Origin of the sequence: Mesorhizobium sp. LjRoot246 (assembly GCF_964254115.1) — a bacterium.
Lineage (GTDB): Bacteria > Pseudomonadota > Alphaproteobacteria > Rhizobiales > Rhizobiaceae > Mesorhizobium.
The window spans coordinates 1825001-2728803 of sequence record NZ_CAXUSN020000001.1 but is presented as its reverse complement, the minus strand read 5'-3'; the positions used below and the strand labels follow the sequence as shown (position 1 = coordinate 2728803).

General features: G+C 62.8%; 856 protein-coding genes, 5 tRNA genes, 2 rRNA genes and 6 pseudogenes (2 of these 869 running past the window's edge). 437 read left to right on the top strand and 432 right to left on the bottom strand.

From position 1 onward, the window contains the following. The 9 genes from nirB to ACSQ3L_RS13050 form a co-directional block, all read right to left on the bottom strand. A protein-coding gene (nirB, locus tag ACSQ3L_RS13090; protein ID WP_436160326.1) for a nitrite reductase large subunit NirB crosses the window boundary here: on the bottom strand, window positions 1-2240 show its 5' portion. The gene continues 211 nt to the left of window position 1, outside the view; only the first 2240 of its 2451 coding nucleotides appear in the window; its start codon is at window positions 2238-2240; its stop codon lies beyond the left edge, outside the window. A 19-nt stretch (window positions 2241-2259) separates the two neighbouring features. Then, window positions 2260-3501, bottom strand: a complete 1242-nt coding sequence (locus ACSQ3L_RS13085; RefSeq protein ID WP_436163425.1) for an MFS transporter — start codon at window positions 3499-3501, stop codon at window positions 2260-2262. 113 nt (window positions 3502-3614) lie between these two features. Beyond that, complete coding sequence (locus ACSQ3L_RS13080; protein WP_436160325.1) at window positions 3615-3806, bottom strand: hypothetical protein; 192 nt, start codon at window positions 3804-3806, stop codon at window positions 3615-3617. Window positions 3807-4211: 405 nt separating this feature from the next. After that, entirely contained in the window at window positions 4212-5009 is a 798-nt protein-coding gene (locus ACSQ3L_RS13075) for an ABC transporter ATP-binding protein (RefSeq protein WP_127294759.1), read from the bottom strand. Between the two features lie 11 nt (window positions 5010-5020). Beyond that, window positions 5021-5917 (bottom strand): nitrate ABC transporter permease, encoded by an 897-nt coding sequence (ntrB, locus tag ACSQ3L_RS13070; RefSeq protein WP_436160324.1) that lies wholly within the window; start codon window positions 5915-5917, stop codon window positions 5021-5023. A 68-nt stretch (window positions 5918-5985) separates the two neighbouring features. Further along, a complete protein-coding gene (locus ACSQ3L_RS13065; protein ID WP_436160323.1) occupies window positions 5986-7302 on the bottom strand; it encodes a CmpA/NrtA family ABC transporter substrate-binding protein in 1317 nt (438 codons plus the stop codon). 356 nt (window positions 7303-7658) lie between these two features. Then, complete coding sequence (locus tag ACSQ3L_RS13060) at window positions 7659-8897, bottom strand: CmpA/NrtA family ABC transporter substrate-binding protein (RefSeq protein ID WP_436163424.1); 1239 nt, start codon at window positions 8895-8897, stop codon at window positions 7659-7661. A gap of 2 nt (window positions 8898-8899) precedes the next feature. Beyond that, window positions 8900-9502 (bottom strand): ANTAR domain-containing response regulator, encoded by a 603-nt coding sequence (locus ACSQ3L_RS13055; protein WP_352863495.1) that lies wholly within the window; start codon window positions 9500-9502, stop codon window positions 8900-8902. A gap of 83 nt (window positions 9503-9585) precedes the next feature. Then, window positions 9586-11655 (bottom strand): NAD(P)-binding protein, encoded by a 2070-nt coding sequence (locus ACSQ3L_RS13050; protein ID WP_436160322.1) that lies wholly within the window; start codon window positions 11653-11655, stop codon window positions 9586-9588. A gap of 275 nt (window positions 11656-11930) precedes the next feature. Here ACSQ3L_RS13050 and argE (ACSQ3L_RS13045) point away from each other — a divergent pair, with 275 nt between their 5' ends. Beyond that, window positions 11931-13097, top strand: coding sequence for an acetylornithine deacetylase (gene argE / locus ACSQ3L_RS13045; protein ID WP_436160321.1), 1167 nt, complete (start codon window positions 11931-11933; stop codon window positions 13095-13097). A 7-nt stretch (window positions 13098-13104) separates the two neighbouring features. On the opposite strand, the gene ACSQ3L_RS13040 is transcribed toward argE (ACSQ3L_RS13045), so the two are convergent. The 9 genes from ACSQ3L_RS13040 to ACSQ3L_RS13000 form a co-directional block, all read right to left on the bottom strand. Continuing rightward, entirely contained in the window at window positions 13105-14061 is a 957-nt protein-coding gene (locus tag ACSQ3L_RS13040; RefSeq protein ID WP_436160320.1) for a LysR family transcriptional regulator, read from the bottom strand. Window positions 14062-14110: 49 nt separating this feature from the next. Next, window positions 14111-15601, bottom strand: coding sequence for an aldehyde dehydrogenase (locus tag ACSQ3L_RS13035; RefSeq protein ID WP_436160319.1), 1491 nt, complete (start codon window positions 15599-15601; stop codon window positions 14111-14113). A 21-nt stretch (window positions 15602-15622) separates the two neighbouring features. After that, entirely contained in the window at window positions 15623-16297 is a 675-nt protein-coding gene (locus tag ACSQ3L_RS13030; protein ID WP_436160318.1) for a DUF1028 domain-containing protein, read from the bottom strand. A 5-nt stretch (window positions 16298-16302) separates the two neighbouring features. Continuing rightward, window positions 16303-16719 carry a RidA family protein gene (locus ACSQ3L_RS13025; protein ID WP_023809426.1) on the bottom strand — a complete coding sequence of 139 codons (417 nt, stop codon included), beginning with the start codon at window positions 16717-16719 and terminating at the stop codon, window positions 16303-16305. Between the two features lie 53 nt (window positions 16720-16772). After that, window positions 16773-18047: a flavin-containing monooxygenase gene (locus tag ACSQ3L_RS13020; protein WP_436160317.1), complete on the bottom strand. Its 1275-nt coding sequence runs from the start codon at window positions 18045-18047 to the stop codon at window positions 16773-16775. A 134-nt stretch (window positions 18048-18181) separates the two neighbouring features. Continuing rightward, on the bottom strand, window positions 18182-19786 hold the full coding sequence (locus ACSQ3L_RS13015; protein ID WP_436160316.1) for a GMC family oxidoreductase: 1605 nt from the start codon (window positions 19784-19786) through the stop codon (window positions 18182-18184). Window positions 19787-19830: 44 nt separating this feature from the next. Beyond that, window positions 19831-20634, bottom strand: coding sequence for an ABC transporter ATP-binding protein (locus tag ACSQ3L_RS13010; RefSeq protein ID WP_436160315.1), 804 nt, complete (start codon window positions 20632-20634; stop codon window positions 19831-19833). Between the two features lie 13 nt (window positions 20635-20647). Further along, window positions 20648-21472, bottom strand: coding sequence for an ABC transporter permease (locus ACSQ3L_RS13005; protein WP_436160314.1), 825 nt, complete (start codon window positions 21470-21472; stop codon window positions 20648-20650). Between the two features lie 175 nt (window positions 21473-21647). After that, the gene (locus ACSQ3L_RS13000) at window positions 21648-22574 is read right to left on the bottom strand and encodes an ABC transporter substrate-binding protein (RefSeq protein ID WP_436163423.1); all 927 of its coding nucleotides are present in this window, start codon (window positions 22572-22574) and stop codon (window positions 21648-21650) included. Between ACSQ3L_RS13000 and ACSQ3L_RS12995 the strand changes: the two genes are divergently transcribed. Then, window positions 22573-22791 (top strand): hypothetical protein, encoded by a 219-nt coding sequence (locus ACSQ3L_RS12995; protein ID WP_436163570.1) that lies wholly within the window; start codon window positions 22573-22575, stop codon window positions 22789-22791. The genes ACSQ3L_RS13000 and ACSQ3L_RS12995 overlap by 2 nt on opposite strands. A 223-nt stretch (window positions 22792-23014) precedes the next feature. Here the strand turns inward: ACSQ3L_RS12995 and ACSQ3L_RS12990 are convergent, their stop codons facing one another. The 6 genes from ACSQ3L_RS12990 to ACSQ3L_RS12965 all read right to left on the bottom strand — a co-directional run bounded on the left by ACSQ3L_RS12990 (window position 23015) and on the right by ACSQ3L_RS12965 (window position 32062). Continuing rightward, a complete protein-coding gene (locus ACSQ3L_RS12990) occupies window positions 23015-25363 on the bottom strand; it encodes a beta-glucosidase family protein (protein ID WP_436163422.1) in 2349 nt (782 codons plus the stop codon). Between the two features lie 81 nt (window positions 25364-25444). After that, window positions 25445-26515, bottom strand: a complete 1071-nt coding sequence (locus tag ACSQ3L_RS12985; RefSeq protein WP_436160313.1) for an ABC transporter ATP-binding protein — start codon at window positions 26513-26515, stop codon at window positions 25445-25447. Window positions 26516-26517: 2 nt separating this feature from the next. Beyond that, a complete protein-coding gene (locus ACSQ3L_RS12980; protein WP_436160312.1) occupies window positions 26518-27399 on the bottom strand; it encodes a carbohydrate ABC transporter permease in 882 nt (293 codons plus the stop codon). Further along, on the bottom strand, window positions 27399-28274 hold the full coding sequence (locus tag ACSQ3L_RS12975; protein WP_436160311.1) for a carbohydrate ABC transporter permease: 876 nt from the start codon (window positions 28272-28274) through the stop codon (window positions 27399-27401). Before ACSQ3L_RS12975 ends, ACSQ3L_RS12980 begins: the two co-directional genes overlap by 1 nt. A 98-nt stretch (window positions 28275-28372) precedes the next feature. After that, window positions 28373-29608 carry an ABC transporter substrate-binding protein gene (locus tag ACSQ3L_RS12970; RefSeq protein WP_436160310.1) on the bottom strand — a complete coding sequence of 412 codons (1236 nt, stop codon included), beginning with the start codon at window positions 29606-29608 and terminating at the stop codon, window positions 28373-28375. 87 nt (window positions 29609-29695) lie between these two features. After that, window positions 29696-32062, bottom strand: coding sequence for a beta-glucosidase family protein (locus ACSQ3L_RS12965; protein ID WP_436160309.1), 2367 nt, complete (start codon window positions 32060-32062; stop codon window positions 29696-29698). 94 nt (window positions 32063-32156) lie between these two features. Between ACSQ3L_RS12965 and ACSQ3L_RS12960 the strand changes: the two genes are divergently transcribed. Next, window positions 32157-33296, top strand: a complete 1140-nt coding sequence (locus ACSQ3L_RS12960; protein WP_436160308.1) for a helix-turn-helix domain-containing protein — start codon at window positions 32157-32159, stop codon at window positions 33294-33296. 268 nt (window positions 33297-33564) lie between these two features. On the opposite strand, the gene ACSQ3L_RS12955 is transcribed toward ACSQ3L_RS12960, so the two are convergent. Continuing rightward, window positions 33565-34464: a phosphatase PAP2 family protein gene (locus tag ACSQ3L_RS12955; protein ID WP_436160307.1), complete on the bottom strand. Its 900-nt coding sequence runs from the start codon at window positions 34462-34464 to the stop codon at window positions 33565-33567. Between the two features lie 730 nt (window positions 34465-35194). On the opposite strand from ACSQ3L_RS12955, the gene ACSQ3L_RS12950 reads away from it, so the two are divergent. From ACSQ3L_RS12950 to ACSQ3L_RS12910, 9 genes are read left to right on the top strand one after another with little or no spacing between them, the layout of a single operon-like run. Then, window positions 35195-36244, top strand: coding sequence for a PilN domain-containing protein (locus ACSQ3L_RS12950; RefSeq protein ID WP_436160306.1), 1050 nt, complete (start codon window positions 35195-35197; stop codon window positions 36242-36244). A 2-nt stretch (window positions 36245-36246) separates the two neighbouring features. Beyond that, complete coding sequence (gene gspM / locus ACSQ3L_RS12945) at window positions 36247-36846, top strand: type II secretion system protein GspM (protein ID WP_436160305.1); 600 nt, start codon at window positions 36247-36249, stop codon at window positions 36844-36846. Then, window positions 36843-37412: a hypothetical protein gene (locus ACSQ3L_RS12940; RefSeq protein WP_436160304.1), complete on the top strand. Its 570-nt coding sequence runs from the start codon at window positions 36843-36845 to the stop codon at window positions 37410-37412. Before gspM ends, ACSQ3L_RS12940 begins: the two co-directional genes overlap by 4 nt. Continuing rightward, window positions 37409-38329 (top strand): hypothetical protein, encoded by a 921-nt coding sequence (locus tag ACSQ3L_RS12935; protein ID WP_436160303.1) that lies wholly within the window; start codon window positions 37409-37411, stop codon window positions 38327-38329. The genes ACSQ3L_RS12940 and ACSQ3L_RS12935 overlap by 4 nt, the downstream gene beginning before the upstream one ends. Further along, window positions 38326-39969, top strand: coding sequence for a GspE/PulE family protein (locus tag ACSQ3L_RS12930; protein ID WP_436160302.1), 1644 nt, complete (start codon window positions 38326-38328; stop codon window positions 39967-39969). Before ACSQ3L_RS12935 ends, ACSQ3L_RS12930 begins: the two co-directional genes overlap by 4 nt. Beyond that, entirely contained in the window at window positions 39969-41186 is a 1218-nt protein-coding gene (locus tag ACSQ3L_RS12925; RefSeq protein WP_436160301.1) for a type II secretion system F family protein, read from the top strand. Before ACSQ3L_RS12930 ends, ACSQ3L_RS12925 begins: the two co-directional genes overlap by 1 nt. Beyond that, entirely contained in the window at window positions 41183-41653 is a 471-nt protein-coding gene (locus ACSQ3L_RS12920) for a prepilin-type N-terminal cleavage/methylation domain-containing protein (RefSeq protein WP_436160300.1), read from the top strand. Before ACSQ3L_RS12925 ends, ACSQ3L_RS12920 begins: the two co-directional genes overlap by 4 nt. An 8-nt stretch (window positions 41654-41661) precedes the next feature. Beyond that, window positions 41662-42009, top strand: a complete 348-nt coding sequence (locus ACSQ3L_RS12915; protein ID WP_436160299.1) for a PulJ/GspJ family protein — start codon at window positions 41662-41664, stop codon at window positions 42007-42009. After that, complete coding sequence (locus tag ACSQ3L_RS12910) at window positions 42006-42740, top strand: PulJ/GspJ family protein (protein WP_436160298.1); 735 nt, start codon at window positions 42006-42008, stop codon at window positions 42738-42740. The genes ACSQ3L_RS12915 and ACSQ3L_RS12910 overlap by 4 nt, the downstream gene beginning before the upstream one ends. Window positions 42741-42839: 99 nt before the next feature. Here the strand turns inward: ACSQ3L_RS12910 and gspG are convergent, their stop codons facing one another. The 9 genes from gspG to ACSQ3L_RS12865 all read right to left on the bottom strand — a co-directional run bounded on the left by gspG (window position 42840) and on the right by ACSQ3L_RS12865 (window position 52683). Continuing rightward, entirely contained in the window at window positions 42840-43292 is a 453-nt protein-coding gene (gene gspG, locus ACSQ3L_RS12905; protein ID WP_436160297.1) for a type II secretion system major pseudopilin GspG, read from the bottom strand. Continuing rightward, window positions 43292-43789, bottom strand: a complete 498-nt coding sequence (locus ACSQ3L_RS12900) for a prepilin peptidase (protein ID WP_436160296.1) — start codon at window positions 43787-43789, stop codon at window positions 43292-43294. The genes gspG and ACSQ3L_RS12900 overlap by 1 nt, the downstream gene beginning before the upstream one ends. After that, window positions 43789-45912, bottom strand: a complete 2124-nt coding sequence (gene gspD, locus ACSQ3L_RS12895; protein ID WP_436160295.1) for a type II secretion system secretin GspD — start codon at window positions 45910-45912, stop codon at window positions 43789-43791. The genes ACSQ3L_RS12900 and gspD overlap by 1 nt, the downstream gene beginning before the upstream one ends. Window positions 45913-46208: 296 nt before the next feature. Then, window positions 46209-46952 carry a ribonuclease activity regulator RraA gene (locus ACSQ3L_RS12890; RefSeq protein WP_292179664.1) on the bottom strand — a complete coding sequence of 248 codons (744 nt, stop codon included), beginning with the start codon at window positions 46950-46952 and terminating at the stop codon, window positions 46209-46211. A gap of 23 nt (window positions 46953-46975) precedes the next feature. Then, window positions 46976-48139: a mandelate racemase/muconate lactonizing enzyme family protein gene (locus ACSQ3L_RS12885; protein WP_436160294.1), complete on the bottom strand. Its 1164-nt coding sequence runs from the start codon at window positions 48137-48139 to the stop codon at window positions 46976-46978. 32 nt (window positions 48140-48171) lie between these two features. After that, complete coding sequence (locus tag ACSQ3L_RS12880; RefSeq protein WP_436160293.1) at window positions 48172-49269, bottom strand: ABC transporter ATP-binding protein; 1098 nt, start codon at window positions 49267-49269, stop codon at window positions 48172-48174. An 11-nt stretch (window positions 49270-49280) separates the two neighbouring features. Continuing rightward, complete coding sequence (locus ACSQ3L_RS12875; protein WP_436160292.1) at window positions 49281-50171, bottom strand: carbohydrate ABC transporter permease; 891 nt, start codon at window positions 50169-50171, stop codon at window positions 49281-49283. Then, window positions 50168-51127 (bottom strand): carbohydrate ABC transporter permease, encoded by a 960-nt coding sequence (locus ACSQ3L_RS12870; protein ID WP_436160291.1) that lies wholly within the window; start codon window positions 51125-51127, stop codon window positions 50168-50170. Before ACSQ3L_RS12870 ends, ACSQ3L_RS12875 begins: the two co-directional genes overlap by 4 nt. 77 nt (window positions 51128-51204) lie before the next feature. Beyond that, window positions 51205-52683, bottom strand: coding sequence for an ABC transporter substrate-binding protein (locus ACSQ3L_RS12865; protein ID WP_436160290.1), 1479 nt, complete (start codon window positions 52681-52683; stop codon window positions 51205-51207). A 215-nt stretch (window positions 52684-52898) separates the two neighbouring features. Here ACSQ3L_RS12865 and ACSQ3L_RS12860 point away from each other — a divergent pair, with 215 nt between their 5' ends. The 4 genes from ACSQ3L_RS12860 (at window position 52899) to ACSQ3L_RS12845 (ending at window position 57523) form a co-directional block, all read left to right on the top strand. After that, window positions 52899-53609 (top strand): GntR family transcriptional regulator, encoded by a 711-nt coding sequence (locus tag ACSQ3L_RS12860; protein ID WP_292642052.1) that lies wholly within the window; start codon window positions 52899-52901, stop codon window positions 53607-53609. Window positions 53610-53661: 52 nt separating this feature from the next. Beyond that, window positions 53662-54828, top strand: a complete 1167-nt coding sequence (locus ACSQ3L_RS12855; RefSeq protein ID WP_436160289.1) for a mandelate racemase/muconate lactonizing enzyme family protein — start codon at window positions 53662-53664, stop codon at window positions 54826-54828. Window positions 54829-54889: 61 nt separating this feature from the next. After that, on the top strand, window positions 54890-56248 hold the full coding sequence (locus ACSQ3L_RS12850; RefSeq protein WP_436160288.1) for a mandelate racemase/muconate lactonizing enzyme family protein: 1359 nt from the start codon (window positions 54890-54892) through the stop codon (window positions 56246-56248). Window positions 56249-56326: 78 nt separating this feature from the next. Beyond that, complete coding sequence (locus ACSQ3L_RS12845; RefSeq protein WP_436160287.1) at window positions 56327-57523, top strand: mandelate racemase/muconate lactonizing enzyme family protein; 1197 nt, start codon at window positions 56327-56329, stop codon at window positions 57521-57523. Between the two features lie 131 nt (window positions 57524-57654). On the opposite strand, the gene ACSQ3L_RS12840 is transcribed toward ACSQ3L_RS12845, so the two are convergent. The 4 genes from ACSQ3L_RS12840 to ACSQ3L_RS12825 form a co-directional block, all read right to left on the bottom strand. Beyond that, window positions 57655-59001, bottom strand: a complete 1347-nt coding sequence (locus ACSQ3L_RS12840; RefSeq protein WP_436160286.1) for an HlyD family type I secretion periplasmic adaptor subunit — start codon at window positions 58999-59001, stop codon at window positions 57655-57657. Then, window positions 58988-60757 carry a type I secretion system permease/ATPase gene (locus tag ACSQ3L_RS12835; protein WP_436160285.1) on the bottom strand — a complete coding sequence of 590 codons (1770 nt, stop codon included), beginning with the start codon at window positions 60755-60757 and terminating at the stop codon, window positions 58988-58990. Before ACSQ3L_RS12835 ends, ACSQ3L_RS12840 begins: the two co-directional genes overlap by 14 nt. A 1394-nt stretch (window positions 60758-62151) precedes the next feature. After that, entirely contained in the window at window positions 62152-62859 is a 708-nt protein-coding gene (locus ACSQ3L_RS12830; RefSeq protein WP_436160284.1) for a Crp/Fnr family transcriptional regulator, read from the bottom strand. Window positions 62860-63287: 428 nt separating this feature from the next. Further along, window positions 63288-63866, bottom strand: a complete 579-nt coding sequence (locus ACSQ3L_RS12825) for a hypothetical protein (protein ID WP_436160283.1) — start codon at window positions 63864-63866, stop codon at window positions 63288-63290. A 418-nt stretch (window positions 63867-64284) separates the two neighbouring features. Here ACSQ3L_RS12825 and ACSQ3L_RS12820 point away from each other — a divergent pair, with 418 nt between their 5' ends. The 9 genes from ACSQ3L_RS12820 to ACSQ3L_RS12780 all read left to right on the top strand — a co-directional run bounded on the left by ACSQ3L_RS12820 (window position 64285) and on the right by ACSQ3L_RS12780 (window position 78875). Beyond that, window positions 64285-66381, top strand: a complete 2097-nt coding sequence (locus ACSQ3L_RS12820; protein WP_436160282.1) for a GumC family protein — start codon at window positions 64285-64287, stop codon at window positions 66379-66381. A gap of 15 nt (window positions 66382-66396) precedes the next feature. After that, window positions 66397-66960, top strand: coding sequence for a transcription termination/antitermination protein NusG (gene nusG, locus ACSQ3L_RS12815; RefSeq protein WP_436160281.1), 564 nt, complete (start codon window positions 66397-66399; stop codon window positions 66958-66960). Between the two features lie 184 nt (window positions 66961-67144). After that, on the top strand, window positions 67145-68971 hold the full coding sequence (locus tag ACSQ3L_RS12810; RefSeq protein ID WP_436160280.1) for a hypothetical protein: 1827 nt from the start codon (window positions 67145-67147) through the stop codon (window positions 68969-68971). A 264-nt stretch (window positions 68972-69235) separates the two neighbouring features. Continuing rightward, window positions 69236-69679 (top strand): GFA family protein, encoded by a 444-nt coding sequence (locus tag ACSQ3L_RS12805; protein WP_436160279.1) that lies wholly within the window; start codon window positions 69236-69238, stop codon window positions 69677-69679. Between the two features lie 73 nt (window positions 69680-69752). Beyond that, window positions 69753-70973: a glycosyltransferase gene (locus ACSQ3L_RS12800; RefSeq protein WP_436160278.1), complete on the top strand. Its 1221-nt coding sequence runs from the start codon at window positions 69753-69755 to the stop codon at window positions 70971-70973. Between the two features lie 133 nt (window positions 70974-71106). Next, on the top strand, window positions 71107-72465 hold the full coding sequence (locus ACSQ3L_RS12795) for a polysaccharide biosynthesis/export family protein (RefSeq protein ID WP_436160277.1): 1359 nt from the start codon (window positions 71107-71109) through the stop codon (window positions 72463-72465). Window positions 72466-72710: 245 nt separating this feature from the next. Next, window positions 72711-73589, top strand: coding sequence for a sulfotransferase family protein (locus tag ACSQ3L_RS12790; protein WP_436160276.1), 879 nt, complete (start codon window positions 72711-72713; stop codon window positions 73587-73589). A gap of 183 nt (window positions 73590-73772) precedes the next feature. Next, complete coding sequence (locus ACSQ3L_RS12785; protein ID WP_436160275.1) at window positions 73773-75275, top strand: lipopolysaccharide biosynthesis protein; 1503 nt, start codon at window positions 73773-73775, stop codon at window positions 75273-75275. A 141-nt stretch (window positions 75276-75416) separates the two neighbouring features. Then, window positions 75417-78875, top strand: coding sequence for a hypothetical protein (locus ACSQ3L_RS12780; protein WP_436160274.1), 3459 nt, complete (start codon window positions 75417-75419; stop codon window positions 78873-78875). 235 nt (window positions 78876-79110) lie between these two features. Here ACSQ3L_RS12780 and ACSQ3L_RS12775 read toward each other — a convergent pair whose 3' ends face one another. The 6 genes from ACSQ3L_RS12775 to ACSQ3L_RS12750 all read right to left on the bottom strand — a co-directional run bounded on the left by ACSQ3L_RS12775 (window position 79111) and on the right by ACSQ3L_RS12750 (window position 84852). After that, complete coding sequence (locus tag ACSQ3L_RS12775; protein WP_436160273.1) at window positions 79111-79353, bottom strand: hypothetical protein; 243 nt, start codon at window positions 79351-79353, stop codon at window positions 79111-79113. An 82-nt stretch (window positions 79354-79435) separates the two neighbouring features. Beyond that, a complete protein-coding gene (locus tag ACSQ3L_RS12770; RefSeq protein ID WP_436160272.1) occupies window positions 79436-80431 on the bottom strand; it encodes a nucleotidyltransferase family protein in 996 nt (331 codons plus the stop codon). Beyond that, window positions 80428-81588 carry a PqqD family peptide modification chaperone gene (locus ACSQ3L_RS12765; protein WP_436160271.1) on the bottom strand — a complete coding sequence of 387 codons (1161 nt, stop codon included), beginning with the start codon at window positions 81586-81588 and terminating at the stop codon, window positions 80428-80430. Before ACSQ3L_RS12765 ends, ACSQ3L_RS12770 begins: the two co-directional genes overlap by 4 nt. A 96-nt stretch (window positions 81589-81684) precedes the next feature. Beyond that, window positions 81685-82689 (bottom strand): hypothetical protein, encoded by a 1005-nt coding sequence (locus ACSQ3L_RS12760; protein WP_436160270.1) that lies wholly within the window; start codon window positions 82687-82689, stop codon window positions 81685-81687. A gap of 8 nt (window positions 82690-82697) precedes the next feature. Beyond that, on the bottom strand, window positions 82698-83348 hold the full coding sequence (locus ACSQ3L_RS12755) for a hypothetical protein (RefSeq protein ID WP_436160269.1): 651 nt from the start codon (window positions 83346-83348) through the stop codon (window positions 82698-82700). Window positions 83349-83574: 226 nt separating this feature from the next. Beyond that, entirely contained in the window at window positions 83575-84852 is a 1278-nt protein-coding gene (locus tag ACSQ3L_RS12750) for an O-antigen ligase family protein (RefSeq protein WP_436160268.1), read from the bottom strand. A 411-nt stretch (window positions 84853-85263) separates the two neighbouring features. Between ACSQ3L_RS12750 and ACSQ3L_RS12745 the strand changes: the two genes are divergently transcribed. Further along, entirely contained in the window at window positions 85264-85512 is a 249-nt protein-coding gene (locus ACSQ3L_RS12745; protein ID WP_436160267.1) for a hypothetical protein, read from the top strand. A 68-nt stretch (window positions 85513-85580) separates the two neighbouring features. On the opposite strand, the gene ACSQ3L_RS12740 is transcribed toward ACSQ3L_RS12745, so the two are convergent. After that, the gene (locus tag ACSQ3L_RS12740; protein WP_436163421.1) at window positions 85581-86168 is read right to left on the bottom strand and encodes a sugar transferase; all 588 of its coding nucleotides are present in this window, start codon (window positions 86166-86168) and stop codon (window positions 85581-85583) included. Window positions 86169-86900: 732 nt separating this feature from the next. On the opposite strand from ACSQ3L_RS12740, the gene ACSQ3L_RS12735 reads away from it, so the two are divergent. Continuing rightward, a complete protein-coding gene (locus tag ACSQ3L_RS12735) occupies window positions 86901-87806 on the top strand; it encodes a hypothetical protein (RefSeq protein ID WP_436160266.1) in 906 nt (301 codons plus the stop codon). Window positions 87807-87939: 133 nt separating this feature from the next. Here ACSQ3L_RS12735 and ACSQ3L_RS12730 read toward each other — a convergent pair whose 3' ends face one another. Together ACSQ3L_RS12730 and ACSQ3L_RS12725 are read right to left on the bottom strand one after the other, a co-directional pair. Then, a complete protein-coding gene (locus ACSQ3L_RS12730) occupies window positions 87940-88569 on the bottom strand; it encodes a LuxR C-terminal-related transcriptional regulator (protein ID WP_436160265.1) in 630 nt (209 codons plus the stop codon). Window positions 88570-90432: 1863 nt separating this feature from the next. Next, a complete protein-coding gene (locus tag ACSQ3L_RS12725; RefSeq protein WP_436160264.1) occupies window positions 90433-91764 on the bottom strand; it encodes a hypothetical protein in 1332 nt (443 codons plus the stop codon). A gap of 552 nt (window positions 91765-92316) precedes the next feature. Between ACSQ3L_RS12725 and ACSQ3L_RS12720 the strand changes: the two genes are divergently transcribed. From ACSQ3L_RS12720 to ACSQ3L_RS12710, 3 genes are all read left to right on the top strand, one after another. Then, a complete protein-coding gene (locus ACSQ3L_RS12720) occupies window positions 92317-92469 on the top strand; it encodes a hypothetical protein (protein WP_436160263.1) in 153 nt (50 codons plus the stop codon). Between the two features lie 341 nt (window positions 92470-92810). Next, window positions 92811-93941 (top strand): efflux RND transporter periplasmic adaptor subunit, encoded by a 1131-nt coding sequence (locus tag ACSQ3L_RS12715; protein WP_436163420.1) that lies wholly within the window; start codon window positions 92811-92813, stop codon window positions 93939-93941. Continuing rightward, window positions 93938-97141, top strand: coding sequence for an efflux RND transporter permease subunit (locus ACSQ3L_RS12710; RefSeq protein WP_436160262.1), 3204 nt, complete (start codon window positions 93938-93940; stop codon window positions 97139-97141). Before ACSQ3L_RS12715 ends, ACSQ3L_RS12710 begins: the two co-directional genes overlap by 4 nt. 413 nt (window positions 97142-97554) lie before the next feature. Here ACSQ3L_RS12710 and ACSQ3L_RS12705 read toward each other — a convergent pair whose 3' ends face one another. Further along, a complete protein-coding gene (locus ACSQ3L_RS12705; protein ID WP_436160261.1) occupies window positions 97555-98454 on the bottom strand; it encodes a GNAT family N-acetyltransferase in 900 nt (299 codons plus the stop codon). 235 nt (window positions 98455-98689) lie between these two features. Between ACSQ3L_RS12705 and argE (ACSQ3L_RS12700) the strand changes: the two genes are divergently transcribed. From argE (ACSQ3L_RS12700) to ACSQ3L_RS12675, 6 genes are all read left to right on the top strand, one after another. Further along, window positions 98690-99814: an acetylornithine deacetylase gene (gene argE, locus ACSQ3L_RS12700; RefSeq protein WP_436160260.1), complete on the top strand. Its 1125-nt coding sequence runs from the start codon at window positions 98690-98692 to the stop codon at window positions 99812-99814. Between the two features lie 12 nt (window positions 99815-99826). After that, entirely contained in the window at window positions 99827-100750 is a 924-nt protein-coding gene (locus ACSQ3L_RS12695) for a 2-hydroxyacid dehydrogenase (protein ID WP_436160259.1), read from the top strand. A 22-nt stretch (window positions 100751-100772) separates the two neighbouring features. Further along, entirely contained in the window at window positions 100773-101126 is a 354-nt protein-coding gene (locus ACSQ3L_RS12690; protein ID WP_436160258.1) for a cupin domain-containing protein, read from the top strand. 150 nt (window positions 101127-101276) lie between these two features. Next, window positions 101277-102740, top strand: a complete 1464-nt coding sequence (locus ACSQ3L_RS12685; protein WP_436160257.1) for an aldehyde dehydrogenase family protein — start codon at window positions 101277-101279, stop codon at window positions 102738-102740. Between the two features lie 10 nt (window positions 102741-102750). Beyond that, complete coding sequence (locus ACSQ3L_RS12680) at window positions 102751-103794, top strand: tartrate dehydrogenase (RefSeq protein WP_436160256.1); 1044 nt, start codon at window positions 102751-102753, stop codon at window positions 103792-103794. A gap of 17 nt (window positions 103795-103811) precedes the next feature. Then, a complete protein-coding gene (locus ACSQ3L_RS12675) occupies window positions 103812-105269 on the top strand; it encodes an NAD-dependent succinate-semialdehyde dehydrogenase (protein ID WP_436160255.1) in 1458 nt (485 codons plus the stop codon). Window positions 105270-105308: 39 nt separating this feature from the next. On the opposite strand, the gene ACSQ3L_RS12670 is transcribed toward ACSQ3L_RS12675, so the two are convergent. Together ACSQ3L_RS12670 and ACSQ3L_RS12665 are read right to left on the bottom strand one after the other, a co-directional pair. Continuing rightward, the gene (locus tag ACSQ3L_RS12670) at window positions 105309-106583 is read right to left on the bottom strand and encodes an NAD(P)/FAD-dependent oxidoreductase (RefSeq protein WP_436160254.1); all 1275 of its coding nucleotides are present in this window, start codon (window positions 106581-106583) and stop codon (window positions 105309-105311) included. A gap of 16 nt (window positions 106584-106599) precedes the next feature. Then, window positions 106600-107268, bottom strand: coding sequence for a haloacid dehalogenase type II (locus tag ACSQ3L_RS12665; protein WP_436160253.1), 669 nt, complete (start codon window positions 107266-107268; stop codon window positions 106600-106602). A gap of 319 nt (window positions 107269-107587) precedes the next feature. Between ACSQ3L_RS12665 and ACSQ3L_RS12660 the strand changes: the two genes are divergently transcribed. The 7 genes from ACSQ3L_RS12660 (at window position 107588) to ACSQ3L_RS12630 (ending at window position 115984) form a co-directional block, all read left to right on the top strand. Further along, on the top strand, window positions 107588-108427 hold the full coding sequence (locus tag ACSQ3L_RS12660) for a GNAT family N-acetyltransferase (RefSeq protein ID WP_436160252.1): 840 nt from the start codon (window positions 107588-107590) through the stop codon (window positions 108425-108427). 10 nt (window positions 108428-108437) lie between these two features. Then, window positions 108438-109811 carry an aspartate aminotransferase family protein gene (locus tag ACSQ3L_RS12655; protein ID WP_436160251.1) on the top strand — a complete coding sequence of 458 codons (1374 nt, stop codon included), beginning with the start codon at window positions 108438-108440 and terminating at the stop codon, window positions 109809-109811. A gap of 237 nt (window positions 109812-110048) precedes the next feature. After that, complete coding sequence (locus tag ACSQ3L_RS12650; protein ID WP_436160250.1) at window positions 110049-110771, top strand: HAD-IA family hydrolase; 723 nt, start codon at window positions 110049-110051, stop codon at window positions 110769-110771. Between the two features lie 64 nt (window positions 110772-110835). Further along, window positions 110836-112446, top strand: coding sequence for an ABC transporter substrate-binding protein (locus ACSQ3L_RS12645; RefSeq protein ID WP_436160249.1), 1611 nt, complete (start codon window positions 110836-110838; stop codon window positions 112444-112446). A gap of 87 nt (window positions 112447-112533) precedes the next feature. Then, on the top strand, window positions 112534-113484 hold the full coding sequence (locus tag ACSQ3L_RS12640) for an ABC transporter permease (protein ID WP_436160248.1): 951 nt from the start codon (window positions 112534-112536) through the stop codon (window positions 113482-113484). A gap of 2 nt (window positions 113485-113486) precedes the next feature. Continuing rightward, entirely contained in the window at window positions 113487-114332 is an 846-nt protein-coding gene (locus ACSQ3L_RS12635; protein WP_436163419.1) for an ABC transporter permease, read from the top strand. Then, complete coding sequence (locus tag ACSQ3L_RS12630) at window positions 114329-115984, top strand: ABC transporter ATP-binding protein (RefSeq protein WP_436160247.1); 1656 nt, start codon at window positions 114329-114331, stop codon at window positions 115982-115984. The genes ACSQ3L_RS12635 and ACSQ3L_RS12630 overlap by 4 nt, the downstream gene beginning before the upstream one ends. Before the next feature lie 24 nt (window positions 115985-116008). On the opposite strand, the gene ACSQ3L_RS12625 is transcribed toward ACSQ3L_RS12630, so the two are convergent. Then, the gene (locus tag ACSQ3L_RS12625; protein ID WP_436160246.1) at window positions 116009-116485 is read right to left on the bottom strand and encodes an Lrp/AsnC family transcriptional regulator; all 477 of its coding nucleotides are present in this window, start codon (window positions 116483-116485) and stop codon (window positions 116009-116011) included. A 9-nt stretch (window positions 116486-116494) separates the two neighbouring features. Beyond that, entirely contained in the window at window positions 116495-118549 is a 2055-nt protein-coding gene (locus ACSQ3L_RS12620) for an FAD-dependent oxidoreductase (RefSeq protein ID WP_436160245.1), read from the bottom strand. 92 nt (window positions 118550-118641) lie between these two features. On the opposite strand from ACSQ3L_RS12620, the gene ACSQ3L_RS12615 reads away from it, so the two are divergent. Further along, on the top strand, window positions 118642-119583 hold the full coding sequence (locus ACSQ3L_RS12615) for a LysR substrate-binding domain-containing protein (RefSeq protein ID WP_436160244.1): 942 nt from the start codon (window positions 118642-118644) through the stop codon (window positions 119581-119583). 38 nt (window positions 119584-119621) lie between these two features. Here ACSQ3L_RS12615 and ACSQ3L_RS12610 read toward each other — a convergent pair whose 3' ends face one another. Further along, window positions 119622-120098, bottom strand: a complete 477-nt coding sequence (locus ACSQ3L_RS12610; protein ID WP_027167818.1) for an Lrp/AsnC family transcriptional regulator — start codon at window positions 120096-120098, stop codon at window positions 119622-119624. 223 nt (window positions 120099-120321) lie between these two features. Here ACSQ3L_RS12610 and ACSQ3L_RS12605 point away from each other — a divergent pair, with 223 nt between their 5' ends. Continuing rightward, a complete protein-coding gene (locus ACSQ3L_RS12605) occupies window positions 120322-121647 on the top strand; it encodes an NAD(P)/FAD-dependent oxidoreductase (protein WP_436160243.1) in 1326 nt (441 codons plus the stop codon). Between the two features lie 38 nt (window positions 121648-121685). Here the strand turns inward: ACSQ3L_RS12605 and ACSQ3L_RS12600 are convergent, their stop codons facing one another. From ACSQ3L_RS12600 to ACSQ3L_RS12580, 5 genes are all read right to left on the bottom strand, one after another. After that, the gene (locus ACSQ3L_RS12600) at window positions 121686-123053 is read right to left on the bottom strand and encodes an FAD-dependent oxidoreductase (RefSeq protein WP_436160242.1); all 1368 of its coding nucleotides are present in this window, start codon (window positions 123051-123053) and stop codon (window positions 121686-121688) included. Continuing rightward, window positions 123050-123352, bottom strand: coding sequence for a (2Fe-2S)-binding protein (locus tag ACSQ3L_RS12595; protein ID WP_436160241.1), 303 nt, complete (start codon window positions 123350-123352; stop codon window positions 123050-123052). Before ACSQ3L_RS12595 ends, ACSQ3L_RS12600 begins: the two co-directional genes overlap by 4 nt. After that, window positions 123349-125334: a hydantoinase B/oxoprolinase family protein gene (locus ACSQ3L_RS12590; protein ID WP_436160240.1), complete on the bottom strand. Its 1986-nt coding sequence runs from the start codon at window positions 125332-125334 to the stop codon at window positions 123349-123351. The genes ACSQ3L_RS12595 and ACSQ3L_RS12590 overlap by 4 nt, the downstream gene beginning before the upstream one ends. Window positions 125335-125338: 4 nt before the next feature. Then, window positions 125339-127417, bottom strand: coding sequence for a hydantoinase/oxoprolinase family protein (locus ACSQ3L_RS12585; RefSeq protein ID WP_436160239.1), 2079 nt, complete (start codon window positions 127415-127417; stop codon window positions 125339-125341). 89 nt (window positions 127418-127506) lie between these two features. Continuing rightward, window positions 127507-128412 carry a LysR family transcriptional regulator gene (locus ACSQ3L_RS12580; protein WP_436160238.1) on the bottom strand — a complete coding sequence of 302 codons (906 nt, stop codon included), beginning with the start codon at window positions 128410-128412 and terminating at the stop codon, window positions 127507-127509. A gap of 115 nt (window positions 128413-128527) precedes the next feature. Here ACSQ3L_RS12580 and ACSQ3L_RS12575 point away from each other — a divergent pair, with 115 nt between their 5' ends. Further along, window positions 128528-129646: an NAD(P)/FAD-dependent oxidoreductase gene (locus tag ACSQ3L_RS12575; protein WP_436160237.1), complete on the top strand. Its 1119-nt coding sequence runs from the start codon at window positions 128528-128530 to the stop codon at window positions 129644-129646. A 408-nt stretch (window positions 129647-130054) separates the two neighbouring features. Here ACSQ3L_RS12575 and ACSQ3L_RS12570 read toward each other — a convergent pair. Continuing rightward, a tRNA-Ile gene (locus ACSQ3L_RS12570) sits at window positions 130055-130130 on the bottom strand. 135 nt (window positions 130131-130265) lie between these two features. Here ACSQ3L_RS12570 and ACSQ3L_RS12565 point away from each other — a divergent pair. Next, window positions 130266-130979 carry an SIMPL domain-containing protein gene (locus tag ACSQ3L_RS12565; RefSeq protein ID WP_436160236.1) on the top strand — a complete coding sequence of 238 codons (714 nt, stop codon included), beginning with the start codon at window positions 130266-130268 and terminating at the stop codon, window positions 130977-130979. A gap of 289 nt (window positions 130980-131268) precedes the next feature. Here ACSQ3L_RS12565 and ACSQ3L_RS12560 read toward each other — a convergent pair whose 3' ends face one another. Both ACSQ3L_RS12560 and ACSQ3L_RS12555 read right to left on the bottom strand, forming a co-directional pair. Further along, window positions 131269-131625 (bottom strand): hypothetical protein, encoded by a 357-nt coding sequence (locus tag ACSQ3L_RS12560; protein WP_436160235.1) that lies wholly within the window; start codon window positions 131623-131625, stop codon window positions 131269-131271. A gap of 245 nt (window positions 131626-131870) precedes the next feature. Further along, entirely contained in the window at window positions 131871-132317 is a 447-nt protein-coding gene (locus ACSQ3L_RS12555; RefSeq protein ID WP_436160234.1) for a YcgN family cysteine cluster protein, read from the bottom strand. 197 nt (window positions 132318-132514) lie between these two features. Between ACSQ3L_RS12555 and ACSQ3L_RS12550 the strand changes: the two genes are divergently transcribed. The 3 genes from ACSQ3L_RS12550 to ACSQ3L_RS12540 all read left to right on the top strand — a co-directional run bounded on the left by ACSQ3L_RS12550 (window position 132515) and on the right by ACSQ3L_RS12540 (window position 135684). After that, complete coding sequence (locus tag ACSQ3L_RS12550; RefSeq protein ID WP_436160233.1) at window positions 132515-134707, top strand: OmpA family protein; 2193 nt, start codon at window positions 132515-132517, stop codon at window positions 134705-134707. Window positions 134708-135157: 450 nt separating this feature from the next. After that, window positions 135158-135394: a type II toxin-antitoxin system ParD family antitoxin gene (locus ACSQ3L_RS12545; RefSeq protein ID WP_436163418.1), complete on the top strand. Its 237-nt coding sequence runs from the start codon at window positions 135158-135160 to the stop codon at window positions 135392-135394. Continuing rightward, complete coding sequence (locus tag ACSQ3L_RS12540) at window positions 135391-135684, top strand: type II toxin-antitoxin system RelE/ParE family toxin (protein ID WP_436160232.1); 294 nt, start codon at window positions 135391-135393, stop codon at window positions 135682-135684. Before ACSQ3L_RS12545 ends, ACSQ3L_RS12540 begins: the two co-directional genes overlap by 4 nt. Here ACSQ3L_RS12540 and ACSQ3L_RS12535 read toward each other — a convergent pair. From ACSQ3L_RS12535 to ACSQ3L_RS12525, 3 genes are all read right to left on the bottom strand, one after another. Beyond that, on the bottom strand, window positions 135681-136547 hold the full coding sequence (locus ACSQ3L_RS12535; RefSeq protein ID WP_436160231.1) for an SDR family oxidoreductase: 867 nt from the start codon (window positions 136545-136547) through the stop codon (window positions 135681-135683). The two genes, ACSQ3L_RS12540 and ACSQ3L_RS12535, sit on opposite strands and share 4 nt — an antisense overlap. Window positions 136548-136658: 111 nt before the next feature. Continuing rightward, complete coding sequence (locus ACSQ3L_RS12530) at window positions 136659-137288, bottom strand: response regulator transcription factor (protein WP_436160230.1); 630 nt, start codon at window positions 137286-137288, stop codon at window positions 136659-136661. An 8-nt stretch (window positions 137289-137296) separates the two neighbouring features. Further along, window positions 137297-138169 carry a S1C family serine protease gene (locus tag ACSQ3L_RS12525; RefSeq protein ID WP_436160229.1) on the bottom strand — a complete coding sequence of 291 codons (873 nt, stop codon included), beginning with the start codon at window positions 138167-138169 and terminating at the stop codon, window positions 137297-137299. Between the two features lie 168 nt (window positions 138170-138337). Between ACSQ3L_RS12525 and ACSQ3L_RS12520 the strand changes: the two genes are divergently transcribed. The 3 genes from ACSQ3L_RS12520 to ACSQ3L_RS12510 all read left to right on the top strand — a co-directional run bounded on the left by ACSQ3L_RS12520 (window position 138338) and on the right by ACSQ3L_RS12510 (window position 142086). Next, on the top strand, window positions 138338-139288 hold the full coding sequence (locus ACSQ3L_RS12520; RefSeq protein ID WP_436160228.1) for a S1C family serine protease: 951 nt from the start codon (window positions 138338-138340) through the stop codon (window positions 139286-139288). Window positions 139289-139483: 195 nt separating this feature from the next. Continuing rightward, a complete protein-coding gene (locus tag ACSQ3L_RS12515; RefSeq protein ID WP_436160227.1) occupies window positions 139484-141001 on the top strand; it encodes a DUF1254 domain-containing protein in 1518 nt (505 codons plus the stop codon). A 59-nt stretch (window positions 141002-141060) separates the two neighbouring features. Beyond that, window positions 141061-142086 carry a DUF1254 domain-containing protein gene (locus ACSQ3L_RS12510; protein ID WP_436160226.1) on the top strand — a complete coding sequence of 342 codons (1026 nt, stop codon included), beginning with the start codon at window positions 141061-141063 and terminating at the stop codon, window positions 142084-142086. 46 nt (window positions 142087-142132) lie between these two features. Here the strand turns inward: ACSQ3L_RS12510 and ACSQ3L_RS12505 are convergent, their stop codons facing one another. Further along, on the bottom strand, window positions 142133-142579 hold the full coding sequence (locus tag ACSQ3L_RS12505) for a VOC family protein (RefSeq protein ID WP_436160225.1): 447 nt from the start codon (window positions 142577-142579) through the stop codon (window positions 142133-142135). 66 nt (window positions 142580-142645) lie between these two features. On the opposite strand from ACSQ3L_RS12505, the gene ACSQ3L_RS12500 reads away from it, so the two are divergent. Further along, the gene (locus ACSQ3L_RS12500; protein WP_436160224.1) at window positions 142646-143272 is read left to right on the top strand and encodes a TetR/AcrR family transcriptional regulator; all 627 of its coding nucleotides are present in this window, start codon (window positions 142646-142648) and stop codon (window positions 143270-143272) included. On the opposite strand, the gene ACSQ3L_RS12495 is transcribed toward ACSQ3L_RS12500, so the two are convergent. Next, window positions 143205-144161 carry a LysR family transcriptional regulator gene (locus ACSQ3L_RS12495; protein WP_436160223.1) on the bottom strand — a complete coding sequence of 319 codons (957 nt, stop codon included), beginning with the start codon at window positions 144159-144161 and terminating at the stop codon, window positions 143205-143207. The two genes, ACSQ3L_RS12500 and ACSQ3L_RS12495, sit on opposite strands and share 68 nt — an antisense overlap. 109 nt (window positions 144162-144270) lie before the next feature. On the opposite strand from ACSQ3L_RS12495, the gene ACSQ3L_RS12490 reads away from it, so the two are divergent. Then, window positions 144271-144906, top strand: coding sequence for an FMN-dependent NADH-azoreductase (locus ACSQ3L_RS12490; RefSeq protein ID WP_436160222.1), 636 nt, complete (start codon window positions 144271-144273; stop codon window positions 144904-144906). Window positions 144907-144960: 54 nt separating this feature from the next. Here ACSQ3L_RS12490 and ACSQ3L_RS12485 read toward each other — a convergent pair whose 3' ends face one another. Further along, window positions 144961-145260 carry an AzlD family protein gene (locus tag ACSQ3L_RS12485; protein ID WP_436160221.1) on the bottom strand — a complete coding sequence of 100 codons (300 nt, stop codon included), beginning with the start codon at window positions 145258-145260 and terminating at the stop codon, window positions 144961-144963. Next, a complete protein-coding gene (locus ACSQ3L_RS12480) occupies window positions 145257-145991 on the bottom strand; it encodes an AzlC family ABC transporter permease (RefSeq protein WP_436160220.1) in 735 nt (244 codons plus the stop codon). Before ACSQ3L_RS12480 ends, ACSQ3L_RS12485 begins: the two co-directional genes overlap by 4 nt. Window positions 145992-146163: 172 nt before the next feature. Here ACSQ3L_RS12480 and ACSQ3L_RS12475 point away from each other — a divergent pair, with 172 nt between their 5' ends. From ACSQ3L_RS12475 to ACSQ3L_RS12445, 7 genes are all read left to right on the top strand, one after another. Beyond that, window positions 146164-146622 carry an Lrp/AsnC family transcriptional regulator gene (locus ACSQ3L_RS12475; RefSeq protein WP_013530158.1) on the top strand — a complete coding sequence of 153 codons (459 nt, stop codon included), beginning with the start codon at window positions 146164-146166 and terminating at the stop codon, window positions 146620-146622. Between the two features lie 290 nt (window positions 146623-146912). Then, on the top strand, window positions 146913-147251 hold the full coding sequence (locus tag ACSQ3L_RS12470) for an ArsR/SmtB family transcription factor (protein ID WP_436160219.1): 339 nt from the start codon (window positions 146913-146915) through the stop codon (window positions 147249-147251). Further along, window positions 147244-147702 carry an SRPBCC domain-containing protein gene (locus tag ACSQ3L_RS12465; protein WP_436160218.1) on the top strand — a complete coding sequence of 153 codons (459 nt, stop codon included), beginning with the start codon at window positions 147244-147246 and terminating at the stop codon, window positions 147700-147702. Before ACSQ3L_RS12470 ends, ACSQ3L_RS12465 begins: the two co-directional genes overlap by 8 nt. 40 nt (window positions 147703-147742) lie before the next feature. Then, on the top strand, window positions 147743-148264 hold the full coding sequence (locus ACSQ3L_RS12460; protein WP_436160217.1) for a YkgB family protein: 522 nt from the start codon (window positions 147743-147745) through the stop codon (window positions 148262-148264). Between the two features lie 211 nt (window positions 148265-148475). After that, window positions 148476-149678, top strand: a complete 1203-nt coding sequence (locus ACSQ3L_RS12455; RefSeq protein WP_436160216.1) for an MFS transporter — start codon at window positions 148476-148478, stop codon at window positions 149676-149678. A gap of 134 nt (window positions 149679-149812) precedes the next feature. After that, a complete protein-coding gene (locus ACSQ3L_RS12450; RefSeq protein WP_436160215.1) occupies window positions 149813-150448 on the top strand; it encodes an outer-membrane lipoprotein carrier protein LolA in 636 nt (211 codons plus the stop codon). Window positions 150449-150544: 96 nt separating this feature from the next. Beyond that, window positions 150545-150754, top strand: coding sequence for a hypothetical protein (locus ACSQ3L_RS12445; RefSeq protein ID WP_436160214.1), 210 nt, complete (start codon window positions 150545-150547; stop codon window positions 150752-150754). A gap of 116 nt (window positions 150755-150870) precedes the next feature. Here ACSQ3L_RS12445 and ACSQ3L_RS12440 read toward each other — a convergent pair whose 3' ends face one another. From ACSQ3L_RS12440 to ACSQ3L_RS12405, 8 genes are all read right to left on the bottom strand, one after another. Next, window positions 150871-151167 (bottom strand): HlyU family transcriptional regulator, encoded by a 297-nt coding sequence (locus tag ACSQ3L_RS12440; RefSeq protein ID WP_436160213.1) that lies wholly within the window; start codon window positions 151165-151167, stop codon window positions 150871-150873. A gap of 115 nt (window positions 151168-151282) precedes the next feature. Next, the gene (locus ACSQ3L_RS12435) at window positions 151283-151963 is read right to left on the bottom strand and encodes a PadR family transcriptional regulator (RefSeq protein WP_436160212.1); all 681 of its coding nucleotides are present in this window, start codon (window positions 151961-151963) and stop codon (window positions 151283-151285) included. Window positions 151964-152102: 139 nt separating this feature from the next. Further along, window positions 152103-152471: a thiol-disulfide oxidoreductase DCC family protein gene (locus ACSQ3L_RS12430; RefSeq protein WP_436160211.1), complete on the bottom strand. Its 369-nt coding sequence runs from the start codon at window positions 152469-152471 to the stop codon at window positions 152103-152105. Then, on the bottom strand, window positions 152472-153536 hold the full coding sequence (locus ACSQ3L_RS12425) for a DMT family transporter (protein ID WP_436160210.1): 1065 nt from the start codon (window positions 153534-153536) through the stop codon (window positions 152472-152474). Window positions 153537-153633: 97 nt separating this feature from the next. Beyond that, complete coding sequence (locus ACSQ3L_RS12420; RefSeq protein ID WP_436160209.1) at window positions 153634-153927, bottom strand: GYD domain-containing protein; 294 nt, start codon at window positions 153925-153927, stop codon at window positions 153634-153636. Window positions 153928-154121: 194 nt separating this feature from the next. After that, complete coding sequence (rpoD, locus tag ACSQ3L_RS12415) at window positions 154122-156143, bottom strand: RNA polymerase sigma factor RpoD (protein ID WP_436160208.1); 2022 nt, start codon at window positions 156141-156143, stop codon at window positions 154122-154124. 409 nt (window positions 156144-156552) lie between these two features. Then, window positions 156553-158490, bottom strand: a complete 1938-nt coding sequence (gene dnaG, locus ACSQ3L_RS12410) for a DNA primase (RefSeq protein WP_436160207.1) — start codon at window positions 158488-158490, stop codon at window positions 156553-156555. Window positions 158491-158633: 143 nt separating this feature from the next. Continuing rightward, window positions 158634-159002, bottom strand: coding sequence for an RcnB family protein (locus ACSQ3L_RS12405; protein WP_436160206.1), 369 nt, complete (start codon window positions 159000-159002; stop codon window positions 158634-158636). 396 nt (window positions 159003-159398) lie between these two features. Here ACSQ3L_RS12405 and ACSQ3L_RS12400 point away from each other — a divergent pair, with 396 nt between their 5' ends. Both ACSQ3L_RS12400 and ACSQ3L_RS12395 read left to right on the top strand, forming a co-directional pair. Further along, window positions 159399-161063: a Na/Pi cotransporter family protein gene (locus tag ACSQ3L_RS12400; protein ID WP_436160205.1), complete on the top strand. Its 1665-nt coding sequence runs from the start codon at window positions 159399-159401 to the stop codon at window positions 161061-161063. Window positions 161064-161195: 132 nt separating this feature from the next. Then, a complete protein-coding gene (locus tag ACSQ3L_RS12395; protein ID WP_436160204.1) occupies window positions 161196-162152 on the top strand; it encodes an IS481 family transposase in 957 nt (318 codons plus the stop codon). On the opposite strand, the gene ACSQ3L_RS12390 is transcribed toward ACSQ3L_RS12395, so the two are convergent. Together ACSQ3L_RS12390 and ACSQ3L_RS12385 are read right to left on the bottom strand one after the other, a co-directional pair. After that, window positions 162149-163110, bottom strand: a protein-coding gene (locus tag ACSQ3L_RS12390) for an IS630 family transposase (RefSeq protein ID WP_436160203.1) whose coding sequence is annotated in 2 segments (ribosomal slippage) — window positions 162149-162769 and window positions 162772-163110 — 960 coding nt in all. Because the reading frame shifts where the segments join, the coding sequence is not laid out codon by codon here. The genes ACSQ3L_RS12395 and ACSQ3L_RS12390 overlap by 4 nt on opposite strands. Before the next feature lie 428 nt (window positions 163111-163538). Then, complete coding sequence (locus ACSQ3L_RS12385) at window positions 163539-164702, bottom strand: IS4 family transposase (protein WP_436158411.1); 1164 nt, start codon at window positions 164700-164702, stop codon at window positions 163539-163541. Window positions 164703-164943: 241 nt separating this feature from the next. Between ACSQ3L_RS12385 and ACSQ3L_RS12380 the strand changes: the two genes are divergently transcribed. After that, on the top strand, window positions 164944-166128 hold the full coding sequence (locus ACSQ3L_RS12380) for an MFS transporter (protein ID WP_436160202.1): 1185 nt from the start codon (window positions 164944-164946) through the stop codon (window positions 166126-166128). Between the two features lie 61 nt (window positions 166129-166189). Here the strand turns inward: ACSQ3L_RS12380 and ACSQ3L_RS12375 are convergent, their stop codons facing one another. Beyond that, window positions 166190-168340 carry a heavy metal translocating P-type ATPase gene (locus ACSQ3L_RS12375; RefSeq protein ID WP_436160201.1) on the bottom strand — a complete coding sequence of 717 codons (2151 nt, stop codon included), beginning with the start codon at window positions 168338-168340 and terminating at the stop codon, window positions 166190-166192. A gap of 107 nt (window positions 168341-168447) precedes the next feature. On the opposite strand from ACSQ3L_RS12375, the gene ACSQ3L_RS12370 reads away from it, so the two are divergent. Then, the gene (locus tag ACSQ3L_RS12370; protein ID WP_436160200.1) at window positions 168448-168864 is read left to right on the top strand and encodes a MerR family transcriptional regulator; all 417 of its coding nucleotides are present in this window, start codon (window positions 168448-168450) and stop codon (window positions 168862-168864) included. Between the two features lie 335 nt (window positions 168865-169199). Here the strand turns inward: ACSQ3L_RS12370 and ACSQ3L_RS12365 are convergent, their stop codons facing one another. Together ACSQ3L_RS12365 and katG are read right to left on the bottom strand one after the other, a co-directional pair. Continuing rightward, window positions 169200-169757: a GNAT family N-acetyltransferase gene (locus ACSQ3L_RS12365; protein WP_436160199.1), complete on the bottom strand. Its 558-nt coding sequence runs from the start codon at window positions 169755-169757 to the stop codon at window positions 169200-169202. Between the two features lie 147 nt (window positions 169758-169904). After that, window positions 169905-172100, bottom strand: coding sequence for a catalase/peroxidase HPI (katG, locus tag ACSQ3L_RS12360; protein WP_436160198.1), 2196 nt, complete (start codon window positions 172098-172100; stop codon window positions 169905-169907). 265 nt (window positions 172101-172365) lie between these two features. Here katG and ACSQ3L_RS12355 point away from each other — a divergent pair, with 265 nt between their 5' ends. Beyond that, window positions 172366-173319, top strand: a complete 954-nt coding sequence (locus ACSQ3L_RS12355) for a LysR substrate-binding domain-containing protein (RefSeq protein WP_436160197.1) — start codon at window positions 172366-172368, stop codon at window positions 173317-173319. A gap of 19 nt (window positions 173320-173338) precedes the next feature. On the opposite strand, the gene ACSQ3L_RS12350 is transcribed toward ACSQ3L_RS12355, so the two are convergent. Beyond that, on the bottom strand, window positions 173339-174052 hold the full coding sequence (locus tag ACSQ3L_RS12350; protein ID WP_436160196.1) for a DNA helicase: 714 nt from the start codon (window positions 174050-174052) through the stop codon (window positions 173339-173341). Between the two features lie 630 nt (window positions 174053-174682). Between ACSQ3L_RS12350 and ACSQ3L_RS12345 the strand changes: the two genes are divergently transcribed. From ACSQ3L_RS12345 to ACSQ3L_RS12330, 4 genes are all read left to right on the top strand, one after another. Beyond that, window positions 174683-175657: a hypothetical protein gene (locus ACSQ3L_RS12345; RefSeq protein WP_436160195.1), complete on the top strand. Its 975-nt coding sequence runs from the start codon at window positions 174683-174685 to the stop codon at window positions 175655-175657. 264 nt (window positions 175658-175921) lie between these two features. Continuing rightward, window positions 175922-176470 carry a DUF6496 domain-containing protein gene (locus ACSQ3L_RS12340; RefSeq protein ID WP_436160194.1) on the top strand — a complete coding sequence of 183 codons (549 nt, stop codon included), beginning with the start codon at window positions 175922-175924 and terminating at the stop codon, window positions 176468-176470. Between the two features lie 3 nt (window positions 176471-176473). Next, the gene (locus ACSQ3L_RS12335; protein ID WP_436160193.1) at window positions 176474-177379 is read left to right on the top strand and encodes a hypothetical protein; all 906 of its coding nucleotides are present in this window, start codon (window positions 176474-176476) and stop codon (window positions 177377-177379) included. 202 nt (window positions 177380-177581) lie between these two features. After that, complete coding sequence (locus ACSQ3L_RS12330; RefSeq protein ID WP_436160192.1) at window positions 177582-177941, top strand: SPW repeat protein; 360 nt, start codon at window positions 177582-177584, stop codon at window positions 177939-177941. A 461-nt stretch (window positions 177942-178402) separates the two neighbouring features. Here the strand turns inward: ACSQ3L_RS12330 and ACSQ3L_RS12325 are convergent, their stop codons facing one another. Further along, window positions 178403-179299: an alpha/beta fold hydrolase gene (locus tag ACSQ3L_RS12325; RefSeq protein WP_436160191.1), complete on the bottom strand. Its 897-nt coding sequence runs from the start codon at window positions 179297-179299 to the stop codon at window positions 178403-178405. 101 nt (window positions 179300-179400) lie between these two features. Between ACSQ3L_RS12325 and ACSQ3L_RS12320 the strand changes: the two genes are divergently transcribed. After that, the gene (locus tag ACSQ3L_RS12320; RefSeq protein ID WP_436160190.1) at window positions 179401-180339 is read left to right on the top strand and encodes a LysR family transcriptional regulator; all 939 of its coding nucleotides are present in this window, start codon (window positions 179401-179403) and stop codon (window positions 180337-180339) included. Window positions 180340-180515: 176 nt separating this feature from the next. Then, window positions 180516-180719: pseudogene (locus ACSQ3L_RS12315) on the top strand (AraC family transcriptional regulator); the annotation flags it as partial. A 275-nt stretch (window positions 180720-180994) separates the two neighbouring features. Here the strand turns inward: ACSQ3L_RS12315 and ACSQ3L_RS12310 are convergent. Beyond that, window positions 180995-181444, bottom strand: coding sequence for a GatB/YqeY domain-containing protein (locus ACSQ3L_RS12310; RefSeq protein ID WP_436160189.1), 450 nt, complete (start codon window positions 181442-181444; stop codon window positions 180995-180997). Between the two features lie 276 nt (window positions 181445-181720). Between ACSQ3L_RS12310 and carA the strand changes: the two genes are divergently transcribed. Next, window positions 181721-182938, top strand: a complete 1218-nt coding sequence (gene carA, locus ACSQ3L_RS12305) for a glutamine-hydrolyzing carbamoyl-phosphate synthase small subunit (protein ID WP_436160188.1) — start codon at window positions 181721-181723, stop codon at window positions 182936-182938. 22 nt (window positions 182939-182960) lie between these two features. On the opposite strand, the gene ACSQ3L_RS12300 is transcribed toward carA, so the two are convergent. Continuing rightward, window positions 182961-184232, bottom strand: a complete 1272-nt coding sequence (locus ACSQ3L_RS12300; RefSeq protein WP_436160187.1) for a TCR/Tet family MFS transporter — start codon at window positions 184230-184232, stop codon at window positions 182961-182963. Between the two features lie 155 nt (window positions 184233-184387). Beyond that, complete coding sequence (gene ypfJ, locus ACSQ3L_RS12295) at window positions 184388-185308, bottom strand: KPN_02809 family neutral zinc metallopeptidase (protein ID WP_436160186.1); 921 nt, start codon at window positions 185306-185308, stop codon at window positions 184388-184390. Between the two features lie 233 nt (window positions 185309-185541). Here ypfJ and ACSQ3L_RS12290 point away from each other — a divergent pair, with 233 nt between their 5' ends. Further along, window positions 185542-187638, top strand: a complete 2097-nt coding sequence (locus tag ACSQ3L_RS12290) for a hypothetical protein (protein WP_436160185.1) — start codon at window positions 185542-185544, stop codon at window positions 187636-187638. A gap of 83 nt (window positions 187639-187721) precedes the next feature. On the opposite strand, the gene ACSQ3L_RS12285 is transcribed toward ACSQ3L_RS12290, so the two are convergent. Both ACSQ3L_RS12285 and mntR read right to left on the bottom strand, forming a co-directional pair. Further along, complete coding sequence (locus ACSQ3L_RS12285) at window positions 187722-187910, bottom strand: hypothetical protein (protein WP_436160184.1); 189 nt, start codon at window positions 187908-187910, stop codon at window positions 187722-187724. 96 nt (window positions 187911-188006) lie between these two features. Further along, complete coding sequence (gene mntR / locus ACSQ3L_RS12280) at window positions 188007-188456, bottom strand: manganese-binding transcriptional regulator MntR (RefSeq protein ID WP_436160183.1); 450 nt, start codon at window positions 188454-188456, stop codon at window positions 188007-188009. 231 nt (window positions 188457-188687) lie between these two features. Here mntR and ACSQ3L_RS12275 point away from each other — a divergent pair, with 231 nt between their 5' ends. The 3 genes from ACSQ3L_RS12275 (at window position 188688) to ACSQ3L_RS12265 (ending at window position 191738) form a co-directional block, all read left to right on the top strand. Continuing rightward, window positions 188688-190052, top strand: coding sequence for an Nramp family divalent metal transporter (locus ACSQ3L_RS12275; RefSeq protein ID WP_436160182.1), 1365 nt, complete (start codon window positions 188688-188690; stop codon window positions 190050-190052). Between the two features lie 85 nt (window positions 190053-190137). Then, complete coding sequence (locus ACSQ3L_RS12270) at window positions 190138-190980, top strand: protein-L-isoaspartate O-methyltransferase family protein (protein WP_436160181.1); 843 nt, start codon at window positions 190138-190140, stop codon at window positions 190978-190980. A gap of 107 nt (window positions 190981-191087) precedes the next feature. After that, entirely contained in the window at window positions 191088-191738 is a 651-nt protein-coding gene (locus tag ACSQ3L_RS12265; RefSeq protein ID WP_436160180.1) for a dihydrofolate reductase family protein, read from the top strand. A 241-nt stretch (window positions 191739-191979) separates the two neighbouring features. Here the strand turns inward: ACSQ3L_RS12265 and ACSQ3L_RS12260 are convergent, their stop codons facing one another. Continuing rightward, window positions 191980-192849, bottom strand: coding sequence for a LysR family transcriptional regulator (locus ACSQ3L_RS12260; protein ID WP_436163417.1), 870 nt, complete (start codon window positions 192847-192849; stop codon window positions 191980-191982). Between the two features lie 94 nt (window positions 192850-192943). On the opposite strand from ACSQ3L_RS12260, the gene ACSQ3L_RS12255 reads away from it, so the two are divergent. Next, a complete protein-coding gene (locus tag ACSQ3L_RS12255) occupies window positions 192944-193543 on the top strand; it encodes a LysE family translocator (protein WP_436160179.1) in 600 nt (199 codons plus the stop codon). Between the two features lie 196 nt (window positions 193544-193739). Here ACSQ3L_RS12255 and ACSQ3L_RS12250 read toward each other — a convergent pair whose 3' ends face one another. Next, entirely contained in the window at window positions 193740-194534 is a 795-nt protein-coding gene (locus ACSQ3L_RS12250) for an SDR family NAD(P)-dependent oxidoreductase (protein WP_436160178.1), read from the bottom strand. 216 nt (window positions 194535-194750) lie between these two features. On the opposite strand from ACSQ3L_RS12250, the gene ACSQ3L_RS12245 reads away from it, so the two are divergent. Next, entirely contained in the window at window positions 194751-195206 is a 456-nt protein-coding gene (locus ACSQ3L_RS12245; protein ID WP_436160177.1) for a MarR family winged helix-turn-helix transcriptional regulator, read from the top strand. A 25-nt stretch (window positions 195207-195231) separates the two neighbouring features. On the opposite strand, the gene ACSQ3L_RS12240 is transcribed toward ACSQ3L_RS12245, so the two are convergent. Beyond that, on the bottom strand, window positions 195232-196410 hold the full coding sequence (locus tag ACSQ3L_RS12240; protein ID WP_436160176.1) for an MFS transporter: 1179 nt from the start codon (window positions 196408-196410) through the stop codon (window positions 195232-195234). Between the two features lie 207 nt (window positions 196411-196617). Between ACSQ3L_RS12240 and ACSQ3L_RS12235 the strand changes: the two genes are divergently transcribed. The 4 genes from ACSQ3L_RS12235 to carB all read left to right on the top strand — a co-directional run bounded on the left by ACSQ3L_RS12235 (window position 196618) and on the right by carB (window position 202916). Beyond that, complete coding sequence (locus tag ACSQ3L_RS12235; protein ID WP_436160175.1) at window positions 196618-196974, top strand: ArsR/SmtB family transcription factor; 357 nt, start codon at window positions 196618-196620, stop codon at window positions 196972-196974. A gap of 240 nt (window positions 196975-197214) precedes the next feature. Further along, a complete protein-coding gene (locus ACSQ3L_RS12230; protein WP_436160174.1) occupies window positions 197215-197979 on the top strand; it encodes a metallophosphoesterase family protein in 765 nt (254 codons plus the stop codon). Window positions 197980-198159: 180 nt separating this feature from the next. Further along, on the top strand, window positions 198160-199041 hold the full coding sequence (locus tag ACSQ3L_RS12225; protein ID WP_436160173.1) for an SH3 domain-containing protein: 882 nt from the start codon (window positions 198160-198162) through the stop codon (window positions 199039-199041). 371 nt (window positions 199042-199412) lie between these two features. Then, window positions 199413-202916: a carbamoyl-phosphate synthase large subunit gene (gene carB, locus ACSQ3L_RS12220; RefSeq protein ID WP_436160172.1), complete on the top strand. Its 3504-nt coding sequence runs from the start codon at window positions 199413-199415 to the stop codon at window positions 202914-202916. A gap of 23 nt (window positions 202917-202939) precedes the next feature. Here the strand turns inward: carB and ACSQ3L_RS12215 are convergent, their stop codons facing one another. From ACSQ3L_RS12215 to ACSQ3L_RS12150, 14 genes are all read right to left on the bottom strand, one after another. Further along, window positions 202940-203398, bottom strand: coding sequence for a hypothetical protein (locus ACSQ3L_RS12215; RefSeq protein WP_436160171.1), 459 nt, complete (start codon window positions 203396-203398; stop codon window positions 202940-202942). After that, the gene (locus tag ACSQ3L_RS12210) at window positions 203395-204240 is read right to left on the bottom strand and encodes a ParA family protein (protein WP_436160170.1); all 846 of its coding nucleotides are present in this window, start codon (window positions 204238-204240) and stop codon (window positions 203395-203397) included. The genes ACSQ3L_RS12215 and ACSQ3L_RS12210 overlap by 4 nt, the downstream gene beginning before the upstream one ends. An 83-nt stretch (window positions 204241-204323) precedes the next feature. Further along, entirely contained in the window at window positions 204324-205028 is a 705-nt protein-coding gene (locus ACSQ3L_RS12205) for a hypothetical protein (RefSeq protein ID WP_436160169.1), read from the bottom strand. A 399-nt stretch (window positions 205029-205427) separates the two neighbouring features. Further along, window positions 205428-205820, bottom strand: coding sequence for a RidA family protein (locus ACSQ3L_RS12200; RefSeq protein WP_436160168.1), 393 nt, complete (start codon window positions 205818-205820; stop codon window positions 205428-205430). Window positions 205821-206060: 240 nt separating this feature from the next. Beyond that, entirely contained in the window at window positions 206061-206453 is a 393-nt protein-coding gene (locus tag ACSQ3L_RS12195) for a RidA family protein (RefSeq protein ID WP_436160167.1), read from the bottom strand. Window positions 206454-206613: 160 nt separating this feature from the next. Next, window positions 206614-207141 (bottom strand): hypothetical protein, encoded by a 528-nt coding sequence (locus ACSQ3L_RS12190; protein WP_436160166.1) that lies wholly within the window; start codon window positions 207139-207141, stop codon window positions 206614-206616. An 86-nt stretch (window positions 207142-207227) separates the two neighbouring features. After that, window positions 207228-207722: a cupin domain-containing protein gene (locus ACSQ3L_RS12185; RefSeq protein ID WP_436160165.1), complete on the bottom strand. Its 495-nt coding sequence runs from the start codon at window positions 207720-207722 to the stop codon at window positions 207228-207230. Between the two features lie 352 nt (window positions 207723-208074). Continuing rightward, on the bottom strand, window positions 208075-208818 hold the full coding sequence (locus tag ACSQ3L_RS12180; protein ID WP_436160164.1) for a DUF899 family protein: 744 nt from the start codon (window positions 208816-208818) through the stop codon (window positions 208075-208077). A 132-nt stretch (window positions 208819-208950) separates the two neighbouring features. Continuing rightward, window positions 208951-209376, bottom strand: coding sequence for a lysozyme inhibitor LprI family protein (locus ACSQ3L_RS12175; RefSeq protein ID WP_436160163.1), 426 nt, complete (start codon window positions 209374-209376; stop codon window positions 208951-208953). 286 nt (window positions 209377-209662) lie between these two features. Next, window positions 209663-210487 (bottom strand): carbohydrate ABC transporter permease, encoded by an 825-nt coding sequence (locus ACSQ3L_RS12170; protein WP_436160162.1) that lies wholly within the window; start codon window positions 210485-210487, stop codon window positions 209663-209665. Window position 210488: 1 nt separating this feature from the next. Beyond that, on the bottom strand, window positions 210489-211451 hold the full coding sequence (locus ACSQ3L_RS12165) for a carbohydrate ABC transporter permease (RefSeq protein WP_436160161.1): 963 nt from the start codon (window positions 211449-211451) through the stop codon (window positions 210489-210491). 52 nt (window positions 211452-211503) lie between these two features. Further along, window positions 211504-212772, bottom strand: coding sequence for an ABC transporter substrate-binding protein (locus tag ACSQ3L_RS12160; RefSeq protein ID WP_436160160.1), 1269 nt, complete (start codon window positions 212770-212772; stop codon window positions 211504-211506). Between the two features lie 274 nt (window positions 212773-213046). After that, window positions 213047-213535 (bottom strand): GNAT family N-acetyltransferase, encoded by a 489-nt coding sequence (locus tag ACSQ3L_RS12155; RefSeq protein ID WP_436160159.1) that lies wholly within the window; start codon window positions 213533-213535, stop codon window positions 213047-213049. A gap of 5 nt (window positions 213536-213540) precedes the next feature. Then, the gene (locus ACSQ3L_RS12150; RefSeq protein ID WP_436160158.1) at window positions 213541-214446 is read right to left on the bottom strand and encodes a transglycosylase SLT domain-containing protein; all 906 of its coding nucleotides are present in this window, start codon (window positions 214444-214446) and stop codon (window positions 213541-213543) included. A 181-nt stretch (window positions 214447-214627) separates the two neighbouring features. On the opposite strand from ACSQ3L_RS12150, the gene ACSQ3L_RS12145 reads away from it, so the two are divergent. Continuing rightward, window positions 214628-215197 carry a methylated-DNA--[protein]-cysteine S-methyltransferase gene (locus ACSQ3L_RS12145; protein ID WP_436160157.1) on the top strand — a complete coding sequence of 190 codons (570 nt, stop codon included), beginning with the start codon at window positions 214628-214630 and terminating at the stop codon, window positions 215195-215197. A 53-nt stretch (window positions 215198-215250) separates the two neighbouring features. Here the strand turns inward: ACSQ3L_RS12145 and ACSQ3L_RS12140 are convergent, their stop codons facing one another. Together ACSQ3L_RS12140 and ACSQ3L_RS12135 are read right to left on the bottom strand one after the other, a co-directional pair. Then, on the bottom strand, window positions 215251-215640 hold the full coding sequence (locus ACSQ3L_RS12140) for a nuclear transport factor 2 family protein (RefSeq protein WP_436160156.1): 390 nt from the start codon (window positions 215638-215640) through the stop codon (window positions 215251-215253). 1 nt (window position 215641) lies between these two features. Next, window positions 215642-216544 (bottom strand): MBL fold metallo-hydrolase, encoded by a 903-nt coding sequence (locus ACSQ3L_RS12135; protein WP_436160155.1) that lies wholly within the window; start codon window positions 216542-216544, stop codon window positions 215642-215644. Between the two features lie 166 nt (window positions 216545-216710). On the opposite strand from ACSQ3L_RS12135, the gene ACSQ3L_RS12130 reads away from it, so the two are divergent. Further along, window positions 216711-217145, top strand: a complete 435-nt coding sequence (locus ACSQ3L_RS12130; RefSeq protein WP_436163416.1) for a LysR substrate-binding domain-containing protein — start codon at window positions 216711-216713, stop codon at window positions 217143-217145. A gap of 27 nt (window positions 217146-217172) precedes the next feature. On the opposite strand, the gene ACSQ3L_RS12125 is transcribed toward ACSQ3L_RS12130, so the two are convergent. After that, entirely contained in the window at window positions 217173-217502 is a 330-nt protein-coding gene (locus ACSQ3L_RS12125; RefSeq protein ID WP_436160154.1) for a hypothetical protein, read from the bottom strand. A 277-nt stretch (window positions 217503-217779) separates the two neighbouring features. Here ACSQ3L_RS12125 and ACSQ3L_RS12120 point away from each other — a divergent pair, with 277 nt between their 5' ends. Next, the gene (locus tag ACSQ3L_RS12120) at window positions 217780-217992 is read left to right on the top strand and encodes a cold-shock protein (RefSeq protein WP_010910991.1); all 213 of its coding nucleotides are present in this window, start codon (window positions 217780-217782) and stop codon (window positions 217990-217992) included. A gap of 245 nt (window positions 217993-218237) precedes the next feature. After that, window positions 218238-218453 carry a hypothetical protein gene (locus ACSQ3L_RS12115; RefSeq protein WP_436160153.1) on the top strand — a complete coding sequence of 72 codons (216 nt, stop codon included), beginning with the start codon at window positions 218238-218240 and terminating at the stop codon, window positions 218451-218453. A 37-nt stretch (window positions 218454-218490) separates the two neighbouring features. On the opposite strand, the gene ACSQ3L_RS12110 is transcribed toward ACSQ3L_RS12115, so the two are convergent. The 4 genes from ACSQ3L_RS12110 to ACSQ3L_RS12095 all read right to left on the bottom strand — a co-directional run bounded on the left by ACSQ3L_RS12110 (window position 218491) and on the right by ACSQ3L_RS12095 (window position 222410). After that, complete coding sequence (locus tag ACSQ3L_RS12110) at window positions 218491-219681, bottom strand: integrase core domain-containing protein (protein ID WP_436160152.1); 1191 nt, start codon at window positions 219679-219681, stop codon at window positions 218491-218493. Window positions 219682-219957: 276 nt separating this feature from the next. Further along, window positions 219958-220566: a glutathione S-transferase family protein gene (locus ACSQ3L_RS12105; RefSeq protein ID WP_436160151.1), complete on the bottom strand. Its 609-nt coding sequence runs from the start codon at window positions 220564-220566 to the stop codon at window positions 219958-219960. A gap of 84 nt (window positions 220567-220650) precedes the next feature. Beyond that, window positions 220651-221520: an EAL domain-containing protein gene (locus tag ACSQ3L_RS12100; RefSeq protein WP_436160150.1), complete on the bottom strand. Its 870-nt coding sequence runs from the start codon at window positions 221518-221520 to the stop codon at window positions 220651-220653. Further along, window positions 221517-222410, bottom strand: a complete 894-nt coding sequence (locus tag ACSQ3L_RS12095; RefSeq protein ID WP_436160149.1) for an EAL domain-containing protein — start codon at window positions 222408-222410, stop codon at window positions 221517-221519. Before ACSQ3L_RS12095 ends, ACSQ3L_RS12100 begins: the two co-directional genes overlap by 4 nt. Window positions 222411-222605: 195 nt before the next feature. Between ACSQ3L_RS12095 and ACSQ3L_RS12090 the strand changes: the two genes are divergently transcribed. Then, the gene (locus tag ACSQ3L_RS12090) at window positions 222606-223808 is read left to right on the top strand and encodes a pyridoxal phosphate-dependent aminotransferase (RefSeq protein WP_436160148.1); all 1203 of its coding nucleotides are present in this window, start codon (window positions 222606-222608) and stop codon (window positions 223806-223808) included. A gap of 56 nt (window positions 223809-223864) precedes the next feature. On the opposite strand, the gene ACSQ3L_RS12085 is transcribed toward ACSQ3L_RS12090, so the two are convergent. Both ACSQ3L_RS12085 and ACSQ3L_RS12080 read right to left on the bottom strand, forming a co-directional pair. Beyond that, window positions 223865-225388 (bottom strand): MFS transporter, encoded by a 1524-nt coding sequence (locus ACSQ3L_RS12085; protein WP_436160147.1) that lies wholly within the window; start codon window positions 225386-225388, stop codon window positions 223865-223867. A gap of 188 nt (window positions 225389-225576) precedes the next feature. Next, entirely contained in the window at window positions 225577-225972 is a 396-nt protein-coding gene (locus tag ACSQ3L_RS12080) for a (R)-mandelonitrile lyase (protein ID WP_436160146.1), read from the bottom strand. Window positions 225973-226280: 308 nt separating this feature from the next. On the opposite strand from ACSQ3L_RS12080, the gene ACSQ3L_RS12075 reads away from it, so the two are divergent. Further along, window positions 226281-228332, top strand: a complete 2052-nt coding sequence (locus ACSQ3L_RS12075; protein ID WP_436160145.1) for an elongation factor G — start codon at window positions 226281-226283, stop codon at window positions 228330-228332. Window positions 228333-229060: 728 nt separating this feature from the next. Next, window positions 229061-229558, top strand: a complete 498-nt coding sequence (locus ACSQ3L_RS12070) for a methyltransferase family protein (RefSeq protein ID WP_436160144.1) — start codon at window positions 229061-229063, stop codon at window positions 229556-229558. 66 nt (window positions 229559-229624) lie between these two features. Here the strand turns inward: ACSQ3L_RS12070 and ACSQ3L_RS12065 are convergent, their stop codons facing one another. Next, complete coding sequence (locus tag ACSQ3L_RS12065) at window positions 229625-230521, bottom strand: LysR family transcriptional regulator (RefSeq protein ID WP_023761285.1); 897 nt, start codon at window positions 230519-230521, stop codon at window positions 229625-229627. Between the two features lie 81 nt (window positions 230522-230602). Beyond that, on the bottom strand, window positions 230603-231577 hold the full coding sequence (gene trxB, locus ACSQ3L_RS12060) for a thioredoxin-disulfide reductase (RefSeq protein ID WP_436160143.1): 975 nt from the start codon (window positions 231575-231577) through the stop codon (window positions 230603-230605). Between the two features lie 248 nt (window positions 231578-231825). Between trxB and ACSQ3L_RS12055 the strand changes: the two genes are divergently transcribed. Together ACSQ3L_RS12055 and ACSQ3L_RS12050 are read left to right on the top strand one after the other, a co-directional pair. After that, entirely contained in the window at window positions 231826-232305 is a 480-nt protein-coding gene (locus ACSQ3L_RS12055; protein ID WP_292183769.1) for an Lrp/AsnC family transcriptional regulator, read from the top strand. A 266-nt stretch (window positions 232306-232571) separates the two neighbouring features. Then, window positions 232572-233366, top strand: coding sequence for a glycosyltransferase family 2 protein (locus ACSQ3L_RS12050; protein ID WP_436160142.1), 795 nt, complete (start codon window positions 232572-232574; stop codon window positions 233364-233366). A 4-nt stretch (window positions 233367-233370) separates the two neighbouring features. Here the strand turns inward: ACSQ3L_RS12050 and ACSQ3L_RS12045 are convergent, their stop codons facing one another. From ACSQ3L_RS12045 to ACSQ3L_RS12025, 5 genes are all read right to left on the bottom strand, one after another. Continuing rightward, window positions 233371-234036, bottom strand: coding sequence for a D-glycero-alpha-D-manno-heptose-1,7-bisphosphate 7-phosphatase (locus tag ACSQ3L_RS12045; RefSeq protein ID WP_436160141.1), 666 nt, complete (start codon window positions 234034-234036; stop codon window positions 233371-233373). Next, window positions 234029-234601, bottom strand: coding sequence for a D-sedoheptulose-7-phosphate isomerase (locus ACSQ3L_RS12040; protein ID WP_436160140.1), 573 nt, complete (start codon window positions 234599-234601; stop codon window positions 234029-234031). The genes ACSQ3L_RS12045 and ACSQ3L_RS12040 overlap by 8 nt, the downstream gene beginning before the upstream one ends. A gap of 7 nt (window positions 234602-234608) precedes the next feature. Next, a complete protein-coding gene (gene rfaE1, locus ACSQ3L_RS12035; protein WP_436160139.1) occupies window positions 234609-236102 on the bottom strand; it encodes a D-glycero-beta-D-manno-heptose-7-phosphate kinase in 1494 nt (497 codons plus the stop codon). 141 nt (window positions 236103-236243) lie between these two features. Beyond that, complete coding sequence (locus ACSQ3L_RS12030; RefSeq protein ID WP_436160138.1) at window positions 236244-236876, bottom strand: LysE family translocator; 633 nt, start codon at window positions 236874-236876, stop codon at window positions 236244-236246. Between the two features lie 182 nt (window positions 236877-237058). Continuing rightward, a complete protein-coding gene (locus ACSQ3L_RS12025; protein ID WP_436160137.1) occupies window positions 237059-237295 on the bottom strand; it encodes a type II toxin-antitoxin system Phd/YefM family antitoxin in 237 nt (78 codons plus the stop codon). A 146-nt stretch (window positions 237296-237441) separates the two neighbouring features. Between ACSQ3L_RS12025 and rfaD the strand changes: the two genes are divergently transcribed. Genes rfaD through waaC form a run of 3 tightly spaced genes read left to right on the top strand, consistent with a single transcriptional unit; the run spans window position 237442 to window position 240343 of the window. Continuing rightward, window positions 237442-238392, top strand: coding sequence for an ADP-glyceromanno-heptose 6-epimerase (rfaD, locus tag ACSQ3L_RS12020; protein WP_436160136.1), 951 nt, complete (start codon window positions 237442-237444; stop codon window positions 238390-238392). Further along, the gene (waaF, locus tag ACSQ3L_RS12015) at window positions 238365-239372 is read left to right on the top strand and encodes a lipopolysaccharide heptosyltransferase II (protein ID WP_436160135.1); all 1008 of its coding nucleotides are present in this window, start codon (window positions 238365-238367) and stop codon (window positions 239370-239372) included. The genes rfaD and waaF overlap by 28 nt, the downstream gene beginning before the upstream one ends. Continuing rightward, complete coding sequence (gene waaC, locus ACSQ3L_RS12010) at window positions 239369-240343, top strand: lipopolysaccharide heptosyltransferase I (protein WP_436160134.1); 975 nt, start codon at window positions 239369-239371, stop codon at window positions 240341-240343. The genes waaF and waaC overlap by 4 nt, the downstream gene beginning before the upstream one ends. 138 nt (window positions 240344-240481) lie before the next feature. Here waaC and greA read toward each other — a convergent pair whose 3' ends face one another. Together greA and ACSQ3L_RS12000 are read right to left on the bottom strand one after the other, a co-directional pair. Beyond that, window positions 240482-240955 carry a transcription elongation factor GreA gene (gene greA, locus ACSQ3L_RS12005; protein ID WP_292183751.1) on the bottom strand — a complete coding sequence of 158 codons (474 nt, stop codon included), beginning with the start codon at window positions 240953-240955 and terminating at the stop codon, window positions 240482-240484. Window positions 240956-241238: 283 nt separating this feature from the next. Beyond that, a complete protein-coding gene (locus tag ACSQ3L_RS12000) occupies window positions 241239-241775 on the bottom strand; it encodes a tetratricopeptide repeat protein (RefSeq protein WP_436160133.1) in 537 nt (178 codons plus the stop codon). Window positions 241776-241922: 147 nt separating this feature from the next. Here ACSQ3L_RS12000 and ACSQ3L_RS11995 point away from each other — a divergent pair, with 147 nt between their 5' ends. The 3 genes from ACSQ3L_RS11995 to ACSQ3L_RS11985 all read left to right on the top strand — a co-directional run bounded on the left by ACSQ3L_RS11995 (window position 241923) and on the right by ACSQ3L_RS11985 (window position 244613). Then, window positions 241923-242348 carry a DUF3775 domain-containing protein gene (locus ACSQ3L_RS11995; RefSeq protein WP_436160132.1) on the top strand — a complete coding sequence of 142 codons (426 nt, stop codon included), beginning with the start codon at window positions 241923-241925 and terminating at the stop codon, window positions 242346-242348. Window positions 242349-242676: 328 nt separating this feature from the next. Beyond that, window positions 242677-243606, top strand: coding sequence for an extensin family protein (locus tag ACSQ3L_RS11990; protein WP_436160131.1), 930 nt, complete (start codon window positions 242677-242679; stop codon window positions 243604-243606). Between the two features lie 200 nt (window positions 243607-243806). Beyond that, the gene (locus ACSQ3L_RS11985) at window positions 243807-244613 is read left to right on the top strand and encodes an extensin-like domain-containing protein (RefSeq protein ID WP_436160130.1); all 807 of its coding nucleotides are present in this window, start codon (window positions 243807-243809) and stop codon (window positions 244611-244613) included. Window positions 244614-244803: 190 nt separating this feature from the next. Here ACSQ3L_RS11985 and ACSQ3L_RS11980 read toward each other — a convergent pair whose 3' ends face one another. Next, complete coding sequence (locus tag ACSQ3L_RS11980) at window positions 244804-246018, bottom strand: TadE/TadG family type IV pilus assembly protein (protein ID WP_436160129.1); 1215 nt, start codon at window positions 246016-246018, stop codon at window positions 244804-244806. A gap of 66 nt (window positions 246019-246084) precedes the next feature. On the opposite strand from ACSQ3L_RS11980, the gene ACSQ3L_RS11975 reads away from it, so the two are divergent. Together ACSQ3L_RS11975 and ACSQ3L_RS11970 are read left to right on the top strand one after the other, a co-directional pair. Next, a complete protein-coding gene (locus ACSQ3L_RS11975) occupies window positions 246085-246786 on the top strand; it encodes an LssY C-terminal domain-containing protein (RefSeq protein ID WP_436160128.1) in 702 nt (233 codons plus the stop codon). A gap of 215 nt (window positions 246787-247001) precedes the next feature. Then, window positions 247002-248312: a hemolysin family protein gene (locus ACSQ3L_RS11970; protein WP_436160127.1), complete on the top strand. Its 1311-nt coding sequence runs from the start codon at window positions 247002-247004 to the stop codon at window positions 248310-248312. A gap of 26 nt (window positions 248313-248338) precedes the next feature. Here the strand turns inward: ACSQ3L_RS11970 and ACSQ3L_RS11965 are convergent, their stop codons facing one another. After that, window positions 248339-248593, bottom strand: a complete 255-nt coding sequence (locus ACSQ3L_RS11965) for a DUF1127 domain-containing protein (RefSeq protein WP_436160126.1) — start codon at window positions 248591-248593, stop codon at window positions 248339-248341. A gap of 130 nt (window positions 248594-248723) precedes the next feature. Between ACSQ3L_RS11965 and ACSQ3L_RS11960 the strand changes: the two genes are divergently transcribed. After that, window positions 248724-250232 (top strand): winged helix-turn-helix domain-containing tetratricopeptide repeat protein, encoded by a 1509-nt coding sequence (locus ACSQ3L_RS11960; RefSeq protein WP_436160125.1) that lies wholly within the window; start codon window positions 248724-248726, stop codon window positions 250230-250232. Window positions 250233-250275: 43 nt separating this feature from the next. Here the strand turns inward: ACSQ3L_RS11960 and ACSQ3L_RS11955 are convergent, their stop codons facing one another. Beyond that, window positions 250276-251202: a DMT family transporter gene (locus ACSQ3L_RS11955; protein ID WP_436160124.1), complete on the bottom strand. Its 927-nt coding sequence runs from the start codon at window positions 251200-251202 to the stop codon at window positions 250276-250278. Window positions 251203-251308: 106 nt separating this feature from the next. Then, window positions 251309-252289, bottom strand: coding sequence for a quinone oxidoreductase family protein (locus tag ACSQ3L_RS11950; RefSeq protein ID WP_436160123.1), 981 nt, complete (start codon window positions 252287-252289; stop codon window positions 251309-251311). Between ACSQ3L_RS11950 and ACSQ3L_RS11945 the strand changes: the two genes are divergently transcribed. Next, window positions 252288-252791 (top strand): winged helix-turn-helix transcriptional regulator, encoded by a 504-nt coding sequence (locus ACSQ3L_RS11945; RefSeq protein WP_436160122.1) that lies wholly within the window; start codon window positions 252288-252290, stop codon window positions 252789-252791. The two genes, ACSQ3L_RS11950 and ACSQ3L_RS11945, sit on opposite strands and share 2 nt — an antisense overlap. A gap of 73 nt (window positions 252792-252864) precedes the next feature. After that, on the top strand, window positions 252865-253674 hold the full coding sequence (locus tag ACSQ3L_RS11940; protein WP_436160121.1) for an MBL fold metallo-hydrolase: 810 nt from the start codon (window positions 252865-252867) through the stop codon (window positions 253672-253674). Between the two features lie 59 nt (window positions 253675-253733). Here ACSQ3L_RS11940 and ACSQ3L_RS11935 read toward each other — a convergent pair whose 3' ends face one another. Beyond that, complete coding sequence (locus tag ACSQ3L_RS11935; RefSeq protein ID WP_436160120.1) at window positions 253734-254339, bottom strand: NADPH-dependent FMN reductase; 606 nt, start codon at window positions 254337-254339, stop codon at window positions 253734-253736. Window positions 254340-254429: 90 nt separating this feature from the next. On the opposite strand from ACSQ3L_RS11935, the gene ACSQ3L_RS11930 reads away from it, so the two are divergent. Further along, window positions 254430-254798: a winged helix-turn-helix transcriptional regulator gene (locus tag ACSQ3L_RS11930; protein ID WP_436160119.1), complete on the top strand. Its 369-nt coding sequence runs from the start codon at window positions 254430-254432 to the stop codon at window positions 254796-254798. 149 nt (window positions 254799-254947) lie between these two features. Here the strand turns inward: ACSQ3L_RS11930 and ACSQ3L_RS11925 are convergent, their stop codons facing one another. The 3 genes from ACSQ3L_RS11925 to ACSQ3L_RS11915 all read right to left on the bottom strand — a co-directional run bounded on the left by ACSQ3L_RS11925 (window position 254948) and on the right by ACSQ3L_RS11915 (window position 256974). Next, window positions 254948-255142, bottom strand: coding sequence for a hypothetical protein (locus ACSQ3L_RS11925; protein WP_436160118.1), 195 nt, complete (start codon window positions 255140-255142; stop codon window positions 254948-254950). A gap of 116 nt (window positions 255143-255258) precedes the next feature. Further along, on the bottom strand, window positions 255259-255654 hold the full coding sequence (locus tag ACSQ3L_RS11920; protein ID WP_013530049.1) for an acyl-CoA thioesterase: 396 nt from the start codon (window positions 255652-255654) through the stop codon (window positions 255259-255261). Between the two features lie 378 nt (window positions 255655-256032). Next, window positions 256033-256974 carry a phosphoribosylaminoimidazolesuccinocarboxamide synthase gene (locus ACSQ3L_RS11915; protein WP_436160117.1) on the bottom strand — a complete coding sequence of 314 codons (942 nt, stop codon included), beginning with the start codon at window positions 256972-256974 and terminating at the stop codon, window positions 256033-256035. Between the two features lie 258 nt (window positions 256975-257232). Between ACSQ3L_RS11915 and ACSQ3L_RS11910 the strand changes: the two genes are divergently transcribed. From ACSQ3L_RS11910 to ACSQ3L_RS11900, 3 genes are all read left to right on the top strand, one after another. Then, on the top strand, window positions 257233-258849 hold the full coding sequence (locus tag ACSQ3L_RS11910) for a GMC family oxidoreductase (protein WP_436163415.1): 1617 nt from the start codon (window positions 257233-257235) through the stop codon (window positions 258847-258849). Next, window positions 258846-260060: a mandelate racemase/muconate lactonizing enzyme family protein gene (locus ACSQ3L_RS11905; protein ID WP_436160116.1), complete on the top strand. Its 1215-nt coding sequence runs from the start codon at window positions 258846-258848 to the stop codon at window positions 260058-260060. Before ACSQ3L_RS11910 ends, ACSQ3L_RS11905 begins: the two co-directional genes overlap by 4 nt. A gap of 208 nt (window positions 260061-260268) precedes the next feature. Beyond that, a complete protein-coding gene (locus tag ACSQ3L_RS11900; protein WP_436160115.1) occupies window positions 260269-261189 on the top strand; it encodes an NAD(P)-dependent oxidoreductase in 921 nt (306 codons plus the stop codon). A 79-nt stretch (window positions 261190-261268) separates the two neighbouring features. Here the strand turns inward: ACSQ3L_RS11900 and ACSQ3L_RS11895 are convergent, their stop codons facing one another. Next, window positions 261269-262207, bottom strand: a complete 939-nt coding sequence (locus ACSQ3L_RS11895) for a diacylglycerol/lipid kinase family protein (protein WP_436160114.1) — start codon at window positions 262205-262207, stop codon at window positions 261269-261271. A 724-nt stretch (window positions 262208-262931) separates the two neighbouring features. On the opposite strand from ACSQ3L_RS11895, the gene ACSQ3L_RS11890 reads away from it, so the two are divergent. From ACSQ3L_RS11890 to ACSQ3L_RS11880, 3 genes are all read left to right on the top strand, one after another. Next, entirely contained in the window at window positions 262932-263366 is a 435-nt protein-coding gene (locus ACSQ3L_RS11890; protein WP_436160113.1) for a DUF4383 domain-containing protein, read from the top strand. 6 nt (window positions 263367-263372) lie between these two features. Further along, window positions 263373-264503, top strand: coding sequence for a hypothetical protein (locus ACSQ3L_RS11885; protein WP_436160112.1), 1131 nt, complete (start codon window positions 263373-263375; stop codon window positions 264501-264503). Between the two features lie 132 nt (window positions 264504-264635). Then, window positions 264636-265157 carry a hypothetical protein gene (locus ACSQ3L_RS11880; RefSeq protein ID WP_436160111.1) on the top strand — a complete coding sequence of 174 codons (522 nt, stop codon included), beginning with the start codon at window positions 264636-264638 and terminating at the stop codon, window positions 265155-265157. A 7-nt stretch (window positions 265158-265164) separates the two neighbouring features. Here the strand turns inward: ACSQ3L_RS11880 and ACSQ3L_RS11875 are convergent, their stop codons facing one another. The 3 genes from ACSQ3L_RS11875 to ACSQ3L_RS11865 all read right to left on the bottom strand — a co-directional run bounded on the left by ACSQ3L_RS11875 (window position 265165) and on the right by ACSQ3L_RS11865 (window position 267862). Next, the gene (locus ACSQ3L_RS11875) at window positions 265165-265788 is read right to left on the bottom strand and encodes a hypothetical protein (RefSeq protein ID WP_436160110.1); all 624 of its coding nucleotides are present in this window, start codon (window positions 265786-265788) and stop codon (window positions 265165-265167) included. Window positions 265789-265803: 15 nt separating this feature from the next. Then, window positions 265804-267426, bottom strand: a complete 1623-nt coding sequence (locus ACSQ3L_RS11870; protein ID WP_436160109.1) for an FAD-binding protein — start codon at window positions 267424-267426, stop codon at window positions 265804-265806. A 193-nt stretch (window positions 267427-267619) separates the two neighbouring features. After that, complete coding sequence (locus ACSQ3L_RS11865) at window positions 267620-267862, bottom strand: DUF1344 domain-containing protein (protein WP_127260910.1); 243 nt, start codon at window positions 267860-267862, stop codon at window positions 267620-267622. Between the two features lie 441 nt (window positions 267863-268303). On the opposite strand from ACSQ3L_RS11865, the gene ACSQ3L_RS11860 reads away from it, so the two are divergent. After that, window positions 268304-268798, top strand: a complete 495-nt coding sequence (locus tag ACSQ3L_RS11860; RefSeq protein WP_436160108.1) for a YegJ family protein — start codon at window positions 268304-268306, stop codon at window positions 268796-268798. 13 nt (window positions 268799-268811) lie between these two features. Here the strand turns inward: ACSQ3L_RS11860 and ACSQ3L_RS11855 are convergent, their stop codons facing one another. Beyond that, on the bottom strand, window positions 268812-269762 hold the full coding sequence (locus ACSQ3L_RS11855; RefSeq protein WP_436160107.1) for a hypothetical protein: 951 nt from the start codon (window positions 269760-269762) through the stop codon (window positions 268812-268814). A gap of 83 nt (window positions 269763-269845) precedes the next feature. Beyond that, complete coding sequence (locus ACSQ3L_RS11850; RefSeq protein WP_436160106.1) at window positions 269846-270904, bottom strand: CapA family protein; 1059 nt, start codon at window positions 270902-270904, stop codon at window positions 269846-269848. Between the two features lie 105 nt (window positions 270905-271009). Here ACSQ3L_RS11850 and ACSQ3L_RS11845 point away from each other — a divergent pair, with 105 nt between their 5' ends. From ACSQ3L_RS11845 to ACSQ3L_RS11810, 8 genes are all read left to right on the top strand, one after another. Further along, window positions 271010-272275, top strand: coding sequence for a hypothetical protein (locus ACSQ3L_RS11845; protein WP_436160105.1), 1266 nt, complete (start codon window positions 271010-271012; stop codon window positions 272273-272275). A gap of 437 nt (window positions 272276-272712) precedes the next feature. Further along, window positions 272713-274326 (top strand): tlde1 domain-containing protein, encoded by a 1614-nt coding sequence (locus ACSQ3L_RS11840; protein WP_436160104.1) that lies wholly within the window; start codon window positions 272713-272715, stop codon window positions 274324-274326. A 125-nt stretch (window positions 274327-274451) separates the two neighbouring features. Then, window positions 274452-277628 carry an excinuclease ABC subunit UvrB gene (gene uvrB, locus ACSQ3L_RS11835; protein ID WP_436160103.1) on the top strand — a complete coding sequence of 1059 codons (3177 nt, stop codon included), beginning with the start codon at window positions 274452-274454 and terminating at the stop codon, window positions 277626-277628. Window positions 277629-277903: 275 nt separating this feature from the next. Further along, window positions 277904-278809 (top strand): DMT family transporter, encoded by a 906-nt coding sequence (locus ACSQ3L_RS11830; RefSeq protein ID WP_436160102.1) that lies wholly within the window; start codon window positions 277904-277906, stop codon window positions 278807-278809. 248 nt (window positions 278810-279057) lie between these two features. Further along, on the top strand, window positions 279058-280608 hold the full coding sequence (locus tag ACSQ3L_RS11825) for an ABC-F family ATP-binding cassette domain-containing protein (RefSeq protein ID WP_436160101.1): 1551 nt from the start codon (window positions 279058-279060) through the stop codon (window positions 280606-280608). Between the two features lie 80 nt (window positions 280609-280688). Then, window positions 280689-280967 (top strand): type II toxin-antitoxin system RelE/ParE family toxin, encoded by a 279-nt coding sequence (locus tag ACSQ3L_RS11820; RefSeq protein WP_436160100.1) that lies wholly within the window; start codon window positions 280689-280691, stop codon window positions 280965-280967. 27 nt (window positions 280968-280994) lie between these two features. Beyond that, window positions 280995-281303, top strand: a complete 309-nt coding sequence (locus ACSQ3L_RS11815; RefSeq protein ID WP_057143482.1) for a HigA family addiction module antitoxin — start codon at window positions 280995-280997, stop codon at window positions 281301-281303. 138 nt (window positions 281304-281441) lie between these two features. Next, window positions 281442-281615 (top strand): hypothetical protein, encoded by a 174-nt coding sequence (locus tag ACSQ3L_RS11810; protein WP_436160099.1) that lies wholly within the window; start codon window positions 281442-281444, stop codon window positions 281613-281615. A 56-nt stretch (window positions 281616-281671) separates the two neighbouring features. Here the strand turns inward: ACSQ3L_RS11810 and ACSQ3L_RS11805 are convergent, their stop codons facing one another. Further along, window positions 281672-282286: a glutathione S-transferase family protein gene (locus tag ACSQ3L_RS11805; RefSeq protein ID WP_436160098.1), complete on the bottom strand. Its 615-nt coding sequence runs from the start codon at window positions 282284-282286 to the stop codon at window positions 281672-281674. A 244-nt stretch (window positions 282287-282530) separates the two neighbouring features. Here ACSQ3L_RS11805 and ACSQ3L_RS11800 point away from each other — a divergent pair, with 244 nt between their 5' ends. Beyond that, window positions 282531-282959: a VOC family protein gene (locus tag ACSQ3L_RS11800; protein WP_436160097.1), complete on the top strand. Its 429-nt coding sequence runs from the start codon at window positions 282531-282533 to the stop codon at window positions 282957-282959. Between the two features lie 72 nt (window positions 282960-283031). After that, window positions 283032-283385 (top strand): DUF1428 domain-containing protein, encoded by a 354-nt coding sequence (locus ACSQ3L_RS11795; RefSeq protein WP_436160096.1) that lies wholly within the window; start codon window positions 283032-283034, stop codon window positions 283383-283385. 66 nt (window positions 283386-283451) lie between these two features. Here the strand turns inward: ACSQ3L_RS11795 and ACSQ3L_RS11790 are convergent, their stop codons facing one another. After that, a complete protein-coding gene (locus ACSQ3L_RS11790) occupies window positions 283452-285092 on the bottom strand; it encodes a tetratricopeptide repeat-containing sulfotransferase family protein (protein WP_436160095.1) in 1641 nt (546 codons plus the stop codon). 186 nt (window positions 285093-285278) lie between these two features. Beyond that, on the bottom strand, window positions 285279-285503 hold the full coding sequence (locus ACSQ3L_RS11785) for a hypothetical protein (RefSeq protein WP_436160094.1): 225 nt from the start codon (window positions 285501-285503) through the stop codon (window positions 285279-285281). A 326-nt stretch (window positions 285504-285829) separates the two neighbouring features. Here ACSQ3L_RS11785 and ACSQ3L_RS11780 point away from each other — a divergent pair, with 326 nt between their 5' ends. The 6 genes from ACSQ3L_RS11780 to ACSQ3L_RS11755 all read left to right on the top strand — a co-directional run bounded on the left by ACSQ3L_RS11780 (window position 285830) and on the right by ACSQ3L_RS11755 (window position 288925). Beyond that, window positions 285830-286036, top strand: a complete 207-nt coding sequence (locus ACSQ3L_RS11780) for a cold-shock protein (protein WP_379100846.1) — start codon at window positions 285830-285832, stop codon at window positions 286034-286036. 144 nt (window positions 286037-286180) lie between these two features. Beyond that, a complete protein-coding gene (locus ACSQ3L_RS11775) occupies window positions 286181-286450 on the top strand; it encodes a hypothetical protein (protein WP_109659820.1) in 270 nt (89 codons plus the stop codon). Continuing rightward, a complete protein-coding gene (locus tag ACSQ3L_RS11770) occupies window positions 286447-286731 on the top strand; it encodes a hypothetical protein (RefSeq protein ID WP_352664165.1) in 285 nt (94 codons plus the stop codon). The genes ACSQ3L_RS11775 and ACSQ3L_RS11770 overlap by 4 nt, the downstream gene beginning before the upstream one ends. A 39-nt stretch (window positions 286732-286770) precedes the next feature. Next, a complete protein-coding gene (locus ACSQ3L_RS11765) occupies window positions 286771-286908 on the top strand; it encodes a hypothetical protein (protein WP_436160093.1) in 138 nt (45 codons plus the stop codon). A gap of 100 nt (window positions 286909-287008) precedes the next feature. After that, entirely contained in the window at window positions 287009-287227 is a 219-nt protein-coding gene (locus ACSQ3L_RS11760; RefSeq protein ID WP_436160092.1) for a hypothetical protein, read from the top strand. Window positions 287228-287371: 144 nt separating this feature from the next. Beyond that, window positions 287372-288925 (top strand): EAL domain-containing protein, encoded by a 1554-nt coding sequence (locus ACSQ3L_RS11755; protein ID WP_436160091.1) that lies wholly within the window; start codon window positions 287372-287374, stop codon window positions 288923-288925. Window positions 288926-289010: 85 nt separating this feature from the next. Here ACSQ3L_RS11755 and ACSQ3L_RS11750 read toward each other — a convergent pair whose 3' ends face one another. Next, window positions 289011-289427, bottom strand: a complete 417-nt coding sequence (locus ACSQ3L_RS11750) for a Kazal-type serine protease inhibitor family protein (protein WP_436160090.1) — start codon at window positions 289425-289427, stop codon at window positions 289011-289013. A 492-nt stretch (window positions 289428-289919) separates the two neighbouring features. On the opposite strand from ACSQ3L_RS11750, the gene ACSQ3L_RS11745 reads away from it, so the two are divergent. From ACSQ3L_RS11745 to ACSQ3L_RS11735, 3 genes are all read left to right on the top strand, one after another. Continuing rightward, a complete protein-coding gene (locus tag ACSQ3L_RS11745) occupies window positions 289920-290132 on the top strand; it encodes a cold-shock protein (RefSeq protein ID WP_006202520.1) in 213 nt (70 codons plus the stop codon). 316 nt (window positions 290133-290448) lie between these two features. Further along, on the top strand, window positions 290449-290661 hold the full coding sequence (locus tag ACSQ3L_RS11740; protein ID WP_013530020.1) for a cold-shock protein: 213 nt from the start codon (window positions 290449-290451) through the stop codon (window positions 290659-290661). Between the two features lie 183 nt (window positions 290662-290844). After that, entirely contained in the window at window positions 290845-291273 is a 429-nt protein-coding gene (locus ACSQ3L_RS11735; protein ID WP_436160089.1) for a BA14K family protein, read from the top strand. A gap of 95 nt (window positions 291274-291368) precedes the next feature. On the opposite strand, the gene ACSQ3L_RS11730 is transcribed toward ACSQ3L_RS11735, so the two are convergent. The 3 genes from ACSQ3L_RS11730 to ACSQ3L_RS11720 form a co-directional block, all read right to left on the bottom strand. Next, complete coding sequence (locus ACSQ3L_RS11730; RefSeq protein WP_436160088.1) at window positions 291369-292007, bottom strand: MBL fold metallo-hydrolase; 639 nt, start codon at window positions 292005-292007, stop codon at window positions 291369-291371. A gap of 196 nt (window positions 292008-292203) precedes the next feature. After that, on the bottom strand, window positions 292204-292521 hold the full coding sequence (locus ACSQ3L_RS11725) for a hypothetical protein (RefSeq protein ID WP_436160087.1): 318 nt from the start codon (window positions 292519-292521) through the stop codon (window positions 292204-292206). 145 nt (window positions 292522-292666) lie between these two features. Continuing rightward, the gene (locus ACSQ3L_RS11720; RefSeq protein ID WP_436160086.1) at window positions 292667-293560 is read right to left on the bottom strand and encodes a branched-chain amino acid aminotransferase; all 894 of its coding nucleotides are present in this window, start codon (window positions 293558-293560) and stop codon (window positions 292667-292669) included. Window positions 293561-293805: 245 nt separating this feature from the next. Between ACSQ3L_RS11720 and ACSQ3L_RS11715 the strand changes: the two genes are divergently transcribed. The 4 genes from ACSQ3L_RS11715 (at window position 293806) to ACSQ3L_RS11700 (ending at window position 297742) form a co-directional block, all read left to right on the top strand. Beyond that, window positions 293806-294339: a MarR family winged helix-turn-helix transcriptional regulator gene (locus tag ACSQ3L_RS11715; protein WP_436160085.1), complete on the top strand. Its 534-nt coding sequence runs from the start codon at window positions 293806-293808 to the stop codon at window positions 294337-294339. Continuing rightward, window positions 294326-295045: a response regulator gene (locus ACSQ3L_RS11710; RefSeq protein ID WP_013530014.1), complete on the top strand. Its 720-nt coding sequence runs from the start codon at window positions 294326-294328 to the stop codon at window positions 295043-295045. The genes ACSQ3L_RS11715 and ACSQ3L_RS11710 overlap by 14 nt, the downstream gene beginning before the upstream one ends. 50 nt (window positions 295046-295095) lie before the next feature. Next, a complete protein-coding gene (locus ACSQ3L_RS11705; protein WP_436160084.1) occupies window positions 295096-296511 on the top strand; it encodes an ATP-binding protein in 1416 nt (471 codons plus the stop codon). 208 nt (window positions 296512-296719) lie between these two features. Next, window positions 296720-297742, top strand: coding sequence for a glycosyltransferase family 4 protein (locus ACSQ3L_RS11700; RefSeq protein ID WP_436160083.1), 1023 nt, complete (start codon window positions 296720-296722; stop codon window positions 297740-297742). Here ACSQ3L_RS11700 and ACSQ3L_RS11695 read toward each other — a convergent pair. The 3 genes from ACSQ3L_RS11695 to ACSQ3L_RS11685 all read right to left on the bottom strand — a co-directional run bounded on the left by ACSQ3L_RS11695 (window position 297739) and on the right by ACSQ3L_RS11685 (window position 299260). After that, a complete protein-coding gene (locus ACSQ3L_RS11695; protein WP_436160082.1) occupies window positions 297739-298098 on the bottom strand; it encodes a tRNA-binding protein in 360 nt (119 codons plus the stop codon). The genes ACSQ3L_RS11700 and ACSQ3L_RS11695 overlap by 4 nt on opposite strands. Before the next feature lie 13 nt (window positions 298099-298111). Continuing rightward, complete coding sequence (locus ACSQ3L_RS11690) at window positions 298112-298612, bottom strand: YbjN domain-containing protein (protein WP_013893499.1); 501 nt, start codon at window positions 298610-298612, stop codon at window positions 298112-298114. A 345-nt stretch (window positions 298613-298957) separates the two neighbouring features. Then, window positions 298958-299260 carry an accessory factor UbiK family protein gene (locus ACSQ3L_RS11685; protein ID WP_109659791.1) on the bottom strand — a complete coding sequence of 101 codons (303 nt, stop codon included), beginning with the start codon at window positions 299258-299260 and terminating at the stop codon, window positions 298958-298960. Window positions 299261-299421: 161 nt separating this feature from the next. Between ACSQ3L_RS11685 and ACSQ3L_RS11680 the strand changes: the two genes are divergently transcribed. The 8 genes from ACSQ3L_RS11680 (at window position 299422) to ACSQ3L_RS11645 (ending at window position 305818) form a co-directional block, all read left to right on the top strand. Then, window positions 299422-299682 (top strand): type II toxin-antitoxin system ParD family antitoxin, encoded by a 261-nt coding sequence (locus ACSQ3L_RS11680; protein WP_436160081.1) that lies wholly within the window; start codon window positions 299422-299424, stop codon window positions 299680-299682. Beyond that, window positions 299679-299981, top strand: coding sequence for a type II toxin-antitoxin system RelE/ParE family toxin (locus ACSQ3L_RS11675; RefSeq protein WP_436160080.1), 303 nt, complete (start codon window positions 299679-299681; stop codon window positions 299979-299981). The genes ACSQ3L_RS11680 and ACSQ3L_RS11675 overlap by 4 nt, the downstream gene beginning before the upstream one ends. An 80-nt stretch (window positions 299982-300061) precedes the next feature. After that, window positions 300062-300916, top strand: coding sequence for a prolipoprotein diacylglyceryl transferase (lgt, locus tag ACSQ3L_RS11670; RefSeq protein ID WP_436160079.1), 855 nt, complete (start codon window positions 300062-300064; stop codon window positions 300914-300916). Beyond that, entirely contained in the window at window positions 300913-302001 is a 1089-nt protein-coding gene (locus ACSQ3L_RS11665; RefSeq protein ID WP_436160078.1) for a class I SAM-dependent methyltransferase, read from the top strand. The genes lgt and ACSQ3L_RS11665 overlap by 4 nt, the downstream gene beginning before the upstream one ends. Before the next feature lie 107 nt (window positions 302002-302108). After that, window positions 302109-302903 (top strand): peptidoglycan editing factor PgeF, encoded by a 795-nt coding sequence (gene pgeF / locus ACSQ3L_RS11660; protein ID WP_436160077.1) that lies wholly within the window; start codon window positions 302109-302111, stop codon window positions 302901-302903. Then, window positions 302903-304054 (top strand): M24 family metallopeptidase, encoded by a 1152-nt coding sequence (locus tag ACSQ3L_RS11655; RefSeq protein ID WP_352627613.1) that lies wholly within the window; start codon window positions 302903-302905, stop codon window positions 304052-304054. The genes pgeF and ACSQ3L_RS11655 overlap by 1 nt, the downstream gene beginning before the upstream one ends. A gap of 43 nt (window positions 304055-304097) precedes the next feature. After that, on the top strand, window positions 304098-304727 hold the full coding sequence (locus ACSQ3L_RS11650; protein WP_436160076.1) for a hypothetical protein: 630 nt from the start codon (window positions 304098-304100) through the stop codon (window positions 304725-304727). 155 nt (window positions 304728-304882) lie between these two features. After that, the gene (locus ACSQ3L_RS11645) at window positions 304883-305818 is read left to right on the top strand and encodes a ribose-phosphate pyrophosphokinase (RefSeq protein WP_010911102.1); all 936 of its coding nucleotides are present in this window, start codon (window positions 304883-304885) and stop codon (window positions 305816-305818) included. Between the two features lie 14 nt (window positions 305819-305832). Here the strand turns inward: ACSQ3L_RS11645 and ACSQ3L_RS11640 are convergent, their stop codons facing one another. Continuing rightward, on the bottom strand, window positions 305833-306717 hold the full coding sequence (locus tag ACSQ3L_RS11640) for an AraC family transcriptional regulator (protein ID WP_436160075.1): 885 nt from the start codon (window positions 306715-306717) through the stop codon (window positions 305833-305835). Between the two features lie 151 nt (window positions 306718-306868). Between ACSQ3L_RS11640 and ACSQ3L_RS11635 the strand changes: the two genes are divergently transcribed. After that, window positions 306869-308119 (top strand): MFS transporter, encoded by a 1251-nt coding sequence (locus tag ACSQ3L_RS11635; RefSeq protein WP_436160074.1) that lies wholly within the window; start codon window positions 306869-306871, stop codon window positions 308117-308119. A 58-nt stretch (window positions 308120-308177) separates the two neighbouring features. On the opposite strand, the gene ACSQ3L_RS11630 is transcribed toward ACSQ3L_RS11635, so the two are convergent. Next, the gene (locus ACSQ3L_RS11630) at window positions 308178-309035 is read right to left on the bottom strand and encodes an alpha/beta fold hydrolase (RefSeq protein ID WP_436160073.1); all 858 of its coding nucleotides are present in this window, start codon (window positions 309033-309035) and stop codon (window positions 308178-308180) included. A gap of 151 nt (window positions 309036-309186) precedes the next feature. Between ACSQ3L_RS11630 and ACSQ3L_RS11625 the strand changes: the two genes are divergently transcribed. Then, complete coding sequence (locus ACSQ3L_RS11625; RefSeq protein WP_436160072.1) at window positions 309187-309615, top strand: MarR family winged helix-turn-helix transcriptional regulator; 429 nt, start codon at window positions 309187-309189, stop codon at window positions 309613-309615. Window positions 309616-309640: 25 nt separating this feature from the next. Here ACSQ3L_RS11625 and ACSQ3L_RS11620 read toward each other — a convergent pair whose 3' ends face one another. The 6 genes from ACSQ3L_RS11620 to ACSQ3L_RS11595 all read right to left on the bottom strand — a co-directional run bounded on the left by ACSQ3L_RS11620 (window position 309641) and on the right by ACSQ3L_RS11595 (window position 316215). Then, window positions 309641-309958 (bottom strand): MocE family 2Fe-2S type ferredoxin, encoded by a 318-nt coding sequence (locus ACSQ3L_RS11620; protein WP_436160071.1) that lies wholly within the window; start codon window positions 309956-309958, stop codon window positions 309641-309643. 71 nt (window positions 309959-310029) lie between these two features. After that, window positions 310030-310983, bottom strand: coding sequence for a sugar ABC transporter substrate-binding protein (locus tag ACSQ3L_RS11615; protein WP_436160070.1), 954 nt, complete (start codon window positions 310981-310983; stop codon window positions 310030-310032). Window positions 310984-311066: 83 nt separating this feature from the next. Further along, window positions 311067-312077: a sterol desaturase family protein gene (locus tag ACSQ3L_RS11610; protein WP_436160069.1), complete on the bottom strand. Its 1011-nt coding sequence runs from the start codon at window positions 312075-312077 to the stop codon at window positions 311067-311069. A gap of 7 nt (window positions 312078-312084) precedes the next feature. Continuing rightward, window positions 312085-312876 (bottom strand): 3-methyl-2-oxobutanoate hydroxymethyltransferase, encoded by a 792-nt coding sequence (locus ACSQ3L_RS11605; protein ID WP_436160068.1) that lies wholly within the window; start codon window positions 312874-312876, stop codon window positions 312085-312087. A gap of 75 nt (window positions 312877-312951) precedes the next feature. Then, window positions 312952-313959: a LacI family DNA-binding transcriptional regulator gene (locus tag ACSQ3L_RS11600; protein WP_436163414.1), complete on the bottom strand. Its 1008-nt coding sequence runs from the start codon at window positions 313957-313959 to the stop codon at window positions 312952-312954. A 249-nt stretch (window positions 313960-314208) separates the two neighbouring features. After that, window positions 314209-316215, bottom strand: a complete 2007-nt coding sequence (locus ACSQ3L_RS11595) for a putative bifunctional diguanylate cyclase/phosphodiesterase (RefSeq protein WP_436160067.1) — start codon at window positions 316213-316215, stop codon at window positions 314209-314211. Window positions 316216-316509: 294 nt separating this feature from the next. Here ACSQ3L_RS11595 and ACSQ3L_RS11590 point away from each other — a divergent pair, with 294 nt between their 5' ends. The 7 genes from ACSQ3L_RS11590 (at window position 316510) to ACSQ3L_RS11560 (ending at window position 322602) form a co-directional block, all read left to right on the top strand. Beyond that, entirely contained in the window at window positions 316510-317544 is a 1035-nt protein-coding gene (locus ACSQ3L_RS11590) for a class I SAM-dependent methyltransferase (RefSeq protein WP_436160066.1), read from the top strand. Between the two features lie 196 nt (window positions 317545-317740). Then, window positions 317741-318382, top strand: a complete 642-nt coding sequence (locus tag ACSQ3L_RS11585; RefSeq protein ID WP_436160065.1) for a 50S ribosomal protein L25/general stress protein Ctc — start codon at window positions 317741-317743, stop codon at window positions 318380-318382. Window positions 318383-318405: 23 nt separating this feature from the next. Continuing rightward, window positions 318406-319131 carry an aminoacyl-tRNA hydrolase gene (gene pth, locus ACSQ3L_RS11580; protein ID WP_436160064.1) on the top strand — a complete coding sequence of 242 codons (726 nt, stop codon included), beginning with the start codon at window positions 318406-318408 and terminating at the stop codon, window positions 319129-319131. Between the two features lie 91 nt (window positions 319132-319222). After that, window positions 319223-320326, top strand: coding sequence for a redox-regulated ATPase YchF (gene ychF / locus ACSQ3L_RS11575; RefSeq protein WP_436160063.1), 1104 nt, complete (start codon window positions 319223-319225; stop codon window positions 320324-320326). 230 nt (window positions 320327-320556) lie between these two features. Continuing rightward, window positions 320557-321531 carry a magnesium/cobalt transporter CorA gene (corA, locus tag ACSQ3L_RS11570; protein ID WP_436160062.1) on the top strand — a complete coding sequence of 325 codons (975 nt, stop codon included), beginning with the start codon at window positions 320557-320559 and terminating at the stop codon, window positions 321529-321531. A gap of 127 nt (window positions 321532-321658) precedes the next feature. Beyond that, window positions 321659-322135 (top strand): MaoC family dehydratase, encoded by a 477-nt coding sequence (locus ACSQ3L_RS11565; protein ID WP_436160061.1) that lies wholly within the window; start codon window positions 321659-321661, stop codon window positions 322133-322135. Next, window positions 322132-322602 carry a MaoC family dehydratase gene (locus ACSQ3L_RS11560; protein WP_436160060.1) on the top strand — a complete coding sequence of 157 codons (471 nt, stop codon included), beginning with the start codon at window positions 322132-322134 and terminating at the stop codon, window positions 322600-322602. The genes ACSQ3L_RS11565 and ACSQ3L_RS11560 overlap by 4 nt, the downstream gene beginning before the upstream one ends. Before the next feature lie 165 nt (window positions 322603-322767). Here the strand turns inward: ACSQ3L_RS11560 and ACSQ3L_RS11555 are convergent, their stop codons facing one another. The 6 genes from ACSQ3L_RS11555 to petA form a co-directional block, all read right to left on the bottom strand. Then, window positions 322768-323313 carry an adenine phosphoribosyltransferase gene (locus ACSQ3L_RS11555; protein ID WP_436160059.1) on the bottom strand — a complete coding sequence of 182 codons (546 nt, stop codon included), beginning with the start codon at window positions 323311-323313 and terminating at the stop codon, window positions 322768-322770. Window positions 323314-323322: 9 nt separating this feature from the next. Further along, window positions 323323-324468 carry an alpha-hydroxy acid oxidase gene (locus tag ACSQ3L_RS11550; RefSeq protein WP_436160058.1) on the bottom strand — a complete coding sequence of 382 codons (1146 nt, stop codon included), beginning with the start codon at window positions 324466-324468 and terminating at the stop codon, window positions 323323-323325. A 176-nt stretch (window positions 324469-324644) separates the two neighbouring features. Beyond that, complete coding sequence (locus ACSQ3L_RS11545) at window positions 324645-325340, bottom strand: acid phosphatase (protein ID WP_436160057.1); 696 nt, start codon at window positions 325338-325340, stop codon at window positions 324645-324647. A gap of 129 nt (window positions 325341-325469) precedes the next feature. Further along, window positions 325470-326342, bottom strand: a complete 873-nt coding sequence (locus ACSQ3L_RS11540) for a cytochrome c1 (protein ID WP_436160056.1) — start codon at window positions 326340-326342, stop codon at window positions 325470-325472. A 112-nt stretch (window positions 326343-326454) separates the two neighbouring features. Then, window positions 326455-327756, bottom strand: a complete 1302-nt coding sequence (locus ACSQ3L_RS11535) for a cytochrome b (RefSeq protein ID WP_436160055.1) — start codon at window positions 327754-327756, stop codon at window positions 326455-326457. A gap of 16 nt (window positions 327757-327772) precedes the next feature. After that, window positions 327773-328333: a ubiquinol-cytochrome c reductase iron-sulfur subunit gene (gene petA / locus ACSQ3L_RS11530; protein ID WP_436160054.1), complete on the bottom strand. Its 561-nt coding sequence runs from the start codon at window positions 328331-328333 to the stop codon at window positions 327773-327775. A 260-nt stretch (window positions 328334-328593) separates the two neighbouring features. Here petA and ACSQ3L_RS11525 point away from each other — a divergent pair, with 260 nt between their 5' ends. Genes ACSQ3L_RS11525 through ACSQ3L_RS11515 form a run of 3 tightly spaced genes read left to right on the top strand, consistent with a single transcriptional unit; the run spans window position 328594 to window position 329654 of the window. Then, complete coding sequence (locus ACSQ3L_RS11525; RefSeq protein ID WP_436160053.1) at window positions 328594-328884, top strand: type II toxin-antitoxin system Phd/YefM family antitoxin; 291 nt, start codon at window positions 328594-328596, stop codon at window positions 328882-328884. Beyond that, window positions 328884-329303: a type II toxin-antitoxin system VapC family toxin gene (locus tag ACSQ3L_RS11520; RefSeq protein WP_436160052.1), complete on the top strand. Its 420-nt coding sequence runs from the start codon at window positions 328884-328886 to the stop codon at window positions 329301-329303. The genes ACSQ3L_RS11525 and ACSQ3L_RS11520 overlap by 1 nt, the downstream gene beginning before the upstream one ends. A 6-nt stretch (window positions 329304-329309) precedes the next feature. After that, window positions 329310-329654, top strand: a complete 345-nt coding sequence (locus ACSQ3L_RS11515) for a cupin domain-containing protein (protein ID WP_436160051.1) — start codon at window positions 329310-329312, stop codon at window positions 329652-329654. Window positions 329655-329657: 3 nt separating this feature from the next. Here the strand turns inward: ACSQ3L_RS11515 and ACSQ3L_RS11510 are convergent, their stop codons facing one another. The 5 genes from ACSQ3L_RS11510 to ACSQ3L_RS11490 are packed head-to-tail and all read right to left on the bottom strand — an operon-like array spanning window position 329658 to window position 334660. Further along, window positions 329658-329969 carry a DUF6665 family protein gene (locus tag ACSQ3L_RS11510; protein WP_436160050.1) on the bottom strand — a complete coding sequence of 104 codons (312 nt, stop codon included), beginning with the start codon at window positions 329967-329969 and terminating at the stop codon, window positions 329658-329660. 1 nt (window position 329970) lies between these two features. Next, window positions 329971-330450 carry a GNAT family N-acetyltransferase gene (locus tag ACSQ3L_RS11505; protein ID WP_436160049.1) on the bottom strand — a complete coding sequence of 160 codons (480 nt, stop codon included), beginning with the start codon at window positions 330448-330450 and terminating at the stop codon, window positions 329971-329973. A 4-nt stretch (window positions 330451-330454) separates the two neighbouring features. Continuing rightward, a complete protein-coding gene (locus tag ACSQ3L_RS11500) occupies window positions 330455-332338 on the bottom strand; it encodes an ABC transporter ATP-binding protein (protein ID WP_436160048.1) in 1884 nt (627 codons plus the stop codon). A gap of 10 nt (window positions 332339-332348) precedes the next feature. Further along, window positions 332349-334235, bottom strand: coding sequence for an ABC transporter ATP-binding protein (locus ACSQ3L_RS11495; RefSeq protein WP_436160047.1), 1887 nt, complete (start codon window positions 334233-334235; stop codon window positions 332349-332351). A 29-nt stretch (window positions 334236-334264) separates the two neighbouring features. Continuing rightward, entirely contained in the window at window positions 334265-334660 is a 396-nt protein-coding gene (locus ACSQ3L_RS11490; protein WP_436160046.1) for a hypothetical protein, read from the bottom strand. 463 nt (window positions 334661-335123) lie between these two features. On the opposite strand from ACSQ3L_RS11490, the gene ACSQ3L_RS11485 reads away from it, so the two are divergent. Together ACSQ3L_RS11485 and soxR are read left to right on the top strand one after the other, a co-directional pair. Beyond that, entirely contained in the window at window positions 335124-335582 is a 459-nt protein-coding gene (locus ACSQ3L_RS11485) for a tRNA (cytidine(34)-2'-O)-methyltransferase (protein WP_436160045.1), read from the top strand. A 214-nt stretch (window positions 335583-335796) separates the two neighbouring features. Beyond that, window positions 335797-336240 carry a redox-sensitive transcriptional activator SoxR gene (soxR, locus tag ACSQ3L_RS11480; protein WP_436160044.1) on the top strand — a complete coding sequence of 148 codons (444 nt, stop codon included), beginning with the start codon at window positions 335797-335799 and terminating at the stop codon, window positions 336238-336240. A 27-nt stretch (window positions 336241-336267) separates the two neighbouring features. Here the strand turns inward: soxR and ACSQ3L_RS11475 are convergent, their stop codons facing one another. Next, complete coding sequence (locus ACSQ3L_RS11475; RefSeq protein ID WP_023770299.1) at window positions 336268-336525, bottom strand: hypothetical protein; 258 nt, start codon at window positions 336523-336525, stop codon at window positions 336268-336270. A 168-nt stretch (window positions 336526-336693) separates the two neighbouring features. Between ACSQ3L_RS11475 and hemF the strand changes: the two genes are divergently transcribed. The 3 genes from hemF (at window position 336694) to ACSQ3L_RS11460 (ending at window position 338538) form a co-directional block, all read left to right on the top strand. Next, window positions 336694-337608, top strand: coding sequence for an oxygen-dependent coproporphyrinogen oxidase (gene hemF, locus ACSQ3L_RS11470; protein WP_436160043.1), 915 nt, complete (start codon window positions 336694-336696; stop codon window positions 337606-337608). Between the two features lie 251 nt (window positions 337609-337859). Further along, a complete protein-coding gene (locus tag ACSQ3L_RS11465; protein WP_436160042.1) occupies window positions 337860-338120 on the top strand; it encodes a DUF1344 domain-containing protein in 261 nt (86 codons plus the stop codon). A gap of 232 nt (window positions 338121-338352) precedes the next feature. Further along, complete coding sequence (locus ACSQ3L_RS11460; protein ID WP_109659722.1) at window positions 338353-338538, top strand: DUF1059 domain-containing protein; 186 nt, start codon at window positions 338353-338355, stop codon at window positions 338536-338538. Window positions 338539-338593: 55 nt separating this feature from the next. Here the strand turns inward: ACSQ3L_RS11460 and ACSQ3L_RS11455 are convergent, their stop codons facing one another. The 3 genes from ACSQ3L_RS11455 to ACSQ3L_RS11445 are packed head-to-tail and all read right to left on the bottom strand — an operon-like array spanning window position 338594 to window position 341117. Further along, complete coding sequence (locus ACSQ3L_RS11455) at window positions 338594-339859, bottom strand: CCA tRNA nucleotidyltransferase (RefSeq protein ID WP_436160041.1); 1266 nt, start codon at window positions 339857-339859, stop codon at window positions 338594-338596. Continuing rightward, window positions 339856-340488: a CoA pyrophosphatase gene (locus tag ACSQ3L_RS11450; RefSeq protein WP_436160040.1), complete on the bottom strand. Its 633-nt coding sequence runs from the start codon at window positions 340486-340488 to the stop codon at window positions 339856-339858. Before ACSQ3L_RS11450 ends, ACSQ3L_RS11455 begins: the two co-directional genes overlap by 4 nt. After that, window positions 340488-341117, bottom strand: coding sequence for a DUF1285 domain-containing protein (locus ACSQ3L_RS11445; protein WP_436160039.1), 630 nt, complete (start codon window positions 341115-341117; stop codon window positions 340488-340490). Before ACSQ3L_RS11445 ends, ACSQ3L_RS11450 begins: the two co-directional genes overlap by 1 nt. A 142-nt stretch (window positions 341118-341259) precedes the next feature. Between ACSQ3L_RS11445 and ACSQ3L_RS11440 the strand changes: the two genes are divergently transcribed. The 4 genes from ACSQ3L_RS11440 to ACSQ3L_RS11425 all read left to right on the top strand — a co-directional run bounded on the left by ACSQ3L_RS11440 (window position 341260) and on the right by ACSQ3L_RS11425 (window position 348214). Beyond that, the gene (locus ACSQ3L_RS11440) at window positions 341260-342264 is read left to right on the top strand and encodes an AAA family ATPase (RefSeq protein ID WP_436160038.1); all 1005 of its coding nucleotides are present in this window, start codon (window positions 341260-341262) and stop codon (window positions 342262-342264) included. Beyond that, a complete protein-coding gene (locus ACSQ3L_RS11435) occupies window positions 342264-343253 on the top strand; it encodes a DUF58 domain-containing protein (protein ID WP_436160037.1) in 990 nt (329 codons plus the stop codon). The genes ACSQ3L_RS11440 and ACSQ3L_RS11435 overlap by 1 nt, the downstream gene beginning before the upstream one ends. Continuing rightward, window positions 343250-346072: a DUF4159 domain-containing protein gene (locus ACSQ3L_RS11430; protein WP_436160036.1), complete on the top strand. Its 2823-nt coding sequence runs from the start codon at window positions 343250-343252 to the stop codon at window positions 346070-346072. Before ACSQ3L_RS11435 ends, ACSQ3L_RS11430 begins: the two co-directional genes overlap by 4 nt. A 63-nt stretch (window positions 346073-346135) precedes the next feature. Beyond that, complete coding sequence (locus ACSQ3L_RS11425; RefSeq protein ID WP_436160035.1) at window positions 346136-348214, top strand: hypothetical protein; 2079 nt, start codon at window positions 346136-346138, stop codon at window positions 348212-348214. A 55-nt stretch (window positions 348215-348269) separates the two neighbouring features. Here ACSQ3L_RS11425 and clpS read toward each other — a convergent pair whose 3' ends face one another. The 4 genes from clpS to ACSQ3L_RS11405 all read right to left on the bottom strand — a co-directional run bounded on the left by clpS (window position 348270) and on the right by ACSQ3L_RS11405 (window position 349869). Then, window positions 348270-348575, bottom strand: a complete 306-nt coding sequence (gene clpS, locus ACSQ3L_RS11420) for an ATP-dependent Clp protease adapter ClpS (RefSeq protein ID WP_436160034.1) — start codon at window positions 348573-348575, stop codon at window positions 348270-348272. Window positions 348576-348713: 138 nt separating this feature from the next. Then, complete coding sequence (locus tag ACSQ3L_RS11415) at window positions 348714-349079, bottom strand: hypothetical protein (RefSeq protein ID WP_436160033.1); 366 nt, start codon at window positions 349077-349079, stop codon at window positions 348714-348716. 215 nt (window positions 349080-349294) lie between these two features. Then, on the bottom strand, window positions 349295-349528 hold the full coding sequence (locus tag ACSQ3L_RS11410) for a hypothetical protein (protein ID WP_013529962.1): 234 nt from the start codon (window positions 349526-349528) through the stop codon (window positions 349295-349297). Between the two features lie 38 nt (window positions 349529-349566). Next, window positions 349567-349869 (bottom strand): hypothetical protein, encoded by a 303-nt coding sequence (locus ACSQ3L_RS11405; protein WP_436160032.1) that lies wholly within the window; start codon window positions 349867-349869, stop codon window positions 349567-349569. Window positions 349870-350102: 233 nt separating this feature from the next. Between ACSQ3L_RS11405 and ACSQ3L_RS11400 the strand changes: the two genes are divergently transcribed. Both ACSQ3L_RS11400 and ACSQ3L_RS11395 read left to right on the top strand, forming a co-directional pair. Continuing rightward, window positions 350103-350819: a response regulator gene (locus ACSQ3L_RS11400; RefSeq protein ID WP_436160031.1), complete on the top strand. Its 717-nt coding sequence runs from the start codon at window positions 350103-350105 to the stop codon at window positions 350817-350819. After that, window positions 350816-352222 (top strand): ATP-binding protein, encoded by a 1407-nt coding sequence (locus ACSQ3L_RS11395; RefSeq protein WP_436160030.1) that lies wholly within the window; start codon window positions 350816-350818, stop codon window positions 352220-352222. Before ACSQ3L_RS11400 ends, ACSQ3L_RS11395 begins: the two co-directional genes overlap by 4 nt. On the opposite strand, the gene ACSQ3L_RS11390 is transcribed toward ACSQ3L_RS11395, so the two are convergent. Further along, the gene (locus ACSQ3L_RS11390; RefSeq protein ID WP_436160029.1) at window positions 352219-353262 is read right to left on the bottom strand and encodes a cupin domain-containing protein; all 1044 of its coding nucleotides are present in this window, start codon (window positions 353260-353262) and stop codon (window positions 352219-352221) included. The two genes, ACSQ3L_RS11395 and ACSQ3L_RS11390, sit on opposite strands and share 4 nt — an antisense overlap. Before the next feature lie 66 nt (window positions 353263-353328). Between ACSQ3L_RS11390 and ACSQ3L_RS11385 the strand changes: the two genes are divergently transcribed. The 3 genes from ACSQ3L_RS11385 to ACSQ3L_RS11375 are packed head-to-tail and all read left to right on the top strand — an operon-like array spanning window position 353329 to window position 356589. After that, window positions 353329-355524, top strand: coding sequence for a molybdopterin cofactor-binding domain-containing protein (locus ACSQ3L_RS11385; RefSeq protein ID WP_436160028.1), 2196 nt, complete (start codon window positions 353329-353331; stop codon window positions 355522-355524). Between the two features lie 10 nt (window positions 355525-355534). After that, window positions 355535-355987, top strand: a complete 453-nt coding sequence (locus ACSQ3L_RS11380) for a (2Fe-2S)-binding protein (protein WP_436160027.1) — start codon at window positions 355535-355537, stop codon at window positions 355985-355987. Beyond that, on the top strand, window positions 355984-356589 hold the full coding sequence (locus ACSQ3L_RS11375; RefSeq protein WP_436160026.1) for a hypothetical protein: 606 nt from the start codon (window positions 355984-355986) through the stop codon (window positions 356587-356589). Before ACSQ3L_RS11380 ends, ACSQ3L_RS11375 begins: the two co-directional genes overlap by 4 nt. Window positions 356590-356749: 160 nt before the next feature. Here ACSQ3L_RS11375 and choV read toward each other — a convergent pair whose 3' ends face one another. From choV to ACSQ3L_RS11360, 3 genes are all read right to left on the bottom strand, one after another. Beyond that, window positions 356750-357931 (bottom strand): choline ABC transporter ATP-binding protein, encoded by a 1182-nt coding sequence (gene choV, locus ACSQ3L_RS11370; RefSeq protein WP_436160025.1) that lies wholly within the window; start codon window positions 357929-357931, stop codon window positions 356750-356752. Further along, window positions 357928-358782: a choline ABC transporter permease subunit gene (gene choW / locus ACSQ3L_RS11365; protein WP_111543714.1), complete on the bottom strand. Its 855-nt coding sequence runs from the start codon at window positions 358780-358782 to the stop codon at window positions 357928-357930. The genes choV and choW overlap by 4 nt, the downstream gene beginning before the upstream one ends. Window positions 358783-358905: 123 nt before the next feature. Further along, window positions 358906-359841 carry a choline ABC transporter substrate-binding protein gene (locus ACSQ3L_RS11360; protein WP_436160024.1) on the bottom strand — a complete coding sequence of 312 codons (936 nt, stop codon included), beginning with the start codon at window positions 359839-359841 and terminating at the stop codon, window positions 358906-358908. Between the two features lie 237 nt (window positions 359842-360078). On the opposite strand from ACSQ3L_RS11360, the gene ACSQ3L_RS11355 reads away from it, so the two are divergent. From ACSQ3L_RS11355 to ACSQ3L_RS11320, 8 genes are all read left to right on the top strand, one after another. Continuing rightward, window positions 360079-360690, top strand: coding sequence for a thymidine kinase (locus ACSQ3L_RS11355; RefSeq protein ID WP_436160023.1), 612 nt, complete (start codon window positions 360079-360081; stop codon window positions 360688-360690). A 125-nt stretch (window positions 360691-360815) separates the two neighbouring features. Next, window positions 360816-361205, top strand: a complete 390-nt coding sequence (locus ACSQ3L_RS11350) for a c-type cytochrome (protein ID WP_436160022.1) — start codon at window positions 360816-360818, stop codon at window positions 361203-361205. Between the two features lie 309 nt (window positions 361206-361514). Further along, window positions 361515-362603 (top strand): hypothetical protein, encoded by a 1089-nt coding sequence (locus tag ACSQ3L_RS11345; RefSeq protein WP_436160021.1) that lies wholly within the window; start codon window positions 361515-361517, stop codon window positions 362601-362603. Window positions 362604-362634: 31 nt separating this feature from the next. Next, window positions 362635-363780 carry a hypothetical protein gene (locus ACSQ3L_RS11340; RefSeq protein ID WP_436160020.1) on the top strand — a complete coding sequence of 382 codons (1146 nt, stop codon included), beginning with the start codon at window positions 362635-362637 and terminating at the stop codon, window positions 363778-363780. Between the two features lie 24 nt (window positions 363781-363804). Next, complete coding sequence (locus ACSQ3L_RS11335) at window positions 363805-365715, top strand: AAA family ATPase (RefSeq protein WP_436160019.1); 1911 nt, start codon at window positions 363805-363807, stop codon at window positions 365713-365715. Window positions 365716-365910: 195 nt separating this feature from the next. Continuing rightward, window positions 365911-367221 carry a DUF6638 family protein gene (locus ACSQ3L_RS11330; RefSeq protein WP_436160018.1) on the top strand — a complete coding sequence of 437 codons (1311 nt, stop codon included), beginning with the start codon at window positions 365911-365913 and terminating at the stop codon, window positions 367219-367221. A gap of 105 nt (window positions 367222-367326) precedes the next feature. After that, complete coding sequence (locus ACSQ3L_RS11325) at window positions 367327-368451, top strand: DUF2333 family protein (protein WP_436160017.1); 1125 nt, start codon at window positions 367327-367329, stop codon at window positions 368449-368451. Window positions 368452-368829: 378 nt separating this feature from the next. Beyond that, window positions 368830-370509, top strand: a complete 1680-nt coding sequence (locus ACSQ3L_RS11320) for a formate--tetrahydrofolate ligase (RefSeq protein ID WP_436160016.1) — start codon at window positions 368830-368832, stop codon at window positions 370507-370509. Between the two features lie 67 nt (window positions 370510-370576). Here the strand turns inward: ACSQ3L_RS11320 and ACSQ3L_RS11315 are convergent. Further along, window positions 370577-371187: pseudogene (locus ACSQ3L_RS11315) on the bottom strand (isochorismatase family protein). 128 nt (window positions 371188-371315) lie between these two features. Here ACSQ3L_RS11315 and ACSQ3L_RS11310 point away from each other — a divergent pair. Then, entirely contained in the window at window positions 371316-372311 is a 996-nt protein-coding gene (locus ACSQ3L_RS11310) for a GlxA family transcriptional regulator (RefSeq protein ID WP_436160015.1), read from the top strand. A gap of 6 nt (window positions 372312-372317) precedes the next feature. Here ACSQ3L_RS11310 and ACSQ3L_RS11305 read toward each other — a convergent pair whose 3' ends face one another. Next, window positions 372318-372875, bottom strand: a complete 558-nt coding sequence (locus tag ACSQ3L_RS11305) for a sugar O-acetyltransferase (RefSeq protein ID WP_436160014.1) — start codon at window positions 372873-372875, stop codon at window positions 372318-372320. Between the two features lie 140 nt (window positions 372876-373015). On the opposite strand from ACSQ3L_RS11305, the pseudogene ACSQ3L_RS11300 reads away from it, so the two are divergent. From ACSQ3L_RS11300 to ACSQ3L_RS11285, 4 genes and pseudogenes are all read left to right on the top strand, one after another. Beyond that, window positions 373016-373477 (top strand): annotated as a pseudogene (locus tag ACSQ3L_RS11300) (DUF4126 domain-containing protein). Further along, window positions 373474-374850, top strand: a complete 1377-nt coding sequence (locus ACSQ3L_RS11295) for an FAD-containing oxidoreductase (protein WP_436160013.1) — start codon at window positions 373474-373476, stop codon at window positions 374848-374850. The pseudogene ACSQ3L_RS11300 and the gene ACSQ3L_RS11295 overlap by 4 nt, the downstream one beginning before the upstream one ends. Before the next feature lie 124 nt (window positions 374851-374974). Further along, window positions 374975-376153, top strand: a complete 1179-nt coding sequence (locus tag ACSQ3L_RS11290) for an MFS transporter (protein WP_436160012.1) — start codon at window positions 374975-374977, stop codon at window positions 376151-376153. Window positions 376154-376240: 87 nt separating this feature from the next. Further along, on the top strand, window positions 376241-377296 hold the full coding sequence (locus ACSQ3L_RS11285; RefSeq protein WP_436160011.1) for a peptidase M14: 1056 nt from the start codon (window positions 376241-376243) through the stop codon (window positions 377294-377296). Between the two features lie 7 nt (window positions 377297-377303). Here ACSQ3L_RS11285 and ACSQ3L_RS11280 read toward each other — a convergent pair whose 3' ends face one another. After that, window positions 377304-378074 carry an isocitrate lyase/PEP mutase family protein gene (locus ACSQ3L_RS11280; RefSeq protein WP_436160010.1) on the bottom strand — a complete coding sequence of 257 codons (771 nt, stop codon included), beginning with the start codon at window positions 378072-378074 and terminating at the stop codon, window positions 377304-377306. Window positions 378075-378393: 319 nt separating this feature from the next. Between ACSQ3L_RS11280 and ACSQ3L_RS11275 the strand changes: the two genes are divergently transcribed. Both ACSQ3L_RS11275 and ACSQ3L_RS11270 read left to right on the top strand, forming a co-directional pair. Further along, a complete protein-coding gene (locus ACSQ3L_RS11275) occupies window positions 378394-380583 on the top strand; it encodes an anthranilate synthase (RefSeq protein WP_436160009.1) in 2190 nt (729 codons plus the stop codon). 5 nt (window positions 380584-380588) lie between these two features. Further along, entirely contained in the window at window positions 380589-381536 is a 948-nt protein-coding gene (locus ACSQ3L_RS11270; RefSeq protein WP_436160008.1) for a cation diffusion facilitator family transporter, read from the top strand. A 152-nt stretch (window positions 381537-381688) separates the two neighbouring features. On the opposite strand, the gene ACSQ3L_RS11265 is transcribed toward ACSQ3L_RS11270, so the two are convergent. Together ACSQ3L_RS11265 and ACSQ3L_RS11260 are read right to left on the bottom strand one after the other, a co-directional pair. After that, window positions 381689-381895 carry an antitoxin gene (locus ACSQ3L_RS11265; protein ID WP_436160007.1) on the bottom strand — a complete coding sequence of 69 codons (207 nt, stop codon included), beginning with the start codon at window positions 381893-381895 and terminating at the stop codon, window positions 381689-381691. 25 nt (window positions 381896-381920) lie between these two features. Next, on the bottom strand, window positions 381921-383024 hold the full coding sequence (locus ACSQ3L_RS11260) for a hypothetical protein (protein WP_436160006.1): 1104 nt from the start codon (window positions 383022-383024) through the stop codon (window positions 381921-381923). A gap of 102 nt (window positions 383025-383126) precedes the next feature. On the opposite strand from ACSQ3L_RS11260, the gene ACSQ3L_RS11255 reads away from it, so the two are divergent. The 6 genes from ACSQ3L_RS11255 to ACSQ3L_RS11230 all read left to right on the top strand — a co-directional run bounded on the left by ACSQ3L_RS11255 (window position 383127) and on the right by ACSQ3L_RS11230 (window position 388550). Then, complete coding sequence (locus ACSQ3L_RS11255) at window positions 383127-383564, top strand: DsrE family protein (RefSeq protein WP_436160005.1); 438 nt, start codon at window positions 383127-383129, stop codon at window positions 383562-383564. A gap of 63 nt (window positions 383565-383627) precedes the next feature. Beyond that, on the top strand, window positions 383628-384407 hold the full coding sequence (locus ACSQ3L_RS11250; protein ID WP_436160004.1) for an SDR family NAD(P)-dependent oxidoreductase: 780 nt from the start codon (window positions 383628-383630) through the stop codon (window positions 384405-384407). A 63-nt stretch (window positions 384408-384470) separates the two neighbouring features. Next, complete coding sequence (locus tag ACSQ3L_RS11245; protein WP_256753163.1) at window positions 384471-384779, top strand: putative quinol monooxygenase; 309 nt, start codon at window positions 384471-384473, stop codon at window positions 384777-384779. Between the two features lie 45 nt (window positions 384780-384824). Further along, entirely contained in the window at window positions 384825-385097 is a 273-nt protein-coding gene (locus ACSQ3L_RS11240; RefSeq protein ID WP_436160003.1) for a type II toxin-antitoxin system Phd/YefM family antitoxin, read from the top strand. A gap of 61 nt (window positions 385098-385158) precedes the next feature. Next, the gene (locus ACSQ3L_RS11235) at window positions 385159-386262 is read left to right on the top strand and encodes an AbrB family transcriptional regulator (protein WP_436160002.1); all 1104 of its coding nucleotides are present in this window, start codon (window positions 385159-385161) and stop codon (window positions 386260-386262) included. Window positions 386263-386453: 191 nt separating this feature from the next. Beyond that, on the top strand, window positions 386454-388550 hold the full coding sequence (locus ACSQ3L_RS11230; protein ID WP_436160001.1) for a TonB-dependent siderophore receptor: 2097 nt from the start codon (window positions 386454-386456) through the stop codon (window positions 388548-388550). A 26-nt stretch (window positions 388551-388576) separates the two neighbouring features. On the opposite strand, the gene ACSQ3L_RS11225 is transcribed toward ACSQ3L_RS11230, so the two are convergent. Both ACSQ3L_RS11225 and ACSQ3L_RS11220 read right to left on the bottom strand, forming a co-directional pair. Further along, on the bottom strand, window positions 388577-389656 hold the full coding sequence (locus ACSQ3L_RS11225; protein ID WP_436160000.1) for a siderophore-interacting protein: 1080 nt from the start codon (window positions 389654-389656) through the stop codon (window positions 388577-388579). Window positions 389657-389795: 139 nt separating this feature from the next. Then, the gene (locus ACSQ3L_RS11220; RefSeq protein ID WP_436159999.1) at window positions 389796-390680 is read right to left on the bottom strand and encodes a LysR family transcriptional regulator; all 885 of its coding nucleotides are present in this window, start codon (window positions 390678-390680) and stop codon (window positions 389796-389798) included. 146 nt (window positions 390681-390826) lie between these two features. On the opposite strand from ACSQ3L_RS11220, the gene ACSQ3L_RS11215 reads away from it, so the two are divergent. Beyond that, window positions 390827-392353 (top strand): MFS transporter, encoded by a 1527-nt coding sequence (locus ACSQ3L_RS11215; protein WP_436159998.1) that lies wholly within the window; start codon window positions 390827-390829, stop codon window positions 392351-392353. A gap of 23 nt (window positions 392354-392376) precedes the next feature. Here ACSQ3L_RS11215 and ACSQ3L_RS11210 read toward each other — a convergent pair whose 3' ends face one another. Together ACSQ3L_RS11210 and ACSQ3L_RS11205 are read right to left on the bottom strand one after the other, a co-directional pair. Beyond that, a complete protein-coding gene (locus ACSQ3L_RS11210; protein WP_436159997.1) occupies window positions 392377-393153 on the bottom strand; it encodes an esterase family protein in 777 nt (258 codons plus the stop codon). Between the two features lie 4 nt (window positions 393154-393157). Then, window positions 393158-394324: an ATP-grasp domain-containing protein gene (locus ACSQ3L_RS11205; RefSeq protein WP_436159996.1), complete on the bottom strand. Its 1167-nt coding sequence runs from the start codon at window positions 394322-394324 to the stop codon at window positions 393158-393160. A 506-nt stretch (window positions 394325-394830) separates the two neighbouring features. Here ACSQ3L_RS11205 and leuA point away from each other — a divergent pair. From leuA to ACSQ3L_RS11185, 4 genes are all read left to right on the top strand, one after another. After that, entirely contained in the window at window positions 394831-396570 is a 1740-nt protein-coding gene (gene leuA / locus ACSQ3L_RS11200) for a 2-isopropylmalate synthase (RefSeq protein WP_436159995.1), read from the top strand. Window positions 396571-396754: 184 nt separating this feature from the next. Continuing rightward, window positions 396755-398533 (top strand): tetratricopeptide repeat protein, encoded by a 1779-nt coding sequence (locus ACSQ3L_RS11195; RefSeq protein WP_436159994.1) that lies wholly within the window; start codon window positions 396755-396757, stop codon window positions 398531-398533. A 219-nt stretch (window positions 398534-398752) separates the two neighbouring features. Next, window positions 398753-399556, top strand: a complete 804-nt coding sequence (locus ACSQ3L_RS11190) for an alpha/beta fold hydrolase (RefSeq protein ID WP_436159993.1) — start codon at window positions 398753-398755, stop codon at window positions 399554-399556. Window positions 399557-399670: 114 nt separating this feature from the next. Then, the gene (locus ACSQ3L_RS11185) at window positions 399671-400288 is read left to right on the top strand and encodes a hypothetical protein (protein WP_436159992.1); all 618 of its coding nucleotides are present in this window, start codon (window positions 399671-399673) and stop codon (window positions 400286-400288) included. On the opposite strand, the gene ACSQ3L_RS11180 is transcribed toward ACSQ3L_RS11185, so the two are convergent. Further along, window positions 400272-401201 (bottom strand): metallophosphoesterase family protein, encoded by a 930-nt coding sequence (locus ACSQ3L_RS11180; protein ID WP_436159991.1) that lies wholly within the window; start codon window positions 401199-401201, stop codon window positions 400272-400274. The genes ACSQ3L_RS11185 and ACSQ3L_RS11180 overlap by 17 nt on opposite strands. Before the next feature lie 53 nt (window positions 401202-401254). On the opposite strand from ACSQ3L_RS11180, the gene ACSQ3L_RS11175 reads away from it, so the two are divergent. Then, window positions 401255-401749 carry an NUDIX domain-containing protein gene (locus tag ACSQ3L_RS11175; protein WP_436159990.1) on the top strand — a complete coding sequence of 165 codons (495 nt, stop codon included), beginning with the start codon at window positions 401255-401257 and terminating at the stop codon, window positions 401747-401749. Window position 401750: 1 nt separating this feature from the next. Here the strand turns inward: ACSQ3L_RS11175 and ACSQ3L_RS11170 are convergent, their stop codons facing one another. Then, window positions 401751-402743 (bottom strand): glutathione S-transferase family protein, encoded by a 993-nt coding sequence (locus tag ACSQ3L_RS11170; RefSeq protein ID WP_436159989.1) that lies wholly within the window; start codon window positions 402741-402743, stop codon window positions 401751-401753. Between the two features lie 261 nt (window positions 402744-403004). On the opposite strand from ACSQ3L_RS11170, the gene ACSQ3L_RS11165 reads away from it, so the two are divergent. The 7 genes from ACSQ3L_RS11165 (at window position 403005) to ACSQ3L_RS11135 (ending at window position 408099) form a co-directional block, all read left to right on the top strand. Beyond that, entirely contained in the window at window positions 403005-403214 is a 210-nt protein-coding gene (locus tag ACSQ3L_RS11165; RefSeq protein ID WP_436159988.1) for a hypothetical protein, read from the top strand. A 56-nt stretch (window positions 403215-403270) separates the two neighbouring features. Continuing rightward, on the top strand, window positions 403271-403807 hold the full coding sequence (locus tag ACSQ3L_RS11160) for a GNAT family N-acetyltransferase (RefSeq protein ID WP_436159987.1): 537 nt from the start codon (window positions 403271-403273) through the stop codon (window positions 403805-403807). A 61-nt stretch (window positions 403808-403868) separates the two neighbouring features. After that, window positions 403869-404630 (top strand): 3-hydroxyacyl-CoA dehydrogenase, encoded by a 762-nt coding sequence (locus ACSQ3L_RS11155; protein ID WP_436159986.1) that lies wholly within the window; start codon window positions 403869-403871, stop codon window positions 404628-404630. A 6-nt stretch (window positions 404631-404636) separates the two neighbouring features. Then, a complete protein-coding gene (locus tag ACSQ3L_RS11150) occupies window positions 404637-405812 on the top strand; it encodes a CaiB/BaiF CoA transferase family protein (protein ID WP_436159985.1) in 1176 nt (391 codons plus the stop codon). 35 nt (window positions 405813-405847) lie between these two features. After that, entirely contained in the window at window positions 405848-406660 is an 813-nt protein-coding gene (locus ACSQ3L_RS11145; RefSeq protein WP_436159984.1) for a HugZ family protein, read from the top strand. Between the two features lie 121 nt (window positions 406661-406781). Next, on the top strand, window positions 406782-407126 hold the full coding sequence (locus tag ACSQ3L_RS11140; protein WP_292177811.1) for an ArsR/SmtB family transcription factor: 345 nt from the start codon (window positions 406782-406784) through the stop codon (window positions 407124-407126). 169 nt (window positions 407127-407295) lie between these two features. Further along, entirely contained in the window at window positions 407296-408099 is an 804-nt protein-coding gene (locus ACSQ3L_RS11135; RefSeq protein ID WP_436159983.1) for a TrmH family RNA methyltransferase, read from the top strand. A gap of 2 nt (window positions 408100-408101) precedes the next feature. Here ACSQ3L_RS11135 and ACSQ3L_RS11130 read toward each other — a convergent pair whose 3' ends face one another. Together ACSQ3L_RS11130 and ACSQ3L_RS11125 are read right to left on the bottom strand one after the other, a co-directional pair. After that, window positions 408102-409238: a hypothetical protein gene (locus tag ACSQ3L_RS11130; RefSeq protein ID WP_436159982.1), complete on the bottom strand. Its 1137-nt coding sequence runs from the start codon at window positions 409236-409238 to the stop codon at window positions 408102-408104. Window positions 409239-409481: 243 nt separating this feature from the next. Further along, window positions 409482-410018: a DUF1134 domain-containing protein gene (locus ACSQ3L_RS11125; RefSeq protein ID WP_292177813.1), complete on the bottom strand. Its 537-nt coding sequence runs from the start codon at window positions 410016-410018 to the stop codon at window positions 409482-409484. A 391-nt stretch (window positions 410019-410409) separates the two neighbouring features. Between ACSQ3L_RS11125 and chpT the strand changes: the two genes are divergently transcribed. Further along, the gene (gene chpT, locus ACSQ3L_RS11120; RefSeq protein WP_109659605.1) at window positions 410410-411039 is read left to right on the top strand and encodes a histidine phosphotransferase ChpT; all 630 of its coding nucleotides are present in this window, start codon (window positions 410410-410412) and stop codon (window positions 411037-411039) included. A gap of 237 nt (window positions 411040-411276) precedes the next feature. Beyond that, window positions 411277-411645: a response regulator gene (locus tag ACSQ3L_RS11115; RefSeq protein ID WP_436159981.1), complete on the top strand. Its 369-nt coding sequence runs from the start codon at window positions 411277-411279 to the stop codon at window positions 411643-411645. 131 nt (window positions 411646-411776) lie between these two features. On the opposite strand, the gene ctrA is transcribed toward ACSQ3L_RS11115, so the two are convergent. Continuing rightward, entirely contained in the window at window positions 411777-412472 is a 696-nt protein-coding gene (gene ctrA, locus ACSQ3L_RS11110; RefSeq protein WP_006203583.1) for a response regulator transcription factor CtrA, read from the bottom strand. A 451-nt stretch (window positions 412473-412923) separates the two neighbouring features. Between ctrA and ACSQ3L_RS11105 the strand changes: the two genes are divergently transcribed. Continuing rightward, the gene (locus tag ACSQ3L_RS11105) at window positions 412924-413301 is read left to right on the top strand and encodes a flagellar export protein FliJ (protein ID WP_013529907.1); all 378 of its coding nucleotides are present in this window, start codon (window positions 412924-412926) and stop codon (window positions 413299-413301) included. Window positions 413302-413414: 113 nt separating this feature from the next. Here ACSQ3L_RS11105 and ACSQ3L_RS11100 read toward each other — a convergent pair whose 3' ends face one another. Beyond that, on the bottom strand, window positions 413415-413813 hold the full coding sequence (locus ACSQ3L_RS11100; RefSeq protein WP_436159980.1) for a winged helix-turn-helix transcriptional regulator: 399 nt from the start codon (window positions 413811-413813) through the stop codon (window positions 413415-413417). A 90-nt stretch (window positions 413814-413903) separates the two neighbouring features. On the opposite strand from ACSQ3L_RS11100, the gene ACSQ3L_RS11095 reads away from it, so the two are divergent. Then, window positions 413904-414830 carry an NADP-dependent oxidoreductase gene (locus ACSQ3L_RS11095; protein ID WP_436159979.1) on the top strand — a complete coding sequence of 309 codons (927 nt, stop codon included), beginning with the start codon at window positions 413904-413906 and terminating at the stop codon, window positions 414828-414830. A gap of 72 nt (window positions 414831-414902) precedes the next feature. Here ACSQ3L_RS11095 and sciP read toward each other — a convergent pair whose 3' ends face one another. Then, window positions 414903-415178 (bottom strand): CtrA inhibitor SciP, encoded by a 276-nt coding sequence (sciP, locus tag ACSQ3L_RS11090; protein WP_006203587.1) that lies wholly within the window; start codon window positions 415176-415178, stop codon window positions 414903-414905. A 289-nt stretch (window positions 415179-415467) separates the two neighbouring features. Here sciP and mnmA point away from each other — a divergent pair, with 289 nt between their 5' ends. Next, window positions 415468-416658 (top strand): tRNA 2-thiouridine(34) synthase MnmA, encoded by a 1191-nt coding sequence (mnmA, locus tag ACSQ3L_RS11085; protein WP_436159978.1) that lies wholly within the window; start codon window positions 415468-415470, stop codon window positions 416656-416658. A gap of 182 nt (window positions 416659-416840) precedes the next feature. Here the strand turns inward: mnmA and ACSQ3L_RS11080 are convergent, their stop codons facing one another. Continuing rightward, complete coding sequence (locus ACSQ3L_RS11080; RefSeq protein WP_436159977.1) at window positions 416841-417800, bottom strand: Gfo/Idh/MocA family protein; 960 nt, start codon at window positions 417798-417800, stop codon at window positions 416841-416843. A gap of 240 nt (window positions 417801-418040) precedes the next feature. On the opposite strand from ACSQ3L_RS11080, the gene ACSQ3L_RS11075 reads away from it, so the two are divergent. Continuing rightward, window positions 418041-418117: transfer RNA gene (locus ACSQ3L_RS11075), tRNA-Met, on the top strand. Window positions 418118-418738: 621 nt separating this feature from the next. Here the strand turns inward: ACSQ3L_RS11075 and ACSQ3L_RS11070 are convergent. From ACSQ3L_RS11070 to ACSQ3L_RS11030, 9 genes are all read right to left on the bottom strand, one after another. Then, window positions 418739-420880 (bottom strand): beta-galactosidase, encoded by a 2142-nt coding sequence (locus ACSQ3L_RS11070; protein WP_436159976.1) that lies wholly within the window; start codon window positions 420878-420880, stop codon window positions 418739-418741. Between the two features lie 24 nt (window positions 420881-420904). Next, window positions 420905-421807: a carbohydrate ABC transporter permease gene (locus ACSQ3L_RS11065; RefSeq protein ID WP_436159975.1), complete on the bottom strand. Its 903-nt coding sequence runs from the start codon at window positions 421805-421807 to the stop codon at window positions 420905-420907. Next, window positions 421807-422727, bottom strand: coding sequence for a carbohydrate ABC transporter permease (locus ACSQ3L_RS11060; RefSeq protein ID WP_436159974.1), 921 nt, complete (start codon window positions 422725-422727; stop codon window positions 421807-421809). Before ACSQ3L_RS11060 ends, ACSQ3L_RS11065 begins: the two co-directional genes overlap by 1 nt. A 77-nt stretch (window positions 422728-422804) precedes the next feature. Next, complete coding sequence (locus tag ACSQ3L_RS11055; protein ID WP_436159973.1) at window positions 422805-424115, bottom strand: ABC transporter substrate-binding protein; 1311 nt, start codon at window positions 424113-424115, stop codon at window positions 422805-422807. A 110-nt stretch (window positions 424116-424225) separates the two neighbouring features. Continuing rightward, entirely contained in the window at window positions 424226-425407 is a 1182-nt protein-coding gene (locus tag ACSQ3L_RS11050; RefSeq protein WP_436159972.1) for an ROK family protein, read from the bottom strand. 776 nt (window positions 425408-426183) lie between these two features. Beyond that, on the bottom strand, window positions 426184-426891 hold the full coding sequence (locus tag ACSQ3L_RS11045) for an SDR family NAD(P)-dependent oxidoreductase (protein ID WP_436163413.1): 708 nt from the start codon (window positions 426889-426891) through the stop codon (window positions 426184-426186). A 141-nt stretch (window positions 426892-427032) separates the two neighbouring features. Continuing rightward, window positions 427033-427368 (bottom strand): hypothetical protein, encoded by a 336-nt coding sequence (locus ACSQ3L_RS11040; protein ID WP_436159971.1) that lies wholly within the window; start codon window positions 427366-427368, stop codon window positions 427033-427035. After that, window positions 427368-428234 carry a DUF6772 family protein gene (locus ACSQ3L_RS11035; RefSeq protein ID WP_436163412.1) on the bottom strand — a complete coding sequence of 289 codons (867 nt, stop codon included), beginning with the start codon at window positions 428232-428234 and terminating at the stop codon, window positions 427368-427370. Before ACSQ3L_RS11035 ends, ACSQ3L_RS11040 begins: the two co-directional genes overlap by 1 nt. Before the next feature lie 58 nt (window positions 428235-428292). Continuing rightward, entirely contained in the window at window positions 428293-429432 is a 1140-nt protein-coding gene (locus ACSQ3L_RS11030) for a mandelate racemase/muconate lactonizing enzyme family protein (protein WP_436159970.1), read from the bottom strand. Window positions 429433-429558: 126 nt separating this feature from the next. Here ACSQ3L_RS11030 and ACSQ3L_RS11025 point away from each other — a divergent pair, with 126 nt between their 5' ends. The 15 genes and pseudogenes from ACSQ3L_RS11025 to ACSQ3L_RS10955 all read left to right on the top strand — a co-directional run bounded on the left by ACSQ3L_RS11025 (window position 429559) and on the right by ACSQ3L_RS10955 (window position 444422). Beyond that, window positions 429559-430317, top strand: coding sequence for a FadR/GntR family transcriptional regulator (locus tag ACSQ3L_RS11025; RefSeq protein WP_436159969.1), 759 nt, complete (start codon window positions 429559-429561; stop codon window positions 430315-430317). Continuing rightward, complete coding sequence (locus ACSQ3L_RS11020; RefSeq protein ID WP_436159968.1) at window positions 430314-431102, top strand: SDR family NAD(P)-dependent oxidoreductase; 789 nt, start codon at window positions 430314-430316, stop codon at window positions 431100-431102. Before ACSQ3L_RS11025 ends, ACSQ3L_RS11020 begins: the two co-directional genes overlap by 4 nt. A 78-nt stretch (window positions 431103-431180) precedes the next feature. After that, window positions 431181-432425: an ABC transporter substrate-binding protein gene (locus ACSQ3L_RS11015; protein ID WP_436159967.1), complete on the top strand. Its 1245-nt coding sequence runs from the start codon at window positions 431181-431183 to the stop codon at window positions 432423-432425. A 41-nt stretch (window positions 432426-432466) separates the two neighbouring features. After that, entirely contained in the window at window positions 432467-433369 is a 903-nt protein-coding gene (locus ACSQ3L_RS11010) for a carbohydrate ABC transporter permease (protein WP_436163411.1), read from the top strand. Then, entirely contained in the window at window positions 433366-434208 is an 843-nt protein-coding gene (locus ACSQ3L_RS11005) for a carbohydrate ABC transporter permease (protein WP_292500948.1), read from the top strand. Before ACSQ3L_RS11010 ends, ACSQ3L_RS11005 begins: the two co-directional genes overlap by 4 nt. Window positions 434209-434220: 12 nt before the next feature. Further along, entirely contained in the window at window positions 434221-435246 is a 1026-nt protein-coding gene (locus tag ACSQ3L_RS11000) for an ABC transporter ATP-binding protein (protein WP_436159966.1), read from the top strand. A 231-nt stretch (window positions 435247-435477) separates the two neighbouring features. Continuing rightward, window positions 435478-435750: a helix-turn-helix domain-containing protein gene (locus ACSQ3L_RS10995; protein WP_436159965.1), complete on the top strand. Its 273-nt coding sequence runs from the start codon at window positions 435478-435480 to the stop codon at window positions 435748-435750. A 110-nt stretch (window positions 435751-435860) separates the two neighbouring features. After that, window positions 435861-436628, top strand: a pseudogene (locus tag ACSQ3L_RS10990) (YoaK family protein); the annotation flags it as partial. Window positions 436629-436944: 316 nt separating this feature from the next. Beyond that, on the top strand, window positions 436945-437259 hold the full coding sequence (locus ACSQ3L_RS10985) for a helix-turn-helix domain-containing protein (RefSeq protein WP_436159964.1): 315 nt from the start codon (window positions 436945-436947) through the stop codon (window positions 437257-437259). Beyond that, window positions 437256-439277 carry a hydrogenase 4 subunit B gene (gene hyfB, locus ACSQ3L_RS10980; protein ID WP_436159963.1) on the top strand — a complete coding sequence of 674 codons (2022 nt, stop codon included), beginning with the start codon at window positions 437256-437258 and terminating at the stop codon, window positions 439275-439277. Before ACSQ3L_RS10985 ends, hyfB begins: the two co-directional genes overlap by 4 nt. After that, window positions 439268-440224: a respiratory chain complex I subunit 1 family protein gene (locus ACSQ3L_RS10975; protein ID WP_436159962.1), complete on the top strand. Its 957-nt coding sequence runs from the start codon at window positions 439268-439270 to the stop codon at window positions 440222-440224. The genes hyfB and ACSQ3L_RS10975 overlap by 10 nt, the downstream gene beginning before the upstream one ends. Next, on the top strand, window positions 440224-440886 hold the full coding sequence (locus ACSQ3L_RS10970) for a hydrogenase-4 component E (protein WP_436159961.1): 663 nt from the start codon (window positions 440224-440226) through the stop codon (window positions 440884-440886). The genes ACSQ3L_RS10975 and ACSQ3L_RS10970 overlap by 1 nt, the downstream gene beginning before the upstream one ends. Beyond that, entirely contained in the window at window positions 440883-442334 is a 1452-nt protein-coding gene (locus ACSQ3L_RS10965) for a hydrogenase 4 subunit F (protein ID WP_436159960.1), read from the top strand. Before ACSQ3L_RS10970 ends, ACSQ3L_RS10965 begins: the two co-directional genes overlap by 4 nt. A gap of 18 nt (window positions 442335-442352) precedes the next feature. Continuing rightward, on the top strand, window positions 442353-443870 hold the full coding sequence (locus ACSQ3L_RS10960; protein ID WP_436159959.1) for an NADH-quinone oxidoreductase subunit C: 1518 nt from the start codon (window positions 442353-442355) through the stop codon (window positions 443868-443870). 12 nt (window positions 443871-443882) lie between these two features. Further along, window positions 443883-444422: an NADH-quinone oxidoreductase subunit B family protein gene (locus ACSQ3L_RS10955; RefSeq protein ID WP_436159958.1), complete on the top strand. Its 540-nt coding sequence runs from the start codon at window positions 443883-443885 to the stop codon at window positions 444420-444422. 173 nt (window positions 444423-444595) lie between these two features. On the opposite strand, the gene atzF is transcribed toward ACSQ3L_RS10955, so the two are convergent. From atzF to ACSQ3L_RS10915, 8 genes are read right to left on the bottom strand one after another with little or no spacing between them, the layout of a single operon-like run. Then, the gene (gene atzF / locus ACSQ3L_RS10950) at window positions 444596-446443 is read right to left on the bottom strand and encodes an allophanate hydrolase (protein ID WP_436159957.1); all 1848 of its coding nucleotides are present in this window, start codon (window positions 446441-446443) and stop codon (window positions 444596-444598) included. Beyond that, window positions 446440-446790 (bottom strand): cupin domain-containing protein, encoded by a 351-nt coding sequence (locus ACSQ3L_RS10945; protein ID WP_436159956.1) that lies wholly within the window; start codon window positions 446788-446790, stop codon window positions 446440-446442. Before ACSQ3L_RS10945 ends, atzF begins: the two co-directional genes overlap by 4 nt. Continuing rightward, window positions 446783-447451, bottom strand: coding sequence for a cysteine hydrolase family protein (locus ACSQ3L_RS10940; protein ID WP_436159955.1), 669 nt, complete (start codon window positions 447449-447451; stop codon window positions 446783-446785). Before ACSQ3L_RS10940 ends, ACSQ3L_RS10945 begins: the two co-directional genes overlap by 8 nt. Next, window positions 447451-448983, bottom strand: a complete 1533-nt coding sequence (locus ACSQ3L_RS10935) for an ABC transporter ATP-binding protein (RefSeq protein WP_436159954.1) — start codon at window positions 448981-448983, stop codon at window positions 447451-447453. The genes ACSQ3L_RS10940 and ACSQ3L_RS10935 overlap by 1 nt, the downstream gene beginning before the upstream one ends. A gap of 11 nt (window positions 448984-448994) precedes the next feature. Further along, on the bottom strand, window positions 448995-449690 hold the full coding sequence (gene biuH / locus ACSQ3L_RS10930) for a biuret amidohydrolase (protein ID WP_436159953.1): 696 nt from the start codon (window positions 449688-449690) through the stop codon (window positions 448995-448997). A 16-nt stretch (window positions 449691-449706) separates the two neighbouring features. Beyond that, window positions 449707-450633, bottom strand: coding sequence for an ABC transporter permease (locus ACSQ3L_RS10925; RefSeq protein WP_436159952.1), 927 nt, complete (start codon window positions 450631-450633; stop codon window positions 449707-449709). After that, entirely contained in the window at window positions 450633-451757 is a 1125-nt protein-coding gene (locus ACSQ3L_RS10920) for an ABC transporter permease (RefSeq protein ID WP_436159951.1), read from the bottom strand. The genes ACSQ3L_RS10925 and ACSQ3L_RS10920 overlap by 1 nt, the downstream gene beginning before the upstream one ends. A gap of 25 nt (window positions 451758-451782) precedes the next feature. Continuing rightward, a complete protein-coding gene (locus ACSQ3L_RS10915) occupies window positions 451783-452910 on the bottom strand; it encodes a BMP family ABC transporter substrate-binding protein (RefSeq protein ID WP_436159950.1) in 1128 nt (375 codons plus the stop codon). Between the two features lie 292 nt (window positions 452911-453202). Between ACSQ3L_RS10915 and ACSQ3L_RS10910 the strand changes: the two genes are divergently transcribed. Continuing rightward, complete coding sequence (locus ACSQ3L_RS10910; protein ID WP_436159949.1) at window positions 453203-453856, top strand: GntR family transcriptional regulator; 654 nt, start codon at window positions 453203-453205, stop codon at window positions 453854-453856. A 195-nt stretch (window positions 453857-454051) separates the two neighbouring features. Here ACSQ3L_RS10910 and ACSQ3L_RS10905 read toward each other — a convergent pair whose 3' ends face one another. Further along, a complete protein-coding gene (locus ACSQ3L_RS10905; RefSeq protein ID WP_436159948.1) occupies window positions 454052-454558 on the bottom strand; it encodes a ferritin-like domain-containing protein in 507 nt (168 codons plus the stop codon). A 239-nt stretch (window positions 454559-454797) separates the two neighbouring features. On the opposite strand from ACSQ3L_RS10905, the pseudogene ACSQ3L_RS10900 reads away from it, so the two are divergent. After that, window positions 454798-455778: pseudogene (locus ACSQ3L_RS10900) on the top strand (HAD-IIB family hydrolase); the annotation flags it as partial. A 201-nt stretch (window positions 455779-455979) separates the two neighbouring features. On the opposite strand, the gene fghA reads toward ACSQ3L_RS10900, so the two are convergent. The 8 genes from fghA to ACSQ3L_RS10860 all read right to left on the bottom strand — a co-directional run bounded on the left by fghA (window position 455980) and on the right by ACSQ3L_RS10860 (window position 464701). Next, window positions 455980-456825: an S-formylglutathione hydrolase gene (gene fghA, locus ACSQ3L_RS10895; RefSeq protein ID WP_436159947.1), complete on the bottom strand. Its 846-nt coding sequence runs from the start codon at window positions 456823-456825 to the stop codon at window positions 455980-455982. A gap of 330 nt (window positions 456826-457155) precedes the next feature. After that, entirely contained in the window at window positions 457156-457902 is a 747-nt protein-coding gene (gene pldH / locus ACSQ3L_RS10890; protein ID WP_436159946.1) for a pyridoxal 4-dehydrogenase, SDR-type, read from the bottom strand. A 33-nt stretch (window positions 457903-457935) separates the two neighbouring features. Further along, window positions 457936-459114 (bottom strand): pyridoxamine--pyruvate transaminase, encoded by a 1179-nt coding sequence (gene ppaT / locus ACSQ3L_RS10885; protein WP_436159945.1) that lies wholly within the window; start codon window positions 459112-459114, stop codon window positions 457936-457938. Window positions 459115-459139: 25 nt separating this feature from the next. Next, window positions 459140-459946, bottom strand: a complete 807-nt coding sequence (gene pldA / locus ACSQ3L_RS10880; RefSeq protein ID WP_436159944.1) for a 4-pyridoxolactonase — start codon at window positions 459944-459946, stop codon at window positions 459140-459142. Window positions 459947-459993: 47 nt separating this feature from the next. Beyond that, window positions 459994-460929 carry a putative B6 ABC transporter permease subunit 1 gene (locus ACSQ3L_RS10875; protein ID WP_436159943.1) on the bottom strand — a complete coding sequence of 312 codons (936 nt, stop codon included), beginning with the start codon at window positions 460927-460929 and terminating at the stop codon, window positions 459994-459996. 3 nt (window positions 460930-460932) lie between these two features. Continuing rightward, window positions 460933-462030: a putative B6 ABC transporter permease subunit 2 gene (locus ACSQ3L_RS10870; RefSeq protein ID WP_436159942.1), complete on the bottom strand. Its 1098-nt coding sequence runs from the start codon at window positions 462028-462030 to the stop codon at window positions 460933-460935. Continuing rightward, window positions 462027-463595 carry a putative B6 ABC transporter ATP-binding protein gene (locus ACSQ3L_RS10865; protein WP_436159941.1) on the bottom strand — a complete coding sequence of 523 codons (1569 nt, stop codon included), beginning with the start codon at window positions 463593-463595 and terminating at the stop codon, window positions 462027-462029. The genes ACSQ3L_RS10870 and ACSQ3L_RS10865 overlap by 4 nt, the downstream gene beginning before the upstream one ends. A 77-nt stretch (window positions 463596-463672) precedes the next feature. Beyond that, window positions 463673-464701 (bottom strand): putative B6 ABC transporter substrate-binding protein, encoded by a 1029-nt coding sequence (locus ACSQ3L_RS10860; protein WP_436159940.1) that lies wholly within the window; start codon window positions 464699-464701, stop codon window positions 463673-463675. A gap of 99 nt (window positions 464702-464800) precedes the next feature. On the opposite strand from ACSQ3L_RS10860, the gene ACSQ3L_RS10855 reads away from it, so the two are divergent. Continuing rightward, window positions 464801-465226 (top strand): hypothetical protein, encoded by a 426-nt coding sequence (locus ACSQ3L_RS10855; protein WP_436159939.1) that lies wholly within the window; start codon window positions 464801-464803, stop codon window positions 465224-465226. A 38-nt stretch (window positions 465227-465264) separates the two neighbouring features. On the opposite strand, the gene ACSQ3L_RS10850 is transcribed toward ACSQ3L_RS10855, so the two are convergent. The 9 genes from ACSQ3L_RS10850 to ACSQ3L_RS10810 form a co-directional block, all read right to left on the bottom strand. Beyond that, window positions 465265-466275, bottom strand: coding sequence for an ABC transporter substrate-binding protein (locus ACSQ3L_RS10850; RefSeq protein ID WP_436159938.1), 1011 nt, complete (start codon window positions 466273-466275; stop codon window positions 465265-465267). Window positions 466276-466315: 40 nt separating this feature from the next. Further along, window positions 466316-467131: an ABC transporter permease gene (locus ACSQ3L_RS10845; protein ID WP_436159937.1), complete on the bottom strand. Its 816-nt coding sequence runs from the start codon at window positions 467129-467131 to the stop codon at window positions 466316-466318. After that, window positions 467128-467958 (bottom strand): ABC transporter ATP-binding protein, encoded by an 831-nt coding sequence (locus ACSQ3L_RS10840; RefSeq protein WP_436159936.1) that lies wholly within the window; start codon window positions 467956-467958, stop codon window positions 467128-467130. The genes ACSQ3L_RS10845 and ACSQ3L_RS10840 overlap by 4 nt, the downstream gene beginning before the upstream one ends. A 130-nt stretch (window positions 467959-468088) precedes the next feature. Further along, window positions 468089-469018 carry a 5-formyl-3-hydroxy-2-methylpyridine 4-carboxylate 5-dehydrogenase gene (gene fhmpcd1 / locus ACSQ3L_RS10835; protein ID WP_436163410.1) on the bottom strand — a complete coding sequence of 310 codons (930 nt, stop codon included), beginning with the start codon at window positions 469016-469018 and terminating at the stop codon, window positions 468089-468091. After that, complete coding sequence (locus ACSQ3L_RS10830) at window positions 469018-469638, bottom strand: glutathione S-transferase family protein (protein WP_436159935.1); 621 nt, start codon at window positions 469636-469638, stop codon at window positions 469018-469020. The genes fhmpcd1 and ACSQ3L_RS10830 overlap by 1 nt, the downstream gene beginning before the upstream one ends. Window positions 469639-469664: 26 nt before the next feature. Continuing rightward, window positions 469665-470072, bottom strand: coding sequence for a RidA family protein (locus tag ACSQ3L_RS10825; protein ID WP_436159934.1), 408 nt, complete (start codon window positions 470070-470072; stop codon window positions 469665-469667). Between the two features lie 9 nt (window positions 470073-470081). After that, window positions 470082-471215, bottom strand: a complete 1134-nt coding sequence (locus ACSQ3L_RS10820) for an LVIVD repeat-containing protein (protein ID WP_436159933.1) — start codon at window positions 471213-471215, stop codon at window positions 470082-470084. 79 nt (window positions 471216-471294) lie between these two features. Beyond that, entirely contained in the window at window positions 471295-472446 is a 1152-nt protein-coding gene (locus tag ACSQ3L_RS10815) for a cupin domain-containing protein (protein ID WP_436159932.1), read from the bottom strand. Between the two features lie 290 nt (window positions 472447-472736). Continuing rightward, a complete protein-coding gene (locus ACSQ3L_RS10810) occupies window positions 472737-474365 on the bottom strand; it encodes a GMC family oxidoreductase (RefSeq protein ID WP_436159931.1) in 1629 nt (542 codons plus the stop codon). 203 nt (window positions 474366-474568) lie between these two features. Between ACSQ3L_RS10810 and ACSQ3L_RS10805 the strand changes: the two genes are divergently transcribed. Further along, window positions 474569-475246, top strand: a complete 678-nt coding sequence (locus tag ACSQ3L_RS10805; RefSeq protein WP_436159930.1) for a FadR/GntR family transcriptional regulator — start codon at window positions 474569-474571, stop codon at window positions 475244-475246. 43 nt (window positions 475247-475289) lie between these two features. Beyond that, on the top strand, window positions 475290-476870 hold the full coding sequence (locus tag ACSQ3L_RS10800) for a GMC family oxidoreductase (protein WP_436159929.1): 1581 nt from the start codon (window positions 475290-475292) through the stop codon (window positions 476868-476870). Window positions 476871-476897: 27 nt separating this feature from the next. Here the strand turns inward: ACSQ3L_RS10800 and ACSQ3L_RS10795 are convergent, their stop codons facing one another. From ACSQ3L_RS10795 to ACSQ3L_RS10770, 6 genes are all read right to left on the bottom strand, one after another. Next, complete coding sequence (locus ACSQ3L_RS10795) at window positions 476898-477650, bottom strand: GGDEF domain-containing protein (RefSeq protein WP_436159928.1); 753 nt, start codon at window positions 477648-477650, stop codon at window positions 476898-476900. Between the two features lie 191 nt (window positions 477651-477841). Then, complete coding sequence (locus ACSQ3L_RS10790; RefSeq protein WP_436159927.1) at window positions 477842-478522, bottom strand: thermonuclease family protein; 681 nt, start codon at window positions 478520-478522, stop codon at window positions 477842-477844. A 57-nt stretch (window positions 478523-478579) separates the two neighbouring features. Then, window positions 478580-479779, bottom strand: a complete 1200-nt coding sequence (locus tag ACSQ3L_RS10785) for an ABC transporter substrate-binding protein (protein ID WP_436159926.1) — start codon at window positions 479777-479779, stop codon at window positions 478580-478582. Window positions 479780-479871: 92 nt separating this feature from the next. Next, window positions 479872-480624 (bottom strand): lytic transglycosylase domain-containing protein, encoded by a 753-nt coding sequence (locus ACSQ3L_RS10780; RefSeq protein ID WP_436163409.1) that lies wholly within the window; start codon window positions 480622-480624, stop codon window positions 479872-479874. 32 nt (window positions 480625-480656) lie between these two features. Next, window positions 480657-481028, bottom strand: a complete 372-nt coding sequence (locus ACSQ3L_RS10775) for a hypothetical protein (RefSeq protein WP_436159925.1) — start codon at window positions 481026-481028, stop codon at window positions 480657-480659. Window positions 481029-481088: 60 nt separating this feature from the next. Beyond that, window positions 481089-490310, bottom strand: coding sequence for a DUF5801 repeats-in-toxin domain-containing protein (locus ACSQ3L_RS10770; protein ID WP_436159924.1), 9222 nt, complete (start codon window positions 490308-490310; stop codon window positions 481089-481091). Window positions 490311-490634: 324 nt separating this feature from the next. On the opposite strand from ACSQ3L_RS10770, the gene ACSQ3L_RS10765 reads away from it, so the two are divergent. Beyond that, window positions 490635-491573, top strand: coding sequence for a transglutaminase-like cysteine peptidase (locus tag ACSQ3L_RS10765; protein WP_436159923.1), 939 nt, complete (start codon window positions 490635-490637; stop codon window positions 491571-491573). Window positions 491574-491616: 43 nt separating this feature from the next. Here ACSQ3L_RS10765 and ACSQ3L_RS10760 read toward each other — a convergent pair whose 3' ends face one another. From ACSQ3L_RS10760 to ACSQ3L_RS10705, 12 genes are all read right to left on the bottom strand, one after another. Next, the gene (locus ACSQ3L_RS10760; RefSeq protein ID WP_436159922.1) at window positions 491617-492255 is read right to left on the bottom strand and encodes a ribbon-helix-helix domain-containing protein; all 639 of its coding nucleotides are present in this window, start codon (window positions 492253-492255) and stop codon (window positions 491617-491619) included. Further along, window positions 492245-493534, bottom strand: coding sequence for an HlyD family type I secretion periplasmic adaptor subunit (locus tag ACSQ3L_RS10755; RefSeq protein ID WP_436159921.1), 1290 nt, complete (start codon window positions 493532-493534; stop codon window positions 492245-492247). Before ACSQ3L_RS10755 ends, ACSQ3L_RS10760 begins: the two co-directional genes overlap by 11 nt. Before the next feature lie 41 nt (window positions 493535-493575). Further along, entirely contained in the window at window positions 493576-495708 is a 2133-nt protein-coding gene (locus tag ACSQ3L_RS10750; protein WP_436159920.1) for a type I secretion system permease/ATPase, read from the bottom strand. 40 nt (window positions 495709-495748) lie between these two features. Then, window positions 495749-497197 carry a TolC family protein gene (locus ACSQ3L_RS10745; protein ID WP_436159919.1) on the bottom strand — a complete coding sequence of 483 codons (1449 nt, stop codon included), beginning with the start codon at window positions 497195-497197 and terminating at the stop codon, window positions 495749-495751. Window positions 497198-497667: 470 nt separating this feature from the next. Beyond that, window positions 497668-498204, bottom strand: coding sequence for an invasion associated locus B family protein (locus tag ACSQ3L_RS10740; protein WP_436159918.1), 537 nt, complete (start codon window positions 498202-498204; stop codon window positions 497668-497670). After that, complete coding sequence (locus ACSQ3L_RS10735) at window positions 498201-498677, bottom strand: DUF4189 domain-containing protein (RefSeq protein ID WP_436159917.1); 477 nt, start codon at window positions 498675-498677, stop codon at window positions 498201-498203. Before ACSQ3L_RS10735 ends, ACSQ3L_RS10740 begins: the two co-directional genes overlap by 4 nt. A 43-nt stretch (window positions 498678-498720) precedes the next feature. Continuing rightward, on the bottom strand, window positions 498721-499386 hold the full coding sequence (locus ACSQ3L_RS10730) for a hypothetical protein (protein ID WP_436159916.1): 666 nt from the start codon (window positions 499384-499386) through the stop codon (window positions 498721-498723). 13 nt (window positions 499387-499399) lie between these two features. After that, window positions 499400-499957: an invasion associated locus B family protein gene (locus tag ACSQ3L_RS10725; RefSeq protein WP_436159915.1), complete on the bottom strand. Its 558-nt coding sequence runs from the start codon at window positions 499955-499957 to the stop codon at window positions 499400-499402. 7 nt (window positions 499958-499964) lie between these two features. Beyond that, window positions 499965-504953, bottom strand: coding sequence for a beta strand repeat-containing protein (locus ACSQ3L_RS10720; protein WP_436159914.1), 4989 nt, complete (start codon window positions 504951-504953; stop codon window positions 499965-499967). A 196-nt stretch (window positions 504954-505149) separates the two neighbouring features. Beyond that, window positions 505150-505665 carry a helix-turn-helix transcriptional regulator gene (locus tag ACSQ3L_RS10715; RefSeq protein WP_436159913.1) on the bottom strand — a complete coding sequence of 172 codons (516 nt, stop codon included), beginning with the start codon at window positions 505663-505665 and terminating at the stop codon, window positions 505150-505152. Window positions 505666-505677: 12 nt separating this feature from the next. After that, window positions 505678-506127, bottom strand: coding sequence for a hypothetical protein (locus ACSQ3L_RS10710; protein WP_436159912.1), 450 nt, complete (start codon window positions 506125-506127; stop codon window positions 505678-505680). A gap of 925 nt (window positions 506128-507052) precedes the next feature. Then, the gene (locus ACSQ3L_RS10705; protein WP_436159911.1) at window positions 507053-507253 is read right to left on the bottom strand and encodes a hypothetical protein; all 201 of its coding nucleotides are present in this window, start codon (window positions 507251-507253) and stop codon (window positions 507053-507055) included. A 288-nt stretch (window positions 507254-507541) separates the two neighbouring features. Here ACSQ3L_RS10705 and ACSQ3L_RS10700 point away from each other — a divergent pair, with 288 nt between their 5' ends. The 4 genes from ACSQ3L_RS10700 to ACSQ3L_RS10685 all read left to right on the top strand — a co-directional run bounded on the left by ACSQ3L_RS10700 (window position 507542) and on the right by ACSQ3L_RS10685 (window position 511332). Then, window positions 507542-509005: a phospholipase D-like domain-containing protein gene (locus tag ACSQ3L_RS10700; protein ID WP_436159910.1), complete on the top strand. Its 1464-nt coding sequence runs from the start codon at window positions 507542-507544 to the stop codon at window positions 509003-509005. A gap of 108 nt (window positions 509006-509113) precedes the next feature. Then, window positions 509114-509962, top strand: coding sequence for an endonuclease/exonuclease/phosphatase family protein (locus tag ACSQ3L_RS10695; protein ID WP_436159909.1), 849 nt, complete (start codon window positions 509114-509116; stop codon window positions 509960-509962). Window positions 509963-510024: 62 nt separating this feature from the next. Continuing rightward, window positions 510025-510363, top strand: coding sequence for a hypothetical protein (locus tag ACSQ3L_RS10690; protein ID WP_436159908.1), 339 nt, complete (start codon window positions 510025-510027; stop codon window positions 510361-510363). 60 nt (window positions 510364-510423) lie between these two features. Continuing rightward, window positions 510424-511332 (top strand): hypothetical protein, encoded by a 909-nt coding sequence (locus ACSQ3L_RS10685; RefSeq protein WP_436159907.1) that lies wholly within the window; start codon window positions 510424-510426, stop codon window positions 511330-511332. Window positions 511333-511394: 62 nt separating this feature from the next. On the opposite strand, the gene amaB is transcribed toward ACSQ3L_RS10685, so the two are convergent. From amaB to ACSQ3L_RS10645, 8 genes are all read right to left on the bottom strand, one after another. Next, complete coding sequence (amaB, locus tag ACSQ3L_RS10680; protein WP_436159906.1) at window positions 511395-512909, bottom strand: L-piperidine-6-carboxylate dehydrogenase; 1515 nt, start codon at window positions 512907-512909, stop codon at window positions 511395-511397. Between the two features lie 185 nt (window positions 512910-513094). Further along, a complete protein-coding gene (locus ACSQ3L_RS10675; protein ID WP_436159905.1) occupies window positions 513095-514369 on the bottom strand; it encodes an RNA polymerase sigma factor in 1275 nt (424 codons plus the stop codon). Beyond that, entirely contained in the window at window positions 514366-514740 is a 375-nt protein-coding gene (locus ACSQ3L_RS10670; protein ID WP_436159904.1) for a YciI family protein, read from the bottom strand. The genes ACSQ3L_RS10675 and ACSQ3L_RS10670 overlap by 4 nt, the downstream gene beginning before the upstream one ends. A gap of 108 nt (window positions 514741-514848) precedes the next feature. After that, on the bottom strand, window positions 514849-515940 hold the full coding sequence (locus ACSQ3L_RS10665) for a DNA topoisomerase IB (RefSeq protein WP_436159903.1): 1092 nt from the start codon (window positions 515938-515940) through the stop codon (window positions 514849-514851). A 97-nt stretch (window positions 515941-516037) separates the two neighbouring features. Then, window positions 516038-516922, bottom strand: coding sequence for a transglutaminase family protein (locus ACSQ3L_RS10660; RefSeq protein ID WP_436159902.1), 885 nt, complete (start codon window positions 516920-516922; stop codon window positions 516038-516040). Window positions 516923-516925: 3 nt separating this feature from the next. Continuing rightward, window positions 516926-519337 (bottom strand): circularly permuted type 2 ATP-grasp protein, encoded by a 2412-nt coding sequence (locus tag ACSQ3L_RS10655; protein ID WP_436159901.1) that lies wholly within the window; start codon window positions 519335-519337, stop codon window positions 516926-516928. Window positions 519338-519343: 6 nt separating this feature from the next. Continuing rightward, complete coding sequence (locus ACSQ3L_RS10650; RefSeq protein WP_436159900.1) at window positions 519344-522703, bottom strand: DUF2126 domain-containing protein; 3360 nt, start codon at window positions 522701-522703, stop codon at window positions 519344-519346. 352 nt (window positions 522704-523055) lie between these two features. Further along, window positions 523056-524252 carry an acyl-CoA dehydrogenase gene (locus ACSQ3L_RS10645; RefSeq protein ID WP_292180913.1) on the bottom strand — a complete coding sequence of 399 codons (1197 nt, stop codon included), beginning with the start codon at window positions 524250-524252 and terminating at the stop codon, window positions 523056-523058. 155 nt (window positions 524253-524407) lie between these two features. On the opposite strand from ACSQ3L_RS10645, the gene ACSQ3L_RS10640 reads away from it, so the two are divergent. The 3 genes from ACSQ3L_RS10640 to ACSQ3L_RS10630 all read left to right on the top strand — a co-directional run bounded on the left by ACSQ3L_RS10640 (window position 524408) and on the right by ACSQ3L_RS10630 (window position 525929). Then, the gene (locus ACSQ3L_RS10640; protein ID WP_436159899.1) at window positions 524408-525304 is read left to right on the top strand and encodes a LysR family transcriptional regulator; all 897 of its coding nucleotides are present in this window, start codon (window positions 524408-524410) and stop codon (window positions 525302-525304) included. A 55-nt stretch (window positions 525305-525359) separates the two neighbouring features. Next, window positions 525360-525614 (top strand): type II toxin-antitoxin system ParD family antitoxin, encoded by a 255-nt coding sequence (locus tag ACSQ3L_RS10635; RefSeq protein WP_436159898.1) that lies wholly within the window; start codon window positions 525360-525362, stop codon window positions 525612-525614. A gap of 204 nt (window positions 525615-525818) precedes the next feature. Next, a complete protein-coding gene (locus ACSQ3L_RS10630; protein ID WP_436159897.1) occupies window positions 525819-525929 on the top strand; it encodes a type II toxin-antitoxin system RelE/ParE family toxin in 111 nt (36 codons plus the stop codon). Window positions 525930-525987: 58 nt separating this feature from the next. Here ACSQ3L_RS10630 and ACSQ3L_RS10625 read toward each other — a convergent pair whose 3' ends face one another. From ACSQ3L_RS10625 to ACSQ3L_RS10590, 8 genes are all read right to left on the bottom strand, one after another. Next, window positions 525988-528312 (bottom strand): Tex family protein, encoded by a 2325-nt coding sequence (locus ACSQ3L_RS10625; RefSeq protein WP_436163408.1) that lies wholly within the window; start codon window positions 528310-528312, stop codon window positions 525988-525990. A gap of 128 nt (window positions 528313-528440) precedes the next feature. Next, entirely contained in the window at window positions 528441-529622 is a 1182-nt protein-coding gene (locus tag ACSQ3L_RS10620) for a serine hydrolase domain-containing protein (protein ID WP_436159896.1), read from the bottom strand. 36 nt (window positions 529623-529658) lie between these two features. Further along, on the bottom strand, window positions 529659-530855 hold the full coding sequence (locus tag ACSQ3L_RS10615; RefSeq protein ID WP_436159895.1) for a serine hydrolase domain-containing protein: 1197 nt from the start codon (window positions 530853-530855) through the stop codon (window positions 529659-529661). Window positions 530856-530925: 70 nt separating this feature from the next. Next, on the bottom strand, window positions 530926-531960 hold the full coding sequence (locus tag ACSQ3L_RS10610; protein ID WP_436159894.1) for an extracellular solute-binding protein: 1035 nt from the start codon (window positions 531958-531960) through the stop codon (window positions 530926-530928). Between the two features lie 22 nt (window positions 531961-531982). Then, complete coding sequence (locus ACSQ3L_RS10605; protein ID WP_292180927.1) at window positions 531983-532783, bottom strand: ABC transporter permease; 801 nt, start codon at window positions 532781-532783, stop codon at window positions 531983-531985. Next, window positions 532776-533696 carry an ABC transporter permease gene (locus ACSQ3L_RS10600; protein WP_436159893.1) on the bottom strand — a complete coding sequence of 307 codons (921 nt, stop codon included), beginning with the start codon at window positions 533694-533696 and terminating at the stop codon, window positions 532776-532778. Before ACSQ3L_RS10600 ends, ACSQ3L_RS10605 begins: the two co-directional genes overlap by 8 nt. Then, the gene (locus tag ACSQ3L_RS10595; RefSeq protein WP_436159892.1) at window positions 533696-534790 is read right to left on the bottom strand and encodes an ABC transporter ATP-binding protein; all 1095 of its coding nucleotides are present in this window, start codon (window positions 534788-534790) and stop codon (window positions 533696-533698) included. Before ACSQ3L_RS10595 ends, ACSQ3L_RS10600 begins: the two co-directional genes overlap by 1 nt. Before the next feature lie 141 nt (window positions 534791-534931). Continuing rightward, window positions 534932-536611 (bottom strand): amidohydrolase, encoded by a 1680-nt coding sequence (locus ACSQ3L_RS10590; protein ID WP_436159891.1) that lies wholly within the window; start codon window positions 536609-536611, stop codon window positions 534932-534934. A 260-nt stretch (window positions 536612-536871) separates the two neighbouring features. On the opposite strand from ACSQ3L_RS10590, the gene ACSQ3L_RS10585 reads away from it, so the two are divergent. Both ACSQ3L_RS10585 and ACSQ3L_RS10580 read left to right on the top strand, forming a co-directional pair. Continuing rightward, on the top strand, window positions 536872-537525 hold the full coding sequence (locus ACSQ3L_RS10585; protein WP_436159890.1) for a TetR/AcrR family transcriptional regulator: 654 nt from the start codon (window positions 536872-536874) through the stop codon (window positions 537523-537525). Window positions 537526-537548: 23 nt separating this feature from the next. Then, window positions 537549-538580: a histone deacetylase family protein gene (locus tag ACSQ3L_RS10580; RefSeq protein ID WP_436159889.1), complete on the top strand. Its 1032-nt coding sequence runs from the start codon at window positions 537549-537551 to the stop codon at window positions 538578-538580. Window positions 538581-538617: 37 nt separating this feature from the next. Here the strand turns inward: ACSQ3L_RS10580 and ACSQ3L_RS10575 are convergent, their stop codons facing one another. After that, window positions 538618-539811 carry a TMEM43 family protein gene (locus tag ACSQ3L_RS10575; protein WP_436159888.1) on the bottom strand — a complete coding sequence of 398 codons (1194 nt, stop codon included), beginning with the start codon at window positions 539809-539811 and terminating at the stop codon, window positions 538618-538620. 507 nt (window positions 539812-540318) lie between these two features. On the opposite strand from ACSQ3L_RS10575, the gene ACSQ3L_RS10570 reads away from it, so the two are divergent. Both ACSQ3L_RS10570 and ACSQ3L_RS10565 read left to right on the top strand, forming a co-directional pair. After that, window positions 540319-541029, top strand: coding sequence for a helix-turn-helix transcriptional regulator (locus tag ACSQ3L_RS10570; protein ID WP_292180948.1), 711 nt, complete (start codon window positions 540319-540321; stop codon window positions 541027-541029). After that, a complete protein-coding gene (locus ACSQ3L_RS10565; RefSeq protein ID WP_436159887.1) occupies window positions 541026-541796 on the top strand; it encodes a response regulator transcription factor in 771 nt (256 codons plus the stop codon). Before ACSQ3L_RS10570 ends, ACSQ3L_RS10565 begins: the two co-directional genes overlap by 4 nt. A gap of 34 nt (window positions 541797-541830) precedes the next feature. On the opposite strand, the gene ACSQ3L_RS10560 is transcribed toward ACSQ3L_RS10565, so the two are convergent. The 6 genes from ACSQ3L_RS10560 to motA are packed head-to-tail and all read right to left on the bottom strand — an operon-like array spanning window position 541831 to window position 546671. Further along, the gene (locus ACSQ3L_RS10560; RefSeq protein ID WP_292643028.1) at window positions 541831-542268 is read right to left on the bottom strand and encodes a hypothetical protein; all 438 of its coding nucleotides are present in this window, start codon (window positions 542266-542268) and stop codon (window positions 541831-541833) included. Next, on the bottom strand, window positions 542265-543347 hold the full coding sequence (gene flhB, locus ACSQ3L_RS10555; RefSeq protein ID WP_436159886.1) for a flagellar biosynthesis protein FlhB: 1083 nt from the start codon (window positions 543345-543347) through the stop codon (window positions 542265-542267). Before flhB ends, ACSQ3L_RS10560 begins: the two co-directional genes overlap by 4 nt. A gap of 9 nt (window positions 543348-543356) precedes the next feature. Then, on the bottom strand, window positions 543357-544367 hold the full coding sequence (locus tag ACSQ3L_RS10550) for a flagellar motor switch protein FliG (protein ID WP_436159885.1): 1011 nt from the start codon (window positions 544365-544367) through the stop codon (window positions 543357-543359). Window positions 544368-544410: 43 nt separating this feature from the next. After that, window positions 544411-544797 (bottom strand): flagellar motor switch protein FliN, encoded by a 387-nt coding sequence (gene fliN, locus ACSQ3L_RS10545; protein WP_436159884.1) that lies wholly within the window; start codon window positions 544795-544797, stop codon window positions 544411-544413. A gap of 18 nt (window positions 544798-544815) precedes the next feature. Next, window positions 544816-545763, bottom strand: a complete 948-nt coding sequence (locus tag ACSQ3L_RS10540; RefSeq protein ID WP_436159883.1) for a FliM/FliN family flagellar motor switch protein — start codon at window positions 545761-545763, stop codon at window positions 544816-544818. A gap of 32 nt (window positions 545764-545795) precedes the next feature. Then, complete coding sequence (motA, locus tag ACSQ3L_RS10535) at window positions 545796-546671, bottom strand: flagellar motor stator protein MotA (RefSeq protein ID WP_436159882.1); 876 nt, start codon at window positions 546669-546671, stop codon at window positions 545796-545798. Window positions 546672-546818: 147 nt separating this feature from the next. Between motA and ACSQ3L_RS10530 the strand changes: the two genes are divergently transcribed. From ACSQ3L_RS10530 to ACSQ3L_RS10380, 31 genes are all read left to right on the top strand, one after another. Then, a complete protein-coding gene (locus ACSQ3L_RS10530; protein WP_436159881.1) occupies window positions 546819-548630 on the top strand; it encodes a DUF1217 domain-containing protein in 1812 nt (603 codons plus the stop codon). A 7-nt stretch (window positions 548631-548637) separates the two neighbouring features. After that, complete coding sequence (flgF, locus tag ACSQ3L_RS10525) at window positions 548638-549360, top strand: flagellar basal-body rod protein FlgF (RefSeq protein WP_292180976.1); 723 nt, start codon at window positions 548638-548640, stop codon at window positions 549358-549360. A gap of 3 nt (window positions 549361-549363) precedes the next feature. Next, window positions 549364-550767, top strand: a complete 1404-nt coding sequence (gene fliI / locus ACSQ3L_RS10520) for a flagellar protein export ATPase FliI (protein ID WP_436159880.1) — start codon at window positions 549364-549366, stop codon at window positions 550765-550767. Next, window positions 550748-551431, top strand: coding sequence for a hypothetical protein (locus ACSQ3L_RS10515; RefSeq protein ID WP_436159879.1), 684 nt, complete (start codon window positions 550748-550750; stop codon window positions 551429-551431). The genes fliI and ACSQ3L_RS10515 overlap by 20 nt, the downstream gene beginning before the upstream one ends. 84 nt (window positions 551432-551515) lie before the next feature. Further along, window positions 551516-551896, top strand: coding sequence for a flagellar basal body rod protein FlgB (flgB, locus tag ACSQ3L_RS10510; protein WP_109659404.1), 381 nt, complete (start codon window positions 551516-551518; stop codon window positions 551894-551896). Between the two features lie 2 nt (window positions 551897-551898). After that, window positions 551899-552315 carry a flagellar basal body rod protein FlgC gene (gene flgC, locus ACSQ3L_RS10505; protein ID WP_111547815.1) on the top strand — a complete coding sequence of 139 codons (417 nt, stop codon included), beginning with the start codon at window positions 551899-551901 and terminating at the stop codon, window positions 552313-552315. After that, a complete protein-coding gene (locus tag ACSQ3L_RS10500) occupies window positions 552315-552641 on the top strand; it encodes a flagellar hook-basal body complex protein FliE (protein WP_436159878.1) in 327 nt (108 codons plus the stop codon). The genes flgC and ACSQ3L_RS10500 overlap by 1 nt, the downstream gene beginning before the upstream one ends. 11 nt (window positions 552642-552652) lie before the next feature. Beyond that, window positions 552653-553441 carry a flagellar basal-body rod protein FlgG gene (gene flgG, locus ACSQ3L_RS10495; protein WP_013529795.1) on the top strand — a complete coding sequence of 263 codons (789 nt, stop codon included), beginning with the start codon at window positions 552653-552655 and terminating at the stop codon, window positions 553439-553441. Window positions 553442-553444: 3 nt separating this feature from the next. Beyond that, window positions 553445-553996 (top strand): flagellar basal body P-ring formation chaperone FlgA, encoded by a 552-nt coding sequence (flgA, locus tag ACSQ3L_RS10490; RefSeq protein WP_436159877.1) that lies wholly within the window; start codon window positions 553445-553447, stop codon window positions 553994-553996. Window positions 553997-554145: 149 nt separating this feature from the next. Further along, window positions 554146-555234 (top strand): flagellar basal body P-ring protein FlgI, encoded by a 1089-nt coding sequence (locus ACSQ3L_RS10485; RefSeq protein WP_292181155.1) that lies wholly within the window; start codon window positions 554146-554148, stop codon window positions 555232-555234. Window positions 555235-555237: 3 nt separating this feature from the next. After that, window positions 555238-555825, top strand: a complete 588-nt coding sequence (locus ACSQ3L_RS10480) for a MotE family protein (protein WP_436159876.1) — start codon at window positions 555238-555240, stop codon at window positions 555823-555825. Continuing rightward, window positions 555822-556529, top strand: a complete 708-nt coding sequence (gene flgH / locus ACSQ3L_RS10475) for a flagellar basal body L-ring protein FlgH (protein WP_436159875.1) — start codon at window positions 555822-555824, stop codon at window positions 556527-556529. The genes ACSQ3L_RS10480 and flgH overlap by 4 nt, the downstream gene beginning before the upstream one ends. A 19-nt stretch (window positions 556530-556548) precedes the next feature. After that, complete coding sequence (locus tag ACSQ3L_RS10470) at window positions 556549-557043, top strand: flagellar basal body-associated FliL family protein (RefSeq protein WP_436159874.1); 495 nt, start codon at window positions 556549-556551, stop codon at window positions 557041-557043. Continuing rightward, window positions 557040-557771, top strand: a complete 732-nt coding sequence (fliP, locus tag ACSQ3L_RS10465; RefSeq protein WP_436159873.1) for a flagellar type III secretion system pore protein FliP — start codon at window positions 557040-557042, stop codon at window positions 557769-557771. The genes ACSQ3L_RS10470 and fliP overlap by 4 nt, the downstream gene beginning before the upstream one ends. Before the next feature lie 231 nt (window positions 557772-558002). Then, the gene (locus tag ACSQ3L_RS10460) at window positions 558003-558986 is read left to right on the top strand and encodes a flagellin (RefSeq protein WP_436159872.1); all 984 of its coding nucleotides are present in this window, start codon (window positions 558003-558005) and stop codon (window positions 558984-558986) included. 268 nt (window positions 558987-559254) lie between these two features. Continuing rightward, the gene (locus ACSQ3L_RS10455; protein ID WP_436159871.1) at window positions 559255-560322 is read left to right on the top strand and encodes a flagellin; all 1068 of its coding nucleotides are present in this window, start codon (window positions 559255-559257) and stop codon (window positions 560320-560322) included. 133 nt (window positions 560323-560455) lie between these two features. Further along, window positions 560456-562102 carry a flagellar basal-body MS-ring/collar protein FliF gene (fliF, locus tag ACSQ3L_RS10450; RefSeq protein ID WP_436159870.1) on the top strand — a complete coding sequence of 549 codons (1647 nt, stop codon included), beginning with the start codon at window positions 560456-560458 and terminating at the stop codon, window positions 562100-562102. Window positions 562103-562105: 3 nt separating this feature from the next. Continuing rightward, the gene (locus ACSQ3L_RS10445; protein ID WP_436159869.1) at window positions 562106-562732 is read left to right on the top strand and encodes a hypothetical protein; all 627 of its coding nucleotides are present in this window, start codon (window positions 562106-562108) and stop codon (window positions 562730-562732) included. Further along, window positions 562729-564078 (top strand): MotB family protein, encoded by a 1350-nt coding sequence (locus ACSQ3L_RS10440; RefSeq protein WP_436159868.1) that lies wholly within the window; start codon window positions 562729-562731, stop codon window positions 564076-564078. The genes ACSQ3L_RS10445 and ACSQ3L_RS10440 overlap by 4 nt, the downstream gene beginning before the upstream one ends. Then, window positions 564075-565454 (top strand): chemotaxis protein MotC, encoded by a 1380-nt coding sequence (locus tag ACSQ3L_RS10435; RefSeq protein ID WP_436159867.1) that lies wholly within the window; start codon window positions 564075-564077, stop codon window positions 565452-565454. Before ACSQ3L_RS10440 ends, ACSQ3L_RS10435 begins: the two co-directional genes overlap by 4 nt. Continuing rightward, complete coding sequence (gene fliK / locus ACSQ3L_RS10430; RefSeq protein WP_436159866.1) at window positions 565451-566848, top strand: flagellar hook-length control protein FliK; 1398 nt, start codon at window positions 565451-565453, stop codon at window positions 566846-566848. Before ACSQ3L_RS10435 ends, fliK begins: the two co-directional genes overlap by 4 nt. Then, on the top strand, window positions 566778-567365 hold the full coding sequence (locus tag ACSQ3L_RS10425; protein ID WP_436159865.1) for a transglycosylase SLT domain-containing protein: 588 nt from the start codon (window positions 566778-566780) through the stop codon (window positions 567363-567365). Before fliK ends, ACSQ3L_RS10425 begins: the two co-directional genes overlap by 71 nt. A gap of 223 nt (window positions 567366-567588) precedes the next feature. After that, window positions 567589-568257 carry a response regulator transcription factor gene (locus ACSQ3L_RS10420; RefSeq protein WP_013529780.1) on the top strand — a complete coding sequence of 223 codons (669 nt, stop codon included), beginning with the start codon at window positions 567589-567591 and terminating at the stop codon, window positions 568255-568257. 79 nt (window positions 568258-568336) lie between these two features. Continuing rightward, window positions 568337-569599 (top strand): flagellar hook protein FlgE, encoded by a 1263-nt coding sequence (locus tag ACSQ3L_RS10415; RefSeq protein ID WP_436159864.1) that lies wholly within the window; start codon window positions 568337-568339, stop codon window positions 569597-569599. A gap of 27 nt (window positions 569600-569626) precedes the next feature. Continuing rightward, window positions 569627-571078 (top strand): flagellar hook-associated protein FlgK, encoded by a 1452-nt coding sequence (gene flgK / locus ACSQ3L_RS10410; protein WP_436159863.1) that lies wholly within the window; start codon window positions 569627-569629, stop codon window positions 571076-571078. Window positions 571079-571081: 3 nt separating this feature from the next. Continuing rightward, window positions 571082-572125, top strand: a complete 1044-nt coding sequence (locus tag ACSQ3L_RS10405) for a flagellar hook-associated family protein (RefSeq protein WP_436159862.1) — start codon at window positions 571082-571084, stop codon at window positions 572123-572125. Window positions 572126-572156: 31 nt separating this feature from the next. Next, window positions 572157-572504: a flagellar biosynthesis regulator FlaF gene (gene flaF / locus ACSQ3L_RS10400; RefSeq protein WP_436159861.1), complete on the top strand. Its 348-nt coding sequence runs from the start codon at window positions 572157-572159 to the stop codon at window positions 572502-572504. Continuing rightward, entirely contained in the window at window positions 572501-572941 is a 441-nt protein-coding gene (gene flbT, locus ACSQ3L_RS10395) for a flagellar biosynthesis repressor FlbT (RefSeq protein WP_436159860.1), read from the top strand. The genes flaF and flbT overlap by 4 nt, the downstream gene beginning before the upstream one ends. Then, the gene (flgD, locus tag ACSQ3L_RS10390; protein WP_436159859.1) at window positions 572941-573348 is read left to right on the top strand and encodes a flagellar hook assembly protein FlgD; all 408 of its coding nucleotides are present in this window, start codon (window positions 572941-572943) and stop codon (window positions 573346-573348) included. The genes flbT and flgD overlap by 1 nt, the downstream gene beginning before the upstream one ends. Window positions 573349-573370: 22 nt before the next feature. After that, window positions 573371-573637, top strand: coding sequence for a flagellar biosynthesis protein FliQ (fliQ, locus tag ACSQ3L_RS10385; protein WP_095084529.1), 267 nt, complete (start codon window positions 573371-573373; stop codon window positions 573635-573637). A 242-nt stretch (window positions 573638-573879) separates the two neighbouring features. Beyond that, a complete protein-coding gene (locus tag ACSQ3L_RS10380) occupies window positions 573880-575523 on the top strand; it encodes an MFS transporter (protein WP_436159858.1) in 1644 nt (547 codons plus the stop codon). Window positions 575524-575533: 10 nt separating this feature from the next. Here the strand turns inward: ACSQ3L_RS10380 and ACSQ3L_RS10375 are convergent, their stop codons facing one another. Both ACSQ3L_RS10375 and ACSQ3L_RS10370 read right to left on the bottom strand, forming a co-directional pair. Continuing rightward, on the bottom strand, window positions 575534-577348 hold the full coding sequence (locus tag ACSQ3L_RS10375; RefSeq protein WP_436163407.1) for a chloride channel protein: 1815 nt from the start codon (window positions 577346-577348) through the stop codon (window positions 575534-575536). A 115-nt stretch (window positions 577349-577463) separates the two neighbouring features. Further along, the gene (locus ACSQ3L_RS10370) at window positions 577464-577763 is read right to left on the bottom strand and encodes a putative quinol monooxygenase (protein ID WP_436159857.1); all 300 of its coding nucleotides are present in this window, start codon (window positions 577761-577763) and stop codon (window positions 577464-577466) included. A 122-nt stretch (window positions 577764-577885) separates the two neighbouring features. On the opposite strand from ACSQ3L_RS10370, the gene flhA reads away from it, so the two are divergent. The 3 genes from flhA to ACSQ3L_RS10355 are packed head-to-tail and all read left to right on the top strand — an operon-like array spanning window position 577886 to window position 581108. Further along, window positions 577886-579973: a flagellar biosynthesis protein FlhA gene (gene flhA, locus ACSQ3L_RS10365; RefSeq protein ID WP_436159856.1), complete on the top strand. Its 2088-nt coding sequence runs from the start codon at window positions 577886-577888 to the stop codon at window positions 579971-579973. Further along, complete coding sequence (gene fliR / locus ACSQ3L_RS10360) at window positions 579970-580722, top strand: flagellar biosynthetic protein FliR (RefSeq protein ID WP_436159855.1); 753 nt, start codon at window positions 579970-579972, stop codon at window positions 580720-580722. The genes flhA and fliR overlap by 4 nt, the downstream gene beginning before the upstream one ends. A gap of 2 nt (window positions 580723-580724) precedes the next feature. Next, window positions 580725-581108, top strand: a complete 384-nt coding sequence (locus tag ACSQ3L_RS10355; protein WP_436159854.1) for a hypothetical protein — start codon at window positions 580725-580727, stop codon at window positions 581106-581108. Window positions 581109-581239: 131 nt separating this feature from the next. Here the strand turns inward: ACSQ3L_RS10355 and ACSQ3L_RS10350 are convergent, their stop codons facing one another. The 7 genes from ACSQ3L_RS10350 to dgoD form a co-directional block, all read right to left on the bottom strand. After that, window positions 581240-582082 carry an aldose 1-epimerase gene (locus ACSQ3L_RS10350; RefSeq protein ID WP_436159853.1) on the bottom strand — a complete coding sequence of 281 codons (843 nt, stop codon included), beginning with the start codon at window positions 582080-582082 and terminating at the stop codon, window positions 581240-581242. A gap of 16 nt (window positions 582083-582098) precedes the next feature. Beyond that, window positions 582099-582899: a FadR/GntR family transcriptional regulator gene (locus tag ACSQ3L_RS10345; RefSeq protein WP_436159852.1), complete on the bottom strand. Its 801-nt coding sequence runs from the start codon at window positions 582897-582899 to the stop codon at window positions 582099-582101. Window positions 582900-582901: 2 nt separating this feature from the next. Then, window positions 582902-583903, bottom strand: a complete 1002-nt coding sequence (locus ACSQ3L_RS10340; protein ID WP_378982846.1) for an ABC transporter permease — start codon at window positions 583901-583903, stop codon at window positions 582902-582904. After that, window positions 583900-585420 carry a sugar ABC transporter ATP-binding protein gene (locus tag ACSQ3L_RS10335; protein WP_436159851.1) on the bottom strand — a complete coding sequence of 507 codons (1521 nt, stop codon included), beginning with the start codon at window positions 585418-585420 and terminating at the stop codon, window positions 583900-583902. Before ACSQ3L_RS10335 ends, ACSQ3L_RS10340 begins: the two co-directional genes overlap by 4 nt. 77 nt (window positions 585421-585497) lie before the next feature. Further along, complete coding sequence (locus ACSQ3L_RS10330) at window positions 585498-586481, bottom strand: substrate-binding domain-containing protein (RefSeq protein ID WP_436159850.1); 984 nt, start codon at window positions 586479-586481, stop codon at window positions 585498-585500. A gap of 25 nt (window positions 586482-586506) precedes the next feature. Then, window positions 586507-587283 (bottom strand): SDR family oxidoreductase, encoded by a 777-nt coding sequence (locus ACSQ3L_RS10325; RefSeq protein ID WP_436159849.1) that lies wholly within the window; start codon window positions 587281-587283, stop codon window positions 586507-586509. 5 nt (window positions 587284-587288) lie between these two features. Next, the gene (dgoD, locus tag ACSQ3L_RS10320; RefSeq protein ID WP_378982856.1) at window positions 587289-588461 is read right to left on the bottom strand and encodes a galactonate dehydratase; all 1173 of its coding nucleotides are present in this window, start codon (window positions 588459-588461) and stop codon (window positions 587289-587291) included. A 141-nt stretch (window positions 588462-588602) separates the two neighbouring features. On the opposite strand from dgoD, the gene ACSQ3L_RS10315 reads away from it, so the two are divergent. The 4 genes from ACSQ3L_RS10315 (at window position 588603) to ACSQ3L_RS10300 (ending at window position 590719) form a co-directional block, all read left to right on the top strand. After that, window positions 588603-589214 carry a rod-binding protein gene (locus ACSQ3L_RS10315; RefSeq protein ID WP_436159848.1) on the top strand — a complete coding sequence of 204 codons (612 nt, stop codon included), beginning with the start codon at window positions 588603-588605 and terminating at the stop codon, window positions 589212-589214. A 13-nt stretch (window positions 589215-589227) separates the two neighbouring features. Continuing rightward, window positions 589228-589653 carry a hypothetical protein gene (locus ACSQ3L_RS10310; RefSeq protein ID WP_436159847.1) on the top strand — a complete coding sequence of 142 codons (426 nt, stop codon included), beginning with the start codon at window positions 589228-589230 and terminating at the stop codon, window positions 589651-589653. A gap of 70 nt (window positions 589654-589723) precedes the next feature. Continuing rightward, window positions 589724-590239 (top strand): hypothetical protein, encoded by a 516-nt coding sequence (locus ACSQ3L_RS10305; protein ID WP_436159846.1) that lies wholly within the window; start codon window positions 589724-589726, stop codon window positions 590237-590239. Between the two features lie 195 nt (window positions 590240-590434). Further along, complete coding sequence (locus tag ACSQ3L_RS10300; RefSeq protein WP_436159845.1) at window positions 590435-590719, top strand: SCP2 sterol-binding domain-containing protein; 285 nt, start codon at window positions 590435-590437, stop codon at window positions 590717-590719. A gap of 94 nt (window positions 590720-590813) precedes the next feature. Here ACSQ3L_RS10300 and ACSQ3L_RS10295 read toward each other — a convergent pair whose 3' ends face one another. Beyond that, window positions 590814-591383: a GNAT family N-acetyltransferase gene (locus tag ACSQ3L_RS10295; RefSeq protein WP_436159844.1), complete on the bottom strand. Its 570-nt coding sequence runs from the start codon at window positions 591381-591383 to the stop codon at window positions 590814-590816. A 98-nt stretch (window positions 591384-591481) separates the two neighbouring features. Further along, the gene (odc2, locus tag ACSQ3L_RS10290; protein WP_436159843.1) at window positions 591482-592615 is read right to left on the bottom strand and encodes an ornithine/lysine decarboxylase; all 1134 of its coding nucleotides are present in this window, start codon (window positions 592613-592615) and stop codon (window positions 591482-591484) included. Window positions 592616-593155: 540 nt separating this feature from the next. Between odc2 and ACSQ3L_RS10285 the strand changes: the two genes are divergently transcribed. The 5 genes from ACSQ3L_RS10285 (at window position 593156) to ACSQ3L_RS10265 (ending at window position 597683) form a co-directional block, all read left to right on the top strand. Beyond that, the gene (locus tag ACSQ3L_RS10285; protein ID WP_436159842.1) at window positions 593156-594352 is read left to right on the top strand and encodes an amidase; all 1197 of its coding nucleotides are present in this window, start codon (window positions 593156-593158) and stop codon (window positions 594350-594352) included. A 2-nt stretch (window positions 594353-594354) separates the two neighbouring features. Beyond that, window positions 594355-595254: a LysR family transcriptional regulator gene (locus tag ACSQ3L_RS10280; RefSeq protein ID WP_436159841.1), complete on the top strand. Its 900-nt coding sequence runs from the start codon at window positions 594355-594357 to the stop codon at window positions 595252-595254. 88 nt (window positions 595255-595342) lie between these two features. Continuing rightward, window positions 595343-596011, top strand: a complete 669-nt coding sequence (locus ACSQ3L_RS10275) for a DUF1007 family protein (RefSeq protein ID WP_436159840.1) — start codon at window positions 595343-595345, stop codon at window positions 596009-596011. Next, window positions 596008-597183 (top strand): nickel/cobalt transporter, encoded by a 1176-nt coding sequence (locus ACSQ3L_RS10270; protein WP_436159839.1) that lies wholly within the window; start codon window positions 596008-596010, stop codon window positions 597181-597183. The genes ACSQ3L_RS10275 and ACSQ3L_RS10270 overlap by 4 nt, the downstream gene beginning before the upstream one ends. A gap of 146 nt (window positions 597184-597329) precedes the next feature. Continuing rightward, entirely contained in the window at window positions 597330-597683 is a 354-nt protein-coding gene (locus tag ACSQ3L_RS10265) for a hypothetical protein (RefSeq protein WP_436159838.1), read from the top strand. A gap of 9 nt (window positions 597684-597692) precedes the next feature. Here ACSQ3L_RS10265 and denD read toward each other — a convergent pair whose 3' ends face one another. From denD to ACSQ3L_RS10245, 4 genes are all read right to left on the bottom strand, one after another. Next, a complete protein-coding gene (gene denD / locus ACSQ3L_RS10260) occupies window positions 597693-598664 on the bottom strand; it encodes a D-erythronate dehydrogenase (protein ID WP_436159837.1) in 972 nt (323 codons plus the stop codon). Between the two features lie 15 nt (window positions 598665-598679). Further along, on the bottom strand, window positions 598680-598892 hold the full coding sequence (locus tag ACSQ3L_RS10255) for a hypothetical protein (protein WP_436159836.1): 213 nt from the start codon (window positions 598890-598892) through the stop codon (window positions 598680-598682). An 89-nt stretch (window positions 598893-598981) separates the two neighbouring features. Next, entirely contained in the window at window positions 598982-599959 is a 978-nt protein-coding gene (locus ACSQ3L_RS10250; RefSeq protein WP_436159835.1) for a cation diffusion facilitator family transporter, read from the bottom strand. Between the two features lie 13 nt (window positions 599960-599972). Continuing rightward, entirely contained in the window at window positions 599973-600659 is a 687-nt protein-coding gene (locus ACSQ3L_RS10245; protein WP_436159834.1) for a GNAT family N-acetyltransferase, read from the bottom strand. An 83-nt stretch (window positions 600660-600742) separates the two neighbouring features. Here ACSQ3L_RS10245 and ACSQ3L_RS10240 point away from each other — a divergent pair, with 83 nt between their 5' ends. Continuing rightward, window positions 600743-601927, top strand: a complete 1185-nt coding sequence (locus ACSQ3L_RS10240) for a pyridoxal phosphate-dependent aminotransferase (RefSeq protein ID WP_436159833.1) — start codon at window positions 600743-600745, stop codon at window positions 601925-601927. A 3-nt stretch (window positions 601928-601930) separates the two neighbouring features. On the opposite strand, the gene ACSQ3L_RS10235 is transcribed toward ACSQ3L_RS10240, so the two are convergent. The 3 genes from ACSQ3L_RS10235 to ACSQ3L_RS10225 are packed head-to-tail and all read right to left on the bottom strand — an operon-like array spanning window position 601931 to window position 604201. Then, window positions 601931-602674: an MBL fold metallo-hydrolase gene (locus ACSQ3L_RS10235; RefSeq protein ID WP_436159832.1), complete on the bottom strand. Its 744-nt coding sequence runs from the start codon at window positions 602672-602674 to the stop codon at window positions 601931-601933. Continuing rightward, window positions 602674-603351: an amino acid ABC transporter permease gene (locus ACSQ3L_RS10230; protein WP_436159831.1), complete on the bottom strand. Its 678-nt coding sequence runs from the start codon at window positions 603349-603351 to the stop codon at window positions 602674-602676. Before ACSQ3L_RS10230 ends, ACSQ3L_RS10235 begins: the two co-directional genes overlap by 1 nt. A 10-nt stretch (window positions 603352-603361) precedes the next feature. Then, on the bottom strand, window positions 603362-604201 hold the full coding sequence (locus tag ACSQ3L_RS10225) for a transporter substrate-binding domain-containing protein (RefSeq protein WP_436159830.1): 840 nt from the start codon (window positions 604199-604201) through the stop codon (window positions 603362-603364). 130 nt (window positions 604202-604331) lie between these two features. Between ACSQ3L_RS10225 and ACSQ3L_RS10220 the strand changes: the two genes are divergently transcribed. Continuing rightward, entirely contained in the window at window positions 604332-605228 is an 897-nt protein-coding gene (locus ACSQ3L_RS10220) for a LysR substrate-binding domain-containing protein (protein ID WP_436159829.1), read from the top strand. 82 nt (window positions 605229-605310) lie between these two features. Further along, window positions 605311-605685 carry a YciI family protein gene (locus tag ACSQ3L_RS10215; RefSeq protein WP_436159828.1) on the top strand — a complete coding sequence of 125 codons (375 nt, stop codon included), beginning with the start codon at window positions 605311-605313 and terminating at the stop codon, window positions 605683-605685. Here the strand turns inward: ACSQ3L_RS10215 and ACSQ3L_RS10210 are convergent, their stop codons facing one another. From ACSQ3L_RS10210 to trhO, 3 genes are all read right to left on the bottom strand, one after another. Then, the gene (locus ACSQ3L_RS10210; RefSeq protein ID WP_436159827.1) at window positions 605686-606441 is read right to left on the bottom strand and encodes an SDR family oxidoreductase; all 756 of its coding nucleotides are present in this window, start codon (window positions 606439-606441) and stop codon (window positions 605686-605688) included. It abuts the gene before it with no gap. Between the two features lie 254 nt (window positions 606442-606695). Beyond that, complete coding sequence (locus ACSQ3L_RS10205; RefSeq protein WP_436159826.1) at window positions 606696-607433, bottom strand: tellurite resistance TerB family protein; 738 nt, start codon at window positions 607431-607433, stop codon at window positions 606696-606698. Window positions 607434-607549: 116 nt separating this feature from the next. Next, window positions 607550-608479: an oxygen-dependent tRNA uridine(34) hydroxylase TrhO gene (gene trhO, locus ACSQ3L_RS10200; RefSeq protein ID WP_436159825.1), complete on the bottom strand. Its 930-nt coding sequence runs from the start codon at window positions 608477-608479 to the stop codon at window positions 607550-607552. A 398-nt stretch (window positions 608480-608877) separates the two neighbouring features. Between trhO and ACSQ3L_RS10195 the strand changes: the two genes are divergently transcribed. Continuing rightward, window positions 608878-609516, top strand: a complete 639-nt coding sequence (locus tag ACSQ3L_RS10195) for a 2-dehydro-3-deoxy-phosphogluconate aldolase (RefSeq protein WP_436159824.1) — start codon at window positions 608878-608880, stop codon at window positions 609514-609516. A gap of 151 nt (window positions 609517-609667) precedes the next feature. On the opposite strand, the gene ACSQ3L_RS10190 is transcribed toward ACSQ3L_RS10195, so the two are convergent. Both ACSQ3L_RS10190 and ACSQ3L_RS10185 read right to left on the bottom strand, forming a co-directional pair. After that, window positions 609668-611491 carry a DUF882 domain-containing protein gene (locus ACSQ3L_RS10190; protein WP_436159823.1) on the bottom strand — a complete coding sequence of 608 codons (1824 nt, stop codon included), beginning with the start codon at window positions 611489-611491 and terminating at the stop codon, window positions 609668-609670. Window positions 611492-611993: 502 nt separating this feature from the next. Beyond that, the gene (locus tag ACSQ3L_RS10185) at window positions 611994-613523 is read right to left on the bottom strand and encodes a sigma-54-dependent transcriptional regulator (RefSeq protein WP_436159822.1); all 1530 of its coding nucleotides are present in this window, start codon (window positions 613521-613523) and stop codon (window positions 611994-611996) included. 190 nt (window positions 613524-613713) lie between these two features. Here ACSQ3L_RS10185 and ACSQ3L_RS10180 point away from each other — a divergent pair, with 190 nt between their 5' ends. From ACSQ3L_RS10180 to ACSQ3L_RS10125, 12 genes are all read left to right on the top strand, one after another. Next, window positions 613714-615546, top strand: a complete 1833-nt coding sequence (locus ACSQ3L_RS10180; RefSeq protein ID WP_436159821.1) for a M3 family oligoendopeptidase — start codon at window positions 613714-613716, stop codon at window positions 615544-615546. A gap of 352 nt (window positions 615547-615898) precedes the next feature. Beyond that, window positions 615899-616660, top strand: coding sequence for a proton-conducting membrane transporter (locus ACSQ3L_RS10175; RefSeq protein WP_436159820.1), 762 nt, complete (start codon window positions 615899-615901; stop codon window positions 616658-616660). Between the two features lie 196 nt (window positions 616661-616856). After that, window positions 616857-618005: an aminodeoxychorismate synthase component I gene (locus tag ACSQ3L_RS10170; RefSeq protein ID WP_436159819.1), complete on the top strand. Its 1149-nt coding sequence runs from the start codon at window positions 616857-616859 to the stop codon at window positions 618003-618005. Next, complete coding sequence (locus ACSQ3L_RS10165; protein ID WP_436159818.1) at window positions 617954-618616, top strand: aminotransferase class IV family protein; 663 nt, start codon at window positions 617954-617956, stop codon at window positions 618614-618616. Before ACSQ3L_RS10170 ends, ACSQ3L_RS10165 begins: the two co-directional genes overlap by 52 nt. A gap of 21 nt (window positions 618617-618637) precedes the next feature. Further along, entirely contained in the window at window positions 618638-618826 is a 189-nt protein-coding gene (locus ACSQ3L_RS10160) for a YciI family protein (RefSeq protein ID WP_436159817.1), read from the top strand. Further along, window positions 618823-619752 carry a heme-dependent oxidative N-demethylase family protein gene (locus tag ACSQ3L_RS10155; RefSeq protein WP_436159816.1) on the top strand — a complete coding sequence of 310 codons (930 nt, stop codon included), beginning with the start codon at window positions 618823-618825 and terminating at the stop codon, window positions 619750-619752. The genes ACSQ3L_RS10160 and ACSQ3L_RS10155 overlap by 4 nt, the downstream gene beginning before the upstream one ends. Window positions 619753-619880: 128 nt before the next feature. Then, entirely contained in the window at window positions 619881-621326 is a 1446-nt protein-coding gene (locus ACSQ3L_RS10150) for a homospermidine synthase (RefSeq protein ID WP_436159815.1), read from the top strand. A 184-nt stretch (window positions 621327-621510) separates the two neighbouring features. Continuing rightward, a complete protein-coding gene (locus tag ACSQ3L_RS10145) occupies window positions 621511-621888 on the top strand; it encodes a hypothetical protein (RefSeq protein WP_436159814.1) in 378 nt (125 codons plus the stop codon). Between the two features lie 187 nt (window positions 621889-622075). Continuing rightward, window positions 622076-624028 (top strand): 5'-nucleotidase C-terminal domain-containing protein, encoded by a 1953-nt coding sequence (locus ACSQ3L_RS10140; protein WP_436159813.1) that lies wholly within the window; start codon window positions 622076-622078, stop codon window positions 624026-624028. Between the two features lie 238 nt (window positions 624029-624266). Next, window positions 624267-625331: a ferrochelatase gene (gene hemH, locus ACSQ3L_RS10135; RefSeq protein ID WP_436159812.1), complete on the top strand. Its 1065-nt coding sequence runs from the start codon at window positions 624267-624269 to the stop codon at window positions 625329-625331. A gap of 123 nt (window positions 625332-625454) precedes the next feature. Continuing rightward, window positions 625455-626405, top strand: a complete 951-nt coding sequence (locus ACSQ3L_RS10130; RefSeq protein WP_436159811.1) for an SPFH domain-containing protein — start codon at window positions 625455-625457, stop codon at window positions 626403-626405. Window positions 626406-626414: 9 nt separating this feature from the next. Beyond that, a complete protein-coding gene (locus ACSQ3L_RS10125) occupies window positions 626415-626879 on the top strand; it encodes an NfeD family protein (protein WP_436159810.1) in 465 nt (154 codons plus the stop codon). Between the two features lie 76 nt (window positions 626880-626955). On the opposite strand, the gene ACSQ3L_RS10120 is transcribed toward ACSQ3L_RS10125, so the two are convergent. Next, entirely contained in the window at window positions 626956-627957 is a 1002-nt protein-coding gene (locus ACSQ3L_RS10120) for a KpsF/GutQ family sugar-phosphate isomerase (protein WP_436159809.1), read from the bottom strand. Between the two features lie 251 nt (window positions 627958-628208). Here ACSQ3L_RS10120 and ACSQ3L_RS10115 point away from each other — a divergent pair, with 251 nt between their 5' ends. Continuing rightward, entirely contained in the window at window positions 628209-629999 is a 1791-nt protein-coding gene (locus ACSQ3L_RS10115) for an outer membrane beta-barrel protein (protein ID WP_436159808.1), read from the top strand. A 58-nt stretch (window positions 630000-630057) separates the two neighbouring features. Here the strand turns inward: ACSQ3L_RS10115 and galU are convergent, their stop codons facing one another. Then, window positions 630058-630963, bottom strand: a complete 906-nt coding sequence (galU, locus tag ACSQ3L_RS10110; protein ID WP_436159807.1) for a UTP--glucose-1-phosphate uridylyltransferase GalU — start codon at window positions 630961-630963, stop codon at window positions 630058-630060. Window positions 630964-631174: 211 nt separating this feature from the next. On the opposite strand from galU, the gene ACSQ3L_RS10105 reads away from it, so the two are divergent. Next, entirely contained in the window at window positions 631175-632395 is a 1221-nt protein-coding gene (locus tag ACSQ3L_RS10105) for a lytic murein transglycosylase (RefSeq protein WP_436159806.1), read from the top strand. Between the two features lie 128 nt (window positions 632396-632523). Further along, the gene (locus ACSQ3L_RS10100) at window positions 632524-633738 is read left to right on the top strand and encodes an SGNH/GDSL hydrolase family protein (RefSeq protein ID WP_436159805.1); all 1215 of its coding nucleotides are present in this window, start codon (window positions 632524-632526) and stop codon (window positions 633736-633738) included. A 158-nt stretch (window positions 633739-633896) separates the two neighbouring features. On the opposite strand, the gene ACSQ3L_RS10095 is transcribed toward ACSQ3L_RS10100, so the two are convergent. Together ACSQ3L_RS10095 and gltB are read right to left on the bottom strand one after the other, a co-directional pair. After that, entirely contained in the window at window positions 633897-635351 is a 1455-nt protein-coding gene (locus ACSQ3L_RS10095; protein ID WP_436159804.1) for a glutamate synthase subunit beta, read from the bottom strand. Window positions 635352-635492: 141 nt separating this feature from the next. Next, entirely contained in the window at window positions 635493-640229 is a 4737-nt protein-coding gene (gene gltB / locus ACSQ3L_RS10090) for a glutamate synthase large subunit (protein WP_436159803.1), read from the bottom strand. Between the two features lie 505 nt (window positions 640230-640734). Between gltB and ACSQ3L_RS10085 the strand changes: the two genes are divergently transcribed. Continuing rightward, complete coding sequence (locus ACSQ3L_RS10085) at window positions 640735-641784, top strand: threonine aldolase family protein (protein ID WP_436159802.1); 1050 nt, start codon at window positions 640735-640737, stop codon at window positions 641782-641784. Window positions 641785-641853: 69 nt separating this feature from the next. On the opposite strand, the gene ACSQ3L_RS10080 is transcribed toward ACSQ3L_RS10085, so the two are convergent. Then, window positions 641854-642321: an Hsp20 family protein gene (locus ACSQ3L_RS10080; RefSeq protein ID WP_436159801.1), complete on the bottom strand. Its 468-nt coding sequence runs from the start codon at window positions 642319-642321 to the stop codon at window positions 641854-641856. 479 nt (window positions 642322-642800) lie between these two features. On the opposite strand from ACSQ3L_RS10080, the gene ACSQ3L_RS10075 reads away from it, so the two are divergent. Then, on the top strand, window positions 642801-643778 hold the full coding sequence (locus ACSQ3L_RS10075) for an alpha/beta fold hydrolase (RefSeq protein WP_436159800.1): 978 nt from the start codon (window positions 642801-642803) through the stop codon (window positions 643776-643778). An 18-nt stretch (window positions 643779-643796) separates the two neighbouring features. Here the strand turns inward: ACSQ3L_RS10075 and hisN are convergent, their stop codons facing one another. After that, a complete protein-coding gene (hisN, locus tag ACSQ3L_RS10070) occupies window positions 643797-644570 on the bottom strand; it encodes a histidinol-phosphatase (protein ID WP_436159799.1) in 774 nt (257 codons plus the stop codon). Window positions 644571-644898: 328 nt separating this feature from the next. Beyond that, window positions 644899-645840 (bottom strand): N-formylglutamate amidohydrolase, encoded by a 942-nt coding sequence (locus ACSQ3L_RS10065; protein WP_436159798.1) that lies wholly within the window; start codon window positions 645838-645840, stop codon window positions 644899-644901. A gap of 162 nt (window positions 645841-646002) precedes the next feature. On the opposite strand from ACSQ3L_RS10065, the gene cpdR reads away from it, so the two are divergent. Next, window positions 646003-646365 (top strand): cell cycle two-component system response regulator CpdR, encoded by a 363-nt coding sequence (gene cpdR, locus ACSQ3L_RS10060; RefSeq protein WP_006199474.1) that lies wholly within the window; start codon window positions 646003-646005, stop codon window positions 646363-646365. 195 nt (window positions 646366-646560) lie between these two features. Then, window positions 646561-646635: transfer RNA gene (locus tag ACSQ3L_RS10055), tRNA-Val, on the top strand. Between the two features lie 83 nt (window positions 646636-646718). On the opposite strand, the gene ACSQ3L_RS10050 is transcribed toward ACSQ3L_RS10055, so the two are convergent. Then, the gene (locus ACSQ3L_RS10050; RefSeq protein WP_436159797.1) at window positions 646719-647873 is read right to left on the bottom strand and encodes a dihydrodipicolinate synthase family protein; all 1155 of its coding nucleotides are present in this window, start codon (window positions 647871-647873) and stop codon (window positions 646719-646721) included. 242 nt (window positions 647874-648115) lie between these two features. Here ACSQ3L_RS10050 and ACSQ3L_RS10045 point away from each other — a divergent pair, with 242 nt between their 5' ends. The 14 genes from ACSQ3L_RS10045 to ACSQ3L_RS09980 all read left to right on the top strand — a co-directional run bounded on the left by ACSQ3L_RS10045 (window position 648116) and on the right by ACSQ3L_RS09980 (window position 662287). Further along, window positions 648116-649174 carry a LacI family DNA-binding transcriptional regulator gene (locus tag ACSQ3L_RS10045; protein ID WP_436159796.1) on the top strand — a complete coding sequence of 353 codons (1059 nt, stop codon included), beginning with the start codon at window positions 648116-648118 and terminating at the stop codon, window positions 649172-649174. After that, window positions 649171-649308 carry a hypothetical protein gene (locus ACSQ3L_RS10040; protein ID WP_436159795.1) on the top strand — a complete coding sequence of 46 codons (138 nt, stop codon included), beginning with the start codon at window positions 649171-649173 and terminating at the stop codon, window positions 649306-649308. The genes ACSQ3L_RS10045 and ACSQ3L_RS10040 overlap by 4 nt, the downstream gene beginning before the upstream one ends. A gap of 1 nt (window position 649309) precedes the next feature. Further along, the gene (locus tag ACSQ3L_RS10035; RefSeq protein ID WP_436159794.1) at window positions 649310-650911 is read left to right on the top strand and encodes an acyl CoA:acetate/3-ketoacid CoA transferase; all 1602 of its coding nucleotides are present in this window, start codon (window positions 649310-649312) and stop codon (window positions 650909-650911) included. Continuing rightward, window positions 650904-651680, top strand: a complete 777-nt coding sequence (locus ACSQ3L_RS10030) for an enoyl-CoA hydratase/isomerase family protein (protein ID WP_436159793.1) — start codon at window positions 650904-650906, stop codon at window positions 651678-651680. Before ACSQ3L_RS10035 ends, ACSQ3L_RS10030 begins: the two co-directional genes overlap by 8 nt. Before the next feature lie 8 nt (window positions 651681-651688). Then, the gene (locus ACSQ3L_RS10025) at window positions 651689-653200 is read left to right on the top strand and encodes an aldehyde dehydrogenase family protein (protein ID WP_436159792.1); all 1512 of its coding nucleotides are present in this window, start codon (window positions 651689-651691) and stop codon (window positions 653198-653200) included. Window positions 653201-653258: 58 nt separating this feature from the next. Continuing rightward, window positions 653259-654512 (top strand): ABC transporter substrate-binding protein, encoded by a 1254-nt coding sequence (locus ACSQ3L_RS10020; RefSeq protein WP_292181788.1) that lies wholly within the window; start codon window positions 653259-653261, stop codon window positions 654510-654512. Window positions 654513-654602: 90 nt separating this feature from the next. After that, entirely contained in the window at window positions 654603-655559 is a 957-nt protein-coding gene (locus tag ACSQ3L_RS10015; RefSeq protein WP_436159791.1) for a carbohydrate ABC transporter permease, read from the top strand. Then, window positions 655556-656500 carry a carbohydrate ABC transporter permease gene (locus ACSQ3L_RS10010; RefSeq protein ID WP_436159790.1) on the top strand — a complete coding sequence of 315 codons (945 nt, stop codon included), beginning with the start codon at window positions 655556-655558 and terminating at the stop codon, window positions 656498-656500. Before ACSQ3L_RS10015 ends, ACSQ3L_RS10010 begins: the two co-directional genes overlap by 4 nt. A gap of 4 nt (window positions 656501-656504) precedes the next feature. Then, window positions 656505-657620, top strand: coding sequence for an ABC transporter ATP-binding protein (locus tag ACSQ3L_RS10005; protein WP_436159789.1), 1116 nt, complete (start codon window positions 656505-656507; stop codon window positions 657618-657620). Between the two features lie 5 nt (window positions 657621-657625). Next, complete coding sequence (locus tag ACSQ3L_RS10000) at window positions 657626-659125, top strand: GMC oxidoreductase (RefSeq protein WP_436159788.1); 1500 nt, start codon at window positions 657626-657628, stop codon at window positions 659123-659125. Next, the gene (locus ACSQ3L_RS09995) at window positions 659122-659883 is read left to right on the top strand and encodes a 3-ketoacyl-ACP reductase (protein ID WP_436159787.1); all 762 of its coding nucleotides are present in this window, start codon (window positions 659122-659124) and stop codon (window positions 659881-659883) included. Before ACSQ3L_RS10000 ends, ACSQ3L_RS09995 begins: the two co-directional genes overlap by 4 nt. Before the next feature lie 12 nt (window positions 659884-659895). After that, complete coding sequence (locus ACSQ3L_RS09990) at window positions 659896-661524, top strand: GMC family oxidoreductase (protein WP_436159786.1); 1629 nt, start codon at window positions 659896-659898, stop codon at window positions 661522-661524. A 7-nt stretch (window positions 661525-661531) separates the two neighbouring features. Continuing rightward, window positions 661532-661846: a Dabb family protein gene (locus ACSQ3L_RS09985; protein ID WP_436159785.1), complete on the top strand. Its 315-nt coding sequence runs from the start codon at window positions 661532-661534 to the stop codon at window positions 661844-661846. A gap of 165 nt (window positions 661847-662011) precedes the next feature. Next, the gene (locus ACSQ3L_RS09980) at window positions 662012-662287 is read left to right on the top strand and encodes a hypothetical protein (protein WP_436159784.1); all 276 of its coding nucleotides are present in this window, start codon (window positions 662012-662014) and stop codon (window positions 662285-662287) included. A 3-nt stretch (window positions 662288-662290) separates the two neighbouring features. On the opposite strand, the gene ACSQ3L_RS09975 is transcribed toward ACSQ3L_RS09980, so the two are convergent. The 12 genes from ACSQ3L_RS09975 to ACSQ3L_RS09920 form a co-directional block, all read right to left on the bottom strand. After that, window positions 662291-663136 carry an EamA family transporter gene (locus ACSQ3L_RS09975; protein ID WP_436159783.1) on the bottom strand — a complete coding sequence of 282 codons (846 nt, stop codon included), beginning with the start codon at window positions 663134-663136 and terminating at the stop codon, window positions 662291-662293. Next, window positions 663133-664035, bottom strand: a complete 903-nt coding sequence (locus ACSQ3L_RS09970; protein ID WP_436159782.1) for an endonuclease/exonuclease/phosphatase family protein — start codon at window positions 664033-664035, stop codon at window positions 663133-663135. The genes ACSQ3L_RS09975 and ACSQ3L_RS09970 overlap by 4 nt, the downstream gene beginning before the upstream one ends. Before the next feature lie 88 nt (window positions 664036-664123). Further along, window positions 664124-665677 (bottom strand): cation:proton antiporter, encoded by a 1554-nt coding sequence (locus ACSQ3L_RS09965; RefSeq protein WP_436159781.1) that lies wholly within the window; start codon window positions 665675-665677, stop codon window positions 664124-664126. 253 nt (window positions 665678-665930) lie between these two features. Then, a complete protein-coding gene (locus ACSQ3L_RS09960) occupies window positions 665931-666995 on the bottom strand; it encodes an ABC transporter ATP-binding protein (RefSeq protein ID WP_436159780.1) in 1065 nt (354 codons plus the stop codon). A gap of 30 nt (window positions 666996-667025) precedes the next feature. After that, a complete protein-coding gene (locus ACSQ3L_RS09955) occupies window positions 667026-667817 on the bottom strand; it encodes an ABC transporter permease (protein ID WP_436159779.1) in 792 nt (263 codons plus the stop codon). Beyond that, window positions 667814-668728 (bottom strand): ABC transporter permease, encoded by a 915-nt coding sequence (locus ACSQ3L_RS09950; RefSeq protein ID WP_436159778.1) that lies wholly within the window; start codon window positions 668726-668728, stop codon window positions 667814-667816. Before ACSQ3L_RS09950 ends, ACSQ3L_RS09955 begins: the two co-directional genes overlap by 4 nt. Window positions 668729-668793: 65 nt before the next feature. Continuing rightward, entirely contained in the window at window positions 668794-669900 is a 1107-nt protein-coding gene (locus ACSQ3L_RS09945; RefSeq protein ID WP_436159777.1) for an ABC transporter substrate-binding protein, read from the bottom strand. Between the two features lie 241 nt (window positions 669901-670141). Next, window positions 670142-671314, bottom strand: a complete 1173-nt coding sequence (locus ACSQ3L_RS09940) for an iron-containing alcohol dehydrogenase (RefSeq protein WP_436159776.1) — start codon at window positions 671312-671314, stop codon at window positions 670142-670144. A gap of 17 nt (window positions 671315-671331) precedes the next feature. Continuing rightward, window positions 671332-672720 carry an aldehyde dehydrogenase family protein gene (locus ACSQ3L_RS09935; RefSeq protein ID WP_436159775.1) on the bottom strand — a complete coding sequence of 463 codons (1389 nt, stop codon included), beginning with the start codon at window positions 672718-672720 and terminating at the stop codon, window positions 671332-671334. Window positions 672721-672950: 230 nt separating this feature from the next. Continuing rightward, complete coding sequence (locus tag ACSQ3L_RS09930; RefSeq protein WP_436159774.1) at window positions 672951-674321, bottom strand: glutamine synthetase family protein; 1371 nt, start codon at window positions 674319-674321, stop codon at window positions 672951-672953. Between the two features lie 87 nt (window positions 674322-674408). Then, window positions 674409-675974: an amino acid permease gene (locus ACSQ3L_RS09925; RefSeq protein ID WP_436159773.1), complete on the bottom strand. Its 1566-nt coding sequence runs from the start codon at window positions 675972-675974 to the stop codon at window positions 674409-674411. Between the two features lie 18 nt (window positions 675975-675992). Continuing rightward, entirely contained in the window at window positions 675993-676811 is an 819-nt protein-coding gene (locus tag ACSQ3L_RS09920) for an N-formylglutamate amidohydrolase (protein WP_436159772.1), read from the bottom strand. A 144-nt stretch (window positions 676812-676955) separates the two neighbouring features. On the opposite strand from ACSQ3L_RS09920, the gene ACSQ3L_RS09915 reads away from it, so the two are divergent. Continuing rightward, window positions 676956-677783, top strand: coding sequence for a MurR/RpiR family transcriptional regulator (locus tag ACSQ3L_RS09915; RefSeq protein WP_436159771.1), 828 nt, complete (start codon window positions 676956-676958; stop codon window positions 677781-677783). Here the strand turns inward: ACSQ3L_RS09915 and ACSQ3L_RS09910 are convergent. Together ACSQ3L_RS09910 and ACSQ3L_RS09905 are read right to left on the bottom strand one after the other, a co-directional pair. Beyond that, window positions 677722-678132, bottom strand: a complete 411-nt coding sequence (locus ACSQ3L_RS09910; protein WP_436159770.1) for a putative quinol monooxygenase — start codon at window positions 678130-678132, stop codon at window positions 677722-677724. The genes ACSQ3L_RS09915 and ACSQ3L_RS09910 overlap by 62 nt on opposite strands. Before the next feature lie 63 nt (window positions 678133-678195). Continuing rightward, the gene (locus ACSQ3L_RS09905; protein WP_436159769.1) at window positions 678196-678966 is read right to left on the bottom strand and encodes an SDR family NAD(P)-dependent oxidoreductase; all 771 of its coding nucleotides are present in this window, start codon (window positions 678964-678966) and stop codon (window positions 678196-678198) included. Between the two features lie 157 nt (window positions 678967-679123). Between ACSQ3L_RS09905 and ACSQ3L_RS09900 the strand changes: the two genes are divergently transcribed. The 3 genes from ACSQ3L_RS09900 (at window position 679124) to ACSQ3L_RS09890 (ending at window position 684494) form a co-directional block, all read left to right on the top strand. After that, a complete protein-coding gene (locus ACSQ3L_RS09900) occupies window positions 679124-680014 on the top strand; it encodes a LysR family transcriptional regulator (RefSeq protein WP_436159768.1) in 891 nt (296 codons plus the stop codon). 188 nt (window positions 680015-680202) lie between these two features. After that, entirely contained in the window at window positions 680203-681366 is a 1164-nt protein-coding gene (locus ACSQ3L_RS09895; protein ID WP_436159767.1) for an efflux RND transporter periplasmic adaptor subunit, read from the top strand. Next, the gene (locus ACSQ3L_RS09890) at window positions 681363-684494 is read left to right on the top strand and encodes an efflux RND transporter permease subunit (protein ID WP_436159766.1); all 3132 of its coding nucleotides are present in this window, start codon (window positions 681363-681365) and stop codon (window positions 684492-684494) included. Before ACSQ3L_RS09895 ends, ACSQ3L_RS09890 begins: the two co-directional genes overlap by 4 nt. A gap of 64 nt (window positions 684495-684558) precedes the next feature. Here the strand turns inward: ACSQ3L_RS09890 and ACSQ3L_RS09885 are convergent, their stop codons facing one another. From ACSQ3L_RS09885 to ACSQ3L_RS09860, 6 genes are all read right to left on the bottom strand, one after another. Then, window positions 684559-684969, bottom strand: coding sequence for a GtrA family protein (locus tag ACSQ3L_RS09885; protein WP_436159765.1), 411 nt, complete (start codon window positions 684967-684969; stop codon window positions 684559-684561). After that, entirely contained in the window at window positions 684966-685775 is an 810-nt protein-coding gene (locus ACSQ3L_RS09880) for a ChbG/HpnK family deacetylase (protein ID WP_436159764.1), read from the bottom strand. Before ACSQ3L_RS09880 ends, ACSQ3L_RS09885 begins: the two co-directional genes overlap by 4 nt. Continuing rightward, window positions 685772-686761: a glycosyltransferase family 2 protein gene (locus ACSQ3L_RS09875; protein ID WP_436159763.1), complete on the bottom strand. Its 990-nt coding sequence runs from the start codon at window positions 686759-686761 to the stop codon at window positions 685772-685774. Before ACSQ3L_RS09875 ends, ACSQ3L_RS09880 begins: the two co-directional genes overlap by 4 nt. Then, window positions 686754-687917, bottom strand: a complete 1164-nt coding sequence (locus ACSQ3L_RS09870; RefSeq protein WP_436159762.1) for a glycosyltransferase family 87 protein — start codon at window positions 687915-687917, stop codon at window positions 686754-686756. Before ACSQ3L_RS09870 ends, ACSQ3L_RS09875 begins: the two co-directional genes overlap by 8 nt. 199 nt (window positions 687918-688116) lie before the next feature. Beyond that, a complete protein-coding gene (locus ACSQ3L_RS09865; protein WP_436159761.1) occupies window positions 688117-689154 on the bottom strand; it encodes a zinc-binding dehydrogenase in 1038 nt (345 codons plus the stop codon). 53 nt (window positions 689155-689207) lie between these two features. Further along, window positions 689208-690449: an acyl-CoA dehydrogenase family protein gene (locus ACSQ3L_RS09860; protein ID WP_436159760.1), complete on the bottom strand. Its 1242-nt coding sequence runs from the start codon at window positions 690447-690449 to the stop codon at window positions 689208-689210. A gap of 115 nt (window positions 690450-690564) precedes the next feature. On the opposite strand from ACSQ3L_RS09860, the gene ACSQ3L_RS09855 reads away from it, so the two are divergent. From ACSQ3L_RS09855 to ACSQ3L_RS09835, 5 genes are all read left to right on the top strand, one after another. Next, a complete protein-coding gene (locus tag ACSQ3L_RS09855; RefSeq protein ID WP_436159759.1) occupies window positions 690565-691380 on the top strand; it encodes an SDR family oxidoreductase in 816 nt (271 codons plus the stop codon). Window positions 691381-691419: 39 nt separating this feature from the next. Continuing rightward, window positions 691420-691905 (top strand): MaoC family dehydratase, encoded by a 486-nt coding sequence (locus ACSQ3L_RS09850; RefSeq protein WP_436159758.1) that lies wholly within the window; start codon window positions 691420-691422, stop codon window positions 691903-691905. Then, on the top strand, window positions 691902-692936 hold the full coding sequence (locus tag ACSQ3L_RS09845) for a phosphotransferase family protein (protein WP_436159757.1): 1035 nt from the start codon (window positions 691902-691904) through the stop codon (window positions 692934-692936). Before ACSQ3L_RS09850 ends, ACSQ3L_RS09845 begins: the two co-directional genes overlap by 4 nt. A 168-nt stretch (window positions 692937-693104) precedes the next feature. Beyond that, the gene (locus ACSQ3L_RS09840) at window positions 693105-693749 is read left to right on the top strand and encodes a TetR/AcrR family transcriptional regulator (RefSeq protein WP_436159756.1); all 645 of its coding nucleotides are present in this window, start codon (window positions 693105-693107) and stop codon (window positions 693747-693749) included. A gap of 211 nt (window positions 693750-693960) precedes the next feature. Further along, on the top strand, window positions 693961-694209 hold the full coding sequence (locus ACSQ3L_RS09835) for a DUF680 domain-containing protein (RefSeq protein WP_436159755.1): 249 nt from the start codon (window positions 693961-693963) through the stop codon (window positions 694207-694209). A gap of 49 nt (window positions 694210-694258) precedes the next feature. Here ACSQ3L_RS09835 and ACSQ3L_RS09830 read toward each other — a convergent pair whose 3' ends face one another. The 8 genes from ACSQ3L_RS09830 to ACSQ3L_RS09795 form a co-directional block, all read right to left on the bottom strand. Next, window positions 694259-695308: a Gfo/Idh/MocA family protein gene (locus ACSQ3L_RS09830; RefSeq protein WP_436159754.1), complete on the bottom strand. Its 1050-nt coding sequence runs from the start codon at window positions 695306-695308 to the stop codon at window positions 694259-694261. A gap of 46 nt (window positions 695309-695354) precedes the next feature. Then, the gene (locus ACSQ3L_RS09825) at window positions 695355-696140 is read right to left on the bottom strand and encodes a ThuA domain-containing protein (RefSeq protein WP_436159753.1); all 786 of its coding nucleotides are present in this window, start codon (window positions 696138-696140) and stop codon (window positions 695355-695357) included. An 89-nt stretch (window positions 696141-696229) separates the two neighbouring features. After that, window positions 696230-696460: a hypothetical protein gene (locus tag ACSQ3L_RS09820; protein ID WP_436159752.1), complete on the bottom strand. Its 231-nt coding sequence runs from the start codon at window positions 696458-696460 to the stop codon at window positions 696230-696232. Window positions 696461-696518: 58 nt separating this feature from the next. Next, on the bottom strand, window positions 696519-697103 hold the full coding sequence (locus tag ACSQ3L_RS09815; RefSeq protein WP_436159751.1) for a sarcosine oxidase subunit gamma: 585 nt from the start codon (window positions 697101-697103) through the stop codon (window positions 696519-696521). Then, on the bottom strand, window positions 697096-700089 hold the full coding sequence (locus ACSQ3L_RS09810; RefSeq protein ID WP_436159750.1) for a sarcosine oxidase subunit alpha: 2994 nt from the start codon (window positions 700087-700089) through the stop codon (window positions 697096-697098). Before ACSQ3L_RS09810 ends, ACSQ3L_RS09815 begins: the two co-directional genes overlap by 8 nt. Beyond that, a complete protein-coding gene (locus tag ACSQ3L_RS09805) occupies window positions 700086-700382 on the bottom strand; it encodes a sarcosine oxidase subunit delta (protein WP_436159749.1) in 297 nt (98 codons plus the stop codon). Before ACSQ3L_RS09805 ends, ACSQ3L_RS09810 begins: the two co-directional genes overlap by 4 nt. Before the next feature lie 12 nt (window positions 700383-700394). Further along, window positions 700395-700817 carry a hypothetical protein gene (locus ACSQ3L_RS09800; RefSeq protein ID WP_436159748.1) on the bottom strand — a complete coding sequence of 141 codons (423 nt, stop codon included), beginning with the start codon at window positions 700815-700817 and terminating at the stop codon, window positions 700395-700397. Then, window positions 700817-702070, bottom strand: a complete 1254-nt coding sequence (locus tag ACSQ3L_RS09795; protein ID WP_436159747.1) for a sarcosine oxidase subunit beta — start codon at window positions 702068-702070, stop codon at window positions 700817-700819. The genes ACSQ3L_RS09800 and ACSQ3L_RS09795 overlap by 1 nt, the downstream gene beginning before the upstream one ends. A gap of 217 nt (window positions 702071-702287) precedes the next feature. Here ACSQ3L_RS09795 and ACSQ3L_RS09790 point away from each other — a divergent pair, with 217 nt between their 5' ends. The 8 genes from ACSQ3L_RS09790 (at window position 702288) to ACSQ3L_RS09755 (ending at window position 708401) form a co-directional block, all read left to right on the top strand. After that, window positions 702288-702656, top strand: coding sequence for a YrdB family protein (locus tag ACSQ3L_RS09790; RefSeq protein ID WP_436159746.1), 369 nt, complete (start codon window positions 702288-702290; stop codon window positions 702654-702656). Window positions 702657-702763: 107 nt separating this feature from the next. Further along, the gene (locus tag ACSQ3L_RS09785; RefSeq protein ID WP_436159745.1) at window positions 702764-703522 is read left to right on the top strand and encodes an SDR family oxidoreductase; all 759 of its coding nucleotides are present in this window, start codon (window positions 702764-702766) and stop codon (window positions 703520-703522) included. Window positions 703523-703635: 113 nt separating this feature from the next. Further along, window positions 703636-704022: an SET domain-containing protein gene (locus ACSQ3L_RS09780; protein ID WP_436159744.1), complete on the top strand. Its 387-nt coding sequence runs from the start codon at window positions 703636-703638 to the stop codon at window positions 704020-704022. A 202-nt stretch (window positions 704023-704224) separates the two neighbouring features. Next, on the top strand, window positions 704225-704503 hold the full coding sequence (gene rpsU, locus ACSQ3L_RS09775; RefSeq protein ID WP_023810129.1) for a 30S ribosomal protein S21: 279 nt from the start codon (window positions 704225-704227) through the stop codon (window positions 704501-704503). Between the two features lie 137 nt (window positions 704504-704640). After that, the gene (locus ACSQ3L_RS09770; RefSeq protein WP_436159743.1) at window positions 704641-705492 is read left to right on the top strand and encodes a tetratricopeptide repeat protein; all 852 of its coding nucleotides are present in this window, start codon (window positions 704641-704643) and stop codon (window positions 705490-705492) included. Window positions 705493-705691: 199 nt separating this feature from the next. Then, a complete protein-coding gene (locus ACSQ3L_RS09765) occupies window positions 705692-706168 on the top strand; it encodes a DUF992 domain-containing protein (protein ID WP_436159742.1) in 477 nt (158 codons plus the stop codon). Window positions 706169-706258: 90 nt separating this feature from the next. Then, on the top strand, window positions 706259-706741 hold the full coding sequence (locus ACSQ3L_RS09760; protein ID WP_436159741.1) for a DUF992 domain-containing protein: 483 nt from the start codon (window positions 706259-706261) through the stop codon (window positions 706739-706741). A 223-nt stretch (window positions 706742-706964) separates the two neighbouring features. Beyond that, window positions 706965-708401: an MFS transporter gene (locus ACSQ3L_RS09755; RefSeq protein WP_436159740.1), complete on the top strand. Its 1437-nt coding sequence runs from the start codon at window positions 706965-706967 to the stop codon at window positions 708399-708401. 14 nt (window positions 708402-708415) lie between these two features. Here ACSQ3L_RS09755 and ACSQ3L_RS09750 read toward each other — a convergent pair whose 3' ends face one another. Then, the gene (locus tag ACSQ3L_RS09750) at window positions 708416-709129 is read right to left on the bottom strand and encodes a haloacid dehalogenase type II (protein ID WP_436159739.1); all 714 of its coding nucleotides are present in this window, start codon (window positions 709127-709129) and stop codon (window positions 708416-708418) included. 38 nt (window positions 709130-709167) lie between these two features. Then, complete coding sequence (locus ACSQ3L_RS09745) at window positions 709168-709929, bottom strand: class II aldolase/adducin family protein (protein WP_436159738.1); 762 nt, start codon at window positions 709927-709929, stop codon at window positions 709168-709170. 131 nt (window positions 709930-710060) lie between these two features. Here ACSQ3L_RS09745 and ACSQ3L_RS09740 point away from each other — a divergent pair, with 131 nt between their 5' ends. Next, window positions 710061-710948: a LysR substrate-binding domain-containing protein gene (locus ACSQ3L_RS09740; RefSeq protein WP_436159737.1), complete on the top strand. Its 888-nt coding sequence runs from the start codon at window positions 710061-710063 to the stop codon at window positions 710946-710948. Between the two features lie 24 nt (window positions 710949-710972). On the opposite strand, the gene ACSQ3L_RS09735 is transcribed toward ACSQ3L_RS09740, so the two are convergent. The 10 genes from ACSQ3L_RS09735 to ACSQ3L_RS09690 all read right to left on the bottom strand — a co-directional run bounded on the left by ACSQ3L_RS09735 (window position 710973) and on the right by ACSQ3L_RS09690 (window position 721171). Further along, window positions 710973-711665, bottom strand: coding sequence for a response regulator transcription factor (locus ACSQ3L_RS09735; RefSeq protein ID WP_436159736.1), 693 nt, complete (start codon window positions 711663-711665; stop codon window positions 710973-710975). Then, entirely contained in the window at window positions 711662-714391 is a 2730-nt protein-coding gene (locus tag ACSQ3L_RS09730) for a DUF4118 domain-containing protein (RefSeq protein WP_436159735.1), read from the bottom strand. The genes ACSQ3L_RS09735 and ACSQ3L_RS09730 overlap by 4 nt, the downstream gene beginning before the upstream one ends. Before the next feature lie 54 nt (window positions 714392-714445). Further along, window positions 714446-715012, bottom strand: coding sequence for a potassium-transporting ATPase subunit KdpC (kdpC, locus tag ACSQ3L_RS09725; RefSeq protein WP_436159734.1), 567 nt, complete (start codon window positions 715010-715012; stop codon window positions 714446-714448). A gap of 11 nt (window positions 715013-715023) precedes the next feature. Further along, the gene (gene kdpB, locus ACSQ3L_RS09720; RefSeq protein ID WP_436159733.1) at window positions 715024-717117 is read right to left on the bottom strand and encodes a potassium-transporting ATPase subunit KdpB; all 2094 of its coding nucleotides are present in this window, start codon (window positions 717115-717117) and stop codon (window positions 715024-715026) included. Next, window positions 717114-717329, bottom strand: a complete 216-nt coding sequence (locus ACSQ3L_RS09715; protein WP_436159732.1) for a hypothetical protein — start codon at window positions 717327-717329, stop codon at window positions 717114-717116. The genes kdpB and ACSQ3L_RS09715 overlap by 4 nt, the downstream gene beginning before the upstream one ends. 7 nt (window positions 717330-717336) lie before the next feature. Beyond that, window positions 717337-719040, bottom strand: coding sequence for a potassium-transporting ATPase subunit KdpA (kdpA, locus tag ACSQ3L_RS09710; RefSeq protein WP_436159731.1), 1704 nt, complete (start codon window positions 719038-719040; stop codon window positions 717337-717339). A gap of 13 nt (window positions 719041-719053) precedes the next feature. Continuing rightward, window positions 719054-719143 (bottom strand): K(+)-transporting ATPase subunit F, encoded by a 90-nt coding sequence (gene kdpF / locus ACSQ3L_RS09705; RefSeq protein ID WP_015315765.1) that lies wholly within the window; start codon window positions 719141-719143, stop codon window positions 719054-719056. A gap of 453 nt (window positions 719144-719596) precedes the next feature. Beyond that, window positions 719597-719899, bottom strand: coding sequence for a DUF982 domain-containing protein (locus ACSQ3L_RS09700; protein WP_436159730.1), 303 nt, complete (start codon window positions 719897-719899; stop codon window positions 719597-719599). Between the two features lie 321 nt (window positions 719900-720220). Continuing rightward, on the bottom strand, window positions 720221-720559 hold the full coding sequence (locus ACSQ3L_RS09695) for a hypothetical protein (RefSeq protein WP_436159729.1): 339 nt from the start codon (window positions 720557-720559) through the stop codon (window positions 720221-720223). A 387-nt stretch (window positions 720560-720946) separates the two neighbouring features. Next, window positions 720947-721171, bottom strand: coding sequence for an alkylphosphonate utilization protein (locus tag ACSQ3L_RS09690; protein WP_352809967.1), 225 nt, complete (start codon window positions 721169-721171; stop codon window positions 720947-720949). A gap of 230 nt (window positions 721172-721401) precedes the next feature. Here ACSQ3L_RS09690 and ACSQ3L_RS09685 point away from each other — a divergent pair, with 230 nt between their 5' ends. Further along, window positions 721402-721656 carry a type II toxin-antitoxin system ParD family antitoxin gene (locus ACSQ3L_RS09685; protein WP_436159728.1) on the top strand — a complete coding sequence of 85 codons (255 nt, stop codon included), beginning with the start codon at window positions 721402-721404 and terminating at the stop codon, window positions 721654-721656. Further along, a pseudogene (locus tag ACSQ3L_RS09680) lies at window positions 721656-721945 on the top strand (type II toxin-antitoxin system RelE/ParE family toxin). The gene ACSQ3L_RS09685 and the pseudogene ACSQ3L_RS09680 overlap by 1 nt, the downstream one beginning before the upstream one ends. Before the next feature lie 27 nt (window positions 721946-721972). Here ACSQ3L_RS09680 and ACSQ3L_RS09675 read toward each other — a convergent pair. Beyond that, window positions 721973-722062, bottom strand: a tRNA-Ser gene (locus ACSQ3L_RS09675). Between the two features lie 349 nt (window positions 722063-722411). On the opposite strand from ACSQ3L_RS09675, the gene ACSQ3L_RS09670 reads away from it, so the two are divergent. From ACSQ3L_RS09670 to ACSQ3L_RS09650, 5 genes are all read left to right on the top strand, one after another. Continuing rightward, window positions 722412-723119 carry a hypothetical protein gene (locus tag ACSQ3L_RS09670; RefSeq protein WP_436159727.1) on the top strand — a complete coding sequence of 236 codons (708 nt, stop codon included), beginning with the start codon at window positions 722412-722414 and terminating at the stop codon, window positions 723117-723119. A 335-nt stretch (window positions 723120-723454) separates the two neighbouring features. Beyond that, complete coding sequence (locus ACSQ3L_RS09665; RefSeq protein ID WP_436159726.1) at window positions 723455-723778, top strand: hypothetical protein; 324 nt, start codon at window positions 723455-723457, stop codon at window positions 723776-723778. Between the two features lie 33 nt (window positions 723779-723811). Further along, entirely contained in the window at window positions 723812-724477 is a 666-nt protein-coding gene (gene msrA / locus ACSQ3L_RS09660) for a peptide-methionine (S)-S-oxide reductase MsrA (protein WP_436159725.1), read from the top strand. Between the two features lie 212 nt (window positions 724478-724689). Continuing rightward, complete coding sequence (locus ACSQ3L_RS09655) at window positions 724690-725679, top strand: BMP family lipoprotein (RefSeq protein WP_292187468.1); 990 nt, start codon at window positions 724690-724692, stop codon at window positions 725677-725679. Window positions 725680-725759: 80 nt separating this feature from the next. Next, on the top strand, window positions 725760-726224 hold the full coding sequence (locus ACSQ3L_RS09650) for a GNAT family N-acetyltransferase (RefSeq protein WP_436159724.1): 465 nt from the start codon (window positions 725760-725762) through the stop codon (window positions 726222-726224). Between the two features lie 52 nt (window positions 726225-726276). On the opposite strand, the gene ACSQ3L_RS09645 is transcribed toward ACSQ3L_RS09650, so the two are convergent. Both ACSQ3L_RS09645 and ACSQ3L_RS09640 read right to left on the bottom strand, forming a co-directional pair. Further along, on the bottom strand, window positions 726277-726669 hold the full coding sequence (locus tag ACSQ3L_RS09645; RefSeq protein WP_436159723.1) for a hypothetical protein: 393 nt from the start codon (window positions 726667-726669) through the stop codon (window positions 726277-726279). Window positions 726670-726863: 194 nt separating this feature from the next. Then, window positions 726864-727073 carry a SlyX family protein gene (locus ACSQ3L_RS09640; protein ID WP_436159722.1) on the bottom strand — a complete coding sequence of 70 codons (210 nt, stop codon included), beginning with the start codon at window positions 727071-727073 and terminating at the stop codon, window positions 726864-726866. Between the two features lie 197 nt (window positions 727074-727270). Here ACSQ3L_RS09640 and ACSQ3L_RS09635 point away from each other — a divergent pair, with 197 nt between their 5' ends. The 6 genes from ACSQ3L_RS09635 (at window position 727271) to deoA (ending at window position 733508) form a co-directional block, all read left to right on the top strand. After that, entirely contained in the window at window positions 727271-728803 is a 1533-nt protein-coding gene (locus ACSQ3L_RS09635; protein ID WP_436159721.1) for an ABC transporter ATP-binding protein, read from the top strand. Then, window positions 728800-729939 (top strand): ABC transporter permease, encoded by a 1140-nt coding sequence (locus ACSQ3L_RS09630; protein WP_436159720.1) that lies wholly within the window; start codon window positions 728800-728802, stop codon window positions 729937-729939. The genes ACSQ3L_RS09635 and ACSQ3L_RS09630 overlap by 4 nt, the downstream gene beginning before the upstream one ends. A gap of 1 nt (window position 729940) precedes the next feature. Then, complete coding sequence (locus ACSQ3L_RS09625; protein ID WP_436159719.1) at window positions 729941-730912, top strand: ABC transporter permease; 972 nt, start codon at window positions 729941-729943, stop codon at window positions 730910-730912. Between the two features lie 61 nt (window positions 730913-730973). Next, the gene (gene cdd / locus ACSQ3L_RS09620; protein WP_127280033.1) at window positions 730974-731366 is read left to right on the top strand and encodes a cytidine deaminase; all 393 of its coding nucleotides are present in this window, start codon (window positions 730974-730976) and stop codon (window positions 731364-731366) included. 13 nt (window positions 731367-731379) lie between these two features. Beyond that, a complete protein-coding gene (locus ACSQ3L_RS09615; RefSeq protein ID WP_436159718.1) occupies window positions 731380-732189 on the top strand; it encodes a purine-nucleoside phosphorylase in 810 nt (269 codons plus the stop codon). After that, the gene (gene deoA / locus ACSQ3L_RS09610) at window positions 732189-733508 is read left to right on the top strand and encodes a thymidine phosphorylase (RefSeq protein WP_436159717.1); all 1320 of its coding nucleotides are present in this window, start codon (window positions 732189-732191) and stop codon (window positions 733506-733508) included. Before ACSQ3L_RS09615 ends, deoA begins: the two co-directional genes overlap by 1 nt. Window positions 733509-733569: 61 nt before the next feature. Here deoA and ACSQ3L_RS09605 read toward each other — a convergent pair whose 3' ends face one another. From ACSQ3L_RS09605 to ACSQ3L_RS09595, 3 genes are all read right to left on the bottom strand, one after another. Further along, window positions 733570-734133 (bottom strand): TIGR02281 family clan AA aspartic protease, encoded by a 564-nt coding sequence (locus tag ACSQ3L_RS09605; RefSeq protein ID WP_436159716.1) that lies wholly within the window; start codon window positions 734131-734133, stop codon window positions 733570-733572. Window positions 734134-734251: 118 nt separating this feature from the next. Then, window positions 734252-734881, bottom strand: coding sequence for a uracil phosphoribosyltransferase (upp, locus tag ACSQ3L_RS09600; protein WP_436159715.1), 630 nt, complete (start codon window positions 734879-734881; stop codon window positions 734252-734254). A gap of 145 nt (window positions 734882-735026) precedes the next feature. Continuing rightward, window positions 735027-736001 carry an adenosine deaminase gene (locus ACSQ3L_RS09595; protein ID WP_436159714.1) on the bottom strand — a complete coding sequence of 325 codons (975 nt, stop codon included), beginning with the start codon at window positions 735999-736001 and terminating at the stop codon, window positions 735027-735029. Window positions 736002-736135: 134 nt separating this feature from the next. Between ACSQ3L_RS09595 and ubiE the strand changes: the two genes are divergently transcribed. The 5 genes from ubiE to coaBC all read left to right on the top strand — a co-directional run bounded on the left by ubiE (window position 736136) and on the right by coaBC (window position 740550). Further along, window positions 736136-736912 carry a bifunctional demethylmenaquinone methyltransferase/2-methoxy-6-polyprenyl-1,4-benzoquinol methylase UbiE gene (gene ubiE, locus ACSQ3L_RS09590; protein WP_436159713.1) on the top strand — a complete coding sequence of 259 codons (777 nt, stop codon included), beginning with the start codon at window positions 736136-736138 and terminating at the stop codon, window positions 736910-736912. Window positions 736913-736982: 70 nt separating this feature from the next. Further along, window positions 736983-738557 (top strand): 2-polyprenylphenol 6-hydroxylase, encoded by a 1575-nt coding sequence (gene ubiB / locus ACSQ3L_RS09585; RefSeq protein ID WP_436159712.1) that lies wholly within the window; start codon window positions 736983-736985, stop codon window positions 738555-738557. Between the two features lie 81 nt (window positions 738558-738638). Continuing rightward, on the top strand, window positions 738639-738896 hold the full coding sequence (locus tag ACSQ3L_RS09580; RefSeq protein WP_224675269.1) for a FitA-like ribbon-helix-helix domain-containing protein: 258 nt from the start codon (window positions 738639-738641) through the stop codon (window positions 738894-738896). A 2-nt stretch (window positions 738897-738898) separates the two neighbouring features. Continuing rightward, window positions 738899-739321 (top strand): type II toxin-antitoxin system VapC family toxin, encoded by a 423-nt coding sequence (locus tag ACSQ3L_RS09575; RefSeq protein ID WP_436159711.1) that lies wholly within the window; start codon window positions 738899-738901, stop codon window positions 739319-739321. Continuing rightward, window positions 739318-740550, top strand: coding sequence for a bifunctional phosphopantothenoylcysteine decarboxylase/phosphopantothenate--cysteine ligase CoaBC (coaBC, locus tag ACSQ3L_RS09570; protein WP_436159710.1), 1233 nt, complete (start codon window positions 739318-739320; stop codon window positions 740548-740550). The genes ACSQ3L_RS09575 and coaBC overlap by 4 nt, the downstream gene beginning before the upstream one ends. A 103-nt stretch (window positions 740551-740653) precedes the next feature. On the opposite strand, the gene ACSQ3L_RS09565 is transcribed toward coaBC, so the two are convergent. Then, window positions 740654-741232 (bottom strand): invasion associated locus B family protein, encoded by a 579-nt coding sequence (locus tag ACSQ3L_RS09565; protein WP_436159709.1) that lies wholly within the window; start codon window positions 741230-741232, stop codon window positions 740654-740656. A gap of 271 nt (window positions 741233-741503) precedes the next feature. Here ACSQ3L_RS09565 and ACSQ3L_RS09560 point away from each other — a divergent pair, with 271 nt between their 5' ends. Beyond that, window positions 741504-741809: a hypothetical protein gene (locus ACSQ3L_RS09560; protein WP_436159708.1), complete on the top strand. Its 306-nt coding sequence runs from the start codon at window positions 741504-741506 to the stop codon at window positions 741807-741809. Between the two features lie 127 nt (window positions 741810-741936). Further along, a complete protein-coding gene (locus tag ACSQ3L_RS09555) occupies window positions 741937-742413 on the top strand; it encodes an NUDIX hydrolase (RefSeq protein ID WP_436159707.1) in 477 nt (158 codons plus the stop codon). A gap of 9 nt (window positions 742414-742422) precedes the next feature. Here ACSQ3L_RS09555 and ACSQ3L_RS09550 read toward each other — a convergent pair whose 3' ends face one another. The 5 genes from ACSQ3L_RS09550 to ACSQ3L_RS09530 all read right to left on the bottom strand — a co-directional run bounded on the left by ACSQ3L_RS09550 (window position 742423) and on the right by ACSQ3L_RS09530 (window position 747589). Further along, window positions 742423-743274 (bottom strand): citryl-CoA lyase, encoded by an 852-nt coding sequence (locus ACSQ3L_RS09550; RefSeq protein WP_436159706.1) that lies wholly within the window; start codon window positions 743272-743274, stop codon window positions 742423-742425. Continuing rightward, entirely contained in the window at window positions 743271-744455 is a 1185-nt protein-coding gene (locus ACSQ3L_RS09545; protein WP_436159705.1) for a CaiB/BaiF CoA transferase family protein, read from the bottom strand. The genes ACSQ3L_RS09550 and ACSQ3L_RS09545 overlap by 4 nt, the downstream gene beginning before the upstream one ends. Window positions 744456-744470: 15 nt before the next feature. Then, window positions 744471-745994, bottom strand: a complete 1524-nt coding sequence (locus ACSQ3L_RS09540) for a tripartite tricarboxylate transporter permease (RefSeq protein WP_436159704.1) — start codon at window positions 745992-745994, stop codon at window positions 744471-744473. A 4-nt stretch (window positions 745995-745998) separates the two neighbouring features. Further along, window positions 745999-746535, bottom strand: a complete 537-nt coding sequence (locus tag ACSQ3L_RS09535) for a tripartite tricarboxylate transporter TctB family protein (protein ID WP_436159703.1) — start codon at window positions 746533-746535, stop codon at window positions 745999-746001. Between the two features lie 76 nt (window positions 746536-746611). Then, complete coding sequence (locus tag ACSQ3L_RS09530) at window positions 746612-747589, bottom strand: Bug family tripartite tricarboxylate transporter substrate binding protein (protein ID WP_436159702.1); 978 nt, start codon at window positions 747587-747589, stop codon at window positions 746612-746614. Window positions 747590-747772: 183 nt separating this feature from the next. Here ACSQ3L_RS09530 and ACSQ3L_RS09525 point away from each other — a divergent pair, with 183 nt between their 5' ends. Beyond that, a complete protein-coding gene (locus ACSQ3L_RS09525) occupies window positions 747773-748543 on the top strand; it encodes an IclR family transcriptional regulator (protein WP_436159701.1) in 771 nt (256 codons plus the stop codon). Between the two features lie 26 nt (window positions 748544-748569). On the opposite strand, the gene ACSQ3L_RS09520 is transcribed toward ACSQ3L_RS09525, so the two are convergent. Together ACSQ3L_RS09520 and ACSQ3L_RS09515 are read right to left on the bottom strand one after the other, a co-directional pair. Then, on the bottom strand, window positions 748570-749670 hold the full coding sequence (locus tag ACSQ3L_RS09520) for an OmpA family protein (RefSeq protein ID WP_436159700.1): 1101 nt from the start codon (window positions 749668-749670) through the stop codon (window positions 748570-748572). 66 nt (window positions 749671-749736) lie between these two features. Then, window positions 749737-750270: a GNAT family N-acetyltransferase gene (locus ACSQ3L_RS09515; RefSeq protein ID WP_436159699.1), complete on the bottom strand. Its 534-nt coding sequence runs from the start codon at window positions 750268-750270 to the stop codon at window positions 749737-749739. A gap of 199 nt (window positions 750271-750469) precedes the next feature. On the opposite strand from ACSQ3L_RS09515, the gene ACSQ3L_RS09510 reads away from it, so the two are divergent. The 4 genes from ACSQ3L_RS09510 (at window position 750470) to ACSQ3L_RS09495 (ending at window position 754156) form a co-directional block, all read left to right on the top strand. Beyond that, window positions 750470-750925, top strand: coding sequence for a DUF2214 family protein (locus tag ACSQ3L_RS09510; protein ID WP_436159698.1), 456 nt, complete (start codon window positions 750470-750472; stop codon window positions 750923-750925). Window positions 750926-751103: 178 nt separating this feature from the next. Then, window positions 751104-752081, top strand: coding sequence for a tripartite tricarboxylate transporter substrate-binding protein (locus tag ACSQ3L_RS09505; protein ID WP_436159697.1), 978 nt, complete (start codon window positions 751104-751106; stop codon window positions 752079-752081). A gap of 95 nt (window positions 752082-752176) precedes the next feature. Continuing rightward, a complete protein-coding gene (locus ACSQ3L_RS09500) occupies window positions 752177-752638 on the top strand; it encodes a tripartite tricarboxylate transporter TctB family protein (protein WP_436159696.1) in 462 nt (153 codons plus the stop codon). Window positions 752639-752647: 9 nt separating this feature from the next. Next, window positions 752648-754156: a tripartite tricarboxylate transporter permease gene (locus ACSQ3L_RS09495; RefSeq protein ID WP_436159695.1), complete on the top strand. Its 1509-nt coding sequence runs from the start codon at window positions 752648-752650 to the stop codon at window positions 754154-754156. A gap of 19 nt (window positions 754157-754175) precedes the next feature. Here ACSQ3L_RS09495 and nth read toward each other — a convergent pair whose 3' ends face one another. Further along, a complete protein-coding gene (nth, locus tag ACSQ3L_RS09490; protein WP_436159694.1) occupies window positions 754176-754967 on the bottom strand; it encodes an endonuclease III in 792 nt (263 codons plus the stop codon). A 22-nt stretch (window positions 754968-754989) separates the two neighbouring features. Between nth and ACSQ3L_RS09485 the strand changes: the two genes are divergently transcribed. From ACSQ3L_RS09485 to ACSQ3L_RS09445, 9 genes are all read left to right on the top strand, one after another. Continuing rightward, window positions 754990-755484, top strand: coding sequence for a DUF2244 domain-containing protein (locus ACSQ3L_RS09485; protein ID WP_436159693.1), 495 nt, complete (start codon window positions 754990-754992; stop codon window positions 755482-755484). A 106-nt stretch (window positions 755485-755590) separates the two neighbouring features. Continuing rightward, entirely contained in the window at window positions 755591-756466 is an 876-nt protein-coding gene (locus ACSQ3L_RS09480) for a methylated-DNA--[protein]-cysteine S-methyltransferase (RefSeq protein ID WP_436159692.1), read from the top strand. 219 nt (window positions 756467-756685) lie between these two features. After that, window positions 756686-757156, top strand: a complete 471-nt coding sequence (locus ACSQ3L_RS09475; protein ID WP_436159691.1) for a hypothetical protein — start codon at window positions 756686-756688, stop codon at window positions 757154-757156. 21 nt (window positions 757157-757177) lie between these two features. Next, window positions 757178-757570: a hypothetical protein gene (locus ACSQ3L_RS09470; protein WP_436159690.1), complete on the top strand. Its 393-nt coding sequence runs from the start codon at window positions 757178-757180 to the stop codon at window positions 757568-757570. Then, a complete protein-coding gene (locus ACSQ3L_RS09465) occupies window positions 757537-758049 on the top strand; it encodes a hypothetical protein (RefSeq protein ID WP_436159689.1) in 513 nt (170 codons plus the stop codon). Before ACSQ3L_RS09470 ends, ACSQ3L_RS09465 begins: the two co-directional genes overlap by 34 nt. After that, entirely contained in the window at window positions 758024-758506 is a 483-nt protein-coding gene (locus ACSQ3L_RS09460; protein WP_436159688.1) for a hypothetical protein, read from the top strand. The genes ACSQ3L_RS09465 and ACSQ3L_RS09460 overlap by 26 nt, the downstream gene beginning before the upstream one ends. 154 nt (window positions 758507-758660) lie before the next feature. Further along, a complete protein-coding gene (locus ACSQ3L_RS09455) occupies window positions 758661-759566 on the top strand; it encodes a ribokinase (RefSeq protein WP_436159687.1) in 906 nt (301 codons plus the stop codon). 1 nt (window position 759567) lies between these two features. Continuing rightward, complete coding sequence (locus ACSQ3L_RS09450) at window positions 759568-761016, top strand: amidase (RefSeq protein WP_436159686.1); 1449 nt, start codon at window positions 759568-759570, stop codon at window positions 761014-761016. Between the two features lie 168 nt (window positions 761017-761184). Next, entirely contained in the window at window positions 761185-761799 is a 615-nt protein-coding gene (locus tag ACSQ3L_RS09445; RefSeq protein ID WP_436159685.1) for a LysE family translocator, read from the top strand. Window positions 761800-761967: 168 nt separating this feature from the next. Here ACSQ3L_RS09445 and ACSQ3L_RS09440 read toward each other — a convergent pair whose 3' ends face one another. Then, complete coding sequence (locus tag ACSQ3L_RS09440; RefSeq protein WP_436159684.1) at window positions 761968-762909, bottom strand: nucleoside hydrolase; 942 nt, start codon at window positions 762907-762909, stop codon at window positions 761968-761970. 316 nt (window positions 762910-763225) lie between these two features. Here ACSQ3L_RS09440 and ACSQ3L_RS09435 point away from each other — a divergent pair, with 316 nt between their 5' ends. Both ACSQ3L_RS09435 and ACSQ3L_RS09430 read left to right on the top strand, forming a co-directional pair. Next, window positions 763226-763651: an Hsp20 family protein gene (locus ACSQ3L_RS09435; RefSeq protein WP_023760739.1), complete on the top strand. Its 426-nt coding sequence runs from the start codon at window positions 763226-763228 to the stop codon at window positions 763649-763651. Window positions 763652-763716: 65 nt separating this feature from the next. Beyond that, window positions 763717-763971, top strand: coding sequence for a DUF1150 family protein (locus ACSQ3L_RS09430; protein ID WP_436159683.1), 255 nt, complete (start codon window positions 763717-763719; stop codon window positions 763969-763971). A gap of 101 nt (window positions 763972-764072) precedes the next feature. Here the strand turns inward: ACSQ3L_RS09430 and ptsN are convergent, their stop codons facing one another. From ptsN to lptC, 6 genes are all read right to left on the bottom strand, one after another. Then, window positions 764073-764537 (bottom strand): PTS IIA-like nitrogen regulatory protein PtsN, encoded by a 465-nt coding sequence (gene ptsN / locus ACSQ3L_RS09425; protein ID WP_013529589.1) that lies wholly within the window; start codon window positions 764535-764537, stop codon window positions 764073-764075. 143 nt (window positions 764538-764680) lie between these two features. Next, window positions 764681-765265 carry a ribosome hibernation-promoting factor, HPF/YfiA family gene (hpf, locus tag ACSQ3L_RS09420; protein WP_126070528.1) on the bottom strand — a complete coding sequence of 195 codons (585 nt, stop codon included), beginning with the start codon at window positions 765263-765265 and terminating at the stop codon, window positions 764681-764683. Window positions 765266-765529: 264 nt separating this feature from the next. Beyond that, on the bottom strand, window positions 765530-767056 hold the full coding sequence (gene rpoN, locus ACSQ3L_RS09415) for an RNA polymerase factor sigma-54 (RefSeq protein WP_436159682.1): 1527 nt from the start codon (window positions 767054-767056) through the stop codon (window positions 765530-765532). A gap of 286 nt (window positions 767057-767342) precedes the next feature. After that, entirely contained in the window at window positions 767343-768161 is an 819-nt protein-coding gene (gene lptB / locus ACSQ3L_RS09410) for an LPS export ABC transporter ATP-binding protein (protein ID WP_292185119.1), read from the bottom strand. Next, window positions 768161-768745 (bottom strand): LptA/OstA family protein, encoded by a 585-nt coding sequence (locus ACSQ3L_RS09405; RefSeq protein ID WP_436159681.1) that lies wholly within the window; start codon window positions 768743-768745, stop codon window positions 768161-768163. Before ACSQ3L_RS09405 ends, lptB begins: the two co-directional genes overlap by 1 nt. Next, a complete protein-coding gene (gene lptC / locus ACSQ3L_RS09400; RefSeq protein WP_436159680.1) occupies window positions 768732-769445 on the bottom strand; it encodes an LPS export ABC transporter periplasmic protein LptC in 714 nt (237 codons plus the stop codon). The genes ACSQ3L_RS09405 and lptC overlap by 14 nt, the downstream gene beginning before the upstream one ends. A 403-nt stretch (window positions 769446-769848) precedes the next feature. Between lptC and sppA the strand changes: the two genes are divergently transcribed. From sppA to ACSQ3L_RS09380, 4 genes are all read left to right on the top strand, one after another. Beyond that, window positions 769849-770805, top strand: a complete 957-nt coding sequence (gene sppA, locus ACSQ3L_RS09395; protein ID WP_436159679.1) for a signal peptide peptidase SppA — start codon at window positions 769849-769851, stop codon at window positions 770803-770805. A gap of 82 nt (window positions 770806-770887) precedes the next feature. Next, a complete protein-coding gene (locus ACSQ3L_RS09390; protein WP_006200394.1) occupies window positions 770888-771172 on the top strand; it encodes an integration host factor subunit beta in 285 nt (94 codons plus the stop codon). A gap of 33 nt (window positions 771173-771205) precedes the next feature. Then, window positions 771206-771586, top strand: a complete 381-nt coding sequence (locus ACSQ3L_RS09385) for a DUF1049 domain-containing protein (protein ID WP_436159678.1) — start codon at window positions 771206-771208, stop codon at window positions 771584-771586. A 37-nt stretch (window positions 771587-771623) separates the two neighbouring features. Then, window positions 771624-772589 (top strand): ornithine cyclodeaminase family protein, encoded by a 966-nt coding sequence (locus ACSQ3L_RS09380; RefSeq protein WP_436159677.1) that lies wholly within the window; start codon window positions 771624-771626, stop codon window positions 772587-772589. On the opposite strand, the gene ACSQ3L_RS09375 is transcribed toward ACSQ3L_RS09380, so the two are convergent. The 3 genes from ACSQ3L_RS09375 to ACSQ3L_RS09365 all read right to left on the bottom strand — a co-directional run bounded on the left by ACSQ3L_RS09375 (window position 772586) and on the right by ACSQ3L_RS09365 (window position 774179). Continuing rightward, complete coding sequence (locus ACSQ3L_RS09375; RefSeq protein ID WP_436159676.1) at window positions 772586-773023, bottom strand: EVE domain-containing protein; 438 nt, start codon at window positions 773021-773023, stop codon at window positions 772586-772588. The two genes, ACSQ3L_RS09380 and ACSQ3L_RS09375, sit on opposite strands and share 4 nt — an antisense overlap. After that, window positions 773020-773415: a VOC family protein gene (locus ACSQ3L_RS09370; RefSeq protein WP_436159675.1), complete on the bottom strand. Its 396-nt coding sequence runs from the start codon at window positions 773413-773415 to the stop codon at window positions 773020-773022. The genes ACSQ3L_RS09375 and ACSQ3L_RS09370 overlap by 4 nt, the downstream gene beginning before the upstream one ends. Before the next feature lie 74 nt (window positions 773416-773489). After that, window positions 773490-774179, bottom strand: a complete 690-nt coding sequence (locus ACSQ3L_RS09365) for a helix-turn-helix transcriptional regulator (protein ID WP_436159674.1) — start codon at window positions 774177-774179, stop codon at window positions 773490-773492. A gap of 102 nt (window positions 774180-774281) precedes the next feature. Between ACSQ3L_RS09365 and ACSQ3L_RS09360 the strand changes: the two genes are divergently transcribed. The 7 genes from ACSQ3L_RS09360 to ACSQ3L_RS09330 all read left to right on the top strand — a co-directional run bounded on the left by ACSQ3L_RS09360 (window position 774282) and on the right by ACSQ3L_RS09330 (window position 781871). After that, window positions 774282-774770, top strand: coding sequence for a DUF1772 domain-containing protein (locus tag ACSQ3L_RS09360; protein ID WP_436163406.1), 489 nt, complete (start codon window positions 774282-774284; stop codon window positions 774768-774770). Between the two features lie 91 nt (window positions 774771-774861). Next, window positions 774862-775953, top strand: a complete 1092-nt coding sequence (locus ACSQ3L_RS09355; protein WP_436159673.1) for a class I SAM-dependent methyltransferase — start codon at window positions 774862-774864, stop codon at window positions 775951-775953. A 1-nt stretch (window position 775954) separates the two neighbouring features. Continuing rightward, on the top strand, window positions 775955-776812 hold the full coding sequence (locus ACSQ3L_RS09350; protein ID WP_436159672.1) for a TrmH family RNA methyltransferase: 858 nt from the start codon (window positions 775955-775957) through the stop codon (window positions 776810-776812). A 13-nt stretch (window positions 776813-776825) separates the two neighbouring features. Then, complete coding sequence (gene lspA / locus ACSQ3L_RS09345) at window positions 776826-777332, top strand: signal peptidase II (RefSeq protein WP_436159671.1); 507 nt, start codon at window positions 776826-776828, stop codon at window positions 777330-777332. 57 nt (window positions 777333-777389) lie between these two features. Next, window positions 777390-778379 (top strand): acrylyl-CoA reductase (NADPH), encoded by a 990-nt coding sequence (gene acuI, locus ACSQ3L_RS09340; RefSeq protein WP_436159670.1) that lies wholly within the window; start codon window positions 777390-777392, stop codon window positions 778377-778379. Between the two features lie 142 nt (window positions 778380-778521). Further along, window positions 778522-780813, top strand: coding sequence for an ATP-binding protein (locus ACSQ3L_RS09335; protein ID WP_436159669.1), 2292 nt, complete (start codon window positions 778522-778524; stop codon window positions 780811-780813). Window positions 780814-780995: 182 nt separating this feature from the next. Next, window positions 780996-781871, top strand: coding sequence for a GNAT family N-acetyltransferase (locus ACSQ3L_RS09330; RefSeq protein WP_436163405.1), 876 nt, complete (start codon window positions 780996-780998; stop codon window positions 781869-781871). Window positions 781872-781982: 111 nt separating this feature from the next. Here the strand turns inward: ACSQ3L_RS09330 and ACSQ3L_RS09325 are convergent, their stop codons facing one another. Beyond that, window positions 781983-782615, bottom strand: a complete 633-nt coding sequence (locus ACSQ3L_RS09325; RefSeq protein WP_183448556.1) for a trimeric intracellular cation channel family protein — start codon at window positions 782613-782615, stop codon at window positions 781983-781985. 110 nt (window positions 782616-782725) lie between these two features. Further along, a complete protein-coding gene (gene grpE, locus ACSQ3L_RS09320) occupies window positions 782726-783361 on the bottom strand; it encodes a nucleotide exchange factor GrpE (protein WP_136618518.1) in 636 nt (211 codons plus the stop codon). A 238-nt stretch (window positions 783362-783599) separates the two neighbouring features. On the opposite strand from grpE, the gene ACSQ3L_RS09315 reads away from it, so the two are divergent. The 3 genes from ACSQ3L_RS09315 (at window position 783600) to ACSQ3L_RS09305 (ending at window position 785502) form a co-directional block, all read left to right on the top strand. Then, window positions 783600-783800 (top strand): hypothetical protein, encoded by a 201-nt coding sequence (locus tag ACSQ3L_RS09315; RefSeq protein WP_436159668.1) that lies wholly within the window; start codon window positions 783600-783602, stop codon window positions 783798-783800. 97 nt (window positions 783801-783897) lie between these two features. Then, on the top strand, window positions 783898-784278 hold the full coding sequence (locus ACSQ3L_RS09310; RefSeq protein WP_436159667.1) for a hypothetical protein: 381 nt from the start codon (window positions 783898-783900) through the stop codon (window positions 784276-784278). A gap of 201 nt (window positions 784279-784479) precedes the next feature. Further along, entirely contained in the window at window positions 784480-785502 is a 1023-nt protein-coding gene (locus ACSQ3L_RS09305) for a fatty acid desaturase (protein ID WP_436159666.1), read from the top strand. A gap of 43 nt (window positions 785503-785545) precedes the next feature. On the opposite strand, the gene ACSQ3L_RS09300 is transcribed toward ACSQ3L_RS09305, so the two are convergent. The 7 genes from ACSQ3L_RS09300 to cysG form a co-directional block, all read right to left on the bottom strand. Continuing rightward, window positions 785546-786166, bottom strand: coding sequence for a DJ-1/PfpI family protein (locus ACSQ3L_RS09300; protein WP_436159665.1), 621 nt, complete (start codon window positions 786164-786166; stop codon window positions 785546-785548). 193 nt (window positions 786167-786359) lie between these two features. After that, on the bottom strand, window positions 786360-787964 hold the full coding sequence (locus tag ACSQ3L_RS09295; RefSeq protein WP_436159664.1) for a GMC family oxidoreductase: 1605 nt from the start codon (window positions 787962-787964) through the stop codon (window positions 786360-786362). Between the two features lie 96 nt (window positions 787965-788060). Beyond that, window positions 788061-788594 carry a DUF934 domain-containing protein gene (locus ACSQ3L_RS09290; protein ID WP_436159663.1) on the bottom strand — a complete coding sequence of 178 codons (534 nt, stop codon included), beginning with the start codon at window positions 788592-788594 and terminating at the stop codon, window positions 788061-788063. Window positions 788595-788705: 111 nt separating this feature from the next. Beyond that, a complete protein-coding gene (locus ACSQ3L_RS09285; RefSeq protein ID WP_436159662.1) occupies window positions 788706-789470 on the bottom strand; it encodes a phosphoadenylyl-sulfate reductase in 765 nt (254 codons plus the stop codon). Further along, on the bottom strand, window positions 789445-791115 hold the full coding sequence (locus tag ACSQ3L_RS09280) for a nitrite/sulfite reductase (protein ID WP_436159661.1): 1671 nt from the start codon (window positions 791113-791115) through the stop codon (window positions 789445-789447). The genes ACSQ3L_RS09285 and ACSQ3L_RS09280 overlap by 26 nt, the downstream gene beginning before the upstream one ends. Window positions 791116-791158: 43 nt before the next feature. Beyond that, window positions 791159-791452, bottom strand: coding sequence for a DUF2849 domain-containing protein (locus ACSQ3L_RS09275; protein WP_436159660.1), 294 nt, complete (start codon window positions 791450-791452; stop codon window positions 791159-791161). Further along, entirely contained in the window at window positions 791449-792900 is a 1452-nt protein-coding gene (cysG, locus tag ACSQ3L_RS09270) for a siroheme synthase CysG (RefSeq protein WP_436159659.1), read from the bottom strand. The genes ACSQ3L_RS09275 and cysG overlap by 4 nt, the downstream gene beginning before the upstream one ends. A gap of 409 nt (window positions 792901-793309) precedes the next feature. On the opposite strand from cysG, the gene ACSQ3L_RS09265 reads away from it, so the two are divergent. Together ACSQ3L_RS09265 and ACSQ3L_RS09260 are read left to right on the top strand one after the other, a co-directional pair. After that, on the top strand, window positions 793310-793759 hold the full coding sequence (locus ACSQ3L_RS09265; protein WP_436159658.1) for a baeRF12 domain-containing protein: 450 nt from the start codon (window positions 793310-793312) through the stop codon (window positions 793757-793759). Window positions 793760-793977: 218 nt separating this feature from the next. After that, window positions 793978-795762, top strand: coding sequence for a cation:proton antiporter domain-containing protein (locus tag ACSQ3L_RS09260; protein ID WP_436159657.1), 1785 nt, complete (start codon window positions 793978-793980; stop codon window positions 795760-795762). Between the two features lie 98 nt (window positions 795763-795860). Here the strand turns inward: ACSQ3L_RS09260 and ACSQ3L_RS09255 are convergent, their stop codons facing one another. Next, window positions 795861-796661, bottom strand: coding sequence for an AraC family transcriptional regulator (locus ACSQ3L_RS09255; protein ID WP_436159656.1), 801 nt, complete (start codon window positions 796659-796661; stop codon window positions 795861-795863). A 116-nt stretch (window positions 796662-796777) separates the two neighbouring features. Here ACSQ3L_RS09255 and ACSQ3L_RS09250 point away from each other — a divergent pair, with 116 nt between their 5' ends. Then, on the top strand, window positions 796778-797698 hold the full coding sequence (locus ACSQ3L_RS09250) for a zinc-binding dehydrogenase (protein WP_436159655.1): 921 nt from the start codon (window positions 796778-796780) through the stop codon (window positions 797696-797698). Between the two features lie 13 nt (window positions 797699-797711). Here ACSQ3L_RS09250 and ACSQ3L_RS09245 read toward each other — a convergent pair whose 3' ends face one another. The 7 genes from ACSQ3L_RS09245 to ACSQ3L_RS09215 form a co-directional block, all read right to left on the bottom strand. Next, window positions 797712-798464 (bottom strand): SDR family NAD(P)-dependent oxidoreductase, encoded by a 753-nt coding sequence (locus ACSQ3L_RS09245; protein ID WP_023812510.1) that lies wholly within the window; start codon window positions 798462-798464, stop codon window positions 797712-797714. Between the two features lie 144 nt (window positions 798465-798608). Further along, the gene (locus ACSQ3L_RS09240) at window positions 798609-800879 is read right to left on the bottom strand and encodes a PBP1A family penicillin-binding protein (RefSeq protein WP_436159654.1); all 2271 of its coding nucleotides are present in this window, start codon (window positions 800877-800879) and stop codon (window positions 798609-798611) included. Window positions 800880-801054: 175 nt separating this feature from the next. Beyond that, complete coding sequence (locus ACSQ3L_RS09235; RefSeq protein ID WP_436159653.1) at window positions 801055-801201, bottom strand: hypothetical protein; 147 nt, start codon at window positions 801199-801201, stop codon at window positions 801055-801057. Between the two features lie 26 nt (window positions 801202-801227). Then, the gene (locus tag ACSQ3L_RS09230) at window positions 801228-801482 is read right to left on the bottom strand and encodes a GlsB/YeaQ/YmgE family stress response membrane protein (protein ID WP_056594910.1); all 255 of its coding nucleotides are present in this window, start codon (window positions 801480-801482) and stop codon (window positions 801228-801230) included. 215 nt (window positions 801483-801697) lie between these two features. Beyond that, entirely contained in the window at window positions 801698-801898 is a 201-nt protein-coding gene (locus ACSQ3L_RS09225) for a hypothetical protein (protein WP_436159652.1), read from the bottom strand. A 99-nt stretch (window positions 801899-801997) separates the two neighbouring features. Beyond that, window positions 801998-802618, bottom strand: coding sequence for a ribonuclease D (locus ACSQ3L_RS09220; protein WP_436159651.1), 621 nt, complete (start codon window positions 802616-802618; stop codon window positions 801998-802000). Between the two features lie 144 nt (window positions 802619-802762). Then, window positions 802763-804148, bottom strand: a complete 1386-nt coding sequence (locus tag ACSQ3L_RS09215) for a M20/M25/M40 family metallo-hydrolase (RefSeq protein WP_436159650.1) — start codon at window positions 804146-804148, stop codon at window positions 802763-802765. 421 nt (window positions 804149-804569) lie between these two features. Here ACSQ3L_RS09215 and polA point away from each other — a divergent pair, with 421 nt between their 5' ends. Beyond that, entirely contained in the window at window positions 804570-807521 is a 2952-nt protein-coding gene (gene polA, locus ACSQ3L_RS09210; RefSeq protein ID WP_436163404.1) for a DNA polymerase I, read from the top strand. A gap of 152 nt (window positions 807522-807673) precedes the next feature. On the opposite strand, the gene ACSQ3L_RS09205 is transcribed toward polA, so the two are convergent. Then, window positions 807674-808078, bottom strand: coding sequence for a transcriptional repressor (locus ACSQ3L_RS09205; protein WP_436159649.1), 405 nt, complete (start codon window positions 808076-808078; stop codon window positions 807674-807676). Window positions 808079-808324: 246 nt separating this feature from the next. Here ACSQ3L_RS09205 and ACSQ3L_RS09200 point away from each other — a divergent pair, with 246 nt between their 5' ends. The 3 genes from ACSQ3L_RS09200 (at window position 808325) to ACSQ3L_RS09190 (ending at window position 811723) form a co-directional block, all read left to right on the top strand. Continuing rightward, window positions 808325-810529, top strand: a complete 2205-nt coding sequence (locus tag ACSQ3L_RS09200; RefSeq protein ID WP_436159648.1) for a caspase family protein — start codon at window positions 808325-808327, stop codon at window positions 810527-810529. A 97-nt stretch (window positions 810530-810626) separates the two neighbouring features. Next, window positions 810627-811019: a hypothetical protein gene (locus ACSQ3L_RS09195; protein ID WP_436159647.1), complete on the top strand. Its 393-nt coding sequence runs from the start codon at window positions 810627-810629 to the stop codon at window positions 811017-811019. Continuing rightward, entirely contained in the window at window positions 811016-811723 is a 708-nt protein-coding gene (locus ACSQ3L_RS09190) for a DUF4760 domain-containing protein (RefSeq protein ID WP_436159646.1), read from the top strand. Before ACSQ3L_RS09195 ends, ACSQ3L_RS09190 begins: the two co-directional genes overlap by 4 nt. A gap of 144 nt (window positions 811724-811867) precedes the next feature. On the opposite strand, the gene ACSQ3L_RS09185 is transcribed toward ACSQ3L_RS09190, so the two are convergent. After that, window positions 811868-812962 carry a trypsin-like serine peptidase gene (locus ACSQ3L_RS09185; protein WP_436159645.1) on the bottom strand — a complete coding sequence of 365 codons (1095 nt, stop codon included), beginning with the start codon at window positions 812960-812962 and terminating at the stop codon, window positions 811868-811870. Window positions 812963-813311: 349 nt separating this feature from the next. On the opposite strand from ACSQ3L_RS09185, the gene ACSQ3L_RS09180 reads away from it, so the two are divergent. Beyond that, entirely contained in the window at window positions 813312-814409 is a 1098-nt protein-coding gene (locus tag ACSQ3L_RS09180; RefSeq protein WP_436159644.1) for a S1 family serine peptidase, read from the top strand. Window positions 814410-814476: 67 nt separating this feature from the next. Here the strand turns inward: ACSQ3L_RS09180 and mgrA are convergent, their stop codons facing one another. The 7 genes from mgrA to ACSQ3L_RS09145 form a co-directional block, all read right to left on the bottom strand. Beyond that, on the bottom strand, window positions 814477-815523 hold the full coding sequence (gene mgrA / locus ACSQ3L_RS09175; RefSeq protein WP_436159643.1) for an L-glyceraldehyde 3-phosphate reductase: 1047 nt from the start codon (window positions 815521-815523) through the stop codon (window positions 814477-814479). Between the two features lie 121 nt (window positions 815524-815644). After that, complete coding sequence (locus ACSQ3L_RS09170) at window positions 815645-816787, bottom strand: Gfo/Idh/MocA family protein (protein WP_436159642.1); 1143 nt, start codon at window positions 816785-816787, stop codon at window positions 815645-815647. A gap of 11 nt (window positions 816788-816798) precedes the next feature. Continuing rightward, window positions 816799-817545 carry a sugar phosphate isomerase/epimerase family protein gene (locus tag ACSQ3L_RS09165; protein ID WP_436159641.1) on the bottom strand — a complete coding sequence of 249 codons (747 nt, stop codon included), beginning with the start codon at window positions 817543-817545 and terminating at the stop codon, window positions 816799-816801. Window positions 817546-817575: 30 nt separating this feature from the next. After that, a complete protein-coding gene (locus ACSQ3L_RS09160) occupies window positions 817576-818676 on the bottom strand; it encodes an ABC transporter ATP-binding protein (protein WP_436159640.1) in 1101 nt (366 codons plus the stop codon). Window positions 818677-818681: 5 nt separating this feature from the next. Beyond that, window positions 818682-819614, bottom strand: a complete 933-nt coding sequence (locus ACSQ3L_RS09155; RefSeq protein WP_292188312.1) for a carbohydrate ABC transporter permease — start codon at window positions 819612-819614, stop codon at window positions 818682-818684. A 2-nt stretch (window positions 819615-819616) separates the two neighbouring features. Beyond that, complete coding sequence (locus tag ACSQ3L_RS09150) at window positions 819617-820504, bottom strand: carbohydrate ABC transporter permease (protein ID WP_292188255.1); 888 nt, start codon at window positions 820502-820504, stop codon at window positions 819617-819619. Window positions 820505-820584: 80 nt separating this feature from the next. Further along, on the bottom strand, window positions 820585-821823 hold the full coding sequence (locus ACSQ3L_RS09145) for an ABC transporter substrate-binding protein (RefSeq protein WP_436159639.1): 1239 nt from the start codon (window positions 821821-821823) through the stop codon (window positions 820585-820587). A 394-nt stretch (window positions 821824-822217) separates the two neighbouring features. On the opposite strand from ACSQ3L_RS09145, the gene ACSQ3L_RS09140 reads away from it, so the two are divergent. Then, on the top strand, window positions 822218-823273 hold the full coding sequence (locus tag ACSQ3L_RS09140) for a LacI family transcriptional regulator (RefSeq protein WP_436159638.1): 1056 nt from the start codon (window positions 822218-822220) through the stop codon (window positions 823271-823273). A 19-nt stretch (window positions 823274-823292) separates the two neighbouring features. Here ACSQ3L_RS09140 and gndA read toward each other — a convergent pair whose 3' ends face one another. The 6 genes from gndA to ACSQ3L_RS09110 form a co-directional block, all read right to left on the bottom strand. Beyond that, window positions 823293-824720, bottom strand: a complete 1428-nt coding sequence (gene gndA, locus ACSQ3L_RS09135; protein ID WP_436159637.1) for an NADP-dependent phosphogluconate dehydrogenase — start codon at window positions 824718-824720, stop codon at window positions 823293-823295. 137 nt (window positions 824721-824857) lie between these two features. Continuing rightward, window positions 824858-826495, bottom strand: a complete 1638-nt coding sequence (locus ACSQ3L_RS09130) for a copper resistance CopC/CopD family protein (RefSeq protein ID WP_436159636.1) — start codon at window positions 826493-826495, stop codon at window positions 824858-824860. Window positions 826496-826548: 53 nt separating this feature from the next. Next, window positions 826549-827064, bottom strand: a complete 516-nt coding sequence (locus ACSQ3L_RS09125) for a YcnI family copper-binding membrane protein (RefSeq protein WP_436159635.1) — start codon at window positions 827062-827064, stop codon at window positions 826549-826551. Window positions 827065-827105: 41 nt separating this feature from the next. Beyond that, a complete protein-coding gene (locus ACSQ3L_RS09120) occupies window positions 827106-827645 on the bottom strand; it encodes a copper chaperone PCu(A)C (RefSeq protein WP_436159634.1) in 540 nt (179 codons plus the stop codon). Window positions 827646-827742: 97 nt separating this feature from the next. Continuing rightward, window positions 827743-828099: a DUF2946 family protein gene (locus ACSQ3L_RS09115; RefSeq protein WP_436163403.1), complete on the bottom strand. Its 357-nt coding sequence runs from the start codon at window positions 828097-828099 to the stop codon at window positions 827743-827745. A 194-nt stretch (window positions 828100-828293) separates the two neighbouring features. Further along, window positions 828294-829196, bottom strand: a complete 903-nt coding sequence (locus ACSQ3L_RS09110; RefSeq protein ID WP_436159633.1) for an FCD domain-containing protein — start codon at window positions 829194-829196, stop codon at window positions 828294-828296. 226 nt (window positions 829197-829422) lie between these two features. On the opposite strand from ACSQ3L_RS09110, the gene ACSQ3L_RS09105 reads away from it, so the two are divergent. The 6 genes from ACSQ3L_RS09105 to ACSQ3L_RS09080 all read left to right on the top strand — a co-directional run bounded on the left by ACSQ3L_RS09105 (window position 829423) and on the right by ACSQ3L_RS09080 (window position 837053). Then, the gene (locus ACSQ3L_RS09105; RefSeq protein WP_436159632.1) at window positions 829423-830928 is read left to right on the top strand and encodes a UxaA family hydrolase; all 1506 of its coding nucleotides are present in this window, start codon (window positions 829423-829425) and stop codon (window positions 830926-830928) included. A 65-nt stretch (window positions 830929-830993) separates the two neighbouring features. Beyond that, window positions 830994-831992: an aldo/keto reductase gene (locus ACSQ3L_RS09100; RefSeq protein ID WP_436159631.1), complete on the top strand. Its 999-nt coding sequence runs from the start codon at window positions 830994-830996 to the stop codon at window positions 831990-831992. 302 nt (window positions 831993-832294) lie between these two features. After that, window positions 832295-833287: an ABC transporter substrate-binding protein gene (locus tag ACSQ3L_RS09095; RefSeq protein WP_436159630.1), complete on the top strand. Its 993-nt coding sequence runs from the start codon at window positions 832295-832297 to the stop codon at window positions 833285-833287. Window positions 833288-833445: 158 nt separating this feature from the next. After that, window positions 833446-834999 (top strand): sugar ABC transporter ATP-binding protein, encoded by a 1554-nt coding sequence (locus tag ACSQ3L_RS09090; protein WP_436159629.1) that lies wholly within the window; start codon window positions 833446-833448, stop codon window positions 834997-834999. Then, the gene (locus tag ACSQ3L_RS09085) at window positions 834996-835961 is read left to right on the top strand and encodes an ABC transporter permease (RefSeq protein ID WP_436159628.1); all 966 of its coding nucleotides are present in this window, start codon (window positions 834996-834998) and stop codon (window positions 835959-835961) included. Before ACSQ3L_RS09090 ends, ACSQ3L_RS09085 begins: the two co-directional genes overlap by 4 nt. 72 nt (window positions 835962-836033) lie before the next feature. Beyond that, a complete protein-coding gene (locus ACSQ3L_RS09080; RefSeq protein ID WP_436159627.1) occupies window positions 836034-837053 on the top strand; it encodes a zinc-binding alcohol dehydrogenase family protein in 1020 nt (339 codons plus the stop codon). Between the two features lie 248 nt (window positions 837054-837301). Here ACSQ3L_RS09080 and phnF read toward each other — a convergent pair whose 3' ends face one another. Then, a complete protein-coding gene (gene phnF, locus ACSQ3L_RS09075; RefSeq protein ID WP_436163402.1) occupies window positions 837302-838051 on the bottom strand; it encodes a phosphonate metabolism transcriptional regulator PhnF in 750 nt (249 codons plus the stop codon). Window positions 838052-838170: 119 nt separating this feature from the next. Here phnF and phnG point away from each other — a divergent pair, with 119 nt between their 5' ends. From phnG to phnE (ACSQ3L_RS09010), 13 genes are all read left to right on the top strand, one after another. Continuing rightward, window positions 838171-838632, top strand: coding sequence for a phosphonate C-P lyase system protein PhnG (gene phnG / locus ACSQ3L_RS09070; RefSeq protein ID WP_436159626.1), 462 nt, complete (start codon window positions 838171-838173; stop codon window positions 838630-838632). After that, window positions 838632-839243: a phosphonate C-P lyase system protein PhnH gene (gene phnH / locus ACSQ3L_RS09065; protein WP_436159625.1), complete on the top strand. Its 612-nt coding sequence runs from the start codon at window positions 838632-838634 to the stop codon at window positions 839241-839243. Before phnG ends, phnH begins: the two co-directional genes overlap by 1 nt. A 1-nt stretch (window position 839244) precedes the next feature. After that, window positions 839245-840357, top strand: coding sequence for a carbon-phosphorus lyase complex subunit PhnI (locus ACSQ3L_RS09060; RefSeq protein ID WP_436159624.1), 1113 nt, complete (start codon window positions 839245-839247; stop codon window positions 840355-840357). Beyond that, on the top strand, window positions 840354-840623 hold the full coding sequence (locus ACSQ3L_RS09055; protein WP_436159623.1) for a hypothetical protein: 270 nt from the start codon (window positions 840354-840356) through the stop codon (window positions 840621-840623). Before ACSQ3L_RS09060 ends, ACSQ3L_RS09055 begins: the two co-directional genes overlap by 4 nt. Window positions 840624-840628: 5 nt before the next feature. Continuing rightward, on the top strand, window positions 840629-841591 hold the full coding sequence (locus ACSQ3L_RS09050) for an alpha-D-ribose 1-methylphosphonate 5-phosphate C-P-lyase PhnJ (RefSeq protein WP_436159622.1): 963 nt from the start codon (window positions 840629-840631) through the stop codon (window positions 841589-841591). Then, window positions 841588-842364, top strand: coding sequence for a phosphonate C-P lyase system protein PhnK (gene phnK / locus ACSQ3L_RS09045; protein ID WP_436159621.1), 777 nt, complete (start codon window positions 841588-841590; stop codon window positions 842362-842364). Before ACSQ3L_RS09050 ends, phnK begins: the two co-directional genes overlap by 4 nt. Window positions 842365-842578: 214 nt before the next feature. Beyond that, complete coding sequence (gene phnL / locus ACSQ3L_RS09040; RefSeq protein WP_436159620.1) at window positions 842579-843286, top strand: phosphonate C-P lyase system protein PhnL; 708 nt, start codon at window positions 842579-842581, stop codon at window positions 843284-843286. After that, complete coding sequence (locus ACSQ3L_RS09035) at window positions 843283-843897, top strand: DapH/DapD/GlmU-related protein (RefSeq protein WP_436159619.1); 615 nt, start codon at window positions 843283-843285, stop codon at window positions 843895-843897. The genes phnL and ACSQ3L_RS09035 overlap by 4 nt, the downstream gene beginning before the upstream one ends. A gap of 125 nt (window positions 843898-844022) precedes the next feature. Further along, window positions 844023-844733: a DUF1868 domain-containing protein gene (locus tag ACSQ3L_RS09030; protein ID WP_436159618.1), complete on the top strand. Its 711-nt coding sequence runs from the start codon at window positions 844023-844025 to the stop codon at window positions 844731-844733. A 112-nt stretch (window positions 844734-844845) separates the two neighbouring features. Further along, entirely contained in the window at window positions 844846-845703 is an 858-nt protein-coding gene (phnC, locus tag ACSQ3L_RS09025; RefSeq protein WP_436159617.1) for a phosphonate ABC transporter ATP-binding protein, read from the top strand. A gap of 148 nt (window positions 845704-845851) precedes the next feature. Continuing rightward, window positions 845852-846760 carry a phosphonate ABC transporter substrate-binding protein gene (gene phnD / locus ACSQ3L_RS09020; protein WP_436159616.1) on the top strand — a complete coding sequence of 303 codons (909 nt, stop codon included), beginning with the start codon at window positions 845852-845854 and terminating at the stop codon, window positions 846758-846760. Between the two features lie 58 nt (window positions 846761-846818). Next, window positions 846819-847775, top strand: coding sequence for a phosphonate ABC transporter, permease protein PhnE (gene phnE, locus ACSQ3L_RS09015; protein ID WP_436159615.1), 957 nt, complete (start codon window positions 846819-846821; stop codon window positions 847773-847775). Between the two features lie 2 nt (window positions 847776-847777). Continuing rightward, a complete protein-coding gene (gene phnE, locus ACSQ3L_RS09010) occupies window positions 847778-849145 on the top strand; it encodes a phosphonate ABC transporter, permease protein PhnE (protein WP_436159614.1) in 1368 nt (455 codons plus the stop codon). An 81-nt stretch (window positions 849146-849226) separates the two neighbouring features. On the opposite strand, the gene ACSQ3L_RS09005 is transcribed toward phnE (ACSQ3L_RS09010), so the two are convergent. From ACSQ3L_RS09005 to ACSQ3L_RS08995, 3 genes are all read right to left on the bottom strand, one after another. Then, a complete protein-coding gene (locus tag ACSQ3L_RS09005) occupies window positions 849227-850078 on the bottom strand; it encodes a sugar phosphate isomerase/epimerase family protein (RefSeq protein ID WP_436159613.1) in 852 nt (283 codons plus the stop codon). Window positions 850079-850304: 226 nt separating this feature from the next. After that, the gene (locus ACSQ3L_RS09000) at window positions 850305-851492 is read right to left on the bottom strand and encodes a Gfo/Idh/MocA family protein (RefSeq protein ID WP_436159612.1); all 1188 of its coding nucleotides are present in this window, start codon (window positions 851490-851492) and stop codon (window positions 850305-850307) included. A gap of 152 nt (window positions 851493-851644) precedes the next feature. Then, window positions 851645-852700 (bottom strand): sugar phosphate isomerase/epimerase family protein, encoded by a 1056-nt coding sequence (locus tag ACSQ3L_RS08995; RefSeq protein ID WP_436159611.1) that lies wholly within the window; start codon window positions 852698-852700, stop codon window positions 851645-851647. 401 nt (window positions 852701-853101) lie between these two features. On the opposite strand from ACSQ3L_RS08995, the gene ACSQ3L_RS08990 reads away from it, so the two are divergent. From ACSQ3L_RS08990 to ACSQ3L_RS08970, 5 genes are read left to right on the top strand one after another with little or no spacing between them, the layout of a single operon-like run. Beyond that, window positions 853102-853989 carry a sugar phosphate isomerase/epimerase family protein gene (locus ACSQ3L_RS08990; RefSeq protein WP_436159610.1) on the top strand — a complete coding sequence of 296 codons (888 nt, stop codon included), beginning with the start codon at window positions 853102-853104 and terminating at the stop codon, window positions 853987-853989. Between the two features lie 60 nt (window positions 853990-854049). Further along, complete coding sequence (locus ACSQ3L_RS08985; RefSeq protein WP_436159609.1) at window positions 854050-855219, top strand: mandelate racemase/muconate lactonizing enzyme family protein; 1170 nt, start codon at window positions 854050-854052, stop codon at window positions 855217-855219. A gap of 2 nt (window positions 855220-855221) precedes the next feature. Then, window positions 855222-855938 carry a FadR/GntR family transcriptional regulator gene (locus tag ACSQ3L_RS08980; protein WP_292177832.1) on the top strand — a complete coding sequence of 239 codons (717 nt, stop codon included), beginning with the start codon at window positions 855222-855224 and terminating at the stop codon, window positions 855936-855938. Between the two features lie 5 nt (window positions 855939-855943). Beyond that, entirely contained in the window at window positions 855944-856924 is a 981-nt protein-coding gene (locus ACSQ3L_RS08975) for a hydroxyacid dehydrogenase (RefSeq protein WP_436159608.1), read from the top strand. A 41-nt stretch (window positions 856925-856965) separates the two neighbouring features. Continuing rightward, window positions 856966-857352, top strand: coding sequence for a hypothetical protein (locus tag ACSQ3L_RS08970; protein ID WP_436159607.1), 387 nt, complete (start codon window positions 856966-856968; stop codon window positions 857350-857352). Between the two features lie 19 nt (window positions 857353-857371). Here ACSQ3L_RS08970 and ACSQ3L_RS08965 read toward each other — a convergent pair whose 3' ends face one another. Beyond that, a complete protein-coding gene (locus ACSQ3L_RS08965; protein ID WP_436159606.1) occupies window positions 857372-858667 on the bottom strand; it encodes an amidase in 1296 nt (431 codons plus the stop codon). A 116-nt stretch (window positions 858668-858783) separates the two neighbouring features. Between ACSQ3L_RS08965 and ACSQ3L_RS08960 the strand changes: the two genes are divergently transcribed. Then, a complete protein-coding gene (locus ACSQ3L_RS08960) occupies window positions 858784-859131 on the top strand; it encodes a GFA family protein (RefSeq protein ID WP_436159605.1) in 348 nt (115 codons plus the stop codon). 89 nt (window positions 859132-859220) lie between these two features. Here the strand turns inward: ACSQ3L_RS08960 and ACSQ3L_RS08955 are convergent, their stop codons facing one another. Further along, on the bottom strand, window positions 859221-860435 hold the full coding sequence (locus ACSQ3L_RS08955; RefSeq protein WP_436159604.1) for an MFS transporter: 1215 nt from the start codon (window positions 860433-860435) through the stop codon (window positions 859221-859223). 91 nt (window positions 860436-860526) lie between these two features. On the opposite strand from ACSQ3L_RS08955, the gene ACSQ3L_RS08950 reads away from it, so the two are divergent. Then, window positions 860527-861510 (top strand): AraC family transcriptional regulator, encoded by a 984-nt coding sequence (locus ACSQ3L_RS08950; protein ID WP_436159603.1) that lies wholly within the window; start codon window positions 860527-860529, stop codon window positions 861508-861510. Window positions 861511-861819: 309 nt separating this feature from the next. Then, window positions 861820-862251, top strand: coding sequence for a DUF4437 domain-containing protein (locus ACSQ3L_RS08945; protein WP_436159602.1), 432 nt, complete (start codon window positions 861820-861822; stop codon window positions 862249-862251). A 13-nt stretch (window positions 862252-862264) separates the two neighbouring features. On the opposite strand, the gene ACSQ3L_RS08940 is transcribed toward ACSQ3L_RS08945, so the two are convergent. From ACSQ3L_RS08940 to ACSQ3L_RS08910, 7 genes are all read right to left on the bottom strand, one after another. Further along, window positions 862265-863350, bottom strand: a complete 1086-nt coding sequence (locus ACSQ3L_RS08940; protein ID WP_436159601.1) for an ABC transporter ATP-binding protein — start codon at window positions 863348-863350, stop codon at window positions 862265-862267. A 106-nt stretch (window positions 863351-863456) separates the two neighbouring features. Further along, window positions 863457-864560, bottom strand: coding sequence for an ABC transporter ATP-binding protein (locus ACSQ3L_RS08935; RefSeq protein ID WP_436159600.1), 1104 nt, complete (start codon window positions 864558-864560; stop codon window positions 863457-863459). Continuing rightward, entirely contained in the window at window positions 864557-864778 is a 222-nt protein-coding gene (locus ACSQ3L_RS08930) for a hypothetical protein (RefSeq protein ID WP_352631829.1), read from the bottom strand. The genes ACSQ3L_RS08935 and ACSQ3L_RS08930 overlap by 4 nt, the downstream gene beginning before the upstream one ends. Beyond that, complete coding sequence (locus ACSQ3L_RS08925) at window positions 864775-865734, bottom strand: carbohydrate ABC transporter permease (RefSeq protein WP_436159599.1); 960 nt, start codon at window positions 865732-865734, stop codon at window positions 864775-864777. The genes ACSQ3L_RS08930 and ACSQ3L_RS08925 overlap by 4 nt, the downstream gene beginning before the upstream one ends. A 1-nt stretch (window position 865735) precedes the next feature. Then, on the bottom strand, window positions 865736-866641 hold the full coding sequence (locus ACSQ3L_RS08920; RefSeq protein WP_292177847.1) for a carbohydrate ABC transporter permease: 906 nt from the start codon (window positions 866639-866641) through the stop codon (window positions 865736-865738). A 68-nt stretch (window positions 866642-866709) separates the two neighbouring features. Continuing rightward, window positions 866710-868026 (bottom strand): ABC transporter substrate-binding protein, encoded by a 1317-nt coding sequence (locus ACSQ3L_RS08915; protein ID WP_292177849.1) that lies wholly within the window; start codon window positions 868024-868026, stop codon window positions 866710-866712. A gap of 359 nt (window positions 868027-868385) precedes the next feature. Next, on the bottom strand, window positions 868386-869081 hold the full coding sequence (locus ACSQ3L_RS08910) for a TetR/AcrR family transcriptional regulator (RefSeq protein ID WP_436159598.1): 696 nt from the start codon (window positions 869079-869081) through the stop codon (window positions 868386-868388). 111 nt (window positions 869082-869192) lie between these two features. On the opposite strand from ACSQ3L_RS08910, the gene ACSQ3L_RS08905 reads away from it, so the two are divergent. The 3 genes from ACSQ3L_RS08905 to ACSQ3L_RS08895 are packed head-to-tail and all read left to right on the top strand — an operon-like array spanning window position 869193 to window position 871747. Then, window positions 869193-870389: a Tm-1-like ATP-binding domain-containing protein gene (locus ACSQ3L_RS08905; protein WP_436159597.1), complete on the top strand. Its 1197-nt coding sequence runs from the start codon at window positions 869193-869195 to the stop codon at window positions 870387-870389. A gap of 11 nt (window positions 870390-870400) precedes the next feature. Continuing rightward, window positions 870401-871324, top strand: coding sequence for a phosphoenolpyruvate hydrolase family protein (locus tag ACSQ3L_RS08900; RefSeq protein WP_436159596.1), 924 nt, complete (start codon window positions 870401-870403; stop codon window positions 871322-871324). Between the two features lie 6 nt (window positions 871325-871330). After that, the gene (locus ACSQ3L_RS08895; RefSeq protein WP_436159595.1) at window positions 871331-871747 is read left to right on the top strand and encodes a cupin domain-containing protein; all 417 of its coding nucleotides are present in this window, start codon (window positions 871331-871333) and stop codon (window positions 871745-871747) included. Window positions 871748-871944: 197 nt separating this feature from the next. On the opposite strand, the gene ACSQ3L_RS08890 is transcribed toward ACSQ3L_RS08895, so the two are convergent. Together ACSQ3L_RS08890 and ACSQ3L_RS08885 are read right to left on the bottom strand one after the other, a co-directional pair. After that, on the bottom strand, window positions 871945-873135 hold the full coding sequence (locus ACSQ3L_RS08890; RefSeq protein ID WP_436159594.1) for a M24 family metallopeptidase: 1191 nt from the start codon (window positions 873133-873135) through the stop codon (window positions 871945-871947). A gap of 82 nt (window positions 873136-873217) precedes the next feature. Next, window positions 873218-873502 carry a hypothetical protein gene (locus ACSQ3L_RS08885; RefSeq protein ID WP_436159593.1) on the bottom strand — a complete coding sequence of 95 codons (285 nt, stop codon included), beginning with the start codon at window positions 873500-873502 and terminating at the stop codon, window positions 873218-873220. On the opposite strand from ACSQ3L_RS08885, the gene ACSQ3L_RS08880 reads away from it, so the two are divergent. The 6 genes from ACSQ3L_RS08880 to ACSQ3L_RS08855 all read left to right on the top strand — a co-directional run bounded on the left by ACSQ3L_RS08880 (window position 873501) and on the right by ACSQ3L_RS08855 (window position 879472). Then, window positions 873501-875111: an ABC transporter substrate-binding protein gene (locus ACSQ3L_RS08880; RefSeq protein ID WP_436159592.1), complete on the top strand. Its 1611-nt coding sequence runs from the start codon at window positions 873501-873503 to the stop codon at window positions 875109-875111. The genes ACSQ3L_RS08885 and ACSQ3L_RS08880 overlap by 2 nt on opposite strands. 258 nt (window positions 875112-875369) lie before the next feature. Continuing rightward, window positions 875370-876356 carry an ABC transporter permease gene (locus ACSQ3L_RS08875; protein ID WP_436159591.1) on the top strand — a complete coding sequence of 329 codons (987 nt, stop codon included), beginning with the start codon at window positions 875370-875372 and terminating at the stop codon, window positions 876354-876356. After that, on the top strand, window positions 876353-877183 hold the full coding sequence (locus tag ACSQ3L_RS08870; RefSeq protein ID WP_436159590.1) for an ABC transporter permease: 831 nt from the start codon (window positions 876353-876355) through the stop codon (window positions 877181-877183). Before ACSQ3L_RS08875 ends, ACSQ3L_RS08870 begins: the two co-directional genes overlap by 4 nt. After that, window positions 877180-878187, top strand: coding sequence for an ABC transporter ATP-binding protein (locus tag ACSQ3L_RS08865; RefSeq protein WP_436159589.1), 1008 nt, complete (start codon window positions 877180-877182; stop codon window positions 878185-878187). The genes ACSQ3L_RS08870 and ACSQ3L_RS08865 overlap by 4 nt, the downstream gene beginning before the upstream one ends. After that, a complete protein-coding gene (locus ACSQ3L_RS08860) occupies window positions 878184-878969 on the top strand; it encodes an ABC transporter ATP-binding protein (RefSeq protein ID WP_436159588.1) in 786 nt (261 codons plus the stop codon). Before ACSQ3L_RS08865 ends, ACSQ3L_RS08860 begins: the two co-directional genes overlap by 4 nt. Further along, on the top strand, window positions 878966-879472 hold the full coding sequence (locus ACSQ3L_RS08855; RefSeq protein ID WP_436159587.1) for an L-2-amino-thiazoline-4-carboxylic acid hydrolase: 507 nt from the start codon (window positions 878966-878968) through the stop codon (window positions 879470-879472). Before ACSQ3L_RS08860 ends, ACSQ3L_RS08855 begins: the two co-directional genes overlap by 4 nt. A gap of 57 nt (window positions 879473-879529) precedes the next feature. Here ACSQ3L_RS08855 and ACSQ3L_RS08850 read toward each other — a convergent pair whose 3' ends face one another. The 4 genes from ACSQ3L_RS08850 to ACSQ3L_RS08835 all read right to left on the bottom strand — a co-directional run bounded on the left by ACSQ3L_RS08850 (window position 879530) and on the right by ACSQ3L_RS08835 (window position 883761). After that, a complete protein-coding gene (locus tag ACSQ3L_RS08850; RefSeq protein ID WP_436159586.1) occupies window positions 879530-880285 on the bottom strand; it encodes an ATP-binding cassette domain-containing protein in 756 nt (251 codons plus the stop codon). Next, the gene (locus ACSQ3L_RS08845) at window positions 880278-881339 is read right to left on the bottom strand and encodes an ABC transporter permease subunit (protein ID WP_436159585.1); all 1062 of its coding nucleotides are present in this window, start codon (window positions 881337-881339) and stop codon (window positions 880278-880280) included. The genes ACSQ3L_RS08850 and ACSQ3L_RS08845 overlap by 8 nt, the downstream gene beginning before the upstream one ends. Before the next feature lie 93 nt (window positions 881340-881432). Then, entirely contained in the window at window positions 881433-882410 is a 978-nt protein-coding gene (locus tag ACSQ3L_RS08840; RefSeq protein ID WP_436159584.1) for an ABC transporter substrate-binding protein, read from the bottom strand. Window positions 882411-882855: 445 nt separating this feature from the next. Then, a complete protein-coding gene (locus ACSQ3L_RS08835) occupies window positions 882856-883761 on the bottom strand; it encodes a sugar-binding transcriptional regulator (RefSeq protein ID WP_436159583.1) in 906 nt (301 codons plus the stop codon). Between the two features lie 286 nt (window positions 883762-884047). Here ACSQ3L_RS08835 and ACSQ3L_RS08830 point away from each other — a divergent pair, with 286 nt between their 5' ends. Further along, window positions 884048-884953, top strand: coding sequence for a tagatose-bisphosphate aldolase (locus ACSQ3L_RS08830; protein ID WP_436159582.1), 906 nt, complete (start codon window positions 884048-884050; stop codon window positions 884951-884953). A gap of 106 nt (window positions 884954-885059) precedes the next feature. Beyond that, entirely contained in the window at window positions 885060-886499 is a 1440-nt protein-coding gene (locus ACSQ3L_RS08825) for an ROK family protein (protein ID WP_436159581.1), read from the top strand. Window positions 886500-886645: 146 nt separating this feature from the next. Here the strand turns inward: ACSQ3L_RS08825 and ACSQ3L_RS08820 are convergent, their stop codons facing one another. Both ACSQ3L_RS08820 and ACSQ3L_RS08815 read right to left on the bottom strand, forming a co-directional pair. Then, window positions 886646-887257 (bottom strand): NAD(P)-dependent oxidoreductase, encoded by a 612-nt coding sequence (locus ACSQ3L_RS08820; protein WP_436159580.1) that lies wholly within the window; start codon window positions 887255-887257, stop codon window positions 886646-886648. A 38-nt stretch (window positions 887258-887295) separates the two neighbouring features. Beyond that, window positions 887296-887934 carry a DsbA family protein gene (locus ACSQ3L_RS08815; protein ID WP_436159579.1) on the bottom strand — a complete coding sequence of 213 codons (639 nt, stop codon included), beginning with the start codon at window positions 887932-887934 and terminating at the stop codon, window positions 887296-887298. A 132-nt stretch (window positions 887935-888066) separates the two neighbouring features. On the opposite strand from ACSQ3L_RS08815, the gene ACSQ3L_RS08810 reads away from it, so the two are divergent. Continuing rightward, window positions 888067-888984, top strand: a complete 918-nt coding sequence (locus ACSQ3L_RS08810; protein ID WP_436159578.1) for a LysR substrate-binding domain-containing protein — start codon at window positions 888067-888069, stop codon at window positions 888982-888984. Window positions 888985-888992: 8 nt separating this feature from the next. On the opposite strand, the gene ACSQ3L_RS08805 is transcribed toward ACSQ3L_RS08810, so the two are convergent. The 12 genes from ACSQ3L_RS08805 to ACSQ3L_RS08750 all read right to left on the bottom strand — a co-directional run. After that, window positions 888993-890609: a GMC family oxidoreductase gene (locus tag ACSQ3L_RS08805; protein WP_436159577.1), complete on the bottom strand. Its 1617-nt coding sequence runs from the start codon at window positions 890607-890609 to the stop codon at window positions 888993-888995. Next, a complete protein-coding gene (locus tag ACSQ3L_RS08800; RefSeq protein WP_436159576.1) occupies window positions 890606-892120 on the bottom strand; it encodes an FGGY-family carbohydrate kinase in 1515 nt (504 codons plus the stop codon). Before ACSQ3L_RS08800 ends, ACSQ3L_RS08805 begins: the two co-directional genes overlap by 4 nt. Before the next feature lie 22 nt (window positions 892121-892142). After that, window positions 892143-892985 carry a class I fructose-bisphosphate aldolase gene (locus ACSQ3L_RS08795; RefSeq protein WP_436159575.1) on the bottom strand — a complete coding sequence of 281 codons (843 nt, stop codon included), beginning with the start codon at window positions 892983-892985 and terminating at the stop codon, window positions 892143-892145. Continuing rightward, on the bottom strand, window positions 892976-894673 hold the full coding sequence (locus ACSQ3L_RS08790; RefSeq protein ID WP_436159574.1) for a glycerol-3-phosphate dehydrogenase/oxidase: 1698 nt from the start codon (window positions 894671-894673) through the stop codon (window positions 892976-892978). Before ACSQ3L_RS08790 ends, ACSQ3L_RS08795 begins: the two co-directional genes overlap by 10 nt. Before the next feature lie 21 nt (window positions 894674-894694). Next, complete coding sequence (locus ACSQ3L_RS08785) at window positions 894695-895690, bottom strand: aldo/keto reductase (protein WP_436159573.1); 996 nt, start codon at window positions 895688-895690, stop codon at window positions 894695-894697. Further along, window positions 895687-896667: a sugar-binding transcriptional regulator gene (locus ACSQ3L_RS08780; RefSeq protein ID WP_436159572.1), complete on the bottom strand. Its 981-nt coding sequence runs from the start codon at window positions 896665-896667 to the stop codon at window positions 895687-895689. Before ACSQ3L_RS08780 ends, ACSQ3L_RS08785 begins: the two co-directional genes overlap by 4 nt. Before the next feature lie 25 nt (window positions 896668-896692). Then, window positions 896693-897616: an ABC transporter permease gene (locus ACSQ3L_RS08775; RefSeq protein ID WP_245270382.1), complete on the bottom strand. Its 924-nt coding sequence runs from the start codon at window positions 897614-897616 to the stop codon at window positions 896693-896695. 76 nt (window positions 897617-897692) lie between these two features. Next, window positions 897693-899228, bottom strand: coding sequence for a sugar ABC transporter ATP-binding protein (locus ACSQ3L_RS08770; protein WP_436159571.1), 1536 nt, complete (start codon window positions 899226-899228; stop codon window positions 897693-897695). A 95-nt stretch (window positions 899229-899323) separates the two neighbouring features. Next, a complete protein-coding gene (locus tag ACSQ3L_RS08765) occupies window positions 899324-900355 on the bottom strand; it encodes a substrate-binding domain-containing protein (RefSeq protein WP_436159570.1) in 1032 nt (343 codons plus the stop codon). A gap of 453 nt (window positions 900356-900808) precedes the next feature. Continuing rightward, window positions 900809-900885 (bottom strand) — tRNA-Met (locus tag ACSQ3L_RS08760). A 214-nt stretch (window positions 900886-901099) separates the two neighbouring features. Continuing rightward, a 5S ribosomal RNA gene (gene rrf / locus ACSQ3L_RS08755) occupies window positions 901100-901214 on the bottom strand. 277 nt (window positions 901215-901491) lie between these two features. Then, window positions 901492-903803: ribosomal RNA gene (locus ACSQ3L_RS08750) — 23S ribosomal RNA — on the bottom strand; it runs 510 nt beyond the window's last position.

The following is a 903803-nucleotide window of genomic DNA, read 5'->3' as shown; positions in this document are numbered from 1 at the left end:
TCGAGATAGCGGCCCTGCTCGCGGTACATCTGCGTTAGCGCCACGATATGCTCCAGCGCTTCGTCCTCGGTCCTCACAAGGCCGAGCACTTCGGTGCCCTTGATGTCGAGGCCAGCCGCGCCGGCGAAATGGATCTCGTAGCCGGAGTCGACGCAGATCACGCCAACATCCTTGCAGGTCGCCTCGGCACAGTTCCTCGGACAGCCCGAAACCGCCATCTTGACCTTGGCCGGCGTCCACGAGCCCCACATGAATTTTTCGATGCGGACGCCAAACCCCGTCGAATCCTGCGTGCCGAAGCGGCACCAGTCGGAGCCGACGCAGGTCTTCACCGTGCGCAGGCCCTTGGCATAGGCATGGCCGGAGACGAAGCCGGCCTGGCCGAGATCGGCCCACACCGCCGGCAGGTCTTCCTTGCGGATGCCGAGCATGTCGATGCGCTGGCCGCCGGTGACCTTGACCATGGGGATTTCGAACTTGTCGACGACGTCGGCGATGGCGCGCAGTTCGGCGGCGTTTGTCACCCCGCCCCACATGCGCGGCACCACCGAATAGGTGCCGTCCTTCTGGATGTTGGCGTGGACGCGCTCGTTGATGAAGCGCGACTGGTAGTCGTCGGCGTAGTCGTCCGGCCAGTCGCAGACGAGGTAGTAGTTGAGCGCGGGGCGACATTTGGCGCAGCCGCAGGAGGTCTTCCACTCCAGTTCCTGCATGACCGCCGGAATGGTCTTCAGGCCCTTGGCTTTGATCAGCCGGCGGACCTCGTCATGACCGAGGGTGGTGCAGGAGCACATCGGCTGCACGGCGGCGGGGTTGTACGTGTCGCCGATGGTCAGCACCATCAGCTTCTCGACCAGCCCGGTGCAGGAGCCGCAGGAGGCCGAGGCCTTTGTGTGGGCACGCACGTCGTCGAGCGAGGTCAGGCCCTTCCCCGTGATCGCGCCGGTGATCTTTCCTTTGCAAACGCCGTTGCAGCCGCAGATTTCCGCATCATCCGGCAAGGCTGCAACGGCCGCCATAGGGTCCAGCGGGGCACCCCCCTGGTAGGACTGGCCGAAGATGAGCGTATCGCGCATCTCCGATATGTCGGTCTGCTTCTTCTTCAGATCGTTGAACCAGGCGCCGTCGGCGGTCTCGCCATAGAGCACGGTGCCGATGATGCGGTCGTCCTTCAGCACCAGCCGCTTGTAGACGCCGGCCGAAGCATCGCGCAGCACGATCTCCTGGCGGTCGTCACCATCGGCGAAGTCTCCGAGCGAGAACAGTTCGATTCCGGTGACCTTGAGCTTGGTCGGCGTGTCCGAGTGAACGAAGGCAGCAGCCTCGTCGCCGGCAAGCTGGCTGGCTGCAACGCGCGCCATCTCGTAGAGCGGTGCTACCAGACCGTAGACCTGGCCGTTGACCTCGGCGCATTCGCCGAGCGCGTAGATATCGGGATCGTTGCTGCGCATACCGGCGTCGACGACGATACCGCGATTGACGGCAATGCCGGCCTCCTTGGCTATTGCCGCGTTCGGCCGGATGCCGACAGCCATCACCACCAGCGTCGCAGGAATGACTGTGCCGTCGGCAAGTTCGACCTGCTCGACCTTACCGTTGCCCGTGATCGCCTGGGTATTGGCCTTGGTGATGACCTTGATGCCGCGCTGTTCGACGGCACGCTGCAGCAGATAGCCGGCGGCCGGATCGAGCTGACGCTCCATCAATGTCGGCATGACATGCAGTACGGTGACGTCCATGCCTTGCGCGTTGAGACCGGCCGCGGCCTCAAGTCCGAGCAGGCCGCCGCCGATGACGACCGCCTTGGCGCGCGATTGTGCGGCAAGCATCATCGCCTGGACGTCATCGAGGTCGCGATAGGTCAGCACGCCCGGCAAATTGTGGCCCGGCACCGGGATGATGAACGGCACCGAGCCGGTGGCGATGACGAGCTTGTCGTAGGGCTCGGTCACGCCATGATCGGAAGTGACGGTCTTCGCCGTCCGGTCGATGGCGACGATTTTGTGGCCCTTGTAGAGGGTGATGCCGTGCTTGATGTACCAGCCATCGCCATGGATGATGATCTCCTCATAGGCCTTCTCGCCGGACAGCACAGGCGACAGCATGATGCGGTCGTAGTTAACGCGCGGCTCGGCGTTGAAGATGGTGACCTGGTAGCGCCCAGGCGCCTTTTCCAGGAGATGCTCCAGCATACGCCCGGGGGCCATGCCGTTGCCGATGATGACGAGTTTTTCGGTCATGTCCTGATCCACTCCGGTCTCATTCAGCCGCGTAGGAAAGGCTTGAAGCTTCGGCAGACCCCCTGCGCTCCATCCGCCGGATGGAAAAATGCATCCAGGCAAAGCAGGTGGCGACGATGACGAAGAGCAGCATGAAGCAGCTCGACCAGACGCCGGTGAGGTCGTTGAGCGCGCCGAAGGCGATCGGCAGGATAAAGCCGCCGAGCCCGCCAATCATGCCGACAACGCCGCCGACCGCGCCGACACTCTGCGGATAGTAAGCCGGGATGTGCTTGTAGACGGCGGCCTTGCCAAGGCTCATGAAGAAGCCGAGCACGCAGGCAACGGCTATGAAGGCCAGCGGGCCGATCTCGAAATGGAAGGCGATCGGCCCGCTGATGCCGCGCACGACGTAGTCTGCCGAGGGGAGGGACAGAACGAGGGTCGCGACGGCACCGACAGCGAAGGTGCGGTAGAGCACGGTGCGGGCGCCGATCCGGTCGGAAAGCACACCGCCATAGGCGCGGAAAATACTTGCCGGGATCGAATAGGCCGCGCCGATCATGCCGGCGGTCGCAAGCCCGAAGCCGTAGACGCCGATCAGGTAGCGGGGCAGCCACAGCGACAGTGCCACGAATGCGCCGAAGACGAAGAAATAATAGAATGCGAAACGCCAGACCTGCAGGTTCTTGAGCGGCGCGAATTCCTGCCAGAAGCTTCTCGCGGGTGCTGCCTTACCGGCGCGGCGCTCGCGGATGACCGGATCGTCGCCAGTGGTGAACCAGAAGACGGCGGCCATGACGACGAGTGCTGCCGCCCAGATCAGCGCGACCGACTGCCAGCCCCAGGAGAGAAGCACGAACGGCGCCAGGAACTTGGTGACCGCGGCGCCAACATTGCCGACGCCGAAAATGCCCAGGGCCGTCCCCTGTTTGCCGGCCGGGAAGAAGCGCGAGACGTAGGCGACACCAACGGCGAAGGAGCCACCGGCGAGCCCAACACCGAGCGCGGCGATCAGCATCTGCCCGTAGGTGTGCGCAAAAGCCAGCAGGAAGGTCGCGACCGCGGCCGCAAGCATGGTCGCGGTGTAGACCAGCCGTCCGCCAAAACGGTCAGTCCAGACGCCGAGCACCATGCGCACGAGCGAACCGGTGAGGATCGGCGTGCCGACGAGCAGGCCGAACTCGGTCTCGTTCAGCCCAAGCTCCTGCTTTATGCGGACGCCGATGATTGAAAAGATCGTCCACACCGCGAAGCACACGGTGAAGGCGATGGTGGACATCACAAGCGCCTGCCGGGAAGCACTGTCCTGGCTCGGCGCGGCTGGGAGATTTGCGGTCAATGTCTGGCTCCGGTTTGCGGCGTGAGAAGCACCGCGGATATTTTGTGGGTGAATCAGCGATGCGGCATCGGTGCGTGCAACGAGACCGGGGCCGCCACGGTCTGGTCCCTGCTTTCGGTCTTGGCGCCGACGGGAAACAGCAGGAGCGCGGCGGTGAACAGCGCCGCCGTCAGCGCGCTGCTGGCCAGAAAATCGCGGCGCGTGAAGTCCGCGAGGGACGTGCCAGTTCCGATCCGTTTCGTCATCGTCGTCTCCGGTTGGGCGCCGCCTGGGACCAGCGCCGTCGATTGCGTGTTCGGTAAAAACAAAAAAGCCGCCGGCCAGGTCTTTGCGCGCCCGTCCATCCGGGATCGCGTATTGACCTGAGCGGCAGCTTTGCCTGTGGCGCCCGCCATTGGACGCCGTGTCACTTGGCCCTGTGGACCTATGTTCTGAAAAGCAGGAAGCGTGCCAATTCGACAGCGCTCTTAATTATCGAATGAAATCAATATGAACCGCAGCCGCCCGAATTTTGACCACGCCTGGCAGCGGGTCAAAGATTAGTCAGAATGCCTTGCACAGCAGCATAATATTTGTGCAATGCGGCAGATTGCCCATTGCCGATGCAGATTGCCAATTGCCGATGGATGACGAATTTTCGATCATGGCCCTCACTCCGCGGCTTCGACGAAGCGGTGGCGTTCGTAGAGGAACTTCAGCACCGCCTCGCGGCAGCGCAGGAAGGTCCGGTCGGAAGAGAGTTCGACGCGCCGACGCGGCCGGGCGAGCGGCACCGCAAGCACCTCGCCGATCGTTGCTGCCGGACCGTTGGTCATCATGACGATGCGGTCGGAGAGCAGCACCGCCTCGTCGACATCATGGGTGATCATGATCGTCGTCGAGCCGAGCCTGGAGTGGATGTCCATCACCGCATCCTGCAGATGGGCGCGCGTCAGCGCGTCGAGCGCGCCGAACGGCTCGTCGAGCAGCAGGATCTTCGGTTCCATGGCCAGCGCGCGGGCGATACCGACGCGCTGCTTCATGCCGCCCGATATCTCGGCCGGGCGCTTGTCCTTGGCGTGCGCCATCTGCACGAGGTCGAGATTGCGCATGATCCAGTCATGCCGCTCGGCCTTGCTCTTCGAACGACCGAAGACCTTCGACACCGCAAGGTTGATGTTTTCGTAGACGGTGAGCCACGGCAGCAGCGAATGGTTCTGGAATACCACGGCGCGTTCGGGTCCGGGGCTGTCCACCTCCTTGTCCTCGAGCAGCACGGCGCCGGCGGACACCTTGGTCAACCCGGCGATCAGGTTGAGCAAGGTCGACTTGCCGCAACCGGAATGGCCGATGATGGAGACGAATTCGCCCTTGTCGATGGTCAGCCGGATGTCTTTCAACACCTCGCTAACCTGGGCACCACGGGCAAAGGATTTGTCGATATGGTCGAGTTTCAGATAGGCCGTCATCGCTCCTCTCCTCACTTTGCCGTTGTGCCGCGGGTGACGAAGGCGCCGACCGCCGCGACCAGCCGGTCGAGGCAGAAGCCGGTGACGCCGATATAGGCAAGCGCGACGATGATGTCGGGCAGCCGCGACGAGTTCCACGCGTCCCAGATGAAGAAGCCGATGCCGACGCCGCCGGTCAGCATTTCGGCGGCGACGATGGCGAGCCAGGACAGGCCGATGCCGATCCTCAGGCCAGTGAAGATGTAGGGCGCGGCGGCCGGCACCATGATCTTGACGAAGAATTCGAACTGGTTGAGCCGCAGGATGCGCGAGACGTTGCGGTAATCCTCAGGGATGTTGCGCACGCCGACGGCGGTGTTGATGATGATTGGCCAGATCGAGGTGATGAAGATGACGAACAGCGCCGACGGACTGGAATCGCGGAACGCGGCCAGCGACAGCGGCAGCCAGGCCAGCGGCGGCACCGTGCGCAGGATCTGGAACACCGGGTCGAGGCCGCGCATCGCCCAGATCGACTGGCCGACCAACGCGCCGAGCGCCACGCCGACGATCGCCGCCAAGCCGAAGCCGATGGCAACGCGCTGCAGCGAGATCAGCACCCGCCAGGCGAGCCCGATGTCCTGCGGGCCATTGTCGAAGAACGGATGCGCGATCAGATCGTAGGCCTCGTTCCAGACCTGGGTCGGCGGCGGCAGGCTTGATGTCGGCGACGAGCAGGCGATCTGCCAGACGACCAGCATGAGAGCGATGACGATGATGGGCGGCACCAGCGCGCTGGCCAGTTTGCCGGCGATCGCCACCGGGTCGAAGCGGGGTTTCGTCTTGGCGGTGAAGGCAATCACCTCGGCAGGCTTGGCCGGCGCGGGAAATGCCTTCACCTTGCTGTCCTCGATAGTCTGGATCGACATGTCTGGGCAAACTCCGTGGTCGGGATCTGCGATGGCGAGCGGCGCGGCGGCGCCGCTCGCCATCGGGATTATGCCGAGGCCTTGATCTTCAGGCTGTCGAGATAGGCGGACGGGTTGGCCGGATCGAAGATCTTGCCGTCGAAGAAGGTCTCGACACCGCGCGAGGAGGAAGCCGGTATATCCGCCGCCGCGACGCCAAGATCCTTGGCCGCCTCGCGCCACAGATCCTCGCGGTTGACCTGGTCGACCAGCGCATTGACGTCGGTGGTCGGCGCGAATTTTCCCCAGCGGATGTTCTCGGCGAGGAACCACGCATCATGGCTCTTGAACGGGTAGGACACGCCACCCTTCCAGAACTTCATGTAGAGGTCGGTGCCGTTGGCGACGCGGCCGTTGCCGTAGTTGATGTCGCCCTTGAGGCGGCCGATGATGTCGGCGACAGGCACGTTCATCCATTGCCGCTTGCCGATGATGGCGGCCATCTCGTCCTTGTTCTCCTTGGCCTCGCACCATTGCTGGGCTTCCATGACGGCCATCAGGATCGCCTTGGTGGCGTTCGGGTATTTGTCGATGAATTCGGCGCGCAGGCCGAGCGCCTTTTCCGGATGGCCCTTCCACAATTCGCCCGTCGTGGCGGCGGTGAAGCCGACGCCCTGGTGGACGAGTTGCTCGTTCCACGGCTCGCCGACGCAGAACACGTCCATGTTGCCGACCTTCATGTTGGCCACCATCTGCGGCGGCGGCACGACGATGGTGGACACGTCCTTGTCGGGATCGATGCCTCCGGCGGCCAGCCAGTAGCGCAGCCACAAATCATGGGTGCCGCCCGGGAAGGTCATGGCGGCCTTGATTTCCTTGCCGGCCGCCTTCTTGGCGGCAAAGGCGTCCTTCAGCTTCGAGGCGTCGACGCCGACGCCGGTGCCGGCATATTCCTGGGCGACCGAAATGCCCTGGCAGTCGTAGTTGAGCCGCGCCACGATCGCCATTGGCATCGGCTGGTTGTTCTGCGTCACCTTGCCGGTGTGCATGAGGTAAGGCAGCGGCGTCAGTATATGGGCGCCATCGATGCCGTTGGCCGCGCCGCCGAGCATCAGATTGTCGCGCGTCGCGCCCCAGGAGGCCTGCTTGAGCACCTCGACATCGGGCATGCCAAACTTGGCGAACAGGCCCTTCTCCTTGGCGATCATCAGCGGCGCCGCATCGGTCAGCGCGATGAAGCCAAGCTTGGCGCCGGTGACTTCCGGGGCGGCGGTCGCCGCATAGGCGCCAGAGGGCAGCAGCGCACGCGCGGCCGCCAGGGTTGCCGCGGTGGCAGCACTTGCCATCAGGAAATTGCGGCGAGTCATGCCCTCGAGAGGGGCTTCAGTCTTGATGCGTTTCGTCATCGTCGTCTCCCGTTGGGCACTGCTTGGGATCAGCGCCGTCGATTGCGTGTCGATCAAAACAAAAAAGCCGCCGGCCAGGCCGCGCGCGTCCGTCCATCCGGGATCGCGTGTTGACCTGAGCGGCAGCTTTGCCTGTAGCGCCCGCCATTGGACGCCTGTTCCGTGACCCTAGAAGAGTCTGCCTATTGAGAAGCAGGAACCGTGCCAGTTTCAGACTAGACGATAGACATCAATGAGATCAATGACATGCCACGATTCATCGACATGCCGGCCCGCTGGGCAGCAGCCAAAGATTGTTCATCAGAGCAGTTGCACGCATAATTTTTGTGCAATGCACAAGAATGGCGCGGAAATGATCAGGCTCCCGCGCGGGCCGATTTCTGGCCGGCAATGTAGGCGTCGATCTCGTCGGGATCGAAGATCTGGCCGTCGAAGAAACCGTCCGGGCCGAGCACCAAGCCCGCACCGGTCGCGCCAACCGCGGTGGCCGCGCCCAGCGCGCCCTCGACTTTCGAATTGGCGCCGGGAAGTGCTACGCCAAGCGGCTTCAGCGCCGAGCGGTAGAGGTCGGGCCGGTAGCAGTCGCGAGCAATGGCGAGATTATCAGGCGTCTGCGCCACATGCCCCCAGCGCACCATCTGCGTGTAGAACCACAGCGCGTGGCTTTTCCACGGAAAGTTCGCCGCCTTGTCGAAAGGCAGGAAGAAGTCGTCGATCGTCCGCTCCGCGCCGCCGCCGAGTTGCAGATGCCCGGTCAGGATCGGCATCTGCACCGCCGGCGGCAGGCCGAGGAAGCCGGGCTGCGCCATGACAGCGGCCAGTTCGCCGTGGTTCGCCGGATCCTGGCACCAGCGCGCCGAGTGATGCAGCGCGCGTAGAAGTGCTGCCAGAGCTTCCGGATTCTCGTCCGCCCAGGCCTTGCGCACGCCGATCACCTTCTCCGGGCTGTTGCGCCATATCCGTGCCTTGACGGTGACTATATGGCCGGTGCCGGCGGCGACCGCAGCACTGTTCCAGGGTTCGCCAACGCAGTAGCCGTCGATGCGGCCGGCGGCCAGAGCGTCGGCCATGAAGGGCGGCGGCACGATGACGATCTCGATCTGCCGCTCTGGATCGATGCCGCAGGCGGCGAGCCAGTAGCGCAGTTCGTAATTGTGCCCGGAATGGGGATGCACGACGGCGAAGCGCAGCGGGTCATGGCCGGCCACTACCCGCTCCCGGATCAGCGAACGCAGCGCCGCACCGGCGCGCGCTGGATCGAGGTCAGCCCCGGCGCCATGCGCCACCATTCCGGCCCAGACTGCGTTGGAGATGGTGACGCAATTGCCGCCGAGACCGAGCGAGAACGGCACGATGGTCTCGGAAGCGAGCGGCGTCAGTCCGAGATTGCAGGCGAGCGGCATCGGTCCGAGCATATGGGCGAGATGGAAGTGGCCGATAGCGATGCGGTCACGGATGTTGGCCCACGACGTCTCGCGATGCAGCGTGAGGTCGATGCCTTCGCGCGCGGCGAAGCCAAGCTCGCGTGCCGCGACCAGCACGGCGCTGTCGAAAAGCGGCATGAAGCCGGCGGTGATCTGGTGCGCGGCAGTCATGCTCATTCGTCCTCCGCCGGTCCCAGCAACCCAGCGGCGGTCACCAGGCTCTGGGCGATGTCGCTGATCTTGCGGTTCTGGTTCATCGCCGTCTTGCGCAGCAGCGTGTAGGCCGCCTCTTCGGAGAGGCCACGCGACTTCATCAGGATGCCCTTGGCGCGGTCGATCACCTTGCGGCTCTCGAGCTCGCCGCGAACCTCTTCCAGTTCGCGCGCCATGCGCGAGAACGCGTTGAAGCGGCTCACCGCCATGTCGAGGATCGGCTTGACGCGCTCTTGCCGCAGGCCGTCGACGACATAGGCCGACACGCCGGCATCGACCGCCGCCTCGATCGAGGCCTGGTCGGAGCGGTCGACGAACATGGCGATCGGCCGTTTTACGGCACGCGAAAGCTGGAACATGTTTTCCAGCATGTCGCGGTTCGGATTTTCGAGATCGATGACGATGACGTCGGGCTCGATCTCGGCGATCCGCCGCGCAATGCCGGTCACGTCATGGATGACGGTGACCCGCTCATGGCCGGCCTCGCGCAGCCCCGCCTCGATGATCGCGGCGCGGATGCGGTTTTCATCGATCACCAGGACGGCGAGAGAAGTTCGAACCATGCCTGCATTGTGACCAAGCGAGGGAATTGTGCAATGCGGTATAGTCGAACAATTCTGACATTCGCCGATCGTGGCGCAAGCCCCTACTCCGCGGCCAGCGCCGTGACCTCGCGGCGGAAGGGCAGCGCGTCACCGATATCGGCTTCATCCAACTCGCGCGCGAAGCGATGGCCGGCATAGGTTGCCCAGGCGATCGGACCCGGCGCCTCGGCATCGCCGATGACCTTGATCGAGCGGATGCCGCTGTCGGCCCACTCATCCCGCCGCGCCTTCAATTCTTGCCAGACACCGTCGTCCTGCTGGCGCGACGTCACCAGCACGACGGCGTCCGCGGCGATGTCACGTTGGCCACCTGTATAGGCGCAGGCCGTGGCAACGCCGCCCGGCACGATGCGCGTCACGGTCCGGTTCAGCACGATGTCGACGCCGAGCTCGGCCAGCCGGCGATGGATGGCGCCCTGCTCCAGCGTGTTGCGGGTCCAGTCGGACACATAGGCCGACGGCGTCACCAGCGTCACCTTCGCGCCCTGGCGCGCCATCAGCTCGGCCAGAACGCCACCCATGTAGTAGTGGTCGTCGTCGAACAGCACGACACTGCCGGTCGGCACATTGCCGCTCATCAAATCGTCGGGCGTATAGAGCGGCATCACGGGGTCCGCGGGTATCGGTACGACATGTGCCCGCGCTACGCCGTCGCGGCGCCACGTCGAGCCGGTGGCGACGGCAATGTTTTGAAAGCCGAAGGCGAGGATATCCTCGGCCGACAATCGGCTTTCGAAATAGACGTCGACATTGGACATCTGGCTGAGCTGATACTGGCGATAGTCGCGCACACGGCCCCATGCGGAGAGGCCGGGCAAGCGGCATTCACGCGCCACGCGGCCGCCAAGTTCGGTGCCGGCCTCGGCGATGGCCACCTGATAGCCGCGCAGGCCGAGCGCCCGGGCGGCCTCCAGCCCGGCAGGACCGGCGCCGACGATCAGCACGCTGTCACTGTCGCCCTTGGCCTGCATGCGTTCGGGATGCCAGCCCTTGCGCCATTCCTCCATGAAGGTCGGGTTCTGCGTGCAGCGCGAGATCGACATGGTCATGTCGCCGGTGATGCAGATGTTGCAGCCGATGCATTCGCGAATATCCTCGATCCGCCCCTCCTCCACCTTCTTCGGCAGGAAGGGATCGGCGATCGACGGCCGCGCGCAGCCGATGAAATCCAGCGTACCGGACTTGATCATCTTGACCATCACATCCGGCGAAGTGAAGCGACCGACACCGACGACAGGCTTCGAGGTCAGCGTCTTGATACCGGACACCAGGCTCTCCTGCGCGCCCTCCTCCTTGAACCGCGACGGCCCGGAGCAGTCCTCCCAGGCGCCATGCGCCAGATCCCAGAGATCGGGCAGGTCGGCATGCATCTCGATCATGTCGCGCACTTCGGAATTGGCGAAGCCAAGCTCGCCGATCATCTCGTCCAGCGACAGTCGCAGCGTCAGGCCGCAAGTGTCGCCGATGGCATCCCTGCCTTCTTCGATCAGCTCGCGCATCAGCCGCGAGCGGTTTTCCAGCGAACCGCCATATTCGTCGCTGCGCTGGTTGGTGGCGGTGGACAGGAAGTGCTGGATGATGCCGAAGCCGTGCGCGCCATAGAGGCAGACCAGGTCGAAGCCCGCCAGCCGGGCACGTTTGAAGGCATTGCGGTGCCAACGGCGCAGGTCACGGATATCTTGCTTGTCCATGGCGCGCGCCTGCACCGGATCATTGGTGAAGGTGCGGATCGGCAAGGCCGACGGTCCGCGCGGCACCTCCTTGGTGTAAAGGTTCGGACCGTTGATGCCTGAATAGGCCAGCTGGATGCCGGCCAGCGCACCATGCTGATGCATGGCCTTGGCCATCTTCGCCAGTGCCGGGATATCGGCGTCGTCCCAGAGCCTGAGCTCGATGAAGGGCGTGATCTCCGAAGTATGGTGCATCTCGGTCTGCTCGGTGAAGATGACGCCCCAGCCGCCCTCCGACTTGACGCGCCGCATCTCGGCCGCGGCCGAAGGGTCGCGGTAGCCGCCGCCATTGCAATGCGGAACCTGATAGAAGCGGTTCTTGGCGGTCACCGGACCGATCTTCACGGGCTCGAACAGAATGTCGTAGCGTGGATCGCGCATGGAATTTGCCTTCCTGCCAGTGTCGCCTTGCAACATGCCCGATCATGGTTTCGAGCCGTGGCGCAAGTCGGCCGGCCAGTGGGTGATGCCGTGAGAGCATTCATAAGTTGCAGCGGGCGCCGGAAAACAACAGATTTCTTCTGTGCCGATTAGGCCACGCCTAATCGCGCTCGCCCGGCTTAGCATCCGCTGAATCCCTGCTGAGCCAAATGCGACTTCAAGGCCGCCGCCGCGCGATGTTAGATAGCCCACACGGCCAACGAGACATGAGACGCATGGACAGCATCGATATCCTTGAAAAGCTGATCGCATTCGAGACGGTGAGCCGCGACTCGAACCTCGCTCTCATCGGCTATGTGGCGGACCTGCTGGACGCGCATGGCATCGCTTGCCAGATCATCCACAGCGAGGATGGCCAGAAAGCCAATTTGTTTGCCACAATCGGGCAAGCCGGCGCTTCCGGCATCATGCTGTCCGGCCACACCGATGTCGTTCCCGTCGACGGGCAGGCCTGGACGCTGCCGCCCTTCGAGATGACGCAACGCGACGGCAAGCTCTATGGGCGCGGTGCCGCCGACATGAAGGGCTTCGTCGCCTGCGCGCTCGCCGCGTGCCTCAAGGCCTCGAAAATGACGCTGCGCACGCCGCTGCACCTTGCACTCTCCTACGACGAGGAGATCGGCTGCATCGGTGTCCGCAGTCTGATAGACATGCTGCAAGCAGCTCCGCAACGGCCGTTGCTGTGCATCGTCGGCGAGCCGACCGACATGCAGGTGGCGACAGGTCACAAGGGCAAGCTTGCCGCACGCGCCCTCTGCAAGGGACGCGAAGGCCATTCGGCGCTGGCCCCGCTGGCGCTCAACGCCATCCATCTCGGCTGCGACTTCGTCGCCGCCTTGCGCCGCGAACAGGACCGGCTGGCGCGCGACGGCGCGCATGACGGCGACTACGACATTGCCTACACGACCGTCCATGTCGGCAAGATCAACGCCGGCGTGGCGCTGAACATCGTGCCGAACCTCTGCCAGGTCGACTTCGAGATCCGCAACATCGCGGCCGACGACCCGCACGAGATCCTCGACCGCCTGCGCGCCGAAGCCGCGCGCATCGCCACTGATGCCTCGGCCATCGCGCCCGAGGCGGCGATCGACATCGACATCACCAACACCTATCCCGGCCTGGACACACCAGCCAGTTCGCAAGCCGTCGCTTTCGTCAAATCGCTGACCGGCGCCAACAACACCATCAAGGTCGCTTTCGGCACCGAGGGCGGTCTGTTCAGCCGCGATCTCGGCACACCGACGGTCGTCTGCGGACCGGGATCGATGGCGCAGGGGCACAAGCCGGACGAATTCGTCAGCGTCGAGCAAATGCGCCGCTGCGACGACATGCTGGAGAAATTGCTGCGGCGGCTTGCCGGCCAGCAGCTTCATCTGGCGTAACCGGGCGCTATCTCTGCGGAACTGCTGCCTGGCCGACGGCCCGCTCGGCGCCGAACACGCCTTGCTCGACGACGAAATGCCGGCAATGGTCGATGAACGCCTGGACGGTTTGCGTGCGGTGTTCGGAGCTGGGCAAGGCGACGCCCATGGTCAGCGGCCGCAGATCACCGTCCAGGGGCACGAAGACCAGTGGCTTGCCGTCCGGCGCCAGCGTGTTGAGCGGCCGCATATTGGCGATGCCGTAGCCGAAACCGTTGGCCACCATGGAACGCATGACGGCAATGTCGCCGGTGCGCTCGGCAATGTTGGGCCGGATTCCCCGCTGGTGGAACGCCGACAGGAAATATTCGCGGCTGAACGGCAGGTCGAGCAGCACCATCGGCTCGTCGGCCAGCTCCTCCGTCGTGATCGACGCCTTTGCCGCGAAGCGATGCCCCGCCGGCAGCATGACATAGGCCGGCACCAGCATCAGCGGCTCGAAGGTCATGTCCTGCGACAGTTCGAGATCGTAGGTCAGGGCGAGGTCGATTTCACCGCGCTGCAGCATCTCGAGCAATTGCCCCTGATTGCGCTCGAACTGGCGCACGCGCACATCGGGATAGGCGCGCTCGAACCGCATGCGCAGCGCCGGCAGCACGATCTGCGCAAAGGTCAGCAGGCATCCCACCGCCAGCGGGCCGCGCACCTTCTCGGCAAAATCGCCGGCGACGTCATGCAAGGCGTCGGCGTCGTTGAGCAGCCGGGCGGCTTCCTTCAGGAAGACGCGGCCGCCGGCTGTGAGCGACAGGCCGTGCGAGTGCTTGCGGACAAAAAGCTGGACGCCGAACTCCGTTTCCAGCTGCGCGATGGACGCCGAAATCGACGGCGGCGACACATTGACCTGTTCGGCCGCCTTGGCGATGGAGCCGGCTTCGCCCACGGCGACGAAATATTCCAGCTGTCTGAGCGTGAAGCGTAGCGGCATGGCTGGCTATGTTGCCGGTTTGGGGGCTTCGATCAAGCCTTGGCGCCCATCAGTACTTGATCCAAGTCGTTTTGAGCGCGGTGTATTTGTCCAGCGCATGCAGCGACAGGTCGCGGCCGAAGCCGGATTGCTTGAAGCCGCCGAACGGCGTCATCGGGCTCAGCGCGTCGACGGTATTGACGGAAACCGTGCCGGCATGCAGCCGGCCGGCGATGCGGTGCGCGCGCGACAGGCTGTCGGTCCACAGCGATGCGGCCAACCCGTATGGACTGTCATTGGCGATGCGGATCGCGTCGGCCTCGTCGTCGAAGGCGATAACCGAAAGCACCGGCCCGAAGATCTCGTCGCGGGCAATCGGATCGGCAGCCGCGACATCGTCGAAGATGGTGGGTTGGACAAAGCTGCCGCGCCCGTTGACCGTGACCAGGTCGCCGCCCGCGACCAGGCGCGCGGTTTTCTTGCCGGCCTCGACGAAGCGCATGACATTGGCGGCGTGGCGGCTGTCGACCATGGCGCCCATTTTCGAAGTCGGATCGAGCGGATCGCCGGGTTGCGTGGCCGCCGCACGCTGCACCAGCTTCTCCACCAGGGCATCCTTGATGCTGCGCTCTACGAGCAGGCGCGAATTGGCGGAGCAGACCTCGCCCTGGTTGAAGAAGATGCCGAACGCCGCCATATCGGCCGCCGCATCGAGATCGCTGCAATCGGCAAAGACGAGGTTCGGGCTCTTGCCGCCGGTTTCCAGCCAGACCTGCTTCATGTTCGACTGCCCGGAATACTGCAGGAACAGCTTGCCCACGGCGGTCGACCCGGTGAAGGCGAGGCAATCCACATCCATGTGGCGGCCAAGCGCCTGGCCGGCGGTTTCGCCAAGGCCGGGCACCACATTAAGCACGCCCGCCGGCAGGCCCGCTTCAACAGCCAGTTCCGCCAGAAGCAGAGCCGACAGAGGCGACTGTTCGGCGGGCTTGAGCACTACCGAATTGCCCGCCGCCAGCGCCGGCGCGCACTTCCAGGTCGCCATGTCGAGCGGGAAGTTCCACGGCACCACCGCGCCGACCACGCCAAGCGGCTCGCGCCGCACCAACACCAGATCGCCTTCGCCGGTCGGCGCCACTTCGCCATAGATCTTGTCGATGGCCTCACCATACCATTGGAAGATCGCCGCCGAACCGGGGATGTCGACCGTGGCCGCATCTCTGACCAGTTTGCCCATGTCGAGCGATTCGAGCAGCGCCAGTTCATGCAGGTTCTCGCGCAACAGCTGTGCCAGCCGCAGCAAGACCTCCTTGCGGTGCGCCGGACTGGTGCGCGACCAGACGCCGGCATTGAAGCTGCGCCGCGCGGCGGCAACCGCCAGATCGATGTCTTCCTCGCCACAGGACGCCACCTCGGCCAGCACCTCGCCGGTTGCCGGATTGACACTGGCGAAGGTACGGCCCGAACGCGCAGCAACCGTCTTGCCGTCGATGAACGCCTTGTCGCGAAAACGGATAGCCGACGCCTTGCCGATCCAGTCCTTGTGGCTGAGCTCGCTCATCGAAGGTGACCCCTGTCCTGACTATTCATCGCCCGGCACGCCGTAGCTCGGCGCATGGGATGGGTTGATCGCGCGGGTCACATAGGCATCGAGCTGTGGCTTGTAGAGTTCCCACAAGCTTGCCAGTTGCTCGATCGGGCAGTCGTCGGTCCAGTCGCAGCGCAAGTCCGCGACCGGCCACGCTACCTCGCGCACCAGCTTCATGCCGGCGGAATGGATAGGACCGGCCTCGCCGCCCGCTTTCAATGCGGCACGCATGGTTGCGATGAGGCGGTCGCCGAGATGCCCTTCCGACGCCAGGAAGGCCTCGACCATGGCTTGCGGCACGCCGTCATGGGCCAGCATGTTGCCGCCGCAAGCGACATTGTCCGCGCGTGCTTCCGCCCAGATGCCAAGCGCCTTGGGTCCTGAATGGATCGCGGTCGTTCCAGCGGCATCGACAGCCAGCACCTGCCGGTATTCGGGATAAGCGCCGGTGCGCTTCAATATGGCAACCGCCTCGGCGGCCGACGCGCCGCGCGCCAGCAATTCGAGGCCGCGCAGCCCAAGCGACGGATCGGTGACGTTCTGGCTGGCAATGGCGCCGGCGCCAGCCTGCGCATAGGCGCAGCGCGCCGCCACCGCCGGTGACGAGGAGGATACCGCGACCCCGAACATGCCGGTGCGGCTGCACCGCGCGACAATCGAAAAGGTCATCGCTATTAGTCCGGGATAACGGCGGTGCCGTCGATCTCGACCAGCCAGTCCGGCCGCGCCAGGGCCTGCACGACAAGGCCGGTCGAAACGGGATGCACGCCTTTGATGTACTCGCCCATAGTGCGGTAGACCGCCTCGCGATGGCGCACGTCGGTGATGTAGACCACCACCTTGACTAGGTGCTCCATGGTGCCGCCGCACTCCTCGATCAGCTGGCGGATGTTCTGCATGACCTTGTGCGTCTGCTCGACCGGATCATGGCTGTCGATATTCTTGGCCGTGTCGAGGTCCTGCGGACACTGACCACGCAGATAGACGGTCCTGCCGCCTCTCGTAACGACCGCCTGGCACAGATCATTGTCGAGCTTCTGTTCGGGATAGGTGTCTTTGGTGTTGAATTTGCGAATTCTTGTATGCGCCATCTTGGTCTCCGTCAGGTCAGGCTCGAGGTCGAGATCCGTTTCAGATGCCGTGTCTATGCCACCTTGGTCTCGCGCTTTGCGGACGCATGATAGGCCAGGTACTTGCGCTGCGTGGAAATATGGTCCGCCACATGCTGGGCGTCGTGCCAGACGCCCCAGATGAAGCTCGATCCGCGCCGCGATTGCCATGGCAGACCGAGGAAATAGATCCCGGGCTCGGTCGACACGCCGCGTTGATGCCTGGGCTTGCCCTTTTCGTCGAACACGTCGACCTTCAGCCAGTTGTAATCAACGGTGAATCCCGTTGCCCAGATGATCGAACCTATCCCGGCTTCCGCCAGGTTCAGCGCGAGAATGGGATCGGTCATGCATTGCGGGTCCGGCCCGATCTTGCGGGCCTCGGGCTCCAGGGGAAGGTTAAGGCCGTTGCGGGCGACATAGGCGTCGGCCTCGTCCAGCACCGACATGTAATTCGCATCGCCGCGCGCGATATTTTTGGCCAGATCGGGTGCGAAGGTCATCACTCCGTCCTTGTAGGATTCCGTCCGACCAACCAGCGTCATGCCTTGCGCGGCAAGGCGCCGGAAGTCGATCGTCTGGCCGCCCCGCGCACCACTGACCGCAATGGTGACATGTTCGGTGCCGGGCGCTGGCGCCTGGGCATCCCACTTGCCCAAAACGCCCAGCCACCAGCAGAAGTCACGCTCGCGATAGGCGCGCGGCGGCCGGTCATGCGGCCCAACCGAGAGATAGACGCGTCTTCCCGCACGCTGGAGTTCGTCGGCGATCTGCACTCCCGAGGACCCTGAGCCGACCACCAGAACCGTCCCTTTGGGCAACTGGCCGGGATTGCGATAGGCGCTGGAATGTATCTGCATCGGTCCGGCATCCCCGGGAACGACGGCCGGGATGACGGGATGCTGGAAAGCGCCGGTGGCGGCAACCACGCTCCTGGCCTCGATCACCCCATCCGAAGTTTCGACCTGGAAGCCGGCACGGCCGACAAGCCTTTGCACCTTCCTGACTTCCACACCGCAGCGGATGGGGGCGGCGATCATGTCGGCATAGGCGACAAAATAGTCCGCGACCTTCTCCTTGGCGATAAAGGCATCGGGGCTGGCATCCGGAAACTCCATGCCGGGAAAACGATCGTGCCAGGCCGGACCATTGGCAACCAGCGAGTCCCATCTTTCGGAGTGCCAGCGTTCGGCAATGCGGCTCCGCTCGAGCACGAGATGCGGCACGCCGCATTTGCTCAGATGCTCGCTCATGGCCAACCCCGCCTGGCCGCCGCCAACAACAAGCGTGTCTACTGTTTCGACTGGCATTTCAGCGGCCCTTTCTGGCTCTCCCCGAGAGTTTCTGCGGATGCGGCGGAGGTCTGATCGTTGGTTTACTGGAGGGACCGGATAGCGAAAATTACGATTTCATGTGGCAGTGGTTAGCTTGTCCCTAAATGCGGCTAGGCCAGCATCGCCACAGCCGCTTTTTCACCAATCATCATGGATGGCGCATTGGTGTTGCCGCCGATCAACGTTGGCATGACGGAGGCATCAGCGACGCGCAGATTGTCGAAGCCGCGCACCTTGAGGCCGGCAGGATCGACCACCGCCATGGCGTCGTTGCCCATCTTGGCCGTGCCAACCGGATGATAGACGGTCAGCGCCTCGGCACGCAGATAGGCGAGGATCTCGTCGTCGGTGTTCACGTCGGGTCCAGGCAGGATTTCCGCTCCGCGGATGCCGCCGAAAACCGGCGAAGCAAGGATCGAACGCGCGACCTTAATGCCTTCGACAAGGGTCAGGGCATCCTGTTCGTCGCTGAAGAAACGATGGTCTATGAGCATATCGCGGCGGGTGCCGTCGCGCTGAAGCGTGATTTCGCCGACGCTCCCGGGTCTCAACACACAGGTGTGCACGGCATAGCCGTGACCATATTCGACGAGCCGACCGCGATGGCTGCGATAGCCCGGCACGAAATGGAACTGAATGTCGGGCACGCTCCCGGCATACTTCGTCCTGGCAAAGCCGCCGGCTTCGACATAGTTGGTCGTCAGCATGCCTTTGCGCCGGGCGAAATATTGGAAGGGCGCCGCCAGCATCGCCGGAAGATTGGCGAGCGAGAGGCCGAGCGTCTTGCGGCTGTTCGATCGCACCGTGATCATGCCGTCGACATGGTCGCGCAAGTTCTTGCCGACGCCCGGCAGGTTCGCCGCGGGTTCAATTCCCGCTGCTTTCAGCTCATGCGCCGGACCTATGCCGGAAGCAAGCAGAATGCGCGGCGATCCGATCGCACCCGCACTCAGGACCATTTCGGCCCGACATCCCAGCCGTTGGGCTGCCCCGTCCCTGATCACGTTGACGCCGGTGACGCGCCCGCGTTCAATCGCCAAATCGAGAACCTCGACGCCTGACAATATCCGCAGATTCGGGCGGCCGAGAACCGGCCGGACAAAGGCGGTGTAGGCCGAGAAGCGCTCGCCCCTGTTCTGGGTGACGTTGTAGATGCCGAGGCCGAGTTGGCCGCCTGCATTGAAATCGCGGTTCTCGGGCAGGCCTACGCCCCTGCCCGCCTCTACCCACAGCCTGGATACGACATTGGGATCGCGCGGATTGTCGACCAGCAATTCGCCGTCGAACCCGTGATAGGCGGCGTCCTGCGACAGAAGGTTCCGCTCCAATTTCTTGAAGACCGGCAGGACATCGGCATAGGACCACCCGGCGCAGCCAAGCGCTGCCCATTCATCGTAATCCTGCGCGGCGCCCCGAATGTAGACCATCGAGTTGATCGAACTCGATCCGCCAAGAACCTTGCCCCGATTGACCGGTATGCGGCGGTTGTTGAGGAGCGGCTGCGGCACTCCCTTGTAGCCGTAGTCGAAGTTCGGATTGCCGTAGAGCGAGAGAATGCCGGCCGGCACGCGCACCCGGGTGCGGTCGTCGCTACCGCCCGCCTCGATCAGGCAGACACGAACTGCCGGGTCTGCGCTCAGCCTGTTGGCCAGGACACAGCCGGCCGAGCCCGCGCCAATGACGATATAGTCGAATTCCGTCGCCTCAATGCTCATGGCGTGCCTGCTTCATATTCCACACCGAAGACCACCGATGCCACCTAGTGCTCGTCGTCTTCGTCGTTCTTCAAGAGCTCGAGGATTTCCCGCTTCATGGCGATGAAGTTCGGCTCCATGACCAGATCCATGCTGCGCGGGCGCGGGAGGCCGACGCGGATTTCCTTCTTGATCTGGCCAGGCCGGCCGGACATGACGAGCACCCTGTCCGCCAGCAGGATCGCCTCATCGATGTCATGGGTAACGAACAGGACCGTCTTCTTGGAATGATCCCAGATCCTCAAGAGAAGCTTTTGCATGCTGTGACGGGTCTGGCTGTCTAGTGCCCCAAAGGGTTCGTCCATGAGCAGCACGTCCGGATCATTGGCGAGCGCACGGGCAATCGCCACGCGCTGCTTCATGCCACCCGACAACTGCGACGGGTAATGGTTGGCGAACTTTGCCAGGCCGACCTCGTGGAGAAAATGCTCGACAATAGCCTTGCGCTCGGCCGGCGCGATGCCCTTCCGCTTCGGGCCATATTCGACGTTCTGCGCGACGGTTAGCCAGGGGAACAGCGTGTAGGCCTGAAACACCATGCCGCGATCGGGACCCGGCTCGGTAACTGGCTTGCCGCCGACAACGATCATGCCGCCGGTGCGCTCCTCGAGACCGGCGACAAGATAGAGCAGGCTCGACTTGCCGCAGCCGGAGGGGCCGACGATCACGCAGAACTCGTTGGGCACGACATGAAACGAAATGCCGTCCAGCGCCAGGACCGCATTGTCACCCTTGCCGTAGCGCAGGACGACATTGTCGATGCCGATGTCGGAACTCTTCGGTTTCGTCGTAAGGTTCAGGGCGTCCATGTCTGCGTGTTCCTCAATTGGCCCAGGGAGCGACGAGGCGGCGGATGCCCCGGAACAATTGGTCGGTGCAAAGACCAAGGATGCCGATCATGGCGATGGCCATGAAGATCACGTCGACCTGGAAGCCACGCATGGCTTTGAGCGAGATGTAGCCAAGTCCGCTGCGGGCGGCGACGAGTTCGGCCACGACGAGATAAGTCCAAGCCCAGCCCATGGTGACACGCAAGACATCCAGAACATTCGGAAGCGTGGCCGGAAAGACGATGTGGAACACCGTGTCGCCTCGTTTCGTGCCGAGCGTATAGGCTGCGTTGACGAGGTCGCGCTGGACGCTACGGGCGCTGTCGGCGATCATGACCAGTTGCTGGAAGAAGACGCCGAAGACGATGACGGCGACGCGCTGCTCTATGCCGATCCCGATCCACAGGATGAAAAGCGGCACGAAGGATGTCACCGGCAAGTAGCGTATGAAATTGACCAGCGGTTCGAGCGCGGCCTGGACGACGCGGTAGGTGCCCATCATCAATCCGAGCGGCACCGCCACGACGCTCGAAATGACGAAGCCGATCAACACCACCTGGACGCTGGCGAAAACATGCTCCCACAGCGACCCGTCGGATGCCATACTGATCGTGGTGGACAACACGGATTCAGGGCGGGGCAGGAACGTTTCCTTGACCGCTCCGGAATAGGTCAGCGCGAACCAGCCGCCGATGACCGCGAACCAGACCATGACGCCCAGCGTGATGGAGAGAGAGCGCGGCACAGCCCGAAACGGTGTCGAGATGACTTTCAGGGCGGATCGACCGGCCTGAGCCTTTTCCACTCTCGTGGTCACGCCATTGCTGGCCAGAGAGCTCGTGTTCGGTGCTAGTGTCACGGGATAACCTTTTTGGGCCGTTTGGACCGGAGGCGCGAGGTCCGCCTCCGGTTCAGCCAAATCACTTTACAAGGTCAAGTTACTTGGCAGGGCCAAATCACTTCGCAAGGCCAAATCACTTCGCAAGGCCAAGTCACTTCGCAAGGAAGGATGTATCAACGAGGTCGTCGTACTTGATGTCCATCTTGAGCTTGCCGAAGCCGCCCCAAATATCGCCGCCCAGCTTGATCAGCTTGCCAGCTTCCCCACTCTCGCCGCCGGCAAAGAATTCGACATTGCGCTGCTTGCCGTAGAAGTTCACGCCCGCGGCGGAGGATGCGAAGTCCTTGGGATCCTTCAGCCAGCCGCCGACACCCTTGGCCATCACCTCGTAAGCCTTCTCAGGATTTTCCTTGATGAATTCATTGGCCTTGTAGAGACCCTTGACCAGCGCTTCGACATCGCCGGGGTTCTTCGTGATGTAGTCGCAGTTCAGCGCCACCACATCGACGATCAAGCCGGGCGTCTTCGAGGAGTCGACCAGGACCTGTCCCTTGTTTTCCTTCTTGGCCAGCGTCAGATGCGGTTCCCATGTGACGGCAACAGGAATGCGGTCGGCCATGAAGGCGGCGGCGGCATCGTCCGCCGTCATGTTGGTGATCTTCACATCGGCCTGAGTGAGACCGGCCTGCTTGAGCAGGATATTGAACCAGAACTGCGACACCGAGCCTTCGTTCAGCCCAACTTCCATTCCCTTGAGATCCGCGACGCTCTTGATCCCGCTGGGTGCGAGCACGCCATCGCCGCCATGGCTGTCATCCAGCGCATAGACCGACTTGAAGCAGACATCCTTTGAACGATACTTCATGATCTCGTCTATGGTCGAGGCGCTGCCATCGAGCTCGCCGGCGGCAACAGCTGCCATATACATCGATGCTTCCTCGATGATTTCGAGCGAGACATCGAGACCCCCTTCCTTGAAGTAGCCCATGTCACGCGCAAGAAAGAGCGGCCCGTATCCTACCCAGGTCGTCATGCCCAGTTTCAAGCTGCCAGCTTCGGCGTGGAGGCTCACCGACATGGCGCTCAGCGCAATCCCGGCCACAAGCGCGGCCCGGCGAAACTTCGAGATTATTGTCGTCATCACACGTTCCCCTGTTTTTCTGAATCGGGCATTTTCCCAGCCCGACCGAACCAACTCCGGACGCATCGCCGGAGCCTGCCGCCTGACGTTCTTTTTGTTTCTCTTTCAGCCGACGGTGAAGCAAAGCACGTTGGGTGCGCTGCACAAATTATGATTTTCAGTCGTTCGGCTTAGGCTGGACCTAATCAGACCGGTGCTGCGTCCGCGCCATCGCGATTTCGCCATCAGCACGCCAGCCTTGGACCGGTCGCCTTCCATCCGGAATTGCACAAAAACAAATGGTTGGAGCGGTTCAATGAATCAGACGTTGAACCGCTCTTCTTTCAGCGGCGCGCCGGCCATAGGCTGGACCGAGACAGGCACGCGTCCGGCCCAACTCAAGCGGCTTGATCGTCCCGCTCGCCGTTGATCTCGCGCAGCAGCCTTTCGATGTCGGCTTTCGGAAACCGCTGGCGAAACCGACGGTCGAAGGTCGTGAAGATGCCGACGAAGGAGTTGGCGCAGTGCTCCAGCATCGTGTCCGCCTCCTGCGCGGAGATGCCGAACTGGCTCTGCAGAAACGCGATGAATTTTCGACGCGCGTCCGGATTTTGAAGCACGAAGGCCGGCTGCGTATCCCTTTCGATGCGCCGATGCTCCGAGACGGCTGAGATGGTCCGCAAATCCGCCATCAGCCGGATGTCGCGCGAGGACGCACCCACCTCGATGGCGATCGTGTCGCTGTCGAGCGTCCAACCCCCGTGCACCGGATCGAAGGCGCAGAGATCCTGCGCCGGCAGCTCGATGGTGATCCGGCGGCTCTCGCCGGGGCGCAGCGCAACCTTGCAGAAACCCTTCAGTTCGCGGATCGGCCGTTTGAGGCGAGGCTTGCCGTAACGGGCATAGAGCTGGCAGATTTCCTTGCCTTCCACCGTGCCGGTGTTGGTCACGGTGAAGCTCGCGCAGACGCGCTCACCGCGCCGGATTTCCAACCGGTCCAGCGAGAGATCGGAATAGGCGAACTCGGTAAAGCTCAAGCCGAAGCCAAACGGAAAAAGCGGTTCGACATCGCGAGCATCGTACCAGCGATAGCCGACATGGATGCCTTCGCTATAGACATGGCGCCCGTTCTCGCCCGGATAGGTGAGATGTGTCGGCATGTCCTCCACCCGTTTCGGGAAGGTCGTGGTGAGCTTGCCGGACGGACTGACCCTGCCGAACAGGACATCGGCAAGGCCGCCGCCCATGGCTTGGCCGGAAAAGAACGTTTCGACCACGGCCGGCACCTTGTCGATCCACGGCATGACGACGGCGTCGGGGCTGGCAATGACGACGACCAGATTTGGATTGGCGGCGGCAAGCCGTTCGACCAGTTCATCATGGCCAGGGGCCAGATCGAGCGTCCGGCGGTCGGAGCCCTCCCCGTCATAGCCGCTCTCCACATTGACGAACACGATGACGATGTCGGCCCCGGCGGTACCCTTCTCGGCCTCAACAATCAGCGCCTGGCGCTCCTCGGCGATCCCGCTCGTCCCCTGGAACACGTCGATCTGGATATCGGCGCCGGCTAGTTTCCGGATTTCATCCAGCGGCACGTCGACCGAGGTCGGTGGCGTCGTGGCGCAGCCGGAACCCTGGATGACGGGGATGCGGGCTCCCTCGCCCACAATCGCAAGACGCTTCACCTTCGCTGGCGAGATTGGCAGGAGTGCGCCGTCGTTTTTCAGGAGAACGATGGATTCGGCCACCATCCGCCGGGCAAGCGCATGATGCTCGGCGCGATCGAAAACCCGTCCCCGGACTTCCCCGTGCTTGGCGCGCCGGATCAGGCCGAGCATGCGTGCACAGGCCCTGTCGAGCACGGCTCGGTCCACCCTGCCCGCCTCGATCGCCTCCAGCAGGTCGGCCTTGCGCGTTTCGCTTTCCGGCATGTCGAGGTCGTTGCCGGCCATCAGCGACGCCGGTCGATCCTTGATGCCATGCCAATCGGAGACGACTAGGCCGTCATAGCCCCACTCGCCTCGCAACACCTCGTCGAGGAGCCAAGGGTTTTCGGCCGCCTGGACGCCGTTCAGGCGATTGTAAGAACTCATGACGGTCCAGGGATCGCCCTTGGCTATCGCGCGCTCGAAACCGCGAAAATATATCTCGCGCAGCGCGCGTTCCTCGACTACGGAATCCATGGTCGTCCGCTCGACTTCGGAATTGTTGCAAGCGAAATGCTTCAGCGACGCGCCGACGCCGTTTTCCTGCAGGCCGCCGATGACACCGGCCGCGAAATCCCCCGTAAGGATCGGGTCTTCGGAATAATATTCATAGGAACGGCCGCCAAGCGGGGTACGGCGGATATTGATCCCCGGTCCGAGCAGCAGATGAACGCCCGCTTCCTGGCATTCGCGGGCGAGAGCCTCGCCCAGCCCACGCGCCAGGTCCATGTCCCACGAACAGGCAATGCTGCAGCCGTTTGGAAAGCAGGTTGCGGGCCTGATCAGTCCCCAGGCGATCTGCACGTCATCCGCCTTCTGGTTGACCACGGAGAGAAACGCCGCGAAATCCTGGCCCCCGGCTTCATCCCCGTCGATCTGCGGAATGGAGTAACGCACCCCGTAGGTGCCGTCGGTCATGACGATCTGCGGGATGCCCAGACGCTCGATCGCCGCCGACTTCCACATGCGATGGCCCGAAACAAGCGCCACCTTCTCCGCATCCGTCATCTCTTCGATCAGCGCATCGAACGCGCCATCCATCAGTCTTTCATACGACAACCGAAATCTCCATGGATGCTTTGGCGGCGTTTGTGCCGCCAGTTGATCGGGCTCTCGCTTTTCTCACAACCGCCGTTCGGTGGCCGCTGAAAAGAAGGAGGCCTTGGCCATGTCGAACCGCAGGCCGACCTCCTTGCGCATAGAGCGGGCGGCATCGACGCCGAGCCTGACGCTCATGCGTTTGCCCAGGCAATCGAACCAACCGAGCGCATCGGCGCCCAGAAGTTCGGTGAAGGCAAGTCTGGCGAGAATACTGTCGGGCGACTCTGGCTCGACGATGCCGACGTCCTCGCAGCGAATGCCGAGCACGGCCTCGCCCGCGGTCGAAGGATCTTCGAAGGAATAGGCGGACGCGTTGATGCCGCGCTCACCGGCCAGAAAGCGCCCCTTGCCGTCTAGGCTGCCCCAGAGAAGGTTCATGGCAGGCGACCCCACGAAGCCGGCCACGAAGAGGCTTGCCGGCTTCTCGTAGATCGACTGAGGATGGGCGAACTGCTCGACCCTGCCCTTGTGCATCACGGCGACGCGATCCGCCATCGTCATGGCCTCGATCTGGTCATGCGTCACATAGATCATGGTCGACTTCAGCGTCTCGTGCAGTTGCTTGAGTTCGACGCGCGTCTCGGCGCGCAGCTTGGCGTCGAGGTTCGACAGCGGTTCGTCGAAAAGGCAGATGCTGGACGAGCGCACGAGTGCTCGGCCGATCGCGACACGCTGGCGTTGACCGCCGGACAACTGGCTCGGCTTGCGGTCGAGCAGTGCCTCGATCTGCAGCAGCTTCGCCACCCAGTCCACCTTTTGCAAGATCGTCGCCTTGGGCGTGCCGGCGACTTCCATGCCGAAGGAGAGATTGCGCCGCACGGTCATGGCAGGGAAAAGGGCGTAGGATTGAAACACCATCGCCAGTCCGCGCTGGCTCGGCTCCAGGCCACTGACATCGACCGCGTCGATCACGATCTGGCCGGAGTCACAATCGTCAAGTCCTGCGATGACGTTGAGCAGGGTCGACTTTCCGCACCCCGAGGGACCCAGAATGACGATGAATTCGCCGGGAGCGATCTCCATGTCGACCGAATCCAGCACGGTGAGACCGGCGAAGGACTTCCTGATTTTTCGGACGGATACACTGGACATTGCTAACCCTTCACAGCGCCGGCGGCGATGCCGCGCACGAAATAGCGGCCGGAGAGGAAATAGACGATGAGCGTCGGAATGGCGGTGATGATTGCGGCCGCCATATTGACGTTGGGCGACGCCGAACCCCGGGCATTGTTGACGATGTTGGTGAGCTGGACCGTCATCGGCAGATTGTCGTTGCCGGCAAAGATCAGCCCCAGCAGATAATCGTTCCATATGCCGGTGAATTGCAGGATCGCCACCACGACTAGGATGTTGGTCGACAGCGGTAGAATGACGGATCGGAACGTTCTGAGAAAGCTGGCGCCTTCCATGCGCGCGGCCCGGCTGATCTCCTCCGGCACGCCGACGTAGAAGTTGCGGAACAGCAGCGTCGTATAAGGCAAGCCGTAGACGACATGGACGAGGATGATACCGCAATAGGTGCGGAACAGACTAAGGCTGCTCAGGATCTTCACCGTCGGATAGAGCATCGCCTGATAGGGGATGAACAGGCCGACCATGACGAGGAGCATGATCAGATTGGCATGGCGCGACTTCCACTGAGCCAGTGCGTAGCCGTTGAGCGCCCCCGCCAGCGTCGAGATCACGACGGCCGGAACGGTGATCTTGATCGAGTTCCACAGGCCTGGGCGCACCCCGCCGCAGTCGAGCCCGGTGCAGGCGCTTTTCCACGCCGTCACCCAGGCATCGAAAGTCGGCTTGACGGGGAACGCGAGAAGATTGCCCTGGCGGATTTCCTCCATCGGCTTCAGCGAGTTGCTGATCACCAGGAGCAACGGCAGCAGGAAGAAGGCGGCCGATACGAACAGGAACGCGTAGAGGCCGAAGCGCGCCGCGCGCGGTCCGAACACGGACCGTTGGCCAGGAGAGCTTTGCATCACATGCGCCTCCTGAACTCACTGTAGAAATAGGGCGCCAGCAACAACAGCGACAGGACTAGCATCGAGATCGAGGCGGCGGAAGCGAGGCCCAGATTGACCCGCGCGAAGTAATAGTCGACGGCGAACTTCGCCGGCATTTCCGTGGCGATGCCAGGCCCTCCCTTGGTCATGGCGATGACAAGGTCGTAGCCGCGTATAACGTCCGACATCAAAAGCACGACGCAGGACGTCACGACGGGCCGCATCCCGGGGAAGATGACTTGCAGATAGGCGCGCCAGAGGGGAATGCCCTCCATGCGGATCGCCTTCCAGAGATCGTCGTCCACACCGCGCAAGCCGGCGAGAATGATGACCATGATCAGCCCCGCCGAATGCCAGATGCCAGCAATGACCAGCGTGTAGATCGCCCGGTCTGGATCGGTGAGCCAGTCGAAGGTGAAATTCTCCCAACCCATGCCGCGCACCAGCCCCTGCAAGCCGTTCACAGGATCGAGCACCCAGCGCCAGGACAGGCCGGTGACGATCAGCGATACGGCGAGCGGATAGAGGAATATGGTTCGAAACAGCGACTCGGCCCGGATGCGGCGGTCGGCGAAAACGGCAAGCAGCGTGCCGAAGGCCAGCGTGCCGACGATATAGAGCACGCCGAAAATCACCATGTTCAGGCAAGACACCAACCAGCGCTGGTTGGTGAAGAGCTTGATATACTGGTCGAAGCCCGTGAAATTGTAATTGGGTATCAGCGTCGACCGCGTCAGCGACATGTAGCCGGTCCACAAGATCGACCCATAGAAAAACACCGCGACGACGCCGAAGAAGACGACGACCGTAATGTCCGGTCTAAAAGTCTGCCGATGCAACCAGGTTCTCATGAAACCGCTTTCCGGATCATAGATGCGTCACGCCGGGCGATCCGCGAACGCAAGGGTTGGCAACCGGCCAGCGTTGCCGCCGGCCGGTTGCGCGATCCTTATTCGCTCTGCAGGATTTTGCCGAAGCTCTCGACCGCCGCTTCCGTGGTCATGGATTTGTCGGTCCAGAACTGCCCGGCCAGATCCGTCACCTGGCCGTTGAGATCGCCTGCGAGCGCGTCATAGGCGGCCTGGACCGCGGCGCCCGGCGTGGCAAGCGTTTTGGATCCGATTTGCGCGCAGGTGTCGAGCTTGGACGTATCCACGTCCGTGCGTGACGGGACGGAGCCTTTGACCTCGGCGATCTTTTCCTGGACGGCAGGCTCCATGATCGAGTCCGCCAGCAGCGTCTGACCCTTGATCCGATCGTCATCGGTGTTCACCGGGAATGCAAAGATATCGATCAGGATCGCGTAGCCTGGCTTTTCCGCCGGCGTCAGCAAGCAGCCGAAATCCTTGCCGGCGACCTTGCCCGCGGCGAGGAACTCGCCCCGCGCCCAGTCGCCCATGAACTGGAAACCGGCCTTGTCGGTGACGACGAGGTTCGTCGTGTCGTTCCACGAGCGGCCGGGGCTCGCCGGATCCGCATAGGTCGATGCCTTGCGGAAGATATCGAAAGCCTTGGTCAGGACCGGCGACTTGAGCGCATCGGGCGATCGCTTGACGATCAGCTCATTCCAGTATTCGGGACCGCCGAGAGCGAGGATCGCGCTGTAGAGTATGCCGACTTGCTGCCAGGGTTCGCCGCCGGTGGCGATGCCAATGCCGCCCGACGCCTTGATCTTGTCGGCGGCCGCGAAAAGCTCGTCGAAGGTCTTAGGTTCGCTGATCTTGAGTTTCTCCAGAACGGGCTTGGAATACCAGACCCAGTTCTGCGCATGCACCCCGACGGGCAGGGCGACGAGGTGGCCATCGACGTTGAGCTTGTCCCACACAATCGGCGCCATCACCTTTTGCCAGCCGCCCTTGGCGGCGAGATCGTCGAAATTGCGAAGCTGGCCGGAGGCGGCAAGGTCGCGCAATGCCGAGCTCGGCGTCATCAGGATCGCCGACGGCGGCTTGCCGCCGGCAATCCGGCTGGTTGCCGCCGCAAGCGCCGCGTCGAAATCGGCCGACGGGCTGTCGATCCATTTTCCGCCGCGCTCCTTGAAGCTGTCGGCGATCGTGTTCATTGCCTTGGATTCACTCGAACTCGTCCAGTAGTGCTGAACGTCGACGGTCTGGGCGAGCACCGGACTAGAGGCAGCGAACGTGCCCAGGATGCTCATCGTGGACAATAGGTGGCGAAATTTCATGGCAGTTCCCCTTTGGTTGGCATTGATTGCACGGTCTCTGTTCCCGAGACGCTCGGTCCGGCACCGCGCGAGGCGGCGCCCAAATGTCTATGCAGCCTTGGTGAGCGTCATCCCCATCTCCTTATTAAGGCTGTCGAGGAATGCGGCCATTTCGGCCTTGGAGATTGTCTCCCCCGCGACCCAGGCGACGGTCTTGTGGATTCCGAGGAACGAGCCGGCGCAGTATTCGAGCATCTTGTCGGCTTCCTGATCGCTGAGATCGAGCCGCTGCTTGAGAAACGCGCGGAAGCGCTGGCGGGCGAATTCGTGTTCGAAGACCAGGAAGGGCTGGCTTTCGACATTGAGGAGGGTGGAGGCCAGTGCCGCGGCTTCAACCTCGACCGTCCGCTCCAGACGGATGTCGCGAGAGGACGCGCCGACCTCGAAGGTCAGGCTGCCCGCATCGAGCAGCCATTGGCGATGCTGCGGGTCGTAGTAGCGCAAATCGCGGCTCTCGATCTTGATCTCGACGCGCCTGGTTTCACCCGGTTCGAGAGAGACCTTGGCGAAGCCCTTGAGCTCTCGGATCGGGCGGATCAGGCGAGGGTTGTGCGGACGCGCATAGACCTGCGCGATTTCCTTGCCGGCGACGCTGCCGGTGTTGGTGATATCGAACGCCAGCGTGATCGTGCTCGACGCTTCGATCCGATCGGCATCGACCGACAGGTTGGAATAAGCAAAGCTGGTGTAGCTCAGCCCGAAACCGAACGGAAACAGCGGCGCAAGCTTGCGCTTGTCGTAGAAGCGATAGCCGACATGGATGCCCTCCGAATAGACGTGGCGGTCGCCCTCGCCGGGATAGGTGAGACAGCCCGGTATGTCCTCGACTTGGACGGGGAATGTCACGGTCAGCTTGCCGCACGGAGTCTGGCTGCCGAACAGAATATCGGCGATGGCGCTGCCGGCACCTTGCCCGCCGAAGAAAGCCGCAACCACGGCCGCGACATCGCGGACCCAGGGCATGACCACGGCGTCCGGCGTCGCCAGAACGACCACGATTTTGCTGTTGCGCGCGGACAGCCGCTCGATCAGGGCGTCCTGGCCGTCATGCAGATTGAGATGCCTGCGGTCGGAACCCTCGCCGTCATAGCCAACTTCGGTGTTGGCGAAGAACAGCACAATGTCGGCGGCATCGACCGCTGCAAGCGCCGCCGCCTCTGATCCGGCTCCGGCCTCGAAATCCGCGACGGCATGATAGTCGATGTCCACACCGGGCGCACGTTTGCGGATCTCTTCCAGCGGGATATCGACCTCGGTTGGCCGCGTCGTGGCACAACCGGAACCCTGGATGACCGGCTCCACGGCTGCCGCTCCGACGACCGCGATCTTTTTGAGCTTCGCAGACATCAGGGGAAGGGCAGCATTCTCGTTCTTCAGGAGCACGATCGACTCGGCCGCCATGCGCCGGGACAAGGCATGGTGCCTTGGGAAGTCTGCCTCGGCATTCGGCTTCGCATTGTTGCGGGCCAGACGCACAAGCTTCAGGATGCGCTTGCACGAGCCGTCAAGCGTCTCCATCGACACCTGGCCGCCTTCGATCGCCGCCAGAAGTTCCTGCTTGCGGGCGCCGCTTTCAGGCATATCGAGGTCATTGCCCGCATTCATCGAAGCCGGCCGGTCCTTGATGCCGTGCCAGTCGGACACGACGACACCTTCATACCCCCACTCGTCGCGCAGCACCTCGGTCAGCAGCCAGTGATTTTCGGCGGTCTGCACATCGTTGAGCCGGTTGTAGGAGCTCATGACAGTCCAGGGGCTGCTCTTGCGGATCGCCCTTTCGAAACCGGCGAGATAGATCTCGCGCAGGGCGCGTTCCTCGACGACCGAGCTCATCGTCGTGCGCTGGACCTCGGAATTGTTGCACGCGAAATGCTTGAGCGACGCCCCCACCCCATTGTGCTGAAGGCCGTTGATGACGGCGGCCGCTATATCACCCGTCAGCAGAGGATCCTCGGCGTAATATTCATAGCTTCGGCCCGCCAGCGGCGTACGACGGATATTGACGCCCGGGCCGAGCAATATGTTGACGCCGAACGCCTGGCATTCGGCGGCGAGCGCTTCGCCGAGTTCATAGGCGAGGCCGAGGTCCCACGAGCAGGCCAGGGATGAGCCATTCGGAAAGCAGGTTGCCGGACGGGTGGAGCCGAAGGCGCTGTCGACCCCTGTCGAGAGATCGGTGTTGACGACGCTCAGGAACGAGGCGAGCTGGTTGTCCGCGTCATGCGCCCCGTCGATCTGGTCGATCGAATAGCGAACACCGTAAGTGCCGTCGGTCATCAGCAGTTCGGGAATGTTGAGACGGTAGTTGGCGACCGTGCGCCAGAGGCCGTGGCCGCTAACCATCGCGACCTTCTCCTCGACGCTCATTTGCGCCAGCAGACCGGTCAGTTCCTTGTCAGAAATATTCCAGGTCATCGTCATTCCATATGCTGTTGCGGACGCGCTGGTCGTTCCTGGATGCTCGCCTCATCATTGCGGCGTCGCCGCTGTGCCAGGAGACGGCCTATTGATGACACGCTGCCGCGGCTCTCTTCTAGCCGTGGAACTTGCGCTGGAACTACGACAGTTTTTGATATCTATTAAGCCGGCTGCCCTGGGGACCGTCATGAATATCGCTTATCTCAAAACCGACGCCGAACTGCAAATCCGCGACGGCAGATTCGAGGATCACGCGCCGGCGGAGGATTTTCACTGCCGTGCCTTCATGCATGGCCGCGCCAATGTCCCCTACCACTGGCATCGTGAAATGGAGATACTTTTCGTGCTGCGAGGCAGCTTCCGCCTCATCGTTGACGAACAGGCCTGCGAGATGAAGCAGGATGATGTGATCATCATAAACAGCGACGTCCCGCACAATTCGACGTCGATTTCGCGCGATGCGCTGATCTGCGGCGCTCATCTCGACGCCGGCTATTTCGAGCGCATGGGCCTGCCCGGTTTTGCATCACGGCAGTACCTATGCCGCTCCTTCCTCCACGGCCGTCCGTTCATGAACAGGATCGCTCCGATAAAGGCTTTCATGGCCCGGCTGATCCTCGATCAGACCAGCCGCCCGGAGGAGGTTATCGTCCGGCAGACTGTCGCCAATCTTCTTGCCTGTTTCATCTATCGACAGATTCCGCATCAGAAAGCGGATGGCGACACAATGCCGCTGCGCTCCGACAGTCGAAACCGCATCCTGAGGATCATGGGCGCGGTCGAAGGACAGCTGGACAATCAGCGGCTGAGCGCGATTGCCGCGGCCGAGGGGCTGACGCTGAGCCACTTGTCCCGCCTGTTCAAGCGCCATTTGGGGATCGGTTACCGCGACTATTGTCAAAACCTGCGCCTCGACACCGCGGCAGACGAACTTCACCGGACAGATCATACCGTTGGCGTCATCATGGAACGAAACGGCTTCGGCAATCCTGCCGTGTTCTACAACAAGTTCAGGGGCCGTTTCGGGCGTAGCCCCGCGGAGTTTCGCCGCGCGCGCCACCTGCCGGGAGTACAAAGCGCACTCACGCAAGAGGATACCGTGGAGGCGCAAAGAATCCTCCTCCACTATGCAGCCGATCTCGGCAAGGCCGCCGAAATCGCGGTCGGCATCAATGCAACGGGACGCAAACAAATTGCGCTGCGTGCGCCACATAGCGCAAGCTTGAACTGAACCTGTCAGGCTCGACGGCATTCCGAGAATCGTGTCATCAAAAGCGATAGCCGTGACGTATTTGACATTCGTCAGAGTCTGAGTTTCGCCAGAAAGGTTAGAAAGCAAAGATGACTGCGTGAAGTGCGGCATTGCGGCACCTCGCATAAGCGAGCCATGCCCGAAATCATCTTGCTTGCGAAAGATCTTGCGCGATTTCAGAAGAAGACATGGACAAATACCGAGTACTCGACAGGTTTCGCGTTGGCGTGGCGCGGGCCGTCGGACGCTATTCGCGTACCAGGCGCCCGGTTCCCCACCAGATCACCGATACCACTATGATCGAGACATAGCCGTCCACCGCGTAGTGCCATCCTGTGTAAACCGACCCATACATGATCAAGGCAGCGAAGATCCAACCGAGAACGCCAAGCCAGCGGTTGAGCGAGGAAAGGAAGTAGGCGTTCAGCGTGGCAAGAGCCACATGCAGGCTGGGCATGGCCGAGATGCCGCCTCCCAAGCCTGCATTTCCTGTCGTGTGCAGGGTCAAAAGATACTCAGCGTATTCTCGGACGATGACGCTGGACTCCAAACCGGACATGGCGACCCTGAGATCACCGAAGCGGTCGCCGCCGACGAAGTGATCATAGTAGATCGGACCAACGGACGACAGCAGGAGGGCGAGGAAGGTACCAACGATGGAGATGGTCAATGCCACCGCCCAGAGATAGCGAATGCGCGCTATCCGATCCGACCACATAGCAACGAAAAGAATCATTCCAAACCATTGCGCAAACCAAAGCACATCGTAACATTTGAAAACAAAGAACGCCCATAAGTCGCGATCGAGGCGATGCGCCAATTCCCACGGCGCCGCTCCATGTATCCACCCGTCCAGATCCGCAAGCCATGGGTCGGCATAGAACGGGACGATTCTCGGGATCATGCTCTTGTGGGTGGAAAACGCAGTCATGCCGACGAGGAAGAAAAGGAGCACCGGCACGCAACTCCGCCAGCGCGTTCGAAGCAGCTCAACGGCGTATCGCGTCGGTGCCTGACGGCCGAAAATGAGAGCCGCGGTGCCAACGCCGCCAACCAACAGTATCGGAACGGCGGCGATGAAATTTTCGCCGTAAATCCGACTTAGAGCCACGAAAGATCGCGGGTCCAGGAAGAATGCGGCGAGCACATAGACGCCTACACAGAATGCCAGTCTCACCGACCATTTTGCGGAAGGGCTGTAATGCGAAACTTCTGTAACTAAGACCACGGCAATTTACCATTGTCTAATATGATTTATTTCCGAAAGCACTCTATCGATACTGAGCCGATATTACTGATAAGTTACTTTGGATCGATCGCGATGCGCATTTCCCAGGCACGCCGCCGAGACCAGCAGCGAAACGGGGCATGACGACCAGCGCCGGCTGGATCAAATGCAATGTTCCCGCCGTCGTAGCCGTAGGGATTGCGCACCACGCTGGTGCTGCCGACCGATAGTCGCAGCTGTCATGGATATGTCCGTGCACCCATAGGGCAGGCCGTCGCATTCGATCACCTCGCAGAGGTCTGACGCAAAGGCGGCATTCAACCAATCGCCCTTGAAGCGCGAAGGACATCTCAGCTTCAGATCTCCCGAATTACGAATTACCGTGTCTCACCTACGGGGTGCAGTCCAGTGCACTATTTTCTGTTCACCGCCTGTACGAGCATGGCAGGTCAAGCGGTCAATCCCGGCACATGCTCAAAGCCAATGTCGGGATGACGTCTGCCGTTTCATGTCGTTCTTCGGTTTCAACAAAAGCTGTGACTAATCAGCCTCCCGCGCCTTCGCTAATATCCGCATCACGACAGCATTTGTAGTAATCTCACTTTGAAAGCCTCGGCCGAGAATCAGCCGGGGTGGCGGGCAGCTGGTTGTGGCGACACTCAACGCGCAGGTTCTGGATTTCCTCGACTGGTGGCTCGATGAGCTGCGAGGGATCTGGATGCGGATTGTTCGCAAGCAGAAGCAATCCTCCACAAGCGACTGGATCGTCAGCTTGGCGGATGACGGCATCCGCGCCCGCGAGGCCAATGCGCCGGAGTTCCAGTCGATCCCTTTGGCACTCATCGCCTCTTCGGACGAGGTTCTGGCGCTCCTCCAGAGCGGGCCTCGGCGCAAGCGGCCGACCTTCGATATCCGAATGGAGCCCGGGTTGTTCCTGACCCGGCAACTGGCGGCGCGGCGGCTGCCACTTCGGCAGGCACGCGACATGGCCGAACTCGACCTTCTGGCCTCGACGCCGATCGATCCGGCGCAGGTTCATATCGTCTTCGCCAGGCACGCCGGGCAGGACTGCTTCTACCACGTCGTTAAGATGAAGACGCTTGCCGCGGTGCTGGAAGCGGTGCGCCGGGCCGGAGGGTCGGTCCGCTGCCTTTCGCTGTCGAAAGCCGAGAGCACGCTGAGGGCCGATCCGCTCAGCCTCGCCGCCATCTGGCCGCCGACGGCGCGCGACCGGCGCGGCAGAACCACTTGGATCGCGGCCTGTTCGATGCTGGCCGGGGTCGTGCTGGTCACCTTCGCGCATGCGCACTGGCGCAGCTGGCAGGCGGGCGCCGAACTGGACGCGCGGATCGCCGATGCGCAGGTGCTGGCCAAGGCGGCACGCAGCTCGCTGCAGAAGCGCCAAGCCGGCATCGAGCAGGTCGAAAAGATCCGCCAGGAAAAGAAGACGACGGCGTCGCTGGTCCGCGTCTGGGCCGAGCTGACGCACCTGCTTCCCGACACGACATGGCTGACCGATCTTTCTGCCAAGGGCGACGACCTGACCATCACAGGGTTTTCCGCCTCGGCCGCCGAACTGATCCAGCCGCTCGATGCCTCGCCGCTGTTTTCGGCACCCGAATTCGCGGCACCGGTGGTCAAGGTTCCCGGTCAGGAGGGCGAACACTTCACCATTTCGGCCAAGATCGGAGCGCTCTGACAATGCTCTCCGCCGTCCTCAACATCAGGCCGCTGGTCCGCCGCATCATAGCGCTGACCCTTGCAGCGGTGACCGCCTGTGTCCTTGCCTGGGTGGTGTTCGCGGCACTCGACAGTGTCGCCTCGGCGCAAGCCGGGATCGAGGAAAAGCGAGAGCTTCTCGGCCAGTTGCAGAGCGTGGCGGCACTGGCCAAGCGCCTCGACAGCACCGCCAGTCCCGTAGCCGCGGCAAATCCCGAATTTCTCACCGGCGAGAGCGAAGCCATCATTCGCGGCGGGCTGCAAAAGCGGCTGAACGCAATCGCAGTCGCCAATGGCGTGAACGTGCTGTCGGCCGGCAATGCACCCGTGCTCAGTGAAGGCGGCGTGGATTTCATCGGGCTACGGGCCAACCTTTCGGGACCGCTGGAGGGCATTCACAACGCTGTCCTCGCCATCGAAACATCGCTGCCGGTGCTGTTTATTCGCGAGGCCACGGTGCGCACGACCGATGTCGGACCGGCTGCCGGACGGACCGGCGACCCTGAGATCTTTGCCGATATCCTGTTTTACGGTCCGCTGCAAACGCAGAGCAGGCCAGCCGCCAGCGGGGTCAAGCCATGACCCGGAAAGTCACCGGCCTGGCGATTGCGGCCATGATCGCGGGGCTCGCCCTGGTCAATGTCGCACTCTACAACACACCTGTCGACATCACGCCCATCGCCTCCGGGAAAGGCCATGACGGCGGATTGGCATCGACGGAAGGGTCGCTGCAGTTTCCCGAGGCCGGCGATTTCAGCGAGACGTTCCAGCGTCCGCTGTTTACGCCGACCCGCCGGAAAATCGTGCCGCCGCTGGCGCCGCCACAACCGGTGGAGGTTGCCATCGCACCGGCCGAGCAGCCAGCGGCGCCGCCGCCCGAAGCCGCATCGGCCGTTGCGCCATCGCTGCTGGGCATCAGCAGAAACGGCGGAGCGGCAAAGGCCCTGTTGCGCGTCGCGGGCAGCGACGCGGCCGTCTGGTACGGCAATGGCGAGACCATCGACGGCTGGACGGTGTCGGCGATCGACAAGGATCAGGCTGTGCTCGAGCGGGACGGCAAGGTGGCGCGCATCCTGCTTTATCCGCCATGGAAGAACCTCCCGCCACCACCACCGCCCCCTCCGCCACCGCCGGTCCCGGAATTATGAGCGGCCGCGCCTCTCACGACATTGCCAGCGAAGGCGGCGAAAGCGCCGGCGCCGGCTTTTCGCTGGTCGCCGTGCTGGTGTTCATGCTGATCGTCTCCGCGATCGTCGTGCCCTTTGCCGTGACGGCGAAAACGCGGCTGATGATCGCCAACAACGAAGTCGAACAGGAGCGCCTGTCTCTGCTTGCCGAAGGCCTCGGCAATGTGGTTGCAACCGAATTGACCGGCGGCTCGGGGACGAAGACATTTCCGCTGGATTCCGCGCCAGCGGTGTGCCGGTCGGGTGCGTTCAGCTTCGATGTGCGCGTCCAGGATCACGGCGGACTGGTCGATCTCAATGCCGCCGACGACCGTTTGCTGGCGCTTGGTTTCGCATCGCTCGGCTTCGGGCAGCAGGCGTCGCAAGCTCTGGCCGAGGCCGCGATCCGGTTTCGAGACAATGCCAAACTGTTCGCCGGCCAGCCCCGGCCCAGAAGCGCCGTCGGGCCGCCACAAGACAAGCAGGCGCCGTTCGAATCGGTGTCCGAACTGCAGGAGTTCGCGGCACTTGCGTCAGTGCCCCTGCAGGCCCTCCATGCTGCCTTCACGGTCAACTCGAAGCGCGGCACGATCAGCGCCGATCGTGCGCCGAGCCGTCTTCGCGCTGCGCTTGCCACCGGTTCCAGCGCCGCGATCGTTCAGGCGGCCGAGGCATCCGCCTACACGGTCGACGTGGTCGTCAGACGCGACGGATCCGGCATCACCGGCGAAGCCGGGTTCATCGTCGAGAAATCTCCGGTCAGCGAGACGGCGTTCTGGCGCGTCTCGCGAAGCCCCGCCCGTGAAGCGGGCGAATTGCCGGCAGTCGCCGGCGGTGCCGGCTGCGAGGTGCTTTTCGGCGTGGAAGCCGCACGGCTCCTGCAGGGATGGAGCTCATGAACGCTTCCGTCCAGCCCCAGGGGATAGAGGCGTTTCTAGCCTTTCTCGAGGGCGAGAAAGTGCTGACCGCGCACGCGGCCCAACGCGCCTTGGGGGCAGCGCGAACGTCAGGACATCCGTTCGATACCGTGATGACAGAACTCGGGCTGATCGGCGAGCAGGACCTTGCCAACAGCCTCAGCCGATACCTCCAGGCACCGACGCCGGTCGAAATCCCCGAACAGGTCGGCCCCGAAATGCTGGCAGGCGTGCCACTCGCCTATCTGAGGGAAAACGCGATCCTGCCGCTGCAGATGGATGCCGAGCGGTTGGTGGTCGCCGTGGCCGATCCGTTCTCCTCGGCAACCATCGACGCGCTCGCCTTTCATTATGAGCGGTCCCTGGCGCTGCGCATCTTGCCGAGGCGCACGATCACCGAATGCATCGATCGCATCGAGCAATCGGCCCTGGCGGCCGTTTCAAACGGCGGCGGCAGTGGCGAGATCCTGGATTTTGGCCCCGACGACCTCGAACGGTTGAAGGATTTTGCCCGCGAGGCGCCGATCGTCCGCTTCGTCGCCGAAACCATCCACAAGGCGGTCGATGCAAGAGCCACCGACATTCACATCGAACCGCTCGAGGATCACGTCCGCATCCGCTTCAGGCATGACGGCATGCTGTCCACCGTCGACACCGCCTCGATTGCGATGCTGTCGGGCATCTCCACCCGCATCAAGATCCTGTCGCGGCTCAATATTGCCGAACGGCGCCTGCCGCAGGATGGGCGCATGCGCATTGCCGTGCGTGGGCGCGACGTCGACTTGCGCGTCTCGGTCATTCCGTCGATCCACGGCGAAGCCATCGTGCTTCGGATTCTCGACCGCGCCGGCGTCGAATTGAAGTTGGGCAAACTGGGTTTCGACGACGCCGCGCAAGCCAAGATTCGCTCCATGTCGCAAGCCGCCAACGGCATCGTGCTGATCACCGGACCGACCGGCAGCGGCAAGACGACGACGCTTTATTCCATCCTCGCCGAGCGCTCGCGGCCGGACGTCAAGATCTTCACCGTCGAGGACCCGGTCGAGTACCGGATGGCGGGGATCACCCAGTTGCAGGTCAATCCGGCGATCGACCTCGACTTTGCCGCCGCACTGCGTTCGATCCTGCGGCAGGACCCCGACATCATCCTGCTCGGAGAAATTCGCGATCGCGAGACGGCGCAGGTCGCGGTCCAGGCGGCCCTCACCGGCCACCTGGTGTTTTCGACGCTCCACACCAACAGTGCCGCTGGCGCACTGACGCGGCTTCGCGACATGGGCATCGACGGCTATCTGCTCGGCGCGACGATCAGGGGCGTCATCGCACAACGGCTGTTGCGCCGTATCTGCCCGACCTGCCACGGCGCGGAACAGACCGGTCCGGCCTGCCGCGCCTGCAACGGCTCCGGCTATAGCGGGCGCACGGTGACCTACGAGATGCTGCAAGTGTCGCCGCGCATCGCCGAGCTCATCGACCAGGGCGCCGGCGAAATGGAGATCGGGAAAATTGCCGCCGAGGACGACCTCGTGCCGTTATCGGCCCACGCAACCGCCCTTGCCCGGTCGCAGGTCACCACGATGGACGAAGTCCGGCGTGTCATCGATCTGGCAGGAGACGGCTGATGCCGGCCTTTGCCTATCGCGCCTATCTGGTCGACGGCAGCACCGAGGCCGGCGTTCTCGATGCGTCGACCAAGCAGGATGCCGCGCGCAAACTGGCGCAGCAGGGCCGCCGTTCCTATCATCTTGCGCCGGTGAATGGCGACAAGCAGCAGCTTCGCCTGCCGGGACGCAGCGCGCTGACGTTCACCCGGAAAGTCGATCTCAGCCGGCTGTTTTCGGAGCTTTCGGTGCTCCTAAACGCCGGCTTCACCGTCGACCGCGCTTTGGGCGCGGTTATTTCGGGCGAGGCCAACGGTCAGCGGCGCCAACAATTGCAATCGGTGCTCGATCTCACGACCGGCGGCCGGCCGATCGCCGAGGCATTTGCCGGCCTGCCGGGCATCACCTCCGACGTCGCCGCCCTGCTCGCCAGCGGCGAGCGCAGCGGCAAGATGGCCTATATCTGCCAGCGGCTGGCGGACACGTATGAGGCAACCGCCAAGCGCCGTGCTGCAGTCATCGAGGCCCTCGCCTATCCTGCTTTCCTGCTGCTGGTCATGAGCGGGGCGCTGGTCATTCTGGCGACCGTCCTGGTGCCCGCATTGGAACCGATCTTCGAAGGCTCATCCGCCCCCAAGCCGTTCACCATGACCATGCTGTCGGCGTTCGGCACGGTGTTTCGCGACTATCCGTTCGTCTTCCCGCTGGCGGCGGTCCTCGGCCTGCTTGCCTGGCTTTTTCTGTCCCGGTCCACCGGTGCCAGAAAACGCCTGTCGCATTGGCTGTTGAAGATCCCGCTCATCGGCCGGCTCGTCAAGGACGCGGTCGTCGCGCGCTATCTGGAAACGCTTGCGCTGCTGCTCGGCAATGGCGTGGCGATGACCGAGGCGCTTGGCCTGGCCGCCAACGTCTCCAGGCAGAGTTCACTGGCGGCAAGCTTCGCAGCGATCGAAGAAACCGTAGCCAATGGCGCCCGCCTGCATGGCGCGATCGTCAAGGCAGGGATTTTCGATCATGCGACGATGTCGCTGGTCTCGCTCGGCGAAGAGGCGAACGCCCTTCCCGTGGTGCTGGATCGGGCGGCGAAAATGCTCCAGCTGACGCTGACGAGACGGATCGACACGGTGCTGAAGCTGCTGACCCCGGCGCTGACGATTTCGCTCGGCTTTCTTGTTGGCAGCCTGGTCATTTCGGTGATGACGACCATCCTCAGCATCAACGATCTGGCTCTGCAATGACAGCCGTGAGAGCCAGCGCACCGGAGAACGCAACGGCCGGATTTACCCTGGTCGAGATGCTGGTCGTGCTGGCGATCATGGCCCTTGTCGCGACCATCGCCGCACCGGGGCTGGTCAGCAACTATCGAACCAAGAACCTGGAGACGCTGGCCGGCGAGATCACCATGCGGCTGCGCCTGTTGCGCACATCGGCCATCGCTACCGCCAAGCCCCGGCAGGTCATCGTCGATCTCGGCGCCCGCGCCTTCCGTTTTGGCGAGCGGGACACGCTCACTTTGCCGGACGATGTCAAGATGACCGTAACCACCGGCCAGGAGACCATCATCGCCGACCGGCAGACGGTCCTGACCTTCCTTCCCGATGGCAGCGCATCCGGCATGGACATCGCCCTCGAGCGAAAAGGGCGGACCGCACGCATCGCGGTCAACTGGCTGACCGGGCTTTCAACCTGGCGCGCGCTTCCATGACAGCGCCATTGTCGAAGCCTTCCCCCGAAGACGGGTTTTCGATCCTGGAGATGATCGTCGCCATGACCATCCTGGCGCTGGTGCTTGGCATCGCCAGCCAGTCGATCGTGCTGGCCAGCCGCAGCATCGCTGCTGCCAAGCGCCAGGTCGAAGCCGCCAGGACCGTGCGTGTGATGCTGGCCGACTATGAGGCCCGGGTGCAAGCCACGGCGCCATCCGGCTGGACCCTGAAGACCCGCACGATAGAAATGTCGAAGGCCAAGGTGACCGCGGTTCTCATCGAAAAGACCGGCGGAGCGTTTCCAGGCGGTCCGTTTCTGACCTTCGTGCCGGTGCGGGAGCCGGCTGCTCCATGAGCGGCCTTTTCTTCCGCACTCGTTCGAAAATCTGCGCTATTTGCCGGCCGGGACATCACTCAGGCGTCCCCCTGCCCGACGCCAGATCTTCCTTAGAACCATCCGCATCGGTTGAGGGATTTGCGCTGATCGACGTGCTGGTCGGACTGGCGCTGATCGGCGTGATCACATCGCTGATGATGGTCTTCCTCGGCCAGGCTCGAACCATGGTGCGCATCGAAAAGGCAACCGAATTTCAGATGGAGGTCGATGCCGCATCGCGGTTCCTGGAAACGGCGATCAGCCATGCCGAGTCATTGCCGTTGTCGAAATCGTCGCCGGACCAGGTGCTCTATCTCGATGGCGATGCTGCCCGGATCGAATTCAACGCTGTTCAGGCAATCGGCTTCAAATCCTCCGCGCTGCGCGAAATTGCCGTTTCGCTTGGCGGAAACTCACTGGCCATTGTCCAGAAAACACGGCGCGGCAGCCAGCCCGGCGCGTCGAGGCAGAGCGACCCGGTGCGGCTGCTCGGCGGTGTAAGTGCCATAAAATTCGAATATCTCGACGGTTCGGCGGCAGCATCATCGTGGTTGCCGAACTGGAATGCGCCGCGGCGCCTGCCCGCCGCCGTGCGCTTCACCGTTTCGGTTCTGCACGATGGTGCCGCTTATTCGGCGAGAGGTTTTGCCCGCCTCGACCTGGCCAATGCCCAGCAGCTGTCGCGGACGACCGAAGCACGGCGCCCATAGAGCAATTCCAGGAAAAGTGTGAAACGGTTTTCTCGGGAGAAGCGCATAGCGCTTTCCCTTGGGAATTGCGTCAAAACAAATAGTTCTAGAGCAGAAAAGTCAGTTGCTGACGTCCTGGTCTTCGCCGGTTCCGTCCGGCTTGCCGTCTTTTCCAAGGCTGCGGATGACCACGCCGCTCGCATCGGCCTTCACTTCGTATGAATAGGGCCGCCCCCACGGGTCCTTCAGGCCTGTCGTTCCCTTGAGGTAGGGTCCGTTCCAGCGCGCTTCGCCGGTGGGCGGCGCCACCAAAGCCGAGAGCCCCTCCTCCGCGGTCGGATATTTCGCATTGTCGACATAGTAGAGTTCGAGCGCGCTTTCGATGTTGCGGACTTGCGCCTTGGCGGCGTTGGTCCTGGCCGAGCCGAGATAGCGCAGCACCTGGGGTGCTGCGAGCGTCGCGATCAAGGCGATGATGGCGAGCACGACCAGAAGCTCGACCAGGGTGAAGCCGCTGTCGCGATCATCGCGTTCGCAGCCGGATTTTTCAGGGGTGAAGTGCGGAGTGATCATCAGAGCAGTCCCATGTCCAAACCTGCAAATTGCTCCAGCGCCCAGCTGCAGCCGAGGCCGATGGCGATGAACGGACCGAAGGCGACACGCGCCTTCGCCGACGCCGGGCCTGTCGCAACCACCTGCCCGCCGACGAACAGCAGAGCGCTGGCGCTGGCGATGAACAGCAGCACCGGCAACAGCAGCGGGCTGATCCAACATGCCGCGGCGGCCAGCATCTTGACGTCGCCGAGGCCGAGCCCGATCCTGCCGGTCATCAGGAAATGGCCGCGCCGGATCAGCCAGGCAGCGGCAAACGTCGCGGCGACGAACAGCAGCCGCACCGGCAGGCCATCCAAATCCGTCGCCATCTGATAGGCAAGGCCAATGCCGGCCAGCGCCAGATTGAGCCTGTCCGGGATGATCTGCCGGCGGAAATCGGCAATCGAAATGGCGGCAAGAACTATTGCCAGGGCGATGGTGGCAGCCAGCACGAGGGATGGGCGCGCGGCCATCATCAATACGCCAGCCTCTTCAAATCCTGCTGCAGCTTGGTGCCGCCGCGCCGCTTCTGGATTGGCGTCTGCAGACTGATCTTGCCGCGGAATTCGTCCGTCACTTCGCGCGCTTCGTTGATGTCGCGCACGACATGCGGCCTGATGAAGATGATCAGTTCGGTGCGTCCGATGCTGTCCGTCTTTTGCTTGAACGCGTTGCCGATGATCGGAATATCGCCGAGGATGGGCACTTGCGTGCGGTCGATATTGTTGCGCGACTGGATGAGGCCGCCCAGCGCCAGGCTCTCGCCGTCATTGACCAGAACGCGGGTCTGGATCTTGCGCTGCTGGATGGTCGGCGAATCGATGCCGGAGCTGGTCGTCCTGGTGACATTGCTGACCTCCTGCTCGATGTCGAGCATGACCCGGCCGGCATTGTTGATGCGTGGCGTCACCGTCAGGATGACGCCGGTGTCCTTCATTTCGACCGAGACGACCGGCGAGCTTCCGATCGTCTGGTCGACCACTTGCCGTGTGGCGATCGGCACCTGGTCGCCGACTTGCAGCACCGCTTTCTGGTTGTTCAGCGCCATGATGGTCGGCGCCGAGATGACATTCACGTCGGTGATACTGGACAAGGCGTTCAGCGTCACCTGAATGTTATCGGTGGCGTAGCTCCAGTTGAAGCCAGGCAGCGCCGCCGCGGCAACGCCCTTTGCCACGTCGGACACCGAGATCTTCGTGCCGCCATTTTCGAAAAACCAGCGCAGGCCGTATTTCAAATCGTCGTTGAGCGTCACTTCGGCAATGACGGCTTCCAGCATGACCTGCGTCGGCAGCACGTCGACCTTGCTCAGGATTTGCTCGATACGTTCGTAGTCGCGCGCCGTGGTCTGGATCAGCAGCGCGTTGTTTTCGACATCGGCAACGACCGTGGCGTGGGCGGGCGGCTGTCCGTCGGCCATTGGCATCGAAGGCGACGGCCCGGTCAGCGGCACCGGCGTGACGCCGTCCGACTGCATGGCGATCGGCGTCTGGTCGGGCGACACGTTCGAACCGCCTGAATCGCCCTCGGTCTTGACCGTCGTGCCGAGCACGGAACTCAGCACCGCGGCCAGCTCCTTGGCCGGGCGGTTCTGTATCTGGTAGACGAAAAGCTGGTCCTCGTTGGTCTCGGCGAGCTTGTCGAGCTTGTTGATCCAGGCCGCGGCGCGGCTGAGATAGGCCGGGCGCGACGTGATCACCAGCACCGAATTCAGTCTGTCGTTGGGGATGAACTGGATGAGCTTGGCGCCCGGCCCTTCCTTGGTCCCGAAAATCGAATCCAGCTCGGCGGCAACCGCCTCCGGCTTGGAGGTCTTCAGCGGATGCAGCGCCACCGACATGCCGCGCATCCAGTCGACATCGAACACCGAAACCGCTTCGCGTATGGCATTGAGGTCGCTGTCATTGCCGGCGACGGTGATCAGGTTGCGGGTGGAATCGACCCGCAGCACGGAGCCCTGGCGGGTGATCGGTTCGAGGATGGTCTTCATCTCGTCGGCGGCGATGAATTGCAGCTGCAGCACCTGCACCTTGACGCCGGGGCCGGACGGCGAAACCGACGGCACGCTGACCGGCGGTGTGCTGGACATGATCTCGGCAAGCGGCACGACCTGGTAGGTGCCGGCGCGGTTGGTGATGCCGGCGCCGTTGACCGCGAGCGCCGATTGCAGGATGTCGACCAGCGCATCCTTCGACACCGGCTGCGAGGTCTGCAGCGTCACCGTGCCCTGCACGCGCGGGTCGACAATGTAGTTGAGGTGAAGCGCGTCGCCGAGCACCGCCTTAGCCGCCTCGGTGATCGGCGCGTTGATCAGGTTAAGCTCGAACTGGCCCGAACCATCTGTCGTCACCTTGGTGACGGGTGCGCCGGAGGAGACGAACTGGCCCGAGCCCTGATACTGCGTGCCGTTGAAGCGCTGCGCTTGGCCGGCGGCCGACGTGACCGCACCGGGTCCGGTGTAACCCGCCCGCAACGGCGAATTCTTGGCATGCAGGCTGTCGATGGTTTCGGTGAAGAAGTCCTTGCCCGGCGCGGAGGTGCAGCCGGCAATCGCCAGCAACGTGCACAACACGACGCGACTACTCGGCCTGATCGACATCCACCCGATTCCCCTGGATTCCCAGTCTAGGGCTTCTTGCTACCGGATGTTTGGAATGATGGGGGTATTCGGGGTCTATCCACAGGGTTGGTGGCGGAGGGCGGCGGTATTGCCGCTGGAGTGGAATGATCTCACCGCGGAGCGGCCATCTGTTTCGGCCGGGCGGCGACCGATACTCTCGGCCCTACGCAGTGCGTCGAAAGCCGGTGATATCCGTCCCGACAGTCCGGTCGACGACGGCAACAATCCTTCATCGGCCCCAGGTCCATGACGCCATAGGCGTTCACCCGTCAACATCAATCCGTCAAGCGATTGGTTTTGCGCCATTCCTCGTATTCGCCTCGGGCATCGTCGTGCAGCGGATAGTAGCGCTGCAGCGGAGCCCCCTGCATCAGCTTCATGCGGGAGAACTCCTCCCAATCGTGATGCTTCTGCGATTCTTCGATTACCTTCGTGGCCATCGCGACGGGAAGCACCACCGCCCCGTCGTCGTCGGCGACGATAATGTCGCCGGGGATCACCGTGACACCGCCGCAGGCAATCGGAACGTTTACGGCGTTCGGATAGATGCTGGTCTGCACATGGTAGTTGGGGGTCCAGCCGCGCAGCCATAGCGGCAGATCGAGTTTTTCAACATTAGGCCGGTCGCGCATGCACCCGTCGATAACGATGCCGGCGCCGCCTCTGCCCTTGAAATACGTAGACATCATATCGCCGAAGACGCCCGAACTCATGTCGCCGCGCGCATCGACCACGACCACGTCGCCCTCCTGTGCGTGATAGAGCACATGCCGGTGCAGTTGCGTTTCCGGATCGGCATATTCACCTTCGCTGAAGAGGTCCGGCCGCTGCGGCAAGAACTGCAGCGTCAGCGCTGGCCCGACGATCGACTTCCCATGGTTCTGCGCCACCGGACCGACCATGTGCGGATTGCGGAAGCCCATGTGACCAAGAGTGCCGGCAACCGTCGCGGCGCCGATTTCCCTTAGCGCGTCGATCAGGTCTTTGGGCGGCCGCGTGATCTCGGAGGTATGCGTCATTGTCGTACTCCGGTTGAAGGGAACTACCAGTTCGTGACGGAACCGTCGCGGCGCTTCAGGTGAGGCGCTTCCCAGAAACGCAAGCTCTGCGCCTGGATCGCAGCTTCGTTGACCTCGATGCCGAGCCCCGGCAGATCGCCGACCGGGTAATCAGGGCCGTCGAGCCTTGGTTGCACGGGGAAGAAGTCGGAATTGTCGAAGCCCAGTTTTGTTTCGGGCTCCCTGGTCTCGAGCCAGGCGAAGTTGGGCACCGCGCAGGCGAGATGCACAGTCGCGGCCGTGCACACTGGACCAAGCGGATTGTGCGGCATCAGGTCTACGTAGTGCGCCTCGCTCCAGCCAGCGACCTTCATCGCCTCGGTGAGCCCGCCGACATTGCAGACATCGATCCGATTGAACTGATGGATGCCACGCTCGATATAGGGCAGGAACTGCCACTTGCTGGCAAATTCCTCGCCGATGGCAAAGGGGATGTCGGTCATCGTGCGCAGGGATTCATAGGCCTCCGGCGTCTCGTCGCGTATCGGCTCCTCGAGGAAATCGAGCACGCCGCGGCGGAGCTTGTTGCAGAAGCTCGCCGCCTCTGCCACCGACAGTCGGTGATGATAGTCGATGCCAAGGACGACGTCGTCGCCCAGCGCCTCGCGCGCTTTGTTCAGCATCTTCGCGGTAGCGCCGATCGACTGGCGCGGCTCGAAGATGTCCCTGCTGCTTTGCCCGACGGGAAAGAAGCGGATCGCCTGCCAACCCCGTGCGCACAGTTCGAGGGCGCGTTCGATGGCAGCATCGCCCTCGGCTTCGTCGCCGGTCGAGGCGAAGGTTGGGATGCGGTCGCGCTGCTTGCCGCCCAGCAACTCGTAGACCGGCACCCCCAGCGCCTTGCCCTTGATGTCGTGAAGGGCGATGTCGATGGCGGAAATCGCCGCCTGCAGAACGCGCCCGCCTTCGAAGTACTGGCTGCGATAGACCTCCTGCCAGATCCGTCCGATCTGCATCGGGTCGCGGCCGATGAGAAACTCGCGATAATGCTCGACCGCTCCGGCCACGGCCCGCTCGCGGCCGCTCAAGCCGCTCTCGCCCCAGCCGAAGATGCCATGGTCGGTCTCGACCTTGACGAGCATCTGGTTACGCGTCCCTACCCACACAGGATAGGGCTTGATCGCGGTGATCTTAAGCTTCTCAGTCATCCACGCCCACGTTCCACACGCATCTGCCTGTCCTAGTTGGCCTCGAGGGCCATTTCAGTTTCGCCGTCGAACAGATGCATCCGCTCCTGGTCGAACTCGAGCCAGATCTGCTCGTCAGGCGCGACGGTGATGTTGGGGGACACGCTGATGTTGACGATGGCGCCGGAGAGGAGCGCCTGCACGAAGGTGACGTCTCCGGTTGGTTCCACCGTATAGGCCTTGGCCGGAATGGCGCCGGCGACGACGCTCTTATGCAGCTTGACCGTTGAGTGTCGGGCTCCGAGCACAACCTTCCTGGTCGTTGCTCTCGCGACCTTCCGAGCGTTGCGCGGCGAGAGCTCAAGGCTCCAGCCCTCCGCGCTGGTCAACACAGTGTTGCCGTTTGCCGCCGAAGCTTCCAGCGGAATAAGGCTCATCGCTGGGCTGCCGATGAAGCTGGCAACAAACATGTTCACCGGATGAGCAAAGACCTGGGCCGGTGAATCGTATTGCTGCAGGTAGCCTCCGTTCATCACCGCCATCTTGTCGGCCATGGTCACGGCCTCTAGCTGGTCGTGCGTCACATAGATGATCGTCGCCTTGAGGTCCTGGTGGAAGCGCTTGATCTCCGACCGCATCTGCACGCGCAGTTTGGCATCGAGGTTGGAGAGCGGCTCGTCCATGAGGAACACCGCCGGGTCTCGGACGAGGGCACGGCCGAGCGCCACGCGCTGCTGCTGCCCGCCGGAAAGTTCGCGCGGCTTGCGCTCGAGCAGATGCGTCATGTCGAGCACCCGCGCAGCTTCCTTGACCTTCCTGTCGATCTCCTCCCTGGGCAGTTTGCGCATCTGCAGCGGGAATGCCAGGTTCTTGTAGACCGATTTCTGCGGGTAGAGCGCGTAGTTCTGGAACACCATCGCGATGTCACGGTCCTTGGGGTCGAGGTCGTTGACCACCCGGTCCCCGATGACGATGTCGCCAGATGTGATCGGGATCAGCCCGGCCACAAGATTGAGCGTCGTTGTCTTGCCGCAGCCCGAAGGACCAACGAGTGCTACGAACTCACCGTCATTGACTGTCAGCGAAACGTCGTTGACAGCCTTGAAGCCGCCATAGGTCTTGACGAGATCTTTGAGGACCACGTGGGCCATCGGCAAACTCCCTAGTGCTTGACCGCGCCTTCTGTAAGGGCGCGTACGAAGTATCGTTGCAGGACGAGGAACAGCACCACGACGGGCACGCTCATCATGAAGCTGGCCGCCATCAGGCCCGGAAAGTCCGTCGTATTTTCCGAGAAGAAGCGCTGGATTCCGACCGGCAGGGTCAACTGCTCGTTCTTGGAGAGGAAGGTGTAGGCGTAGATGTACTCGTTCCACGCGCCGATGAAGGAATAGATCGCGGTGGCGATGATCCCCGGCGTCGAGAGCGGCATCACGATCAGGATAAAGGCCTGAAACCGCGTTGCCCCATCGATGCGCGCTGCCTGCTCGAGCTGCACCGGGATGTTGTCGTAGAAACCCTTGAGCAGCCAGATCGCCAGCGGCAGGCCGAAGGTGAGATAGGTGAGAACCAGTGAGCCATGCGTGTTCACCAGCCCGATCGCGCGCATCAGGATGAAGAGCGGCACGAGAAAGATCACCGCCGGGAACATGTTGCGCAGCAGCACAGCAAAGAACAGGAAGTTTCGGCCGGGAAAACTGAAGCGCGAAAACGCGTAGGCCGCGGGGACAGCCACGATCACCGAAAGGATTGTCGTGACGGTCGACACGAAGAGGCTGTTCCAGAAGAAGCGGAGGAAATCCTGGCCGACGCTGTTCTGCGGATCGAGCAGCTTCTGGTAGCTGGCGAGGGTAGGCTCGTCGGGCCACCATTGCGGCGGGAATTGCGTCGCCGCGAACCCGGACTTGATCGAGGTGATCAGCATCCAGATCATCGGCAACGCGGTGTAAAGCAGCATGAACACGAGGAAGACACGCCCGGCCCACCGCCATCCGTCGACGCGCGTGCGGCGACGGGGCCGGTCTCGAGGGGCTGTCTCGGCGGTCGCGGTCATGCGCCCCCCTCTTTCCGCTCGTTGCCGGTCAGCGCGCGGACGTAGAAGTAGCCCAGCATCATCAGGATGAGGAACAGGAGCACCGAATAGGCCGATGCGACGCCCCAGCGCTGCCGTCCGAAGGCCAGCTCATAAATGTGCGTGATCCAGATATGCGATGCGTTCGATGGCCCGCCGCCGGTCATGATCCACGGGATGATGAAGGAATTGAAGTTGGCCACCGCGAGCAGCAGGATCGTCACAGTCGAGACGTTGCGCAAGTGCGGGAAGGTGACGTGCCAGAAGCGCTGCCATGCATTGGCGCCATCGACTTCCGCGGCGCGCAGCAGCTGCTCGGGGACAGTCTGCAGGCCGGCCATCATCATGATCATGGCGAACGGAAACTCGCGCCAGATATTGACGATGATCAGGGACGGCAGCACCGTGCTGACATTGTCGATGAAGTTCGGCGGCCGGTCCGCCAACCCAAGGCCGACCAGCACCGCACCGATGATCCCGAAATCCGAATGGTAAATCCACTTCCAGATGTAGGAGGCGGCAACCGCGCTGATGACCCAGGGAATGATCAGGATGGCGCGCAGGACGCCACGGCCGACAAAGTCGCGGTGCAGCGCCAGCGCGGCGCCAAACCCCAGGACAAAGGAAATGAGCGTGGATCCCAGTGTCCAGATCAGCGTGTTCCAGGTGACTTTCCAGAACACCTGGCTGGTGAGGATGGCTGTGTAGTTGTCAAAGCCGATGAAGCTCTTGTCGCGGAGCTGCAGGCCAGGCGGCGTCTTGAAGAACGACAGCTCGATCGTGTAGTAGATCGGATAGGCGATGACGATGAGCATCACCATGATCGCAGGAAGCACATACGCATAGTCCGCGCGATGCTCCCATACCTCTTGCAGCACGCCGGACCTGCCGGGTTGCAATCTTCGGCGAGCCTCGGCCTTGCCGGTCAAGATCGTCACTGGGGTGTGCCCTTATTCTTCGGAACGAACCGGCTGCACGATCGGCGCAGCCGGTCAGGTCGCAGGTCAGGCTCGGACTAGAGTCCGCCCATCAGGTCTTTTACCTTTTTGGCCGCGTCGTCCGCTGCCTGGTCGACCGTCATCGCTCCGGTCAGGGCATTCTGCAGCATGTCCGGGACAATGATGTTCATGATCTCGGGGGACTGCGGCAGCGCCGGGAACGGGATGCCGTATGGCAGCATCGAGGTCGTGACGTCGAGGAACTTGATCTTGTCCAGCCGTTCCTTCATCCATTTGGTCTTGAAGCCATTAAGGTTGCCCGGATTCGAGCCGGCGTACGCCATCTTCAGCGACCATTCCGGGCTGGTCCACATGCAGATGATAGCCTTTGCAGCCGGCTCGTCCACCTTGCCGCCCTCGACATATTCGGGCTTCAGGATGTGGATGTTGGAGCCGCCGAACACGACCGCGCGCTTGCCGTCGGGGCCGGTCGGAATGAGGCCATAGCGCATGTTGTCGATGACGGTCTGCGCCTTGTCCTTGTCGGTGCCCGTCGCCTTCTTCTGCAGGTCGAGCATCACGTTGTAGTCGGACGGGTGCGAGATCATCATGCCGAGCTGGCCGGCGACGAACAGGGGCTGGTTATCGGCCTGCTGGTTGGTGAGCGCCGAAACCGGAACCGATTTGTCGCGAACATACATGTCGTACGAGGCTTGCAGCGCCGCCTTGCTCTGCGGGCTGTCGAGTTCGACCTCGCCGTAGGTCGGGTTCGCGGCGGCTTCATCGAAGACGCCGCCGCCATAGGCCCACAACTGCGGCATGAAGCGGTACGGCGTATTGCCGGCATTCTTGCGAGCCACGAGGCCGTAACCGGCAATGCCTAGCTTGTCGTGGATCTGCTTGGAATACTTGACGACGTCGTCCCAGGTAGCCGGAGCCTTGTCGGGATCGAGCCCCGCGCGCTTGAAAATGTCGGCGTTCCAGATGAACGCCATCGTCTCGTTGTTGGTCGGGATGCCGTAGGTCACGCCCTCCCAGGTCACGGCCTTCATGGCGCCGGGCCAGAAATCCTCGGTCGAATAGCCCACATCCTCGGGCTTCAGTGGCTCCAAATAACCCTTTGAGGCGAACTCGGTACCACCGAGGATTTGCAGGCGCACCGCCATCGGCGCGGCATTGCCCAGCAGCGCCGTGCGGAACTTGTCGAGCAGGTCGTTATAGGTGAGGGCTTGGTCCTCGAGCTGAATGTTCGGATAGGTCTTGCGGAAGGTCTCGAAGAAATCCTTGTAGTACTGGCGCAGGAGGTCGGGGTCGCCCTCGAACACGCCCTGATACCAGAAAGTCAGTCGCCCCTTATAGTCGAGCGGGGTGACCTTGCCGCAATCGGCTGCCGTGTCGAAATCCTGTGTGCCCGCGATGGAGCGCACATATTCCGGCGACCATTTGCTCAGGTCGACCGGCGGCGCACCCAGCGCCGTTGTGGACATCAGCGATGCCATCAACACTGGGACGACAGTGGCGCGCAGGACCGCACTGCCGAGCGTAATCCTCGTCATAGGTTTCCTCCTGGTTCTCCCATGCCGCTTCGGGCCGAGGCAAGCGGTCCTTGCTCTTTCGACCGCGGGGATGTGTCTCGGCTCTATGTACCCCTTCGATCGCTTAGTACGTTTTCAGATCGTGGATTGCCTGTCAACGCACCAGATCGTACATTGTTTGTGAAAGACGTGTGTGATATCGGGGAAAATGTGTATTAATCTTGGGGAGCCCGGCGTTGGCCGAAACAAGCGATTTTAAAGCAGAGCCACCCGCGGGAATCGACCCCATCGGGGCCTCCAGCGAGGGCGCCTCGCTCTATGAACTGATCAGGGAAGACATCATTGAGGGACGGTTGGCCGCCAACGAGCGCCTTGTGGTCACCGATCTCGCCCGGCGTCACGGCACCTCGACCAACCCCGTGCGGGAGGCGCTGCAGCTGTTGCGTGGAGAGGGCTTTGTAACTTTTGTCGCCAACCGCGGCGCGCGCGTCCGACCCATAGATCAGGATTTTGTCAGGGATATCTACGAGATCGGTGTCCTGATCGAGCCAGCCCTGACACGATGGTTTGTGAATATGGCTACCGACGAGGACATCGCCGAACTCGAACGTATCCAGGCGCTGATCGAAGAGAACAACTTCGCCGACACATTCAGGCACAGTGAACTGGATACCGCGTTCCACACCGTGATGTACCAGCGCCACTATAACCGTCATGCCGCCGAGTTGTGGTGGAAGCATCGCGAAGTGCTGCGAGCCGTGAGCCGGCGTTTCAATTTCACGCTCGCGCGGCGGGCCGCCATCATGCGTGAGCACCGCGAGCTGATCGCACATATCAAAGCGGGAAATGCCGACGCGGCGGGCGAACTCATTTCCCGCCATGTCGAGGGTTCTGGCCGGCATGTTCTTGAACAGATGCGTGCGCGCAACGCCGCTCGGGCTGGATAGATGTCCAGTCCAGAACATCGTGGCCTGACCATTCCCGATAAAGGCAATTGAGATGAAAATCACGAGCGTTCGGCCGTGGCTGATCAAATCCGGTGCTTCCTATTGGGGAGAGTTCCTGTTCGTCGAAGTAACGACCGACGAAGGGGTGAGCGGCTGGGGAGAGATCACCACCACCACAAGGCTCGCCAACCGCGCCTTGTGCACGATCCTGCGGCAGATCGGTGTTGCCGTGACAGGCGAGGATCCGGCGCGTATCGAGCATCTCTGGCACAAGATTTTCCGCAGCTTCACCTACATGGGCAGCCGCGGCGCCGCCGTCGAATGCGTGAGTGCTATCGATATCGCGCTCTGGGACATCCGGGGCAAAGTCCTTGGCAAGCCGATTTACGAATTGTTGGGCGGACCCGTACGCGATGAAATCACGCTCTACACCCATCCCAACCAGGCCAAATTCACCAGCAAGGAAGCTGTGGTCCGCGAAATTCTGGATATCGTCGAGTCCGGACACACCGCGCTCAAGTTCGATCCGTTCCCCCACCAGGGCCGCACCGCCGACGGCCTTTCCCGCGAACAGCGGGACGGCTACCTCGATGGCGGCATGACCCGCAAGGACGAGCGCGAAGCCGCCGAACTCACGGCCCTGATCCGCGAAACGGCGGGACCCGATGTCGACATTCTCATCGACGCGCATGGACGCTTCGACGTTCCCACCGCCGTCCGCCTCTGCCGGAGCCTCGAGGAAGCCGGCCAGATCGACTGGTTTGAGGAGCCCTGCCCGCCCGAGAGCCTCAACGCCCTCAAGCAGGTGCGTGAGAAGGTCGGTGCCGCCATCTCGTGGGGCGAACGCGGCCACACGAAGTGGGATTTCGTGCCGGTCCTCGAGAACAGGCTCGCCGACTACATCATGCCAGACGTCACCTGGACCGGCGGCATTACCGAACTCAAGAAGATTTCCGCCCTTTGCGAAGCCTACTACATCCCGGTCTCGCCACATGACGCCGCGGGACCGATCAACGTGGTTGCGGGAGCGCAGGTGATGATGACCGTTCCCAATTTCTACAAGCTCGAAACGTCCGAGTGGAACCTGGGCAAATACGATCATCTCATCGACAGACCACTCGACGTCTCGAACGGCAGCCTCAAGCTGTCGTCGAAGCCCGGTCTCGGTATCGAGATGGACCGCGACTACCTGCAGGCCCATGAAATTGAATTGGGCTAGCGACGCCCTGTGCGGGCCGGCCTGTGCACAACAAGCCCGCCGACCAGAACGAGGATAAGCCATGCCAAAAACGCTTGGAGCCGACGAGGCGCTCAATCGGGTGAACCCCAACTCCAAGCCGGGCGACCTGCGCATCACCGACCTGAGGGTAGCCGAAATCGTCGGCGCGCCGTTCACCTCGGCGCTCATCAAGATCTACACCAACCAGGGCATTGTGGGCTTGGGCGAAGTGCGTGACGGCGCCAGCGCCACATACGCGCTGATGCTGAAGAGCCGGCTGCTCGGCGAGAACCCTTGCGACATCGACCGCCTGTTTCGCCGCATCAAGCAGTTCGGCGGCCATGGCCGGCAGGGTGGCGGTGTCTCGGCGGTCGAAATCGCGCTGTGGGATCTCGCCGGCAAGGCCTATGGCGTGCCGATCTACCAGATGCTCGGGGGGCGGTTCCGCGACAAGGTGCGTGTCTATTGCGACACCGACGCGGACAAGCCCAGTGGCACCGAAACCGGCAAGCGGCTCAAGGCGCGGATGGATCTCGGTTTCACCTTCCTCAAGATGGACCTCGGGCTGGCGCAGATCTCCCACATCCCAGGCGCGGTGGCTGCGCCGGCAGGCGTGCTCGACGGTTTCCGCACGCATGCCGCTCGCGGCCGGGCACGCACCCTGGACGAGCGCCGGGCGCGAAACGCCGACTATGACGCGCAGAACGTGCCACATCCCTTCACCGGCCTCCATTTCACCGAAAAGGGCATCGACCTGCTCGATCAATATATCCACGAGGTCCGCGAGGTGATCGGCTACGAGATCCCGCTCGCCATCGACCATGTCGGCCACATCTCGCTGCAGGATGGCATCCGTCTCGCCCGGCGGATCGAGAAATACGCCCCAGCCTGGCTCGAGGACGTGATCCCCTGGCAATACACCGAGCAGTATCGGCAGTTGCAGCAGGCGACGTCCGTGCCGATCTGCACCGGTGAAGACATCTACCTCAAGGAAGCCTTTGAGCCGCTGCTCAACGCAGGCATCTCGGTCATCCACCCGGACCTGCTGACCACCGGCGGCATCCTCGAGACCAAGAAGATTGGCGATGCGGCGCAGGAGCACGGCGTTGCCATGGCCATTCACATGGCGGAGAGCCCGATCGCCGCGATGGCCGCCGCGCATGTCGCGGTGGCCACGGAAAACTTCATGGCGCTGGAATATCACAGCGTCGAAGTGGACTGGTGGGACGATATCGTCACGGGCTTGCCCAAGCCGCTGGTCAAGGATGGGTTCATCACAGTGCCGGACAAACCGGGCCTGGGCATCGACGACGTGGTTGACGAAGTCATCAGCCAGCATCTGCAGGAAGGCGTCAAAGGCATCTGGCAGCCGACCGATCGCTGGGATGACGAATATTCCTGGGACCGGACCTGGAGCTGACCGCCTCACCTTTTGAGCGAAGGTCCCACCTTTTGAGGGAAGGCCCGCCTTTTTGAAGGAAGATGAGAAAGGCAGAGCATGAAGATCACCGACCTCCGGTGCGCCGTCATCGGCAAGCATCCCATCGTCCGCATCGTGACCGACGAAGGCTTTTATGGCCTGGGCGAAGTGGAGTTCACCAAGCCCTACCTCAAGCCTTGGGTGCTGCATTTCCGCGAGGCGTTGATTGGCGAAGACCCGACCGACGTCGAACGCTGCATGCTGAAGATCCGTCAGCGAGGCTCCTTCAAACCCTACGGCGCCGCCGTCAGCGCCATCGAGCACGCTCTCTGGGACATCGCCGGCAAGGCGGCCGGCGTTCCGGTTTACAAGCTGCTGGGCGGCAAGGTGCGCGACAAGGTGCGGGTCTATAACGGTTCGATCCGCAAGAAGCGGACGGGCGACCGGCCCGAGGACTATGCGGCGGACGTCAAATGGATGATGGAGCGGCCTGAAAATTTCTTCATGGTCAAGCAGGGCATCAGCTTCCACTCCAACATGAAGACGAGCGTGCCCGACTTCCACTACGGCGTCCGCCAGCCGCCGACCTATCACGGCGCCATGGACCAGGGGCAGATCAGCGAGCGCGGCATGGCGCATATGATCGAATGCGTCATCGCCATGAAGGAGGTGCTCGGCGACAAGGTCTCTCTAGCCCTGGATTGTGGCCCCGGCTGGTTCCTGCCGGACGCGATCCGCTTTGCGCGGGCGGTCGAGAAATGCAATTTGATGTGGCTGGAGGACATGCTGACGGGCGACTACGTGCCGTGGGTCAATCCGCAGGCTTATCGGGAACTCACGACATCCACCTCTACCCCCATCCACACGGGAGAGCAGATCTACCTGCGTCACAACTTCAAGGAACTGATCGAGACGCAGGCAGTCCGCGTCATCGGTCCGGACCCCGCCGATATCGGCGGCATCGCCGAGCTCAAATGGGTGGCCGAGCATGCCTACATGCACTCGATCATGATGGCGCCGCACGGCACGGCGAACGGTCTGCTGGGCCTCGGCGCGCTGATCAATGTCTGCGCCACACTGCCCGCCAACTACATCGCCTTCGAATATCCCAGCGCCTCCGACCCCTGGTGGGAGGATATCGTTGTTGGGCTGCCTGCGCAGATCGTGAAGGATTCGATGATCGATTTGCTCGAAGCTCCCGGATTAGGCGTCGACATCGACGCCACAGGCGCGAAGAAGCACCTCAAGGAAGAGGATTTCGGCTTCTTCGACTGAATGTCGGCAGCTGCCTGCTGGCCTACTTCGTCCGACGTTGAAGGCAACAGGGCTCCAACGTGAGCGGGCGCCGGATTGATCCGGCGCCCGCTTCACATCTGAAACTTGCGATATCCAGGAAGCAGGCGGGCCTACCTCTCCCGGAAGGCGCGCTGGAACGAATCCACCAGGGGCTTGGTCAGATAAGCCAGAAACGTTCGCTCGCCGGTTGAGATGAATGTTTCGACCGGCATGCCTGGATAGATCTGCTCGGGCTTGATCTGCGGCGGCAACCTGTCGGCCATTTTAAGCCGTACGGTGAAGTAAGGCAGTCCCGTGCTGGGTGTGATCAGCCGGTCCGCCGAAATGTAGAACACCTTTCCGGGTACTTTCGGCGTCGTACGCGCGTTGAGCGCCGTGAACATCATATTTGCGTCCTGCCCCACCCGGATTGAGTCGATATCTTCGGGCTTTATCCTGGCCTCGACAATGAACTCGTTCGTGGTCGGCAGAAGCTCCATCACCACCTCCCCAGCACGGATGACGCTGCCTTGGGAATTGTAGAGCGATCTAACGATGATGCCGTCCACCGGCGCCCGGATGGTCGTCCGGTCCAGGACCGATCGACCGGCGTTGATTTGTTCCTCGAGATCCGCGACCTGCGCCCGTGCCTTGTTCAATTCAGTAACAGCATCCTCGACCCGGCTGGTCGTAAGTCGTTCAATCTGCTGACGCGCTTCCACAGTCTGCGTCGCCGAGCTAGCGATCTGCGCTTCCAGAGACCCTGCCTGGCCTACCAACTCGGCGGTGCTGCGCAGAAGATCGGTGTATTCCGAACGATTTGTGAGTCCTTTTTCCAGCAGGTCTTTTTTTCGCTCCGTCTCCCCGTTGACGATCGCAATTTGATTTTCCGCTGCCTTCTTTTGAGCCCTTAGCCCGACAATCACGTCCTGGAGAGCCGTTACCCTTTGCTTCAGAATCCCCTGTTCTGCGGCATAGCGCGCCAACCGAGCCTGAAATTCCTTATTTTGCTCTCCGAAGACATCGCTGTATTCGGAAGCGTCTGAATAGGCTCCAAGATCGTTGGACAAGACAATTTTGTCGAGGCCGTCCCGCTCTGCCCCAAGCCGCGCAATGTCAGCTTTTTGGGCAACCCATTGCTTGAGAACGCGGTTGAGTTGGGACTGCGCTACCGTCGGATCGAGCACAATCAGGGCCTGGCCTCTTGAGACCCTGTCGCCCTCTCGGACCTTGATGCTGCTGACCACGCCTCCTTCGAGGTGCTGGATCATGACATTTTGCCCTGCTGCTGCTACCACCCCTGGCGCGATCGTTGCTCCTGCAATCGGTGCAGTGGCTGCCCAGAATCCGAAGCCGAGCAAAAAAACGGCCACGCTTCCATACCCCGCCAGCGTGATCCGATCGGTGCGTGTATCGACGTCACGTTGCCAGCGATACGTATTGGCGCCTGTCTGGATGGTTTGGCTACGAACCGTCATTGGCGACCTTTATCTCCACGCGTGTAGGTGACGGGAAAGGCACCACTCCTTCGTTGTCACGTGACTGGGAAGCTGCGGGCGATGTGGCTTGCCCCTGTCGCTCGGCAAGTTTGTCGAGCACGGCCTTGGTCGAACCATAGATCTCGACCTGGCCATTGCGCAGCATAAGTATGCGATCGCATTTGGCTGCGAGGGAGGGTCGGTGGGTGATGACAAGCACGGTGGTTTTTCGTGAACGCGCCTGGATGATCGCGCGCACGAGCGCGGCTTCGCCGTAAGAATCAAGATTTGCATTGGGCTCGTCGAGCATCAGGATCTTGGGATCGCCGTAAAAGGCGCGCGCAAGGCCAATACGTTGACGCTCACCGCCTGAGAGACGAACGCCAGCGGGGCCGATCACAGTCGAGTATCCGTTCCTCTGCCCCAGGATGAGCTCATGCACCTGCGCCTGCTGGGCCGCCCGGACTAACTTTTCGTCGGCTGCATCGGGCTCAAAGCGCGAAATGTTCTGGGCGATTGTTCCTGGGAAGAGTTCGACATCCTGCGGAAGGTAGCCAATGTGATGGCCGAGCTGCTCGGGATCCCAGTTTCGAATATCGCCGCCATCGATGCGGATCGCGCCAGAACGGGGTTGAATGGCACCGACGATAAGCCGCGCCAGCGTCGATTTTCCGGCCTGGCTTGGGCCGACGATAGCGACGGTTTCTCCAGCGGGGACCTCGAAGGTCACTCGCTTTATGAGCGGCAGCGCGCCGTCGGCCGATCCAGGAAGATGATAGACTATCTGATCCGCGCTCAACGCTCCTTCAGGGGCGGGCAATGCTATGCTTTCCTGCTTGTCCGGTCCGGATCGGGAAGCCGAAAGCCTCTTCCATGCAACATTGGCGTCGGTGATCTGCCGCCAGCTTCCAACGATTTGATCAAGAGGTTGCAAAGCGCGCGCGGATATCATCGACGACGCAAAGATCATCCCCGCGGTCATCTCGTTGTGCAGAACCAGATATGCACCGACGCCTAATATCGCGATTTGCAGAACCGACCGCGTGGTGCGGGACACACCGCCATAAAATGCGTTGATGCGAGCGAGCCCATCCGAGGCGTGCAGCGAGCCGGAAAAACGGGCACCCCAGAACTCTATCGCGTTGGACACCATGCCGAGTGCACGGACCGTTTCGAAGTTTCGCGCGAAAGCCTGCGCCGAATTCATTGAGGCATTGAGATTCTCCGCCGCCTCCTTGCCGGGCCGCGAACTCGCGACCTGATTCAGCACGGCGATGGACACCATGAGAGCCGCGCCGACGACCGTTACCAGGAAGAGCAACGGGTGGATGAAATAGAGGAGGCCCACGAAGATCGGCCCGAAAGGAAGGTCGAAGAGAAAGAAGATGGTTCGTGAGGCGATGAACCCCCGCAGGGTGGCCAAGTCGCGCAAGGCCTGGACATCGCCGAGCCCAGCGCGGGGGCCGCTCATTGCGGCGAGAAAAGACGATGCACCAAACGCAACATCGAGCCGCGCGGCGAGCCGGCTCGCATATATCCCCCGAACGACTTCGAGCACTCCGAAGAGCAAGAGCGACGAAAGCGCAAGAAGGGTCAGGTAGGTGAGCGTGTCCAGATTGGCCGCGGGCAAGACCCGATCATATACCTGCAGCATGTAGAGGGGCAGAATTAACACCAGGGTGTTCATCACCGCGGAGAAGAGGCCCATTTCGACCACGCTTCTCGATAGCACCGTTCTGTTCGAATAACTGGGCATCCCGACCTTGCCCCTCGGACAAGCGATCATATTAGACAAGTTTTATATATCATGCGGAGTTGTCACGCTATCGGTTGCGTATCTTTTGACAGCCAAGGTGAAGGATCCCAACCGTCCTCCTGGAGCTGCTCCCGCAGTCGCCCGCGATACCTTCGCCTCCCTTGCCGGGCTGACCGAGCTCGCGCTACTTCTGGGGCGCATTGCTCCAAGCCGGCGTTCGGATATTCGAATTTCAGCGACCATGTACCATCCCAACTCCTTATCGCTGACGATGTCTGGGCGAGCTTTGGTTCGGCCACAGGCGCGCCACGTACCGGGCAGCGACATGCGCCTTCACGCTGGACGCGCCAGACTTGGAAGCCATGCCCCCTGTACAGCTTACTGCCCGCGTGCAACCAGCCAAACAGATACTAGCCGGGTGAGTGGGCCGATGATCACGCCAGCCCAGGTGGTGGCGTGCTCTCGGCGGTCTTTACATCCTTGACGGATCATATTTTGGACTTCAGAGCAACCAAGTGGCGTCAGGATCCAGCTGTTAAGCTGGGACGATTTCCTCCACATTGGACTGTTGTCGCCCGCGCAGCCAATCGGAATGTTGAGACGATCCGCCTTCCGAAGCAGTCGCCGCGTTTTTATCTCGCCAATCTGTTCATAGTATAGGAACGTCTCCCAATAATGTCGGTACTCCGCCTTTTCCCGCTCCATAGGCGTGCAAGCATTTGCCAGGTCGACGTCATAGGCGTGATCGAGTGTCCTGATGGTTCGCCGGTACGCGTCAATTTCCAACAACTCTTTGATTTGTAATGGTATCATACGGCTCCCCAGCCTGCGCAAAAAGGAACGCTACGACCTCATATGGCATTCAGTCCATTCCACTACTTGGATGAGCTCACAACGCAAAAGAACTAGAATGCCGAGGCTTCTCGGGCGAGGAGCGGCGTTCCTTGGTGAGGGATTCTTCAGCAGTTGCTACCGCTGATCAGGGAGCGTGGATTGATCGGTCGCCCGCGCCTCCCGATCGGCGCGGACCATCTCACCGGATTGGAAGACCGACTGGACATGACAAAATTTGTTATCGAAAAGAAAGCTCGCCAAGGCGGATGGCGGTCGGACAATCCCGATATCAGCGGGCATCACCGATAGGATTAATTGCGCGGTCGCTGACCTGCCTGTAAATTGACAAGTGCGAGTGCGTAACCTCAAGCTCGCTGTAGTGGCCGGTGCGGTCCTCACGTCCCCCGGAGGGTTACCCACCCGCACCGGCCATTTCCTCCACCCTCCGGTTAGCGCTTACGGCTCGGAGCGCTACCGACCTGAACAATCGAGAGGGGATGGTGTTGACCACCCAGAGGATCGATCCGGTTGCGGGGCGGAGACCAGCATTACGCTTGACATCAATTCGAAATGTAAGACCGATCAAATCCGGCTGTTTTGATAAGTCCCGCATGGTCATACAATTCGACCACGCCATTGCGGAATGAAGCCAATCCGCTTTCTCGCAAATCCTTCAACACGCGACTTACATGCACCGCCGAAAGCCCCAACGCGTCGGCCAGCTCGGCCTGCGTCAGCGGACATTCAAAGCGATCCGGATAGGTCGTTGCTGATCGATGTGCGCGGCAGGCGAGTTCAAGAAGAAAATGAGCCGTGCGTTCCACTGGATCCCTTCTACCGACTCCGGCCAGATGTTCCGCAACCCTGGAGTACCGCCTTGCCTCAGCCAGCAGGATAGTCTCGCAAATGGCCTGCGGATAGCGCGATAAACAAGTATGGACAGGACCGATCAACTCGATCGCGGTCACATCGGAAAGAGCCGTTACCGTCTCGCCCCCTTCTCCGCTGAACTCAATCAAGGCAATTTCGCGAGGAAGCGCAAAATCGACGATGACACGCGAGCCGTTCGGCAATGTCTTGACGAATGCGGCCCATCCCGCAGTCACTACCAGGATAAGGGATCTGGCCTGATGCTGGCGTGCAATCGTCGTGTTCGCTGGATAAAGGCGGCGCACAGCTCCCGGCAGTACAGAGAATCCTTTTTCCCAACTCGCGTCAGCAAGCGTAGGTCCCCTCGCCAATCCAAAAGCCTGTTTTGATAAGTCCATTTTGTCCTAATAGCCCCACCCCATGATCGCCCCTTCGATCAACCTGAAGCTGCAAACCATCAAATGGACAAAAAGTTCCCTCTGTCCTTTCAGCCGAATGGCGTCGCAGCCTACCACTGTTGGGTACAGCCTTACCACTTTTGGGCGGATCCGTCATGGCGCCTGGCACAAACGACTTACAGGGGGGATCGCGCGCTTTCGTCCCGCTCGCAGCGAGCGTGTGAACCATTGGGATGAAAGTCGACCATCTCGATCGAAGCCGGCTCCTAGAATCTAGCTACCGGAATGGCCTCAGCTACTTGCCCTGGGACTTCCGGCAGCCACCGGATCGCCCGCTTTCGAACATCTTTTCCAGGCTGCGCCCAGCGAACGTCACCGCTACTTTGCGGTCGCTTCAGTCGGCTAACGCCCTCGCGAAACAGAACCGCTCAACTTGATAGCAGCCCTGTTTGACGCTTTTCTGAAAGTCCGTCGGGTACCGCGGGTCGAGCTGAAGCCGGAATAGCCAATCCCACTCGCGGATCGGGAGGCTGCAATTCTTGCCAAGGCGGGCCGGCGATCACCTGGGTATCTCTTTCGAGACCCTCCGTTGCGCCGGTCGAAACGATTTGCTCCATTGGCTTGGCTGCCGACTTCCGGCGTCGCAGGGCACGTTTGGCGTTGTAAGTCTGCCATCTTTCTTCGGCCACCTCCAGGTCGTCGAGTGCCGATATGACCGATGCAAGGCGGTTTTCGATTTGGGCAAGTCGCTTCCGGGTGGAAAGCAAGGCAACTGAAACCAGCAAACTGTAGGCCAAAACGACAACGGCTGCTCCTGCGGGGCTTTCGATGCCGAATACAATCAAGGCCCCGGCTCCAATAAAAAAGGCAAGGGTCCCGTAGACCAGCAACCGGCCCTTATTCAGAAGAAGCATCAACGGCCAGGTTGCAGACAGCATCAGAATGGACAACGGTCTGCTGACCGCCCAATCTACAAGCCCCGGAACAACATCACTGTAAGTATCCATATCAACCTCAGGCTGGACGAGGCCGGCCGCTTGCTCGGCGCCTGGGAGCGTAGGTTCTCCTGCGCGCCTGATCGTGGTCGGTGGTAGCGTTTAGACCTCCCGGAAGAGCGACAGATGTCCCGGCGAATGTCCTAAGGTCTGAAAGGCTTGGCGGGTAGACCAGATCGACCTTTAGCCGATTTACTACTCAATAATGGTAATGGCGACGATGTCCGCGAAGCTGTTATGTTTCGGACTGGCCGGCGACGCTACCGGTCGTCGGGCGGGAGCGATTTGGACATGCCGAATGGCGGGGGCTAACCCTGTCACGTGTTTTCATTGCGCTTAAACAGACGGTTGCCCGAATTATTTTGATGTGAAGCAAATTCAGCCGACGCTGGAGGGGCGGAGTTGTGCCGCCGATCGCAAGGATTCGGAAATGGCAAGTCTAACTGACAATCCGATCATAACCCGGGAGTTGCTACCGCTGGACGTCAGGGAGATCCTTGATTTCTTCCTCCGCCGATGGAAGCTTGTGTGCAGCATTGCAGCGGTCACCTTCGGTATATTTGTGGTTGCCGCCTATGTGCTTCCGCCATCGTATACAGGGGTTGCACAAATCTTACTCGATTCCCCGGTCGACTATATGACCCCACAGGATTATTCCAATTCTGATTTTGCCGACAATTCGACATTCATCGAAAGTCAGATTGCGGTTCTGAGATCCGCATCGCTCCTTCAGAAGGTCGTCGACAGCGAAAAGCTGACGAAGGATCCCAAGATCGGGTTGGGGGCATTAGGATGGCTGCAAGGCGCGCTCGGAGTTTCGCGTGTCGGGATGGCGGATGTTATTGAGATTTCAGTGACCGCTTACGACCCGGGGAAAGCGGCCTCCCTGGCGAACGCAATATCCCAGGCCTATCTCGCTGATCGCGTAAGGTCTCGCTACGAAGGGGCCAGGAAAGCGTCCACTTGGCTCAGTGAGCGGGCCGCATCTCTGCGAGCGGAACTGAGCGTTTCGGAACAAGCCGTCCAGAAGTTTCGGATCGATCACAATTTGTTGGCGACGCCAGCAGGCAGTTTGACTGACCAGCAGCTATCCGAATTGAATATCGCGTTGATTAACGCGCGCGCCGAACTGTCGGAGAAACGGGCACAATTTCAACAAGTTGACAAATTGCAGACTAGCGGAGGCGACATCCAGTCGATACCGGACGTACTGCAATCCGTGGTGATCAGCGCACTTCGGGCTCAGCTCTCTGGAGTGACACGACGGGAAGCCGACCTCAAATTGAAATATGGCGATCGGCATCCGGATGTCATGACGGCTCAGGCAGAGCGCCGCGACATCGAGGGACAGATTGCCGCCGAAGTACAGCGTCTCATCGGCAATCTGAAGAATGAAGTCGATGCCGCAGAGGCCCGGGAAGCTTCTCTGGCTCGAGCCTTGGATTCAGTATCCAACCGGTCCGAAATCGAAGGTCAGGTTGGCGTCCAGTTGCGCGATCTGGAGAGGATTGCCGCCGCGAACAAGGAACTCTTTGAGACATTCCTGTCACGCGCCAAGCTCACCGAGGAGAAGTCCACCCTCCTCAACAGCGGCGTGCGTGTGATCACCGACGCGGGTGTTCCGGATTCGCCGAGCTTCCCGAACAGGCCTCTTTTTGCAGCCCTGGGACTTGTCCTCGGCCTCTTCGTCGGGGGCGCGGGCGCCGTTCTTCGTGAACTTTTCGCTTCCGGCTTCATGGCAAAGAAGCAAATAGAGGACGAGTTGGCGGTTCCGGTTCTTGCGTCCATGCCACGCATGCCGGGCTGGTCGAGAGACGCCCAGTCCCAAGCCCAGCCTGTGGCCTATCTCGAGCGCAGACCATTATCCAGGTATAGCGAAGCCGTGCGGCGGCTTCGCCTGGGCATCGATGCGACACCGGAACTGGTCCGGTCCCCCCGCCTCATGCTGGTGACATCGGCGATGCCCGGCGAAGGAAAGACAACCTTGGTATTAAGCCTGGCTTGCTCCGCCGCCGCCGACGGCGAACGGGTTCTGGTCGTCGATGCGGACTTGCGGCTTTCTGCTGCCACGGCCTTCTTCGGCATGGCGGATAAGGTCGGGTTGGTCGATGTTCTGACTTTGCCTATGAGGGCTGCAAACGCAATTCATCGGGACGAACGCTCGGGGATTTCCATCCTCCCTGCCGGCGCAAGGACCCGGAACCCGCCTGCCCTTCTTGCTTCCGCGCGAATGCGCTCGGTCCTCGACGAGCTTCGCGGGAGATTCGACACGGTGATCATTGACGCACCTCCTGTTGGACCTGCGGCCGATGCCTCGATCCTGGCGAGGTATGTCGACAAAGTCCTCTTTGTCGTGAAGTGGCGTGAAACCTCGCGCGAGGCCGTTGCCGAAGGAATTCGCCATCTTGGCGGCCGGTCCAAGATTGCCGGCATCGCCTTGACAATGGTGGACGAACCAAAGCTGCCGAAATATGGCCGCTACACGTCCTTGGAAAGTAGTGTTTCGGACAGTTACTATCTCAACTAGAGAAAATATTTCGCCATGCAGCACGCTGATTTATCTCATAATCGCCCTCAAGAGCCGGTAGGAAAAATTCACGACGGGGATTCCGCGCGTTGGTGCGTGGTCCAGACGCACCAACATTCCGAGAGCCTGGCGGAGCGGCACCTGTTGTCGCAAAACTTCCGAACCTATCTGCCCAAGCGAAGACGAACCGTTCGCCACGCTCGCATTGTCAGAACCGTCTCCAGTGCGTATTTCGACTGCTATCTGTTCGTCTCGTTGGCTGTTCATCAGCAGAGTTGGTACCCAATCAACTCGACCGTCGGCGTCCGAAAGCTCGTGATGAGCAAAGGAATGCCGATACCTGCGCCATATGGTGTGATTGAGTCTTTGATCTCAGCAACCGATGACGACGGTATTTTGCACCCGGACATTCTATTGAGGCCAGGTCAAAGAGTTAGGATCATAGACGGACCGTTTTCGGACCAGCTTGGCATTCTTGATCATGTCGGAAGTACTGGAGCAGTCAGAATTCTCCTTGATATTATGAACCGGTCGATTCCAATTATGATCGACCGGGATAAACTTTCAGCAATTTCTTGAAGTTTATGCGTTAATTTTTCGCCTAACAATTTTTTTTGCGCGGAAGATGCCGAGATCGGGCAAGGAGGGATGAATTGGCACCCAATTCACCCTCAATGCGGCAGCTTGCAAAGCCGACATCCGAGCCTGCAGTCGCCATTGAGAACATTGGATGCTGCGTCCCACCGAAGCCAGCCGCCAATAGATGGATGTGGTGCCAATTCGACGACTTTCCGGCGACGATCAGCGATTGATCCTCGACGCGATCAACTGGGGAAACCTCTTGCAACCTTCACGCAAATCCAAACCCGGAAGCCACCGTCCCGCGGACCCTGGAGCGCCTCGGGATGGCCTGCAGCCGCAACAATATCGTCGCTGGTCTCCAGAGGCCAAGGCAAGCATGCTGGCCGAAGCGTTGACGCCGAGGGCGAATGCTCCATCGCCAGCCAGAGTGATTGGCGCAAGCCCGTCAGGCAGCAAAGCAGATGCAGGTCTTACAAAAACCGACGGAAGCGCCCCCTTCCTGCCCCTCGAAACGGTGCCGTCCCTGCCGATCGCCACAGAATTGTTTCGAGCATTCAATGAGGGCGGTCTGAAGTACGGAATAATTCAGGATCTCGCATCCCTGCAATACGGCCTTGCTGGCCGGGACGATCTGGATGTCCTTCTAGACAAACACGACTACCCAGCCTTCTGTTCGATCGTGAGCAAGCTGCATGGCTGTCGCGGCGTGAGCCTGTCCTGCTACGACAATGTCTGCGCCGGCCGAGAGGACTGGTTCCTGCCTGACTTTTCGCATGGCCGCTATCTCCATCTCGACATGCATATCGGGGTCCGGGTCGGCTGGGAGTTTCGCAAGCGATATCCGGTATTCGATCATGCGGCGATTACACGATGGGAGTCGATTTGCGTGGACGGCGTATCGATCCCAGTCGTCTCTCCCGAAGACGAGATTCGGATAGCAATTGCTCGCTTCGCCTTTCGGGCCTGGGCACTGCCTTGGAGACAATGGATCACCATCGGGGATGGTTGGAAGGACCAATTTGCACGCCTGCCATTTCCGTCAGGCGAGCAAGGCTTGCATATCGTGGAATACTCACTTGGCGGCGAGAGGACGGCGAGCTGCAGGTTTCTGCAAAGCGCCGACGGTTTGGTCGCCCACCGCGGAGATCTTGCCAGGCTTCGGCGTTCAATTCGGGAAATGTGCGGCTTCACGGGACGTTACGGAGTAGCAGACGCTGGCGTTCATCTGGCCCGCAAGACCTCGTATCTCGCATTGAGATCCCTTCAGCGATTGATGCCCGGCAGATTTCCACCAAAGAGACGGCCTGCGGCTGGTGGCTTTGTAGTGGCGCTCATAGGTCCTGATGGCATGGGAAAGAGCACTCAGGTTGATCGGCTAACACAGATATTTCGATGGAAATTCGGGTGTGCGCAAGCATATGTCGGAATCGGAGACGGCAATGGGTGGTGGCTTCGCAAGGCGTTGCAGACTCTGGTTTTTCCCCATAGACGCCGCCTTAAGTCCTTGGCCCAGCAAGGTGGCAACAATTCCACTAGCCGAAATTGGTCGAAGGGTGGAGTTGCTGCCGTCGCGTTGGCATTGTGGGCAGTTTTGATCGCGTTTGAGCGATACGCTGTCGTGAAACGTGCACATCGATGGGCGACCCGCGGCCTGATCGTCATTTGTGACAGGTGGCCCCAAGCGCTGCGCAGAGGATATCTGGACGGACCAACCATCCCACCGCACCTGTTTTCCGTCCCAGGCTTGTCAGCTCTCGCCCGGCTCGAGCAGAGGCTCTATCAGAAGATGGCGGAATGCCGGCCACACCTCACTTTGCACCTCGTTTCAGATTTTGCCGTCTCCGAGCAGCGAAAGCCGGGAGAAATCCGGAAAGAAGCCTTCGATGCGCGGTTATCGCTGATGGCGGAGCTGCGAGCCAAGGACAAGAACATCCGAACCATTGACGCGAGCGCTGGCATAGAGGCGGTCGGCCGGGAACTGTTCAGGCATATCTGGCTGACCCTGTAAGAGGCAGAGCGGGCGGCTTATGGGCCAAGGATCCACCTCAAACAGACCCTGACGTGCGGCCTTCCGCCATCGTGAAGGCGATAGGTGATCCCGGCCATGCTCGGGAAAAGCCGCCGAACGCTCGCGCTCGATGGCGCGCGCGGCTAGAGCCTGCTTCATCTCGGAATCGGGATGGGCTCAGTCTCGGAAGAGCCGATGCGGCTCTGTCTCGAACGAGCACCTGTCCCACCCAGCCAGCAGCGCCATGCATTGAGGGAGGTCATCATGTCCGACACCATACGCAGGACCGGCAGTTGCCTGTGCGGCGGCGTGCAGTTCTCGGTCCGCGGTCCGCCGCTCCGCATTGGTCTTTGCCATTGTAAGGATTGCCGCAAGGCCGGCGGCTCGGCCTATTCGGCCTTTGCCATCTGGCCGCGCGAGGCCTTCGAGAAGACGGGCCTCGTCAGCTCCTATGGCACGCGCAGCTTCTGCCGGACCTGCGGCGGCCGCGTCGCCTTCGTCGACGACAACGAGGCTGAGGTGATGATCGGCAGCCTCGACGTCGTGCCGACCGATCTCGTACCCGAATATGAATTGTGGACCTCAAGACGCGAAACCTGGCTGCATGCCTTGCCCGGCACCGAACAGTTCGAGCGCGACCGGCCAGCGGCGAACAGCGCAGAAGTGCCAGCGCCGAGGTCGCTGTCGGGCGTCGATGCGGCCGCGTGAAATTTGATTTTGCACTCGATCTTCCACCCGGATGCGCCGCCCCCGGATTTCCTGTCCCTTGAGGTATAAGCTGATGAAGATCGTTCATGTGCTTACCCGACTGCTTCGGGCAGGCTCCGAAGAGAACACATTGGCCTGCTGTCTCGCTCAGGCCCGGCACGGCCACGAAGTGCTTTTGGTTCACGGCAAGGAGTATGACTCGAATTTACGGGCCTCCGCTGCCGAAGCCGTTCGGGTTGTGACCCTTGAAAAACTCATCAACTCGCTTTCGCCATCCCATGACATCTCTGCATTCGGGCACCTCACTGGCCTTATGCGCGATTGGCGGCCTGACATCGTGCACACACATCAAAGCAAAGCCGGCATACTCGGCCGCCTCGCCGCCAAGGAAGCCAATATCCCGTGCATCATCCATGGCGTGCACATTCTGCCTTTCGTGCATGTGGGAACCGCGCAGAGGCTGATATTTCTGGGTGCCGAACGCCTGGCCGCGAAGTCCACACGCGCATTCATCGATGTCAGCCAGGCCATGCGCGACATTTGCATCGCCAACCATTTGGGCAACCCCGATCAGCACCACGTCGTCCACTCCGGCTTCGATCTGACCCGCTTCGCCAACGCGCAATGGCCGCAAGAATCGCATCTGCTCCTGGGGACGGCTGCCCGCGAGCCAAAGCCACCAGTGGTCCTGATGTTGGCTGCGCTGGAACCGAGAAAACGCCATGTCGAGTTCATTGAAGCGTTTGGGCAAGTCGTCGACCGAATTCCTGACGTGCGACTGCTCCTGGCCGGTGAAGGACCAGCGCGATCCGCTGTTGAGTCGGCGATTGAACGATCCCCTTTCGCAAACAACATCCGCCTGATCGGCTACCATTGTCAGCCTGAACGGCTGATCAGCCTTGCTGATGTGTGTGTGCTGACGTCGATGCGAGAGGGACTGCCTCGGGTCATCATGCAATATCTGGCGGGTGGTCGAGCCAGTGTGGTTTCGCACTTGCCGGGAGTGGAAGAGGTCGTCAAGCATGGCGTGAATGGAATCGTGACGCCTGCAGAAGACGTGGGCGCCGCAGCGGGGGCGGTCGCTGACCTTCTCCAAAACGAGCACTACCGCGCTCGACTGGCTGACGGCGCGAAACTCACCGATCTTTCGTCCTGGGGGCTGGATGCCATGTGCGATAGGGTCGAGCTGATTTATCAGTCCGCTCTTGAATCGGCCCTTTCAGCCGCAAGGCCAAACGACGTTCGAATTCGCGATGGCCTCGCCAAGCAAACCTTGGGACTGCACGGATTCTGATTCCTTTTGCTCCTTCGACCGAGAGCGGATTTCCAAGGCTTACTTCTCGAACCCAACGAATACCCTGCTGTCACGTTCCAGCCGACGAATGTCGATTGGTCCTGACGGCAAGCAAGACAACGGGAGTACAACAATGCGTGCTGACCAGCAATTTCCTTCCAAGCCTTTGCGAATGAAGGATTGGGGCCGACGGCTTTTTCCCGGATTTGAACCTGTGGCCGGCCCCATGCTCGCAATGATTTGTGGCCTCGCCATTGCCTTTGTTCTGCTCACCACAGATGCATCCCGTGCGGATGGATATGTATTCGACACCGGTGACGTCCTACGGGTATCCGTGATTGGCGAGGAATCCTATCCGCTGGAAGTCGTGGTCGATGATCGGGGCTCGATATCACTTCCTATGTTGGGTGATGTTCAGGCGCGCGGCCTCACCGCCGTTGCCCTTTCGCAGGCCATTCAGCGTGCATTTCAGCAGCAGAAGCTCATCCTTGAGCCCTTCGTGAAAGTGGAGATCGGTCAGTACCGGCCATTCTTTATTTCCGGAACGGTGGCCCATCCCGGATCGTACCCGTTTCAACCTGGAATTACGGTTCGCCATGCACTCACCATAGCTGGCGGCTTTCGGGCTACCGTCGTGGGAAACACGGAGCCGGCCCTGCAAATAGCTGATCTGCGCAGCGCACGCGCAGGTCTGGCGATCGAAGAATATCGTCTGAAGGTTCGGCTCGCCCGGCTTCAGGCGGAAAGCCGGCAGGACAAATCCTTCGTTGCTCCGGCGGATCCACCGGTCGAGTTTGGCGGACACTTGATTGCCGACATCATAGCGTCCGAACAAGCGCAACTGGACGCCCGGCTTGCCGCGTATCGGGATGACATTTCCTTCCTCGAAATCTCGGTGGATCGGGCCAGGAAGGAAGCAGATATGGTCGTTGCCACGCGAAAGGAACGCGAAAAGACTGCGAACATTCAACTCGAGGAACTGCAGTCCGCCCGGTCGCTGCGGGAAAAAGGTCTGATAACCAACTCGAATGTCATGACGGCGGAAAGAGCCCATACGAGCTATCGCGCCGAACTTGCGCAGACCGAACTGCAGCAGGAGCAGGCGCAGCAGGCGATGCTGAACTCGGAGAGCGAGCTGAGAAAAAAGAAGCAGAGTTATGAAATGGACTTGATCTCGCAAACGCAGGATACGCAGGTCGAGCTGGGAAAAATTCAAAGTCAAATAAGGTATGTTGCCGACAAGCTTCTCTTTATCTTCACATATGGCGAACAGAGGACCTTCGACGACCTGCAAGGCTCTGTGAAGATTTCGATTTTCAGGCGAGACCAGAGAGTCGCCCACGACATCGTCGCCGATGAAAACACGGAAGTCAGAGCTGGCGACGTCATCGAGGTTTCGCTTGTGGCCAACAAGGGGTTCTACGCACCAGACACTTCAGTGGCCCCAAATGCGGAAGGCCCCGCCCTCCAGCCAAGCATTATCGGCCAATAGCACGAACACGTGCCCGCTTCCTCGGGCAAGGCTTTGCTTCAGGGCTAGCGATCGCAGCGCCGGGCTTGCTGCCCATGGTAGCCGCCCGCAAGGCGAGGCGAAGGGGCGGGTTGCCAAGTGCCTTCGTGAACGCCGGCGCAAAGCCCTCCAGATGATGCGTGCATTCAGGGACCAATAGCTGCGCGGCGCAGCTTGTCGTGCGGACCGGTGCAGTTCTGGCTCACCTTTAGCGACGGAGACTTGTCATGACAGCAACACAGCTGAAACCTCCGATTTTTCTGATCGGCAACTATCGGTCAGGCACTACAATTGCGCAAAAATTGATCGGGCTGCACCCCGACATCGTTACCTGGTACGAGCCAAAAACATTGTGGCTATATGCCGACCCGGCGCGGCGCCATGACGAATTTGGCGAAACCGATGCCACCGAAAGGGTCGCCCGTTACATTCGTGGCCGTTTCCTTGAATACCAGTCGCGGCACGGCGACCGACAAATCATGGAAAACACGCCTGCCAACGTCTTGCGCGTGCCGTTTGTCCACGAGATTTTTCCGGACGCCATATTTCTCTATATTACGAGGAATCCGTTTTCATACATAAGCTCGATGGAGCTTAAGTGGCAGCGAGCAAAGTCTTTCAAAGGTCTAATACGCCTCTTGAAAATCACTCCCGTGACGCAGATCCATTACTATGTAAAAGATATTATAAAACAGATAGTCACAAAAAGGCTGTTGGGGCGAAAATACACATCGATCTATGGACCGCGCTACAACGGAATAGATCGGGATTTGAAGGAGAATGAAAAATTGACGGTGATCGCGCGCCAGTGGGCACGCGGCAATCGAAAGGCTCGAGAAGATCTCGCCAGGCTGGGCAACGGCCGCGTGCTGTCCTTTCGCTATGAGGATTTGATACAGGATCCCGAATTGGTCTTGCGCCGCGTCTATGAGCATTGCGGGCTGAACTGCACCGACGATATCGCTCGCCAGGCCAAGGAGATGATCGATCCCGGCCGCCAGCAGAAATGGCTCCGCCTCGAACGGAAGGATCTAACCGCGATCATACCGGAGGTCCGGGATGAGATGGAGTTCTATCGCTACGAAATTCCCTCGCTTCTTCAGTAGGTACGGCGCGCTAGGACGGGCCGCACCACAGCCGAGGCCCTTCGTGGCCAATGCGATCGTGACGTCGTGCGGCCGCGGGCGCGTCGCCGAGCATCACCCAATCTAGTCGCTAGTCGTGTCGCTCGGCGAACCCAGGAAGACGCAATTGCCGCCTGTTTGGGTCGGCCGAGATTGGAGAGAAGCGTGAGCAAAAAACGTGGGCTGGCAAAACAAAGTGTGGTGGGCATGTTCTGGACGTCCCTGTCCATGGGCGCCCTCGCGGTCGCGGAGCTTGTCGCTCTTCTCATCCTGGCCCGGCTTCTCTCGCCCAATGAGTTCGGCCTTTACTCCGCAGCGCTGATCGTCATCAAGTTTTCGGCGATCTTCCAGGGGCTTGGCATTACCCCCGCGATCGTCCAGCGACCTGTGCTGGAAGAGCGGCATCTTCGGGTCGGGTTCACCTTGTCGTGCCTCCTCGGCCTCGTTGTGTCCGCGTTGGTCTGGGCGATGGCACCGGCAATTGCCGGCTTGCTTCGACTCGCCGATCTGGCTCCGGTCGTTCGTGCCATCTGCCTCGTGTTTCTTTTCCAAGGGGCTTCCATGGTGGCATTGGCCGCGGCTCAGCGCGCGCTGCGATTCCGCTGGCTGGCACTCGTCGATGCCTGCGCCTTCGCGACGGGCTACGTCGTTGCCGGTCCGGTCCTGGCTTGGCTCGGCTTCGGCATCTGGGCCCTTGTCGGCGCACTCCTGATCCAGCAATTCATCCGCATGGTCGTGCTGCTCGCTGGCCAGCCGCATCCGATGCGGCCTTTGCTGGAGCGGCGCGCCATCACCGAACTGCTCTATTTCGGAAGCGGTTTCACCATTGCCCGGGTATGCAATTACCTCGCCACCCAAGCAGACAGGCTTGTCGTGGGCCGCTGGCTCGGCGCCGATGCGCTTGGACTGTACGGCCTGTCGTCACAACTGATGACGACGCCCGCGGTCATCGTCGGTCAGGTTCTCGATCGGGTGCTGTTCCCGACCATGGCGCTAGTCCAGGAGCAGCCCGCGCGGCTTGCTCGTGCCTATCGCAGCGCAGTCGCGGGCTGCGCTCTGCTTGTCCTGCCGGCCAGTGTGGTCGTGGCGATCGTCGCACCGGAGTTGGTTGCGGTCATTCTCGGGCAGGGATGGATAGGGGTAGTCGCCCCGCTCCAGATTCTAGCGTTCAGCATGCTGTTCCGCACGAGCTACAAGCTTAGCGATTCCGTCTCGCGCGCAACAGGGACGGTCTACGCTCGCGCCTGGCGCCAGGCGGTTTTCACCATCGGCGTCTTCGCCGGCTCCCTCATAGGGCAACGCTGGGGCATAGAAGGGGTGGCGTTCGGCGTCGGCGCGGCCTTCGGGATCAACTTCTTGCTCATGGCACAGTTGAGCCTCCGCGTGACCCGGATGACATGGGGGGACTTCCTTGTGGCGCATCTGCCCGGGCTCGCGCTCGCGGGCGTTGTCGGAACCGGCGTCTGGGCACTCGTGGAATGGCTGCGCGAGTTCCATCTATCTCCTCTTCCCCTGCTCATCGATACGGCATTGCTGGCATCTGCCGGCGGCTTGCTGCTGTGTTGGATCCTGCCGTCAATGTTCCTTGGGCGGGACGGGCTATCACTGCTGCGCCTGCTCGCCTCGGTGGCACCCGGCTGGCCCAGGATGAAGAAGGCAACCGACTGATCAACGACAGAACATTTGGGCCGCGGCTTTCGTGCGCTGCGCTGCCGTCGCCATGCTCGATCTGGGTGTCGGACCTGACGCCCTGTCGGGCACGTCGCGATTCCGGGTTTAATCGAGAGAAATGCGAAAAGGAAATCCAACATGGCTAAACTGCCTGAGCTTCCCTGGGGTGACGCGAAACTCTTGATGACGGAGTTCGGCATCGACGCCTGGATCGAAGGCGACTGGCTGAACATTGACAATTGGACCCAGCCGAGCGAGGCAGCGAGCGGCAACGAGATTCCTCGCGAACTCTCCGAACTTGGCGATGGGCTTGCTGCCGAAACCGGCAAGGGCAGTCACACCGCCAGCTTTGATCCCGCCGCAAACCAGCTCGATCTCGTCTCCGCGCATGGGATCACGCCGACATGGGAGAGCGAGGGCGGATTGAAATTGGCTGGCGTCACCGAGGCGGCAGCCAGACTTGGCATTCATCTGGACAGCACGTTTCTCGACACACTTGCGGTGAAGGCCTCTGGGTTGTGGCACAATGTGGAAAAGGGTCACGCCGACAGCTTTCTGACCTCCACCACCACTATCCCTGAGGCAGTTGCTGACATCGGCACGGTCTCGACGCGCGCCGCGGTCACCACCAGCAGCCTCCTCGCCGCCAGTTCTACTGCGATCGACCCGATCTTCGAGACAAGGGTGGCGGCCGCTGGCGACGATGTTGAGGAGAAGGGCTCGGGCTCGATCTCAAGCAACACCAACGACCTGGAGCTGGGCTATGACAGCAGCACCCGCCAGACAGTCGGTGTCCGCTTCACCGGCATCGACATACCGCAGGGCGCCATCATCACCAGCGCCTACATCCAGTTCCAGGCCAATGAGGTGAAGACCGGGGCGACCTCGCTGCTGATCAAGGGGGAAGACACCGACGACGCGAGCGCCTTCACCAGCGTCAGCTTCAACGTGTCCTCACGTGCGACGACGGACGCGTCCGCCGCCTGGACGCCGGACCCGTGGACCACGGTAGGCGCCCACGGCTTGGCCGAGCGCTCGCCGGACCTGTCGGCGATCGTGCAGGAGATCGTAAACCGCTCGGGCTGGGCGGCGCTCAACGACATGGCATTTATGGTCACCGGCACCGGCACGCGCACGGCCGACTCATACGAGTACAACCCGGCCAGCGCGCCGCTGCTGCACATCGAGTATACCCTGCCCGGTCCGCCCGGCAATCCGGTCGCCTTCAGCGCACCGCCCGACGCCGACGCCGCCGCCAACCAGATCGCCGAGCTTGCCGCGGCAGGTGTACCCACCGGGATCACCGCCTCGGCCACGGATCCCGATGCCGGCTCGACCGTCACCTATAGTCTCAACGATTCACGCTTCGCCATCGACGCCAGCAGCGGCGTCATCACGCGCTCAGCCACCGGCACGCTCGACTTTGAGACCCAGTCGTCGATCAATCTGACAGTGACGGCAACCTCGTCCGACGGAAGCACCGCCAACCAGGCCTTCACCCTCGCCGTCCTCAACAGCCCTGAGCCGGTCGCCTTCAATTCCTCGCCGGACGCCAACCCCGCCGCCAACCAGATTGGCCAGAACGCCGCCGCCGGCACGGCGATCGGGATCACCGCCTCAGCGACGGATCCCGACGCCGGCTCGACCGTCACCTACAGCATCGACGACTCTCGCTTCGCCATCAATGCCAGCACCGGTGTCATCACGCGCTCGGGTACCGGCACGCTCAACGCGACGTCGGAGCCGTCGATCGCCCTCACCGTCACGGCCACCTCCTCCGATGGCAGCATCGATACCCATGCCTTCAACGTCGACGTCACGGCCAACCAGCTGCCGGTGGCCTTCAACGCACCTCCCGACGCCAACCCCGCCGCCAACCAGATCGCCGAACTTGCCGCGGCAGGTGCACCCACCGGGATCACCGCCTCGGCCACGGATCCCGATGCCGGCTCGACCGTCACCTACAGCATCGATGACTCGCGCTTCGCCATCAATTCCAGTAGCGGCGTCATCACTCGCTCGGCCACCGGCGCGCTCGACTTTGAGACCCAGCCGTCGATCAATCTGACAGTGACGGCAACCTCGTCCGACGGAAGCACCGCCAACCGGGCCTTCAGCCTCGCCGTCCTCAACAGCCCTGAGCCGGTCGCCTTCAACGCCTCGCCGGATGCCAACCCCGCCGCCAACCAGATCGCCGAACTTGCCGCGGCAGGTGCACCCACCGGGATCACCGCCTCGGCCACGGATCCCGATGCCGGCTCGACCGTCACCTACAGCATCAATGACTCTCGCTTCGCCATCAATTCCAGCAGCGGCGTCATCACGCGCTCAGCCACCGGCACGCTCGACTTTGAGACCCAGCCGTCGATCAATCTGACAGTGACGGCAACCTCGTCCGACGGAAGCAGCGCCAACCGGGCCTTCAGCCTCGCCGTCCTCAACAGCGCTGAGCCGGTCGCCTTCAACACATCGCCGGATGCCAACCCCGCCGGCAACCAGATTGCCCAGAACGCCGCCGCCGGCACGGCGATCGGGATCACCGCCTCAGCGACGGATCCCGATGCCGGCTCGACCGTCACCTACAGCATCGGCGACTCGCGCTTCGCCATCAATTCCAGCACGGGTGTCATCACGCGCTCGAGTACCGGCACGCTCAACGCCCAGTCCGAGCCGTCGGTTTCCCTCACCGTCACGGCCACCTCGTCCGATGGCAGCATCGATACCCATGCCTTCAGCGTCAACGTCATGGCCCAGCAGCTGCCGACGTCGGTGACCCTGGCACATACTATCCCGACTTCGCTGTGGTCGCCGCCGAGCCCCGACCCCACTGATATCGTCTATATCTCCCACTTGGGCACGCTGCTTGTTGCCGACAGCGAAGTGGAGGAGATGTCTATTTTTACCGGCAAGAATCTCTACCAAACGACTCTGAGCGGCAATCTGGTGGGAACACTCACAACCGTCAATTTCTCCGACGAGCCCGCCGGGATCGCTTATAATCCTGCTAACCACCATCTCTTCTTCGCGGACGATACCGGCACGAAGAGCGTGTACGAACTGAACCCCGGCAATGATGGACTTTACAATACGTCCGACGACATCGTGACCTCGTTCAAGACGTCGGCATTCGGCAGCACGGATCCGGAAAGCGTTGCCTATGATACCAAACGTGGGGTCCTGTATGTCGCGGATGGCTCAACACAGACGATCTACACCGTCGCACCGGGTCAGAACGGCAAATTCGACGGCGTCGCGAGTACGGGCGGCGATGACATCGTGACGAGTTTTTCTGCTCATGCGCTGGGAACCCCGTCTGATGAAAGCATCGCGTATGATCCGGTCAACGATCTCCTTTATATCATTCAGTCGCGCAACTCAGTGGCAATGGTTACAACGACAGGGGATCTGTTGGGCACGCTCGATATCTCCTCGGCCAACGCGAAAAAACCGGCCGGATTGGCGCTGGCACCCAGCAGCGACGATCCGAGCCACCATATGAGCCTCTATATCGTCGATCGGGGCGTGGACAATGACTCGAATCCAACCGAGAACGACGGCAAAATCTATGAATTCCATTTTAATGATTGGCTCGTCTGAACCGGCACGGCGCGATGGTTCAATCCCTCGGCCAGCGTCACGCCGGCCGAAAGCCGCGCTGACTGCAGTTCGGGATGATGCCAATGCAATGTGAGGCTGGTCCGAGCCGGCAAAGAGAAGCCCGGACCGGTCGCGGCACTCTGGCGTGCCGCGACCGGTCCGGGCTTCCAAATGAAAAGGCTGGAGCCCTATGTCCTCAAGACGCTGTTTTCAGCGACCACGATGCTCCAAAAGCTTACGCCTGGCCGGGAGGACCGGAGTGAATGTGGTTCTTGTCTCCCCAGCCATTGCCCGGGCGTGAGCCACCCGATTTGGCAATCGCCCTGGAGTTCAAGCTTGTGCCGAGCAAGAGCGTCACAGCCGGCGGCGTAACCGCCGCAAAACGCCCCGCCTTCTTGAGAAATTCACGGCGCGCTTGAGCCTCCGAGACCAGGGTTTCCGGCGTCCGTTCCGAGCGTTTTGTGCTTCCAGTTGACATGTCAGACCCCTTCACAAACTTTCTCAAATTCACAGCTTTCACCTTAGGCTTGCTGATACGGGGCACTAGTTCTCCAAAAGGCTTAGATTTTCGTGCGAGACTTGAAAAGCGTGCGGGCGATGCGATGCAAGAGGTCGGACGGTCCACGTCGCGCCAAACCGTAGGCACGTGAAAACCGCCATGTCCCCCACACCAAATTGCCGGCCAGGCGCAGCGGGGCGCCGATGATGGGGTGGGTCGCCGTGAAGATGCGCCTCCAGTGCTGGAAACGGACCATCCGGCTTTGTCCAGATTTTGCCGGGATTCTGGTTCCAAAGAAATGGTGCAGGGCCAGCAGCTGGGTGTCGAGCGCATTGCGGGCTTTTCGATCCGACATGGATGCCTTCAGTGCCGTCCAGTCCACGTCATCGCTTTCCGCCAATCGTGCCAGATCATGAAGGTGTCTGAGGTCTATCCTTCCGCGCCAATAATCTCCCTCCTTGAGAAGGTCGTGCACCATCCAGTGCAGGGCGCGAGACTGAGCAGACGGAATTTTTACCCGAAGGCCGTCTCGCTGAACGAGCTTGGGGGGTTCAAAGCCGTTCGCCCGGCTCGTCCGGAGCTCCAGCATGCCGGCGTCCTGCTGGCGGGCCATGCCTCGAGCGCCCGCCACATCGACGTAGCCAAGCTCTTCGAGACAGGCTCGGGCGATCGCCTCTTCGGGCGGTTCCACGGCTAGATCGAGGTCACTCGTCATCCTGCTGGGAACCCGGCCGGCCGGCGAAAGGAACAGGGGAACGGCCCCCTTGAGCAGGAACGGAACGACGTCACGGCTGTTGAGGGCCGCAACGGCTTCATGCAGTTGGATACGCAAGCGCAGGTTCCGTTCCCGATTGCAGTCGTGAACGAACTGAAGGTACTCGCGCACGTCCTGCGGAAGATGGTGGGTCTGTCCGGCGCGCGCGAGCGACGAGAACAAATCGGGTGTGAGCAGGGTGTGATTGGCCAGAGCAATCACGGCCCGCCAATTGGTCCGGTCGGTCGGACTGCCGCGCAGCCCGGCGACCAACGCCTCAAGCGCAACGCCCCTGCCGATCATCGGCACGCTTCCGCGATCAGTTGTACCGCATCATCAAGCCTCGAATAGGCCAGGCAATAGGTTTGCGCCGATCCGATGAGTTGGACCAGGACGTCGAACGCGGTCCCACTCAGCTCTCCACTTGGTGCAAGCGCGCCGTTGAGAAGGCCGCGCAATGCGCTGGCCGGGTCGATCGGCTCCAGGCTAGCTTTTGAGTCACGATCTCGACGGAGCAGGACCACACAGCCGATAGGTAGGGGAGCGGGAGGCAAGGGCACGAACGCCTTGGGCACGGCAAACCGTACACGCTTGCGATCTGGGCGGCGACAGACTGGAACGGCACCGAGGTCGGGGCAGTATTCGGCCAGCAGCGGCCATGCTCCCGCCTTGACTGCCGGGGCAAACGGAAGGCCAACGCCGTGCCCCGTAGAGTCCAGCAGCGTCACATCATCTGCGGCAAAGCCGAATCCTGCATGGACCAATGCCAAGGTCAGCGTTGTCTTGCCGGCGCCTGGATTGCCACAAAGAAGGACGATGTGTTCGTTTCTGAAAAGCGCTGCCGCATGGAGAGCAAGTTCATAGGCGCCGTGATCCAGAACCTCGGTCAGCAATTGCCCCTTCAGCATGACGGGTAGTTCGTCGAGCGAGCAGGACAAAATCCACTCGCCATCCCGCAACAGATGGACCCGCCCCCCATGTCCGACCACCTCGAGCAGAACGTCGGCAGTCTCTCTTTTGACCTCAAGGTGCTGAAACACGGTGATCGCGGGAAAGGCGCAGGCTGCCGGATAGACGATGCGTATGTTGAGGCCCGCAACGGAGACCACCTGGCTCACGGTCTTCTGAGCTGACGAAGCAGACAAAGGCGCGCAGGGCCGTATCAGGTTCAGCCGCTGCCAATCCCCGAGCGCAGCCTCGACATGCCTGTTTGCCTCAAGTCTATCAACGCCACTACGCGCTATCTCGGCCGAGATGGCTTGCGGTGGCATGCCTTCTTCCAAAGAGCGCCAGATGTCGGCAGCAGTATCGTTGACGGCGAAAATGGCCTGCTGGGGTGGGCTGAACAGCAGGTTTTGTCCCCCGACGCGTGCCAACCGCCCCTGGATCACAAACGTCCCAGGACTGTGATCGGCGGGGCCTGACGCCACGCTTCTGTCAATCGCCTCGTGCTGGTTCATCACGGTGATGGTCCAAGCTGTTGTTGCAAAGCAGGTTGCATGCGAGCGCCACAAGACTTCGCAGTTCGGATGATCATTGCCGACGGCTGCGACTTCTCACAGCACTTCGTCTGAGAACCGAACCACGTCCTGGTGCGTCGCGATCCACTGGAGATGCGCCTTGTTCCAATATTCGCGGGCGTCGGCGCCCGTCAGCAATCTGAAACCAGACGGCGGCAGCGGCAATGCGGAGGGAATTGGGTCATCGGGCAGCCACAGCAACACGTTGTCCCGGCTTTCAATCGTCAGCCGCCATGTTCTTTCCAGGCGACGGAACCCACGCATGTTGGCCGCAGCCAATGCAAAAACCGATCCCGTGATCCTCAATCTGGGTGACTGATCGACAGCCTTGATCGGCGCCTGATGTGTGGTTTCGCCCTTGGAGAGAAAGGCGTGCATACGAATGAGGGATCTGTCGACCCTCACTGTCTGCCCTGTTCCGTCCCGTTCGTTTGACGCAGGATCCAGACTGATCCCCGAGAAACATCCGTCGAACAGGCAATCTTCGATGATGCCGCTGAGGAGATAGTCGTTCTCCACCGCATCATCCCTGATTTCACTGAGCCAGCACCCTTTTAGCCGAAAGCCGTCAGCGTGCTCGGCGAAACGAATGCCATCCCAGCAGCGACGCGCACGCACACTCTCTATTGTCGCATTGGCGGTTCCGTCCCTGACAAGCAGGGCCGCGCTGTTGCAGTAAGTGTCCCGCCAATCAGACGTTAGTGGTACCCGGCCGTCGAAGCGGCCGCCGATAAAGCGAACCCCGGGACAGTTGCGGATGACGACGGGATAGCGATTGACCGGCAACGGCCCCTCGTCGCAGCCCATCATCGCGCTGGGATCGTTGTTTCTGCTGTTGGCAACTGTGAAAGCAGCATTGCGAGCGTCGATAGTTGCTCCCGGCTGGAGATTCCGTATCGATTGCTGTTCGAAGCCGTACTCACCTGCCAGAACGAACTCGTTGCCTTGCGGCGTCTGTCCGCCTTGCGCTTGGAACGAGCTCGGCAACAGGGCGATTACAGGATATAAGCCGGCGACGCCCATGAATGAACGGCGGTCCATTCTCGTGCTCATTGACCTGCCGGATCGCACAGCCGATGCCGTTCGAGGCAGGCCAGAAGCACCGTATCGAGAACCTTTTCGGCGACGTCTTCAGGCGATGCAAACCTTTCCACGACGACCGCCGCCAGTACGCCGGCGTGATCTTGCGTCCCCATCCCCGCCACAAAATCGGCCGCAATCTCGCGGCAAGCACGATCCGCCGTGGACCAGAGATCAAAGTCGCGGTCAGGAGATGCCCTTTGCATCCGCGAGGACCGATCGCCCCTTTTCAGAAGTCGATTTCGTGCCAGACCGACCTCGCCGCGCAGATGGACAAAAGCTATGTCGTGCACGCCAACGGCAAGCAGGATATCAAGCCACTGCTCGGATGTTGCCCTACGCCTGCTCTTAAGCAAGATGGACAAGAACCCTTGCAACAGACCCTGATCCATGACCGTGATAATATTTTTTTCTTGTCTCTCGCTTTGCACATAGGCAACCAGAAACGAAAGATTCCAGATGACTCTGGCGGCATCGACAATTGATGATTGCCCGCTTTCGACGACAAAGCGGGCAATGCGCGCGAACTGAGAGCGAAACTCACGATCCTTAAATCTTGGTGCAACAATACCGATCCTATAGATTTGACGGCCGATGAAATTTCTTGTCTCCCACGCCAATCGAACATCACCTACCAACGGCTCGTACCGTCGCAAGCCGTTCGCTAACAAGGTGGATGCGGTTGTCTTTCCAATCCCGGGGAGACCAAAGAACTCCACAAATCGAATGCCTGTTTGAGACGCGCATGGTTCGACGCTTGGCGGCAAGCCTGCCGCCAGATCACCAACTGTGTGCGTAGTCATTGGATTCAGGTGATAAGTTGATTTTCGGAAGATTAAGATCGGCTCAATGTTGAAACAGCTGGGACCCGGTCACCGGGTACAACTTTGGACGCTCAAGACCGGTCTGCAGTGATCGTTGCATACCGCGGTAGAAGATCAGCAAAGCCAACGGCAGCCAGAAGAAAGCCGCCGTTGACGGACCGAAAGAGTCGCTCATCTGGTTTGCCAGGATGTAGTTCCATACGGAAACCGACGTTCCGAGCACCATCACATTCACTTCCGCCGCGTGGTCGCCCCTGTCATTGCCGAACAATGTGCAGAGGACGGCGCTGACCAGATATGCCATGACCAAGAGAACCATGATCGACACCAACGCGACGCCAGGCAACCCCAGTGTTCTAAAGAAGTCGATGAACAGATTGTGGCTATGGGGAGCAATATCGCCCACCGGCTGCCCTGCCCCCACTCCCATGAACGGATGCGACAGACCGAGATCCATCGATATGGACCACAGTCGCTGCCGCGACACCACCGAATGCGCCTCGCCCCCGGAAAGTTGAAGGGCCAGCAGGTTGTAAGCCCGTGGGTTCAGCGACTGCAATGCCATCAGGCTCACTTGGAGCAATATCGGAGCGGTAACGGTTCCAACGATTATCTTAACTGGGTTCTTCTTTCTTCTGATCAGATATATACTGTATAATCCGAAGAATGCACCGAGTCCTGCCACACCGAGAACGAAATTTGTCTTTGAACCCGATTTCACCAAACCCAGGAGCACCGCAACGAGGCAACCCAAGAGGAGAACTCGGTGCCTCCGAGATGAGACCAACTTTGCGGCGATAAGCGGCAGACCAGCCGACAATGCGATCCCGAGTTGGTTCGAGTGTTTGAAATAGCCTTCGGCCCGATCGGCGAACCTGGCATCGCCCAGCCCGATTGCGACAAGACAGGATGTTACAACGCTCATGATGACTATCGTCATCACAACCCTGTCGACTGCCACGAGACCCCTGGGTCTCGTGGAGATCGCTGCGACTGCTGGAATAATCGCGAAACCAAACACTTGTGCGAAAACCGCGCGCATCGTCCTGAGCGGATTGTCCGCGTAGAGCATCGACAGTAGGGAAAGAATGATGATGAAAGCAGATATTGTCAGCACCGCAGTCGCCAAGGCCGCTTCGGTCCGGTGGAGCCGTCGTGCCGTTTCGGCATAGGCAACAATGCTTGCGATGGCGCAGAACAGAGCCAGCAGGAAGGAAAGCGAGCCATCAGTTCCGGCAATCCGCGTTGCGCCAGGGAACCAGATGGACACGATCAGCAAAAGAACGGATGCCTGTAACATAGATGGGATGTCACACCGAAAGCTTTATGCAGGAACTTCGTGTCGACGCAACCGTGCCGCGATGCGCACCGTCCAGCGCCTTGTTGTCCTGAATAGCAACACTGATAAACACAGGCTCAGCGTCCCTTCCCGGATTATGATTCATTACATGCTGCCGCACGGCGGGTGAATCTCCGCATACCTATTTACGAGCAGCGTAGGCTCGGCGGGTGGACAAGGAAATGAGCGAAAAGGGGGCATTGGGACAGGGTGCCCTACGCCTTTTGTGCAAAGCGGCGGCGTTGCAGCGATTTCCCGCCACTTGATCGAGCGTCAGCGAGACAGCGCAGCCGGATTGAGTGTTGGTGCCGATTCGCAGATGTGGGAGACTTAGGCATGGCACACTGAGTCTTCCACCCATAGGAGATCGCCGTGCTTTGGGGCCTTGTCGCCGTCGGTGTGATCGGCATTTTGCTGGGATTTCGTTTTCGAGCAGCTGCGCTCATCATCATGACCGCGGTGACTGTCGTTGGCGGCGTCGTTGCAGGCGGCATCGGCAGTGTATTTAATTGGCACCACCTGCTTTCAATCCTGCTTCTCGTTGTCGTTCTGCAGTGCGCCTATTTGCTCGGCCTCTTCCTTGCGGCCATGTGGCGCCGCGACATGTCACGTAAGCAGTGACGGTCAGCAGCTGCGATTTCGCCGCGCCCGGCGCCGCAGCTGAGGCAAGAATTCGCCATGCACTTCAATCAAGATGCACGGTCGAATTTCATCACGGCGAAGACAGTCCGCATGAGAATGACGACATCGGCCCATAGGGACCATTCCCGCACATAGCGGCTGTCGATAGAGACGCGACTGGGATAATCCATTGCGTCTCTGCCCGTCACCTGCCACAGGCCGGTTAGCCCGGGCCGGGTTTTTAGATAATCGATCGCACAGGAGCCGTAGCGTTGTAGTTCGTCGGGAACGACCGGACGAGGGCCGACACAACTCATCTCGCCGCGCAGCACGTTGATGAGTTGAGGCAGCTCATCCAGGCTCGACTTCCTGAGAATGTGCCCCAGGAATGTGATACGCGGATCGTTCTTGAATTTCCAATTCTGCTCCCACTCCTTGGCAGCTTCGGGATTGCTCGCGAGATAGTCGGCCAGAACCCGCTCCGAGTTGGCCACCATGGTCCTGAACTTGTAGCAGGCGAAGCGTTTGCCGTTGAACCCGACTCGAGTGTGTGAGAACACCGCCGGTCCCCCGTCCGTCAACAATATCAAAAGGGCAACCGCCAGCATCACCGGAGCAGCGAGAACAAGCGCTGTCAATGCGACAGTCATGTCCATCATCCTCTTGGGCCGGCCTCCAAGCGGACGGAGGTTTTGCCCGATGCGGATGCCGGGCCTGCGGCGCTTTATGTCAAATGCGCTGATTGTCACGGGTTTTTACCAAGAGATGCAGCTGGCGTTTGGCCCAACTTCACAGCGGCTTGCCATTCTCGGCAAGAGAAGCAAAGGAGGTAGCGCCATACCCTGCGCTCGTTACCCCTTTGCCTGATAGGCGCGTCGGCGGCGTAGCGCCGGTAAGCCTTCTGATCAAACGGCGTATCACCTGCATCCGTTTGCTGCGGTAGCAGATCGGGCGGGGTTGGCTATATTGTCGGAGCCTGTATTGGAATTCGTTCCGCGATCATGAGGTCTGAGTGCTACCAAATCCTGGCCATCACGCTCCTAGCGAGGATAGAATATACAGGGACCACGTTTGCCAAATGCGCAAGCCGCAAAGGCGTCCGTCAACGCAATCCAGGAAGTGCGCATGCATCGCACTTGAGACGAGACCCGGCAGGCAGTTGATCCGCTAAAGGACATTGCCGACCTATCCGACAGTGGGGAGCGCGCAACGTGGTGCCCAGCTTGATGCCTCCATCACGTGATTTACCTGCAAGGTCGTTTGCTCGTGATGTTCCGGAAACCGACCTTGCTAGTGTACTTGCTATCGCGCGCGAGCAAATAGCCTTACTTGATCTCAATCTTTCTGGCCTCACCGTGGTCGTTGGCGCTACGATAGGATACCGAGCAGTGACTGCCACAGTGGCGGCGCTCGCCAATGCCAGCCGTGTCGTTGCGCTCACCCGCATATCCTCCAGACATCCGAACCTGACGGCAATTGCAGACGCGACGTTGGCATTCGCCAAACACGCCAAGGTCTCCGAACGCATTGAAGTGACGAACCGCATCGACAGCCGCAGATGGCAGGACGTCGACCTCGTTGCCTATTGTCTCCAGGTCGGGCCGATTTCGAGATCGCTCATCGAGCTCTTGCCCTCGCATGCGGTTGTTTCGCTGATGGCTGAACCATGGGAGCTTCGGCCGGATGTTGTGGACTTCGACGCCTGCGACGAGGCCGGCATCAAAGTTGCGGCTCCCAATCTCAGCCATCCAGCCATAGACCTGCTGCCGGAATTCGCGCGGTTATGCTGCATCTTGCTCGACGAGGCCGGTGTCGATCAGCGCAACGCGAGGATCGCCATCGTCTGCGACACGCCCTGTGCACCATCCCTTGAGCATATGTTACGCAACGGTGGGGGGAGAGTAAGTGTTTTTTCCCATCCCGTGCTCCTGACCGACGATGCATGGGATGTGATCGTGGTCGCGATGAGGCCGTCCGACAAACCACCAATGGACATCAACACCCTGGGCCGTATTGCACGGAACCCGCGCCAAGCGCTGCTGGTGCAGTTCAGTGGCGGGATCGATCGCTCGGCCGCCAGCTATTTCGGCCTCAGGATCTGGCCACCGAAGCGGCCCACCAGTGGTCAGCTAGGCCTTCCACTTGACGTACTCGGACCGGCTCCAATGGTCCGCAGACTGACGGGTGGGCTGAAGGCCGCCGAAGCCGCATATCGGGGCGCGGAGCTCGGAGGGGACAGCGTTGGATTTCTGGTGAAGGCAGGGTCCGCGACGGTTGGCCGGGAGCGTGCCTAAACGCCGAAAAGGCTCGGACGAGACGATCGACCTTCGGAGCCTTAGATCAGAACGGCGACCCTGTGGTCCCGCCTTTACGCACCCAGCAGTTATATTGCCATGGAGGGCCAGGCAGGACCGATCGAGGCAGCCCTCAAAGCAACATCTGTCTGAGCTTGTATGCCACCTCCGTGCGGTTCGTAGCCTTCAGTTTTTTCATGATATTACGGATGTGGACCTTGACGGTGCTCTCGCAGAGGTTGAGTTCGTAGGCAATTATCTTGTTCGCCTTGCCTTTCCTGAGCGCCTCCACGACCGCAGCCTCGCGTATGGTGAACATGCCGGCGAGTGGGCGGGCACCGTTTGCGGTCGAGTGGATGATCTCTCGAAGCGCCAGCACGCAGCTGGCCGGCACAAAGATTCCACCGGCGCGGGCGAGACCAATGGCCTCGGCAGCGACCTTCACCTTCACGCTTGTGGGAATGTAGCCTCTGGCGCCGCATTCGAGTGCCGCGAGAACCTCTCCCGGCTCGTCGGAATCCACCACGACGATTACGGGGACGGCCCCAATCTCAGCAATGAAGTGCGCAAGTTCCTCTCGAACACTCTGGTCGGAGACTTTTTTGGCGCCAAGAATGACGAGGATCGCGGACGGCTCCGCTTCACCGGCAATATGCTGGATCTCGTCGAGAGATCCTACCGCGCTAACGCGCAAAGTGGGATTGTGTTCGATAAGACCACGAGCAAGGCATTCACGTTCAAGTGCTCGCTTGTCGACAATCATGACAAGGCCTTCGCTTCGATGTCCTTCTTCGAGATCGGACCTGCTAAGGCCATTCGCGTCCGGCATATGCCCGTTGTGTAGCGGTCTTGTCGCGTCATTCGAAAAATCGGAAGTTTGAAGGTGTCCCATCGACTTACCTGCTCCTCTCCGCCGCTGACTTGCCTTTCTCTCTTGGTTTGGCTCCCTCGCAAAGCTTGTCAGGGCGTGAACTGATACGCTCGTTTATCGTGTGTCAGGGCTGTTTATATCTTAGGAATGGATTCAAGGAGTAGGGCATACGCCGCCCCAACGCACGGACGTATGGCTTTCCCGCTCTTTAGAGGTAACCCAACCTGGAAGGCATACTACGATGCTGTGGAAAAGACGCATTAATCCTGGTTAACAATTTGTAATTATATCTTAGCTAGCTAATATACCAGGCCCTATAGCAATCTGGAATTGTATGTGGCTGATTTAGCACCAAAAAGTTTGTCCAGAATTGTCTCGACCTGAGAGCGCAAACTTGCGATTCGGAGGAATCGGGCCGCGATTTTAGAAAACCGCACTGACAGCTGCCGGTCCACACTCCCTTAGGCGCGTCCCCATGCTGCTCGAACCTAATTCGTCGTACGTCAAAAGGAGATACACGCGGAGGACCGAAAAAACTCGCAACCTATGCCGGCCTCATTCCGCCGGCGCCGCCGAGCACCTCGTGGATTCACGAGGCATCAAAATCCGGCGACTTCCTTCTTGCCAGTCTGCGTGCTGCACGACAGTTTTTCTTCACGCCCTCCGGGACGCTCATGTTCCATACCGGTTCGACGAGACGCAAATTCTGACCTCGCGCGGTGTCGGTGTCGTGGGCTGATTGCCATCGGCATCATTCAAGGTGAGGACCTGATCCGTGCCTTGCACACGGCGACTCGTCTCATTGTGAAACGCCTTCAGATCGCCGTTGGCGAGAGTGGCCGATTTTGAGAGACCTCAAGAATGGTCTGCAGGTTGACAAGCTCTGCTTCGACCACCAGCGAGACTTGTTGCGCCGTCCGCAACGCGTCCTGTTCGAAGCGGCTTTGCCGTTGCAGTGCATAATGGAGAAGATATGCGGCGAACAGCCAGCCCCGGCAGAGCTGCCGCGGCGATAAGACCAAGCAGAAGAGCTCGAGCCGATCGACGAAGCACGAGAGGCCATTCCTACGCCTACGCCGCAGTTGCCCCTACTCCCACTCCTTTTTAATCAGCGCCGGTGCGGCTTCTCGAATATGCTCATGACGTCGGCGCCACCGGTATATCGGTCTCCGGTTGACACCCGAATTGTTGCTCTCGTACTTCGTTCGTATGCTTTGCACATATCTAGCATGATCGCATATAGTCCCCCAGCCCCGGCGCCGTTTCTCACAGACTGCCCGTCGGTTAGGCCCGGTGTCCTAGCCCCATCCCAACAAGGGTGCCGGGCCGTTCCATCCAAATCCTCGTTGACTAAAGGCCCGCCGCCCCATTCACGAGGCGACGGACCCTCGCCCCAGCCCACACACCTATCAACGCAATTGCGGTGCCAAGCCTACTGACCCGTAACGGGTCACATTTGGCCCCACGGCGGACGGGCTTCACATCAGGGCTGGCAGCAACGATAGTCTCAGCGTGATTGGCATGAGATGGCGCCCCACCACAGGGCCTTCGTGATCAGAAGCTTTGCAATCCGAGTCAGGCGGACTGACCCATTGATTGGACCATTTCACGGACACGCTCCCAATCTTCTTGCCTGATCTCCCGGAAGCGCAGATCATGAGAAGACAACCGCCATTTCTGATCGCTGTCACTCGCAACAAGGAACACCGGTGACGCACTCGCGCTTCGTTGTGCCACGTGCGATCGCATGAGCGATCAAACGACGAACACGTCGTGGAAGGTCAGGGCCGCCCCGGGCTCCAGATGGGCGATTTCCACTTGGGGGATCGATTTCGAGCCATCGGGGTCATAATACAGAATGCCCGTAGGCCGGCTGTAGAGCAGGTAATCGTTGTGGCTGGTGGCGTGTTCGCGCAACTCGAAATACGACGAGTTCACCTGCGTCGGGCTGGACAAGGAACCGGTGCCGAGCTTGGTGAAGACGGCATGGTCGAGATAGAGCGAGTCATCCGCCGCGTGGAAGTCGGTGAGTGTATCGACATTGCCGGGGCCATAGGCCGTGTCAAACACGAAGGTGTCCTTGCCGGCGCCACCGGTCAGCACGTCGTTGCCACCCAGACCCCGCAGTGTATCGTTGCCAGCCAGGGCATCATAGGTATCGGCCGCGCCAGTGCCGACAAACGTATCATTCCCGGTCGTTCCGTGGGTCGGGTCGGTCGGCGGTGGCGGAGGTGACGGGTCGGTCCCGTCATGGGTTGCGTGCCAGACCGCCTTGGCGTTGGCCCAGTAATCGCGGGCCGCCTGGCCTTGAAGGACCGTCCAGCCGGCGGGCGGCATTGGATAATCCGCCGGCAGCGGCGTGTCAGAGAGGTTGAGATAGTAATTGCCGTGCGACTCGACCGTCTTGTCCCAGGCCCGCTGCACCCGCTCCAAGCCGTTGTGGTGAACGTCGGTGATCGCCACCACGCAGTCGATAAAGTGCAGGCTGGGTACGATATCGCTAGCGCCTGTTTTGAACGGCGAGCCGTGGGTCATCTCGCCTTTGCGAAGGTACTCTCCCATGCCTAGAAGCATGCCATCCATGATGACCGTGTTGTCAGACCCATCCACGTCACCGTCGCCAAGGCTCACTCCGGAAAACACGTGGTCGAACAAGGAATCCCGGATGGTGCCGCCGATGACGTCGTCGTCCTCGACCGCGTCGTCTCGTGAGTAGCCGACATAGCTATCGTCGATGAGGAAGGTGCCAGTGCCGCCGACACGGATGCCATCCCAGGGCTGGGTGATTGTCCAGTCGTCGATCGCAAAGCTGTGGGCTGAATTTACACGGACTGCGGCGGAGTTGACGTAGATGTTCTCCCAGTCGCCGGTTTGGGAGACCGTGCCGTTAATCGTGCCGCCCAAAGCCACGAGGTTGTCGCCGGGATTGACGACCGCGAAGGGATAGAGATTGGTCGGGCTTCCCTGATTGGCGACGATCCACGAGGCGCCGGTTGCATCGATTATGGTGTCGGCGGGCAGACCGGATACTTTATATTGGCGGTAGCCATAGTCGCCGCTCAAGACAATGGTGTTCGTATCGGCCATGCTTGGCCACCTTTCACACCCCCCGCCCTTTCCGCCAAGTGCCTGAAGCCGGAAAGGCCTGCACCCACCAGAGCCCCATTGGCGGTAGCGCGCAAATCACAAAATGTGACAAAATATCGGACACCCACGTCCAATTACAGCGCCCCACAGGACAAGTACGTTGATCCCGCTATAGGGCCACCACAACAGTTGGCTAGCCATCTCGTTGACGAGCGCAAACGCCCGCGTAAAGACGCGGTCCATGGATGTTCCTTTCTGATGATTGGCTATGGTCGGCGCCAGGAGGAACCGAGCGGATGAAGAAGTACGACGAACCCAGAGGACTGGGTGAAGCTTCCGAAGTCTTGGTCGGAATTGCATCCCGGCTTGCGATGGCTACGGGCATCCATTCGCGGAAAAGGGCCTCACCGGCATGATGGCATATTGGAACAAGCAGGCCGGCATTCCGGAGGGCTACACTCTGCACGGGCTACGCCGCACCTTCAGTACGTATCTCGCCGAATGCAACACCCAAAAGCGCGCCATCATGGGGCGATGATGGGACATTCTTCCATGACGGTGACGGACGAATATGTCCGAGAGGCCAACAAGGAGCGAATGGCTGTCGATACCGCCCGCGCCCATCCTGCGCAGCGGGTTCGTTCTCCACCCCATCTTGGCCGCAACGACGTTGCTTGCGATGCCGCGGTGCTGCAGTCCATTTGAATCCGGCCGACGTGGTAATGCCCATATCGGTCTCCTTCGACCAAGATGAATCATAAACCGTCCATCAAAGGAATCCTGAATCCTTTAAATCGCGACTGGCTTTAGCCCGGTGGCGGGCAGCCACAGGGTGGACATTTCAGCCCACATGGAAAATGATCATGTTGCCATGCACAACACTGCAGTGCTCTGATCTCGACGACAAGCCTGAGCGTAGAAGCGGATCAACCGACCTCCGGGTCCAGCGAGCGAGGACGCAAATGGACACCCCAGGGAATGGGCAATTGCATCGCGACGCAGGCGGGCAACCCTGTCGATCGGCCGGCTGGCTTGCCCGCGCCGCCATGTCGGCGGCATTCCTGCTCGGCATGGCTTTCAGCAGCACTGCGTTTGCGCAGGACCAGCAGCTACCCGTGGTGACGGCGGCCAAGCCGGTGGTCCGTGAAATCGTCGAAGACGACGAGTTCGTCGGGCGCTTCGAAGCCGTCGACCAGGTCGCCATCCGTTCGCGCGTCAGCGGCTATTTGGACAAGGTCAGCTTCCAGGACGGCGCACTGGTCAACAAGGGCGACCTGCTCTTCACCATCGACCAGCGTCCGTACCAGGCGGCTTATGATGCCGCCAAGTCGCAAGTGGACGTCGCCAAGAGTCTGCTCGAATTCTCCAAGATGCAGCTGGATCGCGCCGACGAACTCGCCAAGACCGGCAATATCTCAACCGCGACGGTCGACGACCGCCGGCGAGAATACCTTTCGGCGCAGGCGCAGATGCAGGGCGCGACGGCTGCGCTGACGACGGCCAGCCTGAACATGGAATTCACCGAGATCAAGGCGCCCTTGTCCGGCCGCATCGACCGCCGGCTGGTGTCGGTCGGCAACCTCGTGCAGCCGGATTCCACCTTGCTGACGACCATCGTTACGCGCGATCCGATCGACTTCTATTTCGACGTCGACGAGCGCCTGTATTTCAGCTACGCCCGCGACGCGAAGGAGCGTGGCGCCAGCATGCAGGAAGGCGCCGGCGGGCTCGAGGTGGTGGTTCGCGTCGCCGACCGCACGGAGGCGGTATTCAAAGGCAAGCTAGATTTTGCCGAGAGCCGGATCGACAACGCGACCGGCACCATGCGGGTGCGTGCAAGGTTTCCCAACGCCGACGGCATTCTCCAGCCAGGCATGTTCGGGCGCATCAACGTGCCGGGGTCGCTGCCGCATAGCGGCGTGCTGGTACCCGACGAGGCGATCGGCGCCGATCAGGATCGCCGCATCGTGTTCCTGGTGGATGAGGCCGGGATGGTGTCGGCGAAGCCCGTGCGCACCGGCCCGCTTCTCGACGGCTACCGGGTGATCCGCGGGGGCCTGACCGGCGACGAGACGATCATCGTCAACGGGCTGATGCACGCCAGGCCCGGCACCAAGGTGAAGGTCGAGATGGTGACGTTGCCGCCCAAGGCCGAGACCGCCGAGTTGCAGCAATGAGGTTCGCACATTTCTTCGTCGACCGTCCGATCTTCGCATCGGTCGTTTCGATCGTCCTGCTGATCCTCGGCGGGATTGCTTATACCCAGCTGCCGGTCGCGCAATATCCCGAGATCGCGCCGCCGACCATCGTCGTTCGCGCGCAGTATCCGGGCGCCGACGCCGAGACGGTCGCAGCGACGGTGGCAACGCCGATCGAGCAGGAGATCAACGGCGTCGAGGGCATGCTCTACATGTCGTCCTATTCGTCGGGCGACGGGGCGATGGCGCTGACCATCACCTTCAAGCTGGGCACCAATCTCGACCAGGCGCAGGTGCTGGTGCAGAACCGCGTGTCGGTTGCCGAGCCGCGCCTGCCCGAAGAAGTCCGCCGCCTCGGCATCACCACCACCAAGAGCTCGCCCGACCTGATGATGGTCGTGCACATGCTGTCGCCCGACAATACCTACGACCAGCTCTACGTCTCGAACTACGCCCGCTCGCGGGTGCGCGACATACTGCTCAGGTTAGACGGCGTCGGCGACCTCATCATCTTCGGCGAACGCGAATATTCGCTGCGCATCTGGCTCGATCCGGAAAAACTGTCCGCCCTGGGGATGACCTCGGGCGATGTGGTGCAGGCGCTGCGCGACCAGAACGTCCAGGTGTCGGGCGGCTCGATCGGCGCGCCGCCGACCAGCACCGGCACGGCGTTCCAGTACACGGTCACCACGCAAGGCCGCTTCAACGACGCACGCGACTTCCGATACGTGATCGTCAAATCGACCGACGACGGCCGCCTGATCTCGTTGCAGGACGTGGCGCGCATCGAGCTCGGCGCCAAGGACTACGTCACCAACTCCTATCTCAACGGCAAACCGGCGGTGGCGCTCGCCATCTTCCAGCGGCCGGGCACCAATGCGCTCGCCGCAGCCGCGGAGATCCAGGACAAGATGAAGGAGCTTTCCCGCGACTTCCCGAAGGGGTTGAGCTACGACATCGTCTACAATCCGACCGAGTTCGTCGCCGAGTCGATCCAGGAGGTCTACAAGACGATCCTCGAGGCGATGCTGCTGGTCATCATCGTCATCATCGTCTTCTTGCAATCGTGGCGCATGGCGATCGTGCCGATCGTGGCGATCCCCGTGTCGCTGATCGGCACGCTGGCGGTGCTTTACGCCGCCGGCTTCTCGCTCAACATGCTGACGCTGTTCGGCCTCGTTCTGGCGATCGGCATCGTCGTCGACGATGCGATCGTCGTGGTCGAGAACGTCGAGCGCAATATCGCCAGAGGGCTGGCGCCCAATCCGGCGTCGCACCTGACCATGGACGAAGTTGGAACGGCGGTCATCGCGATCTCGCTGGTGCTGATTGCCGTGTTCGTACCGACGGCCTTCATCCCCGGCATTTCTGGGCAGTTCTACCTGCAGTTTGCGATCACCATCGCGGTGTCGACGGCGATCTCGGCATTCAATTCGCTGACGCTCTCGCCGGCGCTGGCCGCACTGCTGTTCAAGCCGCACCACGCCGCGGCGGCGCCGCCGCGCTTTTTCCTGGCGCGGTTCGGACGGGCGCTCGCCGACGGCTTCAATCGCGGCTTCGACAGGGTCGCCCACTGGTATTCGAGCATCATCCGCGTGCTGGTCGGCTCGCGGATAACGATCGCCGCCATGCTGGCCGTTTTCGCGGCCCTCATCTGCGCCACGGTCTACATGGTGCAGACGGTGCCGCGCGGTTTCATTCCGTCGCTCGACCAGGGCTATGCGATCGTCGTCGTCCAGTTGCCGGACGGCGCCTCGTTGTCGAGGACCGATGCGGTCATCCAGCAGGCGTCGCAGATCATCCAGAAAACGCCAGGCGTCGACTATGCAGTCGCCTTCGCCGGCTTCTCCGGCGCGACCTTCACCAACGCCAGCAACGCGGGCGTGATCTTCGCCAGGTTCAAGCCGTTTGACGAGCGACTGAAAGCCGGCCAGTCGGCGACTCAGGTCATCGGCAATCTGTTCGGCAGCCTGCAAAGCATCAAGGAAGCCTTCATTATCGCACTGCCGCCGCCGCCGATCCGCGGCGTCGGCAATGCCGGCGGCTTCAAGCTGCAGATCCAGGAGCGCAACAGCGCCGACATGCGGCAGATCCTGGCGCTTGCCAACGAAATCGCCGGCAAGGCCAACAAGACGCCGGGGCTGACGGGCGTGTTCACCACGTTCTCCGCGTCGAGCCCGCAATTCTTCCTGGCGATCGATCGCGACAAGGCGCGCATCCTGAATGTGCCGATCCCCAACATCTTCGAGACGCTGTCGATCAATTTGGGCACCGCCTACGTCAACGACTTCAACGCTTTCGGGCGCGTCTACCAGGTGCGGGCGCAGGCCGACCAGGCGTTCCGCCTCGATCGCGCCGACATCTTGAAACTGAAGGTGCGCTCGGCGACCGGCGCGCTGGTTCCGCTCGGCACGTTGATCGAAATCCGCGACGTCACCGGCCCAGCGCTGGTCCAGCGCTACAACATGTACGTCTCGGTGCCGCTGCAGGGCAACGCCGCGCCCGGCGTTTCCACGGGCGACGCCCTGGCATTGATGGAAGGGATCACGGCAAAGACGCTACCGGCCGGTACCTCCTATGAATGGACCGAGCTCGCCTATCAGGAGCGCAACACCGGCAATGCCGCTGTCTATATCTTCGGACTGTCGGTGCTGTTCGTGTTCCTGGCGCTGGCGGCGCAATATGAAAGCTGGGTGCTGCCGTTCGCCATTGTGCTGGTAGTGCCGCTCGGCGTGCTCGCGGCGTTGCTCGGCGTGTCTTTCCGAGGGCTGGACAACAACATCCTCGTGCAGATCGGCCTCATCGTGCTGATCGGGCTTGCCGCCAAGAACGCGATCCTGATCGTCGAATTCGCGCGGCAGGCGCAGGAACGCGGCCTGTCGGCCGCCGAGGCTGCCGTCGAAGCCTGCCGGCTCAGGCTGCGGCCGATCCTGATGACCGCCTTCTCGTTCATCCTCGGCGTCGTGCCGCTGATGATCGCAACAGGCCCGGGCGCAGAAATGCGCCAGTCGCTCGGCACCGCGGTGTTCTCCGGCATGCTCGGCGTCACCTTCGTCGGCCTGTTCCTGACGCCGGTGTTCTACGTCACGCTCAGGTCGCTGTTTTCACGGCGCAAGCCCCGTGCCGAAGCCGAGCCTTCGGGGCCGGCAGAGGCGCCATCGGAGACGGCCGCCGAGTAGGGTTACGAATTCGCCGCGTCGGGCGCGGCTTATCACTCCAGAAAATTGGCGCGGCGCGCTGCATACGACCCCAACAAACGATCAGATTGGGGTCAGTTGTCTGCCTCAGCATCTTCGTTACTGGCGGACGTGAGACCAATACGTACTTGGTCAGAAATAAGGGGTTCGAGTCCACGTCGTGGACCCCTTCAGAAAATGATATAAAAATCAGCCACTTTGCGCGGTCGTTTTGGTGGGTCCGGAGGGTGTATCAAAATCGTTGATTTTATTGGGTTTTTCGTGGGCGTAGATCAAACATTCTTCCCGTATCGTTCCGTATGGTTCCGCGACGCTTTCATCGTCAAAACCTGGCTAGATATGCGCCACATTGATGCGGGCCTGCCTTAGCCGCGACTGCCCGCGTCCTGGATGAGCTACCCAAGAGTTTGACTGGCGAGGGCATAAGTCATCGGTGTGATTGCACCCCCGACGGCAAAATCGGTTAGGCGTTTGCCCAGCGACATGGTCAGCACCGTGTCGAAAACAGGCATTCCGCTGTGCGACAGAAAGGCGGCGAACTCGCCATTGTCCATGTGGGTGTCGATCCGTAGGAAAGATCCCAAATGGTCGGCCACGTGCGGCCGGACGATCGCCACAGCGTCGGCGTCGCTTTCCGCAACGACCGGCCCCACGACGTGGCCCCGCCCGAACGGCCGACAGAGCGCGAATGCGTTCAGCCTGCCATCCTTGAAAAGACCATAGCCGGCCGAGTGTGCGAAGAGCCGTTCGATGAGTGCCGCACGCCGCACGCCAAATCCAGCCGCGTCGAGCGCGATCGCTGCGGGAATATCCCCTGGGTCCAAGGTCCTGACATCGCGCATGTCTGCCGGGCTACCTGGCGTCTCCAGGCGGGCGATGCCCTGGCATTGATAGACGGTCTTCTCCGGCTGGAAGTCGAGCGAAAGATAGAGCCGCCTTGCCGCGCGCGTTGCGTTGAGGCGCAGATCGCGGCCGACGACGTTCTCGAAGACCCGCTTCATCAGCCATTGCCCCGCTCCCAGCGTCTGGAGTCGCGGCGAGGTGATGACCATGCCCACGGTTGCGAAATCGGTACCATGCGAGAACCACATGGCCGAACCGAGAACCCGGCCGATCTCATCGAGCGCCACGAACCCGTGTCCCGACTGGCGCAGGAATTGCCAGTCTTCAGCGCGATGCGGCCACCCCACGGAGAGCGAGAGCGCGTGCAAGCGGTCCAGTTCGACGCCTTCGATGTCGCCGATCCGCATCGAGAAGGTATCGATTTTCAAGCTTCCGGACGGCTTCAATTCCATGCCCCTGAAAGATTATCGTACTGGAAGGCGACGCACCGATGGCCACCCTCTTCCCCTGCCAACGCTAAACAAGCAGACCGGTACGATTTGCTCGAAAGCGGTGCAGCAACGCTAGATTCAACTGAAACACTTCCGCTTTCGGCACGCAATCGCGAAAGAACGCGCACATCCTCTGCCGAAATCGAGCAGCATACGGCATCGATCCCGGCGAACCCGAAATTCTCTGAGGGCTGGAATGGGCGTCTTCGACATCCTCGACCGTCTTGTCGCCTTTCCGTCGGTCGCGGGCAAGCCGAACAGCGATATCGCAGGCTGGATCGAGGCCTATCTCGCAAAACAGGGAACGCAGGTCACTTTGCTTCCAGGGCCGGAAGGTGACCGCTCCAATCTGTTCGCGACGATCGGCCCCGCCAACGTCCCTGGATACATCCTGTCCGGCCACATGGACGTCGTCCCCGCCAGTGAGCCGCAATGGAGTTCAAGCCCTTTCGCACTGCGCAAAGAGGGCGAACGGCTCTATGGACGCGGCACCACGGACATGAAGGGGTTTCTTGCGGCGGCGCTCGCGGCCGTGCCTGCGCTGGTGGGACTGCGGCTTGCCCGGCCAATCCACTTCGCCTTCTCCTACGACGAGGAGGTCGGATGCCGCGGCGTGCCGCACCTGATCGCCCGCCTTCCCGAATTTTGCGCAAAGCCACTCGGCGTCATCGTCGGCGAGCCGAGCGGCATGCGCGCCGTGCGCGGCCACAAAGGCAAGGCGGCCGCCCGTGTGATCATCAACGGGCGCTCCGGCCATTCCTCCCGACCCGATCTCGGGCTCAACGCTATCCATGCCATGGCCGGTGCGCTGAGCGCGGCCGTGAACGAGGCCGAACGGCTGACGCTCGGTCCGTTCGACGCTGCCTTCGAGCCGCCCTACTCCTCGCTGCAAGCGGGCGTCGTGGCTGGCGGACAGTCGGTCAACATCATCCCCGACATCTGCACTTTGGACCTCGAGGCACGCGCCATACCTGGCGTCGACCCGGCAAGCCTGCTCACGCCCGTCAAGGCGCGGGCCGAGGCTCTCGCGGCCGACGGCTTTCGTATCGAGTGGATGCCGATGAGCGCCTATCCGGCGCTGTCGCTGCCGCAGGACACGGCGCTTGCGGCACTGTTGGGCGAACTGACCGCTGAAGCGCCGCTCGCCGCCGTCAGCTACGGCACGGAGGCCGGGCTCTACCAGGCCGCCGGGCTCGATGCGATCATCTGCGGCCCCGGCGACATCGATCGCGCCCACAAACCAAACGAATACATCCTTGCCAGCGAGCTCACCGCCTGCCAGCGATTGATCGAGGCGCTGGGCGCCCGCTGCGCGGCTTGACGAGGAACCGGAATGACATTCCTGTTCAATTCCGATGCGCGCCGCGGGGCGATCTTCGCCAATGCCTTCGCGAGAGAACTGCCGGACGTCCCCTTCACGATCGATGCCGCAACGGTCGATCCCGACGCCGTACGCTATCTCATTACCTGGACCGCGCCAGAAGACCTCGCGCGCTACAGAAACCTGGAGATCCTGTTTTCCCTTGGCGCCGGCGTGGACCAGTTCCGCCCCGCCACCGTACCGGAACAGGTGAAGATCGTGCGTACGGTCGAGGAAGGCATCGTGCGCATGATGCAGGAGTATGTGACGCTTGCCGTGCTCGCTTTGCATCGCAACCTGCCGGGATATCTGGCACAGCAACGCGCCGGCGATTGGCACGATATCCCGCAGCTCCAAGCCGGGTCGCGCCGGATCGGCGTGCTTGGCCTTGGACAGCTCGGTCAGGCCGTTCTCGATCGGCTGAAGCCCTTCGGCTTTCCGCTCGCCGGATGGAGCCGCTCGCCGCGGCAGATCGAGGGCGTGACCTGTCATCATGGTGAGCTCGGGCTGAACGAGATGCTCACGGCAAGCGACATTTTGATCTGCCTGCTGCCGCTGACCGAGGAGACGCGCGGTTTCCTCGATGCCAACCTGTTTGCGAAACTGCCCAAGGGCGCGGCGCTCGTCCACACGGGCCGGGGGCCACAGCTCGACCATGAAGCCCTTGTCGCCTCGCTCGACAGCGGTCAACTCTCGGCGGCGATGATCGACGTCACCGATCCCGAACCGCTGCCGGCCGGCCATCCGTTATGGTCGCATCCGAAGATCATGCTGACCCCGCATGTCGCAAGCGTCACCCAGCCGGCGACCGCCGCGCGCGCCGTCATCGAAAACATCCGACGCCACCGTGCCGGGCTCGACCCCATCGGGCTCGTCGACCGGTCGCGCGGCTATTGAAGTCCAACCAGAAAGGCCTCCTTTGTCCCTGCTCAAGACACTTGATACCAGCCCTGCCTCCCCGCCGCGCGAATCCAGGGCGCTGCCTGAACGGCTGATTGCCGGCAACCCCACCTTCAAGACCTGGGCGCAGGACGCCGCCAAGGGCGATCTCGTTCACACCGGCGTCTGGGAGGCGACGCCTGGGGAGACGAGCTCGATCAAGGGAGAGACTTTCGAGTTCTGCCACATCCTCACCGGCGTGATTGAAATCACGCCCGATGGCGGCGAGGCGGTGACCTATCGCGCCGGCGACAGCTTCGTGATGAAGCCTGGCTTCACCGGGGTTTGGAAGACCATCGAAACGGTGCGCAAGATCTACGTAACCGTGGGGTAACGGGAGCCCGCGAAGCGCGTGCCCTCCGCAACAGATTTTGCCGTCCCTCATCTCCGGTACGCAACAATCAACCGCGACCGATCATCGAACGGTGCATGCTGCGCTGTTGCTCGCGATAGGCTTCTCCGGAACAACTGCGAGTGTGCGCCCATGGGCCTGAGCTTCGACCCGAATACCGTCTTCCTTCCCGTCGGCCATTTTATCGGCGAGCAGCTGATCGCGGCCGAGGGGGCGATCGAGATGCGCCGACCGTCGGACGGCAAGGCATACGCCGCCAGCCCCGTGGCCGGCGTCGATATGGTCGACCGTGCCGTGGAAAGCGCCAAGGCGGCGCTAAAGGCCAGCAACTGGGGCGGCGTCCGGCCGCGCGAGCGCACCCGGGCGCTTCAGGCCTGGGCCGACCTGATCGAGGCGGAAGCCGAAACGATGGCCAGGATCGAGGCGCTGTGCTCAACCCGGCCCGTCGGCCAGATTGTTACCGGCGACATAGCCGTGACCGCCGAGCAGATCCGCTTCTTCGCCGAGTTCGCCGACAAGGAAGGCAGCGAGCTGGTGCCGACCGACGACGCCAGTCTCGGCATGATCATGAGCGAGCCCTATGGCGTGGTCGGCGCGATCACGCCCTGGAATTTTCCCATCTCGATGGCCGGATGGAAGCTCGGTCCGGCACTGGCCGCGGGCAATGCGGTCGTGCTGAAGCCGTCGGAAATGACGCCCTTTTCGGCAGTCTACATGGCACAACTCGCCATCAAAGCAGGCTTGCCGGCAGGGCTCATAAACGTGGTTCTGGGCGACGGCATGACAACCGGCACGGCGCTGACCGGTCATCCCGAGGTCGCCAAGGTCAGCTTCACCGGCTCGACCCGCGCCGGCTCGGCGATCATGGAGAACGTGGCCCGCACCGGCGTCAAGCCGATGACGCTGGAACTCGGCGGCAAGAGCCCGCAGATCGTCTTCGCCGATGCCGATCTGGACAAGGCAGCGACGGCGATCGCCGGCAGCGTCACCTTCAACGCCGGCCAGGCCTGCGTGGCCGGCACGCGCCTGATTGTCGAGAGGAGCGTCGCCGACAGGCTGACGGTTGCCATCCTGGAACGCATCAAGACGGTACGCCCAGGCCCGACCTGGGACGCGGCGACGCAGTATTCGCCTGTTATCTCGCAACGGCAGCGGGCGCGTATCGACGGCATCGTGCAGGCCGCGATCAAGGCCGGCGGCGAATGCCTGATCGGCGGCGGCGTCATGGACAGCCCGGGCTATTTCTACGAGCCGACGCTGATCGCTAATGTGGACCAGGCCAATCCGGCGATCGTCGAGGAAATCTTCGGCCCGGTCTTGACCGTCCAGACCTTCGAGACCGAGGAAGAGGCGCTGGCGCTGTCGACCCATCCAACCTACGGACTGGCTTCCGGCCTGTTCACCGCCGACCTGTCCCGCACCATCCGCTTCGCGCGAAAGCTCGAAGCCGGCACCGTGTGGGTCAACCGCTACAGCCGCTCGCGCGACCATATCCTGCCGACCGGCGGCTACAAGCGCTCCGGCATCGGCAAGGACCTCGGCCGCGAGGCCTATCTCGCCAATCGCAGGACCAAGAGCGTCCTGATCAGCCTGTAAAGAGATGCCGATGAAGTCCTATTCGATCGCTCTGATCCCCGGTGACGGCATCGGCCGCGATGTGACCACCGCTGCCTGGTCCGTGCTGGAGACCGCGGCGGAACACGCAGGCTTTGCCCTGACGAGCACCGAATTCCCGTGGTCCTGCAAACTCTACAAGGATACCGGCCGCATGATGCCGGAGAACGCCATCGAGACCTTACGCGGCTTTGACGCCATCCTTCTCGGCGCGGTCGGCTGGCCTGCGGAAGTGCCGGATTCCGTTTCGCTGCACGGCCTGCTGCTGCCGATCCGCAAGGCTTTCGTGCAATATGCCAACATCCGGCCGCATCGTCTTCTGCCGGGCGTGACAGGCCCGCTTCGGGCGGAAAACTTCGACATATTGTGCATCCGTGAGAACACCGAAGGCGAATATTCGGGCGCTGGCGGGCGCGTGCATCAAGGCACGCTGGACGAGGTCGCCGTGGAGACCTCGATCTTCACCCGCGCCGGCGTCGAGCGCATCCTGCGCTTTGGCTTCGAGCAGGCGCGGACACGGCGCGGCAGGCTGGCTTCCGTCACCAAATCCAACGCGCAGAAATATTCGATGGTGTTCTGGGACGAGATCACGCGAAAGCTGGCTGCGGAGTATTCTGACGTCGCCGTGACCAGCTATCATGTCGATGCGCTCGCCGCGCGCATGATCATGGCGCCGGAGAGCCTCGACGTGGTCGTCGCCTCCAACCTGTTTGGCGACATCCTCACCGACATCGGCGCGGCCATCCAGGGCGGGCTCGGTTACGCCGCCTCCGCCAACATCAATCCCGACCGCTCGGCGCCGTCGATGTTCGAGCCGGTACACGGCTCGGCGCCCGACATCGCGCATCTGGGCATCGCCAATCCGATCGCCGCCATCTGGTCAGGTGCCATGATGCTCGATCATCTCGGCGAAAAGGCTGCGGCCGGCCGCGTCATGAAGGCGGTCGAGGCCGCAACTGTGCGCGGCATAGGCACCATTCCCGGCAAGGACCGGACGGAGGCCATCACGGCCGCCGTCGTCGCGGCACTCACCTGACTGCAAGGTCGTTTTCGATGAAAAACCTGAAAGACAAAAGTCTCTTCCGCGAAGCCGGCCTGATCGGCGGCGAATGGGTCGCTGCCGGCTCCGGCAGAACGGTCGACGTCGTCGATCCGGCGACGCAGGCGGCGATCGGCTCGGTGCCCGACATGGAGGGTCCGGAGACCCGCGCGGCCATAGACACCGCCGCTTCGGCCTATCGGGACTGGAAGAGAAAGACCAACGCCGAACGCGCCGCGATGCTGGAAGCCTGGCATGAGCTGATGCTCGCGCATCTGGACGATCTCGCGCTGATCCTGACGACCGAACAGGGCAAACCGCTGGACGAGGCCAAAGGCGAGATCCGTTACGGTGCGTCCTTCGTCAAATGGTTCGCGGAGGAGGCGCGCCGCATCAATGGCCACACCATCCCCTCGCCGACGCTAGACCGCCGCATCATCGTGCTGAAGGAACCGGTAGGCGTTTGCGGCATCATCACGCCGTGGAATTTTCCCAATGCGATGATCGCCCGCAAGGTCGCGCCGGCGCTGGCCGCCGGCTGCACGGTGGTGATCAAGCCATCCGAGTTCACGCCCTATTCGGCACTGGCGCTCGGCGTGCTTGCCGAACGGGCGGGCATCCCCGCCGGCGTCATCAACATCGTCACCGGCATGCCGACCGAGATCGGCAACGAGATCATGGCGAACGAGGCCGTTCGCAAGATTTCCTTCACCGGCTCGACCCGGGTCGGCTCGCTGCTGATGCGCGGCGCCGCCGACAGCGTGAAGCGGCTCAGCCTCGAACTCGGCGGCAACGCACCCTTCATCGTCTTCGACGACGCCGATCTCGACCTCGCCGTCGAGGGCGCGCTGGTGTCGAAATTCCGCAATGGCGGCCAGACCTGCGTCTGCGCCAACCGCATCCTCGTCCAGGCCGGAGTCTACGAAACCTTCGCAGCAAAGCTCAGCGCACGCGTCAACGCCATGACGGTGGGGCCCGGCACACAGCCCGGCGTCACCATCGGGCCGATGATCAACATGGCAGCGGTCGAGAAGATCAACCGCCACGTCGAGGACGCGCTCGCCAAGGGTGCTGCGATCATCACCGAGAAGCCGGTGCTGCCGGAGGGTCCTCAGTATGTCGCGCCGCTGGTGCTGAGCGGCGCCACAAAGGACATGCAGCTCGCCGGCGAGGAAACGTTCGGCCCGGTCGCACCGCTTTTCCGGTTCGAGACGGAAGAGGAGGCGATCACGCTGGCCAACGGCACGCCCTACGGGCTTGCCTCCTACTTCTACACCGGGAATTTGAAACGCGCCTGGCGCGTCGGCGAGGCACTGGAGTTCGGCATGGTCGGACTCAACACCGGCTCGGTCTCGATCGAGGTCGCCCCCTTCGGCGGCGTCAAGCTGTCCGGCCTCGGGCGAGAGGGCGCGCAGGCCGGCATCGAGGAATATCTCGAGATGAAAAGCTTTCACATCGGCGGGCTCGGCTGAGGCAATTTGGCTGAAGCCCCAGCCGGGCCGGACCGGCGATCACTGAATCCGGTCGAGCGCCTTGTAGTAGAGGCCGACCATCGGCAGGAACCAGGGCTTGCCGGAATAGCCGGGAATGGCAGGCCATTCGAGGCCCTTCATCGGATTGCGGTCCTCGCGGCCGAGCATGGCGTCGGCCAGGATCATGCCGAGATGGGTGGAAAGCTGCGCACCGTGGCCGGAATAGCCCATCGCGAACCAGACACCGTCATGGTAACCGGCCCGCGGAAAGCGGTCCTTGGTCATGTCGACCAGCCCGCCCCAGCAATAATCGATCTCGACCTTGGCGAGTTGCGGAAAGATCGCCGCGAGGCCTGCCCGCAAGATCTGTCCGCTCCTGGCGTCGGAGCGCTGGTCGGATGTCGCGGAGAAGCGTGCGCGGCCACCGAAGATCAGCCGGTTGTCAGGCGAGAGCCGGAAGTAGTTGCCGATGTTCATCGAGGTCACGCATGTCCGGTTGCCGGGCATGACCGCGGCGATCTCGGCTTCGCTCAACGGCCGGGTGGCGATGATGAAGCTGCCGACGGAGATGATCCTGCGGCGGAAATAGCCGAAGTCAGGCGTGGTGTAGGCGCCTGTCGCCACCAGCACATTGTCGGCGCTGATCCGGCCACGCGAGGTCGTCAGCTCATGCCTGCTGCCGGCCTGCTTGCGGTCCGTCACCGCCGCGTTCTCGTGGATCACGGCGCCGTGGCGGGCGGCTGAAGTCGCCAGGCCAGCCACATAGCGGCCCATATGCATCATGGCGCTCTTCTTCGACAGCATCGCGCCGTGGAAGGGTGAACCGATCTCGGACTTGAGATCCGCCGCCGACAGCAGCGCGGTATCGGGGTCCACTTCGGCGTGAAGGGCTTCGAAATTGCGGGCGATTGATGCAAAATGCTGCGGCTTGGAGGCGAGCTTCAGCTTGCCGGCGCGGCGGAAACTGCAGTCGATGCCTTCGTCGGCGATCAGCGCCTCGATGGTATCGACGGAATCGTCCAGCGCCCGGTAGAGCGCGACTGCGCGGTCCTTGCCGAGCTCCGCCTTGGCGGAGAGGTAGCTGTGGGCGAGGCCGTTGTTGAGGTGCCCGCCATTGCGGCCGGATGCGCCCCAGCCCACCCGCTCCGCCTCCAGCACGGCCACCTTCGCGCCGGCCTTCGCCAGTTGGCGCGCCGCGGCGAGACCGGTGAATCCGCCGCCGATGATGGCGGCATCGTAGTGCCCCTCGACCGGGCCTTGCGCCCCGCCGCAAAAGAAGGGAGCTGTGTCGTGCCAGTAGGAGACGAACTTCATCAGCAATCCGCCTGTTTCAAAGACCGACCACGCCCGGAAGGCCCGAAATGTCTGATATCTCGACATAGCAGTAATACGGGTTGGCCGGTTCATGGCCGCGATTGACCCAGACCTTGTTCTTGATGCCGAGATCGTATGCCGACATCAGGTCGTAGCGGAATGACGACGAGCAGTGAAGGATATCTTCCGGGCCGCAGCCCAGCCTGTCGAACATATATTCGAAGGCCTTGAATCGGGGCTTGTACGCCTGCGCCTGCTCGGCCGTGTAGACGGCATGGAACGGTGCGCCGAGCTTCTCGACATTGGACATGATCTGCGCGTTCATGGCATTGGACAGGATGACCAGCGGAATTTCCTTGGCGACCTTCGCCAGGCCGGCCGGAACGTCGGCGTGCGGCCCCCATGTCGGGACACGCTCATAGACCATTTTGGCATCGTCGGCGCTGAAGGCGACGCCATTGCGCTTGCAGGAGCGCTCGAGCGCGTTGTGGACGACGTCGGCATAGGGCTTCCAGTCGCCCATGATCTCGTCGAGCCGATAGGCTGAGAAGTTCCTGATGAACCCCAGCATGCGCGGCTCGTCGAGCCGGCTGCCGTAGAGGTCGCGGGCCGCTTCCGCCATCTGGAAATGGATCAACGTGCCGTAGCAGTCGAAGGTGATGTATTTGGGCCTGAAGGAAGCCATGTCCGTCGATCTCCGGTGGAAGCACATCCGTGCTGGGATGTATTTCATCATAGGACGGCAGGCAGCGACCCACCTGACCGAAATCGCCCTCCCGAAAGCAGAAAGTTCCGTATCCGCCATCCGGTTTGGCACGCTGTAGCATGTGGCGTGCCGACTGTGGCGGTGTGCGCGGCGTGAAGCACATCCGCCGCGCACGGTGCCAGCACAAGATGCGGCGCACCCGTCGCGCTACGGCGAAAGATACTGTCGAAGCCAGGGCCTTCAGACGATCTGCGGCGCGCTGATGGTCGAAACTTGGCATCAGACGGAAGGATGCCTCATGCAGCAGGCCGACATCGAACTCCAGGCCTTCGGGCCGCACCATATCGAGGGCGCCGTGGCGCTTTCTCGCCAGGAGAATTGGCCGCATCGGCCGCAGGACTGGCAGATGGCGCTGCAGCTCTCGAACGGCGCGGTCGCGCTCGACGGTCAGGGCCACGTCACCGGAACCATCCTGGTCACGCCCTACGGCGCGGATTGCGCCATGATCAACATGGTGATCGTCGACAGGAACGCGCGGGGCAAGGGGCTCGGGCGCCGGCTCATGGATCAGGCCTTCGCCCTGGCCGGAAACCGTCCGCTGCGGCTCGTCGCGACGGCGGACGGCATGCCTCTCTATGAGAAATTGGGCTTCGTGCCCTCCGGAACGATCCGGCAGCATCAGGGCAGCGTTGCCAAACTTGGTGCACCCGACGGCGTGGAAGCCGCGGGCATCGACGATCTCCCTGAAATCAAGGCGCTGGACCGCGACGCCTATGGCGCCGACCGTGAAGCCCTGATCGATGCGCTGGCGGAGCGCGGCCAGTTCGCGGTCATCCGCCGCAACGGCGCCATCGAGGCCTATGCCGCGATCCGCCCGTTTGGACGTGGCGAGGTGATCGGTCCGGTCATCGCGGGAAGCGCCAACGAGGCGAAGGCCCTGATCGGCTTCTTTGCCGCGCCGCGTCACGGCGCCTTCCTGCGCGTGGATACCGGCAGCCGGACCGGCATCGCCAGCTGGCTCGAGGAAATCGGCCTCGCCCATGTTGGCGGCGGCGTGGCCATGGACCGTCCGCCCAAGACGGTCGCGGAACAGGCCAGGCCAAAAGTTTACGCCCTCGCCAACCAGGCGCTCGGCTAGGAGGATAACAATGCTCGCCAATTCCCTGATCGAACTCGACCGCGCCCATCTCATCCATCCAGTCTCATCATATCGCGGCCATGAGGCGATTGGCGTGCGCGTCTTGAAATCGGCGAAGGGCGCGACCGTGACCGAAGCGTCCGGGCGGCAACTCGTCGACGGCTTCGCGGGGCTGTGGTGCGTCAATGCCGGCTACGGCCACGACAGCATCGTCGAGGCGGCGGCCCGGCAGATGCGCGAGCTCCCTTACGCTACTGCCTATTTCGACCTCGGTTCGGAGCCGGCTATCCGGCTCGCCTCCGAACTGGCCGAGCGCGCGCCGGGCGACCTCAATCACGTCTTTTTCACGCTTGGGGGGTCGGACGCGGTCGACAGCACGATCCGTTTCGTCCGCTACTACTGGAATGCCAAAGGCGAACCGCAACGCGACCAGTTCATTTCCATCGAACAGGGCTACCACGGGTCGTCGGTGGTCGGCGCGGGCCTGACCGCCCTGCCCGCCTTTCACGCCGGTTTCGGCATTCCCTTCGAATGGCAGCACAAGATCCCCTCCCCCTATCCCTATCGCAACCCGATCGGCGAGGACGGCAATGCGATCATCGCCGCATCGCTAGCTGCGCTGAGGGCCAAGATCGAGGATCTCGGAGCGGAGCGGGTCGCCGCTTTCTATGCCGAGCCGATCCAGGGCTCGGGCGGCGTCATCGTCCCGCCGAAAGGCTGGATCAAAGCCATGCGTGAGCTCTGCCGGGAGTATGGCATCCTGTTCATCGCCGACGAGGTGATCACCGGCTTTGGCCGCACCGGGCCGCTGTTCGCCTGCACGGAGGAGGACATCGTTCCCGATTTCATGACGACCGCGAAGGGGCTGACCTCGGGCTATGTTCCCATGGGCGCCGTGTTCATGGCCGATCATGTCTACAACGTCATCGCCGATGGCGCGGGCACCTCGGCGGTCGGCCACGGCTACACCTATTCCGCCCACCCCGTCAGCGCCGCCGTCGCGCTCGAGGTGCTGAAGCTCTATGAAGACGGCCTTCTGGAGAACGGCATCAAGGCCGGCGCTCGGCTGATGGCGGGCTTGGAGGGCCTGAGGAACCATCCGCTTGTCGGCGATGTGCGCGGTCGCGGCATGCTTGCCGCCATCGAACTGGTGGTCGACAAACAGAAGAAGACGCCGCTTCCGGCGTCGGCAATGCCGGCACGGCGCGTCTTCGACAGGGCGTGGGACAACGGCCTCATCATCCGTGCTTTTGCCAACGGGGTTCTCGGCTATGCTCCTCCGCTTTGCTGCACCGACGCCGACATCGATGCGATCATCGAGCGCACGCGCCGGACGCTCGACCAGACGCTGGACGATCCCGATGTCCGCCAGGCTCTGGCATGATGGCGGCGAAATATGTCGTGTCTCGAAATATCGCCGGGGCGGACGATTTCGCAATTTTGTGCCGCGCCCTCACGCCTTTTCGGCGAATCCAGCGCGGGGGAAGTGCCAGACTGCTCATAAGACAAGGCCAGAAAGCCCGGATTTCCGGGCCTTCGAAAATGGCCGACGCCCCGGACAGAACGGAATTTTGTTCTGTTCAACACATGCAATTCGGCCGCGCGCAGAGGAGAGCCAGTCTTGGCCAGGGGCTTTAGCGAATTCAAATACTTGACCTTCGATGTGGTCGGCACGCTCATCGACTTCGAAGGCGGCATCACGACCTGCCTGGCGGGAATTGCCGCCGAGGCCGGTGTGCCGATCGATGGCGAGGAAGCGCTGAGCCTCTACCGGCAGGCCCGCTACATGCCCGATGCCGGCCTGTTTCCCGACGATCTCGTACGTGTCTACACAGTCATCGCGCCGCAACTCGGCCTGCCGGCTGATGAAAAATACGGCGTCCGCCTGCGGGATTCGGCCAGCGTCTGGCAAGGCTTCCCGGACAGCGCGGCGGCGTTGGCCGAGCTTGCGAAGTCGCACAGGCTGATTGCCATGACCAATGCCCGGCGCTGGGCGCTCGATCATTTCGAAAAGCAGCTCGGTTCGCCCTTCTTCGCCACTTTCACCGCCGATGATACCGGCACGGAGAAACCGGACCCGGCCTTCTTCCAGAAGGTCTTCGATTTCGTGGCCTCCCGGGGCGACAGCAAGGACGACATCCTCCACGTCGCGCAGAGCCAGTATCACGACATCGGTATATCCCGGGCGCTTGGCTTGACCAATTGCTGGATCGAGCGCCGGCACGCCCAGAAGGGCTATGGCGGCACGATCGAGCCCGAGCGCTTCACCGCGCCGGACTATCACTTCACCTCAATGGCCGCATTGGCGACGGCCGTGCGGGAAAGCCTGAAGGAACGAACCTGAGCCCAAGCCCGGAAAGCCGCAGCAAGACGAGCATCCCGGAGAAACAAACAGAAAGGGGAATGATATGACCGACAAGATCACGAACTGGACCAGCGCAGACGATGCCATGGTCGAAACCGCCATTCGGCGGGGCGCTAGCCGCCGCGAACTTCTCAAGATGCTGTTGGCCGGCGGCGCCGCGGTTGCCGCGGGCAGCGTGGTGCTTGGCCGTGCCACCCAAGCCGTCGCCGCCACGCCGGTTTCCGGCGGCAGTTTTAAGGCCGCCGGCTGGTCGTCATCGACCGCCGACACGCTCGATCCGGCAAAGGCGTCGCTCTCGACCGACTATGTCCGCTGCTGCTCGCTCTACAACCGCCTGACTTTCCTTGACAAGGATGGCGTCACGCAGATGGAGCTGGCTGAAAGCTTCGACAGCAAGGACGCCAAGACGTGGACCGTGAAGCTGCGCAAGGGCGTCACCTTCCATGACGGCAAGGACCTCACCGCCGAGGACGTCGTCTTCTCGCTGAAGCGCCATCTTGATCCGGCGGTCGGCTCCAAGGTCGCCAAGATCGCCGCGCAGATGTCCGGCTTCAAGGCGGTCGACAAGTCGACCGTCGAAATCACGCTGGCCGACCCGAATGCCGACCTCCCGACCATCCTGGCGCTGCATCACTTCATGATCGTGGCGGACGGCACGACCGACTTCTCCAAGGGCAATGGCACCGGCGCCTTCGTGCTGCAAACGTTCGAACCGGGTGTGCGGTCGGTCGTCACCAAGAACAAGAATTACTGGAAGTCGGGCAAGCCCTACCTCGACTCCTTCGAGTTCATCGCCATCAGCGACGACAGCGCCCGCGTGAACGCCCTGCTTTCCGGTGACATCAATTTCGCCGCCTCGATCAATCCGCGCGCGATGAAGCTCATCGGCGGCCAGCAGGGCTTCGAATTGTCGAAGACGACCTCGGGCAACTACACCGACCTCAACATCCGGCTCGACATGGATCCGGGCAGCAAGGCCGACTTCGTGGCCGGCATGAAATATCTCGTCAACCGCGAGCAGATCGTCAAATCGGCATTGCGCGGCCTCGGCGAAATCGGCAACGACCAGCCCGTCTCGCCGGCGAATATCTTCCACAACGCCGACCTCAAGCCAAAGGCTTTCGACCCAGACAAGGCGAAGTTCCACTTCAAGAAGGCAGGCCTGCTCGGCCAGTCCATTCCGGTGATCGCTTCCGACGCCGCGACCTCGTCGATCGACATGGCGGTGATTATCCAGGCCGCCGGCGCGGATATCGGCATGAAGCTCGACGTCCAGCGCGTCCCGTCCGATGGTTATTGGGACAATTACTGGCTCAAGGCGCCGATTCATTTCGGCAACATCAACCCGCGCCCGACGCCGGACATCCTGTTCTCGCTCCTCTACGCCTCCAACGCGCCCTGGAACGAAAGCCAGTACAAGTCCGAGAAGTTCGACAAGCTGCTCGTCGAGGCGCGCGGCTCGCTCGACCAGGGCAAGCGCAAGGAAATCTACGGCCAGATGCAGACCATGGTCTCCGAGGAGGCCGGCACCATCATCCCGGCCTACATCTCCAACGTGGATGCCCTCTCCAGCAAAGTGAAGGGTTTGGAGGCGAACCCACTCGGTGGCATGATGGGCTACGCAATGGCGGAATATCTCTGGCTCGAAGCCTGAGAGGCGCCTGCCAGGGACCGGACAACCGGTCCCTGGCACATTATTGCGCAACATGGCTTGGCCGAACGCAACCGCAGGAGCGCTTCCATGACGTCTGGGGTTTTAAACCTCGTGCTGAAGCGGCTGGCAATCGCGGTCGTCACGCTTCTGATCGTCCTGTTCGCCGTGTTTTTCGCCACCAGCATGCTGCCCGGCGACACCGCGACGATCCTGCTCGGCCAGGCGGCCACCCCGGAGGCGGTCGCCGGCCTGCGCGATGCCATGCATCTCAACGATCCGGCAATCCTGCGCTTCCTGCGCTGGCTTCTCGGCCTGCTCCACGGCGACCTCGGCACCTCCTATGCCAATGAGATGCCGGTCGCGGCGCTGATCGGCGGGCGCTTCGTCAACACAATGGAGCTCGCCGGCATCACCACGCTGCTCTCGGTGCCGCTGGCGCTGACGCTCGGCATCACCGCTGCCATGTTGCGCGGTTCCCTCTACGACCGCACCGTCACCATTGTTTCGATCGGCGTCATCTCCGTGCCGGAATTCATGGTCGCGACGCTGGCGGTCCTGCTTTTCGCCGTTTATCTCAAATGGCTGCCGGCACTGTCCTCGGTCAATGAGGCGCATACGCTGACCGACCTCGTGCGCATCTATGCAATGCCCGTGATCACGCTCACCTTCGTCATCTCAGCTCAGATGATCCGCATGACCCGTGCCGCGGTGATCGAAACGCTCTCCACGCCTTATGTCGAGATGGCGCTTCTCAAAGGCGCCTCACGCGGCCGCATGGTGCTCAAGCACGCGCTTCCCAATGCGCTCGGGCCGATCGTCAACGCGGTCGCGCTTTCGCTGTCCTATCTGGTCGGCGGCGTCATCATCGTGGAAACGATCTTCAACTATCCCGGCATCGCCAAGCTGATGGTCGATGCGGTCGCGACCCGCGACCTGCCGCTGATCCAGAGCTGCGCGATGATCTTCTGCCTCGGCTATCTCTTGCTCATCACCGTCGCCGACATCATCGCCATCATGTCCAACCCGAGGCTCAGGTGACGATGGCGCGCGCGGCAGCTTCCCGACGGTCCTTACTGGGTCACAGTTACAATCTCGTGGGCGTCGTGGCCGCGCTGGTCATCCTGGCGTGGACGCTGATCGCCATCTTCGCGCCCACCATCATTCCCCATTCGATCGGCGACATCGTCGACGACGATTATTTCGGCCCGATGCGTCAGGGTCTATGGCTCGGATCGGACTATCTGGGGCGCGACATGCTCTCGCGGGTGCTGATGGGCGCCCGCTACACCGTCGGCATGTCGCTCGCCGCCGTCGCCATCGCCTGCTTCTCGGGCGTGGTGCTGGGGATGATCGCGGCCGTCACCGGCGGTTGGCTCGACACCTGCCTCAGCCGCTTCCTCGACGCCATGAACTCCATCCCCAGCAAGCTGTTCGGCCTTGTGGTCGTCGCCGCGGTCGGCTCGTCGATCCCGGCGCTGATCCTGACGCTCGCCGTCATCTATATACCGGGCGCCTACCGCTTCGCGCGGGCGCTCGCCGTCAACATCAACACCATGGACTTCATGACCGTCGCCCGCGTCCGCGGCGAGAGCACCGCCTATCTCATCGGGTCCGAAATCCTGCCCAACATCATCCGCCCGGTGCTGGCCGATTTCGGCCTGCGCTTCGTCTTCATCGTGCTCTTGCTCTCCGGCCTGTCCTTCCTCGGGCTCGGCCTGCAGCCGCCGCTCGCCGACTGGGGCGCGCTGGTGCGCGAGAACATAGGCGGCCTGCCCTTTGCGGCGCCCGCCGTCATCGTTCCCTCGCTGGCGATCGCCAGCCTCACCATCAGCGTCAACCTGCTGATCGACAACCTGCCGCAGAAGATCAGGGACAGGGACGCATGAGCAATCTCGTCGAGGTCAGGAATCTGAGGATCGAGGCGACGACAGACGCCGGACGTATCGTCGAAATCATCAAGGGCGTCAGTCTCGACATCGCCGACGGCGAGATCGTTGCCCTGATCGGCGAGAGCGGCTCCGGCAAGACGACGGTGGCGCTCTCGCTCATGGGCTATGCGCGGCTCGGCTGCCGGATCACCGGCGGCGAGATCAATGTCAACGGCAAGAACATGGCGGCACTTTCCGAAAAGCAGCGCGCCAAATTGCGCGGCACCGACATTGCCTATGTTCCGCAAAGTGCCGCCGCTTCGTTCAACCCGTCGTCCACCATCATGGAACAGGTCATCGAGGTCACGCGCATCCACGGAATGATGCCGCCCGAGCAGGCGCGAAAGCGAGCGGTCGAGCTGTTCCGGGCCTTGTCGCTACCGGATCCGGAAGGGATCGGCGCGCGTTATCCGCACCAGGTTTCGGGCGGGCAATTGCAGCGGCTGTCGGCGGCCATGGCGCTGATCGGCGATCCCAAGCTGATGATCTTCGACGAGCCGACGACGGCACTCGACGTAACGACACAGATCGACGTGCTGAAGGCATTCAAGTCGGTCATGCGGGCGGGCGGAATAGCGGGGGTCTATGTCTCACACGACCTCGCCGTCGTCGCCCAGATCGCCGACCGCATCGTTGTGCTGAAGAGCGGCGAAGTGCAGGAGACCGGCACCACGGCTCAGATACTTTCGGCTGCCCAGCACCCCTATACGCGCGAACTGCTGGCTGCCTTCGAGCCGAAGCCGCGGCAAGCGCATGCGGACGCGGATGCCGGCGCGAAGCCGTTGCTGCGCATCGACAATGTGACGGCCGGCTATGGCGCGGTGCGGGCTGACGGACTGCCGCTTATCCGCGCCGTCGATACCGTCAGCCTGGTCGTCGAGAAGGGGCGCAACCTCGGTGTCATCGGCGAATCCGGCTGCGGAAAATCAACGCTGGCGCGCGTCATCGCCGGCATCCATCCGGCGGCGGCCGGCGACATCATATTCGACGGCAAGCAACTGGAGCGCGCCGCAGGGAAACGCAGCCAGGACCAGCTGCGCGAGATGCAGATCGTGTTCCAGTATGCCGATACCGCGCTCAATCCGGCCAAGCCCGTGGAGGACATCATTTCCCGGCCGCTGGCTTTCTATCACCGGCTCGACAGGCAGGCGCGCTCGAAGCGCGTCGGCGAACTGCTCGACATGGTTCGCCTGCCCAGGACGCTGCGCTACCGTCGCCCGTCGGAGCTCTCGGGCGGCCAGAAGCAGCGCGTGAACTTCGCGCGCGCCCTGGCGGCCGGACCCAAGCTCATCATCTGCGACGAAATCACCTCGGCGCTCGACACGGTGGTGGCGGCCGCCGTGATCGAACTGCTCAAGGAGCTGCAGCGCGAGCTGGGCCTTTCCTACATTTTCATCAGCCACGACCTCTCCGTCGTCGAAGCGATCTGCGACGAGATCATGGTCATGTACAATGGCGAGCGGGTGGAGCAGATCACGCCCGACAAGCTGAAGGCGCCCACCCACCCCTATTCCAAGCTTCTGTTCTCCTCCGTGCCAAAGCTCGATCCGACGTGGCTCGATGGCCTCGTCCGAGACCCCGAGCTCGTCAGCCAGTACGGCCACCGCTGACTACAAGGGAAACAGGCTGGGCAGCTACCTCGGAAACAGGCTGGGCAGCGGCATGTGCGCCTTGACGATGGGAGACTTCAGCACCACGAAGCTGAAACACTTGTCGATGCCGATATCCATGTCGGTCAGCCGCTCCACGATCGCCTGATATTCGGCAATCCCACCCGTGACGAATTTCAAGAGATAATCGTAACGGGCGGAAACGCGGTGGCATTCGACGGCCGCATCAACCTTGTCGATGGCGGCGAGGAAACGCGCGAAGTCGATCTGGCGATGGTTCTTTAGCGTGATTTCCGTGAAGACGGTGAGCGTCCGGCCCAGCTTTGCGATGTCGATCTGCGCCGAATAGCGCACGATATAGCCTTCGGCCTGCAGCTTCTTTACCCGCATCAGGCACGGGCTGGGGGAGAGATTGACCAATTCCGCCAGCTCCACATTGGTGATGCGGCCGTTCTTCTGCAGCTCGTACAGAATCTTGATGTCAATCCGATCGAGTTTCATGGGCCCTGCCTACAATTGCGAGCAGAGCCGGTAGGCCTCATAGATCGACGAGTAGATGTCCCTGCTGGCAACGGCGTCTCCAATGCGATGCAGGACGAACGATCCGGGAGCTTGGGGACGATTGTCCCCCTTCGTTTCCGTTCCCGTCATAAGCGCTATGTCGGTGACGCCGTTGTTGGCGGAGCGCGCACGCAATTCCTGGTAGGTATCTTCCATCGGCACCGTGCCGCGCTCGACAATGAGTTGGGCCGCCGTCATTTCCGTTTCCGCACCGGTGAGCTCATGCCGGAACGTGGCGGCGATGCCGTTGCCCTGGCGCGCTGCCTTGACCAGGCGCACATCGCTGACGACCCGGATGCCGCGTTCCGAGGCGCGTTTGCGAAAACTCACCCTGTCCGGATAGGGCGTCTCGATCGCCAGGGTGTCGTCCGCTATGGCCAAGCTGATCACGCGCCCCGGGCGGGCAAGATGCAGGGCGCAGGAAATTGCGGCCTGGCGTCCGGTCTCATCATAGATGAGCACATCGTCCTTTGCCGGCACGACCCCGGTCAGGACGTCCCAGACGCTGTCGCAATGTTCGGCGCCCTTCAGCCATTCCATGTCCGGAATGCCACCGGTTGCGATGATGACCGCGTCCGGTTTGTCGGCAAGGACGACTTCCGCGTCAGCATAGGTGTTGAGACGGACGTCCACGCCCAGGCGAGCGAGTTCGCCGGTACGCCAGTCGACTATGCCGATGAGGTCCTTGCGGTCGAATGCGGAGGCAGCGACAAGCACCTGTCCGCCAAGCCGTGCCCCGGCTTCAAGCAGGCTCACTCGGTGTCCGCGCTCGGCGGCGACTCTTGCCGCCTCCATCCCACCCGGACCACCGCCGACCACGACCACCCGTTTCGGCGTTTCGGCCCGATCAATGAGGTGATTGACGATCGTTTCATGGCCGCTGGCCGGGTTGTGAATGCACTGCACCTTCTTGTACAGGCAGTAGGACGCGCCGACGCAGGGGCGAATGCGTTCTTCCTCTCCCCGCATCACCTTGTTGACGATGTGCGGGTCGGCAATATGCGCTCGCGTCATGCCGACCAGATCGACAAGGTTTTCGCGGATCGCATGGCGGGCCGTCGCGACATCCCTGATGGCCGCGGCGTGAATCACGGGAAGTCTGGTTTCCCGTTTGAACTGCCCGACCAGCGGCAGAAACGGCGCGCTAGCGCCAAACATGCCGGGCATGTTCTGCTCTGCCAGCGACAGATCGGTGTCCATGCGGCCAAAAATACAGTTGAAGAAGTCGATATGACCTTCCCGCTCGAACAGCCTGGCAAAAGCAAGGCATTCCTCGAAATCCGACCCGTCCTCGACGGCCTCGTCGATCACCAACCGGATGCCGACAGCAAAATCGTCGCCCACCGCGCGGCGTATCGCCTCGTGAACCATCAGGCCGAAGCGCGCACGGTTTTCCAGCGAACCGCCGAAGCCGTCCGTGCGTCTGTTGGTTCTGCGCGAGAGGAATTGCCCGATCAGATGGCCGCCCGTGACCGTCTCGACGCCATCCAGACCGCCGTCCACGCAGCGCCTTGCGGCACTCGCATAATCCTTGATGATCCTGTCGATGTCCGCGGCGTCCATCTCCTTCGGGAAATTCCGGTTTCGCGTCTCGCGAACGCGTGACGGCGCCACCGGCGGCAGCCAGTTCCCGGCATAGGCGGTGGCACGCCGGCCAAGGTGTGAGACCTGGCACATGACGGCGGCGCCAAGGCGATGAATTCGCTGCGACAGCGACTGGAGATGAGGGACGATGTGATCGGTCGAAAGGTCCAACTGACCGCCGCCCCAACTGGAGTCGGGCGACGTCATGGCCGAGCCGCCCGCCATGGTCATAGCCAGGCCGCCGCGCGCTTTCTCCTCATGGTAGCGCTGGTAGCGCTCGAGCGGCAGGCCGCCATCGTCCAGCATCGAAGCATGACTGGTGCTGACGACACGGTTGCGCAGCGTCAGACCCTTGAGCCGAAACGGCCGAAGCAGAGGATCGCTGGATGTGCCGCCTGCTTGAGATGCCGCTATCTTCACGTCCTGCTCCACCCCATTCACGAAGCTTATAGTTCGTCATTTGTGGGCTGGAGAAAGCTTGAAAATTGTTGGGGTGGCTATACGCTGGGCGTATGGCTGGTTTCGCAAAACTCGTTCCTTCCGCGCGCGGACTGCTGGTTTTCGAAGCTGCTGTCCGGTCGGGCAGTTTCACCGCCGCTGCGCGTGAATTCAACGTCACGCAACCATCGATCAGCCGCAGCATCGCCCAGCTCGAGGCCGATTTTGGCGTCGCTCTTTTCACGCGGGGGCCAACCGGGTTGACCCCGACTGTAGAAGGGCGTGCCCTTTACTCGGCCGTGCGGGAGGGATTTGACGGCATCGAGGAGGTGATACGGACAATCAAGCGGAACGGTGCTGCAAAGCCGGTGGTTACCCTTTCCCTTTCGAGTTCTCTGGCAACCTATTGGTTCGTCCCGAGGTTAGGTTCTTTCAACACGAGGTTTCCTGACGTCGACCTGAGGTTCGAACTGATCGCGGGCGTTCTGCGGGGCCCCGCTGAGAATGTCGACCTTGCCACGAGAATCCTGGCCGATGACGACACCCACTATCACCACTGGGCATTCTCGCCGGAAATCATCGTTCCGGTGTGCAGCCCATCCTATTTGTCGGCCCACGGCCGGTTGATACATGCCGGAACTGGCGAGGGTCATGTCCTGCTTCACCTGACCGACGCCAAGGAGCAGTGGCTGGATGCCTGGGGCAAGGTGGCCGAGCGCAAGACCAGCAGGGCAAAATGGCTCGAATTCTCGGACTACGCCGTCGTGCTTCAAGCCGCGATGAACGGGGAAGGCGTAGCACTCGGCTGGCTCAGCAACGTTTCAAGGGCGTTGCTTCAGGGGACGCTTGTTCCGGCCTCTGACAGGCAGATCAACACGGGCCGGATCCATCAGCTGATTGCACCGCGCTCACGGCCGGTACGGCCTGTCGTCTCTGATATCCGCGCCTGGATGATCGCCGAGATGGAAGCCGAATTGAAAGCACTGCACCCGATCTTGCGGCCGGACACCTTGTAACGGGCTGCAGGCGACAGGCGCGGCGCGGTCGCCGCAGACTACCTCGGAAAAAGGCTGGGCAGCGGCATGTGCGCCTTGACGATGGGTGACTTCAGCACGACGAAGCTGAAATACTTGTCGATGCCGATATCCATGTCGGTCAGCCGCTCCATGATCGTCTGGTACTCGGCTATGCCGGCGGTCACGAATTTCATCAAATAGTCGTAGCCGCCCGACACGAGGTGGCATTCGATGACCTGGTCGATCTTCTCCACGACGGCGAGAAAGCGGGCGAAGTCGACCTGGCGATGGTTCTTCAAGGTGATTTCGGTGAACACGGTCAGCGTCTGGCCGAGCTTGCCGATATTCACCTGTGCGGAATAGCCTTCGATGTAGCCCTCCGACTGCAATTTCTTGACCCGCATCAGGCACGGGCTTGGCGATAGATGCACCAGATCAGCCAGCTCCACATTGGTGATGCGGCCGTTCTTCTGCAGCTCGTACAGAATCTTGATATCGATCCGATCCAGTTTCACGGTCGTCTCCGCAGAACGCGCGCCACAGCACAAAATGCTGCCTTGCTCATAGACATTGACACTACCACAGCCCGTTGGCCTGTCCATCCAAGCGGACAGCGCTTTGAAACGCAGCGGCTCCCGATTTCGACCGAGCTGCCGGAATAAAATTCTGCTTCGGCCTCAACTGCGGCAGCGGCTGCCTGCGCAACACGGTAGATTGGCGCTTCAAGGCAGAGAGACCATGCGCGCACCACTGCAGCAAATCGAGACATCTGGCGAACTGCCGGGATCCGCGGACGCGGTGGTGATCGGCGGCGGCATCGTGGGTGTCTTCGCGGCCTATTATCTAGCCAGGCGCGGCATGCAGGTCGCGCTTGTCGAAAAGGGACGCATCGGCGCCGAGCAGTCGTCGAGGAACTGGGGATGGTGCCGCCAGCAGAATCGCGACGCCCGCGAGCTGCCGATGGCAACCCGAAGCCTCGACCTGTGGGACAGTTTTGCGGCAGAAACCGGCGAAGACACCGGCTTTCGCCGCTGCGGCCTGCTCTATCTCAGCGATGACGAGGCGGAACTGGCCGGCTGGGCACGCTGGCGTGACTTCGCCAAAACGGCCGGCGTCACCACGCATATGCTTGACAGCGCCGAGGCCAGCGAGCGGGGCCGCGCCACCGGCCGGACCTGGAAGGGCGGCGTCTTCTCGCCGACCGACGGCACCGCCGATCCGTCGCGGGCCGCACCCTCGGTCGCCCGCGCCATCCTCAAGCTCGGCGGTACCGTGCACCAGAATTGCGCAGCGCGCGGCGTGGAGACAGAAGGCGGACGCCTGAGCGGCGTGGTCACCGAAAGCGGTACGATCCGGACCAAGTTGGCGGTGCTGGCCGGCGGCGGCTGGGCATCCTCCTTTTGCCGGCAGTTCGGTTTCCGTTTTCCGCAGGCGTCGATCCGCTCCTCCATTCTGTCCGTTTCGCCAGGCGCGGAGGGTCTGCCGGATGCACTGCACACGGCAAGGATTTCGGCCACGCGCCGTGGCGACGGTGGCTACACGCTCGCCATAAGCGGACGCGGCCGCGTGGACGTGACGCCGCAGCAGCTGCGCTTCTCCTCGCAGTTCCTGCCCATGTTTCTGAAGCGCTGGCGAAGCCTCGCGCCCGGCGGCCTGCAGGGCATGCGCTCGGGCCACGAAACGCTGCGGCACTGGCGGCTCGACCAGCCGACGCCGATGGAGCGGATGCGCATCCTCGATCCGGCGCCGGATCAGGCGACCATCCGCCTGACCCATGCCCGGGCACTCGAACTTCTGCCCGACCTTCGAAAGACCAGGATCAGCGCGGCCTGGGCCGGCTACATCGACAGCACGCCGGACGGCGTGCCCGCCATCGGCGGGATTGATACCATTCCCGGTTTCTTCCTGGCCGCCGGGTTTTCGGGACACGGCTTCGGTATCGGACCCGGCGCCGGTCACCTCGTCGCCGATCTGGTGGCCGGGTCGCAACCGATCGTCGATGCGAAATCCTATGATCCACGTCGCTTCGACGCTTCGGCCTGGGGGAAGGTCGCTGATTTCTAGGACGGGATCCTCATCCCTGCGCGGTCTCTGGAATTGCATCAGCCGTCCCGGAGAAAGGCGCCGACAGGCGCCGGCCGGACAGGCGCCTGCCCGCGAAATCGGCCGATGGCGTCGGGCGCGCAACCGGCTTGCGCTGCTGCGAGTTCGACGGCGGCCAACTGGCAATAGCGCCCCTGGCATCGCCCCATGCCGACGCGTGACAGCGCTTTCAGCCTGTTGGCCTCGCCGCCGCCAAAATCCGCGCCCTGGCGCACGGCTCCGGCCGTCACGTTCTCGCAGCGGCAGACGATGGCTTCGTCGGGGAGCGCCCGCACGATCTCGGCAGGCCAGGGAAAAGCGCAAGCCAGGCCGCGCGCAAAGCGTTCGAGCCGCGCAAGCTTGCGCAGATCGGCCGCGGTGGAGGGCACTGGAAATCCAAGATCGGCAAGGCACGCCGCCGCAGCCAGACGCCCCGCGATCTCCGCGCCGTCCGCTCCCAGAAGACGAACCCCATCGCCCGCAAGATAGACCCCGTTGCCAGCCCGCCCCATCTCGTCGGTCTTCGGCAACCATTGCCGCCACTGCTCATCATAGGCGAAGGCACATCCCGCCAGGTCTGCCAGATGCGTCTCGGCCCGCAAGTGCCAGCCCATGCCTATCGTGTCGCATGGAGTGTGGTGCTGCCTTCCACCGGCGTCGCGCCAACACATCGCCGTGACGCCTTGCCCGTCGGCCTCGATCCTTTCGAGGCTCACGCCTGCATGATAGCGACTGCCGAGCTTCGCCCGCAGGGCCAGACCGCGCAGCGGGACCAACGGCCGGGCGGCAAGGTCCCAGAGCCCCCGCATCTGCTGATGCCAGGGAGAGGTGTCGAGCACCGCTGCTACATCCGCTCCAGCCTTGACAAGCTGGACGCCGACCAGCGTCAGCAAAGGCCCCGATCCGATCAGGACGATGCGCTGCCCTAGCGCCACGCCCTGCGCCTTGAGCGCGATCTGCGCCGCGCCAAGGCTGTAGACGCCGGCACACTGCCAGCCCGGGACCGGAGCGACACGGTCGGATGCGCCGGTGGCAAGGATCAGGCGGTCGTAGCTGACCAGCTGCAGGCCGCCCTCCCCCAGCACGTGCAGCTGACCCTCCTGCACGGCAATAACCGAGCTGCCGGCGCGATGGGTGAATCGCCCGTCTGCCGCCAACCGGTCGAAGAGCGCATGCAGCGCGCGCGCCTTCGCCGCCTCCGACCCGTAGAGCTGCTCGGGCGTGCGGACGAACTCGTCAGGCGGGCGACGATAGATCTGGCCGCCCGCGCGCTGTCCTTCGTCGATCACGACCGGATGGAGCCCCGCATCGACCAGCGCCGCCGCCGCCCTTATGCCGGCAGGACCGGCACCGACGATCACGACCCGCGGTGATATGGTCTCGCTCACGGCCAGCTCTCCGGCGGCGTGGTGCGCAACCGTATGCCTTCGGTGATCAGGGTTGTGCACGCGCGCAGACGCGGTCCCTCCTCCTGCCACACCCAGCAATCCTGGCAGGCTCCCATCAGACAGAAGCCAGCGCGCGGCTCTGGTCCGAACTCGGACATTCGCAAGGCGAGTCCTGACGCCAGCATCGCGGTTAGCACGGTGTCACCCACGAGCGCGCTACGGGTCTGCCCGTCGAGAAAGAAATGTACTCCCGCCCGGTCGTGCTCGGCCAGCCGGACGATGCGGCCGGCTTTGATCATTCCGCGGCCTCTCGCACGGGGCGAGGACGCGGCAGTTCGGGGAAACGTTCGCAAACGGCATCGAAAGCCGCCTGGACACCCTCCGCCCCGGAGCGCCCCTTCATGCGACGGAAGATTTCAGTCTTGGCGAAGAAGCGCCAGTGGATCGGCAAGGCATCCAGGACAGCGTGGAGCCGGTCGTATGCCGCCGGCGTCCACTGCGCTTCGTAACCTTCGCGCTCCGAACCGAAATGGAAATGGCCGGCCGATGGCTCCTTGCTTGCGCGTAGCTGCTCCGTCGCCTGCTCGTCGACCGCGCCGTCGCGGATGACGACGCCATAGTCGCGTTCGGCAGCTATCGGCGAGAGATAGCCGCGCCGCACATCCTGCGCGACCCGCCAAGGCTCGCGTTCATACGGATCGCCGCGCCCGCCGCCTCCGGCGGAGCGGATCTCAAGCACGTCGCCGGGCTGCAGGACCGCCGTATCGATGTTGCCCAGCCGCCGCTCGTGCTCTGTCCCTGGATTGACGACCATGTCCGACAGGCCGGCGGCCTTGCCGCCCAGCACACCCCAGGGACGGAAGAAGCTGCGGTCGCGGTTGCGCGCCGTGATCCTGGAGTCGGGAGCAAAGACGCGGAAGGCCATCTCGGTCGCCAGCCCGCCACGCCAGCGGCCCGCGCCGCCACTGTCCCTGGCGAGCCCGTATCTCACGAATTCGACCGGGGTCTCGGTCTCGGTGATCTCGATCGGCGTGTTCTTCAGATAGGCGGCATCCGCGCCCGAGCCGTTGGTTCCGTCACGATGCGGCATCGCGCCGCCGCCGCCCACGACGGGATTTACCGCCGCGATGACGGTCCGGCTGGTCCGTTCGTCCGTGGTCATGACGTTGACGATACAATTGTTGCCGGCCGGAGCCGCGGGCAGGCGCTCCGGCACCGCTTGCGAGAAGGCGCCGAAGATAACCGACCGCAGCCGGGCGCAGGTGAGCGAGCGCATGCCGACGGCGGCAGGGTGTACCGGGTTCAGCACCGAGCCTTGAGGTGTGATGCAGGTGAACGGCCGGGTTAGGCCCGTGTTGAGCAGGATCTTCGGGTTGAGCGTGTAGAGCACGTAGTAGACACCCACCAAAAGCATGGTGTGGCGCGGATCGCCACCCGAAGGCACGTTGAGCGAGGAGCCGAGCTGCGGATCTGAGCCAGTGAAGTCGAGCACCGCCTCGTCGCCCCTGATCGTCAGCCTCAGCTTCAGCCGGCACGGATTGGCTTCGACGGAATCCTCGTCAGCATAGTCGCAGAATTCCCACGTGCCGTCGGGCATGGCGCGCAGAACGTCGCGTGCCTGCGCCTCCGCATGGTCGAGAAGAGCCGCAACGCCGTCGACGAAGCCGGCCTTGCCGAACTTCCGCACCATTGCCTGGATCTTGCGCTCGCCGGTGTTGAGCGCGCCGACCAGTGCCTTGATATCGCCGATGTTGAGGTCGGGCTTGCGCACATTGGTGCTCATGATCCGCAGGATCATCTCGTCGAAGACCCCTTCCCGTACCAGCTTCATCGGCGGAAAGCGGATGCCTTCCTGATGGATTTCGGTCAGCGCCCGGCTGAGCGAGGCCGGCACCGCGCCGCCCATATCGGTGTTGTGGATGTGCCCTCCCGTCCAAGCGACGATCTCGCCATCGACGAAGACCGGCTTCCACAGATGCGTGTCGGGTGCGTGGGTGGCGACGTGACCGGAATAGGGATCGTTGGTGAACGCAACATCTCCTGGCCTGTAGTCGTCGACCATCGCGATCGCGCGGTGATACGAAAGCCCCGGATACCAGGTGGCGCCGAGTTCCATCGGCACGGCGAAGGTCGCGCCTGAACGGTCCATCAGCATCACGGTAAAGTCCTGCGTCTCCTTGACGAAGGCGGAGTGCGCGGTGCGGTGCAGCGTATGGGCCATGTTCTCGGCGGCCGCGCGGGCATGGTTGGCCAGAACCTGCAGGTTTGTGCGGTCAAACATGGCGTCACTCCGCGAAGGTCAGCAGAAGGTTGAGATGGCGGTCGACCCGTGCCTGCGCTCCAGCGGGAATGGCCAAGGTAGTGTCTTCCTGAACGACCACGGCAGGCCCGTGGAACGTGCTGCCCGACACGAGGGTCTGGCGGTCGTGCAGGTCGACGGTTTCGACGTTCAAGCCGGTATAGACCGGGAGCCGGCGCGCGGGGATGGCCGCAACATCCACTTCTTCGGTCTGCGGAAGCGAGAGTTTCGGCCCGGCGCCTATGGCGGACAGCCGAACGTTCACAAGCTCGATCTCGCCGTCCGGGTCGTGGAAATCGTAGAGCTGCTGATGGGAGAGGTGGAAGGCCTGCTCGATGGCGGCCAAATTGCTGTCCATCAGCCACTCCGGCAGAAGGACGACTTCGATCTCGTAACTCTGCCCGACATAACGCATATCGCAGGAGAGGTTGAGCTCCGCCGACGCATCGTGGCCCTGCTCCGCGAGCCAATCGCGGCCCTCCTGGGCGAGAGTCTCGAAAACCTCGTGAATTGCCGGGAGCGACGCGCCCGACAGCGGGCTGAAGATGGTGCGAATGAAGTCTCCGCGCAGATCCGCCACCAGCCCGCCCAGCGCCGACACCACGCCGGGGCGGCGAGGCGCCATGACGTGCTTCATGCCGAGCTCGCGGGCAAGGAAGGCGCCGAGCATCGGCCCGCCGCCGCCGAAAGGCATCAGCGTGAAATCGCGCAAGTCCACGCCGGCGCGCGAGGCGAGCTTCTCGACCTCGACGAACATTTCCGACACGGCAATATCGAGGATCGCCTGCGCCGTCTGCTCGACCGGCCGGCCGAGCCGGGCGGCAAGGTCACCGACCGCGCGCTGCGCCAGTTGGGTATCGATCCGCAGCTGGCCATAGGCCATCTCGCTGTGACCAAGCCATCCGCACACCACCATGGCGTCCGTCACCGTCGCGTGCCTGCCGCCACGGCCATAGCAGGCCGGCCCTGGCGTGGAACCGGCGGATTCCGGCCCGACCCGCAGCACCCCTTGCGCGTCGACAGTAGCGATCGAGCCGCCGCCGACACCGATCGAACTCACCGACACGGAGGGGATATGGAGCGGAAATTCGCCGATCAGCTCACCTGTCCCGAATTGCGGCTCGCCGTCGATGATGAGCGCGAAGTCGGCCGAGGTCCCGCCAATGTCGAGGGTAAGGATCCTGTGCTCTCCGGCCTGGCGCGCCAGCCACGAGGCGCCGATGACGCCGGAGGCCGTTCCCGACAAAAGCATGTTCACGCAGGCGCGCTTGCCTTCGGCAGCGTTCATCAGCCCGCCATTCGACTTTGTCAGCATCGGGCGGGCCGGCACGCCGCGGTCCTTCAGCCGCTCTTCCAGCGCCGTCAGATAACCTGAGACGCGCGGATGGACATAGCCGTTGAGGATGGCGGTCGAGCTGCGCTCATACTCGCGAATAACCGGCCACACCTCGGCCGAAGAGAAGACGAACAGATCAGGCGCAAGACGCGCGATCGCCGCCTTGACCGAGGCTTCCTGCGCAGCGTTGCGCCAGGCATGGAGGAAACAGACGATGATGCCTAGCGCGCCGTTTGTTTTGGCTGCCGCGACCGCGCTCTCCACGGCTGCCATATCCGGTGCCTGGGATTCGCTTCCATCGGCACGCATGCGAGCCGGGATGCCGAAAACCATGTCGCGCGAGATCAACGGATCCGGCCGCGCGCAAAACAGCGAATACATGTCCGGCATGCGCAACCGCGCCAGCTCGATCACGTCCTCGAAGCCGGCATTGGTGAACAGCGCCAGCGGCGCGCCCTTGCGCTGGATGATGGTGTTGATGCCGACAGTCGTGCCATGCACGAAACGCGTCATGCGGGCAGGATCGAAGCCTTCGCGTTCGGCCAGAAGCGTGAGGCCCGTCATCAACTCAGCACCCGGATCTTCCGGCGTCGTCAGCACTTTCAGCGAGGCGACCCGCCCGGAATTTGCTTCCAGCGCGCAGAAATCGATAAATGTCCCGCCAATATCGACGCCGACCTTCCAGTCGGCTCCGTTCCGCGCCTCGTCCGCCGCGATGGTACCATCCATGGTACGTCCCTTCCTGTTTGCCAACCTAAGCTGACACGACAGGATGGCCAGGGTCCAAGACGTATGACGAGGAACGATATAAGTCTTGCTTATGCCCTTGCCTTGTCCCCGCCCAGCACGACGGAACAGGCGGCACGGATCTGGTCGCGCATCATCTCATCGGCCCGCGAAAGAGCCCGTGTGCGCGATGTCAGCAGCGCGATCGGAAATTCCGGCCCATTCGCGAGCGGCCGGACGGCAAGCCCGGCAAACTGATGCCAGGGCAGCAGTGCGTCGACGAGCGCGATGCCCAGGCCGGCCTGGACGAAGCCGACTGCCGAGATAGAGACATCGATCTCGAGCGACGGCGAAAGCGCCACGCCCTGCGCGCGCGCCGCGTGGGCCAACTCGTCGGCGGGGCGGGTGTTGCCGCGATAGGATATCAAGTCCTCGCCGGCGAGATCGGCGAGCGTCAGCTCGATATTCCCGGCCAATTCATGCCCGGCGGGCAGCAGGCAAGCAAAGCCGACGCTGCCGACCACTTCCGCCTCGATGTCGGGAGGCAGGCGGTCGTCCATGGCCACGCCAAGGCTGGCATCGCCAGCGCGCAGCATGTCGATGATCGCGGCGATCGGCGCCATGTGGGAGCGCAGCAAAATGTCGGGATGCTGCGCCCGGAAGCTGGTAAAAGCGCGCGGCAAGATCGCCATGGCCGGCGGCGGCGAGGCCGCGACCCGCACCAGCCCCGTTCGGCCCAAACGCAAGTCGGTGGTCTTGCGGCGCAAACCCTCCAGCCCCGCCGACAGCCTCTCGGCGTCGGCAAAGATCTCAAGCGCCTCCGGGGTCGGCCGCAGCCGGCCCTTTACCCGCTCGAACAGCGTGAAACCGAGTTCGTCCTCGGTGTGGAGCAGGATCTGGCTGAGCGCAGGCTGGGAGATGTTCAGCATCCGCGCCGCGGCGGTCACGGTGCCCGCGCGCATCACGGCGATGAACACTTCGAGCTGACGAGCCCGCATTGCCACTCCATAGGTTAAACTTATGGCTGTTGTCCAAACCCATCTTTGACGCAATGAAGCGGTGCCGACAAGATCGGCATCTTCAGGGATTATCCGCTTCGCACAAGGAATGGCCATGGATGTGATCGTGCTGGGCGGCGGACTGATGGGGACGGCTTCGGCCTATTTCCTCGCCCGGCGCGGCGCGCGCGTGACGCTGATCGAGCGCAACCGGGTTGGCACCGGAGCGACAGTCGCCTCCTTCGGCAACATCCGGCGCACGGGGCGTCATCTGTCCCAGCTTCCGCTGGCCCACCGCTCGCTGCAGCTATGGGCCGAGGCCGAGAAGATGCTCGGCCGCGATGTCGAGTTCCGCGCCTCCGGCCATATCCGGCTGATCTTCGATGAAGGAAGCCTTGCCGACATGCGGGCCTATGCCCAAGCCGCGCGGCCCTGGGGGCTCGAGCTGGAAGAAATCGGCCCACGCGAACTCCGTTCCCGGTTTTCTGGCCTCGGTCCCGATGCGATCGCGGCGTCGTTCTCACCGGAGGACGGCAGCGGCAACCCGCGGTTGATCACGCCCGCCTTTGCCGAGGCGGCCCGCAGGCTTGGCGCGGTGATCGCCGAGGACGCCAGGGTCGAACAGATCGAGCGGACGGACTCCGGTTTCCGTGTCGTCACTTCAAAGGGCACGTTCGCCGCAGAGTGCCTGCTCAACACCGCCGGCGCTTGGGGCGCGCGCATCGCCGCGCAGTTCGGCGACGAGGTCCCGCTCGACGCCCGCGGTCCGCAGATGGGTGTGACCGAGCCGCTGCCGCATCGGATCTTGCCGGTGGTCGGCATCTGGACGCGCGACAAGGACCATGGCGCCTATCTGCGCCAGGTCGAGCGGGGCAATATCGTCTTCGGCGGCGCTGCCGAAAGGGTATCTGTGAACCTCGATCCAGGCCATGCGGTCGCCGATCCCATGCGCCTTCCGTTGCAATTGCGCGCCGTCGCGCGGCTGTTGCCGGCAATCGCACAGGTCGCGGTCATCCGCACATGGTCAGGCTGCGAGGGCTATGTGCGCGACATGCTGCCGGTCATGGGACGCTCGGCGACGACGCCAGGCCTGTTCCACGCCTTCGGCTTCAGCGGACACGGCTTCCAGCTTGGCCCCGGCGTGGGCGACGCGATGGCCGAACTCATCACGACCGACCGCTGCGAAACGCCGCTCGATGACTTCAAGGTCAATCGCTTCGCCCGCGCAGCCTGAAGGAGCAACTGAGGACATCCACGCAACGATGGCTCCTTTTCCGCAAAAGGCGGGATGATCTCTCTCGCCTGCGCCTTCGAGTATGATGATCTCAAGCGGGCGGGGGCGATCTAAGCACGAAATTTCCTCGATGATCTTGGCCATCAGCGGCCAGTCCTGGCACCGGAGGGCGGGCACCGCCGAAATCACAACTCGCCTAATTGCACGTCGTTGCCGCCGATTGCCGCACGCTTCGTTGCAGGGTCTTTCGAAGCCTGAAGTGTTGAGCTACGTGTGACGGTGCTATCAACGAAACGGAGAAAATCGACGAACAGGCCCAAAACCATTTCACTCAAAAGTCACAGATTTACCCGATGGCGCTCAATTCAGACTCAAAGAATTAAGCGTAGCCACTGATTTGTAACAAGTTGGTGGGCCCGGAGGGACTCGAACCCCCAACCAAGCGGTTATGAGCCGCCGGCTCTAACCATTGAGCTACAGGCCCCACGCGGGCTGGATTAATGTTTTTCGCATCGCGGCACAAGGCTTTCCCGACGGGCTTCCGCAGATCGCCCAAATCAACCCATAATCGCGCTCTACGCGACCTCCTGCGACTTGATCGCAGACCAAGGAGATTTTCATGACCAGACATCTTTTGCCTCTCGCGCTCGCCGCTGCAATCGCTTTTCCGGCGATGGCTGGAGCCACCGATCTGCCGACGCCGCCCCGCATCATCGTGTCGGGCGAAGGCGAGGCAACCGTAGCCCCCGATCTGGCGGTCCTGACGCTGAGCGTCATGCGCGAGGCCAAGACCGCGCGCGGGGCGCTCGATGCCAACAATGACGCAATGGCCGCGGTGATCGCGGCGATGAAGTCTGCCGACATCAAGGACCGCGACCTGCAGACAGCCGGCATCCAGATCAACCCGCGCTACAACTACACCAACAAGCCGGACGGCAGCCAGGAAGCCGAACTCGTCGCCTATCAGGTAACCAACACGCTTTCGGTGCGGGTGCGCGATGTCGACAAGACGGGCGAAATCCTCGACAAGGCGGTGTCGCTTGGCGTCAACCAAGGTGGCGGCATCGCCTTCACCAATGACAACCCGGCCGCCACGGTCACCGAGGCGCGCAAGAAGGCGGTTGCCAACGCCATGACCAAGGCCAAGACGCTGGCCCAGGCCGCCGGCGTCAGCCTCGGCCGGGTGCTCGAAATATCAGACCAGAACATCGCGCCAGCGCCAATGCCGATCAACGCCAAGGCCTTCGACGCCGCGGCCGGTGCCGCGGCTCCCGTGCAGGCCGGCGAGAATTCCTATAATGTCCAGGTCACCGTCACCTTCGAACTGAAGTAACCGGCAGTGAACGATCCGTGGCCGAGCCCTGCTCGGCCACGGATGCAGTCACCAGCCAACGGCGTGCATGAAAAACCCCGCGGGATTGCTCCCGCGGGGTTTTTTCGAGCCACACCCTTCAGATGGAAAGGGCTCGGCTAGTCCAGACCGATCTTCGCAGAAGATCGTGTCGCCCGGCTGATCCTCGCGGAGGATCATGCCGCACCGACCTTCACAGAAGGTCGTGTCTCCCGGCTGATCCTCGCGGAGGATCATGCCGCTACCGAACTCTGAAAGTCAGCCCTGGATATCAGCGATAGATAACCGGGCAGCCGCGCTCATTGGCGAACACGACCACGACGCGATCGCCATCCTGGCGGCCCATCACCTTCACCACACGACGGTTGACGTCGACGATGCGGACACGATGGAGACCCATGCGTTCGGCTTTGTCCAAAGCGCGGTCCGGCGAACAGCCACGGCGCCAGCCGTCGCGACGCTCATCACGGCGATGACGATAGCCGTCGTCGCCGGTATAGACGCCGAAACGCGGATCGTTGTTGTTGCCGAAGCCGAGATAGAGGCTGTCGGCGTGAGCGGGGATGGCCGTCAGCGTGCCGAGGCCAACCAGGGCCGAAAGGGCTGCCGTCTTGATCGTGCTGAACATCGTCTTCTCTCCTTTTTGCGGGCTTTCGCCCGTCCTCGTGAACCGATGGGGGGAGAATGCACTTGCCTGTCTGAACTCTTTACGAACCCGCCGTTCATCTCTGGTTCATGTGGCGGGAAAAAGGAAATTGCCGGCCGTTCGCCATCGTCCACAACACGTGCTGAACGCCAAAACGCCTGACCGGGTCCAACCAGCGAGCTTGGGATTTCGACGCCAGTCGCTGGCTCGTCCTTCCGGCGCCAGCCCTACGGCTCCTCGTCCAGCACGTAGTCAAAATAGTCTTCCGGCTCGGCCAGATCGGTCTCGCTCGCTTTGACCCGGCCACGCATGGAGATGCCGGCTTCATGCACGGTCTCGGCGCTGCCCGACACCAGCCGGTGCCACCAGTAGAGGTCGCGGCCCTCGGCCACCAGCCGATAGGCGCAGGTGCTGGGCAGCCAACTGATGGTGCGCACATTCTGCGGCGTCAGCCCGACGCAATCGGGAACGCGCGCCAGCCGGTTGGCGTAGTCCGAACAGCGGCAGCTTTGCGCGTCGAACAGCCTGCAACCGACGCTGGTCCAATAGATTTCGCCGGTATCCTCGTCCTCGAGCTTCGACAGGCAGCATTTGCCGCAGCCGTCGCAGAGCGATTCCCACTCGGCTGGGCTCATCGCCTCCAGCGCCTTGGTTTTCCAGAATGGTGTTTCCATTCCCGGGATGTGGCCCCGGTCGCCGGCAAGGTCAAGCGCGACAGCGGCTCGAATGCGGCGAACGCCGGGTAAAAAACACGAAGTTGCCTTCAAAAGGTCGGCCAAGCGCCCCGTACGGCCTCTATCCCAGCCAAACTGGAACCAATCGCCGCAAGATCGGTTTCGGCAAGGATGGGACCCCACAAGGAGAATTTTCGATGAAACGCCAACCACGGATTCTGGCAGGCACCGCACTTGGCCTGTTGATGGCATCCGCGCCGTTGGGCGCGTCCCCGCTTCAGGGAAGTGCCACATTCGGCCAGCGCACGCCGGCGCCGTTGATCTTGGCGCAAGCAGCGTGCGCCGAGGGTGAATCGGCCGAGGCTTGCGCACAAAGGCAGCAGGCGAAACCCGAACAGAAGCCCGAGCGCAAAAGGGCCGAGCCGCAACAGCAGGCCGCGCCTGCCCAGAGCGAACAGCCCGCGGAGGAGCAGCAGCCACGCAGGAAGAAGCGTGACCAGCAGCAGCAGACCGAACAGGCGCCGGCAGAACAGGCCGCACCGGCCGAGGAACAGCAGCCGCGCAGGAAGAAGCGTGACCAGAAACAGCAGATCGAGCAGGCGCCGGCCGAACAGGCCGCACCGGCCGAGGAACAGCAGCCGCGCAGGAAGAAGCGCGATCAGCAGCAGACCGAGCAGGCGCCGGCCGAACAGGCCGCACCGGTCGAGGAGCAGCAGCCGCGCAGGAAGAAGCGCGATCAGCAGCAGCAGACCGAGCAGGCGCCGGTCGAACAGGCCGCACCGGCCGAGGAACAGCAGCCGCGCAGGAAGAAGCGCGACCAGCAGCAGCAGACCGAACAGGCGCCGGCCGAACAACCCGCCAAGCAGGCCGCCCCGGCAAACGACAACAACCCGCAGCCCCAGCGCAAGAAGCGCAAGCAGGATCAGCAGATCGAAGCCGCACCCGCCGAACAGGCGCCCGCCAAGAGGGAAGCGCCCGCCGGCGAGCCAGTTCCGCAGGCCGAACCGCTTCAGCCTGAGCAGCAGGCGGCGCCCACCCAGGGCGAACAGCCTCAGGATAAGAGAAAGCGCGGCAAGAAGCCTGCCATCGAACAACCGGTGACGGGAGAGCAGCCGGCTACTGGAGAACAGCCGTCAACGGCCGAACAACCCACCAATGGCCGGCAGCCAGTGACCGGCGAACAGCCGGCCCAAGGTGAAAATGCGGCCCAGGGCGAAGCTCCGGCCGACAAGAATGCAGCTCCCATCCTTGATAGCCAGAAGGATGTCCTGCGCAAGCGCAAGGGCAGAAACGGCCAGCAGGGAGGCGAGAATGCGAATGGAGAGCAGGCCAACCAGCCCGCGCGGCAGAATGGCGAGCAGGCGCAGGCTCCCAAGCCAGCTCCGGTCGACCAGGGACCGCCGCCCACCGACGACAGGTCGGCCCAACAGGCAATCCAGCCTGAAAAGATCGCGCCGGTGACGGAGGAAAAGGGCACGCGCGTAGAGCGTGCACCCGATGAGAACGTCCGCGACCGCCGGCGTCCGAAAGGCGTCGACGTCGTCAGGGAACTCGGCGACCGCGTCATCCTGCAGTTCAACAACCAGACATTCGTCCAGAGCAATGACGCCCCGCGCATGACCCGCGGCGCCAGGAACGTCTACTATGAGGATCTGTCGGGCGACCGCACGCGAGAAATCGTCGAGCGTGACAACGGCGTCCAGATCGTCACCATCCGCAACCGCTATGGCGACGTCATCCAGCGTTCGCGCATCGCGCCGGATGGACACGAATATGTGCTGAGCTATGTCGACGAGCGGCACTACGAGGACGACAGCGACTGGCGCGATCCCGGCGACGACCTGCCGCCGATGCGGCTCACAATCCCGCGCGAGGAGTACATTCTGGACTCCGAGGATGTCGAGGATCCGGACGACTACTACACCTTCCTCGAACAGCCGCCCGTCGAGAAGGTCCAGCGTCTCTATTCCATCGACGAGGTCAAGCGCTCGGCCCGCGTGCGCGACATCGCACGTCGCGTCGATCTCGACACGCTGAACTTCGAATTCGGCTCGGCCTCCATCTCCGATACCGAGGTGCAGAAGCTCGAGGGCGTCGCGACGGCCATGGAGAAGCTGTTGAAGAAGAACCCGGCCGAGACTTTCCTGATCGAAGGTCACACCGATGCTGTCGGTACGCCCGAGGCGAACCTCGCTCTGTCCGATCGCCGTGCCGAAGCGGTGGCGGAGGCTCTGACCAACGCCTTCGGCATTCCGCCGGAAAACCTGACCACGCAGGGCTATGGCGAGGAGTATCTGAAGGTCAACACGTCGGCGCCAAACCGCGAGAACCGGCGCGTCGCCATCCGCCGCATCACCTCGCTGGTGGCGCCGGTTGCCAGCAACAATTAGGTCATGATTTCAAAACCCTGACCTGGTTTTCGGAATCGGAACGAGAAGCATCCATCCCCGGCTCTGCCGGGGGTGGATCGCGTGCCGGGTTCAACAAGAATTGTACGCGTATGCAACCGGACTCATTGAATCGACGGCGCACCTACCCCAGATTCGGGCTGGGCGTTCCCTGCCCCGTCCCGACTCCAGCGGGACGCATTGAGCCCCGTCGGACCCCTCTCCGGCGGGGTTTTGTCTTGCAAAGGTCGCCTTGACCATCGTCGCCATCTCGTCCATCCACCTCCTGCAGGTGTTCTTGACTCGTCCTCCTGCACGACCGACCAGTTGATGTGGCTGGCCATCATCCAACTCGCCTTCGTCGTCTCGGCGCTCATGAGCAAAGGCCAGCCTCGCGCGTGCTTGTTTGCATTGGGGAAAATTGATACCACCTATTGGTATTGGAGATTCATCATGCCCAAGAACACTTCCATCACACTAGGCGATCAATACGATGCCTTTATCCAGCGGCAAATAGCGAACGGCCGTTTCGGGTCGGCAAGCGAGACCGTTCGGGCTGGCCTTCGTCTTTTGGAGGAACAGGAACTCAAGCTCGAGCAACTCCGGTCTGCCATTGATGAGGGAGATATGTCTGGCGATCCAGAGCCGTTCGACTTCGATGCCTTTCTAGGATCAAAGAAGCACGGATGAAGCGAACCATCAGGCTCTCGCCGAAAGCGAAAGCAGATCTTGACCAAATTTGGGACCATTCCTTGAAAGAATGGGGTCTTGAGCGAGCGGAAGCCTATATCTACACCATTCGATCAATCATAAATTTAATAGACCAATTTCCGGCGATGGCTAAAAATGCGGAGAATATTCGCCCCGGCCTGCTGAAATATGCCGTAGGCTCTCATGTGCTATTTATACGAATGACTGATCGATCAATCAATGTTGTACGCATTTTGCATCAACGAATGGACTATCCCAGGCATCTCTAAAACGTATTCCTGATCTTGGTATCAGAATTGGCAAACACCTCGTCTGGCACGAAGAAATCGCCGGCCAGCGGCCCGGTCGCACCGGGTGCATACACCGAAAAATCGCTGATACCCTCGGCGCGCAGCACCTCCTCGTCGATGTAGAAATTACCGGTCGCTTCGCGCGCCGGTCGCATGAAGATGGCGTGTGCGGCATCGGCCATGATGTCGGGCGAACGGCTCATCGCCGCCACCGTCGCGCCGCCGAGCAGATTGCGCACCGCCGCCGTGTCGATGGTCGAGATCGGCCACAGCGAATTGACCGCGATGCCGTCCTTGGCGAACTCGGCGCTCATGCCCAGCGTGCACATCGACATGCCGAACTTGGCCATAGTGTAGGCGACGTGGTTCTTGAACCATTTGGCCTTCATGTCGAGCGGCGGCGCCAGATTCAGGATGTGAGGATTTGCGGCCAACTTCAGGTGTGGAATGCACATTTTGGACACCAGGAACGTGCCGCGCGTGTTGATCTGATGCATCAGATCGTAGCGCTTCATGTCGGTCTCCAGCGTGCCGGTAAGCTGGATGGCGCTGGCATTGTTGACGCAGATGTCGATGCCGCCGAACTTTTCCACGGTTCTAGCGACCGCCTCGGCAACCTGTGACTCTTCACGGATGTCGCACAAGACAGGCAGCGCCTTGCCGCCGGCCTGCTCGATTTCTTCGGCGGCGCTATAGATCGTGCCCGGCAGCTTCGGATGCGGCTCCGCGGTCTTGGCGGCAATCGTCACATTGGCGCCGTCACGCGCGGCGCGCAGCGCGATTGCCAGCCCGATGCCGCGCGACCCGCCGGAGATGAACAGCGTCTTTCCCTTGAGCGACATTTCCTTGCGCCTCCCTTGCAACACAGCAGGCGCGAACCTTTGCGCGGCAGGCGACCACAGTGCAAGACCCGACACGCTGGACACCGAGTTACGCAGCGTAGGGTTTGTGCCTCAAACCAGCACCAGCCCTTGCCGCATCGCAATGGCGATCGCATCGGTGCGGTTGGCGGCGCCGAGCTTGATCAGGATCGCGGCGACATGGAACTTGGCCGTGTGCACGGAAATGTTCAGCCGTCGCGCGATCACCTTGTTTGGCGCGCCCTCGGCCAGCAGCGCCAGCACTTCGGCTTCGCGCGGCGATAGCGTCGGGCGGATCGCATGCTCGTCGGGGGCTTCGTCCTCGAACGACCCGCCATCGCCGGTGTGGAAGTCCTCATGGCGCCCGCTTCTGCCATCGCCCGATACCCGATAGCCGGCGGCGGCCAGCCGCACCGCCGCGGCGATCAGCAGATCGTCCGCGCCCGCGGACAGAACGGCCAGCACCTCGCCCGCAGGCCGTTCGCCATTGGCGCGCCCCGATAACAGCACCCGTGGAATGGAGGCCGGCACGGCGTCACCGCTCCCGTCGTCGACGATGGCGACGTCAGCGGCGCCGGCCACGACCGGCAGCAGGTCATCGCTGGCGGCCAGCGAGGCCGCCAGGCGCTCGGCGCGCCCTGCATCGCCAAGCGCAATCAGCACCACCAGCCGCCGCGAGACGGCACCGTCAGCCATGATCCGGTCGCTGGTAAGCGTGTCCATAACTCCCCTCAGGAAAGCGGCTTTTCGCCGATCGTCAGCGCGACATCGCGCTGTTCGCCGCCGCGCACGACGCCAAGCGTCACCGAAGCGCCGGCGCTGTCGGGTCCGAGCCTGCGGATCAGGTCGCGCGGGCCATGCACGGCCTCACCGTTCCACGCCACGATGATGTCGCCGAGCGACAGGCCTGCGGCCTTGGCGGGACCATCGTCATCGAGGCTCATCACCATCGCGCCCTGTGCGTCGCGATCGCGCACTGGATGCAGGCCGGCACCGAGATAACCGCGCGCGACATGGCCCTTTTCGCGCAAGGTCGCAACCGCCCGCTCGATCGTCTCGTAAGGCATGACCAGCGCCCGGTGGCGCGGCCCGAACAGCAGCATGCCGATCAGCGCGCCCTTGGCATCAAGCACTGGGCCGCCCTCGAAACGGCCGCCGGCACCCACGGCAAGATTGATGCGCCGGTCGATCGTGCCGCCGCGCATCGAGCGCCAGGCCGGACCGACTTCACCGACCGAACCAGAGACTGCCAAAGTGGAACCATCGCTGTAGCCAATGGCGATGGCGATGTTGCCCGGCCGCACCGCATCGGCCTTTGCCAGCACAGGCGCTTTAGTCGCGTCAGCGGGCTTCAGCAGGGCAACGCCGGTCGACGGATCGCGGCCGACAAGCTCGGCCTTCACCGTCTCACCCGAAGCCAAGGTCAGCTCGATCTCCTCGCCGGCCTCGACAGCCTCTTCGGCGGTGACGAAATAGCCGTCGCGCCAATGAAAGGCGCTCGCCGTGCGGTGGTGATGCGTGGCGAAACTCGCCGTTGCCGGCGCCGCCTTGGCCGCGAGATCGGCGACGGCTTCCGAAAACACACTCAGATTGAAATCGCTCATATTGGTCTCCTGGGTTCATCCATGCCCCAGATATCGCTCGACAGCGCGCTTAGAGGTACTCGCCTGACGGCTAGTTGCCGGTTTGACTGGCCATCTGGTCAGGTCGCGGCGGTTCCAGCCGCTCCGCACATATAGTCATCATTCAGCTTGATAACACGGAGCCCCTCCATGGCCCTCGCCGCCGCCAAATTCGAACCAGACGACACATTGCTCGACGCCTATTCGACGACGGTCGCAGACGCTGTCGACCGCATCGGCCCGGCCGTCTGCCGCATCGAGCGCATCGGCGGCCAGGGCGGCCACGGCTCCGGCTTCGTCATCGCGCCGGACGGGCTGGTCGTCACCAACTTCCACGTCGTCGGCGACGCCAGGACGGTGCGTGTGTCGATGCCGGACGGCGCCTCCCGCGAAGGCCGCGTGCTTGGCCGCGACCCCGATACCGACATCGCGCTGGTGCGCGCCGACGGCAGCTTTGCCGATGTCGCGCCGCTGGGCGATTCCAAGCGGCTGCGGCGCGGCCAGATCGCCATTGCCATCGGCAATCCGCTCGGCTTCGAATGGACGGTTACCTCGGGCGTCGTCTCGGCACTCGGCCGCTCGATGCGTGCCTCCACCGGCCGGCTGATCGACGACGTCATCCAGACCGACGCAGCACTCAACCCCGGCAATTCCGGCGGGCCGCTGGTCTCCTCGGCCGGCGAGGTTATCGGCGTCAACACCGCCATGATCCATGGCGCGCAAGGCATCGCCTTCGCGGTTGCCTCCAACACCGCCAATTTCGTCATTTCGGAGATCATCCGCTTCGGCCGCGTGCGCCGCGCGTTCATCGGCGTCTCGGCCGACACCGCCAGTTTGCCGCGCCGCGCCGCCTTGTTGTCGCAGGTCTCGACCAGCACCGCCGTGCGCCTGCGCAGCGTCGAAAAGGACGGTCCGGCGGCTAAGGCCGGCCTCAAGGAGGGCGACATCATCGCCGCCATCGACGGCCGCCCGGTCACCGGCGTCGACGACCTGGTGCGCATGCTTGACGCAGAGCGCATCGGCCACGAAACGCTGTGCACGGTGGTGCGCCGCACCGGCGTCAGTCAGGTGACGGTGATACCGGTGGCGCGGGCGAGCTGATCGGCACTATTCCTAGAAAAACGGCCTGGCGGACCGCCGGGCCGTTCCCCAAAGCAATTCCAGCAAGAGGGCGTAGAGGTCCCCTGGCGAATTGCGTCAGCACACTACCCAATTAACGCTGACATTTTACAGTAACGTACTTCCTCACCAACGAGCCGCGCCATACTCTCCCACTGATAGTTGAGGGAGACGTGGATGCTAGGAATCAATCGGGCGCGAGTGCTGGCAATATTGTCCCTCGTTGCCGCAACCCCTGCTTTGGCGCAGGACCCACCCAGCCCGAAATTCAAGGCTGAAGTGCCGCGGAGCATCCAGACGCCGGACGCGGTGGAAACCCGTATTGGGACCCTGAAATTTTCCGACGGCCTCCCCGACCAGCAGACGGTGCAGAAGGTCTACGACAACATCGACTTTTCGCGGGGCGTCGAGGCCTTCCTGTCCGGAATGCCGGCCGCGTCCCTGTATGCAATCTGCCACGGTTTGGCGGACGTCGGGGCAGCAAAGAACAAGGGCATCGGCATCACAGAGAATCTCCTTGATGCGCGTTCGTTGTTTCTGACGGCGAACACGACGACCGTGTACGTCTTCTTCTGTGTCGATCTCACGGACGGTCCTGTGGTGGCACAGATTCCGCCGGGCGTACTTGGACCCGTCGACGATGCCTATTTCCGCTATGTCACCGACGTCGGCGTCATCGGACCGGACAGGGGCAAGGGTGGAAAATATCTGTTCGTCCCTCCGGGCTATACCGGCAAGCTGCCTTCCAAGGGCTACTTCGTCACGAAATCACCGACCAACACAAATCTCGTTCTCTACCGGGCTTTCGTCACGAACGGCGACATCGCCGCGGCAGTCAAGAACGTAAAGGCTCATGCGCGTGTCTACCCGTTTTCCCTGGAAAAGAAGGCGGCGGAAAATGACTTCATCAACATCTCCGGCAAGCAGATCAACACGATCCATGCCAACGACTTCCATTTCTATGAGGAATTGAACGACGTCGTTCAGACTGAGCCGGGCGATGCGTTCGATCCGGAACTGGTCGGCCTGTTCTCATCCATCGGGATCAAGAAGGGCAAGGCTTTCGCGCCCGATGCCCGCATGAAGGCAATTCTGACCGACGCGGTGGCGGTCGGCAACGCGACCGCGCGGTCGATGGTGTTTGCACCGCGAGACGAGCGCGCGAAGTTCTATCCCGACCGTCAATGGAACAATGGCTTCATCGGCAACAGCTACCAGTTCCTGAATGACGGAGAACGCATGCTCGATGCCCGCACCATGTTCCACTACGCGGCGACGGGCATCACGCCTGCGATGGCCGATGCAAAACCTGGCACCGGCTCGGCCTATGCATTCGCTGCCAGGGACTCGACCGGGACCTATCTCGACGGCGGCAAGACATACAAAATCACCTTGCCGTCTCCCATTCCCGTCGGACAGTTCTGGTCATTCACCGCCTATGACAACCAGACGCGGTCGATGCTGGAAACCGATCAGAAGCTCGCCGGGATCGACAGCAGCCAGCCGGGCATCAGGAAAAACGCGGACGGTTCGGTCACCATTTGGTTCTCTCCAAAGGCTCCGTCGGGACAGGAAGGAAACTGGGTCCAAACGATGCCCGGCAAGGGCTGGAATTCCCTCCTGCGTCTCTATGCGCCGTTGCAGCCGTGGTTCGACAAGAGCTGGAAGCCGGGCGATTTCGAACTCGCGAATTAGACACAAGGTTCGGAAGAACCGAACATTCTCCCATCGCAGAGATGACCAAGGGACCCGCCATGAACACTAGATACCTTGCTCTTGCCGCTATCCTCGGTGTTTCGTCGCTGACCATGCCTTCTGGGCCATCTCTGGCCGCCGAAGCCGTCACAGTGGACAATTTCATCCACGCCGAGAGCGATTTGTATTTCAGCAATATCGTCAAGGATGGCGGCTTTGGAAAGTTCTCGCATCGCCGTGAACCGGCGACAATCAACAATCAGACCGTCATACGACTGAATCGCGATACGCTTTATTCGGCGGCGATCTTCGATCTGGACGCTGGGCCAGTCACAATCACACTGCCGGAGGTGGGAAAGCGCTTCATGTCGCTGCTGGCCATCAACGAAGACCATTATGTTCCGGCCGTGTCCTATGGAGGCGCGAGCACCTTCACCAAAGAGCAGGTGGGCACACGCTATCTGGCCATAGCCATCCGGACATTCGTCGATCCCTCCGATCCGAAGGACGTCGATCAGGTCCACGCTTTGCAGGATGCCATCAAGATCGATCAGCCCGGCGGGCCGGGCAAGTTCGAAACCCCCAAGTGGGATCAAGTCAGTCAAAAGAAGGTCCGCGATGCCCTTCTCATTCTGGCGACGACCATGCCCGATTTCAACAAGGCATTTGGCTCCAAGGCCGAGACCGACCCGGTACGTCATTTGGTTGGCAGCGCGGCTGGTTGGGGAGGCAATCCTGACAAGGATGCCACTTACCTCAACATCACCCCACCGAAGAATGACGGAAAGACGCTCTACAAACTCGGCGTCGAGGACGTACCAGTCGATGGCTTCTGGTCGATCAGCCTCTACGATTCGAAAGGCTACTACGAGAAAAACCGATACGATGCCTATTCGCTCAACAACGTGACGTCGAAAAAAGGCGACGATGGTTCGATCGATATTCAGTTCGGTGGCTGCGATGGCAAAATCCCCAACTGCCTGCCGACAATGAAGGGATGGAACTATACCGTGCGTCTCTATCGCCCGCGCGAAGCCGTTTTGGATGGCACATGGAAGTTCCCCGATCCGCAGCCCGTGAATTGATCTGAATAGACACAACGGAGCTTACGGGAAAAGCGGGTAGCGGCGCTCATAGTCGAGCAGTCGGGTTTGTCCCTGCCGCCGCGCCCTCCCTGTATTGCACCAGGAATTCTTGGCTGGGCGGGATCGGTTTGATGACGTCGATCAACACGCCATTGGGATCTTTGGTGATGAAGTGGCGCTGGCCGAAGGGCTCGTCGCGCAGCGAGCGCAGGATCGGCAGGCCGGCGGCGACGAGCCGCTCATAAACTTCATCGGGATCGCGAACCTCGAAATTGATCAGCAGGCCTGACGTACGGCCCCGCCCCTCTTCCGGGATGGTCTCATGGTCTCCCTGGACGATACCTAGATTGACACGTTTGTTGTCCACCGACTGCAGATGCACGTACCAGTCGCTCGTAAACAGCGGCTGGAAGCCGAAATGCTCGACATAGAAAGCCGCTGCCCCAGCGACGTCGCTGGCCATCAGCACCGGATAATAGCTTGTCGTCTTCATCTTTCCTTCTCCCGTCGATTAACATACAGTCTGCATGTAAATTGAATTAACATACAGGCTGCATGTATGCAACAGGAAGCCGCACGCCGTTCCAACCGCGACCGCACCGAAGCCACGCGCGGCGACCTGATTGCCGCGGCGCGAAAGCTGTTCACGGAAAAATCCTATGCCGAGACCGGCACGCCGGAGATCGTCGCTGCCGCCGGCGTCACGCGCGGCGCGCTCTACCACCATTTTGCCGACAAGCAGGCGCTGTTTGCCGCCGTGGTCGGGCAGGAGGCGGCAGTGGTGGCTGACGAAATCGAGCGCGCCTCGCCGCCCTCGCTCGATACCCGCGACGCGCTGATTGCCGGTTCCGACGCTTATCTCGCGGTCATGCGCGCGCCAGGCCGCACGCGGCTGCTGCTGCTCGACGGTCCCGCCGTGCTCGGCCGCGCCGCCATGGACGCAATCGACAACCGCCATGGCAACCGCTCACTGCGCGAAGGGCTGGTCGCTGCAATGCGGGCGCAGACAATGACGAGACTGCCGGCGGAGGCGCTGACCGCGCTGCTCGGCTCTGCCTTCGACCGTGCCGCTCTGGCCATCGAGGCTGGCGCCTCAGCGCAGGATTATCGCACCGTGCTCATAGCGCTGATCGATGGGCTGTCTCGTGCTCCTCATCAGGCACCTCGCCCGGTTCGAACTCGTTGAAGCAGCCGAGTTGGCGCTTGAACTGATCGATCAGCCAGGCCGCGGCCGGTTTTGGGCTGCGATCGTTGCGGTGCATGGCAAACAGCGGCGAAGTCACCTCCCTGAAAGATTCGAGGTCGATTTCGACCAGCCGGCCACTCGCCAAATCGTCGGCGATCAGCCAACGCGGCAGCCCGCCCCAGCCCAGCCCCTCGCGCATCAGCATATGCTTGGTGCGCACATCCGTCAGCCGCCAGGTGCGGTAGGCAAAGACGCCGAAGTCGCGCCCCTTCGTGCGCTCCGACTGGTCGGTGACGACAAGCTGGGTGTGTTCGCGCGCATCCTCGATCGCCACCGGCTTCGGCAGCAAGGCCAGCGGGTGGCTGGGCGCGGCGGCCAGCACGATCGACATGAAGCCGATGCGCACGAGATTCACGTCGACGTCGCCCAGCAGGCCACCAATGCCAAGGTCGGCCTGCCCGCTGACGACGTGGTCGGGGATCAGGCCGAGCGTGCCGATATGCAGCCGCAGCATCACGGTGGGAAACTGCGCCTCGAATGCCTTCAGCACCCGCACCAGCACCGGCGACGGCAACGCTGCATCGACCGACAGCGCGACTTCCGCCTCGAGCCCCTGATGATGGCCGTCGACGCGCGAGCGGATGCGCTGCAGCATGCCGAGCATGCGCCGCGCATCCTCCAGCATCGCCCGGCCGATCTCGGTCAGTTGCGGCTCGCGCGTGCCCTCGCGCTCGAACAGTTTCAGCCCAAGCTGCGCCTCGAGATTGGCGATGCCATAGCTGATGACGGACTGTGCCCGGTTGAGCTTGCGGCCGGCGGCCGAGAAGCTGCCGGCATCAGCGACCGTTACAAAGATCTGAAGTTGGTCGAGTGTCGGATTGGGCTGCATTGCTATATCCATTTCATGGATGGATTGTATAGAAAATATACCAGTTTATCGAATGGATCGATAGCCCCATATCTGGCGGGACAAATCATCCCAGCTGGAGAGCCCCCAAATGTCTGTTCTTCTTGTCACTTCGAGCCCGCGCGGCGCTGCCTCGCATTCGACCCGCATCGCTACCGAATTCGCTGAAAAGTTCGTCGCCGCCGATCCGTCGAACACGCTTGTTGTGCGCGACCTCGTCGCCAACCCGCTGCCCCATATCGACGCCGACTATGCCAGCGGCATCTACACGCCGGTCGAAGCCCGCACCCCGCGCCAGGCTGAAGTCGTCGGCGTCTCCGATGTCGTGCTCGACGAGCTGTTCGCCGCCGACACCGTGATCCTCGCCACCGGCTTCATCAACTTCAGCATCTCCTCGACGCTGAAATCCTGGGTCGACCACATCTCCCGTTCCGGTAAGAGCTTTGCCTATGGCGAGAACGGCCCCAAGGGCCTCGTTTCCGGCAAGAAGGTCTATATCGTGCTGGCTTCGGGCGGCATCTATTCGGAAGGCGCTGCCGTGCAGTTCGATCATGCCATTCCCTACCTGCGCGGCGTGCTCGGCTTCCTCGGCATGACCGATGTCGATGTCATCCGCATCGAAGGCGTCGGCATGGGTCCTGACGCGGTGGCAGCAGCGCTCGCCAAGGCGACCGCCAAGGTCGATGCCGTGGTGGCCGCCAGCCAGGGTGTCGCGGCTGCCGCGTAAAGCGTCGAAATTCGTCCGTATCGAAAGGCAGGCGTGCGCGCCTGCCTTTTCGTTCTAGCCGATGAGGTGCCTCAGCAGACCAGCGGCGCTGACTCCGATCAGCACGGTCGGCAGCATGGAAAGCCGCGTGGCGGCAACCAGGGTGATCGCCAGCGCCAGCAGGTCGGCCGGGTTCCTCGACACGAAGGCTGGCGCGATGACCGAGATCAGCACGCAGCCGGGCGCTGCCTCCATCACGGCTGTAGCGCGGGCGCTGAGCGTGCGGTTGCGCAGCAGGACATAGCCGCCGATCCGCGTCAGGTAGGTGACGCCGGCCATCAGCACGATGGTGAGAAGGGTCGCTGAATCGATCATGCATCACCTGCCATCAGCCAGGCCGCGACCAGACCCGACACCGCACCCGCGGCGACATACCAGGCACCCGGGAAGAAGAGATAAACCAGCGCTGCCACGACCAGGCTGACCAACCAGGGCCGCGCCGCGGCCATGCCCGTCCACATGCCGCGCATCAGCACCAGGAAGACGGCCGGGAACGCCATGTCGAAGCCATAGGTCTCGACATGGCCCAGCATCGGCCCGAGCACGGCACCCAGAGTGGTGAAGGCCACCCATGTCACATACATCGCAAGCGCCGCGCCCATATAATAGCGCGGACTGAAGGCAGGCATCATGCCGGCGGCGGCGCGCTGCCTGGCATCGGCAAGGCCGAGCGCCCAGCTTTCGTCGCACATGAAGAACAGTGCCGGAAACACCTTGCGCCGCGGCAGGCCGCGCAGGAACGGCGCCAATGCCGCGCCCATCAGCAGATGACGGCTGTTGACCAGGAAGGTGATGGCGACGATGAGCACGATGTGCGGCGGCGACGTCCACAACTGGATGGCGGCGAATTCCGAGCCGCCGGCAAAGTTCAGCCCTGTCATCATGGACAGTTCGACCGTGCTCAAGCCTTTCTGCGTGGCCTGGGCGCCGAGCACCAGCGCATAGGGGATGGTGCCGAACAGCACCGCCGCGCAGGACGTCACGCCACGCCGGAATTCGGACCTCGAACCATCGCCCGCCGTCTCGACTGCCTGTGAAATACTCATGCGTCTCCATCGGCTGGCCTCGCGGCCGCCGCTTCCGGTTGCGTCTGGACTCTCGTGATGTCGGCGGCAAACATACCGGCACCGGGCCACAATTTGGTTGCGAAGATTGTTGTATTCCATCATTTTTTGGCATTGAGTGACACAGATCGCCGAATAGATGGAATTTGCGGCCATGAAGCTGGATGAGATCGACAAGCGGATCCTGCGGGCGCTGCAGCGCGACGGCCGCATGGCCAACAATGATCTGGCCAATGAGGTCGGCCTCTCGCCCTCGCCTTGCCTGCGGCGCGTGAAGCTGCTGGAGGAAGCCGGCGTCATCGACCGGTATGTCGCCGTGCTCAACCCCGCCAGCATCGGCAAGGGCCTAACCTTCTTCACCCGCATCTGGCTGAAGACGCAGGACGAGGACACGATCGAGCATTTCGCCACCGAAGTCGCCAAACTGCCGCAGGTGATGGAATGCTACCTGATGCTCGGCGATTGCGACGCCATGGTGCGCGTGGTGGCGGCCGGCATCGACGACTACCGCCGCTTCCAGTCGGAGCACCTGAGCCGCATCAAGGGCGTGCAGAACGTCAAGACCGACGTTCCCAGCCAGACGATCAAATACACGTCGGAACTGCCGATCTGATCCTCGGCAAATCCGCGAGCGAGACGACACCGGCCATCAATCCGTCTCGGCAATCCTGCTCTGCCAATGCTCGTTGGGACCGACATCTCACGCATGAAATTCACGAAGCTGCGAGGCGCGTCAATTCGAACGGGTCGAGCCGATTCGTGCCGCGGAAGAGCCGAGGCTGCTGGAACGACAACAGCCTTGGTGGCTGAGCCAGAAAACAGCAGGCCATCTCGCCCGCTTGACGGGTCGGACCACACTGTGTATATCACCAGTTAAATAGATAACCGAATGGTGAGATACTAGTGGCCCTCGATGATCTCTCGTTGACCTTTTCTGCGCTGGCGGACCCGACGCGGCGCGCGATCCTTGCGCGGCTGGCTTCGGGCGAGTCGACCGTGGCGGAACTCTCAGAGCCGTTCGACATCAGCGGGCCTGCGGTGTGCAAGCACCTGAAGGTACTGGAGAAAGCAGGCCTGATCGTGCAGGGCCGCAAGGCGCAATGGCGACCACGGCGAATCGAGACGGGGCGGCTGGCGGCGGTAGACGCCTGGCTTGGGTTCTACAGGCCGCTGTGGGAAGCGCGATTTGACCGGATGGAAGATCATCTGAAGCAGTTGCAGGAGGGGAAAGCGGATGCGTGATCCGACTGGCACGACACGGCACGAACTGTCCATCACCCGCATTTTCGATGCTCCGCGCGAACTTGTGTTCGCCGTCTGGGTGCAAACCGACCATATCCCTCACTGGTGGGGGCCGCGCGGCTACGCCACGCTTTCTTGCGAAGTCGATCTGCGTCCGGGCGGCAAATGGCGCGTCGCATCGCGTCATGAGGACGGCTCGGACACAGCGGAAACGGGCGTGATCCGCGAGGTCGACGCACCGTCTCGGCTGGTCCTGACACATGCCTGGGAAGACGCTTCGGGCAAGCCCGGGCCGGCGACAATCGTGACCATCACGTTCGTTGAAGAGGACGGGAAGACGAAGATGATTTTCCATCAGGCCAGCTTCGACACGGTGGAAGTCCGGGATGGCCATGAACTTGGGTGGAACGAGAGCTTCGACATGCTGGCGGAACATTTGGCAGAAATCTGACGCTCTTGGCCAGCCGGCGACAAACACAAGGATATGAGAGATGACAGATCTCAAATCGACGGATTCCGATCGGCCGGTAGCCAGGGCGTTGCGATCGTCGCTGCTCGCGCAGACGGCTAAAGTCGTACGTGCGGGCCGCATCATCGCCTTCGCCGGTGTCGTGCTTCCGCTCTTGTTGATCGGCGGCATGAAGTTTACGGCCGTGGAGATTGAAGCATTGAAGCCGTTGATCAGTTTGACCCCATGGTTGGCCTGGATGTACCGGGCATTCGGCGAGGCGGGCACTTCCTACATGCTTGGCGTCGTCGAAATCGCCACGGCCCTCCTGCTGCTGGCAAGTCCCTGGTCAGCGATTGCGGGGATCATTGGTGGCGCGATGGCGTCGCTCACCTTCCTCGTCACCTCGTCGATCATGCTGGCCTTTCCGATATGGGAGGCAACTCTGGGATTTCCGGCGCTCGGACCGGCAGGCCAGTTCCTGATCAAGGATATCGCGCTTCTGGGCGTCTCGCTGGTGGTGCTGGGGGACAGCCTTGCCCGCATGGACCATGTGAACGAATGAAACCAGCATCCGCGAGAATAGCAGAGGGGGTATTGCACGTGCGCAAGATCATAGCCGCGCTGCAGATATCGCTGCGTCCAAAAAGACCACTGAAAACGGCGCCCTTTCAAACTGGATAAAAAATGCAACCGGATTGTAGGATCGGCCTCGGTGCCAGCGTCCTTCGGATGCAAGCAGCGCGCAGCGCTGCCCTCTGGCATGGGAGATTTGAATGAGCCTTTCCTATCGTTGGGTCATCGTCGCCGCTGGCGCGCTGATGTCCTGTGTCGCCATCGGAACGATGTTTTCGCTGGCGATCTTCCTCGAGCCGATGGCGATCGACACCAACTGGTCGCGCGCCGGCATATCGAGCGCCATGACGCTCAATTTCCTGGTGATGGGCCTCGGCGGCTTTGCCTGGGGCGCCCTGTCGGACCGCTTTGGCGCCCGCATCGTCGTCACGATCGGCGCGGTGTTGCTCGGGCTGGCGCTGGTGCTGGCCAGCCGCGCTGGTTCGCTGCTGAGCTTCCAGATCACCTATGGCGTGCTGGTCGGCCTCGCCGCAAGCGCCTTTTTCGCGCCGATGATCGCGCTGACCACAGGCTGGTTCGACACCAATCGCAGCCTTGCCGTCTCGCTGGTCTCGGCTGGCATGGGCGTGGCGCCGATGACGATCTCGCCCTTCGCCCGCTGGCTGATCTCGGCCTATGACTGGCGCACCGCCATGTTCGACATCGGCATCACCGCCTGGGTGCTGCTGTTGCCGGCCGTGTTGCTGGTCCGCCAGCCGCCGAAGCCAGTCGTGGCCGATACCGGCTCCGCGCCGGTGGCCGAGGGCGCCGGCCTGACGGTCGGCCAGGCGCTGCGCTCGCCGCAATTCATCGTGCTGGGGCTGACCTTCTTTGCCTGCTGCGCGGCGCATTCCGGGCCGATCTTCCATATGGTCAGTTATGCCATGCTGTGCGGCGTCGCCCCCATGGCCGCGGTCTCGATCTACAGCGTCGAAGGCCTGGCAGGCCTCGGCGGTCGGCTTTTCTACGGCGTGCTTGCCGACCGGCTTGGCGTCAAGCCGGTGCTGATCGCGGGCCTGGCGATCCAGGCGATCGTCATTGCCGCCTATCTCTCGATCAGCCGGCTCGAGCAATTCTACATGCTGGCCGTCATCTTCGGCGCCACCTATGGCGGCGTCATGCCGCTCTATGCGGTGCTGGCGCGCGAATATTTCGGCCAGCGCATCCTCGGCACCGTGTTCGGCGCCGCCACCATGCTGTCCAGCCTCGGCATGGCGCTGGGGCCGCTCGCCGGCGGCATGGTCTTCGATGCCTACGCCAACTATTCCTGGCTGTTCATCGGCTCGGCCCTCATCGGCCTCGGCGCCGTCGGCATCGCCATCGCCTTCCCACCACTGCCGCGAAGGGAGTTGCAGCCGGCGTAGCGGGGCAACAGGAGTTGTGCTTCACCAGCCCAGGCCCCTTGAACGGAGGTAACGGATCGATGGATTGAAAAGCTCCTGATCTCAAGACGCGTGATCTCTTCCGATCACGCGTCTGCTCGGGTTAGAACAGTCGAATGGCCTATCGGATCAAAAAGCTGCTGGGTTTCTTGTTTGCCGTCGTCAGCGCTGCCGCGATAGATGTCGCATTTACGGCCGCGATTTCGGCGGCGCCCGTTGACGCGAAGACGATTGCCGATCACTTTTCATCGGTGAAGTCCATGTCCGGGGACTTCGTCCAGTCGGGTCCAAAAGCGGAAAAGACCCGTGGCAGGTTTTTTCTACAACGCCCGGGCAAGATCCGGTTCAACTATGCAGGTCAATCAGGGATCAGCGTCATTGCGGACGGCAAATCTCTGGTGGTTTATAATAGGAAGCTGAAGACATCGCGGCTTTATGCTCTCTCGAAGACGCCGCTTAAGCTGCTGCTCGACGATAAGGTCGACTTCTCCCGCAGTCGCCTCAAAAGCATCAGGGACGATGGCGCTCAAATTATTATCAAGCTGGCCGACAGATCGGCCTTCGGCAATTCGAGCATCTCCATGGTGTTTGACAGAAAATCACTGGATTTGCGCAGATGGAGCCTTATCGACGAGAAGGGACTTACTACAACGGTAGCTATATCAAATGTAAAGCAGGGCGTTCGCGCTCCCGAGGGCACCTTCGTTATCGATTATGCGGCAAACCGTGAATTCAACACCACAACGAAATAGCGGGCGGGGCCGCAGCCATATTCGCTGCGCCGGAACCAATGCGTTCAACGGCGGTTTAGTCAATGAAGGGACCGGAACCGCAAAGGACGCGGCGCAATGATTGAAATTCACAGCATCGAAGCGGCCAAAGCCAGACTGCGCATAAGAAGAGCCGAGCACTCGCTGAAATGCGCGAATGACTTGTTGGATGAGGAAGGTGGCACCGCCCTTAATCTCGCATTGTGCGACCGGATAAGGGCCGCGCAAAGGCATCTGATCGAGGCCAGGGCACGCCTGATGACCATCGATCCCACTAGGACGATTTGATCCATGATGGTCGCAGCTCGACCTCGAACGGAGAGCCTATCGTGGCGCCAGGCCCGCCTGCTTAGGCAGCAATCCATCGGGCGATGAGCGCCTGCTGGCGCAAAACCAGTTCCGGTCTACCCGAAAATCCGATCGCCCTGCTCGTCGACCAGTTGCATGCCCTTCTTGATCGAGATGTCGACGGCGTCGTCGAGCCCGGCGAAACGGTCGGCGCGGATGAATTTGTGTTCCTTCACCACGCCGTCGATCTCCTTGGAGACGATACCGCAGGTCTGGTACTGGCCATCCGCCTTGTAGGGCGTGGCGCTGATCAGGAAGCCCTTGTGCTCGACCTGCTTGGCCGGTGGCGCGTTTTTTGCTTCGGCCGCTTCACTGCCGCCGCTACCGCCGAAAAGACGCTTCAGAAAAGACATCGGGCTTCCTCCAACAGCATTCATCCCGCACCACCATGTAGCGTGGCGCGGGATGAATTTCACTATCGGTCCTTGGCCCACCCGGCAAGGGCTGCGTCTGGCTGTCCAGGAGACGTTACCTGTGCGACAGCGCTTCCAGGGCCTCGGCGGCGGCCTCGAGAATGGCGATCGCCTCGGACTGCTTGTCGGCCGGGGCATCGACGAAGTCGCCCAGGGCCGCGCGCAGCCGGTGGCGGACAGCCCGGAATTCGTCGCGCGCTTCCGAGCGTCCACCACGGCCGCCGCGGCGTCCGCCCTCTTCGCTCTCGTCGTTCCAGCCGAACCAGTCGCGCGCCTTGGCCATCTTGCGGCCGAAGCGCTCGAGATGGTCGAGCACACCGTCGATCATCTCGCGATTGTCGGCGAGATGCGCCTGTCCAGCCTCGGTGATCGAAAACACCTTCTTGTTGCCGTCGGCGGCGGAGGAGGCATAGCCGGCCTCTTCCAGGAAGGTCAGGGTCGGGTAGACCACGCCCGGGCTCGGGCTGTAGATGCCGCTGGTGCGCTCTTCCAGCGCCTTGATGATGTCGTAGCCGTGGCGCGGCGCCTCGGCCAGCAGCGACAGCGTGATCAGCTTCAGGTCGCCGTCGGCCAGCATACGCCCGGCGCGGAACATGTCGCCCGGACCGCCGCGTCCGCCGCCACGACCACCGTGCCCGAACGGGCCGAACCCGCCGCCCCCTCTGCCACCAAACTTGCCGGCCATATGCATGAACATGCGCTCGCCGAAATGATTGTGCCCAAAATGTTTGTGCATTGATTGCTCCTTAGAGTTATATCTTACGATATATCTTAATTAGGCTCGCCAGCCACCAGAGTCAAGATATATCTTACGATGTATCTGAGCGAAGCACCAGCCACTCGGACCGGCCATTTCGAGCGGCGGCGGCGACGGGCTACCAGCGGCCCTTGCGCCGGTTCCAGGCATAGAGAAGATCGGCAAAGCGATCATAGGCAAAGCGTGTCAGAGGCAAGGCAACCGGATTGCCGAACAAGGTCGCCAGCCAGCCCTCGCCGGGCGTGACCTTCCAGACGGCGATGGCGACATCGGCGCCGACCAGCAGCTTGCCCTTCGCGTCGGTTGCGTGCAGCCGGCGGCGGATATCCTCAAGCGAAGCGCCATGTCCGGCAAGCGCTGCCGGTTCAAAGTTGATGTCGCGAAATTCGATCCTTCCGGCCTTGACCGCTTCTATCAGCCGCCGCTTCTGCCGGCTGATGCCGGCATCGCAGACCGGGCAGCGCGTGTTGTACCAGACGGTCAGCATTTATCCGTGGCCATGCCTATGGTGCAGGTCGGGATAATGCGGATGCCGGTGGCGCATCGGCGCATGCCGGTGCCAATGCGAATGCGGCTCGCTCACCGGCCCGTCATGATGGTGCTGGTGGTGCTCGTCATGCACATGGCTGTGCTCGTGTTCCAGTTCCTCATGGTCGTGCTCGTGCTCATGGCGTTCCGACAGATGCAGCCACAGGCCCACGCCCATCAGCAGCCCGGCGGCCACAAGCTTGAGCGTGACGGCGTCGCCCAGGATAGCGATGGCCAGCAACGCGCCGATAAAGGGAGCGAGCGAGTAATAGGCCCCTGTCCGTGCGGTGCCCAGATGACGCAGCGCCACGATGAACATCACCAGGCTGACCCCAATGCCGAAGAAACCGACGGCCGCGATCGCCGCAATGACCGACGCCGGGGGAAACAAAGCCCCGCCGGCAAGCGCCAGCCCAACATTGACAACCCCTGCCACCAGCCCTTTGAGCATGGCGATCACCACCGGGTCGGTGGCCGAGATCCTGCGCGTAAAATTGTTGTCGATCCCCCAGGCCAGACAAGCCCCCGCCACCAGCAGGGCGCCACGGTTGAAAGCGATGCCCTCACCTTGCCAGGACAGAAGAACGGCGCCCGCCAGAATGGCGAAGGCGCCCAGAAGCAGGCGCCGGTCGACATTCTCGCGATAGACGAGCCAGGCGATCGCCATCGTCGCCAGCCCTTCCAGGTTGAGCAGCAGCGCCGAACTGGACGCCGTGTTGAAGCTCAAGCCGAACATCAGCAGCACCGGCGCGATGATGCCGCCCATGCCGATTGCCAGTGCCAGCCAGGGAATATCCCGAGCGGTCAGCTGCGCTTCCCCGACCGCGGCCTGCCTGCCCCGAAGCAGGCGATACAAAGCAAGGCCGAGACCGGCACCGAGATAGAGCAGCCCGGCCAGCATGAAGGGATTGACGCCATCGAGCAGCAGCTTGCTGAGCGGCGGCGTCGCCCCGAACAAGGCGGCCGAGCCAAGCGCGAGCGGCACGCCGGGCCAAAGATGCGAATGGGAATGCGGTTCGGACATGGCCATATCCTAGCGCACGTCACCCAAAAGTGCGCAGCGGTTTGGATGACGCCATGCACAAACAATCCGTTTCAACCCGACGCGCTTTTTACGGGCTCTATCCGAGCGAGGTGATGATCTCGCGGTAGGCCAATTCGGGGAACGCCTTCAGCGTCCGCGTCCTGACATTGCCGGCCGCCGCCAGCATCAGCGAGAAACGCGCCAGGACCGCGTCGTCGGGCGCTTCGACCATCGCCACCATGTCGTATTCGCCCATGGTCAGGTAAAACGCCTTGAACGATCCGCCCATGTCTCCCAGCTGCTTCCTGGCGGCGTCGAGCCGCTTCGGTGACTCGCGCACGTTTCTGGCGCCCTGCTCCGTCCAGTTCATCAGCACGATGTAGCTTGTCATGGCACACCTCCCTCCGGGGCCACGGAGCACGGCGGCTTCACCGGGGCGGGCATCCGGGTTGTCGCCCAGAAAATGCATCCGATGCGAAATTATCCTCCCGAAGGGCGCGGTCCGCAAGAGGGCGATCGTGAGGGCGATCGCGAACGAAAAAGGGCGCCATCGGCGCCCTTGAACTCGTTTGCAGTCGATAGGTCTCAGCTATCGAGGAAGCTGCGCAGCTTGCGCGACCTGCTCGGGTGCTTGAGCTTGCGCAGCGCCTTGGCTTCGATCTGGCGGATACGCTCACGGGTGACCGAGAACTGCTGGCCGACTTCTTCCAGCGTGTGGTCGGTGTTCATGCCGATGCCGAAGCGCATGCGCAGCACGCGCTCCTCGCGCGGCGTCAGCGAGGCCAGAACGCGCGTGGTGGTCTCGCGCAGATTGGCCTGGATCGCCGCGTCGATCGGCAGGATCGCCATCTTGTCCTCGATGAAATCGCCCAGATGCGAATCCTCCTCGTCGCCGACCGGCGTTTCGAGCGAGATCGGCTCCTTGGCGATCTTCAGCACCTTGCGCACTTTTTCGAGCGGCATGGCGAGCTTTTCGGCCAGTTCTTCCGGCGTCGGCTCGCGGCCGATCTCGTGCAGCATCTGGCGCGAGGTGCGCACGATCTTGTTGATCGTCTCGATCATGTGCACCGGGATACGGATGGTGCGCGCCTGGTCAGCGATCGAACGGGTGATCGCCTGCCGGATCCACCATGTCGCGTAGGTCGAGAACTTGTAGCCGCGGCGGTATTCGAATTTGTCGACCGCCTTCATCAGGCCGATATTGCCTTCCTGGATCAGGTCGAGGAACTGCAGGCCGCGATTGGTGTATTTCTTGGCGATGGAGATGACGAGGCGCAGATTGGCCTCGACCATTTCCTTCTTGGCGATTGCCGCTTCGCGCTCGCCCTTCTGCACCTGGTTGACGATCTTGCGGAATTCCAGGATCGAGATCGCCGTTTCGGTGGCGAGGTTCTGGATCTCGGCGCGCAAGTCCTTGATCGCATCCTTCTCGTTCTTGGTGAATTCCTTCCAGCCGCGCGAGGTCAGATTGCCGATCGAGCGCGTCCAGTTCGGATCGAGCTCCGAGCCCTGATATTCCTTCAGGAACTCCTCGCGGCGCACGCCGTAGCTTTCGGCGAGCCTGAGCAGCTTGCCTTCGTTCTGCACCAGGCGCTTGTTGATGTCGTAGAGCTGCTCGACCAGCGCCTCGATGCGCGCCGTGTTGAGCGACAGCGACTTCACCGCCTTGATCAGTTGGTCCTTCAGTTCCTTCAGCCGGCGGTCCTGGCTGGGCGACAGCGTGCCGGCGGCGGCCAGCCTGTTCTCGACCTGCTGGTCCTGCAGCTTGCGCAGCTTCTTGTAGGTGTCGGCGATGACGTCGAGCGTCTCCATCACCTGCGGACGCAGTTCGGCTTCCATCGCCGCCAGCGACAGGCTCGCTTCGTCCTCGTCTTCCTCATCGTCATCCGTCAGCCCGCGCGTATCGGCGCCGACATTGGTGACGTCGTCTTCGTCGTCGCGCGAACGGCGCGGCTTGTCTTCGACCTTGGCTTCCTCGATGCGCTCGACCACCGGTGCCTGCTTGGCCTCGGGACCGGCATAAGTGGCTTCGAGATCGATGATCTCGCGCAGCAGTATCTTGGATTCGTTGAGTTCGTCGCGCCAGATGATGATGGCCTGGAAGGTCAGCGGGCTTTCGCACAGACCGGCGATCATCGTCTCGCGGCCTGCCTCGATGCGCTTGGCGATGGCGATTTCGCCCTCGCGCGACAGGAGCTCGACCGAGCCCATCTCGCGCAGATACATGCGCACCGGATCGTCGGTGCGATCGGTCGGTTCTTTCTTGGTGGTGGTGGCGGCGACCGCGGTGCCGGTCTGCTCGGCCAGCTCGTTGGCGTCTTCCTCGGCATCGGCCGCGGTGTCGGCGGCCTCGGGCTCCTCGCCCTGCTCGTCGTCCTCGACCACGTTGATGCCCATGTCGGACAGCATCGCCATCGTGTCCTCGATCTGCTCGGAGGTCACTTCCTCGGAAGGCAGCACCGAATTCAGCTCGTCCATGGTGACATAGCCGCGCTTCTTGGCGGCCTTGATCATCTTCTTGACAGCATCATCGGAAAGGTCGAGCAGAGGGCCATCGGTGGCGCCTTCGCGTTCGGTTTCGACCTCTTCCTTTTCCTTTGTCGCCATAGTCTTTTTCTTCTCCTAGCGGCCGAACATCAAAGCCGCGTAAGCTGTCGGACCAGTCAAATCGGATGCGCTCGCTTAGGAACGCGCTTCACCGGGCCAGTAACTGCATCAACTCATTTGTTGGTGCATGTCGTTGCCCCAAAGCCGGTTTCACTTTTGGGCGACATGCATTAAGTCCAGATTAACCCTGATATCTGTGGCAGGCAGGCTGCCTGTCCAGTGACCAGTACCTCACATCGCTTATTTCCCGTCGACGCGGGCTCGGGTTAACGTTTCGAATCGTCCTGATTCCGCCATTCTGCCAGAAGGTCAAGCGCCTCTCGCATGATTCGCATGAAAAAAGCGAATCAATTACCCGACTTAGCCCGTTACGCGCCATTTGGACGCGCACCAACGCCTTCGCTTCAAACTAAGCTCGCCCAGCCCTGCCAGAGGAAACGCCAAATCCTTCGATCAGCGCTTCCGTGGCCTGTACATCCTGAAATTGCGCCTGAATTTCGATCAGGTGCCGGTAGTTTTCGTCTGTGGGATCGGTGGCGAGCGCCGCTTCCGCCTGTTTCAGCTCCTTATGTAAGGTGCGCGCGCTGCGCTGCAAGTGCAGCGCCTGGCTGAAAGCGTCGCGGGCATCGTCAAGGGCAGCGGTCTCCAGCGCCGGCCATTGCCGCATTCGGCGGATCAGGCCGACGGCCCGCTCCCAGATCTCGGCGCAGCCGGCGCGTTCGATCGTCGCGATAACCGCCTGACGATCATTGGCCATGTCATGCGCCATCGCGTCGAGGATCGCCGCATGCAGCCGCCTCAGATCGGAGTTGGCGAGATCGAGAAATTCGATATGGGCAAAATTCTCGTCGATCAGCGCCGGATGGTTGACCAGTGCGACGATGATCGTCGCCTCGCGCACCGACATCCCCTCCCCGCCACGCTTGACCAAAGCCGACTGGCCGAGGCTTTCGGTGATCGCGATGCGGCCGCCACCGCTCTTGGCGAACTGTCCGCCGGGTGCGGGCGTTTTGCCCTGCCCCGGTTTCCAGTCCTGGCGGCCGCCTTGCCTGGTGCCGCGTTGCGAGCCGAAGAAGCTCAACACGCGCTCGCGCATCTCCTGTTGATAATGGTAGCGCAGGCTTTCGTCGCGGATGCGGCTGGTCAGTTCGCGCAGCGTCTTTTCGAGCTCGGCCCGCCGCTCCGGCGTGTCGAAGACGCCGCCGGCCGTCTCACGCATCCACAACAGATCGACCAGAGGCCGCGCATCGGCCAGGACGCGACTAAAGGCATCCGGTCCTTCGGCCTTGACCAGGTCGTCGGGATCCTTGCCTTCCGGCAGCAGCGCGAAGCGCGCCGAGCGCCCGGCCTGCACCGACGGCAGCGCCATGTCGGCGGCCCGCCACGCCGCCTTCAGCCCGGCCTTGTCGCCGTCGAAACACAACATCGGCTCCGGCGCCATGCGCCAGAGCAGTTCGAGCTGGTTTTCGGTCAGCGCGGTGCCGAGCGGCGCCACGACATTCTCGAAGCCGGCCTGCGCCAGCGCGATCACGTCCATGTAGCCTTCGACGGCGATGACGGTGCCGCCCTTGGCCAGAGCCTTGCGTGCGCGGGCGAAATTGTAGAGCACATTGCCCTTGTGGAAGAGCTCGGTGTCGGGCGAGTTCATGTATTTGGCCAGCGCATCCGGCTGCAGCGCGCGGCCGCCGAAGGCGATGATCTTGCCGCGCGAATCCGGGATCGGGAACATGATGCGGTCGCGGAACCAGTCATAGGAAACCGGGATGTCGTCGCCGTGGCGCACCAGTCCGCAGGCTTCGATATCGGCTTTCGGGACGCCCTTGGCGGCGAGATGCTCCTTGAGCGCATTGCGGCTGTCGGGCGCAAAGCCGAGCCGGAACGATTGCTGTGTCGCCGGCGTCAGCCCGCGATCGCGAAGATAGGCGCGGGCTTTCGCGCCTTCCGGCCCTTGCAGCCGTTCCTGGAAGAAGGCGGTCGCCATCTCCATGACATCGGTCAGGCTGGCGCGTTCCTTTTCGCGCCGCTCCTCCTGCGCATCGCGGACCGGCATCGGCACCCCGGCCATGTCGGCGATCTTCTCGACCGCTTCGGGAAAGCTCATCCCGTCGAGTTCGGTGAGGAACTTGAAATGGTCGCCCGAGACCGAACAGCCGAAACAATGGTAGCGGCCCTTCTTGTCCTCGCAGTGGAAGGACGGGCTCTTCTCGCCATGGAACGGGCAGCAGGCCCAATAATCGCCGCGCGGCGCGTTGGTCTTCTTTCGGTCCCACGCGACGCGCAGGCCGATAACCGATGAAATCGGCACGCGGTCGCGTATCTCGTCGAGGAAGGCGGGTGGAAAGCGCATCGGGGAACTCGTTTCCCGATTATATAATCATGCCCGCGAAATCCGACGACCCCTAATGCGGACCATACCCGGTTTCCACAGGCCCAAAAAAGAAAGGCGGCCGTTGCGGGCCGCCTTCCTTCCAATATCCGCCTAGGTAGCGATCAGTGCGCTGCAAGCGCGCCGAAGATGACGCCGGAGAGGACGCCGACCAGCACATAGTCGTTGCCGACGCGGATCCATTCCTGGCCACGGCCGGGACGATGCAGGCCGTAGCGGCCGTAGTCGCGGATCGGCCGATGCTGGCGCCAGCCGGAATATTTCTGGCCGCTGCGCCAGTGGCTGCGCTTCACGACGATCTTTTTGTTCACGACGCGCTTCCTGACGTCGACATGCTTGCCGGGCTTCTGCCAGTCGACCTGGCTGTAATTCGACTGCGGCGCATTCGGCGCGTTCAGCGGTGCGGCGTGGCCGGTGAGCGACGTGGCGGCCAGCATCGAGAAAGCGAGGACGGAAAGGACAATGCGTTTCATGGGAAGTCTCCTTGGTTGTCGATGCCCCGAGGAATAGTGGCCCATCGATGAACCGAAACTGAACGCACGCATTACAATTATGTAATGAATTCCCTTGCTTATCCAAGAGAGTTGAACATCGTCGTAAAGGCAGAGGTCGGGCGTGGCAAATCCGGCCGATCCACCGCTTCACAGCGGCCTGGCAATGCAACCATTTACGCGTCCGTCCATTTTCCGACACCGCCTGTCGCGCCGCGGCGGCCCCTTGAAGTCGACAAGATTTTATTACCCGGCTAAAATATTCGAGCTATTATCGACCACTGCCATGAATGCCATGAACATGATTCGTAACCCCACTTTTCATCCCGCTCGCCACGCCAAACAGGACGCGCGTCCTGTTTGCACAGAGGCGGCGAAATGAGCGGTTCCGTCGTCCTTCTGCACCTGGCCGGCGCCGTGGCGCTGATGCTGTTTGCCACTCGCATGGTCAAGACCGGTGTCGAGCGCGCCTATGGCGACGTACTGCGCCATCGTCTGCGCGCCACCATGCGCAATCCGATCATGGCGGTGCTGGCCGGCACCGGCCTCGCCATTGCCCTGCAAAGCTCGACCGCCGTCACGCTATTGGTAGGCTCCTTCGCCGGCTCCGGCATCGTCTCGGGCGCCGCGGGCCAATTGGCGGTGCGCGGCGCCGAGATCGGCTCGGCCCTGGTGGTCAAGCTGCTCACCTTCGATCTAACCTTGCTGGTGCCGCTGTGCCTGATCACCGGTACGGTGATGTTCATGGCCACCGAGCGGCGCGACTGGCGCCAGACCGGCCGCATCCTGGTCGGCATCGGCCTTCTGATCCTGTCGCTGGAGATGATCGGCCAGGCATCGGAGCCGCTGCGCAACAGCCAGCTCATGCCGGTCATCATCAACTACTTCTCGACCGACTCCATCACCGCCTATCTGCTGGCGGCGCTGATCACCTGGCTGTTCCAGTCAAGCATCGCGGCGGTGCTGTTGATGGCGACGCTGGCCGGTCGTGGCCTGATCACGCCTGAACTCGGCGTCGTTCTCATCCTGGGCGTCAATCTCGGCTCTTCGATCATTGCGCCGATGCTGACCCGCTCGTCGAGCCCCGAGGTGCGCGTCGTGCCGATCGGAAACCTCTTGATGCGCGGGCTTGGCTCGCTGGTCATGCTCATACTGGTCATGATCTTCAGGCCTCACTTCGCCTTTCTCGGCTCGACGGCGGCGGGCCAGATCGTCAACGCTCACATCCTGTTCAACGTGCTGATCCTGCTCGCCGGCCTACCACTGGCAGGCTTCGTCTACCGCGCCTCGGAGAAGATCGTCGCCCTTGGCACCAAGCCGGTGCCGGCCAGCACGCTCGACGTCATCGAGCTTTCCGCGCTCAACGAGAGCGCGCTCGACGTACCGAGCCAGGCGCTGGCCAACGCAACCCGTGAGGTGGTGCGGGTCTGCGAGACGATCGAGATCATGCTCAAGCGTATCATCGAGCTCTATGAGAGCGCCGACCCAGACAAGATCAAGGCGCTGGCCGCACTCGACGACCGCGTCGACCGCAGGCACGCGGCGATCAAGCTCTACCTTGCCAAACTGACCAGGAACGCGCTGACCGAGGACGAGGCGCTGCGCTGCCAGGAGCTGATCGGCGCCTGCGTCAAGCTTGAGCAGGTCGGCGACATCATCGTGCGCAACATGCTGGTGCATGTGAAGAAGAAGCTCGAGCGCGGGCTGGAATTCACCGACGAGGGCTGGAGCGAGCTGAGCGCCTTCCACAGCTCGGTGCTGGCCAATGCGCGGCTTGCCTTCAACGTTCTTGTGTCGCGCGATCCCGAGACCGCCCGCCAGCTGGTGCTGGAAAAGGACCAGTTGCGCGACCGCGAAAAGGAAACCAGCGCCAGCCATTTCGTGCGGCTGCGCGATGGCACCGCCAAGAGCGTCGAGACCAGCTCGATCCACCTCGACACCATCCGCGACCTGAAGCAGATCAACTCGCTGCTCGCGTCGATGGCCTATCCGGTGCTCGAGGAGCGCGGCCTGCTCACCGGCTCACGGCTGAAGGCGAGTTGAAGAATAGCAATCTCCTCACGAAGCCTTCGGAGAGAGGAAGGACGCTAGATGTGAGCTTTCAGAAGGTTGTCCATTCGGACCGGACCGAGGAGACTGGAGTTACCAGGCTTCAGCACTCGTCGGAGGGTCCGAATGAACATCCATAAGAATGCCCGTCTCACGCCGCTGCGTCGAGAGGAGATGGCGCTGGCGGTGATAGAAGGCGGTTTTTCCAAAGCCAATGCGGCGCGGACGTATGGTGTGTCGGCGAAGATCGTGGCGCGCTGGGTCGAGCGCTACAAGGCCCAGGGCAGCAAAGGCATGGCCGACCGTTCGTCGCGGCCCACCGTCATGGCGAGCATGACCGAACAGGCCGTGGCCGATCGCATCGCGGCCTTGCGCCGAAGGCGGCTGACCGGCAAGCACATAGCCATGGAGGTCGGCGTGTCGCCCGCCACCGTCAGCCGGGTTCTCAAGCGTGCTGGACTGTCGCGGCTCAGAGACATCGAGCCGGCCGAACCGGTCCGACGCTACGAACGCGAGCATCCCGGCGACATGATCCACATCGACATCAAGAAGCTCGGGCGATTTGAACGGGTTGGCCACCGCATCACCGGCGATCGCACCGGCCAGTCCAACAGTCGCGGCGTGGGCTGGGAGTTCGTTCATGTCTGCATCGACGACGCTTCGCGCGTCGCCTTCTCGCAAATACTGCCCGACGAGCGCAAGGAAAGCGCCATCGCCTTCCTCAAGGCAGCGGTGGCCTATTATGCCAGCCTTGGTATCTCAGTCGCGCGCGTCATGACCGACAACGGCTCCTGCTACAGATCGAAAGCCTTCGCCAGGACCTGCCGCGAGCTTGGCCTCAAACATATCCGCACAAAGCCCTATACGCCGAAGACCAATGGCAAGGCAGAGCGCTTCATTCAGACCGCGCTCAGGGAATGGGCCTACGCCATTGCCTACCCGACCTCCGATCATCGTGCCGGAGAACTTCCCGTCTGGCTGCACCGATACAATTGGCATCGACCGCACGGCAGCCTAAAGTCCAAAACACCAATCAGCCGCCTCGGCCTAACCGAGGACAACCTGTTGAGGTTCCACAGCTAGAGCGGGATGAATTTAGGTTGGGCATAGCCTGCCTCTGTGAAGTAATTTCTGCATTCGGTTGGAGTGACGGTGCCGAGGATTTGGCCGATGGCGTCACAGACGGTCTCAACTGTTCGCTTGGCGGCCTTGCGCAGCCAATGCTTGAGCTTGGCGAAGAGCTTCTCGATAGGGTTCAGATCGGGCGAGTATTTCGGCAGGAGGAACAACCTGGCGCCGGCCGAGCGGATGGCGCGGCGCACGGCCTTGCCCTTATGTGAGCCAAGATTGTCCATGATGACGATGTCGCCGGGCTTGAGGGTTGGGACAAGAACCTCATCGACATAGAGCTGGAAGCGCTCGCCATTGATCGGTCCGTCGATCAGCCATGGTGCTTCGACACGGTCGTGGCGCAGCGCCGCCAGGAAGGTCATGGTCTTCCAGTGGCCGTGCGGCACCTTGGCTTTGATCCTCTCGCCGCGCGGCGCCCATCCCCTGAGCGGGGCCATGTTGGTCTTGGTCCAGGTCTCGTCGATGAACACCAGGCGGGAAGGATCGATGCGGTCCTGATACTTGGTCCACTGCGCCCGCCGGCGCGCCACATCGGGGCGATCCTGCTCGGCCGCGATCAGCGTCTTTTTTTGTGACTGAGCTTCTCGGCGTGGACGAACTCCCACACCGAGCGATAATCGACCTTCAAGCCGCGCTCGCCAAGTTCGGCCACAAGGCCACGCAACGTGAAATCAGCGGCCCGGCAGCGCAGCAACAGCCACTCCCGATGCTCTCCGACAATGTTCTTGGGCCTGTGCCCACCCATCTTGCCGGGCGCAAGACTGCTCGTCTCGCGCAAGCGGCTTACCCATCTGATGACGGTGCTGATCCCAACCTCAAAGCGCACTGCCGCCTGCCGCCGCGACAGGCCATCCCGCTCAACTGACGCAACAACCCGTTCGCGAAGATCCATCGAATAAGGCTTGCCCATCCATGCTGGCCTCCTGATCCAGCCAGCAGGTTGAATCAGATTTGCAAGCCTAAGGGAATCCCCGCCGATTCAGCCTCAATTCATTCCGCTCTAGTCGAAATAAGGTCGCGCCCTTCCTCTACCCCGTCGATCGGGGGAGAGGTGTCGAGCGAAGCTCGACGGAGTGGGGGTCGACCGGCTCGGGCTCGTGAGTTAAAGCCAGGGCGATGCCTCTGGTTATGTTCACCTACCCGAGGTTATTGACTCCGATCGTGCTCGCTTGTCGGCGGCTGTACCTTCGAGGATGGGCTTCCCCCACTCCGTCGCTGCTTCGCAGCGCCACCTCTCCCCCCTCCGGAGGGAGAGGAAGGGAGCGCGCTTGGATAAGTTCGCGCGCTTCATCTACCCAGTCCATCTCCCCCACAAGGAGCAGGGCTGTCCGGGGAAAGTCATTCATAGGTGAAGCACATCTGGTTTGGGGAGTAATTGGGTTTTCGTTGACTTGGGTTGACGGGTGGCGGTTTGTCGATGGCGGCGATGTTTCGGCGCTCGAAGAGGCATCGGTTGACCAGATCGGTGAACCTGAGGATTGGCATGGCGATACGGTAGGCGCGAGCGGCGATGCGCAGCAGCGCATAGGCGACCATGGCGGCGAAGAGTTGCAGGCGGATGGCATTGTCGTTGTTGCCGAGGAACTTGCGGATTTTGAGATGCTGCTTGATCCAGCGAAACAAGAGTTCGATCTGCCATCGGCCTTTGTAGAGCTGTGCGATCTCGACGGCGGTTCGCTTGAGGTCGTTGGTCAAGAGCGTGATGGTGTCGCCGTCATTTCGCTTGAGGATGAGCCGGCGCAACGGGATTGCCAGTTTGCTGTTGGTTTTGCTGGCAAGACTTACGTTGGCATCCTCCAGGATGGTGAAGCCATCACCCTGAGTTTGGGCGATGCGACGCTGGCGCTCGACCTTGAGACCCATATTGGATTTGGGCCGCGTGACGAAGAAGGCCTTGGCGGTGGCGATCGCCGTCCACCAGCCGTAATGGCAATAGCCCTTGTCGAACACGTAGGTGGCGCCCTTCTCGATGGTGATCGTGCGGCCGATCTGGGCATCGTTGACGTTGGCATCGGTGATGTCGAGGACGCGCGGGCAATCGCTGTCGGGATCGTAGACGACATGCATCTTCATGCCACGAATGCGGCCGTTCGACTTGGCCCAGGCGCAGGTCTTGCCGAGCGGAATAGGCGTGGAATCGATCAGCCGCAGCATGGCCGTGCCCTCACGGCGCGTCTGCCGGTCAAGTTGGCCGGCAAGCAGACCGAAAGTCTCGGCAAAGAGACCAACGGGGCGGCGGCGGTTGGCATCCGACAAGGTCGAGCGGCGCAACCGGTCGGTGCCCAGATGATAATGGTGCTGGCAGTTGGCGTTCCAGCCGGCTTCCAGGCTACGCAGGCTGTCGGCGCCACTGAGCTGCGCATAAACCAGCACCATCAGGTGGTCCCAACTCTTGAACGACTTGTCGTAGGCATCCCCGTCATGGCTATCCACAACCGTCTGAAAGCCGCGCCGATTGATCGGTTCAACCAGCTTGCCAAGAATGCTAGGTGTAAAGCGCATGCTCCGTTCCCTTTCTGAGTCTCGACAACCAGAAGGTAGACGGAAAACCGCCGTCTTACGGGGCATGCGCATGCGGCATTTCGATTCAGCTGACGTTTTCCCCGGACAGCCATGCACAAGGAGGGAGATTGGCGCTTCATCGCCGCGCCCCATTGAAGAAAAGCTAAACTCGCGACAAAAATTTCTGGATTGCCCGCAAAGCCCATCCGTGGTTTGAGGCCATTCCAGCTAAGGCCTTGCCATGTCGCTTCCGCTCATCGCCCTGTTCATTGCCGCTTTTGCCTTTGGCACCACCGAATTCGTCATTGCCGGCGTGCTGCCGCAAGTGGCGGAGGGGCTCGGCGTCTCGGTTCCGTCGGCCGGCTATCTCGTCTCCGGTTATGCCTGCGGCATCGCCATCGGCGGTCCACTATTGGCGCTCGCCACCAAGTCGCTGTCGCGCAAGAGCTTGCTGCTCGGCCTCGCTATCGCCTTCACCATCGGCCAGGCGGCCTGCGCGCTGGCGCCCGACTTCACCTCGATGCTGTTGTTGCGCATTGCCGTTGCGGTCGCGCACGGCGCCTATTTCGGCGTCGCCATGGTCGTCGCCGTCGGTCTTGTGCGCGAGGACCAGCGCGGCATGGCGGTTGCCGTCATCCTGTCCGGCCTCACCGTCTCCAACGTCATCGGCGTGCCGGCCGGCACCGCGATCGGCAACATCTGGGGCTGGCGCGCCACCTTCTGGGTGATGTGCGCGCTCGGCGTGGCGGCAACGCTTGCCATGGCAGCGCTGCTGCCGCACACCACCGGGTCGTCGGCCAAGCCGGCCGGTCTCGCCCGCGAGGTCCGCGTGCTGGCCCGGCAGCAGGTCTGGACCTCGCTGATCCTGATGTTGATGCTGATGATCGGCCAGTTCGGCCTGTTCACCTACATCACGCCGACTTTGCTCGAAATCACCGGCCTTGATGAAAACCTGGTGCCGTGGGTGCTGCTGCTCAACGGCGTCGGTGCAACGCTTGGCGTCTTCCTCGGCGGCAAGCTCTCCGACTGGAAGCTGATGCCGTCATTGATCACCATGCTGGCCCTGCAGGCTGTGACGCTGGCCGTTATCTATGCCGTCAGCCCCTATCCCCTGCCAATGATCGTGGCGATCGTCATCTGGGGCGGCCTCAACTTCGCCATCGGCACGCCGATCCAGACCCGCATCCTGGCCTGGACGGCAGACGCCTCGAACCTCGCCTCGTCGCTCATTCCGTCCGGCTTCAATGTCGGCATCGCGCTTGCCGCGTCGCTGGGCGCCGCGATGCTGAACAGCGGCCATGGCTATCGCAGCCTGCCGCTGCTCGGCGCCATCGCCATGCTGGTCGCCGTCGCGGTGGCGCTCGCTTCCTATGTCTGGGAAGGGCGCAGCAACGCCACGCCGCCGCTGACGGCACCAGCGGAGTAGATCACGATCCGGAAAAGTGGGCGCCGGTTTTCCGAAAAGATCGTGATCAACCAAAAACACTTCACCCGCGCCAGCGCAGCAGGCGCATGGCGTTGACGGTGACCAGAACCGTGGCGCCGGTGTCGGCTAGGATCGCCGGCCACAGGCCGGTGAAGCCTAAAATGGTGGTGACCAGGAACACCGCCTTCAGCCCGAGCGCCACGGTGATGTTCTGGCCGATATTGGCCATCACCGCCCGCGACAGTTTTACCATCCGCGCCACGTCCATGACGCGGCCGTGCAGGATCGCCGCGTCGGCCGTCTCCAGCGCCACATCGGTGCCGCCGCCCATGGCGATGCCGATGTCGGCGGCGGCAAGCGCCGGCGCATCGTTTATGCCATCGCCGACCTTGGCCACTTTCAGCCCCTCGCGCTGCAATTCACCGACGATGCGCTGCTTGTCCTGGGGCAACAGCTCCGCTCGCGCCTCGATACCGAGCGAAGCGGCGATGGCTTCGGCCGTGCGGCGGTTATCGCCGGTCAGCATCACCGCGCGGATGCCTTCGGCCTTCAGCGCCGCAATGCCGGCCGCCGCATCCGGCCTCGGCTCGTCGCGCATGGCGATCAGTCCGGCCACCACGCCGTCGGCCACCAGCACAGAGACGGTCTTGCCCTGCCCGTTGAGGCTGGCGACAGCAAGGCGCTGCGCCTCGGTCACGCCAGCGCGTTCGCCCGCCGCCTGGCCAGAGCCGAGGAAGACGGCAATGCCGCCGACGCTGCCCTCGACACCCTTGCCCGAAATCGCCTTCGCCGCCAGGGCCGGCGGCACCGGCGCCTTGTCGGACTTGGCTCTGTCCCGGATCGCCTGCGCCAACGGATGGCTTGAGCCCTGCTCAAGCGCTGCCGCCAGCGCCAGCGCGGTGCGTTCATCGCGGCCATAGGCAACGATGTCGGTAACCACGGGCTTGCCCACTGTCAGCGTGCCGGTCTTGTCGAAGGCCACCGCCGTGATCTGGCGAAAGCCTTCCAGCACCGCGCCACCTTTCATCAACAGGCCACGCCGCGCGCCGGTCGCCAGCCCCGCGGCGATCGCCGCCGGCGTCGAGATGACCAGCGCGCAGGGGCAGCCGATCAGCAGGATCGCCAGGCCCTTGTAGATCCACGCGTTCCAGTCGCCGCCAATGAGCAGCGGCGGCAGCAGCGCCACCAGCGCGCCGACCGCCAGCACGCCCGGAGTGTAGGTGCGCGAGAAGCGGTCGATAAAACGTTCGGTCGGCGCCTTGGCCTCCTGCGCCTCCTCGACCAGCCGCACGATGCGGGCGATGGTGTTGTCCGACGCGGTCGCAGTCACCCGCACTTTCAGCACGCCATCGCTGCTGATCGTGCCGGCAAAGACGGGCTCTCCAACGCTTTTGCGTTTGGGCGTGCTCTCGCCCGTCACCGGCGCCTCGTCGATATCGCTCGACCCCTCGACGATCTCGCCATCCGCCGGGATGCGGTTGCCCGGCCGCACCACGATGACATGGCCGACCGCGAGATCTCCGGCGGGAATCTCCGATGTGTCGCCCGCACGCTCGACCAGTGCCGTCTTCGGCACCAGGTCGGCAAGTCCCTGGATGCTCGCCCGCGCCCGGCCGGCGGCGACACCTTCCAGAAGTTCGCCGATCAGGAACAGCACCACGACGGCGGCTGCTTCTTCCGTGGCGCCGATCATCACGGCGCCTGTCGCCGCGATGGTCATCAGCATCTCGATCGAAAACGGCGTGCCGGCCAGCGCCGCCATCAGCGCACGCCGGCCGATCGGCAGCAGGCCGACCAGCAGCGCGGCCAGGAACACCCAACGCTCGGCCACCGGAAACAGATGGCCAACGCCATAGGCAGCAAGAATTGCTGCCACACAGGCAAACGTCAGCACTGTCCGGCGGGAACGCCACCACGCTTGCTCAGCATCGCTGTGATCATGATCAGCATGGTGTGCCTTGGCTACTGAAGCACGCCCGTCGGTCCCGCCTTCCGCCTTGGCGATGCCGTAGCCCAGTTGCGCCACCTGCCGCAGCACCTTGTTGTCGTTGAGCGAACCGCCGTGGCTGACGGTCATGCTGGCGCCGGTCACCGAAACCGAGACGTCGGCGACGCCGTCGAGGCGACGCACCGCTGTATCGATCTTGGCCGCGCAGGAGGCGCAGTCCATGCCGCCGATCTTGAACCGTGTCTGCGTGAGAAGTGCCGTCATCACATTACCTGTCTGTCTTGCCCGCGCGGCGTCGCCGCATGGGTCTTGAATCCTGATGTTCAGCACTGTAATTGCTCTAGTCACTAGAGATTCAAGAGGAAAATTTCATGTTTTCGATCGGTGATCTCTCGCGCCGCACCGGGGTCAAGGTGCCGACCATCCGCTATTACGAGCAGATGGGGCTGGTCGCGGCGCCCGAGCGTTCCGAAGGCAACCAGCGCCGCTATGGCAGGCAGGAACTGGAGCGGCTGGCCTTCATCCGCCACGCCCGCGACCTCGGCTTCGCTGTCGGCGACATCCGCTCGCTGATCGAATTGAGCGGCCATCCCGAGCAGCCCTGCGGCCACGCCGACAAGATAGCCGAGGAACAGCTGATCTCGGTGCGGGAGAAGATCGCCCAGCTGAAGCGGCTGGAGGCCGAGCTCGAACGCATCGCCACCTGCTGCAATGGCAAGACGGTCGGCGATTGCTACGTCATCCGCGCGCTGTCCGACCACGCGCTGTGCGCTGACGAGCATGGGTGAGGTCTGGGACCGGTAGCGAGGACAGAAAACGGACCATGCACCGCCGCTGCAAGGCTTGCTTCCTCGCCCCCACGAAAGTGGGGGAGAGGTGGCCGCGAAGCGGTCGGAGAGGGGGTCTGCGCCGGCGGATGCGGATTTCTCCGAGCCCGCCAGCGGATAAGGTTGCGCCATTCCCCCTCTCCGTCTCGGCTGCGCCGAGCCACCTCTCCCCCGCTTCACGGGGGCGAGGAACCCAAGTCCTGCAAGGCCTCATTCCGGCTGTTGCTCAACCAGATGATCTCGGATGCAGGTCATAGTGCTGGTTCAAGCCACGCGCCGTTCCTCGACCCACGTCCCTACAATTCGATCCGGAACCGCAAACTCTCCACCCCGCCATAGGCGGCATCCTCGAAGAAGCGTTCGACGAGCTTGCCGCCATTGGCCAGGATCACCTTGTGCGACGCCGGATTGCCCGGCTTGGCGGTGATCTCGACGTGAGCCAGGCCGACCGCCCTCGCCTCCTCCAGCATCAGCCGTAACGCCTCGGTCGCGTAGCCGCGCCGCCGCTTCCACGGTACCACCGCATAGCCGATATGGCCGAGCACATGCGGCGGCAGTTCCGCCGTCCCCTTCTGCCAGCGAAAGCCGATCGAACCCGATGCCTCGCCATCCCAGATCCAGCGGCGGAAGCCTGGCAGGCGTGGCACTTGCTTGCCGTCGGGCAAGGTGATCGCACCGCCCTTGGCCTGTGGATCATCGAGATCGGCGAGAAAAACCACTGGATCCCTTTCGATCGCTGCAAGCTGCTCGCGGGTCGCTTCCAGAAATCGCACATTGTCCGGCGACCAGCCGCGTTCGAGTGCTGCCTTGTAGGACGGCAGATGTTCGAGCGCGGGTTTGACGATTTCGATCATGGTGCACCGGTGCGGACGCGATGCCGATAAGATAGCATCCTCACCCGGAAGGCACGGTCCACCAAGCGCAGCCTCTTACGACAAGGGCCGTGCTCCCATCACTGGAAACACGGCCCTTGCGTTGTGTCCTCGAGAGGACCGGCGGTCTCAGGCGATGTCGAAGCGGTCGGCGTTCATCACCTTGGTCCATGCCGCGACGAAATCCCTGGTGAATTTCGCCTTGGCGTCCGCCGACCCGTAGACCTCGGCAAGCGCGCGCAGTTGAGCGTGCGAGCCAAAGATCAGGTCGGCACGGGTGCCGGTCCACTTGACCGCCTTGGTCTTGCGGTCGCGCGCCTCGTAGACTTCGTCGGAGCCGGCGGCCGGATCCCAGACCGTGTTCATGCTGAGCAGATTGACGAAGAAGTCGTTGGTCAACGTCCCCGGCCGGTCGGTGAACACGCCGTGCTTCGCCCTGGCCGTGTTGGCGCCGAGCACGCGCAGACCGCCGACCAGCACCGTCATTTCGGGTGCGGTCAGCGAGAGCAATTGCGCCCGGTCGACCAGCATGGCTTCGACCGACATCGGCTGCTTGCCCCTGACATAGTTGCGGAAGCCGTCGACCTTCGGCTCGAGCGCGGCAAAGGAATGGATATCCGTCTGTTCCTGCGAAGCGTCCATGCGGCCCGGCGTGAACGGCACCTTGGTCTCGTGGCCGCCGTCCTTCGCCGCCTTCTCGACCGCGGCGACGCCGCCAAGAACGATGATGTCGGCCAGCGAGATCTTTTTCCCGCCGGTCTGCGCCGCGTTGAACTCCTTCTGGATGGCTTCCAGCTTGGCCAGCACCTTCGACAGTTCCGCCGGCTGGTTGATGTCCCAATCCTTCTGCGGCGCCAGCCGGATGCGTGCGCCGTTGGCACCACCGCGCTTGTCGGAATTGCGGAACGTCGAGGCCGAGGCCCACGCCGTCGAGACCAATTCGGAGACCGACAGGCCCGATGCCAGGATCTTCGCCTTCAACGACGCAATGTCCTGCTCGCTGACCAGTTCATGGTCGACCGCCGGGATTGGATCCTGCCAGATCAGCTCTTCCTTCGGCACGAGCGGGCCGAGATAGCGAACGACCGGACCCATGTCGCGATGGGTCAGCTTGAACCATGCGCGGGCAAACGCGTCGGCGAACTGGTCCGGATGCTCGTGGAAGCGCCGCGAGATCTTCTCGTAGGCCGGATCAACCTTCAGCGCGAGGTCGGTGGTCAGCATGGAAGGCGCGCGACGCTTGGATGGATCGTGGGCATCCGGCACGGTGCCGGCGCCGGCGCCGCCCTTCGGCGTCCACTGATGGGCGCCTGCCGGGCTCTTGGTCAGCTCCCATTCGTAGTTGAACAGATTGTCGAAGAAGTTGTTGCTCCACTTGGTCGGCGTCGTGGTCCAGGTCACCTCGAGGCCCGAGGTGATGGCATCACCGGCAATGCCGGTGGCATGCTTGCTCGACCAGCCGAGGCCCTGCGCCTCGATGCCGGCGCCTTCCGGCTCCGCACCCACCAGCGAGGCATCGCCGGCGCCGTGCGTCTTGCCGAAGGTGTGACCGCCGGCGATCAGCGCCACGGTCTCCTCGTCGTTCATCGCCATGCGCCCGAACGTCTCACGGATGTCGCGCGCCGAGGCCAGCGGATCCGGCGTGCCGTTCGGCCCTTCCGGATTGACGTAGATCAGGCCCATCTGCACGGCGCCGAGATTGCCGTGGAGTTCGCGGTCGCCGGAGTAGCGCTTGTCGTCGAGCCACTTGGTTTCCGAACCCCAATCCACGTCCTGCTCGGGCTCCCAGACGTCGGCGCGGCCGCCGGCGAAACCGAAGGTCTTGAAGCCCATCGATTCCAGCGCGACGTTGCCGGTGAGGATCAGCAGGTCGGCCCAGGAGATCTTGCGGCCATATTTCTGCTTGACTGGCCACAGCAGCCGGCGCGCCTTGTCGAGATTGGCGTTGTCCGGCCAGCTGTTGAGTGGTGCGAAACGCTGCTGGCCGGCCCCGGCGCCGCCGCGGCCGTCGCCGATGCGATACGTGCCCGCGCTGTGCCAGGCCATGCGGATGAACAGCGGCCCGTAGTGACCGAAATCGGCCGGCCACCAATCCTGCGAATCCGTCATCACATGGTGCAGGTCCTTGATCAGCGCATCGAGATCGAGCGACTTGAATTCCTCGGCATAGTCGAACTCTTCGCCCATCGGGTCCGAAAGGTTCGATTGCTGATGCAGAACGCCAAGATCAAGTTGGTTCGGCCACCAGTCACGGTTGCTCCTGCTGGAGGATCCGTGCGCAACGGGGCATTTGCCGGCGCTGGGATCATCAGTTTGTGCGTCCATGTCTTTCTCCGATCGTGGCTGTGTTGAGCTGTTTCAACTGCTGCGTGAACAGGGACACCGGATGTCCCTGGAGGCGGTCCGTTTCATGGCTGGCGCGATGACCATATGCCCGATACGCGACCGAATATGTTGGATGTCCTATCGCTGCGGGCATGCGCCTCGACCAGGCGGTCCCGGCTGCTCCTCATCTTCCTTGTAACTCCTATAGCAAAGCCGCTTGATTAATTTAAGTTGGATTTCCTGATTACAGCGATAAGATGACATTATGACAAACCTGACGCTGAAGCAGTTGCGCTATTTCGAGGCGCTGGCCCGACACAATCATTTCGGCCGCGCCGCCGATGCCTGCGCTATCTCGCAGCCCGCCATCTCGGTGCAGATCAAGGAATTGGAGCAAACGCTGGGCACCGAGCTTTTCCAAAGAGGCCCACGCCAGGTCCGGCTGACCAATTTCGGCGAGGAATTCGCCCTGCGCGTCCGCGACATCCTGCGCTCGGTGGATGAGCTGACGGACCTGGCGCGCGCCTCGCGTGACCGGTTGGTGGGACGGCTGCGCATCGGCGTGATCCCGACGATCGCACCCTACCTCCTGCCTGCCATCATCGGCAACCTCGCCCGCATGCATGACGGCCTCGATATCCATGTGCGCGAGACGCAGACGCAAAAGCTGATCCAGGAATTGGCCGACGGCCGGCTCGACGCCGCCATCGTCGCCTTGCCGGTGTCGGAACCCTCGCTGACGGAAATCGTGCTGTTTGCCGAGAACTTCGTGCTGGTCCGGCCCGGCGAGGACGAGGGAAAGCCGGTCCCCAACCGCGAAATGCTGCGCGAGATGCGGCTGCTTCTGCTGGAGGAAGGCCATTGTTTCCGCGACCAGGCGCTATCGTTCTGCAACATGCATTCGGCACGGCCAAGGGAGTTGCTTGACGGCAGCTCGCTGTCGACGCTGGTGCAGATGGTCGGCGCCGGCGTCGGCGTCACCTTGATCCCAGAAATGGCCGTGCCGGTGGAGACACGCTCGGCCTCGGTCTCCATCGCCCACTTCGCCAGTCCCCAGCCGTCGCGAACGATCGGCATGATCTGGCGCAAGACAAGCCCGATCGCCAAACAGCTGCTGCGGATATCCGAAGTGGTTCGCCAGGCGGCCGACGCGTTGCGCGCGCAGCACAATCCGGCATCGGTTGGGCAGCCTCTGAATCTACCGGCAGCCGCCCAATGAAGGCTGGCTGACCGGATCGTCAGCCTGCCGCGTGGAACCGGATTTCGCCCTCGTTCAGGAAGCAGGTCTTGTTGAACAGCGACAGATCCAGAGGGTTCGGCAACCGCACATCGCCGATATCGGGAACCGGCTTCTTCGCCGGATCGTACGACCGATCGATCTGCGAGATGAAGACGAGGATCAATCCCCTGTCGCGGGCAAAGGCCTTCAGCGTGCGAACCTGCGCCATCAGGTCCGGGTTTTCCCGCTTCTGGTCGAGCAGTTGCAGATAATCGATCACCACCAGCGTGCCGCGCGGCGCCGAGCCCAATGCCTTGACGATATAGTCGGCGCTGATGGCATCGGAATTGTCGAACACGAACCGGTCGTTGAACCGCGCCGGCTCCGTCCCGATGGCGCGAAACCGGTCGAGCACATCCCGCTGCGTATACTCCAGCGTGAAGAACACACCGCGATGGCCGGACTTCATCGCTTCGACCGCGAGTTCAAGGCTCATCAGCGTCTTGCCGTGGCCGGGCCGCGCACCGACCAGGACCAGGTCGCCGGGCGCCAGTTGCGCAAACAGTATGCCGGCAGGCGCCGGCTCGGATGCCTTGGCGGCAAGCAGGCTCCAACCGGTGAACCCTTCCTCTGCTGCAACACGATCGAGCGCTTCGTGGAGCGGAATTTTGGCTTGGCGGGACAACAGCCTGGCTTGACGCTTCATCTGATAGATGGGCGCGGACAGCTTCATTGCAAAACCTCCTGGTGCGAGCCGTTTTCGCAACCCCTCCTTATGCCTGGCGCTCGACAGTCGGTTCAGTGATTGGATAGCGCCCCGCATGAATGATGCTTTCCCGGCGGAGGGAGGTGGCGTGGGCCGCGCCAGAATCAGATGATAGCTCAATCCGCGTGGATCGAAAATCGCGGACCTCTAGGGATCAGGGCTCCGAACTCAGGTTAACAAAAGACCTGACGACAGCCAGTTCGGTGTCGGCAGCTTTTGTGCCGGCAGCTCTTCGCGATAGGAATTTTTTCTTGACTCGGTGCCGTCAGCTAAGGTACATATTTATCCATGGTGCTGATTCGCGCCAGTGACCCGCCGCACAGGCGGGTTTTTCGTTTGATGCGCCGGCGAAGGCTCCGAAGGAACCTGCTACCCGAGTTCGTGGCCCTGCTTCAAGGATGCGAAGCGCGCAAGCTTGGAACCAGTATGTCGGCGTAGGGCCGTTTGCATGCGTCGACCTGCTTTCACGGCTCTTCGTGAGGGTTCGCTAAACAAAGGATGCGCTAAACAAGATGTGTTTCGCCTGATAATGCGAGGCCCTCTATGATCCATTCCGGTGGCAACATCACAAAGCGATTCGACAGGAGAATTGATCCGGTGCGGTTGAGATCTGTTTCCCTGGGTGTCGTCGCCAGCCTTCTCGTCGTCATCGCCGTGGCGGTATCGGCCCGATCCTTTGCCTCGCCATCAGGCGTTCCAGCCTGGCTGCAGGCCCATGTCGGCGACAGCGACGGTCAGATTTCACAAATAGTCCTGGAGCGAGCCCGCGCACTCTACCTGAAGAAGGTCGCGCAAGGCACCGTCAAGAACCCCTGCTACTTCGCCATGGATGCCACCCGCCCCAGCGATCTGGGCAATGGCGTTCTGGGGCGCCGCTACTACGTCATCTGCGAGGCCAGCCAGTCGTTTCGCGCGATTTCGTCTGGTCATGGCAGTGGCCGGAATTTGAAAGGCGTCGTCGATTTTTCAAACGGCAAACGGTGCGCGAAGAACTTCGGCAATGCGATGGATTCATCGTTGACGGCCGGCGGCGCCTATATGACCAGCGAGGCGAAAACCTCGTTCAAGGGCTACTACCGCACCGGCGCGAAACAGAACGCGGTTTTCCAGCGCACCTTCATCCAGTTCGACGGCGAAGGCGAAGCCTCCAACGCCAGGCAGCGGGTGATCGGCGGCCACGCGGCCCAGGTGCTGCACGGCACGTGCCTGCGCAAAAGCCCGGACAGCTCGCATGCCGACCATGACGGCTTCGTGCCGTTCGGCAAGCTGGTCGACTACGCCGGCGGCCGCAGCAATGGCTGCACCAGCTGGTCGCCGGCGGATGCCAAGCAGATCATCCCGATGGTCAAGGACAACCCGACGACGCTCTACATCTATCCGGAATCGCGCGACATCGCCGCGGTAGCCGCCAACCGTTCGCGGTCGGACGCCTATTGGAACGCATCCTGCCTGAAGGAAATCGGCACGCCGAAATTCTGGCCGCGAAAGACCCTCGAGCCGATTATCGCTCAATACAGGAAGGATCATCCGGCACCGCCGCCGCAGCCGGTGCCGATTTGCACGGAGCCGTGATGTCCGCTTCGCCCCCGCGGCGTTGACCAGGACCGTGCCACTTACGCTCGACGTGCGAACCATGCGCATTGATCGGCAGTCCCTCGCTCCAAGGTTTGCCAGCGGGTCGGTAGTCCGGCGCCTCACCTCTTCCTTCGATGTGGCAACCCCAAAACGGCCGTGTGCATAAGGCCGGATTGGATCAATTGCGACCTCGGCGCGTTGGTCCCAGAGACAACGCGCACCCATAGCGCGAACGGCAACTCACAATTGGGAGAGATGACGATGCCTGACAAGAAAACCATCGAGAAGGCCCGAGAGGACAAGCGCGAGGGCAAGTCGCCCAGCACGCAAGCAGGCGAGTTCGTGCGCGAGGAAATCGAGAAGGTTCGCCAAGGGAAGCACGGCGCGCGGTCGCCCCAGCAGGCCATAGCCATTGGGCTTTCCGAAGCCAGACGGGCAGGTGTGGACCTGCCTCCGCCCAAGAAGGGCAAGGTGAAGGAGAGCACGCGCAAGAGCGCCGAATACGCCTATGAGGCCGGCCAAGGCGAACGCAAGCCGAAACGCCGCCCGCGGGTCTCGAAAGCCGTCTCCGAGGTGCTTGAGCACGAGCCGAAGGACACGGCATCCCACGAGGTGCTCTCGCAGCAGGCCAAGCGCGCGGCTTCGCGCCGGACAGCCGAGGAACGCTCGGCCGCCGCCGAGAAGGCCGCCGAAACGAAAGGCGCATCCGGTCGTTCCGCCGCCGCGCGCAAGGCAGTGCGGACCAAGGGCACCCGCGGCAGGAAGGAAGCGGCGCAGAAGGCTGCCAGAACGCGAGCACACCACGCTTAGCCAATGCTGCGCGACGTCGACTATGTCCTGCGAAAACTCGATTGGATGCGCGCCGAAGGCATCTGGCCCAACGGCTTGCGTTATCTCTGGACCGATGCCTTTGGGGTCGTGCTGTACGTCTCACTCTGCGCGGAAACTGGCGAAGCGCGCTGGTTGGATGAGGCTGAGCGGCTTGTGGCCGACGTCGAGCGCGTGCTCGGCCGTCGGCGCGGACTGAGGATCGGGGAAGCGGCGGATCGTGACGGACAGTATTTCCACTACTTGGCGATGTGGCTGTTTGCCTTGGCGCGTCTCGGCGACCTGAAGCCGCAATACCGCGCGCGCGGTATCGCGCTTGCGCGCGACATCCATCCGGCCTTCGTGGTTCCCGGCCGCGGTGTGATCTGGAAGATGCAGGAGGACTTGAGCAAGCCCTATCCCGGCTACGGCCTCGGCAGCATGGACGCCTATGATGGCTATGTCTCCTACCGGATGCTCGATGAAGACGAGCTGGCGCCCGAGATCGCGCAGATGCGCGACCTGATCGAGCGCGATTGGCAAGCGCTCGACATCGAACAGGATCTCGGCCTCGGCATGATGCTGTGGCTCGCTCACTTCTTCCCTACGGAACCATGGGCCGAGCTCCAGACGAGGCGATCGCTTGGAACCCTGGAAACGATGTGGGTCGACCCGCCAGGTTACTTCAGCCGCGCGCCGTGGCTGCGCGACACGAAATTCGCTTTCACCAATTTCGGCGTGTCGCTGGGGCTGCAGGCCAGCGACGTCTGGCCTGAGCGTGTCGACACGTTGAACGCCTTCTTCGAGGACTGGCGCTCCGGTGACGACTATGATCGAGAGGCGATCACATGGGTGATGGCCTGCACCTCGCACCTTCCCGCCGCGTTTGTATCTCGCGGACGGAGTGGCTGAATGCTCCCGGCCGAGGAAAGAATTCCCCGGCCCCACGTTCAGGCCGATTGTGTTCCAGATTTGTTGATTGGAACCAATGGCCTGCTATCCAGTTAGAAAGCCAGCAAGTCTGGTTGTAGCCTTGCCGCCATGTGACCGGCGGTTTCAAGGCCAGCCGGCTGAGCTTCGGAAGCGTGGAAAGCACGCTTGATGGAGAAAAATCATGAACCAGTGGTCAAACGCCAAACTCTGTGACGTGGCAAATCTGATCCTTGGAGCGATACTCTTCTTCTCTCCCTGGATATTCGCCTTCGCGGCGGGGACACAGTCCCAGAATGCCATGGGCAGCGGAATCGTGATTTTCGTACTTTCGGTTGCCGCCCTCGCGGCCTTTGCCGTTTGGGAGGAATGGTTGAACCTCGTATTGGGTCTTTGGGTGCTCGTGTCTCCCTGGGTGCTTGGATTCCAGGCAACCACGGCCATGAGTGTGCATGTTGTCATCGGCGTCCTAGTCGCGGTCCTGGCTGCGGTCGAGCTGTGGATGATGTATCATCAGAACCCGCCAACGCAGTCTGCGGCCTAGCAGGGCTGGCGTCCTTGCGGCGGCGAGTAAGATGAAGCCGATTTGGCGGTCGGGCGAAGAGGAAACAGATACCCCTAGCCAGCGGCCGGCCTGTTGGACTGGCCGCCGACAATCCGGCGCCCCTGCTCGTCGCCGACGTTGGAAACACCATCTGGTGGGTGATCCCCACTGGCGAATGAGCATGCCGGGCGCCCAGCAACCGGAGCCGCACGGCCGCTGACGGCGGCCCCGGCAGACACCGTTGCCGACAGCCAACGAACAGGAGGTGTCTCGACATGAAAGCAGTCCGCATCCATGCTTTTGGCGGACCTGAGGTTCTTTCGATCGATCAAGTCAAATAGCGACGGCAATGAATCTGACGGCTCCCCCGGCAGCGGGTGCCGAGGCTGGCGCCCTTGTCGGGCGTCAGCCCCGCAAACGGTTGGCGGCATGATCTGGCGCTGCTTAGTCGCGACCCGCGCTCACGCAGGCTCCGGCTGCCGCCCGCTCTTGTGAACCATGGCGTCCTTTGAACGCTCGGCTACCGCCGGATTGGCGCCGGACGCCTTTGCCGTCGCGGCACTCGGCTCGGCGCAGAAATCGATCACAGCCTGGATGAACTCTGCCGGATACTCGATGTTCGACAGGTGAACCGAGGGCAGGACAACCAGCTTCGCGCCGGGCACCGTCGCGGCGATCAGCTCGCCGTGGCTGGCTGCCGTCACCGTGTCGTGCTGGCCGGCGATCACCAGCGTCGGCCGTGGGATCAGCGCCACGGTGCGGCGAAGGTCCGCATCGCGAACCGCCGCGAACAGACCCGCCAGGCCCTGCCGGTCGATGGCAAGCAGCATGGCGCGAAATTCTTCGACCACGGGCTCGTTGGCCGCAACCATAGAGGCGGGGAACCAGTTGCTCAGGAACGTCTCGGCGGTTTCCGACATGTCCGGCGCCTGCCGCACGGCGGCAATCCGCTCGTCGAAATAGCTTGCCGGCGAGAGGTGGGACGAGGTGTTGCTCAGGATCAGACGGTCGATCCGCTCGGGCGCGTGAATGCCGAGCCACTGCCCGACGAAGCCACCCAGCGACAAGCCAAGGAAATGCACGCGTTGCAGGTCGAGCGCATCGAGCAGCTCGATGACGTCGCGGCCAAGCCGGTCCAGCGAATAGGCGCCTACCGGAACGCTCGACCCGCCATGGCCGCGGAAATCGTAGCGCAGGACACGGAAATGCCTGGACAGCTCGCCGACCTGCCGGTCCCACATATGCAGCGTGGTACCGATGGAGTTCGACAGCACCAGCACCGGCTTGCTCGCATCGCCGTCGAAGCGGTAGGCGATGCGCGTGCCGTCGCCTGTTGTGACGAAATTCAGCTCATTCATGATGAAGATTCCTTCTGGAACGTTGAACGAGACAGAGCCTAGCGGTGGAAAGATTTTGTTGATATTACAAAGATAGGACAATCTCTGTAATCAAAACTGACATGGCCGATTTCACCCTGCACGATCTGCAATGCTTCGATGCGGTGGTTCGCACCGGCGGCTTTCAGCCCGCGGCGGCCGTGCTGTATCGCTCGCACCCGGCGGTGTTCGCCGCCGTCGCCAAGCTGGAGCGGCAGCTCGGCCTCATCCTTTTGGATCGCAGCGGCTATCGCGTGCGTCCGACCGAGGCCGGGCTGTCATTCCATCGCCGGGCGCTATCGTTGCTGCGCGAACTGGACGGCTTGCGCGTCCATGCCGCCCAGTTGGCGATGGGCGAGGAAAGCGAGATCCATGTGGTGATCGGCGACCTGTGCCCGCGCCCGCAGGTGCTGGGTATGCTCGGTCGGTTCTTCGCCCAGTGTCCCGGCACGCGCCTGCATCTGCATTTCGAAGCGGTCGGCGGCCCGTGGGAGCGTCTTTTCGACGACGAAGCCGATCTGATCCTGCACTGGGTCGACAAGGGCGATGCGCGGGTGGAATGGGTCGATCTGTGCAAGGTACCCTTCATTCCCGTGGTGGCGCCGGGCTTTCTGCCCGAGCGTATCAAGCAGCCGATCACCCTGGATCGAATGCACGCACTCACCCAATGCGTCATGCGCGACACCGCCCGCCATTCGCCACGGCAGGATTACTTCGTCGTCGAAGGCGCGCCCCAATGCTTGGTGGCCGACCAGGGCATGAAGAAGGAAATCATCCTGCAAGGGCTCGGCTGGGGTCACCTGCCCCGCTTCCTGATCGAGGAAGAACTGCATGCCGGGCGCCTGCAATCCATTGCCGGCCGTCATCTCCCGGGCCGCACCGACGAACTGGTGGTGGCGCGCCGTCGCGACCGGCCGCACGGGCCGATCGCGAACCGGCTGTGGGATCATATCCAGCAGGAGGCGCCCGCATTGCGCCGCGCGCTCGAACCAACAAGATCCGCCAAGGGCGTCCCCGACTGACCTGCCAGCGAAAAGTGCGATCCGGCGGATTTTGGCTGATCTCACGAATTCTTGAACGCCGTGCGGTTATCAAGACCCGATGCTTGCCCCACATGCGCAGCGACGGGGGTGGACAGCACACACTGCTCAAGATGGAGCCGGGCGCGGCTTCGTCAATGAACCAGCGAGATGCCGCAATGTCATTCAAACCGCTGCTCGGTGACGGACGGATTCGGAGCCGGGAGGAGAGATCGGAGCCCCTTCAAACCGCGTCATGGGCAGGATCCTCGATCGTTTTCGACAATCGGCGGTGGGTGTGCCGGGAGGCGGAACTTCGCTGGACAGCCCCTCATCATCTGGTCGTCCTGACCGACGAAGGCGGAACGTCTCAAACGTCTATCTCGGCGTCTGCGGTGCGGGAGCTGCCGTCGCCAACGCCGTCTACAACGCAACCGGGGTGCGGGGTGCGAGAATTTCCCATCACCTTGGACAAAGTGCTGGCTGCCTTGCCGTTGACTGCCATCTGATGCTGAAAAGTCGATCTCGCATCACCGCCGCAGGCAAATCGTAACAGCTCTGAAGCAGTGCCTTTATTGCTTCCACGTGTGGTGTGGAATACTGGATTCTAACCCTGCCTGCGGAGGTCTCGGTCATACTTTTCCCGGCAAGAGAAGCCCTACTGCAGCAGGCCCTTGACGATGCCGCTGGCCTTGCCGAAATCCATCTGGCCGGCATATTTCTGCTTCAGCGCGGCGATCACCTTGCCCATGTCCTTCTGGCTGGCCGCTCCCGTCGCCGCGATCGCCTCGCGCGCCGCAGCATCTATGGCGGCATCGTCAAGCTGCGTCGGCAGGAAGGTGCGGATGATCTCCATCTCGCCGCGCTCCTGCGCGGCCAGTTCCGGCCGTTTGCCGTCGTCGAAGGCTTTGGCCGATTCTTCGCGCTGCTTCACCATCTTGGCCAGGATCTGCAGGATCTCCTCGTCGCTGGCCGGCTCCTTGCCCGAACCGCGATTGGCGATGTCGCGGTCGTGAATGGCGGCCTGGATCAGCCGCAATGTCGGCAGCCGGTGCTTGTCCTGCGCCTTCATCGCGCTCTTCAGGGATTCGGCGATTTTGCCGCGCATGGTGCATTCTCCTTCGATCGGCGCGGACAATAGCGCCGGGGGCGAGCCAAGGCAAACCCTGATATGCCAGGGCAAGCCACTGATTTTGCTAGGTGAAATAAAACATGGCGGCATTTCGCATGATCATTGACCGCCCTGCCCCCTTCCCCTATGTACTGGGCCTTGCATGAACGGAAGTTTGACTGCGTGGAAGCCGCGAAATCGCCGCTTCGCGCCGTTTGCCGCGCAGATGGCCCGCCGGGCCGGTTGCAGCGCGCGGCCTGATAGGAGTGCCGCATGACCGAGATGACGCCCGCCTTGACCCCCGCTTGGGCCACCGAAAAGCCGACCGCCCTTCTGGTGCTGGCAGACGGCACCGTCATCGAAGGTCGCGGCCTGGGCGCCACCGGCTCCGCGGTCGCCGAAGTCTGTTTCAACACGGCACTCACCGGCTACCAGGAGATCCTCACCGATCCGTCCTATGCCGGTCAGATCGTCACCTTCACCTTCCCGCATATCGGCAACATCGGCACCAATGACGAGGACATCGAGGATCTCAACCCGGTTGCCCGCGCCGGCGCCGTCGGCGCCGTGTTCAAGGCCGATGTCACCAACCCGTCCAACTACCGCGCCGGCACCGGCCTCGACCAGTGGCTGAAGAAGCGTGGCATCGTCGCCCTGTCGGGCATCGACACCCGCGCGCTGACCGCGCTGATCCGCGAAAAGGGCATGCCCAACGCCGTCATCGCGCATGCGCCCGACGGCGTGTTCGACCTCGACGATCTGAAGCGCCGCGCCGCCGCATGGTCGGGCCTGATCGGGCTCGATCTTGCAAAGGACGTCACATCGGGCCAGTCCTCGGTCTGGCGCGAGACACCTTGGGTGTGGAACGAAGGCTTTGGCGAACAGGCTGAGCCGACAATGCATGTCGTCGCCATCGATTATGGCGTCAAGCGCAACATCTTGCGCCTGCTCACCGGCCTCGGCGCCAAGGTCACCGTGGTGCCGGCCAAGACCGGCGCCGAAGAAATCCTCGCCATGCAGCCGGACGGCATCTTCCTGTCCAACGGCCCCGGCGATCCGGAAGCCACCGGCGACTATGCCGTGCCAGTCATCCAGGATCTGCTGAAGACCGACATCCCGGTGTTCGGCATCTGTCTCGGCCACCAGATGCTGGCGCTGGCGCTGGGCGGCAAGACCGCCAAGATGCACCAAGGCCATCACGGCGCCAACCACCCGGTCAAGGACCACACCACCGGCAAGGTCGAGATCGTCTCGATGAACCACGGCTTTGCCGTCGATGCCGACTCGCTGCCATCAGGCGTCGAGGAAACCCACGTCTCGCTGTTCGACGGTTCGAACTGCGGCATCACGCTCACCGGCCGGCCGGTGTTCTCGGTCCAGCATCACCCGGAGGCTTCGCCCGGCCCGCAGGATTCGCACTACCTGTTCCGCCGCTTCGTCAATTTGATCCGCGAAAAGCGCGGCGAGGAGTTGCTTGCCGAGCGGGCTTGACGCGATCCGTTTGCGCCGCCCCTCATCTGCCTGCGGGCATCTTCTCCCCGGCGATGCCGGCGGCGACGTTTGTGCGCGCCACGGGTCTCGCCACTTTGGTGACGAAAACAATGAGCGCCAGCGTGAGGAAGCACGCACCAACCAGATAGGGCGCGCCGCCGAAAGTCACGGGTGCGCTTGGCCCGGTGAACCAGGAAAAGATCGCCGTATAGAGCAGCGGCGTAACGATCGATGTGATCGAGAAGATCGAGGTCATCGCGCCCTGCAGTTCGCCCTGCGCCGAAGGCGGCACCTTGGCGGCGGCGAGGCTCCTCAGCGGCGGATCGGCCAGCGCTTCCAGACAGCCGACGACGATCACCGCATAGATCATCCAGCCTTGCGACGCGAAGGCGTAGCCGAAGGCGCTGAGCGCGGTGAACGCGAGGCCGATCACCGCCGTCTTCCATTCGCCAAGCCTGGGGATCACGCGCGGCAGCACCGTCGCCATGACGATCGCGCCGCACAGGCCGAAGGCGCCGAGCGAGAAGCCGATCTGCTGCTCGCTCCAGCCGTAGCGGTAGTTGGAGACGAACGACCAGACCGCCGGATACATCATGTGGCCGAGCGTCATCAGGAAGAAAGCGAGCCCGATCCAGCCGATGCCCTTGTATTGGCGCATCTGGAGGAGCGTCCCGACCGGGTTGGCGCGTTTCCACTCGAAGCGGCGACGATGCTTGTCATCGAGCGTTTCCGGCAAGAAAAACAGCGCGATGAGGAAGTTCACGAAGGCAAGCCCGGCAGCGAAATAGAACGGCACGCGCGGCCCGAACGTGCCGAGCAGCCCGCCCAGAACCGGTCCGATGACGAAGCCCACACCGAAGGCGATACCGAGCAGGCCGAAATTCTTCGCCCGGTTCTCATCGTTCGAAATGTCGGCGATGAAGGCTGAAGTCGTCGAATAGCTGGCGCCCGAAATGCCGGCCAGCACGCGCCCGATGAACAGCATGGGATAAGACCAGGCGACGGCGCAGATCAGATTGTCGATGGAAAAGGTCAGCACCGAGGCGAGCAGGATCGGCCGGCGTCCGAACCGGTCGCTCAAGCCGCCCATGATCGGCGCGAAGAAGAACTGCATCGCCGCATAGACGAAGAACAGCCAGCCGCCTTCAATCGCCGCTCCGCTGATGCTGACCCCGGTCAATTCCCGGAGATAGGCCGGCAGCACCGGCATGATCATGCCGAAACCGATAATGTCGAGCAGCAGCGTGGTGAAGACGAGCGCGAGGCCCCGTCTGGCGGTTTTGGGGTCGATCATGATGGGTCAAGCTCCTCTGCTCGCCCTGGGGCGCAGGCGGACGCACCTTATAGGCGAGGCCGCAACAAGGAACAATGAGGGAACAGGCCGGATCTATTCATCCTGACATCCCCTGACGGCGTCTTCGCCGTCAGGTCAGCGCCCGGAAGCGGCTATCAAATCGGGCCGCTCAGCGTGTTGCAATCCGAAAGCTTGCCGCTCTTGTAGCCACGTGCCAGCCAGGTCTGCCGCTGCTGCGAGGTGCCGTGGTTGAAGCTTTCCGGCACGACATAGCCCTGCATCTTCTTCTGCAGCGTGTCGTCGCCGATCTGCTTGGCGGCGTTCAGCGCGCTTTCAATGTCGCCCTGCTCCAATATACCCTTCTGCCCGGTGTAATGCGCCCACACGCCGGCGAAGCAGTCGGCCTGGAGCTCGATGCGCACCGACATCTGGTTGGCTTCGACTTCGCCCATGCTTTGCCGCATCTGATTGAACTTGGACATGATGCCGGTCAGGTTCTGCACGTGGTGGCCGATCTCATGCGCGATCACATAGGCGCGGGCGAATTCGCCCGAAGCACCGAACTGCTGGTCGAGCTGCTGGAAGAAGGTCATGTCGAGATAGACCTTGTGGTCGCCGGGACAATAGAACGGTCCGGCCGCCGCGGAAGCAAAGCCGCAGGCCGAACGGACCTGGCCGGAAAACAGCACCAGCTTGGGATCCTCGTAGGTCAGCCCCTGCGACTTGAAGATGCCGGTCCAGGTGTCCTCGGTCTCGGCCAGCACGGTCGCCACGAACTGCTTCATCTCGTCATTGGCGGGGGCGGTGCCGCCGTCCTGGCCGCTGTTGTCGGTGATTTGGCCACCGCCGCCCGGCAGCAGGCCGCCGTCGCCGCCACCCAGGATCGTCGAAGGATCGAAGCCGAAATACCATCCGGCCAGCACCACCAGGATGACCAGGAAGATGCTGCCGCCGCCACCGGTGCGGCCGCCGATCGGAAGGCGGAACTGGCCACCGCCGCCGCCGAGTCCGCCACCGCCGCTGTCGCTGCGGTCGTCCTCGATATTGTCACTCTGACGACGGCCTTTCCAGAGCATGGCAACTCCCTCGCGCTGCAACTTCCCCGTTATTGCGGGGCGACAAACAATTATCCCAACGGTTGCCCCAAGTCACAGCATTTTTCAGCGGCTTCAGGGCGATACGAATTGGCCTGCGACTGCAACGCCATATCCGTCAGGCGCTCGCCATTGGGCCGGCTTTCTCAACTTCGTCGCGGCGCACGGCTGGATGTTGCAATGGTCCCCATGGCCGAGACTATGGAAGACCGTTAGTGTCCAGTTCTCTGGAAAGCGAGGGGCGCTTGCGGACGATCGGCCGAATGCTGTGTGTGCTGGCATTGAGCTGCCTGGGCTTGCGGGCCGCCGGCGCCGTCACGCTCGATTCCAGTGTCGCCGTCACCGATCCCGCCACCTTGCTGGCGCTGGAGCGCGGCGGCCTGTCGATCAGCCGCCTGCTGGGTCCAGCGCTCGGCCTCACCCGCGAGGTCGACAATCGCGGCCTGTTTTCGGTGCCGGCTTTGGCCACGGTGCGCGACACGGTTAAACAGCAGATCGCCGACGAGCCGAGGACCAGTCCGGATCCCTATGTCGCTGATATGGCGAAGTCAAAGGACACCAGCCAGAAATTCAATCCGAAATACATCGACGATGACGGCTCGACGCTCGACCTGACGGGCGTCGTCAACCGCATGGATCGCGGCTATCTCGGCCACACCGAATGCGGCGAGATCCGGCTGATCTACCGCTTCCACTATTCGGTGGCGGAAAAGCCGGCTCAGGGAAAGGCGGGCCAGCGCATTTCCTCGCGCCTGCCGCTGACCATGAGCCTGGTGTTCAACGCCAAGCCCAGGCAGGCGCAGGCCCGCGCCTCGAAGGATTTGCCTGATACCACCGATGTGTCCTGCGCCGATGTTGCCCAGCGCTGGCTGGCTGCCGGGAAACAGGACCTGCCACCCGAACAGTTAGCAGCCTGGCTTCGCTCCGACGAAGGGCCGTTGTCCGGCGCCATGCTGAACGCTTCGCAGATCATGCGGCTCGAACTCAACATGCAGGTGCTGCGCCTGTCGGCCTCGACGCGGCGCGATTTCGGCGGTCATGCCGAATACCTCCTGAAAATCTTCAAATGGGATCCGGCCAGTTCGAGCTTCTATGAAGCGAAGATGGAGAACCAGATCGACCGAGCAACCGTGCTGGCCGACAAACCGGCCTTCGCCAAATGGCTGCTCACCGACCGCAACATCTACGATCTCGACCATGGACGGCTGGTCATCGACGAAAAGTTCCTGGCCAAGAGCGCCGTCTCCGTCGCACCGGGCGGGCTCAGCCGGTCGCAGAACAACATCGCCTACGGGCTGGTCAACGATGCCGACATCGACAAGGCGCTGAAGGACTATGTCGCCAAAGGCAACACGCTCGCCACCATCAAGTCGGTGGCCGGCTTCGACTTGCGGCTCAACGAGATGAGCTGCACCGGCTGCCACCAGACGCATGGCATTGCCGGTTTCCACTACACCGGCGCCGATCCGGCCAGCGAGCCGCGCCGCAACGCCGTCTTCGTGCCGGGTTCGGCCGTGTTCTTCGCCGACCTGCCGCGCCGCCGCGCCATCGTCGAGCAATTCGCCGCCGGCGGCCACCCGGACTTTACGCGCGGCTTCGCCGCCCGACCGGACGCCAAATATGCCGAGGCGTTGAAAGGCACCGACCTCTACAATGGCTGGGGCTCGATCTGCTATCGCGGCGAGGATGCAAGTTTCAAGGAGTGGAGCTGCGGCACCGGCCTGCGCTGCGCCGGCGTCCATCAAAGCGCCATCCATCCGGGCTTTGGCACCTGCGTGAGCGAGGCCGGCACGACGGTCGGCGACCCCGTCGAGTTCGGCGAGATCAAAATGTCGAACTGGGGCAGCGACCAGTATTGCCGCCTTTCGCCAACCACCGCCAAGGCTTGCGCCATCGACCCGGCAAGGGACAAGAAGCCGCCCGTCAAGCTCGCCGGCTATGGCGCCGCGCGCCAGCGCTATGACAATCCACAGCAGAAGACCGGCGGCTTTCCCGGCGGCATGCTGCGCAAGGCAAGCTGCGACAAGCTACCCGACGAGGCGACATGCGGGCGTCTCGCCAAGACCGGCTTCAACGACTGCATCGCCTCGGGCAAGGACCACAAATTCTGCACCAGGGAGTTCACCAAGACCGCCGGCCTGCGCGCCTGCGACAAGACGCATCCCTGCCGCGAGGACTATATCTGCACCGCCGGCTACGACGATCTGGCGCAAGCGAAAGCCGGCAAGGGCACCTGCATTCCGCCCTATTTCATCTTCCAGTTCCGCGTCGACGGCCACCCGCGCAGCTGGGTTCAGGATGTCCGCGAGTGAGAGAACGGTTTGTTGAAAGCGCCGCCACCACGTCTCGGCAAACGGCATTTGCCCAAAGCAACTGACGTCAGCCTGGGAGACGTCTAATCTTTCTGCTTGGCGCCGGCGCTCTTGCCGTCGGAACTTTTCGAACGTTCCTCGAAACGGGCCTCACCCTTTTTCAGGGGATGGCCGGTTTCGGCCTCGGTCTTGCGCTCATCCCTCGCCGCCGCCTGCTTCAATCCCTTGGCCGCCTGCTTGCCCTTTGCGGTCGGTGCCTGTTCAACGCCCATCGCTTCCTCCCTTGCCGCGCGACTTGCGCGGGTGTCAGAAGCAACGTGCCTGGCGTGCTAGGGTTCCAGGAGGCTGGGGAAATCCGGGCGGGAAGCTCAGCGCGCCGTCATCGCCTTGCGGAACGCTTCCAGCGTTTCGGCGCTGACATGGTGCTCGATGCCCTCGGCATCGATGCGCGCTGTCTCCGCACTGACGCCGAGCGAGCGCAAAAAGGCTTCCACCGTCTGGTGGCGGATGCGGCTTTCCTGCGCGACCTTGCGGCCAGCATCGGTCAGGAACACGCCGCGATAGGGCTTCCTCGACACCAGGCCGTCGGCGCACAGCCTGGTCAGCATCTTGGCCACCGTCGGCTGGGCGACGCCAAGCCTTGCTGCGATGTCGACCTGGCGCGCCTCGTTGCCGTCCTCGATCAGATCGGCGATCAACTCGACATAATCCTCGACCAGCGCGCTGCGGCGCGCTTCGCGCGTCTGCCGGAAGCCCTCCGAATGGACGTTGGCGTCAGGCAGCGGCTCGCGCGGGACTGGTCTGTTCTTCAGCGCCAATACGCGCTCCTCCCGAGGCTATTACCGTCCATGCTTTCATAGCACGGGCGCTGATTCTTCAGGCCGTTTATTTGCATTCAGCCGCAGGCGCAACCGGCGTTTCCGATTGCGCCTTTCGCACGCGGACCACCGCCCGACAAAAAGCACCGACAATGAAATATAGCATATTGCATAATGTTGAGCCATGGCATAGCTTAAGACAACATCGCCCAGTTTTGCGGAAAGCCCCTCATGTCCGAAGCCGAAGCCACAGCCCTCCGTTCCTCATGGCGGTTCGCCAAGCCCGACGAGGACGAACAGCCCAGCCTGCGCGAAGTCAATTCCTCCATCGCCGTGCCGAGTTCGGGCGTCTGGTTCCGTCGCCTGTTCGCCTTCATAGGCCCCGGCTACATGGTCTCGGTCGGCTATATGGATCCCGGCAACTGGGCGACCGACCTCGCCGGCGGCGCGCAGTTCGGCTACACGCTGTTGTTCATCATCATGCTGTCCAACCTGATGGCGATCCTGCTGCAGGCGCTGGCAGCCCGGCTCGGCATCGCCACCGGCCGCGACCTCGCCCAGGCCTGCCGCGCCTATTATCCGCGTCCGGTCAATTTCCTTTTGTGGATCGCCTGCGAGCTGGCCATCATCGCTTGTGACCTGGCCGAGGTCATCGGCACCGCGATTGCCCTGCAGCTGTTGTTCGGCATTCCGCTGATCGGCGGCGCCATGCTGACCGCACTCGACGCCTTCCTCGTGCTGCTCCTGATGAACAAGGGCTTCCGCTATCTCGAAGCCTTCGTCATCGCGCTTTTGATCGTCATCTTCAGCTGCTTTGCCATCCAGATCTTCGTCGCCGCCCCACCGGCCGGCTCGATCCTGCATGCCATGTTCGTGCCGTCGTCGGATATCGTCACCAATCCGGCGATGCTCTACATCGCCATCGGCATCATCGGCGCCACCGTCATGCCGCACAATCTCTATCTGCACTCCTCGATCGTGCAGACCCGCGCCTACGAACGCACCGACAAGGGCAAGCGCGACGCCATCAAATGGGCGACGACGGACTCGACCATCGCCCTGATGCTGGCGCTGTTCGTCAACGCCTCGATCCTCATCGTATCGGCGGTGGCCTTCCACAACACCGGCCACCAGGATGTCGCCGAGATCGGCCAGGCCTTCGAGCTATTGTCGCCGCTTCTGGGCTTGAGCATCGCCTCGATCCTGTTTGCGGTAGCGCTGCTGGCTTCCGGCCTGAACTCGACGGTGACGGCGACGCTGGCCGGCCAGATCGTCATGGAAGGCTTCCTGCGCCTGCGCATCCCCAACTGGGCACGACGCCTGCTGACGCGCGGCCTCGCCATCATCCCGGTGGTGGTCGTCACCGCGCTCTATGGTGAAAAGGGCACTGGTCAACTGCTGGTGTTCAGCCAGGTGATCCTGTCGATGCAGCTGCCCTTCGCGGTCGTGCCGCTGGTGCAGTTCGTCTCCGACAAGAAGAAGATGGGCAACCTCGCCATTCCGCGCGGCGTCGCAGCCCTTGCCTGGGTGGTCGCCGCGATCATCCTGGGGCTCAACTTCAAGCTGCTCTACGACACCATGTTCGGGGTCGGCTGAGCTCCGCCTCGCCGGGAAATCAGCTACCCTCTGCGGAGGGTAGTCTCGCGACAAGACGGTCATCCGCGCTATGTTCTCCGGCACCATGACCCGGATCGAAGACATCAGGAACTTTTACGCGCGGCTGCTGGCCGCCAATGCCGGCTCGCCCGATCCACGCCTGGAGGCGGTTTTCGCCGAGGTGCCGCGCGAAGCGTTTCTCGGTCCCGGACCGTGGACGGTCATCGCCGGCAACGGCAAGGTCACGACACCGAGCGCCGATCCGGCGCACATCTACCAGAACGTGCTGGTGACGCTCGACGACGACAAGGGCATCAACAATGGCGAGCCCTTTCTGCATGCCATGTGGATCGGAAAGCTTGCGCCTAAACCTGGTGAGGCCGTCACTCATATCGGCGCCGGTACCGGCTACTACACCGCCGTGCTGGCCAGGCTGGTTTCACCAGGCGGCACCGTCACCGCTTTCGAACTCGACGAAAAGCTGGCCGGTCTGGCGCGGAAAAATCTCGAAGCCTTTGGCAATGCAACGGTCGTCCATGGCGATGCCGTAACGACGCCCCTGCCGCCGTCCGACATCATCTACGTCAATGCCGGCGTCGTGGCGCCGCCGGCCGGATGGCTGAAGGCGCTGCGGCCAGGCGGCCGTATGATCTTCCCATGGCGCCCGGCCGAGCGCGTCCCGCTGGCGGTGATGGTGATCCGCACCGAAAAAGGCTTCGCCTGCGATCCGTTCATGCGATCGTGGTTCATTCCCTGTGTCGGCGCCTCGCTCGCGGACCCAGCGGCGAAGATCCCGACGCGCGAGCAGGCCGCGCGCAGCCGCTCGATCTGGCTGGCGCAGGACAGGGCGCCGGACGACACCGCCACCGCTATATCAGGCGATATCTGGTTCTCGTCGGAAAATCTCCACACCGGGCCTCGCAAATGACGGTGGTTTGCCCAAATTTCCTATGTCCTGTCGGACCGGTGGCTCGTCGCCCGTCCTTGGGCTGAAGTCCGGCCACGACGGCGTGGATCGAAAAACGGGAGATTGGAATGAGAAAGATCATTGCTGCGACATTCGTCAGCCTCGATGGCGTCATGCAGGCGCCCGGCGGTCCAGAAGAGGACCCGGTCGGCGGCTTCAAGTTCGGCGGCTGGACCTTCCATTATTTTGACGAGGTGGCGGGCGTGGCAATGGATGAACTGTTCTCCAAACCCTTCGACCTGCTGCTTGGCCGCAGAACCTACGACATCTTCGCCGCGTACTGGCCGTATCAGAAAGATCCGATCGCGGACGCCTTCAACCCTGCGACCAAATATGTGGCGACGCATCGGCCTGACACCCTCACCTGGCAGAACACGCAAGCGCTTGGACCGGATATCGTCGCGGCGTTGCACCGCCTCAAGCAAGAGGATGGACCTGACCTGCTCATCCAGGGCTCTGGCAATCTGATCCAGACCCTGCTCGCCAACGGGCTGATCGACGAGATCCGGTTGATGATCTTCCCGCTGTTGCTGGGCAAGGGCAAACGGCTGTTCGGCGATGGTGCGATGCCAGCCGCCTTCAAGCTTATCAAGTCGCAGACAACCAGCACCGGCGTCATCATGGCGACCTACGAACGATCAGGAGAGATCAAGGTTGGCTCGTTTGTCACGGGGGAGCCGTCCGACGCCGAGCTCGAAAGACGCAAGAACTGGAAGTAGCAGGACGGCCTTGGCACCTTTCCTCTCCCTCCGGAGGGGGGAGAGGTGGCGCTGCGAAGCAGCGACGGAGTGGGGGAAGCCATTTCACCAAACTCACCTCCACAAGACAGGCAGAACCAGGCGGGCAAGACTCAGGCAGCGGTAATCAGGCGGAAAAAGATCGACCCCCACTCCGTCGAGCTTCGCTCGACACCTCTCCCCCGATCGACGGGGGAGAGGAACCCAAGTTCTGAGAAGTCCCTCAAGCCGCCACCGGCCGCCGCGCCAGCCCATCGCGGATATGCCGCGCGAATTCCTGCGCCGCAGGCCCTGCTCCATGCCTGGGCAGATGCAGGTTGATGGCAAAGTTCGGCAGCGGCGGCAGGCCGGACTCCGATGGCAATATGTCGAGATCCACGGGCACCGTCGAGGCCAGCCAGGTGGTGACGGCGAGATCGGAACGCACCGTCGCCATCGTCGCGTCGATGTTGCCGTTTTCGAACACGGTACGCCATTCCAGCCCATGTTCGCTGAGCGCCGCCAGCACGGCCGGACGGAAGGCGCAGGTATCAGCGACGATCGAGACCGGCAGCGGGCGCTTGGCGCGGGCAACGCCGCCCTTGGCGCCGACCCAGACCAGCCGGTCGACGACAAGGCATTCGCCCGCCGACGGGCCGACGCGTTCCTCGATCACCGCAAGGTCGATGGTCCCGGCCGCAAGCGCGGCAGTGAGCTCCGGCGAAGAGGCGCAGACCAGCGATATCTCGACCTGCGGATAGGTCTCGGCATAGGTCTTCAGCACCGGCGCCAGCAAGGTGCCGACAAGGTCGTAGGGCACGCCGAGCCGCACCTGGCCGGCCACCGGTGTCTCAGCCATCTCGGCCCAGATTTCGTCATTCAAGGCCAGCAGCCGTTTGCCCTTACCGAACAGCCGCTCGCCAGCGCGCGTCAGCCGCAAGCCGCGCCGGTCGCGCTCGAACAGGCTGGAGCCAAGCACCTCTTCCAGCCGCTTGATCTGCTGGCTGACAGCGCCTTGCGTCAGGTGCAGCGCATTCGCGGCCGCCGTCATGCTGGCCTTGTCGGCGACGGTCACGAAGGTGCGGATCAGCGCCATGTCGAGATTTCGGATCATCACCGGCATTATAGATGCTAATGGCGAGCATCACAAACATTGCATTTACTGATATCAATCGAAGTCTACCATGGAGCCTCCCAAAGGACGCCCCATGCTCGAGCCCATCATCCCGCTCATCCTGTTTGCCATCGTTGCCACCACCACGCCCGGCATCGCCACGACACTCTCGACCGCCTCCGGCGCGCAGTTCGGCTTTCGCCGTTCCCTGCCCTTGCTGGTCGGCAGTGCTGCCGGCCTTGCCACGGTGACGGGCGCCGCCGCCGCCGGACTTGCCGGCCTGCTGCTCGCCGTGCCCTCGCTGCAGCTGGCGATGAAGGTCATCGGCTCGCTCTATCTCGTCTGGCTGGCGTTCAAGATCGGCCGCAGCGGGCCGCCTAATCTGGGTGTGAGCATGGCCAAACCGAACAGCTTTCTCGGCGGTGCCGGCATTCAATGGATGAACCCGAAGGGCTGGGCGATGGGGTTGGGCGCGGCGGCCTCGTTTGCGGCATTGGCCAGCGGACCGATGCAACTCGCGCTGCTACTCGGCGCCACCTTCGGCCTCGCCGCCGCTGCCTCGCTGTCGCTGTGGTGCGTGGCCGGCATGCTTATGGCCCGGCTGCTCAAGACCGAGTGGCAATGGCGCGCGCTCAACATCATGCTGGCGCTGGTTTTGGCCGCCTCGATCATCCCGATGTGGCGGTCGGCGTGAAGTACCCAAGTCCCGAAAGTCAGCGCCAATACCCCCACCCGGACCTTCGGTCCGACCTCCCCACAAGGGGGAGGTGGGAGCGCGCCCTTTGCACGCATCAACGATGGCTCGGCCTCACCCTCCCCCTTGTGGGGAGGGTCGCTGCGAAGCAGCGGGGTGGGGGTGCTGGTTTGCGAAGCAAACCAGCTTTCTTCACTCAAGCCGCGTAGCGGGCCGCTGGCTTGTCGGCGTGCAGGCTGCCGTAGAAGGCCTGCCGGGCGCCGAGGAAAATGTCCAGCTTGGCCGCGTCGGTAAGCGCCGGCACGGTGACGGCTTCACCCCTGGCAAGACCGACAAGGGCTGCATCGACCATATCGTCGGCCGTCATGATGATTTCCTTCGGAAGCTGGTCGATGTCGCTGCCGGCAAGCTCCCAGAAATCGGTGCGGGTCGCACCGGGCAGCACGACTTGCACCTTCACCCCGGTGCCCGCGACCTCGCGGTGCAGGGCCTCGGTGAAGTTGACGACATAGGCCTTGGTGCCGCTGTAGATGCCGCCGAACGAGGTCTCATAGGCGAGCACCGAGGCGATGTTGACGACCGCACCTCGGTTGCGCGCCAGAAACCCCGGCAGCACGGCACGGGTCAGCCGCGTCAGGGCGATGACATTGACCTTGATCATGCGTTCGGCAGCGTCCGCATCGGCGGTTGCCACCACGGACTGGCCGCCAAGGCCGGCATTGTTGACCAGCAGCGTCACGCTGTCGTCGGCTGTTACAGCCTGCTCGACGCGGCGGACGTCATTGTCGTCGGCAAGATCGGCGCTGATCACGCTGACCTTATGGCCGTAGGCGTGACGCAGCTTCCCGGCCAGTTCCTCGAGCCGGTCGGCGCGCCGCGCCACCAGCACCAGATCATAGCCCTGCCCTGCCAACCGGTCGGCATAGACCGCGCCGATGCCCGACGAAGCACCGGTGACGACCGCGGTGCCCTTGTTGCTCTGTCCACTCATTGTCATGTTCCTTTTTCGACTGATTTGGTTCGCTTCGACCTGGCCACCGGCACGGCGCGCCTCTGCCTCGCCTTGTCGGAAAGTCGCCGGATTTGAATTAGTGGCATATACCACTAATTGTGAAGTAGGCATATGCCACTATCTTGTCAATGAGGAGGATGGGGATTATTTGAGAGGCAGCGACCGGGCATCATTCGCCGGCGCCAAGGACCCATCATGTCAAAGGACACCCTGCCCGGCCTCACGCTCTGCAACAACGCCGCGCTGCGCCGCGCGGCGCGCAAGCTTGGCCAGTTCTATGATGATGTGCTGGCTCCTTCGGGCCTGAAGGCAACGCAGCAGGGCCTGCTCTACCAGATCCATATCGGCGACGAGCCGGCGATGGGCGCCATCGCCGCGTCGCTGATCATGGACCTGTCGGCGCTCGGTCATACGCTGAAGCCACTGATCCGCGACGGCTATGTCGAGACCTTCGCCGACCCGGACGACCGCCGCATCAAGCGCGTAAGGCTGACGCCGCAAGGCTTGGTGAAGCTCAACGAAGCGATGAAGCTTTGGCACATCGCCCAGCAGCGTTTGGAGGATGTCGTCGGCAAGGAACAGGCGGAAAGCCTGCGCGCGGCGCTGGATGAGATCGCCGCGCTGGATTTTGAACTGCCGCCGGCCAACTGAGCCGGCCGACGGATTTACGAAGGTTCTACTCGGCAGGCATCTCTACAGGCCGAGCCGCCCAACGGCCGGCAACCATGATGCCAAGCCCGATGATCGGGAAGATCGCGGCGACCAGGCCGAGATCGGCCGGCGCGCCGTAGCGCAGCACGGCACCACCGACCACCGCGCCCAGCGCCACGCCGAGATAGAGCGCCGAGGCGTTGAGCGACAGCACGATCGGGGCGGCATCGGGCGCCAGCTTGATGATGCGGCTGGCCTGCGCCGGCGGGAAGGCCCAGCCGACGATGCCCCACGGCACCATCATCGCCATCAGCGCCGGCCCGGCAATATGGTGCGGCAGGAAGGTCGGGATGACCGACAGCAAGACCAGCATTCCGGCACTCAGCGCCAGCGACCAGCCGACGGTGCGGGTCGCGCCGAACCGGTCGGCGGCCTGGCCGCCACCAATGTTGCCGATGACGGCGCCGACGCCGAAGGCGAGCAGCATGCCGGGCAGCGCGATCTGGCTGAGACCGCCGCCCTCGATGGCGAGCGGCGCGACATAGGCAAAGACGGTGAAGGCACCGATCAGCGCCAGCACTGTCGTCAAAAGGATCGGCATCACGCCGGGACGCAGCGCGGCCGCCAGCCTGCGCTTCAAGGGCAGCCTGGTGCCGACGATGCCCTGCGGCAGCCGGTACCACAGGATCGCGCCCGCAAGCGCGCCAAGGCCGGCGATGGCAAAAAAGGTGCCGCGCCAGCCGGCAACGGTGGCAACGAGCGCGCCCAATGGCGCGCCGAGGGCAACGGCCACCGTGGTGCCGCCGACGACGACGGCGATGGCACGCGCCCGGTGATGATCATCGACCAGCGCCACCGCCGTGCCCTGCGCGGTCGCCGCGAACAGGCCCGACGACAGCGCCATGACGATGCGCGCGATCAACAGCAACTCGAAGGAGGAACTCAAGGCGGCGGCGATGTTGCCGAGCACGAAGAATACCAGCGTCCACAGGATGACGCGGCGCCGGTCCCATTCGCCGGTCAGCGTCGCTAGGATCGGCGTGCCGACCGCATAGGCAAGCGCGAAGGCGGTGATCAGCGTGCCGGCCAGCGGAATGGAGATGCCGGCGTCCCGCGCGATGTCGGGCAGAAGGCTGGAGATGACGAAGCCTTCGGTCGAGATCGTGAACGATCCGAGCGCAAGCCAGTAGAGGCGCTTGTCCATGGAGCGATGTCCTTAGTTCAAGAGTTGTTGAACAATTGGACATAACAGGGCATCATGTCAATGAAGCCAGCGGAAAATAATTGAACCCTCCTGACAGCCCTGTGTCAGCACGGTCGGTCGCATGGCCGCGAAACGGAGAAACGGTGTGTACGGATACGGTAGGACAGATGCGTTGAAATCGGCCCCGACTGTGCTTAGTTTCGAGCCATGACCTTGCCACACCCCAATACGGACCAGATCAGTCTGCCGATCGTGCTCGGCGTGCTCGGCGACCCGACGCGGCTGGCCATCGTGCGCTATCTCGCCAGCAAGCAAGGCGTGCCGCTGAACTGCAGCCAGTTCCTCAACTTCGGCTCGAAGACCAATCTGAGTTACCACCTGGCCAAACTACGCGAGGCCGGCGTCACCCGCGCCGAAGTGGCCGGCACCAACCGCATGATCTCGCTGCGCCGCGCCGACCTCGACGCCCGCTTCCCCGGCCTGCTCGACAGCATCATCGCCGCCGCCGGCGACGATCCCGTACTGCCGGCGGTCGGCGGCCACGATATCGAAGTGCACGCCTGAGCCTTGAAGAACTTGGGTTCCTCGCCCCCGCATCGCGGGGGAGAGGTGGCCGCGAAGCGGTCGGAGAGGGGGCTTCGTAGGGCGAATGCCTCTAGGAACCTGATCGCCGTCGCGCTAAGCCCCTCTCCGTCTCGGCTTCGCCGAGCCACCTCTCCCCCACTTCCGTGGGGGCGAGGAACCCAGATCCTGCAAGGTTCGCCCTTGCCGACAGTCATTCATCAGTCCACAGGAGCCTCCCCTATGCGCATCGCCGTTCTCGCCGATATCCATGGCAATGTGCTGGCGCTCGACGCCGTGCTTGACGATCTGCGCCTGCGCGGCGGCGCCGACCTGACCGTCAATCTCGGCGACAGCGTTTCCGGCCCACTGTGGCCACGCGAAACGATGGAACGGCTGGAGGCGCTCAACCTGCCGACGGTGCGCGGCAATCACGACCGCCGTGTCGCCGCGGATCCTGCCGACGAGACCATGTGGGCTTCCGATGTCTACGCGCAGGAGCGGCTGACAGAGCCGCAACTTGAGGCGCTCTTCGCCCAACCTCTCACCTTGGAGATCGCGCCTGGCGTGGCCGCCTTCCACGCCCGCCCCGACCATGACGAGAAATATCTGCTCGATACGATCGTCAATGGCCAGCTGGTGCGCGCGCCGTTGGCGGCGATCCGGCGCCGGCTGAAGGCGCTCGACCCCGCCTGCCGCATCGCGCTCTGCGGCCACAGCCACCGGACTGAATTGATCCGCATCCCCGATGGCCCCGTCATCTTCAACCCGGGCAGCATCGGCTGCCCCGCCTACGACGATTCGACCCCGCCGGCGCATGTCTCCGAGCAGGGCTCGCCGCATGCGCGCTACGGCATCGTCACCTTGGGCAGCAACGGCCAGCCCGATCGCTTCGAGGCCATCGCCGTCGACTACGACCATGAGGCAGCCGCCAGGCAGGCCGAACAGGCGGGGCGACCGGAATGGTCCCATGCGCTCAAGACTGGGTATATGCCCATGCCCGGCTGAACGCTCTTGCGTTCCATGCCGCTCAGCTGAGTTGGCTCACGGCCTGGCGGAATGGGTTGACACAGGTGAAACGGCGATCGAATTTTCGGGCTTACATGGCGGCGCGTCGTCCCTTATAAAACCGGCCGGGCTTGCGGCGGGCTCGATCCGCCGCGGCAGGTTTCAGCGCACGGCCAAACGATGAGGCGCACAGTTTCGCTCCGAACAACCCTGCATGCGCTGATTGCCGCTCCGCTGCTGATGGCGGCATGGCCAGTCATTGCCCCTACTAAGGCTGAAGAGGCGCCGGATCTCGTCATCTCCATCGTGACCGGCCTGGCGCCGGATGATCTTCTCAAGATCCGCAGCACCGCATCTCCAGTCGCCAAGGTCGAGGCGCAGCTGACCAGCGGCGACAGGGTCACCAATCTCGGCTGCAACGACATCAACGGCTACAAATGGTGCAAGGTCGAGAGCACGGGCAAGGAGAAGCTGAGCGGCTGGGCGCCGGCGCGCTACCTCATCCCTCTCAATCCGGCTCCCTATGTCGAAGGCGAGACAAGACCGGCCGATGCGCCGGTGGTTGCCTCCACGGGTGCTGGCGATGAGGCCGAGCAGGCATCGGCGCCTGATCAATCGCAGACCACCGGCTCAGCCAACAGCGCGGTGGCCGCCGGTGTCGCACCGCCCGACCTGACGGCGCGGCTCGGCGGCACCGATCCGGCAACCGAAAGCGAGCCGAAATCGGCCACCGAAATCGGCCGCGCCGCCATTCAGGATGCCTATCGCCTGGCACTGGCGGCGCCAGACGCCTCGCCGGATCCCGAAATTCCTTGCGCCCGCTATGTCGGCCAGCCGATGGAGCGCTGCAAGGTCAGCGTGGTGCACACCGCCGACAAGGCGAACATCACCGTGACATGGCCCGACGGCGGCACGCGCATCATCTCCTTCCGTGCCGGCCAGCCGGCTGGCTCCGACGCGCCCAGCGACTTCCGCTTCACTCGGGAGGGCAGCCTCAACATGATCCGCATCGGCGAGGCCGAGCGGTTTGAGATCACGGATCAGCTGGCGCTGGGGGACTAGCCGGGCTCTTTTGACGCCAGCGGGACAGCGCCCCCCTCTGTCCTGCCGGACATCTCCCCCTCAAGTGGGGAGATTGGCAGCTTCAACTTCACAGCTTTTTCTCGAACGTTGAAAATTGGCGAAAACGGTCACGACATCCAATCTCCCCCCTTGAGGGGGAGATGCCCGGCAGGGCAGAGGGGGGCGCCAAGGGATGAGGCGCTTGTGCTCGGTTGGGGGCAGCCCCTACCAACCCTCATTTTCGGGGTTACATCCCGCAAAACTCTTCCCTATAAGGCCCTCCTAGCCTGATACTAGAATCGCGAGCACAACCGGCCGGGTCTTCCCGTCCCGGTTTTTTGTGCAAGCCGCCCGCCGAACGGACCTTTGACATGCCAAGACGCACCGACATCAAGTCGATCCTGATCATCGGGGCCGGCCCCATCGTCATCGGCCAGGCCTGCGAGTTCGACTATTCCGGCACCCAGGCCTGCAAGGCGCTGAAGGAGGAAGGTTTTCGCGTCATCCTGGTCAATTCCAACCCGGCCACCATCATGACCGACCCGGAACTGGCCGACGCCACCTATATCGAGCCGATCACGCCCGAAGTGGTGGCCAAGATCATCGCCAAGGAGCGGCCCGACGCGCTGCTGCCGACCATGGGCGGCCAGACGGCGCTCAACACCGCTTTGTCGCTGCGCCGCATGGGCGTGCTCGAGCGTTACAATGTCGAGATGATCGGCGCCGACGCCACGGCCATCGACAAGGCCGAGGACCGCGCGCTGTTTCGCGAGGCGATGAAGAAGATCGGCCTGGAAACGCCGAAGTCGATGCTGGCCAACGCCACCGACGTCAAGAACACCGACCGCAAGACGCATGAGGCCGAGCGCGCGGCCCTCAAGGCCGAGAAGCCGGCCGATCTCGACGCCGCCCTCGATGCACTGGAAACCCGCTGGAACCTCGGCGAGGGCGACCGCAAGCAGCGCTACATCAGCCATGGCATGGCGATCGCCGCCCAGGCGCTCGACCATGTCGGCCTGCCGGCCATCATCCGCCCGTCCTTCACCATGGGCGGCACCGGCGGCGGCATCGCCTACAACCGCGCCGAATTCTACGAGATCGTCCAGTCCGGCCTCGACGCCTCCCCGACCACCGAAGTGCTGATCGAGGAGAGCGTGCTCGGCTGGAAGGAGTATGAGATGGAGGTCGTCCGCGACAAGGCGGACAATTGCATCATCGTCTGCTCGATCGAGAACATCGACCCGATGGGCGTGCACACGGGCGACTCGATCACCGTCGCCCCTGCCCTGACGCTGACCGACAAAGAATACCAGATGATGCGCAACGCCTCGATCGCGGTGCTGCGCGAGATCGGCGTCGAGACCGGCGGCTCCAACGTGCAGTTCGCCGTCAACCCGGCCGACGGCCGCCTGGTGGTGATCGAGATGAACCCGCGCGTCTCGCGCTCGTCGGCTCTGGCCTCCAAGGCGACCGGTTTCCCCATAGCCAAGATCGCGGCAAAACTCGCCGTCGGCTACACGCTGGACGAGCTGGAGAACGACATCACCGGCGGCGCGACGCCCGCCTCGTTCGAACCGAGCATCGACTACGTCGTCACAAAGATCCCGCGCTTTGCCTTCGAAAAATTCCCCGGCGCCGAGCCGGTGCTGACCACCGCCATGAAGTCGGTCGGCGAAGTCATGGCCATCGGCCGCACCTTCCAGGAATCGCTGCAGAAAGCCCTGCGCGGACTGGAGACCGGCCTGACCGGCCTCGACGAGATCGAGATCCCCGGCATTGGCCACGGTGCCATGCCGGCCAACCATGCCGACGACCGCAACGCCATCCGCGCCGCCCTCGGCACGCCGACGCCGGACCGGCTGCGCATGGTGGCGCAGGCGATCCGCATGGGCACTTCGCTGGAAGACGTGCACGCCATGTGCAAGATCGATCCGTGGTTCCTCGAACAGATCGCCGGCATCCTGGCCATGGAAGCCCGCATCCGCGAGCACGGCATTCCCGAAGATGCCGTCAATTTGCGCATGCTGAAGGCGATGGGTTTCTCCGACGCCCGCCTGGCGTCGCTGACCAAAACCGACATCGAAATGGTCCAGAAGGCGCGCGAAAAGCTCGACGTCCATCCGGTCTACAAGCGCATCGACACCTGCGCGGCCGAGTTCGCCTCGCCCACCGCCTACATGTACTCGACCTATGAAGTGCCGTTCGCGGGCAGCCTCGCCAACGAGGCGCAGGTCTCGTCGCGCAAAAAAGTCGTGATCCTCGGCGGCGGCCCCAACCGCATCGGCCAAGGCATCGAGTTCGACTATTGCTGCTGCCACGCCGCCTTCGCGCTGCGTGATGCCGGCTATGAAGCGATCATGATCAACTGCAACCCCGAGACAGTGTCGACCGACTACGACACCTCCGACCGTCTCTATTTCGAGCCGCTGACGGCCGAGGACGTGCTGGAGATCCTGCGCGCCGAGCAGGCCTCGGGCGAGCTGGTCGGCGTCATCGTCCAGTTCGGCGGCCAGACGCCGCTGAAGCTGGCCGATGCGCTGGAAAAGGCCGGCATCCCGATCCTCGGCACCTCGCCCGACATGATCGATCTCGCCGAAGACCGCGACCGCTTCCAGAAGCTGCTGCACAAGCTCAACCTCAGCCAGCCGAAGAACGGCATCGCCTATTCGGTCGAGCAGGCCCGCCTGGTTGCCGGCGAGCTCGGCTTCCCGCTGGTGGTGCGCCCGTCCTATGTGCTCGGCGGCCGCGCCATGCAGATCATCCATGACGAGGGCATGCTGCAATCCTATCTGCTTGACACCGTGCCCGGCCTGGTGCCGGAGGACATCAAGCAGAAATACCCCAACGACAAGACCGGCCAGATCAACACGCTGCTGGGCAAGAACCCGCTGCTGTTCGACACCTATCTCTCCGGCGCCATCGAGGTCGATGTCGATTGTCTCTGCGACGGCAAGTCGACCTTCGTCTCCGGCATATTGGAGCACATCGAGGAGGCCGGCATCCATTCGGGCGACAGCGCCTGCTCGCTGCCGGTGCACTCGCTGCTGTCCGAGCTGGTCGACGAACTGGAGCGCCAGACGGCGGCCCTTGCCCGTGCGCTCAATGTCGGCGGCCTGATGAACGTGCAGTACGCGATCAAGGACGGCACGGTCTACGTGCTGGAGGTCAACCCGCGCGCGTCGCGCACCGTGCCTTTCGTCGCCAAGACCATCGGGCGTCCCATCGCGAAAATTGCCGCCCGCATCATGGCCGGCGAGAGACTGGAAGACGCCTTCGCCCATTACGGCGCCATGCCCGACCCCAGGAACCCCGGCCACATTGCGGTCAAGGAAGCCGTCTTCCCCTTCGCCCGCTTCCCCGGCGTCGACATATTGCTCGGCCCGGAAATGCGCTCGACCGGCGAGGTCATGGGCCTCGACCGCGACTTCGCGCTGGCCTTCGCCAAGAGCCAGCTCGGCGCCGGCGTCGACCTGCCGCGCTCCGGCACGCTGTTCGTCTCGGTGCGCGACGAGGACAAGAAAGGCATCTTGCCGGCGGTCAAGCGCCTCGCCGGCCTCGGCTTCAAGGTGCTGGCCACCTCGGGCACGGCCCGCTTCCTCGCCGAAAACGGTGTCGTCGCCGAGAAAATAAACAAGGTGCTGGAAGGCCGCCCCCACATCGAAGACGCCATCCGCAACCGCCAGGTGCAGATCGTCTTCAACACCACGGATGGCCAGAAGGCGGTGTCGGACTCCAAGTCACTGCGCCGCGCCACGCTGATGCAGAAGGTGCCGTATTACACGACGCTGTCGGGTGCTGCCGCGGTGGCGGAGGCGATTGCGGCGCTGAAGGCGGGGAGTTTGGAGGTTAGGCCGCTGCAGGAGTATTTTGCGTGAGGAGCAGGCACTCTCTGCAGCAATTAATCTTCACGAATAATAAAATTAGCCAATTTCAAATAGCTGCTGTCTGCTGATCTCTCGGACAAATTGGCAATGAACTCCTCAATCTGACTTTCGTCAAAATGAGATAATTTCTGAGAAATTGCCCTAACTATACCCTCTCTCTCCTTAATATCTTGGCCAACCTCTAACATACTGGCTATCAAATTGAGTCGTGCCATTGACATCTTCTTCTTGTCATTGAGACGACTCAGAAATTGACTTCGCATCGCCCTCGGGCTCTGCGGCACCATTCGCCTGCTTGGCTGGATGGGCTGTAGTCGCTGATCAAATTTCGACAAAATTCTCAAAATGGAATCAAAATCAGCACCTAAGTGCTGCTGCCCTGCCATTCGGCCCACCGCTTTAAGCTCATCATCTGAATAGCGGGATCGCAAAATGAGCAGCTCAAGGAAGAGTTCTCGCTCTCTTTTCGTCACAATCCGACTCGTCCCATGAATTCGGCCCCCAACTTATCAAAAGCGTCCTTTACCCACCAGCGGGCATAATCCGTCAAGAAAATGGGCTCGCCGGTACGCGCACCCTTCGGATATGAATCCGAGTGCCTAAGCTCGTTGGAAAATACGTACCACCCTTGTTGTGTTGAAATCGTGTTGACGTCGTTTCGTCCTGCGTTGTGCTCAGGCTTAACATGCTGTGGATCGGAATCCGTGAATGTGATTCCAGCAATCTCAAGTTGGTGTTGCCCGAAGGAACTATGAAAATCCTGTAGAGAGCGGACAAGCAGCGGGAGGCCTATCGCCGCCAAGAACTCTGGCTTCACTGGGATTAGTACGTATTTACTTGATCTATATGCGGAAAGGGTAAGTATAGACTCCGTAGGAGCACAATCAATAAGGACCAAATCATAGGCGCCAGCATTCTCAGATATGAACTTTGCAAGCAGATGGTCTTTAGAGGTCGGGTTCTTCAATGTCCACGCCAACTCAAGACGCGATGGAATAAGGTCTATCCTGCTCTGATCCTGCCAAGCTTTGACATTCACAATAACATCACTTGCCTTTAATGCGGTAGGGGCGCCGCTCTGAAAAGCCGGGGTAAACTGCTCCAAAATGTTGACAACGGTACCTCTATTTGCCTTAATATAATCCAAGTACGACTTAGCACCCATCAAATATTGACTTGCGTTCGATTGCGGGTCAAGGTCTATTACAAGAACTTTCTTATTCTTCTTGTAACTGGCATACCAAGATAAATTGAACGCAAGCGTCGTCTTACCTACGCCACCCTTCATATTGATCAGAGACACGACTACCGTCACGATTCACCCCTCCCCAAAATTCACTTAGACACCACATATATATCTCATAAGAATAGCAGTATAGGCCCAGCTCTGGGGCTCAACTAATCCGAATTTCGCACAGCAGTCAGATGGATTTCCGCCGGCGCGTATCCGTCGCTCGTGAGCTTAGAAACAACGGTGATATCGCCCCGAATGGTATCCTTGGTCCAAATATCGTGGGCTGTCACAGGCTCAACCAACTTCATTCTGAGCCGCGTTTCCGAGACACCCTTCGGGACTGCCGCCCAACCAGTACTGATCTTATCCTTATCCTGGGCGTGTATTTCAAGCGTCACGTCATTGTAACTGTCGTATCGTTCAAAATCCTCCCTGGCGCTGAATTCTTCGGCATACGGTATTTCTTTGACGACTTCTGGCTCCACACGCTCCCTATCAAATAAGATAGGAACGCCACCTTCGCGCTGGCTTGGAATAAAGAAGCCTTGCACCGCCTTTGCTAAGCGCTTTACGGTAGCGGGTTTGCCATACTTCGCATCAAGGAGCTTCTTTATTTCCTCTTTCGACTTGCCGGTGTTTTTGGCGAGCTGGTCGACAATGTTGTCCAGTTTCCGCCTAAGCGCTCCATCTTCCACAGCCTTCACCGCTGCGTCCTTCAAAAACGACGCGCCGTAAAACAGGATGATCATCGTTACGACCGTAACTAACGAGTCGTAGGAATCCGGTATATTGACCTTGAAAAGGTCTTCAAGCATCGGCGGTATCTCGGTTTTCAAATCGTCTTGAAAGGCGACGATCAGCGACACCATGAATAGCTCCCGAAGGGGGCTTTCTTGGGACAAAGAGCGAACATTTATCTGAATTCGCTCGATGTGAACACCATCGATTAGACTAGGAAGCAGGGAGACGGCGTCCTGAATCGCCGTGTCTGCGGCTTGCAATGCCGCTATTACGTCCGCCAAAGGTGTTGAACCCCTTGTGTCGTAAGTTATCTGTATTGGAAGATTAACTGCTGCCATCCTCGAAACAAAGCAGAAATTTATTTCTTTGGATAGTCACAACAATAATTTCCCATATTCGAGGTGGGCGAAGCGTTGGAACTCTTGCTACACAAGGCTATGAAATCGCGATCTCTCCCATCATCAAGGGAAAGATAGATGCTACGCAGCCTCCCCGCCAATCGCAGCGTTGAGACCGGCTCAGCCTTCTCAAGCCACCGCCACACACTCGATCTCGATATCGAACTCCATCGGCCAAGAAGCCACCGGGACAAAACTCCGCGCCGGCGGGTTGGTCGAAAAATACTTCGCATAGACCCGGTTAATCGCGTTGTAGAAGCCGGAATTAACGGCGTAGATGCGCACCATCACCACGTTGTCGAGCGAGGTGCCGGCCGCTTCCAGGCAATGTTTCAGCGCCTTCAGCGACGCCTCGGTCTGCACCTCGATATCGCCGCGCACCATCTCGCCAGTCACCATGTCCACCGGCGGCGTCGCCGAGATGAACACGAAGCCGTTAGCCCTGACCGCAGTCGAGCACGGCAGGCCGAGCGCCCGTACCTTGGCCGACATGATCGGCACTTCGATGACTTCTTTTTTCATGGTGATGCTCCCTGGTTTGGTCAGGCTGGCGCCAAGGCCCCCTCACCCAGCCTCCGCTTCGCTCGGCTGACCTCTCCCCCGGGGGAGAGGAGACGACAAGCGCCAGCGCTTCCCTCTTCTCCCCTCGGGGAGAAGGTGGCCGCGAAGCGGTCGGATGAGGGGGCCTTGGCGCCAACCTGCAATTGCCGGGAGCTTATCCCGGCATTGGCGGAACGCCAGCGCCGACGCATGGTCCAGAGATCAAGCCGTCGCCACGCACTCGATCTCGATATCGAACTCCATCGGCCAGGACGCCACCGGCACGAAGGTCCGCGAGGGCGGGTTTTCCGGGAAATGCCTGGCATAGACGCGGTTGATGGCGTTGTAGAAGCCGGAATTGACGGCGTAGATGCGCACCATCACCACATTGTCCAGCGAGGTGCCGGCCGCTTCCAAGCAATGTTTCAGCGCCTTCAGCGACGCCTCGGTCTGCACCTCGATGTCGCCCTTGACCAGCCTGCCGGTCGCAATATCGAGCGGCGGCGTGCCGGACACGAAGACCAGCCCCGCGGCCCTGGTCACCAGCGACAGCGGCACGCCGAGCGCGCGCACGGCCGCAGACAGCACCGGCACTTCGACGATTTCCTTGGCCATGACGATCCCTGTGGTTTTGAACCGACGCTAGCGCAAAAACCTCCTCAGCGCGATCTGCGGCCGAAAGTTGAATTTCCATTCGACCTTGCGAAGGAGCCTGCCGGCGCGACGCCCGGTTGTCTTGCCTCGCGCTGTTGATTTCGAGCCGCCGCCCGGCTGATCATTTGATCGGCTGCCTGCACGTCGATTCCCCGCTCGAACCGCGTCTGGCTGAACCGCGGAAGAGCGCCGCCCTGAGGCCTGGGAATTTCAACAGCGCAAACCCCAGGCCGAGCAAACCGATCACGCACCATGATCCGAAGACCATCAACTGGCTGCCGAAAGACCGCTTTGGTGCGTCCGCTTCAGAAATGCCCAAAAGCGGCAAAAGCTCCCGGACCTTATCCTGTTTCAGTTCCACGTAGCGTTGGGATGTCTTGAAGTAGCCGACCCATTCGCCCCCGCCGAACATGCCGAATTTATAGCCGAGATCGAAATGCTCGCCTTCTTCCGCAAAAGCCGGCGGCAGATCGTGAACGAAATGCACGTCTTCGATGCCGATGGAAACAGGATGCGCTTTTTCGGTCGACGATGAGTTGTGCACCCCAGGGATCGGAAGCACCCGAAACCGCATCTTTCGGGCCTCTGCGTCACTGGCAAAGAACAGTGAACAAAGTGCTGCCAGCGTGAATGCCATCACGAGCTTCATATCTTCCCCCGGATCAACAACCCAGAAACCGCATCTGTCGAATACACGGGAAAGTAGTATTTCTCGTTTTTGAAGAAACTAAAATTTTAGGGAACAACCGGCATACATCTTGCTGTCATCAGCGCAGATACCTCTTTCGTGCTGTCCTTGTGCAGGAAACGCCCGTCGGAGCTGGGGCTCATCATGTCGATGTCGGAGCAAGTGATGACGTCGTCTGGATTTCGCGAGCCGACCTCCAGGTAGAGTGCCGTCGTCGACGAGCGGTTGATCAGGTGATGGCCGTTGCCGCTGTTCTTGGCGAAGGTCGCGCAGTCGCCGGCCCTGAGCAGCGTCTCTCCGCCGTCCTCGACCAGCGTCAGTTCGCCTTCCAGCACGGTGACGAACTCATCCTCATGGCTGTGCCAGTGGCGCTGGCTGGACCAGCCGCCGGGCGGCAACGTCATCAAATTGACGCCGAAATCGGTGAGGCCGCCGGCATCGCCGAGACGTCGCCGCGTGCGGGTGGCGCAGGGAGCATCGAAAGGCGCGGGGTAGCCGGAGCCCTTGCGGACAGGCACGGCGGCGAGGTCGATCTTGGGCATGGGGGCCTCCCTTGGATGGATGCCGGCAGTCTACTTCACGGCTGGCACGGGCAAAGAGCCACCTTGCTGCACGCGGTTCGCCAAGGGGCTGACGGAGCAGTGAGCCACCCACCGTAGCGCTCTACGGCGCCCCCCTCTGTCCTGCCGGACATCTCCCCCTCAAGTGGGGAGATTGGCCGTCGTCACGGTTTTCGCCAACTTTCAACGTTGCAAGGAGAAAGCCGGCGCCAAAGCTGCCAATCTCCCCACTTGAGGGGGAGATGTCCGGCAGGACAGAGGGGGGCGCCGTAGAGCGCCGATTTTCGGATGAGAGTCGCTCCAGTTTTGGCGGCGCCTGGAAGGCAATCCTCGCTCAGTGGCAACACCCCTCCCCATACTGCAGCTGCTCGCTCCACTCCGACCGGCCTTCCGGCGTGAAATCCATCAAATTCCATAGGATCTCGCAGGTGCCGATGGCGCGCGGGTCCTGACCCGGCTCCGGCGGCGCGAAGCCAAGCTCGGATGACCAGAAATGCCGGATGCCGTCGGCGTCGCGGTGGAACACCGACAGCAGCGGGATCTGCGCGCCATCGGCATCCTCGGCATTGTAGTCGCGCTTGAAGCTGTTGCCGGTCGAAGACACCAGCCGCATGTTGCGCCAGCCCCGATCGCGACCGAGCGTGAGCAGGTTTTCGAGCGCGGTCTTGCCGACCACCGCGAAATTGAAGCCGGCGGCCTGGAGATGGCCGACCGCGCCATCGAACTGGTCGAGCAGTGCCGTGCAGGACGGACATGGCTGGTCCTGTCGGGCAAGCTTCGCCGTGCCGCCGCTGGTCGCCACATCGCGCTTCTCCTGCGGGTGACGCGGGAACATCATGTTGTAGAGGATCAGGCTGTCCTTGCCGGGCGCGAACAACTCCGACAGTTTTATCTTCGCCGGCCTGCCCTGGGCATCCAGTCCGTCGAACTCATAATCCTGGCGGATCAGCCCGCCCGGCGGCAGCGCGCGCCGCGCCTCGGCGACCTCCTCCATGGCGCGGCGCAGCTCGATTTCCTTGCGCAGCAATTTTTCGCGCGCGGTGCGGTATTTCGCGGATTCGTTGGGAAAGGTGATCATGATCGGCTCCTTGGGTCGTCGCGCCGGCGTCCCGGCATGGTTGCTCTGCGACCCAAGGACGTCTCGCGACGGCCGGTTCCGACATTTTTACGCCTGGCGCGGCGACGAGGGCCTTCCCGCGAGCGACGGACGCTACTGCGCCGTCGGCACCGGGCAGTTCACATCGCCGTCCTGGCAGTTGAGATAGCCCTGGAAATCCTTCAGCCGGTCGTCAGTGAGGCTTTCCTGGCAGCCCAGGACAACCATTGGATACATGGTGCCGGCCATCTCGCGCGGGCCGCCCTGGAATTTGCATTCGGCGTCGCGGAAGGCGACCCAGGCGCGCTGCGCATCGACCAGCAATTTCTTCGACGCCGCGTCGTCCTTGAACCGCTCCCCAATCTGCTTGTAGGCGTCGTTGAGCTTCTTGTCGGCCGCGTCGAACGACTTGCCGGCGCATTCGTTCATCGTGGTCTGGTCCTGCGCGTTGGCGCAATCGTCGGCAGCCCGCGCAACGCTGACAGAGAGCGGAACAGCAAGGGTCAGGGTGGCAAGGCTGGAGAGCAGAAGCCGCATCATGTTTCCTCCGGTTCTAGCAAGCCCCACGCAGGCGAAGCTTAGCAACCGGGCGAGCCCAGGCAAGATGCGACCTGGCGTCTTGGTGGACAGTTTCTTTCCACTGCTGGGCAGTCCTCGCGTCGGCCCGGCCCTGCCCTCCGCTATGGCTCCCCAGCCCTTCGGGCGTTCAAACCCTTTGAAACGTCCACTGGACGTTTCAATCCGCCCGAAGGGCAGACCGGGTTTTCACCGTTCGTCGCTTCAATCGACAAATCGTTGTCGATTGATCGGCTTAGCCGACCGCTCCTCACCCCTTCACCCCGCCGGCGGTGAGGCCGGAGACGATCTTGCGCTGGAAGATCAGCACCAGCACCACCAGCGGCACCGTGACGATCACCGAGGCTGCCATGATGTTGCCCCAGGGAATCTCGAACTGCGAATTGCCGGAGAGCAGCGCGATCGCCACCGGCACGGTCCGCTGCGCGTTGTTGGAGGTGAAGGTCAGCGCAAACAGGAACTCGTTCCAGGCGCCGATGAAGGCCAGCAACCCGGTGGTCGCCAGCGCCGGCCACATCAGCGGTAGGAACACCCGCGTGATGATGATCCACGGCGTCGCGCCATCGAGGATCGCCGCCTCCTCGACCTCGACCGGCAGGTCGCGGACGAAGGTGGTGAGCACCCAGACGGTGAACGGCAAGGTGAAGATCATGTAGGAGAAGATCAGCGCGAACAGCGAATTGTAGAGGCCGAACATGCGGATCAGTTCGAACAGCCCGGCCAGCACCGCCACCTGCGGGAACATCGACACCGACAGGATGGCGAACAGCAGGGCCGAGCGGCCGCGAAATCGAATGCGCGCCAGCGCATAGGCTGATGTGACGCCGAGCAACAGCGACAGCGCGACCACCGCGCCGGAGACGGAGAGCGAATTCGCGAGGTTGCGCACGAAGCTGCCCTCGGTCAGCACGTTTCTGTAATTGGCGAGACTGATCGTCGTCGGCCACAGGTCGGCCCGGAACAGGTCGGTCCCCGACTTCAGGCTGGTGACCACGGCGTAGTAGAACGGGAACACCGCGACGAAGACGATTCCCCCGACCAGCAGGTAAAAGGCCGTGCGCTTCAGCACCCACATCTCAGCGGCCTCCTTCCAGGTTTATCCGGCCGATCCGGATGGTGACGATGGTGAGCAGAGCGAGGATGAGGAAGAGCAAGGTCGAGGCGGCGGAGCCATAGGCGAACTTGTCGAACTCGAACAGGTTCTCGCGGGCGAACACCGACATCGACTTGGTGTGCACATTGTTGGGCGTCAGCACGTAGATCAGGTCGAAGATGCGCAGCGCATCGAGCGCGCGGAAGATCACGGCGACCATCACCGCCGGGCGGATGAGCGGCAACGTCACCCGCCAGAAGATCTGCCAGGGGTTGGCGCCGTCGAGCCTGGCGACCTCGATGATCTCCCTCGGCAGCATCTGCAGCGCGGCCAGGATGAGCAGCGTCATGAACGGCGTCGCCTTCCAGATATCGACGATGAGGACGGCCGCCATCGCCGTGTCGGCGCTGGCCGTCCAGGCGATCTTGCCGCTGATCAGGCCGAGGTTGAGCAACACGACATTGATGATGCCGAACTGGTCGTTCAGCATCCACTGCCACATCTTCGCCGAGACGATCGTCGGGATGGCCCAGGGAATGAGGATCGCTGCCCTGACGATGCCGCGGCCTGCGAATTCGGCATTGAGGACCAGGGCAACGATCGTGCCGAGGATCGTCTCGCAGGTCACGGAAATCACGGTGAAACGCACCGTGTTCCAGACGGCGCTCCACCAGACCGGATCAACGAGCAGCCCATCATAGAGGGTCCTACCGCTCGGCATGCTGAACACCGAAAAGTAATTGGCGAAGCCGACCCATTGGCGCGCGTCGAGATCGGCCAGCGAGGCGTCGGTGAAGCTGAAATAGACCGTTCGCAGAAGCGGCCAGCCGGCCGCGGCGGCGAGCACCAGAAGCATTGGCGCCAGGAAAAGCCACGCCGAGCGAACACGCTGTGCCCTCAACGGCGAGTGCGCAGCCCTGGCTGTTTCCGGTTCCATTCTTGTCATCTCGCACCCGCTCGTTGCGGCCCCGCCGGGCGAATGCCTCGGCATCGCCGTGTCACCAGCCTCGGCCCTTCAGCTTGGTCAGCGTCGCTTCGAGGTCGGCGAGATTGTCGGCGGCAGTGCCATCGCCCGAGAGCGTGTTGTGAACGGCGTTCCAGAACTGGCTCGACGCCTCGTTGTATTTGATCCTGGTCGCGGCCGAGGGGCGCGGCACCGCATCGAGAAAGATCTGTTTCCAGTGCGGAACGATCGGCTGTTCCCTGGCGATGTCGGCATCGTCATACAGCGCCTGGATGGTTGGCAAGTTGGACGTCTTCAGCGTCCTGTATTTCTGCATCGCGGACGAGGCGATGAACTTGACCAGCTCGATCGCCGCATCGGGGTGCTTCGAATATTTGGAGACGGCGAGGTTCCAGCCGCCCAGGGTCGCGACCGGTCGGGCGTCTTCGCCGGTGCCGGCCGGCAGCGGTGCCACGTCGAACTTGCCCTTGATCGGCGAACCCTCGCCGTTGCCGAGCGCGTAGGCATAGGGCCAATTGCGCATGAACACCGCGTTGCCGGTCTGCCAGACGCCGCGCGATTCCTCTTCCTGATAGGCGAGTACGCCGGGAGGCGCGATGGTCCCGACCCAGCCCTTGATCATATCGAGAACCGCCGCCGCCTTTGGGTTGTTGATGGAGATGGTGCCGTCCGGCTCTATGATCTGGCCGCCGCCACTCGACTTCACCCATTCGAGCGCGTTGCAGGTCAGCCCCTCATAGGCATTGCCCTGGAAGACGAAGCCCCAGATATCCCGATTGCCCGCCGCACGCTCCTTGTCCATGACCAGCTTGGCGGTGTCGGCCAGTTCCTTCCAGGTGGCCGGCACCTTGGCTCCGTATTTGTCGAGGAGATCCTTGCGGTAGTAGAGCGCCGGCGCATCGGTGAAGATCGGTAAGGCGACGAGCTTGCCATTGACGGTCTGCGACTGGATGATCGACGGGAAATGCTCAGCCACGACGTCCTTGGTCGCCGCGGTCAAATCCACGAGCTGGCTGGCGAGCTGCGGCGCCCAGATGACATCAGTCTGGTAGACGTCGATGTCACTGTTGCCCGCGGCGAGCCAAAGCCGGTACTGGCCGAACTGGTCGGTCCCGGACGTCGGCATGACGACGATGCTGACCTTGTTGCCGCTGTCTTTCTCGTAACGGTCGAGGATCTCGCGCAGCACCTTGATGCCGTCGCCGGTATCGCCCGACACGATCGACAGATCGACGGCCCACGCCGGCGTGCCAGCCAGGATGGCAGCGACGCCGAGCGCCAGGAATGCGTGAAAAAGCTTCATCGTGGTGGATGTCCCTCCGCACCCGGTGACGGGAAGACTTCCCACGCGCCGGCAGCTTGTCAGACCCCACCTTGCAATGAATGCGGAGCGGCGCGTTGGGTTCCCAAATCGCGCGGATGTACTGCCGCCCTAGAGACTGTTTCGAAATTCGCTCTGGCGAGTCATATGGTGGTGGTTTCGAGACCCGGAGCGCAGCGTACTTTTGGGTACGTGAGCACCGGAAGCGCAGAAAACGCCATCAGATGGCCGCCAGAGTAGAATTTCCAACAGTCTCTTAGCCTTCCCAGGCGACAGGCATCATCCCCAGCCGCTCGTAGAGCCGGACGGCGGCGGCGTTCTCGACCGTGTTGGTCTTGAGGTCGACGTGGTCGGCGCCGCGTTCGCGAAAAACGGCGAAGGCGTGCCACATCAGCGCTTCGCCGATGCCTCGGCTACGCGCCTCGGGATGAACGGCGAGATCCTTGACGAAAGCGCTCGTCCAGCATAGCGCCGCTGCCGCCAGCCGACCCTTGGCATCGATGACGAGAAAGCACAGCGCCGGGTCGAATTCGGGATCGTCCGCGACACGCGGCCACCATTCGTCGAACGGGCCGTCGGCGCCGTCATCGTACACTTCGGTCAAAAGCGCATGCAAAGCCGGCGCGTCACCAGGCTCGAAGCAACGCATCACGAACCCGTCCGGCCAGTGCGGAGGAACCAGCGTCTCGTCGAGGATCTTGCGCAGCCGGATGTCGTTCAAAGCCGGCGGGCGCGGTTCAGGCATCGCGCTCAGGCGTCGGGCTGCAGGCGGCGGCGCTGGCGGTCGCGGCCGAGGCCTGTTGCCTCGAGCAGGCCCTTGCGCTTGGCGTCGAAATAGTAACCGGTCTGATAGAGCCAGTCGGCCTTCTTGGCGTTGCCGCCGGCCACCAGCCAGGCGCCACGCAGATATTTGACCGCGTATTTCAGATTGGTCTCGGCGTCGAACAGGCCCTTGGCCGGACCGTCATAGCCCATGCCGCGCGCCGTCGCGTGCTTGATCTGCATCAGCCCCCAATGGCCGTTGTTGTAGGCTTTCGGGTTGAAGGTGCTCTCGCGGTTGACGACATGGCGCACCAGGTCGACGGGCACCTGGTAAATCGCGGCGTATTTCTCGATCAGTCGCTCGACATCGCCACGCACGCCCGTCGCGTGTTCTTCTTGCACGGGTGCTGCCGGAAACTGGACAAGAGCGGCCGGGTTCTGCGGCACGACATAGGCGACCTGCTGGACGCCAGGCATCCGGTCGCCCTTGGCGGTTGCCGGCACGATGAGCCCAGCGGTCGTATAGGTTTCGGCCGTCTTGACCGACTCGCCCGCATTCTCCGGCGGCGGCGCCTGCCAGGCATTGGCGGTCATCACGGCAGGCACGGCTGGTGCCGCCGGCGTCGAACCGGCAAAAGCGGCGGTCGCCGCCGCCGGTTGTGGTGTGGGATCGAGCGGCAGCTCGGCGGCCTGAACGGGTGTGATACCGGAGGTTTCCGGCAGCACCGAAACGGTGTCCGGCAACGGCACGGTGAAGCCGGCATCAGTGCCGGCGACGGTCGCGGTTTCGGCAAGAGCAGGCGCGGACTTCATCTGCGAGGTCGACGTGCAGCCGCTGATGCCGACAGCAGCCAGGATCACGCCGAGCGCGATAAGGTTGAGTTTTGCTGGCAAGCCGCGCTCGGGTCCGATTTGTCGGGTTGTTAAGAAATCACTTACACCAGCGATTCATGACCGGCAATCGGGGCTACCAGGTGGTTTTCGGGTGGCGAGACGCAGGCGGTGATGCCATATTGTTCTGGATATGTACTGGGACGAATCCCGGTTTTCGCCACTTTGCGGAAAGGAACACATCATGGAAACGACCTCTTCGATCACGGCCGGCCACGCAGTGTTAGAAACAGTGATCGGCTTCATGGGCATTGCCTGGAGCGAAAAGGGCCTGATCCGGCTCTGCCTGCCCGAACGCAGCCGCGAAGCGGTGGAGCGGCGCTTGCTGCGCCACGGCGGCGTTTCCGCCTCCACAACCCAGCCGCCATGGGTGGTCGAGCTGATCGCATCGATCAAGGCCTATGCGGCAGGCGAGGACGTCGATTTCACCGGCGTGCCGGTCGATCTCGACGGCGTCGACGATTTCCGCCTCGCCATTTATGACGCTGCGCGAAAACTCTCCTTCGGCGAAACAACCACCTATGGCGAGCTGGCCAAAACCGCCGGCCATGCCGGGCTCGCCCGCGAAACTGGCGCTGCCCTTGGCGCCAATCCTGTGCCGCTGGTCATCCCTTGCCATCGCATCCTTGCGGCCGGCGGCAAGATAGGCGGCTTCTCGGCGCCGGGTGGCTCGGTCACCAAGGAGAAGATGCTGGCCATGGAAGGCGTGCGCGTCGGTCCGCCGCCGCCGGCGCAGGTTTCCTTCGGGTTTTGAGCGGTTGCCGGCGCTGGCGGAAGGCCTGGATCAGTACCTCTAGTGAGTCGATGTCAGGTCAGTGCGCGCGCGACGAGGACAGTATCGACGTATTGCCGCATGCGGGTGATCTTGCCGTCCCGCAATTCGTAAAGATGAGCGAAGGGGGCCGTCATGGATTTTCCTGTCGCCTTGTATGTACCGGAATACACGCCGAAGGCTGCCACCCGATCGCCATCGGCAATGAAGCTGTGCACGTCGGCGCGGTATCCGGTCCACTCCGAGCCGAGCCGCTTGAAGACCCCCTGCATCAGGGCATCGACGCCGATATAGGTGCCGGCATAGGGGAATCCTTCCGCCTCGGTCCATTCGATGTCGGCGGAAAGAACGGCCAGCAGATTGCGGCCGTTCTCCTCGGAGGTTCCCTCGTAGGTTCCGCGGATCAAATCGAGGTTCGTCGCCATCTCAGCCCCACTTCATCTCGCCCTTGGCGACCTTGGATCCAATATCGAGGGCCACGCCCATACCGAGGCCGGGGAAGCGGGCCTCCATGGCCGCCTTCAACGCGGCGCTGTCGGCCGCCTTGTCCAGCTCTTCCTCGAAGGTGAGGAGATAGGACTTGGTGAATTCCACGGCCGACGGGTCGGTCGCGGCATCGGGAGCCATGTGGCCGGGCACCACGACGGCGGGCTTGCGGGCGGCGATCGCCTCCAGCGTCTTGACCCAAGCGGCGCGGCTTTCCCTGGTCTGCGTGTCGGCGGTCCAGACATGAACGCCCGAGAAGATCATCACCCCGCCGAAAACGGCATTGAGCGACGGCACGAACAGATAGCGGCGGTTGGCCAGTCCTTCTTCCGCATTGACGATTTCGACAGTCTCGCCATCGACGCTCAGCGTTGCGCCGTCGAATGCCTCGGGCAAGACGATGTCGGACAGCGCTTGCGGACCATTTTCCTTCAATTGCGGACCCCAGACGGCGAGCTTCTTGTCCACATTGCCCTTGATGGCTTCCAGCGTGGCGGAGGCAGCGATCACTTTTGCCTCCGGGAAGGCGTCTCGCACCGGCTTCAGGCCGAAGTAGTAATCAGGATCGGACTGAGTGATATAGATCGTGGTCAGCTTCTTGCCAGTGGTCTTGATGACATCGGCGAGCGCTCTGCCGTCCGGATAGGTGAAGCCGCCATCGATCAACAGGGCTTCGCTCGGCCCCGACAGCAGCATCGGTGCGCGAAAGAAGCCGTTTGGACCTGCCGGGAAATGTTTCCAGCCGAGCTTGGCACTGGCGGCCTGACCGCTGTCGATGGGGGCGAAAACGGCGGTTGCGCCGAGGGCCAATGAGGTCTTCATGATCTGTCTCCTCGTGAACATGGAATAGCTCCGTTGCGTGAATGAGGTCGGGCCGCGATGGCAGTCCGCGGGTCCGCTCCGATTGAACGAACAGGGCGGAAGGTAGCCTCACTGGATTAATTGATAAATTATCTATAATCATACAGACTGTATGATATAAGCTTACAGTCCGAGGCGTCCCGTACCAATCAATCTCAACCGCCTCGCCTATTTCGCCACCGTCGGCAAATCCTGCGCGTCGCGGGATTTCGCCGGCGGGATCAGGGTGGACAAGCCCGAGGATCTTTCTCCCTTACCGCTCGTTGCCAATACCGTGCTCCGCAAGCCGTTCACCTGGAGCTTCACCCGAGGCGATTTCGAGCCGCGCACCGTCACTATGCGCGAGGCGTTCTCCATCAACTCGACACCGGCGGTACTGGAAGCGACACTCGCCGGGGGTGGACTGGCAGTTCTGCCGGACTATCTGGTCGTCGATTATCTATCGCAGGGTCGTCTCGTCCACATGCTCCCTGACTGGGAGCTGCCCTCCGGCGGCATTTACGTGGTTTATCCAGCGGCGCGCTTTCGCCCGCAAAAGGTGACGCAATTCGTGTCCATGCTCATGGAACACATCCGAGATTGAGAGCAATTCGCCGCCGGTCGACACGCCCTAGTTGTTATGGAAGAACCGGCGGCGGAAATGCCGGTCATTTTCCGGTCGCTTGCAATTGTAGACCGGACAGGACTTGGTGTCGGCGCTCGGCACGTAGGCACGCGTCCTCACCTCGCCCATGGTGCAGAATTGCTGGCTCTGCACGTAACGGTCATAGAGCGGCAGCCCTGGCACCCGCCTCGACTGGTAGCGCAGGATGACAGCGCCCTGCCGGGCGATCGTCGCCTGCACGCGCCCGCAACTCATCCGGGTCGGGTCGTAGCGCGAGATCGCCTGCGCCTCGGCGGCTATAAACGTCAGGCAGGCGGCAAGCAGAATGGTTTTCATGGTCCTCTCCCCTGATCCGCCGCTCGAGGACAGCGTGATCTGCCGCGACGTTTTCAGCAGATTGGGGCAGCTGTTGGGCAGCACCGCGATCACGGCTTTCTCACGCAGTCTTGTTTTTTATGCGAAACCAGCCTATATGCCTTCCATTGATATTTCGGCCGATCGATCCGGGCCTCGCGATCTTCGCGTTTGCTGACGTCTATCTCCAAAATCTCGATGCACACCGGCTGGACCTCGGTCTGGTCAAACTAAAGCAAATGTTGAAGGACTATCTAAAATGGCAACTGGAACGGTCAAGTGGTTCAACGCCACCAAGGGCTTCGGCTTCATTCAGCCTGACGCGGGCGGCGCGGACGTTTTCGTCCACATCTCCGCTGTCGAGCGTGCTGGACTGTCGACCCTGGTCGAAGGCCAGAAGATCAACTTCGAGATCGAGCAGGACCGCCGCACTGGCAAGTCGTCCGCTGGATCTCTGAGCAAGGCAGCCTGATTTTGCAATAGCGCGCGCCGGGCGAGAGCTCGGGGCGCGCGGCAAGTCACGGATGTACTGACAGTCGCGCGAGAAGCGCGCTGGAGCGGAAAGACCCGACAGACTGGATCAGCAGATAGCTGCCAGCCCGGACCGGACGCTCCCAATCAGGCTACCAAGCATGGAAGGCGGGATTTATCCCGCCTTTTTGCTGTCTGGGGTTCAGGCATTTCGCTTTGCAACCTCGATCATGTTATTTTCAATTCATGACCAAGCTCGAACAGATCGAAAGATCCATCGCAGCCCTGAGCCCCAAAGAACTAAAGGCCTTTATCAAATGGTTCGAGGCGTTTCAGGCAGATGTGTGGGACATTCAGATTGAGGCCGACGCCAAGGCCGGCAGGCTGGATAAGCTTGCCGAGCAGGCTTTGGCCGCGGTTCGTGCGGGCAGAACGGCGGCTGTCCAGCCGATAGATGGGTAACAGTTTGAACCGGATACATAGGTAACAGTTTTCCCCCTTATAATGGGTTCGCCGCAGCGCCAAGCGGTTGGATTGGCGCGGCGCTGCGGCGAACCAGTTTCATGTGCTTGTGGTCGATGAAGCCGAGCGGATGGGCATAGAAGCGCACCGCCCATTCGCCGTTCTCAGTCTCTTCGATGGCAATCGGCTCGCCTGCCAGCGTGGCCGAGACGTAGATTTCTGCGCCCTGCCATTTGACGGCGCCGTTCTGGCGCACGCTGCGCACCGCCGCCTCGTCCGGATAGTCCGGCTCGGGGATCGTCTTGGGCATGGGACGGGTCGAGGGACGGTAATGCTGCGCCGGGGTGCCCATGCCAAGTGCCTCGTGCGGGCGCTCCTCATTGTAGCTGCGCCGGAAGGCCTCGAAGGCCTTGGCTTGAGCCGCCCTGTCGGCCTCCGGTGCCTTGGCCATCGGCAGCATGGTCAGGTGGAAGCGCTCATGGCGCCCGTTCTGCTGCGGCTTGCCCGGCTGGATGCGCTCAAGAGCGATGCCAAGCTTGATGAAGCGCGCCGCAAGCGGTGTCAGCCCAGTGACGCCGGGCGATGCAAAGGGCGGGCCATTGTCGCTTCGGAACCGATCCGGCAGGCCATGTTCCTCAAACAACCGCTCAAACACCGGCCAGGCTTCGGCATCCGCCGTCGAGCCCGTCGCTTCGAGCGCCAGGAGGTAGCGGCACGCCCCATCCATCACCGTCAGCGGCTCGCAGCGCCAGCCGTCGCCGGTCCGGAACCAGCCCTTGTGATCGCCCGTCCACAGCGCATTCGGCCCCTCGGGCTCCGGCCATGGACCGTTGCCCGCCGCCCTCCAGCGCGCGCGCCGACGCCCGACAAGGCCATGCCGCTTCAGGATCTCGCCAGCCGTCGAGACCGCCGGCCAGCCGCAGCAGGGCTCCGCACGCTTCAGCCGGGCCATGATCTTCTTCGGCCCCCACAGCGGATGCGCTTCCTTCTCCGCCACGATCCGCTCCACCAGCTCCGCTGCCGTTGCCCGGCCGTGCTCGAGCGGCGCCCGCGGCTGGTCGTGCAGGCCTTCCGGCCCGAACTCCCGGTAGCGTCCAAGCCATTTGTATCCGGTCTTGCGCGAGATCTCGAAGGCAGCACACAGCTGCGTCATCGTCTCCTCGCCAGAAAGGCATTCCACAACAAACCGAAGCCGCTCATCCATGAGTACAGTCTCTCGCCAAACCATCGCCGGTCCTCCCGGCGAAGGAGAAAACTGTCACCCATCTAATCAGTCCATTCTGTTACCTATCTATCCGGTTCGGACACGGCGTCCTTCTCCCCGTCTCTAGACGGGGAGAAGTGCCCGGCAGGGCGATGAGGGGCAGCGCTGAGGCTTCAGAACTACCCATTTAAAACTTACCCCGAAAGGCTGGCGCTGCCCCTCAGCTGGCTGCCGCCATCTTCTCCCCGTAAACGGGGCGAAGGACGCTGTGTTGACGCTTTCGCCAATCACCAGCGTTGCTTACCCCAGCCAATCCATCGGCACATGCCCAGGATCCGCCTCCACCCTCTTCAACCAGTCCGCCACCGCCGGATAGGCGTCGAGCTGAAAGCCGCCCTGCTCCGCCGTGTGCGTATAGGCATAGAGCGCGATGTCGGCGACGCTGAGTGCGCCGCCGGCGAAGAAGGCATTGTCCTCCAGATACTTGTTCATCACGCCGAGTGCCTTGTTGCCGCGCTCCAGCGTCACCGCCAACCGCTCCGGGGTCGCATCCCTGGCGCGTTCGGGAAAGGTCAGCAGCGCTTTGCGCACGGCGATGTAGGGTTCGTGACTGTATTGCTCGAAGAACAACCATTGATAGGCGAGCCCGCGCTCATATCTGTCGACCGGCAGATAGCGTGTGCCTTCGGCGAGATAGAGCAGGATAGCATTGGATTCGGCCAGCCGCCGGCCGTCATCGAGTTCGAGCAGCGGCACCATGGCGTTCGGATTCTTGGCGACAAAGTCGGCTTTGCGCGTATCGCCGGTGTGCGAACTCACCTCGACATTGGTGAAGGCAAGGCCAAGCTTGGCCATCAGCAGGCGCGGCTTGTAGCAATTGCCGCTGTCGATCATGCCGTAAAGTATCATGGCTGTTCCCCGGAGCGCTGTCTCCACTCGCGCGATTATCGCAGTGGCGGCGCCCTCAACCAATGATTTGTTTTGGCGCGACCATCAGCGCCGTTGATGCAAAGTCTTAGCGAAGAGCGGAACGACCTTGTTGTCCCTGCCCAGCAGCATGTCGATGGACAGCGGCTCCTCATTGAAGATCGTCCCGGCCAAGGCCGGACGGGCAAGGAGAAAACCCTGCAGCAGGTCGACGCCGCCTTCGAGCGCGACGCGCAGATGTGTGGGCTGCTCGATGCCTTCGACCAGCACCTTGGCGCCGCGGTCATGCAGGCTGGAAACCAGCGGGCGAAAGAACCGTTCGGCAGCGGCGTGGCGGCAGAACTCGGCGAACCAGGTGCCGTCGATCTTGACGATATCGGGCTTGAGCAGGCTCACCCGCTCCTCGGTCGAGTGCCCGGTACCGAAATCGTCGATGGCGATGCGAATGCCGTCGCGCCGCATTTCTCGCACCAGCCGGGTGAGAAGCGCGTCATCGGCCGCCTGTTCGGTGATTTCGCAGACCAGCATGGCCGGCGCGAGGCTGAACTCGCCGAGATGCCTGGTCATCAGCCGGATCTCGGCCAGCGCCCGCCCGGGATGGTCGTTGATGAGCGGATTGTAGTTGAAGAACAGGTCGAGCCCGTCGACGCCGATGTTGCGAAAGTTCCTGAGATGCAGCACCCGGCACATAGTCTCGACGAACAGCCGGTCCGCGCTAGCAATGCCGTCGAAGAACACCCGCGGTGCACCGGGGCGGCCGGCACGGTGCGGCTCGATCAGCGCTTCGACCGCGACCGCGTGAAGGAACCGGCCGCGCGGCGCGAAGATCGGCTGATAGGCGCTGCGCAGCCGAAACTCGCCATAGATGCCATACTCGATACCGACTTCGTCGACGTGGATCGCATCGCCGACATTGCGCCGCCGCTCAAGCCTCATGGCGCCACCCGGCGCCCAAATACTTTTCCCTGCCGCGCCGAGGGCGTTGCCCCGGCAGGAGCAGGCGTGTCTACGGCAGTAGCGACAGATGTTTGCCTGCTCTTGTCGAAGACGCGAAAACTGGTCGGCGCCAGTTCAGGCCGCGCTAGTACGAAACCCTGGATCATTGACGCTCCCGATTTCTCGGCAAGCTCCAATTGCCAGCCTTCCTCGATGCCTTCGAACACCGTGCGGATGCCTTGCTCCTCGAAGCTTTTCACCATGGTGGTCAGCAACGCGAAGCCGGCGCCGGACTCCATCAGTTGGTTGATCCAGTAGGCGTCGAACTTGACGATGTCCGGCTTCAGCTCCTTGATGCGGTTGATGTCGGAATCGTCGGCACCATAATCGTCAACGGCGATGCGGAAGCCGTTGGCCCTTAGCGCGGCGACGAAGCTGTGCAGCGTTTCCTGCGATGCCGACCGCTGTTCGGTCACTTCGCAGACGACGCGGCGCGGATCGATGCCAGCCTCATGCAGCACCAGCCGCATTTCGCGCAAGGCGGCGTCGGCAACGGTGCGTTCGGTGAACACCGACGGGTCGAAATTGATGAAGATCGACGCCTCTTGAGGCAGGCAGGCGCCGGCATTCAAAAGATGCAGCGTCCTGGTCAGCGCCTCGATATGCAGCCGGTCAGCGGCCGGACAGGTGCTGAAAAAGTTCATCGGCGATTGCGGCTCGCCGTCACGGAACGGCCGGATCAGCCCTTCGAACGCGGCGACCGACAGCTTGCCTTCGTTGAAGGCGAAGATCGGCTGGAAGGCGCTTTGCAGCGTGTAGATGCCCCAGACACCGGTGGAGGTGCCGTCGTCCTGACGGATGATATGGGCAAGCCCGACGCTGCGCGACACGGTTCCTCGCTCCGCAATTGGTCTGCGATCCTGTCACTCAAGCCTCTACCGCTCGTTAATGAATTTATTGTTGCCGATCACGGCTCCTTGAGACCTGGATCAGCCGACAATGCTTGCACTGCGCGAAATCATGCGACATGAGAAGCGCCGCGGCCGCTCCCGGCCCGCGCCGACCTTGTTTGGAGATATCTGGTCATGGCTTTTCTTGCCGACACTCTTTCCCGCGTAAAGCCTTCCGCCACCATCGCGGTGACGCAGAAAGCGCGCGAGCTGAAAAATGCCGGCCGTGACATTATCGGCCTCGGCGCCGGAGAACCGGATTTCGACACGCCCGACAACATCAAGAATGCGGCGATCGAGGCGATCCGCCGTGGCGAAACCAAGTATCCGCCGGTTTCGGGCATCGTGCCGCTGCGCGAGGCGATCGCGAAGAAATTCAAGCGTGAGAACAATCTCGACTACAAGCCCGAGCAGACCATCGTCGGCACCGGCGGCAAGCAGATCCTGTTCAACGCCTTCATGGCGACGCTGAACCCAGGCGACGAGGTCGTCATTCCCCGCCCCTACTGGGTCAGCTATCCCGAGATGGTGGCGATCTGCGGCGGCACGTCGGTGTTTGCCGACACCTCCATCGACAACGGCTTCAAGCTGACCGCTTCTGTGCTGGAAAAGGCGATCACGCCGAAGACCAAATGGCTGCTGATGAACTCGCCGTCGAACCCATCAGGCGCTGCCTATACAGAAGCTGAACTCAGGGCGCTGGCCGATCTACTGTTGAAGCACCCGCATGTCTGGACGCTGACCGACGACATGTACGAGCATCTGACCTATGGCGATTTCGTCTTCAAGACCATCGCCGAGGTCGAGCCGAAGCTCTACGAGCGCACGCTGACCATGAACGGCGTGTCGAAAGCCTATGCCATGACCGGCTGGCGCATCGGCTATGCCGCGGGTCCGGTCGCGCTGATCAAGGCGATGGACATGATCCAGGGCCAGCAGACATCGGGCGCCTGCACCATCGCGCAATGGGCATCAGTCGAGGCGCTCAACGGCCCGCAGGACTTCATCGCCAAGAACAAGGCAATCTTTCAAGGCAGGCGCGATCTCGTCGTCTCGATGCTCAACCAGGCGCGCGGCATCACCTGCCCGTCGCCGGAAGGCGCCTTCTATGTCTATCCCTCCTGCGCCCAGCTGATCGGTAAGAAGACGAAAGCCGGCAAGCTGATCGACACCGACGAGACCTTCTGCTCGGAACTGCTCGAGGCGGAGGGCGTCGCGGTGGTGTTCGGCTCGGCTTTCGGCCTCGGCCCCAACTTCCGCATCTCCTACGCCACCTCGGAGACGCTGCTGGAGGAAGCCTGCACGCGCATCCAGCGCTTTACGGCATCGCTGACCTGATCGGCACTCTATGAATGCATAAACCCGGTTTCACGGCCTGGGTTTTATGTGGGCCATCAGCCTGACGCCTCCTGCTTCGCCTCCCTGGCGGCACGCACTTCGGCCGGCGCCAGCACAGTGACCAGCAGTGCGGCGGTGAGGAACGCGGCAATCACCGCCGTCAGCATCGCGGCATGGAAACCGCCCGCATAGGCGGCAGCGTATAGGGCGTGCACTCCGCTTTCGCCCATCGCCGCGTCGGTTGCGAAATCATGCCGCGAGATTGCGGCGCGGGCCACTGCTTCGGCATTGGCGACACCGGCATCGCCGAGGTACCCGGTCAAGAGGTTGGTCGCCCGCATGCTCATCAACGCGCCGAGCAAGGCGATGCCGATGGCGAGGCCGCTCTGACGGGTGGTGTTGATGACCGCCGACACCATGCCCGAGCGTTCGCGCGGCGCATAGGACATGGCGGCGGCACTGCCGGTCGGGATCGCCAGCGCATTGCCGAGGCCGCCAATGGCGAACAGAAGGCACAGCACCGCATAAGGCGTCGAAGGGCCGGCCCAGCACATGCCGAGCATGGACAGGCCGATCGCGACATAGCCAATGGTCATCAGCGCGGAATGACCGTAGCGGGCGCTGAGCCTGCCGATCCACGGCGACACCACGATCTGGACGATGAAGGCTGGCGCCATGCGCAGGCCGGTCTGCGTCGGCGACCAGCCCTGCACCTGCTGCAGGAACATCGAAAAGAAGAAGACGCTGGAATAGGAAGTGAAGCCGAGCGCGAACGAAGCGACATTGGCGACGGCAAAGCGGACATCGCGGAACAGGAAGAGCGGCAGCATCGGCCGTGCCGTGCGCGCCTCGAAACCGAGGAAGACCGCTAGGCCGACGATGCCGGCGATCAGCGCCATGATCGTCCGTGGCTCACCCCAGCCGTCCTCGCCGGCCGAGATCAGGCCGAAGGTCAGCGCGCCCAGCCACAGGATGCTGAGCGCCAGGCCGACAAGGTCGAGATGAGCATGTTCGGGATGCGCCGTCTCGTTGATCGAAAAGGCACCCAGCGCGATTGTGACCAGGCCGAGCGGCAGGTTGATCAGGAAGATGCTTTGCCAGCCGACGGTCTCGACCAGGATGCCGCCGAAGACAGGACCGACGACAAGCGAGATGGCGGCGAACGACGCCCAGCCGCCGATGACGCCGGCGCGCTCGCGGGCATCGGGAAAGGCCTGCGTCAGGATCGACAGCGCGCCGGGAATGAGCAGCGAGCCGGCGATGCCTTGCACCACCCGGCCGGCCAGCAGCACCGGCAGATTGGGCGCGATGGCGCAGATCAGCGAGCCGGCCACGAAGATGCCGACGCCGGCGAGCCACGAGCGCTTGCGGCCATAGCGGTCGCCGATCAGGCCGGATGACAGCATGAAGGCCGACAGGCACAGCGTGTAGGCGTCGACCACCCATTGCAGGCCGCCGAAATCGGTCTGCAGCGCCTTCTGGATGGTCGGCAGCGCGACATTGACGATGCTGACGTCGAGCAGAGCGACAAACGAACCGAGATAGACGGCGGCGACCAGGGGCATACGGTGCTTTGACATGACATATCCAGACCTGAGTTTCGCAATCACCTACATCACTGACTAACGGTCAGTTGAACGGGCGGCATGGCGCTGTCGATCACGCGATTGGGCGTGGGCTGCGCCATGGTACGGGACTCGCCGCGAGTCGCCCTCTTCTGAAAATGTCGCGGCTGGAATAGAAGTCCGGCTTCCTACGGACTGAGCATTCAGCCGCCATATTGTTCCGATGTCACCGCTTCCAGCCAGTCGGCATGGACGCCATCGATTGCCTCTTGCATGGCGATATGCGTCATCGCCGATTTCGGCGCCGCGCCGTGCCAGTGCTTTTCGCCTGGCGCAAAGGAAATGACATCGCCAGCCCTGATCTCGTGCACCGGTTCGCCCCATGTCTGGGCAAGCCCGGCACCCGCCGTAACATAGAGCGTCTGGCCAAGCGGATGCGTATGCCAATGAGTGCGCGCGCCCGGCTCGAAGCTGACCAGCGTGGCCCGCAGCCGAGCCGGTGCCTCTTTCTCGATGATGGGCGTCTGCAGCACCCGGCCGGTGAAGTATTTTTCCGGTGCTATGATGGTCGGCACACTGCCGCAGGCAATGATCTTCATGGTCGGTGGTCCTTCAAACTGGGGCGACGGATTGCCTGGTTCCAGTTTCCGCCGATATCGGCCGACGTGCAACAGCTTCCGACCGCCAACCCGGCGTCCGCTCGGCGCGTGTCCGCGGCAGAGCGACGATTTCTATTTTCCTTGCCCTGCCGGCAAACAAGTGGGACGATGGCTTTGGGCAGGTGGCACTTGAAAAGAACCCCGCCCGCGACGGTCGAACAGGCCGGCCGCCGCTCAGGACCGATTGACCACGCCTGAACCATGCATGCCAGTCGGTCCTACGGGAAACGCCTGAGTGGAGGTCAGTCATGGGTACTCGCGCCGGAGGACGACGCACGGGACCGAAATGCATTGCCATAGTCGGTCCCTTCGCAAGCGGTAAGACGACACTTCTCGAAGCCATATTGGCCCGTACGGGCTCAATTCCCCGACAAAATCCCGTTTCATCAGGCAACACCGTTTCAGATTATTCGCCCGAGGCGCGCGCCCACGCCATGAGCGTCGAGGCGACAATCGCCACCACCGAATTCATGGGCGAGCAGCTTACTTTCGTCGATTGTCCCGGCTCCATTGAGTTCTCCTTCGAGGCCGAGCCGGTGCTGGCCGCCTGCGACCTCGCGGTGGTCGTGGCCGAGGCCGATGAAAAGAAGATTCCTGCCCTGCAGCTGATCATGCGCAAGCTCGACGATCTCGGCGTGCCGCGCATCCTGTTTCTCAACAAGGTCGACAAGGCAATCACCGGTGTGCGCGACACGCTGAAGATGCTGCAGCCGGCAAGCTCGGTGCCGCTGCTGCTGCGCCAGATTCCGTTGCGCAAGGATGGTGTCGTCATCGGGTCGATCGATCTGGCGCTGGAGCGCGCCTACATCTATCGCGAATATGCCGAGAGCGAGGTGGCTCAGATACCCGGCGACGACAAAGCACGCGAGCTCGAAGCGCGCTTCTCGATGCTGGAGACGCTGGCCGACCATGACGACCAGTTGATGGAACAGCTGCTCGAAGAGATCGAGCCGCCCAAGGACGCCATCTTCGACGATCTTGCCGCCGATCTGCGCGATGGCGCGGTGACGCCGGTTCTGATCGGCACGGCCGAGAAAGGCAATGGCGTGCTGCGCCTCTTGAAGGCGATCCGCCACGACGCGCCCGACATCGAGGCAACCCGCAAGCGGCTCGGCGCACCCGATGGCGCGGCCACCGTGGTCCAGGCGATGAAGACCATTCACACGCCGCATGGCGGCAAGCTGTCGGTATCGCGCATCCTCTCCGGCCAGGTCGCCGACGGCTCGGAACTCTGGCTGCCCGGTGGCGAAACGGCCAAGGTTTCCGGCATCTACCGGATGCTCGGCAAGGATCAGTCCAAGCTCACGATGGCCAAGGCCGGCGACACGGTGGCGCTGGGCAAACTGGACGAGGTCAAGACCGGCCAGACGCTGAGCTCGGCCAAGGGCGGCGCCAAGCAGCTGTTCCAGTTCGAGCCGCCGCAACCGGTCTTCGCCTTCGCGCTGCGGCCCAAGGAGCGCAAGGACGAAGTGAAGATGTCGGCCGCCATCCAGCGGCTGGCCGAGGAGGATCCCTCGCTCACCCTGCGCCACAACCAGGACTCGGCCGAGACCGTGCTGTCGGGCCATGGCGAGATGCATCTGCGCGTCGTGCGTGAGCGGCTGGAGGGCAAGAACCAGATACCGGTCGAAGGCCATCCACCGGCGGTGCCCTATCGCGAGACGATCCGTAAATCGATACAGCAGCGCGGCCGCCACAAGAAACAGTCCGGCGGCCATGGCCAGTTCGGCGATGTGGTGATCGAGATCAAGCCGCTGCCGCGGGGTTCCGGCTTCCAGTTCACCGACACCATCACCGGCGGCGTCGTGCCGAAGACCTACATCCAGTCGGTCGAGACTGGTGTGCGCGACTATCTGAAATCGGGTCCGCTCGGCTTCCCCGTCGTCGACGTCGCCGTCAACCTGTCGGACGGCTCCTACCACGCGGTCGATTCCTCCGACATGGCCTTCCAGATGGCGGCCCGGCTGGCGATGAAGGAAGGCATGGCCGCCTGCTCGCCCGTGCTTCTGGAACCGGTGATGAAGGTCGAGATCGTCACGCCCTCCGAAGCGACCTCGAAGATCATCGCGCTCATCCCGCAGCGGCGCGGCCAGATCCTCGGCTACGACGCGCGGTCTGGCTGGCCGGGATGGGATGTCGTGGAGGCAACCATGCCGCAAGCCGAGATCGGCGATCTGATCATCGAGTTGCGCTCTGCGACGGCGGGCGTCGCCAGCTACCGCGCCGTCTTCGACCACATGGCCGAACTAACCGGCCGACTGGCCGACGACGCAATGAACGCCAACGGCAAGGCTGCTTGATTGCGTCGCCACGCCCTCCTCGAACGCTGGTTCGAGGAGGGCAAAAGAAAACGACGTCCGGCGGGGGACCGGACGTCGTTCTGTTCGCGGACCGTTTCCTTGGGAGGTAAAACGGCAGGTCCGCCGCATTTGATGCCGCCGAACTTCGGCGGAAGAAACGGTTCGGACGCGGTAGCCGCCTGAGCCCGGGCCGTACGAGTGATGCCCCCATCTCCCGTCCGAACCACACCGCGTCCTATCATCTGGATAGCAGGTCGCGGACGTCGGCGATATGTTACCCGAGGTTACATGTCACTGTTACGTGGCAATTCTGATGAATTTTTTGGCCGCCCCGACACGGCACAGGCAACAAAAAAGCCGGATCAACGAAGATCCGGCTGAGTTTGATTGGAGTGCCTGTTAAGGCTAACCTCCAGAGGGGAACACTCAAGGGCGCTAATGGGAGGAGAACGCGCCCAGGAGATGATCTATATATGTGCTCATCATGCCCAAGAAACAAGCATCTATTTTGCAACACACGCATGCAAAAAGACGCAGGCTGTGGTCTAACCCATTCCAGGAGCCAATAGGACCAGCAGAATCGTCGAGCCGGAGCGCGGAATCGAGCGATTGCAACTACAGAATCGCCAATCTCGGCTGGTTTTCGGCTCGAAATGCCAAAACTGCGCAATGATGTGGAAGCGGGCAGCAGGCGTTCATTTCTAAGGCAATCGGGGAGAAAGCAGCCAATGCGGACGTTTTCGGCGATCGCCGGCAGTGCGGCCTTCTTCATTGCAGCACCCGGCGTGGTTGCCGGGCTGGTGCCCTGGCTGTTGACCGATCGCTGGGGCTTGCCGTGGTCTGCTCTGCCGGGCTTTGTTCCTGTCGGCGGGCTTTTGATCGTCGTCGTGATCGCGGCACTGCTGCATGCCTTCGGCCGCTTTGCGCTCGAAGGCCTGGGCACGCCCGCTCCGCTTGCGCCGACCGAGAGACTGGTGATCGGCGGTATCTACCGCCATGTCCGCAACCCGATGTATGTCGCGGTACTGTCGATCATTCTCGGCCAGGCGCTGCTGTTTTCGAGCTGGGCGCTGGTCGCCTATGCGGTCATCGGCGCGATTGCCATGAGCTGCTTCGTGCGGTTCTACGAGGAGCCGACATTGGCTCGCCGCTACGGCGCCGAATACGACACCTACCGTCGCAACGTGCCGGGCTGGCTGCCTCGGCTGACGCCCTGGCGGGGCTAAGAGAAACCGGGCGCGCCGTCCCAGGGTATATTGAGATTCGGGTCAGGCCGAGCCGATCGACATGCCTTAGAAGGACCAGCTTCTGGCCTTCGCGATGATAAAATCTCGAAACACGTGCAGCTTGGCCTGGTTCTTCATCGCGTCGGGATAGGCAAAATAGGTGTCGAAGGACGGCACCTCGGTCTCCGGCAGCAACTGCACCAGGTCGGAGTCCTTGCTGATCACATAATCGGGCAGCATGGCGATGCCAGCGCCACCCTGCACCGCACGCTTGATCGACAATATGTCGTTGATCTGCAACGTCGGCACCCTTTGTCCGCCTTCGAAATCGCCGACCGTTTCCAGCCAGTTCAATTCCGACAGATGCGAGGGCACGGGCACGCCGAAGGTGACGATGCGATGGGCCTTCAGTTCGGCGACCGAAGCCGGCTTGCCGTACTTGGCAACATAGGAAGGCGCTGCATAGAGGTGGAAATGCACGGTGAACAGACGGCGCTGGATCAGGTCCGGCTGCTGCGGCTGGCGCAGCCGGATAGCGCAATCGGCCTGGCGCATGGTGAGATCGAGTTCCTCGTTTGCGAGGATCAGCTGCAGGCTGATTTCGGGATAGAGCTCGATAAATTCCTGCACACGCTCGGTCAGCCAGCCGGCGCCCAGCCCCACCGTGGTGGTCACCCTGAGCACGCCGGAGGGGCGGTCCTTGGTCTCGGTTAGCCGTGACTTGATTGTCTCCAGCTTCATCAGCACGTCATGCGCCGTGCGGAACAGCATTTCGCCCTGCTCAGTCAGCACCAGCCCTCTGGCGTGGCGGTTGAACAGCGGCACGCCGACATCATGCTCGAGCGCACTGACCTGCCGCGAGATCGCCGATTGCGACAGATGCAATGTCTCGGCCGCATGGGTAAACGACCCCGCTTCCGCCGCAGCATGAAACACGCGTAGCTTGTCCCAGTCCAACGCCATGATTTCCCCTCGTTCTGTTTTTGGCGTCTGAATGAAAAATCAGGCTTTTACGCGGCATTGCTAAGCCGCTTTCTGAACTCTCTACTCGGCCGCCTCGCGGTGCACTTCGATGCCGGCCAGATACTTCTCCGCCTCGAGTGCGGCCATACAGCCGAGCCCCGCCGCCGTTACCGCCTGGCGGTAGATATCGTCGGTGACGTCGCCAGCCGCGAACACACCTGGCACGTCGGTCCGGGTCGAGTCGGGCGCCGTCCACAGATAGCCGTTCGGCTTCTGCTTCAGCTTGCCTGCGAACAGTTCGACAGCCGGTGCATGGCCGATGGCCACGAACACGCCGTCGACCTTGAGGTGCGAAATCTCGCCGGTCGCCGCATGCTTGAGCTTCAGGCCTTCGACCGACGGCGGCAGCGGTGTCTTGCCGGGGCGGCCGGTGATCTCGTCGACAATTGTGTCCCAGATGACGCGGACATTGTCCTTCTTCAGGAGCCGCTCACGCAGGATGCGCTCGGCGCGGAAATCGCTGCGCCTGTGGATGACCGTCACGCTCTTGGCGAGGTTGGACAGATAGAGCGCCTCTTCCACCGCCGAATTGCCGCCGCCGATCACCGCGACATCCTTGCCACGGTAGAAGAAGCCGTCGCAGGTAGCGCAGGCCGAGACGCCAAAACCCATGAAGTGCTGTTCGGTCGGGATGCCCAGCCATTTGGCCTGCGCGCCGGTGGCGATGATCAACGCGTCGGCGGTGTAAGTGGTGCCGGAATCACCTTTGGCGCGGAACGGCCGCACATTGAGATCGACCTCGGTGATGATATCGTTGATGATGTCGGTGCCGACATGCTCGGCCTGCTTCAGCATCTGCTCCATCAGCCACGGCCCCTGGATGGGATCGGCGAAGCCGGGATAGTTCTCGACATCGGTGGTGATCATCAGCTGACCGCCCTGCTGCAAGCCGGCGACCAGCATCGGCTTCAGCATGGCGCGGGCGGCGTAGACCGCCGCCGTGTAGCCGGCCGGGCCGGAACCGATGATGAGAACGGGCGCGTGCTTGGTGGTCATCTAAAGCCTCTGTGGAGGGCTGCCGGCAATTACGGCATGGAAAACTCGGTCGTTATCGCGCGTAATGTAAGTGTTGCCCACGACGCCAGCAAGGCAAGTTGGCGTTCGTCCCCGGAAAGCTTTGTCGCACCCTGTTCCGCGCTTGATCCGCGAAATATTCCAGCCGAGGGATGGAATGGACAGCGAAGTCGTTTAACTACAAAATCACGCAAGATTCTTGCGCGTTGCCCGACTTCTCGAGAGCCCTCATGCCGCTCAAGGCCGACCTCGACGCCATCGACTGGAAGATCCTGCGCGAACTGCAGGGCGACGGCCGCATGACCAATGTTGAACTGTCGAACCGCGTCGGCATTTCGGCGCCGCCATGCCTGCGCCGCGTCAAGCGGTTGGAGGAGGCCGGCATCATCCGCGGCTATCGCGCATTGCTCAACGCGCCGGCGCTCGGCCTCGATGTCGTCGCCTTCTGCCTGATCGGCCTGCACCACCAGGCCGACGCGGAGCTGCGCACCTTTGCCGAGCGCACTCGTGGCTGGCCGATCGTGCGCGACGCTTGGATGGTGTCGGGCGAATCCGATTTCCTGCTGCATTGCGTAGCGAGCGACCTCGGCGCTTTTCAGTCCTTCGTCATCGAGGATCTGACCTCGACCCCGAATGTCGACACGGTGCGCACCGCGCTCACCATCCGCAGGGTCAAGGACGAGGGCCTGGTCTCGTTTGCACAGCCTTGAGCCAGCCGAACGCCAGCCCCCGTCGAGCCTGGCCGATGCGAATACCCCGCTTCGCCACATCAGGGCCGCTTTGGCATTCGATAGGCTGTCTATAGAAAGCCGGATCGTTCTGCCGTGGCCTGCCTTGTAGGTTTCCTAGAGCAATTCGGGGAAAAGTATGTAACGCTTTTCCTGGGAGGAGCGCATAGCGCTTTGGCTTGGGAATTGCCTAAAAAACATGGCGCAAACAGCGCAAGTTCCGGGAGCAGTGTGCCGTTGGGTGGACCATGACTCGATTTGCTAGCCCGGTGTCGGCGCTTGTCATCTGCATGAACGAAGCCGACATGATCGGCCAGTGCCTGGAAAGCGTCGACTTCTGCGCCGAGATCATCGTCGTCGATTCAGGCTCGACGGACAGCACCCTGGACGTCGTTCAAGAGTTCATCGCCAAGGGCTATCCGATAAGGCTGTTTCACAACGACTGGCCGGGCTTTCCACGCCAGCGACAATTCGCGCTCGATCAGGCAACCCAGCCATGGTGCCTTTCGATTGAAGCCGATGAGGCCATCGACGATCGGCTCAGGCAGTCGATCATGGACGTGACGCAGCCTCGCAATGACGCCTTCGACGGATGGTACATAAGGCGTCGCGACAAGCTGAAGGGCTATGGCTATGCGCACCGTTGGGTGCTGCACAACAGGCTGCTGCGTCTTTTCCGCCGCGACAAGGCCACCATGGACATCGACTTGCGGGTCCATGAATCATTCGAAGTGCCGGGCAAGACCGGCACGATTGAGAATGGCGTGTTGCTGCATCGCCGTGAAATGACTGTCGCCGAGGATCTGGCAAGGGCCAACACCTACTCCAGCCTCAAGGTCGCCACACTGGTCGAAAGAGGCAAGAAACCCGGCCTGATAAAACTGGTGTTGTCGCCGCTCGGCAACTTCCTGAAGTTCTACCTGGCCAAGCGCTACTTCCTGTGCGGCCGGCACGGCTTCGTCTATTCGATGATGGTGATGGTGTATTCGTTCGCCACCGAGGCCAAGCTCTATGAAGCCTGGCGAGACAACGATCCTGTGTGAGCCGTCACGGCTTGCGCGACACGGCGCCAAGTGCCGCTATTGCGGCGAGCAGGCCGTCGAAATCGTCGCGCTCGCGCCAGGGCCTGACCGTGAAGCCCGGTTGGGCAGCCGCCTGCCCGTCGACCAGCCAGCCCTGCGAGAGGCCGGCGCGCTGTCCCGCCTCCATGTCGGCCTTCTTGTCGCCGACGATCAGCGAACGCTGCAGATCGAGCCCGAGACGGTTTCCCGCCTCCAGCAGCATCCCCGGATTGGGCTTGCGCATCGGATGATCGGCGACAGCAAGCGGGCCGGTGCCTGCCTCGTGATAGGCGCAGGCGACGACCATGTCGACGGACGCCCCCTCGCCGGCTAGCAGTTCCAGCACGCGGCCGTTGACCGCGGCGAAATCGCCCCAGCCGGAATAGCCGCGCGCGATACCCGACTGGTTGGTGACGATGATGACCGGAATGCCGGCCCGGTTGGCGGCGGCGATCGCTGCCGCGATATCCTCGCGCAGCACCATCTCGGCCGGATCGTCGGGATAGTCGGTATCGATATTGATAGTGCCGTCGCGGTCGAGGAACAGCGCCGGTCTGCCGGCGGGAAACACCCTCGAGCCGACCCGCTCGACCCATAGGCCGGGCTCCGTCAGCGGATAGCGGCCAGACATCGTGGCATCTGTATCAGCCATCGCTAAGGCGCGCTTCGACCACCTCGCACAGATAATGATAGAGGCACAGATGCCCTTGCTGGATGATCGGCGTCGAGCTCGACGGCACGTTGAGCAGGATGTCGGACAGTGGCTTCAGCTTGCCGCCGGTGTCGCCGGTCAGGCCGATCACCGTCATGCCCATTGTCCGCGCCTGTTCGGCGGCGGCGAGGATGCTCGGCGAATTGCCGCTGGTAGAGATTGCCAAAAGCACGCCGCCGGTCGCGCCATGCGCTTCGACCTGGCGCGAAAAAACCGTGTCGAAGCCATAGTCGTTGCCCCAGGCGGTCAGCACGGCGGCATTGGCCGGCAGCGCGATGACATTGTAGGCCTTGCGCTCCTTCAGGAAGCGGCCGACCAGTTCGCCAGCAATGTGGATGGCATCGCTCGCCGAGCCGCCATTGCCGGCGATCAGCAAGGCTTTCCCCGACGAAAGCGCCGTCACCACGGCGCTCGCTGCCCGCTCCATCTCATTGGTCAGGTCGCGCTCGACCGTGGCTGATATGGCAGCCGCCGAGCGGACCAGATAGTCGTTCAAGTCGGACATGAAACCCTCAGTTTGTGGTGCCGCCGGCGCGCATCTTGCCAATGGTGTTGGTGGTGCTCTTGCCGGCGACGAGATCGATCAGCACGACACGTCCACCGGCCTTCTGCACCACATCGGCGCCGACCACGGTGTCGACGGTGTAATCGGCACCCTTGACCAGTATGTCGGGCAGCAAGGCCTCGATCAGTGCCAGCGGCGTATCCTCCTCGAACACCACGACCGCATCGACCGAGGCGAGCGCCGCGAGCACGCAGGCGCGGTCATGCTGGTCGTTGACCGGCCGACCGGCGCCCTTCAAGCGTCGCACCGAGGCATCGCTGTTAAGCCCGAGCACCAGCCGGTCGCACTGGCTGCGCGCGGCGTGCAAGAGACTGACATGGCCGGCATGCAGGATGTCGAAACAGCCATTGGTGAAGCCGACGCTCAGGCCCTCCTCCTTCCACGCGGCGACCATGCGCGCGGCCGATGCGGCATCGAGGATGGCGTCCTTGTGGGCGGTCGGTCCATGCGAGCGGAAGAGCGCGCCGGTGAGTTCCTCGACCGTCAGCCGCGCGGTGCCGCGCTTGCCCACCACGACGCCGCCAGCGGCATTGGCGATCGACGCCGCCATGACGGTATCGGCGCCCACGGCCAGCGCCAGCGCGAAGCTGGCGATCACCGTGTCGCCGGCGCCCGAAACGTCGAACACTTCGCGCGCCTGGGTGGCGATGTGGCGTGCTTCATCAAGGCCGACCACGCTCATGCCCTTTTCGCTGCGCGTCGCAACGACGAAGTCGAAGCCATGCGCCGTGATCAGCCCACGCGCCGCGCCGACGATCTCGTCATCGGAGAACACCGCATGGCCGACGGCCTCGCCAAGCTCCTTGCGGTTGGGAGTGATGGCGGTCGCGCCGGCATAGCGCGCATAGTCGCGGCCCTTGGGGTCGACCAGAACCGGTTTTCCCGCCTCACGGCAGATGGCGATCAGGTCGCCGGCGACGCCGTCGAGCAGGATTCCCTTGCCGTAATCGGACAGGATGACGATGTCGGCGCGCGTCAGCGCGGCGCGGAAATGCCGCATCAGGCCGGCGCGCTCCGCGGCACCCAGCGGCTTGATCTCTTCCTCGTCGAAACGCAGCACCTGCTGGTTGAGCGCGCTGAAGCGGCTCTTCGACGAAGTCATGCGGTCGCGCTCCTGCGAGAGACCCGCTGTGTCGGCGCCGAGTTCGCGTAGCATACGCACCAGATTGTCACCGGCGGCATCAGCGCCGATCACCGATACGGGGACAGCGGATGCACCGAGCGAAACAATGTTGGCCACGACATTGCCGGCGCCGCCCATCGTCGAGGCTTCGCCGCGCCCATGCAGCACCGGGATCGGCGCTTCCGGCGAAATTCGCTCGATGACACCGTTGACGAAACGGTCGAGGATAAAGTCGCCGACCACCAGCACGGTGGCCTGGCCGAACCGCGCAATGGCGCGGTGCAACGGTTCGGGAGAAGGTGGATTGTGCTTGATCATGTCACTGGCAACGCATGGAAAAGGCCGATTTCAATCTCATAAGTAATCATCAATCGACGGGCCGGATCGTTCATGGCGAAGCCGATATACCGCAAATCCACGCAGCGCAACGGCAGGACATAACCGCGACGGCCCGCCCGATCAGCTCTTCTGCAAGGCGACATGGACGCCCAGCCCGACCAGCACCGCGCCGCCGGCCCGCTGCATCAGCCGCTGTGCGCGGCTCGAACGCCGCAAACGGCCGATCACGGCACCCGCCAGAAACACGCAGACGATATCGGCCGAGGAGAACATCAGATTGACGATCGTGCCCAAGACGACGAACTGCAGCCAGACTGGAAACGCCGCCGAGGCATCGATGAACTGCGGCAGGAACGCCATGAAGAAGATCGCCGTCTTCGGATTGAGCACCTCGACGGTGATGCTCTCGAAAAAGGCACGTCGCGCCGATTTGCGCTCGATCGCCGGCAGCGCCGCATCGCCCTCCACGCGCTTGCGCAACAGCGAGACGCCGAGCCAGATGAGATAGAGCGCGCCGACCAGCTTGACCGCCATGTAGAGCGTCGGCACGGCATGAAACAGCACCGACAGACCGGCGGCAGCGGCGAAAACATGCACGTAGCCGCCCAGATGGATGCCTAGCGCCGCCGTCAGCCCCGACCAGCGACCGCGCGCCATCGTCTGCGCGGCGGCGTAGAGCATCGCTGGACCGGGAATGTAGGCGAAGATCGCCGTTGTGGCGAAAAAAGCGATGAGCAGTTCGGTCGACGGCATTTTTGGTCCCTCAATGATTGCGTCTCTGACAGGCTACGCCTTAGTGCCCTCATCGCAATACTGGCGATACCACAGATATGGATATCTTCGAATTCGTCCAACTATCTTTCCAGGCGTTAGCGCTGACCTGACGTGATTGTCGCAATCACCCTGCAGCGACTACCCTGTCGGCAGCGATGGATCTAATTACGATCCAGCTCTGCAATGTACTCTTCGAGCATCTCGACATGTTCGGCTGGGGCGTCTTTGGCCGCGTAAGCGCGACGGCTGTCGTTGACGAAACGAGCTTCGTAGGTCTCGATGCTCATCAGGACGTATCTCGGCTTGTTGTGACGTGTGATGGAGACGGGCTGCTGACTGGCAGCCGCGAGGACGTCTCCGAGATTCTGCTTCAGATCGGTTGATGGATAGTGTTTCATGAGCGCTCCATTTTGCACATAATAGACAAAACAGACAAACGTAAGAAATGACCGATCGGGCGACACGCCTGCTTTATCGACAGCCCACCCTGCCTCCCTTATAAGGGCCGGAATCGGTAAGTGAAACGCATATCAGGGCCACCAACATGATCATCGTCACGGGCGGCGCCGGTATGATCGGCTCCAACATCGTCGCCGCGCTGAATGCCGAAGGGCATGACGACATTCTTGTCGTCGACGATCTGACAGATGGCCATAAGATCGCCAATCTCGCCGACCTGCAGATAGCCGACTATCTCGACAAGGATGATTTCCTGCCCCGCATGGAGGCAGGTTCGCTCGGCCGCGTCGAGGCCGTGTTCCACCAGGGCGCCTGCTCGACCACCACCGAGTGGAACGGCAAGTTCATGATGGAGGTGAACTACGCCTTCTCCAAACGGCTGCTGCAAGCAAGCCAGGCGCTGCGCGTGCCCTTCCTCTACGCCTCCTCGGCTTCCGTCTATGGCGGCGGCTCGGAGTTTCGCGAGGATCCGGCGCTGGAGCGGCCGCTCAACGTCTACGCCTATTCCAAGAAGCTGTTCGACGACTATGTCAGGCGCACCGTCTTCGATACCGACCATTCGCAGGTCGCTGGCCTGCGCTACTTCAACGTCTATGGCCCGCGCGAAGCGCACAAGGGCGCCATGGCCTCGGTCGCCTTCCATCTGTTCAACCAGGTCGAACGCGGCGAAAACCCGAAACTGTTCGGCGCCTATGACGGCTTCGGACCCGGCGAACAAAGTCGCGACTTTATCCATGTCGGCGATGTCGCCGACGTCAATCTATGGCTGTGGAAGCGGGGCTCAAGCGGCATCTTCAATTGCGGCACAGGCCGCGCCCAGTCCTTCCGTGCCATCGCCGAAACCGTGATCGACGCGCTGGGCCAAGGGCAGATCGAATTCATCGAATTTCCCGACCACCTCAAGGGCAGCTACCAGAGCTTTACGCAAGCTGATATGTCCCGTTTGCGCGCGGCCGGTTACAATGGCCAATTCCGGACAGTGGAAACCGGTGTCAGAGACTATGTCGAATGGCTGAAAGCCCAACGATCCTCGTGATCGGCCCACGCTGGGTGGGCGACATGGTAATGGCGCAGTGCCTGTTTTCGGCGCTGAAGGAGTTGCATCCAAACGCCGCCATCGATGTGCTGGCGCCGGCATGGGCCGCGCCACTGGTCAAGCGCATGCCCGAAATCCGCCAGCAGATCGACTTTCCGCTCAAACCCGGCGCGCTCGAATTCAGCCATCGTCGCCGCTTCGGCCGCCTGCTGCGCGGCCGCTACGACATGGCTTATATCCTGCCGGGAAGCTGGAAATCGGCGCTGATCCCGTTCTTTGCCCGCATTCCGCGCCGTGTCGGTCATCTGCGCGAGATGCGCTATGGCCTGCTGACCGATATCGTGCCGCTTCCCGACAGCATCAAACGACGCACCGCGCAGGCCTATTTCGGCCTCGCCCAGGGCGGCAGGTTCCGGGCGCCGCGGCTGACCGTGGACACGAAAAACCAGGTCGCCTTGCTCGACCGTTTCGGGCTGGCGCCGCGGAAATTCGTGGCGCTGATGCCTGGTGCCGAATTCGGCCCGGCCAAGCGCTGGCCGAGCGAAAGCTATGCCGGCCTTGCCCGCGATTTCATGGACAGAGGCCTGAAGGTCGCGCTGCTCGGTTCGAAGAACGACCGCGACGTAACGGCGGAGATCGCCGCCCTTGCCCCCGGCGTCGTCGACCTCGCCGGCCAGACACGGCTGGAGGACGCCATCGACCTGATATCGGCCGCAAGGCTGGCGGTGTCCAACGACAGCGGGCTGATGCATGTCGCCGCGGCCGTTGGCACGCCGATCGTGGCCGTCTATGGCTCGACCTCACCTGAGAACACCCCGCCGCTGGCCGAGCAGCGCGAACTGGTCTGGCTCGGCCTGTCGTGCTCGCCCTGCCACCAGAAAATCTGCCCGCTCGGCCACTTGAATTGCCTGAAGACGCTTGAAGTCGGGCAGGTCGCCGCGGCGGCGGATCGGCTGCTGGACATCCCGGCCGCGGCATGAAGGTGCTGATCGTCAAGACATCGTCGATGGGCGATGTCATCCACACCTTTCCGGCTGTCGAGGATGCCAGGCTTAACCGGCCGGACGTGACCTTCGACTGGTGCGTCGAAGAGGCATTCGCCGGCATCGTGGCGCTGCACCCGGCGATCGACAGGATCCACACGGTGGCGATCCGGCGCTGGCGCAAGGCGCTGTTCGGCGGCGCCACCTGGCGCGATGCGGCCGCCTTGCGCCGCACCTTGCGGGATTGCCGCTACGACCTGATCATCGACGCGCAAGGCCTGCTGAAATCGGCTCTGGTGGCAAGACAGGCCGGAGCACCCATTGCCGGCTTCGACCGGTCAAGCGCGCGCGAACCTTCTGCGACGCTGTTCTACGACATCACCTACGCCGTGCCGCGCGGCCTGCACGCCATCGAGCGGACACGGCGGCTGTTCGGCCTGGCGCTCGGCTATCAGCCTGATCTTTCGATGCTGGACTCCGGCATCGTGCCGCCGGCCGGCACTCAGGCCGGCATTTCTGGAAAAACCGCCTTCCTGCTGCACGGCACCAGCCGCGAAGACAAGAAATGGCCGGTCGAAAACTGGATCGAAACCGCGCGCCTCCTGATTGAGCGGGGGATGACGCCGGTTACCACCTGGTCGAACGAGCGTGAAAAGGCCGTGGCCGAAGCCGTCGCCAGAGCCGTTCCGTCAACGATCGTGGTGCCGAAATCGCCGCTGGCCGAGATCGCCGCGTTCCTCGGCCGCTCGACGCTGGTCATCGGCGCTGATACCGGATTGACCCATCTCGCCAGCGCCTTCGGCCTGCCGACGGTTGCGGTGTTCCTGGCAACCGAGCCCGGCCTCACCGGCCCGCGCGGGCCTTATGCATCGACGCTTTTGGCCTCGCCTGGGGGGCGTGTTGCGCCGGTGGAGGTAGTGGCGGAAACAGAAAAGCTATTGGCACTTAAACTACAAGCGCCGGCATAGGACCTTTCAGAATTCGCTCTGGCGAATCGAATAGCGTGGTTCTTTCGAGAACCGGAGCGGAGCGTACTTAAAGTACGTGAGCACCGGAAGCGCAGAAAACCGCGCTAGTCGGCCGCCAGAGTAGAATTATCAAAGGTCCTAGATGAACTGCACCTGGACGATCTCATACCCCCTGGCGCCGCCCGGCGCATTGACCTCGATGGCGTCGCCGACTTCCTTGCCGATGAGCGCGCGCGCGATCGGCGAGGAGATCGAGATGCGGCCGGACTTCACGTCCGCCTCCTGGTCGCCGACGATCCGGTAGGTCTTCTTTTCCTCGGTGTCCTCATCGACCAGCACCACGGTGGCGCCGAACTTGATCTTGTCGCCGCTGAGCTTGGTCACGTCGATCACCTCGGCGCGCGCGATATAATCTTCAAGCTCGTTGACGCGGCCCTCGTTGAGGCTCTGCGCCTCTTTGGCGGCATGATATTCGGCATTTTCGGACAGGTCGCCATGCGAGCGCGCCTCGGAGATCGCCTCGATGATGCGCGGCCGCTCTTCCTGCTGGCGCCAGCGCAGTTCTTCCTTCAATGACGCGAACCCCTCGCCTGTCATCGGGACCTTGTTCATGATGCCTGCCTTTCCTGCTGCCACCCCCGCGTATCGGGGAAAGCCTTGTCGATGGGTACAAAAAGAAAACGGGTCCGGCAGCCTCGGGCTAACGGAACCGTTTCACCGCAATTTTCCTGAATATAGCAATCTTCACGGGTTTTTCACGCCCAAAAATCGGTTTTTCAAAAATCTTCCGCTGTTTTCGCGAACGCCGTCGCGGCAGATGCGAATCGGGGTGGCCAGCAACAAAAAATCCGGTCGCGATCGCTCGCGGCCGGATTGAGAAGCACTGGGGCCGAAATCAGCTCCGCATGAAATGGTCGATCTGCTCGGCCAGCATGCCGTATTCGCGCGAACCCTTGCCGGTCCGCTTCTCGATCTCCATCAATTGCTGCTGGGCGCCGGCCAGATCGCCGATCTGCAGATGCGCTTCGCCGAGATATTCGCGCACCAGCGTGTAATTGGGATCGATGCGCAGCGCTTCCTCGTAATAGCCGAGGCCAACGGTGACGCGGCCGGAATGGCGGTGCGAATAGCCGAGATAGTTGAGGATGCGCGGATCCTGCTTGTCGGCGGCGAGGCTGAGCACGGCAATCGCCTCGTCATAACGCCCGGCCATCGCCAGCGCATGGCCCGCATCATAGATGCTGTCGTCGTCCAACATGCCTTCCTGGGGTGCGACGCACTTTTTCTTCTTCTTGTCCCAGACTTGGCCCTTCTTGCACTGGGTCACGGTCTCATCGCTGCCACTGTCACTGCCGGCGGCGAACGCCGGAACGGCAAAAAAGTGAAGCGCGACAAGGGCAGTCGCAGCCTGGATCAGCATTCTTTTATGCATCGAAGCCTCCTTGAGGGGTGAGAATGCAACACTAACGCCGGACGGCTTGTCTTTCATCCCGGAAAAATGCGTGCCCGAGAACATCAGGTGACGGATGCCGCAAATCCGCTATCATCGGCCTCGACTTCGGCACTTGGGAGACGGCCCGTGCAGCAGCGGCTCGAAAAAGACTGGGAGCTTTCGATCGGCCCCGACACCGTGCGCCTGTTCATCCTCAAGGCCAAGGCACTGAGTGCGGCCGTCAATGAAGACTATGCCGATGGCGCCGAACATGAGGTCGAGCTCGACGGCGAGTCCCATGTCAATCATCACCATGACGGCCTTGCAGAGGAAAGCTCCGAGAATCTTACCGAGGAGGAGCTGCGCGAGCTGATCAACGACCTCAATGTCGATGAAGCAGCCGAACTGATCGCGCTGGCCTGGGTCGGTCGCGGCGACTACGACGCCACCGAATGGGCGGACGCGCTTGCCACGGCGCGCGAGCGCGCCAACAAGCGCACCGCAAAATACCTGCTTGGCATGCCGCTGCTTGCCGACTGGCTGGAGGAAGGGCTGGAGGCGATCGGCGCGTAACGACGTGGTTACCGTTCGTGATGCGGCGCAGGCAACCTATTTTGCATTGGCGCCGTTGACGGCGATGGCGTCGCTTGTCCTTTCCCGAACATGCAGGATTGCATTGATCATGGCCGTCACGGCTCTGCTGGTGACACCGGCTGATGCCAAACATCGCCGTCGGCAGCCGTTGACGTCGCGGGTGGAGCAACCGCTGACACCGCGAGCCGACCAGCCATTGAAACCGCGGGGCGCAAAACGTCTGAAACCACGACGCCACCGACAGGTCACGCCGAACCGGACACAGCAGAAAACGCAGCCTCCGCTGCCCTCGCCCGCCGATGTTCCGGTGCCCAGGCTCGGTGTTCCGGTGCCCGGTATTCCGGTGCCCCAGCCACGCCCGGCGAACGCTCCGGAGGCTGACGCCGCAAAGACGCAGGAGCAGAAGACGGAAGCTCCGAAGACCGCCGGAGCGCCCGACCGTGTCGGTGAAGAAAAATCCCGCCAGAAAAAGCAGGCACTTCCCGAGCCGCCGACCCCCGAACCTTCAACCGATACGGAAAGCGAGCCGGAACCACCAGCGGTCGTGCCAACGCCGACGCAAAAGCCTGATATCACAGAGCCCGAGGCTCAGCCGCCGGCCGTTGCCCCGCAGCCGTCGCAAAAGCCGGCCGATGCAGACGACGAAAAGATGCTCCCAGACCCGCGCTCGACCGATTTGCCCGAGGAGAAAATGCCGGCCGAGGAAGTCGCTTGCCGCGAACGGCTGAAGACGCTCGGCGTCGAATTCGAAGAGCACAAGGCGGAAAGCAACCCCGAAATCGGCTGCTCGATCCCCTATCCCCTCGTGCTGAAATCCCTTGGAAAGTCAGTCGCCATTGGGTCTGGCACCGAGCTCAACTGCAAGATGGCCGAGGCGACGGCGCGTTTTGCCGCCAATGTCATCCAGCCGGCGGCGAAAGCCGAATTCGGTGCCGACCTGAGATCGATCGGCCAGGCATCGGCCTTCGTCTGCCGGCCACGCAACGGCACACGAAAACTGTCGGAACATGCGTTCGGCAACGCGCTCGACATCGCCAGCTTCACGCTGTCGGATGGCAGGAAGATCGACGTCGGCCCGGCGCCGCCGGAGAAGGACGCCAAATTCCTCGACGCTGTGCGCAAGGCTGCCTGTGGGCCGTTCAAGACCGTGCTTGGCCCTGGCGCCGATGCCGATCACTCCCTGCATTTCCATCTCGATCTCGAACCGCGCCGGCATGGCGGGACGTTCTGCCAGTGAGCGCGCCTCGCCGATGATCCACGTGCCGCAATTCGGCCGCAGGCATGAACGCGGGTGCTGAGTTTTCCTTTACCCTTGATCGTTAAAATGCCGGACATCTGAACCATGATCCCAAAAAGTGGGAACCGGTTTTTGGAAAAGATCATGGTCAGGCAAGGTAGAACCTGATCGGGATCAGGTTAGGGGACAGGACTCCGCCAATGGCCGGAATATTTCGCGCCGTGCCTATCGTCGTCGCGCGCCGATCGAAACATGCAGCAATGGCGACCGCCGGCCTTGCGCTCGCGGCACTTTCCGCCTGCAACACGGGCAGCGTGCTGTCGCTTGAACCGGCCGTCGACGTCGGCTCGCAGACAGCGGCCGTGCCGCAATATGCCGGCATGCAGAAGCTTGTTCCCTCCAATCCCTATATGACGCAGGCCGCTTATCCGCGCATGGACGAGCCGATGTCCGAGCCCGAGCAGATGCCGGCCAGCGAAACCGACTGCCGCCAGCAATTGAAGCGCCTCGATGTTGCCTTCACCGACCTGGCGCCAATCCACGAAGGCCAGTGCGGCATCGACTATCCAGTCAAGGTCTCAGCCATCGGCAACATCCAGATGAAGCCCGCCGCGACGCTGACCTGCGACATGGCCGCCACCTTTGCCGGCTGGACCAGGAACGAACTCGTTCCCTCCGCCCGCTGGCGCTATTTCTCCGGCGTCAAGACCATCCACCAGGGCTCCAGCTATTCCTGCCGCAGGATTGCCGGCGAAGGTGTCTTGTCCGAGCACGGCAAGGGCAACGCGCTCGACGTCATGAGCATCGAGCTCAACAATGGCGACGACATCGACGTGCGCAAGCCCGGCCTGTTCGCCTTCCGCACCCGTGGCTTCCTCAACAATGTGCGTGCCGACGGCTGCCAGTATTTCACCACCGTGCTCGGCCCCGGCTACAATTACGACCACCGCAACCATTTCCATTTCGACATCAAGAACCGCAAGAACGGTTATCGCGCCTGCCGGTAGAGCAGTTCCAGGAAAGCGCATAGCTTTCCGTTGGGATTGCATCAAAAACAAAGAGATAGAGCGGGTCGCCGTTTCGGTGAAGCGGTGAACTGCTCCAATGACGACAATCAGATGTTGGAGACTGGCAGATGTTGGAGACTGGGCGTGAGCCTCACTTCGTCATCGGACGGAACGTTACGAACGCACCCTGTTACTGAATCAGCCTAGGCGATCCAGCTCCACCCGACGTTGTCATGGCCAGATCGCCCGGAGCGACCGCCCAGTTCAGCGCGTTCAAGATGAGCGAGGAGAAAACCATCGTGGTCTTGTCGGCGTTCACGTTCGACACCGAATTGATCGTGACGTCCCGGCTGGGCAGATAAAGCAGCCCCTGAATGGTGCTGCCGCTCGTCCCGTTGATTGGAAGGTTCGTGTTCGGCAAGCCGGCGGGCTCAAACATCAGAATGTTGGCATAGGTTCCCGAGGTGGGCGGCGACAGCGTCGTGTTGACGTTGCCGTTGAAGGTCAGCGTCGCATTCTGGTCGACCAGGTAGAAGGTGACGCCGGCACCGCTGACTGTCCAGCCCGAGTTGAAGGTCATGCCACCATTGTTGATAATGTAGAGTCCCGGCTTGAGCGTCAGTTTCCCGCTGCCATTGAAATTGGTCCAGCCGCAATAGACGCCCGGCTGCAGGGTGACGTTGCCTGGGTCGTAGACTTGGTTGTTGAAGTTGCAAGCGCCCACGGAAACCTTCGGCATCGATTTGGCGAAAGGATCGGAGATCGCGGCGCAATTCGTCTCTACCGACATGCCACCATTGTTGATGATGTCCTTGCCCTTGATGCAAGTGCGCTTGACCGCGAGCGTCGAGCCCGAGTTGAAAATGGCGGCCGGGCTCGCTGTGGACAGGACGTGAATCTCGCATTGCGGGGCGTTCAGCGCCACGCCCGAATTGACCAGGAAGGACTGCGACTTCGATGGGTTGACTAGCAGGATGCAGACCTTGGATGTGGCGGCCGCCGCGGCGGTCGCGGTGACCTTGACGGTCAAGTCGGCGAGGCCGAAAGTGGACCGCGACATCCCCTGGGCCGTTCCCGTCAGTTGGCCCTGGCTGTTGACGGAAAAGGTCGCCGTCTGCGCGTCACCCCAAGGATTTGTGGCTTGGGCGGTGAAGAACGTCTCGGCCTGTTTGATCTGATCGGTCGTCGTTGGCTTCAAAACGCCTGCGAGCACGGCCGCGTCCAGGGTCTCCTGAGTCCGGCTGCGAAGTTGCGAGGCATCGTGGTAGTCGACAGCGACGCCGACGGCGGCCATCAGCGGCACAAGCGCGAGTGCGAAAAACACCGCGAAATTGCCCGAGCGATCCCCGACGAAACGTCGCCAAACCTGCCCAGCCGAAGCCAGACACCCCGGAATTGACGCCATCGTGCACCCCTCTTGTTAGAGCCTCGATAGCAATTGCGGATTAAAATCACGTAAAGGCAGCGGCAAATGGGCCAACGAAGCTTTCGACGACGCGTTACGACCTGGGTAGCAGCCCTGCTGGCCGCCTATCTGGCGCTCGCTTATTTCGCGGCGCCTGAATTCTGGACATTTCACGATCGCGGCTTTCGCACCCAGCGCTTCGAAATGGTGACGCATACTCCGCAAGGCATTCCGGGCGACCCGATCAATGTCGGCCTTGTCGGCAGCGAGAAGGAGTTGGTCCATGCCTTCGCCGTCGCCGGCTGGGACACAGCCGACGCCGTGACCTTGAAGACCGCGATCGAGATCGGTGAAAGCGTGCTGTTCGACCACCCCTACCCCGATGCGCCGGTCAGTCGGCTGCTGTTCGACGGCCGCGCCCAGGATCTCGCCTTCGAAAAACCTGTCGGAGCCAGCGCCGATCGCCGGCATCATGTCCGCCTCTGGCAAACCGGTGCGACCGGCGATGACGGCCGGCCGCTATGGCTGGGTTCGGCCAGCTTCGATCGCGGCGTTGGGCTGAGCCACGACACCGGCGCGGTCACTCATCATATCGGCCCCGACATCGATGCCGAACGCGATTTCCTGATGCGCGACCTGGCCACCGCCGGCATGCTGATAGCGACCAGCGACATATCAGGCATCGGCGCAACAACCACCGGGCGCAACGGCGGCGGAGATCCTTATTTCACCGACGGCGAGGCGATCGTCGGCGTGCTCAAAAAATAGATCGCGCGGGCCTTGCATGTCGAGACAGCGGCATGGACATGTGCCACGTCTCCAAGCAGGGAAAGCTGTCGCTGGTCGTGGGCTTTTTCGGACCCCTCACAGCAAGGCCAAATTCCTGACCGCCGCGGACGACGCCTGACCGAAATACCGGCCCCTTTCTCAAAAAACACGCCGGACTATTTTCGAACACCGCGCCGCAATGCTATTGACCGCTCATGCTATACGTCGAAATCGCTATCGTGGTCGTCCTCATCTGCGTGAACGGCCTTTTGTCGATGTCCGAACTTGCCATCGTTTCGTCGCGGCCGGCCCGGCTGAAAGCGATGATCGACCGCGGCATCCACGGCGCCGGCCGCGCGCTTGAGCTTGGCTCAAACCCCGGCAAATTCCTGTCCTCGGTGCAGATCGGCATCACTTTGGTCGGCGTTCTCTCAGGCGCCTTTTCCGGCGCCACGCTCGGCGAGCGTCTGGCGCAATTCCTGGCTTCGGCCGGCATCCGCGAGACCGTTGCGGATCCGCTTGGCGTCGGCATCGTCGTCGCCATCATCACCTACTTCTCGCTGATCGTCGGCGAGCTGGTGCCCAAACAGATCGCCTTGCGAGACCCTGAACGCGTCGCCGCCAAGGTCGCTCCGGCGATGACCATCCTCGCCACCGTCTCGGCGCCGCTGGTCTTCCTGCTCGACTTCTCAGGTCGCGCTATATTGTGGCTGCTCGGCCAGCGCGGCGAAAGCGAGGAGAAGGTCACCGACGAGGAGATCAAGATGCTGGTCGCCGAGGCCGAGCATCATGGCACCATCGAATCCGACGAGCGGCGCATGATCGCCGGCGTCATGCGGCTTGGCGACCGCGCCGTGCGCGCGGTGATGACGCCACGCACCGAGGTCGACTGGATCAATCTGCAATCCGACGAGGCGGCGATCCGCAAGCTGCTCGTGGAAACCCAGCATTCGCGCCTGCCGGCAGGCGATGGCGGCGTCGATATCATGATCGGCGTCGTCCAGACGCGCGACGTGTTGGCGGCATTGCTTGCCGGCCGCGTGCTGGACCCGCGTAGGCATGTGCGCGAAGCCCCCATCGTCTACGATCAGGCGGACGCGCTGGATGTGCTGCAGAAGCTCAAGGAATCCGACGTACCGATGGCGCTGGTGCATGACGAATACGGCCATTTCGAAGGCATCGTCACGCCTGCCGACATTTTGGAAGCCATTACCGGCGTGTTCCGGGCCGACACCGATGCCGGCGATGAGGAAAACGCGGTCAAGCGCGAGGACGGCTCATGGCTGCTCGCCGGCTACATGCAGGCCGACGAGATGGCAGACGTTCTCGGCATCGACCTGCCGGAAAACCGCGACTACGAGACCGTCGCCGGCTATGTGCTGGCGCATATGCACCATCTGCCGGCGACCGGCGAATGTGTCGACGCGCAGGGCTGGCGCTTCGAGGTGGTCGATCTCGACGGGCGCCGCATCGACAAGCTGATCGCCACCCGCCTGCCCGGCGCCTACCGCGAGGCGGTGCGCTGATTTCCACGCGATGTACGGCATTCGCTCTATCGCTCCCAGAAGGGCTTGGCGATCTCTCCCTCGACCTGCTCGATCGTCAGACCGATATCGTCGATCAAATGCGGATTGTCCTTCGACATTTGCCTGAGCTGCCAGCGAAAGCGTATCCGCTCGCGCCAGGTCCGATCGCGCAAGGTCGCGACGATGCTTCGCAGGGTCTTCAGGAGCCGGCGCGACGCCGACCCAACGGGAGTTCCCGGCCGCGATGCACAATGCAAGGCCGAGGTAAGGGTATTGGTCATGGCAACCTCCTATGGTTTGAGGGCCGGAGAGGGCTCTCGATGAGGTTGAATTCTGCGCGATACGGACGGCGCCGTAATTAAGCCCTCCCAAATAGTTCTCAAAACTTCCAAACGAGCTATAGATGCGCCTATGCAGGGATCGCGTTTTGCCTTTGGTCCGTTCGTGCTTGATCCGGGTGCGGGAACGCTGCTTCGGAACGATGTTCCCGTTGCCGTTGGCTACCGCGGGCTGAGCCTGCTTGCAGCACTCGTCGGACGGCCCGGCGAAATCCTCGGAAAGGCCGAGTTGATGGACGCGGCGTGGCCGGGCATAGCCGTCGAGGAAGGCAACCTCACCGTCCAGATCGCGCAGCTGCGCAAGCTGCTTGGCCCAGTCGACGACGGCGGCGAATGGATATCCACCGTTCCGCGCGTGGGCTACCGCTTCACGGGGGCCGTGGAACAGCTCGGTGACGTCAAGCCAAAACCATTGCCGCTGCCCGACAAGCCATCGATTGCCGTGCTGCCCTTCGTCAATTTCAGCAACGATCCCGAGCAGGACTCGTTTGCCGATGGGTTGACCGAAGACCTGATCACCGATCTGTCCAGGATCTCCGGCCTGTTCGTCATCGCGCGCAACTCGACCTTTGCCTACAAGGGAAAAGCGATGGACGTGCGCGAGATCGCCGGGGATCTTGGCGTGCGCTACCTACTGGAGGGCAGCGCAAGACGCGCCGCGGATCGCGTGCGCATCAACGCCCAGCTGGTCGATGCGGTGAGCGGCGAACATCTATGGGCGGAACGCTTCGATCGCGGCCTGGAGGATATCTTTGCCGTTCAGGATGAGGTGACCGCCAAGATCGTGGAGGCGCTGCTCGGCCGGCTGCGCACGCCGCCGCCGCGCAATCGGCCGCAAAATCTAGATGCCTACGACCTCTGCGTGCGGGCTCGCAAGCTGATCGACGATTCGCCGCAGACGGCGCGCGAAGCGCATCTGATGCTGACACGCGCGGTATCGCTCGATCCGGAATACGCCGAGGCCTATCGCTGGCTTGCAATGAACCACTGGATGGGGTGGGTGCATTGGGGCGAACCCATCGAGCCAAACCGCAGCGTTGCCTTGCAGCTGGCGCGCAAGGCCGTCGCGATCGATCCCAACGATGCCGGCTGCCACTGGGTCCTGGGCAACCTGCTTGCCTATGAACGCAGTTTTTCCGAGGCGGATGCCGAATTCGCCAAGGCGTTCGAACTCGATCCGAACGAAGCCGACGCCTGGGCGACATTGTCCGACATCACGGTGCTGGCCGGGCGTGTCGATGAGGGCCTCGAGCAAATTCGCAAGGCGTTCCGGCTGAACCCGTTTCCGGCAAGCTGGTACTATCTGACGCTCGGCCAGGCGCAATATGCGGCGCGCGAATACGAAGCCGCCGTCGAGACCCTGCGCAGGGACGAGACCTATCGCACAAGCTCACGCCGTTTCCTGGCGGCAAGCCTGGCCCAACTCGGCCGGCTCGACGAGGCGCGCGCGGAGGTCGAAATGTTCCTCATCAGCAACCCGCATTTCACAACCCGTCACTGGGTCATGACGGAGCCGTTCCGCGACGCCGCCACGGAGGGCCATTTCGTCGATGGCTTCCGCAAGGCCGGTCTCCCGGAGTAACGCCCAGCGCCGACAGGACTTCAGGCCGGGATGAACTGCTCCCTCAAACCGCCGCTTCGATCGGCTCGGCGAGCCTGGGATTTGCCCGCGCGGCGATCAGGCAGCCGGCGACGATCAGGCATGCTCCGGTCAGCGTGGCCCAGGTCACCTCCTCGCCGAAGAAAAACCAGCCAAGCGCGACCGCCCAGATGAAGGCCGAGTATTCGGTCGGGATCAGGTATTGCGCCTCGGCGCGAGCGTAGGACCAGCTCATCAGAAATTGCCCGGCAAGCGACAGCACCGTCACCCCGGCCAGGGGAAGCCATAGATCGGTCGGCAGGGCGACGGCGAGCCAGGGTGCCGCGAGACCAAGGATGACCGCAACGCAAAGGTTCTGGAACAGCATGATTTCGATTGGCTTGGCCAACTGCGCCTGTTGCCGGGCGAGGATCAAATTGTAGCCGTAGAACACCGTCGATACGAGCACCGCTGCCGTGCCGAGCATGGCATCCTGCGAATAGCTTCCCTGCCCGAACTGGCCGGCCATGATGATCGCGACGCCGGCGATTCCGGCCAGCGATGCCCAGACAGCCTGCCGCCGGATCCGTTCGCCCAGCAGCAGCGCGGCAAGGAAGAGCGCAAACAAGGGCGCGACGAAGCTGAGCCCGATCGCCTCCGCCAGCGGCAGCCTGGCAAGACCCCAGAAGAAGGATATCAGAACGATGCCGACAATTGCGGCACGCAGCGCATGCAGCTTCAGCACCGGAATGGTTGGCTTCGTGCGCGGCCCGGCCGACCAGGCAACGCCCGCGACCACGGTCGCGACCATGCTGCGCCACAGCACGGTGTTGTAGACGCCAACCGCAATGACCAGGGTCTTCATCGCCGCATCCATCCCCGACAGCAGGAAGATCCCGAGCGCGCATACGAGCACCGGGATCATCGGGGAAACGGCGCCGGTCAGGCTGGATGTCTTCACGGCTTCACTCATGTGGCGGATCGCAGCCGGATATATCAGGGCAACAGGCGGGACCAGATGGCAGGACCGGCGATATGGAGGTCCAATCCCGATTGGCGTTTGCACTGCTGTCGCGATACTAGGGTATCAGCACCACCTTCCCCGTCGAGCGGCGCTCCTCCAGCAGGCGGTGCGCCTCGCCGGCCCGATCGAGCCGGAAGCGGCCGCCGATCGCTACCCGCAGACGGCCGCTGGCCGCCAACTGGAACAGCTCGGAAAGGCTGGCTTTCAGCACGTCAGGAGACAGCAGCGGCAGCAGCGCAAAACCCCTGAGCGACTGGTTGCGGCCGATCATCGCCTCCACATCGGAAGCCGCCAGCGCATAGCGGCCGAGCGCCGCGAACACCAGTTCGCCGCCAGGCGCCAGCGCCTGCAGCGACGCAGCCGTCAGTGCGCCGCCAACCGTGTCGTAGATGATGTTGGCGCCCTCTCCGTCCGTGATGTCGCGGATATGAGCGGGCCAATCCGGCTCGGTGTAATCGACCGCGGCATCCGCGCCGAGCGATAGCGCGGTATCGAGCTTGGCCTTGCCGCCGGCGGCCGCGATCACCTGCCGTGCCCCCTTTAGCCGGGCCAGTTGGACAAGCAACGATCCCACGCCGCCCGACGCGGCCGGGACCAGCACCGACTTGCCCTCGGGCGGGCTTTGCCGAAGCAGATGAAGGGCCGTCAGCCCCTGCACCATCAACGCCGTTGCATCCTCGAATGGCAGCGCATCCGGAAGCGGCACGGCGAGATCGGCTGACATTGTCACCTGCTCCGCATAGCCGCTGTGGGGACGCGATGACGCAAACAGCGGCGCCGCGACGCGGGCTCCCAGCAGCGCCGCATCGACGCCGTGTCCAACGGCCTCGACGACGCCTGCCGCCTCGACGCCTGGGATCATGGGAAGTTGCGGCGTCACCGCGTAGCGATCCGCGCGCATCAGCACTTCGAAGAAGTTGATGCCGGCGGCTTGCACCCGCACCAGCACTTCGCCGGCCTGCGGCACCGGTGTCGGCAGGTCGACCACCTCCAGCACGTCGGGACCGCCGAAACGGCTGAGTTGAATGGCTTTCATGGCAACCTCCGATCGCACTGGCATCGGCCGCTGTTTGCCATTATCTGCGGAGCCTCGACTACACACTCATTTGTCCCCTGCTGACCAGGAGGTGACCATGCCCAATCCCAAGAGAATGCCCATCAAGAGACTGCCGATGCTGCCGGCGGAACGGGCACTGAAAGTGATCGCGGGGCGCTGGAAGGCGGTCATCCTCTACCATCTCTTCGATGGTCCCCGGCGACTGTCGGCGCTCAAGGCGCTGATGCCGGGTATCACCCAGAAAGTCCTGATCCAGCAGCTGCGCGAAATGGAAGAGCACGGCCTAGTCAGCCGCGAGGTCTTCGCCGAAGTGCCCTCGCGCGTCGAATATTCGGCGACAGGTCTCGGCCTCAGCCTCGAGCCGATCCTGCTGGCGCTCTGCCAATGGGGCCAGCATCACGCCGATGAGTTGAACGAGATGGACCGCCTCGCAGACTGCATCATCCGGCCACGGCAGGCGACGCACGCGCAAATGGCATAAATCGAATTGACGGGCGAGTTGCCGACGCGGCCCATCGCAGGCTGTCGATTGTCTACAGAACGGATCGGAAAAAATGCACCGCATAGCTTCGGGCGACCTTCATTCAACCTACAATCTTGGTGACCTGCGCATCACTTCCTTGCGCGATGGCTATGTCGACATGCCGATCGGACGGCTTCGGCAACGCGGCAACAAGCCATTTGGCGATGAATTGCCGGAACAAGTCCGGTTGGTTGGTGGTCAACTCAGGCTTTCCGTCAATGCCTTCGCGATCGACGATGGAAATGAGGTCATCTTAATCGATACTGGCGCCTCGAATGCTTGGCATCCCACCATGGGCCGACTTCCCGAGGCGCTGGACGAAGCTGGCATCGATGCCGGACGAGTCCGCGCCGTCTGCTTCACGCATACGCATCTCGACCACATCCATGGTCTTGTGCTTGCCGACGGTCGGGACGCTTTCCCGCGCCTGGCGCGCTTGCTCGTTCCCAGGGAAGAACTCGGCCTTTTTCACGCCGAAGCGCGGCTTGAACGATTTCACGGCATGGCGGAACCATTTGAAGCCGGAGACCGTATCGGGACACATGTCGACATTGTCGACGCTCATGGCCATGAAGCGGGACACAGCTGCTTTCGTGTTTCGAGCGGCGGCGAACGCATTTTGATTTGGGGCGACACTGTTCACGTCCCATCGCTTCAGTTCGATCGACCTGAGGTGGCGTGGGAATTCGATGCGGATCAGGACCGGGCGCGCGAAAGCCGGTTGCGGTTGCTGGCGCTTGCGGCCGACGATCATTGTTTCGTTGCCGGCGCGCATCTGGATTCACCCGGCATTGGCCGCGTCGTCCGATCCGACGCCAGCTTTCGATTTGAGGCGCTATGATTGAAAGGGGCGGCGCAAGCGCCGCCCCGGATCCTTGGGAGGATAATTCGAACCGGCGGTCAGGCCGCCTTGACTTCCTCGGCGACGGCGTCGGCTTGACGCGCGGCCTTGAGCACCTTGGCCCACCACGCGACATCGTTGACCAGCGCCGTGGCGGCCTGGTTCAGATGCTCGAGATCTTCCAGCTTCTTTTCGCCCTGGCGGACAGCGAGGAAATCGCCCCAGGCGATATGGACGGCCGACTTGACCGGCGCCATCTGCAATTCGACCGCATGCAGTCTGAGCTGTTCGACGGCGCGAGCGCCACCGACGCTGCCATAACCGACGAAACCGGCGGGCTTCTTGTTCCACTCATTGGCGGCGTAGTCGATGGCGTTCTTCAGCACGGCCGTCGGACCGTGATTGTATTCGGCGGCGGTGAAGATGAAGCCGTCGAATTCTGCGACCTTCTTCTGCCAGCGCTGTGCCACTTCATTCGTCGACGGTACCCAGGCGGAGGATGCAACCTCGTCGAAGAAAGGCAGCGGAAAGTCGCGCAGGTCGACGATCTCGACGTTGATATCGGCATGTGACTTGGCGATCTTGGCGATCCATTCGGTCGGCACATCGGCGAAGCGCGCGGCGCGCGTCGAACCGACGATGATGGCAATTTTGGGTTTGGACATGAGGGGCTCTCCTTGCAGGAAACACTGGTATCATTTGGATACCTGCGCTATATGAGATACTGGAAACGCGATGCACAAGAAGGCACTTTTTTGTTACTGAGGCACCCACACCGCTCCGAGGACTGCCGCGCCATCTCGGAAATCCTGCAGCGCGTCGGCGACAAATGGACCGTTCTGGTCGTCGGCAAGCTGGGCGACGGACCGCTGCGCTTCAACGAGTTGCGCGCAGCCGTCGGCGGCATCTCGCAGAAGATGCTGACCACCACCTTGCGCGGGCTGGAGCGTGACGGCTTCGTCACCCGCACCGTGTTCCCGACCATCCCGCCGCGTGTCGACTATGAGCTGACCGAGCTCGGTCACGAGTTGCTGATCCCCGTCAGCGCACTGAGCGAATGGGCGCGCGCGAACACCACGCGCGTCAAGGCGGCGCGCGAGAAATTTGACGGCATGCACGCCTGAAGCCCTTGCGTTGCAAGGAATGCAGCTTGTGGGTGATTTTGGCTTGGCCTGATCCGAGACTCCCTTTCGGTCGCTCGGATCGTTGCCCGATAGCACGCACTTGTGCTCGCTAAAGCATTGCCCTCATGCCCGTCGTCCGACGGCTGCGCTCAGGCTCCTGACGCGCATCGCACCGTTGCACAGATATCGCACTGCGCGACCCGCTCGCCAGAGGGCTGGTGGTCGTGTGTGCAGGCAATGCGCGAGATGTCCTGCTTCACCTCCGCATAAGCGGTGAAGCCGAGCAGGCAGGTCGTCGCGACCAGGGCTGCCACAAGCCAACCGTTCAGCATGTGTTGACGCATTGTCTCTCCTCCAACGCCCGCGGAGTCGGGCATGGAGGCAACCATTGGATGTCGCGAAATGCGTCTCCCGCACGGACGCTGTTACAAGCGACCGAGCCCGGGAGAAACGGCTTGCGTCAGCCTTCGGCTGGAACCGCCTTCGGCTTGCCCTCGCCGTCCAGCGCCACCATGACGAAATCGGCATGGGTGACCTTTTCCATCAGGTCGGAGAGGTAGCGCTGCGCCCAGGCTTCGACCTTGAGCGTCATCGAGGTGCGGCCGACGCGCTCGACATGGGTGTAGATGCACAGCGTGTCGCCGATCTTCATCGGCTTGGCGAACGACATCTCTTTCACCGCCGCCGTCACCACGCGGCCCTTGGCGCGCTCGGCGGCGCGGATGCCGCAGGCCAGATCCATCTGCGCCATCACCCAGCCGCCAAAAATGTCGCCCGCCGCATTGGCGTCCGAAGGCATGGCCAGCGTGCGCAGCGTCAGATCGCCGAGCGGCCGTCCTTCAGCGTAGTGCACCATGCGAGAAATCCCTTGAGATCGATTGCCCTCGATCCCGTAGCGTCACGGCGCAGGCACGTCAACGCGCCAAGGCATGGCCACAGCGCTCCGAACTCAGCTTAGCAAAAGACCTGACGACAGCCAGTTCGGCGGTGTCGGCAGTTTTTTTGCGGGGCAGCTTTTCACGATAGGAATTTTTTCTTGACTCCGTGACGGCAGCTATGCTACATATTTGTCCATGGTGCTGATTTGCGCCAGTGACCCGCCGCAGAGGCGGGTTTGTTTAATACCCCCGTCAGCCAACGCGCCGGCGAAGGCTCCGAAGGAACCCATTAACCCGTAGCTCTGGGCATGGCCGTGGGTGGAAGACGGTAGTTCCCGGCGAAGGTTGATCAGGACCTAGAAGTACCGCGCAAGGTTCGACCGAATGCGATCAAGGACCGTATCTCCGGAAAGGTCCGGAGAGAATTCCTTGCCCGTGATCGCCTCATAGGCCTGTGCGTAGACCCGCGAGGCCTGTTCGACGATCTTGTCGGGTATCTCGGGGATCGGGTCGCTGTAGGGATCGCACCGCGCCGAGACCCATGAGCGGATGAAATCCTTGTCGAAGCTCTCCGGCCGGCTGCCGTCGGCGAGCGCCTGTTCATAGCCCGCCGCGATCCAGTACCGGCTGCTGTCCGGGGTGTGGATTTCGTCGGCAAGAATGATGGTCCCGTCCTTGTCGGTGCCGAATTCGTATTTCGTGTCGGCGAGGATCAGGCCCCGTTCGGCGGCGCGCTGCTGGCCGCGGGTGAACAGCCGCAAGGCGTAGTCCGATACGGTATCCCACTGCGCTGGCGTAAGCAGCCCCTGTTCGAGGATCTCGGCTTTGGACAACGGCTCGTCGTGACCGCCATGCGCGGCCTTGCTGGTCGGCGTGATGATCGCCTCCGCCAGTTTTTCATTGTCGCGCAGCCCGTCCGGCAGGCGGATGCCATACATGTCCCGGTCGCCGCGCTTGTAACGCGTCAGGATCGAGGTGCTGGTGGTTCCCGCCAGATAGCCTCGCACGACGATCTCGACCGGCAGGATGTCGAGCCTTGTGCCGACGACGACGTTCGGGTCGGGGTATTCGAGAACATGGTTCGGGCAGATGTCGGCGGTTTCCTCGAACCAGTAGCACGCCGTCTGGGTGAGGATCTCGCCCTTGTAGGGGATCGAGGTCAGGATGGTGTCGAAGGCACTGAGGCGGTCGGTGGCGATGATGATGCGCCGGCCATCCGCAAGGTCGTAGTTTTCGCGGACCTTGCCGCTGTAATGGCCCGGCAGTTCGGGAATGAACGCGTCAGGGAGGGTTCGCATATGATTTCCTGCCTTCCGCAGATTGGCCAGAGCATGATTCCGAAAAGTTGCAGACTTTTCGGAAAAAATCATGCGCCAGAATATTGCCATCGCATAGGCTGTCGAGAAGGTAGATATCAAGCGCGATTATCTGGAATCCCCGCAAACCCGGCCAGTTCGACGGTCGCTTTTTTCACAACTGATGCCGGATGGCGCGGCGACTTGGGAATGCCGTCGCGTCTAGGCTGCGGCCAGATTTCCGGAGCCGGCCAGACCATCATGCAGACCTATGATTTCATCATCGTCGGCTCCGGCTCGGCCGGCTCGGTCCTGGCCGACAGGCTCTCGGCCTCCGGCCGCTTCTCTGTGCTGGTTCTGGAGGCCGGCGGCACCGACCGCCGCTTCTACGTGCAGATGCCGCTTGGCTACGGCAAGACCTTCTTCGATCCTGACGTCAACTGGAACTACAAGGCCGAGCCGGATCCCGGCCTCGCCGGCAATGCGGACCACTGGCCGCGCGGCAAGTTGTTGGGCGGTTCGAGCTCGATCAACGCCATGGTCTGGATCAGGGGCGCGCGCGAGGATTTCGACGCCTGGGCAGCCGCCGGCAACCCCGGCTGGGCCTATGATGATCTGCTGCCCGCCTTCAAGGCGCTCGAGGACAACCAGGCCGGCGCCGATGCGTGGCGTGGTGTCGGCGGCCCGCTGCACGTCACCGACTGTTCGGACGCCGTCCACCCGCTGACCAAGCGCTATCTCGCCGCCGGCCAGCAGGCTGGCCTGCCGCTCAATCCGGATTTCAACGGGGCCGCCCAGGAGGGCGTCGGCATCTACCAGATCTCGACCAAGAACGGCCGCCGCATGTCGGCGGCGCGCGCTTTCCTGCGCCCGGCAATGAAGCGCACCAACGTCCGCGTCGAGATGAAGGCGCTGGCGACCAGGGTACTGTTCGAAGGCAAGCGCGCCGTCGCCGTCGAATACCTGCAGAACAGCGAGACGAAAACCGCCCGCGCCGGCCGTGAAATCATTCTGTCGGGCGGTTCGGTCAACTCGCCGCAATTGCTGCAGCTGTCCGGCGTCGGCCCCTCCGCTCTGCTCAAAGGCCTGGGCATCCCGATCGTCCACGCCAACGAAAATGTCGGCGCGCATCTGCAGGACCATGTCGGCATCAACTACACCTTCAAGGGCCGGCTGCCGACGCTCAATCAGACGCTGCGTCCCTGGTGGGGCAAGCTGCTGGTCGGCATACAATACATCCTGACCCGCTCCGGCCCGCTGTCGCTGTCGATGAACAATGCCGGCGGCTTCTTCCGCACCGACCCGGCGGCAACGCGACCCAACATGCAGCTCTATTTCCAAGCCTTCTCGACCGTCATTCCCAAAAGCGGCGAGCGCCCGATCCTGACGCCGGATCCCTGGCCGGGCTTTTCCATCGGCCTGTCCAACTGTCGTCCGTCGAGCCGTGGCGAGATCATGATTCGCTCGGCCAACCCGCGCGACTACCCAAAAATTGTCGCCAATGCCTACTCCACCAATGCCGATGTCGAGGAGATGCTGGCGGCGGTGAAGTTCGTGCGCAAGATCGCCTCGATGCCCGCAATGGCCGAGATCATCGAGGAAGAGGTTCTGCCCGGTCCCTCGATCACTTCCGATGCCGATCTCGTCCAGGATTTCAGGAAGCGTTCGGGCACCGTCTATCACCCGGTCTCGACCTGCCGCATGGGGCCGGATCCCGCGCACGCCGTCGTCGACCCGCGCCTCAAGGTGCACGGCATCGAAGGCTTGCGCGTCATCGATGCCTCGATCTTTCCCGACAACATCACCGGCAACACCAACGCTGCCTCGATCATGACCGGTTGGAAGGGCGCCGAACTGGTTCTGGAGGACCAAAAATGAAGATCACCGACGTCAAGACCTGGGTTGTCGGTAACCCGCCGCCCGGTATCGGCGGCAAGTATTTCATCTTCGTCAAGCTCACAACAGATGGCGGCGTCGTCGGCTATGGCGAGGCCTACAACGCCACCTTCTCCGCCCATGTCACGGCGAAAATGGTCGAGGACATGGCCGAGCGCTATCTCGTCGGACGCGATCCGCACGACATCGAGAACTTCTTCCGCCGCGCCTATTCATCAGGCTTCACCCAGCGCCCCGACGTGTCCGGCATGGGCTGCTTCTCGGCGCTGGAAATGGCCTGCTGGGACATCATCGGCAAAGAAGCCAACAAGCCGGTCTACAAACTGCTCGGCGGCCAGGTGCACGAGACGCTGCGCTCCTACACCTATCTCTATCCGCACACCGGCAGCGTTCATTCCGAGGACGCGCCCGACGGCAAGAACGTCTACAACGACCCCGATCTCGCCGCTGCCTGCGCGTTCGAATATGTCGAACAGGGTTTCAATGCCGTCAAGCTCGACCCGGCTGGCCCCTACACCGCCTTCGACGGCCACCAGCCGCGCCTCGTCGACATCGATGTCTCCACCCGCATGATCAAGGCGATCCGCGAAGCGGTCGGCACCCGCGCCGACATCCTGTTCGGCACGCACGGTCAGTTCACCGCATCCGGCGCGCTGCGCATGGCACGCGCCATCGAGCCCTACGATCCCTTGTGGTTCGAGGAGCCGGTGCCGCCTGACATGCCTGAGGTCATGGCCCAAGTGGCCCGCGCGACCTCGATCCCGATCGCCACCGGCGAGCGGCTGACGACCAAGTTCGAATTCGCCCGCGTCATCGAAAACCGCGCCGCGACCATTTTGCAGCCGGACCTCGGCCGCTCCGGCGGTATCCTCGAAACCAAGAAGATCGCCGCCATGGCCGAGGCCTATCACATCCAGATCGCGCCGCACTGCTATTGCGGGCCGATCGTCGGCGCGGCCAATATCCAACTTGCGGTGACGCTGCCCAACTTCCTCATCCTCGAATCGCTGAAACAGTGGGACGGTTTCCATGCCACGCTGCTGAAGAAGAAGATCGAGTGGCAGGACGGCAACGTCATCCCGTCGAAGGAACCCGGCCTCGGCGTCGAGCTCAACGAGGCGGTCTGCGACGCGCACCCCTATACGGGCAAGGACCTGCATCTGCAGATGATGCAGACGCCGCTGATGCCGTGAGGCGTGAAGACTTCTTGGCAATATTGCCTGCAGAAGCCCCCTCACCCAGCCTCCGCTTTGCTCGGCTGACCTCTCCCCGAGGGGAGAGGAGACTGTCGGCGTCGAGCTTGCCTCTTCTCCCCAGCGGGGAGAAGGTGGCCGCGAAGCGGTCGGATGAGGGGGCCTTTGGCGCGCACTTACCGGACCTCACATCGGCCGAGAACAAGTCATGAGCGACCGGCAAAGCTACGCCTTCATCGGCCTTGGCCATCTCGGCGGCAACCTTGCCGCCAGCCTGATCCGCAACGGCTTTGCCGTCACCGTCTTCGACCGCGATCCCACCGCCGTCGAGCGCCTGATGGTGCTCGGCGCCACCGCAGCGAGTAGTCCGGCCGAAGCCGCACGGGCAGGCAACGCCATCACGTGCCTGCCCTCGCCCAAGGTCAGCGAAGTGGTGCTGACCGGCCCTGATGGGCTGCTGGCGGGCCTCCCCGCTGGCGGCACCTGGATCGAGATGTCGACCAATGGCCGCGACGAGATTCTCCGCCTCGCCGCACTTGCCTCGGCCAGGGGCGTCGAGACCCTCGAATGCCCGGTCACCGGTGGCGTGCATCTGGCGGCGGCCGGAAAGATCACCGCGCTGGTCGGCGGCGATGCCGCGCTCTACGAGCGTCATCGCCCGGCCATCGAAGCGATGTGCGCAAAGTCGTTCCTGATGGGTCCGGTCGGTTCGGCGGCGGTGATCAAGGTGATCACCAACATACTCGCCTTCATCCATCTCGCCGCCGCCGGCGAGGCGCTGATGCTGGCCAAGCAAAGCGGGCTCGACCTCGCCCAGTCCTACCACGCCATCGTTGCCTCCTCCGGCAACAGCTTCGTCCACGAGACCGAAAGCCAGCTCGTCCTGAACGGCTCCTACGACATCGGCTTCACCATGGACCTGGCGCTGAAAGACCTCGGCTTCGCGCTCGCCATGGGCGAACAGTCCGGCGTGCCGCTTGAGTTGGCATCACGCGTCAAGGCGATCTTTGAGCAGGGCAAGGCTGCTTATGGCGGCGGCGCCTGGTCGACCCAGATCGTCAAATTGCTGGAAGATGCCGTAGGCACCGACCTGCGCGCGCCGGGTTTTCCGGCTAAACTCGCACTTTGACGCCTAGCAGATATCGAGCGATTTCAGCGCGTTGGATGGATCAGCGAATCCACCTGAATCAATCTGTCAACGGCTTGATTCAGTATCTGAGCGTCAATGCGCCTGGTAGAATCTCGAAGGTCGCTGGTATGCGCCCCGGCGACTCGCCGTCTATGTCGACCAGGGCGCGGTTCTTCTCGACGTCGCCCAGCGGTTCCACCATCACTTTCCTGCCGCGCAGGATGGTGATCGCAGGATGGTTGCGGTGACGGCCGCCATAGAGCAGCCGGATATCCCAGATCAGCTTGAGCTTGCCGGCGGCGCGCAGGATGACGATGTCGAACTGCCCGTCGGTCAGTTCGGCATCCGGCGCGATCATCATGCCGCCGCCGAAGAACTTTCCGTTGGCCACCGCCACCAGCGCCATGCGCGCCTCGACGGGGGCGCCGTCATCGACCGTGATGCTGACGTCCTGGAAGCGGTAGCGGATGAACTCGACCACGGTGCGCCATAGGAACAGCGCCTTGGCCGACATCCTGCCCTTGCGCTTGTCGGCATTGACCGCGCGGTCGGTGGCGCCGGACAGGCCAAGGCTGGCGATGTTGATGAAGTGCCGGCTGGCCAGCGCGCCATGATCGTCGATGTAGCCGATGCGTCCGGCATCGACCTTGCGGGCCTTGGCTTCGGCGATCCGCTTCAGTACCGCATCGACCTCTTTCGGCAGTCCGAGCCCACGCGCGAAATCGATGCCGGTGCCACACGGCAAGAGACCAAGTTCGGTGGTCCGGCCGCTCTCCTGGGCTGCCTGCAGCAGCCCGTCGGCCACTTCGCTGGCGGTGCCGTCGCCACCTGCCGCGATCACCAGATCGAAGCCGCTCATCGCGAGATCGATTGCCAGTCTTTCGGCATCACCTTCGGCCTGCGTCTCGCGCAGCTCGAATTCGCCGAAGTGCTTTTTCAGCGACGCGGCGACTTCAGGCCAATGCCGTTTCAGCCAGCCGCCGCCGGCAATCGGATTGAGAACCACCCCGACTTTCACGCAAACCCTCCCGCAAGGATATCGAAGCACTCGGCACCTCGAATCCTTTGCCGGCATTGAAGCCCGCACCCGCCTGCAGGGCAAGGCCGAATGTCCGCCGATGCCGCTCATCATGGCGGGCAAGGAAAATCCAACTATCCCTGGTTGATCCCCGATAATCCCGTTATCCACAGGCCCACGGCCATTCCCCAGGACCCTTACCCGGCGTACGTTAAACCCATCTCAGGCGGCTACCGATTGCCCAGCCGAAAGGCGAAGTGAAAGGCGGATTTCCTGAGGCCCGTACGGCCCGAAGCGAGAGCAGGCTTGCCTGTTTCGAGGGACGGAGCCGAGACCTACGGGGCCGCGGAAAGCGTGCCAACGCCGACGGCGGACCGATGCTGCCATGAAGGACGGCAAAAACCTTCGATGGTACGCAGGGCAAAGCTCGCAAGGGTGGAGACCGGCGTGGTCCCGAACGGACGCTGCTTTCGGGTTGCGGACTGGCAGGACCGTCAAAATCAAGGCCGGCAAGGCGCGACGACTTTACGGAAGTTGCTGCCGCGACCGTGTCCTGATCTGACAGGGAGGCGCTGGGAGAAATCCCGGCGCCGACTGTCTTTTGGCCTCCCTGATCTCCTTTGCCGACGATCTTGCGAGCGCCGCTTCACCGCGCGCTAAAATCGGTTAGTATCGCCTGGTCAGAGTCTGTTTTCAGGCGGGCTCTTCGAGGGGGATAAGTTCAATGACGTTGATCCAGAAGCTTGCCATTGCCTATGCTTTCCTGTTCTTCGGCGTCGTCGCCATCGGCTACATACCGGCGTTCAACGATGCCGACGGCAATCTGTTCGGCTTGTTCTCGCTGCAATGGTATGACGACCTTCTGCACGCCTTCTCCGGCGTCTGGGCGCTGGCCGCCGCCTTCATCTCGCACCGCCAGGCGGTGTTCTATTTCAAGCTGTTCGGTTCGGTCTACCTGTTCGACGGCGTGCTCGGGCTGATCACCGGTTCCGGCTGCCTCGACGCCGGCATCTTCATCAACGGCTTCCGCTCTCTCAACGACATCGAATTCCCCGCCCGCTTCTTCGCCAACCTGCCGCACATCGTCATTGGCGGCTTCGCCGTCTATGTCGGCTTCTGGCTGGCCAAGCGCATACACGAACACTTCGCCACGGCCTGATCGGCCATGTTCCTTTTTCGCTGGCTGAAGCGCATCGTCAAGACGATCCTCTGGCTGATCGTCCTCGTCATCCTCATCCCGATCGCCGGGCTGAGCTACGGCTTCCTGACGACGCCGGCGCTCGACAAGGCGCCGTTGCCCGGTATTGCCGACGGCGCGCCGCCCAAGGCGCTGGCCGACAAGGTCCGCGCCGAGATTCCGGGCTACCAGCGGCCGGAGGAATCAACCTTCCTGACCTATCCGGAATGGGCGATCGTCTACGCCGCGCGCGAATATGCCGGCTTCGTCGACAAGGACCAGCCGAGCGGCTTCCCCTACTGGTCCTATGTCGGCCGCTTCTGGCAGGACTACGCCATGGTGATCCGCGCCGGCTCTGCCTACAAGTTCAACTACGCCAACCACCAGATGCTGGTCATCATCGGCACCAGCCACTCGATCGAGCATATCCTGCAGTGGGCGTATGAGAACACGGTCGGCCGCATCACCGAGGCGACATCGGGCAAGCGCACCGCCGCCGACATCTATCAGGCCAAGGTGGCGGCGGATTATGCCAAATTCCTCGATCAGGTGCCGTGGTATCAGTTCCCCTATGCTGAGAAGCGCGCCGGCCTGTTTGCCGTGCAGCCGGCGCCGGGCGACAGCTCCATCCGCACCAGCGAACGCAAGTTGGCCTTCGGCCTCGCCGACACCATCAAGCAGGGCTATGCCGACCTGATCAAGCAGGCGCTCACCGCCACGATGAACCCCGCCTTCCTCGACATTCATGTCTGGGCCAAGGGGCCGGTCGGCGAAGCCACCCGCAACGAGCCTGACACCTTGCTCGAACGCGATCTGGGCGCTGACGGCACCATCTTCGTCACCAAGCGCTATCAGGTCTTCACCGAAATGATCCCGCGCCTGATCGACAAGGGCGTCTCCTTCGTCGAGATCGGCGGCAATGACAAGATCATGGTCACCGTGCTTTCCACCGACACGATCGCCATCCCTGAAGGCATGCGCATCCTGTTCAGCTATCCGCTGCCAGCCGATCCGGCAACGCGCCGCACAGGTATGACCGTCGCCGTGCGCAAGCTGCATCTCGTCCTGCCGGCGCTGATCAAGTCAGGCGCCAGGCTCGAACACGTCTACGATTACTGAGGCCTTTCGGCCACGCCCCGCAAAGATCGGCCTCCTCGAACGATCCGCCACGCTCATTTCACAATCGCGGCCAAATCCCGCCTTGTTCGCGCGCGATGGAGTGGCTGGGTTGCATCTCGAAGGGACAAGACCGTGATCAAGACCGCCCTTGTCGCCATGACCATCGTCGGCTGCGACTGCGACGCCAAGCTGTGCGAATATATCGGTGAGACGCCAGCCAAATGGTCGACGGTCGCCGAGTGCGAAGCGGCGATGAAGAGCCAGATGATGCACGAACGCAATTTCAACTATCCGCTCGTCTCCGGCATTTGCCGCACAAAGGGTTCGTCGTCCTCCTCGCAGCTGGCCGCGACCGCATCGCGCCCGGAATTGAAGCCCGCCAGCCGGGTCGTCAGAACCGAAAGCCCATTGCCGCCTGAATTGAGCCACCGGCCGAGCGTTTCGGTCGGTTCGCCGACGACGGCCATGGAAGCGGATGCCGCCCGGCCTGTCGCCTATGAACAGGTGGTCGATGGCGGAACCGGCGTGCTCTATCGCACCAAGAACGGCTACGCCGTGGTCAAGACCGATCTCGGCCGCGCCGCCTCGGCAACCGCCGACGCCGCGAAACGCTCTGTGAACTGGCTGGCTGGACTGGTGCCGAAGGGGCTGTAGTCGCCCGTTACATCTTGACCTTCAGGCTCTGCCAGAACTTGTCGATAAGCGGTTTTTCGGTCGCCGCGTCCTCGCCGGCAACGCGGGTGATGAACAGCAGCCCCCGATCGGCGACACCGAAGCCGACGATCTCGAAATCGGCAGTGTCGGTGCGTGTCTTTACCTCAGCGCGGATGCCGGTCAATTCCTTGCCGTCGGCGAGCTTGCGCGTCGTCGGCTCCTGCGTCAGCGTGGCGCCCGCCTGCACCGGTTCCTTGGTCATCTCCTGCAGCATCAGCTGGTTGAGCGACACCGGATTCATCTTGCCATATTCTTGCACGACGACGATCGTGCCGAGCGCCGAAGCCATCAGATACTGCGTGATATCATCGCCGAGATCGGTCTTGGTCACCGAAATGCTGCTGGGGTGGACGAAGGAGAAATCGTTGCCGGAAAAGGTGGCGAAGTCGTTGCGCTCGAGCGTCACCTTGCTCCGTTTGCCGCCGGGCAGCGTCACGTTTGCGCTCTCGCCGGGATCGATATCGACCGTCACACCGTCGATGGTCAGCTTGAAGGCCTTGAGATCCTCGGCTCCGGCCGGTCCAGCGCACAGCGCGATGAGGGTGAGTGCCGCGGCTGATACCTTGCGCATGAAGTCTCCTAACGTCTACGCCACCCCGCTCAGCGTCTTGATGGCACGGTAGAAGGTCGAGGAAAACAGTTCCGTCGGGTCATATTGCCGCTTTGCCGCCAGAAAAGCCGCCAGCTCGGGATAGGAGGCCAGCAACTCCTTGGCCGTATAATGCAGCTGATAGGGCAGGAAGAACCGGCCGCCATGCTTGATCGTCACATCGATCAGCGCCCGTGTCAGCGTCCGCATCCTGGCATTGCCGTCGGCATCGGTCGGCTGATTGATGTAGAGCACCAGCGAATAGGCCGGCTCTGGCGCGTAGGTCAGCGCAACATCCTCCCTGTGGACGATGCGCACAGAAGCGTTGAGAACCGGCAGCGTCTGGTTGCGCAGAATCTCGCGTGCTTCCGTAATGAATTCGACATAGGCGGCACGTGGAATAAAATATTCGTGCAGGATGTCGGTCTCATCCAACTGATCGTTGAAGAGATAGGGCACCGAATCGTGCATCGGGTTGTTGCGGGTGACGAGGCAGGCCTCGCCCTCGGCCATGGCTGAGCTGCGCGCCACCGTGCAGTTTTCGAATTTCGGCTCCAGCGTCTTTTCGGTGAACCATTTCAGCTCCTGGAACAGGCTGCCCCATTTCGCCAAATTGATGATCACACGCTTCAGCCCCACCGATCCCGGTTCGCCAATCGCTGGCTGGTCGGCTGGCGGCTGGTCGGCCACCTTGTCATAGCGGTAGACGATCATGTCCTCGAGGAAATTGCCGGGCGCCGTCGACAGATGGCCGTAGAACAGGCCGATATCCTTGTTCGGCTCTAGCACCTCGGCGAAGAATTTCGGAAAATCGTCCGATTTAATGATTTCGCGCGAGGTGCGGTAGACGGCGTTGTCGACGATATCGAGCGTCGCCTCCAGCACCACGCCGAACAGGCCGTAGCCGCCGACGACATGGCGGAAAAGATCGGTGTTCTCGCTCGGCGAGCAGGTCGCCACCGAACCGTCGGCCAGCATCACCCGCATCGAGCGGATCGAGCCCGCCACCGAACCCGCCTGATGGTCCATGCCGTGCGCATTGACCGACAGCGAGCCGCCGACCGAGAAGATGTCGGTAGACTGCATCGCCTTCACCGCAAAGTGCGGATGCAGAAGGTTCTGGATGTCGTGCCAGCGCGCACCCGGCTGCAGCGTCATGGTCTTCGCCGCGGCGTCGACCGTCACCTTGTTGAACTTTCTGAAGTCGAGCACCAGCGCGTTGTCGTCGAAGGCATGCCCGCCCATCGAATGACGGATGGCGGCCAGCGAGACTTTCAAGCCATTGGCGCGCGCGAAGGCCAACGCCTTGGCGATGTGCTCTTCCTCGCTGACCTCGACCACGCCATAGACCGGCGTCATCGACAGGCCGCTGGCATCGTTGATGTCGCCGCCTTTTGCCGACCAGGGCAGAGACGCGTCAAAAGCCGGCGCATTGTCCAGCGGCTTCAGCGGCAACGCGATGCCGTCAATATCGGCAATCCGTCCGGCGTTCTTCGGCCCCGAAGGCCCGCGCGCCAGCCGCGCCACGGTGTTGCCGCCCCACAGCACCGCACCGCCGACGACAGCCGCACCCAGCAGCAGTCGCCGCGACAGGCGAAATCCTTTTTGTCCATCAGCCATGAATATCCCCCGTTGGCCAAGGGATAGCGCGGCTCTTTGGCAAAGACCATAGCGGCGCTGTCGGGACAGCGTTCCGCCTGGCGCCGAGGGGCGGAGAATACGAAAGTGGCCGATCCCCGGAGGGACCGGCCAGGTGTGGAACAGGGTCTGAAAAATTCGGTCAGCAGGCGTGCTGACGCACTCCGCTCACGTCTTACGAAGCCTTCTTGATCGACGTCACGATGCCGGTCTTGTCATCGACAGTCACCGCCACCTTGGCGCCAACCTTCAGTTTCCCGACCGTCGCTTCCGGCGACAACTGGTAGATTTTGCCGTCGTCGAGGGTGATCGACTTGGTCGTCGGGTCGACGGCCTGGATGGTGCCCTGAACGGTCGCGGCATAGGCCGTGCCGAGGAAGGCGAGCAGAGCGGCGGTGGTTGCGAGGGTCTTCTTCATTGGTAAGCACTCCGTGCTGTTTCTCTTTTCCGGACCGCCGCCTTGGAAACGACAGCACCGGACGGCCTGAAACTGGAACGGAAAGCGCTCCCTCCGCAAATCACGTTGAGTGATTTTAGCAAACAATATCATAGGCTTAATTCCGACACATTGCTTGCTGCCGACATCATTTCAGGCCGCTTCGGCTCCCCAGCGAGCGCGCTTCTGTCCGCGAAAAGAGTCACTTGGCCGATTGTGACGGGCGGCTTTCGATCACCACGCAGCCGCCGCAATCCGTCTCGAGCGGCATCACGAAACAGACTGCCGACCGGTCGCCGATACACATTTTGTTTCGTGGATCAGCTCAACTAACCATTCCGAAATGAATGAAATACGCGCTGCGGTTGCAAATCGGTCACGGATACAGGATGCTGTGCCGTTAAGGATGAAGGGGGGCCTTCCATGAAACTTGCAGTCCGGACCGCGATGTCCCTGATGCTCGCGCTTGCTCCGGGATCGGCCGGCGCACAAGCCACGGATCCGGACGACGACAAGACAATTATCTTTACTCCCGGCGATCCAGAGATGGCGGCGGCGACCGCGCAGGCGCTCGCCAGCCTGGATGACTTCCTGGCACTGTCCGAGGCGCCTCCCGCCGACACAGAGAGGTTCAAGTTGAAGGTCAAGGTGCGGGACGGTAACGTCACCGAACACTTCTGGGTCATACCGTTCCGCCGCACCGAAACCGGATTTGTCGGCATACTGGCAAACCAGCCGGAGGAAGTGCACAATGTCGTCCTCGGCCAGAACATAGAATTCACCAGGGACGATATTTCCGACTGGGGATACACACGCGGCGGGCGTCAGGTCGGCAGCTTCACCGTCTGCGTCATGTTCAACAAAATGTCGAAAGAGGAGGCCGACTATATGCGCGACAAATACGGCTTCGACTGCTGACGGCGCGGTCCGATTAACCCTCCTCGTCCTTCGCGCCGATCTTGCGAACCAGCGCCGCCGTTGCCAGCATCGCACCCATGTCTGATATCATCGGCGCGACATGCGTGGCGTAGTCGAGCGGCACGGAAATATCCGGCAGCTCGAAGAAATTCTTCGTCTGCGGCAACAGCAGGAAACCATCGCTGCCGTTGAGCGCGACGCGGGCCGGATCGTCCGGCCAGGTTTCGCCAAGCCATTTCAGCGCCTGCGCCAGCCGGCCGCTCACCAGGGGCTGTGCCGCCCCGGCATTGTCGGTGCGGAACTCGTAGGCGGCATCGAGCGCGGCGTCCCCACTGGACAACTCTTGCAGCTTGCTGGCGAAGATGCCGCGAAAGAAGCTGATCACCGCGTTGGTCCGCCGCGTCGCCACCAATATGCCGGGGAACGGCGCGATGGTCTCGAAGGCGACGATGACGCCCTTGAAGGCCGTTGACGAGCCCTTGCCCGACCCCTCGCGCAGTTCCGCCTCGTAGAGTTCGAACGGAAACCCTTCGTAGCGGCCCGCGACGATGTCGTCGAACGCCTGCCGGTTGAACGGACCAACCGCCGTGCGCGGCAACCGGTCGAAGGAATTCGGCGTCACCCCATGCTGGTAACGCATATCCCTAATGAAGCCGAAGATGATCGGCAGTAGTGTTTCGCGGAACGATTGCTGCAGCCGCGTCGCCGGTTTCCTGGCCTGGAAATAGAGCAGGATCGAAGCCACGAAGCCGATGACGTAGAGGAACACATGCGGCGTCGAAAACCATTGTTCGTTGGGGTCGGCGACCTTGTTGAACAGCGAGGCGACCAGCACCACGGTCACCAGCACCAGCCCGACGAACACCGGCACCCGCCAACGCACCTGCCGGACCGCCGAAGCCCTCGCCGCTTCATAGGTCTCGATGTCTTTCCGGATGCCGGCGATGACCGTTTCACCAGGCATGAAATCCGCTGTTTCCACCTCCACCCCCGCAAGCCTGCCTCTGCCGTCGCATGATAGTCGGTTTTGCAGGGGTCGCCAGACGTTTAAGCGGGGACGCCTTCATCGGTTGGTGGAGAAGGAAAGATCGCTTTCAGTCGCCCCGCGACCTTGTCACGCATTCGGCCCTCCAAAGCCTCCACCAACACCAGCCGCTCATGGTCGCCGGCGCGCAGGCGTATGAAGGGATGCAACCGGTAAGACGCGATCGTCCCGCGCGTGCCGGCGTCGGCACTGACATCGACAATGAGGATAAACCCGATACGACCCGGCCATGGCTGTCGGGTAAGCGCGGTGCCGAGGAAATCGCCGAGCCCATAGGCGACGATCGTCCCGTCGATCCGCTCCACCGGCTGCACGACATGGGCGTGATGGCCGGCGATCAGCCCGATGCCCTGCCCGGCCAGTCGCCTGGCCAGTGCTCGTGTTTCAGCGCGCGGAAAATGCCGGAACTCCCAGTCCCAATGCGGCACGGCGCAAAGAAGATCGACACCATCGCGCGGCCAGCGCCCCAGGTCGCTGTCCATTGATACGCGCCCTGTGAACGCGCTTTCATCGGCGTTGCGCCACAGCGTGAAGGCGGTCAAGCCGATATCAAGCGGTCCTACCCGGACAGGCACCACCGGTCCATTGGCGGTCAGGCCGACCGTGCGGATACCGAGCCGCTGCAATGCCGCCACCGTCTCGTCGAAACCGGCGACGCCCTGGTCGAGCACATGGTTGTTGGCCAACGAGAGCACGAGCTTTTCGTGCGCAATGCCGACTGCCGTCAGCGCCTCGGCCAGAAACCGCTCGCTCATCACATGGTGCGTGCCGAGCCTCGTACCCAGCACCGCGCTTGGTCTGTCCACAACAGGGCTTTCGCAATTGCCGATCACCAGATCGGTGGTGCCGAGCAGCGCCTTGATCGCCGGATCGCAGTGCGGCGCGCTGCGGTTGGCCACCGCCGAGATGTCGCCGACGAAGGCAAGCCGCACCGTCTGCTTTGGCGGCGGATTCATCAGCGTTCCCGCCATCGGCGCAAAGTCTCGTGCGTCGCCGACGAGCGACGGCTTCACGAAACGCGGCAGCCAGGACAGCTTGTAGGAAAGCGGATAATTCGACACGCGATGCCCAATTGTTTGCCCTGTGTAGACTGTCCGCCGGGCGGGTTGAAGCGCGGCGCTGCAAATCGTGTATATTTGCGCTGCCAACAAACATTGGGGGGAAAGATGACACGACTGGCAGGCCTGCTGACATCCGCTTTCATTCTGCTCCTGCCGCTGTCTTCCGCGTCGGCGGCAATGCCGGAAGCGGCAACCGCACTGTTCGAGGCGAAGACCGTGGCCGCGCGCGACACTGCCCTGTCGACGCTGGAGGTCGCCGCGCCAAAAGACCCGGCGTCCGCCTATGCGGCCGGGGCGGGCGAGTTCTTCACCGCACTGGAAATCCTGGCCACCGGCCTGCACCGTCATGGTTTCGAAAGCCCGCAATCCTTTATGCTGCCGCTGATGCGACTGCCGGTGCCGGACAATCCCAACCCCGAGCCGCTGACCTATGAGCAGTTCCGCGCCATCCTGGTCAGCTTCCGCGACCGGCTCGAAAAATCCGCCGCCACGTTTGCGTCAGTGCCGGCAAACGCCGATATCGGCATGGTCATCGACCTCACCCATACCGGTATCGATCTCAACGAGGACGGCACCATCGCGCCGGATGAGAGCATGGCGGCCATCATAGCCTCGCTGTCGCGCGGCGGCATCACATCGGACGCCGCCGTTCCCACACTGGCATTCCGCTTCGACCGCGCCGACGGGTACTGGCTGCAGGGCTATGCCGAATTTCTGATGGCGCAGGCCGATTTCTGGCTGGCGCATGATTTCAGGAGCACCTTCGACGGCTCGTTTCACATGCTGTTCCCGCGCGCCAAACTGCCGTTGCAGGACATTCTCGTGCCGCCGGCCGGCGACATGGGCAGCAGCATCTTCTCCTCGGAGTGGCGCATCGCCGATTTCATCTCGATGGTGCATCTCGTCAACTGGCCGGTGGCCGAGCCGGAGCGCCGGCAAGCGGCACGCCGCCATCTGCTGGAGATGATCCGGCTGTCGCGCGAGGACTGGAAGGCGATCCGCGCCGAAACCGACAATGACCGCGAATGGCTGCCGGGACCGCAACAGAAGGGCGAAAACCCGCTCACCGGCCTCGAAGTCGGCGAGGAGCAGGTCCAGGCCTGGCTCGCCACCTTGACCATGGCTGAGGATCTTTTGGAAGGCCGCAAGCTGCTACCACATTTCCGCGTCACCGCCAGCACCGGCCTGGGCATCAACATGAAGCGCTTCTTCGACGACCCGAAAAACTTCGACCTGGTGCTGTCGATCACCGGCCCGGCCATCGCGCCTTATCTCGAAAGCGGCACGATCCTGACCAGTGACGATTTCGACCAGATCCAGCGCCAGTTCGGCGGTGGTGGGTTTCTGACGTTTGCGCTTTGGTTCAACTGAGTGCGGGTTGCTTTGAGGCGGCCGTCCCGCGGGAATCGTGGCAGGCAGGGCAACAGTTTCACCCGGTGACAGTCGCCTTTTTACACAATTCCTGCTGGCAATCGCTTCGCTGCATTTGTCACTGGAAAGCGCTGCGTAAAAATTAGCAACGGCCGTTTTGCTTGACTCGGCCTCCAAAAACAGGCAGCAAAACCAGGTCGGAAGGGCGACAACACCACTTTCCTGGCCGTGGACGAAGCCTGATTTGGCCCAAATCCACATCTCGTGGTTGGTTTTGAGAGGGATTGATTAACCAACTTTGTCCATATTTTGAAGCAATCGGCAACCAACTACAGACGCGGCAAACGCGTCGGGGACCACCTGGGATCACTCACAGAATGGTCGTCGCGGCTCTCAAGGCCACGTACGGGGAAACCGATTGAAGCGAGATTGGTTGCATGGCGTTGTTGAGTACACACAAAAAAATCCGGGGACAGCGTGAGGGCGGTGAGTTCATCGACGCGCCACGCTCTTCTTCTTCGAATGCTGGCCGGATCGTCCGCTGGGTCGCTGTGCCCTGCGTCGGCACCGCCATCGGCCTTTGGCTGATCGGCACCATGGCCGGCCTCAGCTCAGTCGGCGCCTCGCTGTCGGCGACTTCGGGCTGCCTGCCCCAGACGCTGTCGATGCCGGGCTCGTTCGCCCTTGCCGATCCGCTCAAACAGCATTTTCTGAGAGCCCCCTTCGTGGTGGCCAATGCCCATGGCGGCGCACAGGCGCTGCACGACCATGCGGTGCAGTGTGGCGCCAGCTGCTTCAAGCTTGCCCGAGTGAGCCCGCCGGCGGAAAAATCCGCACGCCTCGTGGCGCAGACAAGGCTGGTGCCTGCCGCCGTAAAGTCGAAGTCGCAGGAGCGCTTCGAACGCATCGAAGCGTCGCTTTCGCCGATGAAGCTGGCCGCTGCCTTTGCCGGCGCGGAAAAACCTGTCATCGCGGCAAACGCATCCACGCACCCTGTCATTTCCACCGTCGCACCGCGGATTGCCGAGGCGTCGCTGGTGCCGTCCGTTCAGGTTATGGCCAGCCTGTCGGACGACATGCCGGCTCCGGCGGCCGAGCGCTTCGCTCGGCTGGATACCGGCTCGGTGGTCGTGCAGACCGCGCCGCAACCGATGGGCTTTGCCCAGTCCGATACGCCAGACAATTCGCAGCTGGCGCTTGCCCTCGTGCAGTCGCTGCCAGTCGACGACGAGGCGTTTGCCTCACCGCTGCCGATCGAGGAATCGTCGGCTGATGTCGCGGTTTCGCCGGTCGAAACCCAGCAGGATCAGCCCGGCGATGTCGCCTCGCTGCCGGATGCGCTGACCGACGACGTGCCGTTGCCGACCAGGCGTCCGCAATTCGACGCGCCGCAACCCAAAATCGTGCAGCAGCAGCCCAAGCCCGTCCAGCAGCCCAAGCCCGTCCAACAGCCGAAGTCGGCGCGTGAGACCGTCCAGCAGGCCCAGTCGGCAAAGCCGGCGCGGCAAGGCCGGCCGGCCGATGGCGGCGACGTGCTGGCCTATGCCAAGCCCGACATGCCTTCGGGTGGCCTCGGCAAGGCATTCAAGAACCTGTTCAACTCGCCGGGGTCCCGGAGCGGAGCCGGCAACGGCGTCGCCGTCTACGACATCAGCGCCGGTACCGTCTACATGCCTGACGGCTCGAGGCTCGAGGCGCATTCGGGCGTCGGCGCCATGGTGGATCAGCCGCGTTATGCCGACCAGAAGAACCGCGGACCGACACCGCCCAACACCTACAATCTGTCGCTGCGCGAGTCGCGCTTTCATGGCGTGGAGGCCTTGCGCCTGACACCGGTCGATGGCCGCAACAAATACAATCGCGACGGGTTTCTGGCCCATACCTATCTGCTTCGGGGCCGCTACGCCCAGTCGAGCGGCTGTGTCGCCTTCAAGGACTATGCGCGCTTCCTCGCCGCCTACAAGAAGGGTAAAATCAAACGCCTCGTCGTGGTGCCGCGCTTGAATGGGTCGCCGACCCGCGTGGCAGCGGACAACGCACGCGGCGCCTGATCCTTCCGGATAGGCACGCGACCACCGTTTTCTCCTGACAGCCTTCTGTCAGGAGCCGTATCCGGCGAGACGCCTCACCTCATCCCACTCTTTCCATTTTGGCCAGGAAATCCCATATTCGGGACATGGCCAAATCTCCCGATCAGAAAACGCCGCCGACGGCGAATGACGACCGCGCCGCGCCGAAGCGGCGCAGCCCACTGACCGATTTCCTGGACGCCTCGGAACTGCTGCACAGAGGCGGCTTCGCCGAAATGCCGCAGCCCGAGCTTTCGGGCACACCGCTGAGCGGTTCAATCGCGGACTGGGCCGAGCAGATCGAGCAGGAAGCCGAAAAGGAAGGACGTCTTGTTGGCAAGGGCGACGGCGGCAAATCGCCGAAGCCATCGAAGAAGATACCCGAGCGCTCAAGCTCGCCGGGGCGCAGCGCGCGCGGCACCTCGATGGGTGGCGCGGCGTCGGCCAGGGAGCGCACCGCAGCCGGCCTCAATCCGGTCGCCGGCCTGGACATCTCGCTGGAAGACGCCGAGACCATGGCCTCGGGCAGCGTCACCGCGACGGTGGCGGCACTGTCGGCGCTGATCGAATCCGGCAATCCGCTGCACAAGGACGGGGTGCTGTGGACGCCGCATCGCCCTGCCCGCCCCGAAAAATCCGAAGGCGGCATCGCCATCAAGATGGTGTCGGATTTCGAACCCGCCGGCGATCAGCCGACCGCCATCAAGGATCTGGTCGAAGGCGTCGACAACAACGACCGCACGCAGGTGTTGCTCGGCGTCACCGGCTCTGGAAAAACCTTCACCATGGCCAAGGTGATCGAGGAGACGCAGCGCCCTGCTTTGATCCTGGCGCCGAACAAGACGCTGGCGGCGCAGCTCTATTCCGAGTTCAAGAAATTCTTCCCGGAAAACGCCGTCGAGTATTTCGTCTCCTACTACGACTATTACCAGCCGGAAGCCTACGTCCCGCGCACCGACACTTTCATCGAAAAGGAATCCTCGATCAACGAGCAGATCGACCGCATGCGCCATTCGGCGACGCGGTCGCTGCTCGAGCGCGACGACGTCATCATCGTCGCCTCTGTGTCCTGCATCTACGGTATCGGCTCGGTCGAAACCTACACGGCGATGACCTTCCAGATGCAGATCGGCGACCGGCTCGACCAGCGCGCGCTGCTCGCCGATCTCGTCGCCCAGCAGTACAAGCGCCAGGACATCAACTTCGTCCGCGGCTCGTTCCGGGTGCGCGGCGACACGATCGAGATCTTCCCGGCCCACTTGGAAGATCGCGCCTGGCGCATTTCGATGTTCGGCGACGAGATCGAGCAGATCACCGAGTTCGACCCGCTGACCGGCCAGAAGACCGGTGAACTGAAAAGCGTCAAGATCTACGCCAACTCGCACTATGTGACGCCGCGCCCAACCCTCAACCAGGCAATCAAGTCGATCAAGGAAGAGCTCAAGCATCGGCTGGTCGAACTGGAACGGGCCGGCCGCCTGCTGGAAGCGCAGCGGCTGGAACAGCGCTGCCGCTTCGACCTCGAAATGCTGGAAGCCACCGGCTCCTGCGCCGGCATCGAGAACTATTCGCGCTATCTCACCGGCCGCCAGCCGGGCGATCCGCCCCCGACTTTGTTCGAGTACATTCCCGACAATGCGCTGGTCTTCATCGACGAAAGCCATGTCACCGTGCCGCAGATCGGCGGCATGTATCGCGGCGACTTTCGCCGTAAGGCGACGCTGGCCGAATACGGCTTCCGTCTGCCGTCCTGCATGGACAACCGGCCGCTGCGTTTCGAGGAATGGGATGCCATGCGGCCGCTCTCGGTTGCCGTCTCGGCGACCCCAGGCGGCTGGGAGATGGAGCAGGCCGGCGGCGTCTTTGCCGAACAGGTCATCCGCCCGACAGGCCTGATCGATCCGCCGGTCGAGATTCGCCCGGCCAAGACCCAGGTCGATGATGTCGTCGGCGAAATCCGCGACACCACCAAGGCCGGCTACCGTACGCTGGTCACCGTGCTCACCAAGCGCATGGCCGAGGACCTGACCGAATATCTGCACGAGCAAGGCATCCGCGTCCGCTACATGCACTCCGACATCGACACACTGGAACGTATCGAGATCCTGCGCGATTTGCGCCTTGGCGCCTTCGATGTGCTGGTCGGTATCAACTTGCTGCGTGAGGGCCTCGACATCCCCGAATGCGGCTTCGTCGCCATTCTCGACGCCGACAAGGAAGGTTTCCTGCGCTCGGAAACCTCGCTGATCCAGACCATCGGCCGCGCCGCCCGCAACGTCGACGGCAAGGTCATTCTCTATGCCGACCAGGTCACCGGCTCGATGGAACGGGCAATGGCCGAGACCAACCGCCGCCGCGAAAAGCAGATGGAGTGGAACGCGGCCAACGGCATCACGCCGGAATCGGTCAAATCGCGCATCTCAGACATCCTCGACTCGGTCTATGAGAAGGACCATGTCCGCGCCGACATCTCGCAGTTCACAGACAGCGCCGGCGCCATGATGGGCAACAATCTGAAAGCCCATCTCGACGCGATGGACAAGCAGATGCGCGACGCCGCCGCCAATCTCGACTTCGAAAAGGCGGCCCGCATCCGCGACGAGATCAAGCGGCTGCGCGAGATGGAACTGTCCGTCTCCGAAGACCCGCTGGCCAAATACGCCGACATGGAGAGCCCAGTCTCCGGCCGCGAAAAGGGCAAGCACAACAAGGGCGTGGCCAAACATCGTACATCAGAGGAACAGGAGCGTTTTCGCAAGCTCGACGAAGCACGTGCCGCCGAAGAGGCCGCCAAGGCTGCCCGCCCTAACCTCTTCCGCAAGCCTGATCTTGACGAAATGGGCGCCGATGGCGCGGTGCCGGTGAAGAAGCCGCTGTTTTCGAAACCCTCGATCGACGATATGGGGCCAGGCACCGACATGCCGACGCCGGCCGGTGCGGTATCGCGCTCGCTGTTCAAGAAACAGTCAGCGTCCGAGGCGCACGGCTCCGACTTCGGTATTCCCGGCGACGCCACCAAGCCACTGTTCAAGAAGAACTCGCTTGATGAAATGACCGTGCGGCGCACGGAAAAGCCGGTCGAGGGAAAAGTGCCGGCGAAGCCACAGCCGATCTCTCCCCAAGTGGGAGAGATGCCCGGCAGGGCAGAGGGGGGCGCGAAGGAACGCGACGATTCCCCCAAGCCAATGGTTCGTCAGCGCGCCGGCATCGGCTCCTACGAAGATCCCGGCGACGCCCGCCGCGAAAAGCGCCGGCCCGGCAAGACGGGTAGGCCGGGAAAGTAGCGATCCTTCGCGCCCCCCTCTGCCCTGCCGGACATCTCCCCCACGAGGGGGGAGATGCTGTCGGCGATTTTCTTTTGAGGCTGGCGGTTGGCGAAACCGGCCGTCACAGCCGATCTCCCCCCGTGTGGGGGAGATGTCCGGCAGGACAGAGGGAGGCGCTGTCCCGCCAGCATAAAAGCTCTTTCTCCTGAATTTGCGCTCAGCCTTGCCAGTTGCGGGTGGAACCTATACGGGCGTTGCCATCCTGGCCTTCCGTCCCAGAAACTCGCCACATCATGAAACCCAAGGACATCGCCGCCTACATCTTCCTGGCCATCACCTGGGGCCTGTCGTTCCTTGTCCTTCTCAAGGTCGTGCATGCCTTCGGCTGGGTCGGCGCGGTCACCTTGCGGTCGCTGTTCGCCGGTATCACGCTTTTCCTGCTTGCCGCAGCGACGCGGCGGCGGCTCGATTTCAGCGCCGGCTGGCAGCACTTCGCCGTGATCGGCGCGACAACGGTCGCCGCACAGCTGGTCGGACTGTCCTACGCCACTCCACGCATCGGCACGGCGATGGCAGCTATTCTTGTTGCCGCGATCCCGTTGTTCTCGATGATCCTCGGTCAGTTGTGGGGGCTTGAACGTATGACCGTTCGCGGGCTGGCCGGCCTGCTGCTCGGCGCCGCAGGGATCGCCGTTCTGGTTGGCTTTCCCGCCGTCCCGGTCACGGCATCCTTCGCGTTTGGCTGCGCCGCCTCGCTGTTCAGCTCCTTTGCTGCCGCCTTCGGCAGCAATTACGCCAACCGCCATTTGCGCTCGGCCGGCTCGTTCGAACTCACTGGCGCCGCCTTCCTGTTCGGTGGCCTGATGACGCTGCCGTTGCTGCTAGCTGTACCGGTGCCTGCCATGCCGCGCGCCATCGACTTCCTCTATCTCGGCCTTCTCGCCTGCGTGATGAGCGCCTTGACCTATGTCGTTTATTTCCGGCTGGTTTCCAGCATCGGCGCAACCAAGACGATCAGTGTGGAATTCGCCGTGACCACGATCGCGGTGCTGGCCGGAACGATAGTGCTCGGTGAGTCACTGACCATCATCCAGGTCGTCGGCGCGGTAGCAATCATTGGCGGTTGCATACTGGTGCTGGACCCGTTCCCGCACCGCGTGAAAGTGGCAGTCTTGCCACCCACCCCGCCTTTGGTGTAATCGCTCTCACACACTCGAACGTCTCGAAAGGAGGGCTGTGTGTTCGATTTTTCTCGTCACCATCGTCAGCGTGGCCCGATTTCTGCCCTGCGAGCTTGCTTGCAGGGCTGACCAGGGACGGTCCGGGTTTTTCCCGCTTCGATTTTTTGGTCTGCCCTTCGTGGTGCCGCAACGCCGAGCCTGATGGCTGGTAAGCGCACCGTCAAAGTGCATCCGGAGTTGTCTCCGGCAAGACCAGAGAAATCAAAATGGCCCTGATCAGCCTCAAATCCCTCGGCGTCACCATGAGTGCGCCGCTGTTTTCCAATCTCGACCTCACCATCGGCACCGGCGACCGGCTCGGCATTGTTGCCGCCAACGGTCGCGGCAAGTCGACTTTGCTTAAATGCCTGACCGGCGAGATGGAGCCGACCTCCGGCGACATCACCCGCACGCGTGGCCTGCGCGTCGGTCATGTCGAGCAATCCGTTGCCCCAGCTCTTCTCAGCCGTACGTTCCATCAGGTGGTGGCCGACGCCTTGCCGGCCGAGCAGGCCGACAGCGAGATGTGGCGTGTCGACGTGGTTCTCGATTCGCTGGATGTGCCGGAGCCGATGCGCGAGCGGCAAATGCAGGCGCTGAGCGGCGGCTGGCAGCGGCTGGCGCTGATTGCCCGCGTCTGGGTCACCGATCCCGACGTGCTGCTGCTCGACGAGCCGACCAACCATCTCGACCTTGCCCGCATCAGCCAGCTCGAAACCTGGTTCAACACGCTGCCGCGCGAGGTGCCGGTCGTCATCGCCAGCCATGACCGCGCCTTTCTTGATGCCACCACCAACCGGACGCTGTTCCTGCGCCCGGAACAGTCGCCGGTGTTCGCGCTGCCCTACTCTCGCGCCAGGCAGGCGCTCGACGAGGTCGACGCCTCGACCGAGCGCAAGTTCCAGCGCGACATGAAGGTGGCACAGCAATTGCGCCGGCAGGCGGCCAAGCTCAACAACATCGGCATCAATTCGGGAAGCGACCTGCTGACGGTAAAGACCAAGCAGCTCAACCAGCGGGCCGAAAAACTGGAGGAAGCGGCGAACCCGGCGCATCGCGAGAAGTCGGCCGGCGCGATAAAACTGGCCAATCGCGGCACCCACGCCAAGGTGCTGATCACGCTCGACGACGCGGCGGTGGAGACGCCCGACGGCACGCTGCTGTTTCGGACCGGCAAGCGCCATATCTGCCAGGGCGACCGCATCGTGCTGCTCGGCCGCAATGGCGTCGGCAAGTCGCGCTTCGTCACCTTGATCCGCAATGCCATCATCGAACCGGACACGGTGCGGAACGTGAAGGTGACGCCGTCGACCGTGCTCGGCTACAGCGACCAGGCGCTGTCGGGCATCATCAGCGACGACACACCGCTGGCTATGGTCTCACGCCGTTATGATGTCGGCGAGCAGCGCGCCCGCTCGCTGCTCGCCGGCGCCGGTGTGGTCATCGAGATGCAAGAGAAAAAGATCGGCGTGCTGTCCGGCGGCCAGAAGGCGCGGCTGATGATGCTGGCGCTGAGGCTTGCCAATCCGAACTTCTATCTGCTCGACGAGCCTACCAACCATCTCGACATCGACGGTCAGGAAGCACTGGAAGCGGAACTGCTGGCGCATCAGGCCAGCTGCGTGCTCGCCTCACACGACCGCTCCTTCATCCGCGCCATCGGCAATCGCTTCTGGTTGATCGATAAGCGGCGGCTGACCGAAGTCGATGACCCGGAGGATTTCTTCTGGTTGGTGGCCGAGGGCGGTAGGATGACGGCTGCCGAATTCGGTTCTTGATCTGATTTGAAGACAATGCGCCTGTAAATCATTTGCTTACACCCTCTTGATTTGTGTAAGCAATCTGTTTACATATATCGATGATCAAGTCCTTCAAGAACAAGGCGCTGTCGGATCTCTTTCAAACTGGAAAGACCGGCAAGATCGACGCCAAGATGCACAAGCGCATTCTTGTCCGGCTTGACCGCCTGGAAGCGTCGGAGAAGCCGGAGGAGATGAATCTCCCCGGCTTCGATTTCCACCCGCTGAAAGGGTTCGATCCCATTCGCTACACGGTCCACGTCAATGGCCCGTGGTGCATCACATTCGAATTCGACGGCAAGGACGTCGCCCGCGTCGATTTCGAGCAATACCACTGAGGCGGCCCGATTGGAGAAGTTCGACTTATGACCGTACACGAGCCGACGCGTCCTATTGAGCGTTGTCCCTCCCACCCGGGAGCGCTGCTTGAGGACATTATCCCGGCAACTGGAAAGACCAAGGTGGAAATTGCAAATCTGCTGGGGATCTCCCGGCAGCAGCTCTATGATATCATCCGCGAAAAGAAGCCGGTTTCGCCGGCTGTGGCCGCACGCCTTGGAAAGCTGTTCGGCGACGGAGCCGCGATCTGGCTTCGAATGCAGGCGGCTTTCGATGCCTGGCACGCAGAGCGTGAAGTTGATGTTTCAGCGATCCCGACGCTCAAGGTTGCGTAGGCGCCGCTCGGCGGCGCTTGAATAAAATATCAAACGCCGCCCGCAAAAAATTCTCGACGGTCTGTCGGATGACCGCCATGCACCGCGTCCTTGGGATGCCGACACGATGATGCCGGCTTCAACCGAGGAGAAAGCATCATGTCCATTCTGTCATCCATAGGCCGCATCGCCACCCGTTACGCCGCCACCCGCGCCCGCTATCGCAGCGAGCGCGCCCTGCTTTCGCTGCCGATCGAATTGCGCAAGGACATCGGCTGGCCGGAAATCGTGACCGACGCGCAAAATGGTCCCCGGATTCGCAGGGCTCCCTGACCCATGCAGCCGGGCAACCATGCCATCAATGCCGGCCGCCACTTGGCGACCGCCATTCAGTCATGCGTCTCGCCTGAAAGCGGTGTCGCCTGCATCGATACGCGCTTCTCGAAAGTCTCGAACCAGCGCGTCAGCCGTGCCCGTGAGCGAAAAGGCGGAAGATGGCGGAACGCCATCCAGGACAGCGTGGTGGCCAAGGCAATATGGCCGACATGGAGCGGCGCCTCGTCGTCCAGCATGCCTTCGATCCAGTCGTAGCTCGCCTCGATCTTTTCCCGGTATCCGTCGGCCAGAGCATTATAACGCAGCTGTTCGGGTCTCCTTTCCGTCTCCCAGCGCAACGCTATGCCTGTCTGCGCCAGGCCCTGGGCGACCGACTGCAGCCGCAACGCCTGCCAGCGGGCTTCGCCGTCTTGCGGCAGCAATTTGTGGCCGTCATGCAGCGTGTCGAGATAGGCGCAGATGACATCGGAATCGAAGATCGGCGACGCGTCGGGCCGCAACAGCACCGGCACTTTGCCGAGGGGATTTTCGGCATAGACGCGAGCATTGCGCAAGGTCGGACTGGTCTCGTGATGAATGACTTCTAGCCGATCGGCAATGCCGACCTCGTGAGCGAAGACGAGCGCCTTGCGTGCGAAGGGTGAGTGGGTCTGATAGTAGAGGATCATTGTCGTCTCGGAGGTGAGGAAGCGTCGCGTGATCCATCTGTTCTAGCCTGCGAGCTGCGAGAATTGCGCTCTGATTGGGGGCCGCCGACGCAAGTTCATTTCACGCCTCTCGTTCAAGCCCACCGGCTGCCCGGCCTGTCCAGGCCCGGCCCGCCAAAAAATTTCGCGGCCATGTAGGATCGCCGCCGCCTCATGCGTCCTATGGTTGGCAAGGCCAAACCAAACGTGAAGAGGAACACGAAAAATGAACGACCAGACCCCGGCTCAGGCTGCAGCGAAAGTGCTTGGCGGATTGACCCCCTACCTGCAGATCGACGGCGCCTTCAAGGCCGCTGAATTCTACAAGAAGGCCTTCGGCGCCGAGCAGGTCTTTGCCTATCCGGCGGACGAAAAAGGCCGCACCATGCACATTCACCTCCACATCAACGGCTCGACGCTGATGCTCTCCGATTTCTATCCCGAAAACGGGATGCCCGCCGTCAAGCCGCAGGGCTACACCATGCAGCTTCACCTCGGCAGCGACGACATCGATGCCTGGTGGAAGCGCGCCGTCGATGCCGGCTGCGAAGTCGCCGTGCCGCTCCAGATCATGTTCTGGGGTGACCAGTGGGGCAACATGCGCGACCCGTTCGGCGTCGAGTGGGCGATGAACGCGCCGGTGAAGAAAGCCTGATCTATGCCAATGGCCAAGGCCCTCACCGGCTGGCGTCGGTGAGGCCCTGCGAACTTCCAGGAGGAGACCCACATGTCCTATGTCGATGGTTTCGTACTTGCCGTGCCCAGGGCAAATCTCGATGACTACAAGCGGCTGGCCAACCTCACAGGCCCTATATGGATGGAACATGGCGCGCTCGCCTATGTCGAATGTATCGGCGACGACGTGCCCTATGGCGAGGTCACTTCGTTCCCGCGCGCCGTGCAGGCAAAGGACGACGAGATCGTCGTCTTCGCCTGGGTGGTCTATGAATCCAGGCAGAGCCGCGACACGGTGGTGCCCAAGGTGATGGCCGACCCGCGTTTGACACCCGATTGGGGTCCAATGCCCTTCGATATGAAGCGCATGATCTTCGGCGGCTTCCAGCCGTTCATGGAGCTCTAACACCAAGCTAGGTCGAGATTGAGTACCGGAAGCGCAGGGAACTGCCGTTCGCAGGCCAGCCTCACCTCAATATCGGTCTAGCTTGTCCAGCAGTGGCTTGAGCCGGTCTCCATAGCGTTTCCACAGATCGACTGAGCCCTGATACATCGGCTGGCGGACCTGCGCGGCGGAAGCCGTGCGCACCGGCCGGTCGGTCTCGTGGAAGGACAGCGCCGCATCGTCCCAGGGCAGGCCGAGATGGGCGATCAGAGCCCGCGTCTGGCCTTCCTGGTCGGCGACGAAATCCTCATAGCGCACATCATGCACGACGCCGGGCAGCACCGTGTGCCAATGCGCCATGATGTCGGTGTAGAGATTGTGGAAGTCGGCGAGTTCGCCTAGATCGTAGCCATAGCGATGGCTGTCGCCGCGGAAATGCACCTTGTAGATCGACAGGCAGGTCGCCGCCGCATCGCGCGCGCAATGGACGATCTTGGCCTTCGGCAGCATCAGATGCAGGAAGCCGACGAGCAGGAAGTTGCCCGGCATCTTGTCGGTGACGTGTTTGAAGCCGGGACAGCGGGCGTGCAGCATGTCGAGATAGGCCTCGCCGGCCTCGGCAAAAGCTTTGTCGGGCATATCGGCGATCCCTGCGGGAAAACCGCCCTTCATGGTCAGCGGAAACTGTTTGCCAACCGCCGTCTTCAGGATGCTGAGCTCGCCGGCACCGTAGACCTGCGGATGGCTGGCGATGATCTGCTCGACCAGCGTCGTGCCGGAGCGCGGCATGCCAACGACGAAGATCGGCGTGTCGTCGCTGATTGAGCTGGGCTTGTGCTTTTCGAAGAAGCCGGCATCGAAGGTCGCCTTCATCGCCTCGAACTCGGCCCTGGTCTTGGCCTGGTCGTAGTCGATGCCCTTGCGGCGGATCGCATTGCCTTCGGCGAAATAGTCGAAGGCCCTGCCATAATCCTTGAGATCGTCATTGGCCTTGCCGAGGCCGAAGGACAGCTGCATGCGCGCCAGGCTTTCCTTCGGCGCCTTGGCATGCTGGGCCTCCATGCCGGCAAGCTCGCTGTCGCGCTCCTTCTGGCGCTTGACTTGCGTCAGCATCAGCCAGGCTCTCGCCATGCCGGGGTCGACCGCCAGCGCCTGTCGGAAAAGGTCGGCTGCTTCGTCGAGCTTGCCCTTTTCCATCAGCCCGACGCCGAGTCCGTGCAGCAGGTCGGCATCTCTAGGCCGGATTGTCAGCGCCTCGCGGAAGACGGCGAGCGCCTCGTCGAGCCGTCCGGCTTCCTGCAGCGTTTCGGCAAGGCCGATGCGTGCGCGGACATGAAAGGGATTGCGCCCGATCGTGCCGCGATAGATCTCTTCGGCGCCCTCGAACTGGCTGAGCTGCTTCAGCGATGAACCGAGATTGTCGCGCGCCGCCAACTGATCGGGCCGCAGCGTCACCGCCTTGCGGAAGCAGTCGACGGCGGCAGCGACCCGGCCGAGGTCGCGCAGCACGGTGCCGAGATTGTTTTGAAAATCCGGATTGCCGGGCTGCAAGCGCACCGACTGTTCGATCAGGTCCAGTCCTTCCGCGCTGCGCCCGGTCTGGTGCAGCAGCAGCCCGAGGAAATGCGCCGCGGCAGCATGATTGGCCTTTTGTGCCAGCACCTGCCGGTAGATCGCCTCGGCCTCCTGCCGGCGCCCGGCCTGATGCAGCTGCAGCGCCTGCTGCACACGCTGGTCGAGCCCTAGCGGTGGCTGTCCGCCAGCACCAGACTTGGTTCCCGCGCCCGCCGCTCGTCTCTGATCTCTGTTGATGGGAAACCTGCCATGTTTGTCCGCCTGTGGCGATCTAGGCCATCGGCGCGGCAGGTTCAAGGCTTTGCTTAGTGTCTCGGCCCTTCCCATCGGTGGCGAAGGTCAGATCAGGCGGTTGGTCTCGGCAACCTGTCTGGCCCGCCTCACGGTGCCATCGGTATCGGCGATCGTTCGCCTTGCCGCCTCATCGCTTCTGATGGTCAGCCGTGCCGACTTGGCGATCATCGGCTTGCCGGTCGGGCCGGCGGCAACGGCGGGTATGATGGTTGGCTTGATGATCGCGTTGATCGCTACGGTCATGCCTCTCGGGGTTCTGACGGAAACCATGGTTTTATCCTTCCGGGGAACAAATAAAATGCAAGCGCCGGGAAAATCGACCCAGCATAAATTCAAGCATTTTTTGAAAGCCATTGAGCCATATCACGATTAATCAAATAATTATAGCGATCTATTTTTTTGCCGCCGTCGGCGTTTTTCATGAATCTTCTTGAACAATCAGCCCTTTCAGCCTATATAGACAGGATCGCTTTGGGCCAGAATTGGCATCTCGCGGCGTCAGAGGTTCTCGACCCGCCAATCTCATTCCAAGTCATCGATACCGGGCGCGCGGCATATTCGCTCTGCGGCCATCTCTCACTCTTCGAAAGACCCACATGAACACCGGAACCGTGAAGTTCTACAATGGCCAGAAGGGGTTCGGCTTCATTCAGCCGACCGATGGCGGCAAGGATGTTTTCGTCCATGTCAGCGCACTGGAGCGCGCCGGCTTCCCCGGCCTCGCCGAGGGCCAGAAGCTGCAGTTCGACTTGGAGCGTGACACCAAGGGCCGCGAGTCGGCCGCCAATTTGCAATTGATCTGATCCGGCCGAATTCGATGAACGCTGACCACGGATGTACTGGCAGCTCTCGGAACCGGCTTATTTCCAGCGACCGTCGGAAATAGGAAAGCGGGGCTCGTCCCCGCTTTTTTGCTTCGGGACCGCTGCTTTGCGTAGGTTAAGACAATGCCGGACCGCACCACCCACTCCATCGCGCATTTCGCGGCACCTTTCGTGCTCGGCGGACTGGAAGGGCAGTTGCCGGCCGGCGACTACGACATCGATCACGACGAAGAGCTGATCGAGGGCATGTCGCGGCTTGCCTGGCGCCGCGTCGCCACCTTCATCCATCTGCCGGCAAGGGCGGTGAAAAACCCGCCCACCAGCCAGCTTGTCGCCATCGATTACCTCGAACTCGAAACAGCGCTGAAGCGCGACAGGGAGAATGCAGCATGATCCGTTTCCAGCAGAATGCGCGCCCGCGCACCGACACGCCCGCGCACCAGTTTGCGATCGGTCAGACCGTGCGCATGAAGAGCCGCACCGGCCTCGTCCAGAAGACCGCCGAACTGTTCCAGATCAAGAGCAGGCTGCCGGTCAAGGACGGCTCGCCGCAATACCGCATACGCAGCGAGCAGGAGACCCATGAGCGGGTCACCACCGAAGACAATCTCGAACCGGCCGACAACCCGGTTGTTACTGACAACCCGGTCGTTGCCAACGACCCGGTCGTCTGAGACCCCACCGCCAAGCCAACACTGAAGCAGGAGCACGACATGTCCAAGGGTCAACAGCGAAGCAACCGCGAGACGCGCAAGCCGAAGAAGGACAAGGTCGTGGCCAAGCCCGCCTCCCCGTTCGGCTCGTCGGTCAAGCAGGCCGAAAGCGGCCTGAAGCCGAAGTCGAAGGGCTGACAAACTGGAGGGCGTGCCTCTTGCGCCCTCTCCGTCGTCCCCTGTGTGAGGCGGCGAGTTGACTGAAAAAGCCTGCGCAACACCTGCCACGGAGGCGCGCTTGAACTTCGTCATCGAGTTCTACCGGTCGCGCGACGCCGACGAAGCCACGCTCGACAAGGTGTCGCTGGAAGCACCGAACCTGCGCGCCGCCCTGCAGGGTGCCACCGCGCTGTTCCACACGCTGGCCATGCCGCAAACGCCTGATCGCCTGCGCATTTGCGACGACAGTGGCAGCGAGCTTTACGCCGGCCCTGCCGACGGGGCCTATCCAGCTTAGAACAGCAGCGCATGCCAGCATTAAAGTTCATGTAAGGTCAACGCCATAAGATCCGCTTGAACCGGGCCGCTGCCGCAATTGGTGGCCCGAGACATTGCGGGCGACCCGTTACAGTCGCCGCTCGCGTCCGAAGGCAGGAGGCGTATGGACAGGTCGCGCATCATCGTGACGGCGGTGGTGCTGGCCATGCTGGGCGCCATCGTGCCCATCGCGGCCATGTTTCATCTCTCATGGATCCAGGCCGTCCAAAAGGAACACGAACGGCTGCAGCTGTTCGCCAGCCGTGCCATCGCCAGGGCCGACATCTCGCTCAACGACGCGACCGCCGCGTTGCGCCAGATCGACCAGTTCACCGGCATCCGCTGTTCGGCGGACCACATAGCCCGCATGCGGCAACTCACCATCAACACACGCCCGATCGAAGAGATGGGCTATTTCGAAAATGGCCTGCTCAAATGCTCCTCATGGGGACTGACCGAAGGGCGCGTTGCGCAATCCACCCCGGACTTCACCACCAGGGACGGCATTGCCATCACCGCCCGCATGCAGCCGGTGATGAGCGAGGGCCATTTTCTGATGGCGCTGCAATACAGGGACCACAACGTCCTTGTCGATCCGGTGCGCTTTGTCGACGTCATCGTCGATCCCGGTGTCCAGCTCGCCTTGACGACCCAAACGGGCATCCTGCTTGGCGCGCTGAACGGCCCGGATCCCGCCAGCATCGAGAAGATCATCGCCGACCCCGAAGAAGGCATCGAAGACGACCTCCTGTTTGCCACCGCGCACGGCACGGGCTGGATCGCTGTCGCCACCGAACCGACAAGCCAGATCCTCGGCAGTGTTCGCCAGCAGCAATTTCTGCTTCTCCCGCTCGGCGCCTTCATGGCAGCCTTCATCATCGGCATGGTTGTCTGGCTATCGCGAAGGCGGCTTTCCCCCTTGGGAGAATTGCAGATCGCCGTGCGCAAGCGCGAATTCATCGTCCACTACCAGCCGATCGTCGAACTCAGGACCGGCAATTGCATCGGGGCGGAAGCACTGGTGCGTTGGAGGCGGCCGAACGGTTCCCTGATCCGGCCCGATCTTTTCATTCCGCTGGCGGAAGAAAGCGGCCTGATCACGGCGATCACCGATCAAGTCATTGCAATGGTCGTGTTCGACCTGAACAGCCTTCTGGTCACTGATCGCTCGCTTCACATCGCCATCAATCTCAGCGCAGCCGATGTCAGCACGGCGCGGGTCCTGCCCATTATCGAAAAGGCGTTGCAACACACCGGGATCCAGCCCCGGCAAATCTGGCTCGAGGTCACGGAGCGCGGTTTTGTCGATATCAACTCCGCCCGTTCGACGCTCATGCGTGCCCGCGAACTTGGCCACGCAGTGGCAATCGACGACTTCGGCACCGGCTATTCCAGCCTCTCCTATCTCGAAGGGCTGCCGCTCGATGCGCTCAAGATCGACAAATCGTTCATCGACACGATCAGCACGAATTCCGCCACCAGTTCCGTCACTCCGCATATCATCGACATGGCCAAGACGCTGAAGCTGAAGATCGTTGCCGAAGGCGTGGAGACGCAGGCACAGGCCGATTACCTCGTCGAACACAACGTCGACTACGGCCAGGGCTGGCTATTCGCCAGACCTATGCCTGCAGCCGAATTCATCGCATACTGTCGGCGGGTGAAACTGCCGGCTTAAAGGCCAATAGAACAGTGTCTGGCGAAGTCCGCAGGCGGCACTTGCCTTCTACCTTCGTGTGGGAGAAGGCAAGAACCCAGCCTTCTCAGCACGGTCCGTCGTCAACGATGCGATAGTCCGAGGCACGGGCTTCGCAAGCATTGGGGAAGGTACGCATCTCGCCGTGCCGACGCGCGCACACCGGCGCATATTCGCGGGTGCAGAACGTCTGCTCTTCGCCACCGCCGCCGCCGCCGCCGCCACCGCCGTCGCGGCACGGACCGTCGCGGACGATACGGTAGCCGGCCCGATCGGCAAGGCAGGCATTGGCGAAGGTCTGGCGGTCGCCGCCACGCCGGGCACAGACCGGCTCGTACTGCTTGCTGCAATATTGCGGTTCGGGCCGTGGCGGACGCGGCCCCGGTCCGTCATCATCGACGACCACGGTGCAGGCGGCAAGAATTGCCGACAGCAACAGGATGGCAAAACCCTGCCGCGAAAAGATTGCCGCCAGAAATTTCATGATGATCTCCCACAATCGCGTCTTTGGAAACGATCCTCGCCATTCCCCTGCCAAATGCAATCCCCGTTTGAGCACCCAGGTCGACAACGTCACCTGGACCTGCAGGCGACGTTAGCCCGCCCCGACATCTGGCCCATTCGTGGCTCAGTTCTGGCCGATGACCCGGCCGGCAAGCAAGCCTATGCCGGGCCGATCGATGTTCAGGTCAGTCGATCCATGCGTCGGGATACGCCAGTACGGCGGCCCGCGGCGGTATCTTGCAACCATCACGTTTCCGTGCGATAAATTCCGTGTTCGGGCATTTGCGACCCGGAGAGCGGAACGTTTTGGACGACCTTTCCCCGATACTGTGAATCTCTGACGGCCCCGTTTTCGGCGGGGGGTTTGACCATGCGCCAATGCATGACTGCCGAAGCAACCACCGGGACTTGCCCATTGCGCCAGGCGGCGGGCGGGACCACCAAAGACTGAACGGGTGAAGGAGTTTCCCCAATGGCCCAGACCGGCACCGTTAAATTCTTCAACGCGACCAAAGGCTTCGGTTTCATCACGCCCGACGGCGGCGCCAAGGATGTGTTCGTCCATATCTCCGCGATCGAGGCTTCCGGCTTGCGTACGCTTGTCGACGGCCAGAAGGTTACCTTCGACGTCGAGCCGGATCGCATGGGCAAGGGTCCCAAGGCCGTCAATCTCCGCGCAGCCTGAGCCATCGGCGCACCGCACGTCTCTCGGACGCGCGACGGAGGCTCCAATGCCTGAACCTGGCTTGGAGAGGGATTTGAATTTTGAAAGGCGCGGCGATCTTCGTCGCGCCTTTTTCGTTCCGAAAACGCAGACCAATGCATGTCGCTCAGAGGTGGCCCCGAACGATATGCAGGAAAACAAAGACCTAAAGCATGTCGCGACGCGCTTGACGCGCCCTTAAAACTTTCTCTTGCCGATGACGCTAAAATAAAGGACAAATTTCCATTCGGGCATCTGCCGGCCCGAGACTGGAGTTTATGGGACAAAGGAGCTTCCCATGCCGCAGACCGGCACCGTCAAATTCTTCAACCATGCCAAGGGCTTCGGCTTCATCACGCCCGATGATGGCGCGAAGGATGTTTTCGTCCATATTTCAGCCGTGCAGGCGTCCGGTCTTCCCGGTCTCGAGGATGGCCAGAAAGTGTCGTTCGACACCGAGCCGGACAAGCGTGGCAAGGGTCCGAAAGCCGTCAACCTGTCGGTCGGCTGAGCCGGCTTGAGACCGGCGACGGCAGACGCTTCCGCTCTCTTGAGAGCGTGTGATCTTTGACGCTTGTTTTGAATCAACGCCGAAATCCGTTCAGCCCCCGTTCAGCCACGGTTGCATATTAGTCTTTGGTAAAGCCGGACCGCATCCCCCGAAACTACACGGGCCGGCACGAAGGAGACCGACATGAACCGAATTTTCAAAACCGCCGTCCTGGCCGCTGCCGTGGTCGCCACCACGCTCACGGCCTTGCCCGCCGCCAATGCGCGCGACTGGCGCCATCATGGCCATCACGGCAACGGCGATGCCATTGCCGCCGGCGTCCTCGGCCTTGCGGCCGGCGCACTGATCGGTGGTGCATTGGCCAATGACCGGCCGCCGCCCGACGCTGACCGCTACTACGATGACGGTTACTACGATCGTGACGTAGTGGTGCGCCCGGCCCCGGTCCGCCGCTACTATGCGGAGCCGAGGGTTGTCTATGCCGATCGTTACGCCGAGCCGTGGACGCGGGACTGGTACGAATACTGCTCGGACCGCTACCGCACATTCAACTCCCGCACCGGCACCTTCACCGGCAATGACGGCGAACAGCATTTCTGCACTGCCAACTGAACCAGGGCTTCCCTGCCCCAAACAAAAAAGCGCTGACCGCAAGGCCAGCGCTTTTTTGTTTTCAGCGTGACTGGGATCGACCATGTCGGCACACCCTAAACGAGAAATGGGTTGGTCCGCCGTTCCTCGCCAAAACGTCCGCCGGGACCGTGGCCGCAGATGAAGCCGATGTCGTCGCCGAGCGGCAACAGCTTGTCCTTGATCGAGGCGATCAGCGCCGCATGGTCGCCGCCCGGCAGGTCGGTACGGCCCACCGAACCGCGGAACAGCACGTCGCCGACATGGGCGAACTTGGCCGCGCGGTTGTAGTAGACGACGTGACCGGGCGCGTGGCCGGGGCAATGCAACACCTCGAACACATGGCTGCCGAACGACACGGTCTCGCCTTCGGTCAGGAAACGGTCGGGAACGCAGTTGCGCGCGCCGGCGATGCCGTAACGCCTGCCTTGGTTTTCCAGATTGTCGAGCAGCGGCTTGTCGGCCTCATGCGGCCCGATGATCTCGACGCCGAGCGCTTCCTTCAGTTCCATGGCGCCGCCGGCATGGTCGATGTGGCCATGCGTTATCCAGATCGCATCGGCTGATATCGCATTGTCCTTCAGCACCGACAGAACCTTGTCGATGTCACCGCCCGGATCGACGACGACACCGTGCTTGTCGTCCATGTCGAACAGGATGGTGCAATTCTGCTGAAACGGTGTGACCGGCACGATGCCGGCATTAAGCTGACCCATGATCGTCCTTTCGCTATGCCAGCGGTGATGTAGAGCAATTCCAGGAAAAGTGTGAAGCGGTTTTCCGTCCGGAATTGCGTCAACAGAGAGACCGAGCGGGCGAAGGGCGTCCACCCCTCGAAAGACGAACAGTCAGTTGCTCTAGAAACGGAAATGGGCGGCCGAAGCCGCCCATTTGAACAGACCGGATGGCCGTTTACTTCTTCATGGCACCCATGACCGCACCGAGAATGCCGGTCAGAATCGCACCACCGCCGGCGCCGCCGACGATGTTCTGTAGGTTCAGCGCGCTGCCGAGACCGCTCGTTGCTGCTGCCGCAGCCGCCGGATCGACCGCACCGCCGCCGAGCAGGCTGCCGAGGATCGCCGCACCGCCGACGCCGCCAATGGCTCCGCCCAGGATTTTGGGAAGCTGACCCATCGCCGCCGTCTTGAGCGCCGCACCGACCGCCTGACCACCGATGACGCCAGTAATCACCTGTATGATGATCGGAAGAAGCGTGTTCATGTCCATATGATTAGTCCCTCCATAGCTGCCAGCCTCCCGGGCCGACACCATCATGAGACGCCGAATTGGACGAAAGTCAAATGCAGAAGCGCTTAAATAAAAGGGGCGGCCCTAAAACCGCCCCTGCTTCCTAAAAAAGCTGTGACTTTCGTTATTCTGCTGCGATCGCGTGCTTGGGCTGAACGGCGGCAGAATAGTCATTCATAAGGTTCTTGGCGATTTCACCGACCTCGAATCGGTAAGGCCCAATCTCCGAAACCGGTGTCACTTCCGCTGCCGTCCCGGTCAGGAAGCATTGCTCGAAGCCCTCGAGTTCCTCCGGTAGGATGGCACGTTCGATGACCTCCAGGCCGCGATCCTTGGCCAACCCAATGACCGTGCGGCGGGTGATGCCGTCGAGGAAGCAGTCGGGCTTGGGCGTGTGGATCTTGCCGTCCTTGACGAAGAATATGTTGGCGCCGGTCGCTTCGGCGACCTGGCCGCGCCAGTCGAGCATCATGGCGTCGGCATAGCCCTTGGCCTCGGCGGCATGCTTGGACATGGTGCAGATCATGTAGAGGCCGGCGGCCTTCGATTTGGAGGGTGCGGTGCGCGGGTCGGGCCGGCGCCATTCCGCCACGTCGAGGCGGATGCCTTTCAGCTTCTGCGCCGGATCGAAATAGCTCGGCCACTGCCAGATGGCTATGGCGCAGTTGATGCGGTTGTTCTGCGCCGAAACGCCCATCTGTTCACTGCCGCGCCAGGCGATCGGCCGGACATAGGCGTCCTGGAAACCCTGCTTCTTCAGAAGCGTGCTGGAGGCGTCGTTGAGCTCGGCCACCGAATAGGGAATCTTGAAGCCGAGCAGACGCGCCGATTCATGCAGGCGCTCGGTGTGTTCGTTGAGCTTGAAGATCTCACCGCCATAGGCACGCTCACCCTCGAAGACGGCGCTCGCGTAATGCAGGCCATGGGTCAGCACGTGGATCTTGGCGTCACCCCATTGGACGAATTCGCCGTTCATCCAGATGAAGCCATCCAGTTGGTCGAAGGGAACGGATGCCATGATAACCTCCCGCGGGTGGCTGCCCGCATAATTGTATGGTTGTCTGTTCGTGCCGGCCGCCCAAAGCGGTCTTTATGCTGGAGCGTAGGCGTATAATTAAGCTCTGGCAAACTCAGGAAGTTCCGGAAAAACCGGCTTCCCTTGCCTTTTCGTTCGCAATCCGCCCAAAAGCTTGTCAAAAATTACCATTGCAGGGAAATTACGTCAATAGTACTGACATAATCTCTCTTTCATACGGAGAAATGATGACGGATCGAAACCACGCAGCCGGGAAACCGATCAGGACCGCGATGTCAGTCGAGGACGGCATCGACTTCGCCATCATCGAGCTGTTCTTCTTCGCCTATCGTGACTTCACCTCCGATCCGGATCAGATCCTGGCCGATTACGGCTTCGGCCGCGCCCACCACCGGGTGCTGCATTTCGTCAACCGCAGGCCGGGCCTGACGGTCGCCGAACTGCTCGACGTGCTGAAGATCACCAAGCAGAGCCTGGCCCGCGTGCTCAAGCAATTGATCGACACTGACCATGTCGTGCAACTGCAAGGCCCGCGCGACCGCCGCCAGCGCGAGCTTTATCCGACCGCGAAGGGCCGCGCGCTGGCGCTGGCGCTGGCACGGCCACAGTCGCGCCGCATCCATGCTGCATTGGGAGATTCCGGAATAACCGAACGGGTCCTGGTGGAACGGTTCCTCGAAGCGATGGTCAATCCGGAGCTGAGGGCGCAGATCGACGTTGGGTCCGCAAAAATGTCAGGGAAAAGCCATGGAGAGCACTGAACGGGTCGATCACGCGGCCGCACCGGACGACGACGCGCCGCATCTGCTGGTGGTCGACGACGACACCCGCATCCGCAATCTTCTCAAGCAGTATCTGACTGAAAACGGCTTTCGCGTCACCGTAGCCGGCAATGCCGGCGAAGCCAGGCGCAAGCTTGCCGGCCTTGACTTCGACCTTCTGGTACTCGACGTCATGATGCCCGGCGAGACGGGCGTCGACTTGACCAAGTCGCTGCGCGCCGAAAAGAACGTACCGATCCTGATGCTGACGGCGCTGTCGGAGACCGACAGCCGCATCTCAGGGTTGGAGGCCGGCGCCGACGACTATCTGCCAAAGCCTTTCGATCCGCGCGAGCTGATCCTGCGCATCAACAACATCCTGCGCCGCGGCGGCCCGGCGACCACGCCCAAGGTCGAGCAGCTGGTCTTCGGTCCCTACACGTTCCAGATCGCCAGGCGCGAATTGAAGCGTGGCGGCGAGGCGCTGAAGCTGACCGACCGCGAACAGGAGATCCTGGCGATCTTCGCCGCGCGGGCCGGCGAGACGATACCCCGTCACGAGCTTGTCGGCGACGATTCGGAAGTCGGCGAGCGCACCATCGACGTCCAGATCAACCGGCTGCGCCGCAAGATCGAGCGCGATCCGTCCAACCCGGTCTGGCTGCAGACCGTGCGCGGTATTGGGTATCGGCTCAGCGTGGAATAGAATGCCGCCTGCGGCCGGCTGAACGGGCTGCAGGCAAGCGAAAAGAGCGAATGGCAACCACGCAACTGCAACAGCCGGGCAATGGCGGTTTGAGCGCACGCGCCGCGCGGACGCTGAAGGCGGTGCCGCGCGCCTGGAACCGGTTCTGGCGCCTCGTCTCGCTCTATATGCCCAAGCGGCTCTATGCCCGCTCGCTGATCATCGTCATCGCGCCGATGATCCTGCTGCAATCGGTCGTCGCCTTCGTCTTCATGGAACGCCATTGGGCAACCGTGACGCAGCGCCTGTCGCAAGCAACCGTGCGCGACATCGCCGCCATCATCGACCTGATCGAGACCTACCCGCACGACGCCGACTACACCAACATCATCCGCATTGCCCAGGACCGCATGCAGCTGAAGGTCGACCTTTTGCCGCCCGACCCGCTGCCGCCGCCGGGACCCAAACCGTTCTTCTCGATCCTCGACGATGTTCTCTCGTCCGAGATCACCCGCCAGATCAACCGCCCGTTCTGGATCGACACGGTCGGCAATTCCAACATCGTCGAGGTGCGCGTCCAGCTCGAGGGCAAGGTGCTGCGCGTCTTTGTGCGCCGCAGCCAGGCCTATGCCTCGAACACCCACATCTTCCTGATCTGGATGGTCGGCACCTCGCTGGTGCTGCTGATGATCGCCATTCCCTTCCTGCGCAACCAGATCCGGCCGATCCTGATGCTTGCCGAAGCCGCCGAAAGCTTCGGCAAGGGCCGGCCGATGCCGCGCGATTTCCGGCCGCGCGGCGCCGAGGAGGTTCGCCGCGCCGGCTTTGCCTTCATGCAGATGCGCGAGCGCATCGAGCGCCAGATCGAACAGCGCACCGCGATGCTGACCGGCGTCAGCCATGATCTCAGGACAATCCTCACCCGCTTCAAGCTGCAGCTTGCGCTTTCTGGCGGCAAGGCCGAGACCAAGGCGGCGCTCGACCAGGATATCGACGACATGCAGTCGATGCTCGAAGGCTATCTTTCCTTTGCCCGCGGCGAGGCTTCGGAAGACGCCGGACGGTTCGATCTCGAGGCCTATTTCGAGAAGCTCGGCGAGGAAGCCAGGCTGCGCAAGCGGAAATTGTCGACGACGCTTGCCGGCGACCCCGATGTGCATGTGCGGCCGAACGCCTTTGCCCGGCTGATGTCCAACGTCATCGGCAACGCCTTCCGCTATGCCAAGACGGTGGAGGTCAACGCCAACCATGGCCGCGGCTCGCTGCTGGTCACCATCGACGACGACGGCCCGGGCATTCCGTCGGACCGGCGCGAAGACGTGTTCAAGCCCTTCGTGCGGCTCGACGAGGCCCGCAACCTCGACGCCAGCGGCACTGGGCTCGGCCTGTCGATCGCTCGCGACATCGCCCGCTCGCATGGCGGCGACATCACCCTCGACGACAGCCCGCTCGGCGGCCTGCGGGCGGTGATCAAGGTTCCGGCATAGCGGGCAGCGCTGAAAGGCTTCATCCGCCCGTCATGAAACCATGGTCAAGAGCGCGCATGAAGCGCGCGACCTCACTTGATTCGGCCTTGCCGCCTCACTTCGATCCCGTGCCCGTCCGGGTGCGCTGGAGCGAAGCGAGGGCCGCAGGCTGGTCGCCGTTCCGGCATCGTCTCAAGGCAACCGTCGACCTTTCCTGCAAAGGGCCGCCATGCGCATATTGATGGTCACCGACGCCTGGCGCCCGCAGGTCAACGGCGTCGTCCACACGCTGGAACGGCTCACCGAGACGCTGAAATCCTTTGACGTCGCGGTGGATTTCCTGACGCCCAACATCTTTCGCACCCTGCCCTTGCCGACCTATCCCGACATAAGGCTGGCGCTGACCACGCCCGGCCATGTCGCGCGCCTGATCGACGCCGGCAAGGCTGACCACATCCACATCGTCACCGAGGGTCCGCTCGGCATCATGGCGCGGCGCTATTGTCGCAATGCCGGCCGGCCGTTCACTACCAGCTACCACACACGCTTTCCCGAATATCTCAGCGCCCGCCTGCCGGTGCCGGAAAGCTGGGCCTATCGTTGGCTGCGCGACTTCCACAATTCCGGCCAGGGCACGCTGGTCGCCACCCAGTCGCTCGCCAACGACCTTGCGGCGCGCGGCTTCAATAAGCTGCGGCCGTGGACGCGCGGCGTGGACACCGACCATTTTCGCCCGGACAAGAAGAAGGACCTCGGCTTCCCCGGCCCGGTTTTCCTTTGCGTCGGCCGCGTCGCTATCGAAAAGAACCTCTCCGCCTTCCTCGACCTCGACCTGCCGGGCAGCAAGGTGATCGTCGGCGAAGGCCCCGAGCTTGCCAGGCTGAAGGCGAAGTACAAGCAGGCGCATTTCCTCGGCCATCGCCCCAATGACGAACTGGCCGAGATCTATGCCTCGGCCGACGTCTTCGTCTTCCCGAGCCGCACCGACACCTTCGGCAACGTCATCATCGAGGCGCTGGCCAGCGGCACGCCGGTCGCCGCCTATCCGGTGACCGGGCCGATCGACATCGTCGGCGACGGCTTTGGCGGCGCGGTCTCGAACGATTTGCGCGAAGCGTCACTCGCCGCACTCAACGTCGACCGCGCGCAGGCGCGAGAGCGCGCCATGCGCTACAGCTGGAAGGTTTGTGCCGAGATGTTTCTCGACACAGTCGAGGAAGCGCTTGGCACGACGCGAAAGCTGGCGGCCTAAAACAACCGTCCGCCATCCGGCACCTTGCGCTCGATCGCGCCTAGCACCACGGCGCCCTCTTCGTCGGGAAAGCCGAGCGTCAGCACTTCCGACATGAACGGGCCGATCTGCCGCGGCGGGAAATTGACCACCGCGAACACCTGCCGGCCGATCAGCGTCTCCGGCGTATAGTACTTCGTGATCTGCGCCGACGATTTCTTGATGCCGATGCCGGCGCCGAAATCGATCTTCAGCTTGAATGCCGGCTTGCGCGCTTGCGGAAACGGTTCGACTTCTACGATCGTGCCGGCGCGGATGTCGACACGATCGAAATCGGCAAAACTGATTTCGGGCTTGCGCTCGCTGCTCGAACTCATCTTGGTTTTTGACTCAGGCGTTGCCGTAGGTCTCGAACAGCACGCCGGCCAGCGCATCCTTGGCCGAGGTTCCTGACCAGACGACGAACTGAAAAGCCTGGAAATAGCATTCGCAGGCTTCCAGCGCCGACGACAGCAGCACTTCGACCTGCTGGCTGGACGGCTCGACCCCGCCGGCCAGCAGCAGCGACTGGCGGAACATGATCGCGCCTTCCTGCTCCCAGAGGTCGAAATGGCCAAACAGCATCTGCTCGTTGATCAGCGACAAGAGCCGCATCACTTCCAGCGCGCGGGTCTCCGGCACCTTGATGTCGAAGGCGCAGGCCAGGTGCAGCGCCTCGAAGTCCTCCATCCATGAGAAGGAGACGTGATAGTCGGTCCAGCTGCCGGCAACCGAGATCGAAATCTCGTCGTCGCCTGCCCGCTCAAAGGACCAGTCGTTGTTGTGGGCCACCTGCTCGATAACATCCACCGGATGGATTTCGCGGGAGAATTCGAGTTCGAGAAGTTCCATGGAATGCTTCCTGTCGTTCTGTACGAGCGCCGCCACACGCTCCGCGGGAGGGCACACACAACGAACAATCTTGTCTAGAACTCGGACGGCCAGGACTTTCTTCGCGCAAAAGACTACTTCTCGACACAAAGACCCCGGACCGGACCCCACCGCCCGGCCGCATGACCCTGCTCCGAATCATGCAACAAATTCAGTCTATTGATCGGGAGTCGCGTGAACAGCCCAATTTTTCGCACTGCGTCATTCGCATGTGGAAAGCCGCTGTCACAAAGATTCATGCAATGCCGTTAAGCGATTCACGGCAAAGCGCTTTTCAGGATCGGGCTATGTGGAAAAGTTTAACGATTATTTTTTTGCGCGGGGCTTTGCCGCTGCCGCCGGTGCGGCGTCACCGGCCAGTTCGGCAAGCTTCGCCTCAAGCGCCTCGATACGGGCGGCAAGGCGGGTGTTTTCTTCCCGAGCCTTGGCCGCCATCTCGCGCGCGGCTTCGAACTCTTCGCGCTGCACCACGTCCATGGTGTTGAGGATGCGCTCGGCCTGCCCCTTGAAGGCGGTCTCCACCTCACGGCGCACGCCTTGCGCGGCGCCGGCGGCATCGGTCATCAGCTTGGCGAATTCATCGAGAATGCGGTTCGGTCCGGTCGACATGGCAAATCCTCGCTTGCTCGAATTGAGTTAGTGGCGCTGCGCACGGAATGCAAGAACGTTGAAACCTGCTGCGGCATCAAGTCGGCCCACCCTTGTCCAAAACACTGGCAAATCTGATCAATAACTATTATTGTCTGGGAGCAGTTTGCAGGAGCACCGTCATGGCTATTAGCGCAGACTTGGGTACCCGTCTCGAGAATATCGTCAACCAGCTTGTCAGCACCGGCCGCTATAATTCGAAGAGCGAAGTGCTACGCGAAGGCGTTCGCCTCGTCGAAGAGCGAGAGAAACGCCTTGCCGCCCTCGATGCTGCCCTGGCCAAAGGTATCTCGGATGCCGATGCCGGGCGGGTGAAGCCAGCCGACGAAGTGCTCAAGCGCCTGGAGGCCAAATACAAGGCGATGGCAGAGAACAGCAAGTGAAGCAGCTGGTCTTCACCGATCAAGCTGAGGCAGACCTTGAAGCCATTGGCGATCATATCGCGCTAGACAACCCGTTCCGTGCCGTGACATTCATCCAGGAATTACGCCGTGACTGTCTAGAGTTACGCACTATGCCGGAGCGGTACCCACTCTTCGAGCGGCATCGATCCTCCGGCATTCGGCGGCGCGTCCACGGCAACTATCTCATTTTCTATCGCGTTGGCGCAGAAACCGTAGCGATACTGCACATCCTGCACGGCGCGATGGACCTTGGACCGATCCTGTTCCCCGACAGTTGACGACGACCACCTTGCCTTGACCCTGCCAAAACCCTGCCGCATGGTCGCGCCCAAACGCGTTCGCAACCGAGAGTTCCCCGTTGAACGAATATTTCCTGCTGCCGCTGGCCTCCCTGCCCTTCCCCAACATCAACCCGATCCTCATCCAGATCGGACCGCTTGCGGTTCACTGGTATGGCGTCGGCTATATCGTCGGCATCCTGTTCGCCTGGTGGTACGCCAAGCGGCTCGCCTCTAACGCGAAGCTTTGGCCGAACGGCGTCCTGCCGATGAAGCCGGAGGATCTCGACGACTTCATCGTCTGGGCGGCCATCGGCGTCGTGCTCGGCGGCCGCACCGGCTATGTGCTGTTCTACGATCTGGCGCGTTACATCGCCCACCCACTCGACATCTTCGCGGTCTGGCAGGGCGGTATGTCGTTTCATGGCGGCCTGCTTGGCGTTATCCTCGCCATGACGCTGTTCTCGATCAAGCGCGGCATCCGCACATGGTCGCTGTTCGATGTCGTGGCGGCAGGCGTGCCGGTCGGGCTTGGCCTGGTGCGCGTCGCCAACTTCATCAATTCCGAGCTGTGGGGGCGGCCAACCGACGTGCCCTGGGCGTTCGAGTTTCCCAATGGCGGGCCGTTTACCCGCCACCCGAGCCAGCTCTACGAGGCGCTTCTCGAAGGCGTGGTACTGTTCCTCGTATTGCGCATTCTCACCCATTCGCGTCTCAAACTGAAGACGCCGCGCTTCGTCGGCGGCGCCTTCATCTGCGGCTATGGCCTGTCGCGCATCTTCGTCGAGTTCTTCCGCGAGCCCGACCAGCAGCTTGGCTATCTCCTCGGCACCAACTGGCTGACCATGGGCATGATCCTTTCCACTCCGATGGTGCTGGCCGGCATCTGGGCGATGCTGACCGCCAAGCCGGTGACACAGCCGCAGCCGGCATGACACGGCTGAAAACCCGCATCGTCGACCTGATCGAGGCCCTGGGGCCGATACCGATCAACGAATTCATGGCGCTGTGCCTGTTCGACCCGGCGGACGGCTACTACACGACGCGCGAGCCTTTTGGTGTGGCCGGCGACTTCATCACCGCGCCCGAGATCAGCCAGATGTTCGGCGAACTGGTCGCTGTGTGGATGTACCAGGCCTGGTTGGCGAGCGGCCGGCCGTTGCCGGTCACCATCGCCGAGATCGGCCCTGGACGCGGCACGCTGATGAAGGACATGCTGCGCACGCTGTCACGGCTTGATCCCGATCTGGCCAACGGCGCCGCCTTCGCCATGATCGAGACCAGCCCGCGCCTGACCGAGGTGCAGAAACAGACGCTCGGCGTCACACCCTTCACGGTTGGCTGGCACGAAACCATCGAGACCTTGCCGCAACAACCGCTGTTCATCGTCGGCAACGAACTGTTCGACGCCGTGCCCGTCCGCCAGTTCGTCCGCGCTGGCGCCGGCTGGCGCGAGCGCATGGTCGGCCTCGACAACGCCAACGAGCTGCGCTTCTTCGCCGGCGCAGGCTCTGTCGACCCGGCGCTGCTGCCCGCCGATGCCGCGGAAGCGCCGCAAGGCGCGATCGTCGAGGTCGCGCCGGCCCGTACAGCGCTGATGGCGGCCATCGCCGAGCGAATAGCCCGCCAAGGCGGCGCCGGCCTGTTCCTCGACTATGGCCATCTCCAGCCGGGTGTCGGCGACACCCTGCAGGCCTTGCGCAGCCACAATCACGAAGATGTGCTGGCCAATCCCGGTGAAGCCGACCTCACCTCTCATGTCGATTTCGCAGCTCTTGCCACAATCGTTCGTACGCGCGGCCTCGACGCCCATCTGTCGACGCAGGGCGACTTCCTGCTCGGCATGGGCATCCTCGAGCGCGCTGGCCGGCTCGGCGCCGATGCCGGCCAGGCGGCGCGTGACAAGATCACTGAGGCGGTCGAGCGCCTCGCCGGGCCGCAAGCCATGGGCGGGCTGTTCAAGGTGCTTGCGGTGCTGCCTCGCGGCGTGGCGGTTCGGCCCTTTGCCGAGGCGGATTGACTTTTTACCGCCGCCCCTCCCAATCTCCCGTCCGCGCTTCGCAGCGCCTGTTCTCGACGAAGCACCTTCTTCTTGACGAAACCGCCCACACGGACAACAACGCCCGCATGCTGAATCAGACCAAACCGGATCCCGTTCGGTCGCCGCTGCTGGACAAGGCGCAGGCACAAGGCATCCGCCACGGCTATTTCACCCGCGTCGGCGGTGTTTCCGGCGGCATCTATCAGGGCCTCAACATCGGCACCGGATCGGATGACGACCAGGTGCTGGTGGCTGAGAACCGCGCCCGTGTCGCTGCCTGGATGGGCGTGCCGGCAAGCCATCTGTTGACCGCCTGGCAAATCCATTCGCCCGATGTCGTCATTGCCAGGGAGCCCTTTGCCGGCGAGCGCCCCAAGGCGGACGCCATCGTTACCGATCGGCCGGGCATCGCCATTGGCGCCTCGACCGCCGATTGCGGCCCGGTGCTGTTCGCCGACCCGCAGGCACGCATCATCGGCGCCGCGCATGCCGGCTGGAAAGGCGCCTTCACCGGCGTGCTCGAAAACACCATCCTGGCCATGGAAAGCCTCGGCGCCCGGCGCGAAAACATTGCAGCCGTGCTCGGCCCCTCGATCGGCCCGCAGAACTACGAGGTCGGACCGGAATTCGTTGCCCGCTTTGTCGAGGCAGATGCTGAAAACATCGGCTATTTCGCACCTTCCGCCAACGCCGGCCATGCCATGTTCGACCTCAACCGCTACACGGTCGACCGGCTGGCCAAGGCCGGCGTGACGGCCGAAGGCCTCGGCCGCTGCACCTATGCCGAAGAAGATCTGTTTTACTCCTACCGGCGCACCACGCACCGCAAGGAGCCCGATTACGGCCGGCAGGTCTCGGCGATCGTTTTGGAGAGGGAATAATGGCGCTGCATTTTGAACGATCGGAATTTGATGCGCGGCGCGACCGGCTGATGATCGAGATGGCCGAAAAGAAGCTCGACGCCATCCTGCTGTTCGCGCAGGAGAGCATGTATTGGCTGACCGGCTACGACACGTTCGGCTTCTGCTTCTTCCAATGCCTGGTGGTGAAGGCCGACGGTTCGATGGTGCTTCTGACCCGCTCGGCCGATCTGCGCCAGGCGCGCCAGACCTCGATCATCGACAACATCGTTCTGTGGACCGACCGCAACGGTGCCAATCCGGCGGTCGACCTGCGCAATCTGCTCAACGAGCTCGACCTGCTCGGCGCCCGCATCGGCGTCGAATACGACACCCACGGCCTGACCGCCTTCAATGGCCGCCGCCTGGACGAGCAGTTGCAGACCTTCGGCCAGATCGCCGACGCGTCCGGCATCGTCGGCCGACTGCGCCTGTTCAAGAGCCCGGCCGAGATCACCAAGGCCGAGAAGGCCGCCAATCTCTCCGACGATGCGCTCGACGCGGCCTTGCCGCTGATCAAGCAGGGCGGCGACGAAGCCCTGATCCTGGCCGCCATGCAAGGCGCGATCTTTGCCGGCGGCGGCGACTATCCTGCCAACGAGTTCATCATCGGCTCCGGCGTCGACGCGCTGCTCTGCCGCTACAAGGCCGGCCGCCGCAAGCTCACCAAGAACGACCAGCTGACGCTCGAATGGGCCGGCGTCTTCAACCATTACCATGCACCGATGATGCGCACGGTGCTGACCGGCAAGGTGTCGAAGCGCCATCAGGAGCTGTTCGATGCCGCCCGCGCAGCGCTTCTGGCCGTCGAGAAGGCGATGACGCCGGGCAACAGCTTCGGCGACGTGTTCGATGCCCACGCCCGCACCATGGAGGCGCACGGCTTGACCAAGCACCGGCTGAACGCCTGCGGCTACTCGGTCGGCGCCCGCTTCACGCCGTCCTGGATGGACATGCCAATGTTCTACCAGGGCAACCCCGAACCGATCGCGCCGAACATGACGCTGTTCGCCCACATGATCATCATGGATTCCGATACCGAGACGGCGATGACGCTTGGCCGCACCTACCTGACCACCGAATCCCAGCCGAAGCCGCTGTCCCGCCATGATCTCGACTTGATCGTACAGTGAATCCATAATGGGAGGCGTTCTTCGCCAAGGAGTTAGAAGGCAAATGAGACGATCGCATGTGACGACCGTGTCATTGCTTGTGGCACTGGCTCTCGCCGCCTGCACCAACGCAAAGGACGTGCTCGAACCGTCGGCCATCACCCCGCCGGCGACGTCGGCCCAGACGCTGCCCGCGACGTCAGGGAGCGGCGCGGCCATGGTAACCGCGCCGGCCGCCACCAGCACGGCGGGCGCTCCCGCAACCACCGCCGCGCCGGCCCCGTCAGCCCAGAGCGCTGCCATCCTGGCGAAGACCCGCCTGCAGATCGCGCCGATCGTCGGCGCTTCGGTGGAAGCCGCGACACCGCTGACGGCGGAGCTGCAGACGCGCGCCAGGCAGCGCGGCATCACGCTGGCCGGCAGCGCCGACCAGACCGCGACGCATGTGCTCAAGGGCTATTTCTCGACCATGTCCGAAGGCACCGACACCACCGTCATCTATGTCTGGGACGTCTATGATCCGGCCGGCAACCGGCTGCACCGCATCAACGGCCAGCAGAAGGCGCCTTCTGTCAATTCCGGCGCCAGCGGGGGCGGCGACAGCTGGAAGGGCGTCTCGCCGGCCACCATGCAGGCGATCGCCGACCAGACCATCGATCAGTTCGCGGCCTGGCTCGGCGGCAAGGCGGGCTGAAATGTTGCAGGCCGGCGATGACGCGGAGCTTTCTTGAGTTTAGCCGGCGGATTCCCAATCTCGACGCTTGCAATACCGGCGCGGGCCGCTAAAAGCCCGGTTAAAGGGCGCAGGCGAGTCCGTCAGGCCTCTCCATCCTCCACCAGGAACGGTGCATGAAACTCTTCGCGGGCAATTCCAACAGGGTGCTGGCCGAAGCGGTCGCCCGCTATCTCAACATCCCGCTGGGCAAGGCCACTGTCAGGCGCTTCGCCGACCAGGAAATTTTCGTCGAAATCCAGGAAAACGTGCGCGGCGAGGATGTCTTCATCCTGCAGTCGACCTCGTTTCCGACCAACGATCACCTGATGGAACTGCTCATCATGATCGATGCCTTCATGCGCTCCTCGGCCAAGCGCATCACGGCGGTGATTCCCTATTTCGGCTACGCCAGGCAGGATCGCCGCGCCTCAGGCCGCACGCCGATCTCGGCCAAGCTGGTCGCCAATATGATCACCCGCGCCGGCGTCGACCGCGTTCTGACGCTCGACCTGCATGCCGGCCAGATCCAGGGCTTCTTCGACATCCCGACCGACAATCTGTTTTCAGTGCCGGTGATGGCCCGCGACGTGAAGGCCAAATACAAGCAGCTCGGCAACGTCGTGGTGGTGTCACCGGACATTGGCGGCGTGGTGCGTGCGCGTGCGCTGGCCAAGCGCTTCGACGCGCAACTGGCCATCGTCGACAAGCGCCGCGAACGCCCCGGCGAATCGGAAGTGATGAACATCATCGGCGCGGTCGCCGGCAAGGATTGCCTGCTGATCGACGACATCGTCGATTCCGGCGGCACGCTGTGCAACGCCGCCGATGCGCTGCTGGCCAACGGCGCCACCAGCGTCACCGCCTATATCACCCACGGCGTGCTGTCGGGTGGCGCGGTAGCCCGCATCAGCGGCTCGAAGCTGCAGGAATTGGTGATCACCGATTCCATCCAGCCGACGCAAGGCGTCCTAGACGCTCCCAACATCCGCGTCATCTCGATCGCCGACCTGATGGGCGAAGCCATCTCGCGCACCGCGACCGAGGAATCGGTGTCGAGCCTGTTCGACTAGAACAGCAGCTGCCGCTACGGCGCAGGACTTTCCAACCGAACCGGGCCGATCAGCCGACGTGCGACTTCCACGCTTTCGCGTGCGCCGCGCATATAGCCGCGCGGCGAGGTTCCCAGCATGCGCTTGAACATGGTGATGAAGGCCGGCACGCTGTCATAGCCCAGATCGAGCGCCACCCTGGTGATCGGCTCGCCGTCCGCGAACCTGGGCAGTGCTGCGAACAGGCAGGCCTGTTGGCGCCATGTCGACAGCGACAGGCCAGTCTGACGCTGGAAGGCGCGGGTGAAGGAGCGGCGGCTCATGCCGGCGGCATTGGCCCATTCATCGATCGTCGCGTGCGGCGACGGTGCGGCGACGAAGCGCCGGCACAGCGCCGACAGCCTTGGGTCGGACGGGAACGGCAGGCCGAGCGGCCGTTCAGGCAGGGTCGGGATTTCGTGCAGCAGGAGGTTCATGATCAGCCCGCCGCGCCCTTCCAGCACGCCGCCTTGCGGCAGCTTTTCAGATTCCACGATCAGGCTGTGCATCAGGTCGGTGACACCAACGACGCGCAAGCCCTCGGGCAGCCCGGGGATCGCCTGCGGCATGACATAGACCGACCGCATCGAGACATCGCCCAGCATTTCGACGGAATGCTCGGTACCGGCTGGAATCCACATCGCGTGGTCGGGCGGCACCATCCAGCGCCCATACCGCGTCGTTACCAGCACCACACCGACCAGCGCATGCAGCAGCTGGCTGCGGCTGTGGCGGTGTTGCGGGACACGGTAACCGTCCGGATATTCGGTCGGCAGCGCCACCGCCGGCCCGGCCACCTGCTCCAGCCACTGCCAGCGGCTCTCGTGCAACTGACCGAGATTGGCATTGCCAGCGTGAAAGACTTCTTTGCCGTGCGGCATCCTGTATGGCCCACTTGCGAAACTATTGGACCAAACCACGAAAGAAGTCGTGCCGCAAGCAGCTTATAAGGCACCGTCCCCAAGGCGCTCCACAGGAGCGTCGCCAGATTGCCCTGCGGGTGTGCCCGCCAAAAAGACCACGGAGCCTACCTTGACCGATACGACAGCCGCCAGCGTCGCGCCACCGGCGACCGCAAGTCACGCTTCTGCCCAGGCGACGGCCTTCACCGTCATCCTGGCGGTGAGTTTCTGCCACTGCATCAATGACATCATGCAGTCGCTGCTATCGGCCATCTATCCCTTGCTGAAAGAGAATTACGGCCTCGATTTCTGGCAGATCGGCCTCCTGACCTTCACCTTCCAGGTGACCGCATCGCTGCTGCAGCCGCTGATCGGCATGATCACCGACAAGCGGCCTATGCCCTATTCGCTGCCCTACGGCATGGCGTCGTCGTTGATCGGCCTGATCGTGCTGGCCTATGCCGGGCACTATTCGCTGCTCCTGATCGGCGCCTCGCTGATCGGCATCGGCTCGGCGATCTTCCACCCGGAATCCTCGCGCATCGCCCGCTTCGCCTCCGGCGGCCGCTTCGGCCTGGCGCAGTCGCTGTTCCAGGTCGGCGGCAATTTCGGTCAGTCCATGGGGCCGCTGTTGGCGGCCTTCATCGTCGTGCCGTTCGGCCAGACCAGCATCTCCTGGTTTGCCGTCGGCTCGCTGATCGGCATCATCGTCTTGTGGCAAGTCGGCGGCTGGTACAGCCGGCTGCGCGCCGCGCAGGGCACACGCAAGGCGGCAAGCTTCGTCTCACCCTTCCCGCGCCGCAAGGTGATGTGGGCATTGGCTGTATTGACGCTGCTGGTGCTGAGCAAGAACGCCTATATCGCCAGCCTCGCCAGCTACTATACCTTCTATTCCATCCACAAGTTCGGCGTTTCGGTGCAGATGAGCCAAGTCATGCTGTTCCTGTTCCTCGGCGCCTCGGCGCTCGGCATCCTGCTTGGCGGCCCGTTCGGCGACCGCTACGGACAGAAGGCGATGATCTGGTTCTCGATCGTCGGCGTGCTGCCCTTCACGCTCGCCCTGCCCTATGCCAACCTCGAATGGACGATGGTGCTGACGGTGCTGATCGGCCTGATCCTGTCCTCGGCCTTCTCCAACATCGTCGTCTTCGCGCAGGAGCTGGTGCCGGGCCGTGTCGGCATGATCGCCGGCATCTTCTTCGGCTTCGCCTTCGGCATGGGCGGCATCGCGGCGGCCGTGCTCGGCGTCGTCGCCGACATGAAGGGCATCGATTATGTCTTCCAGATCTGCTCGTATCTGCCGCTGCTTGGACTGCTGACCGTCTTCCTGCCGAACATGAAGGAAGCCAGGAAGGCGCAGGCGGTCGCTGCAATCCGCTAGACCTGAAACGGACGAGAAAGGCACCCGCCTGGTGGCGGGTGCCTCCTTTTCGAAAATCCTAGGCCTTGAAGAAGGCCAAGAGGTCGGCGTTGATGATGTCGGCATGGGTCGTGGCCATGCCGTGCGGGAAGTCCTTGTAGACCTTGAGCTCGCCCTTCCTGAGCAGCTTGATCGTCAACAGCGCCGAGTCGGCGATCGGAACGATCTGGTCGTCGTCGCCATGCATGACCAGCACCGGCACGTCGATCGTCTTCAGATCCTCGGTAAAGTCGGTTTCCGAGAAAGCCTTGATGCAATCATAATGCGCCTTGGTGCCGCCCATCATGCCCTGGCGCCACCAATTGTCGATGACGCCCTGCGATACCTCCGCGTCCGGACGGTTGAACCCATAGAATGGGCCTGATGGAACGTCGCGGAAAAACTGGGCGCGGTTGGCTGCCTGGGCGGAGCGGAAGCCGTCGAAAACCTCGATCGGCAGGCCGCCGGGATTGGCGGCGGTCTTGAGCATGATTGGCGGCACCGCGCCGATCAGTACCGCCTTGGCGACACGGCCGCCGGCGCCATACTTGGCGACATAACGCGCCACTTCGCCGCCGCCGGTCGAGTGGCCGACATGGATAGCGTTCTTGAGGTCGAGATGGGCGGCGAGTTCCGCGACATCGGCGGCATAGGTGTCCATCTCGTTGCCGATATCCGTCTGGGTCGAGCGGCCGTGACCGCGGCGATCATGGGCAATCACCCGGTAGCCTTGTGACAGGAAAAACAGCATCTGGGCGTCCCAGTCATCGCTGCTCAATGGCCAGCCGTGATGGAAGACGACGGGCTGCCCGGTCCCCCAGTCCTTGTAATAGATCCGCGTTCCGTCCTTGGTGGTGATCGTGCCGCTGCCGGAGTTGGGCTTGGTTTGCGAGGTCATCTCAATCTCCTTTTAGTTGTTGTCACGATAAACAATATCGCGATATCGATATGCCTAAAGCAGCTCGATATCCTTGTCCACGAAAATATGTATCGCGATATCATTTTTCGTGGTATCGAATTGGCGCCTCTATCGGCAAAAGGAATGCGCCGTGCCTCTCCCGTTGGACAATCAGCTCTGTTTCACGCTCTATGCCACCAGCATGGCGATCAATCGCACCTACAAGCCGATGCTGGACGAAATGGGCATCACCTATCCGCAGTATCTCGTGCTCAACGCCCTGGCAGAGGCCGACGGCATGTCGGTCGGCACGGTCGCGCACAGGCTCGCTTTGGAATCGAGCACCATCACGCCGCTGGTGAAGCGAATGGAGCAGGCTGGGCTGGTGACGCGCCAGCGCAGCCAAACCGACGAGCGCCAGGTGCAGGTCGATCTGACATCAGGCGGACGCGCGCTGCTGGTCCAGTGCAACTGTCTGAACGAGACCTTGATCGAGCGCTCGGGCATGACGCTGGCTGAGCTCGATGCCCTGAATCGAAAGATCCAGGCGTTGCGCGCCGCATTGAGCGGCGACCGCTAGTCAGCCGGGTGCCGACTTCGCCCCGTTATTGGCTGATGGCGATCAGCACCGCGCCGGCTTCGACTCTTGCCGGATAGGTCTTGAGATTCACGCAAGGCGGCAGGCGCTTTGCCGCACCGGTGCGATAGTCGAAGGCGCCTGCATGCTTGGGGCATTCAACCTCGTAGTCCATGACCAGCCCGTCGGCGAGATGGACGGCCCCATGTGTGCACAGGCCGTCCGTGCAAAAGACCTCGTCAACCGGTGAGCGGAAGACCGCGTAGGTGCGGCCTTCATGATCGAAACGGCGGGCACCTTCCTGTTCGATATCGTCAAGGCCGCAGACCGTGATCCAGCTGGACATTTTTTCCTCTATGAGTTGCGGTCGGGCCTCCGGAACGGCAATGACAGCCGCCCAGAGGCCCCGTCCTGGGATTAGTTCTTGTTGAGGTAGTCGGCCGCGTTGGCCGGCGTCACCAGCTCGAACGGCACGTAGACCACGCGGTCGACCTTCTCGCCCTTGGCCAGCGCAAGGGCCGCGTCGACACCGCCGCCGCCCTGCCCCTTGGCGTTCTGGAACACCGTCACAGAAAGATCGCCGGCCTTCATCGACTGCAACCCGTCCTGCGTGGCGTCGATGCCGCCGACGACGACATTCCTCATGTCGACGCCGTTGGCCTTCAGCGCCAGGATGGCGCCAATAGCGGATTCGTCATTGTTGGCGATGACGGCGTCCGGCGCGCCGCCGGCGGTCAGCCAGTTGGTCATCAGGTTCTGCGCATTGTCGCGCGACCATTCGGACGACTGCTTGTCGACGATCTTGATGAAGTTGCACATGTCGGTGGCGAAGATCTGCTCGACATCCTTCGTGCGCTGAAGTGCCGCCTGATGCACGAGGCTGCCCATGACGATGTAGGCGTTGGCGCCTGCCGACTTGCCTTTGGCGCGCAGCATCTTGCAGACTTCGAACGCTTCCAGCGTGCCGGACTCCACTTCGTTAGAACCGACATAGACCTGCTTCTCCGGCAGGTTCGCCATGTCGCTCGGTTCGAGGTTGACGAAGACCAGGGGAATGCCAGCCTTGGCTGCCTCTTCGCTGAGCGTCCTTGACGCATTGGTGTCGACCAGCGTGACGATGATGGCGTCGACGCCGCTGGCGATGAAGTTCTTGACCTGGTCGAGCTGCTTGGCGACGTCGTTCTGCGCGTCCTCGACCTGGATGCCGGCGCCCTTCTCCTTGGCGCGGGCCTGCATGCCGTCCCTCAGCAACGTCTGAAAATTGTTGTCGAAGTTGACGATGCTGACGCCGATCTTGGCGGCAAAGGCGCTGGTGGACAGAGTCGCGGCGAGCATGGTGGCGAGTGCCGTGGAAATAAGAAGCTTCTTCACGAGTTTCCTCCCTCTGATCCGGAGTGCCGGCTCACCCCTTTCTTGAATGCCGGCCCTTGCGGGATGCCTGATAGGTGGCGCCGCTACCTCGCCGCGTCGGCGTTGGCGCGCGCCTTCTTCCTTTCGTAGCGGGCTTGCATGCGGGCCTCGCCTTCCATGCTGCCGTCGTGGAAAGTGCCCAACCACCGGTCGAACGGGATGAGACCGTCGCCGTAGTTCACCTCGAAATATTTGTGGTGGAGGTAGTGGATGTAGGCATGGCTATCGACCGCCGTGTCCTCACCGAGTTCGACCTTGTCGAAGCCGAGATGGCCGGGGATGGCGCCGAAGCCGGCATAGTGGAGCTGATAGAGAGCCAGCAGTGGGTTCGAGGGGATGATCAAATGCCAGAATGCAACCCCGAGATAGCCGAACTGCTCGACCGGGTGCATCGACAGCGACGACCAGGGCGACGGGTTCACCGAATTGTGGTGCACCGAATGCACCCATTTGTAGAGCGGCGGCCAGTGGATCGCCCGGTGCAGCAGGAAGAAATGAGTCTCGTGGATGACCGGCACCACTAGCGCCAGCAAGAACAGGTAGACAGGGTGTTCGGCAAAGGTCAGCCACGGGACATATCCATTGGCATGGGCACAGAGGATCGCCACCTCGATCGCCGTCCAGATCGGCATGCCGGTACCGAAGGTGCGCAGCATGTTGTCGATGTTCTGGTTGCCGAAGAAAAAAGCCTTGCTCTTCTGCTCCGACGGCCATTTGCCGTTGTATTTGAAGCGGTTGCCCTGAGCTCGCAGAATGTAGAGCCTGAGTTCGAAGACGCCGAAGAATAGCAAGAGGGCAGCGCAATTGACGAGGAAGAGCCGGATGATCCAGCCCCAGGAAGGCGTCTTCATCAATTCGACGTCGGGCAGAACGAAGTGCCACCAGGCCACCGCCAAGAGCGCGAACAGCAGATTGTAGGGCAGGAAATAGTGCGGCAGCCATTTCAGCAACGCCAAAGGGCGCGGCGGCATGACGAACAGCGGCGCGGTGCCGGCCGGTTCGCCCGGTGCCCAGTCGCCGCGCTTGTTGCGTTTGCCGTATTTCAGGTCGTCCATGCTGGTCTCACAGGGATTGGGAAAGGGTCAGGAAGCGGTCATAGGCGGCATCGTCCATGTCCACCTGGTGCTGTGCTTCGGGATAGCTGCCTTCAGCCACATCGCGGCCGAAGGCGCGGAAGGCGGCGACGCGTTTTTCCTGTAACTCCGCCTCCAGCGTGACGAAGTCAGCATAGCGCTTGGCATGGCGTGGATAGTGGCCGGAATGTGTGCCCAGCACGTCGCTGGAAAACAGATATTGCGTGTCACAGGCCGAGCCGCAGCCCATGCCCATGGTGATCAGCGGGGTCGCGCGCGTGATGTGCTCGGCCAGCCGCACCGGCACCACCTCGACCTCGATACAGGCCGCACCTGCATTCTCCAGATCCTTGACGGCGCGCAGTACCTTGAAGGCTTCTTCGGCCGTCTTTCCAACGGCGCGAAAATTCGTCCAGGTGGCTCGGTTCGGCACCAGGCCGACATGGCCTGTAACCGGAATGCCCTCCGCCGCCATCGCTTCGATGAAGCGCGGCGAATGCGAGCAATAGACGGCGTCGGCGCCGCGCCGCAGCATGGCGAAGCCGAGCCGCACCGCCTCTTCCGGCGAAGCGACCGCGCCATGTGGCATGCCCACCGAGAGGAAGGCGAAAGGCGCCGCCTGACGGATCAATTCCAGATTGTGGTCGGGCTCGCAGGAAAGGATGACGATGTCGCAGGTGACTGCCGCCGCCGCCTCGGCCGGCGTGTCGACATGAAGTTGCAGCCATTTGCGGCCGCCCTTGGCACTCCTGAGATCGTAGGCCGTCAGCCGTCTGGTCACTTGTCACCCTCCCGTTTGCGAGAGGAGATACCATTGCGGCAGGCCCGAGGCCGCTTGTTCCTTGATCAAATCAGATCAAAGGTTCTCGGCGGTGAAGGTAACGAAACGGATCGGCGGATTGTCCACCGGCAGGTCGTGCAGGTTGAGTATCGCCAGCACCAAATCCATGGCGCGCCTCGCCTGCGCCTCCGGCGCCTGGTCGAGCACGACATCCATGATGCCTTCTCGCAAGGCACGAGTGCTGCGCTCGGTGAGTTCGTGGCCGACGAAGAAAATCCCGCGCCCCAGCGGGTGGCGCCGCAGCACGTCGTTGAGTGCCGCGTTGGCGCCACCGGCATTGTATAGCCCCACAAGGTCCGGCCACCGCGTCAGCGCTTCGACCAATTGCCCTGCGTTGCGATCACCTTCGTCATGGCCGAAAAGAGCTGCCACCGACTCGAAGTCTGCGCCACCGGCCTCCATCAGATAGTCGAAGAAACCGCGCACGCGGTCGCGGTGCACGCGGTAGATCTGGCTGTGGCAAAGGGCGACCACCTTGCCCGCTCGCCTCTGCATGCGCGACATCAGCAGGCCAGCCATGCGCCCGGCAGCGTAATTGTCGATGCCGACATAGGAGCCGGAGGTCGCGGAAATCTGCGTCACAATCTGCACCGTCGGGATGTTTTGCGCTTCCAGCTGCCTGAGGGCAGCGCCAACCAATGGGTGATCGGGAACCGCGAGGATCAAGGCCGCCCTACGCATCTCGGGGTCGAGAATCCGCCGAGCGATAGCAGCTGGATCTGTCTCGTCGAGAAACGTCCGATGGACGGCAATCGTCCGATCGAGCGTTGCGGCGATGCGCTCGAAGGCACGCGCCAGCCGGGCAAAGAAGGTGGCGTCAGGACGGACCAGGATGACCTCTATCCTGATCACGCCGCGATGAGCTTCCGGCAGGCGACGCGGATAGTCAAGCGAGCGCGCGGCGGCGACGACCTTCTCGACGGTAGCGGGCCTGACTCCACCCCTGCCGTTCAGCACGCGCTCGACCGTCGCGGTGCCGACCCCGGCGCGGCGGGCGATCTCAAGGAAGGTGGGCTTCGGAATCTTGGTTCCCCGCTGTCACGACACCGGAGCCTAAAGCAATTCCCGAAAAAGTAGATAATGCTTTTCCCGGGAAAGCATAGCGCTTTCCCTTGGGAATTGCGTCCAGCCGCATCCGCTCTAGGCTAGATGGATGCCGGAAAACTGAAGGCTGACGCGATGATCGGATAAAGTCAGTTGGACCGAGCCTTGAAACCATGGAAGCCCAATGGCGGCCTAACCCAAAATCGCGACGCTACCGCCACACCGTCATCACGCGGACTTAAGGACCGTAAATGGGCGTTTGCGGATGGGCCGCTTTGCCTGGAAACTGACGGCGGGAGCGGGGCGGCCGACATGAAAGCCCTGGATCTTGTCTATGCCGAATTCGCGCATAAGGGCCATCTGCTCGTCGGTTTCCACCCCTTCGACTAGGATTTTGTGGCCGCGATTTCGGACCAGGGTAATGATGTCCTGGAGCATCGCCTTGCCGCTCGGGGAGCCGCAGTCGTGCAGAAACGAGCGGTCGATCTTCACTGTATCGAAATCGATCAGACGAAGCCACGAAAGGCCCGCGAAGCCCGTCCCAAAATCATCAAGCCATATCTTGATCCCGAGCAGCTTCAGGTCGCTGATGCAGCGCAGAATGTCCGAGTGCATCTCCATCTCCAGCCCTTCGGTGATCTCGAAGGCCAGCCTGCTGCCGGCGACGCCGGTCTCGCCCAGAATGGTCGCGACAGACGTTGCGAAGCCAGGTGTCTTGAGCTGGATTGGGGAGACGTTGACGCTGACGACACGGACGTGATCGTCCGCCAGGAGCTCGGCGCACACCGTCCTTATTGCCCAGCGCCCGAGTTCCAGGATCGCGCCGGTTCGTTCGGCGACGGGAATGAAAAGGCTCGGCGGAACCGATGTGCCGTCCAGCATTTTGAGGCGCATCAGAGCCTCTACCGCTTCAACCCGGTCCGTCTTGACGTCCTGGATAGGTTGATAAACGAGTGAAACGAGATTCTGGCCGATCGCGATCTTCAGCAAGGCCGCAATGTTCTCGCTCTCGTCGCTGCTCTGGGGATCGGTTGGATCGAACAGCCGAGCACAGTTTCGACCACCGGCTTTCGCCAGATAGAGCGCGCGATCGGCCTCGTGGATGATCTTCTCCAGCTTGGCGCCGGTCTGCGTCCTGGTGAATGCGGCGCCAACGCTCACCGTCACGATCGAGACCCCGTCGCGCCGCAGCTCGTGGGTCAGCGCCAAATTCTCCACCGTGCTGCAGATGGCTTCCGCTATGTCCAGGATCTGCTCTTTTTTCTCCATCCGAGCCAGGACGATGAACTCTTCGCCGCCATAGCGGCCGATGGAGCCGTTGTACTGTTTGATCATTTCGCTAAGGGCATTGGCGACATGGATCAGGCAGCGGTCGCCTTCTTGATGGCCGTAGCAGTCATTGAACTTCTTGAAGAAGTCCACGTCGATGAGGATCGCCCCGAAACTGGTACCGACCCTTTGCCAGTCGCTCCAGTAATCCCGCAGTTTCTCGTCGATCGCCCGCCGGTTCTCCAGACCCGTAAGCGGATCGGTCCGCGACAATCTCAGCAGGGCCTTGCCGCGTTCGGTCGCCTCATTGTGCTGGATCTTGGCTTCCAGGGCGTTCAGGAAGACGTTGTAGCGTTCCTCATTCAGTTTCCAGTTCACATATGAGGTGAACGTGAAACAGGAAACGTAGAACGCCCCAAATACCATCTTGTATGTCAACGTAGAAGGCACGAAGTAATTCACGACATAAAGTATACATAATATTATTGCAGAGGTTACAATAGAAAGCTTGAAATTGAACGTGAAGAAAAGATTGGCACTCATCATGAATATGGTCCCAAAGACCATATAGTATGAGACACTTTCTTTGTCAGCACCCAAAACCGCCGGACACAACCAACCGACATAGCCAAAGATGATGGCCCCGGCGCAAGTCATGTCGAGCCATTCCGTTCCGACGCCGCGGCGAAGCTGTGCTTCCAGGATCAAGAGCGCGCTCAATCCGACCGCGAAGCGCGCCATGATCGTATAGGCGGCCACATCCGGGATCAGCAGCAGATCGGTTGCCGAAAACAAGAGATAGATAGCGACGGCGATCCAAAGCCCTGGCCGGGCCTCCCCTCTTCGCGTCGCCTGCGCTTCCGTGCGGTAAAGGGTGCGGAGCTCGTCGGCCCCCAGTTCGTAGCGCGCCTCGTATGGTTCAGCATCAACCGTATCGGCCAATATGGGCGAAACATGTTCGTCCATCACAATAGACCCTGTCTGAAGGGGATTTTGTTTTCCGAACTCATTTCCTGCTTCTGCCCCCACGCGGGCCGGCTCCTTGAGACGCGACGGCGATTGCGACGCCGGGCAAACAAATGCAATCGCGCAAGACAAGTTTCCGTTAACTCGAACCCGGAATCCGGCTCGGAAGCTGACTAACCAACGAACATGGTTTGCGGGAAATTAATCATACCGATAAAATGCCCCCGGCCCGACATTGGCAAATGGAGCATTCTACGCGATAAGTTAACTGACTGTTAACTATGGAGTGATGGCGTGCAGACCGTTCTTGATGGCAAAAGCTTGATTACTGCCGAGATGCTGGCCGGCAGCCTCCCTCGAGGAAAGCTCGAGCATCATGGTGAAGCGTTCGAAACCGCTCGTGCGGAACTGGCGCTCATTCTCCACGCGACACACCAGCAGATCGAACAAAGCAAGGATCCCGCCGAGATCGTCGGTCGCCTGCTGTCGTATCTCAACGCGCTGCGTTCCAAGGTTCATCCCGACGTTTGGCATGCATTGATACCGGTGGCGCAGAACCACCCGATCCTGAAGTATTTTCTCGAGGATCCGCTGACGCACTGGTCCTTCACCAAGCCCAGGGGGTATTCCGGCGACGCGCAGTTGCTCGACTACATCTATTGTGATCCCCACGTGGCGGAGAGCGTGGCGAACGCCTCGGAGATCGGCAAGGCCCTGTACAGCCATACCCAGAACGTTCCGTCATGCGTCGCGGCGCGGGAACGCCGCGATCTCCTGACCCGATATGTCGATGAAATCGCGGCCAAGAACGGACCGGAAACCGAGGTCCTGGCGATCGCGGCCGGCCATTTGCGGGAGGCCAATCGCTCGGTCGCCCTGGCGGAAGGCCGTCTCAAGCGTTGGGTTGCGCTCGACCAGGATCCCCAGAGCGTCGGATTGATCGCGCGCGACTTCCAGGGCACCGCGATCGAGGCCATCGACGGCTCGGTGCGAACCGTGCTCACGCGGGGCCACAAGCTCGGCAAGTTCGACTTCATCTACGCCTCAGGTCTTTACGACTACCTCGCACACAACGTCGCCGTGAAACTCACGAAAACATGCCTGCAGATGTTGAAGCCGAACGGCACCTTCCTGTTCGCGAACTACGCCGAGGGCACGCCTGACGCCGGCTACAGGGAGACGTTCATGGACTGGGTGTTGCTGCTGCGATCGGAGGTCGATATGTGGAACATCGTCAATGCCAGCGTCGACCGCAACACCGTCGAGGCGCAGGTGTTCTTCGGCGAGAACCGCAACGTGCTCTATGCCGTCATCGAAAAGCGCGGATAGCACGCGCCTGGGCTGCAGAGCGCCGGACGTGCCTTTGGCTTGCACCTCCGGCCGCCTTCCGCTATAGAGCCGCCACCCGCGTAGACACCCTTGGAGGCAACGCGGCGGAAGGCCGCCTCACCCGGCGGCTTTCGACGTTTACGGTCCAGGCACTCTGCAACCGTGAGCGCTCCAGAACAAACCGAAAGGAAATGCCATGAGCCACGACACTTACGAGCTCAAGGCCGAAGCACGCGAACAGGTCGGTAAGGGGTCCGCCCGTGCAGTTCGCCGCAACGGTAAAGTGCCTGCAGTAATTTATGGTGACAAACAGCCTCCCCTGGCTATCGCGCTCACCTACAAGGACATCTACTACAAGATCCATGGCGGCGGGTTTCTGACCACGGTCGCCACGATCGATGTCGACGGCAAGAAGATCCAGGTCCTGCCGAAGGACTTCCAGCTCGACCCGGTCAAGGATTTCCCTGTCCATGTCGACTTCCTGCGCATCGGCAAGGACACCGAAGTCAATGTCGACGTGCCTGTCCACTTCATCAATGAAGACAAGTCGCCCGGCATCAAGCGCGGCGGCGTGCTCAACATCGTGCGTCACGAAGTCGAGTTCCACTGCCCGGCCAATGCGATCCCGGAATTCATCACCGTCGATCTCACCGGCGCCAACATTGGCGACTCGATCCACATCTCGGCGGTTGTGCTGCCGGCTGGCGTCAAGCCTGTGATCTCCGACCGCGACTTCACCATCGCGACCATTGCCGGTTCGTCGGCGATGAAGCCGGAGACGGAAGAAACGGCTGAAGTGGCTGCACCTGAAGCGGCTCCTGCCGCCGAAGAGAAGTAACTCTTTCCCGCCCGGAGCAGACGATGCTTGTCTTTGCAGGCCTCGGCAATCCGGGCGCGAAATATGCCAACAACCGCCACAATGTCGGTTTCATGGCGGCGGACGCAATCGCCCGCCGCCATTCCTTTTCGCCCTGGTCGAAGAAGTTCCAGGGCCTGATTTCCGAGGGCACGCTCGGCGGCGAAAAAATCGTCCTGATCAAGCCGCAGACCTTCATGAACCTGTCCGGCCAGTCGGTCGGCGAAGCACTGCGCTTCTACAAGCTCGAGCTTTCCGCACTCACCGTCTTTTATGACGAGATCGACCTTGCCGAAGGCAAGCTGCGCATCAAGACCGGCGGCGGCGCCGGCGGCCATAACGGCATCCGCTCGATCGACGGCCATGTCGGCAACGCCTACCGCCGCGTCCGCATCGGCGTCGGCCATCCCGGCGTCAAGGAAATGGTCCAGCATCATGTGCTCGGCGATTTTGCCAAGGCCGACCGCGAATGGCTCGAACCCCTGCTCGACGCGATCGCCGACAACGCCGCCATGATCGCCAAAGGCGACGAGTCCGGCTTCATGAACAAGGCCAGCCTCGCCGTCCAGGGCAAGGCCGGCTCGGAACCGGAAAAGCCGGCGCCGAAGCAGCAAGGCCCCAAACAGCAAAGCCACATCCGCCAGGCCCGGCCGCAGCAGGCGCCCGCCAAGCTGCCGGAATCCGGCCCGATGGCGGCCATGCTGAAGAAGCTGTTCGGCGGCAAGGACTGAGCTTCAAAGGGACCGAAGGGCTTGACGTTGATCACCCCTATCGCTCATAGCCCTGATCAAATTTAGAGTTTCCCGATAGGACCGGACAAAAATGGGTTTCAAATGCGGCATCGTTGGCTTGCCCAACGTCGGCAAGTCGACGCTTTTCAACGCGTTGACCAGGACGGCTGCGGCGCAAGCCGCCAACTATCCGTTCTGCACCATCGAACCGAACACCGGCGAAGTGGCGGTGCCCGACCCGCGCCTGCAGAAGATCGCCGCCATCGGCAAGTCGAAGGAGATCATCCCGACCCGCATCTCCTTCGTCGACATTGCCGGCCTGGTGCGCGGCGCCTCGAAGGGCGAAGGGCTGGGCAACCAGTTCCTCGCCAACATCCGCGAGGTCGACGCCATCGTGCATGTGTTGCGCTGCTTTGAGGATGACGACATCACCCATGTCGAGGGCCGCATCGACCCGGTGGCCGATGCCGAGACGGTCGAAACCGAGCTGATGCTCGCCGACCTCGACAGCCTCGAGCGCCGCATCGTGCAATTCCGCAAGCGCGCCGGCAGCAAGGACAAGGAAGCGACCACCGTGCTGCCGATGATGGAGGCAGCGCTCGAACTGCTGCAAGCCGGCAAGCCGACCCGCATCCTGCTCAAGGGCATCTCGGCTGAAGATTTGCGCATCCTGCAGGGCTTGAACCTTCTGACCTCGCATCCCGTGCTCTATGTCTGCAACGTCGCCGAAGCCGACGCCGCCACCGGCAACGAGCACACCAGGGCCGTGGAAACGATGGCCACCGCGCAGGGCGCCGGCACCGTGGTGATCTCGGCCGCGATCGAGGCCGAAGTCGCCCAGCTCTCGGATGAGGAAGAGATGGAATTCCTGTCCTCGCTCGGCCTCGACGAGCCCGGCCTGAACAAGGTGATCCGCGCCGGCTACGATCTGTTGCACCTCATCACCTATTTCACCGTCGGGCCGAAGGAGACGCGCGCCTGGACCATCCATAAGGGCGACAAGGCCCCGCAGGCGGCCGGCGTCATCCACACAGATTTCGAACGCGGCTTCATCCGCGCCCAGACCATCGCCTACAACGACTTCATCACGCTGGGCGGCGAAGTGGCGGCCAAGGAAGCCGGCAAGGCGCGCGACGAAGGCAAGGAATATGTCGTCCAGGACGGTGACATCCTGCTGTTCAAATTCAACACCTGACGCCTGAAGCAGCCGGGTATCCAAAACATCCCGGCGAGCTGTCTGAGAAGCTTTCTCGACGAGTTTTCCGACCGGCCGGCGGCCATCCGCCGATCCGGGCTTGTCTTGATTTTGTCACGTCCCGGGTCTAAGCGGCAGGCGCACGGTCGGCGCTGGCGCCGGGAACCATGCAATCCGACACGACGCGTCAATCCGTACGCACCCTTTGGCCCCAGCAAGGGAGACCGGCGATGATCAAGGCCTTCGTCGTGGACAATGATCGCCTGCGCGCTGTCGACGATCTCCTGGCGAACAGCGACAATGTCGTCTGGGCCGACCTGCTCAATCCGACCAAGGAAGAGGAAGCTGCGATCGAGAGCTGGCTCGGCGTTGCCATTCCGACGCGCGAGGAGATGGAGGAGATCGAGATTTCGAGCCGCCTCTATGTCGAGGACGGGGCCTATTTCATGACCGCCACGCTGCCAGCCCAGACCGAGATCGACGATCCCCTGATGTCGCCGGTCACCTTCGTGCTCGCCGGCACCAGGCTGATCACCGTGCGCTATCACGAACCAAAAGCCTTCAAGACCTTTCCGCAGCGTGCCGAGAAGGTGGCGACCGGCTGCACCAGCGGCGACACCATCCTGATCGGCTTGCTGGAGGCGATTGTCGACCGTCTCGCCGATATTCTGGAGCGCGCCGGCCGCGACATCGAGGTGATCTCGCGCGATATCTTCGAGGCGCGGTCGACCAAGGTTTCCAAACGCAACCGCGACTTCCAGGAGCTGCTGAAAGCCATCGGCCGCAAGGAGGACATCGCCTCCTCGATCCGCGACAGCCTGATCTCGCTGCAGCGCCTGGCCGGCTTTTTCGCCCATGCCTCGACCCGCACCAAGATGAGCAAGGACACCAAGGCGCGCATCAAGACGCTGTCGCGCGACGTGCTGTCGCTCGCCGACCACGCCACCTTCCTGTCGCAGAAGATTTCCTTCCTGCTCGACGCGACGCTTGGCATGATCTCGATCGAGCAGAACGCCATCATCAAGATCTTCTCGGTCGCCGCCGTCATCTTCTTGCCGCCGACGTTGGTCGCCTCGATCTACGGCATGAATTTCGACGTCATTCCCGAGCTGAAATGGGAGCTGGGCTATCCCTTCGCCATCGCCATGATGGTGCTGTCGGCGATCTTGCCCTTCTGGTATTTCCGCCGCCGCGGCTGGCTCTGATTGGCCTGCCAGAGACCATGTAGCCACAATGTGGCGCTATAGAAATCTCTTGACCAAATGCGCTGCGGCCTGCATCCGGAAACCCTGATCCCTGGGGATCGCAGGATCGTGAGCCGGATTTCAGAGTATGACCGCTGAGATAAAAACATGGGCCTATGAGGACTTCATCGAGGGCACGTCGATCGATCTCGGCTCGAAGCTGGTGAGCGCCGCCGAGATCATCGAATTCGCCGGAGAATTCGACCCGCAGCCGATGCATCTCGACGAGAAAGCCGGCAAGGCCAGCATCCTTGGCGGGCTGGCCGCCTCGGGCTGGCACACCTGCGCCATGTTCATGCGCATGCTGTGCGATGCGTTCCTTTTGGACTCCACCTGTCAGGGCGCGCCCGGCGTCGATCAGGTCAAATGGAAGAAGCCGGTCCTGGCCGGCGACCAGCTCACCGGCACCCTGGTGGTCATTGCCAAGCGCCTGTCGAAATCGAAGCCGCAGCTCGGCTTCGTGACCATGCGCAGCGAGCTGTTCAACCAGCGTGGCGAAAGCGTCTTCGAGCTTGAGAATTCCGTCATGTTCCTCACGCGCACTGCCGCGGGGTATCAGGCATGACCCTGGACGAGTTCTTCTGCATCGGCACCACCGTCACGCTGGGGTCGCATACATTCGAGCCCGAGGCGATCGAGGCCTTCGCCCGCAAATATGACCCGCAAATCTTCCATATCGACGAGGAGGCCGCGAAGAAAAGCGTACTCGGCGGGCTCTGCGCGTCCGGCTGGCACACGGCGGCGACCTGGATGAAACTCAATCTAGAAAACCGCATGGACGCCGAGATCGCCGCATGGAGCGGCCCCGGCCCGGTGCCGGAATTCGGCCCCTCGCCCGGTTTCAAGAACCTGAAATGGCTGAAGCCGGTCTATGCCGGACAAACCATCACCTTCACACGCACGGCGCTGTCCCACCGCCCGATCGCCTCACGCCCCGGCTGGCGACTGCTGGCGCTGCGATGCGAGGCTTCCGATTCGACCGGCGCCAAGGTGCTGGAGTTTGAGAGCGCCGTGCTGGTGAAGGTGGAGTAGCTTCACTTTCCCTTCTCTCCTTGTGGGAGAAGGTGGATCGGCGCGTAGCGCCGAGACGGTTGAGGGGTGTCCCAGCGGAATGAGGCGTTGGCGTTTCTTGGAACACCCCTCATCCGTCGCCTTCGGCGACACCTTCTCCCACAAGGGGAGAAGGCAGAGCGCTCCTCAATGCCCTTCGTACCCAATCAGCGTCCTGACCGGCACGCCGAGCGCCTCCAGCTTGGCGCGGCCGCCCAAATCCGGCAGGTCGATGACGAAGCAGGCGGCGAGGATGTCGGCGCCGATCTGGCGCAGCAGCTTGACCGCGGCTTCCGCGGTGCCGCCGGTGGCGATCAGATCGTCGACAAGGATCACCTTCTCGCCTGGAGCAATGCCGTCCTTGTGCATCTCCATCTCGTCCAGCCCGTATTCCAGGCTGTAGGCGACGCGTACTGTCTCGAAAGGCAGCTTACCCTTCTTTCGGATCGGTACGAAGCCGGCTGAGAGCTGATGGGCGACGGCGCCGCCAAGGATGAAGCCGCGCGCCTCGATGCCGGCGATCTTGTCGATCTTCTGGCCGGCATAGGGATGCACCAGTTCGTCGATGGCGCGGCGAAATGCGCGCGCATTGCCGAGCAGCGTGGTGATGTCGCGAAACAGGATGCCGGGCTTGGGGTAATCCGGAATGGTGCGGATCGCTGCAAGCAGCGTGTCTTCAAGGGAGGATTTCATGGATCGAGATTACCTGAAACGGAGGTTGTTGCGCGACAATTGTTCGATCGAACTGCAGCCCATCAGCTTCATGCCGCGTTCGATCTCGACCCGCATCTGCTCAAGCGCCCGTTCGACGCCGGGCTGGCCGGCTGCCGCGAGCGGAAACAGATAGTAGCGGCCGACGCCCACAGCCTTGGCGCCGAGCGACAGCGCCTTCAGCACATGGGTGCCGCGCTGGACGCCGCCATCCATGATGACGTCGATCCTGTCGCCTACAGCATCGACGATCTCGGCAAGCTGGTCGAATGCCGCCCGCGAGCCATCCAACTGCCGGCCGCCATGGTTCGACAGCACAATGCCGCTGCAGCCGATGTCGACGGCGCGCCTGGCATCCTCCACCGACATGACACCCTTGAGGCAGAACGGACCCGACCACAGTCTGACCATCTCGGCGACGTCGTCCCATGTCATCGACGGATCGAGCATCTCGGTGAAGTAGCGGCTGATCGACATCGTGCCGCCGCCCATGTCGACATGTTCGTCGAGCTGCGGCAGCTTGAACCCCTCATGGGTGAAATAGTTGATCGCCCAGGCCGGTTTGAGCGCGAACTGCGCCATTCCGGCGAGGTTGAGCTTGAAGGGAATGGCAAAGCCGGTGCGTTTGTCGCGCTCTCGGTTGCCCCCGGTGATGCTGTCGACGGTCAGCATCATCACCTCGACGCCAACCGCCTTTGCGCGCTGCATCATTGCCCGGTTGAGGCCGCGATCCCGGTGGAAATAGAACTGATAAACCTGCGGGCTGCTGCTGATCCTGCGCGCCTCTTCGAGGCTGACGGTGCCAAGCGAGGAAACGCCGAACATGGTGCCATATTTGGCGGCCGCCTTGGCGACCGCACGCTCGCCCTGATGGTGGAACAGGCGCTGCAAGGCGGTCGGCGAGCAATAGAACGGCATTGCCAGTTTCTGGCCCATAACCGTCACCGACATGTCGACCTCGCTCACTCCATGCAGCACGTTGGGAACCAGGTCGCAGGTCTCGAAGCTTTCGGTGTTGCGGCGATAGGTGACCTCATCATCCGCCGCGCCGTCGATGTAGTTGAAGATCGGCCCCGGCAGCCGCTGCTGCGCCATGCGACGGAAATCGGAAAAGTTGTGACAGTCGCTGAGCCGCATCATCGAATTCCAAAGGCCATGGCGGGACAAGCTTCCCGCCACTGTTCGATGCGTCGAATATCAACCTGATGCCACGATGCCAACGGACTAATTGCCGAACTTACGCCTAAGCACTGGCATAAACAGAAAAGGAGCGTCTGAAGCGCCCCTTCCCGTTCAAATCCAACTGACGACGACTACATGCCGAGATCGGAACGAAGCTCGGCCCTGGCAACTTCATATTCGGCCTTGAAGTCGTCCCGGTTGAGCAGGACCGCGGCGATGACGCTGCCGGAAATCCTGCCCATCTCGACGTCGGACGCATAGTGGATACCGCCGACCTCACGATTGTGGGCGTATTCAGCCGCACGCGCCATGATCTCGGCACGCTTTTCCGGAACCATGTCGGACAGGATGATTCCCATCATGGTGCCGACCGTGGCGTGGCCGGACGGCCAGGAACCGGAGCTCGACAACTTGACCGCCGGCTTGACGAGATCGCTGAGCTGGTGCGGGCGCGGGCGTTTCCAAACGTCCTTGGCAGGATCGACGACGGCACCTTCGGTGGCCACCACGCGATCGAAGAAGGCGCTGAATTTCGGCAGCGTCTCCTTGTTGAACTTCGGACCCATGACGCCGGCAAAGCGCCAGACATTCTCCTCGGCGTCGGCCACCGCGCTGGCGACCATCTCGGGGGTGCGTGTTACCTGCAGCGTCAGCACTTCGCCGAGTTCGGCCTTGGTCTGCGCCGAATCGTTTGCCGGCGGCGGCGGCAGTATCATCGTCAGGTCGACATCCTTGTTGGTGACGAAGGGCTGGGCGTCTTCCGCTTGCGCGGCCGAGCCGACGATGAGCAGCAGTAGGCCTGCCGCGAGCGATACGTATCTTTTCATGAGTGCGATCCTTTGATGAGAGCAATACAGGATCGCCGGAATGCCGTGACGACCATGTGACATGACCGGCCTCCGGAAATGCAAAAGGGCGCCTCTCGGCGCCCTTTGCGATCACTTGATTGTGTGGCCCTAGTGCGCCACGCCTTCCCACACCTTTCGCTTGGTAAGATAGACCAGCGCGCCGAACAGAAGCAGGAACACAAGCACCCGGAAGCCGGTCTTCTTGCGATCCTCCATGTGCGGCTCGGCCGCCCACATCAGGAAGGTCGAAACGTCGCGGGAATACTGGTCGACTGTCTGCGGCGCGCCGTCATCATAGGTCACCTGGCCGTCGGACAGCGGCTTGGGCATCTTCAGCGACACGCCCGACATGAAGTACGGGTTGTAGTGGGTGCCTTCCGGGATGACCATTCCGGCTGGCGGCGTCTGGTCGTAACCGGTCAGCAGCGAGTGGATGTAGTCGGGGCCACCGGCGTCGTACTGGGTGAAGATATCGAAGACGAATTGTGGAAAGCCGCGTTCGATGCCGCGTGCCTTAGCCAGCAGCGACATGTCGGGCGGAGCGGCACCACCATTGGAGGCAGCGGCGGCGGCTTCGTTGGCGAATGGCGCCGGGAAATAGTCGGACGGCTTGCCGGGACGGTCGAACATGTCGCCGGCATCGTTGGGGCCGTCATGGATCGTGTACTCGGCCGACAGCGTCTTGATCTGCGCCTCGGAATAGCCGAGGTCCGACAGCGTGCGGAACGCCACCAGGTTCATCGAATGGCAGGCCGAGCAAACTTCCTTGTAGACTTTCAGGCCGCGCTGCAACTGCGCCTTGTCATAGGTGCCGAACGGGCCGGTGAAGCTCCAGTCCATTTCCTTCGGTTCGTCGATCGGGAAATGCGTCGGATTGGCCACATTATGTGCCTCTTCGGCGGCGGTCGCCCAGGTGCCTGCGGCCCCAGTGCCAACGGCCACAAGGCCGATCAGCGCCAGCGAGGTGAGAATCTTTTTCATGCCAATCCCCTTAGATTCTCTACCGCTCTGTCTTCCTGTTTGAGCATGATCTCTGGACAAAACGGTTTTCCGTTTGTCCGAGAAAACCGGTTCCCACTTTTCGGGATCATGCTCAGCCCTTGGTCTCTGGTGCGGCCGTGGCGCCTGACGGATGTCCGCCGCCGCCCTTGTTCTTCTCAAGCACCGCCTCGGTGATCGAGTTCGGCAGCCTACGCGGCGTCTCGATCAGGCCGAGCACCGGCAGCGCGATCAGGAAGAAGGCGAAGTAGACCAGCGTTGCCATCTGCGCCATGAACACATAGCTGCCTTCAGCCGGCTGCGAGCCCAGCCAGCCGAGCAGGATGGCATCGGCCACGAACAGCCAGAAGAACAGCTTGTACCAGGGCCGGTAGACCGCCGAACGCACCTTCGAAGTGTCGAGCCACGGCACCAGGAACAGCATGACGATGGCGCCGAACATGCACAGCACGCCGCCGAGCTTGGAGTTGATCGGCCCGACATTGAAGGTGATGGCGCGCAGGATCGCGTAGAACGGCAGGAAGTACCATTCGGGCACGATATGGGCCGGCGTCTTCAGCGGATTGGCGACGATGTAGTTGTCGGGGTGGCCGAGATAGTTCGGCAGGTAGAAGACGAAATAGGCGAAGAAGAACAGGAACACGATCATGCCGAACGCGTCCTTGATGGTCGCGTAGGGCGTGAAGGCGACGGTGTCGGTCTTCGACTTGACCTCGATGCCGGTCGGGTTCGACTGGCCGACGACATGCAGCGCCCAGACGTGCAGCACGACGACACCGGCAATCATGAACGGCAGCAGGTAATGCAGGGCAAAGAAGCGGTTCAGCGTCGGATTGTCGACGGCGAAGCCGCCGAGCAGAAGCTGCTGGATCCAGTCGCCGACGAGCGGAATGGCGCTGAAGAAGCCGGTGATGACGGTGGCGCCCCAGAAGCTCATCTGGCCCCATGGCAGCACGTAGCCCATGAAGCCGGTCGCCATCATCAAGAGATAGATGATGCAGCCGAGGATCCACAGCAGCTCGCGCGGCGCCTTGTAGGAGCCGTAATAGAGGCCACGGAAGATGTGGATGTAGACGGCGACGAAGAAGAACGAGGCGCCGTTCGAATGCATGTAGCGCAACAGCCAGCCCGAATTCACGTCGCGCATGATCTTCTCGACCGAACCGAAGGCCAGATTGGTGTCTGCCGTGTAGTGCATGGCCAGCACGATGCCGGTCAGGATCTGCGCCACCAGCATGATCGCCAGGATGCCGCCGAAGGTCCACGCATAGTTGAGGTTGCGCGGCACCGGATAGGCGATGAAGCTGTCATAGACCAGCCGCGGCAGCGGCATGCGGGCGTCGAACCAGCGTCCGAGACCGGTTTTGGGCGTATAGGTCGAGTGTCCCTCGCTCATCGAAATATCCCCTGCCTCAACCGATAAGGATCTTGGTATCGGAAATGAACTTGAATACCGGCACCGCCATGTTCTCGGGCGCCGGGCCTTTGCGGATGCGGCCGGCCGTGTCGTATTGCGAGCCGTGGCACGGGCAGAACCAGCCGCCGAAATCGCCTTCCTGGCCGAGCGGAATGCAGCCCAGATGCGTGCAGACCTGAACCATCACCATCCAGGCTTCCTTGCCGGGCGTGGTGCGGTTGGCGTCGGTTGCAGGCGCATCGGACGGCAGATTGGCATTGCGCGCGATCGGATCCTTGAGATCGGCCAACTGGACCGCCTCGCCGTCCTTCATTTCCTGTTCGGTGCGGTTGCGCACCACGACCGGCTTGCCGCGCCATTTGACGATCAGCGACATGCCCGGCGTCAGCGAGGCGACGTCGACCTCGACCGAAGCGAGCGCCAGCGTCGAGGCATCGGGGCGCATCTGGTCGATGAACGGCCACGCGAAGGCACCCGCGCCGACCACTGCGGCCATGCCGGTGGCGACGTAGAGAAAATCACGACGGTTGGGATCTTGGGTGTCGGTTGCGCTCACGGGTGCCTGATCCTTTCGCCTCTTCCGTGCCGGTGGCTGAGCCTTGTTCCCCGCTCAATTACGCCAACCCGACAGCGCATGGCGAACAGGCTTGCGAATTCCTCCGGCATTTGGACTTCGGTTTATGCGTGAAGCCCGTTTTTGTCCAGACGGGTGAAGGCACAAGGGCAGATTGTCGCGGGGGGTCCGCACAGCGATGAATTTGACGGGCTTGGCCAGATGTAGCAATATGTCTACATCTTCTCGATGGAGGTGCCGAAATGAACATCTCGACGAAGACGATAACCACTATGTCGAGCCGTGAATTCAACCAGGACACCGCGCTTGCCAAGCGGGCAGCCAGGAACGGACCGGTCATCATCACCGACCGCGGCAAGCCTTCTCATGTGCTGATGTCGATGGAGGAATATGAGAGGCTGAAAGCCTTGGGCAAACCGGAGAAGCACAGAAGCCTTGCGGACGTTCTGGCGGACGATCGGCCGGAAGCGGATTTTGATTTCGAAATCCCGCAACTCAAGGGCTTTTCCCTGCGTCCGCCCGAGTTCGACTGATGTATCTGCTCGATACGAATGTCATTTCCGAACTCAGGCGAAGAGACCGATGCGACCCGAACGTTCGGACCTGGGCAGAGGGCCGAAATCCAGCCGAATTTCATGTTTCGGCCGTCAGTATTCTCGAAGCCCAGATCGGCGCCCTGAGAGCCGAGCGAAAGGACATGAAAAAAGCCGCCGTTCTGCGCGCCTGGATCGACGGATTGGTTGCCGAAATCGCAGAGCGCATATTGCCCGTGGATCTCGTTGTTGCGCTGCGCTGCGCACCCCTCCACGTTCCGGATCCAAAGCCGGATCGCGACGCCTATATCGCGGCCACCGCGCTGGTCAATAATTTGACGGTCGTGACCCGCAACACCAGGGATTTTGAGGGCACCGGGGTGAAGCTTCTCAACCCCTGGATATCGGCGAAGGGTTAGGGTCCCATGGCACATATCATCGACCGCGACACCTGGGCTGTTCGCTCCGACCACTGGAAGGGCGAACTGCAATGTGGCGCCTACGGCTCCAACTCCTGCCTGATCTTCAACTACCTGCCTGACGTCGGCGGCGGCCCGCGGCTGCACAAACATCCCTACGCGGAGATATTCATCATCCGCCAGGGCACCGGCCTGTTCACCGTCGGCGACAAGGAGATCGAGACCTCGGCCGGCCAGATCCTGATCGTGCCGCCAAACACGCCGCACAAATTCACCAATCTCGGCCCGGGTCCGCTGGAAACGACCGACATCCACGAGAACGGCTCGTTCATCACCGAATGGCTGGAGTGATCCTTACTTCGCGCCGAGTCTGGCCAGCACCGCCTTTGGGATGCTGTATTCGCGAATGACGGCGTCATGCTTGCGCAAGCCGCACAACTCGCGCTGGATGAAATAGCCATGCACCGCCTCGGCGGCATCCTTGAGCAGCCGGGGGCGCAGTTGCTCGTCGGCATTGTCACGCAGCCTGGCCAGCGTTTCCTCGACCCGCTGGCCGGCGCGACCAAGTGCTGCCGCCTTTTCCGCCAGAATTTCATGGCCGAGCGCGTCAAAGGCGGTTTCGGCAGCGGTGGCGCCGGCAAGATGAGACGGCGGACGCAAGGACATTTCAGCCTCCTTTCGCGAAAACCATGCGGTGTGTGACGAATTCTTCGCTCTGCACGCGCAAAAAGCCAAGCCGTTCATAGAAACCGAAGGCTTCTTGCGGCGCGCGGGTGTTCAGCGCGGCGAAATGGTGACGTGCCCTGTCGATGACGGTTTCGACCAGCATCCGGCCAAGGCCGGTGCGACGGTGGCGCACGCTGACGAACAGGTGCCGGACTCGGCCGTGGTCCCTGCCCTCGAAATAAGGATCGATGTTCAGCCCGCAGACGCCGGCGAGTTCCCTTCCATGCCAGGCCCCGTACAGCGCCTCGCCGCGCTTCAGGAACTTGTTGCGGTCGCTTGCCCAGCCATCCGCCAGACGCACCAGCATCCAGTAGCCTTCCAGCCGGCTCTCTTCCTTCAGCGTGTCGAAAGCCGGCATGGTCGGCCGGAACCGCTTGAGCACATAGCTGACTTCCGGGCTGACCCCTGGTGATCCACCCATGGAGCTACTCCGCCGGGCGTGTCTCTTCGAGCACGCTATCCTCATGATAGAGAAAACCGCCGGACTGCCGCTTCCATAGCCGCGCATAGAGCCCTTCGAGCGCCACCAATTGGTCATGCGTGCCTTGCTCGACGATGCGGCCGCCATCGAGCACCACCAGCCGGTCGAGTGCCGCGATCGTCGACAGCCGGTGGGCGATGGCGATGACCGTCTTGTTTTCCATCAGCCGCGTCAGATTCTCTTGGATTGCCGCCTCGATATCGGAATCGAGCGCCGAGGTCGCCTCGTCGAGAATCAGGATCGGCGCGTCCTTGAGAAACACGCGGGCGATCGCCACGCGCTGGCGTTGGCCGCCCGACAGCTTGACGCCGCGCTCGCCAACGAAGGCCTCGTAGCCGGCACGGTCCCTGTTGTCGCGCAAGGTCAGGATGAACTCGTGCGCCTCGGCCTTTTTCGCCGCTGTGATCACCTCCGCATCGGTCGCGTCAGGCATGCCGAGCTTGATGTTGTCGCGCAGCGAACGGTGGAACAGGGCCGTGTCCTGGCTGACGACGCCGATATTGGCACGCAGCGAATTTTGCGTGACATCGGAGACATTCTGGCCGTCGATGGTGATGGAGCCGCCTTCCAAATCGTAGAGGCGCAAGATCAGGTTCGCGAGCGTCGTCTTGCCGGCGCCTGACGGCCCGACCAGCCCGACCTTCTCACCTGGCCGCACGACGAGATTGATACCGTTGAGCACGCCGGACCCCTTGCCATAATGGAACTCGACGTTTTTCACCGCGATGCGGCCGCCCGCCACGACAAGTTCCTTGGCGTCGGGTGCATCGGTGAGGCCGAGTGGCTGCGAGATCAGCGCCTTGGAGTTTTCCAGCACGCCAAGGTTCCGCAAGATGCTGTTGAGCTGCATCATCAGCCGGCCGAGCAGCATGTTGAGCCGCAACACCAGTGACAGCGTGAAGGCGACCGCACCGACGGTGATCGAGCCCTCGACCCAGAGATAGACGGCAAAACAGCCGATCGCGGTGATCATGATGCCCGACAACGTCGTCAGCGCCATGCGCACGCCGGTCAGCCGGCGGGTGAACGGGCGCAGCGCGTCGAGATAGATGTCGAAGCCGTTCTTAATGTAGCGGTCGTCGCCATCGGCCGAAAACAGTTTCAGCGTCTGCACGTTGGAATAGGAATCGACGATGCGGCCGGTGATCATCGAGCCGGCCTCGGCGGTTTCCTCGGCATGCTTGCGGATCGCCGGCAGATAGAGCTTGGCCAGCCAGCCGAAGGCGGAAATCCAGATCACCACCAGCACCGCCAGCCTGAGATCGAGGCCTGCGACCAGCGCCAGCGTCGTCACCGTGTAGACGATCATGAACCAAACGACCTCGATGAAGCTTTCCATCAGGTCGCCGGTGGCTTGTCCCGCCTGCCAGACTTTTGTCGCGATGCGGCCGGCGAAATCGTTCTGGAAGAAGGCGTAGGACTGGCGCGAGACATGCCGGTGCGCCTGCCAGCGCACTAGATTGTAGAAGCCCGGCGTGATCGTCTGTTCGTCGACCAGCGCCGACAGGCCGACGACGACGGTGCGGACAACCAGCACCACCGCGACCATGAACACCAGTTCGGGGCCGGCGGCGGCCCACAAAGCGTGCCAGCTGCGCTCGGCGGGAAGCTGATCGAGAATGTCGACCAGCCGCCCGACGAAGTAGAACAGGCCGGCCTCGACCAGCGGCGCGATGCCGCCGATAACCAGCATGGCGAAGAAGGCGAACTTCGCCTGGCCGACATAGTGCCAGAGAAAGCCGCCGACGCTTATCGGTGGCCGAAGATTCGCTGGCTCCCTGAACGGATAGACCCAGTTCTCGAACCAGCGGTAGACGGCAGTCATCATGCGGCAGCCATCATTCTGCGGCTTGCCCCTTTGCAAGTGCATCATTGGCGGCGTCGGCCGGACCGTCCTCAAGCAGGAACCCGCCGGACTGGCGCTGCCAAAGCTGCGCGTAAAGCCCGCCTCGGGCGACGAGTCCCTCGTGCGAACCTTCCTCGATGACACGGCCCTGATCCATCACCACAAGCCTGTCCATGGCGGCGATGGTCGACAGCCGGTGCGCGATGGCGATGACGGTCTTGCCTTGCATGAGCTTGTAGAGGTTCTCCTGGATCGCCGCCTCGGCTTCGGAATCAAGCGCCGAGGTCGCTTCGTCAAGGATAAGTATGGGCGCGTCCTTCAACATAACGCGAGCAATGGCGATGCGTTGCCGCTGGCCGCCGGACAATTTGACGCCGCGGTCGCCGACATGGGCATCGAAGCCCTTGCGGTCGCTGGCATCCGAAAGTCCCGATATGAAGTCCAGCGCCTCGGCGCGCCGCGCCGCTTCGACAAGCATCTCGTCGGTGGCGTCGGGACGGCCATAGAGGATGTTCTCGCGCACCGAACGATGCAGCAGCGAGGTGTCCTGCGTGACCATGCCGATCTGGGCACGCAGCGAATCCTGCTTCACCGTTGCGATCTCCTGGCCGTCGATCAGTATCCGGCCAGCTTCGAGGTCGTAGAAGCGCAGCAGGAGGTTGACCAGCGTCGACTTGCCGGCGCCGGAACGGCCGACAATGCCGACCTTCTCCCCTGGCTTCACCGCCAGCGACAGGTTTTCGATCACACCCTTCTGCTTGCCGTAGTGGAAGCGGATGTCGTCGAAACGGATCTCACCTTTGGAAACCGCAATGTCCTTCGCGCCCGGCCTGTCCTCGACCAGGCGCGGCAGCGAGATCGAGGCAATGCCGTCCTGCACCGTGCCGATATTCTCGAAAAGGCCCGACATTTCCCACATGATCCATTGCGACATGCCCCACATCCTGAGCACCAGGCCGATGACCACGGCGACCGCGCCGATTGTCACCGCCTGCCCCAGCCACAGCCACAGCGACATCGCGGTGACAGAGAACAACAGCAGTGCATTCAGGATGTAGAGCGAGCCGAAAAGCACCGTCACCAGCCGCATCGACCGGTAGACCGTGTCGAGAAACCCGGACATACCGTCCTTGGCAAAGGACGCTTCGCGGCGCGCATGGCTGAACAGCTTGACCGTCTGGATGTTGGAGTAGCTGTCGACGACCCGGCCGGTCATGATCGAGCGCGCATTGGCCTGCTCCTCGCCGACCTTGCCAAGTCGGGGAATGAAAAAGCGCAGCAATAGGACGTAGCCGACCAGCCAGACGCCGAGCGGCGCGGCCAGCCGCCAGTCGGCCGAACCGACGATGAACAGCATGCCGAGGAAATAAACGATGACGTAGTTCAGGACGTCGATCACCTTGATGACGCATTCGCGCACGGCGAGCGCCGTCTGCATCAGCTTGGTGGCGATGCGGCCGGCGAACTCGTCCTGGTAGAAACTCATCGACTGCTTGAGCAGGTAGCGGTGCACCTGCCAGCGGATGCGCATGGGATAGTTGCCCATCAGCGTCTGCTGGTTGAGCAGTGAATGCAGCCATACGGTGCCCGGCAGCGCGAACAGCACGATGAAGGCCATGCCGGCGAGCTTCCAGGCTTCCGTTTGCAGGAAGGTTTCGCGATTCTGCCCCGACAGCCAGTCGACGATGCGGCCGAGGAAGCCGAACATCCACACTTCCGCGACGGCGATCGCCGTCACCAGCACCGCATCGATCAGGATATAGGGCCATGCCCCGCGCGTATAATGCAGGCAGAAGGCAACCAGCGTCTTGGGGGGCTCGACCGGTTCCGCGGCGGGGAACGGATCGAGCCTTTTTTCAAACCAGCTAAACAACAACATAGGTCATGCCTGTGAAATGTGTTTTCCGCTTATGCGGCACGGGAGCGGACGAAGTCCCCAGATCGCATGGCGCCGAGGGCCGCCGGTCCGGAATCATCCGGACCGGCAGCCCTTCTTCGCGCAATATAGGAGCTCGCGGGCTTTTCGCCGACAGCCGCGCCTGACGATGCTGACGATGCACTGTTCACGATCTGGATTTTCGAACCGGGCCGGATCAGCCGGACGATCCGGCGCACCAGCGACGGCCGGCCCGGGTCGGGGACGGCGCGCGAGAAATCGACATCCGGCAGCATGCCGCGATGCGGCCGGCGGCGGACTTCGGCGTGAACGGCCGACGAATAGGTGTCGCCGATCAACAGCGCCCATGTCGGCAGTCGGTGGATATGCAGGCTCCTCGAGCCGGGTATTCTATAGGGATCGAACATCGGTCCGTCCTCCGTGTGAAAATGGAGATAAAAAGGTGAAGCAATATCGTCCGCCGGCATTCGGCCGGAGGCGCGCTTTGCGTCGGTCGAGACACGATAAGCATCGGTCCGGACACGATAGGCATCGGTCCGGACAGCTTCAGTTGGGGCGTTCAGCCCTTTTGACTTTTTGAAAAACATCGCAGGATTCCTTCGAGAGCCGAAAAATCGTTTCGGCGGGAATCGGTGCGATCAATCTTAGAGAGTCAGGAGAATCGTCGTACCGAAACCGCCGGCAGGCAGGTAAGCCCACGAGAGGGGCGCTGGATGTGCATGGCCATCATGAATTACCCCTCCATCGGTTCGGGTTGACAATGCTGGTCGTATACCCGACTTCGCAGAAAATGGCCACCCGCAGGTCCAGCAATTTCCAAAACCCCGAGCCTGCTGTTGCCGATCTGCCACTTATTAGAAGGACGCGGAAATGAACTGTCGTCTCCGCATCGCGCTCTACCAGCCTGACATCGCCGGCAACACCGGAACAATCCTGCGCTTCGCCGCGTGCCTCGGGCTCGGCGTCGACATCATCGAACCGGCCGGCTTTCCGCTCTCCGACAAAGCGCTCAAGCGCGCCGGTATGGACTACCTCGAAATGGCTGCTCTGACCCGGCATGTCGACTGGCACGCCTTCGAGGACTGGCGCAAAACTGGCGCGTGCCGGCTGGTGCTGCTGTCGACCAAAGCCACGACCGCCTACACCAGCTTCGCCTTCGCCGAAGGCGACATACTTTTGTTCGGCCGCGAATCCGCAGGCGTTCCGGATCCTGTCCATCAGGCGGCGAATGCGCGGCTGACCATCCCCATGCAGGGCGCGGCGCGCAGCATTAACGTCGCGCTTTCCGTCGCCATGGTGGCGGGCGAAGCCCTCCGGCAACTCGGCTAAAGCAATTCCAGGAAAAGTGTGAAGCGGTTTTCCCGGGAAATGCGCGTAGCGCTTTCCCTGGGAAATTGCGTCAAGGCCTATCGGCACTCCGTCTCCCGTCATCTTAACCCAGGCGCACATCGCCTTCTCCTTCGTTTGCACATCCAGTTTTTCTTCGCTACAAGCTCAACTTAACTTGAGGTCAAGCGGAAAAATCGGGCGGAAAAAATCAGGAATGGCTGTTGTAACGGAATTGACGGTTGGCCAGGTGGCCATGCGCAGCGGTGTGGCGGTATCGGCGCTGCATTTCTATGAGGCCCGCGGCCTGATCCGCAGCCATCGCACGGCGGGCAACCAGCGCCGCTACGGCCGCGACGTGCTGCGGCGCGTAGCGATAATCAAGGTGGCGCAGGAGGTCGGCATCTCGCTGGCCGAGATCGGTGAAGCCCTGGCATCGCTGCCAGAAGGCCGCACGCCGACGCGCGATGACTGGAACCTTTTGTCGACCGCCTGGCGCGACGGGCTCGATCACAAGATTGCCCAGTTGAAGAAACTGCGCGACGGGCTGACCGACTGCATCGGCTGCGGCTGCATGTCGATCGACAAATGCCCACTGCGCAACAAGGGCGACCGCCTGGCGAGGGAAGGTACGGGGGCGAGAAGGCTGGTTGCCGGCTGAGCCCCCTGTCAGGAGGCAAGCCGCGCTTCAGTCAGCCGCCGGCAAGCGCCTGATGGTGAACTCGATCAAGTCGCCCGGCCGCTCGAACCAGCTTTCGATTTCGGTCCAGTAGGCTTGCTTGGGAAAGCGCTCGAACCATTCCTTGGCCTTGAGCCGCGCATCGGAGCGCGGCAGCACGAAGGTCTCGCGCAAAAAGCCGTCGCGCGGCATGCGCGCCCGTTCGGCACGGCTTTGGTCGAGCCTTTTCTTCAGGCCATCCAGCGGCGGTCTTGCCGGGGTGCGCACGAAACAGCTCCTTGCATCTGGCGCATGACCCCGAAATCGGAAATCGAGTTTCGGAAAGGATCATGCGCAAAACCAAAGTGACTTGACCCTGTCCTTTAAGAGATTAGGGATCGCGCCGGCAAAAGACGAGTCATTTGTAGGACTCGCCGCCCCAACCGGAGACGGCACTTGGAACGACCTGAAATACCGGCAGGCCTGCCCGCCGACATCGAACAGAAGAAGATGAAGGCAAGGCTGTGGTTCGAGGCGCTGCGCGAACGCATCTGCACCACCTTCGAGCAGATCGAGCAGGATCTTGGCGGGCCGCTGGCCTCGTGGTCGCCCGGCCGTTTCGAAAAGACGCCATGGGAACGTGACGAGGGGCGCGGCGGCGGCGGCACCATGTCGATGATGCATGGCCGCGTCTTCGAGAAGGTCGGCGTCCACACCTCGACCGTCCATGGCGAGTTCTCGCCCGAATTCAGGAAGCAGATGCCGGGCGCCGAGGAAGACCCGCGCTTCTGGGCCAGCGGCATCTCGCTGATCGCGCACCCCTGGAACCCCAATGTTCCAGCGGTGCATATGAACACGCGCATGGTTGTCACCTCGCGCCACTGGTTCGGCGGCGGCGCCGATCTGACGCCGGTGCTCGACCGCCGCCGCACCCAGGACGACCCTGATACCGTCGCCTTCCACCGCGCTATGCAATTCGCCTGCGAGAAGAACGCCGACGTCGCCGACTACCCGAAATACAAGGCCTGGTGCGACGAGTATTTCTATCTGCCGCACCGCAACGAGCCGCGCGGCACCGGTGGCATCTTCTTCGACTGGCTTCATTCGGGCGACGACAAGGGCGGCTGGAACGCCGATTTCAACTTCGTCCAGGATGTCGGCCGCTCTTTTCTCGTCGTCTACGGCCACCTCGTGCGCGCCAACTTCAACGAAAACTGGACCGATGGCGACCGCGACGAACAGCTCATTCGCCGCGGCCGCTACGTTGAATTCAACCTGCTTCACGATCGCGGCACCATCTTCGGCCTGAAGACCGGCGGCAATGTCGCGGCCATCCTCTCCAGCCTTCCGCCCGAGGTCCGCTGGCCGTAACAAAATGGTGAGCGCGATGTGAGCCGCATTGATGTCCCATTTGCTCAAAATGGGCACGGAATGTGGCACGCAGCGCCCCGGAAAATTTCTTTTTCGTCTAATAGGCTCTTGAAAAGGCTGACCTATTTGTTGCGCCGGGTCGGGAAGCGCCGGCGGTTCGCCTGAGAGCGAGCCGCGACCCGACGCGACCGGACGGCCCAGACGATGTGGGCGTCAAAAAGGATGCCCGCTCTTTCCAGGAGTACTTCGCAATGCGCAAGATCATTGTTTCGGCGGCCGCCGCTGCCCTTCTCGCTTCCGGTTCGGTGGCGTTCGCCGCCGTCAAGCACACCACCGGAACGATCAAGACCTTTGACGCAACGGCCATGAGCCTTGTCCTCGACGACGGATCGTCTTTTACGCTTCCCAAGACCTTCAAGGATCCTGGCCTGCAGGTCGGTGAAAAGGTCCGCGTCTCATGGGACATGAGCGGCAAGAAAAAGATTGCCGAGGCCGTCAAGATCGCAAAGTGATGGCCTGCCCGGCAAAACGGGACGAGATGATGTCTGGTCCTGTTTCGGGGTAGCGCAAAAGGGCGGAGCAGCGCTGCTCCGCCCTTTTGCCGTTGACCGCAACCAATGCCGCCCCATCTGTGTTATGCTTTCCACCCGCTCGCGGATCCGTGGATTCAACCCTGGAATCGGACCACGAGCCAAAAAATGCCGGAGCCTCGACCAGGCTCCGCGGAGGAAAAGGAGACATCCCATGAAGGAATTTCACTGCGGGTCGCTCGTGCCCGGCTGTGACTGGCACACGCGTGCCGACGAAGAGGCCGAGGTGATGCGCCGTGCCGTCGAGCATATGCGCGAGACGCATGGCGAGACGGTGATCCGCGAGACGATGATCGAGGCGATCCGCTCGCGCATCGAGAAGGCCCGCGACGCGGCCTGATTTGCAGCAAATCCAGGAAAAGTGCGCGCTTTCCCTTGGGACTCACGCTGACAATCTATCTGGCTTTCAAAGCCTCCGCGGCGCGCTTCACAAGCGCGTCGCGATCAGGCGCAAAACCGGCTTCGATCCATTCCACCTCGAGATTCCTGAGGATTTCGCCGAGTTTCGGCCCTGGAGTTGCGCCAAGCACCGTGAGATCGGCACCTTTCAGCGGAAACAACGGCTTTTCCCATTTCACAGCGAAGGCCAGCAGCCGCGAAAATCCACCGGCTTCAAGCAGTGCGCCGGTATCCTCGACAGCGCGCGCCCTTGCCCCGGCGAGCGACAATCTGAGCCGGTCGACAAACCCCTGCCGGTCGCCGCGATAGAGCCTTTTTGCCAGTTCGCCCTCGGTCGTCTTCGGCTCCACGGTGGTGGCCAGCGCCCAGTGGCGCAGGCGATCCGACGCAGCGGTCGAAAATTTGAGACGTTCGGCGAGCGTCTTCATGCGTGCGGCGTCCGGCGGCACGATCGCCATCAGCCGCAGCAAGGGGTCGGGTGCCCAGTCGAGGTCGTTCTCGGTCTTGGTCAGCCCGTGGATCGCGTCGATACCCCATTTCTCGCTTTCCGGCAGCGCAGCGGTCAGCACGCTCGCCTGCCGCATCCACAGCAGCGCCCGCGCGGGATCGGGCGCCGACAGAAGCTTCTTCAGCTCCGACCAGATGCGCTCGGCCGAAAGCTGGGCGAGCCCCTCCTTCAGCCGGGCACAGGCCTTCAGCCCCTCGGCATCCGGCCGGCCATCGCCATACCAGGCAAAGAAGCGGAAGAAGCGCAGGATGCGCAGGTAATCCTCGCGGATGCGCGCTTCCGGATCGCCGATGAAGCGCAGCCGGCGCGCCTCGACGTCGGCAATGCCGCCGACCAAGTCGACCACGTTGCCATCGGCCTCGGCATAGAGCGCGTTGATGGTGAAGTCGCGCCGTTCGGCGTCAAGCTTCCAGTCGCGCCCGAACGACACCTTTGCGCGCCGCCCATCGGTCTCTATGTCGGCGCGCAAGGTGGTGACCTCATAAGGCTTGCCGCCGGCGACAACGGTGATTGTCCCATGCTCGATACCGGTCGGCACCGCCTTGAAGCCTTGCGCCTCGGCGCGGCGGATGGTCTCCTGCGGCAGGCAAGTGGTGGCGATGTCGATGTCGGCGACCGGCTGGCCCATCAGCGTGTTGCGCACGGCCCCGCCGGCGACACGCGCCCCTTCGCCACCCTCTGCCAGCGCGGCCAACAGGCGCTGCAGATGCTTGTCGCCGAGCCAGTCGGCTCTATCCGCGATCGAGACACTCACGCATAAAGCCTTTCATAGAGGGTACGGATGATGCCGGCGGTGACGCCCCAGATGCGCCGGTCGCCATAAGGCATGTCGTAGAAGAACCATTCGAGATCGTTCCACATGCGGCTGTCGCGCTTGTGGTTGATCGGGTCCATCAGGAAGCGCAGCGGCACTTCGAAGGCGGCATCGACCTCGTCGGCGTTGAGCGTCAGCTGGAAACCGGGCCGCACGATGCCCAGCACCGGCGCGATGCGGTAGCCGCTGCCGGCGACATACCAGGGCATGCGGCCGATGATCTCGACGCGATCGTCGCCAAGGCCGATCTCCTCGAAGGTCTCGCGCAGCGCCGCCGCCTCGGGATTTGCATCGGTTGGATCGATGGTGCCGCCTGGAAAGGCCACCTGCCCCGAATGGTTGCGCAGCCTTTCGGCCCGTTTGGTCAAGAGAACCGTCGCATCGCCCTCATGATCGACCACCGGGATCAGCACGGCGGCATTGCGCAGGGCGTTGTCCTGGTTGAGGCGCGGATGGCCGGGGTTGAAGCGATGGTCGCCATAGTCGTCGCCGGCATGCGCATCCGGCTGCGCGGCGAAGCGTGCGCGAAAATCCGCTGATGAAAACGGCGCCGGCGACACCTGGTCCATCACGCGCTTAGCCGCTTCAACTGGTCTGCCGGCATGATCGGGAACACCGCGCCCTTCGAACGCACCGCGAACATGGTCTTGCCGTCGATCTCGACCTCCTCGCCATGCCCGACCAGCTCATACATCACCGGCCGCGCCACCAGGGCCTCCAGCCGGCCACGCACCAGCACATACGGCTTCAATCCGCCAGTCTCGTTCTCGTCGACGAAGCGCAGCGGCCGCTCCGGCCCGGCCTCGACGACGTCACCGACATTGGTGCGAAAGGTGATGATCTGGGCGTCGCCGCTGCCAGAAGCATCCATTTCGACGGCGATAAACGGCGCATCGGCGACGCGGATGCCGACCTTTTCCACCGGCGTCACCAGATAGGTCCTGCCGTCGGCATCCTTGCGCAGCACCGAGGAGAAAAGCTGCACCAGCGGCATACGCCCGATCGGCGTGCCCAGATAGAACCAGGTGCCGTCGGCCCGGATTTCCATGTCGAGATCGCCGCAGAAGTCGGGATTCCAGCGTTCGACGGGTGCTGCGCCCTTGCCGGCACGGGCGGCGCGCGAGATCAGCGCCTCGAGACCGCGGACCTCGGTGGCATCAGTCAGGCTTTCTTCACGATGTCCCAAAGGTCCCGTCATGGTCACGAAATAGTCACTGTTGTTCCGCTTGTCAGCCTAAGTCTGTGATTTAAGTTTCCATATAGGCACTGCGCGAGGCCGAATCGCGGCAGCCTATGGTATGGTGCGAGCCGGTGTTTCCAACCACAAGGATCGATGCGGCATGAGCGTGATGGTGAAGGAAAGCCCAATCAGCGAAACGGACATGGTCGCCGAGGCCGAAAAGGCGCTGGCCGACATCTCCAGGATCCGCGACGGGGTCGGCCGCGTCATCTTCGGCCAGGAAAGCGTCGTCGAGCGCACGCTGGTGGCGCTGCTGGCCGGCGGACATGCGCTTTTGGTCGGCGTGCCGGGCCTTGCCAAGACCAAGCTGGTCGAGACGCTGGGCATCGTGCTCGGCCTCAATTCGCGCCGCATCCAGTTCACGCCGGACCTGATGCCGTCCGATATCCTTGGCTCCGAAGTGATGGAACAGGACGAGACCGGCAAGCGCTCCTTCCGCTTCATCTCCGGGCCGATCTTTGCCCAGCTGCTGATGGCCGACGAGATCAACCGTGCTTCGCCGCGCACTCAGTCGGCGCTGCTGCAGGCGATGCAGGAATACCATGTCACCATTGCCGGCGCCCGTTACGATCTGCCGGCACCCTTCCACGTGCTGGCGACGCAGAACCCGCTGGAGCAGGAAGGCACCTATCCGCTGCCCGAGGCCCAGCTCGACCGCTTCCTGATGCAGGTCGACATCCTTTATCCCGAAATCGAGGCCGAGCGCCGCATCCTTCTGGAAACCACCGGCGTCGAGGATGCCAAAGCCCAGAACGTGCTGCAGCCGGCGCGGCTGAAGGAAATCCAGACGCTGATCCGACGCATGCCGGTGCCCGAAAGCGTCGTCGAGGCGATCCTGACGCTGGTGCGCTCGGCGCGTCCGGGCCAAGGCAATGCCGAGACCGACAAGCACGTCGCCTGGGGTCCCGGCCCCCGCGCTAGCCAGGCGCTGATGCTGTGCACAAGGGCGCGCGCGCTTTACGACGGACGGCTGGCCCCCTCGATCGACGATGTGCGCGCGCTGGCCGAGCCGGTGCTGCAGCATCGCATGGCGCTGACCTTCGCCGCCCGCGCCGAAGGCACCAGCGTGCGCGACGTGGTGGCGAAACTCGTGAAAGGGATTTGATGGCGCGCATCGGCGAGGTCCAGGCACCGGCAGCGACGCGCGACGCGCTCGCCCGTGGCCGGTTGCGGGCCTCGCTCGTGCCCGACCTGCTGGTCGAGGCGCGCCGCATCGTCAACACCGTGATCGCCGGCTGGCACGGTCGCCGCAAGCGCGGCATCGGCGAGAATTTCTGGCAGTTCCGGCCCTATGTCGAAGGCGATTCCTCGCGCATCGACTGGCGTCGCTCGGCGCGTGACGACCACACTTATGTGCGCGACCGCGAATGGGAAGCCGCCCATACGGTCTGGCTGTGGGCCGACCCGTCGCCGTCGATGCTCTACAAATCGACCGGCGCCAGCGTTTCCAAGCAATCGCGCGCGCTGGTGCTGGCGCTGGCCATGGCCGAGCTGTTGTCGCGCAGCGGTGAGCGCATCGCCTGGCCCGGCCTCACCGACCCGTTCACCGCCCGCAACGGCGCCGAGCGCATCGCCGCCCAGCTGATGCATGCCGGCGACTTACCGGCAAAGCCCGACCTGTCCGACATCAGGCGCTTCTGCGACATCGTTATCGTTAGCGATTTCCTCGATCCGATCGAGGAAACCATGGCCTGGCTCGACGTGCTGGCCCGCCACGGCGTGCGCGCCCATCTGATCGAGGTCGCCGACCCGGCCGAGGAGACCTTCCCCTATGCCGGCCGCACCGAATTCACCGACCCCGAGACCGGCGACAAGCTGACCGCCGGCCGTGCCGAAATGCTGGGCGACGAGTATCGCCTGCTCTACACCGCCCGCCGCCACGAACTGGCCGCCTGGTGCAAACGGCTCGGCTGGAGCTTTACCGTCAACCATACCGATCGCCTGGCTTCCGACGCGCTGGTGCGCCTGCACATGGCGATGACCGCCGATGGCCCCTCCGTTGGGCCGACCGCTAGCGGTCGTGCCGGCATGACCGCTAGCGGTCAGCCCGGCATGATCGCCGGTGGCGATCAGCCAGGAAAGACCGTCGCATGAGCTGGCTGCCGCTCTCCTTTGGCGCGCCCATGGTGCTGTGGGGCTTGCTGGCACTGCCGGTGATCTGGTGGCTGCTCAGGCTGACGCCACCCAAGCCGCAAACCGAAATCTTCCCGCCGCTGAAGATCCTGGCGCGTGTGCTGAAGCGCGAGGAGACGCCGCAGCAGAGTCCGTGGTGGCTGACGCTGCTCAGGCTGCTGATGGCGGCGCTCATCGTCGCCGCTCTGGCCGATCCGGTCTTCAACCCGCGCGAAAAGCTGCCGGCCGAAGGTGCAGCACTTGCGCTGGTCATCGACAATGATTGGGCAAGTGCCGCCGACTGGGGCAAGCGCGTCGCCACCGCCGAACGGCTGATCAACGATGCCGGCTCCAACGGCGTGCCTGTCATCATCGCCTTCACCGCCGAAAAACCCAATGCGGAGGTTGGGCCGTTCGATGCAGCCACCGCCCTTGACCGGCTGCGCGCCGCCAAGCCGAGGCCGATCCCGACCGACCGGCCCGCCGTCTATGCCCGCGTCGCCGGCGTGCTGGAGACCTTGCCCGGCGCCAGCGTCGCCGTGCTTGCCGACGGCCTTGCGGCGAAGGGCGACGAGGCCGCCTTCAACACGCTGTTGTCCAGAAATGCCGCTCGTGTCGTCTGGGCCAGTACCGACCTGAGATCGCTGACCGGCCTGACCGCCGCCGACAACCAGGTCGATGGCTTTGCGCTGACTGCCATTCGCGCTCCGGGCGACCCGGCCCCGGCGCAGGTCACCGCCGGCGCCTTCGACGACAAGGGCCGCCGCATCGCCGATGCGACGCTGACCTTTTCGCCTGGCGAAACCACCGCCACCGGCACCATGGCGGTGCCGTTCGAGCTGCGTAACGACTTTGCCTCGATCGCGCTCGACGGCGAACATCAGGCCGGGGCGGTGCGCGTCCTCGACGAAAGCTCCAAGCGCCGCCGCGTCGGGCTGTTGTCGCAGGCTGAGGCCGACCAGGCACAGCCGCTTTTGTCGCCGCTCTATTACATCAGGCGCGCGCTGCAGCCCTTCGCCGACCTTGTCGAACCCTCCAGCGCCGACCTCGCCGACGCCATCCCGCAGATCCTCGACCAAAAGCCGGCAATGATCGTCATGGCCGACATCGGCACCATTCCCGCACAGGTCCGGCAAAGGCTGGTCGACTGGGTCGACAATGGCGGCACACTGGTGCGTTTCGCCGGCTCGCGGCTCGCGGCCGCGGGCAACGACGACGATTTGCTGCCGGTCCGCCTGCGCACCGGCGAGCGTTCGCTCGGCGGCGCGCTGTCATGGACGACGCCGCAGCCGGTCACCGAATTCCCCAAGGCCGGACCGTTCGCCGATTTGGCGCCGCCGACCGAGGTCACCGTCAGCAGGCAGGTGCTGGCCGAGCCGACGCCCGACATCGTCGAGCGCACCTGGGCGGCCCTTGCCGACGGCACGCCGCTGGTTACCGGACTGAAGAAAGGCAAGGGCACGCTGGTGCTGTTCCACGTCACCCCCGAGGCGACATGGTCGAACCTGCCGATCTCGGGCAGCTTCGTCGAGATGCTGCGCCGCATCGTGCAGCTTTCGCGCAACCAGGGCGCGGCGATCGCCAATGCCGAAGCCGCCGCCGCGTCGCTGGCGCCCTATCGCATGATTGCAGCCGATGGCTCGCTGGGGCCGCCAACGCCGGACGCACGGCCGCTGGTGCCGGGCGCCGGCGCACTGCCGGTGACGTTTGAAAACCCGCCCGGCCTCTATGGTTCCGAGACGGGTGTGTTCGCCCACAATCTGCTTGAAGCCGACAGCACGCTGGCCCCGCTGGCGCGCCCGCAAATCACGGTTCCGGTCACCTCGATCCAGTATGCCTTCGACGAATCGCGCAATTTGAAGGGCGCGCTGGTCGTGGCCGCCCTGGTGTTGATGCTGCTCGATACGCTGGCGGTGTTCTGGATGGGCGGCCTGTTTTCGCGCCGGCCGCGCCGCGCTGGTGCCGTGGCAGCCACCGCAGCGGCCCTGATTGCGCTCGGTGCATTTTTCAGCCATCCCGACCTTGCCCGGGCCGACGACGCCAAGCCGGGCGACCAGATTGCAATCGAGGCGATTTCGAAGACCCGCATCGCTTATGTGCTGACCGGCGTGCCGGGCGACGATTCGATCAGCCGCGCCGGGCTTGAGGGCCTGACCCGCTTCCTGATCGAAAAGACGGCACTCGAACCGGGCGCGCCGGCCGGCGTCGACATCTCGAAGGACGAACTGTCGTTCTATCCCTTGATCTACTGGCCGATCGATCCGGCCGCCCCTATGCCGAGCCAGGCCGCGATCGCCCGCATCGACGCCTATATGCAGCAAGGCGGCACGGTGCTGTTCGACACGCGCGACCAGTTCGCCAACGGTATCGGCGCCGATTCGACCAGCCCCGCGACGGAGCGGCTGCGCGACATCCTGGGCAACCTCAACGTGCCGCCGCTGGAGCCGGTGCCGTCCGACCACGTGCTGACCAAGTCCTTCTTCATCCTGCCGGAATTCCCCGGCCGCTTCGCCGGCAGCCCACTCTGGGTCGAGGCGTCGCTCGACGCCAGCAACGCCGAGAACCGGCCGGTAAGGACCGGCGACGGCGTCTCGCCGATCATGATCACCGCCAATGATTTCGCCGGCGCCTGGGCGGTCGACGAGAATGGCGACCCGCTGCTGCCGACCGTGCCGGCGGACCCGATGCAGCGCATCTACGCGCTGCGCGCCGGCGTCAACATCATGATGTACATGCTGACCGGAAACTACAAATCCGACCAGGTGCACGTGCCGATACTGCTCGAACGGCTGGGGCAGTAAGATGAGGTTCTTTGTTGCGTTCCCGGCGCGCATCGACCCTCCCCACAAGAGGGAGGGTAAGAGATGAACTGGTCGATCTCCTTCGAACCGCTGATCTCCTGGCCGCTGCTGGCCTTGGCCCTGGTGCCGCTGGCGCTGCTGGCGCTCGTTGGCCTGTGGTTTCGCCAGCGCGGTTCGGTCTTCCGCTTCGTCGCTTTGCTGGCGCTTGCCGCCGCTTTGTTCAACCCGGTGTTCCTCAACGAGGAGCGCGAGCCGCTGAAAAGCGTCGTTGCCCTCATTGTCGACCGCAGCCAGAGCCAGGATATCGGCGACCGCACCAAGCAGACCGACGAGGCGCTGGCCGGGCTGCAGCAGCGTCTTGGCCGCTTCAAGCAGTTCGATGTGCGCGTCGTCGAGGCCGGCAAATCCGAAGCCGCCGAGGAGCGCACCGAGACACGGCTGTTCGGCGCGCTCGAGGGCGCCTTCCGCGATGTGCCGCCGTCGCGCATCGGCGGCGCCATCATGATCACCGATGGCGAGGTCCATGACGCGCCCCCGGGAGCGCCCGATTTCAACGCCCCGCTGCACGCGCTGATCACCGGCAACGACCGCGAGAAGGATCGCCGCATACGTTTCGAGAACGCGCCGCGCTTCGGACTTGTCGGCAAGCCGCTCGACATGACCTACCGTGTCATCTCGACGGAGAACGAGACTGGCCCCGTCGATGTGCGTGTCTCGGTCAATGGCGAACAGGTCGCGGTCGAGCATGCCACCGTCGGCCAGGCGATGCCGCTGCAGGTGACCATTCCGGCAGCCGGCCGCAACATCGTCGAACTCGCCATCGACCGCGAACCGGGCGAACTGACCGACGCCAACAACCGCGCCATAGCGCTGATCGACGGCATCCGCGAGAACCTGCGCGTGCTGCTCGTCTCCGGCGAGCCGCATGCCGGCGAGCGCACCTGGCGCAACCTGTTGAAATCCGACGCCTCGGTCGATCTCGTCCATTTCACCATCCTGCGGCCGCCGGAAAAACAGGACGGCACGCCGATCAACGAATTGTCGCTGATCGCCTTCCCGACGCGCGAGCTGTTCGTCGAGAAGATCAAGGATTTCGACCTCATCATCTTCGACCGCTACCAGCATCGCGATGTGCTGCCGATCCTCTACTACGACTATATCTCCGAGTATGTCGAAAAGGGCGGCGCGCTGCTGATCGCGGCCGGCCCCGAATATGCCGGCGAAAGCTCGATCGCGCGCACACCGCTGATGGCGGCTCTGCCGGCGATGCCGACTGGCGAGGTGGTCGACCAGGCCTTCTATCCACGCCTCACCGATCTTGGCCAGCGCCACCCGGTGACGCGTGGGCTCGACGGTTCGGCCACCGAGCCGCCGCACTGGAGCCGCTGGTTCCGCACCATCGGCGTGCAGAATCCGGAAGGCGAAGTGGTGATGAAGGGCGCCGACAACCGGCCCCTGCTGTTGCTCGACCGCAAGGGCGAAGGCCGCGTCGGCATGCTTCTGTCCGACCAGGGCTGGCTATGGGCGCGCGGCTTCGAGGGCGGCGGCCCGCATGTTCAGCTCTACCGCCGCATCGCGCACTGGTTGATGAAGGAGCCCGAGCTCGAGGAAGAGCGGCTGACCGCCGACGGCCGCGGCATGGTGCTGGAAATCCGCCGCCAGACGATGGCCGACGATCCCGGCCCCGCCCAGATCATCACCCCGTCCGGCAAGACCTTGACCGTCAAGCTCGATAAGTCCGAACCCGGCGTCTTTCTCGGCAGTGTCGAGACCAACGAGATCGGCCTCTACCAGGTCGCCAATGGCGACCTCACCGCGCTCGCTCATGTCGGTCCGGTCAACGCACCGGAATTCGCCGACGTCATCTCCACCGAAAACCGGCTGAAAGCGCCCACAGAAGCCACCGGTGGCAGCGTGCGCCGGCTGGCCTCGTCCTCAGCCCTTGGCAGCGACGTGACGCTGCCTTCCGTCGTGCCGGTGCGCTCGGCTGGCGCCGCGTCCGGCAGCGACTGGATCGGCCTGCGCACCACGGACGACAGCGTGCTCAAGGCCGTCTCGCGCGTGCCGCTGTTCGGCGGCTTCCTCGGCCTTGGTCTGCTGCTGCTGGCGATGGGTTCGATGTGGTACCGCGAGGGGCGGTAGATGCGGCGCCCTTTCCCTTATCCCCTTGTGGGAGAAGGGAAAAGCGACCCCTGCCCTACTCCTCCGGCTCCGTCGTGAACATCAGCGGATAGCCCTTGGCCTTGCCGGCATCGGTGGCGCGCATCGCCTTGGTTTCGGCGACATCCTTGGTGAAGACGGCGACGACGCAGACGCCACGCCGATGCGCGGTGATCATCACCCGGTGCGCCTGGTCTTCGCTGAGCTTGAACTCGCCCTTCAGCACCGTCACCACGAATTCGCGCGGCGTGAAATCGTCATTGATGAGGATGACCTTGTAGAGCTTTGGCCGTTCGACCTGCGGCTTGATCTGGGTACGCGGTTTTGTGGTGATTTCAGGCATTGGAACCGACAATTTGCGTAAGCGACGTGACCGCTATTCTGGCACCGGCGAAAGCGGTCGTCCATTTTGATTGACGCGCAAAGCCGATGTCCGGCGGGTGCGGCCATTCACATCATGTGGGAAAGTGTCGGTTGCCGTTCAACGGTCCTGACGACCGAACATGCGACGGCTGGGAATCTGCCGCGCGGTCGCGGCGGACGGCATATCGGGCCGAAAGCGGGCTCCACCCGCATTCGCCCGGCGTTCCAGCCATGCCGCGATCGGCCATGCGAGGACGCAGATCAGCGTCGCGCCTGTTAGCACGATCAGCAGCCAGGTCTGTGCCGGCGTGATGTAGTCCCAGTTGGTGGAGATCGCCGGTGCAAACAGCGAAGGCTCGGTGCGTCCGCTGGCCGGATCGGGCACCGGGCTGGCGGTAAACAGGATGATCACCCTGACGACGCCGGTTGCAACCAGGCCGCCAATCACCATCGAGCGCAGAATGGACGAAAGCCGCTTCTTCATGCGGATTGCCCTACACGGCCGGCGTTGCAAACGGGTTAAGCGTCAGTCGAGGCGGAAGCTGCCGGCAGCACGCTTCGACCAAACATCGATTGGACCCGTCAGCCGCTTCATCGCCAATTCAGGGCTTCAGCGGTTGGGACAGGAATAAGGCCGCTCCAACCGAAACCAGCTGGAGCGGCCTTGATCGAAAGGCCGGCATGTTATGCCGGACCTGATTACGTCTTCGGCGCGTCCTTCTTGACGGCCTTCTCGGCAGCCTTCTTGTGCTTCTTGACGGTCTTCTTGACGACCTTCTTCGGAGCAGCCTTGGCCGGAGCGGCAGTAGCCGGAGCGGTGGTGGTGGAAGCAGCCGGAGCAGCGGTCGTGGTGGCAGCGGCGTTGCCGAGAGCCGGCATCGCGAAAGCGAGAGCGACGGCGAGACCGGTTGCGGAGAGGATGGACTTTTTCATGGCTTCATTTCCTTTTTGTGCGGGTCGAGTTTCTGATGTCACTGAACCGGGTCGTTCGGTGTCACCCCAAGCAACTTCAAAGCGTTGGCGAGCATCCGGATGCCCTGCGCCTGTTTCTTGGCGGCGCAGTACCGGTTGCCCTTTCTCTGAAGTGCCCTTGCCGCGGTGACCTGCGTTGCCGTGGCGTGGGTTTCGAGGGCTTCATCAAATTGGTGGCTGAGATTGGCGCACCGTTCGCTCCGGGTTGTGAGCGTCGCCTTTGCGTCCGATTGTCCGACAGTGGCAGTGGCCAGGCCAAGGCCCAGCAACGCACCCAACAAACTGATCGACAACCTTGGCATCGGTTTATCCGTAAACCCGGAGACTAGCGTCGCAGCCGATGACCTGACCGCCACGAGATCAGTTATGCCTTTGAAATTTTTCAGGAGTTTTTCTGAACTGTAGAATTTTGTTTCTGGATTGTGTCTGAGAAAGCCGGTGTGAACCGATCATCGCCACTGGCCAACATATGGCCTGAATTCTATCGTGTGGGTTGCGACAGAAGGGCTTGGCAATCAACAATGACAGGGCTGCTGTGAAATCCGACGCACACATACTGATCGTCGACGACGACAAGGGCATCCGCGACCTGCTGCAGGAGTTCTTCCAGAAGCGGGGCCTGCACACCTCGGTTGCCGCCGACGGCGTCGAGATGGAGACCATCCTGCGCCGCGCGCAGGTGGATCTCATCGTCCTCGACGTGATGCTGCCCGGCAAGAGCGGGCTGGAGCTGTGCCGCGACCTGCGCGCCCAGTTTTCGACACCGATCATCATGCTGACCGCCGTCACCGAGACCACCGACCGCGTCGTCGGCCTGGAGATGGGCGCTGACGACTATGTGCCGAAACCCTTCGACCCACGCGAGTTGCTGGCGCGCATCCGCGCCGTGCTCAGGCGCAATGGCGCCGCAGAGCCCAAACGCGCCACCAGCAAGCAGATTTACCGCTTTGCCGGCTGGACGATGGACTGTTCGCGCCGCCGGCTGACGGCGCCCGACGATGTCAGGGTCGAGTTGACCATGGCCGAATTCAACCTGCTGCAGACCTTCGTCAAGAGCGCGCAGCGCGTATTGACCCGCGACCAGCTCATCGAACTGTCCGGCGGCGACAGCGACTATTCCTTCGACCGCAGCGTCGACATCCTGGTCAGCCGGTTGCGGCGCAAAATGGAAGACGATCCCAAAACGCCAAAACTGATCCTCACCGTGCGCAGCGGCGGCTACCAGTTCCTGCCCGAGACGACCTCCGAATGAGACGTTTCCTGCCGCAGACCTTGCCTGTCTGGGTGCTGCTGATCGTCATTGCCGGCCTGCTGATCAGCCAGGTCGCCACACTCTACATCGTGTCGCGCGACCGCGCCGCCGCCAACGGCGTCGTCGACCTCTACCGGCTCAACGACCGTGCCTTCTCGCTGGTGCAGCTCATGCATGACGCCAGTCCGGACGAGCGCAAGGCGACGGCGACCGGCCTGTTCAACTCCACCTACGCGCTCACCGTTTCGGACACGCCGGCGGTCACTTCGTCGATCGCCGGCGACGACGAACTGGCCGAACTCGAAGACATCCTCGTCGGCCGGCTGTCGAAATTCGGCATCACCGATGCGCGCGTGCGGCGCGATCCGGCGACGCGCGAGGCCGACGACGCCACCGGCATGGCGCCGGGACCCGACATCGGCCAGGTGGAGCGCGACCTTCTGGTGCTGGCAGCTAACTTTGCCCAGAGCGACAAGCTGACGGCGTCGCTGCGCTTCGCCGATGGCCAATGGCTGAACTTCACCGAGCCGATCACGCCCGTCGGCCCAATCCTGAGCTTTGACAGCCTGCCGCTCTATTCGCTGATCGCCGGCCTGGTGGTGATCATGTCGATCTGGTCGCTGCGCCGGCTGACGGCGCCCTACCGGATGATGGAAACCGCGGTGAACCGGATCGGCAAGGATCTGAAGAGCCCGCCGATCGCCGAGAGCGGCAGCCGCGAGGTGCGTGCCGCCGCCAAGGCAATCAACGCCATGCAGGCCCGGTTGCGCGAATATGTCGAGGACCGCGAGCATCTGGCGGCGGCACTGGCGCATGACCTGCGCACGCCGATGACGAGGATGCGCCTGCGCCTGGAGCTGTTGCGCAAATCGGCGGTTCGCGAGGCACTGGCGCACGATCTCGCCGATGTCGAGAGCATCGCCAGCTCGGTGATCGACTTCGCCACCTTCGAGGTGACGGAGGAAAAGAACGAACGCATCGACTTCTGGTCGCTCGTGGAATCGATCGCCGACGGCTATGAGGACGTCTCGTTCGACGACGATACACGCTCGCGCGGCCTGATCTGCATGGCGCGGCCGGTCGCGCTAAAACGCTGCGTCACCAATCTGGTGCAGAACGCGGTCACCTACGGCAAGAAGGCGCATCTGTCCCTCCGCCGGTCCGAGAACATGATCCTGCTCACCATCCGCGACGAAGGGCCTGGGATACCGCAGGCACAGATCGACGCCGTGTTCGGCTCGTTCGTGCGCCTCGAACAGTCCCGCAACCGCCAGACCGGCGGTCTCGGTCTCGGCCTGACCATCGCCCGCAACATAGCGCGTGCCGCAGGCGGCGAGGTCAGCCTTTCCAACAACCCGGGCGGCGGCCTACTGACGCAACTGCGCCTGCCATTGGCGGCTTAGGCCTTGCCTGCGCCAATCCACCTAGAAGGTGCCTTTTCATCACTCGTCGGCCCAGCCCGGCGAAAAGCTGCCGGCGTGGTATTGAATTGCGCTTTGAATGCACGGGTCAGCGCCGCCTCCGAGCCATATCCGATGGTCGCTGCGATTTCACCGATCCTGGCGACGCCGGCGCGCAGTTGGTCTGCGGCAAGATCGAGCCGCCACGCGGCCAGGTAGCGTAGCGGCGTCTGGCCGACGACTTCCGAGAAGCGGGCGGCGAAGGCTGAGCGCGACAACCCGGCAAGGTCGGCCAGCGCCTCGACTGTCCAGCGCCGGGCCGGCTCCTCGTGCATTGCCGACAGCGCCCGACCGATCGCGGGGTCGGCCAGACCGCTCAGCCACCCGAGATTGCGCGGGTTCCTGGCACCCCACTCGCGCACGGCCTCGACGAACAGCAGATCCAGCAGTCTGGCGATGGCGATGGCCGAACCGAGTTTCGGATACCGGGTTTCCTCGACGAGGAAATGGCTGGTCAGTTTCATCCATTCCAGAGGCTTTCCAGATTGCGCCTCGATATGGATAAGCGCCGGCAGAACCTTCAGGAGCTTGGGAGCCAGTACGCCAGCGAAGGAGAACCGGCCGCAGACCACGTGTGTCTGCTCACCGCCACCGCCGAACGCATATGCGGAACCATGCCGGGTGGTCGCATTCGTCAATGCTTGGTCCGCCGGAACGGGATTCAATGCCGGATCGCTGCACAGCACGTGGCCGGCCCCCAGCGGTAGGATGACCAGATCACCTGTTTCGATCCGGATGGCGTTCCCATCATCCGGCTTTAGCCATGCCGAGCCGCGCTCTACGATATGGAAATGCGACACCGGGCGGCGAAAGCTTAGGCTCCATGGCGCCGAGAAGTCGTTGGCGCAGACGAACTCTGCACGCATGCGCACAAGGGAAAGAACGTCGGACATCGAATCCGGAATACCGCCGACCTTCGGCATCTGTCCCCCTTCCGTCATCTTGCGTGGACGCTGGGCAAAGAAATCGAGCGCCCAAGCCATAGATCGCGCTTTCGTTTGAGAACTACACTGCCACACAATCAAGAGCGACTGTGGAGCGAAACGCAAGTGGCAGCTAGCGAAATCGAAGACGTGTCCGACAAGATGCGCGGTGTAGGCAGGATGTCGCGCCGTAGCTTTATGGTGGCGGCAAGCGGCCTGCTGTTGTCGGCAGGCGCGCAGGTCTGGAGCCGGCCTGGCGATCCGGTGTTGCAAAACGCGTGGCTGCGGGTAGCGCCGGACAACACGATCCTCATCATGATTTCGCAGTCGGAGATGGGGCAGGGCATTTCGACGACGCTTCCTGTCGCTTTGGCCGACGAACTCGGCGCGGACTGGTCGAAGGTCAAGACCGAGTGGTCGCAATTCGACCCTGCCTATCGCCATCCACAATATGGGTGGATGTTCACCGGCAATTCTGAATCGAGTTCGACCTTCTATCCCATCATGCGCACCATGGGCGCTGCCGCCCGGGAGATGCTGGTTCAGGCGGCCGCCGCCCAACTCAAGGTCGACGCTGCGTCGCTGCAAGTGCGAGACAGCACAATTATCGACCCTGCTTCGGGCCGATCGGTAAGCTTCGGTGACGTGGCGGAGAACGCTGCCAGGCTGCCGGTACCGAACAGCCCTGCGTTGAAACGCGATTCAGACCTGACGATGATCGGCAAGCCGCAGCCGCGGCGCGACATTCCACCCAAGGTCGACGGCAGCGCCATCTTCGGCATCGACGTCAAGGTGCCGGGAATGGCGGTGGCCGCGATCCGGCGGGCTCCTGCGCAGGGCGGCAAACTCGCGAGCTACGACAAGGCCGGCATCCTGGCGCGACCAGGTGTGATCGCCGCAGTCGAGATCGCATCGGGGCTTGCGGTAGTCGCCGACCGCTACTGGACGGCTAAGCGCGCCTTGGATGAAGGCGGGCTCGTCTTCGCAGAGGGGCCGCTAGCAGGCTACTCGACGGAGAGCCAGAGGGCCGACCACATGGCGCGATTGAAGACCGGGGACTTCGCGGTGAAACGCAGCGACGGCGACGCCAGGGCAAGGCTGGCGGACGCTTCTCGCATGTTTGAGGCCATCTACGAGATCCCCGCCCAAGCGCACGCGACCATGGAGCCGATGAACTGCACCGCCCATGTCGCGGCGGATCGCTGCGAGTTGTGGGTCCCTACGCAAGGCGTGGAAATCACTCAAGCGGTCATCAAGGAAATGACAGGCTTCAGCGACAGTCAGATCGTCATCAACCGCACCTTTCTAGGGGGCGGGTTCGGGCGGCGGCTGCTTGCGGACTTCGTGCGCATCGCCGTCCAGTTGGCCAAGGCCGTGAACAGGCCGGTGAAGGTGATCTGGAGTCGCGAAGAGGACTTCGCCTACGACGCCTACCGGCCACCGATGACGCATGCGGTCAGCGCCGCTCTTGGCGCGGATGGCTTGCCCTCCGTCATGATGCACCGCGTCGTCTCGCCATCGCACATGCTCTACGTGTTTCCGCGTTCGGCGCTCCAGGCACCGCCGCCCTGGGATCGGCCGATCGCCCCACCACGCGACTACGACGCGATGGCGGTCGAGGGAGTTCACCTCCCGCCCTACGCAATCGCCGACTATCATGTCGAACAGAATTATGTCGAAACGCCGCTCCCGGTATCGGTGTGGCGCACCACAGGTCACGGACCGAACAATTTCGTCCTGGAAACCTTTCTCGACGAACTCGCGCACGCCGCCGGCAAGGATCCACTGGACTATCGGCTGGCTCTCGCCCGCAACGATCCGCGCGCCGTCGCGGTATTGCAGGCCGTGGCGGCGATGTCGGCTTGGGGGCGACCCGTTCCGAATGGCCAGGGCCGCGGTCTGGCGCTGGCCAAGGCGTTCGGCGGCTATGCCGCACAGGTCATCGACGTTTCTGTCGACGGAAAGGACATCCATCCGCTTCATGTCTGGACCGCGCTCGACTGCGGCAAGACACTGGACCCTGGGATCGCCGCCGCCAATGTCGAGGGCGGCGTAGTCTGGGGTCTTTCGGGGCTTCGCACCGAAGTGACCTTCAAGGACGGTGCGGTGCAACAGACCAATTTCGACAGCTTCGATCCTGTGCATCTCTGGGAAACCCCGAAGATCGAGACCCGGTTCGTCGAAAGCGGCGCCAAGATCGGCGGCACGGGAGAGCTGGGTCCAGTGCCGACGCATGCCGCATTTTGCAACGCAGTGTTTGCCGTGGTCGGCGAGCGCATTCGCGCGCTGCCGCTGACGCGGCATGGCTACAGGCTGGTTTGAGGAGACCTCGATGATCAAGCTCACCGTCAACGGCAAACCAGTCGATGCGACTGCCGATCCTGACACGCCCTTGTTGTGGGTACTGCGCGACGATCTCGGTCTGACAGGCACCAAATATGGCTGTGGTATCGCTGCCTGCGGCGCCTGCACGGTGCATGTCGACGGCGAGGCCGTGCGCTCCTGCTCCTACCCGCTGGCAGCGGCCGAGGGTAGCACCATCACGACCATTGAAGGCCTTTCACTGGACAGATCGCATCCCCTGCAGAAATCGTGGATCGACCAGCAGGTGCCGCAATGCGGCTACTGCCAGTCCGGAATGATCATGGCCGCTGCGGCGCTGCTGAAAGAAAAGGCCGTGCCATCCGACGCAGACATCGACGCAGCCATCACCAACATTTGCCGGTGCGGCACGTACCAGAGGGTCCGGCAAGCGATCCACCGGGCGGCAGGAGGGCAGGGATGAAACGTCTTGAACTGCTCGGTCCGACCATCGTGTGCCTGGTGGCGATAGGACTGTGCGCCTCGCTCGTATCGCGGGCCGTGCCCGAAGCAGTGGCAAACGACGGTCGCAACGTCTCTCTAGCGGCGTTCGCGCGCATTGACGAGGTACTGACCAGCCCGCGTTGCCAGAACTGCCATACGCTAGGTGGCTTCCCCCGCCAGGGTAACGATCGGCATCCGCACCTTTTCAATGTCATGCGCGGCCCGGACGGTCATGGCGCGAGGGGCTTGGCTTGTGCCACTTGCCACGGCCGGGCCAACAACGCGGCGAGCGGAGTACCCGGCGCAGACGGCGACTGGCATTTGGCCCCGCTAGCCATGGGCTGGGAAGGACTGACGCAAGCCTTGCGGTGCGCCCATCTCAAGGACGCGAGCCGCAATGGCGGACGGAACGGCGCCGCGGTCATCGATCATCTCAAGACCGCGCTGGTTGCGTGGGCCTGGCAGGCAGGCGGTGATGCTCGCAACCGTCCGCGAACGCCGCCGCCAGTCCCCTATGACGAGTTCCTCAAAATTGCCGAACTCTGGATAAATTCCGGCGCCGCGTGCCCTGAGCCGAATTGAGCAATCGCTCGTTGGCCAGCCCGAGCCACACGCCCGAGACGCATTCCCCAACCTGGACCAGGAGGTATTGAGCCACTGCGCAATCATGGACCACCGGTTCAATCTCCACACTGCGGTCGGGTTAGCTTCACCCGCGCTATGAAACCCGGAACAAAGGCAACTACCTTCTCAGCACCGCGCTCAGCACGTCGCGGATGCCGATGGCGCCGACGAAGCGCGACTGGTCGTCGAACAGCGCCACGGGCGCGGTCTGCGAACGGTGCATGGCCAGCATCACGGTTTTCAGCGAAGTGCCCGGATTGGCCCAGAACACTTGCGCGGCTTCCTCCGATTGGGCCTCGACATCGGCGCAGGACATCCACACCGCCGGCTTGCCGTCGCGTTCGGCCGCCGCCACCAGCCCGTGATCGTCGATCTTGAAGCGCGTCGTCTTGCGCCGGTCGAGCCACACCCAGCCATTGTCGCCGTGCTCGAGGTCGCGGCGGTCGCGCATCACGTTCCAGGCGGTCAGCACCGACAGCGGGTTCACATTGGCGATGAAGTCGCGGACATAGTCGTTGGCCGGCCGCAGCACGATGTCTTCCGGCGCGCCGGTCTGCACGATGCGGCCGCCCTCCATGATGGTGATGTGGCTGCCGATCTTCAGCGCCTCCTCAAGGTCATGGCTGACGAAGATGATGGTCTTCTTCAGCTCCGCCTGCAGCTGCAGCAGCTCGTCCTGCAGCTTGGTGCGGATCAGCGGATCGAGCGCCGAGAACGGCTCGTCCATCAACAGGATCGGCGCCTCGGTGGCGAAGGCCCGCGCCAGGCCGACGCGCTGCTGCATGCCGCCCGAAAGCTCATGCGCGTATTTCTTCGACCACTGGTCGAGATTGACCAGCTTGAGCTGGCGATTGACGCGCTCCTTGCGCTCGGCTTCCGGCACGCCGGCGAGTTCGAGGCCGAGGCCGACATTCTCCTCCACTGTGCGCCATGGCAGAAGGCCGAACTGCTGGAACACCATCGCCACCTGCTTCTGCCGCAAGCGCCGCAAGGTCGCTTCGTCGCAGGTGACGACGTCGACGGTCTTGTCGCCATCCTTGACCAGAACCTGGCCGCGCGACACCACGTTGAGCCGGTTGACCGCCCGCAACAGTGTCGACTTGCCCGAGCCGGACAGGCCCATCAGCACCGAGATCTCGCCCTCGTTTACGGTCAGGCTGGCGCCGGCGCAGCCGAGCACATTGCCGGTCTTTTCGAGGATCTCGGCGCGGCTGGCGCCGGCGTCGATCATTTTCAGCGATCCGGCCTGGTCGGCGCCGAAGACGATATCGACGTTCCTGAAATCGACGGCGACGGTCATTTCTTGCCTCCCACGCCGATGCGCGTCATCCGGTCTAGCACTATGGCGAGCACAACGATGGCGAGGCCGGCTTCAAGCCCGAGGTCGATCTTGCGCGAACCCAGCGCCCGGTTGATTTCGGTGCCGAGACCGCCGGCGCCGATCAATGCGGCAAACACCACCATCGACAGCGACAGCATGATGGACTGCGTCAGACCGGCCATGATGGTCGGCAGCGCCGAGGGCAGCTCCACCTTCCACAGCAACTGGCTCTTGGTGGCGCCGAACGCCTCGCCTGCCTCGACGATCGACTTCGGCACCGAGACGACGCCGAGATGCGTGAGACGAACCGAGGTCGGGATGACGAAGATGATGGTGACGATGAGGCCGGGCGCGTTGCCGAGACCGAACAGCGTCAGCACCGGGATCAGGTAAACGAAGGTCGGCAACGTCTGCATCAAGTCGAGCACCGGCAGCATGATGCGGTAGACCTTCGGCTTGTGCGCAGCCCAGATACCGAGTGGCACACCGATGGCCATCGAGGCGGCGGCAGCGGCTACCACCAGCACCAGCGTCTCCACCGTCTGCTTCCAGAGGTTCTGGTTGAGGATGAACAGCAACCCGAGAAAGACGGCCACCGCCAGGCCTCTCGATCGCTGCAGATAATAGGCAAGCAGCGCAATCAGCGCGATGAGAAGGACGGGCGGTACCAGCAGCAGCGTGTCGACCACTCCGTCGAGCAGGAAATTCAAGCCGCCGGAGAGGCCGCGGAAGAAGGTGTTGAAATTGTCGGTAAGGAAGGTGAAGAATGCTTTACCCCATTCGCCTATGGGGATCTTATAACTGACAAAGAATTTTGAAATCGGATCCATCTTGCCCCTCTTTGACAGTCGCCGTCCTTGCCGGACGGTCATCTTGTCACAGGATATGAAAAAGGGCAGCCCTTTCTACAGTGACTGCCCTTCTTGATCGGTCACGCCGAGCGCAAGACCGGCTCAGCTTCCGAGCGCAGTCTTCACGGCTGCAGCCGCGTCGCCGCCATCGAAAGTGGTCACGCCGGCAATCCACGGGGCAACCGCGTCCGGATGCTTCTTCAGCCAGTCGGTGGCGGCCGTGTTGGCGTCGGCGCCCTTGAGGATCGCGTCCATCATCTCGCCTTCCATGTCGAGATTGAACTTCAGGTTGGCGATGAACTTGCCGGCATTCGGGCACTCGGTGGTGTAGCCCTTGCGCACATTGGTATGCACGGTGGCGGCGCCAAAGCCGCTGTCGCCCATGCCATCGAGATAGGTGATCTTCATGGCACCCATCACCGGATGCGGCGTCCAGCCGAGGAAGGCGATCCATTCATTGTTCTTCATCGACTGCTCGGCCTGCGTGAGCATCCCGGCCTCAGAGGATTCGACCAGCTCGAAGCCTTCGAGATTGTCCTTCGGGTTCTTGATCATGTCGAGGATGATGCGGTTGCCGTCATTGCCGGCCTCGATGCCGTAGATCTTGCCGTCGAACTTGTCCTTGAACTTACCGAGGTCGGTCAGCGTCTTGACGCCGGCGTCCGCCACATAGGTCGGCACGACGATACCGTAGCCTGCGCCACTGAGGTTTTCGCTGATGGTCTCGACAGAACCGTCGGCGGTGTAGTCCTTGATGTCGTTGGTCATCGACGGCATCCAATTGCCGAGGAACACGTCGAGGTCCTTGTTCTTCAGCGACGCATAGGTCACCGGAACCGACAGCTGGATCGTTTGCGGCTCATAGCCGAGCGCGGTCAGCAGCACCGATGCGACGCCGGTCGTCGCCTGGATGTCGGTCCAGCCGACATCGGAAAGGCGCACCGCCTTGCAGCTCGCCGGATCGCCGGCAAAGGCAGCGCTGGTGGACAAAAAAGCCGCCAGGCCGAGGCCGGCGACGAAAGAGTTCATACGCGACATAGGTAGTCTCCCATTGTGATTCTTTGGCGAAGCGTCGTTACGGTTTCTCTGCCCGCCTTGTTTCGTCAGCCAAACACCATTCTGGTGTGGTTTCAAGCATTAAGGCAATCACGATCAACGGCGCGAGCTGGCCAATCAGCGACACAGCTGGCGCTTTTGTCTGGCCAGGCGGCTTTTTCAGGGGAATGCCGCCGTGGCCCCTCCCCGCACGACACCAAGTCGGCTTAAAAGAACGGCATGGCAAAGCTCTACTTCCACTATGCGACGATGAATGCCGGCAAGACGACGATGCTGCTGCAGGCGTCGTACAATTATCGCGAACGGGGCATGGGCACGATGCTGTTCGTGGCCGGCCACTACCGCAAGGGCGATACCGGCCTGATCTCGTCGCGCATCGGCCTGGAGACGGAAGCCGAGATGTTCCGCGACGGCGATGATCTGTTCGCCCGCGTTGCCGATCACCACGTGCATACGGCTGTCCATTGCGTCTTCGTCGACGAGGCGCAGTTCCTCGAAGAGGAGCAGGTCTGGCAACTTGCCCGCATCGCCGACCGGCTGAACATCCCGGTCATGTGTTACGGCCTGCGCACCGACTTTCAGGGCAAGCTGTTTTCCGGCTCGCGCGCGCTGCTGGCCATCGCCGACGATTTGCGCGAAGTGCGCACCATCTGCCGCTGCGGGCGCAAGGCGACGATGGTCGTGCGCCTCGGCCCCGACGGCAAGGTGGCACGCCAGGGCGAGCAGGTGGCGATCGGCAAGGACGTCTATGTCTCGCTCTGCCGCCGCCACTGGGAGGAAGAGATGGGCCGAGCTACGCCCGACGATTTCATCGGCTTCATCCAGGGCTGACCGCCCCTGCGGCCTCGATCATGGCCCGTGCAGCCGAATCGCACATCCTCCCAAATCCCGCCACGATGCAGCGTTTGTTAAGGCCGAAGCCTTACAAGGCCAACCAGAGCTCTCCGGGGTCAGTCATGTTTCGAGCCGCTTCGTCCGCCAGCATTCTTCTGCTTGCCACCTCGCTTGCCGCCTATGCCGGCGGTGATCCGGCCCTGGGCAAGAAGGTCTTCAACCGGTGCATGGCTTGCCACGAAGCGGCAACCGACCGCGACAAGGTCGGCCCCCATCTGAAGGGCGTCGTCGGGCGCACCGCCGGTAGCGCCGAAAGCTTCCTTGGCCACTATTCCGAAGCCATGAAGAGTGCCGGTGCCGGCGGCCTGGTCTGGGACGAGGCCAATCTCGCCGTGTATCTCAAGGCACCCCGGCTCAAGGTGCCCGGCAACAAGATGGCATTTGCCGGTCTGGCCAATGACGACGACATCGCCAATGTCATCGCCTATTTGAAGGCTGATCCCAAGCCCTGAACCGCCGCACGAGCGTCGCTGTAAAGCGGCTTTCGCTTACCTGTCGCGATCTCGATTGCTTCAAATGGTTGCTGAATACTGAGGCATCCGCGCCGTCGCTTCGCCGCATGAAAGTTCAATGACAGCTGAACTATGCCTTGGCCGACAAGCTAATCAAGCCATGCCCCCGCCTTCACTGACTTTCAAGAGCGGGACGGATTCTTTTGTTTTCACGCCGCCTTTGTCTTCACGTCTTTCAATCCCCGGATGCCCCACATATATTCGCCGCTGTTCGCGACCAGCGACGTCATGCCGAAGCGGGAGGCCCCAATGGCGACATTGCAGAATTTCGATGCCGAAATTGCCAAGACCAAGCAGGTCGTGCAGGACATGCGCACCAAGATCGAGCAGTCCGGCACCGTGCTTGATACGCTCGCCACATCAGACAAGAAGATCGGCGACGCCAATTTCGACATCGAGAACGCCCGCATCGAGGATGTGCTGAAGCAGCAGAAGGTGATGGAAGGCAACATCGCCGACCTGATCATCGGGCTGGAGGATGCTACCAACGTCTTCGGCACCGAGTTCGAGAGCATGAAGAACTACACCGGCTGGGAAAAATTCATCGGCGTCTTTTCCAGCCAGAGCAAGCAGCGCATGCGCACCGACCGCGTCCGCAACATGTCGCTGGCCGGCAATCTGCAGGAACTGCTGGTTAAATCCGACACCATCGTCGGCATCCTGAAGGCGCAGAAAGAGGTCCTCGACCAGCGCTACAAGACCTCCGAAGCCAGCCTGTCGCAGGTCATCGAGCGCCGCAAGACCACCATGACCAATCTCGAAGCCGTGCAGAAGCGCATCGAGGAACTCAACCCGATGCTGCTCGACATCGAAAACAAGATCGCCGCTTCGACCAGCCAGAAGGAGCGCACGCAGCTCGAAGGCGAGCGCTCCAAGCTGGCGACGGAATACAACGAGAAGCAGGCCAAGGAGCAGGAGCTGCTGGCCGAGAGCCAGACGCTCGAGCGCTACACCTCGATGTTCCAGACCTTCGTCGATTCGCTCAACAACCAGATCGCCGCGCAGTCGACGCTGATCAACAAGCTGACCATCGATACCGAACAGCGCATCGTGCTCTACAAGGCACTGGAAGATTCGCTGAAGACTGCCGCCCAGCAGGACGTCGCCCACAAGATCAACACGCTGGGCAGCCGGGTCGACAACACCGCCGAGGAAACCATGGCCGGCATCGGTGCTGCTTCGCAAAAGCACATCGGCGACCTGCTCGAGATGCACGAGAAGAACATGGTCGCCACCGCCGACATCCAGCGCCGCAAGAAGCTGGCCGACGATGCCTTCGCCCGCCGCTTCGACGAGGTGCTGAAGAAGCACAATTCGGCAAACTACGTGCAGTCTTAAGGGTGACAGCACTGCCCGCGAGCGCCCAGGCATGACCCCCGAAAACGAAGCGGCGGCACGGTATTTTTCCGCCATCACGGCCGCGCTCAGCGGCCTTGAAGTGTTCATGCGCGACGATCGCTCGCCGCTCTACCGGCATGGCATCGTCGCCAAGATCGTCGCCGAATACATCGCCCGGCTCGACAAGTCGTTTTCCTGCTGGCGCAACCGGTTGGGCTTCATGGACACGTTCCGCATTTCGCGGGCCGAAAGCGGTTTTCCGGTGTTCCAGAACCTGCTCGAACTGGAAAACGACCGCCGCCAGGCCGATGCGCGGCTTGCCAACATTCCGCTGGCCGGCGAGTTGCGCGAGGAAATGGCCGACTTCATCCTGCGCCACAAGGAATTCCCCGAGGCGCTGCAGAAGTCGATGGCCGAGCGGCTCTATCTCGAGGACGTGAAAAGCGAGAACACGTTCGGTCCGTTCACCCTGGCGCAAACGGCCAAGGTCTCGGTCAACCCGAAGACGGGGCGGCCCTATTACCTCGTCCACTGGGCGACGTTCGACGGCAGCGCCAACCTGCCGCTGGTCTACATGGTGACGGTGGAGGATTCTTCCGACGCGATGATCCGCCAGCTCGTCGACAGAAACGGCAAGCTCAACGAGACGATCGACATTCCGCTGCCGGTCGATGGCCTGCTCAATCCCGAGCTTGCCCACCGTTTCGACGATTTCACCGAGAAGAACTCCGCCTATACGCTGTCGCCAGCGACCATCGCGGTCAACCTCGACAAGGATTTCGAGCCCCTGCACCCCAAGCAGCTGCGCCGCGTCGTGCTCGGCCCGTTCTATTCGGCGGGGATTACCGACAACAATTCGACGGTAACCGAAGTCCTGGCCAAGGTGCGCAAGCCGGAAAATGCCTGGCTGCTGACCTGGACAATCCAGGAGGTCTATTCCAAGAGCGAGAAACCCGGCCGCAAGGGGCTGTTTTCGAGCGAGAAGACGACGCAGGAGTTCTTCATCAACACCGACGATCTGGAAGCGGCGCGCCAGGGCGTGTCGAGCTACGAAAACCATGCGCTGATCCCGCACGAGGCCTACCAGGCGCTCTATGCCGCCGGCGAGGCGCAGAAGATCTTTGCCGGCTACAAGGTTCACATCCTGTCCAACGGACAGGTCATCTCAGACGTCTGACCGTCACACCACGGAGCACCCTTCATGGATACCGGCCTGACCACCATCCCGGAAGCCGCCATCGAGAAGCACCGCGCCACCGCGCAGAGCTTCATCACCCGCATTGTCGTGCTGGAGGATCCGTCACGCGAGTCCGGCACCGCACTTGCCGGCACCAACCGCCGCTTCGTCTCGACCGTCTCGGTCGGTTCGGTGCGCCGCACGCGCGAGGTCGAGCTGGCCAAGACCGTCGGCGCCGTTCATCCCGACGACCAGCTGCTGACCATCCCGCAGCACACGCTGTTGTTTCGCGCCCGGCGCGGCACAGCGATCGCGCTCGCAATATCGGACGTTTTCGCCGAGGGTTCGGATCTCGAAAGCCTGCAGGCCAAAAATACCCGCGCACCGCTTGAAGGTGACGAGGCATCCACCTTCAAGAAGCTTCTGTCGGCCTCGGCTTACATTTCGGCCTTCAGCCTCGCCTCCTATCTGTTCCAGCTGATCGACAGCGATGGCGAGGCACCCAACGACATCCCCGAGCCGGACTTCCTGTTCGACACGCCGCAGGATGCGGTGAAGTCGATCCTGGCCGGTCTCGACAAGGCGATATCGGGATCGTCCGACGATGGCGATTTGATGACCCGGGCGCGTGCCTTTGCCCGTGTCGCCATCGACGGGCTTCTGGCGCGCAAGGGCCGCTTCGACGGCATCGGCCCATTCGAGAACGCGCATATCCGCATCGATGCCGACGATTTCACCCTGGATGGCTTCGACGTCGCGCCGGGCAAGCGCTCAAAACCGCTGGTGATGACCTTCAAGAAGCCGGAAGAGGTCGTCGGCAACCACATCGCCAAATATCAGTCGGTCAAGCTCGCCAAGATGCTGATGGCCTATGATTTCGAGCGCGAGATGAACCCGTTCGTCGAGCTCGGCGGCTTTCTGTTCACCTTCATCGGCGACGGCGCGCCCGGCACCGGCAAGACGACGCTGATCCAGATGATCGCCGGCCTCGTCAACGGCTATTGCCAGGTTGCCGGCTATCCCTTCGCCTATGAGAATTTCGGCGTCGATCAGATCTCTTCCTACCAGGGCAAGTCGGGCCAGAACTGCCGCCAGTTCATCAACAATGTGCTGAACCCGCGCGTCATCGGCTTCGGCACCGTCGACGACATCGACCAGGTGGCCGCCAGGCGCTCGGATGACCGGGCATCGGCCGGCCAGCAGGAAATCACCGGCGTCTTGATGGACGCCTTCGCCGGTGCCGGCACGGTGGTGCGCGGCAACTGCTCGTTCGGCATGTTCTCCAACTATCCCGAAAATGTCGACGACGCGCTGCGCCAGCGCGCCGGCGCCCGCTGGCTGGTCGACGGGCCGCAAAGCCGCGACGACTACATCGACATCTTCGTGCTGCTCGCCGGCAAGAACCACAAGATCCCGCTCGGCGACCACGATCTCTACGCCGCGCAGGAAATCCAGCGCGCCGTGACCGAGGCCTATGAGGAGCACGAGAAGCCGCAGGAGGACGGGCTGATGAAGGTCTACGAGCGCTACATGAAGGAGAACGGCGCGCCGAAGTCGATGGCCGATATCGGCACCTATCTGCACCTGATCAAGGATGCCGAGCCGCGCTTCACCGGCCGCGCCATCAAGAACGTCACCGACGCCATCAAGATGCGCGCCATGGACATCGAGCTTCCCGACGACTGGTTCGAGAAGCCGGAAGTCTTCATGCACAAGGCCTATGACGAGAAGAAAGCGATGATCGAGGAACTGCGCGGACCCTTCTCGATGGACATGGTCATGCAGGAGATCAACCGCTACGCCGACTCGGAGTTCCGCTATTCCGACAAGTCCGACGACTCCGCCGTGGAGAAGCTGCTCCGCGACGCGAGGCTGCGCGAACGAGCCGCGCGCGAGATGGAGGAGATGAAGAAGAAGGGGCTGTGGAATGCGTGAGTGCGCGCCTACCCCCCTCTGGCCTGCCGGCCATCTCCCCCTCAAGGGGGGAGATTGGCTTTCATCATTGCTTTCGCCAATCTCCGACGTATCCGGAGGAGTGGCGCGGGGGATGCTGCCAATCTCCCCCCTTGAGGGGGAGATGGCCGGCAGGCCAGAGGGGGGTGCTGGCACGCTCCTAGGGAGCGATGCACCTTGACCGCCAAACCCACCAAAAAACCCGATCTCCTGCGCGACAATGAGCTGATCTATGGCCGTTTGCTCACGGTCGACGAGCCACACCTGATCCAGCGTTACAACAAGGCGCTGGCCGCATTCGGCCTGAAGCCGACCAAGCTGAAAAGCTTCCAGATCGACCGCACCGGCTTCTCGCCTGAAGTGGCCGAGGAATGCGACGACTATGATTATCTCGATCCCAACGAGGTCAACCGCCGTTTCATCATCCTGACGCCGTCGCAGATCGACCTGCCGGTGGTGCACACGGCCTTTTCCAACACCTCGCAGCTGATGTTCGAGTTCATGTCCAAGAACCAGCGCGCCATCGATGCGCTGACGATCAAGGACGTCATCTACGGCGAGATCGAGGATTCCGTTCCCAAGGTCAACGACATCGAGGATTTGCTGTCGATCAGCCAGGTCGAATTCAAGGTGCTGTCGGCCGAGGATGTGCTGGGCAAGGCCGCCGAACTCGGCAAGCTCGTCGACCGGCTGAAGCAGGAGCCCGACGCCTGGCGCGACAACGCCATGCTGACCCGGATGGTCGAGCTCGCCAAGATCTGCGGCGACATCCGCGAGAACGCGCTGGTGCCGGACCAGGTGATCTTCCGCCACAACGCCTACTGGACCAGCCATTTCGGCGGCCTCTACGTGTTCGTCGATCCCGATATGACGACGGTGATCAGCGATCCGGCCGCACCCGGATTCCGCCGTTCGCGGCCGTGGCAGGTCAGCTATCTCTCCATCAACGACGCCGACAAGGTGTTCAAGTTCCTCGCCACGACCGGCCGCATCGAGCTGCCGCGTGCCTCCTGGGTCGAGGCCTCGGGCTATCTCGAGCACCGTGCCGAGATGGTGGTGCGCGCGCTGATCCGCGATGCCGAGCCGGACCGCAATTTGACCAATGTCGACAAGGTCTGGCTGCAGACCTGGATTCAGAGCCATGCCGACCTGATCACCAAAGACGGTAATTTTCCCTTCCTCAACGCCGCCAAGCGCGAGATCGCCCAGCTTGGCCACCTCAAGATCGAGGATGTCTTCCCGCAGCAGCGCTTCCTGGTGATCCGCGCCAAGCCTGACCATCCCGACGCCTGGCTGACCAACCGGCTGATCTCGGATTTCGTGCCGTCGGACTTCGTCTCGCGCTACATCTTCAACAAGCAGGGCTTCTACAAGGACTATGACGGCTTCAGCGACGCCTGGCGATCGCATGTTGTGGACGTTCTCAAAACCACATATTTGAAGGACAAGGTGGCGTTTCGCACACGCCTCTACGGCCTGACTGACTAGAACGAAATGAGCCGTTATTTCGTTCTAACTTGTTGTTTTGGCGCATGATGTTATCCAAAAAGTCTGCAACTTTTTGGCATCATGCTTTGAGGGGGTGACACAGCCATGCTCGATCCGATCGTGAACTTCTTCACCCGGATTTTCCAGTGGATCGGCTGCGGCATCGGCCTCCTGATAGGCGTCATCCTGTGGCCCTTCCTGTGGGCCGGGCGCTGGTACACGCAGCGCGGCTGGATCCTCAAGGCGGCGGTCGGCCTCGCTGTGCTGGTGCTGATCGGCCTCTATGCCAACTTCTTCTATGCCACCCAGTGGTGGACCAACTTCAACCCGAACTATCCCGACACCTACACGTTCGAGAAGCGCAATGTCTCGGCTGGCGAACAGGTCGCCGCCGGCGCCGGCACGGACACCGCCAAGACCTGCGGCAATTCCGGCATTGCCCAGATCGCCGCCGACCTGACCGACTTCAACGTCAACCAGAATGCCTGGATCTCGTCGATGATCCTCTACAAGGTCGGCCTGTTCGGCATCGACTGGGACCACACGCCGTGGATGGACAACAAGGCCTCGTTCCAGCGCGGCATCAACCAGGCGGTGCGGCGCACGGCAACCGAACTCGCCGACAATCTCGGCAGGGTACGCACCACATCGCAGATCGATGCCGATCTGCAGGACGCGCGCGGCAATCTGCAGTTCGACGAATACACCTGGTATTTCGGCGTCAGCCCGTTCGGCCCGAAGACGCCGACGCCGAGCTACTACCGCGACGCCGTACGTAAGCTGCGTTCCTTCAACGCCCGCCTTGCCACCTGCCAGGCGACCTTCGACGCCCGCGCCGACAATCTGAAGCAATATATCGACCGCATAGCATCCGACATCGGCTCGACCTCGGCCATCCTCAAGGAGCGGGCTGAAAACCACAACAATGGCTGGTTCGATTTCCGCGCCGACGATCGCTACTGGTTCGCCTATGGCCAGCTCTACGCCTATTACGGCCTGATGAAGGGCGCCCAGGCGGACTTCGAGGACGTCATCAAGGAAAAGCACCTGCAGAGCCTATGGGACACGATGGACGCGCAATTCGTCTCGGCGCTGCGCATCCAGCCCTTCATCATAGCCAATGGCCGCGAGGATGGCTGGCTGCTGCCGACGCATCTGACGACGATGGGCTTCTATGTGCTGAGGGTGCGCTCCAATATGGTCGAGATCAGCAACGTTCTGACGCAATAAGGCTCTTCAGCCCAATGCATGTCGCCCAAAAGTGGTCCCGGTTTTGGGAGAACGACATGCATAAAAATAAGAGCCTAAAGCGCGAGGCGCTTTAGGCAGGCGATGGCGAATTTGCGCCGTCGCCTCTGTCGCATTCCGTGCATTGCGCGGCTGTTTTGAGACGGCGGAGCGGCGCGTCCTCTGGCTTCTATACGGCGCGACAACAGAGCCGGGAAGAACCGGCCGGTTCGCAGAGGAATTTTCTCTAGAGGAAACATAGTTGCACACAAGTTGACGCCGCGGCGGCGACAGGGTTAGAACATGCCCGCGCCCGGTTCCAACCTGCTTGCGAGTAGATCAAACCCGTCCCCTCCACCGTCCAATCCAGAGGAAGCCGTCATGGCCGAAGTGAAGTCCGACATCGAGATCGCGCGCGGCGCCAGGAAAAAGCAGATCCAGGAGATCGGCCAGAAGATCGGCATCCCGACCGAACATCTGCTGCCCTACGGCCATGACAAGGCCAAAATCTCAGCCGAATTCATCAAGTCGGTGAAGGGCAACAAGGACGGCAAGCTGATCCTCGTCACCGCCATCAACCCGACGCCGGCCGGCGAAGGCAAGACGACGACCACGGTCGGCCTTGGCGACGGCCTGAACCGCATCGGCAAGAAGGCGATCGTCTGCATCCGCGAAGCCTCGCTCGGCCCGAACTTCGGCGTCAAGGGCGGTGCTGCCGGCGGCGGCTATGCGCAGGTCGTGCCGATGGAGGACATGAACCTCCACTTCACCGGTGACTTCCACGCCATCACCACGGCGCACAATCTTCTTTCGGCGCTGATCGACAACCACATCTACTGGGGCAACGAGCTCGGCATCGATATCCGCCGCGTCGTCTGGCGCCGCGTCATGGACATGAACGACCGTGCGCTGCGCGAGATGATCTGCTCGCTCGGCGGCGTCGCCAACGGCTTTCCGCGCGAGGGCGGCTTCGACATCACTGTCGCCTCGGAGGTCATGGCCATCTTGTGCCTGTCGACCGACCTGAAGGACCTCGAGAAGCGCCTCGGCGACATCATCGTCGCCTATCGCCGCGACAAGTCGGCGGTCTACGCCCGCGACCTCAAGGCCGACGGCGCCATGGCCGTGCTGCTGAAGGACGCCATGCAGCCGAACCTGGTGCAGACGCTGGAGAACAACCCGGCCTTCGTCCACGGCGGCCCGTTCGCCAACATCGCGCATGGCTGCAACTCGGTCGTCGCCACCACGACGGCGCTCAAGCTCGCCGACTATGTCGTCACCGAAGCCGGCTTCGGCGCCGATCTCGGTGCGGAAAAGTTCTTCGACATCAAGTGCCGCAAGGCGGGCCTCAAGCCGGCGGCGGCGGTCATCGTCGCCACCGTGCGCGCCATGAAGATGAATGGCGGCGTCAAGAAGGAAGACCTCGGCAAGGAAAACGTCGAAGCGGTGAAGAAGGGCTGCGCCAACCTCGGCCGTCACATCGAGAACATCCGCCAGTTCGGCGTGCCGGCGGTGGTTGCCATCAACCATTTTTATTCGGACACCGACGCCGAAATCCGTGCGATGAAGGACTATGTCGCCTCGATGGGCGAAGAGGCGATCCTGTGCAAACATTGGGCTCACGGCTCGGCCGGCATCGAGGAGCTTGCCAACAAGGTGGTGGCGCTGGCCGAATCCGGCGCCTCGCAGTTCGCGCCGCTTTATCCCGACGCCATGCCGCTGTTCGAGAAGATCAACACCATCGTCCAGCGCATCTATCGCGGCTCGGAAGCGATTGCCGACAAGTCAGTGCGCGACCAGTTGCACGCCTGGGAGCAAGCCGGCTATGGCCACCTGCCGGTCTGCATGGCCAAGACGCAGTACTCGTTCTCGACCGATCCGAACCTGCGCGGCGCGCCGACCGGCCACACCGTGCCGGTGCGCGAGGTCAGGCTTTCGGCCGGTGCCGGCTTCGTCGTCATCATCTGCGGCGAGGTCATGACCATGCCCGGCCTGCCCAAGGCACCGTCCTCGGAAAAGATCTTCCTCAACGAGATGGGCCAGATCGAAGGGCTGTTCTGAGGCCTTAAGTCTCGACAACAAGAAGGGCGCCGCAGCGATGCGGCGCCCTTTCTGTTTTCGGACAATCCTACGCGGCGCTGCGCGACAGCGCCCGCTGGTTCGAGCCGAAGATCGTATCGCGCTCCGGCAGCGCGCCGGTCTTCAGGCACTCGACCCATTCGGCGGTCTTGAGCACGGCAGCGAAGCGCGACTGCAGGATGATCGTGACCACGCGGTGGATTTCCTCAGCCGACGCGTAGCCGGCGCTGTTGGCGTAAGGCACCGAGCCGGTCGCGTCGGACAGGAACTCGACGGCAAGGCCCATATGCACGGCGTGGATGATGGTCGACAGGTCGCAATTATGCGTCATGTAGCCGACAACCGTGATCGTATCGATGGCGTGAAGGCCGAGGGCAGGTTCTTTTCGACATAATGGTTGCGCTCGCGCCTGGCGATCTCGGGATGCAGTTCGCCGCCGTGACTGCCCTTGGCGAAGATCGGCGATGTCTCCGGCGCCATCTGCTTGACGACCACCACCTTGATGCCGGCCGCAGTCGCCGCATCCATGGCCCGGGCCACATTGACGACGCTGTCGCGGAACGGCGGATGCTGGATGGCCAGATTGCCGCCGTCATAGTCGTTCTGCACATCGACGACGATCAGCGCCCGGCGCGGCGTGGTGTTGGCTGGGTCAGACATGGTGTTTTCCTTTCCGGCTTGAATGCGATGGGCCGAAAATAGGCGTGTTCCCAGACAGCCGAAAGTGGCCCGATTGACATCATTCGAAAGAATTGGGACAATCCGCTTTCATCTGCCGGAAAGCGCCCATGACCGACCCGATAATTGCCGTCCTCGCCTTCGACGGCATCAGCCCGTTCCATCTTTCCGTGCCGTGCCTCGTCTTCGGCGAGGACAGGACGGCGCTTGGCCTGCCGCGCTTCGACTTCCGCATCTGCGCGGTCAAGGTCGGCCCGATCCACACCGAAGCGGGACTGACAATTGCCGCGCCGCATGGGCTCGAAGGGCTCGACGGCGCCGATATCGTCATCGTCCCAAGCTGGCATCATCTCGGCGAACCGGTAACGCCGCTGCTGATGGAGGCGCTGCGCCGGGCGCACCAACGCGGTGCCTTGATTGTCGGCCTGTGCCTCGGAACCTTCGCCATTGCCGCGGCCGGGCTGCTTTCGGGCCGCCGTGCCGCGACACATTGGGCCTATTCCGAGCGACTGCAGAAACTTCATCCCGACATCGTTGTCGACCCGACGGTGCTCTATGTCGACAATGGCGACGTCGTGACCTCGGCCGGTGTCGCCGCCGGCCTCGACTGCTGTCTCCACATCGTGCGCGCCCGCTATGGCGCGGAAGCCGCACTGCGGCTCGCCCGCCAGATCGTGCTTTCCCCGCACCGGCAGGGCGGGCAGGCGCAATTCATCGAGCATCCCGTGGCAAGGAGCGCCGATGCTGACCGCTTCACCCAGGCCCTAGACGCGGTTCGCGCCACGCTTGGCGAGACGCACAGCCTCGACAGCGTCGCCGAAGCTGCCGGCCTGACCCGGCGCACCTTCACCCGCCGCTTTCAGAAATCGATCGGCACCAGCTTTGGCGATTGGCTGACCAGCCAGCGGATCGAACTGGCGCAAAGGTTGCTGGAAGCGACGGAGAAATCCATGGACATGGTGGCCTTCGAGGCCGGCTTCGGCAGCGCCACCTCGCTGCGCCAGCATTTTTCGGCACGGCTCAGGACATCGCCGGCGCAATACCGGCGCGAATTCTCCAGGCGTGCCGATCAGGACGAGCGCATGGCGCGCGGGCTGTCGCACTGATCGAATTCAATCCCGCTTGACCGCCCGTGCCGGATTGCCAACCACCGTGGTGTTCGCGGCCACGTCGCGCGTCACCACCGCTCCGGCACCGACGATGGCGCCTTCACCGATACTGACGCCGCCGAGGATGATCGCGCTGCCGCCGATCCACGCATTGGCGCCGATCTCGACCGGCCTGGCGATCTCCAATCCGGCAAGCCGTCCCGTGGCCTCCTTGTGATGCTCGGCGCAATAGATCTGTACATTGGGACCGAGCATCGTTCCATTGCCGATGCGCACGCTCGCCGTGTCGAGGATGGTGCAGCCGGCATTGAGAAAGACGCCGTCGCCGAGAAAGATGTTGAACCCATAGGCGCAATGGAACGGCGTCTCGATACGGGCGCCCTCGCCCACCCTGCCGAGCAGCGCCTTCAAGTCCGGCCCAAGGTTGCCGCGTTGACGAGGCGGCAGTGAATTGTGCTCGAACACCGCATCACGCGCTATCACGCGCAAGGACTCCAATTCGTCGTCGAGGCACGTGTACCATTGGCCGGCCGCCATCTTTGTGCGCTCGCTGTTACTCATGGCGGGTCTCCAATTGGCGTCATTGCAAAGCACAAGTGCAGCCAACAGAAAAGCGCCGATGCAAGTACTGGTCAAATATTGGACCTATGGTAGCCTGCATCTCAAGGCCGTCCTGGCCCGGTGATCGAGGGGGATCGACCATGCTCTACATTCTCGCACTTATGATCGGCGTCATTGCCGGTCTTCGCGCGATGACCGCGCCGGCCGCCGTCGCCTGAGGCGCTTATCTCGGCTGGCTGCCGGTTGCCGGCACCTGGGCCAGTTTCATGAGCCATTGGGCAGCCGTCGGCATCTTCACCATCCTGGCCATCGTCGAGCTGGTCACCGACCAGTTGCCGTCGACGCCAAGCCGCAAAGTGCCGCAGCAATTCGGCGCCCGCATCGTCATGGGCGCCTTCACCGGCGCGGTGATCGGCGTCACCGGTGGTTCAACCATCGGCGGCTTGATCGCTGGCGCCATCGGCGCCGTCATCGGCACGCTGGGCGGCGCTGAAGCGCGTGGCCGGCTGGCAGCAAACTTCGGCAAGGATCCGCCCGCCGCCTTCATCGAGGACGCGGTGGCGATCATCGGCGGCCTGCTGATCGTGGCGGCGGTGGCATGACGGCAAAAGCCTTCGACGCCATCATCATCGGTGCCGGACAGGCCGGCCCTCCGCTGGCCGGCCGGCTGAACGCCGCCGGAATGAGCGTGGCGCTGATCGAGCGCAAGCTGGTCGGCGGCACCTGCGTCAACACCGGCTGCATGCCGACCAAGACCATGGTCGCCAGCGCCTATGCCGCGCATCTGGCCCGCCGCGCCGCCGACTATGGCGTCACGCTCGGCGGCCCCGTCGGCGTCGACTATGCCAGGATCAAGGCGCGCAAGGACAAGGTGTCGAACGACGCGCGGGGCAATCTCGAAACCTGGATCGCCGGCATGGACAGATGCACCCTCTATCGCGGCCACGCGCGCTTCGAATCCGCCACCACGGTGCGCGTCGGCGACGACCTCCTGACCGCCGAAAAGATCTTCCTCAACACCGGCGGCCGGGCCTCGGTGCCCGACCTGCCCGGCGTCCATGACATCGACTATCTGACCAACTCGTCGATGATGGATCTCGACGTGCTGCCGCGCCATCTCGTCGTCGTCGGCGGTAGCTACATCTCGCTCGAATTCGCGCAGATGTTCCGCCGCTTCGGCAGCGAAGTCACCGTCATCGAGAAGAGCCCGCGCCTGGCCGGCCGCGAGGACGAGGATGTTTCCGACGCCATCCTTTCCATCCTCGAAAACGAAGGCATCACGGTTCATGTCGGTGCCGAAGACATCGGCTTTGCCAGACTGGGCAACGATATCGCCGTGACCTTCTCCGCCGGCAAGCCACCGGCCGTCGGCTCGCATGTGCTTCTGGCGCTGGGACGCGTTCCCAACACCGACGATCTCGGCCTCGACAAGGCAGGCGTCGAGGTCGACCGGCGCGGCTTCGTCACCGTCGACGACCAACTGCGCACCAGCGTGCCCGGCATCTGGGCGATGGGCGACTGCAACGGCAAGGGCGCCTTCACCCACACTTCCTACAACGACTACGAAATCGTCGCCGCCAATCTGCTCGACAACGACCCGCGGAGGATCAGCGACCGCATCGAGGCCTACGCGCTTTACATCGACCCGCCGCTCGGCCGCTGCGGCATGACCGAGGCCGCGGTGAAGAAATCTGGCCGCCGCGCACTGGTCGGTCAGCGGCCGATGACCCGTGTTGGCCGCGCCGTCGAAAAGGGCGAGACGCAGGGCTTCATGAAGATCCTGGTCGACGCCGACACAAGGGAAATCCTTGGCTGCTCGGTGCTCGGCCCCGGCGGCGACGAGGCGGTGCATTGTGTGCTCGACCTGATGTACGCCAAGGCGCCCGTCGACACGCTGGCGCGTGCCGTGCACATCCACCCGAATGTTTCCGAGTTGCTGCCCACCATCGCCCAGGAGCTGAAGCCGCTGGTTTGACAGCCTGCGGCGACCCATCTCAGAGCTCTTCCTTTTCTGCATCGCTGCAATGCAGCAATGCCGCTTGCGCCCGGTGGCATCCCTCGCGCAGTCTGAAATTGAACCGATTCAGTCTGGACGCCTCATGCCCTTGCCGATCCTTGCGCTTGCCATTGCGTCCTTCTGCATCGGCACCACCGAATTCGTCATCATGGGCCTGCTGCCGGAGGTCGCCGCCGATCTCGGAGTCTCCATTCCCTCGGCGGGCCTGCTGGTCACCGGCTATGCGCTGGGCGTCGTCTTCGGCGCTCCGATCGTCGCCATGGCCACCGCGCATTTGCAGCGCAAGCCTGTGCTGGTCGGGCTGGCCGTGCTGTTCGTCGTCGGCAATCTGTTTTGCGCCATCGCGCCCAACTACTGGACGCTGATGGCCGCGCGCGTCTTCACCGCCTTCGGCCACGGCGCCTTCTTCGGCATCGGCTCGGTCGTTGCCGCCAGCCTGGTGCCGCGCAACAAGCGCGCCAGCGCCATCGCGCTGATGTTCGCCGGGCTGACGCTGGCCAACATCCTGGGCGTTCCCGCCGGCACTGCATTGGGCGAAGCTTTCGGCTGGCGCGCCACATTCCTGGCCGTGGTCGGCATCGGCCTGATCTCGGTCGCAGCCATCGCCTGGCTGGTGCCATCCGATGTCACCGAGCCGAGCGGCGGCGGCCTGCGCGCCGAAGTGCGCGTGCTCGGCAAGCTGCAGGTGTGGCTGGCGATGCTGATCGCGGCGCTGACCTCAGCCAGCCTTTTCGCCGTTTTCACCTATATAAAACCCTACCTCACCGACGTGTCGGGCCTGTCGACTTCAGCAGTCACCTGGGTGCTGCTGCTGTTCGGCGCAGGCATGACCATCGGCAACATCATCGGCGGCAAATTGGCCGACTGGAAGCTGATGCCGACGGTCATCGGCACGCTGCTGTCGCTGGCGCTGCTGTTTGTCGGCTTCATGCAGTTCGGCGCCATAGCCGGCGTTGCCATCGGCATCGTCTTCCTCTGGGGCCTGCTCGTCTTCGTCGTCGTGCCGCCGCTGCAGATCCGCGTCGTCGAGGCGGCATCCGAGGGACCGAACCTCGCCGCCACGCTGAACCAGGGCGCCTTCAATGTCGGCAATGCCAGCGGCGCCTGGATCGGCGGCGTGGCCCTTTCCGCCGGTGTTTCCTATGCCAACCTGCCGCTGGTCGGTGCAGTGATCGCCTTGTTGGCGGTCGCCGTCGCTGTGCTGTCGCAGGCGCTGGACCGACGCGCGCTTGTCGTCCCTCTCCAGGCTCCGGCGGAATAACCTCTTGCGCCCATAGCGCGGCACACTGGACCAATCGACATCGGTATCTTCAGATCGCATGTCTTCTCGCTCTTGAAGGAGAAAATCATGCAGAAATCGATCGAGCGCATCGCCGGCGAAAGCGAAGGCGTTTCCTACGAATTCCCGCTGTTCCGCTTCGCGGGCGCGGACAAGTCTGCCCCTTCAGCCTATCTGCAGGCAGCGCTCCATGCCGGCGAATTGCCGGGCGTCGTCGCCATCGACGCGCTGATGCCGATGCTCAACAAGGCCGAAGCCGAAGGCCGCATCAAGGGCAACCTCACCATCGTGCCCTGGGCCAACCCGATCGGCCGGGCGCAATATCATTTCGGCGAGCATCAGGGCCGCTTTCATCTGGGCACGCGCACCAATTTCAACCGCGGCTTCCCGCTGCTCGCGGCGCCCGACACAGCACTCTTGCCCGACACCGCCTTTGGCAACGTCGACCAGCGGCTGAAGACCCGGCTGGTGCAGTTGTCGCTCGGCCATGACATCGTGCTCGACCTGCACTGCGACGACGAAGGCCTTTCCTATCTCTATGTCCACACCAGCCTGTGGCCGGCAATGGCCGATTGCGCCGCCGCCATGGGCGTCGACGCGGTCGTGCTGTGGAGCGAGGACACCGACGGCACCTTCGAGGGCGCCTCGATCATGCCTTACCAGAACGTCCCCGCCGATGTGGCCAAGCTCGACCGTCGCGTCGCCACCACGGTCGAATATCGCGGCATCCTCGATGTCGACCGTGCCTTGGCCGCAGCCGACGCCGAAGGCCTCTACCGGCTGCTGGTGGCGCGCGGCGTGATCGCCGACACCACCCTGCCCGCGCCCGGCCCTTTCACCGGCGTCGTGGCTCCGCTGGAAAACGTCGACATGATGCCTGCCCCCAGGGGAGGCGCGGTGCTCTACGACGTGAAGCCCGGCGACCGTGTCGCCAAGGGCGCGCGCCTCGCAACCATCGTCCACGCACCGGGTGAAACCGATGGCCGCACCGAAGTCTTCGCACCTCAGGAAGGCATCATCCTGACCCGCCGCTCACGCCGCATCATCCGCGCCGGCGAGGATCTGTTGAAGCTGGTCGGCGACAGGAAGAGCGCCGACGCAAGGTCGGGAACGTTGGAGGACTAACTCCAGCCTATCCGGAAATGGCCTGCCTAGCCTTCGCCTCCAGCCATTCGGCCATCTGCCGGTAAGGCACCGGGCCGTGACTGACGCGGGCGACACCCAGTTCCGCCAGCCGCTGGCGCGGCGGCACGTGCGCCAGCGCGATGATGTTGACCGGCAACGCAATTGCCTTGCAGAGCGTCTGGATCAGGCCCTCATCGCCAAGACCCGGCGCAAAGAAGCCGTGCGCGCCGGCTTTTTCGAAGGCCTGTGCGCGCTCGATGGCCTGGTCGAGCAGCGCCTTGTCATGCGCATCCGGTTTCGCCTTGAGGAAGATGTCGGTTCGGGCATTGATGAACGCCGGTATGCCGGAGGTCTTGACCGCCGCCGCCGCGGCTTCGATGCGCTTTACCTGGACAGGGATGTCATGCAAGCCGGTGCCGCCGACGATCTGGTCTTCGAAATTGAAACCAATCGCGCCGGCCCGCAGCGCCAACGTTACCGTGCGGGCAACGATTTCCGGATCGACGCCGTACCCGCCTTCGAGATCCATGGTCACCGGCAGGTCGACCGACCCGACGATGCGTTTGATGTTGTCGAGTGCCAGCTCCAGCGGGATTTTTTCGCCATCAGCGTAGCCGAAGGCGGCCGCGACCGGCCAGCTTCCGGTGGCGATCGCCTTGGCTCCTGCTTTCTCGACGATCTTGGCCGAGCCCGGATCCCAGGCATTGTAGAGTACAACAGGGTTTCCCTTGACGTGGAGGGAATGGAACGTCCGCGCGCGCTCGATCTGCTCGGTCATGGTTGTTCACCCGCCTTTCTGCCGTTGGATGACCAATCTAGGCGGCCCTGTCGGCTTTGGCGATGTGCCATGAGTTGCAGAAGCGGCAGCCAAAGAACAGATTTTCAAACCTGTTGCGCATCCTCCTTTTCGCAGCTATGGATTTCGCCATGAACATGCGTTCGATCAAGACCGTTTGGTGGTGGGCCTGCTGACAGCGGCCTGTTCGAACACGTGCGCGTGAATAGAGAGGGTGGCCGCAACGGAAAGTCCGGGCGGCCATTTGTTTTTTTCAAGCCATTCCCGGGTCCGTTGCCCCAAGAAGCTGATGGAGACGGCAATGACGATGAAGGTTCTGGAAAACGGGGCGGAGAGTTTCGTGACCGCGGGTGGCATCACCATCACCCGCGAGCGCCACGACCGGCCCTATGCGGGCGCGATCGACGCTTATGTCGACGGCTTGAATTCGCGCCGCGGCGCCGTGTTTTCCTCCAATTACGAGTATCCCGGCCGCTACACGCGCTGGGACACCGCCATCATCGACCCGCCGCTGGTCATCTCAGCACGTGGCCGCGCCATGCGCATCGAGGCGCTGAACGGCCGTGGCGAGGCGCTGTTGCCGGTCATCGGCAAGGCGCTGGGCGACTTGTCCGATGTCACCATCGCCGAGACGTCGAAGAAACTGATCCGCCTCGACGTCGCCAAGCCGGGCCGTGTCTTTACCGAGGAGGAGCGCAGCCGCGTTCCCTCGGTGTTTACCGTGCTGCGCGCCATCACCGCTCTGTTCAAGACCGAGGAAGACGCCAATCTCGGTCTCTATGGTGCCTTCGGCTACGACCTCGCCTTCCAGTTCGACCCTGTCGACTACAAGCTCGAGCGCAAGCCAAGCCAGCGCGATCTGGTGCTGTTCCTGCCCGACGAGATCCTGGTCGTCGACCACTATTCGGCCAAGGCCTGGACCGACCGCTACGACTATGCCGGTGATGGGTTTTCGACGGAGGGGCTGCCGCGCGACGAAACCGCCGAGCCGTTCAAGAGCCCCGACCGCATCCCGCCGCGCGGCGACCATGAACCTGGCGAATACGCCAATCTGGTGCGCAAGGCGATGGACAGTTTCAAGCGCGGCGACCTATTCGAGGTCGTGCCCGGCCAGATGTTCTACGAGCGCTGCGAGACGCAGCCGTCCGAGATTTCGCGCAAGCTGAAGGCCATCAACCCCTCGCCCTACTCCTTCTTCATCAATCTGGGCGAAGGCGAATATCTGATCGGCGCCTCTCCGGAAATGTTCGTGCGCGTCAACGGCCGTCGCGTCGAGACCTGCCCGATCTCGGGCACCATCAAGCGTGGCGACGACGCCATTTCGGATTCCGAGCAGATCCTGAAACTGCTCAACTCGAAGAAGGACGAATCCGAGTTGACCATGTGCTCGGACGTCGACCGCAACGACAAGTCGCGGGTCTGCGAGCCGGGTTCGGTGCGCGTCATCGGCCGCCGCCAGATCGAGATGTATTCGCGCCTGATCCACACCGTCGATCACATCGAAGGCCGGCTGCGCGAAGGCATGGATGCTTTCGATGCCTTCCTGTCCCACGCCTGGGCGGTCACCGTCACCGGCGCGCCGAAGCTGTGGGCCATGCGCTTCATCGAACAGAACGAGAAGAGCCCGCGTGCCTGGTATGGTGGCGCGATCGGCATGGTCAATTTCAACGGCGACATGAACACCGGCCTTACCCTGCGTACGATTCGCATCAAGGACGGCATTGCCGAAGTGCGCGCCGGCGCCACATTGCTGTTCGACAGCATTCCCGAGGAAGAAGAAGCTGAAACCGAACTGAAGGCATCCGCTATGCTCTCCGCCATCCGCGACGCCAAGACCGGCAATTCCGCCAGCACCGAGCGCACCACCGCGCGCGTCGGCGACGGCGTCAACATCCTGCTCGTCGATCACGAGGACAGTTTCGTCCACACGCTGGCCAATTATTTCCGCCAGACCGGCGCCAATGTCTCGACCGTGCGCTCACCGGTACCGGAGGAAGTCTTCGACCGGCTGAAGCCGGACCTCGTCGTGCTGTCGCCCGGACCGGGCACGCCCAAGGATTTCGACTGCGCTGCCACCATCAAGAAGGCGCGTGCCCGCGAGCTGCCGATCTTCGGCGTCTGCCTTGGCCTGCAGGCACTGGCGGAGGCCTATGGCGGCGAACTCAGGCAGCTACATATACCGATGCACGGTAAGCCGTCGCGCATCCGCGTCTCGAAGCCCGGCATCATCTTCTCCGGCCTGCCCAAGGAAGTCACCGTCGGCCGCTACCACTCGATCTTCGCCGATCCGGTGCGCCTGCCCGACGATTTCATCGTCACGGCCGAAACCGAGGACGGCGTCATCATGGCCTTCGAACACCGCAAGGAGCCGATCGCCGCGGTGCAGTTCCATCCGGAATCGATCATGACGCTCGGCCACAATGCCGGCATGCGCATCATCGAGAACATCGTCGCCCACCTGCCGCGCAAGGCCAAGGAAAAGGCCGCCTGACCGAAATGGCCGAAGCCGAGAACATGATGGCGATGGCTGCCAAGGCGGCCGCGAAGCGCAAGGTCGCCAACCTTGCCTTCTGGTCGATCGTTGTCGCCTTTGTCGTGCTCGCGCTGAAGGCCGTTGCCTGGTACGTCACCGGCTCCGTGGCGCTCTATTCGGACGCGCTGGAATCGATCGTCAACGTCATTGCCTCGGCCGCCGCCTTCTGGGCGATCCAGGTCAGCTACAAGCCGGCCGACCAGGATCACCCGTTCGGCCATCACAAGGCCGAGTACTTCTCGGCCGTGCTGGAAGGCGTGCTGATCGTGCTCGCCGCGCTTTTGATCCTCAACGAGGTCTGGCGCTCCTGGCAGACGCCGGCACCGCTCGAACAGCCCTGGGAAGGTCTTGCCGTCAACGGCGTCGCCACGGTTATCAACGCCTTCTGGGCCTGGACGCTGATCCGCGCCGGCAGGGCGGAGAAATCGCCGGCGCTGGTCGCCGACGGCAACCACATCATGACCGATGTGGTGACCTCGATCGGCGTCTTCGGCGGCCTGGTCGGAGCGATCCTGACCGGCTGGCAGATCCTCGATCCCGCACTTGCCGTCCTCGTGGCGCTGAACATCCTGTGGCAGGGTTGGCATGTCATCGGCTCGTCGATGGACGGGCTGATGGACCGCGCCGTCGACACCCAGGAGCACATGCGCATCCGCGACGTCATCTCGGCCAACTGCAAGGGCGCGCTGGAGGTTCACGACCTCAAGACCCGCATCGCCGGCCGCGCCACCTTCATCGAATTCCATCTGGTCGTCGACGCCGACATGTCGGTCGGCGCCAGCCATGTCATCTGCGACCGCATCGAGGACGCGCTGAAAGCCGAAATCCCCTCGGTGCGCGTCACCATTCATGTCGAGCCCGACGACGAGGCCAAGCTGCCGAAGGGGACGACGGCCGTGCCGTTTGCCTGAGGCGGTCTCCCGCCACGACCTTGGAAAATTAGCCGAAGCCTCTCGACTTCGTCATCCACGGGCAGAGCAGGAGCGAAGCTCCGTCGCGGAGACCCCGAGGATGACGAAGCAACAGGCGTACCGCGAAAACTTCTGCGCCGATGAGCCAGTCTCTATCGGCCTTCCAAAGCTGCCTCGACAAAATCGTCGTCAAGCGGCCCGGTCAAACTGTCCAGCCAGTCCCAATGCTGCGCAAGCGGCTCGATAACGACCGATCGGCCCTGACGCCGAATCGAAACTTCGCCCGTTTCGAAACGGTATTTCTTCGGCAAGCGTACCGCTTGCGATCGGCCTGACCAAAACACCTTCGCCTTGTCCATTCGCCCTCCTCCAAAGCCCAAACGTTCAAGGCGAACACGCCGATTGCGGCATTGGCTGCAGCCGATAGATCTTGTCATCGGATTTCGTCTTGCCGTCGGCGGCCTTTGAGCACAGGTCGACGATCGCCAGGCTGCTGTTGGGATTTGCCAGCATCATCGTGCCGTCGGCGCCGCGCTTGAGGAAAATCTCCTTCTGCGCGATGTCGCAGGAGAAGTCGCTCATCTTCGGACTGGCCGCGCAGCGCCACTGATCGGCCTCGCCCTGGCAGGAATAGGTCTGCGTCACCTCAGCCGATTTCTGCCGTGTGGTGACCGAGACGGCAATGTCGGCGCCATCAGGCCAATTGGCGGCGTCACCGCCCGAGGCGAAGGAAGCCAGCTCCACCGGTCCGCGGAAGACCCGGATCGACTGCGTCAGCTGGTCGGGGTGCGATCCGAGATGGGCTGCATCGTAGTCGCGCCCATAGCAGAAGGCCTGGTCCGGCTTCAGGCGCTCGCGTAACGGCGGGCCGAGTGCGGGGTCGATCGGATCGATGCGTGCGAATTCGGCCTTGCAGGTCGCGGCCGGCATCGGGTCGAGGCGGAAATTGTCGTCCTCCGAACCCAGCGCTTGCCTGTCATATTCCGCTGCACCCAGTTCCTCTTCCGAACCGGCATCGAGATAGATGTCGGGTTGCAGATCCGAGAGGAACAGCCCGCGCTTGTCATCGACCTTCAGCGACGCGAGCGTCCGGTCGCATTCCATGCCGCAATGGATCGGGCCTGTCTTGCCGTCCTCGGACTCACGATTGCACCAGCCGCCGGCCCATTCAGGCGCCTTGGCGCCGCGCACGGTGGTGGCGATGAAGGCATTGTAGGACGTGTCGGAATTCGCGGTCGGCTCCTCGTTCGGCCGGCTGACCGGATCATGGCCGTAGTAGAAGAAGATCCGCGCCACCTTCTGCTTCGGATGCGCCTTGAGGTGCGCCGCGTCATAGATGCGGCCGAAACAGGCGTCGGCGCCGTTGGGGCTAAGTTCGGTGAGCTTGAGCGCATCGTCGGCGAAGGCCGAGCCGGCAAGTACCCCAAGCATCGCAACGCCAAACCCCGCGCGCGCGATTGTCTTCCATTCCCCTACCCCGAACGCCATGTGACCCCTCCTCCGCATCGACCGGACGTAACGTCAATTTATGCTAGTATTGCGGCCGCAGCCACGCAATTCGCGGTGCGCCGCCAAGCCGAGGAGGATGCCATGCGCCGGCGCGATATGTTCCGCGCGGTTCTTGCCGGAACCGGAACGCTCCTTGGTTTGCGGGCAGTGCAGGCCGCGGCAACCGAGCCCGCCAGGCAAAAGGTCGCCTATCACTTGAGCGATGTCGACAAGGTCAATTTCGTGCTCGGCAACATCAAGAACCATTATGACGGCACCGGTGGCAATGTCGACATCGTGCTGGTCGTGCATGGTCCGGCGCTCGCCGCCTTCAAGTCGAAAAGCATATCGGCCGCGACTTCCGGGCGCTTCGCCGGCCTGGTGCGGCAGGGGCTGGAATCCCATGCCTGCGCCAACACCATGCAAGGCATGGATATTACGCTCGCCGACCTGCTCGCCGGTTTCCATGCCGCCGACAAGGGCGGCGTCGTCAAGCTCGCCGAACTGCAAGGCCAGGGCTACGCCTATCTGCGCCCCTGAGGCTTGAACACTGGGGCGGCAAGGGCCTACGAAGGACAGGCAGACGTCCCGGAGGAAGAACCCGTGCCAGCCACCACACTCAGCATACCCGATCTTGCCGGCAAGGCGGTTCTGGTCACTGGTGCGTCGACCGGTATCGGGGCAGCGCTCGCGCTGGCCTATGCAGCGCAGAAATGCAAGGTGGCGCTGCACTACAATTCGAGCCAAACCGCCGCCGAGAAGCTCGGCATGACGATCGTCGGCAAGGGCGGCGAAGTGTTTCTGGTCCAGGGCGATTTCTCCGTTGCCGCCGACGTCGAGCGCGTCGTCGAGGACAGCGCGCAATATTTCGGCCGCCTCGACGGGCTGGTCAACAATGCTGGCGGCATGCTTGGCCGCGTGCCCTATGCCGAGCAGACCGAGGCGCATTATGACGCGGTGATGGACCTCAACGCCCGTTCGGTGCTGACCGCCTCGCGCAAGGCGATCCCGTGGCTGAAGAAACAGGGCGGCTTCATCGTCAACACCTCCTCGATCGCCGCGCGCAATGGGGCGGGCGGCGGTGCCGGACTTTACGGCTCGGCCAAGGCCTTCGTCTCCAATGTGACGCGTGGCATGGCCAAGGAGCTGATCGGCTTCGGAATCCGCGTCAACGCGGTGGCGCCGGGCACCATTCTCACCCCGTTCCACGAGCGCTATTCGACCGACGAGCAGATGAAAGGCATGGTCGCCACCATTCCGCAGGGGCGTGCCGGCACGGCGCAGGACTGCGTCGGCGCCTATCTGTTCCTCTCTTCCGATCTCTTGAGCGGCTACATCACCGGCCAGGTGATCGAGGTGAATGGCGGCCAGTTGATGCCTTGAGCGGCTATCGGCATACTGGCGATCTGCATGCTCTTGTCGAGAACCTCAAAGGGAGACAACGGAATGTACGGACTGATCGGCAAGATGCGGGCGGCGCGCGGCCAGCGCGACGCGGTCATGGACCTCCTGCGCGCCAGCACCGGCGCCCTGCCGGGCTGCCTGAGCTACATCATCGCCCGCGACCCCGCGGATGCCGATGCGATCTGGGTCACCGAAGTGTGGACCGACGCCGAAAGCCACAAGGCCTCGCTGCAGCTTCCTGAAGTACAGGCGGCGATCGCCAAGGCGCGGCCGTTCATCGCCGGCTTTGAATTCCAGGTCGAGACCCACCCCGTCGGCGGCTTCGGGCTGGCTGACGGCAAGACGGGCTGACCCTGGCACGATGCCGACGCAGCGGCAGTTATTGAGGAGCAACCTTTGACGCAGACGGTAAACATTCGCGACGCGAAGGCCCATTTGTCGCGCCTCGTGGCACGTGCAGTCCAAGGCGAGTCGTTTGTTATTACCAAAGCCGGCAAGCCGTTGGCCAGAATCGTGCCGATCGAACAGCCGTCGCCGCAGGCGCGACGGGTAGGTTTTATGGGCGGCCAGTTTTCCGTCCCTGACGATTTCGACTGCATGGGTCGCAATGAGATCGCTGCGGTTCGACGCAGGCACATGAAACCTGTTACTCGACACCTGGACGCGTGAAACTATCATTTTCTGTGAGCCGCGTTCGCATTTTTCGCCCTCCCGCGTCTAAGACCTAAACATGGATTCCTCGGCCGAGCAGCCATCCCCGGACCTGCCCACCCTCGAGCGCATGGCGCGGATGCGCAAGCTCTGGCAATGGCTGGCCCTGCTGATCGTCTCCCTGCTGTTTGCCGGTGCGCTGGAACTCGCCGCCCTGCCGGCGGCACTGCTGATCGGACCGATGCTGGCGGCCATCCTCGCCGGCACCAATGGCGCCACGGTGCGCGTGCCGCGTCTTGCGTTCGGCGCCGCCCAGGCGATCGTCGGCTGCCTCGTCGCCGCGTCGATCTCGGCCGACATCTTTCCGGTCTTCTACCGGGAGTGGCCGCTTTTTCTCGGCGTCGTGGTGGCGACCGTCACCGCCTCCAGCCTGCTCGGCTGGCTGATCAGCCGCTGGCGCATCTTGCCCGGCACCACCGCCGTCTGGGGCTCGTCGCCGGGTGCGGCCACGGCCATGGTGCTGATGGCCGGTGCCTTCGGTGCCGACCAGCGCCTCGTCGCCTTCATGCAATATCTGCGCGTCATCTTCGTCTCGATGACGGCAGCGCTCGTTGCCAAGATGTGGGTCGGCACGTCAGGCGTCGAAATCCCCGCCATCATCTGGTTTCCGCCGATCGACCGCCAGGCCTTCGCCGCCACCATCGGCATCGCGCTGGTCGGCGGCTTGGCTGGAAAGCTGCTGAGGCTGCCCTCGCCCTTCTTCCTCGGCACCTTCATCCTCGGTACCGTCGTCCATCTCGGCTTTGGCGTGGAGATGCAATTGCCGCAATGGCTGCTGGCCGTCAGCTACGCAATGGTCGGCTGGTCGATCGGCCTGAACTTCACAAGGGCGATCCTGCGCCATGCGACACGCGCCATGCCGCAGATCATCGCCTCGATCGTGACGCTGATCGCCTTTTGCGGCGGCCTTGCCTTCATGATCAGCCATCTCTTGGGCATCGATCCGCTGACCGCCTATCTGGCGACCAGCCCCGGCGGCATGGACAGCATCGCCATCATTGCCGCCGCTTCGCAGAACATCGACATCTCCTTCGTCATGGCGCTGCAATCGGCACGCTTCCTGATCGTGCTGCTGGTCGGCCCAAGCGTGGCGCGGCTGGTGGCGAGAAGCGTCAGGCAATAGGCAAGGCGGCAGCCCGCGCCGACCTCACGATTTTGGTTGGCCGGATCTCGCCCAGCGTGTCCGCTATGCGACAGCAGCCGGCAGTCCGTGCATGGGTCGCAGAAAATACTTGACTAACACACTCATATTTGAGAGCGCGGGGGCGCAATCAGACATGAGACAGTGGAGACGAGTTGATGCGGACGTGGCCGATGACATGGCGCCTGGGGATATCATTGCTGGGCGGCGCGGCGATGCTTGGCCAACCCGGCGCGGCATTTGGCCAGGACAGCGACACCGGTACCGTCCTTGGCACGATCGAGGTCACCGCGCAGAGCAACGAAATCCTCAAGCAGGATGGCTATGTCGCCAAGAAGGACCGCATCGGCACCAAGACCGACACGCCGCTTGCCAAAATTCCGCAGGCCATTTCGGTGGTGACGCAGAAGCAGATCGAAGACCAGAAGCCGCGCACGCTGAACGAAACGCTCGGCTATACGGCCAGCGCCAATCCCAACAGTTTCGGCTTCGACACCCGCTACGACGCGTTCTTCCTGCGCGGCTTCCAGGCCTTCTACAACGGCATGTTCCGCGACGGGCTGCGCCAGTACAACGGACCCTCAGCCTGGTTCAAGACCGAGCCTTACGGCATTGAGGGCGTCACCATCCTAAAAGGCCCGGCATCGTCGCTTTACGGCGTCAGCGGTCCGGGTGGCATCGTCAACGTCGTCACCAAACGCCCTAAGGACGAGCCGTTCCGCGAGATCGAACTGCTCGCCGGAGAGCATAACCGGTTTCAGGCAGCCCTCGACGCTTCGGGACCTGTGAACGAGGACGGCAGCATCCTCTATCGCTTCACCAGTCTCGGCCGCAAAAGCGATACCGAATTGTCCGGCTATCCCGACGACAAGGTCTATCTGGCGCCGGCTTTCACCTTCAAGCCGGATGAGGATACGAAGCTGACAATCCTCGGCGAATATTCGAAATCCGTCACCGGCGGCACAGCGGCCTTCTACAATTCGAGCTATGGCGTGCTGTCCAACCTCTATGAGGGTGACCCGGCCTGGAATGATTTCGACCAGAGCCAGGGCCGCATCGGCTACGAATTCGAGCACCGTTTCAACGATGTGCTGACGGTGCGCCAGAACCTGCGCTACAACGCCGTCGACAGCGACATCGAATACAGCGGCCACTACACGATCGGTGCCGATCAGCCGCTGCAGCGCTACTGGGGCCACTATACCGAAACCATGAAGAACTTCGTCGTCGACAACATGGCGCAGTTCGAGTTCGATACGGGCCAGGTCAAGCACACCGCCATCGGCGGCATCGACTACGCCTGGTCGGACTATGATGCCGGCAGCGGTTTGTCTTATGTCTCGGTCGACGACATCAAGGCGATGCCGGTTCCCCACTCTGGCGGGCAGGAGATGAACCAGCTCGGCGTCTACCTGCATGATCAGATGGAGTGGAACGACTTCACCCTGTTCACCAGCGGTCGCTATGATTGGGTCGACACCACCTCCACCGCCGCCGACTACAGCACGTCCAAGCAGAAGGACAGCGCCTTCTCCGGCCGTCTCGGCCTGTCCTACCAAACCGAATGGGGCATTACGCCCTATGTCAATTATTCGACCTCGTTCTCGCCCAACATCGGCCTTGTCCATGACGACGTCACCAGCACTGTCGGTCGCGTCGCCCGCCCGACCATCGCCACGCAGAAAGAGATCGGCGTCAAATACGAGATCCCGGATCACAATGCGACCATCAGCGCCGCGCTGTTCGACATCGACCAGAAGGATGGCGTCGTCTTCGATGCCTCGACCGGCATCAACAAGCAGCGCCAGCTCGACCTGAATTCGCGCGGTGTCGAACTGGAAGCCAATGCCTCGCTCGACAATGGCTTCAGCTTCATCGCTTCTTATACCTATCTGCGCGTCAGGATCGAGCGTGGCGCCGAAGGAACCGATGGCAAGGAGCTATCCGCGACGCCGAACCACATCCTGTCACTGTGGGGCCACTATCAATTCGAGAACGGCACGCTGGAGGGGCTCGGGCTGGGCACGGGCGTCCGCGTTGCCGGCTCGAGCTATGGCGACGATACCAACAGATTCAAGAACAGCGCCCGCGCCTTCGTCGACGCCTCGCTCTCCTATGATTTCGGCTACCGCAATCCGAAGCTCGAAGGCGTGAAGCTGCAGGTCAACGCCAAGAACCTGTTCGACAACCGGAAGACCATCTGTTCCGCCGGCTATTGCTACCGCGACGAGGGCCGCTCACTGTTCGCCAGCCTGCGCTACCGCTTCTGAGGCAGTGATTTCGGGAGGGCGGCGGACTATTCCTCGCCGCTCTCGTCCTCGCGTTGCGCGTCCCGGCGCCAGTAGGCCGCGACCAGGTGCCGTTCGCGCGGCAGGCCCCACTGCTTGCGCACGAGCTTGCGGATCTCCCGGAAATCGCCGAATTCGCAACCGGCCCAGACATACAGGCCGTCGGCATGCGCCATGTGATTGCGCTCGCGCAAGGCGGCCGACAACAGGCCTGCGGTGCCGGCCTCGCGACCGCTCCGGTAAAGCCAGATGATGTCGATATTGTCCCCTTGCGCCAGCGCCATCCGGTCATCCGGACCGTCGACCTCGATCAGCGCCTCGGCACGGCTTGACGGCGGCAGATGCTCCAAAATCCTGCCAATGGCCGGCAGCGCGGTGTCGTCGCCGAGCAGAAGCAAGGTCTGCGCCACCGGGGCGTCGCCGCCACCGGGTCCGATCATACCGATGACGTCTCCCGCTTGTGCGTTTTGCGCGAAGCTGGCGGCGGGCGTCTCCTGGCCGGGATGCAGCATGAAATCGACATCGAGCCAGCCGCTTGCGGCGTCCACCGTCCGGATCGTGTAGACCCGCACGGCAAGCGCATCGTCGCCCGAAGGCCAGACAAGCAGGCCGTCAGCGCCCATCGACGGCCAGACCGGCCGGCGGCCAGGTGGCGGCAGCAGCAGCCGCATATGCAGGCCGCCATGCGTAAACCGGCCGAGATCCTCGCCGGCGAAGCGCAGGCGCTGCATATGCGGCGAGATCCGCGTCGACGACATCACCGTGATCTCGCGGAAGAAGACCGGCGTACCGGCATCAACGCCGTCGCCCTGCCAATGGATACCCCGGGTCGTACCGAGATGTTCGGCGACATGGCCGGCGACCGTCATCTTCATATAGGACAGGCAGGTTTCGTCGGTCGCCGAGACGCGGATCAGCACGCTTTCGTCATCGAGCGTAGCGCTCAACGAGCCGTAATGGAGGCGAAGTTCCCATTGGTCGGCGACGCCGGTGTCGATCGCGAATTCGCTGTGCTCAGCGCGCAGCCGATCCATCACCGATCGGATCGCCGCGTCGCTGATCCGGGTTTGCGCGCTCAGTTGATCCATCGCTCAACTCCTTCGAAATGGTTTGGGGCAAGCGCCGCGCGGCACCATCGCCGCAACCGCCATGCCACAGCCGCTCCGCTGTTTCCACAGAAACATGATTATAATAATCATATTTTCTCTGACGATACTTGCGAGCCGCCTACCGCGCCGCAAGGCGTTCGGGAAGGAAGTCGACGAAGACGCGCACCTTCGGCGACAAATGGCGATTGGAGGGCCACAGCATCCGGAACTGGCCACGGCCGTCGACATGATCGTCGAGGACGATGCGCAGCTTGCCTTCGTGCAGCGCCTCGCGCACCAGGAAATCCGGCATGCAGGCGATACCGAGCCCGGCGAGCGTGGCGCCCTTCAAGGCTTCCATGTTGTTGCAGGTCAGCATCGAGCGTATCTGCGGTTCAGCGCTTCCGGTAATGAACGGCCACTCCAGCAGCCTGCCGCTGTTGAGGAAGCGGAAGTTTATGCCGAAATGCCTGATGAGATCCGCCGGCTCGCCGGGTGTGCCATGGCGGTCGAGGTAGGTCGGCGCCGCGCACAGCAACATGCGAAAGGGCGCAACGGGCCTGGACACCAGGCGTGAATCGGGCAGCTCGCCGCTGCGGATCGCCACGTCGATACCTTCGTCGATCACGTCGACGATGCGATCGTTGAAGTCGATGTCGAGCTCTATCTCGGGATAGCGTTCCATGAACTCCGACAGCACCGGCAACAACAGATGATAGGTGACGATCGGAGTGGATATGCGCAGCCGGCCGTGCGGGGTTTCGCGTGTCCGCGACAGCATCGCCTCGGCATCATCGATGTCGTCGAGTATGCGCCGCACCCGTTCGTTGAATAGTCGGCCCTCCTCGGTCAGGCCGATCCGCCGCGTGCTGCGCTGCAGGAGCCGCACGCCGAGCTCCTCTTCGAGCCTCGCCACGCTTTTGCCGACGGCGGAAGCCGAGATGCCAAGCGCCCGGCCGGCAGCGACGAAACTGCCAAATTCGGCCGTGCGGGCGAAGGCCATGAGGCCGCTGAGACGATCCATCGCATCATTCCATTCGAGCGCTTTGATCCGCTATGTCAGGAGATTTAATACTATTTCGCCGGAAGTGTCGCCGTCCTATCTTGTGGTTACAACCCCGCTGCGACCACGCTGCATGCCAGCGGGTCCTGCTTCAGATAGGAAAATCCATGACCTTGAAGATCACAACCGGCTCGGCCGAGAGATGGTTCGTGCTCCTGGCGGTATGCCTTGCCGCTATGACCATGCCCTTGACCTTCACCGGCCCGGCCGTCGCTCTATCGCGCATCGCGGCCGACCTCGGCGGCAGCCCCCTTGCGCTCAACTGGGTGACCAATGCCTTCATGCTGACCTTCGGCGCCACCTTGATGGCATCGGGTGCATTGGCCGACAACCATGGCCGTAAGCGCCTCTTTCTCGTCGGCCTCTCCGTCTACGTCCTGGCATCGCTGGGCGCGATGCTGGCGCCCAACATCATCTGGTTCGACGCTTTCCGGGCCGTGCAGGGGATCGGCAGCGCGGCCGCCTTTGCCGGCGGTGCCTCGGCACTTGCCCAGGAATTCGAAGGACCGCTGCGGCTGCGCGCCTTCAGCTTCCTCGGCACCAGTTTCGGCATCGGCCTCGCCTTCGGTCCGATCGCATCCGGCCTGCTCATCTCTGCATTCGGCTGGCGGTCGATCTTTATCTTGGTCGCGGTGCTGGCGATCGCCGCTGCAGCCCTCGGCCTGCGCACCATCAGCGAATCGCGAGACCCGGATGCGACGGGCCTCGACTGGGCGGGAGCCGGCACCTTCACGATCGCGCTGGCGTCGCTAACCTATGGTGTGCTCCAGGCGCCGCAGAGCGGTTGGGCCGATCCCCTCGTCGTCACGCTTCTGGCCGTAGCTGCCATCTGTTTTGTCGCCTTCGTCATTGTCGAGCGGCGAGTACAACGGCCGATGCTTGACCTCACGCTGTTCGCCTATCCCCGCTTCGTCGGCGTCCAGTTTCTGGCGGCGGCACCCGCTTATGCGTTCGTCGTCCTGCTCGTGCTGTTGCCGATCCGCTTCATCGGCATTGAGGGGATGGGCGAGATCAAGGCCGGACAATTGATGATCTGCCTCTCGGGTCCGCTGCTGATCCTGCCGATGCTCGCCGGCCAGCTGGCACGCTGGATCGCGCCGGCCACGATCTGCGGCGTCGGCCTGCTCGTCGCTGCCGCCGGGCTTGTCTGGCTGAGCCTGACACCACCGGTCGATAGCGCGCTGGTGGCGCCGCTGATGCTGATCGGCGCCGGCATTGCTCTACCCTGGGGATTGATGGATGGGCTTGCCGTCAGCGTCGTGCCGCGGGAGCGCGCCGGCATGGCGGTCGGCATCTTCAACACCACCCGCGTCGCCTGCGAGGGCGTAGCGCTGGCGATCGTCATGGCGACACTATCGGGCTTCACCGCCACGCAGCTCGGCGCACAGGGAATGACGTCTTCAACGGCCGCAGCGCAGCTGCTGGTGACCGGCAATCTCGGTGAAACGGCGCAACACCTGCCGCAAGCCGGAGCCGCTGTTCTTGTCCTGGCCTACGAGACGGCGTTCGACAGGCTGCTGATCGTGCTGGCGGCAATCACCGTCATGACCGCCATCGTCGTTTTCCTTGGCCTGCGTCGGGGAGCGGCTTCGGAACGCGAAACTGTCGCCCTGCCGGCTTGCCAGGAAGGGTAGCTGTCAGCGGACGAGCCCCGCTATCAATCCAGCCTATGCATCAGGTCCTCATCCAGCCAGCGGCCGAAGAAATAGACCAGTTGCTTGTGCCACCACGGCCAGTCATGGCTGACGTCGCCGCCCCAGTAATCGACCCAGGCGGGAATGGACTTGTCGCGCAGGATCTGTTCCAGTTCTCGCGTCTCGGCCAGCATGCGCTCTTCCCAGGCACCCTGCCCGCAGCAGAAGATCAGCCGAAGCGCCTTCAGCCGTGCCAGCAGTTTCGGATCGACGATGCCGGGCAGATAGTCGAGCGGCGAGTTGTAGAAAATGTCGCCCTCAAGCGTCTTGCCGAAGAAGTCGCGAGCCGAATAGACGCCCGACAGCGCGATGACGCCGCTGGCAAGTTCGGGAAAGCGGAAGACGAAGTTCGACGAATGGTAGCCGCCCATCGAACAGCCCGAGAACAGCGGCTTCAGCTTGCGCCCGCCATTGGCCTGCTCGGCTGTGGACAGGAACTCCGGCAGCGCCTCCTCGCGCACATAGCGGAAATAAGCCTCGTGACGGGCGATACGGCGGTCGGCGTCGGCATGCTTGTCGAAGAAGGATTCGGAATCGACGCCGTCGACCGTGAACAGCTGGATGCGGCCGGTGTCGATGAATTCGGCCAGCGCCCCTACCCCGCCGGAATCCTCGAACTGGTAGAACCGCCCCTGCGAGGTCGGGAACACCACCACCGGCCGGCCGGCATGGCCGTAGCGCTTGTATTCCATGTCGCGGCCGAGCTGGCTCGATAAATTCTTGTGATAGGAAATGTCCATCGGCTCACGCCTTTTCCGCGTGGATATAGGCGACCGCCTCGCGCAGCGCTGCTTCGTCTTTCGAGCGCATCTGATAGGCGTAATTTCCCATGGCGCGGCTGAAAACCTCTTCGATGGCCTGATGATGGACGATCTTGTCGCCATGCGCGGCTAGCACGTCCTCATGGCTGTGCACATAGCTGAGGCGCCGCTTGCGGCTGGCATAGGCGGTGAAATACTTGCCTTCATAGGGTCCGCCGGCGGCATCCCTGACCACCATGTCGGCCCATGCCGCATAGACGTCGATGTCGAACGTGTAGTTGATCGCATCGGTCATCCAGGCGCCGGGCGGGCGCATGTTGACCTCCAGCGCGATGACCCGGTCGTCCTTGGTCTCGAACAATTCGATGTGGAAGAAGCGCTCGCGCACGTCGAACGCTTTCAGAATCTTGCGGCCGGCCTCCTCGACCGCAGGGCTGATCCTGGGAAAGCAGGTGTAGCTCATGTGGCGGTCCTTGTTGACCACCTCCATGACGCTCTGGTCGTAGCGGTGGCTGGCCGCCAGCACCACCTCGCCGTCGCGGTTGACCAGCCCATCATAGGTCACCACCAGCCCTTCGATGAACTGTTCCATGACGAAGGTCACGTCCTCGGGCTTGTCCCTGAAGAACTGGTCGAGTTCTTTGGCGTTGGAGATCTTGAAGGTGTTCGAGGCCCCGGAACCGCTGTCGGGCTTGACCACCACGGGATAGCCGACGCGGCGGATGAAGGTCATGGCCCCAGTGCGGTCGGAGCATTTGCGCTGTGCGATGGTGTCGACGCCACTCTTGCGGAAAAAGGCGCGCATGCGGCTCTTGCGCTTCAGGTTCTTCACGAAATCGAGCTTGGTGCCGTAGATGTTGAAGTCGGTGCGGATGTTGGCTTCCAGCTCCAGCCAGTGTTCGTTGAGCGATTCAAAACGGTCGATACGGCCCCATTTGTGGATGAAATGCCCCATCGCCCGGAACACCGGATCGTAGTCCTCCATGTCGGCGACGCGGTAATATTCCGAAAGGGCTGCTTTCAGCTTGGCGTCGAGGGCGTCATAGGGTGCGTCGCCGATACCGAGCACCCTGGCCCCGGCCTTCTTCAAACGGTCGCAGAAATCCGCGCCATTGGCGGGAAAATGCGGCGAGAAGAACACGAAATTCATGGACGACCCCTCCCGGCGACAGGACATCGCAACCGTCGACGCCCAAGTCTGGCGCATTTGCCGCGCCTGGGGAAGAGCACGCACGTTCAGGATGCTGTCCGTCTTACATCAGCCTCCATTGGCTGGCGACAAAGCCGGACAACTCATCTGCTACCCAATCCGGACAACTCGTGTGCTTACGACACAACCTGCGGCCCCACTGTCGGTAGCCCCACTTGCCTCTCACAAGCCGCTCCTGTATGAGAACCGCCATGAACACGCGCGCCACCAACGCTTCCCGTCCGACCGGTTTTTCCGGCGAGACCGTGCGCGCGCTCGCCTCGACCCTGCTTCTTCTCGGCCTTAGCGGCGATCGCCGGGTTCGCTGAAGGAGCGCCCGGCGGTCGAACCGCCGCGCAAGCGCATGCTCCTTGGCAATCATATCAAGCGAACGAAATTCTGGTAAAGGCGCCGCTCGCCATCAATCCACCTGAAGGTGGATCCATGAGCCGCCGGGAGAAACGACGATGAACGCACGCGAAGAGATCCGCTCCGATGCCGCGGTAGCCGGCACGGATTCGGCTAGAGGGATGCCCGACGCAGCCCGCAAATATCACCCCTATCCCACCGTCGGTCTCACCGACCGCACCTGGCCGTCGAAGGTCATCGACAAGGCGCCGATCTGGTGCTCGGTCGACCTGCGCGACGGCAACCAGGCGCTGATCGACCCGATGGGCCACGAGCGCAAGGCACGCATGTTCGGCCTGCTGCTCGACATGGGCTTCAAGGAGATCGAAATCGGCTTCCCGTCGGCCTCGCAGACCGACTTCGACTTCGCCCGCTGGTGCATCGAGGAAGGCAACGTCCCCGCCGATGTCTCGCTGCAGGTGTTGGTGCAGTGTCGGCCGGAGCTGATCACCCGCACCTTCGAGGCGCTCAAGGGCGCCACCAATCCGATCGTGCATTTCTACAATTCGACCAGCGAATTGCAGCGCCGCGTCGTCTTCGAAAAGGACGTCGGCGGCATCAAGCGCATCGCCACCGACGCCGCCAAGATGATCACCGACATGGCGGCCAAGGCCGGCGGCGGCTTTCGCTTCGAATATTCGCCGGAGAGCTTTACCGGCACCGAGCTCGAAGTGGCGCTGGAGATCTGCAACGCCGTCACCGAGATCGTCAGGCCGACGGTGGACAACAAGCTGATCGTCAACCTGCCGTCGACGGTCGAGATGTCGACGCCCAACATCTATGCCGACCGCATCGAGTGGATGTGCCGCAACCTCGACAACAGGGAGAACCTGCTGGTCTCGCTGCATCCACACAATGACCGCGGCACCGGCATCGCCACCACCGAACTCGGCCTGATGGCCGGCGCCGATCGCGTCGAGGGCACGCTGTTCGGCAATGGCGAGCGCACCGGCAATGTCGACATCGTCACGCTGGCGCTCAACATGTACACGCAAGGTGTCGATCCCTTGATCGACTGCTCCGACATCAACCGGATGAAGGACGTCTATGAATATTCGAACCAGTTGAAGATCCCCGAGCGCCACCCCTATGTCGGCGAACTCGTCTACACCGCCTTTTCCGGCTCGCACCAGGATGCCATCAACAAGGGCATGAAGGCGCTGAAGAAGGCCAACACCAGTCTGTGGGAAGTGCCCTATCTGCCGATCGATCCGGCTGATGTCGGCCGCAGCTACGAAGCCATCATCCGCATCAACTCGCAGTCCGGCAAGGGTGGCATCGCCTATGTGCTGCAGGCCGATTACGGCCTCAACCTGCCGCGCAATCTGCAGATCGAATTCAGCCAGGAAATCCAGGCGATCACCGATGCCGAGGGCAAGGAAGTGCCGGTCAGGCGCATCTACGAGCGCTTTCTCGAGACCTATGTCGATCAACCTACCGCGCGTCTGAAATTCCTCGATCACCACACCTATCCCAGCACCGAGATCAAGGGCCGGCGCATTGTCGAGGCGGTCATTCTCGACAACGACAGGGAAGTGACGATTACAGGCACGGGCACCGGTCCGATCGACGGCTTCGTCGATGCGCTGTCGCGCCATGTCGGCATCGAGATGTCGGTGCTCGACTATTCCGAGCACTCCTTGCAGCGCGGCTCGAACGCGTCGGCCATTTCCTATGTCGAGATGGAGTATCCCGGCGGCAAGCTGTTCGGCGCCGGCATCAACACCAACATCGTCGCCGCCTCGCTGGAAGCGGTGATGTCTGCCGCCAACCGCATCGTTGGCAAAAAAGCCGGCTGACGCGCGACCAGAACAAGGATCGGGACCGTCCCAATCTGGTGATCGGTTCCGATCGTTCGGGCCATTAACCACCGCGGAATTATCCGGTGGGGTACGCGATCGCATAATGGGTGTATACTTGTGTGGCGGTGCGGGACCTATATGATCGCGCCTCAACCTGTGCCGACTTCGAGAGGATCGACACTTGCAGCATGCCACGCCTGCCGCCCCCGCAGTGCGCGAGACACTGGAGCGACTGCTTGCCAGCCAAACGTTCGGGCGATCCGAGCGCGCGCGCAAGTTGCTGCGTTATCTTGTAGAACGCGAACAAGCCGGCGAAGCCGACAGGCTCAAGGGCTTCTCCATCGCCATGGATGTTTTCGGCAAGGACGGCGATTTCGATCCGTCCACCGATGCTGTCGTGCGGGTGCAGGCAGGCAGGCTGCGCGAGCTTCTGCAGCACTATTTTGCCAATGAGGGCATCGCCGAGCCGTTCCGCATCGCCATTCCGCGCGGCGGTTATGTTCCTGCCTATGAATTGAACGCGATCCGCCTGCCGGATGTTGCCGAGCCTGTTCCTGAACTCAGGCTGGACGGAGGCGCATCCGCCGATCAGTCCAGCGACGCCGGCACTGGTATGCTGGATGCCGTGTCGTCGCTGGCTTCCGTGCCGCCGTTGCCTGCCCCCTCTGTGGCGCGCCATCTCCGTTTTTTCTGGATGGCGATCGCCCTGGTCATCGCCATGCTGGGCGTGCTCATCCTTCGTCAGGGCGGCAGTGTCTTGCTGGCAGGTGGCGACATGTCGGCAACGATCGAGACCGCCAGCGCAACCGGAAGCATCGCCTCATCGGCAAGGGCTGACACCCTGCCGCAAGTCTATATCGGCCTCAAGGCTGAAGGCACCGACGCCGGCCGTGTCGCCGCATCGCTGCGCGCCGGCCTGAGCGGCTTCGATACGATCGACTTCATCGGCCGCGACACCGTCGCCGATCCGGCCGACGATGCCACGAGCTTCATATTCGACATCCTGCCTGGACCGGATGCGGGCGATATCACCATCGAACTGCAAAGCATGGCGTCCGGACGGGTGCTTCTTTCACGCAATCTGACCCCTGCCAACAGCGCACCTGCCGCGGTCGAGGACCGTATCGCCGACATGCTAAGCTCGGCACTTCCCGCCTCCGGCACGATCTACAATTATATCGAGCAGACCGGAGCGCCAAACGGCCTGACGCAATGCCTGCTGCTCAACGACAAATATTATCTCGACCAGAACGCCAGGACCCACGAGGCTGCCTATCGCTGTCTCGAGAAACTGGCCGATGGCGGAACGAAATCCTCGCTCGTCTATTCGGAACTTGCCTCGCTGCATCTCGAGGCAGTCTCCGATCACTACGCCTATCCGCCCGGTGCGACGATTGAAAAGGCAATGGAGTTTGCCCATCGTGGCGTACAGATGGGGCCAACCAGCCCCTATGCGCATCGCTCCTACGGCTACGTCAGTTCGCGCCTCGGCAACGCCGACGAAGCGATCCGCTGGATGCGCAAGGCCTACGAACTCAATCCTTATGATCTCGGCATGGCTGCCACCTACGGCTATGGGCTGATCTTCGCCGGCCGCTACGCGGAGGGAACGCCGATCCTTGCCCATGCCGCTGAGACCTTCAGCGGACACTCGACATGGTGGGATTACGGGCTGTTCGTCGGCGAGTTCATGCAGGGCGACATGAACAAGGCCATCGCAGCCAGCACGGCACTGAGGACGACGGCAACGAAATCGCATTATCTAGCGGCGCGGCTGATCGGCGCCAAGGCTGCCGGACAGGACCATCTGGTGAGCACGCTGCTGAACCAACTGACCACCGAGTTCCCCAAATTTGCCGCCGATCCGCGCGCGACCTTCGTCGAGCGGAAATATCCGGCCGACCTGACCGAGCGGCTGGTCCAGGCGCTGCGCGCTGCCGGGCTCGGCAACGCCAGCTGACGCCAATCGAAATTCGCGGATTAATGCATGTCGCCAAGGTGGCATCATGCGCCGCGTCCCAATGGATTTCCTATGCTCCAATCGCCAATGCCTGCTGGTCGCCAAGTTCTGTACACAACCGTACAAATCGCGAAAATTTTACTAGCCATCGCTATGAACTAGGAGCAATTCAGCCACAATTGGCATCGCGCATCCTGCAATAGCAAAAAATCAGTTTTCATGACCGCATCGCTTTTTGCCGCCGAACAGGGCGTTGGCTCGAGGGCCATCGTCCTGCTGCATGGTTTCGGCGGCTGCCACGATGTCTGGCGCGAAGTGATTTCCGCCCTGGCACCTTCCACGCACACGCTGGCCTATGATCTGCCGGGGCATGGGTTGTCGCTCGATTTTCCCGCCGCCGGTCCGGCCAAGGTGGCAGCAAGCGCCGTGCTCGCCGATCTCTCGCAGCGTCGCCTGAAGCGCGTTCATCTCGTGGGTCACTCGATGGGCGGTGCGGTGGCGGCGCTGATGGCGCTGGCCGACCCCGAAAAAATAGCCTCGCTGACACTTCTGGCGCCCGGCGGCCTTGGCCCCCAGATCAACGGACCGCTGTTGCGTCGCTATGCCGAAGCAGTGGCTCGATCCGAGATCCGAGCCTGCCTTGCCGCCATGTCGGGGCCAGGGACCCGGCTGCTCGATCACACTGTGGACACCCTCCAGGACATGCGCAGGCGACCCGGCCAGGTGGAAAAACTCGTCGAGATCGCAGCCGCCATGACTAAGGACGATCGGCAAGGCGTCATCCCGCACGAGCGCCTCGATGGGATGAACATGCCGGTGATGGTGGCGTGGGGAACCGACGACGCGGTGCTGCCCTTTACCCAGGCGGATGATCTGCCGGCGCATTTTCACGTGCACCATGTGCTGGAGGCTGGCCATATGCTGGCCGAGGAAGCCCCCGACCTCATTGCCGAGATCATTCGCCGCAACACCAACCGCCGCGCCAGGCCGCATCGCCAGAAATTCGCCGCGGCTGCAAGCTGACTTTTTTCGCGCACGACAGGCTTCGAGAGCGCCTCGATCCCGTCCATCTCGCCAGTGCATTTTGTCGGCGGCTGTGTTAACCCCGTGTTAACCAAACCCGCGAGGCAAACGCCGATGAAGGAAGCAGGCGAGAAGACCATCGATCAGTCGAAGAAACTGTCCGACGCCATCCGTGATGTGAAAAATGCCTTCGCCGACCGCGACGACGTCGTCGTCGATATGCGCGAGGCGCATCGCATGCGCCTCGATCTGCTTGCCGCCGAACTGGCGCCGGTTTTTGCCGATGTCCCGGCCGACATGGACAATTTCGACTTTGTCGTCTCGTCGGGCTTGCAGCCACGCCTGTGGATCGACGCCGTCAGCCATGTCGCCATGGGACGCGATCGCCGCACCTATCGCTTCCTCAAGGACACCCGCATCGGCCGCGTGGTGCTTGCCGAATCCACCGAGATGAAGCCGGTTGCCGATTCCGTGACGCGCTATGTCGCCGAGCGCATCGTCGAGCGTCAGCGGATGATGGAAGGCGGGGTCGAACCGGCTGTCGCCGGCGTGAAACGCGCCGATGTACCGGAAGCCGAGCCGCCACTGCGCGCGACCACGCACGGCAAACGCTGGTCGGCCTTTCTGTCCGGGCTCGGCCTGGTCGCCGCCGGAGCACTGGTCGGCCTGGTGGTGTCGGTCGCCTTGTTCTGGGACCGCATCGTCGCCATGGTCGTCAGCCTGCGGCCATAGCAACTCCGGCCTCGGCGCCGAGCTCCAGCGTCTGCAGATCGGATGGCGGTATGGACGGCCCGGTCAGGCCGCGCCGCGTCAGCCGGATCCGCCAATTGCCCTTCTCGCCGTCAATGTCGAACAAATTGTACTGCGCCGCCGGGTTCTTGCCGCCCGGCGCCTGGCCTGCGGCAGCGACGCCGACCGCCGGGATCCTGACCCCTCGACCGCCGATGAAGAACAGCGACGGCAGATGCGAATGGCCATGCAGGACGAGTTCGGCGCCATGGCGGCGAATGATCTTGTGAAAGCGGGCGATGCCGAACAGCCGCTTGTGCTGCGGGACCGCGGCGCGCACCGGCGGATGGTGGATCATGATGGCGCGAAACAGCCCCTGTTCGGCCGTATCCCCGAGGATTTTGCCGAGTCGCTTCGCCTGGCCTTCCATGAAGAACCCGTTGGCCATGAAGGGTGCCGTGGCGCGCGCCGTCGAGACACCGATCAGCGCGACATCGCCGCGCACGCGCAGATAGGGGAAGGCGTTGCGGTCGACCGGCGTGTTGATACCGTCGCCGCTCATCCACGCCGCCCAGGATCGGCAGACCTTGTCGAAGGCGCCGGGCACATAGGCGTCGTGGTTGCCCGGAACGACCGAAACATCATGCGGCGGTCCCAGCGTCTCCAGCCAGTGCCTGGCCATCTCGATCTCGCCGTCGAGCGCCAGATTGACCAGGTCCCCGGTGACGGCGAGGTGATCAGGCGTGTTCGCCTTGATGTCGGCGACGATCGTGTCGATGACGGCGTCATGCATATGGCGGCGGCGGTTGCGCTGCCAGTTGACGTAGCCGAGCACGCGCTTGGAGGCGAGATCGCGATAGGATACATCGGGGAGCGGCCCCAGATGGACATCGGAAATATGCGCGAGCCTGAACATTCAACCTTCATAGGCGACCCGCGCTTTCCTTTCCACCCACGGTTTCGCACCTAATGGCGAAGACTGAAGATGCTTTCCGCCAGACCGGCTGGGTAGGCCTCAGGGCCAGGCTGTTCCACTTCTATTTCGTGCTACGGCGGCCGATGACGCTTGGCGTGCGTGGCCTGATCCACGACACGGCGTCCAATTCCGTCTTCCTCATCCGCCACACCTATGTGCCGGGCTGGCAGCTTCCCGGCGGCGGCGTCGAAGCCGGCGAGACGCTGGACGACGCGCTGGCACGCGAACTGGCCGAGGAAGGCAACATCGCGCTGACCGCACCGCCCGTGTTCAAATCGATGCATTTCAACCGCCGCGCCAGCCGGCGCGACCATGTTGGGTTCTACGTGATCAAGCGCTTTAGTCAGACGGCGCCGAAATTGCCGGATCATGAGATCGCCGAAGCCGGCTTCTTTCCGCTCGACCGATTGCCGCAGGGCACCACACCGGCGACGCTGCGTCGGATCGCCGAGGTTTTTCAAGGCGAACAGCCTTCGCCCTACTGGTAGATCAGGCCGCCGCCTTGCTGAACCGCGCCCGGTCATGCGGCGCGCCGTAGTCCAGATCCGGTCCGACAGGCACGATCCGCGTCGGATTGATCGTCTCGTGGCTGGCGTAATAATGCGCCTTGATATGATGCAGGTTCACGGTCTCGGCCACGCCAGGCACCTGGTAGAGATCGCGCAGATAGTTGGACAGGTTCGGATAGTCGGCGATGCGGCGCAGATTGCATTTGAAATGGCCGACATAGACCGGATCGAAGCGCACCAGCGTGGTGAACAGCCGCCAGTCGGCCTCGGTGATACGATCGCCGACGAGATAGCGCTGTTTCGAGAGCCGCTCCTCCAGTGTATCCAGCGCCGTGAACAATTCACCGAACGCCTCTTCATAGGCGCGTTGCGTGGTGGCGAAGCCGGTCCGGTAGACGCCGTTGTTGACCGCGGGATAAACCAGCGCATTGATGCGGTCGATCTCGCCGCGTAGCGCCTTCGGATAGAAGTCGAGGTTGGCATCGCCCCATTCGTCGAAGGCTGAATTCAGCATGCGGATGATTTCGGAAGACTCGTTGGAGACGATGGTCTGCTCCTTTTTGTCCCAAAGCACCGGCACCGTCACCCTGCCCGAATAGTCGAGATCGGCCTTGGCATAGACCTGGTGCAGGAAGTCGAGGCCGTAAAGCGTGTCGCCGGTGGCGCCGTCCTGCGCCAGGAACGTCCAGCCGTTGGCGCCCATGAAATGATGCACCACCGACACCGATATGATGCCTTCCAGCTTCTTCAGCGCGCGAAAGATCAACGTCCGATGCGCCCACGGACAGGCAAGCGAGACATAGAGATGATAGCGGCCTGGTTCGGCCTTGAAGCCGCGCGTCCGGCCTTCGGCCGGCACTCCGTCAACGGTGATCCAGTCGCGCCATTGCGACTGCGCTCGCACGAACCTGCCACCGTTGTCCGCCGTGTCATACCAGCGATCCTGCCACCTGCCTTCAACCAGCAATCCCATGCAATTCTCCTTGCGTCCTGTCGGTTGATGTAGGCGCAAGGTTGCCCGGTCGAAGACATCAGGTGCTGAACACACCGTCACTTGGCCGAAACAGGGCTACGAACTCGGGTTAACGGGTTCTTTCGGAGCCTTCGCCGGCGCGTTGGCTGACGGAGCATTGAACGAAAAACCCGCCTGGGCGGCGGGTCAGCGGCGCAAATCAGCACCATAGCCAAATATATACCATAGCTGACGGCACGGAGTCAAGAAAAAATTCCTATCATGGGAAATCTGCTCGGCAAAAAAGCTGTCGACACGGCCGAACTGGCTGTCGTCAGGCCTTCTGTTAACCTGAGTTCGAAGCCCTGGGGGACGGAAACGGCCGATTGCAGCGGCGGGAAATTGATGCTAGCGGACAATCCGCATGTTCGACTTTGCTTTGATCCGGTTCGACCGACGACGAAAGGGCGCCCGCGCTTGATGAAGCGCTGACTGGCGAACGCTGCCGTTTGCAGCAAACCTTTCCTCCCTACCGGAACGCAAAGACCATGAGCCTTGCCGACGTGAAATACCTGCCGGAAACCCCGGCGCACGACCTCCAGATCGAAGCCATCAACGACGAAGCCTTTGGACCCGGCCGTTTTGTGCTGGCCGCCTACAAGATCCGCGAGGCAGGAGGGCACGAACGCTCGCTGTCCTTCGTCGCCGTCGATGGCGACCTTGTCGTCGCCTCGGTGCGCATGACCCGCATCGCCGCCGGCGCCGGCCGCGCGCTGATGCTCGGGCCGCTTGCTGTGCGGCCGGCCTTCAAGAATCTCGGCATCGGCCGCCGGCTGGTGGCGATCGCGCTCGAGGCCGGCGCCAAGGCCGGCGCGCCTGCCGTTATGCTGGTCGGCGACGAACCCTATTACGGTCCGCTCGGTTTCAAGCGGATTCCGCGCGGCCAGATTTCGATGCCGCGTCCCGTCGATCTTGACCGGCTGCTGTCGCACGAGATCGTGCCGGGCACGGTAGCCAGGCTCTCGGGCGAGGTCTGCCATGCCGATCAGGCCAGGGTTGCCGATCCTCTCGCGGCGATGGCTTGATCTTTCCCGTCGATCTGGCGCCTGATCCGTCCCACTGTTCCTGAGATCAAAGGATGACGCCATGAACCCGAACGGCCAGATCGCGATCGTCACCGGCGGCGGCTCCGGCCTTGGCGAGGCAACGGCGCGCGCGCTGGCCGCCAAGGGCGCCCGCGTCGCCATCTTCGATGTCGGCATCGACCGCGCGGTCAAGGTCGCGGCCGAAATCGGCGGCATTGCCGTCCAGTGCGACGTCAGCAGCGCCGACAGTGGAATCGCTGCTCTCGCCGACGTTACCGCCAAGCTTGGCGAGCCGCGTATCCTGGTCAATAGCGCCGGCATCGCCATCGGCGTGAAGACGATCGGCAAGGATGGTCCCCATCCGCTCGATCAGTACCGCAAGGTGATCGAGGTCAATCTGATCGGCACGTTCAATATGATCCGCCTCGTCGCCGAGCGCGCGTCGAAGCTCGAGCCGCTGCAAGGCGGCGAGCGCGGCGTTATCGTCAACACCGCTTCGGTTGCCGCCTATGATGGCCAGATCGGCCAAGCCGCCTACGCGGCATCCAAGGGCGGCGTCGTCGGCATGACCCTGCCGGTGGCGCGCGACCTTGCCCGTTCCGGCATCCGCGTCTGCACCATCGCCCCCGGCATCTTCAAGACACCGATGATGGCTGGCATGCCGCAAGAGGTACAGGATTCGCTGGGCGCCGCCGTGCCCTTCCCGCCGCGGCTCGGCGAACCATCCGAATATGCCGCTCTCGCCCTGCACATTATCGAGAACCAGATGTTGAATGGCGAGACCATTCGCCTCGACGGTGCCATCCGCATGGCGCCGAAATAGCCGGTCATGAGCGCCGGCCTGTCCGCTGCCGGGAAGACCGGTCCGCTTGCCGGGCTGAAGGTGATCGAGATGGCCGGGCTCGGCCCGGTGCCGTTGGTCGGCCTGATGCTGTCGGAGATGGGCGCCGACGTGCTGCGCATAGAACGGACGGCGACGAGCCAGCCGCTCCTGTCGCTACCGGATAAGTACAACATCGACCGCCACGGCCGATCCATCCTTCACCTCGATCTGAAGCGCCGGGAAGGCACCGATCTGGTGCTGCGCCTTGCCGAAAGGGCGGACATCTTGCTTGAAGGATTTCGTCCCGGTGTCATGGAACGGCTTGGCCTCGGCCCACCAGCGCTGCTGGTGCGCAACCCGGCGCTGATCTACGGCCGCATGACCGGCTTCGGCCAGGACGGCCCGCTCGCCGGTCGCGCCGGCCACGACATCACCTACCTCGCCTATTGCGGCGTACTGCACGCCATCGGTCACGCCGACGGTCGTCCTGTGCCGCCGCTCAACCTCGTCGCCGACTATGGCGGCGGCGCCATGATGCTGATTGCCGGCATCCTGGCCGCGCTGTTCCAACGTTCGCGCACAGGTAAGGGCGAGGTCATCGACGCCGCGATGATCGACGGCGCCTCGATGCTGGCGGTCCCGCTGCACGCCCTTGTCGCCGCCGGGCTGTGGAGCGGAAAGCGCGGCGCGAACCTGCTCGATTCCGGCGCTCCCTTCTACGACACCTATGAGACGGCGGACGGCGGGCACATCGCCATCGGCTGCCTAGAGCCGCAATTCTTCGCCGAATTCGCCAGGCTGCTGCCGCTCGACGAGCGCTTTGTATCCAGCCAGTACGACGAGGCGCTGTGGCCACCGATGCGCGCGGCCATTGCCGACCGGGTCCGGCAGAAATCGCGTGACGACTGGGACCGCTTGTTTGCGCAAACCGATGCCTGCGTTGCCCCTGTCCTGTCGCTGCAAGAGGCGAAGCACCACCCGCACAATCGGGCGCGCAGCGCCTTTGTGACGGCGGGTGCATTCGAGCGCCCTGCCCCGGCGCCACGTTTCTCCGGATCCCAGCCTGCGCCGGCGACCAGTCCTGCCGACAACGATCTCGCCCCGTCGACGGTGCTGGCGCGTTTCGGGTTTTCGAAAAACGAGATCGATGACCTTGTCAAATCCGGTTTGTTGGACAGATAATTGGAGAAGGAAAATCAACTTATCGCGGTGATGCCTTGGACGAGCCAAAGAAGGACGTGATCCGCGAGACGGACGCCGAAGCGATCCGGCTGGCGAAGACGCTTCTACGCAGCGCTCGCTTCGGCGCGCTGGCGGTAATCGAACCGCAAACCGGCTCGCCGCTGGCCAGCAGGGTCGGCGTGGCCACCGACATCGATGGCGCGCCGCTGATCCTGGTGTCGATGCTCTCGGCGCACACCGGCGCCCTGCTGGGCGATCCGCGCTGTTCCCTGTTGCTTGGCGAACCCGGCAAGGGCGACCCGCTGGCGCATCCGCGCCTGACACTGGTCTGCCGGGCGGCACGGCTTGAGCGCGGGTCAAGCGAACATGCCCGCGCCGAGCGCCGTTATCTCAACCGCAATCCCAAGGCGAAACTCTACGCCGCTCTCGGCGACTTTTCGATCTTTCGACTCGAGCCGCAACGCGCCAGCCTCAACGGCGGCTTCGGCAAGGCCTATCAGCTCGATCAGTCGGATCTGCTCACCAGCGCACCGATCGTCGAAGAGCTGGCGGCGAGCGAACAATCCGCCATCGATCACATGAACGCCGACCATCTCGACGCGATCGCCGTTTATGCACAGCATTTCGCGAAGGCATCCGGCAACGGCTGGAGCGTTGCCGGATTCGATGCCGATGGCATGGATCTGGTGTCGGGCGACGATGTTTGCAGGGTGTTCTTCCCACAACCCTTGGCGGCAGAACGCGAATTGCGGCACGTTCTGGTCGATATGGCCAGGGCCGGCCGAGCCGTGATCAATGCCGGGAATGGACTTAATTATGCTGGATCAAAAGCAACACTTGAGATTTAAATGAAATGCTCTACCTTTCATTGGTGACGCTGAATCGCCAGTGCCGATTCAAAAGTGAGTTTATGGAATCAGACGCCATTGCCCCCATGGCGTTAGGATGAACAAGAAGCATGGGGGATCGATGGTCTCGACAAAGCTAATCGTCAACGCCGAATCGGCGGCCGAGTTTCTCATGCTGATGGGCAATGAGAAGCGGTTGTTGATCATGAGCTATCTCGCCGACGGTGAAATGTCGGTCGGCGCCATCGCCGAGAAGGTGATGCTCAGTCAATCGGCCCTGTCCCAGCATCTGGCCAAGTTGCGGGCGCTCGATCTCGTCGAGACCCGCCGTGACAGGCAGATGATTTACTATTCCTGTAAATCCGACGCCGTGCGCGAACTGCTCGACATGCTGGACGGCATTTTCGGCGGCGGCAAGGACGACCTGTCCCAGATGGCGCACCGTTTGCGCCGTGCCGGAACCTGACCACCTTGTAGCGGCTGACCTGGCCGACGATTTCTAAGCGACATGCGCCCATCCGGGCGCACGGAGATGGCTGGTCGTCGCGAATTGTCGCATCGTGCTTTCCGAACCAAAGGTGAGTGTCGGGAAACGGTCCGGATTTTCGGGCCGATGCGACGGGCGCGAGGAAAGCATGAATCCCATTCGCATCGACGACCCGCAAGATCCGCGCGTCGCTGCCTATCTCGAAATCCGCGAGCGTGACCTCGCCGGCCGGCAAGGCCGCTTTGTCGCCGAAGGCAAGGTGGTGCTCGACCTGCTGCTCTCGGCTGGGCGCTTTGCCGCCGAATCGGTTCTGGTTCTGGAAAATCGATTGGCCGGCATCGAAGAGATCCTGCGCAAGGCGCCGGCTGAACTCCCGGTCTATGTTGCCACCAGCGCGGTGATGGACGCTATCGCTGGATTTCACATGCATCGCGGCATCCTGGCCATGGGCCGCAAGGGCGCACCGCAGTCAGCCGAGGCCCTGCTTGATGCCTTGCCGGCTCGGGCACTGGTCGTGGTGCTTGTCGGCATCGCCAACCATGACAATGTGGGCTCGATCTTCCGCAACGCGGCTGCCTTTGGCGCCGACGCGGTTTTGCTGGATCCGACATGCTGCGATCCCCTCTACCGCAAGGCGATCCGCGTTTCCGTCGGCGCGGCGCTCAAGATTCCCTTCGCATCGTTCACCGATACCGCCGGCTTCACAGCAATGCTCGCCCGGCGGGGCTTCGAACAATTCGCGCTGTCGCCACGCGGCCGGACCGACATCCGCGATGCGCGGCGCAGTGAGCGCCTGGCGCTTTATCTCGGTACCGAGGGCGAAGGCTTGCCGGACAGCCTGCTCGCACGCTTGCACAGCGTGCGGATCACCATGTCGGAAGGTTTCGACAGTTTGAACGTCGCAGCCGCATCAGCCATCGCGCTGCATCATTTTTCGGCAAAAGGGATCTGATTTCAGCTTGTCGCGTCGGCCTTTTGCAAGTCCCGCACGCGGTCGGCAAGACTGCGGTCGCCGTTACCGGAGCGTGCATCCGACGGCGCCGCCAACGCCTTGGCGATTGGCGAACCGGGTCCCTCGAGCTTGGCCGTCAAATGGACGACCTCCGCCGCCAGTTCGTTCATCTGCTCGCGCAGGGCAGAGCTGTTGTCCGTTGGATTGGACGCGGCCAGCGCGGTGAGATCCGCCTTCAGCCGCTTGTTCTCGCGCGCCAGCGCCGTCAGCCTCGCCTCAAGCCGCTCGCGGTCGCTGTCGAGCTTGGCGATTGCCTTGTCGAGCTCATCGCTCTTGGCGGTATCGCCGCCGTTGCCGACCAGCCGCAAGGCCGGTGCGTTGTCTTCGGCTTTCGATTTTTCGCGCATGCGCGACAATTCCTTTTCGCGGCGGTCGAGCCTGTCCTCGCGGTCGGCAAGCGTGGCCAGCAGCCGTTCGACCTTCTTGTCGAGCTCGGCGGTCCTTTTCTTTTCGGCTTTCAGGGCCTCGCGCGCGGCCTTGCTTTCGGCCGCGATCTCCTGACCGCGCCTGTCCGCCTCCTTGCGCTGGCCACGCAGCAAGGCAATGTCACTGGCAAGTTTCTGCATTTCGGATTCGCGCGCCACCAGCTCGATCTGTCGGCTGCTGGAGGAAAAACTGGCGTCGTCATACATGCGCTCCAGCTTCTCCAGCTCAAGCGCGCGCTTTTCCAGCTTGCGTTCGGTTTCCTTCAGCCGCTCCGAAAGCTGCTGCAACTCGCCCTCGCGCTGGTGCAACGCTGCGTCCTTGGCGCCGAGTTCGGTGAGCGCCTGGTTCTTGTCCATGCGCTCGACCGCCAGCCCCTTCAGAGCCTCGCGGCCGCGATTGATCTCCACAAGTTGCTCGGCCGCCTTCTCGCGCAACGCCTTGACGCTGATTTCGAGGCGGCGCGTCGACATGGCGTACTCGGCGCGGATGCGGTCCTTGTCCGCCTGGATTTCGGTTTGCGTCAGAGGGATCGAGGCTTCGATGCGTCTGCGTGTCAGGGCGACGGCGCGACGCCATATGGCCGGAGCCACCATAAGCGCCAGAAAGCCAGCGCAGAGGAAGCCGAGGACGAAGAACAGGACCGACTGGACCAAGTGACTACCCGTTGTGGACGGCGACCGCCAAACCATTGCATGTCGCGCGAACGTGGAGGCCGGTTTTGGGACCACGACGTGCGACACGACAAAACCAAAGGCGCGAGCGCTTTTGACTGTGCCACGTTGACATGGCGGAAATCCAGCGTTGCGGCAAGGGCTTGCCGCAACGGAACGAGTTCAATGCATGTCGCCCAAAGTGGTCACGGTTTTGGGAGAACGACATGCAGGGGCCAAAGGCCTTCAGAACGGATTCCAGGTGGCGCGCTCGGTAAGCTTCAGATAGCCGAGATTGATGCCGAGCCGGGCACCGACACCGGTGCGGATCGGCACCAGAAGCACATTGTTGTTCTTCAGCACGTTGAAGCCGACGCCCGCCACCACATAGGCCGAACCGGCGACGCCGCCATAGCGGTTGTACAGGCTGCCCACATCGTCGAGATTGTAGACCAGCATCATCACGCGCGACCCCTCGCCGCCGAAATCCCAACCGAGCGACGGGCCTTGCCAGAACACTTTGTGGTCACCGGCATTCTTGGTGTAGAGCGTGCCTTCGCCATAGGTCAGGCCGCCGATCAGCGCGCCCGAGCCCTCTTCGCCCAGCAGATAGCCGTTGGGCAGGCCGTAGGAAGCAAAAATCTTCTCGACGACCGTGGCGAGCCCGCCCGATGTCGCGCCGAAGAATTTGTGACCGGAATCGACAATCTCCTGAGCGGTGTATTCCTGGGCACGCAGGGCTGAAGTCGAGAAGACGAGAACGCCCAGGAGCGTGACCGCCATTGAGAAGACACGGAGAAAACTCCGGTCGTAGTATCGGGAAAACATGCTTCCAATCTCCGTCAGGGAGCACCTTCGCCGACGCCTCGCACCCCGTACGGCTCTTTTAGCCGGCCGTTAAGGGTAACTGTTATGGGCAAACTATGCCGTAATCCTTTTTCAACCATTAAGCTCCCACATGAACATGGCGGTTCGAAGGCTGTTTGGGGCCGCACACAGGGGGTCGGCGGCCTGCTTGAGCACGCCATTTGCCACAACCCAAATTTTTGGATTTGTTGCTGCACGCACGGGTGCTGTGTATTCAGAAAGCCCGGGGAGAGAGCGTGATTCGTGTGGGCAAGCGACGATCGATCGCTCGGCCATGACTAGTGAAATTTTGCAGGGATTTTCGCCGATGGCCGATCTGTTCACCCTTTCCGCACCCGATCTGGCGGCGCTTTTGTGCAGCCGGGTCTGTCACGACATCATCTCGCCGGTCGGCGCGATCAACAACGGCCTCGAACTGCTCGACGAAGGCGGCGCCGACGAAGACGCCATGAAGCTGATCCGTCAGAGCGCCCGCAATGCTTCGGCCCGCCTGCAGTTCGCCCGCATCGCCTTCGGCGCCGCCGGCTCGGCCGGCATGCTGATCGATACCGGCGATGCCGAAGCGGTCGCCATCGCCTTCCTCAAGAACGAAAAGCCGGAACTGACCTGGAACGGGACCCGTGCGCTGCTGCCCAAGAACAAGGTCAAGCTGCTGCTCAACCTGATCCTCGTCGCCAACGCCGCCATTCCGCGCGGCGGCAAGCTTTCGGTGACGCTGGAAAACCTCGAGACCGAGCCGCGCTTCGCGCTCGCGGCGGCTGGCCCGATGCTGCGTGTGCCGCCAAAATTCCTCGAGCTGCATTCCGGCCACAAGCCGGAGGAACCGATCGACGCGCATTCCGTGCAGCCCTACTACACGCTGCTTCTGGCGCGCGAAGCCGGAATGACGATATCGATCCACGCGACGCCGGAAGAAATCGTGCTTTCGGCAGCCTGATGGCGCAGTCGAGAAGCCGAAGTATTTTTACGTCGAAATCTGTAATTTCGGCTCTTTGACATGAAATGCGTTAAACCACCTAGGCAGCGTTCAAGCATTTGCGAATAAAAGCGAGCTGCCGCCATCTTTGTAAAAATTTTACCTAACGCCTTTTCGGCTTCTTTACCGGATTGGCCTACGGTGCCTCCTGGATGCCCCGACGCTACCGGATTGCCAAAAGGCAAAGAGGACCCGGAAATGAAACGCTGCATGTTCGTCGACGATTCAAGCGTCATCAGGAAGGTTGCAAAACGCATCCTGGGCGGCTCCGAAATGATTGTCATCGAGGCAGCCAGCGGACTTGACGCGCTGGAGATGTGTGCCGCCGACATGCCCGACATCATCGTCGTCGACGGCGCCTTGCCTGATGTGCCGGCGGTCGATCTCATCCGTCGCGTGCGCGCCATGGAGAGCCCGACAAGGCCGCAGATCCTGATTTCGCTGGTCGAGCTCGATATCGCTTCGATCATGCGGGCCAAGCGCGCCGGCGCCCAGGGCTATCTCTTGAAGCCATTCAACCGGTCGCAACTGCTCGAGCGCTTTCGCACCTTGAAGATCGCCGCCTGATTCGGCGGATCGCCAATTCCAGGAGAAGTGTGTGACGGTCATCCGTCCGGAATTGCGTAAAATAAACTGATCAGCCCATCATGCAAAAACCCGGCCGAAGCCGGGTTTTTTGTTCCGACGGTGTCCGTCGCTCAGGCGCTGACGCGGATGTCTTCCGGTTCGCGCAGCACATAGCCGCGACCCCAGACCGTCTCGATGTAATTCTGGCCGCCGGACGCCGCGTCGAGCTTCTTGCGCAGCTTGCAGATGAAGACGTCGATGATCTTCAGCTCAGGCTCGTCCATGCCGCCATAGAGGTGGTTGAGGAACATTTCCTTGGTCAGCGTGGTGCCCTTGCGCAGCGAGAGCAGCTCCAGCATCTGGTATTCCTTGCCGGTCAGGTGCACGCGCTGACCGCCGACTTCGACGGTCTTGGCATCGAGGTTGACCACCAGGTCGCCGGTGGTGATGACCGACTGGGCGTGCCCCTTGGAGCGCCGCACGATGGCGTGAATGCGGGCAACCAGTTCATCCTTGTGGAACGGCTTGGTCATATAGTCGTCGGCCCCGAAGCCGAGGCCGCGCACCTTGTCCTCGATGCCCGCCATACCGGAGAGGATGAGGATCGGCGTCTTTACCTTGGAAAGGCGGAGCGTTCTCAGGACCTCGTAGCCCGACATGTCGGGCAGGTTGAGATCGAGAAGGATGATGTCGTAATCGTAGAGCTTGCCTAGATCGACACCCTCTTCGCCGAGATCGGTCGTGTAGACGTTGAAACTTTCCGATTTCAGCATCAGTTCGATGCTTTGTGCGGTTGCACTGTCATCTTCTATCAGCAGAACACGCATTTAAATCCCCTTTTCTGCTGCCGGACCATTTCACGACCCGTCCGGACCCGGAGCAGTGGTTGCCTTGTATAGAGGCTGCCATTGAATGGTTAACAAAACCTAATTTCCCGTCCATGACGGTACCAGATTTTTTAACCCCTTTCTACACCCTCTTGAATCTAATAACGAATCTCAGACCAAATTCCTAATGCAACACATTAACAACCCGGACTAAGTGACTCCAGGGACTCATCGACGTCGCTTCCGCGTCGGTGGCCGGAATTTTTACCCGGCCTTAAGTCCTGACCCGTATGATTAACAATGCCCGTAAACGAATGGTTACCGCCGGCAAAAAACTTTAGGGTTTTGTTTCCCATAGTTCGGGGAAAGCCGGTGGATACGGGTGCGGCCTGGGCTCTTCCAGGTGGTTTGGACGATAAGTGCGGGTGTGCGTTTCCGGGAGTACCGAATCATGAAGTCACGTGAAAACCTCGTTCGGCTGAAACAGTTTCAGGTGAATGAGAAGCGGCGGCAGCTGCTGCAACTCGACATGATGATCGCCGAGTTCGAACGCATGGCCGTCGAGCTGGAGCTTCAGATCACCGCCGAAGAAAAGAAGGCCGGCATCACCGACATCAACCATTTCGCCTATCCGACCTTTGCCAAGGCAGCGCGTTTGCGTCGCGACAACCTCAGAAATTCGCAAAGCGACCTCGCTCAGCAGCGAAGCGCTGCCGAATCATTACTCGGCGAAGCTGAAGCGGAGCTTTCCAAGGCGGAAATGCTGGAATCGCGTGACACAAAAATCCGCGAAGCCGAAGTCGGCGGCCGCAGCGCCATGATCGGCTGAACGCCGGGCGCGTCCGCGGCATCTGCGCTTGCCGCCTCGCGGGCGCAACAGCCCGACTTCCGCCTCGGCCGGAAGGGCCGTGAAAAGTTCAACCGAACCGACCTGAACGCTGTCTAGGCGGCCCAATCCCCTTCCCTGTCGGCAATTGCCCTTGCACGGGCATCCTTGATATCAGGTGCATGCTGCTCCGCCCATGATCTGATCTGGGTAAGCAGTCCCGCCAAGTTCTGGCCGAGCTCAGTCAACTCATATTCGACGCGCGGCGGGATGACCGGGAAGATCTCGCGCCGCACCAGGCCGTCACGCTCGAGCACGCGCAGCGTCTGCGTCAGCATCTTCGGCGTGATGCCTTCGAGCTTGCGGGCAAGCTCGCCATTGCGCATCCGACCTTTGCGCAGCGCGCAAACCACCAGGTAGACCCATTTGCTGGCCAGCATCTCCAGCACGGTGTGCGAAGGACACGTTCGCCGGAACACGTCATAGCCGAAACCGCAGTCGTCTTCACTATCCATGAGGTGCGTATATATCAGAAAGGTACATACTGGACAAGAGACTATTACTATCCAAATGATAGTGGCACAAACCAAGCAGGAGACATCCCAATGCGTGCCGCTACCCAGAATTCCGTCGGCGGACCCGACGTCCTTGTCATTGCCGATCGGCCCGATCCCACGCCAAAGGCCGGCGAAGTGCTGGTCCGCGTCAAGGCCGCAGGCATCAATCCGGTCGATGGCGCCGTCCGTGCCGGCTACTACCCGTTGCTCGGCGAGCCGCCCTTCATCCTGGGTTGGGATATCTCGGGAACGGTCGAAGCACTGGGCGCCGGAGTTTCCGGCTTCCGGATCGGCGACGAGGTGTTCGGCATGCCGCGCTTTCCCAAGCAGGCGGCGGCTTATGCAGAACTGGCCGCCGTGCCCGCCAATGAAATCGCACTGAAGCCGAAGAGTGCCGGCCACCTCCAGGCAGGCGCTTTGCCGCTGGCCGGCCTCACCGCCTGGCAAGGCCTTGTCCGCCATGGCGGACTGAAACCGGGTCAGCGCGTATTGGTGCATGCGGGAGCCGGCGGCGTCGGTCATCTGGCGGTGCAGATCGCCAAGGCGCGCAGCGCCTACGTCGTCGCCACGGCCAGCCCGGCCAAGCTCGATTTCGTCCGCAAACTCGGCGCCGACGAGGTGCTCGACTATACCAAGGCCGATTTCACCGACCAGGTTCGCGACATCGATCTGGTGCTGGATCCCCTGGGCGGCGACCATGCCGAACGCTCGCTGAAGGTGCTCAAGCGTGGCGGCGTGCTGGTGTCATTGCTCGATGTCAGCAACGCCACTCGAACGCAGGCCAGTGCGCGAGACATCCGGGTCGAGCGCATGTCCGTCGTACCCGACAGGGAGGGGCTGCTGGAACTGGCTCGGTTGATCGATGCCAACAAACTCGTCGTCCATGTGGCCGAGAGCTTTCCGCTGGACCAGGCGGGGGCTGCTCACGCGCTCCTCGCCACCAAGCCGATCGGCAAGGTTGTGCTGACGGTCTGAACGCGGGCACAGTGATTGTGAAAAAATGCAAGGGCGCGGCAAAGCCGCGCCCTTCATCTAAATTCGCAACTATCAGTGCCGGTATTGCTGGATACGCGTCGTGCGCAGCCCGGCAAGGCCATATTCGTCGATCGACGCCTGCCAGGACAGGAATTCCTCGGTGGTGAGCTTGTAGCGCTGGCACGCCTCTTCCAGGCTCAAAAGCCCGCCGCGCACCGCCGCAACCACTTCCGCCTTGCGCCGGATAACCCAGCGACGCGTATTCGTCGGCGGCAGATCGGCAATCGTAAGAGGGCTGCCGTCAGGCCCGATAACATATTTGACTCTCGGTCTAACAAGATCGGTCATCGTACTCTCTACAAAAAACTCAAAGACCCAATCCCCGCCACGTTACCGCCACAGCTTTAAAAATTGCCTAAGCAGACCCTAATGACTAGGTAAGGATCATGAACGCCGCGTTAGTCTTTTCGCTGGCATTTGAATCGTCTGCCCGCCAATCCTGATTTGCGGGGGGAAAATGCATGCCGTCGCAGGGATCGGCCGCAACCGATGAATCGCCCTGCACGCTGGCGCGGCCATAAAGCTTGACCTATATTCTCGACATTGGCATTGAGGCGCCGCGCAGAACGAAAGCATCATGAACAGTCTCGATCTCCCCGGACGTCCCGAAAACACCCGTATCGTCGTCGCCATGTCGGGCGGCGTCGATTCATCGGTCGTCGCTGGCCTGCTGAAGCGCGAAGGCTATGATGTCGTCGGCGTCACCTTGCAGCTCTACGATCATGGCGCGGCGACGCACCGGGCCGGTTCATGCTGCGCCGGGCAGGACATCGACGATGCCCGCCGCGTCTCCGAGACGCTCGGCATCCCGCATTATGTGCTCGATTACGAGGAGCGCTTCCGCAAGGCGGTCATCGATCCCTTTGCCGAGAGCTATGTCGCCGGCGAGACGCCGATCCCGTGCGTTTCCTGCAACCAGACGGTGAAGTTCGCCGACCTGCTGGCCACCGCCAAGGAGCTTGGCGCCGACGCGCTCGCCACCGGCCACTACATCCGTTCCGGCGCCAATGGCATCCACCGCGCGCTTTATCGGCCGGTCGACGCCGACCGTGACCAGAGCTATTTCCTGTTCGCCACCACGCAGGCGCAAATCGATTATCTGCGCTTTCCTCTCGGCGGCCTGTCGAAGCCGCAGGTTCGTGCCATTGCCGAGGAGATGGGGCTGACGGTTGCAGCCAAGCAGGACAGCCAGGACATCTGCTTCGTGCCGCAGGGCAAATATTCCGACATCATCGCCAAGCTGAAGCCGACCGCCGCCAATCCGGGCGACATCGTCCACATCGACGGCCGTGTGCTCGGCCGCCATGAGGGCATCCTGCGCTACACGATCGGCCAACGCCGCGGCATCGGCATCGCTTCCGGCGAGCCGCTTTACGTCGTCCATCTCGACGCCGACCGCGCCCGTGTCGTGGTTGGCCCGCGCGAGGCGCTGGAGACGCACAAGATCTATCTGCGCAACATGAACTGGCTGGGCGACGGACCGCTCGCGGATGTCCCCGCCGGCGGCCTGGAGCTGTTCGCGAAGGTTCGCTCGACGCGGCCGCCGCGCCCGGCCGTGCTGCATCATCGTGCCGACGCCACGTGGGTGGAGCTGGTCGACGGCGAGTCCGGCATCGCGCCGGGACAGGCCTGCGTGCTCTATTCCGATGACGGCAACGAGGCCCGCGTCTTCGGCGGCGGCTTCATCGAGCGTTCGGAGCGCGGCGCCGAGGCAGAAGCCATGCTGACCCGGCTTGCCGCCAAGCCGGCCCAGATTCCCGCGGAATAGGGCTCCGTCCTCTCGCAGACCTTTCGAAATTCGCTCTGGCGAGTCATATAGTGGTGTTTTCGAGAACCGGAGCGCAGCGGACATTGGGTCCGTGAGCTCAGTTCTACTGCGTCGACGCAGTAGAACGGGGAAGCGCAGAAAACGCCACCAGATGGCCGCCGGAGTAGAATTTCCAAACGGTCTCAGGATTTGGTGTGGGTGACGGTGCCCGCCGTCAGGATGCGTAGCACCCTGACGGCTTCCTCGCCGCTGGTGCGCGGCTCGGCTCGCGTCTCGATGCACTGGATGAAATGCTCCAGCTCACGCGTCAGCGGCATGCCTTGGGCGACCGCGACATAGGACGGCTCATTGGTGGTGAAGGCCCATTGGCCGCTATCCTGCCATACCGCGTGACGGTAGACGGCAAGCTTGCGTTCCCATGGCTCGACGTCGTCGAACACCGCCATAGCCTTGGTGCCGACCACGGTCAGCCGCCGCTCGCGATAGGGATTGAGCCGCGAGGTGAAGAGATGGCTGCGCAGGCCGTTGGGAAAGCGCATGTGCAGATGCGCGAAGTCGCTGAGGTTGTCGAGCAACGCAGCGCCCTCGCCGCGCACCTCGATCGGCTCGGTGCCGGTGATCGCCAGGATCATCGACAAATCGTGCGGCGCCAGGTCCCACAGCGCGTCGTTCTCCGTATGGAACTTGCCAAGCCCGAGCCGGTGCGAGTGGATGTAGCGGACTTCGCCAAGCTCGCCCTTGTCGATCAGCCCTTTCAGCGTCTCGAACGCCGGATGGAACCGCAGCACATGGCCGACCATGAAGACGCGGCCATTGTCCTTGGCCGCCTGCACCGCACGCTCGGCATCCGCCACCGTCAGCGCGATCGGCTTTTCCACCAGCACGTCCTTGCCGCTCTCGACGGCACGCACCGCAAGGTCGGCATGGAATTGCGGCGGCAGTGCCATGACGATGGCGTCGATATCGTCACGGACGAACAACTGGTCCGGCTCGATCGCCAGGCAGTCCTGCTCGCTGGCAAAGCCTTCGGCGCGAGCCCGGTTGGTGTCGGAGACCGCGTGCAGCGCGCCGAGCGCCTTGAGAGTGCGGATGTGGTTGCTGCCCCAGTATCCGCAACCGAGGACTGCAATGCGCGGCTTCATCTGTTTCAAACTCTAAAAACTCGTGGCCGAGACATAGCGACGTGCCCCTTCGAACTCAACCCCGGCGGCAGCAACCAAATGTCCGTGCGGCAAAGCATTTCGATAATGACGATAAGCCGGCAAGCCGGTTGCTTCGAAGCTTGACAGGCTCACCCTCCCAACCTTATATCCGCGCGACCTTGGCGAACGCCCCCGACATGCCTTTCGATTTGAGGCGGATTTCGGGCCTTTCGCCGCCCTGGCGGGGTAGCTCAGTTGGTTAGAGCACGGGAATCATAATCCTGGGGTCGGGGGTTCAAGTCCCTCTCCCGCTACCATTTCATTCATCTAACTGAGTGATTTTGTTATAGATTTTGGGGACAGAAAAGCCAGGAATGAAACTCCTGACAGGCTTGATTTCTGTCAACTGGTTGATAACAAACACGTTTCGCTTCGGGGTTCAAAACTCTACCGCTACCATACTCGAACTGCTGGGGCCTTTACGAGCCGCAGCCTGCCTTAAGTGTCACTACCAGTAGCGGTCATTCGCCGCCGGTTCTCAAATGACCGCAGTGGGCCGGAGCGGACCGTCCGCTGCTAGGGTACCCAGCACGCAAGCGGACATGTGAGACTTCGGTCTTTTGTTGGACGGATTTCGTCGCTTTCGAGGTTTTGAGCGTTGCCAGGGAGCTGGGTCTGCATGTGCCAGGCGACGTGGCAATAATGGGTCACCTTTTGCGATCTGAGTATCGCCTCCATGACAAGTTTCGATCAGTCGGGACCCGAACTTGGCGCAAACGCGGTACGGCTTCTCATCGAAAGGAGCGTGTTCGTGACGGTCGCACCGAAAGTCGTGGCACCTGGCGGCACAAAGATGCCTAGAGTGGAGATTGCTGCCCAATCTAAGATCACTGGGACAGAAGATATGGAGCGTTTCCCAAGGCCTCGCGACAATATCCCTAGTCGAGTTCGATGATGCTGCAGCCATAGGCCGGGAGCGACAGCTTACCGCCGCGTACTTTGACATCGCCGAGCAGATCCTTGCCCGCGGGGACATTGCGGATGCTTGCCAACTCGCCCAGCGTGTTGAGGATGAACAGCAGCCGGCGGTCCTTGCTCTCGCGGATGGTCGCTTCGACACCGGCCGGCATGTCGGCGATGAGCGGCACGATACCGGCGGGCGCCAGCACCTGATCGGCCAGCACCTCGACCAGGGCATCGCTGAGGTACGTGCCGAGGTAGATCACATTGCCCTTGCCGACTTTGCGCGAAGTCATCGCGGCTTGGCCCTCGGCGAAGCGGCTGGCCCATCTGCCGATAACGTCCGTGCCGGGCGCGACGTTAAGCAGCTCATAAAGATGCGCCGCCGTCACCTGCGCATTCCTGATCTTGAGCTCGTATTGGCGGCTCGCCGACGTCGCCGGCAGCTTCTTGCGCACCGTGTTGGCGCCGAAGCGGCCGCCATGCTCGAACATTCCGTCGCCGCCGATCGGCGTCAGCAACCCGAACTCCTCGACCGTGATCCCGGCCAGCGCCGAGAGCGTCTTGCCCGGCGAGGTGTCGCGGATGACGTGGTTGTTAACGTCGCGTGATCCGGTGCGGCCTCCCAGGATTACCGTTCCACCCGCCTTAGCGAAGGCCTCGATCCGCGCCGTCCATGCATCGGGCCATTTCAGCCAATGCGGCACGTAGAGCGCCTTGAGCTTGCTGAGATCATCCTCGGGATGGATGAAGCCGCAGGCGATGTTGTGGCGGTAGCAATAGCGGTGCAGCAGCGTCGCATCGTCCTGCGGGCTCGGCATGCCGATGGGGTAGGAGCGGTGCATCTCCTGATTGTCGAAATCTGATCCGGCGATGCCCAAATCCATGCGCACATGCGTGCCGAGGATCTTGTCCTTGAGCGCCGTGACCTCACCCGCAAACTGCTTGGCCTCGTCATAGCGCCGCCGCGGGATGTCGTCGTGATCGATGATGCCCATCCAATAGATCTCGGCGCCGAAATGCGCCGGCCGCCAGCGGAAGAACATCACGCCATCGGCGCCGCGCGCCACTGACGTATAGGCCATGCGGCGCATCTCGCCGGGTTCGGGCGTCAGCGTCGAGAAGTTCGGCTGCGCACCGAAGCCCGATTGCTGCTCGGGCACGATGAAATTGCCGGTGAAGCCGCGGCAGATGTCGAGACGCAGCGCCTGCGCCTCGCCGACGCCGCCGGCCCGCTGCATCTCGTCATCGAGATGCGGGTAGATGTCGAAGCCGAGAAAATCGAGATCGGTCGAGAACTCGCCGCGGAAGTCGATGTCGTCGATCCGCCCCAGATTGTGGAAGACGAACCAGTCTGGATTGGTGGCGCGCAGGATCAGCACCTGATCGTGCTGGAACCGCGCCGTGACGAAGGCGAGGAAGCGGTGATAGTCGACCACATGGGTCGGCCCGACCGGTGCAGGGGCGTAGTCGAGCGGCAGCACCACTTGATCGAAATCGTCGTAGGCGGTGGCCCAGAAATGCCCGCCCCACGCATCGTTGAGCGCGGCGATGGTCTTGTACTTGTCATTGAGGAAGGCCTGGAACTCGGCCAGAGTCACCGGACCGTAGGACAGCGATCCAGAGGTATTGAACTCATTGTCCGTCTGCCAGCCGATGATGTGCGAATTGCCGCGATAATGCTCGGCCATCGCTTTAGTGATGCGCTTCGAATGCTCGCGGAACACTCCGCTCGCAAGATTGGCGTGCTGGCGCGAGCCATGGCTCATGGCGCGGCCATTGGCATCGACGCGCAACACTTCGGGATAACGCGCCGTCAGCCAGCGCGGCGGCGTCGCCGTCGGCGTGCACATGATGGTCTTGATGCCAGCCTTGCCCAGCCCATCTATGGCGCGGTCGAACAAATCGAAGTCGAACGTCCCCTCATGCGGCTCGATAATATGCCAGGCGAATTCCGCAAGTCGCACCGCGTTGAAGCCCGCGGCTGCCATGCGGTCGGCGTCGCGCTGCCAATAGCTCTCATCGACATGCTCCGGGTAATGCGGGGTACCGACGAGGAAAGTGTCGGTCGCGATCGGCCGCCAGACAGAGAGCGGCGCGGATTTCGAGGCAGTCGTCATAGTCGGAAAACTCCAGGCGATAGTCTATTTGATGGCGCCGGCGGTGAGGCCGCCCTGCCAGAACCGCTGCAGCAGCAGGAACACCACGATGACCGGGATGATGCTGACCAGCGCGCCGGTGATGATGATCGAGAACAGCACCTGTCCGCCGCCACCGCCCTGCTGCGCGAGCTGATACCAGCTCGCAAGGCCCACCGTGATCGGCTGATACTCCGGCGAGCGCAGCACGATCAGCGGCAGGAAGTAATTGTTCCAGGTCCCGACGAACGAGAGCAGCGCCACGGTCACCATGCCCGGCGCCACCAGCCGCAGCACGATGGCACGGAAGATCACGAACTCGCCGGCGCCATCGAGACGCGCTGCGTCGAGCAATTCGTCGTCGACGCCCTGCTCGATATAGACGCGCATCAGATAGACGCCGATCGGCGAGATCATCGAGGGCAGGATCACGCCCAGCGGATTGTCGCTGAGACCCGACAGCGCCAGCAGCAGGAAGATCGGCACGACGAGGGCCGTCTGCGGGACAAACACCGCGCCCAGCACGAGCCCAAAGGTTAGATTTCGCCCGCGGAACTTGAACTTGGCGAACGCATAGCCTGCCGCGGTAGAAAAGATCGCGGCACCGAGCCCGGCGACGGTCGAATAGAGCACGCTGTTGAACATCCAGCGCGAGAAGATGCCATTGTCGCGGCTGAACAGATCGCTCAGATTCTGCCAGAGGTTGAACTCGGTGCCGAAGCCGAAGCCGAACGTGGCGAACAGGTCGCCATTCGTCTTCGTTGCCGATAGGACCAGATAGACCAGCGGCACGAAGCTGTAGACAAGGAACAGTGACAGCAGCAGCGTGAGGATGATCCGCGAGCGCCGCCGTTCGCCGGGCCGGCGCCTGGCAGCGTCGAAAGTGGCAATGTCGGTGGTCGCAGTCATCATTGCTCCGGCCGACGGCGGTTGGTGATCAGGGTGAAGATGTAGGAGGCACCGGCGATCACGATGCCAAGCACGAACGAGACGGCGGCCGCATAGCCATACTGCTGGTTCTGAGTCGCCAGCGAATAGGCATAGAGGTTCGGCGTGTAGCTCGAATTGATGGTGTTACTGGCGAGCGAGCGCATCAAATACGGCTCATTGAACAGCTGCAGTGTGCCGTTGATCGAAAAGATGATGGTGAGCAGGATCGCCGGCCACAGCAGCGGCAGCTGGATCAGCCGCGCAAATTGCCAGGGCGAGGCGCCATCGATCCGCGCGGCCTCGGCGAGGTCCGACGGGATCGCCTTCAGCGCGGCGTAGTAGATCACCATATTGTAGCCGACATATTCCCACGTCACCATATTGGCCAATGAGAAGATCATCACGCCCGGCGACAGGAAGTCCGGCGGCGGCAGGTTGAACGCCTTGGCCATCTGCGTGAACGGGCCGAAGTTGGGGCCGTAGAGATAACCCCAGATGATCGTCGCGATCACGCTCGGCACGGCGTAGGGGAGGAAGAAGCCGAGCCGGAAGACGCCCTTGGCATAGACCTGGCCACGATCGAGCACGATGGCGAACAACAGCGCCAGGCCCAGCATGATCGGCACCTGCACGATGCCGAACAGAACGAGGTTCCACACGCCGCCCCAGAATTTGGCGTCGCCCGTGACCTTGATGTAGCTGGCTACACCCGCGAATTGCCGTCCGCCCACCAGCGTGTCGCGGTAGAGGCTCATATAGAACGCATAGACCAGCGGCGCGACGATGAAGGCGATAAACAGCAGCACGAAGGGCGCCAGGAACAGATAGGGCGTGAGCTTTCGTAACGTAAAACCGCCCGATCGCGCTGGGCGCGTCGCCGCGGCTGGCGAATTCGACATTGCCATGGTCCCCCGTCCGGCAAGATGAAGAGATCGGGCGCGCCGGTCAAGCGCGCCCGGCCGTTGCCCGGGAGGAGTTAGCCGACGGTGAAGCCTTGTTCCTTCGCGTAGGTGACCACGGCGTCCTGGATGCGGTCGAACGCATCCGACAGCGTGCCCTTGCCGCCGATCGAGGCGCCGAATTCATCGGACATCGACTGGTAGAGGAAGTCCTGGAACGGGCTCCACTCAAACGGCGCCACGGCATTCGCCGATTTGGCGAACACTTCGTTCACCGCCTGGCCGCCGAAGAAATCCGGCTTGGCGTTCGCCCATTCCGGGTCCGACAGCAGCGCGCGGGTACAGGGGAAGAAGTTTTGCTTGGTGGTGTAGAGCTTTGTGGCTTCGGGATTAATGTTCAGCCAGATCGCGACTTCGGCGGCCTCGGGCAGATGCTGGGTCGTTTTCATCACGGCCAGCGCTGAGCCACCCCAAGCGCCAGTCGCGAACTTGCTCGCGTCCCACTGGGGCAGATCGGCGGCACGCCACTTGCCCACGCTGGTCTTGGCGACCGAGGTCAGGAACAGCGGACCCCAGCCGGCAGCGAGCCAGGTGGCATAGCGGCCCGAGTCGAGGCCGGTGTACCACTCATTGTTGAAGCCCGGCTTGGTCTCGATGACACCGGCGGTAATAAGGTCCTGCCAATAGGCGGCGAAGTCCTTAGCAATCTTGTCGTTGATGTTGATCGCGAGCTTGTCGCCATCGCGGCTGACCGGCTTCCAGCCCATCGGCCACAACAGACCCAAGACCCAGTCGGCATTGGCTCCGAACGGCGCGTCGGTGATGAACACATTCGGATCGGCCGCATGGATCTTCTTGCCCGCATCGGCAAACTCGGCCCAGGTGGTGGGCGGCGTGATCCCATGCCTGTCGAAGATGTCCTTGTGATAGAGCATCGCCATCGGACCGTAATCCTGCGGCATGCCGTTGACCACATCGCCCTTGGCGACCTGCGTCCACAAGCCTTCGGGGAACTCGCCCTTATGGGCATTGGCGTACGGGCCGATGTCGGCGAAGGCGTCGACCTGGCGGAAGGTCTCGAGGAGCTGGTATTCGATCTGGACGACGTCGGGCAGGCCGCTGCCCGCCTTCAGGCCCGCACGGACCGCCTGATATTCGGGGTTCCCCTGGCCGGCATTCACGAGTTCGACCTGGATGCCCGGATGTGCGGCGTTGAACATGTCGACCTGAAGCTGGAGATCCGGCACCCACGACCACAGCACCACCTTGACGGGATCGGCAGCGCGAACCGCCGCCGGCAGGGCTGCTACCGCAACGCTCGCACCCGCAACTTTCAAGAAATCACGACGCTGCATCGTCCGCCCAAGCGGATTGAAAATCTTCGTCATTGAAGTCCTCCCACGAAAGATACGCTCCCACACGATGCAGGGCGCGGTTTTTCTTTCAGTTAGAAACTTAATGCCGAGATTCAGTCGCTGTCAATCGCGATCGATTGATCTTAGTCGGCCATCACGAGGCTGTCGGCAGGGTTGAGGGTCGTCGCATCGAGCACCAGGCGCACCGCTCCAAGCACGATGTCGCGGTGCCCCAGCGCGCCTATCACGAGGCGCGGCGGGTCGTACACATTGCCCTTGAGGCGGTGCCGCAGCACATCGAGCACCAGATCACCGCCGCCGACGACCCGGCCCGCCAGTACGATGATTTCCGGGTTCATGAAGGCAGCAACACTGCCCACCGCCATCGTCGCATAGTCGAGCAACTCGGTGACAACCGGCGCGATTTTGTCCACCTGCCGGTCGGTGACGGCGGCCAGGGTGAGCTTTCCCGCCGCATACTGGGTGTTGGCCTCTTCGAGCATCTTGGTCGCCTGTTCGGGGATGCCGAAAAAGCGCAGCGATTGCTTGTCGCCCAGATGTTCGAACGGCCGCCCGGTGAGGAGGGGGTCATCGAGATACCAGCCGAGTTCGCCCGCCGCATGCGAGTGCCCGCCATAGAGCTTGCCGTCGATGACGACGCCCGCGCCGGCGCCGGGTCCGATCGAGAGGCTCACGACGCTGTCGGCGCCACGCCCGGCCCCGAATCCCCATTCGCCCACGGCGGCGAGGTTGCGCCCGTTCTCGACGATGATGGGCATCTGAAAATGCTCGCTGAGCCGCGCCCGCAACGGCATGTCGTGCCAGCCAAGCCCGAGCGTCAGCACCACTTCGCCCGCCGGCTGCCTGACGATCGAGGGCAGGCCAATGCCGATGCCGCGAATAGTCTGGCCGCGCGGGCGGGGGGCCGCCATCAGCCGGCGGATCAGGCCGACCAGCTTTTCGAAATTGCGCTCGCCATCATCGTCGGCGGTCTCGTGCATTTCGGTCTGCACGACGCCCTCGAGATTGGCCACGGCGCCATAGAACTCGCCCTTGCCGGCCTCGATGCCGATGATCGCATGCGCCGCGCCGCGGAACTTGATGCGTGCCCGGGGACGGCCCCGCGACGTCTCGTCGAAGCCGTCATAGGCGACCAGATCCTCGGCGATCAGATCCTCGATCACGCGCATCACCGTCGGCAGGCTGATGTTCAGCCGCTCGGCGAGGCTCGATGGTGATGCCACTCCTTCGGTGCGGATCAAATCCACCACGGCCGAACGATTGAGTCGGCGTAACAGGCTCGACGTCGTGGGCTGGCGCTGCATTCATGGACCAGTTGCAAAAGGCCGGCGGACCGGCAACGAGCGTCGGCATAGACCAGAACCGTGCCAGAGTCCGCCTTTTTCTTATGACCCCGAACGTCAGTTGTCGCTCCGCAGTGAAAGCTACCGCGGTAGCCAGTTCGATGATTACGGCGATCCGTGGCGGGCGCCCAAGCCCTCCGGAGTCACTGCGCTTACTCGTGCAAATACTAACTCCGGTTGCTTCAATCGGTTACGAGCTCGTCCGCCTTTGGCGCGGAACCAACATCAATATCGCTTTTGGCGCAAAGATGCCGGGGGCGCGAAGCGTCGTTCGCGTCGTGGAAAAAGTTCGTCGGCTTCGGATCAGACCTTCCTGTTCCCCACCGGTTTTAACAGCACCAAGCCAGGTCCATTACGCGCAACACCGTAGAAAATACCGCAAGTCTTCTGAGTACGGGGAAAGGCGGTAGCGCGCTCCCGCTACCACCTTACCCCCACTGCTTTGACGCCGTTGGGGAAGGCATTCTCACCCAGGAGTGCGGTTAGACGCCCGGCGATTTCAACTTCGATTCCGCCGATCTTCAATGGATCTCAAAACACAGTGGAGCCGGAGAACTGCTCCTGCCGCATGAGCACGCCCAACTTAGGCGACCGACCGGAACGCTCCGAGATGCCTGACCTCGAGGTCCGTATCGATCTTGGCGGCAGCTTGCGTCTCGTTGGGCGGACTTCTGGCCAAAGCGACTGAGAGCGGCGTATGGCGTCCGAAGGCAAAGGCCATGGCCGTTGCACGCTGCTCAGCGGAACATCGAGCCACCATCCACGTCGAGCGCCGCGCCGTAGACAAAACTTGCGGCGTCGGAACAGAGGAACAGGATCGCGGCAGCCATGTCATCGGGCTGGCCCATGCGGCGAATCGGCAGGTTGGCTGCGATGCGATCCTTGAGGGCCTGATCGACATGCGAGTGCATCGGCGAATCGGTCGGCCCTGGATTGAGGGCGTTGATGCGCACCTTCTTTCCCGCCAGTTCGCGCGCAACGGACTTCACCAGCGACAGCGTGCCGGCCTTTGAAGCTGCATAGGCCGTGTCGGCGATGAGACCACCGCCACCGTGCACGCCGGCGTCAGAAGCCACGCAGACAATGTTTCCACCATTGGGACTGCCTTGCATGCGCTGCACCGCCCCCTGAACGGTGAAGAAGGTGCCCAGCAGATTGACGCCGAGCACACGCTGCCAGTGCGCCCAATCCTGTTCCGGGATTCTCTTGGCGGTAATGATCGCCGCGCAGGTGACGACATTGTCGAGCCGCGCCAGATTGGCGTCGCAATAGTCGAACATCCGCCTAATGCTGTTGGGATCGCCCATGTCGGCAACCACCTTATGCGACGTTGCACCTATTCCTTTCAGTTCGTCGTGACGCTTGCTGAGACCCTCCGCATCACGGTCGCACAGGACGACTTCGGCCCCCTTGGAGAGGAATGCACGGGCGGTCTCGAAACCCATGCCGCTCGCGGCGCCGGTCACCAGCACGGTTCTGCCGGCAAAGCTGTCTTGGGCAAATGTGGCGTATGCGTCAGTCATGGTTTCTCCGGGAACAAGCAGGATTAGCCGGCCACAGGCAGAGCCTCTGGCGAGGCGCTGGGTTCAGGCCTTCAGATGCAGCGTCACCAGCACGGTACATTCCGCACCATCATCGAAATGCGCCGCGACACGCAGCCAGTTGCCGAAGTGGGCGAGCCGCGCCATTGCCACGCCGTCGCGTTTGTCCGGCATTGGAAATTCGGTGCCTTCCCGCAGCCAACGCATTCCGTCCGGCGAAACCTCGATCCACGCCGTCGTAGTGGATCCGACAGGCTCTTTGAGCGCGCGCACGAAGAAAATCGCCTCGCGCGCCCACCCTGCCTCATAGGGCTCGCTGGCAGCTTCACCACGCCAGCATTCATTGCGCGAGACGACCGCGGTGAAGTTCTCGGGCAGCATCAGAAGTCTCCTGAAATGCAAATGGAGTCGATGTAGAGGAAGGCTCGTTTGGCAACATCGGTTTCCGCGAACAGGGCGAAGTTGAGCATGCACCAAAGGTTCTTCATCGCCGGAATGCGGATCGAATCGAACCCCGAGAGATCGAAGCTGCGATCGTTGCAGCGCAGCCCGAGCGCCGTCATCGATTCCAGGTCGAAGTCGAAGCACAGATAGGTCCAGTTCACCTTGGTGGGGACCTCGTTGTAGCAGAGGCGCTGCGATCCACCGGGAAGATCGAGCCAGTTCTCCGACGCCAGATGGTAGTGGCTGATCGTCTTGTTATCAGTGCCGATCGGGATGATCCGCTCGGTCTCACGCTTGTATTGCCATTTCTGCAGATGTTGGCCGTCGAGCGCATTCAGGAAGCGCAGATGCGGCATGACCCGGTCGTCATGGCTGTCTTTGTCCCCACCCTGCAGGTCGAACAGGAAGCCGACGGAGCGCACATCGGTCTCGGACAGTTTCAGCTCGCTGGCCTCAGGCTTGAAGGTAAAATACATTTCGAAACGGATCGGCCCGCGTTTCCTGAACGTGTGGCGTTTGATGGCGACGTTGCGTGCGCCAGGCACCGGACGTGTTGCGACCTTCAAGGCGTAGGAGGAGCCCATTCCCCCGTGCGAGCCGGCGTCCCAATGTCCGAGCGTCGACAGCATTGCGCTTGTATGCTGCGCGTAACCAGGCAGCATGGTGTCCAGATCGTCCTCATAGTTGCCGACAAGCTGCGACCAGCCGCAGTGGCCACGCGAGAAGTCGTCGAACGACAGAATCCGCGGCAGCGGGTCGAAGCGGCTGAGCGCCGGATCGGCGCGCAGCAGCGCCAGTCGCATCGCCTCTGTCAGGGTATCGGGTGGGTTCGGAGCCTGGATTTTCATCTGGTCGACGGCCTCATTCGGCTTTTAGTTTCTTGACGGCATCCCAGTCGATTTCGATGCCGAGTCCCGGCCGATCCGGGACGTCGAGCGTTCCGTTCTTCTGCCGGCGGCACCCGGGAGCGAGATCGGCCAAACTCGTCTTGAACGGACTGGCGTCGCATTCGCATTCCATGACGGCGAAGTTCGGCATCGCGGCAGCCAGATGGACGCTCGCGGTCTCGCAGACGATGCCCGACATGCCGATGTGCGGCGCATAGCGGATGTCATGGGCGGCGGCGTAATCCGCCATGCGGCGTGTCTCCGTGATGCCGCCCGCCCGCGCTACGTCTGGTTGCAGCACGGACAGCGTCCGATTGGCGATCAGGCGTTGCGCCTGGTCGAGGGTGAAATTGCTCTCGCCTGCAGCCAGCGGCACGTCGCAGCGCCGGCGCAGTTCTTCGTAACCCTGCTCGTTCTCCGGCAGCAGCGGCTCCTCAAACCAGAAATAGCCGTTTGCCGAAAGCGCACTGCCGACCTCGACAGCCTCGTCGAGATTGTAGGCCCAGTTTGCGTCGACACAGAGCCCGATCACGTCGCCGGCCCGCTTGCGGATGCGCTCGATACGTTTGCAGGCGTCACGCACAGGCCGCGCCATCTTCACCTTGATGCGCGTAAAGCCCTCGTCAACATAGCGATCGAGTTCAGCGTCGGCGGCCTTATCGTCGACCCAATTGACAGCGGCGGCGTAGACGTCGATGCGATCGCGTCCAACGCCCCCAAGAAGCTTCGCGACCGGCTGCCCGGCCGCCTTGCCAAGGATATCCCAAAGCGCAATGTCCACGCCGGCGATGGCCTCGATCAGCATGCCCCCCGCCCTGCCCGACAGTGCGCGGCGCATGGATTGCCACAGAGCGCCGATGCTGCGCGCGTCCTGGCCGAGAAGGCGCGGCGTCAGCGAGCCTTCGATCAGTTCGACATAGGCCTTGGGTGAGAACCGCGCCAGGGTTTCGCCGACGCCGACGATACCCCCGGTCGTGCGCACCTCAACCAGAACCAGCGAGACCTTTTCATAAACGCCCCAGGACGTGACCGTGGGCTTGGGCAGCATCTGACTGAGGGGATGAGCAATCACCTCGGCAATCTTCAGCGACTCCGCCACGATTGGATCGCTCACGCGCATCGACTCCAGACTTCCCCTTCGGACGATTTCTCATAACGCCAACTTCTCAACATAGCAACTGGCAAACTTAGTTGCTATGTTGTTCGCGATTGTGCTAGGCAGTTGCTGAGAGGATGCCGAATGCCCGCAGACGCCGAACGCAAGTCGATTTTCGCCGCAAAACTCGCGAGCCCTTCCCGCCTCGCGGACGGCGTCTCGGATGCCATCGCCGCGGCCCTGTTCGACGGACGCATTGCCCCGGGCGAGGCGTTGCCGCCGGAGGGCGAGATCGCCAGGGAATTCGGCGTCTCCAAGCCGATCGCCCGTGAGGCGCTGCGCCACTTGACCAGCGCAGGTCTGGTATCGACGCAGCAGGGAAAGGTCGCCCGCGCCAAGGCGCTCAGCGGCGAACCGATGGACCGTATCTACGCCTATGCGGTCCGCTCCAGCCTGACGCGGCTTCAGGAAGCCAACGAAATGCGCCGCGTCATCGAGGTGGGCATCGCCCGGCTCGCCGCCGAGCGCCGCGATCCGAGAGGATTGGAAGTAATGCACCAGGCCGTGCTCGACATGCAGGACGGCATTGGTAAGCCCGGCGATTTCACCGAAGCCGACATACAGTTCCACCTCGGCCTTGCCATGGCCACGGGCAACGCCATGATCCGCATCCAGATGGAAGGTATGCGGTCGGTCCAGCGGGAGGTTTCGGAGCTGTTCTCGCGGCGCTCCAATCGCACGAACGCGGATTGGCTGGCCACCGTCGAACGGCACCAGGCAATCTACGATGCGATCGCAGCGGGCGACACTGATCTCGCCGACCGGCGCATTCACGAGCACTTCGACGCTGCCGACATTGCCTCGCTCGAGTTGGCCGGCAAACTCGGGGGGCAGTCGGCTTGAGTCACGACCGTTTCTCCCTCGCTGGCCGGCGGGCGCTGGTGACCGGCGCCAGTTCCGGCATCGGTCGGGCGGTTGCGATTACCCTCGCCCAGCATGGAGCCTCGGTCGCGCTGCATCATTTCGGCGACGCCGCTGGCGCGCGCGACACGGCGGCCGCCATCGGCGATGGCACCGCCATCTTTGAGGCCGATTTTACAGACGGCAAAGCGATGTCGGCTTTTGCGGACGAAGTCGCCAGTGCCGACCCCATCGACATCTTAATCTCGAATGGTGCTATCGAACGACGCCGTGCATGGGGCGAGGTCGACGAGGCACATATACAGGCGCATGTCGCGGCAAACTTCACAGCGCTGCTCACCTTGGCTGCGCGGCTTGTTCCAGCCATGGCGAAGCGCGGATGGGGACGCGTGGTTGCTACCGGCAGCGTCATGGCCACGCGCCCACGCGCCGAAACAGTCGTCTACGCGTCGCTGAAGGCGGCGCAACTGACGGCAGTGCGCGCCATCGCACGGGATGTCGCGCAGCATGGCGTCACAATGAATGTGGTATCGCCTGGCGCCATCGAAACCGAGGCCACGGCCGAGCGCTACCGGGACGCCGCTTTCCGCAAGGCGGTTGCGGCAAAAATTCCCGCCGGACGCCACGGCCAGGCCGACGACCTCGTCGGAGCTTTCGTTTTCTTGTGCAGCGATGCTGCCCGCTACATCACTGGAGCCGACATCCCCGTCGATGGCGGCTGGACGATTGGCGACGCACCTGGCGTCTTGCCCGGAGTGACGGCATGACAAGACGCCGCTGCTTGCCAGGCCGCTCTGATCGCATTCGCAGTTGTTGATTGGACCATCAGCGTTTTGGAGGAGACCATGAAGACCGCAATGAAGCTCGCAGTTTCGGCCCTGGCGCTGTGCGCCATGTCGACCCTGGCGCTGGCTCAGGAACTCCGGGTAACCGTATGGACCGGCAGCGAGGCCCATCTCAAGATGTTGAACGGCATCGCCGCGGGCTTCATCGCCAAGCATCCGGGCGTCACGGTGAAGTTCGAGACCGTTCCGGTCGCGGACTATACCCAGAAGCTCACCTTTCAGGTCGCCGGCGGCAACGCCCCGGACGTCGCCTGGATGATGGAAGATGCGGCACCGGCATTCGAGAACGCTGGGCTGCTAATGGACATCGGCCCGACGCTCAAGGCGGCCGAGGGATACAATTTCGACGATTTCTCCCGGCCGGCGATGGCGCTCTGGCAGCAGGACGGCAAGGTCTACGGCGTGCCGTTCTCGACCTCGCCGTTCCTGATCTACTACAATAAGGACATGTTCGACAAAGCGGGTCTCGAAGACCCCAATCAGCTCGCCGCAAAGGGCGAGTGGAACATGCAGAAATTCCAGGAGGTCGCCAAGAAGATCGCCGAGGCCAATCCCGGAAAATGGGGCTTTGAGTTCAAGGACGGCGAAGGCTACGCATCACGGATGACGCACGCTCTGCTGCCGCCCGTGCGCGCCTATGGCGGAGAGCTGTGGGCGAACGGCCAGTGCGGCCTGGACAAACCGGAAGCGGTGGCTGCGGTCAAGCAACTTCATGACATGGTGTTCAAGGACAAGTCGATTGTGCCGCCTGGAGAACAGGGCGATTACTTCTCAGGCAATTCCGCTATGACCATAAACCAGATCTCGCGAGCGTCGAAGATGCCGGAGGCGGGCTTCAAATGGGGCATCGCGCCCCTGCCCTCGGGACCGGCCGGTGAGGCTCCGGTCATCGGCCAGGCCGCCCTAACGGTCTTTGAATCGGGCAAGAACAAGGACCTCGCCGCTCAACTGGTTGCCGAAATGACCAGCATGGACAATGTGGCGATCATGGCCCAGTTCTTCCCGCCGGCCCGCAAGAGCGTTCTGGAGAGCGACGCCTTCGTCAATTCCAACAAGCTGATCCCACCCGAGCAGATGAAGAGTGTCGCCGCCGCAATCGCCAACGGCCGCGTTCATCCATCGCATGAGCGGGTGCCGCAGATATTCGCTGCGATGGCGCCGCGGGTCGACGCGCTGTGGCGGGCCGACGCCAATGTCGAAGAAGCCCTGAAAGGCGTCTGCGCCGCCATTCAGCCTTTGCTCTGACCGGGCTCTGTTCGGTGGCCGACTCGGCATCGCGGGACAATATGGCGCGCTCGGTGAGCGCGCCGCGGTTGACCTTGAAAACCAGGGAAATGCTGGAAGCGTGGCTATTCGTCAGCCCGACTTTCATAGGCTTCCTGATTTTCTTCCTTGGGCCGCTGGTCGCCATCTTCTACTATTCGACGACCGAGTGGAACCTGCTCAGCCAACAGGCCACATTCGTTGGGCTTCACAATTTCCAGAATGCCCTGCTGGAGAACCCCGACTTCTGGCATGTCGTCCGAAATTCCGTGATCTTTGCGCTGGGGCTTGTTCCCCTGAACATGGCGCTGGCCCTATCGCTTGCACTGGCGCTTTCGCGGCCATTTTTCGGCGTCGTGTTCTTTCGGACGATTTTCTTCGCGCCTGTGATCACTTCCGCGATTGCCTGGGCGATCGTCTGGAAATTCATGCTGCAGGGTGAAGGTGGCGCTGTGAACCAGATACTCGCCTGGGTCGGCATCGATGGTCCGAATTGGCTGCGCGAGCCCAACTGGGCGATGGCGGCCGTCATCGTCACCCGCGTCATCAAGATGGTCGGGCTCAACATGATCCTCTACATCGCCGCGCTTCAGTCGATACCGCGCGACTACGAGGAAGCGGCGAAATTGGAGGGCGCTTCGCGCCTGCAGATCTTCCGCATGATCACCTGGCCGCTGCTTGCGCCAACGACGCTCGTCATCATGGTTCTGACGACGATCGGTTCGTTCAAGGTGTTCGACCATATTTACCAGATGACTGGCGGCGGCCCTGAAAACGGCACCCTGGTGCTGGCGTTCTACATCTACCAACAGGGCTTCAAGTTCTTCAACGTCGGCTATGCAGCGGCACTGGCTCTGATCATGTTCGCCATCGTAATGGCGCTCACCCTTGTGCAGGTGATGTTGCGGCGGAGGGAGATGGAGTGACCCCACGTCAGACCGAGATCCTCTATCGCATCTGCTGGACCATAGCCCTGCTGCTGCTGGCGGTGCCTTTCGTGTTTCCCTTCCTGTGGATGATCTCCGGCGGCTTCAAGAGCACTACCGAAATCTTCGGCGCGCCGACCTTGATTCCCCGAGTCTGGCGCATCGAGAACTTCGCCGAAGTGTTCACCTACCAGCCCTTCGCGCGGCAGTATTTCAACTCGCTCTACATCGCCGTGACAGTAACGGTACTGACCTTGTTCATTGCATCGCTCACCGGATATGCGCTGGCGCGCATCCGCTTTGCCGGCGCCGGCCTTTTGATGCTGTTTCTGGTGATGGCACTGATGGTGCCTGAGGAGGTCACCATCATCCCGAACTTCTTCCTGATCCGAGCGATGGGGCTGATCGACACACATTGGCCGCTCATCCTTCTGCCCGTCTTCGGCCCGCAGGGCGTGATGGCGACGTTCTTGATGCGCCAGTTCTTCCTGGCGTTGCCCAGAGAACTCGAAGAGGCCGGCAAGATGGATGGATTGTCGCGGTTCGGCATCTGGTGGGCGATCGCCCTACCCATGTCGCGGCCGGCACTTGCCGCGGTTGCCGTGATCACTTTTCTGCATTCGTGGAACCTGTTCCTCGAGCCATTGATCTTCCTCAGCTCGATTGAGAAATTCACGCTGCCGCTGGCGCTGTCCAACTTCAACGACAGCTACGGCCTGCCTTTGTGGAACCTGCAATTGGCGGCGACAAGCCTGGCGGTGGTTCCCATCCTCATCATCTATCTGATCGCCCAGCGTCAGATCGTCGAGAGCTTCGCCCTCTCCGGCGTCAAAGGATAATGGAAGCCCGCCATGACAAAAGTTCTTCTCAAGGACATCCGCAAGCGGTTCGGGACGGTCGAAGTCATCCGTGGTGTCGACCTTCAGATCGAGGATGGCGAATTCGTGGTCTTCGTCGGTCCGTCGGGATGCGGGAAGTCCACGCTGTTGCGACTGATCTCCGGCTTGGAGCACATCAGCGACGGCGAACTCCACATCGGCGACCGCCTAGTCAACGAGGTTCCGGCGGCCAAGCGCGGTGTGGCAATGGTGTTCCAGTCCTATGCGCTCTATCCCCACCTGACGGTACGCGACAACATGGGCTTTGGCCTCAAGGTTCGCAAAGTGCCGGCCAAGGAGCGCGCCCGACGCGTCTCGGAAGCCGCCGCAACGCTGAAGCTCGAGCCATTGCTTGACCGCTTCCCGCGTCAGTTGTCGGGCGGACAGCGCCAGCGAGTGGCCATCGGCCGCGCCATCGTCGGCAATCCCGAAGTTTTTCTCTTCGATGAGCCGCTCTCGAACCTCGATGCCGAACTGCGTGTCCACATGCGCTCGGAGATCGCGGCGCTGCACCAGCGCCTGTCAACAACGATGATTTACGTGACGCACGACCAGATCGAGGCCATGACCCTCGCCGACAAGATCGTCGTATTGCGCGATGGAAAGATCGAGCAGGTCGGTTCGCCCCACGAACTCTACAACGAGCCCAAAACCATCTTCGTCGCCCAGTTCATCGGCAGTCCGAAAATGAACATTTTACCGTTAGCCGGCGGCCAGCCGATCACCCACAACTCATCCGTGCCTGCCATGGCTGCATCGGTTGGCGTTCGACCTGAGCACCTTTCGCTTGTCGCGCCTTCAAACGCCGCGCTAGGCGGTAAGGTAAGGCTGGCCGAATACACTGGCGCTGTCACGCTCATTCATGTCGAACTTGACGGAGGCCAGACTTGCCTCGCCATCCATAACCAAGGGATAGCGCCCGAAATTGGCGCCGAGGTCGGACTGGAGACTGCACCCGAGCACCTGCATTTCTTCGACAACGAAGGACGCACAGTCTGAGACGTCATGCTGGCCACTGTGTCGGACGTTTCTGTGCTCTAGATTGCACTCCCGGACGGTCCAGGTGCCGTCGGCTCCTGAAAAGGTTCGTAGCGTTCAGTCATACGGCACGATAATCGCCGAGGTTCCCGGTGCCAAGGTCCGATCGATTTTTTTGCTTCTTGTTGATGTTTCACACATCAATGATACTATGAAGAATATCATTTCTCATATTCAGACGCTGATGCCTCGATGATCACTGCTTCCCAGCTTTGTGCCGCCCGCGCCCTTCTCAACATCGACCAGAAAACCCTGGCGGAAATGGCAGGCATCTCGCTGCCGACAATCCAAAGAATGGAAGCCAGCCAGGGCAATGTGCGAGGCGTTGTCGACAGCTTGACGAAAGTGATCAACGCGCTGAACCGCGCCGGTGACGACCTTCTCAGCGAACACGTGCGCAGCGACGATGGCAGCCGTGGCGTCAGGTTCCGGCATCCGGATACGCTACTGGGCAGGCCGAACTAGATCGTACAAAGCACACTCCTCATCCACTCATTCGCCGTCCTTCGTCCTTCTTCAAGAAAACACCCAATGAGCCTCTCCCGGCACGTCAACTTGCGGTCCCGCTTTTCCGTATGGAAAGGCAAGGTTCGCTCGTGATCCTGTATCTGCGCCGGCTGACCGGAAAGGAGCGAAGCGAAAGGACCGACCGGCACCTCGCTCGCTTTCTGACGTTCATCGCAGGAGCCGCCAATGCTGGCGGCTTTCTGGCAGTTCAGCAGTATACGTCCCACATGTCCGGCATCGTTTCCTCGATGGCTGACCACCTGGCACTCGGCAACATCGAACTGGCGCTTTCCGGATCGGGGGCCTTGTTGTCGTTTGTCGCAGGCGCCGCCTGCTCAGCGGTGCTGGTCAACTGGGGAAGGCGGCAGAGTCTGCAGGGCGAGTATGCGTTCCCGCTCGTCCTGGAAGCGGTTCTGCTGATCTGCTTCGGTCTGCTCGGCAGCCATCTTGCGCGTCATGAAGCCCTGTTTGTGCCGATGACGGTGATGCTGCTTTGCTTCATCATGGGCTTGCAGAACGCCATCATCACCAAGCTGTCGGAAGCCAGAATCCGGACAACGCATGTCACTGGCCTGGTGACCGATATGGGCATCGAACTCGGCAAGCTGCTTTATTGGAACGTCTCAGGCAATGAATCGGACGAACTGTTCGTGAAGGCCGATCGAAGGAAGCTAAGACTGCTTGCGTCGCTTGTTGCATTGTTCTTTGTCGGCGGTGTCGTCGGCGCTGTGGGTTTTAAGCATGTCGGCTTCGCGGCGACGTTGTTTCTCGCGGCCATCCTCCTCGTGCTCGCCTCCATGCCAGTCCTGGAGGACGTCTCCGTTCGCATGAGGCGGCTATGGCAGTAGCGCGACAGAGCTTTGCCGCATGCCAGATTTGGCAGCACATTCGCGAAGGCGCTGTTCCTGGATTTTGGCAGCTATCTGTTTTGGCTGATCCTGAAGCATGAACACGATGAGACCGGCCCCGACCGCAAGAGCCGGCGACAAGACTGGCCGTGACGGGAATGGTCGCATGGCCCTGTTTCGAGGCGCAGGGCGTATCGCTTCAAGACAGATGCGTCACGCATCATTATTTGAATGCCCCCCATTTTAATATATGCTCCAACACGTAGAGATAATACCTCAAAGCTGACAAAAGGGGGATGCGACCGTGATAACTGCTCCACAGTTGCGTGCCGCGAGGGCGCTCCTTGGCATCGACCAGCGCAGGCTTGCCGAATTGTCTGGCCTTTCCGTGCCGACAATTCAACGCATGGAAGCCAGCGAGTCGATTATTCGGGGTAACGTCGATTCTCTCATGAAGCTGATCGGGGCACTTGACCTCGCCGGCGTGGAATTGATCGCTGACGGCGCCTCCAGCCAAATCGGCGGGCGCGGCGTGCGACTGAAAGCGGATTTTGACCCCGCCAAAATTCTGGGCGGGGTCGATACGGATGCCAAACTCCCCGTGAGGAGCGTGGCGTGATTTCGGGGGCCGCGGTCCTCCTGTGGGGCGTTGCTGCGCTCCTGGGGACCGCGGTGCTTGCGATTGCGGAAAGCCGCAGATCGGAACCGGGAACACGCCTGATCTACGGCTTGACGCTAGGTATATCGGCGGCCGTGCTCATGGTTCTCGCGAGCCGCATCGCCGACAATCCCGCCACCCCGTCGACTGTGGTGTTGCCTCTTGGATTGCCGTGGATCGGCGCTCATTTCCGTTTGGATGCGCTCTCGACTTTCTTCCTCATCGTCGTCAACTTCGGCGGCGCCATGGCCAGTCTTTATGGCCTCGGCTACGGCAGGCATGAGTCTGCGCCGCATCGGGTGCTGCCGTTCTTCCCGGCTTTCCTAGCCGGAATGAACCTTGTCGTGGTGGCCGACGACGCCTTCACTTTCCTGCTTTCTTGGGAATTCATGTCACTCGCCTCCTGGGCGCTCGTCATGGCGCACCATCGCGAGCAGGATAATGCGCGGGCGGGCTACATCTATCTCGTGATGGCGAGCTTCGGCACACTCGCGCTGCTGCTTGCGTTCGGCCTGCTCGCCGGATCCGATGGAACCTATACATTCGACGCGATGCGAGCCGCCGACCCCACCCCGTTCGCTGCTGCTTTCGTCCTGGTTCTCATGCTGCTGGGTGCCGGCTCCAAGGCTGGGCTCGTCCCGTTGCACGTTTGGCTGCCACTCGCTCATCCGGCCGCGCCAAGCCACGTCTCGGCTCTCATGAGCGGCGTTATGACCAAGGTCGCGGTCTATGGCTTCATACGCGTTATTTTCGATCTGCTCGGTGAGCCGGCATGGTGGTCGGGCGTTGCCGTGCTTTTCCTTGGCGGCGTGACGGCGGTTCTCGGCATCCTCTACGCGCTGATGGAAAAGGATCTGAAGCGACTGCTTGCCTATAGCACCATTGAAAACATTGGCGTCATCTTCGTAAGCCTTGGTCTCGCGCTTGCTTTCAAGGCGAACGCCATGCCATCGGCTGCAGCGCTGGCGCTCACCGCCGCGCTGTTCCACGTCCTCAACCATTCCTTTTTCAAGAGCCTGCTGTTTTTCGGCGCGGGTGCCGTGCTGACGGCAACCGGAGAGCGGGATATGGAGAAGCTGGGCGGTCTCATCCACCGCATGCCCTTTACAAGTTTTGCCTTTCTCGTCGGTTGCGTCGCGATCTCGGCACTTCCACCCTTCAACGGCTTCGTCTCCGAATGGCTGGCCTTTCAGGCCATATTGCAGAGCCCCGATCTGCCACAATGGGGACTGAAGGTCATGGTGCCCGCCGTTGGCGGTCTGCTGGCGCTGTCAGCGGCACTGGCCGCGGCCTGCTTCGTAAAGGCGTTCGGGATTACATTCCTCGGTCGGCCACGCTCGGCCGCGGTGGAACTGGCGCATGAGGTCGATCGCTACTCGCTGGCGGCAATGTTCATTCTCGCTGCCCTTTGTCTTCTGGCCGGCATTCTGCCGGGTCTTGTTATAGACGGCCTATCCTCGGTGACACTTCCGCTGATTGGCAGCCGGATGCCTGTGCAGATGGCTGAGCCATGGTTGTCGATCGTGCCTATTGCAGCCAGCCGCAGTTCCTACAACGGCCTGCTGGTGTTCCTGTTCATCGCCTTTTCCGCATCCGCTGCGGCATATGTGATCCATCGCTTTGCATCACATGCACTCCGTCGGGGTCCCGCCTGGGGTTGTGGCTTCCCGGATGTGGTCCCAAGCTCGCAGTACACGGCCGTCAGCTTCGCGCAGCCTATCCGTCGCGTCTTCGGCACGTTCGTATTCCGTGCAAGGGAAACCGTCGAAATGCCGGCCCCTGGCGAGACCGGTCCGGCTCGTTTGAACGTCGAAATGCATGACGTGATCTGGGAGGCGCTCTATCAGCCTATCGCCAGGGCCATCGATTTTGCGACCGACCACCTCAACCATCTGCAGTTCCTGACGATCAGGCGCTACCTGACCCTCGTCTTTCTCTTTCTCATTGTCCTGCTCCTGGTGCTCGCACTATGGCCGTGATTCTCGAGTTGGCCGTTCAAGGCGCGCAGATGGCGCTGGTGCTTTTGCTGGCGCCGCTCCTGACCGGATTCGTGCGCAAGGTGAAGGCACGGCTCTTGCGCCGCCAGGGTCCTTCCCTGATCCAACCTTACCGCGATCTCTTGCGGCTGATGCGCAAGGAGGTCGTTCTGGCGGACAACGCATCCTGGCTGTTTCGCGTGACGCCCTATCTGATCTTTGCCACCACCTGGGTCGGCGCGGCGCTTATCCCGACATTCGCCGCCGGCCTCACATTCAGTTGGACCGCCGATCTCATAGCCATTGTCGCACTGCTGGGAAGCGCCCGGTTCTTCCTGGCGCTGGCAGGCATGGACGTCGGCACGAGCTTCGGCGGCATCGGCTCGAGCCGCGAGGTGATGATCGCTTCGCTGGCCGAACCCGCCATGCTGCTCATCGTGTTCAGCCTGGCGCTCGTCGCCGGCGCGACGCAACTCTCGACGGTCGCCGCCTTCATGGGATCGCCGGAGGTTGGCCTGCGGGTATCGCTGGGGATGTCGCTCATCGCTCTCGTGATGGTGGCGGTCGCCGAAAACGCCCGTATACCCGTGGACAATCCGTCGACCCACCTGGAACTCACCATGGTTCACGAGGCGATGGTGCTGGAATATTCCGGTCGCCATCTGGCGATGATCGAGTTTGCCGCCTTCCTCAAGCTTCTGCTCTATGTGTCGCTGATTTCCTGCGTCTTCCTTCCTTGGGGACTGGCGAGCGCCGGGGCAGGACTGGAATCCCTCGCTTCGGGTGTCGTCGCCTATGTCGGCAAGCTTGCCATCTGTGGCGTTCTCCTCGCGGTGTTTGAGACTGCCATCGCCAAGATGCGCGTCTTCCGTGTCTCGGATTTCCTCGGGGCAGCGCTGATGCTGGCCTTGCTCGGCACGCTCCTGCTGTTCGTCTCACGGAGCCTCTGATGAACGGCCTCACCTTCGACATCGCTCACCTGCTCGCCGGCGGCCTGGTGCTGGTCAGTTTCATGATGCTGTATCAGGATCGCCTCTTTGCGCTGATCAACGTTTTTGCGCTTCATGCAATCGTGCTAGCCCTGTCCGTAGCCTGGCAGGCATATATCCAGGACGCGCATCATCTCTACGTCACGGCGGCGATCGCCCTCGTCTTCAAGGCGATCGTCATTCCCGTCGGGCTTCATCGCATCATTCAGCGGCTCGGCATTCATCGTGACGTCGAGACCGCCGTCGGCATCGGTACGACCATGCTTGCGGGGATAGGCCTGGTGACCCTGTCCATGGTCCTGATGCTGCGCGTCACTCCCGAGGCTGATCCCCTAGCCCGCGAGGACCTGGCTTTCGCGCTGTCCATCATTTTGCTGGGGCTGCTGGTGATGGTCACCCGCCGCAACGCCGTCAGCCAAGTTGTCGGATTCATGTCGCTCGAGAACGGTCTGGTCCTCGCCGCAACGGGGGCCAAGGGCATGCCCTTGGTCGTCGAGATCAGTGTCGCTTTCTCGATCTTGATCGCCTTCATCGTCATCGGCGTCTTCCTGTTCCGCATCCGCGAGAGGTTCGACTCGGTGGATGTCGGCGTGCTCGACGACTACAGGGGAGAACACCGTTGACCGCGTTCTCCCTCGATGCGGTGGCCGCAATTTTGCTGATACCGTTCTTCGCGGCCGCACTTCTGGCGACGCTGCCGAACTACCGGATATCGGCGGGCCTCAATGTCGTAGCGAGCTTGCTGACCCTGCTCGCCGCACTGTCGCTTCTTGTCACCGACCGTCCGCAGCCTGGGCAGTATCTGCTCGTCGACGATCTCAATATCGTCTTCATCGTGCTCAACACATTCGTCGGCTTCACCACCAGCGTCTTCAGCGCTTCCTACATTGCCCACGAGCTGGAGATCGGGCGGCTGACGGCCCCGAACTTGCGGTTTTATCACGCAATGTACCAGGTCATGATGTTCGGCATGAACCTGGCGTTCGTGTCGAACAATATTGGCTTGATGTGGGTGGCGGTGGAACTTGCCACGCTGACCACCGTGCTCATGGTCGGCATCTACCGCACGCACGAAGCGTTGGAGGCCGCCTGGAAATATTTCATTCTGGGAAGCGTCGGTATTGCGCTGGCACTCTTCGGCACCATCCTCGTCTACATGGCCGCACAGCCGGTCGTTGGCGAGGGAACGAATGCGATGGTCTGGACAGTGCTCATCGAGCACGCGGCACATTTCGATCCGGCTCTGCTCAATGTCGCCTTCGTCTTTCTGCTGCTCGGCTACGGGACGAAGGTTGGCCTTGCCCCGTTGCATGCCTGGCTGCCAGACGCGCATGCTGAGGGTCCAACGCCGATTTCCGCAGTGCTGTCGGGCTTGCTGTTGAACGTCGCGCTCTATGCCGTGCTGCGCTTCAAGCTATTGCTCGCGGCAAGCCCGGAAGCGATCGCACCTGGGCCATTGATGATCACGATGGGACTGACGTCGCTTGTTTTCGCGGCCTTCATGCTCTATCGCCGCCGCGACATAAAACGCCTGTTCGCGTACTCCTCGATCGAGCACATGGGCATCATCGTGTTCGCTTTCGGCATGGGTGGCCCGCTGGCCAATTTTGCCGGACTGCTGCATATGGTCATGCACAGCCTGACCAAGTCGGCGATCTTTTTCACGGTCGGCCACATCGCCCAGGTCAAGGGGACACAGAACATCGCCGAAATCCGGGGGCTGACGGAGACGCATCCTGCGCTTGGCTGGGCGCTCGTCATCGGCGTCGTTGCCATTGCCGGGCTCCCTCCGCTCGGCATCTTCATGAGCGAGTTCCTGGTCGTGAGTTCGACTTTTGCAAGACACCCCCTTTTGGCGATGCCGTTGGTTTTCGGGATTCTGCTCGCTTTCGGAGCCCTGCTGCTTCGACTAACCGGCGTCGCTTTCGGCGAACCGCGCGGCAGCACTGCACCCGCCGAGGCGTCCTACATTCCGATGTATTCCCACTTGGCGTTGGTGTTTGCCGCCGGCATCTATCTGCCGCCACCGCTGGTCACATGGTTCCAGCACGTCGCAAGTATCCTGGGGTGAGCAGAGGAGAGAAAGAGCATGCCCGCGCTGATCGATCTCATCCTTGCTGGCCAAAATGTCGAAAATCATTTCCCATGGCCGCGCGCCGTGGTGACTCCGAAAAAATGGAGCTTTGCCGTCGAGCAGTTGGCCGAGGGCCACTGGAGCTTGCTCGGCCTATGGGGTGAGCCAGGCGCCGTCCACATGGCACTTCTCGACGAAAGCGCCGGGGACGTCGGCGTCGTCAGCCTGGAATGCCCCAGTGGCCGCTACCCATCGGTTGGCCGACTACATCCGCCCGCGTTGCGCCTCGAACGCGCGGCGGCTGACCTGTTCGGACTGCTGCCACAAGGTGCGCCTGATACGCGACGGTGGCTTGATCATGGCCACTGGGGTGTCAGCCATCCGTTGAGTACCCGCGTCCGGAAGTCTGCCGCGACAGCCTCCCCCTACCGTTTCCTGCCTGCCGAGGGGGAGAGCCTGCATCAGATCCCGGTCGGACCCGTGCACGCCGGCATCATCGAGCCGGGGCATTTCCGGTTCACGGCGAGCGGCGAAACGGTCGTCCGGCTGGAGCAGCGCCTCGGATACGCGCACAAGGGTATAGAAGGCCTGATGGCAGGGTCCGATATCGACCATGCAGCCAAACTGGCGGGCAGAACCTCTGGCGACAGTGCCGTGGCATACTCCCTCGCTTTTGCCCGCGCGGTCGAGGCGGCGCTGGGTGTCGAGGTTTCCCCACGCGCTGTCTGGCTGCGAGCGCTCATGGCCGAGTTGGAGCGCTTGGCCAACCATCTGGGCGACATCGGCGCTATCTGCAATGATGCCGCCTTCGCGCTCATGCATGCCCACTGTGCGGTGCTGCGTGAGCGCGTGTTGCGGGCAAGCGATGCTGCTTTCGGCCATCGCTTGATGCGCGACCGCATCGTGCCGGGAGGAGTGGCAGCCAACCTAAGCGATGACGGGACAACAGCGGTTTGGTCCCTGATCGCGGAGATCAGGCAGCGGTTTCCCGCGCTGGTCGAGCTCTACGATAACACGGCGTCGCTGCAGGATCGGACTGTCGCAACTGGCCGGCTGAAGGTGGAACTCGCTCGTCAATATCGCGCCGGCGGCTACGTTGGCCGGGCTTCCGGTCGGGACTTCGATGCCCGACGCAATCTTGCTTATCCACCCTATGGCGAACTCGCCTTCGATGTGCCTCTCCTCCAGGAGGGCGATGTGAACGCCCGTGTCTGGATTCGCATCCACGAAGTCGAACAAAGCCTGTCCCTGATCGAACAAATCCTGCGACAATTGCCGGACGGACCCATCCGCGTCGATTGCGCGCAGATAGGCGGGCCGCATGAAGGTATGGCGCTCGTCGAAGGCTTCCGGGGCGACATTCTGGCCTGGCTGCGCATTGGCAAAAGCGGCCTGGTCGAGCGCTGCCACCTGCGCGATCCCTCTTGGTTTCAATGGCCGCTGCTTGAAGCGGCGATCGAAGGAAACATCGTTGCCGACTTTCCGCTCTGCAACAAATCGTTCAACTGCTCTTATTCGGGCCATGATCTCTGAAGGCACGCTGTCATGCGCAAGCTTCTTTTTGAAAGCCTGATACGCCCCCCTCTCACCGAGCGTCCGCCGTTGGCAAGCAGCACGGCGGTCGACGAACTCGCACGCGCGCTCGATGGGGCTGCTCACAAACGATTGGGGCGAAGCCTGTCGATCCGGGCGGTCGATGCCGGTTCCTGCAACGGCTGCGAACTTGAGATGCACGCGTTGAACAACGCCTTCTATGACATCGAGCGTTTTGGGATCCGGTTCGTCGCATCACCGCGTCATGCTGATGTCCTGCTCGTCACCGGGCCGGTCACAAAAAACATGCGCGAGGCATTGAAGCGGACCTACGATGCAACACCCAACCCAAAATGGGTGGTCGCACTCGGAGATTGCGCAAGGGATGGTGGCTGTTTCGCCGGCAGCTATGCCGTGATGCGCGGAGTGTCCGAGGCCTTGCCCGTCGATCTTCACATTCCAGGTTGTCCGCCGCCGCCAATCGAAATTCTGAAAGGCCTGCTCGCCTTGCTTGAGGGCGTGAATTCCAAGACTGGTGCTGCCCGAAGGTGACTATCGATTTAGAGGCTTTGCCAGGGTTGGCCTTATCGCTGCATGGATCCAACCAATGCGTAGCCGTGAGCCTAAGGGCAATGGTAGCGCTTCCGTTGTGAGACTGCTGGTCGAGAGAACACCTCCACCGGCGTGCCGATAGGCAAGTCCGGCAAGGCAAGCCTGCACGACGATCAGATCGGGGCGCCAGCGGGCCAGTTCTGCCGCTTTTCACTTTGATCGGCCATGTCTTTGCCGCGTGCGACAAAGCGGCGCCAGCCGCCGAATGAGGAGATGTCGGAGGCACCGACCAAGCCCGCGGTTTCGACCAGAAAACCCTTGGCAGGGGTGCCGTCGTCGAGCTCAATCGTGCCGATGCCAAGCGGTGCCGGAATGGCAGCGACGAAGCGGCCGAAAGCCTCCGGCCCCAGCCGCCAGACCTCGACGTCGATCTGCATGCCGCCATTGGCAACGCGGATCAGCCCCGGTTTCGGCACCAATTGGCCAGCCAGCGCATAGAGCTTGTAGGCGGCGGCGGTGCGGGTGGCGCGCAGGAACTGCGCACCAAGCTGGTTGAGCTGGCCGTTGAGCGGCATGCCTGACAGATGCGCGCCGACCACCACCAGGTCGATCATCCCATCGCGGGCAGGCTGGGCGGGCTGCAGGCTGGGCTGCGGCCAGCCCGTGGCGCCGAGCGGAAGGCCGCTCGCCGCATGCAGGTCGCGGGCGAGCATCGCCGTCAACGCATCGCGGCCGGCCGGCGCCAGCAAGGTGACGCTCATCGGCAGGCTGTCGCCGCGTCTGCCGGTCGGCACGGCGATGCCGCACATATCGAGCAGGTTGACGAAGTTGGTGTAGGTGCCGAGGCGGCTGTTGGTCTCGACGGGATCGGCGAGCACGGCGGCAGTGGTGTAGTGCGTCGGAGCGGTCGGCACGCAGAACAGGTCGACCGAGGCGATAACCGGGGCGAGCTTCGCCTTGCAGGCCTGCAAGGCGTAGAGGCCGCGGAAGGCGTCTGCCGCCGACAGGTTCCTGGCGCCGCCGATGATCTTGCGCGTCACCGGATGCAAGGCGGCTTCGTTGGCCTCCATGAAATCGCGGATCGCCGCATAGCGCTCGGCCACCCAGGCGCCTTCATAGAGCAGGTTGGCGGTGGCGTAGAAATCACCGAAGGGGATTTCGACCAGCCGGCAGCCGAGCCGCGACAGCACGGCAAGCGCGGCCTCGAAGCCGGCCTGCATGGCCATATCGCCGAAGAATTTGAGGTCCGCTTTTGCAGGCACGCCGACGGTCAGCACCGGCTGGCGCGTGGCGAGCGGCTGGACGGCAATGTCGCGCGAATAAGGATCGGCCGCGTCGCGCGCGGCGGCGACGGAAAACACCCCATAGGCGTCGTCGACAGTCAGCGCGAACACCGAGACGCAGTCGAGCGTGCGGCAGGCCGGCACGACACCCGCCGTCGACAGCGCGCCGACGGTCGGCTTCAGCCCGACGATGTTGTTGAGGCCGGCCGGGATACGGCCGGAGCCGGCGGTGTCGGTGCCGAGCGCGAAGGAGACGATGCCGCGCGCCGTCGCCACCGCCGAGCCGGAGGAAGAGCCGCCCGGCACCAGCGCCTCGTCGATAGCGTTGCGCGGGATCGGCCAGGGCGTGCGCACGCCGACGAGGCCGGTGGCGAACTGGTCGAGATTGGTCTTGCCGACGACCAGCGCGCCGGCCGCCTTCAGCCGCGCCACCACGGTGGCGTCCTTGTCGGGCCAATAGGTGTATTCGGCGCACGCTGCTGTCGTCGGCATGCCGGCGACGTCGATGTTGTCCTTGACGGCGAAGGGAATGCCCCAAAGCGGCTTTGCCACCGGGTCGAACGAGCCGAGTGCCGCGGCCTTGGCAAGGAGATCTGCCCTGGCGGCGAGATGGATGAAGATGCCCGGGTCATCGGCCGCTTCGATGCGGGAGTAGATCGTCGCGATCACGTCACCAACGGCGAGGCCCCCCCGATAGACTGCGTGCAGGCTCGCTATGTCGAAGTGGATATCGCTCATTTCGTCTCCCCCAGAATGATCACCGGCAGATCCCACTGGATCAGCACGACGCAGCCGTCCTTCGTCCACACGGAATGCTCGGTGCCGACCGGATTGAGGATCACGCTGCCAGCAGGATAGTCGCCGTTCTCGTCGCTCTGGGTGCCTTCCAGCACGACGATGGTTTCCAGCCCGACATGGCGGTGGCGCGGCACGCTGGCGCCGGGCCGGTATTTCAGGACCGCGACCGACGGCTCGACCGGCCCGCCCTTCAGCAGCCAGCGCACGCTGATGCCGTCACGGAAATGCTCGGACGCCAGATCGCGCCAGCCGCCGTCGAGCAGGCCGGCAAAAGCAAGATTAGGCATTGGCAATTCCCTCGAGCACCTGGTCGGTCGTTGCCGTCCAGCCAACAATGGCGCCCTGCGCCCGGATCATGGCTAGTGCCGCCGCCTTGAACTCGGGAAAGTAGCTCTCGGTCGCGTCCTCGGCGAGCAGGCACTCATAGCCGCGATCATTGGCCTCGCGCATCGTCGTCTGCACGCAGACCTCGGTGGTGACGCCGGCGAAAATCAGCTGCTGGGCGCCGAGTTTTCTTAGGTCGTCACCGAAGCTGGTCGCATAGAAGGCGCCCTTGCCGGGTTTCTCGATGACGATCTCGCCGGGTAGCGGGGCAAGCTCGTCGAGGATCGCCGTTCCCGGCTCCCCGACGATCAGCACGCGGCCCATCGGCCCGGCATCGCCGATGCGGATCGACGGATTGCCGCGATTGCGCTTGGCCGGCGGCAGGTCGGAGAGATCGGCCCGATGGCACTCCATGGTGTGGATCACCGGCAGGCCGGCGGCGCGAAATCCCTCGAGCAGCTTCTTCACGGTCGGCACGATTGCCGTGACCCGGCTAACGTCGTTGCCCAGGCTGGCGCCAAAACCGCCGGGCTCGGCGAAGTCGCGCTGCATGTCGATGACCACCAGCGCCATGGTCTGCGGCTTGAAGGTGAAGGAGAACGGTTGGGCATCGATTTCGGCCATTAGTGATGTCCCGCCATATGCTCGCCGATTGTCTGTACGCTCGCCTGCGCAATCGGCGTCTCATAGACCAGCGCGCCATCCGACATGACAAAGATGCGATCGGACAGCTCGAGCAGTTCGTCGAGGTCTTCCGACATTAGGAGCACGGCGGCACCCGCATTGCGCGCCTTCATGATGCGGGCGCGTATCTCGGCCACCGCGGAGAAGTCCAGGCCGAAGCACGGGTTGGAGACGATCAGAAGATCGACTTCGCCGGTCAGTTCGCGGGCCAGCACGGCGCGCTGGACATTGCCACCCGACAGCGACGAAATCGGCGAGGCGAGCGATGCCGTCTTGACCTTGAACTGCTCGACCAGGCGGGTCGCATAGTCCCGCATGGCGCTCATCCTGATCCAAGCGATCGGCTTGCCGGCTTCGTTCAAATCGAAGGTCCGGAAGGCCATGTTTTCCGCAACGGTCATCTTCGGCGCGCAGGCGTTGCGCAACGGTTCCTCCGGAATGAAGCGGACATTGAGCGTGCGCGCCTCGCTGCGGCTGGCGCCATAGGGCGAGCCCTTCACCAGAACGTCGCCGCCGTCGCGGGTGCGCTGTCCGGCCAAGACTTCGAGAAACTCCTTCTGACCGTTGCCGGAAATGCCGGCGACGCCGACGATCTCGCCAGACTTCACGTCGAGTCCGCCGATGTTGATGGTTTTCAGGCCTGTCCGGTCGGGCGCCTTCAGCGCCTTCACCGTCAGAACCTGCCTGGCGTCGACCGGCACCGGAGCGCGGCTGTCGAGCGCCGCGATCGGCTGGTCGCCGATCATCATCGCCGCCATCTCTTTGTGCGAGAGAGCTGACACTTTTCCGGTTCCGGTCAGCCTGCCCTTGCGCAGCACCGTGATGTCGTCGGCAAACGCCGTCACCTCGTGGAATTTGTGCGAGATCATCAACACGGTGAGACCGCCCGCCCTGGTCATGTCGCGCACCAGGCCAAGCACCTCCTGCGCTTCGCCCGGCGTGAGCACGGAAGTCGGCTCGTCCAGCACCAGGAAATTGCGGCCGAGATAGAGCTGCTTGATGATTTCCAGCTTCTGTTTTTCGCCGGCGGCGAGCTCGGCAACCTTGACGTGGAGCGGCAGCTTGAACGGCATGCGCTGCATGAATTGAGCAAGGTCGGCGCGCTCCCTGCGCCAGTCGATGATGCCAGGTACCTTTTCGCGCGAAATCACCAGGTTTTCCGCACCGGTCAGCGACGGGACCAGCGTAAAATGCTGGTAGACCATGCCGAGCCCAAGTGCCGAGGCATCGCGCGGGCTGGCGATCGCCACCTCGCGACCGTCGACGAGGATGTCGCCGGAGGTCGGATGGTAAAAACCCATCATGCATTTGACCAGCGTCGACTTGCCGGCGCCGTTCTCGCCGAGCAATGCGTGGAAGGAGCCAGCCGGCACCTTGACCGAGACATCGTCGAGCGCGGTGAAGGCGCCGAAGCGCATGGTCATGCCGATGGTCTCGACGCCGACCGCCTTTGTGCGCGTGGTTGCACTCATCACGGTTGTCCTCACGGCAGCTGGGCGACGAGCGCGGCCGCATTCGACACCGTGCCGAAGACGCCGCCCTGCATCTTGATCATCTTGATGGCGGCGAGATGGTTACCGTAGTCGGTCGCCCCGCAGCAATCCTCCAGCATGACGCATTCGAAGCCGCGGTCATTGGCCTCGCGCATGGTGGTGTGGACGCAGACATCGGTGGTGATGCCGGTGAGTACGATGTTGTCGATGCCGCGCTGATTGAGGATCAGCTCCAGGTCGGTGGCGCAGAACGAGCCCTTGCCCGGCTTGTCGATGATCGGCTCACCCTCGGCCGGATAGAGATCGGGGATTATGTCCCAGCCCGGTTCGCCGCGCACCAGGATGCGCCCACAGGGGCCGGGATCGCCGATGCCGGCATTGATGCGGCGCGAGCGCCAGCGCTTGTTGGCCGGCAGGTCGGCGAGGTCGGGCCGATGGCCCTCGCGGGTGTGGATGATGGTGTAGCCTTTCTCGCGCATCGCCGACAACACCGACTTGATCGGCTCGATCGGGGCGCGGACCAGCGACAGGTCGTAACCCATGTGGTCGACATAGCCGCCCGGCCCGCAGAAATCGGTCTGCATATCGATGATGATCAGCGCCGTGTTGTCGGGCCGGAGATCGCCATTGTAGGGCCATGGATAGGGATCGGCCTCGATGTAGCGCTGCCCGGTTCTGGCGTTCATGGCAAAACCTCCGGTCTCATTTGGTGATCGACAGTTCGCCCGGCGCGCCGGCGAGCGAACGGCTCGGCGATGAGGTCGCGATCATGATGATCAGGGTGAGGATGTAAGGGGCGGCGTAGAAGAGATAGTAGCCTTGCGTGACGCCGACCGACTGCAGCGCGGGACCGAGCGCCCCTGCCCCGCCGAACAGCAAGGCAGCGGCAAAACAGCCGAGCGGGTTCCAGCGCGCGAAGATGACCAGCGCCACTGCCATCAGGCCCTGGCCTGACGAAATGCGCTCGGTCCAGCTGCCGGGATAGTAGAGCGACAGATAAGCGCCGCCGATGCCGGCCAGAGCGCCACCGATGCCGGTGGCGATGAGACGCACCGTGTTCGGGTTGAGACCCATGGCGCGCGCGGCGTCGGAACTGTCGCCGACGACGCGCAGGATCAGCCCGGCGCGTGTGTTGCGGAAAGCCCACCACAGGAACACCGCCAGTGCCGCGCCGATCAGGAACAGCACATTGACGTTGAGCGCCGCCTGCACCTGCGCAATATCGGACCAGCCGCCGAAAGGAATGGCCGGCAGGTCAGGTGCCGAGGGCTGGATGAACGGCTTGCCGAAGAAGAAGGCAAGACCCGAGCCGAGCAGCATCAGGGCGATGCCGATGGCAATGTCGTTGACCCCGGGAAATTTACAGATCCAGCCGTGAAACAGACCAAAGCAGAGGCCGGCAGCAGCGGCCGCCATCAGGCCGAGCCAGGGCGAGCCGGTCATCACCGCCACCGCATAGGCGGTCATGGCGCCGAAGACCAGCGTGCCCTCAAGGCCGAGATTGATGCGGCCGGAGCGTTCGGTGATGGCTTCGCCAAGCGACACGAAAATGAAGGGTGTCGAAACGCGGATGGCGCCGCCAAGTATGGCGAGCGGAACGCCCCACAGGCCGATCTCGGTCGCTTCCATCAGGCGCCTTTCTTCCAGAGGTCGGGATTGAAGGCCTTGAAGCGGCCGTAGAAGGTTTCGCTGAACAGGATGACGATGAAGAGCATGCCTTGCAGCACCAGCACCGTGGCATCGGGCAGGTCCATGCGACGCTGGATCAGCCCGCCAGACGCGTTGATGCCGCCAAGCAGGATTGCGACCGGGATGATGGCGAGCGGGTTGTGGCGTGCAAGGAAGGCGACAAGAATGCCGGTATAGCCGTAGCCGGCCGCGAGCGAGGCATTGGCGCTGCCTTGTACGGCGCCGACTTCCAGCATGCCGGCAAGGCCGGCGAAGCCGCCGGCAAGCGCGGTGAAGCCGACAATCAGCGGTCCGACGGCCAACCCCTGCACCTGGGCTGCCCTGACATTGCCGCCGGCGATGCGGGCGGCAAAGCCCCAGCGGGTCTTTTCGATCAGCAGCCAGGACAGAATGCAGGCGACGATGCCGACGACAAGACCCCAATGCACCTCCATGCCGGGAATGTTGCCAATGCGATAGGCGTCGACCAGCGGCTGGGTCGAGGGTTTGTTGAGCGAGGCTGGATCGCGCAGCGGTCCTTCCACCAGATGGTTCATCAGGGCAATAGCGATATAGGCCATCAGCAGGCTGGAAATGGTTTCGTTGACGGCACGGTAGTGGCGAAGCGCGCCGACGGCACCGATCCAGATGCCGCCGGCGGCCATACCCGCCACGCCCATGGCAAGAATGACGATGAAGGGTGGCGCGCCGATCAGCGCTACGCCTGTGGCGGCGGCAGCGACGCCGCCGAGTACGATGGCGCCCTCGCCACCAATGACGACAAGGCCGAGCCGCGCCGGCAGCGCCACACAGAGCGCCGCAAGCAGCAGCGGGGCTCCGCGCGATAGCGAGTTCTGGATCGAAAACCACGAGCCGAAGCCGCCTCGCCACATGGTTTCATAGAGTTGGACCGGCGACTTGCCGACCAGCGCGACGAACAGGCTGAACAGGACCATGCCGATGATCAACGCCGCGAGCGGAATGACGAAGGCTTCCGCCCGCCTGGCGATCCATTCCAGCGCCGCCGGATGTCCGCTGGCACCGAACACCGCCGGTGCATCCGCGCTGCTGATCGTATCTGCCATGGCCCGTCTCCGTGCGCGTTCAACTTCAGGCGGTCGAACCGACGACGCCCTCGACGAGGTAGTCCATGCTTTCGAGCTCTATGGCGGTCTCGGCGAAGGCCTGGCCTTCGGTGGCGACGACGACGCCCTTGTTGCTCTTCAGCGGACCCTTGATGACCGAGAAGCCGCCCTTCATCATTTCGGCCAGCGTGGCGTCGAATTGCTTGCGGGCCGGCTCGCCGACCGCGGGGCCAAGTGGGCTCATCTTGACGAAGCCGTCGGCGAGGCCGCCGCGGGTAAAGTTGGGCAGCGGTGTACCGGCGACGAGGTCGTCGACGAACATCTTGTAGACCTTGGCCCAGTTCCATTCGGCGCCGGTCAGGTATTTTTCCGGCGCCAGCGGGCTCTGATTTGCATGATAGCCGCAGATGAAGGCGCCGCGTCCGGCCGCCGTCTCGACCACCACTTTCGGGCTGTCGACATGGCAAGTGATGACGTCGGCGCCCTGATCGACCAGCGCGTTGGTGGCTTCCGCTTCCTTGACCGCCAGCGACCACTCGCCTGTGAAGATCACCTGGCAAGTGATGGTCGGGTCGACCGAGCGCGCGCCGAGCAGGAAGGAGTTGATGTTGAGCAGTACCTGCGGGATCGGCTTGGCGGCGACGAAGCCGAGCTTCTTGGTCTTCGAGGTATGACCGGCGACAACGCCGTTCAGATACTGGCCCATGCCGATATAGCCGAAATAGGAGCCGGCATTCATCGGATGCTTGTCCTTGTTCCACATGCCGCCGCAATGGCGGAACTGCACGTCGGGGAATTTCGTGCACATGGCCAGCATGTGCGGATCGAAATAGCCGAAGGAGGTCGGGAAGACCAGCGAGGCGCCGTCGAGGTTGATCATCGATTCCATCGTCTTCTGGACGTCGACCGTCTCGGGGACGTTCTCTTCCTCGACGATGGAGATGCCCTCGATGCCCTTCAGCGCGGCGGCACCCTCGGCATGCGCCTGATTGTAACCATAGTCGTCCTTCGGCCCGACATAGATGAAGCCGACGGTGGCGGCGGCCGCGAATGCCTTGCCTATCGGAAAGGATGCCGAGGCCAGCCCAAGTGCGGCTCCGGCGGCGGAGGTCTTGAGCAACTGGCGGCGGCTAAGCATGAATCTATCGGTCATCTCTTATGCTCCCCTGTAGGACCCTTTTCCGGGTCGGTTGGTGCCTTCTCATGAAAGTGTATGCAATCACTGTGCCAGTTCAAATGAGGGAATTTTATAAATAAAATCAACAATTGCTTCAAAAGTTCCTGCCCATACTGCAGGCAACTGCATGCACTTTTTGCCTTGTAAATAGCCAGTTTGACAGGCAGATTAAAATTAAGGCATAGAGGGATATATTGAGTCGACGGGGCTGGCGCGCCGCCCGACTCCACAAGAAGACGATGGAGGAGATTTGTCGGGGAAGCGCAGCTTGATCAGGTCGGGCACGACCGTTGATCAGATGGTGAGGGCGATCGGCGACCGGATCGTCACCGGCTTCCTGCGCCCAGGCGAAAAGCTCGACGAAACCTCGCTCGCCGCCCGCTTCGACGTGTCCCGTACCCCGGTCCGCGAGGCGCTCGGGCAGCTCAGCGCCATGGGCTTGGTCGAGCGACGGCCCAACCGGGGCGCCATCGTCGCCGTGGTGACGCAGGAGCACCTCGCCTCGATGTTCGAGAGCATGGCCGAACTGGAGTCGATATGCGCCCGCTTCTCGGCTGAGCGCATGACCAGCGGCGAGCGCCGCTCGCTCGAGATCGAGCATCAGGCTTCGGCACGACTGGTGCAGCTGGCTGCCGAAGAGGACTATGAGTATTTCAACACCGAGTTCCATACCCGGCTCTATCGCGGTGCCCACAATGCCCATATCTACGAAATGACGGTGATGACGCGGAGCCGGCTGGCGCCGTTCCGCCGCGCGCAATTCATGCTGCCGGGGCGGCTCGCCAAATCCTGGCAGGAGCACGACGCCATAGTCACCGCAATCATGCGTGGCGACGGCAATGGCGCTGGCAAGGCTGCCAAGGATCACGTCTCCATCGTCAGCGAAGCAAGCGCTGTGTTTGCCGCGCCACAACACCAGTGATGTCTTTCCGGCAAGGATTTCGGGTGATTCGAACCCGGCCCCACAGACTGTCGCACCGCAAAATCGGTGCCGTCATGACCAGCACGGTAGGAAATATCGCAAGGTTTCGGAATGCGGGCAAAGGCGGTAGCGCTCGCCAGCGCCCCCGCCGGTCGGCCGGCCGGCAGAAGCGCTGGCCGGCTGACTTGAGTGACTTTATTCAGCTGCCTGCAGATTGATCTTGCTTTCCGCCATCTCGGTGAGCTTGCGGTCGGTCGCCTGTTCTTCCCTGAGGTTCTTGGCCAGCACGTTGGCGCAGTCGCTGCGGCCAAGCTGCTTGGCCCAGGCGATCAGCGTACCATAGCGTGTCATCTCGTAGTGCTCGACCGCCTGTGCCGATGCAATCAGCGCCGCATCGAGAACTTCCTTGTCGTCGACGTCGCCGCTCACATCGTCGGCTTCATCGAGAATGCCGTCGATCGCCGGGCAGTTGATCTGTTTGGCTTTGACGCCATGCAACTCGAACACCTGTTCGACGCGCTCGATGTGCCCCCTGGTCTGGTCGAGGTGTTTTTCGAATCCGGCTTTCAATTGCGGGTCGGTTGCCTTGTCGATCATCTTCGGCAGCGCTTTCTCGATCTGCTTTTCGGCATAATAGATGTCGCGCAGCGTGTGCACGAAGAGATCGTCGAGTGTCTTGATGTCCTTCGAAAAGAAACCCATGGCCTTACCTTTCATTGCGCTCAAGGTGGATTTTGACGGCGAATTTGCCCGCCGCCCACGGAGGGCCGGGGACGCCTCCCGGCTTGCCTGGTCAACGTGCCGGCACCAGAGGGGTTCCTGATTTCGCATTGAAACGTCACCCCTTCTCGAAACCCTGCGATCCACCTCCGATGGGGAGCCTTTGTCTCGATCACACGTTCTAACCGGAGCGCGAACCGGAACCGGGAGAGGTCGACAGAATGTATTTCATTGCGTTGGCGACGGACTATGACGGCACGTTGGCTCATGACGGGATCGTCTCCAGGAAGACGCTCGGCGCTCTTGAGCGGTTCAAGAAAAGCGGCCGCAAGCTGGTTTTCGTCACCGGGCGAGAGCTGCCCGATTTGAAGGGCGTCTTTCCCGACATCGGCCTGTTCGACAAGGTCGTGGCCGAGAATGGAGCGCTGATCTACACACCGGCCAGCGAGGACGAACGGGTGATTTCACCGCCGCCCGAGCCAAAATTCGTCGCCAGGCTGAAGAAGCAGGGCGTCAAGCCGCTTTCAGTCGGGCGGGCGATCGTCGCGACCTGGGAGCCGCATCAGGCCACCGTGCTCGAGGTCATCAAGAAACTGGGGCTGGAGCTGGAAATCATCTTCAACAAGGGCGCGGTGATGATCCTGCCGAGTGGCATCAATAAAGCCACCGGACTGGCTGCAGCACTTCAGGACCTTCGGCTGTCGCCACACAATGTGGTTGGTGTCGGAGACGCCGAGAACGACCATGCCTTCCTGCAGGCCTGTGGCTGCAGCGTTGCCGTCGACAATGCAATTCCCGCGGTCAAGAACACGGCGGATCTGATCACGCGTGGCGCCCGCGGGAAAGGTGTGGAGGAACTGATCGACAGGCTGATCAAGCGCGATCACGAGATCGTGCCGAAGCATCATGATGGCATTGTTTTGGGCTCCGTCGGTGGCAATGAGGTCTATCTGTCGCCGACCGACACGGTGCTGATCGCCGGCAGTTCGGGCATTGGCAAATCCACCTTGGCCACCGCGCTGACGGAACGCTTTGTCGAGAGCCGTTTTCAATTCTGCGTCTTCGATCCTGAGGGCGACTATGACGGCCTTGAAGGCGCCGTTCGGCTGGGAGACGGCTCAAGCGCGCCGACAAAGGCGCAAGTGCTGGACCTGATCGCCAAGGCCGACAGCAATATCGTCATCAATGGGCTGAGTGGGAGATCAGCACTTCCCGATCGTTGCGCCACGCCTGCCGCCTGTCTTGATATCCGTCGCTTCCCCGACAGAATAGGTATCCCAAACCGCGCAAGAAAGCATGACCCGCTCCGCCTGGCGTCATGGGCGGCGCCGGCGGCCGACATTGTCAAGATCCTGCTACTCTTCCTCGCCTGGACGGTCCGAGCACATCGCTCGGACCTCGGCTTATGCAAGCCGTTCCGCATGCCATTTCAGATGGTCGCCCATGAATGTCGAAATGAAGAAGTACGAATGATCGTAGCCGTCCTGCATGCGCAGTGTCAGCGGAATGCCGGCCTTGGCGCAGGCCGCTTCCAGAAGCCATGGCCTCAGTCCATCGTTGAGAAACCCGTCCGACGTGCCCTGGTCGATGAGAAACTCGGGGAAACGGCGCCCATCCTCGACAAGCGCGGTGGCGTCATAGCTCCGCCATGAAGCCTCGTCCTTGCCGAGATACTTCTCGAAGGCCGGCCTCGACCAGCCGGCGGTGCTTGGCTGCACGATCGGCGCGAACGCGGAGCAGCTCCTGAAGCGCCCAGGATTTTTCAACGCAATCGTCAGCGCACCGTGACCACCCATCGAGTGGCCAAGGATTGCCTGACGCGCCATATCGGCTGGAAACTCGCGGGCGATCAGGGCCGGCAGCTCCTCACTGATGTAGGAGTACATGCGATAGTTCTTCGCATAAGGCTCCTGTGTCGCGTCGACGTAGAAGCCGGCGCCGCTGCCAAACTGCCAATTGTCCTTCTCGTCGGGAATGTCGGCACCGCGTGGACTGGTGTCGGGACAGACGACGATCAGGCCGAGCTCCGCGGCCATCTGTCTGTACTCGCCCTTATCCATCACATTGGCATGGGTGCAAGTCAGGCCGGAGAGATACCAGACCACCGGGCAAGGGGTTTCACGAGCCTGCGGCGGCACGAAAACGGCAAAATTCATGTCGCAGGCGCAGGCATCCGAAGCGTGGGAATAGACGCCTTGCACGCCGCCGTGCGACCTGGCGGTGGAGATGACTTTCATCGACTTTGGCATGTGCTTCTCTTCACCAATCTCAAAAAACGCTGATCACGGTTCGCAGTGTCTACGGCATCGGTCGGGATCGCGGCAACCCTGGTGAAGCGACCCGCGGCATGGCATTCCAGCCTGCCGCGCCACCGGTCTTACGCCGATGATGGGGAACGCGTATTTGGGAACACGGAGCTTTCACCGTGTGGATGAGGCCCGGCTGTGATCGCCAGGAAGAACGCAAAGGCAAGTTTCAAGTAGCGCGGGTTGAGCGCGTGGCCTTGCGCCCCGTCCGTCCACTGTTGCGACCAATGTAAATCGCCCAAAAGTGAACAGTGGTTTGAGGCGCGACGCGTTCTAGTGGCGCACCATCCCGGCGTCGACATTGAGCGTCTGGCCGGTGATCCAGCGCGCATCGTCGGAGGCCAGGAACGAAACCACATCGGCAATGTGTTCCGGCTGCCCTTTACCTTTCATCGCCTGAAGCATCTCGACGAAACCGAACGCCTCGTTGTGCGGGCTCGACTTGACGCCGTCGCTCTCGATCAGGCCGGGCGTCACCGCGTTGGCGGTGATGTTGTATTTGCCGAGCTCTGTGGCGAGCGCCCTGGTGAAGCCGATGACGCCGCCCTTGGCCGCGACATAGGCCGCCATGTTCGGCGTGCCGGCAAAGAAAGTGTTGGATGCGATGCTGATCACCCGTCCGGCCTTGCCCGCTGCGCGCATCTGGTCGGTGCCGGCGCGGCTGACGATGAAGGTGCCAGTCAGGTTGACGTCGATGATCTTGCGCCAATGGTCGAGATCGACATCGTCCCAGGCGACGAACGGCACGATGCTAGCATTGTTGACCAGGATATCGATGCCCCCGGTCAGGACCTGGATTTCCGCGAAGAGTGCTTTGACGGATGCCGGATCGGAAATGTCGGCGGCGATCGCCCTCGCCTTCCCGCCTATCGCCGCGGCCGCCGCCTTGGCGCCTTCGGCATTGATGTCGCTGACGATGACGGTTGCCCCGTCGGCGGCAAGCCGCGCGGCGATCGCCTTGCCGATGCCCTGCGCGGCGCCCGTAACCAGGGCCGTCTTTCCTGCAAGCCGTTCAGTCATGAAAATGCTCCCTCAATGCGTGGTGATGTCTGTTCAGGCGTCGGCGTCGATCACGGCCAGTGCCGCGTCGATACCCTTGCCGACCGCCAGTTTCTGGCCGGCCGCGTTCATGGCGCCGCCAAGTGCCGTCAGCGCCGTGATCGCATAGATCGGCTGGGCGGTCGGTCCCATATGGCCGATGCGTGTCAGCTTCCCCAATGTCTCGCCGCGCCCCGACGAAAACACCACGCCGTAGCGGGCGCGCGCGGCTTGGCGAAGCGCCTTCTCGTCGACGCCTTCGGGCGTGCGGACGGCGGTCGTGGTCGGCGACGCGATCGTGTCGCTGGCAGCCCAGATCGACAGGCCCATGGCGGCGACGCCGGCGCGCATGGCCTTGGCGGTGAGCGCGTGGCGAGCCCACACCGCCTCCGGCCCCTCATTGAGATAGAGGTCGAGCGCGACATCGAGCCCGTTGATCTCCGAGACCGACGGCGTGAACGGAAACGGCTTGTCCCGCGACCACGCATTCTCCCAGTCGACGATGCTCAGCATCGACGCGCGGGGGGCTGCCTCGTTGCCCTTCATCTTGGCCCAGGCCCGCTCGCTGACGCCCATCATCGTCAGGCCGGGAGGTGCGCCCAGGCATTTGTTCGGGCCTGTGACATAGATATCGGCCTTGCAATCCTCGGGATGCGTCTTCATGCCGCCAAAGGACGAGACGGCATCGACGATGAGATAACCGCCATGCGCCGAAACCAATGCACCGATGGCGTCGATCGGATTGATGGTGCCGGACGGCGTGTCGTGGTGGCAGACGGAAACGACGGTGATCTCCGGATGCTCTTTTAGCATCGCCTCGACCGCTTGCGGATCGATCGCCTCGTTGTAAGGCACCTCGATCTCAAGCAGATGTGGCGAATAGCGCTTCGCCCAATAGCCAAACCCCTTGCCGTATACGCCGGAGGCAAGGTTGAGCACGACATCGTCGGGCGCGATCAGCGAGGCCGCGGCGGCCTCCAGGCCAAGTACCGGCTCGCCATGCAGGATGACCGGCTTGTTCGACAGCCGCATCGCCTTCTGCGCCTTGTCGACAACCTTCTCGTAAAAGAGTTGGAACGCCGGGTCGTAGTCGTAGAGCACCGTGCGCCCGAGACCGCGCAGCACTTCGGCATAGGCGTTCACCGGCCCAGCGGTCAGGGTGATGACCGGATCGGCGTGTTCGAGATAGCGCATCGTTCTGTCTCCCGATTGGCGGCGATCAGCCGTAGAATTGCGTGCCTGTCCTGTAGGTCCTGAAGTTATCCATGTCGTGCGAGTACATCAGCTCGGCGCCATGGTCCTCCGCTAATTTCTTCACCTTGCGCATCGAATTGACGCCCGCCACCGGGTCGATGTGGAAGGCCGCCTGGCACAGCGTCTCAAGGCTCTTTTGCGTATAGGCCGCGTCGATCGTGAACATGATCGGCTTGCGCTTGGAAAACTCGACCAGCAGGCTGTAATGGCCGATCGAATGACCGGGCGTCGCGATCAGCCGGACGCCCTTGGCAAGGTCGACGTCGCCATCGATGCCCTCGAAGGTCGAATTCGCCGGTGTCGTTCCCGGGAGCAATTGTCCGGTCGCGCCACGCGCTTCCGCAGCCTCCGCCGAAAAGCTCAGATCGGAATAGCCGAGATGCTCGAAAGGCTCGGGATTGCAGGCCTGCGGCACCTCGGTCCGGTGGCAGATCTTCTTGGCATGCGGAAAATACTTGTTGCCGCCGCAATGGTCGAAGTGGAAATGCGAATTGACGACGACGTCGATGTCCTTCGGCTCGAGCCCGAGCAGCGCGAGCGCGCCGGGGATGGTCTGGTGCTTTTCCTGGATCGGCTTTTCGAACGGCAGCACCTTCATCACATGGTCATAGTCGTAGCCGGTATCGATCAGGAAACGGCCTTCGGCATGTTCGATCAGGATCGAATAAACGGGGAAGCGCACTTCGCCGCCAGGGCCGCGATTCCAGAACACGTGGTAGCCGTCGAGAACGAGCGAGCCGCCGTCGAGCAGGTAGACCTTGGTATCCGACATTCTTGCCTCCTTTATTGGCGCGGGTCCCGTCCGCGCATGAATTGTGCTCAGCGCGCACCGCGCTCGTATGGAATGCCGAGCGCTGCCGGCAGGCTGGCGCGCCGGCCAAACAGCACCAGCATGATCATCACCGCCAGGAACGGCAGCATCTGGATGATGTCGGTCGGTATGTTGATGCCGGCCACCTGCATGGCCGTCGTCAGCGACAGGCAGACGCCGAACAGCAACGCGCCGAACAGCACCCAGATCGGGCGGCCGCGCGCCAGCATGGCCAGCACGATGCCGAGAAAGCCCGCGCCATTGGTAATGAAGGGAATGAACAGCCCCGCCCCGACATTGGCAAGATAGGCGCCGCCGAGCCCGGCCAGCGCGCCGGTCGTCAATACGGCGATGGTGCGGGTCCGCACGACATCGATGCCCGCGACATCGAGCGCGGCCGGCTTGTCGCCGGCGGCCTGCAGGTTGAGGCCCAGCTGCGTGCGCCGGTAGATGTAACCCATGCCGAAAACCAGCGCGACCGCCAGATAGACGATCAGATGATGTTTGAAGAATGCAGGCCCGATGACCGGAATATCCGACAGCAGCGGAATGACGGTCGCATCCGCCGCCGGCAGGCGGGGGTAGCTGCGTGAGAACTGGAAATGGTGGAGCAGTGCCGTCAGGCCTTCCAGTCCGAGCGTCAGCGCGATGCCGATGACGATCTGGTTCAGCCCGATGCGCACGCAAAGCAACGCCATGACAAGCGCCACGGCGCCGCCGCCGGCGGCACCGGTGAGAAAGCCCAGCCACAGCGATCCGGAATAGAAAGCGCCGACAAAGCCAAGATAGGCGCCGGCCAGCATCATGCCTTCGATGCCGATATTGAGCACACCCGCCTTCTCCGAGATCTGCTCGCCGAGCCCGGCAAGCAGCAGCGGGATCGCCGCGGTAACGGCGCCGAACAGCAGCGCGCTGAGAAAGACTTCGCTGAACAGCCCGGTCATGTCCTAGGCCCTCCGCGACTGATTGAACCGATGATCGAAATATTCGGCGAGCGCGAGTACGATCAGCACGATGGAAACCAGCACCAGCGTGAAATGATTGGGCACACCGAGCCGCCGGGCCGCGCTCTCGCCGCCGATCGAAAGCACCGAAAGCAGGAAGACGAAACCGATGGCTGCAAAGCCGTTCATGCGGGCGAGAAAGACAGCAGGTATCACCGCAAGCCCGTAGGCGGGATTCCAGTCGGCGCGGACATTGCCCTGGACGCCGATGATGTCGACGGCGCCCGCAAGCCCGGCAAGCCCCGCCGAAATGGCGAAGACGGCAACGGTCAGGCCGGGGACGCCCAGCCCCGAGTGGACCGCCGCGCGCGGATTGGCGCCGACTATCCTCAGCTTCAGCCCGAACGCCGTGCGCGTCATCACCAGATGCACGATGATGATCGCCGCCAGCCCAAGCACCAGGCCACTGGTGATGGTGGTTTCGAACAGGCGCGGCAGCCGGTCCTCCACCGGCAGCGTACGGGTCTGCGGCACGGTCGTGTTTGGGTCGCGAAACGCCAGCTTGACCAGCACATTGGCGAGCGAGGTGCCGAGGAACGTCATCATCAGCGTGGTGATGATCTCGTTGACGCCCTGATAGGCACGCAGCAGAGCCGGCACCAGCGACCAGATCATCGCCACCACCATGGCGATGAGGAACGAGCAGATCAGCGCCAGCCAGGACGGCATGATCTGGACGAACACGGGAGCGCTGGCCGCCGCCGTCACCGCGCCGAGCAGGAACTGCCCGTCGCCGCCGAGATTCCACATGCCGGCGCGAAAGGCCACGATCAGGCCGGCGGCAAGAAACAGCAGCGGCGCCATGCGCGTCAGCGTCTGCTGGATGCCGAGCGGCGAGAACAGTCCCTTCTCCAGCACGAAGCCGTAATAGGCGAGCGGGTCGACGCCGACCGCAAGCAGGATACAGCCGGCGATGATGAGAGCGATGAGGATCGGCCCGAGTGTCATCAGCAGCCGATGCGCGATGTCGCGGCGCGTCGCCGCCCCGCTCGTGGCATCGAGTGCGGTAGCACTGACGGAGGGTGCGGTGTCGATGCTCATGCGGCAAGTCCGATCATCAGGCGACCGACCTTGGTTCGGGCGTCGTCGGCATTCTCGACGGTGCCGACCAAAGCGCCGTTTGCCATGACGGCGATACGGTCGCACATACCAAGCAATTCCTCGAGGTCGGTGGAGATCAGCAGCACGGCAAGGCCACGCGCTGCCGTGTCGCGGATGCGCTGGCGCGCCGCCAATGTGTTGGCAAGGTCGAGCCCATAGGTCGGCTTGTTGAAGATCACCACCTTGGCGCCCTCCGCCAGTTCGCGTGCCAGAAGCACCTTCTGGATATTGCCGCCGGACAGCCGCGCGACAGGCGTCCTCAGGCTCGGCGTGCGCACGTCGTATTCGCGCACAAGCTGGGCGGCGCGCCTATCGATCTCCGCGCGCTGCTCAACGCCGTTGCGCCACAACGGGGCGGCGCCGACCTGCTTGAGGAAGAAGTTGATCGAGACCGGGAAGGTCCCGACAGTACCCTCGCCCAACCGGTCGTCGGTCAGGTAGCGAAGGCCCCGCCGGCGGCGCTCGCCGACGCTCAGCGTCTCGATGGCGACGCCGTCCAGCCGTACCGAGCCGCTGGTAGCCGCGCGCTGGCCAGCCAGCGCTTCCGCCAGCTGCTTCTGGCCGTTGCCGTCGATGCCGGCTATGCCCAGGATCTCGCCCGGGCGGATGTCGAAGGAGATCGACGACAGGCCCGGTGCATTGTCTGTCGGCGCGACCGCCAGATCCGCGACCTGAAGCAGTGGAGCCGCTTCGGCTCGGGCGGTGCGGACCGGACGCTCGACGGCTTCCGGATCATCCTTCTGCTTACCGAACATCAATTCCACGATCTCCGAGACGATCTCCTGCTCTCCCAGCACACGAAACCGCTCGGGCGGGATCTCGCCGACCTTGCGGCCGAGCTTCAGCACCGAGATGCGATCGCCGAAGGCCGCCGCCTCCTTGAGCTTGTGGGTGATGAAGACGATCGCCAGGCCCTGCTCGACCAGGCGGCGCATCAGCGCGCCCAGTTCGTCGATGCCTTTCGGCGTCAGCATGGAGGTGGACTCGTCAAGGATGAGCAACCGGCTGTTGCGCAACATCGCGCGCAGGATCTCGACCTGCTGCTGCTCGCCGAGCGAGAGCTCCGATACCTTGGCCTGCAGCTTGACGGTGATGCCGAGCGTGCTGGTGATCTCCGCGACCCGCGCCGCCAGTTCCTCGGTCCTGGGGCGCTGCCACCACGGTCCGCCAAGCAGGAGGTTTTCCGCCACCGTCAGCGTCGGCACCAGCATCATGTGCTGGAATACCGTGCCGATCCCGAGTGCCAGCGCATGGCGCGGCGAGGTGATCGGCGTCGGTTTGCCGTCGACCAGTATGCGTCCTTCGTCCGGCTGCTGCAGGCCGGACAACATGCCGATCAATGTCGATTTTCCAGCGCCGTTCTCGCCCAGCAGCACATGCACTTCGCCCGGGCGGATCGACAGGTCGACGCTGTCATTGGCAACGATGCCGGGAAACCGTTTGGTCACGCCTTCAAGCGCGACGATGTCGCGCCCCGCAATGGACGATGAAGAAAAACCGCTCATGAAAGCCCAGCATTAAAAATTGGGAATCGTCCGGAGGGGTGAACGGATCACCCCTCCGGCAGCCGACCGTGATCGCCTTACTGGGCGACGCTTGTCATCAACGCCCTGACGGCGGCCGCGTCATAGACCGGTTCGATCTTGACCTTGCCGGAAATGACGTCTTCGCGCAGCGTCTGGATCTCGGCCCAGACATTGTCCGGGATCGCGGCGGTCTTCAGCAGCTTGACCGAGTCGTCCTTGAGGCCGATCGTATAGTGTTTGGTTCCGAACGTGTCGGCCTTCAGGTCGGCAATCATCGCCGCATAGACCGGCTCGATGTTCCACACCACCGACGACAGCAGGAAGCCCTTGTCGATCGGCGACTTGTCGCCGATGACGTCGATGAAATAGACCTTGCCGCCATCGCCTGCCTTGGTCGTCTCGACCGCCTGCAGCATGCCGAAGCTCGAACCGTTGCCCTGGCCGAAGATGATGTCGGCGCCCGATGCGATCACGCTTTCGGTGACGCGCTTGCCGCCGGCCGCATCGCTGTAGGCAGCCGGGCCGATCACCGCATATGTGATCTTGACGTCCAGGTTTTCCGCCTTCACGCCCTGCGCGAACGCCGCCGATTGCGAATTCCACGAAGGCGGTTCGCCCGACACCACGATGCCGACCGACTTTGAACGCGACACCTTGGCGGCGAGACGGCCGGCGAGATAAGCGCCCTCGTGGCCGCTCAGCGTGTAGTCGGCGACAAGGCCCTTCTCCAGGCCGGTCGGTGTGTCGACGATCGCCACCGGAACTTTCAATTCCTTGGCGATTTCGGGCGCCGAGGTGTTGTAGCCGCTGGCGTGGGCGATCAGCAAGCTGGCGCCATCGGATGCAAGTTCCCGCAAAGTCGGACGAACATCACCATAGCCGAGGCCCTGGGCCACGACCACTTCGACGCCGGCGGCTTTGCCCGCCGCCTTGGCGGCGTCGATGCCTTGCTGGTTCCAGCCATAATCCGTGCCTTCTTCGGGCGTCAGGATGGCGATCGACTTGACCTCGCCGGCAAGCGCGCCGCCCAACAAGACGCCGCTCAATATAAATGCACTTACACTGCTCTTAAGAAGCTTTAACATGTTACCCTCTCTGTTGTTTTACCAATCAATATTCTTATTGTTATTGCGCGAAAGCGAGATAGACTGCCTAGGAAAAATTACATATGGAGCTCAGACAAAGTGAAGATCCGTTACGCCCTTCCGGTGATGCTGGCGTTGTCGTCCTTCGCCAACGCGGTTGAGTTGCACCATGTCACCGTCCGCACCGGCACTGACGGGCTCGACATGGTGCCGCTGACGATTTCGAATGCGGGTGGCGAAGACCTCTCCTGCAACGCCGACTTCGCCCACTGGTATTCAGCCGGGATCGCAACGGTCGAACCGGGCAAGAAGGCTCGCATCGAACTCTGGTTCGATGCGAAGACCGGCACGTTCACGATCCTCAACGACAAGCGCGAGAACTTGCCTGTCGAGCGGCTTTGGTGCGGCCTGTCGGGTCGGGCGTATGCCACAAGGGTACAGGTCACGCTCGACCGCGCCGATGCAGCGAAAGGCGAGCGCGACGTGTCCTGCGCCATGGCGCAGGACAGTCTGGTCTGCCGGTAGGCGCTCATCGCTGCGTCCATTCGAACATCGCGCGCCCCTTATTCCTTCGCCAGGAATGTGTCGGTGAAGACATCGTCCGCCGACAGAGCCGCCTTGAGCACGCCCTGATCCGTCAGCGTCTTCAAGGTCTCCTCCCACTGCGTCTTCGTCATCCAGCCGAGACCGTGCTCCTTGGTATCGGGGCTGGTGAACGTCGATGCGATGTCGGCGTTGATCTGCGCCAGCAGCACACCCTTCTTGTCAGCATAGCCGGGCGCAGCCTTGGCCGTGATCTCTGCAGCCTCTTCCGGATGAGCCACGACATAGTCGAAAGCCTCCCTGTATGCCTTGACGAAGCGGCGCACGACGTCAGGCTTGTCCTTGATCATCGCCTGCGACGTGAACAGGCCCGAGCCATAAGCCTTCCAGCCGTAGTCCGCCCCCATCATGATGCTGAGCGAGCCGGAGCCTCCCGCCTTGGCCTCCAGCTCGGGAACCTCGGCGTCGATATAGCCGACGACCGTCTGAACCCGGCCGAGCAGCAAATAGCTTTCATAGGGCGGCGAGACGCTGTTCAGCGTCATGTCCTTTTCGGTCAGGCCGTTGGCGGCCAGGAAACCCTTGAAGAAGATGTAGGTGGAGCCGGCCGGATGAATGCCGATGGTCAATCCCTTGAGATCGGACGGCTTGGCGAGCTTCAATGTCTTGGCCAGGGAAATGATCCCCAGCGGCGAGTGCTGGTTGACGGCCGCCAGCGCCACGACCGGAACATTCTGCGACCGTGCGACGGCAAGCGTGGGAAGATCGCCGAACCCGAAATCCGCGTTCTCATTGCCAACCAGCCGCATTGCGTCCGGCGAGCCCGACCCCTTTCGGATCTCGGCCACATCGATGTCGTTCTTGGCAAAGAAGCCCTTTTCCTTGCCGACGAAGAACATGGCGTGATTGCCGCGCACCACCCAATCGAGCTGGACGTTGACCTTGTCGGCCGCCAGAGCCGCGCCGGAGAAGCCGAGTGCCGCGACAAACGCCGCGAAGCCAGCGGCCTTGATAAGTGAACGTCTCAGCATTTTTTGTTCCCTTTTTGTGAATTTGGTTGATGGACCCGATCTAGGACTGGCTGAATTTCGGCGCCCACGGCACCACGATGCGTTCGAGAATTTCGGCGGCGTAGTAGAAGGCGATGCCAAGCACGGAAACGAGCAGCAGCGCTGCGAAGACAAGCGCCGTATCGAGCTGGGTCGAAGCGAACTGGATGACGTAGCCAAGACCATCCGACGCCCCGGCAAATTCGCCGACGATGGCGCCGATCACGCTCAACGTGGCGGCGATCTTGGTTCCGGCCATCAGGTTCGGCAGGGAGTGCGGAACGCGGATCCTGAACAGGATCTGCGTCGGGCTGGCCCCGACGGAATTCATCAGCGACAGCAGCGAGCGGTCGACCGATTGCATGCCCGCCAGCATGGAGAGCGTCACCGGAAAGAAGGCGATGACCAGGATCAGGCCGATCTTGGGCGCCAGCCCATAGCCGAACCAGAGGATGAAGATCGGCGCGAGAGCCACCTTGGGCACGTTCTGGAACAGCACCACCAAGGGGTATAGCGCCCTTCCCAACCAGCCGAAGCGCACGATGACCAGCGCAATGGCAATGCCGACCACGACCGACACCAGGAAGCCGAACAGAATCTCGCCCGCCGTCACCAGCGTCGCCTGCATCAGCGTGCCCCATTGCGCGACCAGCGACTTCGCGATCTCGGAAGGGGCGGGAATGATGAAAGCGGATATGGCAAAGATCCGCACGGCGGCTTCCCACAGCACGATCGTCACCAGCAGCAGGATGACCGCCGGCAGCCAACTGCCGGTCGCCGCACTCCAGTTGGAGGCGAGCCGCGGCTCGGACAGGTCGGTGATGGGTTGGTCGCTCAAGACGCGCCTCCCGGTTGATGGCTGGAGCGCAGCATCGTTCGCAACTGAACCACCAGCCGGACGAACTCCGGATCTTCGGTGACTGACAGGTCGCGCGGGTAAGGCAGCGCAATGTCGAGGCTCTCGGTGATCCGCCCCGGCTTGATTCCCAGAACGTGAACATGACGCGACAGATGGATGGCCTCGTCGATGGAATGGGTGACGAGCACGATCGTCTTGCCGGTACGCTGCCAGATCTCCAGCAGCGACTGACCCATCGAATCGCGGGTGATGGCATCGAGTGCGCCGAACGGTTCGTCCATAAGCAAAACCGCCGGGTCGAGCGCCAGAGCCCGTGCGATGGCGACCCGCTGCCGCATGCCGCCCGACAGCTCGTTCGGGCGCTTGTGGGCGCTATCGCCCAGTCCCACCAGCTCCAGCATCTCTTGCCCGCGCGCCCGCAAATCCGAGCGCGACAGCGACTTGTCGGCGATGCCGAGCAGCATCGAGGCATTGTCGACGGCGTTCTTCCAGGGGAGCAGGTTGGCGTCCTGAAAGACGAGGCCGATCATGCGCTTGCGCGCCGCCTCGACCGGCGCGAGCCCGGCAATCGAAACGCTGCCCTGGGTCGGCTGCACCAGCCCGGCCAGCACCTTGAGCAAGGTGCTCTTGCCGCAACCGGAAGGACCGATAAGGGAGACAAACGATCCCTTGGGCACCGAAAGATCGATATTGCTCAGGATCAGCTGCCGGGCGATGACCACCGAAACGCCTTTGGCGGAGATCAGATCGTCATGGCGGATATGGGCCGGCCTGTCGCCGGCGGCTCGGATGGTTTCAATGCGCATGGCTTGCCGCCCCGCGCGCTCTCGTCGGCCGCATCTGCGCCATCTTGATTGCGAAAGCGCCCGTCACACAAACAGCCGACCGGTGGAACTCCCCAAACCGGCTGGCCCTCTGCGAACCGTTTGACATTGGCTACTCCCGGCCTTCCAGGATGCGCCGTATCGCGACGAGCTTGCGCGCCCGTTCGCCTTGCAGCGCCTTGGTCTGCTCTTGCGTGTAGGAGAACATGCCCTCGCCCGACTTGATGCCGAACTTCGACGCAGCCGTCTTCTCCAGCACCATTGGCGCGACATCGTCGCGGTTTGAGAGATCGGCATTGAGGAAGGACGAGACGGACTTGTAGATATCCAGCCCCGCCATATCGAGCAGCGCCATCGGGCCGATGACGGCGATCTTGTAGCCGATGCCCCAGGACACGCAGGTGTCGAGATCCTCCGGCTCGATGACGCCGCGCTCGACAAGGTCGACCGCCTCGCGCAGCAGCGCATAGAGCACGCGGTTCTCGACGAAGCCCGGAACGTCCTTCTTCACCACCACCGGCAGCAGGCCGATCGAGCGGATCAGGTCGCGGATCGTCGCCACGGTTTCAGGCGCGGTCTTTTCGCCGCCGATCACCTCGATCATCGGTATGATGTGCGGCGGGTTCGACCAGTGCATGCCGACCATCCGCTCGGGGTGCGAGATATGCGCCTGCAGCTTGGTGATCGGGATGCCCGATGTATCGGAAGCGACGATGACGGACGGGCCGATCAGCGGATCGATGTCACGATAGGTCTGTGCCTTGATGTCGATATTCTCGGGCACATTCTCGATGACCAGTTCGGCGCCGTCGACGGCCTCGGCGATCGTCTCGACGAAGCGTACGCTGCCTGCGCCCGTCCCGGGCGCCTTGATGTCGAGACGGTCGAGCACGCCGCCGGCGAGATCAAGCATGCCGCGGGCACGCTCGACCGACGCCTGCGAAACATCATACGCCGTGACATCGAGCCCGCCGCGCGAGAGCCGCGCGGCGATGCCTGGACCCATCGTTCCCAGTCCGATGAGAGCGGCGCGCTTGATCATCATGCTGCCTTTGCGGGAGCAGCAGTGGTTGCCGCCTTGAAGGCCGGCCGAGCGGCAATCGCGGCCACCCAGCGTTCCAGATTGGGCATCGACGGCCGGTCGATCTTGAAGTCGACGCAGCGCTTCAGGATCGGCGCGCAAGCGATGTCGGCAAGGGTCAGCTTGCCGAGCGCCAGGAAATCCTTGCCGGCCAGGTGGCCGTCGATGATCTTGAGCTGCGCGACAAGGTCCTTCACTTGTTCCTTATACTCGGCGGTCTGCTCCTCGGGCGTGAGCTTGGCTCCCTTGAAGGCCGCCAGGTAGCCGGGATTGACCGCCGCCAGCAGGAAGTCCATCCAGCGCTCGACCTCGGTCTTTTCCGCCGGCGTGGCGCCATTCAAATGTTCGCCGCCGAATGCCGCGAGATAACGCAGGATGGTGTTGGACTCCCAGACTACGGTGTCGCCGTCGACCAGCGTCGGCACCTTGGAGGTCGGGTTGAGCGCCTTGTATTCCGCCGTCTGGGTGTTCTCGAACTGGCGGCCATAGTCCTCGCGCTTGTAGGATGCCCCAAGCTCTTCGAGCATGAAGAGCACCTTCTGGACGTTACCTGATGTCTGGCGGCCTAACAGCTTGTACATGTCGTCTCCTCGATTGTGTCCAAGGCCTACTTGCCCGCCGGCAGCGGCTTGTAGACGATGGCGTCCATTTCGATCTTGGTGTTGATAACCGCCTTTGCCTCGACGGTCGTGCGCGCCAGGACGGCGTCGCCGATCCCTTCGAGGAACGCCTTGTTGTAGCGACCGAAATCGCGCGTATCCTCGAGATAGGTGGTGATCCGCACCACATCCGACAGCGTCGCGCCTTCATGCGCGATGACGCGCGCGATGGTCTTCAGCGTGGCCAGCGTCTCCTCCTCGATCGTGCCGCTGATCATGTTGTTGTTCTCGTCCTTCGGCACCTGGCCCGAGACGAAGATGAAATCGCCGGCACGCACCGCCGGATGAAACGGCAGGTTCGGGTTCTTGTTGCCGATGGCGTAGTGGCTAGCGGATTTTCGCGCGCTGTCGCTCAATGCCTGCTCCTAGAGAACGCTGGTTTCGATGATGTCTACGCCGCGGATGCGATCAATCAGGTAGACGATGCCACGGTCGTCGATGGTCACGTCGTTGGACGAGGAACGCTCCGCACCCTCCGGCGCGTCGGGCATGAAATGGCCGACTTCCTTCGGCGCGAACGGATCGGCGATGTCGACCAGCCGCAGCCCCTGCGCGAACCATGCAAACGGAATGATCGTGCCCTTGAACCGTTCGGAAGGCTGATGGCAGCCGGTCATCTGCGGCTGCGGTGAACCGTCCGTGTCGAGGCCCGGCACCTGGAAGGTCGAGATCGGCAACGGGTTGGTCTCGTCGGTGATGTCGTAGATCCACGTGAAGGCCGGCGGCGATGGCCGAAGCTTGGCGACGTCCTCATCCGCCACCACCATGATGTTGCGACCCTTGAGCGGCTGTGGAATCGGCAGGCAGGTGTGGGTGGGATGCGGAAAGCTCGGGCTCGAATTGACGTGCGAGACCAGCTTCGGCTTGGTGATGTCCGAAATGTCGAGGATGAACAGGCCGTGATGCCAGTAGCTGACATAGAGCCGGTCGCCCATGCGCAGCGGATGGTGGCAACGCGGCGTGACATAGTCATGCCAGGGGTATTCTTCGCCGCCGCCGGTCCATTGGCCGGGTATCCACCAGCGTCCGACCTCGACCGGCTTCGTGGGATCGATCAGGTCGAGGATCATCACGATATTGCCGACATAACCGTCGGCGGTCGGCGAGATGTAGACGTAGCGGCCGTCGAAGTCGTAGCGGTGGACGCCTTTGCCGCCGGTAATCCATTTCGAGATGAGCTTGGGCTGTGCCGGCTTGGTGGTGTCGTAGAGCGCCAGTCCGCCGCCGAAATCGGCCGGGCCGGCATCGCCAAAGCGCTCGTGGTTGATGATCATCAGCCCGTCCTTGGCGCGCACCTTGTGCGAGTGCCAGCCGGGCGGGACATCGATCGTCGTTATCTTGCGCGGATTGCGCGGGTCGGAAATGTCGACCAGCGTCGTGCCGCTCGGCGGCCGCATGTGGCCGATATAGAGGATGTTGCCGTCGACCCAGACCTGGCCGCCGCCTGGGCAATCGACATGGCCGATCTGCTTTGTGTTGAACGCCGAAACCAAATGCATACGCCCTTGCTGCTGAAACCTCATTTCGATGTCCACGCCGCCAATGGCGGCGCGGACATTGCTTGCCGGAGGACCGGAACTAGACGAGGCGAAGCAGATCGCCGGCCTGGTTGCGGCCCCAGCGCTTGTAGAGGAGCAGCGCCTTCTGCGTCGGCGCATCGGTGGCGCCGAAGAAGATCACCGGCTCGCTCGAAGAGCCGTTGACATGCTCGACCCACGATCCGCCGGGGATGGCGATGGTGTCGAACTGGTTCCAGTCATAGCGCTTGCCATCGATGATCGAATGCCCATTGCCGCGGAACGGCGCCAAGAGCAGGCTGGCGGTCTCGCGCTGCGGCAAGGTCTTCTCGCCGGGCCGCAGCATCTGGACGTAGAAATTGATGGTGCGGAAGACCGGCCCGCCGGTGGTTGGATCGACATAGTCGATGACGATACCTTCATGAGGGTCGCCATCCCAATCCTTGTGGGTATCGAGGACCGCTTCCATCTTCTCCCAACGATAGACATACATCGGCGACGACAGGCCGCCGCCGCGCTTGTGGTCGACGAAACGCGGCATCAGGCCACCCTCGCCATAGATGCGCTGTGAGTAGTCGCTTGGATAGCGCGCGGTCTGCACCTTCTTCTCGACTTCCTTGCCATCGACCATCTCGGTGTATTTGTGGTCGAAATGGACGGCATGCAGCGTTTCGACCAGCGGCAGGTCGAGCACCGACAGGTTGACCGCCTGCTCGCCGCCGACGGTGCCGTGATTGTGCCAGGCGTCGTTGGGCGTCAGCACCATGTCGCCCGGGCCGAAGACCACGTCTTCGCCCTCGACGCCGGTGAAGTTGCCCTTGCCGGTCAGGCCGAAGCGGATGGCGCTCGGCGAGTGCTTGTGCGGCGGCATGATCTCGTCGGGATCATTCAGGCGGTAGGCGGTGTACATGGTGCTGACAGATGCGCGCTTGGGCGCAAGGCCAGGATTGACCAGGATCAGCGAACGGCGCTCGCTGTCATCCATGGTCACCAGTTCGGCGGCGCGCTGCAGCAGCGGCTCGATGTCGGAATAGGACCACACGAAGGGAATGGCCTTCGACGTCGCCATCAGCTGCTTGATCTCGTCATGGTCGACGCCCTCCGACGTCGCCCAGAACGGAAACATGTTCTTTTCATAGAGGGCGTCATAGAGGCCCTTGAGTGCTGCCTTCTTGTTGGTGAGCACATCGTTAGCTGGTTGCGCCAGGGACATATCGGACACCTCTCGTCACGAAGAAAATGCTTCTAACCAACTCAACCGTATTCGCATTGGTTTTCCTCGACAATCCCCCCAATAGCGAAATTTGTAAGTTTTTGGTTGAGGTGCATTTTCAAGAGGCAAATGCCCGAAAATAGGCATAAATGATCTAAAAAAGCACGAAATATGCCCATCGGCACGAAGCAAAGCCAAACCGCCACGGCCATGCAGCCTCGCACGGCAGTCCAACCAATGCAGTTTCCAATCTCAACCAAAAGACTTTGGTTGCATTCCGACTGCCACTATCAGGCCGCCACGCTCTGCTGAGCGCGGCTGCGGATTAGATCCGCGGCCTTCTCGGCGATCATGATGACCGCCGCATTGATGTTGCCACAGACGAGATCCGGCATCACGGAGGCGTCCACGACACGAAGTCCGGCAATGCCGCGCACCCGCAATTCCGGATCGACCACCGAGCCCGCATCGACGCCCATACGGCACGTGCCGGCTGGATGATGCACGGTGATCGACGTCTTTCGGATATGCTCGTCGATCTCCTCGTCGCTCTCGCATTTCGGGCCGGGGAAGAACTCCGCGCCGACGAACGGGGCCATGGACGGCTGGCTGGCAAGGTTGCGCGCAACCCGAAAGCCGGCGCGAAGCGACTGCCAGTCCCGCTGCGAGGACAGGAAGTTCTGATGGATCAGCGGCGCGGCGAGCGGATCGCTCGACGCCAGCTTGACGCTGCCGCGGCTCTCCGGCTGCACGGCGACGATACGGGTCGCAAAGCCGTCGGCGAACGGCGCCTTGAACGGCGACATGTAAGGCCATGCCCCAAGCGGTGCGGCGGTGAACAGCAGTTGCACGTCCGGCAACGGCCGGCTTGCATCGCTTTTCAGGAATGCCACGACGCCGCCAGGCACGTCTCCCGAAAAGCCCTTTCCGGTGAGATAGGTCTTGACGAAATCCAGCCCGATACGATCGGCCCGCATCATCTTGAGAAACGGTCCCGGCTGCTTGCGTCGATACATCAGGATGACCGAAACATGGTCCTGCAAATTCTTGCCGACCTGCGGACGATCGACCTTCGTCTCGATGCCATGCGCCGCAAGCTCGCCGCTATCGCCGATACCCGACAGCATCATCAGCTGCGGCGTGTTGATGACGCCGCCGGCAAGCAGGACTTCGCGCCGTGCGAGAACCTCATGGCTCGCCCCGCCTCCGGCATAGGCAACGCCCGCTGCGCGGCCATCCCTGAGTAGGATCTTCGTCGCCATCGCGCCGGTCAGCACCTTGACATTGCCACGCCGCATGGCCGGGCGCAAATAGGCGGTCGCGGTCGAGCAGCGCCGGCCGTTCGCAATTGTCATCTGCAAGCGGCCGAATCCTTCCTGTATGGCGCCATTGTAGTCATCGGTCTGCGGGTACCCGGCATCACGGCTGGCCGTGGCGAAGGCATCGATCAGTTCATCCTTGTAGCGGCAGAACTGGGTATTTAGCGGCCCGCTGCCGCCGCGGTACCGGCTCTCGCCCGTTTCCCAGCGCTCCTGCTTCTTGAAGTAGGGCAGCACCTTGTCGAACGACCAGTCCGTCAGGCCGCTCGCCGCCCAGCGATCGTAATCGCCGCGATTGCCGCGCACATAAGCCATGGCATTGGTGGAGGAAGAGCCGCCGATGACCTTGCCGCGCGCGCATTCCACCTTGCGTCCGCCGACATTGGCCTCGGGTTCGCAAAAATACATCCAGTCGTGCCGGCGTTCGGTCAGGATCTTGCCCCAGCCAAGCGGGATGTGGATCATCGGATCGCGGTCCCAATCCCCCGCCTCCAGCAGAAGCACCGACACATCAGGGTCTTCGCTCAGCCGGTTCGCCAGCACGCAGCCGGCCGATCCCGCACCGACAATGACGTAGTCAAAGGTTTCGCCAGCCGGCATGCGTGATCCTCGGGAGAAGGACGGCCCGCCGCGATGGCAACCGTCGACGAAGGCAGTCAACCATTGCGCAACTGATGTTGTCAACCATTGCCTACAGTTGTAGATTGGTTGGATTGGTTGAGTGCCATCCATCAGGTTTCGTGTCACAATATGATGTCAGGACGTTGAGTCGGCGATCCGCCGATCGGACAGGAGATTTGGTTTTGAGCGCATTCGAGCCGCAGGTCGGACCATCGGATCTCGACGACATCATTGCCGCGGTCCGCCAGCTGCAGCAGGGCGGCGGCAAGCTTCCGTCCGAGCGCGATCTTGCGGAACATCTGAGCGTCAAGCGCCATCAGCTTCGCAAGGCGCTTGAAGTGCTGCGCCATTCGGGTGACCTCAAACCGGCGCGCGCCAGGCGGGCGCCAACCGCCCTTCCAAGATATAGCGAGGAACTGGTCAGGGTAACCAATCCAATCGAGGTCCTGGAATTGCGCCTGATCATGGAGCCTGGCCTTGCCCGGCTGGCGTCGCTGCGCGCCTCCTCCTTCGAGACGGCGCGAATCCTCGACGCGGCAACCACGCCGGAGAATGCCCCTTCGGGTGAGGTCGACTTCGCCTTCCATCTCGCGATCGTCGCCGCTGCCCGCAACCATCTCGCCGCGGAATTCTACAAGATGCTGCGTCAGGTCGGGGTCGATGCGCGGGTGAAGGTTGCGCGCACCGCAGCCCCCACCTGCCCCAAGCGGATCGCACAGCGCGACGGCGAGCATCGCCTGATCGCCGAGGCGATCTCGCAGCGCGATCCCGAAGCGGCGGAGGCCGCAATGCGCGCGCACCTTTTGTCCGTGCAGAGACAGATCATGGAACGATCGAATGCCGGCGCGTTTGCCGCGTGATCGTATCAGCTTCTGACATCGAGCCTGTGCGGGGAATTTCAAATTGAAGCGTCATTTCGACGTGCTGGTTCTCGGCGCGGGATCCGCAGGCTCGGTTGTTGCCAGCCGGCTCAGTGAAGACCGGTCGTGCCAGGTCGGCCTCATCGAGGCCGGGGCGATGCCGGCCGATCCCGATATTGCGGACCCGCTGAAATGGACGATGCTCCAGGGCCGCTCCTACGACTGGAGCTACCGGACCGTGCCCCAGCCTTTTACCGCCAACCGCGTCCATGAATGGCCACGCGGTAAGATCGTTGGCGGCTCGAGCTGCCTGCATGCAATGGCCTATGTGCGCGGCCATCCCGATGATTTCGAACCCTGGGCACAAGCCGGTGGCGAGCGCTGGTCCTATCGCGGATTGTTGCCGGGCTTCATTCGCAGCGAAGCCTTCACCGCCTTCGATGGGCCGACGCGCGGCAGCGGCCCGCTGGACGTCTATCTGCCGGACGCCGAAATCAGTCCGGTCGTGCGGGCCTATATCGCCGCCGGGCGGGCCATGGGTGCTCCCACCCTGAGCGACCACAACAGCGGCGAACTGGTCGGCACCAGCCCCAATTCGCTCAACATACGCGACGGCAAGCGCCTGAGCGTCGCCGACGCCTATCTGCCGCCGCAGGTCATGGCGCGGCCGAACCTGACCTTGCTCACCGGCCATGAGGTCGAGCATCTGGTGCTGGACGGGCACAAGGTCACGGGCGTGACGGTGGTCTGCGAAGGTGAGACCAAAACGCTCTGCGCCGACCGGATCGTCCTTTGCGCCGGTGCCGTGTCGACGCCGCTCATCCTCATGCGGTCGGGCATTGGCTGTCCGGATACCTTGAAGCAGGCGGGGATATGCTGCCTTGCCGATCGACGCCACGTCGGCCGCAATCTGCAGGACCATCTGCTGGCTCTTGGAAATGTCTACAGCACGAAAAAGCCGGTGCCGCCGTCCCGCCTGCAGCACTCCGAATCGCTGATGTACCTGCATGGCGACGACCCAACCCGTTCCACGGGAAGTCCCGACATCGTGCTCGCCTGCGTCGTCGCTCCGTCGGCGGCTGAGGGCCTGAACGCCCCGCCGTATGGCTCCGCCTTCACGATCCTGTGCGGCGTAACCCATCCGACGAGCCGCGGGCGCATCGCACCGAGCGGGCCGGGCCGCAATGATACACCGGTCATCGATCCGCATTATCTCGAAACCGAACACGACCGCACGACCTTCAGGATGGCCTTGAAGCGGGCGCGCATGGTCGGCCATCATGTGGCTCTGGACGAATGGCGCGACGCGGAAATCCTGCCCGGCGCACCGGTTCAGTCCGACGACGAGCTCGACGCCTTCATCGCCAGGGCTGCTTCCACCCATCATCATCCGGCCGGCACATGCCGGATGGGAAGCGACACCGATGCCGTCGTCGACCCTGACTTGCGGCTGAACGGCGTCGACAACGCCTTTGTCGTCGACGCCTCGGTGATGCCGGCGATCCCAAGCGGACCGATCAACGCCGCAATCGTCGCCATCGCGGAAACCTGGGCAGCGTCTTCACGGGTTGCCGCGTCGACGCCGTCGGAGGACGCTGCATCCGCCAGTCCCCCCGGGCTTTGAATTGCCCTCTCCGGAGCCCGGCAATGGTCAGCTGTGGAGATGCATCAATTCAAGCGGGGCTCCGTCCTGGACGCCGGCTAGGCGCTGCTCGGCGGACCGGAACATGTCCGCGAACTCCACCTGGTTTTCGAACATCACGCCGCCGACTTTGACGGTGAGGGGATCCTCGGTTCCTTGTGGTGCGAAATAGACTTGCGCGATACGCGCCCGGATACGCTCGCCGATTTCCCTGGCTTCTGCTTCGGTCGCGCCCGAGAGGAAAACCCCGAACATCGACGTCCCGATGCGCCCAACCAGATCCTCCGCGCGCACCGATGACTGTATGGTTGAGGCGATGAGCCGCAAGGCCTCGTCGCCCCATTCAAGACCAAAGCGCAGGTTGATGGACCGCAAATGCTCCGAATGGATGACCAGGAAAGCACCCGATCTCGGACCCGACGCCGACGGCTTGGCAGTTCTTCGTTCGACCATCGACGTGAAGACCGCTCCGTTCAGGCAGCCTGTCATGGTGTCGAACGTTGCTGACTTGTCGAGTTCCCGGCGATAGCGACGGAGCTCGACCTGCTTCAAGCCAATGAACAGAAAAAGCGGAACACCAAGGATAATGGGCAACAGGATGGCCGTGACCATGCTGCGCCCAAATGGAGTCAGCGCCTCGGAGAACAGGAGCAGATAGTTGAGGCCAACGGAAAGGGCCAAAATCCCCGCGGTTCCGAGAAAGGTCAGCCAAGCGACGCCTTTCCATGCCTTTGCGGTTGTGGTCGCCGTCGTCTTTTTCACTGGCCGATCTCCTGTGGATGGGCTGGTATAAGGCCGGTGTGTTGCAATTTCAGTTTCAAGGAACTTTGCAATTTAATCGATTGGCGCGATGACCCCATCAAGGCTGCGAACGAAATCGGCTTGCTCCTAAATTTAGAGGAAGCTGCGCCCATGACGGTTAACAAACAAAATATCAGGGGTTGAATGGCCGGCTATTGTGCTGCGCCGAATATGCCCATTTCGGCGTTTCTGGCTGTCGCCTCCGCCTTGCCGTAGATGCCGCTTGGCAGCGCCGTGGCCCAGCCGTTGGAGACAAGCCAGGCGCCGACATCCTGCTTGCCCAGCCTGCACGGCGCGGCGATGGCAAAACGCTCGACGTCCGGCGGCACGAAACAGTTCAGCGCGCGTCCCCTCAGCCATGAATTGAATGCGGCGCGTGCGCGCTGACCGCAAGGCCAGGAGACGTCGTCAAACGAGCAGGATTTGTCGAGGTCGATGCCTTGCACCCCGCTGATGACCACCGTCCGGCCCATGGATTCGAACATCGCCGACGATGTGGCAATCGGGCGATAGAGCAAGACCTCCCGCCAATCCTTGGGCATCGGCGTTTTCGGGGGCACGGCGAGGCCGAGCTCGCTGAGCGGCGGACGGGGCTCGGCCCGTTCGATCTCCGCGGGATCAAGCCGTGGCGGAGCGATGAGGTCTTGAGCGACCTTGCGCGCCGGCTCTCGGCGTTGTGCGCCGGGAGCCGGCACAGCCGGTCGGATTGGCTGGGTATCGTCAACATCCTGCGAAGGGGCAAGGACAGGCCGATCGACCGAAAGCAAAGCCCCGGCCTGAACGATCAGCAGGACCCCGGCCAGAAGCAGCAGGCTTCCGAGCCCGATTGCCAAGCGGCTGCGGCCCGGCCTGCCCATCAGCTCGAACAGGTTCTCAAGGAACCATGCCGGTCAGAAACCCGACGTCGATTTGGCAACCAGCTTGAGAGCACCTTTTTCAATCCAATAGAACGGCATCGATCGTTCACTGGATCCGTCGGCCCGAAACCGAAACAGGCCTGTCGAGCCACGAAACCCGTTTGGATTCTCGAGAACTTTTTTAGTGAAGCCATCAGGCCCGACCGCGCTGGCAATTCCTGCCGTCAGGGCGACCATATCATAGGCGTAGGCCACATTGACGTCGGCCGGATAGTTGTATGTCGTCCTGAAGCGGTCGGCGATCGGTCCGGTTTCACTTGGATCGAGCGTGGCGATATATGCCCCCTCGAACAGCGGATCCATGGGGTGTTCCAGCCAACGGTTGGTTCCGACGACGGAGATTGTCTTTCCCGGAATGCCCTTTGATTTGAGGGCGGCGAGGATAGGCGACGGGCTGCCATTGCCGCTGGCAACGATGACGGCGTCGGGAGCGTCCACGAGTGAACCCATTTCCTCGACCGCCTTCGCGCCACCGTCGCCGGCCGAGTACGGCACAGTGACCGCGAGCGTCGCGCCGTAGATGCTGAGACTGTTTGCGATCCGCTTCTCCATGGCGCCGGCGTTTGGACCCTCCGCGACAAGCAGTACGAACTTCTTGCTGCCTTTCGCAGCCAATCCCGCGGCGCCTGCCGCGGCGCTGTCCGCTTCGCCAAGGAGCACGGCATAAACCCCGGCGCCGCCGGCGAAATTGTCGGCAAGCGCCAGGACCGGTGGCCGCTTCGATCCCGACAGCGTGGCAATATGCTGGGCCGCCGGCAGTTCGGCCGGGCCGATGACGACCTTCGACCCCGTCGTTATGGCCGTTATCGCCATTTTGCTGGCCTGCGCGCTGTCGCCCTTCGTGTCCTCTATCGTCAGCGTCAGCAATCCATTGCCAATATCCGTCATCGCCAGCTTGGCCGCATCGAGCATCTTCCGGCCGTTTTCACCCGCCGTTCCGGAGCCGGACAACGGCAGCAGCATCGTGACTTTTGTTGAACCGGTACCCAGCGACTGGGTTGCCTGGACGGGACCGGCAACAGCGGCGCCATTCTGCCCGGCAGGCACGGTAACCGCCGCCGGATCGAGCACTTCGGAAACGCCGCCCTTCGACTGGCAGCCCGACACGATCACGGCGAGCGCAACGGCGATTGCCCATGTCCGCGGACAGTGGACCTGTCGGCCAGCTTCCATGACTGCTCCACCCTCTACGTCGCCGGTTATTTCTTTCCGGTCTGATCTTCAAGTCATGTTACGGCGGACTTGCTGTGCCGTCTGCAGTTCTTTTAGCTGTCGAAAAGCCTGGCTCTGAGCGCCTTGATCTGTCTGGCTTGCCCGGCACTCCGGTAGTCGGCGCATTTCATGTATCGCGGCCCGGGCACGAACACGCGGCGCACGCATACACCTTTTCCCTGGGCAGGAGCTCCACCCTCCCCGCCTGGCGAAAATGAGCCGAATGTCGCTACCGGCAATGGCCCGGTCACTTCAAAGCCTTCCCTTGCCAGGATTGCCCGCGCACGCTGACAGTAGCGGACCGAAAGGGCCGAGAATCGGCTTTCATTGTGCCCGGCGCGGTACTTCATGACGGTGGTGCACAGGTCACCGGCGGCAAGCCTGTTGGCCTGTGCAAGATATTTGACCCCCAACGCGATGTTGGTCGCCGGCGCGCTCAGATCGTCCAGTGAGCCTCGAAAGCCGAGCATTCTGGCGGTCGCCGGCATCACCTGCATCAGGCCGACTTCACCGTCGGCGCCCTGCACGCCGGGATCGAAGCCGCTTTCGATCTCCATCACCGCATGCGCCAGCATCGGCTCCAGGCCATAGATCGATGCCTGGCAGCTCGCAAATGCCTTGAATGTCTGCCGGGTCCACTCCGTAGCCGCGTCACAGTGCGCCGGCCGCGGCAAGCCGGACGACCGACCGTATTCCACGGACGGTCGTTCCAGCCAGTTTGCGCGGGCAAGCGTGACAGTTTGGCCAAAGCCGACCAGCACGATCGCGCCTGCGATCGCCCTGAAAAATGGTCCGTCGGCTATCATGATGGCCAACAGGCGCGGCTTCGCCTATCCGGTCAGTTCATGTACTCGACCATGCGATCGTGAAAACACTCGCATTTGTTGAGGTAGTCTTCGTCTTTGTAGTTCGTCTTCAGGTAGCCATAGGCCTTGCCGCAAGCGACCTTGGCCTCCGACGCCCAGACGAAGACGGGCCGGGACGAATTGATCCACTCCGAGCTGTTGGCGACGGCAACCGACTCGTCCATCAGTTTCACCACCTGCTTCCTGAGATCGACGATGTTGTCGTTCAGCACCAGGTTGGACGTCCCCACGACACGGCAATAGTCGCCCGTCGGACCTTCGATGATGTCGGCGGCATACCCCGTCGACCCGACTGCCAGCAACAGCGTCGCAGCGGAAACAAGCAGTCTTGCAGAACGTTTCATATTGAGCTCCCCTCGATATTAGCGATGTATAACATAATCGCATGGCCGCGCGCTATGGCGTTACACCACGTTTGCCGTTGTCGTATGTTGGTTCACGCCGTCGTCGTAGAGCAGCGTGATGGTGTTAGCCACAGGCAGGGTGGTCAGCGTCGCCACATCGATGAAGCTGGGACCGCCGGTTGTCCCGTTCGCGTCGACGCTGAGTGTGCCTGTCGCCGCGTTGTAGTTCACGAAGTCCCCAATATTGGCCCCTCCAGGCGCCGTGTCGAACAGCGCGGTCAGGTCGATCTTGTCGCCCTCACCACCAGGGCCGGTGCCGTGGTAGTCGGTGATGAGATCGTTGATGTCGAGATGATCGAGCTTGAACGTGTCGGCGCCGGTACCGCCGGTGAGCGTATCCTGGCCCAAACCGCCGATGAGCAGGTCGTTGCCGTCGCCGCCGCTGAGGATGTCATTGCCTGCGCCGCCGGCAAGAACGACGCCATCATTCCCATCGACGGGGGCAAATGCGGAGTTGTGCGCGTCGAACGTTTGCGCGGAAGTTGTGGCGATCGTCAGAGAATCGGCAAGGGGCGAGGTGTCTCCGTCGTGGTCGGTTGCCGACAAGCCGAAGTTCATCGTGAGATCATGGACGGTCGTTACTTCGCCATAGGTAATGCTGTTGACCGCGAAACTCGGGTTGCCACTGACGACGTGATCATAAGACACATTGACGTCATCGAAGCTATGATTGACGTACAATGTATAGGTCTTGGTAGCTGCATCAAAAGCCCATCCATGTCCGGCGTTAGTCGCCAGGAGAGCGAGATCCGAGGTCTCCACAACTTTGATCGAGATGTTACTGTTACCCGAGGGCTTCGCGATCTGAATGTCGAAATCCCGGACGGTGCCTCCATTGTCGAGGACATGGAACTGCACATCCGAAGTACCGTTCCCTCCCCATTTAACCAAATCGAAGCTGACTGTTGATTGCTCCTGCGAGAAGTTGAGGTGCAAGGTCTCGCCTACTTCCATTTGCTGCGACGTCCCGCCGACGGCGATACCCACATTCGACGCCTTGACCTCCTGCGGACCGCTAATGTCGGTGCCGGAGATCACGAGCTGGCCGTCTGGAGCCGTTAGGAACGCCTGTGCCCCACCCGAGGACGTGAACGCAGCGTCGCCGGTCACCGTTATGGTGGTGACCACGGACGTCGAATTCAAATCGAAGTGGTAGGTTCCGTCCGCATTGAGATCGAGCGTGAAGAAGGCGCTACCCACCGGATCGCTCGGGCTCGAATAGGAATGCATCAGTACACCGCCGTCTGCCTGCGGAGCCTCGGTGTAGTAGAACGTGAAGACCACATTGTGCGTGGTTGCATCTTGAACATCGACTTTCGTAACACCGGTCAAGTTATCGAGAGCCTGGACAAAAGTAACTGCGCTTCCCGCATAGACACCGCTAGCCTGAAGCGCCAGCGACAAGTGATCGAGGCCATCGGCGCCGAATGCCGCGTTGTAGAGTCCCGTGAAACTGGTACCGGCTTGGTTGGCCACTACGGCATCCATGACGGAGGTGAAGACCGGGCCGTCGTCGAGGAAGGACACCTGCTTGCCCAGATCGATGTGGGCATTGGCCGTATCGCCGTCCTTGTCGGCGATTGTCGCCGTCAGTGTCACCAGGTTGCTATTGAGGCTGATGCCTTCCGAGCTGTCGGTCGGGCTGTCGGCCGAGCCTTCCTTGACCGAGCGGTCCTGGGTCAGGGTCACGATGCCCGTCGCCGGATCGACCGCGATGACGAACGCAAGGGCGCCGCCTACCGAACCGACATGGCCTTCGATGGCCCCCGTGACGGCGTTCAGCACCAGCACGTCGCTCTGGCCGGTCTGCGCGTCGGTCAGGCCCGACGCGGTGCCGTTGCCGCCGGTGATCGACAGCGCATAGGCCACCGTCGCACTGTCGGCACCCTGCACCCAGGTGAAGGCGCCGCTGAAGTCGCCCGTCGTATGCGTCAGCGCCAGGCTCGGCGTCGAGCCGTTGATGCCGTTGGTCGCCGCCGTCAGGTAGCTCTCGTCAACCGACAGCGCAGGCTGCGTGAACTGCTGGTTGACCGCGATCGCCGGGCCGTCGTCGAGGAAGGACACCTGCTTGCCCAGATCGATGTGGGCATTGGCCGTATCGCCGTCCTTGTCGGCGATTGTCGCCGTCAGTGTCACCAGGTTGCTATTGAGGCTGATGCCTTCCGAGCTGTCGGTCGGGCTGTCGGCCGAGCCTTCCTTGACCGAGCGGTCCTGGGTCAGGGTCACGATGCCCGTCGCCGGATCGACCGCGATGACGAACGCAAGGGCGCCGCCTACCGAACCGACATGGCCTTCGATGGCCCCCGTGACGGCGTTCAGCACCAGCACGTCGCTCTGGCCGGTCTGCGCGTCGGTCAGGCCCGACGCGGTGCCGTTGCCGCCGGTGATCGACAGCGCATAGGCCACCGTCGCACTGTCGGCACCCTGCACCCAGGTGAAGGCGCCGCTGAAGTCGCCCGTCGTATGCGTCAGCGCCAGGCTCGGCGTCGAGCCGTTGATGCCATTGGTCGCCGCCGTCAGGTAGCTCTCGTCAACCGACAGCGCAGGCTGCGTGAACTGCTGGTTGACCGCGATCGCCGGGCCGTCGTCGAGGAAGGACACCTGCTTGCCCAGATCGATGTGGGCATTGGCCGTATCGCCGTCCTTGTCGGCGATTGTCGCCGTCAGTGTCACCAGGTTGCTATTGAGGCTGATGCCTTCCGAGCTGTCGGTCGGGCTGTCGGCCGAGCCTTCCTTGACCGAGCGGTCCTGGGTCAGGGTCACGATGCCCGTCGCCGGATCGACCGCGATGACGAACGCAAGGGCGCCGCCTACCGAACCGACATGGCCTTCGATGGCCCCCGTGACGGCGTTCAGCACCAGCACGTCGCTCTGGCCGGTCTGCGCGTCGGTCAGGCCCGACGCGGTGCCGTTGCCGCCGGTGATCGACAGCGCATAGGCCACCGTCGCACTGTCGGCACCCTGCACCCAGGTGAAGGCGCCGCTGAAGTCGCCCGTCGTATGCGTCAGCGCCAGGCTCGGCGTCGAGCCGTTGATGCCGTTGGTCGCCGCCGTCAGGTAGCTCTCGTCAACCGACAGCGCAGGCTGCGTGAACTGCTGGTTGACCGCGATCGCCGGGCCGTCGTCGAGGAAGGACACCTGCTTGCCCAGATCGATGTGGGCATTGGCCGTATCGCCGTCCTTGTCGGCGATTGTCGCCGTCAGTGTCACCAGGTTGCTATTGAGGCTGATGCCTTCCGAGCTGTCGGTCGGGCTGTCGGCCGAGCCTTCCTTGACCGAGCGGTCCTGGGTCAGGGTCACGATGCCCGTCGCCGGATCGACCGCGATGACGAACGCAAGGGCGCCGCCTACCGAACCGACATGGCCTTCGATGGCCCCCGTGACGGCGTTCAGCACCAGCACGTCGCTCTGGCCGGTCTGCGCGTCGGTCAGGCCCGACGCGGTGCCGTTGCCGCCGGTGATCGACAGCGCATAGGCCACCGTCGCACTGTCGGCACCCTGCACCCAGGTGAAGGCGCCGCTGAAGTCGCCCGTCGTATGCGTCAGCGCCAGGCTCGGCGTCGAGCCGTTGATGCCATTGGTCGCCGCCGTCAGGTAGCTCTCGTCAACCGACAGCGCAGGCTGCGTGAACTGCTGGTTGACCGCGATCGCCGGGCCGTCGTCGAGGAAGGACACCTGCTTGCCCAGATCGATGTGGGCATTGGCCGTATCGCCGTCCTTGTCGGCGATTGTCGCCGTCAGTGTCACCAGGTTGCTATTGAGGCTGATGCCTTCCGAGCTGTCGGTCGGGCTGTCGGCCGAGCCTTCCTTGACCGAGCGGTCCTGGGTCAGGGTCACGATGCCCGTCGCCGGATCGACCGCGATGACGAACGCAAGGGCGCCGCCTACCGAACCGACATGGCCTTCGATGGCCCCCGTGACGGCGTTCAGCACCAGCACGTCGCTCTGGCCGGTCTGCGCGTCGGTCAGGCCCGACGCGGTGCCGTTGCCGCCGGTGATCGACAGCGCATAGGCCACCGTCGCACTGTCGGCACCCTGCACCCAGGTGAAGGCGCCGCTGAAGTCGCCCGTCGTATGCGTCAGCGCCAGGCTCGGCGTCGAGCCGTTGATGCCATTGGTCGCCGCCGTCAGGTAGCTCTCGTCAACCGACAGCGCAGGCTGCGTGAACTGCTGGTTGACCGCGATCGCCGGGCCGTCGTCGAGGAAGGACACCTGCTTGCCCAGATCGATGTGGGCATTGGCCGTATCGCCGTCCTTGTCGGCGATTGTCGCCGTCAGTGTCACCAGGTTGCTATTGAGGCTGATGCCTTCCGAGCTGTCGGTCGGGCTGTCGGCCGAGCCTTCCTTGACCGAGCGGTCCTGGGTCAGGGTCACGATGCCCGTCGCCGGATCGACCGCGATGACGAACGCAAGGGCGCCGCCTACCGAACCGACATGGCCTTCGATGGCCCCCGTGACGGCGTTCAGCACCAGCACGTCGCTCTGGCCGGTCTGCGCGTCGGTCAGGCCCGACGCGGTGCCGTTGCCGCCGGTGATCGACAGCGCATAGGCCACCGTCGCACTGTCGGCACCCTGCACCCAGGTGAAGGCGCCGCTGAAGTCGCCCGTCGTATGCGTCAGCGCCAGGCTCGGCGTCGAGCCGTTGATGCCATTGGTCGCCGCCGTCAGGTAGCTCTCGTCAACCGACAGCGCAGGCTGCGTGAACTGCTGGTTGACCGCGATCGCCGGGCCGTCGTCGAGGAAGGACACCTGCTTGCCCAGATCGATGTGGGCATTGGCCGTATCGCCGTCCTTGTCGGCGATTGTCGCCGTCAGTGTCACCAGGTTGCTATTGAGGCTGATGCCTTCCGAGCTGTCGGTCGGGCTGTCGGCCGAGCCTTCCTTGACCGAGCGGTCCTGGGTCAGGGTCACGATGCCCGTCGCCGGATCGACCGCGATGACGAACGCAAGGGCGCCGCCTACCGAACCGACATGGCCTTCGATGGCCCCCGTGACGGCGTTCAGCACCAGCACGTCGCTCTGGCCGGTCTGCGCGTCGGTCAGGCCCGACGCGGTGCCGTTGCCGCCGGTGATCGACAGCGCATAGGCCACCGTCGCACTGTCGGCACCCTGCACCCAGGTGAAGGCGCCGCTGAAGTCGCCCGTCGTATGCGTCAGCGCCAGGCTCGGCGTCGAGCCGTTGATGCCGTTGGTCGCCGCCGTCAGGTAGCTCTCGTCAACCGACAGCGCAGGCTGCGTGAACTGCTGGTTGACCGCGATCGCCGGGCCGTCGTCGAGGAAGGACACCTGCTTGCCCAGATCGATGTGGGCATTGGCCGTATCGCCGTCCTTGTCGGCGATTGTCGCCGTCAGTGTCACCAGGTTGCTATTGAGGCTGATGCCTTCCGAGCTGTCGGTCGGGCTGTCGGCCGAGCCTTCCTTGACCGAGCGGTCCTGGGTCAGGGTCACGATGCCCGTCGCCGGATCGACCGCGATGACGAACGCAAGGGCGCCGCCTACCGAACCGACATGGCCTTCGATGGCCCCCGTGACGGCGTTCAGCACCAGCACGTCGCTCTGGCCGGTCTGCGCGTCGGTCAGGCCCGACGCGGTGCCGTTGCCGCCGGTGATCGACAGCGCATAGGCCACCGTCGCACTGTCGGCACCCTGCACCCAGGTGAAGGCGCCGCTGAAGTCGCCCGTCGTATGCGTCAGCGCCAGGCTCGGCGTCGAGCCGTTGATGCCGTTGGTCGCCGCCGTCAGGTAGCTCTCGTCAACCGACAGCGCAGGCACCTTCACATCGGCCAGCGCCACCGTCGGCGCATCATCGTTGAAGGTAATGGTCAGCGTGCCGGGGACCGGCGAGCCGTCGGCGTCGGTGATCACATAGTCGAGATTGACTGTCGCATTGTTCTCGTCGTTCGGGCCTTGCGCTTGGAGGACGTTTTGGAGCAGCGTCACCGTGTAGGCACCGGTCGCCGGGTCCGTCACATGTACCGTGAACAGATCCCCGCGCGGCCCTGTCGCCGTCAGTGTGTTGCTAACCGCGTCCCAACTGTAGGTAACGCTCTCCTGGCCGACTGTACCGACGCTGGCGTCCAGCGTCGCGAACGAGAAGCCGTTGGCACCGGCGCCGTCGCCGCCGACGCTGCCGCCCAGCGTGCCCGAGAACGTCGCCTCGTTGTTGTCGCCATCGGTGTTTGGCACCGCCAGGTCGCCCGTCGTGCTCGCCGGATTGCCGCCGGCAAGGCCGTCATCGTCAACCGTGGCCGCAGCCGTGCCAGTCGTCGGAACATTGGCGTCCGTCACCGCAAAGCTGATGCCGGCCGTTGCCGTGTCGCCATCGCCGTCGGTCACCGTAAAGGTCGCCGAAGCCGCACCCGTGCCGATGACCGGATTGTTCGCGGTAAACGAGTAGTGGCCGTCAGCGGTGACCTTGATGAAGCCGTCGCCGATGTTGATCAGCTGCGAGTAATTGCCGTCGCCGCCGAACACCAGCGCCGTGGCGCCGATATGCGTCACCGTGGCGCCGTCAGCGCCAGCAACGAAGTCCAGTGTTCCGGTGATCGTCGCGCCTTCGGCGACATCTTGCGAAGCCTCATTGGTCGCCGTCGGCGTATCGTCGGACACTGTCACGTTGACCGTGCCGGTCGCCTGGGTGCCGTCGATATCGGTGGCAACCACGCCGACATGGCCCAGATTGACCAGGTCGTCGAGATTGATGCCGGGATGGGCGTCGTAGTTGTTGTTCAGCGTCGCCGTCACCGTCGCCACATTGCTGGCAACCGACAGATCCAGCGTCACCACCGTCACCGCGCCGTCCTTGCCGACGACCTGGGTGTCCGACACCCGGGTCCAGGTCAGGTTCGCGGTGTTCAGCCCGCTCAAATCGGTGCCAAAGGCGATCGAGGCGATCGCATCCGAGCCCGGCGTGAAGGTGATCGCGTTCGAGGCGAAGTCCGGGCCGGCCGGCGTCGAGCCGTCGCTCAGGTTCTGGTCGTCAAGCGCCAGCGTGATCGGAGCGCCAGCAACCGGGCCTGCACCGTCGGTGATCGTGAAGGCGATGTTGGCCGTCGAGGTGTCGAGGTCGCCGTCCGTCACCGTGTAGGTGGCGTTGACCGCAACCGGACCCGAGCTGTTGTCGACCGAGGCATCCGGCGTGAACGAGTAGGATCCGTCCGCCTTCACCTGGATGCTGCCCGCGCCGATGTCGATCGACTGCGAGTAGCCCGTGCCGGCATTGAAGATCAGCAGCGTGCCGTTGACATGCGTCACCGTCGCGCCGTCGGCGCCGGCGACGAAGTCCAGCGTTCCCGTCAGCGCCGGAGCACCTTCCGCAACCGCCTGCGAGGCTTCATCATGCGCCGTCGGCACATCGTCGACGATTTTGACGGAAAGTGTGGCGTTGGCGCTCTGCAGATCCTGGTCGGTCAGCGTGACGGTGAAGTTCTCGAACAGGTTGTTGGTGCCCTGGACGGCGGGATGCGCTTCGTTGTCGACCAGCGTGTAGGTGTAGCTCACCTGGCCGGTGGCGGCATTGTAAGCCGTCACGTTGAGTGTGTTGCCGAGCGCGGTGGTGAAGGAACCCGCGGTGAACACGCCGTTGGTGATGAAGGCGTTGCCGTCGATCGCCAGCGAGTGGATGCCGTCGGGCGAGGAGACGGTGAAGGTGCCGGCGCCGGTCTCGGCCGTGCTTGCCGGATCGGACCCAGGTCCGCCCGGCGTGCCGACATTCAATGCCGCTTCGTTGACGATGACGTCGCCGCCATCGGCCTCCGGCGTCAGGTCGGTGATCACGGGCGCCGAGTTGCCGATCGATATCGTCAGCGTGGTGTGCGAGGTGTCGCCGTCGCCATCCTTGATCGTGTAGGTGAAGACGTCGTTGACGCCGCCAGGCGTGCCGGCAGCACGCACATAGCTGTATGAGCCGTCCGACTGCAGCGTCAGCTTGCCGTAGGTGCCCTGGATTTCGACGCCGAGCGTGGCTGCATTGTCGACATCGGCATTGGTGTTGCCGGCCTGGACGCCAACAACCGACGCGCCATCGGCGCCCTTGGTGTCGGCAACGCCGTCCGTGGTGTTGGCGTCGACCGCATCGGTGCCGCCGACAAGCACATTGCCCGTCGCGGGGCCAAACTGGCCGGCTGCAATGCTGTCGGTATCCGCAACCGCCGTCGGCACGTCGTCGACGATGGCGACGGCAAAGGTGGTGGTGGCCGCATCGCCGTCGACATCCGTGACCGTGATGCTGAAATTGTCCGGAACCGTGTCGCTGGGATCGAAGCCGTTCGTCTGATTGGGATGAGCGACCGATTCGGTCACCGTATAATTGTATTCGATAGCGCCCGTGGTCGGATTGAAGGAGACGATCGTGATGTAGCCGAACTCTCCCGGGATTTTGTCGCCGACGGCGGTGACGGTGACGCCGTTGATGACGATCGACCCAATTCCATCCGGCGCCTCGATACTGATTGTTCCAGTGCCGGACGTTTCCGAATGGCTCGGCGCGTCGCTACCCGGCGATTGTGTCGGGCCGCCGTCAAGGCCGGTTTCGCTGGCCGCTTCGCTCGGAGCAAGCAAGGACGTGGCCGTCACCGTAACCTGCCTGTCGACGATGGACGGGAACAGCTCGCGCCGTTCCAGAAGCCCAAACTGCAGGGCCGTCGGGGGCAGCAAATCCGAAAGGCCAAACCCGTCGCCGATGCCGCCGGGGGGAACCGAGAAGTCTCCGCCTGCGCTTGAGTTCGAACCGCCCGGGCCGGCCGAGATGGAACCGTCGGCACCGAAGGCGACATCGACATGGCTGGCTTCGAGCGCCGCCAGCAGCGCAACGCGCGGCACCTCGACGTCGCCGATGATGAAGGTCGGCACGTTCAAGGCGCCATCCTTGATCACGATCACCGAACCGTCGGCCTGCTCGAGCACAAGGTTCTGGCCATCGACCTTGATGTTGTCGATGGAGACGTTGGCCGGAAGCCTTACCACGTGGCTGGCGTCGGCTACATATTCGTGCGGCGCGGCTGCCGGCGGTGCCTTTGCTTCCGCGGGGGCTTCTGGTTTGACGGGCGCTCCGCCGCCGACATCGACCGGCACCGGTTCGGACGCCGCCGGCGCGGGCTGCTGCGTCACCGTTGCTTGTGCAACCCGGATCTCTGCCGGCGATGTCTGATCGCCGTGTTCAGTGGACGCGGAATGCTCGTTCAAGGAACCCGAAAAGCTGTCCAACTCGATATTGGTCGTCATGGCTAAAACCCCTCCGATATTTCCCGGATAGAGACAGCGGCCACTTCTACTTTGCAACAGTCCCGCAATCTATTTCATATATTCCAATATGCATTGCTCGGCATTTTTTACACGTGGTAAACTACAAACATATAATCTGATATATGTTGGCTCCTGCCTCAGCGATTTGACCGAGGATGAGCCGCGAATCTTTGGTAAATGGAAGTATAAATTTGAATAAAATTTTACACAAAATAGACGAAGCCATTTGCGAGAAAGTTATCCACCTTCCTTTCCGATAATTTGAGACAAGATTGGTAGCGTCCACAGTCAAAGGTGGGCGTTATGAAAAAAGAAAACTCAGCTCTGGGAAAAACCGGGCTCAAAGTGTTCCTGCTGGCAATCGGGCTTGTCGGCCTGGCCGGGCCGTCATTCGCGAATGCCGTTTCCAGCGATATCGCCGCATCCGGCACGCCTTTGGAAACAGTCGGGACGCCGCCTTGTCTCGGCGGTGTTTCGCTGGCGAGGCCCCGGCCCTGGCAGCCTGAGGCCGCCTACCGGATCGGCATGGTTTTCGGCAGCTATGGCCCGACGGTTGCTGCCCCCGAGGATGGCTCGTCAATGGCACAAGCCGGGATCGATCCGGTGCAGACGGCGTCGATCATTCCGGGCGTATTCGGATCGGTTGCCTTGTCGATGCGCAATTTTCCCGTCGCGGCTCGCTGGGCGCCGGTCTACCGGGCGATCACAGCCTGCTCGGCAGGCAGCGCCTGCGAACATAAGAGTGCGGCCTTTGCCGGCATGATCTCCGCCGCTCAGGGCAAGGGATTCAGCGAGAAACTATCCTTCGTCAACAGCAGCGTAAATCGGCTAATCGCCTACAGGAAAGACAGCGTCGTCTACGGCAAGCTCGACTATTGGGCAAAGCCTTCGGAGATTCTCGAGCGGCGCGCCGGCGACTGCGAGGATTTTGCCATCCTCAAGATGACGGCTCTGCTGAGGGCCGGCATTCCAACGCAAAGCATGGCGCTGGTTGTCCTCCAGGATCGCAAGCGAGGCTTCTTTCACGCCGTGCTGTCGGTGAGCACGGGCAGCGGCACCTTCATTCTCGACAGCCTCAGCAACGCTGTCGTGCGCGACAGCGATCTCCCGGATTACGTTCCGCTCTATTCGTTCAGCACGGACCGGGCCTGGATCCACGGTTCAAGACCGGGCGGAGCCCAGATGGCCGACATCAAAGGCGGTTTCGCAACCGTCGCGCCTGGCGAAGGTTTTCAGCCATAGGTTTGCGTTAAGCCATGGATCTCCGCCAGGATTGACGACGAATTCAGCCGCCGAAGACGAACGCCATCAGCAATTCCGGCTCGAGCACAGGCGCCCGTACCGCATTCAACTGACCCCGGTATCGACGCTCGCCGGCGCCGATGACAAAACCGGTGGATACCGGCGCTTCGCCATTGGCATCGAGCCGCGCGAAGATGTCGGCTACATTGAGATCCAGCGCCAGCTTCAGGTCGTGCCGCGCATCATCGTTTGGGGCTATCGGCAGTTGACGCTTGACCAGCTGCTGGAACGGCGCGTTGAACGTCAGGATCTTCTTCGACGAAGCCAGGGCAAAGGCCGGCGATGGGCAAGCGAGCAGTATGGCGCTGATGGTGTTGATCGACGCTAGCCTTCGCAAGGTCAGGTTTTCGTCGCCCAATCCACGCATGCAGGCCACCCTGATCGCGGATGTCAGGTTACCTGTCTGTGCCTGGCTTTCGGCGATCTCGTCGATGAGCATGCCGATCGTGCATTTCCTGCTTTCGGCCATCTGCTTGAGCGACAACCAGAATGCCCGTTCAAGACGGATGCCGCGTCGTATGCCGCCACGCGCCACAACCCGAAATTCCAGCCCAAAATCCTCGGCCGCGACTGGAGGAAGCAGCCGCTCGCGATCAGGATGAGGGTTGGCGCTACCGCTCACTCATCGCCTCCTCACGCGCTTTGTTGATCGGTTTCAAAAGGTAGTGCAGGATCGTCTTGCGTCCGGTCTTGATGTCGACGGAGCAGATCATTCCGGGGATGATCGAATAGGCCTTGCCGTCTCTCTGAAGTGTCGATTTGTCCGTCGACACGCGTACCTGGTAATAGGGTTCCCCTGTCTTCTGATCGACCAGGCTGTCGGCTGTGATGTTGGAGACCTTTCCTTCGATGCCGCCGAAGATCGAGAAATCATAGGCGGTGACCTTGATAAGCGCTTCCTGGTCGGGGCGGATGAACGCGACATCCCGTGGCGAGACCCGTGCCTCCACCAGCAAGGTCTCGGAGGTTGGCACGATGCCGGCCACGACGGCGCCAGGCTGCACGAAGGCACCGACCGTGTTCAGCTCCAGCGTGTTGACGATGCCGTCCACGGGAGACCGGATATCGGTGCGCGCGACCTTGTCGGTGGCCCCCCTTATGGTCTCATCCACCACCGAAAGCTCCGCCAGCGCCTGGGTAAGGTCGTCCAACGCCTCCTGCTGCAGTTGCAGGCCAAGTTCCTCGACCTGAAGCTGGGCTTCCGTGATCGACGATTTGATCTTCTTTATCGTTTCGCCGGCCAGGTTCAGCTGGCCGTTGAGGTCGGTCTGCTCGCGCTCCACCCGGAGCTGCTCGGTCCTTGCCATCAGGCCCTTCTTGACCATCGCGTCGACCAGTTTTGCCTCCTGGTCGCTGACCGCCAGGTTCTTGATAAGACGGTCGGAATTGGCCTCCGCCTCGGCCAGCTCCTTCTCACGCTGGTCAAGACGTGACTTGAGCACGGACAGCTTGTTGTCGAAGTTCTCGCGCCGGGCGACGAGCAGCTTCTGCTCATTGTCGCAGATTTGCGGCGCGACCGACTGAATGTCCTGCGGGCACGGAAATGGACCCGAGAGATTGCCGCCCTGTTCGTATTTCAGCCTTGCGATGCGCACTTCCAGCGCACGCGCCTTGGCCTGCTGCTCGCCAAGGCTGGACGTGTTGAGCGTATTGTCCAGGCGGATGATGAGATCGTTCTTCTTGACGACCTGGCCAATCGTCACGGCGATTTCCTGAACGACACCGGCTTCGCTCGCCTGAATGATCTGGGTCTTGGAGGCAGGTATGACCTTGCCGTCGCCGCGTGCGATCTCATCGACTTCGGCAAAGGATGCCCAGGCGACAAAAACGACGAAGAGCGCTCCTATGATGAATATGGACGCCGACGCAAACAGCGGCGGTCGATCTTCCCTGGCAAGCATTTCCCACGCCCCAACGCATTGGATGCATCAATATTTGTTTGTCAGGCGCTTGTTTTCTGCAACGCCTGTATGACTTGTTCCTTCGGTCCGTCGGCTACGATCTTGCCCCGTTCGACAACGATCAGGCGGTCGGCCAGCTCAAGCATGCTGAAGCGATGTGTGGACACGATCAGCGTGGTGTCGCGGTCGAAGGCGACTTTGAGCTGCTTGATCAACTGGCGTTCCGACGCGAGATCCATCGAGCCCGACGGCTCATCCAGAAAGACGATTTTCGGCTTGGTCAGCAGCAGGCGTGCGATCGCCACCGTCTGCCTCTGGCCGCCGGAAAGGTTGGTTCCGCGCTCGCCGACATTCATGTCGTAGCCGCGCGGGTGGCGTGAGACGAAATCGTCGACGCCAGCCGCCTTTGCCGCTTCGATGATCTGCTCATCGGTGGCCTCGGGGCATGCCATCAGGAGGTTTTCCTTGATGGTGCCCGAGAACAAATCGCCAGCCTGCGCAACGATGCCGACCGCGGCGCGAACCTCCGACGGGTGATACTGGCGAATATCGATGCCATCCAGCAGCAGCTCACCGGAGCTCGGCAGGAAAAGCCTGCCGATCAGCCGACCCATCGTCGTCTTTCCCGATCCTATGCGGCCAATGATGCCGATCCGCTCACCCGGCTTCACCGAGAAATTCAGGCCGGTCAAAACCTCGTTTTCCGTGCCGGGATAGACAAACCCGACATTCCTGAACACCATCGCCCCGTTGCGAATGGGGCGGTTGACGAAACCCACCGTGTCCGGTCGGTCTTCCGGCTGAGCCATGATCGAGTTCACCATTCTCAACGAGAGCATGGCCTGGCGGAACCGGGACAGCGTGATGGCGATCTGGCCGAGCGGAGCCACCGCCCTGCTCGCCAGCATCACCGTTCCTATGATTGCTCCTGTCGAGACATGCCCTTCCGAGAAGGCATAAGCGCCGGCCACGACCAGGGCGACGGTCACCAGCTGTTGTATCGACTGGGTTATGTTGCCCGCGGCCGCCGAAAGCTGCTTGATCTTTTCTGACGTGTTGGCGGCGTTCTTGGAGTGCTCTCCCCATTTTCGCAGCAGATACGCCTCGGCGCGCAGCGATTTGATCGTCTCCAGCGTGGAGATGGATTCGACCAGCAGCGACTGGCGTTGCGACGCTTCGTTCATCGAGGCGGCGACGCGCTTGCCGATACGGCGCTGGGTGACCAGGCCGACGATGACGGACATCACGAAAGCCACCGCCGGTATGATCACCAGCCAGCCGCCTATTGCATAGATCACGAGAAGAAAGACGAAGACGAATGCCGTGTCGATGAACACGCTGATGGTGTTGGAGGTGAAGAATTCCCTGACGAACTCATATTGCGTCACCCTGTTCGCATATTCACCGGTCGAGCCGGGACGCGCCGACAGCGACGAATTCAGCACTTTCTCGAACAGGAGATACGATATCCGAAGATCGGCCTTGCGCCCGGCATAGTCGATGAGGGAAGCCCTGGCCGTCTTCAAAAGCAGGTCGAACAGGATGACGGCGCCAATGCCGAGAGCCAGCACCCACAATGTCGATATTGCCTTGTTCGGCAGGATCCTGTCGTAGACGTTCATCGTGAAGATTGGCGAGGCTATGGCCAGAACGTTGATGAACACCGCCGCCAGAACGACCTTCGAATAGGTGCGCCAGAAAGCGCCCATCGTCCCCGTCAGCCAGTGTCTCCGCTCGATCTTGGCTGCGGAGCCGACCTTCATCCCCTCGGTGGCATTGGCATAGGTGATCGAGAAGGAAGCGCCGCCGCTGATGTAGCTGGCGGCCAGCTCCGATCTGCCGATCGTGGTGCGGCCGTCTTCCTGGGGCGCGGTGATATACGCATCGTCTTCGGTTTGAGCGAGCAGGGCGACAGGCAATTGGCTGACGCGAAAGACGATGGCCGGCAGGTCGATGCGCCCCCTGAGAAAGTCGCGGTGGCTGAACTCGGTGACTTCCAGGCCGATGCGCTCGGCAAGGTGCCTGATGTCGTCGACCTCAATTCGCGTATCCGAGAGCGGCACGCCGGCGAACAGCACGGTCTCCGCGCTCGGCCTGCCGAGATAGCCGGCAACGGCCGAGAAGCAGGCCTTGAATGCCTCCTTAGGCGAAAGGATGTTGGGTTGCTGGTTCACGATCTGCCCGCAAGGACCTGTCGCTTGACCTTATGCCGTCTTACTTCTTCCTTACCGGGGCGAGGATGTCGAAAGGCAGGTCGTTCTTCTGCTCCGATGGCGTCCGCGCATAGGTCTCGGTGTCCGCGGTTTCGGGTGTGTTGAACTCGGTCCGCGCATAGGCCGTGGCTTGCTTTGCCGGCTCAAGGTTCATCGTTTTCAGCAACTGTCCCGTCGCGGCCAAAAGCCGGTACTGTGCAAACAGCGACGCATAGGACGCTGTATCGGCCAGCGTTGCCGTGTTGAACCGCGTATTCTGGGCGTCCAGCACGTCGAGCAGCGAGCGCTGTCCTACTTTGAACTGCTCGCGATAGGACACGACCAGCTTTTCACTGGAAGAGGCTTGCATCCTGAGCGTCTTTGCCAGATCGGCTTGCCGGAAACGGCGATCCCATGACGTGCGAACGGCTTCCTCGATTTCGCGCAAGACCTGGTGATAGGCAAGCCGCTGCTCGCTGGCGCGGCGGATCTGCTCCTGTTCATTGGCCTTGTCTATGCCGCCACGATACAGGTTCCAACGCAGCACCAGACGCGCCTGCAGGTCACTGGTGCTCCCGTCGTCGCCGTCAATGTCTGTGCCCCCCCTAGCCCGACCTTCGGCAATGACTTCAGGGCCATATTTCGCCCGGGCCGCATCCACCAGGGAAGCGGCAGCGTCGATATCGCTGGTGGCCATGTGGACGCGCGGATTGTTCTGTCGTGCCAGGCCTATCGCGTCATCCAGAGACCGCGGAAGTGCGGCGGCGACATCACCAGGGCGCGAAGCATTGACCAGCGGCTTGCCGACGGTCTTGAAGAACCGGATCTTGGAGGCTTCCAGTTCTTCGGTCGCCTCCTGCATGCGTGCCTTGGCCGCGAACAGACGTTCCTCGGCCTGTTGGCGGTCGGCCTCGTTCAGCGCCCCGCCTGAGATGCCTTGCCGGATGTCGCCGAGGATCGCCTGATGGAAACCCAGATTCTTCTTGGCTTCGGCAACGATCGAGGCCTGCAGCATGTATTCGAGGTAGTCCTGGACGACAGAAAGCCCGATGAATTCGGACCGTTCCAGCACCCGGAACGACGCTCCGTCGACTCGCGATGCCTGGCGGTTCAATTCCGCGCGCCGCGCTCCGCTGTCGAATAGCTTCTGCGTAACCACCAGATCCGCTTCCGCCGGATAGAGCGAATCGTTCTCTATCGACAGCGAGCGCCGGGACGAATTGTCGAGCCGGCGAACGCCAGCCGATCCCTCGACATCGACACTGGGAAGATAAAGGCCCTTGGCCTGCCGCAGCTCGAATTCGATGGCTTCGCGGTTTTCGATTGCCTGCCCGATCTCGGGATTGGATTCCACCGCAACGGCCATCGCTTCCTTGAGCGTGAGCGCATGAGTGCTCCCGCAGGTCAGCATGGTGGCCGCCATCAAAAGACCAAGGCGTCTGCCTATGGTCGACATGCTTGTCGTATTCATTAAACCCACCCTAACGTTTCCCCAGCGTCCTTTTCAGAACGCTAAAACCAGGCCAAGGCCTGCCCGTCGGTGGATTATTCACAAATTCACGAAAGATGTGAGTGATTATTGGTTTAGCAGCCTCTAAAGAGACTTTTTAGGCAACAAGGCTGCGAGATGTAGCAAAAATAGCACATAAATGCCGACCCGCTGCGGTTGTATCCGGACACTTGCCGGGTGTGGAAAAAGCGCGGAAGCAGAAGGCCGTGGGCCGAGATGGCCAGAATCACGGCCGGATAGTGGATAATGGCTGTTGACGATTCAATCAGGAGTTGGGTCGCTGCTTCGGGCAACGCCACCTTCGTGCCGCGTTAAAAATACTCGATCGCAGCGGCCGGCGTGCGCGTCCTGTTCCCCCGTTACGGCCATAGGCCGGACAGCGCGCACCGTTGCGGAAACCACAATCTGTCGCGGACTGAGTCGCCTCCCCCTTAGTTCGCGCTCAACGCCACCATGCGGTCGAGCGCCGCGGTCAGGCCGCGAAGCGAGACCGGGAAGGTCAGTGGGGTCTCGGCGTCCGTCGTGACATTGAGCTTCAGCACCGAGCCTCCCCTCAGCTTTGCAAGCGTCGGCCGATCAACGGTAAAGACCGAGACGCAACCCGTCGGCAGGCAGGTCCTGAATCGCTGCGGGGACAGCGGCGGCTGATCGTCGATCTGCAGCGTCACGCCCTGATCGAGCAGGATGCCGAAAGGCAGAAGCAGCGTGGCCGTCGTCGAGCCGTCCGCGCGCCCCGCGATCTCCACGGCGAGAAGCCTTTGGCCGTTCTTCTGGACCTGGTCCTGCGCAAGCGAGCACGCTCTCGCCTTCTCGCGGACGGAACAGGTCACACTCCAGTCCTGGTAGACTTCACGCAGCGACGACGGTCCATCCGGGACAGCCGCCACCTGTTGCTGGGCAGACGCCGGCGACATCAATGAAAACAGGATTGCCCCACATACGGAGACGGCCTTCGGGCCAAGCCTCATGTGCAGACCCACTCGCGGATCTTGCATTTCTCTCCCGCCGCCTCACAGGCCTGCAGGGCAAGATCCTCCGCTTCCCGGCGGGTCTCGGCGGAGTTCACGCCCCAGGGCGTCAGTCGCTCGGTCTGCTTTTTCTCGGCCACGGCCAGGGCGCCGCAGTGTTTGTAGGGAAAGCCGGTCTCGTCATCGTCGTTCCAATGGCGATGGTTGCGGAACACGGTGACGACGGTGCAGGTCTTTCCGCCGGCGTTCTCGCAGTATTTCAGCGCGATGTCCTTCGCCTCCTGCCGCTTGTCCGCACCCCAGAAGAAGCCATACTCGGTGTCGGCGCTGGAATAGGCTATCGCCCCCCAGATGCCTTTTTCCTCCTGCGGCGGAGCGGGCGGTTGCTCAGGTCCCGGCAGGTCGGCCGAGACGACTTGCCCGGCCCAGAGCAGCGCAATGCCTAGAACGGCGGCCACAGATCCCGATCTCATCGTCAGCAATCCTCTGCAGGGGTTCGTCGTCATCACCTTGGTCCTACTTCGCCGCCGAAGCGACGGAGATCACCACACAGCTTTTGCCGGTCGGCAGGAGAAGCGCTTCACCGGAGTTGCCGCCGAGCTCGTAGACCTCGACCTGCCCGAGATGGTCGGTGATCTTGCTGCCCTGCGGCAGAATGGTCGCAATGTCGGCGCATGGGCTGGCGAACGGCGCCACGCGCACCATCGCTCCCTCGCAACCCGTGGCGGTCGGCGATGCGAAGACGACGCCGGCGGCTGGTCCGCTATAGCGTTCCGACGCATAATCCATGCCGACGAAGGCCTGGACGGCGTGCTTGTCGGCGGCCTGGTCGTTCCACAAGGATTTGACGCTGTATTTCGTGCCGTTCGTCAGGATCTGTCCTAGCACCGGATAAACGGTCGAGCAGGCCTGCACGCCGGCTTGCTTGACGTGCTCGAGGAAGGGCGTGTCGGGAAGCGCGGGAGTGGCTGTCTCGGCCTGTGCGGCCGTCGCGCTGCCTATGAGATTGGCGATCGCGGCATAGTTCCCGGCGGCGAAGCCGAGGCCCGCCACGACCAGTCCCAGTAGTGAATATCCGGCGACGCGTGGCCACCGCCGCGGTGTGGGCTCGACCCGCCTCTGCCGATCCGCCTCGACGGTCGGGGTGCGTTTTGCGGGCGTGAACTGGTCCTGCTGGCTCATGGTGGTGCCCCGGTTATTTGAGTGGTGAAAGGGCCTCTGACAGCCCCTTGAGCGTTGCGGTCACGGTGATCGTCTGACCGTCGACGGTCGAGTAGGAGATCGCCGGTGTCGCATTCTGCGATATCTGCCGGCGCATGACGGGGCCGACCGGCAACATGCCGACACAGACCATTTCGTTGCAGCCGTTCAGCTGCACATCGATCGGCTGCTTCTGTCCATCGAACTTCAGCGACACCAGGCCATCGCTCTTGGCGTTCGGTGCGGTGCGCAGGATCATGTACGGCTTGCCGTCCTGTGTGGCTGCAAGCGACCAGCTGAAGGCCATCTTGCCGGACGCGTCCTCGATGATCTGCGAGACGTTGCAGACCTTCTTGCGGGCCTTGAGGTTCTCGTCGCAGATCAGCGTCCAGTTCTCGAACGGGCGGATGGTGCGCTGGTAGTCTCCGAGCTTGACCTCGGGCGGGAGCACCACGTCCGAAGGCTTGATCCGGTAGGTCGACGCGACCTGCCCGGCGGCTGGCACGAGGCCGCCGCAGAGCGCCAGGCAGGTCAGGGCAACAAGTCCTTTCATTCCTGCCTCAGTTCAAGGTGAAGCTGATGCCGGCGCCGACACCGACATGCCCACCCGCGGCCGTGCCCGACAGATTGCCGCGTATGCGGCCGTCTTCGCTGGTGTAGCCCGCACCGAAGGCGAAAGCGCCTGCGTCGCGCCAGAGGCCGCCACCCGCCGCGACGCTCAGCTTTCCGGGCCTGTCGTCGTAGCGCAGCGAGGCGGCCGCGAGGCCTATTGCGGCCGCCTGCCGCGCCTCGTCGCGTATGCCGCCGATGTCCGAATTGAGCTGGCTGAGCTTCTGGTCTGTATAGTCATTGGCCTGCTGCAAGGTCGTGACCGCCACCTTGTCGGTGTAGTCGTTGGACGTATCGATAGCGTAGGCCACGCGGTTGTCCGTATAGCTCTTGCCCGCGGTCAGGCCCTGGTTCATCTGGTCGACGTTGACCGCATCGGTCCCTTTGACGCCGGGGCCGACATTGGAGATGACGACCGGCGCGTTGACGTCGCCACCCTGCAGCGTGATGGTGTTCGACTTGACGCCGCCCGGGGCGTCATAGGTCACCGCGTTCTGGGTGATGTTTCCGACGCCGGCTTTCAAATCCTCGATCGCCGTGTTGGTGGCGAAGAGCTGCGAGCCGTTTATCGCATCCGTGCTGCCGGCATCGACGCGACCGGCGGCGACATTGGTGATCGTCCGCTCTGCGCCGGCGTCGCCGACGCTGACGGTTCCGGTAGGCGTCGTTCCGGCGAAGGTGTAGGTCTTGCCGCCGATGTCGGTGCTGGAGGTTCCGACAGCGGCCTGCGTCACCGAGCCGGAACCGAGCGCCACATCGTTGGCGTTGTTGGCCTGCGCGCCCTGGCCGAGCGCGACGGCGCCCTCTCCGGTGGCCGTCGAGCCATGGCCCGCGGCCAGGCTGTCGTTGCCGCTCGCCACGCTTTCCGGCCCGATCGCCACCGCGTTGGTGCCGCCGGCGATGCTGTCGGCCAGCGTCGAATTGGCGTGGAAGTACTTGATGCCGCCGCCATTGTTGATGGTGGTCAGGGCATTGTCGACGGCCGTGAAGCCGTCATAGACGGTCGAATAGTTGTTGCCCTGGATAGTGTAAGTGGGTCCGGTGATCGAGCCGTCGCCGTTGACGACCGAAGTCCCGCCCAGCTGATCGACGAAACTCTCCGACACGCCGCGAAGCTGCGAGACGTTGACGCCGTCGGTGTCGGCCGAACCCGCCGCGACATTGGTCAGCTTGCGTTCGGCCCCGGCGGCGCCGATCGACACCTCGCCGACCGAGGTCTGCGCGCCAGCAAGCCCATAGGCCGCGTAGTTCGTTTGTGCGCCGACCGTGGTGATGGATTGCGCACCAAGCGCGACGCTGTTGATGAAGGTGCTTTGGGCGCCGGCGCCGAGCGCCACCGACTGGATGCCGGAGGCGAGCGAATTGGTGCCGAGCGCCAGGCCGTCGGCCAGCATCACATGGGCGTTCTGGCCGATGGCCGTTCCGCCAGGTGCTGTCTGGTCGACGATGGCGCCATTGCCGATGCCGACGCCGTTGTCGCCGTTGACGACCGTTGTCGGGCCGACCGCGACCGACTCGGCTCCGACCGCGAGCGAGTCTACCGCCGCCGAATTGGCGTGGAAGTATTTCGTCGAGGTGACCGACACGGCAGCGATGGCGCCGGCGAGCTGGCGCACCGTCACCGCGTCCTGGTCCTGCGTGCCGTCGGCCACATTGGTGATCTGCCGGTAGGTGTTGACGTCGCCGACCGAAACGGCGCCGAGCAGCACCTTGTCGGTCGTGTTGTACTGGATGAAGTTCGACGGACCGGCCGCGATCTGGCCGGTGGCGGGAGCGATCGCGCGATCGGAGACCGAACCCGAGCCGAGCGCCACGCTGCCGTCGATGCTGGCGTCGCTGTCGCGGCCGAGCGCCAGCGCGCTGACGCCGGTCGCGGTCGCCTGGTAGCCGACGGCGGTGGAGCCGACCCCTTGGGCGAAGGAATCTGTCTGCGCCAGCCCGGCCTCGTTGGTGCGGGCATAGCGGATGCCTTCGCCATTGGCGTCGGTAAAGACGGTCGAGGTGTCGCCGGTGATGTTGTTGATGGTGCTGCCGATATTGGTCAAGGAGCTGCCGATGGCGTCGACGGCCTGGTTGGTGGCGGCGAGCTGCGAACCGTTGATCGCGTCGGTTGACGTCGAACTGATCCGCCCCGCGGCGACGTTGGTGATGGTGCGTTCCGCACCGACCGCGCCGATGCTGACCGTCGAGGTCGGAGTGGTGCCCTGGAAAGCATAGGTCGTGCCGTTGATCACGGTGCTCGGCGTGCCGACAGCGACGCCGGTGACACTGCCCGAGCCGAGCGCCACGTCGCCTGCGTTGCCAGCGGCGGAGTTCGCGCCCAGCGCGAGCGCATTCGCGGCGCTGGCATTCGCCTGGAGGCCGAGAGCGGTCGCCTGAGCGCCAGTGGCGAACGAGTTCTGGCCGACGGCAGTGCTGGAGATGGCCGTGGCGTTGGCGTTGGCGCCGATGGCGGTGCTGTATTGGCCAGAGGCGTTGGAAATGTATCCAATCGCCGTCGCGTCGAGCGCCGAGGCGACGGCGCCGCTGCCGAAGGCCGACGCGTTGGCGTCGGATGCGCTCGAATTGACGCCGGCCGCGATGGCGTTCGTCCCCGTCGCGGTCGCGACGGGTCCGATGGCGACCGAGTCCGTGCCTGTCGCCGAGGAGTCCGCCGCCGTCGAGTTGGCGTGGAAATACTTGATGCCGCCGCCGACATTGATGTTGTTGACGACGGCGCCGATGGCGTCGACGGCCTGGTTGGTGGCGGCGAGCTGCGAGCCGTTGATGGCGTCGGTTGACGTCGAGCTGATCCGCCCCGCGGCGACGTTGGTGATGGTGCGTTCGGCGCCGGGCGCGCCGATGCTGACCGTCGAGGTCGGGTTGGTGCCCTGGAAGGCATAAGTCGTGCCGTTAACCACCCCACTGGCCGTGCCGACCGCCGTGGTGGTCACCGAGCCCGAACCGAGCGCCACGTCGCCGGAGCTTGCCGCCGCCGTCGCGCCATTGCCCAGCGCGACATTGCCGGCGAGGCCGGCGGCACCCGCCGTCGAACCGTTGCCCAGCGCCACGGAACCCTGCCCGATCGCCTTGTTGCTGTTGCCGATGGCGACAGCGCCGTTGGCCATATTGGCGGCGGTGGCGGTCGCCGTGCCGTCGCTGTTGGCGATGTTGTTGGCGCCGCCGGTGAAGGCGCCGGTGCCGCTGGCGTAGCTCGGATCGCCGATCGAGACCGCGCCGTCGCCGTAAGCAACGTTGTCGGCGCCGATCGCGACGGCCTTCCCCCCGCTTGCGAACGCCCTGGTGCCGATGGCGACGGCGTCGGCGGTATCAGCAAAGGACTGGAGACCGACCGCGATGGCGTTGGTTGCAGTCGCAAAGCTTTCGCGTCCCATCGCGATCGCGTCGTCCCCGGATGACGTCACGTCCGTGCCGATGCCGATGGCGCTCGCTCCACTGGCGCTTGTCGCAAAGCTGCTCTGGCCGACATAGACGGAGTTTATCCCGGTCGCCCTCGTCCCAACGCCGAGAGAGATGGAGTTCAGGGCGCTGCTTTGGGCGCCGCGGCCGAGCGCGGTACTGTCGATTCCGCTGGCGGTTGCCCCCAGTCCAAGCGCACTTGCGTTCGCGGCGATGGCCCTGGCGTTGTTGCCGATCGCGGTGGTCGAGACGTCCGTGGCCTGGGCTCCCGACCCCGCCGCGACCGAGCCTACTCCACTCGACACGGCCGAATTGCCTAGGGCCAATGCGAAATTGCCCGAAGCCGTGGCGACGTTGCCGAACGCTGCCGAGTTTGACGCCGATGCATTTGCCTGGGGACCGACGGCGGCGGCATTAAGGCCGGTGGCTTGGGCCTGGATGCCCACGGCTGTCGAACTGGTACCACTCGCAACCGAATCAGCGCCCATTGCGGTGGCGAAAGCGCCGGAAGAGACCGCATTGGTGCCGATCGCGATGCTGTTGGGCAGGGCGGTATTGGCCTGAACGCCTGCAATCGCGCCCAAGCCGAGCGCGATCGACTGGTTGCCCCAGGCGCTGGCGTTCCGACCCATCGCCGTGGCGCTCGTGCCCGTTGCCTTGCTTTGGCGTCCGATCGCAGTGGCGTCGACCTGAGACGCCAGTACGTCCGTGCCAATGGCGATGGCGCTGTCTTGAAGGGCGCCCCCTCCCGCAATAGTTCGATTGCCAAGATTGACGGCGTTGACCGCGGTCGCGGTCGCCTGGAAGCCGATGGCGATGGCATTTTGGTTGCTTGCGACGGCGCTATTACCTTGGGCAAGCGAATCCAGCCCGGATGCTGTTGCCCCAAACCCGAGCGCGGTGGCGCGCAGCCCGGTCGCCCGGGTAACATAGCCGATCGCCGTCGAGTTCGTTCCGTCGGCACGCGCGTTCAGGCCAAAGGCGGACGCGCCTGCGGCTGCAACCGAGTTGACGCCAATGGAGCTTGCTGCGTCTCCGTTTGCGTGAGCATTGCCGCCTAGGGCAAGGGCATTGACGCCGGTCGCGGCCGCAAAGACACCGATGCCTATGGAGTTGAGGCCATTGACACTCATCGAATAGCCGATAGCGATCGTAGCATCGCCCGTTGCACTGTTGGCGGTGCCCAACGCCACGGCGTTATTGCCATTCGTCGTGGCACCGTTACCGATGGCGACGGCGTTGCCGCCTGTCGCCGAGCCGCCGCCAGCCTGGTATTGCGCCTGAGCCGGCGTCGCAGCCATGCCGATCACGAAGGCGCCCAGTATCGCGGCCGCCGCCGACATCCCGCCGACACCCAACGTTCCCAGCCCCAGGCGCTTGCGCCCCATGCCGAGCGCACGATGCGCCATGCGCAACACCGCCATCAAGCGGCGGCGAACCGAGCGAGAGCCATGACCGGCCCCCGCGATCCAATGCCCGGCGAAATGCGCCGCGCGACGCTGAACAAGAAGCGAGCCGTTCGAAAACTGGTTGTCGGTCATGGTTCCCTCTCCGCTGGCCGGCACGAAATGTCTGACAATTCCGTTCCATCGCAGGAAGACATGATTCCTGCCTGCGGTATTTCACGAAATTGCTGTCTTGTGAGAAAAGATCCGAGCATATCGGCAGAGGTTAACAGCTCGTTACCTTAGAGACTGCTTTAAAACTAGGCAAACAAGCAATTCCATAAGCGTCGCCTCACCTAACCTTGGCGTTAAGCTTGCCGACCCGCAGCTGCAGCGGCGTCACCTGCCTATATTTCTTCATAGCGGTGGTAAAATGGCTCTGGCTCGAAAATCCGCAGGAATGAGCGATGTCGGCGATGGTCATGCGGCGGTCGGCAAGCAGTTTTTCAGCCAAATCCAGCCGCAGGTCGAGGACGTACTGGTGCGGCGGCACCCCGAACGTCCTCGAGAAAGCCCGCATGAAGTGATAGGGTGAAAGCCCGCAAACCGCGGCCATCTCGGCAAGCGCCAGCTTGCGCGTAAAGTTCTTGTCCAGGAATTCCTGCACACGGCGCGTGCTACGCACGGAAAGCCCGCCTTTTGCGTTGAGCGTCGGCTGTCGCGAATTGGCTCCGGAAACCGATCCGGGGGCACCATCCTCACCCGGCATTTTTCGGCCTCCTGATTCGTTCCCGATGAGGCTCAACCCTAGGCTTCCTTCCGCGTTCCCCTGAAAAACAAATCGTGATTGAACGAAGTTGACCGGCATCGCCAACCCCATTCATGGGATCGTTCCGGCCGGACGGCGAACAAGGCGCGGACTGCATGACATTCCAGACGACTCCTGCGGAGCTTGGGGCGGATTTGCAGCGGGACGTATTTTGGAAAACTCCGCAAGGCTTGTAGAAAATTCCGGTCTTGGGTCGCGGGGCAGCAGGTGTTGCCATTTTGCCATGATCCGGCCCTCAGCGCTTGAAGGAAGCACGCCCTGCCCCGGTTGGCGTTCTTCCCCTGTCAGATAGCGATGCGGCGGCATGCCGAACGTCGCGGCGAACCATGCGATGAAATGATTGGGGAAAACCCGCGCCACGGACGCCGGTTCGGCGACCATGACTTTTCGCGCGAAGTTCTCGTCGAGATATTCCCGCACGCGTCGCGCATCGCATTCCGTGATCCTGTCGCTGCCGAGCGAAGTTCTCAACTTGCGGGCGGGCGCAGGCACGATGCCCACGGAGTGCTCCTTGGCCAGGGATGTCCGCGATCTGGGACCGCGAGCGGAGTGTATGACACTCCCCCGCGCGGTGGCCCTCCTGGGACCTGCACTTTCAGGAATTATGTCCAAGACGTATCGAGCAGTCCGTTCTCGATTGACGCCTCGGGAATCGCCGCTTTCCCGAGCATCGTCCGTATTTTTCATTGCCTGGCCTCAGCCGCTGCCGCCTGAAATCCCCCTTAGCCCGACCCGGACCCAACGTAACGCACATAGCGCGGATAGTGAATAACATCCGTATGCAAACAAAAAATTTTGTTCGGGATAAGAAGAAAAATATGGCCAACACGGGAAATTCTGGAACATTTTTCCCGCGTTGATGAAGAGTCCCCTCCATCAACGCGTGGCACCCTTCGAGCTTCAGGGCTATCGCCTATGGAATTTCCAGAGATATCTGCCCGGCACGGACCCCCGCCCCTGACCTTCCCCACAAGGGGGAGGGCAATCGCATATGGCAGCGCCAGCCCCCTCTCCGTCTCGGCTTCGCCGAGCCACCTCTCCCCCACTTTGTGGGGGCGAGGAACCCAGGCTTTTCAGGGTTGCGGCCTCGACGGTTGTTTCCTCGCCCCCATGAAATGGGGGAGAGGTGGCCGCGTAGCGGTTGGAGAGGGGGGCTGGCGCTGCCATATGCGGGCCTTGCCTGTGCGGCGGGTCACCGGCGCAGATCAGCACCATAAGCAAATGTGTACCATAGCTGACGTCACAGAGTCAAGAAAAAATTCCTATCTTGAAAAGCTGCCACAAAAGCTGCCAACATCGCCGAACTGGCTGCCGCGAGGCCTTTTGTCAGCCTGAGTTCGGAGCCCTGCTTCGGGCTTGGGAATAATTCCCCCATTTCGGCGGCCATGCAACAAGACAATGCAGAGCTACCGGATTCGCGGCCCGGTCATTGCGGATCGTCGCGACGATTCTCGTACAAATCCCATGCAAGGTCGACAAAACCCAGAAGAACATCCTCCTCGCTCCACCCAGCAGCGACTGCCGCCTGAACGATTTCGCGGATGAGAGGCAGCAATTGGCGTTGGCATTCGGCCGAAATATCGATATCGGCGTCATCCCCCGGAGGCCCATCGAAGTTGAACTTCATCGTTCGGCGCCCCCCTCGCCATCAATCAAAATGTTAAATCGTTAATTATGTTCCTGCTGATATACATTACATCCAGGACCAAAGCATAGGAAGCCTTGTAGGACCAACGCAGAACAGGACGATGCCGGGCTCTATGCTTCCCCTGGGTCAGATTGGTTTCTGAACAGAAATCCATCAGGGCTTCATCGTGGTCGAAATCTTGAGTCAGGCTGCATGCCGCTATCCGGCGAATATGCGGCGTGCCCCTCTGCATTGCCTTCCGCAACCGCTCGCTGGATAGTCTCGGCTATGCTGGAGACCCTGACGACTCACTGGACTCAAATTCTCGCGATCATCTCGGTGGTGATGGCGACCGTCGGTATCGTCCACGCCGTCATGACCAAGGAGGATGTCCGCGCCGCCACCGGCTGGGTCGGCGTGATGGTGCTGTCGCCGATCCTCGGCGTGATTATCTATGCCGTGGCCGGCATCAACCGCATCCGCCGCGCCACGATCACCGCGCAGCGTCCTTTTGCCGGCGACGCGGTGTCGGCCAAGCATGAGCGCGACGTCGCCATCGAGGAGGCCATGATCGTCGAGCGTTACGGGCAGCGGTTCACGGGTTTGAGGACACTGGGCGACAGGGTGGCGCGGCGCGCGCTCAATCCTGGAAATGCAATCGATGTGCTGGAGACCGGCGACGAGGCCTATGCCGCCATGTGCGCGGCGATCGACGGGGCCGAGCGCAGCGTCCTGCTCGAGACCTATATTTTCGACAATGATGCCGTCGGCCTGCTCTTCGTCGAAGCGCTGGCCGGCGCCGTCAAGCGCGGCGTCGCCGTCCGCGTGCTGATCGACGCCGTCGGCGCCCGCTACTCCGTGCCGAGCATCCTTGGGCATTTGCGCGAGGCCAAGATCCCCGCCGATGTCTTCAACGGCAACATCGTCATGGGCCTGCGCCTGCCCTATGCCAATCTCCGAACCCACCGGAAGATCCTCGTGGTCGACGGCATGGCCGCCTTTACCGGCGGCATGAACATCCGCAAGGGTTTTTCCGCCGAATTCGCCGGCTCCAACAGCGCCAGGGACACGCATTTCCGGGTGACCGGTCCGGTCGTCGCCGACCTTTTTTCGATCGCCGCCGAGGACTGGCGCTTCGCCACCAAAGAGGCGCTGAAGGGCGACGCCTGGCGCATTGCCCCGCTGTCACCCCCGCCCGGCGTGCCGATGCTGGTACGGGCGGTCGCTTCCGGCCCGGATGCCAGCAACGAAACCAACCACAAGCTGCTGATCGGTGCCTTCTCGGTCGCTCGCAAGTCGATCCGGCTGATGTCGCCCTACTTCCTGCCGGACCGGGAACTGATCAGCGCGCTGATCACCGCCGCCCGTCGCGGTGTCGAGATCGACATCCTCGTTCCGGCGGTCAACAACCTCTTCCTGGTCGACCGCGCAATGACAGCCCAGTTCGACCAGGTCCTGAAACATTATTGCCGCGTCTGGCGCACGGAAGGACCTTTCGACCATTCGAAGCTGCTGTCGATCGACGGCGTGTGGGCCTATGTCGGTTCCTCCAATCTCGATGCCCGGTCGCTGCGGCTCAACTTCGAGATCGACCTTGAAATTCTCGACGCCGGCTTCGCAAGCGAGATCGAGGCGCGGATCGGGTCGGCGATGACAACCGCCGTGCCGGTGACGCTCGAAGCCTTGCGCGCCCGGCCCTTTCTTATCAGGCTGTTCGATCGGGCCTTGTGGCTCGGCTCGCCCTATCTCTAGGGCTGAGGTGCGCCGTTGTGGAACTTGTCATGGAACATACGCCGAAATTGCCTATTTTGACTGTATCCGGCTTCTGAACTGAAGCCAGCGAGGACGAGCAGCACAGACATGCAAAGATTTGGACGCAGCCTCCCGGCAAGCATGCTTCTGTCCATTCGCGACCGCCGGATGCGGAAGGCAAACGCCGCCGCACATAAGACCACGGCCACCACCGGTACGCTGGTTGCCTCCTACAACGTCCACAAATGCATCGGCGTCGACAGGAAATTCGACCCGGAGCGGACCATCCGCGTCATCCGCGAAATCGATCCGGATGTCATCGCGCTGCAGGAAGCCGACAACCGCTTCGGTGACCGTGACGGGCTTCTCGACCTGCCCCGGCTCGAACGGGAAACCGGACTGGTTCCGGTGCCGATTTCGGCCACCGGCAAGGGCCATGGCTGGCATGGCAACGTCTTGCTGTTCAAGAAGGGCGTCGTTCGCGACGTGCATCAGATCAAGCTTCCGGGACTGGAGCCGCGCGGCGCGCTGGTGGCGGAGATCGACCTCGATGGAAGCCAGACGCTGCGCATCATCGCCGCCCATCTCGGCCTGCTGCGCCGCTCGCGCTCCCAGCAGGCACGTGTCGTGCTCGACCTGATGAACAGCCCGGACGAAAGGCCGACCTTGCTGCTCGGCGACCTCAACGAATGGCGGCTCGGCAACCGCTCCGCGCTCAACACGCTGCATGCGACATTCGGCCCGCAGCCGCCGGCGGTCCCCACCTTCCCGTCGAACCTGCCGCTGCTGGCGCTCGACCGGATCATGGCCAACCGGCATGGCATGATCGCCGCCATCGACGCGCATGACACGCCGCTTTCGCGCGTTGCCTCCGATCACCTGCCGCTGACGGCCTTCGTGCGCCTGGAGCGGGTGGACGATAACGCCTTGATGTCTCCAGCGTCGCAAAGCGTGTAAAATTAAGCGGAACGCCCGGTTCTTCCGTGAGTTAACATGTCTTGAAAACGCAGGAGGACGAGATGAAAAAGTTGATGCTGGCTTCCCTTTTGGCATTGGCCGCGACAGCGGCGGTCATTGCGCCAACGCAAGCGGCAAGCCTGACCATCCAGTCCGACGACGATAGCCGATATTTGCCGGATGACGATTCCGACAGTGGGATTGTCATTCGCCGTCACCACCGTGATCGCTATTATGACAATCAGTATGATGACGACCAGTATGACGGCGACCGGAGCGTTCAGTATGACAATTATGGCCAATACCGCCGCTACCACCGGCATCATCGCTGCCATATCGAACTGGTCAAGCACTGGCGCCACCACCACAGGGTGATCGAGGAGGTCCGCGTCTGCGGCTGATCTTGGTTGCTATCGGGAAGAGTTTGCCAGCCTCTGGACACAGCTGCGTAAGGCTGAAAAATGTGGACCGCGACTCCGCTTTTGGAGTTGAATCGCAACGCAAGGAGGACGGCGCTGAATCTGGAAGACATTGCCGGCAATCCGGCGTTGCATCGCCACGTTCAGGAACAGTCGCTGGCGCTGATACAGATCTATCAAGACAGCCCGCGGCTGGCTTCCATTTTCGCCACGCAGCAGCGTTGGCTGATGGGCCATGTCGGCCTTGCCATGCATTTCAGGCGCGATCCGTATGACCGTCGCAAGGAGTTGACGGTATCGCGTTTCATCGAGTTCGTGCACCAGCACGCGGTGGCCAGCCGCAACACGGCGGACGCTTTCATCAAGGAGATGCTTCACTACCACATTGCCGAATATGTGTCGGGTGGCGATGGCCGTACGCACCCCCTGCAGCCGACAGCGGCCACCGTGCGGACTTTTACCGGTTGGGTCCTTGCCCATCTGCGGACGCTGGATCATCTCGACGGTGGCGACCGGCTGGCCAGGTTCCTGGAGCGGCCCAAGATGGTTGCCAGGCTGCAGCCCCTGGTGGCGGACGGCCTGCTTGCCTCCAAGCCGGTCCGCGAACCCAACCAGACCTTTTCCCTGTTCATCTGGCTCAACAATGGCGGCATCGTCATGGACTGGCTGATGTCGGGCATCGATACCGATCATGCCGGCCTGGACCGGATTCCGACCAGCGTGGTTTCGATCGGAGATTTCGCCAAATGGCTCAAGCTGTCGCGGACCCATCTGGCCCGCAAGCTGCGCGCTGCCGAGGATCTCGGCAGCATCGGCTGGCTCGGCCAGCGCGGCCATTCGGTGATGTGGGTGTCGAACACCTTCTACCAGGAGTACATGATCGTCCAGGCCGCCAAGCTGGCCATTGTCGATGCCGCTTTCGATGCCTGTTTCCCGCCGGCTGGCAGCTGACCGCTGGCATCCCCCTTGGGGGATGCCTTATTCAATCGCCGGACGATCAAATCCCGGAGCTCTCAGTCGATGTCGAACGAGACGCCCTGAGCGAGCGGCAGCGCCTTGGAATAATTCACCGTGTTGGTGGCGCGGCGCATATAGGCCTTCCACGCATCGGAGCCGCTCTCGCGGCCGCCGCCGGTCTCCTTTTCGCCGCCAAAGGCACCGCCGATCTCGGCGCCCGATGTGCCGATGTTGACATTGGCAATGCCGCAATCCGACCCGTCGACACCGAGGAAGCGCTCGGATTCCTGCAGATCGCGGGTGAAGATCGACGAGGAAAGCCCAGCGCCGACCGCATTGTGCTCGTCGAGCACGGCGTCGAAATCCGAATATCTCATCACGTAGAGGATCGGCGCGAAGGTCTCTTCCGTCACCGGTGAGACCTGCTTGGGCATTTCGACGAGCGCTGGATGCACGTAGTAGGCATCCGGATGGCCGTTCTCGACCCGTGCGCCGCCGGTGACCTTGCCGCCATGGGCGGCAGCTTCTTTCAGCGCCTTCTGCATGGCGTCGAAGGCCGCCTTGTCGATCAGCGGACCGACCAGCGAGGAGGTCTCCAGCGGATTGCCGACCGACACGCTTTCGTAGGCCTTCTTGAGACGTGGAACCAGGGCGTCGTAGACGCTGTCATGCACGAACAGGCGCCGCAGAGTCGTGCAGCGCTGTCCGGCCGTGCCCATGGCGCCGAAGGCAATGGCGCGCAGCGCCATGTCGAGATCGGCGGTCGGGCAGACGATGCCGGCATTGTTGCCGCCAAGCTCCAACACCGCGCGGGCAAAGCGCTTGGCCAGGCGCGGGCCGACGTCGCGGCCCATACGGGTCGAGCCGGTGGCCGAAACCAGCGGCACCTTGGGATGATCGACCAGGATCTCGCCGACGGCGCGGTCGCCGATCAGCACCGGCGCCAGACCTTGCGGTGCGTCCGCGCCGAAGCGCTTGACCGCACGCGCAAAGATCGCCTCGCAGGCAAGTGCGGTCAGTGGGGTTTTTTCCGACGGCTTCCACACCACCGCGTCGCCGCAGACCAGCGCCAGCGCTGCGTTCCACGACCACACCGCGACCGGGAAGTTGAAGGCGGAAATGACGCCGACGACGCCGAGCGGATGCCAGGTTTCCATCATCCGGTGGCCAGGGCGCTCGGTGGCGATGGTCAGGCCGTACAATTGCCGGGAGAGGCCGACGGCGAAATCGCAGATGTCGATCATTTCCTGCACTTCGCCGAGCCCCTCGGACGGGATCTTGCCGACCTCGATCGACACCAGCCGGCCAAGCTCGGCCTTGTGCGCGCGCAACTCCTCGCCGAGCAGCCGCACCAGTTCGCCACGCCGCGGACCCGGCACCATCCGCCAGGCCTGGAAGGCCTTGTGCGCGGCATCGATGGTCTTGGCCGCGTCAGCCGGTGAGATCGTCTTCAGCGCCGCGATCTGCTCGCCCGTCACGGGGCTGCGCACGATCAGGTCGCCGCCGACAAGCGCCTCCTTGGCCACACCCAGTTTCGCCAAAAGCTCGGTCGTTTCCTTCGCAATCGTCATTTTGTCCCTTTCAAATCCCGTCGCTATCATATGGCGCCGGTCAAAGCCTTGCGCCATGGCGCCCGCGTGCGCGAAGGCACCTCAGGCACGATCATGGCGTGGCATTACTCGTTTCAAGGGAAAATCACCACCCCGGCATGGTCTAAGCCCAAACTACACGATTGAGCCAGATAGGCCGATGACGCTCAGTTTGCCTTCTTGGCCGGCAGGCGCACGGCACCGTCCTTCATCAGCCGGTCGATGTGCATGCGGATATGGGCTGCTTCCGCTGCTGTGTTGGCCAGCGCAATGGCGCGGTCGAAGGCAACACGCGCCTCCTCGCCCCGGTCAAGCTGCATCAAAAGGCCACCCTTGAGGCCGAAGAAGTGGAAATAGCCGGAAAGCCGGTCTTCCAGCGGCTCGATCATGGCAAGCGCCTCTTCCGGTCCACGCACTTTCGAGACCGCGACGGCCCGGTTGAGCGTGACCACCGGTGACGGCTGCATCTGCTCGAGCAAGCGGTAGAGCAGGTCGATCTCGTTCCAATCAGTGTCCTCGGCCTTTTCGGCCCGCGCATGCAGCGCGGCAATAGCCGCCTGCACCTGATAGGGACCGGGCTGGCGGTGGCGCAACGCCTTGTCGACCAGCGCCAGCCCCTCATCGATCATCTTGCGGCTCCACAGGCTGCGATCCTGATCCTCGAGCAGAACGATCTCGCCGCTCTCGTCAAAACGGGCCGGAGCGCGCGCATGCTGGAGGAGCAGCAGCGCCGTCAGCCCCATGATCTCCGGCTCGGTCTGGAACAGCCGCAGCAGCAGCCGTGCGAGCCGGATCGCCTCCTCGCACAGCGGCGCGCGGGCCGGCGCCTCGCCGCTGTTGGTCGAATAGCCTTCGTTGAAGATCAGGTAGACCATGGCGGCGACGGCGGCGAGCCGCTCCGACCGCTCGACGGCGCCAGGCGTCTCGAACGGCACGCCGGCATCCGCAATGCGCGCCTTGGCGCGGGTGATGCGCTGCTCCATGGCGCTTTCGCCGACCAGGAAGGCGCGCGCGATCTGCTTGACCGTGAGGCCCGAGACAATCCGCAGCGCCACCGCGATCTGCTGCGTTGCCGGGAGATCGGGATGGCAGCAGATGAACAGCAGCCGCAATATGTCGTCGCGGTAATGCGCCCCGTCCAGCCGCTCGGCGATATCGCTCTCGGCATCCTCCAGGTCGGAGATCTGGTCTTCCTCCGGCATCGGCGCCTGCTTGGCGCGCTTGCGCACCGCATCGATGCCGCTGTTGCGGCCGACAAAGATCAGCCAGGCGGCGGGGTCGCGCGGCGGCCCGTTCTGCGGCCAGTTCTTGATGGCCCTGAGGCACGCATCCTGGAAAGCTTCCTCCGCCGTATCGAGATCGCGGAAATAACGCAGCAGTGCGCCCATCGCTTGCGGACGGGCGGCGCTGATCGCCGAGCTGATCCAGGCGAGTTCGGTCATGCTGGAACCTTGGCGGGAATGAAGACCGAGACCGGCCTGATTTCATAGGAGCCGCCGCTCGGATTGACTTCGGAAAGCTCGCGAGCGAACTCCACCGCCTCGTCGAGATCGGCGCATTCGAGCGTGTAGAAACCGAGGAACTGTTCCTTGGTCTCGGCAAACGGTCCGTCGATGACGATCGATTCGCCCTTGACCTTCCTCAGCGTCGTCGCGGCGGTCGTCGGCAAGAGCCGTGCCACCGGGCCAAGCCGGCCAGCCTTGGCATACTTGTCCTGGACGTCGAGGAGATTGGCCATGACCTCGTCGTCCTGTGCCTTGCTCCAGGAGCAGACGACATCTTCGGAAGCATAGCAGAGGATTGCGTAGAGCATGGCTGGTCCTTTTCTCTGTCAAAGGACGAAACAGTAAGACCGATCCCGACACGACGTCGATAAAAAAATCCCGACGCCGCGGATTTGGCGACCGCCGGTCGCCGCCAGTCAGCTTTCGCGCAGCTTCAGCCATCGCAGCACCAGAGCTTCTTCGTCATCGAGACCGTCGATCGAGCGCTTGCGCTGGTTGGCTTGCACCATTTCGTCCAGCAACCGTCCCTTTGACCATGCTTCGAAGACCTGCGGATGGATGTAGCATTTGCGGCAGACGGCGCGCGTGTTGCCCAACCGCTCGGCGACCTTGTCGATGACGCTGTTCATCGCCCTTTTTCGCTGCGCCTGGCTTTGCGGCAGTTCCGTTTGCGCAAACAGCGACGCGGCATGAATTGTGCCGCCCCAGGTGCGGAAATGCTTCGAACTGAACGCATCGCCGAGAGCCTCGCGGATATAGCGGTTGACGTCGTCGGAGTGGACCGGCCGTCTGTCGCCGTCCTCATCAAGATACTGGAACAGCTTCTGGCCCGGAAGATCCTGCGCGCCGCGCACGATTCTGGCGATGCGGCGGTCGACCAGCTTCAGCTTCCACTCCTTGCCGGATTTGCCCTTGAAGGCGAAGCGCAGGCTTGAGCCGACGATATCGACATGGCGGTCACGCAACGTGGTCAACCCGAAACTCTTGTTGTCGCGGGCGTAGGCGGCATTGCCGACCCGGATCATCGTGTTGTCGAGCAGCCAGACGACCGCGGCGACGACACGGTCGAGCGGCAGGCCACGTCGGCGCAGATCGCTGTCGATCCTGCGCCGCAGTTGCGGCAGGCTCTCGGCGAAAGCGACAAGGCTCGAATATTTGGCGTCGTCGCGTTCCGCGGCCCACCGCGGATGGTAGCAATATTGCTTGCGTCCGCGCTGGTCCCTGCCGGTCGCCTGGATATGGCCATCCGCGTCGGGCGAAATCCACACATCCGTCCAGGCCGGCGGGATGACGATCGCCTCGATACGTGCTCTCGCGGCGCCAGAAACCGCCCGCCCGTCCGGTCCCTTGTAGGAAAACCCCTTGCCTGCCTTCAGCCGCCGGATACCGGGCTCTGCATCGCTGACATAGGTAAGCGCGGCATGGTCGGCGGGGCGTTGCGCCCCGTCTTTCGGCGCGGCGTCTTCGTCAGCCGAACGGCTGTGCGACAATTCGGATTTTTGCAGCATGTCGGCTCCACGCAAATATCCGTAGATAAGCCGTTAGCCGATTGCTGGTTCCACACGCTTCGAAAGGCCTGTGGCGCCAACAGTGTGAGTCTGCCTTTCAGACTTTTTCGAGCACGACCGGAATGACGTCGACAGCTTGCTCGCCAACCTGTCCCCCCGTGGTCTTCAGAACGCCGACGATCGGCGCCACGTCCGAATAGTCGCGGCCGTAGCCGACAGTGATGTGGTCGTTGCTGGCGCGCATGCCGTTGGTCGGATCGAATTCCTGCCAGCCGGCATCGCGCCCGCACCAGACCTTGACCCAGGCATGCATGGCATCGGCGCCTTCCAGCCGGGGTTTGCCCTTCGGCGGGATGGTGCGCAGGAAGCCGCTGACATAACCCGCCGGAATGCCGAGCCCGCGCAGGCCGGCGATCATGATGTGCGAAAAATCCTGGCAGACGCCGCGCTTCAGCCTGAAGGCATCGCTGGCCCGGGTCCGCACCGTGGTCGCCTCGCCGTCATAGACGAAATCGCGATGGATGCGGTTGCACAGGTTCATGGCCGTGCCGGCGGCGGAGCCGGCAATGCTATCGCGGGCGTAGGTGGTGATCGCAGCATCGATGCCGGCATGGGTGCTGGCCGTCAGGAAATGGTGCGGTGTATCAGGCGCCAGCGATCGCACCGCGGCGAGCTCCTGCCTGAGCCGGCCGATATCGGGCGACACGTCGAGCCCGGGCTCTGGCCGCGACACCGATACGCGCGCGCTCATCCTTATGTCGAGCGTGTCGTGCGCGTCGCGAAAGGCGATCGAGGTGACATTGTTGCCGAAGAAATCGGAGAAGTCGGAACGCTCGTTGGCCGCCGGCGCAAAGGACAGGGATGCCGCGATGACACGCTGCACGCCTGATATCGTCGACGGCAGCACACGCACCTGATGACGGCCGCCGCCTGCAGCGGCAGCGTAGTCGTAGTGGAGGTGAAGCCTGATGTCGTAGAGCATGATTTAGCCGAAATAGGCCTTGGCGAGGCTGTTGTAGAGGCCGCCGATTTCGTAGGCGAGTTCGTCCAGCGCCTTTGCCGTCATGTCCGAAGGCTCCTTGATGGCGATCTGGGTGTTGAGCTGCAGGATCTCTTTCGCCGCCGGCGACATGTGCCCCTCGCCGCCGAGCGATGGCAACAGGCCGATCTCGGCCTTCAGCCTTTCGAGCTGGAACAGAATGGAGCGCGGATTGAGCGGGTCGAGCGCCAGGAGATCGATCACCGTGCGTCGGCCGGCCTGTACCGGATACTGCCGGCGGTGGGTCATCACGCTGTCGCCGATCTCCAGCATCATGTCGAGCGCGCCGTCCGGCGCCTTGGCGCTGGTCAGCCGGGACAGCGTGCGGGCGATCTGGATCCCGCGTTCCAGCCGCCGGCCGATCTCGAGGAACCGCCAGCCGGCGAAGCGGTACATGTTCTCGTGCAGCAGGCCGGAAAAGCCGGCGAGCTTGCGCAGGATGACCGTCATCGCCCGGGTCGCGTCGTCGCCCGGCGCCACCGTCGTCGCGAACTGGTGAATGGTCTTCGACAGGTCCTTCAGCGCCAGCCAGCCATCGGGCGAGAAGCGGTCGCGGATCTGGCCGGCGCTATAGACCGCGCTATCCAGCGTGCCGATCAGGCCCGACGGGATCGCCGTCTCGACGTCGATGCCGAAGGGTTCGAGATAGTCCCTGATGTCGGCAAGCAGCGGCATGTCCGGGTCGGAAGTTTCGGCCAGCCGCACATGATAGGCGCGCAGGATGCGCACCGTGTCTTCCGAGCGTTCGATGTAGCGCCCGAGCCAGGTCAGGTTCTCCGCCGCACGGCTGGGCAGGCTGCCAGGCCTGGTGCGGGTGAAACTGTCGCCTTCTTGCGGCAGCAGCGTCTCGCGCTCTACTGGTTTGTCGCTGACAACCCAGACATCCGCTGCCTGGCCGCCGCGCTGCATGGCGATCGCCGTCGGGTCGAGCGACAGCCCGACGCGGGCAAAACCGCCCGGCATCACCGTCCAGCCGTCGGGCGTGCGCGCCAGATAGACACGCAGGCTCGCCGGCCGCGGCTCCAGCCAGCCGCCGACATAGACGGGTGTCGTCGAAAGCGTAACCGCTTCCTGGCCGACGAAGGCGCCGCCATCGCGTTCGATGCGTGCCACCAGTTCCGCCCGCTCCCCCACGGAAAGCACGGAGCCGAGCTTCGTCTGGTCGTCATCCTCGAAGGCAAGTCTCGTCGACAGCGCCGGTCCGATAACCATGCGGTCGATATTGGCCAGCACATGCGCGCGTTCCGACGCCTGGCCGCACCACCATGTCGCGACGCTTGGCAGCAGCAATTCCTCGCCCCGCAAGGCGCGCGAAATCTTGGGCAGGAAGGCGAGCAGCGCGCGCGTCTCCATCAGGCCCGAGCCCAGCGCGTTGACGGTCGCAACCGCACCCTGGCGGATCGCCTCGACCAGGCCCGGCGTGCCGATCTGCGAATCCGCGCGCAGTTCGAGCGGATCGGCGAAGGCGGCGTCGAGCCGCCGCCACAACACGCTGATCGGCATCAGGCCGGAAACCGTGCGCACCATCAGCCTGCCGCCGGAAACGGTGAGGTCCTCGCCTTCGAGCAGCATGATGCCGAGATAGCGGGCGATATAGGCGTGTTCGTAATAGGTTTCGTTGAGCGGCCCCGGCGTCAGAATGGCGACGCGGCCGTCGGTTTCCTTGGCCATGCCGATCAGCGCATCGCGAAAACGGCGAAAAAAGCTGGCAAGGCGGTGCACATGCATCTCGCCATAGATGTCGGACAGCGCGCGCGTGGTGGCGACGCGGTTTTCCAGCGCAAAGCCTGCTCCGGAAGGTGCCTGGGTGCGGTCGCCCAGTACCCACCACTGACCATCAGGCCCGCGGCCGAGTTCGAAGGCGCAGAAATGCAGGAAATGGCCGCCGGCCGGCCTGGTGCCGACGACAGGCCGCAAATATTCGGGACTGGCGGCGATCAACCCCGCCGGCAGTATGCCTTTTTCGACCAGCCGGTTCGGCCCGTAGATGTCGGCGACGGTCTCTTCGAACAGCTCGGCGCGCTGCACGAGGCCGGCGCTGATCGCAGCCCACTCGCTCTCCTCGATGAGAACCGGGACATGCGCCAGCGGCCATTCGCGCTCATTGGCGCCGGCCTTGTCGTAGACGCGGTAGTAGACGCCTGCATCGCGCAGATACTGGTCGGCACGGGCAAAGCGCTGACCGAGCTTTTCAGCCCCAAGTTCCTCGAGCGCCTCGACAAAATGCTTCCAGACCGGACGGGGGTTGCCTGATGCATCGACCATCTCGTCGACGACGCCGTCGATCGGCTGGTAGTGCTCCAGCAGACTGTGGATCTGCGGCTTGCCGCGTACCCTCTTGTGATTCCCCTTCGCCATTGTCGATCAGAGTCTTGCCGGCCGCCGAAGGTCAAGGGTCATCGGGAAATCTTCCGTGGGTTGCTCCTCGCGCAGCACATAGCCGGACGGCGTATGGCCGCGCGGTTCGAAGCGGGCGAGCCGCCGAGCTTCCGCCTCGTTGCCGTTGACCGGGAAGGTGTCGTAGCTGCGGCCGCCGGGATGGGCGACATGATAGACGCAGCCGCCGACTGCCCGACCTGACCAGCGATCGTAGATATCGAACACCAGCGGCGTGTTGACCGGAAGCGCCGGATGCAGGCCCGATGCAGGCTGCCAGGCCTTGAAGCGCACGCCCGCCACCGCCACTTCGTGGTTGTCGGTGACCTTCATCGGCACGATTCGGCCGTTGCAGACCACGGCATGGCGCTCCGGATTGAGCCCTTCGGTCTTGACCTGCAGCCGCTCCACCGAGGAATCGACGAAGCGCACGGTGCCGCCAATCGCCCCCTGTTCGCCCATGACATGCCAGGGTTCGAGCGCCTGCCGCAGTTCGAGCTTGATGCCGGCGTGTTGAACCTCGCCGCAGAACGGGAAGCGGAATTCGAGCTGCGCGTCGAACCATTCGGGACGGAACTCGAAACCGTTCAGCTTGAGGTCGTCGAGCACGTCGAGAAAATCCGCCCAGACATAATGCGGCAGCATGAAGCGGTCGTGCAACGAGGTGCCCCACCGCACGAAGCGGCCGTCGAGCGGGCTCTTCCACGCGCGGGCAATGATCGCCCTGACAAGCAGTTGCTGCGCGAGGCTCATGCGCGCATTGGGCGGCATCTCGAAGCCGCGGAATTCGACCAGGCCGAGCCGACCGGTGGGGCCGTCCGGCGAGAACAGCTTGTCGATGCAGATTTCCGAACGATGCGTATTCCCGGTGACGTCGGTCAACAAATTGCGGAACAGCCGGTCGACCAGCCACGGCAAGGGTGCGTTGCCCTGGTCTGGATGCGGCACCTGCGCCATCGCGATTTCCAGTTCGTAGAGCGAGTCGTGGCGCGCCTCGTCGAAACGCGGCGCCTGGCTGGTCGGGCCGATGAACAGGCCGGAAAACAGGTAGGACAGCGAGGGACGCCGCTGCCATTGCAGCACCAGGCTCTTCAACAGGTCCGGTCTACGCAGGAACGGGCTATCATTGGGGGTCGCACCGCCGACCACGACATGATTGCCGCCGCCGGTGCCGGTGTGGCGGCCATCGATCATGAACTTGTCGGCGCCAAGCCGCGTCTGCCGCGCTTCCTCGTAGATCGCCGTCGTCGTCGCCACGCACTCCAGCCAGTTGGACGCCGGATGGATGTTGACCTCGATGACGCCGGGATCGGGCGCGACGCGGATGACGTTGAGGCGCGGATCGTGCGGCGGGCCATAGCCTTCGATATGCACGGGAAGGCCGATCGCCTTTGCCGCGTTCTCGGCCGCAGCGACCAGTTCGAGATAATCTTCCAGCGCCTCGACCGGCGGCATGAACACGCAAAGCCGCCCATCGCGCGGTTCGACCGAAAGCGCGGTGCGCACCGCGCCGCCAATCTCGGTGATCTTCTGTTCGACGCGATCCTGCTGGCCGGTAGCCGCCGTGAAGGACGCCGCCTGCTGGCGTCGCGCCATCTCGTCGGCGCCTTCCAGCTCGGCTGGAGCCGTCTCAGGCAATATGGCTTCACGCGCGGGCAGCGGTCCGCGCGGCAGCGACGGATCGACCGGCACGATGTAGGGGAACTGCGCGGGCGGCACATAGGGCAGCGTACCCAGCGGCAAGCGGTAGCCGACGGGTGAATCGCCAGGCACCAGGAACAACCGGCCGCGCCGCGTCTTCCATTTTTCCGAGCGCCAGCGCGGATCTGATGCCTGGCTGTTCCAGCGCTGCACCGGTAGCACGTAACCCGACGGTTTCGTCAGCCCGCGTTCGAACACTTTGGCCATGCGGCTGCGTTCTTCCGGGTCCTCCAGCTTGGAGTTGGACGGATCGACGTTGTCGGGCAACTTGCCTTCCTTGAGCAGCCATTCGGCCGGATCCTCATAGGCTTCGCTGACCATGGCCTTGTCGATGCCGAGTTCGCCGGCGATCGCGGTGAGCAGGCTTTCGGCCTGCTTCGGGCCGATATCGGCCTGGCTCTTTTCGCGTGCGATCAGCGACGGATCGCTCCACACCGGCTCGCCATCGGCACGCCAATAGAGCGAGAAGGTCCAGCGCGGCAGGCTTTCGCCCGGGTACCATTTGCCTTGGCCATAGTGGAGAAAACCACCCGGCGCGAAACGCTCGCGCAGTTTTCGGATCAACTCGTCGGCCTTTTCCCGCTTGGTCGGGCCGACCGCGGCGGTGTTCCACTCGGCCGACTCGAAATCGTCGATCGACACAAAAGTCGGCTCGCCGCCCATGGTCAGCCGCACATCGCCGGCCGCGAGTGCGGCATCGACCTTGTTGCCCAGCGTATCGAGTGCCTGCCAGCTTTCGTCCGAGAACGGTTTGGTGATGCGCGGATGTTCGGCGATACGGTCGACCCGCATCTCGAAGCCGAATTCGACATTGGCAAAGCTCGCCATGCCCGAAATCGGGGCCGCATTACGGAAATGCGGTGTGGCGGCCAGCGGCACATGACTCTCGCCGGTGAGCAGGCCCGAGGTCGGGTCGAAGCCGATCCAGCCGGCGCCGGGAAGATAGACCTCGCACCAGGCATGCAGATCGGTGAAGTCGACCGCTGTTCCGGCTGGACCGTCGAGCGCCACCAGATCGGGCTTCAGCTGGATCAGATAGCCGGAGACGAAGCGAGCGGCGATGCCGAGATTGCGCAGGATCTGCACCAGCAGCCAGCTTGAATCGCGGCACGATCCCTTGGCGGCGGCCAGAGTTTCCTCCGGCGAGAACACGCCGGTTTCCATACGCACGATATAAGCGATCTCGCGCTGCAGCCGTGCATTGAGATCTACCAGGAAATTGACGGTATTGGTGGCGCTGCGGTCAATGGTACCGAGGAAGGCCGACAGCAGTGGCCCGACCGGTTCCGGCGTCCGGTAGATGGCGAGATCATCACTGATGTCCTCGGGATACTCAAACGGAAACGTCTCGGCCGACGGCTCGACGAAGAAATCGAACGGATTGTAGACCGTCATGTCAGCGACGAGATCGACCTCGATCTTCAGCTCGCTCACCGGCTCCGGGAAGACGAAACGGGCAAGGAAGTTGCCGTAGGGATCCTGCTGCAGATTGACGAAGTGGTTCGCCGGCTCGACTTTCAGCGAATGGCTCAGCACCTTGGTACGGGAATGCGGCGCCGGCTGCAGCCTGATGATCTGCGGCCCGAGAACCACCGGCCGGTCGTATTTGTAGTGGGTCAGGTGGTAGACAGCAGCCAGAATTGCCATGGGACCCCGGAATTCAGCGTTTCAAACGAACGTTAGACCCTGACACAGATAGTAGCCGATCTCCAAGCGGATGTTGCGGTGCACCCAATCGAACGCCTTGTTTCGTCTTCCCGAGCAGGTCGACCCCCACTCCGTCTCGGCTTCGCCGAGCCACCTCTCCCCCGGTCGACGGGGTAGAGGAAGGGCGCGAACCTATTCCGGCTGGCTCCCTTCCTCTCCCTCCGGAGGGGGGAGAGGTGGCTCGGCGAAGCCGAGACGGAGTGGGGGAAGGCGGTCCTCAATCGCGCGGCCTTTGGTAACGCGATCAGCAATCCATTCAGGCGCGCACATTGCCTGCATGGCGCTGCCCGGCTCAGAAAAACGCCTGTATCCCGGTCTGCGCCCGTCCCAGGATCAGTGCATGCACGTCATGCGTGCCTTCATAGGTGTTGACCGTCTCCAGGTTCTGCGCGTGGCGCATGACGTGATAGCCGATCTGGATGCCGTTGCCGCCATGCATGTCGCGGGCCTGGCGGGCGATATCGAGCGCCTTGCCGCAATTGTTACGCTTGACGATCGAGATCATTTCCGGCGCCATCTTGCCTTCATCCAGCAGCCGCCCGACGCGCAAGGACGCCTGCAAACCCAGTGCGATCTCGGTCTGCATATCCGCCAGCTTCTTCTGGTAAAGCTGAGTGCCGGCCAGCGGCTTGCCGAACTGCTTGCGGTCGAGACCGTACTGGCGGGCGCGGTGCCAGCAATCTTCCGCGGCACCCATTGAGCCCCAGGAAATGCCGAAGCGAGCCCGGTTGAGGCATCCGAATGGACCGCCGAGTCCCTTTGCGTTGGGCAGCAGCGCGTCCTCGCCGACCTCGACGCCTTCCATCACCACTTCGCCGGTGATCGAAGCGCGCAGCGACAGCTTGCCGCCGATCGTCGGCGCCGAAAGCCCCTTCATGCCCTTTTCCAGCACGAAGCCGCGTATCTCGTCCTTGCCGTTCTCGCCCTTCAGCTTCGCCCAGACGACGAACACATCGGCGACCGGCGCGTTGGAAATCCACATCTTCGAGCCGGAGAGCCTGTAGCCATTGGCGGTCTTCTCGGCGCGCGTCTTCATGCCGCCCGGGTCGGAGCCGGCATCAGGCTCGGTCAGGCCGAAACAACCGATCCACTCGCCGCTGGCGAGCTTGGGCAGGTATTTTCTGCGCTGTTCGTCCGAGCCATAGGCGTAGATCGGATACATCACCAGCGACGACTGCACTGACATCATGGAGCGATAGCCCGAGTCAACACGTTCGACTTCCCGCGCGACCAGCCCGTAGGTCACATAGTTGGCGCCAAGCCCGCCGAATTCTTCCGGAATGTTGATCCCCAGCAGGCCGGCCTCGCCCATCTCGCGAAAAATCGCCGTGTCGAAGGTCTCGTTGAGATAGGCGTCCTCGATCCGCGGCGCGAGCTTGTCGGCGGCGAAGGCGGCCGCGCCGTCGCGCACCATGCGCTCGTCTTCCGAAAGCTGGTCCTCGATCAGGAACGGGTCTTCCCAGACGAAAGCATTCTTGTCGGCGGCCATGGCGTTCTCCCAAACCAACGCACGTCGCCCAAAAGTGCCCAGCAGTTTTGGGATGCGACATGCATGAAGCAAAATCTTGGCCCGGCTTATCGGCCCGCGCCTCGAAAAAATCAAACGAAATTGCTTCACCGATCAATGAGCTGTAGTAATGGATCATGAGTGTTCAGCGCCGGCTTTTGCCCAACATCAGCGCCCTTGCCGCCTTTGAGGCGGTGGCTCGCCTCGGCAGTTTCACCGCCGCCGCCCAGGAGCTCGATCTGACCCAGGGTGCGGTCAGCCGGCAGATCAGACTGCTGGAAGATCAGTTCGGTCGCCGGCTGTTCGAACGCGACAGCCGCAATGTCAGGCTGTCGGCGGCAGGCGAAATCTACGCGGAGGCGGTGCGCTCGGCGCTTGGCCAGTTGCGGGACGCAGCCCTTGGATTGATGAGCAATCGGCATAGTGGCATCCTGAACCTGGCCATCTTGCCAACCTTCGGCACACGCTGGTTGATGCCGATGATCCCCGATTTCGTCGAAAACAATCCTGACATCACCATCAACTTCGTCACCCGCGTCGGCCGCTTCGATTTCGCCAGGGAGAGGCTGGACGCCGCCATCCACTATGGTTTGCCGGACTGGCCGGAGGCCGACTCGACACTGTTGGTGCGCGAAACGGTGGCCCCGGTCGTGTCGCCCGAATTCCTCGCCAACCGCGTCATCGCCACGCCGGCCGACATCGGCCGCTTGCCGCTGCTGCATATGGCGACGCGCCCTGGCGCCTGGACCGAATGGTTCGAGCATCAGGGCCTGAGCGCGCCGACCGGACCCGGCATGCAGTTCGAACAGTTCGGCACCGCCGCCCAGGCCTGCATGGCGGGGCTCGGCGTGGCGCTGCTGCCGTTGATCCTCATATCAGGCGAATTGCAGCGCGGCCAGCTGGTGACGGCGCCCGGCCAGCCCATGCAAAGCCGCAGCGCCTACTATCTCGTCGTCCCGCACGACAAGCGCGGCCACCCGCCGGTCGCAAGCTTTCGCGACTGGCTGCTCACGCATGTCACCCGGCAGGTTTGACTTGGCCAATTTATCAAAAATTGATAATATTGGATAAAGTGAAAGGAGAAAACCTATGCCTGCAAGCTACAGCATCGGCCCCCGCTATGAGACATTGGTTCGCGAGTTGGTGGAAAGCGGCCGCTATGCCAGCGCCAGTGAAGTGATGCGTGACAGCCTGCGCCTGCTGGAAGAGCGCGAAGAACAGCGCGAGGCAAAGCTTGCTGCGTTGCGCGCGGATATTCGCAAAGGCGTGGAAAGCGGCCCGGGCATCCCTGCCGAAGAGGTATTTCAGCGACTGGAAACAAAATACAGCGGCGGAAAGCCGTGAACTATGGCGGTCATATTTGCGCCAGCCGCCGCGCAGGACGTCGAAGAGATCAGCGATTACATCCATGCTGAAAATCCAGCCGCGGGTCGGCGCTTCATAGCCGCGCTCAGGCAACGTTGTGGCCGCATTGCAGACGCGCCGCGTGGTGGCGTTCCCCGCCCGATCCTGTGACCCGGCCTGCGCTCCATTGCATTTCAGCGCTATATGATTTTCTACACCACCGACGGCGATGATGTGCGTATCGAGCGCGTCTTGCATGGTGCCCGCGACATCCCAACCATTCTTGAGGGAGGGCAGCCACTCAATGACCCTTGAACTCTACGCCCGCCAGTCTCGTAGGACTGGAACACTCAAAGGGCTTGTCGCAGAATAGCTACTTCCGCTTCAGCGCATCCGCCAAGGCAGCACCGAACGCGCCTTGTTGCGCCGGCCGTTCCGGCTGGCGCTGTGGCGCCGGCGAACGCGGCGCCGGCCTGCCGCCACCATTGTCGCGTGGCCCGCCACGCGGTGCACCGCCTTCGCCGCCGTCCTTGCGCATCGAAAGCGCGATGCGCTTACGCTTGATGTCGACGTCCACGACCCGCACCTTGACCACATCCCCGGCCTTGACCACCTCATGCGCATCCTTGATGAACCTGTCGGCCAGTTGCGAGACGTGTACCAGCCCGTCCTGATGCACACCGATATCGACGAAAGCGCCGAAGGCGGCCACATTGGTGACCGTGCCTTCCAGCAGCATACCGGGCTTCAGATCCTTGATGTCGTCAATGCCGTCGGCGAAAGTCGCCGTCTTGAAGCCCGGGCGCGGATCGCGGCCCGGCTTTTCCAGCTCCGCCAGGATGTCGCGCACCGTCGGCAAGCCGAAACGCTCGTCGACAAAGACACGCGGATCGAGTGCCTTCAGCGCGGTGCTGTCGCCCATCAGCGAACGGACATCGCGCCCGCAGGCCGCGACGATCTTCTTCGCCACGCCATAGGCCTCCGGATGCACCGACGAGGCATCGAGCGGCTCGCTGCCATTGGCGATGCGCAGGAAGCCGGCGGATTGTTCGAACGCGCGCGGTCCAAGCCGCGGCACCTTGAGCAGATCCTTCCGGCTGGCGAAAGGCCCGGTCGCATCGCGATGCGCAACGATAGCGTCGGCCAGCGACGCGCCGAGACCCGAAACACGCGCCAGCAGCGGCGCCGAGGCAGTGTTGAGGTCGACGCCGACGGCGTTGACGGCATCTTCCACCACCGCTTCCAGCGAGCGGCCAAGGCGGTACTGGTCGACATCGTGCTGGTACTGGCCAACGCCGATCGATTTGGGCTCGATCTTGACCAGTTCGGCCAAGGGATCCTGCAGGCGCCGGGCGATCGACACGGCGCCGCGCAGCGATACGTCGAGCCCGGGGAATTCCGCCGCCGCCGTTGCCGATGCCGAATAGACGGAAGCGCCCGCCTCGCTGACGATCACTTTCAGCGGCTTCGGGCCACCATCCGAAGGCATGTCGGACAGCATTTCCGCCACAAGCTTCTCCGTCTCGCGGCTGCCGGTGCCATTGCCGATCGAAATGAGCTCGACCTTGTGCTGGCGGATGAGTTTTGCGAGTTCCGCCTGCGTGCCACGCACATCGTTCCTGGGCGGGAATGGATAGACCGTCGTCGTCGTCAGCACCTTGCCGGTGCCGTCGACCACCGCCACCTTGACGCCGGTGCGGATGCCGGGGTCGAGCCCCATCGTCGCCCGCGAGCCTGCCGGGGCCGCCAGCAGCAAATCCTTGAGGTTGCGGGCGAACACATGGATCGCCTCTTCCTCGGCCCGCTCGCGCAGATCGCGCATCAGGTCGAGCGTCAGGTGCAGCGACAGTTTTATGCGCCAGGTCCAGCCGGCGACCTCCATCAGCCAGCGGTCGCCGGGCAGGCTGCCGCCGATGGCATAGGCATTGGCGATCATCCGCTCGACCGGCTTGACCTGCGAGGTGTCGTCGGCATCGACCTCGATGTCGAGCGACAGCACCTCCTCGTTACGGCCGCGCAGCATCGCCAGCGCGCGATGGCTCGGCACATTTGCCCAGCGCTCGACATGGTCGAAATAGTCGGAGAATTTCGCGCCGGCCTCCTGCTTGCCGTCGACCACCCTGGCCCGCATGAAGGCGCGCTCCTTCATGTAGGTGCGCAGTTTGCCGACCAGATCGGCATTCTCGGCGAACTGTTCCGACAGGATGTCGCGCGCGCCATCGAGCCCCGCCTTGGCATCGGCCACCTCTTCGCTGACATAGGTCAGAGCCAATTCGGCCGGGACGAGCGAACGGTCGGCAAGAATGGCTTCGGCCAGAGGCCCTAGTCCGCGCTCCCTGGCGATCTCGGCCTTGGTGCGGCGCTTGGGCTTGTAGGGCAGGTAGATGTCTTCCAGCTCCGCCTTGGTGGTGGCGGCGACGATCTTGCCCTCAAGCTCTTCGGTCAGCTTGCCCTGTTCGCGGATCGAGCCAAGAATGGTGTCGCGGCGCGCGTCGAGCTCACGCAGATAGGCGAGGCGTTCGGCAAGGTCGCGCAATTGCGTGTCGTCCAGCCCGCCGGTGACTTCCTTGCGATAGCGCGCCACGAACGGCACCGTTGCGCCCTCATCGAGCAGCTCGATCGCCGCCGCAGCCTGTTCCGGCCGCGCGCTGATCTCGGCCGCGATAATGGCTGCAATGCGCTTGATGTCGGATGCCATGTCGTTCCTGCTCTCGTCGAAAAGAGCGGCGACCATAGGCGCAGACATCCGGTCCGCCAACCGCCGTGCTTTGATCGGCCCGGCGGGTCCACAGGAAAGCGTGTGCTACTGTGGCGGCCAGGAGAGGATCAGACCATCCTGCTCAGCACCTCGAAGAAGGCGACAATCTCGACATCGAGCGGATCGTCGACCGGCTCGGGCTGCGACGACATCTTGGCGATCACCACTTCGGTCCTGGGATCGACATACAGCCACTGGCCATGGATGCCGATGCCGCAATAGGCGCCGTTCGGCAAGCCCGTCTGGTACCATTTGTTGCGATAGCGGCCCTTCGGGAACAGCGGCTGCATCGCGCCGCGCTGCCAAGCGTCGGAACTGCCGCCGCTAGCAACCGTATCGCGCACCCAGGCTTCCGGCACGATGCGACGACCATTGGCCGTCCCACCTTGCCGCATCATCTCGCCGACACGTGCCAGATCGCGCGGCGTCACCGAGATGCCGCCGGCGGTGCGCGCCGTGCCCTCCATGTCGACGCCAATCGAGGCTTCGCTGACGGCGCCAAGTGACAGCCACAATCTGTCGCGCATCAGGTCGGCAAAACGCTGGCCCGAAGCGCGCTCAAGCAGGATGCCGAGCAGATCGGAATTGGGCGAGCGGTAGCGGAAGGTCTGGCCATGCGGCTCGGCAAGACGCCGCAAGGTCAGGAGGAATTCGCGCAGGCTTTCGGTGCCGCCGCCCGGATTCCACAGCGTGGCGCGGCGATAGCGGGCGAAAGCGCTCTCCGGATCGAGATAGGCCTCCTCGAAATCGAGACTGACGCTCATGTCGAGCACATGCCGCACGCTGGCATCGCCATAGGCCGAGCCGGCGGCTTCAGGGATGTAGGCCGTCACCGGCGCCTCCGGGTCGAACACTCCCTCGCCCTCCAGTATGCCGGCGACAATGGCGGTCAGCGACTTGCTGATCGAAAAGACGATGTGGAGGGCGCCGAAATCCATATGCGGCGCGAACCAGTCGCCGACGATCTTGCCGCTTTTCATCACCGTCAGCGCGTCGGTGCTCGATCGGGCGAGAAACTCAGCCACCGTCTCCGGCGCGCCGGCAACCATGACCTTCTCGCCGAGCAGGCCGCCCATGTCCTGGGGCGGCGTCTCGACACCAGCCGATGCCGCAGCCACGCGGGCGGTTGGCACCAGTTCGCCGAGATTCTGGAACGACCACCGGTTGAACGGATTTTCGCGCCAGTTGGCGAGCACCACCTCGTTGCGGCGAAAGCCATATCGGACCTCGAACGCGGTCTTGCCGGTCATGACGTTTCCTTCCGGGTCGTTTCTTCTTGTGGGGGCTCAGCTCAGCGCCGCGGCGATGGCGTGCACGGCCTTCAGCGTCGCTATGGAGTAAGCGATGTTGCTGAAATCCGGATAGGTCGAAAGCTTCACCACGACCATTCTCGTGTTCCAGTCGATATGGATCATCTGTCCGAACACGCCCCGGCACATCAGCGCGCGCGAGCGCGGGTCCTCGATCCAGAACTGGTTGCGGTAGCTCCCCTCCGGCAGGCTGGGGCTGAAGTTCGGTCCATGCCTGCCGTGGCGCGTGGCCTCCACCCAGTCGGCCGGCACGACACCGCCGCCATTGTCGAGGATCAGCTGGCCAAAGCGGCCATAGTCGCGCAGCGTCGCGTTGAAGCCGCCGTCAGCCACCGCATAGCCGGCCCTGTCGACGGTAAAGCAGGCGCTTTCATCAGCGCCGAGCTTTTGCCACAGCTCCTCCGAAACCAGTTGCGGCAGCCGTTTGCCCGTCACCCGTTCCATGATGAAGGCAAGCACGTCGGTCTCGATCGAGCGGTATTCGAATTGAGCGCCGTGCGGGCGGATCGTTCCCTTGAGGCCCAGAATCAGCTCGAACATATGCGAGGGCCAGCAGAAAGCCGGATCGCTGTCTGGCGGTACCGGCTTCCAGCCGGTCGCGACATCGACCTGGCCGATGTCGGAATAGCGGTCGGCATATTCCTCGGAGAAGCGGACGCCGCTGGTCATGTCCAGCACATGCTGGACGCTGGCGCCGGCCCAGCCTGTGACGCTGAGCTCCGGCAGGTAATCGGTCACCGGCTTGGCCGGATCGATCAGGCCACGCCCGACCAATATGCCGAACACCGAACCGGTGACGGACTTGGCCATCGACTGTGACAGGTGCAGCGTGCGCTCACCCATGCCGTTGAAATAGCGCTCATAGGCTATCCTGCCGTCCTTGAGCACCAGGAAGCCGTCCGTATAGGTCTCATCGAGCAGCCCGGCGAGCGTTGTCGGCTTGGCCTCGCTGTCCTCGACCGCCAGCCCGTCGAGATCGACCTCGGCGCGTTCGAGACGGTGGCGATGGCCATTGCCGCGCCAGACTTCGGCGGTCGGCAGTAATTCACGGATGTGCTGGAACGCCCAGCGATTCCATGGCGGCCGGTCCCAGTCGAGCTTGGGCGGCACCATGGCGGGCGGCGAGCCCTGCATGATCGGTGGCTGCGGATCGGAGTTGCGATAGGAGTCCATGAAAGCCGAGCCCCGGTGAACATCAAAACGGACCCGGCGGCGTGCGCCGCCGGGTCCGTCGAAACGCAGTTTACTTCTGCAGTTCGGTCCAGATCTTGGTGTAGATTTCCTGGATTTCCGGGGCGCACAGCACCTGCAGCTCGCCATGCGGCTTGTCGGCTGCCGGGATGACGACTTCCGGCGCATCCTTCATGTCGGCCGGCATGTACTTGTCGGAACCGGTGATGGCGTTGGCGTAACGGTGGAAGGCCGAGAGGCCGGCGGCGTTCTCAGGGTCCATGATGAAGTTCTGGAACAGCTTGGCATTCTCGACATTCTTGGCTTCCTTGAGAACGACGACGTTGTCGCTCCACAGGCCAAAGCCTTCTTTCGGATAGAAGTAGTGGATGGCCGGGTTGGCCAGCCGCTGGCGCAGCGCCGAGCCGTTCCAGTCACTGGTTGCCTTGAAGTCGCCGGCGCCCATCTTTTCGATGGTGTTATATTCCATGGCGATCCAGTTGGGCTTGGCCGCAACCAGCGTGTCGCGCATCTTCTTTAGCAACTCCTTGTCGGTGGAGCATTGCTGGCCGCCGAGATATTTCGTCGCTGCCAGCATGACGTCGTTCATCTCGGGAACGACATTGACCTTGCCCTTCAGTTCGTCGGGCGTGTTGAAGATAATGCCCCAGCTGTCGGCCGGCCCCTTGTAAGCATCGGTATTGACGACGATACCAACCGTGCCCAGTGCCCACGGCACCGAATATTTGCGACCGGGATCGAAATCTGGATTGGCCCATTCGGGCGCCACATTCTTGAAGTTTTCCATCTTGCCCGGATCGGTCTCCTGCACGAGCCCTTCCTTGATCCAGACCGGCACATAGGTCTGCGACGGCACCGCGATATCGAAACCGGTGCCGCCCTGGCGAACCTTGGCCAGCGCGGTGTCGTTCGAATCGTAATCGGTGATGGTGACCTTGATGTTGTACTTGGCCTCGAACTTCTTGATCACGTCGGGGCTGGTATAGTTGCCCCAATTGTAGATGTTCAATTCGCCATCGGCGCGGGCGAGGCCCGTCGAAGCGAGCAACGCCAACCCCATGGCGGTTGCTGTTGTCTTCCAGTTCATGGTTTTAACTCCCATTTTCGGTTCAGTCTCGTTTCCTGCTGACGAAGAAAAACAACGTGACGATCGCGACCGAAAGCAGCAGGAAGGCGGTCGATATCGCGTTGATCTCGGGTGTGATGCCGCGGCGGATCTGGCCGAGCATGTAGGTGGGCAGCGTGTCCTGGCCGCCCGATTTGACGAACTCGGTGATGACCACGTCGTCGAGCGAGATGACGAAGGCCAGCATCAGTCCGGCCAGGATGCCGGGCCACAGGAGCGGCAGCGTGATGCGGCGGAAGGTTTTCCAGGGCGTCGCGTAGAGGTCGGCGGCGGCACGCTCCAGCGTCAGGTCCATATTCTCAAGCCGCGCTCGGATCGGCAGGTAGGCGAAGGGAATGCAGAACGCCGTATGCGCGGCGATCAGATAGCCGATGCCGGAATAGCCGGTGAAGATCTTGATGCGCGAGAAGAAGATCAGCAGCGCCACGCCGGTGACGATCTCGGGCACCATCAGCGGCTGGTTGATCGCCGCATATTTGAAGGTGAGGCCGGGATAGGGCGCGGTGCGCGTGGTGGCGAGAGCCGCCATGGTGGCGAAGGTGGTGGAAAGTACAGCCGCTATAGAGCCTATCTGGAAGGAACGCAGTGTGGCATCGACGACCTGCGTGTTCTGCCATGCCGACTGGAACCATTTGAGCGAAAAGCCGCCCCATTCGGAGGTCGAGCTCGCCGCGTTGAAGGCATAGATGACCAGCACGATGATCGGCAGATAGAGCACGATAAAGCAGGTCGCGGCGATCGCGGTGAACCCTGGCTGGTGCTTGATGGAAAAGTTCTTAGCCATGACGCACCCCCGACTTGCCGGCGTTGCGCACATAGGCAAGCAGCGCCACCATGACGATGACCATGACGGCGATCGACAGCGCCGAGCCGAGCGGCCAGTTGCGGCCTTGGCCGAACTGCAATTCGATCAGGTTGGACAGCATCATGTTCTTGCCGCCGCCAAGCACGATCGGCGTCACATAGGCGCCAAGTGCTGGAATGAAGACCAGGATGGAGCCGGCAATGACGCCCGGCTTGACGAGCGGAAAGATGATCCGCCGCAGCACCTGGAAGCGCGTCGCGTAGAGATCATAGCCCGCCTCGACCAGGCGAAAATCGAGCTTCTCCATGCTGGCGTAGATCGGCAGCACCATCAGCGGCAGGTAGACATAGGCCATGCCGATCAAGATCGCCGTGTCGGTGAAGAGGATCTGGATCGGCGCCGAGACGATGCCGAGCTTGAGCAGGATCGTGTTGATGATGCCTTCGTTGCGGATGATTTGCAGCACCGCGAAGGTGCGGATGAGCAGGTTGGTCCAGAACGGTATGGTGATCAGGAACAGCCAGAGTTCGCGCGTCTTTTCGCTGCGCGTCGCCATGAAGTATGCCGTCGGGAAACCAAGCGCCAAAGTCGCGATCGTGGTCATGATCGCCAGCTTGATCGAACGCCAGAAAATGGTGACGTGGGCGGCGGCGATCGAAAACGTGTCGTCGAAGATGTCGCGTTCCATGAACACCGACACCCAGGCCTCAGGCGAGAACTGCCATTTGACGTCGCCGTAGGAACCGGGCGTCAGGAACGAATACACCAGCACGATCAGCAATGGACCGGTGGCCGCCACAAGGATGATCAACAATGCCGGCGCCGATAAAAGCCAACGATCGCGAATATCGCGACGCTCGGCCGCCTTGGCGACTTCCTCCGCGCTTGCCATCAGTCCCTCAGCACTTGCGCGGCATCATTGCCGATTGAAATGCCAACCTTGTCGCCACGCTCGAAACCGCAGCCTGCGCTACGCGTGTTCTGCTGGCGCACGGTGAAGGCTTCGCCGCTGTCGAGATGGACATGGATATGCGTGTCGGTGCCGAAATAGACGATGTTTTCAACCGTCCCCAACAGGTCGCTCTTGCCCTTGGTCAGCCTGGCATGCTCGGGCCTTACCACCACGGTGGCATTGTCCTTCGGTTGGAAGCCTTCAGCCACCGTCGCCTCGATCGTCGCACCGGATTTGAGCGTTGCCCGCGCCTTGCCGTTGCCCATGCCGGTGATCGCGGCCGTCAGGAAATTGGTTTCGCCGATGAAGTCGGCGACGAAGCGTTCCGCCGGCTTGTCATAGATATCCCAGGGCGAACCCACCTGAAGGATCTTGCCGGAAGACATGACCGCGATGCGGTCCGACATGGTCAGCGCTTCCTCCTGGTCGTGGGTAACGAAGATGAAGGTGATGCCGGTCTCATGCTGCAGCCGCTTCAGTTCGATCTGCATTTCCTTGCGCAGCTTGTAGTCGAGCGCCGAGAGCGGCTCATCGAGCAAAAGAACCTTCGGCTGCGGCGCGAGCGCCCGGGCCAAAGCCACGCGCTGCTGCTGGCCGCCGGAGATCTGACTGGTGCGACGACCGGCGAGTGCCTCCATCTTGACCAGCTTCAGCATCTCGGCGACGCGCGCCTTGATCTGGGCCTTCGGCTTGCCCAGCATTTCCAGGCCAAAGCCGATATTGTCGGCGACCGTCATGTGCGGGAACAGCGCATAGGACTGGAAAACGGTGTTGACCGGCCGCTTGAAGGGCGGCAGCAGCGCGATGTCCTGGCCATAGAGCAGGATTTCACCGGCAGTTGGGAAGTCGAAGCCGGCGATCAGCCTGAGCAATGTCGTCTTGCCGCAGCCGGATGGCCCCAACAACGTGAAGAATTCGTTCTCGCGGATGGATACCGAGACCGCGTCGAGGGCAGCGACCTGCCCCTCACCTGATCCGAAAATTTTACTGACGTTTACTACTTCAATCGCATTCCGATCCGGTTTGTCCGGCACGATTACGCCTCACTGTTGACCCCGCTCTTGCTGGCGGAGCTCTTCCCCTGTTCGATGTGACCACATGGCCGGTAGGTTGGCAAGCCCGGCATTGAATCACAGTTCAGTCAGTCATCGAGGCTTGCAAGCCCCATGCCATAGTCAGGCCTGATAGGTGACCTTGCCGCCGCAGATCGTCGTCATCGGCCGCACCTTGTGCAGCTCGGATGGGGCCGTCTTCTCGATATCCGCCGACAAGACCACCAGATCGGCCATGTAGCCTGACTTCAGCATGCCCTTGCGGTGTTCGGCGAATTCGGCATAGGCGCCCTCGACCGTGTAGCCAGCGAGCGCTTCATGCAACGTGAAGCTTTGGTCCGGATCGCTCTCTGCCCATGGTTTGCGCAACACTGCCGCCTGAATGCCCAGGATCGGGTCGATCGGCGACACCGGCCAGTCCGAGGCGAAGACGACATGCGCGCCGGCATCCTTCAAGGTCCGCCAGGCATAGCTCAAGGGCCAGCGCGCCGGCCCGATGCGCGATACTGTCGGCTCCAGCGGAAAATCCATCGCGCCGGGCGGATGCGGCGGCTGCATGGAGGCGATGACGCCGAGTTCGGCGAAACGCGGTACGTCCGATGTGGTGGTGACCTCGATGTGCTCGACACGGTGACGGCTGTCGCGCTTGCCGTTCGCCTTCTGCGCCGCCTCATAGCCGTCAAGCACCGCGCGCACCGCGCCGTCGCCGATCGAGTGCACGGCGATCTGCAGCCCGCGCCTGTCGACCGCGACGGCCAGATCGATGAACTGCTGTGGCGTGAACAAAGGCTCGCCAACCCAGTCGGGCCGGTCGGCATAGGGCTCGATCATGACAGCCGTCCAGGAATCCAGCACACCGTCGTAGAACACCTTGACCATGCCCGACGACAGCCATTCGCTGTTGTAGCGTTCGGCCATCGTTGACGCCTTGTCGAGCATGTCGAGCGTCATGAAATTCTTGTAGTGGAACGGGATCTGCACACGGCAGGGCAAGCCTTCCTCGGCCTCGATCTCGGCAAGCAGTTCGAGTTGATAGAGATTGCCGTCCATGTTCTGGATAGAGGTGATGCCGTGGCGGGCGCACCAGGCGAGCCCGCGCCGCATGATGTCGCGGTCGGCGGCCCGCTCGGCCGGCGTCGGCATCGGATCCGGCTCGCCGCCGGTCGACAGCCCCAGCCTCACCCGGCCTTCGCCGGCAAGGTCGAGCACCGGACCGAAGGCCTCGCCCTCGCGCAATTCGCCCGCGGCCAGACCATCGTCACCCATGACGATCTCATTGCCAGGGCCAAGTGTGCGCCCCTGCAGGATACCGGCCATTTCCAGCGCCTTGGTGTTGGCCCACATGGTGTGATGGTCTGGCGCCGCCATGCAGAACGGGCGATCGGGCAAAATGGCGTCGAGGTGATGGCGCGTCACCCGCTCGCTGCCAAGCACGGTGTAGTCGACGCCTTGCCCGACCAGCATCGGCGCATCGGGCTGCGTCGGCGCATAATCACGGATCGCCTTTTGCAGCGCCTCGAAGCCGTGAATGCCCGTAAGCTGAAGGTGGGCGAGTTCAGCCCCGCCTGAAAACAGATGCATATGGGCTTCGATGAAACCCGGGACCACCGAACCGCCCTTGGCGTCGATGACCTTGGTGGCCGGTCCCTTGAGTTCTTCGATGGCGGCGCGGCTGCCGATGGCGATGATGGCGCCGTCCTTGACGGCAACGGCCTCGGCGGCGGGATTGTCATCGTCCATGGTCCGCACACGACCGTTGATGACGATCAGATCCGCATTGTAACCCGCACCTGTGACAGACATCGCGACTCCGCGCTTTTGACGACTGACTGAGACCGACAGACCCTCTTGTCCGACGACTGCCACTCCACCGGAACGGCGCCATGGGACGAAAAAGGATGCCAGTGCGCTGTCTTCGAAATTCCCCTTGTCATCCCTAAAGGCAGCGTGGATAAAGAATGCGACTGATTATTCGCGTTTGTCAACATGCGGAATATGCAATGTATTGTGGACAGCACGCTCCGCTTGTGTTGGGACCAGGCGGGGAACGAGGACATCAAGCCGTGAAGCGCAGTCTCGATCGCAAAACCAGGATAGCGCTCGAACCGCGCAAGCAGCCGCGGCAACAGCGGTCGAGCAAGGTGGTCGACAGGATTCTCGACGCGGCGCTGGTCTTGACGCGCGAGCAAGGAACCAAGACGCCGACGACGCTCGCCATTGCGCAGCGCGCGGGTTTGTCGGTCGGTTCGATCTACCAGTACTTTCCCAACAAGGAAGCCATTCTTCTGGACCTCGCCCGGCGCTGGCTGTCCTCCTTTCCCGAGGTGATCGAAAAGCGCATCAAGGTCGCCCCGCCCACCAATCGCGAAGAGTTCCGGCGGGAAGTGCGCAAGCTCTTCATCGACACCTCCAGGATATATCTCGAAAACGCCACCCTGATGCCGGTGATCGAGGCTATTTCAGGCAATGCCGACCTCAGGCCGATCCAGGACGAATATGACGAGCAGATCATCGCGCTCTACGCCGCATGGCTGCAGCATGTGAACCCGGCTCTTGAAGACAAGATCGCCAGCCGGCTCGGCGTGCTGATGATGGACGTCGGGCACGCCTGCCGGCTTGTGGGGCTGAAGAGAGACCGCAAGACATACGACCTCATCGAGGACGATGTTGAAAGAATGTGGCTCGCTTTGGTGACCCCCTATCTCAACCTTGACTGACTTCGCACTTCGAGAGGAACTTTATGAAGACTGTCTATTCGCCGCTTCATGCTGGCCATGCCGGCCAGATGGAATTGGTCACATCAGCCATCGTGCCGGGTTTTGAAAAGCCTTCGCGCGCCGAATTCATCAAGGCGCGGGTCGAAAGCGAGAAGCTCGGTCCGGTCGTCCTGCCGCTCGAGCACGATCTTGCCGCCGCCAAGCGCATCCACAAATCAGACTATATCGACTTCCTGCCGACGGTCTGGCCGCAATGGGTAGCCTCCGGTCACGAGGGCACGGCCATGCCCTTCACCTGGCCGACGCGCGGCCTGCGCGGGGACGTGGCGCCAAAGCGTGTCGATGCGCTGCTCGGCTACTATTCCTTCGATGCCGGCGCCACCTTCGTCGAAGGCACATGGGCCGCGATCAAGTCCTCCTACGATGTGGCGCTGACCGCCGCCGGCCTAGTCAAGGATGGCGAAGCGTCGGCATTCGCGCTCTGCCGTCCGCCCGGTCACCATGCCGGGGCCGGCTTTATGGGCGGCTATTGCTACATCAACAACGCCGCTGTTGCCGCGCAATGGTTCCGCGACCAAGGCGCCAAACGCATCTCTATTCTCGATGTCGATTACCACCACGGCAATGGCACGCAGGAAATCTTCTACAACCGCGCCGACGTGCAGGTGCTCAATCTGCATGGCGATCCGATGGTCGAATACCCGTTCTTCCTCGGCCATGCCGACGAACGCGGTGCCGGCGAAGGCGAAGGCTTCAACATCAATTATCCGATGCCCTTCGGCACCGACTGGGATGCCTGGAACACCTCGCTCGAGGATGCCTGCGCCAGGCTCGCCGCTTACGCGCCGGATGTCGTCATCGTCTCGCTGGGTGTCGATACGTTCGAGAAGGACCCGATCAGCCAGTTCAAGCTGAAGACGTCTGACTACCCCAAGATCGGCCGCCGCATCGCCAGGCTCGGCCTGCCGACGCTGTTCGTCATGGAAGGCGGCTATGCCGTCGAGGAGATCGGCGTCAACGCCGTCGGCGTGCTGACCGGCTTCGAGGATCGGTAAATGAGCGCCGAACGGCGGTAGCCGTTCGGCATTCGACCTAGATTGCCGCCCCTGGGCTGGGCACTGCAACCGGCGCGGCCGCTTTGCGTGAACGGCCGAGATAATAAACGGCCGCTGCCGCGATAACGCCGGCCGCCAGGATGCCTGCCGCCAGAACCGGCCGGTACCAGAACCAGGCAATGGCAATCGTCGTCGTGCCGACCAGGATCGCCAGGACGAAGGCGATGATGCCGGTTCCCATCCGCGCCATGCTGCCGACGAACGGGATGACGTCGAGGATCACGCCGATCGGGCTGAGGAACAGGGCAAAGCCGATGGTCAGCAACAGCAGGCCGGCGGCGCGCAGCAGCCACGTGATCAGCGTGTTTGCGCTAACCGCCTCGGCGAACATCTTGTCGGCCGGGACGGTGCCGGTATCGACCATCAGCAACGCATCGCCCGCCTCGGTCTGGTAAGGCTCGAACCGGCTACCGGCCTGCCGCGCGACGATGCTGACCACGCCGAGCGGCGCCAGCTCGTAGCCGATGCGATAGTCGCCCAGCGCTGGCGTTGTCGCGTCGGCACCGAGATAGATCTTGCCGTCGGCGACGCTGAGAGGCCTTGTGCCGGTATAGGCAGCCTTGATCGCAGCCGATTGGTCGGGCGACAGCGCATACGCCTTGTCCCCCTCGATGCGATCAAGCACCGATGTGTCGAGATCGAAGGCGACGAGCTTGCCTTGCGGAATCTGGAAGGTCCGGCTGTGGATCGCCATCGATGGATTCTGGTGGCCGTCGGGTTTCTTGAAATCCGACGAGTCGATCTGGCTGTCGTCCCACACCTTCGAATAGCTGTAGGTGGTCACCGTCTCCTCGCCCCCGCCAAGCTTCTTGGTGGTCTCGGATTTTTCTTCTTGCTTCCACTGATACATCTCGACGTTGCGCGACAGCCGCAGCCCTTGCGCGGCAATGGCGAAATCCGGATCGGCGAGGCCGCTGTCGGCCGTCACCGGCCCGCTGACATGCACCAGCTTTCCGTCGTTAACGGCTTCGACGCCATCGGCGCTCACCGAAACCACAGCGCCCGCGCCTTCGGCCAGCGAGCGCGCCGTCTGCACCGCGCGGCCCTCGTTCCAGAACAGCCCGATCACCATCAGCACCACCAAAAGCAGGCCGAAGATGACCCCGCCGACCGCGCGCTTGATGCGCCCGAACCACGAGACGGACGTAACTTCCCGAAATGAATCGCTCATTGTTTCCCCCGAAACCAATCGTGCCAGAAGCCCGCGTAGCGCCGCTGCGACAACCGCATCCGTCCTGCCACCCACGAGTTCGCCTGCGGAGATGCCCACCCCTTCGGCGTTTTCGTATCTATCGCAACAAGCCCGCCAACGATATGGCCGGCTTGCACAGTACTGATACTTTCACACCTCGAAGACTGCGAAAATCGATCCCTGAGTCGCACGCGAGTCCACCGGATTCGATTTTGTCAAATCGCGTTTGATGTCGGATTCAACTGCGGGTAGATTAGACCCGAATCAGCCGGTCCTCGGGGGGCGCGGCGATCACCCAAAGTCTCTTGTTCCGGAGCTTTTCCGGCACCAGACGCGGATGGCTTCGCGTTCCCTGAATGGATTCGGATCTGGTTGGCGCAGCCCTGCGCCACGCGTGTGTCTTCGTCAAAGTAATGCGTATTCGGGTTCGGCGGCTGGCTTCCAGCATCCGGACAGCAGAAACGATTCCGGCCAAAAGCAACGAGAATGAGCAGTCCCGCCGCGCTACTTCAATCCGACACATTGGGCTCGCGCCTGACGTCGCGCGGCGATCTCACCAGCTTTTTCATGCAACTGACCGCCGAGATCGGCGCCGACAGCTACATGCTGGTCGCCATCGTCCACGACCAGGACCGCAACGATGCGCGCATCGTCTCCTCCAACTGGATTTTCGACGCCATCGAGCTGATCGGCAAGCGGCTGATCGCCGGGCTTGCGCAAGGCGCGCTCACCGTTGCCCCGGGCATCCGTCCGAGACCGCTTGTTGCCTCTCACGCGCCCGAAGCTGACGGGTTGATCACCGGCGAGGAGGCGCGCCTTCTCGATGTGCTCGGCCATGCGGAGGTCTATTCGCTCAGGCTGAATGTCGGCCGCCAGCGCCTGTTCGCCCTGTTCTCGGCAGCGACGGCCGGCAGCATCGACCAGCCGGCGCTGATGCGGGCGCAACTGAAATGTTGCTACGCGCTCTCGCACATCCCGCAACTGATCGCCGCCGCCGCCATGCAAGATCCGTTGTCGGACCGCGAGCGCGAATGCCTGTTCTGGGTCTCCGAAGGCAAGACCACCGACGAGGTCGCCGTCATCCTTGGCGTCTCCTCCAACACCGTCAACAGCTACATCACCCACGCCATCCAGAAATTCGCGGCCAGCAACCGCGCGATGGCCATCGCCACGGCGATCAGGAGCGGCATCATTTGAAACACGCCGATATCAAGGAGGCTGCCGAAGCCCTTTTCAACGAGCAGCGCAACCCGTTCGGTGCCTTCTCGCTCGGCTCCGAAACCCACCACGCCGTCAGCATTCCCGACGCCGTGCGCCGCTGCCGCTGGATCGCCGTCGACATCAACGCCTCGGCTTTCGGCCTGTTCTTTGTCAGCCCCTCGCCCGAACGGGCGCGGCTCGTTCCTTGCCTTGATTCCGACTATCCCGGGATCGCCGTGGCGACGAAGTTCATTTCAGGCGCCAATGGCGAGGAGATCGTGCGCCACACCCGTATCTCGACCGAACCGCGCTGGTGGACGGATGACGGCGTTGCCGCCATGACCGAGATGTTCGGCAATCTCGCCTGGACGCAGCAGATGGCGCCGCTGGCGCCCGGCACCAGCGGCATCGCCTTTCCCGTCCACGCCGACCGCGGCCAATGCGGCCTTGTCGTTTTCCTAGGCTCCGAGATCGCCTTGCCGCAGGACGCGCTCTACGAGATCCACGCCCGCTGCTTTTCGCTGTTCGCCGCTGTCGCCCGCATCCGTCCGGGCGACGCCGGACGCATGCGCACAATCTCCAAGCGCGAACTCGAATGCCTGAAACTGACCGCCAACGGCAACACCAGCGAGGAGATCGCGCGGCTCCTCAAACTGTCGGTGCACACCGCCAACCAGTATCTGACCCAGTCGACCCAGAAACTCAACGCCGTCAACCGCAACCAGGCCGTAGCCAAGGCGTTGCGCCTGGGCTTGATCGAATAAGGGAATTCGACAGCGGGTCGGAAGCGACCGATGGTCAGCGAAAGGCCAGGGACTCGACCTTGCGGATGCGCGCCTGTTCGATCACAGCCTCCAGCAGCACCGTGTTGTGCTCCGGATCTTCGCCCGGCTTCTCGAAGGATACGTAGTTGACCACCACCGAGGCGCCGTTCTCGCTCAGCGTAAGCTGGAAATAGACGGTGACGCCAGGCGGCCTCAGTTCCAGATCGAGCACGATGCGCGGGCTGCCGCTCCAGTCGACATGCGCTTCGCCGCCATGGCCGAGTCGCAGCGTACCCGGCAGGAAGAACAGTTCCACCGCTGAATCGACCAGATCCGACAGGCACGCGAAATGCTCCAGCCGGATGAAGGCGATGTAGTCGGCGACATCGATCAGCCTCAGTTCCCCCACCACCTGCTCGATGGCGCTGGCGACGATGATCTCGCGGGATTTTGCGTGCGGTTGCCGGTTCATGAAATCTGTCTGCGCTCAGCCTTTTTCGAGTAGACGATCCGCACCAGTTCGGCGACGGCCTGGTAGAATTGTGACGGGATCACATTATCGACCGAAACTTGCTTGTACATGGAGCGGGCGAGCGCCACGTCCTCGAAGATCGGGATGTTGTGTTCCCGCGCGATCTCGCGGATCTTGAGCGCCACCAGATCCTGACCCTTGGCCAGCACCATGGGCGCCGAGTCCTCGTCGCGCACATATTTCAGCGCGATCGAGAAGTGCGTCGGGTTGGCGATGATCAGCGTCGCGCGCGGCACCGCCGTCATCATCCGCTTGCGCGCCCGGTCGCGCGCCAGCGAGCGCAGCCGCGATTTGACGATCGGGTCGCCCTCGGACTGTTTGAACTCGTCCTTGACCTCCTGCTTGCTCATGCGCAGGTCCTGCTTCCAGTGGAAGCGCGACCAGACGATGTCGACCGCCGCGATCAACCCCATGACGAAAACGATCGCCACCAGGATGTCGACGGCAATGCCGCGAATGACGAGACCGAAGGCGACCGGATTGGTGATCATCCCGGCGAGCAGCTTGCGGTGATCCTCCGACAACGTGAAGCTCAGCACGACGATGGCAAAACCGACCTTGCCGAGTGATTTCAGGAACTCGACCCAGCCCTGAATGCCGAACAGCCTGTTCCACCCCTTGGCGATCGAGATGCGCGAGAGTTGCGGCCGCACCCGCTCGCCGACGAATTGCGGCATATTCTGGAACACCGAGGCGCCGACGCCGGCGACGGTCAGCAGTACCATCAGGCTCAGGACGGCGCGGCCAACCTCGAGGAGGACGATCTTGTAGAGCGCGATGACGTCGGTCTCGGTGTCCATCGGCCAGGCTTCCGGCTTTTCCAGGAACATCGACAGGAACATGCCGAGATCGATGATCGCATCCTTGGCGTAGAAGACGGTGAACACCAATATGGCAACGAACGAGGCAAGCAGTGCCGTCTCTCGCGAATGGGGCAGTTTGCCCTGTTCGACGGTGTCGCGGATCTTCTTTTCCGTTGCCTCTTCGGTTTTCGAGTCCTTGTCGACCGCGTCAGCCATGGCGCGGTCTTAGGCGGCGTCTTGGGTCGAAGGAAGTTCGAAGGCGCCTTCGCGCGACAGCCGGATGGTCGTCGTCACGATCGTCTTGCGCGCCGCCATGATGTCGGCGAGAGGAATCCCGTCCGAGCCCTGTCCGAGTTCAGCCTCGATCATGCGTCGCGAGCGGGCGCCGATCGCCGACAGCACCGATTCGGCAAGTGCGGCTGAAGTGCCGCGCAGGGCCAGAGTGACCAGTTCCGTCGACAGCCCATCGAACAGCAGCACCCGCGCTTTCTGGGTGAGCAGCGGCAGGTCGTCGAAGGCAAACAGACGGGCTCGGACGCCGTCGAGATCGGGCGTGCCGGCGGCTTCCAGGTCCTGCATGACCTCCTCGAGCAGCGGCTTGTCCAACTCGTTGAGAACGCTGGCGACGCGCGCCTGACCGGCCGACGTGTCCTTAGTCGAGGTCTCCGTCAGCACGCTGGTGCGCAGCCGATTTTCGACGATCCGGCTCGCGGCTTCCGGGACATTCGCCATCGTCACCATGCGCTTGATGATTTCGCCGCGTGTCGGCTTGGTCAGCGTCAGCAGCACGCTCGCCGCCACTTGCGGCGCCAGCTTCGACAGCACCATGGCCGCGGTCTGCGGATGTTCGCCGGCCAGGAAGGCACCAAGCCGCGCCGGTTCGAGCTTTTCGAGCTCCGGCCAGATCGGCGGCGGGCCTTCCGGGGCGACCTCGAATTTCTTGTCGCCCATGATGGCACTCATCTCTTCGGGCGAGAGCGATTCATTGAGGATGGTGTCCATCCTGTCGGCGGAATCGAGCAATCCCGCCCCTTCGGTGAACTCGGCCTCGAACTCGGCGACGATGCGCTCGAGATCGCTTTGCGGAATCGTCCGCAGCAGGCGGGCGCCCTCGATCAGCGCCTTCAATTCTTCCTGCTTGAAGAATTTCAGCAGGCGGCTGGCCGACGGCTTGCCCATCGCTACCAGTATGGCGGCCGCCTTCTGCGCGCGGGTCAAGGTCACCGGCGTCGTCATGCCACTCGCCTCTGCTGCCACCGGCAAACCCCGCAACCCATATCTAGGCGCCCTTCGTGCCGGCGATGATTTCGGTCAGCCTGATGCCGAAGCGCGATGGATCGCTTTCCAGCACGGTGATCTCGCCACGCGCGATCTTGCGGCCGTTGACCACGACGTCGACGGGCTCGCCGATGCGGCGATTGAGCGCCACGGTCGACCCTTTCTGCAGCGCCATCAGCTCGGAGACCGGCATCTCGGTGCTGCCGAGGATGATCTGGACATCGACGGGGATATTCATGATGACGCTTGAATTGGCTGATGAAGCGGCCCTGAACGCCACGTCGGGGCGTTGTTCCTCTTCATGCAGGACCCCGCGCAATTCTTCGATGGCGCGATCGAGCTGCTCGTCGGGCTGGTCGAGGTCGGCTTCCACCTTGGTCTTGGCCATGAAATCGTCTCCAAATGCTCAGGCGCGTCCGGCGGCAGCCGGCATCAGTCCGTCGATAAAGTCCTGCCCGGCATCGTAGGGATGCCTGATCCGGACGGTGTAGTTCTGTCCCAGTTTGCCGAACTCGCATACGAACAGCGTCTTGCCGCGCGTGCTGAGACGCGCCTGCGACTGCGCCGTTTCCTCGAATTCGATGACCTGCCCAATCTCGAAACCGGCGAGGTCGCCGAGTGTCAGCCGCGCCAGCGGCATGGTGGCCTCGAGCGCCACCGTGGAGCGCATCACCTCTTCCGAAAAGCGCGCGCGCCAGCTCGGGCCGTGATCGTCGTCGCTGACGGGCACAGCTCCGTCGCGGCTGGCCAGCGCGACACGCTGCGGCATCGTCACGGTGACGGTGCCGCTGTCGGCCGGCGTCGAGATGCCAAGGACGATGCGGATTGCCGCACCGTCGCGCAGCACGTGCCGCTTCGCCTCGGTGCCGGACACTGCCCGCGGCGCAGGCAGGCGCAGGTCGAGCGAGCGCTTTCCCGATCCGTTGAGGGCCTGCGCCACCTGCTGGAACACCATGGTCGAGACATCGATTTCGATCTGCGACAGATCGCGTTCGATCGGCGAGACCGGCAGATCCGGGTCGCCGCCGAACAGCGTGCAGACCATGATCGCGATCGCTGGAGCATCGATCACCAGGGTCATCGCATCGGAGGACATGGACGAGCCGACGACGGTCATGGCAAACGTGTCGCCGGCGCGCGAACGCGCCTCGGCCACGCGGCTGACCTCGACCGATTTGAGATCGACAATGACCGGAGCGCCAAGCTCGCCGGTCAGGCTCTTCTGCAGCAGCGGCACAGCGCGCTCGGCCATGGCCCGGCCGGCGTCGATGACCTGGGCGGCCTCGCCGCTGTCGCCGACGAGGCGCTCGATGATCAGCGAGCGCGCTTCCGCTGGGCTGCCCGGACTGGTCATGACAGTGCTGGGACCGATCTGTCGCGCATCGTTCAGGCGGCCTTCTTTTCGACGGTGCCGGTGTTCATCGTGCTCTGCTCGACGGCGTCGATCGTCGGCCGTTCATAGGACGAGATGGTCTTGCGGCCGAACTCGATCGCCACCTGCGGCAGCGCGCCGTTCATGTAGGCCAGCAGCGTCTGCTTGACGATGATGTAGAGGCGGTTCTTCTTCTCGCGCACCGTCTTGATCTTGGTGGCGACCGGCCCGACCACCGAGTAGGACAGGAAGATGCCAAGAAACGTTCCGACAAGTGCCGCACCTATCAAGCCGCCGAGGATTTCCGGCGACTGGTCGAGCGCGCCCATCGCCTTGACCACGCCGAGCACGGCGGCGACGATGCCGAGCGCCGGCAAGCCGTCGCCCACCGCAACCAGTGCGTGATAGGCCTTCATCTTGTCGGATCTGATGGTCTGGATTTCTTCGTCCATCAGCGCCTCGATCTCGTGCGAGCGGGCATTGCCGATGATGATGATGCGGCAGTAGTCGCAGATGAAATGCGTCAGGTCATGGTTGTGCAGCACGGTCGGAAATGCCTGGAAAATCGCCGACTCTTCCGGATTGTCGATATGCGCCTCGACCTCGCTGCGGGATTTCGAGCGCAGTTCGCGCATCAGTGAGTGCAGCACGCCGAGCGTTTCGAGATAGTCTTGTTCCTTCGGCACCGCCTGCTTGAAGGCTTCGAGGATGCCCTTGCCGGTGTCCTTGACCGTCTTCATCGGATTGGCGACGAGGAAGGTGCCAAGAGCCGCGCCGCAGATGATCACGGCCTCCCATGGCTGGATCAGCACGTGAAGATGGCCGCCCATGGCCATGAAGCCGCCAAGGACGCAGCCGAGCGTTACCACCAGTCCAATCAGAATGCCCACAACAGGTCCTTCCGCATTTCAAATCGCGAGCAAGGGATAGCCCCTGTGCCTTGTGTGAGGCTTGAATCGAAGCCATCGGACACGATTCAGTTTCGCGCAAGGAAGTAGAGGTATTGTCCTGACATAGCTTCGGCCGGAGGCACGTCTTTGCTTAATACCTTTACCAGCTACCAGCTCATCACCAGGGACATTTCAACGTCGCTCGACAGGATCGAGCAGCAGCCGGTCGTCGACCGCGACACCAAATATTATCTCGCCAACATCACCAAGGTGAAATCGATCGACGATTTCGTCAAGAACGACCGGTTGTTCAAATATGCCATGAAGGCCTATGGGCTTGAGGACATGGACTACGCCAAGGCCTTCATGGTCAAGGCGCTGAAGGAAGGCGTCGCCAATCCCGACAGTTTCGCCAACAAGCTGACCGACAAGCGCTACGCCGAGTTTGTCCGCGCCTTCAACTTCGCCGCCAACGGTGCCAATACCACCGTCTACAACAAGGCGCAGCAGCCGGTGACCAGCAACTATGCGCTGCAAGTCCAGATCGGCGCCTCGCAGACAGGCTTCTCTTACTATCAGAGCGAAACCGCCTACTATGTCACCAACATCTCCAAGGTTAAGTCGATCGACGACCTGATGGGCGACAGCCGCCTGCTGACATACGCGATGGCGGCATTCGGGCTCGACGCCGAAACCGAACCGGCCGCAACGGTCAGGGCGATGCTCGAAGGTGGCGTCAGCTATCCCAACAGTCCCGCCAACAAGCTGCCCGACAAGAGTTACGCCAATTTCGTCTCGGCTTTCGACTTTGGCCAGTATGGCGATCAGACGACCACGCGCGACGATGTCCAGCAGGCGGTGCCGAAGGGATACATGGCCGGAGCCGGACTAACGTTGGTCAAGCCGAGCGCGCAGTACGTCAAGGGCGAGGCCGACTACTATGCATCAAACATCTCCAAGGTGAAGTCGATCGACGACCTCATGGCGGACAAGCGCCTGCTTACATTCGCCATGGCTTCCTACGGACTGGATGCGTTAACCGAAACACCGCAGCAGATCCGCGCCATGCTCGAGGGCGGCGTGAGCGACCCCAACAGCCCTGCAAACAAGCTGACCGATAAGCGATACGCCAATTTCGTCACGGCCTTCGATTTTGCCCAATATGGCGATCAGACGACCACGCGCGACGCGGTGCTGAAAGACACGCCGAAGATCTACACGACAGAGTCGGCGCTTGGCCTGATCAAGCCGAATGCCGACTACATCAAGTCGGAGACCGCGTACTACCTGGCCAACGTCACGAACGTGAAATCCATCGACGATCTGATGGCCAACAGCCGCCTGTACAACTACGCGCTCTCGGCCTACGGGCTTGATCCGACGAAGGAGAGCAAAGACCTCATCCGCAGCGTCCTTGCCGGTGGCATCCGCGATGCCAACAGCGTCGCCAACAAGATGACCAACAAATCCTATGCCGGGCTCGCCACCGCCTTCAACTTCGAACAATACGGCGAAGCGGCCACCACGACCAATCCGGCGCAGCAGCCGACCATCGACAAATACATGCGCCAGACCCTCGAAGAGGATGCCGGGCAGACCAATCAGGGCGTGCGGCTGGCACTTTATTTCGATCGCAAGGCCCCTGATATCACCAGCTGGTACGACGTGCTGGCCGACACCGCGCTTGCAAACGTCGTGCGCACCGTGCTCGGCCTGCCGGATTCCTTTGCCACCGCCGATGTCGACAAGCAGGCGCAGCTGTTCGAGCAGAAACTCGACATCTCGGATTTCTCCGACCCCGAGAAACTCGGCAAGTTCCTGACCCGCTTCACCAGCATGTACGAGATCAACAATCCGACCTCATCGGCCGTCACCTCGGTCAGCGTGCTGTTTGCCCAGCCGATCACGGTCGGCATCTCCACCGACCTGATGATGGCTATGCAGAAACTGAGGTTCTGAGACCATCATGCGGGACAGCCTGTACGTCGCCCTTTCGTCGCAGATCGCGCTCGAGCGCCGCCTCGACACCATCGCCGACAACGTCGCCAACGCCTCGACGATCGGCTTTCGCGCCACCGGCGTGAAGTTCGAAGACGTCGTCTCCGGCGCCGGGCAGAAATCGGTATCTTTCGCCTCCCCAGGCAAGACCTATCTTTCCGGCGCTCACGGTGCCTTGAGCGAGACCGGAAATCCGTTCGATTTCGCTATCCAGGGCGATGCCTGGTTCGCCATCGAGACGCCGGTCGGCACCGTCATGACCCGCGACGGGCGCTTTTCGATGAACGAGAATGGCGAGTTGATGTCGATCGAGGGCCACCCGGTGCTCGATGCCGGCGGCTCACCGATCCAGCTCGACCCCCGCAACGGTCCGCCCAAGGCCGGGGCCGACGGGTCGCTGCGCCAGAACGATCAGCTTGTCGGCTCGATCGGTCTCTACAATTTCGATCCGGGCGAAAATTTCGTCCGCTACGGCAATTCCGGCATCGTTCCGGCGCGCACGCCGGAGCCCGTTACCGATCGCTCCGATATTGGCGTCGCCCAGGGTTTTCTCGAAGAATCCAACGTCAATCCGGTGCTTGAGATCACCCGGCTGATCATGGTCCAGCGCGCCTTCGAGAACACCGCCGCCCTGATGCGGCAGACCGACTCCTCCACCGACGAGGCGATCAAGACGCTCGGCTCGAAATAATCCATGTCGCTCGACCAGCCATCCCTGCGCGCACCTGAAAGACAGCTCCAGCCTGCGCCGGAAGACCGGCTTGCCGCGTTGGAACGGGTCTGGCGGCGTTTCGCCGACACCGAGGCACTGCTCAAGCGCGGCGGCCGCGTCGTCGAAGTCACGCCCACGCACTACAAGGTGCACGGCCTTTCCGACTTCGCCAGGCTGGGCGACATCGTCGAGCAGCGCGGCCATGCCGGCGCGCGCCGCGGCGAGATCGTCAAGATCAGCCGCGACGAAGTCGTCGTCGCCCCCTTCGAACGCAGCGCCGATGCCGGCATCGGCGATGCCGTGTTCCGCCGCGGTCCGCTGGCTGTGGCGCCGCATGCCTCGTGGCGCGGCCGCACCATCGACGCGCTCACCAGGGCGATTGACGGTGGCGCGCCACTGGCCAGAGGTGACGACGCGTCGAGCACCGCCCAGACGACGCCAGGCGCCATGGCGCGGCAGCGTGTCGGCACCGCCTTCATGACCGGCGTCAAGGTCATCGACATCTTCACGCCGCTCTGCTTCGGCCAACGCCTCGGCGTCTTCGCCGGCTCCGGCGTCGGCAAGTCGACGCTGCTCGCCATGCTCGCAGGCGCCGACGCATTCGACACCGTCGTCGTGGCGCTCGTCGGCGAACGCGGCCGCGAAGTCCGTGAATTCCTCGAGGACACGATCGGCGACAGCATGGCCAAGACGGTCGCCGTCGTCGCCACCAGCGACGAAAGCGCGATGATGCGCCGGCGCGCGCCGGACACCGCCATGCGCGTCGCCGAGCATTTTCGCGACCAGGGCCATCGCGTCCTCCTGGTGCTGGATTCGATCACCCGCTTCGCACATGCGTTGCGCGAGGTGGCGACGGGAACCGGCGAGCCGCCGGTCGCGCGCGGCTATCCGGCCTCCGTGTTCACCGAACTGCCCAAGCTGCTGGAGCGCGCGGGGCCAGGGGCCGAAGGCAAAGGCTCGATCACCGCCATCATCTCCGTGCTGGTCGACGGCGACGACCACAACGACCCGGTCGCCGATTCCGTGCGTGGCATCCTCGACGGCCATGTCGTGCTCGACCGCACGATCGCCGAACAGGGCCGCTATCCGCCCGTCAATCCGCTGTCGTCCATATCGCGGCTGGCCGGCAAGGCCTGGAGCGTCGAACAGCGCGCACTGGTGACAAGGCTGAAGTCGATGATCTCGCGCTTCGAGGACACGCGCGATATCCGCCTGCTGGGTGCCTATCAGGGCGGCGTCGACGCCGAGCTTGATATTGCCGTGCGTCAGGTGCCCCTGATCTACGAGGCGCTTACCCAATCGCCGAAGGACCGCCCGTCAGCCGAACCGTTCTCTGATCTTGCCCGCCATCTCAAGGGAAAGCAGAATGCCGATGCAGGAGACTGAACGCCAGCACACCGAGCGTGTCCTGCGCGACATGATCGCCGAAGCCAAGGCCGCCCAGGAGGCCGAGGCCAGCCGCGACTCGGCCATCAACGACCTGTTTTCGCCGCGGAAATGGCAGCAGTCTTCCGGGCACGAATGGCCGCAGCCGCCCAAGGCGCAGTTTCCCAGGCTGAAGAAGAAGTCCGACCGGCGCGGCGATTTGGTCATTGCCGCGCTCGGCATCACGCTCGGACTGATCTGCGCCCTGTTTCCCTGGTACATCTTCTTCAACCAGGAACAGTTCGGCGTCCAAGCGATCAAGTTCGGTGGCACCGGCACCAATTCAGGGCGGGCGGGCGGCGGCGTGGTCGCCGAACGCAGCGCGCCGCTGACGGCGAAGGACGTTCCCGCGGCCAATCTCGATCTGCTCGCTACGGGAACCGTGCAGGATGATGCCAATCCCCCATCGGCCCCCGCTGAGCAACCTTTTCCCGCCGACACGGCGAAATTCCGCATGGTTCATGTCGCCAATGGCCGCGCCATGATCGAAGACGATACTGGCCTCTGGATCGTCCAGCGTGGCTCCATACTGCCTGATACCAGCCAGGTGTCTTCCATCGAGCAGCGCAACGGCAAATGGGTCATGGTCACCAGCGCCAACCGGGTGATCGGACTCTCCAGGTAGACGCTTCGTCTCAGGCGTCCGGCCGTCCGCAAGGCCCGCGCAAGACTGGCGGCCTAGTCTTCGGGAACCCGCTCGGAGATTCCCATGGAGCCCGTTTCCCTTTTCGACCTCGCCGCCAAGCAAGCCCAGTGGCTGGCCGTGCGCCAGTCCGCCGTCGCCGGCAACATCGCCAACGCCAACACGCCGGGCTACACGGCAAACGATGTCGAGCCGTTCGAAAAAGTGCTCGACCGCACCGCCGTATCGCTGCAGGCCACCCAGGCTGGCCATCTCGGCAATGCAGCGACCAATGCCGGCTTCACCATCAAGCCACAGGAAGACGACGGCGTCGTCATGCCGTCCAAGAACTCGGTCGTGCTGGAAGACCAGTTGCTGAAAGCCGGCGAGGTGCGCCGCTCCTTCGAGCTCAACACTGCGATCGTCAAGGCATTCCATTCGATGATGATGATGGCGGTTAAGAGCTGATCATGGACGCGCTGACCGCAGCCCTCAAAGTCGCAGCATCCGGCCTCGGCGCCCAGTCGGAGCGCCTGCGCGTGGTTTCCGAAAACCTCGCCAACGCCCAGTCGACCGGCACCGCGCCCGGTTCCGACCCCTATCGCCGCAAGACCATCAGCTTCGTCTCCGAGCTTGACCGGACCTCTGGCAGCTCAACGGTCGCGGTCAACTCGATCGATCGTGATCCCAGCGATTTTCCGGTCGAGTTCCAGCCCGGCAACGAAGCCGCCGACGACAAGGGCTACGTCAAGATGCCCAACGTCAACGTGCTGATCGAAATGGCCGACATGACCGAGGCCAATCGCTCCTACGAGGCCAACCTTCAGGTCGTCAAGCAGGCGCGCGACCTGATTTCCATGACCATCGACCTGATGAGGAACCAGTAATGATCAGCGGTATCGGAGCCCTTCAGTTCAAGTCGTCGATCGGCGGCGACGACGCGGTGACAAGCCGGCTTCAGGGCGGTGCGACACCTTCGGCCGGCGGCAATGTCGGCACCTCCTTCGCCGAGGCGCTGAGCCAGGCGGCCTCCAAGACCGTCGACACCCTGCAGAATGCCGAGCAGGTGTCGATGCAGGCGCTCAAGGGCGACGCCGACACCCGTCAGGTGGTCGACGCCGTGATGAGCGCGCAGCAGGCACTTCAGACCGCCGTCGCCATCCGCGACAAGGTGGTTTCCGCCTATCTCGAAGTCAGTCGAATGGGCATCTGAGGAATTCCGCCATGAAAGCACTCGCCATCGCCGCCACCGGCATGAATGCCCAGCAGACAAACCTGGAAGTCATTGCCAACAACATCGCCAACATCAACACCACCGGCTACAAGCGCGCCCGCGCCGAATTTTCCGACCTGCTCTACCAGGTCGACCGCACGCAGGGTGTGCCCAACCGCTCCAACGCCTCGCTGGTGCCGGAGGGCGTCTCCATCGGCCTCGGCGTCAAGACGACGGCCGTGCGCAACGTGCACACCCAGGGCGAACTGACCAGCACCGGCAACAGTTTCGACCTGGCGCTCACCGGCAGGGGCTGGTTCCAGATCGAGGGTGCCGACGGCGGCACGCTCTACAGCCGCGCCGGTGCTCTCAACACCAACGCCACCGGCCAGCTGGTGACGGTCGACGGCGCCGCCGTCATTCCGGCAATCAACGTCCCCGTCGATGCCGTCGAGGTCATCGTCAACAAGACCGGACAGGTCTTCGCCCGCATCGACGGCCAGACCGACCTGCAGAACCTCGGCCAGCTTCAGATCGCCAATTTCGCCAACGAGGCCGGCCTGGCGCCGCTCGGCGACAATCTGTTCCAGGAAACCACCGCTTCGGGGCCGGCCAATGTCGGCGTGCCTGGCGATCCCGGTTTCGCCACCATCCAGCAGGGCTATCTCGAAGCCTCCAACGTCGACCCGGTCAAGGAAATCACCGAGCTGATCTCGGCGCAGCGCGCCTATGAGATGAACTCCAAGGTCATCCAGGCCGCCGACGACATGGCTTCCGTCGTCTCCAAGAACATCCGGTAACGCATGATGTCGACGCCCGGCCTCCTGTCCGCATTCCGCCGCACCGCGCTCGTCCTTGCGCTGGTGGCCGGCGGCATGCCGGCTTTTGCCCAGGAATCGACAAAACAGTCGATAAACCAATCAGCCGATCAGTCAGCCACCCAGATCGCCAGCAATCAAGCTGTCGGCGAGGTGGTGCTTATTCCCAGCCGGGTTATCTATCCCGGCGAGACCATCAATCTCGCTGCTCTGAAGCAGGTGACCCTTATCGTCGGCAAGCACAAGCCGGACGGGGTCGTCACAAGGACCGAGGACCTCGACGGCAAGATCGCCAAGCGCACGCTGCTGCCCGGCCGCTACATCCCCTCCACTGCCATCCGCGAGGCCTGGCTGGTCGAACAGGGCGCGTCCGTGCAGGTCTTCTTCATCGCGGGCGGATTGACGATCTCGGCGACCGCCGTGACGTTGCAGCCAGGTGCCGCGGGCGACCTCGTCAAGGTTCGCAACATCGACAGCGGCAAGATCCTGTCCGGCACGGTGATGGCGGATGGAACCATCCAGGTCAGCGCCTCATGAAACGCAGCCTTTCCCTGATACTGGCTGCCGTGCTTGGCATGCAGCCGGCACTGGCCGACGGCCTGACGCCGAAGGCCAAGCGCGAGCTCGCCGCCAAGAATGGCGGCGTCTATAACGACCCCGAATATGATCCGGCCACCACCAGCCGCATGTTCCGGGTTTCCACCGGGCCGAGTTCGCTGCCGCCGGGCCAGGTCGCCTCGCGGATCAAGGACATCGCCCAGCTGCAGAGTTCGCGCGACAACCAGTTGGTCGGCTACGGCCTGGTCATCGGCCTCGCCGGATCGGGCGACAGCCTGCGCAACTCGCCATTCACCGAACAGTCGATCCGCGCCATGCTCGAAAATCTCGGCATCGCCACCGAAGGCGGCAGGGCGCGCGCCAAGAACGTCGCCGCCGTCATCGTCACCGCCAACATGCCGCCCTATGTGCAGTCCGGCGCCCGCATCGACATCGACGTCTCCTCGATGGGCGACGCGACCTCACTCGCCGGCGGCACGCTGATCATGACGCCATTGAAGGCGGCGGACGGCGAGATCTATGCCGTCGGCCAGGGCTCGGTCATCGTTTCGGGCTTCACTGCCAAGGGGCAGGCCGAGCAGCTGACGCAAGGCGTGCCGACCGCCGGCCGGGTGCCGAACGGCGCCATCGTCGAGCGGGCTGTCCAGGCCGAGTTCGACGACCAGGCGACGTTGACGCTGCAATTGCGCAATCCCGATTTCTCGACCGCCATCCGCATCGCCGACGCCATCAACGACTATACCAGCCAGCGCTTCGGGATGCGGGTGGCGGCCGAGCGCGATTCCCGCACCGTGCAGATCAGAAGGCCAAAGGCTGTTTCGGCGGCCCGCTTCTATGCAGAGATCGAAAACCTGGTGGTCGAATCCGACACGCCGGCCCGTGTCGTCATCGACGAGCGCACCGGCACCATCGTCATCGGCAACGAAGTCAAGATCTCGCGGGTCGCCATCAGCCACGGCACGCTGACCGTGCGCATCACAGAAGCGCCGCGCGTCGTCCAGCCCGAGCCCTTCTCCAAGGGCGAAACCGCCGTCGAACCGTTCACCGCCATCGAAGCCAGCCAGCCCGATGCCCGCGTTGCCGTGCTTGACGGACCCGATCTCCAGACCCTCGTTTCCGGCCTCAACCGTCTCGGCGTCAAGCCGGACGGCATCATTGCCATTCTGCAGGGCATCAAGTCGGCCGGCGCCCTGCAGGCCGATCTGGTTCTGCAATAGGCGATGCCGATGACGCGCTCCTTCTCACGCCGTGAAAGACGCCACCCCGCCGCAATCCTGCTCGCGACCGCTATTCTCGCAGCCCTGCCCTTTGCCGGCGATACCGCACGCGGCGAGGAGACGGTCCGCCAGGTTCTGCCGGGAGCACCGGTCGCGGTGGCGCCGCAGCAATTGACGCGGGAGAAGGCACCCGACCAAAGCGAAATCGAGCGCTTCTGCTCCAACATCGCCGACGCCGCCCGCGACCGCCGCTATGTCTTGCAGGCGGAGGAACTGAAGCAGCTCCAGGCCGGCATTGACGAGCGCATGAAAGCTCTGGACGCAAAGAAAGCCGAATACGAGACCTGGCTGAAGCGCCGCGAGGTTTTCCTGGCCCGGGCCGAAGACGGCGTCGTCCAGATCTACGCCGGCATGAAACCCGACGCCGCTGCCGAGCGGCTGGCCATCGTCAACGCCGATCTGGCGGCGGCCATATTGATGAAGCTCGATTCACGCAAGGCGGGCGTCATCCTCAACGAAATGGACCAGAAGGCGGCGGCGACGCTCACCGGCATCATGGCCAGCGCAGCCCGAAGGGTGGACCCGTCATGATCCGCAAAATGCTCGTCCTATGCGCGGTCGCCGTGCTGTCCGGTTGCGGAACCAATCTCAAGGAGGTCGGCAGGGAGCCGGCTTTGTCGCCGGTCGGCTCCGGCATCGATGGCGGCAACACCTCGTCCCTCTATCGCTATCCAGAAACGCCGCCCGCGCCGACCAGGAAATTCTCGCTATGGGACGACCGCCAGAGCCGGCTGTTCACCGACCCGCGAGCGCTGTCCCAGGGCGACATCCTGACCGTCAAGATCAGGATCAACGACCGAGCCAACTTCAAGAACCAGAACGACAGGAGCCGCACCGCCAATCGCAAGCTCGGTTACGACCTCAGCGCGCAATGGGACGAGTGGAGCACCGCCGGCAAGGGCGCCGGCGCTCTCAGCTCCACCACGGACACGACGGCCGACGGCGAGATCAAGCGCTCGGAAACGCTTGAGCTCAATGTCGCTGCCATCGTCACCGATGTCCTGCCGAACGGCAATTTGATGATCACGGGATCGCAGGAAGTGCGCGTCAATGCCGAGCTCAGGGTGCTGACGCTCGCCGGCATCGTGCGACCGGCCGATATCGGCGCCGAAAACACCATCCCCTACGAACGCATCGCCGAAGCGCGCATCTCCTATGGCGGACGCGGCCGCATCACCGAGGTCCAGCAACCTGCCTACGGCCAGCAGATTCTGGACCAGGTTCTTCCGTTCTAGGATTGGGGGGAACAGCACCGTGGCAAACGTCGAACAGGTTCAGCCGCGCAAGGGTCCATCCCTTGCCATCCAGGCCGCCATGCTGCTGGTTGTGACGGCGGCCGCCATCGGCATGGGCTGGATGTCCGGCGGCTATCTCAAGGGCGTCGATGCACCGGTGTCGGTACCGGTGGCGCCCGAGAACGAAGGCAAGGCCGAGCAGCCGGCCCCGGCCGAACAGCCAGCCGTGGGACCGATGCTCGTCGTGCTGGCGCCGATCACCACCAACATCGCCTCGCCTGCCGATAGCTGGATCAGGATGGAGGTGTCCGTCGTCTATGACGGGCCGCAGCCACAGGCCATGTCGGATGACATCCACCAGGACCTGCTGGCCCTGGTGCGCACCTTGAAGATGCATCAAATCGAGGGCGCCAGCGGCTATCAGCACCTGAAGGCCGATCTCGAGGAACGCGCCGCGATCCGCAGCCAGGGTCACGCCAAACAGGTTCTCATCAGGACATTGCTGCTCGAATGAGAAAGTTCCTTATCGCCGCGGCGATGATCGCCGCCGCCACCTCCGTCGCGGCGGCGCAACAGCTTGATCTCGGCGGCATCGGCAAGGCCGATGGCACCACTGTCGGCTACATCATCCAGATGTTCGGCCTGCTGACCGTGCTGTCGGTGGCGCCGGGCCTGCTGATCATGGTGACGAGCTTCACCCGCTTCGTCATCGCCTTCTCGATCCTGCGCGCCGGCATCGGTCTGCAGTCGACGCCGGCCAATCTCATTCTCATTTCGCTGTCGCTGTTCATGACTTTCTATGTCATGGCGCCGACCTTCGATCAGGCCTGGAACACCGGCGTCAAGCCGCTGATGGACAACCAGATCACCCAGACCGAAGCCTTCGACAAGATTTCGGATCCGTTCCGCACCTTCATGCTGCACAATGTGCGTGACAAGGACTTCGACCTCTTCGCCGATCTCGCCCGCGAGCGCGGCCAGACCGTTTCGCGCGACACCGTCGACCTGCGCATCCTGGTGCCCGCCTTCATGATCTCGGAGATCCGGCGCGGCTTCGAAATCGGCTTCCTGATCGTGCTGCCGTTCCTGGTCATCGACCTGATCGTCGCCACGATCACCATGGCGATGGGCATGATGATGCTGCCGCCGACAGTGGTCTCGCTGCCGTTCAAGATCCTGTTCTTCGTCCTGATCGACGGCTGGAACCTGCTTGTCGGCAGCCTGGTGCGCTCCTTCAACTGATCCTCGCCAGTTGATCCCTGGCAACTTGATCTTTGCCGCGCGCTCCGGCCCAAAATTCAAGCAATATATTTTCGATTAACCGTCCGGTTTAGTCCTTTGGTAGGGACTTGCCCGCATATTCGCTCGCAGATGGCGGGTGATCGATTTCAGAGATCATTGGCATGATGCCGCACCGTCATACCGGGAGACCCGGTATGTAAAAAATACCTGTAAAATCAAGGTACGAGTACCATGTCCAGCATCATGACGAACTCCGCCGCGTTGACGGCTCTGCAGAGCCTGAACGCCACCAGCAAGAACCTCGAAGCCACCCAGTCCCGCATCTCGACCGGTTACCGGGTCTCGCAGGCTTCGGACAACGCCGCCTACTGGTCGATCGCCACCACGATGCGCTCCGACAACAAGGCCATGTCCACCGTTTCGGACTCGCTCGGCCTCGGCGCGTCGAAGGTCGACACCGCCTACACCGGCATGAACAGCGCGATCACCACCATCAACCAGATCCAGCAGAAGCTGACCTCGTCCTACGGCCAGACGGATGCGTCGAAGGAAAAGACCCAGGTCGAAATCGCCGCTCTTCAGAAGCAGCTGAAGGCCTATGCCGATGGCGCCACCTTCTCCGGCACCAACATGCTTTCGGTGTCCACCGCCTCGGGCACGGCGGCCGACGTCAAGATCGTTTCGGCCTTCAACCGCTCCGCCGCCGGCGCGGTTTCGATCTCGACGATCGACGTCAACGTGGAAACCATCAAGCTCTATGACGGCGGCGCTGCACCGACCTCGAAGGGCATCCTCGACGCCGACCGCCTCGGCATCAGCGGCGTTGTTGCAGCGGCCTCGGCCCCGACCCTCGGCGCTGCCGCGGCGGCCACCGATACCTATTCGGTCGCCTCGTTGAAAATCTTCTCGGGCACCACGGCCGCCAGCGACACCCAGATCCAGCAGATGATGACCGTCGTCGATGCCGCGCTCAAGGACATGACGAACGCCGCCACCAAGCTCGGCGCCGCCAAGAGCAGCATCGACCTGCAGAAGACCTTCACGCAGGATCTGATGGACTCCATCGATCGCGGTGTCGGCCAGCTCGTCGATGCCGACATGAACAAGGAATCGACCCGTCTGCAGGCCCTGCAGGTCCAGCAGCAACTCGGCGTCCAGGCGCTGTCGATCGCCAACGGTTCCTCGCAGTCGATCCTGTCGCTCTTCCGCGGCTGATCGCCTACGCCTAACCACAGTACGCACTAAAAAATCGGGCCGCGCCAAAAAGCGCGGCCCGATTTGCGTTTGTTCCAGCCCCGCGCAATGCTCGTTTCTTAACTCTCAAAAGCCAGCTTTTAACAGGCTGTTAACCATGCCGCGCTAGTTATGGTTAACCAATAGCTTACGACAGTTGGCGAATCGGCCTTACCGGCACGATGCCACTCGTTGAACAGGCCTATCCGGCATGTCTGAGCATGTCGGCTTTTGAGAAGGAGCGACTTTCTTGGCGAGCATCATGACCAACGCTTCGGCGTTAACCGCACTTCAAAGCCTCAGCGCCACCAACAAGTCGCTCGAGCAGACGCAGGCGCGGATCTCGACGGGATACCGCGTCTCGCAGGCTTCGGACAATGCCGCCTATTGGTCGATCGCCACCACGATGCGCTCGGACAATTCGGCCCTGTCGACGGTGCAGGATGCACTCGGCCTTGGCGCCTCGAAAGTCGACACCGCCTACACCGGCATGAACAATGTGCTGGCCACGATCGGCCAGATCAAGACCAAGCTGCTTTCGACTGTTGGCCAGACCGCCGCCGCCAAGGCAAAAACCCAGACCGAAATCCAGGCGCTTCAGGCGCAGATGAAGTCATTTGCCGATGCGGCCACCTTCTCAGGCTCGAATTTCCTTGCGGTGACCTCCAAGCAGAATTTAGCCCCCAACGATGGCGTCCAGCCCGACTCCCAGATCGTGGCCTCATTTAATCGCTCCTCGTCCGGCGCCATCTCGATCGGGACGATCAACATCGATGTCGAGGGCACCAAGCTTTTCGACTACGGCCTCGCCGCCGAGGTCAAGAACCAAGGCACCCTCGATCGCAAGGTTTCGATTTATTCCACGGGAGCCGCCCAGACCCTGTATGACAATGCCTATGCGGCCTCGATCGCGGGCGGAAATACGGACATCACCGCAAACGCCGCGGGCCAGACGGCGGCGGGAGCGGTTGTCCCCAGGGTCGACAACGTCTCCGCCTACAACCTCGACATCACGGCGGCCGGCGTAACCGACGACATCATCACGCAGATGGTGACCAGGATCGACAAGGTCATGGCCCAGTTGACCGATTCCGCCACCATCCTCGGCGCGGCCAAGAGCAGCATCGACCTGCAGAAGACCTTCACCCAGAGCTTGATAGACTCCATCGACCGCGGCGTCGGCCAGCTCGTCGATGCCGACATGAACAAGGAATCGACCCGCCTCCAGGCGCTGCAGGTGCAGCAGCAGCTCGGTATCCAGGCGCTGTCGATCGCCAACAGCGCCTCGCAGTCGATCCTGGCGCTGTTCAAGAGCTAATCGCGGGCGCCACCGGCGCCGTCCTTTCGCACTCCGATTGATGGGCCGCGCCGCAAGCGCGGCCCGATTTCATTTTCGCACAAGCTTCGAAGACTAGAGTTCCGGCGGACAATCATGCTGGGAGTCGTCGACCGTGCCGGAACAGATCCAGAGCATCATCTCGAATCTCCGCGGGTTTGGCGTGAAGCGCCTTGTCATGCTGGCGGGCATCGCCGTTCTGGTGATGGGCGTCATCGGCATCGCCTCGGTCTATCTCAACCGCCCAGCCTACGACACGCTCTATGTCGGGCTCGACCGCGCCGACGTGAACCAGATCGGCCTGGTGCTGGGCGAAGCCGGCATCGGCTTCGACGTTGGTTCTGACGGAACCTCCGTGCTGGTGCCGGCCGGCACCACCGCTCAGGCGCGCATGCTGCTTGCCGAAAAAGGCCTGCCGACCAGCGCCAATGCCGGCTACGAACTGTTCGACAATGTCGGCTCGCTCGGCCTCACCTCTTTCATGCAACAGATCACCCGCGTGCGCGCGCTGGAAGGCGAGATCGCCCGCACCATCCAGTCGATATCGGGCATCAAGGCGGCGCGCGTCCACATCGTGATGTCCGAACGCGCCAATTTCCGCCGCGACGAGCAGCAGCCTTCCGCCTCCGTGGTCATCCGCTACGCCGGCATCGACGCCGAAAAGAGCGCCATGTCGATCCGTCATCTCGTCGCCGCCGCCGTCCCCGGCCTGTCGGCCGACAAGGTCACGGTGCTCGATTCCAGCGGCAATCTGCTGGCCGCGGGCGATGATCCTTCCAACACCAGCGCCGCTCGCACGCTCGGCGTCGAGCAGACCGTCGAGGCACAGATCGGCGACAACATCCGCCGCGCGCTGACGGCCTATCTCGGTCCCGACAATTTCCGCGCCAGCGTCAAGGCCGAGGTCAACACCGACACCCGCCAGACGGAAGAAACCATTTTCGATCCGAATTCCCGCGTCGAGCGCTCGGTGCAGTCGGTGCGCGCCAACGAAAACAACAACCAGAAGCAGGCCTCCACCCCGGCCAGCGTCGAGCAGAACCTGCCCGAGGCCCAGGCAACCGCCACCGACGGTCCGCAATCCTCTTCGCAGAACGACCGCAAGGAAGAGATCACCAACTACGAGATCAATTCGAAGAAGATCGCCACCGTCTCCAACGGCTACACCGTCACCAAGATGTCGATTGCCGTAGTCGTCAACCAGCAGCGGCTGGCGACCATCCTCGGCAAGGACGCCACGCCGGAGCAGATTGCCAAGCGCGTCGCCGACATCCAGAAGATGGTGATGTCCGCCACCGGCCTGGACGAAAAGCGCGGCGACATCATCGACGTCTCGGCGGTCGAGTTTATCGATGGGCTGGATGGCGAGGCAATCCCGCAGGCGGGAATGCTCGATTCCATCGGCCAGCATGCCGGCACGATGATCAATGCCGGCGCGTTCATCGTCGTGGTGTTCCTGGTCGCCTTCTTCGGCTTGAGGCCGATGGCGGCGGCGCTGACGGCAAAGCCGACGCCGGCCCTGTCAGGCCCCAGCTTCGATGACGTCCAGCGCTCGCTGCCGACGCCGGAAGCAACGGCTGCCGCCGACAGTGCCGCGGTCGGCGCCTTGCCCGGCTCGCGCCCGGGTCCGACACCGCTCGACGATCTTCGCCAGAAGATCAGACCAGCGCCGCAGGATCGGCTTGCCCGGATGGTCGACCTCAACGAGGAGCGCACCGCGCAGATCCTGCGCAAATGGGCCGCCCAGGAAGTCGCGGTTTAAACCATGTCCTCCGCAGCCCTCTTTGACCTTCTGCCCGATTTCGACACCCGCGCGCAACGTGCCGGCCAGGCTCGGGCAACGGTCGATCCCAAACGCCAACCCGAGGCGCCTGCGCCGCAAGCCGACATCGGCACGCTGATCGCCGAAGCGGTTGTCCAGGCCGAAGCGGCGCTCGAGGCACGCCTGTCGATCGCGCATGAAGCCGCGCTCGAAGCCGAACGCCGCGCCAATGCCGAGGAAGCAAGAGTATTTCTCGAAAGCCTCGGCGACGATGTCGGCAAGGCGGTCTCGTTGCGCATCGATGCCATGGAGGTGCGCGTGACAGGGCTTATCGCCGCCACGGTCGCTCGCATCATCGGCGGCATCGTCAGCGACGATCTGCAGAAACGCTCGATCGAGGTACTCGCCAGCGCGATACGCGAGGCGGTCGGCGATGCCGAAGCGGTGCGCATCGCGGTGCGCGGCCCGCTCTCGCTGTTCGAAACACTAAAGGCATCGCTCGGACCTCGCGCCGCCAATCTCGACTTCGTCGAGGCACCAGGCTTCGATCTCACCGTCGCCATCGACGAGGCGGTGTTCGAGACGCGCATGGCCGAATGGTCGACGACCCTCTCCGAGGTCCTGGCATGAGCGTCGCCGAGGCCGGACCCCACGAAATCATCATCGTGCGGCGTGGTCATGACGACCATGACGAGGCCCATCATGGTGGTGTCTGGAAGATCGCTTTCGCCGATTTCATGACGGCCATGATGTGCTTCTTCCTGGTCATGTGGCTGATCAACGCCGCCAACGAGCAGACCAAGGCAGCCGTCGCCAGCTATTTCAACCCGGTCAAGCTGGTCGACCGCAATTCGAGCCGCAAGGGCCTGGAGGACCTCGGCGACGGTCCGCGCGCGATCGGAACGACGGCCGACAATCCGAAGAAGGCGACCAGCAAGGCCGGCCAGGACGGTGATGGCTCGGCGGACCGCAAGCAGGACAAGCAAGAACTCCCGCAGGCGGAACACTCCGACGAGCATCTGTTCGCCGATCCTTACGCGGTGCTTTCGGAAATCGCCACCGACACCGGCGTCATGCAGAACGTCAGCCAGAAGGGTGATGGCGGCGCGCAGACCGCCGGCCCGGCGACGGGCGCCTCCGGCGGCGCCTCCTATCGCGATCCCTTCGAACCGGATTTCTGGTCGCAGCAGGTGGCGGCGCCCGCCGCCGAAGCCAGCGCCGAGCGCACCAGGATCGAGGGCGATCCGATCAAGCCTGGCGACAAGACCGCCGAAACACAAGTGCTCAAAGTCAAAGCCGTACCCCCCGTCGCCGCCGCACCGCTCGAGCCGCTGGCCAAGGACGCGACAGGCAAGCAGTCCGCGAACCCCGCCACGATAACGGCCAAGGCCGTCGATACCAAGCCAAGCGAGATCAAACCGGGCGACACCAAAGCCGCGGACGCAGCCAAGACCGAGCCCGAGGCGCAAAAGGTTGCTATGCCCGACACCGGCGAAAAGGCACCGACCGCCGCCGCCGTCAAGGCCGCGGCCGACGTCAAGCAGCAGTTGGCCGATGCCTTCAAGCCCGGCGACAAGCTGCATGACGGCGTCTCGGTGGAAGCCACCGACAAGGGCGTCGTCATCTCGATCACCGACCAGCTCGACTTCGGCATGTTCGAGGTCGGCTCGGCGCTGCCGAGACGCGAACTGGTGCTGGCGATGGAGAAGATCGGCCGCATCGTCAACAGCCAGAAAGGCACCATCAGCATCAACGGCCACACCGACGCACGCCCGTTTCGCAGCGACAGCTACGACAATTGGCGGCTTTCGACGGCGCGCGCGCATTCCGCCTACTACATGCTCGTGCGCGGCGGCGTCGACGAACGCCGCATCACCGAGGTCGCCGGCTTCGCCGATCGCCAGCCGAAGGTAGCAGCAGACCCATTGGCGGCCGCGAACCGCCGCATTGAAATCCTGATGGCGACCGGCGGATGAGGCGAGCGGCCGTCACCAGCCGGTTGATTGTCCTGTTGCTGCTGGCTGGTGGACATCCGTCGGCCGGCTTCGCCCAGGATGGACTGCAGCCGTATCAGCTGGTGCGCTCGCTGCAGCTCGTCCAGGACCGCATTGCCGCCGGCGATCATGCCGCGCTGCCGATGCAGGCCAAGCTGCTGGAGATGGCGGATGCGCGCCTGCGCACGGCGGATGCCGAGGACTACAAGGATCCCAAGAACTTTCGCGCCCTGCTTGTCTACGGCATGAGCGGCGGCAACCCGGTGACTGTCGAGGCCGCCACATCGCGCGCCACGACGGACCCGCAAAGCCTTGCCCTGGCCAAGGGCGTGATCGACTACCTCAACGGCCGGCCCGGTGAGGCGATCGAAGCGCTGAAGCCGATCGATCCCATGGCGCTGCCTCCCGATCTCGGCGCTTTCCTTGCCCTGGTCAAAGGCTCGCTGCTTGCCGGCGATCAGCCGGCGGCCGCACTCGGGCTGCTCGATGAGGCAAGATTGCTCAGCCCCGGCACGCTGGTCGAGGAAGCCGCACTTCGCCGTTCGGTCGGCATTGCCGTCGCGCAAGGCGACGCGGCGCGCTTTGCGCTTGCCTCCACCCAGTATGTCGAGCGCTACCTCTATTCGCCCTATGCCAGCCAGTTCGCCGACTCCTTCGTCTCCGGCGTCATCGCGCTGCACATGTCGATCAGCCAGGACAAGCTGGCCGACATCACCTCGATGATGGATTCCGAGCGCGAGAAGGTGATCTATCTGCGCATCGCCCGCCGCGCCGCGATCGACGGCCTGAACGATCTGTCGGCCTTCGCTTCGGCGCGAGCCGAGCAGGGCCGCGACGGCAACACCAACCAGGACGATCCACGCGCCCTGCTTTACGCCAGCCTTTCCACCGTCACCTCGGGCACCATCGAGGACGTTCGCGCCAAGCTTGGCAAGATCGACCGCACCAGGCTCTCGGAAGGCGACCGCGCCTTGCTCGACGCCGCGCAGGCCATAGCCGGCGAAGTCGTCGCGCCGCCCGCCGCCCTTCCCGAGGGAAAGCCTGCTCCTGCTGCGGCCGCGCAGCCACCGATGCCCGACATCGCCAAGGCGCAAGGCGCCGATGACAGCGGACTGCCACCGGTCGAAGGCGCGATCTCGGAGCAACCGGCCGTCACCGCGGCCTCCGGCGAACCAGCCACCAATGCGCCGGACACAGCGGCGGGTGCTGCCACATCCGTCGACGCAGCGTCTGTCATGCCGGTCTCGGCGTCGCCCGCGGCCGGTCCCGAAGCCACCGATCCGACCGACGCAGCCATGACCAGAACACGTCGACAGCTCGACCTGATCGACCAGATGCTTGGAGCCGCCCCCAGATGACCACCAGCCTCGGCTCGGCCCTGCCAGGATTTGCCGCCGTGCGCGGAACGCCGGAGCAATCGGCGGCGAACGCAAAGAATGATGATTCCGGCTTCGGCAAGATGCTGCGCGGCGATGCTAGTCCTGCCCGCCCGGAACGGCAGCCGTCGACCGAGATGGGAACGCGCGACAAGCGCTGGGGTAAACTCGCCGCCGGGCATGGCGGCAAGGCCGAACCGGCATTGGCTGCTCCCGGAAAGACCGTCTCGTTCAAAGCGCCGACGGTGAAAATCGGCAAGGATGACCTGGGAGCACGAACGCACAAGGACGATGCCGACGCCGAAGAGACGGCGCCGGACGCCGATGCCGCGCCGCTTCAGGACGACCTGTCGTTGCTGATCGCGTTGCATGACTTGCGCCATTTCTCGACGTCGGCCAAGGCGGCCGGGCGCGACGCGGGACCTGGCGAGAGCCCGTCTGACCCGGCGCTCGAAGGGCAGGCTCCGCTGCCGAAGACCTACCGGTCAAAATCCTCGGGCGGACGCGAAGCTCTCGAAACCATGTCGAAGCCGGAGCAGGCTTCGATCGTCGACGGGCCTTTGACCGAACTTGACGGCAAGTTCGCAACCGCTGCCGGCACTGCCTCGAATGCGCTGAAACGAGACAGCACGGTGGCGGCGGCCCAGTTGCCGGACGCACCGGCTGCCGACGTGCCCGGCGTGCAGCCGAAGCACACCGCGCCGACGATGAGGAGTATCGGGGATGTCCAATCCTCGATGCGGCCCGAAGTCGGAAAACAGTCCCTGTCTGCTGCGCGCATCGACGTGGTGTCCGAACAGAGCTTCCCCGCGCCGCCGCAAAATCCCATCAGCCAGGCAGCCCTCAATGTCATCAACGCTGTAGCCGCCGATAGCGGCCCGCAAAACGCGCCTTCAGCCTCATCCGTGGCCGCCCAGCTGGCCAGCCCTGTTGCCGTTGCGACACATGTGTTGAAGATCGAGCTTCACCCCGCCGAACTCGGCATGGTGACGGCCCATCTTCGCCTCTCCGGAGAACAACTTTCGATTGAGTTGAAACCCGAAACGCACGACGCCCACCGTCGGCTGTCCGCCGACAGCGAGGCCATCGTCAAGTCGCTGCGGGGGCTCGGCTTCGAGGTTGACAAGGTCACAATCCTACAACCCTCGGTAGCAATTCCCTCCACAACCCGCACCGATGCAACCGCCCCCTTGCCGGCGGCGTCAGACCGCGACCCGTCATCGTTCCAACCTGGAAACCCGGGTGGCGGCAATGGCGGGGCGGGCGGTCAGCAACCGGGCCAGCAATCCGCAGGGAACCGCAACGATGACGCGCAGGATTACGGCCGTGGCACTTCGCCTTCTCGCGAGCGCGCTGGCGGCGATATCTTTATCTAACGTGGCAGGCGCTGCCGCAGCCGCGGCCAACCCTTGCGAGCCGGAGATCCTGCGCGCCGCCGATCGCTATGGCGTGCCCGCCGGCATCCTCTATGCCGTTGGCTTGACGGAGACCGGCAACAAGGGGAGCCTTCAACCCAACGCCTTGAATATAGAGGGAAAAGCGGTCTTCCCGAGGAGCCGGACCGAGGCCCTTGCCGCCTTCGCCAATGCCCGTCGCGAGGGCAAGACGCTGATCGATCTGGGCTGCATGCAGATCAACCACCACTACCACGCATCGCATTTCCGCAGCGTCGAGGACATGCTCGATCCACGCCAGAACGTCGACTATGCGGCGCGCTTCCTGGCCAGTCTCCATGCCCGGCACGAGACCTGGTCGATGGCTGTCGCCCGCTATCATGCCGGCCCCGACAACGACCCGGCGCAGAAGATCTATGTCTGCCGTGTCATTGCCAACATGGTCGCCACCGGCTTTGGAAAATGGACCGCGAACGCCCGCGGCTTCTGCAACCCGTAAGCGTATTTCCTGCGTCCAATGGGCCAAGCGTGCAAACCAGATTTGTCGCTTTGACTTGGTCCGATCTTGCCTCGGAAAGCATATCTGGCCGCGCGCTAATGCAACCGATGCGATTCCAGACTCCCAAGAAACTAGCTACAAGAAATGACGGTTGTTCAGGATTCTCGCCAGCGGATACGCCTCTCCTCACGGGGCAAATGATTTGATTCGGAAGGCGGGGCCGATGATTGTGATCGTTGACGAGCGCGAGCTCGTAACAGAGGGATACAATTCACTTTTCGATCGTGAGGGCATCGCCTGTGCGGGCTTTGCATCCGGCGAATTCGGTGAGTGGGTGAATTCGGCCGCCGACACCGATCTGCGCTCGGTCAGGGCCTTCCTCATCGGCGATTGCCGTGAAGGCTCCATCTCTCCGCGCCAGATCCGCGACCGCACCGGCGCCCCGGTCATCGCACTCAGCGAACAGCATTCCTTGGAGAACACGCTGCGGTTGTTCGAGAGCGGCGTCGACGACGTCATTCGCAAGCCCGTCCATATCAGGGAGATCCTGGCCCGCATCACCGCCATCCGCCGCCGCGCCCAGGAGGATGTCGCCTACACCGAGATCGGCGCCATGCGCATCTTCATGGACGGTCGCGACCCCGAGATCGACGGTCAGCCCCTGCCCCTGCCGCGCCGTGAGCGCCGCATCCTCGAATATTTGGCAAGCAATCGCGGTCGCCGCGTCACCAAGACCCAGGTTTTCAACGCCATCTACGGCATCTTCGACGAAGAGGTCGAGGAGAACGTGGTGGAAAGCCACATCAGCAAACTGCGCAAGAAGCTGCGCGAGAAGCTGGGCACCGACCCGATCGATTCCAAGCGTTTCCTCGGCTACCGGCTCGTCTTCTGATGCAGCGCCGCGCCAGCCTCGCGCAAGAAAACACGCGTAGCCTCGTAGCCAGTGGCATGGACACAGCGGAGACGTTTCGATGAGCCTCTACGGAATGATGCGGACCGGCGTTTCCGGCATGAACGCGCAGGCAAACCGCCTGTCGACGGTCGCCGACAACATCGCCAATTCCGACACCACCGGCTACAAGCGGTCCTCCGCCGAATTCTCGACGCTGGTCATGCCCTCGACCGGCGGCGCCTACAATTCCGGCGGCGTCACCACGACGATCCGTCAGGCGGTCAGCGATCCGGGCGTGCTTCAGTACACGACCTCGGTCTCCGACCTTGCCGTCAGCGGCGATGGCTTCTTTGTCGTTCAGGATCCGAGCGGTACGCCCTACCTGACCCGCGCCGGCGCCTTCGTTCCCGATGGCCAGGGCAGGCTGGTCAACTCGGCCGGCTTCCAGCTGATGGCCTACAGCTACGAAAATGGCGTGCCGGCAGCGACGGTGAACGGTTTCGAGGGATTGGTCCCGGTTGTCATCTCCGACCAGGGAATGACCGCAACGCCGAGCACCCAAGGTAGCTATGCCGGCAACCTGCCGGCAGGCGCGACACCAGTCACGGTCGTCGCCAACCTGCCCGCCGCCAACGGCGCGAGCGCGCAGTACACGTCGAAATCCTCCATGGTTGCCTATGACAACCTCGGCAACAAGAAGCTGCTCGACGTCTATTTCACAAACACCGGCGCCGGCACCTGGCAAGTAGCGGTCTTCGATCAGTCGAAGGCCACTCCTGGAACATCGTTTCCCTACACCGCCGGCGGCTTGCTGGGCTCGGCCAATCTGACTTTTGACACCACCACCGGCAAGCTCACCGGCACGCCCACCAGCGTTTCATTTACCGTTCCGAACGGCGCCACTCTGAAACTCGACCTGTCGGCACTGACCCAGCTCGGCACCGGCTTCACGGTTTCCGACGCCCAGGTCAACGGCAACGCGCCGAGCACCATCGACAAGGTCCAGATCAGCAAGGACGGCACCATCTACGCCCAGTACAAGGACGGCTCCACCAAGCCGCTCTACAAGATTCCGCTCGCCGACGTGCAGAGCCCGGACCAGCTCGCCGCACTGCCCGGCAACGTCTACTCGCAGGGCACCGATTCCGGCGCGGTTCGTGTCGGCTTTGCCAATGAAGGCAAGCTCGGCTCCATCATCTCCGGCGCGCTCGAGAATTCCAACGTCGATATCGCCGAAGAACTGACCAACATGATCGCGGCGCAGCGCAGCTACACCGCCAATTCGAAAGTCTTCCAGACCGGTTCCGATCTGATGGACGTCCTTGTCAACCTGAAGAGATAAGACGGGCGCCGCCCGCGAAAGACCCGCATGTCACTGTCTACCGCATTGAGTATCGCCCAGTCGGCGCTTATGAACACCGCGCGACAGACCAGCGTTGTCTCGCGCAACGTCGCCGACGCCTCCAATCCGGATTACTCGCGCCGCCAGGCCGTCGTCACCAGCACGGCGCCGGGCGCGCGTTCGGTTGATATCCAGCGCGCCACCAACGAGCTTTTGTTCCGCCAGAACCTCGCCGCGCTGTCGGCCTGGAGCGGCCAGAACGCGCTCTACAGCGGCATGGATCAGCTGGGTGTTGCGGTCAATGGCGTCGACGATGCGTCCTCGCCCTCGACCGCGATTGCCAACCTGCAGCAGGCGCTGCAGCTCTATGCCACCTCGCCGTCGAACCAGAACCTCGGCGCCTCCGTCATCGACGCCGCCAAGCAGGTCGTGCGCTCGCTGAATGAAGGCTCCAAGGCCGTCCAGGATTTCCGCACCCAGACCGACGGCCAGATCGCCACGGCCGTCGACGATCTGAACTCGCTGCTCAGCCAGTTCCAGGATGCCAACACGGCCGTCATGTCCGGAACCCGTTCCGGCACCGATGTTTCCGATGCGCTAGACCAGCGCGACGCGCTTTTGAAGAAGATCTCGAACTATGTCCCGGTGTCGACCTTCACGCGTGGCGACAATGACATGGTCATCACAACCGGCGACGGCACAACGCTGTTCGAAACCATACCGCGTACGGTCACCTTCGCGGCGTCGGCTGGCTACACCGCGGGTGCCGCGGGCAATGCCGTCTATATCGACAATGTGCCGATCTCGGCGGGAGCCGGCGGCAACACCAGCGCCAGCGGCACGCTTGCCGGCCTGCTGCAATTGCGCGACGGCGTCGCCTCGACCATGCAGAGCCAGCTCGACGAGACCGCGCGTGGCCTGATCACCGCCTTTGCCGAGACCGCACCTTCGATGCCCAATGCTGCCGGCCTGTTCACCTGGTCGGGCGCGCCGGCCATCCCGGCCGCCGGCACGCTGGTCAACGGCCTTGCCGCGTCCATCAGCGTCAACGCGGCGATGAACCCGAGCACGGGAGGCAGCCCGACGCTGCTGCGCGACGGCGGCGCCAATGGCGCGGCCTATGTCGCCAACACCGGCGGTGCATCCTATTCCACGCTTCTGATTGCCTATGGCGACCGGCTCGACCAGCCGATGACTTTCGACCCCGCCGCCGGGATTTCGGCAACGTCCAGCGTTTCCGACTATGCGGCCAGTTCAATCGGCTGGTTCGAGGGCGTGCGCCAGCAGGCTTCGACCGCCTCCGACGCCAAGGAAGCGTTGGCATCGCGCAGCGCCGAGGCGCTGTCCAACGCGACCGGCGTCAATGTCGACCAGGAAATGTCGCTTCTGCTCGACCTCGAACACACATATCAGGCATCGGCCCGAATGATGAAAACCGTCGACGATATGATGGCAGCCTTGCTCAACGCGGTGGGATAAACCATGACTTCAGTCTCCTCAGCCGCAATATCGAATGCCATGCGCTCCCAGCAGATGCGCATGCAGGCCGAGCTGGTCAAAGCCACGAAAGAGTCCTCGACTGGCAGGGTCGCCGACGTCGGCCTGGCTCTCGGCGGGCGCACCACCCAGGCGGTCACCTTCCAGCGCGATCTCGACCGGCTCAACGTCATCATCGATTCCAACGGCCTGGTCGGCGCCCGGCTTTCCTCGACACAGACCTCACTTGGTCAGCTCTCCACGGCTGCGCAGGCCTTTTTGAAGGCCCTGACCACCGCTTCATCAAGCGATTCTTCCAACAGTCTCACCCAATCCTCCGGCAAGGCGACCATCCAGCAGCTGACCTCGATCCTCAACACCAGCGTCAATGGCGAATACCTGTTCGCCGGCACCAACACCGACGTCAAGCCGATCAACGACTTCACCGCCGCCGGCTCGCCCGCCAAGACGGCATTTGACGCAGCCTTCGTCGCCAATTTCGGCTTCACCCAGGACGATCCGCTCGCAGCCGACATCACCGCCGCCCAGATGGACGATTTCATCACCAATGACGTCGCGCCGCAGTTCACGGGCGCGGGTTGGCAAGGCAACTGGTCGAACGCCACCGACCAGCAGATCGTCAGCCGCATCGCCCTCAACGAAACCACGCCGACCTCGACCAGCGCCAACAGCATCGGCATCCAGAAGCTCGCCATGGCGGCAGCCATGGTCGGCAGCCTGATGTCCAGCAACATCAGCCAGGCCGCGAAGAATACGGTCGTCAGCCGTTCCACCTTGCTGGTCGGCGAGGCGTTAAGCGGCATTGGCCAGATTCAGTCGGAGACCGGCATCGTCCAGAAGCGGGTTTCCGATGCAAACGACCGGATGACGACGCAGGTCGACCTTTTCGAACGGCACATTCTCGATCTGGAAGCCGTCGATCCGGCCGAAGCCGCGACCCGCGTCGCCGACCTGACGCAGCATATCGAGACGTCCTTCGCGCTGACGGCACGCCTGCAGCAGCTCAGCCTGTTGAATTACCTGACCTGACAACGCTTAACGGAACGGTAGAGCCCCACCGATGTACCAATTCTCCTACGCCGACATCCAGAGCACCTCCGTTGCCGACGCGAAGGACCGCGAGCGGGAACTCCTGACGCGCTCGATCGACATGCTGGCGGCGGCGGCGGCGGCCGGCCTCGGTTCGATGGAGGCGATCGAAGCCCTGCATTTCACCAACCGCGTCTGGACCGCCTTCGTCGAGGATCTCGGCTCGAGCGACAACGCCCTGCCCAAGGAACTGCGCGCCAACCTCATTTCCATCGGCCTGTGGCTGCTGCGCGAGGCGGAGGACATCCGCCAGGGCCGCACCAACAATTTCGAAGGGCTGATCGAGGTGTCCCAGATCATCAGGGACGGCATTCAATGACCAACACGCTGAAGATATCGCTGAAGCCGAACGAGAAGATCTACATCAACGGCGCGGTCATCCGGGTCGACCGCAAGGTCACCGTCGAATTGATGAATGACGTCCAGTTCCTGCTCGAAAGCCATGTGATCCAGGCCGACGACGCCTCCACGCCGCTCAAGCAGCTGTATTTCATCCTGCAGGTCATGCTGATGAACCCGGTTGGCGCTGCCGCCGCGCGCGACATGTTCCGCCGTTCGCTGCCGCTGCTTTTGGCAAGCTTCGAGGACAGCCAGATCTGCGCCGCGCTGAAACAGATCGACCGCATGGTCGGCGAGGATCATATCTACGAGGCGCTGAAGGCAATCCGCGCGCTTTATCCGCTCGAACGCCGCGCGCTGGGCGGCAATGACGATGTTCCGGGTGCCGAGCGCCCGCTGGCTGTGGGAGCACGATGATGAACGTGGACATGACGACGACGATACCGGCCGGCGCCAACCAGGGCACCGCGTCGACTTCGAAGACAGCGGTCGACTACCAGTCTTTCCTGAAGCTTCTGATCGCCGAGATGAAGAACCAGGATCCAACCAAGCCGATGGACTCGACGCAGTATGTCGCCCAGCTCGCCACCTTCTCACAGGTCGAGCAATCGGTGCAGAGCAACACCAAGCTCGACCAGATCATGCAGTCCTCGGCGCTGTCGCAGGCCGACGCTCTGATCGGGCGCTCGATAACCTCCGCCGACGGCAAGACCACGGGCACCGTGGCGTCGGTCCGCCTCGCCAGCAGCGGTCTTATCGCCGTGCTGCAAAACGGCACCGAAGTCGCGGTCGGCGCGGGAGTTTCGGTCAAGGCCGCGAGCTGACGCTTCCGGCAGGGCAAGTCCCATGAACGAGGCCGACGCTCTCGACATCGTCCAGTACGCGGTGTGGACGGTGCTCACCGCGTCCGCCCCGGTGGTGCTGGTCGCCATGGCGGTCGGCATCGGCATCGCTCTCATCCAGGCGCTGACGCAGGTCCAGGAGATCACCTTGACCTTCGTGCCGAAGATCGTCGCCATCATGCTGGTGGTGGCGTTGACCGGCCCCTTCATCGGCAGCCAGATATCGGCCTTCACCAACGTCATCTTCGAGCGTATCCAGAACGGGTTCTGAGCCCGCTCCAGGAAGGTGTGCCGCGACATGCCGTCCGCAATTGCGCGAAGACGGGCACCCGCCAATTCCCAAGTGCCTCCGGGCGTGCCGGGAGACAGGGCGTGGACCGCCTCTATCTCCTTGTTGGACCATGAGCTTTTTCGAAAGCCATTCGCCCTTTGCGGCGCCATGCCCTACTTTCGGCAAATGATCTGAGCAAACGGATCATCCGACGAATCGGCACGACATGGCAGGAACCCCCGATGATTGACGAAAAGCCGGACAGCGAGAGCGTCTCGGCGCTGGCGCCCTTCCGGCACGGCATTTTTCGCGCCGTCTGGGGCGCAAGTCTCGTCTCGAATTTCGGTGGTCTGATCCAGGGCGTCGGCGCCGCCTGGATGATGACCACGATCGCCACCTCGCCCTATCAGGTGGCCCTGGTCCAGGCTTCGACCACCTTGCCGATCATGCTGTTTGCGCTTGTTGCCGGCGCCATCGCCGACAGTTTCGACCGGCGCAAGGTGATGCTGGTCGCCCAGATCTTCATGCTGGTCGTCTCGGTGTTGCTGACTCTGTTCACCTATTCCGGCCTGATCACGCCATGGACGCTGCTTGCCTTCACCTTCCTGATCGACAGCGGCACGGCGCTCAACAGCCCGTCATGGCAGGCCTCGGTCGGCGACATCGTGCCTCGCAACAAGGTGCCGGCCGCCGTGGCGCTCAACTCGATGGGCTTCAACCTGACGCGCAGCGTCGGTCCGGCGATCGGCGGCATCATCGTCGCCGCTGCCGGTGCGGCGGCCGCCTTCGCGGCCAACGCTGTGAGCTATGTCGGCCTGATCTTGGTGCTGGCGCGCTGGAAGCCGGACGTACCGGTATCAACCTTGCCGCGCGAGTCGCTGGGTGCCGCCATGGGCGCTGGCCTGCGCTATGTCGCCATGTCGCCCAACATCGGCAAGGTGCTGGTCAGGGGTGCGGCCTTCGGCTTCAGCGCCGGCGCTGTCTTGGCGCTGCTGCCGCTGGTGGCGCGCGATGTCGTCAAGGGCGATGCGCTGACCTATGGTATCATGCTCGGCGCCTTCGGCATCGGCGCGGTCGGCGGCGCCCTGATCAGCGTCAGGCTGCGGCAGCTGCTCTCCAGCGAGACCATGGTGCGCTGTGCATTCGCCGGCTTCGCCGTCTGCGCCTTCAATGCCGCCGTCAGCCATCATGCCTGGCAGACGTCGCTAGGCCTGCTTGTCGGCGGCGCCTGCTGGGTGATCGCGCTTTCGCATTTCAACGTCACGGTGCAGATGGCGACGCCGCGTTGGGTGGTCGGCCGGGTGCTGTCGGTCTACCAGACCGCGACCTTCGGCGGCATCGCGCTCGGCAGCTGGATCTGGGGTGTCGTCGCCGATGCGCATGGCGCTGAAACCGCGCTGATCGCCGCCAGCATCGCCATGCTGGCCGGCGGCGCCATCGGCCTGCTTTTGCCGCTGCCGCAACAGCAGGTGCTCAACCTCGACCCGCTCAATCGCTTCAGGGAACCGCACCTGGCGCTCGACCTCAAGCCGCGCAGCGGCCCCATCGCCATCATGATCGAGTATGTGATCCGGCAGGAGGACGTGTCGGAGTTCCTCGCCATCATGGCCGAACGCGGCCGCATCCGCCGCCGCGACGGCGCCCGCAACTGGACGCTAGCGCGCGACCTCGAAAATCCAGCGGTCTGGATCGAGCATTATCACACGCCGACCTGGATCGAATATATCAGGCACAATGGACGCATCACCCATGCCGACGCCGTCATCGGCGAGCGCCTGCGGGCGCTGCACAGCGGCGGCGAGCCGCCCCGCGTGCGGCGCATGATCGAGCGCCCGACGACCGCCGGCACGGCGCTTGTGATGGCCAAGGGACCGATCGAGCATTGACTCCGGGGGCCTACCCCTCGCCCGACAAATCCCTGCGCGCCTTGTCGAGTTCCTCGGCGTAGCGCCGCATCAGATGGCCTTCGGTCAAAAGCCCCAGCACGATGTGGTCGGTGAAATCCTCGACCACCGCGAGTTCTTCGGCGCCCGCGCGCTGGAACGTTTCGGCCGCGGCCTGCACGTTCATGCTGGGCACCAGCACCGCGTCCTTGTACTTGGCAAGATCGCGCACCGTCACCTCGCCGTCGGTGAGGTCGCTGTGCAGTTCGGCCACGATCAGCACGCCGACATAGTGATCGCCGGCATCGACGGCGATGACGCGCTGGGCCGAACCGAGCGGCACCTCCTTGCGGAAGGCCGCCAGAGTCGTCGCGGCATCGATGGTCTTGATGTCCTTGCGCATCATCGAGCCGACGGTGAGGCTGCGCATCCAGCCGACATCGTGGGCGCTACGGATGGTCTCGCCGCGCAGATGGAAGCGCCAGGTCGAGAACGAGTAGCCGAAGGTCTCGCGCACCAGGATCGCCGACATGATCGAGGCCGCCAGGACAACGCCGGTCAGGGTCAGGTCGCGGGTCGATTCCAGTGCCAGGAAGGTCATGGTCAGCGGGCCGCCGACGACACCGACAGCGAGCGACGTCATGCCGACGACGGCGGCAACGGCGGGGTCGATGCCGGTTGCCGGCGAGATGACAAGCATCACATCCGCAAACGCCTTGCCGAGCAGGGCGCCGAGGAACAGCGAGGCAAAGAACAATCCGCCGCGAAAGCCCGATCCCAGCGAGACCGCCGATGCCGCCAGCTTGAGCACGAAGACGCTGGCCACCACGGCCAGGCCGTAGTTCATCGAGAATTCGCGATGCAGCGCACCGTGGCCGCTGGACAGGACCTGCGGTGTGATCAGCCCCAACATGCCAACGATGACACCGCCAATGACGGGGCGCAGCGACGTATCGACCGACAGCCTGGCAAAGCCGCGCTCGATCAGCGTCACCAGATGCATGATGGCGATCGAGGCGGCACCGCCGAGCAGCCCGAGCAGCAGGAACGGCACGTATTGGCTTGGGGTAAGCGCCGGCAGGCCCGAAAGTTCGAGCGGAAACGGTACCCCGCCGAACATTTCTGCGGTCAGCGAAGCGCAAATCGCGGCGGTCATGACAGGCGCGACATTGGCGACCGAGTAGATGCCGATGACCAGTTCGAAGCCGTAGAAGGCACCGGTCAGCGGTGCATCGAAGGCGGCGGCGATGGCGCCCGCCGCACCGCAGCCGACCAGGATGCGAACATCGTTGCGGCGCAGCCTGAACATGCGCGCTAACCGCGAAGCCAGGCCCGAGCCGACCTGCGTGTAGCCGGCCTCCAGCCCGACCGAGGCGCCAAAGCCGCTGGAGATCATCGTCTGGCCGGCGATGATGAAGGTGTCGGTCAGCGACATGCGCCCGCCATAGAGCGCGTTGGCTTCGATCGGATCGATCGGCGTGCGGAATTTGCGTATCCGGAGCCAGATCACCGTCAGCCCAAGCAGGATGCCGCCGATCGCCGGGATCAGCGCCTGCATCGGGTTGGCGAGCGAGAACATGCCTGAAAGCCGGCCGCCGGGCTGGACGCCGAACAACAGCCCGTGGAGGTCCTGCACGATCTGGCTCATCGCCGTGACCAATATGCCCGCCATGACGCCGACGACGCCGGCCAGAATGACGACAACGATGCCGCGCGCCTCAAGCAGCGGCAGCGACCTGATCAGCACCGCGCGCAGCCGGCGGGCGTAGACTTGCGGTCGATTTCTGGGCGGTCGATTTCTGGAAAGCACTGGGCGGCTCGCCGACATCAGAAGAGGCAGTGGAAAGCCCGCCTGATACGCCCGGCGACACGGCATGGCAACCACGACAGACACCACATTGGCGACAGACAAGGCGCCATTGTGGCATCAACCGGCCGGCGGATCAGGTCGGCGTGGGCTCGCCGGCTTCATAGAGCACGAGGTTGCGCTCACCTATGCCAAGTGCCGGCCAGCTCGCACGCCAGTCCGCAATGTGCGGCGAGGCGAAATGCGCGTCCAACGCTGCCCTGTCGCTCCAGACTTCCGTGACCCGGATGAGCCCGGCATCGAAGACATCCTGCGCGTAGGAATATTCGAGACAGCCGGGCTCGGCGCGGCTGCCGGAAACCATGCGCTCCATTGCGGGCCGCGCCTCCTCGAGCTTGCCGGGCGGCACGCGGATCGTGCCGATGATCAGAAGCATGGGTTTTCCTTTCGAAGACGCATCTCAAGGCGCAGTAGCCAGTCTCCCACCCTCGCGCAAGCTTGGCGGGCTACCCTCATAGGGCTGTCGCGCGCTCGGCAGTTTATGGGTTTGAGGACGACATGGCGATCAGCGAAAGCATCCAGCCCGGCGCGGTGGCCAAAAATGGCCGCGACGTCTTCTTCGCCATCGGCATCGTCATCATCCTTGCAGTGCTGTTCCTGCCGATCCCGGCCTTTCTCATCGACATCGGCCTCGCTTTCTCGATCGCGCTGTCGGTGCTGATCCTGATGGTGGCGCTGTGGATCCAGCGGCCGCTCGATTTCTCGTCTTTCCCGACCGTTCTGCTCATCGCCACCATGCTGCGGCTGTCGCTCAACATCGCCACCACGCGCATGATCCTGTCGCACGGCAATGAGGGCACGCATGCGGCCGGCTACGTCATTGCCGGCTTCTCCAAGCTGGTGATGGCCAGCGACTTCGTCATCGGCCTCATCGTCTTCATGATCCTGATCGTGGTGAACTTCATCGTCATCACCAAGGGCGCCACCCGTATCGCCGAAGTCGGCGCGCGCTTCACCCTCGACGCCATTCCCGGCAAGCAGATGTCGATCGACGCCGATCTCTCCGCCGGCATGATCGATGACAAGACAGCACAGCTTCGCCGTCGCGAACTGGAGGAAGAGTCCTCCTTCTTCGGCTCGATGGACGGCGCCTCGAAATTCGTCCGCGGCGACGCCATCGCCGGCCTGATCATCACCGCCATCAATATCGTCGGCGGCATCGCCATCGGCTATATCAGGCACGGCATGGGCATGGGCGAAGCCGCCGATGTGTTCATCAAGCTCTCGGTCGGCGATGGTCTCGTCACCCAGATCCCGGCGCTGATCGTGTCGCTGGCCGCCGGCCTGCTCGTCTCCAAGGGCGGCACCCGCGGTTCGACCAACCAGGCGGTGTTCGGCCAGCTCGGCGCCCATCCGCGCGCCCTCTACGTGGCGGCATCGCTGCTCGTGCTGCTCGGCCTGATGCCCGGCCTGCCGCTGTTTCCGTTCTTCGCGCTCGCCGCCGGAATGGCCGGCCTCGGCTACGTCATCCCGATGCGCGCCAACCGCGTCCTCGCCGAAGCCGAGGCAATCAAGGACCAGGAAAAGGCAACCAAGGTCGAGGAGGAGAAGAACTCCGTCAAGGCCTCGCTCGCCACCGCCGAGATCGAGCTTTTGATCGGCAAGCAGCTGTCGACAAGGCTGCTGACGTCGCATCAGGAACTGGTTTTCCGCATGGGCAAGATGCGCAAGAAATTCGCCACCCAGTATGGCTTCGTCGTGCCGGAAGTGCGTGTCGCCGACGATTTCGCCATCCCGCCGAAGAGCTACCAGATCAAGGTGCACGGCACCGTGGTCGCCGAATACCAGATGCGCGTCGGCGAGATCATGGTGCTGCTCGGCAACCGCGACATACCCGAAATACCCGGTGAGGAAATCCGCGAGCCGGCCTTCGGCATGCGCGCCTATTCCGTGGTCGAAGCCTTCGCCGAGGATCTGAAACGGGAAAACTACACTTTCGCCGACAACATGTCGGTGCTGCTCACCCATCTCTCCGAGGTGATCCGCAACAACCTGCCGCAGCTTCTGTCCTACAAGGACATGAAGGCGCTGCTCGAACGGCAGGACCAGGAATACCGCAAACTCGCCGACGAGATCTGCACCACGCACATCTCCTATCCCGGCCTGCAGGCGGTGCTGAAGCTGCTGCTTGCCGAACGGGTCTCGATCCGCAATCTGCACCTGATCATCGAGGCGATCGCCGAGATCGCGCCGCATGTGCGCCGCACCGAGCAGATCGTCGAGCATGTCCGCATCCGCATGGCCCAGCAGATCTGCGGCGACCTCTCCGAGGGCGGCGTGCTGAAGGTGCTGCGCCTCGGCAACCGCTGGGACCTCGCCTTCCACCAGAGCCTCAAGCGCGACGCCAAGGGCGAGGTGCGCGAGTTCGACATCGACCCGCGCCAGCTCGAGGAATTCGGCCAGGACGCCACCAAGGCGATCAAGAAACATCTCGAAGCCGGTGAGCGTTTCGTCCTCGTCACCGCGCCCGACGCCCGCCCCTATGTGCGCATGATCATCGAGCGGCTGTTCACCACGCTGCCGGTGCTCAGCCACGTCGAAATCGCCAAGGGCGTCGAGATCAGGGTGCTCGGAACCATATCGTGAGCGTGCTTTCGCAAGGCGTCGTCATCGCGGCGTTCCTCGCCTTCTGCCGCATCGGCGCCTGCTTCATGCTGATGCCCGGCCTGTCCAGCGCCCGCATTCCGGTCCAGATCAGGCTGTTCGTCGCGGTCGCCGCAACCGGCGGCCTGCTCGCCTTCCTGTGGGACAAGATCTTTCCCTTCGTCGATCCGCGCCCGCAGATCCTGGTGCCGATGATCGTCTCGGAACTTCTGGTCGGCGGCCTGATCGGCGCCATGACCAGGCTTTACATGGAAGCCTTGCGCTTCATTGGCTCGGCCATCGCCATGCTGATCGGCTATGGCGGCACCGGCGGGCCGGCGATCGAGGAGCCCGAACCCCAGGCGGCCCTTGCCGCCATCATCTCGTTCTCGGCGCTGCTGATGCTGTTCGTCTTCGATTTCGACCACGAGATCATACGCGCGCTGGTGTCGTCCTACACGGTCGCGCCGGTCAACATCTTCTTCAACCCGCAGGCGGCACTGGTCGATGTCACCGACACGGTCTCGGACACCTTCTTCCTGGTCATCCGCCTCGGCAGCCCGTTTGTCGCTTATGCCATTCTCGTCAATCTGACGATCGGCTTCGTCAACAAGCTGACCCCGCAGATCCCGATCTATTTCATCTCGCAGCCCTTCATCATCGCCGGCGGCATGATCATCTTCTATTTCGCCGTCGGCACCATGCTGTCGCTGTTCGTCGACGGCTTTGTCGACCTGACATTGGCAAGATAGAAATGAGCACGCGCAAGGACCGCCTGAAAAAACTGGTCAAGGTACAGGAACAGCTGAAGGCGCTGCACGAAACCCGCCACGCCACCTTCCTGGCCGCGGCCAGTGCCGCCGAGACCGAAGCCAGGGAACTGGTCGGCCATTTCGACCGGGCCGATTCGCTTTCCGCCCTGTTTCCCGATCTCTACCACCGCCGCATTGCCCAAGCGGTCGTGCGCCAGGAGGCGAACCTGGCAAGCGCGAAACAGGAAGCCAGCCTCATCGCCGCCGCCACCGCCCGCACCAATATGGTCGAGCGCGCCTACAAGGACGTGCGTAACCGCGACGAGCGCCAACGCTCCGACCGCGAGCGGCTGGATTTGATCGCGCAGAAGCGGGGGGAGGAGTAGCGGGGGGAGTTCTGCTTATGACCCGAAGGTCATTTGCGGACAGCGCGACGTGAACGACCGCTATGCGCCGGATGTCGGTAGTAGGGTTTTTGTCGATTCCTGAAAGCAGACATCGCCGGTGAGTGGTCGCTCTATATGACAGTGAAGCTGCAATCGGCCACCAAGCTCTCGCCAGGGCTAAGCACCGACAATCCGTTCCATTTGTCGACCGAACCGCGGTTGTGGGCATCTACGACATGGCTGACCGGTTCGAAACAGACGAAGTCGCTCGCCTGCGATGGCGAATAGACCAGATAGAAGTTCAAGACCGGGGACGCTTCTATCCTGAGGCCGCAATTTTGCTCTGGCCAACGTATGGAAGCAACGCCGTCCCAGCCGGCAAAGGCATTGTTGATCCAACCGCTCGGCAAGGCGGCCGGCGTGGCGAAATCCCAATCGGGACGGGTTTCTACATCCTCGAACCTGTCGGGGAGATGGCTGGGCAGTTCGAGGCAAACCTGCGACGCCGGGGCGTGAAGCGTTGTCAGGGCGGTTCTTGGGAACCAGGGATGGATGCCAAGCCCGAACGGCAGCCTGACCGGCGCGCTGTTGACGATCAGAAGCTGCAGTTCGAGCGCCTGTCCGGTCAGTGCGTAGGTCGCCTCGGCGCGATACCGGTATGGGCCGGGTCCGTCGCTGACGAGCGACAGCCTGGCTTTGTCCGGCGCCAAGCTGTCGACCTCCCACTCCTGCGAAAATCCGTTGCCGTGAATGGGGAACGGCTCGCCGGTAACGTTGGCAAGCAATTCGTGGAATTTGTGCTCGAAGATGAATCCGCCCCCAGAGATCCTGTTTGACCACGGCAAAAGCAGATTGCAGGCAAGATCGAACGGGTTCCCGCTGCCGCCGTTCGGCCATGGTCTGAAGAGCGGCACGCGGCCGTAGTTGAAACGCGCCAGTCCCGCCCCAAGCGACGGAACGATTTCGGCGGACAAGTCTCCGCTTCGAATTTCAACAGTCTGGATCATCAAGGCGAGCCGGCATTTGGGCACGTCGGCCTTTGCGAGCCACGGCAAGAAGGTCATTCGACGCGATCCCGATGAGCGCTTTCATCTGGTCGTGAGCGTCGTCGACCCTGCGCATTCGGATTGCCTCCAGCACATCGCCATGCGCGCTGAGTGTCTGCTGATAGTTGGCGGTGGCCGATGTGGTCAATCGGAAGGAGAAGCTCAGCGCGGCGGCAAGCATGTTGCCGAGATTGGCGAAAACCGGGTTACGGCTGGCGCGAAGGATGGCCGTATGAAACCTGACGTCGGCATCAAGGCAGGCAGCGAGGTCGTCCTCCGGAGCGATACGCATGGCCTCATAGGCCGCTTCGATCACCGCGAGATCGCCCGAGGTCGCCATCATGGCGGCAAGCTGGGCGGCAGCCGGCTCGATCACCAGCCGCGCCTCGATCAAGCCGCGGACGAAATCGAGATCAGGCTCGATATCGCGCATCCATTCGAGAACCTGCGCATCCAGCCTGTTCCATTCGCTCGACACGCGCACGCGGGTCCCGGCCCGCTTGCGCGCCTCGATCAGCCCTTTGGCCGAAAGCGTCAGAAGCGCATCGCGAAGCGCGGTGCGGCTGGCGCCGTAGATGACGCACAGTTCGGCTTCCGTCGGCAGGACCTCGTGCTGTGCGTATGTGCCTGCAAGGATACGCTGCCCGAGATCGCGGGCGATGCGATCCTTGAGCGACGACGTGCCGCTGCCCCCAGCAGAAAGCTCCTGCTTGCCTTGATCAATCGAAGCGGCGGCCGCGTCCATCGTCATGTCCTGTTCAAATGATACTCGGCAATTACGACAGCCAGTATCAGGAGCGAGCCCTTGGCAAGCAATTGATAGAATGTTGGCACCGACGTCAGTATCATTCCGTTGTTGAGCACGCCAATGATGGCGACGCCGAGCAGTGCGCCGACAATCGTTCCCTTGCCGCCCTGCAAGGCACAGCCACCCAACACCGCAGCCGTGATGGCCTCGAGTTCCAGGCCTTGGGATCCCGACACGGGCTGACCCGAACCGGTGCGGGCGGCCAGCAGAATCCCGGCCAATCCGGCGGCAACGCCACTCATGATGTAGATGCCGACGCGGTAGCGGTTGATGTTTATGCCGGAGAAGCGGGCGACAACGGGATTGCCGCCCAGCGCATAGATGTTGCGGCCGACGATCGAGCGCGCCAGGAACAGATGGAACACGATCGCGGTCAGCACAAGAATCCAGATCAGCAGCGGCAGGCCGAGGATCCGTCCGATGCCTATGAACCGGAACGTGTCGCTGAAGATTGCGATCGACTGGCCGTCGGACATGATGAAAGCGATGCCGCGGAAGATCGCCATCGTGCCGAGCGTGGCGATGACCGCATTGACCCGCCCGTATGTGATGATGATGCCGTTGACGAGACCGGCGAGACCGCCAAGCACAAGGCCGGCAACGATACCGGCCGCGGGCGACCCGGTCGCCTGGATGGCCATCGCCGTCGATACGGTGGTCAGGCCGACAATGGCGCCGACGGCGATATCGAGACCGCCGGCGACAATGACCACGGTCTGGCTCATTGCCAGCACGCCGAGGATAGTAATGCCGAGGCCGATGTTGAGCAGGTTTCGGCTGGAGAAGAAAACGTCGCCGCGTAGCGAGCCGAAGATGACAATGAGAATGGCCAGCGCGACCAAAAGGCTGATATTGTGAACGCCGACGCGTTCCACAACACGCGAGGAAGCGCCCCTGGCGTCCGTCTGCACTTTCGATGCGCGAAGCTCGAGGCTGTTCATTGGATGTGGTCTCCGAGCACTGGTGCGGATTGCGGCATGGCGTGTTTGAGGATCGTCGCCTCGTCGATGTCGGGGCGGGAAAGTTCGGCCGTGATCCGGCCTCCCGCCATGACCATAACCCTGTCGGCGAGCCCGATCAGTTCCGGCATTTCAGAAGAAATCAGGATGATGCCGATGCCGCTCGCCGCCAGTTCATCGATCAGCCGATAGATTTCCGCTTTGGCGCCGATATCGATGCCGCGGGTCGGTTCGTCGAGGATGAGCAGCATCGGCTGCCGGGCAAGCCAGCGCGCCAGAACGACCTTCTGCTGGTTGCCGCCCGACAGTTTCGAAACCTGCTCGTCAAGGTTGGGTGCCTTGATCGACATCTTGGCTGCCAGCGGCGAGACAATCTCCAGCGCCTTGCGCCGGTTGAAGAAACCGAAGCTCGACGTCTTGTCGGGCACGCAAAGCGCGGCGTTGTCGAGAATGCTTCGAAACAGGAGCAGCGCCTCGTGCTTGCGGTCTTCCGGGGCAAAACCGATGCCCGCGACGATCGCCGCGTGCGGACTGTTGGGGGGAACGGACACGCCATTCATCGCTATGGTACCAGCGAGGCGCCGATCATAGCCGACAATCGCCTTTGCCAGTTCGGATCGGCCCGCGCCCATGAGGCCGGCGATGCCGACCACTTCACCACGGCGAATCTTGAGGCTGACATCGCTGACGCGGTCGGTGGTCAAGCCCACCACGTCCAGCAACGGCTCTCCTGACCGCCACGTCTCGCGGGTGAACAGATCTGCAATGTCGCGCCCGACCATGAGCTTGGCTATGCCCTGTTCGCTGGCGCCTGCCGCCGGCGAATCGTTGACCAGCCGACCGTCGCGCAAAACGACAATGCGGTCCGCCAGGTCGATGATCTCGTTCAGCCGGTGAGAGATGTAGACGATCGACGTGCCCTCTTCGCGCAATCGGCGGATCACTGAAAACAGGCGTCGCGCTTCGTCATCGGTCAGCGACGATGTCGGCTCGTCGAATGCGATCAGCCGACCGCCGGCACGGATGGCGCGCATGATCTCGATCATCTGGCGTTGCGCCGGACCGAGCGTGCTGCAGAGTTGCCGCGGCCGCATGTCCTTCTGCATGCCAAAGGTCGCAAGCACCCGGTCGGTCTGCTCCTCGAGCTTGCGCCAGTCGAGCAGCACGCCTGCCAGCCGCGGCAGTTCGCCGACGAAAATGTTCTCAGCCACCGTCAAGTTGGGAACGATCTCCGGCTCCTGATGGATGACGCGTATCCCAGCCCTGTGGCTGTCGCGCGGTTCGCCGAAAACGATCGGCGTTGAACCGTGCCGCACTGTGCCGCTGTCCGGCCCGAACACACCCTCGAGAATGCGCATCATCGTCGATTTGCCGGCCCCGTTCTCGCCGACCAGAGCGAGCACCTCGCCTTGCCGGAAGGCAATCGAGACGTTGTCGAGCGCTTGCACGACGCCGAAGCGCTTCGATATCCCGTCGAGCGAGAAGAATTCCGATTGCATCAAAGCTCACTCCCGAAGATCGATCCGTACGACTGGAGAGCGTCATGCGCCTTGGGGCGCATGACGCATAACCCGGTTCAGTGGCAGAGCTTGGCTTTGTAGTCCGATGCAAAATTATCGGCAGTGATGTATTCCGGGTCGGTGAAAGACTGAACCGGCAGCTTCGTTCCATCCTTGATTGAGGCCAGCAGGATCTTCACCGCCAGCGCGCCATGGTTTGCCGAATTGAGCCACATCGTACCACGGAATGCCGAAGGCTTTCCCGATCCGAAGGCCTCACAGGCGCGGCTGCCGTCAATGCCGATGCCCATGCCCTGGTCTGGGGTATAGCCGGCGTTCTCCAATGCCCGCGCCCCGCCCAGCACGCCATCATCATTGCAGGAATAAAAGATCCAGTTCGTGACGCTGGGATTGGCCGTCAGTGTGGTGGTCATGACGTCGATGGCGTTGACCATCGTGTTGTCGTAGGGGACGCGAACGATGTTTGCCGGCTTGAAATCGGGCACCGCCTTCAGGAACGCTTCTTCGGCACCCTTGTTGCGCTGCATGCAGGTATCGGCCTTGCGATCCTCGATCGAGGCGATACGCACCTCCTTGCCGGCCCAGCCGTCGGACTTGTAGAGTTTGGCCAGCTCTTCGCCCACCCGCGCACCAATATTGTAGGCATTCATGCCGACATAGGGGACCTGGGTGCCGTCCTGATAGTAGATGTCGTCGTCGACCGCCACCAGGGGGATTTTCGCCGCTTTGGCCTTCTCGGCGATGACCGGTCCCAGTGCCTTGTCGGGAACGACGATTGCGATGCCCTTGACGCCATCGCCGACCATCGTATCGAAGGTGGTGATCGTCAGGTTGGCATCGAACTGGACGTCCTGTGACACGAAGGTGGCGCCGGCCGTCTCAGCCGCTTTCTTGGCGCCGCCAACTTCGGCGACGAACCATGGATGGTCACCCATCTTGTTGATGTAGCCTATCTTGATGTCGTCGGCGCTTGCCGCGCCACCCATCAGTCCGGCGGTCAATATTGCAAATGTTGCGAGAGCCTTTGTCGTCGTTTTCATATGGATCCTCCCTGAGAACTGCTTTTCAGTCGTGGTAGAGAACCGAGCGTCCACCATCGATGGTGATTGTCTCGGCATTGATGAACGGCGCTTCGTCCGAAGCGAGGAAAACCGCCGTCATTGCAACCTCGTCCGGCCGGCCAATGCGCTTGGGCGGATGAAGGTCGTAGGCCCGCCGCTTCTCCTCGGCGGGGTCTGGAAATGTGTTCCAATAGGCTTCAGCGATCGGCGTCTCGACATAGCCGGGGGCAATCGCGTTCACGCGGATGCCGCGCGCCGCATATTCGATGGCGAGGGAGCGCGTCAGGCCGACAAGCGCGTGCTTGGCGACCGGATAAGGGAATGTATGGGGAATGATCTTGAAAGCGTGGCAACTCGCTATGTTGACGATAGACCCCGAACCATTGGCCAGCATCGTCGGTAGAACTGCTCTGGCGCAGAACCACGCAGCCTGGAGGTCGAGTTTGAGGCAACGGTCCCATTCCTCATCCGGCATCAGCAACGGTTCGTGGAAGACGTTGGCGCCGGCATTGTTTACGAGAACGTCGACGCCGCCATAGGTCGCGATCGTCCGGGCGACCATGTCGGCGACCGCCGATGCGTCGGTGACATCGGTTTCGACGAAAAGGGCTTCGGCGCCCTGGGCACGCAACTCGTCGGCGATTGCGCTGCCGCTTGCCGTATTCAGCTCGGCGATGACAACCTTTGCCCCCTGCGCGGCAAAGGCCCGGGCGCTGGCGGCACCAATGCCTTGGCCGGCGCCCGTGACGATTGCGATCTTTCCCTGAAGCCTGCCTGTCATGGCGCTCACCAATCGACCACGGTGCCGTCGGGCATGACGGCGTTGCGGGCATGCAGTACTTCCTGCTTGAAGGGGTGGCGCGCGACGACATCCTCATTGACGGTGACGCCGAGGCCCGGCAGTTCGGGCACGTCCCAGCGGCCTGGTTTGCGCTGAATCGGCCAACTGACGACGTCGTCGTACCAGGCGACCGCGCCCGACATCTCTTCCTGGATGATGACGTTTGGGGTCGATACGCCGAAGTGAAGCGCAGCGACGCCAGCGATCGGGCCGAGCGGGTTGTGCGGCGCAAGACCGATGCCCGCCGTTTCCGCCAGAGCCGCGATCTTCTTGGTCTCGAGCAGACCGCCGGTATGGCAGATATCGGGCTGGGCGATGTTGAAGGCGCGCGCCGCGATCGAGTGCGCGAATTCGCGACGCCCGATCAGCCGCTCGCCGGACGCGATCGGCACAGTCGATCGCGCAGTGATATGCGCTAGGCCGGCCACATCTTCGGGCGGCACCGGTTCTTCGGCGAACATGATGCGGGCCGGCTCGATCGCCTTGAGGTAGTCCATCGCAGCGTTGACGGACGCCGGGCGACCATGAAAGTCGACCATGATGTCGATATCGGGACCGACGGCTTCGCGCAGCGCGCCAACCATATTGGCAACGGCGTCCACCGCCTTCGCGGGCGAGACGTAGTGGGTGTAGGGAATGCAGACGACCTTGACCGCGTCATAGCCTGCCTGCGTCACGATGCGTCCGCGTTCGACAATCGTGTCGGCGGATCCGGTCTCATAGACCGCCTTCATGTCTCCTAGGCCGAGGTGCGTGTAGGTGCGCAGATAGTCGCGAACCCGGCCGCCCAAAAGGCGCCAGACCGGGACACCCAATGACTTGCCCAGGATGTCCCAGAGCGCAATCTCAATGCCGCTGACTGCGGACATTCCCTCGACGCCAAGACGCCAGAAGCCGTGGCGCGTCAGAATCTGGTAGCAATGTTCTACATTGCGCGGATCCTGCCCGATGAGCAGTGCCTCCAGGTCCTGAAGGGCGCCGACGACGGCACGCGTCTTCCATTCCAGCGTTGCCTCCCCCCAGCCAAACAAACCGGGCTCGTCGGTTTCGACCCGCACGAAGACCCAATTGCGCATTTCCGCATTGCAGACCAACGCCTTGATGGCCGTAATTTTCATTGGTCCTCCCAGACAGGCCGTCTTTTTTCAACGACAATATGTATGATTTATTATCATTAATATGAGCAAGTCAAGTGCAGCAGCGGTTTTCGCCTTCCGCCCCTGCCCACCCGCGCAAGCCTGCCACAAGCTTGTTGAGGCATGGTCTGGCTAAGGAAAACCGATAAAAGGCGGACTTTCTTGGCGATTTCTCCACCCAGCGACATCGTTATGGATGTGGCCCGAGCCGTCGACCCGACGGACATCGAGGCCGCCCGCACCGCGCTGGCGAAGCGGGCCGGCGGCGCCGGGGAGACGTTTTTAGTCGATACCGCCGCTTCGGTCGATGCCGGTTCGATCCTGTCGCGCGCCACCGCCGACAAGGCCGCCGAGGCAACCGATCCCGCCAAGAAATTCAAGAAGTTCGAGGCGATGGTGCTGCAGACCTTCATCCAGAACATGCTGCCCAAGGACACCGAGGGCGTCTACGGCAAGGGCCTGGCCGGCGACATGTGGAAATCGCAGCTTGCCGAGCGCGTTGCCGACGTGATGGCCGAGCGCGGCGGCATCGGCATCGCCAAGTCGATGCTGGCCGACCACTATGTCGAAGGCAAGCGCGTCGTGCCTGTCGGTCCGGTCTCGGGCGGTCCGGAAAAGACCGAGATCGATCGACAGAGTAGCCTGTCGACCTCGCTGGTCCACCAATTGCAGCGCAAGGCTGCGGGGTCGATGACCGGCGACGAGACAACCATAAAAACAAACATCAAGATCTAAACTGGGAAACGCCATGGCCGACTTTTCGGAATTCGCCGCCAACCTGCCGGCACGCACGACCGCTTCGGAAGCGCCGATCCCGTTCGCGCGGCCTGGCAACCTCGCCGCCATCATCGGCCGCATCGAGGAAGTGGTCGAGGAAGAGACGGCCGGCATCCGCAACGCCACCAACTATGATCTCAAGGCATCCAACGCCCGCAAGAGCCGCTACCTCTACGAGCTGACCCGCGCCATGAAGGGCGGCAGCGAAGCCGAATTCCTCGAACAGCACCGAGAGGGCCTGACCCGGTTGCGCCACAAGCTGGCGAAGAACGAGGCGGCGATCCTGGCGCATCTCAGCGCGGTCAACGAAGTCGCCAGCCTGCTGCGGCACGCCATCCAGCGCGCGGAAACCGACGGCACCTATTCAGCCGGCGAATTCGGCTGGATGAAGTCATGATGTCGAACGCAGGGAACGCTTCGACGATCATGCCATCGCACGGGAATGACCAAGGGGATGGCAAGGCCTAATGATCAAGGTCATCGCCATCGCCGTCTGGATCTGCGCCGCCACGCTGGGCGCCGTGTTCTATTCGTTCCAGGCGGCCGGCGAGCGCGGTGTCGGCGAAAAGCCGAAGCCGATGCTGGGCGGCCTCGACTACGTCAAGACCGACATCATTTCGGTGCCGCTGATCCGCGATTCTGAGATCGGCGGCTATTTTCTGACCAAGCTTGTCTACACGGTCGAACCCGAGCAGATAAAGAAGCTGTCCATTCCGGCGGAAGCGCTGATCACCGACCAGGTCTATTCCTACCTCTATTCCAACCCGCAGATCGACTTCACCAACAAGGCGACGATCGATCTCGATGCCTTCCGTGTCGCGATCCGCGATACCGTCAACGCGCGCGTCGGCGCCCCTTTGGTGCATGAGGTTCTGATCGACCAGGTCAATTTCCTGTCAAAGGACGAAATCCGCGACAACTGGCTGCGCCGTAAGAAAAGCGAGACAGCGAGCGAAATGACCAAGGCGTTCAAGGAACACTGAGTTGCCCGGCTCATAGACCCCGACCCCATCGGCCATCTGCCGCGAGGGCAGGAACCAACCACCGGAATCCGCGTTGACGTAAACGTCAACCCAAAGCTATATGCGGCAGCGACCGTGATCGCGAAATCGCGGCATGGGCTTCGGCTGGATCGAAGCGCCGTTGCGAGACAGATGCAACCAGACAAGGAGAACAGCGTGAGCGTTCAGGAGATTGCCGAGAAGATCAAGTCGCGTGTGGCCAGCAGCGGGTTCGATCGTTCCGTGAAATTCGACACCGGCAGCGACGGCGTCATCGTCATCGACGGCGCGACCGTCTCGACATCAGATGCGCCCGCCGACTGCACCATCAAGCTGTCGCTCGACGATCTGGATTCGCTGATATCAGGCGACCTGAACCCGACCATGGCGTTCATGACCGGCAAGATTAAGGTCGAAGGCGACATGACCGTCGCCATGGCGCTCAGCCAGCTGATCGGCTGATCACTCCCAGACACACAAACGCCGCTCGATGGGCGCCCGATGAGCGGCGTTTGTGTTTTGAATGAAGGCGCGCCGCTTCAGGCGGCCTGAAGCATCAAGCCGCCGAATTCAGTTCCTGCGCCTTCAGCTTGCGCCCCGCCGCCTTCAGCGTGCCCTCGACGCCATCAAGCGCGCCGTCCACCAGTTCCAACGCCAGCAGGCGGTGCCGCTCATAGGGTCCCGGCATGGCCAGCGAGCCGGTCCTGGCGGCAGAGAAGCCGAAGCGACCGTAGTAGGGTGGATCGCCGACCAAAAGGATCGCGGCGTGACCGAGGCGGGCCGCCTCGGCGATGGCCTGGCGCATCAGCGCCGAGCCGATGCCGGCACTCTTCAGCGATGGATCGACGGCGAGCGGTCCAAGCAGCAACGCTGCCGGGCCGCCCTCGCCCAGCGTGACATCCCACAGCCGCACGGTGCCGGCCACGCCGCCCGATGCGTCGCGCGCGACGAAGGCCAAGCCTTCCGAAGGACGACGGCCACGCCGCAGCTTCTCCGACGATTTTTTCCGTCGCTTCGGCCCCATGGCTCGATCGAGCAACGCCTCGCGCGCCGCGACATCGGCGGCGGTTTCGGCGACCATTACAAAGGCCGGCGAGTGGCCCAAGATTTCAACTGACATTTCCATTTCCGTGATCCCTGGCGAGCGGAGGCTGTTCCACAGGCGAGCCCAGGCGGGCGATCTCTTCGCCCGCGCAGGATGATCTGACTGGTTCTTTCGAACCGTCAGATCACGTAGGATCGGAGAGGCTCGAAGCCGTTGAAGGCGACCGCCGAGTAGGTGGTCGTGTAGGCGCCAGTGCCTTCGATCAGCACCTCGTCGCCGATCGTCAGCGACAGCGGCAGCGGATAGGGCGTCTTCTCGTACATCACGTCGGCCGAATCGCAGGTCGGGCCGGCGAGCACGCAGGGTGCTGTCTCCGTGCCGTCATGCGCGGTGACGAGGGGATAGCGGATCGCCTCGTCCATCGTCTCGGCCAGGCCGCCGAACTTGCCGATGTCGAGGAACACCCAGCGCACATTGTCGTTGGCTGCCTTCTTCGAGATCAGCACGACTTCCGACTTGATGACGCCGGCGTTGCCGACCATGCCACGACCCGGCTCGATGATGGTTTCGGGAAGAGCATTGCCGAAATGCTTGCGCAGCGCCGAGAAGATCGCCTGGCCATAGGCCTGCGCCGCCGGCACGTCACGCAGATAGCGCGTCGGGAAGCCGCCGCCCATATTGACCATCTTCAAGACGATGCCTTCCTCGGCGAGCGTCGCGAACACCACCTTGGCGTCGGCCAGCGCACGGTCCCAGGCGGTCAGGTCGGTCTGCTGCGAGCCCACATGGAACGACACGCCATAGGCGTCGAGGCCGAGCCCCTTGGCATGGCGCAGCACGTCGACGGCCATCGCCGGCACGCAGCCGAACTTGCGCGACAGCGGCCACTCGGCGCCCTCGCCATCGGTCAGCACGCGGCAGAACACGCGGGAGCCTGGAGCGGCGCGAGCGATCTTCTCGACCTCTTCGACGCAGTCGACGGCGAACAGGCGGATGCCGAGCTGGTAGGCGCGTGCGATGTCACGCTCCTTCTTGATGGTGTTGCCGAAGGAGATGCGGTCCGCCGGCGCACCGGCGTCCATCGCCATCTCGACTTCGGCAACGGAAGCGGTGTCGAAGGACGAACCCATCGCAGCAAGCAGGCGCAGGATTTCCGGCGCCGGGTTTGCTTTCACCGCATAGTAGATCTTGGAATCGGGCAGCGCCTTCTCGAAAGCGCGGAAATTGTCGCGCACGACATCGAGGTCGACGACGAGGCAGGGGCCGGTCGGACGTCGGGTGGCGAGGAAGTCAAGGATGCGCTGGGTGGCCATCGGGGTCTCTCCATCAGCGCCTTTCGGCGCGCAATAAGGCTGCGGGACGCGGGCTGTCGGCCTCGCGAACTCGCGGTGGACAAAGGCGGGACGGAAATTCATGGAACCAGCCGGTGGAGACCCCGGAACCATGAAGCGCCGTCTCGCGGCGGTGAACCTTGGCCTTGCCCGGCCTCGGTTCGCTTTGTCTGCCTTGGCTTGGATGGGAGACCCGTCCGCACTGCCGGCAATGAAGGTGTGCCTCTTCAGTAACCCCGGTTTTTGGACAACCGGCAGAACACCAGAAAGGCCCGCACCGTCGTTGCTTCAAGGTGTCCTCGGGCTGGCGGTTGGCCGCTAGACCGACTGGAGGGGTTGGCTCCAGTTACCTTACCGATTTCCCTCACCATTCGAGGATCGGCGGACACCCACAGGCACGTGCGACTTTGGGCAAGCGCGATATAAGGGCGATGGGTTTCACAATCAATAAAAATCGCATCCAAGGTTGTAAAATTTCTGCCATCGAACGATGTTGCGGCAACCGTATCCGGATATCGAACGATGACAGGCACGCACGGCCCTCTCAACGCCTTTCTCGATCTTCGCCAGATGCCGGTGGCACATGCCGAGCTTGGCCCGCTGGCCGGCCTGCGGCTGGCGGTCAAGGACATCTACGATGTCGCGGGCTACCGCACTGGCTGCGGCAATTTGCAAAAATTCGCCGAAAGCCATGTGGCCTCGCGCACCGCACCTGCCGTGCAGATGATTCTCGATGCCGGCGCGCGCTTCATCGGCAAGACCCAGACCGATGAGCTTGCCTTCGCGCTGTTCGGCCAGAATGCACATTTCTCGTTTCCAGTGAACCCGGCAGCACCCGACCGCGTCACCGGCGGCTCGTCATCGGGGTCGGCGGCGGCCGTGGCGGGCAGGCTGGCCGACATCGCCACCGGCTCCGACACCGGCGGCTCGATCCGCGCGCCGGCGAGCTTTTGCGGGCTGATCGGCCTGCGCACCACGCATGGCCGCATCTCGCTCGACGGCACGATGAAGCTGGCGCCGAGCTTCGACACCTTCGGCTGGTTCGCCGACGACATCGAGACCTATGAGACCGTCGGCAAGCTGCTGCTCGGCCGCGACCCGCACCAGCACACACTGGAGCGGCCGCTGGCGCTGGACTGGCTCGACGGGTTGGTCGCCCGCCCGGCACTTGCCGAATATGCCGGAATGAAGGCACTGGCGGGTGCGATCTTCGGCACGCCGACGACGGCAACGACACGCTTCACCTCATCTCCCGATGAACTCTACTGGTGCTTTCGCCGGCTGCAGGCCAAGGAAGCCTGGGCAGTGCATGGCGAATGGATCACCAGCGGCGAGCGCGACCTCGGTCCCGGTGTCGAGGAGCGCTTCGGCTTTGGCCGTGCCGTCGACGACAAGGCAGCGCAGGCAGAGAAAGTGCGCCGGCTGACCTTTCGCGGCGAACTGAGCGCCCTACTCGGCAAGGACGGGTTTCTCGTCATGCCGACGGTTCCAGGGCCGGCACCTTACGTGGACAGCACGCCGGAGCAGTTCCAGGCCTATCGCGAACGAGCGCTGCAGCTTCTGTGCCTGGCCGGCCTGTCCGGATTTCCGCAAATCACCTTGCCTATCGGCGCGGTCGCCGGCGCCCCGTTCGGCCTGTCGCTGCTTGGCCCTTCCGGCAGCGACATTGCCCTGATACGGCTCGGGCGGAAACTTCTCGACGCCGCACGAAAGGCCTGACCATGGACACACTGACCCGCATGCGCGCTTTCATCGACGTGGTCGAGGCCGAGGGCTTTTCCGCGGCGGCGCGCAAGATCGGCCGTTCCAAGGCCTTGCTGTCGAAATATGTGCGCGAGCTGGAGGACGAACTCGGCGCATTGCTGCTCAACCGCACCACGCGCCAGTTCTCGATGACCGAGGCCGGCCACACCTACTACCGGCGCGCCTCGGAGATCGTGCGCGAGGTCGACAGCCTTGCCGACGCCGTGCGCGAATCCTCCGGCGACGTGCGCGGCCGGATCAAGCTGTCGGCGCCGCGCACCTTCGCCGACGCGCCGATCGGCCAGTCCTTGATCGACTTCGCCAAGCAGCATCCCGACATCGTGCTCGACATCCAGCTCGACGACCGCTTCGTCGATCTGGTCGAGGAAGGCTTCGACCTTGCGGTGCGCATCTCGCGGCTGGAGAACTCGTCGCTGATCGCCAGGCGGCTGGCGCCGTTTTCGATAAAGCTCTGCGCCTCCCCCGAACTGATCGCCAAACATGGCATGCCGACACGGCCGCAGGATCTCAGCCGCATGCCTTGTATCGTCGACACCAATGGCCGCGGACTGAACAACTGGCCATTCAAGGGCGACAATGGCGATCCGGTGAGCGTTTCGGTGTCGGGTCCGGTCGAGGTCAACAGCCCGATGACGGCGAGAGCCGCGGCCGTGGCGGGGCTCGGATTTACCGTCCTGCCGGATTTCATCGCCGCCCCCGATCTCGCGAGCGGCCGGCTGGTGGCGGTGATGGATGACCGCATCCTGTCGGGCGGCGGCATCTTCGCCGTCTACCCGCATCGCCGCTATCTGCCGGCGAAAGTCCGCGTCTTCGTCGACTTTTTGGTGCAGTGGTTCAAGACGCACGAGGCTAGCTGACCGGCGTCAATCGTCTCGCGGTCCCAATTTCGCCCCCTTTCTGGTAACTCTCGACATCTCTCCGAGGCCGATGGAATCACGACCGAGAATGCACCTGAAACAGCACGCAATCATGCTGGCTTCGGCCTTGGCGGCTACCTTTGCCGCCACTGGACCGGCTTACGTGCATCCGCATGTCTTCGCCGAGGCCCGCCTCGACGTGATCCTCTCCCCGGATCACCAAAGTGTGAAAGCGCTGCGTCATCTCTGGCGCTTCGACGATCTGTTTTCCTCGACGGTGATGATGGAGTTCGACAAGAACTCCGACCTGAAGCTCGACGACAAGGAGCTGAAGGAGGTCGCCGATACCGTTCATGCCTCGCTGGCCGAGTTCAATTACTTCCAGCTCGTCACCGTCGACGGCAAGGACGTGGCGATGACGCCGCCGCCGCATTTGATGGCCAATTTCGACAACGACCAGCTGATCATCCTGTTCGAGTCCGAGCCGAAGGTGCCGATCAAGCTCAACGGCAAGATCGATATCGGCGTCTACGATCCGACATTCTACACAGCGATAGACTTCACCGAGGATTCCAACATCACCGTTGAAGGCCTGCCGTCGAACTGCACCAGCAAGGTGGTCCGTCCGGACCCGGACGAGGCCATCAAGGAAAACCAGAAGACCCTCACCGATGCCTTCTTCAACGATCCGACCGGCACCGACATGAGCAAGATCTTCGCCACCAAGCTCGAACTGACCTGTCAGCCAGAAGGATGAAGCCGGTGACGAAACCGTCCCTGCGTTTGGCATTCGGCCTGTTGGCCCTCACTGTCATCATGATGCATTTTGCCGACGCCGCTCATGCCCAGAGTTCGCTCGGCATCGGCGTCAACGACGGCATGGCGCCCACCACCGGCCCGTTTGCCCACATCCTGATGTGGATCAATCTCAAGCAGCAGGAATTCTACCGCGCGCTGGCAACGGCGATGAAGGCGATGCGCCAGGACGGCAGCAAAATTTGGATACTCATCGGCCTGTCCTTCGCCTACGGCATTTTCCATGCCGCCGGTCCCGGCCACGGCAAGGCGGTGATCTCGTCCTACATGGTTGCCAATGAAGTGGCGCTGCGGCGCGGCATTTTGCTGTCCTTCGTCTCGGCGCTGCTGCAGGGCCTGACCGCGATCGCGGTGATGGGGGTCGCCTATTTCGTCCTGCGTGGCACCGCTGTCTCGATGACGGACGCAGCCTGGTTCATGGAAATCATGAGCTTTGTCTTCGTCACCATCTTTGGCGCCTGGCTGCTGTGGCGCAAGCTCGGCCCTTCCATCCTCCGTCTGTTTGGAAGAGGCCCGGCCTACAGCCTGTCGGCGGCTCATGCCGGCCATTCTCACGCCGGTCATTCTCACGGGGGTCATTCGCACGGCGCGCATTCGCATGCCGGTCATTCTCATGCAGCTCACAGCCATTCGGCGCATGCTCATTCGCACGCGCCACACGCGCATGACCATGTGCACGGCCCTTCGCACGATCATCACGATCATGCCGAACACGATCACGCGGCCGGCGAAGTCTGCGAAACCTGCGGCCATTCGCACGCACCCGATCCGGCGCTGCTGTCGGGCGACCGCTTCGACTGGCGCACGGCCTGGACGGCGGTGGCAGCGGTCGGCATCCGCCCCTGCTCCGGCGCGCTGATCGTGCTCAGCTTCGCCCTGCTCAACGGACTCTGGCTCGGCGGCCTGCTGTCGGTGCTGGCGATGTCGCTGGGCACCGCCATCACCGTCTCGGCGCTTGCAACGCTTGCGGTGACCGCCAAGAACTGGGCGGTGTATTTCGCCGGCGACGGCCGCATGGGCAACCGCATCCACTCGATCGTCGAGATCGGCGGCGCCGCCTTCGTGTTCCTGTTCGGACTGCTGCTGCTGTCGGCAAGCCTGGCCGGTGCCTGAGCAGCGTCAAGTCTCTGAGCTCTAAGACTTACCCGGATTACGTCTATCAAGCTCTCCAAGTTGCCATTTCTAGGATGGCAAAGAGGGTATTTTAACGAGTTGTCGCCTTTCCTGTCAGAGTGTCTGCTCGTGGGGGGCATTTCGCGATGAACAAAGACTTCAAGACGCTTTTGTTGCGTATGGCGTTCGGCATCCCGGCCGTCATTGCAGGAGTGGTATTTCGCCCGTTTTGGCAGTCTGACTGGGGAATCCCCACCTTTATATTTCTGGTCTGGGTCGTGATTTCAATCGCGGCTGGATGGGGAGGAAAAGGCAAACCGTACTCCCTCCTCTTCGGGCTCATTGTTGGGAGCGGTTTTGCCTCGGTTCTTGTCGTGACAGTTCTGGCTGAGAGCGTATATGTCGGAATAGGGCTACTGATTGCTTTGGCCTACATTGGCATAAAAACGAAATTCTTTGCCCGGCGGGGCGCAGAGCTGGATTCTCTGCCGAAACAATGATCGCCTAGCTCAAAGTTTGCCGCCCAGCTCATCCTCGATATGCGCGCGGATGATCTCGTCAAAACTCTTTTCGGCGCTGAAGCCTAATTTCCTCGACCGCTTTGCCTCGAACCGTGTCGGCCAGCCCTTGACGATCGCCCAGATCGTCTCGTCCGGCTCTTCACGGATTAGGCCTACCGCCTTCGGCCCGGCGATGCGTTCCAGCGCCTCGATCTGCTCGCCGACGGTGACCGCGACGCCAGGCATCGTCAGGTTGCGGCGCGGCCCGACTGCCGCACCATCGATCTCCGCTGCATGGATCAGGAAGTTCACCGCCGAGCGCGGGCTGGCGTGGGTGTGCACGACCGAGCGCGGCACCGGCAGGATCGCCTCGTGGCCGCTCAAGGGCTCGCGGATGATGCCGGAGAAGAAACCCGACGCCGCCTTGTTTGGCTTGCCCGGCCGCACGCAGATGGTCGGCAGCCGGATGCCGATGCCGTCGAAGAAACCGCGCCTGGAATAGTCGGCCAGCAGCGCCTCGCTCATCTGCTTCTGCGTACCGTAGGAGGTCAGCGGCGTCGGATGGAATTCATCAGGAATGACATCCGGGAACGGCGCGCCGAACACCGCGATCGACGAGGTGAAGACGACGCGTGGCGCAAAGCCTGCCAGCCGGATTGCATCGAACAGGGCGCGAGTGCCGTCGAGATTGACGCGGTAGCCGAGATCGAAATTGGCTTCGGCCTCGCCCGACACGATGCCCGCGAGATGGAAGACGACATCGGGCCGCGATGCGACCAGGCGCTCAGTGGCCCCCGCCTCGGCAAGATCGCCGGTGTGCAGCGTGACGCTGACGCCGTCCATGCTAGGTGCCTGCGGCGGCACGATGTCGTGCAGGTCGAGCGCGGCGATCTTGCGGCCGCGCAGCGTGCCGTCCTTGGCCAGCCGGGCGATGAGCTTGCGGCCGACCATACCCGCGGCGCCGGTGATCAGAATGCGCATGTCGAAATCCCTTGCCTATTTACCCTGGTTTTTGCGCTGGCTGCGCGCGCGCAGCCAGAACACCGAGAAGAACGCCAGCACGAAGACGATGCCAAAGGCGGCCGCCAGCACGGTCGAAAGGCTGCCCAGCGCCAGCATTATCGTTGGCAGATAGAAGGCGCCGATGCCGAACAACAGCATGATCCACACGGCGGCGATGGCCGCGTTCCTGGTGTCGCGATCCATCATGCCGCGTCCGGGCAGCGGGCGTTCATCAAGCTGGTTTTCAAGGTTTGCAACTCCTGACACAGGACCAATCGACATCGATCGATCCGATCCTAGTGATGGTGGTCGTGATATGCAGCCGCTTCGCGTTCGTACCCGTGATCGTCGCCATCGTCGGCGCACTGTCCGAATTCCGGTTCCACGGTGGCATGGCTGATGCCGTGCTCGCTGGCAAGCCGCTTCTTGACGGCGCTGACCGCATGATGCGCATCGACGCCCTCGTCGAGACAGACATGCAGCGTCGCCATGTTGCTGGTTCCGTCGAGCGACCAGACATGCATGTGGTGTACTTCGCGCACGCCCTGGACCGTCGCCTCGATATCCCTGGCGATCAGATCGCGGTCGAGGCTTGGCGGCACGCCCTCGAGCAGGACATGGGCGGCTTCACGCATCAGCGACCATGCCGTGTAGAGGATCAGCAGCGAAACCAGGACCGACAGGATCGGATCGATCGGTGTCCAGCCGGTCGCCAGGATGACCAGCGCCGCCGCGATGGCGGCCGCCGAGCCTAAGAGGTCGCCGAGCACATGCAGGATGGCGCCGCGCATGTTCAGGTTTTCACGGTCGCCGCCATGCAGCACGAAGAACGAACCGATGTTCACCAGCAAGCCGAGGATCGCCACCACCAGCATCGGCCCGCCAAGCACCGGCGCCGGTGCCTGCAGGCGCCCCCAGGCCTCATAGACGATCCACAGCGCGATGACGAAGATGGCAATGCCGTTTGTATAGGCCACCAGCGTCTTGACCCTGCCGAAGCCATAGGTAAGGCGAACGGTCGCCGGCCGGCCCGCAAGATGAAACGCGTACCAGGCAAGGCCGAGCGCGATCGAGTCAGCGAGCATGTGGCCGGCGTCGGCCAGCAGCGCCAGCGAGCCGGTGAGGATGCCGCCAAGCGCCTCGGCGACCATGAAGCCGCCGGTCAGGCAGGCCGCAATAAGAACGCGTTTCTTGTCGGTCGAGCCATGCACATGACCTGGCCCATGATCATGCCCTGTGTGATCATGCCCGCCGTGATCGTGCGTATGCGCCAATGGCAAACTCCCGTTACGCGCCGAAATCAGCACGAAAATCCTCGAGCCGTCGCTTCTGCTGGCCGTCGCCATGGAAATTGGCCGGATCGAGCCAAGCCTCATAGGCCTTACGCAGCGCCGGCCACTCCTTGTCGATGATCGAATACCATGCCGTATCGCGGTTTTCACCCTTGACGATGAGATGCTGGCGGAAAATGCCCTCGAACTTGAAGCCGAACCGTTCGGCCGCCCGCTTCGACGGTTCGTTGCGGTTGTTGCACTTCCATTCGTATCGGCGATAGCCGAGCTCGTCGAAGATGTACTTCATGAACAGGAACTGCGCTTCCGTCGCTCCCGGCTTGCGCGAGATGAGCGGTCCCCAATAGATGTTACCGATCTCGATGACACCGTAGGCCGGATCGATGCGCATCAGCGTCTGGCGTCCGGCGACCTTGCCGCTGGCCTTGTCGATGACGGTGAAGAACAACGGATCCTCGCTCGCCTCGACCTTGTCCAGCCATGGCTGGAAGGCCGCGCGGCTCTCCGGCGGATAGTCGGGCAGCCAGGCGAAGCGGCCATCGACATCGGACACGGAGGACGCTTCATAGAGGCCGTCGCCGTGTTTTGCAGCACTCAGCGGCTCGAGCCGGACATAGCTTCCGTCGATGGCCTTGCGCTCGGGCCGCGGACGCGGTTGCCAACCTTTCAGATTTTCCGACACCGAAAGCTCCAATCCGTTTGACTTTTGCGTCCTGAGGCTCACAAAAACGCGACCCAACAGCAAGAACCACACGGACGGGAAAAATGCTCCACACGATTTCGGCCTTCGACCGTCTCGGCGAGGAAAACGCCTTTGCCGTGCTCGCGAGGGCCACGGCGCTGGCCCAACAAGGCCGCGACATTGTCAATCTCGGCATCGGCCAGCCCGACTTCAAGACGCCGCAGCACATTGTCGAGGCGGCGATCCAGGCGCTGCGTGACGGCCACCACGGCTACACGCCGGCCAATGGCCTGTTGGCGACGCGCGAGGCGGTGGTGCGGCGCACGCTGACCACCACCGGTGTCGAAATATCGCCCGAAACGGTGATGATCCTGCCCGGCGGCAAGCCGACCATGTTCGCCGCGATCCTGATGTTCGGCGAGCCCGGCGCCGAGATCCTCTATCCCGATCCGGGCTTTCCCATCTATCGCTCGATGATCGAGTTCACCGGTGCGGCACCCATTCCGGTGCCGATGCGCGAGGAAAATGGCTTCGCCTTCTCGGCCGAAGAGACGTTGGCGCTGATCACCTCGAAGACCAGGCTGCTGATCCTCAACTCGCCGGCCAATCCGACCGGCGGCGTGACACCCCGCGCCGAGATCGAGAAGCTGGTGAAGGGGCTGGAGGCGCATCCGCAGGTCGCCATCCTCTCCGACGAGATCTACGACGTCATGACCTATGACGGCGAAACCCATTGTTCGCTGCTTGGTTTTCCCGAGATTCGCGACCGGCTGATCGTGCTCAATGGCTGGTCGAAGACCTGGGCTATGACCGGCTGGCGCATGGGCTGGTCGATCTGGCCGAACGGCGACAAGGGCGCCCATCTCTACGACAAGGTGCGCAAGCTGGCGGTCAATTGCTGGTCCTGCGTCAACGCGCCGAGCCAATTTGCCGGCATCGCGGCGATCGACGGCCCGCAGGACGACGTCGACAAGATGATGCGCGCCTTCGACCGCCGCCGGAAGATCGTCGTCGAGGGACTGAACGCACTACCCAACATTTCCTGCATCACGCCCAAGGGCGCGTTCTACGCCTTCCCCAACGTCTCGAAGACCGGCTGGAAGGCCAAGAAGCTCGCTTCGGCGCTGCTCGACGATGCCGGCGTGGCGCTGATCGGCGGCCCCGATTTCGGCATTCTCGGCGAAGGCTATATCAGGCTCTCCTACGCCAATTCCGAAGAGAACATCTTGCGGGCGCTGGAGCGGATCGGAGCGTTCCTGGCGAAGTGACGCTCAGTTCGGGCTATCGAGATAGGTTCTTGCGATCGATCGCAACTCGTCCTGATCGATCGTTTCGCCATGCCCGCAATAGGCTCGGCCGAACTCTATTTGCAAAAGCCGATGCATGGTTTTCCGATAGGCCGGCACGTCCGACCCCGGGAGATCGTCGACCAATCGGCCGCGATAGATCGCATCGCCGGTCAGAAAGTCGCCGTTGAGTTCATCGAGAAGGCCGATCGACCCCGGCGAATGACCCGGCAGATGCAGGACGCGAAACGACCTGTCGCCGGTTTCGACGATATCGCCGTCATCGAGGATTCTAGACAGTGGCGCCGGTTTGACATGGAAGGATTGCTGGGACCAGTGCTTGTAGGGCAGATGATCGAGCCCGTCCGCCATCTCGCGAAAATAGCCGGCCAGCGTGTGTTCGTCAGCCATGTCCGCGAAGAAGGCAGCCTCGGCCCGATGGCCGAGCCTGGTCTGAAATTCGCTCAGCGCGCCGACATGATCGACATGGACGTGCGTTGCCACGGCCACCACCGGCTTGCCTGGCAACAGGCCCAGCACTGGCCTGAGCGGCACGAGACCCATGCCACCGTCGATGACGAGATCGCCGTCGCGCCCCCTAACATGGAAGACGTTGCTTCTGAAAAAAGGATGGACTTGCGGTTCCCATAGCCGCGTGATGCCCTGCCCCAAGGTTTCGCATGAAAACCAGTCGGAAGCACGAGCGTCGCCGAGGGGGGCGAGCGACATCATCGATGTCCCCGCGCAAGCATCCGCTCGAGCTTCATCTGAAAGACGGTCAGAACCGAAACCATCGACATGTAGTAGATCAGCGCGGCGCCATACCATTCCAGGAAACGAAAGCTGGTGGCGATCGCGAACTGGGTAACCGTCATAAGCTCCTTGAGCGAGATGACCGTCGCCAGCGACGTTGCCTTCAGCAGCGAAATGAACTCGTTGACCAGTGACGGCAACGCGACGCGAAGCGCTTGGGGCAAGATGACCAGGAAGAATATCTGGCCTCGGTGCAAGCCAAGTGCCGCCGCGCCTTCCGATTGTCCCTTGCCGATGGATGCATAGGAACTGCGAAGGATCTCGGTCAGGTAGGCAATCTGGATCAACGTCAAGGCAAGAAAGGCGGCGATGAACGGCGTGAACCAGCTCGATCGGAACACCGCCGAGATTTGCGGCAGCCCATTCCACACGAACAGCAGCACGAGTAGCGCCGGCGCTCCGCGAAAAAGCCAGACAAAGGTGGCGATCGACACACGAATCCAACGCCGCTTCGACGTGGCCAGCGCCGCCGTTGCCAAGGATATCGCTAGGGCAACAGACATCACCAGAACCGAGAGGACCAAGGTGAGCAATGCCCCCTTGGCAAGGGGCCAGCCGAACAACGCCGCCAGGAAGAGCTTGCTGTCGAACACCGCCTTCCCCTCAATTGGTCGCGTGTTTGACGTCGGTGGCGGTCTCGGGAAGATTCCATTTCTGCAGCAGCGTCTTCATCTCGCCGCTAGCCTGAAGCGCCTCGATAGCCTCCACCAATGCCGCGCGGTTGTCCCCGCCCTTTCTCAGATAGATCCCGTAGGTTTCGCCGTCGCCATAATTGTACGGAATTTGCAGCCGGCCCGGCATCTGCTTGAGACGGAATGCCGCCGTGGTGTCCTGGGTAATCGTCGCCGCGGCACGGCCGACCAGAATCTGTTCGATGACCGCCGAGGCTGAAGGGTAGGTCTGTATCTCAGCTGGTGGCTTGCCGGCTTTCGCCAGTTCGAGGTTCAGGTCCGCAGCCGTCTTTTCATAGGTGGTACCCGCCTCGATAGACAGCACTTTGCCGCTGAGGCCAAGCGGCGACTTGGTCTCGGAATCCGAGGCAGCCGTCACCATCACGACGTTGGAGACGAAGTAAGGAACGGCATCATAGGCCTTGAGGCGCTCCTTGGTCACCATGATGCCGCTTGCAACGAGATCGCAGCGCTCGGCGCCCAGGGACGGCAAGAGCCCCTTGAAGTCGCCGACCACATATCTGGTGGTGCCACCCCACCGCTTGGCGATGGCGTCGACGACATCGACTTCGAAACCGACGAGCTTCTCGTCACCCGGATTCTCGTAATACTGCATGGGTGGGAAATCGCCGCCGGTACAGACGTTCAGGACCCCGTCCCGGACCAGGTTGGAATCCGCGGCCTGTGCCGCCGGCATGGTGGCGAAAAGGGTCGTGACGACCAGCCCGCCAAAGGCGATTTTCGCCGCAACGGTGATGCGTGCGTGAAGCATATCCGAGTTCCCCATTTTTGTTTTTGCGATGCCTGCTTGTGGCTGTCTTCGACCATATGTTGCAATTCTCATGAGACAAGCTAAATCTTTAACGGCATGAAAGAACAGTTTTTCTAAACTAAGGTGCTGTGTGGCCGATCCATCTCTGCATTCGCTAAGAGCCTTCGAAAGCGTGTCGCGGCTAGGCAACGTCGCGGCCGCCGCCGCCGAGCTGCATGTGACGCCAGGCGCCATCAGTCAGCAGCTGCGCGCCTTGCAGCTCTCGCTGGGTATCGACCTTTTCAGGAAAAGCGGCCGCCGCCTCGTGCTGACAGAGCGGGGGGCCACGCTGCAGAAGAGCGTCGGCATGGCCATGCATCAGATCGCGGACTCGATCCGTGAAATATCCGCCAATGCCTATACCACTACGGCCAAGGCCGAGCTGCGCGTATCGGCACCTTCGGTTTTCGGAACGACATGGCTGGCAGCCCGGATTTTTCAGTTCCTGGATGCCAACCAGGACATTCGTATGCAGATGCTCACTGCGGTGGCATTCGAGGAGGTGGACTGGCGAAAGGTCGATGTTGCCATCGTCTACGGCAGTCCGCCCTGGCCAGGATTCTCATGGCAGCTGCTCCACAGCATGCACGCGGCACCGGTCTGTAGCCCGCAATTGCTGCGCGGCCCGAACGGCATTCGCGAGCCGCGCGACGTCCTTCATCATCGACTGCTGCATGAGGATGACGGCAGTCAGTGGAGGCGCTGGCTGATGCAGGCCAGGGTGCCGCACGCCGTGCAATCCGATATCTATTTCGATAATTTTGCCATGGTGCTTCAGGCAGCCCGCGATGGTCACGGCGTTGCGCTGACCAACGACATAATATCCTTCCGCGACCTCGACGAGGGGCGCCTTGTTCAGCCTCTGACGCTATTTACGGCGGCCGCCCGAAACTACTATTGCATATGCCACGAGGAAGGCTTGGCGAATCCGGTCATCGGGCGCTTTGTCGACTGGCTTGTCGAGCAGGCAGCGAAGCCGTCCCGTTGACGATCACATAGGCAAGCTGGGCGACAATGCTGAAACCGGCTACGATCGACCTTGCTTGGTTGACGACCGAAGGGGACGCCAGATGTTCTATGCAATCCTTGCCTATCACGTGGAAGATGCGATCAAGGCGCTGACGCCGCAGGAAGATGCGGCACTTATGGCCGATCTGCTGAAGATACATGACGGGCTCTACGCCGATGGCAGCCTTGGCCCGTCCGCACGGCTTGGCGCGACACAATCGGCCTTTACCTTGCGCGGACCCGGCGACGGCATCATCATTGACGGCCCCTTCGCCGAGACCAAGGAACAGCTTCTCGGTCTCTATGTCGTCGACTGCGCGACGCGCGACGATGCGATCGCCATTGCGCGTGACTTTCGCCGTGTCAATCCGACCGCCGTTTACGAGATCCGTCCCATCGCGCTCTATCTGCCCGGCGCAGAGCTACCGGGAGAATGATTAGCCGCGCCCGACAAATGGCATCTTGGTCGCCATCACGGTCATGAACAGCACGTTGGCATCGAGCGGCAGGCTTGCCATGTGGACGACGGCGTCGGCTACGCGCTGAACATCCATAACCGCCTCGGCTGATATCGAGCCGTTGGCCTGCGGCACGCCGACCGTCATTGGCTGCGCCATGTCGGTCAGCGCGTTGCCGATGTCGATCTGGCCGCAGGCGATGTCATAGGGCCGGCCGTCGAGCGCCAGCGTCTTGGTCAGTCCGGTGATAGCGTGCTTGGTCGCGGTGTAGGGGACCGAGCCTGGACGTGGCGCATAGGCCGATACCGAACCGTTGTTGATGATGCGGCCGCCCATCGGCCTCTGCTTGCGCATGGCGCCGAAGGCGGCGCGGGCGCACAGGAACGAACCGGTGAGATTGACCCCGACAATATCGTTCCACACCTCGACCGGGATCTCGTCGATCGGCGTCGATTTGTAGCCCATGCCGGCATTGTTGAAGAGCAGGTCGACACGGCCGAAGGCCTCCGCCACCGTCTCGAACAGATCGTCGACCTGCTGAGCCTTGGAGATGTCGCAGGCAACCGCCAATGCCTTGGCATCGGTGGGGCCAGCCTCAGCCACGGCTGCATCCAGCACGGATTTGCGGCGTCCGCAGAACACCGTGTTCCAGCCGGCCTTGAGAAGCGCCGTGGCAACGCTCTTGCCGATGCCCGTGCCGGCGCCGGTGACGATGGCGGTTCTTTGCTCGGTCATGACTGTCCTCCGGCAGCGCTGCGCTTGCTCGACTGATTTTCGGGGTTTGGCTCGAAAAAGGAAGGCATCGCAAATGACGGCTGCGATGGCAAGCGAGTCCACCGATCGGACCGACAAAAAAGGGCGGTCATTGGCGACCGCCCTGATCTGAACCGGGCTTGGGAGGAGGAAAAGCCGATCCGACTGTCTAGAATGATGCGCTTGCTGGGTTAACGAAAGGTTAACGCGGAAAGTGCCTCCTGTGCCGTTTTGGCCTACCAGCGCGGATTGGGTGAGGTTCCAGCCTTGGCTGGTACCTTGGCCGCCGAAACCGTCGCCTCGACATGGTCGACCAGCGTGTCCGGCAGGCCAAGCCGGCCGGCAAGCAGGTCAAGATAGCCACGCTCGGCACGCGTGTCGGGATCGATGGTCAGGCGCGACGCCGTGTAGAGTTCGAGCTTCTGCGCATCGGTCTTGGCGCCGGCCACGAGCCTGTCGAGGTCGAGCGGACTTGCCAGCTCAGCCATCAGGAATTTTTCGGCATCGGAGCCTATGCCGGCCACGCTGAGCTTGCCGGCGATCTTCTGGCGCTCGTCATCGTCGATATGGCCATCGGCCTTCGCCGCCGAGATCATCGCTCGTATCAGGGTCAGGGTGAATTCGTCCTCGCCTTGCGGCGCCTGCGACGGGTGGAAGGCGGTGTCCTTGGGCGGCGGCAGCAATTCCGGTTCGCCGGCCGCCGGCGCTTCCGCAGGTGCGTTGCCGGCCTTGTAGTTCTGGTAGGCCTTGTAGGCGAGGCCGCCGATCGCGGCCAGTCCACCAAGCTTCACCGCAGCGCCCGTCACCTCGCGGCCGGCACCGGTTCCGAGCAGCACGGCGGCCAGTGCCCCGGCGGCCAGCGGATTGTCCTTGGCCATCTGCACGGCCTGACCCGCCTTGTCGCGAACGGTGCCGCTGGTGCCGGGAATTTGCGAGCCGAGCAGATCGTCGAGAAGCTTCTTGGGATCGAACATCAATGCCTCCAGGATTTGCCCAGCCGAACGGGCAGGTTTCGAACGTCGAAGACGTAGGTCCCGAAACTTGACATTGCAATGACAGGCAGCCGCTTTCCGGCGGCCCGGTGCCCGGATCAGGAGCCGATATGCGGACCCCTGCCCCGCGCCTGAGCAAGCTCGACCTGGCGCTGGCGCTCGGCATAACGCTGGCGGTCTTCGTCCGAACGCGCATCGAAGCAATGCGGGCACGAAACACCGGCGGCGAATTGAGGCGACGTCAGCTCGCTCGGCGTCAGCGGATGGCGGCAGGCGCGACAGAGTTCCGCCTCGCCCTCGGCGAGGCCGTGCGACACCGAAACCCGCTCGTCGAAGACGAAGCACTCGCCCTGCCACAGGCTCTGTTCGGCCGGAACCTCCTCCAAATATTTGAGGATGCCGCCCTTGAGGTGGAACACATCATCGAAGCCAAGCGATTTGACATAGGCGGTCGCTTTCTCGCAGCGTATGCCGCCGGTGCAGAACATCGCCACCTTGCGGCCTTCGAGCTCCGCCCGGTGCGCTTCCACCCAGGCTGGGAACTCGCGAAAGCTTGCAGTGGCGGGGTCGATCGCGCCCTTGAACGTGCCGATCGACACCTCGTAGGCGTTGCGCGTGTCGATGATGACGGTATCGGGCTGCGAAATCAGCGCGTTCCAGTCGGCCGGCGCGACATAGGTGCCGGCGCTTTTCGAAGGATCGATGTCATCGACACCCATGGTGACGATCTCGCGCTTTAGCCGCACCTTCATGCGGTGGAACGGCATCTCAGCAGCTACGCTGTACTTGACTTCGAGACCGGCGAGCCCTTCGATGGCTTCGAGATACAAGATCAGTTCGGCAATCGCCGTTTCGCTACCTGCAACGGTGCCGTTGATGCCTTCATGCGCCAGAAGCAGCGTGCCCTTGATGCCGCGCCCGCAGCAGAAGGCGGCGAGCGGCGCGCGCAGTTCCTCGAAAGCATCGAGCCGGGCAAACCGGTAGAGCGCCGCGACGCGAAGGGGTGGAAGGGGTGGAAGTGATGTCATCGCCGAAGCCACTAGACGCTCAAGCAAGCCGATTCAAGGCAAAGCGGGAAACCCGCAGGGCAACGAACTCGGGTTAACGGGTTCCTTCGGAGCCTTCGCCGGCGCGTTGGCTGACGGAGCATTGAACGAAAAACCCGCCCGTGCGGCGGGTCACTGGCGCAAATCAGCACCATAGATAAATATGTACCTTAGCTGAGGGCATGGAGTCAAGAAAAAATTCCTATCGTGAAAAGCTGCCCGGCACAAAAGCTGCTGACACCGCCGTACTGGCTGTCGCCTTTGTTAACCTAATCCCGGCGAGCATCGACGACGCGTGACATCGCGACACGGCCGGTTTCGTGGACAGGAAAACGACCTTCTGCTAATCGGTTGAATTGTTCCACGCCACGGAGAGACACATGCCCAGCAAGACCGAAAAACTCCTGTCGCTCCTCAACGGCCAGCCAGTCATCCCGGTGCTGAAGATCTCCGATGTCGCCGATGCCGTGCCCCTGGCACGCGCTCTGGCACGCGGCGGCCTGCCGGCGATCGAGATTACGCTGAGGACCGCCGATGCATTGGAAGCGATCCGGCGGGTGGCTGGTGAAGTCGAGGAAGCCATCGTCGGCGCCGGCACCATTCTCGATATCAGGCAGTTCGAAGAGGCGGCTGCCGCGGGCTCGCGATTCATCGTCAGCCCCGGCATCACCCGCGAGCTTCTGGCGGCAGCCGCCGATAGCGATGTTCCGTTGCTGCCCGGAGCCATCACGCCCGGCGAGATCATGGCCGCGCGCGAGGCAGGCTTGCGCTTCCTGAAATTCTTCCCGGCCGAGCAGTCGGGCGGCATCGCGTCGCTGAAGGCCTTCGCCTCGCCGCTGGCCGATGTGAAGTTCTGTCCTACCGGCGGCATCACCGGCAAGAACGCGGCCGACTATCTCAGCCTGCCAAACGTCATCTGCGTCGGCGGTTCCTGGGTGGCGCCTGACGATCTGGTCAAGGCCGGCAAGTGGGACGAGATCGAAGCGCTCGCCCGCGCGGCGAGCAAGCTCGCGAAATAGGCATTCGGCGCAGCAGGAAAAAACCCGGCCGACTCGCATCGGCCGGGTTTTTGATTCGGCTTCGATCAGTTGCCCAGTCGCGCAACAAAAAGAGTCACGCAACAAAAAGCCGCGCAGGTTGCCCGGCGCGGCTTTGTCGATCGATTGGTCGTCACTTGGTCTGGAAGCGGGCAACCGACAGGAACTTGACGGCGTTGCCGGTGAAGCGATTGGCATCGGCCACCTCGCTGCTCGGCTGGAAGCCGGCGGTGTAGACCTCGCTCGGCGGCGTGTGCACGATGCTGTAGGCGTAGCCCGGCGCCGTTGTCGCGCTTGAAACGGTGGCGACATGCTCGCCACTGGTCAGCGCCCAGCGGGCGGCCTGCGGTGCCGCGGCAACCACCATGGCCTTGGGGCCGGGCTTCAGGTCGCGGGCGGTGGCCCTCGATTCCTTGCGGGTCGTCTTGACGCCGGCGCCGATCGCGGCGGCCGGATCGGAGCCGGCCGGGCGGGCTACGACAGCATCGCGAGGCGATGCGGCGTCAGTGCCCGGATCGTTGAAGGCCGAACGCGGCTCGGACTGGGACAGCGAAGCAACCTGGTAATAGGCCGCGCCGACCTGGGCATTGGCCTCGTCGAGCACGGCCTTGACCTCGTCCGGCTTGGCGATCTCGGGCCGCGCCGTCGGCAGCACCGAGAACGCATCGGTCGCGGTCTTGCCTTGATCGGCTGTCTCAGCCAGCGCCATCAGCACATCCTTGCTGGGTGACGGAGCCAAAGCGGCTGGCAGCGAAGTGTCGGGGCGCCATGTCGGCAACGGTACGTTGTTGACCGCGACCTGGGTCGCATCAGCCGAAGCCTTTGCATCGGCCAATCCGAAAGGAACGCTCGCCGGGGCATGCGCGGTCGCCACGGCTTGCTCGGTGGTGGCCGTCGCATCCGCCATGGCAAAAGGCACGTTCTCAGGTTGCTGCGCGCCGACATCGGCCTTCGGCCGCGGTGCGAAATCAGGCAGCGGAACGCTGCGTGCCGGCAGCGCCGCGATGATCGTCTCCGGCGTATCCTTTTCCGGCTCCGGAGCCTGTTCCTCGGCAATCTGCGGAATTTCGGCGCGCTGCGCATTCTCCGGCGCCACGATGGCGATGCCCGGGAGATTGCTGGTCTTGGCTGCCGCGGCCGGCTTCAGGTTTCTCGGCTTGGGCGCGGGGGCAGCCGAAGCGGTCTCGACATCGGCGCTGTCCTCGGCCTCGTCGTCGCCGCCGCCAAAGAAAGCCGACAGGAACCCACCCGATTTCTTGCTGCTGCCGCCGGCACTGGCCAGTTCGATGGCCGGCGAGCCCGAACCCTTGCGCGCCTTGTAGGAGGCGAGCGCCTGCTCGAAGCCGGGCAGCGGCCTGCCGTCGCTCGGCACATGCAGCGTCTTGCCGTTGGGGAACAGGCTGACCAGTTCCTGTCGGCTGATGCCGGGCCAATGACGCACATTGCCGACATCCATATGGACGAACGGCGAACCGGATGACGGATAGTAGCCGACGCCACCGCCCTGCATCTTGAGGCCGATGTTGCGCAGCTTCTTCAGCGGCACGCCGGGAATGTAGAAATCCATCGCCTTGCCGAGCATGTGCTGGCTCTTCTCGGCGACGCCTCGGCTCCGGCTGCGCAGCATCGAGTTGGTCGACGGCGAGCGATAGCCGCAAACGACCTGGATGTAATCCGTGGCGCCAGCCTCCCGGTACGCCTCCCAGACCAGATCCAGCAGACGCGGATCCATCTTGGTCGGCTCGTTGCGACGCCAGTCGCGCAGAATGATGTTGATCTTCCTGAGACCCTCGGGAACGTAACGGCCGTTGCGCTTGTAGACGATCTCGGCCTTCTCGTGGGTGTGGAGGTGATAGAGCTTCAGCGAACGTGTTTCGGCGCTGGCTCCGGTCGCAGCCGCGGCAACAAAACCAAAAGCGACAATCAACACCGCCAGCCACTTCGGCCAGACGCTCAAATGATGGTGCCGCCCGTTTGTGTGTCGTTCGATTCTGTTCAAATCAAAAGGCCCTGCAGGCTGCCGTTTGTCCCCGGATTTGCCCAAACGGATGTGTCGTTATCACATCCGAATATCGATCCTAATGGTTAATCATCGCTTATTGAAGCCGAAATGCGGTAACACCGTGGCGATATCCCGTCAAAAATTGTGCACAGGATTTCTTGGTAAACCGCTGGTTTAGATCATGTTTCCGCCTTTGCCCGAACACGATCTGTTACCGTTGGCCTTAATGCGTGAACAGAGCTGTCCACAGGCCTGCCACGATTCCGCTGAAAGCCCGATACAGGGCCAATTGTAGCGGTGCAAGCTGGCGCCGACCTTGTGCCGAAGCCTGCAGCAAGGAGCCATGCTTTCTAAGGTGTTTCGAGATTCGGGCCAGGCCGAGCCGAAAGTGATGGCTCTCGAGAACCGGAGCGGAGCTACCGTTCGCAGGCCGGAATCACCTGAATATCAGCAAACCTTAGGAGGCGAGTCGGTCGACGCGGCCGGTCTCCGGATCGATGCCGTATTCCTTGAGCTTGCGGTAGAGCGTCGAGCGGCCGATGCCGAGTCGACGTGCGACTTCGCTCATCTGGCCGTTGTAGTGGTCGATGGCGAGCTTGATCATTTCGAGTTCGACATCGGCCAGCGCACGCACATTGCCGCGCTCGTCGAGCGCCCGCAATGTGCCGAAGCGGGGCTGCAGCCTGGCCGGCGGATCGAACGTAGTTGCCTGGCTACCCTCGCCAGGCAAGGCGTCTTCATCGCGACCCTCCAAAGGCAGGGACGGCGCGTCGCCGTCGGCACCGAGGTTGACGGTGCCTTCCACCTGCGCCCGGATCTGCGGGAAGTCCTCCGCGGTCAACATATCGCCTTCGCAAAGCACCGAGGCCCGGAAGACGGCATTTTCGAGCTGCCGGATGTTTCCGGGCCAATCATAGGCCTGCAACACGGCAAGCGCCGCCGCCGAAATGCCTTGCAAGCGATGACGCGGGTCGGCCGGCGCCACCTTGTCCATAAAATGGGTGACCAGATAGGGGATGTCGTCGCGGCGGTCGCGCAACGGCGGTACGAAGATCGGGTAGACGTTCAGCCGATAGAACAGATCCTCGCGGAACTTGCCGTCCTTGACCTGCTGCAGCAGGTTGCGGTGCGTCGCCGAAATCAACCTGATGTCGACCCTGACGGTCGAGCGTCCGCCGACCGGATCGACCTCACCGTCCTGGACCGCGCGCAACAGCTTGACCTGCACGTCGAGCGGCAGGTCGCCGATCTCGTCGAGAAACAGCGTGCCCGAATGCGCCTCGACGAATTTTCCGGTGTGCTTGTCGGTGGCGCCGGTGAACGAACCCTTCTCGTGGCCGAACAGGATCGATTCGACCAGATTGTCGGGAATGGCGCCACAATTGACGGTGACGAAGGGTTTCGAACGGCGGTCGCCGCTGCCCTGGATGGCGCGCGCCACCAGTTCCTTGCCGACGCCGGACTCGCCCTCGATCAGGATCGGGATGTTGGATGCGGCCGCCTTCTGGCCAAGTCGGATCACCTTGTCCATGGCCGGGCTGTGCGTGATCATGTCCTTGAAGGTCAGCAGGCCGCCGCGCTTGCGCGACGTGCGCTTGACCTCACCCTCGACGGCCTCGACCTTGAGCGCATTGCTAATCGACGCCTGCAGCCTGTCGGGAGACGCCGGCTTGACGACGAAATCGAAGGCGCCGTGACGCATCGCCGAAACCACGGTCTCGATGCCGCCCTGCGCGGTCTGCACGATGGCCGGCACATTGATGTCGCGCTCGCGCATCGCCTTCAGCACGCCGATGCCGTCGACACCGGGCATGACTAGATCGAGGATGACCACCGAAACCTCGCGGGCGCTGGGTCCATCGAGGATATCGAGAGCGGCCGCGCCGCCATCCACGACGATTGCGCTGTAGCCGAACCGCGTCACCGCCGCCTCGAGCAGCCGGCGCTGCACGGGATCGTCATCGACTATGAGTATGGAACCTGTCATGACTGGTACGACTGCCCGCCCGAGGAATTCTGCCCTGTGGACCATCTTGGCACAGGGTTCTAAATAAGGTTTCAAAAAACCCGGTGAATGAATTCCTTAGGATTTGACCGGCTTCTCATTTCCCCTTGAACTTCGGCCACGGAAGGTGTCGGCAATGCGCATGGATTCTGGGCACATGGATTCTGGGCACATGGTTTCTGCTCGGCGGCTTGCGGCGCCGGCCTCCGGTCAGGGCGCGGCCGAGCTTGGCGACCTGCCGGAATGGAACCTTGCCGACCTCTATGCCGGCATGGACGCGCCCGAACTGAAGCGCGACATCGCCAAGGCCGCCACTGATGCGACCAGCTTCGAGAGCCGCTGGAAGGGTACGCTGGCCGCAGAGGCCGAGCGCGGCAGCGCCGGCAGACTGGGCGAGGCGCTTGTCGCCTACGAGGCGCTGGAGGAACTGATCGGCCGTATCGTCTCCTATGCGGGACTGGTCTATGCCGGGAACACCGCCGACCCGCAGCGCGCCAAGCTCTATGGCGACATCCAGGAGAAGATGACCGACGCCAGCGCGCACCTTCTGTTCTTCGCGCTCGAACTCAACCTGATCGACGATGCGTCGATCGAAGGCGCGCTCGCCGGCGATCCCGCGTTCGGCCATTACAGGCCATGGGTGCTCGATCTGCGCAAGGATAAGCCCTACCAGCTCGAGGATCGTGTCGAGCAGCTCTTCCACGAAAAGTCGATCACCGGGCGCGGCGCCTGGAACCGCCTGTTCGATGAAACGATGACCGACCTTCGCTTCGACATCGACGGCGAGGAATTGACGCTGGAGCCGGCGCTGAACCGCCTGCAGGACGCCGATGGCGAGGTGCGCCGCCGGGCGTCCGAGGCGCTGGCCGCGACCTTCCGCAAAAATTTGCGCACATTCACGCTGATCACCAACACGCTGACCAAGGACAAGGAGATTTCCGACCGCTGGCGCGGCTTCGAGGACATCGCCGATTCACGCCATCTCGCCAATCGCGTCGAGCGCAGTGTGGTGGATGCCCTGGCTTCCGCCGTTCGCGACGCCTATCCGCGCCTGTCGCACCGCTATTACGCGATGAAGGCGCGCTGGCTGGGCATGGAGGTGATGAACCACTGGGACCGCAATGCGCCGTTGCCGGACACGCCGCAGGCGATCATCGGCTGGGACGAGGCCAGGAATACGGTGCTGTCGGCCTATCAGCGTTTTTCGCCTGACATGGCCGAGATCGCGCGAACCTTCTTCGACCGCAACTGGATCGACGCGCCGGTGCGTCCGGGCAAGTCGCCCGGCGCCTTCGCCCATCCGACCGTGCCGTCGGCGCATCCCTATGTGCTGCTCAACTACATGGGCAAGCCGCGCGATGTGATGACCTTGGCGCATGAGCTTGGCCATGGCGTGCATCAGGTGCTGGCCAGCGGCCAGGGCGCACTGATGGCCTCGACGCCGCTGACGCTGGCCGAGACGGCGTCGGTCTTCGGCGAGATGCTGACCTTCCGCTCGCTGCTCGACCAGACCACCGACAGGCGCGAGCGCAAGGCCATGCTCGCCCAGAAGGTCGAAGACATGATCAACACGGTGGTGCGCCAGATCGCCTTCTATGAATTCGAGCGCAAGGTGCACGCCGAGCGCAAGAATGGCGAGCTGACCTCCGACAGGCTCGGCCAATTCTGGCTGGAAGTGCAGGCCGAAAGCCTGGGTCCCGCGATCAAGTTGCGCGAAGGCTATGAGGTGTTCTGGACCTACATTCCGCACTTCATCCATTCGCCCTTCTATGTCTACGCCTATGCTTTCGGCGACTGCCTGGTGAACTCGCTCTACGCCGTTTACCAGAACGCCGAGCGCGGCTTTCAGGACAAGTATTTCGAGATGCTGCGCGCCGGCGGCACCAAGCATCATTCCGAACTTCTGGCGCCCTTCGGCCTCGACGCCACCGATCCCGCCTTCTGGCAGATCGGGCTTGGCGTCATCAGTGGCCTGATCGACGAGCTGGAAGCACTCGACGCTTGAAACGCGTCCCCCAACAGTTTAGCCGGAATGCATATTGGGATAGCTCTATCGTCGCCCTAAATATCTGTTCTTGAAGTACTCTCCATCGAAGTTTTCCGATAGCTTTCCACAAGCTCTATGATAGCCTTCGCTCCAAGCTCAGCCGGAGCGCATGCGGATCGGCGAGGAAAAATCCCAGCCGGCCGTGGCGCTCAGGCGAACGCGACAACGGCCGTTGGGCATGGGCAAGCTAAGCCGATCGCCGACAGCTTGAACCGAAGCCGGCTGTTCTGCGAACCGCGGAATCACCATCGAGTAGTCCTTCGCCGAAGGTCATGACCCCACGGTAGACGAATCTGACTGGAGAGAGACAATGGGCACTTTTTTCTACGTGGTCCTGGCGTTCCTGGTAGGCGTGTTGGTGGGCTGGTTCCTCTGGGGACGTCTGCGCGGTGAGCTCGACAGCTTGCGTGGTGACGTTGATCGCACCCGCAGCGAGCGCGACAGGCTGCGCGCCGACAGCGACCGCCTGACCGGTGAGCTCGATGCATGCGGCAAGACCCGCGCCGATCTCGAGCGCCGGCTGCGCGACGCGCAGGCAACGCCCGCTGCCGGCGCCGCGGCAAAGGCGGCTCCCTCGGCCCTGATGTCGACACCCGCGACAGCCAAATCCGCCCCCGTAAAGCCGGCACCGGCCAAACCGGCCGCTGCCAAAGCCGCGCCTGCAAAAGCGACGGCTGCGAAATCGGCGGCAAGGCCGGCAGCGTCGAAATCCACAACGGCCAAACCCGCGGCGAGCAAATCCGCGACCGCGGCAGCCAAGAGTTCGGCCGCACCAAAGGCGGCCCCTGCCAAAAAAGCTGCACCGGCAGGCGCGGCAAAACCCGACAATCTGCGCCGGCTGATCGGCATTGGTCCGGTCAACGAGAAGCTGCTCAAGGCGCAAGGCATCACCAGCTTCGCCCAGATCGCCGGCTGGACAGCCGCCGATATCAAGCGGATCGAGGACGTCATGAATTTCGACGGCCGCATCGCGCGCGAGCGCTGGATCGAGCAGGCCAAACTGCTCGCCGCCGGCAACGAGAAGGAATTCGCCAAGCAGTTTCCAACAGCTGGAACAGCCAGCAACACTTGATAGCACAGCGACGACTGCAAGCGGCGCCGCCAATATGGCGCCGCCGTTTGCTTTTGGGCCTAGCTTGGCTAAAGTCGACCCAAAGGTCGGCCCAAAGGTCGGCTTTGAGGGGCAGCGTGCCGTTCCCTCGATTGCGCGCGAGCGGCCCCCCATATAGAGCGGATGATGGCATCATCGACCGCAGCATCCGAGTATCATGTCCCTGCCCGCCGCAATTTTCCGCAATGACGAAAGCGCGCGCCAGCTCGTCTTCGACCGGCCGGCCGATGTCATCGTGGCGCATGAGGCAAAGGATTTCGGGCCGGCGCTGGAAGCCGCGCAAGCCGCGCACGATGCAGGTAAATGGCTTGCCGGCTATTTCTCCTATGAGGCGGGCTATCTGCTCGAACCCAAGCTTGTTCCCTTGCTGCCGGTCGGACGCCGCGCTCCACTCGTCTGCCTCGGGGTCTTCGATGCGCCGGTCGAAGAGGCGGTGCCGCCGCGCAACACAGCGGCGACCAATGGTCCGATCTTCGATGCCCGTGCGACGTGGTCGCCCGAGGACTACGAGAAGCGGTTCTCGCGGCTGCATCAGCACATCAGGCAGGGCGATTGTTACCAGGGCAATTTGACCTTTCCAATTCATGCGCAATGGTCGGGCGAGCCGCTGGCCGCCTTCGATGCGTTGACCGAACGCCAGCCGGTGAAATATGGCGCGCTGATCGCGCTCGGTGAACCCATCGTGCTGTCGCGCTCGCCCGAGCTCTTCTTCGAGATCGACGCCGAGGGCATGATCGAGACGCATCCGATGAAGGGTACCGCACCGCGCGGCGCGACGAAGGCCGAGGACGAACGGCAGAAGATCTTCCTGCGCAACGACGAGAAGAACCAGGCCGAAAATCGGATGATCGTCGATCTCCTGCGCAACGATATCTCGCTGATCACCGAGGTCGGCACGCTGGACGTGCCGGCGCTGTTCCGCATTGAGACCTATCCGACGGTCCACCAGATGGTAAGCGACGTCAGGGCAAAACTGCTACCGGGGCTCTCGATCCGCCAGATCTTCGCGGCACTGTTTCCTTGCGGCTCGATCACCGGCGCGCCGAAGATCCGCGCCATGGAAATCCTGCACGATCTGGAGGAAGGCACGCCCCGCGACGCCTATTGCGGCGCCATCGGCTGGATCGCGCCCGGCGGCACGATGCGCTTTTCCGTGGCGATCCGCACCATCTCGCTCTTTTCGGGTGGTGAAGCCGTCTACAATGTCGGTGGCGGCGTCGTCTTCGATTCGACGGCTGAGGAGGAGTATCAGGAGTGTCTGCTGAAGGCGCGCTTCGCGACGGGAACACCGCCGACTTCCAGCTGATCGAGACCATGCGTTGGGAACCCGGCTCGGGCTTCCTGCGCTTCGATCGCCATCTCGCGCGCCTCTATGGCTCGGCGGCGGAGCTCGGCTTCCGCTGTGATCCGGGCAAGGTCGGCGAGGCGCTGAGCAGCGCGGTCAGCAATTCCGGCATTGCCATGCGCACACGCCTCGTCCTGTCGCACGACGGCGAGGTGACGGCCTCGGCACAACCCTATGAGCCGCCCGCCGCGGACAAGGTCTGGACGCTGCGGCTGGCCAGAACGCGGTTGGATTCGCACGACATGCTGCTGCGTCACAAGACCAGCCGGCGGCAGCACTACACGCATGCCCGTGCCGAGTATCTCATCACCCAGGCCGACGAGGTGATCCTGGCCAATGAGCGCGGCGAGATCTGCGAAGGCACGATCACCAATGTCTTCGCTGATTTCGGCGACGGTGTTCTGGCAACGCCCCGGCTCGACTGCGGCCTTCTGCCTGGCGTATTGCGCGCAGAGCTTCTGGATGAAGGCCGCGCCCGCGAAGCGATCTACAGCTTGGATGATTTGATATCCGCAAGGGCACTGTTCGTCGGCAATTCGCTGCGCGGACTGATCCCGGCCAAACTTGCCTGAGAACCAGACCGAGAGGATGCCATGTTCGTCGTCTCCGGGCCGAAGAAACCGCGAACCGGCGGTATCATCATTGCGCAATGCCCGCGCGAGGTGCTCGATGCCAGGCTAGCCGCCGATCCCTTCGCCAAGGCAGGCGCGGCCGACTATGACGTCACCGAATTCCTGGCGAGGATGACCAGCGCCGGACTCGACGAATTCAGGGAAGCATGAGCTTGGCCGATCTGCCCACCCACACGCCCTATGACGGCTCTTCGAAACTCTTCACCATCGGGCTGAAGCCGCTCGATCCGGCGGACTGGATCGAGATCGACGGCCATTTGCTGCCGTATCTCGCCGAGAAGCACCGGCTCTATGCCGAAATCCCCGAGCGGGTTTTCGTCGAGGAGGACCGCACGCGGGACGCCCAGCAGGAAGTGCTCGACCTGCTCGGTGCGCATCTCATGGAGAGGTTCCCCGAAACCTATCGGCGCACCGGATCGGGCGTCGAGGTGATGGGCGCGGCGGGCCGTCTGCCTGCTTCCCTCGCCGATGCTCCGCTGGCCAGGGCCTCACAGCTCATCCAGGAAGACCTGATCCTGATGCGCCGCGGCGATAGCGGCTGGCGGCTGGTCGCCGGCTCACTGTGCTTTCCCTCGTCCTGGTCGCTGCTGGAAAAGTTCGGCAAGCCGCTGCATGACATTCATGCGCCGGTGCCGGGTTTCGGCCCCGGCACGCGTCCGGCCGACCTGATCAACCGGATGTTCGACGGCCTCCAGGGGCAAGCCGTCGAGCGCTACAACTGGTCGATCCAGTCAGGCGACGCGCTCTACCATCCGCTCTCCGGCCTGCAACGCATCGATCGCGCCACCAATCGACCGTCGCGCTTTCCCGATGGCGACATCGACGCCCACGCCTTCATCCGCGTCGAACGACAGACGTTGCGAAAACTGCCTGTTACACGCGATATCCTGTTCACCATCCGCATCCATCTCGATCCGCTCAAGGTGCTGGCGCGGCACCCCGATCGGGCGAAGCTCGCGGCGTCCTTCGCTGCCCAACTCGAAGCGCTCGATCTCGCCCAGCTAGACTACAAGGGCCTGACATCGGACCGCGACCGGCTGATCTCAGTCCTTAACCACATGGCTAATGACGTCTAGCCGCTGGTTGGCGCTTTTCGCTGGTTTGTGACAATGATCTGTGATGTAGCGCATGACCGCCGGGCAAAAATGCCCGGTTTTGCGTGTGTTTTCCCAGTTTCCTGGGTTTTGAAGGAGTATCCGATAAAATGGCGACTGAAAACTGGCCCGTTTACGGTGAAATCACCGGCCCTGTCGTGATGATCGGCTTCGGTTCGATCGGTCGGGGAACGCTGCCGCTGATCGAGCGCCATTTCAAGTTCGACGAGTCGCGCATGACGGTCATCGACCCGCGCGACACCGACCGCAAGCTGCTCGACGAGCGCGGCATCGCCTTTGTCCAGGAAGCGGTGACCGAGAAGAACTACAAGAAGCTGTTGACGCCGCTGCTGACCAATGGCGGCGGCCGGGGCTTTTGCATCAACCTGTCAGTCGATACCGGCTCGGTCGACCTGATGCGGCTCTGCCGCAAGCTCGGCGTGCTCTACATCGACACCGTCGTCGAGCCGTGGCTCGGCTTCTATTTCGACGCCAAGGCCGACAACGCCAGCCGCTCCAACTATGCGCTGCGCGAGTCGCTGCTCAAGGAAAAGCACGACAAGCCCGGCGGCGCGACGGCGATTTCCACCTGCGGCGCCAATCCTGGCATGGTCTCGTGGTTCGTCAAGCAGGCGCTGGTCAACCTCGCGACTGATCTTGGCCTCGAGTTTTCGGAGCCGACACAGGACGACCGCGAGGGCTGGGCCAAGCTGATGAAGAAGGCCGGCGTCAAGGGCATCCACATCGCCGAACGCGACACCCAGCGCGCCAAGAAGCCGAAGCCGATGGACGTGTTCTGGAACACCTGGTCGGTCGAGGGCTTCATCTCCGAAGGCCTGCAGCCCGCCGAGCTCGGCTGGGGCACGCATGAGACATGGATGCCGAAGAACGGCAAGAAGCACAAGCACGGCTCCAAGGCCGCCATCTATCTGGAGCAGCCCGGCGCCAACACGCGGGTTCGCTCGTGGTGCCCGACGCCCGGCGCGCAATACGGCCTGCTGGTGACGCACAACGAGGCGATCTCGATCGCCGATTTCTTCACCGTGCGCTCCAAGAAGGGCAAGGTGCACTACCGCCCGACCTGCCACTATGCCTACCATCCCTGCAACGACGCGATGCTGTCGCTGGACGAGATGTTCGGCGCCGCCGGCAAGCCTCAGCCGGTACACCACGTGCTCGACGAGAACGAGCTGGTCGACGGCGTCGACGAACTCGGCGTGCTGCTCTACGGCCATGACAAGAACGCCTACTGGTACGGCTCGCAGCTGTCGCTCGCCGAAGCGCGCAAGCTGGCGCCCTACCAGAACGCAACCGGCATGCAGGTCACCTCGGCGGTGCTCTCGGGCATGGTCTGGGCGCTGGAGAACCCCGAGGCCGGCATCGTTGAGGCCGACGAGATGGATTACAAGCGCTGCCTGGAAGTGCAGTCCCAGTATCTCGGACCGGTCAACGGCTACTATACCGACTGGACGCCGCTCGATAACCGCCCCGGCCTGTTCCCGGAAGACCTCGACCGCAACGACCCGTGGCAATTCCGCAACATCCTCGTTCGATAGCACCGCACGGGGCATACCTCCCCGCCTTGCAATCGCCCGGAAATCGGGCGATTGAAGGGATGCGGACGAGAGCGATGGGCGTCCATTTGGACGCACGTCGCTCTGGAAACTTGGATGCACGCCTCGTGCTTTTCGAAAATCGATTCCGATTTTTTAGGCCGATGCGAGAGGAGAGGATTTTCATATGACCATTGCGCGCAAAATTCTTTCGATGAGCGTGGCGGGTGCCATTGCGACGATGCTCGCCGCCTGTGCGACCAGCGGCCCCGATGAACCGCCGATGGCAGCGGCGCCGAAAGGCGTCGAGGGCTCCTGGATCGACGCCAAGGGTACCGGCCTGTCGACCTTCGCCGGCGGCACTTTCACGACCGTCGCCACCGACACCGGTCAGAAGCTTGCCGACGGCAGCTACACGATGACCGGCGCCACTTCGGTGCAGATCAACGGCACCTCGCTGATCCGCCAGACCGCGGTCAGCTTCAACTGCCTGATGGTGTCCACAAGCCAGCTCAACTGCACCAGCTCCAGCGGCCAGAATTTCGTCCTGACACGGCGCGTCTGAACCCACGAGCATTCGTTCTCCAAGGACGGTGGCCGGTGGGCCGCCGTCCTTTTTTATGCCGGCAAAGGTTTCCCGGATTCCGCTTGCGTCATCCGGAACGCGATGGGAACATGGCCAAAGCGCCGGCTGTTATGTTCCAGTCAAGCAAGAGCGCTAAAGGCCTCTGATCAGCTTTCGGGAGACGAAGATGAAGAAGCTTGCCGCCATTGCAGCCCTGTCCGCCTCGGCCCTCGGCCTGTCGGCCGGCGCATCCTTTGCCGACTACACGTTGAACATCCTGCACATCAACGACTGGCACAGCCGCATCGAAGGCAACAACAAATACGAGTCGACCTGCTCGGCGGACGAGGAGACCAAGGGCGAATGCATCGGTGGCGCGGGCCGGCTGATCACCGCGATCGCCCAGGAGCGCAAGAAGCTGGAAGGCCAGAACGTGCTGCTGCTCAGCGCCGGCGACAATTTCCAGGGCTCGCTGTTCTACACAACCTACAAGGGCAAGGTCGAAGGCGAATTCCTCAACGACATGAAGTTCGATGCCATGGAACTCGGCAACCATGAATTCGACGACGGCGAAGCGGCCCTGGCGCCATTCCTCGATATGATCAAGTTCCCCGTGTTGGGTGCCAATGTGAAGGCCAACGCGCAATCCAAGCTCGGCGACCGCGTCAAGCCGTCTGTTGTCGTCGAGGTCGGCGGCCAAAAGATCGGCATCATCGGCGCGATCACCAACGACACGCCGGATCTCGCTTCCCCGGGTCCCAACGTCGCCATAGAGGACGACGTCAAGTCGATCACCGCCGAAGTCGAGAAGCTCAAGGGCGAAGGCGTCAACAAGATCATCGCCGTGACCCATATCGGCTACAAGCGCGAGCGCGACGTCATTGCCAAGATCCCGGGCATCGACATCGTCGTCGGCGGCCACAGCCATTCGCTGCTGTCGAACACCGACCCGAAGGCGGAAGGACCCTACCCGACGATGGTCGACAACCCGGACGGCTACAAGGTTCCGGTCGTGCAGGCGGCGTCCTATTCGAAATATCTCGGCGAGTTCAAGGTGGTGTTCGACGACAACGGCGTCGTCAAATCGGCCAGCGGAGACCCGATCTTTCTCGACAAGTCGATTACTCCCGATCCGGCCGTGCTCGCTCGCATCAAGGAGCTTGGCGCGCCGATCGAGGCGTTGAAGAACAAGGAAGTGGCCGAAACCACCGACGTCATCGATGGCAGCCGCGAGAGCTGCCGCACCCGCGAATGCGCGATGGGCAACCTCGTCTCCGACGCAATCCTCGACCGCGTCAAGGGACAGGGCGTCGAGATCGTCATCTCCAATGGCGGCGGCCTGCGCGCGTCGATCGACAAGGGCACCGTCACCATGGGCGAGGTGCTGACCGTGCTGCCGTTCCAGAACACGCTGGCAACCTTCCAGATTTCCGGCAAGGACCTGATGACCGGCCTCGAGGGCGGCCTCAGCCAGGTCGAGGACGGCGCCGGGCGCTTCCCGCAGGTCGCCGGCTTGAAATATTCCTTCGACAAATCCGTCGCGCCCAATGCCGGCCGCGTCAAGTCGGTGGAAGTCATGGAAGGCGGCGCCTGGACACCGATCAAGCCGGACAAGGACTATCTGGTCGCCACCAACAACTATGTCCGCCAGGGCGGCGACGGCTACAAGGTCTTCGCCGACAAGGCCAAGAACGCCTACGACTACGGCCCGGGCCTCGAACAGGTGGTTGCCGACTATCTCGCCGCCCACCGGCCCTACACGCCGAAGCTCGATGGCCGCATCACCGAGATCGCGGCGACCGTTGCGGCAGCGCCCGGCGCCGAACCTGCCAAGCCTGCCGAAACGGCACCGGCAATGCCTGAATTGCCGGCCAACTCGGGTGATATCGCCAACAAACCGCCGGCCATGTCGACAGAGACAGCGCCGGCACCGCCTGCCGTAGCGGCCGAGCCGGCAAAGCCCGCCGAGGGGGCGCCGGCCGAAACCAGCCATGTCATCGTTGCCGGCGATACCTATTGGGATCTGGCGGTGAAGGCCTATGGCGACGGAACCAAGTGGAAAGTCATTTCAGAAGCCAACAAGGGCTACGAGCCACGCCGGCTTCCGGTCGGCGCGACACTGACCATACCGCCGAAATAGCCTCGCTTATATGCCTGGACGACACCGCCCCTCCGGGAAACCGGACGGGCGTCCTGTTTTCGGGCTAATGCATGTTGCCCAAAAGTGACTTCGGTTTTGGGAGAACGACATGCATAAAAACGAAGACCTAAAGCGGGTCGTCTGAAATCCATTCAGACGACCCGCTTCAAGGTGCGGCCAGACGCTGCATTGAAAGCGCGCGCAAGATGGTTAGGTTCGCGTCTCCTGGAGAACCCTTATGACGCTTCCCACCCCTGCCGATGCCAAGGCCGCAAAGGCCCTCGGCCCGTTGCCAGCCGGGCATCCGCCGGTCGAGACGGGCAAGATCGGCGTCATGCTGGTCAATTTGGGCACGCCCGATGGCACCGACTTCAAGCCGATGTGGCGCTATCTCCGTGAATTCCTGTCCGATCCGCGCGTCATTGAGCTCAACCGGGCGATCTGGTATCCGATCCTCTATGGCCTTGTGCTCACCACGCGGCCGAAAAAGTCTGGCGCCAACTACGCCCGGATCTGGAACCGGGAAAAGAACGAGTCGCCTTTGCGCACCTACACCCGTGCCCAGGGCGAGAAGCTGGCCGAGGCGCTGCGCGACCAGCCCGAAATCGTCGTCGATTGGGCGATGCGCTACGGCAATCCTTCGACCGAAAGCGTAGCCAAAGGCCTGGTTGACCAGGGATGTGACCGCATCCTGTCCTTTCCGCTCTATCCGCAATATTCGGCGACGACGACGGCAACCGCCAACGATCAGCTGTTTCGCGCGCTGATGAAGATGCGCCGTGCACCGGCCATCCGCAGCGTGCCGCCCTACTATGACGAGCCGGTCTATATCGAGGCGCTGGCGCGCTCGATCGAACAACATCTGGCGACGCTGGATTTCGAACCGGAGGTGGTCATCACCTCCTATCACGGCATTCCGAAGCCCTATTCCGACAAGGGCGATCCCTATCAGGCGCATTGCCTCGAGACGACGCGGCTGCTGCGCGAAAAACTCGGCTGGGACGACAAGAAACTGATCATCACCTTCCAGTCGCGCTTCGGCGCGCAGGAATGGCTGCAGCCCTATACCGACAAGACGGTGGAGAAACTCGGCAAGGACGGCGTGAAATCGATCGCCATCGTCAATCCTGGCTTTTCCGTCGACTGCATCGAGACCCTCGACGAGATCGGCCGTGAGGCGGCCGAGACCTTCCATCATGCCGGCGGCGAGAATTTCGCCCATATCCCTTGCCTCAACGACAGCACCGAGGGCATGGCGGTGATCGAGGCGATGGTGCGGCGCGAACTGTCCGGCTGGGTCTGAAGCGGGCCACTCGACAACAATCCATCATCACCTGATTGTAACGCATCCGAAATACACTTAAGTCTTTGGTGAAGTCGGCAGCGCGAGAATGGCTTGTGCGGCCTTCGTCTGGGGGAGAGCCAAATGGATTTCAGTGGTTTCGATATTGCGGTTGGTGCACTTGCACTTCTGGTATTGGTGCTGCTGATCAAAGGCATCAGGACAATCCCGCAAGGCTACAATTATACGGTGGAGCGCTTTGGCCGTTACACCAAGACACTGAGCCCAGGCCTCAATTTCATTTTCCCGTTCGTCGACCGCATCGGCGCCAAGATGAACATGATGGAGCAGGTGCTCGACGTTCCCAGCCAGGAAATCATCACCCGCGACAACGCCATCGTCGGTGTCGACGGCATCGCCTTCTACCAGATCCTCAATGCGGCACAGGCCGCCTACCAGGTTGCCGGTCTGCAGAACGCCATCCTCAACCTGACGATGACCAACATCCGTACCGTCATGGGTTCGATGGATCTCGACGAACTCCTGTCGAACCGCGACGCCATCAACGAGCGCCTGCTGCGCGTCGTCGATGAAGCGGCGCATCCGTGGGGCATCAAGATCACCCGCGTCGAGATCAAGGATATCAACCCGCCGGCCAACCTTATCGAATCGATGGGCCGGCAGATGACCGCGGAACGCAACAAGCGCGCGCAGATCCTCGCCGCCGAAGGCCTCAAGCAGTCGCAGATCCTCGAAGCCGAAGGCCGCAAGGAAGCTGCCTTCCGCGATGCCGAGGCACGTGAGCGCTCGGCCGAGGCGGAAGCCCGTGCCACCCAGGTGGTTTCGGAAGCAATCTCCAAGGGCGACGTGCAGGCGCTGAATTACTTCGTCGCCCAGAAATACACCGAAGCGTTGGGCAAGATCGGCACCGCCACCAACAGCAAGATTGTGCTGATGCCCTTCGAGGCGTCGTCGCTGATTGGTTCGCTCGGCGGCATTGGCGAGATCGCTAAGGAGGTCTTCCGCAGCGAAGGCACCACCGGTGCTCAACGGCAGGCCGCGCGTCCGCCGGTCGTACGCCCGAGCGAGAACTGAGATCGAACCATGATCGACCGCATCGTTTCCGAACTCGGACCGTGGAACTGGATGGTTCTCGGCTTCGTCCTGCTGGTGATGGAAATCATCGCGCCGGGTATCTTCATGCTGTGGATCGGCATCGCTGCGCTCATCATCGGCGCGGTGTCGCTGCTGATCTGGGATACCGGTTTCTGGACCTGGCAGGTCCAGGTTCTCGCCTTCCTGGCGCTGTCGCTGGTCTCGGCCTATGTCGGCAAGAAACTGGTCGGCAGCCGCAACGACCCGACCGACCAGCCGCTGCTCAACCGGCGCGGCGCGCAAATGGTCGGCAAGATGGCGACACTCGCCGAACCAATCCGCGATGGACGCGGCCGCATCAAGTTGGGCGACACGCTGTGGCGCGTCTCCGGCCCGGACCTGCCGGCCGGCACGCAAGTGCGCGTGACGGGCGCGGCCGACACGGATCTGGAACTGACGGTGGAGCCGGTCTGAATTCTTGAAACCCACCGCTTGGACAAGGTGTATTGAGATTCAGGTCAGGCCGGAATCACTTGAATATCAGCACACCTCAGGCGGCGCCGATACGCAGCAGGTCATGCAGGTGGATGAGGCCGACGGGCCGTTTGCCCTCCACCACCATCAGGCTGGTGATGGCTGAATCGTTGATCGTCTGCAGCGCCGTAGCCACCAGCGTGTCCGGCGCCGCGGTCTTGGGTCCTTTTGTCATCACCTGATCCACCGTCATCGCCAGCAGATTGCTGCCGATGTGGCGGCGGATATCACCATCGGTGATGATGCCGACCAGCGCGCCGTCTGCGTCGGTGATCGCCACGCAGCCAAATCCCTTGCGCGACAGTTCCAGGATGGCGTCCTGCATGCCGGTGCCCGTGACCACCAGCGGCAGCCTGTCGCCGACATGCATGATCTCGCGGATCTGCATCAGATTTGCGCCAAGCTGCCCACCCGGATGAAAAGTGCGGAAATGGTCCGGCGTGAAGCCGCGGGCTTCGAGCAGGGCAATCGCCAGTGCGTCGCCCATCACCAGCTGCAGCAGCGTCGATGTCGTCGGCGCCAGGCCGTGCGGGCAGGCCTCTGGAGCCCGCGGCAGCAACAGCACCACATCCGCAGCCCGCGCCAGCGCCGATGTCTCTCCGGCGGTTATCGCGATCAGCGGGATGGAAAAACGCCTGGAATAGGCGACGATGCCCATCAGTTCTTTGCTCTCGCCCGACCACGACATGGCGATAATGGCGTCGTCCCTGGCGATCATGCCGAGATCGCCGTGATTGGCTTCGGCGGGATGGACAAAGAAAGCCGGCGTGCCCGTCGAGGCCAGCGTCGCCGCGATCTTCGAGCCGATATGGCCGCTTTTGCCGACGCCGGTGACGATGAGCCGGCCTTCGATCCCCGAGATCGTGTCGACGGCCTGGGCGAAAGGCCCGGCCAATCCGTTCTCCAGCGCCTCGGCAAGGGCTGCGACACCCGCCTGTTCGGTTGCCACCGTCCTTAGCGCCGAAGCGATCGAGGCTTGCCTGTCCAAAGGCTTCTTATCCAGGGATCCCACATGCATGGCTGATGCGATTAGCGCTTTGCCGGCGCGCTGTCCAACGGAAATGGCCCCAGGCCTGCCGGCCGAGCGTGTGCGACGGTTTGCGACACCGACAGGTGTGAAGACATGAAGCTCAGCGCGCACCTTATGAATCCCTTTGGAAATCAGCGCTTCAAGCGGCCAAACGGCCCGCCGCCTCAACCCTCCGTTAACCATCCCCATTTACGGTTCGGTAAGTATGGCGCGCGTGCGCCGCGCAAGCAGTGGTGGCGATGTCCGGGGTCCAGCCAGAAAATTCGACGGGACGAAAGGGCAAGGCGGTCTGCGCCTTGCTGCTGGCGACCAGCATGTTTGCCTTGCTGCGCCCAACGGCGCTTCATGCGCAGGAAACGGAGCTGCGCGGCGAGGTCTCCGAATCGGCGATCCTGTCCGACCAGCAGCGCAAGGCGAGACAACTCGCCTTGGCAGCGCAGGGCCAGGCGCCGACCAACGCCGCGCAGGACAACGCGCCGGCCCGCACCTATCTGCCGGCCAGCGCCGGCGCCGTGCCTGACGACACGGATACCGGCGACGCAACCGCGACCGGCAGCCTCTTCGACCCGACGGCAGCCACTGACGACACGTCCGCCGACATCGCGGCGCCGCCCAAGCCTCGCCGCCGCCCATCGACTGCCGGACAGAAGGCGGCGGACCAGGCCAAGGACAAGGCTGCGGACAAGTCGAAAAAGAAGAAGAAGTCGACCGCCGACACCACCGACATCACCGCTTCCACGACCACCTCCACGACGGACGCCGCCGATAATGCAGACACCGATGAGGAGACGGCCAACCGCCGCGCCCTCACCATCGATAGCACCGACAAGCAGAAACTCGACCCGGGAGCCGTGCGCACGGACGCTATCGAAGGCCAGAAGAAGAAGCCGGAGGATGATCCGTTCGCCGCCACCGGCGTCAAATGGGGCTCCTTCGTCATCCGGCCGACGATCGAACAGGGCCTCACCGCCACATCGAACGGCGATTCGAGCAATGCAGGCAAATCGGCACTGCTGTCCGAGACGGCGCTGCGTTTTTCCGCCGCGTCCGACTGGCGCGAGAACTCTGCCACGATCGACGGCTACGGTCTGTTTCGTGAGACCGTGTCGGGTTACCCCGTTCACAACGAGCAAGGTCGCATCGAAGGCCAGCTCAATGTCGACCTCGACAATCAACTGCGCGCCATCGCCAAACTCGGCTACGAAGCGGTACCGGAATCGGCCTCGTCGCCGGATGCCATCGCAGGTGTCAGCAAGCAGCCGCTGCGGCAAACCATCGACGGCAGCCTGGCCGTCGAGAAGGACGTCGGCAAGATGCAATACACGTTGACCGGCGCGGTCTCGCATGACTTCTACGGCGATGCCAAGCTTTCCAACGGCACCTCGCTGTCGCAGAAGGATCAAGACTCCACGCTCTACACGGCGACCTTGCGCACCGGCTACGAGATTTCTCCGGCCATCACTCCCTTCACCGAAATCGAGGTCGGCCGCCGGGCCTATGATCAGCGCATCGACAATGAGGGCTTCGAGCGCTCGTCGACACGGCTCGGCGCCCGCGCCGGCGTTGAGCTCGATTTGGGTGAGAAGCTTTCGGGTGAATTCTCGGCCGGCTGGCTCAGGGAAGCGATCGACGACAAAAACCTGGATGAGATTTCGGGCGCCACAGTCAACGCCGACCTCAAATGGTCACCCGAGCGCGGCACCACGATCGGCCTGACCGGCCGGACCACCGTCGAGCCCACGACCACAGCAGGCGAGAGCGGCGACATCCTCTATTCCGGCCGCCTGACGGGCGAGCGCCAGATTCGCGCCAATCTTACCGCCAATGCGGCTCTAGGCCTCGACTGGCGCGACTATGTCGGCATCGACGGCAATGACAAGATCTTGAGCGCCGAGGCCGGCCTGACCTGGTGGCTGAACCGCTACGCAGGCCTCACCACAAGGGTGAGGACCGAGAAGTTGACCAGCAATCTGCCCGGCCGCGACTACACCGCCAACAGCATCTTCCTCGGCGTGAAAGTGCAGCGCTGAAGCCGTCTGAGCTTCGTCATCCTGGGCGCAGACCCCAGGATGACGAAAGTGTGGGGCCTTAGAACGCTGCCCCACGGCGCTCCAACGGCTTTATCTCATCGAGAAGCGTTCGGATGATGCCGGCCATGTTCTCGTTCATGTCGCTGCGCCACAGCGCGAAAGCGACATTGGCTTCGACAAAGCCTTCCGGCGAACCGCAGTCGAAAGTGCGGCCCTGATAGTGATAGCCGTAGAAGGCCTGCTGCTTTTCCAGCTTCAGCATCGCGTCGGTGAGCTGGATCTCGTTGCCGGCGCCCTTCTCCTGGCCTTCGAGGATATTGAAGATCTCCGGCTGCAGAATGTAGCGGCCGTTGATGTAGAGATTGGACGGCGCGGTGCCGGTCTTCGGCTTTTCCACCATCTCGGTGATGCGGAAGCCGTGATGGGTGTCCTCGCCGCGGCCGACGATGCCATATTTGTGGGTTTCGGCGGGATCGCATTCCTGCACGGCGATGATGTTGTTGCCGGTCTCCTCGTAGAGCTCGACCATTGCCTTCATGCAGCTCTTCTCCGACTGCATGATCATGTCGGGCAGCAAAAGCGCGAAGGGCTCGTCGCCAACGAGCTCGCGGGCGCACCAGACGGCGTGGCCGAGTCCCATCGGCACCTGCTGGCGGGTGAAGCTGGTCTGCCCCGGCGCCGGCTGCAGCCGCTGCAGGCGGGCGAGCTGGTCGTCCTTGCCGCGCTGGGCCAGCGTGTCATAGAGCTCGAACTGGATGTCGAAATGGTCTTCGATGACGGCCTTGTTGCGGCCGGTGACGAAGATGAAATGCTCGATGCCGGCCTCGCGCGCCTCATCCACCACATATTGGATGACCGGCCGGTCGACGACGGTCAGCATTTCCTTGGGAACAGCCTTGGTGGCCGGGAGAAACCGTGTGCCAAGACCGGCGACCGGAAAGACTGCCTTGCGAACTCTCTTCATGCTTTCAATTATCCGTTTGATGGCCAGCTCCGCAATCCCTGTTTCAAGACATTTTCACGCCGGAATTGAGGACTACTGAGGCAATAAGGGGAAACGTCTACCGGTAAAGCTTCAAGGCGCCTTTTTCGTTCCCGGCGGCACCTATGGTAAACTAATTCCTAACCTGGTTCGGCGATGAATGGTCTTTCCTGAGACAGAGAAGGAGCAAAAGATGTCCGTTCGCAATGCCGCAAAGATTTTTACCAGCGTCATGGCGGCAGCCAGCCTCTCGCTTGCTCTGCTGATGCCTGGCCCCGCTTTCGCCGATGCCGGTTTCCGGCAGTGGGTCGCCGGCTTCCGCGCCACCGCCGTGCAGAGCGGCGTTTCCGGTGCCCTCTACGACCAGGCCTTCAGGGACATCAGGGATATTGACCCGGTGGTGCTGGAAAAGGCGCGCACGCAGCCTGAATTCACGGCCCCGGCCTGGGACTATTTCGACAACCGCGTCCATGACCAGTCGGTCGCCGTCGGCCAGCAGATGGCCAGGAAATGGAAGCCGTGGCTGGACCGGATCGAGGCAAGGTTCGGCGTCGACCGCTACATCCTGCTGGCCATCTGGTCGATGGAATCGAACTATGGCGAGATCCTCAAGCGCGACGACATCATGCGCAATGTCGTGCGCTCGCTGGCGACCTTGGCCTATGCCGATCCGAAGCGGGCGAAATTCGCCCGCACCCAGCTGATCGCCGCGCTGAAGATCTTGCAGACTGGCGACATCGACGAGAGCCATCTGAGCGGCTCCTGGGCCGGTGCCATGGGCCACACCCAGTTCATCCCGACCAGCTATCAGCACTATGCCGTCGACATGGACGGCAACGGCAAGCGCGACATCTGGAATTCGATCCCCGATGCGCTGGCGACAGCCGCCAACCTGTTGAAGAAGAATGGCTGGCAGGCCGGCAAGACCTGGGGCTATGAGGTCGCCTTGCCGGCCGGCAAACTTCCCGGCGGCTCCAAGACGCTGTCGCAATGGCAGGCGCTAGGCGTCGTCAGGGCCAACGGCAAGCCGTTCAAGAACGGCTCCGACAAGGCGACGCTGAAGGTGCCGGACGGCCGCAGCGGGCCGGCCTTCCTGATGATCAGGAATTTCTCGGTCATCAAGGCCTACAACAACGCCGACAAATATGCGCTGGCCGTCGGTCTTCTTGCCGACGAAATCGCAGGCTCCAGCGGTCTCGTACAGGACTGGAAGCGGCCTTTCACCAAGCTCACCTTCGAGGAAAGGCAGGAGCTGCAGAAGCGCCTTTCCCAGCACGGTCTCTACGACGGCAAGTTCGATGGCAAGATCGGCGACGGCTCGAAGACCGCCATCATGGCCTTTCAGGCCAAGGCCGGCTTGACCCAGGATGGCTATCCGAGCATGGAAGTGCTGAAGTGGCTCCGGCAGAAATAGAGCCGCCTGCGGTGCCGTGCGGCCTTCCGGGTGCGCAAAGGACGCTGTAGCAATCTGGTTGGCGCGGGCTTTGCCGAATAATCGACGCGATTTTTCGGCAGGACTGCGCCAAGGGATGGAGGAAACGATTGGCTTCGGCTGCGCGCATCGCAGGGCTTGTTCGTCGCATGCCGGTGCTCATCCTGGCCGTCATCGTGCTCGCCGTTGGTGTGGCTAGCGCCTTTCATGCGCCAGCCATGGCACAGGAGCAGCAAGACCGCGGCTGGTCGTTGCGCGACCTTTTGTTTCCGCGCCGCAGCGAGCGGATCGAGCCGCCCCTGGATATCCAGAAGGCAAGGCCTAGGCCCAAGGCGAAAAAGCCCCGCGTCCCCCGCCCGCCCGCGGAACCGGAAATCGCGGTGGTCGAGAAGGCGCCGGATGCACGCACCGTCCTGGTGGTCGGTGACTTCATGGCGGCCGGCCTGGCCGAAGGCCTCGACACCGCCTTTGCCGAGAATGCCGGCGTCAGGATCGTCGTTCGCAGCAATGGTTCGTCCGGATTCGTGCGCGACGACTTCTACAACTGGCCCGAACAGATCAAGTCGCTGATCGAGACCGAAAAACCCGCCGTAGTGATCGTCATGCTGGGTTCCAACGACCGTCAGCAGATGAAGGTGGGTGAGGTACGCGAACAGCCCCGTTCCGAAAACTGGACCAAGGAATATGAGCGCCGCACCGAGGCGCTCGGCAAAGCTATCGCGGAGGCAAAGGTACCCTTCCTGTGGGTCGGCATGCCGGCGTTCCGGGTGGCGAAGATGACCTCCGACATGCTTGCCTTCAACGACATCTATCACCAGGCTGCCGAAAGCAACGGCGGTGAATTCGTCGACGTCTGGGACGGCTTTGTCGACGAGAATGGCGCCTTCGTCACCAGCGGCCCCGACATCAACGGTCAGCCGGTGCGGCTGCGCGCCGATGACGGCATCAACGTCTCGAAGGCGGGCAAGCGCAAGCTCGCCTTCTATACCGAGAAGCCGTTGCTGAAGATCCTCGGCCTGACAGCGCCGGGAAGCGTGGTCACGCCGTCCGCACCGGCCGGCGCTCCTGTCGAGACACCGGCACCGGCCGCGGCACCCATCGTCATCGACCGCACCGCGCCGATGCTGCTCAGCGATCCGGCGCTCGATGGCGGCTCCGAGCTGCTGGGCGCGGCACCGCCGGCGAAGGCAAATCCGGACCTGCCCGGTGAAAAGCTTGTGGTCGAGGGCAAAGCGCCGATTGCTTCGCCCGGCCGTGCCGACGATTTCTCCTGGCCGCCGAAAGCCGCGGCCGCGACCGACACCACGACCGCCATCAATCGCTAGTATCGCAGCGCAGCTCTGAGGCCGTTTCGAAACTCGCTCCTGCGAGTCATATGATGGCGTTTGCGAGAATCGGAGCGGAGCGTACATTTGAGTACGCGAGCACCGGAAGCGCAGAAAACGCCGTCAGATGGCCGCAGGAGTAGAGTTTCCAAACGGGCTCAGCGCGGCAGAACGCTCGACCCCATTAGCGCCTCGTCGATGGAGCGCGCCGCCTGGCGGCCTTCGCGGATCGCCCAGACGACCAGCGACTGGCCACGACGCACGTCGCCGGCAGCATAGAGCCTGTCGACGCTGGTTCGGTAGTCACGGTCATTGGCCTCGACATTCCTGGAGCGGCGGCTGTCGGTGACAATCTTCATCTCACCGTCCAGTTCGGTCGCCACGCCGACCTTCGCCGGCCCGGCAAAGCCGATGGCGATGAAGGCAAGGTCGGCGCGAATGACGAATTCGCTGCCGGCGATCGGCCTGCGCTTCTCGTCGACCTCGCAGCATTTGACACCGGTCAGCTGGCCTTCCTCGCCGATGAACTCGAGCGTCGCCACTTGAAACTCGCGCTCCGCCCCTTCGGCCTGGGAGGACGAGGTACGCATCTTGGTCGCCCAGTAGGGCCAGACCGAAAGCTTGTCTTCCTTCTCCGGCGGCTGCGGACGGATGTCGAGCTGGGTGACGCGGACCGCGCCCTGGCGGAAGGCGGTGCCGACGCAGTCGGACGCGGTATCGCCGCCGCCGACGACGACCACATGCTGGCCGCCGGCGAGGATCGGATGCGACGGCCACGCCGCCGACTGGATCGGTTCGCCGCCGACACGCCTGTTCTGCTGCACCAGATAGGGCATCGCGTCATGCACGCCGCCGAGATCGTCGCCGGGAATGCCGGCAGCGCGTGGCGTTTCGGAACCGCCGCAATAAAGCACGGCGTCATGTTCGGCGAGCAGCTCGGCAACCGGCTTGTCGACGCCGACATTGACCCCGCAATGGAAGGTCACGCCCTCGCCCTGCATCTGCTCGATGCGCCGGTCGATATAGTGCTTCTCGATCTTGAAGTCGGGAATGCCGTAACGCATCAACCCGCCGGGCCGGCTCTCGCGCTCATAGACATGGACGTCGTGGCCGGCGCGGCCGAGCTGCTGGGCAGCCGACATGCCGGCCGGGCCGGAGCCGATGACGGCGACGCGCTTGCCGGTCTTCTTCTCCGGCGGATAGGGCCTGATATGGCCGGTCTCGTAAGCCTTGTCGGCGATCGCCTGCTCAACCGTCTTAATGGCGACGGGAATGTCCTCGAGGTTCAGCGTGCAGGCTTCCTCGCAGGGTGCGGGGCAGATGCGGCCGGTGAATTCCGGGAAATTGTTGGTCGAATGCAGGTTGCGGATCGCATTGTCCCAGTCGCCATTGTAGACGAGGTCGTTCCAGTCCGGGATCTGGTTGTGGATCGGACAGCCCGTTGGCCCGTGGCAGAACGGAATGCCGCAATCCATGCAGCGCGCGGCCTGTTTCTCGACCTCTTTATCAGACATCGGCAGCGTGAATTCGCGGAAATGCCGGATGCGGTCGGAGGCCGGCTGGTACTTGTGCACCTGCCGATCGATTTCGAGAAAGCCTGTTACCTTGCCCATAGTCCAGTTCCTGCTGTCCAGATGGTACGGTTTTCGCCGCACCCGTTAACCTCTTGAGGCAGCCATGGCAACCTTGCGCCCGAGGTCAGACTGTCGATGAAGATGGGCCGGGAAACCTGGGCTCCCCGGCAATTGCAAAGCCTATTCCGCAGCCACGCCCATGCGCATGCGTTCCATCTCGATCAGGGCGCGCCGGTATTCGACCGGCATGATCTTGCGGAACTTCGGCCGGAACGTCGTCCAGTCGTCGAGAATCTCGCGACCGCGCACCGACCCGGTGTAGTGCACATGGTTCGAGATCAACTGGTAGAGCCGCTCCTCGTCATGGCTGGTCATATCACCGGAGACGTCGACGCGCCCCTTGTGGTCGAGGTCGCCGCCATGGTGCAGCAGCCTCTCCATCAAATCGTCTTCTTCCGGAACCGGTTCCAGCTCGACCATCGCCATGTTGCAGCGCTCGGCGAAATCGCCCGCCTCGTCGAGCACATAGGCGACGCCGCCCGACATGCCGGCGGCGAAGTTGCGGCCGGTCTTGCCGATGACGACGACGATGCCGCCGGTCATGTATTCGCAGCCATGGTCGCCGACGCCTTCGACGACAGCGGCCACGCCCGAATTGCGCACGGCAAAACGCTCACCGGCGACGCCGGCGAAGTAGGCCTCGCCCTCGGTCGCGCCATAAAGCACCGTGTTGCCGACGATGATGGACTCAGCCGCGACGATCTTGGCCTCTTCCGGTGGGCGGATGACGATGCGGCCGCCCGACAGGCCCTTGCCGACATAGTCATTGCCGGCGCCGACAAGCTCGAACGAGATGCCACGCGCCAGGAACGCACCGAAGGATTGGCCAGCAGTGCCGGTCAGCTTCACCGAGATCGTGTCCTCGCGCAGGCCCTTGTGCTTGAAGCGCTTGGCCACTTCGCCCGACAGCATGGCGCCCGTGGAGCGGTCGACGTTGCGGATGTCGACCTCGATCTTGACCGGCTGCTTGCTTTCGAGTGCCGGCTTTGCCAGTTCGATCAGCTTGCGGTCGAGCACGTCGTCGATCGGATGCTTCTGCCGCTCGGTCCAGTGCACCGCCTCATGCGGCGCATCCGGCTTGAAGAACATCTTCGAGAAATCGAGCCCGCGCGCCTTCCAGTGCACGATCAGGTCGCGCTTTTCCAGAAGGTCGGTGTCGCCGATGATCTGGTCGATATGGGTGAAGCCCATCTCGGCAAGCAGCCCGCGCACCTCTTCCGCCACGTAGAAGAAGAAGTTGATGACATGCTCGGGCGTGCCCTTGAAGCGCTTGCGCAGCACCGGATCCTGCGTCGCGACGCCGACCGGGCAGGTGTTGAGATGGCACTTGCGCATCATGATGCAGCCTGCCGCGATCAGCGGCGCGGTCGAGAAGCCGAACTCGTCGGCGCCGAGCAGCGCGCCGATGATGACGTCGCGCCCGGTGCGCAACCCGCCATCGACCTGCAGCGCCACGCGCGACCGCAGACCGTTCAGCACCAGCGTCTGGTGCGTCTCGGCAAGGCCCATTTCCCACGGGCTGCCGGCATGCTTGAGCGAAGTCAGCGGTGAGGCACCGGTGCCGCCGTCATAGCCCGAGATGGTGATGTGGTCGGCGCGCGCCTTGGCGACACCCGCCGCAACCGTGCCGACACCGACTTCCGACACCAGCTTGACCGACACGTCAGCCGCCGGATTGACGTTCTTCAGATCGTAGATCAGCTGCGCCAGATCCTCGATCGAATAGATGTCGTGATGCGGTGGCGGCGAGATCAGCCCGACGCCCGGCGTCGAATGCCTCACCTTGGCGATGGTCGCGTCCACCTTGTGGCCGGGCAACTGGCCGCCCTCGCCGGGCTTGGCACCCTGCGCCACCTTGATCTGCATCATGTCGGAATTGACGAGATATTCGGCGGTGACGCCGAAACGACCCGAGGCGATCTGCTTGATCGCCGAGCGTTCGGGGTTCTTGCCGCCGCCGGGCAGAGGCAGATAGCGATCGGCCTCTTCGCCGCCCTCGCCGGTGTTCGACTTGCCGCCAATCTGGTTCATGGCGCGCGCCAGCGTGGTGTGCGCTTCGCGCGAGATCGAGCCGAACGACATCGCTCCGGTCGAGAACCGCTTGACGATATCGGCCGCCGACATGACGTCGTCGAGCACCACCTTCTCGCGGCCGGTTTCCTCGGCCAGCTTGAGCCTGAACAGGCCACGAATGGTCTGTGCGCGGGCCGTCTCGCTGTCGATCTGGGCGGAATAGTCCTTGAACGTTTCCCACGACCCCTGGCGCACGGCGTGCTGCAAGGTGGCGACCGCGTCGGGCGACCACATATGCGCCTCGCCACGCATGCGGAACATGTATTCGCCGCCAACTTCGAGGCTGTTGCGCAGCACGGGGTCGTTGCCGAAGCCGTCATTGTGACGGCTGAGCGTCTCGGCCGCGATCTCGTCCAGTCCGACGCCTTCGATCAGCGTTGCGGTGCCAGTGAAATATTGCTGCACGAAATCGGTCTTCAGCCCGATGGCGTCGAATATCTGCGCGCCGCAATAGGACTGGTAGGTCGAGATGCCCATCTTGGACATCACCTTGAGAATGCCCTTGCCGATCGACTTGATGTAGCGCGAGACGACTTCGTAGGCGTCCACTTCCTTCGGCAGTTCGCCGCGCTTGTGCATGTCGAGCAGCGTGTCGAAGGCGAGGTAAGGGTTGATCGCCTCGGCGCCATAGCCGGCAAGGCAGCAGAAATGATGCACTTCGCGCGGCTCGCCGGATTCGACGACGAGACCGACCGAGGTGCGCAGCCCCTTGCGGATCAGGTGATGATGGACCGCCGCCGTCGCCAAAAGCGCCGGAATGGCGATGCGGTCCGGCCCGACCTGGCGGTCGGATAGGATGATGATGTTGTAGCCGCCGGCGACCGCCGCCTCCGCCCGCTCGCACAGGCGGTCGATGGCGCCCTGCATGCCCGCGGCCCCTTCATTCGAGCCGTAGGTGATGTCGATCGTCTTGGTGTCGAAGCGGTCCTCGGTATGGCCGATGGAGCGGATCTTTTCGAGATCGCCATTGGTCAGGATCGGCTGGCGCACCTCGAGCCGCTTGCGGCGCGAATTGCCGACCAGGTCGAAGATGTTCGGCCGCGGCCCGATGAAGGACACCAGGCTCATCACCAGCTCCTCGCGGATCGGATCGATCGGCGGGTTGGTGACCTGGGCGAAGTTCTGCTTGAAATAGGTGTAGAGCAGCTTCGACTTGTCCGACATGGCCGAGATCGGCGTGTCGGTACCCATCGAGCCGACGGCCTCCTGGCCGGTCGTCGCCATCGGCGACATCAGCAGCTTGGTGTCTTCCTGGCTGTAGCCGAACGCCTGCTGGCGATCGAGCAGGCTAACATCCTTGCGCAGCGCGCGCGGCTCGACCGGCTTCAAATCTTCCAGGATGAGCTGCGTGTTGGCGAGCCAGGTCTTGTAGGGATGCTTGGTCGCGATCTCCGACTTGAGCTCCTCGTCGGAAACGATACGCCCCTTTTCGAGGTCGATCAGAAGCATGCGGCCGGGCTGCAGCCGCCACTTCTTGACGATCTTCTCCTCCGGCACCGGCAGCACGCCGGCTTCCGAGGCCATGATGACCCGGTCGTCGTCGGTGACGATATAGCGCGCCGGGCGCAGGCCGTTGCGGTCGAGCGTGGCGCCAATCTGGCGGCCATCGGTGAAGACCACCGCCGCCGGTCCGTCCCACGGCTCCATCAGTGCCGCATGGTATTCGTAGAAGGCCTTGCGGTCGGCATCCATGAGCTTGTTGCCGGCCCAGGCTTCCGGGATCAACATCATCATGGCGTGGCTGAGGCTGTACCCGCCCTGGAACAGGAATTCGAGCGCGTTGTCGAAGCAGGCGGTGTCGGACTGGCCGTCATAGGAAATCGGCCACAGCTTCGAGATGTTGTTGCCGAACAGTTCGGAATCGACGGATGCTTGTCGCGCCGCCATCCAGTTGTTGTTGCCGCGCACGGTGTTGATCTCGCCATTGTGGGCGACCATGCGGTAAGGATGCGCCAGCTTCCATGACGGGAAGGTGTTGGTCGAGAAACGCTGGTGGACGAGGATCAGCGCCGTTTCGAAGCGCGGGTCGAGCAGGTCCTTGTAATAGGCACCGACCTGATAGGCCAGGAACATGCCCTTGTAGACGATGGTGCGCGCCGACAGCGACACGCAATAGGCGCCGATGTCCTTGTTGTCGTTCTCTGCATACATGCGGCCCGAGATCACCTTGCGCAGCAGATAAAGCCTGGCCTCGTACTCCTCGTCGTCGGTAATGTCCGGCGTGCGGCCGATGAAGACCTGGCGATGGAAGGGCTCGGACGCCACGATATCAGGCGCCTTCGACAGTGACGAATTGTCGACGGGCACGTCACGGAAACCGATGAGCGGAAGCCCCTCGGACTGTGCCGATTCGGCGATGATGTCCTCGATATGGGCGCGAAGTGCCGCGTCCTGCGGCATGAACCAATGTCCGACGCCGTACTGGCCCGCCGGCGGCAGGTCGATGCCCTGGGCGGCCATCTCGTCACGGAAAAACTGGTCGGGAAGCTGCACCAGCACGCCGGCGCCATCGCCGACCAGAGGATCGGCGCCAACGGCGCCGCGATGCGTCAGGTTTTCAAGCACGGCCAGGCCGTCCTTGACGATCTGATGCGACTTCACGCCCTTCATGTTGACGATGAAGCCGACGCCGCAGGCGTCATGCTCGTTGCGCGGATCGTAGAGGCCCTGGGCGGAAAAACCGGTGGTGGTTCGGCCCATATTGGATCGGAGGGTATTTTTGACGGTTGCCGCTTTCGTCTGCGCGGCCTGGCCGTTCGTCGCAGAGTGCGTCATGTCCGTCATCTCCTGTCCTCCGTTCCCAGCCCTTCGGGCGCTGGTTTGCCTCGGCAAGCGCTTGGCTCACCCTGATCCTTGCGGCACGTCTTGCGAAATTCTTGCCGACCAGGCGGCTTTCCGCATGGTTCGTATTCGTACAGGCCAAAGTCTGGCCGTCCACCTGTCGCTCGCGGCAACAGCCGGAGAGGCCCAAATGATACGCCAATCCAGCTTGTTTTGTGCGACAAAATAAGACAGCACTACTGTCCTAAATTTTTATGACAGAAATCCCGGACACACACAAGACCGATTCACAAAAAACTTGGGCTTCTCGCGACAGAAAATGTCGTGAAGATGAGGAAAAACGTAAGCTTCAGTCGCCGGCCGCTGCTTTGCCGGGCCGGCTGGCTTTACTGATTTTCAGGCGCATGGCCCTTGCGGTCGGCACACGAAACCGGTCAACTTCACGCTGATTTCCCCAAACCCCCGATTTCCCCAAAACCCCCGATTTACCAAGACATAGGCAGAATGCATGTTCTTCGCTTCCGACAATTGGGCAGGCGCCCATCCCAATATTGCCGCGGGCCTGTCGGCCAATGCCGGCGGCTTTTCCACCGCCTATGGCGACGGCGCGCTCGACCAGGCCGTCTACCGGCGCTTCAGCGAGATTTTCGAACGCGAGGTCGCGGTGTTCTTCGTCGCCACCGGCACGGCCGCCAACTCGCTGGCGCTGACCGCCTACAACAAACCTGGAGGCATTTCCTTCGCCCATCGCGAATCGCATGTCATCGAAGATGAATGCGGCGCGCCAGAGTATTTTTCCGGTGGCTCGCGCCTGCATGAGATCGATGGCGCGCTGGGCAAGATCGACCCGCACAATCTGGAAAGGACCATCGGCCGTTTCGCGCCCGAGATCGTTCATTGGGGACGGCCGATGGCCGTTTCGATCACCCAGTCGACGGAGGTCGGCACCATCTACGGGCTGGATGAGATCGAGACGATCTCAGCGATCGCCAAACAACATTCGGTGCCCCTGCACATGGATGGCGCCCGCTTTGCCAACGCGCTGGTCGCGCTCGACACGACACCGGCCGAAATGACCTGGAAACGCGGCGTCGACATCCTCTCCTTCGGCGGCACCAAGAACGGCTGCTGGTGCGCCGAGGCGATTGTGCTGTTCGACCTTGATCGCGCCAGGGAATTGGCTTTCTTGCGCAAGCGCGCCGCCCAGCTGTTTTCGAAATCGCGCTTCGTCGCGGCGCAGTTCGAGGCCTATTTCAAGGACGGGTTGTGGCTGGACACCGCCCGCCACGCCAACGCCATGGCCGCGCGCCTTGCAGCGGCGATCGAGGATTCGGCCACCGCGAAGCTAGCCTGGCTGCCGCAGGCGAACGAAGTGTTCGCAGTGATCAAGAAAGCCGAGGCCGAAAGGCTGCAGGCAGCGGGTGCCGCCTTTTACGACTGGCACAGACCGCATGGTTTCGACGGTCATATCGGCGAGGGCGAGTTGCTCTATCGCTTCGTCACCAGCTTTGCCACGACGGCCGATGATGTCGACCGTTTTGGCCAGCTGATCGCCTGATAATCAATATCCCGGACAACAAAAAGGCGGCGCCTCTCGGCGCCGCCTTTGCCTTGGGAGGCTATTGGTTTAGTTGGCGGTCTTGGCCTCGATCTGCTTGGCCTTGGCCGGAGCCGAGGTGATAGCGATCTTGCGCGGCTTCAGCCCCTCGGGAATGTTGCGCTTGAGGTCGACGAAGAGCAGGCCGTTCTTCAGCGATGCGCCGACGACTTCGACGTGATCGGCAAGCTGGAAGCGGCGCTCGAAAGCCCTCGAGGCAATGCCGCGATAGAGCAGTTCAGACCCTTCGCCGGTGCCCTCGTCCTTGCGCTCACCTTTCACGGTCAACACATTGCGATGGGCTTCGATCGAGATTTCCTCGTCCGAGAAGCCGGCAACCGCCATCGAGATGCGATAGGAATCCTCGCCGGTGCGCTCGATATTGTAGGGCGGATAGGTCTGCGCGCCATCCGGCTGCGCAAGCGAATCGAGCATGGTGAAGAGACGGTCGAAGCCGACGGTGGAGCGATAAAGCGGGGAAAAATCAACGTGACGCATGAGGTGTTCTCCTGTTGAGCAACATGGTTTGCGTATGGCCGGTGCGAAACCCTTGAGCGGCGTTTCGGATGGACCAGCGGCCCCGACATTGGCGACCGCATCAGACATTTGGGGAGCGCTCGAAAGCATTTCAAGATTTCATCCGGTGGCAAAAGCCGTGCGGCGGGTCCGCCGATGAACGGCAGATGAACCAGCGCTTCGGCGCGCGTTCAGACAGCTGGGGCTAAAGTGCATTCCAGGATCAAGGACTGGCGGCGCCGATTGCACAACAGGCACCGCAACGAGGCCGACCGGGTGTTAACGTCCCTTCCTCCCGGATCGACAGAGGCCGGAAGCACGCTTTCAAGCGGCTTCCGGCCTTCCCCGTTGCAGCCTCCCGTTGCAGGGAATTCCTTGGCTTTTGGCGCATGGGCGTCTATCACCTTAGCGGAGCCGGCCAGCGCAGGCGGGCATGCGAGACGCCGAGCACGAAGCGCCGAATGACGGATCTTTTCACCGACAACCACCTTTTTCACGAAATTGAGGGCAATCCGCGGCCGGAAAACGCCACCGGCGGCTTCTTCACCACGCGTGACCGCAAGAATATCCGCTACGGCCTGTTCGGCGCGGTCGCTCGCCCGGTGAAGGGCACCGTGGTGCTGCTGTCGGGCCGCAACGAGTGCATCGAGAAATATTTCGAAACCATCCGCAATCTTGCCGATCGCGGCTTTGGCGTCGCCACCCTCGACTGGCGCGGCCAGGGCGATTCCGACCGGTTGATCCGCGATCGCCAGCGCGGCTATGTCAGGAGCTTCCGCGACTATACGGCAGATCTCGAACAGTTCTTCGAGGAGATCGTGCTGCCCGACTGCCGCGGCCCTTACTACATCCTGGCGCATTCGGCAGGCGCGTTGATCACCCTGCTTGCAGCGCCGTCGATGGTGAACCGGGTGCGGCGCATGGTGCTGATCGCGCCCTTCCTGACGCTGCCTGATCTGCCGGTCTCGATATCGACGGTTCGCCGCGTCTGTACGCTGTTCTGCGCTCTCGGCCTCGGCCGGCTCTATGCCGCCTGGGGTCCGCGGCCGAAGGTGACGGCCCCCTTCGAGACCAACAAGCTGACGTCGGATCCGGAGCGCTATCGGCGCAACACACGGATCTACGAAGAACACCCGCAACTCGCGCTTGGTGGCCCGACGATCCGCTGGCTGAAAGCGGCGGCTCAGGCATCCGAAGCCGTCAGCGACCCCGACTTCATGGCTCGGATTCAGGTGCCGCTGCTGATCATCGCCGCCGGCGCCGACCAGGTCGTCTCGACCAGGGCCGTGGAAGCCTATGCCAGGCGTCTGCGGCTCGGTTCGCTGCTGATGATCGACGGCTCCCGTCACGAAATACTGCAGGAAGCCGACATTTACCGCGAGCAATTGCTCGCCGCCTTCGACGCCTTCATTCCCGGCAGCGACGATCCGACTGCCTGACAGCCGCCGGTCGCTGGTTTAGCCGCGCAAGGCGGCCATGGCGGCGGCATGAAGCTCCGGCGTCGCCGCGGCGAGCACATCGCCGCCATTTTCCGCCGGCCCGCCATCGAATGTCGTCACGACGCCGCCGGCCTTCTCGATGATCGGGATCAGCGCCACGATGTCGTAGGGCTTCAAACCGGGATCGGCGACGATATCGACGCTTCCCGAAGCGATCATCGCGAAGGCATAGCAATCCGCTCCGTAGCGGGCGAGTTGGATCTGCTTTTCGAACTGATCATAACGGTTGCGCGCCTCGCCCTTGAACAGTGCCGGCGTGGTGGTGAACAGCGTCGCCTGGTCCAGCTTCGTCGTCTTGCGGGTCGTCAGCTTGCGAGGGCCACCCGGCCCCTCATAGTGGGAGCCAGAGGCGTTGGCGTAGAACAGCTCGCCGGTGAAGGGTTGCGCCATCATGCCGGCAACGGCATCGCCGTCGATCGTCAGCCCGACCAGCGTTCCCCACACCGGCAGGCCGGAGATGAAGGCGCGCGTGCCGTCGATCGGGTCGATCACCCAGACATGCCGGCTCGAAATGTTTTCACTGCCATGCTCCTCGCCAAGAATGCCATGGTCGGGATATTCAGCCGATATCAGCGCGCGGATGGCGCGCTCGGCCTCGCGATCGGCCTCGGTGACCGGATCGAAACTGCCCTTTTCCTTGTTGGCGACGGCTCCTTGGGCGCGAAAGCGCGGCAACGTTTCCGCCGCTGCCGCCTGCGCGATGCGACGCATGAAATCGATGCTGATGTCCAACTGATTCTCCCGCATTGCAGCATGTCCCGAGCCGGGCTTTGCCGCCAATTTCGTGCCAAAACAAGGGTGCTCGACGATTTTCCCGCGACGGCATCTGTTGCCTGGATGTCACACAAGCGCCGTCGAAACGCAATTTCCACATCAGAGTGAATTAAAAAAGCCTGAAGGTCGCTTGACATTTGTGCAGCGCACAATACCCTCAATCTCGGACAGGGTTTCCTGTCCATGCCCTCCTTGGGCGTTTCCTCCCTAGACTTCGACCGTATCGTGCAAACGATGCGGTCTTTTTTTACGCCGCGATTTCAATCTGCCGCCGGCGGCAGGTCGTTCACTCCGCGGCCAGCGGCAAGTCGATGAAATGATGGTCGGGCATCGACATCAGGTCGGCTGAAAATACCGTCAGATCGTCGGCCAGAGCATCGAAGCCTGCGGCCTTCTCGAATGTCCGCTCGTTCATGTAGAGCCCGCGATTGACCTCGATCTGCAGCGCATGCAGATGGCGCGCCGGGCGGCCATAATGTTCGGTGATGAAGCCGCCGGCATAAGGTTTGTTGTGAGCGACCGTATAGCCCATGGCGGTGAGCAGGCCGATCGCGGTCTCGGTCAGGGCAGCGGTGGCCGAGATGCCGAAACGGTCGCCGATGATGAAGTCGGGCCGCAGGCCGCTGTCGCCGACGCGGATGCTCGCCGGCATCGAATGACAATCGATCAGCACGGCAAAGCCAAACCGGGCATGGGTCCTGGTCAAAAGCCGCTTCAGCGTCTCGTGATAAGGCTTGTAGACAGCCTCGATGCGGGCGACGGCTTCGGCAAGCGGCAAGCGACCGGCATAGATGTCGAGCCCCTCGCCCACCAGCTTCGGAACCGTGCCAAGCCCGCCGGCCACCCGCGCCGAACGGATGTTGCAGAAGGACGGCACCGGCTCGGCGAACATGCGCGGATCGAGCTCCCACGGCTCGCGGTTGACGTCGAGATAGGCGCGCGGGAAATTCGCCGCCAGCAGCGGCGCGCCGAGCGCGACCGCACCGCCGAACAGCTCGTCGACGTAACAGTCTTCGGACCGGCGAATGGCGTTGCGGTCCAACCTTGCCATAGCAAGGAAGCGTTCGGGATAATAGCGGCCACTATGCGGTGAGTTGAAGAGGAAGGGGACGCGCTGCTCGGCGCCCGACCGGATTTCGAAGGGTGGAAAGACCGAAAAATCCTCGGCTGCCGTCTTCAATTTGAGCGAACCCGAAAACACCAGTGCATCATGATGTGAAAGTGCCACCTTGCTGGCCGCGTGTCCAGCATTTCAGCGGCAGCACATGCCGGGCAAATATGGATCATCGCCGTCCGCGTTCACTTGATGTTTACCCTCACCTCCTCATATACAGGATGGTTAACGGGCTTGCCCAACGGCAATCTCGGCGGGTGATTCGGACGGGATATCATGGCACGCATTCTTCTGGCGGAAGACGACGACGATATGCGTCGGTTCCTCGTCAAGGCGCTGGAGCGCGCCGGTTACCAGGTCAGCGATTTCGACAATGGCGCCAGCGCCTATGAGCGGCTGCGCGAGGAACCGTTCTCGCTGCTGTTGACCGACATCGTCATGCCGGAGATGGACGGCATCGAGCTGGCGCGCCGCGCCACCGAGATCGATCCTGATTTGAAAGTCATGTTCATCACCGGTTTCGCCGCCGTTGCGCTGAACCCGGATTCCAAGGCGCCGAAAGACGCCAAGGTGCTGTCGAAGCCCTTCCATCTGCGCGATCTCGTCAACGAGGTCGAGAAGATGCTGCAAGCGGCCTGAGCCGCTTTCCGAGCCAATGCATGTCGCCCAAAAGTGGTCCCGGTTTTGGGAGAACGATATGCATGAAACAAAGACCTGAAGCGCGGTGCGCTTTAGAATCGACACCTCTTCGCCACTGCGGCGAGACGACGCCTTCTTTCCTTTTTCCTGCTATTGACGCGCTGGATCAAAAATGGTGTATGCGCGGCTTCGGATGGGCGTGTAGCTCAGCGGGAGAGCACTGCATTGACATTGCAGGGGTCACAGGTTCAATCCCTGTCACGCCCACCATCCAAACAAAGACTTTGCTGATAGCTGCCATTGGCTGGCACAAGAACCGGTCCTACACCGTTTCAAGAGCCCGCCTCGCAAACCTAGACCCCCGCGACGGCGCAAAGCCCCTTCATCCTGGCAACCGCGAGGTCCGGATCGGCCAGCAATCCTGCCTGGTCGGCAAGGCGGAACACATCGGCATAGTGAACGATGCCGCGCGCCGACTGCATGCCGCCAACCATCGCAAAATGGTCCTGATGGCCGTTCAGCCAGGCCATGAAGACGATGCCGGCCTTGTAGTACTCGGTCGGCGCCTCGAAGATTTTTCGCGATAGCGGCACGGTCGGCGCCATGAGCGCGTCGTAGCCGGCGCGGTCGCCCTCCGCCAGTTTCGCCAGTGCTGCATTGGCGACCGGCGCGATCGCGTCGAAAATGCCGAGCAGCGCATGCGAATGCTTGTTCTCGTCGCCGGCAATCAGTTCGGGATAGTTGAAGTCGTCGCCGGTGAACATCACGACGCCGTCCGGCAGGCGGTTCCGCAGCGCAACCTCCTTGCCGGCATCGAGCAGCGAGATTTTTATCCCTTCGACCTTGCCGGCGTGGCGTTCGATGATGGCAACCACTGTATCGAGCGCGGCCTCGAAATCGCTGCTGCCCCAATAGCCCCTGAGCGCCGGATCGAACATGTCGCCTAGCCAATGCAGGATGACCTTGCCGGAGGCTTGGGACAAGATGCGGTCGTAGACGCTGACATAGTCGTCCGGCCCCTTGGCCACCGCCGCAAGCGCGCGGCTGGCCATCATGATCGCCTTGCCGCCGAGCCCTTCGATGAAAGCGAACTGTTGCTCATAGGCGGTGATCACGTCATCGAGCGTCCTGGCCGCAGTCGGCGCCAGATGGTCGGTTCCAGCGCCCGAGGCCAGGTTGGCGCCATCAACGGTACGCGCCTCGGCGATCGAGCGGCGGATCAATTCCCGCGCATTTGCCCAGTCGAAACCCATGCCGCGCTGCGACGTGTCCATCGCCTCGGCGATGCGGAAGCCGAGCCGCCACAGATGGTGACGGAACGCCATCGTCCTGTCCCAGTCGACCACCGGCCTGGACCACGGATCGGTCATGGCTAGCGGATCGGCAACGACGTGCGCGGCGGCATAGGCAATGCGCGAAAACCGCGCGCCGATCATCGGCTGCACCGGTTCGCCGGCCAGCGTGTAGCGGGCGCTGCGGCCATCCTCACCTGGCAAGGAAATGTCCATCGATCTCTCCTTTTGTCGCGCCTATAAATGGAACGTTCCAATAAATCAAGAACCTTTAAGATTCAGAGTTCATTCATGGGCAAATGCTGCATCGCAGCACAGAAAGCCTTGCAGACCATGCCATTTGAGTACGCACAATCGATCTTCCCGGCCGGGAGAAAAATCCTGGTTGACTCGGAATTGAGCCAGCGGTTAGAACGTTCCAATAAATTTGAACGTGAGGGTTGGGAGGATGCATCTGGATGGCTAGCAGAGCCAAGGCGACGATATTCGACATCGCCCGCGAAGCAGGCGTGTCCAAATCGACTGTATCGCTCGTGCTTCAGGGCAGCGGCCTGATACGGCCTGAGACCGCGAGCAAGGTGCGCAAGGCGATCGAGGATGTCGGTTACGTCTACAACCGCGGCGCCGCCAATCTGCGCAAGGCTCACTCCAACGTCATCGGCATGGTCATCAACGATCTCACCAATCCTTTCTTCGCCGAAATGGCGGTCGGCATGGAACGCGTCTTCCAGTCGGCCGGCATCGTGCCGTTCATCGCCAACACGGCGGAAAATCCAGTGCGCCAGGAAGAGGTGCTGAAATCACTGATGGAGCAAGGCGTCGCCGGCCTCATCGTGTCGCCGGCTCGCGGCACGACGCCGGGCGCCTTCAGGCGGATCGAGACGGCAGGCCTGCCGGTGGTCTTCGCCATGCGCCGGCTTCCCGAGAGCCGCATCCCGGTGATCGCGCCCGACAATCATCGCGGCGCCTATCTCGCCACCGCTCATCTGATCGGCAAGGGGCATCGCCGATTGGTGTTCTTCGGCGGTTCGTCCGATCTGGTGGTTTATCACGAGCGGCTTGGCGGATTTCGCGAAGCCTGCGAGACGCTTGGCATCGCCGCGCGCGACATACTTGTCGTCGAGGGTGAGACCAGCCGCAGAGGTGGCATCGCGTGCCTCGAAACCGCTCTCGCCATGGCTGAACCGCCGACCGCGGCGCTCTGCTTCAACGACGCGGTCGCCTTTGGCGCCATGCTGGCGCTGCGCAAGCGTCGGCTTGAGCCGGGAGCTGATTTCGCCATCGTTGGTTTCGACGATGTGGCCGAAGCCGAGCATTACATGCCGGCTCTGACCAGCGTCGCGGTGGACTCGGCGGGCCTCGGCGAACGTGCCGCCCATGTCATGCTGAAAATGATCCAGTCGCGCACCACGCGCGCCGAAGACCATATCGGCGCGGTCAATCTCGTGGTCAGGGAAAGCTGCGGCCCGGATCGCCGAACCCGAAACAGGACGACCGGTTTGGGAGGCGCTGCATGAGCGTCAAATCAGGCTTCATCGGCGCCATCCGTGCGCAAGGCGACGGCAGCATCTGGCCGCATCAGTCGAAGCAGCATTGCAGTCCGCGAAATCAGGCAAGGCGGTCGCAATCGACCCGAAACTCGGGAGCATGAATTGAGCAAGGTCGTTTCGGCAGCGCAGGCAGCCGGCCTGATCAAGGACGGCATGGTCGTATCGGTGTCGTCGTCGAGCGGTCTCGGCTGCCCCGACGCCGTGCTCGCCGCGATCGGCGAACGCTTCGACGCAGAAGGCCATCCGAAGAACATCACCACGCTGCACCCGATCGCCGCCGGCGACATGTACGGCATCAAAGGCATCGATCACCTGGCCAAGCCCGGCCTGTTGAAGCGGACTTTGTGCGGCTCCTACCCGTCCGGCCCCTCCTCTTCCGAGCCGCCGCAGATCTGGAAGATGATCGGCGACAATTCGGTCGCCGCCTACAACGTGCCGTCCGGCATCCTGTTCGACATGCACCGCGAGGCCGCCGCCAAGCGGCCGGGCGTGCTGACCAAGGTCGGCCTCGACACCTTTGCCGACCCGCGCCATCAGGGCTGCGCCATGAACGCCGCCGCCAGCGAGCCGATCGTTTCGGTGCAGCAGTTCGACGACGAGGAATGGCTCTACTTCCGCTCGATCGTGCCTGATGTTTCGATCATCCGCGCCACCACGGCCGACGAGCGCGGCAACCTTACCTACGAGCATGAGGGTGCCTATCTCGGCGGGCTGGAACAGGCGCTCGCCGCCCGCAACAATGGCGGCACCGTCATCGCGCAAGTCAAGCGCATCGTCGAGAACGGCACCCTGAAACCGCATGACGTGCGCGTGCCCGGCGTGCTGGTCGACCACATCGTCGTCGCGCCCGACCAGTTGCAGACGACGCTGACGCCTTATGACCCGGCGATCTCCGGAGAAATCTTCCGGCCGCTGTCGAGCTTCCGCACGCCAGAGATGAACGTCCAGAAGGTGATCGCGCGCCGCGTCGCCATGGAGTTGCGCGACGGCATGGCCGTTAACATCGGCTTCGGTATCTCGGCCAATGTGCCGCGTATCCTTCTCGAGGAAGGCCAGCACGGCAAGGTCACCTGGGTGATCGAACAGGGCGCTGTCGGCGGCGTGCCGCTGCTCGACTTCAAGTTCGGCTGCTCGTCGAACGCCGACGCCTTCATGCCCTCGCCGCACCAGTTCATCTATTTCCAGGCCGGCGGCTTCGACGCTTCGCTGCTGTCCTTCCTGCAGATCGACCGCCATGGCTCGGTCAACGTCTCGAAGCTTTCGGCGCGGCCGCATGTCACCGCCGGCGCCGGCGGCTTTGTCGACATCACCGCGCGGGCGAAGAAGATCGTCTTCTCCGGCTTTTTCAACGCCGGGGCGAAACTCTCATTGGCCGGTGGCGGCATCCGTATCGAGCAGGAGGGCAAGGTCAAGAAGGTGGTCGCGGAGGTCGAGCACATTTCGTTCTCGGGCAAGCGCGCGGTCGCACAGGGGCAGGACATCACCTATGTCACCGAGCGCTGCGTGATGAAGCTGACGCCGGATGGGTTGATGGTGACGGAACTCGCACCCGGCATCGATCTCGAACGCGACGTGCTGGCGCAGGCAGAGATTCCGCTGGGCGTCGCCAACGATCTCAAGGTGACGCCGTCCGCACTCTATCAGGATCGGCCGATCGGCTTGTCGCTGAATGGCGGTGCGTCGCTCGGAGGCGCGGATGGCTGAACTTCTCGTCACCTTCGAGCAGGATGGCGCCATCGGCATCGTCACGCTGCGTCGGCCGGAGAAATTCAACGCGCTCGACGTCCCGATGCTGCGCGCGCTGGAGACAGCGCTCGACGCGGCCGAGACGGCGGAAGGCGTGCGTGTCGTGCTGCTGCGCGGCGAAGGCAAGGGCTTTTGCGCCGGCGGCGATGTCGAAGCCTGGGCGCGGATGAGTGCGGCCGATTTCCAAGTGCAATGGGTGCGCTACGGCCACCGCGTCTTCGACCGGCTGGCGCGGCTCAGGCAGCCGACCATCGCCGTGCTGTCCGGCCATGCGCTGGGCGGCGGGCTGGAACTGGCTGTGGCTTGTGATTTCCGCGTCGCGGAAACACAGGTGAAATTGGGCTTCCCCGAAACCTCGATCGGCGTCGTCCCCGGCTGGTCCGGCACGCAGCGAGCCGTGCGCCGCTTCGGCGCGCAGACGGTGCGGCGCATGGCGTTGGGCGGCGAGATATTTCTCGCCCCTGAAGCGCTTGCCCTGGGTGTGGTCGACCGGGTGGTCGAGACCGGCAAGGCACATGAAGAAGCCAAGGCCTGGGCCGGAAAGATCGCCGAGCGCGGCCCGCTGGCGACTGAAGCAGCCAAGCTGATGATCGCGATCGCCGAAGGCGAGGAAAGTGCCGCCGCCACCGAAGCGCTGGCCAGCGCCTTCATCGCCACGACCGGCGACCTCAAGGCCGGCGTCGGTGCCTTCAAGGCCAAGCAGAAGCCGGCCTTTTCGAGATCCTAGAGGAACACATGAACGCACCCCTCAAGATTTCCATGCCGGCCGAGGCGTCCGCGGCGCCGAAAGCGTACAGGCTGCTGATCGGCGGCAAGCATGTCGATGCCCGTGACGGCCGCACGATTGCGCGCAAGAGCCCCGGCCACGGCTTCACCGTCTCGCACTACGCACAGGCCGGCGAGGCTGAAGTGGAAGCCGCGGTGCAGGCTGCGCACAAGGCGTTCGTGACCGGTCCGTGGCCGCGCATGAAGGCAGCCGAGCGTGCCGCGATCCTGTTCAAGGCGGCCGACCTCATCGAAGTGCGGCTGGAAGAGATCGCCCGGCTTGACGCATTGGAATCCGGCAAACCGATCGCCCAGGCACGCGGCGAGATCGGCGGCGCCGTCGACATCTGGCGCTACGCCGCCTCGCTTGCCCGCACGCTGCACGGCGAGAGCTATGCCAATCTCGGCGACGCCACGCTGGGCGTCGTGCTGCGCGAACCGATCGGCGTCGTCTCGATCATCACGCCGTGGAATTTCCCGTTCCTGATCGTCAGCCAGAAGCTGCCCTTCGCGCTTGCCGCCGGCTGCACGGCTGTGGTCAAGCCGAGCGAAATGACCTCGGCCTCGACCTTCCTACTCGGTGATATCCTGATGCAGGCTGGCCTGCCCGCCGGCGTCGTCAACATCCTTGCCGGCCTTGGCTCCGACGTCGGCGCGCCGATGGTCAGCCATCCCCTGGTCGAGATGGTGTCGTTCACCGGCTCCACCCGCGTTGGCAAGATGACGATGGCGTCCGCTGCGCAATCGCTGAAGAAAGTCTCGATGGAGCTTGGCGGCAAGAATGGCCAGATCGTCTTCCCGGACGCCGACCTCAAAGCGGCCGCCGACGCGGCGGTGTTCGGTGGCTTCTTCAATGCCGGCGAATGCTGCAATGCCGGCAGCCGGCTGATCGTGCACGAGGCGATCGCCGACGATTTTCTCAGCGCCGTCAAGGCACTCACCGCCAAGGTGACGGTCGGCGATCCGCTCGATGACCGCACCAAGGTCGGCGCGATGATCTCATCCGACCATTTGACCAAGGTGGCCGGCTATGTCGCGACAGCCGCGACCGAAGGCAGCAGCATCTACAGCGGCGGCAGGCAGCTGGCCTCCAATGCCGGCCAATATCTCGATCCCACCATCATCCGTGGCGTCACCGAGGATATGGCCATAGCGCGCGAGGAAGTGTTCGGGCCGGTGCTCTCGGTGCTGACTTTTGAATCGATTGAAAAGGCGTTGCACATCGCCAACAACACGCCCTATGGTTTGTCGGCGGGCGTGTGGAGCGCCAGCATCGACACTTGCATGTCGGTGGCGCGTGGGGTGCGTTCGGGGACCGTCTGGGTGAACACATTCATGGAAGGTTATCCCGAACTCCCCTTCGGGGGTTACAAGCAGTCCGGTCTCGGACGCGAACTCGGCAAACGCGCCGTCGAGGATTATACCGAGGAAAAGACAATCCAGTTTCATCGCGGCCAGCGCACCGGTTGGTGGGTCGGCTGAGTTGGGAAGAACCCGGTGGGGTTCCACCGGTCGTTTAATGCAACAAGGGAGGAAGTACATGTTGCGCAAACTGCTTATCGGAACGGCGCTCGCATCGGGCCTGGCTTTCGCGGCCCATGCCGAGGACGTCAAGGAAGTGCAGATGCTGCATTGGTGGACCTCGGGCGGCGAAGCGGCTGCTCTCAACGTCCTCAAGGGCGATCTGGCCAAGGAAGGCTATGCCTGGAAGGACGTGCCGGTGGCCGGCGGCGGCGGCGACGCTGCCATGACCGCGCTGAAGGCGATGGTTGCGGCCGGCAATTACCCAACCGCTTCGCAGATGCTCGGCTACACCGTGCTCGACTATGCGGCCGCCGGCGTGATGGGCGACCTGACCGAAACGGCGAAGAAGGAAGGCTGGGACAAGTCCGTTCCGGCGGCCCTGCAGAAGTTCTCGGTCTATGACGGCAAGTGGGTCGCGGCTCCGGTCAACGTCCATTCGGTCAACTGGCTGTGGATCAACAAGGCCGTCATGGACAAGATCGGCGGCACCGAGCCGAAGACCTTCGACGACTTCGTTGCCCTGCTCGACAAGGCCAAGGCGGCAGGCGTGATCCCGCTCGCTCTCGGCGGCCAGAACTGGCAGGAAGCCACCATGTTCGACTCGGTCGTGTTGTCGACCGGCGGACCTGAGTTCTACAAGAAGGCCTTCAACGACCTCGACGACGAGTCCCTGAAGTCCGACACGATGAAGAAGTCGTTCGACAACCTCGCCAAGCTCGTCACCTATGTCGACCCGAACTTCTCGGGCCGCGACTGGAACCTTGCCACAGCCATGGTCATCAAGGGCGATGCCCTGGTGCAGGTCATGGGCGACTGGGCCAAGGGCGAGTTCAACGCCGCCAAGAAAACGCCAGGCACGGACTTCCTGTGCTATCGCTTCCCAGGCACCGAGGGCTCGGTGGTCTACAACTCCGACATGTTCGGCATGTTCAACGTTCCGGACGACCGCAAGGCCGCCCAGGTTGCGCTGGCCACCGCCACCCTGTCGAAGAGCTTCCAGTCGGCTTTCAACGTCGTCAAGGGTTCGGTTCCGGCCCGTACCGACGTTCCGGATACCGACTTCGACGCTTGCGGCAAGAAGGGCATCGCCGACCTGAAGGCGGCCAATGAAGGCGGCACGCTGTTCGGTTCGCTGGCCCAGGGCTATGGCGCCCCTCCGGCGGTTGCCAATGCCTACAAGGACGTCGTCTCCAAGTTCGTTCATGGTCAGATCAAGACCTCGGACGAGGCCGTGACCGAGCTGGTCAAGGCCATCGACGACGCCAAGTAAGCGCCACGCACCAAAAACGCCTTCCCCGCTCCGGCGGGGAAGGCTCCGATCCGCGAAGCTGAATGGCCGCGCGTTGACGGGAGGAGCCTCATGAGCACGGTAGCGACAAGCCAGATCAAGCTGACGCCGGAGCAAGCGCGCCCACGCGCCTCGGTGCGCTCACGCCTGCAGGACGCCTTGCCGAAGATCGTGCTGGCGCCGAGCTTCGCCATCACCATCGTCTTCGTCTACGGCTTCATCCTGTGGACGATCTATCTGTCCTTCACCAATTCCAAGACCTTCCCGTCCTATGTCATCACAGGCTCGCGCGCCTATCAGCGGCTGTGGGGCTGGACCTTCGACACGGACCCGCCCTCGAGCTGGTACACGTCGATCACCAACATGGGCATTTTCGGCTTTCTCTACATCGCAATCTGCCTGGCGCTCGGCCTGTTCCTGGCCATCCTGCTCGACCAGAAGATCCGCGGCGAAGGCGTGTTGCGGCCGATCTATCTCTACCCGATGGCGCTGTCCTTCATCGTCACCGGCGTCGCCTGGAAATGGTTCCTCGATCCCGGCCTCGGCCTCGAGCAGACCCTGCATCAATGGGGCTGGACGAGCTTCCATTTCGACTGGATCAAGAACAAGGATTTCGTCATCTACACGGTGGTCATCGCCGGCGTCTGGCAGGCCTCCGGTTTCATCATGGCGATGTTCCTGGCCGGCCTGCGCGGCATCGACGGCGAGATAATGAAGGCAGCACAGATCGACGGTGCCACCACCTTCCAGCTTTATCGCCGCATCGTCATTCCGCTGCTGCGGCCGATCTTCCTGTCGGCCTTCATCGTGCTCGCGCACCTCGCCATCAAGTCCTACGATCTGGTGGTGGCACTGACCAGCGGCGGCCCCGGCGGCTCGGCCTGGCTGCCGTCCAACTTCATGTATGAGTACACGTTCAAGCGCAACGAAATGGCCGTCGGCTCGGCAAGTGCCGTGATCATGCTGATGACCATCGTCGCCATCATCGTGCCCTATCTCTATTCGGAACTGCGGGAGAAGCCGCGATGAGCGCTGTCACCACTCCCGCCCGCCAGGCCTCCGGCGGCGTCAGCGTCAAGACCCTCAACCGCATCGTCATCTACGGGCTTTTGGCGCTGTTTGCGCTGTTTTACCTGATGCCGCTGTTCGTCATGCTGGTGACCTCGTTCAAGACCATGGACGAGATCCAGAACGGCAACATGCTGGCGCTGCCCGAGGCGCCGACCTTCGATCCGTGGCTGAAGGCCTGGGGCGAGACCTGCGTCGGCCTCACCTGCGCCGGCATCAAGGGCTATTTCTGGAACTCCATCAAGATGGTGGTTCCGGCCGTGCTGATCTCGACGATGCTCGGTGCGCTCAACGGCTATGTGCTGACCAAATGGCGCTTCCGCGGCGCGACGCTGGTGTTCGGGCTGATGCTGTTCGCCTGCTTCATTCCGTTCCAGTCGGTGCTGCTGCCGATGGCAACGATCCTCGGCAGCCTCGGCCGCTTCGGCGTCACGCTGCAGAACTCGGTCGGAACGAGCTTCGGCCTCGGTAATCCGACGGTCAACCTCGTTTTCGTCCATGTCGTCTACGGGATCGGCTTCACCACTTTGTTCTTCCGCAATTACTACGAGGCCTTCCCGACCGAACTGGTCAAGGCGGCGCAAGTTGATGGCGCATCCTTCTTCCAGATCTTCCGCCGCATCATGCTGCCGAATTCGATGCCGATCTTCGTCGTCACCGTGATCTACCAGTTCACCAACATCTGGAACGACTTCCTGTTCGCCTCGGCTTATGCCGGCACAGGCGACGCGATGCCGATGACGGTGGCGCTCAACAACGTCGTCAACACCTCGACCGGCGTCGTTGAATACAACGTCAACATGGCCGCCGCGATGATCGCGGCACTGCCCACCCTTCTCGTCTATGTGCTCGCCGGCCGCTACTTCGTGCGCGGTCTGATGGCCGGCGCCGTCAAAGGATAATCTGATGGCTTTTCTGGAAATTGATGGTCTGAGAAAGCGCTTCGGCCAGGTCGAGATCCTGAAAGGGATTGACGTCGAGCTCGAGAAAGGCGGCTTCCTGGTGCTGGTCGGCCCGTCCGGCTGCGGCAAGTCCACGCTGCTTAACACCATTGCCGGCCTGGAGACGATGACCTCCGGTGAGATCCGCGTCGACGGCCGCACCATCAACGATCTGCATCCATCGAAGCGCGACATCGCCATGGTGTTCCAGAGCTATGCGCTCTATCCGAACATGACGGTGGCCGGAAACATCTCCTTCGGCATGGAGATGCGCGGCGTGCCGGCGGCGGAGCGTCAGAAGGCCATCGACAAGGTGGCCAAAGTGCTGCAGATCGGCCATCTGCTGCAGCGCAAGCCGAGCCAGCTGTCCGGCGGCCAGCGCCAGCGCGTCGCCATGGGCCGGGCGCTGGTGCGCGACCCCAAGCTGTTCCTGTTCGACGAACCTTTGTCCAACCTCGACGCCAAGCTGCGCGTCGACATGCGCATCGAAATCAAGCGCCTGCATGCCACCACCGGCACCACCATCGTCTATGTCACGCACGACCAGATCGAGGCGATGACGCTGGCGACCAAGATCGCCGTGATGCGCGACGGCGAGGTGCAGCAGTTCGGCACCCCTGCCGAAATCTACAACAACCCGACAAATCTCTTCGTTGCCGATTTCATGGGCTCGCCGGCGATGAACCTGATCCCGGCGACGATCGGCACCAATGGCGACGCGCTGTCCGTCGTGCTGCAGCGCGAGACGCGCGAGCCGATTTCGCTGCCGATGGCCAACGCGCCGGCGGGCCTGTCGGCATTCCAGGGCAAGCCGATCATCTTCGGCGTCCGCCCGGAAGCTCTGACCGACCCGGAAGGTGCCGAGCGCAACGCGTCGCACATCGCCACCGCAGACTGCCACATCGAGGTCGTGGAGCCGGCAGGCTCGGACACCTTCGCCGTCACCAATCTCGGCGGCAAGGGCGTGGTGGCACGGCTGCGCGCCGACGCCAACATCCAGCCGGGCACCAACACACCGCTTGCCTTCAACCTGACCAAGGCGGTGTTTTTCGATCCTGCGACCGAGACCCGCATTCGCTGACGGCCATGACAAATCCGGACATCGTCATCATCGGCTCCGGCATTGGCGGCGCCACGATCGCATCCGGCCTTGCCGGCGCTGGCGCCTCGATCCTGATGCTGGAGCGCGGCGAGCTCTTGCCGGCAACGCCGCACGCGCGTGACACACGCTCGATCTTCGTCGACGGCCACTACCGGCCGAAGGAGATGTGGCGCGAGGCCGGCGGTGCCGCCTTCAATCCCGGCAACTACTACTATGTAGGCGGCAATTCGAAGTTCTATGGCGCGGTGCTGATCCGCTACCGCAAGGAAGATTTCGCCGCCATGGAACACTTTGGCGGCGTCTCGCCAGCCTGGCCGTTTTCCTATGAAGAATTCGAGCCCTGGTATTCGAAGGCCGAACAGCTGTTTCGCGTGCGCGGCACGCTGGGCGAGGATCCGACCGAGCCGTTCCACTCAATTCCCTACGCCTACAAGCCGGTACCCGACGAAGCCCCCATCGTCCGCGCCCGCGCCGAACTCAAGGGACTTGGCCTGCATCCGGCCTCGCTGCCGCTCGGCGTCGACATCGACACCTGGCTTAAAGAGGGCAAGACCGGCTGGGATGCTTTCCCCAACACCGGCCAGGGCAAGATCGACGCGCAAACGGGACCGCTGACGGCTGCCCTCACCGACCGGAACATCAAGCTCGAAACCGGCGCCCACGTCGATTATCTCGAAGCCTCGGCGGACGGCACGACGATATCAGCCATTCACTACCGGCAGAATGGCGAGCTGAAGAAAATATCCCCGAAGCTGGTCATCCTCTCCGCGGGCGCGGTCAATTCCGCCGTCATCCTGCTGCGCTCGCCGTCTCCTGACGGCAAAGGGCTTGCGAACCGCTCCGACCAGGTCGGGCGCAATTTCATGAACCACAATTCCAGCGCCATGCTGGCGATCGACCCTCGCCGTCGCAACGATGCCGTCTACCAGAAGACCTTGATGCTGAACGACTATTACCTGTCCGACGGCAAGGGCGGCAAGCCGCTCGGCAACGTCCAGCTTCTGGGAAAGATCGACGGCAACATGCTGAGGGCCAACGTCAAGTACACGCCAAGATTCGCGCTCGATTTCATGGCTGGCCACGCCGTCGACTGGTACCTGATGTGCGAGGACCTGCCGGATCCCGAAAGCCGCATCATGGTCGACGGCAAGGACATCGTCATGCAGTGGCGGCGCTCCAACATGCAGTCGCTCGACGGGCTGACCAAGGTGATGCGCGAGAACTTCCGCGCCTGCGGTTATCCCATCGTGCTGTCACGCCCCTTCGACAAGCGCACGCCGTCGCACCAGTGCGGCACGGTCAAGATGGGCGACGATCCGGCGACCGTGCCGCTCGACCCTTTCTGCCGCTCCTTCGACCACCGGAACCTGTTCGTCGTCGACGCCGGCTTCCTGCCGAACTCGGCTGCTGTGAACCCAGCGCTGTCGATTGCAGCCCAGGCGCTGCGTGTCGCCGACCATATCCGCAAGGCTAAGCTCCAATGACCCGACCCTCCGCCATCGTCACCGGCGGCGCGCGCGGCATTGGCCTCGCCTGTGCCGAGGCGCTGGCCGATGCCGGCTTCGATATTCTGATCGCCGATCTTGCCGAAACAGCCGCTGATGGACTTGCTACCGACATCGCCGGGCGCGGCGCGACATTCGCTTATGTCGCTTGCGACATTGCCGATCTCGCCAGCCACACTGCACTTGTCGATGCGGCGATGCGCGCCTTCGGCCGCATCGATTGCCTGGTCAACAATGCCGGGATCGGCGCTGTGGTGCGTGGTGATCTGCTGGATCTCAAGCCGGAGAATTTCGACCGCGTACTGGGCATCAATCTGCGCGGCACCGTCTTCCTCAGCCAGGCCGTCGCCAAGGCGATGCTGGCTGCGCCAGGCGATCACCCGAAATCGATCATCACCATCACCTCGGTCAGCGCCGAAATGGCGTCACCGGAGCGGCCGGACTACTGCATCTCAAAGGCCGGGCTTTCGATGTGGGTGAAGAACCTGACGCTCAGGCTCGCGCCCGAAAACATCGGCGTGTTCGAGGTGCGTCCGGGCATCATCCGCACCGAGATGACCTCAGGCGTGACCGCCAAATACGATGCCTTGATCGACGGTGGTCTGGTGCCTGCAAAGCGCTGGGGCGAAGCGTCCGACATCGGCGCGGCGGTGGCAATGCTCGCCGGCGGCAAGCTCGGCTTTTCGACCGGCTCGATCATCAATGTCGACGGCGCGCTCTCGGTGCCACGGCTGTGAACGGATGACGAAATGACCGACTACATCATCGTGGGCGCCGGTCCGGCCGGCTGCGTTCTGGCCAACCGGCTGAGCGAGGATTCTTCGAATTCGGTGCTGTTGCTGGAAGCTGGCGGCAAGGACTGGCATCCCTATATCCACATGCCGGCCGGCTTCGCCAAGATGACCAGGGGCATTGCCTCCTGGGGCTGGTCGACCGTGCCGCAGAGGCACATGAAGGACCGCGTCTTCTGGTACACGCAGGCCAAGGTGGTCGGCGGCGGCTCCTCCATCAATGCCCAGATCTACACGCGCGGCAACGCCCGCGACTACGACGCCTGGGAGAAGGAAGAAGGCCTCGCCGGCTGGGGCTATCGCGACGTGCTGCCTTACTTCAAACGGGCCGAGAACAACCAGCGCTACGCCAACGATTTCCATGGCGACCAGGGTCCGCTCGGCGTCTCGAACCCGATTTCGCCGCTGCCTATCTGCGAAGCCTATTTCCGCGCCGGCCAGGAGATGGGTATTCCCTTCAATCCGGACTTCAACGGCGCCAGCCAGGAAGGCGTCGGCTATTACCAACTGACCCAGAAGGATGCCCGGCGCTCTTCCGCTTCGGTGGCTTATCTCAGGCCGATCCGCGCCCGCAAGAACCTCATCGTCAGGACCGATGTGCTGGTGACGCGCATCGTCGTCGAGAACCGCCGTGCCATTGGCGTCGAAGTGGTCGACAAGCCAGGCGGCGAGAAGAAAATCCTGCGTGCCGAACGTGAGGTGATCGTCTCGTCCGGCGCCATCGGGTCGCCGAAACTCTTGATGCAGTCGGGCATCGGCCCGGCCGACCATTTGAAGTCGGTCGGCGTCACACCGGTGCACGATCTGCCCGGCGTCGGCTCCAATATGCAGGACCATCTTGATTTGTTCGTCATCGCCGAATGCACCGGCGACCACACCTATGACAACTACGCCAAGCTGCACCGCACGGCCTGGGCCGGCCTGCAATATCTGCTCTTGAAGAAGGGGCCGGTGGCCTCCAGCCTGTTCGAGACCGGCGGCTTCTGGTACGCCGACCCGACAGCCGCCTCGCCTGACATCCAGTTTCACCTCGGCTTGGGCTCCGGCATCGAGGCCGGCGTCGAGAAATTGAAGAACCCCGGCGTCACCTTGAACTCGGCCTTCCTGCGGCCGCGCTCGCGCGGCACTGTGCGGCTGAAGAGCGCCGATCCCGCCGACCACCCGCTGATCGATCCGAATTACTGGTCAGATCCCTATGACCGCGCCATGTCGATCAAGGGGCTGCGGCTGGCGCGCGAGATCATGCGTCAGAAGGCGCTTGCCCCTTATGTGCTGCGCGAAGTGCTGCCCGGCCCGGCACTCGCCAGCGACGACGAGCTGTTCGACTATGCCTGCCGCAGTTCCAAGACCGATCACCATCCGGTCGGCACCTGCCGTATGGGCCATGACGAGATGGCTGTGGTGACCCCGGACCTGCGGCTGCGTGGCATCGAAGGCCTGCGGGTGTGCGATGCTTCGGTGATGCCGCGCGTACCCTCCTCCAACACCAATGCACCGACAATCATGGTCGGTGAAAAAGGTGCCGACCTGGTCCTCGGCCGCGAGCCCCTGCCGCCGGCGGTGTTTTCCGGCAACCGAGCTGCTTGAAGGGAACATGAAGATGATCAGGCACTGTGTATTCGTCAAATTCCGCAATGATGTCGGTGTCGGTGAACACAAAGCGATCCATGCCGACCTCGAGGCGCTGCGGCAGGTGATCGACGGCATGGACGCGGTCCAGTTCAGCGCCAATATCAGCCCGGAGCCGTTCGCACGCGGCTTCACCCATGGCGTCACCATCGATTTCCGCGACGCCGCGGCACGCGACGCCTATCTGGTGCATGAGGCGCATCAGCGCGCCGGCGCCAGGCTGGTGGCCGCCCTGGAAGGCGGCACGGAGGGGCTGATGGTGTTTGATCTCGAAATCTAGATCTCATCCTCAAGCCGAGTATCGACTTCATCGACCGATGATGGCGGTCGCTCCCGCATCCGCTCGCATCTTCATGCCACTCCACGTGGCGTTCGATCAAATGAGCCGCGCGAAAAAGTGACCACCGGTCTTGCCTGAACTGGCTGATAGTTCCTCGCATCGATGATGATGGAGGAGGAAGATGCGCCTGGGGCAATCCCGGGGCATCTCAACGAGCTTTCGCCCGGCGCGGTGCGGACGACCTTGCCCGGCTTCATCTATCAGGCCGGCAATCTCGCGGCATCCTATGGCGGACCGTATCAGGCAGGAATCGCTGAAAGCGCCGGGGGCAGCTATGGCTATGCGCTGGCGCTGTTTGCCGGCGTGGTCGCCGTCTGCATCATCGTCGTCATCCGTTTCAGCCCGGAGAAGCGCCGCCAGGTGATGACGGTTCTGGGCTGAAGCTCAGCCGAGCCTGAGCGCGACGACACCCGCAACGATGCTGAGCGCGGCGGCACCGCGCCAGCCCGTCATCTTCTCGCCAAGCGCGAAGACCGAGATCAGCATGGCAAACAGGATCGAGGTTTCGCGCAGCGATGCCACCGAGGCGATCGGCGCCTTGGTCATCGCCCACATGACGATCCAGTAGGCGGCACCGCTGAGCACGCCGGTGAACAGCCCCGCCTTCCAGTCGCGCGCCAGCACCGGCAGCGCCTTCGGCCCGCGGAAGATGAGGCACAATGCCAGTGCACCAAAAGCATCGCAGATGAACAGCCAGGCGGCATAGCTCTGCGCGGTGGCGGCCAGCCGAGCGCCGCTGCCGTCGGACAGCGTGTAGCTGGCGATGAAGATCGAGGTGCCGAGCGCAAAACCGACCGCGCGCAAATTGAGCTTCTCCAGATGCGCGCCGCCGCGAAACGACATCACCAGCGTGCCGGCCGACAACAGAAAGATGCCGAGCATGGCGAACGGGCCGGGAATCTCGGCAACGACGAACATGCCACCGAAGGCCGAGAGTAGAGGTGCGGTGCCGCGTGCCAGCGGATAGGTCTGGGCGAAATCGCCGGCCTTGTAGGCGCCGATCAGGAAGGTCCGGTAGCCCATGTGGAAAAACACGGAGGCGATGATGTAGGGCCACACCTCGGCCTTGGGCACCTCAACGAAGGGCAGCACGAGCAGGGCCGCGGCGCCCATGCCCAGCGTCATCAGCGTGATCGACAGGAAGCGGTCGAGATGGACCTTGACCAGCGCGTTCCAGATCGCGTGCATGGCGGCGGCGGCAAGCACCGCGAAGAAGACGAACAGTGTCATGGGGCGATGCCGGGCGTTTCCAGGTCGATGTCTACCCGCAGCGGGAAATGATCCGACGCGACCTCGCCGACGTCGGCGCTGATCGAGCGCACGCGCCCGGCGAACATGCCCCCGACGAAGCAATGGTCGAGCCGGCGTTTCGTCAGTTTGCCGTCTATGGTCTTCACATGGGTGTGGAAATCCGCGACCGGCTCGCCGGCCACGGCGGTGGCATCGACGAAACCGTCAGGATAGGCAGCATCCCGATGGTAGGGCGTGCTGCCGACGATGCGGCGATATTCGGCGCTGCCCGGTTCCATGTTGAAGTCGCCCATCCAGATCGCCGCCAGCGGGTTTTCCGGCTCCGCCTCGCCACTGGTCCAGTTGCGCGTGGGCTCATCGTCGACGCCGCTCCACGGCCCGCCATCGGACGGTGCCCTGCGATGCTCGGCCATGAGATAGTCGATCTGCTCCAGCCGCTCTTCGACCGCGATATGGGCGAGATGCAGCGACAACACGCGCACCGGACCCGCCGGCGTGCGGACCATGCATTCGAGTGCCGCGTTGCGGGTGTTGAGCGGACGGAGCGTGCGGCGCATCGGCAGCGCATGCAGCCGCGACCAGACGATCGGCAGCTTCGACAGCACCATGGTGCCGAACTGGCGGCGCCGGTTGACCAGATGGCCGTCTCGCTGCTCGCTGGCATCCATGTCGAAGGCCGGGCCATAGACCCAGTGATAATCCGGCAGGAGACTGGAAAGCAGCTCCGGCTGGTCGTCGAAATTGCTGCGCGGCCAGTGCCGCTCCACCTCTTGCAGCGCAATGATATCGGCGCCGGCAACGATGCGCGCGGCGCGAGAGAGATCGTAGCGCTCGTCGCCGCCGAACCCATACTGGATGTTGTAGCTGACCAGCTTCATTGCTTATCCGGCTCAATTTCGTCATGGCAGTAGCGGTTCGGCAGTTTGGTTGCAATGTGCCGGATGGATAGCGCGGCTGGGCCAGCGGTCAGGTCGTCGTCAGTGGCTGGAACCGGCCTGCTGGCGACGCCGCCAGTTCCGACCAGTCGATCTCTTCCTCCAGGCGGTGATAGGCCTCGTCGCCGATCGTGCCGTTGCGGCGCAATTCTTCCAGCGCATCGCGCTGGCTCTTGATGGCGTAAAGACGCAAGCGGTCATATTCAGTCGCCGCCTGGGCATCGTCAGGATTTTTGGCGATCTTGCGTTGGGCGGCATATTGCTCGCGCACTGCGGCCGCCGCGTCCGACGTCTTGCCGCTCAATATATCGAGGGCGGCCTGCATGACCACGACGCGTGCTTGCGCGACCTCGCGGTCGACGGTTTCGTCAGGGTCGAGGTTTAGCAGCCGCAGCAGCGGCTTCAGGCTCATGCCTTGCAGCACCAGCGTGCCAAGGACGACGGAGAAAGCGGCGAGCACGATCGGGTCGCGGCCGGGAAAGTCCTGCGGCAGAGCGAATGCCGCCACCAACGTCACCAGACCGCGCATGCCGCACCAGCCGATCAGCACGCCGCCGCGAAACGATGGCGCCTCCTTTTGCTGTTCGGCACTGCCGAGACGCGCCAGCGCCCTGAGGATCACGCCGCAGCCGAGCACCCAGACAAGGCGCGAGACGATAACCACGGCCAGAACCGCAGCGGCAAAGACGAACGCACTGAGCTGTCCGGCGCCGGCCAGCCGCTCGACGATTGTGCGCGCTTGCAGGCCCATCAGCACGAAAGCCAGCACGGTGAGCACGAAGACCGCGGTTTCCCAGACCGAATAGGAGCTGACGCGCTTTCTGGCCGACATCCGGCGAGGCGCGGTGCGTGCGATCGTCATGGCGTAGACGACGATCGTGATGATGGCGGAAAGGCCCAGCCTGTCCGCCAGGATCCAGACGCCAAAAGTGCCTGCGAACTGCACCACCGTGCCGCTCGCGGCGTCTTCGATGCGGCTAAGCGTAGCGAGAGACAGGTGGCCAAGCGCATAACCGGTCACCAGGCTTCCAACCGTCGACAGCGCGATCATCGGCGCCGCATTGCTCAACAGGACCGGGCCGAGCGCCGCGGCCACGGCGATGCGATAGATAAGCAGCGCCGTCGCATCGTTGAGCAGGCTTTCACCTTGCAAAATGGCGGTGATGCGGTGCGGCACCTTGAATTGCCCGAGCACGGCCGATGCCGCGACCGCATCGGGTGGCGCGACGATGGCGCCAAGCGCTATCGCCGCGGCGATGGGCAGGCCTGCCATCGCCCAGCCAACCAGCGCGACCGCAGCCGTTGTGAAAAGGACGGCACCAAGCGCCAACAGGGCAAGTGGCACCCTGTAGCGATTGAGGTCGCGGAGCGACGTATCATAGGCGGCATCGAGCAGCACCGGCGCGATGAACAGGGCAAGCGCCAGCTCCGGATCGATCTCGATGGTCGGCACGCCAGGCACGAAGGCGATGCCCACCCCCGCCAGCGCCAGCAACGAGGGATAGGGAACCTCCAGCCGTCGCGACAGCGCCGTCAGCGCTACGGCAATCAACAGGAGGACAAGGGTCAGCTCGAAAAGGGCCATGACCTGTTATGATGCGGAATTGTCGGCAGTGGCAAGCCGGCAAGATGCTGTTGATCGGCTGTTGCACAGGCGAGACGCATACCGGACTTGTGTTGCCGGCCGGCGCCCGGCGCTCGACACATGCGGCGCGGACCCACGCACTGCCGTCTCTCAGACAGCGACGCAGCCATTCATTGCGCCGCCTGAGGAAGCCCCGATTACGCGGTCCCAGGATGTGTAGGTCAGGCTGGCCTCACCTGGATATCGACACAGCCTAGTGCAGCACCAGCATGTCGCTCGACGAGAACGAGATATCGGCCTTTTCACCAACAGCGGGCGGTGGCGTTGCCGGGCTGTTGAACGTATCGAGCGAGACCATGCTGCCGCCGATGCCGACACGAACCCGGATGACCGAGCCAAGGAAATGCACTTCGGAGATTTCTCCGGACAGGCTGGAGTCGCGGCCGGGCTGGCGGCCAAGCGAAATCGCCTCGGGCCGCAGCGCCAGCGACAGCGTGTCGCCCGACTTGGAACCGTTTAGCCTGCCCTTGAGCGAGACCTGTTCGGAATTGACCCGCACCGTGCCTGCAGCGGCGTCGGTAACGGTGCCTTCGAGCACGTTCAGCGTGCCGACGAAATTGGCGACGAACTTGGTCGCCGGGCGGTTGTAAATCTCGAACGGCGTGCCGACCTGCTCGGCCTTGCCGCCATACATGACGGCGATGCGGTCCGAGATCGATAGCGCCTCTTCCTGGTCGTGCGTGACGAATATGGTGGTGATGCCGAGTTTCTTCTGGATCGAGCGGATTTCCTCGCGCAGCGACACGCGCACCTTGGCGTCGAGCGCCGATAGCGGTTCGTCGAGCAGCAGCAGCTTCGGCTTCGGCGCTATGGCGCGGGCCAGCGCGATGCGCTGCTGCTGGCCGCCCGAGAGCTGGTAGGGGTAGCGGTCCGCCATTTGCGGCAGCTTGATGATGCCGAGCATCTCGGTGACACGGGCATCGATGTCAGCCCTCGGCATGCCGGCAACCTTCAGGCCGAAGCCGATATTCTGCGCCACGGTCAGGTTCGGAAACAGCGCATAAGCCTGGAACACCATGCCGACATTGCGCTGGTTGGGCTTCAGCCTCGTAATGTCCTTGCCGCCGACAACGATCGTGCCCGCGCTCGGCTCCTCGAAGCCTGCCACCATGCGCAGCACAGTGGTCTTGCCGCAACCGGACGGGCCGAGGAAGGAGACGAATTCGCCGCGCTCGACATCGAGATTGAAATCCTCGACCACAGTGGTGGCGCCGAAGGATTTTCGAACGTGCTGGATGGAAAGGAACGGGTCGGCCATGGTGTTGTTCTTTCGATCAGTACTTTTCGGTCAATTTGGGCGGTTCGCCGATTTCGGCGCGAAGCGGGACAGGATCTGAATCAGCGACATGCACCCCCAGGTGATGGCGAAGGCTATGATGGCAAGTGCCGCCGGCTCATAGGCGCGGTTGGCGCCAATATTCTGCAGATAGGGGCCGAAGGCCGGCCGGTTGAGCAGGCTCGCCATGGTGAATTCGCCGATGACGATAGCGAAGGTGAGGAATGCGCCCGAGAGCACCGCGATCAGCACATTGGGCAGGATGACGCGGGTGATGATGGTGCCCCAGCCGGCGCCAAGGATCTGTGCCGCTTCCGTTAAGGTACGCACGTCGATGGTGCGAAGCCCGGTGTCGACGGCGCGATACATATAGGGCAGCGCAAGTGTCGCATAGCCGATCACCAGCAAGGCATTGGTGCCTGTGTCGGTCGCCAGGAACGGCAGCGGCGAATTCGACCCGTACATCCTGATGTAGCCGAAGACGATGACGATGGCCGGGATGACCAGCGGCAGCAGTGTAATGAACTCGACGATCGGTCGTAACTGCGGCAGCCGAAGCCGGATCCAGTAGGCGGCCGGCACCACCACCAGTACACCGAGAATGATGGTGAAGATGGCCGCGACCACCGAATACATGAACGTCGCCTGGAAACGTGCATCGCCGAGCACGACCTTGTATGCGTCGAAGGAGTACTCGCCACGCCGCATGCGCATGGAAAACTCCACGGTCGCGATCAGCGGAATAAAGAAATACGCCGCGCCAAACGCGAAAACGACCCAGGCCCAGAACTTTCCCGACTTCATTTCAGCCACCTCTCGGAACGGGTCCGGAACCAGATGTAGAAGACATTGGCCAGGCCGGTGATGAAGATCATGCCGAAAGCTATGGCATAGCCGAGATGAGCATTGTGCAGCACGTCACCGCGGATTTGCGCATAGAGCAGGATCGGCACGATATTGAGCGACGAGCCGGTCAACGCATAGGCAGTGGCGATGGCGCCGAAGGCATTGGCAAAGAGCAGGATCACAGTGCCGAGGAAGCTCGGCCAGATCACTGGAATGACCACCATGCGCCAGTACTGGGACATGGTCGCGCCCAGCGTTGCGGCGGCCTCGCCCCATTCCTTCTTCAGCCCGTCGATGGCTGGCACGATGATGACCACCATCAGCGGAATCTGGAAATAGACATAGGTCAGCGTCAGCCCCCAGAACGACAGGATGTTGAAGCCATGCGCGTAGATGTTGAGGCCGAACAAGGTGTTCAGGATCACCGTGGCAAGGCCCAGCCGGCCGAGCGTTGCGATAAAGGCGAAGGCCAGCGGCACGCCGGCGAAATTGGAAGCAACGCCGGAGAAGGTCAGCGTCGCCGAGCGTATCCAATCCGGCAGGCCGCCGCGCACGATGGCGATGGCGATGGCGAGACCCGCGAAGGCGCCGATCAGCGATGAGGCGAGGCTGACCTTGATCGAAATCCAGTAGGCGGCAACGATCGACGGCTGCGCCAGTGCGGCAATATTTTCAAAGGTGAATTCACCCGCATCGTTCTGGAATGCGCCCAGCATCAGATAGAGCGTGGGCAGGATCAGGAACATGATGGCGAAGATGAAGAAAGGCGCGACACCAAGCCATTGCGTCGGCAGCCGCATGCTGCGCACCTCGGCGGGAGGCGCGGTCTTCCCGGTGACAGCGTGGTCGGACAACGAGATATCGGTCATGCGCCGGCTACCGTCTTCGAGAGAAGGACCGGGCGGCCTCGGGACCGCCCGGTATCGTGTTGAGTTTACTTGACGTTGGCGCCGACGACGGCATCCCAGTTCTTGGTGATGGTTTCCTTGGACTTGCCCTGCTCGTCGAGCGTCGGGAACACGGCGGACGCATAGGCTTCGGCCGGCGGCAGCTTGGCCAAGACGTCAGCCGGGATCTTGCCGTTCTTGGCGAGATCGTTGAAGCGGATCGGGTGGCAATAGCCTTTCAGCCAGCCGATCTGGCCTTCGTCCGAGTAGAGGTATTCGAGCCAGAGCTTGGCTGCATTCGGATGCGGCGCGTAGGCGCTGATCGCCTGCACGTAGACACCGGCGACGACACCGGTCTTCGGCACGACGACGTCGACGGGCGGGTTGCCCTTCAGCGTGTCGCGGCCAGCAAGCGCGTTATAGTCCCAGGTGATCAGGATCGGGGTCTGGCCCTGGGCCAGCGTAGCTGCCTTGCCGATGACCGGCACGAAATTGCCGGCGGCGTTGAGCTTCTTGAAGAAGTCGAGGCCAGCAGTACCGGCAGCTTCGCCAGCGGCGGCGCCCGACGACAGACCAGCGGCATAAACGCCCTGGATGGCCTGGTTCGAAGCGCGCGGATCACCGGCGAGTGCGACCGTGTTGGCGAATTCCGGCTTCAGAAGATCGGCCCAGTCGGCCGGAGCTTCTTTGACGATATCCTTGTTGACCTGGAAGGACAGCACGCCGTAATAGTCACCGGTCCAGTAGCCTTCCGCATCCTTGGCGCTATCGGGGATCGAGTCCCAGGTCGACACCTTGTAGGGCTGGATCAGGCCATCGGCCTTGGCGGTCGGGCCGAAGGACAGGCCGACGTCGATGACGTCAGGCGCCTGCGGCCCCTTGTTGTCCTTGTTGGCCTTGATCGCCTCGACCTCGTCGCCGGAACCGGCGTCGGGATTGAGTTCGTTGATGGTGATTTCCGGATACTTCGCCTTGAAACCGGCGATGACGTCGCCGTAGCCGCACCAGTCGTGCGGCAGCGCGATGGTGGTAAGCTGGCCTTCCGCCTTGGCGGCCTTGACGAGATCGTCCATCGAATCCGCGGACGAAATCACCGTCGACGCGAAAAGCGCCGCGGCCGAAAGGGAAAGCACTTTCCCCGTGAATTTGAACATGTGTTCTCTCCGTTGAACTGACGCCGTTGGACGCCTGCGATGCGGTATCGTTTTCATGTGACAGCCAGATGAAAGCTTTGTGAAACCGACTGCTCGCAGTGCGAAAAGTAAACTCTTTTTAACCTGACGTAGCAATCGCTCCGCGATTCTTTTTCCGGCTAACTAGTTTGTGCCTTGCCCTTCATCCTCCCCCTTGTTTTTACAGCCCCTTTTCAGATCACTTTGCGGTGCGGAAAACGCCTCAGACCGTGCCGGCGATGGCGTTTTCGAGCAGGGTCAGCGCCGCCTTCTTGGTCAGCTTGACCGGGTTGCCGCCGGCGGTCGGATCGACCACCGCCATGTCGGCGATCAGCGCCTTGCGCTTCTTATCCATGTCGAGCCCCTTGATCAGGCCCGGCAGCGCGTGCGGCACCTTCAATTCCTTGCGCAGCTTGATGATGGCCTTGGCGAAGCCGTCGAAGCCACCCTTGATGCCGCAATAGGCGGCGAGCCGGCCAATACGCTCCTCGATGGAGTCACGGTTGAAGGCCAGCACATAGGGCATGAACACGGCGTTGGTCATGCCGTGATGGGTATCGTAGAGCGCACCGACCGGATGCGACAGCGAATGGATGGCGCCGAGCCCCTTCTGGAACGCGGTGGCGCCCATGGCGGCGGCGCTCATCATATGGGCGCGGGCAACAATATCCTTGCCGTTGGCATAGGCCTTCGGCAGGTTCTCGAAGACCAGCCTCACACCTTCGACCGCGATGCCGTCGGCCATCGGATGATAGCCGGGCGCACAATAGGCCTCGAGGCAATGGGCAAGCGCGTCCATGCCGGTGCCGGCGGTGATGAAGCCGGGCATGCCGACCGACAGTTCCGGATCGGCGATGACGATCGCTGGCAAAAGTTTGGGATGGAAGATGACCTTCTTGGTATGCGTCGCCTCATTGGTGATGACGCCGGCGCGGCCGACTTCCGATCCGGTGCCGGCGGTGGTCGGCACGGCGATGATCGGCGCGATCGCATCCGAGTTGGCGCGCGTCCACCAGTCGTCTACATCCTCGAAGTCCCACACCGGCCTGACTTGGCCGGCCTGGAAGGCGATCAGCTTGCCGAGATCGAGCGCCGAGCCGCCGCCAAAGGCGATGACGCCGTCATGCTTGCCCTTCTTGAACACGGCGATGCCGGCGGTAAGATTGGATTCGACCGGGTTCGGCCTGACCTCGGAGAAGACGCCGTAGGGAACCTTGGCATCGTCGAGGATCTTCAGCGTCGAGGCGACGACCGGTAGTTTCGCCAGACCCGGATCGGTGACGAACAGCGGCCGCTTGATGCCGGTGGCCGCCAGTACCTCGGGCAATTCCTTGATGCGCCCGGCGCCGAAGCGGACGGTGGTGGGATAGTTCCATTTGGAGATCAGCTTGGACATTTTTGTCTTTCAATAAATCAGATGGCTTCGCGCAGATGGAATGATTTCGGCCTGGTCAGATTGTCATAACCGATGGCCGACAGGCCGGCGCCCTTGCCGGTGTCCTTGACACCGGTCCAGACGAGCGCCGGATCGAGGTAGTCGCAGCGGTTCATGAACACCGTGCCGGTCTCGACGCGGTTGCCGATCGCCACCGCATGCTCGGTATCGCGCGTCCAGATCGAGGCCGTCAGCCCATACGGACTGTCGTTCATCAGCGCGATCGCCTCTTCGTCGTTACGCACCTTCATGATGCCGACGATCGGCCCAAAACTCTCCTCGCGCATGACGCTCATCTGATGATCGACATTGGTCAGCACTTCCGGCGCCAGATAGGGCGAACCGGCCTTGTCGTTAGCCACCTTCATGTCGATGTGCGCCTTGGCACCCTTGCGCAGTGCCTCGGCCTTCTGTTCGCGGATCAGTTCGGCGAAGCGCGCCTGCGCCATCGGCCCCATCGTCGTCGCCTGGTCGAGCGGGTTGCCGACGACATAGTTCTTGGTCTCGGCGATGAAGCCTTCGACGAATTCGTCATAGACCTTTTCGTGCACATAGACGCGCTCGATGCCGCAGCAGCATTGGCCGGAATTGTAGAAGGCGCCGTCGACCAGATTGGCGACCGCATGGTCCATCTTGGCGTCGGACAGCACATAGGCCGGGTCCTTGCCGCCAAGCTCCAAGCCGAGCGTCATGAAGGTGCCCGCCGCCGCCTTTTCGATGGCGCGGCCGCCGCCGACCGAGCCGGTGAAGTTGACATGATCGATCTTGCCCGAGCCGAGCAGCTTTTCGGTCTGGGCGTGGTTCAGCACGACATTTTGGAACACGCCCTTGGGCAGGCCGACCTTATCGAAAGCCTGCTGGAAGCGCTCGCCGACCAGCAGCGTCTGCGCCGCATGTTTGAGGATGACGGCATTGCCGGCCATCAGTGCCGGCACGATGGTGTTGACGGCGGTGAGATAGGGATAATTCCACGGCGCGATCACCATGACCACGCCGAGCGGATCCTTCTTCACATAGCGGCGGAAGCCGTCCTTCGGGTTGGAGGCCGGCACGGATTTGAGCGCCTGCTCGGCGATCTCGACCATATAGTTGGTGCGTTCCTTGACGCCGCCGAACTCACCGCCATAGCGCACCGGACGCCCCATCTGCCAAGCGATCTCCGGCACGATCTCGTCGGTCATGGCGACCAGCGCTTCCAGCATCGCAAGCATATACTTGCCGCGCTCGACGATCGGTATCTCAGCCCATTTCTCTTGCGCTGCCCTGGCACGCTCGACCGCTGCATTGATCGCCTGATCTGTTGCGATCGGCCGCTCGGCATAGAGCGAGCCATCGACGGGGGATATGAGTTTGACCGTTTCGGTCATCTTTTAAGTCCTCGCACTTCTGTAAAATCGAAAGTCATCTGGCCTTGTGCCGCCCCTCATCCGCCTGCCCGTCCTCCGCAGCAGCTGCGCCGCAGCTGCGGAGGGTGGACCGGCACCTTCTCCCCGTCTAGTGACAGGAGAAGGGAAAGCTCCAACGTCGACGCCCCCTCTCCCATTTCTAACGGGGAGGTAAGGGCGAGGGGCAAGCGCCGACGTTTCGCAAACTACCCCTAGTACCGCTCGAACCCCCTGTGCAGTTCCCAATCCGTGATGCGGCGGTCGTATTCGAACTGCTCCCACTTGGCGGTATGGACATAATGTTCGAGCACGTCTTCGCCGAGCGCCTGCTTCAACATCTTCGACTTCGCTAGCGTCTCGGTGGCATCGCGCAACGTCTTCGGGATCTCCGGCAAACGAGACGCCTGATAGGCATCGCCGACAAATGGCTTCTGTAATTCCAGCTTCTCGTCGATGCCGGCAAGTCCGGCCGCGATCAGCGCTGCGAAAGCAAGATACGGGTTGAGATCGGCGCCGCCGATGCGGCATTCCATGCGGATGCCCTTGGTGCCCTCGCCGCACAGGCGGAAGCCGGCGGTGCGATTGTCTTCGCTCCACATGATCTTAGTCGGCGCGAATGTGCCGGCCTGGAAGCGCTTGTAGGAGTTGATGTAGGGCGCCAGGAACCAGGTGAACTCCTTGGCGTATTTGAGCTGGCCGGCGGCCCATTGCTGGCCAAGCGTCGACAGCGTCCAGTCGGCCGTCTTGTCGAAGAACAACGGCGTCTTACCGTCGGCGCTCCACAGCGAATTGTGGATGTGGCTGGAATTGCCGGCGAGCGCGTAATTGTACTTGGACATGAACGAAATCGCCTTGCCCTCGGACTCGGCGATTTCCTTGGCGCCGTTCTTCAGGATGACGTGACGGTCGGCCATGTCGAGCGCCTCGGCGTAGCGCACATTGATCTCTTCCTGACCCGGACCCCACTCGCCCTTGGAATTCTCGATTGGAATGCCGGCCGCTTCCATCTCGTTGCGAAGCCGGCGCATGACGCCTTCTTCCTTGGTGGTGATGCCGATCTGGTAGTCGCCGATATAGGGCGAAGCGGTGTCGAGACCTTGCCAGTGCTTCTTGCGCGCGGAATCATAGGTCTCGTTGAACAGATAGAATTCAAGCTCGGAAGCGAAATAGCCGATATAGCCGCGCTCACTTAGCCGCTTGACCTGCTTCTTGAGGATGGCGCGCGGTGAGTGCGGCAGGTCGTCATGGGTGTGGTGGTCGAGCACGTCGCAGATCACCAGTGCCGTCTTTTCCAGCCACGGAATGCGCCGCAGCGTTGCCAGATCCGGCTTCATGACGAAGTCGCCATAGCCCTTCGACCAGCTTGCCGCCTTGTAGCCGGGCACCGGTTCCATATCGATGTCGGCCGCCAGCAGATAGTTGCAGCCATGTGTTTCGTCATGCGCGGAATCGACGAAGTACTGTGCCAGGAAGCGTTTTCCCGCCAGCCGGCCCTGCATGTCGACGATGCAGGCCAACACGGTGTCGATCTCGCCGCTGGAGACCGCTTTCTTCAACTGATCGAACGAGAAATTTCCGGCCATTCCTTTGGCACTCCAGCGCTTGTCGATTGAAAGGGATAAACGCGGCCATGGCCGGCGCGAGGCCGGCCATGACCACATAGGGCGATATCAGGCGGCGCCAGCTTCGCCGATTGCCACCTCGGCTGCCTTGATCGCGGCCTGGCGCTTGGCGATCTGGTCACCGATCGGCGGACCCTGGAAGCGGCGGCTCTCGAAACCGAACCAAAGCACGGCGGTCAGCACGATGAAGCCTATGGTGATGTAAAGCACCTTGTCGTTCGGCGGCTGGATGGCGATGTAGAAGATGATCGCCATACCGACAATCGACAGCGCACAGAACAGCTTGAACAGCCCGGCGCCCAGGTTCCACGGGCCAGGATTGGGCCATTTCGCCGTTCCGAAAGTCATCATGCCGAGCACGATCGGAATGATGAACGACAGGAACAGGAACACCAGCGTCGAATTGACGACGATGGTGTAGATGTTGGTGCCGCCGATCGAGATGAACTGGGCAAGGAACACATACAGGATCTCGAGGATCGCGGCCGTCCAGATCGCATTGACCGGCGTGCGCCAGGTCGGGTTGACCTTGGCGAGAGCCGCAGAGCCAACGGGCATGCCGCCGTCGCGAGAGAAGGCAAACAGCATGCGCGAAGCCGAGGTCACGGTGGCGAGGCCGCAGAGGAATTGCGAGATCAGGATCGCAAAATAAAGCAGTTCCTTCAGCCACACTGGCAGGATTGCATCCATTGTCGAGAAGAATACGCTCCATCCCTGCTTGGCGCCGACAGCCAGGTCCGGGATCGCCAGAACGATTGCGCACAGCATCACCCAGCCGATCAGCGACGACCACAGCACCGACGAAACGATCGCTCGCGGGACCGAATGTGCTGCCTTGACGGTCTCCTCGGAGGTGTGGGCCGAGGCGTCATAGCCGGTGATTGTGTACACCGGCAGAAGCAGGCAGAGCAGGAACAGGTAGCTCATGGAGTCGGTTTGCGGAAAAACACCGCCGCCAGCATCGCCTGAGTAGTTGGTGAACGTCCACAGCCGGCTGATGTCGATTGCCGGTGCGAACACCAGGCAGGCCACGATCAGCACTGCTGTTGCGCCCAGGATAAGAAAGCCCGAAGCATCGGTGAGCATTGCCGTCAGTTTGATGCCGAAATGGTTGAACAGCGCCTGCAGCACGGTGATGAAGGCGACGAACCCGACGATTTCGCCCGGTGTGCCGGTGATGCCAAACCAGCTTCCGAACGTTCCAACGAAGAAGAAAGCGGTGCCTATGTTGATGGCGCCAAGCACGGTGATCAGGCCGAACAGGTTTAGCCAGGCCGTCAGCCAGCCGGTGAAGCGGTTGCCGAGGATCGACGACCAGTGATAGAGGCCGCCGGCGGTTGGAAATGCCGAGGCGATCTGTGCCATGGCAAGTGCGAAGAAGCCCGACACGCAGCAGCCGACGATCCAGCCGATGCCCGCACCTGCGCCGCCGATCGACGATGTCGCCTGCGCGAAGGAGTTGATGCCGCCCGAAAGGATGCAGATGATCGAGAACGATATCGCGAAATTCGAGAAGCGGCTCATGCTTCGCGACAATTCCTGGGCATAGCCCATGCCATGGAGAACCTTCAGGTCCTCCTTCTTGTCAATGTCCGTATAACCCGGTCCTGCCATTTTCATTCCCCTGTGGTTCTAATTGGCCGATTGAACTGACTTTCCGACTGAATGCGATCTGGTTTGTCCGGCCTCCTCTGGCTCCAGATCCGAAAAAATGCCCGTGAGCAGATCCGCCCATTTCCGCTGCCCGGTCTCGCCGGCGATTTCGTCGTTGCGGATTTCGATCATCGCACAGGGCAGGCCGCGCGATCGCGCATGCCGTTCCAGCGTGAAGTAGACGCGGTCGGCCGGCGAATAGGGCTCGTTGACGCCGACGGTGACGCCGGCAAGCCGCCGCAGCGCTGATATCAGCGGTGCCGCCAGCCGGCGATCCTCGTCATGGATGATGCCGATATGCCAGGGCCGGTTTTTGGACTTGTAAACCGGCGTGAAGGAGTGGACCGAAACCAGCCGCGTTTGCTGACCGTGTGACAGCCTGTTGTCGATGATGCCTGCAATCGTGTCGTGGAAAGGCTGCCATGACAACGCGACACGCGCCGCCCGCTCGCTTTCCGACAGGCCAGCATTGCCCGGTATGGCCGTGGTCTCGCTGACCGGCGGTATCAGGTCGGGCGCGTCGAGGGGCCGGTTGCAGTCGATGACGAGGCGCGAAATGCGGGTTTCGACCAACGTCGCGTCGAGCGCTTGCGCCATCCGGTGGGCAACAGGCAACGCACCGGGATCCCAGGCGATATGGCGCGACAGGTCCTCGGCGGCCAGGCCGAGCGTGCCGAATTCGGCGGGCAGGAAATTCGAGGCGTGATCGCAGGTCAGCACGAAAGGGCTCGATCCGCCGGGGTTCGTCACCCTCACGGTATCAGGCGATGCAAGGCTGGCGGGCCGTGCTTTCTCCATAGTCTGCCGTCCCCGGGGAGCGCTGTATCGTATGTTACGTATTTTGCCTCATTGCGTCCCTGTGGATGATTTCATACAGTTTGTCCGGCTTTGTCAAATGCGATTTCGGAAAAGACCATCGACCGAGCCAGGGGTGGGGAAAACATGATTTCCAGCATTGCCGAACTGATCGCCGATCGCATCGGCACGATGCCGGCCGGCGAACGGCGCGCGGCCCAGACGCTGATCGCCAACTATCCGATGATCGGCCTGAAGACGGTGGCCGAATTCTCGGCCGCGGCCGGCGTTTCCTCGCCGACGATCCTGCGCTTCGTCGCCCGGCTCGGCTTCCAGAACTATCCGGAATTCCAGTCGAGCCTGCAGGATGAACTGGCGGCCCAACTGCAATCACCGGCGACAAGGACACTCAACCCGCCCTCGCCCGGCGGCGGCACGGTGTCGCCGATGCTGGAAGCAACGCTCGACAACATGCGCGAGACGTTCAGGCACCTTTCCGACAAGCAGCTTGCCGACATCGCCGCTCGGCTCGTCGACCGGCGCGGCAAGACCTTCCTGATCGGCGGCCGCTTCACCGATCCGCTGGCGCGCTACATGGCCGCCCACCTCGCCGTCATCCAGCCTGATGTCTTTCACCTCGCCGGCCAGGAAAGCATGTGGCGCGACAGGCTGATCGACATGGGCAAGCGCGACGTGCTGGTGATCTTCGACATCAGGCGCTACCAGGACAGTCTCCTCCGCTTTGCCGAAAAGGCGCATCAGCGCGGCGTGCAGATCGTGCTGTTCACCGACCAGTGGCTGTCGCCGATCGCCCGCTTTGCTCGCCATGTCATCGCCGGACGAACCGCGGTGCCGTCGGCATGGGACTCTTCGGCCGCCTTGTTCGTCGTCGCCGAAACGCTGATCGGCGCCGTCACTCGCCAACTGGAAGCAGAGGGCGCCAAACGCATCCGTGAGATGGAAAGTCTGCGTTAGCCGTGGCGGCGACCGTGGTGACCATCGCGCACCGATGCAGGTCCATTTCCCCTTCGAGCACCTCAGGGAGCGCCGCGATAAACTCCTTCATGTACGGAAGCTCGAAATGTGCCGTCAAATCGGACGGAGCCTGCCAGTTTTCGTAGAGCACCCACACGTCGGGATCGTCGTTCGATCTGTGCAGGTCGTAATTGATGTTGCCGGGCTCGGCGCGAGCCGGCTCGACGAGGGTCCAAAGACGTCGTCCGAGTTCACCTCCTTGGCCAGGCTTCGCTCGAATGAAAGCAACGAGGGTGAGCTGCGTGCCGTTCGACGGGACCAGGGCAGCGGCGGAGGGTTGTGTGGTCATTGTGCCAGTTTCCTTGAGTTGCAGGTTGATTCCGCTGCCGATCACGGGACGTGCTTGGCACGATCAGGCGATCGAATAGCCGCCATCGGCGAGCAGGCCATGGCCGGAGACGAACGAGGCGTCATCCGAGGCGAGGAAGGCGACGACTGTCGCCATCTCTTCGGGAGAGCCGGCCCGCCCTGGTACGGTCGATGCGGCAAAGGCGTCCTTTGCCTCGGCACTTGGCCAGATACGGTCCTGAAACGGTGTGTCGATGATGCCGGGATTGATCGCATTGACGCGGACGCCCTGCTTGAACAGTTCGATTGATGCGGTCTTGGTCAGGCCGAGAACGGCGTGCTTGCTGGCGATGTAAAGACCTGCGTTGGCGAAGCCGATCACGCCGCCCATGGAGGCGTTGTTGATGATGGCGCCGCCACCACCCTGGACCAGCATCGCCCTCACCTCATGCTTCATCGACCAAAAGACACCGCGGACGTTGGCGTTGAAGATGGTGTCATAGGTTTCGTTGGTCTGGTCGACGAATGGCGAAAACGCGCCCTCGGTTCCGGCATTGTTGAAGGCGATGTCGATGCGGCCATAGGTCGAGATCGTCTTCGCGACGAGGTCGATCACGCTCTGCTCGACGTTGACGTCGGCGACGACCGCGGTTGCTTCGAAGCCTTCCTTCTTAATCTCGGTGACGAGCGCTGCGATTTCGGAAGCACGCCGAGCGCTAGCGATTACCTTTGCCCCACGACGGGCAAACTCGACGGCGGTGGCGCGCCCAATACCGGAGCTTGCTCCGGTAACCAGCGCGACTTTTCCTTCGAGAGTCTTCGAGGGCTTGGTCATGGTGATCCCCATCTGTTGAACTATTCACCCGGCCGGGCGCCAACTGATGGCCGATCTGCCGGTGCCCCGTTATCTACACAGTCAGAATAGTGATGATTAGGCGATGAATTCTGATTAGAGTCATGAATGTGGGATATCAATCGAGGCGCGCAGCATCATGCACAGAACCGAGCTTGCCGAGTTGTCAACCTTCCTGGCCGTCGCCCGCTACAGGAGCTTCAGGCAGGCCGCGGTCGAGCGGGGCGTGGCAGCTTCGGCGATCAGCCACACGATCCGCAGGCTGGAGGAGCGCGTGGGCGTGCGGCTGTTCCACCGCACCACACGCAGCGTATCGCTAACCGAAGCGGGCGCACGATTTCTCTCCGAACTGCATCCCGCGTTTGGCCAGATCGAAAAGGCAATCGACAGCCTCAATTCCTTCCGGGGCACGCCGTTCGGCACGGTTCGGATCAACATCCCCAACTCGATCGCGCCCTTTGTGCTGCATGACGTGATGGGACCGTTACTCAAGCAGAATCCGGGTCTTCACCTGGACATTGTGGCCACGGACAGGCTGGTCGACATCGTCGAGGAGAGCTTCGACGCTGGCATTCGCTTTGGCGAGCGGCTGATGCAAGACATGATCGCCGTTCGCATCAAGCAGACCCTGCGCTTCTCGGTCGTTGGTTCCCCCGATTACCTCGCTGGGCGCAAGATACCGGTCAGGCCTGCCGATCTGCGCGAACACTCCTGCATTCGGTATCGTTATCCCAGCGGCGCGATCTACAACTGGCAGTTTGAGAAGAATGGCGAGGCTGTCGATGTCGAAGTCAATGGCCCCGTCACCCTCGACGACCAGGAGCTGATGGTCGAGGCCGCGCTACAAGGCTGTGGCCTCGCTTACGTTTGGGACAACCGAGCGATGCGGCACTTGGCAAGCGGTGCGCTAGTTCGCTGCTTGGATGATTGGTGTGCTCCGGACGACAGCCTGTTTCTCTACTATCCCAGCCGGCGGTATCTCTCCGCCGGCCTGCGTGCCGTGATCGACATGTTCAGGGCAGGCTCCTAACTAGCGTGGCGGATTGGGAGTTCCTGTTCTATTGCGCCTATCCAAGATTACATAGATTTAATGTGCACGGCAGCGGCAGAATTGCCATAAAGCCGTGATATCGGCGCGGTCTGCGCAGGCCGGGATGCGTTGCCACGTCTACTTCATTTTGGGGAAGCCGGTAGACATTTTCACCAACCGGAGTGCCGATGGCCGCCTGGAAACAGATACTTTTTGCGCTGGTGGTGCTGGTGGTGGCGGCAGGCGCCTGGCTACGCTTTTATCCTGGCGCGCACGACGTGCTGGCACGCTGGGGCATCGACTGGGCTTATGCGGCAGCGCCCCCGGCTGAAACCGGTGCCGCCAATGCCAGGCAGGCAAATGGCCGCAATGGCGGCAACCAGCGGGTGAACGTGGTCGCCCTGGCGGCCACTTCGGCTGTTATCAACGACCGCCTGCAGGCGATCGGCACCGGCCGTGCCAACGCCTCGGTGACCGTCAATCCCTACAGTTCCGGCCGCCTCGCCGAACTGCTGGTCGAATCCGGCGGCCATGTCGACAAGGGCCAGATCATCGCCACCCTCGATTCCGAAACCGAAGTGATCTCGCAGGACCGCGCCAAGCTCGCTTTGCAGGATGCGCAATCCAAGCTCGACCGCGTCAAGTCACTGCGTGCCTCCAATGCCGCGACCCCGGTCGCCGTGGCCGACGCCGAAGTGGTGCTGGCGGGCGCCAAGCTGGCGCTCCAGGATGCGGAACTTGCACTGCAGCGCCGGTCGATTCTGGCGCCGATCGCCGGCACCGTCGGCATCCTGCCGATCTCGGCCGGCAACTATGTCACCAACCAGTCGGCGATCGCCACGCTTGACGATCGCTCCAGCATTCTGGTCGATTTCCTGGTGCCGGAACGTTTCGCCGCCGCCGTCAAGGTCGGCGCGCAATTGACGGCGACGCCGATCGCCAATCCCAGCAATGCCTATACCGGCACGGTTTCGGCCATAGACAACCACATCGATGAGAAGAGCCGTACCCTTCTGGTCAAGGCCAAGATCGCCAATCCGGCCGATTCGCTGCGCGCCGGCATGTCGTTCGGCATCACCATGAAATTCCCGGGGCAAACCTATCCGGCCGTCAGCCCGCTGGCGATCCTGTGGGGTTCGGATGGCGCCTATGTCTGGCAGATCGAGGACGGCAAGGCCAGGCGGGTCCCGGTGCGCATCATCCAGCGCAACACCGAGACCGTACTGATCGACGCGGAGATCGACAGCGGTGACATGGTGGTCACCGAAGGCACGCAGAGCGTCAGCGAAGGCGGCGCGGTCCGCCTTGCCGGCGAAGAGCAGCGCGCCGCGGACGCCGCCGCAGGCTCATGACCGGGTCCGTCAACGCCGCCAGCGAGACCGGCTTCACCGCCCTGTTCATCCGCAGGCCGGTGATGGCCTTCGTGCTGAACACCCTTATTGCCGTCGCCGGCCTGGCCGCCTTCTATGGCGTCGAGATCCGCGAATTGCCCGACGTCGACCGCGCCGTCGTCACCGTTTCCACCGCCTTCGAAGGAGCGGCTGCCGAAACCGTCGACCGTGAACTGACCGACACGATCGAGGGCGCCGTCGCCCGTGTCTCCGGCGTCAAGTCGATCTCGTCTTCCTCCTCATTCGGGTCGAGCCGCGTCACCATCGAGTTCAACGATGGCGTCGATCTCAATGTCGCCGCCTCGGACGTGCGTGATGCCGTCGGCCGCGTCGCCAACCAGATGCCGGAAACGGCCGATCCGCCGCGCATCGTCAAGGCCGACGCCAATTCCGACCCGGTGATGCGACTGGCCGTGACCTCGGACAACATGTCGATCCAGGACATGACCGTGGTGGTCCAGGACCAGATCGAGGACGAGCTGGCCGCCGTGCCCGGCGTTGCCGACGTCCAGGTCTATGGCGACCGCGACAAGATCTTCCGCATCGACGTCGACCAGAACAAGCTCGCCAGCCTCGGCTTCACGGTCGCCGACCTCAGGGCGGCGCTTGCCTCTGTCGCCTTCGATTCACCGGCCGGTTCGATCACCACGACCGATCAGGACCTGATCGTCCGTACGACCGCCGACGTGACCACGCCCGAAGAGTTCGAAAACATCATCGTCGGCGGCACGACGCGCATCCGCGACGTCGCCACCGTCACGCTCGGCCCCGACGTCGGCCAGACCACGCTGCGTTCGGATGGCAAGACCGGCATTGGCATCGGCATCATCCGCCAGGCGGAATCGAACACGCTGGACATTTCGACCGGCGTCCAGGCCGCCGTCGCCAAGCTGCAGGAAAACCTGCCGAAGGGCATGGCGATCAAGATCACCAGCGACGACGCGGTCTTCGTCAAGGGCGCGGTGCACGAGGTCGAGATCGCGCTCGGCCTGTCGGTGACCATGGTGCTGATCGTCATCTATATCTTCCTGCTCGACTGGCGCGCGACGCTGATCCCGGGACTGTCGATGCCGGTCGCCATGATCGGCACCATCGCCGCCATCTATCTGGCCGGCTTCTCGGTCAACATCCTGACCCTGCTCGCTCTGGTGCTGGCGACGGGACTGGTTGTCGACGACGCCATCGTCGTGCTCGAAAACATCGTGCGACGACGCAACGAAGGCATGGGGCCGCGCGCAGCCGCCGTACTCGGCGCGCAGGAAGTGTTCTTCGCCGTCATCGCCACCACCTTGACGCTGGTCGCCGTCTTCGTGCCGATCTCGTTCCTGCCCGGCCAGACCGGCGGCCTGTTCCGCGAGTTCGGTTTCGTGCTTGCCATGTCGGTGCTTTTGTCCTGCGTCGTGGCGCTCACACTTTGCCCGATGCTCGCCTCGCGCATGCTGTCGAGCGCATCGCTCCACCACGAAGGCGGCCACGGCATCGGCGCCCGCATCGGCGGCGCGCTCAACACTGCCTACAAGCGCGCCCTGCATGCCTGCCTCGATGCGCCATGGATCGTGCTTCTGGTGGCGGTGCTGTTTGCCGGCACCGCCTTCACGCTGTTCGGCACCATCCGCCAGGAACTGACGCCGACCGAGGACCGCGCCGCCGTGCTGTTGCGCATCAGCGCCCCGCAAGGCGTCAGCCTCGACTACACGACGCAGCAGATGCAGAAGATCGAGAGACTGATTCAGCCGATGCGCGATGCTGGCGAGATCCGCAGCACCTTCGAGAATGCCGGCCAGAACGGCTCCTACAACTCCGGCTTCATGGTGATGACGCTGGCGCCATGGAACGAGCGCAGCCGCAGCCAGCAAGAGATCATGGCTGAGATCAGCCAGCTGACCAGGCGGGTGCCGAGCGTGCGCATCTTCCCGGTGCAGCCCAACAGTCTCGGCATCCGCGGCGCCGGCAACGGCCTGCAGTTCGCGCTGGTCGGCAACAACCGCAAGACGCTCAGCGACGCGGCCGTGAAGATCATCGCCGAGATGCAGAAGGATCCGCGCTTCCAGACACCGCGCCTGTCGATCGACCCGACGCAGCCGCAGCTTGCCGTCGCCATCGACCGCGAGCGCGCCTCCGATCTCGGCATCGACATCGCCGGGCTGGCCAACACCTTGCAGGCCATGCTCGACGGCAACGACGTCGTCGATGTCTACATCGCCGACCGCAGCTATGGCGTGAAACTGGTCTCGACCACCAATCCGATCAACGATCCGACCGACCTCGAAAACATCTTCCTGAAAACGGCCGACGGACGCTTCGTGCCGATGTCGACCATCGCCACGCTGACCGAGCGTGCCGTGCCGCCGTCGCTGTCGCGCGAGCAGCAGCAGCCGTCGGTGGCCATCACCTCCAACCTTGCCGGCGACTTCGCGCTTGGCGATGCGCTCACCCGGGCCGAGGAGATCGCCACGCCGCTGCTGCCTGCGGGCAGCCGCATCCTGCCATTGGCCGAGGCTGCGACATTGGGCGAGACCAACAGCGCCATGGTCACCATCTTCGGCTTCGCGCTGGTCATCATCCTTTTGGTGCTGGCCGCCCAGTTCGAGAGCTTCGTCAGCGCCGTCATCATCATGGCGACGGTGCCGCTTGGCCTCGCCTGCGCGATCTTTGCCCTGTTGCTCTCGGGCACCAGTCTCAACGCCTACAGCCAGATTGGCCTGGTGCTGCTGGTCGGCGTGATGGCCAAGAACGGCATCCTGATCGTCGAATTCGCCAACCAGTTGCGCGACCGCGGCCTTGGCGTGCGCGAGGCGATCGAACAAGCCTCGATCATCCGCGTGCGGCCGGTGATGATGACGATGATCTGCACCGTGCTCGGCGGCCTGCCGCTGGTGCTGGCGAGCGGCGCCGGTGCCGAGGCGCGCGTCGCGCTCGGCTGGGTCATCGTCGGCGGACTTGGGCTGGCCACCGTTTCGACTCTGTTCCTAACGCCGGTCGCCTATCTCCTGCTTGGCCGCTTCGTCACGCCGAAAACCCATGAGGAAGCCCGGCTGAAGCGCGAACTCGAGGAAGCCGCCTACACCAATGTAGAGCCGGCGGAGTAGAGAAATTCCAGGAAAAGTGTGTAGCGGTTTTCCGTCCGGAATTTCGTAAGAAAAATAGTCCCGCCTATCTCAGGAACCGGCCTTCGATCGACCAGCGCGCGGCGAGGAAATTCAGCACCGCCGCCACCACCACACCGCCGATCTTTGCCGGCCACACCCCGGCGATGCCGGCGAACAGCGCGATCGAAAGGCTGGAGACGCCGAGTGAAATCAGCCCTCCAAGCGAGGCGAAACGAAGAAACGCGTCATGCAGCCGGATGGCTCGATTGCGCTCGAACGACCAGAAGCCGTTCGCCGCGAACGAGAAGGTGACGGCGACGAACCAGGCAGCGATGTTGGCGGGCAGCGGCAAAACCCCGAGCTTGAGCAGCAGGAAGAAGCTGGCAAGGTCGATGGCTGTGTTGGCAAGTCCGACAATGGCGAAGCGGACGATCTTGTTGCCGGTCGAACGCGGGGGCCGCTCGGCGTCGCTCATCCCTTGCCATCCATGATTGCGACACCTGCGCGGGCGAGGCTGGCGCCGAATTCGTCCGACGCGAGGACCGCGAATTCGACCTCGCGCACGCCTTGCATCGTGTCGCGCGCGCGCAGCCTCTCGTCGACATGGCCGGGGTGGCACATGAACAGCCCGCGTTCCGGCAGCCCTTCGACGGCCGCCTGCAGAACCGGAGCGAACTTTTCGGGTTGCCGCCAGTCATAGATGCCGGCAAGCGGCTCGAAAAGGGTGAAGCCGGCGCTCTGCATCGACCGGTTGAAGCCGGCAGCGAGCGCGGCAATCGCCGCGACTTTCGAGCCTACGGCCAGCGCCGGGGCGCCGCGCAGTGCCGGTCTGTCGGCGCCTTCAGGAAACCGCGCGCGCAGCCATGTCCGCACGACGGGAAGGAAATGCACATGCTGGTGCCCGTCGACGAAGTCGGGCCGGCGCCCTAGCGCCTCGACGAAGCGGCTATACTGGGCGTCGAGTTCCGCATGGACATCGCGCTCGGCGATGGGGCCACGCAAGACAGGCAAGGCCAGCGAGCGGAGCGGCGGCAGCCGGCCTTCAGGCGCCAGGCTCGACCGGCCGGCGACGGCCAACTGGTCGGTCAAGGTCAGATGCAGCCCGACTGCTACACGGCCGCATAGAGGTTTTATGCGCGCCGCCTCCTGCGGCCATTCCGGAAAGCCGGTCATGCAGCTGGTGCCGGTCAGGCGCCCGCGATCGAGCAGGTCGAGGATGGCGGCAGAGACGCCGGGCGCCAGGCCGTAGTCGTCGGCGATTAGGCGAATGCGCCGCGTCATGTGTCGGGAGTGCCGGGCGTCGGCCTAGCGGGGACGGCGTCGCTGCGCACGACATCGCGCACGAGATAGACCGGTCGATCCTTGCTCTCTGAGAGCGTGACCCAGACATATTCGCCGATCAGGCCAAGCAGGGTCAGGTTGAGGCCGCCGAGCAGCACGACGGCGACCAGCAGGCTGGGGTAGCCCGGAACGGCGATGCCGTAGAAGATCACCTCGAAGAACACCTTGGCGCCGTAGACCGCGCCGGCCAATGCGGCAAGCAGGCCGCTGAGGCTAATCAGGCGCAAGGGAATGACCGAAAACGAAGTGAACCCTTCGAGCGAGAAGGCGATCAGGTTGAGGCGGCTCCATTTCGACGTGCCGCTGGCGCGATTTTCCGGCGAATAGGGTAACGCCTTCTGGCGAAAGCCCGCCCAGGCAAACAGGCCCTTGTTGAAGCGACGCTTGTCGCGCAGGCTGGTCAGAGCGCGTGCGACGGCGCCGCGCATGACGCGGAAATCGCCGGCATTTTCGGGAATGTCGAAACGCTGGCTGCTGTTGATCAGGCTGTAGAAAAGCCGGGCAAGCTGGCTGCGCCGCCAACTCGCCTCGCGGCGGTCGTTCTGCGCATAGACGACGTCGATGTCCGGATGATCCACCAGCTCGGCGATCAGCTTCAGGCTGATGTCCAAGGAATGCTGGAGGTCGGCGTCCATGATCAGCACCATGTCGCCGCGCGACTGGTCGAGGCCGGCCAGTACGGCGACTTCCTTGCCGAAATTGCGGCTGAGACGCACGATCTCCCAGGACCCCGTCAACGCCTGCGAAAACCGACCAGCGCCATCGTCACGACTGCCGTCGTCGACCAGGATCTTGTGCACGGTCATGCCGAAGCGCTGTGCCACGACTGCTTCGAGTTCGCCGAGCAGGCGTGCGAAGGCCGATGCCGATGGCGCCTCATTGAAGAACGGCGCGACGATATCGAGGCTCTGTCGCAACTCAGCCATTCGCGACTCCCGCATTCATCACCTTTTCCCGCGCCTTGGCCCAGAACCACCAGATCAGGGAACCGGCGACAAAAGTGACCGCTATCGGCCGGAACCAGGGGTAGAGGAAATCGTGCACATGGCGATCGACACCGCTCAGCCCGGTCACGAACAGCGTCATCGACAGCACCGAGGCCAGGACGCCGCCTCGTTCTTCGCGCCACAATAGGGCGATGGCGAGACCGGCAGGTACGGCGATCATCGCATAGGTGTTGGGCTCGACGCGCGGGTTGAAGACGCACATGTAAAAAGTGGCCGTCAGGAAGATCGCAAGCTCTGCCGGTCCGCGTTCGAGCTTGCGGTCGAACCAGAGCACCGCCGAAAGCGTGAATAGGGCCATGACCAAGCGCACGATCGTGGCACCGAATTCCGGAATTGGCAGCCCTATTCTGGTGAACGGCGCCGTGAAATCGGTGGGCACGAAACGGCTGGTGTTATCGACGGCCATGGAGGTCAGCATCTGGGCGAAGACGCGATACTGATCGTTGAGATAACCGGCGGGAGCAAAAGCGTAAGGCAGCGCGAGCACGAACAGCACCGCCAGCACCAGCACCAGTATCAACCGGAGCCGAAGGGCTCCTACCAACAACAGCATGATGATCGCGGTCGGCTTGGCGATGACGGCAAGCGACGCCCAGAAGAACGTCTCCAACCGCCGCCCTTCCAACGCCGACAGGGTGAGAAGCCAGCAGGCGCCGGTGAGCAGGATTGTCGCCTGGCCGTTGCGGATCGCGCCCAGCGCCATCGGCAGAGCGAGGAAGAGACCGAAAGAAAGCAGCCACATCAACTCGCCGCCGCCGAGCTTGCGCACCTGCCGCATCGCGGCGTAGGTCAGCACCGCAAAGCCGAGGGTGTGCCATACCACGCCGCCCAGATGCGGGCCGAGCTTGGCTATTGGAATATAGAGCGCGGCAAAGGCCGGCGCGTAGAGATACCCCATCTCGGATTGGGTATCGTAGAGTGGCAGACCGGCCAGAAGCGCCTCGCTGCCGCCTATATAGGCCTTCCATACCGTCCGCGTGTGGGGCGACCACAGGACCATGGCGAGAACGACCAGGAACGCTCCGATCCACAGGCTAAACCCCAAACGGTCGAAAACCGGCTTGGAAATCGTCATCAAGGCACCCCACACAATCCGGAATAAAGCGCAGTCGAGCCCTTGTCCGGCATTCGATGGCGGCGACATATCACGGACAAAGCGGCGTGGCATAGGGGCTGAGAGACGCGGATACCGGACCGACGAGGCTGGCGGCAATAGGCACCAGCATTTTCTGGCCATCGAGAGCCCCTGAAGACTTCGCATTCGAAGACCTTTGCTAAGGCTTGATGAACACCTTGCCGTTGGGCTTGGCCAGTTCGGCCGGCAGCCGCGACATGGCCTCGTCAAGCGGCACCACCGCCGTTACGTCGGTCGACCAGCGCCCGTCCGAAAATCGCTTCTGCGCTTCCAGGATCGCCGGGCCGCGGCGGTCGCGGAACTGGCGCATCCACTCGCTCAGCCAAAATCCTTCGATATGCTTGTGCTGGAAGATCAGTTGGCCGGGCTCGCGGATAACAGTGGCTTCGGGATCGAGCCGCCCATAGATGATCCAGCGCGAACGCTTCGGCATGACGTCGAAGATGGCGGAAGCCAGCGGCCCGGTCACCGCGTCGAGGAAGATGCGCGGCTGTTCGGCCTTCATCACCTCGCGCAGCGCCGTCTTGAAATCCGGCGCTTTTTCGTTGAGGACATATGCCGCGCCAAGTTCTTTTAGCGAAGCGATCTGATCGTCGCGGCGCACGGTGACGATGGGTCGAAAACCCTCTTCCCTGGCCAGGCCTGATATCAGCTTGAAGAGCTGGCTGGCGCCGGCGGTCATGACGAAGGCCTTCTCGCCTTCCTGTTTGACGATGTCGAACATGGCGAGCGCGGTGAGCGGGTTGACGATCATCGCAGCGCCATCCTCGTCGCGGACGGTGTCGATGAGCGGGATGCAGACTGCCGCTTCGGCGACGGCATAGTCGGCCCATGAGCCCCAGTTGGTGACGCCAGTGGCAAAAGCAACGCGCTTGCCGATCAGGCTTTTGGGATAGGGCTCGCCACCGCTGGCGACGACGATGCCGACGCCCTCGAAGCCGGCCGGCTGTCCCTTGGCGCGCGGCTGGCCGTACTGGCCCTTGATGAACGCGATGTCGGATGGGTTGATCGAGGCGAGGCTGACCTTGATCAGCACCTGCGTCGGCCTGGGTGTCGGCACGGCGATGCTGCCCGGCTCGAGATAAGGCTCCATCGCCTCCAGCACACTGCCGCTCGGCGTCCTGGTGTAGCCATCGCCAACCAGCAACAGCGCCTTCATTTCGGAGGGAATGGCCATCGGAACACTCCTTGCTTGGACCTGCCGGCGTTGCCGGATGACGATGCCGGCGCTCAGACCTTTTCCTGCATGTATTTCTTCAGCTCGGTACGCGCCACCTGACGGCGATGCACGGCGTCCGGCCCGTCGGCAAGGCGCAATGTCCGTAGATGCGTCCACGACCGCGCCAGCGGCGTGTCCTGGCTGATGCCCTGCGCGCCGAACATCTGCACCGCCTCGTCGGTGACCTTGAGCGCGACGCGGGGTGCGATCACCTTGATCTGGCTGATCCAGGGCGCGGCGGCCCGTGCGTCGCCCTGGTCGATCATCCACGCCGCCTTGAGGCAGAGCAGGCGGGCCATCTCGATCTCCATGCGGCATTCGGCGATGATGTCGAAATTGGCGCCGAGCTTCGCCAGGGGCTGGCCGAAGGCCTCGCGGCGCACGGACCGCTGGCACAGCATTTCCAACGCCATTTCGGCCTGGCCGATGGCGCGCATACAGTGATGGATGCGGCCGGGGCCGAGCCGCCCCTGCGCGATCTCGAAACCCCTGCCCTCGCCGAGGATCAGGTTCGATGCCGGTATCCGCACATTGTCGAAGCGGAGGTGCATATGGCCATGCGGCGCATCGTCGTCGCCATAGACCTGCATGGCCCGCACCTTGGTCACGCCATTTGTGTCTGAAGGCACCAGGATCATCGAATGGCGGCGGTGCTGCGGCTCGCTGTCGCCGCCGGTTCGGACCATGACGATGTAGATGGCGCAGCGCGGATCGCCTGCGCCCGACGCCCACCATTTCTCGCCGTTGAGCACATAGGCGTCGCCCTGGCGCTCGCAACGCATGGCAATGTTGGTGGCATCGGACGAGGCAACATCCGGCTCGGTCATCAGATAGGCCGAGCGGATCTTGCCGTCGAGCAGCGGCTCCAGCCACGCCTTCTTGTGGTCGGCCGAGCCGTACCGTTCCAGCACCTCCATGTTGCCGGTGTCGGGTGCGGAGCAATTGAAGGTTTCCGCACCGAGATGCGTCTTGCCCATCTCCTCGGCCAAATAGGCGTATTCGACGGTGGAAAGGCCGTAGCCGCGTTCCGAACCGGTCAGCCAGAAGTTCCACAGGCGGCGCTCTCTCGCGGTCTTCTTCAGTCCTTCGAGGATCTCGCTCTGGCGCGCCGTATAGACCCAGCGGTCGCCTTCCTTGCCCACCTCGCTGAGGAATTCGCTGTCGAGTGGCATGATTTCGTCGCGCACCATGGCCGCGACGCGCGCGTGGATCGGCTTCAGCCGCTCGGTCATGCCGAGATTCATCTCCGTCATCGGTCGCTAACCCTTCATGCACGCCAGGCATTTTGTCGGTGGCAAGGATGACCGTACTTCGGATAGCCTTGTCAACGCGAACTGTTTGCCCGCATGCCGAGCGCGGAGGATTGTGATGAGCTATCTGGACGAGCTGTTTTCGGTGGCCGGCAAGATCGCGCTGGTGACAGGTGCCGCGACCGGCATCGGCCGCATGGCGGCGACCGCGCTGGTCAGGGCCGGCGCCAGTGTGATGATCGCGTCGCGCAAGGGCGAGGATTGCACCAAGGTCGCCGCCGAGCTGAATGGACTTGGCGCACCGGGCCGGGCCGAGGGCTTTGCCGGCGACGTCTCCAGCGAAGCCGGCATTGCCGCACTCGTCGCCGAGGTCAAAGCTCGGACCGGGAAACTCAATATTCTCATCAACAACGCCGGCGTCTCCTGGGGCGCGCCATTGGAGAGCTTTCCCTACTCGGCATGGGCCAAGGTGCTCGGCGTCAACGTCACCGCGGTCTTCCACCTGACCCGCGAATTGCTGCCGCTGCTGGACGCCGCCGCCAGCGACGCCGATCCAGCCAGGGTGATCAACCTCGGCTCGGTGATGGGCACGCAGCCGCTGGCCGACGACGCCTATTCCTACACGGCGTCCAAGGCTGCCGTGCATCATCTGACGCGCACCCTGGCGCTCGAGTTCGCCGCCCGCCGCATCACCGTCAACGCCTTCGCTCCCGGCCCCTTCCAGAGCCGGATGACGGCATTTGCAACCGCCACGGAAGAACAGGCCACGCACGTCGGCAGCCATGTTCCGATCGGCCGTATCGGCGCACCGGATGACATTGCCGGCGCAACGCTCTATTTGTGCAGCCGTGCAGGCAGCTATGTCACTGGCGCCATCCTGCCGATCGACGGCGGACAGTCGGTGCAGCATGGGTTGACGCTGTTCAAGGAATGACATTTTCCGGCCATAGAAGCCGGGGGTGAACTGGAGGACATGGGCGTGGAACCGATCAGTCTCGATGTGCTTCTGGCCAATATCGGCAAGGAAGTCGGCGTGTCGCCGTGGCGGGTGGTCACGCAACGCATGATCGACCAATTCGCCGATGCCACCGACGACCACCAGTTCATCCACTGCGATCCGGAGCGGGCCATGCGCGAGACGCCATTCGGCGGCACCATCGCACACGGCTTCCTGTCGCTGTCGCTGCTGTCGGCGATGACCTTCGAGACCATGCCGCCGCTGGAAAACAGCAAGATGGGCGTCAACCACGGCTTCGATTCGCTGCGTTTCCTGGCGCCGGTGAAGACCGGAGCGCGCATCCGCACCCGTTTCGTGCTGGCCGACGTCAAGGTCAGGCCGTCGGGCTGGGTGCAGACCGCCCATGACGTGACGATCGAGATCGAGGGTTCGAAGAAACCGGCGCTGACCGCCCGCTGGCTGACGCTGACCCTGATCGAACGCCAGCCCGAGACGGCATGAACGATCCGAACGTTCTAGACCAAGCAGCGCTTGCGCCTTACCTCGAGGCGAACATACCGGGCTTTTCGGGGCTTCTATCCATCGAGAAGTTCAAATCCGGCCAATCGAATCCGACCTATCTCATGACGGCGGCAAGCGGCCGTTACGTGCTGCGCGCCAAGCCGCCGGGGCAGTTGTTGAAGTCGGCGCATCAGGTCGACCGCGAATTCAAGGTGATGGGCGCGCTTGCCGGCACTCCCGTGCCTGTGCCGCGGATGCTGCATCTGTCCAAAGAAACCTCGCCGATCGGCCGCATGTTCTACGTGATGGATTTCCTCGATGGCCGCATTTTCTGGGATCCGGCGCTGCCGGAGGCAAGCGGCAATGAAGAACGCGCGGCGATCTACGATGCCATGAACGACACCCTCGCAGCACTGCACGATGTCGATGTCGAGGCTGTGGGTCTCGGCGATTTCGGCCGGCCGGGCAATTATTTCGAGCGCCAGCTGGCGCGCTGGACCAGCCAGTACCGCGCCTCGGAAACTGGCACGGTCGCCGACATGGACCGGCTGATTGCCTGGCTGGAAACGCATATGCCCGCTGATGACGACCGGATCTCGCTGGTGCATGGCGACTACCGGCTGGACAATCTGATCTTCGCTTCGGACCAACCAAAGGTGTTGGCGGTGCTCGACTGGGAACTGTCGACATCAGGCCACCCCTTCGCCGATATCGCCTATCAGTGCATGCAATGGCGGCTGCCGCACGCTTCCGGTTTTCGCGGCCTGGGCGGCATCGACCGCGCGGCACTCGGCCTGCCCTCCGAAGCGGAATATGTCGCCGCCTACTGCCGACGGCGCGGGCTCGACGGCATCGGCAACTGGACGTTCTTCCTCGCCTTTTCCTTCTTCCGGCTGGCTGCAATCTGCCAGGGCGTCTTCAAGCGGGCGCTGGACGGCAATGCCTCCAATCCGGAAAAAGCCAAAACCTATGGCGAGGCGGTGAAACTGCTGTCGCATCTCGCCGCGAAACTGATCGACAAGGAGGCGTGACGATGGGCCACTTTGACGGGGCAACAATGCCGATACGGAATGCTGTCGGATATGGACGAGCGTCAGCGCCATCTGGAGCTTGCCGTTTGGGAACCTGTCGCGCTCTTGTCCGTTTCCGTACAGCGTATATAATTTAGCCAGGCACCAACCCAACGAAGGCACCAGATCTTGCCGCCGAGCGTCCAGACACGCCGCGAGAAACAAAAGGCAGAACAGCGCTCCGAGCTGGTCGCGGCCGCCCATAAACTCGTCCAGGAAGAAGGCTATGAGGGCCTGACCATCCGCAAACTGGCCAAGCGGGTCGGCTATGCTCCGATGTCGGTCTATTCCTACTTCGCCGACAAACAAGACATCCTGTTTGCGCTGGCGGAAGATGCGTTCGAGACGCTCGCCCGACATATCGAGGAGCATTCGTCCGACGATCCGATCGAGGCGTTGCAGGCGGTGATGACCGAATATGCCGCCTTCGGGCTTGGCAATCCCAACGAATACCGCACCGTGTTCATGACCGAAAAGACCAAACTGCCGGAAGGCAGAAGCTACGAGGACATGGAAGAGGGCAACCCGGCTATGAAAGCGCTGATCAGCCGGGTCGAGGCCTGCGTCGCCGCCGGCAAATTGCAGGGCGATCCGCGCGCCATCGCCACCATGCTGTGGGCGGTCGGCCACGGCACGATCTCGCTGCTCATCACCTTTCCGTTCTACCCCTTCGGCGATCCGCAGGCTTTCGTGAAGCGGATGTGCGATTTCACGCTTGCCACGCTCAGCACGCAAAACGTGCCGCCGCTGACCGAGACCCCGGTCAACTGCTGAACGCCAGCTCCGTTCGTTTCCATATTTCCTCTCCGCCCTTCCCCGCCAAACCGGGGCGAATTTCTTGGTTAACAAAAAATTTACCGTACGCGTACGGTTTTGCCTTGAACTTCGCGATCGACGGACGTATCTGTACAGCGCATCGTACATGTACGAGAGAAATTCACCCGTCGGTACGAATTGAATTCGACCCGGAAACCGGAGACTGACAATGAAAAAGACACTTCTCACCCTCGCCGCCGTGCTGGCACTGTCTGGCTCGGCCTTTGCCGCCAACACCACCCACCCGGTCAAGCATACGCCGGCTGCAACTTGCATCGACACCAAGACCAACGTGAAGCTCGATTGCGCTTCGACCGGGTCGGTCGAGAAGAAGGGCGCCACGGAAAACACCGCTGAAGGCAAGAGCCCGCGGCTCGGCATCAGCATCAATCCGTGGATTGTGCCGAGCGCATTCTGATATCCGCAGAAATCACGTCTGGCCGGCACAGGCCGGCCAGGTAAGCATTTCAGCCGACCGAGATCGGCAGATTAGCCACTGAACTTTCGAAGGCGGCGTCGATCAGCTTCTGCATGTCGGCGGCGCGCCGGAACGATGGATCGCCATTCCGGCCGGTGTCCAGCGCATCGGCAAAGCGCCGGGCATTGCGCTTGACACTGGGCAGTGCCAGCTTTTGCCAGCGCTGCAGATCGACATCCCCACCGAGACAAGCGGACAGGTTCGATACCTTGCCGTCGGTCTCGACCTTGATGGCGCCCTTGGTGCCGTGCAGGGCCAGCGACAGATCGTTGGCGTGGCCGGTCGTGTAGCGGCTGGCCACGATCGTGGCGAGCGCGCCGGAGTTGAGCCGCGCCGTCATTGCCACGCTGTCATTGGCATCCAGCACATAGTCGCCGATACGCTCGCCCTCGGCCTTCGGAAACGTCACCAGATCGGCGTGGAGGCTGACGATGTCCTGATCGGCGCCATAGGTCGCGAAGTCGATGATGTGTATGCCGATATCTCCGAGCACACCGGTCGAGCCGTGTCGGCTCGACAAGCGCCACAGCCATTTGTCCTCGACCTGCCAGTCGCCCCATGATTTGCTGACCAGCCAGCTTTGCCGGTAGCTCGCCTCGACATGGCGCAACGCGCCGATCTCGCCGGCCTGGACCATGCGCCGTGCCTCCTGGATCGCCGGCGAGTTGCGATAGGTGAGGTTGACCATGTTGACCACCCCGGCTGCCTCGGCCGCTTCGGTCATTGCCAGTGCGTCGGTATGGTTCGGCGCCAGCGGCTTTTCGCAAAACACGTGCTTTCCCTCAGCAAGCAGCGCCAGCGTCGTCGCCATATGCGCACCATCCGGCGTCGCGTTGATGGCGGCATCGAACTGGCCCCAGGCGATCGCCGCTTCCAGGCTCTCGAAGGAATCGCCTATCTTGCTGGCGGCGGCGAACGCCGCCGCGCGGCCGGGCATCTGGTCGACGCAGGCGACGATGCTGCAGCCCGCAATCCCAGCAAACTCCTCGACATGATGCCCGGCGATGCCGCCGGTGCCGAGCAGAAGAATTCGATGCATCAGTTCAGGCCCCCAATCACCTCACGCCCCAATCAACTCAGGCCTCTTAACTCAGGCCTTTGTCGCCGTCGGCATGCAGGCGCAGCCCCTTCTGGACGATCTTCTCCTTGGCTGCATCGGTCGGCACGTTCGACGCATTGGTGATGCCGGACCAGGCCGGCGCCTGGTTGTGCGCCCAGTGCACCGCATTGCGCAGCACCTGCTGGACGCCCTCATTGTGATAGATCGGATAGGTCTCGTGGCCGGGCGAGAAGTAGAATATCCGTCCCGCGCCGCGCTGATAGGTCAGCCCCGACCGGAACACCTCGCCACCCTCGTACCAGGAGACGAACACGGTCTCGAGCGGCTCCGGCACAGCGAAGGGCTCGCCATACATTTCGGTCTCGCCGATCTCCAGGCATTCGCCGATGCCTTGCGCGATCGGGTGGCCGCGGTTGATTGCCCAGACGCGCTCGCGCTCGCCCGCCTCGCGCCATTTCAGCGAACAGGGCGTGCCCATCAGCCGCTTGAAAATCTTCGAGTAGTGGCCGGAATGGAGCACGATCAGGCCCATTCCTTCCCACACCCGCTTCTGCACCCGCTCGACGATCTCGTCCTTGACCTCGCCGTGCGCCGCATGACCCCACCACAAAAGCACGTCGGTGGCCGCCAGACGCTTTTCGCTCAGGCCGTGCTCGGGCTCTTGCAAGGTGGCGGTGGTCGCCTCGATGCCCTTGTCCTGGTTGAGGGCCGCGGCAATGGTGCCGTGCATGCCTAATGGATACAGGTCGCGCACAGCGGCGTTGGTCTGCTCATGGACATTCTCGCCCCAAACGATCGCTTTTGTCGGCATTTTCATCTCCCAAAGCGCTTTAAATCGCGCATCAATTAGCGCATCCGTCATGGGCTTGAGAAGATGCGATCAGCCGAAGCAGATAGAAATTATGGTTTGCGCTTCTTGCGCCCGGGAACGGTCTTGGCCTTGCCTGGTTTTTCAGGTGCGCCGGAAATGGACGATCCGGTGATCGACACCGGATCGCTGGCCGGGAACGTGTCTTCGAGGCCTTCCTCGAGTTCCTCTTCCGCACTCACCTCGCGATGTCGCTCATGTTCGAGCGAGCGAACGGCAGGCGTCTTCTTCACCGGCGACTTCGGCGCGGAATTCGACGGCATCGGCATTCTCCCTCGGCGTGCGGTTGCAGAACGAGCGTGCCTGCAAAACGTTCCGAGTTCAGACCGCCGCGTCGCGCGATCCCTCGGACAGGAAAGTAAAGACATAGTCCGAGAAGGAACGCCAGCATTCAACCCGGAAGGCGTCCGCCGCCGTGCGCAGCAGCACGATCTCGGTCTTGCCCAGGATGGTGCGCGACGCCGCGCCGACCGGGAAGGCGTCGAGCGACAGATCCTGCGGACAACCCGCATTGACCGTCGCCGCTGCACCGGCGCCCGTCACTGATATCGCGATGTTGCGATGCGAGATGCCGACCGCCGAATGCAACGCGGCAACCCCGGCGCAATCGGCGAGCGGATCGTTGCCGGCCTCGTCGATGACAAGCCATTCGTCGGGGCCGAGCCACAAGGCGGTGCGCCCGCCCTTCGAGGCGGATGTCTTCGGCTTTTTCGGCAAGGTCACGCCGAGCGCCTTCGAAAGCGCCGCGACCGAAGGCTCTGGCGCACGCAATGACATGCGCTCGGCCGGCGGCAAGACCTCGACCTTGGCGCCGGCAGCAGTGGTGCTGCGTCCAGCCAGCGCCGGACGGCGTTCCACCGAAGGCGATGCAGCCGGAGCCGTCTTTCTTGCAGCGGCCTTAGCCATTGAGGCGCCCTCCCGTCTCGTCGAAGAACACCATGCCGGTAATCTCCACTTCGATCACCCCGTTCGGCATCGGCACGTAGAGGGTCTCGCCCATCCGGTCGCGGCCGCCGGCGACCAGCGCCAATGCGATCGAGCGGCCGCAATTCTCCGACCAGTAGCTCGAAGTGACGTGGCCGATCATCTTCATCGGGATCGCCTGCTTCGGGTCCGCGACGATCTGCGCGCCTTCTTCGAGCACCACCTTGGGGTCTTTCGTTTTCAGGCCGACCAGTTGCTTGCGGCCCTTGGCGACCAGGTCCGGCCGAGTCAGGCCGCGGATGCCGACGAAATCGGTCTTCTTCTTGCCGACTGCCCAGTCGAGACCGGCATCGTTCGGCGTCACCGTGCCGTCGGTGTCCTGGCCGACGATGATGTAGCCCTTTTCGGCGCGCAGCACGTGCATGGCCTCGGTGCCGTAGGCGGCAGCGCCATGCTTCTGACCTTCGGCCCACAAGGCTTCCCAGACGGCCTGACCATAGTCGGCAGGCACGTTGACCTCGAAGCCGCGCTCGCCAGTGAACGACATGCGGAACAGCCGGGTCGGTACACCGCAGATCTTGCCTTCGCGCACCGACATGTGCGGCAGCGCTTCATCGGACATGTCGATGCCTTCGACCAACGGCGCGATGATGTCGCGCGACTTGGGTCCCTGCACGGCGATGACAGCCCATTGCTCGGTGATCGAGGTCAGCCAGACATTGAGATGCGGGAACTCGGTCTGGAGATAGTCCTCCATGTGGTTCATGACACGCGGCGCACCGCCGGTCGTCGTCGTCACATGGAAACGGTCCGGTGCCAGCCTGCCGACGACGCCGTCATCATAGATGAAGCCGTCCTCGCGCAGCATGATGCCGTAGCGGCAGCGGCCGGGCTCCAGCTTCTCCCACGGGTTGGTGTAGAGCAGTTCCATGAACTTGGCCGCATCCGGCCCGACCACTTCGATCTTGCCCAGCGTCGAGGCGTCGAACAGGCCAGCCGTCTTGCGCACCGCGACGCATTCACGGTCGACCGCGGCATGCATGTCTTCGCCTGCCTTGGGGAAATACCAGGCACGCTTCCACTGGCCGACATCCTCGAACACCGCCCCTTGCGCCTCGGCCCAGGGATGGATTGCCGTTTTGCGCGTCGGGTCGAACAGCGGACCGCGTGCATGGCTGACGATCGCGCCGAAGGTCACTGGCGTATAGGGCGCCCGGAACGTGGTCAGGCCGACTTCCGGGATCGGCTTGCCCAGCATCTCGGCGGCAATCGCCAGGCCATGCATGTTGGAGGTCTTGCCCTGGTCGGTCGCCATGCCGTTGGTGGTGAAGCGCTTGACGTGCTCGATCGAGCGCATGCCTTCATGCACCGCCTGGCGGATGTCCTTGGCGGTGACGTCGTTCTGGAAGTCGACGAAGGCCTTTACCGTCGTGTCCGGCCCGGCGCCGGGGGCCGCACCCAGCATGCCGCGCGACCAGCTCTCCGAGGCGTCGACCTTCGGCTTTGTACCCTTGGCGGTTTTCGCCCCGGCATCCTTCGCCGCCTTGGCGCCCGCGGCATAGGCCTCGTCGACTGTCGCCGACAGCCCGTCCGTGCCGTTGCAGGCACCGACCGAGACGCAATCCTGCGCGTACGTGCCCGGCACGAAGCGCTTGGTCTCGTCGTTGAAAGCGACCTTGCCGCGCGATTGCGAGAACAGATGCACCGACGGCGTCCAGCCGGCCGACATCAGGATCGCATCGACCGGGATGGTGCGTTCGCCGCCGCCATTCTTCGGCTGCACGGTCATCGACGACACCCGCAATTTGCCGCCGGCACGGATGACCGCGCGGCCGAAATTGATCTCGATGCCGAGCGCCCTCGCCTCGTCGATCACCGGCCCGGTCGGATTGTCGCGCAAATCGACGATCGCCGCCACGTTGACGCCGGCCTTCTTCAGGTCGATCGCCGCCGCATAGGCTGAATCATTGGCGGTGTAGACGCCGACATTCTTGCCGACCGCGACGCCATAGTGGTTGAGATAGGTGCGCGCCGCACCCGCCAGCATGATGCCCGGCCGGTCGTTGTCGGCGAACACCATGTGGCGCTCGATGGCGCCGGAGGCCAGCACCACGCGCTTGGCCCTGACCTGCCACAGCCGCTCGCGCGCCAGATCGTGGCCGGGGGCCTTCAGATGATCGCTGACACGCTCGACAAGCGCGACGAAATTCTGCGCGTAATAACCGAACGCCGTCGTGCGCGACAGCACGCGGACGTTGTCCATCGCAGCGAGCTTCGCCACGGCACCTTGAGCCCAGGCAAAACCGTCCTGGCCGTCAATTTTGGCGCCGCTTTCGAAACGCAGGCTGCCGCCGAACTCGGCCTGCTCGTCGGCGAGGATGACCCGCACGCCCGTTTCAGCCGCTGCCAATGCTGCCGCGATGCCCGCCGCACCGCCGCCCAGAACCAGCACGTCGCAATGCGCATAGCGCGATGAATAATGGTCCGGATCCGGCTGGTCCGGGGAAACGCCAAGGCCAGCCGCGGCGCGGATCTTGGGTTCGTAGAGGCTCTTCCACGCCGCCTTCGGCCACATGAAGGTCTTGTAGTAGAAGCCGGCCGAAAACAGCGGCGACGCGATATCGTTGACCGCGCCGACATCGAACGACAGCGACGGCCAGCGATTCTGCGACTGCGCATCGAGCCCGTCATAGAGCTCCTGCACGGTCGCCCGCACGTTCGGCGTCTTGCGCGCCGCGTCGCGCTTGATCTCGACCAGTGCGTTCGGCTCTTCCGCACCCGCCGACAGGATGCCGCGCGGACGGTGGTACTTGAACGAGCGGCCGACCAGGTGGACGCCATTGGCAAGCAGCGCCGAGGCCAGCGTGTCGCCCTCGATGCCAGCATAGGACTGGCCGTCGAAGCTGAAGCGCGCGGTCTTGGCCTGCTTGAAGCGGCCCGCGCCGGGAATGCGGAACGCGCCGCTCATTTGCCAACTCCCGGCAGCTTGGAGGGTTTAGGCTCGCCGGCCTTGTAGGTCATGACGAACTTGTCGGTGACGGTGTCCCGCACGGCGTTGAAGAACCGCGCGCAGCCATGCATGTGCCGCCAGCGTTCATAAATGGCGCCCTTGGGATTAGAGCGGATGAAGAAGAATTTTTCGAAATCGTCGTCGCTCTCGCCAGCCATGTTGGCCGAGCGCGCTATATGCGCCTCGCCGGCGTTGCGGAACTCGAGTTCCGGGCGCTCTTCCTCGCAATAGGGGCAGCGGATGAGAAGCATTTTGGTTCGTTCCTACAATTCGCCGTGGCCGACGCGGGCGCCCGCCGGTTGATCGCAAAGCTTCTGTCCCAAGGTCGCGAACGGCGCGACGAGCCGGATGCGCTCTTCCACGCTTGCGGCTGGGCGAAAAAGGTCGCGATACGCCATGTTGCCGAGGGTAAGCTGCATCGGATCGGTGGTGACGATCACCTGACGTGGCTGGAATGTCTCGTCCTCGCCTAAATCGGAAGGCCTGTTCTCGAAGAAGACAACCACCCTCTGACCGCCGCTCCACACGCAGGCCAGCATACCGTCGTCGACCGAAAACGGCCAGCCAGCCTCGTTGCCTGTGCGGCTGATCGGCTGCGTGCGAACCTCGTCGGCCGAAGGAAAATGGAACATGCCCTGTTCCCCCGCCAGCATCAGCGGCATGGCAACGGCCATCTGCGCCATCATCAGTGCGCCACCGCCGCCGCTGCCGCCTCGTCGATGAGCCGGCCGGTGCGGAAGCGCTCGATGGTGAAAGGCGCGTTGATCGGATGTGGATCGTCCCTGGCAATGGTGTGGGCAAAGACATGGCCCGAACCCGGCGTCGCCTTGAAGCCACCCGTGCCCCAGCCGCAATTGACATAGAGGCCGGGCACCGGCGTCTTGGCCAGGATCGGCGAGCGGTCGGGCGTGACGTCGACGATGCCGCCCCACGAACGCAGCATCTTCATGCGCGTAAAGATCGGGAACATCTCGCAGATCGCGTCCAGCGTGTGCTGCAATATGTGCAGCCCGCCGGTCTGCGAATAGGAAACATACTGATCGGTGCCGGCGCCAATCACCAGCTCGCCCTTGTCGGACTGCGAGATATAGGCGTGCACCGTGTTCGACATGACCACGCAGGGCACCACCGGCTTGACCGGTTCCGACACCAGCGCCTGCAGCGGATAGCTTTCCAGCGGCATGCGCACGCCAGCCATGTTCATGATCACTGACGAATGGCCGGCGGCAACGACGCCCACCTTCTTGGCGCCGATGAAGCCGCGCGTCGTGTCGACGCCCATGACCGCTCCGTTGGGCGCCCGCTTGACGCCGGTGACCTCGCAATTCTGGATGATGTGGACGCCGCGTGCCGAGGCGCCGCGCGCATAGCCCCAGGCGACCGCATCGTGACGCGCCGTGCCGCCGCGCCGCTGCAGCGCCGCACCGACCACCGGGTAGCGCGCATCCTTGGAGGTGTTGAGCGGCGGGCAGAATTCCTTCGCCTGTTCCGGCGTCAGCCATTCATTGTCGATGCCGTTCAGCCGGTTGGCGTGGACGTGGCGCTTCAGCACCTGCACGTCGTGCACATTGTGGGCGAGCATCATGACGCCGCGCGCCGAATACATGACGTTGTAGTTGAGCTCCTGGCTGAGCCCATCCCACAGCTTCAGCGCATGATCGTAGATGCCGGCGCTCTCGTCATAGAGATAGTTGGAGCGGATGATGGTGGTGTTGCGGCCGGTATTGCCGCCGCCGAGCCAGCCCTTTTCCAGCACCGCTACATTGGTGATGCCGTGCACGGTAGCAAGGTAATAGGCGGTGGCCAGCCCATGGCCGCCGGCGCCGACGATGATGACGTCGTATTCTTTCTTGGGCTCAGGCGAGGACCATTGTTCCTCCCAGCCCTTGTGGCCGCGCATGGCCTCACGGGCGATGGCGAATACCGAATATTTCTTCAACGTCCCAACCTCGCCCGAAAAAGGCCTCGCGAACAGCGGCCGGGCATTCATTCGGTCCCGGCGCGCGAGGTGTATCACTAGCGAAACAGCGCTTCCACCCTTGCGCTGTTTGCGACGGCGCTTGCCGTTTTGCGCCGCGGTGAAAAAGACGCATCCTCTCTGGCCACCATGAGAGCCTTCAGTCACATTGGCTGTCGCGAAACTCCGGAGGACAATCTTGGGCAATGCCTGGTGGAACTTGACGTTGCGCTTCCTGCTGGAGCTTGCGGCCTTGTTCGGCCTGGGCATGGCGGGCTGGAGCTTGTCCGGCGGATGGCAGCGTTGGGGCCTGGCTCTGGCCTTGCCGCTCATTGCGGCTGTGTTGTGGGGCAGCTTCGCGGTGCTCAACGACCCAAGCCGGTCTGGCCGCGCACCGGTACCAGTTCCAGGCCCGGTGCGACTGGCATTGGAGCTGGTCATTCTGTTTGGCGGTGCCGCCGGATTCTATGCCGCCGGTTACACGACCACGGGCATCATCGTCGCCCTGCTGATTGCCATCAGTTACGCATTTTCCCTCGACCGGCTCGGTTGGCTGCTGAAGCAATAGTTCAATGACGCGGCCTTCGCAGGTTTCGGGTGGCCCCAACTTACCCTGTCTGCGACCAAGCATCCCAACTGCCGGCGAGGCTGGCGCGATAAAAGGATGCAAAAGAGATGTTCGCACTTGCCAACAAGATCGCCATTGTCACCGGCGCCAGTTCCGGCATCGGCCGCGCCACGGCGAAACTCTTTGCCGAGGAAGGCGCCAGGGTCATCGTCGCTGCCCGCCGCCAGGCTGAGCTCGATGCGCTCGTCGCCGAGATCGCGGATGCCGACGGCACGGCCGTCGCGCTTGCCGGCGATGTTCGCGACGAGTCCTATGCAAAAGCTCTTGTCGATCTGGCAGTGGAAAAGTTCGGTGGGCTCGACATTGCCTTCAACAATGCCGGCGCCGTTGGCCAGATGGGGCCGATTGCCGAACTGTTGCTGGAGGGCTGGCGCGAGACGCTCGACACCAATCTCACCAGCGCGTTTCTCGGCGCCAAATATCAGCTGCCGGCGATGATCGAGCGGGGCGGCGGCTCGCTGATCTTCACCTCCACCTTCGTCGGCCACACCGTCGGTATGCCAGGCATGACCAGTTATGCTGCGAGCAAGGCCGGCCTGATCGGGCTGACGCAGGTGCTGGCCGCCGAATACGGGCCGAAAGGCGTTCGCGTCAACGCGCTGCTGCCCGGCGGCACCGACACGCCGGCGGCGACCTTCAAGACACCTGAATCGCGGGCTTTCGTCGAAGGTCTGCATGCGCTGAAGCGCGTCGCGGTACCGGAGGAGATCGCCCGTTCGGCGCTCTATCTCGCCTCCGATGCCTCGAGCTTCACCACCGGAACCGCCCTGTTTGCCGATGGCGGCGTATCGATCAACCGGACGTGAAGGGTTTTCGCGGCCGGGACGCATGTTCATGGCCGCCAGGCAGACGGTCGGTCTTGCTTTTTCCGCGCGATTTGGCGATTCCGTTTCCTGTCCAAAAAGCGGGTCCTGGAACCATGATGCTGATCAGAACCTATGTGGCTGCGAGCGCGATCGAAGGCGTCGGCGTGTTCGCCGCCGAGCCGATCCGGAAAAGCGCCTCGATATGGCGGCTCGACCCTGATTTCGACCGGCTGATCCCGATGGACAAATACCAGGCGGCACCGCCGCATCTCAGGGAACTGCTCGACCGCTATGCCTATCCAAGCCCGGACCGGCCGGGTTTCATGGTCTATGAAGTCGACAATGGGCGATTCATGAACCATGCCAACAATCCGAATACGGATTTTTCGCAATATGGCGGAGCCATCGCGACCCGCGACATCGCCGCGGGCGAGGAGATCACCTGCGACTACGGCGAGTTCTTCGAGGATTTCGAGCGGCTGCACCTCGCCACGGCGTAGTCGGCTCCTTATCTCATGGGCAAGTGGCACACTTGTCCCAGGGCAAACCGGCCGCGGTTTGGCTGTCCAAGTTCATTTCGGCTGTGGACAGCGCGGCATGATTCTGCTATCAGCCGCCCCAATTCGTGGTGTAAACCGCTGCGGAGGCTAGTGGCTATGTCCGCTTGCCTGTTGATATCAAACCCGAAAGACAGGATTGCCCGTGCAGGTACTCGTCCGCGACAATAACGTTGATCAGGCGCTTCGCGCTCTCAAGAAGAAGATGCAGCGCGAAGGCATTTTCCGCGAAATGAAGATGCGCGGTCACTACGAGAAGCCGTCCGAGAAGCGCGCCCGTGAAAAGGCTGAAGCCGTCCGCCGCGCCCGCAAGCTGGCCCGCAAGCGCGCCCAGCGCGAAGGCCTGCTGCCGATGACGCCGCGCCCGGTTGCTGCTGGCGCCGCCGGCGGTGCAGGTGGTGCTCCGCGTCCGCCGCGGTTCTAACGCCAATTTTTCGTCCTTTTCGAAGGATATCAGAGGTGGCGCGATGCGGAATCGCCGCCACCTTTTTGTTTTGATTGTGACCCGGCCCGGAGGGGGAGCCGGACCTGAACGACGCTTGAAGTGAGGACAGGGCAAACATGAACGCAACGAGCGTGGAGCGCGGAACCGGATTGCGTGGTTTCGCCCTGACAGCGGCCCTGCTCTCCGGACTGGCGCTTGCCGGCTGCCAGACAGCCGGCCCGACCGGCGAATTCAACAACATCGACAAGGCGCAAGGGTCGAGCGAGAACATCTCCTCGCTGTCGGCGGTCATCCAGCGCAATCCCCAGGATCCCGAAGGCTACAATGTGCGCGGCTCGGCCTATGGCCGTGGCGGCCAGTACCAGGCGGCGCTCAAGGATTTCAATCAGGCCATCCAGCTCAACCCGAATTTCTTCCAGGCCTATTCGAACCGGGCGCTCATCCAGCGCTTCCTCGGCAACCAGACGGCCGCGCTCGAGGACTACAACCGTTCGATCCAGATCAACTCGAATTATGACGCCGCCTATATCGGCCGCGGCAATCTCTATCGCAAGGCGGGTCGCACCCAGGACGCCTTCAACGACTTCCAGAAGGCGATCCAGCTCGATACGACCGACGCGCGCGCCTACCACAATCGCGGCCTGATCTATCAGAGCCAGGGCCAGCACAAGTTCGCCATCGAGGACTTCTCGACCGCCATCTCGCTGGCGCCGGACGCCGCCGAACCCTACAACGGCCGCGGCCTCTCCTATCTGGCGACCAACGACGAAGACAATGCCTTCGCCGACTTCAACATGGCGATCAAGCTCGACGGCAAGAATGCCGAGGCCTGGGCCAACCAGGCGCTGATCTACGAGCGGCGCGGCGACAAGGTCAAGGCCGGGAAATCCTACCGCGAAGCCGTGCACCTGGATCCGACCTACCAGCCGGCCAAGGATGGCCTCGCCCGCGTCAGCGGTGCGACTTAGGCGAATCAACGCGCTACCCCTCGCACTACCCCTTGTGTGCCCGAAAGAGCACGCGGCGCCGCAAACCCGTCAATCCGGCAACAGCGCATTAACCCCGGCAGCAGGCTGTTGGCCGCTGCCTTGATCGCGCCAAGTTTTCGGCGGAACGGTCTGGCCACCCAAGCCGTTATTGAAAAGCAATTTGCGAAAGGACCCTCCCATGATCAAGAAACTCGCCTGCGCCGCTGCCCTTGCCGCGACGGTGTTCGCCGTTGCCCCCGCCAGCGCCGGCAAGCTGCAGCTCGGCACGCTCGACTGCACCATCGATGGCGGCACCGGCTACATCGTCGCCTCCAACAAGGGCGTGTCCTGTGTCTTCCGCCCCCACCATCACGGACCGTCGGAGGTTTACACGGGCGTCATCTCCAAGATCGGCGTCGATGTCGGCCAGACGCATCAGGGCCAACTGGTGTGGGCCGTGCTGGCTGCGACCCGCGATTCTGACGGAGGCGATCTCGCAGGCAGCTACTACGGCGTCAACGCCGAGGCGAGCGTGGTGACCGGCGGCGGCGCCAATCTGCTGGTCGGCGGCCTGGACAGCGCCTTCATGCTGGAGCCGCTCAGCGTGCAGGCGCAGACCGGCGTCAATCTTGCCGTGGCAGTGACCTCGCTCCAGCTGATCCACTCGTTCAAGTGATTTGCATGGAGCCGTGCGCTCCATGACCCCTCACCCTGCGGCGCGGAACCGGATATGGTTTCGCGCCGTTTGATTTTGAGGGGGACTGCCATGCCGAAGACAGCCATTGCCGCTGCGATGATTGCAGCCATGCTTGTCGGAGCGGCGCAGGCGCAGGACCGAGGCGTAGAACTCGGTACGCTTGACTGTGCCATTGGCGGCGGTACCGGCTTCATCTTCGGCTCGAGCAAGGATTTGAGCTGCACCTTCAACCCCGCCGACAAGAGCTTCGCGCCGGAAGCCTATTTCGGCGCCGTCAACAAATACGGCCTCGACATCGGCACGACGAAGCAGACGGTCATGCAGTGGATCGTGCTGACGCCGCTGAAGAACATCTATGCGCCGGGTGCGCTGGCCGGCGACTACATCGGCGCCAGCGCCGAGGTGACGGCCGCCGTCGGCGCCGGCGCCAATCTGCTGGTCGGCGGCTCCTCGCAGGCCTTCACCTTGCAGCCACTCAGCCTGCAGACGCAGACCGGCATGAACCTGGCTATCGGCGTCAGCCAATTCCAGTTGCGCAGCACCGAGAACTGATCGCGCAACGAAGCCAGCCTATCGAAAAGACGACCGCGCGAACGGCCCTCAAAAAAACGCTTGAGCTCAACCCCAGTTGAGGTTTTACAAGCCTGCCCCGAACGCAACAACGCCTTGATGCGGCGCGCAATCCGGCGCTGTCCATTCGCATGGTCCTGCCGGAAACCCGTACTGGCTTCTGGCGTGCTGCGCTGGCGTCGAGATATGCAAGGCAGGGGTGTAAATGACCGAGATCAGCACAAACAGGGTCGACTGGCGCGCATTGTGGGCAAGCGGCGACCTGGCGCGCTTCTGCTTCATCAGCCTTGGCATCTTGCTGCACGCCACCAACGAAACGATGGTCGCAACGGTGATGCCGGCCATGGTCGGCGAACTGGCCGGCGTGCAGCTCGTCGGCTGGTCGCTGGCGATCTACGAGCTCGGCGCCATCGTTGCCGGCGCGGCCGCCGGACGGCTGGTGAGCTATGTCGCCCTGCGCAGCAACATGGTGGTCGCCGCGCTGCTCTACGCAGCCGGGGCGCTGATCTGCGCCACCTCGCCTTCCATGCAATTGTTCCTCGCCGGACGCCTGATCGAGGGGCTTGGCGGCGGTGCGCTGGTGTCGCTGGCCTTCGTCTCGGTCGAACGGCTGTTCTCGCGCGCCATCTGGCCGCAGCTGTTCGGCATCATGTCGGCGATCTGGGGCGTCGCCGCCTTCAGCGGACCGTTGCTCGGCGCGATCATGACCGAGCTGTTGTCGTGGCGCTGGGCCTTCGGCATCTTCACCCTCGGCGGCACCGCCATGGCGCTGGCAAGCTTCATCGTGCTCGACACGCCAGAGGCGACAAGGCCGAGGGCGAGCACAGGCAAGGCGCCGCCCTTCCCGTTCGCAGCCCTGGCCTGCCTTGCCGTCGCCGTGGTGCTGATCGCCTCGGCCGGCGTCGACATCGCCTTGCTGCGCTCCTCGCTGCTGATGGCGCTCGGCCTCATTGGCTTGGTGCTGTTCTTCTATGTCGACGCGCTGAGGCCGCGCTCGCGGCTGTTCCCGGCGCGGCTGTTCTCGTGGCGCACGCCGGTCGGCGCCGGCATGACCATGGTTGCCGCTTTTTCGGTGGCGACCTGTTCCTTCGGCGTCTACGGGCCGCTGCTGCTGACCAGCCTGCACGACATTCCGCTGCTGACCACCGGCTACATCATCGCCGCCGAATCGATCGCCTGGTCGATCCTGTCGATTTTGGTCGCCAACGCGCCGCCACGGCGCGAGCGGCTGATCATCATCGGCGGCGCGATGATGATCGCGGCCGGCATCGCCGGCTTTGCCTACACGATACCGCTGGGCTCCATCCCGCTGATCCTGATCTGCGCCCTGTTGCAGGGCGGCGGCTTCGGCGTGGCCTGGCCCTTCCTGACGCGTGTCATCGTCGCCTCCGCCCCGGAAGGCGAGCAGACCATCGCCTCGGCGGCGGTGCCGACCATGCAGCGCATCGGCTATGCCGTGGGTGCTGCACTTGCCGGCATCGTCGCCAACGCCAGCGGCTTTTCGCAAGGTTTGAACCACGACGCGGCGGCCAATGTCGCGTCCTGGCTGTTTCTAGCCTTCGTGCCGCTCGGCATTGTCGGCTGCCTCGCGGCTCTGCGGGTATCAACGCCGATTGGTCGGCAGCTGGAAGCTGTCGGTTAAAGGCAACTGCGTGGCTAGTGGAGCATGTCGGCGAGTTCGAGCAGATCCTTCGCTTTGTAGTCCCAGCCGTCCCGTGCTTTCTGGTTACCTACCTTGGAAGGGTCTTCAGCGTTAGCGCGAACGATGTGGGCGGTCTTCAATCCGCAACGGCGGGCCGCTTCCAGGTCGTAGTCATGCGCCGCCACCAGCATGGCATTCCCCGGCTGAACATCGAGGAGCTCACAGGCCCGCAGATAGACCTGCGGCATGGGCTTGTAAGCTTGAGACATATCGGCGCCGACAATAAAATCCCACGGCAGATTGTTGTATTTTGACACGTTCACCAGAAGCCGGGTGTGTCCATCGGACAGCGGCGCGATGATGAAATGCGACTTCAGGCGAGAAAGACCCTCGGCCAGGTCCGGCCAGGCCTTCAGGCGATGCCACGACAGATTGAGGTGTTCAAGTTCCTCCGATGGTAAGGACGCAGGGGCCAAACCGAATTCTTCGAGGCTGGCAGCGAGATTTTCCCTGTTTACCTGATCGAGCGAAACGAATGATCGCTTGCCGGTCCGAATTGGATCGACCGAAGCGTCATAGCGTCCGACCCATGCATCGGCAAAACCAGCAGCGTCCATATGGCCGAGCTTGTGGCGTTTCAGAAACTCTCCGACTTCGGCCGTGATGCTGCCACGCCAGTCGACCATCGTGCCCAGCACATCAAAGAACAGGACTTCAATTCTACGCACGTTTTCTCCTTGTGCAGATCATGCAGGGATTCTTGGGGTCAGTCGCGGTACGAGGGGTCGGTTTTGTCCAGCTGCCGCTTCAGATAATCGAAGTGTGCGAATGCTTGATCATTGTAGGGGAGCCAGCCATCGGCCGTCTTCCGGGCGAGGTCATCGGACATGACGTTCAGCGGCTGGCCGGTTGAGTATGCAAGCACAAGGATCTTGGCCGCGCGCTCCACAAAATAGAGGTCTTCGAAAGCCTCGGCGACCGTTCGCCCGGTGACGGTGACACCGTGGTTGCCCATGATGATGACGCTCCTGTTGCCAAAAGCCGCCGCCAAGCGTTGCCCTTCGGCGGCATCGTCAGCAATGCCGCCGAACCCGAGATCAATGCCGAGCTTGCCAAAGAAACGAGCCGTGTTCTGGTCGATGGGCTTGATGCCTGGGTCTTTGAGACCGGCCAGCGCCGTCGTATAAGGGGGATGGCAATGCAGCATGACCCGGACTTCCGGCCGCCTGCCATGCACGGAGCCGTGGATCGTCCACGCGGAGGGATCTGGGGCGTCAGACCGAGCCATCACTCCGCTGTCATCCGCATTCAGAATCAAGAGATCACTCGCCCGAATCTCCCCGAAGTGCCGCCAGCGTGGGTTCATGAGAAACTTTTTCCCGTCAGCGGAGAGCGCGGCGCTGAAGTGATTTCCCACTGATTCATGCCAATCGAACTGGGCTGCCAGCCGAAAGGCTGCAGCAAGATCGACTCGGAGCGACTGTGTTTCGTCCGCAGTTAATTCGGAGGGACGGGGATGGGCGTTCATGAACTCTCCCTGGCGAAGGTGTACTTATATTGTGACCGTGGATCGGCCGTCGCTAATTGCAACAATTGCGCTATCGGGTTAGGTTTGGAAGAGTTGAAAGTCTAATCCGACATAAGCAGGAGATTATGATATTGCGTCGACATCTCCCTCCCCTCCGGCTTCTGACAGCCTTTGAAACCGTGGTGCGTGCGGGCGGTGTCCAGACCGCGGCGGCAGAGTTGAATGTCACGCAGCCTGCCGTCAGCCAGGCGCTTCGGAATCTCGAGGACCACATCGGCACGAAGCTGCTCGATCGACGGATGCGTCCTGCTGCGTTGACGGACGCAGGCCGGGTTCTGCTTCACGCAGTTTCGGACGGAATGGACCGGATCGAGAGCGCGATCGGAAAAATTAGAGCCTTGGAGCGAAACGAACAGAACGTCGTTACGATCGCTTGCACTGTCTGTACCGGCACATATTGGCTGATGCCGCGCTTGGCGACGTTCTACACGCGGCACCCTGACATTGTCGTACGGGTCGTACCAACATCCGGCACCCCGCGGTTTACGCCCGAAGCCGACCTGCTTATTCGTTATGGGGCAGGCGACTGGCTTGATGGCAAATGCGAACCGCTTTTCGATGAGCGCCTGGTTCCAGTCTGCAGCCCAAAGGCTGTTGAACATGCCGGCTTTGGAAATTTCGCGGAAGCTACCCTTCTCCATGTTGAAACCGACGAGGAATTTTCACCCGGCTGGGACGAATATTTCGACGCGACCGGTCTACCGCACGACCGGCAAGGCGATCTCTCGTTCGGCAACCACGTTCAAGCGACCCAGGCTGCGCTAGCAGGGATGGGAGTGATGCTCGGATGGATTGCGAATACCGGCGACCTTGTCCGGGAGGAACGGTTGGTGATTTTCCGCAATCAACCCATCATCCCTGGCGGCGCCTACTACCTGATCAGCCCCCTGCAGAGTCCGAGCAAGCCGGCATCCGAGCTATTGGCGTCTCACCTGCGAACTTGCGTGGCGGCCTTTTAGATTTTTTTGGGACGGGTGAGCCGCTCACTCAACCTCGCGCAGGCGATAGCCGACGCCGGTCTCGGTGGTGATGTAGCGCGGCTGGTCGGGGCTCTTCTCGATCTTCTGCCTGAGCTGCCGGACATAGACCCTGAGATACTGCACGTCGGTCGAATCGCCCCACACCTGCTTCAACAGGAAATGGTGCGTCAGCACTTTGCCGGCGTGCTGCACGAGGATGCGCAGGATGTCGTATTCTTTCGGCGAGAGTTTTACGTCCTTGCCCTCGACCTTGACGATGCGCTTGACCAGATCAACGGACAGGTCGCCGGTCTGGAAAATGGGCTTCTCGCCCTGCTGCTGGAACTTGTGCCGCAGCGCCACGCGGATGCGAGCGACCAGTTCGTTCATGCCGAACGGCTTGGTGACATAGTCGTCGGCGCCGAGTTCGAGAGCCTGGACGATGCCGGCCTCGTCGGTGCGGCTGGACAGGATGACCACCGGAATGTCGAGGCCGTCGTCGCGCCATTTGCGCAGCAATTCATGGCCGCTCATGCCGGGCAGGCCAAGGTCGAGCAGCACGAGGTCCGGCTTGTCCGCCTCCATCAGCTCGATCGCCACTTTGGCGTTCAGCGCTTCGCTGATCGCATAGCCCTGGCTGCCGAGCCCGACGCGAAGCAGCTTGCGGATCGGCGGCTCGTCATCGACGACCAGTATCCTAACGCTCGAGTTTGTCATGCCAAATCACCCACGTCGTCCGTATTCGAGGCGTCGAGTTTGGGTGGATTGGCCGGCTTGGGCATCTTTATGGTGAAGACCGCGCCTGAACGATCGGTCCTGTTTGCCGCCGTGATCGTGCCACCCATCGCCTCGATAAAGCCCCGGCAGATCGACAGCCCAAGCCCGGTGCCGGCGCGGACCTGATCACGCTTGCGCACCCGGTAGAACGTGTCGAAAATCCGTTCCAGATCGCCGGGCGGAATGCCCGGGCCTTCGTCCATGACCTGCAGGAGGACGGAACCATTGTCGGTCCAGCCCTGTACGCGGATCGTCGAGCCGGCCGGGGCATATTTCGCCGCATTGTCGAGCAGATTGAACAGCGCCTGCTCGAACAGGACGGGGTCGACCTTCAACATCGGCAAATCCGACGGGATGTCGGTCTCGATCTTGTGCTCGTCGATGATTTTCCTGGCCCGCTGCAGGGCGGAGCCGACGATGTCGCCGGCATAGTGGAAGGCGTAGTTCGGCTCCATCGCGCCGGACTCGATCTTGGTCATGTCAAGCAGGTTGGCGATGAAGCGGTTCAACCGCTCGGATTCGTCGAGCACCGTCGACAGCAGTTCCGCCCGGTCCGGTTCGGGAAGTGCGGCTGAAAAGTCCCGCAGCGTGCCGGCCGCGCCCATGATGGCGGCGAGCGGCGTCTTCAGATCATGCGAGATCGAGGTGAGCAGTGCCGAGCGCAGCCGGTCCGCCTCGGCGGCGAGCTTGGCGCGGTCGACGTCGGCGACCAGTTGAATACGCTCGATGGCGACCGCTGCCTGGTCGGCCAGCGCGTCGAGCAGGCGCTGCTGCTCGGGCGTCAGCAGCGGACCCTGTCGATCATTGTCGAGGCCGACGACACCGATTGCCGTGCGCCCGGTGCGCAAGGGAAGATAGAGGCGCTTTGCGCCGGGAAGCGTGTCGGCGCCGCGCCCCGCCGCGCGGTTGTGCTCCCACGCCCAGCGGGCGGCGGCGATGTCGGCCTCGGCCAGCGTATCGTCGGGCGGATAGCCAGCCTTGACGGTGATCGTCCCGTCTTCCGGCAAAAGCAGCACAACCCGCAATTTCAGCATCGAGGCGATCTGGAAGGCGGTTGCCCACAAGACGTCATCGAGCGTGCCGGCACCGGCGAGCTTCTTTGAAAAAAGGTAGATGTCCTCCGTCGCCCGCGCCCGCGAGCGGGCGGCGACGGCCTGCCGCTGCACGCGCGCCGTCAGATTGCTGGCAATGACGGCGACCACCAGGAAGACGCCGAGCGCGACAATGCTCTCCGGATCCCGGATCGTCAGCGTGTAGCGCGGTTCCAGGAAGAAATAGTTGAAGGCAAGGGCGCTGAAGAGACAGGCATACAGGGCCGGCCAGAGACCGCCGGTCACCGCCGATGCCAGCACCGCGATGAGAAAGATGATCGCGAGGTTGCGCACGTCGAGAAACTGGTCGAGCAGCACGGCGAAGGCGAGCGAGCCCATGACAAAGGCCGTGGCCTTGAGATAGGGCCAGATCTCGAACTGCCACTGCTCGTCGGCCGCCCTGACGCTCCTAGACGACGCCTCTGCGTTGCGTTCGTTTCCCGAAATGACATGGACGCTGATGTCGCCGGCATTGCGGATGAGGTCATAGGTGAGCGAGCCTTCGATCAATTCCCGCCAGCGCGACCGGGTCGGCCTGCCGACCACGATATGGGTGAAATTGTTCGCCGTCGCATAACGCACGATGTCCTGCGCTACATTCTGACCCGGAATGGTCGTCACCTCGGCGCCAAGCTGCTGGGCGAGGCGCAGGTTCGTCGCGAGCCGGTCCTTGTCGTCCTCGGGCATGCTGGCCGAGCGAGGACTGTCGACATGCAGCGCCGTCCACGGGGCACGCAGCCGGTCGGCCAGCCTGCGTGCATAACGGACGCGGGCCGCTCCTCCGGGCCGCGCGTCGAGGCAGACGAGGACCCTTTCGCCTGCTGCCCACGGTCCGGGAATGGCGTGCGCCTGCATATGGATCAGCAACTGGTCGTCTACCCGCTGCGCGGTGCGGCGCAGTGCCAGCTCCCTCAGCGCCGTCAGATTGCCTGATGAGAAATAGTTCTCGATCGCGCGCTGGGCGGTGTTGGGGAAATAGACCTTGCCTTCCTCGAGCCGCTTGATCAGGTCGTCGGGAGTGAGATCGATGATCTCGACATCGTCGGCCTGGTCGATGATGGAGTCGGGAACCGTCTCGCGAACCCTGACCTTGGTGATCTGGGCAACGACATCGTTCAGGCTTTCGACATGCTGGATGTTGAGCGTCGTGTAGACGTCGATGCCTTGCGTCAGGATTTCCTGGACATCGAGATAGCGCTTGGGGTGGCGGCTGCCGGGGGCGTTGGTGTGGGCGAGTTCGTCGACGAGAACCAGCGCCGGGCGCCGGGCCAGGATGGCGTCGATGTCCATCTCGTCGAGGATGCGCCCCTTGTAGTCGACCTTGCGGCGGGGAATGACCTCATAGCCCTCGACCAGGGCCAGTGTTTCCTTGCGGCCATGCGTCTCGACGACGCCGATCACCACATCCACGCCGTCGGCCAGCCTGGCACGGCCCGACATCAGCATTTCGTAGGTTTTGCCGACGCCCGGTGCTGCGCCGAGGAAAATTCGCAGGCGGCCGCGACCCTCCCGCTCGGCATGGTCAAGCAGTGCGTCGGGAGAGGGTCTGGTGTCGTTGCTTCTGTCGTCTGGCATCAGGATCGATCATGGATGGCGCCAGGGATACTGTCGATCCCCGGCCCGCACCATTCACTGTTTCGCGGCGTCCAGCGCAAGGTTGAGACCGAGCACATTGACCACCGGTTCGCCCATGAAACCGAGCTCCCTGCCCTCGACCTGGCTGTCGACAAGCGCCTTGACCTTGGCTTCGTCGATACTCCTGGCCTTGGCCACCCGGGCGATCTGGAAGTAGGCCGCTTCCGGGCTGATATCAGGATCGAGGCCGCTGCCGGACGTCGTCACCAGGTCCATCGGAACAGGCTGGTTCGGGTTTTCCGCTTTCAACTTCTCGGCGTCGCCCTTGATGCGGTCGATCAGCTTGGGATTGGTCGGGCCGAGATTGCTGCCGCTTGAGGCGGCGGCATTGTAGCCGTCGCCGGCGGCCGAGGGGCGGCCGTGGAAATAGCGATCGCTGGCAAAGCCCTGGCCGATCAGTTCGGAGCCGACGACCTTGCCGTCCTTCTCGATCAGGCTGCCATTGGCCTGGCGCGGAAACAGCGCCTGGGCGATGCCGGTCATGCCCAACGGATAGATCAGGCCGGTCAGCACGGTGAAGAAGACGATCATGATGATCGCGGGTCTTATCTGGGTGAGCATGGATTTGTTCCTTAAGCGAGGCCAAGCGCGGTGACGATCATGTCGATCGCCTTGATGCCGACGAACGGTACGATGAGGCCGCCGAGGCCGTAGACGAGAAGATTGCGGCTGAGCAGCGCGCCGGCGCCGATGGCGCGGTATTTGACACCTTTCAGCGACAGCGGGATCAGCGCGATGATGATCAGCGCGTTGAAGATGATGGCCGACAGGATGGCGCTTTGCGGCGTCGCCAGATGCATGACATTGAGTGCCTGCAACGGGCCGGTGGTTTGCCCCGGCGCGACGTAGAAGGCGGCGAACATCGCCGGGATGATGGCGAAGTATTTGGCCACGTCGTTGGCGATGGAGAAAGTCGTCAGCGAGCCGCGCGTCATCAGCAGTGCCTTGCCGATCTCGACGATCTCGATGAGCTTGGTCGGATCGCTGTCGAGATCGATCATGTTGCCGGCCTCGCGGGCGGCCACCGTGCCGGTGTTCATTGCGACACCGACATCGGCCTGGGCAAGGGCGGGTGCATCGTTGGTACCGTCACCGCACATGGCGACCAGCTTGCCCTTGGCCTGTTCGTCGCGGATCAGCTTCAGCTTGTCCTCGGGCGTCGCCTGGGCCAGGAAGTCGTCGACGCCGGCTTCCGCGGCGATCGCTGCCGCCGTCATCGGGTTGTCGCCGGTAATCATCACCGTACGGATGCCCATGCGGCGCAGTTCGGTGAAGCGCTCGCTGATACCGCCCTTGACGATGTCCTTAAGGTGGATGACGCCGAGCAGGCGCCCGTCGCGCTCGACCGCCAGCGGCGTGCCGCCGGACTTGGCGATCTCGTCGGCGATGGCCTGGAGGTCGCGGATGGATTCGCTGCTCGGACGCGTGCCATGGGACGCTGATGTCGACTGGTTGACATGGGCAAGAACCGAATCCACGGCGCCCTTGCGCACCGACGAACCGTCGATATCGACGCCGCTCATGCGGGTTTGCGCGGTAAAAGGCACGAAAGTGGCATGCAGCGTTGCCATGTCACGGGCGCGGATGGCGTATTTCTCCTTGGCCAGCACGACGATCGAACGGCCTTCCGGCGTTTCGTCCGCCAGCGAGGCAAGCTGCGCCGCGTCGGCCAGTTCCTGCTCGGTGACGCCCTTGACCGGGCGAAACTGCGTCGCCTGGCGATTGCCCAGCGTGATCGTGCCGGTCTTGTCGAGCAGCAGCGTGTCGACGTCGCCGGCGGCCTCCACGGCGCGACCCGACATGGCCAGAACATTGAAGCGCACCAGGCGATCCATGCCGGCAATGCCGATTGCCGACAGCAACGCGCCGATGGTGGTCGGGATCAAGGTCACGAACAGCGCGACCAGAACGGTGACCGAGATGTAGCCACCCGAATAGGTCGCAAAACTCGGGATCGTCGCTGTCGCCAACACAAAGATCAGTGTCATGCCGACGAGCAGGATGTTGAGCGCGATCTCGTTCGGCGTCTTCTGGCGCTCGGCGCCTTCGACCAGCGAGATCATGCGGTCGAGGAAGGTGTGACCGGAGGCGGCGGTGATGCGCACGCGGATCCAGTCGGACAGCACCTGCGTGCCGCCGGTGACCGCCGAGCGGTCGCCACCGGATTCGCGGATGACCGGCGCGGATTCGCCCGTGATCGCCGCTTCGTTGACCGAGGCGACGCCTTCGACAACTTCGCCGTCCGACGGGATGATGTCGCCGGCTTCGACCAGCACGGCATCGCCGACCTTGAGGCTGGTGCCAGGCACCAGCTTGAACTTGGTGCGATCCTCGCCGGTCAAAAGCTTGGCCTGGGTCTCGGTGCGTGCCTTGCGCAGCGAATCCGCCTGCGCCTTGCCGCGGCCTTCAGCGACCGCTTCGGCGAAATTGGCGAACAGCACGGTGAACCATAACCAGATGATGATCTGCAGCGTGAAGCCGAGATTGCCGCCGCCGGTGACCAGATCCTTGACGAACAGCACCGTGGTGAGCGCCGAGACGACGGCGACGACGAACATCACCGGGTTCCTGGCCAGCGTGCGCGGGTCGAGCTTGCGGAAGGCGCCGCCGATGGCGGGAAGCAAGATGCGGGCATCCATGATGCTGGCTGATTTCGAGTGGCTCATTTTGAAGCTCCGGCTTCGGTGTTGTTGGACGGCACCGGATGATCGGATGCCGAAAAGAAGTGCGGCGGCCCGTAGGCCAGCAACCAGAGGACGAGCATGACTGCCGCAAGGCCGAGGAACGTCGACAGGGTCGGGAAAGGAGGAGGTCTCTCCTCCTTTCCGTGATCGCCCCTGTGGCTGATCTTGCGGCGCATGGTGTCGAACCAGGACATGACGGCCTCAGAAGGTCTGCCCGTGGATCATTGCCAGGTGCTCGATGATCGGCCCGACGGCGAGCGCCGGGAAGAAGGTGAGGCCGCCGACGATAAGGATGACGCCGACCAGCAGCCCGACGAACAGCGGGCCATCGGTCGGGAAGGTGCCGGCGGAGGCCGGAACCGTCTTCTTCGCCACCAGCGAGCCGGCAATGGCCAGCGCCGGGATGATGACCAGGAAACGGCCCATCAGCATGCCGATGCCGATGGTGATGTTGTACCAGGGCGTGTTGCCGGTCAGGCCGCCGAAGGCCGAACCGTTGTTGGCAGCACCCGACGTATAGGCATAGAGAACCTCGGAGAAGCCATGCGGGCCGGCATTGCCCATCGACGCTACGCCGGTCGGCAGCACGACGGCGATGGCCGTGAAGATCAGCATCGCCAGCGGCAGGCACAGGATGGCCAGCATAGCCATCTTGACCTCCTTGGCCTCGATCTTCTTGCCGAGATATTCAGGCGTGCGGCCGACCATCAGGCCGGCGACGAAGACGGCGACGACGATGTACATCAGGATGCCATAGAGACCGGCGCCGACACCGCCGACGATGACCTCGCCAAGCTGCATGTTGATGATCGGGATCATGCCGCCGAGCGCGGTGAACGAGCCATGCATGGCGTTGACGGCGCCGCACGAAGCGGCGGTGGTGATGACGGCAAACAGTGCCGACAAGGCGATGCCGAAGCGGCTCTCCTTGCCTTCCATGTTGCCGCCATCGATGCCGAGCGCGTGCACCAGCGGATTGCCGGCGGCTTCCGCCCAGTAGCAGATGGCGACGCCGGCGATGAACATGGCGCCCATGGCTGACAGGATCGCCCAACCCTGGCGCTGGTTGCCGATCATGCGGCCGAAGACGTTGGTCAAGGCGGCGCCGATGGCGAAGATCGACACCATCTGGATCAGGTTGGAGATCGCGTCGGGGTTCTCGAACGGGTGCGCGGCATTGGCGTTGAAGAAGCCGCCGCCATTGGTGCCGAGCATCTTGATGGCCACCTGCGAAGCGACCGGGCCGACGGCGATGGTCTGCCGCGCGCCTTCGAGCGTGGTGGCGTCGACATAGGCGCCGAGCGTCTGCGGCATGCCGAGCCAGACATAGACCAGCGTCAGCACGATGCAGAACGGCAACAGCAAATAGAGCGTGGAGCGGGTCATATCGACCCAGAAATTGCCGATCGACTTGCCCGATGCCCGGGCAAAGCCGCGGATCAGTGCAATGGCGATGGCGATGCCGGTGGCAGCCGAAACGAAGTTCTGCACCGTCAGGCCGGCCATCTGCACGAGATAGGACATCGTGCTCTCGCCGCCATAGTTCTGCCAGTTGGTGTTGGTCATGAAGCTGGCGGCGGTGTTGAAGGCGAGCCCGGGCTCGACCGCGGTCATGCCGGCCGGATTATAGGGCAGGCTGCCTTGCAGGCGCTGCAGGGCATAGAGCACGAGGAAGCCGGCAAGGTTGAAGAGCAGCAGAGCGACCGCATAGGTGGTCCAGTGCTGTTCCTCGCGCTCGCTGGTTCCGCAAGTACGGTAAAGCCCGCGCTCGAGCGGGCCGAAGACTGGCGAAAGCAGCGTGCTGTCGCCATTGAAGACGCGGTGCATGTAGCCGCCGAGCGGCTTCACCAGCAAAACGATGATCCCGCAATAGACCAGGATCTGTATCCAACCGTTCAGTGTCATGGCTTTCCGTGCCTCAGAAGCGTTCTGGACGAATGAGCGCGTAGGTCAGGTAGGCGAGCAGGAACAGCGTCACGCCACCGCCAAGGATGTAATCGACAAGCATGGTTCGGTCCTTCAGCTCAAATTCTGTCGCAGGCTTTGACGTAGGCGAAGAACAGGGCAAAAAACAAAACCCCGATCCCGAGAACAATGATGTCCATCATGTTTGTTCCTTGTATCCGCTTGTACTTGCGCCCCCGATGAAAAGGCTCGCAACGCCGTGAGACCGGCCGCCGCACTTTGCCGCTGACGGAACCGGTTGTGTTTTCTCAGCGGGAATATGGACCCGATCGCCATAAAGGTTCGAGACGGGGCGCAGTGGAAAGAAATAGGAATTTTATAAAGGTTTTGGCTCGTCGCGAACGTTCGCCAGACTGATGGTCACGCAACGCCGGCTTGATCAGTCCAACACCGACTTGCGGTTCTCGCGGGCGGAAAAAAAGCCCGGCTGGGGAGGGCCAAGCCGGGCTTTCTGTGGTGGCTGGTATGGCTTTAGCAGCCAAGGTGGCCCCAATCTTCAGGCGGCGTAGCCGCCATAGCCACGCGCAACGGCGTGTACGCCCGCGGCCGGCTCGAGATCCGGCCACAGAATGCTGGCGGCTTGGGCAAATTCGACCAGCGCACGGCGCGCCTGTTCGATGGTCACATACCCCGGAATGGCAAGATCACATGCCTTCACCGCGTTGCGAAAAAGCGGCCCGCGGCGGGAGGTCGTCCAGTTGGTGAGGAAATCGTGCATTTCGGCCAGCGAGGCAATCTCGCGCTTGAAGCCGAGGCCGACGGACAGTGCGACCGGTGAATGAAACAGCTTGTCGTGCATGAAGCGGGGCTCCTGATTATCACAGCGCCAGGAAAGATATCCGGGCTGGCCCACGGACGGGACGCCGTGAAACGCGCGACGAGGCGAGAGGTTCCAGGCCGACAGCCTGTATCTGAAAGCCGGCAGCTGACCCTGTCGCGCTGGAGGGAATCGCGCAGTAGATCCATCTCCACGCCCTCAGCATAGCTGGCGCAGGAGCGCCTCGACGAACGACCGTCACCGTGGTGCCCAGTCTGGTGGCCCAGTCAGTCCCCAGATCAATGGCCGCATCCCGCCGCGCGTTGGCCGGAGCCACAAATCGGCTCCGGCCTGCACGGGTCGTCAGTTTTTGCAACTCTCATCCGCCTTTGCCGCTGCGGCCTTGTCGCCATGCTGCTGCGCCTCAATGTCCTGCTGAGACGTTGCAAGGTTCTTGTCGCCGCCGCCTTCCGCGCTGGCCAATGGCATCGTGCTGCCATCCTTGGCGGCCGGCTTGCCGGCATTCTCGGCAGCCTTCGGGGTCTCTTTCGGGGTCTCTAACGGCGCGTGAGTCCCATCTTTCGCAATACCGGCGGTCTGTTGGGTATCGGGACCCGCGTTGGCAGCGGACTTGTCCGGACATGCGGCGATTGCAGCCCCGGCAGAAAGTGACACCGCAATCGTGATTGCCAATGAAGCCATTTTCATCATCCTCGTCCTTCTGTTCGAGTGCCCTGCGGATGAAACTAGCGGCGCTTTTCTTTGTTCCGGGCTGTGCCCTATGTCTGGAGCGTTGGTGCCGGCTGCGCGACGCAAAGGCGAAGGAGGCAGGCTTGTCCGGCCAACGCGATGGTGTGCGAACGGGAGGCCAAAAAGTGTACAAAAGGGCAGGAGGTTCCTAATTTGTCGCGTGCCGGACGCTCAACGGCTGCGCTGTCCACACTGCGACGCAGGCTCTACAAAGTCCCGAAGGAATTGAAGCGGATGCATTTCGGGTCTGCCTTGACCGGCGACCCCGCCTTGGTTCTGCGGTCGCCACCTCACGCTCATAATGGACTATCCATCGAGATAGCTTGCCCGCCTTGAGGGTCACGCCTTCTTCACGAACTCGGTCTTGAGCACCAGGCCTTTCACTTGCTTGGTGTTGCATTCGATCTCGCCGGGATTGCCGTTGAGACGGATGTTCTTCACCAACGTGCCGCGCTTGATCGTCTCCGAAGTGCCTTTGACTTTGAGGTCTTTGATCAGCGTGACGGAATCGCCGTCATTCAGTTGAGCGCCATTGCTGTCGCGCACGATTACATCGTTTGGCATGCCATCTCCTGTGATTTGGATCACCACTACCAGATCACGTAGGAATCCCAAAATCGATGGCCTGCCGGCCATCAAGGTCACTATGAGTTTGCAGCACCAGGCATTTGGCACCCCTATGAAACGCAACGATATCAGATGGTTATACCATTTTTGAAGTTTCTGGCGAACACGGATATATTTGACAAACTTTGCCAAAATGTGCCATACTGCAATTGAAAATGGAGGTCACTATGGCAACGATGAACGTATCATTGCCCGATCCGATGAAGGATTGGGTCGAGGCGCAAGCCGAAACGGGCCGCTATGCCAACGCCAGCGACTATGTGCGCGATTTGATCCGCCGGGATCAGGAACGCAACGACAAGATTGCCGCTATGCAGCGCTTTGTCGATGATGGGCTGAAGAGTGGTGTCGGCAAACGTTCCAGGGACGCACTTTTTGCGGAGGCGGTGAAACGCACCGAGACGCCGCGCAGCAATGGATAATGGGGTTTCGCCTCTCTTTAGCGGCGGAAGAGGACGTTATCGGCATTGCCGAGCAGGGCGTGCGCATGTTCGGCCCGATGCAGGCCAGACAATATCATGATGAGTTGTTCGCGATCTTTGACCTGATAGCCGCCAAATCCTCGTATGGCGCGGGAGCGATTTGAGCTATCACCGCCGATGCGCATTCACCCGTTCAAGGCTCGTCTACCGCATCGAAAAGGATGACGGTGTTCTTGTTGTTCGTGTCCGCCATGGGCTGGAGGATTGGGCGAGTGACAGTACTCGATAGTCCAATTATCAGGGGGCGATTGCAAATTGGCGGAGAGAGCGGGATTCGAACCCGCGTTACGGTCTCCCGTAAACACACTTTCCAGGCGTGCGCCTTCAACCACTCGGCCACCTCTCCGTCCATGCATGTCGCGCCGGCCGGTTTCGCCGCGCGGGTTGGGGAGATGCACCTCCCTTGGGACAAGCGGAACTTCCGCCATCGGCGTCGCCAACCAGCAAACGCCTTCCCCGCACCTGAGCCGTCAAAGCAACAGGCGCGGGGCTCATCTAGTCGATCCGGCGCCGAATGCCAAGCCATAACGGCAGTCTATTCGCTTTGCCGGCCACACAGTGTTTCGCGGCATCGTCGGTGTCCCCGATTTTGAAGCGCCGCCACCCGAATGATGTGCACAGGCAAGGCCGCAAGGACTGCTGTGCTTGACTTCGCCGTTGGCCGTCTGTCGAGTGAAAGGCCTTGGGGGCTGGACATGACATCGAGCAATGGACAGGCGCCAGCCAGGCGGCCGGACAGCGGGCTGTCCTTCGTGCCGCCGGGTTGGCTCATTTTCGTCATGGCGTGGTCGGTCTACGGTTTGGTGTCGGCATGGTGGCTGGTCGGCGGTCATGGCGGCCTGCCGGACGGGGTTTTCTATCTCCTGCTTGGCGGGCTCGCCGTCGACATCATCACCATCCTGTGGGGGCTTTACCTGCTCGGCCTCGCCTTCGGCCGCTCGGCCCGCTTCCCGCGCCAGTTCACCATCTGGCAGGTCGCCACAATCATCTGGCTGCTGGCCTGGCAGGCCTGTGTACTGACGATTTCCGATTTCGTCTTTTCGGGCAAGGCGCTTGCCATCACGGCTGCTCAAATCGCTATCGGGGTTCTCTGCATCTACCTGCTGCGCCGGGGATCCGAAGCCGATGCCGTTTATGCCAATCCGGAAACCGAAAGCCCGCCTGTCTTCGTCTCGGTCATCGCCGCCCTGATCGGCATCGTTCTCGGCGCGGTCATCGGTGCCGTGGGCGGATTCGCCATCGGCTCGGTGATCGCGGGTGCCACCGGTATGAGCTGCTTCGAGGGTGCCTGCGGCTATTTTGCCCTGTTCATCGGCCTGGCAGGGCTGGTTGTCGGCGCCATCGGCGGCGGCCTTTTCGCCGTCTGGCGCGTTCATCGGCGCAAAAGCAGGCAGGTGGCATAGGCTGGGCTTCATTCCGTCCGAGCCTTCGCTGGTGCGATGGATGGCGAAGCATCTAAACGCAAAAACCCGCCTATGCGGCGGGTCGTTGGCACAAATCAGCACCATGGGCGAATATGTAGCATAGCTGCCCTCACCGGGTCAAGAAAAAATTCCTATCGATATGAAAAGCTACCCGGCACAAAGCACCCGACACCGCCGGATTGGCCGCCGTCTGGCCTTAACCTGAATTCGCGGCCCTGCAAATTCGCGTATGGCGATTGCGATCCAGCCATGCGCATTCTATCTCTGAAACCGGAAGGTCCTCGGGAGGGGACTGGCCTGGAGGAGGTCCCCGCATGTTTCGCTTCATCTTCCGTCTCGCCGCGATGGTCGCCCTGTCGATTTCCGTCATCATGGCGGTGCTCGATGCGACGCGCACCGTGGCGGCTTCGGCGCTGGTGCTGACCCCGCTCAACGCGAGTTGGCTGGCCGTCTCGCCGGACACGCGGGCCGCCTTCGAGACCTTCATCCGAACCAAGGCCGGGCCGCTGCTGTGGGATGGCGCCGTCGCCTGGGTGCTGAACCAGCCGGGCTTCGCCGTGTTCGCTGTGCTGGCGTTCCTGCTCTATGCGATCGGCTATCGGCGGCAACGACGCACGGGACAGTTCGCCGCGAACTGATCCCCTCCAGCGTTCAGACAAGGAAGGTCGCGCATGTTCTTTCTCAGCGACATGCTGAACAAGAAACTCAATCTGCCGAAGCCATCCGAGGCCCTGCCGGGCCGCGCCAAGGCGATCCCGACCGCATCCAGGCACAAGGTCTTGAAAAGACCGCTCAAGGGTCCCTATCGCGAGGGACTGGAGATCGCGATGTTCGGGTTGGGCTGCTTCTGGGGCGCGGAGCGGCTGTTCTGGCGGATCGAAGGCGTCTGGGTCACGGCGGTCGGCTATGCCGGTGGCTTCACACCCAATCCGACCTGTCAGGAGACCTGCACTGGGCTCACCGGCCATGCCGAGATGGTGCTGGTCGTCCACGACCCCAAAATCGTCTCCTATGCCGCGCTTCTGAAGCTGTTCTGGGAGAGCCACGACCCGACGCAAGGTATGCGCCAGGGCAATGATGTCGGCACCACCTACCGTTCCGCGATCTATACGTCAGGCGATGCGCAACACCGGGCGGCAAGCGCCTCGCGCGATGCCTATGAGGCCTCGCTGCGCGCTGCCGGCCACGGCAGGATCACCACCGAGATCGCCCCGGCGCGCGAATTCTACTTCGCCGAGGCCGATCACCAGCAATATCTGGCGAAGAACCCTTACGGGACTTGCAACCTCAAAGGCACCGGCGTCGCTTGCGCCATCCCGGCTGCCGCCTCTGCCTGAGGCCCTTGGCGCAAGGATCACGCTATAGCGCAGCCTCCCCGCGCCATGCTTTTCCAAAAGGTCAAAATTCCGCGTGAATTTTGTTTCGGGCCGTGCCAGATTGCCCCCGAGCGGGAGGGGAATACACTCCTGGCTGACGCCGCATGCCTGCCGGTGAGCCGGGCAGGCAGGCGGTGCGTAACGGAAAAAATAACCGACAGGGTGTGGATCACATGAAACGTATCGTTCTCGGCCTCCTGGCCGCAACCGCAATGGTTCTTCCGGCTTTCGCCGCGGATGTCCAGCCGGCCGTCCTCTATGATCTGGGCGGCAAGTTCGACAAGTCCTTCAACGAGGCAGCCTACCATGGCGCCGAGAAATTCAAGACCGAGACCGGCGTCGCTTATGTCGAGTTCGAGGTGTCCAATGCCTCGCAGCGCGAGCAGGCGCTGCGCCGCTTCGCCGAGGACGGTCACAACCCGATCGTCATGGCCGGCTTCGCCTGGGAGGATGCGCTGAAGAAGGTCGCGGCCGAATATCCCGATCTCAACTTCGCCATCATCGACGATGCCGTCGACCTGCCCAATGTCCGCTCGCTGGTGTTCAAGGAGAACGAAGGCTCCTATCTCGTCGGCATCATGGCAGCGATGGCCTCGAAGTCGAAGAAGGTCAGCTTCATCGGCGGCATGGACATTCCGCTGATCCGCAAGTTCGAATGCGGCTATGTCGGCGGCGCCAAGGCGGCCGGTGCGACCGACGTCATCCAGAACATGACCGGTGACACGCCGGCGGCGTGGAACGATCCGGCCAAGGGCGGCGAGATCGCCAAGACTCAGATCGATCAGGGCTCCGACGTGGTCTATGCCGCGGCCGGCGGCACCGGCGTTGGCGTGCTGCAGGCGGCGGCTGATGCCGGCAAGCTCGGCATCGGCGTCGATTCCAACCAGAACGGCCTGCAGCCCGGCAAGGTGCTGACCTCGATGCTGAAGCGCGTCGACGTTGCCGTCTACAGCGCTTTCATGGACGGCAAGAACGGCACCTTCAAGGGCGGCCTGCAAAATCTCGGCCTCAAGGAAGGCGGCGTCGACTACGCCATGGACGACAACAACAAGGCGCTGGTGACCGATGAGATGAAGGCGGCGGTCGAAAAGGCCAAGGCCGACATCATCGCCGGCAAGCTCGAAGTGCACGACTACACGACCGACAACGCCTGCCCCTATTGAGCGGCAGCGACGTAAAGTCGTGATCTTCAAACCGCCGGGCGCAAGCCTGGCGGTTTTGTCTTTTCCGACGGGCGAAACAGATGCGGCAGCCGACAATCGAACCCATGGACGAGCGCGATGTAGCAGCAGTCGCGCAGCTGCGACTGGCCACCTTTTTCGAGGGGACGGGAAGGACCCACGAGGAAGATGCGGCAGGGCTTCGCGGCTTGCTCGCCGGTGACGGCCTCGAGGCGGCATTCGTGGCCCGGATCGGCGACACGCCGGTCGGCACATGTCTGCTGGCCCGCCACGAACTGGAGCCCGCGCATGAGCTGACACCGTGGCTTGCCGGGTTGGTTGTCGATGCCGGGTACCGACGCCGAGGCATCGCTACCGCGCTGGTCAAGGCAACGGAAGCCCATGCTGCGTCACAGGGCGTCGAGACGCTCTATCTCTACACGTGGGATGCGCGTGATTTCTACGCAGCGCTCGGCTGTAATACGGTTGAGATCTTTGGCTCGGACGGCGAGCGAATGGCGCTTATGTCGCGCCGGCTTGGAACATGATCCCAAAAAATGGGGTCCTGGTTTTCGGAAAACACCCAAGCATACAAAGAACTTATAACTTGCCCACCAGATAACCCAGCGCAAAGGCCACCATCAAACCGGCGGCAACCACAAATCCGCGCCGGCCGCCAAGCGTATGCAGGCCGATACCGTGCGGCCGCTGCGACAAGCTTCGGATCGCGGTTGGCGATCCGGCATCGCCGAAGCCAGATGTGCGCATCTGCGGCAGGTCGCCAATGCGCTGCGCGATCTGCTTCCACCGCTCTTCGCCAGCAGCCGGTTCGGCACGGTCGAAGATGTGCATGCGTTCGGCAAGCCGCACGACGGCATCTCGGAAAGCGGGATCGATCGCCAGATCGCGCTCGGCCCGTTCACGTTCCGCATCGTTCATCAGGCCGAGCACATAGTCGCCGGCCCGCGCGATGCGATCGCTTTCACTGGCCATGGCGTGCACCCTCCCCTTTCCCTAGAGACTGTTTCGAAATTCGCTCTGGCGAGTCATATGATGATGATTTCGAGAACCGTAGCGGAGCGGACATTTGGTCCGTGAGCTCAGTTCTACTGCGTCGACGCAGTAGAACGGGGAAGCGCAGAAAACGCCATCAGATGGCCGCCAGAGTAGAATTTTCAAACAGTCTCTCACCAGTGCGGCGGCTTGGTAATAGGCACGTCATCTCCTGCCTGCTCCTCCAGCGCCAGGAAGCGATCGGTCAGCGCGTCGAGCTTGCGCTGCATGCGCTCGATCACCTTCCACTGCTCGGCGATCTGGCCGGACAGTTCCTCGATGGTCTTCTCCTGTTCGGCGGCGCGGATCTCCAGCGTCGTCAGCCGATCGGCGGGCATGATCATTCGAATCCCTTGTCTTGCGCCGTGACGCGAATTTCGGCTCCACCATATTAGCGAATGTGAACGCCCCGGCCACGTTGCAAATTGACAAGCGCACCGGGATTTGTCGAGAGTGAACCCGGCTCCGCCAATTGGCACGGGCGGAGCGTCATGCTAGGCGTTTTGACCAAGCGATAAAAAATAAGAGTGGGACAGGCTGCATGGCGCAAGCCGCAATCGAGCTGATCGGCATCAACAAAAGTTTTGGTGCGGTGCGCGCCAACCGCGATATCAATCTGGAGATCGCGCGCGGCACCATCCACGGCATTGTCGGCGAGAACGGCGCCGGCAAGTCGACGCTGATGTCGATCCTTTATGGCTTCTACCAGGCCGACAGCGGCGAGATCCGCGTCGGTGGCCAGCCGGCCTCGATCAAGACCCCCAATGACGCGATCGCGCTCGGCATCGGCATGGTGCATCAGCACTTCATGCTGGTCGACAATTTCACGGTGCTGGAGAACGTCATACTCGGCGCCGAAAGCGATGCGCTGCTGAAGAAGAGCATCGCCAAGGCGCGCTCCGAGCTGGAGCGGCTTGAGCGCGAATACGGGCTGGAAGTCGATCCCGATGCGATCATCGAGGAACTGCCGGTCGGCCTGCAGCAGCGTGTCGAGATCCTCAAGGCGCTCTATCGCGGCGCCGAGATCCTGATACTCGACGAGCCGACGGGCGTTTTGACGCCGGCCGAGGCCGACCACCTGTTCCGCATCCTCAAGCAATTGAAGGACCAGGGCAAAACGGTGGTGCTGATCACCCACAAACTACGCGAGATCATGGCCATCACCGACACGGTGTCGGTCATGCGCCAGGGCACGATGGTGGCAACCCGCGAGACCAGGAAGACCACGGTCGAGGAATTGGCCGAGCTGATGGTCGGTCGGCGCGTGCTCTTGCGGGTCGAGAAGGGCGAGGCGGAGGCCGGCAACATCAAGCTCGCGGTCAAGAACCTGACGGTCAAGGACACGCGCGGCGTCACCATGGTCGACGACATCTCCTTCGACATCAGGGCCGGCGAGATCGTCGGCATCGCCGGTGTCGCCGGCAACGGACAATCCGAACTGCTCGAGGCAATTTCCGGCATCAGGCGCGCCGTCTCCGGCTCGGTCATGCTCGACGGCAAGCCGATCGACCTGACGGGTGCCGCCGATCCCGGCGAATTGCGCGACCGCGGCCTGGCACATGTGCCGGAGGACCGCCATCACGTCGGGCTGGTGCTGGCCTTCGAGGAGAACGAGAATTCCATCCTCGGCTATCACGACGACCCGCGCTATTTGAAGGGTCCGTTCCTCAACATCGATGCCATCCGCAACGATGCCAAGGACAAGATCGTCAAATACGATATCCGCCCGACGGACTGCAGGCTGAAGACCGCCAATTTCTCCGGCGGCAACCAGCAGAAGATCGTGCTCGCGCGGGAAATGGAACAAGACCCGGGTGTTCTCATCGTTGGCCAGCCGACGCGCGGCGTCGATGTCGGCGCCATCGAATTCATCCACAAGCGCCTGATCGCCATGCGCGACCAGGGCAAGGCGGTGCTGGTGGTTTCTGTCGAGCTCGACGAGATCCGCTCGCTGTCCGACCGCATCCTGGTGATGTTTTCCGGCCGCATCGTCGGCGAGCGCGGTCCGGAAGCGACCGAAGGCGAACTCGGCCTGCTGATGGCCGGCGTCGAGCATCAGGAGGCCGCTGAATGAGCACGCCTTACGCCAAACTGCCGGCCTGGGCCGACTATGGCTTGATCCCGCTGATCAATCTGTTCGTCGCCTTCGTCGTCGCCGGTTTCGTCGTGCTTTTGGTCGGTGAGAACCCGTTCCGCGCCGCAATCATCCTGGTCGAAGGCGCCTTCGGCAAGGGCACAGGCATTGCCTTCACCCTGTTCTATGCCACAACCTTCATATTCACCGGACTTTCGGTGGCCGTGGCGGCGCATTGCGGCCTGTTCAACATCGGCACCGAGGGACAGGCCTACATCGCCGGCCTTGGCATCGCCGTCGTCTGCCTGAGCTTCGACAGTACACTGCCATGGTGGCTGACCTTTCCACTGGCCATAATTGCGGCGGCGGTCGTGGGCGCCTTGTGGGCGCTGATCCCCGCCTATCTGCAGGCCAAGCGCGGCTCGCACATCGTCATCACCACCATCATGTTCAACTTCATCGCCGCCTCGATCATGGTTTACCTGTTGGTAGGCCCCTTGAAGCCGGCGGCCTCGCAAGCGCCGCAGACGCGCAACTTTCTCGCCGGCGCGGAACTGCCCAAGCTCAACTGGATCATCGAGCTGTTCGGCGCGAAGATCCGCTCGGCGCCGCTCAACGTCACCTTCCTGCTGGCACTGGCCATGGCTTTCCTGGTCTGGCTGCTGATCTGGCGCACCAAGCTCGGCTATGAGATGCGCACCTATGGTCACAGCCCGAAAGCGGCGCGCTATGCTGGCATTTCCGAAACCCGCATCATCATCACCGCCATGATGATCTCGGGCGCACTGGCCGGCATGATGGCGCTCAACCCGGTGATGGGCGATCAGCACAATGTCGCCATCGACTTCGTTTCCGGCGCCGGTTTCGTCGGCATCGCCGTGGCGCTGATGGGCCGCCTCCACCCGGTCGGCATCGTGCTGGCGGCGGTCCTGTTCGGCATGCTCTACCAGGGCGGCGCCGAACTTGCCTTCGAGATGCCGGCCATCAGCCGCGATATGATCGTCATCATCCAGGGCCTGGTGATCCTGTTTGCCGGCGCCCTCGAGCACATGTTCAGGCCTTACATCCAGGCGCTGTTCGCCTCATTCAACCCGAGATCGGTCGGCATCGAAGCGGTCAAGGGGAAGGGTGCCTGAGATGGATGTGTTCAACGCAATCGTCCAGACACTGGACTCCACCATCCGCCTCTCGGTGCCGCTGCTGCTCGCCTGCCTGGCAGGCCTCTATTCGGAACGCGCCGGCATCTTCGACATCGGCCTCGAAGGCAAGATGCTGGTCGGCGCCTTTGCCGGAGCGGCGGCCGCTTCCGTGTTCCATTCGGCCTTTCTCGGCCTCGGCATGGCCATCCTGATCTCGATCGCCTTCGCCATGATCCACGGCTTTGCCTCGATCACCCATCGCGGCAACCAGATCGTCTCCGGCGTGGCGATCAATTTCATCGCCGCCGGGTCGACCATCATCCTCGGTCAGGCCTGGTTCCAGCAAGGCGGGCGCACGCCGGCATTGCAACCGGGCGAGCGTTTCGAGGCCATCACCTTGCCGGGTGCGGAAGCCATCCGCAGCGTGCCTATCCTCGGACCGATCTATGCCGAGCTGCTGTCGGGCCACTCGATCCTGGTCTATCTCGCCTTCGCGATGGTGCCGTTCACCTGGTGGGTGCTGTTTCGCACCCGCTTCGGCCTGCGCCTGCGTGCCGTCGGCGAGAACCCGGCCGCCGTCGACACCGCCGGCATCTCGGTCGCCTGGCTGCGCTACCGGGCGCTGATCTGCACTGGCATCCTCACCGGCATTGCCGGCGCCTATCTGTCGATGGTGCAAAATGGCGGTTTCGTGAAGGACATGACCGCCGGCAAGGGCTACATCGCGCTGGCAGCCCTGATCTTCGCCAAGTGGAAACCGGTCAACGCCATGTTCGCCTGTCTGCTGTTCGGCTTCCTCGACGCGCTGTCGATCCGCCTGCAGGGTTCTCCGCTGCCCATCATCGGCAAGGTGCCGGTGCAGTTCATGCAGGCGCTGCCCTACATCCTCACCGTCATCCTGCTCGCCGGCTTCATCGGCAAGGCCATTCCGCCACGCGCCGGCGGCGTGCCCTACGTCAAGGAACGCTGAGCTCACCTCAAGCCAAGCGCAAGCGCCGGGTTTGAACATGATCATCGGAGAGAAGAACTGAATGTCGCATGATCTGTTCGAGGCCGCCAAGGCCGCCATGGCCAAGGCCTATGCGCCCTATTCGAAGTTTCCGGTGGGCGCTGCCTTGCGCACCGAGGACGGGCGCGTCTTTACCGGCGCCAACATCGAGGTCGCCTCCTATCCGGAAGGCTGGTGCGCCGAGACCACGGCGCTCGGCCACTACATCATGGGCGGCGGCGGCAAGATCGTGGAAATCGCCGTCCTTGCCGAGCGCATGGCCAAATGCTCGCCTTGCGGCGGCTGCCGGCAGCGGCTGGCCGAATTCTGCCGGCCGGAAACCAAGCTCTATCTCTGCGACAATACGGGCGTGGCCGAGACCGTTACCATGGGCGACATGCTGCCCTACGGCTTCCGCGGCGATATCTTGAAATGAAGAGCGAGCTGCGATGACGGAAAAAGCGCTGGATCATCTCATCGAACGGCTGGACGGCCTGGCGCCGTTGACAGCGCTGGTGCTGGGGTCGGGCCTGGGCGGATTGGTCGACCAGATCGAGGACCCGATCCGCATCTCCTATGCCGACCTGCCGGGTTTTCCCAGAAGCGGCGTCAGCGGCCATGCCGGCGAAGTGGTGGCGGGGCTGTTTGCCGGAGTGCCGGTGCTGATGCTGTCCGGCCGCGCCCATTATTACGAGCACGGCAATGCAGCGGCGATGCGCCCGGTGCTGGAAGTGCTTGCCGGCATCGGCATCACGAAACTGATCCTCACCAATGCCGCCGGTTCGGTCGATCCGGACATGCCGCCGGGTTCGGTGATGCTGATATCGGATCACATCAATTTCTCGGGCACCAATCCGCTGATCGGCGAGCCCAGCGACCGCCGCTTCGTCGGCCTGACCGAAGCCTACGATGCCGGCATCCGCAAGGCGCTCGAACAGGCGGCGAAAGCCACCGGCAACACACTGCACAAGGGCGTCTACATGTGGTTCTCGGGGCCATGCTTCGAAACGCCGGCCGAAATCCGCATGGCGCGCATCGTGGGCGCCAACGCGGTCGGCATGTCGACCGTACCGGAGGTCATTCTCGCCCGTTTCCTCGGACTTCGCGTCGCCGCCTGTTCGGTCATCACCAATCTGGCGGCCGGCATGACCGGGGCCGAGCTTTCGCACCAGGAGACTAAGGACATGGCACCGGTCGGCGGCGCGCTGCTGGCAACGATCCTGCAGCGCGTGTTCCGCGACGGATTGCTGGATAGCTGATGCTTCCGCAGGAAATCATCCGCCGCAAGCGTGACGGCCTGAGGCTGTCGGAAGAGGAGATCGCTGACTTCGTCGGAGGCGTGACGTCAGGGGCCGTTTCGGACGGGCAGGCCGGCGCCTTCGCCATGGCGGTGTTCTTCAACGGCATGAACCGCGACGAGGCGGTGGCGCTGACACTGGCGATGCGCGATTCCGGCGACGTGCTCGACTGGTCGGACCTGCCCGGGCCTGTCACCGACAAGCATTCGACCGGCGGCGTCGGCGACAATGTCTCGCTCATGCTGGCGCCGATCGTCGCCGCCTGCGGCGCCTATGTGCCGATGATATCAGGCCGCGGCCTTGGCCATACCGGCGGTACGCTGGACAAGATGGATGCGATCCCCGGCTATGTCAGCCAGCCCGATATCGCGCTGTTTCGCAAAGCGGTGCTCGAAACCGGCTGTGCCATCATCGGCCAGACCGCCGACCTCGCGCCCGCCGATCGGCGACTCTATGCGATCCGCGACGTCACTGGCACGGTCGAATCGGTGCCGCTAATCACCGCTTCGATCCTGTCGAAGAAGCTGGCGGCCGGGCTGCAGTCGCTGGTCCTCGACGTCAAGGTCGGCAATGGCGCCTTCATGGAAAAATCGCGCGACGCCACCGCACTCGCCAACAGCCTGGTCGAAATCGCCAATGGCGCCGGTCTGAAAGCCTCGGCGTTGATCACCGGCATGAACGAGCCGCTGGCGTCGGCCGCCGGCAACGCCGTCGAGGTGCGCAATGCCGTCGACTTCCTCACCGGTCGGTTTCGTGACCGGAGGCTCGAGGACGTGACGCTGGCGCTGGCCGCCGAAATGCTGCAATCGGCCGGGCTGGTGTCGTCCAACCAGGACGGCATGCGGCGCGCCACCGAGACGCTTGCCAGCGGCCGCGCCGCCGCCACTTTCGCACGTATGGTGGCCGCGCTTGGCGGCCCCGCCGATTTCATCGAGAAACCGGAAAAATATCTGCCTGCGGCGGCGACCGAATTTGCCGTCAAGGCGACCGCAAACGGCTTCGTCACCGGCATCGCCACCCGCGACATTGGTCTCGCCGTGGTTGGCCTGGGAGGCGGACGCACGCGCCCGGACGACAAGGTCGACCCCGCGGTCGGCATCACCAGGCTGTTGCCGGTCGGTGCGGAGGTGAGGTTCGGCGAGCCGCTGGCGCTGGTCCATGCCCGCTCATTGGCCGATGCCGAGGCCGCTGCCGCCACCGTGCTTTCGGCCTATACGGTCGGCGCTTCGAAGCCGCCGGCCGACAAGTCGGTCATCCGGCGGATTCTGCCGCGCGGCTAGAGCAATTCCAGGAAAAGTGTGTAACGGTTTTCCGTCCGGAATTGCGGAAAACGATAGTTCTTTACTGAACGAGCAGCAGCGTGCCGTTCTCGACCTGATATTTGTCGAGCCGGCTGAGGAAGCTCATGCCGATCAGATTGGTGCGTAGCGCCCTGTCGTCGAGCACGATGGTCTGGACGTCGTTGACCGTGATGCTGCCGATCTGCAGGCGGTCGATCATTGCCACGGCCGCCTTGATGGTTCCGTTGGCGGTGCTGACCTCGTGGCTGAAGTCGGAAGGGTTCAGGGACAGGCCGATTCTGCGCGCCGTCGAAATGTTGATGGCGACCAATGTGGCGCCGGTATCGATCATGCCGTCGACCTGACGTCCATTGAGCTTGAAGGCCGATGAGAAATGTCCACGCTCGTCTGCCGAAACGACGACCTTGCGGCCCATCGGCAGCGGCGCCGCGGGCTTGTTGGGCACCGATGCCAGATTGACGTTCGGCTGGGCTTCGACCGCTTGTTTGCCCGGCGCCGCCGATTTCAGCAGGTTTTCGACGAATTGCGGATTCGACTGATACACAATCGGTATCGATGCCGACGTACCGGCGAAAACGCCGAGGATGAGAAGTTTGCGCAGCATGGATCGGCCTTTGTGACAGGCGATCCTTAAGCCTGGATGGTGTTTGCCGCTTTAACGCGCGCCAAAACCCCGCTTTTGCGTAAATTTTTGGTAAATCGTACCAGGCAATTGCCTGGTACTATTTGGTCCCATACATGCGGTCGCCGGCGTCGCCGAGGCCGGGCATGATGTAGCCCTTCTCGTTGAGCTGACGGTCGATCGAAGCTGTGAAGACGGGGACGTCCGGATGCGCCTTGGTGAAGCGCTCGATGCCTTCGGGCGCTGCCAAGAGGCAAAGGAAACGGATGTTGGTGGCGCCGCGCTCCTTCAGCTTGTCGATTGCCGCGATCGCGGAATTGGCGGTGGCCAGCATCGGATCGACGACGATCACCAGCCGGTCGCCGAGGTCGCTCGGCGCCTTGAAGAAATACTCGATTGCTTCCAGCGTTTCGTGATCGCGGTAGAGGCCGACATGGGCAACGCGGGCCGCCGGAACCAGGTCGAGCAGGCCTTCAAGCAAGCCGTTGCCGGCGCGCAGCACCGAGGCGAAGACCAGCTTCTTGCCCTCCAGCGTCGGCGCTTCCATGGTTTCCATCGGCGTTTCGATCGTCGTCGTCGTCAGTTCGAGGTTGCGGGTGACCTCATAGCCGAGCAGCAGCGATATTTCGCGCAGCAGCCGGCGGAAGCCGGCCGTCGAGGTTTCCTTCTTGCGCATGATGGTCAGCTTGTGCTGGACAAGCGGATGGTCGACGACGGTGACGCCCTGCATGGTGTTCTCCTGATGCCTGCGCCCGAAAATGCGCATCGCCCTTTCGGACGCGCCGCGCTTCAAGCTGCCTGGGCGAACCCTAGCGGCAATGCGTCGGCCAAGGAACCCGCTTGGCCTGCATCGACCACAGCTTTGTCGGCAGAAATCAGCGTGCCGCGCCGTTCAACCGGGCGAGAAGCGCGGTCTTGGTCTTTTTGTCGACGAAAGCGGCCTCGATGGCCGTTTTGGTGACGGCGGTCAGCGCCTTTTCGTTCATCGAGAAATGCTCGGCGGCGATGTCGTATTCGCGCTTCAGCGAGGTCCAGAAATAAGGCGGATCGTCGGAATTCAGCGTCACCTTGCAGCCGGCCGCCTGCAGGGCCGGAAACGGATGGTCGGCAAAACCGCCGAACACCTTGAGCGCGATGTTGGAGCCGGGGCAGCATTCCAGCACCACGCCCTCGTCGGCGATGCGCCGCACAAGATCTGGATTCTCGATCGCACGCACGCCATGGCCGATGCGGGACGGACGGATGTGATCGAGCGCCGCCTGGACCGTTTCCCAGCCTGTCAGTTCGCCGGCATGGATGGTGATGCCGAGCCCGGCCTCCCGCGCGATCTCGAAAGCCCTGACATAGTCTTCCATCTCGCCGATCCGCTCATCGCCGGCAACGCCGAAACCGGTGACCAGCGGATGCCCGCAGCGCGCCGCGAAGCGCGCCGCCCGCTCGATCGACTCGACGCCGACATGGCGCACACCGGTGACGATCATGCGGCCCTCGATGCCGGTCTTGGCCTTGGCGCGGGCCATGCCTTCACCGAGCGCGTCGGTATAGGCCTTGGGCGACAGGCCGGCCTTCGTGGCGTGGTCGGGCGAGGTGAAGACCTCGGAATAGATGGCCCCGTCGCGGGCAAGGCTAGTCAGATAATGGTCGGCCAGCCGCGCATAGTCTTCCTCGGTCCGGAACAGATCGGAGGAAAAGTCGTAGGCCGCGAGGAAGGACGTGAAATCGTGCCAGACGAATGAACCGTTCTGGATATAGGGCGAGGTATCCTTGCCGTATTTCTGCGCCTGGCGGATGACGAGTTCTGGCGCCGCTGCCCCTTCAATGTGGCAGTGCAGTTCCGCTTTCAAAGGCATTCAATCATCCTGTCGGTCTGTCCAGGTCTTAAAAACCCGCCACCTGGAAGCGCGGCTGAACACCGCGCCTTAAACAATAGCGCCCGCACCATCGATCGGCTATGGTCCCGCCGGTTTTATGACGGATCAAAAAAATGTCAGTTGAGAGAACCACGGCCGCGGGCGGCATGGAAACCTCCTATGGTTTCAAGCGTGTAGGGGCTGGCGACAAGCAGTCCCTGGTCAACGATGTTTTCCACAAGGTCGCCAACCGCTACGACCTGATGAACGATCTGATGTCGGCCGGCCTGCACCGGCTGTGGAAGGATGCCATGGTCACCTGGCTCAATCCTCCAAAAAGGCTCGGATGGCGTGTGCTGGACGTTGCCGGTGGCACCGGTGACATCGCCTTCCGCATCGTCGATGCCAGCCACGGCAATGCCCATGCCACCGTGCTCGACATCAATGGTTCGATGCTGGCCGTCGGCCGCGACCGGGCCGAAAAGAAAGGCCTCTCCGGCAACACCGATTTCGTCGAGGCCAATGCGGAGGAACTGCCCTTCGCTGACGCCACATTCGACGCCTACACCATCGCTTTCGGCATTCGCAACGTGCCGCGCATCGATGTCGCGCTCACAGAAGCCTTTCGCGTGCTGAAGCCGGGCGGGCGCTTCCTGTGCCTGGAATTTTCCGAGGTCGAGATGCCGCTGCTCGACAAGGTCTACGAAGCCTGGTCGTTCAACGCCATTCCAAAGATCGGCAAGATGGTCGCCGGCGACGGTGAGCCCTATTCCTATCTGGTCGAATCGATCGCCAGGTTTCCCAATCAGCAGAATTTCGCGACGATGATTTCCCGCGCCGGCTTCGATCGCGTTTCCTTCCGCAATTATTCCGGCGGTATTGCCGCGCTTCATTCGGGCTGGAAGCTTTGAGGCTGGCTCGCATTTCTCACAATCGACGTGTCCTATGCCGGTTCGAAGAGCCGGCAGGTCGAGCGCGGCCATGAGCACCGTCAGCGCGGGATTTCGGCTCGTACGGGCCGGCTGGGTGCTGGTCCGCGAGGGCGTCGTCGCGGCGTTGCCGGGCGAGGAACTGTCTGGCCTGCCGAAATTCGGTTGGCGGCTGGCGCGGCTGTTCACCCGCCGTCGCGCGCTGGCCTATGAGCGCAGCGACCGGCTGGCCAAGGCGGTCGTCCGGCTCGGTCCATCCTACGTCAAGCTCGGCCAGTTCCTGGCGACACGGCCCGACGTCGTCGGCAACGACATGGCGCTCGATCTCGCCATGTTGCAGGACAAGATGCATACCTTCCCCAGGATAGAGGCGATCGCGGCGATCGAGGCTTCGCTCGGGCGCAAGGTCGGCGATCTCTATGCGCAATTCGGCGACCCGGTCGCAGCCGCTTCCATCGCCCAGGTCCATGCCGCCGACACAATCCATGACGGCGTTGCCACTAAGGTGGCCGTGAAAGTCATCCGGCCGGGCGTGCGCCGCCGCTTCTTCCATGATCTCGAAAGCTATTTCCTCGCCGCCCGTCTGCAGGAGAGATACATCCCGTCATCGCGCCGGCTGCGGCCGGTCGAGGTCACCGAGACGCTGGCGCAGACCACCAAGATCGAGATGGATCTGCGTCTCGAGGCGGCTGCCCTTTCGGAACTCGGCGAAAACACCAAGGACGATCCCGGCTTTCGGGTGCCATCCGTCGATTGGGAGCGCACCGGCCGCGACGTGCTGACCATGGAGTGGGTCGACGGCGTCAAGATGAACGACATTGCCGGCCTGGAAGCTGCCGGCCATGACCTGAAGGCGATCGCGGCAAACCTCGTCCAGTCGTTCCTGCGCCACACGTTGCGCGACGGGTTCTTCCATGCCGACATGCATCCGGGCAATTTGTTCGTCGAGGCAAACGGCACCATCGTCGCCGTCGATCTCGGCATTGCCGGCAGGCTCGGCAAGAAGGAGCGCCGCTTCCTCGCCGAGATCCTCTACGGCTTCATCACGCGCGATTATCTGCGCGTCGCCGAGGTGCATTTCGAAGCCGGTTATGTGCCGCGCCAGCACAATGTCTCCGCTTTTGCGCAAGCCATCCGGGCGATCGGCGAGCCGATCCATGGCCAGCCGGCCGAGACCATTTCCATGGCCAAGCTTTTGACGCTGCTGTTCGAAGTGACCGAACTCTTCGACATGGCGACGCGGCCCGAATTGATCCTGCTGCAGAAAACCATGGTGGTGGTCGAAGGCGTGGCACGCACGCTCGACCCGGTCTTCAACATGTGGAAGACGGCCGAACCGGTGGTTAGCGGCTGGATCGCCGGCAACCTTGGCCCACGTGGCATGATGCTCGATGCGCGCGATGGCGCCAGGGCGCTGCTCACGCTGGCCCGCCAGGCGCCCGAGCTCGCGGCGCGAACCGACCGGTTGTCGCGCGAGATCGACCTGATGGCCGAGCACGGCCTGCGCTTCGATCAGACCACCGCGCACGCCATCGGCAAGGCCGAGGCGCGTTACAGCCGTTCCGGCCGCTGGGCGCTGTGGGTCATCGCGTTGACGCTGGTCTATATCGCCTGGAAGCTGATCTGAGCTCTCAATGACAGCAGTGCAGGCATTGCTGTCATTGAAAGCAACGCTTTCATGGACTACGTTGAGGTAAGGAGCAAAAACATGAGCACACTTACCATCCGCAATCTCGACACCAACGTGAAGCAGAAACTGCGTGAGCGAGCTGCCGTGAGGGGAGTCTCAATGGAAGAGGAAGCGCGTAGCGTTCTTGCCAAGAGTGTTCTTTCGGACGGTGTAGACCAAGACCCTCGGGGAGAGTCCCTTTATGCCGCGATTCGTAGGCTGGTTGAGCCCCATGGCGGTTTCGATATCGAGTTGCCGGAGCGCGGCCCTACGCGCGAGCCACTGAAATTTGACTAACCATGTTCGTGCTGGATACGAATGTTATCTCGGAAACCTTCAAACCACGGCCGGATGCAGGGGTGGCTACCTGGATGGATAGCTCGCTCGCGACCCGCTCATACGTCACGGCGATGACCAAGGCAGAGCTGCTCGTTGGACTTGCGAACATGCCGGATGGAAAGCGTAAGGCTGCACTGGGTAGTGTCATCGGGGCCTTTTTCACCACATGGCTCAAGACCCCCGTGCTCGCGTTCGGAGACCGTGAAGCCGAAGCATACGCGGAGATTGTTTCGAACAGACGATTTCTGGGACGTCCTATCCGCGAATTTGACGCACAGATCGCCTCGGTTGCTCGCTCGCGGGGCTTTGCGGTAGTGACTAGAAATGTTGCTGACTTTTCCGATTGCGGTATCAACATAGTCAATCCTTGGGAGAGTGCATGAGCCTCTCCGGCAAGCGCATCCTGCTCATCATCGGCGGCGGCATCGCCGCCTACAAGGCGCTGGATCTGATCCGCCGGCTGCGCGAGCGCGGGGCCGCGGTGCGTGTGGTGATGACATCGGCGGCGCAGGAGTTCGTCACCACGCTGTCGGTCGGCGCGCTCTCGGCCGACCACGTCTTCACCGAATTGTTCGACCGCCAGGACGAGCACGATGTCGGCCATATCAGGCTGTCGCGCGAGGCCGATCTGCTGGTGGTGGCACCCGCCACCGCCGACCTGATGGCCAAGCTTGCCAATGGCCACGCCAACGATCTGGCCTCCACCGTGCTCATCGCCACCGACAAGCCGGTATTGATAGCGCCGGCCATGAACCCCAGAATGTGGGCGCATCCGGCCACCCGCCGCAACCGCGCGACGTTGCAGAAGGACGGCATCGCCTTTATCGGCCCGGCCAGGGGCGAGATGGCCGAAAGCAACGAGGCGGGCGAAGGCCGCATGGCCGAGCCGCTGGAGATCGTCGCCGCCATCGAGGCGCTGCTCGACGCCAGCCCCAAGCCGCTGGCGGGGCGCAAGATCATCGTCACCTCCGGTCCTACGCATGAGCCGATCGACCCGGTGCGCTACATTGCCAACCGTTCGTCCGGCAAGCAGGGCCATGCCATCGCGGCGGCACTGGCCAGGCTCGGCGCCGATGTGCGTCTCGTCTCTGGCCCGGTCGGTATTGCCGATCCGGCCGGAGTGAAGACCATTCATGTCGAACGTGCGCAAGAGATGCGAGACGCTGTGGAACAGTTGCTGCCCGCTGACGCAGCCGTGTTCGTTGCCGCCGTGGCCGACTGGCGAACCGAGAATTCAAGCGGTGAAAAGATCAAGAAGGTCGCTGGCGAAGGCCCGCCGGTGCTGCGCATGGTCGAGAATCCCGACATCCTCGCCGGCGTCGGCCATCACAAGCAGCGACCCGGCCTGGTTGTCGGCTTCGCCGCCGAGACACAGGATCTCCTGCGCAACGCCGAGGCCAAACTCAGAAAGAAGGGCGCCGATCTCATCGTCGCCAACGACGTGTCGCAGGGAAGCGGCGTCGGCGCTTCGGGCGTGATGGGCGGCGATCGCAATCGGGTGCGGATCGTGTCGAAGGCCGGCGTTGAGGAATGGCCAGAGATGAGCAAGGACGAGGTGGCGGCGCGGCTCGCCGCCCTGATCGCCGAAAGGCTTAAAACAATCGTCGTTTGAGCCGACGCAAAGGCGCCCTGCCGCCACGTTCTGCTGCCGTGACGCACCGCCCCTGCCCCGAGACGGCATTCAGGTGGCGCGCTTCCAGTCCAGCGGCTCTACATCAATTGGTCAAAAGCTCCGCGGTTCGGGCGAGCGCGCCGGCGAAGCCGTTGAGCGGGATGGAAAAGCTCACCGCTTGTCCGGTGTCGGCCGCGAAGGCGTCGATCTTCAGGGTGGTGCCCGATTTCAGCAGCGGCGTGACAGACGCATCGAACGCCACCGGCACCAGACAGCCGACGACCTGACAGGTATTGAATGCCAGGCTGCCATCCAGCTTCTGGTCGTCGATGGTCAGGCTGACCCCCTTGGCCAGCGCCAGGCCGAACGGCAGCGCGAGCGTTCCCGTGGCATCCTCGCCGGTCTTGCTCGACAGCTCGATTGCCAGCAGGCGCTGGTTGTTTTGCTTGTTGAATTGCTGATGCGACAGGCTGCAGACCTTGGTCGCGCCCGATATCTGGCAGTTGACCGTCCAGTCGCCATGGGTTTCGGACAGTGCCGACGCGCCACCAGGCAGTTGCGGTGCATCGGCGGCAGCAGGGGCCGCGACCGCCTTGTCGCTCTTGGTTTGCGCTGCCACGGCCGGCACACCGACGGCGCAGGCAACACCCAGCATCGCCAGCCAATACACGTACTTCCTCATCGAGATTCTCCCGCCGCTCGAAGGCGCCATTGTACCAAATGCCGACGCCATTGACGCCATTCAGCTCAACGCCAGCGTCGACCCGATAGAGCGGCGAATCGACCGTCTCCGTCAAGTGCAATGCGGGGTTGCCAGGCAGATTCTGTGTCGCCGGGAAGGCTCATCCAGCGGTCGACAGGCCGATTTCGTTTCGATCAGCGCCTGGACATGGCACAGCTAGACAGACGCCCCTATATTAAGGTCAGGATTTCTTTTGCGCGGGAATGAGCGGATGTCGGCGCTTCGACTATCAACGATCTTCATATCGGCGATGCTGACCTCGGCAATGCTGGCGGGCACTTGCCTGCCCGCTTCCGCACAAGCCCTCAATTCCACCGGCAACGACGCGCTGATCCGGCAGAACGACCTGCAAATCCTGGAGAACAGGGTGCAGCGGCAGCAATATCAGCAGCAGCAGCAGCAGGATCGTGCCCAGGACCGCCAGACCGTCCGGCAACCGCCACCGGTCGTGCAGCAGTTCAGGCCAAGCTGTCAGACGCAGATAATCGGCACCACCGCCGTGAGCAATTGCCGCTGACATTCAGGCCTTTTTCATTTATTTAGCCGACTTAGGTATTGCGAGTGTCTTTCGGCACCAGCGAAAGTTTTGGTTTTGCAACGATGCCTTGTCGCGCTATGCGGCATTGCATCGACCGGATTGGCAAATGGCAGCGACCAAGAAAAAGGCCGTACGCAAGGCAAAGAAGGGCGAGACGATCCGCCAGGTGGCGGCTATTCCCTTTCGGCTGAACGCGCACGGCGATATCGAGGTGATGCTGGTCACGTCGCGAACCACCAGGCGCTTCATCGTCCCCAAGGGCTGGCCGATGAAGGGCAAGAGCGGACGCAAGGCAGCCACCATCGAGGCGCAGGAGGAAGCTGGCGTGCTCGGCAAGACGCTGAGCCAGCCGGCGGGCACCTATTCCTACTGGAAGCGCCTGGCCAACCGTTTCGTCCGCGTCGACGTCATCGTCTATCTGCTCGAGGTGACGGAAGAACTGGCCGACTGGCAGGAAGCCAAACGACGCCAGCGGGCCTGGCTGGCGCCGGCCGACGCGGCCGTGCTCATCGATGAGCCGGACCTTTCGACGCTGGTGAAAACGCTGACGATTGCCCGGCCCGTGACGGCTGCCACGGCCTGAGACCAAGCCTCACTCGCCTGTGTCGTCCCCTTCGGGGAACGGCCGCACCGGGGTGCCGGTATAGGTCCACAACCACTCGCGCGGCAGCGGCCCCTTGTTTCGCTCGGCCTGCTGCGACTGCTCCCAGGCATGCGCCAGGATGCCGACCGAGCGCGACAGCACGAAAAGCCCGCGCGTCAGTGCTGGCGGAAAACCGAGTTCGCCATAGATGACGGCGGTGGCGCCATCGATGTTGAGCGGTATCTTCTTGCCCTTGCGCCGCGCGACATCCGCCTCGATCGCCTCGGCAATGTCGGCGAAACGTCCATTGACGACGCCACGCTCAGCAAATTCGCGGGTCAGTTCCAGCAAGCGCGGAGCGCGCGGGTCGATGGGATGGAAGCGGTGTCCTAGCCCCGGCACATAGCCCTTCTCCTCGGCGAAGAACCGGTCGAGCCGTGCCGGGACCGCTTCATTCAGCGTCATCCCGGCATCGATCGCCACTGCAATGTCACCGTAGAAGGAAAGCGCCTGTTCGCCGGCGCCGCCATGCACGTCGCCGAGAACGTTGATGGCCGAGGCCATGGCGCTGTTGATGCCGACGCCGCAGGTCGCAGCCATGCGCGCGATGGCGATCGATGGCGCCTGCGGTCCGTGGTCGACGGCGGCACCCAAGGCAATGCCGAGCAGCGATGCCTGGTCCTCGCTGGGCAGTTCGCCGCGCAGCATCAGCCAGATCATCGCCGGGAAGCTGACGCGGCCGATCAGATCCTGGATCTCGTAGCCGCGCAGCCGGATGACACCCGGCCGCATCTCGATGATGTCGGTCTGCCACCATTCCTCGCCGCGCTCACGGCCGGTCTTCTCCTCCGTGCCGCTCATGCTCGTGCCTTTGCTTTGGCGCGCGGTGGCAGGTCCGCGAACACCTCATCCATATGCTCACCCAGCGCCGGCGGCGGTTTCGTCGGCAAGGGTGCCGCGCCATCGACCATGAAGCCGCCGCGCAGGACGGTCAGCGACTTGTCCATGCCAGCCACATCATCAAAATTCGCGGTCACCTGGCGTTCCAGCACTTGCGGCTCGGCCAGCACTTGCGGGATCGTCAGCACCCTGCCGGCGGGCACACCGGCACGATTAAGCGTCTCTTCCCAGTCTGCCGCCGAGGCGTTTCCCAAGGCAGCCTCGATCTCGACTTTAAGCGCCGCACGGTTGCGCTTGCGCGTCTCGCGCTCGGCAAAACGAGCATCCAAGGCCAGGTCTGGCCGGCCGATCAGCCGGCACAGCGTCACGAACTGCTCCTGCTTGTTAGCAGCGATGTTGATGAGCCCGTCGCCGGTGCGAAACGCACCGGAGGGTGCCGCGGTCATGTTCTCGTTGCCCATCGGCTTGGGGTCGATACCTGCGGTCAGATAGTTCGAAACCGGCCAGCCAAGCGCGGAAAGCGTGCATTCGAGCATCGAGACGTCGAGGAAGGCACCCTCGCCGCTCGTCTTCTGTCGGACCAGCGCCGAAGTGATCGCGAACGCGCCGACCAGGCCGCCCAACGTGTCGGCGACGGGGTAGCCGACACGCAACGGTGCTGTTTCCGGCGTGCCGGTGATGCTCATGATCCCCGACAGGCCCTGGATGATCTGGTCATAGGCGGGATTGTCGCGCATCGGACCGGTCTGGCCAAAACCCGAAATCGCGCAATAGACGAGGCCAGGACGCACCGCCTTCAACGCCTCGTAACCGAGACCGAGCCGATCCATCACGCCGGGGCGGAAATTCTCCACCAGCGCATCGGCGCTGGCGACCAGATCGAGGAAGCGCTCGTGATCGGCTTGCTTCTTGAGGTCGAGCACAACAGATCGTTTGCCGGCGTTCTGCGCCAGGAACGAGGCTCCCATGCCGGCGCTGTTCAGTCTTGGCGAGCCGCCGAGCTGGCGGGCCAGGTCGCCGCCTTGCGGCGCCTCGACCTTGATCACGTCGGCCCCCAGCAGCGCCAGCTGATAGGCGCAATAGGGGCCGGCCAGAACGTTGGTCAGGTCGAGGACGCGGATACCGGAAAGCAGGTCTGTCATGGCATCAGGGATCGATCAGGCATCGCCAGGCACATGCTCCGGTCCGCGCCGACGCCGATGCTCGATGAAGGCCCAGATATGGGGGCCGGCGAGGCCGATGAAGGCCAGCGTCAGCAGCGTCAGCGACAGCTTGTGGGTGTAAAACACCGACCAGTCGCCATTCGAGATGGTCATCGCCCGGCGGAATTGGGTTTCGGCGAGCGGCCCCAGGATCATGCCGATGATGACAGGCGCGGTCGGAAAATCGAAACGCCGCATCAGGAAGCCCGCCGCCCCCAAGAGATAGAGGATGACGAGGTCGATGGGCGACTGCGAAATGCCGTAGGTGCCGACCGTGGCGAACACCAGGATGCCGGCATAGAGCTGCGGCGCCGGGATTTTCAAAAGCCGCACCCACAGCCCGATCAGCGGCAAATTGAGGATGACGAGGATGACGTTGGCGATGAACAGGCTGGCGATCAGCCCCCAGACGAGATCGCCCTGAGTCGTCAGAAGCAGCGGCCCCGGATTGATGCCGTAGCTCTGGAAGGCCGACAGCATGATCGCCGCCGTCGCCGAGGTCGGCAAGCCGAGCGTCAGCATCGGCACCAGCACGCCGGCGGCCGACGCATTGTTGGCGGCCTCGGGGCCGGCGACGCCCTCGATGGCGCCAACAGTGCCGAACTCCCCCTTGTGCTTCGACAGCTTCTTTTCGATGGCATAGGACAGGAAGGTCGGGATTTCGGCGCCGCCTGCCGGCATGGCGCCGATCGGGAAGCCGATTGCGGCGCCGCGCAGCCAGGGTTTCCACGAACGCCCCCATTCGGCCGTCGTCATGTAGAGCGAGCCCTTCAGCGGCACGATCTCGTCCTTACCGGCATAGCGGCGCGAAGCCATGTAGAGCGTCTCGCCGACGGCAAACAGGCCGACCGCGGCAATAATCACGTCGACGCCGTCGAGCAGTTCGGTCGTGCCGAAGGTGAAACGCGGCTGCCCGGTCTGCAGGTCGACGCCGATCATGCCGATGACGAAGCCGGCGAACAGGCTGGTCAGGCCGCGCACGGAAGACGAGCCGAGCACCGCCGAAACGGTGATGAAGGCCAGCACCATCAGCGAGAAATATTCGGCCGGGCCGAAGGCCAGCGCGAATTTGACCACCACCGGCGCCAGGAACGCGACGCCCATCGTGCCGATCGTGCCGGCGACGAACGAACCGATCGCCGAGGTGGCGAGGGCCGCGCCGCCGCGGCCGGACCGCGCCATCCTGTTGCCTTCCAGCGCGGTGACGATGGTGGCGCTTTCGCCGGGCGTGTTGAGCAGGATCGACGTCGTCGAGCCGCCATACATGGCGCCGTAGTAGATGCCGGCGAACAGGATGAAGGATGCTTCCGGCGCCACCTGATAGGTGATCGGCAAAAGCAGCGCGATGGTCAGCGCCGGCCCGAGACCGGGCAGCACACCGATGGCGGTGCCAAGCGTGGTGCCGAGCAGGCACCACAGCAGGTTGACGGGGGTGAAGGCGACCGAGAAGCCATGTGCGAGATGTCCGAGCGTTTCCATGGCGTCAGCCCCTCAACATGGTGATGAACGCGTCGATGACCGTGTTGAGCTGGGTCTCGATGAAACCGGCACCGATGTTGACGCCGAGCGCCCTGGCGAAGCCGAAATAGGCGGCCAGCGCCAGGATCAGGCCGAGAACCGCGTCGCGCAGCGTACGCTTGCTGCCGAAGCCGTAGCAGACCAGAACGAACATGATGACGGACGCCGCCGTGAAGCCGAGCGGCTGGATGAGCAGCAGATTGGCGATCAGGCCGATGACGACGAAGCCCATCGCCTTCCAGTCGGTCGGCGTTTCCTTTTCCTCTTCAGGCTGCCAGCCGCCGCGAAGCGCGGCGAGGATAAGCAACAGCGAAAGCACCACCAGACCAATCATGGTGAGGTAGGGAAAGACGGTCGGGCCGACCTTGGAGTAGAGCGGCGACACCGGGATCGCCAGCGTCTGCCAGGCGACAGCGCCGGCGCAGGCCAGCAGCCCGATGCCGATCAACAATTCCGGCACGGCAAGGCGCGACGGCGCCGCCTGCTGGTCGCTGCTGCTCATGATTGTCCTCCAGGGATAGCTGGCCCAATATCATTGGCGAGAAGGGGCGACTTGCGCCGCCCCTATTGGGGAAAGATCAGGCAAGCCCGAGGTCCTTCAGGATCGCTTCGATACGGGCAGAATCCTCGGTGACGAATTTCGCATAGTCGTCGCCGGCGAGCAGGATCTGCGTCCAGTTGCGGTTCTTGCACTCGGTCGCCCAGGCATCGCTCTTGGCCATGGTCTCGACCAGCGTGATCATCGCCGCCTTGTCGGCATCGGAAATGCCGGGCGGTGCGAAGACACCGCGCCAGTTGAACAGTTCGACATCGATGCCGGCCTCCTTCAGCGTCGGCGCGTCGATGCCGTCCTGGCGCTTATCGGCCGAGATGGCGAGCAGCCTGAGCGCGCCCGCCTTGACCTGCTCGGAGAATTCGCCAAAGCCGGAGATGCCGGCCGCGACCTGGTTGCCGAGCAGCGCCGACAATGCCTCGCCGCCGCCGGCGAACGGCACGTAGGACAGGTTTGTCGCCGGCACGCCGACGGTCTTGGCGATCAAGCCGAACAGGATATGGTCCGAACCGCCGGCCGAGCCGCCGGCGACGGGAACCTTTGTCGGATCGGCCTTGAGCGCGGCGACGAAATCGGCGGCCGTCTTGAACGGCGACTCGGCCGGCACAACCAGCGCCTCGAACTCGCCGGTGAGGCGGGCGATCGGTGTGACTTGCGTCAGATTGTTGGCAGCCTTGTTGGCGATGATGGCGCCAACCATGACCATGCCGGCAACCATGAGCGAATTGCCCTTGCCGTTCCACTGGCTGATGAACTGCGGCAGCCCAACCGTGCCGCCGGCGCCGCCGACATTGGTGATCTGCGAACCGGAGATGAGTTTTTCACCGCGCAGCACCTGGTCCATCGTGCGCGCCGTCTGGTCCCAGCCGCCACCCGGCGCTGCAGGCACGAAGAGCTGTATCTGGGGTGCGCCCTCCGCGAAAGCGGGAGAGAGGTGCGACGCCACCAGGCCGGCGGCGCCCGCGGCTGCGGTGCTCATCAAAAATCTGCGTCTGTTCAGCATGGGATTCCTCCAAATCACGACACCTCCTCCGGTGCCCGCCAAAACGCGCCTGCATTCCAGACCCGTAATCGAGTTCAAGCAGATGTTACGGAGTTCTGTCAACGGGAACGATATTCTACTGGACAGAACGATTTGGCGGAGCGACACAGTCGCTCCGCTCGGCTTCTTCGGACAGGAACCGCCATGGACTCACCAAGCAAATCGGCAGACGCGGAAATCCGGCGCGCGTCGGCCGAAGGTGTTGCAGCACTCGATCGGGCGATTGCCATCCTCGATGCCTTCACCACGGCCGACCGGTCGCTCAGTCTGGCCGAAATCGCGGGGCGCACCGGCCTTTACAAGAGCACGATCCTGCGGCTTGCGAATTCCCTTTTGCGCGGACGATTGCTCGAGCGCCTCGACGATGGGCGCTATCGCGTCGGACCGGCGACCTTCCGGCTCGGCGCGCTCTATCAGCGTTCGGTCGTGGCGGTCGATATCCTGTTGCCGATCATGCGCGACCTCTCCGAGCGAAGCTGGGAAAGCGTTGCCTTCTATGTTCGCTCCGGCGACGTCCGCACTTGTCTCTATCGTGTCGAATCCAAGCACCCGATCCGCTACACGATCCGTGAAGGCGACGTGTTGCCTTTGCTGGTCGGCTCGGGCGGCCGCGTGCTTGCGGCGTTTTCAGGCCAGCAGGGCGAGCCCTACGAGACCATCCGCAAGACCTGCAACTGTCTCGCCGTCGGCGACCGCGACCCCGAAACGGCGGGCGTGTCGGCGCCGGTGTTCGGGCCGGGACACGCCCTTCTCGGCGCCCTGACCCTGGCCGGACCAAGCACGCGCGTCGACGCGGCGTTTCTCCAGCGCATGAAACGCCCGCTGCTCGAGGCAGCGGCCCGCGCCACCCGCGCCTTCGGCGAGGACGCTTCCATGCTTGAGCAGGCAAGCCTCGCGGCGGACGCCAGGCCGTAGAATGCGTCCTGGTTGGGAAGGCTCGTTCAATTCAGTTTGACCAGAACCACACGGCGGTTCTTGGCGCGGCCCGCATCGTCGTCATTGCTGGCGACAGGCGCCATCATGCCGGCGCCGGCAGCGGTCAACCGCGCCCCGTCGATACCGAATTTCGACACAAGTGCCGCCTTGACCGCTTGCGCCCGTCGCGACGACAGGTCGAGATTGTAGTCGAAGGCGCCTTGGTTGTCGGTGTGGCCGACGACGATCACGGCCATGTCAGGGTCGTTGGCCAGCAGCGTCGAAATCTCCTTCAGCGTCGGCTCGGACTCCGGCTTTATGTCGGCCTTATCGGTGTCGAAGAAGATGCCGTAGAGCGAAATGCTGCCGGTGGCGGAGAGCGAATCCGCCATCTTGGCCGCCTCGACGACCACCATCTTCTTGTCGCGCGCCTTGGGTTCCAGCACCTGGACGACGGCAACGGTGCGGCCGTTGAGTTCCTTGCAGTAGAGATCGTCGGTCATCGTATAGGTCTGCACGGTGACATAGGCGTCGCCGCCGTCCTGCGGCGCCTTGGCTGAGAAATAGCGCTGGTCGTTGATGCCTGAGGTCAGCGCGCAGGCTCCGTTGGAAAACGCCGCGTCCTTCAGATCGCTCTCATGGAACGAATACATGGTCAGGCTCATGTCACCACCGCCGCCGCTCGACGAACGGTCGGCGGCGCCACCGCATTCCTCCTTCTTGCATTCGAACAGGATTTCGCCACCGGCCGCCTCGATCACATCCTGATAGTTGCGCAGTACTTCGAGCGGCGAGCGCTCGGCCGGCAGCACATAGGCAATGCGGGTCAAAGCGCCCTCGACTTCGGCCTTCTTGTCGGGTGCGAAGACACGGTTGTTCATCGCATCGCGCGCGTCTGGGTCGGCGCTCAGCTTCAGCGGCGACAGCGGCACGCTGAAATCCGTGAAGGCCAATTTCTCATAGGAGACGATGAACGAGCCTTCATAGCGCTTGGCGAGATGGTTGTCGGCGGCGCCCTCGATATCGGCGGTGGGTACAGTCGCGTCGGCTGCCGCCAGCCGTCCGGCCAGCATGAGCGCCAGTACTGCCCAAAAAAGAATTTGAGCTATCGTCTTGAATGCACGCATCGATCGTCCCCCTTCGCGTTGCGATCGATGCTAGCAGAGCGGATATGTCCAGTCGATGACGCAGCGTCACCGCGCCAGCAGGATGGTCGGGGCGTCGTGATAGATGGTCTTTACCACTTCCCGATAGCCGCATTTCGCAGCGACCCTCAGCGAAGCGCCGTTTTCCGGATCGATGATGCAGACGGTCTTCTCGCGCCCGAACGTCTCTTCGCCCCATGCCAGGACGCGGCCGACCACCTCGGTGGCGAAGCCTGCCCCGTGCACGGCCGGAACCAGCGCCCAACCGGCCTCGGGAATGCCTTCGATCGACGGCTCCATATCGCGCTTCAGGTCGTGAAATCCGGCCTCGCCGATGAAACGGCCCGTCGCCTTCTCCTCGATCGCCCAGAAGCCGTAGCCGAGCAGCGACCACAGGCCGGCGTGACGCAGGAAGCGCATCCAGCTTTCTTCGCGCGTGCGCGGCTTGCCGCCGATGAAACGGGTGACGACGGGATCCGTCCACATCGTGGCATAAGCCTCGAAATCCTCCAGCCGGTGTGCGCGCAGGATTGTTCGCTTCGTCTCGATGACAGGGACGCTGGTTGCTTGCGGATTGTTCATGGGACTGCCTCGCACGGATCGTCAGCGTTTAGCAAATCGCGGATACGGTGCAAGGGCCAAGGCGATACGGGCCATCATCCAGGCGCCGCTATGGGAATTTTGCGCGACGGTGTTATTTTTCACGGCAGGCTGATTCATCACCTGCAATCGCACCCTTTTTCAGGTGCGGGCCGGCATCGACAGACCCAAGGGAAACAGCATGGACACCACCGATCTTGTGCTTGCCATTGTCCATCATCTGCTGGTGTTTTCGCTGGCGGGGATCATCGGCGCCGAATTCGTCCTGATCCGCGGTGATCTGCCCGCCGCGACGCTCAAGCGGCTCGCCGGCATCGACCGGCACTACGGCATCATCGCCGCGCTGATCATCATCGTCGGCATCGGCCGCGTCTTCTATGGCCTCAAGGGCTGGGAATTCTACGTCTACAACTGGGTGTTTTGGGCCAAGATCGCGGCGTTTGGCGTGGTCGGCCTGCTGTCGATCATCCCGACCGTCCGCTTCATGTCCTGGAACAGGCAGGCGAGCGCCAATCCCTCGTTCCTGGTGCCGGCGACCGAGCTTGCATCCGTGAAGACCTACATCCGCGCCGAGGCTTTCATCTTCCTGCTCATCCCGGTCTTCGCGGCGGCGATGGCGCGCGGCTACGGCTATTAGGAGAGACGCCCATCTCCCAACGCCTTCCCATTGAAAGCGGATGGTTGCGGATATCGGCAGTTTGCCGTTTGAGTCCGGTTGCTATTTGCTAGCTAGCGCTAGTTGTTGCTTGATCCGCGGCCTGTGTTGAGAGGAGCACCGCAGCGGATGGCGTTTCATATCCTGGGAGGAGATCACGATGAGAAGATTTGTCGCCGCTCTGGCTGCCGTTGCGGCCGTCACGCTTTATCCGTTCACTGTTGGCGCACAGACCTATCCTGAACGCACCATCACCGTTGTGGTGCCATTTGCGGCCGGCGGCCCGACCGACACCGTCACGCGTCTCGTCGCGGAAGCCATGTCGAAGGATCTCGGCCAGCAGGTCATCGTCGAGAATGTCGGCGGGGCCGGCGGCACGCTGGGTGCGGGCCGCGTCGCCAACGCCGAGCCGGACGGCTACACGCTGCTCCTCCATCACATCGGCATGGCGACGAGTGCCACGCTGTACAGAAAGCTCGCCTACGACACGCTGAATGCCTTCGAATATGTCGGCCTCGTCACCGAGGTGCCGATGACCATCGTCGGCCGCAAGGACCTGGAGCCGACCGATCTCAAGGGGCTTGTCGACTATGCCAAGGCCAACAAGGATTCCATCACCGTCGCCAATGCCGGCATTGGTGCGGCTTCGCATCTGTGCGGCATGCTGTTCATGAGCGCCATCAAGACGCCGCTGGTCACCGTACCCTACAAGGGCACCGGCCCGGCGATGACCGATCTGCTTGGCGGCCAGGTCGACATCATGTGCGACCAGACGACCAACACCACAAAGCAGATCCAGGGCGGCACGATCAAGGCCTATGCCGTCACCTCGCCGGAACGCCTCGATGTGCTGAAGGACGTCCCGACGACGATTGAGGGCGGCCTTCCAGAGGTGCAGGTCGGCATCTGGCACGGCCTCTACGCACCCAAAGGCACGCCCGCCGAGATCACCGAGCGCCTGTCGAAATCGCTTCAGGTCGCACTGAAGGACCAGAACGTCGCGGCCCGCTTCGCCGAACTCGGCACCAAGCCCTCGCCCGAGGCCGACGCCACGCCCGCCGCGCTGAAGGCCAAGCTAGAAAGCGAGATCGCGCGCTGGAAGCCTATCATCGAAGCCGCCGGCCAGTACGCCGACTGAGGTTATGAACGGGGCGCTGACAGCGCCCCGTTTTCGCTTCGACCCCGTTTTCGCATTGCAACGGCGCGCCCGCGGCGCGGGTCTGGGAGAACGTCATGAAACCTTTCGCAATCGACAGGGCCAACGGCCTATGCGCCGCGCTGTTCATCGGTTTCGGCGCGTGTTTCGCACTGCAGTCGCTCGGCCTCGAAATCGGCACGGCCTTCCGCATGGGACCAGGCTATTTTCCCCTGGTCCTGGCGATCGTGCTGATCCTGCTTGGCGCCGTCATCCTCGTCCAGGCGGTGCGCTTCGAGGGCGAAGCGATCGGTCACATCGCGTGGCGCGGCATGCTGCTCATCCTGCCTGCTCCGATCTTCTTTGGCCTGACAGTGCGCGGCCTCGGCTTCATTCCGTCGATCTTCCTCACGGCGCTGATCGCGTCGTTTGCCAGCCGCCGCATGAAGCCGCTGACCGCGCTCGTGCTGTCGGCCTGCCTGACGCTGTTTGCATTCCTGGTCTTCAGCTACGCGCTCGGCTTGCCGTTCCGGCGCTTCGGCCCATGGCTGGCATTCTGAGGAGACGAAATGGAACTCCTCGACAACCTCGCGCTCGGATTTTCGACGGCGACATCGCTGACCAACCTCGGTTTCTGCCTGATCGGCGTCCTTCTCGGCACGCTGATCGGCGTCCTGCCCGGCATCGGCGCCACCGCGACCATCGCCATGCTTTTACCCATCACCTTCCAGATCGGCGACCCGGTTTCCTCCCTCATCATGCTCGCCGGCATCTATTACGGCGCGCAATATGGTGGCTCGACCACCGCCATTCTCATCAACATGCCTGGCGAATCCTCGTCGGCTGTCACCGCCATCGACGGTTACCAGATGGCCAGGAACGGCCGCGCCGGGGCGGCACTCGCGATCGCGGCCATAGGCTCGTTCTTTGCCGGCACGGTGTCTACCTTTCTGGTCGCCATCTTTGCCCCGCCGCTGACGGCGATCGCGCTGAAATTCGGCGCGGCCGAGTATTTTTCACTGATGATCGTTGGTCTCGTCTCGTCCGTTGCACTCGCCCATGGCTCGATCGTCAAGGCGCTGGCCATGGTCGTGCTCGGCCTGCTGCTCGGCATTGTCGGCACCGACATCTACACCGGCACGCCGCGCTTCACGCTTGGCATCCGCGAATATGCCGACGGGCTGAATTTCGTCGCGGTGGCGGTCGGCGTCTTCGGCGTCGCTGAAATATTGCGCAACCTCGAAAACGAGGATGAGCGCTCCGTGATGATCCGAGAGGTCACCGGCCTTATGCCGACCCGCGAGGATTTTCGGCGCATGGCAGCGCCCATCGTGCGCGGAACCATTATCGGATCGGCGCTCGGCATCCTGCCGGGAGGCGGTGCGATCCTGGCAGCCTTTGCCTCCTACACGGTCGAAAAACGCGTGTCGAAAAACCCGGGGGAATTCGGCAAAGGCGCCATCGCGGGCGTCGCCGGCCCGGAATCGGCCAACAATGCCGGCGCGCAGACCTCCTTCATCCCGATGCTGACGCTCGGCATTCCGGCAAATCCGGTCATGGCGCTGATGATCGGCGCAATGATCATCCAGGGCATCGTGCCCGGCCCCAATGTCGCGATCGAACAGCCGGCGCTGTTTTGGGGCATCATCGCTTCGATGTGGATCGGCAATCTGATGCTGATCGTCCTCAACCTGCCGCTGATCGGACTTTGGGTGAAGCTGCTGACGATCCCCTATTACGTGCTCTTCCCGATCATCATGGCGTTCTGTTCGATCGGCGTCTACAGCGTCAACAGCAACGTCTACGATCTCTACGCCGTCGCTTTCTTCGGCTTCCTCGGCTATCTCCTGACCAAGCTGCGTTGCGAACCGGCGCCGCTGCTGCTCGGCTTCGTGCTCGGCCCGCTGCTCGAGGAAAACCTGCGCCGCGCCATGATCCTCGCGCGCGGCGACCCGAGCACCTTCGTGACGAGGCCAATCAGCGCCAGCCTGCTCCTCATCGCGCTCGCCGTGCTCGTCATCGTCTTCCTCCCCGCGGTCAGGAAAAAGCGCGAAGAGGTGTTTGTCGAGGAGAGCTAGTTGTGCATGGCGACGCGCTTTAAGGTGTCGGATCGAGCGGTGCGAGTTCGACCAGCGGTGCCGGCACGTCCGTCGTCTTCACCTCGGCCTTGCAGATGTCGGCAATGACGCAGGCCGGGCAATCCGGCTTGCGCGCCTTGCAGACATAGCGGCCGTGCAGGATCAGCCAGTGATGCGCGTGGCGCATGTACTCGTCCGGGATGATCTTCAACAACCCCTGCTCGACCTGTTCCGGCGTCTTGCCGGGCGCCAGCCCGAGCCGGTTGCCGATGCGGAAAATGTGCGTGTCGACGGCCATCGTGTGCTGGCCGAAGGCCATGTTGAGCACGACATTGGCGGTCTTGCGTCCAACGCCCGGCAGCTTGACCAATTCATCGCGGTCGTCGGGTACTTCGCCGCCATGGTCGCGGATCAGCGCCTGCGACAGCGCAATCACATTCTTGGCCTTGTTGCGCCAAAGCCCGATGGTGCGGATGTGCTCGCCGATCTTGGCTTCGCCCAGGGCCAGCATCTTCTGCGGTGTGTCGGCGGCCTTGAACAGCGCCCGCGTCGCCTTGTTGACGCCGACATCCGTCGCTTGCGCCGACAGCACCACCGCCACCAGCAGCGTGAAGGCGTTGATATGTTCGAGCTCGCCCTTCGGCTCCGGCCGCTGGACGGAAAAGCGCCGGAAGATCTCGTGCACTTCGGCCGGACTGTAGCGCGACGAGCTGCGCGACGGTCGGGGCCGCGGCTTGGCGTTCGACCCGTCGCGCCGGCCAGGCAGCTCTTTTTTGGATGTGACAGAATCTTTGGACTTGGGGCGCGCCATTTCCCTCCTATAATATTCCCTCATGAGCGACACAAACGCCTCGTTCCAGGCCGACGAGCCTTTCTTTCAGGCGCTACTGACCCCGCACCGGTCGCTGGGCCGGACAGGCTTTTTCATCCTGATGGGCGTGCTGCTGTTCGGCTGGCTGGTGACCGGCGTTTTTTTCCTATCGCGTGGCGCTTGGCCGGTGTTCGGCTTCTTCGGCCTCGATGTGGCCGCCGTCTACATCGCCTTTCGCGTCAACTATCGGGCCGCCCGCGCACGCGAGGAAGTTTCCGTCTCGCGCACCAGCCTCGACATCCGCAAGACGGCACCCTCCGGCAAATCGGAAGCGCATCGCTTCAATCCGTTCTGGGCGCGGTTTTCGGTCGCCCGGCACGCCGAGATCGGCATCACGGGGATGACGGTGGAAGGTCAAGGCCAGAACGTGCCGATCGGATCGTTCCTGGACCCCGATTCGCGCGAGAGCTTTGCCACAGCATTTTCGCGAGCGCTGGCGACCGCCAAGACGCGCTGAGCCAGCGCTTCAGAAGCGATAGCGCAACAGCCTGCCGCAAGAAGGCAAGTTTCGGGTGGCGATCGGCGCCCCAAGGGGCGATATTCCGGCTCAAGGAGACAGTTCCATGAGCACACACACAGCAGTCCTCAAAAAGGACATCACGCCTGAAGGCAGCGACTACGAAATCGTGCGCCGCGCCATCGAGAAGATCAGCCTCGATTATCGCGACCAGCCTTCCCTTGAAGAATTGGCCGAGGAGGTCGGCGAGACGCCGACCGGCCTGCAAAAGCTCTTCACTCGTTGGGCCGGCCTATCGCCGAAGGCCTTCCTGCAGGCGGTGACACTGGACCATGCGCGCAGGCTGCTCGATTCCGGCATGCCGCTGCTCGAAACCTCGTTCGAACTGGGCATGTCCGGCCCGGGCCGGCTGCATGATCTCTTCGTCACACACGAAGCGATGTCGCCGGGCGACTACAAGACGCGCGGCGTCGGGCTCACCATCCGCTACGGCTATCATCCCTCGCCGTTCGGCACCGCCCTGATCATGGCCACCGACCGCGGGCTTGCTGGCCTCGCCTTCAGCGATCCCGGCGAGGAACGCGCCGCCTTCGCCGACATGTCCAGCCGCTGGCCCAACGCCATCTATGTCGAGGACATGAATGCTACGGGTCCCTATGCCGCGCGCATCTTCGACCCGACGCTGTGGCGCCCCGAGCAGCCCCTGCATGTCGTCATGATCGGCACCGATTTCCAGGTTCGGGTCTGGGAGGCGCTGCTCAAGATCCCGATGGGCAAGGCCCGCACCTATTCCTCGATTGCCGCCAGCATTGGCGCCCCATCCGCCAGCCGTGCCGTCGGTGCGGCCAATGGCGCCAATCCGCTCTCTTTCGTGGTGCCCTGCCACCGCGCCATCGGCAAATCCGGCGACCTCACCGGCTATCACTGGGGCCTGACCCGCAAGCGCGCCATTCTGGGCTGGGAAGCGGGACAGGTTTCATAATATCGATTTTTCCAGTTGTTGCACAGAAATATGTGGATATACGGATTCTGAACTACAAGTACGATTTTACTTTTTTCTTTTCTTCATACAACCAAGGACAATCTCCGGTTTAAGCAATTGTTACTTCGACAATTTATTTTAGTTAACTCTAAATTAACCACGATAAAGTGATGATGACCCTGTATTAATTCGGGCGATCCGGCTTAATAGGAGGTCTCGATGACGTTGTTTCGCGCCGCCTTCGGCGCAGCTCTGCTGGTTGCCAGCATCGACCAGACTGCGTTGGCCACGACGCAGAATGTCATCTTCAATGGCACGATCGCGCCCACCTGCACGCTTGTCGTTGCCACCAACGGCACGATGACCGCCAGTCCAGATCTCCAGTCCCTCAGCTCCCACAACAGCGGCGGTTCTGCTGGAACCGTGACGCTGACGACGACCGGAGGCGTGTCGCTCAGCGTCGATCCGGTCACCACCGTGACGGTGCCATCGGCGGATATCACGTCGACAACCTGGACGCCGACCTACTCCGCTGCTGGTGCCCACTCTATCGTTGAGACCGGCTCGGCAACCAGCATCGGCACACCCGGCGCCGATCTCGTCTCGGTCCACCTCGCCGGTACCAAGGGCGGCAGCAACCGCTTCGCCAACGGCAACTATCAGGCAACGGTAACGCTGCGCTGCGAATGACGCCGTAGCGAAGGAGGGTCCTTGAAACATGCTCGTATTCTGGCGACGGCACTGGCCGTCGGGCTGGCTCCCATTGCCGCCAAGGCGCAGTCGATGTCGCCGATGCGTGGCGAGATCAACAGCTTCACCGACGTCTTCGCGGTTCGCGTTTTCCCCGCCAATCCCTACGACCGGAAGATCCGGGTCGAAATCCACGTCTACGATCAGGATTTTCAGCCGGTAGACGCCAGAATTTCTCCGAATGTCTTCCAACTGGCTTCCCAGGCTTCCCGTTCTGTCCTTGTGGTCGTGCCTTTTGACGGCGCCGCCGAGCGTAAAGTGCGTATCTGTACCGAAAGCATCCCCTTTCCCAATCAACAGACGCAGATAAGGGCACAGATATGCGGAAAGTTTTTTGGGCGCCGCAAGTCCTGACACTAGCGCTCGCGGCTGCTTGGGCTGGGGTCTCGCCGGCTATGGCCGAAGATGTTTACAACCTCAACCAGAACGAGAGCGGCTTCAACCTGCCCGGCGTCACCTTGCCCCAGGGGCAGGATGAGGTCCATGCCGCGGACGGCACCACTTGCCGCTCCGCCGTCTCCGGCTCCGGCGCTTATGTCGATCTCGGCGTCATCAGAGGCAACAGCCGGTCGAACAATGACGTCGCCACTTACGGCCGCGTGGTGATCCCGATCGGGCGCACGCCGAAGCGCGTCGATTGCAGCCGTCTCTACGAGCTTGAGGTCGAGCGCCTGCAGCTGGAGCTGAAACTCCTCAAAATGGGCCTCGGCGCCGATGGCCAGACGGCGAGCGTGACCGCCAGCGCTCCCGCGGGCGCATCTCCCGGATGGGCCAACGAAGGCTGGAGCATCAGGACCGGAAATGGCGATGGCAAGAACAAGAAAAAGAAATAGCCGCGCGCTGCTTGCGATGGCAGCACTTGCCGGCTTCTGCCTTCCGGCGCAGGCGGCGATCATCGGCACCTGCACCATCATGGTCGGGGCGTCGGGAACGATGAAGGCAAATCCCGCCATCAGCATACTGGGCTCGAAACAGGCGGGCGGATCAAGCGCGAGCGCCACCGTCGTAGCAAGCTCGCTGCTGTGTTCCGTGCTCAATCTGCTGGACTGCTATTCGGTTTCGGCGCCGGCGCCAGCCGCATTCTCGTCCGCACCGAGCGGCGGCGGCACCAACGTGACCTTCGCCTCGGTCTTCCGCCTCGACGGCTCGGGGGTCGACATCAACGGGAGTGTGCCGCAGCGGGTGGTCAACGGCACCCACCCCATGCAGGTCGATCTCACCGCCACCAGATCGAGCGGCATCTTTCCTGCCGGCAACTATCAGGGCACGGTCACCGTGCGCTGTGAATAAGGCTACGATACCTCAAATCAAGCTGGACCATTCGCGTGGTCTGGCAAGCCGCGGCCTTACAGGTTAGCTTCCCGCGCGATTGGAACGACCTTGGTTCGCCCGGACGCACAAAGGACGCTTCGACACTTGAATTTGCGCTGCCAGGAGGCCTTGCTTGATTATCGTCATCGGCTCGATCAACCTCGACCTTATCGCCAATGTCGACCGCTTGCCGAGCCCCGGCGAGACGGTAGGCGGCTCGGCCTTCACCACCGCGCCCGGGGGCAAGGGCGCCAACCAGGCGCTGGCCGCAGCGCGTGCCGGCGCCTCGGTGCGCATGGTCGGCGCCGTCGGCAAGGACAGCTTCGCCGCCGAGACGCTGGCGTTGCTGCGCGACGGCAAGGTCGACCTGTCCGGCGTTGCCGAGACCCACGCCTCGACAGGCACGGCACTGATCATGGTCGCCGACGATGGCGAGAACATCATCGCCGTGGTGCCGGGCGCCAACGCTTCCGTGGTGCCCGGCGACCTCTCCAAGGCCTTCTTCAAAAAAGGCGATGTCGTGCTGCTGCAAAATGAGATCCCGCTGGCCACCGTCGACGCCGCCCTCGACCAGGCAAGAACGGCCGGTGCCATCACGGTGCTCAACACCGCGCCTTTCCAGGGGCAAGCAGCCGGCTTTCTCGGCAAGGCAGACTATGCCGTCGCCAACGAAACCGAGTTCGACCTCTATGGCGAGGCGTTGTCGTTGCAAGGCCGCGACCGGCCTGCACGGATGCGCGACTTTGCCGGGAAAACCGGCCGCACCATCGTCGTCACGCTCGGCGGCGACGGCGTAATGGCGGCGACGCCAAGCGACTTCCTGACCGTTCCGGCACGCAAGATCACCCCTGTCGACACGGTCGGCGCCGGGGACACGTTCTGCGGTTATTTCGCCGCCGGCCTGTCGTCGGGTCTCACGCTCGAACAAGCATTGGTGCGCGCCGGCGCGGCCGGCTCGCTGGCCTGCCTGAAGCCGGGCGCCCAACCGGCGATACCGCTGGCCAAGGATGTCGACCAAGCATTGCAGGAAACCCGCTGAGATGCTGCGCCCTCAAACGAAACATGCCGTGCCGCCGGCCGGCGACATCTGCCGTCTGTCCGCTGTCGAACTCGCCGGCGCGATCCGCCGGAAGAAACTTTCCGTGCGCGAGGTGGTGGCGGCATTCCTCGACCGCATCGAGGCGGTCAACCCGCTGGTCAACGCCATCGTCTCGTTGCGCGACCGTGGCGACATCCTGCGCGAAGCCGATGCGGCCGATGCCAGCCCGGCGCGAGCAGAAACCGGCCCGCTCTTCGGCCTGCCAATCGCCATCAAGGATCTCGCCTCGACCACGGGCCTCAGGACCTCCTTCGGCTCGCCGATCTTCGCCGATTTCGTACCGCGGGAAGACGATTTCTTCGTCGAGCGCATCCGCAAGGCCGGCGCCATCATCATCGGCAAGACCAACGTTCCGGAATTTGGCCTTGGCTCCAACACCTACAACAGCGTGTTCGGGCCGACGCTGAACGCCTTCGATCCGGCGCTGACCGCCGGCGGCTCCAGCGGCGGTGCGGCCGTCGCCCTGGCGCTCGACATGGTGCCGGTCGCCGATGGCAGCGACTTTGGCGGCTCGCTGCGCAACCCGGCGGCCTGGAACAACGTTTTTGGCTTCCGCCCGTCGCAAGGCCTTGTTCCCGGCGGACCCGATTTGGAAGTCTTTCATGCGCAGATGGGCGTCGATGGGCCGATGGGCCGCAACGTCGCCGACATGGCGCTGCTGCTCGATGTGCAGGCTGGTTATCATCCGCACGCACCCTTGTCCTACGAGAAACCGGGCTCGTTCCTCGAAGGGCTCGGCATGGCGTCGGCTGGCGGTCGCATCGCCTGGTTTGGTGACCTCGGCGGTCATCTGCCGATCGAACCCGGTATTCTCGGCCTGTGCGAGGCAGCACTTGGCCGGCTCGCGGAAGCATCCTTCGTGACTGAACCGTTGCTGCCGGATTTCGATTTCGAAGCGCTGTGGCAGGCCTTCGTGACGCTGCGCCAGGCCAGCAGCGGCTGTGCGCTCAAAACCCACTATGACGACCCCGCGAGGCGCGGCCTGCTCAAGCCGGAAGCCATTTGGGAAGTGGAGAACGCGATGCGGCTGACGGCGCCGCAGATCCGCGCCGCCTCGGTCGTCCGCACGTCCTGGCACCGCACGCTGCTGTCGGTCTTCGACCGCTATGATCTCATTGCGCTACCGACCGCGCAGGTCTTCCCCTTCGATGTCGATACGCATTGGCCCCGTGAGGTCGCCGGACGGGCAATGGACAGCTACCACCGCTGGATGCAGGTTTCCGCCTTCGCGACCTTGGGCGGCTGCCCGGCGGTCAACGTGCCGGTCGGCTTCGACGACAGGGGCCGGCCGATGGGCATGCAGCTGATCGGCAGGCCGCGTGACGACCTCGCCGTACTGAAGACGGCCGCGGCCTATGAGGCAACACTGCCCTGGCAAGCCGGCGCCTGAACCGCATGCGCTGGCGTGTCGCGGCGCTTCGCGCACCGGCTTGCATCGCCATCGCCGCCATGCATTGATTATCCTCAGCCGCGCCGCCTCGGCGGCATTCCTAGAGCATGATCCCGAAAAGTGGGAACCGGTTTTCGGAAAAGATCATGCTCCAACTAGGGAAGAATCATGTCGCTCGAACTCTACGCCACCTATGTCCTGGCTTGCATCGTCATCATCCTGGTGCCCGGTCCGACGGTCACGCTGATCATCGCCAACAGCATCCGCCATGGCTCACGCGCCGGTCTCGCCAATGTCGCCGGCACGCAGGCCGGGCTTGCCGTGATGATCGCCATCGTCGGCATCGGCCTCAACACACTGATTTCGGGCATGGGCCACTGGTTCGAATGGGTACGGCTGATCGGTGCCGCCTATCTGATCTGGATGGGCGTGCAGATGTTCCGTTCCAAAGGCACGCTGAATGCCGATGGAACCGCGAGAAAGCCGCGCGGCGGCTTCTTCCTGCAGGGCCTGCTGGTGGCGCTGAGCAACCCCAAGACGCTGATCTTCTTCGGCGCCTTCTTTCCGCAGTTCATTTCGCCGCAAGGCAACTACTCGCTGCAGATCGCCGTCATGGGTCTGACCGCCATGATCTTCGCCGCCTTCTCGGATTCCACCTATGCATTGGCCGCCGGCCGCGCCGGGCGCATGCTGTCGGCCGGCCGCATCAAACTTTTGTCGAGGATCAGCGGCAGCTTCATGGTCGGCGGCGGCCTGTGGCTGGCGTTTTCTAAGGCGAAGTAAGACGCGCGCCTTTCCTTCTCCCCTTGCGGGAGAAGGTGGATCGGCGCGCAGCGCCGAGACGGTTGAGGGGTGCGTCACGAATCACTGTCGGTGCCGGGCTGGAGCACCCCTCATCCGACCGAGCTTCGCTCGGCCACCTTCCCCCAGGGGGAGAAGGCAAAGAGGGAGTTAAAGCCGCCCCAGCCTCTCCACCAGCAACGCGAAAAACCCGTCATGGTCGATGTCGCGCATCACCATGGCGTTCTTCGGCCGCTTGGTGACGCCCCACCAGTCGATGACGGTCATGCCCATGGTCAGTTCGGAGGCGGTTTCCACGCTGACATTGCAGTTGCGGCCCTTGAACAGGTCCGGCTTCAACAGATAGGCGATGACGCAGGGATCGTGCAGCGGGCCACCGTCGGTGCCGTACTTCTCCTCGTCGAAGCGCTCGAAGAACTCCAGCATCTCGGCGGTCGCGGTGCCGACCTTGGTACCGAGCGCGCGGAAGGCCTGCGTGCGCTTGGCGGTGGTCAGCGCCTTGTGGGTGACGTCGAGCGGCATCATCACGATCGGGATGCCGGATTTGAGCACGACATCGGCGGCCTGCGGATCGACATAGATGTTGAATTCGGCGGTCGGCGTGACATTGCCGCCCTCGAAGAAGCCGCCGCCCATCAGCACGATTTCCTTGATGCGGGGAGCAATGCGCGGCTCCCGGATCAGCGCCAGCGCAATGTTGGTCAGCGGGCCGAGTGGGCAAAGCGTGATCGTGCCGCTCTCTTCCGTCATCAGGGTCTCGACGATGAAATCGACCGCGTACTGGTCCTGCAGCTTCATCGTCGGTTCAGGCAATTGCGGTCCGTTGAGACCTGTCTTGCCATGCACTTCCTCGGCGGTGACCAGTTCGCGCATCAGGGGCCGGATGGCGCCGGCATAGACCTTGACATCGGGCCGGCCGGCCAACTCGCAGATCTTGCGGGCATTCTTTTCGGTAAGCTTCAGCGGCACGTTGCCGGCAACGGCTGTGATGCCGACGATCTCCAGTTCGGAGCTGCCGAGCGCCAGCAAAATGGCGACGGCATCGTCCTGGCCGGGATCCGTGTCGATGATGATCTTGCGTGATAGGGGCATTTCAATTCCTTGTTTGGCGAGGCCGTGAACCTGAATGAATCCGATCGAGACATCCAAATGACGCCGAAGCGGCCGACAGCTGCCATGTCGAACCGCTCGACCGGGAAAGACAATCCCGACCTGCGCGCTTCTCCTTGCATCTGCTCACCAGTTCAAGCGCCATGTCGATCATTCCTGTGAGTCCACGACCTGGTCTTTTTTGGGCGGGTCTTTTGACGGCTTGAACTTGGTCGCGGGGCGGACCATATCAAGACCATCGGGAAAAATGCCATCTGGGTTTTTCCACTTTATGTCGCTCTTGAGAGGACAATGTAACATGAGCCGAATGACGCCCTTTTCCAGCCCGCTTCTCCTTGGTTTCGATGCCATGGAGAAGACTCTGGAACGCCTGGCGAAGTCCGGTGACAGCTATCCTCCCTACAACATCGAACGCCTCAGCGGCGCCGACGGCAAGACCGAAAGGTTGCGCATCACATTGGCGGTCGCCGGTTTCGCCGAAAGCGATCTCGATGTCACCACGGAGGAAAATCAGTTGGTCGTGCGCGGCCGTCAGACCGACGACACGGAGCGCGAATTTCTTCATCGCGGCATCGCCGCGCGCCAGTTCCAGCGCTGTTTCGTGCTGGCCGACGGCATGCGGGTGATCGCGGCGGAACTGAAGAACGGCCTTTTGTCGATCGACCTCGATCGGCCGGAGTCCGAACGGCTGGTACGGAAAATAAACATATCGGTGAAAGACTGATCTTTACCGATGGCTCTCATGCGGGATGGCCTTGACCGGCGTCCTCGCGCCAAGGAGGCTTTGAAATGACCAGAACTGAAAACATCACCATGAGCAATGGCGAGTTCGCCCATCTCGGCGAAGGCTCGGTCGCCTATCTGAGAAAGGTCTCGAGCGACGAATTGCTCGGCCGTTTCCCCGGCCTCGGCGAAATCGCACCCGGCATGGAGCTGTGGGCGCTGTTTGCCGCCAATGGCCAGCCGATCCTGCTTTCGGACGCACGTGACCGCGCTTTGGCCGGCGCCAGGGAAAACGACCTGATCACGGTCGCCATTCACTGAGCCCCGTGCGCGCCGGTCTGCCAAGCGCGCTGACAGTCAGGTTCAAACAGATAGGGCCGCTCATGGCGGCCCCTTCAGTGTCATCCCAAACTCAGGAAAAGTCAGGCCGCGTGCGAGGCCTGTGTGTCCGACAAGAGCGCGTGGATCGCCGCGGCGTCGCGCGTACCCCTGATCTTAGCCACCGTGTCGGCGTCGCGCAGCACCCGCGCGATGCGCGACAGGGCCTTGAGATGGTCGGCACCCGCCCCTTCCGGCGCCAGCAGCAGAAACACCAGGTCGACTGGCTGATCGTCCAGCGATTCGAAATCGACAGGCGTCTCCAGTCGGGCGAAAACCCCGGCGATGCGCTTCACGCCGGCCAGCTTGCCGTGCGGAATGGCGATGCCGTTGCCGACGCCCGTCGAGCCCAGCCGTTCACGCTGCAGGATGGTGTCGAACACCTCCCGCTCCGGAATGCCGGAAATCGCCGCCGCCCGTTCGGACAGCAACTGCAACAGCTGCTTCTTGGAGTTCGCCTTCAACGCCGGCAGTATCGCCGGAACGTTGATAAGATCGCTCAGATCCATGTTTGAAAATCCCTTGTTCGCCGCTGCCGTCGCCAGTCCCCACCCCTCGTGCGGCCGGCTTTTATCCCTGTGCGACCCTTGTCGTCACCGTGCGACCCTTGTCGTCCCTGTGCGACCCTTGTCGTCACCGTGCGACCTTGTCGTCACGCTTGTGCGACCTTGGTCGTGGACGGGTCGATCCAGCCGATGTTTCCATCGGGCCGGCGATAGACGATGTTGAGATGATCGTTTCCGGCGTTGCGGAAGACGAAGACCGGGCTGTCCTTGGTATCGAGCTCGATGACCGCCGACGCCACCGACATGGTCTTCAGCGTCATGGTCGATTCGGCGACGATGGCCGGCGCGAAATTCTCCGGAATGTCCTCGTCGTCGTCGGCGAGCGGCGCCATCACCGTGTAGGCAATGTCGGTCGGCTCGCCATTGGCGGCGCCCGAATTGTGCGACTTCAGCCGGCGCTTGTAGCGCCTCAAGCGGGTTTCCAGACGATCCGCCGCGGCCTCGAAGGCCAATGTCGGGTCCTGGGCATCGCCGGTGGCTTGCAGCGAAGCGCCGGAATCCAGCCGGATCATGCAATCCGCCGAATAGCGCGAACCCGATTTGATGACCGTGACGTGTCCGGCAAAGCCGCGATCGAAATATTTGCCGATGGCTTCGCCGACACGATCGTTGATGCGTGTCCGGAACGCATCGCCGATATCCATGTGTTTTCCCGATATGCGCAGATTCATCTGAAAACTGACCTTCCTTGCTCAGGCTTCAAACTGGCCTGAGTTTATACTCGTGATCCGTGCGCACAAGCTTTGCGGCGTCACTCGCGCCGATTTTAAATCCGAACTTTCCGGTTGATCACAAGCCGCCCTTGACCGTCCCGAGGCCAACGTCGTGACGGACCATCCGCATGCAGGCATCTAGCCCTTCTCATGCGGGCGGGCTTCTAGCCACTTCACCGCGGCTTGTCAATAAAGTGCTGGCCTGAGGAAAATCGAACCGCGTCAGCGGCCGATGCTGGCCATCGCCCGTTTCTCACGCCGGCGCTGCACGGAGGAGGGAATATTCATGCCTTCCCGGTACTTGGCGACCGTACGCCGGGCAATATCGACGCCGCTCTCGCGCAACATGTCGACGATCGCATCGTCGGAAAGCACGTCGACGGGTTTTTCCTCATCGATCAATTGCTTGATGCGGTCACGCACGGCTTCCGAGGAATGCGCATCACCGCCGCCCGACGCGGCGATCGAGGCGGTGAAGAAGTAACGCAGTTCGAACACGCCACGCGGCGTCAGCATGTATTTGTTCGCGGTGACCCGGCTGACCGTCGATTCGTGCATGCCGATGGCATCGGCCACCGTGCGCAGGTTGAGCGGCTTCAGCTGGCGCACGCCATGGACGAGGAAGGCATCCTGCTGGCGAACGATTTCCGAGGCGACCTTGAGGATGGTCTTTGCCCGCTGGTCGAGGCTGCGCGTCAGCCAGTTGGCGTTTTGCAGGCATTCGGCCAGGAAGTCCTTTTCCGCCTGGTTCTTCGCCTGCGGCGAGACCTGGGCGAAATAGATATGGTCGACCAGAACGCGCGGCAGCGTTTCGGAATTGAGCTCGACCGTCCAGCTGCCGTCATTGGCGGCACGCACCTCGACATCGGCGACGATCGCGTCGCTGGCGCCCCACGAAAACGCCATGCCGGGTCGGGGATCGAGTGCCCGGATCTCGGCCAGCATGTCGAGCAGATCCTCCTCGTCGACACCGCAGATCCGTTTCAGCGTGTGGAAATCACGCCGCGCCAGGAGTTCGAGATTGGCGATCAGCGCCTTCATCGCCGGATCGAGCCGGTCCCGCACGGCAAGCTGCAGCGACAGGCATTCGGCAAGGTCGCGGGCAAACAGGCCGGCCGGCTCGAAGCTCTGGCACACCGCAAGCACCTTTCGCACCACGGCAATGTCCGTACCGAGACGGGCGGCGATCTCGGCCAGGTCGGCGCGCAGATAGCCGGTTTCGTCGAGGCCGTCGGCGAGGTCGGCGGCGATCAGCCGTGCCGCTGGATCGGCGAAGGCGAGCGCCACCTGTTCGCCGACATGGTCGCGCAGCGTGATCGCAGCCGCCGCCATGTCGCCGGCGTCGAAACCTTCGGATGAGGAACTTGCGCCATTGCCGGAAGCCGATTTCCACTGCGCCGTCAGGTCGGGTCCGAGCCGCTCGCTGGTGCCCGGGTCGTCGGGAAACAGGTTTTCCAGCGACGTATCGAGCTTGTCCGAGATCGCCTCGGCGCTCCACTGCGTCTCTTTTTCGAACCAGTCGCCGTCGGCCGCGGCTTGCGGCTCCGCCTCGATCTTCTGCGCCTGATCGCCGACGGCATCGTCCTGCGGTTCGGCGCGCTCCAGCAGCGGGTTGCGCTCGATTTCCTCGTCGATGAAATGCTCGAGCTCGACATGGGTGAACTGCAGCAGCCGAATCGACTGCATCAGCTGCGGCGTCATCACGAGCGACTGCGATTGTCGTAGCTGTAATTTGGCCGCCAACGCCATGGTTCGGTTTCAAACGCCTCGTCTACGCATCCGGACTTCCGGAAAGGAATTTTTGCAGCCGGTCATAGAAACTGGCCCGGCTTTTGCTTGTCAAGGCAATTGCTAGCAAAACGCACTTACCGGAGCGTTATCTCGGAGCAAAATCGAGGAAAAAGGGCCGGGCGAGCCGCAAAAATCGTGTCAGGAAACAAATTTCACACTCAGAGCAATTCCAGGAAAAGTGTGAAACGGTTTTCCCGGGAAAAGCGCATAGCGCTTTCCCTTGGGAATTGAGTCAAACAAAGATTCAGAGCGTAAAGCCCTCGCCGAGGTAAAGCCGCCGCACATCCGGGTTTGCCACCACTTCATCGGCCCTTCCATGGGTCAGCACCTGGCCGGCATGGATGATGTAGGCGCGGTCGATCAGGCCGAGCGTTTCGCGCACATTGTGATCGGTGATGAGAACGCCGATGCCGCGCGCCGTCAGGTGGCGCACCAATTGCTGGATGTCGGCGACAGCGATCGGATCGATGCCGGCAAAAGGCTCGTCCAGCAGCATGTAGGCGGGACGTGTCGCCAGCGCGCGCGCGATTTCCAGGCGTCGCCGCTCGCCGCCTGAGAGCGACATGGACGGCGCTTTGCGCAGATGGCTGATGTGGAATTCCTCGAGCAGCTCGTCGAGATTGCGCTCGCGCACCTTGCGGTCCTTTTCGACCACCTCCAGCACCGCACGGATATTCTGCTCGACATTAAGGCCACGGAAAATCGACGCCTCCTGCGGCAGGTAGCCGATACCGAGGCGGGCGCGCCGATACATCGGCATCGACGTGACGTCGAAGCCGTCGATCTCGATCGTGCCTTCATCCACCGGCACCAGGCCGGTGACCATGTAGAAACAGGTCGTCTTGCCGGCGCCATTGGGGCCGAGCAGCCCAACGGCCTCGCCGGCGCGCACGCCGATGGTGACGCCGCTGACGACCTTGCGGCCCTTGTAGCTCTTGGTGAGCCCCTTGGCGATCAGGGTCCCCTTGAACTTTCCCTTATCGACGGTCACCGTGGCCGGCGCCGAAAGCTTGCCGGCGGCCCGTCCCGGAAGACGCGCCGTCAGCGACGACAGGCTGGCCATCAGGGGTTCGTCGCTCCCGATTTCGGCGGCGGTGTGATCGACATCTGGACGCGTTGTCCAGCGCATGGATCCACCTGGGCCAATCCGCTTTTCATCTGCACGGTGAGCTTGCAGCCGACCAGGACGTTGTCGTTTTGCGACAGAACGACCTTTTTGCCCGAAAGCACCAGAACCTGGCTCTTCATATCGAAGCTGCCTTGATCGCCGGTCGCGACCTGCGCATCCGACTTGATGTAGACCTTGTCCGAGATCTCCAGGTGATCGATGTTGGCCGAGCCGGTCATGGCTGCCGCGCCAGCCGCTTCCGCGCCCTTGGCGCCGGCGTTGGGATCCTTGACGTAATAGACCATCATCTTGCCGGCCTTCATCAATGTCGGCCCCTGGACGACGCTGACGTTGCCCGTGAAGATGGCGAGACTGTCGGCCTGGCGGACTTCCAGCTTGTCGCTTTCGATCTGGATCGGCTTGTCGCCGGACAGTTTGAGGCCTGATTGGCTGGTGGTCTGCGCCAATGACGGCACAAGTCCGAGCAGCAGCAACGCTGAAGTTGCAGCCGCGAGCCGCGTCGAACTACTGAGCCGCATTGGTTTCTCCGCTGTTTCCCTCTGCCGTTTTCAAGGCGGCGGAATCGATGTTGACGCGCACTTTGTTCTCGAAAACCAGAACCTTGCCATTGTCCTGGACCGACATCGAATCCGCCGTGATCCGTGACCCCTCACGGCTGACGTCGACGGGATCTCCCGTCTTCATAGTGCCTTTGCCCATGTCGAGGAAGACCGATTTGAACCTGGCCTGCATGCCGTCTGTCGTGGTGATCGTTACGTCGCTGGTCAGGTTCATCGTATTGCCGTTGCGATCGTAGGTTCCGCGCGAGGCCTTGATCGCCGCGATATTGTCAGGCCCGACCGGGATCTTGGCGTCGATGCCTTCCAGTTCGATGATGCCTTGCGTGCTGACATCCTGGATGGCCCGCAAGGCTGTCATCGAATAGGGCTGCTTTTGCTTGGTGAAGCCGTTGAGCTTGGGATTGGCCATCACCAGCTTGCCATTGGAAAAGGCCGTGCCTTCCGCCTGGACCGTGACGGAGACAGGTGCGGCGAGATAGGAGTAGACCGGGAAAGCGATGGCGATCAGTGCCGCGGCCACCGGCACGGCAAACTTGAGAACGCGCACGCGGCGCGAATGACGCTGCGCGCGGTCGAAAGCGTCGCCCCGCTTCCGGCCATCCGCCGGGGGAGCCAACTCCGTCTCGGCGTTGGTCGATTCAATTGGTCGCGCTAACATTCACTGCTTTCTTCTAAACCCTGCCCACCCTGGAGCACCGCCTATAGGTGGGACGCCGGCGCCCTCAAGCAAGCACAAGCCCACGAAAACTGCAAAAATGTGACAACTGCCTTTGTACAGATGAAAATGAGGTCCGCACAACTGCACGTTCTTCATAGCAGAAACAGACACGCGGCGTAAAATTTATCGACGGTCGGTTCCGCCGCCCGACCTCGCGGCGATTGCACAAATACGTGAGCAGACCAATGCCTGGAGAGCGCAGAGCCGGCTGGGCCGACTGTCGACTCGGGCGGTCGTCTCGCCGCTGAACGCGAATTGTCTCGCCGTGCGGAAAAGAGAATTGCTTCCAGATGCGAGGATCATGGTCTAAAAGCGTCTCCTCCCGCCGACTGAAAGGCTGACGATGGCACTGAGAGCCGACGACCTGATCGACCGCCGCCGCTTGCGGCGCAAGCTGACATTCTGGCGCGTCGTCGCCATCGGCATCGTAGCCGTTGGGGTGATTGCGCTTTCGGCCTGGTTCTATGGCGACGATTTCGGCGGCTCGACGGTCGACCATATCGCCAAGGTCAAGATCGAAGGCACGATCACCGAGGACGAGGAACTGATCGAGCGGCTGGAAACCATCCGCCTGTCGTCGAAGGTGAAGGGCGTGATCCTGTCGATCGATTCGCCAGGCGGCACCACCGTCGGCGGTGAATCGATCTATGAAGAGGTGCGCAAGCTGGCCGCCGACAAGCCTGTCGTGGCGGAAGTCGGCACGCTCGCCGCATCGGCTGGCTATATGATCGCCAGTGCCGCCGACCATATCGTTGCCCGCAAGACCTCCATCGTCGGCTCGATCGGCGTGCTGATCCAGTATCCCGATGTCAGTGGGCTGATGGACAAGCTCGGCGTCAAGCTGGAGGAAGTGAAATCCTCGCCGCTGAAGGCCGCGCCCTCTCCCTTCAAGCCGACCAATGACGACGAACGCGCCATGGTCCGCAAGCTCATCCTCGACAGCTACGACTGGTTCGTCGGCATCGTTGCCGAGCGCCGCAAGATGACCCGCGAGCAAGCACTGGCGCTTGCCGACGGTTCGATCTTCACCGGTCGCCAGGGTGTCGCCAACGGACTGATCGACGCCGTCGGCGGCGAGACCGTCGCGGTCGACTGGCTGGCGACCAAGGGCGTCGACGCCAAACTCAAGGTCGTCGAATGGAAGGACACCGAACGGCGCGGCGGCTTCCTGTTCTCAAAAGCGATGGCGCAAACGATCGGCAGTGCGCTCGGCCTTCCCGCCTACAGCGGCGACGTCATCCATGAACTCGGTGCCGATCGCTTGTTTCTTGACGGTCTCGTTTCCGTCTGGCACCCTTGATAAGCTGTTTGGGGCAAGTGAAAAAAGCAAATAAAATCATCCTCATAATTTTGACCGCACTGCTTTCACGGGGACACGTCTCATGATCAAGTCCGAACTTGTGCAGATTATTGCCACGCGCAATCCGCACCTTTTCCTGCGCGACGTCGAAAACATCGTCGGTGCGATCTTCGATGAAATCACCGACGCTCTTGCCGAAGGCAACCGGGTCGAACTGCGTGGCTTCGGCGCTTTTTCGGTGAAAAACCGCCCTGCCCGCACCGGCCGCAATCCGCGCACCGGCGAATCCGTCGAAGTCGAGGAAAAATGGGTGCCGTTCTTCAAGACCGGCAAGGAGCTGCGTGAAAGGCTGAACGGCGGCAAGTAGGCGCGGACAAGCCAGCTTCCGACGGAAAACATCATGTTCAATCGCTTCATACTCATCGTCATCTTCGTGCCGCTAGCGATCATCCTGATCGCGCTCGCCGTTGCCAACCGCGAACTGGTCGCCTTCACACTGGATCCGTTCAACCCCGGCAATCCGAAGCTGACGCTGACTTTGCCGCTGTTCATCTTCCTGTTCCTGGCTCTCGCCGTCGGCATGATCGTCGGCAGCCTGGCAACCTGGGTCAAGCAGGGCCGCTACCGCAAGCTGGCGCGCCAGCGCGGCGTCGAGGCCGAGAACCTGCGCCAGGCGGTCAGCCGTGCGCCGGCGGCACCGCAAAGCCCGGTCCACGGATCGGCCCAAGGGTCGGCACAAGGGTCTGCCCAAGGGTCCGCATTGCCGAAGCCGACCGCTTGAGCCGCCCGCCGGCGATTTTGTCCCCACGGAGTTTTTCATGCTGACCATTTCGGCCGCAGAGGTCGACCATGCGCTGACCTTTCCCGGACTGGTCGAAACGCTGCGCACGGCGTTTCGCGACGGTGCCGTGCAGCCGGTCAGGCATCACCATACGATCGAGCGGCCCGACGGTGCAGCCTCCACCCTGCTTTTGATGCCGGCCTGGACCGACCTCAACGCCGCCGGCACATCGGCCGGCGGTCACGTCGGCGTCAAGATCGTCACCGTCTCGCCCGACAACAACGCCATAGGCAAGCCCGCCGTGATGGGGCTCTATCTCTTGCTCAATGGGGGCACCGGCGAGCCCGAGGCCTTGATCGACGGCCAGCGGCTGACACAGTGGCGCACGGCCTGCGCTTCGGCGCTCGCGGCCTCCTATCTCGCCCGCAGCGATGCTTCGCGGCTGCTCGTGGTCGGCGCCGGCGCGCTGTCGCCCTTCCTCGCCAAGGCGCATTGCGCCGTGCGGCCGATCAAGGCCATCCGCATCTGGAACCGCACACCGGCCAATGCCGAGAAGGTCGCGGCCGATCTGCGCGCCGAGGGCTTCGCGGCCAGCGCAGCAACCGATCTCGATGCCGAGCTCGGGCAGGCCGACATCGTCTCTTCGGCGACGATCACCACCACACCATTGATCAAGGGCGCGCTGTTGCGGCCGGGAACCCATGTCGATCTGGTCGGCGGCTTTACCCCGACGATGCGCGAAAGCGACGATGACGCGATCGCGCTTGCCCGCGTCTATGTCGACACCCGCGCCGGCGCCACCAAGGAGGCCGGCGACATCGTCCAGCCGCTGGCCTCCGGCGTGCTGAAGCCGGGAGCCATCGTCGCCGATCTGCACGAACTGGCGCGTGGCCAGAAGAAGGGCCGCGAGAGCGCCGGCGAGATCACGCTGTTCAAGTCGGTCGGCGCCGCGCTCGAGGACCTTGCCGCCGGCATTGCCGTCTACAACGCGCTCAAGGCCTAATTCACCGCCAAGGCCATTTTGGCGCCCATCGCCTCGGCAATCAGCGAAAAATCATGCGCGCTGATCGGGAAGAGGCCAAAGCGAAGCTGATAACCCCAGTTCGATTTGCCGGCGGTGAAGTCCAGCCTGTCGAGCAGCGGCTTGATCGGTGTTTCCTCGGCCTTCGCCCACTCGACATCCCGGCGGGACGGCGTGAAACCGCCGCCCATTTCACCCTGATAAGGTTCGCCATCCCGCACCGTGCCAATTGCCGTGAAGGCCTGCAGCCCGTCTTTCGCGCCCAAAATGGTTGTCGGCGAATAATAGATGATGCCGTCGCCTGGCTTGACGCGACGCAGCGGTGCAGCCTTGCCGTGGTTGACTTGCATGAAGCCGCCGGAACGGCCGCGCCGGACGTGCCCGGCCGACGCCACTGCGATCCAGTACGTGCTCATTTCCGTTCCCCATTGGCTTGTTCCCCATCGGACAGCCAATAGACCCGCAGGCGATGGTTGTCGGGATCGAGGGCGACGAAGGTGCGGCCGAAATCCATGTCGGTCGGCGTCTGCAGGATTTTCAACCCGCGCCCGGACCAGTCGGCATGGGTGGCATCGACCGCGTCGGGCGTATCCAGTGCAAAGACGATTTCGGCGCCGCCGCCTGACGCGGCGGCTGCCGGCTCGACCGTGTGACGCGACCAGAGGCCGAGCTTGAAGCCGTTGTCGAGCACGAACAGGACGAAGGTCGGCGAACTTTCGACCGGCTCGCGGCCGAGCAGCGCACTGTAGAAGGCGCCGCTCTGCTGCGGCTGGTCGACATAGAGGATAACGAAATTCGGGGTTGCCATATCTGCTCTCCAAGGTTCAGCGTTTCGACTTGGCGAACATAGGACAGGCTACTGTCAGATTCTGGCAGCAGCAATCATGAACCACGCGGCTTGTCGAGCGTCGCCCGCCATTCCTTGAGCAGTGCCTGGCGTCGCCGCGGATAGCGCGTTTCCGTTGCTTGGAGTTCGGCGATGCGATCGGCGCGAAAATGCCGGAAATCTTGTCGCATCTCGCACCACGCCACCACCACCCGCACCTTATCGAAAAAGCCCAGCGCAAACGGCCAGACGACACGCTTGGACGCGGCGCCGCCCGCGTCGCGATAGAGAAAGCCGAGCTTGCGCTCGCTACGGATGGCCTGCCGCACCAGGCCAAGGTCGATGCTCTCGATTGCCCCGGCGGGAGGGCCGACCAGCAGCGTGCTCGCGTCGAGATCCTCGCGCAGATCGTCCGGCAGTACCGCGGCGATCTTGGCCAACGCGTTGGTGGCAGCGGCCGAGAGACGTTGGTCCGGCTGTTTGGCGACCCAGCGCGAGCCGAGCACGATGGCTTCGATCTCCTCGTCGCTGAACATCAGCGGCGGCAGCATGAAGCCGGGCTTGAGCACATAACCCAGCCCCGCCTCACCCTCGATCGGCGCACCTTGGCCCTGCAGCGTCGCGATGTCGCGGTAGAGCGTGCGGATCGAAATCCCAAGCTCATCGGCCAGAGTCTGCCCGCTCACCGGCCGGCGGTGCCGACGCAGCGTCTGGATCAGGTCGAGCAGGCGTTCGGAGCGGGACATATTTGCAATCCACCAAGGTTGGACGATAGGATCCCAGTGCTTTCGTCGGCAAGCGATTTGGCATCGACCGGGAACACCTTCGGCGTCGCCCCGTTGTTTGAAATGACGGAGATTCGAGGCTTCCTGTTGTTCTGGTCTGTCTTGACCGCCACGATCGCAGCACTCAGCCTCGGACCATCCTTCGCTCATCTCCTGGAATCACTGCCGCGACTGACGAAATGGTCACCGTCGCTCTGGCGCGAAGCCACCGTTTTCAACGGCCAGTTCGTGCTGTTTGCAGTGATCGGCGCACCATTGGATGTGGCAGCCATCGTCTGCCCGGGAGTTCTCGCATGGATGCTGCGCGGCGATCACGCGTCGTTCTGGTTCGTGTTGGCCGCTTCTGTGCTCTACGCGGTCTCGCTTGTGGCGTGGTTTGCTCTGGTCAAAACCGTGAATGATGTGCTGGGCACATGGGTCCCCGGACCGATTCCGGAAAACTTCGACGCAATTCGGCTGCGCTGGGAAACCGGCCATATGATCGTCGCGGGCATCAAGGCCGCGGGCTTCATATCGCTGGTCGTCGGGCTGCTTTCCATCAGGCACGGTTGAGCCATTCGAAATCACTGGCAGTGCGTTTTGTTGCGCCGGTGGGTGGGCTGTGGCAGAAGCGGGCCAAGCTGCCGCTCGGAGTTGCTCTCGCTTGAAGTCTTTCCGCGACAAACGCCGCGACAACCGTCCGCACCCATCCTCCAAGGGTGCGGCGGACGTGTCACGTCCGCGTACCGGCCAGGCTCCCGCCAGACCGGACGCGCAACCACGTGAGCGGCATGAAGCGAAGCCGGACAACCGTTCCGAACCGAAACAGGCGCCGCGCGTCCTGGCCCGCCGCGAAGGCGCTCTGCCCAGCGAGCAGCTTCCTGTGATCCTGGAAGTCGCGCCCAATACCGATTATGCGCTGCTTGACAGCGGCACCGGCCAGAAGCTCGAACAATACGGCCCCTACCGGATCGTGCGGCCCGAGGGCCAGGCAATCTGGCAAAAGGCCTTGCCGGCAAAGGACTGGGAGCGCGCCGATGCCATCTTCACCGGCGACACCGACGAGGAAGGCATCGGCCGCTGGCGATTCCCCAAAACGCCGCTGGGCGAGACCTGGCCGATGAAGCATGACGGCATCGACTATCTCGGCCGTTTCACCTCGTTTCGCCATGTCGGCGTCTTTCCCGAGCAGGCCTCCCACTGGGACCACATGGCCGGGCTGATCGCGGCAGCGAAGCGGCCGGTCAAGGTGCTGAACCTGTTTGGCTATACCGGCCTTGCCTCGCTGGTGGCGGCCCGCGCCGGCGCCGAGGTCACTCATGTCGATGCCTCGAAGAAAGCCATCGGCTGGGCTCGCGAAAACCAGGAGATGGCCGGCCTCGGCAGCAAGCCGATCCGCTGGATCGTCGACGACGCGGTCAAATTCGCCGAACGCGAAGAGCGCCGTGGCAGCAGCTACGACATCATCCTGTTCGACCCACCGGCCTATGGCCGTGGTCCCAAGGGAGAGGTCTGGCAATTGTTCGAGGACCTGCCTGATTTGACCGACCTTTGCCGTGCGATCCTGACACCGAAGCCGCTCGCCGTGGTGCTGACTGCCTATTCGATCCGCGCCTCCTTCTTCGCCATCCATGCCTTGATGCGCGACACCTTTGCCGGCATGGGCGGCAAGATCGAATCGGGTGAACTGATCATCCGCGAAAAGTCCGCCGGCCGGGCGCTTTCGACCTCGTTGTTTTCGCGTTGGGTGGCCTGACATGAACGAGCGGCACGCAGGCGCACCCGGGCAGGTCAAGGAAGTCACCAGCCTCGCCAATCCGCTGGTCAAGGACATCAAGGCACTTGCCTTGAAGAAGTTCCGCGACCAGCAGAACGCCTTCATGGCCGAAGGACTGAAGCTGGTCATCGATGCGCTCGATCTCGGCTGGCAGATCAGGACATTGGTTTTCTCCAAGGCCGGACGCGGCAACGCAGCGGTGGAGAAGGTCGCCGCACGCACGGTTGCCGCCGGCGGCATGGTGCTCGAAGTGTCGGAAAAGGTGCTCGTCGCCATCACCCGCCGTGACAATCCGCAAATGGTCGTCGGGGTTTTTTCGCAAAAATTTCTGGCCCTGAAGGATGTCCGTGCCGACAATGGCGACGTCTGGGTGGCGCTCGACCGGGTGCGCGATCCCGGCAATCTCGGCACCGTCATCCGCACAGTCGATGCCGTCGGCGCCAAGGGCGTCATCCTGGTCGGCGACACCACCGACCCTTTTTCCGTGGAGACGGTGCGCGCCACCATGGGCTCGATCTTTGCCGTGCCGGTAGCCAAGGCGACGACCGAGGCTTTCCTTGCCTGGCGGGGCGGCTTTTCCGGCCTCGTCGCCGGCACCCACCTGAAAGGCGCCGTCGACTACCGTTCGGTCGATTTTTCCCGCGGCCCGGTGCTGCTGATGATGGGCAACGAGCAGCAGGGGCTGCCCGAAAGTCTGGCTGCGAGTTGCGACAGGCTGCTCAGGATTCCCCAAGCGGGCCGCGCCGATTCGCTCAATCTCGCGGTCGCCACCGGCATCATGCTGTTCGAGATCCGGCGCGGCGCGCTGAAGCTCGAACCAATCCTGGACCAGCAATGAAGGTTGCCTGCCCGTGAGATCATGGTCTCCCTACGCGTTGCTTGTCGTCGCGGCCATCGCGCTCGACCAGTGGATAAAACACCTGGTCGAGACCGGCCTGCCCTTCCAGGAAAAGCTCGATCTGGTGCCCTTCCTGGCGCTGTTTCGCACCTACAACACCGGCATCGCCTTTTCGATGTTCTCGTCCTTCGGCGACACCGGGCTGATCGTCATTTCGCTTGCGGTCGTTGCCTTCGTGCTGTTCCTGGCAACGCGGATCGCGCCGTCCCAGATCCTTGCCCGCACCGGCTTTGCGCTGATCATCGGCGGCGCGCTCGGCAATCTGATCGACCGCGCCGTCTACGGCCACGTCATCGACTACATCCTGTTCCATACGCCGGTCTGGTCCTTCGCCGTCTTCAACCTTGCCGACGCTTTCATCTCGGTGGGCGCGGCAATGGTCGTCTTCGACGAGCTGATCGGCTGGCGGCGCGAACCCGGGCCTTCGAACGCCAAGTCTTCCAAACCCTCCAAAGATTGACCCCGTGCGGCCATCGCCGCACAGTTCATGTCGCCAAACCAGATCGCGGAGAAAGAGATGTCCGAAACCTTCAAAGCCATCCTCGTTTCGCGTGACGCCGAGAAAAAGCAGTCGGTAACGGTCACCGATCTCACCGAAGCCGACCTGATGGAAGGCGATGTCACCGTCGCGGTCGAGGCGACGACGGTAAACTACAAGGATGGCCTGGCGATCACAGGCAAGGCGCCGGTGATCCGCCGTTGGCCGCTGGTGCCGGGCATCGACTTCGCCGGCACCGTCATTTCGTCTTCCCATCCCGACTGGCGCGCCGGCGACAAGGCTATTCTGAACGGCTGGGGCGTCGGTGAAACCCATTTCGGCGCCTATGCCGGCCGCGCCCGCGTCAAGGGTGACTGGCTGGTGCCGCTGCCGCAAGGCATCAGCCCGCACGACGCGATGGCCGTTGGCACCGCGGGCTACACCGCCATGCTCTGCGTCATGGCCCTGGAGCGGCACGGCATCCTGCCCGATCGCGGGCCTGTGGTGGTGACGGGGGCGGCCGGCGGTGTCGGCTCGGTTGCGGTCTCGATCCTGTCCAGCCTCGGCTACCATGTCATCGCCTCCACCGGCCGCAATGCCGAGAGCCCCTATTTGATCAACCTTGGCGCCGCCGAGGTGATATCGCGCGACGAGCTTGCCCAGCCGGCCAAGCCGTTGGCCAAGGAGCGCTGGGCCGGCGGCGTCGACGCCGTCGGCAGCCACACATTGGCCAATGTGCTCTCGATGACCTCCTATGGCGGCGCGGTCGCCGCCTGTGGCCTGGCCGGCGGCATGGACCTGCCGGCCAGCGTCGCCCCCTTCATCCTGCGCGGCGTCTCGCTGCTCGGCGTCGATTCGGTGATGGCGCCGAAGGCGGTCCGCCTCGAAGCATGGCGGCGCATCGGCGCCGACCTCGATCTGCAGAAGCTCGCCAGTCTGTCCAGGACCATCGGTTTCGACGGCATCATCGATGCCGCGCGCGACATCGTCGACGGCAAGATCCGCGGCCGCGTCGTCGTCGACATGTGAACCCGCTCGGCTGCCGGAAAAGCTGACGGAATTGCCGCGCCTGAAGACAAATCCACCACCGCAGCGGCGAAAAGCGTCCATCCGCTAAAATTCGAACGATCCGCCGCAATTTTCCATAATCTCTGTCTGGCAAGGATTTCGCATGATCGCGGAATCCGACAGCCAAGAGGCGGACACTGGCGACGACGTCGATGCGGCGCTCCCGCCGACGTCGACGCGACGCTTTGTCGCCGCGCCGCCGTTGGTGCCCGAACCGGAACCCGCCAAGCGCGAAGGCCTTCCGTTCCTGGCCTTCGTCGCCATCCTCGTCGTCGCAGGCCTGGCGCATCTAACCGGGGCGCCGGTCTTCATCAGCGTCGCATTGCTGGCAACCGGCCTTGCGGTCCTTGCCATGCATCTGCGCGCCAGGCGCAGCGAACACCGCACCGCGGTCCTGCTTGACGAGACCACCGCCCGCAGCCGCGCCGAGATCGAGACGCTGGCCGATCGCATGTGGGAGATGCAGGAGAGCGAGGAACGCTTTCGCGGCCTCATCGACGCACTGGGCGACCTCGTCATTCATCGCGACCGCGATGGCTACATCGTCTATGCAAACAAGGTCTTCGCCGATCTCGTCCAAACCGATCAACGCGACCTTGCCGGCAAGACCCTGGCGGAACTCGGCATCGATGTCGGCGTCGTTCCCGATGCCGCCTTCTCCGATCATGAGTGCCTGAGTTCCACCGATGTCGCCATCCGCACGCCGAGCGGCCCGCGCTGGTTCTCGTGGATCGAACTGTCGGTGCGCGACAAGGACAGCAATGCGGTTTCGCACCGCGCGATCGCCCGCGACATCACCGCCCGCAAACGCGCCGAATCCTCGCTGATCACCGCACGTGAGCGGGCCGAATATGCCAGCCAGGCCAAATCGCGCTTCCTTGCCACCGTCAGCCATGAAATTCGCACGCCGATGAACGGCATCATGGGCATGGCAAGGTTGCTGGCCGACACCAGTCTGTCGCCGGAGCAGCAGACCTATGTCGGCGCCGTCTCGACCTCAGCCAGCGCATTGCTTGCCCTGATCGAGGATCTTCTCGACTATTCCAAGATCGAAGCCGGGCGCTTCGATCCCGAACCGCAGCCGATGTCGGTGCGCGAGATCGCCGACAACATCATCGAACTGCTGGCCGCGCGCGCCTTCGCCAAGGATATCGGGCTGGGCTGCCATGTCGAACCCGACGTGCCGCAATTGATCACTGCCGACCCGGGCAAGGTCAGGCAGGTGCTGCTCAACCTCATCGGCAACGCCATCAAGTTCACCGATAGCGGCGGCGTGTTGGTGAGCATCGCACGCGCGCGCACCGAAACCACCGACCGCATCTGCTTCACCATCTCCGATACCGGTCCGGGCCTGCATGATGAGGATTTGGAGCGCATTTTCGAGGAATTCGAGCAGGCCGACGGCACGTCGACGCGCACCCATGGCGGGGCCGGCCTCGGACTTGCCATCTCCAGGCGTCTGGTGGCCGCCATGGGCGGCACGATCTCGATATCCAGCCGCCTCGGCCAGGGGTCCGAGTTCGTCTTCGAAATCCCGGTGATATCGGCCACCGACGCACCACAGGGCCGCCAGAACGCGCTTTTGGGCAGGCGCGCGGTGATCCTGTCGAAAAACGCCGTCGAGGCCGAAGCCATCGCCCGCACCATCCGCGCCAATGGCGGCGCGGTCGATGTCGCCACCACCGTCGCCCAGGCCGCGCTCTTCGCCGCCGGCTGCGATGTGCTTCTGGTCGACGCGGCCATGGAAGAAAGCGACGGAAGGTTGCTCAAGCGCCTGCGCCAGAGCGGTTTCGCCGACTGCGAGGCGATCACGCTGATCGCGCCGACCGACCGTGGCATGCTTGGCGAGTTCCGTGCCGGCGGCTACGCAACCTTCCTGGCCAGGCCGGTGCGTGGCGGAACACTTTTGCGTGTGCTGTTGAGCAGCCATGCTCCCGGCCTCGCCCAGCCGCAGCCGGAAAGCAGCGGCGCACCCGCGCTTCGTGCTGTCGGCAACCGCCAGCGAGGCCTGTCTGTGCTGATCGCCGAGGACAACGACATCAACGCCATGCTGGCTCGCGCCACGCTGCTGAAGGCCGGGCATCGCGTCAAGGTGGTCGGCAACGGCAAGGCCGCTGTCGAGGCTGTCACCAGCGCCGGGTACAAGCACCGCTTCGACGTGGTTTTGATGGATCTGCATATGCCGGTCATGGATGGGCTGGACGCGATTGCCGCCATCCGCCGCCATGAGGAGGAGACCGCCGTGCCACCGGTGCCGATCATGGTCCTGTCGGCCGACAGCCAGGAAAAGACCCGCCATGCGGTGCTGGCCCATGGCGCCAGCGGCTTTGTCACCAAGCCGCTCGACCCCGAGGCGCTGGTCAATGCCGTCGAGGGACAGGTCGCCGCGGCCTGAGCTTTCCACCACCAATTCCACGCCGCGCGATCACTTAAACGTAGCCGGTTGATCGTATTCGCCAGCCGACGAAGTATTGCCCACGACGTCGTATCACGGTACTGTCACAATCCTGTTGCACCTACACCGTATCCCCGTGCCAAGAGGGATGGCTCGAAGGAGAATCACTCGTGCATACAGTTATGCCGGAATGTGACACTCGGCCGAACGCCAGCAGCGCCTTGCTTGCCGGACGTAACGTCGATTCCGTCATAAAGGGCGCGGCACTCGGCCGTATCGGCAATCTCGAAGTGCGGCTCGCCCGCAACGAGGCCGAGATCGCGGCCGCGCAGGAAGTGCGTTATCGGGTGTTCTACGACGAGCTTGGCGCCAGGAAGGACCTCTTCCAGGCCCATGACCGCCGTGACGCCGACCGCTTCGATCCGCTCTGCGACCATCTGCTGGTTTTGGATACCACGCTTTCCGGCCCCGAACATCGCCGCATCGTCGGCACCTACCGGTTGCTGCGGCAGGAAATCGCGGCCACGGCCGGCGGTTTCTATTCGGAAGGTGAATTCGAGCTGACCAAGCTCATCGCCCGTCACCCCGGCCAGCGTTTTCTCGAACTCGGCCGCTCCTGCGTTTTGCCGGAATACCGCTCCAAGCGCACCATCGAGGCGCTATGGCAAGGCATCTGGGCTTACATCAACCATTACGAAATCGGTGTGATGACCGGTTGCGCTTCCTTCCACGGCACCGTGCCGGCGGCGCATGCCGAGGCGCTCACCTACCTCGCCCATCACTGCCGGACGAATTCGGCCTGGGACGTGCGCGCGGTGTCCGGGCGCTACTGCTCGATGGACCTGATGCCGATCGAGGCCGTCAACACCAAGGCCGCGATCGCGGCGATGCCGCCCTTGGTCAAGGGCTATTTGCGCGTCGGTGCCCGTATCGGCGACGGCTGTGTCATCGACCGCGAATTCTCGACGGTCGACGTCTTCGTCGTGATGCCGGTCAAGGAAATCGGTGCCCGCTACGTCAATTATTATGGCGGGGAAGCCCAGCGCTTCGCGGCGTGACGATAGCGAATAGCGAATAGCGAATAGCGAATAGCGAATAGCGAATTAAAAGCAGCGGAAATTATCTCGTTCAATCCCTATTCGCTACTCCCTATTCGCTATTCGCTCCTCTCACGGAATATCTTCCGGCCGCCGACCAGGTCGGCTCTTATAGGACGGAAACGACCAGCCGAATTTAAGCGCGCCGCCCCGCACAAGGAACGCAGCCGCAAAACCGGCGAGGTCCGAGGCGAGCGGCGGCAGTCCAGCAAGATCGCCAAGTGTGTAGAGGCCGGCACCCGCAAGGGCTGCCGTGACGTAGATTTCAGGCCTCAGCAACACCGATGGCTCACCGGCAAGGAGGTCGCGCAGAATGCCGCCGAAAGTCGCGGTCAGCACGCCGGTGATGACGGAGACGACCGGCGAACCGGTGATCGCCAGTCCCTTGGCCGCGCCCATCACCGAAAAGGCTGCGAGCCCGATGGCGTCGAGCCAGAGCAGCCATTTCCAGCGCGATTCGACACGATGCGCGCTGAAGAAGACCAGCACCGCAACCACGGCGCAGATCAGCACGTAGCCGGAGTTGGCGACCCAGAAAACCGGCAGGTTGAGGATGACGTCGCGAAGCGTGCCGCCGCCTATCCCGGTGACGCTGGCCAGGAACAGAAAGCCGATAATGTCGAGCTGCTTACGCGAAGCGGCAAGCGCCCCGGTCGCGGCGAAAACAGCGACACCGGCATAGTCGAGAAGCGCGATGGGGTTCATGAGTGAGCGAATAGCGAGTAGTGAATAGCCAATAGGGAATAGCACGAAGCCAGTTGGCCGCTATCACCTATTTCCCTACTCACTACTCCCTATTCGCTACTCACTATCCCTTACGCATCCTTCTCAGCCTGTTCATTGACAGGCCCCGGCTCGACCGGCGCTTCAGCGGCGGCAAGCTTCGGACCGCCCTTGGCGACGCCGACCATGGCCGGGCGCAGCACCCGATCACCGATCGAATAGCCCGGCTGCACGACCTGGACTACCGTATTGGCCGGGACATCCGGATTGGGTACTTCGAACATCGCCTGGTGGAAATTGGGATCGAATTTCTCGCCTTCAGGCGCGAGCTTCTTGACCCCGTGCCGTTCCAGCGCCGACAGCATGGCGCGCTCGGTCAAGTCGACGCCTTCGATCAGCGCCTTGAAACCGGCGTCACCCGACGCCTTGGCCTCGGCGGGAATAGCGTCCAGCGCGCGGCGCAGATTGTCCGACACCGACAGCATATCGCGAGCGAAATTCGCAACCGCGTAGGTGCGCGCGTCATGCACGTCGCGCGCCGTGCGGCGACGCAAATTTTCCATCTCGGCCGCCACGCGCAGCGCACGGTCCTTCAGCTCTTCATTTTCTTTCAGCAGCCGCACAAGCGCCTCATAGTCGCCATCGATGCTGCCTTCCGTGCGCTCGGCAGTGGCCTCGGTCGCCTCGACTTCATCGGGCGCGCGTTCGTCTTTTGCCTGGTCGCTCATCGCCGTTTCCCGTCAATCTCGAATGATATGGATTTGTGCCCGATATCGAGGTTTGGCAGCCAAAAATCAAGGGGTAAGCGATTGTGGAGACGGTCAGCCAAGGCAGGATAACAACAGGCAAGACATCTCGATTTTAATTCAAATTTGACCCTAACCGTCGGCTTTGCTTGCCACAGAGGCGTGATGCGGGAACCATTCTCCTGCTGGAGGAGTTTCGAAACCGACACAGGATTTTGAGATGATGACCCGCAACAAGGGCAAAAAGGCAGAAGGGCTGGCGATCGAGGTCAGGCGCCAGTTCACCGCCGAAACGGTGACGCGCTTTCTGCGCACCTTGCCGGCCTTCCGCACCGAGGCCGACATTCCCGAGCGCTTCAGAGAACTGCTCGACCGCCTGGACAGGGCGGAGGGCCGTGACGTCAGTTGGCGCCGGCAGTAAGGCAACCGCCAATCTTGGCAGCGAACCTCTATCAGCAATAGCCTGAGAGAGCCGAACCATCTAGTGATGGGCCGTTGTGGTTCAAATGGAGGACGTAGTGCGCAAGATTTCGATCACCTCATTGTTGACGGCGCTTGTCGGCCTCGGCGCCGTCTCTTTGGTGGCCTTTCCGGCGCAGGCGGACAATCTGCAGCTGCAACTGGGCAAACATGGCCCACGGCTGAAGCTCATGGAAGATTGCGACCCCGCCTATGACGATTGCGAAGGCCCCCGTCGCGACGACCGGCGCGACCGCCGTCAATCGCGAGGCTGCACGGAAGACCGGGCTCTCGACAAGGCGGACAGAATGGGCATCCGCCGGGCAAGGATAGAGTCCGTCGGCCGTCGGGAGATCACCGTCCGCGGCAGACAGGACGGCGACCGCGTGCGCGTGACTTTTGGCACCGAGCGCGGCTGTCCTATCCTCGATCGCGAATAGAGATCAACCCAAGTGGAAAACCGATGCTCAAACGACGGGAGAGCATCGGTTCCCAGGGGCTGAAAGCCCGCCGATTCGGCGGATCAAACGAGTCGATCTGCGGTTGGTTGGCCTCGACCATCAGGGCACGCGACAATTACGCACAGTAATTTTGCGTGATTGGTGTCTTGCGGTCGCGGGACACGCCGCCTATGCTTCCTGATGAACATGATTTCCCCTGAGGCGGTCGCCAATAGCAAGCGCGCCTGGTTGAAGATTCTGGCGCGTTACAAGAAGCCCGACAGGCGGCGCAGCGCCGTCGAACTCGTTATCACCCTCATTCCATTCGCCATACTCTGGGGACTGTCCTCGGCGGCCTATGCCTACGGCCATTGGTGGGGACTGGTCCTGATCCTTCCCGCGGCCGGGTTTCTGGTACGCATCTTCATGATCCAGCACGATTGCGGCCACGGCTCCTTCTTCGCCAATCGCTATGCGGACGACTGGATCGGTCGCGCGCTCGGCATCCTGACGCTGACGCCCTACGACTGCTGGCGCCGCGCCCACGCGACGCATCATGCCAGCGCCGGCAATCTTGACGAACGCGGCATGGGCGACATCAGGACGCTGACCGTTGCCGAATACCGGCAGCTGTCGTGGCGCGGTCGCCTTGCCTATCGGCTCTATCGCCACCCGCTGGTGATGTTCGGTCTCGGGCCGATCTGGCTGTTCATCTTCGAGCAAAGGCTGCCAGTCGGCATGATGCGCGGCGGCCTGACGCCTTGGGTGTCGTCGATGACCACCAATCTTGGCATCGCGGTCGCGGCAGCCATCCTCATCTGGTTCGTCGGCCCAGGCGCGTTCCTGGTGGTCCATCTGCCGATCGTCATCCTTGCCGGTTCGGCCGGCATCTGGCTGTTCTACGTCCAGCACCAATTCGAGGAAACGGAATGGGCGAAGGATGCCGATTGGGAATTTCAGCACGCCGCCCTGCACGGATCGTCCTATTACGACCTGCCGCCGGTGCTGAACTGGCTTACCGGCAATATCGGTGTCCATCACGTTCACCACCTCTCGGCCAAGGTGCCGTGCTACCGGTTGCAGGAAGTGCTGCGCGATTATCCCGAACTGCGCGCCATCGGACGCGTCACGCTGCTCGAAAGCCTGCGCTGCGTCAAACTGGCGTTGTGGGACGAAAACCGCCGCAAGCTGGTGTCGTTCCGCGAGGCACGGGCGGCTGTATAAAAGACCGCCGCGCTATGGGCGCGGCGGCTTTTAAAATCCCGGATCAGGCTGCCTGGCGCTCATCGCGCATCAGGATCTCGCCATGGCGGATTTCGGTGCCCAGCACCTTCAGGCATTCGCGGATGAAATTGGACAGGCCCGGCCAGCCCTTGGCCGATACGAGGTTGCCATCGACATGAGCGCCGGTCGGTGCGACGTCGATATAGATGCCACCGGCAAGCGTGACCTCCGGCTCGCAGTAATGCAGCGCGGCGACTTCCCTACCCCGCACCACACCGTCGACGGCGATCAGGATCTGCACGCCATGACAGATGGTGAAGATCGGCTTGCCGGCCTCGTGGAAATGCCGCACCAGCGCCTGTACCCGCTTGTCGATGCGGATGTACTCCGGGCCGCGCCCGCCCGCCGCATAGACGGCATCGTATCCGGCTGGGTCCACTTCGGAAAACGTCTTGTTGAGGATGTAGTCGTGGCCGGGTTTTTCCGTGTAGGTCTGGTGGCCTTCGAAGTCGTGCAGCGACGTCTTCAATACATCGCCCGCCTTCTTGTCCGGGCAGACGACATGGACGGTATGGCCGACCGCATGCATCGCCTGCTCAAAGACAAAAATCTCATATTCCTCGCTGAACTCGCCAACGAGCATCAGTATCTTCTTGCCAGCCATTCCGGTTCCTCCCTTTGTGGCGATATTTATTTCGGATCGCGAAATAATAAACCTATCCTAAGTGCAGGATGGCGAAAGGAAAAGCGTAAATCGCACAATTGGTAAGACCAATTGATGCCGATTGGCGGCGGAATCATCGCAGGGCATTCGACATCAGGCAAAACCAGCGCCACTGGTTTGACCAGAATTCCGATCAGGCAGCCTTGATCATGTCGGCTGCCTTTTCGGCGATCATGATGGTCGGCGCATTGGTGTTGCCGCCGATCAGCGTCGGCATCACCGAGGCGTCGACGACACGCAAACCCTGCATCCCGCGCACACGCAGTTGCGGATCGACCACCGCCATATCATCGATGCCCATCCTGCAGGTGCCCACCGGATGGTAGACGGTATCGGCGCGAGCACGGATATGGGCCATCAAGTCTGCATCGCTCGAAACGCCGGCGGTGTAGATCTCCTTGTCGCGGTATTTGGCCAGCGCCGGCGCCTCCAGGATGCCGCGCATCATTCTGACACCCTTGAGCAACAAGTCGGCGTCGCGTTCGTCGGACAGGAAGCGCGGATCGATGCGCGGTGGCGCCAACGGATCCGGCGCCGACAGCCCGACCTCGCCGCGCGAATGCGGCCGCAGCACGCAGACGTGACAGGAAAAGCCATAACCCATATGCAGCTTGCGGCCATGATCATCGACGATGGCGATGCAGAAGTGCAGTTGCAGGTCCGGCCGGTCGATCGCCGGGTCGGATTTGAGGAAGGCGCCGCCCTCGGCATAGGGTGTGGCGATCATGCCGCCGCCATCCTTGCGCCAGCGTCGCAGGTGCCGCAGCAGGCCAGGCAGACCGCGTAGGCCGATGCCCATCATGTCGGCGTCCTTCGATGTCCAACCCATGATGAAATCAAGATGATCCTGCAGGTTCTTGCCGACGCCGGGCAGTTCATAAACGACCGGAATTCCGTGCGCTGCAAGCTCGACAGCCGGCCCGATCCCGGACAGCAACAAAAGTTGCGGCGAACCGAAGGCACCGCCGCAGACGATGACCTCGCGCCTGGCCCTGGCTACAGCTTCGCCCTTGCCCGCGCGGTAGCGCACGCCGGTGGCCCGCTTGCCGGCAAGGACAATCCCCGTGGCGTGCGCTCCAGTGATGACGGTAAGGTTTGGCCGGTCCATAGCCGGATGCAGATAGCCGGCGGCCGCCGAGCAGCGCTCGCCATTGCGGCGCTCGCCCCAGAATTGCGTGACCTGATAGAGCCCCGCGCCTTCCTGTTCGGTCCCGTTGAAATCATCGTTGCGGCGGATCTGGTTTTCGCCGCAGGCCTCGACAAAGGCTCGGGAGAGCGCGCGCGGCTCCTGCTGCTCGGCAACCCGCAGCGGCCCTTCGCCGCCGTGCAGGGCATCACCCCCGCGCTGATTGCCTTCCGCACGCCGAAAATAGGGCAACACCTCGTCCCACGACCAGCCGTGGCAACCAAGATCGGCCCATTCGTCATAGTCGCTGCGATGGCCCCTGACATAGAGCATGGCGTTGATGGCGCTCGAACCGCCCAGCGCCTTGCCGCGCGGCTGGTAGCCCTTGCGGCCGCCAAGGCCTTGCTGCGGCACCGTCTCGAAGGCCCAATTGTTGACTTTCGGCCGGCCCGGCAACAGCGCTATGACGCCGGCCGGGGCGCGGACGAGCAGGTTCCTGCCCTCGCCGCCGGCTTCTATCAAGCAGACCGTCTTCGATGGGTCCTCGGAGAGCCGCGCGGCGAGCGTACAGCCGGCGGATCCGCCGCCAGCTATGACATAGTCGAAATCCATGATCCCCCTCCTCGCACCCGGCGGATATTTCCGTCCGGATAGCCCAGAGAAGGCCCGATCAGAGCCGATGTAAAGACGTCGGGAATTACCGCAGCGTCAGCTGTTGCGAAGGCGCCGCCAGGAATATTTCGACCCCTTGGGTTCCGGCACGGCGGCCGGCTGGTAGTAGAGCCCCAATCCGCCGGTGCGACCCTCCTCCAAGCGCTTCAACAGCACAGGGTTCGATATCTCGAACTCGTCGAAGCCGAGGCGCAGCATATGCGGCAGCTGGTCGACAAGCACCTGGCCGGTGGCGCGCACGGCACCCTCGAAATGATAGCGTCCGCGCAGCAGTTCTCCCTTGGAGAAGGAGCGGCCGTCGCTGAAAGCCGGAAAGGCCAATGCCACCAGCGACAGCTGGTCGAGCAGGTCGGCGATCTTCTCGAGCTGATCACCCGGCTGCAACACAACGCCGAGCCGTTCCCTGGCCGACCGGCGCACCTCCGGATCGAGATCGAGGAACGTCTGCAGCGGCAGGATGAAGCGGCCATTGCCGGACAGCGCGTCCGCGCTCTCGGCGTGAGTCCACTCGTCCTCGCGAAAACCCGTCGGGGTCCAGAGCCGGGTCTCCGGTGTCGTCGGTTCAGTCATAAAGATTCCTAAAGCCCCAAGATCCAAGTCCGCTGAAAGTCCGTCCCACGCAAAGCTGGCGGCCTCCGGGTGAAGGTCGCCGTTCGCAGGCCAGCTGAATATCAGCATACCCTATAGTGATGCGTCGGTCAGCGACTTCTCCAGCCCCGACAGGTGAATGCCGCACTCGGTCTTGGCGTGACCGGCCCAGCGGCCGCTGCGCGCATCCTCGCCCGGCTCAACCGGCTGCGTGCACGGGAAGCAGCCGATCGACAGATAGCCATAGGCGACCAGCGGATTTTCACGTAGCGCATGCGCACGCATATAGTCGGCCTGGTCCGATGTGGTCCAGTGCGCCAGCGGATTGACGCGGATGCGCGGACCGACCGCCTCGAACACCGGCAGCGCTGCCCGCGTCGCGGCCTGAAAACGCTTGCGACCGGTGAGCCAGGCACGAAATGGCGCGACACCGCGCGCCAATGGCTCGACCTTGCGCACGTCGCAGCAGGCATCGGTATCGCTCTGATGCAGATTGCCTGTCGGATCGATCCGTTCGAGCGCCGCTTCTTCGGGCTTGATCACCCTTATATTGGTCAGCCCGAAATCGGCGACCAGCGCGTCGCGATAGCCGAGTGTCTCCTCGAAATGCTTGCCGGTGTCGAGGAAGATGACCGGCAGCGTCCGGTCGATCTTGGCGATCATGTGCAGCAGCACGGCCGAATCCGCGCCGAACGACGACACCGCCGCGATCTCGTCGTGAAACAGTTCGCGGGCCGAACGTTGGATGATCTCGATCGGATTCAGATGACCGTAAAGCGCATCGAGACCCGCCGCCTTGGCGGCGATGCCGTCATCGACGTCTCCAATACGGTCAAGCGGCCTTGGCTTCGCCAGCATAGAGCGCCTCCTTGAACGGCGCGGGACCGACTCGGCGGTAGGCGTCGATGAATTTCTCTTGTGGGTCGAGCCGGAGGCCGAGATAGGTCTCGACGATCTGCTCGATGGCGTCGGTGATCTCTTCCGACGAGAAGCCGCGGCCGATGATCTCGCCGACCGATGTGTTCTCGTCGGCCGAGCCGCCCAGCGTCACCTGATAGAGCTCGGAGCCCTTCTTCTCGACGCCGAGGATGCCGATATGGCCGACATGGTGATGGCCGCAGGCGTTGATGCAGCCGGAGATCTTCAGCTTCAGTTCGCCGATCTCGCGCTGTCGCTCCAGCGAAGCGAAGCGGCGCGAGATTTCCTGCGCGATCGGGATCGAGCGCGCCGTGGCCAGCGCGCAGTAGTCAAGGCCCGGGCAAGCGATGATGTCCGATATCAAATTGGAGTTTGCCGTCGCCAGGCCGATGCCAACCAGCGCATCGTAGACCGTCTTGAGGTCGGCGCGCGCCACATGCGGCAGGATGAGGTTCTGCTCATGGCTGACACGCAACTCGTCAAAGGCATATGTCTCGGCGATGTCGGCGATCGCTTCCATCTGGCTGTCCGAGGCATCGCCCGGCACCTCGCCGATGCCCTTGAGCGAGATCGTCACCGCCGCGTAGTCGGGATGGCGGTGCGTCACGACATTCTGGTCGAGCCACTCCGAGAAGCCCTTGGAATCCAAGCGCGCCAGCTTGACCGCATGGTCGCCTTCCGGCCGCTCGGTGAGCGCCGGCGGCGCGAAATAAGCCTCGATGGCGCGGATGTCGGCTTCCGGCAGCTTCAGTTCGGCGTCCTTCAACTCCTGCCATTCGGCCTCGACCTGGCGCGTGATTTCCTCGACGCCGGTCTCGTGCACCAGGATCTTGATGCGCGCCTTGTACTTGTTGTCGCGGCGGCCATAGAGATTGTAAACGCGCAGGATCGCCGTGCAGTAGGACAGAAGGTCGGCTTCCGGCAGGAAGTCGCGGATCTTCCGGGCAACCATTGGCGTGCGGCCCTGACCACCGCCGATATAGACGGCGAAGCCGAGTTCGCCGGCGGCGTTCTTCTTCAGGTGCAGGCCGATATCGTGGGTCTGGATGGCGGCGCGGTCGCGCTCGGCCCCGGTCACCGCGATCTTGAACTTGCGCGGCAGGAACGAGAATTCCGGATGCACCGACGACCACTGGCGCAGGATTTCCGCATAGGGCCGCGGATCGGCGACCTCGTCGGCGGCGGCGCCGGCGAAATGGTCGGCGGTGACGTTGCGGATGCAATTGCCGCTGGTCTGGATGGCATGCATCTCGACGCTTGCCAGATCGGCCAGGATCGCCGGAATGTCCGACAGCGCCGGCCAGTTGAACTGGATGTTCTGGCGCGTGGTGAAATGGCCGTAGCCCTTGTCGTATTTGCGGGCGATGTGGCCCAGCATGCGCAACTGCTTGCCGTTCAGCGTGCCATAGGGCACCGCAATGCGCAGCATATAGGCGTGCAACTGAAGATAAACGCCGTTCATCAACCTGAGCGGCCGGAACTGGTCCTCGGTGATCTCGCCGGACAGCCGGCGCTGGACCTGGTCGCTGAACTCGGCGACGCGGGCCTGGACAAAATCGTGGTCGAACTCATCGTAACGGTACATGCTTCGTCTTTCGGGGCGCGTCCGCCCATGCCTGGTGTCTTGCTTATGCTGCCTTGGCGGCCTGTTTGCCGAGATCGTTGCGGATGGTCGGGCCGGCAGCGCGGATCTTCTCGCGCAGCCGCACCGGCTCGACGACGCCATTGACGACTTCAGCATCGATCAAATTGACGTCGACCACTTCATTGACGGCATAGGCCTTGGCCCCGATCGCCTCGAGCCTGTCCTCGGCTGCCTTGTCATGGGCGAGGTCGGCATGGTCCACCGTCTCGGCCCAGCCGCCATCGGCGTACCAGACGGCGATGCCGTCGGTCAGGCGGTTGGCGGTCAGTATCTTCATGGCTGAACTCCCTCAGTGGCAGCGACGGGCGCGCCTTCATGCCTGTGTGCCGCGAGCGGTTCGGACCGTTCAAAATTGGCGCCGGCTACCGCGTCGCCGATGATGGTCATCACCGGACCGGAAAGATCGGCGCGCGCTTCCAGTGACGGCAGGTCGGCGAGCGTGCCGTGGAAGCGGCGGCGGTTGGCAAGGCTGGCATTCTCGACCACGGCCACCGCCGTGTCCGGCGACAGACCGGCCTCGATCAGCCGGCCGGCAACCTCGGCCGCCACCGAGCGGCCCATATAGACCGCGACGGTGGCGCCGGAAATGGCAAGCTTGGCCCAGTCGGGCAGCGAATTGCCCTTGAGGTCGTGGCCGGTGGTGAACACCATCGACGAGGAGACACCGCGCAAGGTCAGCGGCAGTTCTAAGTCGGCGGCGGCGGCGAACGCCGCGGTGACGCCCGGAACCACCTCATAGGCGATGCCGGCATCGCGCAGTGCCGCCATCTCTTCGCCGGCCCGGCCGAACACCAGCGGATCGCCCGACTTCAGCCGCACGACGCGCTTGCCTTCACGGCCAAGCTCGACCAGCAGCGCATTGATCTCAGTCTGGCTCTTGGTGTGGCAACCCTTGCGTTTTCCGACCGGCAAGCGCTCGGCATCGCGGCGGCCCATGGCAACGATCGCCTCCGGCACCAGCGCGTCATGGACGATGACATCGGCTTCCATCAGCAAGCGGTGCGCGCGCAACGTCAAAAGATCCTCGGCGCCTGGACCGGCGCCAACCAGCGCGATGTGGCCGAAAGCCGGCGCGTTCGACAGCAGAAGATCGACGGCGGCGTCATGCGCCTGAGAAAGCTCACCAGCTTCGACAGCCCGCGCCGGGGCGCCCTGGAAAAAATCGCTCCAGAAGCGGCGGCGCGCATTGCCTCTCGGCAGCAGCTTCTCGGCAGCTCCGCGAAACGAAGCGGCAAGCGTTGCCAGCGGCCCGAGCGACGGCGACAGCATACGGTCGATGCGGCCGCGCAGCATCTGGGCAAGCACCGGGCCGGCGCCCTCGGTACCGATGGCTATGGCGACCGGCGCGCGGTTGACCAGCGCCGGGGTGAAGAAATCGCATAGCTCAGGCCGGTCGACGGCATTGACCGGAATGCTGAAGCGGCGCGCATCCGCGGCCACCCGGCGGTCGAGTTCCTCGTCGCCGCTGGCGGCAAACACCATGACCGCGCCTTCGAGCTGCGACGCGTCGTAGGCGGCGTCAAAATGGCTAGCGCCGGTCTGGGCGATGAAGGCAAGCAGGTCGGGTTCGGCGTGTTCCGCGATGATGCGTAGGACCGCGCTCGACTGTCCGATCAGCCGCGCCTTGGCCAGCGCCTCTTCGCCGCCGCCGACGATGGCCACGGTCTGCCCGTCGACCCGCATGAAGACGGGGAAGGCATTGAGTTTCGGAGCAGTGTGCGACATGGACGCGAGCGGAATCCTGAACGGGCTTGCAGTTTTACGCGCAGGCGCGAGAAACCAGAAGGAACGCACTCGCGCATCCCTCATCGGGATGCAATCGCTTTTCTGAAAGCATCCCGGCCATGAGAAAAATATTCCTCCTTGGCGGATGGAGCGGATTCAAGCTGCTGTCGCAGGCCTTGATTTACGGCTCTTTTAGCGCCCGGCGAGAAATGTTGCAAAACAGTTTTTTCCAAATTCTACCAATTTAGTAGATTAAAGTCGCAGGCATTGGGCAACCAAATGTCCAACGTCCGCGAGGGTCCCGGTTGGAACATTACCAGTTCGGGGCGCGTTCCTCCAAAAGCCCTATCACGTCACGGCCGCGGCACGCCACAAGAGGCCGGCGCGGCCCAAAAAGGAGCCTGTCATCATGAACACAATCAACCTGAAGCATGGCATCTGGATCATGGTGGCGGATGGCGAAAAGGCGCTTTTCCTCAGGAATGCCGGCGACACCAAATATCCGAATCTCGAAGTCGTGCAGGAAATTGAGCAGGACAACCCGCCGACCCGCGAGCAAGGCAGTGATAGCCCGGGCCGGTATAATGATGGTCCCTCCGTGCACCGCAGCGCGGTCGAGGATACGGACTGGCACCGCATCGGCAAGGAGCGTTTCGCCGATGAGATTGCCGCCCGGCTCTACAAGCTCGCGCATAGAGGCGAGTTCAAGGAGATCGTGCTCGTCGCACCGCCTGTGGTGCTCGGAACCATGCGCAAGAAACTTCACAAGGAAGTCGAGGACAAGGTGATCGCCGAAATTCCCAAAACACTGACCAACCATGCCATATTCGAGATCGAGGCGTTGCTGCAGGAAGCCTGATCGTTGTCGATCGATCGCGCGCGTTGAAACGGAACGTCATCACGCGAATTCAGATCCGACCGGCGGCTTCGGCTGCCGGTCAAGTTTTTAGGCGTACCGTCGATTTCGTGGCTTTGCGGGTTGCATCGCCGACATCCCATCCACCATATTGCAAACAGGCGGCGGCTTTGGGCGGCGCTCATCCAACATCGCTGGTTCTGAAAGGCGCTCCATAGACAATGCCGCATGACACGCCCCTTATCGCCACCATCGTCGCCGGTCTGGGGCTGGCTTTCGTCTTCGGGGCTCTCGCCAACCGCTTCCGCATTCCGCCACTGGTCGGTTATCTCGTTGCCGGCGTGCTGGTCGGGCCGAACACGCCCGGCTTCGTCGCCGATGCCGGCCTTGCCAACGAACTGGCCGAAATCGGCGTCATCCTGCTGATGTTCGGCGTCGGCCTGCACTTCTCGCTGAAGGATTTGCTATCTGTGCGCGCCATCGCCGTGCCCGGCGCCATCGTCCAGATCGGCTTTGCCACCGCGCTCGGCGCCGGCCTTGCCTGGATGCTCGGCTGGCCGATGGGCGCGGGCCTGGTGTTCGGCCTTGCACTATCGGTCGCCTCGACCGTGGTGCTGCTGCGCGCCTTGCAGGAACGCCGCCTGATCGAGACCGAGCGCGGCCGCATCGCCGTCGGCTGGCTGATCGTCGAGGACCTGGCCATGGTGCTGGCGCTGGTGCTGCTGCCGGCGCTCGCCGGCGTGCTGGGCGGCCAGGAGCAGGCAGACGCCCATGCGAGCGGTTTGCTGTCTCTGCCGGCCAGCTACGGCATCTGGGGCGTCGTCGGCATAACGCTGGCCAAGGTCGCTGCTTTCGTCGTCGTCATGCTGGTGGTCGGCCGCCGGGTCATTCCCTGGATCCTGCATTATGTCGCCCACACCGGCTCGCGCGAACTGTTCCGGCTGGCGGTGCTCGCAATAGCGCTCGGCGTCGCCTTCGGCGCGGCAAAACTGTTCGGTGTCTCGCTGGCGCTGGGGGCTTTCTTTGCCGGCATGATCATGAGCGAATCCGAGCTCAGCCATCGCGCAGCGGAAGAATCGCTGCCGTTGCGCGATGCCTTTTCCGTGCTGTTCTTCGTCTCGGTCGGTATGCTGTTCGATCCATTCAGCCTGATCAGCAATGGCTGGCCAATCCTGGCGACGCTGGCCATCATCGTCATCGGCAAGTCGTTGGCGGCGTTCGTCATCGTCGTTGCCTTCGGCTATCCCTTGGCCACGGCCCTGATGATCTCGGCAAGCCTTGCCCAGATCGGCGAATTTTCCTTCATCCTGGCCGAGCTCGGGGTCGGGCTGAAGCTGTTACCCGAACAGGGCCGTGACCTGATCCTGGCCGGCGCCATCCTGTCGATCGTTCTCAACCCGCTGATGTTCCTGACCATCGACTGGATGAAGCCGTGGCTGGAGGCCCGCGCCGCCAGGACAGCACCGCCCGCCGAGACAAAGCCGGTTGGTCCGGCGACGGAACCGGGTCAGGTGGCCTCTGTTGCGGCAGCGCCGAAAGAGGCCGACGGGCCGCCGCCCAGGACAACCCTCGGCAACCACGCCATCCTGATCGGCTATGGCCGCGTCGGCAGCCTTGTTGGTGCGGCACTGAAGCAGGCCTCCCTGCCCTTCCTCGTTGTCGAGGATGCCGACAAGACACTGGCCAGGCTGAAGGCCGATGGCATCGAGACCGTCTCCGGCAATGCGGCCAACGCGGAAGTGTTCGCAGCCGCCAATCCCGAAGGGGCCATGCGGCTGATCCTGGCCATTCCCAATGCCTTCGAGGCAGGGCAGATCGTGCTTAGGGCACGCGCCGCCAATCCCGGCATCAATGTTATCGCCCGCGCCCATTCCGACGCCGAGGTCGAGCATCTCAAGGGGCTCGGCGCCGACACAGTGATCATGGGCGAGCGCGAAATCGCGCGCGGCATTGTCGAAGAGGTGCTTGGCCACAAACCGGAAGCGGCTGAACCGTCCGTTGCCTAAGCGCGTCGCGCTGAAACGGATTCATGCGACGCGCTTTAGGTCCTTGTTTTTATGCATGTCGTTCTCCCAAAACCGAGGTCACTTTTGGGCAACATGCATTAGGCCGCGCCGCCCTGTTGTACGACACCGCTCAGGTATTTTGCCGGGGGCTTCCCGAGCGCCTTCTTGAACATGGTGATGAAAGCAGTGACGGAATCGTAGCCGAGATCGCCTGAAACCTGCTGCACGGTCGCACCGGAGGCCAGCTCCCGTATTGCGACGATCAAGTGCAATTGCTGACGCCAACGCCCGAAGCTCAACCCTGTCTCCTTCACCACGAGGCGGGCGAGACTGCTCTCGCTGAGCGCAACGCGATTGGCCCATTCTGCCAGTGTGCTGCGGTCGGCGGGGTCTTGCGCCAACGCTTCGGCGATCCGCCTCAAGCGCGGCTCTGGTGAAATCGGCAGATGCAGCTGCCGGACAGGCATACGCGGCAGCTCGGCAAGCAGGGTCCTGGTCAAGAGCTCATCCCTCGCCTGATCGTCCTGCACACTATCGGACAGCTCGATGATCAATTCGCGCAGCAACGGCGAGATCGAAAGCGTGCAGCATCTGTCCGGCAGATCGGCGGCTCCCGGCTCGATATACACGAAAAAAATACGGGCATTGGCGGTCGCGACATTGCTGTGCTCCATGCCGCTTGGAATCCACACTCCGCAATGAGGCGGCACCATCCACAGGCCGCTTGGGACGCGACATGTGACTCCGCCTCCAAGCGCGAAGACGAGTTGGCCTTTGCGGTGCCAATGAGCGGGCACTTCCGCTCTGGTCTCGGGGACCTCAACGCGCACGGCAATCGCAGGCGCGGAGAGGTCATCCACATCGAAATTGAGCCAAGGGTAGTGGAGGGGTTGCCTCATGATTGACTGCTTTTAGCGATCAGATGCATTGATGTCTAAATTATTCAACGGCAAAAATCGATAGGGTCCGCTCGCGAATGAGCCGTGCGTGCACGCACGGCAGCGAGGTATGAGTAATGCACGCCCTGGTCATCTCTTCTGATAGCGCAACCGGATTGAGCATCGCGGAGCTTGCCGAGCCTCAAGCGGCCTCGAACGAGGCGCTTGTTTCGGTCCACGCAACCTCGTTGAACCGCGGCGAACTGCGCCTGCTCAGCATACGTCCGGACGGCTGGATACCCGGCCAGGACATCGTTGGGGCCGTCGAACGGACAGCAGCCGATGGCTCGGGGCCAGCCATGGGCACAAGGGTTGCGGCTTTGGTCGACCAAGCCGGCTGGGCCGAACGTGTCGCCGTTTCAACCGACCGTCTCGCGGTCATCCCCGATGAGGTCAGCTTCACCTCCGCCGCCACGCTTCCAGTTGCCGGCACGACGGCGCTGAGGACTTTGCGTCATGGCGGCAACCTCGCCGGCCAGCAGGTCCTGATCACCGGCGCAAGCGGTGCGGTCGGCCGCTTCCAGATCCAGCTCGCCCGCGAGCAGGGCGCGTCGGTGACGGCGATCGCCGCCGCCCGGCATGCCGCGGATCTCCGCGACCTTGGAGCCGAGCAGGTTGTCGAAGCGATCGAGCTGGCCGAGGGACCGTTTTCGCTGATCACCGAGTCGGTTGGCGGCAAAAGCCTCGGACACGCGATCGAACGTGTCGCACCTGGCGGAACCATCGTCATGTTCGGTTCGAGCAGCGGCGAACTCACGCCCGTTGGCTTCCGCCAGTTCGTTCCCGGTCACGAAGGGGCGAGGCTTCAGACGTTCGCGTACTACACGTCTGGCCCAGGCATTGGCGAGGACCTTGCCTCGCTGCTCGCTCTGGCCGCCGCGGGCCGGCTCGAAACCCGCGTGGCCTTGACGGTGCCATGGACAGACATCGCCCAAGCCCTGGACGCACTGCGACAGCGCAGCTTCAGCGGCAAGGCCGTTCTCACCATAACCGGATGATCACCCTGTTTTGTCACACGTGCTGGCCGCCATTGATGTGGATTTCCGAGCCCGTCACGTAGGACGCCTGCTGCGAGCACAGGAAGAAGATGATGTCGGCGACCTCGGCCGTGGTGCCGAGCCGTCTCAACGGGATGGTCTCGACGATCTTGTCCGTGCCCGGCGACAGGATCGCGGTGTCGATCTCGCCCGGCGCAATGGCGTTGACGCGGATGCCGTGCGGGCCGAAATCATGCGCCATCTCGCGCGTCAGCGAGCCGAGTGCGGCCTTCGATGTCGCATAGGCGGTGCCGGCGAAGGGATGCACGCGGGTGCCGGCGATCGAGGTGACGTTGACGATCGAACCCTTGGCCGCCGCCAATTCCTTGAACAGGCCGCGCGCCAGCATGATCGGTGCGAAGAAATTGACCTGGAACACGTCGCGCCAGACATGCATCGGCGTGTCGATCGAATCCATGCGGCTGTTGCCGTCCTTGAGCTTCGGCGAAATGCCGGCATTGTTGACCAGCGCATGCAACTGGCCGCCATGCGCCTCCAACCGGTGGCGGATTTCCGAAACGGCAATGCCGACATCCTCCTGATCGGCCAGATCGACCTTGATGTGATCTTCCGGTCCGGCCGGCCACGGGCAATCCTCGGCAAAGGCTTGGCGCGAGCAGGTGATGACGCGCCAGCCCTCGCGCGAAAAACGCTTGACCGTGGCGTGGCCTATGCCGCGGCTGGCGCCGGTCAGAACGATGGTTTTTCTGGTGTCGAGCTCAGTCATTTCGGTATCTCCAGCCGGAGATGTAGCCGAACGACGCCGAGGTGGCGAGAGGCGAGTTGCCGCTAATGTATGTCGCTCAAAAGTGGCCCCGGTTTTGAGGCAACGACATGCATAGAAACAAAGAGCTAAAGCGCGCGACGCGCTTTAGCCGCCAAGGAGATCGAGGATCGAGGTCTGCCGCTTCTTGCGCGGACCGCCGACGTCGCCTGGCGGGACCGGGTGTTTGATCGACGCGGTGGCGCCATCGTCCTCCGGCATGGAAAGGCCATCGGCATCGACAGTCTGGGCGGGACGGGCCGCGCGGACCGGAGTTGGTGCCTGGGCGACAGGCGCGGCTGGCCGCGCCGCCTGCTGACCAACAGACGCGGATGGAACCGGCGCCGGCGCCGTGTTGTTTGCCGAAGGTATCTCGTCGGGCACGATGGTGTCGGCTGGCGTCGATTTCCAGGTGCCGGGCAGCGGCCGCACCGGCACGCCCTCATGCGCGGCCACCATGAACTCGTGCCAGGCCTGCGCCGGCAGCGCGCCGCCGGTGACCTTCTTCATCGGGCTGCCGTCGTCATTGCCGAACCAGACACCGGTGGTGAGATTGGCGGTGTAACCGACAAACCAGGCGTCGCGCGAATTCTGGCTGGTGCCGGTCTTGCCGGCGGACGGCCAGGCGAAAGCCGCTTTCCGCGCAGTGCCGATCTCGACCGTACCCGTCATCATCGAGTTCATCATGCCGACGATCTCAGGCTTGACCACGCGCGGCGCGTTGCCGCCACCGCTATCGTAGAGCACCTTGCCCTCGGTCGTCGTCACGCGGCGGATGAAATGGATGTCAGGCTTGTAGCCGCCATTGGCAAAGGGGACATAGGCCGAGGTCAGTTCCAGCGGCGTCACTTCCGAAGTGCCGAGCGCGATCGAGGTGTTGGACTGCAGGTCGGACTGGATGCCCATGCGGTGCGCCGCCTCGACAACCGCGTTCGGCCCGACCTCCATGGTCAATTGGGCGGCGACAGAATTCAACGATTTGGCCAGTGCGGTGGCAAGGGTCACCTTGCCGAAAAATTTGCCATGGTAATTGTCGGGCGTCCAGTTGCCGATCTTGATCGGCGCATCGTTGCGCACGCTGTCAGGCGTGCGGCCGGCCTCAAGCGCGGCCATGTAGACGAACGGCTTGAATGCCGAGCCCGGCTGGCGGCGTGCTTCCGAGGCGCGGTCAAACTGGCTGGTCGAATAGTCGTAGCCGCCGACCATGGCGCGCACCGCACCGGAATCGTCGATCGACACCAGCGCGCCCTGGGTGACGTTGAGCTTCTTGCCGCTGTCGTCGATCAGCCTGCGGATCGACTGTTCGGCGAGTTTCTGCAGGTTCAGGTCGACGGTGCTGTCGATGACGATGTCGCCGCGCACATCACCGATCAGGTCGGGCAATTCTTCCATAATGGTGTCGGCGACGTAATTCTCCGAGCCGGTCCAGTAGGACGGCGCGCGCGTTGCCGGCGCGCTCATCGCCGAGGTCTGCTCCTTGGCGCTGATCTTGCCTTCATCGCGCATGGCGGCAAGCACCAATTGCGAGCGTTCCTCGGCAGCCTTCGGATCGCGTGCCGGCGACAGCCGCGACGGCGCTTTCAGCAAGCCGGCAAGCAGGGCGGCTTCCGACAAAGTGACGTCGCGCGCGCTCTTGCCGAAATAGCGGCGCGAAGCCGCTTCGACGCCATAGGCGCCGGAACCGAAATAGACCCGGTTGAGGTACATTTCGAGGATCTGGTCCTTGGTGTGCTTGTGCTCGAGCCACAGCGCAAGCAGTACCTCCTGCACCTTGCGCTCCAGCGTGCGGTCCGGCGTCAGGAACAGGTTCTTCGCCAATTGCTGGGTCAGCGTCGAACCACCCTGCGAGAAATGTCCGCCAAGCACATTGGTCACCATGGCGCGGGAAAGCCCGATCGGGTCGATGCCGAAATGCGAGTAGAAGCGGCGGTCCTCGATGGCGATGACGGCCTCCGGGATATAGGGCGACATTTCGTGCAGGCCGACCGCCTCGCCGCCGCTCATGCCGCGATTGGCGAGCAATTGGCCATCGGCCGAGACGATCTTGATGTTGGGGGCGCGATCGGGAATCGACCATGTCGTCGCCGCCGGCATCTTGGCGCCGTAATAGACGACGATGCCGGCCACCGCGATGCCACCCCAGATGGCAAGCACGAAGCACCAGTAAAACAGCCGCCCAAGCACGCCGAACAGGCCGCGCCGGCTTCTGCCGCGTTTGGCCCGCGTCGATTTCCCTTTGGCCGGCTTGCGTTTGGCGGAGGCTTTGCGATTGCTCGGCACGACGCGATCCTCCTCGTTCACCGAAAGACCCGCCGAGGATCGCGCCTGCGGCGGCCCCTCGAAACTGGGTTCGATGCGGCTGTCTCTGCGGTTCGCCATGCGCTGTGCTTGATATCCCCGATGCCTATGGCGTTCGGGTTGAAGAGTAGATGCGGCGGTTTAAAGGCGGGTTAAGTCGGGAAAAATCGAAACAATGTGGATTCAATTGCTTGCGGATCGGCTCGAACGGCGCGTCAGCGCCGCGCGCATGCCACGGCGACGCCGATCGATGCCGTCAGTTCTGCTGGATCGAAATGCCCTTGTCGTCGATCTTGAGTTCGACGCCCTTCGGTTTGGTCTGCTCGCGATAAACATAGGTGCCGAGCGCAATGACCACGACGACGAGCGCGCCAATGACGAGATAGAGCGTGTTCTGTTTCATGGCGCGCTCTTTTGCAGTGTCGAGCCTCAGGCTCGTTTCAGGACCTTGACCAGCACCAGCAGGATGATGGCGCCGATGGTGGCATGGATGATCGAGGCGAGAATGCCGCCGCCGATGGAAAAGCCGATCCGCGGGAACAGCCAGCCGGCGATGAATGCGCCGACGATGCCGACGATGATGTTGCCGATCAGCCCGAAGCCGAAGCCGGAAACGATGAGACCGGCGAGCCAGCCGGCGATGGCACCGATGATGATGAAGACAAGCAGGCTTTCGACACCCATAGAGATTTCCTCCGAGCAAGAGGGCGACGGCGGAACGGAAAGCTCCGAATCGGCCTCGATATCAACGGCTTCAGGCTATTCGAAAGCAGCCGGCCTCGCCAGCGGCCTGCTCACTGGAGCAATTCTAGGAAAAGTGTAGAGCGGTTTTCCGTCCAGAATTGCGTCAAAACAAAGAGTTAGAGTAGCTCGCCGTTTCCGTGAAACGGTGAACTGCTCTAATCGTCATCGTCGCTTGCGGCAGGTCGCCAACTGGTCGGCTCGACCTTCTTTTGCGTGTGACTGTCGGTGTACACCCACCAGCCGTCGTCGCGATATTGCGCGATGGATTCGTTGATGACGCCGTCGCCGTCCTTCCAGGTGACGGAAACCTTGGAGCCGTCGGTCGGCGCGGTCGCTATCGGCTTTCTGTCCGTCATGTCATCATCCCCCAATTGCACCGACAAACTGAGCCGACAGAACGCCGCGGCCTGCATCTGGTTCCAGCCGGCCACCGACGGCGGATCGCCGCGACGCCGTCAGCTATGGGCGAAGATATCCTCTTCGTCCCAGCCCATCAGGTCAAGCTTGGCACGCGTCGGCAGGAAGCGGAAACAGGCATCGGCCTCCTTTGTCCGGCCGTCTCGCGCCAGTCGCCCGGCCAGCACATCGCGCAGTCTATGCAGATAGAGCACATCGGATGCGGCATATTCGAGCTGTTCGGGCGACAGCGTCTCGGCCGCCCAGTCCGACGATTGCTGCGCCTTGGACAACCCGACGCCGAGAAGCTCGAGGCAGATGTCCTTCAGCCCATGACGGTCGGTATAGGTTCTGGTCAGCCGCGAAGCGATCTTGGTGCAGAACACCGGCTCCGGCATCACCCCGAACGCATTGTAGAGAACGGCGAGATCGAAACGCCCGTAATGGAACAGCTTGGTTATGCCGCGGTTTCTCAGCAGGCTGACGAGGTTCGGCGCCTTCTCCTGGCCGGGCGCGATCTGGATGACATCGGCGGAACCATCGCCAGGCGAAATCTGCACCACGCACAGCCGGTCGCGATGCGGGTTCAGACCCAGCGTCTCGGTATCGATGGCCACCGCCCCGACATTGTAGTGCGAGAGGTCAGGCAGATCATGCTTGTGGAAACGGATGTCGGCCATTGTCTTCTCCGGTCGAGCCCTGCGCGTCCCTTGATCCGCAAGGGACGCTGTAGCGCTTTGTCTTCTGGCCCGTCCTCGCCGCGATCCGCTGAAAAATCAACAGAAAGTTGGATTTCACGCTATTGCCGTGATTTTTCCTGACGCTCAGCGGGTCAGCGCCTCCAGAATCCGCGCCCAGGAGCGCTGGCCCTTGTGGAAGGAGCTGAGCTCATATTTCTCGTTGGGCGAGTGGATGCGGTCGTCGTCGAGGCCGAACCCGACCAGCAGCGATTCCATGCCGAGATAGGTCTGGAAGTCGCCGACCACGGGAATAGAGCCGCCGCTGCCTGTTGTCACTGCCGGCTTCGGCCATTCGTCGGACAGTGCGTTCTTGGCCTTGGCCAGGAACGGCGAGTCATAGGAAAGCTGGATTGCCGGCGAGCCGCCATGCGGGTGAAATTCGACCGAGCAGTCGGCCGGAATCCGTTCCTGGACGAATTTCTGGAATGCAGCGCGGATTTTCTTGGGATCCTGTTTGTGGACGAGGCGGAAAGACACCTTCGCCGAGGCTTCCGCCGCGATCACCGTCTTGAAACCCTTGCCGGTGTAGCCGCCGATGATGCCGTTGAACTCGGCCGTCGGCCGCGCCCAGGTGAGTTCCAGCACCGAGCGGCCCTTTTCGCCCGACGGGATCGACAGGCCGACTGGTCCGAGGAACGTTTCGGCCGTCTCGCCAAGCGTCTCCCATGATTTCAGGATCTGCGACGGTGTTTCCTCGACGCCTTCATAGAAGCCGGGAATGGTGATGTGGCCATCCTTGTCGTGAATATCGGCCAAAACCCTCGTCAGGATGCGGATCGGATTGGCGGCAGCGCCGCCATAAAGGCCGGAATGCAGGTCGCGGTCAGCGGCCTTGACCGTGATCTCCTCGCCGACCAGCCCGCGCAGCCCGACGCAGATCGACGGCGTGTCGCGGTCCCACATGCCGGTATCGCAGACCAGCGCGAAATCGGCCTTGAGTTCGTCGGCATTGGCCTCGAGGAACGGCTTCAGCGAGGGCGAGCCTGATTCCTCCTCGCCCTCGAACAGGATGGTGATGCGACACGGCAGATTGCCGTGCACCTGCTTCCAGGCGCGGCATGCCTCGACGAAGGTCATCAACTGGCCCTTGTCGTCGGCCGAACCGCGGCCGACGATCACCTTGTGGCCCGGTCCAACCTCCTTGACCGCAGGGGCGAATGGGTCGCTTTCCCACAATTCGATCGGGTCGACCGGCTGCACGTCGTAATGGCCATAGAACAGCACATGCGGCGAACCCGCCGGCCCATCATGATGCGCAACCACCATCGGATGCCCGGGCGTGTCGCGCACGCTGGCTTCGAAGCCGATCAGCTTGAGTTCGGCCACCAGCCATTCCGCCGCCTTGCGGCAGTCTGCGGCATAGGCGGGATCGGTGGAGATCGACTTGATCCTAAGCAGGCCGAACAGGCGTTCGAGGCTCTGGTCGAGATTCTTGTCGAGGCGGTCGAGGACGGGGGAAACTGCGGACATGTGTGAAGCCTTTCGATTCAGAACCGGGACCGTAAAGGCATGACAGGAAAACGAAAAGCCCGCGATCGTTGGACCACGAGCTGCAAACGTCTGCCCGAGGTAAAAAAAGACCGCCGTGGTGGAGGGGGAACCACGGCGGCCTTCTACTCGAAACGATGCGGCAGCCCGGAGAGGGGGGATAGGCTGCCGCAGGTGTCCGGGATAGGCGGGGGACGGGCCTTGCTCCGGACTCGGCGAAAACTGCCGATGACCTGTATTTGTGTCTTTGAACGTGGCGATTCAAGGGCACGAAGATTACACTTTTGTAACATGAGCGTGAGCGGGCGGCCGGCAGCCGTTCTGTCAGGGTGTTGCCGGAACCGGTGGGTGGCCGGTGCCTTTGGCATGGACCAAGCCGCCGCGCCGCGCTATCCCTGCCGACATGAAAAAAGGCGATCATCTTTTCCTTGTCGACGGCTCCGGCTACATCTTCCGTGCCTATCATGCGCTGCCGCCGCTGACCCGTAAATCCGACGGCCTGCCGGTCGGCGCCGTTTCCGGCTTCTGCAACATGCTGTGGAAGCTGATGCTCGACGCCCGCAACACCGATGTAGGCATTGTGCCGACGCATTTCGCCGTCATTTTCGATTATTCGTCGAAAACCTTCCGCAACGACCTTTATCCTGAATACAAGGCCAACCGCTCGGCGCCGCCGGAAGACTTGATCCCGCAATTCGGCCTGATCCGCCAGGCGACCAGGGCGTTCAACCTGCCTTGTATCGAGATCGAAGGCTACGAGGCCGACGATCTGATCGCCACCTATGCGAGGCTCGCCTGCGAAGCCGGCGGCGACACCACCATCATCTCCTCCGACAAGGACCTGATGCAGCTGGTTGGCGCCACGGTCGGCATGTACGACCCGATGAAGGACCGCCAGATCGGCATTCCGGAGGTCATCGAGAAATGGGGTGTGCCGCCGGAGAAGATGGTCGACCTGCAGGCGCTGACCGGCGACTCGGTCGACAATGTGCCTGGTGTGCCCGGCATCGGACCGAAGACCGCGGCGCAACTGCTCGAACAGTTCGGCGATCTTGACGGGCTGCTTGCCCGCGCAGGCGAGATCAAGCAGGACAAAAGGCGCGAATCGATCATCGCCAACGCCGACAAGGCGCGCATTTCGCGCCAGTTGGTGACGCTGATGAACGACGTGCCGGTGACCGAGGGTCTAGAGGATTTCGTCCTGCACGCGCCGGACGGGCCGAAGCTGATCGGCTTCCTCAAGACCATGGAATTCACCTCGCTGACCCGCCGCGTGGCGGAAGCGACCGGCACCGAGGCCGGTGACGTCCAGGCTGTCGCGGTCACCGTCGAACGTGCCGATCACGCCCACGGCCCCGATGTCGGAGCCGGAGTGCCACAGGTTGCTGGAACCGCACCCGGTACTGAATCTGGCGAAGGGGGCGGGACAGCGGAGACGTCAAAACAAGGCGATACCCCTTCCCTGCTCGCAGCATTGCGGCTCGAGCGCGCGGCCACCGTCAAGATCGATATTTCGGCCTATCACTGCATTCGCGATATCTCGACCCTGGAAGCCTGGGTAGCCGAGGCGCGAGAGGCTGGCATAGCCGCCTTCGACGTCAGGGCGACGTCCGCCGATCCGATGCAGGCCGAATTGATCGGCATGGCAATCGCCACGGCGCCCGGCCGCGCCGCCTACATTCCCTTTGCCCACAAAAGCGGCAATGGCGACCTGCTCGGCGGCGGCGCGCTTGAAAACCAGATTCCTCTGCGCGAGGCGCTGGCGGTGCTGAAACCACTGCTCGAAGACAAGTCGGTTCTCAAGATCGCGCAGAACCTGAAATACGACCTTGTCATCATGAGTCGCTACGGCGTCGATGTCGCACCGTTCGACGACACGATGCTGATCTCCTACGTGCTCGATGCCGGCACGCCTCATGGTCACGGCATGGATGCGCTTGCCGACAAATGGCTTGGTCACACCCCTCTCCAACTCAAGGATGTGATCGGCACCGGCAAAAGCTCCGTCGGCTTCGATCAGGTCGGCCTCGACAAAGCGACCGCTCATGCCGCCGAAGACGCCGACGTGACGCTGCGGCTTTGGCTGGTACTGAAACCGCGGCTTGCCGCCAAGGGCCTGGTGTCGGTCTATGAGCGGCTGGAACGGCCGCTGGTGCCGGTGCTGGCGCGCATGGAACAGCGCGGCATCTCGGTCGACCGGCAGATCCTGTCGCGACTGTCCGGCGAACTGGCGCAGGGCGCCGCTCGCCTCGAAGAAGAAATCTACCAGCTCGTCGGCGAGCGCATCAATATCGGCTCGCCAAAACAGCTTGGCGACATCCTGTTCGGGCGCATGGGCCTGCCCGGCGGTTCCAAGACCAAGACCGGCCAATGGTCGACCTCGGCGCAGCTTCTCGAAGACCTCGCCGCCGAAGGCCACGAGCTGCCGCGCAAGATCGTCGACTGGCGGCAACTGACCAAGCTGAAATCGACCTACACCGATGCGCTGCCTGGTTTCATCCACCCAGACACCAAACGCGTTCACACCTCCTACGCGCTGGCCGCGACGACAACGGGACGCTTGTCATCCTCCGATCCGAACCTGCAGAACATCCCGGTGCGCACCGCCGAAGGCCGCAAGATCCGGACCGCCTTCATCACCGACAAGAGCCATCGGCTGGTCTCGGCCGACTACAGCCAGATCGAGCTGCGGGTGCTCGCCCATGTCGCCGAAATCCCGCAACTGCGGCAGGCTTTCGCCGACGGCGCCGATATCCACGCCATCACCGCGTCGGAAATGTTCAACGTGCCGGTCGAAGGCATGCCTTCGGAAGTCCGCCGCCGCGCCAAGGCGATCAATTTCGGCATTATCTACGGCATTTCTGCCTTCGGCCTCGCCAACCAGCTGTCGATCCCGCGCGAGGAAGCCGGCAACTACATCAAGAAATATTTCGAGCGCTTCCCTGGCATCCGCGATTACATCGAAGAGACCAAAGCCTATGCCCGCGAGCACGGCTTTGTCGAAACGATCTTCGGCCGCCGCATCCATTACCCGGATATAAGATCGTCCAACCCCTCGGTCCGCGCGTTCAACGAGCGCGCCTCGATCAACGCCCGCCTGCAAGGCACCGCCGCAGACATCATCCGCCGCGCCATGATCCGCATGGAGGAGGCGCTGGAGAAAGCAGGCCTTTCCGCACGCATGCTGTTGCAGGTGCATGACGAACTGATCTTCGAGACCATCGAGGCGGAAGTCGAGGCAACGATCCCCGTCGTGCGTCACGTCATGGAAAACGCGGCCATGCCGGCGGTATCGATGTCGGTGCCGCTGCATGTCGACGCGCGGGCCGCCAACAACTGGGACGAGGCGCACTAGCGCCAACGCAAGGTGTGTTGAGATTCAGGTCAGGCCGAGCCGAAAATGGTGGGTTCCGAGAACCGGAGCGGAGCGTACGTTTGGGTACGTGAGCACCGGAAGCGCAGGAAGCCGCCATTTGCAGGCCGGCATCACCTGAATATCAACGCACCTTAAGCCGCTTCCGCCAGACACTTGGCACACGTCCCGCGAAACTCGATTACCGCCTTCTTGGCGGCGAAGCCGGTGGAGCGCACCCATTCGTCCAGCCGATGGCCGACATCGTGGTCGGACATTTCGGTCACTTGCCCGCAAGTGTCGCAGATGGCGAAGGCCGTCATCGAGTGGCTGTGGTCGTGCGGCTCGACGCAGGCGACGAAGGAGTTGATACTTTCGAGCCGATGCACGAAACCGGACTTCACCAGCGTGTCGAGCGCGCGATAGACCTGCAGCGGCGCGCGAAAGCCGCGCTCGCGCAGCTGGTCGAGCAAGGTATAGGCGCTGAGCGGCCCGCTGGCGGCCTCGAGTTTCTCGAGCACGCATAGTTGGTTCTTCGTCAGCACATCCCTTGCCGCCATGGTCCTGATCCAACTCGTCTTGCGCGCTTGCGCATCCGGACGCAAACGATCCCTGTCCCACCCAGATAGCGACGAACAGGCATTTTTGCTACTGTTTCCAGCATCTCTGCCCGGAAGGCTGCCGAGAACACCGGCCGGAGCGGGGCAACGGGCAGCTTGCTCTCCGATGTAACATTCAAAATACTGACAAAATCTTCGGCAAGAATTGCCGCGCTTGCAAATTCGATCGGGCTTGGGGAAGCAATCATGATCAAATTGACGCGGCGGACGCTGCTGGTCGGCACGTCCGCGCTGACGATGGCCGGCATGGTTTCGTTCCGGACCATGGCCGCATCGCGCACCTACCATGCGCTGCTGGTCGCCTGCACCGAATATCCCAACCTGCCGCGGAGGAACTGGCTGATCGGGCCGAAGAACGATGCCGGCCTCGTCCACGAATACCTGCTGAAGAGCGTGCCCGACCCGGTGCGGTTCGCGCCGGAGAACGTCACGCTGCTCGCCAAGGATGTCCCCGGCGCCAGTGGGCTGCCGACCCACGCGGCGATCAAGACCGCACTGGCCGACCTTGCCGCCAAGGTGCAGCGCGACGATTTCGTCTATCTGCATCTGTCCGGGCATGGCGCCCAGCAGCCGCAGATGGTCAAGGGCGACGAGACCGACGGGCTCGACGAGATCTTCCTGCCCGTCGATATCGACAAATGGATCAACCGCGATGCCGGCGTGCCGAATGCGCTGGTCGACAACGAGATCGGCGCGGCCCTCGACGCCATCCGCGACAAGGGCGCCTTCGTCTGGGTGGTGTTCGACTGCTGCCATTCCGGCACCGCGACACGCGCCGTCGAGGTCGACGACGAGATGGAACGCAAGGTCGAGTTCGCTAACCTGGTCGGCGGCAGCGAGGCCGAGCGGGCCGCCGCGATCAAGGCCTATGACGAGGTCATTTCGGCCGCCGGCTCGCGCGGCATCGACGACAATGGCACGCGCAAGCCGGCCTTCAGCCTAACCCCGACCGGCGGCGAACCGATCGCCAAGGGCAAGCTGGTCGCCTTCTATGCCGCGCAGACGGTGGAGACGACACCGGAAATGCCGCTGCCGAAGGGCACCGCGGATGCGCCGCGGTTCGGCCTGTTCACTTTCACCATCCTGTCGAAACTGGCCGAAAATCCCAACGTCACCTACCGCCAGCTCGGCCAGGCCGTGCTGCAGCAATATTCAGCCGACAGCCGCACCCGGCCGACGCCGCTGTTCGAAGGCGAACTCGATGCGCGGGTGTTCAGCACCGACAAGACCGCCGCCGTCATGCAGTGGCCTGTCGTCATCAAGGACGGGGAAGCGACGATCGGCGCTGGGCTGCTGCATCGCCTCACTCTGGGCAGCAAGCTCGCCATCCTGCCTTCGGCGCTGTCGCCGCTTTCCGACGCGGTCGGATTTCTGGAAGTGCAGTCGGCCAAGAACCTGGAAAGCCGCGTCAAGCCGGTCGAGTTCGACAAGAAGCCTGCGCTCAAGCTGGCCGATATCCCCGCCAATGCCTATGCGCGGGTGGCGGAGATCGCCGTCGACTACAAGCTGGTCGTCGCGCGCCCGGCTGCCACCAAGGGACTTGAGACGGAAACCGCTCTGGTCAATTCGGTCCTCGAGGAACTGGCCACAGCCAAGGAGACCGGCTTCAACATCGAGCTGGTCGAGCCCGGCAAAAGTGCCGAGCTCCGCTTTGCGGTGATGCGCGAGAATGCTGTTCCCGGAGCCGCCAGGGATGCGACCGACAAGCCGGCGCTGTGGTTCCTGCCGGCCTCGGGCGACGTGCCCCTGAAGGACGGCGGCAAACCGCCGCTGATCATCATCCACACGGATGACCGCCAGAAGCTGGTGGAGGCAACGACCAGGAATTTGCGCACGATCTTCCGGGCCACGGGACTTTCGAGGCTGGCGGCGGCCTCCGATTACAAGCCCGAGGACGTCGACGTCCAATTCCAGGTCAAACGCCGCGACAAGGACGGCCTCGAACCCTTGCAGGCTTCGGTTGTGCCGCGCGTCTCGCCGGGCGACGAAGTGCATGTGCTGGCAAAGAACAGTTCGGATCTGCTGATCGACATCAACGCGCTCTATGTCGGCAGCGACTACTCGATCACCCACATCGTTGCCGAGCGTCTCGCCCCACAAGCGACGCTCGAGGAGGGGCTGCTGGCCTTCACCGACACCAGCTTCGGCATGGAACGGATGATTGCGGTTTTGACCGAGGCACCGCCGGAGAGCGAGAAGCAGGATCTGAGCTTCCTGGCGCAGGACGGTGTCGCCTCGGCGACACGCGGAATGGGCGCCGCCAGCTTCTCCGACATGCTGACCGATCTCGGCATGGCGCCGGCGACCCGCTCGGTGATGCGGCTTGCCGACAAGAGCGGGTCCAAAGGCGCGGTGATGATCTTTCCGATGGAAACGGTGCCCCGCGCCTGAGCGGATGCCGGCGCCGTATGGCTCCGTGCTCCGGCTCTTGCGCGATCGGCGCGATATGAGAACATTTCAGGCCGCAGCATGACGGCTGGTTGAACTGATGGGATCGATTGTGAAGAACTCTTTGTTTTCCTGGCGTGGAACGGTGGCCGGCTTTGCCTGCGGCCTGTTGCTGATCGCCAATGCTTCGGCGGACGAGGCCTGCGGCCTGTGCGCCAAGCAGATCGTCACCAACTCGGAACTGGCGACGTGTTTTCTCGATCAATACGACCAGTTCGCCAAAAGCGGCAGCGGCGCCGTTGTCGTCGATCTCAGCAACTGCGCCACGCGCGGCGTCGTCGAAGCCTTGCCGTCACCGAACAAGGGGGCGGCGGAGCCCGACGTCCAGTTCATGATTTCGCGCTTGCAACTGGAATGCCTGAAAAAGAAACTGGAGGCGCCGGGTATCGTGCTGGATCCCTCCGCCACCATCGAACTGGACAGCTGCGAATGAAGAAGCCGGCGGGCAACACCAGGCAAACGGCAGCCGCCGCCCCCGCAAAGGCGCCGGCCGCCCAACCGGCGCTGCCGGAAACCACCGAAGGCTTTCCGTGGCCGAGCAGCCACGAGATCAAGAAGGAGAGCAATCCCTTCACCGACCGCGACTGGCGCATGCTGGTCTATGCCTGGTCAGGCCTGGCAGTGCGTCTCGCCATCATCTTCACCTTGATGTTCTCGGTCTACCAATTCCTGGCCAACCAGGAGCAGAAGCGTGTCGAGCAGACCATGTCGCTTGTCGAGCTCTGGGAGAACAAGGACTACCAGCAGGCGCAGCGCGCCCTGAAGGATCGGCTGACGGCCCTCAACGCCAAATATGACAATCTGCTGAGCGCCAACCCCTCGCCCACGGAGGAGCAGGTGTTCCGGCAGCGGATCGGCATTGAGGCGATGACTGCCAGTGGTGGCGACATGCCGCTCGCCGATTTCAGCGAGAATTTCGACCGCATCGTCTATTTCCTCAACCGCCTGTCCTTCTGCGTCGACGGTGACCTGTGTTCGCGCAACGTGACCGACGCTTATTTCCGCGACTATGCCGTCTCGTTCTGGAGCTATTTTGCCGGCTATATAGACAAGCAGCGCAAGGCGGGTTCACCGACTTTCGCTTCGGCAATCGAGAGCTACGTGCGCAACGGCCCGCTTGCACCCGAAGCCAAATAGCGATGCGGAAATCCGGTCTCCGCCTCATGCGCGCCTGCCGCTGGGTGGCGGCCCGATGCAAGACAAGCAGCACTGGAAGCATCGCCAAGAAAAAGGCGGCGGGATTGCTCTGTCGCCCTTGTCTCCACTGCGAATAGGCAGGGGTTACTTATACAGGCTGTTGATCCACTGGACGTTGGCGGCGTTCAGGCGCACGGCGGTGTTCGCGTCGGGGCTTTCCGCCACGTTGACACCGGTGATGATGCGCTGCTTGGCCTTGTTGTCATAGGCATAGACCGAGCTGCCGCTCGACCCCGGGAACGTATCGCAGTCATACTGGAAATATTCCGGGGCGATGTTTTCGGCGTGCACTTCGCAGTTCGCCTTCCACATCGTGCCCATTGGCTTGTCGCCGGGATAGCCGACGAGGTTGGCGGTAAAGTCGCCGAGATCGTCATAGTTGGCATAGCCCAGCCAGCCGAGGTTGGTGCCGACGTCCTGCTTCAGCGTGACGATGCCGAGATCCCACAGCAGGACCGAACCATAATAGCCCTGGTAGTTGTCGATGAAGCCTTGCAGCACATAGGCGCTTTCAAAGGTGAAGGCGCCGAACGGTGCGTCGTCGGCCGTGCTGCCGTTGAGCCCCGGCACGAACAGATATTCGGAGAGCCAGTCCTTGTCCTCATGGCTGTAGAGGCAGTGCGCGGCGGTGAGCACCGTGCGCGGGCCGATCAGCGTTGCCGAACAGCTGCCAAAGCTGCCCGTCTTCGGCGACTTGGCTTCGAGATAGCCGATTGCCGAGAACGGATAGGTCTTGGTGTTCTTGACCTGCTCACGATCGTCAGTGCCGAAAACCTGGCGGCCGGCTTCGCCTTCGCCAAGATCCGGATCCTCGGTCTTGCGCTCAGCTCCGTCTTTTCCATTGGCCGGAGCATTCAGTTCCTTGATGATAAGCTCCCGCAGCGCTTCGCTCGGCTCGATCTTGATCTCCTTGCCATCGGCGGACCGTCCGACGATGCCATAGGATTTGACAGCCGTCGCCTCGTCAGCAAGCGGCGCGGCGCGGCTGTCTTCGTCGGTCAGCTTCGGCGGCGCGATTGGCTTTGCCCGCCCGGGCTTGTAGTCGCCTGAAGTCGCGTCCCGCATGCTTTCGCCATTGCCGGCACTGGCGGAACCAGGATCGGCGGCGAAAGTCGGGACCGCCCACATTGCGGTGGAAAGCAATGCAGATGCAATAAGTGCGTTTGTCAGTTTTGTCATGGTTAGACTCTCCCAAAAGTCAGCAAGGACTGGATCAAAATACAGAAATATTGTCGAGATCGTGGTGAAGCCGAAAAATGAGTTTGGTTACCGGCGCCTGAACCTGATCATTACCCCATACGGTCTGTCAAAGGCCCCCGCCAAAGACACCCGCGCAGGTATATTGCCTAAATTAATACAACATTGGAATGACAAATCGCTTTCACGTAGCCCGTGGGGGGCTATAGGGTTTTGAATGGGTTCCGCACGGGAATGCGATCCGCGAAGCAACGCCTGCTTGCCGGCGACTGTTTCGTTGATAATGCGCCGGGGCTGGCTCGTTCGGGAACGTGTCTCAGGAGGATTTCAGGTGCACATCATCCATCGGTTCAGGCCGATCGCCGCCGCGTCTTTGCTCGGCATCGCTGCGGCTCTTGCGGCCGCCAACACTGCCCAGGCGGACGAAGGGGCCGCCCGGCCGGAAGCAGCGGTCTCGCCAATGACGCGCGTGACGGAAGCCAGGGCGAAGGCCGCGGCGGAGAACCCCTATAGCGCCGACCGCGTCTATGGCGGTAACCAGGCCGAAAAAGGCGCCTATCCGTTCCAGGTGGCGCTGCTCACCGCCGACAGGCTGGACGAGAACCCGGCCTCGCAGGCCAATGCCCAGTTCTGCGGTGGCAGCCTGATCGCCCCGCAATGGGTGCTGACGGCAGCACACTGCCTCAACGACAAGGGCCAGCCGATTTCGCCAGACTCCGTCACCGTGCTGACCGGCGCCACCGACCTCAGCGAGGGCAAGCGCCATAAGGTAGTGGAGGTCATCGTCAACGAAGGCTACAGCGAGCAGACGCTCGACAACGATCTCGGCCTGCTCCGGCTTGCCGAACCGGTCGATGCGCCGACCATCAAGGTCACCCATGACGCAACGCCCGAGACCGGCAAGACGACGGTCACCGGCTGGGGCAAGATGCAGGATGGCACCTTCCCGACCACGCTGATGGTTGCCGACCTCGATCTGCAGCCGAACCAGGCCTGCAACAGCGGCATCAAGGCCATCTATGCGCATGATCTGAAGGCAGCGCTTGGCGATCTGTCCCGCCGTATGCGCTATTCGGAAAAAGGCATCGACGCGGCCGCCAGCGCGATCGCCGCCGACATGACCGACCCGCTGACCGGCAACATGATCTGCGCCGGCACCACCAGCGGCGTGCGCGATGCCTGCAACGGCGACAGCGGCGGCCCGCTGTTCATGACCGGCGCCGACGGCCCGGTCCAGGTCGGCGTCGTCAGCTGGGGCGAAGGTCCGGCGGACGGCAGTGCGGCCTGCGGCCACAAGGACGCCTACGGCATCTACACGCGGCTGGCCAACTACACCGGCTGGATCGAGGCGAAGATGAAGACCACGGCTCCGGCGCCGGCAAAACCCAAGGCGGGGCTGGGCACGGCGCAGAAGCCGAAAACACCCTGAACCACGGCCATATGAAAAAACGGCGGGAGCCCCCGCCGTTTTTGGTTTGCCGGCTTATCGAGCAGGCTTATTTCCGCGGCGGGCCTTTGCGCTCGGCCGAAGCCGCCCACAGATTGATGTCGGACTCGCGCGCATAGGTGTCGATCTCGGCGAGTTCGGCATCGCTGAAGTCGAGCACCTTGAGCGCGCCAACGCAGTCCTCGACCTGCTCCGGCCGGCTGGCGCCGATCAGCGCCGAGGTTACCCTGCCCTTGCGCAGCACCCAGGCCAGCGCCATCTGCGCCAGCGTCTGCCCACGCTTGCCGGCGATGGCGTTCAGCGCCTGGATGTTTGCAATGGTCTTGTCGTTGATGAAGGCTGGCCGCAGCGACTTGCCCTGCGAGGCGCGGCTGCCGTCGGGAATGCCACCGAGATACTTGTCGGTCAGCATGCCTTGCGCCAGCGGCGAGAACACGATGGAGCCGACGCCGAGCCCTTCGAGCGTATCGAGCAGGCCGTCTTCCTCGACCCAGCGGTTCAGCATCGAATAACTCGGCTGGTGGATGACGCAAGGCGTGCCAAGCTGCTTCAATATGTCGGCGGCCTCGCGCGTGCGCTGCGAATTGTAGGACGAGATGCCGGCATAGAGCGCCTTGCCCGAGCGCACGGCATGGTCGAGCGCGCCCATCGTTTCTTCCAGCGGCGTGTCGGGGTCGAAACGGTGCGAATAGAAGATGTCGACGTAGTCGAGCCCCATCCGCTTGAGGCTCTGGTCGAGGCTGGCCAGCATGTATTTGCGCCCGCCCCATTCGCCGTAGGGACCGGCCCACATCTCGTAGCCGGCCTTGGTCGAGATGATCAGCTCGTCGCGATAGCCGGCGAAGTCGGTGCGCAGGATCTCGCCGAAAGCGGTCTCGGCCGAACCGGGCGGCGGACCGTAATTGTTGGCGAGGTCGAAATGCGTGATGCCGAGATCGAAGGCCTTGCGCGCGATCGCCTGCTTGGTCTTGTGCGGCGTGTCGTTGCCGAAATTATGCCACAACCCCAGCGAGATCGCCGGCAGCTTCAGGCCGGAGCGGCCACAGCGGTTGTAGACCATGTTCTCGTAGCGGTTTTCGGCGGGCGTGTAGGGCATAGGAAATCCTCGAATGGAAGCGAGCCAGATCGGTTGCCGTCACGACAACGCAGCGAACCGGCTTTGCCCCTCACCCTTACCCTCTCTCCGCCGGAACGGGGAGAGGGTTGAGGTGTGCTGCCTACTTCTTCTTTGCCAAAAGCTCTTTGGCTTGCTTGACGCCCAGTGCCGCCGGCCGTTCGCAGGTCGTTTGCATGGCGACGAATTTGCCGGTTTCGCCGGAGCGCAACAGGCCGGTCATCACGTCGACGGCATGCAGGGCCAGTTCCATTGAGCAGCGATGCGGCCGGCCTTCGGCGATCGCCACCGCCATGTCGGCGAGGCCTGATGTGCGGTAGTTGGCCATCATGCCCTGCGAATGCATTTCGTTGGGAACGCCGAACGGGTGCTTCCATTTCGGCAGCTTCTTGACCGGCTTGCTGTCTTGAGTGAAGCGCACGTCGCCGCCGAAGAAATTCGGATCCGGCACGAACACCGTGCCCGTCTCGCCATAAAGTTCCATCGGCGCGTGGCCGTGAGCCCAGACATCCCAGCTGGTGTTGAGCGTGACTACGGCACCGTTCTCGAACTCCAGCAGGCCGTGGATGGTCGTTGGCGTGTTGACCGGGATTTTTTCGCCTGCACGCGGCTTTGAACTGATCGTGCGCTCCTTGGCGGGCGTCGTCGCAAAAGCCGCCACCTGCTTTACCGGCCCGATCAGCTGGATCAGGTTGGTGATGTAATACGGCCCGATGTCGAGCACCGGTCCCGCGCCCGGCTGGAAGAAGAAATCCGGATTGGGGTGCCAATGCTCCATGCCGTGGCCCATCACGTGGCAGGTGCCGCTGGTGATCTTGCCGAGCTTTCCCTCGTCGATCAGCTCGCGGACCAGCTGGTGCGCTCCGCCGAGGAAGGTGTCGGGCGCAGAACCTATGCGCAGCCCCTTCTTCTCCGCCCGCGCCTTCAGGTCCTGGCCCTCCTTGACAGACAACACGAACGGCTTTTCCGAATAGACGTGCTTGCCGGCGTCGAGGATCTGCTTCGATACTTCGTAGTGCACCGCCGGGATGGTCAGGTTGACGATGATGTCGATGTCGTCGGCCTTGAGCAGGTCTTCGACGGTTTCGGCGCGCAGCTTGAACTCCTTCGCCCGCGCCTTGGCCGCCTCCATGTTGATGTCGGCGCAGGCACGCATCTCGATGCCGCGAAACAGCGGCGCCAGCGAAAAATACGCCTTCGAGATGTTGCCGCAGCCGATGACGCCGATCCCAAGTTTCTTTGCCATGCTGATTGCTCCTAGTAGGTCTTGGCGGCTGCGATCGAGCGGCGGGCGAAGCGCTCGATATCGTTCGGGTTGTCCTGTTCCATGACGTAGTATTGGGCGGCACTCTTGGCGCGCAACACCTTGATCAGTCCGGCCCAGTCGATGGTGCCATGACCGACATCCGACCAGCCATCCTCATCCAACCCCTCACCGGGCTTGGCCATGTCCTTGACGTGGACGGCGCTGATGCGCTTGCCGTGTTTCTCGATCCACGGTAGCGGATCGTCGCCGCCGCGCACCACCCAGGCGACGTCCATCTCCCAGCTGATGTCGGGCGCGGACGACAGGATGTGGTCCTGTGGCACCGATCCGTCGGCAAGTTTCTTGAACTCGAAATCATGATTGTGCCAGGCAAAGCCGTAACCGGCCTTTTTTGCAACCTCGCCGACCTTGGCCAGGCGTTCGCCGAAGCCGCGCCAGCCCGCCGCGTCGGATGGGCGCTGGTCGGGCATCAGGAAAGGGCAGATGAGCAGCGTGATGCCGAGGGCGTCGGCAATTTTGCGCACGCCGTCGAAGTCGTTCTCGAGCGCGTCGATCGAGAAATGCCCGGTCGGCATGGCGAGCCCGTTCTTGTCGAGCTCGGCGCGGAAGGTCTTGGGATCATCATAGACGCCGCCAAAACCTTCGACCTGGGTATAGCCGAGCTTGCCGAGCATGGCGAGCACACCGTCCCAGGGCTGGAAATTGCGGGCGCTGTAAAGTTGGAATGACCAATTCATCGTCTCTGTCCGTTTCTTTGGGCTTGGGAGTTATATGCGGTTGCCGGTAGCTGCATCGAACAGCGACGCGCGCGCCGGATCGAAGCCAATCCGGATCGGGTCGCCGTTGTGAAGCGTCCTTTCCGCCTCGACGCGGAAGGAAAGATTGTGGCCGCCGAGTTTCGTCCACACCAGTGTGTCCGAGCCCATCGGCTCGACGATCTCGACAGCCCCGTCAGCGGCAAAAGGCATCGACCTCGCCGCTTCGCCGAAGGCAATATGTTCTGGCCGGATGCCCAGTACGCAAGCACCGGTGGGACGGTCGGTGCCGTCGAAGGCATAGCGGTCGAGCGGCACCGCAACACCATCGGTCTTGAACATCAGGCCGGCGCCAGCCTGCAGCTCGCCGTCGATGAAATTCATCGCCGGTGAGCCGAGGAAGCCGGCGACGAACCGGTTGACCGGGCGGTTGTAGATGGTCTGCGGTGCATCGAGCTGCTGGATGACGCCGCCTTTCATCACCGCGATGCGATCGGCCAGCGTCATCGCCTCGATCTGGTCGTGGGTGACGTAGATCATGGTGTTCTGCAGGTTGCGATGCAGCAGCTTGATCTCGACGCGCAATTCGGCGCGCAGCTTGGCATCGAGGTTGGACAGTGGCTCGTCGAACAGGAAGACGTCGACGTCGCGCACCAGCGCCCGTCCGATCGCCACGCGCTGGCGCTGGCCGCCGGAAAGTGCTGCCGGCTTGCGTTGCAGCAACGGCTCGATCTGCAGGATTTCGGCCGCGCGCGCGATGCGCTTGGCGATATCGTCCTTGGGTATGCCGGCAACGCGTAGGCCGAAGGACAGGTTCTTCTCCACCGTCATTTGCGGATAGAGCGCGTAGGACTGGAACACCATGCCGATGCCACGGTCCTTGGGCTCTTCCCAGGTGACGTTCTTGCCTTTGATGAAGATGCGGCCTTCGGAGATGTCGAGCAGGCCGGCGATGCAGTTGAGCAAGGTCGACTTGCCGCAGCCGGAGGGACCGAGCAGCACGATAAACTCGCCCTCGGCAACATCGAGATTGAGGGTCTGCAGCACCGAAATCGCGCCGAAATTGAGCGACAGGTCCTGGATTGAAACACTGGTGCCGTTGGCTGCCGTCATCGCCATCACCCCTTCACCGCGCCGGCGGCGATGCCGCGTACGAAAAGCTTGCCGGAAATGAAGTAGACGATGAGCGGCACGAGTCCGGTCAGGATGGTTGCGGCCATGTTGACGTTGTACTCCTTCACGCCTTGCACCGAATTGACGATGTTGTTGAGCTGCACCGTCATCGGATAGGTGTCGGGGCGGGTGTAGACGACGCCGAACAGGAAGTCGTTCCAGATGCCGGTCACCTGCAGGATGATGGCGACGACGAAGATCGGCAGCGACATCGGCAGCATGATGCGCAGGAAGATGCCCCAGAAGCCGGCGCCGTCGACGCGGGCCGCCCGGAACAACTCTTCCGGCATCGAGGAGAAATAGTTGCGAAACAGCAGCGTCAGGATCGGCATGCCGAAAATGGAATGGACGATTACCAGGCCGCTGAGGCTGCCATAGAGGCCGATCTCGCGCAGGATGATGACGATCGGATAGATCATCACCTGGTAGGGGATGAAGGCGCCGACGATCAGGATGATGAAAAACGTATCGGCGCCCTTGAAGCGCCAATTGGCCAGCGCATAACCGTTCACCGAGGCGATGGCGATCGACAGCAGCACCGACGGGACGGTGATGCGCACCGAATTCCAGAAGCCGCGCGAGAGCCCGTCGCAATTGAGGCCGGTGCAGGCCGTCGCCCATGCCTTGACCCACGGCTCGAAGGTGATCTCGAGCGGCGGCGAGAAGATGTTGCCGAGCCGTATCTCGGGCATGCCCTTGAGCGACGTGACGACCATCACGTAGAGCGGCAAGAGATAGTAGGCCGCCATGACAAACAATGTGCCGTAGAGGAAGATATTGCGGCGCGAAATCATGCGGCGCGGCTTCGGGCCGTAGGGGTCGATGATGTCCTGGCGCGCGCCGGCGGCAGTGCTTGTTTGAGCGGTGGTGTTTGCCATGCTCATTTGCGCCGCCCGAATTCGAGATAGGCCCAGGGCACGATGACGATCGCCACCGAGAGCAGCATCATGGTCGAGGCGGCAAAACCCTGGCCGAGGTTCTGGGCGAAGAACATATAATCGTAGACGTATTTGGCCGGCACTTCGGAAGCGATGCCAGGGCCGCCGCTGGTCTGCGCCACGACGAGGTCATAGACCTTGACGATACCGGAGGCGATGATGACCAGCGTGGTGATGAAGACCGGCCGCATCATCGGGATGACGATGAACAGATAGGTCTTCCACATCGGAATCCCGTCCACCCGCGCCGCCTTCCAGATGTCCTCGTCGATGCCGCGCAGGCCGGCCAGCATCAGGCACATGATCAGTCCTGTGCCTTGCCACAGCGCCGCGATCGATATGCCGTAGATGACGATGCTGGAATTGTAGAGCGGATCGAAGCTGAAGCTCGTCCAGCCGAGGTCCCGCACCACATGCTGGATGCCGAAATCGGGATTGAGCAGCCACTGCCAGACCAGGCCGGTGACGATGAAGGAGAGCGCGAAGGGATAGAGGAAGATGGTGCGGAACGTGTCCTCGAAGCGGATCTTCTGGTCGAGCAGCGCGGCAAGAAGGAAGCCGATGACCAGTGAGAACACCAGCGAGATGGCGCCGTAGATCAACAGGTTCTCGATCGAGATCAGCCAGCGCGGCGTCGCCCACAGCCGGTAATACTGGTCGAGCCCGACGAAATTCAGCCGCGGCAAGAGCTTCGAATTGGTGAAGGAATAGAGCACCGTCCACAGGGTGCCACCGACGAAAACCACCATCGCGGTGAGGATCATCGGGATCGAGGCGACCTTCGCATTGAGGTTGCGGAACAGCGGGTTGGGGCGTTCGCTCTTGCTCATCTCGTCAGCCGGCTGGGTAAGGGCGGTGCGGTCCCGGCCCTGCGTTAGCAAGGCAGGGACCGATGTGGGGTGCTCCAACGTCAGTCAGCCGAACCGATGAGGTCGGCGAAGCGCTTCTGCGCGTCTTCGACGGTCAGTTCCGGCTTGGCGAAGAATTCGGCGAAAAGATCTTCCTTCTGCTTCTGGGTGTCCTGCGAAAGCAACTGGTCCGTCCACGGTATGACGGCGCCCTTGGCAAGGATCGCGAGGCCCTTCTTCATGCAGTCGTTCGCGGCATTGAGATCGACGTCGCCGCGCACCGGCAGAGAACCCTTCTTCAGATTGAAGGCGACCTGCGTCTTGGGATCGAGCAGCGTCTCGGCCAGCACCTCCTGCGCCTTGCTCTTTTCGGCATCCTTGAGCACCGGGAAGTAGAAGGCGTCGCCGCCGGTGGCGATGACCTCGTTCAGCCCAAGGCCCGGCAGGCAGGTATAATCCTTGCCGGCGGTCTTGCCGGCAACCTGGAACTCGCCCTGCGCCCAGTCGCCCATGATCTGGCCGCCGGCCTTGCCAGTGATGACCAGGTTGGTCGCCTGGTTCCAGTCCTGCACATTGGTGTTCTTCGCCATCTTGCGGGCATCGTCCGCGGCCTTGAAGACCTTGGCGACTTCAGGCCCGGCGGCAAATGTCGCGTCCTTGTCCTTGTAGACCTTGAGGAACGCATCCGTGCCGCCCACTGCCGCAAGCAGCACATCGAAGGCGCCGGAGGACTGCCAGGCCTGTCCGCCGACGGCGAGCGGGATGATGCCGGCCTTTTCCAGCGCGGGCGCTGCCGCAACGAATTCATTCCAGTCCTTCGGCAACGGCACGCCGGCCTTTTCGAAAGCCTCGTTGGAGAGCCACAGCCACTGCCACGAATGGATGTTGACGGGTACGCAATAGATCTTGCCGTCGATGGTGCAGCTGTCGAGCAGGCTCTTCGGCCGTACAACTTCCGTCCACTTGCCCTTGGTGGCGACGTCGGTGAGGTCGCGCATCAGGCCGGCCTGCACCAGCTCTTCCGCCTGCCGGCCGTGATTGAACTGCGTGGCGCCCATCGGATCGCCGCCGGTGATGCGGCTGATCATGATCGGCCGCGCCGTGCCGCCGGAGCCGGCAATGGCGCCGTCGACCCAGTGATTGCCGGTTGCGTCGAATGCCTTGGCAAGTTCCGCAACCGCCGCGGCCTCGCCGCCCGACGTCCACCAATGGGTGACTTCAAGGTCGGTCGCGGCCGCCGGGCCGGCAAATTGCAGTGCGGCCGTTGCTGCCAGCGCAGCAGTCAAAAGTCTGTATCGCATTTCGGCTCCTCCCAGAATCTGAAACGTTACAGATTTTCGATACGGCAATTGCGTAAGCTGCGCAACCCCTCGGGCAAAGGCGGCCCGATGTTTTTTCGAGGCACGAACAAATTCCTTGCGCGAAAGCCGGCCAGTACGGCGCGGATCTCGCTGCAGCGCCGAAAAACCATGCTGCAGCGCAAGAAATTCGCCAGGGTCGTGTTTGACCTGAGGACTCTGCTGGCCTCGAAACCATTGCCAAGCCGCGGGATTGAGAGCGTCACAGTGGCAATATTGGCAATCTGTAACGTTTCAGTGTATTGAGGCTTCGCTGGGGTTGGCACGCATATCGTATCGCAGCGGCGGCGATTGCCGACCCGGCCTGAGGCTGCTATGCGCCTGACGGGCGGGACGAATGGACAGACAGCGTACGGACAAGAATGAGGCGACGTCGGCGCAGGGGCGGCCGACGTTGAAGACGCTTGCCTTCATGACCGGGCTCGGCGTCACGACTGTGTCGCGCGCCTTGAAGGATGCCCCGGAAATCGGCGCCGAAACCAGGCGCCGTGTCCAGCTCGTCGCCAAGCAGATCGGCTATCGGCCCAACCGCGCCGGCGTGCGCCTGCGCACCGGCAGGACCAATGTCATCAGCCTCGTGCTCAACACCGATCGCGAGATCATGAGTTTCGTCTCGGACATTATCTACGGCGTTTCGGAAGTGCTCGCCGAAACGCCCTATCACCTGATCGTCACGCCCTATTCCCGCTCGCAGGATCCGATGGAACCGATCCGCTATCTCGTCGAGACCGGCTCGGCCGACGGGGTTATCATCTCGCGCACTCAACCGAACGATCCGCGTGCCCGCTACATGCTGGAACACGGCATGCCCTTTGCCACGCATGGCCGCACCGATATGGGCCTCGTCCACCCCTATCATGACTTCGACAACCATGTTTTCGCGATGGAAGCCGTGCGCCGCCTGGCGAGCATGGGCAGGCGCAAGCTGGCGCTTCTGTCGCCGCCGCCCGGGCTGACCTATTATGGCCACACGCTGAACGGCTTTGCCGATGCACTGAGCGAGGTTGGCGCCAGCGAAATCCCGTTCAACGCTGTTTCGATCGACCATTCGATCGAGCAGATCAGGAGCCGGACCGCGCAGGTGATGCGCCGTGAAAACAGGCCGGACGGCTTCGTCAGCAGCGCCGCCGCCGCGACACTGGCCATCGTCGCCGGTATCGAGGATGCCGGCCTCAAGCTCGGCCGTGACGTCGATGTGGTGTCCAAGCAGTCGTCGGACCTCTTGCATCTGTTCCGCAGGGAATTGCTTGTCGTCAACGAGAACTTCCGCTTGGCCGGCTCCGATCTTGCCCGCTCGGTACTCGGCTGGATCGGCGGCGCCGCGCCCGGCTCGCTGCAGCGTCTGGTAACCGCCAGCGACGTTCAGGCGTTCAGCCAGCCCGTACCCGCTTAGAACTCAGCCGTTATGCGGCCTAGCCAGCGGCACCGCTGCCCCACGGCCCGTGGAACGCGCCTTTGTCGTCGATGCGCTCGAAGCCGTGCGCGCCGAAGAAATCGCGCTGTGCCTGGATCAGGTTCGAGGTGCCGCGGCCCTGGCGGTAGCTGTCGAAATAGGCAAGTGCGGAAGACAGTGCCGGAACCGGCGAGCCGGCCTCCGATGCCCTTGCCACGATGCGCCGCAGCGACGGATGCGCTTCCTGCATCAGCGAGATGAAGGCCGGCGCCATCAGAAGGTTGGTCGACGCACCACCCTTGCTGAAGGCTTCCGCCATGGTGTCGAGCATCTGCGAACGGATGATGCAGCCGGCGCGCCAGATCCTGGCGATGGTCGGCATCGGCAGGTTCCAGTTGAACTCCTTCGAGGCGCCGCTCATCACCGCGAAACCTTGCGCATAGGCTGATATCTTGCCGGCGAACAGCGCCAGTTCGAGATCATGCAGCAAAGCGTCCTTGTCGCCTGAAATCCTGGTAACACCGATGTTGCCATAGGCCTTTTCCGCCGCCAGCCGCTCGTCCTTGATCGACGACAGCACGCGTGCCGCGACCGCCGCCTCGATCGCCGTCGCGGGAATGCCGAGCTGCTGGGCCTCGATGACCGACCATTTGCCGGTGCCCTTCTGGCCGGCACGGTCGAGGATGATGTCGACCACCGGCTTGCCGGTCTTCGAATCATCAGATGCCAGCACCTTGGCGGTGATTTCGATCAGGTAGGAATTGAGCCGGCCCTTGTTCCAGTTGGAAAACACCTTGCCGATGTCCTTCGGCCCCATGCCGAGCCCGTCGCGCAGGATGCCGTAGATCTCAGCGATCATCTGCATGTCGGCATATTCGATGCCGTTGTGGATGGTCTTGACGAAATGCCCGGCGCCGTCGGTGCCGAGCCATGCCGCGCAGGGTTCGTCCTTGAACTTGGCCGAGATCGCGGTCAGCACTTTCTCGACACGCTTCCAGCTGTCCTCGGTGCCGCCGACCATGATCGACGGTCCGTGCCGCGCGCCCTCCTCGCCGCCGGACACGCCCATGCCGATAAAGGTGAGGTCCGAGCCGGAAAGCTCGGAAAAGCGCCGCATCGTGTCGCGGAAATTGGCGTTGCCGGCGTCGATGACGATGTCGTTGGCCGACAGCACGCCGCGCAGGGCCGCGATCTGTTCGTCGACGGGCTTGCCGGCCAGCACCATGATGATGATCGGGCGCGGCGGTCGGATCGCGGCGGCGAGCTCTTCCAGGCTGTAGCAAGGCACCACCATATCCCTGAGCGCTCCGGCATTCTCGACGAAAGCGTCGGTGCGCGCCCTGGTGCGGTTGAAGACGGCGATGCGATGTCCATGCTCGGCGATGTTCAGCGCCAGGTTGGAGCCCATAGTGCCAAGGCCGATCAGGCCGATTTCGGCTTTTTCCATCGTTGTTTCCTACCTTCGGGTTTTGTTGATCGCAGCCCGCAATTTTGCCGGATGATTGACGGGCCTTTCGTGCCGCGTCAACCGCCTCGCCGAATTGTGTTGCCCGGATGGCCCAACCAAGCTCGTGCCAGTCCGGCTTACGGCCTGATGTCGATGGGCGCCTCGATCTTCACCATCTCGAAGTCCGAGACCAGGATGTCGATACGCACCGTCCAGCGGCCGGGCACCGGGATGACGAGGTTGTCGACACGCCAGCTGCCGTCGCCGGGCTTGGTCGCAGCGCGCTTCAGCGGCTCGATGCCGGAATCGGGCTTCGACAGCACCAGCGTCACTTGCTTGGCGTCGAGCGGGCCGAAATCGCCGCTCATGATGACCATCGAGGCAACGACCGGCCCGGCATGGCCAGGCGTGATGCTGAGATCGGCCATCGCTTGCAGCGCGTGGATATGGACCGAGACCGGCTGCGCCGCCGCGATCGCCAGAGCCCGTGGCGGCGGTGTGAAGCGCCAGCCCGAGGCAACGCCGAAAATGGCCAGCACGATCAACATCTCGACGCCGATCGAACGGGAGAGCCTACGCTGCACCTCCGTCGATCCTGCCTCGGCCGATGCGGTGAGTTTCCAGCGGTTGACCGCGGCGAGCGTGAACAGAAAGACCAGCAGCCCCAGCTTGATCAGCAGCAGCCGGCCATAGGCGGTGTTGACCAGCGCCGCCGGTGTCTGCACCTGGATGACGGCGAGAACGACGCCGGCAGCGACAAGCACGGCCGCCACCGGCAGGATCAGGCGTGAAAACCGCCGCAGGAATGGCGTGGCTTCCGCCGATTGCCTTTTCAGCGCCAGCCCGAGCGGCACCAGCGCGCCGGCCCAGAAGGCAATACCCAAGCCGTGCAGGAACACCATTGGCCGCGTCAGCCATTGCGGTTCGGCCGCACTGGCATGGCCGCTGGCGGCAAGCGCGACACCCACTCCAACCAGGCCGGTCAAGGCAAATAATTTGGCGGCGGCGCGGGGACCGGCAAGCGACAGCAGGCCGAGCCCCAGCGCAATGAGGGCGACCAGTACCGTCCAGCCAAAACTGGTGCCGAGCCCGGTTCGCCACATGATCGGCTGCGCCACATGGGGGAGCGGCGCGCCGAGCGCATCAAGCCCTTGGAAACCGAGGGACAAGGGTGCCGCGACCAGCCCGCCCAGGATGGCAACGATGACGAAACGTTGGCCAGCCTGTCCGACCCCGTTCAGCCACGCAAGCGCGAAGGCACCGCCGACGCCGAGGAAAAGGCCGATGTAGAGAAGGACCTTGCCGAGCCAGATCGCCGATCGCAGCTGCCAGTCGACGGCTTCGGACACGGCCGGCGGCGCGCTTGGCGCGCCGATGGAAAACAGCAGGGAACCGCCGACCGGATGACCGTCGGCGGAAATGACGCGCCAGCTCAGCACATGCGTGCCCGACTTGAGTGGCTGCGGATTGTCGATCTCGACCGTCTGGTCGCTGAGACGGAAGGCGGTCAACGGAACCGGCGTGCCGTCGGGCCGCACCAAGGTCAGCACCAGCGGCGAGACCGGCTCGCTGAAGGTCAGCGAGAACTGTGCCGGCCCCTGTGCCAGCACCGCGCCGTCGGCCGGATCGGTCTTGATCAGCGCGGCATGGGCAAAGGCCTGATCTGGCAGGGCAAGGCTGGCAAGAAACACGATCATGGCCAACAGGCCGACTACAAGCCGCCCGGCACGTTTGCCGGCAATGGAAGCCGTTTGCAGGAAGGAGGTCGTGCTCATGTCACCGCCACGAAAAAGAGCGGCGCGCTCGAAAGAGCGCGCCGCCTAGGAGATCATTTCTTCGGTAGCAGCTTGATGCCGGGTGCCGGGTTTTCCAGCCCGTCTTCATCCTGTCCCGCCGCTGGGATCTCGATCCAGCGATCGGCCGCACCGTCGCATTCCTGCACCACCGGGAAGTAGAGTTTTTGGCCGACAGGGAGATCCGCCGTCAGCGTCGCGCGGAAGACGAACTCGTCATAGAATTCATCCGGCAGGCTGCCGGCGCTCCAGTCGACTTCCTTGACCCCATCGGTTACCTGACCGTAGAGCTGGTATGATTTCTCGTACTTGCCCTTCTTGGTCTGCAGCGTCCAGCCCGGCTTCGGCATCGGTTTCACCGCGATCACCCCTTCCGGGATCTGCACGCGCACGGCGGTCGTCGCCTTGCCCTCGCAGCCATGCGGCACGCGCAAAACGGCCTTGTAGGTCGAGCCGACGGCCGCTTCCTGCGTTTCGAACGTGATATGCGCGAAGGCGGCACTCGTTCCGAGCACGAGAAGTGCTGCGGCCGACAAAAGATACTTGTTCATGATGGTCCCTCAGATTTTCAAAATTGGTCGAACTGGCCGGATCAATTGGCGTGATCGTCCATGGCGCCGCCACCCATGCCTTCGACTGCGAAATCGACGCTGACGGCGCCGGCCTTTTCGAAAGTCAGCGTGGCGGAAAACTTTTCGCCCTGCTTGGGTTGCCGCTTCAGGCCGATGAACATCAGATGATAGCCGCCAGGCGCCAGGGCGACCTTGCCGCCAGCCGGGATTTCCAGGCCGCCGGCGACCGGCCGCATGGTCATGACACCGTCCTTGACGCCCATCTCATGCAACTCGGCTTTTTCAGAAACATCGGAGGAAATCGACACCAGCCGGTCCGGCGTACTGCCGTTGTTGGTGATGGTGAAATAGCCGCCGGCCACTTTGGCGCCGGCCGGCGTGGCGCGCGACCAGGGGTGGCCGATCTCAAGATCGCCAACCTTGAACTCATGCGCCAGGACGGACTGGGCGCCTGTGAACGACAGCGCAAGAGCCAGCAGGGCAATGCCGAGACGCTCTTCGATGCTGCGTAGAATGCCGCCGAGCATAGGACGCGCGGCGTCAGGGAAAAAATAGGACATGGTTGCTCCATGGAGTGATGGTCGCGCCGTTGCCGGTCGCGAGCAGTTTGATCTTTGGATGGGTACGCCCACGAAAGGTTCCGCCGGGCAAACAGGCTCAGGCCGTCAGCGGCGGTGCGCGCGGGTTCGACGGCGAGCGCTCACGCGCAAAGTCGAGATGGAAGGCCGCCGGGAAGACAAAGGCGACCGTTTCAACGGAAAGGCTGCCCAACGCCAGGCCAGCATCGGGCGGCGGCGCAAAGGCCGCCGAAACCATGCTGCAGCCGAGCACGCAGCATGCCGGAAGATGGGACGGCGGCTGGTTGCCGCCGGGAAGCTGGGTCGCGCCCTCATGGGTGCAGATGACGTTGCCGAACGCATCAAGCTGTGATGCATAGGGTCCGGCGCCGAAGGCGAATGCGCCAAGCGTCGACTGGAGCAACAGCAGATAGGCCGCGACCAGCGCGACCGGTATGCTCCACCGTCTCCTCGATACGCTCAAAGCCCTGCCTCTTCGCAGCAACGCGACATTCCTAGCACGAGGCCGGCGGGTGGAAAATCGCCAAATCGCCGCTGCGGCAACGCGGCATATCATGCATGTCGCCCAAACTGTGCGGCGGTTTTGGGACAACGACCTGCATGAAACAAGACCCTGAGCCGCGACGCGGCTCAGGATTTTTGTAGCGACCGGCTCTCGGGGATCGAGGTCAGCAATGTCTGGCGCGCCGACTTCAAATGCTTGCGGCAGGCGGCATCGACCTTGCCGAGGTCGCGCGATTTCAGCGCCTCGATATAGGCCAGATGCTCGCCGATCGCGACTTCGTTGCGCTCGCGTTCCTGCGCCTTGTTCCACTGGTAGTGGTAGTGAAAGATCATGGCGATGACATCGTAGAAATCGACGATGAAGCGGTTGCGCGACGCCCGGTGGATGAGCCGGTGGAAACGCTCGTCGAGCTCGGAGAATTCGTTGAAGCGGGTGGCGATATCGCTTGCCAGCCGGCAATGTTCGTCCTCCAGGCGGTCAAGATCGGCCCACACCGCGCTATCCTGCGGCAGAGCGGTGAAGGCGGCCGCCGAGCGCAGTTCGAACATTTCGCGGATTTCGGTTAGCTCCAGCGCGAAGGCGCGGGTAAAACCCTTCAGCACCCAATGGCTGTTGCGACGCTTCTCGATCAGGCCAAAACGCGAGAAGCGGATAAGGAATTCGCGCACGCTGGTGGTGCCGACGCCGATCTCGCGCGCCAGTTCAAGTTCGTTGATCTGCATGCCGGCCTCGGCGCCGCCGGCGAGCAGCCTGCGCATGAACGACCGTTCGATGATCTCGGCCAGCGTGTCGGTCTCTTCCTCGGGGAAGAAATCATCTGGACGCGGTTCGCGCAGCACCGTCTTGGCGCGCTTGTTCCAGGCGATCAGCCCGGTCTCTTCCATGCGCGCGAGAATGGTGCGGACGGTGGTCCGGCTGACGCCAAGCAAGGTGCCCAGTTCCGGCTCCGAAGGCAGGCTGCGCGTTTCGTCGAGCAGCCGCAGGCAGCGGTTGTAGGCATCCTTGTAGACGTTGTTGCTCTTCGACATCCCTGACCCATTGCACGCCGTCGCTTGCGGCGGCCGGTTTGAAGCGCAATATGACGTTCCCATGGCCGTAAGAAGCGAAATCGCTTCCCGGAACAACCCAGGGACATGCGGAACCCCACGAAAAAACAATTGACGCAAAACTGTTTTTTCACGATAAAAGACATTATCTCTAAACAGACGCGTGTCAATCCGTCCGCGCAACCCAGGATCACCCAGGAAACCGCCCGTGAACGCCTCCAACTGCATTCTTCTGTCCCCCGCCGACAATGTCGCCGTCGCCAACGGCCGCATCGAGATCGGCACCGTGCTGCCGGGAGGTGCCGTCGCCGGTGCGCTGATCGAACCCGGCCACAAGGTGGCGATCAAGCCGATCGCCGCCGGCGAGGCCGTGGTGAAATACGCCCAGGCGATCGGCCGTGCGACACAGGACATCGCGCCGGGCGAGCACGTGCATTCGCACAATCTGGTTTTCGAATCCGGCCGCTTGCCGGTCGTGCCGCCGAGCGAGGCCGAGCACGCGACGGAAGCCGACCGCGCCCGCACTTTCATGGGCTATCGCCGCTCCGACGGCCGCGCCGGCACGCGTAACTTCATCGGCATCGTCGCCAGCGTCAATTGCTCGGCAACCGTCTGCCATTCCATCGCCGACACCGCCAACCGCACGCTTTTGCCGAAATATCCCGGCATCGACGGCTTCGTACCGATCGTCCACGGCCAGGGCTGCGGCATGAGCGGAACCGGCGACGGCATGATGGTGCTGCACCGTACGCTCGCCGGCTACGCCCGCCATCCGAATTTCGGCGGCGTGCTGATGGTCGGGCTCGGCTGCGAGGTCAACCAGCTCACGCTCTACGGCCAGAAGGGCGTCGCCGCCGGCAAACGCCATTTCAACATCCAGGACGCCGGCGGTTCGCGCAAATCGGTCGAAAAGGCGATGGGCGTGCTTGCCGAGATCGCCGAAGAGGTTGGCCAGTTGAAGCGTGAGCCGATCCCGGTCAGCGAGATCGTCGTCGGCCTGCAATGCGGCGGCTCCGACGGCATGTCGGGCATTACCGCCAACCCGGCGCTGGGCGCCGCCGTCGACATCCTGGCCGGCGTCGGCGGCATCGGCATCCTCTCCGAGACGACCGAGATCTACGGCGCCGAGCATCTGCTCGCCTACCGCGCGGCAACGCCGGAGATTGCGCAGAAGCTCGATGGCTTCGTGAAATGGTGGGAGGATCACGTCGCCAAGCATGGCGCCTCGATCGACAACAACCCCTCGCCCGGCAACAAGCGCGGCGGCCTCACCACCATCCTGGAGAAGTCGCTTGGTGCGGTCGCCAAGGGCGGCCAGACGCCGCTCAACGGCGTCTTCGGCTACGCCGAAAAAGTCACCGGCAGTGGATTGGTGTTCATGGACACGCCCGGCTACGACCCGGTTTCGGCGACCGGCCAGGTGGCGGGCGGCGCCAACATCATCGTCTTCACCACCGGCCGCGGCTCCTGCTTCGGCTGCCGTCCGACGCCGTCGATCAAGGTCGCCACCAACTCGACCATGTACCACCAGATGGAAGAGGACATGGACGTCAACTGCGGCGTCATCGCCTCGGGTGAAAAGACCATCGCCGGCATGGGCCGCGAGATCTTCGAACTGATCGTCGAGACGGCTTCCGGCCGCAAGACCAAGAGCGAGGATTTCGGCTACGGCGACAACGAGTTCGTGCCCTGGCATCTTGGCGCAACGCTTTAAATTAGATTGCACTGATATCGAGTAGACTGCCGAGCCGAGCAACGGCCGGCACCGGGGAGGTTTGCATGAAAAAACGCCGCATCGGTCGGACCGCTCTGGAGGTCACCGAGGTCAGCTTTGGCGGCGCCGCACTTGGCGGTCTCTACCGCGCCTGTTCGCGCGAGGCGGCGATGGAGACGCTGCAGGGCGCCTGGGAGGCCGGCCTGCGCTATTTCGACACCGCGCCCTTCTACGGTTTCGGCCTGTCGGAACGACGCTTCGGCGATTTCCTGCGCTACAAGCCGCGCGATTCCTATGTGCTGTCCACCAAGGTCGGCCGCCTGTTCCGCCCGGTACCGGAAGACCAGGTTCCCGATCACTCCTATGTCGATCCGCTGCCCTTCGCGCTCGACTACGACTATTCCTATGACGGCATCATGCGGTCGGTCGAGTTCAGCTATGCGCGGCTTGGCCTAAACAGGATAGACGTCCTGTTTGTCCACGACATCGGCGTCTACACCCATGGTGTCGAGAAGACCAAGCTGCACTTTCGCCAGCTGATGGATGGCGGCCTCAAGGCGCTCGAAGAACTCAAGCGATCCGGCGTCATTTCCGCCTATGGGCTCGGTGTCAACGAAGTGCAGATCTGCCTCGACGTGATGCGCCGGGCGCCGCTCGACTGCATCCTGCTCGCCAGCCGTTATTCCTTGCTCGACCGCAGCGCCGAAGCGGAGTTGCTGCCGCTATGCCGGGCGCAACAGACGTCGCTGGTCATCGGCGGCGTCTTCAACTCCGGCATATTGGCGACCGGGCCGGTGCAAGGCGCGCATTTCGATTACCTGCCTGCCAGCCACGACGTGCTCGACCGCGTCGGTGCGATGGAAAGGATGGCCGCCGAGGGCGGTTATCCGCTGGCCGCCGCCGCGTTCCAATTCCCCTTGCATGAACCCGCGGTCGCCACCGTGCTGACCGGCACCGCCAAGCTGGCAAACCTGACGCGCAACCTCGAACTGCTCGACATCGACGTGCCGGAGACGGAATACGCCAGATATCGCCCCTATACGCTGGTGCAGGAGCTGGCGTGAAACTTCACATCCTTGCGACTCCACAAGAGAATGAACATTCCATATTGACGAATTGGTGGAATTAATATTCCATGCTCTCGCGAAACGGAACGGAAGCGTGACGGCGCCAAGGGAGGAGCAGCGCGGTAGATCTGCCTCTGCCAGGCCTCGCAAGGACTGATCAAACACCGCTTGCATCGGCCTGTTCGATGCACTATCAAAACATGGCAACTGTTTTTTATTGATAAAGTTCTGTTTTGGACCGCGCCTATCCGAATGGAGCTTCCGTATCGTTTCACCGGGCGACTTAGGGAGGAAACCTCATGAAATTCGTGACCAGCATTCTCAACCGCCGCGCCGTCATGGCGCTGGCAGCAGCGTCGATGCTCGCCGGCGTCATGCATTCGGCGCCGGTTTCGGCGGCGGACGTGACCATTCCGATCATCGTCAAGGACACCACGTCCTTCTACTGGCAGATCGTTCTGGCCGGCGCCCGCAAGGCCGGCAAGGATCTCGGCGTCAACGTGCCGGAACTCGGCGCCCAGGCTGAAACCGACGTCAACGGCCAGATCTCGATCCTCGAGAACGCCGTGGCCGGCAATCCAGCCGCCGTCGTCATCGCGCCGACCGAAGCCAAGGCGCTCGGCAAGCCGATCGACGAGGCCGCCGCCAAGGTCAAGGTCATCGGCATCGACTCCGGCGCCGACTCCAAGGCCTTCACCTCGTTCCTGACCACCGACAATGTCCAGGGCGGTCGCGTCGCCGCGGACGGTCTGGCCGCGGCCATCGGCGAAGCCAATGGCGGCAAGATTGAAGGCAAGGTCGCCTTGATCACCGCACTTCCCGGCGCCGGCTCGCTCGAACAGCGCGCCCAGGGCTTCAAGGAACAGCTCAAGGCCAAATACCCTGGCCTCGAACTGGTCGCCGACAAATATGCCGACGGCCAGGCCACCACCGGCCTCAACATCGCCACCGACCTGATCACCGCCAATCCGGATCTTAAGGGTATCTTCGCGTCCAACCTGATCATGGCGCAGGGCGTCGGCCAGGCGATCGCCGAGAACAGCCTTGCCGGCAAGGTCGGGTTGATCGGCTTCGACAGCGATGAGAAGCTGATCAAGTTCCTCAACGACGGCGTCATTTCCGGCCTCGTCGTGCAGGATCCGTACCGGATGGGCTATGACGGCATCAAGACCGCGCTTGCCGCCTCGAAGGGCGAGAAGGTCGAGGCCAATGTCGACACCGGCGCCAATCTGGTGACCAAGGCCAACATGAAGGACCCGAAGATCGACGCGCTGCTCAACCCGAAGCTCTAAGCATCGCATGTGCAATCGTTTCCGGGGCCTCGCGCCCCGGAGACATCCGCTGCCGGCACAAACGGCTTGGCAATCCACAAGCTTAAGCTAGGCTGTTTTTCGAGGCGTATCCTTGCCTCGCCGCGTGCCAATCGTGCGGCCAATCTGGGAGGATTGTCATGATTTCGACAGCGCAGGAACTGCATCCGGCACCCGTGCTGGAACCGGGTCGGACCATCCTCGAATTGCGCGGGCTGGAGAAGCGCTATCCCGGCACGCATGCACTGAAGCCGGTCAACCTTGCTTTCAAATCCGGCGAAATCCACGCCATCGTCGGTGAGAACGGCGCCGGCAAATCCACGCTCATCAAGCTATTGACCGGCGTCATGCCGCGCACCTCCGGAGAGGTCATCTGGGAAGGCCAGCCGGCAGCCCTGGCGACGCCGCATGAGGCGATGGCGCTCGGCATCAATGCCGTGCACCAGGAAGTCGTGCTGTGCCGTCACCTGACGGTCGCCGCCAACATGTTCCTCGGCGAGGAGAATTCGCGCTTCGGCATCCTGCAGCAGCGCGCCATGGTCAGGCAAGCGCAGACCATCATCGACGATCTCGGTTTCGACCTGCCGGCGCATGTCACGCTGGGCGACCTGACCATCGGCCAGCAGCAGCTGATTGCTGCCGCCCGCGCCACCGTGCGCGGCACCAAATTCCTGATCTTCGACGAGCCGACCGCCTACCTCACCCGTAAGGAGGCCGACCAGCTCTTCACCCTGATCCGCCGGCTGAAGGGCGAAGGCGTGACGATCATCTACATCAGCCACCGCATGGAGGAAGTGTTCGAACTCGCCGACCGTGTTTCCGTGCTGCGCGACGGCACGCTGGTTGGCACCCGCAACATCGCCGAGACCAACGATGCCGAGCTGGTCAAGATGATGATCAACCGCTCGATCGAACAGGTCTACCACAAGGAGCATTTCACGCCGGGCGCCGCGATCCTCGAGGCGAGGAGCCTGTCCGGCAAGGGCTTCGAAAATGTCTCGATGACGGTTCGCGCCGGCGAGATCGTCGGTCTCTATGGCCTGATCGGCGCCGGACGCAGCGAGTTCGTCACCACGGTCTACGGCCGCCATCGCAAATCCGCCGGCCAGATCCTCTGGGAAGGCAAGGAGGTTCAGGTCAACTCCGAATATGACGCGATCAGGCTCGGCATGGCGCTGGCGCCGGAAAGCCGCCGCGACCAGGGCCTCTGCCTCAACCTGCCGGTCGGCTTCAACCTCAACCTGCCGATCTACAAGCGCATCTCGAACAATCTGCTGATTTCGAACATGCAGGAGAAGACGCAGGCCGATCGCCAGATCGCCGATCTGCGCATCAAGACACCGACACGCGGCGCGCTGGTGTCCAGCCTGTCGGGCGGAAACCAGCAGAAGATCGTCATCGGCAAATGGCTGGCGCACGGCGCCAAGCTGTTCATCTTCGACGAGCCGACGGTCGGCGTCGATGTCGGCACCAAGGCCGAGATCTACCGCCTGTTCGGCGCGCTGCTGTCGAAAGGCGCCGGCATCATCCTGATTTCGTCCTATCTGCCGGAAGTCTACGAGCTCGCCGACACGCTGCATGTGTTCCGGCGCGGCAAACTGGTGGCGACGCACGGTTTTCACGCCGCCAGCCACGAGGATATTCTCACGCAGGCGCTCGCCGAGAAACAAGAAAAGCTGGGAGGACAGATATGAGCACCGAGGCGATTGCTGTCGAAAAACCGAAGCGCAACTACAACGTCCTGTTTGGGCTGACGCTTCTGGCGCTGCTGGTGCTGCTGTGGATCGTGCTTTCGTTGGCGACCACAAGCTTCGCCTCCGGCAACAACATCGCCAATCTTTTGCGCCAGGGCTCGATGATCGCCATCATGGCGGTCGGCCAGACCTTCGTCATCATTACCGGCGGTATCGACCTGTCGGTCGGCGCCGTGGTCGGTTTTGCCACCGTGGTCGTCGCCATGATGATCAATGCCGGCTTCCCCATCTGGCTCGCCATCCTGGCGACGCTGCTGGTCGGCGTCGCCATCGGCATGTTCCACGGCTTCGGCATCGTCAAGATGGGCCTGCCGCCCTTCATCATCACGCTGGCAACCCTGACTTCGCTGCGCGGCATCGGCCTTTTGATGACCAACGGCAATTCGATCAACATCAACAGCGATACCTTCACCGCCTTCTCGCGCAGTTCCTTTATCGGCATCCCCAACCTGTTCTGGATGGTGATCCTGGTCGGCATTCCGGCCTATGTTTTCCTCCATCATAGCCGCTGGGGCCGCTATCTGTTCTCGGTCGGCTCCAATGCCGAGGCCTCGCGCCTGTCCGGCGTCAATGTCCAGCGCACCATCTACATGGCCTACACGTTGTCCGGCCTGTGCGCGGCCTTCGTCGGCGTGCTGCTGGCCGCCCGCATCGGCATCGGCAACCCCACCCAGGCCGAAGGCTGGGAGCTGCAGGCGATCGCTTCGTCGGTCATCGGCGGCACCTCGCTGTTCGGCGCCGTCGGCTCGGTGCACGGACCGCTGCTCGGCGCTTTCATCCTGGCCACCATCAACAACGGCGCCAACCTGCTCAACGTCAACTCGTTCTGGCAGCGCATCATCACCGGCGCGCTGATCATCATCATCGTCTACTTCGACGGCCTGCGCCGCCGCGGCAAGTAGATCATTCCTCGATCGATCACCGGCCCGCCAAAACCGACAGGCCGGCGATTTCATGACAGACTGGATTAAAGCATGAAAGCCGTCGTCTGCCGCTCGCCCGGCGATCTTGTCCTGGAAGACCGTCCCGCGCCCGGCGCGCCACCTGCCGGCTGGGCGCTGGTGGCGGTCAGCCATGTCGGCATCTGCGGCACCGACTACCACATCTTCGAGGGCAAGCACCCGTTCCTCGCCTATCCCCGCATCATGGGCCATGAGGTGTCGGGAACGATCGTCGAGACCGGCGAAGGCGTCGAACTTGCCGTTGGCGAGCGGGTCGTCATCAACCCCTATCTTTCCTGCGGCAAATGCATCGCCTGCCGGCACGGCAAGCCGAATTGCTGTGTCAGGATCGAGGTGCTGGGCGTCCATCGCGACGGCGCCATGTGCGAGCGCATCCTGGTGCCGGCGCAAAATCTCTATCCGGCCAACGGCCTGTCGCTGGCCGATGCCGCCGCTGTCGAGTTTCTGGCCATCGGCGCGCATGCGGTGCGGCGCGCCCGCGCCGATCCAGGCGCCCGCACGCTGGTCATCGGCGCCGGCCCGATCGGACTCGGCACCGCCATCTTCGCCCGCATCGCCGGGCTCGACGTGACACTGCTCGACATGAGCACGGAAAGACTGGACTTTGCTGCGAAAGAACTCGGCTTCGCAATACTCGACGGCTCGCGCGGCGCGGTGCCCGATCTGGTCAGGGAGGCGACATCGGGCGAAGGTTTCGACGTGGTCTTCGACGCCACCGGCAACACCCAGTCGGTGCAGTCGGCCTTTGCCCATGTCGCGCATGGCGGAACATTGGTGCTGGTCTCCGTCGTCAAGGACGACATCAGCTTTTCCGATCCGGAATTCCACAAACGCGAGATGACTCTGATCGGCAGCCGCAACGCGCTGCGTGCCGACTTCGATCACGTCGCCGCCTCGATCCGCAACGGCGCGGTGCCGCTGGCCAAGCTCGTCACCCACCGCACATCGCTTGCCGAGACGCCGCATGATCTTGCTCGCTGGGCACACGAGAAAACCGGGCTGATCAAGGCTGTGATCGAGGTGGGGTCATAACGCCCCGCGCAGGTCGACCCCCACTCCGTCTCGGCTTTGCCGAGCCACCTCTCCCCCGATCGACGGGGTAGAGGAAGGGTGCGAGCCTATTGCAGCCAACGCTCCTCAACCAAACTCCCTCCTTCTCCCGCCGCCAGCGGGCTCCCTTCCTCTCCCTCCGGAGGGGGGAGAGGTGGCTCGGCGAAGCCGAGACGGAGTGGGGGAAGGCGGTTCTCAAACGCCAAGCCGCTGACAAGTGAGCGCGATCACTACAGCGCCGACAGCTTCAGCTCCACCCGTTCGGCCGGGAAGCGCGACTCGGAAAACTGGATCGGCTGGCCGTCCGGCGTGACGTTGACAGCGACCGTGACCAGCACGATGGCGCCCGGCTGCAGGTCGAGATCGGCAAGGTCCGCCGCATCGGCATGGCGCGCCGACAGCACGGTCGACTGCCGGAGATAATCGTCGATGCCGAAGCGGGCCAGCGACGTGGTGATCGAGCCGGTCTCGGCCATCGCGGCATCGATGCCGGCAAAGCGCCTGGCCTCGAACCAGCCGACAGCGCGCGACACCGGCCGTCCATCGGCTTCGCCGCGCGTCTCCAGACGGATCACCTCGGCCCCCCTGGCAAGGCCAAGGCCCTCGGCGACGCGATGGCTGGCTGGCTCGACCGACGAGGCGAGCAGGACGATGTGCCTTTCCGTCGTCTGTCCTTGCAAGCCTGTCGAAAAGCGTGTGCGCGCGCTAATCGGATAGGACAGCCGCTTGCGTGACAACACGAAGGTGCCGCGCCCCTGCTCGGCCCGCAGCACGCCTTCCTGCACAAGGGCTGATATGGCGCTGCGCACGGTATGGCGGTTGACGCCATAGCGCTCGGCCAGCACGACTTCCGGCGGCAGCGCGGTATTCTCGACGAAATCGCCGATGGCGATCGCATGCAGCATCTTGTCGGCAATCTGCCGCCACAACGAAACGCCACTACGCCGCTCGATGCTGTCCGCCGCCAGCCGCCCGACCATCATTGCCCCCAGTATTCCATCGCTGTCATCCACCCGTCATGGACACGCGTTAGATAATAGGTATAATTTGTATAGTTGTCTATATCAATAGACAAATTTAGCAAAGAGGAATGCTGCTGATGCGAGGACAGGAAGCCCGCGACCAGGCCGAGCGCAAGGCCGCCATGTCAACCCTGGCACAATCCAGCGGCGATGACATCGTGCGGCTCTGGAACGAGGCCGGACTGCCTTCGGACGCCGAGCTGCTGCGCGGCCCCGAAACCGGACTGGTCACCCTGCGCGGCCGCATCGGCGGCGGCGGCGCTCCCTTCAATGTCGGCGAGGCGACCGTTACCCGCGCCACGGTCCGGCTGCCGTCCGGACAGGTCGGCCATTGCTATGCGCTTGGCCGCGACAAGCAGAAGGCAAGGCTGGCGGCCATCGCCGACGCACTGTGGCAGGACCCTGGCCGCCGCGCCGAGGTCGAGACCGGGCTGATAGCGCCGCTGCGGTTGGCACTGACCACGGCGCATGAAAAACGCCGCGCCGAGACGGCGGCAACGAAGGTGGATTTCTTCACCATGGTTCGCGGAGAAGACTGATGGACATTGCAGCGCAATCGATCGAGGGCGGTTTCGCCGATCCGGTCTTCGACGCCCAGACCGTATTCCGCGCGGTCATGGACGCGATGGCGCGGCCGGGCAGCGTGCAGCCGCTGCCGGCCTTCGCCCGCCCGCCGGCGCCGCTCTCGGCAAGCGCCGGCGCCATCGCGCTGGCGCTTTGCGACAATGACACGCCGCTCTGGCTCGACCCGGCTCTGCAGGCCTCCACCGCAATCAAATCCTGGCTTGGTTTCCACACCGGCGCGCCATTGGCCAACACGCCGGCCGATGCGCATTTCGCTCTGATCGCCACGCCGGCCGAGATGATGGCGCTGGACGGTTTTTCGCAGGGCACGCAGGACTATCCCGACCGTTCGACCACGCTGATCCTGCAGGTCGGCGATCTCGTCTCCGGCACGCCGCTGTTGCTCGAAGGTCCCGGCATCGAAACCAGCGCCACGATCGCGCCGGCGCGGATGCCGCGTCACTTCGTCGAACAGTGGAAGCAGAATATCAAGCGCTTTCCGCGCGGCGTCGACATCATCCTCGCCACATCGGACGGCGTCGCCTGCCTGCCGCGCACGACGCGCATCAAGACGATGGAGGCGTAGGATGTATGTCGCGGTAAAAGGCGGCGAAGCGGCCATTGCCAATGCCCACAGCCTGCTCGCCGACCGCCGGCGCGGCGACCGTTCGGTGCCGGCGCTGCGCCTTGACCAGATCGTCGAGCAGCTGGCGCTCGGCGTCGATCGGGTGATGAGCGAAGGCTCGCTCTACGACCGTGAACTGGCCGCCCTCGCCATCGCCCAGGCGCGTGGCGACATGATCGAGGCGATCTTCCTGGTGCGTGCCTATCGCACCACGCTACCGCGCTTTGGCTACTCCAAGCCGATCGACACCGCCAACATGCTGGTCGAGCGGCGCGTGTCGGCGACCTACAAGGACCTGCCCGGCGGCCAATTGCTTGGCCCCACCTTCGACTACACGCACAGACTGCTCGATCCCGAGCTTGCCGCCGGCGCTGACGTTGCCGAGCCGCTGCAGCGCGAGACCGAAGCGCAAGCCATGCCGCGCGTCTCGGCGATCCTTGCCCGCGAAGGCCTGATCGAGCCGGACGGCGACATGCCGCAGGACCATATCCCCGGCGACATCACCCGCGAGCCGCTGGAATTCCCGATGGCGCGCGACATCCGCCTGCAGGCGCTGTCACGCGGCGATGAGGGCTTCCTGCTGGCGCTCGGCTATTCCACGCAGCGCGGCTATGCCCGCAACCATCCCTTCGTCGGCGAAATCCGCATCGGCGAGGTCGAGCTGGAACTCGACGTGCCGGAACTGCCCTTCGCCGTGCCGCTCGGCACCGTCCGCGTCACCGAATGCCAGATGGTCAACCAGTTCAAGGGCTCGGCCAAGGCGCCGCCGCAATTCACCCGTGGCTACGGCCTGGTCTTCGGCCAGAGCGAGCGCAAGGCGATGGCGATGGCGCTCTGCGACCGCGCGTTGCGCGCCTCGGAATTGGGCGAGGATGTCGTCGCCGCCGCCCAGGACGAGGAGTTCGTCATTTCGCACTCCGACAACGTCCAGGCGACCGGCTTCGTCGAGCATCTGAAACTGCCGCACTATGTCGACTTCCAGGCCGAACTCGACCTCGTGCGCCGCATGCGTGCCGAATACGACGCGCGCGAGAATTCCGTGAAGGCGGAAGAAAAGAGGGAGGCAGCGGAATGAGCCTAGTCGCCCGACCCGCCGTGACCGCCGCCGCTATCATGGGAATGGCCGCCATACCCCCCGCCGTAGCTGTCGCTACCGCCGATGTTCTCGCCATGCGCGCCCTCCCTCGGCGCAGACAGAACCATCCTTCGAAGAAGAAAAGCGACCGCGCCGACGAATGCCAGCAGCAGAATTCCAAGATGCATCCAACCGGTTTGGGTCATCCGATTTCGCCCTTTTTTGCGCGTCCTGGCCGCCAATTCGATAGCACAATGTGGATGTGATCGCCATGACCGACATCGCCACCTACAACTTCGCCTATCTCGACGAGCAGACCAAGCGGATGATCCGTCGGGCGATCCTCAAGGGCATCGCCATTCCCGGCTACCAGGTGCCGTTCGCCTCGCGCGAGATGCCGATGCCCTATGGCTGGGGCACCGGCGGCGTCCAGGTCACCGCTTCGATCATCGGCCCCGGCGATGTGCTGAAGGTGATCGACCAGGGTGCCGACGACACCACCAATGCGGTCTCGATCCGTGCCTTCTTCAAGAAGGTCGCCAACGTCGCGGTGACGACCGACACTGCCACCGCCACCATCATCCAGACCCGCCACCGCATCCCCGAACATCCGCTGACGGCGGGCCAGGTGCTTGTCTACCAGGTGCCGATCCCGGAACCCTTGCGCTTCCTCGAGCCGCGCGAGACCGAAACGCGGAAAATGCATGCGCTGGAAGAATACGGCCTCATGCATGTGAAACTTTACGAGGACATCGCCAAGCACGGCCGCATCGCCACCACCTATGCCTATCCGGTCAAGGTCGAGGGCCGCTACGTGATGGACCCGTCGCCAACGCCGAAATTCGACAATCCGAAGATGCACCGCTCGCCGGCCCTGCAACTGTTCGGCGCCGGCCGCGAAAAGCGCATCTATGCGGTGCCACCGTTCACCGAAGTGGTCAGCCTCGACTTCGAGGACCATCCGTTCGAGGTGCAGACCTTCGACCAGCCCTGCGCGCTGTGCGCCGCCGAGAATGTCTATCTCGACGAGGTCATCCTCGACGACCATGGCGGCCACATGTTCGTCTGCTCCGACACCGACCATTGCGAGAAGCGGCGCAACGCCCCTACCTCCCCCTTGTGGGGAGGTCGCGCCGAAGGCGCGGGTCTTGACCAATCCACGCCCCACTCAACCCCCACCCCGGCGCTGCGCGCCGACCCTCCCCACAAGGGGGAGGGTAAGGAGAAGCAATGACCGACGAACCGTTGCTGCGCGTCTCGGCGCTGTCCAAATTCTACGGCTCGCGTGTCGGCTGCGACAACGTCTCCTTCGAGCTGTGGCCGGGCGAAGTCCTGGCTGTCGTCGGCGAGTCCGGCTCAGGCAAGACGACATTGCTCAACTGCCTGTCGACGCGGCTGCTGCCGAGTTCCGGCACCGCCAGCTACCGCATGCGCGACGGCCAGTTCCGCGAGCTCTACCGCATGAGCGAGGCCGAGCGTCGCTTCCTGATGCGCACCGACTGGGGTTTTGTCCATCAGAACCCCGCCGACGGCCTGCGCATGACGGTGTCGGCCGGCGCCAATGTCGGCGAGCGGCTGATGGCGGTCGGCGACCGCCACTACGGCAGGATCCGCGCCACCGCCGTCGACTGGCTGTCGCGCGTCGAGATCGACGAGGACCGCATCGACGACGAGCCCCGCGCCTTCTCCGGCGGCATGCGCCAGCGCCTGCAGATCGCCCGCAACCTCGTCACCGGGCCGCGGCTGGTGTTCATGGACGAGCCGACCGGCGGCCTCGACGTCTCGGTCCAGGCGCGCCTGCTCGACCTGCTGCGCGGTCTGGTCACCGATCTCGGTCTGGCGGCTATCGTCGTCACCCATGACCTCGCGGTGGCGCGGCTCTTGTCGCAGCGCATGATGGTGATGAAGGACGGCCGCGTCGTCGAAAGCGGTCTCACCGACCGCGTGCTCGACGATCCCCGCGCGCCCTACACGCAATTGCTTGTTTCCTCGATTTTGCAGGTTTGACGATGGCTACTCTGGCGGCGTACCCCCCTCTGGCCTGCCGGCCATCTCCCCCTCAAGGGGGGAGATTGGCAGCTTTTATGTCTCGCCCATTTTGCAACGCAGGAGAATGGCGAAACCGATTCCGGCAGCCGATCTCCCCCCTTGAGGGGGAGATGCCTGGCAAGGCAGAGGGGGGTGTTGGCCCGCAAACGAACGACGATGGGAGGACCTTCTGATGCCGACCCCTCTCGTTGTCTCAGACGTCGCCAAGAGCTTCACCATGCATCTGCGCGACGGCATCAAACTGCCTGTTGTCGCCGGTGTCTCGTTCTCGATCAGGGCCGGCGAATGCACCGTGCTCGGCGGCCCGTCCGGTGCTGGCAAGAGCTCGATCCTGAAGATGCTCTACGGCAACTACGCCGTCGACGAAGGCCAGATCATCGTCACGCATGATGACGGGCTGATCGACCTCGCCACCGCCAGCCCGCGCACCGTGCTTGCCATACGCCGGCAAACGATCGGCTATGTCAGCCAGTTCCTGCGCACCGTGCCGCGCGTTTCGGCGCTCGATGTCGTCGCCGAACCCCTGGTCGAGCGCGGCGAGGAGCGTGAGAGCGCGCGTGAGAAGGCTCGCTCCCTGCTGGCGCAGCTCAACCTGCCGGAGAAACTCTGGGCTTTGTCGCCGGCGACCTTCTCCGGTGGCGAGCAGCAGCGCGTCAACATCGCGCGCGGCTTCATCACCGAGCACCCGATCCTGCTGCTCGACGAGCCGACCGCCTCGCTCGACGCCAGAAACCGCGACGTGGTGATCGAACTCATCGCCGCCAAGAAGGCGGCAGATGTCGCCTTGCTCGGCATCTTCCACGACCATGACGTGCGCGAGGCGGTTGCCGACCGCATCATCGACGTCACCGCTTTCGCGCCCGGAAAAATCGCCGCATGACCAGGAAATTGTCCGAGACGCCGCTGATCCACCCGACGGCGGAGGTGCAGAACTCGACGCTGGGCCGTTGGACCGAGATCGCCGACCGCAGCCGGGTTTCGGAAAGCGAACTCGGCGACTATTCCTACATGATGCAGGACTGCTCCGTCTGGTGCGCGACGATCGGCAAATTCGCCAACATCGCCGCCGCTGTGCGCATCAACGCCACCAATCACCCGACCTGGCGGCCGACGCTGCATCACTTCACCTACCGTGCTTCGGACTACTGGGACGACGCCGAGCACGAGACAGAATTCTTCGCCCAGCGCCGCGCCAAACGCGTCACGATCGGCCACGACACCTGGCTCGGCCACGGCTCGACCATCCTGCCCGGCGTCACCGTCGGTGACGGCGCGGCGGTCGGTGCCGGCGCGGTGGTCTCCAAGGACGTCGCCCCCTACACCATCGTCGCCGGCGTGCCGGCCAAACCAATCCGCGAACGCTTCGACCGCCGCACGGCCGAACGCTACCAGGCGCTGGCCTGGTGGGACTGGGACCATGCAAGGCTGCGTGCCGCGCTCGACGATTTCAGGGAACTGTCGGCTGAGGCGTTCCTGGAGAAATACGACTGATGAGGATGTGAAATGGTGAATGGCAGCAGGACAAGGAGAGCCTTCTTGCTGCCATTCACCATTCACCATTCACACCTTTGACACAGGACTCGGACAGGAAGCGGTCTCCCCCAAGGAGATCGCAAATGCCTGTCAAACCATCGCTCGCCGGATTCTTTGCCGGCACCAATCCGACCCAACCGGCACATCTCGGCACCCGCTACGACACCTCAGGCAATTTCCTGATCGAGCCCGGCAACACCGTCGTCAGCCATCTCGTCAGCGGCTCGCCGTCCGAGGCTGTGGTGCTTGCGGTGCGCGACCGTATGCTGGCGATGCCTGATGCCGACCGGCTCGCCTTCACGCCCGTCTCCAGCCTGCACATGACGCTGTTCCAGGGCATCATCGAATATCGCCGCCGGCTTCCTTACTGGCCGCAGGACGTGCCGCTCGATACCAGCATCGACGCCATGACCCGCCTTTATCTGGAGCGGCTGAAAGATTTCGAGGGTTTTGGCCCGTTCAACATCAAGGTGGTCGAAGTTCTGCCGACCGGCCTCACCGTTGCTGGCGCGGCGGACGACGACGTCCGCATCATGCGCGCCTGGCGCGACGCGCTGGCTGTGCCGTTCGGCTACCGGCATCCCGATCACGACGCTTACGTCTTCCACATCACCTTCGCCTACCAGATCCAGCGTCTTGCGGATGATCGGGCCGCCGCATGGCAGGACCTGTTCGATGATTGCCTGGCACTCTTGGACCGGCAGGCGCCAGTGATCGAAATCAAGGCTCCGGCCTTCTGCAGCTTCAGGGACATGGAGCACTTCGAGGAACTGCTGGTCCTGGGCCGGCCGTAAACGCCGCGCCTGTGGAGCGTAACAAAACTGACATCACCGCGACATGGCAGGTTCATGTGGCTGCGTTAGGCGAGAGCCTGACGATCAATGGTCCGGACTGGAACCTGCCCCCATGCCAGCAAATTCCGCCACGCTCGAAATCCGCGGTGTCACCCGACGATTTGGCAAGAACACCGCCGTCAGCGACATCAACATCGCGATCCCACAGGGTCAGATGGTTGGCATTATCGGCCGTTCGGGCGCCGGCAAATCGACCCTTCTTCGCATGATCAACCGTCTCATCGATCCCAGCCAGGGGTCGATTTTTTTTGACGGCGCCGAGGTTTCCCAGTTGCGTGGCTCGCCGCTGCGGCGCTGGCAGCGCGACTGCGCCATGATCTTCCAGCAGTTCAACCTGGTGCCGCGCCTCGACGTGCTGACCAATGTGCTGCTCGGCAAGCTGAACCACCGTTCGACCATCACCAACCTGTTCGGCATGTTCTCCCGCGCCGAATGCGCCGAGGCGGTCGCGGCACTCGAGCGGCTCGATATTGCCCGCACCGCGTTGCAGCCCGCCGGCACCTTGTCGGGCGGTCAGCAGCAACGCGTTGCAATTGCCCGCGCCATGATGCAGCAGCCCAGAGTGATCCTCGCCGACGAGCCGATCGCCTCGCTCGACCCGCTCAACGCCAAGGTGGTGATGGATTCGCTGCAGGACATCAATTTGCGCGAAGGCATCACCGTCGTCACCAATCTGCACACGCTGGATACCGCCCGAACCTATTGCAACCGCATCATCGGCATGGCCGCCGGCAAGGTCGTCTTCGACGGCCCGCCGGAAGAGCTCAACCGCGAGGCCGTGCGTCTCGTCTATGGCGCCGACAGCAATGGCCAGGAAATCTCCGAGGCCATCACCTCGACCAGCGTTGCCTTCAGCCGAAAGATCGCCGCATCCGCCGGACCGCTCGAGCCCGCATTCCCGGGGTACTGAGTCCATGATCCCGAAAAGTGGAAACCGGTTTTCGGGAAAGATCATGGACCCAGAAAGAGCGGCCTGGATCGCCTGCCCGCGTCAAGGGCACCTGTCAAAATCGATAACGCTGCCGGCGCGGGGCCGGAACCTACAGGAGAGATAACAGATGTTCAGGAAGATGGTTTTTGGCGCCGTTTCGGTGCTCGCCATGGCGACCAGCATGGCCCACGCCGCCGACATGAAGGAATTTCGCGTCGGCATTCTCGGCGGTGAAAACGAAACCGACCGGCTGCGCAACTACCAGTGCCTCGCCGACCATTTGAAGACCGAATTCGGCTTCGAAAAGGTCTCGCTGTTCCCCGCCGCCGACTATGACGGCGTCATCCAGGGCCTGCTCGGCGGTACGCTCGACTTCGCCGAACTCGGCGCTTCCGGCTACGCCAGCGTCGCTCTCAAGGACCCGAAGGCGGTCACTCCGATCCTCACCACCCAGCAGACCGACGGCGCCACCGGCTATTATTCGATCGGCCTGGCGCTGAAATCCTCCGGCATCACCGACATCAAGTCGGCCAAGGGCAAGAAGCTCGGCTACGCCGATCCGGATTCAACCTCCGGCTATCTGATCCCGCTCACCCAGATTCCGAAGGACACCGGCGCTTCGAACGAAACCTTCTTCGCTTCGACCCAGTTCAACGGCGGCCACGAGAACAACGTTCTGGCCGTGCGCGACGGCAAGGTCGACGTGGCGGTCGACGATTCCTCCGGCATCGGCGACTTCAAGGACGGCTACACCTCCGGCACCTTCCACAAGGAAGTCGCCAAGGGCGCCGTCGACCCCAACGACTTCGTCGAAGTCTGGCGCTCGGGCCTGATCCCGAACGGCCCGCTGGTCGTGCGCACCGCGCTCGGGGACGAGATGACCGCCAAGCTCACCGACTTCTTCACGCAGCTGCCCAAGAAGGACAAGGCTTGCTTCGAAGGCGTCGAGGGCGGCGATTTTACCGGCTACGTCCCGGTGAAGGCAGACTTCTACAACGTCATCGTCGAAGCCCGTAAGGCAGCCATCGGCGGCTAACGGCAGAAACCAGGAAGGGCGGCGTCCAGAAAACGCCGCCCTTCTTGCATGTCCGATCATGACCCTTTCCGTGACAGCCCCTCCCGGCGCCACTCACCAGATGGCCGACGCCTGGCGTCGCCAGACGTCCTTGCGCCGGCTCTACACTGCTATCGGTGTCGGCCTGCTCATTCTCGCGCTCGGCAGCACCATGTGGTTCGCCGACGAGGCCAATGCCGGACATTTCTTCGACCGGCTACCGCATTTGCTGGATTTCCTGAGCTGGCTCGTCCCGAAGGACTGGAACGATGTCTGGCGGGCGATGTTCGATATCGCCTCCCCGCACGACACCGGCACCCAGGAATTCAACTTTCCGCTTGGCCGCGCCTATGTCTGGGGCAGCTTCTATATCCCTGAATATTTCGAACTGATGCTGACCACGCTCAACGTGGCGCTGGTCTCGACCTTCATCGGCTTCGTCTTCGCCGTGCCGTTTTCTTTCATCGCGGCGCGCAACCTGACGCCGCATCCGGTGCTGCGGCTGATCGTCAAGCGCTTCATGGAACTGCTGCGCGCCTTTCCCGAGATCGTCATCGCCGGCCTGTTCGCGGCCATCGTCTCGATCGGCCCGATTGCCGCCATCATCGCCATCGGCCTGCATTCGATCGGCGCGCTGGGCAAATTGTTTTACGAGATCAACGAGAACATCGACATGCGCGCCGAAGAGGGCCTAAGGGCGGTCGGCGCCAACTGGTTCGAGCGGGTTCGCTTTGCCGGCCTGCCGCAGGTGCTGCCCAACTTCATGTCCTACACGCTGCTGCGCGTGGAGATAAACGTGCGCATTTCCACCATCATGGGCGCGGTCGGCGGCGGCGGTATCGGCGAGGAACTGAAGCTGTCCATCTCGCGCGGCTTCGGCGCCAAGACGATAGCTCTGGTGCTGCTCCTCTTCACGACGATCTTCATCGTCGACCAATTCTCCGCCTGGCTGCGCCGCAAGCTGGTCGGCGAGCAAGCATTTGCGATGGGAGCATGATCATGGCTGCCATGACCGCCGAGGAAATCCGGTCTATCGAGGAGCGCTTCCCGCAAGTGTTCCGGCGGCCGTTCCAAAAACGCTTCGGGCCGCTGCTGCTGCTTGGCGGCATCTTTTTCTACCTGCTCTACGCGCTGTGGTTCTTCAACCTGCCGCAGGTCATGCGGGAATCGCACTGGGAGCGCCTGCCGCTGTTTCTGACCCAGTGGATCAGCTACGACGTGCAGCCGATCTTCCGCCTCGATGAGCCGCGGATCACCGCCAAATATCCACGCTTCTCGGTGCTCGGCCCGAATCCAGATCCGGACTGGGTCAAGACCAATGCAGACGGTTCGGTGACGATCCTGATCGACGGCGCCGCCAAGTCGATCACCTTCACCAAGACGCAAGCGACGATCATTGCCAACGGCGAGACCGTTGCGGTCGGGCTGGCCACCGGCAAGCCGCTGATCTCCGGACCGGTTCCCGGCTGGATCACCGCGCATGAGGATGAGGTCGTCGCCGACATGGGCTTTGCCGGCGAGGCCCGCGTCGCCGTCGACCGCGTCAGGATCCGCAAGCGTTTTCTCGGCTGGGCAAACTTCGTCTTCGACACGCGCTCGCCCTTCTTCGGGAAGTCGGCAAGCGAAGTTGCTTCGCTGATCGTCTCCGGGCCTGAACTCAAACCGGGCACGTCCAATCTGGCGCTGGCCGGCGACAACATCTGGAACAACGCCCAGTGGCAGCATGGCGATGTCTGGACGAAACTCTTGCAGACCATCGTCATGGCCTTTCTCGGCACCATGCTGGGCGGCATCGTTGCCTTCCCGCTGGCTTTCTTCGCCGCCCGCAACATCACGCCCAGCCGGCTGGTCAACCAGGTGCTCAAGCGCTTCTTCGACTTCATGCGCTCCATCGACATGCTGATCTGGGCGCTGTTCTTCACCCGCGCCTTCGGGCCGGGACCATTGGCGGGCAGTGCGGCGATCTTCTTCACCGAGGTCGGCACGCTCGGCAAAACCTATTCCGAGGCGTTGGAGAACATCGACGACAAACCGCGCGAGGGCGTCGTCTCCACGGGCGCCAACGGCCTTCTGGTGCAGCGCTACGGCGTGCTGCCGGAAGTGGTGCCGGTGTTCATCAGCCAGACGCTCTATCAGTGGGAATCCAACACCCGCGGCGCGACCATCATCGGCGCTGTCGGCGCCGGCGGTATCGGCCTGAAACTGTGGGAAGCAATGCGCACCAACTCCAACTGGGCCAACGTCTTCTACATGGTGCTGCTGATCCTGCTCGTCGTCTTCATCTTCGACAACATTTCCAATTTCCTGCGCCGCCGGTTGAGCCAGACCATCCACGATTACAACAGGATCCAGGCAGAGCAGGGGTAGGCACCGCGAAGTAGAATCTTCGCCAGCTGTCGGCAGGACAGAGGGGGGCGCGAAGGATCGCAAGCGCTCGTCAGACGGCGCCTAAGCCGCCTTCCTCCACCCATCCCTGATATGCTTGTACCCCTCCCGGTACACCGCTTCCGGCGTTTCGGAAAAATCACGCCACACCTTGGTCGCCGCCGCCAGGTCCTTGAGCGAGCGGCCGAACGCCTCGATCGTCAGCCAGTCGTCATAGCCGCTCTTGCGGATGGCGGAAAAAGTTTCCTTCCAGGGAATGTTGCCGCGCCCCGGCACGCCGCGATCGTTCTCCGAGATGTGGATGTGCACGACATTCCGGCGGTGTTTTGTGTAGGCGCCGATCGGGTCGGCCTCCTCGATATTGGCATGGAAGGTATCGTACATCGCCTTGATGTGCGGTCGGTCGATGACGTCGACATGCTCGGACAGGTCAGCCATCGTGTTGAAGAGATAGCATTCGAAGCGGTTCAACGCCTCGAGCCCGATGGTGACCCCTTTCTTGCCGGCATGGTCGCCGATGGCGCGTTGCGAGCCGACCGAGCGCTTTTTCTCGGCGGCCGTCGGCCCGGAGCCAGAAAAGGCGCCGAGCGTCGAATGCAACGGGCCGCTCAGCGTGTTGGCGCCAAGTGCATTGGCGCAGTCGATCGCCCATTTCATATAGTCGACACCGGCCTTGCGCGTTGCGGCATCGGCCGAGATCAAATTCATCGCCGGATCGCCCATCGCCGAAACCGCGGTCCGCTCCAGCCCGATGCGGTCGAGCAGATCACCGAGCTTTTTATAGTCGTCCGGCGTGCCGGCGAAGATCGGTATCTCGACACCATCGAAGCCGGTGGCCTTGATATCCCTGAGCAACGGCTCGTGCTTCTTCGACACCGCCGTCGTCCACAAGAACATGCACATGCCGATTTTCATCGATGCCCTCCCCATCTGATGGCACGTGTTGGCTGTTCCCGCCAGCTTCGCGCAAAGTCCCCCTCATCCGGCCGCTTCGCGGCCACCTTCTCCCCGAGGGGAGAAGAGACTTAGCGTCGGCGCCAGCACCTCCTCTCCCCTCGGGGAGAGGTCGGAGCGCCCCGAATTGCTCTTCGCAATTCGGCTGGCAATCCGGGTGAGGGGGCCTTCGTTACCTGCCGCGCGACTAAAGCTTCGTCCACGCCCCATTCTTCTTCGACGATTTCACGCAGGCCTCGATGAAGGCCATGCCTTCGACACCGTCGTGAATGGTCGGGAAGACGACATCCTTTGCCGGCTTGCCGCCCTTGCGGCGTGCCGCACGGATGGCGCGGGCCGCTTCCTGGTAGATGTTGGCGAAACCTTCGAGATAGCCCTCGGGATGGCCCGACGGCACGCGGCTGACACGGCCTGCCACCGGCAGCGCGCCGGCGCCGTTGCGGGTGATCAACTGCTTCGGTTGGCCGAACGGCGTGTACCAGAGATAATTCGGGTCGGCCTGCACCCATTCCAGCCCGCCCTTCGAGCCATAGATGCGCAGCTTCAGCCCATTCTCGTGGCCCGGCGCAACCTGGCTTGCCCAGATCATGCCCTTTGCCGGATGCGTCTTACCCGTCGGCTTGAAGCGCAGCATGACGTTGACGTTGTCATCGAGCAGCCGCCCCGGCACGAAGGCGTCGAGATCGGCCGACAGGGAATCCAGCTCCAGCCCGGAGACGAAGCGGGCGAGGTTGTAGGCATGCGTGCCGATATCGCCCAGCGCGCCGCCGGCGCCTGCCTGCTTAGGGTCGGAGCGCCACGCTGCCTGCTTCTGGCCTGTCGCCGCCAAATCCTCGGTCAGCCAGTCCTGCGGATATTCGGACTGCACGATGCGGATGTCGCCGAGCACGCCCTTGGCGACCATCTCGCGCGCCTGCCGCACCATCGGATAGGCAGTGTAGTTGTGCGTCAGCACGAACACCTTGCCGGTCTTCTCGACCACGGCGGCAAGCTTCTTGGCCTCGGCCAGCGTCGTCGCCAGCGGCTTGTCGCAGATGACGTGGATGCCAGCTTCGAGGAAAGCCTTGGCCGCAGGTACGTGCACATTGTTCGGCGTGACAATGGCCACCGCCTCGATGCCGTCGGGCCGCTTGGCCTCGGCCTTGGCCATCTCGGCATAGGACGCGTAGCTGCGATCGGGATCGAGCCCAAGTTCGGCGGCCGATGCCTTGGCGCGCTCTGGATTCGCCGACAGCGCGCCGGCGACCAGCACGAAATCATTGTCCAGTCGCGCCGCGATCCGATGCACCGCGCCGATGAAGGCGCCTTGCCCGCCACCGACCATGCCATAGCGGATCGGGCCGCCTCCCGTTTCCGACTTCGATGCGCCGACCATGTTTCTGTCTCCCTCGTTGTTTCACCTCCCCCTTGAGGGGAGGTCGATCCGCGCAGCGGATCGGGTGGGGTCGCAAAGGCAGAGCTCGGCATGAACCGACCCCACCCGGCCCTTCGGGGCCACCCTCCCCTCGAGGGGGAGGGAAGATCGCGTTAAATTCCCATCATGTCGCGGAGCACCTTCTTATCGGTGGTGCCGCCGGCGAAATCGTCGAATGCCTTTTCCGTCACCCGGATGATGTGATGCTGGATGAAGGGCGCGCCTTCGGCAGCACCATCTTCCGGATGCTTCAGGCAGCACTCCCACTCCAGCACCGCCCAGGAATCATAATTGTGCTGCGTCAGCTTGGAAAAAATGCCGCTGAAATCCACCTGTCCGTCGCCCAGCGAACGGAACCGGCCGGCGCGGTTGGTCCAGCTCTGATAGCCGGAATAAACGCCTTGCCGGCCGGTTGGGTTGAACTCGGCGTCCTTGACGTGGAACGCCTTGATGCGCTCGTGATAGATGTCGATGAATTCGAGATAATCGAGTTGCTGCAGTAGGAAGTGTGACGGGTCGTAGTTGATGTTGCAGCGCTTGTGGCCGCCGACCGCGTCGAGGAACATCTCGAAAGTGGCGCCGTCGAAGACATCCTCGCCTGGATGGATCTCGTAGCCGACATCGACGCCATTGTCCTCATAGACATCGAGAATCGGCTTCCAGCGCTTGCCGAGTTCGGCGAAGGCTTCCTCGATCAGCCCGGCTGGCCGCTGCGGCCAAGGGTAGAGATAGGGAAAGGCCAGCGCTCCGGAGAAGGATACCGAAGCCTTGAGGCCAAGGTACTTCGATGCCTTGGCGCCGAACTCCATCTGTTCGACCGCCCATTTCTGCCGCGCCTTCGGATTGTTGTGCACCGACGCCGGCGCAAAGCCGTCGAACTGCGCATCATACGCCGGATGCACCGCAACCAACTGCCCCTGCAGATGCGTCGACAGTTCCGTGATCTCGACGCCGGCATCCGCGCAGATACCCTTCACCTCATCGCAATAGGCCTTGGAAGAGGCCGCCTTCTTGAGATCGAACAGCCGCGCGTCCCAGGTCGGGATCTGCACACCCTTGTAGCCGAGACCGGCCGCCCATTTGGTGATCGACGCCAGCGAGTTGAACGGCGCGGCATCGCCCGCGAACTGCGCCAGAAACAGTCCAGGACCCTTCATTGTCGTCGGCATCGGCATTCTCCCTCGTTTTTCTCGCGACCGAGCATAGCGCCGATTGGAAGCAGGGCCAGCCACTTTGGTCTTTTCGCATCGGGTGCTTTGAAAGCACCGCCATTCTGGTATTACCAAATGCGGGAATTTGGTCAAGCCTTGCCATACACCATCGAGTCCCGCCGGATATACGAGGAAGAGGTTTATATCCCAATATAATCAATGAAGTAATCTGCGCAAAAGGTCTCCAGAATGCACTTCTTGCCGTCCCGCAGAATTTGCTGTAGACCTCCCTTTAGGCCCAATTGGTCGAACCAGTTTGCAAGAAAAGCCTGGGGATGCCTTGGGGAGGAACCTTTGCGTCGCCTTTTGGCGATGCACGTCGCAGGCGAACCGTAGAGACGAACTGGGAAGGACAGGCCATGCATCTTTCGACGCACAACTGGATGCGCGCGGAACCTTTGGAGACGACGCTCAAGCGCATCAAGAAATTCGGCTATGAGTCGATCGAGATTTCCGGCGAGCCCGAGCAGTACAAGACCAAGGAGACGCGGGCGCTGTTGAAGGAGCACGGCATTCGCTGCTGGGGCGCGGTGACCCTGATGCTGGGCGAGCGCAATCTCGCCGCCAAAAACCAGGGCCAGCGCGAGCGCTCCGTTCAGTATGTAAAGGACGTGCTGACCATGGTCAGCGAACTCGACGGCGAGATCATCACGCTGGTTCCGGCAACGGTCGGCAAGGTCGTACCCGACGGTACCGAGGAAGAGGAATGGAAGTGGGTTGTCGACGCGACCCGTGAATGCTTCACCCATGCCAAGAAGGTCGGCGTCAAGATCGCTGTCGAGCCGCTCAATCGCTTCGAAACCTATCTGTTCAACCGCGGCGCCCAGGCGCTGGCGCTGGCCGACGCGGTCAGCCCCGAATGCGGCGTCTGCCTCGACGCCTACCACATCCACATGGAGGAATTTAACGTCTATGACGCGATCCGGCAGGTCGGAAAGCGCCTGTTCGATTTCCATGTCGCCGACAACAACCGCTTCGCCGCCGGTCTCGGCCAGATCGACTGGCCGAAGATCGTCGCCACCTTGCGGGAGGTCGGCTACGACGGCGCGCTGACCAACGAATTCGTCGCGCCCGTCGACCGGACGCCGGCTGCGCCCTATCCCGACATGGTCGAGCGCAATCCGGTCGATATTTCACCCGAACAGCTGAAGTTCATCCAGGACCACGGCTCCAGCGTGCTCACCGAGAAATTCTACACCGACCAGATGCGCATCAACGCCGAAACGTTGCTGCCACTGATCAAGTAGTCGACTGCCTCTGGGAAATTCGCCCTTCCGCCCTGACCGGTGGCAGGACTGGGGAAGAATATGCGCATCAAGACCGTCCAAGCCTGGTGGGTCCGCATTCCGATCGAAGCCGCTCGGCAGCACCGCAGCGACTTCGGTCAGGTGGCGACCTTCGACGCCGCCATCCTGCGCATCGAAACCGATGACGGGCTGGTCGGATGGGGTGAAGGCAAGAACGCTGCCGGCAGCGCCGGCAGTTACGGCGCGCTTGTCCACATGCTGAACCATGAGGTTGGCCCGCAGTTGATCGGCAGCGACCCGGCCGACATCGGCGTCATCTGGGAGATGCTCTACAACGGCGTGCGCCACGACAGCGCCGCGCGTGGCGGCCACGCCATGCCGCAGCTGGCGCGGCGCGGCATGAGCATCGCCGCCATCAGCGCCGTCGACATCGCGCTGTGGGACATTCTTGGCAAATCGCTTGGCGTTCCGGTCTGGCGGCTGCTCGGCGGCCGCAAGCTCGATCGCATGCCTGCCTACGCGTCCGGCGGCTGGGCAGCCGTCGACGCCATCGGCGAGCAGTTGAAATCCTATATCGCCAAGGGCGGCTTCAAGGCGCTGAAGATGCGGGTCGGCGCCATGGACGGCGCGGCTCACGTGTCTGCCGCCCGCGTGCGTGCCGCACGTCAGGCGCTCGGCCCCGATGTCGAGCTGATGGTCGACGCGCACGGCACCTATACAGTGGCCGAAGCCAAGCGCTTCATCCATCTCGTCAACGACCTCGACTTGGCCTGGTTCGAGGAACCTATCATCGCCGACGACAAGCCGGGCATGGCTGAAGTGCGGGCAAGTGGCGCCGTTCCGATCGCGACCGGCGAAAGCGAGGCGACACGCTACGCCTTCCGCGATCTTGCCGTGCTGAAAGCCGCCGACATCTTCCAGCCCGATCCGGCCTTCTGCGGCGGCATCAGCGAGGCGATGAAGATCGGCACCATCGCCAGCGCCTTCAATTTGCGCTTCGCGCCGCATCTGTGGGCTGGTGCGCCCTGTTTCTTCGCCGGGCTGCATGTCTGCGCCGCCTCGCCGTCGAGTTTCACCGTCGAATATTCGCTCGGCGCCAACCCGATGATCCATGATCTGGTCGAAGAGACTGTCGAAGCCAGGGACGGTATGATAGCGATCCCGGAAAAGCCGGGGCTGGGATTCACCATTTCGGAGCGGTTCCTGGAGGCGCACGCGCAACGCGGTTGACGATGAAAGAAAAGAACCTTCTCGCGGAACTCGCAGCCTACCTGTTCTCCCATTCGGACAAGGAGAGCGGCCGAACGCCTTCGGAACGCGAACTGGCGGAGCATTTCGCTGTCAGCCGCGGTCAGATCCGCGAGGCTCTCGCCATCCTGGAGGCGATGCGCATCGTCGAGCGCCGGGCAAAGTCCGGCATCTACATCGACACCAAGCAGGCCAGTGTGGAAGCGATGGCGCTTTTTGCCCGCGCGGGCCTGCCGCTCGATCCGATCCAGATCTACGAGACGGTCGAACTGCGCAAGATCCATGAGATCAAGGCGGCCGAACTCGCCTGTTCGCGTGCCACCGAGGAGAATTTCGAGCGACTGCGCGAAATCCTGAAAGCTTCGGAAGAGCGCATCGCCGCGGGCGAAGGCCTCGCCAGGGAAGACCGTGAATTCCACCTTGAGATCGTGCGCGCCACCAAGAACAGCGTCTTCCACAATGTCTGCAGCGTCTACTACATGATGGGCGAGCAGCGCCTGCCTATCTATTTCAACGACCCGGAGCGCAATGTGCGCTCGCATGCCGAGCACATCCAGATCTATGAGGCGCTGCTGCGCCGCGACGGCAATCTCGCCCAGGCGTTGATGAGCGCTCATTTGCAAGGCGCGGAGAGCTACTGGAAGGGCCTGATCGAAGGCCATGGCGAGGAGCCGCAGAGCCCGGCGCTCGAAAGCGCCTGACAGATATGGCCCGGATCCTCACGACCCACCCTCTGCACCCGCGCGCCTCGGCCATGCTGGCCGGCGCCGGAGAACTCGTCGTCGCCTCCGCCATCGATCCAGCCACGCTGGCCACCGAGGCCAGCAATGCCGACATCGTCATCGTGCGTGCGCCGCTGCCGCCGGCGCTGTTCGAAGGTGCTTGGAAGCTGCGAGCGGCGATCCGCCATGGCGCCGGGCTCGACATGATCCCGATGGAAGCAGCGACCACCGCCGGCGTGCTGGTGGCGAACGTGCCGGCGGTCAATGCCCGCTCGGTTGCTGAGCATGTCATGTTCACCGCGCTTGCGTTGCTCCGGCAATTCCGCAGGGTCGACCGCGACCTGCGCGGCAAAGGCTGGCTTGCCGGCCGCGAGCACGCCAATGCCAACAGTGAGCTTGCCGGCAAGACAATCGGCATCGTCGGCCTCGGCGCCGTCGGCCAGGCGGTCGGCCATATCGCCGCGCACGGCTTCGACCTGAAGGTGGTGGCGACGACGCGCAGCATGCAGCCGGCCCCCGACAAGGTCGGTTTCCTGTCGATCGACGCCTTGGTCGAGCAGAGCGACATCATCGTTCTGTGTTGTCCGCTGACACCGGAAACGCGCGGTCTGATCAGCCGTGAGCGGATCGCGCGCATGAAACCGCATGCGCTGCTGATCAACGTGTCACGCGGGCCGGTCATCGATGACGACGCCCTGATCGAAGCCTTGCGGAAACGCCGGATCGGCGGTGCAGCGCTCGATGTGTTTTCGACGCAACCGCTGCCGCTAAATCATCCTTATTTCGGCTTCGACAATGTCATCATCACTCCGCACATGGCCGGCATCACCGAGGAATCGATGATGCGCATGGGCGTCGGCGCGGCAGGCGAAGCGTTGCTGGTGCTGGCGGGCAAACTGCCGGTCAATCTGCGCAATCCCGAAGTGGTCGATCATTACCGGCGGCGGTTTCCGGCGAGCGTGTAGCACATCGCGGTTTCGCCCCATTTCTCGGTGACGCTGAACCCATGTTCACGCTTCGCTTTGCATCTCTGGTTGTTGCTTCTTCGATCTGCGCCTCTTCGTCGCTGGCTGCGGCTGAAAGCAGCTATGTCTATTGCGACAACGGGCTGCGCTGCTTCAAGGCGCCGTGCCCGTCGAACAGCGTGCTCGATCTTGCCACCGGAACGATCATCAAGGGCGTGTCGATCGACCCCAGCGGATTGCCGCAGGCCGACAAGGCGATAACGGATCTTTCCGACGCGCTCTATGCCGGAAAGATCGTCGTCAGAGGCTCGATCAAGCACCGCACCCAGACAATCACCGGCAAGGAGTACGATCTTCCCTGGCTGGTCGCCACCCGCATCGTACGCACCGCCAAGGACAGCGAACGCAAGCACTGTTCGTCGCGCTGATACTCCAGTCCAACCTAGGTCACGCGCCGAGCAGCGATTCTATTTCAGCGGCAATCCGCAGCAGACGCCGGTCATGCCCGTTGCGCGCCACCAGCATCAATCCGGCAGGCAGGACCGTGCCCGGCATCGGCAGCGAGATCGCGCAGAGATCGAACTGGTTGGCGACCTGCGTGTTGCGCAGCAGCAGGCCTTCGGTGCGGTCGCGCAGGTCGGCATCCCTGGTCATCGAAACGATGGTCGGCGCCGTTACCGGTGTGGTCGGCAGAACCAGCACATCGACCGATGCCAGGCGTTCATCCATGGCGGCCGCAAGTGCTGCACGACGGCGCATCGCCCTGATGTAGACCGGCGTCGGCAGCATGGCTGCCCGCGATAGGGGTCCGGTAACATGCGGGTCGACCGGCGCAGATGCCCCTGTTGCCAACCAGTCCGCATGGATTTCTGCCCCTTCCATCGCAGCGATCGAGCCACGCTTGGTCGCCGTGCGCATGTCGCCAAGCAGGTCGTCGATCGACTGGTCCGCGACCCATGCGCCCGCCTGCTCGATCTTGCCAAGGCAGCGGTCGAACGCAGTCGCCACCTCGCCCTCCGTCTCTTCGAAAAGGACGCCGTGCGGAATGCCCAGGCGAAGCCCTGCAAGGGCAATCGGCGCCAGCGCGGTCGGCACCTCGCCGGCCATCACAACGTCGGCATCGGCACACTGGGCGACGGTTCGGGCAAGCGGCCCGATCGAGTCCAGCGTGGCGGACAGTGGGAACGCCCCAGCGAGCGGCACGCGCCGCGCCGTCGGCTTGAAGCCGACGACGCCGTTGAGCGATGCCGGTATGCGCACCGAACCGCCAGTATCGGAACCGATGGATATTTCGCTCGTCCCCTCGCCGACCGAAACGCCGGCACCAGAGGAGGAACCTCCCGGAATGCGACCGGCGTCCACGGCATTGCCGGGCGTGCCATAGTGCTGGTTGTCACCGATCGCGGTGAAGGCGAATTCGGTCATGTTGGTCTTGCCGACGATGACCGCGCCCGCCTGCCGCAGCCGGCTGACGATCACGGCATCGCGCAAGGCAGGCGCGGCGGTCTTGAGCATCAGCGAGCCGGCCGTGGTTGGCTCGCCGGCGACATCGAACAGATCCTTGACCGAGACGATGGTGCCGTCGAGCAGCCCGAGTGTTACGCCCGCGCGCTTGCGCGCATCGCTGGCATCGGCCGCAGCCCGTGCGGCTTCGGCATAGAGCTTCGTAAACACGCGTTCTTCGCCGGCACGAGCGGCGAGGCGCGCGAGGATGGCTTCCAAATGATCGCGGACTGATTGCATTTCGGTGTCGGACTCCGGACGCCTTGAACGTCCTTGGGTAACGGCCAGTGCATGGCTTGCCGAGACATAACCCGGCGCAGGCGGTTTTGCACCCTGTCGAATACGAGGAAAATCCGATGCTCTACAAAGGCAGCTGCCACTGCGGCAAGATCACGCTCGAATTTGAAGCTGAGTTGACCGGTGCTGTGCGATGCAATTGCTCGATCTGCTCGCGCAAAGGCGCCTTGTTGTGCGCCATCCCGCATGAGAGCCTGACGGTCTTGGCCTGGGGTGATGACTTGGGCACCTACACATTCGGCAACCATGCTACCGCCCATCGCTTCTGCCGCGGTTGCGGCATCCACCCCTTCGCCGAGGACGTCCGTGAAGGCGGTGAACGCAGCGCCTATGTCAACATCAACTGCGTCGCCGATCTCGATCCCTCGACCCTGTCGATCTCCGACTTCGACGGACGCTCGGCCTGATCCTGCGTATCAGTCATCAGGGCGATAGCGGCCCGAAAATCGAAATGATTTTCGGGCCGCTGTCGAAGTTGGCGATGGTGTCGGGCAGACTACTCGGCGCGCTTCGGGCCGCGCAGGAACACGACGATGGCCGCCAGCAGTGTCGCCGCGCCGCAATAGGCAAAGGCGCTGGCCACGCCGGCATGGTCGACCAGCAGGCCGCCAAAGACGGCACCGAGCGCAATCGCCACCTGGAACGTCGCCACCATCAAGCCGCCGGCGCTCTCGGCCTGATCGGGTGCTGCCCGCACCAGCCAGCCCTGCAGCCCGACCGGAACCGCGCCGAAGGCAAAGCCCCAGACCGCAACGGCAGTGGCGGCGACCATCGGCGAAGCGCCGAAAACCAGCATCGAGGCGGCGGCCAGCGCAATCAGCAGGGGCGCCAGCGCAACGGCCGCCTTAAGGCTGCGTTCAGCCAGGATGCCGCCGGCGACATTGCCGAAGAAGCCGCCTATGCCATAGGCCAGCAACACCAGCGAGATCGTCTCGATGTCGAGCACGGGGACCTTCTCCAGGAAGGGGCGGACATAGGTGAAGCCGGCAAAGTGTCCCGAAGCGACCAGCAGCACGACCAGCAGTGCCATCCTGATCGACGGACGCTCCAGCACGTCGAGCAAGGTGCGGAAGCTCGCCACACCCACGGGCGGCAATTTCGGAATAGTGGCCAGTTGCACCAGCAGTGCCAGGGCGGCAACCACAGTGGCGATCATGAAGGCCGTGCGCCAGCCCCAGATGTCGCCGACATAGGCGCCGACCGGCGCCGCGCAGACCGTCGCCAGCGAAACGCCGGTGAGGATGATCGACATGGCGCGCGGCATCAGCCGCATCGGCACCAGCCGCAGCGCCATCGCCGCCGACATCGCCCAGAAGCCGCCAAGTGCTACGCCGAGCACGACACGGGCAAGCAGAAGCACGGGCAGCGATGAGGCGAAGGTGGCCAGAAGGTTGGACAGGATCAGGAACACCGTCAGCATCCACATCACCAGCCTGCGATCCATACGCCTTGTGATGATGGCCATGGTGGGTGCGGCGATGGCGCCAACGATCGCGGTTGCCGTCACAGCCTGTCCGGCCACGCCCTCGCTGACGCCGAGATCGCGCGCCATCGGCGTCAGCAAGCTGGCGGGCAGGAATTCCGCGGTGACGAGCCCAAAAACGCCAAGCGCCAGCGAGACGACAGCACCCCAGGCCGGCTCGGTTCGTTCATCGGAATCCGCGGGGTTCAGAACAGTGGCGTCGATGACGCCTGTCGCGGGTTCGGCCATGGTCAGTCTCCGATTCGGTTGCAGCGCAGCATTTGGCTGCAATGCAACATAGGGAGTGACCGCCTGGAGTTTCCATGCTAGAAACCCCATCATGCTTGACCATTCGTCCAAAATTCCAATCACCGGCGACCCGCTCACCGACATTTTGCGCGGCTTGCGGCTCGATGGCGTCGAATATGGCCGCTTCGAACTGAAGGAGCCCTGGGGTATCCAGTTCCCGGCCCAGCCGGCGGCGCGGTTTCATTTCATCGGTCGCAGAGGCTGCTGGCTGAAGCAGCCATCCGGCGAATGGGTGGAACTCAACGCAGGCGATGCCATCCTGCTGCCGCGCGGTGCGGCCCATGTGCTGGCCAGCGAACCCGGCGCGCAGGTCTGGCCGATCCACGGCTACGAAGTCGAGGAGGTCTGCAAGGACGTCTACTGCATGTCGAACGAAGGCATGTCGGAATGCTGCCGGCCGGGAACCCTGTTGTTCTGCGCCAGCATGTACTTCAACATCGATGGCTTGCACCCCCTGCTCGGCATGATGCCGGATGTCATGCGCAGCCACGAACTCGAAGCCTACGAACCGGGCATTCCGCACCTGCTGGAAGCGATGGCGCGTGAAGTGACGATGGAGCGCGTCGGCTCCGGCGGCATCCTCGCGCGGCTGGCCGACGTGCTGGCCGCCACCGTCATCCGCTCATGGGTAGAACGCGGCTGCGGCGACGCGTCCGGCTGGATCGCAGCCGTCAGGGACCGGGAAATCGGCCGCGTCCTGGCCGCCATCCATCTCGAACCGAACCACGACTGGACGGTCGAATCGCTGGCCAGGATGATGGGCACTTCGCGATCGGGATTTGCCGAGCGTTTCGCCACCATCGTCGGCGAAACACCGGCAAGATATGTCACCCAGGTCAGGATGCATCAGGCGCGACAATGGCTGGTTCGCGACCGGATGAAGATCTCGGTCGTTGCCGCGCGTCTCGGCTATGAATCGGATGCCGCCTTCAGCCGCGCCTTCAAGCGCGTCATCGGCTCGGCGCCCAGCCACCTTCGCGCAGAGGAACAGGCTGGTATCCGCCAGGCCAGCTGACGCACAGGGCTCGGAACTCAGGTTAACAAAGGCAGCAGCCCAGTTCGGCGGTGTTGGCAGCTTTTGTACCGGTCGCGCTTCATGCCGATAGGAATTTTTTCTTGACTCGGTGAGGGCAGCTATGCTACATATTTGGCTATGGTGCTGATTTGCGCCAGTGACCCGCCGCACAGGCGGGTTTTTCGTTTGATGCTCCGTCAGCCAACGCGCCGGCGAAGGCTCCTAGGGAACCCGTTAACCCGAGTTCGTGGTTCTGCAGAGCCAAGCCAGTAGGAGGCCGGCGGTAAACCGGCTCGAAGAGGAGAACCAATGCCAAATCATCTGAAGGTCATCGCATTCGCCGCCATGCTTGTGGCTCCCGGGCGTGCCTTTGCCCTAGAGGACAGCTATCTGCCGGCCGACAAGGTTCCCTATGTCGCGGAAGTACCCGATCAGTCGCATCGCCTTGGCCCGTTGTGGGGCGCACGGGCCAAGGGTCCGGCAGGCACGTTGCTGAAGGTTCCCGGCAACTGGCGCGCGCCGGTCCATGCGCACACCGCGGATTATCGCGCTGTGGTCATAAAGGGGCTGTGGGCGCATTGGCAGATGGATGGCGGCGAGGCGACCAAGGTCGAGCTGCCTCCGGGATCCTACTGGACCCAGAAGGCCAATGAGATGCATGACGACGCCTGCGTCTCCGACACGGAATGCGTGATCCTGCTGATCAACGACACGCCTTACGAAACCTACTTCCAGAAATAGGCCGGGATGCGGCCTATGACGCGTGTCGCAAGCTGACGCCGCTGCCCTTGTCGAACAGCACCACCTTGTCCGGGTTCCAGGCGAAGCGCACTGCCTGCTCGATGGCGACATCGGTCCTGGCCGGCACGGTGGCGCGCAGCGTCGTATCGCCGATGCGCAGCGTCAGGATCTTTTCGACGCCATGGTTCTCGACATCGTGGACACGCGCCTCGACCGGCGCACCGCTCTCGAGATAGACGTCCTCGGGACGAACGCCGAAGACGAGCGGGCGACCATCGGTCGCCGCGCTCGCCTTGGCACCCCCCGAAAAAGGCAGTTCGAAGTTCAACGGCGCCATCACCGCGCGGCCGTTCACAAGCTTGCCGTCGATGAGGTTCATCGGCGGTGAACCGACGAAGCTCGCCACATAGGTGTCGCGCGGATTGTTGTAGATCTCGTGCGGTGTGCCCGTCTGGACGATACGGCCATGGTTGAGCACGCCGACCTTGTCGCCCATCGACATCGCCTCGATCTGGTCGTGGGTGACGAACAGGAAGGTGGCGCCGAGCTGCATTTGCAGATTCTTGAGTTCCGTGCGCAGCGCCTCGCGCAATTTCGCATCAAGCGCCGACAGCGGCTCGTCCATCAGGAACACGCGCGGCTTGCGCACGATGGCGCGGCCGATCGACACGCGCTGCATCTCGCCGCCTGACAGCCGGTCGGTCTTGCGGTCGAGCAGATGCTCGATCCGCAGCGTGCGGGCGGCGCGGTCGACGCGATCCTTGATCTCGGCGTCGGGCAGCCGGCGGATCTTCGGCTTCAGCGGGAATTCGAGGTTTTCGCGCACCGTATAGCGCGGATAGAGCGAGTATTGCTGCAGCACCAGCGCCACGTCGCGCTCGGCCGCCCCCCAGTCGGCGACGTCGACGCCGTCGATGAAGACCTGGCCTTCGCTAGGCTTTTCCAGCCCCGCGATCAGCCTCAGCGTCGTTGTCTTGCCGGCGCCCGTTTCGCCCAGCAGCACGAAAAACTCTCCATCGGCGATGTCGAGATCGAGTCCGGTAAGCGCAGTGTGGTTGCCGAAGGTCTTCGAAATGTTCTTGAGCTGGATATGGGCCATGTCTACCGTCTCGATTTCTTTTTCGAGGGCGTCTGCCCTCCGCTATGGCTCCGGGCGTTCGATTGTTCGAAAGGCCAAATCGTTGGCCTTTCGTGTCCTTCGGCCATCACAACCTCACGTCCAGCGACTTGCCGCTTGCCGTATCGAAGAAATGCGCCTGGGCCGGATCGATCCGGGCGAAAACTTTCTCGCCGGGGCCGCCGACGAAGCCGCTCTTGGTGCGTGCGCGCAGCATCTTGGAGCCGACCTTGAGGTCGACGATATCGAAGGAGCCGAGCGGCTCGACGATCTGCGTCTCGACCGGCAGGAACCCGGCGGCCGCGTCATGGCGGATGAGGACGCCTTCCGGCCGGATGCCAAGTGCCAGCTGGCCGCTGGCATGGCCGTTGAGCTTCGACAGCAGCGCCCGCGGGAACTCGAAGCCGGCAGCAGCCCCGCCGACGGTCACCGAGACCGAGGAAGCCGTCTCGGCGACCGCCGCGTCGGCGACATTCATCACCGGGCTGCCGACGAATTGCGCCACGAACAGGTTTGCCGGACGCGAATAGACCTCGTCGGGCGAACCGACCTGCTGCAGCACGCCTTCATGCATGATGACGATGCGGTCGGCGAGGCTCATCGCCTCGATCTGGTCGTGCGTGACATAGATGGTGGTCGAGCCCTGCTTGATGTGAAGCCGCTTGATCTCGGCCCGCATCTCCTCGCGCAGCTTGGCGTCGAGCGCGCCGATCGGTTCGTCCATCAGCATAGCCTTCGGCCGTCGCACCAGAGCCCGGCCGATGGCCACGCGCTGCATGTCTCCGCCCGAAAGCGCCGACGGCTTCTTGTCGAGCAGATCCAAGATCTGCAGCGTCTTGGCGACCGAACGCACTTCCGAGTCGATCTCGGCCTTGCTCTTGCGTGTGGCACGCAAGGGGAAGGCGATGTTCTCGTAGACGCTCATATGCGGATAGAGCGAGAACGACTGGAAGACCATGGCGATGTCGCGGTCGGCGGCTTTCAGATGCTGGATCGGTTTGCCGTCGATGAGGATGTCGCCCTCGTCGATCGTTTCCAGTCCGGCGACGGCACGCAAGGTCGTCGTCTTGCCGCAGCCCGACTGGCCGAGCAGAACGATGAACTCGTTGTCGTTGATCTTCAGGTTGAGGTCCTTGATGACCTGGACGGCACCGAAGAATTTCTGGACGCCGCGAAGTTCGATCTGGGTCAATGCTGCGCTCCCGGATTTCGCACCTGGCCGGTGCCGGCCTCTTCTTCCGGCGCGATCTTCGACGTGACGTTGAAGCCGATCAGCCCGATCAGGATGATGGTCAGGCCATAGGTGTGCAACAGCATGTTCCAGGGTTGGCACAGAGCGATGATGCCGAGCACCATCAGCACCTGGCTGCCGGGCTCCAGATATTTCTGATTGATGGCGCGAAAACTCATTTGCGGATCGCTCCGAAGGACATGCCGCGCAACAGATGGTTACGGAGCAGGAAGGTGAAGATGGCGACGGGGAGCAGGAACAGGAAGGTTCCAGCCGCGATCACCGACCAGTCCGGCAGGCCAGAGCCGACCTGGCTGGGGATGAAGGGCGGTGCTGTCTGGGCACGGCGGCTGGTCATGATCAGCGCGAAGGCATATTCGTTCCATGCCGTGATGAAGCAGAAGACGGCGGTGGCGGCGATGCCGGTTGCGGCCTCGGGCAGCACGATCTTGAAGAATGCCTCCATGCGCGTGTAGCCATCGACGAGGGCTGCCTCTTCATATTCCTTCGGGATCTCGTCCATGAAGCCTTTCATCAGCCAGACCGAGAAGGACAGGTTGAAGGCGGTGTAGAGGATGATCAGGCCGACATGGGTATCGTTGAGCCCGACCGCCCGGTACATCAGGAACATTGGGATGGCGACGACCACCGGCGGCAGCATGCGCGTCGACAGGATGAAGAAGAGCAGGTCCGCCTCCCCTTTCACCTTGAAGCGCGAGAAGCCGTAGGCGGTGAACGTGCCCATGCCGACCGCCAGCACCGTCGAGGTTATGGCCACGATCAACGAGTTCAGGAAGCGGCTTGGATATCCCGACCACTGCACCTGGCCCTTGCCGTCGCGCACAATCTTTTCGCCACCGTCGAAGACGACGCGCTCCCACCACGGGGCGGCCGCATACTCTTCCGGCGACGCCGGGTTGCGCATCTGTGAGCGCTTGGCGAACAGCTTGACGAAGGGCGATATTTCCGGCTGGAAGACGACCGTCGGCGGGATGGTGGTGGCGAGGTTACGCGGCTTGAACGCCGTCGAGGCGATCCAGTAGATCGGCGCCAGGAAGATGATCGTCACCAACAGGACGGCGACGATGGCGACACGGTTGAAGCCGATTTCGGAAGAAGTGCGGACGGCAGCCATCTCAGCGCTCCTTCACCTTGTTGAGGTATTTGACATAGATGTTGGTGATCGCCAGCACCATGATCAGCACGATGTAGGCGAGTGCGCAGGAGCGCCCGGTCTGCCATTCCTGGAATGCCATCTTGTAAAGCCGGATCGAAATCAGTTCGGCCGTCGGCTGACTGGTCAGGATGTAGGCGAGATCGAAGGTCTTGAACGCCTCCATGGTGCGGAAGATGACAGCGATCATCAGGATCGGCGCGACCAGCGGCAGCGTGATGCGAAAGAAGGTGTAGAACGGTCCGGCGCGATCGATCGCGGCGGCTTCGTAGAGATGCTTCGGCACCGCCGACAGGCCGGCCAGCGACAACAGCATGACGAAGGGCGACCACATCCAGATATCGGTCAGCGCGACGGCATAAAGCGCCATCTTCGGGTCCGACAGCCATTCGAAGGTGCCGAGGCCGAGCGCATAATTGATGATGCCGAACGAAGGGTCGTAGAGCAGCTTCCAGAACAGGCCAACGACGGCCATCGACAGCATCATCGGCAAAAGCAGCAGCGTCGTCAGCAGCCCCTTCAGCGGGATGTCGCGATTGAGCAGCATCGCCACGCCGAAGCCGACGAACAGCTGCCCAGCGACCGAGATGATGACGTACTTCGCGGTGATGGCGAAGTTGGACCAGACATAGGGATCGTTGAGCAGATCGCGATAGTTCTGCAGCCCGACGAAATTCGCCGGCGCATTGGTAGACGCGCGAAAGTCGGTGAAGGAATAGCCGAGCGAGTAGATCAGCGGAAAGATGTTGAAGACGATCAGGAACAGGACCGTCGGGATGATGAAGAGGTTGCGGATCGAAATGTCGCTGAGGCCGCGTGCGGCCGCTCTTGAAGACCTGTCCAGTGTGGTGATCATCGTGGTCGCCAAGACCCTGCTCCCGTTTGCAGAAAAAGAAACGGAGGAGGCACCAACGCCCCCTCCGTGCGCTATGATTGTTACTGACCGCGGCCGTACTTCTTGAAAGTCGCGTTCCAGTCGGCAGCCAGTGCGTCCAGCGTTTCCTTGGCGGTGCCTTCGCCGCCGATCATGTAGGGATAGACGCGCTGGTTGAGCTGCTGCAGCAGTTCGGCATATTCCGGCACCGCCCAGAAATCCTTCACCTTGAACATGGTCTCATAGAAGGCCTTGTTGTAGGGCGTGGCGTTCTGGAATTCAGGCGACTTGAGCACGGCGGCACTGCAGGTGTAGCCGCCAAGCGCTGCCCACTTCTTCTGGGTCTCGTCCTTGATGAACCATTCAAGGAACTTCGTCGCCTCTTCCTGCTTCTGCGAGTAGGACACGATCGAGATGCCTTGCCCACCGAGCGCGGCGAACTGGTCGCCGTTCGGGCCGGGAGGATTGGCGAAGAAGCCGGTGTTCTTGGCGTTCGGGTTCGACGCTTCGTTGATCAGCGACGGGAAGAACGCAAAGTAGTTCATGCTCATCGCGGCCAGGCCTTCGGTGATCGCCTGGTTGTCTTCGACGAAGAACGACTTGGCCCAGCCCGGAGGCGTGAACTTGTAGAGCTCCTTGTAGGCGTCGAGTGCTGCGACCGCCTTGTCGGAGTTGATGAAGCCATCGACCTTGTAGGTCGAATAATCACCCAGTTCGCCGCCATAGGAGAACAGCGCGTTCTCGAAGCCCATCGCCATCGCGTCGTAGGAATTGTCGGTGTAGATGGCGATGCCGTATTTTTTCTGGTCCGGCCGGTAGAAGAACTCGGCGATGTCGCGCAGCGCCTTGAAATCCTTCGGCACGTCGAGATCGTAGCCATACTTGGCCTTGAACGCTTCCTTTTCCTTCGGATCCTCGAACCAGTCCTTGCGATAGGACCAGCCGACGGCGTCGCCTTCAAGCGGGATGGCCCAGTACTTGCTGCTGCCGCCCGGATATTCGGCGTAGTACTTCACCGTCGCCGGCGCCATCACGTCGCCGACCTTGTGCTTGTTGAAGAAGTCGGTCAGGTCGACATAGTGGCCACCGGTCGAGCCGGCACCGAGCCATTGCGAGTCGCCGACGACCATATCATAGGCATCGCCATGGGCGTTGAACTCGGTGAAGGCCTTGGTCTGGAAGTCGGGCCACGGTGTGGTTTCCACCGTGATCTTGACGCCGGTTTCCTTCTCGTACTCGTTGCCGAGTTCCTGCAAGTAATTGGCCGGATCCCATTCCGCCCAGAAGATGGTGAGTGACTTTTCCTGCGCGTAGACGGACGTTCCGCAGGCAAGCGTTAAGCCGATACCAGCAAGTACGCTGGTCACTAACTTGCGCATAATGATTTCCTCCCTTGTGCGCGTTCTACCTTATCGTGCGAACCGGCAACGGGGCCGGCCCTGGTAGTCCCTCCCGTGATCGCACCTTTCCGGTTTCGAGCCTCCTCGCCCTGCCGGAAAATGGATCGCAGCCCTCACTTTCGATCCGCTTTTCTGATCCAATCTGGTATTACCAATTCCGCATGCACGTCAAGCCCTTTCTTGGCAGCTCGACTTGGCCATTGCTATCGGATTTTGGCTTTATCCGCCTGTTTTACCAAGATTTTCCTACTCAATGATACGCGTAGGCATTGTCCAGCACCCCGCACTGCAGTTAATATCTGTAGTCGGCATGTAAATCTGGTCGAACCAGATTGGGGCTATTTCGCAGTCGTGATCGGATCGATGCCGCCTCCTTCGCCGATCGATTCCGCGACCGCCGCACGCACCAGCGCGCCGGCTGCCCATTGCGCGACCGACATCGTCCGGCGGCTGTCCAGCCCCCAGATATCCTTGAGCACGATCAGCACCTCGACGCCGAAGATCAGCGACAACGCCTGCGCCAGCCGCTTGAAGTCGCGCGGCGGCATATGGGCCTTGAGCGGCGCGATTGCATCTTTCAGCAAGTCGATACGGTGACCGCGCGTGAAAGCGGGCTCGCCGTCCAGCGTGCCCGCCTGGCGCCGCGCCCACTGGTCGAGCGACAGCTTCAGCGCTGCCTTGAACGTGGCTTCGAAGGCCTCGATGCGCGGCATGGCCGTGTCGAAGAGGTCCGCCACCCGGCGCTCGGCATCGGTGGAGGTCGACTGCCAGGTGAGGATTGGCCCCAGCCCCTCGTCGACCACGGCCTGCACCAGTGCCGCCTGGCTCGGGAAATAACGATAGGCGGTGGCGCGGGAAACCTGTGCTGCCTCCGCGACCTCGCTGACCGACGGCGTGGCGCCCGCCTGCATCAGCCGCGTCGCCGTCTCCAGCATCAGCCGTTTCGTGCGTGCGCGCGGTCCACGCTCAGGCGCCGGACCGCTTTCCCGCCCGGCATCGTCGCTTGCCGTGGATTGTTGACGTGAGACATCCATGTCAATACGATACGCGTGTCTCAAAAATTTGCAATGACCTTCGCATCGTCGAGCGGCCGGGCAATGAGCGGTGAGGCGCGGCATCGCGCCCTGTCTGGATTGGGGAACGCAATGAAGCGTATCTATGTGGTGGGTACCGCAGACACCAAGGGCGAGGAACTCGCCTTCCTGGCCGATGCGATCGCTGCTACCGGCGCCGTTGTTTGCCGTGTCGATGTCGGAACGCGCGATGCCACCGTTGCCGTCGACGTCACCGCGAGGGAAATTGCCGTCCATCACCCCGCGGGCGGCGACGCCGTGCTCGGCGGCAATGATCGCGGCGCCGCTGTCGCCGCGATGGGCATCGCCTTCGCCCGCTTCGTCCAATCGCGAAACGACATCGATGCCATGATCGGCATTGGCGGCGGCGGCGGCACATCGATCATCACGTCGGGCATGCGCGCGCTGCCGCTCGGCCTGCCCAAGATCATGGTTTCGACGCTCGCCTCCGGCGACACCGCGCCCTATGTCGACGTTTCCGACATCGTCATGATGCCGTCGGTGACCGACATGGCCGGACTGAACCGGCTATCGCGTGTCGTGCTGTACAATGCCGCCCAGGCGATATCAGGCATGGCGGCCAACCCGGCGCCACCGCCCGATGGCCGGCCGTCGATCGGCCTTACCATGTTCGGCGTCACCACGCCTTGCGTGACCGCCATCGCCGACCAACTTCGCTCGACCTATGACTGCATGGTCTTCCACGCCACCGGCACCGGCGGCCGCAGCATGGAAAAGCTGGCCGACAGCGGTCTGCTGTCCGGCGTCATCGACATCACCACGACCGAAGTCTGCGATTTTCTGTTCGGTGGCGTGCTGCCGGCGACGGAAGACCGTTTCGGTGCGATCGCTCGTACCGGGCTGCCCTATGTCGGTTCGGTCGGCGCGCTCGACATGGTCAACTTCTGGGCGCCGTCGACGATCCCGGAACACCTCCGCGGTCGGCTGTTCTACGAACACAACCCCAACGTCACGTTGATGCGCACCACGGCGCAGGAATGCAGTGCAATCGGCGAGTGGATCGGCACCAGGCTCGCCCGCTGCGAAGGGCAGGTGCATTTTCTCATCCCGGAAAAGGGCGTCTCGGCGCTCGACATCGAAGGCGGCGCTTTCTTCGATCCGGAGGCCGACGCTGTTCTCTTCGAAGCCATCGAGCGCACCATCAGGCCGAATGACACGCGGCGCGTGACGCGCCTTCCGCTCCACATCAATGACCCGGAATTCGCAAAGGCCGCAACATCAGCCTTCCTCGATATCGCCAGACAGTGAGAGATCCAAAAATGCCCGCCATACCGCGCAAGGACATATTGAAGAAATTCAGGGGAATGATCGACAAGGGCGTGCCGATCGTCGGCGGCGGCGCCGGCACCGGTCTGTCGGCGAAAGCCGAGGAGGCTGGCGGCATCGACCTTATCATCATCTACAATTCCGGCCGCTACCGGATGGCCGGGCGCGGCTCGGCTGCCGGCCTGCTCGCCTATGGCAATGCCAACGAGATCGTCAAGGAGATGGCCTACGAGGTGCTGCCGGTGGTCAGACGCACGCCCGTGCTCGCCGGTGTCAACGGCACCGATCCCTTCGTCATCATGCCGCTGCTGCTGGCCGAGCTGAAGACCATGGGCTTTTCCGGTGTGCAGAATTTCCCGACCATCGGCCTGTTCGACGGCAGCATGCGACAGAGCTTCGAGGAAACCGGCATGGGCTTCGGGCTCGAGGTCGACATGATCGCCGAGGCGCACAAGCTCGACCTCTTGACCACACCCTACGTCTTCAACCCCGACGAGGCCCGCGCCATGACAAAAGCCGGCGCCGACATCGTCGTCGCCCATATGGGCGTGACGACAGGCGGCTCGATCGGCGCCACGTCGGCCAAGTCGCTCGACGACTGCGTCGTCGAGATCGACGCCATCGCCAATGCCGCACGCTCGGTGCGCAAGGATGTCATCCTGCTTTGCCATGGCGGGCCGATCTCGATGCCGGATGACGCCCGTTACATCCTCGACCGCTGCAAGGGCCTGCACGGCTTCTATGGCGCAAGCTCGATGGAACGGTTGCCCGCGGAAGCCGCGATCGCCCGCCAGACAGCCGATTTCAAGGCCGTCACGCTGGAGCATCGGACCCAAAAGTGGAAACCGGTTTTGGGAGAATCCGATGCTCCCAAAAAAAGACAGAACGGCCAGAAGACCGCGAAGAAAAAGGGATGATGAGAGATGACCGACAAGCGCAAAATGTTTGTCTACCCGAAGGACGTCAGCGCCTTCGGCTTCGACTGGGGCAGACTGGCGCTGACGGTAGCGCCCGAGGTGAATGGCGCGACCCGCTTTTCCGGCGGCGTCGTCGACCTGCCGTCTGGCAAGGGCCACACGCGCCACTACCATCCGGGCGCCGAGGAAATCATCTTCGTCATCTCGGGCAACGGCGAGCAGATGGTCGAGGACGAGAAGGGCAATCCGGTGATCGAGAAAGTCGGCCCCGGCTGCACCATCTATGTGCCGGAAAGCCGCTTCCACTCGACGCTGAACACCGGTGACGGGCCTATGCAGCTTTTCGTCGTCTATTCGCCGGCAGGACCTGAATTGGTTTTGCGCGAGCTTCCGGATTTCAGGCTGATCCCGCCGGGGCAGTGATCTTTCCTCCGTTCTCGCGTTTGCTGGGAGGCCTCCTCATCCGGCCGCTTCGCGGCCACCTTCTCCCGAGGGGAGAAGAGGCGAGCATCATCGCCGGCTCCCTCCTCTCCCCTCGGGGAGAGGTCGGATTGCCCCGAATTGCTCTTCGCAATTCGGAATGGCAATCCGGGTGAGGGGGCAGCGCCCTTCAGTACCAGCTAGGCGGTAGCACCCCTATTCCACCCACGACCGCGGTCGCCAAACATCACATAACCAGCATCAGTCACGGCAACCGTGTCCTCTAGCTTGATGAACCCTCGCGTCGGGTGGAGCATGGTCGTCTCGACCGACAGCACCATGTTCTTTTCCAGCGGCTTGGCCGCATAGGTGCCCTCATAGGTAACCGGATGGTTGGTCATCAGGAACGGCGCCTCATGCGTGATCAGTCCCATGCCATGAGCGAAGAAATCCGTGTAGGCCGCCACTTTCGAGGCCTTCAGCACGCCCTCGGCATGCGAAATCATGTCGCCGCCCAGCGTGCCCGCCTTGACCTTGGAGAAGGCTGCCTGCTGCACCGTCTCGACCTCGGCCAGCAAATCCTCGAGCTCGGCATCCGGTTCGCCGAGAATGCCCATCCGGCAGAGGTCGCCGATATAGCCATGATAATTGCCGCCGGAATCGATCGACAGCACCTCGCCCCGCTTCCACGCCTGCGGCGAGGCGGCGCGGTTGTGGCTGGAGCCCAGCGTCAGCAGGCAATATTCGAAATGGATGCCGCGATTGGTTTCCTCGCGCCGCAGCTGCTCGATCATCTCGCTCTTGGTCGTGCCTTCGCGCGCCCACTGGATAGTCGCCAGCATGGAATCGGTGATCAGCTCAGAGGCGGTGCGCAGCTTCTCCAGCTCGGCATCGGTCTTGATGGCGCGCATGCGCTCCAGCATGTCGGTCGCATCGATCAGTCTGGCATCCGGCAGTGACTTCCGGATCAGCATATAGGCATCCGACGGCAGGAAGCCGGGCTCGATGCCGATGCGCGCACCCGCCTTGCCGATCTTCCGCAGATGCTCGACGGCAAGGTTGGCGGCGTCGAGCGTGCCCCAGCAGGCGGCATGCAGCGTCGGCGTCCAGAACGGGTTGTTCTGATGCTCGCCGCCTTCCATGCGGTTGCCGATATAGGCGGCATGGTCCGGCCCGCCCTTTTCGTAAACGACGATCGGCAGGTAGCGGCTGTGGCCGATCGCATCCATGGCGGCGAAGAAGATGAACTTGTAGCCGCCCAGCAGATATTGTGTGTTGTGCTTGGAGGTCGCGAGCAGCACATCGATGCCCGCCTCCTCCATCAGCCGGTCGACCCTTGCCTGGTCGAACGGAATATTGCCGACGGCATTCTTGCCCGGAGCAATGTTCATCTTTCTCTCCCTGAATTGCCTGGGATCGCCGGCTGTTCTGCTCCCGATCCCTTGGCTCTGGATCAAATCTGCACCATTTTGCTCACTCTGGTCCAGCCAGAAGAGACGAAATAGCACCGTTCGATGTCACTGTATCGTCGTTCGTCGCATATTCGATCAATCTGGTCCTACCAGATTTGCCGAATTGAGTCGCATCCTCCAAACTGGTCCAGCGGACGAAAATTTCAAAGCCAAGCGAGGATGCGCCAATTCCGTCTCTGGCGAAACCCTCGGCAAGGTTCATAATCGCCGCCGCAAGGATGCTGGCAGGCTTGCTGGCGTCCGAGGGGTATGGCGCACCAGTTGGGTCGCGGAGAGGACGGATCATGTCAGGTTTCCCGATTTCCAGACGAACGATGCTTGCCGGCTCGGCGATGCTGCTGGCCTCCACCGCAATGCCGGCATCAGGCTGGGCGCAGACGCCGAAGAAGGGCGGCCGTCTGGTGCTTGCCGCCGATTCCGAACCGCGCAACCTCAATCCGGCGATCGTCGCCTCCAACGGCGTCTTCTTCATCTCCAGCAAGATCGTCGAAACGCTGGCCGAAGCCTCCTTCGACGGCAAGGACGGGCTCGCTCCACGGCTAGCGCTGAGCTGGGAAGGTGCCGCCGACGGCCTCTCCGCGACGTTCAAACTGCGCGACGGCGTCAAATGGCATGACGGCAAGCCGTTCACCTCGGCCGATGTTGCCTTCTCGGCGCTGCAGATCTGGAAGCCGCTGCAAAATCTCGGCCGCACCGTGTTCAAGGATCTGGCCAGCGTCGACACCCCGGACGATCTCACCGCCGTGTTCAAATTCGCCAAGCCGACGCCGTTCCAGCTGATCCGCAATGCGCTGCCGGCGCTGAGCAGCGTGGTGCCGAAGCACATCTACGAGGTCGGCAAGATCGAGGACAACCCGGCCAACAATGTGCCGATTGGCACCGGGCCGTTCAAATTCGGCGAATACAAGGCCGGCCAGTATTACCGGCTGACGAAGAACACCGCCTACTGGGGCAAGGACGAGCCCTATCTCGACGAGATCATCTATCAGGTGCTGCCGGACCGCACGTCGGCCGCAAGCGCGCTTGAGGCCGGAGAGATCCAGCTGGCAGCCTTCTCGGCCGTGCCGCTGGCCGATCTCGACCGCATCTCAAAAGTACCGGGCCTGAAGGTGATCTCCAAGGGTTACGAAGGGCTGACCTATCAGCTCGTCGTCGAGATCAACCACCGCCGCAAGGAACTGGCCGACGTGAAAGTTCGCCAGGCGATTGCGCACGCCATCGACAAGGATTTCGTCGTCAAGACGGTGTTCCTCGGCTATGCCGCCACCGCCACCGGGCCGGTGCCGAAGAACGATCCGCAGTTCTACACCGCCGACGTGCCGACCTACGCGTTCGACGTGGCCAAGGCCAACGCGCTGCTCGACGATGCCGGCTACAAGAAAGGCGCCGACGGCAAGCGCTTCTCGCTGAAACTGCTGCCGGCGCCCTATTTCAACGAGACCAAGCAGTTCGGCGACTATCTGCGCCAGGCGCTCGCCGCCATCGGCATCGACGCAGAGCTGGTCAACAACGACTCGGCCGCGCACATCAAGGCGGTCTACACCGACCATGCCTTCGACCTCGCGGTCGGCCCGCCGGTGTTCCGCGGCGACCCGGCGATCTCGACCACCATCCTGGTGCAGAGCGGCATTCCGGACGGCGTGCCGTTCTCCAACCAGGGCGGTTACAAGAACGACGCGCTCGATGCACTCATCGCCAAGGCATCGGAGACGCTCGACACCGCTGCCCGCACCGACCTCTACAAGGAGTTCCAGAAGGAGGTGGCCACCGACCTGCCGCTGATCAACGTCGCCGAATGGAGTTTCATCAGCGTCGCCCGCGACACGGTCGGCAACATCGCCAACAACCCGCGCTGGGCGGTGTCGAACTGGGCGGACACGTATCTGGCATCGTGACAGACTAATGCGGATGAGGGTTCGCGAGATCATCGTAGGCGTTGAGTTCTACGAGGCCCCCCTCTGTCCTGCCGGACATCTCCCCCTCAAGGGGGGAGATTTGCTGACTGCGGCGCCGGCATATTTTCGTCCAGCATTGAAGATTGGCGAAATCGCCGATGACATCCGATCTCCCCCCTTGAGGGGGAGATGTCCGGTAGGACAGAGGGGGGCGCTCGCGCGCGACATTTCTTTCAGTTGCCTCGCGCCATCGCCGCCATGACCCGTGCCCTCACCCTCCTCCGCCGTCGCCTCGTCGGCAGCATCTTCGTGCTGCTGATCGTCGTCGTCGGCACCTTCCTGCTGCTCGAAGCGGCGCCCGGCGACGCGGTCGACGCCTATATCGTCTCGACCGGCGGCGACGCCGGCATGATCGAGCTGTTGCGCCATCGCTGGGGGCTCGACCAGTCGGAACTGACGCGGCTGGCCAACTATCTCTGGGCGCTGCTGCATCTCGATCTCGGCCAGTCGGTGACGTTCTCCCGACCGATCCGCGACGTCATCCTCGAACGCCTGCCCAACACGCTGCTGTTGATGGTCAGCGCCACGGCGCTGTCCTTCGGGCTCGGCTCGGCGCTCGGTATCTATGCCGGTGCGCGGCCAGGCAGTTTCCGAGATCGCTTCCTGTCGATCGGCTCGCTGGCGCTCTATGCCGTGCCGGGCTTCTGGCTCGGCCTGGTGCTGATCGTTGTCTTTGCCGTCGACCTGCGCTGGCTGCCGATCGGCGGCATCGAAACCCTGGCGTCGGACAAGACCGGCCTTGACCGCGCTGCCGACATCGCCACCCATCTCGTCCTGCCGGTGGCGGCGCTCGGCTTCATCTATCTGGCGCTCTATCTGCGCATGATGCGCGCCGGCATGGCCGAGGTCTGGCGCCTGGATTTCGTGCTGGCCGCCCGCGCCAAGGGGCTTTCACGCCGCCGCATCGTGCTCGCCCACGTCGCCCGCAACGCGCTGCTGCCGCTGGTCACCATGCTCGGCCTGCAATCGGCGCAGATGCTGGGCGGCAGCGTCGTCATCGAGAGCGTTTTTTCCGTGCCCGGCCTCGGCCGGCTGGCGCAGGAGGCAGTCGCCTCTCGCGATACGCCGCTTCTGCTCGGCATTATCCTCACCAGCGCCGTGCTGGTCATCGTCATCAATTTGCTCGTCGACATCGCCTACGCCTTCCTCGATCCGCGCGTCGGCGCTAGCGAGGCCGGTGCATGAGCCCGCTCCGCCGCTTTCTGCGCACGCCCGAGGCGGTCGCCGGCGCGATCCTCCTGGCGATACTGATTGCCATGGCGCTGGCGTCGCCGCTGCTGTTTCCCGGCGATCCGCAAGCCATTGCCGGGTCGGCGCTGCTGCCGCCGTTCCAGGACTGGTCGCTGCCGCTCGGCACCGACCGGCTTGGCCGCGACGTGCTGGCCGAGCTGTTTCACGGCGCCCGCACCTCGCTGGCCGTTGGGCTGTCGGCAGCGGCGGCCGCACTTGTCGTCGGCGCGGTGATCGGCACATTGGCCGGCTTTGCCGGTGGCCTCGTCGACGAGGTGCTAATGCGCATCACCGACGCCTTCCAGACCATACCGAGCTTCCTGCTGGCGCTCGCCTTCGTCAGCGTCGTCGGGCCGTCGCTCGGCATCGTCGTGATTGCCATCGCGCTCGGCACTTGGACCGGACCTGCCAGAGTAGCCCGCGCGGAAGTCCTCTCCATCCGAGAGCGCGACTACGTCGCCGGGGCCAGGGTCATCGGCATGCATCCACTAGCGATCGCCTTTCGCGAGGTGCTGCCCAATGCCTTGCCGCCGGTACTGGCGATGTCATCGGTGATCGTCGCCGCCGCGATCCTCACCGAAGCGGCCTTGTCCTTCCTCGGCTTGGGCGATCCCAACCGGGTCACCTGGGGCGGCATGATCGCTGAAGGCCGCGCGGTTTTGCGCACCGCGCCCTTCCTGTCGATCGTCCCGGGCATAGCACTGGTGCTGACCGTGCTCGGCGTCTATCTCGCCGGTGAAGGCATCGTCGAGACGACGGCCGTCAGAAGAGGCCTGTCGTGACCACGCTCGCTTCGATCCGCGACCTGACGGTGACCTACCGCCGCGACGGCAGCGAAGTGGCGGCGCTGAAGAGTATTAGCCTCGACGTCGCCGCCGGCGAACGCCTCGCTATTATTGGCGAAAGCGGTTCGGGCAAGAGCACGCTGGCGTTGGCGATTGCCAGGCTGTTGCCGGCTTCCGCTAAGGTTGATGGTCGCATCGATTGGTTTTTGCGGCCAACGTTGGGTGCCAAGGCACCCCCCTCTGTCCTGCCGGACACCTCCCCCGCAAGGGGGGAGATTGCGCTCTCACCTCTGCCTTCGCCAATCACCAATGTCGCGGAAGGGGAGCCGTCGGCGAAGCTGCCGATCTCCCCCCTTGCGGGGGAGATGTCCGGCAGGACAGAGGGGGGTGTGACGGAACGCTGGCCTTTCGAATCCAAACCCAGCCACGTCCCCCTCGGCGGCCGCGACATCGGCTTCGTCTTCCAGGATCCTTCCGCCAGCCTCGATCCTGTCATGACGATCGGCAAACAAATCGCCGAAGTCGCCCGCACCCATCTCGGCCTGACATGGTCACAGGCATATGTGAAGGCAAAGCATCTGCTCGAGCGCGTCCGCCTGCCGGACCCGGACTCGGCCTTGCGCGCCTTCCCACATCAACTCTCCGGCGGCCAGAAACAGCGTGTGGCGATCGCGGCAGCCATCGCGGCCGGTCCGAAGCTGCTGATCGCCGACGAGGCGACCAGCGCGCTCGACACCATCGTGCAGGCTGAGATCGTTGCCTTGATCCGACGCTTGGTGACCGAGGACGGCATGACGCTGCTGTTCATCAGCCACGACATCGCGCTGGCGGCCGAGCTCGCCGAGCGCATCGCCGTTTTCCGTCATGCCCAGTTGGTCGAGCTTGGCACGACGGCGCAGATTGTCGGCGCTCCAGCCCAGCCCTACACGCGCGCATTGCTCGACGCCCATATCGGCCTCGATGCCAAGCCATTGCTGAACCGAGCCGGGCTCCACCCATGAGCCTGCTGGCGGTGTCCAACCTCACCAAACGCTACCGTCGCGGCGGCAAGAGCATTGCCGCTGTCGACGACATCTCCTTCCACATCGGCCCAGGCGAAACGCTGGCATTGGCCGGACCTTCCGGCAGCGGCAAGTCGACGATCGCACGGCTGGTGCTGCGGTTGATCGAACCGGACGCCGGACGTATCGAGTTCGAAGGCAGCGATTTCCTGGCTTTAAGTGGCGCCACGCTCCGGGTGCACCGAGCGCGGCTGCAAATGGTGTTCCAGGATCCGCTTGCCGCCTTCAACCCGCGCGCCACGGTGGCGCGCGTGCTCGACGATCCCTTGCGCATCCATGGCATCGCCTCCCGCTCCGAGCGCCCGCGCCGCATCGCCGCCTTGCTGGAGCGGGTTGGACTGGCCAGCGAGCTTGCCCCGCGCGCCATCCATGAAATCTCCGGTGGCCAGCGGCAGCGCGTCGCCATTGCCCGCGCCATCGCGACGAAGCCGTCGCTGATCGTACTCGACGAAGCGGTGTCGGCGCTCGACGTTTCCGTGCGCAGGGAGATCCTCGACCTTTTGCTCGACCTGCAACACCAGGAAAAGATCGCTTATCTCTTCATTTCACACGATCTCGGCGTTATCAGGTCGGTCGCCCACCGCATCGTCCTTCTCGACGCCGGACGGGTTGCCGAGAGCGGCGATACCCGTGCCGTCATCGACGCGCCGCAATCGGCCATCGGCAAGGCGCTGGTGGCGGCGGCACCGAGATTGAACCGGACCGCACGGGACCCAACATGACCGACCCCGAAGCCAGAGCCGAAAAGCTGTCGCGCGAACTTGATTCCGCCTTTCGCAACCGCGCCGATCTCTACCGTGTGTTCCTCGACGAACTGACCGGAGAGCTGGGCGCCGAAAAGGCCGAAGCCATCATGATCCGCGCCATCGAGCAGCGCGGCAAGGAAGTCGCGGCAGCCGCCTTCGCCAGTTTCGGCCCCAATGACGCACGCGCGATCGGCGAGGCTTTCCTCGCCGTCAGTCCGGATGGCGGCCTGATGTATCCGACCGATGTCGAACGCAGCGAGGACCGCATCGCCTTCAAGGTGAAGCGCTGTCCGCTGAAAGACGCCTGGGTCGAGGCCGGGCTCGGCGACGAAAAACTCGCCACGCTCTGCCGCATTGCCGGCGCCTTCGACCGCGGCCTGTTCGAGGCGACCGGCGTCCGTTTCGACAACCTCACCTGGACACCGGGCCACGGCTCCGGCTGCTGTCATATCGCGCTGACCAACCGGGATGCGGCCTGAGGCCCAGGTCGCGCGTCGTCGGCTCGCGGCTCGAAGTTGCGCCGAAAAGCTGGCCTCTTAGCCGCCAACCATCAGCTTGACGACCTCATCATGGTTGGTCTCGGAGATCTTGCGCTCGCCGGCCTGGACGCCGCGCCGCAGCACCACGATGCGGTCCGAGACAGCGAAAATATCCTGCAGATTGTGCGAAATGAAGATCACCCCACGCCCTTGTGCCTTGAGCTGGTGGATGAGCGAGATAACCTTGCGCTGCTCCGGTACGCCAAGTGCGGCGGTCGGTTCGTCCATGATCAGGATCTGCGCATCCCAGTAGACGGCGCGGCCGATAGCGACGGCCTGGCGCTGGCCGCCGGAGAAATTGCTGACCGGCGCCTCGAGCCGGCTGACATGGAAATCCAGCCGACTCATCGTTTGCTTGGCCGCCGTCGCCATCGCCTTGCGATCGAGCACCGGCAGGAAGCCGAAGGCCTTGCGCATCGGTTCGCGGCCAAGGAAGATGTTGGCGCCGATCGACAGATTGTCGGCCAAAGCGAGATCCTGGTAGATCGTCTCGATGCCCTTTTCGCGCGCATCCTGCGGCGTCGCAAAAGTCACCGGCTGACCCCTGAGCAGGATTTCACCGCCTGTCGGCTGGAACACGCCGGATATGGCCTTGATCAGCGTCGTCTTGCCGGCGCCGTTGTCACCGGCAAGCGCCACCACTTCGCCCGGCCGGACGGCCATGGAGAAATCGCTGAGCGCGCGCACGGCGCCGAAATGCTTGGACAGACTGCGGACTTCCAGCAGGGGGGCGTTCTGGTTGGTGCTATTCATCCTGACGGGCTCCACTGAACCGGCGCTGCGCCTGGTCGATGAGAACGGAAATGATGATGACGACGCCGACGGCGATGAATTGCCAGAACGGTTCGACATTGACGAACACCAGCCCGTACTGGATGACCGCGATCACCAACGCCCCGGCGACTGTACCGAAGATGGTGCCGGATCCGCCGAACAGGCTCGCGCCGCCAATCACCACGGCCGCGACGCTGTCAAGCAGCAAGGGCTCGCCGGCTTGCGCCGCACCCGCTGTGAAGCGCGCGGCATAGAGCGCGCCGCCAAGGCCGGCGCACATTGCCGACAGCACATAGAGCCGCAGTATGTGGTCCCTGATGTCGATGCCGGCCCGCCGCGCCGCCTGCACGTTGGCGCCGATAGCATAGTTGTGCTGGCCGAACCGGGTCTGGCTGAGCAAATAGTGCATCACGATAACGAAGATCGCCGTGATCAGCACCAGATAGGGCACGCCATGGAACTTGCCGTTGCCAAGCAGCGCAAACCAGGAATTCTGCACCGGCACAGTGGTGCCTCCAGCAAGCAGGAAGGCGGCGCCGCGTGCGACGCCGAACATGCCAAGCGTGCCGATGAAAGGGGGAACCCTGAGGCGCGAGATCAGCAGGCCATTGATGACACCGGGCACGCCGGCAACGATCACCGAGGCAAGGATGCCCGCCAGCATGGCCAGCGGCAAAGGAATGGCCGCGCCCGCCATGTTGGTGGCATGCGCGGCGATGACGGCTGCAAGGCCCATGATGAAGCCGAGCGACAGGTCGATGCCGCCCGAAATGATGACGAAGGTCTGTCCGGTGGCAAGCAGCAGCGGCGCCACGGCGAATATCGCGATGGACTGCAAGTTGAACGGATTGAGCACGAAAGTCGCGCCGAAGGCGAGCCTCGACCAGATTTCGAAACAGACGATCAGGCCGGCGAGGAACAGCCAGGCGCGCCCTTCCGCGATGCGCGCTATCAGGCTTCGGGCCGGATCGCCGTGATCGGCCTGGGGGGCAACATGCTTGTCGGCCGGCTGTGCAGATGATGTCGAGGTCATGAATACTCCGCGGCTGCCTTCATACAGGTCTCCATTCGAGGACCTGGTGCCGGCTCCTCCCAGCGGACCGGGAGGAACCAGGTTCATCTGGACCTACTCGGAATAGAGATACTTCGAGATGTTCGGGTCCGCGATGTTGGACTTGTCCATGATTGTGAAGCCGGTGCCGATGGTAACCGGGATCGAATGGCCGGTCAGGTGGGCATAGGCCGAGACGACGCCGAAATAGCCGATCTCGGCGGGATGCTGGGCGATCGCCACGTCCACCAAGCCGGTGTTGATGTTGTCGACAATGCTGGTCGGGGCATCGAAAGCGACAACCTTGACGGTGCCCGTCTGCCCGGCCTGCTTCACGCCATTGGCTGCACCCAGCGCCGAGAACAAATTGGCCCCGAACACACCGACCAGATCGGGATTGCGCGCGAACACGGCCTGCAGCTGCGAAGCGGCCTTGTTGGCGTCGTCGTCGTTGAACTGGGTCTCCAGCACGGTGATACCTGTATGCTTGGCCATCTCCTTCTTGAAGCCCTCTTCGCGCTGGTCGGTGGTCGAGATGCCGGGCTTGACGTTCGACACATAGACCTTGCCCTTGTCGCCTACGGCCGTGGCCAAGGCGCGTGCGGCGATCTCGCCACCCAGGACATTGTCCGAGGCGATGTAAGCCAGCGGAAAATCGGCGTCGCCGGCGCCGGTCTGGTAGACGCCGCTGCCGATGAATGTGTCGACGGTGATGACCGGGATGCCGGCATCATTGGCCTTGCGCAGCGGCTCGACCAACTGAACCTTGTCGGTCGGCGCGATCAGGATTGCATCTGGCTTCTTGGCGATGACCGCGTCCAGCACCGGCACCTGGGTGACCGGATTGAAGTCCGAGGCGCCCTGGAAAACCAGGGTCACACCAAGCGCGTCGGCAGCCGCCTGGGCGCCCTTGCGCATGGTGATATAGAACCCGTCGGTCGTAAGGCCCGGAATGAGCGCAATGGTGTATTTCTTGTCTTGCGCCTGAGCCGGCACCGTCAGCACCATCGCGCCGACTGCAAGAGCCGCGAACGCGGCAACAATCTTCTTCATGACATCCTCCTCATTGTGTTTGGCAGATCTGCTGTTGCAAGTGACATTGGAATGGCCGTCATCCGTTCAGGGACAGATGCCGATGGCCGGGAACGCCTGTTTGCTGTCGCGGGCAGCTTTCCTCCCAAGCGCCCTCCAATCGATATGTCAGCCGGTCAATCGACCGGTACAATTGGCCACAGCCCCTTTCCCTGCCTCCACCAGGTCCGGCAACTGTACCCCGCGCCATGCTTTTCCGGCGCGGCACACATTTGTAACACTTTGCAGAAATAAATTGCAACTCGGTTTTTCCAAGCTGCGGCGCCGGGCTTTTCACACCGTGCAACATCCGACTGCTCCGCGGAGCCCCGGCTAACTATTGCCCGACCCTCACGGCGACACAACTGGTTTTCGCGGCAGCTTTGCGGGCTCCATCTGGCCATCACAGCGACAAGATCTGCTGGTTCTATTGCTGCGCAAGCGCCGCGAGGATGGCCTGCGCCGTCTTAGTATCGGTCACCAGCGTGTTGATGAGCCCTGCGCGAGCGGCGCCGATGATTGCGGTTGCTTTCTCCGGTGACGCGGCAAGGCCGATCACCAGCGGCACGGCGCGAAGCTGCGCCGGCGACATGGCGATCATCCGGCTCTCCCCTTCCCAGGCGATCGACGCCCCTTCAGCATCGAAATAATGCCGAAGCACATCGCCAGCCGCTTGAACCAGGGCTTGTTCACTCGGTGTGGCGGCACTTGCCTCGGGCGCATTGATGGCATGCGGCAGACCGATGCCGACAATCGCAACGTCGGTCCTCTCCCACAGGGCGACGGCGTCGCGGATGACGGTGTCGCGCAGGAAGACCTCGCGCAGCTCCGTGGACGGCAGATAGGGCGCATGGATGAAATGCGGCGTGCCGCCGAACTCCTCGGCGGCAAGCCTGACGAACTCGTTGACCTGAAAATGCGCCGCGTGCTGCTGCATGCCGCCGGTGGCGGCGACGGTGAGCACGCCGGGCATGCGCGGCAGGCCGGCCCGGATGACCTCGCGCACGGCGCGCCCCCAACCAATGGCGACCACGGAGCCCGCCACCAGTTGCGCCTGCCGGAGCAGCCCGCCAAGTGGTGCCGCGAGCGCTGCCAGCGTGCCCGCCGCGGGCGTCTCGACCACCGCGGCATCTCGCAATTTCAACCCGTCGATCAACTGCCTGGTGATATCCCCCGGCGTTGCCAGGTCGAGAACCTCGATCCGCACGATCCCCTCAGCCCGCGCCCGTTGCAGCAGGCGCGAAATCGTCGCGGTGGAGACACCGAGCTGCCGCGCGATATCGACCTGCGACATCTCTTCCACATAGTGCAGCTTGGCGACCGTGTGCAGCATCGTCCGCGATGCGGTTGCATCCTGGATGGGGGGAACAGGCAGCTTGCAATTCCTTTCAGCAACGTGTTACACCACATACGCCGACGGGAGTTATCGCGCAAATCCAGCCAACTCGCAACGTCCGGCCGCTTTCGGGTGGCAATGTCGGCGAGGCACGTGTTTCGAGAGCGGATGGTGCACCACGCGGCAAAAATTTCCTGCCGGCAAAGGCGGGCAGGACTGAACATTGTTATTTCATCGGGATCCGCGCCTTCCGCGAGGGAGCGCCAACATCGGACTGAAGATCATGACGAAGATGACCACCGCGGAGTTGCGCGGCTACCAGCAGATATGTGGCAAGGACGGGGCCATGGTGGCCATCGCTTGCGACCAGCGCGGCGGCATGCGGACCTTGCTGGCGTCGGATCCGGCTGAACAGGCCAGGATCACCAACGACATGCTCGGCGACACCAAGGCGGATATCACGCGCTACCTCGCCAGTGCGGCGTCCTGCGTGCTGCTCGACCCGCTCTGCGCGGTGCCGCGCATTGTCGACGAGGGCGTGCTGAACCGTGACACGGCATTGCTCATCGGCCTCGACGCCTCGGGTTTTGATGTCTCGCCCGACGGCTACCGGCTGTCGCGCCTGGTTCCCGGCATCGATGCGCGCCGTGTCCGCGCGCTGGGCGGCACGGGCGGCAAGATCATGGTCTATCTCAGAGCCGACAAGCCCGAGGCCAACGAACACAACATCGCCATCCTGCGCCGGTGCATCGCCGATTTCGGCAAGGAGGACCTGCTGCTGGTCGTCGAGTTCCTGACCTATCAACTCGAAGGCGAAAGCCCGGAAGACTATGTGGCGAAGACCCCGTGGCTTATCGAGGAAGGGACAAGAATCTCGCTGGAATGCGGCGCGAAGGTGCTGAAGCTTCCCTACCCCGGAACGCCGGAAGCCTGTGCCAACATCACCAAAATGGCCGGCGAGGTGCCGTGGGCGGTGCTTTCGGCCGGTGTCAACCACGCAACCTTCCTCGGCCAGGTCGAGATCGCCATGCAGAACGGCGCCTCGGGCGTCATCGCCGGCCGCTCGCTGTGGAAGGACTGCATCTCGCTCGACCGTGACATTCAGCGCGAAAGGCTTAAGACCATTGCCGTGCCGCGACTGCGAGAAATCCAGGCCGTGATCGGACACTACCGGCAGAAGGCCGCCTAAGGCATTTTCGGCCAACGGGAAGGAGCAACTCTCCGGTTCGGCGGGAGCGGTTGCATGGGTCGGCGCTTATATCGGGCACGCACGGGACGTCATGCCACAAAGATCGATGGCCATAGGGATCGATATCGGCGGCACAAACCTGCGTGCCGCCCGCATCTCCGGTAGCGGTGAGATCCTCAAGCGCGTTTCCGAAAAAAGCGCGCACGATCCGGAGCTGGTGCTCGGCCGCATCGCCGATATGGTGCGCCTTCTCGACACATTGGATGTGAAGGCCATCGGCGTCGGCGTCCCCGGCCGCGTCGATGCGCGGCGCGGCGCCGTCCTGTCAGGTGGCTACGTCGACCTCGCTTCGGTTGCGCTCGCGCAGCGCCTGGAAGACATGACAGGCAAGCCCGTCATCATCGACAATGACTGCAACATGGCGCTGGCCGCCGAGATGGCGCTCGGCGCCGGGCGGGGCCGTGGCAACATCGTCATGTTCACCATAGGCACCGGCATTGGCGGCGCCGTCGCGCAAGATCGCCGGATCCTGCGCGGTTCGGCAACGGCGGGCCAGCTCGGTCATATCACCGTCGACGTCGACGGCGAGGCCTGCGCCTGCGGGCGGCGCGGCTGCGTCGAAACCACCAGTTCGGGAACGGCGCTCGGCCGTCACATTGCGCGCGCCGGGCTCGGCGCCGACATTTCTGTCGATCAACTCTTCGCCCGCGATGCCGCCGGCGAGATCCAGGCGCGCGGCATACTGGACGCCTGGGCCAGGCCCCTGCGTGCCGCCATCGATACGGCTGTTGCCGTGCTCGATCCTGAGCTGGTGTTGCTGGGCGGCGGCCTTGGCCGGGCGGCACACACAGCACTCGGCCGCGCGCCGGCGCTGGCGCCTTGGTATCAGTGCCCGGTGGAACCCGCGCAGCTCAGCGACGATGCGGGGGTGATTGGCGCCGGCCTCCAGGCCCTGGCCGTCGAACCGGACACAGGTCCGGTTTCGTCCGTGGCCCGGTCCAGTCGCGCCAGGCGTGCGGTGCTCGTCAACGGTATCCCCGCCAGCGGCAAGAGCACCGTTTCGCGCGGCATTGCCGACCGCATGGGATGGCCGCTGCTCGCGCTCGACACGATCAAGAATCCGTTCCTCGAAGTGCTTGGCGGCGGCGACCGCGAATTCAACCGCACGCTCGGCCGCGCCAGCTATCAAGCGATCTGGTCGGTCGTCGGCGAAGCCCCTGCGGGCACCACCATGATCGTCGATGCCTGGTTCGGCTTCCAGCCGCGTCAGGTTCTCGAGGACCATCTCAGAAAAGCAGGTGTCGGGCAGACCGTCGAGATCTGGTGTCACGCGCCCGGCGAGGTGCTCGCCGAGCGCTACGGCGCCCGGCTCGACCAGCGTCCCGCCGGCCATCCCGGTGCCGCCTATATCCCCGAACTGATTGAACTCGCCAGGCGCGCCGAACCGCTGCGGCGCGGACCGCTCCTCGACGTCGACACGACAAAACCTATCGATTTCGATGCCATCACGGCATGGCTGCGGGCGGTGATGGCCGGCGACACGTAGAGGCGTTGTTGGAGAAGAACTTGCCAAGAGCGAGAGGTGGCTCCCCGCAAACGTGAGCTACCTGCAAAAAAGCGTTCGTTCTCCCGGGAACGGACCGGCCCAAAAACCGCTACTCGATTTTCGGGCCATTCCCTCGGGGTGTGCGATCAGTAGCCGACGGTGAAGCGCTGCTTGATATGGGCTGGCTTCTCGATCTCGTCGACCATGACGATCGCATAGTCCTCGAAGGAAATGCTGCTGCCCTTGTCCGAGGCGAGAAGCGTGTCCTTGCCAAGGCGGAATTTTCCGGTGCGTTCGCCCGGAACGAACATGGCGGATGGCGACAGGAACGTCCAATCGAGGTCGCTTACCGTCTTCAATCTGTCCAGGAAGTCGGCGCCCTTTTGCGCTTCGGCCTTGTAGATATCAGGGAATTCGGGCGTGTCGACCAGCCGCTTGCCGGGCGCGACTTCGAGACTGCCGGCGCCGCCGACGACGAGATAGCGCTTCACGCCGGAGGCGCGCACCCCGGCGATCAGCGTGTCGGCATCGCTGTCCAGAAAATGCACGGAGCTGACCACCACATCATGGCCGCGAATCAGGTCGGACAGACCCTTCTCGTCGAAGACATCGCCCTTCCTGGCCGTCACGCCCGGCAGCGCCGCGATCTTTTCCGGGTTGCGCGCAATGCCGGTGACGGTATGGCCACGATCGGAGAGTTCTTTGAGAAGGCGCGAACCGACAGCACCCGATGCACCAATGAGAGCGACTTTTGCCATGTCTATTTCCTTATTCCTTGTTGGAGGTTTGCTGGGGATCACGCCGCCGCGATATGGGCGACGAGATTGTCAAAGCTACCGAACAGTGCGTTCGAACCGATGAGGCGGGGCGCATCGTTGCGGATAACCGCCAGCGAAGGCACGCCATCGGCATGCAGGCGCTGGAACAGCGCGCGGCCGCGGCCGACCAGCTCGCGGTGGGCCGTCAGCAGCCCTTCCGTCGGTGTTTTCAGCAACTCGCCGGCATCCGCCATGCCGGCGGCGGCAAGCACCTCGGCCACACCATCGATTGTCGCGATATCGCGGCCGTCGACATAGCGCGCCCGCTGGATCGTCTTCAGCGCGGCAAGCCGGCGGCTGGGATCTTCCAGGCCGGCGGCACTGATACCGAGCGTTGCGGCATGCGAGTCCAGCAAGGTTCCACGAACATTGAGGACATTGCGCTGATAGGCCTGCGTGAACGGCTGCCCGGTCAAGCGCTCGATGCGCTGGTCGTTCGCCCAGGCGTGGGCGGCAAAATTTTCATCCATCGGACGCGCGCCGGAACCGGAGAACAGGCCGGTCGGCAACAGCTCGACATGGACGCCGCTTACCGACAGCCTGTCGAGCATCGGGGTGGCGCCATAGCACCAGCCGCAGAGCGGGTCGAAAAGATAGGTCACTTCTGAATTGCCCATAATCGCTACCATCCTTGGTCCGGCTGTCGGCTTGGTCGAACGCCCTTGGCTCCTATGTGGCAGACCGCGGTCTTGCGATAAATGGCGCCCAATAATACAAACTGTCTGATCCAACCAGACAAAGGTGCCATCTTGGCTGAACTTCTGAACCTCAATCGGCTGGCCTACTTCACCACGGTGATGGAAACCGGCTCATTCACTGCCGCGGCCGACAGGCTTGGCGTTGCCAAGGCAGTGGTCAGCCATCAGCTCGGCAAGCTGGAGGAGGAACTCGGGGCAACGCTGCTGCAGCGCACGACACGGCGCGTCACGCCGACCGAAGAGGGCCGTCTGTTCTATGATCGCGCGATGATCATCCTGCGCGAAGCGGAGGCGGCCTATGGCGAAATCTCGCGCGGAGCCATCGAACCAAACGGAACGCTGAGACTGACCGCGCCGCTCGACTACGGCACCAAGATGGTGGCCCCGGTCATGGCGGCCTATCTCAGAACCTATCCGCAAATGCACGTCGAGGCGATCTTCGATGACGCGGTCAGCAATCTGGTGGACGAGCAGATCGATCTCGGTATCCGCGTCGGTTGGCTCGCCGATTCCTCGAACCAGGCGCGGCGCCTGGGTACGATCCGGCAAACCGTGGTGGCGAGCCCTGGCTTCGCGGCGGGCCTGCCGCCCGACGTGACGCCGCGCCACGCAAGATCGCTGGCCTGGGTCGGCAACGCCCAACTGCGCGGCATTGGCCAATGGTTGTTTTCCAGGGACAATGAGACGGTGCTGACCGAACTCAATCCGGTCGTCATGTGCGACAAGAGCCCGGCTGCCCTCGCATGCGTGCTCGCCGGCATCGGGCTGGGCGTCTTTCCGGATTACAGCGTCAGCGACGATATCGCCGAAGGGCGGCTGGTGCCGGTGTTTGCCGGCTGGAGCTTGCCGTCAGGCGGCATCCATGCGGTCTTTCCGCCGGCGCGGTTCCGGCCTGCCAAGGTGCGCGCCTTCGTCGATCTGCTCGCGGCCGCCGAGAAAAGGCGGTCGCGCGCTGTTGCCACAGCTTGAAGCCACAGTCAGCGGACCTCTTGCAGGATCATCTCGGCCGCCTTTTCCGCGATCATGACGACCGGCGAATTGGTGTTGCCCGAAACGATTGTCGGCATGATCGAGGCATCGACCACGCGCAGTCCGCCAAGCCCGTGAACACGCAACCGATCGTCGACCACCGCCATCGAGTCCGAACCCATCTTGCAGGTGCCGACCGGGTGGAAGATCGTCGTGCCGATATCGCCGGCCTTGCGGATGAGGTCCTCGTCGCTGTCATATTGCGCGCCAGGCAGCATCTCTTCCGGCGCAAAGCGCGCCACCGCCCGGGCCTTCATCAGACTGCGAACATGGCGCAACGACGCGATGGCCACACTGCGGTCTCCCTCGGTGGAGAGATAGTTAGGTTGGATCTTCGCCGCCTCCCGCGCATCGGATGACCCCATATGTACGGTGCCCCGGCTTTCCGGACGCAGATTGCAGACCGACACTGTCACGGCTGGAAAGCGATGCAGCGGCTCGCCCAGACGGTCGGTGCTCAGCGGCTGCACATGATATTCGAGGTCGGGCGTTGCGAGCCGCGCATCGCTCCTGGCGAAGATGCCGAGCTGGCTCGGCGCCATCGACAGCGGCCCGCTGCGCTTGAGCGCGTACTCCAGCCCCATCGACGCGCGGCTGAACAGATTGTGATAGCGCTGGTTGAGCGTGGCGGTGTTGGCGACCTTGAAGACGGTGCGGATCTGCAGATGGTCCTGCAGATTTTCACCGACGCCCGGCAAAGCGTGATGAACATCCATGCCAATGCTCGAAAGCAGGTCGGGGCGACCCACCCCCGACAGTTCGAGCAGCTTCGGCGAGTTGATGGCGCCGGCTGCAAGGATCGTCTGTCCAGCGCGGACCTGATGCAGGCGATCGCCTTGGCGGAAGACGAGTCCGGTGACTCGCCGGCCGTCGAATTCGAGCCGTTCAGTCTCCGCGCCGAGCACCACGCGCAGGTTCTTGCGGGCCGCTATGCCGCGCAGGAACGCTTTCGATGTGTTCCAGCGCACGCCCTTCCGCTGGTTGACCTCGAAATAGCCGGAACCTTCATTGTTGCCGGTGTTGAAGTCTTCGGTGCGCGGAATGCCGAGTTCCTCGGCAGCGTCCCGGAAGGCGTCCAGGATCGGCCATGACAGCCGTTGCCGTTCGACCCGCCACTCTCCGCCGCTGCCGTGCATGGCGCTCCTGCCGCCATGGAAGTCTTCCGACTTGAGGAAGTAAGGTAGGACATCGTCCCAGCCCCAGCCGGCATTGCCGGCCTGACGCCAGCCATCATAGTCGGCTGCCTGGCCCCGCATGTAGATCATGCCGTTGATCGATGAACAGCCGCCAAGCACCTTGCCGCGCGGATAGTTGAGGCTGCGTCCGTTGAGACCGGCTTCCGGCTCGGTCTTCATCATCCAGTCGGTGCGCGGGTTGCCCATGCAGAAGAGGTAGCCGATCGGGATATCGACCCAGTGATAGCGGTCGCTGCCGCCGGCTTCGAGCAAGAGCACCTTGTTGCGCGGATCGGCGGAGAGCCGGTTGGCGAGCACGCAGCCAGCGGAGCCGGCACCGACGATGACGTAATCGTAACTGCCGAACGGGGACGGGGAAGCTTCAGTCACGTGCGCGCCTGCTGTGCCGCGATGCGCTCCCACATCGGGGTCATCGCCTGGTTGATCTCGCCATACAGGCGATACCGCCGCGCATAAGCGCCGGCAACCGCCCCGTTGGGTACAAAGTGCCGGGCGGCAGCCGTCATGGCGGCAGCACCGGCGCTGTAGTCCGCGAAGATACCAACGCCGGCGCCCGCCGCGATCGCCGCTCCCAGGGCGCCGGTTTCGCGGCTGCGCGCCACGGTGACGGGCACGCCAAGCACGTCAGCGAAGATCTGCGGCCAGACGCTGCTGCGCGAGCCGCCGCCGGACAGCACCACCCGATCGAAATCGGCGCCTGCTTTGTGCAAGGTCTCGACATGGCGCTTGTGCTCGAAGACGACGCCCTCGAACAGCGCACGCAGCAGATGTGCTCGGCTGTGCCAGCCAGCGATGCCGTAGAAGCCGGCGCGTGCATGGCCATTCTGCTGCGAGCCGTAGAGGAAGGGATGATAGATCGGGATGTCGCTTTCCGGATCGACGGACGCGACAAGTTCACTGCACAATTCGAACGGCGACTTGCCGGCTTCGCCGCCATGCTCGAGAAATTCGCGAACGATCCATTCGAGATTGGCGGCCGAGGTCGCGCTGGATTCGATCGCCAGATAGCGCTGGCGATCGAAAGTCGACAGCATGAAGATCGAAGGGTCGCGGATCGGTTCGTCGGTGATGACCTGGTTGATGCTCCAGGTTCCGGCGATGACCGAGGCGGCACCGGTTCTGGTCACGCCCGACCCGACCGCGCTGGCGACGACATCGAACAGCCCGGCAACGACGGGCGTGCCGGCGCGCAGTCCCGTCAGGGCTGCCACCTCTTCACTGACATGGCCCGCAATGTCGGCCGATTCCAGCACTGGGGGCAGCAGGTCCATACAATCGCCGAGCCCGTAGGCGGCAAGCAGGTCCGGCTCGTAGCGGCGGTCCTGCATCTGCAGCAGGCCGCAACCCGACATGTCTGAAGTATCGCTGCTGCGCGCGCCGGTCAGGCGGTTGACGACGAAATCCTTGCACAGGAACACAGTCCCGATGTTGGCAAACAAAGCCGGCGAAAAGCGCTTGAGCCAGGCAAGCAGGGTCGGCGTCTGCGCCGCCCACGGCCGTTGCAGGCAGTGTGCATAGGTGCGGTCGCCGACATTCTGTTTTGCCCATTCGGCAACGATGCCGACCGCGCGCGTGTCCAGCGACTGGATGCCGATCAGCGGCGCACCCGCGCGATCGAGCGCGTAGAGCCCGTTGCCATGGCCGGCGCAGCCGATGGCGACGATCTCGCCGGCGTCGATGCCAGCCTCGGCGATGCATTGGCCGATGACCGAAACCGCGTTGCGCCAGAGTTCGTCGAGGTCGCGCTCGACATGTCCGGGCTTTGGCATGGACGAGGGGCCGTCGCGGGCGGCAAGTGCCAGCTCGCGCCCCGACAGGTCGAAGAGGATGGCCTTTATGACGGTGTTGCCGGCATCGAGGCCGAGAATGTAGCTTGCCATTGGCGCCTCCCGAGGCCGCAGCCTATGCCTGGTTGTACAGGTCCCAGGCCACGCCGCCATCGGCATCGTCATGAATGATCGCTATCAGCCCACGCACGACAGCACTCGGGTTGACATGCTGGTAGATGTTGCGGCCATAGACCATGCCAAGCGCCCCCTGTGCCATCAAGGCAGCCGACTTGTCGAACACGGCACGCAAATCCTCCTTGCCGCCGCCGCGCACCAGAACCGGGCAGCGCGCGGCCTCGACGACGCGGTGGAAGTCGCTGGGATCGGTGGTCGGATCGGCCTTGATGATATCGGCACCCATCTCGCGGGCAAGCCGGGTCAAGGTGACAATCTTTTCGGCATCGCCATCGACCATGTAGCCGCCATGTTCGGCAACCGGCAGCATGGCCAGCGGCTCGATCATCAGCGGCAGGCCGTATTTCTCGCAATCGGCGCGCACGCGGGCGATGTTCTGCACGCATTGCCTAAACAGATCCGGCTCGTCGGGCAGCATGAACAGATTGACCACGACACAGGCCGCATCCATTTCGATGGCGCCGAGCAAGGGCTCGGCTTCGTTCTGCAGCACCGCCCACATCGCCCGGTGGCGTATCTTGTTATAGGGATTGCCCATGTCGATGCGCATCACCAGCGCCGGCTTGCCCTTGCCTGGCACGGATTGCAGCAGATCGGCCTGGCCGTAATTCATCTGGATGGCATCAGGGCCGGCCTTGACCAACTGATTGACCACACTGGCCATGTCTTCGAGCCCGGCAAGAAAGCTCGGCTCGTTGCAGACACCATGATCGATGGCCACGTCGAGACAGCGGCCACCGCCGAACAGCCGGTTCATGCGGACTTTCTTGTTTACGCGCATAGGGCGCTCCTTTGATGCGTCTGGAGGTCGATGCCATGCCGGTCGGCCAGCAGGGCGAGAAAGGTCGAGCGTTCGGCGGCGGCCTCGCGGGCGCTCCAGCCTTTGTGCGCCGCCAGCAGGTCGAGAACGGCGTTGATGAGATCGAAGCTCAGGCCGCCCGAAATGGCAATGGTGGTGCGGCGCAGGAACAGGTCGGCAAGGCACTCGACATGCTCGTGCTCGATGATGTGCCCGATCTCGCTTGCCGAATAGTCCGACTGCGGCAGCATCTGTTCGCCCGCAGGGTGCGAAACGAAATCCCCGGCCGATGTGCCGTAGCGCTGCAGAAGCGCGCGCGCGCGCTCGACCGGCAGGCCGTGCTCGCCGGCGAATGACGCGCACCAGGCCTCCGGATCGGCCGGGAAGTCGCGGCCGCCACCGATAGCCATGTCCTGCGTGCCCTTGCTGCGGACCAGCTCCAGCCGCTTCAAAGCCATATCGGCGGCCAACGCTCCGAACGAACGGAAGGTGGTCCATTTGCCGCCGATCATGCACAGTGTCGCCGGCAGGAGTCCGGCAGGCTCGACGAACTCGCAAAGGTGATCGCGTGGTATGCGGCCGGTAAAACTGTCCTCGCTGGCGGGCAAGGGGCGTACTCCCGCGAAACGAAACACGATCTGGTCGTCGGTAACCTTGATCGAGGGAAAGACGAAGGCCAGCGACTGCAGGATGTAGCGCTGCTCGTCCTCCTCGCAACGGACCTGGTCCGGATCATCAACCCGGATGTCGGTCGAGCCGATCAGCACCTTGCCCAGATAGGGAAACAGGATGCAGATGCGCCCGTCCTCGTTCTCGTAATAGACCATATGGCCACCGAGCGCGTCGAACAGTTCATTGTTGTCGACAATGAGATGCGAGCCCTTGGTGCCGCCCATCATCGTCGGCGCCGCTGCCCCGATGGCCTTGTTGGTGAGGTCGATCCAACCGCCGGTGCCGTTGATGACCAGTTGCGGCCGCACCGGCAGCGCCTCGCCGGTCAGCGTGTCGGCAATGACAAGGCCATCGCCGGTCGACGATACCTGTGCATAGTTCAAGGCGCGCGCATTCGCCCCGCTCGCAGCGGCGTCCAGCAGCATCTCGAGGCCGAGGCGCTCGGGCCGGCTCACCCAGGCGTCGTAGTAGGTCGCCGAATTGCGGATCGCCGGGTTAATCGCCGGCCATTTTTTCAAGGTCTCGGCGCGGCCCCTGAATCTGTGCGTCGGCATCAATCGGCGTGCGGCGGTGAACAGGTCGTACATGGCGAGACCTGTTTTGATGACCAGCGCGCCACGCCGGCTGGGGCGCCGCGTCAGCCCCAGGAAACGCACCGCGCTATTGGCAAGACCGGAGAAGATGTCGAAGATCGGCACCGTCGTCGGCAATGGGGCCACATAGTGCGGGGCATTCCTCAGCAGCCGGTCGCGTTCGAGCAGCGATTCGCGCACCAGTTTGAACTCGCCGTTTTCGAGGTAGCGCAGGCCGCCATGCACCATGCGTGAAAGGGCGGCACTGGCGCCACTGCAATAGTCGCCCTTTTCCGCCAGCACGACATCGACGCCTTGCAGGGCCAGTTCGCGAAAGACGCTGATGCCGTTGATGCCGCCACCGATGACGAGCACGGCAATATCCGGCCGGTCGCGCAGACCGGCGATTGTATGGCTACGGTTCATCGGGGCTGTTGCCTTTTTTGCTCAGGCATCCATCGCGGTGAGATGCGCGACTGCCGCGGCGTCGATGGCCGCAAGCTCGCTCGCCGCAAGCGTGATCTCCCCGGCCCGTGCATTGTCGAGCGCCTGTTCGGGATTGCGCGCGCCGCACAGGGCGAAAGTGATGCCCGGCTGGACGAGCGTCCAGGCGATGACGATCTGCGCCATCGACGCTTGATGGCCTGTGGCAATCGGGGCGATGGCCTCCTTCAATTTTGCCACCTTCTGCCGGTTGGCCATGGAGAAGCGTGGGTTGTCCTTGCGCTGGTCGTCGCCGCCGAATGTGCGGCCGGGTTCGACCGTGCCGGTGAGCAGCCCCAGCGCCAGCGACGAGTAGCTGAGCGTGGCGATGTCGTGCGCGCGCGTGACCGGCAGCAGGCTACTCTCGATCTCGCGGTCGATCATCGAATAGCGCTCCTGGATCGCATCGAGCTGGCCGGCGTCGATATAGTGGCCGAGATCCTCAGCGCTGACATTGCTGGCGCCGATGGCGCGAATCTTGCCGGCCGCCTTGAGCTTTTCCAGCACCGCCACCGTCTCGGCGATCGGCGTGGTCGGGTCCTGCCAATGGGTGATGTAGAGGTCGATATGATCCGTGCCGAGACGCCGCAGGCTCTGCTCGACCTCATAGGCGATGCCGTCGGCGCCGAGATAGCGATGCACCGGCTTGCCGTCCTGGTCGAAGAAATGGCCGCCCTTGCCGGAATGCCAGTTCAGCCCGCATTTGGTCGCGATCACCACTTTGTCGCGCTTGCCCTTGATGGCGGTGCCGACGATCGCCTCGCTGCGGCCAAGTCCGTAGGCCGGTGCGGTGTCGATCAGGCTGAGGCCGGCATCGATCGAGGCTTCGATCGCCCTGATCGATTCCTGCTCGTCGGTGCCGCCCCACATCCATCCGCCAATCGCCCAGGTGCCCAGGCCCACAGCCGACGCCGATATGCCGGACTTGCCGATCTGCCGCTGGATCTGTCGAGAATTCATGCTGCCTCCTGTTCGGCCAGCTCGAGTATCTGGAGCCCGGTGGCCTCGTCCGTGACGATGGTGTCGAGATGGTTTCCGCGCATGGTGCTCAAGATCGGCGCGACCTTGCTGGGTCCGCTCGCAATGCCGATGGAGCGCGGGATCGTGGCGAACTCGTCCAGCGTCAACGAGACCAGCGAACGGTTGAGCGAGTAGTTGCAGAGCTTGCCCTGGCGATCGATGAGATGAGCGAGCAGCTCGCCTGTCGCCCCGGACCTCTCGATGGCCTGGCGATCGGCGTTCGAGGACGGATGCAGATCGTAGTAGCTGGAATCGTCTGTCAGGATGGAGCCGACACCGACCACCGCCACATCGGCCTCGCGCGCCTTGCGAAACACGTCGGCGACGGAGCTGATGCCCATCAGCATCTCGCGCTGCTGCGCGGTGTCCGCAAACAGCGGCGCATGTATCTGATAGGCGCGCCCGCCGAGCTTGTCCGCCATCAGCGAGGCGACGTGATTGACGTCGGTGTAGTGCTTGCCCTGGACCAGCCCGGTGGCCGGAATGATTTCGACGTCGTATCGGCGCCCGGGCTTCAGCCCGGCGACCAGCGCGCTGACGCCCTTGCCGCCGGTGATCGAAATCGTGTCGCCGTCCTTGATGGTGTCGAGCAGCAGCCCAGCCGCCGCCTCGCCGACCCGCTGCAGGGCCGTGTGCGGATTGTCGGAGACCGACGGCACCACCATCGCCCGTTCGATGCCGCCCAGCGCCACCAACCGCGCTTCCAGCTCGACCAGATGGTCGATCGGCGACTTGATCTTGATCTCGACGAGGCCGAGCTGGCGGCCGCGCTTGATGAGCCGGTTGACGGTGGCGTGCGAGATGCCCAGCTCCCTGGCAATCTCGGCCTGGGTCTTGCCTTCGACATAATGCAGGACAAGCGCCTGGTGCATCTGGCGGACAGCGGCGATGTCGTCGCGTGTGTTGGGAGGGGCCATGGTCTTGCTTCGCTGCCTTTGAGGTTCAGGACTTCTTGCGGTGCAGGAAGTGATCGATCGACACCGCCGCCAGCAGGATGCATCCCTTGATCATGTCCTGCCAATAGACCGAGACATCGAGCAGGATAAGCGAGCTCGTCACCACCGACAGCAACGCCATGCCGAGGATCGCCCCGAAGATGGTGCCCGAGCCGCCATTGAGCGAGGCGCCGCCGATGACGGCCGCGGCAATGATGTTGAGCTCCATGCCGGCGCCGAAGGTCGGTGTCGCCGCGCCGAAGCGCGCCATGTAGATGACACCGGCCAGTCCAGCGAGGGTCGAGCACAGCACCGTGACCCAGAACTTCACCTGATTGGTCCTGATGCCCGAGAACTGCGCGGCCTTCTCGTTGGAGCCAGTGTAGAAAACCTTGCGGAAAGCCGTGGCACGACGCAGCAGGAAGTCGAAGATCGCCACCACGACGACGAAGATCAGGATGACATAGGGGATGTTGTTGAAGCTGCCCTGGCCGATGGCCTTGAAGGCCGGCGGCAGGGTGAACAGCGACAGCGGCGTGCCCTTGGTGACCACCAGGCACATGCCGCGCACGATGACCATGGCCGCCAGCGACGTGATGAAATGATTGAGGCCTATCACCGTGACGAAGAAGCCCATCGCCGCGCCGATCAGCGCGCTGACGCCGATGCCGATCAGGCTTGCCGTCCATGGATCGAGGCCGGCGAGGAACAGCGCGCCGGAGACCACCATCGAAAAACACACGACCGAGCCGACGGAAAGGTCGATGCCGCCCACGATGAGCAGGATGGTCATGCCGACGACGACGATGCCTTCGATGGAAAAGCTCATCAGCATGGCGCGGAAATTGCCCCATGTCAGGAAGTGCGGCGAGGCAAAGCTCATGGCGATGCACAGCGCCAGGATGATGACGATCAGCCCGGCCTCGCGCATCGAGGCGAGCTGAGCGAAATTGATCCGCCGCCCGGCGGCCTTGATCTCGGCGTGCACGAGCGCTTCTCCTGATTGCCTAGGCGACATTCTGGGCCTGCCTTTGAGTTGAACTGTTCTGGACGCCCGAGGCGAGCATGATGATGGCTTCCTCGCCGAGCTCGCCGGCGGAGAGTTCGCCGGCGATCCTGCCTTCGCGCACCACCAGAACGCGGTCGCACAGACCGATCAGTTCCGGCAGTTCCGACGAGATGACAATGACGCCGACACCGCTGCCGGCAAGCTGGCGCAGCAGCCGGTGGATCTCGACCTTGGCGCCGACATCGATGCCGCGTGTCGGCTCGTCCATGATGATGACCTTGGGATCGACGGACAGTTGCCTGGCGATGGCGACCTTCTGCTGGTTGCCGCCGCTCAGCGTCGAGACGGCGGCATCGATACCAGCCATGCGCACGCCGAGCCTGCCGGTCAGTTCCTTCGCCTGACGATCCTCGGCCTTGCGGTCGAGCAGGCCGAGTGGCCCGGTGAGCCGGCCGAGGTCGAGCGCGGAGATGTTCGCCGCGATCGGCAGATCGAGGAACACGCCGGAGCCTTTGCGGTCCTCAGAGAGATAGACCAGCCCCGCCTTGACCGCATCGCCATAGCCGCGCAGCCGGAGCTGCTGTCCGTCGAGCGCAACGGTTCCTGCCGTCATTGGCCTGAGGCCACAGACCGTTTGCGCGATCTCGCTGCGGCCGGCGCCGATGAGGCCGCCTATGCCCAGAATTTCGCCAGCGCGAAGCTGCAGATCGACGTCGGCGAAGCGGCGGCCATCGGAGAGCCCCTCGACCGAGAGGAGCAGGCGTCCAGGCTCCTGCGGCGCCAGCTTGCCGGGATAGAGCTGGGTGATTTCGCGGCCGACCATCTTGCGCACGACATCGTCCGGCGAGACGGCGGCGATCGGATCGGTAGCAACGTAGCGGCCATCGCGGAAGACGGTGACGCGGTCGCACAGCGAGAATATCTCGGCCATGCGATGGCTGATATAGACCACGGAAATGCCACGGTCCCTGAGGCAGCGCACGATCGAGAACAGGCGCTGCGCTTCGCTTTCGGTCAACGCCGCGGTCGGCTCATCGAGCATCAGCACCTTGCAGTCGAGCGTCAGCGCCTTAGCGATCTCGACGAGCTGCTGGCTGGAAATGGAGAGGTCGGCGACCCTGGTGCGCACCGGAATGGGCGCGAGCAGGTCCATGACCTTCTGGGCATCGGCGTAGAGCTTCTGGAAATTCATCAGCGGCGCGCGCCGGCTGTTGATCGCGGCCATGTAGATGTTCTCGGCAACCGTCGCATCCTGGCAGAGCGCGATCTCCTGGTGGACAAGCGCGATGCCGAGGCGTTGCGCGGCCGCCGGCGAGTGGATCGAAACGCGCTCACCGTCGATCAGGATTTGCCCTTCGTCGGGCTGCAGCACGCCGGCGATCATGTTCATCAACGTCGACTTGCCGGCGCCGTTCTCGCCGCACAGCGCATGGATTTCGCCGCGCCGCAGCTCGAACTGCACATCGCTCAGCGCCTTGACCGGGCCAAACGCCTTGGACAGGCCACGGATTTCAAGAATGGGCGCTTGGGTCACGCCATGCTCCTGCGATGCTTGCGGGGGAGGAAGGAGGCCGAAGCCTCCTTCCCGGTTGATCCGGCCTTGCCGAGGCCGGGGCGGTGAGATCGAGACTACTCCTCGATGCCCTTGGTGCCGCGACGCTTAAGGTACTTGTCCCAGTAGAAGTCGTCCGCATTGTCCTTGGAGACGATGGAGAAGCCATTGTCGACGAAGGGCACGCTCATCGGGTTGAAGCCCGAACGCTTGGCATCGTTCATCGGATCGATGAGGCCGGGATGCTTGGCCATCCACAACAGCATGAAGCCCATATAGCCCTGCATGCCCTGGTTTGGATTGACCGATCCGAAGATCTCGCCGGCCTTGATCATGTCGAGGATCTTGGCGTTGACGTCGGCAAGCATGACGCGGATCTTGCCGCCGCCTTCCTTGGCGGCCTGGGCGGCACCGATGGCCGAGTTGGCCTCCGGCATGAACACGGCACCGAGGTCGGGATGCGCCTGCGCCAGGCTCAGAACGGCCTGATAGGCCTTGGTCGGATCCTGGTTCGAAGCAGCGCGGCCGACGAGCTTCATGTCAGGCCATTTAGCTTCCATGCGCGCGACGAAGGCGTTGACGCGCTTGTCGTGGTTGTCCTGGCCGGGGTTCTCCAGCACGGCATATTCGCCCTTGCCGTCCATCGCCTTGGCAACGGCGTCGGCGGCATAGGTGCCTTCGGCATTGTTGTCGGAGGTGATGTAGGAGACGCGCTTGGAATTCGGCGAGTCGGCGGCGAAGGTCACCACCGCGGTGCCCTGCTCGATGGCGCGGTTGATCGGCTCGATGAACGGATCGGAGTTCATCGGGTGCACCAGTATGCCGGCCGGCTTCTGTGCCAGCGCTTGGTCGAAGGTCGCGATCTGCTTGTTGACGTCGTATTCGGGCGTACCCGTATAGGCGGTCTCGCAGCCGAACTGCTGGCCGGCCTGCTTGAACATTTCATAGACCGGGAACCAGTATTCGACGCCCGAGACCATGACGTTCATGACGTATTTTTCACCCGGCTCGCATTTGAACGGGTTGGGGGTTTCGGCGCGTGCCTGCATCGGCCCAAAGCAGGTCGATGCAGCCGCCGCGATTGCGAGCGTGCTCAGAAATTTGCGCAAGTTTCCTCCCTTGGCCGAAGCCATCCTCAATGACCGTCGCAGACACTCCGCGAGCGCTGCCGTGTGGATTTGATGAAGCCGACCTTCCTCCGAAAGCCGACGATCGGGACATTACAGCCCGGCCCCGCATTGTCAATATAATTCACATAGTGAAATATATTTCATATCGCGACTCGGGGGACCGCATACGTTCTGGCTCGGTGAAGCCGATCACGGCCGCACCAAGGTCCGGCGCGGGCGCTTCGATCCGCGGCCGTTGAACGCGAACGGCCCGCCGGCGTTATGCCTGGCGGGCTGTTTGGGTTAGTTTGAAGTTTGGTTTCGGGGACAGGATTGGTTTTTTGTCCCGCGGCTTTGGCTTCGCCTGCTTGCAGGTCCCTGAGCCAGGGCAAATCGATGGCCACCACAGCCTGATATCAAAACGGCCCGCACGAGGCGGGCCGTTTGGGTATTTGGTTGCGGGGACAGGATTTGAACCTGTGACCTTCAGGTTATGAGCCTGACGAGCTACCGGGCTGCTCCACCCCGCGTCAACCCTAGGCAAGCGTTTGCTTGCGTTCCTAAGCAAGCTCTTGCTTGCTTTATTGGACGTAAGCCAAGGCCTACAAATAGGTAGTTGGCTGACCAAATGAAAGGGCCGCTTACGCGGCCCGGTATCCCTTGGCGGGCCAAATCATAAAGAGAAGATTTCTCTCCATCCGGGATCGTTTGAGCCTGGAAGTGAGATCAACGTGCGTTTAGCAGACCTGGCAGCGACCTACTCTCCCGCGTCTTGAGACGAAGTACCATCAGCGCTGGAGCGTTTCACGGCCGAGTTCGGAATGGGATCGGGTGCAGCCGCTCCGCCATAACCACCAGGTCGGCAAAACGCACGTTGTTTCGAGAAGCTGTTTCTAGCGAATAGCCAATAGTGAGTAGCGAATAGGGACCCCTATTTGCTGCTTTCTCTGAGCTGTTCGCTGGTCTTTGTGTGCCTTTACGGTTCTTTGGGTTGGCGCCTTTCGAAGCGAAGCTTCGCAAGGTCGACCGACCGTCGGCGCTGATGCGCCGCACCCACGTAGCGCCGCCCGCAGGGCGGAACAAGCGTGAGTGAGAACAGATCATCTGACTTCGTCAGATGAGCATAAGGAATGAGAACGATCAAGCCGATCGAACTATTAGTACCGGTAAGCTTCAAGCGTTGCCGCTCTTCCACACCCGGCCTATCAACGTGGTCGTCTTCCACGGTTCTCAGGGAATACTCGTTTTAAGGTGGGTTTCCCGCTTAGATGCCTTCAGCGGTTATCCCGTCCGGATATAGCTACCCTGCTATGCGGCTGGCGCCACAACAGGTCCACCAGAGATCCGTCCATCCCGGTCCTCTCGTACTAGGGACAGATCCTTTCAATATTCCTACACCCACGGCAGATAGGGACCGAACTGTCTCACGACGTTCTGAACCCAACTCACGTACCGCTTTAAATGGCGAACAGCCATACCCTTGGGACCTGCTCCAGCCCCAGGATGCGATGAGTCGACATCGAGGTGCCAAACAACCCCGTCGATATGGACTCTTGGGGGTCATCAGCCTGTTATCCCCGGCGTACCTTTTATCCGTTGAGCGATGGCCCTTCCACGCGGGACCACCGGATCACTATGACCGACTTTCGTCTCTGCTCGACTTGTCAGTCTCGCAGTCAGGCAGGCTTATGCCATTGCACTCAGCGAACGATTTCCGACCGTTCTGAGCCCACCATCGCGCGCCTCCGTTACTCTTTAGGAGGCGACCGCCCCAGTCAAACTACCCACCATACATTGTCCCGGACCCGGATAACGGGCCGCGGTTAGACATCCATAGTAATAAGGGTGGTATTTCAAGGGTGGCTCCACCTGAGCTGGCGCCCAGGTTTCAAAGCCTACCACCTATCCTACACATGCCACTACGAATGCCAATGTAAAGCTATAGTAAAGGTGCACGGGGTCTTTCCGTCTAACCGCAGGAACCCCGCATCTTCACGGGGAATTCAATTTCACTGAGTCTATGCTGGAGACAGCGGGGAAGTCGTTACGCCATTCGTGCAGGTCGGAACTTACCCGACAAGGAATTTCGCTACCTTAGGACCGTTATAGTTACGGCCGCCGTTTACTGGGGCTTCGATTCAGAGCTTGCACCCCTCCTCTTAACCTTCCAGCACCGGGCAGGCGTCAGACCCTATACGTCGTCTTGCGACTTCGCAGAGCCCTGTGTTTTTGATAAACAGTCGCTACCCCCTGGTCTGTGCCACCCTCCTCTACTTGCGTAGAAAAGGGTCACGCTTCTTCCGAAGTTACGCGTGCAATTTGCCGAGTTCCTTCAGCATAGTTCTCTCAAGCGCCTTGGTATACTCTACCAGACCACCAGTGTCGGTTTCGGGTACGGTTTATAAGGAGGAGCTATTTCCTGGAACCACGCAGCAGCCCGTTCAATCCGATAAGATTGGACTACCTCAATGATCCGTCACTACCTCCAAGCCCACGAATATTAACGTGGTTCCCATCGACTACGCGTTTCCGCCTCGTCTTAGGGGCCGGCTAACCCTGCTCAGATTAGCTTTAAGCAGGAACCCTTGGTCTTTCGGCGGGGGAGTCTCTCACTCCCCTTACGTTACTCATGTCAGCATTCGCACTTCTGATACCTCCACCACCCCTCACGGGTATGGCTTCATCAGCTTACAGAACGCTCCGCTACCGCTTGGCCCTTGCGGACCAAACCCTAAGCTTCGGTGTATGGCTTTAGCCCCGTTACATTTTCGGCGCAAAGACCCTTATTTAGACCAGTGAGCTGTTACGCTTTCTTTAAATGATGGCTGCTTCTAAGCCAACATCCTGGTTGTTTTGGGATCCTCACATCCTTTCCCACTTAGCCATAACTTGGGGACCTTAGCTGTAGGTCAGGGTTGTTTCCCTTTTCACGACGGACGTTAGCACCCGCCGTGTGTCTGCCGACTAGTACTCCCAGGTATTCGGAGTTTGGTTAGGTTTGGTAATCCGGTGAGGACCCCTAGCCCATCCAGTGCTCTACCCCCTGGGGTATTCGGTCGACGCTCTACCTAAATAGATTTCGCGGAGAACCAGCTATTTCCGAGTTTGATTGGCCTTTCACCCCTAGCCACAAGTCATCCCGAACTATTGCAACAGTTATGGGTTCGGTCCTCCAGTAAGTGTTACCTTACCTTCAACCTGCTCATGGCTAGATCACTCGGTTTCGGGTCTAATGCGACGAACTGAACGCCCTATTCAGACTCGCTTTCGCTGCGCCTACACCTAGCGGTTTAAGCTTGCTCGTCACACTAAGTCGCTGACCCATTATACAAAAGGTACGTGGTCACCCAGGACGAACCTTGGGCTTCCACTGTTTGTAGGCAATCGGTTTCAGGTACTCTTTCACTCCCCTTGTCGGGGTGCTTTTCACCTTTCCCTCACGGTACTA

What these genes read in the sequence shown, in the direction of transcription:
- ACSQ3L_RS13085 (WP_436163425.1), bottom strand. Translation starts at nt 3,501, where the DNA reads ATGTCCACCATCGCCTTCACCGTGTGCTTCGCGGTGTGGACGATCTTT.
- ACSQ3L_RS13080 (WP_436160325.1), bottom strand. Translation starts at nt 3,806, where the DNA reads ATGACGAAACGGATCGGAACTGGCACGTCCCTCGCGGACTTCACGCGC.
- ACSQ3L_RS13075 (WP_127294759.1), bottom strand. Translation starts at nt 5,009, where the DNA reads ATGACGGCCTATCTGAAACTCGACCATATCGACAAATCCTTTGCCCGT.
- ntrB (WP_436160324.1), bottom strand. Translation starts at nt 5,917, where the DNA reads ATGTCGATCCAGACTATCGAGGACAGCAAGGTGAAGGCATTTCCCGCG.
- ACSQ3L_RS13065 (WP_436160323.1), bottom strand. Translation starts at nt 7,302, where the DNA reads ATGACGAAACGCATCAAGACTGAAGCCCCTCTCGAGGGCATGACTCGC.
- ACSQ3L_RS13060 (WP_436163424.1), bottom strand. Translation starts at nt 8,897, where the DNA reads ATGACTGCCGCGCACCAGATCACCGCCGGCTTCATGCCGCTTTTCGAC.
- ACSQ3L_RS13055 (WP_352863495.1), bottom strand. Translation starts at nt 9,502, where the DNA reads ATGGTTCGAACTTCTCTCGCCGTCCTGGTGATCGATGAAAACCGCATC.
- ACSQ3L_RS13050 (WP_436160322.1), bottom strand. Translation starts at nt 11,655, where the DNA reads ATGCGCGATCCACGCTACGACATTCTGTTCGAGCCCGTGAAGATCGGT.
- argE (WP_436160321.1), top strand. Translation starts at nt 11,931, where the DNA reads ATGGACAGCATCGATATCCTTGAAAAGCTGATCGCATTCGAGACGGTG.
- ACSQ3L_RS13040 (WP_436160320.1), bottom strand. Translation starts at nt 14,061, where the DNA reads ATGCCGCTACGCTTCACGCTCAGACAGCTGGAATATTTCGTCGCCGTG.
- ACSQ3L_RS13035 (WP_436160319.1), bottom strand. Translation starts at nt 15,601, where the DNA reads ATGAGCGAGCTCAGCCACAAGGACTGGATCGGCAAGGCGTCGGCTATC.
- ACSQ3L_RS13030 (WP_436160318.1), bottom strand. Translation starts at nt 16,297, where the DNA reads ATGACCTTTTCGATTGTCGCGCGGTGCAGCCGCACCGGCATGTTCGGG.
- ACSQ3L_RS13025 (WP_023809426.1), bottom strand. Translation starts at nt 16,719, where the DNA reads ATGGCGCATACAAGAATTCGCAAATTCAACACCAAAGACACCTATCCC.
- ACSQ3L_RS13020 (WP_436160317.1), bottom strand. Translation starts at nt 18,047, where the DNA reads ATGCCAGTCGAAACAGTAGACACGCTTGTTGTTGGCGGCGGCCAGGCG.
- ACSQ3L_RS13015 (WP_436160316.1), bottom strand. Translation starts at nt 19,786, where the DNA reads ATGAGCATTGAGGCGACGGAATTCGACTATATCGTCATTGGCGCGGGC.
- ACSQ3L_RS13010 (WP_436160315.1), bottom strand. Translation starts at nt 20,634, where the DNA reads ATGGACGCCCTGAACCTTACGACGAAACCGAAGAGTTCCGACATCGGC.
- ACSQ3L_RS12995 (WP_436163570.1), top strand. Translation starts at nt 22,573, where the DNA reads ATGGCGCTCAGCGCAATCCCGGCCACAAGCGCGGCCCGGCGAAACTTC.
- ACSQ3L_RS13000 (WP_436163423.1), bottom strand. Translation starts at nt 22,574, where the DNA reads ATGTCGGTGAGCCTCCACGCCGAAGCTGGCAGCTTGAAACTGGGCATG.
- ACSQ3L_RS12990 (WP_436163422.1), bottom strand. Translation starts at nt 25,363, where the DNA reads ATGGATGGCGCGTTCGATGCGCTGATCGAAGAGATGACGGATGCGGAG.
- ACSQ3L_RS12985 (WP_436160313.1), bottom strand. Translation starts at nt 26,515, where the DNA reads ATGTCCAGTGTATCCGTCCGAAAAATCAGGAAGTCCTTCGCCGGTCTC.
- ACSQ3L_RS12980 (WP_436160312.1), bottom strand. Translation starts at nt 27,399, where the DNA reads ATGCAAAGCTCTCCTGGCCAACGGTCCGTGTTCGGACCGCGCGCGGCG.
- ACSQ3L_RS12975 (WP_436160311.1), bottom strand. Translation starts at nt 28,274, where the DNA reads ATGAGAACCTGGTTGCATCGGCAGACTTTTAGACCGGACATTACGGTC.
- ACSQ3L_RS12970 (WP_436160310.1), bottom strand. Translation starts at nt 29,608, where the DNA reads ATGAAATTTCGCCACCTATTGTCCACGATGAGCATCCTGGGCACGTTC.
- ACSQ3L_RS12965 (WP_436160309.1), bottom strand. Translation starts at nt 32,062, where the DNA reads ATGACCTGGAATATTTCTGACAAGGAACTGACCGGTCTGCTGGCGCAA.
- ACSQ3L_RS12960 (WP_436160308.1), top strand. Translation starts at nt 32,157, where the DNA reads ATGACACGCTGCCGCGGCTCTCTTCTAGCCGTGGAACTTGCGCTGGAA.
- gspM (WP_436160305.1), top strand. Translation starts at nt 36,247, where the DNA reads ATGCTCTCCGCCGTCCTCAACATCAGGCCGCTGGTCCGCCGCATCATA.
- ACSQ3L_RS12940 (WP_436160304.1), top strand. Translation starts at nt 36,843, where the DNA reads ATGACCCGGAAAGTCACCGGCCTGGCGATTGCGGCCATGATCGCGGGG.
- ACSQ3L_RS12935 (WP_436160303.1), top strand. Translation starts at nt 37,409, where the DNA reads ATGAGCGGCCGCGCCTCTCACGACATTGCCAGCGAAGGCGGCGAAAGC.
- ACSQ3L_RS12930 (WP_436160302.1), top strand. Translation starts at nt 38,326, where the DNA reads ATGAACGCTTCCGTCCAGCCCCAGGGGATAGAGGCGTTTCTAGCCTTT.
- ACSQ3L_RS12925 (WP_436160301.1), top strand. Translation starts at nt 39,969, where the DNA reads ATGCCGGCCTTTGCCTATCGCGCCTATCTGGTCGACGGCAGCACCGAG.
- ACSQ3L_RS12920 (WP_436160300.1), top strand. Translation starts at nt 41,183, where the DNA reads ATGACAGCCGTGAGAGCCAGCGCACCGGAGAACGCAACGGCCGGATTT.
- ACSQ3L_RS12910 (WP_436160298.1), top strand. Translation starts at nt 42,006, where the DNA reads ATGAGCGGCCTTTTCTTCCGCACTCGTTCGAAAATCTGCGCTATTTGC.
- gspG (WP_436160297.1), bottom strand. Translation starts at nt 43,292, where the DNA reads ATGATCACTCCGCACTTCACCCCTGAAAAATCCGGCTGCGAACGCGAT.
- ACSQ3L_RS12900 (WP_436160296.1), bottom strand. Translation starts at nt 43,789, where the DNA reads ATGATGGCCGCGCGCCCATCCCTCGTGCTGGCTGCCACCATCGCCCTG.
- gspD (WP_436160295.1), bottom strand. Translation starts at nt 45,912, where the DNA reads ATGTCGATCAGGCCGAGTAGTCGCGTCGTGTTGTGCACGTTGCTGGCG.
- ACSQ3L_RS12890 (WP_292179664.1), bottom strand. Translation starts at nt 46,952, where the DNA reads ATGACGCATACCTCCGAGATCACGCGGCCGCCCAAAGACCTGATCGAC.
- ACSQ3L_RS12885 (WP_436160294.1), bottom strand. Translation starts at nt 48,139, where the DNA reads ATGACTGAGAAGCTTAAGATCACCGCGATCAAGCCCTATCCTGTGTGG.
- ACSQ3L_RS12880 (WP_436160293.1), bottom strand. Translation starts at nt 49,269, where the DNA reads ATGGCCCACGTGGTCCTCAAAGATCTCGTCAAGACCTATGGCGGCTTC.
- ACSQ3L_RS12875 (WP_436160292.1), bottom strand. Translation starts at nt 50,171, where the DNA reads ATGACCGCGACCGCCGAGACAGCCCCTCGAGACCGGCCCCGTCGCCGC.
- ACSQ3L_RS12865 (WP_436160290.1), bottom strand. Translation starts at nt 52,683, where the DNA reads ATGACGAGGATTACGCTCGGCAGTGCGGTCCTGCGCGCCACTGTCGTC.
- ACSQ3L_RS12855 (WP_436160289.1), top strand. Translation starts at nt 53,662, where the DNA reads ATGAAAATCACGAGCGTTCGGCCGTGGCTGATCAAATCCGGTGCTTCC.
- ACSQ3L_RS12850 (WP_436160288.1), top strand. Translation starts at nt 54,890, where the DNA reads ATGCCAAAAACGCTTGGAGCCGACGAGGCGCTCAATCGGGTGAACCCC.
- ACSQ3L_RS12845 (WP_436160287.1), top strand. Translation starts at nt 56,327, where the DNA reads ATGAAGATCACCGACCTCCGGTGCGCCGTCATCGGCAAGCATCCCATC.
- ACSQ3L_RS12840 (WP_436160286.1), bottom strand. Translation starts at nt 59,001, where the DNA reads ATGACGGTTCGTAGCCAAACCATCCAGACAGGCGCCAATACGTATCGC.
- ACSQ3L_RS12835 (WP_436160285.1), bottom strand. Translation starts at nt 60,757, where the DNA reads ATGCCCAGTTATTCGAACAGAACGGTGCTATCGAGAAGCGTGGTCGAA.
- ACSQ3L_RS12830 (WP_436160284.1), bottom strand. Translation starts at nt 62,859, where the DNA reads ATGGACTTATCAAAACAGGCTTTTGGATTGGCGAGGGGACCTACGCTT.
- ACSQ3L_RS12825 (WP_436160283.1), bottom strand. Translation starts at nt 63,866, where the DNA reads ATGGATACTTACAGTGATGTTGTTCCGGGGCTTGTAGATTGGGCGGTC.
- ACSQ3L_RS12820 (WP_436160282.1), top strand. Translation starts at nt 64,285, where the DNA reads ATGGCAAGTCTAACTGACAATCCGATCATAACCCGGGAGTTGCTACCG.
- nusG (WP_436160281.1), top strand. Translation starts at nt 66,397, where the DNA reads ATGCAGCACGCTGATTTATCTCATAATCGCCCTCAAGAGCCGGTAGGA.
- ACSQ3L_RS12810 (WP_436160280.1), top strand. Translation starts at nt 67,145, where the DNA reads ATGGATGTGGTGCCAATTCGACGACTTTCCGGCGACGATCAGCGATTG.
- ACSQ3L_RS12805 (WP_436160279.1), top strand. Translation starts at nt 69,236, where the DNA reads ATGTCCGACACCATACGCAGGACCGGCAGTTGCCTGTGCGGCGGCGTG.
- ACSQ3L_RS12800 (WP_436160278.1), top strand. Translation starts at nt 69,753, where the DNA reads ATGAAGATCGTTCATGTGCTTACCCGACTGCTTCGGGCAGGCTCCGAA.
- ACSQ3L_RS12795 (WP_436160277.1), top strand. Translation starts at nt 71,107, where the DNA reads ATGCGTGCTGACCAGCAATTTCCTTCCAAGCCTTTGCGAATGAAGGAT.
- ACSQ3L_RS12790 (WP_436160276.1), top strand. Translation starts at nt 72,711, where the DNA reads ATGACAGCAACACAGCTGAAACCTCCGATTTTTCTGATCGGCAACTAT.
- ACSQ3L_RS12780 (WP_436160274.1), top strand. Translation starts at nt 75,417, where the DNA reads ATGGCTAAACTGCCTGAGCTTCCCTGGGGTGACGCGAAACTCTTGATG.
- ACSQ3L_RS12775 (WP_436160273.1), bottom strand. Translation starts at nt 79,353, where the DNA reads ATGTCAACTGGAAGCACAAAACGCTCGGAACGGACGCCGGAAACCCTG.
- ACSQ3L_RS12770 (WP_436160272.1), bottom strand. Translation starts at nt 80,431, where the DNA reads ATGATCGGCAGGGGCGTTGCGCTTGAGGCGTTGGTCGCCGGGCTGCGC.
- ACSQ3L_RS12765 (WP_436160271.1), bottom strand. Translation starts at nt 81,588, where the DNA reads ATGAACCAGCACGAGGCGATTGACAGAAGCGTGGCGTCAGGCCCCGCC.
- ACSQ3L_RS12760 (WP_436160270.1), bottom strand. Translation starts at nt 82,689, where the DNA reads ATGGACCGCCGTTCATTCATGGGCGTCGCCGGCTTATATCCTGTAATC.
- ACSQ3L_RS12750 (WP_436160268.1), bottom strand. Translation starts at nt 84,852, where the DNA reads ATGTTACAGGCATCCGTTCTTTTGCTGATCGTGTCCATCTGGTTCCCT.
- ACSQ3L_RS12740 (WP_436163421.1), bottom strand. Translation starts at nt 86,168, where the DNA reads ATGGACATGACTGTCGCATTGACAGCGCTTGTTCTCGCTGCTCCGGTG.
- ACSQ3L_RS12730 (WP_436160265.1), bottom strand. Translation starts at nt 88,569, where the DNA reads ATGATTGTCGACAAGCGAGCACTTGAACGTGAATGCCTTGCTCGTGGT.
- ACSQ3L_RS12725 (WP_436160264.1), bottom strand. Translation starts at nt 91,764, where the DNA reads ATGGCCGATACGAACACCATTGTCTTGAGCGGCGACTATGGCTACCGC.
- ACSQ3L_RS12720 (WP_436160263.1), top strand. Translation starts at nt 92,317, where the DNA reads ATGACGGTGACGGACGAATATGTCCGAGAGGCCAACAAGGAGCGAATG.
- ACSQ3L_RS12715 (WP_436163420.1), top strand. Translation starts at nt 92,811, where the DNA reads ATGTCGGCGGCATTCCTGCTCGGCATGGCTTTCAGCAGCACTGCGTTT.
- ACSQ3L_RS12710 (WP_436160262.1), top strand. Translation starts at nt 93,938, where the DNA reads ATGAGGTTCGCACATTTCTTCGTCGACCGTCCGATCTTCGCATCGGTC.
- ACSQ3L_RS12705 (WP_436160261.1), bottom strand. Translation starts at nt 98,454, where the DNA reads ATGGAATTGAAGCCGTCCGGAAGCTTGAAAATCGATACCTTCTCGATG.
- argE (WP_436160260.1), top strand. Translation starts at nt 98,690, where the DNA reads ATGGGCGTCTTCGACATCCTCGACCGTCTTGTCGCCTTTCCGTCGGTC.
- ACSQ3L_RS12695 (WP_436160259.1), top strand. Translation starts at nt 99,827, where the DNA reads ATGACATTCCTGTTCAATTCCGATGCGCGCCGCGGGGCGATCTTCGCC.
- ACSQ3L_RS12685 (WP_436160257.1), top strand. Translation starts at nt 101,277, where the DNA reads ATGGGCCTGAGCTTCGACCCGAATACCGTCTTCCTTCCCGTCGGCCAT.
- ACSQ3L_RS12680 (WP_436160256.1), top strand. Translation starts at nt 102,751, where the DNA reads ATGAAGTCCTATTCGATCGCTCTGATCCCCGGTGACGGCATCGGCCGC.
- ACSQ3L_RS12675 (WP_436160255.1), top strand. Translation starts at nt 103,812, where the DNA reads ATGAAAAACCTGAAAGACAAAAGTCTCTTCCGCGAAGCCGGCCTGATC.
- ACSQ3L_RS12670 (WP_436160254.1), bottom strand. Translation starts at nt 106,583, where the DNA reads ATGAAGTTCGTCTCCTACTGGCACGACACAGCTCCCTTCTTTTGCGGC.
- ACSQ3L_RS12665 (WP_436160253.1), bottom strand. Translation starts at nt 107,268, where the DNA reads ATGGCTTCCTTCAGGCCCAAATACATCACCTTCGACTGCTACGGCACG.
- ACSQ3L_RS12660 (WP_436160252.1), top strand. Translation starts at nt 107,588, where the DNA reads ATGCAGCAGGCCGACATCGAACTCCAGGCCTTCGGGCCGCACCATATC.
- ACSQ3L_RS12655 (WP_436160251.1), top strand. Translation starts at nt 108,438, where the DNA reads ATGCTCGCCAATTCCCTGATCGAACTCGACCGCGCCCATCTCATCCAT.
- ACSQ3L_RS12645 (WP_436160249.1), top strand. Translation starts at nt 110,836, where the DNA reads ATGACCGACAAGATCACGAACTGGACCAGCGCAGACGATGCCATGGTC.
- ACSQ3L_RS12640 (WP_436160248.1), top strand. Translation starts at nt 112,534, where the DNA reads ATGACGTCTGGGGTTTTAAACCTCGTGCTGAAGCGGCTGGCAATCGCG.
- ACSQ3L_RS12635 (WP_436163419.1), top strand. Translation starts at nt 113,487, where the DNA reads ATGGCGCGCGCGGCAGCTTCCCGACGGTCCTTACTGGGTCACAGTTAC.
- ACSQ3L_RS12630 (WP_436160247.1), top strand. Translation starts at nt 114,329, where the DNA reads ATGAGCAATCTCGTCGAGGTCAGGAATCTGAGGATCGAGGCGACGACA.
- ACSQ3L_RS12625 (WP_436160246.1), bottom strand. Translation starts at nt 116,485, where the DNA reads ATGAAACTCGATCGGATTGACATCAAGATTCTGTACGAGCTGCAGAAG.
- ACSQ3L_RS12615 (WP_436160244.1), top strand. Translation starts at nt 118,642, where the DNA reads ATGGCTGGTTTCGCAAAACTCGTTCCTTCCGCGCGCGGACTGCTGGTT.
- ACSQ3L_RS12605 (WP_436160243.1), top strand. Translation starts at nt 120,322, where the DNA reads ATGCGCGCACCACTGCAGCAAATCGAGACATCTGGCGAACTGCCGGGA.
- ACSQ3L_RS12595 (WP_436160241.1), bottom strand. Translation starts at nt 123,352, where the DNA reads ATGATCAAAGCCGGCCGCATCGTCCGGCTGGCCGAGCACGACCGGGCG.
- ACSQ3L_RS12590 (WP_436160240.1), bottom strand. Translation starts at nt 125,334, where the DNA reads ATGTTTGACCGCACAAACCTGCAGGTTCTGGCCAACCATGCCCGCGCG.
- ACSQ3L_RS12585 (WP_436160239.1), bottom strand. Translation starts at nt 127,417, where the DNA reads ATGGATGGTACCATCGCGGCGGACGAGGCGCGGAACGGAGCCGACTGG.
- ACSQ3L_RS12580 (WP_436160238.1), bottom strand. Translation starts at nt 128,412, where the DNA reads ATGCGGGCTCGTCAGCTCGAAGTGTTCATCGCCGTGATGCGCGCGGGC.
- ACSQ3L_RS12575 (WP_436160237.1), top strand. Translation starts at nt 128,528, where the DNA reads ATGGATGTGATCGTGCTGGGCGGCGGACTGATGGGGACGGCTTCGGCC.
- ACSQ3L_RS12565 (WP_436160236.1), top strand. Translation starts at nt 130,266, where the DNA reads ATGACCAGACATCTTTTGCCTCTCGCGCTCGCCGCTGCAATCGCTTTT.
- ACSQ3L_RS12560 (WP_436160235.1), bottom strand. Translation starts at nt 131,625, where the DNA reads ATGTTCAGCACGATCAAGACGGCAGCCCTTTCGGCCCTGGTTGGCCTC.
- ACSQ3L_RS12555 (WP_436160234.1), bottom strand. Translation starts at nt 132,317, where the DNA reads ATGGAAACACCATTCTGGAAAACCAAGGCGCTGGAGGCGATGAGCCCA.
- ACSQ3L_RS12550 (WP_436160233.1), top strand. Translation starts at nt 132,515, where the DNA reads ATGAAACGCCAACCACGGATTCTGGCAGGCACCGCACTTGGCCTGTTG.
- ACSQ3L_RS12545 (WP_436163418.1), top strand. Translation starts at nt 135,158, where the DNA reads ATGCCCAAGAACACTTCCATCACACTAGGCGATCAATACGATGCCTTT.
- ACSQ3L_RS12540 (WP_436160232.1), top strand. Translation starts at nt 135,391, where the DNA reads ATGAAGCGAACCATCAGGCTCTCGCCGAAAGCGAAAGCAGATCTTGAC.
- ACSQ3L_RS12535 (WP_436160231.1), bottom strand. Translation starts at nt 136,547, where the DNA reads ATGTCGCTCAAGGGAAAGACGCTGTTCATCTCCGGCGGGTCGCGCGGC.
- ACSQ3L_RS12530 (WP_436160230.1), bottom strand. Translation starts at nt 137,288, where the DNA reads ATGGACACGCTTACCAGCGACCGGATCATGGCTGACGGTGCCGTCTCG.
- ACSQ3L_RS12525 (WP_436160229.1), bottom strand. Translation starts at nt 138,169, where the DNA reads ATGAGCGATTTCAATCTGAGTGTGTTTTCGGAAGCCGTCGCCGATCTC.
- ACSQ3L_RS12520 (WP_436160228.1), top strand. Translation starts at nt 138,338, where the DNA reads ATGGCCCTCGCCGCCGCCAAATTCGAACCAGACGACACATTGCTCGAC.
- ACSQ3L_RS12515 (WP_436160227.1), top strand. Translation starts at nt 139,484, where the DNA reads ATGCTAGGAATCAATCGGGCGCGAGTGCTGGCAATATTGTCCCTCGTT.
- ACSQ3L_RS12510 (WP_436160226.1), top strand. Translation starts at nt 141,061, where the DNA reads ATGAACACTAGATACCTTGCTCTTGCCGCTATCCTCGGTGTTTCGTCG.
- ACSQ3L_RS12505 (WP_436160225.1), bottom strand. Translation starts at nt 142,579, where the DNA reads ATGAAGACGACAAGCTATTATCCGGTGCTGATGGCCAGCGACGTCGCT.
- ACSQ3L_RS12500 (WP_436160224.1), top strand. Translation starts at nt 142,646, where the DNA reads ATGCAACAGGAAGCCGCACGCCGTTCCAACCGCGACCGCACCGAAGCC.
- ACSQ3L_RS12495 (WP_436160223.1), bottom strand. Translation starts at nt 144,161, where the DNA reads ATGCAGCCCAATCCGACACTCGACCAACTTCAGATCTTTGTAACGGTC.
- ACSQ3L_RS12490 (WP_436160222.1), top strand. Translation starts at nt 144,271, where the DNA reads ATGTCTGTTCTTCTTGTCACTTCGAGCCCGCGCGGCGCTGCCTCGCAT.
- ACSQ3L_RS12485 (WP_436160221.1), bottom strand. Translation starts at nt 145,260, where the DNA reads ATGATCGATTCAGCGACCCTTCTCACCATCGTGCTGATGGCCGGCGTC.
- ACSQ3L_RS12480 (WP_436160220.1), bottom strand. Translation starts at nt 145,991, where the DNA reads ATGAGTATTTCACAGGCAGTCGAGACGGCGGGCGATGGTTCGAGGTCC.
- ACSQ3L_RS12475 (WP_013530158.1), top strand. Translation starts at nt 146,164, where the DNA reads ATGAAGCTGGATGAGATCGACAAGCGGATCCTGCGGGCGCTGCAGCGC.
- ACSQ3L_RS12465 (WP_436160218.1), top strand. Translation starts at nt 147,244, where the DNA reads ATGCGTGATCCGACTGGCACGACACGGCACGAACTGTCCATCACCCGC.
- ACSQ3L_RS12460 (WP_436160217.1), top strand. Translation starts at nt 147,743, where the DNA reads ATGACAGATCTCAAATCGACGGATTCCGATCGGCCGGTAGCCAGGGCG.
- ACSQ3L_RS12455 (WP_436160216.1), top strand. Translation starts at nt 148,476, where the DNA reads ATGAGCCTTTCCTATCGTTGGGTCATCGTCGCCGCTGGCGCGCTGATG.
- ACSQ3L_RS12450 (WP_436160215.1), top strand. Translation starts at nt 149,813, where the DNA reads ATGGCCTATCGGATCAAAAAGCTGCTGGGTTTCTTGTTTGCCGTCGTC.
- ACSQ3L_RS12445 (WP_436160214.1), top strand. Translation starts at nt 150,545, where the DNA reads ATGATTGAAATTCACAGCATCGAAGCGGCCAAAGCCAGACTGCGCATA.
- ACSQ3L_RS12440 (WP_436160213.1), bottom strand. Translation starts at nt 151,167, where the DNA reads ATGTCTTTTCTGAAGCGTCTTTTCGGCGGTAGCGGCGGCAGTGAAGCG.
- ACSQ3L_RS12435 (WP_436160212.1), bottom strand. Translation starts at nt 151,963, where the DNA reads ATGCACAAACATTTTGGGCACAATCATTTCGGCGAGCGCATGTTCATG.
- ACSQ3L_RS12430 (WP_436160211.1), bottom strand. Translation starts at nt 152,471, where the DNA reads ATGCTGACCGTCTGGTACAACACGCGCTGCCCGGTCTGCGATGCCGGC.
- ACSQ3L_RS12425 (WP_436160210.1), bottom strand. Translation starts at nt 153,536, where the DNA reads ATGTCCGAACCGCATTCCCATTCGCATCTTTGGCCCGGCGTGCCGCTC.
- ACSQ3L_RS12420 (WP_436160209.1), bottom strand. Translation starts at nt 153,927, where the DNA reads ATGACAAGCTACATCGTGCTGATGAACTGGACGGAGCAGGGCGCCAGA.
- rpoD (WP_436160208.1), bottom strand. Translation starts at nt 156,143, where the DNA reads ATGGCGACAAAGGAAAAGGAAGAGGTCGAAACCGAACGCGAAGGCGCC.
- dnaG (WP_436160207.1), bottom strand. Translation starts at nt 158,490, where the DNA reads ATGCGCTTTCCACCCGCCTTCCTCGACGAGATACGCGACCGCGTGCCG.
- ACSQ3L_RS12405 (WP_436160206.1), bottom strand. Translation starts at nt 159,002, where the DNA reads ATGAAACGCATTGTCCTTTCCGTCCTCGCTTTCTCGATGCTGGCCGCC.
- ACSQ3L_RS12400 (WP_436160205.1), top strand. Translation starts at nt 159,399, where the DNA reads ATGAGCGGTTCCGTCGTCCTTCTGCACCTGGCCGGCGCCGTGGCGCTG.
- ACSQ3L_RS12395 (WP_436160204.1), top strand. Translation starts at nt 161,196, where the DNA reads ATGAACATCCATAAGAATGCCCGTCTCACGCCGCTGCGTCGAGAGGAG.
- ACSQ3L_RS12385 (WP_436158411.1), bottom strand. Translation starts at nt 164,702, where the DNA reads ATGCGCTTTACACCTAGCATTCTTGGCAAGCTGGTTGAACCGATCAAT.
- ACSQ3L_RS12380 (WP_436160202.1), top strand. Translation starts at nt 164,944, where the DNA reads ATGTCGCTTCCGCTCATCGCCCTGTTCATTGCCGCTTTTGCCTTTGGC.
- ACSQ3L_RS12375 (WP_436160201.1), bottom strand. Translation starts at nt 168,340, where the DNA reads ATGACGGCACTTCTCACGCAGACACGGTTCAAGATCGGCGGCATGGAC.
- ACSQ3L_RS12370 (WP_436160200.1), top strand. Translation starts at nt 168,448, where the DNA reads ATGTTTTCGATCGGTGATCTCTCGCGCCGCACCGGGGTCAAGGTGCCG.
- ACSQ3L_RS12365 (WP_436160199.1), bottom strand. Translation starts at nt 169,757, where the DNA reads ATGATCGAAATCGTCAAACCCGCGCTCGAACATCTGCCGTCCTACAAG.
- katG (WP_436160198.1), bottom strand. Translation starts at nt 172,100, where the DNA reads ATGGACGCACAAACTGATGATCCCAGCGCCGGCAAATGCCCCGTTGCG.
- ACSQ3L_RS12355 (WP_436160197.1), top strand. Translation starts at nt 172,366, where the DNA reads ATGACAAACCTGACGCTGAAGCAGTTGCGCTATTTCGAGGCGCTGGCC.
- ACSQ3L_RS12350 (WP_436160196.1), bottom strand. Translation starts at nt 174,052, where the DNA reads ATGAAGCTGTCCGCGCCCATCTATCAGATGAAGCGTCAAGCCAGGCTG.
- ACSQ3L_RS12340 (WP_436160194.1), top strand. Translation starts at nt 175,922, where the DNA reads ATGCCTGACAAGAAAACCATCGAGAAGGCCCGAGAGGACAAGCGCGAG.
- ACSQ3L_RS12335 (WP_436160193.1), top strand. Translation starts at nt 176,474, where the DNA reads ATGCTGCGCGACGTCGACTATGTCCTGCGAAAACTCGATTGGATGCGC.
- ACSQ3L_RS12330 (WP_436160192.1), top strand. Translation starts at nt 177,582, where the DNA reads ATGAACCAGTGGTCAAACGCCAAACTCTGTGACGTGGCAAATCTGATC.
- ACSQ3L_RS12325 (WP_436160191.1), bottom strand. Translation starts at nt 179,299, where the DNA reads ATGAATGAGCTGAATTTCGTCACAACAGGCGACGGCACGCGCATCGCC.
- ACSQ3L_RS12320 (WP_436160190.1), top strand. Translation starts at nt 179,401, where the DNA reads ATGGCCGATTTCACCCTGCACGATCTGCAATGCTTCGATGCGGTGGTT.
- ACSQ3L_RS12310 (WP_436160189.1), bottom strand. Translation starts at nt 181,444, where the DNA reads ATGCGCGGCAAAATCGCCGAATCCCTGAAGAGCGCGATGAAGGCGCAG.
- carA (WP_436160188.1), top strand. Translation starts at nt 181,721, where the DNA reads ATGACCGAGATGACGCCCGCCTTGACCCCCGCTTGGGCCACCGAAAAG.
- ACSQ3L_RS12300 (WP_436160187.1), bottom strand. Translation starts at nt 184,232, where the DNA reads ATGATCGACCCCAAAACCGCCAGACGGGGCCTCGCGCTCGTCTTCACC.
- ypfJ (WP_436160186.1), bottom strand. Translation starts at nt 185,308, where the DNA reads ATGCTCTGGAAAGGCCGTCGTCAGAGTGACAATATCGAGGACGACCGC.
- ACSQ3L_RS12285 (WP_436160184.1), bottom strand. Translation starts at nt 187,910, where the DNA reads ATGGGCGTTGAACAGGCACCGACCGCAAAGGGCAAGCAGGCGGCCAAG.
- ACSQ3L_RS12275 (WP_436160182.1), top strand. Translation starts at nt 188,688, where the DNA reads ATGTCCGAAGCCGAAGCCACAGCCCTCCGTTCCTCATGGCGGTTCGCC.
- ACSQ3L_RS12270 (WP_436160181.1), top strand. Translation starts at nt 190,138, where the DNA reads ATGACCCGGATCGAAGACATCAGGAACTTTTACGCGCGGCTGCTGGCC.
- ACSQ3L_RS12265 (WP_436160180.1), top strand. Translation starts at nt 191,088, where the DNA reads ATGAGAAAGATCATTGCTGCGACATTCGTCAGCCTCGATGGCGTCATG.
- ACSQ3L_RS12260 (WP_436163417.1), bottom strand. Translation starts at nt 192,849, where the DNA reads ATGATCCGAAATCTCGACATGGCGCTGATCCGCACCTTCGTGACCGTC.
- ACSQ3L_RS12255 (WP_436160179.1), top strand. Translation starts at nt 192,944, where the DNA reads ATGCTCGAGCCCATCATCCCGCTCATCCTGTTTGCCATCGTTGCCACC.
- ACSQ3L_RS12250 (WP_436160178.1), bottom strand. Translation starts at nt 194,534, where the DNA reads ATGAGTGGACAGAGCAACAAGGGCACCGCGGTCGTCACCGGTGCTTCG.
- ACSQ3L_RS12245 (WP_436160177.1), top strand. Translation starts at nt 194,751, where the DNA reads ATGTCAAAGGACACCCTGCCCGGCCTCACGCTCTGCAACAACGCCGCG.
- ACSQ3L_RS12240 (WP_436160176.1), bottom strand. Translation starts at nt 196,410, where the DNA reads ATGGACAAGCGCCTCTACTGGCTTGCGCTCGGATCGTTCACGATCTCG.
- ACSQ3L_RS12235 (WP_436160175.1), top strand. Translation starts at nt 196,618, where the DNA reads ATGACCTTGCCACACCCCAATACGGACCAGATCAGTCTGCCGATCGTG.
- ACSQ3L_RS12230 (WP_436160174.1), top strand. Translation starts at nt 197,215, where the DNA reads ATGCGCATCGCCGTTCTCGCCGATATCCATGGCAATGTGCTGGCGCTC.
- ACSQ3L_RS12225 (WP_436160173.1), top strand. Translation starts at nt 198,160, where the DNA reads ATGAGGCGCACAGTTTCGCTCCGAACAACCCTGCATGCGCTGATTGCC.
- carB (WP_436160172.1), top strand. Translation starts at nt 199,413, where the DNA reads ATGCCAAGACGCACCGACATCAAGTCGATCCTGATCATCGGGGCCGGC.
- ACSQ3L_RS12205 (WP_436160169.1), bottom strand. Translation starts at nt 205,028, where the DNA reads ATGGTGTCGCTGATCGTCGCCTTTCAAGACGATTTGAAAACCGAGATA.
- ACSQ3L_RS12200 (WP_436160168.1), bottom strand. Translation starts at nt 205,820, where the DNA reads ATGAAAAAAGAAGTCATCGAAGTGCCGATCATGTCGGCCAAGGTACGG.
- ACSQ3L_RS12195 (WP_436160167.1), bottom strand. Translation starts at nt 206,453, where the DNA reads ATGGCCAAGGAAATCGTCGAAGTGCCGGTGCTGTCTGCGGCCGTGCGC.
- ACSQ3L_RS12190 (WP_436160166.1), bottom strand. Translation starts at nt 207,141, where the DNA reads ATGAAGCTCGTGATGGCATTCACGCTGGCAGCACTTTGTTCACTGTTC.
- ACSQ3L_RS12185 (WP_436160165.1), bottom strand. Translation starts at nt 207,722, where the DNA reads ATGCCCAAGATCGACCTCGCCGCCGTGCCTGTCCGCAAGGGCTCCGGC.
- ACSQ3L_RS12180 (WP_436160164.1), bottom strand. Translation starts at nt 208,818, where the DNA reads ATGATCACCTTTCCCAACGAATCCGCGAAATACCGCACCGCGCGCGAA.
- ACSQ3L_RS12175 (WP_436160163.1), bottom strand. Translation starts at nt 209,376, where the DNA reads ATGATGCGGCTTCTGCTCTCCAGCCTTGCCACCCTGACCCTTGCTGTT.
- ACSQ3L_RS12170 (WP_436160162.1), bottom strand. Translation starts at nt 210,487, where the DNA reads ATGTGGGTGCTGAAGCGCACGGCCTTTTACCTGCTGGTCGGGGGAATC.
- ACSQ3L_RS12165 (WP_436160161.1), bottom strand. Translation starts at nt 211,451, where the DNA reads ATGACAAGAATGGAACCGGAAACAGCCAGGGCTGCGCACTCGCCGTTG.
- ACSQ3L_RS12160 (WP_436160160.1), bottom strand. Translation starts at nt 212,772, where the DNA reads ATGAAGCTTTTTCACGCATTCCTGGCGCTCGGCGTCGCTGCCATCCTG.
- ACSQ3L_RS12155 (WP_436160159.1), bottom strand. Translation starts at nt 213,535, where the DNA reads ATGCCTGAACCGCGCCCGCCGGCTTTGAACGACATCCGGCTGCGCAAG.
- ACSQ3L_RS12145 (WP_436160157.1), top strand. Translation starts at nt 214,628, where the DNA reads ATGGAAACGACCTCTTCGATCACGGCCGGCCACGCAGTGTTAGAAACA.
- ACSQ3L_RS12140 (WP_436160156.1), bottom strand. Translation starts at nt 215,640, where the DNA reads ATGGCGACGAACCTCGATTTGATCCGCGGAACCTACGAGGGAACCTCC.
- ACSQ3L_RS12135 (WP_436160155.1), bottom strand. Translation starts at nt 216,544, where the DNA reads ATGTTCACGAGGAGACAGATCATGAAGACCTCATTGGCCCTCGGCGCA.
- ACSQ3L_RS12125 (WP_436160154.1), bottom strand. Translation starts at nt 217,502, where the DNA reads ATGAAAACCATTCTGCTTGCCGCCTGCCTGACGTTTATAGCCGCCGAG.
- ACSQ3L_RS12120 (WP_010910991.1), top strand. Translation starts at nt 217,780, where the DNA reads ATGGCAACTGGAACGGTCAAGTGGTTCAACGCCACCAAGGGCTTCGGC.
- ACSQ3L_RS12115 (WP_436160153.1), top strand. Translation starts at nt 218,238, where the DNA reads ATGACCAAGCTCGAACAGATCGAAAGATCCATCGCAGCCCTGAGCCCC.
- ACSQ3L_RS12110 (WP_436160152.1), bottom strand. Translation starts at nt 219,681, where the DNA reads ATGGTTTGGCGAGAGACTGTACTCATGGATGAGCGGCTTCGGTTTGTT.
- ACSQ3L_RS12105 (WP_436160151.1), bottom strand. Translation starts at nt 220,566, where the DNA reads ATGATACTTTACGGCATGATCGACAGCGGCAATTGCTACAAGCCGCGC.
- ACSQ3L_RS12100 (WP_436160150.1), bottom strand. Translation starts at nt 221,520, where the DNA reads ATGAGGCTTGAGCGGCGGCGCAATGTCGGCGATGCGATCCACGTCGAC.
- ACSQ3L_RS12090 (WP_436160148.1), top strand. Translation starts at nt 222,606, where the DNA reads ATGGCTTTTCTTGCCGACACTCTTTCCCGCGTAAAGCCTTCCGCCACC.
- ACSQ3L_RS12085 (WP_436160147.1), bottom strand. Translation starts at nt 225,388, where the DNA reads ATGTCAAAGCACCGTATGCCCCTGGTCGCCGCCGTCTATCTCGGTTCG.
- ACSQ3L_RS12080 (WP_436160146.1), bottom strand. Translation starts at nt 225,972, where the DNA reads ATGAAGATCATTGCCTGCGGCAGTGTGCCGACCATCATAGCACCGGAA.
- ACSQ3L_RS12075 (WP_436160145.1), top strand. Translation starts at nt 226,281, where the DNA reads ATGGGTACTCGCGCCGGAGGACGACGCACGGGACCGAAATGCATTGCC.
- ACSQ3L_RS12070 (WP_436160144.1), top strand. Translation starts at nt 229,061, where the DNA reads ATGCGGACGTTTTCGGCGATCGCCGGCAGTGCGGCCTTCTTCATTGCA.
- ACSQ3L_RS12065 (WP_023761285.1), bottom strand. Translation starts at nt 230,521, where the DNA reads ATGGCGTTGGACTGGGACAAGCTACGCGTGTTTCATGCTGCGGCGGAA.
- trxB (WP_436160143.1), bottom strand. Translation starts at nt 231,577, where the DNA reads ATGACCACCAAGCACGCGCCCGTTCTCATCATCGGTTCCGGCCCGGCC.
- ACSQ3L_RS12055 (WP_292183769.1), top strand. Translation starts at nt 231,826, where the DNA reads ATGCCGCTCAAGGCCGACCTCGACGCCATCGACTGGAAGATCCTGCGC.
- ACSQ3L_RS12050 (WP_436160142.1), top strand. Translation starts at nt 232,572, where the DNA reads ATGACTCGATTTGCTAGCCCGGTGTCGGCGCTTGTCATCTGCATGAAC.
- ACSQ3L_RS12045 (WP_436160141.1), bottom strand. Translation starts at nt 234,036, where the DNA reads ATGGCTGATACAGATGCCACGATGTCTGGCCGCTATCCGCTGACGGAG.
- ACSQ3L_RS12040 (WP_436160140.1), bottom strand. Translation starts at nt 234,601, where the DNA reads ATGTCCGACTTGAACGACTATCTGGTCCGCTCGGCGGCTGCCATATCA.
- rfaE1 (WP_436160139.1), bottom strand. Translation starts at nt 236,102, where the DNA reads ATGATCAAGCACAATCCACCTTCTCCCGAACCGTTGCACCGCGCCATT.
- ACSQ3L_RS12030 (WP_436160138.1), bottom strand. Translation starts at nt 236,876, where the DNA reads ATGCCGTCGACCGAACTGCTCATCGCTTTTTTCGCCACAACGGCGATC.
- ACSQ3L_RS12025 (WP_436160137.1), bottom strand. Translation starts at nt 237,295, where the DNA reads ATGAAACACTATCCATCAACCGATCTGAAGCAGAATCTCGGAGACGTC.
- rfaD (WP_436160136.1), top strand. Translation starts at nt 237,442, where the DNA reads ATGATCATCGTCACGGGCGGCGCCGGTATGATCGGCTCCAACATCGTC.
- waaF (WP_436160135.1), top strand. Translation starts at nt 238,365, where the DNA reads ATGGCTGAAAGCCCAACGATCCTCGTGATCGGCCCACGCTGGGTGGGC.
- waaC (WP_436160134.1), top strand. Translation starts at nt 239,369, where the DNA reads ATGAAGGTGCTGATCGTCAAGACATCGTCGATGGGCGATGTCATCCAC.
- greA (WP_292183751.1), bottom strand. Translation starts at nt 240,955, where the DNA reads ATGAACAAGGTCCCGATGACAGGCGAGGGGTTCGCGTCATTGAAGGAA.
- ACSQ3L_RS12000 (WP_436160133.1), bottom strand. Translation starts at nt 241,775, where the DNA reads ATGCATAAAAGAATGCTGATCCAGGCTGCGACTGCCCTTGTCGCGCTT.
- ACSQ3L_RS11985 (WP_436160130.1), top strand. Translation starts at nt 243,807, where the DNA reads ATGGCCGGAATATTTCGCGCCGTGCCTATCGTCGTCGCGCGCCGATCG.
- ACSQ3L_RS11980 (WP_436160129.1), bottom strand. Translation starts at nt 246,018, where the DNA reads ATGGCGTCAATTCCGGGGTGTCTGGCTTCGGCTGGGCAGGTTTGGCGA.
- ACSQ3L_RS11975 (WP_436160128.1), top strand. Translation starts at nt 246,085, where the DNA reads ATGGGCCAACGAAGCTTTCGACGACGCGTTACGACCTGGGTAGCAGCC.
- ACSQ3L_RS11970 (WP_436160127.1), top strand. Translation starts at nt 247,002, where the DNA reads ATGCTATACGTCGAAATCGCTATCGTGGTCGTCCTCATCTGCGTGAAC.
- ACSQ3L_RS11965 (WP_436160126.1), bottom strand. Translation starts at nt 248,593, where the DNA reads ATGACCAATACCCTTACCTCGGCCTTGCATTGTGCATCGCGGCCGGGA.
- ACSQ3L_RS11960 (WP_436160125.1), top strand. Translation starts at nt 248,724, where the DNA reads ATGCAGGGATCGCGTTTTGCCTTTGGTCCGTTCGTGCTTGATCCGGGT.
- ACSQ3L_RS11955 (WP_436160124.1), bottom strand. Translation starts at nt 251,202, where the DNA reads ATGAGTGAAGCCGTGAAGACATCCAGCCTGACCGGCGCCGTTTCCCCG.
- ACSQ3L_RS11945 (WP_436160122.1), top strand. Translation starts at nt 252,288, where the DNA reads ATGGCAACCTCCGATCGCACTGGCATCGGCCGCTGTTTGCCATTATCT.
- ACSQ3L_RS11950 (WP_436160123.1), bottom strand. Translation starts at nt 252,289, where the DNA reads ATGAAAGCCATTCAACTCAGCCGTTTCGGCGGTCCCGACGTGCTGGAG.
- ACSQ3L_RS11940 (WP_436160121.1), top strand. Translation starts at nt 252,865, where the DNA reads ATGCACCGCATAGCTTCGGGCGACCTTCATTCAACCTACAATCTTGGT.
- ACSQ3L_RS11935 (WP_436160120.1), bottom strand. Translation starts at nt 254,339, where the DNA reads ATGTCCAAACCCAAAATTGCCATCATCGTCGGTTCGACGCGCGCCGCG.
- ACSQ3L_RS11925 (WP_436160118.1), bottom strand. Translation starts at nt 255,142, where the DNA reads ATGCGTCAACACATGCTGAACGGTTGGCTTGTGGCAGCCCTGGTCGCG.
- ACSQ3L_RS11920 (WP_013530049.1), bottom strand. Translation starts at nt 255,654, where the DNA reads ATGGTGCACTACGCTGAAGGACGGCCGCTCGGCGATCTGACGCTGCGC.
- ACSQ3L_RS11915 (WP_436160117.1), bottom strand. Translation starts at nt 256,974, where the DNA reads ATGCGAACCCTCCCTGACGCGTTCATTCCCGAACTGCCGGGCCATTAC.
- ACSQ3L_RS11910 (WP_436163415.1), top strand. Translation starts at nt 257,233, where the DNA reads ATGCAGACCTATGATTTCATCATCGTCGGCTCCGGCTCGGCCGGCTCG.
- ACSQ3L_RS11905 (WP_436160116.1), top strand. Translation starts at nt 258,846, where the DNA reads ATGAAGATCACCGACGTCAAGACCTGGGTTGTCGGTAACCCGCCGCCC.
- ACSQ3L_RS11900 (WP_436160115.1), top strand. Translation starts at nt 260,269, where the DNA reads ATGAGCGACCGGCAAAGCTACGCCTTCATCGGCCTTGGCCATCTCGGC.
- ACSQ3L_RS11890 (WP_436160113.1), top strand. Translation starts at nt 262,932, where the DNA reads ATGACGTTGATCCAGAAGCTTGCCATTGCCTATGCTTTCCTGTTCTTC.
- ACSQ3L_RS11885 (WP_436160112.1), top strand. Translation starts at nt 263,373, where the DNA reads ATGTTCCTTTTTCGCTGGCTGAAGCGCATCGTCAAGACGATCCTCTGG.
- ACSQ3L_RS11875 (WP_436160110.1), bottom strand. Translation starts at nt 265,788, where the DNA reads ATGCGCAAGGTATCAGCCGCGGCACTCACCCTCATCGCGCTGTGCGCT.
- ACSQ3L_RS11870 (WP_436160109.1), bottom strand. Translation starts at nt 267,426, where the DNA reads ATGGCTGATGGACAAAAAGGATTTCGCCTGTCGCGGCGACTGCTGCTG.
- ACSQ3L_RS11865 (WP_127260910.1), bottom strand. Translation starts at nt 267,862, where the DNA reads ATGAAGAAGACCCTCGCAACCACCGCCGCTCTGCTCGCCTTCCTCGGC.
- ACSQ3L_RS11860 (WP_436160108.1), top strand. Translation starts at nt 268,304, where the DNA reads ATGAAACTTGCAGTCCGGACCGCGATGTCCCTGATGCTCGCGCTTGCT.
- ACSQ3L_RS11855 (WP_436160107.1), bottom strand. Translation starts at nt 269,762, where the DNA reads ATGCCTGGTGAAACGGTCATCGCCGGCATCCGGAAAGACATCGAGACC.
- ACSQ3L_RS11845 (WP_436160105.1), top strand. Translation starts at nt 271,010, where the DNA reads ATGACACGACTGGCAGGCCTGCTGACATCCGCTTTCATTCTGCTCCTG.
- ACSQ3L_RS11840 (WP_436160104.1), top strand. Translation starts at nt 272,713, where the DNA reads ATGGCGTTGTTGAGTACACACAAAAAAATCCGGGGACAGCGTGAGGGC.
- uvrB (WP_436160103.1), top strand. Translation starts at nt 274,452, where the DNA reads ATGGCCAAATCTCCCGATCAGAAAACGCCGCCGACGGCGAATGACGAC.
- ACSQ3L_RS11830 (WP_436160102.1), top strand. Translation starts at nt 277,904, where the DNA reads ATGAAACCCAAGGACATCGCCGCCTACATCTTCCTGGCCATCACCTGG.
- ACSQ3L_RS11825 (WP_436160101.1), top strand. Translation starts at nt 279,058, where the DNA reads ATGGCCCTGATCAGCCTCAAATCCCTCGGCGTCACCATGAGTGCGCCG.
- ACSQ3L_RS11820 (WP_436160100.1), top strand. Translation starts at nt 280,689, where the DNA reads ATGATCAAGTCCTTCAAGAACAAGGCGCTGTCGGATCTCTTTCAAACT.
- ACSQ3L_RS11815 (WP_057143482.1), top strand. Translation starts at nt 280,995, where the DNA reads ATGACCGTACACGAGCCGACGCGTCCTATTGAGCGTTGTCCCTCCCAC.
- ACSQ3L_RS11810 (WP_436160099.1), top strand. Translation starts at nt 281,442, where the DNA reads ATGTCCATTCTGTCATCCATAGGCCGCATCGCCACCCGTTACGCCGCC.
- ACSQ3L_RS11805 (WP_436160098.1), bottom strand. Translation starts at nt 282,286, where the DNA reads ATGATCCTCTACTATCAGACCCACTCACCCTTCGCACGCAAGGCGCTC.
- ACSQ3L_RS11800 (WP_436160097.1), top strand. Translation starts at nt 282,531, where the DNA reads ATGAACGACCAGACCCCGGCTCAGGCTGCAGCGAAAGTGCTTGGCGGA.
- ACSQ3L_RS11795 (WP_436160096.1), top strand. Translation starts at nt 283,032, where the DNA reads ATGTCCTATGTCGATGGTTTCGTACTTGCCGTGCCCAGGGCAAATCTC.
- ACSQ3L_RS11785 (WP_436160094.1), bottom strand. Translation starts at nt 285,503, where the DNA reads ATGGTTTCCGTCAGAACCCCGAGAGGCATGACCGTAGCGATCAACGCG.
- ACSQ3L_RS11780 (WP_379100846.1), top strand. Translation starts at nt 285,830, where the DNA reads ATGAACACCGGAACCGTGAAGTTCTACAATGGCCAGAAGGGGTTCGGC.
- ACSQ3L_RS11775 (WP_109659820.1), top strand. Translation starts at nt 286,181, where the DNA reads ATGCCGGACCGCACCACCCACTCCATCGCGCATTTCGCGGCACCTTTC.
- ACSQ3L_RS11770 (WP_352664165.1), top strand. Translation starts at nt 286,447, where the DNA reads ATGATCCGTTTCCAGCAGAATGCGCGCCCGCGCACCGACACGCCCGCG.
- ACSQ3L_RS11765 (WP_436160093.1), top strand. Translation starts at nt 286,771, where the DNA reads ATGTCCAAGGGTCAACAGCGAAGCAACCGCGAGACGCGCAAGCCGAAG.
- ACSQ3L_RS11755 (WP_436160091.1), top strand. Translation starts at nt 287,372, where the DNA reads ATGGACAGGTCGCGCATCATCGTGACGGCGGTGGTGCTGGCCATGCTG.
- ACSQ3L_RS11750 (WP_436160090.1), bottom strand. Translation starts at nt 289,427, where the DNA reads ATGAAATTTCTGGCGGCAATCTTTTCGCGGCAGGGTTTTGCCATCCTG.
- ACSQ3L_RS11745 (WP_006202520.1), top strand. Translation starts at nt 289,920, where the DNA reads ATGGCCCAGACCGGCACCGTTAAATTCTTCAACGCGACCAAAGGCTTC.
- ACSQ3L_RS11740 (WP_013530020.1), top strand. Translation starts at nt 290,449, where the DNA reads ATGCCGCAGACCGGCACCGTCAAATTCTTCAACCATGCCAAGGGCTTC.
- ACSQ3L_RS11735 (WP_436160089.1), top strand. Translation starts at nt 290,845, where the DNA reads ATGAACCGAATTTTCAAAACCGCCGTCCTGGCCGCTGCCGTGGTCGCC.
- ACSQ3L_RS11730 (WP_436160088.1), bottom strand. Translation starts at nt 292,007, where the DNA reads ATGGGTCAGCTTAATGCCGGCATCGTGCCGGTCACACCGTTTCAGCAG.
- ACSQ3L_RS11725 (WP_436160087.1), bottom strand. Translation starts at nt 292,521, where the DNA reads ATGGACATGAACACGCTTCTTCCGATCATCATACAGGTGATTACTGGC.
- ACSQ3L_RS11720 (WP_436160086.1), bottom strand. Translation starts at nt 293,560, where the DNA reads ATGGCATCCGTTCCCTTCGACCAACTGGATGGCTTCATCTGGATGAAC.
- ACSQ3L_RS11715 (WP_436160085.1), top strand. Translation starts at nt 293,806, where the DNA reads ATGACGGATCGAAACCACGCAGCCGGGAAACCGATCAGGACCGCGATG.
- ACSQ3L_RS11710 (WP_013530014.1), top strand. Translation starts at nt 294,326, where the DNA reads ATGGAGAGCACTGAACGGGTCGATCACGCGGCCGCACCGGACGACGAC.
- ACSQ3L_RS11705 (WP_436160084.1), top strand. Translation starts at nt 295,096, where the DNA reads ATGGCAACCACGCAACTGCAACAGCCGGGCAATGGCGGTTTGAGCGCA.
- ACSQ3L_RS11700 (WP_436160083.1), top strand. Translation starts at nt 296,720, where the DNA reads ATGCGCATATTGATGGTCACCGACGCCTGGCGCCCGCAGGTCAACGGC.
- ACSQ3L_RS11695 (WP_436160082.1), bottom strand. Translation starts at nt 298,098, where the DNA reads ATGAGTTCGAGCAGCGAGCGCAAGCCCGAAATCAGTTTTGCCGATTTC.
- ACSQ3L_RS11690 (WP_013893499.1), bottom strand. Translation starts at nt 298,612, where the DNA reads ATGGAACTTCTCGAACTCGAATTCTCCCGCGAAATCCATCCGGTGGAT.
- ACSQ3L_RS11685 (WP_109659791.1), bottom strand. Translation starts at nt 299,260, where the DNA reads ATGTCGACCGGACCGAACCGCATTCTCGATGAATTCGCCAAGCTGATG.
- ACSQ3L_RS11680 (WP_436160081.1), top strand. Translation starts at nt 299,422, where the DNA reads ATGGCTATTAGCGCAGACTTGGGTACCCGTCTCGAGAATATCGTCAAC.
- ACSQ3L_RS11665 (WP_436160078.1), top strand. Translation starts at nt 300,913, where the DNA reads ATGACACGGCTGAAAACCCGCATCGTCGACCTGATCGAGGCCCTGGGG.
- pgeF (WP_436160077.1), top strand. Translation starts at nt 302,109, where the DNA reads ATGCTGAATCAGACCAAACCGGATCCCGTTCGGTCGCCGCTGCTGGAC.
- ACSQ3L_RS11655 (WP_352627613.1), top strand. Translation starts at nt 302,903, where the DNA reads ATGGCGCTGCATTTTGAACGATCGGAATTTGATGCGCGGCGCGACCGG.
- ACSQ3L_RS11650 (WP_436160076.1), top strand. Translation starts at nt 304,098, where the DNA reads ATGAGACGATCGCATGTGACGACCGTGTCATTGCTTGTGGCACTGGCT.
- ACSQ3L_RS11645 (WP_010911102.1), top strand. Translation starts at nt 304,883, where the DNA reads ATGAAACTCTTCGCGGGCAATTCCAACAGGGTGCTGGCCGAAGCGGTC.
- ACSQ3L_RS11640 (WP_436160075.1), bottom strand. Translation starts at nt 306,717, where the DNA reads ATGCCGCACGGCAAAGAAGTCTTTCACGCTGGCAATGCCAATCTCGGT.
- ACSQ3L_RS11630 (WP_436160073.1), bottom strand. Translation starts at nt 309,035, where the DNA reads ATGACCTCGCAAACCAAGCCCAACTCCGGCAGCGGCACGATCACCACC.
- ACSQ3L_RS11620 (WP_436160071.1), bottom strand. Translation starts at nt 309,958, where the DNA reads ATGTCCAGCTGGATCACGGTCTGCGGCCTTGACGATATCGAACAGGAA.
- ACSQ3L_RS11610 (WP_436160069.1), bottom strand. Translation starts at nt 312,077, where the DNA reads ATGGACGACCTGAAATACGGCAAACGCAACAAGCGCGGCGACTGGGCA.
- ACSQ3L_RS11595 (WP_436160067.1), bottom strand. Translation starts at nt 316,215, where the DNA reads ATGGACGAACATGTTTCGCCCATATTGGCCGATACGGTTGATGCTGAA.
- ACSQ3L_RS11585 (WP_436160065.1), top strand. Translation starts at nt 317,741, where the DNA reads ATGAGCCACGACACTTACGAGCTCAAGGCCGAAGCACGCGAACAGGTC.
- pth (WP_436160064.1), top strand. Translation starts at nt 318,406, where the DNA reads ATGCTTGTCTTTGCAGGCCTCGGCAATCCGGGCGCGAAATATGCCAAC.
- ychF (WP_436160063.1), top strand. Translation starts at nt 319,223, where the DNA reads ATGGGTTTCAAATGCGGCATCGTTGGCTTGCCCAACGTCGGCAAGTCG.
- corA (WP_436160062.1), top strand. Translation starts at nt 320,557, where the DNA reads ATGATCAAGGCCTTCGTCGTGGACAATGATCGCCTGCGCGCTGTCGAC.
- ACSQ3L_RS11565 (WP_436160061.1), top strand. Translation starts at nt 321,659, where the DNA reads ATGACCGCTGAGATAAAAACATGGGCCTATGAGGACTTCATCGAGGGC.
- ACSQ3L_RS11560 (WP_436160060.1), top strand. Translation starts at nt 322,132, where the DNA reads ATGACCCTGGACGAGTTCTTCTGCATCGGCACCACCGTCACGCTGGGG.
- ACSQ3L_RS11555 (WP_436160059.1), bottom strand. Translation starts at nt 323,313, where the DNA reads ATGAAATCCTCCCTTGAAGACACGCTGCTTGCAGCGATCCGCACCATT.
- ACSQ3L_RS11550 (WP_436160058.1), bottom strand. Translation starts at nt 324,468, where the DNA reads ATGCGGCTCAGCGACTGTCACAACTTTTCCGATTTCCGTCGCATGGCG.
- ACSQ3L_RS11545 (WP_436160057.1), bottom strand. Translation starts at nt 325,340, where the DNA reads ATGAAAAGATACGTATCGCTCGCGGCAGGCCTACTGCTGCTCATCGTC.
- ACSQ3L_RS11540 (WP_436160056.1), bottom strand. Translation starts at nt 326,342, where the DNA reads ATGAAAAAGATTCTCACCTCGCTGGCGCTGATCGGCCTTGTGGCCGTT.
- ACSQ3L_RS11535 (WP_436160055.1), bottom strand. Translation starts at nt 327,756, where the DNA reads ATGAGCGAGGGACACTCGACCTATACGCCCAAAACCGGTCTCGGACGC.
- ACSQ3L_RS11525 (WP_436160053.1), top strand. Translation starts at nt 328,594, where the DNA reads ATGAACATCTCGACGAAGACGATAACCACTATGTCGAGCCGTGAATTC.
- ACSQ3L_RS11520 (WP_436160052.1), top strand. Translation starts at nt 328,884, where the DNA reads ATGTATCTGCTCGATACGAATGTCATTTCCGAACTCAGGCGAAGAGAC.
- ACSQ3L_RS11515 (WP_436160051.1), top strand. Translation starts at nt 329,310, where the DNA reads ATGGCACATATCATCGACCGCGACACCTGGGCTGTTCGCTCCGACCAC.
- ACSQ3L_RS11510 (WP_436160050.1), bottom strand. Translation starts at nt 329,969, where the DNA reads ATGTCCTTGCGTCCGCCGTCTCATCTTGCCGGCGCCACCGCTGCCGAA.
- ACSQ3L_RS11505 (WP_436160049.1), bottom strand. Translation starts at nt 330,450, where the DNA reads ATGGGTGGATCACCAGGGGTCAGCCCGGAAGTCAGCTATGTGCTCAAG.
- ACSQ3L_RS11500 (WP_436160048.1), bottom strand. Translation starts at nt 332,338, where the DNA reads ATGATGACTGCCGTCTACCGCTGGTTCGAGAACTGGGTCTATCCGTTC.
- ACSQ3L_RS11495 (WP_436160047.1), bottom strand. Translation starts at nt 334,235, where the DNA reads ATGTTGTTGTTTAGCTGGTTTGAAAAAAGGCTCGATCCGTTCCCCGCC.
- ACSQ3L_RS11490 (WP_436160046.1), bottom strand. Translation starts at nt 334,660, where the DNA reads ATGTTCGATCCCTATAGAATACCCGGCTCGAGGAGCCTGCATATCCAC.
- ACSQ3L_RS11485 (WP_436160045.1), top strand. Translation starts at nt 335,124, where the DNA reads ATGAACTGTCGTCTCCGCATCGCGCTCTACCAGCCTGACATCGCCGGC.
- soxR (WP_436160044.1), top strand. Translation starts at nt 335,797, where the DNA reads ATGGCTGTTGTAACGGAATTGACGGTTGGCCAGGTGGCCATGCGCAGC.
- ACSQ3L_RS11465 (WP_436160042.1), top strand. Translation starts at nt 337,860, where the DNA reads ATGCGCAAGATCATTGTTTCGGCGGCCGCCGCTGCCCTTCTCGCTTCC.
- ACSQ3L_RS11460 (WP_109659722.1), top strand. Translation starts at nt 338,353, where the DNA reads ATGAAGGAATTTCACTGCGGGTCGCTCGTGCCCGGCTGTGACTGGCAC.
- ACSQ3L_RS11450 (WP_436160040.1), bottom strand. Translation starts at nt 340,488, where the DNA reads ATGGACCAGGTGTCGCCGGCGCCGTTTTCATCAGCGGATTTTCGCGCA.
- ACSQ3L_RS11445 (WP_436160039.1), bottom strand. Translation starts at nt 341,117, where the DNA reads ATGACGGGACCTTTGGGACATCGTGAAGAAAGCCTGACTGATGCCACC.
- ACSQ3L_RS11440 (WP_436160038.1), top strand. Translation starts at nt 341,260, where the DNA reads ATGAGCGTGATGGTGAAGGAAAGCCCAATCAGCGAAACGGACATGGTC.
- ACSQ3L_RS11435 (WP_436160037.1), top strand. Translation starts at nt 342,264, where the DNA reads ATGGCGCGCATCGGCGAGGTCCAGGCACCGGCAGCGACGCGCGACGCG.
- ACSQ3L_RS11430 (WP_436160036.1), top strand. Translation starts at nt 343,250, where the DNA reads ATGAGCTGGCTGCCGCTCTCCTTTGGCGCGCCCATGGTGCTGTGGGGC.
- ACSQ3L_RS11425 (WP_436160035.1), top strand. Translation starts at nt 346,136, where the DNA reads ATGAACTGGTCGATCTCCTTCGAACCGCTGATCTCCTGGCCGCTGCTG.
- clpS (WP_436160034.1), bottom strand. Translation starts at nt 348,575, where the DNA reads ATGCCTGAAATCACCACAAAACCGCGTACCCAGATCAAGCCGCAGGTC.
- ACSQ3L_RS11415 (WP_436160033.1), bottom strand. Translation starts at nt 349,079, where the DNA reads ATGAAGAAGCGGCTTTCGTCCATTCTGCGCTCGATGGTGATTGGCGGC.
- ACSQ3L_RS11410 (WP_013529962.1), bottom strand. Translation starts at nt 349,528, where the DNA reads ATGAAAAAGTCCATCCTCTCCGCAACCGGTCTCGCCGTCGCTCTCGCT.
- ACSQ3L_RS11405 (WP_436160032.1), bottom strand. Translation starts at nt 349,869, where the DNA reads ATGCCAAGGTTGTCGATCAGTTTGTTGGGTGCGTTGCTGGGCCTTGGC.
- ACSQ3L_RS11395 (WP_436160030.1), top strand. Translation starts at nt 350,816, where the DNA reads ATGAGACGTTTCCTGCCGCAGACCTTGCCTGTCTGGGTGCTGCTGATC.
- ACSQ3L_RS11390 (WP_436160029.1), bottom strand. Translation starts at nt 353,262, where the DNA reads ATGGCTTGGGCGCTCGATTTCTTTGCCCAGCGTCCACGCAAGATGACG.
- ACSQ3L_RS11380 (WP_436160027.1), top strand. Translation starts at nt 355,535, where the DNA reads ATGATCAAGCTCACCGTCAACGGCAAACCAGTCGATGCGACTGCCGAT.
- ACSQ3L_RS11375 (WP_436160026.1), top strand. Translation starts at nt 355,984, where the DNA reads ATGAAACGTCTTGAACTGCTCGGTCCGACCATCGTGTGCCTGGTGGCG.
- choV (WP_436160025.1), bottom strand. Translation starts at nt 357,931, where the DNA reads ATGACCGTCGCCGTCGATTTCAGGAACGTCGATATCGTCTTCGGCGCC.
- choW (WP_111543714.1), bottom strand. Translation starts at nt 358,782, where the DNA reads ATGGATCCGATTTCAAAATTCTTTGTCAGTTATAAGATCCCCATAGGC.
- ACSQ3L_RS11360 (WP_436160024.1), bottom strand. Translation starts at nt 359,841, where the DNA reads ATGTCGCGTATGAACTCTTTCGTCGCCGGCCTCGGCCTGGCGGCTTTT.
- ACSQ3L_RS11355 (WP_436160023.1), top strand. Translation starts at nt 360,079, where the DNA reads ATGGCAAAGCTCTACTTCCACTATGCGACGATGAATGCCGGCAAGACG.
- ACSQ3L_RS11350 (WP_436160022.1), top strand. Translation starts at nt 360,816, where the DNA reads ATGTTTCGAGCCGCTTCGTCCGCCAGCATTCTTCTGCTTGCCACCTCG.
- ACSQ3L_RS11345 (WP_436160021.1), top strand. Translation starts at nt 361,515, where the DNA reads ATGGCGACATTGCAGAATTTCGATGCCGAAATTGCCAAGACCAAGCAG.
- ACSQ3L_RS11340 (WP_436160020.1), top strand. Translation starts at nt 362,635, where the DNA reads ATGACCCCCGAAAACGAAGCGGCGGCACGGTATTTTTCCGCCATCACG.
- ACSQ3L_RS11335 (WP_436160019.1), top strand. Translation starts at nt 363,805, where the DNA reads ATGGATACCGGCCTGACCACCATCCCGGAAGCCGCCATCGAGAAGCAC.
- ACSQ3L_RS11325 (WP_436160017.1), top strand. Translation starts at nt 367,327, where the DNA reads ATGCTCGATCCGATCGTGAACTTCTTCACCCGGATTTTCCAGTGGATC.
- ACSQ3L_RS11320 (WP_436160016.1), top strand. Translation starts at nt 368,830, where the DNA reads ATGGCCGAAGTGAAGTCCGACATCGAGATCGCGCGCGGCGCCAGGAAA.
- ACSQ3L_RS11310 (WP_436160015.1), top strand. Translation starts at nt 371,316, where the DNA reads ATGACCGACCCGATAATTGCCGTCCTCGCCTTCGACGGCATCAGCCCG.
- ACSQ3L_RS11305 (WP_436160014.1), bottom strand. Translation starts at nt 372,875, where the DNA reads ATGAGTAACAGCGAGCGCACAAAGATGGCGGCCGGCCAATGGTACACG.
- ACSQ3L_RS11295 (WP_436160013.1), top strand. Translation starts at nt 373,474, where the DNA reads ATGACGGCAAAAGCCTTCGACGCCATCATCATCGGTGCCGGACAGGCC.
- ACSQ3L_RS11290 (WP_436160012.1), top strand. Translation starts at nt 374,975, where the DNA reads ATGCCCTTGCCGATCCTTGCGCTTGCCATTGCGTCCTTCTGCATCGGC.
- ACSQ3L_RS11285 (WP_436160011.1), top strand. Translation starts at nt 376,241, where the DNA reads ATGCAGAAATCGATCGAGCGCATCGCCGGCGAAAGCGAAGGCGTTTCC.
- ACSQ3L_RS11280 (WP_436160010.1), bottom strand. Translation starts at nt 378,074, where the DNA reads ATGACCGAGCAGATCGAGCGCGCGCGGACGTTCCATTCCCTCCACGTC.
- ACSQ3L_RS11275 (WP_436160009.1), top strand. Translation starts at nt 378,394, where the DNA reads ATGACGATGAAGGTTCTGGAAAACGGGGCGGAGAGTTTCGTGACCGCG.
- ACSQ3L_RS11270 (WP_436160008.1), top strand. Translation starts at nt 380,589, where the DNA reads ATGGCCGAAGCCGAGAACATGATGGCGATGGCTGCCAAGGCGGCCGCG.
- ACSQ3L_RS11265 (WP_436160007.1), bottom strand. Translation starts at nt 381,895, where the DNA reads ATGGACAAGGCGAAGGTGTTTTGGTCAGGCCGATCGCAAGCGGTACGC.
- ACSQ3L_RS11260 (WP_436160006.1), bottom strand. Translation starts at nt 383,024, where the DNA reads ATGGCGTTCGGGGTAGGGGAATGGAAGACAATCGCGCGCGCGGGGTTT.
- ACSQ3L_RS11255 (WP_436160005.1), top strand. Translation starts at nt 383,127, where the DNA reads ATGCGCCGGCGCGATATGTTCCGCGCGGTTCTTGCCGGAACCGGAACG.
- ACSQ3L_RS11245 (WP_256753163.1), top strand. Translation starts at nt 384,471, where the DNA reads ATGTACGGACTGATCGGCAAGATGCGGGCGGCGCGCGGCCAGCGCGAC.
- ACSQ3L_RS11235 (WP_436160002.1), top strand. Translation starts at nt 385,159, where the DNA reads ATGGATTCCTCGGCCGAGCAGCCATCCCCGGACCTGCCCACCCTCGAG.
- ACSQ3L_RS11230 (WP_436160001.1), top strand. Translation starts at nt 386,454, where the DNA reads ATGACATGGCGCCTGGGGATATCATTGCTGGGCGGCGCGGCGATGCTT.
- ACSQ3L_RS11225 (WP_436160000.1), bottom strand. Translation starts at nt 389,656, where the DNA reads ATGGATCAACTGAGCGCGCAAACCCGGATCAGCGACGCGGCGATCCGA.
- ACSQ3L_RS11220 (WP_436159999.1), bottom strand. Translation starts at nt 390,680, where the DNA reads ATGGATCGTCTCAGCGGCCTCATGGCCTTCGCCCGCACGGCCGAATTT.
- ACSQ3L_RS11215 (WP_436159998.1), top strand. Translation starts at nt 390,827, where the DNA reads ATGACCTTGAAGATCACAACCGGCTCGGCCGAGAGATGGTTCGTGCTC.
- ACSQ3L_RS11210 (WP_436159997.1), bottom strand. Translation starts at nt 393,153, where the DNA reads ATGGACATTTCCTATCACAAGAATTTATCGAGCCAGCTCGGCCGCGAC.
- ACSQ3L_RS11205 (WP_436159996.1), bottom strand. Translation starts at nt 394,324, where the DNA reads ATGAATTTCGTGTTCTTCTCGCCGCATTTTCCCGCCAATGGCGCGGAT.
- leuA (WP_436159995.1), top strand. Translation starts at nt 394,831, where the DNA reads ATGAACGCACGCGAAGAGATCCGCTCCGATGCCGCGGTAGCCGGCACG.
- ACSQ3L_RS11190 (WP_436159993.1), top strand. Translation starts at nt 398,753, where the DNA reads ATGACCGCATCGCTTTTTGCCGCCGAACAGGGCGTTGGCTCGAGGGCC.
- ACSQ3L_RS11185 (WP_436159992.1), top strand. Translation starts at nt 399,671, where the DNA reads ATGAAGGAAGCAGGCGAGAAGACCATCGATCAGTCGAAGAAACTGTCC.
- ACSQ3L_RS11180 (WP_436159991.1), bottom strand. Translation starts at nt 401,201, where the DNA reads ATGTTCAGGCTCGCGCATATTTCCGATGTCCATCTGGGGCCGCTCCCC.
- ACSQ3L_RS11175 (WP_436159990.1), top strand. Translation starts at nt 401,255, where the DNA reads ATGGCGAAGACTGAAGATGCTTTCCGCCAGACCGGCTGGGTAGGCCTC.
- ACSQ3L_RS11170 (WP_436159989.1), bottom strand. Translation starts at nt 402,743, where the DNA reads ATGGGATTGCTGGTTGAAGGCAGGTGGCAGGATCGCTGGTATGACACG.
- ACSQ3L_RS11165 (WP_436159988.1), top strand. Translation starts at nt 403,005, where the DNA reads ATGGGAAATCTGCTCGGCAAAAAAGCTGTCGACACGGCCGAACTGGCT.
- ACSQ3L_RS11160 (WP_436159987.1), top strand. Translation starts at nt 403,271, where the DNA reads ATGAGCCTTGCCGACGTGAAATACCTGCCGGAAACCCCGGCGCACGAC.
- ACSQ3L_RS11155 (WP_436159986.1), top strand. Translation starts at nt 403,869, where the DNA reads ATGAACCCGAACGGCCAGATCGCGATCGTCACCGGCGGCGGCTCCGGC.
- ACSQ3L_RS11150 (WP_436159985.1), top strand. Translation starts at nt 404,637, where the DNA reads ATGAGCGCCGGCCTGTCCGCTGCCGGGAAGACCGGTCCGCTTGCCGGG.
- ACSQ3L_RS11140 (WP_292177811.1), top strand. Translation starts at nt 406,782, where the DNA reads ATGGTCTCGACAAAGCTAATCGTCAACGCCGAATCGGCGGCCGAGTTT.
- ACSQ3L_RS11135 (WP_436159983.1), top strand. Translation starts at nt 407,296, where the DNA reads ATGAATCCCATTCGCATCGACGACCCGCAAGATCCGCGCGTCGCTGCC.
- ACSQ3L_RS11125 (WP_292177813.1), bottom strand. Translation starts at nt 410,018, where the DNA reads ATGGCGGTCACGCTCCTGGGCGTTCTCGTCTTCTCGACTTCAGCCCTG.
- chpT (WP_109659605.1), top strand. Translation starts at nt 410,410, where the DNA reads ATGGCCGATCTGTTCACCCTTTCCGCACCCGATCTGGCGGCGCTTTTG.
- ACSQ3L_RS11115 (WP_436159981.1), top strand. Translation starts at nt 411,277, where the DNA reads ATGAAACGCTGCATGTTCGTCGACGATTCAAGCGTCATCAGGAAGGTT.
- ctrA (WP_006203583.1), bottom strand. Translation starts at nt 412,472, where the DNA reads ATGCGTGTTCTGCTGATAGAAGATGACAGTGCAACCGCACAAAGCATC.
- ACSQ3L_RS11105 (WP_013529907.1), top strand. Translation starts at nt 412,924, where the DNA reads ATGAAGTCACGTGAAAACCTCGTTCGGCTGAAACAGTTTCAGGTGAAT.
- ACSQ3L_RS11100 (WP_436159980.1), bottom strand. Translation starts at nt 413,813, where the DNA reads ATGGATAGTGAAGACGACTGCGGTTTCGGCTATGACGTGTTCCGGCGA.
- ACSQ3L_RS11095 (WP_436159979.1), top strand. Translation starts at nt 413,904, where the DNA reads ATGCGTGCCGCTACCCAGAATTCCGTCGGCGGACCCGACGTCCTTGTC.
- sciP (WP_006203587.1), bottom strand. Translation starts at nt 415,178, where the DNA reads ATGACCGATCTTGTTAGACCGAGAGTCAAATATGTTATCGGGCCTGAC.
- mnmA (WP_436159978.1), top strand. Translation starts at nt 415,468, where the DNA reads ATGAACAGTCTCGATCTCCCCGGACGTCCCGAAAACACCCGTATCGTC.
- ACSQ3L_RS11080 (WP_436159977.1), bottom strand. Translation starts at nt 417,800, where the DNA reads ATGAAGCCGCGCATTGCAGTCCTCGGTTGCGGATACTGGGGCAGCAAC.
- ACSQ3L_RS11070 (WP_436159976.1), bottom strand. Translation starts at nt 420,880, where the DNA reads ATGACGACTGCCTCGAAATCCGCGCCGCTCTCTGTCTGGCGGCCGATC.
- ACSQ3L_RS11065 (WP_436159975.1), bottom strand. Translation starts at nt 421,807, where the DNA reads ATGACTGCGACCACCGACATTGCCACTTTCGACGCTGCCAGGCGCCGG.
- ACSQ3L_RS11060 (WP_436159974.1), bottom strand. Translation starts at nt 422,727, where the DNA reads ATGTCGAATTCGCCAGCCGCGGCGACGCGCCCAGCGCGATCGGGCGGT.
- ACSQ3L_RS11055 (WP_436159973.1), bottom strand. Translation starts at nt 424,115, where the DNA reads ATGACGAAGATTTTCAATCCGCTTGGGCGGACGATGCAGCGTCGTGAT.
- ACSQ3L_RS11050 (WP_436159972.1), bottom strand. Translation starts at nt 425,407, where the DNA reads ATGCAGCGCCAGCCCACGACGTCGAGCCTGTTACGCCGACTCAATCGT.
- ACSQ3L_RS11045 (WP_436163413.1), bottom strand. Translation starts at nt 426,891, where the DNA reads ATGGGTTTCGAGACCGCCCGTGCATTCCTCTCCAAGGGGGCCGAAGTC.
- ACSQ3L_RS11040 (WP_436159971.1), bottom strand. Translation starts at nt 427,368, where the DNA reads ATGCTGCCCGAGAACTTCACCGCGGTCGTCTCGCGCAATGAATGCTGG.
- ACSQ3L_RS11035 (WP_436163412.1), bottom strand. Translation starts at nt 428,234, where the DNA reads ATGCGACTGGCGCTGCTGCGCGCCGATCCGGCGCTCAGCCGCTTCGAC.
- ACSQ3L_RS11025 (WP_436159969.1), top strand. Translation starts at nt 429,559, where the DNA reads ATGCCCGCAGACGCCGAACGCAAGTCGATTTTCGCCGCAAAACTCGCG.
- ACSQ3L_RS11015 (WP_436159967.1), top strand. Translation starts at nt 431,181, where the DNA reads ATGAAGACCGCAATGAAGCTCGCAGTTTCGGCCCTGGCGCTGTGCGCC.
- ACSQ3L_RS11010 (WP_436163411.1), top strand. Translation starts at nt 432,467, where the DNA reads ATGGCGCGCTCGGTGAGCGCGCCGCGGTTGACCTTGAAAACCAGGGAA.
- ACSQ3L_RS11000 (WP_436159966.1), top strand. Translation starts at nt 434,221, where the DNA reads ATGACAAAAGTTCTTCTCAAGGACATCCGCAAGCGGTTCGGGACGGTC.
- ACSQ3L_RS10995 (WP_436159965.1), top strand. Translation starts at nt 435,478, where the DNA reads ATGATCACTGCTTCCCAGCTTTGTGCCGCCCGCGCCCTTCTCAACATC.
- ACSQ3L_RS10975 (WP_436159962.1), top strand. Translation starts at nt 439,268, where the DNA reads ATGGCCGTGATTCTCGAGTTGGCCGTTCAAGGCGCGCAGATGGCGCTG.
- ACSQ3L_RS10970 (WP_436159961.1), top strand. Translation starts at nt 440,224, where the DNA reads ATGAACGGCCTCACCTTCGACATCGCTCACCTGCTCGCCGGCGGCCTG.
- ACSQ3L_RS10960 (WP_436159959.1), top strand. Translation starts at nt 442,353, where the DNA reads ATGCCCGCGCTGATCGATCTCATCCTTGCTGGCCAAAATGTCGAAAAT.
- ACSQ3L_RS10955 (WP_436159958.1), top strand. Translation starts at nt 443,883, where the DNA reads ATGCGCAAGCTTCTTTTTGAAAGCCTGATACGCCCCCCTCTCACCGAG.
- atzF (WP_436159957.1), bottom strand. Translation starts at nt 446,443, where the DNA reads ATGAGCGATATCCACTTCGACATAGCGAGCCTGCACGCAGTCTATCGG.
- ACSQ3L_RS10945 (WP_436159956.1), bottom strand. Translation starts at nt 446,790, where the DNA reads ATGCCTAATCTTGCTTTTGCCGGCCTGCTCGACGGCGGCTGGCGCGAT.
- ACSQ3L_RS10940 (WP_436159955.1), bottom strand. Translation starts at nt 447,451, where the DNA reads ATGGCCGAAATCGATGCCCAACCGTTCTCCTTCACCTTCAAGCCGCAG.
- ACSQ3L_RS10935 (WP_436159954.1), bottom strand. Translation starts at nt 448,983, where the DNA reads ATGAGTGCAACCACGCGCACAAAGGCGGTCGGCGTCGAGACCATCGGC.
- biuH (WP_436159953.1), bottom strand. Translation starts at nt 449,690, where the DNA reads ATGAACGCCAGAACCGGGCAGCGCTACATCGAGGCCGATCCCTATCCA.
- ACSQ3L_RS10925 (WP_436159952.1), bottom strand. Translation starts at nt 450,633, where the DNA reads ATGGAAGCGACCGAGATCGGCCTGTGGGGCGTTCCGCTCGCCATACTT.
- ACSQ3L_RS10920 (WP_436159951.1), bottom strand. Translation starts at nt 451,757, where the DNA reads ATGGCAGATACGATCAGCAGCGCGGATGCACCGGCGGTGTTCGGTGCC.
- ACSQ3L_RS10915 (WP_436159950.1), bottom strand. Translation starts at nt 452,910, where the DNA reads ATGACCGATAGATTCATGCTTAGCCGCCGCCAGTTGCTCAAGACCTCC.
- ACSQ3L_RS10905 (WP_436159948.1), bottom strand. Translation starts at nt 454,558, where the DNA reads ATGGGTTTCTTTTCGAAGGACATCAAGACACTCGACGATCTCTTCGTG.
- fghA (WP_436159947.1), bottom strand. Translation starts at nt 456,825, where the DNA reads ATGCCAAAGTCGATGAAAGTCATCTCCACCGCCAGGTCGCACGGCGGC.
- pldH (WP_436159946.1), bottom strand. Translation starts at nt 457,902, where the DNA reads ATGACTGAACGGCTTGCAGGAAAGACGGCCCTGGTTACGGGCGCCGCG.
- ppaT (WP_436159945.1), bottom strand. Translation starts at nt 459,114, where the DNA reads ATGCGCTATCTCGAACACGCCGATCCGGTCATCACCCTGACCGCTGGG.
- pldA (WP_436159944.1), bottom strand. Translation starts at nt 459,946, where the DNA reads ATGTCGGATACCAAGGTCTACCTGCTCGACGGCGGCTCGCTCGTTCTC.
- ACSQ3L_RS10875 (WP_436159943.1), bottom strand. Translation starts at nt 460,929, where the DNA reads ATGACCGGGCTGTTCAGCGAAGTCTTTCTCAGCGCGCTGCTGTTCGGC.
- ACSQ3L_RS10870 (WP_436159942.1), bottom strand. Translation starts at nt 462,030, where the DNA reads ATGAGCATCGACACCGCACCCTCCGTCAGTGCTACCGCACTCGATGCC.
- ACSQ3L_RS10865 (WP_436159941.1), bottom strand. Translation starts at nt 463,595, where the DNA reads ATGAGCGGTTTTTCTTCATCGTCCATTGCGGGGCGCGACATCGTCGCG.
- ACSQ3L_RS10860 (WP_436159940.1), bottom strand. Translation starts at nt 464,701, where the DNA reads ATGTTAAAGCTTCTTAAGAGCAGTGTAAGTGCATTTATATTGAGCGGC.
- ACSQ3L_RS10850 (WP_436159938.1), bottom strand. Translation starts at nt 466,275, where the DNA reads ATGCTGAGACGTTCACTTATCAAGGCCGCTGGCTTCGCGGCGTTTGTC.
- ACSQ3L_RS10840 (WP_436159936.1), bottom strand. Translation starts at nt 467,958, where the DNA reads ATGCGCATTGAAACCATCCGAGCCGCCGGCGACAGGCCGGCCCATATC.
- fhmpcd1 (WP_436163410.1), bottom strand. Translation starts at nt 469,018, where the DNA reads ATGATCAAGCGCGCCGCTCTCATCGGACTGGGAACGATGGGTCCAGGC.
- ACSQ3L_RS10830 (WP_436159935.1), bottom strand. Translation starts at nt 469,638, where the DNA reads ATGTACAAGCTGTTAGGCCGCCAGACATCAGGTAACGTCCAGAAGGTG.
- ACSQ3L_RS10820 (WP_436159933.1), bottom strand. Translation starts at nt 471,215, where the DNA reads ATGCATTTGGTTTCGGCGTTCAACACAAAGCAGATCGGCCATGTCGAT.
- ACSQ3L_RS10815 (WP_436159932.1), bottom strand. Translation starts at nt 472,446, where the DNA reads ATGTCCCTGGCGCAACCAGCTAACGATGTGCTCACCAACAAGAAGGCA.
- ACSQ3L_RS10810 (WP_436159931.1), bottom strand. Translation starts at nt 474,365, where the DNA reads ATGCCGGCTGGCGAAACCTTTGACTACGTCATTGTCGGTGCGGGATCG.
- ACSQ3L_RS10785 (WP_436159926.1), bottom strand. Translation starts at nt 479,779, where the DNA reads ATGGAAGCTGGCCGACAGGTCCACTGTCCGCGGACATGGGCAATCGCC.
- ACSQ3L_RS10780 (WP_436163409.1), bottom strand. Translation starts at nt 480,624, where the DNA reads ATGATAGCCGACGGACCATTTTTCAGGGCGATCGCAGGCGCGATCGTG.
- ACSQ3L_RS10775 (WP_436159925.1), bottom strand. Translation starts at nt 481,028, where the DNA reads ATGAAACGTTCTGCAAGACTGCTTGTTTCCGCTGCGACGCTGTTGCTG.
- ACSQ3L_RS10770 (WP_436159924.1), bottom strand. Translation starts at nt 490,310, where the DNA reads ATGACGACCAATATCGAGTTGGACAGCTTTTCGGGTTCCTTGAACGAG.
- ACSQ3L_RS10765 (WP_436159923.1), top strand. Translation starts at nt 490,635, where the DNA reads ATGAAAAAAGAAAACTCAGCTCTGGGAAAAACCGGGCTCAAAGTGTTC.
- ACSQ3L_RS10755 (WP_436159921.1), bottom strand. Translation starts at nt 493,534, where the DNA reads ATGCTTGCCAGGGAAGATCGACCGCCGCTGTTTGCGTCGGCGTCCATA.
- ACSQ3L_RS10745 (WP_436159919.1), bottom strand. Translation starts at nt 497,197, where the DNA reads ATGAATACGACAAGCATGTCGACCATAGGCAGACGCCTTGGTCTTTTG.
- ACSQ3L_RS10740 (WP_436159918.1), bottom strand. Translation starts at nt 498,204, where the DNA reads ATGAGGCTTGGCCCGAAGGCCGTCTCCGTATGTGGGGCAATCCTGTTT.
- ACSQ3L_RS10735 (WP_436159917.1), bottom strand. Translation starts at nt 498,677, where the DNA reads ATGAGATCGGGATCTGTGGCCGCCGTTCTAGGCATTGCGCTGCTCTGG.
- ACSQ3L_RS10730 (WP_436159916.1), bottom strand. Translation starts at nt 499,386, where the DNA reads ATGAGCCAGCAGGACCAGTTCACGCCCGCAAAACGCACCCCGACCGTC.
- ACSQ3L_RS10725 (WP_436159915.1), bottom strand. Translation starts at nt 499,957, where the DNA reads ATGAAAGGACTTGTTGCCCTGACCTGCCTGGCGCTCTGCGGCGGCCTC.
- ACSQ3L_RS10720 (WP_436159914.1), bottom strand. Translation starts at nt 504,953, where the DNA reads ATGACCGACAACCAGTTTTCGAACGGCTCGCTTCTTGTTCAGCGTCGC.
- ACSQ3L_RS10715 (WP_436159913.1), bottom strand. Translation starts at nt 505,665, where the DNA reads ATGCCGGTCAACTTCGTTCAATCACGATTTGTTTTTCAGGGGAACGCG.
- ACSQ3L_RS10705 (WP_436159911.1), bottom strand. Translation starts at nt 507,253, where the DNA reads ATGAAGTTCAACTTCGATGGGCCTCCGGGGGATGACGCCGATATCGAT.
- ACSQ3L_RS10700 (WP_436159910.1), top strand. Translation starts at nt 507,542, where the DNA reads ATGCTGGAGACCCTGACGACTCACTGGACTCAAATTCTCGCGATCATC.
- ACSQ3L_RS10695 (WP_436159909.1), top strand. Translation starts at nt 509,114, where the DNA reads ATGCAAAGATTTGGACGCAGCCTCCCGGCAAGCATGCTTCTGTCCATT.
- ACSQ3L_RS10690 (WP_436159908.1), top strand. Translation starts at nt 510,025, where the DNA reads ATGAAAAAGTTGATGCTGGCTTCCCTTTTGGCATTGGCCGCGACAGCG.
- ACSQ3L_RS10685 (WP_436159907.1), top strand. Translation starts at nt 510,424, where the DNA reads ATGTGGACCGCGACTCCGCTTTTGGAGTTGAATCGCAACGCAAGGAGG.
- amaB (WP_436159906.1), bottom strand. Translation starts at nt 512,909, where the DNA reads ATGACGATTGCGAAGGAAACGACCGAGCTTTTGGCGAAACTGGGTGTG.
- ACSQ3L_RS10675 (WP_436159905.1), bottom strand. Translation starts at nt 514,369, where the DNA reads ATGACCGAACTCGCCTGGATCAGCTCGGCGATCAGCGCCGCCCGTCCG.
- ACSQ3L_RS10670 (WP_436159904.1), bottom strand. Translation starts at nt 514,740, where the DNA reads ATGCTCTACGCAATCCTCTGCTATGCTTCCGAAGATGTCGTCTGCTCC.
- ACSQ3L_RS10665 (WP_436159903.1), bottom strand. Translation starts at nt 515,940, where the DNA reads ATGCTGCAAAAATCCGAATTGTCGCACAGCCGTTCGGCTGACGAAGAC.
- ACSQ3L_RS10660 (WP_436159902.1), bottom strand. Translation starts at nt 516,922, where the DNA reads ATGCTCTACGACATCAGGCTTCACCTCCACTACGACTACGCTGCCGCT.
- ACSQ3L_RS10655 (WP_436159901.1), bottom strand. Translation starts at nt 519,337, where the DNA reads ATGGCGAAGGGGAATCACAAGAGGGTACGCGGCAAGCCGCAGATCCAC.
- ACSQ3L_RS10650 (WP_436159900.1), bottom strand. Translation starts at nt 522,703, where the DNA reads ATGGCAATTCTGGCTGCTGTCTACCACCTGACCCACTACAAATACGAC.
- ACSQ3L_RS10645 (WP_292180913.1), bottom strand. Translation starts at nt 524,252, where the DNA reads ATGGCCGCCGACAAGAATGCTTTCGTCTGGGAAGACCCGTTCCTGATC.
- ACSQ3L_RS10640 (WP_436159899.1), top strand. Translation starts at nt 524,408, where the DNA reads ATGAGTGTTCAGCGCCGGCTTTTGCCCAACATCAGCGCCCTTGCCGCC.
- ACSQ3L_RS10635 (WP_436159898.1), top strand. Translation starts at nt 525,360, where the DNA reads ATGCCTGCAAGCTACAGCATCGGCCCCCGCTATGAGACATTGGTTCGC.
- ACSQ3L_RS10630 (WP_436159897.1), top strand. Translation starts at nt 525,819, where the DNA reads ATGATTTTCTACACCACCGACGGCGATGATGTGCGTATCGAGCGCGTC.
- ACSQ3L_RS10625 (WP_436163408.1), bottom strand. Translation starts at nt 528,312, where the DNA reads ATGGCATCCGACATCAAGCGCATTGCAGCCATTATCGCGGCCGAGATC.
- ACSQ3L_RS10620 (WP_436159896.1), bottom strand. Translation starts at nt 529,622, where the DNA reads ATGACCGGCAAGACCGCGTTCGAGGTCCGATATGGCTTTCGCCGCAAC.
- ACSQ3L_RS10615 (WP_436159895.1), bottom strand. Translation starts at nt 530,855, where the DNA reads ATGGACTCCTATCGCAACTCCGATCCGCAGCCACCGATCATGCAGGGC.
- ACSQ3L_RS10610 (WP_436159894.1), bottom strand. Translation starts at nt 531,960, where the DNA reads ATGAACTGGAAGACAACAGCAACCGCCATGGGGTTGGCGTTGCTCGCT.
- ACSQ3L_RS10605 (WP_292180927.1), bottom strand. Translation starts at nt 532,783, where the DNA reads ATGGCTAAGAACTTTTCCATCAAGCACCAGCCAGGGTTCACCGCGATC.
- ACSQ3L_RS10600 (WP_436159893.1), bottom strand. Translation starts at nt 533,696, where the DNA reads ATGGCAAGCGCGGAGGAAGTCGCCAAGGCGGCCGAGCGTCGCGATATT.
- ACSQ3L_RS10590 (WP_436159891.1), bottom strand. Translation starts at nt 536,611, where the DNA reads ATGTCTGTCACAGGTGCGGGTTACAATGCGGATCTGATCGTCATCAAC.
- ACSQ3L_RS10580 (WP_436159889.1), top strand. Translation starts at nt 537,549, where the DNA reads ATGAAGACTGTCTATTCGCCGCTTCATGCTGGCCATGCCGGCCAGATG.
- ACSQ3L_RS10575 (WP_436159888.1), bottom strand. Translation starts at nt 539,811, where the DNA reads ATGAGCGATTCATTTCGGGAAGTTACGTCCGTCTCGTGGTTCGGGCGC.
- ACSQ3L_RS10570 (WP_292180948.1), top strand. Translation starts at nt 540,319, where the DNA reads ATGAGCAGTCCCGCCGCGCTACTTCAATCCGACACATTGGGCTCGCGC.
- ACSQ3L_RS10560 (WP_292643028.1), bottom strand. Translation starts at nt 542,268, where the DNA reads ATGAACCGGCAACCGCACGCAAAATCCCGCGAGATCATCGTCGCCAGC.
- flhB (WP_436159886.1), bottom strand. Translation starts at nt 543,347, where the DNA reads ATGGCTGACGCGGTCGACAAGGACTCGAAAACCGAAGAGGCAACGGAA.
- ACSQ3L_RS10550 (WP_436159885.1), bottom strand. Translation starts at nt 544,367, where the DNA reads ATGACGACGCCGGTGACCTTGACCCGCGCGCAGAAGGCGGCCGCCATA.
- fliN (WP_436159884.1), bottom strand. Translation starts at nt 544,797, where the DNA reads ATGGCCAAGACCAAGGTGGAAGCCGACCTCGACCAGCCCGACGAGCAG.
- ACSQ3L_RS10540 (WP_436159883.1), bottom strand. Translation starts at nt 545,763, where the DNA reads ATGACCAGTCCGGGCAGCCCAGCGGAAGCGCGCTCGCTGATCATCGAG.
- flgF (WP_292180976.1), top strand. Translation starts at nt 548,638, where the DNA reads ATGCGGGACAGCCTGTACGTCGCCCTTTCGTCGCAGATCGCGCTCGAG.
- fliI (WP_436159880.1), top strand. Translation starts at nt 549,364, where the DNA reads ATGTCGCTCGACCAGCCATCCCTGCGCGCACCTGAAAGACAGCTCCAG.
- ACSQ3L_RS10515 (WP_436159879.1), top strand. Translation starts at nt 550,748, where the DNA reads ATGCCGATGCAGGAGACTGAACGCCAGCACACCGAGCGTGTCCTGCGC.
- flgB (WP_109659404.1), top strand. Translation starts at nt 551,516, where the DNA reads ATGGAGCCCGTTTCCCTTTTCGACCTCGCCGCCAAGCAAGCCCAGTGG.
- flgC (WP_111547815.1), top strand. Translation starts at nt 551,899, where the DNA reads ATGGACGCGCTGACCGCAGCCCTCAAAGTCGCAGCATCCGGCCTCGGC.
- ACSQ3L_RS10500 (WP_436159878.1), top strand. Translation starts at nt 552,315, where the DNA reads ATGATCAGCGGTATCGGAGCCCTTCAGTTCAAGTCGTCGATCGGCGGC.
- flgG (WP_013529795.1), top strand. Translation starts at nt 552,653, where the DNA reads ATGAAAGCACTCGCCATCGCCGCCACCGGCATGAATGCCCAGCAGACA.
- flgA (WP_436159877.1), top strand. Translation starts at nt 553,445, where the DNA reads ATGATGTCGACGCCCGGCCTCCTGTCCGCATTCCGCCGCACCGCGCTC.
- ACSQ3L_RS10485 (WP_292181155.1), top strand. Translation starts at nt 554,146, where the DNA reads ATGTTCCGGGTTTCCACCGGGCCGAGTTCGCTGCCGCCGGGCCAGGTC.
- ACSQ3L_RS10480 (WP_436159876.1), top strand. Translation starts at nt 555,238, where the DNA reads ATGCCGATGACGCGCTCCTTCTCACGCCGTGAAAGACGCCACCCCGCC.
- flgH (WP_436159875.1), top strand. Translation starts at nt 555,822, where the DNA reads ATGATCCGCAAAATGCTCGTCCTATGCGCGGTCGCCGTGCTGTCCGGT.
- fliP (WP_436159873.1), top strand. Translation starts at nt 557,040, where the DNA reads ATGAGAAAGTTCCTTATCGCCGCGGCGATGATCGCCGCCGCCACCTCC.
- ACSQ3L_RS10460 (WP_436159872.1), top strand. Translation starts at nt 558,003, where the DNA reads ATGTCCAGCATCATGACGAACTCCGCCGCGTTGACGGCTCTGCAGAGC.
- ACSQ3L_RS10445 (WP_436159869.1), top strand. Translation starts at nt 562,106, where the DNA reads ATGTCCTCCGCAGCCCTCTTTGACCTTCTGCCCGATTTCGACACCCGC.
- ACSQ3L_RS10440 (WP_436159868.1), top strand. Translation starts at nt 562,729, where the DNA reads ATGAGCGTCGCCGAGGCCGGACCCCACGAAATCATCATCGTGCGGCGT.
- ACSQ3L_RS10435 (WP_436159867.1), top strand. Translation starts at nt 564,075, where the DNA reads ATGAGGCGAGCGGCCGTCACCAGCCGGTTGATTGTCCTGTTGCTGCTG.
- fliK (WP_436159866.1), top strand. Translation starts at nt 565,451, where the DNA reads ATGACCACCAGCCTCGGCTCGGCCCTGCCAGGATTTGCCGCCGTGCGC.
- ACSQ3L_RS10425 (WP_436159865.1), top strand. Translation starts at nt 566,778, where the DNA reads ATGACGCGCAGGATTACGGCCGTGGCACTTCGCCTTCTCGCGAGCGCG.
- ACSQ3L_RS10420 (WP_013529780.1), top strand. Translation starts at nt 567,589, where the DNA reads ATGATTGTGATCGTTGACGAGCGCGAGCTCGTAACAGAGGGATACAAT.
- ACSQ3L_RS10415 (WP_436159864.1), top strand. Translation starts at nt 568,337, where the DNA reads ATGAGCCTCTACGGAATGATGCGGACCGGCGTTTCCGGCATGAACGCG.
- flgK (WP_436159863.1), top strand. Translation starts at nt 569,627, where the DNA reads ATGTCACTGTCTACCGCATTGAGTATCGCCCAGTCGGCGCTTATGAAC.
- ACSQ3L_RS10405 (WP_436159862.1), top strand. Translation starts at nt 571,082, where the DNA reads ATGACTTCAGTCTCCTCAGCCGCAATATCGAATGCCATGCGCTCCCAG.
- flaF (WP_436159861.1), top strand. Translation starts at nt 572,157, where the DNA reads ATGTACCAATTCTCCTACGCCGACATCCAGAGCACCTCCGTTGCCGAC.
- flbT (WP_436159860.1), top strand. Translation starts at nt 572,501, where the DNA reads ATGACCAACACGCTGAAGATATCGCTGAAGCCGAACGAGAAGATCTAC.
- flgD (WP_436159859.1), top strand. Translation starts at nt 572,941, where the DNA reads ATGAACGTGGACATGACGACGACGATACCGGCCGGCGCCAACCAGGGC.
- fliQ (WP_095084529.1), top strand. Translation starts at nt 573,371, where the DNA reads ATGAACGAGGCCGACGCTCTCGACATCGTCCAGTACGCGGTGTGGACG.
- ACSQ3L_RS10380 (WP_436159858.1), top strand. Translation starts at nt 573,880, where the DNA reads ATGATTGACGAAAAGCCGGACAGCGAGAGCGTCTCGGCGCTGGCGCCC.
- ACSQ3L_RS10375 (WP_436163407.1), bottom strand. Translation starts at nt 577,348, where the DNA reads ATGTCGGCGAGCCGCCCAGTGCTTTCCAGAAATCGACCGCCCAGAAAT.
- ACSQ3L_RS10370 (WP_436159857.1), bottom strand. Translation starts at nt 577,763, where the DNA reads ATGCTTCTGATCATCGGCACGATCCGCGTGCCGCCCGGCAAGCTCGAG.
- flhA (WP_436159856.1), top strand. Translation starts at nt 577,886, where the DNA reads ATGGCGATCAGCGAAAGCATCCAGCCCGGCGCGGTGGCCAAAAATGGC.
- ACSQ3L_RS10355 (WP_436159854.1), top strand. Translation starts at nt 580,725, where the DNA reads ATGAGCACGCGCAAGGACCGCCTGAAAAAACTGGTCAAGGTACAGGAA.
- ACSQ3L_RS10345 (WP_436159852.1), bottom strand. Translation starts at nt 582,899, where the DNA reads ATGGACGCGGCCGCCGCTTCGATTGATCAAGGCAAGCAGGAGCTTTCT.
- ACSQ3L_RS10340 (WP_378982846.1), bottom strand. Translation starts at nt 583,903, where the DNA reads ATGAACAGCCTCGAGCTTCGCGCATCGAAAGTGCAGACGGACGCCAGG.
- ACSQ3L_RS10335 (WP_436159851.1), bottom strand. Translation starts at nt 585,420, where the DNA reads ATGCAATCGGAATTCTTCTCGCTCGACGGGATATCGAAGCGCTTCGGC.
- ACSQ3L_RS10330 (WP_436159850.1), bottom strand. Translation starts at nt 586,481, where the DNA reads ATGAAAACGACGACAAAGGCTCTCGCAACATTTGCAATATTGACCGCC.
- ACSQ3L_RS10325 (WP_436159849.1), bottom strand. Translation starts at nt 587,283, where the DNA reads ATGACAGGCAGGCTTCAGGGAAAGATCGCAATCGTCACGGGCGCCGGC.
- dgoD (WP_378982856.1), bottom strand. Translation starts at nt 588,461, where the DNA reads ATGAAAATTACGGCCATCAAGGCGTTGGTCTGCAATGCGGAAATGCGC.
- ACSQ3L_RS10315 (WP_436159848.1), top strand. Translation starts at nt 588,603, where the DNA reads ATGGTCTGGCTAAGGAAAACCGATAAAAGGCGGACTTTCTTGGCGATT.
- ACSQ3L_RS10310 (WP_436159847.1), top strand. Translation starts at nt 589,228, where the DNA reads ATGGCCGACTTTTCGGAATTCGCCGCCAACCTGCCGGCACGCACGACC.
- ACSQ3L_RS10305 (WP_436159846.1), top strand. Translation starts at nt 589,724, where the DNA reads ATGATCAAGGTCATCGCCATCGCCGTCTGGATCTGCGCCGCCACGCTG.
- ACSQ3L_RS10295 (WP_436159844.1), bottom strand. Translation starts at nt 591,383, where the DNA reads ATGGAAATGTCAGTTGAAATCTTGGGCCACTCGCCGGCCTTTGTAATG.
- odc2 (WP_436159843.1), bottom strand. Translation starts at nt 592,615, where the DNA reads ATGGCCACCCAGCGCATCCTTGACTTCCTCGCCACCCGACGTCCGACC.
- ACSQ3L_RS10285 (WP_436159842.1), top strand. Translation starts at nt 593,156, where the DNA reads ATGACAGGCACGCACGGCCCTCTCAACGCCTTTCTCGATCTTCGCCAG.
- ACSQ3L_RS10280 (WP_436159841.1), top strand. Translation starts at nt 594,355, where the DNA reads ATGGACACACTGACCCGCATGCGCGCTTTCATCGACGTGGTCGAGGCC.
- ACSQ3L_RS10275 (WP_436159840.1), top strand. Translation starts at nt 595,343, where the DNA reads ATGCACCTGAAACAGCACGCAATCATGCTGGCTTCGGCCTTGGCGGCT.
- ACSQ3L_RS10270 (WP_436159839.1), top strand. Translation starts at nt 596,008, where the DNA reads ATGAAGCCGGTGACGAAACCGTCCCTGCGTTTGGCATTCGGCCTGTTG.
- ACSQ3L_RS10265 (WP_436159838.1), top strand. Translation starts at nt 597,330, where the DNA reads ATGAACAAAGACTTCAAGACGCTTTTGTTGCGTATGGCGTTCGGCATC.
- denD (WP_436159837.1), bottom strand. Translation starts at nt 598,664, where the DNA reads ATGCGCATTCTGATCACCGGCGCCGCGGGTATGGTCGGCCGCAAGCTC.
- ACSQ3L_RS10255 (WP_436159836.1), bottom strand. Translation starts at nt 598,892, where the DNA reads ATGATGGATCGCGACACCAGGAACGCGGCCATCGCCGCCGTGTGGATC.
- ACSQ3L_RS10240 (WP_436159833.1), top strand. Translation starts at nt 600,743, where the DNA reads ATGCTCCACACGATTTCGGCCTTCGACCGTCTCGGCGAGGAAAACGCC.
- ACSQ3L_RS10235 (WP_436159832.1), bottom strand. Translation starts at nt 602,674, where the DNA reads ATGTCGCTCGCCCCCCTCGGCGACGCTCGTGCTTCCGACTGGTTTTCA.
- ACSQ3L_RS10225 (WP_436159830.1), bottom strand. Translation starts at nt 604,201, where the DNA reads ATGCTTCACGCACGCATCACCGTTGCGGCGAAAATCGCCTTTGGCGGG.
- ACSQ3L_RS10215 (WP_436159828.1), top strand. Translation starts at nt 605,311, where the DNA reads ATGTTCTATGCAATCCTTGCCTATCACGTGGAAGATGCGATCAAGGCG.
- ACSQ3L_RS10210 (WP_436159827.1), bottom strand. Translation starts at nt 606,441, where the DNA reads ATGACCGAGCAAAGAACCGCCATCGTCACCGGCGCCGGCACGGGCATC.
- ACSQ3L_RS10205 (WP_436159826.1), bottom strand. Translation starts at nt 607,433, where the DNA reads ATGTTCGATCCCAAGAAGCTTCTCGACGATCTGCTCGGCTCGCAAATT.
- trhO (WP_436159825.1), bottom strand. Translation starts at nt 608,479, where the DNA reads ATGACATCACTTCCACCCCTTCCACCCCTTCGCGTCGCGGCGCTCTAC.
- ACSQ3L_RS10195 (WP_436159824.1), top strand. Translation starts at nt 608,878, where the DNA reads ATGCCCAGCAAGACCGAAAAACTCCTGTCGCTCCTCAACGGCCAGCCA.
- ACSQ3L_RS10185 (WP_436159822.1), bottom strand. Translation starts at nt 613,523, where the DNA reads ATGACAGGTTCCATACTCATAGTCGATGACGATCCCGTGCAGCGCCGG.
- ACSQ3L_RS10180 (WP_436159821.1), top strand. Translation starts at nt 613,714, where the DNA reads ATGGTTTCTGCTCGGCGGCTTGCGGCGCCGGCCTCCGGTCAGGGCGCG.
- ACSQ3L_RS10175 (WP_436159820.1), top strand. Translation starts at nt 615,899, where the DNA reads ATGGGCACTTTTTTCTACGTGGTCCTGGCGTTCCTGGTAGGCGTGTTG.
- ACSQ3L_RS10170 (WP_436159819.1), top strand. Translation starts at nt 616,857, where the DNA reads ATGTCCCTGCCCGCCGCAATTTTCCGCAATGACGAAAGCGCGCGCCAG.
- ACSQ3L_RS10160 (WP_436159817.1), top strand. Translation starts at nt 618,638, where the DNA reads ATGTTCGTCGTCTCCGGGCCGAAGAAACCGCGAACCGGCGGTATCATC.
- ACSQ3L_RS10155 (WP_436159816.1), top strand. Translation starts at nt 618,823, where the DNA reads ATGAGCTTGGCCGATCTGCCCACCCACACGCCCTATGACGGCTCTTCG.
- ACSQ3L_RS10150 (WP_436159815.1), top strand. Translation starts at nt 619,881, where the DNA reads ATGGCGACTGAAAACTGGCCCGTTTACGGTGAAATCACCGGCCCTGTC.
- ACSQ3L_RS10145 (WP_436159814.1), top strand. Translation starts at nt 621,511, where the DNA reads ATGACCATTGCGCGCAAAATTCTTTCGATGAGCGTGGCGGGTGCCATT.
- ACSQ3L_RS10140 (WP_436159813.1), top strand. Translation starts at nt 622,076, where the DNA reads ATGAAGAAGCTTGCCGCCATTGCAGCCCTGTCCGCCTCGGCCCTCGGC.
- hemH (WP_436159812.1), top strand. Translation starts at nt 624,267, where the DNA reads ATGACGCTTCCCACCCCTGCCGATGCCAAGGCCGCAAAGGCCCTCGGC.
- ACSQ3L_RS10130 (WP_436159811.1), top strand. Translation starts at nt 625,455, where the DNA reads ATGGATTTCAGTGGTTTCGATATTGCGGTTGGTGCACTTGCACTTCTG.
- ACSQ3L_RS10125 (WP_436159810.1), top strand. Translation starts at nt 626,415, where the DNA reads ATGATCGACCGCATCGTTTCCGAACTCGGACCGTGGAACTGGATGGTT.
- ACSQ3L_RS10120 (WP_436159809.1), bottom strand. Translation starts at nt 627,957, where the DNA reads ATGCATGTGGGATCCCTGGATAAGAAGCCTTTGGACAGGCAAGCCTCG.
- ACSQ3L_RS10115 (WP_436159808.1), top strand. Translation starts at nt 628,209, where the DNA reads ATGTCCGGGGTCCAGCCAGAAAATTCGACGGGACGAAAGGGCAAGGCG.
- galU (WP_436159807.1), bottom strand. Translation starts at nt 630,963, where the DNA reads ATGAAGAGAGTTCGCAAGGCAGTCTTTCCGGTCGCCGGTCTTGGCACA.
- ACSQ3L_RS10105 (WP_436159806.1), top strand. Translation starts at nt 631,175, where the DNA reads ATGTCCGTTCGCAATGCCGCAAAGATTTTTACCAGCGTCATGGCGGCA.
- ACSQ3L_RS10095 (WP_436159804.1), bottom strand. Translation starts at nt 635,351, where the DNA reads ATGGGCAAGGTAACAGGCTTTCTCGAAATCGATCGGCAGGTGCACAAG.
- gltB (WP_436159803.1), bottom strand. Translation starts at nt 640,229, where the DNA reads ATGACGGACATGACGCACTCTGCGACGAACGGCCAGGCCGCGCAGACG.
- ACSQ3L_RS10085 (WP_436159802.1), top strand. Translation starts at nt 640,735, where the DNA reads ATGTTCTTCGCTTCCGACAATTGGGCAGGCGCCCATCCCAATATTGCC.
- ACSQ3L_RS10080 (WP_436159801.1), bottom strand. Translation starts at nt 642,321, where the DNA reads ATGCGTCACGTTGATTTTTCCCCGCTTTATCGCTCCACCGTCGGCTTC.
- ACSQ3L_RS10075 (WP_436159800.1), top strand. Translation starts at nt 642,801, where the DNA reads ATGACGGATCTTTTCACCGACAACCACCTTTTTCACGAAATTGAGGGC.
- cpdR (WP_006199474.1), top strand. Translation starts at nt 646,003, where the DNA reads ATGGCACGCATTCTTCTGGCGGAAGACGACGACGATATGCGTCGGTTC.
- ACSQ3L_RS10050 (WP_436159797.1), bottom strand. Translation starts at nt 647,873, where the DNA reads ATGGACATTTCCTTGCCAGGTGAGGATGGCCGCAGCGCCCGCTACACG.
- ACSQ3L_RS10045 (WP_436159796.1), top strand. Translation starts at nt 648,116, where the DNA reads ATGGCTAGCAGAGCCAAGGCGACGATATTCGACATCGCCCGCGAAGCA.
- ACSQ3L_RS10040 (WP_436159795.1), top strand. Translation starts at nt 649,171, where the DNA reads ATGAGCGTCAAATCAGGCTTCATCGGCGCCATCCGTGCGCAAGGCGAC.
- ACSQ3L_RS10030 (WP_436159793.1), top strand. Translation starts at nt 650,904, where the DNA reads ATGGCTGAACTTCTCGTCACCTTCGAGCAGGATGGCGCCATCGGCATC.
- ACSQ3L_RS10025 (WP_436159792.1), top strand. Translation starts at nt 651,689, where the DNA reads ATGAACGCACCCCTCAAGATTTCCATGCCGGCCGAGGCGTCCGCGGCG.
- ACSQ3L_RS10020 (WP_292181788.1), top strand. Translation starts at nt 653,259, where the DNA reads ATGTTGCGCAAACTGCTTATCGGAACGGCGCTCGCATCGGGCCTGGCT.
- ACSQ3L_RS10015 (WP_436159791.1), top strand. Translation starts at nt 654,603, where the DNA reads ATGAGCACGGTAGCGACAAGCCAGATCAAGCTGACGCCGGAGCAAGCG.
- ACSQ3L_RS10010 (WP_436159790.1), top strand. Translation starts at nt 655,556, where the DNA reads ATGAGCGCTGTCACCACTCCCGCCCGCCAGGCCTCCGGCGGCGTCAGC.
- ACSQ3L_RS10005 (WP_436159789.1), top strand. Translation starts at nt 656,505, where the DNA reads ATGGCTTTTCTGGAAATTGATGGTCTGAGAAAGCGCTTCGGCCAGGTC.
- ACSQ3L_RS10000 (WP_436159788.1), top strand. Translation starts at nt 657,626, where the DNA reads ATGACAAATCCGGACATCGTCATCATCGGCTCCGGCATTGGCGGCGCC.
- ACSQ3L_RS09995 (WP_436159787.1), top strand. Translation starts at nt 659,122, where the DNA reads ATGACCCGACCCTCCGCCATCGTCACCGGCGGCGCGCGCGGCATTGGC.
- ACSQ3L_RS09990 (WP_436159786.1), top strand. Translation starts at nt 659,896, where the DNA reads ATGACCGACTACATCATCGTGGGCGCCGGTCCGGCCGGCTGCGTTCTG.
- ACSQ3L_RS09985 (WP_436159785.1), top strand. Translation starts at nt 661,532, where the DNA reads ATGAAGATGATCAGGCACTGTGTATTCGTCAAATTCCGCAATGATGTC.
- ACSQ3L_RS09980 (WP_436159784.1), top strand. Translation starts at nt 662,012, where the DNA reads ATGATGGAGGAGGAAGATGCGCCTGGGGCAATCCCGGGGCATCTCAAC.
- ACSQ3L_RS09975 (WP_436159783.1), bottom strand. Translation starts at nt 663,136, where the DNA reads ATGACACTGTTCGTCTTCTTCGCGGTGCTTGCCGCCGCCGCCATGCAC.
- ACSQ3L_RS09970 (WP_436159782.1), bottom strand. Translation starts at nt 664,035, where the DNA reads ATGAAGCTGGTCAGCTACAACATCCAGTATGGGTTCGGCGGCGACGAG.
- ACSQ3L_RS09965 (WP_436159781.1), bottom strand. Translation starts at nt 665,677, where the DNA reads ATGGCCCTTTTCGAGCTGACCCTTGTCCTCCTGTTGATTGCCGTAGCG.
- ACSQ3L_RS09960 (WP_436159780.1), bottom strand. Translation starts at nt 666,995, where the DNA reads ATGGCCGACCCGTTCCTTTCCATCCAGCACGTTCGAAAATCCTTCGGC.
- ACSQ3L_RS09955 (WP_436159779.1), bottom strand. Translation starts at nt 667,817, where the DNA reads ATGAAGTCGGGAAAGTTCTGGGCCTGGGTCGTTTTCGCGTTTGGCGCG.
- ACSQ3L_RS09950 (WP_436159778.1), bottom strand. Translation starts at nt 668,728, where the DNA reads ATGACCGATATCTCGTTGTCCGACCACGCTGTCACCGGGAAGACCGCG.
- ACSQ3L_RS09945 (WP_436159777.1), bottom strand. Translation starts at nt 669,900, where the DNA reads ATGTTCAAATTCACGGGGAAAGTGCTTTCCCTTTCGGCCGCGGCGCTT.
- ACSQ3L_RS09940 (WP_436159776.1), bottom strand. Translation starts at nt 671,314, where the DNA reads ATGTCCAAGCTGATCTCCAAATGGAACTATCCCACCACCGTCCGCTTC.
- ACSQ3L_RS09935 (WP_436159775.1), bottom strand. Translation starts at nt 672,720, where the DNA reads ATGACCGAAACGGTCAAACTCATATCCCCCGTCGATGGCTCGCTCTAT.
- ACSQ3L_RS09930 (WP_436159774.1), bottom strand. Translation starts at nt 674,321, where the DNA reads ATGGCCGGAAATTTCTCGTTCGATCAGTTGAAGAAAGCGGTCTCCAGC.
- ACSQ3L_RS09925 (WP_436159773.1), bottom strand. Translation starts at nt 675,974, where the DNA reads ATGGCAGGACCGGGTTATACGGACATTGACAAGAAGGAGGACCTGAAG.
- ACSQ3L_RS09920 (WP_436159772.1), bottom strand. Translation starts at nt 676,811, where the DNA reads ATGGAGAAAGCACGGCCCGCCAGCCTTGCATCGCCTGATACCGTGAGG.
- ACSQ3L_RS09915 (WP_436159771.1), top strand. Translation starts at nt 676,956, where the DNA reads ATGATTTCCAGCATTGCCGAACTGATCGCCGATCGCATCGGCACGATG.
- ACSQ3L_RS09910 (WP_436159770.1), bottom strand. Translation starts at nt 678,132, where the DNA reads ATGACCACACAACCCTCCGCCGCTGCCCTGGTCCCGTCGAACGGCACG.
- ACSQ3L_RS09905 (WP_436159769.1), bottom strand. Translation starts at nt 678,966, where the DNA reads ATGACCAAGCCCTCGAAGACTCTCGAAGGAAAAGTCGCGCTGGTTACC.
- ACSQ3L_RS09900 (WP_436159768.1), top strand. Translation starts at nt 679,124, where the DNA reads ATGCACAGAACCGAGCTTGCCGAGTTGTCAACCTTCCTGGCCGTCGCC.
- ACSQ3L_RS09895 (WP_436159767.1), top strand. Translation starts at nt 680,203, where the DNA reads ATGGCCGCCTGGAAACAGATACTTTTTGCGCTGGTGGTGCTGGTGGTG.
- ACSQ3L_RS09890 (WP_436159766.1), top strand. Translation starts at nt 681,363, where the DNA reads ATGACCGGGTCCGTCAACGCCGCCAGCGAGACCGGCTTCACCGCCCTG.
- ACSQ3L_RS09885 (WP_436159765.1), bottom strand. Translation starts at nt 684,969, where the DNA reads ATGAGCGACGCCGAGCGGCCCCCGCGTTCGACCGGCAACAAGATCGTC.
- ACSQ3L_RS09880 (WP_436159764.1), bottom strand. Translation starts at nt 685,775, where the DNA reads ATGACGCGGCGCATTCGCCTAATCGCCGACGACTACGGCCTGGCGCCC.
- ACSQ3L_RS09875 (WP_436159763.1), bottom strand. Translation starts at nt 686,761, where the DNA reads ATGGCTGAGTTGCGACAGAGCCTCGATATCGTCGCGCCGTTCTTCAAT.
- ACSQ3L_RS09870 (WP_436159762.1), bottom strand. Translation starts at nt 687,917, where the DNA reads ATGACGATTTCCAAGCCGGTTTTCGACCGTTTGGGGTTTAGCCTGTGG.
- ACSQ3L_RS09865 (WP_436159761.1), bottom strand. Translation starts at nt 689,154, where the DNA reads ATGGCCATTCCCTCCGAAATGAAGGCGCTGTTGCTGGTTGGCGATGGC.
- ACSQ3L_RS09860 (WP_436159760.1), bottom strand. Translation starts at nt 690,449, where the DNA reads ATGACGGAGATGAATCTCGGCATGACCGAGCGGCTGAAGCCGATCCAC.
- ACSQ3L_RS09855 (WP_436159759.1), top strand. Translation starts at nt 690,565, where the DNA reads ATGAGCTATCTGGACGAGCTGTTTTCGGTGGCCGGCAAGATCGCGCTG.
- ACSQ3L_RS09850 (WP_436159758.1), top strand. Translation starts at nt 691,420, where the DNA reads ATGGGCGTGGAACCGATCAGTCTCGATGTGCTTCTGGCCAATATCGGC.
- ACSQ3L_RS09845 (WP_436159757.1), top strand. Translation starts at nt 691,902, where the DNA reads ATGAACGATCCGAACGTTCTAGACCAAGCAGCGCTTGCGCCTTACCTC.
- ACSQ3L_RS09835 (WP_436159755.1), top strand. Translation starts at nt 693,961, where the DNA reads ATGAAAAAGACACTTCTCACCCTCGCCGCCGTGCTGGCACTGTCTGGC.
- ACSQ3L_RS09830 (WP_436159754.1), bottom strand. Translation starts at nt 695,308, where the DNA reads ATGCATCGAATTCTTCTGCTCGGCACCGGCGGCATCGCCGGGCATCAT.
- ACSQ3L_RS09825 (WP_436159753.1), bottom strand. Translation starts at nt 696,140, where the DNA reads ATGCCGACAAAAGCGATCGTTTGGGGCGAGAATGTCCATGAGCAGACC.
- ACSQ3L_RS09820 (WP_436159752.1), bottom strand. Translation starts at nt 696,460, where the DNA reads ATGCCGTCGAATTCCGCGCCGAAGTCGCCGGTGAAGAAGACGCCTGCC.
- ACSQ3L_RS09815 (WP_436159751.1), bottom strand. Translation starts at nt 697,103, where the DNA reads ATGGCTAAGGCCGCTGCAAGAAAGACGGCTCCGGCTGCATCGCCTTCG.
- ACSQ3L_RS09810 (WP_436159750.1), bottom strand. Translation starts at nt 700,089, where the DNA reads ATGAGCGGCGCGTTCCGCATTCCCGGCGCGGGCCGCTTCAAGCAGGCC.
- ACSQ3L_RS09805 (WP_436159749.1), bottom strand. Translation starts at nt 700,382, where the DNA reads ATGCTTCTCATCCGCTGCCCCTATTGCGAGGAAGAGCGCCCGGAACTC.
- ACSQ3L_RS09800 (WP_436159748.1), bottom strand. Translation starts at nt 700,817, where the DNA reads ATGATGGCGCAGATGGCCGTTGCCATGCCGCTGATGCTGGCGGGGGAA.
- ACSQ3L_RS09785 (WP_436159745.1), top strand. Translation starts at nt 702,764, where the DNA reads ATGTTCGCACTTGCCAACAAGATCGCCATTGTCACCGGCGCCAGTTCC.
- ACSQ3L_RS09780 (WP_436159744.1), top strand. Translation starts at nt 703,636, where the DNA reads ATGATGCTGATCAGAACCTATGTGGCTGCGAGCGCGATCGAAGGCGTC.
- ACSQ3L_RS09770 (WP_436159743.1), top strand. Translation starts at nt 704,641, where the DNA reads ATGAACGCAACGAGCGTGGAGCGCGGAACCGGATTGCGTGGTTTCGCC.
- ACSQ3L_RS09765 (WP_436159742.1), top strand. Translation starts at nt 705,692, where the DNA reads ATGATCAAGAAACTCGCCTGCGCCGCTGCCCTTGCCGCGACGGTGTTC.
- ACSQ3L_RS09760 (WP_436159741.1), top strand. Translation starts at nt 706,259, where the DNA reads ATGCCGAAGACAGCCATTGCCGCTGCGATGATTGCAGCCATGCTTGTC.
- ACSQ3L_RS09755 (WP_436159740.1), top strand. Translation starts at nt 706,965, where the DNA reads ATGACCGAGATCAGCACAAACAGGGTCGACTGGCGCGCATTGTGGGCA.
- ACSQ3L_RS09745 (WP_436159738.1), bottom strand. Translation starts at nt 709,929, where the DNA reads ATGAACGCCCATCCCCGTCCCTCCGAATTAACTGCGGACGAAACACAG.
- ACSQ3L_RS09735 (WP_436159736.1), bottom strand. Translation starts at nt 711,665, where the DNA reads ATGACAAACTCGAGCGTTAGGATACTGGTCGTCGATGACGAGCCGCCG.
- ACSQ3L_RS09730 (WP_436159735.1), bottom strand. Translation starts at nt 714,391, where the DNA reads ATGCCAGACGACAGAAGCAACGACACCAGACCCTCTCCCGACGCACTG.
- kdpC (WP_436159734.1), bottom strand. Translation starts at nt 715,012, where the DNA reads ATGCTCACCCAGATAAGACCCGCGATCATCATGATCGTCTTCTTCACC.
- kdpB (WP_436159733.1), bottom strand. Translation starts at nt 717,117, where the DNA reads ATGAGCCACTCGAAATCAGCCAGCATCATGGATGCCCGCATCTTGCTT.
- ACSQ3L_RS09715 (WP_436159732.1), bottom strand. Translation starts at nt 717,329, where the DNA reads ATGTCCTGGTTCGACACCATGCGCCGCAAGATCAGCCACAGGGGCGAT.
- kdpA (WP_436159731.1), bottom strand. Translation starts at nt 719,040, where the DNA reads ATGACACTGAACGGTTGGATACAGATCCTGGTCTATTGCGGGATCATC.
- kdpF (WP_015315765.1), bottom strand. Translation starts at nt 719,143, where the DNA reads ATGCTTGTCGATTACATCCTTGGCGGTGGCGTGACGCTGTTCCTGCTC.
- ACSQ3L_RS09700 (WP_436159730.1), bottom strand. Translation starts at nt 719,899, where the DNA reads ATGCACGACAAGCTGTTTCATTCACCGGTCGCACTGTCCGTCGGCCTC.
- ACSQ3L_RS09695 (WP_436159729.1), bottom strand. Translation starts at nt 720,559, where the DNA reads ATGGCTTCATTGGCAATCACGATTGCGGTGTCACTTTCTGCCGGGGCT.
- ACSQ3L_RS09690 (WP_352809967.1), bottom strand. Translation starts at nt 721,171, where the DNA reads ATGCCAAACGATGTAATCGTGCGCGACAGCAATGGCGCTCAACTGAAT.
- ACSQ3L_RS09685 (WP_436159728.1), top strand. Translation starts at nt 721,402, where the DNA reads ATGGCAACGATGAACGTATCATTGCCCGATCCGATGAAGGATTGGGTC.
- ACSQ3L_RS09670 (WP_436159727.1), top strand. Translation starts at nt 722,412, where the DNA reads ATGACATCGAGCAATGGACAGGCGCCAGCCAGGCGGCCGGACAGCGGG.
- ACSQ3L_RS09665 (WP_436159726.1), top strand. Translation starts at nt 723,455, where the DNA reads ATGTTTCGCTTCATCTTCCGTCTCGCCGCGATGGTCGCCCTGTCGATT.
- msrA (WP_436159725.1), top strand. Translation starts at nt 723,812, where the DNA reads ATGTTCTTTCTCAGCGACATGCTGAACAAGAAACTCAATCTGCCGAAG.
- ACSQ3L_RS09655 (WP_292187468.1), top strand. Translation starts at nt 724,690, where the DNA reads ATGAAACGTATCGTTCTCGGCCTCCTGGCCGCAACCGCAATGGTTCTT.
- ACSQ3L_RS09650 (WP_436159724.1), top strand. Translation starts at nt 725,760, where the DNA reads ATGCGGCAGCCGACAATCGAACCCATGGACGAGCGCGATGTAGCAGCA.
- ACSQ3L_RS09645 (WP_436159723.1), bottom strand. Translation starts at nt 726,669, where the DNA reads ATGGCCAGTGAAAGCGATCGCATCGCGCGGGCCGGCGACTATGTGCTC.
- ACSQ3L_RS09640 (WP_436159722.1), bottom strand. Translation starts at nt 727,073, where the DNA reads ATGATCATGCCCGCCGATCGGCTGACGACGCTGGAGATCCGCGCCGCC.
- ACSQ3L_RS09635 (WP_436159721.1), top strand. Translation starts at nt 727,271, where the DNA reads ATGGCGCAAGCCGCAATCGAGCTGATCGGCATCAACAAAAGTTTTGGT.
- ACSQ3L_RS09630 (WP_436159720.1), top strand. Translation starts at nt 728,800, where the DNA reads ATGAGCACGCCTTACGCCAAACTGCCGGCCTGGGCCGACTATGGCTTG.
- ACSQ3L_RS09625 (WP_436159719.1), top strand. Translation starts at nt 729,941, where the DNA reads ATGGATGTGTTCAACGCAATCGTCCAGACACTGGACTCCACCATCCGC.
- cdd (WP_127280033.1), top strand. Translation starts at nt 730,974, where the DNA reads ATGTCGCATGATCTGTTCGAGGCCGCCAAGGCCGCCATGGCCAAGGCC.
- ACSQ3L_RS09615 (WP_436159718.1), top strand. Translation starts at nt 731,380, where the DNA reads ATGACGGAAAAAGCGCTGGATCATCTCATCGAACGGCTGGACGGCCTG.
- deoA (WP_436159717.1), top strand. Translation starts at nt 732,189, where the DNA reads ATGCTTCCGCAGGAAATCATCCGCCGCAAGCGTGACGGCCTGAGGCTG.
- ACSQ3L_RS09605 (WP_436159716.1), bottom strand. Translation starts at nt 734,133, where the DNA reads ATGCTGCGCAAACTTCTCATCCTCGGCGTTTTCGCCGGTACGTCGGCA.
- upp (WP_436159715.1), bottom strand. Translation starts at nt 734,881, where the DNA reads ATGCAGGGCGTCACCGTCGTCGACCATCCGCTTGTCCAGCACAAGCTG.
- ACSQ3L_RS09595 (WP_436159714.1), bottom strand. Translation starts at nt 736,001, where the DNA reads ATGCCTTTGAAAGCGGAACTGCACTGCCACATTGAAGGGGCAGCGGCG.
- ubiE (WP_436159713.1), top strand. Translation starts at nt 736,136, where the DNA reads ATGTCAGTTGAGAGAACCACGGCCGCGGGCGGCATGGAAACCTCCTAT.
- ubiB (WP_436159712.1), top strand. Translation starts at nt 736,983, where the DNA reads ATGAGCACCGTCAGCGCGGGATTTCGGCTCGTACGGGCCGGCTGGGTG.
- ACSQ3L_RS09580 (WP_224675269.1), top strand. Translation starts at nt 738,639, where the DNA reads ATGAGCACACTTACCATCCGCAATCTCGACACCAACGTGAAGCAGAAA.
- ACSQ3L_RS09575 (WP_436159711.1), top strand. Translation starts at nt 738,899, where the DNA reads ATGTTCGTGCTGGATACGAATGTTATCTCGGAAACCTTCAAACCACGG.
- coaBC (WP_436159710.1), top strand. Translation starts at nt 739,318, where the DNA reads ATGAGCCTCTCCGGCAAGCGCATCCTGCTCATCATCGGCGGCGGCATC.
- ACSQ3L_RS09565 (WP_436159709.1), bottom strand. Translation starts at nt 741,232, where the DNA reads ATGAGGAAGTACGTGTATTGGCTGGCGATGCTGGGTGTTGCCTGCGCC.
- ACSQ3L_RS09560 (WP_436159708.1), top strand. Translation starts at nt 741,504, where the DNA reads ATGTCGGCGCTTCGACTATCAACGATCTTCATATCGGCGATGCTGACC.
- ACSQ3L_RS09555 (WP_436159707.1), top strand. Translation starts at nt 741,937, where the DNA reads ATGGCAGCGACCAAGAAAAAGGCCGTACGCAAGGCAAAGAAGGGCGAG.
- ACSQ3L_RS09550 (WP_436159706.1), bottom strand. Translation starts at nt 743,274, where the DNA reads ATGAGCGGCACGGAGGAGAAGACCGGCCGTGAGCGCGGCGAGGAATGG.
- ACSQ3L_RS09545 (WP_436159705.1), bottom strand. Translation starts at nt 744,455, where the DNA reads ATGACAGACCTGCTTTCCGGTATCCGCGTCCTCGACCTGACCAACGTT.
- ACSQ3L_RS09540 (WP_436159704.1), bottom strand. Translation starts at nt 745,994, where the DNA reads ATGGAAACGCTCGGACATCTCGCACATGGCTTCTCGGTCGCCTTCACC.
- ACSQ3L_RS09535 (WP_436159703.1), bottom strand. Translation starts at nt 746,535, where the DNA reads ATGAGCAGCAGCGACCAGCAGGCGGCGCCGTCGCGCCTTGCCGTGCCG.
- ACSQ3L_RS09530 (WP_436159702.1), bottom strand. Translation starts at nt 747,589, where the DNA reads ATGCTGAACAGACGCAGATTTTTGATGAGCACCGCAGCCGCGGGCGCC.
- ACSQ3L_RS09525 (WP_436159701.1), top strand. Translation starts at nt 747,773, where the DNA reads ATGGACTCACCAAGCAAATCGGCAGACGCGGAAATCCGGCGCGCGTCG.
- ACSQ3L_RS09520 (WP_436159700.1), bottom strand. Translation starts at nt 749,670, where the DNA reads ATGCGTGCATTCAAGACGATAGCTCAAATTCTTTTTTGGGCAGTACTG.
- ACSQ3L_RS09515 (WP_436159699.1), bottom strand. Translation starts at nt 750,270, where the DNA reads ATGAACAATCCGCAAGCAACCAGCGTCCCTGTCATCGAGACGAAGCGA.
- ACSQ3L_RS09510 (WP_436159698.1), top strand. Translation starts at nt 750,470, where the DNA reads ATGGACACCACCGATCTTGTGCTTGCCATTGTCCATCATCTGCTGGTG.
- ACSQ3L_RS09505 (WP_436159697.1), top strand. Translation starts at nt 751,104, where the DNA reads ATGAGAAGATTTGTCGCCGCTCTGGCTGCCGTTGCGGCCGTCACGCTT.
- ACSQ3L_RS09500 (WP_436159696.1), top strand. Translation starts at nt 752,177, where the DNA reads ATGAAACCTTTCGCAATCGACAGGGCCAACGGCCTATGCGCCGCGCTG.
- ACSQ3L_RS09495 (WP_436159695.1), top strand. Translation starts at nt 752,648, where the DNA reads ATGGAACTCCTCGACAACCTCGCGCTCGGATTTTCGACGGCGACATCG.
- nth (WP_436159694.1), bottom strand. Translation starts at nt 754,967, where the DNA reads ATGGCGCGCCCCAAGTCCAAAGATTCTGTCACATCCAAAAAAGAGCTG.
- ACSQ3L_RS09485 (WP_436159693.1), top strand. Translation starts at nt 754,990, where the DNA reads ATGAGCGACACAAACGCCTCGTTCCAGGCCGACGAGCCTTTCTTTCAG.
- ACSQ3L_RS09480 (WP_436159692.1), top strand. Translation starts at nt 755,591, where the DNA reads ATGAGCACACACACAGCAGTCCTCAAAAAGGACATCACGCCTGAAGGC.
- ACSQ3L_RS09475 (WP_436159691.1), top strand. Translation starts at nt 756,686, where the DNA reads ATGACGTTGTTTCGCGCCGCCTTCGGCGCAGCTCTGCTGGTTGCCAGC.
- ACSQ3L_RS09465 (WP_436159689.1), top strand. Translation starts at nt 757,537, where the DNA reads ATGCGGAAAGTTTTTTGGGCGCCGCAAGTCCTGACACTAGCGCTCGCG.
- ACSQ3L_RS09460 (WP_436159688.1), top strand. Translation starts at nt 758,024, where the DNA reads ATGGCAAGAACAAGAAAAAGAAATAGCCGCGCGCTGCTTGCGATGGCA.
- ACSQ3L_RS09450 (WP_436159686.1), top strand. Translation starts at nt 759,568, where the DNA reads ATGCTGCGCCCTCAAACGAAACATGCCGTGCCGCCGGCCGGCGACATC.
- ACSQ3L_RS09445 (WP_436159685.1), top strand. Translation starts at nt 761,185, where the DNA reads ATGTCGCTCGAACTCTACGCCACCTATGTCCTGGCTTGCATCGTCATC.
- ACSQ3L_RS09440 (WP_436159684.1), bottom strand. Translation starts at nt 762,909, where the DNA reads ATGCCCCTATCACGCAAGATCATCATCGACACGGATCCCGGCCAGGAC.
- ACSQ3L_RS09435 (WP_023760739.1), top strand. Translation starts at nt 763,226, where the DNA reads ATGAGCCGAATGACGCCCTTTTCCAGCCCGCTTCTCCTTGGTTTCGAT.
- ACSQ3L_RS09430 (WP_436159683.1), top strand. Translation starts at nt 763,717, where the DNA reads ATGACCAGAACTGAAAACATCACCATGAGCAATGGCGAGTTCGCCCAT.
- ptsN (WP_013529589.1), bottom strand. Translation starts at nt 764,537, where the DNA reads ATGGATCTGAGCGATCTTATCAACGTTCCGGCGATACTGCCGGCGTTG.
- hpf (WP_126070528.1), bottom strand. Translation starts at nt 765,265, where the DNA reads ATGAATCTGCGCATATCGGGAAAACACATGGATATCGGCGATGCGTTC.
- rpoN (WP_436159682.1), bottom strand. Translation starts at nt 767,056, where the DNA reads ATGGCGTTGGCGGCCAAATTACAGCTACGACAATCGCAGTCGCTCGTG.
- lptB (WP_292185119.1), bottom strand. Translation starts at nt 768,161, where the DNA reads ATGGCCAGCCTGTCGTCGCTGACGGCGCGTCTTCCGGGACGGGCCGCC.
- ACSQ3L_RS09405 (WP_436159681.1), bottom strand. Translation starts at nt 768,745, where the DNA reads ATGCGGCTCAGTAGTTCGACGCGGCTCGCGGCTGCAACTTCAGCGTTG.
- lptC (WP_436159680.1), bottom strand. Translation starts at nt 769,445, where the DNA reads ATGTTAGCGCGACCAATTGAATCGACCAACGCCGAGACGGAGTTGGCT.
- sppA (WP_436159679.1), top strand. Translation starts at nt 769,849, where the DNA reads ATGGCACTGAGAGCCGACGACCTGATCGACCGCCGCCGCTTGCGGCGC.
- ACSQ3L_RS09390 (WP_006200394.1), top strand. Translation starts at nt 770,888, where the DNA reads ATGATCAAGTCCGAACTTGTGCAGATTATTGCCACGCGCAATCCGCAC.
- ACSQ3L_RS09385 (WP_436159678.1), top strand. Translation starts at nt 771,206, where the DNA reads ATGTTCAATCGCTTCATACTCATCGTCATCTTCGTGCCGCTAGCGATC.
- ACSQ3L_RS09380 (WP_436159677.1), top strand. Translation starts at nt 771,624, where the DNA reads ATGCTGACCATTTCGGCCGCAGAGGTCGACCATGCGCTGACCTTTCCC.
- ACSQ3L_RS09375 (WP_436159676.1), bottom strand. Translation starts at nt 773,023, where the DNA reads ATGAGCACGTACTGGATCGCAGTGGCGTCGGCCGGGCACGTCCGGCGC.
- ACSQ3L_RS09370 (WP_436159675.1), bottom strand. Translation starts at nt 773,415, where the DNA reads ATGGCAACCCCGAATTTCGTTATCCTCTATGTCGACCAGCCGCAGCAG.
- ACSQ3L_RS09365 (WP_436159674.1), bottom strand. Translation starts at nt 774,179, where the DNA reads ATGTCCCGCTCCGAACGCCTGCTCGACCTGATCCAGACGCTGCGTCGG.
- ACSQ3L_RS09360 (WP_436163406.1), top strand. Translation starts at nt 774,282, where the DNA reads ATGACGGAGATTCGAGGCTTCCTGTTGTTCTGGTCTGTCTTGACCGCC.
- ACSQ3L_RS09350 (WP_436159672.1), top strand. Translation starts at nt 775,955, where the DNA reads ATGAACGAGCGGCACGCAGGCGCACCCGGGCAGGTCAAGGAAGTCACC.
- acuI (WP_436159670.1), top strand. Translation starts at nt 777,390, where the DNA reads ATGTCCGAAACCTTCAAAGCCATCCTCGTTTCGCGTGACGCCGAGAAA.
- ACSQ3L_RS09335 (WP_436159669.1), top strand. Translation starts at nt 778,522, where the DNA reads ATGATCGCGGAATCCGACAGCCAAGAGGCGGACACTGGCGACGACGTC.
- ACSQ3L_RS09330 (WP_436163405.1), top strand. Translation starts at nt 780,996, where the DNA reads ATGCCGGAATGTGACACTCGGCCGAACGCCAGCAGCGCCTTGCTTGCC.
- ACSQ3L_RS09325 (WP_183448556.1), bottom strand. Translation starts at nt 782,615, where the DNA reads ATGAACCCCATCGCGCTTCTCGACTATGCCGGTGTCGCTGTTTTCGCC.
- grpE (WP_136618518.1), bottom strand. Translation starts at nt 783,361, where the DNA reads ATGAGCGACCAGGCAAAAGACGAACGCGCGCCCGATGAAGTCGAGGCG.
- ACSQ3L_RS09315 (WP_436159668.1), top strand. Translation starts at nt 783,600, where the DNA reads ATGATGACCCGCAACAAGGGCAAAAAGGCAGAAGGGCTGGCGATCGAG.
- ACSQ3L_RS09305 (WP_436159666.1), top strand. Translation starts at nt 784,480, where the DNA reads ATGAACATGATTTCCCCTGAGGCGGTCGCCAATAGCAAGCGCGCCTGG.
- ACSQ3L_RS09300 (WP_436159665.1), bottom strand. Translation starts at nt 786,166, where the DNA reads ATGGCTGGCAAGAAGATACTGATGCTCGTTGGCGAGTTCAGCGAGGAA.
- ACSQ3L_RS09295 (WP_436159664.1), bottom strand. Translation starts at nt 787,964, where the DNA reads ATGGATTTCGACTATGTCATAGCTGGCGGCGGATCCGCCGGCTGTACG.
- ACSQ3L_RS09290 (WP_436159663.1), bottom strand. Translation starts at nt 788,594, where the DNA reads ATGACTGAACCGACGACACCGGAGACCCGGCTCTGGACCCCGACGGGT.
- ACSQ3L_RS09285 (WP_436159662.1), bottom strand. Translation starts at nt 789,470, where the DNA reads ATGCTGGCGAAGCCAAGGCCGCTTGACCGTATTGGAGACGTCGATGAC.
- ACSQ3L_RS09280 (WP_436159661.1), bottom strand. Translation starts at nt 791,115, where the DNA reads ATGTACCGTTACGATGAGTTCGACCACGATTTTGTCCAGGCCCGCGTC.
- ACSQ3L_RS09275 (WP_436159660.1), bottom strand. Translation starts at nt 791,452, where the DNA reads ATGAAGATACTGACCGCCAACCGCCTGACCGACGGCATCGCCGTCTGG.
- cysG (WP_436159659.1), bottom strand. Translation starts at nt 792,900, where the DNA reads ATGTCGCACACTGCTCCGAAACTCAATGCCTTCCCCGTCTTCATGCGG.
- ACSQ3L_RS09265 (WP_436159658.1), top strand. Translation starts at nt 793,310, where the DNA reads ATGAACACAATCAACCTGAAGCATGGCATCTGGATCATGGTGGCGGAT.
- ACSQ3L_RS09260 (WP_436159657.1), top strand. Translation starts at nt 793,978, where the DNA reads ATGCCGCATGACACGCCCCTTATCGCCACCATCGTCGCCGGTCTGGGG.
- ACSQ3L_RS09255 (WP_436159656.1), bottom strand. Translation starts at nt 796,661, where the DNA reads ATGAGGCAACCCCTCCACTACCCTTGGCTCAATTTCGATGTGGATGAC.
- ACSQ3L_RS09250 (WP_436159655.1), top strand. Translation starts at nt 796,778, where the DNA reads ATGCACGCCCTGGTCATCTCTTCTGATAGCGCAACCGGATTGAGCATC.
- ACSQ3L_RS09245 (WP_023812510.1), bottom strand. Translation starts at nt 798,464, where the DNA reads ATGACTGAGCTCGACACCAGAAAAACCATCGTTCTGACCGGCGCCAGC.
- ACSQ3L_RS09240 (WP_436159654.1), bottom strand. Translation starts at nt 800,879, where the DNA reads ATGGCGAACCGCAGAGACAGCCGCATCGAACCCAGTTTCGAGGGGCCG.
- ACSQ3L_RS09235 (WP_436159653.1), bottom strand. Translation starts at nt 801,201, where the DNA reads ATGAAACAGAACACGCTCTATCTCGTCATTGGCGCGCTCGTCGTCGTG.
- ACSQ3L_RS09230 (WP_056594910.1), bottom strand. Translation starts at nt 801,482, where the DNA reads ATGGGTGTCGAAAGCCTGCTTGTCTTCATCATCATCGGTGCCATCGCC.
- ACSQ3L_RS09225 (WP_436159652.1), bottom strand. Translation starts at nt 801,898, where the DNA reads ATGACGGACAGAAAGCCGATAGCGACCGCGCCGACCGACGGCTCCAAG.
- ACSQ3L_RS09220 (WP_436159651.1), bottom strand. Translation starts at nt 802,618, where the DNA reads ATGGCCGACATCCGTTTCCACAAGCATGATCTGCCTGACCTCTCGCAC.
- ACSQ3L_RS09215 (WP_436159650.1), bottom strand. Translation starts at nt 804,148, where the DNA reads ATGTCCGCAGTTTCCCCCGTCCTCGACCGCCTCGACAAGAATCTCGAC.
- polA (WP_436163404.1), top strand. Translation starts at nt 804,570, where the DNA reads ATGAAAAAAGGCGATCATCTTTTCCTTGTCGACGGCTCCGGCTACATC.
- ACSQ3L_RS09205 (WP_436159649.1), bottom strand. Translation starts at nt 808,078, where the DNA reads ATGGCGGCAAGGGATGTGCTGACGAAGAACCAACTATGCGTGCTCGAG.
- ACSQ3L_RS09200 (WP_436159648.1), top strand. Translation starts at nt 808,325, where the DNA reads ATGATCAAATTGACGCGGCGGACGCTGCTGGTCGGCACGTCCGCGCTG.
- ACSQ3L_RS09195 (WP_436159647.1), top strand. Translation starts at nt 810,627, where the DNA reads ATGGGATCGATTGTGAAGAACTCTTTGTTTTCCTGGCGTGGAACGGTG.
- ACSQ3L_RS09190 (WP_436159646.1), top strand. Translation starts at nt 811,016, where the DNA reads ATGAAGAAGCCGGCGGGCAACACCAGGCAAACGGCAGCCGCCGCCCCC.
- ACSQ3L_RS09185 (WP_436159645.1), bottom strand. Translation starts at nt 812,962, where the DNA reads ATGACAAAACTGACAAACGCACTTATTGCATCTGCATTGCTTTCCACC.
- mgrA (WP_436159643.1), bottom strand. Translation starts at nt 815,523, where the DNA reads ATGCCCTACACGCCCGCCGAAAACCGCTACGAGAACATGGTCTACAAC.
- ACSQ3L_RS09170 (WP_436159642.1), bottom strand. Translation starts at nt 816,787, where the DNA reads ATGGCAAAGAAACTTGGGATCGGCGTCATCGGCTGCGGCAACATCTCG.
- ACSQ3L_RS09165 (WP_436159641.1), bottom strand. Translation starts at nt 817,545, where the DNA reads ATGAATTGGTCATTCCAACTTTACAGCGCCCGCAATTTCCAGCCCTGG.
- ACSQ3L_RS09160 (WP_436159640.1), bottom strand. Translation starts at nt 818,676, where the DNA reads ATGACGGCAGCCAACGGCACCAGTGTTTCAATCCAGGACCTGTCGCTC.
- ACSQ3L_RS09155 (WP_292188312.1), bottom strand. Translation starts at nt 819,614, where the DNA reads ATGGCAAACACCACCGCTCAAACAAGCACTGCCGCCGGCGCGCGCCAG.
- ACSQ3L_RS09150 (WP_292188255.1), bottom strand. Translation starts at nt 820,504, where the DNA reads ATGAGCAAGAGCGAACGCCCCAACCCGCTGTTCCGCAACCTCAATGCG.
- ACSQ3L_RS09145 (WP_436159639.1), bottom strand. Translation starts at nt 821,823, where the DNA reads ATGCGATACAGACTTTTGACTGCTGCGCTGGCAGCAACGGCCGCACTG.
- ACSQ3L_RS09140 (WP_436159638.1), top strand. Translation starts at nt 822,218, where the DNA reads ATGGACAGACAGCGTACGGACAAGAATGAGGCGACGTCGGCGCAGGGG.
- gndA (WP_436159637.1), bottom strand. Translation starts at nt 824,720, where the DNA reads ATGGAAAAAGCCGAAATCGGCCTGATCGGCCTTGGCACTATGGGCTCC.
- ACSQ3L_RS09130 (WP_436159636.1), bottom strand. Translation starts at nt 826,495, where the DNA reads ATGAGCACGACCTCCTTCCTGCAAACGGCTTCCATTGCCGGCAAACGT.
- ACSQ3L_RS09125 (WP_436159635.1), bottom strand. Translation starts at nt 827,064, where the DNA reads ATGAACAAGTATCTTTTGTCGGCCGCAGCACTTCTCGTGCTCGGAACG.
- ACSQ3L_RS09120 (WP_436159634.1), bottom strand. Translation starts at nt 827,645, where the DNA reads ATGTCCTATTTTTTCCCTGACGCCGCGCGTCCTATGCTCGGCGGCATT.
- ACSQ3L_RS09110 (WP_436159633.1), bottom strand. Translation starts at nt 829,196, where the DNA reads ATGTCGAAGAGCAACAACGTCTACAAGGATGCCTACAACCGCTGCCTG.
- ACSQ3L_RS09100 (WP_436159631.1), top strand. Translation starts at nt 830,994, where the DNA reads ATGAAAAAACGCCGCATCGGTCGGACCGCTCTGGAGGTCACCGAGGTC.
- ACSQ3L_RS09095 (WP_436159630.1), top strand. Translation starts at nt 832,295, where the DNA reads ATGAAATTCGTGACCAGCATTCTCAACCGCCGCGCCGTCATGGCGCTG.
- ACSQ3L_RS09090 (WP_436159629.1), top strand. Translation starts at nt 833,446, where the DNA reads ATGATTTCGACAGCGCAGGAACTGCATCCGGCACCCGTGCTGGAACCG.
- ACSQ3L_RS09085 (WP_436159628.1), top strand. Translation starts at nt 834,996, where the DNA reads ATGAGCACCGAGGCGATTGCTGTCGAAAAACCGAAGCGCAACTACAAC.
- ACSQ3L_RS09080 (WP_436159627.1), top strand. Translation starts at nt 836,034, where the DNA reads ATGAAAGCCGTCGTCTGCCGCTCGCCCGGCGATCTTGTCCTGGAAGAC.
- phnF (WP_436163402.1), bottom strand. Translation starts at nt 838,051, where the DNA reads ATGGTCGGGCGGCTGGCGGCGGACAGCATCGAGCGGCGTAGTGGCGTT.
- phnG (WP_436159626.1), top strand. Translation starts at nt 838,171, where the DNA reads ATGCGAGGACAGGAAGCCCGCGACCAGGCCGAGCGCAAGGCCGCCATG.
- phnH (WP_436159625.1), top strand. Translation starts at nt 838,632, where the DNA reads ATGGACATTGCAGCGCAATCGATCGAGGGCGGTTTCGCCGATCCGGTC.
- ACSQ3L_RS09060 (WP_436159624.1), top strand. Translation starts at nt 839,245, where the DNA reads ATGTATGTCGCGGTAAAAGGCGGCGAAGCGGCCATTGCCAATGCCCAC.
- ACSQ3L_RS09055 (WP_436159623.1), top strand. Translation starts at nt 840,354, where the DNA reads ATGAGCCTAGTCGCCCGACCCGCCGTGACCGCCGCCGCTATCATGGGA.
- ACSQ3L_RS09050 (WP_436159622.1), top strand. Translation starts at nt 840,629, where the DNA reads ATGACCGACATCGCCACCTACAACTTCGCCTATCTCGACGAGCAGACC.
- phnK (WP_436159621.1), top strand. Translation starts at nt 841,588, where the DNA reads ATGACCGACGAACCGTTGCTGCGCGTCTCGGCGCTGTCCAAATTCTAC.
- phnL (WP_436159620.1), top strand. Translation starts at nt 842,579, where the DNA reads ATGCCGACCCCTCTCGTTGTCTCAGACGTCGCCAAGAGCTTCACCATG.
- ACSQ3L_RS09035 (WP_436159619.1), top strand. Translation starts at nt 843,283, where the DNA reads ATGACCAGGAAATTGTCCGAGACGCCGCTGATCCACCCGACGGCGGAG.
- ACSQ3L_RS09030 (WP_436159618.1), top strand. Translation starts at nt 844,023, where the DNA reads ATGCCTGTCAAACCATCGCTCGCCGGATTCTTTGCCGGCACCAATCCG.
- phnC (WP_436159617.1), top strand. Translation starts at nt 844,846, where the DNA reads ATGCCAGCAAATTCCGCCACGCTCGAAATCCGCGGTGTCACCCGACGA.
- phnD (WP_436159616.1), top strand. Translation starts at nt 845,852, where the DNA reads ATGTTCAGGAAGATGGTTTTTGGCGCCGTTTCGGTGCTCGCCATGGCG.
- phnE (WP_436159615.1), top strand. Translation starts at nt 846,819, where the DNA reads ATGACCCTTTCCGTGACAGCCCCTCCCGGCGCCACTCACCAGATGGCC.
- phnE (WP_436159614.1), top strand. Translation starts at nt 847,778, where the DNA reads ATGGCTGCCATGACCGCCGAGGAAATCCGGTCTATCGAGGAGCGCTTC.
- ACSQ3L_RS09005 (WP_436159613.1), bottom strand. Translation starts at nt 850,078, where the DNA reads ATGAAAATCGGCATGTGCATGTTCTTGTGGACGACGGCGGTGTCGAAG.
- ACSQ3L_RS09000 (WP_436159612.1), bottom strand. Translation starts at nt 851,492, where the DNA reads ATGGTCGGCGCATCGAAGTCGGAAACGGGAGGCGGCCCGATCCGCTAT.
- ACSQ3L_RS08995 (WP_436159611.1), bottom strand. Translation starts at nt 852,700, where the DNA reads ATGCCGACGACAATGAAGGGTCCTGGACTGTTTCTGGCGCAGTTCGCG.
- ACSQ3L_RS08990 (WP_436159610.1), top strand. Translation starts at nt 853,102, where the DNA reads ATGCATCTTTCGACGCACAACTGGATGCGCGCGGAACCTTTGGAGACG.
- ACSQ3L_RS08985 (WP_436159609.1), top strand. Translation starts at nt 854,050, where the DNA reads ATGCGCATCAAGACCGTCCAAGCCTGGTGGGTCCGCATTCCGATCGAA.
- ACSQ3L_RS08980 (WP_292177832.1), top strand. Translation starts at nt 855,222, where the DNA reads ATGAAAGAAAAGAACCTTCTCGCGGAACTCGCAGCCTACCTGTTCTCC.
- ACSQ3L_RS08975 (WP_436159608.1), top strand. Translation starts at nt 855,944, where the DNA reads ATGGCCCGGATCCTCACGACCCACCCTCTGCACCCGCGCGCCTCGGCC.
- ACSQ3L_RS08970 (WP_436159607.1), top strand. Translation starts at nt 856,966, where the DNA reads ATGTTCACGCTTCGCTTTGCATCTCTGGTTGTTGCTTCTTCGATCTGC.
- ACSQ3L_RS08965 (WP_436159606.1), bottom strand. Translation starts at nt 858,667, where the DNA reads ATGCAATCAGTCCGCGATCATTTGGAAGCCATCCTCGCGCGCCTCGCC.
- ACSQ3L_RS08960 (WP_436159605.1), top strand. Translation starts at nt 858,784, where the DNA reads ATGCTCTACAAAGGCAGCTGCCACTGCGGCAAGATCACGCTCGAATTT.
- ACSQ3L_RS08955 (WP_436159604.1), bottom strand. Translation starts at nt 860,435, where the DNA reads ATGGCCGAACCCGCGACAGGCGTCATCGACGCCACTGTTCTGAACCCC.
- ACSQ3L_RS08950 (WP_436159603.1), top strand. Translation starts at nt 860,527, where the DNA reads ATGCTTGACCATTCGTCCAAAATTCCAATCACCGGCGACCCGCTCACC.
- ACSQ3L_RS08945 (WP_436159602.1), top strand. Translation starts at nt 861,820, where the DNA reads ATGCCAAATCATCTGAAGGTCATCGCATTCGCCGCCATGCTTGTGGCT.
- ACSQ3L_RS08940 (WP_436159601.1), bottom strand. Translation starts at nt 863,350, where the DNA reads ATGGCCCATATCCAGCTCAAGAACATTTCGAAGACCTTCGGCAACCAC.
- ACSQ3L_RS08930 (WP_352631829.1), bottom strand. Translation starts at nt 864,778, where the DNA reads ATGAGTTTTCGCGCCATCAATCAGAAATATCTGGAGCCCGGCAGCCAG.
- ACSQ3L_RS08925 (WP_436159599.1), bottom strand. Translation starts at nt 865,734, where the DNA reads ATGGCTGCCGTCCGCACTTCTTCCGAAATCGGCTTCAACCGTGTCGCC.
- ACSQ3L_RS08915 (WP_292177849.1), bottom strand. Translation starts at nt 868,026, where the DNA reads ATGCGCAAGTTAGTGACCAGCGTACTTGCTGGTATCGGCTTAACGCTT.
- ACSQ3L_RS08910 (WP_436159598.1), bottom strand. Translation starts at nt 869,081, where the DNA reads ATGGATGTCTCACGTCAACAATCCACGGCAAGCGACGATGCCGGGCGG.
- ACSQ3L_RS08905 (WP_436159597.1), top strand. Translation starts at nt 869,193, where the DNA reads ATGAAGCGTATCTATGTGGTGGGTACCGCAGACACCAAGGGCGAGGAA.
- ACSQ3L_RS08900 (WP_436159596.1), top strand. Translation starts at nt 870,401, where the DNA reads ATGCCCGCCATACCGCGCAAGGACATATTGAAGAAATTCAGGGGAATG.
- ACSQ3L_RS08895 (WP_436159595.1), top strand. Translation starts at nt 871,331, where the DNA reads ATGACCGACAAGCGCAAAATGTTTGTCTACCCGAAGGACGTCAGCGCC.
- ACSQ3L_RS08890 (WP_436159594.1), bottom strand. Translation starts at nt 873,135, where the DNA reads ATGAACATTGCTCCGGGCAAGAATGCCGTCGGCAATATTCCGTTCGAC.
- ACSQ3L_RS08880 (WP_436159592.1), top strand. Translation starts at nt 873,501, where the DNA reads ATGTCAGGTTTCCCGATTTCCAGACGAACGATGCTTGCCGGCTCGGCG.
- ACSQ3L_RS08885 (WP_436159593.1), bottom strand. Translation starts at nt 873,502, where the DNA reads ATGATCCGTCCTCTCCGCGACCCAACTGGTGCGCCATACCCCTCGGAC.
- ACSQ3L_RS08875 (WP_436159591.1), top strand. Translation starts at nt 875,370, where the DNA reads ATGACCCGTGCCCTCACCCTCCTCCGCCGTCGCCTCGTCGGCAGCATC.
- ACSQ3L_RS08870 (WP_436159590.1), top strand. Translation starts at nt 876,353, where the DNA reads ATGAGCCCGCTCCGCCGCTTTCTGCGCACGCCCGAGGCGGTCGCCGGC.
- ACSQ3L_RS08860 (WP_436159588.1), top strand. Translation starts at nt 878,184, where the DNA reads ATGAGCCTGCTGGCGGTGTCCAACCTCACCAAACGCTACCGTCGCGGC.
- ACSQ3L_RS08855 (WP_436159587.1), top strand. Translation starts at nt 878,966, where the DNA reads ATGACCGACCCCGAAGCCAGAGCCGAAAAGCTGTCGCGCGAACTTGAT.
- ACSQ3L_RS08850 (WP_436159586.1), bottom strand. Translation starts at nt 880,285, where the DNA reads ATGAATAGCACCAACCAGAACGCCCCCCTGCTGGAAGTCCGCAGTCTG.
- ACSQ3L_RS08845 (WP_436159585.1), bottom strand. Translation starts at nt 881,339, where the DNA reads ATGACCTCGACATCATCTGCACAGCCGGCCGACAAGCATGTTGCCCCC.
- ACSQ3L_RS08840 (WP_436159584.1), bottom strand. Translation starts at nt 882,410, where the DNA reads ATGAAGAAGATTGTTGCCGCGTTCGCGGCTCTTGCAGTCGGCGCGATG.
- ACSQ3L_RS08835 (WP_436159583.1), bottom strand. Translation starts at nt 883,761, where the DNA reads ATGCTGCACACGGTCGCCAAGCTGCACTATGTGGAAGAGATGTCGCAG.
- ACSQ3L_RS08830 (WP_436159582.1), top strand. Translation starts at nt 884,048, where the DNA reads ATGACGAAGATGACCACCGCGGAGTTGCGCGGCTACCAGCAGATATGT.
- ACSQ3L_RS08825 (WP_436159581.1), top strand. Translation starts at nt 885,060, where the DNA reads ATGGCCATAGGGATCGATATCGGCGGCACAAACCTGCGTGCCGCCCGC.
- ACSQ3L_RS08820 (WP_436159580.1), bottom strand. Translation starts at nt 887,257, where the DNA reads ATGGCAAAAGTCGCTCTCATTGGTGCATCGGGTGCTGTCGGTTCGCGC.
- ACSQ3L_RS08815 (WP_436159579.1), bottom strand. Translation starts at nt 887,934, where the DNA reads ATGGGCAATTCAGAAGTGACCTATCTTTTCGACCCGCTCTGCGGCTGG.
- ACSQ3L_RS08800 (WP_436159576.1), bottom strand. Translation starts at nt 892,120, where the DNA reads ATGGCAAGCTACATTCTCGGCCTCGATGCCGGCAACACCGTCATAAAG.
- ACSQ3L_RS08795 (WP_436159575.1), bottom strand. Translation starts at nt 892,985, where the DNA reads ATGCGCGTAAACAAGAAAGTCCGCATGAACCGGCTGTTCGGCGGTGGC.
- ACSQ3L_RS08790 (WP_436159574.1), bottom strand. Translation starts at nt 894,673, where the DNA reads ATGAACCGTAGCCATACAATCGCCGGTCTGCGCGACCGGCCGGATATT.
- ACSQ3L_RS08785 (WP_436159573.1), bottom strand. Translation starts at nt 895,690, where the DNA reads ATGAATTCTCGACAGATCCAGCGGCAGATCGGCAAGTCCGGCATATCG.
- ACSQ3L_RS08780 (WP_436159572.1), bottom strand. Translation starts at nt 896,667, where the DNA reads ATGGCCCCTCCCAACACACGCGACGACATCGCCGCTGTCCGCCAGATG.
- ACSQ3L_RS08775 (WP_245270382.1), bottom strand. Translation starts at nt 897,616, where the DNA reads ATGCGCGAGGCCGGGCTGATCGTCATCATCCTGGCGCTGTGCATCGCC.